The following is a 913,719-nucleotide window of genomic DNA, read 5'->3' as shown; positions in this document are numbered from 1 at the left end:
GCCGACCTGCTGCTCGCCGCGTCCAGCGCGCACGCGAGCGGGATGGTCGCGGTGGCCGGGGTGATGTTGACCCTGGGCGAGCAGCCCGACGAGCGGGTGATGCGGCTGATCGACCGCCTCGACACCGGGCTCGCGGTGCTCTCGGTCGGATCCGACAGCTACCACACGGTCGCGGCGGCGTCCCGCATCGAGGGCCGGCCGAGCGCCAGCAGCCCGCGCAAGGTGGAGGCCGCGCTCGGCGCCTTCGAGTCGAACGTGGACACCGCGGCGCTCGCCGACCGCCTCCAGGTGGCACGCTCGTCGCGGGTCACCCCGCTGATGTTCGAATACGACCTGATCGACCGCGCCCGCTCGGCGCGACGCCCACTAAGGTCCTCAGCCGCCGGCACGCTGGCGCGTCCCGACGCCTTCCGGTCATGCCGGCTCGTGTTGCCCGAAGGCACCGAGGAACGGATCCTGCGGGCGGCCGAGATCCTGCTGCGCCGCGGCGTCGCCGACCTGACCCTGCTCGGCGGCAAAGACGAGATCGCCCGCCGAACCCGCGAGATCGGCGTCGACATCTCCGGCGCCGACGTGGTCGACCCGGCGACCAGCCCGTGGCGCGACGAGTTCGCGGCCACCTACGCCAAGCTGCGGTCGCACAAGGGCGTCACCCTTGACCTGGCCCACGACGTGGTGGCCGACCCCAACTATTTCGGCACCCTGATGGTGCTGGCCGGCCAGGCCGACGGCATGGTCTCCGGCTCGACACACACCACGGCCGCGACGATCCGCCCGGCGTTCGAGGTGATCAAGACCGTGCCGGGGGTGTCGGTCGCGTCGAGCGTGTTCTTCATGCTGCTCGCCGACCGGGTGCTGGTCTACGGCGACTGCGCCGTCAACCCCGACCCCGACGCCGCGCAACTGGCCGACATCGCGCTGTCGAGCGCCGACACCGCCGCCGCGTTCGGGATCGAGCCGAGGGTCGCGATGCTGTCCTACTCGACCGGCACGTCGGGCTCCGGCGCCGACGTCGACAAGGTGGCGGCGGCGACCGCGCTGGTCCGCGAACGCCGGCCGGACCTGCCGGTGGAGGGCCCGATCCAATATGACGCCGCGATCGACGCCGAGGTGGCGGCGGCCAAGATGCCCGGCAGCGAGGTGGCCGGCCACGCGACGGTCTTCATCTTCCCGGACCTCAACACCGGCAACAACACCTACAAGGCGGTGCAACGCTCGGCCGGCGCGGTCGCCGTCGGCCCGGTGATGCAGGGCCTGCGCCGCCCGGTCAACGACCTGTCCCGCGGCGCCACGGTGAAGGACATCGTCAACACGGTGGCGATCACGGCCATCCAGGCGGCCGCCCGATGAGCCGGGTGCTGGTCCTCAACTGCGGCTCCTCGTCGCTCAAATACCGCCTGTTCGACGTGCCCGCGACCGGGGAGCCGCTGGTCGTCGCGACCGGGACCGTCGAGCAGATCGGCGAACGGGTGCCCGGCGCACCACATGACCACGCCGAGGCGCTGGCCGCCGCGATGTCCGACCTCCCGCTCGACGGGCTGACCGCCGTCGGCCACCGGGTCGTCCACGGTGGACTGATGTTCAGCACCCCGGCGCTGGTCGACGACGCCGTGGTCGCGGCGATCTCCGACCTCGTGCCGCTGGCGCCGCTGCACAACCCGGCCAACCTCGCGGGCATCGAGGTCGCCCGGGCGCTGCTGCCCGGCATCCCGCAGGTCGCGGTCTTCGACACCGCCTTCCACCGCACGCTCTCCCCCGCCGCCAGCACCTATGCGATCGACGCGGAAACGGCCGAGCGCTATGGGATCCACCGCTACGGCTTCCACGGCACGTCGCACGCGATCGTCTCGCGGCGCACCGCCGCGCTGCTCGGCCGGCCGCTCGACGAGGTCAACACGATCACGCTGCACCTCGGCAACGGCGCCAGCGCCTGCGCCGTCGAGGGCGGCCGCAGCATCGCCACCTCGATGGGCCTGTCCCCGCTGGAGGGCCTGGTCATGGGCACCCGCAGCGGCGACCTGGACCCGGCGATCATCTTCCACCTGCACCGGGTCGCCGGCATGCCGTTCGCGGAGATCGACAACCTGCTCAACCGCCGCAGTGGCCTGGTCGGCCTGGCCGGCGTCAACGACATGCGCACCCTGCTGACCCGGCGCGCAGCCGGCGACCGGGCCGCCGCACTCGCGTTCGACGTCTACTGCCGGCGGATCCGCTCCTATGTGGGCGCCTACTACGCCGAACTCGGCCGCCTCGACGCGATCACGTTCACCGCGGGCGTGGGAGAGAACGCACCGGCCGTACGAGCGGCGGCGTTAGCCGGTCTTGATCGTCTGGGTATCGCCGTTGACCCGGCGCGCAATGACACGCCCGAACGCGGGGCGCGCGTCATCTCGCCACCGGACGCGCCGGTAGCGGTGTGTGTCGTGCCCACCGATGAGGAGTGGGAGATCGCCAGCCAGACGCTCGGGGTGGTGGCCGGCGGGGCGGCCTAGCGGGTCAGTGCGAACACCAGGACGACGATCACGACGACGGCGATAACCGCGCCACCGATCAGCAGGGGCGTGCGGTTGGCCGCGGGGGCGGGTGGTGCGGTGGGGGCAGGCGCCTCGTCGCTGCGCACGAAGGCGCGGAAAGCCTCCGTGTTGCCGCTCGGGTCCCGGTAGTCGTCAGACATGCGAACGACCTTAGCGAACCGCATCGACCACCCCAAACACCGAAAAGGCTGACGTCTGTCCGGTTCCCAGCACTTACCGTGTGGTCATGGGGGGAAGGCGGTCCGTACTCGCATTAGTCGCCTTGCTGTTGCTGTTCGCCATATCCGCTTTTGTCCCGGCGGCGGCGGCACCCGGCGACACCGTTTTCAGTGCCGCCGGCGCCTACCCGGTCGGCGTCCGCACGTTGGCCCTGGCCCGCGGCCCAGACCGCCCGCTGCCCACCACCATCTGGTACCCGGCGTCCCTGTCAGCCGGTCGCCCCGGCACCGGCACGGTGACTCGCGACGCGGCCGTGGCCGCCGGCCGCTTCCCGCTGGTCATCTTCAGCCACGGCCTGCAGAGCCGCCCGGAAGACCACGTGCAGATGACCACCCGCTGGGCCGCGGCCGGCTTCGTGGTGATGGCCCCCGCGTTCCCGCACACGAAGAAGAACGCCCCGGCCTACACCCGCGACGACCTGGTCAACCAGCCCGCCGACGCCTGGGCGGTCGTGCTCGCCGTCAGCAAGCTCGACGCCGCACCCGACGACCTGTTCGCCGGCCACCTGGACACCCGCGACGTGGTGGCGGCCGGCCACTCGGGCGGCGCCTACACCGCGGCGGCGATGTTCCAGCAGGGCCACTCCGCCCGGCTGAAGGGCGCGATCGTCATCGCCGGCGCCCGCCCACGCTTCGAGTTCGGCGGCCCACCGGCGGCGATGCTCTTCATCCACGGCGACGCCGACCCGACGGTCCCCTACTCGACCGGCCGCGCCGTGTTCGCCCGCGTCCCGTGGGACAAGGGCTTCCTGACCTTGCCGGGCCTCAACCACGGTTCCTACCTGAGCCCGGGCCGCCCCGGCTTCAACGAGGTGATGACCTCGACGACCGACTTCCTCCGCTGGCGCCTCGACGGCGACAAACACGCCCGCTGCGCTCCGGGGCCCCTCCGCATCACCTTCGGCCCCGACGAACCCCTGTGCGGCTGAAGGGCTGGTTCTCTTCGGGTCGCGCCGGGAGCCGACCACCTCGTCGCGGCGTACATAACAAAACATGTAGCCACACGTTTTGTTATGTACGCCCGCGCAGACCTACCCGCCGGCTCCACGACACGCCCGGGGCGCTTCGCCCGCGGGGCGAGCACGCTGATGCGACAGAACGGGCGTGACCAGCGACGCTAGGGTCGGCGAATGACCTCGCGCACCGGCGGCCCGACCGACCCGGCTCCCTCTGTCGCCAATGCGGGTCATTTCGGCGCCCAGGACCGGCCCGTCACACACCGATCGACCTCACCACGGGTCGCGGTCGGGCTCGTGGCGGCCTTGGTCGGTGCGGCCGCGCTGGCCGGGTGCGGTGCTGACGCGCGGCAGGTCACCCCGGTATTCCGGACTCCGGCAGCGTCGCCAACCGCGGTGTCGCCGACGCCGTTCACGGGAAAGGCACCCACCAAGTCGTTCGACGTGGGCGTGCGGGAGCTGGACCTCTCGCGGGATGGGCGGGCGCTGGCCACGACCATCTACTACCCCGAGGGGACCGGACGCTTCCCGCTCGTGTTGTTCAGCCATGGGCTCGGTGGGCGGCCCAGCGACTACGCACCGCTGTTGCGGCGGTGGACGGCGGCCGGGTTCGTGGTGGCGGCGCCGGCCTACCCGCACACCAGTGGCGGGGTGCGTGACTACGACGTGCTCGACGTGGTCAATCAGCCGGCCGACGCCTCGTACGTCATCGGGAAGGTCCTCGCCCTCGACAAGCGAAGTGGTGACCGGTTCTTCGGGCGCCTCGCCATCGATCGGGTCGCCGCCGCCGGGCACTCCGCGGGCGGCATCACCACGGTCGGGATGTTCACGCTGGCCCGGGACCCGCGGCTGGATGCCGGGATCGTGCTGTCCGGGAATGCGCTCGGCGCGGGCACCGGGTTCCGCGGCGCCGCCGCCCCGATGCTGTTCGTGCACGGGAAGCGGGACGAGACGATCTCGTATGCGTCGGGTAAGGCCGCCTATGACGCCGTGCCGTGGCCGAAGGCGATGTTGTCGTTCCCGAAGGGTGACCACGGCGAGACGCTGCTGCGCGACGGTGGCGCGTCGTTCGAGGTGCTGGCCGACGCGACCACGGAGTTCCTGCGTTACGCGCTGTATGGCGACTCGGCGGCCAAGCCGCGCATCGACAAGGCCGCGGGGCAGGGCGATGTCGCCACGCTCGACGACCGGCTGTGAGAAAAGCGGCGGGATCCGAAGTGGATCCCGCCGCCGCCTCGCGCTAGTTACTTGACCGGTTTGCGGGTGTCCGCGAACAGGTTGGTGCTGGCCTCGTAGGAGATGCCGGACTGGGTGGTGCGGGCGATCACGCCGTAGCGGAAGTCGTGCCCGTAGAGGTTGTCGCGGATCACGATGCCCGACGCGGTGAGGTCGGTTCGCACGCCGATCGAGTAGTTGCCGCCGTTGCAGAAGTTCTGCTCGAACACCAGGTTGGTGACGCTCGGACCGGTCGTCGACCCGATCATCAGGCAGGCGTTGAACGGATCCTTGGTGTTCGGGTTATAGGCCTCGATGGTGTTGTGCCGGACCACGATGTTCTTGCCGGCCGTGGTCTGCATCGCGTCGTTGTGCGAGCCGTCGGCCCGGGTCAGGTGGTGGATCCACGAGTCGATGACCTGGCTGTTGTCGCCCAGCCGCGGCCCGTCGATCGTGTTGAAGATCTCCACCTTCTTGAGCGTGTAGCCGCCGCAGCACACCGTCGCCGAGTTCTTGCCCGCGCCGTCCATCGTCACGTTCTCGACGAGCAGGTTGGCGTTGGCGTCACTCACCTTGATCGAGTAGTTGCTCGTGCAGGTGATCTTCGAGTTGCGGATCGTCACGTTCTTGGCGGTGACGGTCACGCAGCCCTTGATGTCGAGCCCGCTGACCACCTGGCCGGCCTTCGAGAGGGTGAGCCCACCGGAGGCCTTGAGCGCGAGGCCGTCGGGCACGCCGGTGTTGGACGGGCCGGGGAACGAACTCGGGATGCCGGGCCCCTGGCCACCGCCGGCCGGCGGCTGCTCGACCGGCTTCGTCGGCGGCTTCGGGGCCGGCGGCTTGGCGGTCGGGCTCGCGGTCGGGGTGGGCGTCGCGCTCGGTGCCGGCGTCGGCTGCGTCGGCTTGGCCGGCGGGGTCGGCACGGCCTCACCCGCGTTGACGTTGATCTTCTGCCCGTTCCAGGTGGAATCGATGATCGTCGCGGGCAGCGCGTCGGAGTACATGAAGCCGTTGCGGCATCCCTGCAGCTCAACCCGCACGGCGGTGTAGTTGCCGAAGACGATCCCGTTGGTCTTGCTTTCCTGACAGAAGATCTTCGTGTCTTCAATGCGCGTGCCGGAGAAACCGTCATAGATCCGCAGGGAGTGATAGCCCCCGTAGCGAATGGTGGTATTCCGGATGGTGACGTTGTCAGCCTTTACGTAGAGGTATCCGTTGATCGTCTGCCCATCGATCACGGTCCCCGCTTTGGTCACCGTGACGGAGCCGGAGGACGCGACCGCGACCCCGACGCCGGCGGCTGCGAGGCCGAGCGTGGTCAGCACCATCACGAGGGCACGCCCGGGCCGCCGGAAGCCGAAGCGTCCGCCAGTGGTGCGCGGCGCCCGGCGGGTGCCTTTGCGCGCTGCCGAGAACATCGAATCAAACTCCTTTGAGAACTTTCCGTGGGTTGCCACCGCGGAACGGAGCCGACTTTACCGGCCGTGCGGAAAAGCGCTGACGGACAAAAAATCCGTTGTGGATCTAGTCTTTAGTGATCCTTAAGAACCTCTTTGTTAGGCCTTATCAAGCAGATTTCAATTCGCTTATAACCAGCATTTGTCCGATTTGAACTCTCCAAAAAGTCCGGTTTCTCGTCAGCCGAGATTGGGGCATCCTGGAGCCCGTAACCAGATTGATTTGCCCAGGTCCGGGCTAGTGTCCGACCCGGCGGGTGATCAGTCGGATGGTGGCGCGACCGTCGGCGACCTCGGCGTTGGCGAAGGTGGTCAGCGCCGTCAGCACCTTCCACGCGAAGGAGCTCTCCGCCGGGAGGCGTGCACCGCGCACGGTGGGCACGGTCACCTCGACCAGCAGCGCGTCGTCGGTCACCGCGAATCGGCATTCGAGCTCGGCCTCGGGCGTCGCCACGACCAGGAGCATCGCGCAGGCCTCGTCGACCGCGATGCGGAGATCTTCGATCTCGTCGAGGGCGAACTGGAGGCGGGCGGCGAGCGTGGCCGTCGCGGTGCGCAGGACGCCCAGGTAGCCGCCGTCAGCGGGCACCGTGAGGAGCACGACGTCGTCGTCGACGTTCGCGCCCGAAGTTGTCAGTTGACTCACCGGCTGCCATCCCCTCGATCGCGGACTCTACAGCGCCGGCCGGCACCCCATGCGGGGTGCCGGCCGGCTCATGCGTCGAAGGGTCTCGATCAGGCCTTCTTGGTCTCCCAGAAGATCTTCGCGATCTCGTCGATCTTCGCCAGCAGCTTGTCGCCGTCGGCGGGGTCAACGGACTCCTTGGAGCCGGCGCCGCCGGCCAGCTTGGTGGTCTCGTTGAAGAGCGCGTGCAGGTTGGGGTATTTCTCGAAGTGCGGCGGCTTGAAGTAGTCGGTCCAGAGCACCCACAGGTGGTGCTTGACCAGCTCCGAACGCTGCTCCTTGATGATCAAGGCGCGGGTGCGGTAGACCGGGTCCTGGTTGGCCTGGTACTTCTCCATGATCGCCTTGATCGACTCGGCTTCGATCCTGGCTTGCGCCGGGTCGTAAACGCCGCAAGGCAGGTCGCAGTGAGCGCTGACGACGGTGCGCGGCGCAAGGAAACTAGGAAGTCGCATCAGGACTCCTCCAAGGGAAGACATACGATGATCCTCGCTGAGGACATTACCCCCGGCGCTGCACCGAAACGTCGCGGAGGTGCGTTCGTGGCGTCACTTTTCGCCGCTCTGGTGCGCGGCCCCTCGATGGTGCCTACCTTGCGTGACGGCGACGCGCTGTTGGTGCTCCGCGGCGGACGGCCGATCCGGCCCGGTGACATCGTCGTCGCAACTTTCCGCGCACGCCCCGACCTTCTGGTGGTCAAGCGCGCGGTGCGCGCGCAGGACGGCGGCTGGTGGATACGCGGCGACAACGAGTTCGTCACCGACGACTCGCGGGCCTACGGCGTGGCCGACGTGAGCGGTCGCGTCGTGTTCCGTTACTGGCCGCGGCCCGGACGGCCGCGGTCAAGCATTATGCTCGACAACTAGCGGGTACCCCCGCTTGCTTCGCCGGTCACCGCTGACCTCGCGTCGAGCCGGCACCTCTCTGCCGGCTGTTTGCAACTCTTCGACGCGAACTGGAGTACCACAATGGCACCCTCGTCCGAGGATCCTGTTTTCGAACTGCACCGCGGCGGCAAGATGGCGGTCACTTCGACCGTGCCGCTGACCAGCCGCGAAGACCTCTCGCTGGCCTACACGCCGGGCGTCGCCCAGGTTTGTGAGGCGATCGCCGCCGACCCCGCCCTGGTCGACGACTACACCTGGGTCGCGCACACGGTCGCCGTCGTGACCGACGGTTCCGCTGTGCTCGGTCTCGGCAACATCGGCCCGCGCGCCGCGATGCCGGTGATGGAGGGCAAAGCCGTGCTGTTCAAGCAGTTCGGCGGCGTCGACGCGGTGCCGATCTGCCTCGACACGCAAGACATCGACGGCATCATCGCGACGGTCACCGCACTCGCACCGTCGTTCGGCGGCATCAACCTCGAAGACATCAGCGCGCCGCGCTGCTTCGAGATCGAACGCCGGCTCGACGAGGCGCTGCCGATCCCGGTCTTCCACGACGACCAGCACGGCACCGCGATCGTCGTGCTCGCCGCGCTGCGCAACGCCGCGACCCTGCTCGAACGCAAGCTCACCGACCTGCGCGTGGTGGTCAGCGGCGCCGGCGCGGCGGGCATCGCGGTGACGAAGATGCTGGTCGCGGGCGGCGTCAATCCCGCCGAGGTGCTGGTCGTCGACTCGCGCGGCATCCTGCACTCCGACCGGCCCGACCTGGCCGCGCCCGCGGCGGTCGCGAAGGCCGAGATGGCCGCGATGACCAACCCGCACCGCCGGGCCGGTGGCATCGCCGAGGCGCTGGCGGGCGCCGACGTGCTGATCGGCGTCTCCGGCGGCGAGATCCCCGAGTCGGCGGTGGCCACGATGGCCCCGGGCGCGATCGTCTTCGCGCTGGCCAACCCGACCCCCGAGGTCCACCCCGACATCGCGTCCCGGCACGCGGCGCTGGTCGCCACCGGCCGCAGCGACTTCCCCAACCAGATCAACAACGTGCTCGCGTTCCCGGGCGTGTTCCGCGGCGCCCTCGACGCCCGCGCGACCCGCATCACCGAGGGCATGAAGGTGGCGGCCGCCGACGCCATCGCCGGGGTGGTGGCCGACAACCTGCACCCCGACGCGTTCGTCCCGTCGCCACTCGACCCGCGCGTGGCACCCGCGGTGGCGGCCGCGGTGGCCGAGGCCGCCCGCCGCGACGGCGTGGCACGGATCTAAAGAGCTGTTCCCGGGCCCGTCGGGGGCGCGACCGTCGCTCCCGCCGGGCACCGCTCGCTTCGCATCGCTGCCAGGCTCGCGGTGCCAGGTCAACCGCCGACCCGCACGACCGACACCCCGAGCGATTAGATTCCAACCATGCGCGCTGCCTTCGCCACCCGGTTCGATGACGCCAACCCACTGTCCGCGCTCGCCGTCGGTGACCTGCCCGAGCCCGAGCCGCGCGACGGCTGGGCCACCGTCGAGGTGCGCACCAGTTCGCTCAACCACCACGACCTCTGGTCGCTGCGCGGGGTCGGCCTGCGCGAGCAGCAGCTACCGATGATCCTGGGCTGCGACGCGGCCGGCATCGCCCCGGGCGGCGAGGAGGTCGTCGTCTACCCGGTGATCACCACGCCGAGCGACCCGCGGGGCTACTCGCTGCTTTCCGAGCACTTTCCGGGGACGCTGGCCGAGCGGGTGTCCGTACCCGTGGAGAATCTTGTCCCTAAGCCCGCCGATCTTTCCTGGGAAGACGTGGCCTGCCTGCCGACGGCGTGGCTGACCGCCTACCGGATGTTGACCACCAAGGGCCGCGTCGAAGAGACCGACGCCGTGCTGATCCAGGGCGCCGGCGGTGGGGTCGCGACCGCGGCCGCGCTGATCGCGGTGGCGATGGACAAGCGGGTCTACGTCACCAGCCGCGACGCCAAGAAGCGTGAGCGGATCACCGGCATCGGGGCGACCGCGCTGGAGCCGGGTGCGCGGCTGCCCGAGCGGGTCGGCGTGGTGATCGAGACGGTCGGCGAGGCGACGTTCGAGCACTCGATGAAGGCGACCGCTCCGGGCGGGCGGATCGTAGTGTCCGGCGCGACGTCCGGCTACCTACCGAAAATCGACCTGCGCCGGGTGTACGCCATGCAGCTCGAGATCCTCGGCTCCTCGATGGGGAGCCCGGGCGAGCTCGCCGCGCTGCTCGCGTTCTGCGCCGACAAGGCCGTCCGGCCGATCGTCGACCAGGTGATCGGCTTCTCCGAGGTGGAGCGGGCGTTCGCGCACCTGCGTGAGGGCGGCATCTTCGGCAAGATCGTGCTGGATCACACGGCCTGAGAACGTCAGCCGACGCCGAGCGCCTTGTTGCTGGCCGGTGCGACCAGCAGGCCGCAGATCAGCAGGCCGAGCGCGATCAACAGGACGCCCAGCCAGGCCAGCCCGCCCTGGATCATGTAGTAGCCGACCGCGCAGAGCATGAGTTGCAGGACGATCGCGGGGGCGCGCGCACCGGCCCGCCCCGCGGTCAGCAACCGACCGATGAAGAACAGCGCCACGGCGCCCAGCGCCGCGAAGACCGTCAGCAGCAGCGCCGAGGTCAGGTCGACCGAATCGGCGGTCGCTGACTCGAAGCCCAGATAGAGGGTCAGCGCGACCATCCCGGCGGCTTCCGCGAAGAGCAACCACACAGCGGCGCGCAACGTCGACGGCGCGGTCTCGGCGGGGTTCTCGGACACGCCGCCACGATACCGCCGTGCCGTACGACACAGCTGCTCCGGGGCGCGCGGAAGGCGCACAGAGGGTGAGCACTCGCGGGTACAGTCCGCCACATGCGGGCCCTGCTCGTGGTCAACCCGAAGGCCACCACGACCTCAGAACGCAGCCGTGATGTCCTGATCCGCGCCTTGCGCAGCGCTGTCGACCTGCGGGTCGAGTTCACCCGCCGGCGCGGGCACGCGGTCAAGCTGGTCCGCGAAGCGGCCACACTCGGTGTCGATGTCGTTGTCACCCTGGGTGGGGACGGCACGGTCAACGAGGCAGTCAACGGCTTGATGGGCGCATTGCCCGACATGCGGGAGATGGGCGACGCGCCCCCGGCCGAGCGGCTGCCGGCGCTCGCCGTCGTTCCCGGCGGCTCGACGAACGTGTTCGCCCGGGCGATCGGTCTACCCAAGGACTGGATAGAGGGCACCGGCGTGATCCTCGAGGGGTTGCGGGCCGGGCGGTCGCGGACCATCGGGCTCGGCCGCGCCGACGATCGCTACTTCACGTTCTGTGCAGGATTCGGTCTCGACGCGGCCGTCATCCGGCGGGTCGAGCGGGCCCGATCGCGCGGCCGGGTGTCGAGCTCGTCACTTTATCTGCGGTCGACGCTCGGTGAGTTTCTGGCGACCGACCGACGCCATCCGGCGATCTCGCTGGAGCGCCCGGCCGAGACGGTGATCGATGAACTGTCCACGGTGATCATCCAGAACACCACGCCGTGGACCTATCTCGGCGATCGCCCCGTAAGCCCCAATCCGGACGCGTCGTTCGACCTCGGACTTGACGTACTGGCCGTCCGTCAGCTAGCGGTCGCCAAGACGACACGCACAGTCACCCAAATCCTGTCGCCGCGAACGAATCCGCACGGCCGCCAAGTCTTCCAACTCCATGATGTTCACGAATTCACCCTGCTCGCGAGCCGTCCGGAGGCGTTCCAACTAGACGGTGACTATCTCGGTGAGCGGGAAAAAGTTAGATTTACCTCCGTGGCGCAAGCGCTGAGAGTAATCTGCTGAGGAGCGGGTACGAGGTGTCAAGGCGCCGATTCTGGCAGCCGCAGGGGTGACACGTGCCGGAAATGCCAGTAATGTGGCGCGGACCGTACTACATTGATTGCGGCTGGCGAAATCCGGGTGCCGAGCACATGCTCGAAAACCGGACAAAGGGGTCGTGAGCTTGCTCACCCGCTTAGACTTTTTCGCGGCGTCCCTCTTGACATCGCGACAGTTCGTGAAAGTATTCACAAGCGAAAACGAGTTACGGGAACGTTGCCTGCGAGCACTCCGCACGCACCCTCGGCGCCGTTCCTCGGGGCTAATCGCCTGCCCACGCGCTGCCAACGTGGCGGATGCTCACCGTCACGGAGTGCAACGCGCGCGCATATAAAGATCCACCCGCATTGTTTGCCATCGCTGAACGAGGAGTGTTGCCGCCATGGACTGGCGCCACCATGCTGCCTGCCGCGACGAAGACCCGGAGCTGTTCTTCCCGATCGGGACGTCCGGCCCGGCTCTGTTGCAGGTCGAGCAGGCCAAGGCCGTCTGCCGGCGGTGCCCCGCGACCGACCAGTGCCTGCAGTGGGCACTGGAATCAGGTCAGGACGCCGGCGTCTGGGGCGGGATGAGCGAGGAAGAGCGGCGCGCGGTCAAGCGCCGCGGTGGCCTGCGGGTCCTGCGCGCTCACTCCGCCTGACAACGAAACACCAGCACCACGCAAGGACGCCCCGGGCAACCGGGGCGTCCTGCGTTTGCGGGTTCCGTACACCTGCTGGTCATCCTGAGGTCAACTCCGGTTCAGCACCACCGTGATCTCGCAGGTGCCCTTCGATGTCGGTGCGTCGAGCGAGGTGGTCACCTCACGACGCACGGTCTGACCAGGCGCCGCGTCAGACACGACGACCGAGTCCTTGCCGACGACGCCACCCTTGGCGTCGCGATACTCCCACTCGATCCGGGCCGATCCGGCTTCCTCGCCGTCGTTCCGGATGGTCAGCGACACCGCGACCGACGAGCCGTGAAACTCGCACGAGGCGATGTCGGCGACCAGGTCCGACTGGCTGCGGCCGTTTCCGACCCGCAGCAGCACCACGAGTGTGACCAGGGCCAACAGGCCGAGGACCGTGAACACTCCGGGCAGCGTGTCCCAGAACCCTGGTTTCGCCGGCCGGCGGGACATGTCGTGCGTCACGCGCGCAAGCTATCCAGCGGCCCGCCGCATCTTCCGGCAATCGCTCCAAAGTGGGCGGGTCAAGCCGCCCCGGTCACGCCGCCTTGGCCAGGTCGCAGATCGGTTCGCGGGCCGTCGCCGTGCGGGCCAGCACCAGTCGGGCCAATTCCGGCGCACCGCCGAGCGGCTCGGCCACCACCGCGGCGCCGGCCCGGCGGGCGGCCGTGACGACCGTCTCATGTAGCAGGCCGGGCGCCAGGAAGTAGGACGCGACACCGATGTGGCGCGCGCCACCCGCCCGCAGTGCGGCAACCGCCTCGTCGCCGGTCGGCTTCGCCGCCGACGCGTAGGCCACCTGGCACGGCACGCCGCCCAGCGCGGTCGACAGGTTTCCGGCGACCGTCTCGACCGTCGACCGGGCCGCGTCGTCGCGGGTGCCCGCCGCGGCCAACACCACGCCGTCGAGCGGCACCACGCCCGGCGCCCACACCCCGGCCGCGGTCGACGCCGCCGCCAGCCGCCGGCGCAACGCGCTCAGCAGCAACGGCTCGGTAACCCCGCTGACCGGGCCGAGCACGTCGGCCACCGCGACCGGCATCCGGAGCCCAGCGGCGCGCGCGTCCATCAACGCGGCCGGCACGTCGACCCGCACGTGGTAGGCCGACGTCAGCAGCAACGGCACCAGCGTGGCCCGCTTCTCGCCGGCCGCCTCCAGCGCGAGCAACGTCTCCGCCGGCCGCGGCCCGCTGTGGTCGAGGAAGGCCAACCGCACCGGCGTGCCCGGACGGGCCCGGCGCACCGCGTCGACCAGGGCCGCGTTGGCCCGGGCCGCGCGCGGGTCGCGGCTGCCGTGCGCGACCAGCACCAGCGGGCCGGGCGCGGCGGGAAGCCACAGGTGAAGCGTCATACGTGCAGGCCGCATTCGGTCTTGTCGAACATCGCCCACCGACCGGCGCGCGGGTCTTCGCCGGCCTTGGTGCGCCGGGTGCACGGCCAGCAGCCGATCGAGCCGTAGCCCTGCTTGAACAGCTCGTTGACCGGCACGTTCCAGCGGGAGATGTAGGAGTCGACGTCGGACTGGCTCCAGGCGGCGATTGGGTTGACCTTCACCTTGCCGCGCTTGGGGTCGAAGCCGACCACCGGCGTGTTGGCCCGGGTCGGTGACTCGTCGCGGCGCAGGCCGGCGGCCCAGGCGTCGTAGTCGCCGAGCGCCCGCTCCAGCGGCTCGACCTTGCGGATGAAGCAGCACTCGTCGGGCGCGCGGTTGAACAGCCGCGGACCGTATTCGCCGTCTTGCTGGCCCACCGTCAGCCGCGGGCGGATCGACCGGACGTTGACCGGCATGGTGCGGGCGACCGCGTCACGCACCTTGAGGGTTTCCGGGAAGTGCAGGCCGGTGTCGAGGAACACCACGTCGACGCCGGGTGCCACACGCGAGATGAGATGGGCGACCACGCCGTCGGCCATCGAGCTGGTCACACAGAACCGCGGGCCGAACGTGGTGGCCGCCCAACGGGCGATCTCCAGCGCCGGCGCGCCTTCCAGGTCACGGCCCGCCGCGTCGGCGAGGGCCTTGAGCTCGTCGGCGGAACGCCGATCGGTTTGAGCCGGGCGGGGACCGCCCAGCGACACCAGTCCCAGATCGACCGCGTTGACGGCACTCATCTGGCTACCTCACCTCTTCCGTCCTGGTTTGGACGCCCGCTGCTCGCAGGCCGAGGAACTTGACCGAGAAAACCCGCTGGCAGCCGCGGCACTCCCATGCACCGTGCGACTCCTCGTGCGGGCGGATGTCTTCTTCGGCGCAGTAAGGGCAGTGCATCGGCGCGGCCCGGCTCTCGGAGCTCATCGCAGCGCCTCCTCGTCGGCCCGCATCACCCACTGAGCGAACGCCTCGCCCTCGGTGCGACCGTCGAGGTAACGGCGGGCCACCCGCTCGACGTACTCGGGAAGCTCCTCCGCGGTTGTCTTGAGGCCGCGCAGCTTGCGGCCGAAACCGGCGGTCTGGCCCTGCGCCATCCCGAGCGCGCCGCCGAGATGCACCTGGAAGCCTTCGACCTGGCGGCCGTCGGGCCCGATCACCAACTGTCCTTTGAGGCCGATGTCGGCAGTCTGGGTGCGGGCGCAGGCGTTGGGGCAACCGTTGATGTTGATGGTGATGTCGGCGTCGATGTCGCCGAGCCGCTCTTCGAGGCGGGCGACCAGTTCCTGACCGCGGGCCTTGGTCTCGACGATGGCGAGCTTGCAGTATTCGATGCCGGTGCAGGCCATCGTGGCGCGCCGCCAGGTCGACGGGCGGGCCTCGAGCCCGATCCCGCGCAGCCCGGTCACGAGAGACTCGACCCGCTCTTCGGGAACATCGAGGACAAGCAGCTTCTGGTAGGGCGTAAGGCTCACCCGGCCACTCCCGTGCGCCTCGACGACATCGGCGAGCTGGGTGAGCTGGGTGCCGGAGATCCGGCCGACGACCGGCGCGGCGCCGACGTAGAAACGCCCGTCGCGCTGCTGGTGCACGCCGATGTGGTCGATCGGCTTGTCCGGCAACGCCGGAGCCGGACCGTCTACAAGCGACCGACCGAGGTATTCCTTCTCCAGCACCTCGCGGAACTTCTCCACGCCCCAGTCGGCGACGAGGAACTTGAGCCGGGCCCGGTGCCGCAGCCGGCGATAGCCGTAGTCGCGGAAGATGCTGACCACGCCGGCCCAGACGTCGGGCACCTCGGCCAGCGGCACCCAGACGCCGAGGCGCTGGGCGAGCATCGGGTTGGTCGACAGGCCGCCGCCGACCCAGAGATCAAAGCCGGGGCCGTAGTCGGGGTGCTCGACGCCGAGGAACGAGATGTCGTTGATCTCGTAGGGCATGTCGGCGAGCCAGGAGATCGACGACTTGAACTTGCGCGGCAGGTTGGAGAAGTCTTTGTTGCCGACGAACTGCTCGACGATCGCGTCGATGGCCGGCGTGGGGTCGAGCACCTCGTCGGCGGCGACACCGGCGACCGGGCTGCCCAGCACCACCCGCGGGCAGTCGCCGCACGCCTCGGTGGTCTGGAGGCCGACGGCTTCGAGCCGGCGCCAGATCTCCGGCATGTCTTCGACCCGGATCCAGTGGAGCTGGATGTTCTGCCGGTCGGTGATGTCAGCGGAGTCGCGCGCGAACTCCCGCGAGATCCCGGCGATCACCCGGAGCTGCTCGAGGCTGAGCTGGCCGCCGTCGACCCGGACCCGGAGCATGAAGTATTCGTCTTCGAGCTCGTGCGGCTCGAGCACCGCGGTGCGACCACCGTCGATGCCGGCCTTGCGCTGGGTGTAGAGGCCCCACCAGCGGAACCGGCCGCGCAGGTCAGCGGGGTCGATCGAGGCGAAGCCACCGTGCGCGTAGATGTTTTCGATCCGCGCCCGCACGTTGAGCGGGTTGTCGTCCTTCTTCGTGCGCTCGTTGGCGTTGAGCGGCTCGCGGTGCCCGAGAGCCCATTGGCCCTCGCCCCGGGCGCGGCGAGGCGAACGGGCTGGGGTGCTGCTGACCGCCATCGCGGGCGTTCCTCCGAAGGTCGCAAGTGCGGCGCGGCGCGCGACCGGGGGAACACATGGAAAGGCCCGGCGCGGACGCGCCCGGACGTGAGTCGGGCGTCGTCAGTGAGCCGGACACATGGCGCTGCGGACCCGGCCGTAGTCGACATGGCGCCGGACCGTCAGGCCCAGGTTCACCATGCGCTCGTCGGCAGTCGCAGTCACGCTCATCATGCTGCCACAGCACGCTGCGATTACCTCGGGCAGTCCCAGATGCCGGGCCCCGGTGTGGCCTGCTTCACGCTAGCCTGATGGGGCAATAGGGACATTTGCGGCGTAGCGCGGGAGGCCGGCGATGACGCAGCAGTTGGACCCTGCCCGGGCGGGGGTCGGTGCCGGTCCGCGCCGGTTCATCGCCGGACCGTGGGCCCCGGCCGCCCTGACCTTGTTGATCGTCGGTTTCCAGCTCGACCGGGCTCCGCTCTGGCGCGACGAACTGGCGACCTGGAGCGCCGCCACCCGCCCACTGCCCGACCTGTGGCGGATGCTCGCGGGCATCGACGCGGTGACCGGGCCCTACTACCTGTTCCTGCACGGCTGGATCCGGCTGTTCGGCGACTCGGCCCTGGCACTGCGACTCCCGTCGCTGCTCGCCATGGCCGGGGCCGCCGCTGTCACGGCTCAACTCGGCGCCCGGCTGTTCGGTGATCGCGCCGGCCTGGTCGCCGGGTTGCTGTTCGCGGTCGTACCGAGCACGTCGCGCTATGGCCAGGAGGCTCGGGGGTACGCGTTCGCGACCCTGTTCGCCGTGCTCGCGACCCTGATGCTGGCCCGGGCGGTCGATCGGCCGGCGTGGCCGCGGTTCGCCGGCTACGGCGCGGCGGTGCTCGGGCTCGGCCTGTGCAACCTGGTGGCGCTGCTGGTGCTGGCCGGCCACGCGGCGGCGGTGATCGGACGGCGGCGGGCGGCACTCGGCTTCGCCGCCGCGGTCGGTGCCGCCGCCGTGCTGCTCGTGCCGCTGGTCGTCGTCGCTCGTGGCCAGGCCGGCGTACAGCTCGACTGGGTGCTCCGGCCCGGGGCCGGCGACTTGCTCGGCCTGCCCGGCAGCGTGCTACAGGCAAGCGCGGTCGGCGGCGCGCTGGTCGCCCTGGCAGCGCTCGGCTGGGCCGTGGGGGACGACCGCTGGCCAACCGTGCTGGGGTTGTCGGCACTACTCCCGGCGGCGCTGCTGTTCCTGGCCGGCCTGGTCGGGCCCTACTGGGTGCCGCGCTATCTGGTGGTCACGGTGCCGTTCATTTGCCTGCTGGCCACTGTCGCGCTGCGTCGCGTCAGGCTGGTCTACGCGCTGGCGCTGGTGGTGTTGGTGGCCGCGCTCGGCGGCCCGACACAGGCCGCGCTGCGGCGGACGCACGAGTGGCCGCGCTCGGCGCCGGTCGACTACCCGGGTGCGGTGGCGGTGATCCGGGCCAACGCCCAGCCGGGCGACGCGATCGTCTACGAGCCGCGCGGCGGCTGGAAGATGCTCGACGTCGCGGTGGCCTATGGCTTGGGCTCCGGGGCGCCGCGCGATGTGCTCGTGCGGCAGACGGCGGTCGAGCGGGGCGAGTTGCGGGCCACCGAATGCGCGGACCCGGGCGCCTGTCTGGCCGCCGCGGGCGCGCCGCGGATCTGGCTGCTGACCAGCGGCGACCGGCTGTCGCCGCTGGCCATGGTGCCGGGTTCGAAGGGCGCGGCCCTCCGTGCGGCCTACGCGACCCACCAGGTCTGGCACGAGCCGGGCCTGACCGTCGCGCTGTTGACCCGCCGTTGATCTCCCTCTTGCTCTGCACCCTTGTAGGCAGCGCCCGAGCGCTCGGGCGCTGCCTATAGGGGTGCAGAGCAAGAGGAGATCAACGGGCCTTGCCCAGCGGGACCACCAGGACCGCCTCGGTGCCGCCCTCAGCCCGGTTGCGCAGCTCGATCGAGCCCCGCAACTCCCCCGTCGCCAGCGCCCGGACGATCTGGAGACCCAGCCGGCCGCCCTTGTCGGGATCGAAGTCCGGCGGCAGGCCACGCCCGTTGTCAGCCACCGTGACGTGCAACTGCTTGCGGAACCGGTGCACCGCCACGACCACCTCCGGCTCGACCGCGCCGTCGCCCGAGAAGCCGTGCTCCGCCGCGTTGAGCAGCAGCTCGTTGAGGACCATCACCAGGGAGGTGGCGATCTCCGCCGGCAGCACCCCGAACGAGCCCTCGCGCCGCATCCGGACAGCGAGCTCGGTGCTCGCGACCTCGGTCGCGGCCCCGGCGACCTTGTCGACGATGCCGTCGAACTCGACCGCCTCGTCGCTCGACATCGACAGCGTCTCGTGCACCAGGGCGATCGAGGCGACCCGGCGCACCGACTCCTCCAGCGCGGCCTTCGCCGCCGGGATGCCGACCCGGCGGGCCTGGAGGCGCAGCAGCGCCGCGACCGTCTGGAGGTTGTTCTTCACCCGGTGGTGGATCTCGCGGATCGTCGCGTCCTTGGTGACCAGGGCGCGGTCGCGGCGGCGTACCTCGGTGATGTCGCGGACCAGGACCAGCGACCCGATCGGCACGCCCGCGGGCATCAGTGGCAGCGCGCGGTGCAGGACCGTCGCGCCGCGGGCGTCGACCTCCTTGCGGGCCGGCGCCTCGCCGCGCAGCGAGGAGAGCACCCGATTGGCCGCGTCGGTGCCTTCCAGCGGGTCGTCGGCCAGCCGTTTGATCAGCGCGGCCAGGTCTTCGCCGACCAGGTGGGCGGCGAAACCCAGCCGCCGGTAGGCGGACTGGGCGTTGGGGCTCGCGTAGGTCACCTTGCCGTTGGCGTCGAGCCGGACCAGCCCGTCGCCCACCCGCGGGGCGGAGGTGGTCTCGCCCGGGTGCCGGCGCGGCGGGAAGGTGCCGTCGGAGGTCATCTGGGCCAGGTCGTCGGCCGTCGTCAGATAGTTGAGCTCGAGCTGGCTGGGCGTCCGGGCGGTCGACAGGTTGGTGTCCCGGCCGACCACCGCGATCACCTCGCCGCTCTCCCCGTCGGCCGAGCGCAGCCGCACCGGGATGGCCTCGTGGCGGGCCGGGGTGTCGCCGTACCAGACCGGGTCGCCCTCGCGCCAGATCCGGCCCTCGCGGAAGGCGATGTCGAGATGCGCCACCTCGGGCCCGCCGACGATCCGGCCGACCTGGTCGTTCTCGTAGGCGGTGGGTGCCGTGGTCGGGCGGACCTGGGCCACGCAGAGGAACGTGCCGTCGTCGACGGGCACCCAGAGCAGCAGGTCGGCGAAGGACAGGTCGGAGAGCAACTGCCACTCGCCGGCGATCCGGTGGAGGTGGTCGATGTCGCCCCGGCGCAGGGAGGTGTGCTCTTCGACTAGGTCACGCAGCGTGGACACGCCCGCAAGCCTGACACGCTCAGAGCGTGGAGGTCACTTTGGCGAGGCCACGGGGTGCGTCGGGGTTCTCACCACGGGCCAGCGCCAGCGCGAGGGCCAGGCGTTGCAGCGGGAGGATGTCGAGCAGCGGGGCGAGCCGCTCGTCGACCTCGGGCACGGCGAGCCGGGCGGAGGAGCCGGGCACGTCGGCCGGGCCGACGGTGACCACGTCGGCGCGGCGCTCGCCGAGCCGGGCCAGCACCTCGCGCATGGCGGCACCGCCGGGGCCGGCGCCGACCACCGCGAGCACCGGCACGTCGGGGTCGGCCAGGGCGAGCGGGCCGTGCAGCAGGTCGGCGCCGGAGAACGACAGCGCCGGCAGGTAGGAGGTCTCCATCAGCTTGAGGGCGGCCTCGCGGGCGGTCGGGTAGGCGTAGCCGCGACCAGTGGTCACCATCCGGGCCGCGAACCGGTAGCGCCGCGCCAGGTCGGGCGCCGTCGGGTCGGCCAGCGCCGTCGCGGCCAGGGCAGGGAGCTCAGCGAGGGTACGCAGCTCGTCGGCCGGCACCACGCCGGTGCCGCCGCGGATCCCCTCGACCAGCAGCAGCAGCGCGAGCAGCTCGGCCGTGTAGGTCTTCGTCGCGGCGACCGCGCGCTCGTGCCCGGCGGCCACGTCGATGTGCAACTCGGCCGCGCCGGCCAGCGGCGAGTCGGGGTTGTTGGTGATCGCCAGGGTGAGCGCGCCGCTCTCGCGGGCCACCCGGACCACCTCGGTGAGGTCGGGCGAGCCACCGCTCTGGCTGACCCCGACGACCAGGGCGTCGGACAGGTCGGGGCGGGCGCCGTAGACGGTGACCGCGCTCGGCGAGGCCAACCCGGCGGCCAGGCCCAGGCGGATCTCGGCCAGGTAGGCGCCGTAGAGCGCGGCGTGGTCGGAGGTGCCGCGCGCGGTGAACACCACGTGCCGCGGCCGGCGGGCCACGATCGCGGCCGCGACGGCGGCGATCGGGTCGGCGTTGGCCGGCTCGAGCAACCCGGCGAACACCTCCGGCTGCTCGGCGATGTCGGCGGCCATGCCGGCGCCCGGTGTCCCCATCCGTGCCTCCCCTGCGCGCTGTCTGCTCGATTCTGCACGGAACTCCGCTTTATCGCAACGTTCCGATCACCGGGCCCTGAGCATCCGCACTCACGCGCGTTGCCTCCCGCCCCACTAGCGTCGTCGCTATGAAGCGCACGGGGAAGGCCGCGCTCTGGCTGGTGGCCGCGCACGTGGCGGTGCTCGCGGCCTGCGGTGTCGGCGTGCTGACGCAGTCGGATCAGGTGCCGGAGGGCCAATGCGAGGGCATCGGCTGGGGCTGCACGATGTCGCCGCGCGACGGTTCGCTCTTCGTGCTCGTGCTGTGGGTGCTGCCGGCGGCCCTGGTCAGCCTGCTCGTCTGCCTGGTCACGGTCGGAGTGGTGGCGGCGATCCGCGACCGCCGGCGGAAGGGGTCGGGGTGACGCGTGCCGGCAAGTGGGAGCTGATCAAGGTCGCCGTGGTCTACGCGCCGATTCTCGTCGGGATCGCGGCCGCGATCGTGGCACGGCGCCAGACATGAGAAACGCCCCCGGAGTGATCCGGGGGCGTCCTCGCGAACAGCGCGTCAGTCGGCGATGGCTTCGGCCTTGGCCAGCGCGACCTCGGCTTCGTCGGCCGGGGTCTCCCGCTTCTCGCCCGGCTTGAGCTGGTCGCCGGCACCGCGCAGCGGGATCTCCTTGACGAACCAGGCCAGCACCGGCACCAGGATCACGATCACCGCGGCCCAGACGAAGACGTAGGCGATCGAGTCGGCCAGGCCGCCCATCACCGCGTCGCGGATCTCCGCCGGGAGCTTCTGGAGGGCGGTCGGGTCGACGCCCGCCCCGCCGCCGTCCCCGGCCAGCGCGCCGCCGGCCGGCGACTTCGCCAGATGGTGCACGAAGAGCGCACCGAAGAGGGCGATGCCGATGGAGCCGCCGATGGAGCGAAAGAACGTCGCGGCGCCGCTGCCCGCACCGAGGTCCTTCTGCTCGACGCTGTTCTGCGCGATCAGCATCGACGTCTGCATCAGGCCGCCCATGCCGAGGCCGAGCACCACCATGTAGAGCGCCAGGGTCAGCTTGGTCGTGTCGGCGTTGATCGTGGAGAGCAGGGCCATGCCGGCCAGCAGGGCCACGCCGCCGGCGATCGGGAAGATCCGGTAGCGCCCGGTCTTCGTGATCACCCGGCCGGTGATCACCGAGACGACCAGCATGCCGGCCATCAGCGGGAGCAGCAGCAGGCCGCTGTTCGTCGCCGAGGCACCCTGCACGGTCTGCTGGAACAGCGGCAGGAAGTTCATCGCACCGAACATCGCGAAGCCGAGCAGGAAGCCGACCGCGGAGATCAGGGCGAAGTTGCGGTTGAGGAACAGGTGCAGCGGCAGGATCGGCTCCGGCGCGCGGCGCTCGACAACACCGAAGACCGCCAGGGAGACCACGGTCAGCGCGGCCAGGCCGAGGATCTGCGGCGAGCCCCAGTCGTATTGGTTGCCGCCCCAGGTGGTGATCAGCACCAGCGCGGTGATGCCGACGGAGAGCAGCCCGGCGCCGAGGTAGTCGATCCGGTGCTCGGTGCGGTAGCGCGGCAGGTGCATCCGGGTGGCCAGCACCAGCAGGGCCACGCCGCCGAGCGGCAGGTTGACGTAGAACGCCCAGCGCCACGACAGGTTGTCGGTGATGAAGCCGCCGACCAGCGGGCCCGCGACCATGGCGATCGCCATGATGCCGGCGATCATGCCCTGGTAGCGGCCGCGCTCGCGGGGCGGGACCAGGTCGCCGATGATGGCCATGACGCCGACCATCAGGCCGCCGGCGCCGAGGCCCTGCACCGCGCGGAAGCCGATCAGCTCGATCATGCCGTCAGCGGTGCCGCCGAGCATCGCGGAGCCGGCCATTCCGCAGAGCGCCGACCCGATCAGGAAGATAATGATCGACGTAAGGAAGACCGATTTGCGGCCGTAAAGGTCGCCGAGCTTTCCCCAGATCGGCGTCGAAACGGTTGTGCCGAGCACGTAGGCGGTGACGACCCAGGTGAAGTGGTTGAGGCCACCGAATTCGCTGACGATGTGCGGCAGCGCCGTGCTAACGATCATGTTGTCGAGCATCGCGAGCATCATCGCGATCATCAGACCCGCGAGAATGCCGCGGATCTTCTGTGGTGCGATGGCTGGCGCGTCGGCGGTGGTCATCTGGAACGCCCCCCAGCGTGATGGGCCTTACTTGCCGCCCGGCTAGTCTTTCTTACTAGCCGCACGGTAAGCTGCGAACTAACCGGTCGTCAAGTTAGTTAGGGGGTCAGAGTGACCGAGAGCACGCGAGGCCGAATCCAGGCCGTCGCGCTCGAGCTCTTCACGGAGAACGGGTACGAGAAAACCTCGCTCCGCGAGATCGCCGAGCGGCTCGGAGTGACCAAGGCCGCCCTCTACTACCACTTCAAGAGCAAGGAAGAGATCGTCTCGAGCTTCGCCGAAGACCGGCTGGCCGGGCTCGACCGGCTCATCGAGTGGGCCGAGACGCAGCCGCCGAGCACCGAGCGGCGCCAGCGGTTGATCTCCCGCTACGCCGACGAGTTCTTCGGTGGCGACCAGCCGTCGGTGATGCGCTTCTTCGAGCAGAACCAGACGGTGATCAAGAGCATGTCGGCCGGCATGGACATGCGCGACCGGATGATGCGGGTGGCCGCGCTGCTGTCCAACGGCTCGACCGAGCCGGCCGACCAGCTCCGCTCCACGTTGGCGCTGTTCGCCGTGCACGGCAGTTGGTTCGCGATCCGCGACCCCAACCTCGGCATCCCCGAGCGCAAGCAGTTGGCGCTGGAGATGGCCGAAGACCTGTGGCGGTCGCCGGTCAGCCCGCGAGCGGCAGCCGGAGCGCCTCGAGGTCGACACCCGGGAAGGGCGACCAGTCGCGCTCCGGGATGCGAGTGAACCCCAACCGGGCGTAGAGCCGTTTGGCCGGCTCGGAGAAGCTGCGTACGCAGATCACGATCGCACCGCAGCCGAGGCCGGTCGCCCGCTCGACGCAGGCCCGCACCAGCGCGGCACCGGCACCGCGGCCCTGCGCGGCCGGGTCGACGGCGAGCATCCGGAATTCGGCCTCGCCGGGGCCGGACAGTTCCGCATAGGCGCTGCCGGGCAACACGAAGGTGACCGAGCCGAGCACCTGGCCGGTCTCGTCGTCGGCCGCGATCAGCAGCACGCCGGCCTCGGCCCGGGTCTCCACGTCGGCCAGTTTCTTGTCGTAACCGTGGTCGCCCGCGAGCTGACCGTCTTCGCGATAGGCGTCGACGGTGAGCCGGGCGACCGCCGGGAAGTCTGCCGGCGTGGCCGGCCGCACCCGGACGGTCATTCGATGACGGCGATCAGGTCGCCCTCCTGGACGACGTCGCCCTCGTTGACGGCGAGCTGCGCGATGACCCCGTCGGACTCGGTGATGACCGGGATCTCCATCTTCATCGACTCGAGAATGACCAGCGTGTCGCCCTCGGCCACGGTGTCGCCCTTGGTAGCGACGACCTTCCACACGTTCGCCACCATCTCGGCGCGGATCTCCTCGGACATCGCGCGGTCCCTCCCTCGCCTCTCGCGGCCGGCGTCGGCCCGCGTCAGCATCCAACCATGCGCCGGCCGTCGGTGCGTCGGTGGCGGGCCGTCTAGGATCGTCAGGTCACCGGACAGACGGAGGTCGACATATGGCGAAGAAGAGTCGCAAGAAGAAGGCCCGTAAGAAGAGCGCCGCCAACCACGGCAAGCGCCCTAACTCCTAATAGACGACGTCGCCGGCCCATTCGGGCCGGCGACGGGCGTATCTAGGGCTCAGACGTCGGTGCGCAGCTCGGTGAGCTTGGTGCGCAGGCGGGCAAGCAGCTCCGCCGGTGCGGTCTCGTTGCCGCAGCAGCGGGCGACCAGCGCCTTCACCTCTTGCTCGATGCCATATTCGCGCAGGCACGGCGAGCACTCGTCGAGGTGGTGACGGATCAGGTCGCGGCGCTGGTCAGCGCATTCGAGATCGAGGTAGAGGTAGACCTCGTCGAGCACTTCGCTGCAGTCGGTCTCGTGGGGGTTACCGCAACTCACGGTTCCTCACACCTCCTGGCGGGCAGCGGCCGCGTCACCCGACGGAGTGCGGGTGAAACCTCGATCCGCAGCGTAGCGCTCCAGAAGGTTGCGCAGGTTGCGGCGGCCTCGGTGAAGTCGCGACATGACCGTGCCGATCGGCGTGTTCATGATGTCGGCGATCTCCTTGTAGGAGAACCCCTCGACGTCGGCCAGGTAGACAGCCAGCCGGAACTCCTCCGGGAGCTGCTGGAGCGCGTTTTTCACGTCGCTGTCGGGCAGCCGGTCGAGCGCCTCGGTCTCGGCCGAGCGCAGGCCGCTGGACGTGTGCGACTCAGCGCTGGCGAGCTGCCAGTCGGTGATCTCCTCCGTCGGCGCCTGGATGGGCTGGCGTTGCCGGCGCCGGTAGGAGTTGATGTAGGTGTTGGTGAGGATCCGGTAGAGCCACGCCTTGAGGTTGGTGCCTTCCTCGAACTGGTGGAAGGCGGCGTAGGCCTTGAGGAACGTCTCCTGCACCAGGTCTTCCGCGTCGGCCGGGTTCCGGGTCATCCGCAGGGCCGCGGCGTAGAGCTGGTCGACGAAGGGCAGCGCGTCACGCTCGAACCGGGCCCGCCGTTCGTCGGTCGGCTCCTCGGTTCGGGTCTTCTCCGGCTGCGTCAACCGCACGTCCCCCCTTGACTGTCCCGCCGAGGATACGCGTCGCGCGCGCTCGACAGTTTCAGTTGCTGGTGGGTTGCCCCCGATGAGGGCGTGACTAACGTCGCTCGCCGACCATTCGGGCGCGGTCAGAAGCGCGCGCACTCGGCCGGTGTCGCGGTTGCCCCGCGTAGCTGCTTGCACTGGGAAAAGCCCCCTTGCCATCCGTTGCATCCGGTGGCTTAAACAGCGGGGGGACCTAACGAATTCCCATGGCCCAACCCACTGGCCCCGGGGACGTGGTCCCCGGGGCCAGGTGGGCCTGGGAGGTTGATGCGGACCGGGGGGTCCGCGGACTCGTGGAGGGAGTCCCCAGGGCATGCCTGGCTCACCCAAATCAACGAGCCCGCCTCCGGACAGTTACGGACGGGCCCAACCGTTGCCGCGCAGCCACTCCACCACCAGCAGCCCCAACCCGCGCGGATCACCCCGCAGGTCGTGCCGCTGGCCGGAGCGGACCGCCACCTCGACGCCCGGCGACGGCTCAGGAACCCCGAACGGGTCACGATCGCCGTTGACGACCAGGGTCGGCACGCCGGTGAGCAACTCGTCGGCCCGCGACTTCTCCGGCCGGCCGGGCGGATGCAGCGGGAAGGCGAGACAGACGATGCCTGCGGCGCCGAGCGCGACCGAGGTGCGGCAGGCCACCCGCGCGCCGCTGGACCGCCCGCCGACGACCAGTGGCGGCGGCTCCGGATAGCCCTTGACGATCTCGTGGACGACCGCCGTCCAGGCAGCGTCGAGTTGCGCCGCCGGTGCCGGCGCCCGCCGGCCGGCGACCCGGTAAGGCTGTGTGACGCGCACGACGGTGACGCCCGCCGCGACGGCGGCACGGCGGACCGCCATCAGGTCGGGCGCGTCGACGCCGCCGCCGGCGCCGTGCCCGAGAATGAGCAGCGCCGACGGCCGGCCGTCGACCTCGTCGGTGTCGGCGACGGCCGGACCGTGCGGTGTCGCGATCTGTGTGACCCCCATGACCACCATTGTGCTGGCCCGGAGGCCCAGGTCAGCTCACCGGCACCAGTTCGAGCGACAGGTCGCGCATCGGTGGGCCCGAGTCGATCGTTTCGGCGCCCCGGGTGAGCTGGCCACGCCAGGCGACCAGCATCGCCCGCCGTTCGCGTGGTGTGGTGCCACCCCAGACGCCGTGGCAGTCACCGACCTCGAGCGCCCACGCGAGGCAGGCGCCCTGCACGTCGCAACCGCGGCACAGCGAGATGGCGGTGTCGGCCGGCTCGCTCGGTGCCGGGAAGAACGTCTCTGGGTCGACGGCCTGGCAGGCGCCCCGTGTGCGCCAGGCTTCGTCGAGCTGTCTTTCGGCCGACGCGCGCAGCAATCGAGGATCTCGACGTGCGGCGGCGACCTCGTGCGGGCGTGGCATACGCGCCCGTGTCATCAACAACCCACCTCCCCCGTGGGGCCGGCTTTCCGCCAGTGGTGAACGGAAGATCAAGGATCAATGGGTGTCGTCGCCCGGTGCGAGAAGGCACCCATTGCCGGCGCTGTGTTCTATCGCACTCGTGACATCGGAGACAAGGGTTTGCATCGAACCTGCGCAAACTCTGCGACGGGAAATCGATACAAGGTTTACAGAAAGGGAAAAATCAACCGGCATAAATCATTGATCAAAAGAGCGTCAGCTCGACCGGTTCTTCCCGTGGCGCACCCAATGCCGCGGCGGCTACGCGGGTCACCAGATCGGGGCCGTCGTTGCGCACGTCGCCGACCCCGGGGCCGACCGGGCGGATCTCGATGCCGGCCAGCGTCTCGTCGGTGGGCGGCGCGAGCACCTCGTCGGCCCCGCCGCCGCCGGCCAGCCAGGCCGACCACCGGTCGGGCGTGAGCACCAACGGCATGCGGTTGTGCACCAACGCCAGGTCACCGAGTGCCGGCATGGTCACGATGCTGCACGTCAGCAGCTTCTGGTCGCCCCACGCGGCCCACAGGCCACCGAACACCACCGGCTCCGGGGCGGTCATGAAATAGGCCTGCTTGCCGCCACCGGGCCGGCGCACCCACTCATACCAGCCGTCGGCCGGCACCAGGCAGCGCCGATTGGCGAAGGACCGCGCGTAAGCCGGCGTGGTCGCGACCGTCTCCGCGCGGGCGTTGATCATGCGGGCGGCGCCCTTGGTGTCGCCGGCCCAGCTCGGCACCAGGCCCCAGCGAGCCACCGAGAGGGTGCGGCCACCCAGGCGCTGCGACATCCGGATCATCGGCACGGGGTCGGTCGGCGCGACGTTGTAGTCGGCCACCAGGCCGTCGCGGGTGTCGTCGAACGCGTCGAAGAGCACGCTGAGGTCCGGCGCGTCCTTCGTGGTCGCGTAGCGCCCGCACATGCCCGTCACGCTAGCGCAACTCGTCCCGGCACGCGGGAGTGCCGAATGTCGATCGCGGCTCGGCCCTCGGGCCAGTCAGACTGGAGTACGTGGCCAACCAGACCGCACACGTGCCGTGGACCCCGCCGACTGCCGCCGACCCGGTCAGCGCGACGGTCCAGCTGCCCGGTTCCAAGTCGATGACCGCGCGGGCGCTCGTGCTCGGCGCCATCGGCGTCGGCCCGTCGACGCTGTCCCGCCCCCTGCGGGCCCGCGACACCGTGCTGATGGCCGGCGGCCTGCGGGCGATGGGCCTCAGCGTCTCCACCGTCGACGACGACCGCTGGGTGGTCCGCCCGGGCACCCTCCAGGGCCCGGCACACGTCGACGTCGGCCAGGCCGGCACGGTGATGCGGTTCATGCCGGCGATCGCCGGCCTGGCGCAGGGCCCGGTCACCTTCGACGGCGACCCGTCGGTGCGGCAGCGCCCGCTGCGCCCCCTGGTCGACGCGCTGCGCACGCTCGGCGTGGCCATCGACACCCCGTCCAGCCTGAGCCTGCCGCTGACCGTCCGCGGCACCGGCCGGGTCGCCGGCGGTGAGGTGGTCATCGACGCATCCGCGTCCAGCCAACTCGTCTCCGGCCTGCTGCTGGCCGCGCCCGATTTCGACCGCGGCGTCGTGGTGCGCCACGTCGGCCCGCCGCTGCCGTCCGCGCCGCACGTGCGGATGACCGTGCAGATGCTCCGGGCGGCCGGGGCCGGCATCGACGACTCGGCACCCGACATCTGGGTGGTCGAGCCGGGCAAGCTCTCCGGGCGCGGCTGGACCATCGAGCCCGACCTCTCCGGCGCCATGCCGTTCTTCGCCGCGGCTCTGGTCACCGGCGGCTCGGTCACCCTGCTCGGCTGGCCGCGCAGCAGCGCCCAGCCGGTCGACCGGTTGCGGGCGCTGCTGGGCCAGATGGGCGGCGAGGTCACCCTGGGCACCGAGGGGCTGACCGTGCGCGGCACGGGAGTGGTGCACGGGCTCGACGCCGACCTCTCCGAGGTGGGCGAGATGACCCCGGTGCTGGCCGCGCTCGGTGCGGTGGCCGATTCACCATCGAGCCTGCGCGGCGTCGGCCACATCCGGGGCCACGAGACCGACCGGTTGGCCGCGCTGGCCACCGAGCTGACGGCGCTCGGCGCCTCGGTCACCGACACCGCCGACGGGCTGGAGATCACCCCGCGGCCGCTGCGTGGCGGCGTCTTCCACACCTACGACGACCACCGGATGGCACACGCCGGCGCGGTGGTCGGGCTGGTCGTGCCCGGCATCGAACTCGACGACGTGGCATGCACCTCGAAGACCATGCCGGACTTCCCGGCACTATGGTCAGCGATGGTGACCGGCAAAAACTAAGGAGAAGGCTCTGGCGGGCAAGAAACGGGAGTACGACGAGGACGATGTCCGGGTCCGCCCGGGCCGATCTTCGCGTCCCCGCACCCGCACCCGCCCGCGGCACACCGACGCGATCGACGGCTTCGTGATGGCGGTCGACCGGGGCCGCTACACGGTCGAGGTCGACGGCGGCCCGCCGGTCACCGCGATGCGCGCCCGCGAGCTGGGTCGCAAGTCGGTCGTGGTGGGCGACCGGGTGGCGCTGGTCGGCGACACCTCGGGCTCGGCCGGTGCGCTGGCCCGGATCGTCCGGATCGCCGAGCGCACCTCGGTGCTGCGCCGCACCGCCGACGATGACGACAGCACGCCCGAGGGCCGCCTGGAGCGGGTGGTCGTGGCCAACGCCGACCAACTCGTCATCGTCAGCTCCCTGTCGGATCCGCCGCCGCGCACCGGATTCATCGACCGCTGCCTGGTCGCCGCCTACGACGCCGACATCGAGCCGCTGCTCTGCCTCACCAAGGCCGACCTGGCCGGGCCCGAGGAGGTGCTCGACTACTACGCCGAACTCGACCTGCCACACGTGCTGGTGCGCCCCGACAGCGACCTGGCCGGGGTCCGCGAGCGGCTGTCCGGGCTGGCCTCGGTGATGGTCGGTCACTCCGGCGTGGGCAAGTCGACGCTGGTCAACCGCCTGGTGCCAGACGCCTACCGGGCGGTGGGCGTGGTCAGCGCGATCGGCCGCGGCCGGCACACCTCGACCAGCGCGGTGGCGCTGAAGCTGCCCGGCGACGACGGCTGGATCATCGACACGCCCGGCGTACGCAGCTTCGGGCTCGCCCACGTCTCCGCCGACAGCCTGCTGCACGGCTTCCCGGACCTGGTCGAGGGCACCGTCGAGTGCCGGCCCAACTGCGAGCACACCCCGCACGACCAGGACTGCGCGCTGGACGCCTGGGTCGCCGCCGGCAACGCCGACCCCCGCCGCCTCGCGAGCTATCGCCGGCTGCTGGCCTCCCGGGCCGGGGAAGACACCGAATCCTAGTAACGTCTGCCGCCATGGCCCCCCGGTATTCGGACGACCTTTCGCTCGCGCACGTTCTCGCCGACACCGCCGACAAGATCTCGATGGACCGGTTCCGGGCCCTCGACCTCCGGGTCGAGTCGAAGCCCGACCTGACCCCGGTCTCCGACGCCGATCAGGCCGTGGAGCGGGCGCTGCGATCGACCCTGGGCCGCACCCGGCCGCGCGACAGCGTGCTCGGCGAGGAGTTCGGCGCGTCGGAGGCGGCCGCCGGGCCCGGGCACCGGCAGTGGGTGATCGACCCGATCGACGGCACCAAGAACTACATCCGCGGTGTGCCGATCTGGGCCACGCTGATCGCCCTGATGGAAGGCGACCAGCCGGTGGTCGGGCTGGTCTCCGCACCGGCGCTCGGCCGGCGGTGGTGGGCGGCCCTCGGGCACGGTGCGTTCGCCGGCCGGCACACCGCCGCGGCGACACCCATTCGGGTCTCTGGCGTACGCCGGATCAGTGATGCCAGTTTCTGCTATTCGAGCCTGCACGGGTGGGAGGAGACGAACCGCCTCGACCCCGTGCTGGATCTGATCCGGCAGAGCTGGCGCAGCCGGGCCTACGGCGACTTCTACGGCTACATGCTGGTGGCCGAGGGCGCCGTCGACATCATGGTGGAGCCCGAACTTTCGTTGTGGGACCTGGCGGCGCTCATCCCGATCGTCACCGAGGCGGGTGGCAGTTTCACCGATCTGACGGGTCGTCCGGGTCCGGCAGGTGGGAGCGCCGTCGCCACGAACGGAAAAATTCACGAAGAGGTGCTTACCCGCTTGAGCTGACGCCTTGTCGGGTTTTCCGAGATCATCTCTGACCTGCTGTTTTGATCGAAATACCCGGGGTAGCCGCTGGTCAGCCAGTTCGGCCGGTCGCCGAGCGGGGTGACAGGAATCTCCGTTACTGTGCGCGGGTGCTGTCCACCAGTTGGGGCTTCCTAGCCGCGATGGTCTTCGCGTACGGGGTCGCCAACCTCCTCCAATCGGTCGCGGCAACACGGACCAAGCTGCACACGTCGTGCAACCCGAAGCTCCTGGTCCGGCTGGCGAGCCACCGCATCTATGTCTACGGCCTGGGTTTCCAGATCCTCGGCTTCCTGCTGGCCTTCGTCGCCCGCAAGGACCTGCCGCTGTTCCTCGTGCAGGCGGCCGCCTCCGCCGGCCTCGGGGTGACCGCGCTCTGTGGGGTGCTCATCCTCCGGTGGCGGCTGCCGAAGGCCGAGGTGGGCCTGCTGGCCCTCCTCTTCGGCGGGCTCTTCGCGCTGGTCATCGCCGCGAAACCGGCGCCGGCGCACTCGATCGGGTCCACCGGCGTGGTCCTGCTGCTCTGCTGGCTCGCGGGCATCGCGGTGATCGGCGTCTTCGCGGCCCGGTTGCACGGCGCACCCGGCTCGGTCGCCCTCGGTTCGCTGGCTGGGATGGCGTTCTCCGCCGCCGCGGTCGCCGGCCGCCCGCTGGCGTCCAGCCACTCGATCCCCGAGTTCGTCTCCAGCCCGCTGCTCTACGTGCTCGTCGGCGCCTCGATCCTGGGCCAGTTGCTGCTCGGCCTAGCGATGCAGCGCGGCTCGACCACCGCGGCCGTCGCGTCGATGGACGCCGCCGGCGCCATCCCCGCCGCCGTGATCGGCCTGCTCTTCCTCGGCGACAAGATCCAGCCAGGCCGCGAGTGGGTGGCCGGGCTCGGCTTCTTCATCACGCTGACCGCGGTGATCGGCCTGACCCGCTACGCGGAACCGCAGCACCACCACGCGACCGGCGAGGCCAACCCGCGGGCGCTGACCGCCGGCCCCCGGGCGCTCAAGGCCCGGGCGCTGGCCGCCCGCCTGGTGGCCGCCGACGCGGCCCGCACGGTGGTCGCCCGGCCCATGCCGGCGGGCCCGACCAGGTCCGGTCCACAGCGCCGCTAGCCGGCCTTGCGTCGGTTTGCCGGCCCTGTGGCTGGAGTGGGCGGCAGCGAATCCGCATGATGCCGCCCCAGATGGGGTATCGGGCTGATATGGCGCTTACCCGCCCGCTCGCCCAAGCGGTGGTCGTGATCACCGGCGCCTCCAGCGGCGCCGGCGCGGCGACCGCGCTGGAGGTGGCGAGGCAGGGCGGCACGGTGGTGCTCGCCGCCCGTGGTGAACCAGCGCTGGACGCGGTCGCCGAGCGCTGCCGGGCGTTCGGCGGCCGGACGGCGGTGCTGCCGACCGACGTGACCGATCCGGCCGCCGTGCAGCGCCTGGCCGAGGGATCGGCGGCCCTGTTCGGCCGGGTGGACGCCTGGGTCAACAACGCCACCACGGGCGCGGTGGGCCTGTTCGAGGAGATCCCGCTCGGGCAACTCCGCCAGGTCATCGAGGTCAACCTGCTGGGCGCCGCCTACGGGATGCGGGCCGCCCTGCCACACCTGCGCGCGGCCGGCGGCGGCGTGCTGGTCAACAACGCCTCCGCGCTGGCCGCCGTCGCGCTGCCCTACCAGTCGGTCTACAACGCGGCCAAGCAGGGCGTACGCGGCCTCGCCGACACGGTCCGCCAGGAGTTGCGGGTCACCGGCGAGAAGCGGATCTCGATCTGCACCGTGCTGCCGGCCGGCACGGCCGCTCCGGTCCGCCAATACGCCGCCGGCCGGCGAATCGCGCCGCCACCACCGGTCCAGCCGCCGGAGGTGGCGGCCCACACGATCGTGCGGTTGCTGACCCGACCCCGCCGGGAGGCGTACGCCGGTGGGATCGCCGCCCGGTTGCGGGTCAACTGGCGTGCCACGCCGATCCCGACCGAAGGCGACCGCCGCCGCGCCACAGTGCGGGTCGGTGCGCTGCTCGGCCTGGCCGCCGGCACCGCGGCGGGCACGATCGCGGCCGTCACCCGCCGTCACGCACGGAGCCGGCGATGGTGACGAAGACGCATGAGTACGTCCCCGACATGCACAATGGAGCGATCATGCCGACCGATGTGCATTTTCTGGTGGCCGACGACGAGCCCTACGCGGTCGTTCAGCTCCAGGGCGTGCTCGACCAGCGGTCGGCCGAGGCGCTGCGCGGTGCCCTGCTGTCGGTCGTGGCCGACCGCACGCCCGCCGTGATCGAGGTGACCGGCCCGCGGATCGACGACCCGACCGTCCTGTCGACCTTCGAGGAAGTGGCCCGGGAAACCGCCGACTGGCCGTCGCGCCAGCCGATGATCAGCGTGCCGCACGCGTTCGCGGGGCCATGGGAAAACGTCGGCTTCCGCGTGGCCGACCGCGCCGACCACCCGCCGCCGCACTCCACCGAGTCATTGCTCCGCGCCGACCTCGACCCGGTCACCGGCGCCGCCCGCCGCGCGCGCGAGCTGGTCACCGAGGCGTGCGCCCGCTGGGAACAACCGGCGGTCGCCGGCGCGGCCTGCATCGTGGTCACCGAGCTGGTCAACAACGTGGTGGCACACGCCCAGACGGCAATGACGGTCCTGGTCGGCCGCGGCGCCGACGGCGACACCCTGCACCTGTCGGTCCGCGACTGGTCGACCGCGGTCCCGGTCTACGCGGGCCCGGTGCCGACGACCGCGTACGGCGGCCGAGGTTTGCTGTTGATCCAGGCGGTAGCCCTGCGCTGGGGCGTCACTGACCTACCCGACGGCAAGGTCGTCTGGTCAGTCGTGGCCCCCGACTACGACCACGCCGATTAGCGATTGCTCGTCGCACATACGTTCTAGGAATGAGCAACTGCCTCAGCTAGAATCAAAAGTCAAGCAACACGCCGCGCGCACCTCCAGTCAACGGATCGTGCGCGCCGTTACTGTCGGCGACCGAAGGGGGTGCCATGGCCACCGTGCACGATGTCGCCGCCGCCGTTCTCGAACGCCACGGTCGCACGACGACGATGAAGCTGGAAAAGCTTGTCTATTACTGCCAGGGATGGCATCTGGCGCGACACGGCTCGCCGTTGTTTGACGAAACGCTCGAAGCCTGGCAACAGGGTCCGGTCGCACCTGCCCTTTTCAAGCATCACCGGCAACAGCGCGAGGTCGCGAATTGGCCTCTCGGGTCCGCGAAAAACTTGACGCCGATGGAGCTGTCGTCGGTGCGATGGGTCGTTTCCGAATACGGCAAGTTCACTGCCAGCGAGCTCTCCGAGATGACCCATCAGGAGCTGCCCTGGAAGGCGGCCAGGGTCGGCCTGTCTGATTCACAGCCCTCGGACGCGCCGATCAGCACCGACCTCATGCGGATCTACTACGCACGTCAGATCGCCGAGGCCGAGACCTCGGTCGCCCTCGCCACCTCCAACGCAGCTATCGAGGGCGTCGAGTTCACCGAAGATTGGCAGGACAGGCTCCGAGACGTGGCGACCGGCCGGATCACTGCCGACGATCTCGTGGCCGAGGTGATCGGCCGGCTCAACCGTGGATGATCCCTACTGCGTTCCAGGCACGAACTGCCTCGCGAATCTGTTGGGAATCACCGACGCCGACCAGTTACACGAAGTCGAAGCTCAAGTCGCGTCGATCCGTGACGTGGAAATCTCCCGTTCGACGGTTCCCGGCAGTTACAACGCATCCCATCTGTTCCGATTTCACGAGCTGCTGTTCCGCGATGTCTACGCGTGGGCGGGGCAGGCCCGCACCGTCGACATCAGCAAGCCTGGGGTGTATTTCTGCAACTGGCGGTTCGTCGAAGACGAGGTCACCGCGGTGCTCGACCGGTTGAAGGATGACGGTTTCCTGGCCGGCATCAGGATCGACGCGTTCGTCCCCGCCCTCGCCCATTACTACGGCGAACTCAACGTGCGGCATCCGTTCCGCGAGGGCAACGGGCGAGCGATCCGGGCGTTTCTCCGTCAACTCGCAGCGGCCGCCGGATACCGGCTGGACTGGTCCGAGCTGTCCCAGCATGACAACATCGCCGCCTGCCAGGACCACTACCGCAGCGGCAACACCGCCGAACTCGTCAAGGTCCTGGAGCCGGTCGTCCGCCGGCTCTGAACGGGCCTAGGCGTGTGGCGCCGACATGATGGGGTTGAGGCCGGCCACCCGCAGGGTGCGGCGGACGTAGACCTGCATGTCGCCGATGCGCAGGCGCACGCCGGCTGCGCGGGCGGCCTCCAGGCCCGCCAGCAGCGCGGAAACGCCCGCGGCGTCGATGATCGGCACGCCCGCCAGGCTCACGGCCACCTCGCGTGGCTGTGGGCGGTCCGACACCGCCTGCACCGCCTCCAACAGTGCCGCCCGCAACGGGTCGGCCGTGTCGCGGTCGACCTCGCCGGCCACGTCCAGGCGGACCAGGCTCGCCTTGTCGCGGCGCTGCACGGTGATCTCGTGGTGTTCGCCCGGGCCCATGCCGGCCTGCCACTGCTTCGGGGCGTCGCTCAGCATCGCCTCGCGGAGCCAGGCCAGCGCGCGGGACAGCAGGCGGGACACGTGCATCTGGGAGATGCCCAGTTCGGTGGCGATCTCGGTCTGCGTCTTGTTGCCGTAGAAGCGCAGCGCCAGGATGCGGCGCTCGCGTTCCGGTAGCCGGCACAGCAGGCTGGCGACCGTCAGGCGGTCGTCGACCGCCTCCAGGCCCACGTCGGCGCCGCCGATCAGGTCGCCCAGCTCGGCCTCGCTCTCGGCGCGGGCCGGCATGTTGAGCGACAACGGTGTGTAGGCGGCCGCCGTCTCCAGCGCCGCCAGCACGTCGTCTTCGTCGACCCGCAGGCGTTCGGCCAGCTCTGGCACCGTCGGCGAGCGGCGCAGCTTCGCGGTCATCTCGGTGGATGCCCGGTTGACCTCGATGCTGAGCTCCTGCATCCGCCGCGGGACGTGGACGCCCCAGGTGCGGTCGCGGAAATGCCGGCGGAGTTCGCCGATAATTGTCGCCGCCGCGAAACCGGTGAAAGCGCCGCGTTCGGGGTCAAAGCGGTCGACGGCCTTCAAGAGGCCCAGACGGGCCACCTGCTCCAGGTCGTCCATCGGTTCACCGCGGCCCCGATAGCGCCGCGCCAACCGGCCCGCGAAGGGCATCGCCGAGCGCACCAGGCGTTCCCGCGCCAACCGCCGTGCATCATCTCCCGAACGCTGGGCATACGACATGGCGACCGCGTCGAGGGCCGGAAGATCTAGTTCACCGGAAGCGGGCAAGCCGCTTTGAAGGGTCATCGCGCAGCCTCCTCGTTCGCCTCGCCGCCGCCCTGGTGGGGCGGGGAGAGTCGGCACCGGATTCTGGAAATTGCGATCTGATGCCCGCGTGATGAGCACCCCGGAGACCGCCGCAAAGCGCAGCCATCCCCTAAACGTGACCCTACGTCGCTGTGCGCGAACGGAGCAATGAAAACCGAACCGATTAGTTGCCATGAGGCATCTATCACGTGGGGTCACGGCCGGTTGTGTTGCCGGCCGGGCGGGTAGACGCCCGGTATGCCGCGCGAAGACGAATACCCACGGCCCTGGTCCGACCCGGAGAGCGAAGGCCTGCCGGGCACCGCCGACGACGACTCGACCGCCTACGACGAGGTGGAGTCCGAGCGGGAGACCAGCGGCCCGGACCCGACCGCGTTCCCGACCGACTCGCCCCAGGCGGTCGACCGGTTCGGCACCACCGGTGAGGAGGCCGAGGAGGGTGAGTCGCTCGACTACAAGCTCGCCCGGGAGAACCTCGACGAAGACGTCGACGATCCGCTGGCGACCCCGGCCGACGCGAAGATCCGCGACGAGGAGGACCTCGGCACCGAGCGCGCCCAGTCGCAGCTCGACGCCGACGTGCTCGACGACGGTCCGGCCGACGACTCGGGCTCGGAGTCGTCGCTCTACGACACCGACGGTCTCGAGATCGGCGACGGTGGCGCGCCGATAGGGCGACTGGTCGACCCGGCGCAGTTCGCGGGTGAAGACGAGCCGGAGGGTGCGCTCTTCGACGACGAAGGCGACTCGATCGCCGACGACGCGGGCGCGGCCGGCGGCGGTGCCACCGCGGAGGAACTGGCCATGCACGAGACCGAGGATCCGCCGTACGAGTAAAAGCTAGGGCTGGTCCAGGCCCTGTTCGATGGCATAGCGGGTGAGCTCCACCCGGTTGTGCAACTGGAGCTTGCCCAGCGTGTTCTGCACATGGTTCTGCACCGTGCGGTGGGAGACGCCCAGCCGCTCGGCGATCTGCTTGTAGGACAACCCTTTGGCCACCAGCCGGAGCACCTCGGTCTCGCGGTCGGTCAACGCCGGCGCCGCGCGGTCGGCCGGCTCCGGCGTGGCCGCCAGCCGCCGGTACTCGCCCAGCACCAGGCCGGCCAGGCCGGGCGTGAAGACCGCCTCGCCGGCGGCCGTGCGTGCGACCGCGGCCAGGAACTCCTCGGGCGCCGCCGACTTCAGCAGGTAGCCCGCGGCACCCGCCTTCACCGCGTCGAGCACGCTCTGCTGCTCACCGCTGGCCGACAGCATCAGCACCCGGACCTCGGGCAGGTTGGCCCGCAGGCCGCGGATCACCTCGACGCCGGAGATGTCGGGCAGTTGCAGGTCGAGCACCACCACGTCGGGCCGGGTCGCGCCGGCGATCCGCACCGCCTGCTGGCCCTCCCCGATGGTCGCCACCACGTCGTAGCCGGCCTCGGCCAGGTCGCGGGCGACACCGCTGCGCCACATCGGATGGTCGTCGACCACCATCACCCGGATCGCGTCGGTCATGCCGACACCTTAGGGACCGTCATCTCGATCTCGGTGCCCTGTCCGGGCGCGGAGTGGATCCGCACGGTGCCGCCCAGGTCGGCGATCCGGCCGCGGATCGCCTGCGCGACGCCGAGCCGGCCCTCCCGCTCGGCCGCTTCGAGCCGCCCGGCGGGGATGCCGGCGCCGTCGTCGCGGACCGTCACGGTGACCGCGCCGGGCTCGTCTTCGACCAGCACGAAGACCCGCGCGGCCGGGCCGGCGTGCCGGGCGGCGTTGTCGACCGCGGCACCGACGGCCGCGGCGACCTGGGTGGAGATCTCCGCCGGCAGCGGCACCGCCGTCGCGGGGGCGGCGACCGAGACCACATCACTGGCGTACGCCGTGACGAGCGCACCGAGGTCGACGATGCCGCTCGGCGACGGCGGCGGCGTGGCCGTCGCGATCAGCCGGCGCAGCGCGGCCTCCTGCTCCCCCGCCAGCCGGGCCAGCTCGCCGGCCTCACCGTCGAGGCTGGCACCACGCCGCCGGACCAGCGCGAGCACCTGGAGCACCGAGTCGTGGATGTCGCGGGCCAGCCGCTCGCGTTCCCGGTTGGCCGATTCGAGCTCGACCGCCCGCTGTAGCCGCGCCTCGGCGATCGCGGCCAGCCGGGTGACGTGCCCGACGCCGACGGCCGCCAGCAGCATCAGCGTCGTGCCGGTCACCGATGCCTGGTTGAGCCGCGGGCGCACGGCGATGTCGGCCAGGCCGACCAGCAGCGCCGCCACGACGCCGAGCCGCCGGCCGCCGGCGACCGCCCAGGCCAGCACCGGGGCGGCGAGCCAGGCGACGGCCAGCCCGGGGGTGCCCCGGCCGAGGGCCGCGCTGCCGATCACCCACTGTGCGGAGAGCAGCACCGCGGCGGTGACCGCGACGTCGGCGATCAGCAGCGGCCAGCCGCGCCGCCGCGGCCGGGCGTAGAGCCAGCTCGCGGCGATCGTCCAGCCGATCATCACGAGGGCCACCGGGACCGCGCCGAGCGGCCGCGCGTAGTAGCGCACGTTGCCGGCGATCAAGGCCAGCGCGAAGGCCAGCGAGGCGAACCGGAACACCACGATGGCGCGCCACAACGGGCCCTGAAGGCCCACCGCCGGCTTACCCGGCATCGGCCGGGCGGAGCCGCAAAGCCAGCACGCAGGTGTCGTCGCCCGGGTTGGCCGGCTGGAGGCGCTCGATCAGCGCGTCGACGGGCAGGTCGCCGGTGCCGGCGAGGCTGCGCAGCAGCGGGCCGAGCCAGTCGGCATCGTAGCTGCCCCGCCGCTCGATCAGGCCGTCGGTGTAGAGCAGCACGGTGTCGCCCTCGGCCAGCGTGGTCGTGACGGTCTCGTAGGTGCTGTCCGGGCGCGCGCCGACGATCATCCCGGGTGGCCGGGTGAGCGCCGCGGCGGTGCCACCGGAGAGCAGGATCGGCGGTGGGTGCCCGGCCTGGGCCCAGGTCAGCGCGCGTGTCACGGGATCGAAGTGTGCCACCACCACGGTCGCCGTGGGTTCGCTGGCATCGTCGTGCACGATCCGGTTGAGATAGCGGAGCAGTTCGCCGGGGTCGGTGCTGGTGACGGCGAGCGCCGCCACCGAGTGGCGCAGCCGGGCCATCGTCGCGGCGGCGGTGATGCCGTGCCCGGCGACGTCGCCGACCGCCAGCAGGCTCCGGCCGCCGGGCAGCTCGACCACGTCATACCAGTCGCCGCCGACCCGGCTGACCACCTCGGCCGGCAGGTAGCGGACCGCGACGTCGAGCTCGGGCAGGTGCAGCACGCCGGTCGGGATCGGCAGGATGATCTGCTGGAGCGCGGTCACCAGCCGGTGCTCGGTCTGCTGGCTGCGCAGCCGCTCGGCCAGCTCGGCCTCGATGTCGACCAGCCGGGCCCGGTCCCGGGCGGCCGCCTCGCGCGCCGAGACGTCCTGCACGATGCCGTAGACCTTGAGCACCCGCCCCGTGCGGTCGCGGATCGTCTCGAACCGGGCCCGCAGGTGCCGCTCCTCGCCACCGATGACGATCCGGTAGTTGAGGTCGGCCGGCTGACCGTGCTCGAAGACCCGGGCGAGCTGCGGCGCGATCCGCGGCGCGTCCTGGGGGTGCAGCTGGTCGGCGGCCTCCTCGAGCGTCGGCGGCCCGGCTTCCGGGTCGCGCCGGAAGATCGCGTAGAGCCCGGCCGACCAGTAGACCTCGCCGGTGGTCAGGTCCCACTCGCCCCAGCCGAGCCGGCCGAGCCGCTCGGTCTGCGCGATCCGCGAGGCCAGCCGACGCTCCTCGTCGTGCCGGGTCCAGGTGAGCAGGATGCCACCGCCGAACCGGGAGATCCGCACGGTGAACACCGCCGGCTCGATGCCCGGCACCTGGGCCAGGTAGGTGAACGGGCCCACCTCGCGCGGCCGGCCCGAGTCGAGCACCTGGGCCAGCGAGTGCCACAGCTCGGTGCCGACGATGGTCGGGTAGGCGGTCGCGGTGCTGGTGCCGACCAGTTCCCGGCCGCGCTTGCCGGTCACGTCGGTGGCCTCCGGGCTGGCCGCGACCACGACCCAGTCGACGATCTCGCCGGCCGGGTCGCGGATCGGCACGGAGACACCGACGGCGCCGGGCATCGCGTCGAGCATCGACTGCGCGTCGGTGATCCAGCCGGCCTGGTGCGGATGCACCCGCAACCGCTCGACGATCTCGCCCGCGACGTCGCCGACGACCCGGGTGACCGCATCCTGGACGGCCGGCGGGAAGGGTTGCTGCTTGACGAAGAAGGCGACCACGACCGCGACCGCGGCCTCGCCGCCGACCGGGACTACCGCGCGCGACGGCCACTCCGCACCAGGGCCACCGACCAGCAGGTAGTGCGGCGGCGTCGCGGTGCGGTCGGCCAGGAAGAGCGGTTCCCGGGTACGCGCGACGTAGCCGGCCTCGGTGGGCGGATGCGCCGGCACCCGGCTCCACGCGTCGACCACCGCCGCCGGCACCCCGGCCGCGCCGACGAGTTGCAGGGACCCGTCGGGCTCCACGGCGTAAACGGCGACCGCGTCGCTGCCCGCCTCCCGGGCGAGCCGCTCGCGCAGCGTGCCGGCGAGGTCGGCCAGCGGTTCCCGGCCGGGTGCCGCGACCGCCCGGGCGGCCATCGCGGCGGCCTCGTTGGCCGCGGCCGTGGCCATCCGGCGGACCTCTTCGAACGGTGCCTCCGGGTTGGGCGGTCGGGTGCTGTCGAGCACCGCCGCCGCCGTCTCCGCCTCGGACACCCCGGACCGGTTGGCGAGCTCGCGCAACCGCTGTCGCGCCTCTCCCACCGAGCACTCCAGCCGCTCTGCCAACACCGCCACCGCGGCGTCGATCAGGGCGGCCAGCGGGCCGTCCGCACCCGGGGCCATCCGGTTGTCCGGCACGCTCCGACGATCCCACAGACCCGGCCGCCGTGGCACACGCTTGAGATCCACGCTGTGGCGGCCGGATGCGGGCCTGGCCGGCAGGACGTAGTGTGATTGAGGGCTGCCGCCGCGCTGACGGTTGCTCCGGGGTGCCGCGAGGCGCCCACGTGACTAGCAATTCCGGGGCGGCACATGACCGACGACGGGCACCATCTGCCGGATGCGGTTGTGCCCACCACCGAGTCGGCATTGCTCGCCGAGACGTTCTCCCGGGGTCAGGTGACCGATCTCCGGCACGCCCTGACCGCCTGTGCGGAAGCCGCCGGGTTGCGCGACCAACGGCTCGACGACTTCGTCCTGGCCGTCAACGAGCTGATCACCAACGCGGTCCGGCACGGCGGCGGCGCGGGCGAGTTGCGGCTCTGGCGGGCCGGCCACGCGCTGGTCTGCGAGGTGTCCGACGGCGGCGGCGGGATCGGCCCCGACCAGTTGGCCAACCACGAGCGGCCGGCACCCGACACGGCGGGCGGCTGGGGGTTGTGGCTCGCCGGTCAGCTCAGCGACAGCATGAAGGTGGCGACCGGCCCCGCCGGCACGACGGTGCGGATCAGCACCACTATCGACGGCAACAACTCCAGGCGGGCCGAGGCGGCCGGGACCGGGGAGCGGGTGGAGTGAGCACGGATCCCGCGGCGCCCAGACAGGCCACGGGCGGGCCGCGCATCGAGGAGACCGAGGTCGTCGCGCCCCTGGTGGTGACCACCGGGCGGGTCGGCGACGCGGTCCTGTTGCGGTTGGCCGGCGAACTCGACATGTCGAGCTCACCGGAGTTGCTGGCGCGGATCACCGCGCTGGCCACCGGCGACACGCCCCGGCTGGTGGTCGACCTGAGCGCGCTGACCTTCTGCGACTCGGCCGGGCTGACCACGTTTGTGCGCGGCGACCGGCGCTGTGCCGAGGCCGGCGGCTGGCTCCGGCTGACCGGTGCGCACGGCCACGTGGCCCGGGTGATCGAGATCAGCGGGGTTGACGCCTCGCTGGGCTATCGGCCGTCTTGATCGAGATCAGGGTCGGCCTGGTCGGGTAGCTCGGGTAGGAGTTGGCCCGTCAGCCACGCATCGGCATCGAGGTCTAGTCGGTCAGACTCGCGCCCGCGCGGCACCAGCGTGTAGGTGTCGTCGAGGAACGCGGCGACCGTCGCCCGCGGCGCCTCCAGCAACGCCTGACCGTCGGGTGAGCTCAGCGCCAGCGCGACCGCGTCGCCCTGGGTGGTGCGCCACGGCCAGATGCGCACGTCGCCGAGGCCGCTGGGCTCGTGCAGGCCGGCCGCGAGCAACTCGCGCGCGAACGACCAGCTGATCGCCTCCTGCCGGCGCCGGTCGAGGAAGAAGCGCACGTGCACCGCGTAGGGATCATGCGGGTCGTAGTGCAGGCCGCAGTGCACCGGCACCCCCGTCGCGTCTGGCGCCAGCAGGCGCACCACCGTCTCCACCGCGACGGCAGCCGGCTGTCGCGACTTCTCTCCGCCCGGCCCGTCGACCGCCGGAACCGGCTCGCGATCCATGCCGTCCCCCTCTCACCCGGTCGTGCACCCTCCGCCGATCGACCTGCGCCCCGGACAACTGAGCCTCACCCGATCGTGTTTCGTGAATGGTGCCGCCTGTCAAGAGGGTGTAGTCGCACACCGCGTGCGCGCAACCCGTCGTTTTGTAGTCCCGCTGGGGGGACCGTCGAGGATGGACCCGTCGAGGTCAGCCAAGGACGAGACTCGCGGCGATCGCGACCATGATGGCCGCGATGACGCCGTCGAGCACCCGCCAGGCGCCGGGGCGGGCCAACACCGGCGCCAACTTGCGAGCGCCGCCGCCCAGCGCGGTGAACCACAACGCGCTGGCCGCGGCCGCGCCGGCCGCGAACACCCACTGGTAGCGGTGCTGGCTGGCGACCGCACCGAGGAGCAGCACGGTGTCGAGATACACGTGCGGGTTGAGGTAGGTGAAGGCCAGGCAGGCGATCACCGTGGCGCGCAGGGTGGCGGGTCGGGCCTCACCCGGGTCGAGCGCGGCCGGCCGGGTCGCCCGGCGCACGGCGAGCACGGCGTAGGCGAGCAGGAAGGCGGCGCCACACCACTTGGCCGCCTGGAGCAGCGCCGGCCGGTCGGCGATCGCGGTGCCCATTCCGGCGACGCCGAGCGTGATCAGCAGGGCGTCGGAGAGGGCGCAGACGGCCACCACCGCCCAGACGTGTTCGCGCCGCAACCCTTGCCGGAGCACGAAGGCGTTCTGCGCGCCGATCGCCGCGATGAGCACGATCGAGTTGGCGAAGCCGGCGAGCACGGAGGTGAGCATGGCCGAACCGTACGGTGAGCGGCTGCCCGTACTCCAGCTAAGGTTTTTCATGGTTGTTTAGAATTTCTCATCATGGTGCTCGACTCGACGCAGCTCGCGACGTTCGCCGCCGTGGTCGACGAGGGCAGCTTCGAGGCCGCGGCGCGGGCCCTGCACGTCACCCCGTCGGCGGTCAGCCAGCGGATCAAGGCGCTCGAGCAGGCCGTCGGCCAGGTGGTGCTGCGCCGGGCCAAGCCGTGCCGGGCGACCCCGGCGGGCCGGCCGTTGCTCCGGCTGGCCGGCCAGATCGCGGTGCTCGAACGCGAGGCGCTGGCCGCGGCCGGCCACCGCGACGTGCCCTGGTCGCGCGCCGCGGTCGTGGTCAACGCCGACTCGCTGGCCACCTGGTTCCTCCCGGCGCTGGCCATGGCCGGTGACCGGATCCTCTTCGACGTGCGCGAAGACGACCAGGACCACACCGCCGACCTGCTCCGCGACGGTGCCGTGATGGCCGCGGTCACCGCGCAGCGCGAGGCGGTGCAGGGCTGCCGGGCCGAGCGGCTGGGCGCGATGCGCTACCTGGCGACGGCGTCGCCGGCGGTGGCCGCGCGCTGGTTCCCCGACGGCGGCACGACAGCCGAGTTCACGGCGGCGCCGATGCTGGTGCTCGATCGCAAGGACCGGTTGCAGCACCGGTTCCTCCGCTCGCTGAGCCCCCGACCGGCCGAGCCGCCGACCCACTACGTGCCGTCGGCGTGGGGGTTCACCGAGGCGATCCGGCTGGGCGTCGGCTGGGGCCTGATGCCCGAGCAACTCGCCGGCGGCGACCTGGCCGCCGGCCGGGTGGTTCGGCTCGCCGGCGGCCAGCATCTCGACATCTCGCTCTACTGGCAGCACTGGAAGCTCAGCTCCGCGGTGCTGACGTCGCTCACCGCGGCGGTGCGCCGGGCGGCGGCGGCCGCGCTCCGCTAGGCGAAGAGGGCGGAGACCGACTCGCCGTTGTGGATGCGGCGCATCGCCTCGGCCAGCGCCGGGGCGACCGACAGCACGGTGAGCTGCGGGATCCGCTTCTCGACCGGGATCGGCACGGTGTTGGTGCAGATGATCTCCCGCACCCCCTCCAGCGCGGCCAGCCGGTCGAGCGCGTCGTCGGCGAACAGGCCGTGCGTGCAGACCAGCCGGATCGAGCGGGCCTTGAGCTGGTGCAGGTGGTCGACCAACTCGATCACCGTGCTGCCCTTGGCGATCTCGTCGTCGAGCACGATCACGTCGCGGTCGGTGACGTCGCCGATCACCGCGCTGATCCGGACCCGGTCCTGGAAGCGCTGCTTGGCACCGGCGGCGACCGGCGTGCCGAGCATCCGGGCGAACGCCGCCGCCTCCTTCGCGTTGCCGAGGTCGGGTGAGACCACCACGGTCTCGCTCAGGTCTTCACCGCGGAAGTGGTCGGCGAGTTCGCGCAGCGCGTGCAGGTGGTCGACCGGGACGCTGAAGAAGCCGTGCACCTGCGGCGAGTGCAGGGTCATCGCCAGCACCCGGTGTGCGCCGGCGGAGACCAGCAGGTCGGCGACCAGCCGGGCGCCGATCGAGATGCGCGGCGCGTCTTTCTTGTCGGACCGGGCGTAGGCGAAGTGCGGCAGCACCACGGTGATCCGGCCGGCCGACGCACCCCGGGCCGCGTCGATCATGAACAGCAGCTCGACCAGGTTCTCCTGGGTCGGCGCCACGATCGGCTGGATCAGGAAGACGTCGCGCTCGCGGCAGTTGGCCTGCAACTGCACTTCGAGGCAGTCGTTGGCGAACCGGGAGATCCGGGTCGGCTGCAACGGCACACCGAGGTGCTCACAGATGTCGGCGGCCAGTTCCGGATGGGCTCCACCACTGAAGACCGCGATCTCGCGCACGCCACGATCCTATTCGGGGGCAATTTTCCTCGGCACAATGGCCGGCATGCCGTACGTCGCCGCGATCGATCAGGGCACCACCTCGTCCCGCTGCATCGTCTTCGACGCCGACGGCGGGATCGTCGCCGTCGCCCGCCGCGAGCACCAGCAGCGCTACCCGCGACCCGGGTGGGTCGAGCACGACGCCGCCGAGATCTGGGCCAACGTGCGCGCGGTGGTCGACGAGGCGGTCGCCGGCTACGACATCGCCGCGCTCGGCATCACCAACCAGCGCGAGACCACCGTGGTCTGGGACCGGGCCACCGGCGCGCCGGTGCACCACGCGATCGTCTGGCAGGACACCCGCACCGAGCCGATCCTGCGTACGCTCGACGACCGTGCCGCCGAGATCCGCCGGATCACCGGGCTGCCGCTGGCCACCTACTTCGCCGGGCCCAAGCTGCGCTGGCTGCTCGACAACGTCGACGGGCTGCGCGGCCGGGCGGAGCGCGGCGAGGTGCTGTTCGGCACCGTCGACAGTTGGCTGATCTGGAACCTGACCGGCCGGCACGTCACCGACGTCAGCAACGCCAGCCGCACGATGCTGATGGACCTGCGCACGCTGGACTGGAGCCCGGAGCTGCTCGACGCGCTCGGCATACCCGCGGCGATGCTGCCCGAGATCCGGCCGTCGGCCGAGGTCTACGGCCCGGCCCGGGGCGGCCGGGTCGACGGCGTCCCGGTGGCCGGCGCGCTCGGCGACCAGCAGGCCGCACTGTTCGGCCAGGCCTGCTTCGCGCCGGGCGAGGGCAAGTGCACCTACGGCACCGGCAGTTTCCTGCTGGTCAACACTGGTGCCACCCCGGTGGTGTCGCAACACGGCCTGCTCACGACCGTGGGTTATCAGGTCGGTTCCGAGCCACCGGCGTACGCGCTGGAAGGCGCGATCGCGGTCACCGGCGCGCTGGTGCAGTGGCTGCGCGACAACCTGGGCGTGATCGGCAGCGCCGACGAGATCGAGGCGCTGGCCGCGTCCGTCGACGACAACGGCGGCTGCTACATCGTGCCGGCGTTCTCCGGCCTGTTCGCGCCGCACTGGCGCGGCGACGCGCGCGGGGTGATCGCCGGGCTCACCGGCTACATCACCCGGGCCCACCTGGCCCGCGCGGCACTGGAGGCGAGCGCCTGGCAGACCCGCGAGGTGGTCGAGGCGATGGACGCCGACACCGACGTGGCGCTGCGCCGGCTCCGGGTCGACGGCGGGATGACGGTCAACAACCTGCTCATGCAGTCGCTGGCCGACGTGCTCGACCTGCCGGTGGTGCGGCCCCGGGTCACCGAGACGACCTGCCTGGGAGCGGCCTACGCGGCCGGGCTCGCGGTCGGCTTCTGGCCCGACCTCGACGCGCTGCGCGCGCACTGGCAGCCCGATCGGGAATGGCAACCGCTGATCGACAAGTCCCGCCGCGAGGCCGAGTGGAACCAGTGGCGCAAGGCGGTCGCTCGTACCCTCGACTGGGTTTGAAGGGTCTGTCCTGCCGGTCAGCGCGAGCCGAGACGGAGTCCAGGCGTCGTCTGGTGGTGGCCCGGGATTGCCGGGATACCGGTGTTGTATCTCGGTGATCCCGGGACGCCGCCAGGCGGCGGCTGGGCCCGTCGCAGGCCGCGTTGACCGGCAGGACAGACCCTTACCAGCTTTCGCCGGTCAAGCGCTCGTAGATGTCGATGTAGCGGGCGCGGGTCACGGCCACGACGTCGTCGGGCACCGGGGGCGGCGGCGACTTCTTGTCCCAGCCGGCGCCGGTCGCCCAGTCGCGGACGAACTGCTTGTCGAACGAGAACTGCGGGCGGCCGGGCTCGTAGTCGTCGGCGGGCCAGAAGCGCGACGAGTCGGGCGTCAGCACCTCGTCGGCGAGCACCAGACCGCCGTCGGGTGCGCGGCCGAGCTCGATCTTCGTGTCGGCGATCAGCACGCCCCGCTCGGCGGCCAACTCGGCACCGCGCCGGTATACCGCGAGCGTGATCTCCCGGATCGCCTCGGCGGTGTCCTGGCCGACCTCGGCGATCACCTGGTCGAAGGAGATCGGCTCGTCGTGCGCACCGGCCGGCGCCTTCGTCGACGGCGTGAAGATCGGCTCGGGCAGCCGCTGCGCCTCGACCAGGCCGGGCGCGAGCGGGATGCCGGAGACGGCGCCGGTGCGCTCGTACTCGCGCATTCCCCCGCCGGTCAGATAGCCGCGCGCGACGCACTCCACGGGCAGCATGTCGAGGCGGCGGACCCGGATCGCCCGGCCCGCGAACTCGGCCGGCACGTCGGTCGCGGAGATCACCTGGTTGGGCACGATGTCGGCTAGCCGCTCGAACCACCACAGCGACAGCCGGGTCAGGATCGCGCCCTTGTCCGGGATCGCGGTCGGCAGCACCACGTCGTAGATGGACAGCCGATCAGACGCGACCAGCAGCAGATCGTCGCCGTCGGCATAGAGGTCACGGACCTTGCCCTGGTGCACCAGCTCCACGATTTCAGTAGATCACGTGCCGTTGACACGGCTCGGTACGGGCGGTGTAGTGGTGATCCGCGACCGACAGCCCCAGGAGTTCGTGCGTGCGCAGATTCTCTCGCCGGCCGCCGGTGGCGCTGCTCGCCGCGGTCGCCCTGGCACTGGGAGGCTGTTCGGCCGGCGCACCCGCGAAGTCGTCCGGTCCGGTGACGCTGTCGGTGTTCTGGTGGGGTGACCAGGCCCGCGCCGAACGCACCGAGGCGGCGCTCAAGCTCTACTCGGCCCGGCACCCCGGCACCATGTTCAAGATCACCTGGCAGGCGGCCGACGGCTACTACGACCGGCTGGCGACCCAGGCGGTCGGCGGCAACGCACCCGACCTCTTCCAGATCGACGACGCCCGGTTGGTCGACTACGCCGGCCGGGGGCTGTTGCTCGACCTGACCACGCCGGTCACCGAGGGCCGGATCGACGTGACCCGGTTCCCGGCGGGGCTCTCCGACTACGGCACCGTCGGCGGCCGGGTGGTCGGCGTCGCGGCCGGTGCCGAGACCGCGGCCCTCGTCTACAACCGCACGCTGGTCAAGGAACTCGGCGTGGCCGAGCCGAAGACCGGCATGAGCTATCCGCAGTTCCTGGCCTGGGCGGCACAGGTGACCCGGGAAAGCGGCGGCGACGTCGCCGGCACCGCGGACGCGTCCGGTGACCTCGACGCGTTCTGGATGTGGCTGCGCTCCCAGGGCCGCGAGCTCTACCGGGCCGACGGGCTGGGCTTCCAGAGTGACGACCTGGCGCGCTGGTTCGCGATGTGGCAGGAGGCGCGCTGGGACGAGGCGACGCCGCCGGCCGGCGGGCCGACCGGCGAGCGGGCCCTGGTCGGCGGCGCGACCGCGGCCGCGTTCGGCTGGTCGGGCGAGTTCGCCGGCTGGCAGGGCCAGGTCGACGACGACCTCGCGCTGGTCGCCTGTCCCGGCGACCCGCGCGCGCAGTGGGCCCGGGCCAGCTACTACTGGGCCGGCTTCCGCGGCACCCGCGACGCGGGCGCGGTCGCCGACGTGATCGACTTCCTGGCCAACGACCCGCAGGCCGGCCGTCTGCTCGGCGACGACCGGGGCTTCGCGCCCAACCTCGAGGTGCGCGAGACCAACGCCGCCGACCTGGCCGAGGGCCCGGCGCGCACCGCGCTCGCGTTCGAGAGCGCGGTGAGCGACCGGATCGGCCCGGCGCCGGCACCGCCGCCGCCCGCACACGCCGAGTTGCGGACGCTGCTAGCGGCGGCAGCCGGCCGGGTGGCCAGCGAGAAGTCGACCCCCGGCGAGGCGGCGGCCGACTTCCTGCGCAAGGCCAAAGCCGCGCTCGCGCGCTAACGCTTCTTGCGGTTGCGGCTGATCAGGACGACGGCCAGCACGATGCCGGCGACCACCACGAGGCAGCAGAGCAGGCCGGCGACCCCGAAGAAACCGATGCCGCCACCGCGGCGGCGGCTGCGGGCCGCCTCGACCGCGACGTCGTAGGCGCCGGAGGTGCTGGCCCAGGCGACGGCGGGCACGAAGACCGCGAGGGTGGCAGTGGTGACGACGGCGCCGACACGGGCGAACCATTTGCGGACGAGTTCCATGCAGCCATCCTGAGGTGCGTACGCAAGTTCTGTGTCGTTGGGTCACGGGGCAGACAAGATCGATGCACCGTGACAACCTCTCCCCTCGGTGGCCGCGTCCACCATGCGTGCCCGCGCGATGGCGCCGGGCCCGGTCGACAGGAGCGGGATGTTCGGGCTGATCCTGCGTGCACTCGCCAGCCGGCGCGCGCCCTCCCTCACCCTTTTCCTGCTCACCGTGCTGTCCGCGGGCGCGGCCGCCGCCGCACCGCAATACATCGCGGCGACCACCCGCGACCTCGCGACCGCGAGCGCCGAGGCGGCGCCGGTCAGCGACCGCTCCGCCACCGTGCGCCGCGGCGTCGACCAGGGCGACCTGCGGCCCGACTCGGTCACTTCGGCCGAGCAGGAGGTGCGCGACGCGTTCGCGCTGCCCGACCTGACGGTGCGCGGCAGCCTGCTGGTCAACGGCGCGGCGCTGCACGGCACCGACCAGGCCACGGTGTTGCTCGTCCACCGCACGGGCTTCTGCGCCGAGATCGTGGTCGACGGGAGCTGCCCGGCCCGACCGGGCGAGGTGGCGATCAACGAGGTCACGGCCCGCCAACTGGGGGTCAAGCCCGGCGACGCGATCCAATACCACGCACCCGGTGTCGATCGATACCCGCTCACCGTCTCCGCCGTCTACCGGATCAAGGACCCCTACTCCGACTACTGGGCCGCGTCGGGGCTGCTCAACGTCGGCGGCCAGGCCTCGACACCGCTGCTCACCACGCCCGAGACGATCGTCGACGCCAAGCCGCAGGGCACCACGCTGGTCGTTGACACGGTCGCCAGCCGCGACGTGTTCTCGCACGTCGCACCGCTGACCGTGCGCGACCACATCGTCAGCGGCCAGCGGCTGCTCGGCGGGCGGGGCTACGAGCCGCAGACGCCCCTTCGGGTGCTCGCGGTGACCATCTACAACAGCCAACTAGACATCGTGTACGCCGTGCCGATCAGCCTCGTCGAGCTGCTCGCCTTCTGCTGGATCGCGCTGTTCCTCGCGGTCCGGCACGGCGCGCTCGAGCGCCATCGCGACGTCGGCCTGCTCAAGCTGCGCGGCGCCAGCCGGCCGCGGATCCTGTCGCTCACCCTGGGCCAGAGCGCCGTGCCGATGCTCGCCGGCGGTCTCGTCGGGCTCGCCCTGGCGTTCCCGCTGCGCGCCGGCAGCGGCATCGCGAAGGCCTCGGCGACGACGACCGACCTGCTGTCGGTCGGTGCCGCGCTGCTGACCGTCGTCGGCGCGATCGTGGCCGCGGCCATCGCCGAGCGGCGCGCGTTGGGTGCGCCGGTCGCGCTGCTGATGCGGGCCGTGCCGCCCCGGCACACCGGGTGGCGCTACGGCGCGATCGACGGCGTGCTGGTGATCCTCGCCCTGGCCGGCGCCTACGAGGCCTGGGCCTATGCCAGCCGGCCGGTGGCCGAGACCGACGTCGCGGCCGGTGCGGCTCCGCAGAGCACCTGGCTCGCGCTGCTCGCGCCGGCCCTGCTCGCCCTCGCGCTGGGCGTGGTGCTGGCCCGGGTGCTGGTGCCGATCGCCGCCAAGGTCGGGCAGCGGGCGTTGCGCGCCGGCCGGCTCGGCGTCGCGTTCACCGCCACCGAGCTCGCCCGCCGGCCCGCGGTGCCCCGGCTGACCGCGTTGCTGACCGCCGCGGTCACCCTGTTCTGCGTCGCGGTGACCACCTCGGACACCACCAACCGGCTCGGCGCCGAGCGGGCCTCGACCGAGATCGGCGCCGACAAAGTGCTGCTGGTGAGCGCGGCCAGCCGGGCCCGGCTGCTGGCCGCCACCCGCGCGGTCGACCCCGACGGCCGGTTCGCGATGGCCGTCGTGGCGTCGCCCAACCTCGGCGTGCTGGCCGTCGACGCGACCCGGCTCGCGGCCGTCGCGCGGTGGCGGGGCGACTACGGCGGCACCGATCCCGCGCAGGTCGCCGCGCGCCTGCGGCCCCAGGCTCCGGCGCCGCTCAACGTGACCGGCACCGAGCTGACCCTCGCCGCGACCGGCGTGCGCGGCCGCACCAAGGTCGAGGCCCTGCTACAGGCCACCGACGGCGGCACCGTCACCGCCGACTTCGGCCCGGTCGCCGGCGCCGCGGCCGACTATCGCCAGCGGGTGCCGGAGTGCGAGAGCAGTTGCCGGCTCGTGTCCTTCCGGTTCACCGGTCTGACCAAGGTCCCCCAGCGGGTGGTCGGCCCCGACGCGCCACCACTGCCACCGGACCGGCCGACGCCCGACGCGGTCCGGCTCACCGCGCTGCGCGGGGCGAGCGGCGGGGTCGACGCGGCCGCGTTCGCCGACCGGTCGCGCTGGCGCACCGCGGTGGCTGCCGGTCCGCAGCCACCGGCCGTCGCCACCAGCACCGCCGGCCTCTTGGTCACCCCCGGGCCGACCGGCGAGAGCGACCCTTCGGTGTTCGTCGACGACAGCCCCGACCGGCTGCCCGCCATCGCGGCCGGCGTCCGCGGCGCCGAGTTCTCCGCCGGCGACCCCCACGTGGTGGCGTTCCCGGGCGCCTCGGTCCCGGTCAACGTGACCGGCGACGCGCACGCGCTGCCCCGGGTTGGCCGCGACGCGGTGCTGGTCGACCTGGAGACGGCCGACCTGATCAGCGGCGACCTCGGCGGCGGCGAGTCGCTACAGGTCTGGGCGACCGACGACGCACCGGCCGACCTCGCCGACCGGCTCGCCGAGCAGGGCGTGGTCGCATTCAGCACCGGCACGATCGCCGCGCTGACCGACCGCTACAGCCGCCAGGCGCCGCCGTCGACCGTCCGCTTCCAACTGCTCGCCGCCGCGCTGATGGTGCTGCTCGCGGCCGGTGCGCTGGGCGTGATCGTCGCGGTCGAGCGGCGGCCCCGCGGCGCCGAGCTGACCTCGCTGCGCCGGCAGGGCCTGACCGCGCGGGCGGTCACCCGGGCCACCCTCGGCGGCTACCTGGTCGTGTCAGGCGTCGCGCTGGTCGCCGGGGTGTTCGCCGCGCTGCCCGCCCGCACGGTGCTGGCCGCGCCGCTCAACGTGTTCGCCGACGGCTGGGACGTGCTGCCACCGCCGGCCGCCGTCCGGGCCGTCCCGCTGCTGCTCGCGCTGGCCGCGGCGGCGCTGGTCTACGCGGTCGTCGTGCTGTTGGCAGCCGGCCTGCTGCGCCGCAACGGTGGGGAGCCGACATGATCGCCGTGATCCTCGACCTGTTCCGGGCGGCCCGCGGCCGCACCGCGGTGCTGCTGCTGTTGGGCACCCTCCCGGTGGCCGCGGCGGTGGCCGGCCCGGCCTACGTGGCGGCCGCGCAGCGCACCATCGTCGCCACCGAGGTGGCCGGCGCCGCGCCGGGCGAGACCGTGCTCAGCTTCCAGCGTCCCAGCGATGACCCGGGCGCGGCCGGCGACACGTTCGAGCGGCTCGGCGGTGGCGCCTTCGGCACGCCCGGGTTCGAGCCGATCTTCGGCGCCTCCTTCGACATCGCCGTGCCCAACATCGACGTGGCGTTCAAGCTGTCCTACCGCGACCGGGTCTGCGGGCACGTCAGCCTCGACGCCGGCCGCTGCCCCACCGGCCGCGGCGAGGTGATGCTCGGCTTCCGCACCGCCGAGCGGATCCACGCGTCGGTCGGCGACGCGCTGTCGGTCCGCCAGTCCAAGTTCGTGCTCGCCGACGGCGCCAACGAGTTGCACCGGCTCGGCGAAGCCGTGCCGCTCTCCGTCGTCGGCATCTACCGGCCGACCGATCCGGCCGCCGCCTACTGGGGCGCCACCCCGCCGTTCCCGCCCGGGCTGCTGACCAACGGGCTGGTCGGCACCGACGTGGCCAACAACGTCGGTGTCGAGCCGGTGTTCGGTTCGCGGGCCACCGCCAAGCTGTTCACTCTCGTGGTGCCGGAGGCGCAGTCCTACGACCTGATCGCCGATCCGGCCCAGCTCACCACCGGATGGGTCGACCGCTATCCGGCCGAGCTCGACCGGCTCAACAACAAGGCCACCGAAAACCAGGCCACCCTGGTCAGCGGCGCCGGCCCGCTGATCGCCCGGATCGAGGAGAGTCGCGCGGCGGTGCGTTCGCTGGTGCCCTGGCTGGCGCTGACCGTCGTGCCGTTGTGCTGGTTCGTGATCTTCCTGGCGGCGGCGTCCGGATCCGACACCCGCCGGACCGAGCTGGGCCAGGTGGCGCTGCGCGGCATGCCGTTGCCGCACCGCTGGTGGCTCGCGGCCGGCCCGGACTGGGCCGCGCTGCTCGTCGGTGCGCCCATCGGCTTCGTCGCCGGCCAGCTTGTGGGCGACTGGGCCGTGCCCGGTGGCGGCGTCGACCTCGGCCTACCCGGCGACACCGTCCGCTATGCCGTGGTGGCGGTCGCCGGTGCCCTGCTCGCCGCCGCCCTCGCCTACCGGCCACTGATCACCGGCCGGGCCATCGATCTGCTGCGGAAGGTGACCCGGCAGGGCGGTGCCTGGCGGTCGGCGACGATCGACGCGATGGTGGTCGCGCTGGCCGTGTTCACCGCCGTCGAGGCCCGCGGCGAGGCCGGCCCGGTCCACGGCGGCCTCGGCATCCTCGCGCCCGCGCTGCTCATCCTGGCCGGTGCGCTGCTCGTCGCCCGGCTGCTCGGGCCGGCCGCACGCCGGGTCGGTGGCCGGGCGTTGCTCGCCGGTCGGCTCTCCGGGGCGCTGGCCGGCATCGAGCTGTCCCGCCGCTCGGCACCCCGCCGGGCGGTGACGCTGGCCGTGCTGGGCGTCGCGCTGCTCTGCTTCGCGGTGCTCGCGGTCGACCTGGGTGGCGCCGCCCGCGAGCAGCGGGCCGGCATCGAACTCGGCGCCGACCGGGTGTTCAACGTCAACCAACTCGCCGGCGGGGCGCTGCGTACCGCCGTGCGGCAGGCCGATCCCGACGGTCGCTGGGCGATGGCGGTGGTGCGCATCCCCGCCACCGGCTCCGGCCCGACGACCATCGCGGCCGACACCGACCGGCTTTCGGCGGTGGCCTGGCCCGGCTCGGTGCCCGCCGACCAGAGCGCCCGATTGCGCCCGCAACGCGCGCCCTCGCTGTCGGTGGCCGGCAGCCACATCCGGGTCGACGCGACCGTCGTCGCCGACAGCATCGACCCGCTGACCCGGCCCTTCTTCCAGGGCGACACGCCGGAACTGCGCGCCCTCGTGCAGGCGCCGGGCGAGGCCGACCGCACCGTGTCGCTGGGCCCGCTGCGGCCAGGACGGCACCGCTACGACGGCAGCCTCCCGCAATGCCAGCCGGCCTGCCGGTTGATCGGGTTGGAGGTGCAACCCACCTGGGGCACCACCGAGCTGACGGTGCACCAGATCGCCGCGACCGGTCCCGACAAGGTCGTCGCCGGCCCCGACGTGCTGCGCGACACGACCCGCTGGCGGGCCACCACCGAAGACGGCATCGAGTCGACCGCGCCGAAGCTGACCTCGGCGGCCGACGGCGCCACCGTGGTGTTGCAGACGACCCAGGTGCCGCAGCGGTTGCTGGTCGCCGACGCGCCGCCCGTGCTGCCGATCCTGCGCACCACCTCGGCCGCCGCTCGCGAGACCGACACCGGTTGGGCGCTCTCCTCGCCCGGCCGCACCGAGACGGTCCCGGCCGACAGCGTCGGCGCGCTGGCTACCCTGCCCGGCCTCGGCGCATCCGGCCTGCTGGTCGACATCGGCTACCTCGACACCGCCGCGCCGATGGGTGCCGGCGGCACGCCGCAGGTCTGGATCGGCCCCGACGCGCCGGACGACGCCGTCGCCCAGCTGGCCGCGGTGGGCCTGACCGTGCTCGGCGAGACCTCGGTGCGCGACGTGGCAGACCTCGCCGCCCGTGACGGTGCCGCGCTGGCCTCCCGCTACGAGCTGGTCAGCGCCGGTTTCGCGGTGTTGCTGGTGCTGCTCGGCCTCGGTCTGGTGGCCGCGGCCGAAAACGCGGACCGCTCGGCCCGCACCCGGGTGCTGCGGTCGCAGGGCGTTCCGGCACCGACACTCCGCTCGGCAGCCCGGCACCTGCGGCTCTGGCCGGTCCTGCTCGGCGTGCTGCTCGGCCCGCCGCTGGCCATCGCCGCCTGGGTGGTGGCCAACCCGGCCATCCCGGTCTTCCTCGACGCCGACTGGCCACTGGCGCTGCCGACCCTGCCCAACCCGATCACGCTGGGTCTGGTCTGGGCGGCCTGCGCGGTGCCGCTGCTGGTGCTCGCGCTGGTCCGGCAGCGCCGCGCGACGGCCTTCTGACGGACCCGCCAGACTGACATAGTTGGCCACGTGACGACCCCGCTGCCCGACGGGCCCGGCGCGCTGGCATCGCCGGCGGCGCTGGCCGAAGCCCTGGCCACGACCGGCTACCTCGCCGACGAGGGCCTGGCCACCGCCGGCTTCCTCGCGCTCAAGCTCGGCCGGCCGCTGTTCCTCGAGGGCGAGGCCGGCGTCGGCAAGACCGCGTTCGCGCAGGCGCTGGCGGCCGCGACCGGCGCCACGTTCGTCCGGCTCCAGTGCTACGAGGGGCTCGACGCGGCGCAGGCGCTCTACGACTGGGACTTCCCCCGGCAGATCCTGCACCTGCGCGCGGCCGAGGCGGCCGCGACCGCCGCGGCCACCGCCACCGGCACGCCGCCGGACGCCGCCGCGATCGAGGCCGGGCTCTACGACCGCCGCTTCCTGATCGCCCGCCCGCTGCTACAGGCGTTGGAGACCAGCCCGTGCGTGTTGCTGGTCGACGAGGTCGACCGGGCCGACGACGAGTTCGAGGCGTTCCTGCTGGAGGTGCTCGCGGAAGCGGCGATCACCGTGCCGGAGCTGGGCCGGATCGCCGCCGAGACGCCACCGCTGACGGTGCTGACCAGCAACCGCACCCGCGAGGTGCACGACGCGCTCAAGCGCCGCTGCCTCTACCACTGGGTGGAGCACCCGGGGTTCGACCGCGAGGTGGCCATCCTGCGCGAGCGGCTCCCGGCCGTCACGGAGCGGTTGGCGGCCCAGGTCGCGGCCGCGGCCGGGCGGATGCGCGAGCTCGATCTGATCAAACCGCCCGGTGTCGCCGAGTCGATCGACTGGGCCGGCGCGCTGGTCGCGCTGGGCGCGCAGACCCTCGACCCCGACCTGGCCGCCGCCACCCTGGGCGCGGTTCTGAAATATCGCGAAGACCTCACCCGGGTCCAGGCCACCGGCCTCGACGCCCTGGTCGCCGCCCGGCCATGAGCGCCGACGTCAGCGCGCTGCTCGTCGGGTTCGCCCGCACGCTGCGGCACGCCGGCGTCGCCGCCGGCCCCGACCGGGTGCAGACGATGCTGCGCGCCGTCGACGCGTTGGGCGACATCACGCCGGGCCGGCTCTACTGGGCCGGCCGGCAGACGCTCTGTGCCGAGCCCGACGACCTGGCGATCTACGACGCCGCCTTCGCCGCCTACTTCGGCGGTCACCGGCCGGCCGGCGACCGGTTCGGCCCCGCCGCGCCGGCGCCGCCCAGCATCGCGGCGCCCTACACGTCTGGCCCGCCCGGCGAGGCGAGCGACACCGACGAGGAGCCGCTGCTTCTCGGTCTCTCGGCCAGCACCGTCGAGATCCTCCGCCAGCGCGACTTCGCCCTACTCACCCCGCGCGAGCGCGACGAGGTGCGGCGGCTGCTCGCGTTGCTCGGCCCGGAGCCGGCGACCCGGCGCAGCCGGCGGCGCCGGCCGGCCCGTGGCGGCGAGGTCGACCCGGCGCGCACGCTGCGGGCCGCGCTCCGGCACGCCGGCGAGCCGACCAGGCTGGCCCGCCGGCGGCGCGACGAGCGCCCTCGCCGGCTGGTGCTGCTGGTCGACGTGTCCGGCTCGATGAGCCCCTACGCCGACGCGTTGCTGCGGTTCGCGCACGCGGCCGTCCGCCGCCGCCCCACCCGCACCGAAGTATTCACGCTGGGCACCCGACTGACCCGGATCACCCGCGCGCTGCGCCACCGCGACCCCGACGCCGCGCTGCACGCCGCCTCGGTGGCGATCCCGGACTGGCACGGCGGCACCCGGCTGGCCGACGCGCTGAAGGCGTTCCTCGACCGCTGGGGCCAGCGCGGCACGGCCCGGGGCTCGATCGTCGTCGTGTTCAGCGACGGCTGGGAGCGGGGCTCCCCCGACGCCCTGGCCGCGCAGACGCATCGGCTGTCGCGCCTCGCGTACCGCCTGATCTGGGTCAATCCGCACCGCGGCAAGGCCGGTTTCGCACCGTTGGCCGGCGGGATGGCGGCCGCATTGCCGCATCTCGACGATTTCGTCGCCGGGCACACAGTGGATGCCCTCGACGAACTGGTCCGCGTGATCGCGAAATAAGTGATCCCTTTCACAAAAAACCTTGCCTCGCCGCGCGGGAAGGGTTTGGCTGAGATCAGCGCGCCACCCCCGCGCGCCCGTCCCTGAGCAAGCCAGGAGGCCTGATGACTCGGGTATCCATCAAGGTCGACGGAGTCGACTACGAGGACGACGTCGAACCGCGCACCCTGCTCGTCCATCACCTACGCGAACAACTCGGCAAGGTTGGCACTGTGGTCGGCTGCGACACCAGCAACTGTGGTGCATGCACCGTGCTGATGAGCGATGCCGACGGCCACCAGCGAAGTGTCAAGAGCTGCTCCGTGCTGGCCGTGCAGGCCAACGATCGCGAGATCATCACGATCGAGGGGCTGTCCGGTCCCGACCGCACGCTGCACCCGGTGCAGCGGGCCTTCCACCAGGCACACGGCCTGCAATGCGGCTTCTGCACCCCCGGCATGATCATGGCCGCCGTCGACCTGCTCGAAGAGAATGCCGACCCGTCCGAAGAGGAGATCCGCGAAGGGCTGGAGGGCAACCTCTGCCGGTGCACCGGCTATCAGAACATCGTGCGTGCGGTGCGCGAGGCGAGCGCGGAGATCCGCGCCGGCCACGGCACCGCCGAACCGGCGCCGCCGACCCCGCGCGCCGGCGAAGGCGAGACGCCCGACTCGGGCCTGCGGCGCGAAGACGTGCCCGACGAGACCATCCCGCAGCCGGTGCCGTGAGGGAGAACCGATGACCATCACCGAAGGCCCCGCGCTAGAGGTCGGCAGCGCGCGACGACGCAAGGAAGACGCCCGGCTGATCACCGGCCGCACCACCTGGACCGAAAACGTCACCCTGCCCGGGATGCTGCACCTGGCGATCCTGCGCAGCCCGATGGCACACGCCCGGATCACCGCCATCGACGTGGCGCCGGCCCTCGCGGTCAAGGGCGTGGTCGACGTCTTCTCCGGCCGCGACGTCGCCGACGTGCAGGGCTCGCTGCCGTGCGCGTGGCCGGTCACCGAAGACATGGTGCGCCCCGACCGGCCGCCGATCGCGGTCGACGAGGTGCGCTTCATGGGCGAGGCGGTCGCCGTCGTCGCCGCGCGGTCGCGGGCGGCGGCACTCGACGCGATCGCGGCCATCGAGGTCGACTACGAGTCGCTGCCGACCGTGCTCGACCTGGAAGCGGCGATCGCCGACGACGCCGACCTGGTGCACGCCGACAAGGGCACCAACAAGGGCTACACCTGGGTGTTCGACTCGGCCGCGGCCGGCACCGGCGGCGACGCGGCCGCGGCGATCGACGGCGCCGAGTTGGTCATCCGCCGCCGCTACGTGCAGCAGCGGCTGATCCCAGCCTTCATGGAGCCACGCAGCGTGGTGGTCGACCCGACCGGCGACGTCTACTCGATCTGGTCGGCGACGCAGATCCCGCACATCCTGCGCTTCCTGCTCTCCGTCGTGACCGGCACGCCCGAGCACAAGGTACGGGTGATCGCGCCCGACGTCGGCGGCGGCTTCGGCGGCAAGTTGCAGGTGACGCCGGAGGAGCTGATCACGTTCATCGCGGCCCGGCGGCTCGGCAAGCCGGTGAAGTTCACCGAGTCGCGCTCCGAGAGCCTGGTCTCGGCACACCACGGCCGCGACATGATCCAAGACGTGGAGCTGGCCGCCCGGCGCGACGGCACCGTCGTCGGCCTGCGGGTCAAGCTGCTGGCCAACATGGGCGCCTACATGGGCCTGGTCGGCCCGGGCGTGCCGATCCTCGGCGCGTTCATGTACAACGCGATCTACAAGTTCCCCGCCTACCGCTTCGAGTGCGTCGGGGTCTTCACCAACACCGTGATCACCGACGCCTACCGGGGCGCCGGCCGGCCCGAGGCGACCTACGCGATCGAGCGGATCATGGACGAGCTGGCCGACGAGCTCGGGCTCGACCCGCTCGAGGTGCGCCGCCGCAACTGGATCAACGCCGACGAGTTCCCGTTCACCACGGTCTGCGGCCTGCAATACGACTCCGGCGACTACGCCAAGGCCACCGACCGGGCGATGGAGCTGTTCGGCTACGACGAGCTGCGCCAGGAGCAGCAGGCCCGCCGGGACACCGGCGACAGCGTGCAGCTCGGCATCGGCGTCTCGACCTACACCGAGATGTGCGGCCTGGCGCCGTCGCGGGTGCTCGGATCGCTGCGTTACGGCGCCGGCGGCTGGGAGACGGCGAGCATCCGGGTGCTGCCCACCGGCCGCGTCGAGGTGGTCACCGGCACGTCGCCACACGGCCAGGGCCACGAGACGGCGTGGAGCCAGATCGTGGCCGACCAGCTCGGCGTCGCGTTCGACGACGTCGAGGTGCTGCACGGTGACACCCGCACCTCCTACAAGGGGCTCGACACCTACGGCTCGCGCTCGCTCGCGGTCGGCGGCATCGCGCTCTACAACGCCTGCCAGAAGGTGATCGAGAAGGCGAAGCCGGTGGCCGCGCACATGCTCGAGTGCGACCCGGCCGACATCGAGTTCACCGGCGGCCAGTTCCGGGTGCGCGGCAATCCCGACGGCGGCCGTACCCTCGCCGACTGTTCGCTGGCCGTGTTCGCGGCGCACGACCTGCCCGACGGTATCGAGCCGACGCTCGACGCCGACGCGGTCTACGACCCGGTCAACTTCTCCTTCCCGCACGGCACCCACCTGTGCGCGACGGAGGTCGACACGGAGACGGGCCGGGTGACGATCCGCAAATACGTGGCCGTCGACGACGTCGGCCGGGTGATCAACCCGCTGATCGTCGAGGGCCAGGTGCACGGCGGTGTCGCACAGGGCATCGCGCAGGCGCTGTTCGAGGAGGCCGTCTACGACTCCGACGGCAACCTGATGACCGGCACGTTCGTCGACTACACGCTGCCAACGGCGGCCGACCTTCCGTCGATCGTCACCGACCGCACCGAGAGCCCGGCGCCCGACCATCCATTGGGGACGAAGGGGGTCGGCGAGGCCGGCACCATCGCCTCGACGCCCGCCGTCGTCAACGCGATCGTCGACGCGCTGCGCCCGCTGGGTGTCCACGACATCGCGATGCCGTGCACGCCGGAGCGGGTCTGGCGGGCGGTCCAGGGAGGTGCGGCATGATCCCACCGTCGTTCGACTACGCGGCGCCGACGACCGTCGACGAGGCGGTGTCGACGCTGCGCGATGCCGGTGAAGACGCCAAGGTGATCGCCGGCGGGCAGAGCCTGATCCCGTTGCTGCGGATGCGGTTCGCCGCGCCGAGCACCCTGGTCGACCTCGGCGGCATCGACGAGCTGCGCGAGGTCCGCGACGACGGCGACGCGCTGGTCATCGGCTCGATGGTGACCCACGCCACGGTGTTGCGCGATCCGCTGGTCAACGAGCACACACCGCTGCTCGCGCAGGCCACCGCGACGGTGGCCGACCGGCAGGTGCGGCACCGCGGCACGTTCGCCGGCTCGCTGGCGCACGCCGACCCGGCGGGCGACCTGCCGGCCGTGGCGCTGGTGCTCGGCGCCGAGTTGGAGATCGCCGGGCCGGGTGGCCGGCGGACCGTCCCGGCCGGCGAGTTCTTCGTCGACTACCTGGAGAGCGTGCTGGCGCCCGACGAGGTGCTGGTCGCGGTGCGGGTGCCCAAGCAGGGCGCCTGGTCGGGCGCCTACGAGAAGTTCAACCGGGTCGCACAGGGCTGGGCCCTGGTCGGCGTGGCCGCCATGGTCAAGCGCGACAACGGCACCATCACCGAGGCCCGGGTCGCGCTCACCAACATGGGTTCGACGCCGTTGCGGGCGACCGCCACGGAGTCGGCGCTGGCCGGCGCCGACAGCGGCGAAGCGATCGGCGCCGCGGCCGCACACGCGGCCGAGGGCACCAGGCCGGGCGACGACCTGTCGGCCAGCGCCGACTATCGCCGCCACCTCGCGACGGTGCTCACCAAGCGCGCGGTCGCCAGCCTGGTCTGACGGTTGATGAGGGGTCCCGGAACGCGGGGCCCCTCATGACCGGCGCCCGCTGAACCGGACCATGTTGCCCGACGGGTCGCGGAACGCGCAGTCACGCACCCCGTAGGGCTGGTCGATCGGCTCCTGCAACACCTCCGCACCCGCCTCCCGGACCTTCTCGAAGGTGGCGTCGCAGTCGTCGGTCTCGAAGATCAGCGCGGCCAGGGCGCCCTTGGCCACCAGCGCGCGCAGCGGCTCCTGGTCGGCGGGTGCCTTGCTGGCGAGCGGGTCGAGCCCGATCTCGATGCCCGGCTGGCCCGGCACCCCGAGGGTGATCCACCGCCAGGGCATCCCCCAGTCGTCCATGGCCACGTCGGTGAGCACCTCGAGACCCAGCACGTCGCGGTAGAACGCGAGCGCCTTGTCCTGGTCGTCGACGGTGATGAAGGTGTGCGAAAGCGTCAGGTTCATGCCTTCGACGCTAGGCCCGCGCGACCGCGCGGCGCTTCTCCAGACCTGCTTTTGTCGGGCGGCTCAGCCGCTGCGCGACGCACGCCGGCACGGCCGCCAGCCGCGAATGGTCGCGGGCCCGGTATGCCGACGGGCTCTCCCCGACCAACTCGGTGAACCGGCTGCTGAACGAGCCCAGCGAGGTCGCGCCCACCGCCAGGCAGACTTCGGTGACCGACAGGTCGCCGCGGCGCAGCAGCGCCTGGGCCCGCTCGATCCGCCGGGTCATCAGATATTGGTAGGGCGTCTCGCCGAACGCGGCGCGGAACTGCCGGGCGAAGTGCGACGGCGACATCAGCGCCGCGCGGGCCAGCGCGGGCACGTCGAGCGGGCGCGGGTATTCGCGGTCGATCAGGTCGCGGGCGCGGCGCAACCGGACCAGATCTTCGACCTTCATGACACCAATCGGGTACGCGGCCCCGCGCGCAACACGCCCGACGGCAACTCTCGGCCGACGATCCGCTGCGCCAGCGCCGCCGCCTCGATCAGCGCGTCGAGGTCGATGCCGGTGTCGATGCCCATGTCTTCGAGCATGTGCACCACCTCTTCGGTGGCCACGTTGCCGGTCGCGCCCGGCGCGTAGGGGCAGCCGCCGAGGCCGCCAACGCTCGCGTCGAACTCGGTGATGCCCAGGTCCATCGCGGTCAGGATGTTGGCCAGCGCCGTGCCCCTGGTGTTGTGGAAATGCAGCAGCACCGGGATGTCGGGCTGGCGGTCGCGCACGGCGGTGACCACGTCGGCGACCCGGCGTGGGGTCGCCATGCCGGTGGTGTCACCGAACGCGATCCGGTCGGCGCCGTCGGCGACCACCCGGTCGACGATGTCGGCGACCCGCTTGGGGTCGATGTCGCCCTCGAACGGGCAGCCGAAGCTGGTCGCCACGATCACCTCGGCACTGGCGCCCGCGCCGTGCAACTCGTCGATCAGCGCCGCGATGTCGTCGAGCGACTCGGCGGTGGATCGGTTGACGTTGCGCTTGTTGTGCGTGTCGCTGGCCGAGACGACCACCTCGACCTCGGTGAACCCGGCCGCCAGGGCGCGCTGCGCGCCGCGCGAGTTGGGCACCAGAGCCGAATAGCGCACCGCTGGTGACTTGCGCACCTTCGCCCACACCTCGTCGGCGTCGGCCATCTGCGGAATCGCCTTCGGGTGGACGAACGACACGGCTTCGATCCGGCGGACGCCCGTTTCAGACAGTTTGTCCAGCAGCTCTACCTTGGCCGCGGCGGGCACCGGATCCTCGTTCTGCAGCCCATCCCGGGGTGCGACCTCGCGGATGGATACAGAGCCGGGCAACGGGTTCATGAAGCCAGGATAAGTCGCGTTCCGGTTGCGGGATCCGGCGCCGGAGGGTTACGTGGGTCTTGGACGGCCGCAGAACCGCTCGCCGTAGGGACGGCCCTGTCAGTTGCGGTCTCAACCAATCCCCTGCCGCTCAACTGGAGGGTTTCACCATGCTCGCAGTGACTGACAACGCCGTCGCGGTGATCCGTGACCTCACCGGCCAGCAGAACCTGCCGGATGGCGCCGGCGTGCGCATCGCTTCCGACCCGACCCAGGGCGCGCTCACGATGAGCCTCGCGACCTCGCCCCAGGAAGGCGACCAGATCGTCGACACCGACGGCGCCAAGCTGTTCCTCGACGGCGAAGCCGCCCGGGTGCTCGACGACAAGTCCCTGGACGCGGCCGTCGACGCCAATGGCGCCGTGCAGTTCGAGGTCGCCGAACAGCTCAGTTAGCCCAGTGAGCCGGGTGGTGCAGGCCGCTCGGCAGGGCCGTGGTGTGGCCGCCGCGCGCGGAGTCGACCTGCGGCTGGGTGAGGAACAACGCCGTCCGCAGGCGCGCGCCGCGCAGGTCGGCGTCGCGTAGGTCGGCCCCGATCAGGTCGGCCCAGCCCAGGTCGGCGTCGCGCAGGTCGGCACCGATCAGATAGGCACCTCGCAGGTTGGCCGCCCGCAGATCGGTGCGGCGCAGGTCTTTGCCGACGAGGTCGGCGCCGCGGCGTTCCCGGCGCGGGCCCGGTGCGGTCGCCCGCACGGCGGCACTGGCCCGCATCAGCAGGTCGTTGACGGCGGCCCAGCGCGGCGCCACGTCGAGGGCGATCAGGTCCGCCGGCGTAACCCCGGTGAGTTCATGGGTTTGCGCCCGAGCCGTCTCCAGCGCGGCGCGCTGTGCCGACGGCAGCTTCAGTTCCAGTGCCGCGGTCAGGTAGAAGAGCAACTCGTGCAGTTCCCGCATGACCGGGAAGGCGCTGAGCATCTCGGGCCGGCAGCGCCAGTCGGCGCCCCCGAAGGTCTCCTGGGTCAGATGCTGGCCGGCGCCGAAACAGTCGTAGACCGTGCAGCCCCGAAAGCCCTTCTGCCGCAGGTCGCGGTGGATCCCGCAGCGGAAGTCGCCGCCCAGGTTGGGGCAGGGCTGCCGGGCCGGCTTGTCGATCGCGAAGTCGACGGATTTCGCGAACGCCGGGACCACGCAGCACAACCCCGCGCACCGCGCGCAGTCGGCGGTCAGTTCCATGTCACTCACTCCGCGGCGGCCGTGGCCCGTCGGTCGTAGGCGGCCCGGGCGGCGGCGATCTCGGCCCGGTGCCGCTCGGCCCAGGTGGTCAGCGTGACCAGCGCGTCGTAGATCTCCCGGGCCAGGTCGGTGGCGACGTATTCGACCTTCGGCGGGACGGTTGGGTAGACGGTGCGGTGCAGCAGGCCGTCGCGTTCGAGGTTGCGCAGCGTGAGCGCGAGCATCCGCCGGCTGATCCCGTCGATCGACCGCTCCAACTCGGTGAACCGCGCCGGACCACGGGCCGCGGCGACGATGATGGCGATGCTCCACTTGCCGCCGACCCGGTCGAGCACCTCGCGGGCGGTGCACTCGTCGGTCATCTGTCCATGGTCACAGATCGGGCTGGCCGGTTACAACTCGTGCACCAAGCGGGTTTTGCACACTTGTACAATCGCCGCATGGGAAACCGGGAGAGTCTGATCGCCGGGGCCAAGCAGTGCCTGCACGACATCGGCTACACCCGCACCACGGCCCGCGATATCGCGAGCGCGGCCGGGGTCAGCCTGGCCGCGATCGGCTACCACTTCGGCTCCACCCGGGAGCTGCTCAACCAGGCGCTGATGGAGGCCCTGGCCGAGTGGGGCGCGGAGCTGGCGACCGAGCTGTCCGGCACCGACGGCTCGTTCGAGGCGGTCTGGGCAGCGGTGATCGACTCGGTGCGCACCCAGCGCCCGCTCTGGACCACCCAGTTCGAGCTGGCCGGCCAGGTCGACCGGCTCCCCGAGGTGCACGAGTTCCTGGTCGCCGGCCAGCGCCAGGGCCGCACCGAGCTGGCCGGCCTGTTCGGTGCCGGCGGTGACGGCGAGGAGGCCCGGCTGCTCGGCGGCCTGGCGCAGGCCCTCCTGGCCGGCATGGCCATCCAGTGGCTGATCGACCCCGAGGGCGCGCTGACCCCGGCCGACCTGTCCGCGGCGCTCCGGCTGGCAGCCGCCAGGGTCTAGTGGCTGCGCCGCTCGCGGACCCGGCGGTAGATGACCCAGGCCAGCAGCCCGGCCACCACGACCGCGCCGATCGCGATCGCCGCCCACTTGCCGAGGGCGCCTTCGATCATGGTGTAGGAGTTGCCGGCGAGATAACCCAGCAGCACCGAGCCGACGCCCCAGACCACGCCGCCAGCGGCGTTGTAGGCGAGGAACTTGCGGTAGTGCATGTGGGCCACCCCGGCCCCGAACGGGACGAACGCCCGCAGGAACGCGATGAACCGCCCGAGGAAGACCGCCGGCCCGCCGCGTCTGGCTATGAACGCGCGGGCCGACTCGACCTGTTTCTGGCGCTTCCGGAGCACCTTGACCCGCAGCACCCGGTGGCCCCAGCGGGAGCCGATCTCGTAGCCCACCGTGTCACCGAGGATCGCCGCGGCGACCACGATGACGCTCATCCAGAGCACGCTGACGTGGCCGAGGCTGGCGGCGACGCCGCCGAGAATGGCCGCGGTCTCGCCAGGCAGGATGAAGCCGAAGAACAACGCGTCTTCGGCGAAGACGACGAGGCCGACGATCACATAGACCCAGACCGCGCGCTGGTCGACCAGGCTGTCGAGCAGGCTGCTCACTTGGCGATCTTACGCGGGGTAGCCTTCCGGCTACGGGATGACGCAACCCGCGAGGAGGAGTTGTGACCGAACCACTCGTGCGACCCGAGGTGCCCCCGTCCGGCACCGGATGCGCGGAATGCCTCGACAGCGGCGGTTGGTGGCTGCACCTGCGGCGCTGTGCCACGTGCGGCCACATCGGCTGCTGTGACACGTCACCCGCGCAGCACGCCACCCAGCACGCGACCACGACCGATCACAAAATCGTGCGTTCGTTCGAGCCCGGCGAGGACTGGTACTACGACTACCGGACCGGCGAGTTTCTCGAGGGTCCGCCGCTCGCCCCGCCGGAGAGCCACCCGCTCGACCAGAGTGTGCCCGGCCCGGCCGAGCGGGTGCCGCCGGACTGGCAGCGCTACCTGCACACCTAGCTCGTCAACGCGCGGGCGCTGGCCGCGATGTGGTCGGCGTCGATGCCTTGGGCCGCGAGTTGCTCGGCCGTGCTGCCGGAGCCGGGCAGCTCACGCACCGCGAGGTGGCTCATGCGCAGCGCCGGTGAGCCGGCGGCGAGCAGCGCGTCGGCCACGGCCGAGCCGAGCCCGCCCTCCGGGTGATGGTCCTCGGCGACGACGATCCGACCCTCGGTGGCGGCCACCGCGTCGCTGAGCGTCGCGGTGTCGATCGGCTTGACCGAGTAGAGGTCGATCACCCGGGCCTGGATGCCGTCGGCGGCCAGCGCGTTGGCGGCCGCGAGGCACTGATGCAGGGTGACGCCGGCGCCGATCAGCGTCACCGCGTCAGACGGCCCGGAGCGCAGCACCTTCGAGCCGCCGATCGGGAACGACTCGCCCGCCTCGTAGAGCACCGGGTAGGCGCCGCGGGTGGTGCGCAGGTAGCTGACCCCAGGTAGGTCCACCATGGACCGCACCAGTGCCGTGGCGCAGACCGCGTCGCTCGGGTAGAGCACGGTCGAGCCCTGCACGGCGCGCAGCATGGCCAGGTCTTCCAGCGCCATCTGCGACGGCCCGTCGGCGCCGATCTCGACGCCGGCGTGCGAGCCCACCAGCCGGATGTCGGCACGGGAGATCGACGCCATCCGGATGAAGTCGTACGCCCGGGACAGGAATGCGGCGAACGTCGACGCGAACGGGATGTAGCGCCGTACGCTCAGCCCGACGGCGGCGGCGACCATCTGCTGTTCGGCGATATACATCTCGAAGTAGCGGTCGCCGAACGCCTTCGCGAACTCCTCCGAGAAGGTCGAGTTGCCGACCTCGCCGTCGAGCGCCACGATCCGCGGGTTGCTGCCGCCGACCGCGGTGAGCGCGTCGCCGTAGGCCTTGCGGGTGGCCACCTTGTCGCCGACCGCGTAGGTAGGCAACTCGGGCGGTCCACCGAGCGGGGCCCCGCGGTTGGCCGGCGGCTCGGTCACCGGACGCGGGCCGCGCACCGTCAGGCTGCTTTCCCCGCCGAGCTCGCGGATCGCCCGGTCGGCCATCTCCTTCGGCAGCGGCTTGCCGTGCCAGCCCTCGAGGTTTTCCACCTCACTGAAGCCGCGGCCCTTCAACGTGCGGGCGAGGATCACCGTCGGGCGGTCGTCGGTGCGGTCCGTCGCCGACTGCAGGGCCTGGTCGATCTCGTCCAGGTCGTGCCCGTCGATCATGATGACCCGGGCACCGAACGATTCGGCCCGCCGGGCGTACGCGTCGAGGTCCCATTGCAGTTCGGTCGGTCCGCTCTGGCCGAGCCGGTTGACATCGACGATCGCGATCAGGTTGGACAGGCGGTAGTAGGCGGCCTTGTCGAGCGCCTCCCACATCGAGCCCTCGGCCATCTCGCTGTCGCCGCACAGCACCCAGACCCGGTAAGGCACCTCGTCGAGGTAGCGACCCGCCAGCGCGACGCCGACGCCGTCCGGCAGGCCCTGGCCCAGCGAGCCGGTCGCCACGTCGACCCAGGGCAGCACCGGCGTGGGGTGCCCTTCGAGCCGCTGGCCGAACCGCCGGTAGCCGGTCATCAGCTCCTCGTCGGAGACCACCCCGACCGCCTTGAAGACGGAGTAGAGCAGTGGCGACGCGTGCCCCTTGGAGAAGATCAGGTGATCGTTGGCGTCGTTGGCCGGGTCATCCCAGTCGTATTTAAAGTGCCGGGTGACCAGCACCGCGAGCAGGTCGGCGGCCGACATGCTGGAGGTGGGGTGGCCGGATCCGGCGCTCGTGCTCGCCCGCACCGAGTCGACCCGGAGCTGCCGGGCCACGTCGCGGGCGGTGGACAGGTCGGCGATGGTCGCTGTGCTGGTCACAATATCCCCTTTGCGGCGTATAACCTCCCGTTCTTCGCCGCTTACCCGTCTCGGGGACGGTCAACCTCGTTACTTGCCGAAGCCGGCGGTAAGTCCGCTGAGCAGTTGCCGGCGGCCGACGGCGTAGAGGGCCAGGATCGGCAGGGCGGTCAGCACGACCGAGGCCAGCACGGCCGGCACGTTGATGCTGAACTGGCCCTGGAACGTCCACAGCGCCAGGGGCAACGTGCGCTGGTCGGGGCTCTGGGTCAGGATCAGCGGCAGCAGGAAGCCGTTCCAGATGCTCAGTCCGTTGTAGATGATCACGGTGACCAGCGCCGGGCGCACCAGCGGGAAGGCCAGGTGGCGCAGCGTGCCCCACTCGGTGGCGCCGTCCATCCGCATCGACTCGAACAGCTCGCGCGGCACGTCACGGATGAAGTTGCCGAGCACCAGCACCGACAGCGGGATCGCGAACGCGATCGACGGCAGGATGATCGCCAGCAGGGTGTCGTAGAGCTTGAGCCGGATGATGATCAGGTAGACCGGGATGATCACCGCCTGCAGCGGGATCGCGAGCCCCATCAGGAAGACCGAGTTGACCCAGCGCAGGAACCGGCTGCGGTGGCTGGCCCGAACGATCGCGTACGCCGCCATGAAGGAGATCAGCACCGCCGGCAGCACCGCGCCCGCCGTCACGATCGCGCTGTTGACGAAGTAGCGGACGAAATCGGCCTCGATCACCATCCGGTAGTTGTCGAGCGTCGGGTCGGTCGGCGGCGCGAACGGGTTGGTGATGAAGTAGTTGTCCTGGGTCTTGAGGCTCGTGATCAGAATCCAGTAGAGCGGGATCAGCACGATCAGGAGCCAGATCAGGCCGGCCACCCCGGCCGGCAGGTTGGGCAACTTGCGCCGGCCGCCGAGGGCGGGGCGGTGCGAAGGTCGCCGCTCGGTCGCCCGCTGGGGTGCCGTCGTCAGGGTCGTCGCCACGTCACACGCCTTCCATCTGGCTCTCGGCCGCGTCGCGCCCGCCGAGGCGGCGCAACAGCAGCGCGAGTGCGAGGCCGACCAGCACCAGGATGACCGCGATCGCGCTCGCCGGGCCCATTAGGTTGGCCTGGAAACCTCGCTTGTACATGTCTAGGGCAAGCGCCCGGGTGGCATCGCCCGGGCCACCAGCGGTGAGCACGAAGATCAGGTCGAAGAAGGTCAGCGAGCCGACCACCATCAGCGTCGACGACGTGATGACGGTGTATTTGAGCTGCGGCAACGTGATGCTGAAGAACTGACGCACCCGGCCGGCGCCGTCGATCTCGGACGCCTCGTACATCGCCTTCGGGATCTGCCGCACGCCGCTCTGGTAGATCAGCGAGTGGAACGGGATGAACTGCCAGGAGACCACGAACACCACGACGCCCAGTGCGAGGTTGTCGCGGCCCAGCCAGTCCTGGGTCAGCAGCGGGATCTTCAGCCCCGGCCCCAGACCGAAGTTGGGGTCGAGCAGAGCCTTGTAGGTGATGGCCAGGGCGGCAGAGCTGAGCAGCAGGGGTACGAAGTAGATGACCGCGAGGATCTCGCGGTAGCGCTGGTGCCCGGCGAGGTAGACGCCGATCAACAGGCTGATCGGCGTCTGGAACGCCCACGACAGCGCCATGATCAGGAACGTGATCCAGAGCGCGTGGATCAGGTCGGGGTCGCTGAGCACGGTGCGCCAACTGTCGAACCCGGCCGGATTGATCTTTCCGATGCCGTCCCACTGGGTGAAGCTGAGGACCAGCACACCGATTAGCGGGATGATGCCGAACGCGACGAACATCAGGAAGGCGGGTAACGCCATCCACGTGACGGACCCGCTCCGCCCGCCCGTGGAGGCGTTGCTGGTTGTCCTCCGCGGTGCGGGCGGAGCGAGTGCGGTCATTGCCCGATGACCCCGTTCATGTTGGTTGCCCACTGCTGGGGGGTGACCTTGAGCTGGAAGAGCTGCGCGATGTTGTCGAGCAGCTTCTCCGCCGCGGTCGGGCTCAGCGCCTGGTCCCAGGACTGTGCGAAGACCTTGGCGTTGGCCGACGTGTTGTAGACGAACTTGAGGAAGTCGGCGTCCTTCGAGGCGCCGAAGGCACTCTCGGTGCCCTTGACGATCGGCACGGAACCCGAGTCGACCCACTCCTTGACCTCGGCGTCGGAGAGCACCGCGGTCTTGAAGAAGTTCTTCGCGGTTTCCTTCTGCTCGGCCGTCGCCTTCGAGGAGATGGACAGGTATTGGCCGGGGTTGCCGACCGTGTCGGACACGTCGCCCTTGCCGCCGTCGATCCCCGGGAAGTTCATGTAACCGAGGCTGCCGCTCGACACGAAGTCACCTCCGGCAGTGGCCATGTTGCCGTACGTCCACGTCCCGTGCAGCATCATCGCCGCCTTGCCCGTGTAGAGCAATGCCTGGTCGGCGTTGGAGTCGGCGGTGATCGACGAGAAGCCCTTGATGAAGCCGTCGGCCTTGACCAGGTCTTGCATCTTGGTCAACGCGTCGATCGCGGCGGGGTTGGACCACGCGTCCTTCTGACCGTCGAAGACGGCCTGGAAGACCTCGCTGCCGCCGATGCGGTCGAAGAGGAACTCGAGCCACATCATGTTGGTCCAGCGGGACTGGCCACCCAGCGAGAACGGCGCGATCTTCGCGGCGTTGAACTTGGGCACCAGGTCCATGATGTCCCCCCAGCTCTGCGGGGGCTCAGCCTTGATCTTTTCGAAAGCACGCTTGTTGTAGAACAGGACGATCGGCTGGACCGTCTCGGCCGGCATCGCGTAGATCTTGCCGTCGATGGTGGCCGCGCCGAACGACGACGGGAAGAGCCGGTCCTTGACCGCGGCGTTCTCGCCGAACCACGAGGTCAGGTCTTCGACCTGGCCGGCCTGGGCATACGTGCGCAGCGTGCCGCCACCCCAGCCCCAGATGATCGTCGGAGCCTGGCCGGCGCCGATCGCTGTCTTGATCTTGGTCTTGTAGGCGTCGTTCTGGAATGTCGTCGCAGTGAGCTTGGTGTTGGGGTTTGCCTGGTTGAAGCGGTTGACGCTGTTGGTGCGGATGCCCTCACCGGGCTGACCGGTGAGATACCAGTAGCTGGCGGCGCCGGCGCTGTTGCCGCCGCCGCTGGCCGTGCCGGGACCGGAACTTCCACAGCCGGCGAGCGCGACCCCAGCGGCCGCGCCCATGGACAGACCGAGGAAGTTCCGCCGGGACAAGATGCTGCGCTCCACGCTGACCTCCGTACTCGTGAGCCGCTGAAGGCGCGGCGAATCGATCGTGCGAGGCGCGAGGCATCACCGACCTAGGGAGCGCTCCCACGGCCGAGCACGGGGGTGCTCGGACAGGGAATTTTCGGCCGGCGATCTCGCAAATTAACGTAGAATTTTCAAGTCAACGTAGGATTCCGCCATCGAGGTGTCAAGGGCTTGAAGCCTTCGTTCTGATCGGCGAAAGTAAGGCCAGCGCAAGGCATGTCGCCATGGACTCGCTGCTGACCGCCGATCGTCGGCCGGCCAGACACGGGCACTACAACCTTCGAAAGTTTCGAAGACCGATCCCCTATCTTGCGCGAAGGAGGCACCTGCCGTGACGGCCCCGGAGTCGCAACTCGCGACATACCCCTGGCACGACACCACCCGGTCGGTCGCCGACCGGGTCGAGCTCCTCCTGCGCGAGATGACGCTCGAAGAGAAGATCGCCCAGCTCGGCAGCCGTTGGCTGCGCAAAGACCTGCACGAGGAAGAGGCGGAGCAGATCTTCGCGCCCGACCACAACGTGGCGCCGATGCAAGACGTGTTCTCGGCCGGCGACCTGCCGCTCGACGAGGCGAGCCGGCACGGTCTGGGCCACCTCACCCGGGTCTACGGCAGCGCGCCGGTGACCGCCGTCGACGGCGCGGCCGAGCTCGTGCGCGAGCACCACGTCGTGCTCGACGCACACCGGCTGCGCATTCCGGCGCTGGTCCACGAGGAGTGCCTGACCGGCTTCACCAGCTATGGCGCCACGGTCTACCCCGCCGCGATCGCCTGGGGCGCCACGTTCTCCCCCGACCTGGTCGAGCGGATGGCCGCCGCGATCGGTCGCGACATGGCCGCCGTCGGTGTCCACCAGGGACTCTCGCCGGTGCTCGACGTGGTGCGCGACTACCGCTGGGGCCGGGTCGAGGAGACCATGGGCGAAGATCCCTACCTGGTCTCGATGCTCGGCGCGGCCTACGTTCGCGGGCTCCAGAGCGCCGGGGTGATCGCCACCCTCAAGCACTTCGCCGGCTACTCGGCCTCCCGCGGCGCGCGCAACCACGGCCCGGTGTCGATGGGCCGCCGCGAGCTGATCGACGTGATCCTGCCGCCGTTCGAGACGGCCGTGGCCACCGCGGCGGCCGGCTCGGTGATGAACTCCTACGCCGACGTCGACGGCATCCCCGCCGGCGCCGACCACTGGCTGCTCACCGACGTGCTCCGCGACGACTGGGGCTTCACCGGCACGGTGGTCTCCGACTACTGGGCGGTGCCGTTCCTCGCTTCGATGCACCGCGTCGCGGCCGACGACGCGGGCGCCGGCGCGCTGGCGCTGGCGGCCGGCATCGACGTCGAACTGCCCGACACGATCGGCTACGGCGCCGCGCTGCTCGCCCAGGTGCGCTCCGGCGCGGTGGCTGAGGAGTTGGTCGACCGGGCCGCCCGCCGGCTGCTCACCCAGAAGGTCGAGCTGGGCCTGCTCGACCCGGGTTGGACGCCCGAGGGCTCGGTTTCCGGCGCGGCCTCGGTCGACCTGGACTCGGCCGGCAACCGGGCGCTGGCCCGGGAGATCGCCGAGCGGTCGATCGTGCTGCTCGACCCCGGCACGGCGTTGCCGCTGCGCGATGTGCGGCGGGTCGCGGTGGTCGGGCCGTGCGCGGCCGAGCCGCGTACCTTCATGGGCTGTTACGCATTCCCCAACCACGTGCTGCCGCGGCATCCCGGGCTCGGTCTGGGTGTCGACGTGCCGACCGCGGTCGACGCGCTGCGCGCTGAGCTGTCCGATGTAGACGTCGTGCACGCGTTGGGTTGCGAGATCCAGGGCGACGACCGGTCCGGCTTCGCCGAGGCGGTCGAGGCGGCCCGCTCGGCCGACGTCTGTGTCGCGTTCGTCGGCGACATCGCCGGCCTGTTCGCGCACGGCACGTCCGGCGAGGGCTGCGACGCGCCCGACCTGCGGCTGCCCGGCGTCCAGGCCGACCTGCTCACCGAGTTGGTGGCCACCGGCACACCGGTCGTGGTGGTCGTGGTCTCCGGCCGCCCCTACGCACTCGGCGACCTGCACGGCCACGCGGCCGCCCTGGTCCAGGCGTTCATGCCGGGCGAGGAGGGCGGCGCGGCGATCGCCGGCGTGCTCTCCGGCCGGGTGCAGCCCAGCGGCAAGCTGCCCGTGCAGGTGCCGCGCCTGCCCGGTGCCCAGCCCGGCACCTACCTCCAGCCCCCGCTCGGTGCCGAGAGCACCGACATCAGCAGCCTCGATCCCGCGCCGCTGTTCCCGTTCGGCCACGGCCGGTCCTACACCACGTTCACTGTGGACGACCTGCGACTGTCGTCCACCGAGGTGCCGACCGACGGCGAGTTCACGGCCACCGTGCGGGTCCGCAACACCGGCACCCGCGCCGGCGACGAGGTCGTGCAGCTCTACCTGCACGATGTGGTCGCCCAGGTGGTGCGCCCGGTCAAGCAGCTCGCCGGCTTCGCGCGGGTCACCCTGGCTCCGGGCTCAGCCGCCGATGTGCGGTTCTCGGTGCACGCCGACCGCACCGCGTTCACCGGCCGCGATCTGCGCCGGATCGTCGAGGCCGGCGACATCGACGTGCATGTCGGCACGTCCGCCGCCGACCTGCCGTGCCACGGTACGGTACGGCTGGTCGGCCCGACCCGCGTCGTCGGGCACGACCGGCGCCTCGACACTCCAGCAGACGTCGAGCCGGCCCCGGGTGACGCTGGTCCGTGATGGGAGGAAGATCCGTGCCGCCCAAGGATGGCCGCACGACGCTGGCGACCGTCGCCGCGTCGGCCGGCGTCTCGGTGACGACCGTGTCCAAGGTGGTCAATGGTCGCGCCGACGTGGGCCCCGAGACCCGGGCATTGGTGGAGTCGCTGCTGGAGCAGCACGACTACATTGGCCGGCGGTCACCGTCGCCCAAGGGCAGCCCCGCCACCGCTCGCATCGAGCTGATGTTCAAGGGCGACCTCAACGCCTACTCGACCGAGATCATCCAAGGCGTGCTCGACGCGGGCAGCGAGGCCGGCGTCTCGGTCGCGCTCAGCGCCCGCCCGCCACGCCCGGCCGGCGCCGAGCCCGACCGCCCGCGCGGCTGGGCCCGCGACCTGGCGGCGGCGGGTCGCCGGGCGGTCATCGCGGTGGTCGACGAACTGACCTCCGGCGACCTGGCCGCGCTGTCCCGCGCCCACCTGCCGCTGGTCGTCATCGACCCGCTCAACCTGCCCCGCAACTGGGTGCCCAGCGTCGGTTCGACCAACTTCGCGGGCGGGATGGCCGCGGCACAGCACCTGCTCGCGCTCGGCCACCGGCGGATCGGCTACGTCGGCGGCTCCACCAAGTCGGCCTGCAACCAGGCCCGGCTGCACGGCTACCGGGCCGCGATGGAGGCGGCCGGCGTCACCGTGCCCGACGAATACCAGCGCACCGGCGACTTCCGCTATCAAGACGGGGTGGAGGGCGGTGCCGCGCTGCTCGACCTGCCGTCACCACCGACGGCGGTGTTCGCCGGCAGCGACGAGACGGCGGCCGGCGTGATCGAGGCGGCCCGGGGCCGCGGCCTGCGGGTGCCCGACGACCTGAGCGTGGTCGGCTTCGACGACACCGACGTCGCCCGCCTCGCGTCACCGCCGTTGACCACGGTGCGGCAACCGTTGCGAGAGATGGGCGGCGTCGCGCTGCGCACCGCGCTGCGGTTGGCCGCCGGCGAAAAGCTCGACTCCCACCACGTCGAGCTGGCGACGGAGCTGATCGTTCGCGGCTCGACCGCCCCCCGCTAGCGCTTATCCGCGGGCGGCGCGGTCGACTCGCGCAGGACGAGCGTGGTGGCCAGCTCCACGTGATGCGAGTCGAGCGGCTCGCCGGAGATCAGGCGCAGCAGCGTGCGCAGGGCGACCCGGCCCATGTCGCGCAACGGTTGCCGCACCGTGGTCAACGCGGGCGTCGACATCACCGTCAGGTAGGTGTCATCGAAGCCGACGATGCTGAGCTGTGAGGGGATGCGCAGATCGCGCGCCTGCGCGGCGGCGAACACCCCCATGGCGGTGGGGTCGCTGGCCGCGAACACGGCCGTCGGCGGGTTGTCGGCGTCGAGCAGCTCGCCACCGAGCGCCAGCCCCGACGGGAAGTCGAAGGAGCCGTTGCGGATCAGCGCCGGATCGGCCCGGATGCCGGCGTTTTCCAGCGCGGCGCGATAGCCGTGCAGCCGGGCCCGGCTCGGCGAGGACGCGACCGGCCCGCCGATGAACGCGATCCGCTGGTGGCCCAGCCGGATCAGGTGGTCGGTGGCTTCGAGGCCGCCGCTCCAGTTGGTCGCGCCGACGCTGACCACGTCGGTGCGCGGCAGGTTGACCGGGTCGATGACGACCAGCGAAAGCCCGGCACGGTCAAACGCGGCAAGCTGGCGCGAGGTGAGCTCGGAGGTGACCACGATGAGCCCCTTGCGGCCCGCGTCGGTCATCCGCCGGGCCCAGGCGGCCTCGGTGCGCGGCGGCCGGTCGGTCAGCGTGGGCAGCCGGCGGACCACGACGTCGACGCCGAGCTCGTCGCCGCCGTCGGTGACGCCGTGCAGCACCTCGGTGGCGTAGGGACTGATGATGTCGTCGAAGACCAGCTCCACGGTGCGGGTGGGCGCCGCCGTGCCGCGGCTGCGCGCACCCGGCGGGATGTAGTTGTGCTGCCGCAACGCCTCCTCCACCCGCGCCCGGGTGTCGTTGGCGACGTCGGCCCGCCCGTTGAGCACCTTCGAGACGGTCGGCAGCGAAACGCCACACGACTCGGCGACCATCGCGAGCGTCGCCCGCCGCCCGACCTCAGCCGGCACCCGTTCCCCCCACCCTCGAAAATGTTTCGAGCACCCTTCCTGCGGAGACTAGCTGCGCGAACGGGCCGCCTTCAAGGGAGTTCCGGCCGGGTGGTGGGTCAGCCGATCGGCAGGTTCGGGCGGCCGCTTCCGGTTGACGGCGGCCGCCGCGGTGACCAGAGCGGCCGGAATCAGCGCGGCGCCACAGAAGCCCAGGACCACGGCGACGATCCCGAACGCGACGGCGGAGCAGGCTCGCGGGATGCCGCGCAGCAGTCGCCAGCCGGCCGCGGTGCAGCCGAGATAAACCACCAGGAAGAACGTGGTGGGCACGTTGACCAGCGTGGCCAGCCCGATCGCGCCGGTGGCCAGCGGCACGATGAGGATCGCGCCGGACGCGAGGATCGCGAGCGCGAGCCACGCCGGCATCGTGCCGCGCAAATCATCGGCGGGGCGCGCCCCGCCCTGATCGCGACCACCGCTCCGCGATGCCGGCACCGCCGCCCCCAGATCGGCCGCTCCACGCAGATCGCGACCGCCGCTCTCCGGCAGCGGCACAGGCGCACCCCAACCTGTCCCGGGACCGGTCCGGGAAGCCGATTGCTGGGCGCCCGCGGTGCGCAGGGCGCGGGCGAGGCCGGCCGCGCCGGACATGTAGGCGAGGACGGCGCCGACGGTGAGGACGACCGCGCCGACGGCCGCGACCGCCGTGCCCGCGTCGCCCAGCCCGAGCGTGAGCAGCGCCGCGAGCGGCACCTCCGTCCCAGCGCGGGGCCCGAGGGCCGCGACGGTCACCGTGCCCAGCGCGAGGTAGACCACGGTCGTGGCGGCGAACGCGATGGCGATGACCACCGGCAGTTGCCGGCGCGGTTGGGCGAACCGCGTGGTCAGCGGCGCGATCGCCTCCCACCCCACGAACGCCAGCATCAGCGTCGCCGCGGCGCGGCCGACCGCCGACCAGCCGTGCGGTGCGAACGGCGTCCAGTTGGCGGCCGCGCTGGCCGGGGCGGCGGAGGCGACCGCGCCGACCACCACGGCCAGCAGCAGCGCCACAAGTCCGAACTGGACGGTCGATGACGTGCGCAGCCCGCGGGCGACGACGCCGAGAGCTCCCAACAGCAGCAGGGCGGCCGTGGTGGCGGCGACCCGGACACCGCCGCCGGTCAGTTCGGCCACGTAGTTGCCGCCGATCACGCACACGATCGGCGCTCCGGCGATCACGCCGGCCAGGAAGCACCAGGCGACCGCCCGGCCGGCGCGGTCACCGAGGCCGGCCCTCGCGTAGCCCCACACTCCCCCGGCCGACGGGTGCCGCACCCCCAACGCCGCGAACACCACCGCGAACAGCGCCGACGCGCCTAGCAGCACCACCCACGCGACGATCGACGCCGGGCCGGCCTGGTGCGCGGCGAGACCGGGCAGCAGCAGCAGGCCCGGCCCGAGCAGCGCTCCAATGTAGAGGGCCGTGCCGCGGACGACGCCGATATCGCTACTCATGCATCGAAGTCTGACAGCGCCACCGCCGCACGCGATGGCAAATATGGTCGCCCAGAGGCGCCATGACGCAACAGCGTTGCGCAGAATGCGACCAGCACGCAATCATGTGCCGATGCCCTCGTATGATGCCACCGACCGGGCCATCCTGACCCGGCTCCAGCATGACGGCCGGATCGCCAACGTCGATCTGGCCGACGCCGTCGCCCTCTCGCCGTCGGCCTGCCTGCGCCGGGTGCGTGCGCTCGAGCAGGACGGGTTGATCGCCGGTTATCGGGCCGAGCTCGACCGGGCCCGGCTCGGCCTCGACCTGACCGTCTTCGTCGAGCTGCGGGTCGAGCGGCACTCCCGCGAGACGGCGGCCCGGATCGAGGCGGCCCTGACCGCCATCCCCGAGGTCGTCGCCTGCCACGTCGTCGCCGGCCGCGCCGACTTCATGGTCGAGGCGGCGGTCGCCAACCTGGCGGCGTACGAACGGCTGCTCATCGATCAGATCTTGACCATTCCCTCGATCGTCGACGCGCACAGCACGTTCGCGATCAGAACCGTCAAGACCCGCGGTCCCCTGCCGGTGTCGCAGCTTCCCTGACGATGACTCGTTGGACAGCCGCTCGCGGTATGTCCATTCTGGTGCGATGGACGACGACCCCGCTGACCTGATCTCCGCCGGTCAACCGCTGGAGGCCGTCGACCTGCTGCTCCGGGACGGCGCTACGACAGCGGACGGGCTGCGCAGCTTGGCACGGGCCGAACGCGAACTCGGTCACCTGCGGCTGGCCGCCGGTCTCTTCGCGGCCGCCGACCGCGTGGGCCCGCCAACTCCCACCGACGCCGCGGAGTTCGTCGCCCTGCTGGTCGGCTTCCGCGCCTTCCGCCGCGCGCTGGCCTTCACCGCCAAGCTGCCCGAGGAGGTGCGCGACGCGACGCCCATGCGGGAGGCGCTCGCGGAGACCTACCGCGCGATGGAACTGTTCGCCCTCGAGGTCGACGCCTACCGCCACACGGTCGGTCCGCTCCAGCGGGTGCGGCGGCGAAGTTGGTGGCGCACCGGCGGGCCGGTCGGGTGGCTCCGGCGGCGGCGCCGATCGCGGGATCAGGCGGCCGAGGAGTTCTGGCCGGCCGACGAACCCGACATCACGGAGGCCGACCTGCCCGCGGCCGACCTCGTCGGCCAGGCCGAACGCCGGCGGGGACGGGACGGCCGGGTGCGGGCGGCGCTCGCCGCTGCCGAGGCGATGTTCGACGCCGACGACCTGGTCGGCGCGTTCGACACGCTCACCGCAGCGGTCGCCGTCGACGGTGACAGCACCGACCTGCTCGCCCGGCTGGCCACGATCTGCCGCTATCTGCGGATGGACGGGCAGGCGCTGGAACTCCTCGCGGCGGCGCGCGGGATCGACCCGACCGACATCCATCTCGCCGACGTCAACGCCTGGACGCTGCTGGAGAACGGGCGTCTCCGCGAGGCCCTCGCGCTGCTCGACGGGCTTCCGGCGGTACCCGGTCAACACCCGGAGATCCGCGAGACGCGGGCGGAGATCTACTGGTCGATGGGCCTGCCCACGCTGGCCCGCCGGGCGTTCGGCGACCCGTTGACCCTCTCGGGAGCGCAGCGCCGCCGGCGGCTCGCGATCTGGTTGCGCGCCGGTGGTCCGCTGCGGGCGCTGCTCTGGCGGCCGCGGCGGTTCGAGGAGCGCACGTTGCGCGACTGGCGCTACTCGAGCCGGCACCTGCCGCTGCTGGAGCCGCTCGCCCGATCGACGCCCGACCCGGCGGCGGTGGTCGCCCGGGTCGACCGCTTCCTCCAGCACGCCGTGGTCATCCAGCAGCGCTGGTGGAGCATCGGCTGGTTCACCCGGCGACTGTCGTTGCTCGCCGGCGCGGTGCTCGCCTGGTTCGGCCTCCGCTGGCTGGTCGAGTCCCGAACGGCCCTGGACGGGCCGGGATTCGCCTCGGTCGGCCTCCTCCTGACCGTGGGCGTGCTGCTGGTGTTCTTCCGGTTCGCATCGGCACCGACCTGGGACGGCGTCCTGATCCGCGGCGCACCCATCGGAATGGTCGCGGTCGCTCTCGGGTACGCGCTGGTCAGCTTCCTGGATCAGCAGCACTGGGCCGTGCTGCTGGGCGGCAGCCTGATCGCGGCGACCGGGATGGCAACGCTCTTCTTCGTCAGCGCCGCGGTGCCGACCTGGTCGTCGATCGTCGCCGAGCGCAGGTTGTGGCGGCGCAACCCCCGCGAGGAGATCCTCGACGACTTCCTGTGCGTGCTCTACGAGGTCGACGACGAGCACAAGCGCAACGACCTCACCGAACGGGCCCGCTGGGTCGCCAAGATCGAGCGCGCGGCCCGCTTCATCGAGCATCAGCTACCGCGCGCGTTCGGTCCGGCCGACGCCGCGACGGTCGTCTGGCGGGCCGACCGTGCGGCCGGGGCGGCGACCGCCGTCCGCCAGCTCAAGCGACATCTGATCGCACCCCGGGCCGACAGTTGGGACCGGCTCGTCGCCGGGTTGCGGGCGGCCACCATCGCGGTCGCCTCCGGCCAACTCGGGGATCTGCGGTGGGCCAGCCCGGTGTCGGTCGACCCGCGCCGGCGGCTCAAGCTCGCCCTGGGGATCGCCCGCACGGTCGCCGTCGCCGCGATCCCGTTCGCCGTCGTGCTCGCGGTCACGCCGCTCGTCGACTTCGACAGCGAGACGCTGCGCTGGGCCCGGCTGGCGACGCTCGGCTGGGCGGTCATCTACCTGTTGATCGCCGCCGACCCCAATCTCAAGGACAAGATCGAGGTGGCTCAGAGCACCGCCAACTTCCTGCGCGGCAGCCGCACCGAGCCGGACCGCCCGGAGAAATAGTCAGCGCAGGATGCGGCCCAGCAACCCGGCCAGCGATCGGCGTTCGTCGGCGCCGAGTTGGTCGGTGAGCGGCGCCAACGCCCGCTGAAGGTCGGCCTGAAGCACCTCCGCCAGTTGCAGCCCGGCGGCCGTCATGGAGACGTCGACGGCCCGGCTGTCGACCGGGCTCTTGCGGCGCTCCAGGAGGCCGCGCCGGACGGCCCGGTCGACCAGGCCGGACAGGGTCGACTTCTCCAGGCCGAGGAAGTCGGCCAGCTCCGACATCCGCAGCGTGCGGTCGCGCAGGATGCCCAGCACCCGCAGCTGGGTCAGCGACAGGTCGTTCTCGGCCGCGATCCGCGTGAGCGCGCCCATCACCACGAACGCCGACTGGGCCAGGGCATCGACAAGCGGCTCGGTAGGCACCACCCAAGCCTACTTGACATGGTTCGTAATACCAACCATCCTGTAGATAGTTCGTGTTGCCAACTATCAGGCAGGAGAACTGTCATGCGAGCAGCCGTCGTCACCGCGTTCGACGCCCCACCGCGATTCAGCGAGTTCCCCGACCCCGTCGCCCACGGTGCGGACGAGACCGTGGTCGAGGTGCTCGCCGCCGGGCTGCACCCGCGGGTGCGCTCGCAGGCCGACGGGTCGCACTACACCAGCACCGACGAGCTTCCGCTGGTGCCCGGCATCGACGCCGTCGTGCGCGACCCGCGCGGCCGCATCCGCTACGCCGTCCTCGACGACACCACGCTCGGCACGATGGCCGAGCGCACGGTCATCGACCTCCGCCGGAGCGTCGTGCTGCCGAGCGGCATCGACCCGGTGCGGATCGCCGCGGCGATGAACCCCGCGATGTCGTCGTGGGTCGCGCTGCGCCGGCGGGTCGACTTCCCGCGCCGGCAGCGGGTGCTCGTCCTCGGCGCGACCGGCAGCGCCGGCCGGATGGCGATCCAGGTCGCCAAGCGGTTCGGCGCCAAGCAGGTGATCGCCGCGGGCCGCGACCGCGCCCTGCTCGCCGAACTCGACGTGGACCGGGCCGTTACCTTCGACGAGTTGGCCGGAGCCGCCGACGTCGACGTGGTCGTCGACTACGTCTGGGGCGAGCCGGCCGCCCGGGCGATGGTCGACCTGCTCACCGCCCGGAAAGACCGCGGCGCACCGCTGACCTGGATCCAGATCGGTTCGGTCGCCGGCCCGACCGCCCCGATCCCGTCCGCCGCCCTGCGCTCGGCCCGCCTGAGCATCGTCGGCAGCGGCATCGGGTCGGTGCCCGGCCGGGACTTCGTCGCCGAACTACCCAAGCTCGCCGCGGCGGTTGCCAAGGGCGATTTCGACGTACGCGCCCGCGCGGTCGCCCTGGCCGACGTCGAACAGGCCTGGGCCGAGGCCCGCAAGACCCGCGATCGCCTGGTCGTCGTCCCCTGAGCGACAGCCTGGGGTCAGCCCGCCCGCAGTGACACGGTCGCGGTTGCCTTGACTCCGTTGACGGTCAGCGTCAGGGTCACCGTGCCGCCCGCCCGGAGCGCGGTCAGCCGGCCGGTCGACGGGTCGAACCAAGCCCGGTCGCCAGGACCGACGCCGACCAGCGATTCTCCGATGTGGACGGACGACCCTGACCACTGAGCCGTGACCGGCGGCGCGACCGGCACCACCCGCCCGCCCGGCTGGGTCAACGTCGCCGTTACCGGCGAAGGACTGCCGACCGCGACCGAGTCCGGCGCGACCAGCGTCACCGCGTCAACATGTGCGTTGACCTCGGCGGAGATCCAACGTGGACCGGATGCCAGCGGATTGACCCGGGCCCGCGCGGCCTCCGCCGGCGTGACCGGGTCGATGCCGAGCATCGTCCAACCGGTGAACCCACCCAGGTGCGGCGCGGTCGACGGCTCCTTGCCGCTGTTGCCGTTGATCAGATACGGCACGCCGTCGACCCTGTCGGCGTGGAACGTGCCGACGTGCCCGCCGACGAACGCGGCGCCCTTGCCGGTGCGGTGCTGGAAGTCGGCCAGCCACTGCTCGACCAGCGCCGCCACCTTGCGGTCACCGAGTTGGCTCGCCTTGGCCGGCGTGGGATCGCGTGGCGGGTGGTGCTCGAAGACCGCGACCGAGCCGACCGCCGGGTCGGTAGCCGCCGAGTCGAGCGCCGCACGGAGAGCACAAAGCTGGTCGAACGGCAGCGTGCCGGTGCTCGTGTCGAGCGTGACGATCCGCGTGCCGTGGTGGTCGAAGACCCGCGAGGTCGGCCCGAACACCGAGGTGAAGTTGCTGATCGGGGCACCCATGATCTCGTGGTTGCCGGGCACGTAGTAGTAGGGCAGGGCGCCGCCCAACTCCTCGTCGAGGATCCGCTTGGCGAGCGCGAAGTCCGCCGGGTAGGCGGTGTCGACCAGGTCGCCGTTGATGATCAGGAAGTCCGGCCCGGCGGCGCGGATCTCGCGCAGCGTCCGGCGGGCCCGCTCGACCTGGTCGCTGTCCGGGTCGGCGGCGACGAACTGCGCGTCGGACATGACCGCCAGCCGCCAGGGCGCGCCGTCGACGGTGCCGTCGCGGAGCACCACCCGATCGGTGCGGGGCGGTTCCGGCGGGACGTCGACCGGCGGCGCCACCCGCGCCACGATGTCGTCGATGACGATGTCGGTCTGATAGGCCTTGGCGGGATCGGTCTCCGCGACATAGAACCGCCGGATCCGCACGGGATACTGCACGCCGGGCGGCACCGCCATTTCGACATACCGCCAGCCGGTCCAGGTGATGTAGGGACCGCGCAAGACGTGCTGCTGGTCGAGCGCGTCGTGCAGGTGCAGGCTCGGCCACTCACCCTTGCCCGTCCCATAGATCCACATGCCGAACGCCTGCGGCTGCCCGTCGACCGGGATCCAGGCCGGCGGGTCGGCATAGGCCGCGCGGGTGCCGGTCGACTGGCCGAAGTCGTACCCCATCCGCAGCCCGGTCCCGGTGTGTCCCGGCGCCGGCGCGACCGATCCGGTGGCCCGCGCGGCGCTGAATTTCCAGGCCGCGGCGTCGTCGAAGGTCGCGACCGGCACGTCGGTCAGCCCGATCGTCACCGGCACCACCGTGCTCCGCCCGGCCACGGTGGCCGTCACGATCCCCGCGCCGCTGCCTGCGGTCGCCCGCACGGTGAAGAACCCGTCGCCGCCGGGAACCACTTCGAAGAGCGTCCTGTCGTACGACAGCCGCACGTCACCCGGCTCGACCGGCGCGCTGTTGCCTTCCGCGTCGTAGCCCACGACACCGAAGCGCCCGGTCGCGCCGGCGCGGTCGAGCGCCACCTTGTCGGCCGTCGCATCCACTCTGGACAGTGGGCCGAGCACTGTCAGGTCGATCGAGCCACGGGCCGCGCCACGCGACGCGGTCACCGTCGCCGTGCCCGGCAGCAGCCCGCGGAACACGCCGCCGGACGACACCACACCGTTGAGCACCCTGCTGGACCGCCAGGTCGGCGCGCCGGCCGCGGGTCCGTAGGTCTCGTCGTAGCCGGCGGCGATGAGCCGCCGGGTCAGCCCGGGGAACACCCGATCCGGGCGGCCACCACGGACCGGCCCGATCCCTGGCGCGGCGGCGGGATCGGTGGCGGTCTCGACCCAGTAGGCGGTGAGCCGCCCGCTGCCCTTGGGCGCGAAGACCGCCAGCCCGTTGGGCACCGGCCGCTCGGAGCCGTCGGAGGGCGCGTTCTCCACCCGCACGGCCGCTGCGCCCGGCTTGCGGGCCAGGAGCGTCGACGAGCCGCCACCGTCGAGGTTGAGCGCCTCGTGGGCACCCAGCGAGGCCATCAGCCGGCCGAGTTCGGTCAGCGTCACGCCCCGGCTGTCGGCCTGGCGGCCGTCGACGGTCAACATGATCATTTTCTTGCCGTCGGCGGAGAAGCCGACCGCGGTACGCGGTTCCGGCGTCACGTCGCCGATGTCCTGCGGCACCCCGCCGCGCACCAGCACCCGGTTGCCACCGACCGCCGCCGTGACCGCCCGGTCGTCGGCGGGTTTGGCCCGGTAGGTCACCTCGACCGGGTCGCCCGGCCGCAGCCCGGCCAGCGCGTCGGCGCCGGCGTCGCGGCCGAGCAGGATCGTGGTGCCGGCCGGCACCGGCCCGCGCCCGGCCGCAGCGCCTACTGTCGCGACCCGCCCGTCGACCAGCGCCACCTCGGTCACCCGGGCCGCACCGGCGACCGCTCGGGCCCGGTCGTAGTCGCCCCAGAGCGCCGTGAACACGCCGACGCCGCCGGCCTGCACGAGGTTGTTGAACTGGGTCAGCGTGACCGGCCCGCCGGGCAGCGCCGCGCTGCCGTCGAAGTAGAACTGCACCACCCGGCCGACCCCGTCCGGCCCGATCGCGACACCGTCCGGGTGCCCGGCGACCGGCGACTGGACGAGCGCGCCGTCGCGTACGCCGATGCCTTGCGCGGCACCCGACTGGTTGATGTCGAAGAAGTCGCCGTTGACGGCCGCGACCGCGCCGGCCTCGTCGGCGACGCCACGCAGCGGCGCGGTGCGGGCGACGGCACCGGTGTTGACATAGCCGACCGACAGCCCAGAGCCGCCGAGGTCGGCGGTCAGCGCGTCGGCGCGGGTCCAGCCGTTGGCGTCGAGCCGGTCGAACGAGGTCAGTTCGAGCCCGGGCGCGACCGGCCGGGTGCGCCGGTCGGTCTCGATCGACTGGTCGGCCGCCGCGGCGGGCGCGATCAGCGTCGACGGCGCCGGGTAGGACGACGCCGCGGCGCTGTCGACGAGAGTCGCGTCGGCACTCGCCGGAGCGGCCAACGCGAACGCGGCCAGCAGCGGCAACAGCACGAGCCCGGCACGGCGAGCCGATAGACGGTTACCCATGCCGGCGAGCCAACCGCATCACGAAGGAATTCTCAAGAGACGGATGTCGAAGTGAAGGAAAACTTCACGGGTCGGGTGACCCAGGACAGCGCCGGCGGGCGGCCCGGCACCGGTAACGTGCGGACCCATGACCGCACAGGTGATGGCTGGGCTGGCCGCCGGCAGGGAGCTGCTGGCGCTGGGCGAGCCGACACACGGCGAGCCGGCCTTCTCGGCGGTCCGCAACGAGGTCTTCCCCGACCTGGTGGCGGCGGGCTTCCGCTCGATCGTCCTGGAGTCCGACCGGGTCGCCGGCCTCGCGGTCGACGACTACGTGCGCGGTGGCGGGTCGACGCTCGACGCCGCGCTGGCCGCCGGGTTCAGCCCCGGCTTCGGGGCGCTGCACGGCAATCGCGAGCTGGTCGAGTGGCTGCGGGCACACAACGCCGGGCGGCCGCCGGGCGAGCAGGTGTCGTTCCACGGCTTCGACGCGCCGCTGGAGATGACCGGTGCGCCCAGCCCGCGGCGCTATCTCGCGCAGGTGGTCGGCTATCTGGGCGCGCACCTCGACCTGCACAAGCCCGCCGACCTCGATGGCCTGATCGGCGCCGACGACCGGTGGAGCGACCAGGCCGCCATCATGGACCACACGCGTTCCGTCGGCGGCACGCCCGAGGCGCTGCGGCTCCGCGCGATCGCCGACGACCTGCGCACCGAGCTCTACGCCAACGCGCCGCGCCTGGTGGCCGCGTCGTCGCTGGCCGAGTGGCGCCGGGCCGACCTGCACGCCGACGTGGCGGCGCGGTTGCTCGGCTACCACGCGGAGGCGGCCGCACCGGCACTTCAGGCGGTGCGCACGTCACGGCTGCTCGGCGTCCGCGACGCCTGGATGGCGCACAACCTGCTCGACATCCGCGCCCAGGAGCAGCGCCGCGGTCCGACACTGGTGTTCGCGCACAACCGCCACCTGCAACGCCAGCCGAGCACCTGGCAGCTAGCCGGCATGGACCTGGAATGGTCGAGCGCCGGCTCGATCGCGTCGGCCCTGCTCGGCGACCGCTACGCGGTCATCATCGGCAGCCTGGGCGCCAGCGCGGCGCTCGGCCTCCAGCCGGCACTCAACGGCACCTTCGAGGCCGCCCTGACCGAGGCCGCCACCGGCACCACCGTGTTCGACCGCGCCCGGCTCACCGCGGCGCTGGCCGGCCACACCCGGACGGATGCGACACCGGAACAGGGCTACTTCCCGCTCGACGAGCCAACCATCGCGCAGTGCGACGCGGTCCTGCACATTCCGGCGGCCTGAGGACCGGTCACGATCGCAGCCGGAGCCGCAGGACCACGGCGAACACGGCGAGCACGAGCAGACCGGCGAGGGCGACCACGCCGACAACGACGATGAGGATGATCCGCTCTTCGGACTTCCGCGCCGGCTCGGCGACCGGAGCTGGCGCCGCCGACGCGGAGGCGGCCTGCTCGGCCTTCCAACTGTCGTACGCCGCGAAGACCGGGTTCGGACCGCCGTCCGGCACGTTGCCGGTCAGGACCCGGTTGGGCCGGATCATGCCGTAGCCGGTCTGGTCGTCCCGACCGTCCGGGGCGACGTCGAGACAACTGCCGATCAGGCGTCGGACCACCTCGCGGGCCGGCATGTCCGGGTAGGCCGACCGGGCCAGGGCCAAGACGCCCGACGTCAAGGCGGAGGCGCTGCTGGTGCCGCCCGCGCCGGTATGAACCACACCGTCGCGGAGCAATCCCGGCGTGTTCACTCCGGCCGCACCGACCGCCACGTAGGGCTGGCGCTCCGTCTTCGACCACGGTGCGAATTTGTCGCCGGCGACGCCCACGGCACCGACGGCGACCACGCCCGCGCAATCCGCCGGCATCGACGCGTAGTTCTCCTCGTCGCCGACGTTACCCGCGCCAGCCACCACGATCACGTCGTGCTCGATCGCGTAGCCGACCGCCTCCTGCACCTCCGGAACGCACTCGCTGTTGGCAGCTTGGGAGATGTTGATGACCTGCGCGCCATGGTCGACCGCCCACCGGATGCCCTTGCTGAAGGCCCCGATCGCCCCACCGCCGTGGGTGGTCACCGGAAGAATCCTGGCCTTCGGCGCGACGCCGACAAAGCCAGTGGCGGCGCCCTGAGACGCGATCAACGACGCCATGGCGGTGCCGTGCCCGGCGACGGCATCAGGCTCTGTGTCCACGTCGACCCGCCCGTCCGTGCCATGCCCAGTGACGTCCGCGCCGGGAAGCACCACTCCGCGTAGATCCGGCAGATTGGCCTGGACGCCGGTGTCCAGCACCGCGACAATCACCCCTTCGCCCTGGGTACGCGGCCACAACAGCTCGCGAACCTGCCAGGCGTCGAACCACCACTGTGCTGGCAGCGGCTTCGGATATGCCGGTGCGGCCAACGCGACTCCCGCGGGCAGGCCACCAATGCTCACGCCGAGCAGCACCGCCAAGGCCCAGGCCAACCGCCGCATCCGGCATCCCCCGTCGTCCACCCGCCACCATTCGCGACGCGCTGGCGATGGTGACGCGGCAGGCTTGCCAAACCCTTGCCAAGAACCTTGATCGGTCCGAATGCGGGCCGGCCCACGAAGAGGCCGGCCCGCGAAAACGACTACTTCTTGACGGTGATCACCGGGCTGGAGATCTGCTGGGTGCGGCTCTCCAGGTAGACGGTGTGCGTGGTGCCGCCGCTCGCGCTCGCCGGGAGCGTGAACGTGTAGTCCAGCCGGCCCAGCTCGTCGGCCTTCTTGGTGGCGACGAGGATGCCGGGCTTGCCGTCGGCCGTGTTGGTCTTGCGCAGGTAGATCTCGACCGACTCGTTCGGGTCATACCCGTACGCGGTGACGGCCAGCTTGCTGCCCGCCTTCGGCGAGGTGGTGTTGACGGCGACGTGCTCACCGGTCGTGGTGGCCGGCGTGCGCCACTCGTTGACGGTGCGCTCGCCGGCGTCGTTCTTGCGCACCACGACACCGTCGAAGTGCTGCCCGTTGGCGAAGCGCGACTCGTAGGTCAGCGAGTCGGCCTTGACGTCGATCATCTGGTAGAGCTGCGAGTCTTCGGTCTTCGCCATGATGTCGGCACCGTTGTCGGTCCACACCGAACCGTCGATGTCATACATCTTGCCGCCGGAGACGGAGACCGCGTACACGGTGCTGTTGTGCACCAGCGCGGACTGCCGCGACGCGACCGTGCTGCCGCGACCGTAGGTGTGGTCGTGGCCCTGTAGCACCAGGTCCACGCCGTACTTCTCGAACAGCGGACCCCACTGCGCCCGGACGATCGGGTTGTTGCGGCCCTCGGCGGTCGAGTAGACGGGGTGGTGGAAGGTGACCACGGTCCACTTGTTGGGGTTGTCCTTGAGCAGGCCCTCGAGCCACTCGGTCTGCGCGTCCATGTATTGCGGGATGCTCTGCACGTTGGTGTTCAGCCCGATGAACCGCACACCCTGGTAGTCGACGTAGTAGGCGGTCGAGTCGAGCGCCGGCTCGTTGCCCCACGCGGCCGGGCCGTTGTCCGGGTAGGGGAACTGCGGCGCCCAGAACGACGACAGGCTGACGCCGCTGTACTCGTGGTTGCCGGTCACCGAGAGGTTGTTGACCTGGCCGTCGATGAAGCCGCCGGCCGCGTACCACTGGCCCCACTGCTCTTCGCTGTTGGCGGAGTCGATGAGGTCACCGGCGTTGACGATCACCTTGGCCGCCGGGCGGTCGGCGAACGCCTGGCGGAACACCCGCGGGACGGCGCTGTCGATGTAGTTCTGCGCGTCGCCGTAGTAGATGAACGAGAACGGCTGGAGCCCCTCGGCGGCGGTGGTGAAGTCGATCCACTCGCTCCAGTTGGTGCCGTCGCCGACCCGATAGGTGTAACGGGTCGCCGGCTTCAGGCCGGTGAACTCGACGGCGTGGTAGGTCGAGGCGTACCCCAGCGAGGTGGTCACCGGGGTGTTGGAGCTGGCCTTGACGGTTGACACCGCGCCGGCGGCCGGTGCGACGTCGCCGAGGGCCTTCGGTGCCTCGAGGATCTGCGCCTGCGCCCACTCGGCGGACGCCTCGGCACGCCACGAGACGCGCTGGCTGGTGGCGGGCTGGTCGGTCGGGATCAGGATGACGCGGTCCGGGACGGGAGTCGGCTTGTATTGCTCCGCGGCCGGGAACTTCGTCGGCGCGGCGTCACCGAACGCGGCGGGGCCGAACGCGACACCACCGGCGAACAGCGCCGCGGCACCGACGGCCGCCAGCACGGCCCGGCGATGTCCCGAAATCCAAGGACTCAACTGTGGTTCCCCCTCAGGGATCAGCCACCGTCAGGAGCGCGGTGGGACACGCGCATTGAGCCAAAGCCGAACGACCGCGGCCGAACCTCGGAGTTGCCACAGGATGAACTGAAAGCCAGCTGAGAGACGGCTGATCGGCGGTCACCCGGCGGACATCCGTCGTTGGCCCAGCCGATAGCGGGGCCGCCTACGGTCCGCGAGTGGCCGTAACCCGTTGGATCGCCGTCGCGGCGAGCGTGCTGTCGCTCGGCACGTTGTTCGTCGCTCCTCCGGACGCGCCGATGAAGAAGACCGACGCCTTTCTCGATGCCGAGACGACCGGGGTGCTGGGCATCGAGGCCACCGAGTGTTTCGACGACCCGGCCTACTCCCGGATGGCCAACGACCGCGTCGTCATCTATCGCCCCTGCGAGGAAAGTGCCGACAACCAGGCCTTCGGCTTCGTGTACGCACCGGATGGCGCGTTCGACCGCCCGGCCGTGGCGGCGCTGGGCTGGGACCGCTGCGGCGCGGCGTTCGGCAAGCTGTGGCGCGGCGGCTCGGCGGAGGGGCTCGACTTCTACCCGGTGCTGCCGACCGCCGAGACGTGGGCCGACGGCGACCGGGCGCTGATGTGCGTGGTCTACCGGCCGGGCGGCAAGCTGCCCGGCTCGGTGCTCCCCCTCGCCAATTAGCCCTTGGTGGAACCCAATGTCAGCCCTGACACGAACTGCCGTTGCAGGATGAAGAAGACCAGCAGCGTCGGCAGCGCGACGATGATCGAGCCGGCCGACAGCAGGTTGTAATCCGTGAAGAACTCGCCGCGCAGGTTGTTGAGCGAACTGGTGATGGGGAACTTGTCGCCGTCGGAGAGCAGCACGGTGGCCCAGAAGAACTCGTTGTAGATCCAGGTCACCTGCAACGTTGTGAGCGCGGCCAGCGCCGGCCGCACCAGCGGCAGGGTCAGCGTGAAGAACTGCCGGCTGACACCGGCGCCGTCGACCTCGGCTGACTCGTACAACTCATGGGGGATGGTCTTCATGTAGTTGCTCAACACCAGCGTGCAGAAGCCGAGCTGGAACGCGGTGTTGATGAGCACCAGGCCGGTGTAGCTGTTGAGCAGGTCCACCTCGCGGAACGCCCGGTAGATCGGGATGAGCAACGCCTGCGGCGGCAGCAGGTTGGCCGCGACGAAGACGCCGAGCAGCGTGAGGTTGAGCTTGAAGCTGAACCTCGCCAGGACGAACGCCGCGCACGACGACAGGAACAACGTCAGCACGACGGCCGGAACGGTGATGTAGAGCGAGTTGAGGAACTTCTCGCCGAACTCGGCGCGCTGCCAGGCGTCGACGTAGTTCTGAAAGGTGAAGCCACCGAACGAGAAATAGCCGTGCGTGCCGGTGTAGTCGTAGTCGCGCAGGGAGTTGAACAGGCCCCACAACAACGGCACGAGCCAGCCGACCGCCATCACGGTGAGGAACACGTGCAGGACGACGCGGGGCCAACGCAACGGTTTCATCGGTCATCTCCCCTCGTGGTCGCGCGCAAATGGACGACGACGTAGACCGACGAGATCAGCAGCATGATGGTCGCCAGTGCGGAGCCGAAGCCGATCCGGCTCGCTTCGCCGATGATGTTCTGCGCGACCAGCGCCGCGATCACCTCGAGGCCGTTGCGGCCCTTGTTGACGATCCACACGATGTCGAACGCGCGCAGCGACTCGATGATCGTGATGACCAGGACGATCAGGTTGATCGGCCGGAGCACCGGGAAGACGATCGAGAAGAAGGTGCGCGGCTCGCTCGCGCCGTCGACCCGCGCGGCTTCCCGCAACCCCGGGTCGACCGCTTTCAGCCCGGCCAGGTAGATCAGCATGATGTAGCCGGTGTGCTTCCACGCCGTGGCGACCAGCACCGACCAGAGGTTGACGTTGGGATCGCCGTACCAGTCGATCTGGGTGCCCAGCAACGCGTTGAGCAGGCCCTGGTCGCGCGAGTAGATGAGCTGCCAGATGAAGCCGGTCAGCGCCAGCGAGAGGATGACCGGCAGGTAGAACGCGGTCTGGTAGAGCCGGCTGCCGCGGATCTCCTTGTCGAGCAGCACCGCGAGAAACATCCCGAGCGGCGTGGGAATCAGGAACAGGAAGCCCACCCAGATCAGGTTGTGCCAGATCGCCGGCCAGAACGGCGGGTAGATCGTGGCGATGTTCTTGTAGTTCTCGAAGCCGATCCAGTCGATCGAGCCGATCCCGCCGAACCCCTCCCACCGCGAGAACGACAGCGCGACCGAGGAAAGGGCGGGCAACCAGACCAACAGGATGACGAAGATCAATGGTACGCCGATCATGAGCGTGACCACTATCCGGTCACGCAGCGTCAGCCGTCTTCGGGCGGGCATAAGCGCCTCCTCGTGATCAGGCCCTTGCATGATCGTAACCATCAATATTTACTGACGTAACGTTGTAGCGGCACGAAGATTGGTGCGAATCATGCGAAAGCCGCTGTCTTTCCTGGCCGCCGTGATCCTCGGCGCCGCCGCCCTCGCCGTCCCGTCCCCCGCCGCCGCATCCACCCCGGTCGTGCCGATCACCGCGCCGCCGATGGGCTGGAACAGTTGGAACAAGTTCGGCTGCAACATCGACGAAAACCTGATCAAGCAGACCGCCGACGCGATCGTCGCCAACGGCCTCGACGCCCTCGGCTACCGCTACGTCAACATCGACGACTGCTGGATGGCGTCGACCCGCGACGCGCAGGGCCGGCTCCAGCCGCACCCGACCCGGTTCCCGGGCGGCATCCGGGCGCTCGCCGACTACGTCCACGCCCGCGGCCTCAAGCTGGGCATCTACGAGTCGGCCGGCACCGCGACCTGCCAGGGGCTGCCGGGCAGCCTCGACCACGAGGTGGTCGACGCCAACACGTTCGCACTCTGGCAGATCGATCTGCTGAAATATGACAACTGCAACAACCAGGGCCGGCCCGATGCGCAGCGTTACCAGGCCATGGGCGACGCGCTCAAGGCCAGCGGCCGGGCGATCGTCTACAGCATCTGCAACTGGGGCGGTGCCGAGCCGTGGGTCTTCGGGCCCCGGGTGGGTGGCAGCCTCTGGCGCACCACCGGCGACATCTCCGACAACTGGGGCAGCGTCCTGTCGCTGCTCGACCAGCAGAACGGGCTCGAGCCGTTTGCCCGCAACAACGGCTTCAACGACCCCGACATGCTCGAGGTCGGCAACGGCGGGATGACCGCCACCGAATACACCGCGCACTTCAGCCTGTGGGCGCTGCTCAACGCGCCGCTGCTGCTCGGCAACGACCTGCGCTCGATGTCGGCGCAGACGCTCGGCATCATCCGCAACGCCGAGGTCGTCGCCGTCAACCAGGACTGGGGCGGCTCACAGGGCCGCAAGCTGCGCGACTTCGGCGAGACCGAGGTGTGGGCCAAGCCGATGAGCGACGGCGGCGTCGCGGTCGTGCTGTTCAACCGCACGACCGCCAGCGCCACGATCAGCACCTCGGCGGCAGAGGTCGGTCTCGGTGGCTCGACCGGCTATTCGTTGCGCAACCTGTGGACCGGCGCGACCTCGACCTCGACCGGCGCGATCAGCGCGACCGTGGCTGCGCACGGCGTCGCGATGTTCCGGGTCAACCGGTCCGGCACCCTGGCCGCCGCACCCGCGGCCGGCACACACCAGGTCGGCGACCTGGCCTGGCTGGCGTCCAGCAACGGTTGGGGCCCGGCCGAGCGCAACCGGGCCAACGGCGAGCAGGCCGCGGCCGACGGCGGCACACTGACCATCAACGGCACCAGCTACGCGAAGGGCGTCGGCGCGCACGCCGACAGCGCCGTGCACGTCTACCTGGGTCGCGCCTGCCCGCTGTTCACCGCCTCCGTCGGCATCGACGACGAAGTGAGCAACGCGGCGGCCTCGGCCCGCTTCCAGGTGTACGGCGACGGAAGGCTGCTCGCCTACAGCGGCATCAAGCGGGCGGCCGACGGCCCGACCCGGCTGAGCGTGTCGACCGGCGGCTATTCCACTTTGGAGCTTCGGGTCACCGACGGCCGTGGCGACAACACCTACGACCACGCCGACTGGGGCGCCGCCGCGCTGACCTGCACGGCGCCGGGCACCGGTTCGACGCCCGCGTTCTCCGGCAGCAACGGCTGGGGTCCGGCCGAACGCGACCAGTCCAACGGCGAGCAGGCCGTCGGCGACGGCCTGGTGCCCACGGTCGGCGGCGTCAGCTACGTCCGCGCGATCGGCGCGCACGCACCGGCCGACCTCACAGTCGCCCTCGGCGGCACCTGCGAGCGGTTCACCGCCACCGCCGGCATCGACGGCGAGGTCACCTCGGCCACCGCCCGGGTGGTCTTCTCGGTGCTGGCCGACGGCACGCAGATCTACACCAGCGCGCCCGTCACCGTGGCGTCCGGCCCGGTGTCGATCGACCTCGACGTGACCGGCCGGAGCGCGCTGCGTCTGGTGGTCGGCGACGGCGGCAACGGCGTCGACTACGACCACGCCGACTGGGCCGACGCCCGGCTCCTCTGCTGACTTCCGTACTCACATTTTTGGGAGGCTCGGATGAACAACCACATCAACCGGCGGTCTCTGCTGCTCGGCGCGGCCGCCGTCGCCGCCACCCCCGCACTCGCTGCCTGTGGCAGTGACGACGACGGCGGTGGTGCGACCGACAGCGGCTCTGGTCAGGGCGAGGTGACGTTCGGCTCCAACGAGGTGGGCTCGACCTTCGCGAAGCAGCGCCAGGCCGCCGTGACCGACTTCCAGGGCAAGAACGCCGGCATCACGGTCAAGCTCAACGAGATCGACCACAACACGTTCCAGGAGAACATCAACAACTACCTACAGGGCAGCCCCGACGACGTGTTCTCCTGGTTCGCCGGCTACCGGATGCGGTTCTTCGCCAAGCGCGGGCTGGTCGGCGACATCAGCGACGTCTGGCCGCTCGACGGCGTCGCCGACTCGTTCAAGACCGCGAGCACCGGCGACGACGGCAAGCAGTATTTCGTGCCGCAGTCCTACTACCCGTGGGCGATCTTCTACCGCAAGAGCGTCTGGCAGGAGCGCGGCTATACCCCGCCCACCACGATCAACGAGTTGGCCACGCTCGCCGACAAGATGAAGGGCGACGGCCTGGTGCCGGTCGCGTTCGCCGACAAGGACGGCTGGCCCGCGATGGGCACGTTCGACATCCTCAACATGCGGATCAACGGCTACCAGTTCCACATCGACCTGATGGCCGGCAAGGGCTCGTGGGAGAGCGCCGAGGTGAAGAAGGTCTTCGACGCCTGGGCGCAGATCCTGCCCTACCACCAGCCCGACTCGCTGGGCCGCACCTGGCAGGAGGCGGCACAGTCGCTCCAGCAGAAGAAGGCCGGCATGTATCTGCTCGGCACCTTCCTGATCGACCAGTTCCCGCAGGCCGAACGCGAAGACGTCGACCTGTTCACCTTCCCGGCGGTCGACCCCGCCATCGGCGCCGACGCGATCGACGCACCCATCGACGGCTTCTGCATGAGCGCCAAGCCGAAGAACAAGGCCGGTGCCAAGAAACTGCTCGCCTACCTGGCCAGCCCCGACGCGGCGACCGCGGCCAGCAAGCTCGGCGAGCCGTTCATCTCGTCGAACACCAAGGCCGACACCAGTTCCTACACGGCGATCCAGAAGAAGTCGGCCGAGTTGGTCGGCAGCGCGAAGAACATCGCACAGTTCCTCGACCGCGACACCCGGCCCGACTTCGCGTCGACGGTCATCATCCCGGCGTTCCAGGAGTTCATCCGCAAGCCGGGCGACGCCGCGAGCATCCTGAAGAGCATCGAGAGCCAGAAGAAGACCATCTTCATCGACTGACGCCGGTCACCTGGGTGGCCAGTGCGTGCCGCCCAGGTGTTCGACCACCGCGTCCGCGAAGCGGTAGACCAGGTCCACCGTGTCTGGTCCGCTCGCCCGCAGCTCCAACCACCAGACCGGGGTCGAGACGCGACCGGCCACCTCGACATCGAGCAGGCGGGCGACCTCGCCCGGCACGGCGACCATGATCGGCTCTTCGATGACGAGCAACGGTCGGCCCGACGGGGCGCAGATCCGGGTCAGGCCGGCGTCGCCGGCCGCGTCGACCAACAGGTCCGGGCCGAGCGCTTCGAGGGCCCGGGTCACCGCCGCCACGTCCGGCATCTGCGGCACCAGCACGATGACATCGCGGCTCACGGCGTGTCCCGGTCGGTCGCGGTCTGCACCAGCCGGCCCGGTTCGCCACGCCGCACCCACCAGCCCCGGCCGGGCGGTTGTGGTCCGGCGTACACGCCAGGAAAGATCGGCCCTTCCGCCCGGTCGCCCGCCATCACCAGGCCGGTCGTGCCCGTCTCCCGCAGGGCCAGCGCGAACGGCTCGTAGAGGGCCCGCGCGGCACCCGCCACCGGCCGGGTGAGCACCACGTGCAGGCCGATGTCACGAGCGGCCGGGATCAGCGGTTGCAGCGCCTCCAGCGGGCGTTGCCCGCCGCCGGCGAGCAGGTCGTAGTCGTCGACCAGGAGCACCACCCGCGGCCCGTCCCGACCGGCGGTCGCGCCCGGGTCGTCCGGCATCCGTTTGAGCAGCTCTTTGGCCACCCCGGCGGCCAGCGCGCCGGCCATCCGGGCGTTGTGCGCGTAGCCGCCGACGAAGGCCGCCGGGATCGCGTCGCGCAACTGGCCGCGTGGGTCGACCACGGCGAACACCACCTGCTCCTCGGTGAAGCGCGCGCACAGGCCGCGGGCGACGACGCGGAGCAGGTTGGTCTTGCCGCACCGGCCGTCGCCGAGCACCAGCAGGTGCTGGTCGGCACCGAACAGGTCGAGGTCGACAGGGCGGAGTGCCAACTCGTCGACGCCGACCGGCAGCCGATCGGGCGAGGCGGTCGCCGTGGGCAGCCGGTCGGCGGGCAGCCGGTGCGGCAACACCCGCACCGGCGGAGCGACCGGGCCCGGCCACGCCGTGCGGACCAGTGTCGCGACCTGCTCCACCGCCTCGGCCAGCCCGTCCGGCACCGCCAGCCCCTCGATCCGCGGCAACGCGACCTGGCCGAACAACTTGCCCACGGTCAACGCCCGCCCCGGCTGGTCGGGGCGGATGGTCTCGGCCAACCGGCGGTCGACCGCCGAGTCGGTCGGGTCGCCGAGCCGCAACTCGATCCGGCCCCCGAAGGTGGCCTGCAGGGCCATCCGCACGTCGTTCCAGCGCAGCATGGTCGCGACCACGTGCACCCCGTAGCCGCCACCGCGCTGCAACAGGTCGGCCAACAAGGGCTCGAGGTCTTCGAAATCGGTCCGCAGGGCGCCGAGCCCGTCGACGGCCAGCACCACATCGGCGGTCGCCAGCGTGGGCAGCTCGCCGGCGGCGTGCCGGGTCCGGAGCTGCTCGACCGAGTCGATGCCGTGCTCGCGGCACAGGTGTTCGCGATCTTCGAGCATCGCGCGCACCTCTTCCATGGTGCGTCTGATCCGTTCCCGGTCACTGCGTCCGGCCACGCCACCGACGTGCGGGAAGCCGGCCAGTGTGGACAGTCCGGAGCCGACCAGGTCGATCGCGTAGACGGCGACCTGGCGCGGGGTGTGGCTGAGTGCGAGGGCGGTCACCAGCGTGCGCAGCAACGTGGTCTTGCCCGACTGCGGGCCGCCGATCACGGCCACGTGGCCACCGGCGGCGGTCAGGTCCAGCACCCAGCCGCCCTGCCCCTGGTGGGCCGGATCGTCCAGGATGCCGATCGGCACGCGCATCGGCGGCAGCTCGGCGCGCAGCCGCACGCCGCCCTGGCCGGCGACCACCGGGCCGGCGACCTGGTCGAGGGTGAGCGCGGCCGGCAACGGCGGCAACCAGATCTGGTGCACCGGCTTGGCCGCCGCGGCGAGCTGGTCGACGAGCAGCCCGAGCAGGCTGCCGCCGACCGTCCGGGCGGGCAGCTCGGCCTCGGTGTCGTCGACGGTCACCGGTGCGTTGTAGGTGCCGAACACACCGACCGCGGGTGGCTGCGCGGACCCGGCCGGCGGGGCGGCGGCGGCCGGCAGGTAGGGCGCCGACACGTACCCCGCCTTGAACCGCTGGTAGATCGTTGTGTCGACCTTGAGAAAGCCGAAGCCGGGCAACGGCGGGAGATGGAACGCGTCCGGCGTCTCCAGAACCGTGCGGCTCTCCGCTTCGGAGAACGTGCGCAACCCGAGCCGGTAGGACAGGTAGGTGTCCAGGCCCTTCAGCTTGCCGCCCTCGATGCGTTGGCTGGACAGCAGCAGGTGCACGCCGATGCTGCGGCCGATCCGGCCGATCGTCAGGAAGAGCTCGATGAAGTCGGGTCGCGCGGTGAGCAGCTCGCCGAACTCGTCGATCACCACCATCAGGTAGGGCAACGGCGGCAGGTCCGGCCGCTGCTCGCGCAGTGCGGCGTAGTCGGCGATGTTGGCGACGTGGCCGGCGTCGCGGAGCACCTGCTGGCGCCGTTTCACCTCGCCGTCGAGGCTGGCGTAGGCCCGCTCGACCAGGCCGGCGTCGTCTTCGAGGTTGGTGATCACGCCGGCCACGTGCGGCAGCTCGGCGAACGGCGCGAACGTCGCACCGCCCTTGTAGTCGATGAGGACCAGCGCGAGCTGATCCGGCGAGTGGCTCACGGCCAGCCCGAGCACCAGCATCCGCAGCAACTCGCTCTTGCCCGAGCCGGTCGCGCCGACGCAGAGGCCGTGCGGGCCCATGCCGAGCTGTGCCGACTCCTTGAGGTCGAGCAGCACCGGCTGGCCCTGCTCGTCGAGGCCGATCGGCACCCGCAGGAAACCGCGCGGGCCGCGGTCCCGCCAGAGCCAGGCCGTGTCCACCGTGGCCGGCTCCTCGATGCCGAGCAGGTTGACGATGTCGACCGGGCCGGCGTGCGGGTCCTCGTCGACCGAGTCCGGCGAGAGCCGCAGCGGCGCGAGCATCCGGGCCAACGCCTCGGCCAGGGCCGGTCCGGCCGGGTCGAGCCGGCCGGCCGAGCGCAGCGGGGCGGCCGGCCGCAGGTCTTCGACGGTCGCGTCGGCGCCATCGACGGTGATCCGGATCGCCACCTGCTCGGGCTCCTGCAGCCGGTCGGCCACCAGGTGCAGCACCGTGACACCGAGGTCGTCCGGCAGCCGCTGGGGGACCTCGCCGTAGGTGTCGTGCACGACCAGCAGCCGGTGCGCCCGGACCAGGTCGCCGCCGCGGCGTGACTCGGCGGCGAGCGCGGCGCGCTGGTCGAGTTCGGCCCGCAGCAGCAGGCGCAGCGACCCGGGATCGGTGGCGATCCGGCGGGCCGGCGACACGCCGTCGCGCGCCATCGGGTCGAGCACGTGCGGCAGCCAGCGCACCCAGGCCCAGTCGGCCTCCCGCCCGGGCGGATGGGCCACGGCAAGTGCCACGTCGTCGGGTGCGTGCAGCGCCGCGACCTGCGTCAGGACGGTTTCGACGGTACGCAGCACCGCCGCCCGTGGCCCGACGATGCTCACGTCGCCGACCCGGTCGAGCGGCACGACCAGCGGCATCCCGGGAGCCTGCCGGAACCGGCGCAGCACACCGCGCGCCTCGGCGAGCATGAACGGGTCGGTCGGTTGCAGGGCGGTCCCCTGGTCCGGCAGGGTGAGCGGCCGCACCGGCAGCGTGCCCAGACCGATCCGCAGTGCGAGAAAATCCGGGTCGGAACGCCGCCGCTCCCACCGCCGGGCCGGGTCGCGCACCACGTCGACCAGCGCGGCCACCGAGGGGTTGAGCTGTCGGGCCCGCAACCGGGCCGCCCGCTCGTCGGCGGCCAGGCTCTCCCGCAGTTCTTCGAGGTAGTCGAGGTAGCGCTCCCGCTGCTGCCGGCGGGCGCGGGCCGCCTGGCCGCGCTGGGAGAGCATCAGCAGGCCGCCGATGACCAGCGCCGCGACCAGGACCAGCGCGCCGATGACGGCGAACCCGCTGCCCCGGAAGAACAGCATCATCGACAGCGAACCGGCGATGCCGACCGCCGGCAACAACATCATGACGTTGGACGCGGCCCGGCCTTCCGGCAGCGTCGGCGGCGCCTCGACGACCCGGGCGACCGGCTCCGCGGCCGGGCGGGTGGCCCGGGCCGGCCGGTGCACCAGCCGGGTGGTCACGACCGCCCGCCGCAGGCGATGGTGAGCGCCAGCCCGGCGATCCGCAGCACCGCGTCGACGGTGGGCAGGCCGAGCCGCTTCGGCCACAGCGGAGCGCCGGTCGCCAGGCTGCGGTCATACTCGAGCGCCACCGCCGGCGTGCCGGCGCAGAGCGCCCGCAGCGCCGGCCCGTCGCGCAGGCCGTGCACGGGAGCGTGGCCGACCAGCACCGGCACGGTGCGGCCGGCGACCTCGGGACCGGTGCGGTCGAGCCAGGTCAGCGCGGCGCGCACCCCATCCACCGTGGCCGGGACGGCCAGCACCAGGCTGTGCGGGTGCGCCAGGTAGCGGGGATCGGTCGCGCCCTCGGCACCACCGTCGAGCACGCTGACGGCGTAGTAGCGGGCGATCCACGAACCGGCGGTCCAGAAGTCGTCGAGGGCGACACCGGCCGGACGGTCGAGCACGCCGAGCCGCTCGCCCGCCCCGACCACCTTGGCCGCGCCGTCGAGCCCCGACCTGATCAGGTCCGGATAGGACCAGTGCAGCGCCGAGCCGAGCCGGAACGACAGCGAGCCGGCGCCGGCCGTGGCGTCGAGCGCGAGCACCCGGTCGCGGCGGTGACCGGCAAAGGCCAACGCGAGCAGCGCCGCGAGCGTGGTGGCACCGGAGCCGCCCGCCACCCCGGCGACCAGGATCCGGCGGCACGTGGTGACCGGCTGGGTCACCCGGCCGAGGTCGCCGGCGATCGCGTGGGCCTCCGCGGTGGCCCGGGCGCCGAGGAGGCGACGGGCGACGCGTAGGGCCGCGCGGGCCGGCGGCTCGCCGCGCGGATGCCGGCCCGTCAACGCCCGCACCGCCCTGGCCGCGGCGGCCGGGTCGGGAGGCGGGGTCGGTTCAGCCGCCAGGGGCCGGGCCCGGCCGACCGCCGGCAGGGTGGCGGTGTCCGCCTCCATCGCCGGGTTCAGCAGCGCCGGCCAGCCGGCCGGTTCCGCCTGGCCGGCGTCGCCGCCGCCGAGGTCGCGCAGGACGTCGCCGTACCAACCGGGCTGGCTCATCGGGTGACCTCTCAGAAGCTGTGCAGCAGGCGGGCGTAGACGCCGAACACACCGAGGGCGACCGGCGGCAGCGCGACCACCGCCACCGCCTCGATCCGGTCGGCCACCCGCCGGGCCCGGGCCTGCACGTGCGCGGGCGGGTCCAGCGCGAGCACGCCGAGCGCGAGTAGAGCCGCGCCCGCGACGGCCGCGACCATCCACGCCGTCGCGCCGCCGGCGGTGCGTACCCAGGCAGCGAGCAGGCCCAGCAGGACCACGCCGGTGGCAGCCGACAACGCGACCACCTCGCCGACGAGTGGGAAACCGCGGGCCCGGCTGGCCAGCACCACCGCCAGCAGCCCGGCCGCGGGTGCGGCCCACCGGTCGGCGTGCGCGGCGAGCAGCCAGCCGGCGAGGGCGGCGGCAGCGGCACACACCACCACGACGAGGGTGAGCGTGCGGTGCGCGGCAGTCAGCGCGCCGGTCACCTCCCGCCGGGCCACCTCGCCGCCTCCGGTGCGCCGGTCATCGAGGCGGCTCAGCCCGGCGACGGCCAGCGCCAACCGGGGCAGCAGTCCGATCAGGACGGTTGCCAGCACGGCCAGCGCCGCGGCGAGCCTGGCCGGAGGCAGCCCGGCCAGGGTCGCCACCCAGCCCAGGGCGATCAACAACAGACCGAGGCCGCCGCCGGCGACGCCGGCCCGACCGACCGGGCTGGCCAACCCGTAGACCACGAGCAGCACACACCCGATGGCCGCCAGCAACGCCCCACGCGCGCCGGTCGACCAGCCGGCCGCCGCGATCCAACCGGCCTGCAACGCGACCAGCCCGCCGGCTGACACGAGCGCCGTGCCGACGGGCTCGTGCACCCGCCCGATGCCGGCGCCGGCCAGGCACAACGCGACCGCACCGACCGCCAGCCACGGCGCTCCGGCGGGCCCGGCATCGGCCAGCGTCGCCACCGTCCCGGCGAGCAGCACCACCGCCGCGGTCGCGGTCCAGCGCCGGGCCGCCGGCCCCCATCGCCAGGCATGCGCGCCGAGGCCGTCGGCCGCGTCTTCGGTCACGTCGTGCACAACCGGTGCCGGCGGGCTGTCGTCGACACCGACCAGGTCCAGCACGGCGCCGTCGGGCACGCCGGCGGCGGAGAGGGTCACCTCGGCATCCAGCACCGCGCCGGCACGGGTGACGAGCTGCCGGGGGCGCGGCGGTTGGGCGACCGGCTCGTCGAGCAGGACCATGACCTCGGGCAGCAGGCGGCCGACCGGCTCGTCAGCGGGCAGCACGGTGTCGAGCCGGCGCCGCGCGCCGACCACCGTGACCCGGCTGTAGCGGACCGCCACGTCGCCCTCCCTATCGTGCCGGCACGGTCGCGGTGACCGCCGGCTTGTCGCGTTCCTGCTGAAGTGCGATCTGGTGCCGCACGAACGCCCACCCGACGCAGCCACCGGCGAGCACGGCGGCGACCACGACACCGGCCATCGCCCGGCCCAGGCCTTCGCCGTAGGAGCGCCGGTTGGCCAGCGAACCGAACATCAGCGCGTCCCGCAGCCGCCGGCGGCGAACAGCGACCGACTCGAGCAGCTGGGCGTCGTAGTCGCGGACCATCGCGGCCTCAGTCAGCCGGCACGAGCGGATGCTGGCGCAGATACTCGGCGATCGCGATGTCGGGATGCAGGCGCAGATAGTCGAGCGTCCTGCCGAGCGGCGTCCCCAGGAACTCCTGCGTCTCCGGCGCCTGCGGCCAGAAATACTCGCCGGGCAGGTTGCTGGCGGTGTCGACCGGCCCCGTGCGCCAGAGCACCAGGTCGAGCAGGTTCTCCCGGGCCCCTTCCGGCAACTTGGTCCAGATCCGCTCGAACTCCGATGTGGACAGTGTCGGCGCCGGCGCCGCGACCGGTGGCGGTGCCGCCGGATCGTGGTGCGGCAGGCCGGTCCGCTGCGCCTCGAGGATCCGGCGGTCGGCCTCGTCGAGCATCGCGTCGAGGTTCGCCTGGTGCTGGCGGGCCAGTGCGGCCAGCCGATCGGTGAAGTCGCGTTCGATAGCCGGGTGGTCGGCCATCTCGGCCGCCCGGAGAGCACGCAGCTTGGCATCGTGCAGCGCGGCCCGCTCGGGGTAGTAGGCGTCGCCCAGCGATTTCTGCGCGTCGACCGACCACTGCCTGGCGTGCCCGACCGCGGCCTCCGGGTTGTGCACCGGTTGCGGGGGCAGGTGGCGTGGCGTCAGGTTGGAGCCGTCGCGGCCGAAACCGGACCGGACGGCGTCAGCGAGGTCCCGGATGGCGGGTGAGCCGAACTTCGCGCCGACCCGCACGTCGGCGCCGACCCAGGCACCCTCGCTGACCGCTTTGGGTAGCTCGCCCGCGTGTGCCAGCCGCCACCAGCCACCGCGCTTGGCGGCCTCGCCGCCCGCCTCGGCCAGGCGTTCCAACGCGTGGGTCAGCCCGACTCCCTTGGCCGGCGAGGGCGTGAACAGTCCGGCGATGTTGCCGGCCACCTTTCCCGTGCGTACCCACGGATCGTGCTCGTCGGATGCGACGAAGCTGAGCCCCAGCTGCTTCCAGGTCTGGACGTTCTGGTGGCGCAGCCCGCGGTCCAGGTAAGTGCCGGGTGCGCCGGCCAGCATCAGCCTGCCGACGCCGGCCCAGGTCTGCTTCGCCGTGCCCGCCTTGAACGTGATGCCGAGCTGACCTCGGTGCATCGGGTCCTTCGCGCTCACGAGACCCAGGCCGGCCAGGCCGGCGTAGAACTTCACCGGCGAGAACACGAGACTGTCGAGAATGCCGGCGACCAGCTTGGTGAAGATGTCGATGCGGTGCTTCGGGATCGACTGCCAGCCACCCCACGGGAGGTCGTGACCGGAGGTGAGGGCCAGGCGGCGCCAGTCGTAAGGGCGTGCCCGCGCGTCGTCGAGCCGCAGCGCGCCGTTGCCCGGCTCGCGGACCGGCGGGATCTCGCTGGGCATCGGCAGCGCCGCGGTGTCGGTGTGCGACTCGATGGCCGCCACGCATGCCTCCTCGGCGCGCATGATGCCGTCGAGCGCGTCGCCGACCTGGTTGCAGAGGCTCATGTTGACGTCTTTGCCGAACGTGCGGTTCCAGGCCGGGTAGAGCTCGGTGCGCCAGTCCTTCGGCACGCCGGCGCCGCCGTGGAACTTGGCCTCGGAGGTCAGGCTCAGTGCCCAGGCCCGGAATGCCGTCGCCTCCGCGCGCAGCACGTCGAGCTTCAGCTGCAACGTCCCGACCGCCGAGGCCAGCGTGCTGAGGGCGGCGCCGACGGCGGCGAGGTCGGCGTTCGGCTTGCCGGCCTTGGCGACCACCCGGCCAGTGCCCGCGACGAGCTGATCCGCCTCGGGCGCGTCGTAATGGTCGGGCAGCCCGTCCCGCCAGCGCTTCTCGATGCCCTGCGCGACCGACTCGATCCGCTTGCCCAATGCGATCAGCTTGGCCGCGTCACCGTCCAGGCCGCCGACGTCGTAGTGGACCTCGGGGATCGCCGCCGGGTCGATCAGCGCGCCGCCCAGCCCGTAGCGCGCGGTTTCGTTCGACTTCCAGTGCTGGCGGTAGTAGTCCGTCACGGCTTGCCCCCGTTGACCTGCGCGAGCCAGTCGGCGAGGGATGGGTGGCTGCCGTTGCGGGCGTTGTCAGCGTCCTGGCGCGGCAGCGCGGCCAGCCCGCCGGCTTCCCGCGCACCGGCGTGCTGCGCCCGGTCGCCCACGGAACCCGAGACGTAGACCTCACCGTTCGCGCCGCGGCGGGCCATCTCCAGGTCGGCTTCGACGTAGGCGTTGGTCGCGTTCGCCGCGGCCGACAGCACGTCGCTGGTGGCCGCGTACACCGCCTTGAGCTGACCGCTGACGGCGAGGCCGAACGGGCTCAGCAGCCCACGCACCGGCGACATCGGGTCGAGATGGGTCGTCGCGGCCTCGACCGCGTCCTGGGTGCTCTCACTGGCCTTGGCGAGCTGGTCCCGGGCGTACGCGTCGACGGTGTTGACCACCTGCCGCACGCCGAGCGGTTCGATGCGGTAGCGGGCCACGACTCGTCCTCAGATCGCGTCGACCGCGGCGCGGGCCCGGGACTGGGCCTGCCCGGCGGTGCTGTCGTTCTCGCTCAACGTCTTGCGGATCAGCGCGATGATCGAGCGGACCTCCTGCGCGGCCCGGTTCCAGCGCACCTCCTTGCCGTGGTAGAGGTCGGAGACGCCGTCTGCGGAGAAGTCCGCCAACGCCGACTTGACCGCCTGGTCACGGTCGTTGATGAGGCTCTCGAGCTGGCCGACCACCCGCGCGATGTTGCCCTGCGCCTCGGCGGACGCACCGGTGTCGTAGCTGAGCCGATCCAGTGAACCCATCACCGCTCCTCGTCTGATGTGGACGGTCAGGCCAGCGTGCGGAACGACGCGCCGGCGAAGTCGGCCGAACCCTCGGTGCCGTGCGAGGTGTCCGCCATCGACTGGTCGCCCTCGACGAACGAGGTGCTCATGCCCTGCTGGCCGCCGAGAATCGAGGCGACGGCCGAGTTCAGCTCGGCCGTGATCTCGTCGCCGCGGGCCTTGAACCGGTCGAACGCCACCTTGGCCGAGCCGTTGAACTTGCCCTCCAGCGGCTCGGCGGCGGCGATCAACTGCCGGATGAGCGCGCCCAGGTCCTGGTGCGACCCCTGGGTGCGGTTGATGAGCGTCGGCAGCGCGTCGCTGCCCATGTCGAATCGCATGGTCGCCTCCCGGAGGTTTTCGCGCAGCCGGAGGCGCCGGCTGCCGGGCTAGCCAACCGCGTCCGGCTTGCCATCCTCCTTGCCGGCCATGGCAACGGATCTGACCTGGGCGTACGCGGCCCAACCGGCGGACAGGTCGCAATGGACAGCCGGGCCCGCGGTGCGGGCACCTGGGAGTGCGAGCAGTGCGTCGCGCCCGTCGCCGGTATATGCCGTCGGACCTACCGTGACGCACAGCGGACGCCCTTCGGCGGGCTCGAACGGCACCTGCGTCAGGTCGGCCCGGCCCGGCCGGAACACCATCAGCGCGAGTCCCAGCGGATGGTCGGTCGCGAGCCGCGTGGCCAGCTCGTCAAGGTCTGGCGGTGCGGCGGCGAAACCACCCACGGCCATGGTCAGCGTCTCGCTGATGCCGGCGGGCTCGATGGCGAACTCGAGCAGCCCGATGGCCGCCCGCTGACCACCACCGACCACCACCAGCGTGGTCGGTCGCCGCCCCCGGCTGGCCGCCGCGATGCTCAGCTCGATCGGTCGCCAGGGCTCGGCCACCGGTTCGGCATTGCCCCAGCCGGCCGGCGGCCCGCCGGTCAGCGCCGTGCACACCGCCTCGGTGGCCAGGCCGAAGGAGGCCGGCGGGCTGGTGTGCAGCAGCCGCACGGTCATCCAGAGCTGCGAGCCGGCATCGGTTGCCGCTGCCGGGCCGGCGGGCTCGGCGTAGGCCGCGAAGTCTCCCTCCGACCAGTGCAGGGGCGCACCGGAGTCGGCGTCGAAGTAGCCGTGCTCCGGGTAGCGGACCACCCAGCTGCCGGCCCCACCGGCCAGCACGGCGTGCAACGGCATGGTCAGCCGGGTGGTCGGCGGCGTGACCACCCGCACCGCCCGGCCATCGCGTTCGGCGGCGAGCAGCAGGTCGACCAGCCCGCGGTGCAGGCCCAGCACCGGCCGGTCCTGCAACACCACACAGGCCCGGTCGGTGACCGTGTCGGCGACCCTCAACTGTTCAACCGGATCACGTCGGGGGTCGCCGGCACCGCCGCGGCGAGCAGCTCTTCGCCCTCGTCGTCGGCGAGGTGCCCCAGGTCGACAAGCTGGCCAACCGAATCCCGCCAACTCGCTCGCGCGACCCCGTGTTCGCCGAGCGTGTGGTGGGCCAGCCCGAGAGCCCAGAGCTGCTCGGCCTCGTTGTAGCGGTCGCCGACCTCGCGGAACACCCGCAGACCGGCCCGGTGGTGACCGAGCGCCTCGCCCGGCTGGCCGGCCCGCTGGCACGCCCAGCCGAGGTTGGCCCGCGCGATGCTCGCGCCGCGATGGTTGTCGAGCGCCTGGAACGCGGCGACGCTGCGTCGCTGGTAGCGCAGCGCGCGGTCGTGCGCACCCATGCCCTGCAGGGCAAGGCCGAGGTTGTTGAGCACACCGGCCGCGCCGGCCCGGTAATCGGCGGCCCGGCTCACCGCGAGGCTGCGCCGCAGGTGGCGCACCGCGTCGTCGAACCGGCCGAGCTGCCGGTAGCTGTTGCCGAGCTGGGTCAGGCAGCCGGTGATGCCGATCGGGTCGTCGAGCTCGCGCCAGATCGCCAGCGCCGCGCTGATGTGCTGCACCGCCTCGGTGAGCCGCCCGATCTGCCCACACATCACCCCGAGGTCTTCGAGCGCCTGCGCCTCGGCCCGCCGGTCGCCGATCCGGCCGGCGGTGTGCGCCGCGAGCGCGTTGAGGACCAGCCGCTCGTCGTGGTGACCCCGGTTGGCCAGCGGCCGGTAGAGGGCGAGCACCAGCTCCACCGCGAGCCGCGGCAACGGCCCGGGTAGCCCGGCCGCCAATCGCACGGTCGCCACCAGGGTTGGCAAGTTGGCGTCGCCCCAGGCGGCGGCCTCGGCTGCGGTCCGCGGCCAGCCCCGGCCGTCGGCGCCGGCCGACGTGCGCGCCACCCGGCGCGACTCGCTGGGGTGGATCAGCAGCGTCGCCTGCCGCGCGAGATCGAGGTAGTGGGTGAGGAGCTGGCCGATGGCGGCGTGCCGGGTCGGGACCGATTCGTCGCGCGCGACCCGGGACGCGGCGTAACCACGGACCAGGTCGTGCAGGAGATAGCGGCCGGGCACCCGCTGCTGCACGAGGTGCTCGTCGAGCAGGCTTTCGAGGATGCCCTCGGCCTCGTCACGCGGGCGGGCGACCAGGGCACCGAGCGAGTCGGCGGTGAAGTCGGGGCCGGGGTGCAGGCCCAGCATCCGCAGGAACCGGCGTTGTTCGGACCCGAGGGCCTGGTAGGACAGGTCGAACGCCGATTGCAGAGTCTGCCGGCTGTCGTCGGTCGCGAGCCGGTCGACCAGGTCGGCGACCGTCCACGTCGGACGGCCCTGCAACCGTCGGGCGGCCAGCGTGACGGCCAGCGGCAGGTGACCGCAGAGTTCGGCGAGCTGCGCCACGTCGGCGGTGTGTGCGACGACCCGGCCGGGCCCGGCCACCCTCGTGATCAGCTCGGCCGCCTCGCTGGGGCTGAACACGTCGAGCGGCAATGGCCAGCCGCCCTCCAGCCGGAACAGCCGGCGTCGGGTGGTGATCAGCACCAGGCAGTGTGGGCCGCCCGGCAGCAATGGCCGGACCTGTTCCTCGTCGGCCGCGTTGTCGAGCAGCACCAGCACCCGACGGCCGGCCAGCAGGCTCCGGTAGAGGGCCGCGCGCTCCTGCGGGTCGACGGGTGCGTCGGGCACGCCCAGCTCGCGCAGGAACCGGCCGAGCACCTCGTGTGGATCGGCCCGCGGCTGGTCGCCCGCGAGCCCGTGCAGGTCGGCCCAGAGCTGCACCTCGTCGAAGCGGCCCTGGTCGACCAGCAATCGAGCGACGTGCACCGCCAGCCGGGTCTTGCCGACGCCGGCCATTCCTTCCACGACCGCGATCCGCGCGGCGCCCGACGGCCGGCCGGCGAGCTCCACCAGGCTTTCGATCTCGGCCTCGCGGCCGGTGAACTCGGCGATGTCCATCGGAAGCTGGCGCGGGAGGCCGCCGGCCCGCGGTGGGGGCGGCGCGAGCCCCGGGTCGGCGGTCAGGATCGCCTGCCGCATCCGGGCCAGGCCCGGCCCGGGGTCGATGCCCAGCTCGTGGGCGAGCCTGGCCCGGGCCCGATCGAGCACGTCGAGCGCGTCGGCCCGCCGGTCCGATCGGTGCAGGGCCAGCGCGAACCGCTCCCACAGCCCCTCCCGGAGGGGATGCTCGGCGACCAGGCCGGACGCCTCGACGACGACGTCGGCGTGCCGGCCGCACGCGAGGTCGGCGTCGATCGCCAGCTCCAGCGCGGTCAGCCGGAGCTCGGTGAGGTCGGCGACGACCCGCTCGCGAAGCCGGTCGCTCCCGCTGTCGGCCAGCGCCGGGCCGCGCCACAGCGCCAGCGCGCGGCGCAGGACCGTTGCCCGCCGCTCGGGGTCGGTCACCGCACGGGCATCACGGACCAGCCCGGCGAAGCGGTGTGCGTCGATGGCGGCCGGATCGGTCCGCACCACATACCCGCCATGCTGGGCCGCGATGACCACGCCGGGCTCGAGCCGCACCCGTAGCCGCGAGACGTGGGTGTGCAGGCTGGCTCGCGCGGAGTCGGGCGGATCGCCGTCCCACAGCAGGTCCATCAGGCGCTCGGCGGGCACCACCCGGTTGGCCGCCAGCAGCAGCACGGCGAGCAGGCAGCGCTCGCGGCGGCGGCCCAGCGGAAGAGGTTGGTCGCCACGGTGCGCCTCGATGGGGCCGAGCAGCAGGAAGCGGGTATCGCCAGTCACCGTCGTGAACTCTCCCGTCCCGGTCTCTGCCACCCATCATGGACCTGGCCGGTTACGACGTGGTTATGACATTTGTCAGCCCGAGCACCTCGATCGCGGCCGGCACCACATCGACCGGCCCCCGCCTGATCTCCGCCACCTCGTCGGCGGTCAGCCGGCCGGTCTCCTGGAGGATCGCAAGGGCACCGTCCCAGTGCCGGCGGGCCGGCCGCGAGCGGCCGAGCCGGTGCAGCACGGAGCCGATCCCCCACATCTCGCGGGCCTCGTGATGACGCTCGCCGAACGCCCGGTGGTTGGCCAGGCTGCGGCGGTAATAGGTCAGGGCCCGGTGGTAGTCGCCGGCCGCGCGCAGGTCTTCGGCCAGGTTGCCGAGCGCATGCGCTTGCGACCGGACGTTGCCCAGTTCGTCGGCCAGCGCGAGCGCCTTCTCGTGCACCTCGATCGCTTCCGCCAGCCGGCCCTGTGCGCGGTAACCGCAGCCGAGGTTGTCGAGCAGCATCGACTCGCCGTGCTGGTCGCCGACGGCGCGGCGCAGCGCCAACCCGCTCTCCAGGTGCGCGATCCCTTCGGCCAACCGGCCGACGTGCAGATAGGCCAGGCCGCAGGCGTTGAGAGCGCCGGACTCGCCGAAGCGGTCACCAACGCGGCGCCACAGGACGAGGGCGCGTTCGACCTCTTCGACCTCGTGGGCCTGGCGACCCAGCCGGCCGTAGGCGTAGCCGAGGAACATCCGGGCCCGCGCCTCGGCCGGCCGGTCGCCGAGCCGTGCGGCCACCGCCACGACCGCCTCGCCGCAGTCGATCCATTCGCGCAGATAACCGCCCATGTCCAGGGGTGTGGCGAACGCGGCACCGAGCCGGATCGCGGCGGCGCTCGCCTGGCCCGGCAACGCGGAGAGCTGGCGCACGATGCCGACGATGTGAGCCCGTTCGGCGTCGAGCCAGACGCGGGCGGCGGCGGCCGTGCCGCCGTCCAGGCCCGCAGCCGCGTCGCCCAGCCACTTCGCCTGGCCCGGGTCGAGCAACCGGGTGGCCCGCTCGCCGATGGCGGCGTAGTGGTCGGCCACCCGCACGAGCGCCTCCGGTGCCAGGCCGGCCCGCTCGCGAGCGAACAGCCGGATCAGGTCGTGCATCCGGTAGCGGCCGTCGGCCGGCTGCTCCATCAGCTGGATGTCGACCAGCCGGTCGAGTGCGGTCGCGGCCTGCGCCACCGGCAGCGCGGCGACGGCACCGGCGACCTCCGCGGTCACATCCGGCACGTCGAGGCCCGCCACCTGGGCCAGCAGCGCGGCCACCTCGGGTTGGCCGCCGAGGTCCTGGTGGCTGGCCGCGATGCTGGCCCGCACCGCCAGGTCGGCGTGCTCCAGCGCGTCGAGCCGGCGCCGTTCGTCGGAGAGCTGGTCGGCGTAGGTGGCCAGGCTGCGCGCCGGTTGCGCGACCAGTCGTGCGCCGGTCACCCGCAGGGCGAGGGGGAGCAGCCCGCAGAACCGGGCGATGTCGGCCGCCGCGGCGTGCTCGGCGGCGACCCGGTCGCCGCCGGCCAGCCGGGCCAGCAGGGTCAGCGCGTCGTCCTGCCCCAACGGCCCCAATCGCAGCTGGGCGGCGCCATCCAGGGTGGACAGCACGCGCCGGCTGGTGACCAGCACCGCGCAGGAGCCGCCGCCGGGCAGCAGTGGTCGCACCTGGTGCGCGTCGAAGGCGTTGTCGAGCACGAGCAGCATCCGGCGGTTGGCGGTCGCCGAGCGGAACCGCGCCGCGGCCTCCTCGACATCGTGCGGCGGCTCGATGCCCAGTGAGCGCAGGAAGCGGGCGAGCACGTCGACCGGTGTCAGTGGCCGCAGCCCCGCGGTCGCACCGTGCAGGTTGACGAACAGCTGCCCGTCTGGAAACGCGTCTGCTCTGGACAGGGCCGCGGCCACAACGACGGCGAGCGCCGACTTGCCGACCCCGCCGATCCCGTTGACGGAGGCGATCGCGGTGGTGCCGGTCCGCGCGGTGAGCACGGCGCGGAGCTGCTCGATCTCGCCGGCCCGGCCGACGAACGCGGGCACCTCGGTCGGCAGCTCGGCCGGCTTCGGCACGGCCACCACCGGCTGCGGCAGGTCGAGCGCCGGATCGCCGGCGACGATCGCCGCGCGCAGGTCGCGCAGCGAGCGGGCCGGCACGGCGCCCAGCTCTGTGGCGAGCCGCCGGTGCAGCTCGCGATAGTGGCGCACCGCCTCCGCGGTACGGCCCGCCCGGTGTAGGGCCAGCATCAGCCGGGCGGTCACCTCCTCGCGCAGCGGATGCTCGGCCTGCACGGTCCGCAACAACTCGACGATCTCGCTGTGCCGGCCACGTGCGATCTCGGCGTCGGCCAGCGCCTCGACCATCGCGAGCCGCAGCTCGGCGAGGCGCGCCGCCTCTACCCGCACAGGCTCGAGATGGTCCTGGCCGGCGAAGGCCGGACCCCGCCAGAGGTCGAGGGCCCGCCGCAACACGGCGACGCCGGCGGCGAGGCGGCCGGCGCCCAACTCGGCCCGGCCCTGACCGAGCAGCGCCTCGAACGCCGGGGCGTCGACCTCGGCCGGCGCGACGGACAGCGCGTACCCCTGCTGGTCGTGCTTGATCCGGCCCGGGTCGCCGAGCGCCCGCCGCAGCTCGTGCACCCGCACCTGGAGTGCCTTGGCCGCGGTACGCGGCGGTTGGGCCGGCCAGAGCGCGTCGACCAACTGACCGGCCGGGACGGGCGCGTTGGGCCGGCAGGCGAGCAGGGCGAGCAGGTCACGGTCGCGTGGTGGCAACCGCTGCTCAGCGGCGAGCGTAAGGCTCAGCGGCCCGAGCACCCGCAGCTCGATCGCCGGCCCAGGGACCACGGTGGTCTCCTCGTCGTCAGCCCGATGTCGACTCCACCGTCTGCCCGCGGCCTTGCCACGGATGGCAAGGTCTCAGTGGCCGAGGTCAGCGGCGTAGTAGACGGCTTCGACGAGGTCGGCCGGCGGGTTGAGCACCATCGCGATCGGCACACCGATCCACAGGTCGACGACCTTCCAGGCCACTTCACGAGAGGTGGTGCGGACGATGCGGCGCAGGATGCGCCTGCCGTCGGGCGCCATGGACGGCCGGACGACCACGACCGGCTTGCCGCCCTCGACCCGGTAGACGAACGCGTCTATCCGGCGCTGCTCGTCGCCCAGCTCGCGGCGCAGGTAGTCGAAGAGCTCCTCGGTCGCGGGCACCTCGGCCCAGGCCTGGGCCGGGCCGTCGACGACCCGCGCGAACAGGTCTCTGGCCAGCTCGTCGAGCTCGGTGGCGGGCAGCTCCGCGAGGGCCGGCCCGGAGGACCGCACTCGTTCGGGCTCGGGCACTGCTGGTTGCTCGGGGATCGTTGCCGGCTCGGGGATCGTTGCCGGCTCGGGGGCCGCCGCCGGCGCTGGGACCAGCTCTAGTCGGGGCGCTGGTTCGTCCAGAGCCAGTGGCGGCTCTGCGGCCGCTGGCGGTTGGGCCGGTGGCGGCTCGGGCACGAACTCGGCTTCCGGAAGCGTCAGCTTGAGCCGGCGCGCGATGTCGGCGAGCCCGCTCGGCGGCAGGTCGGTCAGCATCACCCGATGGTGGACCGTCGGCAGCGGGAGATCTTCGCTGGCCGGCCACACACCATCATGGACCGACAGCTCGATCTCGGCGGTCTCGGCGTAGGGCTCCCCGCGCCCCTCCTCCGGCGGATCCGTTACCTCTTGCACGGGTCGCGACCCCCTCACTTAGGCATCGCTGTCCACCGTAGGGCCGACCCCCCGCCACCCACGACGGACGCCGTGTGCGGCGGGGGTCGGGTCACCCGTCCGAACCCTCATCGGCTCAACAGGTCACGCAACGCTTTGACGATCTCGTCGGGCGCCTCCTCCGCCATGAAGTGACCGGCCGAGGTCGTGCGGTGCACCAGGTCCGGCGCCCAGGCACCCCAGATCGCGGCCGCGTCATAGCCGAGCGCCGCACCCCAGTCCTGCTGCACCACCGCGACCGGCATGGCGAGCCGGCGGCCGGCGTCGCGGTCGGCCCGGTCGTGTGCCACGTCGATGCCCGCCGAGGCCCGGTAGTCGGCGACGATCGACGGGACCGCCGCCCGCGAGGCGGCCAGGTAGGTCGCGCGCACGTCGGGCGGGATCGCGGCGGCGTCGCCGGCCCAGCCGTCGAGGAACGAGCCGAAGAACTCGTCGGCGCTTGCCTCGATCATCCGCTCGGGCAGGCCCGGCGGCTGGGCCATCAGGTAGAGGTGGAAGGCGACCGCCGCCTGGGCGCCGTGCAGCACATCCCACATGTCCAGCGTCGGCAGCACGTCGAGGGCGGCCAAGTGGGTGATCGTCTCCGGGTGGTCGAGACCGGCGCGGATGGCCACCAGCGCACCGCGATCATGGCCGGCGAGGGCGAACCGGTCGTGTCCGAGTGCCTTCGCCAGCGCCACGACATCGGCGGCCATGGTCCGCTTCGCGTAGGTGAGCTCGCCGGCCTCCGGCTTGTCGCTGGCGCCGTACCCCCGTAGGTCTGGGCAGATCACGGTGTGGTCGGCGGCCAGGTCGGCGGCGACATGCCGCCACATCAGGTGGGTCTGCGGGAAGCCGTGCAGGAGCACGATCGGGCGGCCGGAACCGCCCACCGCGGCGGTCAGCGCCACTCCGTCGTCGACGGTGACGCGGCGCAGGTCGAATCCGGGAATCGAGGGCATCTGCCAGGGTCCTTTCGTGGTGGGTTCGGGATCCAGCGTGCCGATCGCGGATGAGCAACCGATGAGCGCGATACGTTGGCCTCCGGTTTGCGGGAGAGGCGGGTCGGTGCCGGTCGGGTTCGGTGTGCTCGGTCCGGTGGTCGCCTGGGACGCCGCCGGTGCGCCGATCGACCTGCGGGGCCCGAAGCACCGGGCGGTGCTGGCCCGGCTGATCGTCGCCCGCGGCCGGCTGGTCCCGGTCGACGTGCTCGTCGACGACCTGTGGCGCGACGACCCACCGGCCGGCGCGGTGAGCGCGGTCCGCACGTTCGTGGCCGCGCTGCGGCGCGCGCTGGAGCCGTCGAGGGCACCCCGGGCCCGGCCGTCGCTGCTCGTCACCGAGGGCCCCGGTTACGCGCTGAAGGCCGAGCCATCCGCTGTTGACGCGTGGCGGTTCGCCGACGTGGTCGCCGACGCGTCAGCCCCACCGCCGAGGGTTGTGCTCGACCGGCTCGACGAGGCGCTGACCTGGTGGCGCGGGCCGGCGTACGCCGGATTCGAAGATCAGATTTGGACCGTGGCCGATCGGTCCCGGCTCGAAGAACTGCGGCTCAACGCGGTCGAACTGCGGGCCGAGGCGATGCTGGCGCTCGGCCGGGCCGCCGAGGCCGTGCCCGACCTGGACGCGCACGTGGCCGCGCACCCGTGGCGGGAGGGTGCCTGGCGGCTGCTGGCCTCGGCGCTCAACCAGACCGGCCGGCAGGGCGACGCGCTCGCGGTGCTGCGCCGGGCCCGCGACCTGCTCCGCGAGCAACTCGGCATCGATCCCGGTCCGGAACTGCGCCGACTGGAGACCGACATCCTCCGGCAGACCCGCCCGTCGTCCGCCGACCAGATCTGGGCGGACGCGGCGGCCGCCTACGACCGCACGGTGTCCGGCGCATCGGTCCGCCTCGAGTCGACGGTCGACCTGCTGAGCGGCCTGGCGGTGGTCGGCGGCTTGGAGGCGGCGCGCGGCCAGCGGCTGGCGGCCATCGAGGCGGCCGAGCGACTGGGCGACCCGGAACTGACGGCGCGGGTGATCGGGCGCTACGACGTACCCGCTATCTGGACGCGTTCCGACGACCCGGCCCAAGCGGCCGACGTGGTGGCCGCGGCGACGCGGACGCTGGCCGCTCTTCCGGCGGACGCCCCGGACGCGGTCCGGGCCCGCCTGCTGGCGACGATCGCGGTGGAGTCGCGCGGCACCGACGCCTCGGCGGCCGCCCTGGCGGCAGAACAGGTCGCCCGCCGGCTCGGCGACCCACCCCTGTTGGCCTTCGCGTTAAACGGCGTCTACATGCAGACGTTCCAGCGCGCCGGCCTGGCACCGGAGCGCGACCGGATCGGGGCGGAACTGATCACCCTCTCGGCCGAACACGGGCTGGCCTCGTTCGAGATCCTCGGCCACCTGGTGCGCCTACAGGCCCGGTCGGCGCTGGCCGACTTCGCGGGGGCCGACACGCACGCGGCCGCCGCGGACCGGCTGGCGGCACGCCACGGCCGGCCGCTCGTCTCCGCGTTCACGGCCTGGTACCGCGCGCTGAGGTTGGCCGCGAGCGGTGCGTCGATCTCCGCCGCCGAGGCCGCCTACCGGGCCGCCTCCTCCGAACTGACCGGTGCCGGCATGCCAGGTGTCGAGCGCGGCCTGCTGCCGCTGGCTGTGCTGTGCCTGCGGGTCTGGCACGACGAGCCGGCCGACTTCGACGACTCGACCGACTGGGGGCCTTACGCACCCTGGGCCCGGCCTCTCGTGCTGCTGGCGCGCGACCGCCGGGCGGAGGCCGCGACCGCGCTGCGGCAGGCTCCGGACCCGCCGGCCGACCTGCTGTTGGAGGCGCTCTGGTGCCTCATCGGCCGGGCGGCCGTCCACGTCGGCGACCACGACCGCGCCGGCCGTGCACGAGCCGCTCTGACGCCGGCGGCAGACGAACTGGCCGGCGCCGGCAGCGGCATGCTCACCGCCGGCCCGATCGCCGACCACCTCGAACAGCTCACCGTCAGTGGCGATTGAGCGACCCGTTTCGCGGATCCCTCGCTACGCGGAGTGTCCGATAGCCTGCCGTGCGTGGGTGGGCATGTGTTCATCTCTTACAGCCGGAGCGACAAGGCCTATGTGGAGCGGCTCGCGACGCATCTGGCCGACGCGGGTGTCCCGGTGTGGTTCGACCACGCGATGGTGCCGGGTGACCAGTGGGAGGAGGTGATCATCGAAAAGATCAACACCTGCGCGGCAGTTCTCATCGTGATGACGCCGGAATCGAAAGCCTCGAAGTGGGTGAAGCGCGAGATCAGCCACGCGGAGGGGCAGGACAAGCGGCTCATCCCCCTATTACTGGCCGGCAAGGTGTTCTTTCGCCTGTCCGACTACCATTACGCCGACGTCAGAGACGGCCGTCTTCCCAACGAGCGACTGATTGACGAGTTGCTTGCTCTCGCTGGCTCCACCGCTGCCGGTCCTGCCGAAGCACCCCCAAGTCAGTCCCCGGCAAACATCGCAGCTGCCACGATCGGCTGGAGCACCGTCCAGATCGGATTCGCCGGCCGGGGCATCCGCCAGCAGGTGCCGCCGTTGTCCGAGGCGCACCAGCTCATATTCGATCCCGCGATTCTGGACGGCTTGTTCCCGCAGGCGACCTCGGCCAGCTACCCTCCCGCGCTGGCTGAAGACGTGCTGCTGGTGGCCGGAGGCGACCGACGCTTATATGGCGTCGACGGGCACACTGGGGCTGTTCGGTGGTCCGTTGCCGGACGCGACGGCATTCTCAGCACACCGCTGGCCGTGCAGGGTCGGCGAGTGCTGGTCTACGACTCAACCACCCACCTGCACTGCATCGACACGAACTCCGGCGAACTGTTGTGGTCCCGGCTCCTCACCTACCCTGCGAGCCAGATCCGTCTGCACACCACGCCGTCGACCGTATACGTAGCGGTTGGAAACCAGCCAACGCCCACTCAGCAGCCCGCAGTGAGCAGCAACCCCACGGTGGCGACGGTCCAGACTGGCGTAGCGATCATCGGCGCATTCCGCGGCCGTCCCGAGGGCCGCATCATCGCTTTCGACCTCGCCATCGGTGTCGAGCGCTGGCAGGGATCGACCAACCTCGGGCAACCGCTGTTCGCGCTCGACGACCACGTCGTCGTCTGCCGGGGTCGCCGGGTGGTCAGCCTCTCCGCCGAGGCTGGGAAGGTCCGCTGGGAATGTGCGGTCGACCAGGAACCGACCGCGCTCTTCGCCGACGTCGACAACGTCATCTGCGGCACCGTGTCGGGTCGGGTGGCTAACATCGATCCGGCTTCGGGCACCCGGCGGTGGCAGGTCATTCCCAGGCCCCGCCCTTCGGTCCGCTTCCTGCCTGGTGATCCGATCACCTGGCGCCTTGGCGTCGCCGACGGAGTTGTCATCGCCGCACGGCCCGAGGGCAAGCGCGTCTACGGGCTCGACGCCACCACCGGAGAGAGCGGATGGCACGTGCACGTCTCGGGCTGGGGCGGGCAGCTTTCGGCGGTCGCGGTCGCCGACGGTGTCGCCTATGTCGGTTCGCGCGACATGCACGCGATCGAAGTCGCTACCGGCCGCGTCAGATGGGTCTACCGACCAGACGGGCGTGCCAGCGCGGCCGCGGTGGACGGCTCCAACGTCTACTTCGGAACGGACAGGTCCATCTACGCGGTGGCCGCGTCGACCGGCGAGCCGCACTGGCGCCATCCCGTGGGCAGGTGGCTGGGCACGGCACCGACTGTCGCCAACGGGCACGTCTACGTCATCGACGGTGATGCGACGGTGACCGCGCTCATGGCCTGATACCCGAAACGACCCCCCAGAAGAGGGCCGTTTCGGTCTCAACCTCACGGAGCGGCCAGGGCCTCCGTCGGAGACAGTCGGGCCGCGCGGATGGCCGGGTAGAGGCCCGCGATGCCGCCGATCACGATCGTTGCCGCCAGGCCGCCGGCCGTGGCCCAGCCGGGCACCGTGGTCGGCCAGTGCTGGTAGTAGGCGTACCCCGTGGTCACGACGATTCCTAACAGGACACCGCCGATGCCACCCAGGGCCGACAGCAGCAGTGACTCGGCCAGGAACTGGGTGCGGATCTGGCCGCGGGTGGCGCCGAGCGAGCGGCGCAGGCCGATCTCGCCGCGGCGTTCGAGCACCGAGATCACCATCGTGTTGGCCACGCCCACGCCGCCGACCAGCAGCGCCACCGCGCCCAGGCCGAGGAGCAGGCCGGTGAACGCGGCGCCGGCCGCTCGTTGGGCGGTGAGCGCGTCGGAGGGGCGGGAAACGTCGACCTCGTTCGGCGCCTGTGGGTTGGCGGTCGGGCCGAGCACCGCGCGGACCGCTTCGACCTGGCTCTCGTCGGAGCGGGTGTAGACGGTGGTCGGGTGGCCGTCGAAGCCGAACAGGTCGGTCGCCACCGGCCAGCCCATGATGGCGGCGTCGTCCAACTCCTCGGCGAGCGCGACCGGTGCCAGGATGCCGACCACGACGAAGCGTTCGCCCCCGACCAGGATCTCGACCTCGGGGCCGGCGCGGGTGATGCCCAGCCGGCGGGCCGCGGCGTCGCCGAGCACGACCGCCGGATACCGGGCCGTCGCCTCGTTCAGCCACACTCCACTTCGGAACGTCGCGGACACCGTCTCCGGCAGGTCGAGCCGGGCGGCGAACGCGGACAGACCGTTGGTCTGTGCCGGCGGGATGCGGTCGGAGCGGTAGACGCTGGCGCCGCCGACGCTGCCGATCGCCGAGGTCGAGCGCACCGGGCCGATCCGTTCGATCATCGACTCGGCCGCCAGCGGCAGGCTGGCGTCCTCGCCGAAGATCGACTGCCCCGGCGTGACGGTCAGCAGGTTGGTGCCGAGGGCCGACAGCTGCCGGTCGAGATCGGCGCGCGACGACGCGGAGATGCCGACGACCGCGATCATGGCCGCGATGCCGATCGCGATGCCCAACGCCGAGAGCAGAGCCCGGGTCGGCCGGGTACGCAGACCCACCGCACCCACCCGCACGATGTCCCTCGGACGCAGCCGGGCCGGCGACAGGAGCGAGCTCATGCCGCCACCACCTCGCCGTCGCGCATCCGCACCTGGCGGGGCAGGCCGCCGGCGATCTCCCGGTCGTGGGTGATCACGACGACCGTGGTGCCGGACGCGTGGAGGTCGCGCAGTAGGGCCAGCACGCCCGCGCCGGAGGCGGAGTCGAGGTTGCCGGTCGGCTCGTCGGCGAGCAGCACCGGCGGTTCACCCACGACGGCCCGGGCGATCGCCACCCGCTGCCGCTCGCCGCCGGAAAGCTCGTGTGGCTCGTGGTCGAGCCGGTGCTCCAGGCCGACCCGCTCCAGGGCCTCGGCCGCGCGGCGCCGGCGGTCGGCGAGACCGACACCGGCGTACAACAGGCCGTCGGCGACGTTGTCCAGCGCGCTGACCCCGGGCGCCAGGTGGAACTGCTGGAAGACGAACCCGATGCGGCGGGCCCGCAGCGCGGAGAGTTGCCGGTCGGAGAGGCGAGACACGTCGTGCCCGTCGATCGTGACCTGCCCGGCGCTGGGCACGTCGAGCGTGCCGATCAGGTGCAGCATCGTCGACTTGCCCGAGCCCGACGGCCCGACGATCGCGATCAGCTCGCGCTCGCCGATGTCGAGGCTCACTCCGCGCAGCGCGGCCACCCCGCCCGGATAGACCTTCGAGACGTTGGCCAGCTCGATCATTTCGGCATCCCCACCGTCACGCCCTCGGTGACGCCGTCGCCGGCGACCTCTACCCGGCCGTTGGCGAACAGCCCGGTCTCGACCCGGGTGTAGCGGGTCGCACTCCCCTCGACGAGTTCGACGCCGTATCCGCCCTCGGCCAGCGCGACCAGCGCCGCCACCGGCACGGTGAGCACGTCGGCGTGCTGCGCGGCGGTGAACGTCACCTCGACCGCGGCGACGTCGAGCCCGGCGCCGGCCTTGGCGTCGGCCAGCGAGACCTGCGCCTCGATCTTCGTCTCCGGTGCGCCGTTGGGGTCGTCGCTGGCCTCGATGACCGTGTAGACCCGCTGCACCGTGCCGTCGACCCGCTTGCCGTCGGGCAGCTCGACCGACACCTTGGTGCCCTTCTTCGCCAGCCGCTGCTCGCCGATGTCGAGCTGCACGGTGATCACCCGGCTGGTGCCGGTGTAGGCGAGCACCTCCTGGCCCGGGCCGACCCCGCCACCCAGCGTCGCCGTGACGCTGTCGATCCGGATCGGGCCCGGCGCGAAGAGCACCCGGCCCAGCTCCACCCGCCCGGTCTCGGTGACACCGAGGTCGTCCTGCCAGTCGCGGACGGCGTCGGCCGTGGCCGAGGTGAACTCGTCGTCGACGGTGAAGCCGGTGTGGCCCAGCGCGCGCAGGTTGGTCTCGAGCTGCTTGACGTCGGCGCCCTCGTCGCCCGGGCCGAGCGCCCGATAGGCTGGCAGCTTGCCATACATCAGCACGACCGGCTGATTGTCCACTTTGTAGACTGCGTGGCCGCGCTGGAACACCGATCCGGCGTACGGCAGGGTGGTGACCGTGCCGCCCGACCGCGCGGCGAGCTTCGTGGTGTCGCCGTAGCCCAACGTTCCGTCGACGCTCTCGGTGTCGTCGAGGGTCTGCCGGGTCACCGTCGTCGTCGCGGGCGGCAGTTCGGCGGCGGTCGCGCCGTCGCCGTCGGAGCCGAACCCGAAGCCGATGGTGGCCGCCGCGGCGGCGCCGACCGCCAGCACGGTGACCGCACCACCGGCCAGTTTCGCACCTCGTCGCGCTGTCACTTGGAGTCCGGCCTTTCCATCAGCGCGTCGCATTTCTTCTGCGCCGCCGCGAAGTCGGGATCGTTGGCGATGGCCTCGTTGATCCGGATGCCGCCCTTGTCCGGATCCGGGTCCGGGAAGGCCTCGACGCCGTTGTCCCGCATGCACTTCGCGTGGGCGAGCATGCTTTCCAGCGCCTTCGGATCCGGCTTGCCACCCGGCCCGCCGGACGGGGCGTATTGCTTGCACTTCTCCTGCGCCGCCTCGACGTTGTCACCCCGGCGGGCGTTGATCCGCTGGCTGATCCGGCCACCGTCGATCTCCGGATCGGGCATGTCGATCCCCTGCTCCCGCATGCACTGCGCGAACTTCAGCGCCCGCTCCCCCTCGTCCGCGGGGGCCGCCGCGCCGCTGCTCGCCGACGCGGTGGGCGTCCCGCCGAGCGAGGCGACCCCGTTGCCGTCGCCGCCATCGTCACCGCCGCAGCCGGACAGGGCCAGGAGCAAGGCGATCGGGATCACGGCGTACGCCAGGCGTTGCCTTCGTTTCATGACTTCTCCCGCTTGCGGGCTGGTCGCGCGGATGCGACCGGCTGTGGCGGCAGAGTCAACGCCGCGGCCTGTTTCGCCCGCGCTTCCGGATTCGCTAACAGCGAAGAAACAGGTTGACCGGCCACCATGTGTCGATGCGGATCCTCGTGGTCGAAGACGAACGGCTGCTCGCCGAGGCGATCGCCGAGTGGCTGCGCGACGAGGCGCATGCCGTCGACATCGCCCTCGACGGCGACGCGGCGCTGGAACGGCTCGCGGTCAACGACTACGACGTCGTGGTGCTCGACCGCGACCTGCCGAAGGTGCACGGCGACGACGTGTGCCGGGCCATGGTCGGCTCCGACACGACCGCCCGGATCCTGATGCTGACCGCGTCGGCCGAGATCGGCGACCGCGTCGCCGGCCTGTCCCTGGGCGCCGACGACTACCTGCCCAAGCCGTTCGCCTTCGTCGAACTCGCGGCCCGCGTGCAGGCCCTCGGCCGGCGTGCCCGCCCGGCGACCCCGCCGGTGCTGCGCCGGGCCGGCATCCTGCTCGATGCCGCCCGCCGGCAGGTGTTCCGTGACGACCGTTACGTACCCCTGTCCAAAAAGGAATTCGGTGTGTTGACCGAGTTGCTGCGGGCCGACGGTGCCGTGGTCAGCGCCGAGCAGTTGCTGGAGAAGGTCTGGGACGAGAACGCCGACCCGTTCACGTCGGCGGTGCGGCTCACGGTGCTCAAGCTGCGCCGCAAGCTCGGCGACCCGCCGATCATCGAGACGCTCGCCGGAGAGGGGTACCGCATCTCATGAAGCGCTTCCGGCCGACCCTGCGGGCCAGGCTGACCCTGGTCTACGGCGGCCTGTTCCTGCTCGGCGGCCTGGTCGTGCTCGGCGTGACCCACCTGCTGGTCGAGCAGCAGGTGTCCACCCGCAGCGGGGTGATGGTCAGCCAGCGGATCGGCTCCCCGCCCGGCACCGACGCGGTGTTCTTCCAGACCAGCGACGGCGACCCGATTCCCGCCGCCGACATGCCGCAGTTCATGGCGCAGCAGCAGGCGAAGGTCCGCAGCGACGCACTGACGTCGCAGCTCACCCAGGGCGGCATCGCGCTGGGTGTGGTCGGCAGCGCGGCGATCGCCCTGGGCTGGCTGATCGCCGGCCGGGTCCTGGCGCCACTGCACCGGGTCACCGACACCGCCCGTCGCATCGCCAGCGCCCGCGGCGCCGACCTGAGCCTGCACGAGCGGATCGCCCTGCGCGGCGGTGATCACGACGTCAAAGAACTCGCCGACACCTTCGACACGATGGTCGAGCGCCTGGACCGGTCGTTCGAGAGCCAACGCCGGTTCGTGGCCAACGCGTCGCACGAGCTGCGTACCCCGCTGACCCTCAACCGCGCACTGGTCGAGGTGGCGATGAACCGCCGCACGGCGTCACCCGACGTGATGCAGTTGGGCGAGACCCTGCTGGAGATCAACCACCGGCAGGAGCGCCTGATCAACGGGCTGTTGCTGCTGGCCCGCTCGGAAAGCGAGATCGGCGACCGGCACGAGATCGACCTGGCCGACATCGTCACCCACGTGGTGGCCCAGGCGGCGTCGGAGGCGCAGGCGGCAGCAGTGACCCTGAGCGCGGCGGCCGGCCCGGCCCTGACCACCGGCGACCCGGTGCTGCTCGAACGATTGGCGCAGAACCTGGTCGAGAACGCGCTGCGGCACAACGTGCGCGGTGGTTACGCCCGGGTCACGAGCCGACACCTGCCCGAGGGCGGCGTCTCGCTTGAGGTGGCGAACACCGGTGCGGTCATTCCGGCGTACGACATCCCGGGGCTCTTCGAACCTTTCCGCCGCTTGGACGACGACCGCTTGGTCACCGCGAAGGGCGCGGGCCTCGGCCTGTCGATCGTGCGCTCGGTGGCCCGCGCCCACGGCGGCGAGGCGGTGGCCCGACCCAACCCCGGCGGCGGCCTGATCGTGACGGTGACCCTGCCATCGGCCGGCTAGCCTGCCGCGACCAGGCCGCCGTCGATGATCAGATCCTGGCCGTTGACGTAGGCCGCCTCGTCCGACGCCAGAAACACCACCGTTCCGGCGACATCTTCGGCGGTTCCGAACCGGCCCGCGACCACCTGGGCGAGCACACCCGCGTGCTGGTCGACGGGGATCTCCGCGTCGAACATCGGGGTCGCGATGTAGCCGGGGCTCACCGAATTGACCCGGATCCCCCACGGGCCCCACTCCGCCGCGAGCGTGTGGGCCAGGTTGTGCGCCGCGGCCTTCGTCGCCGAATACACGGCGGCACCGGCCAGTCCACGGTGGAGGGCCCACGACGCGTTGATCACGACCGCTGCCGCCGGCGCGACCCGCAGCAGCGGCAGCGCCTTCTGGATCGTGAAGAACACGCCCTTGAGGTTGATGTTCACCGTGCGGTCGAAGTCGGCCTCGGACACTTCGGCGGTCGGGACGAAAGAGGCGGTGCCCGCGTTGGCGAAGAGCGCGTCCAGGCGGCCGTGGCGCTCGCGGACCGCGTCCATCAGCGCGTCGAGCTCGGCGAGGTCGGCCACGTCGCCGCGGACGGCGAGGACCCGGTTGCCGCCGTCCAGCGTCTCGACCGCGGCGTCGAGGCGGGCCTTGTCGCGTCCGGTGACGACCACCTCCGCGCCCTCGGCGAGGAAACGCGCCGCGGTGGCGAGCCCTATGCCGCTGGTACCTCCGGTGATCAGCGCGACCCGGCCGGCGAATCGGGAGAAGTTCTGCATGGCTCTCAGAGTCGGGTCGCGCGGGCGACGCGACCAGTGCGCACCGATCCTGGGCGTGGCACCACCAGGCTCAGCGGGTGTGCAGCCGCTCCGCCGTTCCCGTGCCCGGCCGCGGGTTGGACAGCTCGAGAATCCAGGCCGGATGGTCGACGACGGCCAGGCTCGTCGTGTCGAAGAACAGCTCGCCGGCCTCGGGATGCCGCACCGCCTTGACCATCTGGCCCGGCACCTGCACGTCGTGCCGGGCCCACAGCTCCGCGAACTCGGGGCTCACGGCGTTGAGCTCGTCGACGACCCGGCGGTATTCCGGATCGTCCGGCGCGTGCGCCACGTCGGCCCGGAACGCGGCCACGACCGCCGGCGCCACTGCCGCCCAGTGCAGGTGGGCGTCGCGGTGGCGGGCGCTGGTGAAGAACGTCACCAGGCAGTTGTGGTCCTCCGGCCCGTACCCGTAGATCGCCGCTGCCGCGTCGTTGACGGCGAGCAGGTTCCAGTGCCGGTCGCGAAGCACCGCCGGTCGTGGCGACCACCCGTCGAGCAGTTGCCGCAGCTCGGGCGTGACCGCCGCGCCACGGTCGGCGCGCAGGTCGGCGCACGGCGGCCGCAGGCCGGCCAGCGCGTAGAGGTGGGCCCGCTCGGCCGTGCTGAGCCGCAGCGCTTTGCCGACGGCGTCGACCACCTCGGCGGAGACGTTGATGTCGCGACCCTGCTCGAGCCACGTGTACCAGGACACCCCGACCGCTGCCAGCACCGCGACCTCTTCCCGCCGCAGGCCAGGGGTGCGGCGCCGGCCCGCGGTCACGAGCCCGACGTCGGCGGGTGCGAGCCGCGCCCGCCGGATGCGCAGGAAGTCGCTGAGCTGTGCGCGGCGGTGCCGGGCCGCCGCGGACGTTTCGCTTGTCACGATCAACCGTAGCTGGTCACTGTGCAAGAACGGCCCCTCAGAGGATCTCTGAGGGGCCGTTCCTACTCGTAGCGGGGACAGGATTTGAACCTGCGACCTCTGGGTTATGAGCCCAGCGAGCTACCGAGCTGCTCCACCCCGCGTCGGCTTCTAAACACTAGCGCACCGTGTGGCTGGGTGCCAAAACGGGGACCCGCGTGGCGCGGGCCCCCGTGTTGACCTGCTGCTCAGCCCGGTTGTGGCGTCGCCGTGGGTGATGGCGCCGTGGGCGTCGGGGTGGCTGACGGTGTCGTGGCCACCGGGCGGTTGTTTGCCGCCCGCTGGGCCGCCAGGAACGCCTCGTTGGCCGCGTCGAGGTCGGTCAGGGCCTTGCCCCAGCGGGTGAAGTCACCCGACTCCTGGGCGGCCTTGACCTCGTCGATCGCGTCAGCGACGCGTTGGGCCGCCGCCGACAGCTCCGGTGACACCGTCGCCGGTGGTGGGGCGCCGGTCGCGGGCGGTGGGTTGGGCTGTTGCGGTGACTGTGGTGGCTGGCCGGTCAGGGCTCTTTGCGCGTCACCCTTGGCCACCAGATCCTTGATGCCCTGCTGGAGGCTGGTCGCCAGCACCGCGTTGGAGCCGTCGCCGTAGGAGAGCAACACGCGTTGCAACAAGGGGTAGGCGTTCTGGTCGTTGCTCTTCACGTAGACCGGCTCGACGTAGAGCATGCCGCTGTCGAACGGCAACGACAGCAGGTTTCCGTATTGGACCGTGGCCTTGCCGTCGGCCGCCAGCACGGATAGCTGCCCGCGGACGTCGGTGGCGTTCGTCATCTGTTGATGGACCTGGACCGGGCCGGAGACGACGGACTGGTCCGGTAGCTCCAGGGCCTCGAGCCTGGGCTTTCCGTCGACATAGGACCCGGAGATGATCGCGGCCAGGTTCTGCCGGCCGCGCGGGGTGACCGCCGACGTGAGCTGGAACCGGGGCGCGTCCTGGCCCGGGAGCTGGGTCATCAGGTAGTAGGGCGGCTGCTTCTGCCCACGGTCCGGTGCGTCCGGCGCGTTGGGCACCTCCCAGTAGTCCTGACCCGAGAAGAACTCGTTGGGCTCGGTCACGTGGTAGCGGGCCATCAGGTCGCGCTGCACCTTGAACAGGTCGGCCGGGTAGCGCAGGTGGTCGCTGAGCTCCTGCGGGATCTCGGCCTTGGGGATGATCAGGTTGCCGCCGAACGCCTTGTTCCACGCCTTGAGGACGGGGTCCTGGTCGTCGAACTCGTAGAGCTTGACCGTGCCGTCATAGGCGTCGACGGTCGCCTTCACCGAGTTGCGGATGTAGTTGATCTCTTCTCTGGCCTGCGCCACCGTGCCCGTGCCGGTCAGCTCGTCGGTCGTCGCCGACTGGAGGTTGATCCGCTCGGAGTTGGGGTAGGTCGCCGCGGTCGTGTAGCCGTCGACGATCCAGACCACCCGGCCGCCGACCACGGCCGGGTAGGGGTCGCCGTCGAGCTTGAGGAACGGCGCCACCTTGGCGACCCGGTCACGCGGGTTGCGCACGTAGAGCAGCTTCGAGTTGTCGTTGACCGCCTCGGAGAGCAGGAAGTTGGTCTCCTGCATCTTCACCGCGTAGAGCAGCCGCCGGGGGAAGGACCCGATCGAAACACCACCGGTGCCGTCGTACGTGTAGTACTGCTCGGCGTTGCCGGTCGGGCGGTCGAACTCGGCGTTGCTGCCCGCGCCCCGGGAGCCGACGACGGCGTAGTCGCCGTCGCGCATCTGCTCGCCGTAGTAGATGCGTGGCTGGCTGGTCTTGATCTCCTCGGTCGGCGACTGGCAACCGTCGCTGCCCTCGTCGCCGAGGAAGCCGGAGACGAAGTAGGGCTGCTCGTTGCAGACCCGGTTGGCGGGCGCGGCGACCACGCCGTATCCATGTGTGTAAATGGTGTGTCGGTTGAGCCAGTTGCTCTGCTGCGCGGTCAGGTTGGCGTAGTTGATCTCGCGGACGCCGACCACGTAGTCCTGTGTGTTGTTGTCGATCTTGTAGCGGTCGATGTCGAGCTTGTCGCCGAAGTTGTAGAAGCCGCGGGCCTGCTGGAGCTGGGTGTAGGTCTCGGACAGCAGTTGCGGGTCGAGCAGCCGGATGTTGGGCACGATCGAGGTGTCGGTGGCCAGGCTCGCGGGCGGTGGCTGACTGCTGCCCGCGTAGGGCTCTATGTCGACCTTGTCGATCCCGTACGCCGCGGTGGTCGCCTCGATGCTGTTCTTGATGAACGGCCGCTCCTTGTCGAGCGTGCTCGGGTTGACCTGGAAGCTCTGCACGGCCGACGGGTAGATGCCGCCGATCGCGACCGCGGAGATGAGCAGCAGGGCCAGCGAGACGCCCGGCCAGACCAGGTTCCGGATGAACGCGTTGGAGAACAGGATGATCGCGATCGCGACGACGATCGAGATGTAGCCCAGGATCTCCTTGGCCGGCAGCAACGCGTTGACGTCGGTGTAGCCGGCGCCGTAGACCTTCGCGCCCTCGTTGTAGGACAGCAGCAGCGCCCGCTTGTCGAGCACGTAGGCGAGCGCCTTGAAGAGCACGAAGACGGCGACCAGCGTGGTCAGGTGGGCGCGGGCCGCGTTGGTGATGCGGTCGCCGCCGCCCTGGAGGCGCACGCCGCCGAAGACGTAGTGCACCGCGAGCGAGCCGAGCACCGCGAGCACGACGGCGGTGAAACCAACACCGAGCAGATAACGGAAGAAGGGGTACTGGAAGACGTAGAACCCGATGTCGATGTTGAAGATCGGGTCCTTGACGTTGAACGGCTGGGCGTTGCGGAAAAGCATCCAGGTGTCCCAGCGGCCCTGCGCGGATAGCCCGGCGAAGAGACCGACGACGACCGACACGATGGCGAACCAGGTGCCGATCCGCGGGGTCAGCGCCACCCGGTAGCGGTCGAGGGTCTGCTGCTCCGAGGAGTGCGGGCGCAGCAGCGGCCGGAGCCGGTAGGCGAGGTAGAGGTTGCCACCGATCACGATCGCCATGGCCGCGCCGACCACGAGGAACAACAGCAGGCGTGTGGTCAGGACGGTGGTGAAGACCTTCGTGTAGTGCAGCTCGTCGAACCACAGCCAGTCGGTCCACGCGTTGACACCCCACCCCAGCAAGGTGAACAACACGAAGACGCCGACCAGCACGCCGACCGTCACGCGGCCACGGCGGCTCATTCTCGGCAGGGGACTGCTACGCATGACCACGGTTGGCTCCGCAACGCTTGGTGGACCAGCTCAGGGGGCGACGTTCAGACTACGGTGCATCAGCATTTGGGCGGCTGGCCGCCGGTCTTCAGGGTGTTGAGGGCGGCCAGCGCGTCGTCGACGGTGGCCACCTTGTAGAGCGGCAGGCCGTCGACCGCGTTGTCACTGGCTTCCTTGCAGTTGTCGGCGGGCACCAGGAACGCCACCGCGCCGGCGTCTTTGGCGCCGACCAGCTTCTGCGGGATGCCGCCGATCGGGCCGACGTTGCCCTGGTCGTCGATCGTGCCGGTGCCCGCGATGATCTTGCCGCCGGTGAGGTCGTCGGCGCCGAGCTTGTCGATGATGCCGAGGGTGAACATCAGGCCGGCGCTCGGACCGCCGATGTCTTCGAGGTCGAACTTGAGGTCGAACGGGTGCGGCTGCTTCTGCGCGATCTCGACGCCGATCCGGGCCTGACCGTCGACCGCCTTGGTGGTGAGCGTGGCCTCCGCCGGCTGCCCGTTGCGGGTGTAGCCGATGGTGAAGGTGCTGCCGGCCGGCTTGGCCTTGATCGCGTCGGTGAGCTCCGGCGCCGCCGTGATCGCCTTGCCGTCGACCTTGGTGATCACGTCACCGGCCTTGAGCACCGACTCGGCGGCACCGCCCGCGGTCACCGAGCTGACCGTGACCTGGATCGGGTAGCCGAGCTTGGTCAGCGCCACCGTCTCCGCGCTGGTCTGCGACGCCTGGAAGTCTTCGGCGTTCTGCTGCTCGACCTGCTTCTCGGTCTGGTCCGGCGGGTAGATCAACTCTTTCGGGACGACCGCTTCCTTGTCGGAGAACCAGCCGGCGATCGCGGGCAGCAGTTTGGTCTCCGACGCCACCGACACCGTGGTCAGCCGAAGCTGCCCCGCAGAGGAGTAACTCTGCGTGCCGGTGATCTGGATGACCTCTTTGTCGGCCTCTTTGCCAAGGGTGTTGACGGTGGGGCCGGGGCTGAGCACGACGTACGGAACCGGGGCGGAAAGCACCCCGAAGCTCAGCAGCACCGTGATCACGGCACCGAGCAGAACCGTCACGCCACGACTTTTCATGGCGGGAAGCGTACCGACCGTCCCTGAATGGTGTTCCCCCAGTTCTCCCTGGGCTTAAGGCTGCGGTACGGTCGCCCGCGCTCGACGCGCGTACCGTTGAGGTGTGCCTGATATTCCGTTTGGCTTCGCGCTCCCAGGCGGCCAGCCGCCGGACCCCAATGATCCGCAGCAGATGCAGCAGTTCATGGCGCAACTGCAGCAGCTACTCGCGGCGCCGGGCTCCGGCCCGGTCAACTGGGACCTGGCGCGCCAGGTAGCCGCCGCACAGCTTTCCCAAGCCGGCGACCCCGCGGTCTCGCCGTTCGAGCGAAACGCCGTGGAAGAGGTGCTGCGCCTGGCTGACCTCTGGCTCGAGCAGGCAGTGGCGCTGCCCTCGGGCGTCAAGACCGCCGTCGCCTGGAACCGCAACGAGTGGATCTACCGGACCCTCGACGTCTGGCAGAAGCTCTGCAACCCGGTCGCCGGCCGCATGGTCAACGCCATGGGCGACCTGGTGCCCGAGGAGGCCCGCGCCCAACTCGGGCCGATGCAGTCGATGGTCACCACGCTGGGCGGTGCCCTGTTCGGCGGCCAGCTCGGTCAGGCCCTCGGCTCGCTCGCCGCGGAGGTCCTTTCCGCGGGCGACATCGGCCTCCCGCTCGGGCCGGCCGGCACGGGCGCCCTGATCCCCGCCAACATCCGCGAGTTCGCCTCGGGGCTGGAGCTGCCGGAAGACGAGGTGCGGCTCTACGTCGCGCTTCGCGAGGCCGCGCACCAGCGCCTGTTCGAGCACGTGCCGTGGCTGCGCGGGCACATCATCAACGCGGTCGAGACCTACGCCAACGGCATCACGGTCAACCGTGAGGCGATCGAAGAGGCGATGGGCCGCATCGACCCGACCAACCCCGAGTCGATGCAGGAAATGGCCATGGAGGGCATCTTCACGCCGGAGGACACTCCGGCGCAGAAGGCGTCCCTGGCCCGGCTGGAGACCATGCTCGCGCTGGTCGAGGGCTGGGTCGGCCACGTGGTCGACGTCGCGGTCGGCGACCGGCTGCCCAACGTCGTGCGGCTGGCCGAGGCGTTCCGTCGCCGGCGTGCCGCCGGTGGGCCGGCCGAGCAGACGTTCGCGGCACTGGTGGGGCTCGAGCTGCGGCCGCGCCGGCTGCGTGAGGCTGCCGCGCTGTGGGCGGCGGTCACCGAGCACCGGGGCATCCAGGGGCGTGACGGGCTCTGGGAGCACCCCGACCTGCTGCCCTCGGGCGACGACTTCGCCGACCCGGAGGCGTTCGCGCGCTCGCAGTTCGACAACGGCGGGCTGGGCGACTTCGACGACCTCGGCGACATCGACTTCGGCGACGAGAGCCCGAAGGAAGAGAACCCGTCGAAACCCGACGAAGAAGACTATTAAACGTTTTTACTGTTGTGGGGCGTGCCGCTTGGGCGCGCCCCACAATCGTTTTAGCCCACCGGGGCGAAGCCGGGCAGCCAGGTTTCGATGATGCCGCGGTAGGGGGCCTTCGCTTCCAACTGGCACAGGACGCCGATCGAGCCGAGCGTCACGCGGTGGATCAGCAGGTAGGACGGCGGGAGGTTGAGCTGGCGGCTCAACTGGAACGCCGGTGACTTCGGGCTGGCCAGTCGGGCGGCCTCGGCGCGCAGCCAGGCCCGCGTGAACTGAAACTCCTCCTGCGCGATCGGGTCGAGCATCGGCAGCACGAACTTGAGCACCGACTCGGCGTCGATCTCCTGCTCGAGGCGCAGGAAGCCCTCGTCCCGCAGGCCGTCGACCACGCCCTGGGCGTCACCGTCGAGCGCCAGGCGGCTCAGGCGGCCCACCGGCTCGGGGAGACCTTCCGGGAGGCGGGCAACGGCGCCGAAGTCGACGACGCCCAGGCGGCCGTCGGGCATCATGCGGAAGTTGCCGGGGTGCGGGTCGGCGTGCAGCATCCGGGCCCGTGCGGGCGCCGAGAAGTGCAGGGTCGCCATCCGCGCGCCGGCCAGGTCGCGTTCTTCCTGGGTGCCGGCTGCGATGATCTTCGAGAGGGGCTTGCCCTCGATCCACTCGGTGACCAGGACCCGTGGGGCCTGGGCGACGACCTTGGGGACGAGGATTTCTTCGTCGCCCGCGTAGGCTGCCGCGAAAGCCCGCTGTGCCTTGGCCTCCAGCTCGTAGTCGAGCTCTTCGGAGATCCGCGCTCGCAGCTCGACCAGCAGCGGCTTGATGTCGAGGCCGGGTTGGATCGCCTTGAACATCGAGCCCAGGCGGGAGAGCTGCTTCAGGTCGGAGAGCAGGGCATCGCCGGCGCCGGGGTATTGGATCTTCACCGCGACCGGTCGGCCACCCTTGGCGCGGCCCTTCCAGACCGCCCGGTGGACCTGCCCGATGCTCGCCGCGGCGGCGGGTGTGTCGTCGAACTCGAGGAAGCGACTGCGCCACTCGGGGCCGAGCTGGTCGGCGAGCACGCGGTGCACGCTGGCAGCGGGGAGCGGCGGTGCCGCCTCCTGGAGCTTGGTCAGGGCCTGCCGGTAGGGCGCGGCCATCTCGTCGGGCAGCGCGGCCTCGAAGACGGACAGGGCCTGACCGAACTTCATCGCACCGCCCTTGAGCTGCCCTAACACGCTGAAGACCTGCTCGGCGGTGCGCTGCTGCAACTCGGCGGAGATGGCATCGGACGCCATGCCGGTCATCCGCTTGCCGAACCCCAACATGGCCCGGCCCGCGAAGCCGAGAGGTAGGGAGGCGAGCTTGGCAGTCCGGGTTACAGCCTGGCGCGGGATGTCGCTCACCAGATCATTGTGACCGACAGATTACGGACTCCCAAGATCGTGACGGCTAGAACCGCAGGAACATCGCGGATGCGGCGGCCAGTAGCGCCACCGCAGCTCACCAGGTGAGACCAGTTCCACAGCCGCGCCGGCCGTCCTGGGCCTCCCGCCGTCGAGGTGGGCGAGCACCTCGGCGACCGCGAAAGCGGTGGCCGCCATGATCGTGACCAGGTCGCACGCCTCCGCCGGCGGCGCGGTGGCGAGGCCCGCGGCGATCTCCGGCCAGGCCGGGTCGCGGTCGATCCGGTGCCGGTCGAGACAGGCCAGGCACGGCGAGCCGCCGGCTGCGACGAACGGACCGATCACGGGGGTGCCGTCGCGGATGTCGACCACCAGGACGGCCTGCCCGCGACGGCGCAGCGCGGTGGTGGCGAGGTTGACCGGTTGGTCGGCACCGACCCGAACGATGAGCTGTGGCTTGCCTTTCCCGGCACGAACGCCGGGCGGCGCCGCGGTGACGGCGGTGCCGGAACCGGCTCGTGCCGTCATCGAGGTGGGGCTTCCTGCACGCGACGCCGGCGTCGCCGAGCCTGACCGGGCGGCGCTGGTGCGGGCGCGGCGGAGGGCCGCCGCCACGGCGGCCGAGCGGGGCCGGCCGACGGCGGCGGGGTCGAGGCCGAGGACGGTTTCCTCGGGCCGGACCTCGCCGGGCAGGTCGGCCCGGACGTGCCCGACGCCGGAGCCAGCCAGCGCGACAGCGATGGGCGCCGCCAGCCGGCCGCGACCCACGACGGCGACCCGGGCCTCGGCCCGGCCACGCATGATCTGGTCCGGCGTGCGATTGGCCACACCTGGTAGCCGGCGGCGGGCGCAGCGCAGCGCCAGCGCCGCCGTCTCCGCCCTCAGGTCGGGCGGGCAGGCCAGGGAGTGGGCGGCGACGAGCAGCCCATGCGCGTGCAGGGTGGTCAGCAGGGCGCGGACGTCACCCGATCGGGCACCACGCCGCACGGCCCGGCTCAGCAACTGCTGCTCGGTCAGCGTGCCGTCGAGCAGGTCGACCACCCCGGCCACGCGCTCGTCGGCCAGGTCGACCACCACGGCGTGCCTGGGGTCGACGCCGAACTGGAGCGTGCGCGGCCCCCGGCGGATGCGGGCGAGGCCCGGTAGGAGCGTTGGCCGGAGCAACCCGATCGTCGTCACGACGTAACAGAATGTCACCGTCACCTGCTGCCGACCGACTCGTTGTCCACAGGTGGCGGGTCATGTAGACGGGGTTATCCACAGCTTCTGGGAAGTTATCCACAACCGGGCGGTAACGTGACCGCCCGATCTTCATGACACTGCGTATCCGTTTCGGGACGCGGGAAGGGGCGGCCAGCGTTTCGGCCGCCCCTTCCCGCGAACAAACTTCGTGCAACGCGCGGTCGTCAGACCTTCGCCTTGCCGAGGATCCGGTTGACAGTGGTGCCACACACCGGGCACTTGCCCTTGGCCATGTTCATACCGGTCTTCGACACCTCGACGGTCCCGGTGAAATCGCGCTTTTCCTTGCACTTAACGCAGTACCCGTTGTAGGTCTGGGCCTTGTCGGCCACGATGCCCTCCTAGTCTTGTTCGCCGGTTTCGCCCCGGCGAATGCCCGGGCGCGGCACAAGAGCACCGGCGTCGGGGCTTTCTCCGCGGTCACACGTGTGACCGCCGGTCCGCGGACCCTACCCACTAGCGGGCGGTTCCATGTCAGGAACCCGATCATCACCAGCGACGGGGCCCCGCTGGTAGTGCGATGCGACACCTGACTGCCGACGAGTGTGCATGTCGGACTCGGCCTGATTAGTCAGATTCGCTCAGGACACGCCGACCAAAGCGCTCCTGCGAGCTGGATCACGCCGTTTACCGCCCATCCGGGCGCGGCATCCCTTAACGTTTGGCGTAGGGTCCCTCGGGGCGCAGCGGACCCACGGTTACCGCGGTCGGCGCGAAAATTTTTCCGGACGACCCGCCGTCAACCGGCACTTTCCCGGCGTGACCGTGTGTGTTGGCCCTTGCGGCGGCATGGCACCTACCGGTTAGCGTGCCTTCGTGACTGAAACCCGGGGCTCCGGGGTGCGGTAATGGCCGCCACGCGGAAGCCGGTCGTCGAAGTGCGGCGCTCCCAGCGCCGGCGCCGCACGGTGTCCGCTTACCGCGACGGTGAGCGCGTGGTCGTTCTCATACCCGACCAGTTCTCGCGGGCCGAAGAGACCGAGTGGGTTGACAAGATGCTCGCCCGTCTCGCTGCTCGCGAACACCGCCTCAGTCGCAGCGACGCCGAGCTCCAGGCCAGGTCGCAGCGCCTGATCGCGCAATACCTGGCTGAGTTCGCCCGCACGGCCCAACCGGCCAGCGTCCGGTGGGTCACCAACCAGAACGGCCGCTGGGGCTCCTGCACGCCGGCTGACCGGTCCATTCGCATCTCCCACCGGATCCAGGAGATGCCCGACTGGGTGATCGACTACGTGCTGCTCCACGAACTCGCCCACCTCGTCGTCCCCAGCCACAACGCCCGTTTCTGGGCCCTCGTGGGTCGCTACTCCAAGACCGAACGCGCCCGCGGCTACCTAGAGGGCGTGGCGGCAACCGCCGGCGTAGTCCTTGCCGACTGACCCCGGCCTAACCTGGTCACCGTGACCCGTCGTGTGATCGTCGTCCTGCTCACCCAGGTAACCTGGGCACCCCCCGGCATCGAGATCGACAAGTGGCGCCACGCCCTGGCCGAAGACGTAGTAGACCTCCTGGCGACCTTGAACGAGGTAGACCCGGCAATCGCCGCAACCCAGGAAGACCGCCCGTTGGCCGACGCAGTCGCCTGGCCCTCAATGCAGATCTACGACGCCGCGGACATCCATGCCGCCCTTGACCTGAATGCCCTTGACCGTGGACACATTGGTCCCCTTGAACGCGACGGCAGTGGGCACCAGGAGCAGCTCGGCCTGAGCCTGGGCCTGATATGCCGGCGCGGTCGGAGCCTGGGCGTGCGCGTGGAAGCGGGCAGCTTCCACCGGGCTCAGGGCAGCGCTCAGCGACCACGGTCGGGTCGTGTTGATGCTTGCCACCGGGGCCACCTCCTTCTGCTCTCGTCTCGCGGCCGGAATAAATCTGCCTAACCAGGGTTGAGCAGCCGCTCGTCCCTGATGTGCTCTGAGGCTATGCCTCCCCTTCAGGGGAGGGCAAACGGTTTTACGGGTCATTCGCCGAAGTTTTTTCTGGCTCAAGATCATCAACCGCCGCGCCCGCCACGAGGGCCAGCGCCGCGTCGCCGTAGAGGCCGAGCTTGCGCGGCCCGATCCCAGCGATGGCGATCAGGTCGGCGCGCTGCGCCGGCTTGCGCTCGGCGATCGCCACCAGCGTCGCGTCAGTGAAGACCACGTATGCCGGAACCCGCTGACCTGCGGAAACGCGTGCCCGCCAGGCTTGTAGCCGCCCCAGCAGCTCTTCGTCCAAATCGGACGGACAGGTCGCGCACCGGCCGAGTTTGCGATCGGAGCCGCCCAGTAACGTCGCACCGCAGATCCGGCAGGAGACGATCCGCGGCGGCCGGCTGTCGGGTTTGCGACTGTGTGGCGACAACGCGACGGACCCGCCACCGCCCCCGGACCGGCCGTCGAACTGGGGCAGGAACCGGCACGGCCGCCGCGGCCGCCCACCCGGCGAACGCGAGATCGCGTAGGACAGCCAGAGCCACTCCCGGGCCCGGGTCACCCCGACGTAGAGCAGCCGCCGCTCCTCCTCGACCTGCTCGGGCGTCTTGGCGTAGGTGGTCGGCAGCGTGCCGTCGGAGAGCCCGACCACGAACACCGCGTCCCACTCGAGCCCCTTGGCCGAGTGCAGCGACGCCAGCGTCACGCCCTCGACGGTCGGCGCGTGCTGCGCCGCCGCCCGCCGGTGCAACTCGTCGACGAAGTCGGCCAGCGACGGCGACCGCGACGACACCGCGCCCTCGCCGAGCGGCAGCAGCACGGGCGTCACGGCGAAATCCTCGGCGAGCTGCACCAGCGCAGCCAGCGCTTCCCAACGCTCCCGCGTGGCACCGCCCGGCGGCCGCTGCGACGGTGCCCAGCCGACCGCTTCCAGGGCGTCGACCACGGCCGGCACCAACGGCGACGCCGAGTCGACGCCGCGGGTGGCCGAACGCAGCGCCACGACCGCCTGCCGGATCTCGGGCCGCTCGAAGAACCGCTCGGCGCCCTGGACGACATAGGGCACCTCGGCCTCGGCCAGCGCCTTCTCATAGGTCTCGGACTGCGCATTGGTGCGGAACAGCACCGCGATCTGCCGCGCCGGCGTGCCGGTCGCGATGAGCTGCTGGCAGCGCGCCGCCACGGCGGCGGCCTCGCCCGGCTCGTCCTGGAAGATCCGCAGCTCCGGCTCGGCGCCCGGCGGTCGCTGACCGACCAACTCGAGCCGCAGCCGCGCCTCGGCGCCCCGGGCCTGCCGGATCACCGCGTTGGCCAGCCCGACCACCTGCGGCGTCGACCGGTAGTCGCGCACCAGCCGAACCACGACCGCGGACCGCCGGACCCGCGGGAAGTCGATCAGATAGCTGGAGGTCGCACCGGTGAAGGAGTAGATCGTCTGGGACGCGTCACCGACCACGGTCAGGTCGTCGCGCCCGCCGAGCCAGGCGTCCAGCAACCGCTGCTGAAGCGGGTTGACGTCTTGGTATTCGTCGACCACGAAGTGCCGGTATTGCGCCCGGACCTGCTCGGCAACGTCTGAGTGCTCCTCGATCCCCCACACCGCGGCCCGCAGCAGGTCTTCGAAGTCGATCACCCCGTTGCTGCGCTTGAGCTGCTCGTAGGCGGCGAACACCTCGGCCACCTTGGCCGCCTCGAACGGGGTGTCGCGGGTCGCCTTGGCCGCCGCCACGAGGTATTCGCCCGGCTCCACCAGCGACGACTTGGCCCACTCGATCTCGCCGGCCAGGTCGCGCGCCCCGGTGCGGTCGGTGCGCACACCCACCTTCGCCGCCGCGAGCCCGACCAGGCGCGCCTTGCTGGCGACCAACTCGGGCATCTCCCGCCCGGCCAGCAGCCGCGGCGCGAAGTAGCGCACCTGCCGCATCGCCGCCGCGTGGAACGTGCGCGCCTGCACCCCCGCGACCCCGAGGGCCGCGAGCCGGGCCCGCATCTCGGCCGCCGCCCGCGCCGTGAACGTCACCGCGAGCACGTGTCGCCCGGCGGTCTCACCGCGCAACGCCCGATGCGCGATCCGGTGGGTGATCGCCCTGGTCTTGCCCGTGCCGGCGCCGGCGAGGATGCAGACCGGCCCGGCCGGCGCGGTCACGGCGGTGCGCTGCTCGGGGTCGAGGCCCGCCAGGACCTGTTCCGCCGGAGAGTCAACCGCCACAGTCAGGAATCATGACAGCCCGGTCCGACGTTTAACCGATCGGAGACCCCTACCCCCGGAGGAACCTCGATGTTGACCATGTACTCCACCTCGTGGTGCGGCTACTGCCACCGGCTCAAGTCCCAGCTCGACCGCGAGGGCATCGCCTACGAGGTGGTCGACATCGAGCGTGACCCGGCCGCGGCCGACTTCGTGATGAGCGTCAACGGCGGCAACCAGACCGTCCCCACGCTGCGCTTCGACGACGGCAGCGCGCTCACCAACCCGTCGATCACCCAGGTCAAGAAGCACCTTTCCGCCCTCGAAGCGGCATAACAAGCTGATTTACGCGCGACCGTCGGGCGCGCGACCGTTCGCTCCCGCGCGCAAATGGTCAGGGGCCCACAAACCGGGCCCCTGACCAAGCCGGGTCCGCGGCCCAGGAGGCCTAGATCACAAAGCCAACCAGCTTGTGATCAGGAAGTGGGCGATGGATACCTCCATCGGCAGGCCGACCATGGCCGGCTCGCCGGGCGTACCCACATCGATCCCTTCGCCCGTCAACACCGCCTGGATCTCGCCGCGGGTGAACCACCGGGCCTCGGTGATCTCGACCGCGTCGACCTTCAGCGGCTGGGCCGGGTCGGCCACCGCCGAATAGCCGAGCATCAGCGATCCCGGGAACGGCCACGCCTGGCTGGCGACGTAGTCGATCCGGTCGAGCGCGATGCCGACCTCCTCCAGCACCTCGCGGGTGACCGCGGCCTCCGCCGACTCCCCCGGCTCGACATAGCCGGCCAGGCAGGAGAACCGCCGATGCCCGGGCTGCTTGGGCCAGGTCGCGTTGTTGCCGAGCAGGCACCGGCCCTCGGGGCCGGCGACGCCGTCGGTCACCAGCACGATCATCGCCGGATCGGTCCGCGGCCAGGTCTGGTTGCCGGCCGCGTCGACCCGCGACCAACCTGCCTCGCCGACGGTGGTGAGCTGGCCCGACTGCGGCGAATAGGGGCTGCGGGCGTGCCAGTTGAGCAGCGCCAGCGCCGTGGTGAGCAGGCCGGCGTCGCGGTCGTCGAGTTGGTGCCCGACGTCGCGCAGGTTGGCCGGGCGGGTGCCGGGCACCGGCGGCAGCGGCCCATCCAGAGCGAACACCGCGACCCCGTCGGGCTCGATGCCGAGGAACACGGCCGACGACTGGTCGGCGTCGGAGGTGGCAGACAGCACGAGCTGCAACACCGCACCGACCGCGGCGTCGGCCGCGTCACCGGTGACCAGGTCGCGGAACAGCGCGGTGCCGGCCGACGAGTCGACCCGCAGCAGCCGGGCCGCCGGCCAGGCCGACGCGAGCCAGTCCGGATCCGACCGCCGGTGCCCCGCCCGGTCGAGCGTGGAACGGGCGAGGGGCGGCGCGATCGTCATTCCAGTTCCACCTCACGCAGCGCCGCGACCGGCGCCTCGATCTTTTCGGCATCGCCGAGGATCACGGTCACCGCGCCCGACGGTGCGAGGTATTTCGCCGCCGCGGCGGCCACCTCGTCGCGGGTCACGCTCGCGAGCTGCTCGCTGTAGCTGGACAGGAAGTCCAACCGCAGACCGAACCCGGCGTACGTGCTGGCCAGGCTGGCCAGCCCGGCCTGCGTCGACATGCCGAGCTTGAGCGTGCCCAGCACGTACTGCCGCGCCTGTTCGAGCTCTTCCTCGCCGGGCGGCAGGGTCGCCAGCCGGCCCAGCTCGTAGAGCGTCTCCAGGAGCGCCGGACCGGTCACCTCCGTGGCCACCTCGGCCGAGGCCAGGACGACCGAACCGGCGGCGGAGTGGTCGACCACGGAGTGCGGGCCGTAGGTGTAGCCCTTGTCCTCGCGGATGTTCTCCACCCAGCGCGACGAGAAGTAGCCACCGAAGACCAGGTTGGCGAGCTGAAGCGCCGCGTGGTCGGGGTGGGTCCGGGGCACGCCCGGCAGCGCGATCCGCAGCGACGACTGCACCGAGCCGGGCCGGTCGACCAGCAGCACGGGGCCGGCCTCGGGGCCGGGCGCGGTCGGCAGCGTCACGTCCTTGCCGCCACCGTTCCACGAACCGAGCACGGCCTCGGCGGTGTCCAGCGCCCGCTTCGGCTGGAAGTCGCCGACCAGCACCAGCGTCGCGCCGGCCGGGTGCACCCGCTCGGCGTGCAACGCCCGGAGCTGCGCCGGGCGCACCGCGCGCACCTGCTCGGGCTCCGGCGTCTGCACCGCGTAGGGATGCCGGCCGTAGAGCCGCCGCAGCAGCGCCTCGCGGGCCAGGTGAGAAGGCTGGCTCTTGGCGACCTGGATGTTGTCGACCAACCGGTCGCGCTCGGTGGACACCTCGTCGCTCGGGTAGGCCGCGCCGTCGAGCACCTCGCCCAGGATCTCCAGGATCCGGGTGAGCCCCGCGGCCAGGCTGTTGCCGCTGATCATCAGCCGGTCGGGGTCGACCGACGCGCTCAGCCCGCCGCCGACCATCTGGAGCTCGGCCGCGATGTCGACGGTGGACAGTTGCTCGGTGCCGGAGAACAGGGTCTGCGAGAGCATCGCGCCGCGGGCCAGGTTGGCCCGCGCGAACGGGACCCGCAGCCGCACCTCGACCAGCGGCACCGCCGGGCGGCGGATGGCGATCACGGTGAGGCCGTTGGTGAGCTGCCGCTCCGCTTCGGTGGGCAGTTTGATGGGTGCGGCCGGCAACAGGGCCGGCAACGGCCGCTTCGTCTGGGTCACTGTCCGCCTCCGGGGATGACCTCGACCGACGCCCGGCGCTGCGGGGTCAGGGCGGCCGCGGCCGCGCGGATCTGTTCGGGCGTTACCTCGCCGATCAGGCGCGGCAGGTCGTTGATCAGCTCGGGTGCGCCGCGCTGCTCTTCCAGGACCGCGATGCGCAGCGCCCGGCCGAGCACCGCGTCGGTGTCGCGGAGCAGGTGGGTCGCCATCCGGGCCTGCACCCGGCCCAGCTCGCCGGTCGTGATGCCGTCGCCGGCCAACCGCTCGAGTTCCTCGTCGGCGGCGCGCAGCACCTTGTCGACGTCGCCGCCCGGCGGCAGGTGGTATTGCAGCAGCGCCGCGGTCGGGTTGCGCACCTCGAACGGCTCGCCCATGAAGCCCAGGTAGCCGCCGATGCTGGTGACCGTGCGGTCGCGCAGCACCAGGCGCTCGACCAGCCGCGACGCGTCGCCGTCGGTGAGCACCTCGGCGAGCACCACGTAGGGCAGGTAGGCGTCGAAGTCGTCGATCGGGTCCGGCACCCGCCAGGCGGAGGCGATGGCGGGCAGGGGCGCCAAGCGATCGGCGTACGACTCGCGTCGCTCGCTCGTCAGGTCTGGCTCGTCGAAGTCGGGGCGGACCGGTGCCGGCCGCGCCGGCACGTCGCCGAAGTGCCGCTTGATCATCTCGGTGGCCTCGGCGACGTCGAGGTCACCGGCGACCGAGAGCACGGCGTTGCCGCAGGCGTAGTAGCGCTCGAAGAACTCGGCCGCGTCGGCGACCGTGGCGCTCTCCAGGTCTTCGAACGACCCGTAGCCATCGTGCGCGTTGGCGAACGTGTCGAACATGACCGGCGGCAGCTTCAGCCAGGGGAAGCCGCCGTAGGGCCGGTTGAGCACGTTGACCCGGATCTCTTCCTTGACCACGTCGACCTGGTTGCGCAGGTTTTCCTCGGTCAGCCGGGGACCGCGCATGCGGTCGGCCTCGAGGAACAGCGCCCGCTCCAGCGCGCCGGACGGCAGCGCCTCGAAGTAGTCGGTGTAGTCGAGGTGGGTCGAGCCGTTGAAGGTGCCGCCCGCGCCCTGGACATGCCGGAAATGCTCGAGCTTCTCGAGGTTTTCCGAGCCCTGGAACATCAGGTGCTCGAAGAGGTGCGCGAAACCGGTGCGCCCCTCCGGCTCGCTGCGGATGCCGACGTCATAGACGACCGCGACACCGACCACGGGTGCGCTGCGGTCAGGCGCCAGCACCACCCGCAAGCCGTTGTCGAGCGTGAACCGCTCGACCGGATATTTCGTCGCCGGGATCTTTATTCTGCGGGCCACAGGGCCGAGGTTAGCGCGCCGCGGGCCGAGCGTGACCGTCAGACCACCCGCATTCCGGCCAGCGCGTCGGTGGCCACCCAGTCCCACTGGGTATGGGTGCCCGGAATCGAGACGTAGAGCACCGCCGCGCTCGGCTTGCCGACATCGATGCAGGCCAGCGCCACGAGCTCGCTGGTCGCGCGCAGGCCGGGCGTGTGGAAGTGCAGCCGGAACACAGTGACCCAGGCTGGACGTCCACCCAGGACGGTGCGCTCGTCGCGGAGCAGCTCCTGCTCGTTGGGCTGCGGGTAGTAGTGCGCCCGCGCGTCGGCGGCCACCTGCCGGCCGACGCATTCCAGGTCGAAGGTGAACGCGTCGTTGACCGCTGCCGGCACCGCGCCGGAAAGCACCGACGCGTGATAGTCGCTGACCCCGTCGTAGAGGTGCTCGGTGATGAAATGCTGACCGACCTTGTAGGGAACCCGCAGCTCACCGGCGTTCCACACGGCGTTCCAGGACTCCCACGGCGCGCCGTAGGAGGGGTAGGAGATGCCGGTGGCCTCGTCGACCGTCCGCGGCCCGGTCGGGGCCGGCGCGGGCTGGCTGGGCGCGACCGGGGCGCCCGAGACATCCGGTGGTGGCGGGCAGGCGCGGGCCAGCGGCGGGCGCGCGTCGGCGGGCGCGTGCGGCTGGCCGGAGAGCAGGCCGGGGCCTTCGCCTCTGGGGTGCACGGCGATCACCACGACCAGGCCGGTCAGCGCGATCAGCGTCGCCGCGCCGGCGAACCACCAGATCGGGCCGCGCCCCCGTCTCTCTGGGGGTGCCGGGGGCGGCAGGTCCGGCGGCGGCGGGCCGAGCCGGGTCACTGCCCCCGCGGGGAAGCGTTCGGCATTCGGCATGCACCTAGTGAAGCACCCGGGGCACCATGGAGGGCGTGCTGTCCGTGCCGCTCGCCATCCGCCTGCACGATGCCGGCCTGCGCTGGAAGCCGGCGCCCGGCGACCACTTCGCCATCCCCGACCGCGACCTCGACGACGAGGTGTTCGTGCTCAGCAACATGGTCATCGCGGTGTATGAGCAGCCTGACGGCCCGGTGATCGGCTTCAACGGCACGACCGAGTGGGCGATGGACGACATCGAGCAGAGCGAGGCGATCTGGCTGCCCCGCGAAGACCAACTCCGCGAACTGCTCGGCGCCACGTTCCACATGCTGGAACGCAGCCAGATGGAATTTCGCGTGGAGATCACCGCCGCCGGCCGCCGGCTCAGTGTCGAGGGCGGCACCGCCGAGGAAGCCTACGGCGCGGCGCTGCTGGAGCTGATCAGGCTGGGCGTCGACTGAGAGGGAGCCACTCGATGAACTTCCGGGAGTCCGCAGCGAAGATCAGCGACGACCTGGTCGCCCTGCGCCGGTCGCTGCACCGCGAGCCCGAGCTGGGCCTGCACCTACCAAAGACGCAGGCGGCGGTGCTCTCCGCGCTGGCCGGCCTGCCGTTGGAGATCACCACGGGCCGCTCGCTGAGCTCGGTGGTGGCGGTGCTGCGCGGTGGCCGACCCGGTCCCTCGGTGCTGCTCCGGGGTGACATGGACGCCCTGCCGGTGACCGAGCAGACCGGTCTGGACTTCTCGTCGACGATCCCGGGCGTGATGCACGCCTGCGGCCACGACCTGCACACCGCGATCCTGGTCGGCGCGGCCCGACTGCTCAGCGCCGTCCGCGACAACCTGGCCGGCGACGTGATCTTCATGTTCCAGCCGGGCGAGGAGGGCCCCGGCGGCGCCCAGCCCATGCTCGCCGAAGGAGTGCTGTCGGCGGCCGGTGACCCGCCCGTCGCGGCGTACTGCCTGCATGTCTCGGCGGTCTTCCCCCACGGGATGTTCTTCGGCCGGCGGGGCGTGTTCGGCGCCGCACACGACACCTGCAAGGTCCGGGTACGCGGCAAGGGCGGCCACGGCTCGACCCCGTTCCGGGCCCGCGACCCGATCCCGGCCGCCTGCGAGATGGTGCTGGCGCTGCAGACGATGGTGACCCGCGGTTTCGACGTGTTCGACCCGGTCGTGCTGACCGTCGGCCGGTTCCACGCCGGCACGGTCGACAACGTCATCCCGGCGACCGCCGAGTTCGCCGCCTCACTGCGGTCGTTCTCCAACCCGGCCCGGGAGAAGCTCATCCGGCGTACGACCGAAGTGGTCGAAGGCATCGCCGCCGCACAGGGTCTTGAGGTCGACGTCGAACTCGAACGCGGCTACCCGGCAGTGGTCAACGACGCCGGCGAGGCCGATTTCGCGGCCGCGACGGCGGCCGAGGTCTTCGGCGACCAGCGCTACCAGTGGCTGGAAAACCCGAAGACCGGCTCGGAAGACATGTCGTTCGTCCTGGAGAAGGTCCCCGGCGCCTACCTCAACCTGGGCGCCTGCCCACCCGACCTGGACCCGATGACCGCGGCGACCAACCACTCGCCCGACGCCCTCTTCGACGACGCGGTAATCGCCGACGGCAGCGCCTTCTTCGCCGAGATGGCCTCCCGGCGCCTCGCTCGAGGCTAGGCCGTCCCCGGCGGCTCGAGCGGACCTGAACCTTCCCGGCGGCTCGCGCCGGGCGAGGCCCGTCGCCGGCGGCCCGCCCGGGGCCTGAACCTTCCCGGCGCCTTCACCCCGGGCAAGGCCCGTCGCCGGCGGCCCGCCCGGGGCCTGAACCTTCCCGGCGCCTTCACCCCGGGCAAGGCCCGTCGCCGGCGGCCCGCCCGGGGCCTGAACCTTCCCGGCGCCTTCACCCCGGGCAAGGCCCGTCGCCGGCGGCCCGCCCGGGGCCTGAGCCGTCCCGGCGGCTCGCGCCGGGCTAGGCCGTCGCCGTTGGTAGGGCGGTGACCAGTGCCGCCAGGCCGGCGGCGTCGAGCAGGTCGACCGGGCGCACGGTTTCCGCGGAGCGCACGTAGTGGAACGCCGCCCGGACCCGGTCGACCGGGACCCCGGCCAGGTTGGCCCAGGCCAGCCGGTAGGCGGCGAGCTGGATCGCGGCGGCCCGCTCGTCGGCGCCGGTCGGGCGGCGGCCGGTTTTCCAGTCGACCACGTCGAAGCGGCCGCCGGGGTCGGCGAACACCGCGTCCATCCGGCCGCGCAGCACGACGCCGCCGACCACCGTCGCGAACGGGACCTCGACCTCGACCGGTGCGCGGTCGGCCCAGTCGCTGGCCAGGAACAGCTCCTGCAACTCCGCCAGCGCGTCGTCGGGTGCGGCGTCTTCGTCGGCGGCGCCGGGCAACTCGTCGACGTCGAGCAGCCGCACCGCGCCGAAGCGCTGCTCGAGCCAGGCGTGGAAGGCCGTGCCCCGGCGGGCGTATGGATCGGGATGCGACGGCATCGGCCGGCGCAACGAGCGGGCCAGCGCCTGTGGGTCGCGTTGCAACAGCACGAGCTGCGAGACGGTCAGGTGGTCGGGAAGGGTGACCTCGAGCGGGCCGGGCCCGCGGACCAGCTTGTCGCGCTCGGCGATCAGCATGTCGACCTCGCGCCGCCACCGCTCGGCGTCGTCGGCGGCCTCCGGGTCGAGCAGCGCGTCGGCCTCGGGCTCGGTCATCAGGCGGCGAACCAGCACCGCCGCCTCGGTCATCCCCGGGCGGCGCGGGCCGAGCGGGTCGCCCGGCCATTCGGCGCGCGGCGTCTCCTCGACGGTCGGATTCGACTCGCCGGCCGGCTCGGGCGCCCAGGCGTCGACCACCCCGCCGCCGGCCACGCAGGCGTCGTGCACCTCGGTGAGGAACCGCGACGGCCCGCGCGGGGCGCTTGACCCCCTCGCCCCACCAGTAGCCGGAGCAGAGCAGCAGCCGCCGCGGCCGGGTCACCGCGACGTAGGCCAGCCGGCGTTCCTCGTTTTCGTCGTGGGCCCGCCACGCCTCGCCGAACTCGGTCAGCGCGGTCATCACCTCGCGCTGGTCACCGGTGTCGTCGATCGCGAACCGCGGCAGCCCACCGGCGTCGCCGCGCAGCGGGAACGGCAGCACGCCGAGGCCGCCCAGGTAGTTGTCGGAAGCGCGGGCGAGCCCGGGCCAGACGCCGCGGGACAGCCCGGCGACGGAGACCACGTCCCACTCCAGGCCCTTGGCCGCGTGGGCGGTGAGCACCTGGACGGCGCCCTCGACGACCTCGACCTCGCCCGGCTCCAGGCCGCGCTCCTCGTCTTCGGCCGCGGTCAGGTAGGCCAGGAAGCCCGGCAGCGCGCCGCCGTCGCTGTCGCGAGCGAACCGGGCCGCCACGTCGCCGAGCGCGTCGAGGTGGCCGCGGGCCAGGCCGGCGTCGCCGCCCCGGCCGCCGGTGCCGGCCCGCACCGCTACTTCGACGTCGAGCCCGATGGTGCGTTCGACGTCGGCGATCAGGTCGGGCAACGGCTGGTCGATGCGGTAGCGCAGGAGGGCGAGCTCATTCCCGTAGGCCTTCATGCGGGCATAGCCCTCGGCGGAGTAGAACTGCGCGGGCCCGAGGTCGGCCAGCGCCTCGACCAGGGTCGCTTCGTCGAGCGCGTCGGGCACCAGGTCGGGCTCGTCGCCCTCCGGGTGGACCAGGTCGCGCCGGGCGGCCGCGATCGAGCGGGACCGCCGGTGCAGCGCCACCAGGTCGCGCGGGCCGATCCGCCAGCGCGCACCGGTGAGCAGCCGCAGCAGCGACGCGCCGTCGGTCGGGTCGGCGAGCACCCGCAGCGTGCAGACCACGTCGCGCACCTCGGGGGTGTCGAGCAGCCCGCCCAGGCCGACCACCTCGACCGGCAGCCCGCGGGAGCGCAGCGCGTTTTCGATCGCCGGAATCTGGCTGCGCACCCGGACCAGCACGGCGGTGGTCGGCCGCCGCTCCAACGGGATGTGCTCCGGCAGCGCGTCGGGCATCCGGGCGGCACCCCGCCACGCGGCGACCAGGCTGTCGGCGATCCAGCCGGCCTCGTCGCCGACGGCCGGCAGGAGCGCACAGTGGACGGTGGCGCGGCCGCGGATCGGCTCGTCGACGCTGAACGCCGGCGCCAACTCGGCCACCTGCGCACCGGCCGCCCGCAACGGCGCGGAGAGCTGGTTGGCGACGCTGAGGATCTCGGGCCGGTTGCGCCAGCTCGTGGTCAGCGTCAACGACCGGGCCGGGCGGCCGTCGGGCCGCGCGAACTCGTTGGGAAACCGTTCGAGCGTGCCGGCGCTGGCACCGCGCCAGCCGTAGATCGACTGGCACGGGTCGCCGACCGCGGTCACCGGGTGGCCGTCGCCGAACAGCGAGCGGAGCAGCACGACCTGGGCGTGGCTGGTGTCCTGGAACTCGTCGAGCAGCACGATCGGGTAGCGGGCCCGCTCGACCGCACCGACATCGGGATGGTCGCGGGCCACCCGGGCGGCGCGGGCCATCTGGTCGCCGAAGTCCATCGCCTCAAAGTCGATCTTGCGCTTGTCGTAGGCGCGGACCATCGGCAGCAGCGCGAGCCGGGCCTGCTGCACGGCGAGCGCCTTCTTCACGTCGGCGTAGACCCGACCCGGCCGACCCTGCACCTCGGCGAAGAACCGCCCGGTCCAGCCGGCCAGCTCGTCGGGGGTGACCAGGTGCTCGGCCAGCTCGCCGGAGAGCGCCAGCACCGCGTCGGTGACCGTGCTGGCCGCCCGCTCCACGTCGGACATGTCGCCGTCGTAGTTGCGCACGATCAGATCGACGATCTGCCAGCGGGACGCCTCGGTGAGCAGCCGGGTCGCCGGCTCGTATCCGGAGCGCAGGCCGTGCTCGGTGACGACGCGGGCGGCGTAGGAGTGATAGGTCGAGATCGTCGCCTCGCCGGACAGGTCACCGGCGCGACCGAGGCGGCGGACCAGTTGGCCCAGCCGCATCCGCACCCGGTGGGCCAGCTCGCCGGCGGCCTTGCGGGTGAACGTGAGGCCGAGGATCTGGTCGGGCGTGGCGTAGCCGTTGGCGACCAACCAGACCACCCGCGCGGCCATCGTCTCGGTCTTGCCGGAGCCGGCTCCCGCGACCACCAGCAGCGGCTCGACCGGCGCGGCGATGATCGCCGACTGCTCGGGCGTCGGCGCGTAGCGCATGCCGAGCAGCCGGGCCAGCTCGACCGGCGTGTAGCGAGGCCCGGCCGAGGCCGCCTTACGCGGCGCCGGCGCGGTCGTGAACAGCGACGGCTGAGTCATGACTGCGGCTCCACGACCTGGCGTCCCTTGCCCGAGATCGGGCAGCTCGTGCGGACCGGGCAGACCCGGCACCGGCTGTTGGCGATGGCATGGAACGTCGACGCCGCCATCGTCTCGGCGGTGCGCCGCACCAGTGCCTGCGCCCAGCCGGGGTCTTCACCCTCGGTCAGCGAAGGCTGGACCTGCTCCTTGGCAGCCTTGGCGCTGGTGCCGAGCTGGACCAGCGCGGCCCCGCCCGGCTCGTCGCCGTGCTGGTCGAAGGCGCCGGCCTGAACCGCCGCCTGGTAGGCCGCGAGCTGTGGATGCTCGGCCAGGTCATCGGCGGTCGAGGTGGTGCGCCCGGTCTTGAGGTCGACCACGACCAGCCGCCCCTCGGCGTCGACCTCGAGCCGGTCGACCCGGCCGCGCAGCTCGACCGGCCGGGTCGGATCGTCGAGCCGGACGGCGAACTCCTGCTCGATCGCGAGCAGGCGGCGCGGGTTGGCGGCCAGCCAGTGCAGCAGCTTGTCGACCATCGCCTCGGCCCGCTCGCGCTCGGGCCCGGCCAGCCAACGGGCGGCGAGGTCGATCGCGTCGAACCGGGCGGCGACATACTCGATCAGCCGCTCCCGGTCGGCGGCCGCGTCTTCGGCGAGCATCGCGGCCGCGTGCACCAGGTTGCCGATGCCCTGGGCGGCACTGGCCGGCGCCGCGCCGCCATGCCGTTCGAGCAGCCAGCGCAGGCTGCACCGCAGCGCACTCTCCATGGTGGAGGGGGTGACCCGCACTGTCTCGCCCTCGTCGGTGAGCGGCCGGTCGTCGGAGAGCGGCCGCAGCCCCCACCAGTCGTCGGGATGCGCGCCCGGCACGCCGGCGGCGGCCAGGCGAGCCAACTCCCCCGCCGCGGCGCGCCGCCGGGTGGGTGTGGCGGCAGGATCAGTCGCAGCTGTGCGCAGCTCCGCCACCAACGCCGACAGCGTCATCGCCCGGGGCGGCCGGGCCAGCGGCAACTCGTCGACATAGTCCTCGCGCTGCCGCACCACAACGGGCGCCGCCACGCTCTCCCCCGGCGGCGTCTCCTCAGCCCAATCCTCAGGCCAGATCACCCGCCCATCGTCATCGACCGGCAGATCATCCGGATCGGGCGGCAGATCCTCCGGCTCAGCCGGCAGATCACTGTCGTCGACGACCAGGTCGCCACCGCTCGCTGAGTAGTCAGCGTCGCCCGGCGTGGCACCACCGCGGCGCGGACCGCCGCCGCCATGCGGCTGCGCCGGCGGGCCGTCTGGGTCCGGCGGGCCCGGTGGGCCATCCAGCCGCAGATCGCTGTCGCCGTTGGCCGTGGTGCCGGTGCGGCGCGAACCCTCGCCACCGCGCGCCTGGCCGTCTGCCGGCAGATCGCCGCTGGGCGTGTCCTTGTGGTGTGGCGCCCGCCCCTGCGGGCCGTCCACACGCGGGTCGCCGCCGCCGTTGGGCGCGGCGCCGTTGCGGCGCAGACCGTCGCGACCGCGCGGCTGGGCCGTCGGGCCGTCCAACCGCGGATCGCCATCCGGGTCCGGCGGCACGTCGTCGTCAGGATCGGGTGGCAGGCCGTCGCCGTCGGTGCCGGCCCCGCCAGTCGGCCCGAGCAGCTCGTGCAGGAACCGGCTCGGCTGCTCCTCGTGATCAGCGCCACCCACGGCTGACGAGTTGACCGCCGACACCAGCAGCCGCTGCCGGGCCCGGGTGACCGCCACATAGAACAGCCGCCGCTCCTCGTCGAGCAGCGCCGACGCCTGGCCGACCAGCGACGCGGCCACGCCCGTGCCGTCGGCGCGCCCGGAGACCACGTCGACCAGCCGCTCCGAGCCGAGCAGCGTGCCGCGCAACCGCAGGTCGGGCCAGACACCCTCCTGCACCCCGGCCACGGCCACCAGGTCCCACTCGAGGCCCTTGGCCGCGTGGGCGGTGAGCAGCCGCACCGCGTCGCCGCGGTCGGCGCTCGGAGCGATCGTGTCGGCCGGGAGTTGCTGGCCCAGCACGTGGTCGAGAAAGACCTCGGTGCGGGCGCCGGGCAGCCGGTCGACGAAGCGGGCCGCCGCGTCGAACAGCACCACCACCGCGTCGAGGTCGCGGTCGGCCGCCGCCGCCCGCCAGCGTGGGCCGTTGTCGGGCTCACCGGTGGCGCGGCCGGCGCGGGCGATCGCGCCGTACCAGCGGTCGCCCAGCCCCGTCGCCCGCCACAGCGCCCAGAGCACGTCTTCCGCATTCGCGCCCGGCGAAGCCGCAGCGGAACGAGCCGCCGCGAGCAGGCGGGCCACCGACTTGGCCGGCGCCGCCCAGCGCCGCTCGACAGCGGCCAGCTCGGACGGGTCGCGCAGCGCCTCCACCAGCAGCTCGCCGGACGGGCGCCGGTCGCCGGCGGCCAGCGCCAACGTGCGCAGGCCCTGCCGGAGGCGCCGCTCGGCCAGCGGGTCGGCACCGCCCAGTGGCGAGTGCAGCAGCGCGACCGCGGCCTCTTCGTCTAGCCAGGCCGGCTCGAGCGCGCAACGCAGCAGGAGCAGCAGCGGCGCGACGGCGGGCTGCTGGTGCAGCGGCAGGTCTTCGGCGTGCACAACCGTCGGCACGCCCGACGAGTGCAGCGCCCGTTGCAGCGACGGCAGCTGCAGGGTGGTCGAGCGCATCAGCACCGCCATCCGTGACCAGGGCACGCCGTCGATCAGGTGGGCCTCGCGCAACGCGTGGGCCAGGAACGCGGCCTCGCTGGTGCGCGACCGGAAGGTGCGCACCTCGACCTTCCCCGCCTCCCCGGCGGGGATGGCGCGGCGGTGGCCGACCGGGCCGCGCAGCCGGCGGGCCACCCGGCCGGTCGCCTCGAAGAGCGGCCCGCTCGTGCGGTAGTCGGTGCGCAGCGTGACGGTGCGGGCGACGGCGCCCGAGGCGGTGCGGAAGCGGTGCGGGAACGTGGTCACCCCGCTGGGATCGGCGCCGCGGAACGCGAACGTCGACGAGTCGGGGTCGGCGAACGCGACCAGCGGGGTGCCGCCGCCGGCGACGCGGTGCAGCAGGTCGAGCTGGGCCGGGTCGGTGTCGGCGAGCTCGTCGACGTAGACGGTGTCGAGCCGGCCGCGCTCGGTGGCCAGCAGCTCGGGGTCGTCGTCGAGCAGCCCGGTCGCGGCCCGCACCAGCTCGGCCGCGTCGTAGGCGACCGAGCCGCGGGTGGTCGCGTCGCGCAGGGCCAGCACCGCCACGTATTCGCGCAGGAAGCGGGCCGCCGCCGGCCAGTCGTCACGACCCAGCCGCTCGCCGAGCCGGGCCAGCTCGACCGGGCCGATGCCCCGCTCGGCGGCCCGCATCAGCAGGTCGCGGAGCTGCTCGGCGAACGCCCGGGTGCGCAGCGCCGGCTGGAGGTGCTCGGGCCAGCCGATGGGGTTTTCGTCGGGCCCGACCACGTCGAGCAGCTCGCGGATGACCAGATCCTGCTCGGGACCGGTGAGCAGGCGCGGCGACGGCTCGCCGCGCAGCGCGGCGGCCCGGCGCAGGATGCCGAACGCGTAGGCGGCGAACGTGCGGACCAGCGGCTCGTGGACGACCCGCCCGTCGCCGGCGGCGATCTGCGACTCGATCCGGTTGCGCAACGCGCCGGCGGCGCGCCGGCTGAACGTGAGCACCAGCACGCGTTCGGGATCCACACCAGACGCCACCCGGGCGGCGACGGCCGCGACGAGGGTGTCGGTCTTGCCGGTGCCCGGCCCGCCGAGCACGAGCAGCGGCCCGTCGCTGTGCGCGACCACGTTGGCCTGCAAAGAGTCGAGCCGGTCAGCCCGCGGCTCGTCCGGCGCGGGCGCCCGGCGAACCAGCCGGTACGCCTGCATGCCGCCAATCGAACCACGCGGGTCCGACAAGCCCCACCGGCACCACCTGCCCCGAACGGGCGAAGCTACCGGGGCAGCGCCAGGAGAGCGGCGTCCACGGAGTCGACGACCGTCAGCGCGTCGAAGGCCTCGCGGCGGACGAAGCCGCCCGGTGCCAGGGTCGCCAGCCAGGCCAGCAGGCCCGCGTAGAAGCCGTCGACGTCGAGCACCACCACCGGCTTGGAGTGCGCGCGCAGCGTCGCCGTGGTCCAGACCTCGAACAGCTCGTCGAGGGTGCCGATGCCGCCGGGCAGGGTGAGGAACGCGTCGGACTTTTCGATCATGAGGTTCTTCCGGCTGCCCATGCCGTCGGTGACCACGAGCTCGTCGGAGGCGGTGTCAGCGATCTCCCGATCGACCAGCGACTGCGGGATCACGCCGATGGTGTGGCCGCCCGCGGCCCGGGCACCCGCCGCGACCGCGCCCATCATGCCGGCCCGGCCGCCGCCGGAGACCAGGACGTGCCCGGCCCGGGCCAGCGCGTCGCCCACCGACGTGGCCAGGTCGAGGAAGCGCTGGTCGAGGGTCTGCGACGACGCGCAGAACACGCAGATGGCGGCCATGGCTCAGTCGTCGCCGCCGGAGGTCGCGGCGTCGAGCAGCGCCTCCTGCTCGGCGGCGAGCGCCGCGTCGGCGTCGACGATGTAATGCACCGCCGCGTCGACATCGTCGGTGACGAGGACCAGGTCGAGGTCGGCCTCACCGATCTTGCCGTCGGCGAGCAGCGTGGTGCGCATCCAGTCGAGCAGCCCACGCCAGTAGGCCTCGCCCATCAGCACCACCGGGAACCGGGTCACCTTGCCGGTCTGCACCAGGGTCAGCGCCTCGAAGAGCTCGTCCATCGTGCCGAAGCCGCCGGGCAGCACGACGAACGCCTGCGCGTACTTCACGAACATGGTCTTGCGGGCGAAGAAGTAGCGGAAGTCGATGCCCATGTCGACCCAGTCGTTGATGCCCTGCTCGAACGGCAGCTCGATGCCGAGCCCGACGGAGAGGCCGCCGGCCTCGGTGGCGCCGCGGTTGGCCGCCTCCATCACGCCGGGGCCACCGCCGGTGATCACGGCGTAGCCGGCCCGCGCGAGTGCGGCGCCGACCTGCTCGGCCAGGACACACTCGGGGCTCTGCGGCCTGCTGCGGGCCGAGCCGAACACGCTGACCGCCGGGGGCAGGTCGGCGAGCGTGTCGAAGCCTTCGACGAACTCCGACAGGATGCGCAGCGCGCGCCAGGCGTCCTTGGTCTTCCAGTCCGCCCGGGTACGCGAGTCCAGCAGCCGCTGGTCGGCAGTAGCGAAGGGGATCGCGTCACGGCGCAGCGTGACGGCGCCGCGGTGGCGCTCCGGCCCGCCTCGTCGATGGCGCTCGCGGCCGTTTCCGTGGGTCATGGTCACCACGGTAGCCAAGCCGGGCGCGGGCACCAGGTTGCGGCCCGCCCGCGAACGGGTTCGGAAGTCGCGAGATCGGATTCGGCCATCCGGCCAGAGTTGCCCGGTAACAAGAAATTCACACGGATGTACCCGCAACCGAATTCGCTTGCTGGGCGTCTTATCTTTCGAATACCGGGTATGCAGGGCCGCCCGGCACCGCCGCCGGGCACCTTGGGGGGAGGCAAGCCACCATGACCCGCTTCGACCAGATCCGCCAGCGCCGCGAAATGCACCGCCGCATCCGGGCGGTGGTGGCCGAACGCCGGCTCGACCGCATCGCGCCGATCACCGACGAAGACGACGAGCCGACCATCGAGCTACACCCGATCGACGACACGGTGAGCTGCGGCGACCGCAACTAACCGACAGCCAGCCAGCGGTGCAGGGTGAGCGCGCCCTGCCGGATCAGTGGGATCTCCACGTGCTCGTCGACCGCGTGCGCCACGTTGGGGTCGCCCGGGCCGAAGTTGAGCGCCGGGATGCCCATCGCCGCGAAGCGCGACACGTCGGTCCAGCCCAGCTTGCCGATCGGGTCGGTGCCGACCGCCGCGAGAAACTCCTGAGCCGGCGCCGCACCGAGGCCCGGCAGCGCACCGGGGGCCGCGTCGACGAGCGTCACCTCGTACCCCTGGAAAAGCTCTCGAAGGTGTGCCTCGGCCTCTTCCACGGACCGGTCGGGCGCGAACCGGTAGTTGATCTCGATCTCGCACCGGTCCGGGATCACATTGCCGGCGACGCCGCCGTTGATCCGCACCGCGTTGAGCCCCTCGCGATAGTCACAGTTATCGATGGTCACCTGCCGGGCCGCGTAGTCGGACAGCCGGTCGAGCACCCCCGCCGCCGCGTGGATCGCGTTGACGCCGCGCCACGACCGCGCCGAGTGGGCCCGCTTGCCGGTGGTGCCGACGAGCACCCGCATCGTGCCCTGGCAACCCGCCTCGACCACCCCATGGGTCGGCTCGAGCAGCACCGCGAAGTCGGCCGCGAGCCACTCCGGGTGGCTCTTGGAAACCAGATTCAATCCGTTGTACGCGGAGTCGATCTCCTCGGCCTCGTAGAAGAAGTAGGTCACGTCGTAGCGCGGCTCCGGCAGCTCGACCGCGAGCTGGAGCGCGAGCGCCACCCCGGACTTCATGTCGGAGGTGCCGCAGCCCGACATGATGTCGCCGTCGATCCGGGCCGGCAGGTTGTCGGCGATCGGCACCGTGTCGAGGTGACCCGCCAGCACCACCCGCTGTGACCGGCCGAGGTCGGTGCGGGCCATCACGGTGTTGCCCAACCGCTCGACCCGCAGGTGCGGAGCCGCCCGCAACACCTGCTCGACACAGTCCGTGATGTCTTTCTCGTGCAGCGACACGGACTCGATGTCGACGAGCACCCGGGTCAGCTCGACCGGGTCCGACAACACGGCGGGGGTAAGCGGGTTGGTCATGACTCGCACGCTACCGTCATAAGCGTGACGAGCGAGCAGCCTGCCTGGGGAATCGGCCTGTCGACCAGCACCGCCGAGGGTCAGGTGCTCGACGCCTGGTTCCCGGCCGGCAACCTCGGGCTCGGCGCCCGCCCCGCCGGCGACCCGGCGACCCTGCTCGGCCCCGCGGCCGGCGCGGTCGGCGAGCGCGCCCTGCCGGGCCTGCGCAGCGAGATCGTGGTCGTCGAGCTCGGCTCGCTGGCCGACCCGATCAAGGACGCCGCCGACGCCTACCTGCGGCTGCACCTGCTCTCCCACCGCATCGTCCGGCCCAACGAGCTCAACCTCGACGGGATCTTCGGCATGCTGGCCAACGTCGCCTGGACCTCGGCCGGGCCGTGCCCGCCGGACCGGGTCGACGAGCTGCGGGTCCGCGAGCGCGTGGCCGGGCGACAGCTCACGGTGTACGGCGTCGACAAGTTCCCCCGGATGATCGACTACGTGGTGCCCGCCGGTGTCCGGATCGCCGACGCCGACCGGGTCCGGCTCGGCGCCCACCTCGCCGCCGGCACGACCGTGATGCACGAGGGCTTCGTCAACTTCAACGCCGGCACGCTGGGCACCTCGATGGTCGAGGGCCGGATCGTCGCGGGTGTCGTGGTCGGCGACGGCTCCGACATCGGCGGCGGCGCCTCGATCCTGGGCACCCTCTCCGGCGGCGGCAAGGACAAGCTCCGGATCGGCGAGCGCTGCCTGCTGGGCGCCAACGCCGGCATCGGCATCTCGCTCGGCGACGACTGCGTGGTCGAGGCGGGCTGCTACGTGACCGCGGCCTCGAAGATCACCCTGCCCGACGGCCGGGTGGTCAAGGCGCGCGAGCTGGCCGGCCTCGACAACCTGCTGTTCTGGCGCAACTCGGTGACCGGTGCCCTGGAGGCCCGCCCGCGCACGGGCAAGGGCATCGAGCTCAACGCGGCTCTGCACGCCAACGATTAGTCCTGGATCACCCGGACGATCAGGTCGGCGCGGTTGCGGGTGGTCGCGATCAGCTCGGCGTTGACCTGGTCGCTGCCGTAGGAGCGGGCCTTCGCTTCCGCCTGGCTGCGCCCGTACGCCATATGCCTTGCCACCAGGCGGCGCAGCCGCAATTCTTCGTCGAGGTCGAGATACCAGACCTCGTCGAGCACCAGCCGCACCCCCGACCACGGCTCCTCGGGCACGAGCAGATAGTTGCCCTCGGTGACGACGAGCCGCACCTCCGGCGGCACCGCGATCGACCCGGCGACCGGCTCCTCGATCTCCCGGTGGAAGGCCGGCGCGTAGATCGTCTCCGGCCCGCCGGCGGCCAGCCGCCCGAGCATCGACACATAGCCAGGGCCGTCGAACGTGTCGATGGCGCCCTTGCGCTCGTGTCGACCGAGCCGGTCCAGCTCGGCCTGCGCCAGGTGATAGCCGTCCATCGGCACCAGCGCCGCCGTCGGCCCGACCGCCTCGACGAGCCGCGCGGCCAAGGTCGACTTGCCCGCACCAGGGGCACCGACGATGCCCAGCAGCCGCCGCGGGCCAAGATCAGCCAACGCCGCCGCACGGGCCACAAGCACATCGAAGGGGTACGCCGTCACGCGAGGAACTATCGCACGGCCTGCACCCGGAACCCGGGCGCAGGCCGCCCGGCCCGCCTACCGTGGTCCGTAGGGGGTGCGGCGATGGCACGCGAAGCGACAGAGATCGAAATCACCACCATTGGCCGGCGTACGGGCGAGAGCCACTCGAACCCGGTGTGGTTCATCCGGGAAGGCAAGTCGACCTATCTGTTGCCGGTCGGCGGCGCGGGCAGCCAGTGGTACCGGAACCTGCGGAAGAACCCGACGATCAAGCTCGGGTCCAACTCGGCGAAGGCCAAACTGATCACCGACCGGAGCAAGGTCGACCAGGTGATGAACGAGTTCAGCAGCAAATACGGCGCATCCGACGTGCAGCGGTACTACCCGGGCGTCGATGTCGCGGTGGAGGTGCGGGACTCTTGACGGTCGGCCTCGCGGAGGCGACCAGTCGGGTGGCGGCGATCGACCCGGCCCTGGCCAAGGTGGTGCAGCAGGCCGGGCCGATCCACCACCGCGAGCGCGACCCCGACGGCCCGTTCGCGGCCCTGGCCCGGGCGATCACGTTCCAGCAACTCTCCGGCCGCTCGGCGATCGCGATCCACACCCGCCTGCGAGCTCTGGTCGACGGCCCGTTCACGCCCTCGGCCCTGATGGCGCTAACGGATGATCAACTGCTCGGGGCCGGGCTGTCGCACGCCAAGGTGGCGGCGCTGCGCGACCTGTCGGAGAAGGTCATCGACGGCACCGTGGTCCTTCAGGCCGGCGCTCGAATGCCCGACGACGAGATCATCGACCGCCTCGTCTCGGTACGCGGCATCGGCCCCTGGACGGCCGAGATGTTCCTGATCTTCGAACTACACCGGCTCGACGTGTGGCCGGTCGACGACCTCGGCGTACGCCAGGGATTCGCGCAGATCTGGCCCCGGTCGCAGCTCCTGACGCCGAAGCAACTGGAGCCGGAGGGCGAGCGGTTCCGCCCGTATCGCACGGTGCTGACCCGCTATTGCTGGGCCGCGGCGACGATGGGCACCGACGTCGACCTGCGCTAGTTGTTGTTTTGCAACGCGGTCGGCTCGCTGATGGTGAACCGGGCCTCGATCGTGGCAAACACTGACTGCACCTGCGGGTCGAGGTCGATGGCCGGCACGCCGCTGGCCGCGCTGTCGCGCTCGATTCCGGCCCGGGCGAACATCGGCTGCATCCCCGGCGCCCGCATCCCGGCGTCGGCGACCTCGACGAGGGCGGTGATCCGGGCCCCGAGCGCCGTCGCGTAGTCGCGCGCCACCGCGATCGCGTCATCGATGGCCGCGCGCCGCACCTCCCGCCGGGCGGGGCTGTCGGGCCGCAACTCCCACCAGGGCCCGACGATCTCGGTCTGCTCCTGATTGGCAAGCCGCAACATCAGCTCACCGAGCACCTCGAAGTCGGCCACGGTGACGGTGGTGGTCACGGTGCCGTGGTAGGCACTGACCTTCTCGCCGGCGCGCTTGCGCTCCGGGAAGACCCGAAGGTTGCCGGCCTCCCTGCGCTCGATGGCCGCGCCGTAGCCGTCGATCAGCGCCCGCGTGTGATCGGCCCGCTCAGCCAGCCTGCGCAGGGTCGCCTGCCGATCCTTGTCGCGAGCCACGACGGTAACGGCAAACCGCGCGATCTCCGGCGGCACTTCACGCACCGCTTCACCCCGTACCGCAACAACCGGATCAGCCATCCACCCACGATAGGCCCCGCCAGGGCTGGGCCATCCGCCACACCGTCCGGCATGGACCCCGCTCCAATCCGGCACCGCAGCCATGATCAACCGATGACCCGCTGGCCCGACCCATCCCGCGGGCAAACCGGGCCGGGCGCTGTTTCCCGGCGCGACCCGGCACCGAGCAGCGGGCCGGTGGTGGCGACCGCATCCGCGCCGCTGGCGGCGAAGTCGACCGGGCTTCCCTTCACAGGGCGGCGCACCAACCAACCACCTCGGCACCTATCGGCCGGCCAACCGGGACACCTCGGCACCTCGTGGCAGGCCAAGCGGAGCCAACCCGGCACCTGGCGGCAGGCCAACCGGGCCACCCCGGCACTTGGCCATGGCCAACCCGGGCCACCCCGGCACTCGGCCATGGCCAACCCGGGCCACCCCGGCACCTGGCCGCGGCCACCGCGGGGCCCGGCACCTGGCCGCGGCCACCGAGCCCCGGCACCTGGCCGCGGCCAACTGGGCCCTGCACGCAGCCAACCGGGCCTCGGCGCCGAACAGCGGGTCAACCCGACACCCGGCGGCGGCAACCGGCCGACCGCCGACCGCGAGGTGGCTCCCGCCGGCTGCCGAATTGCGGCACCGTCCGGCGGAGGTTGCAGCCGACCGATCTGGGGCAGCAGACGTGGGAAGTTGATCTACGTTTCCCCACATCCCCCGCCCCAGATCGCTCCGAGTCGGCCCGGCATCAAGACCCATCGCCTGCAATGCCGATCCGGGACGGCAAATCTGTAAAGTTGATCTACCGTTCGACAGGTCTGCCGCCCCGGACAGCCCCGGGACAGCGACGCCAGCGCAATCTGTCGGGTCGCCGGCATCGCCTCCGAAGCCGGTCGCGGTATTGCGCCGGCCGCAGGGAGCCGACCGCCGCTATACAACGCCTTCGGCGTCCGACCGCGGCCGCGCTCTGCCCACTCGAGCTGACCGACTCGCTGTTGACGGCGCTCCGCGCTTCGGCGCTAGGAATGGCGCCTAGTAGCCCAGCTGGGGTGGCAAATCTGTCGAGTTGATCAACATTTCGACAGATCTGCCACCCCAGATCGCGGACAACGCCGGCCGGCGTGCCGGTCGCTGCTGGCCATTGATCACGAAAGCCGCACCCGCACCCCCCGGGCGGATCTCCTCGTCGGGCGCAGCCCACAAACCAGGATCTCCGGATGGGGACAAGGTGGAGCGCCCTACTGGACGAACGACCTTGTCCCCATCCGGAGATCCTGGTGCCCTAAGCGAAGCCCGACGAGGAGATCCGCCCCCACGGGCTGGCATCTCTTTAGAGCGGCCGGGGTCCGGGGCAGCGCCCCGGTGGGGGCAAGGGGCAAAGCCCCGAAAAAGCCCCAAAACCTATGCGCCAGCCAAACGCTCAGCAGCGGCAGCGATGCGTTCGTCGGTAGCGGTCAGGGCGACCCGCACATGCTGCTCCCCGGTAGGCCCATAGAACGAACCAGGAGCGACAAGGATCCCGAGCCCAGCCAGATACTCCACCGTGGACCAGCAGTCCTCATCACGAAACGCCCACAGGTAGAGGCCTGCCTCCGAGTGCGAGACCGCAAACCCGGCCTTCTCCAGCGCATCCCGCAACACCCCACGACGAGCGGCATAACGCGTGCGCTGCTCAGTGGCCGAAGCCTCGTCGTCCAAGGCCGCCACCATCGCGGCCTGGATCGGCTCCGGCACGATCATCCCCGCGTGCTTACGCACCGCGAGCAGCTCGCCCACCAGAGCGGGGTCACCGGCCACGAACCCGGCCCGATATCCGGCCAGGTTGGAGCGCTTCGACAGCGAATGGACCGCGAGCAGGCCGTCGAGCGACCCGCCGTTGACCGACGGCGACAGGATCGACGTCGGCTCGACCTCCCAGCCCAGCGTCAGGTAGCACTCGTCGCTGGCCACCACCGCGCCGCGTTCGCGGGCCCAGTCGACCACCTTGCGTAGGTGGGCCGGGGGCAGCACGCGGCCCGTCGGGTTGGCGGGCGAGTTGACCCAGATGAGCTTGACGTCGGTGGCCGGGCCCAGGGACAGCAGCGAGTCGGCCCGCATCACGCGGGCCCCCGCCAGCCGCGCGCCGACCTCGTAGGTCGGGTAGCAGACCGGCGGGATCACCACGACATCACTCGAACCCAGGCCGAGCAGCGCAGGCAGGCCCGCGACCAGCTCCTTCGAGCCGATCGTGGGCAGCACGCCGATCTCCGCGAACGTCGCACCGCACGCGCGCGCGACCCAGCGACGGATCGCCGAACGCAGCTCGACCGTGCCCGCCGTCAGCGGGTAGCCGGGCGTGTCAGCCGCGCCCCGCAGCGCTGATTGGACCGCCGCGGGCACCGGGTCGACGGGCGTGCCGACCGACAGGTCGACGATGCCGTCGGGGTGCCCCGCGGCGACCGCTTTCGCGGGCTCCAGCAGGTCCCACGGGAAGTCCGGCAGGGTGGCCGAGACGCGCACGCCGGTCAGTGTTCGCCTTCGCGCGGGGCGTGTGCGAGCACGACGGCGTGGTCCTTGTCGATCTTGCCGACCTTGGACGCACCGCCGGGGGAGCCGAGATCTTCGAAGTATTCGTAGTTGGCAGTGGTGTAGTCCTTCCACTGCTCCGGCACGTCGTCTTCGTAGAAGATCGCCTCCACCGGACAGACCGGCTCACAGGCCCCGCAGTCGACGCACTCATCGGGGTGGATGTAGAGCATCCGGTTGCCCTCGTAGATGCAGTCCACGGGGCACTCTTCGATGCACGCCTTGTCGAGCACATCGACGCAGGGCTCCGCGATGATGTAGGTCACGGGTTCTCTCTCCTCCGCAAGCCACGCCGCGATCACCCGCGACGTTCAAGAGCCTAGTATCTCGCGTGGAGGGGGGTCGATCGTGCTCCGACGGCAGGATGTGGGACACCGCGTGGTGATCCGGCGGATTGTCGGTGTTCGCAACGGTCGGCCGCTTTATTCAGACGCGCTGGGTGAGCTCGTGTCGGTAGACGAGACGAATCTCACCGTAGCCACCAAAAACGGCACGATCGTCGTACCCCTGTCGGAGGTTCATCGGGCCAAGCGGGTGCCGCCGCAGCGGCGCCCGACGGCCGCCGACGTGGTTGCCCTGGAGCTCGCCGCCGACGCCGCCTGGCCGGCGCCCACCCGCGCCAAGCTGGGCGATTGGCTGTTGCGCAGCGCCGACGGGTGGACCGGGCGGGCCAATTCGGCGCTCCCGATCGGCGACCCGGACCGGCCCCTGGAAGCGGCGATCGACGCGATCGAGGCCTGGTATGCCGAGCGTGGGCAGCCGGCCCTTGTCAACACGCCGCTGCCGCTCGCGGCGCCGGTCGGTGCCGCCCTCGACGAACGTGGCTGGACCGCGCGGCCGCTCACGCTGCTGCAAACCGCTCCCCTGGTGCCGCTCATCACCGGCGACGAGCCGGGCGTGTCGCTGGCCAAAGCGCCCGGTGACGATTGGTTGGAAATCGCCCAGGCGCGGAAGAAGACCCTCCCGGCCGCCGCTCGCCACGTGCTCGCCGGGCCACCCGAGGTCAGATTCGCCAGCGTGTACGCCGGTGACGCGCTGATCGCGATCGGTCGGGGCGCGGTGGTCGGCGACGACCGCCGGTGGCTGCACCTCGGGCTGATCGAGGTCGTGCCGGAGCACCGCCGACGCGGCCTGGCCCGCAAGGTCACCGCGGCCCTCGCCGGCTGGGCCGCCGAACTCGGTGCCAGTGACGCGTTCCTACAGGTCGAAGAGCGCAACGCGGCCGCGGTCGCGCTCTACGGGACGATGGGCTTCACCACCCACCACAGCTATCTGACCCGGGAGCAGCCGGTCAGCGGCGCACGACCCGACGCGGCTTGCTGAGCTTGGCCTTGGCGAACGCGGCGAGCTGGCGCGACCGGTAGTCCTTGCCGAGCACCACGGCCAGCAGGTAGCCGAGCAGGACGCCGCCGGCGCTGAACCCGGCGTAGAGCCAGATCTGCGCGAAGAACTCGCCCGCGCCGCCGCCGACCGGGTTGGCGCCGAAGACCGCCGGCCCGAGCACCACCGTGACGAGACCGGCGATCACGACGGCGCCCAGCATGTCGGCCAGCCAGACGCCGAGCACGCGGTCGCGCCCCCAGCGGAAGGCGACGACCGCGAGCACCAGCGCGACGACCCCGAAGAACACCAGCGAGATGCGGTCCTGCATTCCGGTGTCGTCGCCGTAGATCCAGTTGGCGATCGCACGGGCGACCAGGTTGATCGCGAACAGGGCACCAGCCAGTGCCCCGATTCGCAGCCAGCGGTTTCTCATCCACGCCTCCAACGCCGAGCTTCCACCCGCGTCAGCCGACGCTCAGGTCAGCGGCCCCATCCAGAGGTCGCCGGCGGCACGGCCGGTGGCGTCTCCGGGTCGACCGGCTGGTCGGTCGCCGGCTGCTGACCGTCGGCCTGGTCGGTCGCCGTCGTCGTCACGGGGTCGGGCTTGGCGCAGGTGTAGTGCGGTTCCGCATCGTAACTCCAGCTGAACTTCTCGCGCTGCACCTCTTTGCCGTCCTTGCGGATAACGCGGTAGGCGTCCTGCTTGAAGCCGTCGCTTCCGGCGGTCGCGATGCACTCCGGGCCGGCCGGCAGGGTCTTGTCCGCCGGCTTGGTGACGTTGGTCTTCGGTCCCCACTCGGTCTTGACGCTGTCGTAGACCTTCGTGCTCCACATCGAGACCGTGATCGAGTCATTGGTGTACGACGTGTCGATCAACATCCCGTACGGCGTGTTGTTCTGGAACTTGAGGTCCAGGGTCGGCCAGAAGATGGTCGACTCGATCACCGACGGGTAGTTCGGGATGTAGAACGAGTGCGGCTTGTGCTCGACGTCCTTCAGGCCGGCGTAGTAGCTGGCGTTGAACATCGTGGTGGTGAACTGCGAGATGCCGCCGCCCACGGCCGGGACGAGCTTGTTGTTCTCGATCACCGGAGCGTCGACGTAGCCCTGCTCGTAGCCGCGCCAGCCGGTGTAGCCGTTGAGCGAGAACGTCGCGCCGGGCTTGACGACCGCGCCGTCGACCTTGTTGGCCACGGTCACGATGTTGTGCACGCGAGGCAGGGTCAGGCCGCCGGGGAACTTGGTGGTAAAGGACGAGACCTTCTCCTTGACGCCGAGCTTTGCCAGGTTGGGGTCGGTGACCTGGGCCGGCGCCGGGTTGAGCACGGCGTTGACGGTGCGCGGCGTGGCGTGGGGCAGCACGCCGAGCACGTCGGTGGCCAGCTTGTTGCCGTCGACGTAGGCGCCGCCTGCGGTGCTGACCAGCACCTGCTGGCTGGCGCCGGTGCCCTTGACCGCGGAGGGCGGCGACGACTCGATCTTGGAAATCGCCGGACCCATCGCGGTACGCAGCGCGGCAGCGTCGACGGTCGGGGTGACAGTGCCGTCGGCGGTACCGGTGATCTTCAGGCTCTTGGCGATCATGTCGGGCGTGATGGTGACGTCGCCCTTGGCCGAGTGCACCGTCACCGGAGCCGACACGGCCGGCTTGACCAGCGAGTCCATCAACTGGTCGACCTGGGCGCGGCCCTTGGCGTTGTCGATCTCGATCAGCGGCACCGACACGCTCGGTGCGCCGGGCTGGCCGGGGCTCGGCACGGTGCCACCGGTCGCGACACCGGCCGCGGAGACGGCGTCGAGCCAGCCGGTCTTCACCGCGTCGCCGGTCTTCTGGATGTCGACGCCCTTACCCGGCGAAGGGTAGGTGACCTTGGGGGTGACGCCGTCGAAGGTCACCGAGCCGGGGGTGGCGGCGTCAGCGGTGATCTTGTCGACCGTGGGGCGGAGGGCCGCGTCGAGCTTGCTCGTGTCGAGGGTGACCGCCGGCGCGACGGCGTGGCCACCGTTGGCGTGTGCCGCGGTCACGGTCGCGTCCACGTCGACACCGAGGCCGACCTGGTCGGGAACGACCTGTGCGTCGGCCGCCTTGGCGGAGTCACCGGTGATGTGCACGGTGATCGGCTTGTCCAGCTCGGGCTTGCCGTCGAGCCCGGCGTGCAGGCGCGCCGTGGCGTCCGAGCGGTCCAGGCCGCTGATGTCGATGCCGAGCACCGAGGTGCCCCGGGCGAAGTCACCCTTGCCACCGTTGGTCGTGAACCCGGCCAAGGCGCCGATGGCGATCAGCAGCAGGGCGAGGATCGCGCCGCCGACGGAGTATCGACGACGCTTCTTCGTGCTCCAGAGGGCGGTCCGCATTAATCACCTTAAGTCGGGTTTGTGTGACCGCACCGAGTGTAACGGCTTGGTCTCGGAACCCGAAAAGGCTTCGTGGCGACCCTCACGTTCCGAGGTGGCGCCGCGACCGATCGTCTAGTAGAGCGTTTTCGCAGGTGGAGTAGACACCAGGCGGATGCCGACGATGGTCCAGGAAAGCGAGCCGAGGCCGATCATGGCCCAGCCGACCCAGTTATTCGAGGTGATCAGATAGTCACCCTCTGTAGTTCTGCCGGCCGCGAGCAGCACGATCAACAGCCAGACCACGGCGGCGATGATCACCGGCCAGCGGCGCCGGGTCGCGCGGTGGGCGAACCGGCCGATGAAGAGGTTGGCGACCAGCGCCAGCACCGCCGAGACGCCGATCAGGTAGCCGCCGACCCGCACGCTGATCAGCAGCAGTTCGAGCAGCCCCGAGAGCGCCGACATCAGCACCGCCAGCAGCACGCCGGCAGTGGTCAGCAGGCCGGCCACGACGCCCCGGTCGCGGCTGGGCCGCGGCTCCGGCGCCTGCGGCTCGGGCGGCTCCGACGGGCGGTGCTCGGCTGGAGTGGACACGCTGCTCACCGGGAGCCGGCCTCCGCCGGCGCCGGGTCGGCCGTGGTGATGCCGGCGAACAGGTCGCTCTCCCACCCGTTGGGCCCGTCGCCCGGGCCCCGCTTGCCGGCCGCGAGCGTGAAGTATTCGACGCCCATGAACTCGTTGCCGAAGTCGCCGGCCAGGGCGTAGAGCCAGGACGACTCGGGGATCTGGGTGGCGTGCGCCTTGAGCGCGACGACCTTGGCCTCGTGCAGGTCGGTCGCGTCGATCCGAGCGGCGATCTCGGCGTCGGGCGTGCCGAACGGGAAGTCGTCGACGCTCTCGACGCCCTCGAACGGGTTGCCGACGGTGTCGGCGAACGCGTGCAGCCCGGCCTCGAGCACGCTCTTGGGCATCGCGCTCCAGTAGATCTTCTCGGGCCCGACGCCCTCGGCGCTGGCCAACTCGGCCGCGCGCATCGCGACCCGGTGCGCCTGGATGTGGTCGGGATGCCCGTAGAAGCCGTTGGCGTCGTAGGTGACCATGACCTGCGGCCGGGTCTCCCGCATCACCTCGACCAGCGGGGCCGCGGCCTCGTCGACGTCGGCGCCCCAGAACGCGCGGGGGTGCTGGTTGGTCGGCAGGCCCATCATCCCGGAGTCGCGGTAACGGCCCGCGCCACCGAGGAACCGCACGTCGGAGACACCGAGCGCGGCGCAAGCGGCGCGCAGCTCGGCGATCCGGTAGCCGCCGAGCTGGTCGCCCTCCGCGGCGGCCAGCAACGCGAGCTCGGGCACGTAGATCTCGCCCTCTTCGCCCAGCGTGCAGGTCACCAGGGTGACCTGGGCGCCCTGCGCCGCGTAGTGCGCCATCGTCGCGCCGGTGCTGATCGACTCGTCGTCCGGATGTGCGTGCACCAGCAGTAGTCGTCGAGCCACCGGGCCACTGTACGCGTGTCTTCGGCGGCCTCCCGGAACGACTCTCACCAGCCTCTTGTACCCCATACGATCCGGATGTGGAGTTTCCCGAGCTGGCCGCACGGACCGACGGGTTCACCCGCGGCGCGCCCCACCAGGTCACCGTGGCCGCCGACGGCTCACGGGTGCTGTTCCTGCGGTCCGCCGGCCCGGAAGATCCCACGGATGCGCTGTGGACCCTCGACCTGCCCCGTGGCGCGGCCCAGGAAGCGGTCGAACGGCAGGTCGCCGACGGCCCGATCGAGGCGTACGCCATGGATCCGCTCGCCCGGGTCGTGGCCCTGGTCCACGACGGCCGGCTGCGCCGCGTCGACCTGGCGTCGGGTGCGGTCACCGAGATCTCCGCGGCCGGGCCGGTCCGCGACGCGAGACCGGACCCGACCGGCACCCGGATCGCCTACCTGAGCCCGACCGGCGAGCTGCGGGTGATCGAACCCGACGGCGCCGACGTGCTGCTCGCCGGCGAGGGCCCGCACGTGAGCTGGGGAATCGCCGAGCCGGTGGCCGAACACGACTTCGAGCGCCACCGCGGCTACTGGTGGGCGCCCGACGGGCAGTCGCTGCTGGCGACCCGAGTCGACGACGCGCGGGTGACCCGGTTCGAGGTCGGCGAGCCGCCGGTCACCCTGGCCCGGCCCTTGGCGGGGGGCGTCAACGCCGAGGTCAGCCTGCACCTGCTCGACCTCGACGGCGGCTGGGTCGACGTGCACTGGGACCGGGAGACCTATCCCTACCTGGTCGCGGTCGACTGGGTCGAGGGCGGCCCGTTGATCACCGTGCTGCGCCGGATGCAGCAGCACGGCCTGGTGCTGGCTGTCGACCCGCGCACCGGCGAGACCCAGGTGCACGCCGAACTCGCCGACCCGCGTTGGGTCGAGCCGGTCGCCGGCACGCCCTGCCACCTGCCCGACGGCCGGGTGCTGGTCGGTGGCGAGTTGGCGCACGACGGCTACGACGCGCGCTGCCTGTTCGCCGACGGCACCCTGCTCACCCCACCGTCGCTCTACCTGCGCCGGGTGGTCGGCCGGATGCCCGGCCCGGGTGGCTCACCCGACCTGCTGGTCGAGGCCAGCGACGGCGAACCGAGCGAACAACATCTTTTCCGGGTACGCACGGCGATCGGCGGCGGTGGTGTCGAGTCGCGCCGGCTGACCACCGCACCCGGCTGGCACACCGGCGCGGTCGGCGGCGACGTGCTGGTCATCGGCGCCCGCTCGCTCGAACACACCGGCACCCGCTGGACGGTCTGGAAGGGCGACGAGCAGGTCGCGAAGCTGAGCCTGCTCGCGGCCGAGCCGCCGGTGGCACCGCGCCCGGCGCTCGAACGGGTCACCGACCGGCGGCTGCCGGCCGCGGTGATCTACCCGGCCGGGCACGTCGACGGGCGCCGGCTGCCGGTGCTGCTCGACATCGACGGCGGCCCCGGCCACCAGGAGGTGCGGGCCGAACGCGGCGCCTGGATCGAGCGGCAGTGGTGGGCCGACAGCGGCATCGCGGTGGTCACGGTCGACAACCGGGGTACCCCCGGCGTCGCGCCGTCGTTCGAGAAGGTCGTGCACCGCCGGCTGGCCGACGTGATGCTCAGCGACCAGGTCGACGCCCTCGCCGCGCTCAGCGGCAAGCACCCCGACCTCGACCTGTCCCGGGTCGCGATCCGGGGCCGGCGGTTCGGCGGCTGGCTCGCCGCGCTCGCTGTGCTGCGCCGGCCGGAGGTGTTCCGCAGCGCGATCGTCGAGGAGCCGATCGTCGACTGGGCGCTGTGCGGCACCGCCTACGCCGAGCGCTACCTCGGGCAGCCGATCGACGGCCCCGACATCTACAGCCACCATTCGCTGCTGGAGTTGGCGGCCGAGGCGGTGCCGATCCGCTCGACGGTGCGCCCGATGCTGATCGTGGTGGACCCGGCCGACGCCGAGGTCTCGGACCAGGTGGCCCGCCTGTCGACGGCCCTGACTCAGACCAATCGCCCGCACGAGTTGCTGCGGGAGGCCGACCCGGCTCGCCGCCTCCCAGCCGAACGCGACTTCCTGCGTCGTAGCGTCTAGGACGTGCCGGAGCTTCCCGAGGTTGAGAACGCCCGGTCGGTGATCGACCGGGCCGCGTTGGGCCGGCGGGTCGTCGACGTCGACGACCACGACCGGTGGGTCTGCCGGCCGCATCCGCCTGGGCAGATCAAGGCCGCGCTGCTCAACCGTGAGCTGACCGTGGCGCACCGGCAGGGCAAGAGCATGTGGTGCGAGACCTCGGAGGACGGGCCGATCCTGGGCATCCACCTGGGCATGTCCGGCAAGATCGTGATCGCCGACCCGGACGGCACCGAAGTGGACGGTGGCGACTACTGGGAGCGCGGGCGGGCCGCCGGCGACTACCGGTTCGCGCGGTTCGCGCTGGAGTTCGCCGACGGCGGCCGGCTGATGCTGATCGACCCGCGCCGGCTGGGCCGGATCCGGCTCGACCCGCCGATCGAGTTGCTCGGCCCCGACGCGACGGCGATCACGCCGGCCCAGTTTCGCGCGGCGCTCGCGCGTGGCACGGCACCGGTCAAGGCCCGCCTGCTCGACCAGCACGCGATCGCCGGCATCGGCAACCTGCTCGCCGACGACATCCTGTGGCGGGCCCGGGTGCACCCCGGCCGGCCGGTCGACGAACTGACCCCGGAGATGGTCGAAGCGCTGCTGCGGGCCACCCGCTTCGCGATCCGCACGACCGTGCGCGACGGCGGCGTACACACACTGGGCAGTTTGTCGTTGCGCCCGCCGGAAGCGCGCTGTCCGCGTGACGGGACACCCACCGTGCAGGGCACCTACGGCGGCCGGACCACCTGGTGGTGCCCGCTCGAACAGAAAGAGGGGCCTCCGTAGAGGCCCCTCTTTCCTAGGCGCTGTTACTGCTTGATGAAGGCGTTGTAGTAGACCATCGTGCCGATCGAGTCGGAGTGGAAGACACCGCCGACCTTGTCGCCCATGACCACGAAGGTCTTGGACTGGTAGATCGGGACGACCGGGTAGTACTTGTCGATGATGGTCTTCTCGATCGCCGACCAGTCGTCGCCCGCCTCGCCCGCCGGCAGCGCCGAGGCCTTGTCGATGGCCTGGTTGACGTCGTCAGCGTTGAAGTAGGACACGTTCGAGTTGCCCTGCGGGCCGATCTTGCGACCGTCGTAGAGCACCGGGATCGTCGACGCGCCGCTCGGCCAGTCCGCACCCCAGTTGCTGATGTAGATGTCGTACGGGTTGTCCTTGGTGCGCGCGGTCGGGTTGTGGTTGGGCTGCGCGACGTAGGAGACGACGACCTCGAAGCCGGCCTTCTCCAGGCTGTCCTTCAGCACCGGGGCGGTCTGCTGACCGAACGCGGTGTCGCGGGACATGAACGCGAGCTTGATCTTCTTGCCGCCCAACAGCTCCTTGGCCTTCTCCGGGTTTCCGGAAGGGCCACACCCGGTCGGGTCGGGGATGTCCGTGTAGCCGATCGTGGTGTCGGCCTGGAGGTTGTTGGTCAGCCGGCCGGCCGCGTCGCCACCCTGGGTCAGCAGGATGCCCTGCTTGTCGAGCGCGCAACCGATCGCGTGCCGGACGTTGATGTCGGTGACCTTCTGGTTGTTGATCGCGAGGTACCAGACGAAGAGGCTGGGCGTGTCGATCGTCCGCTCCTTGAGCGACGGGTCGCCCTGCACCTTGCTGACCAGCGACTGCGGCACGCCGTCCCAGGCGATCGCGTTGGCGTCAGCACCGCCGGCGATGGCCCGCTCGGTCTGCGCGGCGTCGTCCGGACCCATCTCGACCTCGAGGCCGTCGAGATAGTTGTGCCGGATCGGGTCGGTGTTGGCGTCCCAGTTCGGGTTGCGCTCCAGCACCAGCTTGCTGTCCTTGACATATTCCTTGATCTTGTACGGACCCGACGAGAAGACATGCCGGTCGTATTCGAGCTTGGTGTCCTTGGCCGCCGGCAGCGGGGCCGAGGTGCCCATGCTGAGCGCGAACGGCAGGTCGCAGTGCGGGTTCTTGAACTCGAACTTGAGCCCGTAGTCGCCGTTGACGGTCAGGCCCGGCACGGTGGTGTTGCCGGAGGTGTAGGGGCCCTTGTAGACCGCGTTGTAGGTCGGGTTGTCGGCGAGCCACTCCTGCACGTAGGTCGGGCCGCCGTCGATGGTCTCCTCGAACGACCGGGCGATGCCGTAGGCCACGTCGGCGGCCTTGATCTCGGTGCCGTCCTCATACTTGACACCCTTCTTCAGGGTGTATTCCCAGGTCTTGCAGTCGTTGTTGACGTCTTTGCCCGGGGTTTCGGCGAGGTCACCGACCAGCGTCAGCTTGCCCTTGCCGTCTTCGCGGAACTGGGTCAGGTTGCGGACCAGCATGTGCTGCACGGCCATCGCGCCGACGACGTAGGTGCGCTGCGGGTCCATGTGCTCGAAGTCGGTCTGCTGAATGACCTTCAGCGTGCCGCCCTTGGTCGCGCCCGGAACCTCCGGCGCCGGACCCTGTGACTCCTTGGGGTCCGTCGAGATCGCACCGGTCTTCACGACGACCTCGTCGCCCTTGTCACCGGACTCACCGGTGTTCTTCGAACAAGCGGCCAGCGTCGCCGTCAGCAGCAACGCGACCCCGGTGGCCGCGGTCAGCCGCCGCGACGCCCGTGATGAACGCATCGGTCACTCCCTCCCTATCCCGTGGAGGATTGCAGAAATCCTCCAGCTTGAGCCTCTACACCGAACATTTCTTTCGGATCACGGGCGCGTGTCGGCACGGCCCACACCGACACGCGCCCGTGGGTCTATGCGAGCCGAACTCTTGGGTCGATGAACGAATAGAGGACGTCGACGATGACGTTGGCCGCGACGATGAACAACGCGGCGAGCAGCACCGTCGCCATGACCAGCGGCATATCGAGGTTGATCGCCGCGTTGAGCGAGGCCTTGCCCAGCCCGGTGAAGCCGAAGATGGTCTCGGTCACCACCGTGCCGCCGAGGTAGGTGCCCAGGTCGAGGCCCGCGATGGTGACGATCGGCGTGATCGCCGCCCGCAGGGCGTGTTTCCCGTACACCCGGAACTTGGTCATGCCCTTGGCCCGTGCCGTGCGCACGAAGTCTTCGGACAAGGTCTCCAACATCTGCGCCCGGGACAGCCGCGCGTAGCTGGCGGAGTTGATGAAACCGAGGGCCAGCCAGGGCAGCAGCATCGCGGCCGCCCATTTCGCGGGATTCTCGGTGATCGGCACGTAGCTCGGATAAGCGAGTAGTCCCGTCTCGTACACGAAGATGATCAAAAGCAATGGCCCGAACAACAGGATCGGCATCGAGGCGCCGGTGAGCGAGAAGCCGACCGCGCCCCGGTCGAAGATGGTGCCCTTGCGCAGCGCCGAGATCATGCCGACCGAGACGCCGATCAGCAGCCAGACCACCGCGGCGCCGAACACGATGCTCAGGGTGACCGGCAGCGTGCGGCCGATGATGTCGGTGACCGGCTCGTCGTTGCGGAACGAGTAGCCCAGGCAGGGTGCCGGGCACTCGCGCGCGGCGTCGCCCTCGCCGAACGTGCGGCCGGTGACGATGCCGGACATGAAGTCGGCGTATTGCTGCACGACCGGCTTGTCGAGCCCCATCCGCCGGGCGATGCTCTCCTGCTGCGCCTCGGTGCAGGTCTTGCGGTTGCCGCACATGAGCTCGGCCGGGCTGTTGGGCACGGCGAAGAACAGGCCGAACGTGAGCACGCTGACCGTGAACAGCGTGACGACGGCGAGGAGCGCTTTCTTGATGAAGAACCGCAGCATCGTCGCGCCCCCTACCGGTCGGACTTCGGGTCGAGGGCGTCGCGCAGCGAGTCGCCGAAGAGGTTGAACGCGAGCACCAGCAGGAACAGCGTGATGCCGCCGGTCAGCGTGAAGGCCGGGTCGTCACGCGCGTAGTTGACGCTGTCGGAGATCAGCCGGCCGAGGTCGGGCGTCGGCTCGAGGACGCCGATGCCGAGGAACGACAGGGCCGCTTCCGCGGTGATCAGCGCCGGCACGTTGAGCGAGAAGGTGACCAGGATCGGCGCCCAGAGGTTGGGCAGCAACTGGCGGAACAGCACGTGCCCGAGGCCGGCGCCGGAGGCGCGGGCCGCCTCGACGAACTCCCGCTCGCGCAGGGTCAGCACCTGCCCGCGGACCAGCCGCGCGCTATAGGTCCAGTTGAAGACGACGAACACGACGATCAGCAACAACGGCCGGAACCAGGACGCCTCCTGGTCGGTGGGCCCGTAGCTCTGCGCGACCGCGATCGGCACGAAGGCGAAGCAGAAGATGTAGAACGGGAAGGCCAGCGTTAGGTCGGTCAGCCAGCTCAGCAGCGCGTCGACCTTGCCGCCGAGATAGCCGGCGACGATGCCGATCACCACGCCGAGCACGATGGTGAGCACGGCGGCGGTGAGCGCCACGATCAGCGACGTGCGCAGGCCGTAGACGATCTGGATGAAGATGTCGCGGCCGAGTCGCGGTTGGATGCCCAGCCAGTGCTCGGCGCTGATGCCGCCCAGATAGCCGAGCGGGTTGCCGCTGCGATCGAGCTTGTCGGTGAAGCGCTCGAGCGGGCCCTTGCCGTAGACCTTCTCGATCAGCGGGGCGCAGATCGCCATCAACGCGAAGACCAGCAGGGTGATGCCGCTGGCCCAGGCGGTGCGATCGCGGCGCAGGCGGACCCAGGCGAGCTGCCCGGGCGAGCGGCCGACGAACTCCTTACCCGCACCGGTCTGGTCACCGACCGGCGCTTCGGGCGAAGCGACCTTGAGACCAACCGGTCCGGCGGCGCCTTCGGTCATGGTCCTCGGTCACCCCCTTCCGGGTCGTGCACTGTGCAGTGAACGCTTCGGGCGCGAAAGGAAGTTGCATCCGACCGCTGGCGCTGAAAGTAAGCTACGGCCATCGACCTGTCAGCCGGATCAGTGGTAACGACTCTGCATCGAGGACGCCCCATGCCCCGGGAAGGTTCGCGCCCGCGACGGAATCGTGACCTAGGCTCGGCCAGGTGACCCATTTCGACGCGGCCGCCGCCGCGGTCCAGGCCGCTCTCGACGCCGGGGCGCGCTACGCGGACGCGCGGGTGATGCACCGGCGCAGCGAGTCCATGTCAGCCCGCAACGGCGAGATCGAAGACCTCAGCCAAGACGAAGACGCCGGCGTCGGCGTGCGCGCCCTGGTCGGATCCGGCTGGGGCTTCTACGCCGTCCCCGACATGTCCGACGCCGCCGCGCGGGCGGCCGGCACCCGAGCGGCGCGGATCGCCAACGCGAGCGCCAGCGTGCCCGGGCCGGCCACCGGCCTGATCCCGCTGCCCGCGGCCTCCGGCTCGTGGTCGTCGCCGTGCGAGGTCGACCCGCTCAGCGTGCCGCTGTCCGAGAAGGCCGACCTGATGGTCGGGCTCACCACCACGATGCGAGAGCACGGCGCCGACCTGGCCGAGAGCTTCTACCGCGTCTGGGACACCGCCAAGTGGTTCGTCTCCAGCGAGGGGCACCGGATCGACCAGCGGATCCGCGAGTGCGGCGGTGGCATCTCGGCGACCTCGATCGGCGAGGGCGAGTCGCAGCGCCGCTCCTACGGCGACCAGTTCGGCACCCGCGGCTGGGAGTTGGTCACCGGGCTCGACCTGCCCGGCAACGCCGCCCGAGTGGCGGTCGAGTCGCGTGAGCTGCTGACCGCGGCGCCCTGCCCGGCCGGCGAGACCACGCTGATCCTCGGCAGTGGACAGATGGCGTTGCAGATCCACGAGTCGGTGGGGCACGCGATCGAGCTCGACCGGATCCTCGGCTGGGAGGCCGCCTACGCCGGCACCTCCTGGCTCGACCTGGCCCAGCTCGGCTCGATGCGCTACGGCTCGCCGCTGATGAACATCGCGATCGACCCGACCATCCCCGGCGCGCTGGGCAGCTTCGGCTTCGACGACGAGGGCACCCCGGCCGCCGCCCGCTACGCGGTGCACGAGGGCGTCTGGGTCGGCGTGCTGGCCGGGCGCGACTCGGCGTCGGTCGCCGGCCTCGACTACGGCGGCAGCGTGCGCTCCGACGGCTGGGCGCGGCTGCCGATGGTGCGGATGACCAACGTCGGGCTCGAACCCGGCCCGCACACGCTCGAAGAGATCATCGCCGCCACCGACGACGGCATCTTCATGGACACCAACCGGTCCTGGTCCATCGACGACCGGCGGCTCAACTTCCAGTTCGGTTGCGAGATCGGCTGGGAGATCAAAAACGGCAAGATCGGCCGGATGCTGCGCAACCCGACCTACACCGGGATCGGCCCGACCTTCTGGCAGTCGATGGACATGCTCTCGTCGGAGATCACCGACTGGGGCATTCCCAACTGCGGGAAGGGGCAACCCGGCCAGACCGGGCACACCGGCCATCCGGCGGCACCGGCGCGGTTCACCGGCGTACGAGTAGGGGTGACGGGCTGATGTCGGCAGAGCTCGATCTCGCGGGCCGGGTCGTCGACCTGGTCCGCCGGCTGGCGGGCAGCGCCGCCGAGGCCGAGGCGCTGGTCGACCACACCGCGCTGGCGTTGACCCGGTTCGCCAACTCCGGGATCCACCAGAACGTCGCCGACGCGACGACCGCCATCCGGCTGCGGATCCACCTCGACGGCCGCACGGTGGGCGGCTCGACCACGGTGGTCGACGAGGCCGGCCTGACCGCGCTCGTCGAGCGCACCATCGCCGCGGTCGCCCTGACACCCGTCGACCCGGCGTGGCCGGGGCTCGCGCCGGCCGCGCCGCTGGTCACCGACGGGGCCTGGGACGAGGCCACCGCTCAGGCTTCGCCGGACGAGCGGGCCGCCCGGGTGCGCGCGTTCGTCGACGCGGCGGAAGGGCTGGAGACGGCCGGCTACTGCCGCACCGTCTACTGGTCCGGCGCGTTCGCCAACAGCGCCGGCCAGTCCGTGTCGGGCCGGGCGGCCGAGGCCGCCATGGACGGCATCGCCCGGGTGCCCGGCGCCGACGGCGTCGCGCGACTCGGCTCGCGCCGGCTGGCCGATCTCGACGGCGCGGTGCTCGGCGGCCGGGCCGCGCTCAAGGCCCGCGCCGGTGCCGACCCGATCGAGTTGCCGCCGGGCCGCTACGAGGTGGTGCTGGAGCCGACCGCCGTCGCCGACCTGCTGACCAACTTCGCGCTCTACGGGTTCAACGGGAAGCTGCTCAACGAGCGGCAGTCGTTCGCCGAGATCGGCGCGCCGCAGTTCGACCCGGCCGTGACGATCGTCGACGACGTGACCGCGACCGCCGGCGTCGGCATGCCGTTCGACGGCGAGGGCACGCCCAAGCGCCCGGTCACGTTCGTCGGGCAGGGCATCACCCTCGGGGTGGCCTACGACCGGCGGTCGGCGGCCGAGGCCGGTGTCGCCTCGACCGGCCACGGCTGGCCGGGCGGCAGCTCCTTCGGCCCGGTGCCGGCCAACCTGCGGCTGCTGCCCGACGACGCGGCGCCGACCGCCGCGGTCGCCGGCCCGGCGGCCGACGGGCACACCGCCGCGCTGGTGTCCACGATGGAGCGTGGCCTGCTGGTCAGCGACTTCTGGTATACCCGGGTGCTCGATCCGAAGACGCTGGTGGTCACCGGTTTGACCCGCAATGGCGTGTGGCTGGTGGAAAACGGGGAAATCACCCGACCCGTACGCAACTTCCGGTTCACCCAGTCCTACCCGCTGGCGCTCGGGCCCGGGGCCGTGCTCGGTGTCGGCGGCAATGCGATCACGCCGGCCGACAGCTGGGACATGTTCGGTTTCACCGGTCCGTCGCTCCGGCTTGCTTCGTGGAACTTCACGGGTGGCGCGTCGGGATAGATTCGTCTCCATGACGACCCCGCCACCCCCGCCCTATCCGAGGTCGCCCGACGAGACCGAGCCAGACAATTTAGACGAAGCGCCCGAAGCTGCGACTGAGTCGGCGGCCGACGACGCGCCGCCGGCCGACGATGTGCTGTCGCCGGCCGATCCGGCGTCGTCTTCCTCGTCGTCGGACAAGTTGGACAACCGGCGGCAGCGGTGGCTCATCATCGGTGCCGTTGTCGTGGCTGTCGTGGTCGTGATCGGTGCCTGCGCCGGCATCGGGATCGGCGCGGTGCGGGTGGTCGACGCCGTCGGCGACGGTGGGCACCGCCTGCTCCGGGTCGACGACGCCTGCCAGGCACTGGAAGTGCGGCTCAATCGGGTCGCGCCGCCGGGTTCGGCCAGCGGCCCGCGCGAACGCGCCACCGCGATCCGCGACGAGAACGCGGCGATCAAGCCGTTCCTCGACGAGATCACCGCCGGCCGGCGCGACAACGACCGCGACGACGACCGGCTGCTCGCCGAGTGGACGCAACTTGTCGACGCGCGCACGGCGTACGCCGATGCCCTTGACCGGCAGGTGAGCACCGACGCTCCGGCGTTTTTCGTCGCACCGCGAAACGACCGCGGCAACGCTGTCGTGGAGCGACTGGAGGATCGGCACGACGACTGCGCGGCGTCCGTACGCCGGCTTGCCGCACCTGATCTCTGACCTTCATCCACGGGATTGATCACACCCGCTGGACCTCTGCGAGCCGCTCGTTTTCCTCGGCGTAACGTGTGCACCGTCACGCGCCGGCCAGCGGCCAAAGAACCTTGCGGGAGACTTCATGACGACAACGGCGACGAGGCCGGTCGGGGCGCAGGCGCGCGCCTCGATAACGGCTCGGACGTTGCGAACGGATCGATGGTGGTTCGCGCCCCTCATCACCGTCATCGGACTCGGAGCCTGGGTCACATACGCGACCGTCCGGGTCTACATGCACAAGGATTTCTTCGTCTCGGACTACCACTACCTGACGCCGTTCTATTCGCCGTGCATCACGGACAGGTGCGGTGACGCGGCGGAGTTCGGCACCTTCCTCCCGGCTTGGTGGATCATCCCGGAGGCGGCCCTCACGCTGCCGTTCCTGCTGCTCTTCCGGCTGACGTGCTACTACTACCGCAAGGCCTACTACCGCTCGTTCTGGCTCTCGCCGCCGGCCTGCGCGGTGCCCGACGGGCACAAGACCTACTCCGGCGAGACGCGCTTCCCGCTGATTTTCCAGAACGCCCACCGCTACGCGTTCTACGCCGCCGGCATCATCTCGGTCATCAACACCTGGGACGCCATCAAGGCATTCCACAGCCCCGAGGGATTCGGCTTCGGGCTCGGCAACCTCATTCTTATTTTGAATGTGGTCATGCTCTGGGCCTATACGCTTTCCTGCCACTCGTGCCGACACATCGCCGGTGGCCGGCTCAAGCACTTCTCCCGCCACCCGGTGCGTTACCGCTTCTGGACCTTTGTGTCCAAGCTGAACACCCGGCACATGCAACTGGCGTGGATCACCCTGGCCACGCTCGCCATCACCGACTTCTACATCATGGCGGTCTCGGCGGGCTGGTTCGGCGATCCCCGGTTCATCAACTGAGGCGACTGACATGACTGAGCGAATCGAACGACACCACTACGACGTCGTCGTGATCGGCGCCGGCGGCGCCGGCCTGCGCGCGGCGATCGAGGCACGGCTCGCCGGCAAGCGCGTCGCCATCATCTCCAAGTCGCTGTTCGGCAAGGCACACACGGTGATGGCCGAGGGCGGCGCCGCGGCGGCGATGGGCAACGCCAACTCGCGCGACAACTGGCAGGTCCACTTCCGCGACACGATGCGCGGCGGCAAGTTCCTCAACAACTTCCGGATGGCCGAGCTGCACGCCAAAGAGGCGCCGGAGCGGATCTGGGAGCTGGAGACCTACGGCGCGCTGTTCGACCGCACGCCCGACGGCAAGATCTCGCAGCGCAACTTCGGCGGCCACGAATACCCGCGCCTCGCCCACGTCGGCGACCGCACGGGCCTCGAGCTGATCCGCACACTCCAGCAGAAGATCGTGTCGCTCCAGCAGGACGACAAGCGCGAGTTCGGCGACTACGACGCCCGGATCAAGGTGTTCGCCGAGACCACCATCACCGAGCTGCTGCTCGACGGCGACCGGATCGCGGGCGCCTTCGGCTACTACCGCGAGTCGGGCGAGTTCGTGCTCCTCCAGGCGCCCGCGGTGGTGCTGGCGACCGGCGGCGTCGGCCGCTCCTACAAGGTCACCTCCAACTCCTGGGAATACACCGGTGACGGCCACGCGCTCGCCCTGCGAGCCGGCGCGACGCTGATCAACATGGAGTTCCTCCAGTTCCACCCGACCGGCATGGTCTGGCCGCCGTCGGTCAAGGGCATCCTGGTCACCGAGTCGGTCCGCGGCGACGGTGGTGTCCTCAAGAACTCCGAGGGCAAGCGGTTCATGTTCGACTACGTCCCCGACGTCTTCCGCAAGCAATACGCGGAGACCGAGGAGGAGGCCGACCGCTGGTATACCGACCCGGACAACAACCGGCGCCCGCCGGAGCTGCTGCCCCGTGACGAGGTCGCCCGCGCGATCAACAACGAGGTCAAGGAGGGTCGCGGCACCCCCGCCGGCGGCATCTACCTCGACATCGCGTCGCGCCGGTCCGCCGACTACATCCAGAAGCGCCTGCCGTCGATGTACCACCAGTTCAAGGAGCTGGCCGACGTCGACATCACCAAGGAGCCGATGGAGATCGGGCCGACCTGTCACTACGTGATGGGCGGCGTCGAGGTCGAGCCGGACTCGGGCGCGGCCATGGGCCACGTCCAGGGCCTGTTCGCGGCCGGCGAGGTGTCCGGCGGCATGCACGGCTCCAACCGCCTCGGCGGCAACTCGCTGTCCGACCTGCTGGTCTTCGGCAAGCGCGCCGGTGAATACGCGGCCCGCTACGTCGACGGCATCGAGAAGCGCCCGGCTGTCCCCTCGGCCGACGTCGAGGCCGCTGTCGACGCGGCGCTCGCACCGCTGCAGCGGGACACCGGCGAAAACCCGTACAAGTTGCAGCAGGATCTTCAGGCGGTGATGGGCGACCTGGTCGGCATCATCCGGCGCAAGGGTGAGCTCGAAGACGCCCTGGTCCGCCTCGCGGAGCTGCGCGAGCGGGTCGCGAAGGTCAGCTCCGCCGGTGGCCGGCGCTACAACCCCGGCTGGCACCTGGCTCTCGACCTGCGCAACATGCTGGTGGTCTCGGAGTGCACCGCGAAGGCGGCGCTCGAGCGGGAAGAGTCGCGCGGCGGCCACACCCGCGAAGACTTCCCGGCGATGTCCGCGAAGTGGCGGACGGTCAACCTGGTCTGCTCGCTCGACGGCGACAAGGTGCGGCTCGAACACAAGCCGCTGCCGACGATGCGGCCCGAGCTGATCCACCTCTTCGACCGCGGCGAGCTGTCGAAGTATCTGACCGAGGGGGAGCTCACAGACTTCGACGGGTCTGTTACCGAAGGAGCGGGCAAGTAATGGGACAGAAGCGCCAATTCAAAGTCTGGCGTGGCGACGAGACCGGCGGCGACCTGACCGACTACGAGGTCGAGGTCAACGAGGGTGAGGTCGTGCTCGACATCATCCACCGGCTCCAGGCCACCGAGGCGCCCGACCTGGCCTGCCGGTGGAACTGCAAGGCCGGCAAGTGCGGCTCGTGCTCGATGGAGATCAACGGCATGCCGCGGCTGGGCTGCATGACCCGGATGTCGACGTTCGAGGAGACCGAGACCGTCACGGTCACCCCGCTGCGCACCTTCCCGGTGATCCGCGACCTGGTCACCGACGTCTCCTTCAACTACGAGAAGGCCCGCGAGACCCCGGCCTTCGCGCCGCCGAAGGACCTCGCACCGGGTGAATACCGGATGCAGCAGGTCGATGTCGAGCGCTCGCAGGAGTTCCGCAAGTGCATCGAGTGCTTCCTGTGCCAGAACACCTGCCACGTGGTGCGTGACCACGACGAGAACAAGAAGGCGTTCTCGGGTCCGCGCTCCTTCATCCGCGCCGCCGAGTTGGATATGCATCCATTGGACGCGCGGGAAGACCGGAAGACGTACGCTCAGCAGCATCAGGGTCTCGGATACTGCAACATCACCAAGTGCTGCACCGAGGTGTGCCCTGAGCACATCAAGATCACCGACAACGCGATCATTCCGATGAAGGAGCGCGTGGTGGACCGTAAGTACGATCCGCTGGTCTGGCTGGGCAGCAAGATCTTCCGCCGGCACCCCAACGACGACGAGCTGGTGCACACCGCCTCGACGTCGAGCGCGGCACCCGCGATGAGCGGCGCCGAGCTGCCCGACGCACACCAACGCACCGAGGAGCAGGAAGTGGAACGAGGCGTCAACTGGCACCGCCGGCCTTCACCGGCGCAGCTTCCGGCCGTGGGCGCCAACGGCCGCCTCGGTGTCAGCGAGGCCGCGTTCGACCGCTCGGGGGCCGCGTCGCCGTTCGGTGACGACGTGGAGTTCCCGATGCCGCCGCGCGACCTCAACTACGCGCACCCCGACCAGGACTGATCTTCCTTAAGGGCCCCGCACTTCGGTGCGGGGCCCTTTTTTTTGTCACTCCAAGAGCGTGCCTTCTCGGAGGGCGACGACGATCGGGGCGTCGGCCGGCAGCCAGGGCACGTCGTCGAGCTCGTCGCGGCCCAGCCAGCGCAGCTCGGCATGCTCCAGGGCCGTCGGGTTCCCGTCAACCAGTCGTGCGGCGAAAATCTTCAATACGGTACGGCGGTGCCCTAACGGGATATCGTCGCCGATGCGGTCGCCAACCACGATGCGCACACCCAGTTCTTCCTGGCATTCCCGCACGAGTGCCGCGGTCTCGGACTCACCCGGCTCCACCTTTCCGCCGGGGAACTCCCACATTCCGGCCAACTCCGGAGGATGCGCCCGGGCACAGGCCAAAACTTTACGCTCAGCAACGATAGCGGCACCGACGATGACGCGGGGACTCACACTCCCCCGGCCGGCGGGCTCGTTCAGACGTTCGTTGTGCACGACCAACCAGGGTGCCAGACGAAATGCCGTTTCGGGTGTCGGAGCCGTCCCCTAGGTCACTACAAGGGGGAAATGTGGGCGTGGACATGGGGGCCGGTCAGCGAAAGACTTAGGGCACCGAACCATGACGAGATGGCGACGATTTGGCCACAAGCCGGCAACGACGCCTGGGAGGTGTGGATGCGAGCCCTGTGGAGCGGGCGGGCCCGAGGCGACTACCTATCCGACGCGCTCGCGTTGCTCGCCGGCTGGACCCGCGAAGACAAGCAGCTCAAGCGAGTGTTCCTGGTCGACAACACGCAGCACAGCGATCTCACCGAAAGGGTGAAGGTCTGCGCCGACGCGTTACACCTTCGGGCTGAGATTCGTCGCCTGGATGGTTACACACAGGTCAAGGTCGCCGCCGCCGACGGTGTCGCGATCACGGAGCGCGAGGTCACCCTCGCGGCCCGCATCGAAGACGCCTACCGGCTCGTTCTCAACGACCGGTGATCGTCTTCTGACCTTCCGTCAGGTTCGCAAATAGGACGCGCCGTTGATGTCGATGACCCCGCCGGTCATCGACTCCGTGCCCGGGGTCGCCAGAAACACCACGAGCCGCCCCACTTCGTCGGCCGTCGCGATCCGCCCGATCGCCGTCTCATTGCGGATCTCCGCGCCCCGCGGCCCGTTGAGGTAGGGCGCCGCCATGTCGGTCTCGACGTAGCCCGGCGCGATCGCGGTGACGAAGATGTTGTGCGGCCCCAGCGCTTTCGCGAGCGACTGGCTGAAGCTGTTGAGCCCGGCCTTGCTGGCCCCGTAGGCGGGGTGGCTCGCCTCGCCGCGGAACGCGCCCCGCGAGGTGATGTTGATGATCCGCCCGCCGCCGGCCGCGACCATGTGCGGCACGACCGCGTGCACCAGGTTGGCCGGCCCGACCAGGTTGGTGTCTAGCGTGCGCCGCCAGATCTCCTGCCACTCGTCGTAGGAGGTCTCCAACACCGGATGGTTCTCGTAAACCCCGGCGTTGTTGACCAGGACCCCGATGGTCCCGTGCCGAGCGATGGTGAGGTCGACGAGATCCTTGACCTGGCCCGGGTCCTTGAGATCGGCCTGCCGCATCTCGTGCGCGCCGGCACCGAGACTGTCGAGCGTCTCCTGCGCGGCGGCCTTGTTGCTCACGTAGTGCACGACGACCGTCGCACCCTCGGCCGCGAACCGCTGGGCGGTGGCCCGCCCGATCCCCCGCGAGCCACCCGTTACCAGCGCGACCACACCATCCAGACTCATGGCCACAGCATGCCAGCCTGAGTTAGAGCAGCCAGGCCCCGGCCGGCTTGCTGTCCCAGAAGTCGCGCACCAGCACCTTGGCACCCTTGAGGGCGAACGCCTTGGGCACCTCGAAGAACACCAGCCCGGATTTACGCTGGCCGGCCGACAGCTGGGCCCATTCGAAAGCGTCGTCGTGCACCACGAACTGGTTGTTGTAGACCTCGCCGTCCTGGCCCTGCAACGTGATCTCGTTGCCGGTCATCAGCGCGTCGCCCTTTTTCATCAACACCGAAATGTCGACGGCGATGTATTTCTTGCCGGCGCCTGGTTGCGTGAACATGTTGTCGGATCGGGCGGGCTTCACCGACTTGACGGTGAAGGCCATTTCGTCGCCCTCCAACAGCCCGCCGCTGATCACGATGGTCTTGCCCACCTTGGCGCTCGGCGGACCCTGCTTTTCTCCCTCCGGCTCCGGCTCCGTCGCTGGTTCGGTTGTCGGCTCGGCAGCGGCCTTCGTGGCTGGTGGCGCGGCCGCCGGCCCGGCGCCGGTGACATCGCTGGCCTGCTTGGTGTCAGGCTTGTCGTCGCCGTTGGCGGCCGCGACGATGGCACCGCCGCAACAGAGCACGAGCACCAGACCACCGCCGACCAGGGTCGGCACGAGCCACCGCTTCTTTTTCGTGGGCGGCGCCGGATAACCGGGCGGAGCCCCGAATGCGGCGGTCGGATCCACGGGATTCGGCGACTGCCCGTATTGCGGCGGACCGGGCACCTGCGGTGACCCATAAGGGTTAGTCATCGCGCGTCTCCTCCATTAAGGACCGTCGACATTTCGATCCTGGAAGGCTGGCACAGCACCACCGGAAAGGGTTATGTCTTTCAGGCTGTTAGCGCAAACATTCGGACCGTCGTGATCCTTTGGATGGCGCGCCTTCGAACCACTCGCACCGATCTCGATGCCGGTCCCGCCGACGGGACCAAGGTCATCGGTCAGCACGGCGCGCGGTCGGCCGATCTCCACACCACGTTCGGCCGATACCCGCGCCTACCGGCGCCCGTTACGCACGGCGCCCGAATGCGGACGCCCTGCGGCCGGTTCGCGACCGCGGCCGTGTGGTGATGGAGGCCGGAGATCGGCAGGTCGCTTCTGGTGCGGGGTATGGCTGACCGGCGCGTGGATCTGGCAGCTAAGCGCTCTCGGTGTGTGCGTCGATCGAAGGGCCGCCCGGGCCCAACCGCTCCAGGCCCGACCGCTCCGGCGGTCGGCCGCTCCTGGTCTGGCCAGGGCGGTCGGTGATCGTTTGTAGCTGGCCGGCACGGGCAGGGCGGATTTGCGTGATCGTTTGCAGCTCATCGAGACCTGGCGCGGCGTGTCGTGTCGATCGGGCGCACATGATCACCCCGCGCGGTTGGAATCGTGCAGATCTGCTGCAGACGATCAAGGGCCTGGCTGGTGTCCGCCCCACGGCGGCGGCCTATCAGGAACGGGCCGCTGTGCCGGGCCGACAGACCAGCCCCGCCCCCACGCGACACCAGCCCCGGCATGACAGGGCCTCAGGATCGCAACCCGCCCCACACCAAAGGCAGCACCGCCGCCCGGGATAGGGCAAGAGGCAACGCCCCACGTGCAACCTCGACTCGAACAAGCTCAGAGCAGCGAGTCCTGCCACTGCGTGTGCAAAGTGGCGTAGCGACCCCCGCCCGCTATCAAGCGGGAGGGTGGCCCGTCTTCGACGACCCGGCCGTCGTCGACGACCAGAACCCGGTCGGCGATCTCCACGGTTGACAGGCGGTGAGCGATTACCAGGGCCGTGCGTTCGCGCAGGATCGTGCGCAACGCGCGCTGCACCAACCGCTCAGTCGGCACGTCGAGCGACGACGTGGCCTCATCAAGAATCAAAACCCCGGGATCCGCCAGGAACGCCCGCGCGAACGCCACCAACTGCCGCTGCCCGGCAGACAACCGACCACCACGACGGTGTACGTCGGTGTCATACCCGGAAGGCAGCGCGGCAATGAAGTCGTGCGCACCGATCGCCCGCGCCGCCGCCACCAGGTCGGCGTCGGAAGCGTCCGGCCGGCCGAACCGGAGGTTGTCACCGACCGTACCCGCGAACAGATGGTTTTCCTGGGTCACCATGACGACCGCGCGCCGCAGGTCGGGGTCGCACACCGAACGCAGGTCGACGCCGTCGAGAAGAACAGCGCCGGAGACCGGATCATAGAAACGGGCCACGAGCTTGGCCACCGTCGACTTGCCCGCGCCGGTCGCACCGACCAGCGCGACGATCTGCCCGGCCGGAATCTCGATGGAGAAGTCGGCCAGCACCGGCGGCCCGTCGCGATAGCCGAAGGTGACGTTGTCGAACACGACCGCCCGGCCGCCCGGGGCGGCGGGCAGCGGCACCGGCCGGCCCGGCTCCGGCACCGCCGGACGCTCATCCAGCACACCGGACAGCTTCTCCAGCGCCGCCGTCGCCGACTGCAACGCGTTGTAGAACTGGCTCAGTTCCTGCATCGGCTCGAAGAATCGCCGCAGGTAGAGCAGGAACGCCGCGAGGACGCCGATCGCCGTCTCGCCGTGCAGCACCTGCCAGCCACCGAACGTCAGCACGCCCGCGATGGCCAGGTTGCCGATCAACTTGATGCTCGGCGAATACACGGCGATGAGCCGGAACGCGCGCAGCGACGCCACCCGGTAGTCGTCGTTGAGCGCGTCGAAGATCTGCTGGTTGCGGGGTTCGCGGCGGAATGCGTGCACCGCCCGGATGCCGCCGAGCGACTCGACGAAGTGGACGATCACCAAGGCAACAGCCTCGCGGGTACGCCGGTAGGCGATCGCGGACGCCAGCGCGAACCAGCGCGACAGCCAGAGCAGGAACGGAAAGGTCAGCAGGGTGAGCACGGCGAGCGGCAGGTCGAGGTAGAGCAGTACGCCGGCGACCGAGACGACCGACAGGCCGGCCAGCACCAGGTCGTCGATGCCGCCGTCGACCAGCTCGCTGATCGAGTCCATGTCGCTGGTCAGCCGGGCCACCATCCGGCCCGACGTGTAGCGCTCGTGGAAGCCGATCGACAGCCGCTGGAAGTGGTCGTAGACCCGCTGCCGCAGGTCGCGCAGCACGTCTTGGCCGATCCGGGCCGACAGCCGCAGGAAGCCGCGCTTTCCGACATACTCCGCGGCCGCGGCCACGACGAATGCCAGGCCCACCTCGATCAGGATGGTCGGGTCGCCGGCCCGCAGCGGTGGGATGCCCTTGTCGATCGCGAGCATCACCAGGAACGGGCCGGCCATGCCGGCGGCGCTCTGCAGGACCAACAGGGCGACCGTGGCGGCCAGCGGGCGCCGGTGTGGGCGGACCAGGGAAGCCAGCAGGGCTCGGCTGCGCACTCGCAGGCGGGCGACGGCAGCGGCGTCGGTGCCCTCGGCGGCGGTCCGGTCGGCGTCGTGTTCGGTCGCCCGGCCGCGCCAGGAGTGCACCGTCATGCGGCGTCCGCTGCCGCCGCCTCGGAGAGCACGGCCCGGTAGGCCGGCACCGTTGCCAGCAACTCCGAGTGCGTGCCGGTCGCCGCGATCACGCCGCCGGACAGCAGCGCGACGCGGTCGGCGAGGGCGATCGTCGACGGGCGGTGCACGACGAGCAGCGCGGTGGTGTCCGCCAGCACGCCGGCCAGCGCCTTCTCGACCAGTGCCTCGGTGTGCACGTCGAGCGCCGACAGCGGGTCGTCGAGCACCAGCACCCGGGGCCGGCTCAGGATCGCGCGCGCCAGTGCCAACCGTTGCCGCTGGCCGCCGGAGAGCGACAGGCCCTGCTCGCCGACCCGGGTGTCGAGGCCCCACGGCAGGTCTTCGACGAAGTCGGCCTGGGCCAGCGCGAGCGCCTCGTGGATCTCGTCGTCGGTCGCGTCGGTGCGGCCCAGCGCCAGGTTTTCCCGCACCGACATGGAGAACAGCGTCGGTTCCTCGAACGCGACGCCGACCACCTCGCGCAGCGAGTCGAGGCGCAGGTCGCGGATGTCGCGGCCGTCGAGGGTGATCCGCCCGGCGGTCACGTCGTAGAGCCGGGGCACCAGCGAGACCAGCGTGGTCTTGCCGCAGCCGGTGGTGCCGACGACGGCGAGCGTCTCACCGGGCCGCACGGTCAGCGTGATCCCCCGCAACACCGGCACCGAGCTGCCCGGGTAGGTGAACCGGACGTTCTCGAAGCACACTTCGCCGGCCACCCGGCCGGCCCGCCGGGCGTTGCTGCGATCCATGATGGACGGTGGTGCGTCGAGCACCTCGTAGATCCGGTCGGAGGCGGTCATCGCCTCCTGCGCGTTGCCGATGATCCAGCCCAGCGACTCGATCGGCCAAATGAGCATGAGTTGCAGCGTCACGAACGCGACCAGTTCGCCGATCGTGAGCCGGCCGGCCGCCACCTCCATCGCGCCCGCGACCAGCACCGCCGCCAGGGTCAGGTTGGGGATCAGGTCGAACTGGGCCGACGTGCCGGCGAGTTGGCGGCCCTTCGCGACGGCGGTGTCCCGCAACCGGTCGGCGCCGGCGCCGAACTGGCCGCTCATGAACGACTGCCGGCCGAACGACTTGACCGTGCGCAGGCCGCGCGCCGACTCTTCGACCTGGGTGGCCAGATCGCCCTGCTCGTCTTGCATCCGGCGGGATGTGCGCAGGTAGGTGCGGGTGAACCGGCGGCTGACGATTGCCAGCGGCACCGCGCTGCCGGCCACCAGCAGGCCCAGCGGCCAGTGCAGGTGGATCAGCAGGGCGACGACCACCGCGTAGGTGGCCAGGTTGACCATCAGGAACAGCAGGCCGAAGGAGAGGAAGCGGCGGATCACCGAGAGGTCGGCGGTGACCCGGGCCAGCAGTTGGCCGCTCTGCCAGCGATCGTGGAACGCGACCGGCAGCCGTTGCAGGTGTGCGTAGATCTCCTGCCGGATCGTCGCCTCCATGCCGAGTGCCTGGCTCGACTGCGACCAGCGCCGGATGAAGATCAGCACCGCCTCGGCAATGCCGAACAGCAGCGCGAGGCCACCCAGCGCGAACAGGCCGCGCGGGTCGTCATGGGCGATCGGCCCGTCGACCACCTTGCGGATGACCAACGGGACGGCGATGCCGACCGCGGTGCCGGCGAGGGCGGCGGCGACCAGGCCGGCGAACTGGAGACGGTAGGGGCGGAGGTAGCGGCGAAGCCGCCACAGGTTGCGTACCCCTGACTGATGGTCACTTTTGGTACGCACCCCGTGACGGTAATCGCTGCAACGGTCCTACCGCATCTCGTGCCCGAGAAGCCACTTTTTCACTTCGAGGCCGTAGCGGTAGCCGCCGAGTGTGCCGTCGGTGCGCAGCACCCGGTGGCAGGGCACGAACGGGGCCGCCGCATTGCGGGCACAGGCCTGCGCGGCCGCGCGCACCGCAGAGGGGCGACCGGCCAGGGCGGCGTATTCGGTGTAGGTCACGGGCGCTCCGGGCTTGACCTCGCGGAGCACGTCCCAGGCGTGCCCGATGAAGCTTCCGCCGGACCGTTGCTCGACCGGCACCGCGTCGAGCGCCGTCAGATCACCGTCCAGATAGGACGACACCGCGTCGGTGATCGGCCCGAGGTCGGCGCGCGGCCGCGGTTGGCCACGAAGCGAAGGGTGTACGAGCGCCAGCAACTCGTCGACGTCGGCGGTGAAGCCGGCGGCGCGCACGACGCCCTCGTCGGTCGCGACGATCGTCAGCGGGCCGGTCGGGGTGGACATGGTGGTGGTGTTCACGCGTTCCTCCAGAGACGGATCAGGGCGTAGGACCGCCACGGCCGCCAGGCCGCGGCGTGCGCCTCGAGTGCTTTGGGTTCGTCCGGCAGGCCGAGGGCCTTGGCACCGCGCCGGACGGCGAGATCGGTTGGCAGGAAGACATCGGGGTCACCGGCGGCGCGCATCGCCACGTAGCCGGCCGTCCAGGCGCCGATGCCGGGCAGCGCGACCAGGCCCTGGACCAGTTCTTCGCGGTCGGCGCCGAGGTCGAGGTCGACGCTGCCGTCGACCACCGCCTGGGCCAGGCCGCGGATCGTCTCCCGGCGGGCGGCCGGCATCGGGAACGCCTCGTCGGGCAACTCCGTGACGGCCGCGGCATCCGGGAAGCCGGCGGTGCCGGCGCTCTTGGCGATGCGGCCGAGGATCGTGCGGGTGGCCGGCACCGAGATCTGCTGGCCGACGATCGCCCGCACGGCGGTCTCGAAGCCGTCGACGGCACGCGGGACGCGTACCCCCGGCTCTTTCTCGACGGTCTTCGCCAGGGCGTGGTCGGTGCCGAGCAACCCGTCGACCGCCTCCGGGTCGGCGTCGAGATCGAGCAGCCGGCGGCAGCGGGCCACCGCGGGCGCCAGGTCGCGCACGTCTTTGAGCCGCAGCGTGGCGGCCACGTGGGCACCGCCGCCATGGCCCGGCAGCGGCGTGAGCTCGACCTCGGCCGCCCCGTGGGGCAGGGTCAGCGACCGCTTGTAGGTGCCGTCGACAACCTCCTCGACGCCCGGGATCGCGCGGTCGCCGAGGAACTCGAGCAGCGCGGGCGCGTTGAGCGGTGGCCGGTAGGCGAGCCGCAGGTTGACGACACCGGCTTCGGGGGTCTTGCGGTGTTTTGCCTCGCGCAGGGTCGACGGCGGGCCGCCGTACACCTCCTTGATCGTGTCGTTGAACTGCCGCACGCTGCCGAAACCCGCCGCGAACGCGATCTCGGCGAGACCAAGATCGGTCGTCTCGACCAGGATGCGGGCGGTCTGGGCCCGCTGCGCCCGGGCCAGTGCCAGCGGGCCGGCACCGACCTCCGCGACGAGCATGCGGTGCAGGTGACGCTCGGTGTAGCCGACCCGGGACGCCAGCCCCGGCACGCCCTCCCGGTCGACGACGCCGTCGCCGATCAGCCGCATCGCCCGGCCGACCGTGTCGGCGCGCACGTCCCACTCCGGTGAGCCGGGCGCGGCGTCGGGCCGGCAGCGGCGGCAGGCCCGGAAGCCGGCCCGCTGCGCGGCGGCGGCCGAGGGGTAGAAACGGACGTTCGCCCGTTTGGGCGTGATGGCCGGGCAGGATGGCTTGCAGTAGATCCCGGTCGAGGTCACGGCCGTGTAGAACCAGCCGTCGAACCGCTGGTCACGGCTGTCGACCGCCCGGTAGCACCGCTCGAACTCCAGTTCCATGCCATTGATCCTGCCTCGCGCCGGCGCCGCTGGCTCGCGGGAATCGGACATCGCTATCAGCTGAGTAGACGCTCAGCTTTTTGTCGGTGCGTTGTTGCACACTTGTGGTCATGGCGAAGAAGTCGACTTGGGCACTGGGCATCCTGGGCACGGCCGCGGCGGCGCTGGCCTGGGCCGCGCGCGACGTGCCGCTCCAGATGGGCGCCCGTCCTGACGAGCGCCGGGTCGGCCCGTCGCCGCAGTGGCGCGACGGCAAGTTCCACAACCGGGTCCCGGCCCGCACGATCGCGGCTCCGGGCGGCGCGCTGCTGCGCTCCTTCCTGGCCGACCGCGAGCGGCGCAAGCCCCGCCTCCCGATCCCGCTGGCGCACCCCTCCGGCGCCACGTCGGAAGGCCTACACATCACGTGGTACGGGCACTCGTCGGCGCTGGTCGAGATCGACGGCGACCGGGTGCTGTTCGACCCGGTCTGGAGCGACCGCTGCTCGCCGTCGCACCTGGTCGGCCCCCGCCGCCTGCACGAGCCCCCGGTCCCGCTCGACGAGCTGCCCCGGCTCGACGCGATCGTGATCTCGCACGACCACTACGACCACCTCGACCTGCCGACGATCCGCACACTGGCGCTGAGCTCGACGGCCCCGTTCGTGGTGCCGCTGGGCGTGGGCGCCCACTTCGCCCGCTGGGGCATCCCGGCCGAGCGGGTGATCGAGCTCGACTGGGACGAGTCGATCACGGTGGCCGGCCTGACCCTGACCGCGACCGAGGCCCGCCACTTCTCCGGTCGCGGCCTGACCCGAGACGAGACCCTGTGGGCGTCGTGGGTGGTCGCCGGCCACGACCGCAAGGTCTTCTACACGGGCGATTCAGGCTATTTCGACGGTTATGCCGAGATCGGCGCCGCTCACGGCCCGTTCGACGTGACCCTGATGCAGATCGGGGCTTATGGCGAGGGCTGGCCCGACATCCACATGACCCCGGAAGACGCGGTCCGGGCACACCAGGCGGTCCGGGGTGGGCTGATGATCCCGCTGCACTGGGGCACGTTCGTACTGGCCTTCCACGACTGGGCCGAGCCCGCCGACCGCCTCTGGTCCGAGGCCAAGGCCGAGGGGGTCACCCTCGCCGTCCCGCGCCCGGGCGAGCGGGTCGACGTCGACGCCCCGCCAGCCATCGACGGCTGGTGGCAGGCGATCGCCTGATCTTCGAAGGGCCTGCGTAAGCTGGTCTGTTGTGAGTCTGACCATCGGGATCGTCGGCCTGCCCAACGTCGGCAAGAGCACCCTGTTCAATGCGTTGACCAAAAACGACGTGCTGGCGGCGAACTACCCCTTCGCGACCATCGAGCCCAACGTCGGCGTCGTCGGCCTGCCCGACGCCCGGCTCGGCAAGCTGGCCGCGCTCTACGACTCGCAGAAGATCGTGCCGGCCCCGGTCTCCTTCGTCGACATCGCCGGCCTGGTCCGGGGCGCGTCGAAGGGCCAGGGCCGCGGCAACGCGTTCCTGGCCAACATCCGCGACGCGTCGGCGATCTGCCAGGTGGTGCGGGCGTTCTCGGACCCCAACGTGGTCCACGTCGACGGCAAGGTCTCCCCCGCCGACGACATCGAGACGATCAACACCGAGCTGATCCTGGCCGACCTCCAGACGATCGAGAAGGCCCTCCCCCGGCTGGAGAAGGAAGCCAGGCTCCGCAAGGAGCGGGCGGCCATGGCGGCCGCGGCCAAGGCTGCTGGCGAGCTGCTCGACACGGGCGTCACCCTCTACGCGGGTGCTGCGGGTGCCGGCATCGACGTGGCTGAGCTGCGCGAACTGCACCTGCTGACCGCGAAGCCGTTCCTCTACGTCTTCAACGTCGACGAGGAAGAGCTCAACAACGCCGCGTTCCTCGACGAGCTGCGCGCCCTGGTGGCACCGGCCGAGGCGGTCTTCATGGACGCCAAGGTCGAGTCGGAGCTGATCGACCTGCCCGAAGACGAGGCACGCGAGCTGCTGGAGTCGATCGGCCAGCCGGAGCCGGGCCTCAACCAGCTCATCCGGGTCGGTTTCCGCACGCTGGGCCTACAGACCTACCTGACGGCGGGCCCAAAGGAGTCGCGCGGCTGGACGATCCCCATCGGCGCCACCGCACCCGAGGCCGCCGGCGTGATCCACTCCGACTTCCAGCGCGGCTTCATCAAGGCCGAAATCGTGTCCTACGACGACCTCATGGCGGCCGGCACGATGGCGGCGGCCAAGGCGGCCGGCAAGGTCCGAATCGAAGGCAAGGACTACATCATGCAGGACGGCGACGTGGTGGACTTCCGCTTCAACGTGTAGGCAAGGCGACCGGGCCTAGGATGGCCTGATGTTCTTGCTCGAACTGTCTTTTGACGGCAACCCGGAGCGGCTCAAGCATCGGCCCGCGCACCGGGAGGTGTTGGCCGGGCTCAAGGAACGGGGTCTGGTCGCGCTGGCCGGGCCCTATGCCGACGAGTCCGGTGCGCTGCTGATCTTCGATGTGGCGACCGAGGCCGAGTTCGAAGAGCTTGTCGCCGCGGATCCCTACTACCGCGCGCCCGGTGTCTCGATCGCCGCCAAGCGGGAGTGGAATCCGGTCATCCGCTGACCCTGTCCGGGTGATCGGCGGTACCGCTCACGGTACCGACATCGCTACCATGCGCCGATGGCCGTCGTGTTCGTCAGCCATCGCATGGCCGACGCCTCCCCCGCAGAAAAGCTCGCCGACGAGATCCGCGCCGCTGGGCACGACGTCCATCTCGACGTGACCGACCTCCAGGTCGGCGACTCCATCGTGGAGTGGATGAACCAGGGTCTGACGACCGCCGGCTACGTGGTGCTCTGCTACTCGGTGCACGGCGTGGAGTCGCCGTGGATCGTGCGGGAGTGGGCGTCGACGCTGGCCCGCCAGATCCAGGGCGCCGGGGTGAAACTCCTGCCCGTCGTCCTGACCGGCGGAGACGCGCCCGCCCTGCTCGCCGACCTCAAGACCGCCGACCTGACCACCGACTGGGCCGGCGGCGTGGCCCAACTCCTGCGGGCGATCCGGTGAGCGTCACCGTCCTGATCGCCCACGCCAACGGCGAGGAAGACCGGGCCAAAGAGCTGGCCGCGCCGATCCAGGCCGCCGGCTACGACGTGCACTACGGCGCGACGGTGCTGGTCGGCGAGTCGGTGGTGGAGGAGACCCAGAAGGTGCTCAACGCGGGCGGCCCGGTCGTCCTGTGCGGCACCATCCGGGCGGTCGGCACACCCTGGGCACGCCGGGTGGTCAACGCGGCCCGGCAGGCCAACCGCCAGAACCGGGTGTTCGTCGTCCAGATGGAGGAAGACGCCGACACCGAGTCGGTCGCCTTCGACGGCAAGGTCGCCGCCTGGTGGCACAACCAGGCGAAAGCCGCCGACGATCTGGTGACCGCCCTGGTCCGCTACTTCCCGTTGGACCGGACGATCGCCGAGTCGAGCGCCGCGACCACGGCGGAGGCGCGATACCGGCAGCTGGCGCTGGAGTCCTGCGACCTCGTCGACCTGGTCAACCTGCCGGAAGGGGACCGGCACATCGCCCTGCGCCAGCTCGAGCTGCGCCGCCTCTACGTTGCCCTGCGGGTTCGGCCGACCTCCGTGCGAGGCGAGCGGCTGGGTGGGGCGCAACCCGATGCGGGAACGCAGGACCGGGTGCCGCTCGGCGAGCGCCTTGCCGCCGACCGTCGGCTGGTCGTCCTCGGCGATCCCGGCTCCGGCAAGAGCACGCTGCTGCGCTGGATCACCACCGCCTACCTGTTGCGGCTCGCCGACGACCCCGACTGGCGTGACCTGCCCGATGTCGGCACGCTGCCGGAGGAGGACCTTCTTCCGGTGCTGATCCGCTGCCGAGACCTGCGCAGCGACCACATCGGTGGCGCGTTCGACGATGTCCTCAATTTCACGCTGCGCCAGCAGGAGATGAACGACCAGGAATGCGCCGCGCTGCGCGAACTGCTCCGCGGCAGGCTCACCGATGGGACCGCCCTGCTGCTCCTGGACGGCCTCGACGAGATCGCGGATCCAATGCTGCGGGCCAAGTTCAGCCAACAGATCGAGCGGATCGCCACGGCATATCCCAAGGCCCCGATCGTCACGACGTGCCGGGTGGTCGGCTATCGCGAGATGGGCTACCGGATCGGCCGGGGTTTCACGCACGTGGTGGTCGATCCTCTCGAAGCCGGTGAGAAAGACGAGTTCGCCAGCCGGTGGTGTGCGCTCGCCGAGCCGCCCGAGCGCCGGGAGAGTGCGACCGCAGAGCTGATCTCCGATGTGCACAGCACGCCGCAGATCGAGGCGTTGACCGGCAATCCGATGCTGCTCACCACGATGGCGCTGGTCAAGCGCAAGGTGGGCAAGCTGCCCAGCCGCCGGGCCGACCTCTACTGGGAGGCCGTGCAGGTGCTGCTCAACTGGCGCCGGGAGATCGACCTGCCGCTCGACTCGCGCGAGGCGATGCCGCAGCTCGAATACCTCGCCTACACGATGTGCGACCGCGGCGTCCAACGCCTCCGCGAAGACGAGGTGCTCGACGTCCTCGCCGCGATGCGTGCCGAGTTCCCGCAGGTCTACGCCGCACAGAGCCGCACGCCGTCGGCGTTCCTCGCGCTGGTTGAGGACCGCACCGGCCTGCTGGCACAGGCGGGCGAGATCAGACACAACGGCAGACCCGTCCCCGTGTACGAGTTCCGCCACCTGACGTTCCAGGAATACCTGGCCGCCCGGGCCCTCGTGGAGGGGCATCATCCCGGCCACGATCCGAAGGGCACGCTGGCCGACGCCGTGCTGCCGCTGGTGATCCGCACCGCGTCGGCACCGGACTCGAAGGGGTCCCAAAGCTGGTTGGAGACAGTCCGGCTCTGCGTTGCCAGCTGCAACGACGCCGACGCTGAGGAGATCCTTCAGGGACTGGTGGCGGACCGCTTCTCCGACGAGGAGTTCGCACCGCATTTGAACCTGCTCGCCACGGATTGCCTGACCGATGAGCCCAACGTCAGCGCGACGCTCGTGCGGACAGTTGTCGACACCGCACTCCAACGGTCCAGGCCGGAGCTGGCCAAGCTGGTGCGCACCCGGTGGCGCAGTGAGGTCGTGCAACGGGTCGTGGCGGCCTGCACCGGCGACTGGGAACGCGACGTCGCGCTCATCCAGGACCTGTTCCTGGACGATTATCTGGAAGGCAGGCGACCCCAGACGCTCGACGCGGAGGAGGTCCGGGAAACGCTTCGCTCCCCCGACCACACCGTCCGGCTTCAGGCGGCACACACGGTCGTGCTGGTCGTCGCGAACCACCGCGGTGCACTGCCCGCGAAGCTGATCACCGGGCTCACCGCCGAGCTCGTTCCGCTCCTCGACGAGCCGCGCCCGATGGCCATGACGGCGGCGTGGGCACTCGGCTGGGTCTACGCGCCGGAAAGGGCGCCCGACGCGACTCTGCCCGCCGACCTGATCCAACGCTGCGCGAGCCTTTTGCGCGACGAGCAGACCGATCCGGCATTCGCCCGGTTTCTCCTGTGGCTCGTTCCCGCGGCGAGATCCGGTGATCAGACCGGCGAGCTGGCGAACCTTCAGGAAGCGGCCCTGCTCTGGTTCACCAGAGCGGCGCCCGCGCATGTCGCCGATGCCCTGACCATCCGCTACCCGATGTCGCACCCGATGCGGGCGCGGCTCGTCGCGCTGTTCGCGGAATCCCCCTCCGCCAGGATCCGTAAGCCGACCGTGCTCATGGTGCGGATCGACGATCCGGCCGAGTTGGGTCCGCTGCTCGCACGGCTTGCCAAGGAAGACGACAAAGGCGTGCTCGAATCGGGGCTTGAGCGGGTCGCGTACGTGCGTTGGTCCGACCATCGTTATGCCGACTTGCGCGACTCGGCTTCCCGGTTCGTGACCGGCTTCGATCCGGCGAGTGACGAACAGGCGATCTGGGTCGATCTCGTGCAGACCGGCCTGGGCACCCCCGGCGCACGCCAGCGGATCGTCGAGCGGCTTCAGGGTGGCGACCGCGCGCGCCGCATCCGAACCCTCAAGACGGTCGCGGCCTGCTGCCTCGACCTGCGTAGCCAGGATTCGCTGCTGCCGCTGCCTCCGCCCTTCGACCTCACCGACCACGACCCGATAGACATGATCCCCGCCGACGGGCTGCGGGCGTATGCGCGCGAAGTCGGCCTGCCGCCTGATGACGTGCTGCGCCGCTATGAGGTGTTCGCTCGGGAGTGGGGCCTTTGGTTGGACTGGGTTCAGGAGATGTAGTGCAGCACCACGTTGTGGACGTGGTGGGCCTTGTCCGAGCCGCGGAACGCGACCTCGTAGGTGTGCGCGCCCACGTGGATGGCGATCGAGCCCGTCGAGAAGAACGAGCCACCCCAGGACTTGTCGCTCACCACGCTCACGCTGGTGATCTTGCCGTAGGGGATGCTCGTGATGGCTACCCGCTTGCCCACGAACGACTTGTCCTGCACGATCACCCGGCGGTTGGTCAGGCCGATGAAGCCGGTGCCGGTGCCGATCGCGTCGTACACCGCGATGATCTCCTCGCCCTGGAGCAGGCCGCTCTCGATCTGCCGCAACTGCTCTTTCTTGTCGTATTTGGCGTTCGTGGTCGTCATATGACCGACGCTAGACACCCCGGTCAAGCAGGCAGCTTGGAACGGGCTGGGCGGTTCCTGGCAGAGCGGTGTGAGTTGGGCCCGGAAGCTGGGCATCCGTGCGCAAAGTGCGGAACCTGAGGAGGAACACTCGGGGAGGCACAGATGGCGAAGTGGGCGCGACTGGCGATCGGCGTCGGGGTGATGGGCCTGCTCCTCGCCGCCGCCGCGTTGCCGAGTGGGCTGCTTGCCGGGTTTGTCGCGACCCGGGTCGCCATAGCGACCACCGATCTGCCCGTGGCGCTCGCGCAGCCCAGCGTTCCGCAGGCATCCCGGCTCTACGCCGCCGACGGCAAGACGCTGATCACCACGTTCGCCGACCTCAACCGGACCAACGTGGCGCTGGACGCCGTCGCGCCGGTGATGCGGCAGGCGATGGTCGCGGCCGAGGACACCCGGTTCTACCAGCACGGCGCCGTTGATGTGCGGAGTGTGTTGCGGGCCGTGGTCGCCAACGGGAGCAGTGGGCAGACCGAGCAGGGCGCTTCCACCCTGACCATGCAATATGTCCGGAACGTGCTCAAGACGGATCCGCGGGCCACCAAGGAAGAACAGCAGGCCGCGACCGCCGACGACTTCGGGCGCAAGATCGAGGAGATGCGGTACGCCGTCGCCGTCGAGCACGCGATCAGCAAGGACGAGATCCTCTCCCGCTATCTCAACATCGTCTATTTCGGCGCCGGTGCCTACGGGATCTCGGCGGCCGCGCAGACCTACTTCTCCACAACGCCGGACAAGCTGACCCTCCCCCAGGCCGCCCTGATCGCCGGGCTGGTGCAGTCGCCCGACCAGTACGACCCGATCCACGGCGACAAGGCCGCCGCGCAGAGCCGGCGCGACTACGTGCTCGACTCCCTCGCCAAGGCCGGCGACATCTCCGCCGCCGACGCCACCAAGGCCAAGTCGCAGCCGTTGGGCCTCAAGCCCAGCAGCGTGCCCAATGGGTGCACGGCGGCCACTCCGGCCGACAGCCGGTTCTTCTGCGATTACTTCGTCTCCTGGTGGCAGCAGCAGAAGGCGTTCGGCGAGAACGCGCAGCAGCGGCTGGCCGCCCTCCGCGACGGCGGCTACCGGATCGTGCTGTCGATGGACCCGAAGGTGCAGTCGACCGCGACCGACGCCGCGACCAACGTCTACGGCTACGGCTCGTCGAAGGCGCTGCCGATCGCGGCCGTGCAGCCGGGCACCGGCCGGGTGCTGGCGCTCGCCGTCAACCGCCACTACAGCCTCGCCAAGAACCCCGGCGGCAGGGACTATCCGAACACCGTCGACCAACTGGTCGCCGGCGGTGACTCGGTGACCGGCTATCAGGCCGGCTCGACGTTCAAGCTCTTCACCATGCTCGCCGCGCTGGAAGCGGGCTACACCCTCGACACCGGCTTCAACGCGCCCGCCCAGCTGCCGACCCAGTGGGCAGACAGCGGCCCGGCGAGTTGCGGCGGCGCCTATTGCCCGGTCAACGACAATCCATCGTGGATGGACGGCTACCGCACAATGTGGACCGGCTTCGGCCGTTCCGTCAACACCTACTTCGTCTGGCTCGAGGAGCACGTCGGCGCGGCCAAGGCGGTCGAGATGGCGCAGCGGCTCGGCATCACGTTCCGCGCCAAGGCCGACGCCGAGCGGGCGAAGACCGACGCCGACGACTGGGGCTCGTTCACCCTCGGCGTCGCCGACACCACGCCGCTCGACCTGGCCAACGCCTACGCCACCATCGCCGCCGACGGCACCTACTGCACGCCGTTGCCGGTCAAGGGAATCACCGACGCGAGCGGCACCGCGGTGGCGGCGGCCGACCCGAACTGCCATCGGGTGGTGGATCCCGACATCGCGCGGGCCGCGGTCGACGCCGCGCGCTGCCCGGTCGGCCAGTCCGGCGCGTACGGCCAGTGCGACGGCGGCACCGCCGCGCAGGTGTCCACAATGCTCGATGGGCGACCGGTGGCCGGCAAGACCGGCAGCTCCGAGGGGAACGCGACCGAGTCGTTCGTGGGCTTCACGCCGCAGGCCGCGGTCGCCGGGATCGCCGCCAACCCGGCCCACCCCGCCGACGGGGTCGGCGCGGCCGTGCAGGTGCAGGTCATCTCCGCGGTGACCGACGTGCTGAAACGCGCGCTGGTGGGCCAGCCGGAGAAGGGTTTCACCGCGCCGAGCCAGAGCCTGGCTTTCGGAAATCGCTGGAACCCGGCGGTACCCTGACCGCATGACGGATACGGCGGGCAGGCGCGCCGGGATCCCGGAGAAGCCGTCTTTCGACGGCCTCGAAGAGACCTGGTCGCGCCGGTGGCAGGAGACGGGAACCTTCGCGTTCGACCGGTCCAAGGCCCGCGGTGACGTATTCTCCGTCGACACGCCGCCACCCACGGTCAGCGGCGAGTTGCACATGGGCCACGTCTTCTCCTACACCCACACCGACACCGTGGCCCGATTCCAGCGCATGCGCGGCAAGATGGTGTTCTACCCGATGGGGTGGGACGACAACGGCCTGCCCACCGAGCGCCGGGTGCAAAACGTCTACGGCGTGCGCGGCGACGCCGCGTTGCCCTACGACCCGGCGTGGACCCCACCGCCGGCACCGGTCGACGACGCCGCGCGGAAGAACCCGACGGCCATCTCCCGGCGCAACTTCATCGAGCTGTGCGAGCGGCTGACGGTCGAAGACGAGAAGGCGTTCGAGGCGCTGTGGCGCCGGCTCGGGCTCTCCGTCGACTGGTCGCTGACCTACACGACGATCGGCCGCCACGCGCGCACCACGTCGCAGCGGGCGTTCCTACGCAACCTGACCCGCGGCGAGGCCTACAGCGCCGAGGCACCGACGCTCTGGGACGTGGGCTTCGGCACCGCCGTGGCCCAGGCCGAGCTCGAAGACCGCGAGCGGCCGGGTGCCTACCACCGGCTGCGCTTCCACGGCCCCGGCGACGAGCCGGTCTACATCGAGACCACCCGGCCCGAGCTGCTGCCGGCCTGCGTGGCGCTGGTCGCCCACCCCGATGACGAGCGCTACGCGCATTTGTTCGGGCGCACCGTGCGTACCCCCGTGTTCGGGGTCGACGTCCCGGTGCACGCGCATCCGCTGGCCGAAAAAGACAAGGGCAGCGGCATCGCCATGGTGTGCACGTTCGGCGATCTCGCCGACGTCACCTGGTGGCGCGAGCTGCGCCTCGACACCCGCGTGGTGATCGGCCGCGACGGGCGGCTGCTGGCCGAGCCGCCGCAGGGCGTCGACCCGACGACCTACGCGCCGCTCGCCGGCCGCACCGTCAACCAGGCCCGCCGGGAGATCGTCGGCCTGCTCTCCGAGTCGCTCGACCTGATCGGCGAGCCGCGCCCGGTGACCCACCCGGTGAAGTTCTACGAGCGCGGCGACTCACCGTTGGAGATCGTGTCGACCCGGCAGTGGTATCTGCGCAACGGCGGCCGCGACGCCGACCTGCGGGCGACGCTGCTCGACCGGGGCCGGCAACTGCACTGGGTGCCGCCACACATGCGGCACCGCTACGAGCACTGGGTGGGCGGCCTCACCGGCGACTGGCTGGTCAGCCGCCAGCGCTTCTTCGGCGTGCCGATCCCGGTCTGGTACCCGCTCGACGCCGACGGCCGGCCCGACCACGACCACCCGCTGGTGCCGACCGAAGACCGGCTGCCGGTCGACCCGTCGTCCGACGTGCCGGCCGGCTACACCGAGGAGCAGCGCGGCGTGCCCGGCGGGTTCGCCGGCGACCCCGACGTGCTCGACACCTGGGCGACCTCGTCGCTGACACCGCAGATCGTCGGCGGCTGGGAGACCGACCCCGACCTGTTCGCCCGGGTGTTCCCGATGGATCTGCGGCCGCAGGGTCAGGAGATCATCCGCACCTGGCTGTTCGCCTCGGTGGTCCGCGCCCACTTCGAGCACGGCACCCTGCCCTGGCGCGACGCGGTGTTGTCCGGCTGGATCCTCGACCCCGACCGCAAGAAGATGTCGAAGTCCAAGGGCAACGTCGTCACGCCGATGCAACTGCTCGTCGACAGCGGCTCCGACGCGGTGCGCTACTGGGCCGCGAGCGGCCGGCCCGGCACCGACCTGGCCTTCGACCCGGCGCAGATCCGGATCGGCCGGCGGCTGGCCACGAAGCTGCTCAACGCGTCGAGGTTCGCCCTCGGCCTCGGGGTGACCTCCGCCGACAAGACCGTCACCGAGCCGCTCGACCAGGCGATGCTGGCCGGCCTGCGCGAGGTGGTCGCCACCGCGACCACGGCCTTCGACGCCTACGACCACACCACCGCGCTCCAGAGCGCCGAGGCGTTCTTCTGGCGCTTCTGCGACGACTACATCGAGCTGGTCAAGGAACGCGCCTACGGAAAGACGGCGGCGTCCGCCTCGGCCCGGGCGGCGCTGGCCGTCGCACTCTCCGTCCAACTGCGACTGTTCGCGCCGTTCCTGCCCTTCGTCACCGAAGAGGTCTGGTCGTGGTGGCGCTACGGCTCGGTGCACCGGGCGCCGTGGCCGACCGTCCACGAGATCGCCGGCGACGCCACACCCGAGCTGCTCAAGCTGGCCGGCGAGGCGCTGTCACAGGTGCGCCGGGCCAAGTCGGAGCGCAAGGTCTCGATGCGCACCGAGGTCCCGCTGGCCGAGGTGCTCGGGCCGGCCGCGATGCTCGAAACGCTGTCGCTGGCCGCCGACGACCTCCGCGCCGCCGGCCGCATCGGCAAGCTCGACCTGCTCCCCGACCGCACCACGGAGCTGGTCGTCGCCAGCGCCTTCTAAAACCACCAGCCGCGCAGGAAGCGCACGCCGAGCAGGATGGTGATGATGCCGGGGCCGGCCGCCAGCGCGGCGGCCGAGACCCGGTAGACCATGCGGTGCCGCACGAGCTCGGCGCCGTTGCCGACGACGACCACGCCGGCGGCCACCATGAACCACGCCCACCAGCGCGGCTCCGGCTCGAACCAGTGGAACCGGAAGCCGAGGAAGCCCAGCCCGAGCACGACAGCGATGGTGGCGAGCATCGCGAGCGTGCGGTGGAACGACCGGGCCAGCGGGTCGTCGGCCCGCCAGTAGTAGCTGCCGGCGATCGCGGCCGCTGGCAGCGAGATGAGCAGCGGCCAGAAGCGGGGCACGTCGCCGAACATCAGCATCACGCCGACGGCGAAGGCGATCAAACCGAGATTGCCGAGGGCGTACGCCAGGATGCCGCCACCGCGGCGGAGGTAGACGAAGCCGGCCGCGGAGATCAGCGACGTCGGGATGACCACGAACAGTGACCACCAGCGGAAGTCGTGCGCGGCCTGCGCGACGCCGCTCACCAGCGCGCAGGCGAGCAACGCGAAGCCGCCGCCGGCGAGCCAGGGTGCGGCTCGACCGCCGGCCGGCCGCGGTGCGGGTGTCTGGGTCGAGGTCTGCGGATAGGTCGTCGTCACGTCACCTACTGTGCCCAACGCCAGACCCCCGGCACCATCCCGCTAGCCCTACTCGCGGTGGTCGGGCGGGCCGGTCAGAAGTCGCCACCGCCGAAGTCGCCGCCACCGAAGTCGCCGCCACCGCCGCCCCAGTCACCGCCACCGCCGTAGTCGCCGCCACCGCCGTAGTCGCCGCCGCCATCGCCGCCACCACCGTCGCCGCCGCCGTCACCACCGCCGTCACCACCGCCGTCGCCGTAGTCGTTGCCGTCCTGGAAGCCCTCCTGATAGCCGGAGTCGTAGCCGTAGCCAGGGTCGGCGAACGCGGGCGAGAACAGCGCGTCGGCGATCAGCAGGCCGCCGATCGCACCGGCGGCACCGCCGAGTGCCGGCTTCCACCAGGGCTGGGAATACCAGCCGGACGGAACCGGCCGCCCCTGGTAGCGCCCGCCCGGGTAGTAGTAGGGCGTGCCGGAGGTCGGCTGCGGGCCCGCCGTGAACGGCCGGCCCTGCACGTCGACCGTGCGCTCCTTGGTGAGCGTGCCGGCACCCCGCGCCGACGCCAACTGCGGCAACTCCGGGCCAGGGTCGATGCCCATCGCGGTGCGGGCCGCCCGGATGTAGGTCAGGCCCTCCAGCGCGGTCTCCCGGGCGAGTTCGAACTGCCGGGTGGAGCGCGCCTGCTCGAGCTGGCTGCCCGCGGCCGTGTAGCGCTCGCCGGCGTCGGCCAGCGCCTGCCGGACGGCCGTGTCCTCACCATGCAGGTTCATCACCTGCCCGCCGAGCCGCTCATACCAGCGCTGTGCCTCCGCGCGAGCGTCGGCCAGTTCTCGCTCGCGGCGGCCGGCCACCCCCCGCTGGTAGTAGAGCACCAGCGCGATGACGATCACCAGAAGCGCGATCAACCACAACCAGGTCATGACACGACGGTACCTAGCCTTGTCATGTCGTACCCGTTTGGCAGTCTTACCGAATGGACCTTTCGACGGTGGCCGTAGTGGTCCTCTGCCTTGCCCTGGGTGCGGTGGCCGGGTGGTTTGCGGCGGTTTCGCGGTCTGCGGCCCGAGTTGCCCGGCTCGAGGCCACCATCGACTCGACCCGCGAAGGCGAGGGGCGCCTGGAGCAGTCGATGCGGGCGTTGTCCTTCGAAGCCACCGTGCAGTCGCAGGAGGCGGTGGCGCGGGCGGTCGCGCCGCTGCACGAGACGCTGCGCCGCTATGAGCTGCGGGTGGCCGAGCTCGAGCGCGACCGGGTCGACGCCTACGCCGAGCTGCGCGAGCAGGTGCGCACGATGTCGACCGTCTCCGGCGAGCTGCGCACCGAGACCAAGCAGCTCGTCGCCGCGCTGCGGGCGCCGCAGGTGCGTGGCCGCTGGGGTGAGCTCCAGCTCCGCCGGATCGTCGAGGCCGCCGGCATGCTCGAGCACTGCGACTTCTCCGAGCAGGTGACGGCCTCCACCGACCACCAGGGCGTCCGCCCCGACCTGGTGGTGCGCCTGCACGGCGGGCGCACCGTGGTGGTCGACGCCAAGGCACCGTTCGAGGGCTACCTGACCGCGATGGAGGCGCGCGACGAGCGCACCCGCGACCAGCACCTCGACGCGCACGCCCGGCAGCTGCGGGCACACGTCGACGGGCTGGCCGCCAAGGCCTACTGGTCGGCGTTCGCCCAGTCGCCCGAGTTCGTGGTGCTGTTCGTGCCCGCCGACACGTTCCTCGACGTCGCGTTGCAGCGCGACCCGACGCTGCTCGAGCACGCGTTCAGCCGCAACATCGTGCTGGCCACCCCGGCGACCCTCGTCGCGCTGCTGCGCACGGTCGCCTACTCGTGGCGGCAGGAGGCGTTGGCCCGCAACGCGGTCGCGGTGCACGAGTTGGCCCGCGAGCTCTACGGCCGGCTCGCCACGCTCGGCGACCACGTCGGCAAGCTGGGTTCATCGCTCGGCTCGGCGGTGACCTCCTACAACCGCGCGGTCGGCTCGCTCGAGGCCCGCGTCCTGGTCAGCGCGCGCAAGCTGGCAGAGCTGGGCGTGTCCGGCGACGACCTGGTGGTGCCGCAACAGGTGGAGAGCACGCCGCGCCAACTCCAGGCGCCCGAACTCATCTGATCGGGAACCGCGCCGGCCCTGGCGTGCGTCCGATCCCAATGACACACTTCGACGTCATGCGCAGGGTTTCGGTGCCGCTCGCGATTGTCCTGACAGCGGCACTCGCCGGATGCTCGGCGACCCGGGAAGGCGGCGATCCGCTGCCGGCACCGTCGGTGTCGACCGCGACGGTTCCCGCTGTGCCGAGCCCGACGCTGACGTTTCCGCCGGACCCGACCGTGCAGCCGACGCCGCCCCCGGGCCGCGACCCGTCGCCGCGGCCGACCAAACCGTCGGGCGCCAACACCCCGAAGGTCGTCAGCGTCACTGGCACCGTCACCGAGGGCGTCGAGCCCGGCTGCCTGTTGCTCGACAACTATCTACTGATCAATGCGCCAACCAGCCTGGTCTACGCGGGCGTCAAGGTGCGATTGACGCTGGAGGTCCGCTCCGACCTGGTCAGCACCTGCCAGCAGGGCACTCCCGCCATGATCACGTCGGCCCAACGTCTTTGACATTACGATCGCAATGTAAAAACGCTATGCTGAGGGGGTGAACCTCCTCCGCACAGCGCTGACCTACGAACGCGGCGTCTGGGTCAGCCTCTTCCGCTGGGTGTTCCGCCGCGACCCGGCCGGCCCGGGCGCCCGGTTCGGCTACAGCGCGATGACCACGCCCGTGATGCTCGCGTTCATCGGCGTGTCGATCGTGGAGATTCCGATCCTGCACTTCCTGCTGCCCTGGCGGACCGTGCAGATCATCGCATTCGCCCTCAGCTTGTGGGGCCTGCTCTGGATGGTCGGTTTCCTCGGCGCCATCCGGGTGCACCCGCACGTGGTCGGGGCCACTGGCGTCCGGGTCCGCTCCGGCTTCACCGTCGACGTGTTCCTGCCCTGGTCGGCGATCGCCGAGGTGCGCACCCGCAACCGGCCGCTGGAGAAGAGCAAGGGCGTGCAGTTCGAGGAGACCGCCGACGGTGGGCTGATCGGCAAGGTGGCGGTGTTCGGTCAGACCAACATCGAACTCGTGCTGACCGGGCCGACCGCCGTCGACCTGCCGCGCGGGCCGGTGACGGCGCTGCATTTCTGGGCCGACGACCCGAAAGAGCTGGTCACGGCCGTGCGCGAAAACCTGGTGTCAGTCGGCTGAGGCGGCGCGGGCGGCCGCGGCCTTCATGTCGCGCTTGAGCTCCTGCGGCAGCGAGAAGGCCAGCCGCTCGTCGACGGTGGTCACCTCGGAGACGTCTTCGAAACCGCGCTCCACCAGGTGGTCGAGCAACTCGGAGACCAGGTCTTCGGGCACGCTCGCGCCGGAGGTGACGCCGACCGTGGTGGCACCGGCCAGCCAGGCGTCGTCGATCTCATTGGCGTAGTCGACCAGGTAGGACGCCCGCGCGCCGGCGTCGAGGGCGACCTCGACCAGGCGCACCGAGTTGGACGAGTTGCGCGAGCCGACGACGAGCAGCACGTCGCAGTCGGGAGCGATCTGCTTGACGACCTGCTGCCGGTTTTGGGTGGCGTAGCAGATGTCGTCGCTGGGCGGCGACTGCAACAGCGGCAGGCGCTGCTTGAGCCGGTCGACCGTCTCCAGCGTCTCGTCGACCGAGAGCGTCGTCTGGGAGAGCCAGACCACCTTGGCCGGGTCGCGCACGGTCACCTTGTCGGCACCCTCGGGGCCGTCGACGAGCTGGATGTGCGCGGGCGCCTCACCGGCCGTGCCGACGACCTCTTCGTGGCCTTCGTGACCGATGAGCAGGATGTCGTAGTCGTCGGCGGCGAACCGCTTGGCCTCCTGGTGGACCTTGGTCACCAGCGGGCAGGTCGCGTCGATCGCCTTGAGCCGGCGGGCCTTGGCCTGGTCGTGCACCTCGGGGGCGACGCCGTGGGCCGAGAAGATCACCGTGGCACCCTCGGGAACCTCGTCGTTCTCCTCGACGAAGATCGCCCCGCGCCGCTCCAGCGTGGCCACCACGTGCTTGTTGTGCACGATCTGCTTGCGGACGTAGATGGGCGCGCCGTAGAGCTTGAGCGCCTCTTCGACGGTCAGCACAGCGCGGTCGACGCCGGCGCAGTAGCCGCGGGGGTTGGCCAGGAGCACACGCTTGCGTTCCTCGATCACCAGCCAATCGTACGTGGCGGCCGGAAACCCCGCCGCTGCCACCGCGCGACCGGCCGCCCGCCGTAGGGTGGTGCGGTGACCACGCCCGAGCCCAACGGTGCCCCGAAGAGCACTCCGGAGGAGCCGTGGCCGGTGCGTGTGGTGAGCCAGAAGATCAGCGGCTGGATCGCCAAGCTCGGCTGGGTCTGGGTCGACGGTCAGGTGGCCCAGATCAGCCGCCGGCCCGGCGCGACCACGGTGTTCCTCACCCTGCGTGACCCGTCGGCCGATCTCAGCCTCACCGTCACCACCAACCGTGACGTGCTCGACCTCGGCGCGCCCAACCTCGAAGAGGGCGCCCGGGTCACCCTGCACGCCAAGCCCGACTTCTTCCCGGCCCGGGGCACGCTGAGCCTGCGCGCCGACGAGATCCGCCAGGTCGGCCTCGGCGAGTTGCTGGCCCGGCTGGAGCGGCTCAAGAAGCTGCTGGCCGCCGAGGGCCTGTTCGACCCGCGGCGCAAGCGACGGTTGCCGTTCCTGCCCGGCCGGGTCGGTTTGATCACCGGGCGCGCCTCGGCGGCCGAGCGCGACGTGCTCAACAACGCCCGGCGCCGCTGGCCGTCGGTCGACTTCCGGGTGGTCAACGTCGCGGTGCAGGGCCCGACCGCGGTGCCGCAGATCATCGACGCGCTCAAGGTGCTCGACGCCGACGAGTCGACCGACGTGATCGTGATCGCCCGGGGCGGCGGCGGGGTCGAAGACCTGCTGCCCTTCTCCGACGAGACGCTGTGCCGGGCCGTGTTCGCCTGCCGCACGCCGGTGGTCAGCGCGATCGGCCACGAGACCGACGCGCCGCTGCTCGACTACGTCGCCGACGTGCGCGCCTCGACACCGACCGACGCCGCCAAGCGGATCGTGCCCGACCTGGGCGAGGAGATCCGGGTCATCCGGCAGGCCCGGCAGCGCCTCGACCGCGCCGTGCGCGGCCTGGTCGACCGCGAGCAGCACCGCATCGACGCGATCCGGTCCCGCCCGGTGCTGGCCCGGCCACACGTGATGATCGAGCAGCGCGCGGCCGACGTGACCGCCCTGCGCGACCGGGCCGGGCGCAGCCTCGACCACCGGATCAGCGCGGCGGCCGGTGACCTGCGGCACACGGTGGCCCGGTTGCGCGCGTTGTCGCCGGCCGCGACGCTCGACCGCGGCTACGCCATCGTCCAGGGTCGCTCCGGGCACGTCGTGCGCGCGGCGTCCGAGGTGGCCAAGGGCGATGTGCTGCGGGTACGGCTGGCGAGCGGTGAACTGTCGACAACGGTCGACGAGGCGAGCGAGGAGAACCGGTGACCGACGAGAACCTGAGCTACGAGCAGGCCCGCGCCGAACTGGCGACGGTGGTCGAGAAGCTCGAGGCGGGCGGCATCTCGCTGGAAGAGTCGCTGGCCCTGTGGGAGCGCGGCGAGCGGCTGGCCGACATCTGCCAACACTGGCTCGACGGCGCCCGCGAACGCCTCGACGCCGCCCGCCAACAGGCCGGCGCCGAGGCGTAACCGGTCAGATCTGGTCGTAGAAGTCGGCCGGGGCGTCGATGGTCTCGGCGGCCGCGGGTGCCGCGTCGGGCGTCGCGTTGCCGTAGTCGGTGTAGCTGAAGTCGATCGTGGAGAGATGGCCCGCGCTGGGTCCGACCAGGTCGAGCACCAGCTTCGCCAGCCGGCCCTGCTCGTCGAGGGTGGCGCTGAACGGGACCCGGTTGATCGACCGCGAGACCTGGTCGAGCGTCTCCTCGTCGAGTGCCGGGATGCCCTGCGGCTTGGCGAGGTCGACCATGCCGGTCAGGGCGCCGTTCTTCTCGACGACGTCGGTGGCGGTGGCCAGGATCTGCCCGGCGCCGGGCACGTCCGCGTCAGCGATGTAGGCCATCAACTCGTTGTCCGCGATCTTGGCCGTATCGAGTTTCAGCCACTTGCCGCCACCGGCGATGGCCTGGCCGCCGACCGTCAGCCGGGCCAGCGTCGCGGAGTCGACGACCCGCAACTCCGCCGTGGCCTTCAGCTGTGGGTCGTCGAAGGCCATGTCCAACTTCGTGCCGTTGGTCGGCTTGTGCACGTACCCCTTGCCGCTCATCGGACCGTTCTTGAATTCGAACCGGTAGTTGCCGGCCTCGATCTCCTTGGTCGCCGCTTTGAGCCGGGCCACCGGATCGGCCGGCACGGTGGTGGTGGCCGCGGGGGCCGGGTTGCCGCCGGCGGCGGAGTCGGAAGCCTGGCCACAGCCGGCCAGACCAATCAGGACGGCCGTCGAGACGGTCGCCAGAACGCGCTTACGCAAGGGATACTCCACTAATTCATCGACGGGAAGCGCCGTAGCCTAACTTGATCAAGCAAACGGCGCCGCCCCGATCACGCTGACGGCGGCGGTCCGGCGCGAGAGCGGCAGCTTCGGGCTCCAGGGGCCTGCGGGACCAGGGAGCGTATCAACCTAGATCACTTGAGCGAGGCGGCCAGATCGGTCAGGTCGGCCTCGGAGGCGCCGCCGACCACGATGACCGTGGAGTCGGGCGCGACCTTCACGAAGGCGTGCTCGCCCGGGCGGGTGGAGTAGGTCTGCCACGGGCCGCCGGCGATCTCGGTGTTGCCCTGGATCCGCGCGTCGCGGGTCAACTCGGCCGGGATGATGTCGTCGGCCGGCGCGTCGGTCTGCACCACCTGCGCACCCTGGCCATCCGGGCTGACCATCCCGAAGCGCAGCACCTTGCCGCCGTCGATCGTCTGGAACGTGGCGCTGACGGTGGTCCAGTCCTGGTCGAGGCCGGTCGGCACGAGGACCGGGAAGGCGCCGGCGTGCCGGGCGTCGTCGATCGCCGCCGACGGGTCGACCTTGATCGGGTCGTGGCCGTCGAAGAACACCCGGTAGATGCCGAACGCGAGCAGGATCGGGACGAGCAGCACGGCCAGCGAGATCACCATGTCGCGCGGCCGGCGCTCGGCGCGCTGCGCCGACTCGACGATCTCCTTGGTGCCCGCTTCCTGCTGCTCCACGCAGTGAATTGTCCCAGCTTCGGAAAGCGGCGCCACACGGGGCCGACTTCGCGCCCCGAACGGACGTTCAGCAGCCGGTCATGCCAGGATCACAGGTACCGACCGACCGACTCCCACTGCACCGCCGCGACGCGAGGAGGCCGCCCGATGAGCGCCAAGATCCCCCAAGACCTGGACCGCAACCTGGCCCTTGACCTGGTTCGGGTGACCGAGGCCGCGGCGATGGCCGCCGGTCGCTGGGTCGGCCTGGGCGACAAGGAGGGCGGCGACGGCGCCGCCGTCGACGCGATGCGCAAGCTGATCAACTCGATCCAGATGCGCGGCGTCGTGGTGATCGGCGAGGGCGAGAAGGACAACGCCCCGATGCTCTACAACGGCGAGCATGTCGGCGACGGCACCGGCCCCGAGGTCGACGTGGCCGTCGACCCGATCGACGGCACCACGCTGATGAGCAAGGGCATGCCCAACGCGCTCGCGGTGCTGGCGGTGGCCGAGCGGGGTGCCATGTTCGACCCGAGCGCGGTCTTCTACATGGAGAAGATCGCCGTCGGGCCAGACTGCGCCGACGTGGTCGACATCAACGCCGGGGCCACCGAGAACCTGCGCCGGATCGCCAAGGCCAAGAAGGGCAGCGTCTCCGACGTCACGGTCTGCATCCTCGACCGGCCGCGGCACAAGCAACTCATCGACGAGGTGCGCCACGCCGGCGCCCGGATCCGCTTCATTTCCGACGGCGACATCGCGGGCGCGATCTACGCCGCTCGGGAGACCTCCGAGGTCGACGTGCTGATGGGCATCGGGGGCACGCCCGAGGGCATCACCGCGGCCTGCGCGCTCAAGTGCATGGGCGGCGAGATGCAGGCCAAACTCTGGCCCCGCGACGACGCCGAGCGGGAGAAGGCGCTGGCCGGCGGCCACGACCTCGCCCGGGTCCTGCACACCGACGACCTGGTGCGTGGCGACAACGCGTTCTTCGTCGCCACCGGCGTGACCAGCGGCGACCTGCTGCGCGGCGTGCACTACCGGGCCGGCGGTGCCTACACCCAGTCGATCGTGATGCGGTCGAAGAGCGGCACGATCCGGATCATCGACTCCTACCACCGGTTGGAGAAGCTGGCCCTTTACTCCTCGGTCGACTTCGACGGCCGCCCGCTGGCCGAGCAGGAGCTCAGCTAAGAGCTAGCCGTTCTCGGAGGAGTGACCCGGGAACAGGTGCGCGGCCGGGTCAATGGCGACCGCCGCGTTGTTGACCGCGGTCGCCGCCTCACCGAACCCGGTCGCGATCAGGCGGACCTTGCCCGGGTATTCGGTGATGTCGCCGGCGGCGTACACCCGGGGCAGGTTGGTCGCCATGGTGCTGTCGACCTTGATGTGCCGCTTGTCGAGGTCTAGCCCCCACGCCGCGAGCGGCCCGAGGTCGGCTGTGAAGCCGAGCGCGGCCACGACCGTGTCGACCGGGATGGTCTCGGTCTCGCCGCCCTTGACCACGATGTCGGCGTGGGTGATCGTCTCTTGACCGTGGATCTTGGCGACCTCGGCGTTGACCACGATCTTCACGCTCAGCTCCTGAACCCGGGCGACGGTGGCGGCGTGGGCCCGGAACCGGTCGCGGCGGTGCACGAGCGTCACCGACTTGGCCAGCGGCTCGAGGGCCAGCGCCCAGTCGAACGCCGAGTCGCCGCCGCCGACGATCAACACGTCGCGGCCGGCCAGGTCGGCGAGGTGGGGCACGAAGAAGACGATGCCGGTGCCGGCGAAGCCCTCGGCGGCCGGCAGCGGGCGGGGCGTGAAGCTGCCCATGCCACCGGTGATGATCACCGCGCCGCAGCGAAGCTCCGAGCCGTCGGCCATCCGGAGCACCGGCTGCCCGTCGACGTGGGACAGGTCGTCAGCCCGGTTGCCGAGCAGATATTCGGGGCGGAAGGGTGCGGCCTGCTCGACCAGGTTGGCGACCAGCTCGCGGCCCTTGATGCTGGGGAAGCCACCGACGTCGAAGATCTGCTTTTCCGGGTACATGGCGGTCACCTGCCCGCCCGGCTCGGGTAGCGCGTCGATCACTGCCACCGAGAGGCCGCGGAAGCCCGCGTAATAGGCCGCGAACAAGCCGGCCGGCCCCGCGCCGATGATCGCGACGTCGATTTCCCGCATGGCTCACCAATGCCTTTCAGGCAATGCTGCCCGATCGACCGCTGCCCGGTCGACATCGACGGTAGGCATAGCGATGCCACACCGGCAAGGTCCGTCCCAAGCTGTTAGCGACGGAACAGGATCGCGGCGACCGCGCCGCCCAGGAAACCGAAGAGGTGACCCTGCCAGGAAACGTGCGGGTCGGACGGCAGGATGCCGAAGAGTTGCCACCAGTAGAGCAGCCCGACCAGGACCACCACGCCGAGGTTCCACCACGTGCGTTCCACGATCCCCCGGGCCAACAGCAGGCCGAAGTAACCGAAGATCACCCCACTGGCACCAACCACCACGGTGTTGGGCGGGCCGGTGATCCACACGCCGAGGCCGCTGACCAACATGATGAACGCGGTCGACCAGATGAACCGGCGCGAGCCGGCCGCCAACACGAACGTGCCCAGCAGGATCAGCGGGACGCTGTTGCCGTAGAGATGGTCGAAGCCGTCGTGCAGCAGCGGCGAGAACACGATCCCGTCGAGGCCGTAGACGCTCCGCGGGATGATCCCGCCCCGAGGGTCGAGGCCCAGGTGCAGCCAGTAGTCGAGGGCCTCGATCGCGAACAGCACCGGCACGACCGCGCACATGGCCACGAACGCCCGCCCGACCGCGGCGTAGAACGTCTCGGTGCCGAAGCGCATGCGCGCCGGGTCGGGGTCGGTCGTCCAGTCCTGGGACACGCACTAGGGGTACCAGGCGAGAAGCGCTCACGCCAAGCGGTTCTGCAGTGCGGTCACGCCGGCGGCGATGTCGGGCGCGAAGGTGGACACCTGGCCGTAGACACCTGGATAGTTCTTCCGCGCGCAGCCGTACCCCCAGCTCACGATCCCGATCTGCAACCAGGAACCGGTCGCGTCCAGCCGGACCATCGGACCACCGGAGTCGCCCTGGCACGAGTCCTTGCCGTTGCGGGCCGCGCAGATCATGTCGGAGTCGACGATCTCCAGGCCGAGCCGCCCGTATTTGCGGCCGCACGACGCGTCGGAGACGAAGTCCACATCGACCGATCGCAGCCGGCGCTGCTGGGTCAGCGAGCCCTCGCGGGTCGAGCCCCAACCCATGACCGTGAACCGGCCCTCGTCGTAGGTGCCGTCCTGGGCCAGCGCCAGGGTCTGTAGGTTCAGCGGCTGGTCGAGCAGGATCAGCGCCCAGTCGTCGCCTTTGGACGCGTCGGTGTAGCCCGGCGCCCGGTGGATGTAGCGCGAGCGCACCGTCTTCGCGTCGGCCGACTGGAGGTCGACCGAGCCGGCGGTGATGCCGATGCTGGTGTCGGCTCCGCTGCGCTTCACGCAGTGGCCGGCGGTCAGCACGATCTGGGGTGCGACCAGCGAGCCGCCGCAGCCGACCGAAAGCCGGACCATCCAGGGGTAGGTGCCCTCGTCGACGCTGTGTCCGCCGACGATCCGCTCCTGCCCGTCATCCGATGCCCACGACGCCGCTGGCAGCAGGCCGAGAATGGCCGCCGCCGCCGTCACCAGTAACGCGCCTCGAAAGCGCCACCCACGCATGGATCAGACCTTAGATCCCGCAAAAGCCGCAGAGGGTACGAACCCGCCGGTTCGTACCCTCTGCCAAAGGTTGTGGTAGTTAGTACCAGCCCACGTCTTCCGAATGGGCCCACGCGCCACAGGGATCGTCGTAGCGACCCTCGATGTAGCCGAGGCCCCACTTGATCTGGGTCGCCGGGTTGGTCTCCCAGTCGTCGGCCACCGTCGCCATCTTGTTGCCGGGCTTGGCCTGCGGGATGCCGTGCGCACCGGAACTGTCGTTGTGCGCGCTGGCGTTCCAGTGGCTTTCCCGGGTCCAGAGCTTGTCGAGGCACGGGAACTGGTCGATCTTGAAGCCTTCGGCGAGCATCAGCGCGCAGCCGATCTTGCGGTTGCCGGAGTATTCGTTGCACGAGGTCGGAATCGGGCCGTCGTAGGGCTTGAACGGGACCGGTTCCTTCTCCGCTTCGCGCTTCTTGCGGCTGGCCTCCTCGGCCTGCTTCGCCCGCGCGGCGGCGGCCTTCGCGGCCTCCTGGGCGCGCTGCTGCGCGACCGCCTCGACCTCACGGCGCAGCGCCATGGCCGACTCGTGGTCGAGGTGGTGCTCCTTCAGCAGCGCGTTTTCGGCCTGCTGAGACTCCGCGGCGAATCGCGCATCGATCCCCTGCTCCTGGATCTTCCGGTCCGGGCTCAGGTAAAAGCCGCCACCCACCCCCGCAGCGAGGATGCCGACCGCCAACGCCCGAACCCCGTACCGGCTCCACAGCCGAGTCACGAAGTCGTTCCCTTCGTCGGGGACAAAGACCCGGCGCTTGGTCCGCCGGGAGCGGCCCCCGCTCTTCCAGGGGCGCGTTCGCTCGCCAGACACCATTGCGCACAGTGAGTCGTGAGGGAAATAGGGAGGCCATTGTGTGATCTGGGTCACGGGGTAAAGCTGGGTAAATCCGGCGAAGCGGCTCTTCGAAAAAAGTTCCGGTGACCATGTCGATCCAGGGGAGGCCCGGGCGACGCACGGGTAAAGAGAGCCAACCTATGGAGGATCAACAATGAAGGTCTGCACCGGTGCCAGCATGTCGCTCGATGGCTTCGTCTCCGGCCCGAGCGAGACCGGCTTCGAGCACCTCTTCGCCTGGTATGGCAACGGCGACGTCGAGGTGCCCACCGGCAACCCGGAGATGACCTGGCGGCTCACCGAGGCGAGCGCCAAGCACCAGCGCGCTTTCTCCGCCGAACTGGGCGCGTTGGTCGTCGGCCGCAAGCTGTTCGACTTCACCAACGGCTGGGGTGGCATGCACCCGCTCGAGGTGCCGACGGTGGTGCTGACCCACAACCCGCCGACGGGGTACGAGGACAACAAGTGGTTCGAGTTCGTCACCGACGGCATCGGGAGCGCGATCGCCCGCGCCACGGAGCTCGCCGGCGGGAAGAACGTCGGGCTCAACTCGGGCCGGATCGCCAGCCAGGCGCTCGACGCCGGGCTGCTCGACGAGGTCTGGATCGACCTCGTGCCGGTGCTGCTCGGTGGCGGCACGCCCTACTTCAGCGACCTGGGCGTCAAGCCGGTCGAGCTGGAGGGTCCGCTCATGTCGGTGCAGGGCAACCGGGTGACCCACCTGCGCTACCAGGTCGTCAAGAGGTGAGCGGACGGAAGGGGCCCTTTTCCGGCGGGCCCCTTCCGTCACGCGTTCAGTTCGGGATGTCTTCCAGCAGGTCGGTGACCACCTCGGCGATCGCGGAGCGCTCCGAGCGGGTCAGTGTCACGTGTGCGAACAGCGGGTGCCCCTTGAGCGCCTCGATCACCGCCGTGACGCCGTCGTGCCGGCCGACCCGCAGGTTGTCGCGCTGTGCGACGTCGTGGGTGAGCACCACCCGCGAACCCTGGCCGATCCGGGACAGCACCGTGAGCAGCACGCCACGCTCCAGCGACTGCGCCTCGTCGACGATGACGAACGCGTCGTGCAGGCTCCGGCCGCGGATGTGGGTCAGCGGCAGCACCTCGAGCATGCCCCGGGCGAGCACCTCTTCCCGGACGTTCTCGTGCACCACCGCGCCGAGCGTGTCGAAGACCGCCTGGGCCCAGGGCGACATCTTCTCCGACTCGCTGCCGGGCAGATAGCCCAGCTCCTGGCCGCCGACCGCGTAGAGCGGCCGGAACACGATCACCTTCTTGTGCCGGCGCCGCTCCATCACCTGCTCGAGGCCCGCGCAGAGGGCCAGCGCCGACTTGCCGGTGCCGGCCCGGCCGCCCAGCGACACGATCCCGATCGACTCGTCGAGCAACAGGTCGAGGGCGATCCGCTGCTCGGCCGAGCGGCCACGCAGCCCGAACGCCTCCCGGTCGCCGCGGACCAGCCGGACCACCTTGTCGGGCAGCACCCGGGCCAGCGCCGAGCCGCGCGCCGAGTGCACCACCAGGCCGGTGTGACAGGGCAGCTCGGCCGCCGCGTCGAGGGCCAGGTCGGCACCGCCGTAGAGCTCGTTGACCTCGTCTTCGCCGACCTCGACCTCGGCCATGCCGGTCCACGTCGGATCGCTGGCCTGGCCGTGCCGGTATTCGTCGGCCGCCAACCCGACCGCGGCGGCCTTGACCCGCAGCGGCATGTCCTTGCTGACGAGAGTGACGTCGCGACCCTCACCGGCGAGGTTGAGGGCGACCGACAGGATCCGCGCGTCGTTGGACTCGTTGCGGAAGCCGGGCGGCAGCACGCCGTCGTCAGAGTGGTTGAGTTCGACCCGCAGGGTGCCACCAACGTCGTTGATGGGCACCGGCTGGTCGAGCCGGCCGTGTTTGATCCGCAGTTCGTCGAGCATGCGCAGCGACTGCCGCGCGAACCAGCCGAGCTCGGGATGGTGCCGTTTCCCCTCCAGTTCGGTGATCACCACCAACGGGAGCACGACCTCGTGCTCGTCGAAGCGGCGGAAGGCCGCGGGATCGGACAGCAGGACCGAGGTGTCCAGGACGTAGACGGGCTTTCGTGGCCCGTCCTCCTTCGCGGCGGCCTTGCGCCCACGCGGAGCGCGGCCGGTCGCGGTGGTGTCCTGGGTGGCCCGGGGAGTGGTGCGCGATGTCGTCACAGGCCTGCTCCGGCGAGCGTGCACCCGGACCGCCCGCGTGTTCCGCCACGTCCGGTGCCCGGGAGCACGGGGTCGGATGCGGGCCCCGTGGCGAAGTCTTCGCAGGTCCAGGCCGGCCGGCTGGCGAGGGATGACCCCTCGCCATGGCTAGACGCTAACTGGCGTCGGCCGTCCGGGGGAAGTACACGCCGAAGTAAGAGCCTCTCGTTTACCGAGATTTCTTGGGGCGGCACGTTAGGGGTTGGCCGGCCCGGCTGGCGCGAGCCGGGCCGGCCACCGGCACCGACGCGCGCCCCTCACGCGTCGCTGCCGTGGGATCGGGGCCACCGGACTGGCCCGATCCCGGGTTGCATGAACCGCCGAGCCACCAGGCGGTTCACGCTCGCAGAAGACCACTCACCCCGTGGGTTGTCCCGCCATCAGGCGAACACCCGCGGCGTGCCGTCCGCCGTCGGTTGTGGTCCCCGCGAAGGAGGCGCTCAGATAGGTGGTTCCCGAACCGATCGTGGTGGTCGGGACGTCCGGTGCGGACCGTTGCCGCGGTTCCGCCCGGATCGTGGCCGCCACCGTCTGCGCCTCCCGGCGCCGGCGATTCCACGCGCCCCGGTCGCCGTCGAAATAGCCTTGTCGGTATCCATTGCGGTAGGTCAGGTGTCCGTGCAGCCGTCCCGCCGCGTAGCTCGACGAGCTGAGCACCAACACCAGGAAGATCGCGAAGTACAGCGTCATCGGTACGCGCTGCCCCTCACCGTTCGTCGGGATAACGCGGGGCCCGGTCGATGTGGGGGTGACCGGCCAGCAGGTGGTCGATGTCGTCGACGCCGACTTCCTCGACGAGCTCGACCGCGACCCGGCACTGGTCGATGACCACCTCGGCGACCGAGGTGCGGCGCACCTCGGCGCCGGTGTCGTAGACCCGGATCCGCAGGTCCGGGCAGCCGAGGTGGATCCGCCAGGCGTCCCACTCGACCATGTCGGCGACCTGTAGGGACACGTACCGGGCCCCGCGGGCCAGGTAGAGCCGCCACGGCGCGGTGATGCCGGCCGCGACGCCGGCGGCGATCAACCCGAAGGCCTGCTCCCGGGTGGCCAGCTCGGTCACCGGACAAATCCCTGTGATGTCACGTATACGTGACGGCTATCGGCACGCTTCGTCTCGTTCACGTGACACACCGTAGGGCGTATCGCGTACGTGACAGCATCGGCTTTTCGGGCGATTAGCGCGGAACCCCTGTCGACCTATTCTGACCACGTGACGCGCCCCGAAGACCCCCCTCGATCGTTTACCGGCGATCTTCTGGGGTCGTCACGCACGCGATACACATCGGGCGCACCGACCGGGAAGATCGAGAACTGGCCGTACCGTACGCCGGTGCCGGACACCTCCCCTGGGCGCAAGATTGCTTTTGCTGCTTTCGTCCGCAAGGCGCTCGATGACGCCCGCGCCACCCGCGCTTGGAGCGGTTCCGAGGTGTCCCGCCGCACGGGCGTCTCCCGCCAGACCGTCAACCGCTGGATCCGCGCCGACTGGGCCAGCGATCCGGAAGCCGAACGGGTGGTCGCGTTCTGCACCGGCCTGGGCCTCAACCCTTCGGTCGCGTTCGGCGTGCTCGGCTGGGACACCACCACTGCCGCGCGCCCGGCGCCGGCCGCACCGCCGATGGACCCCGACGTCGAAGCGCTGCTGCGCCGGTTGATCGATCCCAACGTCTCCGACGCCGAGAAGTTCCACATCCGCGAGACCATCCGCTATCTCGCCTACCGGCCGTTGTTGCCGACCGACCGTCCGTCACGCCGCGGCAAAGCGGTCTAGCCCGCTAAAGGCCCGTCTAGATGCGCAAATGGCGAAAAGACCTGTGTTTCAAGTGGCGAATGGCACGGATGTTACCTCTGTGGCGCAGTAGCGTGCGCCTTTGTACTGCTTGGGCTCGGGTCGGGTGGGGAGCACCGGAGGTCAGCCAAGCCCTGCGGGACAAGGAGGAGGGGTCCTCGATGGCCCTGAAATGGGGGGCGGTCGTGGTCGCGGCCGTCTCAATCACTCTATTCGCGACCGCCAACATCATCGTGGGAGTGCAAGGCACCGACGAGGTCCCACCCGCCTTCAACATGGCAACGGTGGCAGCCGCATCGGTGGGTGTGGTCCTGGCGGTCTTCGCCGAGCTCTACACCAGAGTCAACGGGCGGATCAACGCGCTCGCGGAGTTCGTGGCACGTCGGCTCAACGAGGTCGACGCGCACACGGGAGACCGCAACGCGGGATTCGTCGAGGGTTATCTGCTCAGCCATGGCGAGGAGGCGGGCGCCGTCGTTCCGTTCGGGCAGCGCACCGCGCGCCGGATGGGCGTTGTCGAAGACTGATCCGGGGTGGGCCAGCACGACAAAGATCAATAATCGCAGAGTGACCTACTGTCAACCGGGTGATCCGTCGGGTCCGGCGGGGTCCCGCACCCGGTAGGCTTTGGCGTGTGCGGGGGTCAGATAACGGCCACGGGCGCGACGACCGCCCGCTGAGTGCGGAAAGCGCATGGCGCTTGACCGCCGATCGAGCCGACGAGTGCGTGCTCTTCTTCGACTTCGACGGCACGCTGGCGCCGGTCGCCGACGATCCCACCGCGGTGCGGCCGGTGCCGCGGGCCCTGTCGGCGATCGGCGCACTCGCCTCGGTCGTCCGGCGGGTGGCGATCGTCTCGGCCCGCCCGGTCGACTTCCTGCGCGACCGTTTCCACGGCGCCGCCGACGTCGACCTCTACGGGCTCTACGGCCTCGAGCACAGCCACGGCGCCGGCCCCACCGTGACCGAGCCCGCCGCGCTGCCCTGGGTGCCCGCGATGGCCGACCTGGCCGACCGGGCCCGGTCCGAGCTGCCGGCGGAGATCCTCGTCGAATACAAGCGCCTGTCGGTGGCCCTGCACTACCGCACCGCACCCGAACTCGCCGGCGAGGTCGAGCGCTGGGGTCATGCCGAGGCGGAGCGGCTCGGCCTGCGGGTGCAGGCCGGCCGGATGGTGCTCGAGCTCAAGCCGCCGGTCGACCGCGACAAGGGCCTGGTGATCGGCGAGGCGGTGGCCTCGGCCGGCTGCGCCTGGTATTTCGGCGACGACGTCTCCGACCTCAAGGCGTTCGCGGCCCTGCGCGACCGCGAAGAACGCGACCCGTCCTTCTTCGGCGTCTGCGTCGCGGTGGCCAACCCGGAAACCGGCCAGGCCGTCGCCGGCGCCGCCGACCTGACCTTCGAATCCCCCGAGGCCCTGGGCGACTTCCTCGACTCGGCCGCGGCGTCGGTCCGCTGAGCGCCTAGACGCCCCAGCGGGCGCAGGCCGAGTTGAGCAGGCTGATGTAGGCGCGCAGGTCGGGCTGGCCCGGGCGCCACGAGGCGACCTCGTCGGCCACCTTGGTCAGGTCGGTCTTGAGCTTGGGGTCGCGGGCCTCGCCGGCCCGGTCGCGCACGAAGCCCGCCCACTTCTTGCCGATCGTCGCCTTGTCGGCCTGCGCCGCGTTGTCGTAGGACTTCGAGTAGTCGTTGGAGGCCGTGCGGACCCGGCCACAGACGTTGCGGTCGGCCGGCGGGGTCATCTCGGTGCCCGGAACGCTGGTCGCGGTCGGCCCGGCGGCCGGCGTCGTCGGTGCGGCACCGGCGGTGCTGCCCGGGCCGGCGGTGGCGCCGGCCGGCGACGAGGGCAGCGGTGCCGCCTGGCGGTCGACCTCAGCCGTGCAGCCGAGGGCCAGCGCCCCGGCGGTGAGCACGATCACGACCTGGAGCACCCCGCGCAGCCTCATGCCCAGAGAGTGTGCCGGGCGGCATCGACGACCGCCACCCTCGAAGTCGGCTAAGCGCCGTAGCGGCGTTGCCGGCTGGCGTAGGAGCGCAGCGCGCGGAGGAAGTCGACGCGGCGGAAGTCGGGCCAGTTGGCGTCGCAGAAGTAGAACTCCGAGTGCGCCGACTGCCAGAGCAGGAAGCCCGACAGGCGCTGCTCGCCGCTGGTGCGGATGACCAGGTCGGGGTCGGGCTGGCCGCGCGTGTAGAGGTGCTCGGCGATGTGGTCGACGTCGAGCACCTCGGCCAGCTCCTCCAGGGTGCCGCCGCGGGACGCCTGCTCCTGGAGCAGCGAGCGGACCGCGTCGGCGATCTCCCGCCGGCCGCCGTAGCCGACCGCGATGTTGACCTCGGCGCCGCCCACCCGCTCCCGGGTGCGCTCCTGCGCCGCCTTCAGCGCGGCCGCGGTCGGCGCCGGCAGCAGGTCGAGCGCGCCGACGATGCGCAGCCGCCAGGGGTTGGCGTCTTCGGCCAGCTCGACCACCAGGTCTTCGATGATCTGGAGCAGCGGGTCGAGCTCGGCGGCCGGCCGGCGCAGGTTGTCGGTGGCCAGCAGGTAGAGCGTCACATGCTCGATGCCGGCCTGGTCACACCAGCCGAGCAGATGCTTGATCTTCGCCGCGCCGACCCGATGGCCGTCGTTGGGATCGACGTATCCCATCTCTTTGGCCCACCGGCGGTTGCCGTCGCACATCACGCCGACATGCCGGGGCACCGGCTTGCCGGCCAGCCGGAAGGTCAGCCGCCGCTCGTAGATCGAATAGACGAGATCACGCAGATTCATCACTTGCAGACTAGCGACCTCCGCCATGGACGAAAGGACGAGCTTGTTCTGTCCGAACGGTCAGCTCTCGTGCGATGCGCCCCAGCGTGCGGGGGTGCAGCAGGCCGTCACCCAGGCCGAGCTCGACGATCGAGTCGAAGACCTGGCGATCGTTGCCGGCCGCCCGCACTGCGGCCTGGATCACTGTCGGCCGGCGGGCCAGCCAGGCCGCGGCGGCGCTGTGCCGCAGGTGCCGGCCCAGCCGGCGGCGCCACGCCGTCGCGTAGACCCGGGCCGCGTTGGCCGGTGCGACGGCCGCCGCGTGCCCGGCGATCGAGCCGGAGAGCACGGCGTAGAAGATGCCCTCGCCGGTGAACGGGTTGATCAGCGACTGGGCGTCGCCGACCAGCAGCACCCGGCCGTTGCCGTGCCGCGGCTGGGAGGTCGACAGCGGCAGGTGGTGTGCCCGCAGCCGGGTGACGTCGGCGAGATCGATCTCCGGCAACAGGTCGGCCATCCGGTCGAGCAGGTGCGCGCGGCTGAGTGGCTGACCCCGCATCACCTCGCCGTAGCCCACATTCGCCGTGCCATCGCCGATCGGGAACGCCCAGGCGTAGGCCGGCCACCGGGGCCCCGAGGTGACGATCCGCTGATCGGTCAGGCCGGGGAAGGCCACATAGCCACGCATCGCGACGGCCAGGTGACGGCCCTTGTTGGGCTGGTGCCCGATCGACCGGCGGACCATCGACCCGGCGCCGTCGGCACCGATCAGCGACCGCGCGGCGAACGTGTCGTCGACCACGACGCGGTCGGCCTCGACCCGCACCTCGCGCACGTTGTGCCGGCGCAACTCGGCGCCCGCGCCGACCGCGGCGTCGACAATGCGCGCGTCGAGCACGTAGCGGGGAATGGTGTAGTCGGGCCGGCGCAGCTCGCCGGCCGCACGGCCGTCGGGGGTCTCCAGGCTCAGCGACCGCACCGGTTCGAAGCCGGCCGCGATGCCGTCGACGCCGAGCGCGCCCAGCACGTCGAGCACGTGCGGCGCGATGCCGTCACCGCAGGTCTTGTCGCGCGGGAAGCTGGCCTTGTCGAGCAGCAGCACGCTGGCGCCGGTCCGGCGCGCGGCCACCGCCGCGGTCGCGCCGGAGGGGCCGGCGCCGACGACGATCACGTCGTAATCGATCATCACGGAACCGTATCCGCCAGTGTCGACTCCGCGCGCGGCGCCGGCACCCGGACGCCGGTCGTCGACGGCACGGGCCGTGCACCCCAGAGCGCGACCGCCGCCGCGGCCAGCAGCGGACCGCCGTCGCGGACCAGCCCGTCGACGCCCAGCAGCCAGGCGCAGAGCGGGAGGTCGACAGCCAGGACCACGAGCGTGACGACGAACAGCGCGACGCCGGCCCAGCGCCGGCCGCGGATCAGGAAGATCAGGATAGGCAGCAGCGCGTTGCCGACGATGACCGCGAACACCAGCCAGAGCACGACGACCGGCAGGCGGTCGAGTTGGTCGGGCACCACCTGGCCCAGCGACACGAGGGCCGGCACCACCATCAGCGGCGCGTAGGTGAAAGCGGCGGCGCGCGCGGCCAACGCCCGGGCCGCGGCCGCCGGGCGCCGCGGCGCGCCCTCCTGCCAGCCGATCCCGTCGCGCGTGATGACCAGCCGGTTGGGGTGGCGGACCAGGTGGGCGCCCACTGTGGGCACCCGGTAGAGCAGCACGGTCACCGCGAGGCAGCACGCGGTGAGCAGCACGAAGCCGAGCGCGCCGGGCAGCGGTGGCACGCCCGACCGCGGCACGATCAGGCGCCCGACGGCGAACACGGTGGTGACGGCGAGGATCAGCCCGAGCGGCTTGGCCGCCGCACGGCCGCGATGCACGTGCCAGACCAGGATCAGGAAGCCGAACGCGCGCAGCATCGCCCACCCGGTGCGCACCGCGAGACCGAAGCCGTGCTCCGGCGCGTACGCCCAATTGAGCAATTCGACCGCGACTGTCGCGGCGGCCGTGGTGTAGAGGAGCGCGACCAACGCGCGCACCGTTGGGGGCATATTCGTGAGTGTAGGGAGGCCCGTCCGCACAGGCCTCCCCAACGCGAGATCAGCTCAGGCGGGCCTTGAGTGCGTCGAGTTCGGCCCAGAGCACGCCGGGCAGCTTGTCGCCGAACTTCTCGAACCACTCGGTGACCTGCGGGATCTCCGCGCGCCACTCGTCGGCGTCGACCCGCAGCGCGGCCGCCACCTCGTCAGGGCCCATGTCGAGCCCGGACACGTCGAGCGAGTCCGGCGTCGGCACGTGGCCGATCGCGGTCTCGACCGCACCGGCCCGCCCGTCGATCCGCTCGACGATCCACTTCAGAACACGCGAGTTCTCGCCGAACCCGGGCCAGAGGAAGCCGCCGTCGGCGTCGCGGCGGAACCAGTTGACGTAGAAGATCTTCGGCAGCTTGGCCGTGTCGGCGCCGGCGCCCTTGCCCATCTCGATCCAGTGCGCGAAGTAGTCGCCGGCGTTGTAGCCGATGAACGGCAGCATCGCCATCGGGTCGCGGCGCACCACGCCGACCTTCCCGGCCGCCGCCGCGGTTGTCTCGGAGGAGAGGGTGGCGCCCAGGTAGACACCGTGCACCCAGTCGCGCGCCTCGGTCACCAGCGGGACCGTCGTCTTGCGCCGGCCGCCGAACAGGATCGCGTCGATCGGCACGCCCCGCGGGTCGGTGTATTCCGGCGCGATGATCGGGCACTGCTCGATCGGCGTGCAGAACCGGCTGTTGGGGTGCGACGACAGCTCACCGGAGTCGGGCGTCCAGGACTGGCCCTTCCAGTCGGTGAGGTGCGCGGGCGGCTCGCCCATGCCTTCCCACCAGATGTCGCCGTCGTCGGTCAGCGCGACGTTGGTGAAGACCGAATTGCCCTGTGCGAGGGTACGCATCGCGTTGGGGTTGGTCCGGTAGTCGGTGCCCGGCGCGACGCCGAACAGGCCGAACTCGGGGTTGACGGCATAGAGCCGGCCGTCTTCGCCGAACCGCATCCAGGCGATGTCGTCGCCGATCGTCTCGACCTTCCAGCCCGGGATGGTCGGCTCGAGCATCGCGAGGTTGGTCTTGCCGCACGCCGACGGGAACGCACCGGCGATGTATTTGACGACGCCCTCCGGCGAGGTCAGCTTCATGATGAGCATGTGCTCGGCCAGCCAGCCCTCGTCGCGCGCCATCACGCTGGCGATCCGCAGCGAGTAGCACTTCTTGCCGAGCAGCGAGTTGCCGCCGTAACCGGAGCCGTAGGACCAGATCTCCCGGGTCTCCGGGAAGTGCGAGATGTATTTGGTTTCGCTGCACGGCCAGGCCACGTCCGCCGCGCCCGGCGCGAGCGGGGCGCCGAGGGAGTGCAGGGCCGGCACGAAGTCGGCGTCGTCACCCATCGCGGCCAGCACCCGGGCACCCATCCGGGTCATGATGCGCATCGAGGCGACCACGTACGCGCTGTCGGTGATCTCGACGCCGAACATCGGGTTGTCGGCCTCGATCGGGCCCATGCAGAACGGGATGACATACATCGTCCGGCCGCGCATCGAGCCGCGGTAGAGCTCGGTCATCTCCCGCTTCATCTCGTCGGGCGCCATCCAGTTGTTGGTCGGCCCGGCGTCGGCCTCGTCGACCGAGCAGATGAAGGTGCGCTCCTCGACCCGCGCCACGTCTGTCGGGTCGGTGCGCGCCCAGAACGAGTTGGGGCGCTTGGCGTCGTTGAGCCGGATGAGCGTGCCGGCCTCGACCAGCTCGCCGGTCAGCCGGGTCCATTCCTCTTCGGACCCGTCGACCCACACGACTCGGTCGGGTCTCGTGAGCTCGGCGACCTCGTTGACCCAGGCCAGCAGCCGTGGGTGCGAGGTCGGGGTTTCATCCGCGCCGGGGCGGGTGGCCGTGACAGTCATTGCGAACTCCTAGCGGTCGACGCTGACCTATGGGTGCACAACCTGGGCGGGCTCAGCGCCACGCCAGTGCATACCTCGGGGTTCAACTCAGACTAAACCGAATGAGCGTTAAGGGCAGCGGGCCCGCTTGTGAAAATCTGCACAAGGGACGGACGTTTTGGATTTCCCCGAGGGATGTCGCGCTCTCCCGCGCAGATTCGCGCATGGCGCCCATCGACGTCCCCACCCATCGGCGCCCCGGGCTGCCAAAACGCCTCTTCCCTCACGCTACGGAGTGACCTACGCTTTTCCTCATAACGAGGGTTTTCTCCCTCACGTTCCCTATAGGCATTTCCGCCCCATTCCTCCCCCTGGAGGCGGCATGACCAGCCCAGCCACCACCGACCAGCGACCGGAACCAGCGGACGGCGAAGACGAGCCTTCCGACGCAGACCTGGTCGAAGCCGTCCGCTCCGGTGACACCGGTGCCTACGGCACTCTCTATGTCCGACACGCAGGCGGCGCCCGCCGGCTCGCCTGCTCGCTCGTCCGGGACCGCGCCGACGCCGACGATCTCGTCGCCGAGACGTTCGCCAAGGTGCTCGCCACGCTCCGGGCCGGCCGCGGCCCGGCCCGGGCCTTCCGGCCCTACCTCTACACGACACTCAAGCACCTGCGATACGACCGGCTCCGCACCGAGCAGCGGGTGGAGTTCACCGACGACCTGAGCCGCTACGAGGCCGGCGTGCCGTTCGCCGACCCCACGGTGGCCCAACTCGACCGGCTCTACGCGGCCCGGGCCTTCGCCCGGCTCCCGGAGCGCTGGCGGGCGGTGCTCTGGCACACCGCTGTGCAGGGCGAGTCAGCGGCCCAGGTAGCCGGCCGGCTCGGCCTCACGCCCGGCGGCGTCGCGGCGCTGGCTTTCCGGGCCCGTGAGCGGCTGCGGCAGATCTATCTGCAACAGCATGTGACGCCCTCCGACGCGCCGGCCTGCCGGCAGGTGGCCGCCCGCCTCGCCGGCTACGTGCGTGGGCGGCTGGCCCGGCGGGCCCGCACCACGGTCGACGGTCACCTGGCCACCTGCGCCGACTGCCGGGCCGCGCTCGACGAGCTCGCCGACCTGCCCGCCGCCGGGTGATCATTGCTGGCGCCCGCCCGGTCATCCGCCGGGCGGGCTGATCACTGTCTGGTTAACGTTTCCGGCGCGGCAAACGGCCCGTGCACACAGACGGTAGTCTCGGCCCGTGTCCGCAACCGTTGCCGACGACGAGTCGTCGTCACCTTCGGCCCCTCCGACGGGGATGGTCGCGCGGTTGCGAGGCCGGTTCGGGCACCTGATCAAAGAGTTCGGCAAGTTCGGGATCGTCGGCGGCATCGCGTTCATCGTCGACCTGATCATCTTCAACCTGCTGATCTCCAACGCGGGCGAACCGCCACTGCTGGCCAAAACGATCTCCACCGTGATCGCCGCGACGCTCGCGTTCGTGGGCAACCGGTTCTGGACGTGGCGGCACCGCGAGCGCACCGGCATGCGGCGCGAATACCTGCTCTATTTCTTCTTCAATGCGGTCGGCCTCGGCATAGGCCTGGCGTGCCTGGGTATCAGCCACTACGTGCTGGGAAGTTTCTGGCCGGGCGTCTTCCAGACGACGCTGGCCGACAACCTTTCCGCACAGATCGTTGGCACCGCATTCGGCACACTGTTCCGTTTCTGGTCCTACCGGCGGTTCGTTTTCATCGATGCGGCGGCGCCACAAATACCGTCCGCTGCCCCAATGGTGACCAAGGGTGATTGAGCTAGTGATATCGCCCCCAGCGTCCACCGTTGGCCTCAACTGAACCGCCCATCTCCCGTAAGGTGGCCCAATGCGCGTTGACCGACTCCTGCCCGAACGGTGGCAGAAGCTGTTCCGCGAAGCGCTGAAGTTCGGCATCGTCGGTGGCATCAACACAGTCATCAACTTCGTGGTGTTCAACGCACTGGCGCTCACGGTCTTCCACGGTGGCCAACTCAAGGCCAACGTCATCGCGACGGTGTTCGCGACGTTCACGTCCTATTTCATGAACCGGCACTGGACCTACCGCGACCGTCCGAAGTCGGCCATGCGCCGCGAGACGTTGCTTTTCATCGGGTTCAACACCGCCGGACTGGTCATCGAGCTGGGCGTGCTGGGCATCGCCAAATACGGCCTGGGCACCGAGAGCCTGCTGCTGCTCAACGTGTTCAAGTTCCTCGGCCTCGGCCTTGCGACGATCTTCCGGTTCTACACCTACCGGACCTTCGTCTTCCGGGCCGCGAAGCCCGCTTCCGCACCGCCCGCCGTCCCGGCACCGGCCAACCGCCGCAGCGTGGTGGCGACGGCCAAGCACAACGGCCACCACCACCCGATCGACGGCGACGTGATCGCGACCTTCGACCCGGTGGCCGAGCTGGCCGAGGTGGTCGGCGAGTTCGAGTCCGCCGGCTCGGCCCGCCGTCGGCGTTGAGACTCCGATCTTGAAGCTGCGACGTTGAAGATCAGGCGGGTCAGCGGCGAGGAGCGGCTGCGCACGTCGTTCCCGCTCCAGTCCTACGCGTTCGACAAGTCGCCGACCGAGCAGGCCGTCTCCGCGCACTACCGCGAGGTCCTGCCCTACCACTCCGGCAACCACACGCTGATCGCCGAGGAGAACGGCGCCACCGTCGCCGCGGTCTCCGCGATCCCGATGCGGCAGAACATCCGCGGCTCGATCCTGCCGATGGCCGGGGTCGCCGGGGTGGCCACCCACCCGCTCGCCCGGCGCCAGGGCTACGTGCGGGCGCTGCTCAACCGGCTGCTCGAGGCGATGCGCGACGACGGCCACCCGGTCTCGGTGCTCTACCCGTTTCGCACCTCGTTCTACGCCCGATTCGGCTATGTCAGCCTGCCCCAGCACCGCACCGCCACCTTCTCCCCCGCGGGCCTGGCCGACCTGGCCCGCGCCACGCTGCCCGGCGACCTGCGCTGGCGGCGAATCGCCGACGGCTACGCCGACCACCGGGCGCTGACCCAACGGCTGATGGCCCGCCAGCACGGCTTCTCGATCTTCCCGGACTTCCGCGCGGTGTCCCTGCGCGACGACCGCAAGTGGGCCGTCACCGCACACGTCGACGGCCAGGTGGTGGGCGCGCTGTCCTACCGGATCGACGAGCATCTCGGCCAGCTGTCGGCCGACACGCTGCTGCACACCGGGCCGCACGGCCGCGCGCTGCTGCTCAGCTTCCTGGCCCGGCACGTCGACCAGGTCGACCGGGTCAACCTCTGGCTGCTGCCCGGCGAGACGCCCGAACTCTGGGCCGACGACTTCGCCGTCGAGACGAAGACCGACGTGCGGGTGCCCGGCTCGGCCGCGCCGATGGCCCGGGTGCTCTCGCTCGAGGGTCTCGCGGGCATCGCGACGGGCCCGGCGGCGCTCACCGTCGAGGTGGTCGACGACCCGCTGCTCGCCGGCCGCTATCACCTCGACGGCACGAGCGGCGCGCTCGCGGTCGAGCGCAGCGCCGCACCGGCCGCCGCGACGCTGACGGCGGCGGGCCTGTCGGCGCTGGTCTACGGCGTGCTGGACCCGGTCGAGATCGTGCTCCGCCGGCTCGGCCGCTTCCCGGCCGAGACCGCCGGGGCGCTGCGGGACCTGTTTCCCCCGCAGCGGCCCTACGTCTACGCGGAGTTCTAGGCCGGCTCGGCGCCGCCGGCCTCGGCCGCGCGGTGCTCGCGCATGATGTCGCGCATCTCGCCCTCGTCGAGGGTGCCGCGGTCGTGGTCGGCCGTGACCAGCTCGTAGAGCAGCGTCTGCACCTTCTCCACCTGCGGGATGTCGCGCAGCACCTGCTGGCCCCGCTCCCCCGCCGACTCGATGACCAGCGTGCCGGTGCCGAGCAGGCGCTCCACGAAATGCTGGTTCATCGAGTGGTCGTTGACCCGGCTCAGCGGGATGTCGTGGCGGTCGCGGTTGAAGATGCCGACCTGGAGCAGGATCCGCTGGTCGGTGAAGACATAGTGGGTGGTCTGCCGGACCAGCACCGGCCGCAGCAGCAGCCAGACCAGCACGATCAGCGCGGCCGCGGCGATGATGAGCTGCCCGATGCCGCTCGGCACGAAGATCAGGGCGACCACCGCGGCGGCGATCACCAGGATGCCGAGCAGGATGGGTCGGGCGAGTGTCTTCCAGTGCGGGTGCACGTGCAGAACCACGCGCTCGTCACTGGTCAACACGTCGTCGGGAAAAGCCACGGCACACCTCCGGGGCGCACGCTGACGGGTCGGGGGTGAACCTACTGCCTCGCCCCGTTGGCGCGTACCCCCGGATGTTGTCGGGTGTCAGCGTAGGTGCAGCACGTCACCCGCGGCGACGATCTGGTCGCCTTGCGGGGTGCGCACGATCAGCCGGCCGCTGTCGTCGACGCCGGTCGCGGTGCCGCTGAACTCGCCGCCGCCGGGCAGCAGCACCCGCACCGTGCGGCCCACCGTGCCGCAGCGGCTCAGGTAGGCGCCGCGCAGCCCGCTCGCGGCCGCGTCACCGTCGGCCTCCCGCCAGCGCTCGTACCAGGTCGCCAGCCCGCGCAGGATCGCCCGCAGCAGCGGATCACGGTCGGTCACCTCGGCACCGGCCAGCCGCAGCGAGGTGGCCGGCAGCCCGGTCGGGCTCGTGGGCAGCTCGTCGGCGCGCAACGTCACGTTGAGCCCCATCCCGACGACCACCGCCGGCGGCTCACCGGACCCGTCGGCGACCCCTTCGGCCAGGATGCCGGCCACTTTGGCGTCGTTGATCAGCAGGTCGTTGGGCCACTTCAGCGCGGGCAGCACGCCGTCCGGCAGCTCGGCCAGGCGGGTGACCGCCTCCGCGACGGCAACACCGGCGAGCAACGGCAACCAGGCGTACGCCTTCGGCGGCAGCGCCGACCAGCCCAGCTCGGGGCGGGCCGCGCCGGGGCGGAGCAGCACACTGACGGCGATCCCGGCCCGCGGCGGCGACTGCCAGACCCGGCCGAGCCGGCCGCGGCCGGCAGTCTGCCGCTCGGCGACCTCGACCAGCCCTTCAGGCTCTCCGGCGCTGGCGGCCGCGGCCAGGTCGGCGTTGGTCGACGAGGTCTCGGCACGCACGTCGAGCCGGGTCCAGAAGTCGCCGGGCCCGGTCAACGCCCGCTGCAGTGCCTGAACACGCAGCGGCGGACGGTCAAGGTCGGTGTACGGCGAGCCCGGCACCCGGCAAGCCTATGCCTCCTGATCTCGGTGCCGGCCTCCCGAGGTCCCGGCCTCCCGAGGTCCCGGCCTCCCGAGGTCCCGGCCCTAGCGGGTGGGCGGTGTCTGCTCGCGGCTGGCCGCCCGGTAGACCTGTCCGGCCGCGCGGGCCCGCGCCCTGGTCTGCGCCCGGGACTCGGCGCGCGCGTCCGCACCCGCCATGGCCCGGGCGTCCGCGCGGGCCCCGGCGCGGGCCTGCGCCCGGGACTCGACGCGAGCGTCACCGCGGGCCCCGGCCCGGGCGTCCGCGCGGGCTCCGGCGCGGGCGTCCGCGCGGGCTCCGGCCCGGGCGTCCGCGCGGGCTCCGGCACGGGCGTCCTCGCGGGCCCCGGCCCGGGCGTCCGCGCGGACTCCGGCACGGGCGTCCTCGCGGGCTCCGGCGCGGGCTCCGGCGCGGGCGTCCGCGCGGGCTCCGGCGCGAGCGTCGCCGCGGGCCCCGGCCCGGGCGTCCGCGCGGACTCCGGCGCGAGCGTCCTCGCGGGCTCCGGCGCGAGCGTCCTCGCGGGCTCCGGCGCGAGCGTCCTCGCGGGCTCCGGCGCGGGCGTCCGCGCGGGCTTGCCCGTCCGGTGGAGTGCCTGTCGGCACCCGTTGGCGCGGGTGGCGGGCCGGCCCCGGCCGGCCGCCCGCCACCGGCGTCCGCCCGGGCAACCCCGGGCTTCCGGCTGGTCCGCCGCGCTCGGCCAGCGGCCACAACAGCCGGTTCATGGTGAGAAGGACGGCGACGCCGCCGACCAGTAGCAGCATCCCGACGACCATCTTCACGAGAGTGATAACGAATGGGGCAATAGTCGCGAAACGCTACGGGGTGGTCGAGACCAATGGCACAGCACCGGGCACCTGAACCGTCGTTACGATCGGCCCGTGACAGATCAACGCAGTGCCGAACGCGACGTCCGCACCACGGCCGGTCGCCTCGCTGACCTCGCGGCCCGCACCGACGACGCGACCCACGCGGGCTCGGCGCGCGCGGTCGAGAAGCAGCACGCCCGAGGTAAGAAGACCGCTCGCGAGCGGATCGGGATGCTGCTCGACGAAGGTAGCTTCGTCGAGCTCGACGAGCTGGCCCGGCACCGCTCCGTCGCGTTCGGACTCGACCAGACGCGGCCCTACGGCGACGGCGTGATCACCGGCTACGGCACCGTCGACGGCCGGCCGGTCTGTGTCTTCGCCCAGGACTTCACTGTCTTCGGCGGGTCGCTCGGCGAGGTCTTCGGCCAGAAGATCGTCAAGGTGATGGACCTCGCGATGAAGACCGGCTGCCCGGTGATCGGCATCAACGACTCGGGTGGTGCGCGGATCCAGGAGGGCGTCGTCTCGCTCGGCCTCTACGGCGAGATCTTCTTCCGCAACGTGCGCGCCTCTGGCGTCGTACCCCAGATCTCGCTGGTCATGGGTCCTTGCGCCGGCGGCGCTGTCTACTCGCCCGCGGTCACCGACTTCACCGTGATGGTCGACCAGACCTCGCACATGTTCATCACCGGCCCCGACGTGATCAAGACGGTCACCGGCGAAGACGTCGGCATGGAGGAGTTGGGCGGCGCCCGCACCCACAACACCCGCAGCGGCAACGCGCACTATCTGGCCGCCGACGAGGACGACGCGATCGACTACGTCAAGGCGCTGCTGTCCTACTTGCCGTCCAACAACCTCGACGAGCCGCCGGTCTTCCCGGCCACCGCGCCGCTGGAGATCACCGATGCCGACCGCGAGCTCGACACGCTCGTGCCCGACTCGGCCAACCAGCCCTACGACATCAAGACCGTCATCACCCACGTGCTCGACGAGGGCGAGTTCCTCGAGGTGATGCCGCTCTACGCGCAGAACATCGTGGTCGGCTACGGCCGGGTCGAGGGCCGGCCGGTCGGCGTGGTCGCCAACCAGCCGCAGCACTTCGCGGGCACGCTCGACATCGCGGCGTCCGAGAAGGCCGCCCGGTTCGTGCGCACCTGCGACGCGTTCAACATCCCGGTGCTGACCTTTGTGGACGTTCCCGGGTTCCTGCCCGGCACCGGCCAGGAATGGGACGGCATCATCCGGAGGGGCGCCAAACTCATCTACGCGTACGCCGAAGCGACCGTCCCCAAGCTCACCGTCATCACCCGCAAGGCTTACGGCGGCGCGTACGACGTGATGGGTTCGAAGCATCTCGGCGCCGATCTCAACTTCGCCTGGCCGACCGCACAGATCGCGGTGATGGGTGCGCAGGGCGCGGTCAACATCCTCTACCGCAGCGAGCTCGCCGAGGCCGAAGACCCGGCCGCGGTGCGCGCCGCGAAGATCCAGGAATACGAGGACACGCTGGCCAACCCCTACATCGCGGCCGAGCGGGGCTATGTCGACGCGGTCATCCCGCCGCACGAGACGCGCACCCAGATCGTTCGCGGGTTGCGCGCCCTGCGCACCAAGCGCGAGACGTTGCCGCCGAAGAAGCACGGCAACATCCCGCTCTAGTGCTTTAGTGCATGCCGTAGCGGGCTAGCGGCTCGACCAGCGAACGCTCCTCATAGGACAGATGACTCAGCAGTGTGTCGGTGAGCAGGTCGACCTCGGCGCGCAGGCCCTTGAGGTCGCCCTCGCCGGCGACCAGCGCGACTAGCGCCCGGTCGACGCTCTCGATCACCTCGTGGATGACCTTGTGCTCGGCTTCCAGGCGCAGGGTCACCGGGGCGAGCCGGGCGTCGGCCTGGCGCAGGTTGGGCAGCATCGACTGGTCTTCGATGGTGTGGTGGGTGGTGACCAGCCGGCAGTAGGACTCGCAGTAGGTGCCGAGGGTCCAGTTGTTCTGCCGCAACGTCATCTCGTTGATCGCCGAGCGGGCCTCGCCGATGCCCAGCATCCCGGCCTCGACCTGGTCGACCAGGTCGCGCACCTGGGCCAGTTCCTCGCGCAGGTGGTCGTGGATGTCGATGAGCTGCTGGCCGCGGGCCCGCTCGTGCCGGGTGTATTTGTGCCCCTCGTCGATCCGCGGTGCCACCGGGCGCTCGCTCTCGTCCCAGACCGTCCGGTCGGCGAGCCGGACGCCGTCGTCGGGCGTCGGCGTGATGCCGACGCCGGGGATCTCGCCATTGACGGTGATCGACTCACGCGGCGCGGCCTGCTCGGGCTCCGGCGACGGCACGGTCCCGGTCGCTGTCCCGGTCCCGGTCCCGGTCGCGGTCGCTGTCCCGCTCCCGGTCCCGGTCGCGGCTGGTCGGGCGCGTTCCGCCGCCACCCGCTCGCGCACCGCCGGCGCCACCTCGGCACCGAACCGCTGGATGGTCGTCGCGTCGTCGCCGGCCAGGATGTATGCGCTCAGGCCGTGCGTCAGGGTCAGTTCGGTGAGCTGCTCGGCCCAATCCTCGGCGGTACCGCTGATGCCGCTACCAACCGGACCCCGGCTGAAGACCCCGCTGAAGTTGACCAACCGCCGGATCGCCGCGGGCTCCCGGCCGGCCTTGACGGCCGCGTCGTCGATCAGCTTGTTGAGCTCCGGGAACTGGTCGGGCTGGACGTAGCCGAGCGTCGGCAACCATCCGTCGGCGAGCCGGCCGATCAGGCGCAGCATCCGCGGCTTGTAGGCGCCGACCCAGATGCCGATGTCGTGTGCCGGCTCGGGGCCGACCTTCGCACCGCGTACCCGATAATGCTTTCCATTGACCTGCACCGATGAGCCGGTCTGGCCCCAGATGCCGCGGATCACGGCGATCGCCTCTTCGAGCGCCTCGACCGACTCGGGCGGGGTGCGGTGCGGCCCGCCGTTGGCGACGATCGCGTCCCAGAACGCGCCGGCGCCCAGGCCCAGCTCGACCCGGCCCCCGCTGAGCAGGTCGAGGCTGGCGGCCGAGCGGGCCAAGACGGCCGGTGGGCGCAGCGGCAGGTTGGCGACGTTGGGCGAGACCCGGATCCGCTGGGTGCGCCCGACGATCATCGAGAGCAGGGTCCAGGTGTCCAGGAACGCCGCCTGGTAGGGGTGGTCCTGTGCGGTCACCAGGTCGAGCCCGGCCTGCTCGGAGAGCTGGGCGAGCGCGACGACGCGCTCGGGCGAGTCGGCGCGTGGCGTGATGAACGTGCCGAACAGCAGCTCATGCCCGTAGTCAGTCACTGGGTTCCTCCGGAAGACACGGTTGACGCGTCAACCATAACCCAACTGGCTGATACGTCAACCAATGGCTATTGTCACAGCATGGCCACCAACGGCATCCGTCCGCTCTCCGCACGCGAGCAGCGGGCCTGGGACGGCTACCGCCGCATGCAAGGGCTGCTCTCCAGCCAGCTCAACCGGCAACTGCTGGCCGAGACCGGGCTGTCCGACGCCGACTTCGCGATCCTGTCGGCGCTGCTCGCCGCGCCCGAACACCGGCTGCGCGGGCTGGCGCTGCGCTGTGAGGTGCAGTGGGAGAAGAGCCGGCTCTCCCACCACCTGGGCCGGATGCAGACCCGCGGCCTGGTGGTGCGCGAAGACTGCGTCGAAGACTCGCGCGGCGCCGTCTTCCAGCTCACCGAGGCGGGCCGTGCCGCGGTCGAGGGCGCCACCGACGACCGGCTCGCGGCGGTCCGGAGCTACCTGCTCGACCTGCTCACCCCGGAGCAACTCGACGCGCTGACCGAGATCAGCGGCGCGGTGCTCGGCCGGCTCGCGCAGGACGACCCGCACCGGCACGCGGCCGCCGAACTGGCCCGCGGCACCTGATCAGCAGGGTGGCGTCGCGGCCGTGCAGAGCCAGGCCGCGGCCCGCTTGGCCAGCCGCCGGGTGGTCTCGGTGCTCTCGCCGTTGACCTGCTCGACGGTGGCGACCAGGTCGCCGACCCGCACCAGCACGATGGCCGACGTGCCGAGCACGACGGCGGGGCTCGCGCCGGTTATCCGGTGCTCGAACAGCACCGACTCGTCACCGGCGAAACCCTTGTCGAGTTCGACCCAGACGTGCGTGGTCTCCACCTTGACCTGCTGCTTCTCCATCTCGGGGTCACCGGTCAGCGCCGACAGCATCCCGATCGAGCTGTATTTCGGGCACGCCTCGGTGACCTCGACCGCCTCCCGCACCAGGTCGCGTGCGGCGCCGCCGGGCAGCCGCATCACGCTCTGGTGCAACACGGCGAGCCCGGTCTCCGGCTTGCCCGGGATCTTCGGAGGGAACTCCAGGGTCTGGTCCCGCCGATATTGGTAGACGCCCTGGTAGGTGGGCACCTTGGCGAACGCCGGACAACCCGCGAGCGTGAACGCCCACGCCCCGATCGGCTGGTTCTGCTTGACCGAAACCCGGGTGGCCACCAACCCCGGCCCGACATCCTCGGGCGTCAACAACGCCTCCGGCGGGATCCACTCGGTGTCGCCGGGCGTGATCGTGGCGTCCGGGGCGGACGCGAACGTGTCGGCGGTCTGCTGTTGCTGGAACGGCCGCGTGGCCACGACCCACACACCGGAAAGCAGCAGGAGTACGGACAGCGAGGCGGCGACGGCCGCACGGCGGTTGCGCCGGCGGGCGATCTTCCGGATCTCCTCGCCCGCGGGCCACTGCACCCGGCCGAGGTCGGTGGCCAGGCGCTGGGTCAGGTCGATCTCGTCACGCATCGGCCACCTCGCCGAGTTCGACGGCGAGCAGGCCGGCCAGGGCGGTGCGGCCGCGCGCGAGGCGTGCCTTGACCGTGCCCTCGGGCGCACCGGTCTCCCGGGCGACCTCGGCGACCGGCATGCCCATCAGGTAGTACAACGCGATCGCCGTGCGCTGTTCCTCCGGCAACCGGCGCAATGCCGCGACCACTTCGACGGTGTCGGTGTTGGGCGGCGGCACCGACTCGACCGCGCCGTGCCGCAGGTAGGCGCGGGCCCGGCTGCGCAGGCTCCGCCACCGGCTCACCGCGATCCGCGCCGCGACCACCCGCATCCACGCCTCGGGGTCGTCGTAGTCACGTACCGTCGACCAGCGTTGCCAGGCCCGGATGTAGGCCTCCTGGACGGCGTCCTGCGCTTCGGAGAGGTCACCGGTGAGGACGTAGACGAACCCGAGCAGCCGTTGCCGGCTGGCCCGGTAGAACTCGTCGAAGTCCGTGCCGTCCACGAAAGGCAACACGCGCCGGCGAAGTGTTTGGTTGCCTGGTCAGTTGGTGATTCCCGCCGCGGACAGGATCGGGTCGGCGAGCAGGTAGCCGCCGACGACCAGCGCGACGAGGCTGACCAGCCCGAAGAAGCCGACCCAGAGCAGACCGGGGACGTGCGTGACGCGGGCCAACTGGTCGGCGTCGGAGTCGGGCAGCCGACCCCGGCTGCGCAGCGTCTGCAACTCGCCGACCGGGCGCACACCGCCGATCAGCAGGAACCAGATGGCCAGGTAGGCGAAGATCGCCTGCACCTGCGGCGAGCCGAACCAGGAAACGCCGAAGACCACCGCGCCGGTCACCAGCACCGAGAAGACGCCGTAGGGGTTGCGGATCATGATGAGCATCGCCAGCAGCAACAGCACCGTCACCCAGAGCAGCAGCGTGATGTGGTTGCCACCCAACAGAAACGCGCCACCGAGGCCGACCAGCGACGGTGCGATATAGCCGCAGGCCAGCGTGACCGCCATGCCCAACCCGGTCGGCCGGCCCGCTGAGAGGGTCAACCCCGAAGTGTCCGAATGCAGGCGTACGCCCCGCAGCCGCCGCCCGGTGAGCAGCGCGGCCAGGGCGTGGCCGCCTTCGTGCGCGATCGTGATGGCGTTGCGCGCCACCCGCCACGGCCCGCGCACCACGACCACCGCGAGCGCCAGCAGGGCGGTCAACACGACCAGCCAGGAAGGTGGGTCGGGCTGCGCGCCGAAGAGGCGATCCCAGATGTCCGTTACCTCGTCGAGGGGCATGGCCCGCGACAGTACTATGCGTCGCGCTCCAAGGGCACTGCGACGGGGGCCGGAACACGTTGCCGCAGGCGGCGCAACATGGCGGTGCCGGCTGCCACCACACCGCAGCCGGCCAGGGCGATCACCAGGGTGAGCCCCGCGTTGATCACCACGATTGCCAGGTCGCCGAGGGCGACCAGCGCCCAGAGCAGATAGCTCGCGACCGACCCAGGTCGACGGTGAAGCATGTGGTCACCTCCGTTTCCGCGGATCTCAATACCCCGCGGGCCGGACGGCAATCCAGCTTTTTAGCGACGGGCCGGCTTGAACCCCTGGATGATCACGGCGAGGTCGCCGCGGCTCGACTGCCACTGGGCGTCGGGCGTACTCCAGTAAATGGAATAGGCCTGGTCCTTGGCGGTCACGAAGCCGCGGTTGAGCACGTGCAGCCGGGTGCCGCTCTTGCTCGTGTAGGTGAACTCCCAGTCAGCCGCGGAGTCCCAGTATTTGACCGTCTTGATCTGGATCCGGCGATAGTCGTTGTAGCCGCTTTTGCGCACCGACTCGTTCTCGAGCCAGTCCTTGCGCGGGTCGGGCCGGGGATCGCGGGTCTGGTCGATGAGCAGGAAGCGGTTGCCGTTGGGCTCGGTCCACTTGGCCCGGCCGTCGTCGTCGCGGGTCAGCGCCCAGCCGTCGGGGACCGGGACCTCGAAGCCGGTGCCGTCGTCGCGCATCCGCCAGCCGGTCGGCAGCTTGAAGCCCGCCGGGGTCGGGGTCGCGGTGGGCGCGGCGTTGGTGGTCGGTGGGGCGGCGGGCTGGGTCGTCGGCTTCGCCGGGTTGGTCGGGTTGGTCGCGTTCGTCGTGCTGCCGGCTGGCGGCGGGTCGGCGCGGTTGGCGGCCGGATCGTCGCGGAGGAGAAGCAGGACGACGGCCATCATGAGTACGACGGCCGCGAGCGCCGCTGCCAGCACGGCCAGGGAGCGGGTGCGCTGGTCTGTCCGGCGTGGACGGTCCGGGGTCAGCTGTCCGGGTGGGGCCGTGGCGGGCGGCGGTGGCGGCACCGAGGCGCGGCCGGCTGGGCTCGTGGGGCGGCTGGCCGGGCTGGTCGGGCGGGCGGCCGGGCTCGTCGGGCGGGCCGCCGGGCTGGTGGGGCGGGCGGCCGGGCTCGTGGGGTGGGTCGCTGGGCTCGTGGGGTGGGTCGCCGGGCTCGTCGGGTGCGCGGCCGGGCTCGTGGGGCGGGCCGTGCCTGTGGCCGGGCTCGTCGGGCGGATCGTCGGGGTCGCGGGTGAAGTGGGTCCCGCGGTCGGGCCGGCCGGGGAACCTGGCACGACGACCGGGCGGGCGTCGTGTTGAGTGTGTCCCGGGGTTGAGGTCGGGCTGGCTTGGTGCGGGGCCGCGGGGCTCAGCGGGGCCGCGGTGGGCGCGGCGGGTGAGATCGGCCAGACGCCGGCGCCGGGCGGGTTGTGCGGCCGGCGGGTGGTCGGGGCGTCCTGGCTCGTCGCGGTTTGCGCTGCCGGGCTGGCCTGGCCGGATGCGGCCGGGCTGGCCTGGCCCGGTGCGGCCGGGCTGGCCTGGCCCGGTGCGGCCGGGCTGGCCTGGCTGGGTACGCCCGGGCTCGCCTGGCCGGGTGTTGCCGGGCTGGTCGGAGTTGGCGTGCCTGGACTCGTTGGGGTCGCCGCGCCGGGGGTCGGCGCGCCCGGGCTGGTCGGGGTCGGCGCGCCAGGGCTGGTCGGGGTCGGCGCGCCCGGGCCGGTCGGCGCGGGGGCGGCCGGGGAGGCGGGTGCCGCGGCGAGGCCCTGGTAGTAGGGCGCGCTTCCGCCGGGGTTTCCCAGGCGGTCACGGAGTGCGGTGGGCCGGCGTACCCCATCGAGAAGAGGGCGACGCGCGACGGTCTTGCGGCCGGAGGCGCGCCGCAACAACCGATCGGCCTCTTCCGGATCGATCCGATCCGCCGGATCTTTCCGCAACAGTCCATTAAGGACAGGCCGGAGCGCACCCGCGTGCCGGGCCGGCGCCGGCGGCTCGGTGGCCAGCGCGGCGAGGGTGGCGAGCGCCGACGGCCGGGCGAACGGCGACTGCCCTTCAACGGCGGCGTAGAGCGTGGCGCCAAGAGACCACATGTCGGTAAGAGGCCCGGACGTGCCGTCGCGGGCGCGCTCGGGCGCGATATAGGCCGGCGACCCGAGCACCAGGCCGGTGCGCGTCACGGTGGGATCGCCCGGCATGGTGGCCAGTCCCCAGTCGGTGAGCACAACCCGGCCGTCGTCGGCGAGCAGAACGTTGGCGGGCTTGATGTCACGGTGCACGACCCCGGCCCGATGCGCGGCACGGAGGGCGGCCAGCATGCCGAGCCCGATCTCGGCAACCCGCACGGCCGGCAACGGCCCGTCGGCGGCGATCACATCCTGCAACGACCGGCTAGCCACGTATTCCATGACGATCCACGGATCACCGTCGGTGCGGAGCACGTCGAAGATGCGGACCACGTTGATGTGGTTGAGCCGGGCAATGGCACGCGCCTCGCGCAACGACCGCTGCCGCGTCTCCCGGCGCTCTTCATCGGTCAGTCCCGGAGGCGGAACCAGCTCTTTGATCGCGACTTCGCGGTGCAACACCTCGTCGAGGGCCAACCAGACCCGGCCCATGCCGCCTTGACCGAGCGGCTCGATGAGTCGATACCGGTCGGCGACGAGCTGCGGCGGAGTCATCGACATCACCCAAAACCGTACCTGTGTCACCTGAAGGCCACACGGGCGGCAGTTGCTGATGTGACGCAGACCGACCGTACGCTGGAGGGATGTCGGACGAACCCCTGTTCAAGGTCACCCGCGGCACCCCGACCCCGGAGGAGTTGGCGGCGCTGGTCGGCGTCCTGACAGTGCGCCTCCGCCCAACGCCGACTGCGCCGGGGCGGGCGACTTCGTCGCATTGGACCCGATCCGCCCGACCCGGCCCACTACCGGCGGGCCCGGGTGCATGGCGCGCGTCAGGCCTGCCCCGCTAAGTCGCACATTCAGGGCTGCGCCGCCTGGTGCGGCGGGTCTAACCTCACGGTCAGCAATGGATTGGTGACCGCGAGGAGGGATCTGAGGTGGCCCGGTCCAACGAGGACCTTTCCCCGGCGTGGCTAAACGACTATGAGGCCATCGAGGCCGACATCGACCGCATGGCCGAGTTCGCGGCAAAACTAGAAGCCGAAGTCCACAACAACTTCGCGCCGCACCTCGACCCGATCTTCGACGACATCATGACCGAGCTCCCGCCGGCCTACACCGACTTTCCAGAGTTGCTGGCCTTCCTGGAAAGCCACACCGCGTCGGCGCAGGACACGGCTTACACGGTCTACTACTACCAGGACGTAACCGGCGGCTTCGCGGTCGCGGCGGGCGAGGTGAGCCGCAACTACCGCGCGGCAGACGCGTTCGCCGCGGCGAAGGTCGAAGACGTCCGTGCCGCCCTCGACAAGACGGCCGCCGGCTTCCCGGACCCGCACAATGCGTGACACGGCCACGGGGTCGGCGACCCGCAGCGCCACGGACTGGACAGCTCACGACGCCCCGTCGATGTGGCGAATGATCGCGCCGCAAGTGACCGATGCGCATTGGCGTCACGTGGCCGGTCTGCGCAAGCTCACGGAACTGACGGCCACCCACATGGCCCGGCTGCAGGTATATCGAGATCACCTGGCCGAGGCCTGGCCGCCAGAGAAAAGCCCGGCAGCGCGTGCCTTCATCGCGCGGTTGGACTATCTGATCGGCCACGTCCGAGCGACCCACGAGGTGGCGGCCACCAACTACAGCGCCCTCTCGACGGCCACCCTGACCCTCGACTCAGCCCGCACAAAGGTGGCGTCAATCAACGCCGAGTACGCCGCGAAGTTGGCGACTTTAAAGGACTACGAAGACTTGGTCGAGCAGACGAAGGCTTCCCAGGTCCCCGGCACATCGTTGGGCCCGCCGCCGGTAGCCGCCGCGGACATGGAGCGGCTCAACGTCAAGGCCCGCACGATCATGACCGACCTAAGCCACACCCTGGTCCTAGCCCAAACCCAACTCCGTCGGCCAACGCCATATGAGTCGTCGGGTCCCAGAGAAGACCCCGCTCTTCTGCCAAAGGCACTCTCCACTGTGCCGACGATCCCGGTGCTCGAGCCGCCGTCTAAAACAGCTAACTTTGACGGCGTCGAGCGGCTGGGGGGTTCGGCCTCGCACCTCATCGGACACGACAGCACGCTCCCAGTAGCAAACCAGGTGCCAGAAAATTCTCCGCGAGCCGTTGCCACAGCGAGTCGGAGCGTCCTCCTCCCGACAGCGACCTCGATGCCCGCCGTTCGGAGAGATCCCAAGGCGCGTTCCGCGCCGGGATTGTCCAATAGCAACCCGACAAATCGCTCTCCCAGCGCGCTGCCATCCGGCGGCGTCATCGGCAGAATGCCCTCGTCTGCGGGGCCGCATGGATCCGGTGGCACTTCTCGGCCCAACCCACCAGGAGGTGTCATCACCGGAAGCCAACCGGCTCATTTTCCGCAACAACGGGGCCAGGGAAGCAGCAGCAGCGTAAAGAGGCGAGACCCAGATCACCCATGGGAAACTCGTCAAGGAGTGCCACCGGTCGTGACGCCGCCCGCGATCAATTCGGACTTCGATCCCGGCCCAACGATTGGCGTAGAGCGGTGATCAAGGTTCGCGCCTTAACTCATATGCTCGTAGGCGTAGTCCTCGCAACGACCGGGCTCGCGGGCGCGGATGAGGTACGCGACCAACAATGGCACCTTCGATTCCTCGACATCCCCTCCGCGCATAAGATCAGCGATGGATCGGGAGTCACCGTGGCGGTAATCGACAGCGGCGTGGATCTCCATCCTGACCTCGCCGGCAACGTCCTACCCGGAACAGAGATTGCAGCCAATGGGTCGGATGGTCGTTCGGACCTGACTGGCCATGGCACCGGGATGGCGGGAATTATTGCCGCTCATGGCCAAGGCGCTACTGGGATCCTCGGCATAGCACCAAAAGCAAAGATCTTGCCGATAGCTGTTGATCTAAACAACGACCTGATCGGGCAAGAGTCGGTGGCGAAGGGGATCAACTGGGCAAGGATGCACGGTGCCAAGGTCATCAACATCTCTGGAGACGGCAACCCCGCACCGGACCTTCGAGCCGCGGTTGAAGCTGCGATTGCTGCGGACATTGTTGTGGTCGCAGCAGCAGGAAACCGGCCGAGTTCACAGGTGGGCTTCCCGGCGGCATACCCCGGTGTGGTCGCGGTTGGGGCTACGGATCGCGACGGGGATCTAGCTGCCACGTCGGTCACCGGCGACGGCCTGGTAATTGCTGCTCCAGGCATCGACATCATGACCACGCGTCCGCATGGGAGATATGGCCCCGGCACTGGCACCTCCGACGCTGCGGCGATTGTTTCTGGGGCCGTGGCCTTGGTGCGGAGTCGGTTTCCTGAGCTGTCGGCCGTTGAGGTGGTGCGTCGGCTTACTGCTACCGCAACCGACAAGGGGGCGCCGGGGCGGGACGATCAGTATGGCTTCGGGGTGCTGAATCTTGTTGCGGCACTTACCGCGGACCTACCGCCCCCCACCCAGGCCACCCCAAGCCAGAGCGCCGCGGCGCCAGCAGGACCGGATGGTGACGGGTCGGCGATTGGGATTGTGGCCTTGGTTGTGGTTGGGGTGGTTATCGCTGGGTTCGTGCTCCATGTGCGTGCCCGTCGGCATCGCGCGGCGAGGGGACCGGTACCGTAGCTCCCCGTGCGTACGGCTGGATCTACAACCTTGGTGTTGGCATCGGCGAGTCCGGCCCGGCGGGCGCTGCTCAGCGCGGCTGGGATTGACGTGGAAGTGGTGGTCAGCGGGGTCGACGAGTCGGCGGTTCGGGAGCCTAGTGCTCAAGAGCTTTGCCAGACGCTTGCTCGCATGAAGGCGACCGAAGTCGCGCGGCGGCTTGGGGCCGAAGGGTTGTCGATCAGTCCCGGCGGGCGGTTGCTCGTGCTCGGGTGTGATTCCGTCCTTGAGTTTGACGGGCAGGTGCTCGGTAAGCCCGTTGATGCCGCCGATGCCGTCCAACGGTGGCAGAACATGCGCGGGCGCTCCGGGGTGCTGCACACCGGGCATTACCTGATCGACCTCGCGGGGGTCACCGTCGGCGCGGTCGGGTCTACCGTGGTGCACTTTGCCGAGCTCAGCGACGAGGAGATCACCGCCTACGTCGGCACCGGGGAACCGCTCAATGTTGCCGGCGCGTTCACCATCGATGGGCTCGGCGGGCCCTTTGTTGAGCGGATCGAGGGCGACCACGGGACGGTCGTGGGGCTTTCCTTGCCGCTGCTACGCCACCTGCTCGACGACCTCGGCGTGCGGCTCACCGATCTGTGGAAGAGCTAGCGACCGCGCCAGCCACATCGTCAGGACCACCGCCGCCAGGATGAAGAACGGCAGCACCAGGAAGGCCTGGTGTGGGCCTGAGCGGTCGGCCAAGGCGCCCAGCACCACGGGGGCGACCCCGAAGCCGAAGGCGACCGGGTAGGAGGTCAGGCCGGACGCTCGGTCGGCCTGGCCGGGGGCGGCCGCCAGCGCAAGCGAGATGACCAGCGGGTATTGGACGGCTATGCCGAGGCCGACCACCAGTAGGCCCAGGATGGCCAGCCACGGGGCCGTCGCCACCCAGAAGATTGCGAAGCCGGCCAGGGAAATGGCCAGGGACAGCAACAGCAAGCGGATCGTCGGGATGTGCAACGCGACCCGGCCGGCTACCAGGCGGCCGATGAACATGCCGGCCAGGACGGCCGCGAAGCCAGCCGCGGCCGGGCCCGACGCCATGCCGGCGTGGGTGCGCAGCACGTCGACCGCCCACAGCGAGAAGCAGACCTCGATCGACGACGTCGAGGCGAGCAGGATCAGCGTGATCCAGTAGGACCGGGACAGGCGGCCCGGCCGGGCGGAACCAGTGACGGGCAAGGCGCGCGCCGGGGTGCCCACCCGCCACAGCCTCGCTAGCACCAGTACGCCGAGGATGAGCACGATCACCAGGGACAGGGCCGGGCGCCAGCCCAGGCCTACGCCGACGAAGACGCCTACGACGACCGGTGACACGATGCCCGTGAAGGCGGCCGCCGCGTTTGCCTCGCTCAGTGCCGCCGGGGCGGCTGCGCCCTGGTGGTCGGAGATCGCGGCGTTGACGCCGTTGACGATGAATGAGCCGAAGATCGAGACCAGGACGGCCGCGCCGACCGTGATGGGTAGCGGGCGGGCGAACCACAGGATGACGATCACCAGCACGACGCCGGTCAGGCCTACCCAGATCGTGGCGCCGCGGCCGATGCGACGGGAGACCGGCGAGAAGATGAAGCCGGCAATGAGAATGCCGGCCGCCAGGCCGGTCCCGTGCAGGCTCGCCAGCGCCGCGCTGACGCCCTGCTCGTCGCGGAGCAACGGCACGACCGGGCCGAAGCCGTAGAGGAAGAAGCCCCAGACACCTAGCTGCGCATAGAGCAGCAGGGTGATGCGGTCGTGGACTAGGCGCGGCACGACCTCACCGTACGCGGAGAGAGCGGTTGCACGGACCTCCGGGAAAGGCCCGCGATGGTGATACCCGCGACCCCGTGGCTCGCGGGTATCACCACCCCTCCCCCCGGAGGCAGCGGACGGCAGCGGCCGTCAGCGGCCGGCAACAGGCGTCAGCGGACGCTGCGCGCGAACTCGCGCGCCGCCCACCAGACGGCCAGGACGGTCAGCACCGCCACGATCAAGAGGCCCTGCCAGACCTTGTCGTTGCCGACGTCGCCCGCGAACAGGGCGCGGGTGCCGTCGACCGCCCAGGAGAACGGGTTCCACTTGGCGACGTCTTCGAGCCAGCCCGGCGCGAACTGAAGCGGCAGCAGGATGCCGGAGAGCAGCAGGACCGGCTGGGCCACCGTGTTCATCAGCGGCGCCAGCGCGTCTTCGCTCTTCACCGCCAGGGCCACGCCGTAGGACACCGCCGAGGTCATCAGCGCGATCAGTGCCAGCATCAGGTAGGCCAGCAAGAGGTCGCCGATGAACACCCGCAAGTCGAAGAAGAGCGCGAGCAGCGTGATGATGCCGGCCTGGGCGATCAGCGAGACCACGTCGCGCAGGGAACGGCCGAGCAGCAACGCGAACCGGCTCACCGGGGTGACCCGGGACCGCTCGATCACGCCGGCGCGCAGCTCGGCGATCAGGCCGAAGCCCTGGAACAGGCCGCCGAAGATGGCCAGCAGCACCAGCAGGCCGGGCACGAAGACCCGGTAGGCCTCGGCGTCGGTGGTCACGCCGAGCGGGGACAGCGCGGGCTTGAGCAGGGGCGCGAACAACAACAGGTACATCACCGGCTGGAAGACGCCGACGAAGACCCAGATCGGGTTGCGGAGCAGGAGCTGGATCTGCCGCTGGAAGATCAACCAGCAGTCTCGGAGGAACTTCATCGTCACTTCTCCCGCAGCGATCGGCCGGTCTTGGTCAGGAAGACGTCGTCGAGGCTCGGGCGGTGCAACTCGATCGACTTGAGGGTGACGCCGTTGCGCTCCAGCTCGCGCAGCACCTGTGGCATCGCGGTGGCGCCGTCGTCGACGAACAGGCGCAGGCCGTCGCCGCTGTCGAGTTTCTCCAGCCGGGCCACGAACGTCGACGCATCGAGCAGCGTCGCCGCCTCAGCCGTGGCGCCGTTGAGCCCGACCGTGATGACGTCGTGGGAGATCTCGCGCTTGAGCTCCGCCGGGGTGCCCTGGGCGACAATCTCGCCGTTATCCATGATCGCGATGCGGTCGCAGAGCGCGTCGGCCTCTTCGAGGTAGTGCGTGGTGATGAAGACCGTCATGCCCTCGGAGCGCAGGCGGCGGATCTCGTCCCACATGTGTGCGCGGCTCTGCGGGTCGAGGCCCGTTGTCGGCTCGTCGAGGAAGACGACCCGCGGCTCGTGGATGATGCCCAGCGCGATGTCGACCCGGCGCCGCTGGCCGCCCGAGTAGGTCTTGCACTTGCGGTCGGCGTAGTCGGAAAGCTGGAACGCGTCGAGCGCCCGGGCGGCCCGCTCGAGCGCGGCGGCCTTGCCCATGCCGTAGAGCCGGGCCTGGAGCACCAGCTCTTCACGCGCGGTGGAGTCGTCCCACGTGCTCCCGCCCTGCGCGACATAGCCGATCCGCCGGCGCACCTCGCCCGGGTCGCGCAGCAGGTCGGCGCCCGCGATCGTGGCCTCGCCGCCGTCGGGGACGATCAGCGTGGCCAGCATGCGCAGTGTGGTGGTCTTGCCGGCGCCGTTGGGGCCGAGGAACCCGAAGATCTCGCCCTCGTCGACGCGCAGGTCGACGCCGCGCACGGCCTCGACTGTCTTCTTCTCTCTGCCCTGGCGGGAACGGAATGACTTCCGCAGCCCACTGGTCTCGATGATCATGAACCACCCCCGGGTCGACGTGTGTCACCCGGGACCTTAACGCGATATAACTCGAATGGTCAACGTTGAATATTGCTTGATCCGTCGAGATAGTCGCGGAACTCGGGAGACTCGCGGAGGCTATCCGGGAGGTACGACACTCCTGAATCGATCAGGTCGGCGATGCGCTCACACCAGTCGATCTCCCCCTCCGAGCGGATGATGCTCAACTCGAACATCCAGGCCACGTGGGTCGGCTTCAGCTCACTGATCCAGCGCGACTCGAGCGACGCGCGCAGGCCGTCGACCGTCGCCCGCAGCACCCTGGCCCGGTTGCGCAGCGCCGCCGACGCCTCCTCGCGCGGCAGGGCATCCACGAAGGAGAAGGCCGCGAAGAACGGGTCCGTCGGAAGCGCGACATTCCACCACTGATCGCGCAACAGGGTCTCGAATTCGGCTTCGCCCTTGGCCGTTATCTCATAGGACGTGCGGGCCGGCCGCCCACCGACCTGGTCGGTGCCGACCGCACGCAACATCTCCTCTTCGGTGAGCTTGCGCAACCCGTGATAGATCGATCCAGGTTGCACGTTGGCCCACTTGTCAGCACCCCAACTGAGCAGCTCACGGCGTACGTCGTAGCCGTGCACGGGCTGCATCAACCGCACCGCGCCGAGGATCATCATCCGGGTTGCCGACACGGGCCAAGCGTTGCACATCCCACAGCTACTAATGGGTAAGTTGATCATCCGCGCCGATACACTCCCGAATATGCGCAAGGTTCTGATCGCCAATCGCGGCGAGATCGCGGTACGGGTCATCCGTGCCTGTCGGGACGCCGGGCTGGGCAGCGTCGCCGTCTACGCCGACTCCGACCGCGAGGCGCCGCATGCGGTGCTGGCCGACGAGGCCTACGCGCTCGACGGCGACAGCGCCACCGAGACCTACCTGCGCATCGACAAGCTGATCGACATCGCCACGCGCGCCGGCGCTGACGCCGTACACCCTGGTTATGGGTTTCTGTCGGAGAATGCCGATTTCGCGGCCGCGGTGACCGAAGCGGGTTTGACCTGGATCGGCCCGTCGCCGCAGGCGATCCGCGACCTCGGCGACAAGGTCACCGCCCGGCACATCGCGCAGCGGGCCGGCGCACCCCTCGTCCCCGGCACTCCCGACCCGGTCAAGGGCCCCGACGAGGTGGTCGAGTTCGCGCAGAAGCACGGCCTGCCCGTCGCGATCAAGGCGGCGTTCGGCGGTGGCGGCCGCGGCCTGAAGGTGGCCCGCACGATCGAGGAGATCCCGGCGCTGTTCGAGAGCGCCACCCGCGAGGCGGTCGCGGCGTTCGGCCGGGGCGAGTGCTTCGTGGAGCGCTACCTCGATCACCCGCGGCACGTCGAGGCCCAGGTGCTGGCCGACCGGCACGGCAACGTGGTCGTGGTCGGCACCCGCGACTGCTCGCTCCAGCGCCGTCACCAGAAGCTGGTCGAGGAGGCTCCGGCCCCGTTCCTCACCGACGACCAGCGCAAACAGATCCACGAGAGCGCCAAGGCGATCTGTCGCGAGGCCGCCTACGAGGGCGCCGGCACGGTCGAATACCTGGTCGGCACCGACGGCACGATCTCCTTCCTCGAGGTCAACACCCGGCTCCAGGTCGAGCACCCGGTGTCCGAGGAGACCTCCGGCCTCGACCTGGTCCGGGAGCAGTTCCGGATCGCCGACGGTGAGCCGTTGCGGCACGTCGAAGACCCGGCGCCGCGCGGACACTCGTTCGAGTTCCGGATCAACGGGGAAGACCCCGGCCGAAACTTCCTGCCCGCTCCCGGGACGGTCACCAAGCTGCGGCTGCCGAGCGGCCCGGGCGTCCGGGTCGACGCCGGCATCGCCGAGGGTGACGTCATCGGCGGCAACTTCGACTCGCTACTGGCCAAGGTCATCGTCACCGGCGAGACCCGGATCGAGGCGCTCGAACGCGCCCGCCGCGCCCTCGACGAGATGGTCGTCGACGGGATGGCCACCGCGCTGCCGTTCCACCGCCTGGTCGTCCGCGATCCGGCGTTCGCCGACGAGCCGTTCCGCGTGCACACCCGGTGGATCGAGACCGAGTGGTCCAACACCGTCGAGCCGTTCGACGCGGCTGCCGCTGCCGCGGCCGCGGCCGCGCCGCCAGCGGAACGCGAGACCGTCGTGGTCGAGGTGGGCGGAAAGCGGCTCGAGGTGCGTCTTCCCGCAGGTTTTTCCGGGGGTACGGGCGCCAACTCGGGCAACGCTCCAACGACGCGCCCCGGTCGGCGGGCGGGAGCCCACAGCGGCCCCGGCGCCGCGAGCGGCGACACGCTCAGCTCGCCCATGCAGGGCACGATCGTCAAGGTGGCCGTCGCTGACGGTGACGAGGTGGCCGAGGGCGACCTGATCGTCGTGCTCGAGGCGATGAAGATGGAGCAGCCGCTCAACGCGCACAAGGCCGGCACGGTCTCCGGTCTGGCGGCTACGGTCGGTGCGACGGTGACCGCCGGCGCCCCGATCTGCACGATCGCTTAGCAACGCAGGGGACCTGCGGGAATGATGGCTCGGTGAAGTTTCTCGACGGCAACGCGCCCAACCACGATCTGACGTACAGTGACGTCTTCATGACGCCAGCCCGGTCGGACCTGGTGTCCCGCCTCGACGTGGATCTGTCCACAGACGACGGCAGCGGCACCACCATCCCGCTCGTGGTCTCGAACATGACCGCCGTCGCCGGTCGCCGGATGGCCGAGACGGTGTCGCGACGCGGCGCGATGGCGGTGATACCGCAGGACATCCCGATCGAGGTCGTCGCCGACGTGATCGCCTGGGTCAAGCAGCGCCACCTGGTGCACGACACGGCGATCACGCTCGGCCCGACCGACACGGTCGGCGACGCCATCCACCTGTTGCCCAAGCGGGCACACGGCGCCGTCGTGGTGGTCGACGACGGGCAGCGCCCGGTCGGCGTGGTCACCGAAGCCGACCTGATCGGTGTCGACAGGTTCGCGCAGGTGCGCCACGTGATGTCGACCGAGCTGCTGACCGTGCCGGCCGAGGCCGACCCGCGGCGCGGCTTCGACGCCCTCAACTCCGCCCGGCGCCGGATCGCACCCGTCGTCGACGTCGAGGGGAGGCTGGTCGGCGTGCTCACCCGGGCGGCCGCGCTGCGGGCGACCCTCTACCGACCGGCGCTCGACACCAAGGGCCGGCTGCGGATCGCGGCTGCGATCGGCATCAACGGCGACGTGGTCGGCAAGGCCGCCGCGCTGCTCGAGGCCGGCGTCGACACGCTGGTCGTCGACACCGCGCACGGCCACCAGGAACGGATGCTGACCGTGCTGCGCGCGGTCCGCGGGCTCGACCCGTCGGTGCCGATCGTCGCCGGCAACGTGGTCACCGCGGCCGGGGTGCGCGACCTGGTCGAGGCGGGCGCCGACATCATCAAGGTGGGCGTCGGACCCGGCGCGATGTGCACGACCCGGATGATGACCGGCGTCGGCCGCCCCCAGTTCTCGGCGGTGCTCGACTGCTCCAACGCGGCCCGCGAGCTGGGCCGGCACGTGTGGGCCGACGGAGGCGTACGCCATCCTCGCGATGTTGCTCTGGCCCTTGCCGCGGGCGCGTCCAACGTGATGATCGGCTCCTGGTTCGCCGGCACCTACGAGTCGCCAGGCGATCTCTACACGGATCCGGACGGGCGGCGCTACAAGGAGAGCTTCGGGATGGCGTCGGCTCGCGCGGTCAGCGCCCGCACCGCTGACGACAGCCCGTTCGACCGGGCCCGCAAGGCGGTGTTCGAGGAGGGCATCTCCTCCGCGCGGATGTATCTCGACCGCGACCGCCCCGGCGTCGAAGACCTGATCGACGAGATCGTCGCAGGGGTACGCAGCGCGTTCACCTACGCCGGCGCCGCGTCGATCCCGGAGTTCCGCGAGCGCGCGGTGGTGGGTGTGCAGTCGTCGGCCGGGTTCGCCGAAGGCATGCCGTTGCCGACGAGCTGGTAGCTCGGTCCCGGGCTGGCCAGCGGCTGGCTGCTGGTCGGCGGCTGGCTGCTGGTGAGCGGCTGGCTGCTGGTGAGCGGCCGGCTGCTGTCAGCCGCGCGCGAAGAGCGGTCTGATCACCTGGCGGGCCGCCTCCTCTGGGTCGGCGCCGAGGTCGCCCGGCAGGGCGCCGCTCAGCCACAGCGTCGCGAAGCCGTGCACGATCGACCAGGCGGAGAGGCCGGCGGTCCGGGCGTCGGCGCCGCGCCGCTCGGCGTCCCGCACGGTGGCGACCGCGGCACCCAGCGCCCCCGAGGCCCGGCTCTGCGCCGCGATCAGCTCGGGATCGTGGTGGTTGAGCAGCTCGGGCTGGAACATCACGGCGAAGTGCGCCCGGTTGGCGACCGCGAACCGCACATAGCCGACCCCCGCGTCGATCACGCCGCCACCGGCCGCGCGGGTGCGGTCGAGCTCGTCGGCGAGCAGCGTGAAGCCCTCGGCGGCGAGCGCGGTGAGCAGGCCCGCCTTGTCGCCGAAGTGGTGTGCCGGGGCGGCGTGCGAGACGCCGGCCCGGCGAGCCAGGTCGCGCAGGCTCAGCGCGGCCGGGCCGTGCTCCGTGATCGCTTCCGCCGCCGCTGCCAGCAGGGTCCGCCGTAGGTCGCCGTGGTGGTAGGGCCGTGTCATGCGCGCCACTTTCTCATGCCACCACTCTAACTTGCCAGTGACAAGTTCTGCTGTTAACTTGACACCGACAAGATGAAGGAGTTCGGCATGGCACCCCTGGTGTTCCTGATCATCGGTTTCGTCCTCGCCCGCGTGGCCGGCTTGGCCGGCGTCGACGCCCTCGACGGCTGGCACCCCGCGCTGCGGGTCGGCCTGGCCCTCATGTTCGTGGTCACCGGCCTGGCCCACTTCGCACCGCGAATGCGGGCCGGCATGATCGCGATGGTCCCGCCGCGCCTGCCGCGGCCCGAGTTGCTGGTCACCGTCACCGGGCTGCTCGAACTGGCCGGGGCGGTCGGGCTGCTGATCCCGGTGACCTCCCGGCTGGCCGCCGGTGCCCTCGCCCTGCTGATGATCGCGATGTTCCCGGCCAACGTCTCGGCGGCGCGGCGCAAGTTGTCGCTCGGCGGGCGGCCGGTCGAACCGATCGGACGGCGCAGCATCCTCCAGGTCCTCTGGGTCGGCCTGGCGGTGGCGGTTGCCTTCGCGGGTTGATCTCCACTTGCTCTGCACCCCTCTGGACGCCACCGGCCCGCCGAGGTGGTGCCTACAGGGGTGCAGAGCAAGGCTTTGCTCTGCTCACACCCACGCACCTGGCCACCGCCAGGGAGGTGCGTATGCGTGAACAGAGCAAGGCCTCTCGGCTCTGCTCACATCCACGCACCTGCCCGCCGCCAGGGAGGTGCGTATGTGTGAGCAGAGCAAAGCCTCCGCTCCGACAGCCCCGAAACCGCTGGCAATCGCCGGTAAGGTGACGAACAGGGTGTGCCGGGAAGGCTGGTCGGCGATCCGTTTGCCGACCCTTCCGGAGGAACGCATCCGTGGCGGAGAAGATCCGGCTCTTCGGGCGCGGCAGCCTCGTCGAGACCAGCCGCATCGCCGCGATTCTGCGCACCGAGACCACCGGCGGCCTGCTTCTCGTCGGTGCCGCCGTCGCGGCACTGATCTGGGCCAACACGCCCTGGTCCGGCACCTACGAGACGGTCTCCGACTTCCAGTTCGGCCCCGCCGCGCTGCACCTTGACCTCACCGTCGCCGAATGGGCCGCCGATGGGCTGCTGGCCATCTTCTTCTTCGTCGCCGGGCTCGAACTCAAGCGCGAGTTCGTCGCCGGTGACCTGCGCGACCCGCGGCGCGCGGCGTTGCCCGTCGCGGCCGCGATCGGCGGGATGGCCATGCCAGCGGTCATCTACGTCGCCATCAACGCGACGACGAGCGGCGGCGCGCCGCGGGGCTGGGCGATACCGACCGCGACCGACATCGCCTTCGCGCTGGCCGTGTTGGGTCTCATCAACACCCACCTGCCGGCCGCGCTGCGCACCTTCCTGCTCACCCTGGCCGTCGTCGACGACCTGCTGGCGATCACCATCATCGCCGCCTTCTACACGACGAGCCTGCACCCGGTGCCGCTGCTGCTCGCGCTGATCCCGCTCGCGCTTTTCGGCCTGCTGGTGCAGAAACGGGTGCGGCACTGGTGGCTGCTGCTCCCCCTCGCCCTGGTCACCTGGGGGCTGGTGCACGCGTCCGGCGTGCACGCGACCGTCGCCGGCGTGCTGCTCGCCTTCACCGTGCCGGTGCGGCGTCGTAGCCCGGGCGAGGGGCCCGGGCTGGCCGAGCATTTCGAGCATCGCTGGCGGCCGCTCTCCGCCGGTCTTGCCGTGCCGGTCTTCGCCTTCTTCGCGGCCGGCGTCACCGTGTCCGGCGCAGGCGGCTTCGGCGACCCGGTGCTGATCGGGATCGTGGCCGGGTTGCTGGTCGGCAAGACCGTCGGGGTGCTCGGCTCGACCTGGCTGGTGCAGCGGTTCACCCGGGCCGAACTCGCCAAGGGCCTTTCCTGGTGGGACGTGCTCGGGCTGGCCGTGCTCGCCGGGGTCGGCTTCACCGTCGCGTTGCTGATCGGCGAACTCGCGTTTGGCCCGGGTAGCGACCGGGACGCCACGGCCAAGCTCGGCATCCTGGTCGGCTCGGTGCTCGCGGCAGCCGTCGCGACCGTCGTGCTGCGCGGCCGCAACCGGCACTACCGCGAGTTGGTCGAGGAGGAGGAACGCGACGACTGCTACGAGAACTGACGCGCTATGGCACCAACTCGTGGGACCGCGCGCCGACCACACCCCCGATCAGCCGCAGGGCCTCGGCGACCGGCATCGGCGGCAGTTCGCGGCCGCCCCGCACGCGCAGCGCGACCTCGCCCGCCGCCGCCTCGCGCTCGCCGATCACCGCCACATAGGGCACCCGCAGCCCGGCGGCCTCGCGGATCCGGGCACCGAGCGAGCCGCTCTCGGCCACGACGTCGGCCCGCAGCCCGGCGTCGAGCGCCGCAGCTCCGAACGCGGCCGCCGCGCCCGACGACTCCGCCGAAACCGGCAGCACCCGCAGTTGCAGTGGCGCATACCAGGCCGGGAACGCACCCTCGTGTGCCTCGATGAGATAGCCGAACAGCCGCTCCATGCTGCCGACCAGGCTGCGGTGCACCATCACGGGCCGGCCCCGCGAGCCACGGTCATCCACATAGGACAGGTCAAAACGCGCCGGCTTGTCGAAGTCGAGTTGCACGGTCGACAGGGTCCACTCCCGTCCCGCGGCGTCTTCCACCTGGATGTCTATCTTCGGACCGTAGAACGCCGCCTCACCGGGGACCTCCACATAGGACCGGTCCGCGAGCGCCGCGCGCAGCAACGACTCCGCCAGCTCCCACGAGGCGTCGGAACCGACATACTTCTCGCCCGGCCCCCGCAACGCCAGCCGCAGGCCGCTGACCCGCACCCCCAGCGCGGCGTGCGCGACGTCGACCAGCCGAAGCACCGCGGCCACCTCGGCGCCCACGTCGGAAAGGGCGCAGAAGATGTGCGCGTCGTTGAGCTGGATCGCCCGCACCCGGCTCAGCCCGCCCAGGACCCCGGAGCGCTCGCTGCGATACATGCCGCCGAGTTCGGCGATCCGCAACGGCAGCTCCCGGTAGGACCGCCCGCGCGCCAGGTAGACCAGCGAGTGGTGCGGACACAGCGCGGGGCGCAGCATCAGTTCGTCGTCGTCGGAGACGCGCATGGGCGGGAACATGTCGTCGGCGAAATAGCCGAGATGGCCGGACAGCTCGAACAGCTCGCGCCGGCCCAGCGGCGGTGAATAGACGTGCTGGTAACCGTTGCGGCGTTCGAGCTCGCGCAGGTATTCCTCGACGGCGTGCCGCGCGGCCGCACCGGCCGGCAGCCAGATCGGCAGGCCGGCGCCGGAACGCGGGTCGGAGTGGAAGATGCCGAGCTCACGCCCGAGCTTGCGATGGTCGATCATGTCTGCTCCTGGAAAGTCGCCCGCGACGACCCACCACCGCACAGCAAAGCGCCCCGGTGGCGGATCGCCCCGGGGCTGGATCGATGACGGTAAGGTCAGCGCAGCACGCCGGGACATCCCGGCGTCGTCGTGCGTGCTGGTCCAACCATGTCGCCAGGCTAGCGGGCGGGCAATCCGGGACGCACGCGAATTTCCAACCAACCCCGAGGACCCGCATTGCGTACGAAGCCGGAGCTGACCACGGCGATCGTCACCGGTCGCCGGGCCGTGCTGCTGGTCAACGCCCACTCCCGCCGCGGCCGCCGGCTCTACGCCGGGGTGCGGCAACGGCTCGACGCGGCCGGCTTCGAGCTGCTCGGGGTCTTTCCGGTCGACGATCCGCGCGAGTTGGGCGGCAGCCTCGAAGCCGCCACCGACCTCGGGCCCGACCTGCTGATCGTCGGCGGCGGCGACGGCACGATCGGTGCGGCCGCGCGGCATCTGGCGCACCGCGACGTCGCGCTCGGGCTGCTGCCGCTCGGCACGACCAACAACTTCGCCCGTACCCTCGGCATCCCGCTCGACCTCGACGCCGCGGTGGCGATCCTGACCGGTGGCAAGGTGATCGATGTCGACCTCGGCATCGCCGGCGACCTGCCGTTCGCCAACCACGTCGGGATCGGGCTGTCGGCGGAGATCTTCGCGAAGGCGCCGCCCCGGTTGAAGAAGGTGATCGGGCGGCTCGCCTACCCGGCGACCGCGCTGGCGCTGCTGACCCAGCACCGGCCGATGCGGGTGACCGTGCGGGCCGACGGCCGGTCACACGAATACCTGACCCACCAGCTCTACGTCGCCAACGGCGGTTTCCACGCCGGCCGGCCGATCACCGCCGACGCCGACGCCGACGACCGGCTGCTGGTCGCCTACCCGGTCGGCGACGCCAACCGGGTGCGGCTGCTGCGCGAGACGGCGCGCAACGCGGCGACCGGCCACCTGCGCTCACACGGCGAGGAACCGTTCCTGGCCACCGACGAGATCCTGGTGGAGACCGATCGGCCGGTGCCGGTCGAGGTCGACGGCGAGCCGCGCGGCTACACCCCGCTGCGGATCGGCCTGGCCGGCAACGCCCTGCGGGTGATGGCCTCCCTGGACACGATCGATCGCTAGCGGCGCCGGGTGATCTGCACCGAGACGCCCTGGCCGGTGTTGGGCGGGCCGGCGTAGACGCCCTTGAGCGGCGGCACGTCGCCATACTCGCGGCCGCGGCCGACGACCACGTGGCGCTCGCCGATCACGATGCCGTTGGTCGGGTCGAAGCCGGTCCACCGCCCGGCCCACCACTCGACCCAGGCGTGGCTCTGCCCGACCACCGGCTCGTCGATCGGCGCGTCGGCCGTGGGGTGCAGATAGCCGGAGACGTAGCGGGCCGGCACGCCCATCGCCCGGAGCAGGCCGGCGGTGAGATGGCTGAGGTCCTGGCAGACCCCGCTGCGCTGGCGCCACGCCTGCACCGCGTCGGTCTGCACACCGGTGGAGCCGGCCACGTACGCGACCTCGGTGTTGACCCGTTCGCAGACCGCGAGGGCCGCGCCGTGCGGCGTGTCGTGCGCACCGCGCAGCTCGTCGGCCAGCGCGGTCAGCTCCTCGTCGAGCGCGGTGTGCGGGGTCGGCAGCAGCAACTCGTGCCAGCGGTCGACGGTGCCCGGCACCGCGAGGTCGGCCCACGACGCGCCGGCGGCCAGGCCATCCGCCGGCAGCGTCTCCACGGTGGCCGACGCGGTGACCGCCAGCCGCTCGTGCGGGGTGTGCACGTCGAACGCGGTGACGACGGTGCCCCAATAGTCTTCGTAGCGGTGGGTGCGGGCCGCCGGCCACACCTGCACCCGCGCGTCGAGCACCGCCTGGTGCGGCTCGTCGCGGGGCGTCATCCGCGCCTCGTTGTAGGAAGCGCCGACCCGGCCGTCGTAGTTGAAGCCGGTCTTGTGCTCGATCTCCAACCGCCAGCCCGCCATCAGGCCACCGCCTCGGAAACCCAGGTCACCGCGGAGGTCTGCCGGAAGTAGCGGCGCGAAACCGCCTCGTTGACCTGCGAGCAGGTGCGCTCCAGACCGGCGAGCACCCCGGCCAGGTCGTCGAGCAGCTCGTCGGCGGCGCGGAACTCGAGGTTGGTGCGGGTCCGGCCGACGATTCGCTGCGCGTCGGTGGCGACGCCGGCCCGGCCCGGACCGGGTGCCAGCTCGGCCAGGCACGACTCGGCGGTGGAGAGCGCGGCGAACACCGAGCGCGGGAACAGCCGGTCCAGCAGCAGGAACTCGGCCGCGTGCCGGTCGTCGAGAGAGCCGCGGTAGGTGCGCAGGAACGTCTCCCACGCGCCGCACGAGCGCAGCAGCGTCAGCCAGGACGGGATGGAACCGCCGGCGCGGGCGTGGGTGGACAGCAGCCGGGCCGACATGTCGACCCGTTCGACGCTGCGGCCGAGCACCAGGAACAGCCAGCCTTCGTCGCGGCTCATCGTCGCGTCGGCCAGGCCGGCGAGCACCGCGCAGCGTTCGCGTACCCATCCGAAGAAAGCATGTATGCCTTGTTGCTCGACCCGCTGCCGGGCGTCGGGCAAGCCGAGCCAGGTGGCGTTGAGGCACTCCCACATCTCCGACGAGACGGTCTCCCGCGCGCCCCGGGCGTTTTCCCGGGCGGCGGCCAGCGCGCCGACCACCGAGCTGGGGTTGCGGGCGTCGAGCCCGAGCAGCGTGACCACCCGCGCGGCGGACAGCGGCCCGACCTCGGCGGTGGACACGCCCATGACCGAGAGCAGCGAACCGCACGCGGCATCCTCGGCGATCCACGGATCGGCGAACATCTGATGCAGGTGTACGTCGAGGATGCGCGCGGTGTCTTCGGCGCGCTCGACGTAGCGGCCGATCCAGTAGAGCGATTCGGCGATCCGGCTCAGCACGGCGCACCACCCTGTTGTTGTTGCTGCTGTTGCTGTGACGTGACGCCCGGGCCGGGATCGGGGGTCGGCGCCGGGTCGGCGGTCGGCGTGGGCCGGCGCACCGGCGCGATGTCGACCGGAGCCGGCCGGGTGGCGGCCAGCACCCAGGTGTCCTTGGAGCCGCCGCCCTGGCTGGAGTTGACCACCAGGGCGCCCTCCGGCAGCGCGACCCGGGTCAGCCCGCCCGGCAGCACCGAGATCCGGGTGCCGTCGTTGACGGCGAATGGCCGCAGGTCGACGTGGCGGGGCCGCAGGCGATTGCCGATCAGCGTCGGCACCATCGACAGCTTCACCTCGCGCTGGGCGATCCAACCGCGCGGGTCGCGCAGCAGCCGGGCCCGCACCTCGGCCAGCTCCGCGTCGGTCGCCTGGGAGCCGATCACGATGCCGGCGCCGCCTGAGCCGTCGACCGGCTTGAGCACGAGGGTGTCGAGGCGATCCAGCACGTGGTCGAGCACGTCGGGGTCGGCCAGCCGGTAGGTCTCCACATTGGGCAGCACCGGCTCTTCGCCGAGGTAGAAACGGATCAGCTCGGGCACGTAGGTATAGAGGAGCTTGTCGTCGGCGACGCCGTTGCCGACCGCGTTGGCGATCGTCACCTGGCCGGCCCGGGCGGCGTTGAGCAGCCCGGCCACCCCCAGGATCGAGTCGGCCCGGAAGTGCACCGGGTCGAGGAACTCGTCGTCGATCCGCCGGTAGATCACGTCGACCGGCTGCTCGCCGGCCGTCGTGCGCATCGCGACCCGGTTGCCGGCGCAGATCAGATCGCGCCCCTCGACCAGCTCGACGCCCATCTCCCGGGCCAGCAGCGCGTGCTCGAAGTAGGCCGAGTTGTGCACGCCCGGTGTGAGCACCACCACGGTCGGGTCGCCGGCACCGGCCGGGGCGGCGGCCTGGAGGGCCCGCAGGAGCTGGCTCGGGTAGGACTCGACCGGCCGAATCCGGGTGGCCGCGAACACCTCCGGGAGCACGTGGCTCATCGCCCGCCGGTTCTCGATCACGTAGCTGACCCCGGAGGGCACCCGCACGTTGTCTTCGAGCACCCGGAAGGTGCCCGCCTCGTCGCGGATCAGGTCGACGCCGGCGACGTGCACGCGGACGCCGTTGGGCGGGACGATGCCGGCCACCTCCCGGTGGAAGTGGGCGCTGGTCACCACCACCGCGCGGGGAACGACGCCGGCTTCGAGCACCTCGCCGGCACCGTAGACGTCGGCGAGGAACGCCTCCAGCGCCCGGATCCGTTGCGCGACACCGGATTCCACCACCGCCCATTCGGCGGCGTCGATGATCCGGGGCACGATGTCGAGCGGGAACGGGCGTTCGACGCCCTTGAGGGCGAACGTGATGCCCTGGTCGAGGAAGGCGCGGGCGAGGACGTCGGCCCGGACGCCGAGGTCGGCGCTGGACAGCGGTTGCAGGGTGGCGTGCAGCGTCTCGTAGGTCTCCCGCGGCATGCCGGCCGTCGCGAACATCTCGTCCCAGCCCGGGCCCAGCCGATAGTCCTCGAACAGGTCCGCCATGCGCGCACGCTACGCGGGGCTCGTTGCGGGTCTGTTTCACATGTGAGGCCGTCGGCCTCACATGAGGGGGCCGTCGGCACGGGACCTGCCGACGGCCCAGAGGTGGCGGCCCGGCACACCAGGAACGGGGGACCCGACGTGCCGGACCGCACATTTCCACGGTACGCCGCCAGCACCGTGACGTCTGTAGGGTCAAAATGCGAGACGAGCGGTTGGGGGCCGCGCGTAACTGTCCCCCATCAGGGCTTTCTGGAAACTATCCTGAGCCCGGCGGGGATGGAGGTTGCGCGCATGGCCGACGTGCTAGGCACGGTGACCTCGCCTGTGTCCGCTTATCTGCTGCTGCTCGGCCTGCTGATCGTCGACGCCTTCGTGCCGGTCATCCCGACCCAGGCCATCATGATCACGGGCGGCGCGCTGACCGCCTACGGCCACCTGAGCCTACCGACCACCATCGCGGTGGGCGCGGTCGGCGTCATCATCGGCGACTGGGCCTGCTACCTGCTGGGCCGCTCGACCCACCACCGCACCGGGCCGATCGCCCGGCTGCGGCAACGGTGTGGCGTGCAGACCGAGGGCGTCGCCAAGACCGCCGAGCAGCGTGGCCGGGCCCGGCGCGCAGCCAGCAAGCTGACCCGCGGGCTGCGCGAGCCCGGGCCGCTGGTCATCCTGATCTGCCGGTTCGTCCCGGGCGGCCGGATGGCGGCCTGCTTCTCCGCCGGCCGCGCCCAATACCCCTACAAGCAGTTCCTGCTCTACCAGGCGCTGGCCGCGGTCGGCTGGGCCACCTACGGCACGCTGGTCGGCCACCTCGGCGGCTCGGCGCTCACCTCGTCGGGCTGGCGCCTGATCGTGGTCGCCGTGGTCGCGGCGGTGGTGTTCGCCGGCGCCGGCTGGGGGCTGGCCCTGTGGAAGCCGGCCGCCCTGCGCGGCGCCCCGCCGGTCCCGCCGATCCCGGCAACAGCACCGGCGGGAGCGACGCTCGACGCTACTGGAGTTCGTGCAGCATCAGCTGACGCGCCGCCTCAGTGATCGATCCCGACAGCGAGGGATAGATCGTGATGGTGTGCGCGAGCTGGTCGACGGTCATGTTGTTCTCGACCGCCAGCGTGATCGGCAGGATCAGCTCCGACGCCTTCGACGCCACCACGACACCGCCCACCACCTGACCGCTGGCCGGGCGGCAGAAGAGCTTGACGAAGCCGTCGCCGAGGTCGGCCATCTTGGCCCGGGCGTTGCCGGAGAGCGTCAGCATCACCTCGCGGGCCGGCACCCGCCCCGCGTCGACGTCGTTCTGGCTCACCCCGACGGTCGCCAGCTCCGGGTCGGTGAACACGTTGGCGGCCACCGTGCGCAGCCGCAGCGGCTGGACCGCCTCGCCGAGCGCGTGCCACATCGCGATCCGGCCCTGCATCGCCGCGACGCTGGCCAGCAGCAACACACCGGTGCAGTCGCCGGCCGCGTAGATGCCGGGGACGTTGGTGCGGGACACCCGGTCGACGGTCACATAGCCGCCCGGCCCGACGGCCACGCCGTAGTCTTCGAGCCCGAGCCCGGCGGTGTTTGGCACCGAGCCGACCGCCATCAGGGCGTGTGAGCCCGTGACGGTGCCGCCGGTGGACAGCTCGACCTCGACGCCGTCGGCGGTGCGCCGCACGGCGTTGCCGCGGGCGTTGTTGAGTATGGTCATCCCCCGCGAGCGGAACACGCGTTCGATCGCCTGGGCGGCGTCGGCGTCTTCGTGCGGCATCACCCGGTCGCGGCTGGACACCAGCGTCACCCGCACGCCCATCGCCAGGTAGGCGCTGGCGAACTCGGCGCCGGTCACGCCGGAGCCGATCACGATCAGGTGCTCGGGCAGCTCCGGCAGGTCGTAGAGCTGGCGCCAGTCGAGGATCCGCTCACCGTCGGGCACGGCCGTGGGCAGCACCCGCGGCGTCGCGCCCGTGGCGATCAACACAGTGCTCGCATCGACCGAGTACGGCGCGTCACCCCCCGCAGGTGTGATCTCGACCCGGTGGGTGTGACCCAACGTGTCAGCACCGAGCCGGGCAGTGCCGGCGACGAAGTCGACACCCGCCTTGACGAGCTTGTTGTGGATGTCATTCGACTGGGCCTGAGCGAGGTTTTTCACCCGGGTGTTGACCGCCCGGGCATCGACGCTCACCGCTTCGGCGCCGCCCGAGTGGACACCGAAACGCTCGGTGTCCCGCCCGGCCGTCACCACGTCTGAGCTGGCAATAAAGGTCTTTGAGGGCACGCAGTCCGACAGCACGCAGGCGCCCCCGGCGCCCTCCGCTTCGACGACTGTCACGTCGGCGTCGAGCTGCGCGGCGACCAGCGCCGCCTCGTAACCGGCCGGTCCACCACCCACGATAACGATTCGTGTCACGTGTCGTATTCTCCACGACCGGCGAGCCGGGCTATCGTCATCGCCGTGCGTCATTACGCCGCGTACGGCTCAAACCTCGATCCCGCCCGAATGCGTGCTTACTGTCCGCATTCGCCGATGGTGGGCACCGGCTGGCTGGAAGGCTGGCGGCTCACCTTCGCGGGTGAAGACGTGATCGGCTGGGAGGGCGCGGTCACCACGATCGTCGAATCACCCGGCGATCGGGTCTTCGTCGCTCTCTACGACGTGCATCCCTGGGACGCCGCCCAGCTCGACGAGGTCGAGGGGGTGACCGGGGAGACCTACCGCAAGCTGCACATGCGTGCGGTCACCCTCGACGGCGAGGAGACCGTCTGGGTGTATGTCTTCAACGGCTACGAGGGCGGCCTGCCGACCGCGTGGTATCTCTCCGAGATCGCCAACGCGGCCGAGAAGGCCGGCGCCCCCGACGACTATGTGACCGAGTTGCGCGGCCGGCCTACGAAGACCTCGTCGCCAGAGCTTTGACCCGCTGCTGGAAGATGTCGGCCTCGTAGATCGCGGACATCCCGGCGGTCAGGTAGACGTTGGCGGCCTTGGTCGGGCTGGTCAGGTCGACGCCGAGCCCGACCTGCGCCCGGCCCTTGGCCGCGTAGACGCTGAACGCGTGGCGCAGCAGCGCGCCGCCGACACCACGGCGGCGGAACTCGCGCAGCACGGTCAGGTTCTTGACCCACGCCTCGTTGTGCTCGAGCAACTGGTCGGCTGACATCAGCACGCCGGCCGGCACGCCGTCGACCTCGGCCACGAACCACTCGTCCCAGGCGACCGAGGTCAGCCCGGCCACGTAGGCCCGCCACGAGTCGTAGTCGCGCGGCTGGTAGTCGTGTGCGTCGCGGAAGCCGGTGTCGTAGACCCGGTGGAAGAGGCGCAGGTCTTCGTCGTCGTCGGGGTCGACGAGGCGGATCGTCACGCCGGCCGGCAGCGGTGCCGGGGTGACTCCGTCGAGCGACCGGCGCATGCGGGCGTAGCGCTTCTCGAACTGGAAGCCGGCCGCCTTGATGTCGGCGATGTAGTCGATCTCGGTCGGCAGCGCGCCGGCCTTGGCGACGACCTCCGCCGACCCGCGCTCGGCGGCCCGCTCGGCCACCCGGTGCAGCAGCATGTCGAGCAGCGGACGCCGGCTCGGCGCGCCGTGGTCGGGGTGCACGAAGACCTCGACGAACTCGCGGTCGCCGCCGTTTTCGTTGTCGATGTAGGCCCAGCCGCCGAGCTGGCCGTCGGGCGCGTAGGCCAGCCAGCAGTCGCGCGCCGGGTCGACGTGTGGCGAGGTCAGCGCCGCCTTGACGTCGTCTTCGCCGGTCTCGGCCTCCCCCGTGGCCGCGATGTCGCTGGCCCGCATCAGGTCGAGGATCGCCGGCAGGTCGTCGAGGGTGGGCCGGAGCGTGCTCCAGCCGTCAGGTAGCGCCACCCGACGTTTGTCCCACACCCCCGGGCATCGGTGCGACCGAATTAATCCAGCACGACGCGGGCGTCGCCGTCTGGCTCCGGACCGCGGCGGTCGGGTTCGCTGCCCTGCGGCCGGACGCCCTTGCGGGCGCTGTCGAGCAGCCCGAGCAACTCGACCCGCTCGGTCTGGGTGAGTGCGGCGTAGGCCGACGCCGCGATCCGGTCGGTCACCGCCTCGGCCCACATCCGGCGGCGCAACAGCGGCCCGATGCCCGGGTAGGGCGGCTGCCAGCCCCAGGCCACCGCCCCCGCCTCGCCTTCCGGCCCGGCGATGATCGCCTCCAGCGGGCTCAGCCCGCTGGCCCGCACGGCCAGCAGGTGCGCGCCGCCGCGGTGCTCGCGCAGCAGGTGCAGCAGCACGGCCGCCTGCGCGCCCGGGTCGTCGTCGGGCACCGGCATCGCCCGCCAGGCCGCGAACAGCGGCAGTGCGGACGCGTCGGCGGCGAGCACCACCCGCTGGGTCAGCTCGACCAGCCGCTCCACCCGGGGGAAACCGCCGAGCTGCTCAACGCCCCACCGGCAGCACTCGGCCAGGTGCACCGCGGCGACCTCAGCGGGCGGCAGCACCCGCCGGGCGCCGTCCCAGCCGTCGGCCACCGCCTCCGGCGCGATGAAGCCCAGCGCGGCCGCCACCGTGTCGGGCCGCACGTCGCCCAGCGCGCCGCCCCGCCCGGCCACGTAGAACGCCCAGCCCGACAGGCCGAGCTGGCGGGCCCGCCGCAGGGTCCGCGGACACTCGGCGTAGGCGCCACCCAACTCCAACACCGCGTCCCGCGACGCCTGTGCGGTCTGCTCGGGTGTCATGCCTCGTCCAGGCCCTCGATGGCCGCCTCGACCTCGCCGACGCGGCGGCGGGCCTGGACGGCGGCGCGTTCGGCGGCCTTGCGGGCCACCCGGAGCTGGCCGAGTGCGGCGTCGGCGTCGGCGCGGCGGCGCTCGGCCTCCTGGAGCGCGGCCTCCGCCTCCTCGACCGCCGCCGCGCCGTCGGCCTCCGCTTTGGTGGCCTTGTCGAGCTCGGCCTGCGACGCCTTCTCGGCGCTGCGGGCGGCGGCCAGCTCCCGGTCGGCCGCTTTCCGCTGCGCCGCGCGCTGCGCGTCGGCCGCCCGCCGTGACCCGCGCTCGTCGGTCTCGTCGGCCGGCTCGGGCTCCGGCGGCTCGTCGGTGACCAGCCGGAGCTGCGGGCGCGGCACCTCGCCGAAGCCGGCGTAGCTGGCCGCCCGCACCAGCCGGCCGGAGCGGAGCTGGTGTGCCACCTCGGCGTCGGAGACGGCGGCGGTCAGGGTCGCCTCGACCTCGCCGACCGGCAGCTTGCCCCGGTTGCGCGGGTCGGTCTTGGTGGCGAGCGTGACCGCCTCCTTGACCAGCGCGCCGACCGCTTCCCGGCGCTGCTTGGTGAGCTCGCGCAACGCGTCGCCCTTGAGCTCGCGCTGTGCCGACCGCAGCGCCGCGGAGAGCTCCACCAACTGGTCGATCAACTCGGGGCGGCGGATCGCCAGCAGGTTGACCACCCAGGCGGCCACGGTCGGCTTGCGCAGCTTGCCGAGCTGCTTGGCCCGGTCGCTCTGGCCGGCGGCCTTGGCATTGGCCACCAGCTCGTCGCGGGCGACGATGAACCCGTCGGGTGGTGCGGCGTATAGCTCGGCGACCGGGTCAGGCATCGACGCTCGTACCGGGCGTCAGGCGCTGGTAGTCGACCTTGAGCAGGCGGGTCATGACGCCGTCGACCAGCTTGCCGCCGGCCTCGTTGATGACGCCGTCGTGCAGCGCGAACGCCCGGCGGGGTGCGACCGCCCGGACGAAGTCGACCGACTCGCTGATCTTCAGCCAGGGCGCGGACACCGGCACGAAGAGCGTCTCGACCCGGGCACCCTCGGGCACGTCGAACGAGTCGCCGGGGTGGTAGACGGACTCGTTGATCAGGAAGCCGAGGTTGGCGATCCGCGGAATGTCCGGATGGATCTCCGCGTGGATGCCACCGAAGGCCTCGATCGGCAGCCCGGCGGCCGAAAAGGACTGTCCAGACGCGACGGTGTTGACCACGCCACCCAACGACGTCAGCTCCTTGGCGACGTCGGTGTGCGTGTGCACGATGACCTCGGGACGCTTGGCGAGCGCGTCGGTCAGCGCGTCGACGTCGAGGTGGTCGGGGTGCGCATGGGTGATCAGCACCGCGTCGACGCCGTCAAGTGCCGCGCGCTCGCTGAAGCTGCCCGGATCGATGACCAGCACGGCGCCGTCGTGCTCCACGCGTACGCAGGAATGGCCAAATTTGGTCAGTCTCATGTCGTGACCCCCTTGGCTGCCGAATCGTGATGTCCCCTCGCGAGTCTGCCGGAACCGGCGTGCGCGCGCGGCACGTCTGACCGACAGACCCGCACCTGATTCGGAAGGAACTGATATGGGCAGCGTACGACGGAGACGGGCGCTGACGGCGCTCGCGGCCGGTGGTCTCGTGGCCGCGCTGGCGCTGGCCGGTTGCGGGAGCAATGACGACGCGGGCAGCACCGCGAGCGCGCCGATGAGCGACGCCGGCGGCAACGGGGCAGACGCGCAGAAGGCCGCCGAGGGCGCGCCACAGGCGCCCCAGGAGCAAGCCCAGGCCCAGGGCGGCGCCGGCGGTGTCGAGCTCGCCGTCGACCAGCGGCAGATCATCTACACCGGGTCGATCACCATCCGGGTGGAAAACGTCGAGCGCACCGCCGCCGAGGTCACCTCGATGGCCACCGGCGCGGGCGGCTTCGTCGGCGGCGACAAGCGCACCGACGACGGCGGGCGGTCGGAGGCGGTGCTCACCCTGCGGGTGCCGGCCAGCCGGTTCACCGCCATGGTCGACGACATCGCCGACAAGGGCACCGACGACCGCCGGTCGATCAGCACCGAAGACGTGACCGAAGACGTCGTCGACCTCGACGCCCGGATCACCACGCAGCAGGCCCGGGTAGCCAGCGCCCGCCGGCTGCTGGCCCAGGCCAAGACGATCAACGACCTGGTCACGCTGGAAAACGAGCTCGGCAAGCGGGAGGCCGACCTCGCCTCGCTGGAGGGCAAGAAGCGGCGGCTCGACGACCTGACCGCGCTCTCCACGATCACCGTGACGCTGCTCGGCCCCGACGCGCAGGCGCCGGCCCCGCCGAAGAGCGATGACACCGGCTTCCTGGCCGGCCTGCGCGGCGGGTGGCACGCGTTCACCGCCACGGTGGGCGTCATGCTGACCGTGCTGGGCGCGCTGGTGCCCTGGCTGGTGCTGGCCGGTCTGGGGCTGCTGGTCTTCGGCTACGTGCGCCGGCTGCGCCGCGGCCGCCCGGCGGTCGCACTGGCCGGGCCCGGGCTGCCGGCCGCGAGGGTGGCCCCGCCGACGGTTCCGACCCAGCCCGCGCCGGCCGACGAGCCGGCGCGGGAGGAGAAGGCCTAGAAGGTGCCGGCGGCGAGTGCGGCCAGCGCGGTGTGCACCATGACGCGCACGCCATACCCGATGGCCTTCTCGTCGACGTCGAACGTCGACTGGTGGATGTCGGGCTTGACGTCGGCGCCCTGCGGCGTCGTGCCGAGCCGGATCATCGCGCCGGGCACCTGCTCCAGATAGAACGCGAAGTCTTCGCCGCCCATGCTGATCTCGGCCTCGACCACCCGGTCGGGGCCGAGCGCGGCACCGGCCGCACCGGCGACCACCGCGGTGGCCATCCGGTCGTTGATCACCGGCGGCACGCCACGGGTGTATTTGACCTCGACCTCGGCGCCGGTCGCGGCGACCACGTCGCGGATCAGCTGGGTGACCAGCTCGGGGGCCTCGCGCCAGGCGTCGCGGTTGAGGATCCGCACGGTGCCCTTGAGGTTGGCCTCGGCCGGGATCGCGTTGTAGGCCTCGCCCGCGTGTGCCCGGCCCCAGACCATCGAGACACCGGCGCGGGCGTCGACCCGGCGGTCGAGCAGCGACGGCACGTCGATGATGACCCGGCCCATCGCGTGCACCAGGTCGGTGGTCAGGTGCGGTCGGGCGGTGTGGCCGCCCTTGCCGCGCAGGTTGACCTCGACCGTGTCGGCGGCCGCGGTGAACGGGCCGGAGCGCACGCCGACCAGGCCGACCGGGAGCTGCGGCGCGCAGTGCAGCGCGAAGATCGCGCCCACGTCTTTGAGCCCACCGGCCGAGATGACCTCGGGTGCGCCGGACGGGATGCACTCCTCGCCCGGCTGGAACAGCAACCGGACCCGGCCGGGCAGCTCGTCGCGCTCGGCGAGCTGCGCCAGGGCCAGCCCGGTGCCGAGCAGGATCGTGGTGTGCACGTCGTGGCCACAGGCGTGCGCGACGCCGTCGACGGTGGACCGGTAGGGCACGTCCTTGCCGTCGGGCAGCGGCAGCGCGTCGAGGTCGGCGCGCAGCGCGATCACCCGGTCGCCCTCGCCCACGTCACAGATCACGCCGTTGCCCTTGGGCAGCAGCCGCGGCGTCAGGCCGGCGACGGCCAGCTCGCGGGCCACCAGCGACGCCGTCTCGAACTCCTGGTGGGAGAGCTCGGGGTGGGCGTGAATGTGACGACGTACGGCTACGAGCTCGGCTCCCCGGGCAGCCAGCCAGCGATCTAGCTGACCTGGAAGGGGGTCGGCGCCAGGCGGTGTCTCGGGCCATGAGGACGCCACCGAGCTGCTGTTGGAAGGCAGCGTCAACGCACTCGTCACGTGAAAATCTCGATCACTCTGGGCGGAATGGGACTTGGCTAGCCTAGACCTCCGACGGTGACGCTGCGCAACATCATTACGGTGATGATCAGATTGCGCAGGGTCACGAAAGCCCTGGTAGGAGCCCTCGTCGAGTGGCGGGGATGCGTCGGCGGTCGCCTTGAAACCTGCCAACTGTCCCACACCTCCTACAACGCGTGATGGTGGCGGCGGACACGGCCACGCCGCTGGATCGCGCGAGAATCCGGGTATCTGGTCTCAATCTACCCGGCTGATGGTCACCTTGCCGGGTGAGGCGACTTACGCTGACACGCTCACGGCACTCCGTGCCGCACAGCGCGTCCGGCAGATCTTGGTAGCTCAGCGTAACGATGCAGTGTCGGTGCGAGTTTAACGCACCGTAACAACCTCTCGGTCAGAATCGCTCGACGGGGTGGTAGACACCCCATACCTCGCGAAGGGCATGACAAACCTCGCCCACGGTGGCGTACGCCCGCAGCGCGTCCCGCATCGGGTAGAGCACGTTGTCGGTGCCCTCGGCCGCGCCCTTGAGCGCCGCCAACGCCCGGGTCACCGCCGCGCCGTCGCGGGCGTCGCGGATCGCGCCGAGCCGCTTGGCCTGGGCCGCCTCGATCGCCGGGTCGACCCGCAGCGGCTCGTAGGGCTCCTCCTCGGCGATCGCGAAGCGGTTGAGCCCGACCACCACCCGGGAGCCGCTGTCGATCTCCTGGGCCACCCGGTAAGCCGAGGTCTCGATCTCGTTCTTCTGGAAGCCCGCCTCGATCGCGTCGACCGCCGAGCCGTAGGACGCGACCCGCTCCATCAGGGCGACCGCCTCGGTCTCGATCTCGTCGGTCATCGCCTCGACCACGTAGGAGCCGGCGAACGGGTCGACGGTGGCGGTCAGGTCGGTCTCGTAGGCGAGCACCTGCTGGGTGCGCAACGCCAGCCGGGCCGCTTTCTCGGTCGGCAGCGCGATCGCCTCGTCGTAGGAGTTGGTGTGCAGCGACTGCGTGCCGCCGAGCACCGCGCCCAGACCCTGCACCGCGACCCGGACCAGGTTGACCTCGGGCTGCTGCGCGGTCAGTTGGACGCCGGCGGTCTGGGTGTGGAACCGCAGCATCATCGACTTCGGATCGCGGGCGCCGAACTCGTCGCGCATCAGCCGGGCCCAGATCCGCCGGGCGGCGCGGAACTTGGCGACCTCTTCGAGCAGCGTGGTGCGGGCGACGAAGAAGAACGACAGCCGGGGCGCGAAGTCGTCGACGGCGAGCCCGGCGGCGAGCGCCGCGCGCACGTAGTCGACGCCGTTGGCCAACGTGAACGCGATCTCCTGCACGGGCGTCGCACCGGCCTCCGCCATGTGGTAGCCGGAGATGGAGATGGTGTTCCACTTCGGCACCTCCGCGCGGCAGTAGGCGAAGGTGTCGGCGACCAGCCGCAACGACGGCTTCGGCGGGAAGATGTAGGTGCCGCGGGCGATGTATTCCTTGAGGATGTCGTTCTGGATCGTGCCGTTGAGCGCGCTGCCCGGGATGCCGGCCTCTTCCGCGACAAGTTGGTAGAGCAGCAACAACAGCGAGCCCGGCGCGTTGATGGTCATCGAGGTCGACACCTGGTCGAGCGGGATGCCGTCGAAGAGCGTCTTCATGTCGGCCAGCGAGTCGATCGCCACGCCCACCTTGCCGACCTCGCCGTGCGCGACCGGGTCGTCGGAGTCGTAGCCCATCTGCGTCGGCAGGTCGAACGCCACCGACAGGCCCATCGTGCCGTGCTCGAGGAGCCGGTGATAGCGGGCGTTGGACTCGGTCGCGGTGCCGAAGCCGGCATATTGGCGCATCGTCCAGGGCCGCGACGTATACATCGTGGGGTAGACGCCGCGGGTGTAGGGATATTCGCCCGGCCGGCCGACCCGCATGTCGGTGTCGTCGGGAAGGTCCGACTGGTCGTAAACCGGCTTGACCGGGAAACCCGACTCCGCTTTCCGCTCCGCCATCAACGAATCCTAAGTTGTGAGGGCGTCAGCACGGACGGTTCGGTCGTTCGCACCCACCGTCAATGATCCATCACAACAGGTGATGCGGTTTCCCTTATCGGGCCGGCTCCCCCAAGATAGGGAGGTTGGTAACTGGCCCTCGACCCCCCGGCGGCTTTTCAGTGACTCAGATTCCGACGTGGAGCGGCTCCGCCACCTCCGGATCCAACAGCCCAACCTCCACCGGTGCCCCTGATGGCTCTGGATTCTCCATGCCGACTGACAGTCCAGGCATCGGTGGCAACAGAGCTAGCCGTGCGGCCCCGGGAGCCACGATCGGCGGCCGCTACTCGCTTCGGGCGGCGGTCGGCCACGGCGGCATGGGCACGGTCTGGCGCGCGAGCGACGTCCTGCTGCGTCGCGACGTCGCGGTCAAAGAGGTCGTGCTGCCGCCGGGTCTCGCGCCCAGCGACCGTGACTCGATGTATGAGCGCACCATGCGGGAAGCGCGCGCCGCCGCGGCGCTCCAGCACCCGTCGGTCGTGCAGGTCTACGACGTCGTCCAGGAAAACGGTCGACCGTGGATCGTCATGGAGTTGCTCGACGCGCGCAGCCTCGCCGACATGGTGATCGAAGACGGCCCGGTCGCGGCGCGCGCGGTCGCGAAGATCGGCATCGCGCTGCTCGGCGCGCTGGAGATCGCCCACGCCAACGGCGTGCTGCACCGTGACGTCAAGCCGGCCAACGTGCTGATCTGCGCCGACGGCCGGTGCGTGCTGACCGACTTCGGCGTGGCCCGGATGCCCACCGACGTGCAGCTCACCACGCCCGGCATGGTGCTCGGCTCGCCGCACTTCATCTCGCCCGAGCGGGCCATGGGCCAGGACTTCGGGCCGCCGAGCGACCTGTTCTCGCTGGGCGTGACGCTCTACACCGCCGTCGAGGGCCGCCCGCCGTTCGACAAGGGCGACCCGATCGAGACCATGCACGCGGTCGTCGAAGACCCGCCCGCGCCGACCAGCCGGGCCGGCGTGCTCAACGACGTGCTGATGGGCCTGCTGGAGAAAGACCCGGCCCGCCGCTACGACGTGGCGACCGCCCGCAGCATGCTCCGCGAGTTGCTCGCCGGCCCATTGGCCAGCAAGGCACCGGCGCACATGATGACCGACCCCTACGCGGTCGTGCCGGCACAGCGCTCGCCGTGGCAGCCGGTCGCGCCGCCACCGGAGCGCCCGACCGGTCAGATCGGCGGCCGGGCGATGCTGGCGCCGGGCGAGTCGCTGACCGAACGGCTGTCCAACGGGCAGCCCGTTCCGGCCGCGCCCGGGCTACAGACCCCGACCGGGCAGATGCCCACACAGACCTGGGGACAGCAGCCCCCGGCGCCGCCGTCCGGTGGCGGTGCCGTGGCCGGTCTCAAGCGGCGCGGCGGCGACCTGGTCGACACCGTCCGCGGTTGGCCACGGAAGCTCCAGCTCGGTGTCGCGGGCGGCCTCGCGGTGGTGTTGATCGTGATCGGGTTCGTCGCGTTCAGCGGCGGCGACGACCAGCCCACCCAGCCGGTGGCGCAGTCGGGCGGGCCCAGCTCGGCGCCGTCGGCCGCCGATTTCCCGACCCAGGTGCACGCGTTGCGCGGCGTCTCCGTCAACGTGCCCAAGGGCTGGAAGCGCGCCGGCGGCGGCAAGTCGGTCTACTACGACTACATCGACCCCGACGACTCTGGCCGCAAGGTCCGCATCCTGGTCGAAGACGCGAGCTCGAAGGCCACCCCGTCCGGGTTCCTGGCCGCCGCCGAGCGCGGGCTCAAGTCCAACTCGAAGTCGTGCCCCAAGCCCTACAAGCGGGTCGACCTGCGCGAGGGCCAGATCGACGGTCGGGTCTCCGGCGAGCTCGAATACACCTGCGGCGAGGAGCGGCACGGTGTCTGGGGGGCGGTCATCAACGGTGGGCATGCCTACTCGTTCTTCCTGACCAGCACCGAAGACCGATTCGCGGCGAGCAAGCCGATCTTCGACGAGATGGTCCGTTCGTTCCAGCTCGTCGCCAACTGACCGCGCCCGAGGCCCGTCGGTGGCGGGTGTGGGTGCACGTGCTATCAAAACGGGATGACTGAGCTGGACGACCTGGTGGCACGCGCGCGGGCTTGGCTCGCCGACGACCCCGACGAGACGAGCCGGGCCGAGCTGGCCCAGGTGCTCGACGGGCTGCCCGGCACCGCCGCAGACCTGGCCGACCGGTTCGCCGGGCCGCTGACCTTCGGCACCGCCGGGCTGCGCGGGCCGCTGCGCGCCGGGCCCAACGGGATGAACCTCGCGGTGGTCACCCAGGCGGCCGCCGGGTTGGTCGGTTGGCTCGCCGCCCGCGGTGCGACCGGTCCGCTGGTCATCGGGTACGACGCCCGGCACGGTTCGCGCGCGTTCGCCGAGCGCACCGCGCGGGTGGCGACCGGTGCCGGCCGCGAGGCGTTGCTGCTGCCGGGCCCGCTGCCGACGCCGGTGCTGGCCTACGCCGTCCGCAAGCTCTCCGCCGCCGCCGGTGTGATGGTGACGGCGAGCCACAACCCGCCGCAGGACAACGGCTACAAGGTCTACCTCGGTGCCGGGCTGGGCGGCGACCTCGGTGCCGGCGCGCAGATCGTGCCGCCGGCCGACGTGGAGATCTCGGCCGCCATCGCTTCCGTCGGCGCGCTGACCGACGTACCCCTTGGTGGTCTCGGTGTGGTTCTCGACGACGACCTGGTCGAGTCCTATGTGGATAGCGCGACCCGGGTGCTCGACCCGGACGGGCCGCGCGACCTGGCCGTGGCCTACACCCCGCTGCACGGCGTCGGCGCCAAGGTGCTCGCGGCGGCGTTCGCGCGGGCCGGTTTCGCGCGGCCGCACGAGGTCGCCGAGCAGGCCGAGCCGGATCCGCTGTTTCCGACCGTGGCGTTTCCCAACCCGGAGGAACCCGGCGCGATGGACCGGGTGATCGAGCTGGCGAAGGTCACCGGTGCCGACATCGCGATCGCCAACGACCCCGACGCCGACCGGTGCGCGGTGGCGATCCCCGGCCCGCTCGGCTGGCGGATGCTAAGCGGCGACGAGGTGGGCGTGCTGCTCGCCGACCACCTGCAACGGCGCGGCGTCACCGGCCGCTATGCGACCACGATCGTGTCGTCGTCACTGCTCTCGCAGCTCTGCGCGCGCCGCGGCCTGCCCTACGGCGCGACGCTGACCGGGTTCAAGTGGATCGTGCGGGCCGGCACCGACCTGGCCTTCGGCTACGAAGAGGCGCTGGGCTACTGCGTCGCGCCCGACCAGGTTCGCGACAAGGACGGCATCACCGCGGCGCTGCTGGTGGCCGAGCTGGCGGCCGGGCTGAAGGCGTCGCTGAGCACGATCGGCGACCGGCTCGACGAGATCGCGGCCGAGTTCGGCGTGTACGCGACCGACCAGCTCTCGGTCCGCGTCGACGACCTCTCCGACATCGACAAGGCGATGACCTACATCCGCACCAAGACGCCGGGCTCGCTGCTCGACGAGCCGGTGATCTCGGTCGAAGACCTCCAGCCCGACGCCGACGTGCTGATCCTGCGCACCGAGTCGGCCCGCGCGGTGGTCCGCCCGTCCGGCACGGAACCGAAGCTCAAGGCCTACCTCGAGGTCATCGAGCCGGTCGTCGACGGCGACGTGCCGGCAGCCCGCGAACGAGCGGCGGCGTCGGTCCGGGCCCTACGCACCGAGACGGCCGCGTCGCTCGGCATCTGGTGAGTCGGTCAGGACACCCGCCAAACCCAGGCGCCGCCGATGTCGTCGGGTAGGTCGCCGGTCAGCTCGACCACCAACAGTCGGAGCTGGCCGGCGTTGACCTCGGTCTGCGGCAGCACCAGCGCCGAGGCACGCCAGAAACTCAGGTCGGCCTCGAACTTGGCGCGGGTCTCGTCGTTCACCGGCGGCAGGTCGCCGGTGCGGCTGGTCTCGTCGAACAGGGCGGTGGTGAACCTGACCGGCGCGTTGAAGATGGCGCGGTTGTCCTCGTCGCCGTCGGGGCCGAGGAAGTAGCCGCCGGCGATCGCGAAGCCGATCTGGGCCCGCGCGCCCCAGCGCATCCCGGCGAGGTGGATGTTGTCGGTGACCGGCACGAAGACCAGCGACTGGCCGGGCCGCGCGTAGTCGCGCCAGATGCCGGCGGTGACGAACGGCGGCGGCGCCGGCACCTGGGCTGTCGGTAGCTGTCGGGGCACCAGCGGGACCAGCGCGCCCAGCACCGCGGCGGCGGTCAGCACGCGGATGGCGACCGCGACCGGAAAACGGCGGCCGCGGGCTAGCTGGATGGCGCGATCGGCCCCGAGGGCGAGCAGCGCGGCCGCGATCGGCACGACGATCAGCGAGAGTCGGGTCGGCACGACCGAGTTGAAGATCGGCACCGACTCGAGCCAGCGCCACGGGCCGTCGACGCCCGTGTCGTCTTGGTTGATCATGATGTGCGGGCCGAGCGACAGGGCCACGAAGACGAACCCGGTGATCAGCAGTGCCCAGGTGACCTTGCGGCGCCAGGTGAGGACGACCGCGATCAGGCAGACGATCAGCAACGGCCAGCCGAAGAAGGCGTTCTCTTCGACCGGGCCCTGCGCGAGGCGCTCGGCGGTGGCGGTGCTGCCGGCGATCGACAGTCGCGGGAACGCCGGATAGGCGGCCAGGTCGGTGCTGACGTCCTTCACGGCGGTGGGCACACCGTGATAGCTCTGCGGCCCGTAGAACTGCACCCAGAGCGGATAGCTGAGCAGGGCGACGACGACCGCGACCGCGACGGCCAGGCCGCCGAGGAAGCGCGGGATCCGGTCCTTGACCGCGCGGGGGCGGATCAGCGTGTAGCAGACGACGAACACGAAGAGGCCCAGCGCGGTGTAGAGCAGCACCTCTTCGTTGACGAAGGCCTGGTAGGTGACCAGTAGGCCGAGCCAGATGCCCCGGCGGATGGCGTGGCCGGGCCAACTGAGCCGGATGATCGCGACGACGATCCACGGCACGACGAACTGGGCTGTCCAGTTGACGTGGCCCTGTGCGTGGCTGACCAGACCCGGCGCGAAGCCGCAGAGGGCGCCCGCGGCGAACGCGACCAGGCCGTTGTCGACCAGGTGCCGGGAGAACACCCAGAACCAGCCGAAGGCGGTGCCGGCCAGGCCGATGACCAGCCACACCGCGAACGCGGTCTGGGGACCCCAGAGCAGCGTGATCCAGGAGGCTGGGATGGCCAGCCCGAGGATCGACGTGTTGGCCATCAGGTTGACGCCGTCGGGCGCGTTGAGCGCACGGGTGGTGAAGGGGTAGATCCCGTGCTCGGCCACCTGCGCGCCGTTGGCCAGCACCCACTGGAAGAACACGTGGTCCTGTGGGTTGACCGCCGGCGTGGCCGTGCCGAGGTGCACCCAGAGCGGCCCGGTCACCGCGAAGGCGGCGCCCAGGTAGAGCACCGCGATGGCGACCGTGACCGCCGGCGCCACCCCGCCGGGCGGCCGCGGCGACAGCGGATCACCAACGGCGGAGGCCACGATTCCACAGCGTAATCGCGTGGTCGCGGTCTGCGCTGGTTAGTGGGTGACCGGGCGGGGCGTGCCGAGGGCGGTCTGGATCGCCTTGCCCAGCGCGATGACGACCAGCGCCACCGACGGACGGACCGTCGACTGCTCCAGGTCGACACCGCCGGAGAAGCCGGCGCCGCTGGCGATGCGCTCCAGCTTCTGGTGCGCGGTGGCCGCGTCTTCGCCGGACAGGCCGAGAGCGGCCTCCATCCGGGCGGCGACGATCAGGGTGGCGAGGGCGGCGGTGCGCTCGTCGGGCGCGCCCTCGCCGGCCAGGGCGGCGGCCAGCCGGGCCCGGGTCTCGTTTTCCACCGAGGCGTCGACCGACGGGTAGCGGTGCACGTGGATGAACTCCTGCTCGACGTCGTCGACGTCGCGGATCACGCCCCGGCTGATCAGGTCGGACAGGACGCGTTCGCGGAGCCGGTGGCGCAGGCGCTGGACCCAGGCGGCCGGGGTGTGCGGCACGTTTGCCTCGATCTTGGCGAGCACCTCGTCGGCCACCGGGACGCCGGTGGGTGTCGCGTCGGCTACGACGATGTTGCCGTCGGCATAGGCGATCCGCCCGGCGAGCGCCAGCTCGACCAGCACTGCGGCGGCCATGCCAAGGTCGAGCCCGATGCGCGAACCGGTCGCTTTCCCGGACTCGTTGTCGTAGACGAGCAGCAGGAGCTCCTCGGCGATCGGAACACTGGTCATGTCGCGGAACGGTAGCCGCTTCGCGCCCGCGTCGCACTCACCGGTCGCCCATGCGTCAAAAACGGGGCATTCCGCCGAACTGGCGGTCGCCGGCGTCGCCGAGGCCGGGAACGATATACATCTTCTCGTTGAGCTCCTGGTCGATCGACGCGGTCACCAGCCGCAGCGGCAGCCCGGAGCGCTCCAGCCGGGCGATGCCCTCGGGTGCGGCCAGCACACAGATCACCGTGATGTCGGTGCAGCCACGGTCGGCGAGCAGCCGGCAGCAGTGCTCCAGCGACCCGCCGGTGGCCAGCATCGGGTCGAGCACCAGCACCGGGATGCCGGCCAGGTCGGCGGGCAGCGACTCGAGGTAGGCCCGGGGCTCGAAGGTCTCCTCGTCGCGGGCCAGGCCGACGAAGCCCATCGACGACTCGGGCAGCAGGGCCAGGGTGGCGTCGGCCATGCCCAGCCCGGCCCGCAGGACCGGCACGAGCAGCGGCGGGTTGGCCAGCCGGGTGCCCTCCGTCGGAGCCACCGGGGTCTCGATCGGATAACGCTCGATCGGGAATGCGCGCGCGGCCTCGTACACCAGCATGGTGGTGAGTTCGTGCAGTGCTGCCCGGAAGCTCCCGGGCTCGGTGCCCGCTTCCCGCATCGCGGTCAGGCGCGACTGGGCAAGCGGGTGGTTGACCACTTCTACGTCCACGGTTGGTCAAGGTACCGGTAGTTGCGACACCCGTACACTCGTCCGCATGACAGCGACGACGGCGTTGGACCTGTCTTCAGTCACAAGCTCCGACGCGGCCCTTCGGGTATTTCTGCATGGTCTGCCCGGGGTCGACCAGGTTGGCGCCGAACAGCGCGCCGCGATGCTCGGCACCCGGTCGATCAAAACAACGGCCAAGGCCTGGGCGATCGACCTGGCGATCCGGATGGTCGACCTGACCACGCTGGAAGGCGCCGACACCCCCGGCAAGGTCCGCGCGCTCTGTGCGAAGGCCCGGCGGCCCGACCCGGCCGACCCGACCTGCCCGCCGGTGGCCGCGATCTGCGTCTATCCGGCGATGGTCCCGACCGCCGTCGAGGCGCTGGCCGGCTCCGGCATCCACACGGCGAGCGTCGCCACCGCGTTCCCCTCCGGGCAGGCGCCGCTCGAGGTCAAGCTCGCCGACACCCGGGCCGCCGTCGCGGCCGGCGCCGACGAGATCGACATGGTGATCAACCGGGGCGCCTTCCTCTCCGGCCGCTACCTCGAGGTCTACGAGGAGATCGCCGCGGTCAAGCAGGCCTGCGGCACCGCCCACCTCAAGGTCATCCTGGAGACCGGCGAGCTGTCGACCTACGACAACGTCCGCCGCGCCTCCTGGATCGGCATGCTCGCGGGCGGCGACTTCATCAAGACCTCCACCGGCAAGGTGCCGGTCGCGGCGACCCTGCCGGTGACGCTGGTGATGCTCGAGGCGGTGCGCGACTTCCGCGACCTGACCGGGCGCCAGGTCGGCGTCAAGCCGGCCGGCGGCATCCGCACCACCAAAGACGCGATCAAATACCTGGTGCTGGTCAACGAGACGGCCGGCGACGCCTGGCTCGACCCCGACTGGTTCCGGTTCGGCGCCTCGACTCTGCTCAACGACCTGCTCATGCAGCGCACCAAGCTCACGACCGGCGTATACGCCGGTCCCGACTACTTCACGCTGGACTGACGATGTTCGAATACGCACCCGCCCCCGAGTCCCGCGCGGTCGTCGACATCAAGCCCTCCTACGGGCTGTTCATCGACGGAAAGTTCGTCGACCCCGCCGACGGCACGTCGTTCAAGACGATCAACCCAGCCTCCGAAGAGGTGCTCGCCGAGATCTCCGAGGCCGGCCAGGCCGACGTCGACCGAGCGGTCGCCGCGGCCCGCAAGGCCTACGACAAGGTCTGGTCGAAGATGCCCGGTCGCGACCGGGCCAAATACCTCTACCGGATCGCGCGGATCATCCAGGAGCGCGGCCGGGAGATCGCGGTGCTGGAGTCGCTCGACAACGGCAAGCCGATCCGCGAGTCCCGCGACGTCGACATCCCGCTGGTCGCCGCGCACTTCTTCTACTACGCGGGCTGGGCCGACAAGCTCGACCACGCCGGCTTCGGCCCCTCGCCGCGCGCCCTCGGCGTCGCCGCCCAGGTCATCCCGTGGAACTTCCCGCTGCTGATGCTGTCGTGGAAGATCGCGCCGGCGCTCGCGGCGGGCAACACGGTGGTGCTCAAGCCGGCCGAGACCACCCCGCTGACCGCGCTGCTGTTCGCCGAGATCTGCCAGCAGGCCGACCTCCCGCCCGGCGTGGTCAACATCGTGACCGGCGCCGGCGAGACCGGCCGGTCGCTGGTCGAGCACGCCGGCGTCGACAAGATCGCGTTCACCGGCTCGACCGAGGTCGGCAAGGCGATCGCCCGCTCGGTCGCCGGCTCGCGCAAGAAGGTGACGCTCGAGCTCGGCGGCAAGGCCGCCAACGTGGTCTTCGAAGACGCGCCGATCGACCAGGCGGTCGAGGGCATCGTCAACGGCATCTTCTTCAACCAGGGTCACGTCTGCTGCGCCGGCTCGCGGCTGCTGGTCCAGGAGTCGGTCTACGAGCCCGTGCTGGCCTCGCTCAAGCGGCGGATGGCGCGGCTGCGGGTCGGCGACCCGCTCGACAAGAACACCGACATCGGCGCGATCAACTCGGCGGCACAGCTCGACCGCATCCGCACGCTGTCCGACATCGGCGGCGAAGAGGGCGCCGAGCGCTGGTCGCCGCCGTGCGACCTGCCCGACCACGGCTTCTGGTTCGCGCCGACCATCTTCACCGGCGTGACACAGGCCCACCGCATCGCCCGCGAGGAGATCTTCGGCCCGGTGCTGTCGGTGCTGACCTTCCGCACGCCGGCCGAGGCCGTCGAGAAGGCCAACAACACGCCCTACGGTCTGTCGGCCGGTGTGTGGACCGACAAGGGCTCGCGGATCCTGTGGATGGCCGACCGGCTGCGCGCCGGGGTGGTGTGGGCCAACACGTTCAACAAGTTCGACCCGACCTCGCCGTTCGGCGGCTACAAGGAGTCCGGCTACGGCCGCGAGGGCGGCCGGCACGGGCTGGAGGCATACCTCGATGTCTGACGCACGCGTGTCGGTCCGCAAGACCTACAAACTGTTCATCGGCGGCAAGTTCCCGCGCAGCGAGTCGGGCCGCTCCTACCTCGCACAGGATGCCAACGTGGCCCTGGCCTCCCGCAAAGACGTCCGCGACGCGGTGGTCGCGGCCCGCGCGGCCGTGAAGGGCTGGTCCGGCGCGACCGCCTACAACCGCGGCCAGATCCTCTACCGGGTCGCCGAGATGCTCGAAGGCCGCCGCGACCAGTTCACCGGCCTGGGCCTGCCCGCGGCCGAGGTCGACGACGCGATCGACCGCTGGGTCTGGTACGCCGGCTGGTCCGACAAGATCACCCAGGTCTACGGCGGCGCCAACCCGGTGGCCGGCCCCTACTTCAACCTGTCGTCGCCGGAGCCGACCGGCGTGGTCGGGGTCATCACCCCGCCGTCGTTCCTGGGCCTGGTCAGCGTGCTCGCCCCGGTCATCGTCACCGGCAACACGGCGGTCGTGCTGACCGCCCGCGACGCCCCACTGGCGGCGGTCACCCTGGCCGAGGTGCTGGCGACGTCTGACCTGCCCGGCGGCGTGGTCAACATCCTGACCGGCGACCCGGCCGAGACGGCACCCTGGCTGGCCGCACACATGGACGTCAACGCCATCGACCTGGCCGGCGTCACCGACCCGGCGCTGGCCACCTCCCTCGAAGAGGCGGCGGCCGGCAACCTCAAGCGCGTCATCCGCCCGCCGGCGAAGGCGGCCAACTGGTCCGACGACCCAGGCCTGACCCGCATGACGGCGTTCCTGGAGACCAAGACCGTCTGGCACCCCAAGGGCATCTAGCCCCGTCGCAGGCGGCGATGGTCGGCAGGCCCCGGCCTAAAGCAGGTCGCGTTGGCGGAAGCGGGGCTCGCCGGGCTTGTTCATGGCGGCGACCGTGAGCAAGCAAGCTGCCACGCCCGCCGGGTGGATGGGCGGCACGTCTAGCCAGGGCGCCACAAACGACTCGAAGGAATCGCCGTCGCGCAGTGACCCGGTGCCGTGGTCGGTGACCGGGTGGCCGATCAGGCCGAAGCGAAGCCAGCCGTCGTCGAGTTCTTCGAGGCGGTGCCCGAACCAGGCGGCCTGGGTACGCCCGATCCAGCCGAACTGGTCGGCCTCCCGATGGCTGTGGGCGATCGTGGAGTTCAGGCCGGCCACCGCCACTCGAAGATCAGGCATCTCGTAGAGGGTCCAAGGGTGGGTCTCGTTGAACGTCAGCCCCTCTACGCCGTCGTAGAGGTCGGCGAAGAAGCGCCGGAAGTGGCGCCACTTCGGCCAGTACGGCGGCTCCGGCGCGATCTCGTCGGCCTCGCAGTTCGCGAAATACGCGCGGCACGCGGCTCGGGTGACGTCGTGGCTGCCCGGCACGACCGCCACCCGGTGTGGCGCGACCCGGAGTAGTTGTCGCAGCCCGACGATAAAACTCAGCGCCTCGTCGAACTCGCGGATCCCGCCGGCTTCGGTCAGGTCCCCGCCCACGAGCACGCCGTGCACGGTGTCAGCACCCAACTGCTGCCGCACCGCCATCTCCATCGCACGCATGAGGTCGCGGCGGTGATAACGCCCGTCCAGGGCATAGCCGTCGGGCCCGAAGCGCAGACCCTGGAGGTTCAGGAAGGTCACCTCGTCGAGATGCTCGTAGAGCTCGGGTCGGGCCGGCGGATAGGCAGTGGCAGCGTGGGCGCGCAGTCGTGGATGGTGCAGGGCCACAGAGGGCGGCAGATCGGTCGACGGCGTCCTGCGCCGGCCAGCCGGCGGGTAGGCCGGCTGGCCCGGCGGCTTCGCCCTCCCGTTCATCGCCTCGGCGATCCGCCGCAGCATTCGGTCGCGCGCCTCCAGCGGATCGTCCACCCCGACCAGGTCAACAAAGGTGATCGTGGCGAGCAGCCCTTCGAGCGGGAAATCCTCCACCCGTACGGTGATGAGCTTGCTCTCCGGATGATCCGGCGCCCGGCGCAGTGCGGCCTGCCACTCCATCCGCCCGTAACGCGACCGCACATAGGTCGTCGTGAGCACGGCGATGACCGCGACGGACTGGCTGACCCCGCGGTCCATGAAGTCGATAAAGTTGCTCCCGGGAACGAAGTCCCACGCCTGCAACATGGTGCGATACCCGGCGACCTCTAGTTCCCAGGCGATCCACGTCGCCCATGGCTCGTCGATCGGTGCATAACTGATGAAGAAGTCGAGGCCATCCGCCGATCGATCCGGGTCATCGAGTCGCCGCATCCTGCCAGTGTGCGGGACGCTTCGGCGCTCATGAATGGATCAGATCAGGTTGCTTCCTCTCGACGCCGGGCCGACACCACCAGCGATCCACCGAGTCCTGGGAAGAGCCGGGCCAGCAACCTCGACTGGATCCATCGACCGGAGCGTAACCGCACGCCAACCAGGTTGGACTGAACGGTGATGAGGTCGAATCCCGTCGCGTCGAGAAGCTGCCGAAGCAGATCGACCGTGAATGGGCGGATGTGCAGATGAAGGTAGGCGTGGAGTGGATCTATCTGGCGCGGCGCGCGCCCGAAAAGGAACCGGATGCGATCCTGCAACGTCGCCAGATTCGGTGTGGTCAATACCAACACGCCGCCGGGTTTGAGCACCCGGCGTATTTCGCGTAACAGCGCGTCGGGATAGTAGACATGCTCGATCAACTCACCCATGAGGGCCGCCGCCACCGACCGATCGCTGATCGGGAACGGTCTCGTGGCGTCGAAGATCATGGGCCGATGCCGGGCACCGCCAGCGCGCAGCGCGGGCTCGACGAGGTCGGCTGCCAGCGTGATGCGATCGTCGTCGAGTTGATCGAGCATCGGTGCGGAGCCGACACCGACCTCGAGCACCGCACCGTCGACCCGCGGTCCGGCACTCAGCGCGGCGCTGAGCGCCTGGGTCGCCAAGTCACGACGGATCATGTGGTAACGGTCGGCGACGTAGCGAACCGTCGTCGCGGGGCTTTCATAACACGCGATGTTGGCCAGCCGCGCCTCCTCCGCTTGGGGGTAACCGGCGGCCTGGAACTCGACCTCGTGGGCGTCGAGAATGTCGAGGCCTTCGTCGGCGACCGCGAGCGTGCCAACCGTCTGGCCGCTCACTCCGCGTCGGCCGAGACGAGTTCTCCGGACCGGTCCGTGACGGCGCCCGACATCCCCCGCAACACGTCGGCGGCGATGGCCCAGCAGTCGCTGTCGGAGTAGAACTCGCGTTCGACCCGGTGGCTGGGTGTATCGATGCCACCGAGCGTCAGGTCTGGCCGATCGACATCGTGCAGCCCGAGCACGACCGTCGCCGCGGCAACTCCCGGGAGAAGCGCCGACGCATGGAACTCTCCCGCCGGCAGGTCGTAGTGTTGGCCGGCCTCCCAATATTCAGCCGGGACGGCGCGCGCATCGACGAAGCGATCGGTCGCGATGAGTTCGTCGACCTCACCCTTCGAGTGGACGGTGAACATGCGATAGGTCGAGCCACCCTCGAAGACGTGGACACGCTGGTTTCCGACCGTTCCGTAAAGCACCTGGCTGAGCAATTGCCAGCTGTGGCAATGGAATGGTGATGTGGTCAGTCGCGCCGGCGCGCGATCGGGCGGCCAGACGTGCACACAGATGCCTTCGGCCCCCAACCGATGAATCGGCAGGCAGGCGAAACCCAGCGGGTGTCGCACCGCCCGAACGTCTAACTCGCAGCTGACAATGCGCGTGAGCACATTGGCGACAATGCCGTGCACCTCAGGCACAGCCCCGCGGAGAACGGCGGTTCGCAGACCGGCGAAATTCACGGCAACGCAACTCCTTGAGCAGAATGTGATGAGAGTGGACCCCGCCATTACGGGTGGGTCACAACAAGGGAGCATCGGCACTGAGCTCGTGTGTCTCAGGCAGATACTGATCGAGTTCGCCGGGCTCAAATCGGCACATACCAACTATATGCCAGAACTCACCTGAAACCGCGCCATCCGCCTTATGCCGTCCATCCGCTCCGAACGCTACCCATCCATTAGGGAGTCCGAGAAGAGTGGCCGCGTGCGCGGGTTCGGCCGAGGCTGTGCGCCAAAGCCGAACGGTGCCATCGGTGCTGCTGCTGGCGAGAAACTCACCATTAGGGCTGAACACGACCGACCACACCCGACGGTTGTGTCCGGAAAGTTCGAAGACCCGGCGACCGGTACGCACCGACCAGATGTCGATCACTTCTTTGTCACCGGCCGTCGCGAGCAACTCTCCGTCTGGATGGAAGGCCACCGACCAGAGCTTGCCGCGACCGGGCCGGAGCCGGTGTAGCACCGAGCGGTCCGCGACGTTCCAGATCACGACGGTCTCGTCGTGGCTCGCAGTGGCCAGCATGTTGCCGTCGTGGTTGTAGGCGAGCGAGAAGATCCGGCCGCTGTGCTCCTGCGGCAGCACGTCGGCCCGCTCTGCCTCCCAATCCCAGATCCGGACCTGGGTGTCGTCACCGCCGGTCGCGAGGCGATCGCCGTCGGGGTTAAACGCGAGCGCGCGCACCCGGCCGCCTTCGCCGACCAGCGTGTTGCGCAGGCGGCCGGTCGACCGGAGCATGATCTTCACGTTTTCGTCGTCAGTCGCGATCGCGACCTGCTCGCCGTCGCGATGGAAGGCGGTCGCCCACACGTAGTCGGTGGCGGGCAGGAGCACCCGGCCCTCCTTGCCGGATTGGGCGTCCCAGAGATAGACCCGCCCGTCATTGCTGGCGGTGGCTAGCTCTGGCGCGCTCGGGCTGAAGACCACCGAGATCAACTGGTCCGCCTGGTGTTTGAGCACCCGAACGCACTGACCCGTGTGCGGCGACCACAACCGCACCACGCCGTCGTTACCGCTGGTCGCCAGCAACGAGCTGTCGCTATTGAAGGCCACCGCCCGCATCTGCCGGCCATGGCCCCGCAGCGTGTGCAGGTTTTCGCCGCTCTCGGTGTCCCAGAGCTTTGTGGTGAAGTCATTGCTGCTGGTGGCGAGTTGGGCGCCGTCGGGCCGGAACATCATCGGCCAAACGGAAGCGTGGTGCCGCCCAAGCTCGTGCACGATCGAGCAGGATTCCGCGTCCCACAACCACACGTCACCGTCACTGTCGCCGGTGGCGAACCGTCGACCGTCGGGGCTGAACGTGATCCGGTAAACCGCACCGGTGTGCTTGCCGATCTCCCGACCGGAGACTTCGCCGGTGGCGGCCGAGCGGTCCCAGCGGCGCAGGGACCCCTGCGTGTCAGCACTGACGAGGTAGCCGGCGGTCGGGTGGAAGTCGAGCGAGTAGATGGATGCCCGGTGCCCGGCCAGCCGATGGACGAGTTCACCCGTGCCGGGCGACCAGAGCCGAACCGCACCGTCAGAGCCGCCGGCTGCCAGCCAGGTGCCGGCCGGGTTGAACCTCAGCCAGTAGGTGCTTGCTCCGTCGGTCTCCAGCGAACGATGGAGCTCTCCAGTGTTGATGTCCCAGAGCTGCACCCGCACGTCGTCGCCGGTCGCCAGGAAGCGACCTCCGTCGTCGAAGGTCGCCGTGAAGACCCGGGTGTCGTGGCCAGGCAGTCGCCAGCGCAACTGGCCGGTACGGATGTCCCAGACCCGGACGACACCGTCGGACGCGCCGGCGGCCAGCAGCGTGCCGTCTTTGTTGAAGAGCATCGGCCAGACCCAGTCCTGGTGACCCTCCAAGATATGCAGGCACTCGCCGGTGTTGGCGTCCCAGAGGCGGACGGTCTCGTCGACGGAGCCGGTGGCCAGCAAAGGTTCGGTGGGGCTGAACGTGACGGCGTAGGACCGCCACTCGTGACCGACCAGAGTGCGGATCGGAGCGCCGGAGGCGGCGTCACAGATCAGCACCGAACCATCCTCATTGCCGATCGCGAGCAGCACGCCGTCGGCGTCGTAGGCGACCGGCCGGGGGAAGCGACCTTCTTCGAAACCGAACCGCACGCCGACCTCGGGAGGCATGGTTGCCGACTGCAGGCGCACCGCCGCGCCCGCCGCTGGGCCTCCGGTCAGCACCGCCGCACCACCGGCCAGCGCTTGGCGGACAAGCCCTGGGTCGGCAGTCGTCTTGATCAACGCCGCGCGGCGCCACACAGCATCGTGGGCCGAGACCCCGGTCAGGTCGGAATCGAGCAGCCGGGCGTCGTTGAGCAAGGCGCCGTCGAGCCGGGCGCCGATCAACCGCGATGTGATGACCCGGGCACCCCGCAGGTCGGCACCCGAGAGGTCCGCATCCGTGAGGTCGGTGGAGTCGAGCGACACGTCGACGAGCCGGGCGTCGCGCAGGATCGCCCCGCGGAGGTTCATGTTGGCCATCCGCGCTCCGGTGAAGTTGGCCCCGCTCAGGTCGGCGTCGGGCCAGGCGCGGTCGGAAAGGTTTTCGCCGTTGAGGTCGGCACCGCGCAGGTCGAGGCCTTCCGACGAGCTCAGCCTGGCCAGCACCTTCGTGGCGTTGTCGCGGCCGATCCGGCTGCCGCGGGACAGCTCGGCATCGGCCCAACCGCGGAGCTTCGTCGGATCGGCCAGGCCGCACAGGAAGTCGACCGTCAGCGACGTCAGGGTTTTGCGCTCGAGCAGTGGCGCCGGGCCGACCGGCCGGGCGTCGACCACACTGGCTAGATGGCGGGCCACCAGCCACTCGGCGACCGACTCGTGGATGAAGCCGAAGAGACCCTCGTCGGTGCGCACCAGCAGGCTGCCCGCCCCGACCGCGTAGGCGATCTGCTCCTCGGAGAGGTGGCCGCCGGCCAGCTCGGTGAGGTCCCGCGCCACGATGCCGAGTTCGTCGACACCGACCAAAGCGTCGCCGGTCTCCCACATGCGAAGCGCGAGGGTGGTGACCGCCGTCCAGAGTTCGGCCAGCCGCAGGCCGAGCGGCGCACCGGGGATGCTCTGGGTGCGGGCTTCCTCGAGGCTGAGCCAGTTGTGCAGAATCTGCTCGTAAAGACTTGCCGGACTGATGACACCGCCACTGATCGCGACCGCACGGAGTCGTTCTTCGTCGAGGTCGGCGATGAAACCCAGCATCCGCGGGTTCTGCGCGAGCGCCATCAGGCCTGGCACCTTGGAGAGCAGTTCGATGCGCTCGTCGACCGCCACTTCGTCGTTGCCGTAACGGCGAAGCAGCATGGTCCTGATCTGCTCCTGCGACAGGTCGGAGAGCGTGAGGATGCGGCGCTGAGCTAGCGCGCCGACCTGTGCGCCCATCGCGGTGAGCACCTGGCCGTGGGTCTGAAAATGCTGGGTCCGGCTGGCCACCACAATCTTGGCCCGTTCCGTCGCTCCGCTGATCAGGGTCGCCAGGTGATCGGCGGCGCGTTCGTAGGTGGCGCGCGCGACCAGCTCGTCGAAACCGTCGAAGATCAGCACGATGCGGCCCTGCTCGAGCATGTAGCGCAAAGCCCGCATGTCGATGTCGTCGTGCCGGTGCGCGGCCAGGTGGGCCGCGACGTGGGCCTCCAGGGTGTGCGTCTTGTCGAGCGCCCGCAGGTCGATCAGGATCGGCGTCAGATGCGGCCGCTCGTCGAGGATGCGGCGGGCTAGCTGGCGCATCGCATAGGTCTTGCCCCGACCGAAATCGCCCAGCAGCAGCACGAAGCGACCGTCGTCGGCGCTCACCTGGTCGATCAACGCGGCTATGACATCGGTGTGGACGGGCCCATGCGGGTTGAGCGCGTCGGTGAAGCGGTGCGGGACGTAGCCGCTCTCCGGGTAGCGCTGGTCAGAGGCCAGCGCTCGGGCCTGTGACTGCACGTATCCGCTGAGGTCGACAAGACCCTGGAACTGCAGAAAGCTCGTCAGCCGGACATCGCGCCGGGCGGCGTAGTGCCGGAGGGCGTCGGCCGGCTCGGCACCGTTGAACACCAGGGTCGACTCGAGGGCGTCGTCGATGGCGTGGACCCGGGCGTGGAACTGGTCGACTTCGGTCTCGCCGAACGGACCGACGCAGGCGCCGATCCGGAGTTGGCGAGCGTGCCCCTGCTCGACATAAGTCACCCGCAGGTAGGGCGGATCGCCCTTGATCCGGTGGACGACCGCGTTGGATTGGCGGGCCACGCACACGTCGGCCACCCGGTCGAGCAGCAGCCGCCGAGCGTCGAGCGCCGGTGGCGACTCGTCGATCGGCTCGCCGGCGACCCACTCCGCGCCCGGGTTGTGCCACATCGTGATCGCGGGCGCATCGGCGGCACCGGCCGACCCCGCCGGGAACGTGCCGTGCACGGCGCGGAACGGCTCCTGTATCGGCGCCGACCAGGACGGCTTACGCCGGGCGCTGCCGTCGGGCTGCCAGCGCCGCCGGTCGAGGTCGTAACGGCGGACCACCCTGACCACCCCGTCAGCCGAGATCCGCAGGAGTTGGCATCGGTTGGCCGCGCCGCGGTCGGGCTCCGCGCCGGGTGCGCGGCCAGCGCCGAGCGTCAGCAGCCCAGATGGCAGGTGTGCGACCCCGGCGCCGGCGTCGTTGCCGTGCAGGAGCAGGTTGAGCCGCGGACCGAGAAGCCCATCGAACGTAGCCGTGTCACCGAGATCGCCGTCGCCGGCCGCACGCCCACCGAGAGGATCGTGGTGGACGAGGCCGATCCGCAGCCAACCCTGCCGCTCGTAGTCGCGGAGCGCCTCCGCGAACCACTGCGCCTGCTCGATGCCGATCTCTCCGCCGTGCCCAGTGCGATCTGGACCGTCTTCAACTGTCGAGTTGAGACCGGCCAGCACCACCTTGAGATCCTTGATCTCGTAGAGGCTCCATGGCTGCTCGGCCTGCATGCGCACCACCCGGCCGGCGTCCGGCCAAGCGCCGAAGAGCGCGGCGAACCGGCTCCAGTTGCTCCAGTAGGGCCGACGGGGCTCGACCTCGTCGGCGTCGCACTCGGCGAAGTAGGCCTTCGTGGCCTGGAGGTTGACGTCTCGGCTGCCCGGGACGATCGCGATCCGTTCGAAGCCCAGGCCGAGCCGCTCCGCCAGCGTCTCAAGGAACGCCTTGACCAGGTCGTATTCGCGCGGCCGCCCGGTGCGCGCGAGATCGCCGGTGACAACCACCAGGTCGGGTCGCGCACCGTCGATGGTGTTGTCCAACGACTTGAGTTCGGCGGCAAGCTCGTTGCAGAGCTCTAGATGTGGGTTGTCCTGGCCGACGACGGGTGCCCCGAACAGGTGACCCGCGGCGAGCCCCAGGCCGGCGAGATGAAGGATCGTGATCGCCCGCTCGCCCGAGACCTGCTCGCTGGTGAGCTCGTCGAAGCGGACGCCGAGCGCGGCTGCCAGGACCGCCAGCTCTTCCATGCCGATTCCGCGGCTGTGATTTTCGATCTTCGCGATCGTCACCCGGGTGAGGGACGGCATGCCGAGTGCGGCGCAGCGTTCGGCCAACTCGCGCGCTGACCAGCCCAGCTCGTCGCGTCGGCGCCGAATGGAAAGGGCCACGTTTCTGGTCAGGTTAGGCGGAGCCACGGCAGCACCCCCACGTCGACAGGTTCTCACTGTAAGCCATGTTGTTCCACAAGGGAACAACTCAACAATGCCAAGTAGAACAGATCATCGCCGCCGAACAACGCAGCTCTAGCTGCACGGAGGGTTAGGCCTTAGTCTCTAAAGGAGGGTTGTCATGTGCTCCAGGCGATCAAGATCACCCGCAGGGAGATCAATTGAGCCAGCGCGAGAACAGCGGACTCAACCAGCCGGGTGATCCCGAGCGGGTTGACACCCACGCGCCGGCGCAGCGGACACCGCGCGAGCAGGACGAGGCCGACCTGAGGTTCGACCAGATCTACTTGAAGGCCGACCGTCAGCTCGACCAGGAATACCTGGTCTTCCGCGCCAGTCGCAGCGAGGAGTCGGCCCGCCGCCACCGGCGCAACGAGTGGAGCAAGACGCTGCGGACCATCGCAGAGGCGGCAACGCCGAGCCTGGTGGCGGGTGCGACCTATATCGCCTCACAGGTTCTCGGGCTCAGCGCCCAAGAGGCGATCACCGCCGCCGGCGTCGCGATCGCGGCGGCGAGCGCCGGGGCGGTCGCCCGCCGGGTGGGCCGGCGCCGCTAGCGCGAGTGGCCGTGCCTCGGCACGACGAAGACGCCTCCGATCACCGCGAGCATCACCGTGGCGCCAAAAAACACCGTCAGCATTACCGCGCGATCGTGGTCGAAGAATTTGGCGAGCCCGGCGGCGAGAAGCAACGCGGCGGCAGCCACCAGTGAGATGACGCGCACCACTCGCATAAAGGACGGAGCGGCACTGGGCCCAATCACGTGCCGACTGTAGCGCTTCCGGTCTCCTGGCGGCATGCCTCCACGCCTCGGCCGTTCAGCGGATCTCCGCTCGCCGATCGGACCAGCTCGCAACCGGTCTACTACGCAAGGTAGGATCGACGTGTGACGCGGTTGGGAGATCTCGAGCGGGCGGTGATGGACGTCCTGTGGGATCGTTCTGGGCCTGCCACGGTGCGCGAAGTCGTCGATGGCCTGGCCGGGCGTGACCTGGCCTACACCACCGTGATGACGGTGCTCGACCGGCTCGCCGGCAAGGGGATGGTCGAGCGCGAGCGCACCGGCCGGGCCTGGAGCTATCAGCCGATCGCCGGCCGCGACGAATACATCGCGCAGCTCATGCTCGACGCCCTCGATCTATCCGGTGAGCGCGACGCGGCACTGGTGCGGTTCGCCCGGTCGGTGACCGGTGACGAGGCCGACGTGCTGCGCGCCGCGCTGGATAAAGACCAGGGCTGACCGATGCACTACACCGCACACTTCGGCGCGGCGGTGCTGGGCTGCTATCTGGTCGCCTGGGTGATGTTCCGGTCCCGCTGGCCGGCCAACAGCCCGACCATCGCGATCCTCTGCTGGCAGGGCATCGGCCTGGCCATCGGGCTCTCCGCGATCGGCATCCCGATCTCGATCGGCCTCGCGCCCTACCACCAGCCGCCGGGCACCGCGCTGCGGTCGCTGGCCGGCGACCTCGCCGGCGGTCGACTGCCGGCCCAGCTGGGTGTCGGGCACCTCGCGCTGATCAGCGTCGGGCTCGGCGTCGGTGTGGTGCTGTTCTGGTCGACCGGCGCCAGCCTGCGCGCCGCGGCCAAGGCCCGGCAACGCCAGCGCGACCTGCTCGCCCTGGTCGCCCGGGCCGACCCGGCCGCGCCGGGTGCGTTGGTGCTCGACCACCCCAGTGCGGCGGCCTACTGCGTGCCGGGGCTGCGGCCCCGGTTGGTGATCAGTGCCGGCGCGCTCAGCCTGTTGCGCCGCGACGAGTTGGCCGCCGTGCTCAGTCACGAAGAGGCACACGCCAAGGAGCGCCACGACCTCGTGTTGCTGCCGTTCACCGCGCTCGTCCGGGCGCTGCCCGGGGTGAGTTGGGTCGGCCGCGCCTTCGCCGCCGTCGCGCTGCTGGTCGAGATGCGCGCCGACGACCATGCCCGCCGGCTGCACACCGACGAGTTGCTGGCGGCCGCGCTGGCCCGGTTCGCGACCGCGCCGTCGCACGCGACGCCCGCGGGCATGCTCGGCGCCGCCGAGCACGACATCGTCGCCCGCGTCCGCCGGCTCCGCGCCCCGCTGCACCCCACACCGGCTGTGGCCGTGCTCTCGCTGGCCGCCGCGACGCTGCTCGCGGTGTGGGCCGGCGCGCTCTTCGTTTCCTGACACACGTCTACGACGTTTCGTAGTACAGTCATGTACATGACTACTACAGAACGTAGGAGAACATAGGTAGGGAAGCTACGTGTAGAGTCGCTATAACAAGCGAACAACACTATCCCTCCGGAGGGGTGGCCATGGATCCCCTGCCGCTCGCCCGCCTACAGTTCGCGACGACGACCTCGATCCACTTTCTGTTCGTCCTCGTGACGCTCGGCCTGGTGACGCTCCTCGTCTATCTGCAAACCGCCGCGTTCGTGACCCGTAAGCCGGTCTACGAACGGATGGTGCGGTTCTGGGGCTCGATCTACCTGATCAACTACGTGGTCGGCATCGCGACCGGCATCGTGATGGAGTTCCAGTTCGGGCTCAACTGGAGTGGCCTGTCGCGCTACATCGGCAACGTGTTCGGTGCGCCGATCGCCATGGAGACCCTGCTCGCGTTCTTCCTCGAGTCGACCCTGCTCGGCATGTGGATCTTCGGCTGGCACCGGCTCCGCCGCGGCGTGCACCTAGCCCTGATCTACGGCGTCGCCATCACGGCGTACGCGTCGGCGTTCTTCATCATGGTCGCCAACGCCTGGCTCCAGCACCCGGTCGGCTACGAGGTCCGTGACGGCGTCGCACACCTCACCGACTTCACCGCCCTGCTGACCAACCCGACCTTCACGATGGCGATCGGGCACGTGCTGTCGGCCGCGCTGCTGACCGGCGGCATGGTGCTGGCCGGCATCAGCGCCGTGCTGCTGCTGCGCCGCTCCCCCGACTACGAGTTGCTGCGCAAGTCGCTGTGGATCGGGCTGGTGACGGTGACCTGCGCCGGCGTCCCACTGCTGGGTTTCGGCTTCGCCCAGTTCGGCACCGTCGGCCCGGTGCAGCCGACGAAGTTCGGCGACGACGCGGCCAAGGCGCAGGCGGTCGCCGACTTCACCGCCAGGTTCGGACCGGGCGATTACCTGCCACCGGCGTACGCCAATGTCAGTCTCGGTTTCATGATCTTGATCGGTTTCATCCTGGCCTGGGCGGTCCTGATGCTGCCGCTCTTCTACCGCGACTGGATCATCCGGCTCAAGTTCCCGCTGGTGCTCGTCGTGCTGGCGCTGCCGCTGCCGTTCCTCGCCGCCATCCTCGGCTGGCTCACCCGCGAGGGCGGCCGGCAACCGTGGGCCGCCTACGGCCTGCTCAAGGTCGACGACGCGGTCAGCCCGATCAGCGGCGGCGTGCTGCTGGCGTCGTTCCTCGGTTTCACCGCGCTGCTGCTCACCCTCGCCGTGACCAACTGGGTGCTGATCGCCAAGCGGGCCGCCCAGGGCACCGCCGACCCCGCCCTCGGCCGCTCGCTGTCCGACCTCTCCCCCGAAGAGCACCGGCCCGAACCGGTCCTGGCCCGATAGGAGCAAAGACCGCATGGACCTCATCTGGTACGCCCTGCTGGGCCTGTTCTTCGCCGCCTACCTAGTGCTCGGCGGCTACGACTACGGCGTCGGCCTGCTGCTGCCGGCACATGGCGACGACCCTGACCGGCGCGCCGCGCTCACCGCCGTGGGCCCGTTCTTCCTCGGCAACGAGGTCTGGCTGGTGGCCGCCCTCGGCATCCTGTTCGGCGCCTTCCCGCACCTGGAGGGCGAGTTGCTGTCCGGCCTCTACCCGGCCGTCGTCGTGGCGTTGGTCGGGGTGGTCCTGGTGACCGTGGCCGTGCAGCTACGCGGGCGGCCGGACCGCCTGGCCGCCCGGGCCCGGTGGGATCACGTGGTGGTCGGCGGCAGCGCGCTGGCCGCCCTCGGCTGGGGTGCGGTGCTCGGCGGGATGCTTCAGGGTGTGCCGCTCGACGCCGCCGGCCACGTCGGTGGCATCGGCCATCTGGCGACGCCGTTCGTCGCTGCGACCGCGATCACACTGGTGACGCTCGTCGCGGTGCAGGGCGCCACCTTCCTGTCCCTGCGGATGCCGAAAGAACAGGCGCCGCGGCGGGCCGCACTGGTCGACCGGCTCGTTCCGGTCGCCCTCGGTGCTGTGGCGGTGACCACGCTTCTCGGCCTGCTCTCCGCCGACGTGCGGGCGGCGGTGAACGCCTGGGCCTTCCTGCCCGTGCTGCTCATCGTGGTTGTCCTTGGCGCGGCGCGGGCTTTCGCGCATCGGCGGCCGGGCTGGGCATTCGCCGCGAGTTCCGTCGCGCTGGTGGCGCCGGTGCTGGTGGTCGGGCTCGGGCTCTACCCGGCCGCGCTGGTCTCGACGGTCGACCCGGCCGCGACGCTGACCGTCGCCGAGGCCGCTGCCGCACCGTCGACGCTGCGCCTGCTGAGCTGGCTCGCGCTGCCACTGGTTCCGGTGCTTATAGGCTTCCAGGCGATGAGTTGGTGGGTGTTCCGCGGTCGGATCGACGGCAAGGCCCCGGTTTACTGGTGAGCCGCCGGCGACCGTTCGACCCGCGCCTGATGCACCGGGTGCCCGCGACCCGGCGCCATTTCGCCGTGCTCGGGTTGGCCGGCGTCGCGACCGCCGTGGTGATCGTGCTCCAGGCGACCGCGTTGGCCACGGTGCTGACCGCGGCCGCCGGTGGTCGCCTCGACCGCACCGCCCTCGGCCTGTTCGTCGTCCTGGTCGCCGGCCGCGCCGCGCTGGCCTGGGCCCAGGGCGCGGTGACCGCGTGGAGCGCCGCCGCCGTCAAGGAGGCGCTGCGGGTCGAGTTGCTCGGCTCGGTCACCCGGCGCGACCCGGCCTGGCTCGCCGGCCAGCGCGGCGGCTCGCTGGCCACCCTGGTCGGCCGCGGCCTCGACGGGCTGGACGCCTACTTCACCGGCTACCTGCCGCAACTCGTGCTCGGCGTGACCATCCCGATCGCGGTGCTGGCCCGGCTGGTGTTCGCCGACTGGACCTCCGCGGTGATCGTCGCCGTCACGCTCCCGCTGATCCCGGTCTTCGGCGCACTCGTCGGCTGGCAGGCCCAGGCGGCCACCGAGCGGCAGTGGCGGCGGCTGTCCCGGCTCGGCGGCCACTTCCTCGACATGCTCAGCGGCCTGCCAACGCTGCGCGCGTTCGGCCGGGCCCAGGCCCAGGTCGACGTGGTCCGCCGGATGGCCGACGCGCACCGCGAGGCGACGATGAAGACGCTGCGGATCGCGTTCCTCTCGGCCCTCGTGCTGGAGTTGGTGGCGACGATCTCGGTCGCGCTGGTCGCGGTGCCGGTCGGCCTGCGGCTGCTCTCCGGCGGCATCACCCTCCAGGTCGCGCTGCTCGTGCTGCTGCTGACCCCGGAGGCCTACCTGCCGCTGCGCGCCGCCGGCAGCAAGTTCCACGCCAGCCTCGAAGGCCTGACCGCGCTCGACGAGGCGTTGTCCGCACTGCCGTCCTCCTCCGCTCCGGCCGTTGGCATTGCCGTGCCGCGTCCCGGCCCGCTGGTGTTCGACGGGGTGACGGTGACCTACGACCGCACCACGGCGCTGCGCGACGTCTCGCTGACCATCCAGCCCGGCGAGCGGGTGGCGATCGTCGGCCCGTCCGGCGCGGGCAAGAGCACGCTGCTCGGCCTGCTGCTCGGCTTCGTGCAGCCGACCGCCGGCCAGGTGCTCGTCTCCGGCGTCCCCCTGGCCGACGCCGACCTGGACGCCTGGCGCCGCCAGATCGCCTGGGTGCCACAACGGGCGCACCTGTTCGCCGGCACGGTCGCCGACAACGTGCGGCTCGGCGCGGCGCCCTCCACTGACCTCGACAAGGCGGCCACCGCGGCCGCGCTCGACGAGGTCGTCGCGGCGCTGCCCGACGGTTGGGAAACCATGCTCGGCGAGCGGGGGTACGGGTTGTCCAGCGGCCAACGCCAACGGATCGCGCTGGCCCGGGCGTTCCTGCGCGACCAGGCGTCGCTGGTGCTCCTCGACGAGCCGACCGCCCGGTTGGACGCCGCGTCGGAGGCGGCCGTCGTCGAGGCGACGATCGGCCTGCTCGCCGGGCGCACCGGCGTCTTCGTCGCGCACCGCCCGGCCCTGCTCGCGGTCGCCGACCGGGTGCTGCGGGTCGACGGCGGCGTGGTGACCGAGCTGACGCCCGCCAGGGTGGGTGCCTGACATGACCGCCGCTGAGCGCACCGTCCTGCGGGTCGCCCGGCCCTGGCTGGGTCGGCTGATCGGCGGCGGCCTGCTCGCGGCCGGCACCGAGCTGGCCGGGCTGGCCCTGATGGCGACGGCGACCTGGCTGCTCATCACCGCCGCCGGGCAACCGCCGGTGGCGGCGCTCACCGTCGCGATCGTCGCGGTCCGGACGCTGGCCATCGCCCGCGGCGTACTGCGCTACACCGAACGGCTCGCCGGCCACGACGCGGTGCTCCGGATCATCGCCGAGGTCCGCGCCCGGATCTTCGCGACCCTTGCCTCCCGGCCCACCCGAGCCACCGACCGGTCCGGCGACGCGCTGAGCCGGCTGGTCTCCGACGTCGACGCGGTGCAGGACCTGCTGCTGCGGGTGCTCGTTCCGGCTGCCGCCGCCGGGCTGGTCGCGGTGCTCGCGGTGATCGGTGCCGCGGCGATCAGCCCGCTGGCCGCGTTGCCGCTGGCCGCCGGGCTGCTGCTCGCGTCGGTCGCGCTGCCCTGGGCGGCGTCGGCACTGAGCCGGCGCACGGCCGCGGAGGTGGCGCCGCTGCGCGGTGCGCTGGCGGTCGACGCGATCGACCTGACCGCGGGCGCGGCCGACCTGGCTGCGTTCGGTGCGACCGGCCCGGCCCTCGCGCGGGCCGCCGGACGCGCCGCGACGCTGGCCCGCCTCGAACGGCGGCTGGCCTTGATCGGCTGGGCGGTCGACGGCGCGGGCGTGCTGCTCGCGGGTGCCACCGCGGCCGGCGTGGTGCTGGCTGCGCTGCACGCCGGCACCTCGGGAACGTTGGTCGGCGTGCTCGCCGTCGGGACGATCGCGGCCGTCGAGTCGGCGCTGGCGCTGGTCGGTGCCGCCCGGCAGCGGACGCAACTCGGCGGCGCGCTGGCGCGGGTGGCCGCGTTGCTCTCCCCGACGCCCGGCCCTGTCGTGTCGACCGCCGACGGCGTCCCGGGCGTCGACCACGTTTCGGTGACCTACCGCGCGGGCGCGGCGCCCGCCCTCGCCGATGTCAGCCTCAGCTTGCCGCCGGGTCGGCGGGTGGCCGTGGTCGGGCCGAGCGGCGCGGGCAAGAGCACGCTGCTCGCCGTGCTGGCCGGCACCGTCCGCCCGGACGCCGGTCAGGTCGTCGGCGCAGGCGACCCGCACCGGGTCGGCGGCTTGTTCGCCGACGCCCACGTCTTCCACGCCCCGGTCCGCGACAACGTGCTGCTGGCCCGGCCCGACGCCACCGACGATGACCTCGCGGCCGCCGCGGCACCGGCCGGCTTCCTCGACTGGGTGCACGAGCAGCCCGCCGGCTGGGACACCGAGGTCGGCGAAGACGGCGGCCAGCTGTCCGGCGGCCAGCGGCAGCGATTGGCGCTGACCAGGGCGTTGCTGCTCGCGCCCGAAGTGCTGGTGCTCGACGAGCCGACCGAGGGCCTCGACCCGGCCGCCGCCGACGCGGTGCTGGCCGCCGTGGTCGCCGCCGCACCGGGCGCGGTCGTGCTGGTCACCCACCGGCTCAGCGGGCTCGACGACTTCGACGAGATCCTGGTGCTCGACTCGGGCCGGATCATCCAGCGCGGCCGGCACGCGTCGCTGATCGCCGAGCCCGGCTGGTACCGCGACCAGTGGCGGATCCAGCAGGCCGACGAGCGCGGCTATCTGGCGTTCGCTCCTTAGGGGAGACCACCGGAGGCCGCTGCGGGGTCTGTCGTGCCAGGCTTCCGGTATGCGTGCCAGCCTCGTCGACCAGCACCTCCGGCTGCTCGACCGGGCCCTGTCCGGTCCGGCCGCGCTCAAGCGGCGGATGCTGACCGAGGCCCGCGACGGCCTGGACGACGCGGTGCGCGACCTGCGCGAGGCCGGGCAGCCTCTCGCGGTCGCTGAACATGCGGCGGTCGCCGAGTTCGGCACGATCTCCCAGGTGGCACCGGCCTTCCAAGCCGAACTCGCGGCATCGGCGGCGCGGGTGTTCGGGCTGCGGGTGGTCGCGGTGTTCGCGGTCTCGGCCATTTGCAGCGACCTGATGTGGCAGGGCGCGCCCTGGACGGGCCCGCAACCGCCGACCGCCTACCTGGCCCTGTCGGCGGGCGTCGACTGGCTCGGCCGGCTGTCGGTCGCTGCCGGTTTCCTGGGGAGTGTCGCGCTCTGGCTGGCCACCCGCTACGGCCGCCCGGTGTCACCGCGGCTGCTGCGCACCGCGACCATCGCCCTGGCCGCGGTGCTCACCCTGGTCGCGGTCAGCGGCATCACCTTGTACGGCTGGTCGGCCGAGATGTGGACCGCCGCCCTGACCTGGCCACCGATGATCGTCGGCGGCATCGCGATGACAGCGGCAGCTACCTGGATCGCCCGCGCGGCCGCAACCACCCTGCGCGCCACCTGAGGCGCCGCGCCGCCGCCGGCGTGTCGCGCGGGGTTGGTGGGCTGAGTCGCGGTGGCGCGAAGCTGGCAAGCGGAGCGAAGCGCAGCGATCCCTGGCGGGAGCAACGGTCGTGCCCACCGCGAACCCGAGCCAGAAGTTGTCTAGGTGGGTTCGGCGCCCAGGAAGCGGCCCACCGTCGAGCTGAACTCGTGCCAGTTGGTGCGTTCGCCCGCGAGGGCGCGGCGGCCGGAGCCGGTCAGCTCGTAGGTGCGGCGTTCGCGGCCGTTGACCGTGCTCCAGGAGCTGTCGACGAAGCCGGCCCGCTCGAGGCGGCGCAAAGCCGGGTAGACCGTGCCGGTGGGCAGGTTGAGCGAGCCACTGCTGCGGGCCTTGAGGGCCTCGATGACCGCGTAGCCGTGCAGCGGGCCGTCTTCGAGCACCGACAGCAGCAGCGCGTCGAGGTGGCCGTGCAGCGCCTGCGCCTTCATAGGTAGGAAGCCTACTCGTAACGGCGTGACCATGCCAGGAAGTGGTGACCCGGGGTGCGGTCGGTGAACGCCACGGGAGCACACTAGGGTGTTCGTGCGCGAGGTCACCAAAGCACGCCCGAAACACACCACTCCCGGAGGTCAGCGTGGCGCGCCAGTCCAACCGGTCCAAGGCCAAGCCGCCGTCTACGGACGAGCCCGCGGCAGAGGTCGAGGAGACCACGGCCGGCAGCGACACGACCGAGCCCGCGGCGGTGGAGACACCGGCTGAGACCGCTGAGGTGGATGAGGTCGACGCGGTCGACAACGACGCCGACGACGATGCCGACGAGACCGGCGTTGACCCGGCCGAGCAGCGGGCGCTCTGGGACGAGCTGCGGATCGACCCGATCGAGATCGCGCTGCCTGCCGGCACCGGCTACACGCTGCGCGCCTACCGGATGTCCAACGAGCTGACGCCGACCGACACCTCCGACCGCGAGGAAGACGACCTGTTCGCCGCCCGCGGCCGCCAGGACGACGAAGACGACGACGCCGACCTCTTCACCGACGAGGAGTTGGCGGAGCAGGCCGAGGCGGCCGGGCGCAAGGAACGCGGCGAAGACGACGACGAAGAGGCCGAAGAGGCTGACGCCGAAGCCGAGGCCGAGCTCGAAGAGGACGAAGAGGAAGAAGAAGAGGAAGAGCCGGAGGCCGAAGAGGTTCCCGTCTTCCTCACCCACCGGGGCAAGCTGCTGCTCTTCCGCAGCGCCGAAGGCCTGGTGAGCTTCATCCGCTCGGGCGCGCCCAACGACTTCGCCCAGGTCGACACCTGGGCCACGCTGGTCGACCGGCTCGAGCCGGTCAACGTGGCGCCGCTCGACGAAGACTCCTACGAGCTCGACCTCGTGGTGGAAAACCTGCGGGGCGGGCACGACAGCTGGGATCCGCCGCTCATCATCGAGGCCGGCGAGGTCGCCCGCGACCTGTCCTACGCGTTGCGGCTGCCCGCGGTGCTTGACATGCTCTCCCCTGGCAACAGCCTCGATGACCTCGACGAAGCCCTGCGTGGCGTGGTCGACGGCGGGATCGGCGGGTTCATGGCACGCCGCCGACTCCGGAAAATCGGGGCACAAACCGCAAGTTTGGGCTGGCGCACGATTATCGGCAAGATCTCTGCCGCTGTGGACTGGCGCGACTGACCCCCAACCAGGGAACATCAGTCCTTGGCACACGAGATGTGCCCGGGGAGGAGGACGACACCGTGGCGCTCGTACGGGTGTACTGCGGTCTCGCATCGGCGGAACCGACGGGTCGGCCGGCAGGCGCTGGCACAGGTCTGACGGCTGCTGTTGTCGACGACGCCGGGCGGCTGCTCGGCGTATGCGAGATCACCGACGACCCGGCGGGTTACGCCCAGCTTGGCGCCGTTCTGGCCGAGCGGGCCAACGGCCCCGGTTCGGCCGCCATCGCCGCTGACAGCGACGACCACCAGGTGACGTCCCTGCTCACCGCCGCCGGCCGGCCACTGGCCATCGCTGACGACGACGCCGTCGACGACTTCGCCGAGCGTTTCGCCGACGACGAGTCCCTCGAAGAGATGGAGTCCCCGCCGGCCGAGCGCCGCGCGGTCGGCCTCGCCCGGGCGTTGCAGGCGGGCGCCATCTTCGCCATCGGTCTGCCGGTGCCCCGCGACCTCGCGCCCTACCGGCCGATCCTGGCCGCGCACTCCGCCCTCGCCGGCGGCCGGCACTCCGCCGCGGCGACGCTGCGCGAGGTGCTCCGTGAGCTCTACCCCGCCGCTCTGCGCGCCTTCTCCGACCCGGCCGAGCCGCTGACGCTCGCCGTCCTCGACGCGCTTCCCGAGCCCGGCACGCTGAGCGGCACCGTCGCCCGCGGCCGCGATCTGCCCGCGGCGGCCGAGGCGGTCGCCGTCCGGCTGACCGCTTCCGGCGTCGCCGACCAGGCCAGGGTGCTCGAGGCGATCACCGCGCTGCGGGTCGCGATCGCCGAGACCCCGCGGCGCGGCACCATCAACAAGACGCTCGCCAGCGCGTCCGCCGACGCGGTGCGCCAGGCCGTCGCCGCCGTGCGCTCCTGCGACGACGGCTGCGCGGCCCTGGTCGCCACCCTGGCCGCCCGCACGACGCTGGTCACCGCCGCACCTCGCCGGCCGATCCGGCGGGCCACCGCCGAGACCGAGCCCACGCCGCTCCGGCGGGTCACCGAAACCGAGCCCGCGCCGGTCCTGCGCGTCGCCGAGACCGAGCCTGCGGCGACGCCGGCCGGGCTACACGCGCTGCCGTTGCCGCTGCCCGATCGCTCTTCCACCGGCCGCCGGCACCGCCCGGAGCCGGCCGCCGCGGCGACCACTCCGCGTGCGCTGACCACCCCGCCGGTCGCGCCGGCCCCGGTGGCACCGCCACCGACCGCGCCCACCCCGGTCACCACCGCGGCCTCCGTTCCGTTCGCGGAGCCGGCCCAGCCGGTCGAGCCGGCCCGGCCGCAGCGCGCGGCGAGCCCCGCCCGGCCGCCCAACGCACCGCGTCGCCAGGCCACGCCGCGCACCCCGGCCCGTTCGGCCGAGCCGCCGGCGGCAGCCGCGACCCCGCCCGCCGCGAGCGCACCCACCGGCGCGTCGATGCCGTCGCGCAGCCCTGGGCACGCCTGGTCGACGGGCTTCGACGGCACCAGCCGCTACGAGCAGCCGGCCGCATCCGCTTCCAACGGGTTCGACAGCGCCAGCCGCTACGAGCAGCCCGCCGCTTCCGACGGCCCCGGCCGCTACGAGCAGCCGGCCGCGTCGGACGGGCCCGGCCGCTACGAGCAGCCCGCCGCGTCCGACGGACCCGGCCGCTTCCAGTCGCCCGCCGCGTCCGACGGGCCCAGCCGCTTCCAGTCGCCCGCCGCGTCCGACGGGCCCAGCCGCTTCCAGCAGCCTGCCGCCTCCAACGGGTCCGACCGGTCCAGCCGCTTCCAGCAGCCTGCCGCTTCCGAGGGTTCCGACGGGCCGAGCCGCTTCCAGCCCGCCGCCTCCAACGGTTCCGACGGGCCGAGCCGCTTCCAGCCCGCCGCCTCCAACGGTTCCGACGGGCCGAGCCGCTTCCAGCCCGCCGCCTCCAACGGTTCCGACGGGCCGAGCCGCTTCCAGCAGCCGGCTGCGGCATCCGGTTCCGGCGGCTTCGACAGCACCGGCCGCTACGCGCGGCCGGCGCCGACCGAGCAGGCCGGGTTCGACAACGCCAGCCGCTACGAGCAGCCGGCCGCCACGCCGCAGTCGGCTCCGCCCGCCGCGCCGCAGTCCCCGGCCGCCATGGCGATGCCGTTGCCCGGCCGGCCGGTGTCGGCCAGCCCGGTCAACAAGCCGATCTCCGTGCCGCCCCCGCCGCCGGGCATCACCCCGATCCCCGCGCAGCGCCCGACGGTGCCGCCGGCCGAGGCGGGCGAGCCGTTCCGGGCGACGCTGACCAACGCCGCGATGAACTCGGCCCGCGCCGAGCGCAAGCGGCCGACCGTCATCCCGCCGCGGGCCAACGGTCGCGGCGCCACGGCGACGCCGCCGCCGGCACCGCCGCAGCCGCCGGTCAGCGGGTTCCAGGCGACCGACCTGAGCATCCCGGTGCCCGCACCGCGTCCGGAGCCGGGCGCCCGTGCCAACTGGCCGCTCGTCGACAACACCTCCGACGAGCGCGCCAACGGTGAGCCGCGCTTCCCCGACCTCAGCGAGTTGCCGCCGAGCGAGCTCGACCGGCCGACCTACTCGCCGATCGGCGACGACCGGGTGCAGCCGCCGTGGCTGGCCGACGACATGCCGCCGGAGCCGCCGATCCTGCGTCTGGTCGAGCCGCCGCCGCTGGCCGACCGCGCCCTGCGCGAAGAGGCTCCCCGGGAAAACCGGTCGCGCGTTCGCGACGAGCGGCGCACCCGCGACGACTACGCCGCGCGCTACGACGCACCGCCGCTGCGCCTGGTGGAGACTCCGTCCGACACGGGCAGCCACCCGCAGCTTCCGATCGGCATCAGCGCGCCCCCGGTGTCCAACGACGAGGGCGACGGCGATTTGCTGATCTTCGCGGCCGCACGTTCGGCGTGGTTCACCGGCCACCCGGAAGACGAGGCCGAAGACCTCGGCTGGGCGTCGGTTGCCGACACCGGCTGGCAGGCAGCCGAGAAGGCCGCTCAGCCCGCCGTAGGCATCGAGACGCAGTCCGGCCTACCCCGCAGGGTGCCCCAGGCCAACCTGGTGCCTGGCTCGCCGCTACGCGACGAGCGGCCCTTCCGGATCGTCCGTGACGCGGCCAGCATCGCGGCGCACACCACCGGCTATTTCCGCGGCTGGCGCCGCGGCCAGGAGATCGGCGGCTACGCGGTGGGCGGTCGCCCCGGTCGCGAGTCGGCCGGTGGCTGGGACTTCAGCCGTGACCACGGTGGACGCGACGAGAGCCAGGAATACGAATACCGGTCGGCCAGGTCGTGATCCTGCGGGATGCCCCGATTGGGTAGTAACCGCGATTTGACGGCGGGGCTACCGGGCCGGGAGCATACCCGCGTGATATCTGGCGACGGGCGTCGCCGGGCAGTGGAGAGGCGGCACCAGATGGCGAAGCCGGCGTTCGGCCGGGCCCAGATGACCCGGCGTGGCGTTCTGGTCGCAGCCGCGGGCACCTTGTTCACCGCCGCCTGTGGATCCGACGAGACCAACAGCCCTGGCCCGACCACCAAGGGGTCCGAAGAACTCATCATCGGTGCCAGCCTGGAGCTCACCGGCTCGGGCGCCGCACATGGCGTGCTCCAGGAGCGCGCGCTGCGGATCACCGTCGACACGCTCAACGAAGAGGGCGTGCCGGTCGGCAACCTGCGCCGCCGGGTCAAGATGATCTACCGCGACAACGGCAGCCGCCCGGAGACCGCCGAGCAGCAGGCGACCGAGCTCATCCAGAAGGAAAACGTCCATGCGGTCATGGGCGGCGTCCTGGCCGAGACCTCGCTGGCGATGCTCAAGGTCGCGCAGACCGAGCAGGTGCCGTTCATCTCGCTGGCGTCGGCCGACGGCATCGTCACGCCGCTCCCTCAGCGCACCTACATCTACCGGCTACAGGCCAACGCCGACGACGTGGCGCGGATGATGGCCGACCTCATCTCGGAGCCCGGTCGCAAGCTTGACAAGATCGGCATGCTCTACGGCAACGGTGCCTACGGCGAGGCCGGCTACGACGCGCTGCGCAAGAAACTCGGCAGCCACCTGATCGCACACGAGCAACTCCCGCCGACCGGCAGCACCAACGTCACGCCGTTCGCGAAGCGCGTGGCCGACACGAAGCCCGACGCCATCATCATCTGGGCCCAGGCGCCCGACTCCGGTGCCGCGGCGCTGGCGCTCAAGAACGGCCTGTCTTTCGGGGGCCAGCTCATCTTCGATCCGGGCGCGGTTGCCGATGACACGCTGACCGGCGACAACGCCACCGCCGCGCAAGACGCGCTGGCCGTCCACCCCGCGTCGCTGGCCGGCACGTCGCTGACCGACACGACGATGGCCGACCTCGACCGGCGTGACTTCATCTACCGCTACATCCAGAAGCACGGCGCGTTCCGTGGCTTCGCGCCCTACAGCTCCGACGCGGTGCGGCTGATCGCCAACGCGGCCCGGCTGGGCCGCAGCGTCGACCGCGGCCGCATCCGGGTCTACATGGAAAACCTCATCTCCGAGGGCATCGCCGGCTCCTACACCTTCGCGCCGATCGACCACGGTGGCATGACCCGCGACTCGCTGGCGATCTTCCAGGTCACCAACGGCGCGTGGGTCCGCTTCAGCTGACCCGCCGCCCGGCACACCCGAGCACGAAGAAAGCCCCACCGCCTTCCGGGCGGTGGGGCTTCTTGTTGGCGGTCAGGCCGGGGCGACCGCGCGGGACCGGCGCATGCTCAGCACGTATTCGACGAGGCTGATCAGCACATGCTTGGTCGACTCGCGGTTGCGGGCGTCGCAGGCCACCACGGGGACGTCGCTGGAGATCGCGAGGGCATCGCGGACATCCTGCGGGTCGTGGTATTGCACGCCGTCGAAGCAGTTGATCGCCACCAGGTAGGGCAGGCGGCGATGTTCGAAGAAGTCGATCGCGGCGAAGCAGTCGGCTAGTCGACGCGTGTCGACGAGCACGATCGCACCGATCGCACCTCGGACCAGCTCGTCCCACATGAACCAGAATCGCGTCTGGCCGGGGGTGCCGAACAGGTAGAGGATCAGGTCACGGTCGATCGTGATCCGGCCGAAGTCCATCGCCACGGTCGTCGTCTTGCCCGGCACTTGCCGGGTGTCGTCGACGCCGACGCCGGCCGAGGTCATGATGGCCTCAGTGGTCAGCGGCGTGATTTCCGACACCGACCCGACCAGCGTCGTCTTGCCGACGCCGAACCCGCCGGCGATGACAATCTTCGCCGACGTCACACGGCCAGCGCTCGGGCGGTGCGTCACGTCAGAGCCTGCGAAGTCCACTCAGCACCCTCTCCAGCAGTTCAGTGCCCACCGCATCGTTCGTGTCTTCCAGTGAGGTCGGTTCGTAGACCGCGACGAGCCCGTCGGCGGCCATGTCGGCGATCAGGACCCGGGCAACCCCCAGCGGGAGCTGCATCCGAGCCGCGATCTCCGCGAGCGACTGCAACCGGCCGTCGCACAACGCGGCGATGTATTGGTGCTCGCGGCCTCCCCCACCTTTGGTGGAGTTGGCGGTTCGGCCGCGGACCGTCGTCTCGACGAGTGCCTCAAGGGCGATCTCGAGCCGGGGCCGGGTGCGTCCGCGGGTCACGGCGTACGGCCGCACCAGCGCGCCCGTCGGCTCGTCTCTGTCGGTCATCGCCGTTCACCCCCCTTCGCATCCGAACACGGCCCGATCGCTCGGGGACCGTCGCGTCTGTATGTCGTTGTCGTGCGCCGTTCCGTTGCCGGAACGACTAGCCCAGCATTCCCGCGGCCGTGCGTGGCGCCGGGGTCAGCGCGTCACCGACGCGGTCGACCAGCAACGCCATCTCATAACCGACCTGGCCGACGTCGCACGTGCGAGCCGCCAGGACCGCGAAGGAGGAGCCGTCGGAGATCGACATCAGGAAGAGGAACCCGTTGTCCATCTCGACGACGTTCTGCAGCACGGCACCGCCCTCGAAGCAGCGGGCCGCGCCCTGCGTGAGGCTGACCAGACCGGACGAGATAGCGGCCAGCTGGTCGGCCCGGTCGCGCGGGAGGTCCCGCGACGAGGCGAGGAGCAGACCGTCGGCGGAAACCGCGATCGCGTGTGCGACCCCCGGCACCCGGTCGGCGAAGTTGGCGAGCAGCCACCCGAGATCTTGCGTGGTTGTCATCGTTCGTGCTCCTTCTGACCGCTCCCGGCACCCGGACCGTGGCCAGCTTGGGAGGGCTGCCCGGCCGGAGTCGTATCCGAAGTTTCGTCCTTTGGCTGGGTGCGACCGCGCTGCACACCCCGGTGATAAGCCGAGAGCAGCCCGCGGACCGCTTCCGGAGTGCGCTTCTGCACCGACGATGCTGACTTGTCGACCCCACCCGGCACGAGTTGCGCCATTGGCACCCGCTTGGGCAGGCCGGCCTGCGTGGTTTCGTTCACTTGCATCTCCGAGATGGCGGAAGCTGCCCGCCACCCGTCGTCAGCGGCCGTCTGCCAGGACTCCTGCGCGGGCCGGCTGGCGGCGCCGTTGCCGTTGCCGTTCCCGCCGCTGGGAGCGCCGCCAGTGGGAATGCCACTGTCGTGCTGTGCCGGCGGCCGGGTCGGCAGCGGGCTGCGCGGTGGCAGGCCGCCACTGCCGCCCATCGGTGCACCCACCGGACCGGTCGACGGTGCCGCTGCCGGCGCCGTCCGCGACTGCGGCGAGCTGGTGAGCCGTTGGCTGGCCTCGACGGTGACGAACTGCTCCGTCGGTGCCGCGGTGGCTCCACCGCTCATCCGGTGCTCAGCGGCCGGTGCGGACGCTGCGGCGGCTGCGGGGGCAGTCGCTGCGGCGCTCGGCGTCGGCGTGAGCGAGGCGGCCTCTTCCGCGGCCGCCCGGCGGGTGCGGAACCACGCCGACTCGAGCTCGCGGAAGATCGGCAGTTCCATCGTCTCGTCGGCGAACCGGGCCTTGTTGGCGGCCGGGATGATCGGCGGGACGGCGGGCTGTGCGGATGCTTGTGCCGGTGCGGCCGGGCGCTCGACCCGGGGCAGTTCGGCGGTCAGGTCGTAGCCGGCGCTGAGCTGGTCGACGGCCGGCTGCGGCTCGGCGGCGACCGGCGGCCACGCCGGCGGCGCCGGGTTGGCCGCGGGAGCCGGAGCACCCATGCCCGCACCCGCCAGGCCGTAAGGCTGCGCCGGAGCGGTGGGCTGCGCCGGCGGCGCGCTGGCCGGGATCGGTGCGGCCTGCTGGTAGCTCGGTGCGGCCGGCTGCTCCGGCGTGCGGCCGGGCAACCCGCTCGACCGACCCGGAACGACCGGGCTGTCGGGCATGGCGATCGGCGGACCGGCCGGGGCGCTCGGCGGCAGCGTGGGGCCGCCCTGCTCCCAGACCTCGGGCCCACGTGGCGCGGCTGCCGGCCCCGGCGACGACGGCGGCACGGAGATCACCGGCGGAACCGAGATCACCGGGGGCGCCGAGAAGACCGGGGGCGTGCCGTTGTCGCGCGGCGTCTGGCGCGGGATCCCGGGCGACTGCGGACCGCCGCCGGTCACCTCGCCCTCCATCGCCCAGCCGTCGGTCGAGCGACGCTGCGGCAGTGGCGGGTCGTTGCGCGCGGCACCGTTGTTGGTGCGCGAGCCGAACGGGTCGCTCGGGCGGTGCGCGGGACCTGCGCCGGTGAGGTCGGACCAGGCCGGCATCGGCCCGCTCCGGGTGTTGCCGTTGGCACCGCCGTTAGCGCTGTGTGCGCCGTTGCCGCCGTTGTAGGGCGCGTCGCCCGGACGGGCACCGAACGCGCTGGCGAGACCGCCACCCGCGCCGGCACCGGCCAGGTCGTGGTCGGGCCGCTGACCCATCGGGCCGCTCTCCAGTGCCAACGGCGCGGGCGCCGGGTATGGCGTGCGGGAGACCTGGGCCGGCTGCTGCGGCATCTGGACTTCGTATTGGCCGGCCAGCGGCCCGCGGCCCGCGAGTGCCCGGGGCACCAGGACCGAGGTGGGCAGGGCGACGTCGGCGACGGTGCCGCGGTCGGACGCCGGACGAAGCTCGACCTTGACGCCGTGTCGGGCGGCCAGCCGCGCGACCACGACGAGGCCCATCATCCGGGAGACGGCCACGTCGACCATCGGCGGCTGGGACAGCCGCTCGTTGAGGTCGTTGAGCTGCTCGTTGGTGATGCCGATGCCGCGGTCTTCGACGTAGAGCACCGCGTGCTCGCCGATCCGGCGGGCCTCGACCATGACGCTCGAGTCGGGCGGCGAGAACGCCGTCGCGTTGTCGAACAGCTCGGCGACGAGGTGCACGAGGTCGTTGACCGCGTGCGCGGCGACCTCGATGTCACGGTCGATGACGCCGAACTCGATCCGGGTGTAGTGCTCGACCTCGGACTGCGCGGCGCGCAGCACGTCGATCAGGGCCGCCGGCTCGCGCTGGATACGCGTCGAGTCGGCGCCGGCGAGCACCAGGAGGTTTTCGTCGTTGCGGCGCATCCGGGTCGCCAGGTGGTCGAGCTGGAACAGCTCGGCCAGACGGTCCGGGTCTTCCTCGCCGCGCTCGAGCCGGTCGAGGTGGCCGATCAGCCGGTCGACCAGGATCTGCGAACGGCGGGCGAGGTTGACGAACATCGTCGCGACGGACGCACGCAGGGCGGCCTGCTCGGCCGCGGTTCGGACGGCTTCGAGGTGGACCGCGTTGAACGCCTCGGTCACCTGGCCGAACTCGTCTTTGCTGCGGACCGGCAGCGGCTCGGCGATCTGGTTGGCGAGCTGGGCCGGCGACATCTGGGTGGACAGCGCCGGGTCACGCAGTCGGGCCACCGCCTGCGGCAGGCCGTATTGGGCGACCGCCAGGGCGCCGTGCCGCAGTTCGCGCAGCGACCGCGCCATCGACCGGGCGACCAACCAGGCGAACAGGATCGCCAGCAGCAGCATCGCGAGCAGCAGGCCGGTCTCGATGAGGACCTGGCGCTGCACGTCGTCGCGCAGGGTGGTGGCGGTGTCGACCACGGTGTTGTCGAGCCGTCGCTCGACGCTGCGGATCAACCGGCTGTGGCCGAGCAGCGCGCTGTCCCACCCGTCGATCGTGAACGGTGCTTCGGCGAGCGAGCCGCTCTGCGGCATGATGCCGGTGATCCAGCCCGCGTAGGCGGTCGAGGAACGCAGGTCGGAGCCGGCGACCGTCTGGTTGTAGGACTCTTCCTCGGTCACCGTGGCGACCGAGATGAACGTCTCCGCGGCCTGTAGCTGGCCCGTCTGCGAAGCGATGAACTCCTTCTTGAGGTTGGGGTTCATCGTGTTGTTGGCGCTGTAGGCCTGGAGCACGACCAGGCGCTCCTGGGATAGGAACTCCTTCTGTCGCGCCACGGCGGCGACCGCACGCATCCGCTCGCTCAGTGACGTGTTGGCGGCCAGCTGTGCGGCGCCGTCACGGAGGTTGAGCAGGTTGTCGACGAGGGCGTTGTAGGCCCGGGCCGCGTCGGTGAAGGCGAACTTGTCGCTCGTCACCTGGCTGCGCACACCCGGCAGGCCCTGGAGGCCGTCGTCGATCTGGTTGAGCGTGGTGACGAAGTTGGTCGGCAGGCCGTTGAGGGAAGCGCGCTGCGTCGCGTAGTTGTTGACCACGCGGTCGACGGCCTGCTGCGAAGTGTCGAAAGCGGTGCGGTATTTCTTCGCCTGCGTGTCGGACCTCGCGCCCAGCAGCATCGCGGCCGCGGCGCGTTCGTTCTGCAGGTTCTGGACGAGATCCCCCGACGCCTCCACCACGACGGCTAGGTCACGTGCCTGGTCCGCGTTCTCCGACGTGTCGATGTGGTCGATCAGGCCGTTGGTGCCAACCACGATCGTCGCCAGGGTCGGGACGATCATGATGAGGCCGAGCTTCGACCAGATCGGCAGATCACGAAGCCGGCCGGCTGGCCGGCGGAGACGCGACATGAAGGAATTCGCCGTCTTCGGCCGCTTGCTCACGTCACCGCCCTCCGGTTCGGCGCCGTCAGGAAATTGCGCACGGGCACCGCCGATCGGCCGACCCGGGCGGGTCGGACCCCCGGCATTCCATCACGTCGAGCTAGCAAAGAGAAAGCCCACCCTGTCCGTGATCGCCGTACTGATGCGATGTTCAGGCCGTTTGTCAGCACCGCGTTGACCTCGCGTCACCCTAGGTGAGCGTCGATCTCCCGCAGGCGGTACTACTTCCGGGGCGCGCGGATCGACAGAGCGCTGGTGCAATGCCCCTTATAGGGGAAGCGCGCTGCGGATTCGTACGAAGAGACGATGAGAAATACCCGTTAAGTCTGAATTGGACTTCCGATGTGCCGGATTGTGCACGTGGCGAAGACGGCCGTCACGCCAATTTGGCGTACGCGGGCTTGATCACCTCATTGATGATGGTGAGCCGTTCGTCGAACGGGATGAACGCGCTCTTCATCGCGTTGATGGTGAACCACTGCATCTCGGCCCAGCCGTAACCGAACGCATCGACCAGCAGCGCCATCTCGCGTGACATCGAGGTGCCGCTCATCAGCCGGTTGTCGGTGTTGACGGTGACCCGGAAGCGCAGGTCGCGGAGCAGCCCGATGGGGTGCTGCGCGATCGACGGCGCCGCACCGGTCTGCACGTTGGACGACGGGCACAGCTCCAGCGGGATCCGCTTGTCGCGCACATAGGCCGAAAGCCGGCCGAGCACCGGCTCGCCGCCGGGCGTGATGTCGTCGACCAGCCGCACGCCGTGCCCCAGCCGGTCGGCACCGCACCACTGGATCGCCTGCCAGATCGACGGCAGCCCGAACGCCTCGCCGGCGTGGATGGTGAAGTGGAAGTTTTCCCGCTGGAGGTATTCGAACGCGTCGAGGTGGCGGGTGGGCGGGAAGCCCGCCTCAGCACCGGCGATGTCGAAGCCGACCACCCCGGTGTCGCGGTAGCGCACCGAAAGCTCGGCGATCTCCTGCGACCGGGCCGCGTGCCGCATCGCGGTCAGCAGGGTGCCGACCCGGATCTGCTGCCCCTTCGCCGCCGCCTTCGCGGTGCCCGAGGCGAACCCGGCGAGCACCGCCTCCACGACGCCGTCGAGCGTCAGGCCCTTCTCCAGGTGTTGCTCGGGCGCGAACCGGACCTCGGCGTAGACCACCCCGTCGGCGGCCAGGTCGAGCGCGCACTCCTCGGCGACCCGGTGCAGCGCCGGCGCGGTCTGCATCACCGCGACCGTGTGCTCGAAGGTCTGGAGGTAGCGTTCGAGCGAGCCGGAGTCGGCCGACTCGACGAACCAGCGCCCGAGCTCGTCGGGATCGTTGGTCGGCAGGGCATGGTCGACCTCCGCCGCGAGGTCGACGACCGTCGCCGGTCGCAGCCCACCGTCGAGGTGGTCGTGGAGCAGCGCCTTAGGGGCCTTGACGATCTCTTCCATGCCAATTGCGACCATGGAAAGACTTTAGTGGCAGAGGTCGAATGAACCGTGACGTTGTGGCTCACCTGCGTTGCCCGGTGTGCCACGAAACACTGAACACCGTCGCCCAGGCGTTGCGCTGCCCGCGGGGGCACAGCTTCGACATCGCGCGACAGGGGTACGTCGACCTGAGCGCCGGCCGGTCGCCGCACACCGGTGACACGCCGGAGATGGTCGCCGCGCGCGACGCGTTCCTGGCGAAGGGGCACTACGCGTTCGTGTCCGCGGCGCTGTCCGAGGGGGCGGCCGGGTCCAACGGGTTGGCCGTCGACGTCGGCGCCGGGACGGGGCAGCACCTGGCGGCCGTACTCGATGGGAACGAAGGTCTGGTCGGTCTGGCCCTGGACGCGTCGAAGCCGGCGCTGCGCCGGGCCGCGCGGGCACACGACCGGGCCGGCGCCGTCCGGGCCGACGCCTGGGGCCGGTTGCCGCTGGCCGACCACGACACCGCGGTGCTGCTCGACGTGTTCGCGCCCCGCAACGGGCCGGAGTTCCATCGGGTGCTGCGCCCTGACGGCCGGCTGCTGGTCGTCACGCCCGAGCCCGACCACCTGGCCGAACTCGTCGACGCGCTCGGCCTGCTCCGGGTCGACCCCGACAAGGAGGACCGGCTGGCCGCGAGCCTCGACGAGTGGTTCGTGCTGGAGCGGCGGCAGAGCCTGCGGTCGCGGTTGCGGCTCGACCGCGACGAGGTGGCGGCCGTGGTCGGCATGGGTCCGAGCGCCTGGCACCGGGCACCGGCCGCGATCGAGCTGCCCACGCCGGTCGCGGTGACGGCGGCGGTGCGGCTGGATCAATACCGGGCTAGGTAGAGAGATCGACTTCTTCCCAGCCGCCCGGAGGATCGTGGTAGGGGCCCTTGAAGACCACGGCCCACTCCAGTGCCCAGCGGCGTTGCCCGATCGCGTTGGCGTCGACCACACCGGGCAGCCCGATGCCCCGCCGCTCGGCTTCGAGGTAGCTCCAGTCGAGGCAGTAGTAGAAGTCGAGCATCGCGGCGGCCTCGGCGGCGTCACGCGGCGCGGCGAGGATTCGCGAGCGCCATGCCCGGAATGTCTCGCCTTCCGGTAGGTGCGGCAACGCCTCCATCAACCGCTCGTCGGTCGGCGCGGTCGGGTCGAGATGCTTGCTCAGCCCGAGCAGCCAGGCGAGCGCGAAGATCGCGTCGTGGTGCAGCACGAACGAGCGGCGGTCACCTCGCTCGGCCACCACGAACTGCCACTCCGGCGGCGTCACAAACTCGACCAGGTGCGAGGTGAGCAACCAGCTCATCGCGGCCTGTGGCGGCATGCCGAAGCAGCGGGCCAGCACCAGATGCAGGATCGCGGTGCGCGCCTCGATGTCGCCGGTGGGTCGCAACTCGACCTCGTCACCCGGCTCCCACACCAACGGGAACCCGGCCGGCGGTGTCGGCAGGCGTAGCCGGCGCAGCTCATCGACGCTGGCCGCCCGGATGGGCCGCGGGTCGGGGGCAGGCACGGTCACGGCGTTTTGGTTCCTCTGACGTCGACGATCCCCCTGGCCAGCGAGGATAGCCCTTCCGGGCGCGCAGCGGAACGTCAGGCGAGACGATCGATGACCAGCGGCGTGGCGGCCGGCGGTTGGGTCGAGATCGTCACCGCGCCGGCGGCGGCCTCCAACGCCGCGCCGAACCGGGCCGGGTCGTCGCTACGCAGCTCATACAGCGGCTCGCCGGCCCGCACCGGATCACCGGGCCGGCGGTGCAGCAGCACCCCGGCTGCGGCGGAGACCGGATCCTCCTTGCGCGCCCGGCCCGCGCCGAGGCGCCAGGCCGCCACCCCGATGGCGTACGCGTCGACCGCCGCGACGAACCCGTTGGCCTCGGCGGTGACCGTGTGCGTCTCCCGCGCGACCGGCAACGCCGCCTCCGGGTCGCCGCCCTGCGCCCGGATCATCGCCCGCCAGGAGTCCATCGCGCGCCCGTCGGCGAGCGCCGCGGCGGGGTCGGCGTCGGGCCGCCCGGCCGCGTCGAGCATCTCCCGGGCCAGCGCCAGCGTCAGCTCGACCACGTCGGCGGGGCCGCCGCCGGCCAGCACCTCGACCGACTCCTCGACCTCGATCGCGTTGCCGACCGCCCGGCCGAGCGGGGTGGACATCTCGGTGAGCAGGGCGACCGTGCGTACCCCGTGTGCCTTGCCCAGGTCGACCATCGTGCGGGCGAGCTCACGCGCGTCGGCGAGCGACTTCATGAACGCGCCGGAACCGACCTTGACGTCGAGCACCAGCGCGCCGGTGCCCTCAGCGATCTTCTTGCTCATGATCGAGCTGGCGATCAGCGGGATCGCCTCGACCGTGCCGGTGACGTCGCGCAGCGCGTAGAGCTTGCGGTCGGCCGGCGCCAGGCCGTCGCCCGCGGCGCAGATGACGGCGCCGACATCGCGGAGCTGCTTGATGAACTCGGCGTTGTCGAGCCGGGCCCGCCAGCCCGGGATCGACTCCAGCTTGTCGAGGGTGCCGCCGGTGTGCCCGAGGCCGCGCCCGGAGAGCTGCGGCACCGCGACGCCGCAGGCGGCGACCAGCGGGGTGAGCGGCAGCGTGATCTTGTCGCCGACGCCGCCGGTGCTGTGCTTGTCTGCGGTCGGCCGGTCGACGGCGGAAAGGTCGAGCCGTTCGCCGCTCGCGATCATCGCGGCGGTCCACCGGGCGATCTCAGCCGGTGTCATGCCGCGCAGCAGGATCGCCATCGCCAGCGCCGACATCTGCTCGTCGGCGACCACACCCTTGGTGTAGGCGTCGACCACCCAGTCGATCGCGGCGTCGGAGAGCACACCACCGTCACGCTTGGTCCGGATCACGTCGACCGCCGCGAAGGTCATGCCTCCCACCGCTTTCCGATCTCGGCGGGCGCCTGGCCCTCGCCGGCCCACCAGGTCTCGCCGGCCTCGTCGACCACCACGATGCGGGCGGTGCGGGCCCGCGCCCACTCGATCCCCTGGGCCGGGTCGTGCCAGGTGGGCGCCTCTTCGAGGATGCCCTTCTCCTCGCCCTCGCCGGACGAGCGCTCCCAGTAGCCGGTCCAGACCAACGCGCCGCCGGCGCTGTCGGTGTGCACGAAGACCGTGCCCCGGCCGCGCCAGCGGGCCAGCCGCTCGGGCACCTCCGGGATCGCGCCGCGGCCCTTGTCGAGGTTGGCCGGGCCGAACGCGTGCGGCAGCAGGTCACCGACCCGCAGCGGCTCGGGCAGCGCCTCGACCAGGCACTCCGGGCCGCCGTGCTCGAAGAGGAGTTGACGGCAGCGGCCACACGGCATCAGCGGCTGGCCGGCGCCGTCGACGCAGGAGACCGCGACCAGCCGGCCGCCGCCCGAGGCGTGCAGGGCCGAGACCATGCCGCACTCGGCGCAGAGGGTCACCCCGTAGGACGCGTTCTCCACGTTGCAGCCGACCACGACCCGCCCGTCGTCGACGAGCCCCGCGACACCGACCGGAAAGTCCGAGTACGGCGCGTACGCGTGGCCCATCACCTCGACGGCGGCCGCCCGTAGCGCCACCCAGTCGATCTCCATGAGCAGACCCTAACCCTTGATATAGGGCGTTCCGTCCGCGGCGGGCGCGCGCACGCGGCCGACGAGACCGGCGACCGCGACGATCGTGGCGATGTAGGGCAGCATGTTGAGGAACCCGCTCGGGATCGGGCTGTTGATCGAGCCCAGGCTGACGGCCAGCGCGGAGCAGAAGCCGAAGAACAGCGCCGCCAGCATCGAGCCGATCGGGCTCCACCGGCCGAAGATCAGCGCCGCCAGCGCCACGAAGCCGAGGCCCGACGTCATGTTCTTGTTGAAGTTGGTGGTCGACAGCAGCGTGAAGTAGGCGCCACCGAAGCCGGCCACCACGCCGCCGATCAGCACGTTGCGGTAGCGCAGCGCGAGCACCTTCACGCCGAGGGTGTCGGCAGCCGCCGGGTGCTCGCCGACGGCGCGGGTGCGCAGGCCCCAGCGCGTGTAGAACAGCCCTACGTGGATCAGGATGACCAGCACGATCGCGCCGTAGAGGAAGACGTTCCCCTTGAACAGCGCCGGCCCGAGCAGCGGGATCTTCGACAGCCCGGGAATGTCCCACTCGGGCACGAACGTCGGCTGGTTGAACCGCGACTGGTCCTTGGCCATGAGCTGCTCGTAGAGGAAGCCGGTCAGGCCCAGCGCGAAGACGTTGAGCACGACGCCGAGCACCACCTGGTCGACCAGGAATCGGATCGCCAGCACCGCGAGCAACAGCCCGATGATCAGGCCGCCGACGCCGGCGGCCAGGATGCCGATCCAGACGCTGCCGGCCAGGGTCGCGAACATCGCCGCGGCGAACGCGCCCATCAGGAACTGGCCCTCGATGGCCACGTTGATCACCGCGGACCGCTCGCAGAGCACACCGGCCAGCGCGCCCAGGATCAGCGGCAGGGCCAGCGTCACCGAACTGTGCGCCACACTGCCCAGCGGGATGATGTTGAGATTGTCCGGCGCCTGGGAGAGCTGCCAGCAGAGGAACGAGATCAGCGCGGCGACGATGCCGAGGCCGAGCAGCCAGCCGAACGCGCGGCGCGCGGTGACCAGCATGGCTCCGCCGGCGAGGGCGGCGATCGCGCCGAACAGGATCGCGCCGACCCGGCCGTTGAGGCCGATCGAGCTGCCGCTGATCGTCTCGGCGAGGGTGAACTCGGCCTTCTGCGCGGAGGCGAGCGCGCCGAAGAGCACGGCCGCGACGAGGCCCGCCCCCGCGAGGCCCACACCGACCTTGCGCTGGCGGGTCCAGTAGCGGACCGGTTCGACGACCACCTGGGCCGTGTCGACGGTGCTGGCCGTCACGGTCTCACCATCCCTTGGACATGCCGGTCCCGAGCCCGCTGACCTTGGCCGGCCGCAGCCGGAACACGGTCTTCACCAGCGCGGGCGCGGCGACGAAGATCACTATCAGCGCCTGGATGACGCCCACCAGCTCGAGCGAGATCCCGGAGAACGACTGCATGCGGTTGCCACCGGCCTGCAGCGCTCCGAACAGCAGCGCCGCGAACAGCACACCCCACGGCTTGGCCCGGCCGAGCAGGCCGACCAGCAGGCCGTCGAAGCCGACGCTGCCGATCACCGCGCCGGTGAGGCTGACCGCGGTGCCCATCACGATGGTCGCGCCGCCGAGGCCGGCGAGCGCGCCGGCGGCCGTCATCACCAGCACGTAGGTCGAGCCGACGCCGATGCCGGCGGTGCGCGAGGCCTCCGGGTTGAGGCCGACCGCGCGCAACTCGAAGCCGAACGTCGACCGCTTGAGCAGCCAGGCGACCGCGGCGACCACCAGCACCGCGACCACGATGCCGAGGTTGACCCGCAGGCTGGGGCCGAGGAAGCCGAGCAGGTGGGTCAGCTGGGCCGAGTCGTCGACCGGCTTGCTGATCGCGTCGCTGCGCTCCGGGTCCTGGATGCCCTTCTGGATGATCAGCCAGCCCAGGAAGAACAGCGCGACGTAGTTGAGCATGATGGTCGTGATGACCTCGTGCGCGCCGGTGCGGGCCTTGAGAAAGCCGGGCACGAAACCGTAGGCACCACCGAACGCGGCGCCGAAGACCAGCGCGACGACCAGGTGGATGCCCACCGGCAGCGGCAGCAGGAAGCCGGCGAGCGCGGCACCGACGGCACCCATGATCGCCTGGCCCTGCACGCCGATGTTGAACAGGCCGCCGCGGAAGGCCAGCGCGAACGCCAGACCGGTCAACGCCAGCGGCGCCGCGTAGGTCAGCGTCTCCGAGATGGGGAAGAACACCCGCTCCCAGGTGCCGGTGCCGTTGACCGCCGCCTGCACCGCCGCCGGGTCGACGATCGAACCCTTGAACAGCTGGGCGTACGCGTCGCTGACCTTGTCCCACGACAGGCTGAAGAAGTCGGAGGGTCGGCTGAAGAAGTAGGAGAAGGTGGCCCGCACGTTCTCGTCGGAGATCGCGATCAGGATGCCGCCGATGACCAGCGCCAGCAGCACGGCGAGCACCGTCACGGTGACCGTGTTGGCGGTCCACATGGTGCGCAGGTAGCGCCCGGCGAAGGTCTTCGGCGGCGGGAGCTGGTCGGCACCGGCCGCGGCGAGGTCCTCCGCGGTCGCCGTCGTCTGCTCAGTCATCGGTGTGCCCGTCCTTCACCCCGGCGCCTTCCGTCGTGACGCCCGCCATCAGCAGACCGATCTCCTCGCGTGGCGTGTCCGGCGACACCACCGCGATCACCCGGCCCCGGTAGATCACCGCGATCCGGTCGGAGAGCGCGAGAACCTCGTCGAGCTCGCTGGAGACCAGCAGCACGGCCGTGCCCTCGCCGCGCTCGCGGACGATCTGGCGGTGGATGAACTCGATCGACCCGACGTCGACGCCGCGGGTCGGTTGGGCGGCGATGAAGAGCTTGAGCGGCCGGGAGAACTCCCGGGCGACGATCACCTTCTGCTGGTTGCCGCCGGAGAGCGTGCCGACCGCGGCTTGACCGGAGGCGTCGGTGCGCACGTCGAACTGCTCGACCCGCTCGCGCGCCGACTTGGCGATCGCGTCGGGCCGGATCACCCACCGGGTGCCGAAGGGCTCGGTGTTGTAGATGTCGAGCACCAGGTTTTCCGCGACGGTGAAGTCTTTGACCAGGCCGTCGACGCTGCGGTCCTCGGGGACGTAGCCGACGCCCTCGCGCAGGATGTCGCGGGTCGAGAGGCCCAGCGTGGGGCGGCCCTCGATCGTCGTGCTGCCGGCGACCACCGGGCGCAGGCCCATGATCGCCTCGATCAGCTCGGTCTGGCCGTTGCCCTGGACGCCCGCGACGCCGAGCACCTCGCCGGCGTGCACGGTCAGGTCGACGCCGTCGACGGCCCGGTGGCCGCGGTCGTCGTTGACGGCGAGGCCGGCGACCTCGAGCACGGGCGCGCCGAGGTCGGCGGCGGGCTTGTCGACCCGGAGCAGCACCGACCGGCCGACCATCAGCGAGGCGAGCTCCTCTTCGCTGGTGTCGGGCGCCGCGGTGCCCACCGTGCGGCCGCGGCGGATCACGGTGATCCGGTCGGCGATCGCCTGGACCTCTTTGAGCTTGTGTGTGATGAAGACGATCGACTTGCCGGCGGCCTTGAGCGTCCGCATGATCTCGAGCAGGTCGTCGGTCTCCTGCGGGGTCAGCACGGCGGTCGGCTCGTCGAGGATCAGCAGGTCGACGTCGCGGGTCAGCGCCTTCACGATCTCGACCCGCTGCTGCACGCCGACCGGCAGGTCTTCGACCGTGCGGTCGGGGTCGACGGCCAGCCGGTAGCGGTCGGAGACCTCGCGGACCAGCTTGCGGGCGCGGCGGCGGTCGAGGAAGCCGATCGGGCCGCCGGTGGTCTGCTCGGCGCCGAGCATCACGTTCTCGGCGACGGTGAAGACCGGCACGAGCATGAAGTGCTGGTGCACCATGCCGATGCCGGCCGCGATCGCGTCGCGCGGACCGCGGATCTGCACCGGCTTGTCGTCGACCAGGATCTCGCCCTCGTCGGGCTGGAGCAGCCCGTAGAGGACGTTCATCAGGGTCGACTTGCCGGCGCCGTTCTCGCCGAGCAGGGCATGGATCTCGCCGGGCTCGACGGTGAGGTGTATGTCGTCGTTGGCCACGAGGTCGCCGAAGCGCTTGGTGATGCCGCGCAGTTCGAGTCTCAGCGTGACCTCCTTCAGACGGTGTGGTGCGGAGAATTGTTCACGATCGGACCCGGCCGGGGAACAGCCGGTCCCACCGGAGTGGGACCGGCTGTTCGGCCGGGATTCAGATCACTTGGGCTGGGCCGGTGAGGTCACCTTGACGGTGCCCGCGATGATGTCGGCCTTCAGCTTGTCGACCTCGCCCTTGAGCTCGGGGCTGACCTTGCTGTCGTACTCGTGGTAAGGCGCGATGGAGACGCCGTTGTTCTCGAGCGTGCCCAGGTAGGAGCCGGTCAGCATGCCGGTGCTGTCAGCACCCTTGACCGCCGCCTCCTTGACCGCCTCGGGGATGTTCTTGACGACCGTGGTCAGGAACGAGGAGCAGTATTGCTGCGCGCTCTCGCAACCGTCGACGTCGACCCAGACGACCGAGTATTTGCTGCCCGCGTTGGCCGCGGTGCCCAGGCCCGTGCCGCCGGCGACCGGCATGATCACGTCAGCGCCCTGCGCCACGAAACCGTCCGAGAGCGCCTTGCCCTTGCCCTGGTCGGTGAAGCTCTCGGCGAACGAGCCGTTCTGCTTGGCCTTGTCCCAGCCGAGCACCTGGACGTTGTCGTTCTTCTGCTGGTTCCAGTAGGCGACGCCGTCGGCGAACCCGTCCATGAAGATCGTGACCGGGGGAATCTTGAGGCCGCCGTAGGTGGCCACCTTCTTGCTCTTCGAGTAACCCGCCGACAGGTAGCCGGCCAGGAACGCGGCCTGCGCGGTGTCGAACTGCATCGGGTAGACGTTGGTCGCACCCGGGATCGCCGCGTCGACGATCGCGAACTGCTTGCTGGCGTTGGCCGTCGCGACCTGCTTGGTCGCGTCGCCCATCAGACCGCCAACGGCCAGGACGAAGTTGCAGTCCTGCTGCGCGAACTGCGTCAGGTTGGGCACGTAGTCGGCCTCGGCCTTGGACGAGACGTTCTTCGGCGTGGCCAGCTTGTCGCTGTCGGCCTTGGCGTCCTGCAGGCCCTTCCACGCCGACGCGTTGAACGACCGGTCGTCGATGCCACCGATGTCAGTGACCATGCACGTCTTATAGTCGCCGGCAGCAGGGGCGGCACTGCTGTCGCCGGTGCCACTGCTGCTTTCCGGAGCGTCACCACACGCGGCGAGGCCCGCCATAAGGCCGCCCACCGCAAGTATCCCGACGATCCGCATCCCACGCACTGAGCGCAAGACGGTCTCCCTTCCCATTACACACCGCAAGGGATGCGCGGTGAGTTCACGTTGCTCGGGAGCGTACGCCCAGCTACCGCGCGGAACGAAAATCCAGACTCGACTGTTGGATGGCCGTTACGCAGGCGTGACTTGGCGGAGAACGAAATCGCCCGGCGCGTTAGGAAGGGCCCCTTCCAATCGCTTTCCGCATAGGAAGGGACCCTTGTTAACCGATGTCGCTCAGACCGCAGCAGGCACGCGTTCCGCCGGCACCGTGACAGGAGCCGTTCGGCGGGTGCGGACGGCACCCGCCAGAGCGAGGAGCAAGCCGACGACGGCGTACGCGGTAAGCACCCAGGCCGGGCCCGCGCCGCCGGCGCCATCGAAGAAGGCCGTTGACCGCAGGAGCGAACCACCGGCGCCGATCGGCAGGAACTGGCCGATCGCGCCCCACGGCTGGGGCAGCAACTCCGGTGCCGCGTTGACGGCCGACAGCGGGTTGCCGACGAGGAACACGGTGAGCACCGCCAGCCCGATGCCCGGCCGGCCGGCGATCGCGCCGAGCCCGGTCACGGTGCCGGCGACAGCGGTCGCGAACAGCCCGATCGCGGCCGCGTTGAGCAGGTAGTCATCGGTCAGCACGCCGAGCCACTGCTGTAGCACCAGCGCGCCGACCGTGCCGGACAGCACACCGAAGACGAGCACGCCGGTGAACCGGGCCCAGTGACCGCGGACCAGCAGGGCCAGCGCGGCGCCGGCGGCCAGCGCGGTCAGCGCCAGCGGCAGGAAGCCGGACGCGAAGCCGGCGCCCCGCGGATCGTCCGGCGAGCCGGGCGCGACGTCGGTGACCGGCGCGTTCATCGAGGCCGCGGCCTGGCCGACGAGTTGGGCCACGGTGGGGCTGGCGCCGCTCGCGGTGTGCACGGCCGGGCCGGTCGGGCCGATGACGAACGCCGCGTAGGCCTCGTGGTCGCGCAGCAGCGCGTCGGCGGCGGCCGCGTCCGGCGCCCGGGTGATGTCGAACGCATCCGGCGGAAGCTGTGCGGCCAGCGCGTCGGCGGTCGGTGCCGGACCGGCGACCACGACCGGCAGGTCCCGCGGGCCGAGGTGGGTGGCGGGTGCCGCGAAGAGCGGGACGAGCAGAGCCTGCGCGACCACGATGCCGATCCCGATGAGGACGGCGATCAGGAGCGGTGGGCGACCCTGGCGAGGCATGGCCATCTCCTTAAAACGAATGCTCGTTCTTCTTTGATGACCTGAGCATCCCATCGATGACCGTCGGTAGTCAAGAACGAGCGTTCGTTTTAGGATGTAACCCATGCCACGCGTCTCCGAAGCCCACCTCGCCGCCCGCCGCCAGCAGATCCTCGACGCCGCGCAGCGTTGCTTCACTCGCGACGGCTTCCACAACACCTCGATGCAGGACGTGATCGCCGAGGCCGGCCTCTCGGTCGGCGCGGTCTACCGCTACTTCAAGAGCAAGAACGACCTGATCACCTCGATCGCCGAGTCGGTGGTCGGCGCCGCGTCGGCGATGTTCGAGGAACTCGCGGAGCACGAGCCGGCACTGTCGCCCGCCGAGGCAGTCGAGCGGGCGATCGAGTTCGTCGAGCGGCAGACCGGCCCCGACGGCCTGATGCGGATCGCCCTACAGGTCTGGGCCGAGGCGATGCGCGACCCCACCCTGGCCGCCTTCGTCTTCGACGCCTACAGCCGGATGCGCGGCCACTTCACGCTGCTGGCCAGCCGCGCCCGCGACGCCGGCAAGCTGCCGGCCGACGCCGACGTCGAAGCGGTCGGCGCCGTGCTGTTCGGGATGGTCCCCGGCTACGCGCTCCAGCGCATCCTGTCGGCCGGCCCCGACCCGAAGACCTACCTCTCCGGGTTACGCGCCCTCACTTCCTGACCGAATACTGTGCAGCCATGCGTGCCCGCCTTTCCGACATCGCGCTCCGCGCGGGGGTCAGCGAGGCGACCGTCTCCCGGGTGCTCAACGACAAGCCGGGAGTGAGTCCGGACACCCGGGAAAGCGTCCTCGCCGCTCTCGACGCGCTCGGCCTGGAGCGCCCCGCCCGGCTGCGCCGGCGCAGTGCGGGCCTGGTCGGGCTGGTGGTGCCGGAGCTCAACAACCCGATCTTCCCGGAGTTCGCACAGACCATCGAGTCGGCGCTGGCCCAGCGCGGCTACACGCTGGTGCTGTGCACCCAGACCCCGGGCGGGGCGACCGAAGACGAATACGTCGAGATCCTGCTCGACCGCCAGGTCAACGGCATCGTCTTCGTCTCCGGCCTGCACGCCGACGCGACCGGCGACCATGAGCGCTACCGCCGGCTGGTCGCCCGGGAACTGCCAATCGTGCTGGTCAACGGCTATGTGCCGGATTTGGCCGCGCCGTTCGTCTCCCCCGACGAGCAGGCCGCCGCCGAGCTCGCCGTCTCCTACCTGGCCACGCTCGGGCACCGGCGGATCGGCCTGATCAGCGGGCCCGACCGGTTCCTGCCGGTGCGCCGCAAGATCGAGGGCTACCGCGCCGCGATGCGGGCACAGGGCTACTTCTCCGACGCCGAGTTGGACGGGCTGATCTCGCTCTCGCTCTTCGGTGTCGAGGGCGGCGAGGCGGCCACCCACCGGCTTCTCGACGCCGGCGTCACCGGCATCGTCTGCGGTTCCGACATGATGGCGCTCGGCGCGATCCGCTGCGCCCGGCGCCGCGGGCTGCGGGTGCCCGACGACGTGTCGGTGGTCGGCTACGACGGTTCGCCGCTGATGGCGTTCACCGACCCGCCGCTGACCACGGTGCGGCAGCCGGTCGAGGCGATGGCGGTCGCGGCGGTGCGGGCGCTGGTCGACGAGATCGAAGGGCACGCCGCGCCGCATTCGGAGTATCTGTTCCGTCCGGAGCTGGTCGTCCGTTCGTCGACCGGGACCGCCAGGACGCACTGAAAGCTCTCCTTGCGAAGCTTGCGCAAGCCCTGTCGGGTCCTTGCAGTGTCGAGGTTGTTTCCGGCATGCTTCTTCGGTGCCAATGGAACAGGGGCAATTCGCTGCCAATGCGGATGAAGCAGACGCTGGCTGGTGGCGAGACGCCGTCATCTACCAGGTCTACGTGCGCAGTTTCGCCGACTCCAACGGCGACGGCATCGGCGATCTAGCCGGTCTCCGCGACCGCCTGCCCTATCTGCGCGACCTCGGCGTGGACGCGATCTGGCTCACGCCGTTCTATCGCTCCCCCATGATCGACGGCGGCTACGACGTCACCGACTACCGCACCGTCGACCCGATGTTCGGCGACCTCGACGACTTCGACGCGATGATGACCGACGCACACGCGCTCGGCCTGCGGGTGATCGTCGACGTGGTGCCCAACCACACGTCGAGCGCGCACGTCTGGTTTCAGGCCGCGCTGGCCGCGCCGCCGGGATCGCCCGAGCGGGAGCGCTACATGTTCCGCGACGGCCGCGGCCCCGACGGCGCCGAGCCGCCGAACGACTGGGAGTCGATCTTCGGCGGCGACGCCTGGACCCGGGTCCCGGACGGCCAGTGGTACCTGCACATCTTCGACCCCGAGCAGCCCGACCTGAACTGGGACCTGCCCGAGGTGCGGGCCGAGTTCGAAGACATCCTGCGGTTCTGGCTCGACCGGGGCGTCGACGGCTTCCGGGTCGACGTCGCGCACGGCAACGTGAAGGCGCCCGGGCTGCCCGACGTGGGCTACAGCAGCAAGACCGGTCGCAACCAACGGCAGAGCCGGCTGCTCGAGGGCACCGCGCTGCCCTATTTCGACCAGGACGGCGTACACGAAATCTATCGGTCCTGGCGCCAGATCCTGGACAGCTATCCAGGTGGGCGGATGGCGGTCGCCGAGGCGTGGGCATCGACGCCCGAACGGCTGGCCCGCTACGTCGGCCCCGACGAGTTGCACCAGGTCTTCAACTTCGACTTCCTGCACGCGACCTGGACCGTCGACTCGTTCCGCAAGGTGATCGACACCGCGCTCGCCGAGGCCACCCTGGTCGGCGCGCCCACCACCTGGGTGCTGTCCAACCACGACAAGCGGCGACACGTCACCCGCTACGGCGGCGGCGAGGCCGGCCTGCGCCGGGGCCGGGCCGCGGCGCTGATGATGCTCGCGCTGCCCGGCGTCGCCTACCTCTACCAGGGCGAGGAACTCGGCCTCGAAGAGGTGCTCGACATCCCCGACGAGCTGCGGCAGGACCCCGCCTTCCGGCGCACCGGTGAGAGCCGCGACGGTTGCCGGGTGCCGCTGCCCTGGTCCGGCGCGGCGGCGCCCTACGGGTTCGGAACGGGCGGCGGCTGGCTGCCGGCGCCGGCGACCTGGGCCGGCTGCACCGTCGCCGCGCAGGACGGCGTCGCCGGCTCGACGCTGGAGCTCTACCGGGCGGCCCTGCGCCTGCGCCGCAGCGAGGCGACGCTGGGTGGCGGCGAGCTGACCTGGCTACAGGCCGAGCCGGGCGTGCTCGCGTTCCGCCGCGGCGAGCTGAGCTGCGTGGTCAATCTGGGCAGCGAACCGGTCGACGTGTCCCGCTACGGCGCGCCGATCCTGACCACCGAAGCGCTCGACGGAGATTTTCTGCCGGTCGACGCGGCCGCCTGGTTGAAACCGGTGCGACTGGGGTAAGCCATTACCTACGAGGCCCCTGTGGTGGGGGTGTGGTGGGTAGGTTGCCCCGGCGTCGACTTCGGTCCGCCGGGGCACCATCAGCTTCAGGGGTTGTCGGCGCGCGGAGCCGTGAGCTTCGCCGCGATCCGGCCCCAGCCGGCCATCACCTGGTCAGGGCTGGGCGGCGGCAGCGCGTGCCCCGCGTAGTCGAGGCCCTCGTCTTCCCCGCCGGTCTCCCCGTCGAGGCCGGCGTCTTCCAGGTCGAGGTCGTCGAGCGAGCCGTCGGACGGGCGCTCCTCGTGCAGGGCGGCGATCCGGGCCGCCTCGATCTCGCCGCGGATCTCGTCGTCGGAGATGTGTGGCATCAGCGGCTCGACGACGGCCATCAGCTCCTCGTCGGCGACCACCGACTGGGCCAGCGCGAGCGCGTGCGGGCGCTCGTAGGGCCCGCTCACGATGGGCTCCCACTCCTCGTCGTCGGCCAGCGGACCGAACGTGATGATCCACGGCAGCTCATGGAGCGGCGAGTCGTCGGGCAGCCGCAAGGTCACCAGTGCACCCATCCGACCATCATGCGCCGCTGGACGGCCCCTGGTGCCCGTTCGGCGGGTCATCTTCGTCATGATCGACCGGCGAGGTGGCATGGGGCGGCGGCACGTTCTCCCGTTCAGCGCTCAGATCGCGCACGGTGCCGTGCGTGTCGGTGGCAGCGGCGGCCGCCGCCCAGATCAACACCTGGTTGAACAGATAAAGATAGATCAACAGCCCGATCGGACCGATCAGGGCGTACGCCGCGTTGCTGCGGACCCAGTCGACGTAGAGCCGCCCGACCGAGTTGAGGATCGTCAGCCCGCCGCTGACCATCACCATCGGCAGGATCAGCCGGATCGGGCTCATCCGGATCCGCGGGATCACGCACAGCAGCGCGAAGCCGATCACCAGGTTGACCATGACGGTCAGGACATAGGTGAGCACCATCAGCCAGACGCCGCCGTCGCCGATCAGCCAGGTGAGCAGCGTCCTGAGCCCGTCGACGGCGCCGACCGAGACGATCAGCATGACGAAGACCAGCAGCAGGACACCGATATCGATGATCCGGCGCACGACGAGGTTGCCGGGCTGTTGCTTGAAGCCGTGCACGGCGCGCTGCGAGGAGCGCAGCGCCTCGACCCAGCCGATGCCGGTGAACACCAGCCCGATCAGGCCGATGATGCCGATCGGCCGGCCGGTGGTCTGCACACCGTTGACCGCGTCCTCGACGCTCTTGATGTCGAGGAACGGCAGGTTGTCGGTGAGGAAGGTGACGACAGCCTCGTTGACACCGCGGTCGTTGAGCACGAAGCCGAAGGCGGCGTAGCCGACCAGGGCGAAGGCGAAGATCGCGAAGAACCCGTAGTAGGCGATCGCCGCGGCCAGCCGGCCACCCAGCACGTAGCCGAACCGGTCGGCGGCCCGCCAGAAGTGGTCGAAGGCGCCGGACCGCTGGCGCGCGCGGTCGATGGCCCGGTTGATACCGGCCTCGAGCCGCGCGAGTGGGTTCACACGGGACATTCTTACGGATCTACGCGGACCCGCGCGGGCGGTGGGTCAGGCTCAGGCGCCGCGGCTCGGGAAGAAGCCCACCCGCTCGTAGACCGCGGCCAGTGTCGGCGACGCCACCGCGCGGGCCTTGTCGGCACCCATGGCGAGCAGCTTGTCGAGCTGGGCCGGATCGTCCAGGTAGGCCTTGGTGCGCTCCTGGATCGGCCGGACGAACTCGGCCACCACCTCGGCGAGATCCTTCTTGAGGTCGCCGTAGCCCTTGCCCTCGTACGCCAGGACAAGCTCGTCGATCGGTTTGTCGCCGAGCACCGAGTAGATCGTCAGCAGGTTGGAGACGCCCGGCTTGGTGGCCGGGTCGTAGATGATCTCGCGACCGGTGTCGGTGACCGCGGAACGGATCTTCTTCGCCGACTTCGCCGGATCGTCGAGCAACTCGATGATGCCGGCCGGCGATGACGACGACTTCGACATCTTGGCGGTCGGCTCCTGTAGGTCGGTGATCTTCGCGGTGTCACGCACGATGAACGGCGCGGGCAGCGTGAAGGTCTTGCCGAACTGGGTGTTGAACCGGCCGGCCAGGTCACGGGTCAGCTCGAGGTGCTGGCGCTGGTCTTCACCGACCGGCACCGCGTCGGCCTGGTAGAGCAGGATGTCGGCCGCCTGGAGGATCGGGTAGGTGAACAGGCCGACGCTCGCCCGATCGGCACCCTGCTTGGCCGACTTGTCCTTGAACTGCACCATCCGGCTGGCCTCGCCGAAGCCGGTGATGCAGCTCAGCACCCACGACAGCATCGGGTGCTCGGGCACCTGCGACTGCACGAAGAGGGTGCACCGCTCCGGGTCGAGACCGAGCGCGAGGAGCTGCGCGGCCGACACCCGGCTGCGCGCCCGGAGCAGCGCCGGGTCGTGGCCCGCGGTGATCGCGTGCAGGTCGACCACGCAGTAGAAGGCGTCGTGGGTGTCCTGGAGTGCCACCCACTGGCGCACCGCTCCCAGGTAGTTGCCCATGTGGAAGGAGTCGGCGGTCGGCTGGATGCCAGAGAGCACCCGGGGCCGGGCAGTGGGAGCGTCGGACATGCCGGCAATTCTGCCAGTCGCTCCTGGGAACCCCACCGGCCCCTCGGAACTCGTACGGTGTGGCCAGTAGCGGAGGGACGGCGGTTGGCGGGCGACCGGGGCAGGACCGACCAGGCGATGGAAGAGCTCTACCACGCCTGTTATCGGCGTCTGGTCGCGCAGGTCTACGCGTTCACCAGCGATCTCACGGAGGCACAAGACGTGGTGCAGGAGGCGTTCGCCCGGGCCATCGCCCGGCCGCGGGGCCTCGCCGACGTGGACAACCCGGAGGCGTGGCTGCGCACGGTCGCGGTCAACGTCGTCCGCCGGCGCTGGCGGCGCCGCAAGCTGCTCGACACGATCATGCTGCGCGACCGCCCGGTGGCGCAGACCGTCGAGCCGGCGCCCGGCCCCGAACGCACCGACCTGCGCCACGCGCTGGCCACGCTGCCGGCCGGGTTCCGCGAGGTGGTCGTCCTGCACTACTACGCCGATCTGCCGGTCGACGAGATCGCGACGTTGCTCGGCGTGCCCGCCGGCACGGTCAAGTCCCGGCTGTCCCGGGCCCGCGCGGCGCTCGCCGGTCAGCTCGACGGCTACCGGACGGAGGTGACCCGTGCCCGATCTTGACAACCGGCTCGCCCGGTCCCGCACGGCCCTGCTCGACGAGATCGAGCAGCCACCGCTGGCCGACGTCCGGCGGCGTGCGCGCCGCATCCGCCGCCGCCGTTCCGCGGCCGCCGGCGCCACGGTGCTCGCCCTGCTCGGCGTCATCGGCATCGCCGCCCGGCCCTGGCAGCACGACGGCACGACGCCCGAGGTGACCGCCAGTAACCCGGCCGCGATCACACCGGTCTACGAGGCGGGCGGCATCAAGATCGTCGGGCTGCTGCCCCAACCGGTCTACGTCCTCGGCGGCGACAACCCCGACGTCGAGTTCACCGACCGGACCCACGGTTTGGCCGCGACGGCCTGCGCCCAGGACTGCCCGCCGCTCGCCCGCACCGACGACGGCGGGCTCAAGTGGGGTCCCGCGGCGCCGTCACCGGTCGGTGGCGGGTCGGCCGATCTGATCGCGTTCCCCGGCGGTCGCTGGCTGCTCAAGGGAGGCGACTCCTACTGGTCGTCGGCCGACGGGACGAACTGGAAGCCGGTCACGCCGCCGGCGGCGACCAGCCGGGCCGCGATCGGGCCCGGCGAGCTGCTCCGCTACGACCCGGTCGCCGCCGCCGTGACCGTGCTGAGCCCCGAGGAGGGGCCGCTCGGACCGCTGACCGCCCAGCCAGAGCTCACCATCCGGTCGGTCATCCCACCCCCGGCGGCCGACGGCGCCTGGTGGATCGGCGGTGTGGTCGACGGCCGGCCCGCGGTGGCGGTGAGCCGCGACTCGGGCCGGAGCTGGTCGGTGACCCCGCTTCCGGCCACAGCCGGCGACGTCTACACGGTCACGACCGGCACGCTCGGCACCGAGGTCTACGCGGTGGCCCGCGGTGAGAAGGGTGAGCTGCGCGCCGTCTACCACTCCACCGACAGCGGCCGCGACTTCACCAGCAACGACCTGACGGGTGCGGCGGCCGCGCACAAGGCGCCCGCGACTGTGTCCGGCGACCCGGTGCCGCTGCTCGACGGCCGGCTGCTGGTCATCGAGCAGGGTGGTGCACCCAGTTCGTGGTGGGTGAGCGACGACGGCGGAGCCAGCTTCAGCCCGGTGGCCGGGCTGCCGGCGGTCGGCTTCATCCGCCAGACCTACGCCGGCTACGTCGCCTACCAGTTGTTCGACAGCTCCTGGATGGCGTTCTCCCCGGACGGCTCCACCTGGCAGAAGCTCCAGGTGCATTAGTCGCGGGCGGTGGCCCGTTCGGTCGCCGGCTCTCGGCGCGGTGGCAGCATCGGCATGGGGATGGTCGCGATCACCTGGGCGGGCTCGGGCGGTGGCGGCAGGTCGACGACGCGGATGGCGACCCGGGAGACCCGGCGACCGTCCAATTCGAGCACTCGCAGCACCCAGCCGTCGGCACCTTCCGCGGTGGCGGGAACCGGCGCTTCGTCGCCGACCCGGGGCACCCGGCCCAGCCGGGCCATCACATAGCCGCCGACCGTCTCGTAGGGGCCGGGCGGCAGGTCGAATCCCGCGCGCTCGGCGAAGTCGGCGAGGTTGAGCCGGCCGTCGAGGTCGGTCTGGCGGCCGGGCACCGGGTCGGGCTCGACGTCGTACTCGTCGTGAATCTCGCCGACCACCTCTTCGATCAGGTCTTCGAGGGTCACGATCCCGGCGGTGCCGCCGTATTCGTCGATCACCACGGCCAGGTGGTGCCGCTCGCGGCGCATCTCACTGAGCGCGACCAGAACCCGCTTGCTCGCCGGGATCCGCTTGACCTCGCGGGTCAGGTCGCCGATCGTCAGCCGACCGTCGCCTTCAGGCCGGATGAGCAGATCCCGCAGGTGTACGAAACCGACGACGTCGTCGTGGGTGCCGTCGATGACGGGATAGCGGGTGTGTGTCTGCTCGCGTACCCGATGGGCGGCTTCGGCCAGGGTGAGTCCCGCGGACAGGAACATCACCTCGGTGCGCGCCCGCATCACCTCGCGCACCATGGTGTCGCGAGCGACCAGCACCTCGTCGATGATCCGGCGTTCGACCGGATCGAGACGGGTGTTGGCGGCCACCAGTTCGCGCAGGTCAGCTTCGCTGATCTGCTCGCGTCCGGAAGACGGGTCGGCGCCGAGCGCCGCGGTCAGCCCGTCGGCGGTGCGCACCACGAGACGGGCGAGGCGCCGGGCGACCGGACCTGGATTGCGCTGGGGACGCCCCGCCGGAAAACGCCGACGGGGCCCGGCTGTGCCGGGTTGACTAGCAGCGGGCCCTGCCTGCATGCAGCGATCGTAGACACGTCGCGCTCCCCGCGCCGAACCGTTGTGATGGGATGCAGCCCATGAGCGACGTCACCGCCCGGGCTGCTGCGGGCTTCTCCTCCGCTTTCGGTGCCGAGCCGGCCGGGTTGTGGGCCGCGCCGGGCCGGGTCAACCTCATCGGCGAGCACACCGACTACAACGACGGTTTCGTGCTCCCGTTCGCGCTCCCGCACCGCATCGTGGTCGCGGCGGCATCGTTGCCGACACCACGGTGGCGGGTGTGGTCGGAGCAGTCCGACGAGACGATCGAGTTCGATGCGGCGCAGGCCGACGAACCGGGCAAAATCGATGGCTGGGCCGGGTATGTCGCGGGTGTCGTCTGGGCCCTGCGGGCCAAGGGCCACGACGTGCCGGGCGCCTCCCTGGCCGTCGCCTCCGACGTGCCGGCAGGTGCCGGCCTGTCGTCGTCGGCCGCCCTGGAGTCCGCCGTGCTGACCGCGCTCGCCGACCTGGGCGACCTGGCGGTGCCGGTCGAGGAGCGCCCGGCATTGGCGCAGCGGGCCGAGAACGACTACGTCGGCATGCCCTGCGGAATCATGGACCAGTCCGCGTCGATCCGCGCCGAGGCCGGCCACGCGCTCTTCCTCGACTGCCGCACGCTGGCGATCGAGCAGATCCCGTTCGACGTCGCGTCCTTCGGCCTGGCCGTACTGGTCGTCGACACCAGGGCACCACACCGGCACGCCGGCGGCGAGTACGCGTCCCGCCGCCGCGCCTGCGAGGAAGCGGCGGCCCTGCTCGGCGTGCCGGCACTGCGCGACGTGGCAGACCTGGACGCGGCGCTGGCGGCGTTGCCGGACGACGTGATGCGCCGCCGGGTCCGGCACGTGGTGACGGAGAACCAGCGGGTGCTGGAGACGGTCGCGCTGCTGCGCGCCGGCGAGGTCCGCGAGATCGGCCCACTGCTGACCGCGTCGCACGCCTCGATGCGCGACGACTTCGAAATCACGGTGCCGGAGGTCGACCTGGCAGTCTCGACAGCACTCGCCGCGGGCGCCTACGGTGCCCGGATGACCGGAGGCGGGTTCGGCGGCTGCGTGTTGGCCCTGGTCGACGCGGATTCGATCGAGCCGGTGGCGGCGGCGGTGGCTGCTGCCTACGCCGGGGCCGGTTTCACGGCGCCGGTGTGGTTCGCCGCCCGGCCGAGCGCTGGCGCGGGCCGGATCGAATGACCCTGCTCCGTCTGCGCCCCTATCCGCTGACGCTCGCCGTTTTCGTGCTGACGGCGGTGCCCAGCCTGCTCCAATTCGCGTTCCCGTCGGTGCTCACCTCGCTGCAACGCACCCCGGCAATCCGCGACGGCGAGGTCTGGCGCCTGTTCACGTCGCTGCTGGTGCAGGACGGCGGCTGGTTCGGCACCATCTCCAACCTGTTCTTCCTGGTAGTGGTCGGCTCGCTGGCCGAACTCACCCTGCGCCGCTGGCTCTGGGCAACGTGCTATTTCGGCGTCGGCCTGGTGGCCGAGGCGATCGCGGTGGCCTGGCAGCCGACCGGGGGTGGCAACTCGATCGCCATCTGCGGCCTGGCGGGCGCACTCACGGTCGCGCTGCTGACCCGGCCGTTGCGGGCAAGCGCGGCCTGGCGCCCAGACGCCATCGGCGCAGACCTGCGACCACGCCACCTGTGGATGCCGGCCGGCGTGGCCTGGTGGTCGGTGGCCCTGCTCGGCACGGCGAGCGAGGTGGCCCTTTATGTCGGCGTCGCTGCGGGGGTGGCGGTGCAGGTCGCACTGATAGCCGGCGGCGAAACGGGGCGCGGCAACCGCACCCTGGGCCGCATCGTGGGTGTTGGCGCACTGCTGGTTGGGGTAGCCCTGACCGCCCTACGCAACATCCACGGCCCGCCCCTTCTCCTCGGCGCCGGCCTGACCTACGCAGCAACCCGCCGCCAGCGCTAGGCGGCGCCGGCTGCCGCTTCAGTGCCGACCACGTGGCTTAACGCCGTCGCCGTCGCGGCGGGTAATCGGTGGGCGCCGCTCAGCGCCGACCACGCCTCTTACGCCGCCGCCGCGGGCGGTGAGTGCCCGATAGGCGGCGCCGGCCGCCGCTTCAGCGCCGACCACGTGGCTCAACGCCGTCGCCGCGCGGCGGGTGATCGGTGGGCGCCGCCGCAAGCGCCGACCACGCGCTTCTTACGCCGCCGCCGCGGGCGGTGAGTGCCCGATAGGCGGCCCCGGCCGCCGCTTCAGCGCCGACCACGTGGCTCAACGCCGTCGCCGCGCGGCGGGTGATCGGTGGGCACCGCCGCAAGCGCCGACCACGCGCTTCTTACGCCGCCGCCGCGGGCGGTGAGTGCCCGATCGGCGGCCCCGGCCGCCGCTTCAGCGCCGACCACGCGGCTCAACACCGTCGCCGCGCGGCAGGTGATCGGTGGGCACCGCCGCAAGCGCCGACCACGCGGCCGCCGCAGGCGGTGAGTGCCCGATGGGCGGCGCCGGCTGCCGCTTCAGCGCCGACCACCTGGCTTAACGCCGTCGTAGCGCGGCGGGCGATCGGTGGGCGCCGCTCAGCGCCGACCACGCTTCTTACGCGCCGCCGAGGGCGGTGAGTGCCCGATCGGCGGCACCAGCTGCCGCTTCAGCGCCGACCACCTGGCTGAGCGCCGTCGTAGCGCGGCGGGCGATCGGTGGGCGCCGCTCAGCGCCGACCACGCTTCTTACGCGCCGCCGAGGGCGGTGAGTGCCCGATCGGCGGCACCAGCTGCCGCTTCAGCGCCGACCACCTGGCTCAACGCCATCGTAGCGCGGCGGGCGATCGGTGGGCGCCGCTCAACGCCGACCACGCTTCTTATGCCGCGGGCGGCGAGTGCCCGATGGACGGCCCCGGCCGCCATCTCAGCGCCGGCCGGGCGGCCTAATGCCACCGCCGCGGGCGGTAGGTGACCGATCAGCGGCGCCCGCCGCAACCTCAGCGCCCACTGCGCTTCGGAGGCTGCCGCGTCGCCTTTTGTCCGTGTGTCGCGCTGCGCCGCGCCGGCGACGACGCGATCTAGGAAAAAACTGGTCGCCCCAGCTACCAGTTTTTTCCTAAATCTACTGGATCGGGACGCTGGGCTTGATCGTGTGCACCCCATCTGCACGACACGCGGCTTCCGCCATGATCATGTGTGCCGCGTCTGCACGACACGCCGTGCTGGTTGTCGATGAGGTGCACATGATCATGCGGAGTCGGCCAGCCGGTACTGGCCACGTGCACATGATCATGGGCTGCGTGGCGCAGCTTGGGCCAGAACCCACATCCCACCGGCAGGGTGGAGGCGGGATCTCTTTAGGGCGGCCGAGTCCGGAGCGGCCAAGTCCGGGGCAGCGCCCCGGTAGGGGCCAAGCCCCAAACTAGCTAGCTTCCACAATCATGCCCGCGGCAACGGTCCGGTGAGTGGCTTCGTCGATCAGGATGAAGCCGCCGGTCGTGCGGTTCCGGCGATACTCGTCGGCCAACAGCGGCGCCGTGGTCCGCAGCTTCAAGCGACCGATCTCGTTGAGCCGCAACTCCCCCGCCTCTTCATCCCGATGCAGCGAGTTCACGTCGAGCCGATAATGCAGATCCCGAACAACCGCCCGCACGGACCGCGTCGTGTGCTTGAGCGCGTATTTTCCACCCACCCGCAGCGGCTTGCTCTCATCCATCCAGCAGATCATCGCCTCGATGTCTTGAGCGACGGCAGGCGCGTTGTTCGGCCGGCAGATCAGGTCACCCCGCGAGATGTCGATCTCGTCCTCGAGACGGACAGTCACCGACATCGGCGGGAATGCCTCGGCCACCGGCCCATCAGCGGTGTCAATCGCGGCGATCCGGCTGGTCAGCCCCGACGGCAGCACCATCACCTCGTCGCCCGGCTTGAGCACCCCAGACGCGACCTGCCCGGCATAACCCCGATAATCGGTCACCGTTGTCGACTGTGGACGGATCACATACTGCACCGGGAAACGCACGTCGACGAGATTGCGGTCAGACGCGATGTGTACGCGCTCCAGGTGGTGCAGCAGCGACGGACCCTCGTACCACGGCATGTTTTCGGAGCGGGACGCGATGTTGTCGCCCTTGAGGGCCGAGATCGGGACCACCGACAGGTCGGGTGCCTCGAGCTTGGCCGCGAACGCGGTGAACTCGTCGGCGATCCGCTCGTAGACCTCCTGCGACCAGTCGACCAGGTCCATCTTGTTGACGCAGAGGACCAGATGCGGCACCCGCAGCAGCGAGCACAGGAACGCGTGCCGGCGGGACTGCTCGACCAGGCCCTTGCGGGCGTCGACGAGGATCAGCGCCAGGTCGGCGGTGGACGCGCCGGTCACCATGTTGCGGGTGTACTGAATGTGCCCGGGAGTGTCGGCGATGATGAACTTGCGGCGCGGCGTCGCGAAATAGCGGTAGGCCACGTCGATCGTGATGCCCTGCTCGCGCTCGGCCCGCAGGCCGTCGGTGAGCAGCGCCAGGTTGGTGTATTCGTCGCCGCGGGCCGCGCTGACCGCCTCGACGGCCGCCAGCTGGTCGGTGAAGAGCGACTTGGTGTCGAAGAGCAGCCGGCCGATCAGCGTCGACTTGCCGTCGTCGACGCTGCCCGCGGTCGCGAACCGGAGCAGGTCCATCGTGCGCTGCTCGGTAGCAGTCGGCGACATCAGAAGTAGCCCTCTCGCTTGCGGTCTTCCATGGCCGCCTCGCTGACCCGGTCATCGCCGCGGGTGGCGCCCCGCTCGGTGATCCGGGTGGCGGCGACCTCGTCGATCACCTTTTCGACGGTGTCGGCGGCGGACTCGACCGCCGCCGTGCACGACGCGTCGCCGACCGTGCGGTAGCGGACCTTGGCGGTGAACGGCTGCTCGGCGCCGCGCGGCGAGATGAACTCGTTGACGGCGTAGAGCATGCCGTCGCGGGAGATCACCGAGCGCTCGTGCGCGTAGTAGATCGACGGCAGGTCGAGCCGCTCGTGCTGGATGTAGTGCCAGACGTCGAGTTCGGTCCAGTTGGACAGCGGGAACACCCGGATCGACTCGCCCGTGTGGTGCCGGCCGTTGTAGAGCGACCACAACTCGGGGCGCTGGTTCTTGGGGTCCCACTGGCCGAACTCGTCGCGGAAGCTGAACACCCGCTCCTTGGCGCGGGCCTTCTCCTCGTCGCGCCGGGCGCCGCCGAAGAGCGCGTCGAAGCGGTATTTCTCCACCGCGTCGAGCAGCACCGGCGTCTGGATGCGGTTGCGGGTGCCGTCGCCGGGCTCGACCACCAGGCCCGACTCGATCGCCTCCGGCACGCTGGCGACCACCAGGTGCAGCCCGAGCTCGGCGACCCGGCGGTCGCGGAAGTTGATCACTTCGGGGAAGTTGTGACCGGTGTCGACGTGCATCACCGGGAACGGGATTCGCGCCGGTGCGAACGCCTTCTCGGCGAGCCGGAGCATCACGATCGAGTCCTTGCCGCCCGAGAAGAGCAGCACGGGGCGCTCCAACTCGGCGACGACCTCGCGCATGACGAAGATGCTCTCCGCCTCGAGCGCCGCGAGGTGGGAGACCCGGTAGGCCGGCGGCATGGAACCCCTTCGCAATTGTCTAGTGGTTAACTAGGTTTTTCCCGAGCGACTCTACCCCGCGAGGTGTTGCCGCAGCGCCGCGAGCAACCGGGGTGCCAGATCTTTGCGACAGACCACCAGATCGGGGAGCCGGGGATCGGTCTCGTTGTATTTCAGCGCAGATCCGTCGATCCGGGAAGCGTGCAGCCCGGTGGCCGTCGCCACAGCGACCGGCGCCGCGGAGTCCCACTCGTATTGCCCACCGGCGTGCACGTAGGCGTCGACCTCGCCGCCGACCACCGCGGCGATCTTCACGCCGGCCGACCCCATCGGCACCAGCTCGGCGTTGAGCCCCGCGGCCAGGTCGGCCAGGAAGGCCGGCGGCCGACTGCGGCTCGCGGCCAGGCGCAAACGAGGATGCGGACCCATCGGGGGGTACGCGGGGGGAAAGTCGGTCGCCAGCGTCCGGTGCTGTGCCGGGATCGCGACCGCGCCGGCGAGCAGCTTGTGCGGGCTGGTGCCGTGCCGACCCCAGAGGGCCACGTGCACCGCCCAGTCGTCACGGCCCTCCTCGGAGAACTCGCGGGTGCCGTCGAGCGGGTCGACGATCCACACCCGCTCGGCGCCGAGCCGATCGGCGCCGCTGCCAAGCGACCGGGCGTCCTTGTCTTCCTCGGAGAGCACCGCGTCGGCCGGCCGCCAGCGGGCCAGCTCGGTGCGCATCAGCTCGTGTGACAGCTTGTCGCCGGCCGCTTTCAAAGCGTGCGGATCGGCGAAGCCGACCTCGGCCCGGGTACGCAGCAACAGGTCACCGGCGCGCCCGGCCAGCCAACGGGCGAACGCGCCATCGATCACCGGCGGAGTCATGAGGGGTGTCTCCTCGTTGTCAGTAGGCGCCGCTCGGGCGCACGACGGCGGCCAGGGTGCGCATCAGGATCACCAGATCGAGGGAGAGCGACCAGTTCTCCACGTAGCGCAGGTCCAACCGGACCGCCTCCTCCCACGGCAGGTCGGACCGGCCCGACACCTGCCACAGCCCGGTCATCCCGGGCTTGACCGCGAGCCTGCGCCGCACGTCGTCGGCGTATTGCGCCACTTCCTGTGGCAGCGGCGGTCGCGGGCCCACCAGCGACATCTGGCCGAGCAGCACGTTGAACAACTGCGGAAGCTCGTCGAGCGAGAACCGGCGCAGCCGGCGCCCCACCGGGGTGATCCGCGGGTCGTTGCGAATCTTGAAGAGGACGCCGTCGTGCTCGTTGAGGTGTCGCAGCTCCGCGAGCCGGGCCTCCGCGTCGAGGTACATGCTGCGGAACTTGTAGATCAGGAACTCCCGGCCATCGCGACCGGTGCGTACCTGCCGGAAGAGTACCGGTCCTGGTGACTCGAGCCGGATGCAGAGGGCGACGACCAGCAGGACGGGTGACAGCAGCGCCACCAGCAACGCGGCGCCCAACCGATCGAACACCTCCTTGCCGAGCCGGGCGGTGCCCTCCAGGCGCGGGTGCTCGACGTGCAGCATCGGCAACCCGTCGACCGGCCGGATGGTGGTGCGGTCGCCGGCCACGTCGATCAGCGCGTTGGCCAGGATCAGGTCGATCTCGTCGCGCTCCAGCCGCCAGGCCAGCCGGCGCAGCGTCTGCCCGTCGATCTCCGGGCAGGACAGCACGATCACCGTGTCGGCGCCCGATACGTCGACGGCGTCCGCGACGTCGTCGAAGGTGCCGTAGACCGGCAGCCCGACCTCGCCGTCGTGTTGCGGCGGCAGGCAGGCGCCGACCACCTCGAGGCCGTGATAGCGCTCGCGGCACAGTTGCCGGGCCAGGTGGATCACGGCGAGTTCGTGACCGACCACGATCACCCGGCGCAGGCAGTCGCCCTTCTTGCGCGCCCGGTGCAGGCGTTTGCGGAGGCCGAAGCGGACCGCGACGGTGGCGAAGGTGGCGGCCGGCAGGGCGATCAGCACATAGGAGCGGGCGAGCGGGATCTCCAGCGCGTAGGAGACCATCGCGACGCCGGCGATCAGGCTCAGCCCGGCCCGGATCACCCGCTGATACTCGTCGGTGCCGACGAACAGGAACCGCGCCTCATACACGCGGGACAGCCCGACCGCGACGACCAGTGCGAACGGCAGCAGCGCCGAGAGCACCAGGTAGTCCTGGTTGTAGCGGGTCAGGTCGTCACCGAAGCGCAGCTTGAAGGCCAGGCCGCCGGCGGCGGCACCAACCAGGAAATCGGCGAGCAACAGGGTACGGATGTAGCGCGCTTCCCAGGCCGCCCGGCGGGACAGGGCGACGTGCCGGCCGGGTATCCGGCGCAGCAGGGAACTGCGGGCCGGTGCGGGGGGCTTAGCGGCTGCGCGCCGGGTCCGGACGGGGCGCGCGGCTTCGCTGACGTCGAGCCCGCGGTCCATCACTTCGCGCACCCACGCCTCCCCCGGTTAAGCTCCGCCTAAGACACAACGGGCGGAACCGGGCAGGCGATACGGACTTGATCAGGATCCGTTATAGGCGTTTTGTGCCCATTCAGCTCCGCGGGTCGCGACCGCCTCGGCGACGTCGGCGGCCCGGTCGACCAGGAAGTCGAGCTCTTTGCGCTCGGCCGCGGAGAAGTCGCTCAGCACGTAGTCGGCCGGGTCCTGCCGGCCGGGTGGACGGCCGATGCCGAACCGCACCCGGGCGTAGTCCTTGGTGCCGAGCGACTTCGACATCGAACGCAGGCCGTTGTGCCCGCCCTCGCCGCCGCCGACCTTGGCGCGGATCTGGCCGTAGGGGATGTCGAGCTCGTCGTGGACGGCGATGATCTGCTCCGGCGGCACCTTGTAGAACTGCGCGAGCGCGACCACCGGGCCACCGGAGAGGTTCATGTAGGTCAGCGGCTTGACCAGCACGAGTCGCGGCCCGCCGAAACCGAGCCGGCCCTCGGCGACCTCGCCGACCGCGCGGCGGTGCCGGCTGAACTTGGCCCCGATCCGGTCGGCGATCAGGTCGGCCACCATGAAGCCCACGTTGTGTCGGTTCTTGGCGTACTCCTTACCGGGGTTGCCAAGACCGACCACGAGGAACGGCGCTGTCGCTTCCACGCTTGTCATTCTCCCGAGGCCTTCAACTGAGTTGCGAAAGGCCCCTCCCGGTCAGAGCCGGAAAGGGCCTTGTCGCGCACAGACCAATGTGTGACTTAGGAAGCGGCCGCAGCCGACTCCTCGCTCGCCTCGCCGGCAGCCTCGCCCTCGGCGCCCTCGCCCTCAGCCGCCTCGCCCTCGGCGGTCTCGCCCTCGAGCGCCTCGGCGCTCGGCGCGACCGTGATGACGGCGATGGTGGTCTCCGGGTCGGCGACCAGCTCGGTGCCGTCCGGCAGGGTGACGTCGGCGGCGGTGATCTTCGAGCCCGCCTCGAGGCCCTCGATCGAGACCTCGAAGTGGTCGGGCAGGCGCGTCGCGTCGGCGCTGACCGAAAGGGTGTCGCTCTCGTGCACGACCAGCGTGCCGGGCGCCGCCTCGCCGATCAGGGACACCCGGATGTCGACGGTGACCTTCTCGCCGCGACGAACCAGCAGCAGGTCGATGTGCTCGTAGGTGTCGCGCACCGGGTCGCGCTGGATCGCCTTCGGCAGGGCCAGCGCCTGGGTGCCGTCGCTGACCTCTATCGCGAAGAGCTGGTTGGCACCACCGTGGCGGATCGCGGCGGCGAACTCACGCGCGGGCAGCGCGATGTGCTTGGGCTTCTCGCCGTGGCCATAGAGCACGGCCGGCACCAGGCCGGCGCGCCGGGTGCGGCGGGCACCACCCTTGCCGAACTCGGTACGCGGTTCGGCAGCGATCTTTACCTCGGACACGGGAGAACTCCTGGATCTTGGTCTGGGCTGTGTGCAAACGGCGGCGGTGCCGGGCGAGAGGCGCGCGGGGCTGGCCCGGACACCGCGTCGATGACGGCGCCCGTGGCTGCATAAGAGAACCAGCCGGGTCACCCTCGCCGTGGCAACCTCAACACTCTACCGGAATCGGGGCAGCACCTTACCGCCGGGTCTGCCGGATTCAGCTCAACGCGCTGAAGCGGGTTTCGGAGAGCCGCTTAGCTCAACCCGCCGAACAAGGTCGTAACGGACCCGTCGTCGAAGACCTCGCGGATGGCCCTGGCCAGCAGCGGAGCGATCGACAAAACGGTGATCTTGTCGAGCCGCTTTTCCGGCGGCAGCGGCAGCGTGTTGGTCACGACGACTTCGCTGATCCGGCTGTTCTTGAGCCGCTCGGTGGCCGGGTCGGAGAGCAGCGCGTGGGTGGCCGCCACGACCACGTCGGCCGCACCCGTGTCGTGCAGGATCTCGGCGGCCTTGGCGATGGTGCTGCCGGTGTCGATCATGTCGTCGACGATCAGGCAGACCCGGCCCTCGACGTCGCCGACCACCCGGTTGGCGACCACCTGGTTGGGCTTCAGCGGGTCGCGGGTCTTGTGGATGAACGCCAGCGGGCAGCCGCCCAGCCGGTCGGTCCAGCGCTCGGCGACCCGGACCCGGCCGGAGTCGGGCGCGACCACGGTCATCGGCCGGCCGGCGTATTTGCGCTCGACGTAGCTGGCCAGCACGTCCATCGCGAAGAGGTGGTCGACCGGCCCGTCGAAGAAGCCCTGGATCTGGGCGGTGTGCAGGTCGACGGTCAGGATCCGGTTGGCGCCCGCCTGCTTGAGCAGGTCGGCGACCAGCCGCGCGGAGATCGGCTCACGGCCGCGGTGCTTCTTGTCCTGCCGCGCGTAGGGGTAGAAGGGCAGGACCACGGTGATCCGCTTGGCCGAACCGCGCTTGAGCGCGTCGACCATGATCAGCGTTTCCATCACCCACTTGTTGACACCCTCGCCGGCGGACTGCACGACGAAGGCGTCGGAGCCCCGGACGGACTCGCGGTAGCGGACGAAGATCTCGCCGTTGGCGAACTCGTAGGCGTCGGTCGGCGTCGGCGCCACGCCGAGCACCTCGCCCATCTCGGTGACCAGCTCGGGGAACCCCCGGCCGGAGAAGAGCATCAGGCTCTTGCGGTTTTCGGCGACGATGCTGCCCATGGGTGAGGCGCTCCGTGAGTTCGGCGGATGTTTACTCGCTTGAAGTATCTCCCGGAGCATCGACGTCGGCATCAGCGTCTTGCGTCGCGTGCAGTTGGTCACGCGCAGCGCGGGCCGCTTCCGCCGCAGCTGTCCCCGGACGCCGGGATTCGACCCATCCTTCGAAGATCCGCTGCTGGCCGCCGGACACCGAGAGCGCGCCCGGTGGCACGTCGCGCCGCACCACCGTGCCGGCGCCGGTGTAGGCGCCGTCGCCCACCTCGACCGGCGCGACGAACATGTTGTCGGAGCCGGTGCGGGCGTGGCTGCCGATGACCGTGCGGTGCTTGCTAACCCCGTCGTAGTTGACGAAGACCGAGGCGGCGCCGATGTTGCTGTATTCGCCGATCGTCGCGTCGCCGACGTAGGAGAGGTGGGGCACCTTCGAGCCCTCGCCGATCTCGGAGTTCTTGGTCTCGACGAACGTGCCGATCTTGGACTTGTGCGCCAGCCGGGTGCCGGGCCGCAGGTAGGCGTAGGGGCCGACGCTCGCGCCCGAGCCGATCTTGGCCTGCACCGCGTGTGCCCGCAGCACTGTCGCGCCGGCCTCGACGACCGTGTCGATCAGCGTGGTGTCGGGGCCGATCGTGGCGCCGGTGCCGACCTGGGTGGCGCCGCGGAGCTGGGTGTTCTGGTCGATCACCGCGTCGGGCTCGACGGCCACCGTCACGTCGATCCAGGTGGTGGCCGGGTCGAGGATGGTCACGCCGGAGCGCATCAGGTCGGCGTTGATCCGGTCGCGCAGGCGACCGCGCAGCGCCGCGAGCTCGACCCGGTCGTTGCAGCCCAGGGTCTCCTCGGCGACGGTCGCGACGTGCACCGCGACCGGCTCGCCGGCGGCGGCGAGCAGGCCGAACACGTCGGTCAGGTATTCCTCGCCCTGGTCGTTGTCGCTGGTCAGCTTGGCCAGCGCGGCGCGCAGCAGGCGGGCGTCGAAGGCGTAGATGCCGGCGTTGATCTCACGGATCGCCTTCTCCGCCGGGCTCGCGTCGCGCTCCTCGACGATCCGCTCCAGGCCGCCGGACGGGTCGCGGACGATCCGGCCGAGCCCGGTCGGGTCGGGCACCTCGGCGGTGAGCACGGTGGCGGCGGTGCCGGCCAGCTCGTGCGCGGCCACCAGCGCGCTGACCGTCTCGCCGCGCAGCAACGGCACGTCGCCGTTGAGCACCACGACCGTGCCGGTCGCGTCGGGCACCGCGTCGAGCGCGATGCGCACCGCGTGGCCGGTGCCGTGCTGCTCGGCCTGGAGCACCGGGGTCGCACCGGGCGCGACCTCGGCGAGGTGCGCCTCGACCTGGTCAGCGGCGTGCCCGACGACGACCAGCGTGCGGTCGGCCTCGACCGGCGCCGCGGCGGCCAGCACGTGACCGAGCAGGGTGCGGCCGAGCAGCGGGTGCAGCATCTTCGACAACGCCGATTTCATCCGCTTTCCCTCGCCTGCGGCGAGGATGACGACGGTGCGGTCTTCGGTCACGAGGGGGCTCCCGTCGGACGGCGTACGGCGTGCCGCCTCATGTTAGTCGGGTGGTCACATCGGGGCTGTCGGTCACCCGAAAGAAGCTGGGACGCCTGGATTCGAACCAGGACCTTCCGGATTCAAAGTCCGGCGGGCTGCCGTTACCCCACGTCCCACTGAGCCGGGTAATCCTAGCTTGTCGCGCCCGCGGGGACATACGCTGACTCATTCCCTCGCACGGGTTAGCCCAACCTAAATTCTGCGGTTCACCGGATGCTAACTACGGTTCCGTAAGTTACGGTGACGTAGGCGTAAGTTTCCGATCACTTCCCCGCTGCGAGGTGCCATGACCACCGTCACCGCGACTCCCGACCAGACGACGACATCCATCGGCCCGAAGCCACTGACTGAGGGCAAGCAACCGCTCGGAGTGCTGATCGCGCTCTGGTTCTTCGTCGTCCTGCCGTTCCTCGCGGTGCTCGCGGCCATTCCGGTCGCCGCTGTGGGCGGCTGGCTGTCGTGGACGGACGCGGCGATCGCCCTGGTCCTTTACGTCGTCTCGGGCCTCGGCATCACGGTGGGCTTCCACCGCTACTTCACGCACGGCTCGTTCAAGGCGAAGCGCTGGCTGCGGGTGACCCTCGCGGTGGCCGGCTCGTTCGCGATCGAGGGCAACGTGATCCAGTGGGTCGCCGACCACCGTCGGCACCACGCGTTCTCCGACCTCGAGGGTGACCCGCACTCGCCGTGGCGCTTCGGCGGCGGTTTCTGGGGCCTGACCAAGGGCCTGTTCTTCGCGCACGTCGGCTGGCTCTTCTCCCGCGAGCTGGGCAACCGGAAGCGGTTCGCCCCGGACCTGCTCGCCGACAAGGCGATCGCCCGGGTCGACAAGCTCTTCCCGCTGCTGGTGGTCATCTCCGTGCTGTCGCCCGCCCTGGTCGGCGGCCTGGTCACGATGTCCTGGATGGGCGCGCTGACCGCGTTCTTCTGGGCCGGCCTGGTGCGCATCGCGGTGCTGCACCACATCACCTGGTCGATCAACTCGGTCTGCCACGTCTACGGCGAGCGCCCGTTCGAGGTGCGCCAGGGCGACAAGGCCAGCAACTTCTGGCCGCTCGCGATCCTGTCGTTCGGCGAGAGCTGGCACAACCTGCACCACGCCGACCCGACCTGCGCCCGGCACGGCGTGCTGCGCGGTCAGCTCGACATCTCGGCCCGGGTGATCTGGCTCTTCGAGAAGGCCGGCGCCGCCTACGACGTGCGTTGGCCCAAGCCGGAACGGATCGCCGCCAAGCTCATCGACAAGAAGGCCTGAATCTGATGACGCTCCCGGTGCGGGTCAGCGGCCCGCACCGGCGGGCTGGCAGGATGCTCGCGTGGTAGCCGACCCAGCCAACCCGGCGGGCGGCCGGTCCCGTGTCCGGATGTCCGCGACCCAGCGTCGTGAGCAGCTGATCGCGATCGGGCGTCAGCTGTTCGCCGAGCGCGGCTTCGACGCCACGTCGATCGAAGAGGTGGCCGCCCGGGCCAAGGTCTCCAAGCCGGTGGTCTACGAGCACTTCGGCGGCAAGGAAGGCCTCTACGCGGTCGTCGTCGACCGCGAGGTGCGCTCCCTACTCGACCGGATCACCAACGCGCTGACCGCGGGACACCCGCGCGAGCTGCTCGAGCAGGCCGCGCTCGCCCTCCTCGACTACATCGAGCAGGAGACCGACGGGTTCCGGGTGCTGGTCCGCGAGTCGCCGGTGATGTCATCGACCGGCACCTTCAGCAGCGTGCTCAACGACCTCGCACATCAGGCCGAGCACATCCTGGGCGCCGAGTTCAAGTCCCGCGGCTTCGACCCCAAGCTGGCCGAGCTCTACTCGCAGGCGCTGGTCGGCATGGTCGCGGTGACCGGCCGCTGGTGGCTCGAGGTGCGCAAGCCACGCAAAGACGTGGTGGCCAGCCACCTGGTCAACCTGGCCTGGAACGGCCTGTCCCACCTGGAGTCCAAGCCGGCCCTGGTGGTCCGCGACCGCTCGGCCTAGCGACACCCCTGGCGACACCCCCTAGCGGCGGGGCGCGGTGCGCGGCGGGACCGAAGTCGTCTTGAAGGCCTGTTCCGTGCGTGCTCGCTCGGGGCTGCCGGTCTTGTCGTACATCCCGGCGACCAGCAGCACGAGGCCGAAGACCAACGACAGGATCGCGGTCGAGACCGAGAAGTTCAGGAAGTTGGCCGCGGTCTGCATGAACGCCACCATGTAGATCCCGGTGACCATGAACAGCACGGCACCGGCGAGGTTGGTGTAGTGCTCGATGTTGCCGCCGATCAGGTTGGCCGTCACGAGGATCAGGCCCCAGATCACCGAGATGATGGCGAACGCCAGATTGGTACGCAGCCCCAACGCCCAGGTGCTGTCCCGCGAGAACAGCGTGTTACCGACCGTCCTGGTCAACGAGACACAGCCGAAGATCAGGATGTAGGTGCCGGTGAGCCCGGCGAGCGTCCGGTAGAGCGGCCGGAGCGGGTGATTGAGCGGGAAGTGCGCCATGCCCCAATTGTGGGGCTAGGTCGCTTTCTTCGGGCTCAGAACTCCAGACGGGCCCGCTGCCACGCCTGGTGCTCGTCCTCCGAGCCGACCCGGCCATACATGCCGGCGAGCAGCAGCAGGGTGCCCAGGCCCATCATCACGATGCTGGTCGCGAGCGTGTGGCCCAGGTAGTTGGCGTCGGTGCGGATCGTCGCGAGCGTGGCCAGACCGAGCGCCATCAGCACGTACGAGAAGACCCGGTTGACCGCCACGTCGATGTTGCGGCCGAGCACGGTCGCGATCAGCACGATGGCGCCGATCACGATGCTCAGCAGCGAGTTGGCCAGGTTGGTGCCCTGGCCCAGCACCGAGCCGCCGTCCTGCGCGAAGAGCCCGTCGCCACCGGTGGTCGCCGCGCCGATCCCGCCGAAGATCACCAGGTAGAGCCCGGACAGGCCGGTCAGCACCCGGTAGGTCGAGCGGGCGGGGTGGTTGATCGGGTTGTGCGTGCTCACGTGCCCTCCAGCGCCGATGTCGTCGGTCGAAACAGATTGTGGCCCAACCACCTGGCCGACGGCACATCGGGGGTTACGAAGCGTCTACCTGCTCGGCCAGGGTCAGCCATTCCTCCTCGGCGCGCTCACGCTCCGCGCGCAGTTCGCGGAGCCGGCTGTCGAGGTCGGCGACCTTCGCGTAGTCGGTGGCGTGGGTGGCCAGTTCGTCGTGCAGCGCCGCCTCCCGCTCGGTCAGCCGGCTGACCGTCCGCTCGAGCCGGACCAGGTCCTTGCGGGCCGCCCGCACGTCGGCCGCCGACATGCCGGTGCGTTCGTCAGGTGCGGCAGCCGTCGTCGGGGCGGACAGAGCCACCGCCGGGGCGCCGCTCACCCGGGCCAGATACTCGTCGACGCCGCCGGGCAGGTGCACCAGCCGGCCGTCGCCGAACATCCCGAAGACCACGTCGGTGACCCGTTCGACCAGGTAGCGGTCGTGCGAGGCGACGACCAGCGTGCCCGGCCAGGAGTCGAGCAGGTCTTCCAGCGACGCGAGCGTGTCGGTGTCGAGGTCGTTGGTCGGCTCGTCGAACAGCAGCACGTTGGGCTCGGCGGCCAGCAGCCGGAGCATCTGGAGCCGGCGGCGCTCGCCACCGGACAGGTCGCTGACCGGCGTCCACAGGCTCGACGTGCGGGTGCCGCCGCCGGACGGGCGGTCGACGAAGCCGAACATCTCGGCGAGCTGCGAGGCCGATAGCTCGCGACCGCCGAAGTTGACCCGGCGGGCCACTTCTTCGACGGCCTCCAGCACCCGCAGGTGACCCGGCAGCTCGGCCAACTCCTGCGAGAGGAAGGCGGGCTTGACCGTGGCACCGACGGTGAACCGGCCGGCGGCCTGGGTCGACCGGCCGGCGAGCAGTCGCAGCAGCGTGGTCTTGCCCGCGCCGTTGGCGCCGAGCAGCGCGATCCGGTCGCCGGGCCCGACCTGCCAGGTCAGGTCGTCGAGGATCGGCTTGTCGCCGGCTTTCAGGAACACGTTGGACAGGTCGTAGACCTGCTTGCCGAGCCGGGCGGTGGCCAGCCGTTGCAGCGAGAGCGTGTCGCGCGGCGGCGGCACGTCGGCGATCAGCGCGTTGGCCGCGTCGATCCGGAACCGCGGCTTCGAGGTGCGGGCCGGTGGACCGCGGCGCAACCAGGCGATCTCCTTGCGCAGCAGGTTCTGCCGGCGGGCCTCGGTGGCCGCCGCGACCCGCTCGCGCTCGGCCCGGGCCAGGATCCAGGCCGCGTAACCGCCCTCGTACGCGCGGATGGTCTGATCGGCGACCTCCCACGTGCTGGTGCAGACCGCGTCGAGGAACCACCGGTCGTGGGTGACCACGACCAGCGCGCCCTTGCGGCCGGTGAGGTGCCGGGCCAGCCAGTCGACACCGGCGACGTCGAGGTGGTTGGTCGGCTCGTCGAGCACCAGCAGGTCGGCCGGGCGCACCAGCAGCGCGGCCAGCGCCACCCGGCGCCGCTCGCCACCGGACATCGGGCCGACCGGCTGGTCGAGGCCGAGGTGTGGCATGCCGAGGCCGTCGAGGATCGCCCGGACACCGGCGTCGCCGGCCCACTCGTGCTCGGCGCCGAGGCCTTCGGCGAGCCAGGCGGTGCCGATCACGACATCCCGCACGGTGGCTTCCGGGTCGAACGACATCGTCTGCGGCAGGGCGGCCACCCGCAGGTCGCGGCGCAGCGTCACGCGCCCCTCGTCGGGCTCCTCCTGCCGGGTGATCAGCCGCAGCAGGGTTGACTTGCCGGCGCCGTTGAGGCCGACCACACCGATCCGGTCGGCGTCGTCGATCCCCGCCGAGACCCCCGTGAGCAATAGCCCGGCCGCGCCGTAGCCCTTGGACACCCGGTCCAAGTTGACGATATTCGCCATCAGACGACCCGGGCTCCCGCCACGGGGCCGGTGGTGGTGCGGGCCTCGCGGCAGACCCCGGCGGCCTCGAGCGCGCTGGCCACCATGGCCGCCTCGGACTGGTCGTAGGCGAGGAAGACACAGGTCGGGCCCGAGCCCGAGACGAGGCCGGCGAGCGCACCCGCGGCCCGGCCGGTCTTGAGCACGTCGGCGAGTTGCGGGCGCAGCGACAGGGCGGCCGCCTGGAGGTCGTTGCCGAGCGCGTCGGCGAGCACCTCGGGGTCGCGCTGGCGCAACGCGGCGAGCAGGTCGTCGGCGCTGCCCAGCGGCGGCGGGGCGGCGCGCAGGGCGCGGATCCGGTCGAGCTCGCTGTAGACGGCCGGGGTGGCCAGGCCGCCGTCGGCGATCGCCACCACCCAGTGCCAGGTGGTGGGGCGGGCCAGCACCGGGCTGACCGTCTCGCCGCGGCCGGTGCCGAGCGCGGTGCCGCCGTACACCAGGAATGGCACGTCGGAACCGATCTCGCTGGCGATCGCGGCCAGCTCGTCGCGGGACATGCCGGTGCCCCAGAGCGCGTCGCAGGCGACCAAAGCGGCGGCCGCGTCGGCACTGCCACCGGCCAGCCCGGCCGCCAGCGGGATCTGCTTGCGCAGGTGCAGGCGGGCGTGTGCAGGGACGCCGGCGTGCCGGGCCAGCGCGCGGGCGGCGCGGATGGCCAGGTTGCTCTCGTCGAGCGCCAGCTCACCGGCGCCGACGCCCTCCATCGTGAGGGTCAGCGTGTCGCCGCGGCGGGCGGTCAGCTCGTCGTGCAGCGCGATCGCGTGATAGACGGTGCTCAGCTCGTGATAGCCGTCGGCCCGGACCGGACCGACACCAAGGTGCAAGTTGATCTTCGCTGGCACCTTGACCTTGACCGGACCGGAGGCTCCCAGCCGGGGACGGTCGTCCTCCGGCTCCCACGCTTCGGTCACGAAGGGATGTCCTGGCTAGGGGCTGTCTTGGAGTGGGGGCCGGAGCGAGGCGAGGCCCAGCCGTCGGCTGGGGCCGCGCCGGGCGCGGCCGGATACCGGTGTTGTATCCGGTCGTGACCGGCGTGGTTCCAGGCGGCGGCTGGGTCCGCCGCAGCCCGGTCATCCACTTCAAGACAGCCCCTTAGCACGGGAATCAGCCTACTCGGAGCGGTGTGCGGTCACGTTGGCCGCCGCCGCGATGTCGGCGAACGCGCCCACGGCCAGCGACTCGCCGCGGGCGCCCGGATCGACACCGGCGGCGACCAGCACCTGCGCCGCACGCTCCGGACCGCCGGCCCAACCGGCGAGGGCCGCGCGCAGGGTCTTGCGACGCTGCGCGAACGCGGCATCGACAACCCGAAAAACATCCGCCCGGGGTACGTCGGCCCGCGGCGGCTCCCGTCGGGTGAACCCGACCAGGCCGGAGTCGACGTTGGGCACCGGCCAGAACACGCTCGGCGGCACCCGGCCGGCGGGGCGGGCGGCGGCATACCAGGCCAGCTTGACCGAGGGGATCCCGTAGACCTTGCCGCCCGGCGTAGCGGTCAACCGGTCGGCGACCTCTTTCTGCACCATGACCAGCCCGTGCCGCAGGGTCGGCAGCTCGGCGAGCAGGTTCAGCACGACCGGCACGGCCACGTTGTAGGGCAGGTTGGCGACCAGCGCGGTCGGCGCGGGCCGCAACTCGGCTGCGGTGATCCGCAGGGCGTCGGCGGCGTGCACGGTGAGCCGCCCTTCCGGGGCACCGCGGTCGCGAGCGGTCTGCTCCAGCGCGCCGGCCAGCACCGGGTCGATCTCGACGGCCTGCACCCGGGCGCCGGCCGCGAGCAGCCCGAGGGTCAGCGAACCCAACCCGGGCCCGACCTCCAGGACCACCTCGTCGGCCGCGAGCCCGGCGGTCGCGACGATCCGCCGCACGGTGTTGGGGTCGTGCACGAAGTTCTGCCCGAGCCGCTTGGTCGGCGCCACCCCGAGCCGGCTCGCAAGCACCCGGATCTCGGCCGGCCCCAGCAGTTCGGTCACGGCGCCGAGCCTACGAGTCACCGGCCGAGCCGGTCGATCTGGGCCGTCAGCGCCGCGGTCGCGGCGGTGAGCAGCTCGCGGACCAGGTCGAGCTGGGCCGCCGAGTAGGGCCGGAAGACCTCCGCGCCGGCCGCCGCGACCGGGCCGAAGATCTCGCCGATCCGCTCCCGGGCGGCCGGCGTCAGGGTGACCACGACCCGCCGCCGGTCGGCCGGATCGGGCACCCGCGTCACGTACCCCCTGCGGGTCAGCCGGTCGATCATCGTCGTGGTCGAGCCGCTGGTGAGGCGCAGCGCGGCGGCCAGCTCACCGGCCGTGGCCGCGCCGCCGAGCTGGTCGAGCACGTCGAGGCAGGCGCCGTCGGTGCGGTTGACGCCGAGCCGCTCCGCGACGGCCGCGTCGAACGCCTCGGTCGCCCGCTGGTTTTCCCGCACCGCCGCCGTCAGTGCGGCGGCCGCCTGATCCCAACTCACGCTGACCTCTTGACTATCAAGATGCTTGGCGGTCAAGATAATAGACCATGGGACGGTTGCTGCTCACCCTGGAAGGCGTCGTCGAGGCACCGATCGACCGGGTCGCCGAGGTCGCGCTGGTCGAGCAGCCCGGTGCGAGCGTCGACCGGGCCGCCCGCACGATCGTGATGCAGGGCGACTGGTGGTTCCGGTCGGAGACGGCGCTGCACGCCGACGGCCCGGGGCGGACCCGGATCGTCCAACGGATCTTCAACGTGGCGGAGAAGGGTCGGTGGGCGGTCCGGTTCGTGGCCCGCGAGCCGTTGCGGGCCGCGCAGGGAGGGTTCGACGCCCGGTTGGCCGAGTTCGGGCGGCGGCTGGGCTGCCGCTCCTACCGGGTGAGAGAGGCTGCGCGCCCCGGCTGAGCGTGTGACGATCGGGGTGATGACCCGAGCCAACGGAGGCGACCAACGATGTTCAAGCCCACCCGGCCGTTCAGCGGTTTCTCGGTCGACGACATCCCGGCCGCCAAGCGGTTCTACGGTGACACGCTCGGGCTGCCGGTCTCCGAGCTCAACGGGATGCTGATGATCGACATCGGCGCCGGTGCCGAGGTGCTCGTCTACCCCAAGGCCAACCACCAGCCGGCCTCGTTCACGATCCTCAACTTCCCGGTCGCCGACATCGTGTCGGCCGTCGACGACCTGGCCGGCCGGGGCATCACGTTCGAGCGCTACGAGGGCATGCCACACGACGAGAAGGGCATCGTGCGCGGCAACGGCCCCGACATCGCCTGGTTCACCGACCCGGCCGGCAACGTCCTATCCGTTTTGTCAGACCGCTAACCGCGCGTCTTCTCCAGGAGTTCGGCGATCTCCGCCGCCGTGCCGGTCTCCCCCAGCCGCGGGAAGATCCGTTCCACGCTGTTGCGGTGTGCTTCCTCCTGGGCGTCGCCCATCGCGTCGACCGCGAGGGTGACGTTGTAGCCGTGCTCGTACGCCGAACGAGCCGTTGACTCGACGCCGATGCTGGTCGCGATGCCGGTCAGCACCAGCTGGGTGATCCCGCGCCGGCGGAGCTGGAGGTCGAGGTCGGTGCCGTAGAACGCCGACCAGTTGTGCTTGGTGACCACCAGGTCGCCGGGGCGCTCGTCGACCAGCCGGTCCCAGTCGGCCGGCATGCCGGCGGCGGCCCGGCCGGTGGCCTCGGTGCGACCCGGCGCGGCGTCGGCGAAGTCCGGTGCGAACGAGACCCGCACCCGCACGACCGGAAGCTGGTGCGCGCGGAACGCGTCGGCCAGCGCCGCCGAACGCGCCAGCACGTCGCCGGCCGCGTGCGGCACCGTCTGCATCGCGGCGACACCCTGCTGCAGGTCGATGACGACGAGCGCGCTGCGGGTGTCCAAAGTGGTCAGTGTCATGATGGTCAACCTTTCTTCGTGCCGACCCGACCGAGTGAGCGGTCGGCGACCGTCGCCGCGAGCAACAGCGCGGCGACGACGAGCAGGAACAGGGCCAGCCGGTGCAGCCCCGTGGTGTCGGCGCCGTGTGCGAAGAACGCACCGTTGGCGGCCGCGGCGACGATCGCGCCGAGATACATGAACGTGCGCAGCAGCCCGGCCGCGGCACCGATCCGGGCCGGGTCGGCCTGGTGGTAGAGCGCGCTCTGGTTGGCCAGGCCGTTGAGCCCCTGCGGCACGCCGGCAACCAGCGCGACCGCGCCGAGCAGCAGGACGCCGCTGTGCGGGCCGGCGGTCAGCAGCAGGAGCGCGCCGGCCACCTGCACGAGACTGCCCACCACGAGCTTGCCGCGCACCGCGGCCCGCCGGCCGGTCAGCGTCGAGACCACCATGGCGGCCACGAACGTGGGCAGCAGCACCAGGCCGGTCACCGACGCGCTCAACCCGCGGCCGGCCTCCAGCCACTGGGTGAAGCCGTAGATGAAGCCGTACGCGATGACGTAGCTCAGCAGGTTGCGCCCGTAGGTCGCGAGCAGCGGCAGGTTGCCGCCGAACACCCGCAGATCCCAAAACGGTTCGGGGGTACGGAGTTCGCGGACGGCAAGAGCGGCGCCGGCGAGCACGGTGATCGGCAGCAGATACCAGTGCGCCGGCCGCATCAGCACCAGCAGCAGCGTGGTGAGCAGCACCGTGAACAGCGCGATGCCCAGCAGGTCGACCCGCGCCCGGGTGGCCGGCAGCGGGGTGCGCGGCAACCGGCGGGCGCCGAGCACCAGGCAGGCGACGGCGAGCGGGATGTTGACCGCGAAGATCGTGCGCCAGCCGCCGACGCCGATCAGGAGGCCGCCGAGCGTAGGCCCGACCACCGAGATGGTCTGGGCCGAGACGGCGAGCGCGGTCAGCACGCCGGCCGGGCTTTCCGCGCCGGACCGGCGGATGAGATACATCGCGGCCGGGTAGCCGGCGCAGGTGCCGAGGCCGAGCAGCACCCGGGCGATCACCAGCACCCACAGGTCGGGCGAGAACGTGCCGACCAGCCCGGCGGCGCCGACCAGCACGCCGCCGATCAGGTAGAGCCGGCGCGGGCCGTAGGTGTCGACCAGCCGGCCGACCACCGGCTGCCCGACCGCGGTGGCCAGGTAGAGACCGGAGACCAGCCAGGCGGTGTCGGAGGGTGGCGCGCCGAGCGCGATGCCGATCGGGATCAGCGCCACCGCGATCATCGACGAGTTGATCGGGTTGAGGACGGAGCCGAGGATCATCGGCGCGATCAGCCGGCGGTCGAACCGGGCGGCCGGTGGTGCCGCGGGCGTGACGGCGGCCGTGGTCACTCCGCCAGCCTGTCGAGCAGCGCGAGCGCCGCGACCACGGTCTGGCGTTCGGCCTCGGTGAACCGGTCCTCGAACGACCGGGCCAGCCACTCCTCGCGGGCCCGGCTGTCGGACTCGAACATTTGCCGGCCGGCCGCGCTGAGCGAGATGACCTGGCGCCGGCCGTCGACCGGGTCCGGGCGGCGGTCGATCAAGCCCCGCTCGTCGAGCGCCGCGAGCAGGGTCGCCACCGACTGCGGCCGGACCCCTTCGGCGGCCGCGAGCACGCTCGCCGACGCCGGGCCTTCCTTGCCGAGCCGGGTGAGCAGCGAGGTCTGCGAGGGAGTCAGCGCGCCGGAGCCGGGTAGCGCGCGCAGCCGGCGGCGCAAGCGGCCGACCACGACGCGCAGTTCGCGGGCAGCGCGCACGGCCGACTCCTCAGGCATGTGCCGACCGTAGAATTCGACAGTTGAAACTGTCCAGTTTTAACTGGCTACCAGTGACCGAACGCACGTTCGGTGGCACCGGAGATCGCCGTGCACAGCTCGTCGACGTCGACGCCCTTGGCCTCGGCCAGCGCCCGCACGGTCAGCGGGATCAGATACGACGCGTTCGGCCGCCCGCGGTAGGGCACCGGGGTCAGGTAGGGGGCGTCGGTCTCGACGAGCATCTGGTCGGGCGGGGTGACCACGGCCGCGGCGCGCAACGCGGTCGCGCTGCCGAAGGTCACGGTGCCGGCGAAGGAGAGCAGATAGCCGCGGCGTACACACTCGGTCGCGAATTGCTCGTCACCCGAGAAGCAGTGCAGCACCACCGTGTCCGGTGCGCCCTCCTCGTCGAGCACCCGCAGCACGTCGGCGTGCGCGTCCCGGTCGTGGATCACCAGGGCCTTGCCGTAGCGCTTAGCGATCGCGATGTGCGCCCGGAAGCTGGCCTCCTGGGCCGGCCGCCCCTCGGCGCCGGTGCGGAACGTGTCGAGGCCGGTCTCGCCGATCCCGCGCACCCGCTCGTCGGCGGCCAGCCCTTCGATGATCCGCAACGCCTCGTCGAGGTTGGGCAGCCGCGGCGCCTCGTTGGGGTGCAGCGCGACGGTCGCCACGACGGCGGAGTGCTCGCGGGCCTTGGCCAGCCCCCAGCGCGACGACTCGACGTCGACGCCGACCTGGACGAGCCGGTCGACGCCGGCGTTGGCGGCCGCGGCGATCGCGCCGGACACCGGATCGGGCCCGAACACGTCACGCCCGCCGCCGCTCGCCTCCGACACGGTGATGTCGATGTGCGTATGGCTGTCGGCCACCGGCACCGCCAGCGGGAGCGGTGGTGCCGGAAACTCGCCGGCGCGGCGTGCGGCGCGCTGCTGGCGCGACTCGTTCGGTTGCTCGGTCATCGCTGGCCAGCATCACATATGGCGGCAGTGACATAGCGCGCACCGCCGAGCAGGGGAAGTTCACGAACTGTTCACTGCCGGCACACGCGGCGCACCTAGGGTCTGCCGGGTGGCGGTCACCCCTCAGGAGCGCACGGGCTCCCCAACCGATCTGCGCGTCACCCTCGGCGACGTCACCTACCCGGCTGTCGAGATCGCCCGCGGCGCCGCCTATGAGTTGTTCAGCGCCGAGCCCGGCGACGGATTCGAGCGCGACCCCCGGCCCGGCCAGCGCTACCCCTTCCACCGCTTCACCCACGTCACCGAGATCACCGCGGTCAACGGCCGGCCCGCCGACCCGCACCACCCCGACCGGGTGCACCACGACGGCGCGGAAGAGCCCGACGACCCGATGACCCTGCCGCTGAGCCGGGCGATCGGCTGGCGCGAGGTGCACAGCCGCAGCCAGCAGCCGGCGTCGGCGAACGACCCGATCCTGGTCGCGCTGCGGGCCAGCGCGCACATCCGGCGCGGCACCCGGATGGTCAAGCACCTGTCGGGCAGCCAGGTCGCGGCCTACCTGCGGGGCCGCCTGCCGCAGGGCTTCTGTTACCGCGAGTACGACGTGGCGCACCTGCGTACCCCCGCCGACCTGACCCTGCTGCGCACCGAGGCCGACGACGGCCGCGACCCGGAGGATGTGGCGTTCGCGCTGCGCTGGCGGGCGGTGGATCCGTCCGACTTCGACCTGCCGTCCTACGACCGCTATCCGGGCCTGGTCAGCATGCCGGCACACGACCGGATGGGCGCACCGGTGCTGGGCACGGGCTTCGCACCGAGCGGCCGGCACGTCATCCCGGAGTTCGTGACCAGCAACTTCACCGACCTCCCGATGCCGGCGAACGCGACCCTGGTCGCCTACACGGCCGACGGCGACGAGGCGATCCTCTACTCGTTCCAGCCGGAGCAGCGGGGCTGGCTCCGGATGGCCGGCCCGCGCTGGCGCCCACTGCTCGCCGAACTGCCCGGCATCCCACCGGACCAGGAGTATGTGCAGATCGGCGACCAGCAGTCGGCAGTGCACCTGGTCGGCACCTACCGAGGCGAGGAATGCGTCGCGGTCGCGGACCCGCCGGGCGAGTTCCGCGTGCTGGCAATGACCCGCGCCGCGCGCTATCCGGTGGAAACGCTGGTCCGCCGCAACGAATACGGCCGCTGGCGCGACGCACCCTGCCTGGTCCTACGCCAGGAATCAGGCTGGCTGCGGCTGCGGTTGTGCCGCCCGGACCCGGAGGCGGTCGCCCGACTGGCGGCCCAGTGCTACGAACGCGGCATCTACGAAACCTGGGCGCCCTTGAGCGAGGTCACCGACCGCCAGATCATCGACAACCGCTACGAGATCTAGGCCACCCGAGCGGCACGGCGACCGGTCATCAGCATCACGATGGTTGCCACTGAACCCGCCAGTCCGGCCAGCATGATCAGCCACAACCCGATTCCGACCTTCATCTGGACGGCCTGGCTCATCGACGCACCGATGCCGAAGACATCGTCTTCCGACGGCGTAGCCATTTGTTGCCGCATGTCTTCCTCGGCCGATGACAGGTCAGCAATCTTCCAGACGCCCAGCGCAAGCAGAGCGAGAGCGGCGAGTAGAGCGAGGACCGGCACGGCGCTCGGCATCCGGTGCCTGCGCAGCGTCAGAGTGCCGAACGCGACCAGCGCCAACCCGAGCGCTGCGGTGACCCAGCCATCGGTGCCGTCTACACCCGACGCGCTGACCGTGCCGATGAGCGGCGCGGTGACACTGGCCCACGGCAGGAACGAGCCGATCGTGGCGGCCGCGCCAGCACCCAGCACGATCCATGGCTGAATCGGTGGCAGAGGTGCGAGCCCAGGTGGCACCACGCCGGCTGGCTGCTGCTCGCGAAACGGCGGTTGGTCGCTCGGCCCTGGCACGTGCGGGATGGATGGGTCCATTTGCCTCAGTCCCCCTGCGTCGTGACGCCTTCACGCTCCGTTGCTGAAGGCGTTGCGGCGACTGTAGGGCAGTGGGATTGACGGGACTAGTGGACGCATGGCTTGGGTGATCCACGGGCCGTACCGTTGGACCACCCCGTTCAGCCGAGCCGGCCCAGCTCCTCTTCCACGATCGACGGGTCGAGCTTCTTGAAGACCGGCTTCGGGGTGGCCAGGGCGCGGCCGGCCTCGATTGGCACGGACTCCCAGCGGGCGCCGACCGTGTAGTCGCCGGTCAGGACCGGGTAGGACGGGCCGCCGTCGAGGTCGGAGACGACCTCGATCGATGGCATCGGGGCGTGTACGCCCGTGCCGCCGAGCAGCTCGTGCACCTTCTGCGCCGAGTGTGGCAGGAACGGGGTCAGCATCGTGTTGGCGTCGCTGACCACCTGGAGCGCGACGTGCAGGATCGTGCCCATCCTGGGCTTGTCGGCCTCGTCCTTGAGCTTCCACGGCGCCTGCTCCGACAGGTATTTGTTGGCCTCGGCGACCACCCGCATGGCCTCGCCGATCGCCTGCTTCTGGCGGCTCTTCTCGATCAGGCCGCCGACCGTGCCGAAGCCCGCCTTCGCCACCGCGAGCAGGGCCTCGTCTTCCGGGGTCAACGAACCCGCGGCCGGGATCTCGCCGAAGTTCTTCGCCGCCATCGAGATCGAGCGGTTGACCAGGTTGCCCCAGCCGGCGACCAGCTCGTCGTTGTTGCGGCGGAGGAACTCGGCCCAGGTGAAGTCGGTGTCCTGGCTCTCCGGGCCGGCGACCGCGATGAAATAGCGCAGCGCGTCGGCGTCGTAGCGCTCCAGGAAGTCGCGCACGTAGATGACCACCTGGCGCGACGACGAGAACTTGCGGCCCTCCATGGTGAGGAACTCGCTGGAGACGACCTCGGTGGGCAAGTTGAGCGTGCCCAGGTCGCCGGGCGAGCCGCCACGGGAGCCCTGGCCCGAATAGCCGAGCAGGATCGCCGGCCAGATCACCGAGTGGAAGACGATGTTGTCTTTGCCCATGAAGTAGTAGGCGGCGGCGTCTTTGCCCTCGCCGTCGGCCGACCACCACTTCTTCCACGCCGACGGGTCACCGGTGCGGCGGGCCCACTCGATCGATGCCGAAAGGTAGCCGATCACCGCGTCGAACCAGACGTAGATCCGCTTGTCGGTGCGGTCGCGCCAGCCGTCGAGCGGGATCGGGACGCCCCACTCGAGGTCGCGGGTGATCGCCCGGGGCTGGAGGTCGTCGAGCAGGTTGCGGGAGAAGCGCAGCACGTTGGGGCGCCAGCCGTCGCGGGTGTCGAGCCAGGCGGCCAGCGCCTCGGCCACGGCGGGCAGGTCGAGGAAGAAGTGCTCGGTCTCCACGAACTCCGGCGTCTCGCCGTTGATCCGGGAGCGCGGGTTGATCAGCTGCTCCGGGTCGAGCTGGTTGCCGCAGTTGTCGCACTGGTCGCCGCGCGCGCTGCCGTAGCCGCAGATCGGGCAGGTGCCCTCGATGTAGCGGTCGGGCAGCGTGCGGCCGGTCGACGGGGAGATAGCCCCGAGCGTGGTCTTCGCGACGATGTAGCCGTTGCGGTAGAGCCCGTCGAACAGGTCCTGCACCACCTGGTAGTGGTTGCCGGTCGTGGTGCGAGTGAAGAGGTCGTAGGAGAGCCCCAGGCCGTGCAGGTCTTCGACGATCACCCGGTTGTAGCGGTCGGCCAGCTCGCGCGGGGTAACGCCCTCGCTGTCGGCCTGCACCTGGATGGGGGTGCCGTGCTCGTCGGTGCCCGACACCATGAGCACGTCGTGCCCGGCCATCCGCATGTATCGGCTGAACACGTCGGCGGGGACGCCAAAGCCGGAAACATGGCCGATGTGACGCGGGCCGTTGGCGTAGGGCCAGGCGACCGCGGCGAGAACGTGACTCATGGGCGCAAGGGTAGTGAGCCTTGGTGGAGCCCGGCCACCGAGCCCACACCCGCCCCACCTATATTGTCCGGATTTATCCGCCGACACGCCCTTTACCTGCACGAACGGTGACGTGAGGCGTTGTCCAATGAGATTTGTGAGCGTGACGCCCGAACGGCCCGAGACCGCCCCCGAGTCAGAGCTGACCGAGCCCTCCAACGAGCCGGACCCGTCGCGGGACGCGGCCGGTCGGGCATCCGTCCCGGCGCCGGCTCGTGAACCGGCCGCTTTCAACGGTCTCGCCGCCGCCGTGCAGGGCGCCGCGCTGGCCCGCAGCGGCGCGAAGGTCGACACGCTCCGCGACGCGACCCCGCCCGCGCCCTCGGCCCGGACCGCCGACGAAGGCGACAGCAGCGGTGGCCCGTGGACGACCGAGGTGGTCGACAGGGACGCCTGGTCGCCGACCCGGCTGGCCGCCCGCGCCCGCGCCGCCACCCGCCCGCGGCACGTCGCCGCCCGGTCGCGCCGCCCGCGCCGGCCGCGTCAACTCCGCGCCGCGCTGGGCATGCTGATCGTGCTCGCGCTCACCGGCACGTTCTTCGCCTGGGTCACCGCCGAGCCGATCTGGCTCGCCGTCGGTCGCGGCGACACCGGCACCGCGACGGTGGCCGGCTGCGTCGGGTCGGGACTCACCCAACGCTGCCGGGGATCATTCGCCACGGCGGACGGTCGCTACACCACCGAGGGGGTACGCCTGATCGGCGTGAGCCGGGCGCAGACGCTGTCCGGCACCCAGGTCCGGGCGCAGATGGTGCACCCCGGCAGCGCCACCGCCTACCTCGAGAGCCGGATGCTGATGACGCTGCGCTGGCTGCTCGGCGTGCTGCTGGTGCTGCTGACCGGCGTCGGCATCGTGCTCGCCACCGGTGCGCTGCGGTTGGAGGACCGGCGGGCCCGGCGCACCGCGGCGGTCTGCGGGCTGGCCGCCCCGCTGCTGGTCACCATCGGTTTCCTGGCCGCTACCTACTGAGACCCACCGGGTGCGTGCACGATCGCGTAGACCTCGCGCCGGCGTACCCCATGCTGCTCCGCGACAGCCGCGATCGCGTCGCGCCGTGACATGCCCCCGGCCTCGGCCGCCGCGACCTCGGCGCGCAGGTCCGCGTCCGCCGGACGGGTCGCCGCCGCCGGCGGCGCGCCGGCCACCACCAGGGTGATCTCGCCCTTGGGATCGCCCGCCGCGGCCCACTCCGCGAGCGCGCCCAGCGGCTGCCGGACGACCTCCTCGTAGGTCTTGGTCAGCTCCCGGCAGACCGCGGCCGGCCGGTCGGCCCCGAACGCGGCGGCGAGATCGGCGAGCATCGCCGCCAGCCGGTGCGGCGCCTCGAAGAGCACCAGCGTGCGCTCCTCGGCCGCCAGCGTGGCGAGCCGGGACCGCCGCGCCGCGCCGGTGCGGGGCAGGAAGCCCTCGAAGCAGAACCGGTCGGTCGGCAGCCCGGAAAGCGCCAGCGCGGTGGTCACGGCGCTCGGACCAGGCGCGACGGTGACCGGCAGGCCGGCGTCGAGCGCGGCCCGCACCAGCCGGTAGCCGGGGTCGGAGACGCTCGGCATGCCGCCGTCGGTCACCAGAGCGACGACCGCGCCGTCACGGAGCGTGTCGACGAGTTCCGGCGTACGCCGTTCCTCGTTGCCCTCGAAGTAGGAGACGATCCGGCCGGCAACGGTGATGCCGAGGTCCCGGGCGAGCCGGACCAGCCGCCGGGTGTCCTCGGCGGCCACGACGTCGGCTTCCGCGAGCGCGTCACGCATCCGTTGCGAAGCGTCACCAGGGTTGCCGAGGGGCGCGCCAACTAGCACTAACCGCCCATTTTCTGGCACTTCATAGCCCCTTATTGCTAACCGGTCCGCTGAACACCGCCCCGCCGAACACCTCAATTCGGTCTCGGCGGCCTACGATCGCGTGGTGACCCTGGCGGCGACGAGCGTAGCGAGCCCCGATGCCGGCCCCGAGGAGGCCAAGGCACCGGAGCGCGACACACCGACCTCCATAGCGGCGCCGGCGAAAGCCGTGCCCGATGTGATCCGGCGCCGGCTGCTGCCCTTCGACGCGCGGCGCGATCCGTGGTCCTGGGCGGTCACCGGCCTCATCGTGGCGATCGCGGCGGTGGTCCGGTTCGTCGGGCTGTCCCATCCGCCCGGCAAGATCTTCGACGAGACCTACTACGCGAAAGACGCCTACGGTCTGCTCACCAAGGGCGTCGAATGGAACTACAAGGACAACGTCGCGTCGTACGTGGTCCACCCGCCACTCGGCAAATGGCTGATCGCGATCGGCGAGTGGATGTTCGGCTACCAGGACGCCGACGGCAACGTGCGCGCCGCCGGTCACCTCTGGACCGCCGCCCCCGAGCTCGGCTGGCGCTTCTCCGCCGCCGTCGCCGGCACCATCTCGGTGCTGGTCATGGTGCGGATCGCGCGGCGGATGTTCGGCTCGACCACGCTCGGCGCCGCAGCCGGCCTGCTGCTCGCGCTCGACGGCTTCCACCTGGTGCTGTCGCGCACCGCGATCCTCGACATCTTCCTGCTGCTGTTCATCCTCGCCGCGTTCGGCGCGCTGGTGGCCGACCGCGACGCGCGCCGCCGCCGCTGGCTGACCGCGATGGAGAACGGGCTCGACCCGACCCGCCTCGGCCGGGCCGGCCGCCTCGGTTTCGCGTTCCCGTGGTGGCGGCTCGCGGCCGCGGTGCTGTTCGGCTGTTCCGTCTCGGTCAAGTGGAGCGCGCTGTTCTTCCTGCCCGCGTTCCTGATCCTGATCCTCTGGTGGGAATACGGCACCCGCCGCACCGTCGGCGCCCGGCACCCGATCCGCGACACGTTCCTCGACGAGTTCGGCTGGATCGTGATGTTCATCGGGGTGGCCCTGGTGGTCTACCTGGCGAGCTGGAGCGGCTGGTTCCTCACCGACGACGGCTTCTACCGGCACTGGCTGGCCGACAACAACCGGCCGGAGCCGCCGGTCATCGGTGCGTTGCACAACCTGCTGCACTATCACCAGGAAGCGCTCAAGTTCCACGAGGGCCTCGACACCAAGCACACCTACCAGTCGTGGCCGTGGCAGTGGCTGCTGCTCGGCCGCCCGGTCGCGTTCTACTGGTCCAACACCGGCACCTGCGGCACCGACTCGTGCGCGTCGGAGGTGCTGCTGCTCGGCACGCCGGTGCTGTGGTGGTCGTTCCTGCCGGCGCTGGCCGCGCTGGTCTGGCTCGGCATCGCGCGCCGCGACTGGCGGGCCGGCGCGATCCTGCTGATGGTCTTCTTCGGCCTGATCCCGTGGTTCTACTTCGCGATCGACAACGGCCGCACGATGTTCTCGTTCTACACCGCGCCCGCGCTGCCGTTCATGATCCTCGCGGTGGTCTACGCGCTCGGCGCGATCATGTCGCCGGCCACCAGAGCGCTGCCGTCCGCCGACTCGGTGCGAAGACTCGCCGACCGCCGTTTGGTCGGCGGCGTGGTCGCCGGCGCCTACCTGGTGCTGGTGGTGCTCTGCTTCGGCTACTTCTACAAGGTCTTTGTCGGCGACGCCATGCCCTACGCCGACTGGGCCGCGCGGATGTGGTTGGGCTCCCGCTGGATATAGCGTGTTCGGCGTGACCGAACCGCTCTGGACCGGCGTCGCGGTAGCGCTGGTGACCCTGTTCGACGACGACGGCGCGGTCGACGAGCGCGCGACGGCGGCACACGCCGCCCGGCTGGCCGCCGAAGGCATCCAGGCCGTGCTGGTCGGTGGCAGCACCGGCGAGTCCGACACTCTCTCCGACCAGGAGTTGGCCGGCCTGACCGCCGCGGTCCGGGCCGCGTTGCCAAGCAATGTGCCCGTGCTGACCGGGGCCAGCGGTGCGTGGCGGGGCGCGGCCGCGGCCCGCGTGGAAGCGGCCGTCGGTGCCGGCGCCGACGCGGTGCTGGTGGCACCGCCACGCCGGCCGGGCGACCTGGGTGGCTACTACGCCGCGGTCGCCAAGGCCGCCGGCCCGGCACCGGTGCTGGCCTACCACTTCCCCGGCACGGCCGGCGGCGAGGTGCCGGTGACCGCGCTGCCGGAGTTGCCGATCGCCGGCGTGAAGGACTCGACCGGCTCGGCCGAGCGGCTGCTCCAGGAGCTGGCGGTGTGGGACGGCAGGGTCTATGTGGGTTCGGCCGCGCTGGTGCTGCTGGCCGGCGCGCTCGGCGCGGCCGGGGCGATCCTCGCGGTCGCCAACGCCTATCCGGCGGAGTCGCTGGCCGCATTCGGCGGTGACCCGGCGGCACAGCGGGCACTGCTCGCGCCACACCTGCGGGCCAAGGAGTCGTTTCCCGCCGGGCTCAAGTCGCTGGTCGCCGCACGCTATGGGACCTCAGCGGCCGCACGCCTCGGCTGAGCCGCAAATAGGTGCGCGCCCCGATCGCCTGCCACGGGGGAAGCGGGCGATAGGGGCGCGCACATGAGAGCTTAACGATCGGCGATCACTGGCACAACGGGTGATGCGGGGTAGATGTGCGGTCGGATTCCCGACGCGAGCATCGCCGAACAAGTCGCGCAAGTGTCACTTACCGGACAGCAGCTATCGCACCGGTTCCCCGTCACCTTTTTGATGTTGGACATCCGTGCTGGTCAGGGTCGCGTGAGTCCGATCTATCCGGATTCATGTGCCCTTCAGCCGCTAGGTGACGGCCGGTTCGGGCAGTTTTATGACCAGACCCACCGACGCCCTGATGGGTGACATTTGCCTCCTCATTGCACAGAGTGGTCCATACGCTTCCCGGCGTGATTCCGGATCAGGAGCCCGAAACCGACATCATCGTCAGCGCCGCAGAGCCCCTCGACGTGCCCGGAGCGGCCCTCGGGCAGGATCCAGCGGCACCCATCTTCGTCGATGAGACCGGCCGGCGGCGCCGGCTCGTGCGCCTCGCGGCGTACGGCATCGGCGCCATCTGCCTCAGCTACACCGCGCTGGTCGGGGTCAGCATCGCCGGCGGCCCCGCCCTGCCGCACGCGCTGATGCCGTTCCCCGACCGCGTCCAGCGCCCCGACAAGGACGCGACCGCCGAGACCGCCCTGCACACCGCATTCCGCCCGCCGAACCCCGGGCCGTTCGTGGCGCCCCTGCCGCCGCCGACCGCACCCGGTGGGCCGGGCGGGTTGAGCACCTCGACCCTCACCGTCGCGGCCCGGCCGACGCCGAGCCCGACCAAGGGCACGGCGCCCGTCTCGCCACCGCCGGTGACCAGCGAGCCGACCCGGCCGCCGGAGGCCACGCCGACGGAGGAGCCGACCACCCCGCCGACCGAGAACCCGACCCAACCGCCTCCGCCCGGCGACCAGCAGGGTGGCGGCGGTGGCGGCGAGGTACCTGACCCGCCGGCCGGCAACGACAACGGCGGTGGCACGGGCGGCGGCAACGGCGGCGGCTCCGGGACCGGCGGCGACACCGGCAACGGCACCGGCGCCGGCGACTCGGGTGGCGGCACCGGGGGCGGCGAGAGCGGCGGCACGGGCGGCGGCGAGACCGGCGGCACCCGCGACGGCGACGGCGGCGGCACCGGCGGTGGCACCGGCAGCGGTGGCACCGGCGGCGGCTCCGACGCGCCCAGCCCGAGCGACCCCGGAACGCCGGACCCCGGCACCGGCGGCGGCACGGAGACCGGCGCCCCGACCGAGTCCGCCGGCGGCAGCACCGGCGACTCCGGCAGCGGTTCCGGCTCCACACCGGACGCTCCCGGCACGCCGGAGGCGACCTCCGTGGCTACGGCGACCGCCGAGCCCTCCCCGACCGACAGCGCCGCATGAGCGCACCAACCCTTGATCCGCAGGACGGGCTCGCTGGCGCTGCCGGCGAGCCCGTCCGCGGCAAGGCCACCGTTCCGGCCGGCATGAAGATCGGCCCGCACTATCCGCCCATGGCTGAGGGCCCTGCGGACGACGAGGACACCCAACCGATCCCCGACGCCGACCCGATCCCGGAACCACCGGCGACCGGCCGTGCGACCGTGCCCGGCGACCAGCCACCGCACTGGCCGCTCAACACCTCCCGGACCGCGACCGGCATCGCCCGCGCGGTCCCCGGCCAGCGGGCCATCGGCCAGGTCGACCCAGCCCCGCTGGCGAGCACCGCGGTGGCGCTCGCGCCGCCACCGCCACCGCCACCGATCGACGTCAGTCCCGGAACCACCACCCCGCCGCGAAAGCCGAGCCGCCGCGTCGTACCCCGGCCCAAATGGGTCGTCGCCGCCGTCCTGGTCTTCGTCTTCGTCAGCCTGCTGCTCGTCGAGGCCTACGCCAACGCCCGGTTCGCACCCGATCACGTGGGCGAGGCCGGCGACGCCACGATCGTGCCGGAGCAGATCGTCGACGGTGGCCCGATCATCAACGCGGCGCCGGGCCAGACCCCCCGCTCCTACCGGCTCCCGCCGAAGACCATCGCGCTCACCTTCGACGACGGCCCGGACCCGGTATGGACGCCGCGAGTGATGGCCGCCCTCGACCGCTACAACGCCAAGGCGACGTTCTTCGTCGTCGGCTCCCAGGTGGTGCGCTACCCCGACGAGGCGGCGAACCTGGTCAGCAAGGGCCACGAACTCGGCGTGCACACGTTCACCCACCCGGACGTCGCCAACCTGCCCGGGTGGCGCCGCCGGATGGAGTATTCGCAGACCCAACTCGCGCTGGCCGAAGCGGCCGGCGTGCGCACCTCGCTGCTCCGCTTCCCCTACTCGTCGCGGGTCGACGCGATCGACGACGCCTCGTGGAACCTCATCACCCAGGCCGGCACCTTCGGCTACGTGACCGTGGTCAACGACCTCGACAGCGACGACTGGGCCCGCCCCGGCATCGACCGGATCATCGAGAACATGACGCCGAAGGACGACGCGGGCGCGGTCATCCTGATGCACGACGCGGGCGGCGACCGCGCGCAGACTGTGCAGGCCCTCGACCGGTTCATCCCGATGATGCAGGCAAAGGGGTACGCCTTCGTCACGGTCACCGACGGCCTCCAACGCACGCTGGCCGACCCGGAGACGGGCGCCGCGCCGACGGTGCTGCGCAACCCGCCCGCCTCGGCCGAAGACGAACAGCGCGGCATGGCCCTGGCCAGCGCGGTGCGGATCGCCGACTGGTCGCTCGACTTCTTCGCCATCCTCTTCCTCGTCGTCGGCGCCCTGACGCTGGCCCGTACCCTGCTGCTCTTCGTGCTCTCCGGTCGTCAGGCCAGGCGTCGCCGCGGCGCCTTCACGTGGGGCCCGCCGGTGACCGAGAAGGTCTCGGTGATCGTGCCCGCCTACAACGAGCGGGAGGGCATCGAGTCGGCGGTCAGCTCGCTGGCCAGCGGCGATCATCCCGGCGGCATCGAGGTGATCGTCGTCGACGACGGCTCGACCGACGGCACCGCCGACATCGCCGAGGCGCTCGGCCTGCCCAACGTGCGGGTGATCCGCAAGCCCAACGGCGGCAAGTCGAGCGCGCTCAACACCGGTGTCGCCGCGGCCAGCGCCAACATCGTCGTGATGGTCGACGGCGACACCGTGTTCGAAGAGGACTCGGTCCGCCAGCTCGTGCAGCCCTTCGCCGACCCGGAGGTGGGCGCGGTCGCCGGCAACGTCAAGGTCGGCAACCGCAAGAGCCTGGTGGCCCGTTGGCAACACATCGAGTACGTGATCGGCTTCAACCTCGACCGCCGGCTCTACGAGGCGCTGCGCTGCATGCCGACCGTGCCCGGCGCGATCGGCGCCTGGCGCAAGGACGCCCTGCTGGCGATCGGCGGGATGAGCGACGACACGCTCGCCGAGGACACCGACGTGACGATCGCGTTCTGCCGCGCCGGCTGGAAGGTGGTCTACGAGGGCCGCGCCCGCGCCTGGACCGAGGCGCCCGCGTCGCTCGGCCAGCTCTGGCGGCAGCGTTACCGCTGGAGCTACGGGACGATGCAGGCGATGTGGAAGCACCGCCGGGCCGTCGTCGACGACGGGCCGTCGGGTCGCTTCGGCCGCCGCGGGCTGCCGTTCCTCGCGCTGTTCGGCATCGCGCTGCCGCTGCTCGCCCCCGTCATCGACCTGCTCGCCGTCTACGGTGTGCTGTTCGCCGGCCGGACGGAGACCGTGCTCGCCTGGCTGGCGATGCTCGGCATGCAACTGGTCACCGGCGTGGTCGCCTTCAAGCTCGACAAGGAGCGGCTCACCCCACTCTGGACACTCCCGCTCCAGCAGTTCGCGTACCGCCAGTTGATGTATCTGGTGTTGATCCAGTCTCTGGTCACCGCACTCACGGGTGGCCGGCTGCGTTGGCACAAGCTGGTCCGCACCGGCGAAGCCGCCGTGCACAACTGATGACGGGCAGACTGTGCGGATGGACCTGCTGGCACGGATGCGCGAGATCTGCCTGGCGCTGCCGGAGACCACCGAGCGGCTCAGCCACGGCGAGCCGACCTGGTTCGTCCGCGGCAAGACGTCGTTCCTGACCCTGGCGGTGCGGGGCCATCACGAGAACACGTTCCCGCATCTGTGCTGCGCGGCGCCGCCCGGTGTGCAGGCCGAGTTGATCGCCGAGAACCCGGACGTCTTCTTCCGGCCGCCCTACGTCGGGCACCGCGGCTGGCTCGGCGTCCGGCTCGACCGCGACCCGGACTGGGCCGAGATCCGCGAGCTGGCCGTCGACGCCTACCGGACCGTCGCACCGAAGCGCCTGCTCGCCGAGCTCGAATGACGGGTCGGGAATCCGTCAGCGCGCGCCGGGCCGCCGCTCTGGCAGGGTGAACGGTCGTGGCGGTCGTGGTCGGGGTCGACGGAGCCGGTCGAACGCACCGGCTGCGCGCCTTGGCCGTGCCCGGCGCCGTGTGGGTCACGCCCGACCAGCCCGAGGTGCCGGAGTCCGCGCCGGCCATCGTCGTCGACGACCCGCACCGGCTCGACGAGGCGACGCTGCGCCGGCTGTCCGACGAGGCCCGGCGCGGCACGCCCGTGTTGCTCGCCCGGCGCCCGACACTCGATCCGCCGCTGCTGGCCGAGCTCGATGAGGTCGCCGCCCGCGACGGCGTCGTTGCGCTCGGCCCGCTCGACGCCGCCGCGACCGCGGCGCTGACCGGCCGGGCCGATCTGCACGTCGCGTCGGGCGGTTGGCCCGCGATCGCCGCTCTCGCCGCGACCGGCGCGCTGCTGCCCCGGGTGCAGCGCCGGCTGGCCACCGAGCCGTCCCGGGTCGCCGATGTCGCGCGGGTCGCCGCGCTCGGCCTCGACCTGCGCGATGACGTGCTGGCCGCCGCCACCGGGCAAACCGCCGATGGCGTCGCCGCCGCCCTGCGCGCGCTGCGCGACCTCGGCTTCCTGGTGCCCGACGCGGAGCGGGTCGTGCCCGCCGTGGCCGAGGCGCTGCTCGCCGACCTGGCGCCGGCCGAGCGGCGGCGGTTGCACGGCCGGGTCGCGCGGGCACTCGCCGACTCGGGCGCCGACCCGGTCGCCGCGGCGACCCAGCTCCGGGCGGCGGGGATCCGCGCCGGGGGCGACGTCTTCCGCGCCGCCGGCGACCGGCTGCGGTTCAGCGACCCGGCGGCGGCGATCGGCTGGTACGACGACGCGGTGGACGCCGGCACCGAACCGGCTTCGATCGCGGCCGGCCGGGCCGAAGCGGCGGCGCTGGTCGGGCTGCCCGTCGACCCGGGCGCGGCCGGCGATCCCGACGTCGCACAGCGGCTCGCCCTGGTCGCCGGTGCCGTCGCGGCACACGACGGCCGGCCGGCGCGGGCCGCCGACGCCCTCACCGGCAGCGCACCGCCCGGCCCGCTGCTGGCCGTGCCCGCACTGGTCGCGCTGGGCCGGCTGGCGGTCGCGCGGGAGATCCTGGCAACGGCGCAGGGGCCGCTGCGGCTGCTGGGGGAAGGCGTGCTGGCGGCGGCCGAGGAGCCGGCGACCGCCGTACCCCTCCTGATCGAGGCCGCCGAAGCCGCGGAGCGGATGCCGCCGGCGGTGGTCCTGCCGGACACGCCGCACGCGTGGGGTGCGGTCGTCGCGGTGACCGCCGGCGACGCCGCGACCGCCGAGCACCTGCTGCGCCGCGCGCTCGACCGGGGCATCGGCGGGCCGGTCGGTGCGCAACGGCACCGGCTGCTGCTGGCCTGGGTCGGGCTGCGCACGGGCCGCTACGACGCGGCGGTCGCGGAGTTGCGCCGGCTCGGCGCGGGGCTGGCCGGGCGGGAGGCACTGCTGGCGGCCGCGTTGCGCGCGGGCCTGGCCCGGCGCTCGGGTGACGTCGCCAAACTCCGCGACGCGTGGGTCAGCGTCGAGCCGGTGCTGGCCCGGCAGTCGGTCGACCTCTTCCAGGCCGAGCAGATCGAGGAACTGGCCGTCGCGGCCACCCGGCTGCGCCGGCCACAGCGGATCACCCCGGTGCTGGCTGCCCTCGACACCGCGGTCGCCGGTCTCGGCGACCCACCGGCCTGGCGGGTCACGGTGGAGTGGATCCGGTTGCAGCTCGCGGTCGCCACCGACGACGCGACGGCGGTCAAGGCCGCCGCCGACGCGATCGCCGCGGCCGCGCCGGGCCAGGAGCGCCAGCGCGCCCAGGCCGCTGCCGCGGCGGCGTGGGCCCGGTCGACGGCCGGCACGGTCGACGTCACCGAGGTGGTCACGGCCGTCGAGCGGTTGGCCGGCGCCGAGCTGCCCTGGGAGGGGTCGCGGCTGGCCGGGCACGCGGCGATCCGCACCGGCGACCCGACCGCCGCCCGCCGGTTGCTCGAGGTGGCCCGCGAACTGTCCGGTGTGGCCGCACCGGCCGCCGAGACCAACACCGCGGGGCTCTCCGAGCGGGAGATCGAGGTGGCCCGGCTGGTGCTCGACGGGCGTACCCATAAAGAAATCGGAGCGCAGCTCTTCATCTCGCCGAAGACCGTCGAGCACCACGTCGCGCGGATCCGCACCAAGGTCGGCGCCACTGATCGGGCCGAATTCGTCGCGGCCCTGAAATCCCTGCTTGATTCCTGACACTCCGCGTCATGACCGGGGTGTTTCGCGGTCTGCTAGGTACCCCCTATCCGCCTCCCACACCGAGGGGGGTCTTCCCGATGTCCGGGGGGTGGGCCGGCGGCCAGGCTGTATCCATACCCGCCAGACAGGCCGGGAGACATCTCTAAAGGAGGCAAGGAAATGCAGAACGTCGAGATCACCAACCTCCTGGTCAACTTCATCAAGGAGCTGGCGACGGACCCCAACAAGGCGCTGCAGTTCGTGAGCAACCCCAACGGCGAACTCGTCGCCCAGGGCATCAGCGAGCACGACCTGTCCGGTCTGGACATGCCGGCGATCGTGCAGCAGGCCTGCGGCGAGCCCGGCTTCCCGGCCGAGGCGCGCGGCGCCCTGCAGAGCTACACCAGCGGCGGCGGCGGTGGCGGCGGGCAATACACGCCCCCGGCGCACCAGGTCACCTCCGGCCCGCAGTCGATGGAGCAGGTCGTGCAGCACCTGACCTACGTCACGCAGGTCACCAACGACAACGACGTGATCAACGAGATCGTCGACCAGAGCACCAACATCGAGGTCGGCGACGACTTCGACGGCGACATCGACGTCGACACCAACAACGCGTTCGCTGACGGCGACGGCGCCGTGGCGGTCGGCCAGGCCGACGGTGACGTCAACGCCGCCACCGGCGACAACTCGCAGGTCGTCGACGGCGACATCGAGGGCGACAACCTGGTCAACAGCGACGGCGCGGTGCAGATCGACGGCGACAACGAGGCGCCCGTGGTGACCGGCACCAACACCGGCATCGTGGCCGACGGTGACGTCGACGACGCGATCGTCGGCAACAACAACCAGCAGCAGGCCAACGACGTTGACGTCGACGGTGACAACGACGGCGTCATCAACTTCGGCGACGGCGACGTGACCAGCGTCAACGACTCCGAGCTCGACGACTCCAACGTCGGCTCCGGCACCAACATCACCGACAACGACAACTCCGCGATCGGCCTCGGCGACGGCGACACGACCAACGAGGACAACGACACCACCACCACCGAGACCACGACCATCGACGCCGACGACTCGGTCGTCAACACCGAGCAGGGCGACGGCGACCAGGACTCGCACTTCGACCAGGACAACGACTTCAGCCTGCCGCCGGTCCGGACGCTCGACGAGCCCGAGGAGCACACCCTGCGGGACGCCGACGACCACGACGACGCGGACGCCCCGGTCTGATCTGGCCCACACCCAACTACACACCTCTCGCCGACAGCGGGCGGCCGGACCGAAAGGTCCGGCCGGCCCGCTGCGCCGTACACACCGGAGGGATAGCCCGCGATGACGCAGCCAGCTACCGCGCCAGCCAGCACGCTGGTTGATCTCGGTGTCAAGGCCTGCGCGGCCTACGGCCGGGAAGACCTCGCCGCCCGGCTCGGCAAGGCGCGCGCCGGGCTCGACGATCCGGCGGTGCACATCGTCGTGGCGGGCGAGTTCAAACAGGGCAAGAGCTCATTGATCAACGCGTTGCTCGGCACGGCGGTCTGCCCGGTCGACGACGACGTGGCCACCGCGGTGCCCACGTTCGTCCGGCACGGTGAGGAGAAGACCGCCACGCTGGTCTACGACGACAACCCGCCGCGCCGCGAAAAGGTCGACTTCGCCGACCTGCGCCGGCACGTCGTCGAGAGCGACCAGGGCAGCCGGGTGGCCCGCGTCGACGTCACCGTCCCCCGCAAGATCCTCGCCGGTGGGCTGGTCATGGTCGACACCCCAGGTGTCGGCGGGCTCGGTTCCGCGCATGCCGCAGCCGGGCTCGCCGCGATCTCCGTCGCCGACGCGGTCCTGTTCGTCACCGACGCGGCCCAGGAGCTGACCCGCAGCGAGGTCGAGTTCCTCCGCCAGGCACACGAACTCTGCCCGACGGTGGTCTGCGTGCTCACCAAGATTGACTTCTACCCGGCCTGGCGGCGGATCCGCGACCTCAACGCGGGCCACCTCCGGATGGTCGGCGACATGCCGCTGATGCCGGTCGCCTCGCCGCTGCGTGCCCGCGCCGTGCGCAGCAACGACCAGGCGCTCAACACCGAGTCCGGCTTCCCAGACGTGGTCCGCTTCGTGCAGGAACGGGTCGGTGGCGGCGCCGCCACCCGCCGCTCCGCCGACGCCGCGGCCGAGGTGGTCGCCGTCTGCGACCAGCTCACCAGCCAGTTCTCCGGCGAACGCGACTCGCTCGCCGACCCGGCCAGCGCGCAGCGGATCCTGGAAGACCTCAACACCGCGAAGCGCCGGGTCGAAGAGCTGAAGACCGCGGCCGCCCGGTGGAGCGTGACCCTCAACGACGGCACCGCCGACCTGACCGCTGATGTCGACTTCGACCTGCGCGACCGGATCCGCAAGATCACCACCGAGGCCGACGACGCGATCGACGAGGTCGACCCGGCCGACATGTGGCCGGAGATGGAGGAGTGGCTGCGCGCCCGGATCTCCTACGACCTGCTCGGCAACTACACCTACCTGCGCCGGCGGGCGACCGAGCTGAGCGAGCAGGTGGCCACCCACTTCCACGAGGCGTCCGGCGAGGCGATCGAGCTGCTCAAGGTCTACAACCCGACCCCGCTGGTCGAGGAGCGGCCGCTCGAGCACCGGATCGAGCTGGCCAAGATGACCGCCGGCAAGCAGGTGATGGTGGCGCTGAAGAGCGCGTACGGTGGCGCCCTGATGTTCACCATGCTCGGCAGCCTGATGGGCGTCGCGCTGGGCCCGATCGGCATCGGCATCGGCGTGGTGATGGGCCATCGCGGCCTCAAGGACGAGAAGAAACGCCAGCTCGAAAAGCGCCGGGCGCAGGGCAAGAACGCGATGCGCCGCTATTGCGACGAGATCAGCTTCGTGATGGGCAAAGACAGCCGCGACACCGTGCGCCGCGTGCAGCGCCAGCTCCGCGACCACTACACCGGGCTGGCCGAAGAGCTCAACCGCTCGACCGCGACCGCCTTGGCCGGCGCCACCGACACGGCCAAGCGCTCCCAGGCCGACCGGCAGAAGCGGCTCAAAGACCTCGACGCCGAGCTGACCCGGCTGCGCCAACTCCGCGAGCGGGCGGCCAAGCTGGCCGGTGCGGCATGAGCTTGGTCGACCGGACCCGGGCGGCGCTGACCACGGCGGCCCAGGTCTATCGGGGCAGCGGGTTCGACCAGCGGATCGCCGAGGTGCGCGCGCGGCTCGACGAGCCGTTGCGGGTGGCGATCGCCGGCCGGGTCAAGTCCGGCAAGTCCACATTGCTCAACGCCCTGGTGTCCGACCGGCTGGCGCCGACCGACGCGGGCGAGTGCACCCGGATCGTCACCTGGTACCGCGACGGGCACACCTACCGGGTCACCCTGCACCCGCGTTCCGGCTCGCCCCGCCAGCTCCGCTTCACCCGCGAAGACGGCGCGATCGAGGTCGACCTCGGCGGCACCCAACCGGAGGACGTGCACTCCCTCGACATCACCTGGCCGTCGCAGGCGCTGCGCGGTGCCACGCTGATCGACACCCCCGGCATCGGCTCGCTCTCGGAACGGGTCTCGCAGCGCGCGTGGGAGCTGCTCGCACCCGACGACGAGGAGACGCCGGCCGACGCGGTGCTCTACCTGATGCGCCACCTGCACGCCAAAGACCTCGAGTTCCTGCACGCGTTCCACGACACCGAGGTGTCCCGGCCCAACCCGGTCAACGCGATCGGCGTGCTGTCGCGGGCCGACGAGATCGGCGTCGGCCGGCTCGACGCGATGGCCTCGGCCCGCCGGATCGCCACCCGGCTCGCCACCGACGCCAACGTGCGCCGGGTGGTGCAGACCGTCGTGCCGGTCGCCGGCCTGCTCGCGGAGACCGCGGCGACACTGACCGAGACCGAGGTGCGGCAGTTGCGCGCGGTCGCGGCGCTCGACGTCAAACCGGCCGAGGAGCTGATGCTCACCGCCGACCGGTTCGTCAACACGCTGCCCGAGCTGGGGCTGACCTCGATCGAGCGGGAAGCGCTGCTGGCCCGGTTCGGCCTCTACGGCATCCGGCTGGCGAGCACGCTGCTGCGCCAGGGCGCGCTGACCACCGCGACCTCGGTGGCCCGCGAGCTGACCGACCGCAGCGGCCTCAACGACCTCCAGGAGGTCCTCACGTCGCTCTTCTTCGAGCGGCGCGACGTGCTCAAGGCCCGCTCGGCCCTGCTCGCCCTCGACTCGCTGGCCCGCACCCGCCCGCGCCCGGGCAGCCCGGCCGTCGCGGCGGAGGTCGAGGAGATCGTCGCGTCCGCCCACCCGTTCAACGAGTTGCGGGTGCTGGCCACCCTGCGCGCCGGGTGGCTCGGCGGCAAGCCTGCGGTGGTCGACGAACTGGAACGGGTCATCGGGGGTACGGGCACCGCGCCGCACATCCGCCTCGACCTGCCGCCGGACGCCGGGGCCGGCCAACTGCGGGCGGCGGCGTCGGAGGCGCTGGTGCGCTGGCAGCGGCGGGCCGAGAACCCGATGACGGCACACGAGATGGCGGTCGCGGCCCGGGTGGCGGTGCGTTCCTGCGAGGGACTGCTGGCCGACCTCAACGGCCGGGCGCGCTGACCATGCCGCGACCGCCCGGCCGGTCAACCGTCGAGATCGGCGTCGTCGGCATCGTCGCTGTCGTCGTCATCCGCGTCGTCGAGGTCACCGCTGAGGTCGCCGTCGAGGTCGAGGACCGGCTCGTCGGCCTGGCCGTCGGTGGCACCGGCCGGGCTGTCGTCGAAGTCGTCGAGATCCGCGTCGAGGTCGTCGTCGGTCACCGCGTCGACGTCGCCGTCGGCGTCGGCACCCGTGCCGAAGTCGAGCTCGCCGAACCCGGCATGGTCGGCCGGCGGCGCGTCGAAGGCGGTGCCGTCGTCGAGCTCTTCGCCTTCGTTTGGGTCGGGCGCCGTGACCAGCAGGTCAAACCAGTCGTCGGTGCCGGCGTCGTCGGTCGGCACGCCGCTGTTGGCGGTGACGAACGGGGCCAGATGCTCGGCGACCTCGGCCGGTGCCGTGCCGGCGAAGCTGACCACGGCTTCGGCGACCAGGTCGGCCGGCAGGTCGTGGCCGGCGGCGGCCAGCGCGTCAGCACCTGCGGACGGGTCGCCGACGAGGCCGGCGAAGACGTCTTTGAGTGGTCGCGCATCCATGCGTCAACACTATGGCGGCACCCGCGCCGCCGCCGTCGGGGACTTCCCCGTCACGTCCCCCATTCACGCCACGTTGCCCAATCGGCACGACCGCGCGGTCGGACACCCGACAGCATCCGGCGCGCCGCTGTGCCATCAAGAACACTCGATCCAGCACCCTGCCCACGACCACCGGAGCGACCGCGATGTACGCACTCGGCGTTGACCTCGGCACCACGTTCACGGCTGCCGCTACCTGGCGCGCGGGCCACGCGGAGATCGCCTCCCTCGGCAGCCGGGCGGCCGCCGTACCGTCGGTGGTGCTGCTGCGGGAAGACGAGACGTTCCTGACCGGCGAGCCGGCCAACCGGCGCGGGTTGACCGAGCCACACCGGGTGGCCCGCGAGTTCAAGCGGCGCTTCGGCGACACCACGCCGATCCTGCTCGGCGGCGTGCCCTACTCGGCCGAGGCGCTGATGGGCCGGCTGCTGCGCTGGACCCTCGACGAGGTGGCCACCCGGGAGGGCGGCGCGCCGCGGGCGATCACCGTCTCGCACCCGGCCAACTGGGGTCCCTACAAGACCGACCTGCTCCGCCAGGCCGTCCGGCTCTCCGGCATCGAAGACCCGGTCTCGTTCACCACCGAGCCCGAGGCCGCCGCCGTGTTCTACGCGAGCCAGCAGCGGATCGACACCGGCGCCGTGGTCGCCGTCTACGACCTGGGCGGCGGCACCTTCGACGCGGCGGTGTTGCGCAAGACCGCGACCGGCTTCGAGATCCTCGGCCAGCCCGAGGGCATCGAGCGGCTGGGCGGCATCGACTTCGACGCGGCGGTCTTCCACCACGTCGTGCAGGCACTCGGCGGCAAGCTCGACGAACTCGACGAAGACGACCCGAGCGCGATCGCCGCGGTGTCCCGGTTGCGCGAGGAGTGCGTGGCCGCGAAGGAGGCGCTCTCCGCCGACACCGACGCATCCATTCCGGTGCTGCTGCCCAACGTCTCCACCGAGGTCCGGCTGACCCGCGGCGAGTTGGAGTCGATGGTCCGGCCGGCGCTCTACGGCTCGATCGAGGCGCTGCGCCGGGCCTTGCGCTCGGCCGCCGTCGAGGCCGAGCAACTGCACTCGGTGCTGCTGGTCGGCGGCTCGTCGCGGATGCCGATCGTCGCGCAACTGGTCGCCGCCGAGCTCAACCGGCCGGTCGCGGTCGACGCGCACCCCAAGCACGCGGTGGCGCTCGGCGCGGCCCGGCTGGCCGGTGCGCCGCTGGCCCCGGCGTCCGGCCCGGCACCGGGCACGGCCGCCGCGCGCGGCTCCGCGACGGTGACCATCCACCATCCACCCACCCGCAGCAGCGGCTCCGCACCGGTGAGCGCGCCGCCGCAGGCGTCTTCGCCAGTGAGTGCGCCACCGCAGGCGTCCTCGCCGGCCGGTCCGAGCAGGACGGCGCACGCACCGGTCGGCCCGCCGCCGGCCATGCCCGGTGCACCGGCCGCGCCGCAGCAGCAAATGCCCAGTGCGCCGGCCGCGCCGCCGCAAACGCCGAACGCGCCGATCAGCCCGGCCGCCCGCCCGGTGTCGAGCCCGCCGCGCCCGGCCGGCAACCCGCCGCCGCGACAGGCGCCGCCACCACGCGCACCACAACCGGAGCAGGCGACCATGCGGATGCCGCCGACCGTCTTCGCCACCGGCCGGGCCGGCTCGGCACCCGCGCCGACCTCGCCCGCACCCACCTGGTCGCGCCCCGGCGGCTACGACTACGCGCCCCCGCCGCCCGCCCCGCCCAGGCGCGGCGGCCGCACCGTGTTGCTGTCGATCATCGCGGTGCTGGTCGTCGCGCTCGCCGGCGCCGCGCTCTGGGTCAACCGCGACCGCCTCGGCCTGAACAACAACGCCGGTGGCGGTCCCACCACGCCGGCCACCGGCGCGGCCGGGCCCACCGCACCGGTGTTGCCCGCCGCCGAGCAGTGCACCGACGCGATCCAGGCCAACCCGCGCTGGGTCTGCATCACCCAGGCGTTCGTCGACAAGGAGAAGTTCGTCGTCGAATATCAGGTGGAGTGGGCGGGCCAGACCCCGAGGAACACCGGCGGATTCCACCTACACATTTACGGCGGCGACGGCCAGAGCCCGCAGGGCCGGTTCTACGTCGAAGACAAACAGCCGTCAGTGCGCTCGGTCACCGGCAACAACTATCGCGACATCATCGGCGACAGTCCTAAGGTCTGCGCCCGGATCTCGGATGCCGCCGATGTCCTGGTGAAGGACACCGAGGGCGGCTTCAATACCGGAAACTGCGTGACCATCCAAGATCGGCGATAGGACTTCAGGAAAAAAGGCCCGGACCGCCGACCGACAGCACACAAATCGCAAGGCAGACTCGTTTTCGTGGCACTCAACCGCGACGCGACCCCGGTCGGCAGGTCCGACGTTCTCGACCTGCTCCATTCCCGGTTGAGCGCGGGCGAGAGCGTGGTCGTCTACGGTCCGGCCGGCATCGGCAAGTCCACCGTGCTCGCGGCCTACCCGGCGTTGGCCGGCGACCCGCTGGTGTTGCACGCCAACGCCGCCGAGGTCGAGTCCGGCCTGCCCTACCTGACGCTGGTCGACCTGTTCGACGGGGTCAGCGGCGACGGCCTCCCCCGCCACCTGCGGGCCGCGTTCGACGGCGCCCTGCTCCGCGGTGCCGCCCCGGTCACCGCGCAAGACCAACTCGCGGTCCGCCTCGCCACCCTCGAGGTGTTGCGCCGCCTCGCCGCCAACCGCACCGTCCTGATGCTCGTCGACGACCTCCAGTGGGTCGACCCGCACAGCGCCGGCGTGCTGCGCTTCGTCGCGCGCCGGTTGGCCGGCGCCCGGGTCCGGCTGCTCGGCGCCGAGCGGGTCGAGACGGCCGCCGGTCCGCGGCACGCCGACCTGTGCCCGGCACCGACCAGCGAGTTGCTGTTGCCGCCGCTGACCGAATACGACACCGCCGACCTGCTCCGCGAGCGGTTCGGCCCGGTGTTGTCGCTGTCCACCATCGCCCGGGTGCACGAGGCCAGCCAGGGCAACCCGCTGCTCGCTGTCGAGTTGGGCCGCACCCTGGTCGCCCGCGGCGGCACGATCGGGGTCGACCAGCCGCTGCCGGTGCCCGAGCGGCTCCGCCCGTTGCTCGCCCAGCGGCTGGCCAGCCTGCCCGCGCACAGCGGCCCGGTGCTGCTCCGCGCGGCCGCCGCCGCCCGCCCGACGGTCGCCCTGGTCGGCGGCGACGGCGACGCCAAGGTCGGCCTCGAGGCGGCGATGGAGGCCGGGTTGGCCACCGTCGGTCCCGACGAGATGGTCCGCTTCGCACACCCGCTGCTGCGCGAGTTGGTCTACGCCGACGCCCCGCCGGCCGCCCGGGCCGCCGCGCACGAGCACATCGCGGCCCGCACCGACGACTCGGTCGAACGCGCCCGGCACCTCGCGCTGGCCCGGCCACACGACGACGAAGACCTCGCCGCCCAACTGGTCGAGGCGGCCACCACGGCACGGATGCGGGGCGCGCCGGCGGTCGCCGCCGACCTCGCCGAGCGGGCCGCCGAACGCACCCCGGCGGGGCTGCCGGGCCTGGCCGCCGCGCGCCGCTACGCGGCCGCCGAGCACGCGCAGGCCGCGGGCCTCACCGCCGACGCGCACCGGCTGGCGTCCGCCTCGCTCGCCGCGGCCGACGACCCGGGCGTCCGCGTGGGCGCGCGGCTGCTCATCGTCGACCTCGCCGGCCAGGACCAGTCGGCCGTCGGGCCCGTGCTCGACGCCGCCTACGCCGACGCCGGCGACGACCCCGCGCTGCTCTGCCGGGTCCGGCACTACCGGGCGCTCAAGGCCTACTACGACGCCGACATCGAGTTGGCCGACGCCGAGCTCAAGCGCGGCGAGGGCGAGGCACGCGAGGCCGGCGCCACCGAGCACCTGGTGTCGCTGCTGGCCACCCGCTCGCTGATCCACGGCGCCCGCGACCCGGAGAGCATCCGGTTGCTCAGCGCCGCCGCGTCGCTGGCCGCCGACCTGCCGCCGAGCACCGAGAGCGTGCACGCCGCGGCCATGTACGCGCGCGGCCGCGCCTACGCCGGCGACATGGCCGAGGCGATCCGGGTGATCGAGACCCAGCGCGACGCGGTGCTGCGCTCGGGCACGCTGCGCGACCTGTCCACCGTGCTGCTCGCGTCCGCGTCGATCTACGCTCGGTCCGGCCGCGGCCCCGACGCGCTGCGGGCCGGCCGCGAGGGCATGCGGCTGATCCTCGACATGGAGGCGACGCCGGGGCACGGGCTGGTGGTCGGCGCGCTCGGCGAGACGCTGGCCGGCTCCCCCGCCGTCGCGGCGGGCCTGCTGGTCCAGGCCATCGAGGCCTGCTCGGCGGCCGGCGACGAAGACTGGCTGCGGCTGGCCCACGCCGCGCACGGCCAGGTGCTGCTCTTCCAGGACGCCCCCGACGCGGCGGTCGCCGAGTTCCGCAAGGCGCAGGAGTTGGAGCGTCGCCTGTCCCGCAACGACCCGGCGCTGTTCCTCTGGCACGCCGATTTCGTCGAGGCGCTCGCCGCCGTCGGTGCGCTCGACGAGGCGGCCGAGGTGTTGGCCGAGACCCGGGCGGTCGCCGCGCAGCTCAACCGCGGTGTCGTCCAACTCGGACTGTCCCGGGCCGCCGCTCTGGTGACGGCCGCGATCGGCGAGCCGCGCGGCGCGGCGGTCGGCCTCGCCGAGGCGCTGGCCGACGCCGGCGACCACCCCTATCCGATGGAGGTCGCGAAGTCCTGGCACACGCTGGCGACGCTGGAGCGCCGGGCGCACCGGCGCGGCGCGGCGCGGTCCGCGCTGGTCGAGGCCATCGCCGGCTACGCCGCCGCGGGCGCCGCACCGTGGCTGGCCGCGGCCGAGGCCGAGCTGTCGCGGCTCGACGGCGGCCAGGGCCAGGGGCTCTCCGAGACCGAGCGGCGGATCGTCGACCTGCTGCTGGCGGGCGCGACCAACCGCGAGATCGCCCGCGCCACCCACCTGTCGGTCAAGGCCATCGAGGCCAAGCTGACCCGCCTCTACCGGCGGCACGGCGTGCGCAACCGGGCTCAGCTCACCCGCGCGCTCGGCGGAACACCCAGCCCCTGACCAGCCGATTTGGCGATCAGGTGGGCTCGCGGTTGTTACCGTCGCGGTTGCGGAGGTCTTCGCGACGCCCGAGGGAGGCCCGAGCGCGATGGGTGCCGAACGGTCACCGGACGACGAGTTCGCGGCGATCCTGCGAGACCGGGCGGTCAACCCCGTCTTCCAGCCGGTCGTCTCGATCGCCGACGGATCGGTCGTGGGCTTCGAGGCGTTGGCCCGCGGTCCGGAGGGCCGCTACGAGTCACCACTCGCACTCTTCGCCGCGGCCGCGAAGCTCGGCCGCTCGGCCGACCTCGACTGGCTCTGCGCGGGCGTGGCGGCCGAGCGGTTCCTCACCACCGGGTTCACCGACCTCGCGCTGTTCGTCAACCTCGACCCGCTCAGCCTCCGCGGGCCGTTCCGGGAGCGGCTGCTCGACGTGTTCGCCGAGCTGATGGGGGAACGGCAGCTGGTCATCGAGATCACCGAACGCGCGGTGACGCAGGATCCGGCCGCGCTGATGGAAGCGGTGCTCCAGGCGCGCCGCCTGTCCGCCCGGGTGGCGCTCGACGACGTCGGTGTCGAACCGTCGAGCCTGGCGGCGATGCCCCTGGTCAACCCCGACATCATCAAGATCGATAAGAGCGTGGTGCAGGCCCACTCGCCGACCTGGGCGGTCTCGCACGTGGTCAACGCCGTGCTGCACGAGGCCCGCCGCAGCGGCGCGCAGATCCTGGCCGAGGGCATCGAGCACGAGGGTCACCTCGCGGTGGCCCGGTCGCTGGGCGCGACGCTGGGGCAGGGCCACCACTTCGGACACCCGGGGCCACTGCCGGCGACGGTCGCCCGATCGGCGCTGGCGCTGGCCCGGGTGACGCCGCGGCGGGTGCCGCCGGAGACGCCGTTCGAGATGCTCTCCCGCACCGAGCCGGTCAACCCGACCACCCCGGAACTGCTGGCCGCGATGGGCGGCCACATCGAGAACCAGGCGATGCACACCTCCGACTCGGCCATCCTGGTGGTCAACGTCGGCGACGCCGCCAACCTCGACGACGAGGCCCGGCTGCGCTACGGCTACATCACCACGAAGGGCATCGAGGTGTACGTCCTCGGCCACGACCTGCCGCCCGGGCCCGGTGCCCGGATCCGCGGCGTGCCACTGGCGGCCGACGACCCGCTGGTGCGTGAGCGCACGTTCCTGTTCATCGGCAGCCACTACGCCGGCGCGGTGTTCGCCCGCGAAACCGACACCGGCAGCTTCGAAGTGGGCGTCTGCTACGACCGCGAGCTGGTCGTCGAGGCCACCCTGCCGCTGGTCCGCCGGTTGGGGGGCTAGAGCGGTTTGTGGAAGACGACGAAGTCGCACCGGGTGGCGAGCTGCGGCTGGAGCGTGGGGTGCGCCTGCTCGAACGGGTCGCGCCGGACCTCGCGATAGCCGAGGCGGGTATACCACTCGCGCAGGAACTCCTTGACCGGGTGCGTCCAGTCGCGTGGCACCAGCAGCTCGAGTTGCATCCGGGGCAGGCCCTGACCGCGGGCCCAGGCCTCGGCGAAGCCCACCAGCTCGCGGCCGACGCCGACACCCCGGTGCGCCGGGTCGGCGACCAGCATGCCGAACTCGCCCTCACCGGTGGCCAGCCGGCACACCCGGACCGCTCCGACCAGCCGGGTGCCGGCCAGGGCGACGCCGAGCTCGCCGGCGCGGATGATCGCCGCTAGTTCGGCCGCATGCGTGCGCTGCGCCCCGGGCTGCCAGAGCCCTTTCTCCGCGTCGGCGTAGACGTTGTTGACCAGTTCGGTGACCTCGGCGACGAACGCGGCGTCGTCGGCCGACCCGGTCCGTGCGATCGAAATGTCCAGCGCCACCCGGGAACCGTAGCTGACCCACCGCGGACCTGGCAGCGCAGCGAAGCGGAGCGCTCCCCGGCGGGAGCGACGGTCGTGCCCACCGCGGACCCGGGAAAGGCAAGGAAAAGGGCGCCCCCGCAGGGGCGCCCTTCCGTACAGCCGTCAGCCCGATACGAGCAGGTTCGTCGTGCCGATGGTGTTGGTGCCGTCGGAGTATTCGATGACGCCGAGGTAGCGCTGGCCGGCGGTGAGGCCGGTCCATGCGGCGGTCACGGTGGTCTTGCCCGCGATCGTCACCGGCTGGCTCGCCGGCGTGACGGTCAGGTTGCCGGCGTTGCCGGCCGGGACAACCCAGCGGTCGAGCTCGACGTCGACCGGGCCGGGCGCGGCGAAGAGGAGCACGAAGGTCACGTAGGTGCCGGGATCGGTGACCGTCACCGACTCATCCGCCGAGCCGCCGGCGCTCTGCCCGACCGGGGCCAGCGTGCCGTTGGCCGCCTGCCGGTAGACGAACAGGTCGATGTCGGTGCCGGCCGGATAGTCGGCGGCGAACGTCGCGAACTTGGTCAGTTTCGCGCCCGCGAGGACGGTCGTGTTGACCGAGACGGTGTCGCTGGCCGTCGCCGGCGCGTTGGGGTTGAACGTTGTCGTGGGGTCGGGCGTCAGGTTCCACTGGTCAACCGTCGCGGCGACCAGGCCGTGGCCCTCGGTGGCGAGGGTGCCAACGTAGCCGCCGGTGACCGGGAGGGTGACCTGGCCGGCGGCGCCGGTGCCGCTGGCCTCCCGCGGCACCGCGACCGGCACCGGCCGGACCGCGATCGCGCTGCGCACGTCGTGGCCGAGCAGGTCGCGCCAGCGCAGTGAGCCGAAGGACCATTCGCCGAGAGCCGCGCTGGTACGCGTGATCGTCACCTTGAAGCTCTGCTTCTTGCCGGGCAGCAAGGCGATGATCTTCGGTGTCACGTCGACCTTGAAGCCGGCCGGTGCCTCAACGGTCGCGAGGTAGAGCGCCGGCAGCTTGCTCACGTTGGTCACCGTGCGGGTCAGGGTCTGTTTGCCGGCCAGGTCACCGACGGCGAGCGACGGGCTGTTGAAGTCGCTCGGGTCGACCGTGCCGGCGCTCGTGCAGAGTCCCTGCACGCCGATGCCGCAGGAATACTGCAACCACTGGGTGATCCCGGAGTCGTAGACCAGGCCCGGGTCGAACGCCTCCTTGGCCGCTACCTGGCCGGCACCCATCTCCAGCGGGTTGGCGTTGGTGCCGTCGGCCTGGTCCTGGATCGGCTGGCCTTCGTTGTCCCGCACGCCGGCCGTCGTCATCAGGGCCGACTTGATCATCATCGGCGACCAGTTGGGGTGCTTGGCCAGGATCAGCGCGCCGATACCGGCGATGTGCGGGCTGGCCATCGAGGTGCCGCTGTTTGTGTCCCAGAGGTTGCCGTTGTGGCTGTTGGGCCCGGTCGCGGCGACCACGTCGACGCCGGGCGCCATGATGTCGGGCTTGAGCAGGTCGCCGCCGGTGGACAGGCCCGGACCGCGGCTGGAGAAGGTGGCCACCACGGGTGCCCGGACCTTGGCGTTGCTGGCCGCCGAGATCGTGGCGGTCGGGCTGCCACCGGCGGCGATGTAGGCCTTCACCGCCGCGCCGACGGTCTGGTCGACGTGGATCGAGGGCACCGCGTGGTAGTCGGCGTTGAGCGAGTTGGGCGTCGGGTTGAACTGCACCATGCCGACGCCGCCGGCGTTCTTGACCGCGAGGCTCTTGTCGACGCGGTTGTTGTTGCCCCGCTCGCAGAGCACGATCTTTCCGGCGACCTTGGCCGGGTCGAGTTGTGGCGGCGTGCTCACACACTGGGCGGCGCTGAGTTCGGCGCTGCCGGCCAGTCCGCTGGTCCGGGCGTCGACGATCGGCGCGGTCACCGCGGCGGGCCCGGTGCCGATGCCCTGGTAGGCCTGACCGTTGCCGAGCGTCAGGGTCTTGGTCGACGACCGGTCGTGGGTGCCGGCGGCAACGGTGGTCGTCCACGGCATGCCGTTGTCGACCTTGGAGTCGGGCCCGGCATTGCCGGCCGACGTGGCAACGAAGATCCCCGCGTTGGCGGCGTTGAGGAAGGCGAGTTCGACGGGGCCGAAGCTGTCCACGTCGTCGCCGATCGAATAGTTGATCACGTCGACACCGTCGGCGACGGCGTCCTCGACCGCGTGGACGATGTCGGTGCTGTTGCCGACCGACTGGGTGCCGGCCTCGTTGGCGTAGAGCACCTTGTAGATCGCCAGGCGTGCGGCCGGCGCCATGCCCGAGATGACACCGGCGACGCCGCCGTTGATGGTCGCGGTCACACCGTGGTTGCCGGCCGCGGTGCTGGCGGTGTGCGACCCGTGGCCGAAGTAGTCCCGCGGCGAGTCGAACTCACCCGGGTTGGCGTGCGAGATGTCGGGGGTCGACGCGTACCAGCGCGCACCGATCACCTTGTTGTTGCAGCTGACCGGGTTCTCCGGCCCCGGCACGCAGGTGCCGTGCCACTTGGCGTCGATCGTCTTCTGGTCGCGGCGCGGCGTCGGCAGCGGGCCGAAGCTCGGGTTCTCCGGCCAGAAGCCGGAGTCGATGACGCCGACGATGATGCCCTCGCCGGCGCGTTCGGGGCTGCCGAACTCCTTGCGCCAGGCACCGGTGTTGCCGTCGAGCCCGACGAACGCCGGCGTCGTGAAGGTGTCCGAGTGGACCAACTCGTTCTTCCAGACGTTGGCCACCCCCGGGGTCCCCTTGAGCCGGGCGGCCTCGGCCGCCGTCAACTCGGCGGAGAACCCGGCGAAGACCAGCGTGTAGTCATGACTGACCTTGCTGGCGCTGACCCCGGCCCGTTCGAGCACCCGGGTGTTGGTCTGGCCTAGATGCCGCCGGTAGGCCCGCACGTTCGTGCTGGTGCTGTCGAGCTTGGCACCGGCGCCGGCGCGGGTGGGCGCCAGCCCCGCGATCCCACCGTTGTAGGTGGCGGCGGGTGCGTCGGTGGTCTGCACCAGGTAGGTCTGCGTGGGCGCGCTCGCCGGGGCCGCGGTCGGCACGGCATGCGCGGGCGCACTGGTCAAGGTGAACGCGGACAGGGTCGCGAGCGCGACCAGCGCGGCAGCCGAGCGGCGCCGCCCGGAACGAGGGATGCCCAACATGGACGGCAGACTATGGTTCGCATAGACGTGCGCTAAACCCTCAACGCTCCGGGCAAGGGTGAGGTGAAGGGTCTATTCGAGGGACAACCCGCATCAGGCGAACAGGATCTCCTCGGGCCGCCGATGCGTCACCGCACCTTCATACTCGCTCGTGATCTGTTCGAGCAACGCATCGATATCACTTCCATGGCCGACGGCCGCCAACTGTACGACTTGCTCCACCAACTCACGGCCGTTGACAAGCACCAAGGGATATGCGTCATCGATGATCTCGATTTGAGCCTGCTTGGAGAAGACACCGGTCGTTACGTATACGCCAAGCCAACCGCGGCGGAGCCGGGCCACGACACGGGCCACCTGGTCGGCACCGATCGAGGATCGAGGCTGTACGCATTTCGCCTGACCGAGCACGATCAACGGTGTGTTGCTAGCTGTAGAGCCGACATCGAGCCGGCCGACGAAGTCGACGCCGCCATCGCCGCCCGACCGAGTGAGCCAGCCAGCGTGGTACACCGCGCCTGATCCGCCCAGGATGCGGCCTGCGATCCGAGCCGCGAGCAACTCGAATGCGTGCTTGCGACCATCGAAGTGTCGATACAATTTCTCGAGGATGGCCTCCTCTGTCGAGCCAACAATCGGCAACTGTTCGTCGCTCGATCTGACCCGGGAGCTGACGACTCGTCGGCGAACTTGCGGAATTGCTCCTCGTCCCTGGGCAACCCAGCGTCGCCACGAACCCGGCGCGTGTCGCATCGCCTCCTCCGCAGTTAGCGCGGAGTCACGCCGGTCATCGATCCAGCGCAAGTCCACCGCATCGCCCTTGTCAGCCAGATCCAAGATCGCAAGGTCGAGGACGATGTTCGGAAAGCTGGTTCCGCTGCTGGAATCGCGTTGGATCACATACTCGAGCCGCTCGATGACGGCAACTCCGCAGAACTCGACATGTCCCTTAGCTATAGATCGACCGCCCTGCTCAACCGTGATGGAACGGTAGAGAAGGAGCGGCGGGGCTAGTCGACGCTCCGCCTCTGTCGACGCAGCATGCTGCTCCCAGGCCTGAAGCAGCGCACCGTTGCCTGCCGTCACACCTGGCATACCGGCAATGCCCGGTTTGTGGTCACCGAAATAACGGACGTGTCCATGGTCAAGATCAAACTCATCATGCCACGGGTTGGTCGCGTGGCCAGCCTTCCACGGACTGGAGCGGATGGCGATGAGCGGACGTCGTGGCCCGTCCGCAGCGGTGACCATCGCCGTCGCGTTGATCCCCCGCTCCAGCATGATCTTGGGTTGCACACGATCAGGCCTCGAAGTCACGAAATGATGATTGGGATATCCGTCGATCACGAGCTCGACCTGACTCGCTCCCCGCGCGTAGCGGAAGACTTCCAACATCTTGACCTTGCGGGGTTCCATCGCGGCATTATGTCCAGACCCAGCACGGCGACTGAACGCCCGAATGCGTTTCAATCCGACCTCTTTGGAGGATCGCCAGCGCCTGGCGATCCGTGAGGTCACGGAGTGGACGGTCTACCGCGCGTGCGCTGGAGACGTTCGTGCAGCGATCGCAGTGGCGGAAGAAGACTTGATCCCGTCCCGCAACGTCGAGGTGGGCGAGGGACCTGCGGGCTGAAACGACCAAGGTGCCGGCCAGATAAGCACTCGTCCGCAACGAGCTTGGCCAGTGTTCCGGATGCGGTAGTCCGACACACCCGTCTTGGGTAAAGAGCGGCGGCCGCGCGAGGCGCTTCCAGCGCGCTCGATCTGTTGCTGGAAAGCCTCCTGGAACGTCGCATAACGGGCTGGCGGGCCGAACCGTTGGTCCGGTGTGAGACGTCGGACGTTGCTCGGAAGTGCCATTGCCGCCGCGGCCGGGATCGGCGCGGGGGTCAATGGGCTCGCCTATGCGCAAGAGGCGGCGGAGCGGGTCGAGAAGAGAAACTCTGTCGCGCGCGGTAGGAGCGTGGACTTCTATACCGCCGTTCCCGCCGGGCATGGGGATGGCAAAGGGTTGCCCGTCTGCATCGTCCTGCACGGCACGTCCACCCGGCCGCGCGACTTTTCGCGGCTCGGGTTCGGTCGCGCGCTCAGCCGCGCGGTCGAGAAAGGGGCGGCGCCGTTCGTGCTCGCCGGCGCCGACGGTGGCCGGCGAGGTTGGCGGCCGAAAACCGGAGACGATCCACAGCGGATGGCGTACGAGGACGTCCCTAACTGGTGTGCCGAACGCGGCTTCGACATCGGCCGGATCGTCCTCTGGGGCTGGTCGACGGGCGGCGCCGGTGCGTTGCTGCTGGCCGAGACCTTCCGCGGGTTCGCGCGGGCGACCGCCGCCTTCTCCCCCGCCGTCGCACCCGGCGACCAGGTCTTCGAGCAGGTCGCCCGGATCCAGGACCATCCGCTCGGGCTCTGGTGCGGGCTCGACGACCCGCTGCTCGCCAACGTCCGGGCGCTCCAGAAGGAACTCCGGTATCCGCCGGTCGCCGGTCGCTACAGCGACGGCGGCCACAGCTTCGACTATTGGCAGACGATCATTCCGGAAGCGTTCCGATTTATCGGGTCTGCGCTCGATTAATGAGCTACTCTCGTCGATAGTCTCCGAATCGCCAGGAGCCTGCGATGATCGATCTCGACGACACCCTGCGAGCCTGGGTCGGCAGTCCGCCCGAGTGGAGCAGCGCCGCCGCGGAGCGGCTTGCCAAACGGGTCGCGGCCGGCGACGACCAACTCGCGGTGAGCTGGGAGCCGGGCGACGACGAATGGATCCGGCTGGCCGGTGACGACGACGTGCGCGCGACCGTGCATGTGCGTTATCCGCTCGCGTTCGCCGACCACGAGTTGGTCGCCAAACTGCGCGCCGCCGACCCGGCCGTCACCGTGATCGCCATTCCCGACTACGACGCCGACGACCTGCGCGGGTCGCCGGAGCTGTTGCGGGCGACAATCCTGCCGCACCTGCCGTGGTCCGACGATTTCGATCCGGGTCATTTCAGCGCCGCCGACCTCTTCTTCGAAAGCGTTTAATCTTGTCCGCATGGCCGGAGCTACGACCAAACGCGCTTACCTGACAAATTGGACCGTCGTCATCCCCGTCGTCGCGGTCATCGCGCTCGGGGTGACCTGGGGTCGCGACCTCGCCGGGTGGGTGGTCGGGCTGCTCGCGGTCTGCCTCGCGGGCGCGGTGCTCGCCGCCGTGCACCACGCGGAGGTGGTCGCCGCCCGGGTCGGTGAGCCGTTCGGTTCGCTGGTGCTCGCGGTCGCGGTCACGTTCATCGAGGTCGCCCTGATCGTCACGCTGATGATCAGCGGTACGCCGGAGAAGACCGCGACCCTCGCCCGCGACACCGTCTTCTCCGCCGTGATGATCACGTGTAACGGCATCGTCGGGCTCTGCCTGCTGGTCGGGGCGCTGCGCCGGCGGATCGCCGTGTTCAACCCGGAAGGCAGCGGCGGCGCGCTCGCCACCGTCGCCACCCTGGCCACGCTGAGCCTGGTGTTCCCGACGTTCACCACCAGCGAGCCCGGCCCGGAGTTCTCCGGCGCCCAACTCACCTTCGCCGCCGTCGCCTCGCTCGCGCTCTACGGCCTGTTCGTCGCGGTGCAGACGGTGCGGCACCGCGACTACTTCCTGCCGATCACCACCAGCGGCACGGTGATCGACACCGAGGAGCACGCCGACCCGCCGTCGAACCGGGCCGCGCAACTCAGCCTGCTGCTTCTGCTGGTCGCCCTGGTCGCGGTCGTCGGCAACGCGAAGTCGGTCTCACCGACGATCGAGAAGGGCGTCGCCGCCGCCGGCTTCCCACCCACCGTGGTCGGCGTGATCATCGCGCTGCTGGTGCTGCTCCCGGAGACGCTGGCCGCCACCCGGGCGGCACTGCGCGACCGGGTGCAGACCAGCCTCAACCTGGCGTACGGGTCGGCCATGGCCAGCATCGGCCTGACCATCCCGGCCATCGCGGTCGCGTCGATCTGGCTGGACGGCCCGCTGATCCTGGGCCTGCCGGCGACCCAACTCGTGCTGCTCGCCCTGACGGTCGTCGTCGGCATCCTGACCGTGGTGCCGGGGCGGGCCACGGCGCTCCAGGGCGGCGTACACCTGGCGCTCATGGCTGCTTTCGTCTTTCTCGCTGTGCGACCCTGATCACAGTTAGAGTTCTCCGATGGGATGGGTGGACGGCCGGCTGACGTTCCGCTATCCCGATCCCGGGCGCCACCTCGCGGGCGTCCGCCTCGAGCAACACGCCAGCCTGCCCGGCGACCGGCTCGAGTTCGACTACCGCGACCAGGCCTGGGTTCTCGACCTGCCGGCGCCCGACGCGTGGCGGCTGGAATACCAGCTCCGGCTGCGCCACCACGACGGCCGCGAGGAGACCGTCAACGACCCGGCCAATCCGGCGCGGGTGCCCGGCGCGTTCGGCGACAAGTCGGTGCTGCACCGCCGCGACTACGTCGACCCGATCTGGCTCGACCTGCCGGCCGCCCGCGGCACCTGGCGGGAGTTCACCGTCGCCGCGCCGGCGCTCGACGCGGAGGTCTGGATCCGCACGTGGTCGCCGCCCAGCGCCGGCGACCGGGTGCTGGTCGCGCACGACGGTCCCGAGTTCGACAAGCTGGCCGACCTCGGCCATTACGCGGCGGCGATGGTCGGCTCCGGTGCCCTGCCACCGTTCCACCTCGTGCTGCTCGGGCCCGGCGACCGCAGCGACTGGTACTCCGCCAACAACGCCTACGCCGCCACGCTGACCGACCCGGTCCTGGCCCGGCTCCGCGAAGAGTTGGGCTTCGAGGGCAAGGTCACCGGGATGGGCGCGAGTCTTGGCGGGCTGGCGATGCTGCACGCGCAGCGGCGTACCCCCGCCGTGTTCGCGGGTTTGTTCCTCCAGTCCGGCAGCTTCTTCCGGCCGCGACTTGATCCGCAGGAGTCCGGCTTCCGCTATTTCCAGCGGATAACCCGGTTCACCGGGCCGGTCGTCGCCTCGGCGTTCGCCGCGCATCCCGTGCCGACCGCGCTGACCTGTGGCACCGTCGAGGAGAACCTCGCCAACAACCGGGAGATGGCGGACGCATTGGCCCGGCAGGGCTATCCGGCGCAACTGGTGGAGGTGCCCGACGGGCACCACTTCATCGGCTGGCGGGACGCGTTCGACCCCCATCTGACCCGGTTGCTGGCGCGGTCGTGGGGCGAGACGTCGTGGAGCCTGGGCTCGTGGGGCCCAGGTTCGTGGGGGCGGGGTTCGAAGTCGGGAGGCTAGCGTGCGAGAACGTTGGGTCGAGCTGTTCTCCCCGGCCATCGGGACGGCCGGATCGGTGGTGCGCTACGGCCACTACGGCCGGCCGGTGCTGGTTTTCCCGTCGGAGCAGGGCCGCGCCGGCGACTTCGCCAACAACGGCATGGTCGAGGCGGTCAAGGAGCTCATCGACGCGGGGCGGGTGAAGCTCTTCTGCGTCGACTCCTACGACGCGGCCTCCTGGGCGGCCCGCGACCTGCCGCTCGAGGAACGCGCCAAGCGGCACGCCAACTTCGAGTCGTGGATCGTCGACCAGGTCGTGCCGTTCATCAACGAAGACGTGGCCGGCGGGGCCGAGATCGGGGTCGCCGGCTGCTCGATGGGCGCCTTCCACGCGCTCAACTTCGCCTGCAAGCGGGCCGATCTGTTCCCGCTGGCGATGTGCTTCTCCGGCAACTACGACCCGTCGGCCTGGCACGGCTGGGGCGAGCGGGGCGACGCGGCCTACTTCAACAGCCCGGCCGACTATCTCGGGAATCTGCACGGTGACCATCTCGACTGGCTGCGCACCCGGTTGTCGGTGCTGCTGGTCTGCGGTCAGGGGCAATGGGAAGACACCACCGGAGCCCTCAACTCGACCCGGCAGGTGGCCGGACTGCTTGCCGACAAAGGGATCCGGCACGAGCTGGACCTGTGGGGCTACGACGTGCCACACGACTGGCCGTCGTGGCGCGCGCAATGGGCGCATCATCTGCCGCGCTTTTGCTGACTGGGGAGGCTGCACGTGGCCGACGTCGAACACATCATCGGAATGCTGCTGGGTACGGAGGACGACTGGCCCCGGGCCTACGAGGCGCTGGTCGACCGGCTCGGCCCGGTCGTCGACGGCGCGGGGCGCAAGCACCGGCTGAAGACCACCCGGGTCACCATCGAGCCGTTCAACCTGCGCGACAAGCCACGCCACTCGCTGGTCATCGACCGGCTCGCCTACTGGTACTACCACCCGCGCGAGTGGCTCAAGAAAGTGTCCATGATGGACGGGGTCTACCTGCTCAACAGCCCGTTCACGTTCCAGTCGATGGAAAAGCACGCGGCCTACTGCGCGATGATGCGGCTCGGTCTCAAAGTGCCGGAAACGGTGCTGGTGCCCTACAAGCACCCGCTGGAGAACTCCCGCTGGGCCTACACCGCGGCCCGCTACAACCAGTCGTTCGACCTCGACGCGGTGGCCGAGGAAGTCGGCTATCCACTGTTCATGAAGCCCTACGACGGTGGCGCCTGGGTCGGTGTCTCGAAGATCAAGGACAGTGCCGAACTGCATGCCGCGTACGACGCGTCCGGCGAGCGACTGATGCACCTCCAGCAGTCGGTGGAGGGTTACGACGTGTTCAGCCGGTCGCTGTCGATCGGGCCCGAGACGATGGTGATGAAGTTCCGGCCGGAGTTGCCCATGCACGACCGCTACGCGGTGGAGCACGGCTTTCTCAGCGCCGAGACCGGCGACGAGGTGGTCACCATCTCCCGGCTCGTCAACGCGTTCTTCGGTTGGGAGTTCAACTCCTGTGAGTCGCTGGTCCGCGGCAGCGAGGTCTACCCGATCGACTACGCCAATGCCTGCCCAGACGTGGCGCTGACTTCGCTGCACTACTACTTCCCGTGGGCGATGAAGGCGCTGCTGCGGTGGACGACGTTTTGCGTGGTGACCGACCGACGATTCAACGTCGACCTCAACACCCGGCAATACTTCGAGATCGCCGATCGCGGCGACCTGACCTACCAGGAGAAGCTGGCCGCATACCGCAAGCTGGCCGACGACTATTTCGAGACCGAACGATATGCCGACTTCTGCGCGTCCCGCCTGGCACACGTCGACGAGCTGGTCTACGACTGGGTGCGGTCCCCCGAGTTCGACAACCTGCTCGTGGAGACCGTGCGCAACACGTACCCCGTTGACGAACATGATCGCTTCGTGGCGCACTTCCGCGGGCTGACCGGCGCCTGGGTGGCCGACCAAGCGGGTTAATTCGGATGCGCCTGGCCTCCCTCTCGTGGGATTCTCGGCGGGTCAGGCGCACTCGACGACAGGAGCGTGCAATGCGAGGCAGCGAAAACTTCCGCCCATCCACCGGCCGAGTTTTCGAGGACACCTCCGCATATGCATACCGTCAACATCGGGATTCTGGCGCATGTCGACGCCGGTAAGACGAGCCTGACCGAGCGACTGCTGTTCGACACCGGGGTCATCGACCGGCTCGGCAGCGTCGACTCGGGCACCACGCAGACCGACACCGGCGAGATCGAGCGCCGGCGTGGCATCACGATCCGTTCCGCGGTCACCGCGTTCCGGGTCGGCGACCGCCAGGTCAACCTCATCGACACACCCGGGCACCGCGACTTCATGGCCGAGGTCGAGCGGGCCCTCGGCGTGCTCGACGGCGCGGTGCTGGTGCTTTCCGCGGTCGAGGGCGTGCAGCCGCACACCCGGCTGCTGATGCGCACCTGCCGCGCCCTGCGCCTGCCCACGCTGCTGTTCGTCAACAAGGTCGACCGCACCGGCGCGCGCTCGGAAACGCTGCTGGCCGACATCCGCCGGCTGCTCACGCCCGCCATCGCACCGCTGGGGACCGTCGAGGGTCTCGGCACCGCGGGCGCCCGCTTCATCGAGGGTGCCGCCGACGCGCGCTCCACTGACGGCGGTGCCGCCGACGCGCGCTCCGCTGACGGCGGTGCCGCCGACGCGCGCTCCACTGACGGCGGTGCCGCCGACGCGCGCACGGCTGACGGCGGTGCCGCCCGTGCGCCGTTCGCCGATAGCTGGCTGCCGGTGCTGGCCGAGCACGACGACACGCTGCTGGCGGCCTTCGTCGATGACCGGCCGGTGCCTCCGGCGGCCTTGCGGGCAACCCTCCGCGCCCAGACTGCGGCCGGCCTGGTGCATCCACTGCTGTTCGGGTCGGCCCTGTCCGGCACCGGCGTGCCCGCGCTGCTCGACGCGATCGGTGACCTGCTCCCGCCGGCGCCGCCCGCCGAGCCGGAGCCGCGGGCCCGGGTCTTCGCGATCACCCGCGGTCCGGGCGGCGCCAAGGTGGCGTACGCCCGTTCCTATGGCGGCGCGCTCACCGCCCGGCAGCGGGTGCAGGTGTTCCGTGCCGCCCCCGATGGCCGCGTCGCGGCGCACCGGGCCCAACTGACGGCCGTCTCGGTGGTCGGTGACCCGGCGGCGCCGGCGCTGACCGCGGGCTACATCGCGGCGCTGCACGGCCTGCCCACCGTGCGGATCGGCGACCAGGTCGGCTCGCCGGCCGGCCTGGTGGTCGACGCGCACTTCCCGCGCCCGAGCCTGGAGACGGTCGTCCGCCGGCGCGACGGTGGCGAGCCGTCGGGGTTGCACGCCGCGCTGCTGCGAATGGCCGACGAGGACCCGCTGATCCACACCGCGGTGACCGCGTCGGGGGAAAGCAGCGTCCGCCTGTATGGCGAGGTGCAGAAGGAGGTAATCGCCTCGACGCTGGCCGACGCGGGCATCCTCGCCGAGTTCGCGCCGAGCCAATTGATCCACCTGGAACGCCCGACCGGCGTCGGCACCGCGGTGGAGATCATCGGCAACGGCTTCTTCGGCACGGTCGGCCTGCGCGTCGAACCCGGCACCGGCGTCGAATACGGCCTGGAGGTCGAACTCGGCTCGCTGCCGCTGGCCTACCACAAGGCGATCGAGGACTCGGCCGTGCAGGCGCTGGAGCAGGGCCTGTGCGGCTGGCCGGTGACCGACGTGCGGGTGACGCTGACGCACAGCGGCTACTGGTCACCGATCACGGTGGCCGGCGACTTCCGCGACCTGACCCCACACGTGCTGCTGCTGGCACTGGCGGCGGCCGGCACCCGGGTCTTCGAGCCCTGTCACCATTTCGAGGCCGACATCCCGGCAGCCGCGCTCGGCCCGGTGACCGGCGCCCTGGCCCACCTCGGCGGCCGCGTCGACGAGACCCTGCCGACCGGGGAAACGTGGCGGATCAGCGGCTCGATCCCGGCCAGGTTGGTCGCCGAGGCGCAACGCCGCCTGCCCAACCTGACCAACGGCGAGGGCCTGTGGACCTCGACCCCGGCCGGCGACCGCCCGGTCGAGGGCCGCCCACCGCGCCGGGCCCGCACCGACGGCAATCCACTCGACCGCGTGGAATACACCCGCTGGCTGGCCCAACGCGACCTGGCCGGGAGTGCCGGCCGGCGCTAGGCGGCCCGGGAGCCTTGATCCTGGGCGACCAGTTGCACCTTCGGGTGCGGGAAGACCCACTTCTTGTAGGCCCAGAACCGGAACGCCATCGCGGCCAGCGTGCCCGCCACGATCCCGAAGCCGAAGTCGCTGATCTCCTGGACGATCAGGCTCACGTCAGGGACCCGCAGGTCGAACACGTAGCGGCCGATCAGCAGCGGCACGTCGTTGACGCCGATGGCGATCGCGTTGACCGCGAAGAACAACGCCGCCTCGTGGCGGCGTTCGCGGCCGCCCCGGGTCCGGAACGCCCACTCGCGGTTGAGGATGTAGGAGAGCACCGTCGTGACGATCGTCGCGACCGTGAGCGCCGTGACCGGCTTGTTGGACAGGATCGTCAGCTTGAGCGCGTAGTTGACCGCGATCGTGACCAGGAAGCAGGTGCCACCGACGATCAGGAACTTGAGCATCTCGCGGTGTCGCAGGACCTGGTTGCGAATCGGGGTGGGCAGCAGCCGCAGCACGGCCCGCACGATCCGGGCGGGCCTTCCCCGCAGTGGCTCGACGCTCATCGCGGGAACGCTACCGGGTCAACCTGGTGACGCGGCAGCGAGGCCGCGGCGTCAGGCACAGGCGGCCCCGATCTTGTCGGCGATGTCGGCGAGTTGCTGCGTGGCGGCATTGATCGGGGTCTTGTCCTCCGGGTCGGCGATCTTCTTGACGGTCGCCGCGGTCTCGGTCAGCGCCGCCTTGACGTCTTCCGCGACCGGCTCGCCGGAGAGTGCGGCCAACTGGTCGGCCCAGGTGGTCAGGGCGGCGCGGAACTCCTTCTCCGCCGCTTCGGCCTTCGCGTCGTCGCCCTCCAGCGCCACCTTCAGCAGGTTGTCGACGCCCTCCTCGAAGGCGGTCGCGCCGGTCTTGCTCAGCGCCATCGCTTCCGTGCACGCCGTGGCGGTGGCCGCCGCGGTGTCGGCGCCACTGGCAGCGGCCGGCTGACCAGCTTCGTCTTCCTTGCCACAGGCGGCCAGGGCCAGGGCGGAAACGGCAAGAGCAGCGACCAGGAAGCGGCGCACGGCGGTGACTCCTCGGCAGGGATCGACGAAGCACAACGCCGAGACCGTAGCGAACCCAGGAGCCCGCCGTTGTCCCTAGAAAGCGAACTCCGCGCTCTTCGCCTCGCCGAGGATCGCGCTGCCGTCGTTGTCGTACACCCGCCAGCTCTGCACCAGCACGTAGCGCCGGCCGCGGGGCGGCATCAGCTCGAACGGGCCGCAGGCGCGCTCCGACATCTCCTTCGCGAAGGTCAACCGCTTGCAGGTGTACGCGTCGCCGACCTGCTTGCCGGCCGTGTCCTTCAGGGTCAGCGTGATGTCGGCCGTCACCTCCTTGGAGCGCAGCGCGCCGGAGACGCGGATGCCCGGACCCGTCGCATAGCAGGTGTTGGAGAACGCCGGTTGCAGGAACTTCCATTGGAAACCGGTGCAGTGCGCGGTCCCGAAGACCGTCGGCAGCGGTGCGACCCGGGCGTCCTCCGACGTCCGCGGCTTGGCCGGTGCCGGCTTTCCCAACCGGTTGGCGGTCAGCCGGGCCGCATCGGTCGCGATCGGTTGGCCGGCCCGGACCGGCTTACCGCCCTTGGCCGCGGTCGGGCTCGGGCTGGGTGTCGCGCTCGGCCGGTCTGCCGCGGCTTCGGTGCCGCTGCCCGGGCCCGGCCATTCGAACGCGATCAGCGCGGCGGCCATCAGCACGAACGAGGTGACCACCGTGGTGATCGCGTGCCAGGCCGGTGACCGGCGGCGCTGGCTGGGCACGAACGGGCGGCCGGCGGTGAGCGCCGACTGCATCGGCAGCGGGTGCTGCCTGGGTAGGGCCGGCGTGGCGCCCAGGCGCAGCGCGGCGGTGCGCAGCGCGGCGCCCAGGTCGGCTGCGTCGGGCCGGCGCGCCGGGTTCTTGTCCACACAGGACGTGATGAGCTTCCAGAGCACGTCGGGGATGCCGGGGTTGCGGCGCGGCCGGGTCTCCACGTGCCGGCGGATCACCGAGCGGGGCGTGTGCCCACCAAACGGCGGCCGCCCGGTCAGCAACTCGTAGAGCACCATGCCGAAGGCGTAGACGTCGGAGGCGGGCGACGGCCGGCCGCCGTGGATCAGCTCGGGCGACAGGTAGTTGGGCGTGCCGAGCAGGGCACCGGCCGTGGTCAGCGCCGGTGCGTCGATCACCCGGGCGATGCCGAAGTCGGTCAGCCGCACCCGCGGATCGCGGTCGAGCGCGTCGGGCGTACCCACGAGAATGTTGTCGGGTTTGAGGTCGCGGTGCACGACACCGAGGTGGTGGGCGTGCGCCAGCCCCTCGGCCACCGCAGCCATGCACGTCGCCGCCTCGGCGGGCGCCAGCGTCCCGCGCCTGCGCAGCACGTCGCGCAGGCTGCCGCCGGGCACCAGGTCCATCACCAGGCCGAGCGACTCGCCGACCGTGAGCAGTTCGCGGACCGGCACGATGTTCTCGTGCCGCAATGCGGCCAGGATCGCCCGCTCCTGCACGAACCGCATCACCGCCTTGGGTTGCAGCACCAGTTCCTCGCGGAGCAGCTTGATCGCGACTTCTTCGCCGGTGGCCTGGCTGAGTGCGCGCCACACGGTGCCACCGGCGCCGCCACCGATCTGCTCGATCAGCGCGTAGCAGCCGCCGACCACGCGTGCGCAGGGCCGCCCAGGTGCGGGGATCGGCTCGGGCTCGGGCTCGGGCGTCTTGGGGGGTTCGGAAGACGTCACTTGACAGTCATACTCGGGATAGATCCCATATGCCGGAACACACCCGAAAGGCCCGATCGGAATCCTCCGAACGAAGGACGGCTATCCGGTGATGATGTTGACGGCGATGGCCAGCACGATCGCGTTGTAGAAGAAGCTGATCACGCTGTGCACCATCACGTGATAGCGCACCGCGCGGCCCTGCACCTCCACGTCGGACGCCGCGAACGAGACGCCGACGGTCACCGAGAAATACAGAAAATCAATCAACCGGGGGTACGGGCAGTTGGGGAACCGCCAGTCGGGCCACTGCATGTAGAAGCGGGCGTAGCCCAGTTGCAGCAGCAGCCAGGCGCAGATCGTGACGAACGCGCCGAGCCCCTGCACAAGCCCGCTGAAGTCGCTGTTCTCGTCGACGGCGAGCACGTCGAGCGAAGCGCCCAGCCCGGTGACGCTCGCCGCGACAGTGAAGAAGAAGCTGAACCGGCGCCCGATCAGCCGGGCGTTCCAGCCGGTGGCCGGCGGCGCCGGCGAGTTGGGGTCGGCCAGCCGCTCCCGGCGCACCCGCACCGTGCCGACCAGCAGGTAGGCGCCCGCGAGCAGCCCCCAGGACAGCAGGAACAGCACCACGTTGGGCTCGGAATCGCTGCCGGCGATGGTGAAGAGCAGCCCGCCGACGGCCAAAACCACCTCGACCAGGCGCGCGATCAGCGTGCCGGCCAGTCCCACACCCGGCTAACGCCTGTGCCGATCCGGAGTTGCGCCGGCTTCCCATTTGTCCAAGCGGACGCCAACCCGCGTCGATATCGTCGGGAACATGACCACTGACACCGAGACCGGGCCGGAACGCAACACGCGCCCGGCCGACTACCCGTCGGCGATCGTGCCGATGCTCGCCTATGAAGACGGCGTCGCGGCCATCCAGTTCCTGCGCGCGGCGTTCGGTTTCACGGAGCGGATGCGCTTCACCAACGACGACGGCTCGATCGGGCACGCCGAGCTGGCCCTCGGCCACGCGGTGATCGCGCTGGCCACGCCGCCGGGCATCGGCTACGAGAGCCCCAAGCACCATCGCGAGCACTGCACGACCGCGATGCGCTGGACCGAGCAACCGTGGCTGGTCAACGGCATCATGGTGTACGTCGACGACGTCGACGCGCACGCCGCCCGGGCCCGCGAGGCCGGCGCCCTGGTGCTCAGCGAGCCGGCCGACCAGCCCTATGGCGTCCGCAGCTATCGGGTCGAAGACCTGGAAGGCCACCGCTGGATGTTCAGCCAGCACACCGCCGACGTCGCGCCGGAAGAGTGGGGCGCCACGAGCGGCGAGTAAGAGCGACACGCCGATCGCCAACACCATTTCCAATACGATCATTGATAGTGTCGCCGGCATGACCGCGGCTATGTCCATCACCCTCGACGACGAGCTCGCCCAGGCGCTCAACGCCGCGGTGGGTGGGGGCAACCGATCCGCGCTCGTCGCGGAGGCCATCCGCGAATACCTCGACCGGCACGCCATCGCCGCGGCAAAGGCTTGGCACGCCTCGCTCGACGGCGACGATGCGGCGGCGCTGGCCGAGGTCGACGCCACATGGTGATCCGCGGGTCAATCGCCCGCGGTGACGTCTTCGACTACACGTTCGGCAGCCGCCGGGTCCGCGTCCTGGTGGTGAGCGCCAGCACGTTCAGCGTCCACTACCCGGTCGTCGTGGTGATCCACGATCGCGCCGACGGCGACGTGCCAGGGCTGCTGCTGCCGCTGCCCACCGAGATCGCCGGCGGCGGCACCATCGACCTGTCGCGCATCCGCTACGCCGACCCTGACGCGTTCGGCCATCGACACGGCCGCGTGCCGCCAACCGTGCTCAGCCAGGTCGATCAAGGCCTGCGCCGGTTGCTGGGCCTCGCCTAGTCACGCATCGCTGGCAGCGCCGCGAGGGCCGGCATGGCGGCGAGCCGGCGGAAAGCGTCCTCGGTCGGCGAACCCGGCTCGGCGCAATAGACGATCATGCGTTGGTCGCTGTCGCCGATGTGCAGCAGTTGGCACTCGAACTCGAGCGGGCCGACGTCGGGGTGGTTGACCCGCTTACGCACGCCGCGGCGCACGACCACGTCGTGGCTGTGCCACATCCGGGCGAAGACCGGCGAGACGCCGAGGAGCTCGGTGACCAGGCGCTCGATGCCCGGGTCGCCGGGATAGCGGGCATACGCGGCGCGCAGGTCGCCGACCGAGGTGGCGGTGAACGCCAACGCGTCTTCGTCGGTCCAGTGCAGGTCGTCGGCCGGTTGGCGGAACATCCAGCGGAGCATGTTGCGGTCGTCGACCGGGTAGGCCGAAAGGTCGCCGATGAACCGGGTGGCCAGCGAGTTCCAGGCGAGCAGGTCAAACTTCGCGTCGACCACGTACGCCGGGGTCAGCGGCATCGAGTCGAGCAGGTAGCGCACCGCGGGCAGCAACTCGCTGCTCGGGCCGACCACGGCCGGCGGCGCCTCGCCGGCGATCCGGAACAGGTATTCCCGCTCGTCGATGGTCAGCATCAACGCCCGGGCCAGCGCGCCGAGCACCTGCCGCGACGGCTGCGGCCCCCGCGCCTGCTCAAGCCGGATGTAGTAGTCGATCGACATCCCCGCGAGCTCGGCGACCTCCTGCCGGCGCAGCCCCGGCGTGCGGCGCGGGCCCAGGCCGGCGCCGCCGGGCAGGCCCACGTCGGAGGGCAGCAGCCGCTCCCGGCGCGTGCGCAGGAACGCGGCGAGCTCTTGCCGGTTGACGGTCACCGGTCAAGAGTGCCGCACTCCGCACCAACCTGGGTGGTACGGCTGATACCAGGCAACGCTGGTCCTGCCTGACCGGTCCCACGCCCGACAGGCTCGACGCATGACACAGATCGCATTGATCACTGGTGCCAATAAGGGCATCGGCCTCGCGACCGCGCGGGCCCTCGGTTTGCTGGGAATGACCGTGCTCGTCGGTGCCCGCGACGAGAGCCGCGGGCAGGCGGCGGCGAAGGAGTTGGCCGGCGAGGGGCTGGACGCCCGGTTCGTCCGGCTCGACGTCACCGACCAGTCGACGATCGAGGCCGCGGTCGACCTGGTGACGGCCGAGTTCGGCCGGCTCGACATCCTGGTCAACAACGCCGGCATCCTGCGCGCCGACGGCACGGCGGAGCCGAGCGCCACCATCGTGGCGACGATCCACGAGGTGTTCGAGACCAACGTGTACGGGGTCGTCGCGGTCACCAACGCGTTCCTGCCCCTGCTGCGGCAGGCGCCGGCAGCCCGGATCGTCAACGTCTCCAGCGAGGTCGGCTCGATCACCTCGCTGACCGACCCGGCGAGCCCGCTGTATGTGCTGACCTCGGTGCCCTACCCGGCCTCGAAGGCGGCGCTGAACATGATCACCGCGATGTACGCCAAGGAGTTGCGGGACACGCCAATCAAGGTCAACGCGGCGAACCCCGGCTACACCAGGACCGACTTCAACCAGAACTCGGGCTTCCGTACCCCCGAACAGGCCGCCGCGGTGAACGTGGAGTTGGCGACGCTGCCGGCCGACGGCCCCTCGGGCGTGTTGTGAGGTCACCTGATCACCCTGGAGGGCGATCAGAACGGGGTTCTGGCCTGGTGACTTCGGGGTAAGCGGAAGTCGTGGAGGCTTCCGTTTTCAACGCGTGGTCGTGGCGCACCCCCGCTCTCGGTGGTGGCCACGACCAGACCACGCCCGACCAGGGCCCAGACGACGAACCCGACGGCGAGGTGGCGGCTGCCAACGGCGGCGGCCCGGGCTTCTCGCTCGACCTGACCGGCTATGCCGTGATGGCCGTCGACGGCGAGATCGGCAAGGTGGAGAAGGCCGGCGAGACCGACCTGGTGGTCGACACCGGTCCCTGGATCTTCGGCCGCACGGTGCTGCTGCCGGCCGGCGTCGTCGAGCGGGTCGACCACCGGTCGCGCACGGTGCACGTCGACCGCACCCGGGAGCAGATCAAGGACGCTCCCGAATACAACCCGGAGCCCGACTATCGCGACCGGCTCGCCGGGTATTACCGCGACACCTACGGCCGTCAGTAGCCCAAACCGATGGTGTGCCCCTCGGTGCGCGGGTCGCCGAGGGCAACCATGATGGCGTCGGCCAGGTCGGCGCGGGAGAGCTTCAGACCGCCGCGAACGTTGCGGTCGAGGGCGGTCCGGTAGGCCTTGCGCTCCCCGTCAGTCAGCTGCGGCGGCCGCATCACGGTCCAGCGCAGCCGGCTGTCGAAGACGATCCGCTCGGCCCGCGCGAAGTCGGCGAACTGCTTCTTGAGCACGGTGCTGCCGATCAACGGCTTGACCACGTAGCGGATGAGCGGCCCGTCGCCCGGATCTTTGACGTGCCCGCTGCCGGTGACGACGATCAGCCGCGCGGCCGGGTTGTTGACGGCGAGGGCCGCGACCACCGAGGCTGCCCCCCGCGAGCAGACGGTGGCGTCCTGCGTGCCGCGCGGCCCGAGCGTGTCGACGACGGCATCCCGACCGGTCACCGCGGCGGCGAGGTCGTTGGGCTCGAGCGCGTCGGCGACGACGATCTCCAGCCGCGGATCGGCATCCACCGACAACCGGGCGGGATCGCGAACCACCGCGGTGACGTGATGCCCGGCCGCGATGGCGCGGCGCACGACATGCTGCCCGGTCCCCCCGGTGGCACCCAGAACGGTGATCTTCATGATCAGGTCCTCCCGTGGTTAGTAAGTGCTCACTCACCACTAGGATGGGTGAGCGCTTACTAACCTGTCAAGGGGGTTCCAGTGGGAACGAGGGACGTGATCCTCGACGCCGCCGCCGAGGTCATCCGCACCCGGGGCCTCGCCAACGCCACCACCCGCGAGATCGCCAAGGCGGCCGGCTATTCCGAGGCCACGCTCTACAAACACTTCGCGGGCAAGATAGAACTCCTGGTGGCGGTGTTGCACGAGCGCACACCGGGCCTGGCGCAGTTGGCCCGCGCCGTCAACACGGCCGGCGAAGACCTGACCGAAGGCCTGACGGCAATCGCGACCGCGATGATCACGTTCTACACCGACAGCTTCCCCACACTGGGGTCGATCTTCTCGGACCCGCTGATCCTGGCGGCGCACACGGCGGGCCTACGCCAGGTCGGCGCCGGCCCGCACAAGGCCAACGAGGCAGTGATGGGCTACCTCCACCGCCAACAGGAGCGCGGCCTGGTCCGCGCCGACGCCGACCTCTACGCGGCGGCCAGCCTCCTGCTGGGCGCCTGCTTCCAACACGCCTTCCTCGGCCACATGCGCTGGCCCGACCGCCGCTCCGACACCGACGCCGCCACCGGCTTCGCCGCCCTGGTCACCCGCGCGCTGCGCTGACGAGCTGCGGCCTACGGCTGCTTGAATTCGGGCGTGTCCCAGACCCGTTGCGCCATCAGGTCTTTGACCAGGCCGATGTAGTCCTCGCTCTCCGGCGTGTGCCAGCGACCGCTCAGCCAGCGCCCCACGCACCCCCACAGATCGCCCTTCGCATAGGGCTCCCCGCGTTCCTCCGAATTGAGCCAGCCTTCCCAGCCCTCATAACAACCCCGCCAGATGGAGTAGGCCAGGTCGGCGTTCATGGCCGTCGAGCGGAGCACGCCCGGCCACGCCGACTTCTGGTAGGGATGCCGGTCCTGAAGGATGCCGAAGCTCTCCGGGCACTCGCCGGAGCGGTCGTCGGCGCCGATCCCGTGACCAGGCGCGCACCGCGCCGGGTCGGTGCTGTAGTCGCCGAGCACCGTCTGCTTCCACCAGCTCTCCTGCGCGGCCTGCGCGAACACCACGTCTTCGTCGATGCCCCACTTGCACGCCGCCCAGCGCAGAATGTCCCTTGTGGACCCGGTGAAGGCACCGTCGACACGCGGGGCGATCCGGCTGTCGGAGCGGCTGTCGTCGTAGATGTCCGGGCCGACGTGGTGGCCGGTGGTCGAGTTGGCGATCAGGTTCATCTGCCGGTTCTCCGCCGCAGGACGGGCCCGCACCCAGGTCGCGCACTGCGCACCCGACGGCAACGTCGCACCAGGGGGCAGGGTCGCGAAGCGTTCCGGCACCGCTTCGGCCGGCCGCGCGGTCGCTGACATCGTCGGCATGCGCGATTCGGGTTGGCGCCAACCGGATTCGGTGTGTTCGACCGCAGCGTCGTTGCGTTCGGGTGTTCTTTCGGCGTGTGCCGCATACGTGCCGGCCAGGGTCAGCGTCGCCGCGACCGCGGTCGCGCCGGCGATCAGCCAGCCGTGCCGTCGAATGTGTTGTCCCACGCCGAGCGACCGTAGGCGGCGCCACTTCTGCGGGTCAACGGGCCAAAAGGACATATAACGCAAGCCACCTCGATCGGGTGAGGGACGGACGAGATGTGCGACTCACTACTTTATCGAGCTGACTGACTATTCGCATGGCAGAGGTTCACCACTTCACGCACGGCTGGATCAACCCCGGCTTCGCCTACGTGGTGGCCGTGGTCGGCGCCCTGATCGGCCTCTACTGCGCCGCCCGCGCCCGCACGCTGCGCCAAGGCCCGGGCCGGGTGAAGTGGCTGACCATCGCGACCGTCGCGATCGGCGGCGCCGGGGTCTGGCTCGCGCACTTCACCGCGATGCTCGGCTTCGACGTGGTCGACAGCCCGGTGCGCTACAGCCCGGCCCTGACCGCGGCCAGCCTCGCCCTCTCGCTCGGAGCCGTGGGGATCGGGCTCTTCCTGGTCGGATACCGCGAGCCGAGCACCGCGGCGATCCTGCGCGCCGGCGGCATCACTGGTGCCGGCCTGCTCGGCATGCACTACACCGGGATGGCGGCGGTCGACGTCGCCGGCGAGATCTCCTACCAGCCACAGTTGGTCGCGCTGTCGGCGCTGATCGCGGTCGTCGCCGCGACCGCGGCGCTCTGGTTCAGCGCCACGGTCGCCGGCCGGCTGCCGATCACCGTCGCGTCGGTGCTGTTGGCGGCCGGCGTCTGCGGCATGCATTACACCGCGATGGCAGGGGTACGCGTCGAGCTGGACCGGACGGGCCTGGCCACCGTGAACGGCGTACGCCCGCTTGGTCTGATCGTCTCTGTCGCACTGGTCTTCGCCGTCGCGATGACGTTGATGGCGACCGTCGCGCTACAGGCGATGACGACCGAGGAGTTCGCCGGCGACGGCCCGGCGACGGTGACCCGGACCGAGCCGGTCGGCCTGGCCGCCGCGGGCTTCGGGCCCCCGGCGACCGAGCCGATCCGGCTGGACATGCCGGTCACTCCCGGCCTGCGTCTCCGGGACGGAAGGGCCCCTTACTGAGCGGGCCCTTCCGCCGGCCGGTCACTGCTGGGTCAACCGCCACTGCTGGTTGGTGGCGGTGTGGCAGGGCCACTGGATGAGGATCCCGCCGTCGGCCATCGAGGCGCCGTTGACGTCGAGGCACTTGCCACTGTGCACGGCCTTGAGCTGGTAGACGCCGGTGGTCGAGGTCGCGACCGGGGTCCACTGCTGGTTGGCCTGGTTGTTGCAGGTGAGCTGCACGACCCCGGCGGCGTCGGCGGTCGAGCCACCGGAGATGGCCATGCACTTACCGCTGTGCACGGCCTTCAGGTAGACGTTGCCGCTGCCCGCGTCGACCGCCTGCCAGCGCTGGTTGGCGCCACCGGTGGCGGCCCACTGGTGCACGACCGCGTTGTCGGCCGTCGACACCCCGTTGACATCAGCGAGCTTGCCGCTGTGTTGCGCGGTCAACGTGTAGGTCTTGCCCGCGATGCCACCCGAGGGCGTGGTGCCGACGCCGTTGCCGCCGAAGGTGAACGCGTCGACGTCGTAGTTGTTGTCGACCGACGTCTTGAACACCATGTAGAGCTTGTGCGTGCCGGACAGGGCGGCCACGTTGACCGCGGCCTGCTGCACGTAGGTGTCCCAGCCGCCGGTCGCCGCGACCGGGTTGGTCGCCAGCAGCGTGCCGGTCGGCGAGTCGGCGCGCAGTTCGATGCTGCCACCACCGCTCGGCGACGAGATCTTGTAGCTGACCGTGCTGATCCCTTGCAGGCTCATCGGGTCGAACATGATCCAGTCGTTGTTGCTGACGTCGCCGATCCGGCCGCCGCTCTCCGCGCCGGTCTGCGCGACGATCCGGGTGCCGGACTGGGCCGTGAAGTATTCCGCCTGCTTGTGCTTGGGTTGCAGGATCACCTTGGCGTAGCCGGTCAACCGGGCCACCGAGCCGTTGCCGTTGTCTTGATAGCGCGAGTTGAGCACGTAGAACAGGTTGGCGCCGTCGGGGTGCCCGCCGAGGTTGCTGGTCGACACCGTGCCCGAACAGCCGGGCAGGTCGGTGGTGCCGTGCTCGTGGTCGTCGTGCCCGAGCGCCGGGTTGGTGAAGACCTGCTGGCAGTTGACCGTGCCGTCCTGGGCGTCGGTGACGCTGACCGAGTAGGCGACGTTCTGCCCGAGGTCGAGCATGCCGCCGTTGGTCGGCCCGGTGATGGTGACCACCGGCGCGTTGTTGCCCACCGTGATCGGCACGTTGGCGAACGACGAGCGGCCGGTGTTGTCGGTGACCGTCAACTTCGCCACGTAGTTGCCGTTGGAGCTGTAGACGCGCGAAGGGTTCGCCGCCGTGGAGTCGGTGCTGCCGTTGCTGTCGAAGTCCCAGGCGTAGCTGATCGTGTCGCCGGTGTCGGGGTCGTGCGTGCCGGCGCTGGAGAACTGCACGGTCAGCGGCGAAAGCCCGTTGGTCGGCGTGCCGGTGGCCACGGCGACCGGCGCGCGGCCGCCCTTGACGTAGTCGATCCGGTATAGGCCGGAGTCGTTGTTGCCGCCGCCGAAGTTGGCGCCCCATTCGAGCAGGTAAAGCGAGCCGTCCGGGCCGAACCGCATGGCCATCGGCTTGTTGAAGAACTCACCGGGCAGGAACGGGTTTATCTTGACCAGACCACCCGACGAGTCGAAATGGATCTCCTTGACGTAGTTGCGGGCCCACTCGTAGAAGAAGTGCACGCCGTTGTAGTAGGCCGGGAACTTCGTCGTCGAGGTGCTGGCGGCGTTGTAGCGGTAGACCGGGCCGCCCATCGGCGCGGCGCCGCCCTCGCCCATCTCCGGGAACTGCGACGAAGCGCCGTAGCCGTACCAGATCTGCGGCTGCACCAGTGGCGGCAACGTGCGCAACCCGGTGTTGTTGGGCGAGTCGTTGACCGGGGCGTTGCAGTTGAACTTCGACCCGACCACGCCGGTGTCCGGGTTGTACGGCGCGTACGCCTGGTTGTTGCCGTGGCAGAACGGCCAGCCGAAGTTGCCGGCCTGCTTGATCACGTTGAGCTCGACCAGGCCCTCCGGCCCGCGGTTGGTGGTCGGCAGCCCGCGGTCCGGCCCGTAGTCGGCCATGTTGATCCAGCCGGTCTGCTTGTCGACCTCGAACCGGAACGGGTTGCGGAAGCCCATCGCGTAGATCTCCGGACGGGTCTGCGCGGTGCCCGCCGCGAACAGGTTGCCGCTCGGGATCGTGTAGGTCCCGTTGGTCTCCGGGTGGATTCGCAGGATCTTTCCGCGCAGGTCGTTGGTGTTGCCGGCGCTGCGGGCGGCGTCCAGGTTGGACTTGCCGGACCGCCAGTCGAGCGGTGCGTAGCCCTGCCAGGCCGGGTCGAGGTTGGGCGGGGTGTCGTCGCCGGTCGACAGGAACAGGTTGCCGTTGGGGCCGAAGCCGACATAGCCGCCGGTGTGCCCGGGCTCGGGGAAGGTCCGGTCGCGGTAGGCCGGCACCGACAGCAGCACGACCTCGCTGGCCAGGTTGACCGTGTCGCCGCTGACGGTGAACCGCGACAACCGGTTGACGTCAGTGCTCGACGAGGACGGCGACCAGTAGAGGTAGATCCAGCCGTTGGTCGCGAAGTTCGGGTCCAGCGCCATGCCGACCAGGCCGTCTTCGCCGCCGGTGTAGACCGACAGGGTGCCGGCGGTGACCGTACTCTGCTGCGCCGGTTTGAAGATCTTGATCTGGCCGGCCCGTTGCACGTAGAAGACCCGGCCGTCCGGCGCGATGTCCAACGCCATCGGGTCGACCGTGTTGGAGTCGAGGCTGACCTTCTCGAAGTTGCCCCAGACCGTGCCGCCGCAGTCGCCGGCCAGGTTGCCGGCCGCGTAACGGACGCCGCCGAGGACGTGATTGCGGAAGTTGGTCTCGCTGTAGGAGGCGATGTCGTGGCCCATCGCGGTGGCCCACACCTTGCCGCCCTCGGTCTCGCGGCACCAGGAGATCGGGTGGTCGATGCCCATCGCGTCGCCGCCCGGGTTGTAGGTGCGCTCGTCGGCGGTGACCAGCACGTGCACGTTGCCGCGCGCGTTGACGTCGAAGTTGTACCACTCCTCGGTGCGTTGCCAGTTGTCCGGCAACCCGGCCGTCGACGGGTGCGCCTTGTCGGCGACCCGGGCGTAGCCCTGCAACGACCCCGGCGAATGCGACGGCATGTGCGCGCCACCGTTGATCGTCTGGTCCCACCACGGGAACGTGGTGTCGATGCCCATGTCGGTCGCGTTGTGGATCGCGACGATCCCGTGGCCGCTCCGCAGATAGTTCTGCACCGCGGTGCGCTGCGCGTCGTTGTCGAACACCATGCCCGAGGTCTGGAACATCACCAGCACGTTGAACGTGTTGAGGTTGGCGGTGTTGAGCACGGAGGAGTCTTCGCTGAACACCACCTCGAAGTTGTTGGCCGTGGCGAGTTGGTTGAACATCGTGACCCCGGCGGCGATCGAGTCGTGGCGATAGCCGGCGGTCTCGCTGAAGACCAGGGCCCGGAAGGCCGGTGCGGCTTGCGCTGGGGCTTGGAAGATGCCCAGGCCGAGCAGGGTGATGGCGATCGTGAGCATGGTGAGGACAGGTCTGCGGCGGCGCATGCGGACTCCTTCGAGGTGCCGTGCGGGACGGGCGAAGGTGCGGGGCAACGCGCCGCCGAATACGCGTCTACCGTCGAGGGCTGGGTCCATCGACATGTATCAGTCCGAGGATTGTTCAACGCGCCGTGCGGTCAAGTCAATGTTTCGCCACCGCTTTTGAACGTTACGACCAAAGTTCGCGCTCTCTCAGCAGAACTCTCCCTCTATATTGGACAAATCCCAACCAATATCGTTATTCGTACAGGCGAATCAATCAATGCAGAACTGTGATCGTGTCCAGCCTGTTGCGGTCTTGATGCACGCGTGTTCGGCCGCTTACGATGCGACGCCAACAGCACTTTCGGTTCGCTCAGCAAAAGCTCTTGCCTGGCAGACGAAAGTTTCGGTGATCACATGGATTTACCCGATCCTTCGGATGCGCTGCTGACAATGAGCGCCGTCGGCAAGTCGTTCTACGGCGTCCCGGTGCTGTCCGATGTGGATCTCGATCTGCGGCCCGGCGAGGTGCATGCCGTGGTCGGCGAGAACGGCGCCGGCAAGTCCACGCTGATGAAGATCGCCTCCGGCGTATACCAGCCCGACGCGGGTGAGCTGCGCATCGGCGGCGCGGCAACGGTGCTGCACAGCCCTCGCGCGGCCCAGGCCGCCGGCGTCGGGATCATCCACCAGGAGTTCAACCTGCTCCCCGAGCGCACGGTCGCGGAGAACGTGTTCCTCGGCCGCGAGCCGCTCCGGCGCGGCCTGGTCGACCGGCGGGCCATCCGCGAGCGCACCGCCGACCTGCTCGCCGCGATCGGTGAGGAGTCGGTGCGCCCGACCGACCGGGTCCGCGAGCTCGGCATCGCGCAGCAGCAGGTCGTCGAGATCGTCAAGGCGCTGTCGCTCGACGCGCGCATCCTGATCATGGATGAGCCGACCGCCGCGCTGGCCGACCACGAGGTCGAACTCCTCTACTCGCTGGTCCGCCGCCTCCAGGAGCGCGGCATCGGCATCCTCTACGTGTCACACCGGCTGGCCGAGGTGTTCGACCTGTCCGACCGGATCACCGTGCTCAAGGATGGCCGCCGGGTGGTCACCCTCAACACCTCCGACGCGACCCCGGAAGCGCTGGTCCGGCACATGGTCGGCCGTGACCTGGCCGCCTACTACCCGCCGAAGACCGCCGCGACCGGCCCGGCGCTGCTCACCTTGACCGGCGCCGGCAACGCACGTCTGCGCGACGTCGACCTCGAGTTGCGGGCCGGCGAGGTGCTCGGCGTCGGCGGGTTGCAGGGCTCCGGCCGTTCGGCGCTGGCCCGCGCGCTGTTCGGCGCCGACGGTTTCCGCACCGGGCAGCTGACCCTGGCCGGCAAACCCCTGCGGGTGCGCTCGCCCCGGCAGGCGGTCCGGGCCGGCATCGCCTACGTCACCGAAGACCGCAAGGGCGAAGGGCTGGTGCTCAACCAGTCGGTGCTCGACAACGCGCTGCTGGCGAAGCGCGCGGCCACGCCACGCTGGTTCGGCGGCGCCGGCCGGGCCACCAGCGTGCGCGACCTGCTCGCCGCCGTCGAGGTGCACGCGGCCGGCCTCGACCAGGAGGTCCGCTACCTGTCCGGCGGCAACCAGCAGAAGGTGGTGCTGGCCCGCTGGCTGGCGATGGCACCACGGGTGCTGCTCTTCGACGAGCCGACCCGGGGCATCGACGTCGGCGCCAAGGCGGCCATCCACGAGCTGATCCGCGACCTGGCCGAGAAGGGTGCCGCGGTCCTGATGATCTCGTCGGAGCTGCCCGAACTGCTCGGCATGAGCGACCGGATCGTCGTGCTGCGCGACGGTGCCATCGCCGGCGAACTGCCCGGCGACGCGAGCGAGGAGGCGGTCCTGAGCCTGGCCACCGGCACACCGCACGAGGTGCCCGCATGACGGCGCTCTCCGCCAGTTTCCGGCGCCCGCGAATCGACTCCACCAACGGCGTCTGGCTGGCGCTCGGCGTCACCCTGATCGTCGGCGGCATCCTGGTCGCCACCGACGGCGGCTCGCTCTTCGGCCAGAACAGCACGGTCAGCCTGCTGCAACGGGCCGCCGGGCTGGGCATCGTCGCGGTCGGCCAGACGTTCACCATCCTGGCCGGCTCGCTCGACCTCTCCGTCGCCTACGTGATCAGCCTGACGTCGTTGATCGCGGCCGAGACGATGGCCAACAGCGACGGCCGGGTCCTGCCGGCCATCCTCGCCGTGCTCGCCGTCTCCGCCGCGATCGGCCTGGTCAACGGGCTGCTGATCACCAAGTTGCGGATCAACGCGTTCATCGCCACGCTCGGCGTCGGCCTGCTGATCAAGGGCTATCTCGAACAGGGCTACGCCGGCCCGGCCGGCCAGGTCCCGGTCTCCTTCCAGCATCTCGGCTACGACCGGTTCGGCCCGGTCCCGGTCGCCTTCGTGCTCTTCATCGGCGTCGCGGCGGTGGCCTGGGTGGTCATCAACCGCAGCCGCTACGGGCACCACCTGATCGCCACCGGCGGCGACCTCGACGTCGCCCGCCTCTCCGGCGTGCGCACCGACCTGGTGCTGATCCGCACCCACGTCATCTGCTCGATCTGCGCCGGCATCGCCGGGCTCTACCTGGCCAGCCGGCTCGGCGCCGGCGCTCCCCGGGTCGGCGCCGAGGGCGGCTACGACCTGGAGTCGATCGCCGCGGTCGTGCTCGGCGGCACCGTGCTGGCCGGCGGCAGGGGCGGCGTCGCCGGCACCGTCGGCGGCGTGCTGCTGCTCGCGGTCATCGACGGCATCTTCAACCAACTCGCCGTCGACCCGTTCTTCAAGCAGGTGATCCGGGGCGTGGTGATCGTCGCCGCGGTCGCGATCTACGCGCTGCGGCTGCGCCGGAAGGGGTCGGCATGACTATCGCGGCCGCGACCGAAACTCAGGCCCGCCGGACCCGTTGGGGCACCGGCAGCGTGCTGCCCGTGCTGGCGATCCTGGTGCTGCTGCTGGTCGCGATCGCGATCCGGCAACCCGACTTCTACGACCCGCCGGCCCTGCTCGCGTTCCTCAAGCGATCAGCGCCGCTGATCATCCTGGCCGCCGGCCAATACTTCGTGATCGTCTCCGGCGACTTCGACCTGTCCGTCGGCTCGCTGGTCACCGCCGAGGTGGTGATCGCCGCCCGGATGATCGACGGCGACCCGTCGGCGACCTGGCCGGTGATCGCCCTGGTGCTCGGCTTCGGCCTGCTGGTCGGTCTGGTCAACGGGCTGGTCACCACGCTGCTGCTGGTGCCGTCGTTCATCACGACGCTCGGCATGTATCTGATCCTGGTCGGCGCCGTCTACACGTGGACCGGCGGTTCGCCGCGCGGCGCGCTCTCCGACGAGTTCCGGCAACTCGGCCGGCGCGGCATCGACGGCGTGCCGTGGCTGGGCGAGATCCCCTACGCGGTGCTGATCCTGCTCGTCGTAGCCGCGCTGGCGATCCTCGCGATGCGGGCCGACTTCGGCAAGATGTTGCTCGCGGTCGGCGACAACCCGCGCGCCGCCCGGCTCGCCGGCGGCCGGGTGGCCGGCGTGCGCACGACCGCGTTCGTGATCAGCGGCGGCTGCGCGGCCGTCGCGGCGATCCTGCTCGGCGGCTTCGGCGGCGTGAGCTTCCAGGTCGGCGCGGGGCTGGAGTTCACCGCGATCACCGCAGTCGTGCTCGGCGGCGTGGTCCTCGGCGGCGGGCGCGGCTCGGTCGTCGGCGCGATGCTCGGCGCGCTCACCCTCCAGACCCTGTTGACCCTGCTCAACCTGCTCGGCGTCGCGGGCGCTCTGGCGTCCGCGGTGCAGGGCCTGATCATCCTCACTGCCGTGGCCATCGGCGGGCTACGGGCACGCACCTGACCACCACCTTTTAGGAGAAGAGATGGGAAAAAGGACAGGCAGCGCCCTCGCTCTGTTGACGGTTTCAGCGATGGCACTGGCTAGTTGTTCCAGCGACGTCCCTGCGGCCAGCCCGAGCGGCAGCGCTTCGGCCGACGCCGGCGGGGGCACCGGCGAGACCTCGTCGTTCTTCGTCCAGGGCGACTACGACAACGAGATGGCGTTGCGCACCGCCAGCGCGACCGGCCCCGGCGACAAGCCGTGGGAGCAGGCGCTCAACCCGAAGAACGCCGACACCGCCAAATACAAGAAGGCCGGGCCCTACACGCTCTGCTTCTCCAACGCCGGGGTCGGCAACCCCTGGCGCCAGGTCGGCTTCAAGAACATGCAGGCCGAGGTGAAGCTGCACCCGGAGATCAAGTCGTTCCAGGTGGCCGATGCGGAGAGCAAAGACGACAAGCAGATCTCCGACATCACCGACCTGCTCGGCAAGGGTTGCAGCGCGCTGATCGTGTCGCCCAACACGACCGCGACGCTGACGCCGGCCGTCGAGCAGGCGTGCGCGAAGGTGCCCGTCATCGTCTTCGACCGCGGCGTCAACACCAAGTGCCCGGTCACCTTCATCAACCCGATCGGTGGGTACGCCTTCGGCGCGGCCGGCGCCGAGTTCCTCGTCGAGAAGGTCAAGCCGGGCGGCAACGTGCTCGCCCTGCGCATCCTGCCCGGCGTCGACGTGCTCGAGGCCCGCTGGGGCGCCGCGAAGGTCGCCTTCGACAAGTCGCAGCTCAAGGTCGTCGGCGTCGAGTTCACCGACGGCGACCCGGCGAAGACGAAGACCATCGTCAACAACTACATCCAGCGCTTCGGCTCGATCGACGGCATCTGGATGGACGCCGGCGCCACGGCCGTCGCGGCGGCGGAGGCGTTCGAAGACGCCGGCAAGCCGTTCCCGGCGATCGTCGGCGAAGACCAGCAGGACTTCCTGCGCATGTGGCAGGACCGCAAGCTCACCGCGGTCGCGCCGACCTATCCCACCTACCAGTGGCGTACCCCGGTGATCGCCGCTCTGAAGATCCTCAAGGGCGAACCGGTGCCCAGCCCGTGGAAGCTGCCGCAGCCCACGATCAACGACGGCAACCTCGCGCAATACGTCGACCCGAGCATGCCGCCCCTGCACTACGCGATGTGCGGCTGCAGCGACCTTCCGGGCTACCCGGGTGCCTGGGGCGGCAAGTAACCATGTTCCCGATCGGTGCCAACCCCTGGATCTGGACGTCCCCGGTCACCGACGACGCGCTGGCCACCCTGGTGCCACGCATCGCGGCGTGGGGCTTCGACGCGATCGAGATCCCGGTCGAGAACGTCGGCGACTGGTCACCCACCCGCACGCGCGACCTGCTGGCCGCACACGGGTTGACCGCCGCCGCCGTCCTCTCGGTCACGCCACCCGGCCGTGACCTGGTCAACACCGATCCCGACACCGTCCGCGCGACCCAGGACTACCTACGCTCCCTTGTGGACGCCGCGGTGGTCCTGGGCGCCGGATCCGTATGCGGCCCGGCCTACGCTTCGGTGGGCCGGGTCTGGCGGATGCTGCCGTCGGAGCGGGCGGCCTGCTACGCGTCGTTGCGGGCGGCCCTGCTGCCGGTGGCCGAATACGCGGGCGCCGCGGGTGTGGCCATCGGCTTGGAGGCGCTCAACCGCTACGAGACCTCGGTGGTCAACACGGTCGCGCAGACCCTGACCGCGCTCGAGGGCCTGCCGCCCAACGTGGGCATCATGCTCGACAGCTACCACATGAACATCGAGGAAGCCGACCCGTTCGCCGCGATCACCGCCGCCGGCCCGCGCCTGGTCCACGTCCAGGTCAGCGGCAGCGACCGCGGGGCACCGGGCGACGACCACATCGACTGGCCGCGCTGGCTTTCGACGCTGGCTGCGACGGGCTACCGCGGGCCGATCTGCATCGAGTCGTTCACGGGCGAAAACGAGGCGATCGCGGTGGCCGCCTCGATCTGGCGGCCGTTCGCTCCGACCCAGGACGCCCTGGCCACCAACGGCCTGCGCTATCTGCGCGAGGTTTGTGCGGCGCTGCCGTAGCGGTCGGCCACGATCGTCGGCTGTTCGAGCACGCGGCCGGCCGCTACGTTTTGGGCCAGCCGCACGAACTGGGCGTGTGTCCAGGCCAGCGGGGTGGCCGAGAACGTCGGCGTGCCCGGCGCGAAACCCTTGGTGCCGGCCGGTGGCTGGTCGTCCCAGACCTGCTCGGGCAGCATCGCGCCGGGACCGGTCGCGTTGGCCATCGTGCTGATCTGGCGCCGGGCGTTGCCGAGCTGACCGGCGGCGATCTGATACTCGCCGCGCTCGCCGTTGAGCAGCGGCCAGGCCCGGCCACGGGTGATCCGCGAGCCGTCGGGCAGGCCGAACTCCCACTGGCCGCCGTCCACCTTCTCGCCGTAGCCGTCGAACGAGGCGCGGTGGTAGTAGCGGCCCCGGGCCGTCGGCACGCCCAACTGGGTGTCGATCACGCCGAGGGTGTTCACCACTGCCGGGTCGTCGGCCGGCAGCACGCCCAGCCGCACGAGGTCCAGGAAGCTGGGATCGACCACGCGGCGCTGGTCGACGTCGGCCGGGCCGCTGTCGCCGATGGTGTAGGCCGTGGCCGCGTCCGGGTTGCCGTCCTTGGTCAGCCGCAGGAAGTAAGGGTCGGCGGAGTAGGGACCGGTCGTGGTCACCGTCCAAGCCTTGACCCGGGCCTGCCAGTCGTCGGCCGTGGCCAGGTAGCGCTCGGCCGAGGTGGCGTCACCGTTGGCGCGGGCGAGGTCGGCCGCGCAGACGAGGCCGGCGATCTCGGCGGCGATCGTCGCGGGCGAATAACCGGACTGGTTCTCCCAGCGGTCCTGCGGTGACCACGGCGCCTGGTTGCCGTCCTGCTCGAACCCGAGCAGGAAGTCGGCCGCCCGCTTGACGTGGCCCCAGGTGTCGGCGTCGGTGCGGCCCAGCTGGTGTGCCAGCACGATGGGCAGGGCGACCTCGTCGAGTTGCAGGCCGGTCCACACCGGCGTGCCGTCGACCCGCGAGTTCTGCGGGAACGAACCGTCGGCCTTTTGCTGCACGTCGAAGAGGTAGGTCAGGGACCGGTCGGCGCCGGCCACGTCGCCGGCGGCGATCAACGCCGTGGCGATCTGATAGAGGTCACGCGACCACACCAGGTGGTAGGGACCGGACGGGTCGTCCTTTCCCCAGATCCACGGCATCGACGGCGAGGCGACGTAGGCGCCGCGGTGGGTCTTGTCCTCGCTGGCGGCGAGCACCATGACCGAGACGTCGTAGAGGGTCCGCTGATCGCGACCGGACAGCGAGGCGGGTGCGGGCTTCAGCTTGCCGAGGTAGTTGTGCCAGCCGTGCGCGTACCCGGCCGCGGTGCGGGCGTATCCGCTGGCCAGCGAGGCGTTCACGGTGGTCAGCGCGGCGCCGGCGGTGCGGCCGAAGCCGATCGCCAGGGTGCCGTGCTGCCGTCCGCGCGCCCCGGTGAGCCCGGTCGCCGCGGTCTGCACAAGGTTGCCGGCGCCGGCCGAGGCATAGCGGCCGTCGAGCCGGCCATCGGCGAGCAGATCGGTCCAGCCATCGCTGGAGCCCCGGAAGCCGTTGGACGTGGCCGTGAAGGCCGGTCGGGCCGCGAACGCGCTCGCGCTGGTGCCGTCGCTCGCGACCAGGGCCCGGCCAGTGGTGCGGCCCGTGTCGTCGCCGCGACTGTTGGACAGCGCCGGGTCGTAGACGGAGTAGAGCTCGTAGGCGCGCGAGGCGGTGAACCGCAGATCGACCAGGACGCTGGCCCGCGCGGGGTCGGTCGTGTAGTCGGCGGTCAGCGACCAGCCGCCGCGCCGGTCGGTGAACACCTGCCGGTAGGAGAGGCTGCGCGGGTCGGTCTGGACCGTGCGCACCGCAGCGTCGGCGGCCCGGGTCGCGTGGCCGTGCCGGTCGGCGACGATGAAGTCGAGGGTCCGCGCGCTCGGAGTGCTGAGGTCCGGATAGTAAATCTCGCCCAGACCGCCCTCCTTCTGCACGGTCAGCCACACCGTGCTGGCCGTCGTGGTCGAGGTCGCGAAGCCGGACTTGTCGGCCGGCAGGAACTGCTCGTCGACGCCCGGGCCGCCGGGCGCCGCGGTATCGGCGCCCAGCGCCGGCACCGCCGGACCGATGACCAGCGCGAGGCCCGCGACGGTCGCCGTCATCATGCGCTCGAACCGATCCATCGCCGCACCGCCTCCTCGCCGCCGCTTCGTCGCGCCGGACCACGCGGTGATACCCATAAATTCGTTGATCGAACATCGCGGGTACGGCTACCCGCACCCGCAGAGTGTGGCCGGCCGGATGGGACGGGCGGGCTCGCGACGCCAGGCTGAATGGCATGAAGAAGCTGCTTTCCGTCATCGGGATCGTCATCGGCTCCTTTCTCATCGTGCGGGCGGTGATCGAGCCGTTCGTGATCGACTTCCATGACCCGTCCACCTATGACAAGGACTGGGGTGGGCCCAGCCTGGCCGGCGCGTTGGCCGTCCACTGTGGGCCAGGCCTGCTCGCATTGATCATCTTCATCGCACTCGCCGCCCGGAAGCGGCGGAAATCCGCTGTCGCCGCCTGAGCCGGGCATGCGAAGGTTGGCTGGTGGCGGAGCCCCGGGTGATCGCCTGCGACGAGTCCGGCTATGAGGGCCAACAGCTGGTCAGCTCACCCACCACGGTGTTCGCCCACGGCAGCGTGCACCTGTCGTGGGCGGCGGCGGCCGACTGCATGGCCGAGTTGCGGGCCCGGATCCGCTCGCCGGCCACCGAATACAAGGCCAACCACCTGCTGCGCGAGAAGCACCGGGGCGTCCTCGTCTGGCTGCTCGGCCCGGGCGGCCCGGTGCACGGCCACGCCCACGTCCAGCTCGTCGACAAGCCGGGCTTCCTGGTGGAGACGCTGCTCGACCTGCTGATCGACGCACCGGAGCGGGCCGCCACGCTGCCGGTCACCGACGAGCCGCGCTGGCGCCGCCTCCTGGTGGCCGCCAACGCGCTGATGCGCACCCGGGAGCCTCTCGATCCGACCGCGGCCGACGCCCTCTTCTGGTCGATCGACGACCTGCGCCGCACCGGCGTCCCGCCGGCCGCCGACGAGACGCTGGCCCTGCTCGCCAAGACCCGGGTGCGGGCCGACGACTTCCGCGAGCGGGTCCGCGCCGAACCGCCCGCGTTCGCGCCGGTCGACCTGCTGGCGCCGGCGATCGTGCACGCGGTCGCGCATTGGGGCCCGGTCCGGATCGTGCACGACTTCCAGAGCACGCTCACCCCGGCGCGGGTGGCCTGGTTGCGGTCCGCCGCACCTGACCTGGCCGAGCTGACGCTGGTCGACTCCGCCGACGACCCGCGGGTGCAGGTCGCCGACATCGTCGCCGGCACGGTGCGGGTGATCGGGGGCCGGGCCGACCCGGTGCGGGCGATCTCGGGCGGAGCCGATCCGGAGCTCGCCGCCCTGGCCGAGGCCTACGTCTGAGTGGTGAGTGCGGCGGCCCGCGCCATCGCGCCCTGGTAGATCGGGCCCTCGGTGTAGCGGCGGGGCAAGGCACCCAGCGCCGCCCGGATCGCCCGGGCCGAAAGGCCGGCGGTAAAGCCCTCGATCGGCAAGCCGAGCCCGCCGTAGAGGCGCCGCGCCCAGGTCGGGAGCAGGCCGAGCGCGGTGGAGGCGACACCCAGGTAGGCCAGTCGCGGACCGCCGAGCTCGAGGCCGAGTCTCGCGGCCGGGTTGAGCTTCCACGAGACCGGCATCGGCGGCGCGGTCAGGAAGACCAGTGCCTCGGCGGCGTCGCGGGTGACCTTCAGCGCGGGCTGCATCGACGCGTAGTAGTCGGTGACCTCGGCCGCGGAAGCCGGGACGGTCGACGGGTCGAGGCCGGCCAGCGCGGCGACCCGGCGCTGCTCCCAGTAGTAGGTGTCGACCTCGGCGTCGGTCAGCGGCACCCCGGCCCGCCGGGCGGTGGTGATGAACGACTCGATCTCGGTCACGTGCACCCAGCGCAACAGTTCCGGTTCGTCGATCCGGAACTCCTCGCCGGTGAACGGGTCGCGGGCGCGCATCCGGGCGTGGATGGCGCGCAGCCGGCGGCCGGCCTCGACGGCCTCCTCGGTGGTGCCGTAGACCGCCGTCGCGACGTAGATCGTCGTGCGCATCAGCCGGCCCCACGGGTCGTCTTTGTAGTGCGAGTTCTGCGCCACCCCGGCCATCGCCCGGGGATGCAGCGCCTGGAGAAAGAGGGAACGGAGACCGCCGACGAAGAGGATCGGCTCGGCATGCACCCGCCAGCTCACCGTGCCCGGTCCGAAAAGCCCCAGATCCGCCATGAGGTCTAGCCTGCCACGGTCAGTCGTCGCTGGCTTTGCGCTGCTGGCAGTCGGGGCACAGACCCCAGAAGGTCACTTCCGCCTCGTCGACCACGAACCCGCCCGCGCCGACCGGGTCGAGGCAGGGCGCCGAACCGGTGGCGCAGTCGACGTCGGCGATCGCGCCGCAGGCCCGGCAGACCACGTGGTGGTGGTTGTCGCCGGCCCGCGCCTCGAACCGCGCGGGGCTGCCGGCCGGCTCGATCCGCCGGGCGAGGCCGGCCCGGGACAGCGCGCCGAGCACGTCGTACACCGCCTGGGTGGAAACGGATTCGAGGCGGGCGCGGACGGCCGTCGCGATCTCGTCGACCTCGAGGTGGCCGCCGCCGGCCAGCACTTCGAGCACGGCGATCCGCGGGCGGGTCACCCGCATGCCGCGGGACCGCAGCAGCACCGCGCCCCGTTCCTCCGCCGTCTCGGACATGGCGCAATGGAAGCACGCAGCCTGGAAACGTTCAAGATACGAGCAGTTCATCGACGATTTGGTTGAACGATGAACCGAACCCCGCCCACCCCACGTGTCCCCGTCGTAAGGACTCTTCAGCGGCGGGGACCGGCCGTACGCTGTCACGCATATTGAAATAGGAGGCCCGCGTGTTGAACCAGATACTGGGCATACCGGCCCACCCCCTGATCATCCACGCGGCCGTGGTCTTCATCCCGTTGCTCTGCCTCGCCGCCGTGGTTTACGCGCTGGTTCCCAAGGTTCGCGGCAAAATCGGCTGGGCCACCCTCGCCCTCGCCGTCGTCGCACCAGTCGCGGCCTTTCTCGCGACGCAGTCCGGTGAAGACCTCCAGGCCCGCCTCGTCGCCGCCGGCTTCTCCCCCGAAATTCTCGACAAGGTCAGCCAGCACCAGAGCTACGGCGACCGCACCTGGTGGTTCACTCTCGCGCTGGGCATCGTGACGCTCGTCATGCTCTTCATCACCAGCGGCAGCCGCCGGGTGCCGCACCTGCCGGTCTGGGTCAACCTGGCGTTCAGCGTGGTGATCATCGCGCTCGCCGTCGCGACCGGCATCTACGTCTTCCTCACCGGCGACAGCGGCGCGCACGCGGTCTGGGAAGGCGCCGTCCCCTAACTAGAACAGCACCCTGGAGCAGAGCAGGCAGCTCAGCACGACCATCACCGCGGCGGCGACCAGCGCGACGCCATAGGTGAGGGTGCGGGCGTCCTTCTCCTGCGCCTCGACCTTGTCGAGATCCTGCGGCGCGAGTTGCCGGGGTGGTGGCGGCTGCACATAGGTGGGCGGCCGCCACCCCGCCGGCGGCGGGTCCGTCGATGGCGGCCCCGAATAACCAGTCGGGGGTACGGCCGGCGGCTGTCCAGGGCGACCCGGGACAGGCTCGGCGCCGGGGCCGGGTCGCCGCCACGGGTCGAGGTTCGGGTCGTCGTACGTCACGGCGACCGACGCTACCGAACGCACGGGTACGCTGCCCTCGTGAACCGCGTGGAACCGCCAGTTACACCCGATGACGAGCGTCCCGTCGACCTCACCGGTGACGAGTTCCTGCTCCCGGAGCAGACGGCCGACGACACGGATCACGGCTGGGGTGAGCAACGGAACACCAACGACGAGCGGCTCTGGGAAGACGTCCCGCCGCACTGGAGTTGACGTTGTAGCTGGACGAATGCTGGTCCGATGCCGCACCATTGGCACTCGGATACGCTGAGTGCCAGACCCACCGCACCCACCGCGCAAGATCCGGAGGAAGCCGTGCCGACCTACCAGTACGCCTGCACCGAGTGCGGACACCAGCTCGAGGCCGTCCAGTCGTTCAAGGACGAGCCGCTGAGCGTGTGCCCCGAGTGCGAGGGCCGCCTGCGTAAGGTCTTCAACTCGGTCGGCATCGTGTTCAAGGGCTCCGGCTTTTACCGCACCGACTCGCGCAACGGGGTCAACGGCGGCGACACCAAGGTCAAGTCCGAGTCCAAGTCCGACGGCAAGTCGGAGTCGAAGACCGAGACCAAGACCGAGTCCAAGCCGAAGTCAGAGCCGGCCAAGGCGGCCACGAGCACGCCGGCGTCGTCGAGCTAAAGCCAGCGCAGTCCCCCGGCCGGGGTGATCACCCCGGTCACCCGCTGGTCGTGTGCCGCGTCCGGCACCCGGTCGACCAGCTCACCGTCGTGCAGCAGCGCCACGATCGGCACGCCGTCGCGCACCCTCGCCAGCGCCCGGTCGTAGGAACCGCCACCCCGCCCGAGCCGCATCCCGCGCCGGTCGACCGCGACTGCCGGCGCCACGATCAGGTCGGCCCCGGTGATCGCCGCGCGTTCGAGCCGTTCCCCGGGCGGCTCCCGCAGCCCCCGGCGAGCCGGGACCAGCATCCCGTCGTACGCGGCCCAGTCCAGGTCGTTGTCCGGGCGCAACACCGGCAGCAACACCTCGGCCTCTTCGGCCAACGCGGCCCGCAGCGCCGCCGGCAGGTCGGCTCCGCCAGGTTCGCTGCCCATCGGCACGTACCCGCAGACCAGTCTTGGGGTGCTCGTCCGGACGAGGTCGGCGACCGCCGCCGTCACCCGCGCGGCGGCATCCGCGAGGGCGGAAGCGGGCAGCGCTTGGCGGCGGGCGAGCACTTCCGCCCGCATGTCAGCCTTCGTCAGCCCACTATGCGATAAATCCGGCACGCAACACTCCCGACCCTTACCCGGTTAGACCTTCGAGGCCAACGCCACCGCCGAGCATGGCACGGCCCGAAGGGGGAGTTCGTGACACTGCGCGGGCGGCTGACCGCCGCGTTCCTGGCCGTCGTGCTGGGACCGGTGCTGCTCGGTGCGCTCTTCGTCGGCGGCACGGTGAGCGCCGTCGGCCGGGACCGCGCGGTTGACCGGCTCGGCGTCGCGGCGACCGCGGTGCGCACCTCGGTCAGCTCCCTCTGCCTACAGCTACAGGCCGCCGCCGACGCGGTCGCGGTGACCGCCGACCCGGCCCGCCAGACCGACATCGCCAGCCAGGTGGTCGCCCGCGGGCTCGCCTCCGGCGTCGTGGTCGAGAACGCGGACGGCGTACCCCGGCTGCGCACGCCCGGATCTCCGGCCCGTCCGTGGGCCGACTGCGCGCGGCCCACGGACGCCGGCCCGTTCCTGGGCCTCGCCGTCGGGATCGAGACGCGGGACGCGGCCGGTGCGCCGCTCGGAGTGATCTGGGCGACCCATGACCTCGACGCCGCCATGATCGGCCGGCTCGGTGGCGCCACCGGCACCGCGGTGACCCTGCTCCAGGGCGGGTCCGCGGTGCACAGCACCGAGTCGCCGGGTGCGCTCGCCGACGTGGTCGCCGCTGCTGCCGGGGTACGCGGTGACAACGTCGCCGAGACCGCCGGTGGCCGGTTCGTTCGCCGCGTCGGCCCGTCCGCCGGCCAGCCGCTGCCGCTGGTGCTCTCGGTGCCGGCCGGCGAGCCTCAGGCCCTCTACGGGCTGCTGGTCGCCGCCGTGGTGCTGGCCGGCCTGTTCGCCGTCGGCGCCGCCTGGTGGCTGGCCCGCACGACGACCCGGCCGCTGGCCGAACTCGCCGGTGCGGCCGATCGGGCGGCGGGTGGTGACCTGGCGGCCCGGGTGCCGGTGCGCGGCCGCGACGAGGTCGGGCGGCTGGCGGTCGCGTTCAACCGGATGACCCGGGAGACCCAGGCCTACGTGCGGGCGCTGACGACGAGCCGCGACCAACTCCGCGGCCACCTGGCGGTGCTCGGCGACACCCTGTCCAGCACCCACGACCTCCAGCGGATCCTCCAGGTGATCCTGGAGACGGCGCGGGCGGCGACCGGTGCCAGCGGCGGCGTGGTGCTGCTGCTCGACCCGGCGACCGGCACGTTGGTCGGCCAGTGCGGGCTCGCGGTCGACGTCGCCGGCCGGCGGGTGCCGGTCGGCGAGGGCCTGCTCGGCTGGGTGGCCGCGACCGGGCTGCCGCGGCGGGGCCGGGTCGACCGGGACGGGCCGTCGCTTTCGCCGTTCGAGCCGCGGTGCCGCACCTATGTCGCTGTGCCGTTCAACGTCGCCGGCCCGGTCACCGACCCGGTGCCGGTGCCCGGCGTGCAGCCGGCCGAACCGCCGACCGCGTCGGGTGTGCTGGCGCTCTACGACCGGCTGGGCTCCGACGAGTTCGACGATGCCGACCTGATCACCTTGCGTACGTTCGCCGGGCAGGCCGCGGTGGCCGTCGACAACGTACGCGTGCATCAGGAGGCGCAGCGGCTCTCGTTGACCGATCCGTTGACGGGGCTGTGGAACTACCGCTACCTGCGCGAGTCGATCCGGCGCGAGGTCGAGCGGGCCAGCCGCTTCGGCCGGATGCTCGCCGTGCTCGCCCTCGACCTCGACCGGTTCAAAGAGGTCAACGACACCTACGGGCACGCAGCCGGCGACGCCGTGCTGCTCGAGTTCGCCGGCCGGATCCGCGGCGTGGTGCGCGAGGTCGACCTGGCCTTCCGCCAAGGCGGCGAGGAGTTCGTGGTGCTGTTGCCGGAGACCGACGCCGACGGTGCCGCGACGGTCGCGCAACGGCTCGGCGCCGCCGTCCGCGACGAGCCCATCGAGGTCGAGGGCACCGGCGGCATCGAGGTGACCGTCTCCATTGGAATCGCGGTGTTCCCGAGCCACGCGACCACCGTGCAGGCGGTGCTGGACGCCGCCGACGACGCGCTCTACGCCGCGAAGGCGGCCGGTCGTGACGGCTACCGGACGGCGCCGGGCGAGCGACCGACGATGGCCGAGATCAAGGTGACCTCCGGCGCGGTGCCGCCCGACGGCAACCTGCCCCGGGCCGGCGGCACGGGCCCGATACGACCTGCTGGCGGCGCGTCAAGCGGGACGCAGCCACCGCGACAGACGAGGGGCGGATAGTCTCGCGGAATGTCGGACGTGCCAGCGACCCCGCGACCGCCCTCCAACTCGACCGAGCCGCGGCAGCGGGCGGTGAAGGCGGTCATTCCGGCCGCCGGTCTCGCCACCCGCTTCCTGCCGGCCACCAAAGCGGTCCCCAAGGAACTCCTGCCGGTCGTCGACCGGCCGGTCCTGCAATACATCGTGGAAGAGGCGGCGGCCGCCGGCATCACCGACATCCTGTTGGTCACCGGCCGGGGCAAGACCTCGATGGTCGACCACTTCGACCGGCAGCCCTATCTGGAGAGCCGGCTCGAGGAGAAGGGCGACGTCGAGCGCCTCGCCGCCGTGCGCAAGCCCGCCGAGCTCGCCGAGATCTACACGTGCCGGCAGGGCGAGCCGCTCGGCCTCGGTCACGCGGTCGGCATGGGCGACTCACACGTCGGCGACGCGCCGTTCGCGGTGCTGCTCGGTGACGAGTTCGTCGACGAGTCCGAGCCGCTGCTGCCGGCGATGATCGACCTACAGCAGCAGACCGGCGGCATCGTGCTGGCCTTCCTCGAGGTGCCCCGGGAGGAGGTCAAGCGCTACGGCATCGCGTCGGTGGCGGAGGCCGAGCCGGGTCTGGTGCCCGGCGCCGAGGTGGTCAAGGTGACCGGCCTGGTGGAGAAGCCGTCGCCGGAAGAGGCGCCGAGCAACCTCGCCGTGCTGGGCCGCTACGTGCTGCCCGGGAAGATCTTCGAGACGATCCGGCAGACCAAACCCGGCAGCGGCGGCGAGATCCAGCTCACCGACGCGATGCAGACGTTGCTCGACGAGGGCACGCCGGTGCACGGCATCATCTACCGCGGCACCCGCTACGACACCGGGATGCCGCTGGGCTACCTGCAGGCGGTCGTGCAGATCGCCTGCCAGCGCGACGACCTGGGCCCGGCCTTCCGTTCCTGGCTCGAAGAGTTCGTCCGAGCGGGAGGAGTCGGCTCATGACGCAGACAGCCGACGCGGCGGAGGTCGCCGCCCGAGAGCTGACCCCGCTGGCCGACTATCTGGGCAGCGCGCTGCGGCGGCTGCGCGCCCTGCCACCCCTCGACCTGGAGCTGACCCAGGCCTACGGCAACGTGCTGGCGCAAGACGTGCTCGCGCCGCACGCCTTTCCGTCGTTCGACCTGGCGGCGATCGACGGCTACGCGGCCCGCTGGGAAGACGTGTGCACCGCGGGCCGCGGCGCACCGGTGCGGCTCAACGTCATCGGCGACCTGTCGGCGTCGAGTTGGCGCCCGGTCCGGCTGACCCCGTCGACCTGCTTCTCGGTCGCGGCCGGCGCGCCACTGCCCGGTGGCGCCGATGTCGTCGTCCCGATCAACTGGACCGACCAGGGCATGGCCGCGGTCGAGATCTTCCAGCCGCCGAAGCGCGGCTCGGGCCTGCGCCGCGCCGGCGACGAGTTGGCCGCCGGCTCGGTCCTCGCCCGGGCCGGCTCGACGATCAGCCCGGCCCTGGTCGCGGCGTTCGCCGCCACCGGCATCGGGCACGTGGTCGTCCGCTCCAGCCCGCGGGTGGTCATCATCGCCACCGGCGACGAGTTGGTCGAGGTCGGCCGGGGCAGCCAGCCCGGCCAGGTGGTCGACGCCAACTCACACGCGCTGACCGCGGCGGCGGCCGAGGTCGGCGCGCTGGCCTACCGGGTCGGCATCTGCGACGACGACCCGGAAGGGCTGCGCGCGCTGCTCGAAGACCAGACGCTGCGGGCCGACCTGATCATCACGACCGGCGGCACCGGCACCGGTCCGGGCGACATGGTGCGGCGCATCCTGTCCCGCCGCGATCAAGGACGCGCCGGACCCGTGGCCTTCACCGAGGTCGCCCTTTACCCTGGCACCACGCTCGGATTCGGCACGGTCGGCGCGGAGGAGGTGCCCGTGGTCTGCCTACCCGGTGACCCTGGCGCGGCGCTGATCGGCTTCGAGGTGCTGGCCCGCCCGGCGATCCAACTGCTCGCCGGCGCCGAGCCGGTGTTCCGCCCGAGCGTGCGCGCCCACCTGCTCGACACCGTCACCTCGCCGGCCGGCCTGCGCGAGTTCCGCCCGGCCCACGTCGCCGAGCGGCGTGGCGGTGGCTACACGGTGCAGCCGCTGCACGGCGGCCCCTACACCCTGTCTGGCCTGATGGAGGCCAACGGCCTGGTCGTGCTCGGCGAGCGGGTGACCGCCGCGGCCGCTGGCTCCACAGTAGATGTGCTGTTGTTGGACCGACGAAAGTGATGCCGTTCGGCGCCGCACCCGGTTGGCCCGTCGTCCTGCGCGACGGGCCGGTCACGCTGCGCCCCTACCGCCGCTCCGACGCGGCAGCGTGGTCGGAGGTGCGGCGCTCCAACCGGGCCTGGCTGGCGCCGTGGGAACCGTCGGCGCCAGGCGACTGGAACGAGCTCAACTCGGTGGCCGCCTACCGGTTCGTCCAACGTGACCAGCGCAAATCCGCCCGCCGGGGCGAGAGCATGCCGTTCGCCGTATGCCTCGACGACCGTTTCGTGGGGCACATCAACCTCGGCAACGTCGTACGCCGGGCGTTCTGTTCGGCTTATGTGGGTTATTGGGTCGACGGGCGTGCCGCGGGCCGGGGCGTCATCCCGACCGCGCTGGCCTTGGTGGTCGACCATGCGTTCCGCCACGGGGGTCTGCACCGCATCGAGGTCAACATCCGGCCGGAAAACAAACCCTCCCGGCGCGTGGTGGAGAAGCTCGGTTTCCGCGAAGAGGCCTACCATCCCCGTTACATGCACATTGACGGCGCCTGGCGTGACCACATCGGATACGCGATGACCAGCGAGGAAGTCGCGGCCGAAGGCGGCCTGCTGGCCCGTTGGCACCGACTGCGGGCGAACGCATCCTGATCTTGAGCAAGTCGGCGCGTTGCGCCACATAGTTCGGTACCCGCCCGTAACCTCGAATTACGAACGTACGGCAACCTCATCAATCCGCATGATCGGGTTGTCACCGTAAATTGACGGGAGGGGTGAGGGTGCCGACCTCGGTGCTCCTCGCTGTCCTCGCCGCGGCCGGGCTGCTCGCTCTGGCGCCGGCCCTGGTCCGGCGCTACGACGCGACCGAGCGCCTCGTGGCGGAGAGGGCACTGTCGACGGCCCGCGTGCTTTCACGCCGCCGCCGCAGCCGCACCGTGCCCGGCCGCCGCCCGATCCGCGGCAGCCGCGCGGTGGTCCCTCCACTGCGCCCGGAAATCCCCGTCTCGGCGCCACCCGTGTCGGCGCCGCCGGTCTCCGCGCCACCCGCACCCCGCCGTTCCCCGCGCCTGCGGGCCGTGCCGCCTGGGGTCCGGGCACGGCCGTCCCGCCGTCCCCCGCAGCGGCGCCACGCCACTGCGGTCTACCGCCGCCGGCGGGTGCTGGCCGCCCTGGTGCTGCTCAACCTCGTCGAGCTGGTCGGGGTGTTCCTGGTCGGGCCGGGTTTCTGGGTCGGTGTCGCGGTGACCGGCAGCCTGCTCGTGGTCTATCTGGTGCACCTGCGCAGCCGGGCCCTGGCCGACCGGGCACGGCGGCGGCAGATGGCCCGCCGGGCGGCATGGCTGGCGGCCCGGCAGGCGGAGGTGCGGGCGGAGCAGGCCCGGCGGGCCGAGGCCCGGCGGGAGCAGCAGCGGCGGCTGGCCGCACAGCGGGAAGCGGTCCGCAGAGCCGCGATGGGCCTGGACCGCCCGGCCGACCTGCCGCCGGCGGCTACGGGCTCGGTCTCCTACCGTCGGGCCGGCGGGCTGCGCGGCCGCGCCTACGAGGCCCGGCGCAGCAACACGGCGTAGGGGTGGCTCGCGGGTCAGGGTGGTGCGCCGCCTGGGGCCGGCGGAGTGCCGGCCTGATCCGCGAGCCACCCCCGTGGGGCGGTTCGCTGTCTGGACGTCCTACCTGTTAGCCTTATCGCCGGTTCGCTGGACGTTGTTCAGCGGCGGGGCTGTGGCGCAGACCGGTAGCGCACCTCGTTCGCATCGAGGGGGTCAGGGGTTCAAATCCCCTCAGCTCCACCACCGTAGGCCCAGACGCTGAGCGCGTCTGGGCCTCAACATTTCAAGGGCTGCCAAGCAATAAAAGACCCGGCCCCACGAGGGGACCGGGTGGTGTATGCGGCTAAATTTAGCCGATGCCCACGGTCATTCGCAACCCCGTCGGGCGCCTACCAATCTGACGGCTTGGCGAATGTGCCGGCCGGATCGCTCAGCTGACACGCGCGGAAGTCACCGGCCGTCAGTCGCTGCCACCAATGTGATCCGACACCTTCGTCGGGTCTTCCTCTCAGGGCACCGGCCAGAGGATTCTTCGACGGGTTGAGTAAACCGATCGGCACTTTCGACCTTGCGAATGAGATCGGAAAGCTCAGGTCGCTGTCGTTCGAGATCAGAATTGCCGCGTCGACGCGCGACGTGAGCACGTCAACGAGGAGGTGGGAGGCGACGTTGACGTCGGAGCCCTTCTCTTCGCGGTGTGCGAAAGAAACCATGAACTGGGCATCTGGCACCGGATTTCCTTGCCCATCGCGGATCATGACCGGCCATCCGGAGGTGACCAGCTGCGGGCCGCCCTGCCTGCTGGGGGCCTTGACCGCGAGCGGCGCAACCTTGACTCGCGACACGTAACTGCCGTATTCGACATGATCGACGCTGTTGCCGGCCGCGATCGCCTTGAGGTAGACGTCCTGGTCGTTGAATCCCGACAGGTTGCTTGCGGCGTCGATCAGCGCCGTGCAATAGACGACTCGATCAATAGTGGCGTGCGGCCAGTGCGCACCCGCGAGCCGCTCTGCGAGCGCGCGGATATCGAGCCACCGCCAACCGGCCGTGCCACGGCCGCAAAGTCCGCGGGCACCGTAATAGAGGTTGTATCCATCGACGTAAACACCGACGCGCACCGGCGAACGCTATCAACAAAGGCGCCGCGCCGATGCCCGCTAGAGGAGCGTTAGTTGCTCTGGCTCGGGTGGTGGCTCCGGAAGTTGGCGTTCGAAATTGTCCTTTCGATCAAGGCCATGCCGCCGCGCTGCCTGGCGGACCCGCGCCGTGATCTCTCGTTGGTATTCCTTCGGCAGATAGGAACCACCCCGATAGAGCGCCCGGTAGCGCGGCACCAGCGCCGGGAACTCGCGGGCCAGCCACTTCGCATACCAGTCGCGGGTGCCGGGTCGTAGGTGTAGCGAGATGCCGGCCACGCCCGACGCGCCGGCCGCCGCGGCCGCCGCCACCGTGCGGTCGATCGACTCCTCGTTGTCGGTCAGGCCCGGCAGGATCGGTGCGACCAGGATGCCCACCGCGAAGCCGGCGTCGGTCAACGTGCGGACCGCGTCGAGGCGGCGGCGGGGGCTGGGCGTGCCGGGCTCGACCCGGCGCCACAGCTCTTCGTCGACGAAGCCGATCGAGAACGACAGGCCGACCGAGGTCACCGACGCGGCCTCCCGCAGCAGCGAGAGGTCGCGGAGGATCAGGGTGCCCTTGGTCAGGATCGAGAACGGGTTGGCGAAGTCGCGCAGCGCCGACAGGATCTGGGGCATCAGTTTGTAGCGGCCCTCGGCCCGCTGGTAGACGTCGACGTTGGTGCCCATCGCGATGTGTTCGCCGCGCCAGCGGCGGGCGCCCAGCTCCTTGCGGACCAGCTCGCCGGCGTTGACCTTCACGATGATCTTGCTGTCGAAGTCGTGGCCCGGGTCGAGGTCGAGGTAGGTGTGCGTGTTGCGGGCGAAGCAGTTATGGCTGACCACGCCGTTGGCGATGAAGTCGCCGGTGCCGGTGGTGATGTCGTAGAGGGTCATCTCGCCCTCGAGCGGCTCGACCTTGAGCACGTCGAGCGGCACGTTGGACTTGAGCGCCAGGCCCTCGATCGAGCGCTTGCGGGTGGTCGCCGGGTCGGTGGTGTGCAGGAAACGCAGGCGCGCGGCGAGGCCGCCGACGACGCGGACGAACCAGCCCCGGGCTCCCCCGCCGGTGCGCCGGACCACGAAGTCGAAGCCGAGCTCGCGCAGCGCGGCCGCGACCTCGTCGATCGTCTCCCGGTCGATGCTGCCGATCCGCAGCGCGGTGCCGTTGTGTGCGCCCTGCGCGTCGAACACTCCCGCCAGGAAGCCTTTTCGCCAGTCGTCGCTGGGTGTAGATGGCGCGGAGATCCGGCCCGCCGCGGCCAGCCGGGCCAGGTCGGGGTCGGCCTCGCGGAGGAAACGGCGGGTGCGGGCGAGCGGCTGGGCCTCGGTCACGTTGGCGTCGCCGCGGCTCATGCCGCACAGATAGCCCGCCCGGTAGTCGGGAGTGTCGGCCGGGCCGGTCGCGAACCGGCCGACGCCCATCAGCTTGTTGCCGCTGGTCAGGTGGGGGCGCTGGTCAGCGCCACCCATCGTGCCGGTGACGTGTTTCCACCCGCGCTCGGTGAGGAAGCGGTGGTCGCCGCTGGCGACGAGTTCGGTGCCGTCGGCCAGGGTGACCCGGTAGGCGGGCTTGGTCGTCGTCCAGTGCGCCAGCACCTCGGTGGTGACGTAGCGCCGGTAGGTGCCGGAGCGGGCCGTGCCATAGATCCGGTCGCCGACGACCAGGTCGCGCAGGGCGCGGGTGCGGCCGTCGGCCATCAGGATCTCGGTGTCGCCGGCCAGGCAGTAGGTGCACGCGTGGCTGCAACCCCGGTAGGGGTTGATCGTCCAGTCGAAGCCCATCCGGGAGTTGCCGGGCACCCGGTTGATGACCGACTTGGCCCGCACCTCGTAGAAGGTCATGCCGGCGAAGCCGGGCGTGTCGAAGGTGCGCGCGACTGCGCCGGGAAGCGCCAGCGGCAGGGGTGGTGTCGCCGGCGCCGCCCGGGCGGGGCCGTCAGCCCCGTCAGGGACGTCTAAGTCGGGGAGAGCCGACAGGTTGTCCCAACGCATTACCCGATTCGAACACGTGTACGAGCATGATTGCAAGCGCGCAGGTCACAAGCGCGAACAGGGCGCCCCGTGACAACGGGACGCCCTGTTCGAAAGGGGGGAGGTCAGTGGTTGTGGCTGTGACCGGTGTGCTCGTGCTCGGCGAGCTGCTTGCGCACGTCTTCCATGTCGAGCGCCTCGACCTGCGAGATCAAGGACTCGACCGCCGACTCGGGCAGCGCGCCCGGCTGTGCGAAGACGATCACGCCGTCGCGCAGGGCCATCAGGGTCGGAATCGACCGGATGTCGTAACGCGCGGCCAGCTCGACCTGCGCCTCGGTGTCAACCTTGCCGAACACCACGTTCTCGTGCTTCTCGGACACCCGGTCGTAGACCGGAGCGAAGCGCAGACACGGCCCGCACCAGCTCGCCCAGAAGTCCACAAGAACGATGCCGTCACCGCCGGTGACCTTGTCAAAGTTCTCGGTCGTCAGCTCAACGGTCGCCATGGATCACTCCGATCGGTCTCGTTCGCGCCTCGTACGAGGCATCCGAGGGTGTCAACGATCCGGGGGTGCGCCACATTCCCAGGTGCGCGCCGCCGGAGCGGCGAAGGGCTTCAAGATCCGCATCGCGTACGGTGATGGGAGCGATTCCATATCGTCTGGCCCATCCTGCCGCCGTTATTCATCTACCCCGCTCGGTCAAGGGAAAACGGCACGGGTGACGAACCGTCCTGAAGTCGATCACTCTTACGATAAGTAAGGTTGCGAAACAGTAACGGGTGACCCCCGTCACTTCCCGAAGGGTTTTCCGGTACCGGTTGGTCCGGCAAAATCAGACGGACAAGCGTGGACGGCGGGTGCCGGGGAGGGCCCCGCCGTTCATTGCGTCTCCCCCCGGTTCGCCAGCCCGTTATGGTGCGGGAATGCGGTTCGGGCGCTACTACGAAGAGTTCGAGGTCGACGACGTCTACCGGCACTGGCCCGGCAAGACCGTCACCGAGGCCGACGATCACCTCTTCTGCCTGCTGACGATGAATCACCATCCGTTGCACCTCGACGCGCACTACGCGCAGACCGCGACCGAGTTCGGCCGCAACGTGGTGGTCGGCAACTTCATCTACTCGCTGCTCCTCGGCATGTCGGTGGCCGATGTGAGCGGCAAGGCGATCGCCAACCTCGAGGTCGAGTCGCTGCGGCACGTCGCGCCGACGTTCCACGGCGACACCCTCTACGGCGAGACGACGGTGCTCGACAAGCGCGAGTCCGGCTCGAAGCCCGACCGGGGCGTGGTGACCGTCGAGACCCGCGGCTACAACCAGGACGGGACGCTGGTCTGCGTCTTCCGGCGCAAGGTCATGGTGCCCAAGCGGGTGCACGGCGCCAACGCCGGCGGCCTCGACCCCGAGCGCCCGAGCTTCCCGGAACCCCTGCCTCGGTAGCCCCAGAAACTGGCTGGTCGCAACAGGCCAAATCCGGCATATGCTGACCTTGGGAGGTCGTTATGCCTAGCCAGTCCGCGCCCGGCGATCCGCTTTCATACCCGATCCACGGATTTCCCAACGTCGCCATCGACGCGTTCACCGCTGACCAGTGGGAACTCCTCGTGCGGCTACCCGGGCGGGTGATCGTGGCCGCGACGCACACCGGCAACTCCGGCCGCACCGTGCAGGAAGGGCTGGCCGGCCTCGAGGCGATGGCCGCCGGCCGCGCGTTCGACAGCGACCTGGTCCGCGCCGTCGTCGCCGCCGTCTACGCGGAACGGCTGCCCAACGGACCCACCCGCCCCGCCGGCGACCTGCTCGACGAGTGCCGGGCGGCCGTGCGGATCCTGGGCCGGGCCGACCCGGCCGACTCCGCCGCCTACCGGCAGTGGGTGCAGTCGATCGCCGCCCGAGTCTGCGCCGGCGGTCGCGGCGTGCGTGGCCCGGCGGCCGAGCAACTCGGCCCGGCCGACCGCAGGTTCCTGGCCGATCTCGGGCATGCCCTGGGCATGGTCTGATCATCGGGCCGGTTCGCGCGCCGTCGCGCGTACCCCCTAATCTGCCGGACGTGGAACCGGAGGGTGAGATCGGCGTCGGACCGTGGCCCGGTCCGTGGCCGTCCGACCCGAAATACGACCCGCAGCTACTCGCGGAGGGTGATCGGCGAAACGTCGTCGACCGTTATCGCTACTGGCGGCACGAGGCGGTGGTCGCCGACCTCGACGAGCGTCGGCATGGTTTTCATGTCGCCATCGAGAACTGGCAGCACGATTTCAACATCGGCACCGTGGTGCGAAATGCAAATGCATTTCTTGCGGCCGAGGTGCATGTGGTCGGTAACCGTCGGTGGAACCGCCGGGGCGCCATGGTGACCGATCGGTATCAGCACGTCCGGCACCATCCCACGATCGAGGATTTCGTCGCCTGGGCGCACGGCGCCGACCTGCCGGTGATCGGCATCGACAACCTGCCCGGGTCGCGCCCGCTGGAGACCGTGACGCTGCCCCGCCGCTGCGTGCTGCTCTTCGGCCAGGAGGGCCCGGGCCTCTCGGAGACCGCCCGCGGCGCCTGCGACCAGCTCTTCTCGATCGCGCAATACGGCTCGACCCGGTCCATCAACGCGGGCGTGGCCAGCGGCATCGCGATGCACGCCTGGATCCGGACGTACGGGGAGCCACCACCCGAACAGGTTTGACCGAAAGAGCCGGATTGCTTGACCTCGGTGCCGACCGCGAGGAGCGTAGCGGTGTGGGCATGTCGGTGAGTTGCCCGAGATGCGGTGGCGGCGTTCGGCCACCGGACCTGATGCGCGCCGATTGGCGCTGCGACGGGTGCGGTGACGTGCCACCGCTGCACATCGCCGAGCACAACAACGCCGAGATCGTGAAGTCCGTGATCAACACGGTCGCCGCCGGCACCCCGGCCAACCGGGCGGCGATGCCGCTCTGGTGCACCTGGCCGTTGCTGCTCGACTGGACGGTGACCGGTGTCGCCTGGGCCGGTGACGATCACTCCGGCGTCCGCGCGACGGCCCTGGCCTGCAGCGGGCCGGCACCGTTCGGTGGCGGGCCGGCCGATCTGGTGATCGTCGCCGAGGAGCCGGGCGTCGGGCTGGGCAACCGGTTCGCCGGCCTGGCCGGCAGCGATCCCGGCGCCCACCTGGTGCACGACCTGACCCGGACCGACCCGGGCCCGGGCGAGGCGCACGGCGCGCACGCCAAGATCAAAGTAGACGGCCACCCGACTCCACTGTGGTCCATCTCGTCGGCTGACGACCGCAGCGCGTACGTCGGGGAAGCGCGTGGAATGTGGCTTTATGCCATAGCTTGGCCGGCACACGCCGGCTACGTCCTCGCAGAGCACGTCGTGTTGCACGATCTTTGCGAGTGGCTCCCCCCGGAACTCGTGTACGGTGCTCCTTCTCCGTACCTGCATGGCCTTGCCTGAGGCGGCCGTTCCCGCTTGTGCGGATTGTGCTCAGTTGATTCAACCTGAGCACAACGACTGATACTCTGAGCCTGCCGCGGCAAGTTGCCGGCGCCGCGACAGAGGGGGATGGGCCGCAATGCTCAAGAAGATCCTCACTTGGGGCGGAATCGCGTTCCTCATATTCTTCATTGCCTTCCGCCCTAACGAGTCTGCCGATGTGTTCAAGAACATCGGCGGCGGCATCATGGATGTCGCCGAGGGCTTCGGCGACTTCTTCACGAGCCTCGTCGCCTAGGCGCCTCCGTCACCTATGGACCGACCGTCCACCCCGCCACCAGACCCTGACGAGTCCGATCGCGACCGCTGGGCGCGCGAAGGCGCGCCCATCGACGACGGACCCGGCTACAGCGACGGCCCGGCCTACTCGCCCAGCGCGGGTTATTCGGAGAGCGCCGGCTTCGGCGACTCGGCCGACTACGCCACCGGCGAGACCGCTCGGCCCCGTGGTGGCTACACCGCGACCGACATCTCCGAAGAGGACCTCGCCGGTCTCCAGGTCGACGCGTCCGGCCTCCCGCTGGGCCCCCGCCGGGTGCTGCCCCTCGAAGACGAGCCGACCCCGCTGGTCTCCCGCTACCTCTTCCCGACCGAGCGCTACCGGGGCGAGTGGAAGCGGCACTGGATCCACCTGAGCACGCCGCTCCTCGTGATCATCCTGGCCACGTTCATCCTGGGCTACCTGTCCGGCTTCCTGTTCCGGCAGGAGGCGACCGGCCTGACCACGGCCGCGATCCTGGTCTGGGTGGGCATTTTCGGGTGGGTCGCCTGGAAAGTCGGCGACTGGTATTTCGACCGCTTCATCCTGACCAACAAGCGGGTCATGGTGGTCAGCGGCATCATCACCCGGCGGGTCGCGATGATGCCCCTGCTGCGGGTCACCGACATGAAATACGAGCAGTCGCCGCTCGGTCGCGCGCTCAACTACGGCACGTTCGTGCTCGAGTCCGCGGGCCAGGAGCAGGCGCTGCGCGAGATCAAGCACCTGCCCAACCCCAACGAGCTCTACCTGCGCGTTGTCGAGGAAATGTATGAGCCGCAGGCCGTCGAGGCCCGGCTCGGCAAAGACGCCGACGAGGCCCGCGCCGACGACGGGGCATAGCGACACCCGCCGATCGATTCCGCAACGACAACCGTTCGCCCGTTTACCGGTTCGCCCTGGTGTGTAAGTCTGCACCCACGCGCAACCGCAGGGAGGGCGTCCGGTGACGGACAGGCACTCGGTCGAAGACGACTTTCGCGAGTTCGTCGCCGCCCGTTCGCCCGCGTTGCTGCGCACCGCGTATCTGCTGACGGGCGACTGGGCGACCGCCGAAGACCTGTTGCAGACCGCTTTGACCAAGATTTACCTGGCCTGGCGGCGGCTCGGCGAGATCGAAGCGGTCGAACCCTACGCCCGGCGGGTGCTGGTCAACACCTCGATCAGTTGGTGGCGCCGACGTTGGCACGGCGAGCGCCCGACCGAGGTGCTGCCCGAGCGGGCCGTCGCCGACAAGGTCGACGAGCAACTCGAACGCGACGCCCTCTGGCGCCACGTGCAGTCGCTGCCGGCCCGGCAGCGTGCGGTGCTGGTGCTGCGCTTCTACGAAGACCTCTCCGAGGCACAGACCGCCGCGATCCTCGACATCTCCACCGGCACCGTGAAGAGCCAGACCTCCCGCGCCCTCAGCACGCTGCGCGGCCGGCTCGGTGCCGAGCGAGCCGCCGACCAGGCCCGCGTCGACGAGTTGGCCGCACAGGCCGAGCCGCCGCGGATCCCGCGCCAGGCACCACCGCCGGTGCGCCCGGTGCGCGCCCCTGCCCCCCGCATTCCCGCGCCGGCGGGAGGACTGGAGGGGCGCTGATGCTCGAAGAGACATTGCGCCGCGCGTTCCACGACCGGGTCGAACTCACCCCGGCCGGCACCGACCGCGCGGAAGACATCATCCACCGCAACCGCCGGAGCCGCCGGTGGCGCAAGGGCTTCACCACGCTCGGCGCCCTGCTGGCCTTCGCGCTGCTGGTCGGCGGCGTCACCGGCTGGCAACTGCTGCGCTCGCCGCGCCCCGGCTACGACTCGTCGGTCTTCGCGGCCGACCCGACCGCGCTGCCGCAGCCCGCGACGAGCGCGTCGATCAACGCGCACGAGGTCGCCGGTCTCGGCCTCGACCTGCGGATCGGCGATCTGCTGTGGACCACCGACGGCCGCCGCCTCGACCTGGGCGGGTTCGGTGCCGTCGACCGCGCCTACCGGGTGCCGGCCGGCTGGCTGTTCGGCAGCACTGGCGGCGTCTACCTGCAACCGGTCGACGGCCTGCCGGTGCAGATCGCGCCCGAGGGCAGCCGCTGGTCGGTCAGCGAAGACGGCCTGCGGATCGCCCTGGTCACCGGCGGCAAACTGTCGTTGGCCGACCTGAGCCGCGAGGGAGCCAAGCCGATCGGCACCGCCACCGTGCCGGCCGACGCCGCGCCGACCGCGATGCTCGGCACCCGGGTGCTGGTCGCCGGCAACGCCGGCAGTTCGCGCGGCTATGAGTTCGTCACCGTCAACGACACCGCCGGTGTGGCGAGCCCGGTGTGGAACCCGACCGTCTCCGGCGTCTTCGGCATCCGCAGCGACATCGCGGTCGGGCTGGCCCGCACCGAAAACCAGGAGCAGCTCTGCCTGGCGGCGCTGCACCCCGACGGACCGACCATGTCGATCAGGCCGACCAAGGTCTGCGGCCTCGCCTCGCCCGCCGAGGGCCTGGCACACAGTCTCTCCCCCGACGGCGGTTGGCTGGCCGAGCCGGCCGGCGACGAGCTGTCGCTGTTCAGCGTCGACAGCGCGCTGGCCGCCGGTGACACCGCGGCCAAGAAGTGCGCGGCGGCGGGCGTACGCTCGCCGATCTGGGTCGACAGCTCCACCGTTGTCGCGGCCTACGACGGCGGCGTCGTCCGCTGCCAGACCAACGGTGTGCGCAAGCTCCTCTCGGTGCCCAAGGCGGCCGGCAGCGCCTGGGATCTGGTGCCCCGCCTGGGGTCCACCGAGGGCTGAGCCCGGTAGCCTCGGCCTCGATGATCCGCATCGACCTGCACGCCCACTCGACCGCCAGCGACGGCACGCTGACCCCGGCCGAGCTGATGGCCGCGGCCGCCACGGCCGGGCTCGACGTGGTCGCGATCACCGACCACGACACGACCGCCGGGTGGGCCGCGGCGGCGCGGGCCCGCCCGCCTGGCCTCGCGCTGGTGCGCGGTGCGGAGCTGTCCTGCCGGTGGCACGGCGCGGAGCCGCCGATCTCGCTGCACCTGCTGGCCTACCTCTTCGACCCGGCGTACCCCTCGCTGGTCTCCGAACTTGCCCGGGTGCGCGCCGCGCGCGAGGTGCGGGCCGAGCGGATCATCGGCCTGCTCCGGACCGACGGGCACGATGTGACCTGGGAAGAGGTCCTGGAATACGCCGCCGGCGGCACCGTCGGCCGACCGCACATCGCGCAGGCGCTGATCCGGGCCGGCCTGGTCGGCTCGACCAGCGACGCGTTCGCGCCCGAGTGGCTCGGCCGGCGCTACCGCGTGCCGAAGGCCGAACTCGACGTCTTCGACGCCCTGCGGCTGGTGCGCGACGCTGGCGGGGTGGCGGTCTTCGCACACCCTCGGGCCACCCGGCGCGGTCGGATCGTCGCCGACGAGCTGATCGTCTCGCTCGCCCGCGAGGGCCTCTTCGGCTTGGAGGGCGACCACACCGACCACACGCCGGCGGAGCGAGCCCACGTCCGCGCGCTCGCCGAGGGCCTCGGGCTGGCGGTCACCGGATCGTCCGACTTCCACGGCACGCACAAGTCGGTGACGCTGGGTGCCGAGACCACCACACCCGGCGTGTACGAGCGCCTGGTCGCCACCTCCTCCGGGGTCACACCCGTGCTGCGCTGACGCGAAAGATCGTCACGTACCGTCATCGCGTGGATTTGAAGGTATTCGGCGAGGTCATCGTCACTCTCCTGGTGATCATGGACCCTCCCGGCATGGTGCCGATCTTCGTCGCGATGACCGGCAACATGGCGGCGCGCGACCGCCACAAGGCCGCGTGGCAGGCGGTGTGTCTCGCGCTCGGCGTCATCGTGCTGTTCGCGGTGGCCGGCCAGAACCTGCTCGAATACCTGCACGTCTCGCTGCCGGCCCTGCAAGGCGCGGGCGGCCTGCTGCTGATCATGATCGCCCTGGAGCTGCTGACCGGGAAGACCGACGACCCGTCGCCACACTCGACGTCCAACATCGCGCTGGTGCCGCTCGGCACGCCGTTGCTGGCCGGCCCCGGAGCGATCGTCGCGACCATGCTGTTCGTGCAACGTTCGGACGGCGCCGGCGACTACGTAGCGGTCGGCTTCGGCATCCTCGTCGCCATGCTCGTGGTCTGGCTGGTGCTGCGCTACTGCGGCGTCGTCGTCAAGATCCTGCGCCCCGGCGGCATCGAGGTGCTGACCCGCATCGCCGGCCTCCTGCTGGCGGCGATCGCGGTGCAGCTGATCGCGGACGCCATCTTCGCGTTCGTCGACACCTACCGGGCGGGGTGACCATCCGGGGTTGTCGTACCCGGATGGGAGGATTCTCCCGTGCGCAGGCCAACCTCCCCAGCCGGCCGGGCTCCGGCGCCCCGGGCCGAGCAGCTCGGTTTCGCCGGCATGCCCGAGCGGCTCTTCGTGTGCACGCCGAGCAAGCTCGGCGCTTACACCGACTGCCCCCGCCGCTACCGCTATTCCTACGTCGACCGCCCGACCCCGCCCAAGGGCCCGCCGTGGGCACACAACTCCCTGGGCGCGAGCGTGCACACGGCGCTGCGCGGCTGGTTCGCGCTGCCACCTGAGCGCCGCACCCGCGAGGCCCTGCCGGGCCTGCTCAAGGGCACCTGGGTCCGCGAGGGCTACCGCGACGACGAGCAGGAGCGGGCGATCTACCGGCGCGCCCTCGACTGGCTCGAGGGTTATGTCGGCGGCCTCGACCCCGACGCCGAGCCGGTGGGCGTCGAGCGGGTGGTCGCGGTCAAGACGTCGGTGCTGGCCTTCAACGGCCGGGCCGACCGCATCGACGCCCGCGGCGCCGAGCTGGCCATCGTCGACTACAAGACCGGCCGCACAGGCCTCGACACCGACGACGCCCGCGGCTCCCAGGCGCTGGCGCTCTACGCCTACGCGGCCGAGCGGGTCTTCCGCCGCCCCTGCCGCCGGGTCGAGCTGCACCACCTCCCGACCGGCACGATCGCGGCACACGACCACACCGAGGCCTCGATCGCCCGCCAGGTCTCCCGAGCCGAAGACACGGCCCGCGACATCCTCGACGCGGAAAAGTCGGTCGCGGCCGGCGCCGACCCTGACGACGCCTTCCCGACGACCCCGGGCCCGATGTGCGGCTGGTGCGACTTCAAACGCTCCTGCCCAGCCGGCGCCGACCTCCCGGTCAAAGACCAGTGGTCCGCGGTCGAGCGGGCCTTGACGGGCTAGACCGCCAGACGCACCCGGTGGTTCGGCCTTGACCGGCTAGGCCGCCAGACGCACCCGGTGGTCCGGCCTTGACCGGCTAGACCACCAGACGCACCCGGTGGTCCGGCCTTGACCGGCTAGACCACCAGACGCACCCGGTGGTCCGGCCTTGACCGGCTAGACCACCAGACGCACCCGGTGGTCCGGCCTTGACCGGCTAGACCGCCACACGCACCCGGTGGTCCGGCCTTGACCGGCTAGACCACCAGACGCACCCGGTGGTCCGGCCTTGACCGGCCTACACCGCCACACCCTCCGGCAAGATCGGTGGTCCGACCTTGACCCGCCTACACCGCCACACCCTCCGGCAAGGCCGGTGGTCCGACCTAGACTGGCCTGCACCGCCTCACGCTCCGGAAGGGCCGCTGGTTCGCCCTTGACCTGGCTAGACCGCCAGGCGCTCCGGAAAGACCAGCCGGCAGGCCGGCGACAGCGGGCCGGTGCCGTCGGCCTGGTCCCATACGCGCTCGACCGCGCGAGACAACACCTCGACCTGCTTGGCGGCGCGGGCGCCGCGCGACCTGCTGGCTTCCCGTGCCACCGCCCGCCACCCGCCGTCTGACGTGCGTCGCTCCGAGTTGGCGAGTGGCTGCAGCCGCTCCTGGAGCCGATGCTCGAGCGCCAGACCGACGAGTGACGCGCCGAGCGCGTCCGTCAGCGGCGCCGCCTCGGGCAGCCGGGGCCACGCGACGACCAGCACCTTGTGCCAGATCTCGGGCGGAAAGGTGTTGGCCAGGTGGTGGCTCTCGCCGACGGGCAGGTCCCGCAGGCGGCGCTGCGCTTCCGTGGTTTGGCCGACGTAGAGCAGCCCCATCCGGAGCCAGATGCCGTAGACCACCGGCCCGTCGATCGCGGCGCTGTCCGGCGTCGGTCCGGCCAGGGCCTCGCCCAACCGGTGCGCGAAGGCGTAGCGCCGCCGGCGCCACGAACGCGCGGCCTCCCGACTCTCGGTCAACCGGTGCAGCGAGCCGCGCCAGGCCAGGAAGTCATCGTCGCTCGCCATCAGGCTCCGTTCCGCAGGAGGCGCCGCCGCCAGGGTCAGGTGCGATCGTCGCCCCGATCCTGCTTCCGGATCAACTTCCGGTCGGCTCAAGCCGGGATGCGGAACTCCGCGACATACGCCTGCGGCGATCCGCCCAGGCCGCCGTGCCAGCGTGACAGCGTCTGCTCCGCCGTCGTCTGGAAGGTGTCGCAGATGCGCTCCAGCGGGTCGAGGTAGGACAGCACCTCGGGTGGTTCGATGCCGGCCGCCACCCGGGCCGCCAGGCCGCCGCGGGCCAGTCGGAGCAACTCGCGGGTCAGGTCGCAGGCGCTGAACGGCCCGATCGCCGCGGCCAGGCCCTTCGCCGCCACCTCGTCGGTCGCGCGTTCGAGTTGGTCCACGGTCAGGCTTTCGAGCAGGGCGATGGCGGCGCGGCGGGCCGGTGCGTCATAGGTCAGGCCGACCCACATGGCCGGCGCCGCCGCGAAGAACGGCCAGGGCAGGCCGTCGCACGCCCGGGCCTCGATCGTGCGCCGGACCCGCACGTGTGGCCAGGTCTGTGACAGGTGCAGCGCCCAGTCGTCGAGGGTGGGCCAGGTGCCGTCGCCGAAGCCCTGGTCGAGCACGGTCGCGAACGGGACCGCCGGTGCGGGCACATGGGTGCCGCCGGCCGACCGGTAGATCATCGGTAGCCGGACCGCCCAGTCGACCAGGTCAGACACCGTGCAGGTGGCGCGCGACCCGGCCGCGACCACGCCGCACCTAGCCGGCTCGAACCGGCGCCAATACTGCATCCGGCGGGACAACGCGCCCGTCTCGACGCCCTCGGCGATCGGTGAGTTGACGAACAGCGCGCTGACCGCCGGCGCCGCCAGGACGTGTAGCCGGACCTTTTCCAGCAGGTCGGCCTCGGAGACAAAGTCGAGTGAGGTCTGCGTCGACAGGGTCAGACCCATGACCTCATCGGCGTACGCCCCGTCGGCGCCGAGACTGCGGAAGTAACGCCGCATGATGTCGACCCGGGGCTTCGGGATCCACGGGATGTCGGCGCGGGTGGCGAACGGAATGTTGCCGCCCGACAGCAGCGCGACGCCGTGCCCGGCCGCCACCCGAGCGGCCCGTTGGAGGTCGCTGCGAGTCTGTTCCACAGTGGCCGAAAGGGTGGCGTGTGGCGCCGAAGCGTATTCGAGTGCGCCACCGGTCTCCAGGCTGAAGCTCGCACCATCGGGTAGGTCAACTCCGACCGGGAATTCGCCGTCGAAGAAATGCGCGCCGTCGAACTCGTCGACAAACGCTTTCAGCAGTCGGCGGGCCGCCGGATAAGGAACGCACAGACCGGTGGCCGGGTCGACCAGACCGTGCTCGACCTCGACACCGACCAGCTCGACCGGGCACGGACCGACCGCGAAAAGGTCGGCCAACCCGGCCCGGGACAACCGCTTCTCGTCGCTCACCGGCGGCCTCCTGGTTGTTTCCCGCACTGCGATCCTGCCCCATCCCGACGATCGCCAACCGCTGTTTCCGGCAAGATGGCCTTCGCCGAAAACAGCTTCTCCAACGACGATTTCCTTTCCGTCGCCGATGTCACCAACCCGACCGAGATCGCGACCGATAGGTGGTGGATGGGTGGTCACTACGGATGACCCCGCCACCTCCGCGCGGCACGCTGGTAGCACCCACGACGAAGGAGACGGCATGACTGGCGGCGTGCTCAACGAGGCATACCAGCGGTTCCACCGGACGGGGCCCGAGTGGGGCGAGGACCAGTTGACCAACCACGGCCCGATGGCGGTCGAGGTGATGATCAGGCGGGGGTACGCCGATCAGGTCGACGGCTGGGTCGACCGCTACACGCGGCGGCTGGACCCGTTGCCCCCGCCCAGCGACCGGATCACCGACGACACCTGGGCCGAGGCGCTCGGCGCGGGGCGGCGACTCGGCGACTGGACCGCCTATTTCACCGACCGGGTCGCCGAGGAGCCCTGGCGCGACGTGCTCGCCCGCTGGTGGCCGCGGCTGCTGCCCGGCATCGCGGCCGGCACCACGCACGGCGTCATCCGGGTCGGCCATGTGGTCCGGGCCCTGCTCGCCGGTGCGGAAAACGAGCAGTCGCTGGCCGAGCTGGCACACGGGCTGGCTTTCTGGGCGACCCGCTACCAGCCCGTACCCGGTGCTGATCCGGCCGTGACCGGGCCACCCGCGGCGTCCGCCGGCGCCGCGTTCGACGCCCTCCCCCGCATCCCACACCAGCGTGGCCGGGTCGCCGACCGGTTCGGCCAACTGTCCCGGATGGACGGCTGGCCGCGTGCGGTCGCGACGCTGGATGCCACCACCGACCCGGAGCGGGCGCTCACCGACCTGGTCACGGCGGCGACGCTGAGCTATCTGCGGCACGGGCACGCCAGCCCGGTCCTGCTGGTGCACACCGCCACCGCACCCAACGCGGTGCTGCACACGCTGCCCGCGCTGCCCCGGGAGCTGTGGGCACCGAGCGCGGCGGCGGTGTGGGCGGCGAGCGCGGCCATCCATGCCGGCTGGGCACCGGCCGACGCCGCACCGCGCGCGATCCTGCCGACGCCACCGGGCGGCCCCGACGCGGTGGCCGAGGCGGTCGACCAGGCCATCGCGCACGGCGACGAACACGTCATCAAGTTCACCGACACGGCGGTCGAGGTCTACTGCCGGACCGGCCACCTCGACGCCCTGGCCGCGGCCAGCCGCAGCGCCGCCCTGATCACTCCGTAACGACCTGGACGCCCGGCCAGCGCTCGGCCGGGCGTTGCCGGGCCAGGCGCTGGCGGGACTGCTCCATCGTGGTCCGTCGTGGGTTGTGTCGCCAGATGCCGCCGAGCAGGTCGGTCAGGCCGTAGGGGGCACACATTTCCAGCTCGCCGGCAGCGTCGAGCCGGACCGCGACGGACGTTGCCGTCTCCGGCCAGGTCGCGACCGCGTCGGCGATGCTGAGCAGCGGCGGCACGGGCGCGCCGCCGAAATGCGCCGGGAACCAGGTGTGTACGGCCGCCTGGTTCGTCGCCTCCCACGGCACCGCCGGCAGCAGGGTCGCCAGCAGCTCGGTCGCGGCCCGGTCGCGGTGCAGGTCGGTCGGGTCGAAGAAGGCCACGTCGACGTCCTTGACCCGGGATGCGTCGAAGCCGGGCCCGAAGCGTTCGTCCCACACCAGGTCGCGCAGCACGCCCGCGCCGATCCACGCGTCCGGCAGGCCGGAGCGACGCACCGCCGTGAGCGCGTCCCACAGCCAGGGACAGGCCGCCACGAGCGCGGCGAGCTCAGCCAATGAGTTCGTCGGTGCGGACGAAGTCGGCGACGGCCGACGCGAAGACGCGGGGCTGGTCGAGCGGGATCAGCGTGGCGGTGTCGTCGACCTCGACCAGGCGGGCGTTCGGGAGCAGCTCGGCAAGGCGACGGCCGTGCGGCGGCGGCATGACCCGGTCGCCGCGGGCCCAGAGCACCAGAGCCGGGCCGTCGAAAGCGGACAGTCGCGGGACGGCCAGCCGGTTGAGCACGTCGCGGTCGGCGCGGATCGCCCGGAGCATCCGGGTGGCGTCGCGGCGGATCGCCGGATCGCGCAGCACCGGACGGACCCAGCGGGCGGTGTGCGCGTCGCCGCGCTTGGTCAACCAGCCGAACGCGACCGGGAGGCGGCGCAGCGCGCGGATCCGCATCTGCGTCATGAACAGGCCGAACAGGCGTGGCGGGAGCAGGCCGGTCAGCACCAGGGTGCGGCCGGTCAGGCCCGGTGGCACGTTGTCGAACGCCTCGCAGGAGGCGAGCACCAGGCGGGACACCCGCGCGGCGCCGTCGGCCACGACGAGTTGGGCCAGCGCGCCGCCCGTGTCGTTGCCGACCAGGGTGACGTCGTGCAGGTCGAGCGCGGCCAGCAGGTCGGCCACCAGCCGGGCCAGGCCGGGCAGCGAAAGGTCGGCGTCGGGGTGGGCGGGCACCTGGTGTGCGCCCATCGGCAGGGTCGGCACGACGCAGCGGTGGTCGGCGGCGAGGGCGCTGACCGTGTCGTCCCAGAGCGAGCCGTCCATCAGCATCCCGTGCAGGAACACGATGGTCGGTCCGCTGCCGCCGGTGTCGGTGTAGGAGATCGGGCCCGCCGAGGTCTGGATGGTTTCCATGTCGGGGTCCCCCTTCCAGGTCGTCTACCTCGAAGTGAACCACGCGGTTCGCAAAGCGTCTACCCCGCCGCCTCCTCGCGGTCGAGGGCCCGGCCCAGCGCGACGAAACCGGCCTCGACCCCGACCGGGTCGCCGCCGCTGGTGCGCAGGTCGATCAGGAAACCGCGCAGCGTCGCCAGGATCATCGCGGCCACGTCGGCCTTGCGTTCCTGTTCCCATCCGGGCGGGCAGAGTGACACGAGTGCCGGGAGATACTGCTGCGTACCGCCCCGGGCCAGCCCGCCGTGCCGGTCGGCGTCGTAGATCGCCAGCCCGATCGCCTGGTCGAGCACCCACGACTCGCCGCTGGTCAACACCGGCCAGAGCGCGCGGACCCGGCCGGCCAGCGTGGGCTCGTCGGCGGCGGCGCCGAGGCTGCGCGAGATCCGCAGCTCGCGGAGCTGGGCCACCGCCCGTTCCAGCAGATCCTCGGCGCTGTCGAAGTGGTAGAGCAGCACCTTGTGGGTCGTGCCGGCCGCCCGCGCCGCCCGGCGCAGCGAGAAGTCGACCAGCCCGTTGACGGCCAGGTCCTCGGTCACGAGGTCGAGCAGCTCCCGCCGCCGCGCCTCACCCCGCGGCGACCCGGCCGAACGCCGATAGGTCATGACTTCGAGTCTCCTAGAGCAGGTCGACGCGGGTGCCGGCGCCCGCGCGAAGGGCGTGTTGGTAGACCGCCCAGGACAGGGCGAGGTCCTGCCACGGTAGGCCCACCGGGCTGTAGACGCTCGGCCGCGACGGCGGTGCGGCCGCCGGCAGCGAGCCGCGCAGGATCTCGCCGAGCGTGCCGGCACAGGCGGTCGCGTCGAGGCCCGCGCTGCCCAGCGCGCCGCCGGTCAGCGCGAGGTCGACGTCGTCGACGATCAAGCGGCTGGCCGCCAGCAGGTCGGCGGCCAACTCCTGCTTCCCCGGCTCGTCGGCACCCAGCGAGGTCAGGTGCTGGCCCGGCCGGACGTCGGCGAGCCGCAGCAGCGGCGTCCGGGACCAGGTCGCCAGCACGACCACATCGGCCGTCGCGGCAACCTCGATCGCCGACGGCGAGACCTCAGCGGGCAGAGCCGCGGCGCGGGCGGGGTCCAGGTCGGTCGCCACGATCCGCGACCACGGTCGCAGGTGGCGCAGGCCGGCCAGCGTCGTCGCGGCCTGCGCGCCGGCACCGACGAAGCCGAGCGTCGCGGCCCGCGGGGGCGCCAGCGTGTGCGTGGCCAGCGCCGCCGCCAGCCCGGTGCGCCACGCGGTCACGCTGGCCGAGTCGAGCAGCGCGAGCAGCTCACCGTCGGCAAGGGCGTGCAGGCAGACCACGCCGCGCAGCGCGGGTGTCGCGGCGGGGAACTTCGCATTGACCTTCACGGTGTACGCCGGCACGTCCGTCAACCAACCCGGCATCAGGCAGGTCGCCGTGCCCGGGCCGGGCAGGTCGGTGCGGATCCGCAGCGGTGCCGGACCCGCCGCGTCGGCCCGGTAGCCCGCAGCCAGCAGGTCCAGCACCGCGTCGAGGTCGACGGCCGCGCCGATCTCCCGCCGGCCAAGGATCAACGTCATGCGGCCAGTCTGGATCAAACGAAAGCCACCCCCGCCCGTCAGGGCGAGGGTGGCCAAGGAAGAGCGTCAGCGCCGGCCACCGTGATCGTCGCCGCCGCGATCGTCGGAGCCGTGCCCGCCGCGGTCGCCGCCCCGGTCGTCGTTGGCGTCGTGGTTCGCGCCGTCGTCGCTGCCGACGCGGTCGCCGCCCTTGTCGTCGTTGGCATCGTGCGTCGGGCTGTCGTCGCCGCCAACCCGGTCGTCGGTCGCCTTGCTGTCGGCCTTGATGACCTGGCCGGTGGCCCGGTCGACGTAGATGTCGTGCTCCACGCCGGACCGCACGACCTCCACCTTCCAGGTCGAGAAGCCGTGCTCGAACTCGGCCTCGGTCTTGGTCACGGTCCCGCCGCCGACCCGGCCGACCGCGATCCGCCGCGCCTCGGCGGCGCTGATGTTGCCGGCCAGCGGCGGCTGCGTGCTGGTCGCCGAGTCGTCCGGGCTGGGCGAGTCATCGGGACTGGGCGAGTCAGCGGGGCTGGGCGAGTCAACGGGGCTCGGCGTGTCGTCCGGACCGGGGTTGTCGTCGAACGTCGGCGTGGGGTCGTCGGTGGTGACCGAACTGCTTGACGGCGTAGGCCCGTCGTCGCTGGTCGCGGCCAGCGCCGTGCCCGTGACGGCGAGAGCCGCCATGCCGGCCAGCGTGACGATCACCGGTGTGCGCTTCATTGTTGTGACCTCCGTACTCGGGGATACCCAAGAGGTTCGTCCGGAGGCGGATAGCAGCGCGCTGTGCGATCGCTAAGGACGGGTTAAGAGCGCGGCGGTGGGCCGAGCCGCAGCACGACCACCGCGCCACCACCCGGATTGTTCGAAATATCTAGCGCACCGCCGGCCGCCTGCCGGGCGATGTCGAGACCGAGGCCGGTGCCGCCGCCCTGCGACACGCCCCGCGACACCGCCGCACCGGCCAGCCCCGGGCCCGCGTCCGACACCACCAGCACCCGGTCGGCCGACAGCGACACCGCGAACGGCGTCCCGTCGGGCGTGTGCGCGAACACGTTGCCGAGCAGGGCGTCGACGGCCGCGGCCAGCTCGTCGGCGGCGACACCGACCAGCACCGGGCCGTCGACCAGCGACAGCCGCATCGCCCGGCCGGTGTCCTCGGCCAGCACCGACCAGAACTCGACCCGGTCCCGCACCACCGCGACCGCGTCGCAGAACGCGTCGGTCGACTCGGCGCTGCGCCATCGCGCCTGCCGGATCAGCCCGGTCACCGCCCGCTCCAGCGAGTCGACGCCCGCGGTCACCCGGGCCCGGTCATCGGGATCGCCTACCGACTCGGCTTCGAGCCGCAACGCGGTCAACGGGGTACGCAACCGGTGCGACAGGTCGGCCACCTGCTCGCGCTCCTCGCGCAACAGCACCTGGATCCGCTCGGCCAGGTGGTTGAGGGCCCCGGCCACCTGGCGCAACTCCGGCGGCCCGGCCGGCATCCTGGCCCGGGCACCGAGTTCGGCCCGCGCCAGCCGGTAGGACACCGCCGACAGCTCGTCGATCGGCCGCACCAGGCTGCGCGCCAACCGGTCGGCAACCAGCAGGCCGAGCACGATCAGGAGCAGGCCCAGGCCCGCGAGCACCAGCCAGGCCCGGGTCACCCCGACGGTCAGATCAGCCGGGGGTACGACGGTCCGGATCACCGCCGTGCCATCCGCGCGGCCGACCCCGATCACGATCTCGCGGCCGCCGTCGAGGTCGGCGGTCAGGCTCGTCCCGGTCGCCGCCAGGTCCACCGCCGCCGTGCGGGGCTCCGGCGTGCCGACCGGGGCGCCGCCGTCGGGCAGGTAGACCGTGACCGTCCGTCCGGACATGGCGACCAACTGGTCGACGACGAGCTCGATGGTGGGACGGTCGCCGGTGCCGACCACCGGCACGATGCCCTGGATGTCGGCGGTGGCCCGGCCGGTCGCCCGATCCTCGGCGACGTCGCGGAGGAGCAGGGCCAGCGGCACCAGGAAGGCGATCAGGGTCAGCGTGGTGGTCGCGGCCACCAGCAGGGTCAGCCGGCGCCTCACGGGGCGCCGTCCGGTGCGGACAGGCGGACCCCGACGCCGCGGACGGTGTGCAGATAGCGCGGCGCGGCGGCGGTCTCCCCGAGCTTGCGGCGCAACCAGGACAGGTGCACGTCGACGGTCTTGTCGGCGCCGCCGTAGGGGATCTGCCACACCTCGGTCAGCAACTCCCGCTTGGTGACGACCTCGTCCCGCCGGGTCGCGAGGTGGTGCAGCAGGTCGAACTCGCGCGGTGTCAGGTCGAGTTGCGCGCCGTCCAGGCGTACCCCGCGTGACCTTGGTTGGATCTCCAGGCCGCCCACGACGATGGTCTCGTCGGGCGCGGCGGGCGACGCACCGCGGCGCAGCACCGCCCGGACCCGAGCGTCGAGCTGTGCGGCGGTGAACGGCTTGACCACATAGTCGTCGGCACCCGCGTCGAGCACCCGGACGATCTCCGCCTCGGCGTCGCGGGCGGTGGCGACGATCACCGGCACCCGGCTGACCGCGCGCAGCATCCGCAGCAGTTCGGCGCCGTCGACGTCGGGCAGGCCGAGGTCGAGCACGACCAGGTCGGGCTTGTCGTCGAGGGCGGCCCGCAGCCCTTCCATCGCGGTGCTCGCGGCCGCGACGGCGTGCCCGCGGTCGCGCAACGCCCGCAGCAGCGGCGTGCGGATCGCGGGGTCGTCTTCGATGAGCAGCAGGCGCGGCACAGCTCGCACCGTATCCCCCGCCAGCCCGGCCCGGCGCTGCCCTTAACCCGCTCTTAGCGTCGGCCGGTGCTGCTTTTAGCGATCGGCAGGGCATAGTCGGGTGATGCCCCGCCGGAGCCTCGCCGTCCTCGGATGGCTCGCCGTCGTGATCGTGGCGACGCTGGCCGGCGTCGGCGCGCTCCGGCTGGTCGGCGACAGCCTCGCCAGCACTCCCGGCGGGGTGCGCAGCCAGACCGACGTGGCCCGCGATCTCGCGGCGGCGAAGGAACGGCCGGTGCCGCCAACCGCCACAGCAGCCAGCCCGACCCCGCCCCCGGCGACCCCGGACGCCAAGCGCAAGCCGTTCGGATCCCCCGGGGGCACCGTCACCGCCACCTGCGAAGACGGGCTGGTGCGGATCGTCTATATCTCGCCAGCGCAGGGCTACGCGGTAGACGACCAGGACAGGGGGCCCGACAAGGAGGCCGAGGTGAAGTTCCGGGGCCCGGCCGGCCGGTCGGAAATCAAACTTCGGTGTGACGGCGACCTACCCGTTCGGATGGGGCACGACGACTGACGTTCGCCTATCCCCGGTAGGCTCCGCAGATGCACCAGCGATGGCTGCTCGGCGCCGTGACCGTGGGGGTGGTCTGGGGCGCGGCGACGATCGCGTTCGACAGCTCCATCTGGATTCTCGACTTCCTGCTGCATCTCGGCCCGCTGCTGGCCGGTGTGGCGGCGATGGTCACGCTGATCGGCTGGCGCCCGGCCGGGCCGGCCACCTTCCAGATCGAGGGCGACACGTTCGTGGCACCGACCAACCGGCGTCGCACGATCGAGGTGGCCGCGCTGCTCGTGGTTTTGATCTCCGCGACCGCGCTGGGGATCGACTGGGTCGCGGCCGATGGCGGGTTCTTCGACATCCTGCTGGCCGTGCTGCCGGCCCTGCTCGCCGCCGCGCTGTTGCTGCACTCGCTGCTGATCCCGACGACGGTCGAGCTGCGGCCCGAGGGGCTGCGGATCCCCGGCCGGCTGCACCGCGTCGACGTCCCGTGGGAGGCGATCCGCCCGGGAACGCCGTGGGCGCCGCGGCTGCGTACCCAGAAGCTTGAAGTGTTGATCGCGACCGGCTACCTGGTGCGGCCGCCGGCCGAGCGCCGGCCGCGCCTCGACGTGCCGATCGACGTGCTCGACATCCACCCGTGGTTCCTGGCCGACGCGATCCGCTACTACGTCGCGCACCCCGAGCACCGCGCCTCGATCGGCCGCCCGGCTGAGCTGGAGCGGCTATCCCGCCGGCTGCGCGACGGCGGCGCACCGCCGGCCCTGCCCGCGGGCCGCACCCCGGCGGCGCTACCGGCCGGCCGCACCCCGACGATCGTGCGGCAGGCGACAGCGCCCCAGAGCGACGAGTCGACGGCCAACCACCGGAGCTAGAGTCGATCGCGTGCGTGATGCTCAGCAACTCCTCGCCGACGCCAAAGTGATCGCGGTCGTGGGCGCGTCGCGCGACCCGCAGAAGTCGGCGCATTCGGTTCCCCGCCAGATGCAGCGCCACGGCTGGCGGATCATCCCGGTCAACCCCTATGCCGACGAGCTGTTCGGCGAGCGGGTCTACCGCACGGTGGCCGAGATCCCGTTCCCGGTCGACCTGGTCAACGTGTTCCGGCCGGCCCGCGACACCCCCGCCGTGGTCCGCGACGCGATCGCGGCCGGCGCACCGGCCGTCTGGCTCCAGCTCGACATCGTCTCGGCCGAGGCCCGCAAGCTGGCGACCGAGGCCGGCCTCGACTATGTCGAGAACCGCTGCATCGCGGTCGAGCGCGCGGTCGCCAACCTGAGCCTGCTTTAGGCCCCTTTGCTCTGCTGCCGCATACGCCCCACCCCCGGCGGCGTGCGGGGCGTATGTGGCAGCAGAGCAAATGCGCTCGCGAGCACCCGCCCGGCGAGCTAGCGTCCGGGGATGTTGACGGTGCGGCGGGCGGCCGGCGATGACGACTTCGCGGCGGTCCGGCAGGTGCGGATGATCGTCGTGCCCTATGAGCGGGCGCCGTCGGTTGCCGAGATGCGGGCCGGGTTGACCCGCGACAGCCTCGTGCTGCTCATCGAGCAAAACGGCGAAGTGATCGGCAGCGCCGTCGCCGACCGGTCCAGCATCCGCGGCGCCGCCACGGTCACGCCCAGGGTGCTGCCCGCGTTCCGGCGCCAAGGGATCGGCAGCCGGCTCATGCCACACCTGCTCGCCCACGCTGCCTCGCTCGGTGTCGACCAGGTGCTCGGGCACGCCGACGACGAGGGGTCGAAAGCGTTCGCCGAGCGGCACGGGTTCACCGAGGTCGACCGGCAGGTCGAGCAGGTGCGCGAGATCGGCGTCGAGCCGGTCCCCCCACCGCGCGGCGACCTCGAGGTGGTCACCGTCGCCGAGCGGCCGGAGATCTGGGACGTCGTCTACGAACGGCTGGCCCTCCAGGCGTTCCAGGACATGGCGTTGATCGCGCCGATGCACGCGCCGATCGACGAGTGGCGGGTGAGCTGGATCGGTGACCCGGCCGCCATGTTCGTCGCCGTCGCCGGTGACGCGCCGGTCGGGCTGGCCGGGCTGATCGGCGACGACGACAACCCGCACCGCGCGGAAAACGCGCTGACCGTGGTCGACCGCGACTGGCGCGGCCGGGGCGTGGCCGCCCACCTCAAGCGGCTCTCGCTGGCCTACGCCGCCAAGGTCGGCATCACCGAGGTCTACACCTGGACCCAGAAGGGCAACGCCGACATGCGGCGGCTCAACGAGCACCTGGGCTACACGACCCGGCTACAGAGCTTCACCATGCGCCGGGCGATCGAGACCGCGGGCCCGCAACGGGGAGAAAGCGGCGACCAGGGCGATCGCGCCTAGCCCGAGGCCCAGCACGAGCAGCACCGTTGGCACTCCTGCGCGCGCGGCGGCGAACGTGACCAGCGGCGCGCCGATCGGGCCGGGCAGATAGTGGATCGTCCAGAACGCCGAGGTGACCCGGCCGAGCAGGTGGTCAGGGGTGATCTCCTGGCGCAGCGACATCGAGCAGGTGCCGGCCACGCCCTGACAGAACAGGATCACCGCGAGCAGGCCGGCGACCAACGGCACCACCGTGGCACTGCCGGCGAGGGCCAACGCCAACCCGCTCAACGCGTAGGCGCCGATCCAACATGCCCCGAAGCCCAGCCTGCGGCGCAGCGCCGGGACCACCAGGCCGGCCACCACAGCGCCCGCGGCCCCGATCGCGAACACCACGCCGATGGCGCCGCCGCCCTGGTGCAGGTCATTCTTCAGGCGATAAATCAGCAGATCATCCATCGCGTACGTGAGAAAGAGGACCCCACAGAGCAGCAGCGTGACCGTACGCAGCACCGGGTTCTGCCAGAGGAACCTGGCCCCGGTCAGGAAGCCGCGGATCGGCGACTCCCGCTCCGGCACGGTCTCTCGCGCCCTGATCCGGACGAACGACATCGCGACCGCCGACAGCCCGAAGGTGATCGCGTCGATGCCGATCACCCAGGCCGGGTCGAGCACCGCGAAGAGCGCGCCCGCGATGGCCGGGCCGGTGATGCCGGCGACCGCGAACGTGGCCGAGAGCAGCCCGTTGGCCTCGGTGATCCGGTCCTTGCCGACCAGCGCCGGCACCGCGGTGATGTAGGCGACCTGGTAGAGCATGCCGGCCGCGGCACCGAGCGGCATCGCCACGTAGAGCACCCACAGGTGCGGCTCGACCAACCAGACCAGCGGCACCAGGGCGTAGAGCGCGGCCCGGGCGACGTCGCAGGCGATCATCACGGTGCGCCGGTCGAAGCGGTCGACGATCGTGCCGGCCAGCACGCCGGAGACCAGCCAGGCGGCGCCGATCGCGGCGGTGACCAGGCCCATCTGGAAGACCGAGTCGGTGAGCACCAGGACCAGCACGGGGACGGCCAGGGTGGTCAGCGAGTCACCGGCGACCGACACCGCCTGCAGGATCCAGAAGAGAACGAAGTTGCGATCTCGACGGAGCGGCGGTGACGGCACGCCCTCACATTAGAGGCGGTATTCCTTCAGTAGACCCCGCGAGATGATCGTTTTTTGGATCTCCGAGGTGCCCTCGCCGATCAGCAGGAACGGCGCCTCGCGCATCAGCCGCTCGATCTCGTATTCGGTGGAGTAGCCGTAGCCGCCGTGGATGCGGAACGACTCCTGCACGACCTCGGCGCAGTATTCGGACGCGAGCAGCTTGGCCATGCCGGCTTCGACGTCGTTGCGTGCGCCGGCGTCTTTCAGGCGAGCCGCGTTGACCATCATCTGGTGTGCGGCCTCGATCTTCGTGGCCATCTCGGCGAGCTTGAACGCGATCGCCTGGTGGCCGGCCAGCGGCTCGCCGAACGTGTGCCGCTGCTGCGCGTACGCGATGGCTAGTTCGAATGCTCTGATCGAGATGCCACAGGCGCGCGCGGCGACGTTGACCCGGCCCACCTCGATGCCGTCCATCATCTGGTAGAAGCCCTGGCCGACCTGGTCGGGGCCGCCGAGCATGGCCGAGTCGGGCACCGCGACACCGTCGAGGATCATCTCGGTGGTCTCGACGCCCTTGTAGCCCATCTTGGAGATCTTGCCGGGGATGGTCAGCCCCGGCGCCGTCTCGCCGAACCCGGGCTCCTTCTCCAGCAGGAAGCAGGTCATCCCCTGGTAGACCGGCTGGGCGGCGGGGTCGGTCTTGACCAGCGTGGCCACCACGCCCGACTGGGCGCCGTTGGTCAGCCACATCTTCTGGCCGTCGAGCACGTAGGTGTCGCCGTCGCGGCGCGCCGTCGACCGGATCGCCGCCACGTCTGAACCGCAGCCCGGCTCCGACATCGAGAACGCGCCGCGCACCTCGCCGGTCGCCATCCGCGGCAGCAGGGCCGCCCGCTGCTCCGCCGAGCCGTGCTGCGCGACCAGGTAGGCGACGATGAAGTGGGTGTTGACGATCCCGGAGACCGACATCCAGCCGCGCGACAACTCCTCGACGACGAGGGCGTAGGTGAGCAGCGACTCACCGAGGCCACCGTGCTCCTCGTCGATCGTGAGTCCGAAAAGACCCATCTCACGCATGCCGGCGACGATGTCGGCCGGATATTCGTCGGCGTGCTCGAGCCGCTGCGCGTGCGGAACGATCTCTTTATCGACGAACTCGCGGACCGTTTCCAGGATCGACGTCTGCACGTCGGTGAGGCCGGGAGTCTGGGCAAGGCGCGCCATGACCCACATCTTCCCTCCTCAGGACCGACTCGGGATGCGAATCGCTACCTAGGGTTTAGTAGCGTGCCGGGGACGACTCAGGAGTGTGACGATGAGCTACCCACCGCCCGGCAGCCAGCCCGACCCCTATCAGCCTGGGCAGCCCTATGACCCGCAGCAGTCCGGCCCGCCGTCCTACGGGCCGCCGGTCTCCGGCCAGCCCGCCCCCGGCCAGCCCATCCCGGGCCAGCCCACGTCGGGTCAGCCCGAGCCCTATGGGCAGAGCAACCCTTATGGGCAGCCGCCGGACCCCTACGCCCAGCCGAACCCCTATGGGCAGCCCGACCCCTACGCGCAGGCCTACCCCGGCTACGGGCAGCAGCAGCCGGCCTACGGCTACCCGCAGGCCCGCGGCACCAACATCCTGGCGATCCTGTCGCTGGTGTTCGCGTTCGTCTTCGCGCCCGCCGGCATCGTGCTCGGCCACCTGGCGAAGAAGCAGTTGCGCACGTCCGGCGAAGAGGGCGGCGGCCTGGCCACCGCCGGCCTGGTGCTGAGCTACGTATTCACCGGCCTGGCGGTGCTGTTCTGCTGCGGCATCATCGGGCTCGGCTGGTTCAGCGCGTCGACCGGCGACACGCTGAACAACGGCTACTAACGGCTCTGCTGTTTAACGGCTCTGCTGTTTAACGGAACTGCGCCTCGCGCACGCTGTTGCCGCCGTCGACCACCAGCATCTGGCCGGTGATGTAGGAAGCGGCCGGCGAGCAGAGGAACGCGATCGCGGCGGCCACCTCGTCAGGGGTGCCCGGCCGCCCGATCGGCGTGCCGAGACCCTGCTTGAGCTCGGTGACCGTGGACGCGGCCGTGTAGATCGTGCCGGGCGCGACCGCGTTCACGGTCACCCCGTCGGCGACCATCTCCATCGCCAGCGCCCGGGTCAGGCCGACCACACCGGCCTTGGCCGCGGCGTAGGCGGCCTCGGTCGGCAGGGCGTTGACGGGGCCGGCGGTGGCCGAGAGGTTGACGATGCGGCCCCAGCCGCGCTCGGACATGCCGCCGATGAACGCCCGGCTGCACAGGAACGCCGTGCTGAGGTTGCGGTCGATCTCGGAGCGCCACTCGTCGAAGGTGAGCTGGTTGACCGGGCGGAGCACCTCGGGGCTCGCCCGGCTCGCCAGGCCGGCGTTGTTGACCAACACCTCGACGTCGCCGAGCAGCTCGGAGATCGCGTCGGCGAGCGCGCCGACCTCGGCCTCGTCGGTCAGGTCGGCGACGAACCCGATGGCGCCGAGCTCGGTGGCCCGGTCGTGGATGCGGCGGGTGGTCGACACGATGGCCACCTTGGCGCCGAGCTGGCGCAGCCGGCGCGCGGTCGCGTAGCCGATGCCGTCGGGGCTGCCCGCGCCGGTGACCAGGGCGACCCGGCCGTCGAGGCGAACGCTGGTCAACCCGTCGTCGGCCTGAGTGTCGATTCCCATGCGTGAGATCCTGCCCGGTCGGGTCAAGCCCGGCAACGACGCCCCCTGTGCGGGGTATCCCCGGACACTCCCCCGCTCAGCCCTCCGGTGGGGTGAACCGGCTGGTGCGGGCCAGCCCGGCGGCCCGGCCCTTGGCCGCGATCACGAGGGCCATCTTGCGCGACGCCTCATCGATCATCTCGTCGCCGAGCATCACCGCGCCGAGCTTGCCGCCCGCTTCCGAGGTGGCGTGCTCGTAGGCGTCGAGGATGAGCTCGGCCCGGTCGTAGTCGTCCTGCGCCGGCGCGTAGATCTCGTTGGCCGCGTCGATCTGGCCCGGGTGCAGCACCCACTTGCCGTCGAAGCCGAGGGCGGCCGAGCGCTTCGCGACCGCGCGGAACGCGTCGACGTCGCGGATCTGTAGGAACGGGCCGTCGATGGCCTGCTTGTCGTGCATCCGGGCGGCCATCAACAGTCGCATGAGGATGTAGTGGTAGGGATCGCCGGGATAGTCCGGGATCAGCCCACCGACCACCATCGACCGCATGTTGATCGACGCCATGAAGTCGGCCGGGCCGAAGATGATCGTCTCGACGCGAGGCGAGGCGGCCGCGATCGCGTCCACGTTGACCAGCCCGGCCGCGTTCTCGATCTGCGCCTCGATGCCGATCCCGCCCACCGGCAGGCCGATCGTCTTCTCGATCTGGGTGAGCGTGAGGTCGAGCCACTCGATGTGCGCCGCCGACTGCACCTTGGGCAGCATCACGCAGTCGAGGTTGGCCCCGGCGCCCTCGACCACCTCGACCACGTCGCGGTAGGTCCACTCCGTTGTCAGGTCGTTGACCCGCACCACCCTGGTCTTGTCGCCCCAGTCGCCCTCGTTGAGCGCCGCGACCACGTTCTTGCGGGCCTCCGGCTTGGCCAGCGGCGCGACCGCGTCCTCCAGGTCGAGAAAGACCTGATCGGCCGGGAGTCCGCGGGCCTTGTCGAGCATCTTCAGGCTCGAACCGGGTACCGCGAGACAGGAACGGCGCGGGCGGCCGGCTGCGACCATCGACAGCTCCTCACGATCGTTACAGTTAGCCAAACGGTAACCTCGCGCGAAGACCGAGGAGAACCAAGCAGTGGAAGAAGTCACCGGGCGAGTCGTAGTGATCACCGGCGCCAGTTCCGGGATCGGTCTATCCGCCGCCGTCGCCCTGGCCCGCCGCGGTGACCAGGTCGTCCTGGTCGGTCGCGACCCGGCGAGGCTGGCCGCGGCCGCATCCGAAGTACGCGACGCGACCGGCACGCTGCCGGCCTCCTACCGCGCCGACTTCTCCACGCTCGACGACGTGCGCACGCTGGCGGCGCACCTGCGCACGGCGTACGACCGGATCGACGTGCTCGCCAACAACGCCGGCGCGATCGTGCTGCACCCGGCCACCACCGTGGACGGTTATGAGCTGACCATCCAGGCCAACCACCTGGCCAGCTTCCTGCTGACCACGCTGCTGCACGACCGGATCGGGCGCACGGTGGTGACCGCGTCCGGCGCCTACCGCTGGGGCAACCTCGACCCGCGCGACCTCAACCGCCAGTTGGAGCGCTACGTCCCGTTCCTCGCCTACGGCACGAGCAAGCAGGCCAACATCCTGTTCGCGGGCGAGGCCGCCCGGCAGTGGCCGGGAATGCTCTCGTTCTCGTTCCACCCCGGCGCGGTGCGCACCCGGTTCTACAACGACAACCGGCTGATCGCCTGGGGCATGAAGCACGGGCCGTTCCTGCGCGGCCCCGACAAGGGTGCCGAGACGCTGGTCTGGCTCGCCACCGCCGACCCGGCGCGGCTGGTCAACGGCGGCTTCTACTACGACAAGAAGCCCCGCCGGGTGTCCCCCAAGGCCACTGACCAGGCCCTGGCCGCCGCACTGTGGAAGGCCAGCGAGCAGGCCGTCGGCTAGGGCAGGGCGGCCGTTTCCAGGTCGCGGGCCCGGGCCCGCTCGCGGCGGCCGGCCTGGGCGCCGCCGAGCACCACGATCGCGACGCCGACCACCAGCAGGGCCAGGCCGGGCAGCGACTCGACCGGCGGCACCTGGCCCAGCCAGAGCCAGGCGATGGTCGCCGCGCCAGGCACCTCGAGCAGGATCAGCACGCTGATCGTGGTCGCCGAGACCCGGCGCAGCGCGTAGTTGAACATCGTGTGCCCGAGCAGTTGGGCGCCGGCCACCAGGCCGAGGATCGCCAGCCAACTCGAACCCGGGTAGCCGCCCAGCCGCTGGCCCGACGCCAGGCAGATGATCAGCAGAAGCACCGCACAAACCCCATAACAGATGGTGGTGTACGTCGTCGTGCTGAGCGTCACCCGGGCCCGCTCCCCGAGCGCGGTGTATGCCGCCGCCATCACGGCGCCGACCAGCGCGAGCAGGTCGCCGAGCACCGCGCGGGACGAGACGCCGAAGTCGGCGCCGGTGGCCAGCGCCGCACCGAGCACCGCGACGCCGATGCCGGCCCAGGTCACCGTGCGCAGCTTGCGGCCCTGGGCGACCGAGATCAGCCCCTGCCAGACCGGCTGGGTGGCGACGAGCGCCGTCGACGCCGCGACCGTGGTGAACCGGATGCTCGGCATCCAGGCGGCGAAATGCGCGGCGAGCGCCACGCCGGCCAGCACGCAGAACACGGCCTCGCGGCGGCCCAGGTTGGCGTACTCGTGGCGGTTTCTGATCAGCGAGATCGGGCCGAGCACGCCGACGGCGAGGGCGTTGCGGTAGAACGCGATGGCCAGGGCCGGTGCGGCGGCGGCGAACGCGATCAGCGGGCCCGAGGTCGAGACGGCGAGGACGGCGACGACGAGCGCGAGAGTGGCGGCGGGGTCGAGCGCGGGGCGGTGCACAGTGAACCATCCTCACAAATCACATACTGCGGCTATCCGACTACTCTCGGTCGATCGGCCGATAGGGCGCACACGTCGCCGTCGATAGGCTTCCCCGGTCTTGCCAGCTACTGCCCCCAGGTCCTGCCATGGAGGCTGATGTTGCCCGCATTACGCGCGGTCGTGTTCGACTTCTTCGGCACTCTCACCCGGCCGGTCCGCCGCGGCCCCGACCACCTCGAGACCGCCCGCATCCTGGGATGTGATCCGACCCTGATGACGGCCCTCCTGGACGCGTCCTACTACCGCCGGGCCAGCGGAGATCTCGGCTCCGCGGCCGACAACCTCCGCTGGATCGCCGTTCGCGCCGGGGCCGACCCGTCCGACGAGATGGTCCAGGCGGCGGTGGCCTGCCGGCTGCGCGCCGTCCGGCACGACACGGAGTTGCGCGACGAGGCCGTGCCGGTGCTGTGGGCGCTGCGGCTGCGCGGGCTGCGCACGGCCCTGGTCAGCGACTGCACCCACGAGTTGCCGGTGTTGCTGCCCAGCCTGCCGGTCGCCCCACTGCTCGACACCGCCGTCTTCTCCGTCGAGGAGGGCGTCTGCAAGCCCGACCCGAGCATCTACCTGGCCGCGTGCCAGCGGCTCGGCGTCGCGCCGGCCGAGTGCCTCTACGTCGGCGACGGCGGCAGCCACGAGCTGACCGGCGCGGCCGAGATCGGCATGACCGCCGTCCGGCTGGCCGCGCCCGACCTGGTCGACCACCTGGTCTTCGGCGCCGACGTCGACTGGCCCGGCCGCGCGGTGGCCCGGCTCGTCGGGGTGCTCGACGAGGTCGACCATGGCCAGCGGGCCACGGCGCCGGGCAGGATGAGGGGGTGACCGACCCGGTGGTGGAAGAGGCGATCAAGAAGGCGGCCGTGGCCTGGGTGTCCGTCGACGGCGCGGCACCCCGTGGGCTCTGGTGCGTGCCGGTCGACGGCGCGCTTTACCTGGTCAGCGGCATGGGTGAGCAGCAGGCACCCGGGCTGGCCCGGGCCGCAACGGCCGAGGTGACGCTGCGCGGCGACCACGGCGGCCGGATCGTCACCTTCACCGCCGACGTGCGCCGGGTGCAGCCGGGCGACGACGAGTGGAACACGGTGGCGCCCCAGGTCGGCGGCAAGCGGCTCAACGCGTCGGGCCCGACCGAGAAGCTGCTCGAACGCTGGGCGATGGACTGCACGCTGAGCTGCCTGACCCAGGCGCAGGACACACCGGCCGTCACCCGGCCCGACCTGCCCGACGGCAGCCTCGCCGAGCCGCCCCGGGATACCGCGGCGACCACTCCCGTCCGCAAGCCGTTCCGCCTGCACAAGGTGCTCGGCAAGCGCCGCTAGTCGAGCCACCAGCGGGCGGCGTCGCCGCCGTAGGGAGTGAGCAGCAGGGCCGGCAGTGCGACGGCCGAGACGGCCGCGACCAGCAGCACGTGCCAGGCCAGCGGGCCGACCCGCCGGCGGCCGGTCACGAGCAGCGGGACCGAGACGGTCAGCAGCAGCGGCGACAGGATCACGCCGGTGTAGTAGAGCAGCGCGACCGGGACGAACACCGGCAGCGGCAGCAGTTCCTTGGGGTCCTGTGCGCCGCTCAGCATCGTGGCCCGGTCGGCGCCGGTGGTCAGCATCCGGCCCGTGAAAGTGACCAGCACGGTGGCGATCGCCAGGCCGAACGCGAGATGCGCCGCCATCACCAGCCGGGCACCCAGTCGCACCGGGTCGGTCCGCGGCGACGGCGTGGCCGCGGCGCGCTCGGCCGGCAGGGCCAGAGCCAGGACCAGCGTCGCCGCCAGGCCGAGAAGTCCGAGTCGTTCGGTCAGCGGCCCGGCGAAGCCCACCTGGACGGCCTGCGACCGAACGGCCGCCGCGGTGGCCACGCCGCCCGCGATGACGAACAACAGGCTCGGCAGGCCGATCAACGCCAACCCGAGTTGGGCCACGGGCGGGCGGGACCGGAAGCGGCGCAGCACCCACGCCGCGACCAGCCAACCGGTCAGCCCGCCGAGCAGGAGCACCGCGACACCGACCGGCAGGGCCTGCGCCGGCCACGGGTAGCGCACCTGGAAAGCGGCGCCGACCCCGGGACCGGGATCGCCGGCCACGACGGAGACGACCAGGCGCTCGCCGGCCCGGTCCAGGGTGAAGCGGTGGCCGGGAAGGATCGGGCCGGCCTCCCATCCGTCGGCCACCGCGCGCTCGCGCAGGCCGGTCGCCACGCTGTCGAGCGCTTCGGCCCTCGCCGGGTAGGTGGCTTCGACCTCGGTCGGGCCGCCGAACGTGGTGAGCATCCGGTCGGCACGACCCATGACCATCGAGTCGGGCAGCAGCGACAGGGCCGCCGACATCGTGTCCCGGCCGGAGTCGGCCGTCTGCCGGGCGACCGCGCTGAGGCCGGCGTATCCGATAGTGATCGCCGCGACGATGGCCACCGCGCCATAGACCCGGCCGCGCGGCGGTCCGAAGCGCATGCGCAGGCCGACGCGGAGCAGTTCCCAGGCCTCGGCCGCCGGCGGGCGAGCCCGGTCGGTCGGGGCGCCGTCGAGCAGGGTGGTCAGCATCTCCTCGCCCCGCTCGCGGCGGTAGGCGCGCGGGAAGGCCAGCAGCAGGCGGCGGTAGCGGCGTTCGAGCGGGCTCACGACGCGGGGCCGAACGCGAGCCGGGTCGTGCGGCGCAGCCGGGCGGCGGCCATCGTCGCGTTGGCGCGCATCCGGTCGATCTCGGCGGACAGCGCGGCGCCACCGTCGTCGGTCAGCCGGTAGTAGCGGCGCAGCCGCCCGTCGACGGCCTCCTCGCGGTCGAGGACGAGCAGCCCCTCCTCGGTCAACCGGTCGAGGGCGGCGTAGAGGGTGCCCGCGCGCAGCGTGATCCGGCCGCCCGACAGGTCGGCGACGGCCCGGATCACGCCGTAGCCGTGCAACGGCTGCTCGGCGAGCGCGGTCAGGATGAAGAAGGTCGGCTCCTGCATAGCCATTCGCCAATGCTACCGACCATCGGTATATACCGCTAGTCGGCTTATCCGATGAACGGCGGCACGGCCATCTCGCCGCGGGCGATCGGCACCACGTTGCCGGTCACCCGGGCGTTGGTCACCACGCCACCGACCGCCGTGACCGAGCACTCCAGCACCGACGGGCGATGCAGCTCGACGCCCTGGTGCACCACGTAGCTCGACTCGCCGTCGGCCGGCAGCAGGCCGTTGGTCACCAGCCAGACCCCGAGCCCCAGCGCGGCCGAGCCGGTGGCCGGGTCTTCGGGGACGGCGAGGCCAGGGACGAAGACCCGGGCGTGCGCGGTGCGCGTCTGCGGGTCCCAGGCGAAAACGTCGACGTCGGTGGAGATGGCGCGGTCGAGCCGGGCCCGGGCCACCGCGTCGGGGCGGACCGGCAGGTAGGGGAACTCGAGACCGCAGCCGGCGACCCGCGGCGGCCCGGCCCCGTCGAGGTCGGTGGCGGTCAGCCCCACCGCCGCGAGCAGCGGGCCGGGCTCGAGCGGCTCGCCGACCGTGGCGCGGCCACCGGTCAGCGTCGCGGTGGATCCGGACACCACGACCGGAAGCAGACCCGCGCCGCACTCCTGCACGACCGACCCGGCGGCGAACAGCCCGCGCGCGCTGGCGGTGACGGCGGCGCCGACGCTCGGGTGCCCGGCGAACGGCAACTCGCTGTTGGGCGTGAAGATCCGCGCCCGGTAGGTCGCCTCCGCACCGGGCGACGGTGGCAGCACGAACACCGTCTCGGACAGGTTGAACTCGCGGGCCAGGGCCTGCATCTGGGAACTCGCCAGTTCCTCGCCGCCGAACACCACCGCCAGCGGGTTGCCGGTGAACGGCCGGTCGGTGAAGACGTCGACGATCTCGTACGCCACGCTCGTCATGCTGGTAAGCGTAGGGAATTAGGCTTACGAGGTGACGACGGCGCGGGTCTACATCGCGAGACTCGCCGGCCTCCCGGTCTACGACCCCAACGGCGACCAGGTCGGCCGGATCCGTGACGCCGTCGCCCGGCTGCGCACCACCAACCGTCCGCCCCAGGTCGTCGGCCTGGTGGCCGAGATGACCGCCCGGCGCCGGATCTTCCTGCCGATGGGTCGGTTCACCTCGATCGACCCCGACGCGGTCGTGCTCAACACCGGCATGCTCAACCTGCGCCGGTTCGAGAAGCGTCCCAACGAGCTGCTGGTCCTCGAAGACCTGCTCGACCGCCGGGTGACGATCCTGCCCGACGAGACCCCGGGCACCGTGGTCGACCTGGCGATGGACACCAACCGCACCGGTGAGTGGTCGCTGGGCCGGGTCGCGGTCCGCCAGCCGAGCCGGCGGCTCACCCGGCGGGGTCAGCTGGTCGAGCTCGAATGGGATCGGGTCCACGGGCTGATCGGGCTCACCGACACCCAGGGCACCGCCGGCCTGCTCACCGTGCTCGAGCAGATGCGCCCGGCCGACCTGGCCAACGCGCTACAGGAGATGTCCGACACCCGCCGCAACGAGGTCGCCGCGGCGCTCGACGACGAGCGCCTCGCCGACGTGCTGGGCGAGCTGCCCGAGCACGACCAGGTGGAGATCCTCGCGGCGCTCGACCAGGAGCGGGCCGCCGACGTGCTGGAGGAGATGGACGCCGACGACGCGGCCGACCTCCTCGGCGAGCTGTCCGTCACGGAGCGGCAGCGGCTGCTCGACCTGATGGAGCCCGACGAGGCCGAGCCGGTCCGGCAGTTGCTCAAATACGCGGCCGGCACGGCCGGCAGCGTGATGACCTCCGAGCCGGTGATCCTCACTCCCGACGCCACGGTCGCCGACGCGCTGGCCCGGATCCGCGAGCCGCAGCTCCCGCCGGCGGTGGCGGCGCAGGTCTTCGTCGCGCGGGCGCCGATGGCCACGCCGACCGGCAAATACCTGGGCATGGTGCACTTCCAGCGGCTGCTCCGGGAGCCGCCCTCGGCCATCATCGGCGGCGTGGTCGACAGCGGGATCAACCCGCTGCGCCCGGAGACGCCGCTGATCGAGATCACCCGCCGGATGGCGATGTATGACCTGGTCGCCATGCCGGTGGTCGACGCCAACAACCGGTTGGTCGGCGCGGTCACGGTCGACGACGTGCTCGACCACACGCTCCCGCCAGATTGGCGCGACCGCGACGTGACCGATGAGGCGCCCGGCTCGCCCGTGGCCGTTCCGCCGCCGCCCGCACCGGCGACCGGTCGCAACGATGGCTGAACCGCGCCCCGCGGCCCGGCTCGACCAGCCGCGGGAGCCACGCCGGCTGAAGCTGCCCAGGTTCGACCCCGAGTCGTTCGGTCGCTGGTCGGAGACCATCGCCCGGGCGCTGGGCACAGCCAAGTTCCTCGTCTACATGAGCGTGTTCATCCTGCTGTGGGTGGGCTGGAACACACTGACGCCGTCGAGTTGGCGCTTCGACCCCTACACCTTCACGTTCCTGACCTTGATTTTGTCGCTGCAGGCTTCCTACGCGGCGCCGCTGATTCTGCTCGCGCAGAATCGCCAGGCCGACCGCGACCGGATCTCGCTCGAGGAAGACCGGCGGCGGGCGGCGGCGCAGAAAGCCGACACCGAATATCTGACCAGGGAGATCGCGTCGTTGCGGGTGGCGATCGGCGAGCTCGCGACCCGCGACTTCCTGCGCTCCGAACTCGGGCGGCTCACCGAGGATCTCGACGACCGGCAGCGGGGGAAGAAGCGGCGCAAGCAGGCCGTCGCCGAGCCGGACGACCACGCGGATACCGACGCCTGACCAGCGACATAGAGTTGCACCATGTCTGCGCCTGCCACGTCTCGTGAGGAAGCCATTCAGGCAGCCCTCGCCACCGTCGAAGACCCGGAGATCCACCGCCCGATCACCGACCTGGGCATGGTCAAATCCTTCAACATCGACGAAGACGGGCTGGTCCTGGTCGAGCTGTTGCTCACCGTCGCCGGCTGCCCCTTGCGTGACAAGCTGCGCACCGACATCACCAATGCGGTCACCGCGGTCCCCGGGGTGCGCGGCGTGGAGATCGACTTCGGGGTGATGAGCCCCGAGCAGCGCCAGGACCTCCAGACCCGGCTGCGCGGCGGCGGCGGCGCCGAGCCGGTGATCCCCTTCGCCCAGCCGGGTTCCCGCACCCGGGTCTACGCGATCGCGAGCGGCAAGGGCGGCGTCGGCAAGTCCAGCGTCACCGTCAACCTGGCCGCCGCGCTGGCCGCCCGCGGCCTCTCGGTGGGCGTGGTCGACGCCGACATCTACGGCCACTCGGTGCCCCGGATGCTGGGCGCGGCCGGCAAGCCCACCCGGGTGGAAGACATGATCATGCCGCCGGAAGCGCACGGCGTGAAGGTGATCTCGATCGGCATGTTCACCGCGCAGAACGCCGCGGTGGTCTGGCGCGGCCCGATGCTGCACCGGGCGCTGCAACAGTTCCTGGCCGACGTCTACTGGGGCGACCTCGACGTGCTGCTGCTCGACCTGCCGCCGGGCACCGGCGACGTGGCGATCTCGCTGGCCCAGCTCCTGCCCAACGCGGAGATCCTGGTGGTCACCACGCCGCAGCTCGCCGCGGCCGAGGTCGCCGAGCGGGCCGGCGCGATCTCGCTGCAGACACACCAGCGCCTGATCGGCGTCGTGGAGAACATGTCGTGGCTGGAGCTGCCCACCGGCGAGCGGATGGAGATCTTCGGCTCGGGCGGCGGCGCGGTCGTCGCGGAGAAGCTGACCCGCACGCTCGGCGCGGAGGTGCCGCTGCTGGGTCAGATCCCGCTCGACACCCGGGTCCGCGAGGCTGGCGACGCCGGGCTGCCGATCGTGCTGTCAGAGCCCACCGCGCCGGCCGCACAGGCCATCTCGGCGATCGCCGACCGGCTCGCGGTGCGCCGCGACTCACTGATCGGCAAGTCGCTCGGGTTGCGCCCCGCGGGGCGCTGAACCCTTACGTGTAGTCGTCGAACGACCGGCGCGGCGGCGGGGCGCTTGCCGCCGGCGTGTCGGTGACCGGCTTGCGGGTCGCCGACTTGAGGTCGGCGGCCTGTGCCACGTCTTTGAGGTCCTGGTGCACGCCGCTGAGGTCAGACTTGGCGTCTTCGAACATCTTCTGGAGCGGCTTGCGCAGCGACTCCTGCTCTTCCTCGCTCATCAGGTGCTTGCGGATGAACGCCTTCGGGTGCAGGTCTTCGAGCTGGATGTCGGTGCCGAGCTCACGGCTCAGGTCACCGGTCGCGTTGCTGGCCATCCGGCGCAGGTTGCGGACCATCTTGAGGCCGTCGCTGATCACGTTGGGCAGCTTGTCACCGAAGATCAACAGGGCCACCAGGACCAGGAGACCGATCTCCCACCAGTTGAGGTTTTCGAACACCCGGGCCTCCCTCTTGCAATCCCCGGCGCAACCATACGCGCGGCGCGCGCCGGAAGGGAACGGCCCGGAAGGGCGGCTACTGAGCGTCTGCGGCCAAGGTCACTGAGGCGGTCTGGGTCTCCGAGCCCCGCCGGAACTCGACCGTGACGACAGCGCCCGGCGCGTATTTGCGGACGAGGGCGATCAGGTCGATGGCCTCTTCCAGCGGGTGCTTGTCGATCCGGGTCACCACGTCGCCGGCCCGCAGGCCGGCGGACTCCGCCGGGCCGCCCGGCTCGACCGAGTCGAGCCGCACCCCGGTGCCGGTGGTGCGACCGCTGGTCACCTTGGCGCCGATCACCGTGCGGCGGGCCTTGCCGGTGTCGATGATGTCCTGCGCCACCCGCTTCGCCTGGTTGATCGGGATGGCGAAGGCCAGGCCGATGTTGCCGGCGCTCTGCTCGTCGGCGGCCAGCGACTTGATCACCGCGTTGACGCCGATCACCCGGCCGCCGGCGTCGACCAGCGGACCGCCCGAGTTGCCCTGGTTGACCGCCGCGTCGGTCTGGATCGCCGCGTAGTAGCGGACCGGACCGCCCGGGTCGCCGGCCTGGATGGTGCGGTCGACGGCGCTGACGATGCCGGAGGTGACCGTGTTGGCCAGCGCCAGCGGCGAACCGATCGCGAGCACCGGGTCACCGACCGCGATCGCGTCGGAGTCGCCGAACTGGACCGGCGTCAGGCCGTCTTTGGCCAGCTTGATCACCGCGATGTCGGATTCCGGGTCTTGCCCGACGAGCTTGGCCGACACGGTGTTGCCGTCGCTGAACACGGCCGTGAAGGTCTGCGTGCCGCCGCCCTCGACCACGTGGTCGTTGGTGATCACATAACCGTCGGCCGAGACCACGAAGCCGGAGCCGAGCGCGGAACCGCTGCTCGACGCCACCCGCACGGTGACCACGCTGGGCAGCAGCCGCGCGGCGACGCCGGCGAGCGAGTCGGGCGGGCGGTTGGCCGCGGCCGGCGGCGAGGCGCCGTTGCCGCCGAGCGCGGTGCGGCCGCCACCGATCCCGTTGCGGGCCGCGAACGCATAGCCGAGCGAGCCGCCGAGCAGGCCTGCGAGCAGCGCGGAGACCACGGCGACGAGCAGCACCGAGCGGTTGCCGGGCGGCTTCGGCGCGTCGGGGTCGACGACTGCTTCGGGCTCGGCGGCGCCGGTCACGGTGGGTTGCAGTACGACAGCGGCCGGTGCGTGCGGGTCGCGCCACGGGTCACCGAGCGCGTCGGACCACCACGGGCTGGCCGGCGCAGGACCGGACGGCGGCGAGCCGAACGGCGCGGGACCGGACGGCGCCGGGCCGAACGGCGCGGGGCCGGGGTTGTAGGGCATCGGGCTGGTCGGGACCCCGGAGCTGGGCGGCATGGGCCGAGGGCCGGGCTGGCCCGAGGGCCGGCCGCCGTCGGGCTGCTGCCAATTCCAGCCGTCGGTCACATCGCCTCCCGATCGCCGCCCATTACCCCGACTCAAGGATTGCATGGATAGCTGAAGAGCATTCAGAAGTTGCCGAACGCCTCACCACCCGCCCGTCCATCCAACACCGACGGTGGGTTCTACGCTCATACCCGGTCCCCCCGCTCCCCCCGCACGGAGGTTCACCCATGGGCACCGCCGGCCCGGCCACAGCGCAAGCGCTGCAGTTCGCCGACGCGTACCCGCCGGAGGACCTGGTCCTACAGACCGCGCGCCGGCTCGCCGAGGAGGTGGGGCTGCCCTGCGTGTCGCCCGGCTCGGGCGCGGCGCTGCGGCTGCTCGCTGCCGCCGGCAACGCCCGGTCCCTGGTGGAGATCGGCACGGGCACCGGAGTGAGCGGGGTCTGGCTGCTCCGCGGCATGCGCCCCGACGGGGTGCTGACCACGATCGACGTGGAAAACGAACACCAGCGGGTGGCCCGGCGGATCTTCCAGGAGGCCGGCTTCGCGCCGTCGCGCACCCGGATCATCACCGGCCGTGCGCTCGACGTGTTGCCCCGGCTCACCGACCGCGGATACGACCTGGTGTTCGTCGACGCCGACCCGACCGAATACGCGGCCTGCGTCGCCGCGGCCGGCCGGCTGCTGCGGCCCGGCGGCGTGCTGGCCGTCAACAACGCGCTGGCCGGCGGCCGGATCGGTGACCCGGCCGCCCGCGACCCCGAGACCGTGTTGATCCGCGAGGTGGTCCGCGACCTGCGCGACGCCGACGACTGGGTGCCCGCCCTGCTGCCCACCGGCGCCGGCCTGCTCACCGCCGTCCGCCGCTAGAAGCTGGCCAGCCAGCGCAGCAGCGTGCGTACGCCCCAGCCGGTGGCGCCCTTGGTCAGCTCGGAGCTGTCTGAATCGGCCCACGACGGCGCCGACATGTCGATGTGCGCCCAGCGGTCACGCAGCGGCCCGGTGAACTCGGCCAGGTAGAGCGCGGCCATCACGCCACCCGCGCCGCCCTCGGAGGCGATGCTGCTCAGGTCGGCCACGTCGCTGCTGAGGAAGTCGCGGTAGTCGGGCGGCAGCGGCATCCGCCAGACCTGCTCACCGGCGTCGGTCGCGGCGTCGGCGAGCGCCTTGGCCAGCGCGTCGTTGTCGCTGTAGAGCGCGCCGGTGCGCTTGCCCAGCGCGACCGAGTTGGCCCCGGTCAGCGTCGCGAGGTCGACGATCAGGTCGGGCTCGAGCCGGGCGACCGCGTAGGCGAGCGCGTCGGCCAGCACCAGCCGACCCTCGGCGTCGCTGTTGTTGCTCTCGCTGGTGCGCCCGCCGTAGTGCCGGATCACGTCGCCGGGCCGGTAGGCCGAGCCGCTGACCATGTTCTCGGCGAGCGGGGCGAGCGCGGTGACCCGCACCGGCAGGTCGAGCGCGGCGGCGCCGATCGTCGCGGCGATGATGGCCGCCGCGCCGCCCATGTCTTTGCGCATGAGCTTCATCGAGTCGCGCGGCTTGATCGAGATGCCACCGGTGTCGAACGTGATGCCCTTGCCGACCAGCACGATGTGCTGGGTGGCGCCTTCCGGTGCCCAGGACATCTCCACGAGGCGGGGACCGCGCGACGAGCCGCCACCGACGGCCAGGATGCCGCCGAAGCCCTCGGCCTCGAGTTGCGCGGGCTCACGAACCGAGACGGTCAAGCCGGGGTACGCCGCCGCGGCCTCGGTGACCCGCTCGGCGAACCACTGCGGCGTCTTCACGTCGGACGGCATGTTGGTCAGGTCGCGGGCCAGCGTGGTGGCGGCCGCGGTGGCCCGGGCGGCGGCGAGCGCGGCTTCGTCGGGCGTGCCGGCCAGCAGCACCTCGGCGAGCTCGGGCGGGCCGTCGGCGCGCGGTGCGGCGAGCCGGAACTTGTAGGAGCCGAGCAGAACGCCCTCGGCGAACGCGCGGATGTCGGGGTCTTCGGCGGTCGGCAGGGCGACGGTGACCGACGCGGTGCGGGCGGTCGAGCGGGCCAGGCCGGCGCCGGCGGCCCGCCAGCCGCTCGCGCCCTCACCCACGCCGACCAGCAGGACCTTCGACGGCCGCTGGGTCGGGCGGGGCAGCACCTCCACGGCGCCCGGCTTGCCGCTGTGTGTCGCGGCCATCGCGACCACGTCGTCGGGCAGGCCCTCGGCGAGCGGCGCGCCGGCCCGGATGGGCACGACGATCGTGTCAGCGTCGGCGTCTGCGGTGTCGATGAATCTGATTGTGGGCACGCCGGCCTCCCGGGCTCTGTGCTGTTGCTGTGCTGTCTCGCTTCGGAGAACAAGGAGGCCCGCCGGCAGCCCAGTGCGGGCGTGCCGGCGGGCGCAGTCGGACGTCAGCCGGCGGCGGTCTTCAGTGCGTCACCGAGCGCGTTGGCCTCGTCAGGGGTCATCTCAACGACGAGCCGCCCTCCGCCTTCCAGCGGAACCCGCATCACGATGCCCCGGCCCTCCTTGGTGACCTCCAGCGGACCATCGCCCGTCCGCGGCTTCATCGCCGCCATGTTGTCTCCCCTCAGACTCGCCAGGGTGGTGGGTTATCCCACAGCCACTTCGTTACAGCGGCACCACGCTACGGCCCGTGGCACCGTATTACCCGAGGGCGCCTCGCAGGGCGCCGACCAATGATTTTCCCTGATAACCACCGCTGGACCCAAACCGAGGCGGTATTGATGTGACAGCATCTAGCTTATCTTGAAAGTGGCTGTCACAATGTGCGGTCATGCAGGCACGGTCGGCACTCTTCGACCTCTACGGTGACTACCTGCGCCCGCGTGGCGGCAGGGCCCCCGTTGCCGCCCTGGTGCGTCTGCTCGCTCCCCTCGGCATCGCACCGCCCGCAGTGCGGACTGCCGTGTCCCGCATGGTGCGACAAGGCTGGCTACACCCGCTGCGGCTGACCTCCGGGCCGGGCTATCTGATCACGTCGAAGGCCGCGAGGCGACTCGACGAGGCCGCCGCCCGCATCTACCGCACCAACCGCGCCGGCTGGGACGGGCGGTTCGACCTGATCGTCCTGGAGGCGCCCACGGCCCGCCGGGAACGCCAGCGCCTCGGTGCCAACCTGACCTATCTCGGCTACGGCATGCTCGACGAGCGCACCTGGGTCGCCACCCGCCCCGGCGCCGACGTCGACGCCCTGCTGGTCGAGACCGGGGTCGGCTACGAACGCTTCACCGCGACCCACGCCGCCGGCACCTCCGGCGCGATGGCCGTCGTCCGCCGGGCCTGGGACCTGGAGGAGATCGGCAACGCCTACGAGACGTTCGTGGCCGAGCAGCGCCCCCTGTTGTCCCAGGTCACCCCGCGCAGCGACGACGAACTCGCCTACGCGGCCCGGTTCCGGCTCGTGCACGCCTGGCGCACTTTCCTGTTCCGCGATCCCCAGCTCCCGCCGGCCCTGCTGCCCGAGCGCTGGGCCGGCAGCAACGCGGCCGCTTTCTTCGACCGGCACGCGACGCGGCTGCGCCCGGCCGCCGACCGCTACGTGGAAAGCTGTCTCGACGCGGGCCTGCGGGCCGCCCGATCGAAAGGTTCCTGAAGACGTGAGTGACGTGCTGCTGGTCGACCGCACCGACGCCGTGGTGACGCTGACGCTCAACCGGCCCGAGGCGATGAACGCGCTCGACGTGCCGCTGAAGGAGGCGCTCCGCGACGCCCTGGCAGCGCTGGAGACCGACCGCTCCTGCCGCGCGGTCGTGCTGGCCGGCGCGGGCCGGGCATTCTGCGCCGGGCAAGACCTGCGCGAGCACGTCACCGTCCTCGAGTCCGGCACGTCAGACTCGCTAGACACGGTCCGCCGCCACTACAACCCGATCGCCTCCAAGCTGGGCAGCATGCCCAAGCCGGTGATCGCCGCGGTCGGCGGAATGGCCGCCGGCGCCGGCGCCGGCCTGGCGCTGCTGGCCGACTTCCGGATCGGCGGCCCGAGCACCTCGTTCCTGATGGCGTTCGCCAACGTAGGCCTGGCGGCTGACACCGGCCTGTCCTGGTCGCTGCCCCGCCTGGTCGGCCACGCGAAGGCGATCGAGCTGCTGATGCTGGCCGAGCCGGTCAAGGCCGAGGCGGCCGAGCGGCTGGGCCTCCTGACCCGGGTAGTCGAGGCCGACGCCGACGTGCTGCCGGCCGCACAGGCCCTGGCGGCCCGACTGGCGGCAGGCCCGACGGTGGCCTACGGCGCGATCAAGCGCGAACTCTCAGTCGGCGACGCGGGCACGCTGAACGACGCGCTGGCCGCGGAGGCCCAGGCCCAGACCATCGCGGGCGCCACCGCCGACCACCGCAACGCCACGGTCGCCTTCGTCGAAAAGCGCAAGCCAACCTTCGAAGGCCGCTAGGTCCGTCGCTCTGCGCCGGATGGTCGAGCCGCGACCTTTCGTCGGGTGGCCAACAAGGATCACGCGCCCGGGGCGGGCTTGGAGTGCCCGAGGTGTCGCCCCGGACCGGCGCCTGCCGGCGATGCGGTCGGTCGTAGCAGGGCCGGCCTTGACCGTCCTCATCCGGTGGGCCGCGAAGGTGCGCTCCCGGTCGGGCGCGATAGTAGATATCTTGTTGAGAACGCCGGAACCTCTTTTGCTGGGCCTCGACGGCACATTTCTCGCCGCGCGCGAGAAGGCGTCTTTGGTCGGTTGATCGACGCCATCGCGGCCAATTGCGATAATCCCTTGCCAGCTTAGTTTTGCTCTTTGGTGGATGCGGAAGCGCAACTCCCCCGGGCCCGGTCGACGCCTCTGCCGCCGGCTGCCCCGCGGTGGCCTCGGCCAGGGACGTCGGCGCATATCCCGCTGGCCGCGACTGCGCAACTCCGGCGGGCCCGGTCGACGCCTCCGCGGCAAGCTTCGACGATGCGTTCGCCGGCGCCGCACCGCCCGAGTGGTGCTGACCTGCCGTTACGTCTGGGCCCGTGGTCGGTCGCACCGCGCGGTTAGCTGCCGGGTAGCCAGCCTCTGGAGAGTTTCCGCCGGCAGCCGGAGGGCGGGAGTCGCGGTCAGCGGCACGGCGCAGACGCTCGGCGTGCCGTCGGGTCAACCCCCAGGCGCGATGGCGCTGATGCTCTCGACGAAACTCTTCACCCGCAGCCGAATAATTGCGCGCCGCAGTGCGATCGCGCATGGCAGCTAGCTCTTTCGTAGTGAAGAACTGGAGCTGCCGCATGCATCAATTATCCCCGATCCACAGCGGGAAATCTGCCCCGCAAGTGCCTTCGATTATGCAATCTAAATGGCGCGGACCTTGTCGAAACGATCGTCAGGGATGAGTAGGCCTTGTCGACCAGCACGCGGTGCGGGCGTTTGACAGTGACGCGACCCGGCCGCCGTCCGCACGCGGCCGGTTATCAGACGGGCCCGGGCACTGCCGCCGCTGGGCCGCGTCTGCGGCGGCGCGGGCTGCCCGCCGGTGACCATGCGGCGCCCATGGACGTGCCGACCAGCCACGTGGGCGGTCGCCAGCCCGTAGCCGTCAGCCTGCTCATAGGCCACGGAACCGCCGAACCTAGGGTTCGCGGGTAGCACCGACAGGTGCTCGAATCATTGATCCGGGACGCGCCCTAGTCCTCTTCTTCCGGGTCCTGGTTGGCTTCCTCGCCGAGGACGAAGGCCTGCATCGCCAGCTCGTCGTCAGACGGTGAGACATAGGTGGGCAGCTCGCGCGGGCCAAGGTCCATCACGTAGGACCAGAAGAGGCGGACCGCCTCGGCCGGGTTGGGGGCTTCGATCGGCAGGTCGAGGCTGACCAGCCAGGTGCGGTTGTCGACGGCGGGGGCTACGCGGGCGGTCAGGGTCGCGAAGGTGTTGCTGTCGAGCGGTGTGACCGGGCCCGCCGGGGTCAGCTCGGCGGCCGCGGCGGGGTCGTCGAAGAATCGCCGCGTGTAGGTGACCACGACCGGGCCGGGCGTTGCCACGTCGGCGTTGTCGGGGTCGTCGTCGGCGCGGCCGGCGGCCGAGGCGACCCGGCCCAGCGCGACGATCTGCGGCGGTTGCGCCTCCGCGATGACCAGAACCTCGTCGCCCGCGAGTGGGCGAGGGGCGTCGCCCACGTCGGTGAGTTCCAGCGTTTCGTGGTGGAAGAGCCGCTCGGCCGCCAGCCGAGCCTCGGGGATGACGACCGCCCACTGTGCCATGCGAACCATCCCATCACAGCGGGTCGGCTGGTCAGTGCGGCGGCACGTGGCAGCCCTCCAAGTGGTCGTCGACCATGCCGGTGGCCTGCATCAGCGCGTAGGCCGTCGTCGGGCCGACGAAGCGGAAGCCGCGTTTCTTGAGGTCTTTGGCCATGGCCGTGGACTCGGGCGTGGTGGCCGGGACCTCGGCGCCCGAGCGCGGTCGGTGTGGCCGCGGCGGCGGCGCGTAGGACCACAGCAGCTTGCTCAGCCCGCCCTCGACCGAGAGCGCGGCGCGGGCGTTGCTGATCGCCGCGTCGACCTTCTGCCGGTTGCGGACGATGCCGGTGTCGGCCATCAGGCGGGCGACGTCGCTGTCGTCGTAGGCCGCGATGGTTTTGATCTTGAACCGCCCGAACGCCTTCCGGAAGTTTTCCCGTTTGCGCAGGATGGTCAGCCAGGACAGGCCCGACTGGAACGCCTCCAGCGTCATCCGCTCGTAGAGGTGATCGTCGCCGCGCAGCGGCTGGCCCCACTCGGCGTCGTGGTAGTCGAGGTAGTCGGGACTGCTGCCCCACGGGCAGCGCGCCTTGCCGTCGGCGCCGATCACGAGGTCTGTCACGAGCGAAACCCTATGAGTGGGGTACGACGAAATCTCAGGGCAGCCGGCCCGCCTCGACCAGCCGGGCGAAGCGCTTCAGGGCCTGGGTCAGGCTCAGCTTCGAACCCGGCCAGAGCAGCGGCCAGGCGACCCGGCCGGCGGCGCCACCGGGCAGGTGGAACCACTCGTGCCAGACCACCTGCGTGCGGTCGGTGCCCATCGGGGTGCAGCGCAGCACGCCCGGGCCGCGCAGCAGCTTGCCCTGGTGGATGACCCGCACCTCGTAGGGCGGGTCGAGCCGGGCCACCCGGAACTCGTCGCGGAGGACGGCCGGGCCGAGCGCGGTGACCGCCTCGATCACGGTGCCCTCGCCGCCGTCGCCGGAGACCACCCGGACCGTGGTGAACGGGATCCACTCGCCCTGCCGGCGCCAGGCGGTGAAGGCCTCGTACACCTGCTTGGCGGGTGCCTTGATGATGACCGTCGCGGTGACCTCTCCGGCGCCGGGCTGGGCGGCCTCGCGCAGGTCTTCCTCGCTCATCGGCGCGCCGACCCCGCGTCTTCCGTCGGCGTCGCGACGACCGCGGAGGTTTCGGCCTCGTCGAGCTGTTTGGCGGAATCAGCGTCTTCTGCGGAAGCACCCACATCGCCCTGGTCGGCCGCCGCCGTGGCGCGCTTGGTCGGGCGAGATGTCCGGGTTGCGGTGCGCCGCGCGGGCGTGCGCGCCTTGACCGGCGCGACCGCCTCCTCCGCCGGCTGGAGGGCCTCGGCGCTGGCCGGATCCGCGCTGCCTGCGCCCTCGGTGGCCGGCTGACCAGCGGCCGCTTGGCCGGCGGGCGCCTGGTGGCCGAGCGGCTGGTCGGCAGAGCCGCGGTCACCGAGCGGCTGGTCAGCAGAGCCGCGATCACCGAACTGCGGGTCGGCAGAGCCGCGGTCACCGAGCTGCGAGTCGGCAGAGGCACGGTCACCGAGCTGCGCGTCGGCAGAGCCGCGATCACCGAGCTGCGAGTCGGCAGAGGCACGGTCACCGAGCTGCGGGTCCGCGGTCGGCTGGTCCGCGTCGGACCGGTCGGCAGCGGCCCGCTGAGCAGCCTTGTCCGCGCCCGCGGTCTCGGGGGCGCGGTCGTCGGCGGCCGGCTCCAAGGGCTCCGCCTCGACCGGCGCGGCCGCGCTCTCGACCGACGAATCCACGTCGGCGGCCGGCGCGGTCACGGGCTCGGCGGCAGGGTCGGCAGCGGGCTCGCCGGTGCTGGTCGGGGCCGCTTCGGCCGCCTCCGGCTCGGTCGCGATTTCGTCATCTTCAGCCGGGCGGGTGAACTCGGTCCACCCTCGCTTGGCCGGCTCGGTCGCCACCGCCGGCGGCGTGGCGGGGGCCTGTGCCGCCTCGCGGGCCCGGCGCAGCGCGTCGGCATCGAGCACCCGGCCCTCGCGCAACGCGTTGACCTCGGCCTCGAGCACCCCGATCAGCTCGTCCTTGTAACCGATGTCGTAGGCGGCTCGGCGCATCGCCTGGTCGACCTGTGCCATCCGGTAACCGCGGGTGGCCAGGTCGAAGCGCACCTCGCCGAGGTCGGTCTCCTGCAGTGGCCGGGTCGTAGGCAGCGGCAACGCCCGCCCGTCGGGCTCGGCGGGCTGCAGCCCGGCGTCGCGCCCGCTGACCAACACGGTCACGCCGAACACGACCGCCGCGACGGTGACCGCCACGACCACAATAAGGAGTAGCTGACCCATACGCCCGATCGTGGCATGTCGGGCCGGGAGGGTCGACCCCGCCACCCCGTCGTCCACCTTCGCGGGCAAGGATCAAGCCGGACGTCCTACGGCGGCCGGAGGACCCATGGCGACACGAGGAGAGCGCATGTCGGGCGAGTTGCGGCTGGGACCGCGGACCTTCGGCCCGACCGACCTCGTGGTGATGGCGATCGTCAACCGGACACCCGACTCGTTCTTCGACCGCGGCGCCACATATGCCGCGGACGCCGCCCTCCGCGCGGTCGAGGCCGCGGTCCGGGACGGCGCCGACATCATCGACATCGGCGGGGTCAAGGCCGGCCCGGGTGACCACGTCGATCCGGTCGAGGAGATCACCCGCACGGTCGCGACGGTGGCCGCGGTGCGCGCCGCCTTTCCCGACACGGTGATCTCGATCGACACCTGGCGGGCCGAGGTCGCCACCGAGGCGGTCGCGGCCGGCGCGGACCTGATCAACGACACCTGGGCCGGCGCCGACCCTCACCTCGCCGAGGTCGCCGCCGCGACCGGTGCCGGGCTGGTCTGCACCCACGCGGGCGGCCTGCGGCCACGCACGCGCCCGCATCGGGCGGCGTTCGACGACGTGGTCGCCGACGTGGTCGCGACGATCACCGCACTCGCGCGGAGGGCAGCCGATCTGGGGGTACGCCGCGACGGCATCGTCGTCGACCCCGCGCACGACTTCGGCAAGAACACCCGGCACTCGCTGGAGCTCACCCGCCGGCTCGGCGACCTGGTGGCGACCGGCTGGCCGGTGCTGGTGGCACTGTCCAACAAGGATTTCATCGGGGAGACCCTCGACCTGCCGGTGGACCAGCGGCTGGAGGGCACCCTCGCCGCGACCGCGGTCTCGGCCTGGCTCGGCGCCCGGCTGTTCCGGGCGCACCAGGTGCGGGAGACCCGCCGGGTGCTCGACACCGTGTCGTCGATCCGCGGCGACCGCCCGCCGGCGGTCTCCCGCCGCGGACTCGCCTAGGTCCAGTTGAGGATCTTCTTGCGCCAGGCGTAGAGGATGCCGAGCGCCAGGACCGCCACGAAAATGGCCATTTCCACCACGGTGGTCGCGCCGAAGCCGGGCCGGTCGAACACGACTGCCCACGGAAAGAGAAAAACGGCCTCAACCGCGAAAAGCACATAAAGATATGCGTAGACGTAATACCGGATCTGCACCTGGGCCCAGTCGCCGCCGACCGGGTCGACGCCGCTCTCGTAGGTCTGGCGCTTGCCCGCCGGCTCGGCCGGGTCGGCCGGGCTGAGCAGCCGATTGGCGGTGAACGCGCCGACGAAGATCAAGACGCTGGCCACCAGCAGGAGCCCCAGCGTCACGTAGGACCCGAGGTAACCCGTCATGGCCGGGACTCTACCGCCGTTCGGGTTATTCGTCCCGACCGATAAGTCTGCGCTGGTCAGCGGAGCGGCGGTAGTTACGGTTTTGTTTCCGACCCAACTGGTGTCAGGAAGCAACTATCGCCGAATAATGAAGCACCCCAACGAAGGCCGGAGGTGCCATGTCGAGCAGACGGCGCGCGTTCGCACTCCTGCGCGCGATCGCTGCCGGCCTGATCGCGGCCGGGGTGATGGCGCTCGTTGTGATGGTCCCGTCGATGGGAGCGGGCGCCAACGGCCCGACCGGTGTGGTCGTCGCATATGACCCAGGTGGCGACCCGGGTGGCGACCCGGGTGACACCGGCACCGACCCGGACCCGGGCACGACCGAGCCCGACGCGCCGCCGACGGTCGCCGAACCGACCGTCGAGCCGACGCAGGAGCCGACGACCGAGCCGCCGCCCACCGATCCGGAGACCGAGCAGCCGACCGGCGAGGCGACCGCCGACCCGGAGCCGACGACGGCGCCGCCCGACCCGCCAACCAGCGGCCCGGGCCCGACCATCCAGCCGCCGGGCCAGCCCGGCCCCGTGCTGCCCGGGCAGAAGCCGAAGCTGGGCGCCCTGGTCTGGACCAACGACATCACCCTCGGCCGGTCCTACTGGTCGCACTCCAACACCCGCGCCGACCTGCGGGTGATGGTGGCCAACACCGGCTCGATCGTCGAAAAGGTCGCGATGCGCTACACGCTGCCGGTTGGCGTGACCGACGCCGGCACGCCGGGGTGTGCGCCCGCCGCCGGTCGCACCTACGTCTGCGGCTCCTGGATCGTCGGTCCGGGTCTGCGCTTCTCCACCTCGGTCCGGGTGCGGGTGGCCGGCGACGCCTGGCGGAAGATGCCACTGGGCGGCTCGATCGACGTCACGGCCAGCGCGCTGGGCCGGCCCGACCTCGGCACGGTCAGCGACAACCAGGGCTTCGCCGTGCTGTTCCCACCCGGTCCGCCGGTGGCCGGGATCAGCCTGGCCGCCTCCGAGGTCGCCTTCGGCTCGCCCAACCAGCCGGCCAACCTCGAGGTCAAGCTCAGCAACACCGGCGACGGCTCGTCGGCCGGCGCGGTCGAGGTGCTGCTCCCCGCCGGAGTGACCGTCGCCGCCCAGCCGAACGGTTGCGCGGCCGCCGGTGAGCGCACCCATTGCGACCTCGGCCGGCTGGGCGGTGGCCAGACCGTCACCACCACGCTGCCGCTGGTCGCGACCCTCGACGCGCAGCGCCTCGCGCCGCTGTCCGGAGCCGTGTTCGGCACGCTGACCTCGGGCAACGGCACCAAACAGGTGCAGATGAGCTTCCGGATCACCGCCACGGAGGCCACCGCCACGCCGTCGCCGACCCCGGTGGGCGCGGTCGGCCCGACCGCCTCGCAGGGCACCATCGGCGGGTTCGCCAAGGTGGCCGACAACCGCGACGGGCTGAGCGGGGTGCAGAAGACCGCGCTGGCCCTGGTGGTCGTCTCGGTCCTGCTGGTGGTCCTGGCGATAACGCTGGCGACCACCTCGCTACGCCGCCGTATAGAAGACGACAGCACGACGCAACTCGACGTGCCGGCGGTTGATTAGGCCGCCGAGCAGTGCTTTCGCTCACAAGTAAGGTAAGCCTGACCCCTAAGTGAGAAGGTCGTCTCACCGGGCGGGACCCGGTACGTGGAAAGGCTGTTCCCGGGACGTACGCTTTTCCAAGACACAACATGGAGCGGGACGGCCCAACGACGAGCGACCCCGCCGCCGCCGTCCGGCAAGGAGGTCAGCTACTCGTGGCCAAACAGGTCCGTCAACTGGATCGCGTGGTCATCCGCTTCGCTGGCGACTCCGGCGACGGCATGCAGCTCACCGGCGACCGGTTCACTTCGGAGACCGCTCAGCTCGGAAATGACATCTCGACGCTGCCCAACTTCCCCGCCGAGATCCGCGCTCCAGCCGGCACCCTCCCCGGTGTCTCGAGCTTCCAGGTGCACTTCGCCGACTACGACATCCTCACGCCGGGTGACTCGCCCAACGTGCTGGTGGCGATGAACCCGGCCGCACTCAAAGCCAACGTCGGCGACCTGCCGCGTGGGGCCGACATCATCGTCAACACCGACGAGTTCACCAAGCGCAACCTGACCAAGGTCGGTTACGCGGAGAACCCGCTCGAAGACGGCTCGCTCGACGGCTACGCGCTGCACCCGGTCGCGCTGACCTCGATGACGATCGGCGCCCTCGCCGAGCACGCCGTCTCGAAGAAAGACGCCGAGCGCGCGAAGAACATGTTCGCCCTCGGCCTGCTCTCCTGGATGTACTCGCGACCCTACGAGTCGACGATCCGCTTCCTGGAGCGCAAGTTCGCCGCCCGTCCCGAGCTCGTCGCGGCCAACATCGCGGCGTTCAAGGCCGGTTGGAACTTCGGCGAGACGACCGAAGACTTCGGCGTACGTTACGAGGTCAAGCCGGCCAAGATGAGCCCCGGCACCTACCGCAACATCACCGGCAACCAGGCGCTGTCGCTCGGCCTCGTCGCCGCCGGTGTGCGGTCGGGCCTGCCGGTGTTCCTCGGCGCCTACCCGATCACCCCGGCGTCCGACATCCTGCACGAGCTGAGCAAGCACAAGCGCTTCGGCATCACCACCATGCAGGCCGAAGACGAGATCGCCGCGATCGGTGCCGCGCTCGGTGCCTCCTACGGCGGCAGCCTGGGCATCACCACCACGTCCGGCCCCGGCGTCGCGCTCAAGGGCGAGACGATCTCGCTGGCCGTGGCACTGGAGCTGCCGCTGCTGATCATCGACGTGCAGCGGGCCGGCCCGTCGACCGGCATGCCGACCAAGACCGAGCAGGCCGACCTCAACATGGCCCTGTTCGGCCGGCACGGCGAGGCGCCGGTCGCCGTCGTCGCGCCGCGGTCGCCGTCCGACTGCTTCTTCGCCGCGATCGAGGCGGCCCGGATCGCCCTCACCTACCGCACGCCGGTGATCCTGCTGTCCGACAACTACGTCGCCAACGGGTCCGAGCCGTGGCTGCTGCCCGACGTCGACACGCTGCCCGACCTGCGGGTCGAATTCGCGACGGAGCCCAACAGCGAAGACGGCAAGAGCTTCCTGCCCTACCTGCGCGACCCGGTCACCATGGCCCGGCCGTGGGCGATCCCGGGCACGCCGGGGCTCGAGCACCGGATCGGCGGCCTGGAGAAGGCCGACAAGACCGGCGACATCTCCTACGACCCGGCCAACCACGACTTCATGGTGCGCACCCGGGCCGCCCGGATCGAGGCGATCCCGGTGCCCGACATCGAGGTGGAAGACCCCGATGGCGACGCGCGCACGCTGGTGCTGGGCTGGGGCTCGACCTACGGCCCGATCGGCGCCGCCTGCCGGGCCCTGCGCCACCGCGGCCTGCCGATCGCCCAGGCACACCTGCGGCACCTCTCGCCGATGCCCGCCAACCTCGGCGAGGTGCTCCGCGGCTACGACCGGGTGGTCATTCCGGAGATGAACCTGGGCCAGCTCGCCCACGTGATCCGGTCGCGCTTCCTGATCGACGCGATCCCCTACAACCAGGTCAGCGGCCTGCCGTTCACGGCCGCGAAGCTGGAGTCAATGCTCGAGGAAGTCGTCAAAAATGGCTAATCCCGTCGCAGTGAAGCTCACCCAGAAGGACTTCAAGTCTGACCAGGAGGTCCGCTGGTGTCCCGGGTGCGGTGACTACGCGATCCTGGCCGCCGTGCAGTCCTTCATGCCCGAGCTCCAGATCCCGCGCGAGCGCACCGTGTTCGTCTCCGGCATCGGCTGCTCGTCGCGCTTCCCCTATTACATGAACACCTACGGGATGCACTCGATCCACGGCCGGGCGCCGGCGATCGCGACCGGCCTGTCGGTGAGCCGCCCCGACCTGTCGGTCTGGGTGGTCACCGGTGACGGCGACGCGCTCTCGATCGGCGGCAACCACCTGATCCACGCGCTGCGCCGCAACGTCAACCTGAAGATCCTGCTGTTCAACAACCGGATCTACGGCCTGACCAAGGGTCAATACTCGCCGACCTCCGAGCTCGGCAAGGTCACCAAGTCGACGCCGGTCGGCTCGGCCGACTCGCCGTTCAACCCGCTCTCGCTGGCCCTCGGCGCCGAGGCGACGTTCGTGGCCCGCACCATCGACTCCGACCGCAAGCACCTCCAGTCGGTGCTGCGCGCGGCGGCCGAGCACGAGGGCTCCGCGTTCGTCGAGATCTACCAGAACTGCAACATCTTCAACGACGGCGCGTTCGAGACGCTCAAGGATCCGTCCACCCGCGACGAATACCTGATCCGGCTCGAGCACGGCCAGCCGATCACCTTCGGCGCCGAAGGCCAGCGCTGCGTGGTGCACCCGCCGGGCGGGTTCGGCCTCGAGGTGCGCGAGACCGCGACGGTCGACCCGGCCGACATCGTGGTGCACGACGCCACGGTCGCCGAGCCGGCCTACGCGTTCGCGCTGTCCCGGCTGCCCGGTCTCGACCTGCGCAACACGCCGATGGGTGTGCTCCGCAAGGTCGAGCGGCCGTCCTACGACCAGCGGGTCCGCACGCAGACCGAGACCGCGGTGGCGAAGGCGACCGGCACGCCCGAGGAGCAACTCGCCGGGCTGCTGACCAGCGGCGACACCTGGACCATCCTGTAATTACTGGCTGAGCGACGCCGACCGGTCGTCACGCACGTAGACCAGCATGTCGCCGGTCTCGACGGTGAGGCCGGCCGGCTCGGCCAGCGACACCACCTTGCCGCGCCGCACGAGCGCGATCACCAGCGGGTCGAGGTCGCGCGGCGCCTGGCCGACCTCCTGGCGTTCGGCCGACCGCATCGCCAGCGCCATGCCCTGGCCCGGGGTCAACAGGTCTTCGACCACGTCGATCAGCGGCGGCGCCGAGGTCGACAGGCCGAGCAGCCGGCCGGCGGTCGACGCCGACACGATCACGTGATGTGCGCCGCTCTGCTTGAGCAGCGGCGCGTTCTCGGCCTCCCGGGCGGCGGCGATGATCCGCACCTTGCCGGCCGTCAACTGCCGCACGGTCAGCGTCACCAGCACGGCCGCGTCGTCGCTGTGGGTGGCGATGATGACCGACTTGGCGTCTTTGACGTGTGCCTCCAGCAGGACCGCCGAGCGGGTCGCGGAGCCCTCCACGCCGACCAGACCGTTGGCGATCGCCGACCGGAGCGCGGCCGGGCTGTTCTCGACGACCACGATCTTGCGCTTGTCCATCCCGTTCTCCAGGAGGACGTTGACCGCGCTGCGCCCCTTCGTCCCGTACCCGCAGACGATCACGTGGTCTTTCACTGTCTTCCTCCACCGTGTCAGTCGCAGGTTGGTGCGGTATTGCTCGGTCAGCACCTCGAGCGTCGTGCCGACCAGGATGATCAGGAACAGCACGCGGGCCGGGGTGATCACGAGAACGTTGACCAGCCGGGCCGACTGGCTGATCGGCGTGATGTCGCCGTAGCCGGTGGTCGAGAGCGTCACCACGGCGTAATAGGCGCAGTCGAGCAGCGACAGGGGCGTGTCGGTGATGTCGCGGTAGCCGCGCCGGTCGATGAACACGACCAGGACGATGAGCAGGACCAGACCGATGGCCGCGAACAGCCGGATGCCGAGCGCACGCAGAGGACTCTGGCGCACCCGGGGAAAATGGATCACGCCGTCTCCCGCACGCCCACACCATAGCCAAGCCATTCACGTGCGTGTGGCCGGGAAGCAGGGGTACGCGCATCAGCGCGCACGGTGACGGCGCTGGCAGCTAGCCTTCGCGGCCGCGGTCGGCGGTGTCGGCGTCGCCGATCAGCGCACCGCGGTAGGTGCGGGACCGGCGCGGATGTGGCGGCTGCGGGTCGGTGCCGGCCTCGCGGGAGCGACCGGCGCGCGACTCGCGGATCACCACCGTGGTGTCGACCTCACCGTCGCGCTTGGGATCGGCCGCGTGCCGCTGGTCGTTGCGGTGCCGCGGCTCGGCCGCCCGCTGCGGGTCGGCCGGGCGACCCGGCTCCGAAACGCGGTCGGCGTCCGCCGCGCGGCGAGCGTCAGCGGGCCGCGCGTCCGCCGGCCGGCGGGCCTCGGCGGTCCGGGGGTCGGTCGAGTGGCGATCGGCCGGTGCGGGTGGGTCGACGAACAGGATGTCGGCGCGCCGGAGCGGCTCCACGAAGAGGACGGTGGCCGGCTCGCCCACGTCGGGGTCGGTCGGCAGTTCGGCGGCGAACCGGCTGGAACCCGCGGCCAGGTCGGGATGCTCGACGGCCAGCGCCATCGCGGCCGCCTGCTCGAGCGTCAGCTCGGCGCCGGACGCGTATGCCGTGTCGAAACCCGGGTCGCCGAGCACCGCGCGGGTGGCCGCCTGCTCCCGCGACCAGTAGGCGGCGAACAGCCCGCCCGCGCCGCGCTGCGTGGTGCGGGTCGCCTGGGCGGCACCGAACAGCTTGGCCGCGGTCTTCGGATCGCCGCCGTGCGCGCAGCGGACCGCCATCGCGTTGAGGCTGTCGCAGGCCCTGCCCCGGAATCCGTAGGCCATCCGGGAGCGCAGCGCGACCACCAGGTGGTCGTGTGCCGCGACCAGGTCGCCGCGGGCCAGCGCGACCATCCCGAGCAGCATGTCGACGGTGCGCCGGCCCCGCTCGGCCGGGCGGGCCGCTTCCATCGGGCGGGCGGCACCGAGCAACTCGGCCGCCTCGTCGAGGGCGCCACGCTGCCACAGCAGCTCGGCCAGGCTCAGCACGGCGACCAGCGCTTCGCTGCCGACGCCGTTGCCGTTGGCCCAATCCATCACGTCGCGGCTGGCCCGCTCGGCCTCGGTCAGCCGGCCCATGTCGATCAGCGGGCCGGCGCGGCCGGCGATCACCCGGGCCAGCAGCCCCGCGTCGCCCGCCTGCTGCGCGGCCACCTCGGCCCGCTGCGCGAACCGCAGCTCCTCGGCGAACTCGCCGTCGGCGGCGGCGTGCTGCGAGTGCATGTGGTAGGCCGCCGCCAGCTCGGCGTCGGGAATCGGCTCACCGGTCTCGGCGATCCGGCCGTAGAGGCGGAACAACCAGAGCCGGCCCTCCCGGGCCAGCCCGCGCTCCCGCCACCACTGGTCGAGGCCGCTGGCCAGCCGCAGGCCCAGCCGGGCACTGCCGCCGGTCGCGGTCCAGCGCAACGCGGCGCGCACCTCGTCGGCCAGCGGGTCGAGGGCGGCCAGCGACAGCGTCACCGGGCGGCCGTCGGCGCCGTGGAACACCCGCTGTAGCGCGTGGCCGCACCAGGCGACGTGCCGGTCGCGGGCGCCCCGCTCCTCGCCGGCGTCGACCAGGCGGCGGGCCGCGTACGCGCGGATGGGGTCGAGGATCCGGTAACTGCTCGCCGCGCCGTGCGGCTCCACTTGGATCATCGACTTGTCGACCAGGACGGCCAGCGGGTCGAGCGGGTCGTCGTTGAGCAGCCACTCGACGGTGGCCAGGTCGACCGGGCCGGCGAAGACGGAGAGCCAGCGCAGCAGCCGGGCGGCACGTGGGCCAAGGGTGCGGTAGGACCAGGTGACGGTCGCCTGCATGGTGGCGTGCCGTTGCGTCGCCGAGCGGAGCGCGGCCCGGGTCTGCGCGCTGCGCGCCTCGCCGAGCGCCGCCGCGTTGAGGTCGACGGTGTCTTCCTGGTTGCCGGCGGTGCCACCCATCGGTGTGGACTCGAAGGCGTCGTCGCGGCCGGCGTCGAGGGTGCCGAGCACGTCATCGAGGCGCTCGGCCAGCTGGCTCGCGGAGAGCACCCGCAGCCGCGCGGCGGCCAGCTCGATCGCCAGCGGCAGGCCGTCGAGCCGGGACACCACCCGTTGCAGCTCCGACGACTCGGTCAACCCGCCCCGGCGCCCACCACGGGCGGCGGCCGTGCGGTCGAGCAGCAGCGCCATCGCGTCGCTGGGCCCGCCGCCGGGTGCCGGCTCGGTCGACAGCGGCGGGATCCGCCACACCACCTCGCCGGGCAGGCCGAACGGTTCCCGGCTGGTGGCCAGCACCCGCAGCGCGCTGCCGCCGGTGAGCAACCGGGAGATCGCCTCGGCGGAGGCGCCGGGCTGGGCGTCGCAGGTGTCGAGCATGAGCAGCATCCGCTTGCTCGCCGCGTAGTCGACCAGGGTGTCGATCATCGGGCGGCCGGGCTCGGGACGCAGGCCGAAGACCGCGGCGACGGCGAACGCGACCAGGCCCGGATCGGTCACCGTGGCGATGTCGACGAACCAGACACCGTCGGGATAGGAGTCGACCAGCTTGCCGGCCACCTCGACGGCGATCCGGGTCTTGCCGCCACCGCCCGCGCCGACGACGGTGACCAACCGGTTGTCGCGCAGCAGGGCGGAAAGCTCGGCCCGCTCGGACTGCCGGCCGATGAACGAGGTCACCTGGGTGGGGAGGTTGTGCGCCGCCTCGTCGACCGTGCGGGGCCGCGGGAAGTCGCGGGCCAGGCCCGGCGCGACGAGTTGGAAGAGGCGTTCCCGGTCGTCGAAGCCGCGCAGCCGGTGCAGCCCCAGGTCGATCAGGGACGCGTCGGCGGGCAGCGGAGCGGCGTGGTGCACGGTCGCGGCGGAGAGCAGCACCTGGCCGCCGTGCGCGGCGGCGGCGATCCGGGCCGCCCGGTGCACCTCCGGACTCGCGTATTCGCCGGCGAGCGGCACCGCCTGCCCGGTGTGCAGGCCCATCCGGACCCTTGGCGTGGCCTCGGGCGTCGGCCAGTCGTGGTTGGCCAGGGCGCGCTGCGCGGTGACGCAGGCTTCGAGCGCGGCGCCGGCGTCGTCGAACGCGACGAAGAAGGAATCGCCCTCAGTGAACAGTTCGATGCCGTGGCTGGACGCGAGCGTGGCACGCAGCAGTCGCCGGTGCTCGGTGAGCACCGGCCGGTAACCCGCACCGAGCATCTGGGCAAGACGGGTCGAGCCCTCGATGTCGGTGAACAAGAAAGTCACCAAACCACTGGGAAGGTGAACTCGTCCCGGCACGCGTGAAACCTCCGCCCCCCTGGAAGTCGGGGTCCATGCTGCCGCACTCCGGTCAGCCGGCGCATCGTAGGTTCGGGTGGCCCAGCGCGGCTCAAGGTCGAAAACCCGCCCCCACCAGGGGCAATGTGCTACGCCGGGGTTAACCGCGGGTGTCCGGCCGCGGTTGTACGGCTGAGTAACGAGGTGTCTGGTGGGTAGTTGCGGCACCGTTGGTCAGTCCTAACAGGACCAACGGATGATCGACAGGCGGTGACCGACCGGGATCAGCAGCCGCAGGCACCGCCGCAGCAACCGCCGCCGCCACCCGCGGCCGGCGCGGGCGCGGAGCCACCGAGGCCGCCGACGGAGACCGCGGAGAGCAGCTTGACGGTGTCGGCGTGGCCGTCGGGGCATTGCGCGGGCGCGCTCGCCTCGGCCATCGGGCGGTTTACTTCAAAGGTGCTGCCGCAGGCGCGGCAACGGAACTCATAACGGGGCATGCCAGACAGGGTACGGCCTCCGCCTTGCCGCATCGGGCACCTGGATCGGTAGGCTCTTTCACGTGGGTGCCGGGGAGGAGTCGCCGACGGCTGCCGCGAAGCTTCGGGCGTCCGTGCCCGACCAGCGCGCGCCGGGCGACAAGAAGGCGATGCCAGCGCCTGTTGAGCCAGAACCCGTCAAAGTCGAGCCCGAAAAGTCTGAAGCGGCGAAATCGACAGCCGTCAAGGTCGACATTGACCTCGGCTCCGAGTGGGATCCCGCGCGGCGCCCGCCGCCCGGAATCGAGCGCCCCGCCGACCGGGGCGTCGCCGCCGGGGCCGCGCTCAAGGCCCGCTCCGCGGCGCTCGGCCGGTGGTCCCGCTCCCCGAGCGGGCGGCTGGTCCTCCCGGGCGCGCTGCTGTTCGCGCTGATCGGCGTGACCGCCGTGGCCGGCGCTGTGGTGCTGCCGGCCAACGCGCCACCCGCGGCACACCCGAGCCCGGCGGGCAGCCCCGCCGGCGACCCGTCCGCCGGCGCCACTCCCGGTGCCGGCCTGCCGACCGGGTTCGCGCCGACCGATCCGGTCAACCCGGGGTTCCCGACGGCGACCGCGACGACCAACCCGGCCAACCCGCCCGTGCAGGGCGGCGGCGGCCAGCCGGCCGACGTGCTCACCACCTGGGCCCAGCAGGTCGCCACCAAGACCGGCATCAGCGTCACCGCGGTCCGCGCCTACGGCTACGCCGAACTCGTCGCCGGCCAGAACAAGCCGACCTGCCACATCTCCTGGACCACGCTCGCCGCGATCGGCAAGGTCGAGTCAGCACACGGCACCGCCAACGGCGCGACGCTGGCCTCCGACGGCCAGACCTTCCCGCACATCATCGGCCTCCCGCTCGACGGTCAGGGCAACCGCCAGCGGATCACCGACACCGACGACGGCCAACTCGACGGTGACCCGACCTACGACCGAGCCGTCGGCCCGATGCAGTTCATCCCCAGCACCTGGGCCACTTCCGGTGCGGATGCGGACAACGACGGCATCAAGGATCCCCACGACATCGACGACGCAGCCCTCGCAGCAGCTAACTATCTGTGCGGAAACGGGCGAGACCTCAGCAAGGCCCAAGACTGGTGGGGCGCCATCCTCAGCTACAACGACGTGCAGCGATACGCCCAAGACGTGTTCAACGCAGCCAACGACTACGGCACCAAGAGTCGCACGTAGCGTAATGGCTTCGGCACTTTGGAGAACTAAGGCCTTTCGCCTCGGACCCGTTAGCGGCAAGCTAGACAGGTGATGGTGCGCGAGTGGGATCCCAAAACCGCCTCCGCCGATGAGCTCAGGTCGATGTTGGACAGCCTGAATGCGGTGCTCATGGCGGACCTGCCGGATGACCCACTGTGGCAAGAGAGTTATCTTCGTGAATACCTCGCGGAGACGATGCCGGGTGAGCGACGCATTTCCTGGCTGGCCGAGGAACCCAGCGGCAACGGCGGGCCACCTCGGGTGGTCGGGCACGCCAACGTGCTGCTCCTGGGCGACATCGGCGTGGTCGAGCTGCTGATCCACCCCAAGGCCCGGCGCGCCGGGCTGGCCCGGGAAATGCTCGCCCAGGCGGCCCGGAAGACCTATCACGAAGGCTTTTCCGTTATCGGCGCCGAGGTTGTCGGCGGCACCCCGGCTGTCACGTTCTTCGAATCAGTGGGTTTCGTCCGCGAATACACCGAGACCCGCAGTGTGCTCCGGCTCAACTCGGTCGATTGGCTCTCGCTCGGCGAGATGGCCCGCGGCATCGGGGCCGGCTACCACCTCGAGTTCTGCCCGGGTGGCCCGCCCGACGACCTGCTCGACGCCTACGCCAAGGCCAAGGCCGAGCTGCGTGAGGTCGACGACGGCGACCTCGACCTACGACCGAGCTCCTACGACCCGCAACGACTACGCGCGAGCCTCGACTGCCTGCACCGCCGGGGCATGAAGCCCTACATCGTGCTCGCCATCCACGAGAAGACCGGCGACGTGGCGGGGCTGACCGAGGTCGTCGTCCCGGCCCAACACCCCACCCGCGCCGACCAATACGACACGATCGTCGTCCAGGACCACCGCGGCTACGGCATCGACCGGGCCATCAAGGCGCGGATGCTGTTCGAGCTGCGCTCGGCCGAGCCCAAGCTCGCCGAGGTGCAGACCTGGAACGCACAGGCCAACGAGTCGATGCTCAAGGTCAACGCCGAGCTGGGCTTCCAACCCGACCGCGAGTGGTACGAATACGGCGCCGACCTGGCCGACATCCTGCGCCGCCTCGAGCACGGCGTTTAGCGGCTCGACACGTGATCGCCATCCAGGGCTGTTAGACAGCCCTGGATTGCTGTTCCATTCAGGATTGACCCACCCCTTGTGCCCCCACCACCCCTGGAGGCTTCTGTGCGCTCATTCCGCGCGCCCGCGATACTCGCGGCCGCGACCCTGACCGCGACCACCGCCCTGGTCGGCGTCTCGACCAGCGCGTTCGCCGCGCCGACCGACCTGCTCATCTCCGAATACGTCGAGGGCTCGTCCAACAACAAGGCCGTCGAGCTCTACAACGGCACCGGCGCGCCCGTCGACCTTTCCGCCTACCAGCTCCAGGTCTATTTCAACGGCGCGACCACCGCGAGCTTCACCGCTTCGCTCACTGGCACGGTCGCCGACGGCGACGTGTTCGTCTTCGCCCACTCCGCGTCGGGCGCCGAGATCCTGGCCCAGGCCGACGCCACCACCGGATCCGGCCTCTGGAACGGCGACGACGCGATCGTGCTGCGCAAGAGCGGCGCGGTGGTCGACTCGCTCGGCCAGGTGGGCGTCGACCCCGGCACCGAGTGGGGCACCGGGCTGACCAGCACGGCCGACAACACGCTGCGCCGCAAGGCGACCGTGACGGCCGGCGACCTCGACCCGACCGACGCGTTCGACCCGGCGACCGAATGGGACGGCTTCGCCGTCGACACCTTCGGCGGCCTCGGCAGCCACTCGACCGGCGGCGGCCCCGTCGACGCGCCCGCGGTCGTCACCTGCGGCAGCGCGCTGGTCACCGCGGCCGGCACGGCGGCGACCCGCGACGTCACGGCGGCAGACCCCGACGACACGATCGCTGACCTCGACATCACCTCGGTGACCCCGGCGCCGACCGCCGGCAGCATCAGCCGCACCGCGTTCACAGCCGCCAGCGGCCCGGGCGCCACCGCCACCGCCACGATCACCGCCAGCGCCGACCTGCCGGGTGGCAGCTACGCCGTCGTCGTGACCTCGCGCGACGAGGGCGGCACGACCGCGTCCTGCACGCTGACCGTCCAGGTCAACCACGTGCTGACGGTCGGCGAGGTGCAGGGCCAGACCACCGACGCCGAGCAGGGCAAGCTCGACCGTTCGCCGCTCGCTCCGGCCAGCGGCAACAGCGCCCAGCTCTACGACATCCGCGGCGTGGTCACCCAGCGGGCGCTCTCCCGCACCGCGGCCGGCGCGCTGCAATACGGCTTCTTCTTCCAGAGCCGGGCCGGCGCCGACGACGGCGACCCGCTCACCTCTGACGGCGTGTTCGTCTACACCAGCACGTTCCCCACGCTGATCGGCGGCTACCAGCCGGTGGTCGGCGACGAGATCGTGCTCCGCGGCCGGGTCACCGAATACTTCAACCTGACCGAGATCGCCAGCGCCTCGCTGGTGTCCAAGCTGGCCAGCGGCCTCAACGTCGACACCGACGTAGCGGTCACCGACGCGGTGCCCCCGGTCGACCTCGCCACCGCCGACCGGTTCTGGGAGCGGCACGAGGGCATGCGGATGCGGGTCCGGGCCGGCGCACAGGCGGTCAGCGGCCGCGACGTGTTCGCCAGCACCGCCGACTCCGAGGTGTGGGTGATCGACAAGAACGACCCGCTGCTGGCCCGCACCGACCCGTACGCCCAAAGGGTCTTCCGCGACTCGCACCCGCTCGACAACAACCCGGCCAAGTTCGACGACGAGAACGGCAACCGGATCCTCTTCGGCACGATGGGCGTCAAGGACCGCTCCGGCGACAGCACCACGCTCCTCCCGCCGGTGCACACCTTCGACAAGCTCACCAGCGACGCGGTCGGCGGCCTCTACTTCTCGTTCGACAAGTTCGGCATCCAGCCCGAGCAGGTCACCTTCGCGGGCGGCACCGACCCGTCGAAGAACAACCCACCAAAAGCCGCTAACCGCAACACGGAGTACGCGGTAGCCACGTACAACGTCGAGAATTTGTACGATTTCCGCGACGACCCCTTCGACGGCTGCGACTTCCTGGGCAACACCGGTTGCCCCGGCGTCTCCCCGCCGTTCGACTACGTCCCGCTCACCCAGGCCGAATACGACGCCCAACTCGCGTCGCTCGCCGACCAGATCACCAACGACCTGCACGGCCCCGACCTGATCCTCGTGCAGGAAGCCGAAGACCAGGACATCTGTTCCGTCTCGGGCGGCGCACTGGTCTGCGGCACCACCGACAACGCCGACGGCGCGCCCGACACGATCCAGGAACTGGCGCTGACCATCAAGGCCAAGGGCGGTCCGGCGTACGCCGCCGCCTTCGACCGTGACGGCGCCGACGACCGCGGCATCACCGCGGCGTTCCTCTACCGCACCGACCGGGTCTCCCTGGCCCCCGTGACGCCGGCCGACGCGGTGCTGGGCACCAACTCGGGCGTCTCCTACCGAGGTGCCCCGCTCCCCTACAACACCGACGTGCAGAACCCGAAGTCGCTCAACGCCGACCTGCCCGCCGACGTAGACACGTCGACCGGGGTGGACGGTTCCGACGTCTTCACCCGCGCACCCCAGGTGGCCAAGTTCCTGGTGTCGGCAACCCCCGGCAGCAGCGAGCGCCAGGTCGTGTGGGCAATCAGCAACCACTACTCGTCGGGCCCCGACGGCCGCATCGGCCAACGCCGCGAGCAGGCCGGCTACGGCGCCGAAATCGTCAAGGCGATCGAGGCGGCAGACCCCAACGCCCGCGTGGTCTACGGCGGAGACCTCAACGTCTTCCCGCGCCCCGACGACCCGGTGCAGTCCAACCCGGGCGACCAACTCGCCCCGCTCTACAACGCCGGCCTGCACAACCTGTGGGAAGACCTGGTGCGCGACGTGCCGGCCAGCGCATATTCGTACTCCTTCGAAGGCCAGGCCCAGACCCTGGACCACCTGTTCGTCAACGCCCCGCTCTACGGCGACCTGGTGCAGATGCGGGCGGCACACATCAACGCCGACTGGTCAGCAAACTACGACGGCGACGGCTCACGCGGTTCGAGCGACCACGACCCACAGGTGGCCCGCTTCTCCTCAAGGGCCGAGCTGAAGGTCTCCGACGCCGCGGTGACGGAGGGCAACTCCGGCACGACAAAGCTCAGCTTCACGGTGTCGGTCTCCCGCCCGTTGTCCGAGCCGGTCCTGCTGTGCGGCACCACGCTGGGCCTGACGGCTCGGGCAGGCTCTGACTACGACCCGGTAATCGGCTGCCGCACCCTGCCAGCCGGCGCCACGTCAACAACGGTCGACGTAACGGTGAAGGGCGACCGCCAGCGCGAGCCCAACGAAACCCTCACCCTGATCGTCGCCGGCATCCCCGGCCTGGTCCTGACCGACCCGATCGGCGTAGGCACCATCCGCAACGACGACTAACCGCACCTCGCTCAGCGAGCGGCCCGGCCCTTCGGCCGGGCCGTTTCGCGTCTAGACGTAAAACTCCGGCCGCCATGGTGGCGGCGGAGCGTTGCGGAATTGCTTGACCCGCACTTCCCACTGGCTCCGCCGCCGCTGCTGATCCCGCACCCGCCGATTGCGATAAAACGTCTCCGGCGGCCGCGCCAGCCCGTAAATATCGGCCCACCACTCGCCGGGTTCCGGATCGAGAATCACATCAAGGTGCGCCGGAAACCGCCGATCGGCAAGATCAAGCGTGTTGTCACTGTCCACCATCGGCCGCAACCGCCGATTATGCTGATCAACAACCACAAGCCGAAACCCACAGGCCCCGAGCAACCGCTCCATCATCGCCAAGCTGGGCATCGACTCACCCGTCTCGACCTTGGAGACCGTGCCACGGCTGATAGCGCTCTTGGCCGCCAGCTGACGCTGGCTGAGATCGGCCCGCAGCCGCGCGGCCCGCACGAGCCCGGAAACCGGAAGGGCGACGGAAAGGTCCTGCCTGCTCATCACGGCAGCATGTACCCCGCGCCGGTCACCCGGCAGCACCGCGGCCGAACCTGTGGACAACGGTCGAACCTGTGGACAACCGCCCACCCCGCCCTACCTGTTTTCAGGCTTTGCTCTGCACCCTTGTAGGAAGCACCCCGACGCGAAGGTGCTTCCTACAGGGGTGCAGAGCAAAGCCTGAAAACAGGGGTCGGCCCTGGACGGGCCGAAAGAGATCGACTGAGCGGCCGCTAGTAGCGGGAGCGGAGCAGGCCGGCGGCCTCGACGGCCCAGTAGGTCAAAATGATTTGGGCGCCGGCCCGGCGGATCGACGTCAGGGTTTCGAGCATGGCTCGCTCGCGGTCGACCCAGCCGTTCGCGGCAGCGGCCTCGACCATCGCGAACTCGCCTGAGATTTGGTAGGCCGCCACTGGGATATCCACAGCCGCGCGGACTGCCGCGATCACGTCGAGGTTGGTCAGCGCGGGCTTGACCATCACGATGTCGGCGCCCTCTTCTACGTCGAGCGCTACCTCGCGTAGGGCCTCCCGGGCGTTGGCCGGGTCTTCCTGGTAGGTGCGGCGGTCGCCCTCCAGCGAGGACTCCACTGCCTCGCGGAAGGGGCCGTAGAAGGCCGACGCGTACTTCACCGCATACGCCAGGATGCCTACGTCCTGGTAGTCGGCGGCGTCGAGGGCCTGGCGGATCACTCCCACCTGGCCGTCCATCATGCCGGACGGGCCGACCATGTGGGCGCCAGCCGACGCCTGGGCTACCGCCATCGTCGCGTAGGACTCCAGGGTCGCGTCGTTGTCTACCCGGCCGTCTTCGGTGAGAACTCCGCAGTGGCCGTGTGAGGTGAACTCGTCCAGGCAGACGTCGCCCATCACCACTGTGGCGTCGCCTACTTCGGAGATCACGTCGCGGATCGCCACGTTGAGGATGCCGTCCGGGTCCAGGCCGCCGGAACCTTGCGGGTCTTTGTTGACCGGGACGCCGAACAGCATGATGCCGCCGACCCCGGCCCGGACCGCCTCGGCCGCGGCCTTGCGCAGCGACTCGCGGGAGTGCTGCACGACGCCGGGCATCGTGGTGATCGGGCGGGGCTCGGTCAGGCCCTCCTTGACGAACATCGGGAGGATCAGCTCCGACGGTGCGAGCTTGGTCTCCTCGACCATGCGGCGCACCGCCGGGTTGACCCGCAGTCGCCTTGGGCGCACTGAAGGGAAGGCCATCAGCGGAACCTCAACGCGGTTGGGCCCTGCACCTTCGAGCCGCGGCGCTGCTTCGCCGGCATCGCGGCCAGCTTTTCGCGCAATTCGACGGCGTACGACGCCAGGGCCTCGACCAGGTCCGGGACCGACGCGTGGGCCGGCTGGACGTCGACACGCAGGCCGAACTCCGTCGCCGTCTCGGCGGTTTTCGGGCCGATCACCGCGACCACCGTGCGGGTGTGCGGCTTGCCCGCGATGCCGACCAGGTTGCGGACCGTGGACGACGAGGTGAAGAGCACCGCGTCGAAGCCGCCCGACTTGATGGCGTCGCGGATCTCGGCCGGCGGCGGGGCTGCCCGGACCGTGCGGTAGGCCGTCACGTCGTCGACCTCCCAGCCCAGCTCGGTCAGGCCGGCGGCCAAGGTCTCGGTCGCTATGTCAGCGCGCGGGAGCAGCACCCGGCCCACCGGGTCGAGCACCTCGTCATGCGGTGAGAACTCGGCCAGCAGGCCCTCGGACGACTGCTCGCCGGCCGGGACCAGCTCGGGCTGGATGCCGAAGGCGCGGACCGCGTCGGCGGTTGCCTCGCCGATGCAGGCGATCTTCACGCCGCCGAAGTGGCGGGCGTCGAGGCCGTGCTCGCCGAACTTCTCCCAGACCGCGCGGACCGCGTTGACGGAGGTGAAGAGCACCCACGCGTAGCGGCCGTCGACCAGGCCCTTGACCGCGCGCTCCATCTGCGCCGGGGTGCGCGGCGGCTCGACGGCGATGGTCGGCACCTCGCACGGGATCGCGCCGTAGGCGCGCAGCCGGGCGCTCATCGCACCGGCCTGCTCCTTGGTGCGCGGCACGAGCACCTTCCAGCCGTAGAGCGGCCGGTTTTCCCACCAGCTCAGCTTGTCGCGGTGTGCGACGCCGGCGCCGAGGGTGAGCACCACCCGGCCGGTGAAGCCGAGCGCGGCGGCGACGAAGCTGTCGACCGTCGAGGTCGTGGTGAACTGCGTCTCGCCGGTGCCGTCGCCGGTCACCCCGACCGGGGTGGTGCCGTCGAGGCCGGCGGCCAGCAGGCCGTCGCGGAGAGTCGCCAGGTCGCCCGCGTCGACCGCGAGTGCCAGCGAGTCGCGCGCCACGGCCGTGGCCAGCGCCTCGAAGTCGAGGGTCGAGACGTCGTCGACGTCGGCGGCGGTGCGCAGGCCCGGCAGCGGCACACCCGCGTAGGTGGCCACCCCCTCGGCCTGGCCGACGCCCGGGACGACCTCGAAGTGGACGGCGGTGCGGGCGACGGCCTGCACCTCCTTGACCACCGAGTCGTGCCCGAACGGGTCGCCGGCGACGAGGTGCACGGCGGAGAGCCCGGAGCGCGCGGCGGAGATGAGCACCTTGGCCACGTCGCCGGAGGCGCCCTCGGCGGGCGTGAACTGGGCGTCTTCCTTGGCCTCGGCCCGGATCGTCGCGAGCAACGACTCCGGCACGCCGCGGTCGTAGATCACCTGGTCGGCCTCGACCAGCGCGTCGTGTGCCCGGCGGGTCAGCAGGCCCGGGTCGCCGGGCCCCGCCCCGACGAACGCGATGTGGCCGGCGGGCTTACGGGTGCGGGTCATTCTTTGCTCCCAAACAAGGTATCGGCGCCACGGTCGAGGAGTTCGGCGGCCAGGGCCTTGCCGATCTCCGCGGCGGCGGCGGGCGTCCCGGTGCGCGACAGCCGGATGGCTCGCTCGCCATCCGGGCTGATCACCGCACCGCGCAGGTAGATCTCGTCACCGTCGTCGCCTTCCGCGAGCTCCGCGTAGGCGGCGACCGGCGCACTGCAGCCGGCCTCCAGCGTGGCCAGCAAGGCCCGTTCCGCGGTGACCGCGGCCCGGGTCGGTCCGTCGTCGAGCGCGCCGAGCTCTTCGACCAGGTCATGGTCGTCGTGGCGGCACTCAACCGCCAGCGCACCCTGTGCTGGCGCGGGCAGCATCAGCATCGGGTCGAGCGTTTCGGTGATCTCGTCGGCACGCCCGAGGCGGGCGATCCCGGCCCGGGCGAGGACGACGGCGTCAAGGTCGGCTTCCGGGCCGAGGACGCGCCGGATCCGGGTGTCGACGTTGCCCCGGATCGGCGTCACCCGCAGGGGCAGCCGCAAAGCGTTGAGCTGGGCGATCCGCCGCACCGCGCCGGTGCCGACGAGCGCGCCGTCGGGCAGGTCGGTGAGCGTGCGGCCGTCGCGCGCCACCAGTGCGTCGCGCGGGTCTTCGCGCAGCGGGATGGCGGCGATGTGCAGCGCCGCAGGCACGGCGGTCGGCAGGTCTTTGTAGGAGTGCACGGCGACGTCGATCCGGCGCTCCACCAGCGCGTCGCGCAGTGCGGAGACGAACACTCCGACGCCGAGCTGGGCGACCGGCGCGGTCGACCGGTCGCCGGCGGTGGTGATCTCCACCAGCTCGACGGGCCGGCCGGTGGCCGCCGTGAACGCGGCCGCGACGAGGCCGGACTGGGCCAGCGCCAGCTTGCTGCCCCGGGTGCCGAGGCGCAGCGGGGTCATGTGGGGTCTCCCAACGGTGGGACGTCGTCGACCAGCGCGGTCTGTGGGACCTCGAGGTCGAAGAGCTGCCGGAGCAGCGTGGCGTATTGGTCGCCGCCGGGGGCGGCGGCGAGCTGCCGGACCTTGACGGTCGGCGTGTGCAGCAGCCGGCGGACCACCCGGTGGACGGTGTGCGCCACCTCGGACCGCTGCTCCTCGCTCAGGTCGGGTCGGCGTTGCCGCAAGCGGGCCAGCTCGGCGGCGACGACCTCGTCGGCCTGGGTGCGCAGGGCGGCCACGGTCGGCGCGATCTCGGCGCCGCGCAGCCAGCCCACGAACGACTCGACCTCGGCCTCGACGATGCCCTCGACCGCGACCTCGTCGGCGGCGTGGTGGCCGGCGCGCAGCTCGGCGGCCAGGGTGTCGATGTCGATCACGACGACACCGGGCAGGCCGGCGACATCGGGTGCGACATCGCGCGGCACCGCGAGGTCGAGCAGGACCAGCGGACCGGTGCGGCCGGGCAGGGCTGCCGCGACCGTCTCGCGGGTCAGCACCGGCTCGGTGGACGTGGTGGCGGCGACGACCAGGTCGACCTCGGCCAGCTTGCTGGCGAGCTCGGCGATCGGAACGGCGGAGGCGCCGTAGGCCGCGGCCAGCCGGACCGCGCGGTCGGCGCCGCGGTTGGTCACCGAGACCGGGCCGACGCCGATCCGGGACAGCGTGGCGACCGACAGGGCGCCCATCGCGCCGGCGCCGACGACCAGCGCGGGGCGGTCGGCGAGGCCGCCGGGGAAGTGCGAAGCGGCGAGGTCGAGGGCCGCGGTCACCACGCTCTGGCCGGCCTTGTCGATGCCGGTCTCGGCGTGTGCCCGCTTGCCGACCCGCAGCGCCTGCTGCATCAGCTCGTGGAGCGTGCGGCCGGCGCTGTCGGCCTCGGTGGCGACGTGGTAGGCGTCACGGAGCTGGCCGAGGATCTGCGCCTCGCCGATCACCATCGAGTCGAGCCCGGTGGCGACCCGGAAGGTGTGCTCGACCGCGGCGGCGTCGTGGTGCACGTAGAGGTGGGTGGCGAGCTCGGCCGGCGCGGAGCCGGCGCGTTCGCCGAGCACGGTGCAGATGTCGCCCAGGCCGCCGTGGAAACCGCTGACCGCGGCGTAGATCTCGACCCGGTTGCAGGTGGACAGGACCACGGCCTCGCGGACGTAGGGCTGCGCCAGAAGCTGCTCGAGTGTGCGGGTGAGGTCTGCCGCCGGAATCACGAGCCGCTCCAGCACGGCGACCGGCGTGGTCTTGTAGGAAGCGCCAACCACGATCAGGCTCATGTGCCCACCGCCTCTTCCGTTCCGGTCGCCGCGAGCCCGTTCGGGCTCCCGTATCCGCCCGGCAGGGCGGTCAGCGCCGACTTGCGGTGTTCGTGGAAGGAGAGGATCTGCAACTCGATCGCAAGGTCGACCTTGCGGACGTCTACCCCTTCGGGAACCGAAAGCACGCACGGCGCGAAGTTGAGGATGCTGGTGACGCCGGCCGCGACCAGGGCGTCGGCGACGTCTTGCGCGGCGGCGGCCGGGGTGGCGATGACGCCGATCGCGATCGACTCGGCGGCGGCCACGGTCGCCAGCTCGGAGATGTGCAACACGTTGAGGCCGTTTATCGGCTCGCCCACCCGCTCGGGGTCGGCGTCGAAGAGCGCCGCGATGCGGAAACCGCGACTGGCAAAACCCGCATAGCCGGCGAGCGCGTGACCGAGGTTGCCGACGCCGACCAGTGCGACGGCGCGCCGCTGATCCAACCCCAGGGTGAACTCGATCTGATCAATCAGCAGGGCCACGTCATAACCAACACCACGCGTCCCGTACGACCCGAGATGTGAAAGGTCTTTGCGCAGTTTCGCCGAATTGACGCCGGCCGCCGTGGCGAGCCCTTCACTCGAGATGGTGTCGCTTCCCACTTCGGCGATGTGGTGCAGCGCACGAAGATATTCGGGCAGGCGGGCCACCGTCGCCTCGGGCAGGTCCGGGAGGGCGGGCACGCCGCCGGACCGTCCGTTGGGGCCTCCAGGGCGGTGCTGGCTCATGCGACTCCGTGGTGCGATCGTCCGGCTGGCCCGCGAGCGGGGGGCCCGCAGCAAAGCGCGGTGACCGGCTGTGTTAACGGGATTCGTCGGGGACTCAGCCTAGGCGCTTGTGAACTCGTGCACAAATCGCGATCTTGGTCGCTCGACAACCGCCTATCCCCTGAGCCGATTATTGCGTAAAACGGACTTGTGCCACCACTCACGAGCCGCAGGTACCGATCGGGGGTACGGACAGCCCTACCCTGAAGAGGCAAGTTGCCGGGATGGGGGTGAGCGGGGCGGATGAATAGCGTCGATGACATGACCACAGCCGTCGTTTCCAGCCCCGTGGGAACCGCACCCGCGGCTCACCGCGGCATCATTCGCCAGTTAATGACCGATTCGGCGTACGTCATCGTGGGTTTCCCGCTCGCGATCGCCGGATTTGTCGCGGTGCTGGTCGGCATCGTGCTCAGCGCCGGCCTGATCGTGACCGGCATCGGCCTGCCGGTGATGGCCGGCGCGCTGCTGCTCGCCCGGGTCTTCGCCGACCTCGACCGGATGGCGATCGGCCCGGTGCTCGGGCTCGCCCGGGTCCGTCCCGAATACCGCACCGCCGAGCCCGGCTCCGGCCTCTTCCGCCGGGTGATGTCGGTCGTCGGCGACAGCCAGTCATGGCTCGACGCGGTGCACGCGATCGTCAAGTTCGCCCTGTCGATCGTCGCGTTCGTGCTCACCATCGTCTGGTGGGCGGGCGCGCTGGGCGGCATCACCTACTGGGCCTACGACTGGGCGATTCCGCGCAACCCCGACGAGGTCGACCTCAACACCCTGCTGGGCCTCGGCAGCGGCACCGGCCCGCGGCTCCTGCTCTACACCGCCATCGGGGTGTTCTTCCTGCTCAGCCTGCCGATCGTGGTGCGCGGCGCGGCCCTGCTCCAAGCCAGCTTCGGCAAGACGATGCTGACCGGCGTTGCCGAGATGCGCAGCAAGATCACGACCCTCGAGGGGCAGCGGCGCGCCGCCGTCTCGGCCGAGGCGACCGCTCTGCGCCGGCTCGAGCGTGACATCCACGACGGCCCGCAGCAGCGACTGGTCCGGCTGGCCATGGACCTCGGCCGGCTTCAGCAACAGTTCGACAACGACCCCGACGCGGCCCGCCGGACGATCGACGAGGCGCTCACCCAGACCCGCGAGACGCTCAGCGAGTTGCGCTCGCTGTCCCGGGGCATCGCGCCGCCGATCCTGGTCGACCGTGGCCTGCCCAGCGCCCTGGCCGCGCTCGCCGGCCGCGGTGTGATCCCGATCGACCTGGCCATCGACCCGGCGCTGGGCACCCCGTCCGGCCGGCTCGACCCGGCCCTGGAGAGCGCCGCCTACTTCGTGGTCGCCGAGTCGCTGACCAACGTCGCCAAGCACAGCCGGGCGGAGATCTGCCGGATCGCGGTGACCCGCGAGGGCGACTCGCTCCGGGTGGAGATCTCCGACGACGGCGAGGGCGGGGCACACGTCTCCAAGGGCCACGGCCTGGCCGGCCTGGCCGACCGGGTGCATGCGGCCGGCGGCCGGCTCGCGGTGACCAGTCCGGCCGGCGGCCCGACGCTGATTCAGGCCACTCTTCCGGTGTAAATCCCCGCAAAAAGGGCCCCTTATCGACAAGGGGCCCTTTTCACTAGGCTCTAACGGTGCGCATTGTGATCGCCGACGACGCAGTACTCCTCCGCGAGGGCCTGGTCCGGCTCGTGACCGAGCACGGCCATGACGTGGCCGCCGCGGTCGGCGACGGCCCGAGCCTGGTCGAGGCCATCGTCCGGGAGAAGCCAGACGTGTCGATCGTCGACGTGCGGATGCCGCCGTCGCACACCGACGAGGGGCTCAAGGCCGCGGTCGAGGCGCGCCGCCTGGTGCCCGGCACCCCGGTGCTGGTGCTCTCCCAATACGTCGAGGTCTCCTACGCCGACGACCTGCTGGCCGACCGGGCCGGCGCGGTCGGCTACCTGCTGAAGGACCGGGTGGCGGCGATCACCGAGTTCCTCGACGCGCTCGGCCGGGTGGCCAGCGGCGGCACGGTGCTCGACCCCGAGGTGGTCGCCCAGCTCCTGGTCCGGCGCCGCCGCGACGACCCGCTGCGCGAGCTGACCGCCCGCGAGCGCGAGGTGCTCGGGCTGATGGCCGAAGGGATGTCCAACACCGCGATCGCCCGCAAGCTGGTGGTCAGCGACGGCGCCGTGGAGAAGCACGTGCGCAACATCTTCACCAAGCTGCAATTGCCACCCGACGAGGAGCAGCACCGCCGGGTGCTGGCCGTGCTCGCCTACTTGCGCGGCTGATCAGAGCTCGGCGGCGAGCCCGACCGCCTCGGTGAGGGTGCCGGCCACCGGGTGCCCTGACGCGCGCAGCCGCACCTCGTCGGTGAACCCGCCGGTGTAGAGCACGCACGCGGCACCGGCCGAGCGGGCCGCGTCGGCGTCGTCGATCGAGTCGCCGATCAGCACCACGGTGGCGCCGTCGAGACCGAGGGCGGCCAGGTGCTCCTTGAGGTGGTCGGCCTTGTAGGCGCGGTCGCCGCCGAGGGTGGGCCGCAGCCCGTCGACCCGGCGGAACCGCCCGTCGAGGCCGAACGCCGTCACCGCGGGCACCAGGTCGTCGTGGAACCACATGGACAGCAGCGACTGGGTGCCGACCCAGGACCGCATGGCGGTCATCGCGTCGTCGGCCAGCGCGCAGGTGGTCAGCCGGGCCCGGTAGGCGTCGTGGAAGATCACGTCGAGCTGGTCGAACTCGTCGGCGTCGACCGCGCGCCCGAGCACCGCCGCGTAGAAGTCGGCGACCGGGCGGATGAAGTTGCGCCGATGGTCGTCGGCGGTCACCGGCGGGCCGCCGACCGTGGCGAGCGCGTGGTTGGTCGCCGCGACCACCAGGTCGAAATCGTTGAGCAGGGTGCCGTTCCAGTCCCAGACCAGGTGCGTACGCGTCACGAGGTCGACTCTAGATCTCTGGTCAAACGATCTTCCTCGACCTGCCAGTAGCCGTGCTCGGCGCCGTCGAGCAGCACCACCGGCAGCCGGTCGCCGTAGTCGCGTTCGAGCTCGATGTCGTCGCTCACGTCGAGCTCGGTCCACGGCTCACCGGTGCGCGCGGTGACCCGGTCGAGCGCCGCCCGGGCCGCGACGCACAGGTGGCAGTCGGTGCGGGTGACCAGCGCGACCCTAGGCACCGTCGCCCCGCAGCTCGGCCTTGCGCACCTTGCCGATCGCCGAGTGCGGCAACTCGCCGACGAACTCGAGCGCGGTCGGCATCTTGAACCGGGCCAGGTTCTGCTCGGCGTGCCGGAGCAGGTCTTCCGGGTCGACGTCGGTGCCCGGCGTGCGCACCACGAAAGCCTTGACGGTCTGCCCGGTGTAGGGATGCGGCACCCCGATCACCGCCGCCTCGGCGACACCGGGATGCGACTCGAGCACCTGTTCCACCTCACGAGGGTAGACGTTGAACCCGTTCACGATGATCAGCTCTCCCCGGCGGTCGACCAGGAAGAGGTCGCCATCGGCGTCGGCGTAGGCGATGTCGCCCGTCGCCCACCAGCCGTCGGCGTCGGGACCGTCGCGCCCGTCGGGCCAGTAGCCGTCGAACAGGTTGGCGCCGCGCACCACGATCTCGCCAGGGTCGGTCTCCGGCGCGCCAACCTCGAGGTCGAACTCGTCAGCGTCTACATCGGAGGGGTCCGACACCTCGGAGCCGTCGGGCGCGACCAGTCGCACCTCGACACCCGGGATCGGCCGCCCGATCGACCCTGCCTTCGGCTCCGGGCTGGCCAGTGTGGACGTGACGACCGGCGCGGTCTCGGTCAACCCGTACCCCACGAAGACCGGGTGTGAAGTCGCCCGGGTGAACCGCGCCGCGGTCTCGCTGTCCAGCGGCGCCGCGCCGGAGACCGCGACCCGCACCGTCGCCATCGACTCGCCGAGGTCGGGCAGCAGCGACCAGGCCTGGAACATCGACGGCACGCCGACCAGCCCGGTCACCGAATGGCGGGCGATGACGGCGAGCGAGTCGGCCGGGTCGAAGCGCTCGATCAGCACCCCGGTCGCGCCGTGGTAGGCGACCGCGCCCAGCCCCGAGTTGAGCCCGTAGGCGTGGAACAGCGGCAGCGCCAGCAGCACGACGTCGTCGGGACCGACCACCGTCGGCGTGATCCCGTCGACCTGCGCGTGGTTGGCCATCAGCGCGCGGTGGCTGAGCATCGCGCCCTTCGGGCGACCCTCGGTGCCCGAGGTGTAGAGCAGCACGGCCAACGCACCGTCGCCGGTGCTGGCCGCGGCCGGCGGACCGGTCGGACCATCTTCCGGCAGTTTTTCGAGTACGCGCGCCAACTCCGGCAGGTCTCCCCGGACGCGCTCGACCAGCCGGGCCGCATCGGGGCTGGCGACGAGCACCGACGCGCCCGAGTCGGCGAGCACATGGCCGAGTTCGCGGGCCGTGTATTGCGGGTTGACCGGCACCGCGACCAGCCCGGCGCGCAGCACGGCGAAGAGCGCGACGGCATAGCGCGGAGAATTCGGCAGCGCGAGCGCAACCCGAGCGCCGGTCGGGAGGTTGAGCCCGATGAGCGCGGTCGTGGCGGCATTGACGCGACGGTCGAGCTCACCCCAGGTGAGCGTCGTGTCGTGCCAGATCAACGCGGGCTTATCGGGTGTCGCGGCAGCGGCCGCCGCCACCCGGTCGGCAAGTGTGTCGGAACGGCTGTCCACCACGGACGCAGAGTCTGGCACAGTGCTGCCGAATGTCGCCATGGGTGGCGTTAGCGGCGTTGTGCGAGTGTGCGTCGCGATCCCACCGACGGGACTGAAAGCGCGAACCGACCATGCACCCGCGTGTCGCCGATCGGGCAAACCGCCCCTCGCACATCGGCGTGTCGCGATTCGGCGTGTCGCCCGCTTTCCGCAGGTGACGGTCCTCGCTCCGGCGAGTGGCTTAGGTGCGGTAGCGGACAAGATGTGCGACACGTTCAGGTGGTATCGGGAAATACTTCGGCTCTGTGTAACGGACTCCCCACACGTGGGTGATGTTGGCCCTATCATCCTTGGGTCGGCTCACCCCTTTTGTATGTGAGTCACACCCCTCATCCCCGAGGAGGCCGCTGTGCCCATAGACGCGCTTCATGAGCACCTATGTCCGAGTGCCAACTCGTGGCTGCACGATTCATCGGCACGCGGCCAGGAGGGCGGCAAGTGACGGCCTACAGCTACGCCGGCGAGGGTCTGATGAGCCGCGAGCTTCTCGACGCCCGGCTCGCACTCAACGCCGGCCTGACCGCACTGCGCCGGTCTTTGCTCCACGAGATGCGGACTCTCGACATCCGAGAGGACGGATCCACCTGGCGTGGCGACGGCACCGTCGCCGACGGGGGCGCCCGGCGGATCCGCAACAAGCCGCACACCGACGTTCCCGGGCGACCCGTTGGCCCCGGCAGCAACAGCAAGCAGGTCAACGGCGGCCGGGTCGGCACGCCCAACCGGCCGACGATGCCGGCACAGCCCGGCGTCGGCCAGAGCCCGGCGGAGAGCGGCGAGACCGCCGTCATCCCCGCCGTTCCGGTCGTGCCGCCGATCACCGAGCAGCGCACCGGCGGCTCCGGCGGCACACCCGCGCCGTTCCCGTCCCGACCCGACCCGTCCGACCCGGCCACCGAGGTGTGGGCGCTGGTCGAGCGGGCCCAGGCCGGCGAGGCCGAGGCGTTCGGGCTGATCTATGACCGCTACGTCGACACCGTCTTCCGGTTCGTCTACTTCCGGGTCGGCAACCGGCAACTCGCCGAAGACCTGACGTCAGACACGTTCCTGCGCGCCCTCAAGCGCATCGGCAGCTTCACCTGGCAGGGCCGCGACCTGGGCGCCTGGCTGGTCACGATCGCCCGCAACCTGGTCGCCGACCACTTCAAGTCGGGCCGCTACCGGCTCGAGGTGACCACCGGCGACGTGCTCGACGCCGACCGCGAAGACCGCGGCCCGGAAGGCAGCCCGGAAGCGGCGGTGGTCGATCACATCACCAACGTCGCCCTGCTGACCGCCGTCAAGCAACTCAACCCTGAGCAGCAGGAATGCATCGTGCTGCGGTTCCTCCAGGGCTTCTCGGTGGCCGAGACGGCGCAGGCGATGGGCAAGAACGAGGGGGCGATCAAGGCACTGCAATACCGTGCCGTGCGCGCGCTCGCCCGCCTCCTGCCGGACGGGTTCCAACCGTGAGCGGTGGCCTCCGCCCCGTAACTTCTCGTGCCTTTCGACCGTTGGACTCGATGCGACCGGTGGTGGATCCGAAAGGCATCTGCCCCGGCATCACTGTCGTAACCAGCGAAGGGAGGTGCCCGCGGTGAACTCCGTCCTTTTCCATCGGCGGCGCGCCGAGCGCTTCGCCCAGCTTCTCGACGAGGCCCACGGCGGCCGTCGTCACCACGTACGGTCTTCGGTCGACGATGATCTCGCCGATGTCGTGGCTATCGGGCATCGGGTGTCGGCGCTCAAGCACTCGGTCGACGTTGACGTCGATCCCGAGTTCCGGATGAGCCTGCGGGCAATGCTCGTCGCCGCGGCCGAGCGCGAAGGGATCGGCAACATAGCCGACACCGGCGCGACCGTCGACCTCGAGGCGTTCCGGGCCGCGGCCACCGCGCCGAAGCAACGGGCCCGCCGGCTGCGCACCCGCGGCGCGATCCTGGCCGGCGTCGCCGTCGGCGCGATCGCGATCTCGGGCATGTCCGCGGCCAGCGAAAACGCGGTGCCGGGCGATGCGCTCTACGGTGTCAAACGCTCGACCGAACGGGCGCAACTCGCGCTCGCCAGCTCCGACCTGTCCAAGGGTCAGCTGTTCCTCGACTTCGCCCGCAACCGCCTCTCCGAGGCACGCGCGGTCAGCGACGGCGACGGGTTCGCCCGGGCGCTCGACGACATGGACGCCAACACGACCGAGGGCGTCAAGCTGCTCACCACGGCCGCGACGCAGCGGAAGGACACGGCCGCGCTCGACGCGATCGACGCCTTCCTCAAGAAGCAGCGCACCGACGTCGGCAGCCTGATCGACGGCACCACCGAGGCCCGCCACGAGCGGGCGCTGAAGTCGGGCGGTCTGTTGCTCTCGGTCGAGAAGCGCGGCGACGAACTGCGCCGCGCGCTCAAGTGCGGCGCCGAGGCGTCCACCCGCGCCGACGCCCTGGGCCCGCTGCCGGGTGCCTGCCCGGCGGGCAGCGCTCCCGCCGACGCACCGGCTGGCAGGTCGCAGAACGGCGGCTCCGGCGAGGCCAACGACGTCCGGCCGGAGAAGAGCGACCCGAAGCCGGGCTCGTCCGACACGCCTGCCGCACCTGGCTCGGCCGACCGGCCGGCGTCCAGCCCGGCACCCACGTCGCCGACCCCGACGCCGAGCCACGACGGCAACGTCGTCGAAGACCTCGGCGACCTTCTCGGCGGCCTCGTCCCCTGACGGCCTACCACGATCGGGGCGTTCTCCACCTCGGGGAACGCCTCGATCGCTGAAGAGGTGCCTTCGGGCGGATACCCTCGCATGAGGCGGTGACTTGTCGGCGGCGCCGCCGCCGCCGGGCAAATCGGAGGTATCTGCGTGGCATCGGAGCACCGACTGACCATCAGCACCGACGCACACGGCCACACCGCCGGTTGGGCCCAGGCCGAGGTCGAAGCGGCGCTCGAGGTCGACATCGACAAGAGCGCGGCCGCGTTCTTCGACATCGACAACACGATGTTGCAGGGTGCCTCGATCTACTGGATCGCCCGCGGCCTGGCCGCGCGCCGCTATTTCACCACCACTGACCTGGCCAGGTTCGCCTGGCAGCAGGCCCGCTACCGGCTGCTCGCGGCCGAGCACGCGGGCGACATGTCCAACGCCAAGAAGGTCGCCCTGGCGTTCATCGAGGGCTGGCGGGTCGACGACATCGAACGCCTGACCCAGGAGATCTTCGACGAGCTGATGGCGCCCCGGATCTGGTCGGGCACCCGCGCGCTCGCGCAATTGCATCTCGACGCCGGCGAGCGGGTCTGGCTGGTCAGCGCCGCGCCGGTGGAGATCGGCCGGATCATCGCCCAACGCCTCGGCCTGACCGGCGCGATCGGCACGGTGGCCGAGGTGATCGACGGCGCCTACACGGGCCGCCTGGTCGGCGACCTGATGCACGGCCCGGCCAAGGCCGACGCGATCGCCCAACTCGCCAACGTCGAGGGCCTCGACCTGCGCCGATGCACCGCCTACAGCGACTCGGTCAACGACCTGCCGATGCTGAGCGCGGTCGGCAACGCGGTGGCGGTCAACCCTGACAGTGGGCTTTATCGCACGGCCCGCGAGCGCGGCTGGGACATCCGCGACTTCCGCACGGGCCGCAAGGCCGCCAAGGTGGCTGTGCCGTCAACCCTGGCCGCCGGGCTGGTCGCGGGCGCGATCACGACGGTCATGGCCGTGCGGCGCCGGCGCCGCGCCGGTTGAGCAGCGGCAGCACGGTGAAGGCCGCCCACCAGACGCCGGCCGACACGATCGACCAACGGGCCAGGTCCATCGTGCGCCCGCCGGCTCTGGTGCCGGAGCGGCTCAGCCGATCTGTTGCCGCAGTCCCACGATCGGTCGGGCTTCCTTGTCGGTTGCGGCTTGGGTCCGGGAGGCGTCTACCGGCGCGGTCCGCGGGACACGGTCCATCGGCCGGTCTTCGCGATCGGAACTCGCGGTGGCTGAGCCCGGTGGGCTCGCCTGCGGCGCGTTCGGCATAGGCCTCGGCGGTTGTCGGGTCTCGTCGCCCGATCTGCGTAGGTATGCGGGGGCAGACCGGCAGCGCCACGGACAGGCGATGACGCCGTTTAAGGCGCTCGGCTCCCTGCTCGGGCTACTGCGCTGACTGTCGGCCTCGCAGCGATGCTCGCGTCACCAGCACAACGGATCTGGGGCGGCCAATCTGTTGAGGTGATCTCTGCTTCGACAGACTGGCCGCCGCAGATCGCCGTGTGGACGCGCGCCCACGCTCAGCGGGTGGGCCAATGGGCCTCGGGCCCTGGGATGCGGTTGATCGTTTGCAGCTGATCTGCACGACGCCAGGCTTCGACCATGATCATGTGTGTTAGGTCCGCACGACACGCCGCGCCGATTGCCGATGAGCTGCAGACGATCAAGCGACGAGCGCTGCCGATGTCGACCAGCCACAGACGATCACCGCGGCCCACGCCCAGCCGGGGTGGCTCAACCGGTCGCGCCTCCGACACACCGAGGACTCGCCACGGCGCGGCGAGCGCCGCGCCTTGGCCGCCACCAGCTTGCACGCCGCAGTGCGGGGCGCGGGTCAGCGGCCGAACGGGTCGGGGCGGCGTTCGAGCAGGGTGTGCAGGGTCTGCTGGATGGTCTCGCGAACCTGGTCGGCCAGGTTGAAGACGACCAGCGGGTCGTCGGCCTGGTCCTGGAGGTGCGCGGTCGGGATCGGTGGGGAGAACTCGATCAGCCACTTGCTCGGCAGCGGCACCATGCCCAGCGGGCCCAGCCACGGGAACGTCGGCGTCACCGGGAAATAAGGGATGCCGAGCAGCCGGGCCAGCGGCTTGATGTCGGCCAGCATCGGGTAGATCTCCTCCGCGCCGACGATCGCGGCCGGAACGATCGGGGTGCCGGTGCGCAGCGCCGCCGAGACGAAGCCGCCGCGGCCGAAGCGCTGGAGTTTGTAGCGCTGGGCGTATTGCTTGCCGACGCCCTTGAAGCCCTCGGGGAAGACGCCGACGAGCTCGCCGTTGCTCAGGAGCCGCTCGGCGTCGGGGTTGCACGCGACGGTGCCGCCCGACTTGCGGGCCAGCTCCGACACGATCGGCATCCGGAACACCAGGTCGGCGCCGAGCAGGCGGAGGTGCCGGTGGTTGGGGGTGCGATCGTTGAGGGCGGTGGCCAGCATGACCGCGTCGAGCGCGACCGTGCCCGAGTGGTTGCCGACCACCAGCGCCGGGCCGTCGACCGGGAGATTTTCGACGCCGAATACTTCGGTGCGGAACCAATCCCGGTAGAGCAGCCGCAGCAGCGGCAGGAACACCTTGTCGGTGAGGTCCGGGTCGAAGCCGAACTCGTCGACCTCGTAGTCGCCGGCCAGCCGGCGGCGCAGGAACGCCAGCCCGTTGGCGACCCGGTTGTCCCAGACGTCGCCGGGCTGGTCGGCCACCGCGGGCGGCAGCGGGCCGGGCTCGGGCTTGTGCCCGTTGTGCTGGTGACCGGCCGGACCCGCGCCGTTGGGCGCCGGCGGGTCGACGGTGAACCCGCCGGCCGGCAGACCGATGCGGCTGGATCCGTTGGTCTTCTGCGCCGGCGCCCGGCGGACCGCCTTGCGGGTGGTCTTCTTCGGTGGCCGATCGGCGCGACCCTGGTCGTCTGTCGTCATGCGTGTGCCTCGCTTCGCTGGGCGCGGCCGGCCCGCGACAAAATCCTGAGCTTGCTGATTCGCTCGCTGCGCGCGCTCACGCAGATGCCTCGCTCCGCAAGGCGGGGCATGAGCTCGGGCTCACTGAGCCGGCTGGGTCGCTCGCCGCGCTCGCTCATGCAAATGCCTCGCTCCGCGAGGCGGGGCATGAGCTCGGGCTCACTGAGCCGGCTGGGTCGCTCGCTCCGCTCGCTCATGGCTTCTCCTGCACCGTCGCGCGGGCCTGGCGGATGCCGTCGAGGATGGCCCGCTCCGCGAGTGCGAGCTGCTCGCGCCGGAGCACCGCTCCCCCGCGGTGGCCGGCGACGAAGTCGTCGAACGCGTCGGCGGTGGTGCGCGGCGTGTAGTCGAACTCCTGCACCAGTTTGGTGGTGTCGACCACCCGGCCGTGCACGAACAGGTCAACCTGGTCGAGGCCGTAGCCGCTGCGACCGAGGTTGCGGACCAGGTTGGAGGCCGCGGACAGGCCCGGCTCGAGGACCGGCATCGGGATGCGGCCGGCGCGGCGGATGGCCTGCGACAGCGAGAGCACGCCCGCGCCGGCGACGTTGAACGTGCCGGGATGGTCGTCGAGCACCGCCCGGTGCACGATCTCGATCGCGTCGTCGATGTGCAGGAACTGTAGGCGCGGGTCGCGGCCGAGCACCGTCGGCACCACGGGGCGCGCGAAATAGCGGGTCAGCATCGTGTCGGTGCCGGACCCGATGAACGGGGTGAACCGCAGCACGGTGGCGGTCACGTCGGTGCGGCGGCGGCGGAAGCCGCGGACGTAGCCCTCGATGTCGAGGATGTCGCGGGCGAACCCACCGCGTGGCACCTCGCGCGGCTCGGTGTCTTCGGTGAAGACCGCCGGGTCGCGGAACGACGCACCGTAGGCCGCCGTCGACGAGCGCATCACCAGCTTGCGCAGCCGGGGTGCCTTCTGGCAGGCGGCCAGCAGGTGCATCGTGCCGATGACGTTCTGCTCTTTCATCGCCGCCCGACCCCCGTTCTGCGGGTCGGGCGCGGTGGCCAGCGCCAGGTGCACCACCGCCTCGGCTTCGAGGTCGGCGATCACCGTGCTGGCCGAACCGGCGTCGCCGCGCACCTGCTCGACCCCGTCGAGCAGGTGGGCGAACTCCGGTGGCGGCGCGTGCGGATCGAGCCCTACGACACGGCCGATGCGGCCGTCGGCGGCTAGCCGAGCGGCCACGTGCGCACCAAGAAACCGGCTGACGCCGGTGACGACAACCGAGCCTGTTGGTCGCGACCTCACGTTGGCCTCCGGTTCGAAACTCAGGAGGGTGCCGCGCGGACGCGCCGTGCCGCAGGTCTAGACGTCAGGTCCGGGCCGGCGGCCCGAACTCAGACCTCAGGCCCGGGACGACGTCACTTACCGAGACGACGACGCTGGACGCGGGTCTTGCGCAGCAGCTTGCGGTGCTTCTTCTTGGCCATACGCTTGCGGCGCTTCTTGACCACCGAGCCCATACGACAGCCCTCTCCCAGTGAACGTGCGACATGCGTCGGACGTCACGGGGACGTGAAGGCCGACGGCCAGCTGACTTCGGATCCGTGCTGGCCTCGGGCGCATTGCACCACGGCACAGTCAGAATCGCGATCCAGGGTACGCGTTGACCGTCTCGCCAACCAAAGCGACCCCGACCGCGGGACCCGAAGGCCCCACGGTCGGCTCCCCAGTCGCTCTTATGCGGACTCTTGGAAGGCGCCGCGTAGGTATTCGTTCACGGCGTGTTCCGGAACCCGGAACGATCGACCGACGCGCACCGCGGTGAGATCACCGGAATGCACCAAGCGGTAGACCGTCATCTTCGACACCCGCATCAGGGTCGCTACTTCAGCGACCGTCAGGAACTTGACCTCCGACAGCCTGTCGGCCTGTGGTGATGCCATGGCTCACCAACCAATCCATCCCCGGCGCGCGCCGTCAACGCGCGTGTAGCTAGTACGGTAGCGGTGCGGTTGTTACCGGCGCGATGCCTTCACCGCTTTGATCATGGTTCGTCAAGCCAACTCACCGAGTTTTCCCGAAATTTACCCCTAAAGGGGACATCTCAGACGGGCTAAAACTCCAAGATCATCTGGCGGCGGCCCGTACGGCGGCCACGCATTGATCATTGAGCAGCGACCACGGCTCGCCGAAGACCTGCTGGCTCGCCTCGTTGATCTCGATCCGGTCGTGCGTGAGCGCCTTCAGGAAGGCCAGCACGTCGGCCTCGCCGAACCGCTCCGCGAGCTGCCGGACGGCCAGATAACCGATGCCGTAGGCGCCGGCCACCTCCCAGTCGGCGGCGTTGTCGGCGATCTTGAGGTCCTGGAGCGGGCCGGTCCAGTTGCGCTCCTTGACCAGCTTGCGCACCTCTTGGATGCCTTCATAGCTCTGCGGCGACGCGCCACCGGAGCCGGCGAGTTCGGCGATCCCCTCGACCAGCCACCAGGCCGACGCCGGGAAGCCCGTCGGCGGCATCGTCGAGGCGTGCGTCATCTCGTGCCGGAGCAGATCGTCGAGGTCGTTGCGATGCGGCGCGGCCGCGTTGATCACCACGTCGATCTGGCGCCCGCCGACCGGCAGGGCATAGCCGGCGGTCCACGACGGCCGCTTGCCGCCGAACCAGCGTTTCCACTCCGCCACGCCCGCGTAGAACACCTCGTAGTGCGCCGGCGGCGGCCCGCCCACCGTGTAGCGGTCGGCCACCACCGCGGCCTTCTCCGCCTCGGCCAGCACGGTCTTGAGTTGCCCCCGCAGGGCCGGCGTGGTGGCCACCATGACTCGCTTGCCGGTCGCCACCACCATCGGGTCGACCTCCCAGGGGCGGGGGCCGTCGTAGGTCGACATCGACGGCTCGACGCCGACCAGCTTGAGCCCGGCCGCGGTGTCGGTCCAGACCGTGCCGTAGGTGATCGTCATCGGCTGGCAATCGGGCTCGACGAAGCAGTGGTCGACCTCGACCAGGGTGCGCCACTTGTTGGCACCGACCGACGACGGGATGGCGTCGGCGGTGGCCGCCCAGCGGGTGACCTTCATGGCCCGCAGCGACCCGAACTGCTCGCGCAGCGCCGCGGCCGCCGGGCTGGCGGGGTCGGCCACGGCGAGGAAACCGGCCTGGTCGCCCTTGAGCAGCGCGGCGCCCTGTGCCGTCAGCGCGTCGCCGATCCGTTGGCGCAGCCAGGCTGCGGTGACCCGGGTGTCGTCGCCGGCCACCGGGCTGGGCGCCGGCTCCGCCTTGGCGGCCGGGGTCACCGTCCAGGCCGGGCTGTCGAGCCCACGCAGGACAAGAACACCCACCGCGACTGGCGCGACACACAGCACCAGCGCGACCACCAGGCCGATGGGGAGCCACACGGGCCATCGCCGGCGTGGTGCCGGCGCACCTGTTTGCTCAGCCATCCGGGGGAGATTAAGGCCGTCCACCCGATCGAGGGATCAGCCGTTCGGATGAGTTACTTTCGCGACTTCATCGCGCGGGCGAAGAACAGCAGGTTGGCCGGGCGCTCGGCGAGACGGCGCATCATGTAGCCGTACCAGTCGTCGCCGTAGGGCACGTAGACCCGCACGGTGTAGCCCTCCGCCGCCAGCCGGTGCTGCTCGTCGGGGCGCACCCCGTGCAGGAGCTGGAACTCGAACGCGTCGGGCGCCCGGTCGAACCAGCGGGCCCGGTCTTCGCCGATCGCGATCAGCCGCGGGTCGTGGGTGGCCAGCATCGGGTAGCCCTCGCCCGACATCAGGATGTTCATGCAGCGCACATAGGACTTGTCGACGTCGACCGCCGACTGGAACGCCACCGACTCGGGTTCCTTGTAGGCGCCCTTGCAGAGCCGCACCCGGGAGCCCAGCCCGGCCAGCTCGCGGCAGTCGGCCTCGGTGCGGCGCAGGTAGGCCTGCAACACGGCACCGGTGCCCGGGTAGTCGAGCCGGAGCTTCGCGAGGATCTCCAACGTCGAGTCGGTCGTGGTGTGGTCCTCCATGTCGAGGGTCACCGTCGTGCCGGCGTCGGCCGCCGCGGCGCAGATCTGCCGCGCGAGGTCGTAGGAGAGCTGCTCGTCGAACTTCTGGCCGAGGGCCGAGAGCTTGACACTGACCTCGGCCGCGGGGGTCAGGCCGGCCCCGGAGAGGGCGGTCAGCAGCGCGAGGTATTCGGCTTTGATCCCGGTCGCCTGCTCGGGGGTGACGGTGTCCTCACCGAGGTGGTCGAGGGTGACCCGCAGGCCGTCGCCGACCAGGTCGCGGGTGGCGTGCAGAGCGTCATCGGCCGTGGTGCCGGCGATGAAGCGGTGGACGACGTCGCGGGTCAGCGGAGCCGTCTCGACGAGCCGCTCGACCCGGGATGACCGGGACGCGGCAAGGATGACCGATCGGAGCATGACGGCAGCGTAACGCCCACGGACGCGTGGTTCTCGGCGAGCGTCGGAGCCCACCATGATCGCTTAGCGGAGTGGCACCGTCGCAGAGTGACCCGACGGACGAGGCACCCGGGTTGCGCGTCGTCTACGGTTGTCGGGTGAACTTCGATGCGTACGCGCGCACCGCCGTTGACCTGGTCAACGCCCCCATGGAGGGGATCGACGACCTGCGGGCCGTTTTCACCTCCGACAACGTCTGGATGCGCGACGAGGTCACCGAGCGTGATGTGGCGGCGTTCCGGCGTGCTCAGAAGCGGCTGCGCGACGTCTTCCTGCTCGGCAGCGCCGGTCGCGACACCGAGGCCGTCAACGAGATCAACACGCTTCTCAAAGACCATCCGGTCCAGCCGCGCATCTCCGGCCATGACGCCAGCGACTGGCATATGCACGTCACCAGCCGCGGCGCGTCGGCCAGCTCCGAATACCTCGCCGCCGCCGTCTGGGGCCTGGCCGTCTGGCTGACCACCCACGGCAGCGCCCGGTTCGGTGTCTGCGCCGACGACCGGTGCGGCAACGTCTACTTGGACACGTCGTCCAACAACTGCCGGCGGTTCTGCTCGGAACGCTGCGCCACCCGTTCGCACGTGGCGGCGCACCGGGCCCGCAAGCGGGCCACGCTAGCTGGCGTCTAGACCTTCGCCGGTGCCGGGAGGTGCTGGCGGGCAAACTCGAGCGCGGCCCGAAGATCTGCCTCGCGGACCGCGCGGCTCTTGGCGCCCCGGGTGTTGACCTCCACGGCGATCGAGCCGCGGAAACCCCGCCCGGCCAGCGACTCGAGCAGCTCGCCGCAGGGCTGGTTGCCGCGCCCGGGCACCAGGTGCTCGTCGCGCCCCTCGCCGCTGCCGTCGCCCAGGTGCACGTGCTTGAGCCCGTCGCCCATCGAGTCGGCCATGGCCAGCGCGTCGGTGCGCGACGCGGCACAGTGCGACAGGTCGAGCGTGTAGGCGCCGAAACCGGCCTCGGTCGGGTTCCAGCCGGGCTGGTAGGGCACGAACTCGCGACCCGCCATGCGTACGGGGAACATGTTCTCGATCGCGAAGGTCAGGTCGCTGTGCTTGTGTGCGATCCGCTCCAGCCCCGGCTGGAACGACCGGGCATAGTCGCGCTGCCAGGTGAAGGGCGGGTGCACGACGACGGTCGGCGCCTCCACCGCCTCGGCCAGCTCGGCCGCGCGGCGCAGCCGCTCCCACGGGTCGGAGCTCCAGACCCGCTGGGTGACCAGCAGGCAGGGCGCGTGCACGGAGAGCACCGGCACGCCGTAGTGGGCGGCCAGCCCGCGAAGGGCGCCGGCATCCTGGCTCACCGCGTCGGTCCAGACCATGACTTCGACGCCGTCGTAGCCCAGCGCCGCGGCCATCTCGAAGGCCGCCGCGGTCGGCTCGGGGAAGACCGAAGAGCTTGACAGGAGTACGGGGGTGCGCGAGGTCACGACTGTCAGGGTAGCCCTACGTGGCTCCACTCACTCGGACGAGCCACCGCAAATCCCTCGTTTATGCCGATTCAAGCTGATCGAGACGCCGTAAGATCACACCTTCCCGCAGTGCCCACGGGCAGATGTCGACGGACTCGATCTGGAGCTTCCGGAGCACCGCCTCGGCCACCACGGCACCGGCCAGCAGCTGGTGCGACCGGCTGGCGCTGACCCCCTCCAGCTCGTAGACCTGGCGCGGCGGGATCAGCCGGATGAAGCCGAGCACCTGACGCAGGCCGTGCACCGGCAGCGCGCGCGGCTCCCACAGCCCCTGCCGGGACGGCGCGGCGCCGGCGAGCCGGGCCAGGGTGCGGAACGTCTTCGAGGTGGCGACCGCGCGGTCCCACTTGGCGTCGGCGAGCTTCGCGACGGCACCGTCGAGCTGCTTCTCGACGTAGTGCTGAAGCTCGTCGACGGCCTTCGGCGACGGTGGGGAAGAGGTGTCGCGGTCGACGCCGAGCAGCTCCCGGCTGAGCCGCCCGGCACCCAGCGGCAGCGACATCGCCAGGTCCGGCGTCTCGTCGATGCCGGCCGCGATTTCCAGCGAGCCGCCGCCGATGTCGAGGACCAGGAGCCGACCCGCCGACCAACCGAACCACCGGCGTACGGCCAGGAAGGTGGCCCGGGCCTCGTCGGCTCCGGAGAGCACCTGGAGGCGTACCCCCGTCTCCTTGCGCACCCGGGCCAGCACGTCGCGGGCGTTGGTCGCGTCGCGCACCGCGGAGGTCGCGAAAGCGAGCAGGTCGTCGGCCTTCAGCTTCTTGGCGCTGACCTGGGCGTCGTGCACGGCTTTGACCAGCGCGTCGGACCCCGCGTCGGTGAGCGCGCCGTCCGGACCGATCTGCTCGGCGAGCCGCAACACCGCCTTCTCCGAGTGCGCCGGCCACGGGTGCGCACCATGATGCGCGTCCACCAGCAGCAGGTGCACGGTGTTGGAACCGACGTCGAGCACGCCCAGCCTCATAGGCGCACCTTATGGGGCGCGGGTTACCGTGCGGCACGAAGGCTCGCGGCCTATTCGGGCGTAGTCTTGTCGGGTGCCAGCACGCAACCAACTTCGCGTTCTCGTCGACTCGGCCGACGACCCGCGCAGCCGCGAGGTAGACCTCGACTTTCCGCGGGAATGGGTGGAGTTCTTCGATCCGGAGGACCCCAAACACCTCATCCGCGCCGACCTCACCTGGTTGCTCTCCCGCTGGACGTGCATCTTCGGCAAGGGCTGCCACGGCATCATCGAGGGCCGGGCCGAAGACGGCTGCTGCTCGCACGGCGCGTTCTTCACCGACTCCGACGACGAGTCCCGGGTGCGTGCCGCGGCCAAGAAGCTGACGCCGGAGACCTGGCAGCACTACCGCCGCGGGTTCAAGAACTACACCGAGATGGACACGGTCGACGGCAAGACGCCGGCCCGGCGCACCGCCACCCAGGGCGAAGACGGCCCGTGCGTGTTCCTCAACGACGCCGACTTCCCGGCCGGCGGCGGCTGCGCGCTGCACGCCCAGGCCCTGCGCGACGGCGTGCACCCGCTGGAATACAAGCCCGACGTGTGCTGGCAGCTCCCGGTCCGCCGCGACCAGGATTGGCACAAGCGCCCCGACGACACCAAGATCCTGATCACCACGCTGACCGAGTTCGACCGGCGTGGCTGGGGCTCCGGGGGCCACGACCTGCACTGGTGGTGCACGTCGTCGCCAGACGCCCACGTGGGCCGCGAGCCGATGTGGCAGTCCTACGAGCCGGAGCTGGTCGCCCTGATCGGCAAGTCGGCCTACGCCAAGCTGGCCGAGCTGTGCGCCGCCCGCGCCCGCCGCGGCGTGGTCGCACCCCACCCGGCCGACCCGAAGCGCCGCCTGCCGCTGGCCCGCGAGCTCCACGGCGGCCGCGAGCCGGCCACCCCGCCCAAGAAGAGCTGACCTACGGCTCGAACTTGTAGCCCAGGCCGCGCACGGTGACGATGAAGCGCGGGGTCGACGGTTCGGGCTCGACCTTCGAGCGCAGCCGCTTGACGTGCACGTCGAGGGTCTTCGTGTCACCGACGTAGTCGGCGCCCCAGACGCGGTCGATCAGCTGGCCGCGGGTCAGCACCCGGCCGGCGTTGCGCAGCAGCAGTTCGAGCAGCTCGAACTCCTTGAGCGGCAACTGCACGGCCGAGCCGTCGACCGTCACCACGTGGCGCTCGACGTCCATCCGGACCGGGCCGGCGGCCAGGGTCGGCGTGTCGGGCTCGGTGACCTCCGTGCCGTGCCGGCGCAGCACCGCCCGGATCCGGGCGACCAGCTCGCGCGGCGAGTAGGGCTTGGTGACATAGTCGTCGGCGCCGATCTCCAGGCCGACCACCTTGTCGATCTCGCTGTCGCGCGCGGTGACCATGATGATCGGCACCTTCGAGCGTTGGCGGAGCTGGCGGCAGACCTCGGTGCCCGACATCTCGGGCAGCATCAGGTCGAGCAGGACGATGTCGGCGCCGGTCCGGTCGAACTCGGTCAGCGCCAAGGTGCCGGTCGGTGCGACCGAAACCTCGAAACCCTCCTTGCGGAGCATGTATGAGAGGGCATCGGAGAACGACTCTTCGTCCTCGACCACGAGCACGCGGGCCACGGACTTTCCTTCCTTACCGCTCGGACCGGCTCGACTCGACCGATCCAGTCACGATCTCAATTGACGGGGGTAGCGGGAGGGCGGCGTCCGGCGGGCTCGCCGGGAGCCGGAGGGTGAACGTCGACCCCTCCCCGAGTGTGCTGACTACGTCGATGCGTCCGCCATGGTTGGTGGCGATGTGTTTGACGATGGCCAGACCTAGGCCGGTGCCGCCGGTGGCCCGGGACCGGGCCCGGTCGGCACGGTAGAACCGCTCGAAGATCCGGTCGACCTCGTCCGGGGCGATGCCGATGCCCTGGTCGGTCACCGAGAGCACGACCGCGTCGTCGTCGAGCGCGGTCGTGATGACGATCTTGGTTTGTTCCTTCGAGTAGGCGATCGCGTTCTCGACCAGGTTGGCGATGGCGGTGGCGACCTGGCTGTCGTTGCCGTAGACGGTCAGCCCGCGCTTGCCCTCGACCACGACCTCGATGTCGCGGGCCGACGCGGTGGTGCGGGTGCGGTCGATCACCTCGGCGACCACCCAGTCGACCGAGACCGGCTCGGGATCGGGCAGCGGGTCAGCGCCCTGGAGGCGGGCCAGGTCGAGCAGTTCGTTGACCAGCCGGCCGAGCCGGGTCGACTCGTGCTGGATCCGCAACGCGAACCGCCGGGCGGCGGCGACGTCTTCCTCGGGGCCGGCGCCCGGCATCGGGCCGACGTTGGTCGGGTCGGTCGCGTCGAGCAGCGCCTCGGCGAGCAGTTGCAGCGCGCCGATCGGGGTCTTGAGCTCGTGGCTGACGTTGGCGACGAAGTCCCGGCGCACCCGGCTGACCCGGTGTGCCTCGGTCACGTCGGCCGCCTCGACCGCCACGAAATTGCCACCAAGACCGACGGCACGCAGGTGTACGCCGAGCGGGTCGGAAGCGCTGCCGTCGCCGCGCGGCAGGTCGAGCTCGACCTCGCGGCGGACGCCGGAGCGACGGACCTGGCCGGCCAGGGTACGGATGATCGGGTGCGCGACCAGGCTCCCAGGGGTGCCCGCCGAGCGGAGCAGCCCCATCGCGCGGGCGGCCGGGTTGACCAGGACGACGGTGTCGTCGGCGCCGAGCACGACCACGCCGACCCGCAGCGAATCGAGGCTTTTGCGACCCAACCCCGGTTGCGGATCTTGCCGGTCGATGGCGATCGCCTGCCTTCCGTCGCCGGTGGCGCGGGTAGCGGCCACTGCCGCTGACCCCCGTCGCCTGAAGCGCGGGATCAGCGACCCGGCGGTGAGACCCGCCAGCAGGCTGACGACGCACGCGCCAGCAACGATCGCCCATTCCACGAGGCGATCGTAGGGTCATTGTTTACGAACACGCTGGTCGGGCCGGGCAAACCGGGCGCAGATCGCGCAATGTTCACCGGCCGGCCTAGCACCGTTTACTGGTGTTCTGTGACATACACCTACGGTGAACCGGACATAGCTCAACGTCCGGCCGGACATTACCCTCCGGTCATCCCTGATTCATCACCGACACACCGTTTTCCAGGAGCACCGAGATGGCCTTGCGCGAAGAGTTCCGCGCTGACCTGCACATCGTCAGCCAACTGTTGGTCGACATGGCGGAGGCGGTGCGCACCGCGATGGGTGAAGCGACGACCGCGTTGCTGCTCGCCGACCGGGCCGCCGCCGAAGACGTGATCTCCCGGGACGCCGACGTCGACGCGCTCTACCACCAGGTCGAAGACCGGGTGACCGATCTCATGGCCCGCCAGGCGCCGGTCGCGAGCGACCTGCGGGTGTTGATCACCGCGCTTCAGGTGGCCGCCGACCTGGAGCGGATGGGCGACCTCGCCGACCACGTCGCCAAGACCGCCCTGCGCCGCCACCCGTCGCCGGCCGTTCCGGCCGAGCTGCGGCCGGTCTTCACGGCCAAGGCGGCCGTGGCCGACAAGATGGCCGCGAAGATCGGCGACGTGCTCTCGAAGCTCGACGCGGTCGGCGCCGCTGAGCTCGAAACCGACGACGACGCGATGGATGCCCTGCACGTCGAGCTGTTCAAGGTCATGCTCAGCCCCGACTGGCCCTACGGCGCGGAGACCGCGATCGACGGCGCCCTGCTCGGCCGCTTCTACGAGCGCTTCGCCGACCACGCGGTGAACGCCGGCCACCACGTGATCTACCTGGTGACCGGCGAACAGCCGGGTCTTTCGTCGAACTCGAACTAACGTCCCTGGTTGGCCACGGCGGCCGCTGCCTCGGCGGCGGCCTCCGGGTCCAGGTAGGCGCCACCGGGCGTGAGCGGACGCAGGTTGGCGTCCAGGTCATAGCGCAGCGGGATCCCGGTCGGGATGTTGAGCTTGGCGATCGCCGTGTCGGAGATGCCGTCGAGGTGCTTGACCACGGCCCGCAGCGAGTTGCCGTGCGCGGCGACCAGCACGGTCTTACCGGCCAGCAGGTCGGGCACGATCGCGTCATACCAGTAGGGCAGCGTGCGCACGAGCACGTCCTTGAGGCACTCGGTGCGCGGCATCAGCTCGGGCGGCAGCTCCGCGTAGCGCGGGTCGCCGGTCTGCGCCCACTCGTCGGTCGGGTCGATCGGCGGCGGCGGCACGTCGTAGGACCGGCGCCAGAGCATGAACTGCTCCTCGCCGTACTCCTCGAGCGTCTGCTTCTTGTTTTTGCCCTGGAGCGCACCGTAGTGGCGCTCGTTGAGCCGCCAGGACCGGCGCACCGGGATCCAGGAGCGGCCGGCCTCGCCCAGCGCCAGCTCGCTGGTGCGGATCGCGCGGCGCAGCACGCTGGTGTGCAGCACGTCCGGCAGCAGGTCATGCTCGCGCAGCAGCGCACCGCCGCGACGGGCCTCGGTCTCGCCCTTGTCGGTCAGGTCGACGTCGACCCACCCGGTGAAGAGGTTCTTCGCGTTCCACTCGCTCTCGCCGTGCCGGAGCAGCACCAACGTCCCCACAGTCATGAAGCCATCCTCGCGCAGCCGGTTGACCGGCCCGCACCCCACCCGGGGTGACGTGGGCCATGTCGAAATGCAGGTGACTTCCAAGGTCCACACAACTTAGGTTGCGTAAGGCCGCTGTGGTTCGGCGGTCATTACCCCGGGGGGCTCGGTCTTGGTACGCGGCTGGTTGCGCGAAACGGCGGGTGGACTGCCGAAAACGTTTTGGTATCTGTGGTGCGGCACGCTGGTCAACCGGCTCGGCGGCTTCGTCCTCATCTTTCTCACCGTCTACCTGACCAAGGAACGCGGCTTCAGCGACATCCAGGCCGGCCTCGTGGTGGGCCTCTGGAGCGCCGGCGGCGGGGTCGGCACGATGGTCGGCGGCGTCCTGGCCGACCGCTGGGGCCGGCGACCGACGCTGTTGCTCGCACACGTCGGCGGCGCGAGCATGATGCTGCTGCTCGGCTTCTCCCGACCGTTCCTGATGATCGCCGGCGTCGCCTTCGCGCTCGGCGCCTTCGCCGAGGCGGCCCGGCCCGCGTTCGCCGCGATGATGGTCGACGTGGTGCCCGACCGTGACCGGGTCCGGGCGTTCTCGCTCAACTACTGGGCGATCAACCTGGGCTTCGCCTTCTCGGCGATCGTCGGTGGCTTCGCCGCCCACCTCGACTATCTGTTGCTTTTCGTGGTCGACGCGTCGGCGACGCTGCTCACCGCGGCGATTGTGCTGACCAAGGTGCGCGAGACCCGGCCGATCGGCGGACACCTGGCCATGCCCGGCGGCGGTGGCCTGCGCGTGGTGCTCCGCGACCGGGTGTTCCTGCTCTTCACGTTCGTCAACCTGCTGGCCGCGATGGTCTTCCTCCAGCACATCTCGATGCTGCCGATCGCGATGACCGACGACGGCCTGTCCTCGTCGACCTTCGGCTGGGTGATCGCGCTCAACGGGGTGCTGATCGTGCTCGGCCAGTTGTTCATCCCGAAGCTGATCGGCGGGCACAGCCGGACCCGGGTGCTCGCGGTCGGCGCGATCGTGCAGGGCGTCGGCTTCGGGCTGACCGCGTTCGCCGGCAGCGCCTGGCTCTACGCGATGACGGTGCTGGTCTGGACGCTCGGCGAGATGGTCTATTCACCGTCGAACGCGGCGACCATCGCCGACCTGGCGCCGGCCTCGGTCCGCGGCCGCTACCAGGGCGTCTTCGCGCTGTCGTGGTCGATCGCCGGATTCACCGCACCGGTGGCCGGCGGCTTCGTCCGCGACCAACTCGGCAACACCGCCCTCTGGGTGGGCTGCGCGCTGATCGGCTTCCTGGCCGCGGCGATCACCCTGGCGGCCGGGCCGAGCCGCGAACGGCGGGCGGCCGAGATCGCGGCGGCCCGCCGCGCCGTTCAACCGACCTCCGTGATGAGCGACACGCTGGCGCCGACCTCCGCCGCTTCGTAGCGTCCCTCCGTAAAGCTTCTTAACTGAGGGAGACCGGACTTGCGGGGCTGGTTGCGGAACACCGCGGGCGGCCTGCCCGGCACCTACTGGTACCTGTGGTCCGGCATGCTGATCAACCGGGTCGGCGCGTTCGCGATGCTGATCATGTCGGTCTACCTGACCGACGAGCGCGGCGCCTCGGCGAGCCTGGCCGGCCTGGTCGTCGGCGGCTACGGGCTCGGCGGCATCGCCGGCACGCTGCTCGGCGGGGTGCTCGCCGACCACTGGGGACGGCGGGCCACCCTGCTCTGGTCGCACACCGCGGCCGCCGCGCTGATGGCCGCCCTCGCGTTCGCCCATCACTTGCCGCTGATCGCGGTGCTCACGGTCGCGCTCGGCCTGGTGCACTCGATGCCGATGCCGGCGTTCGTCGCCGCGATCGTCGACGTGGTGCCGGCCAACCGCCGGTCGCGCGCGTTCAACCTCCAGTTCTGGTCGTTCAACCTCGGCATGGCCGCGGCCGGGCTGCTCGCCGGCCTGCTCGCACAGGTCAGCTATCTCGCGCTGTTCCTGGCCGACGCGGGCGCCACCGTGATCACCGCTGTCGTGATCGCCTGGAAGGTGCCGGAGACGTTCCGGCGCGGCGGCGGTTTGGCGCAGAACCGCGGCGGCCTGATCACCGCGCTCACCGACCGCACCTACCTGGTCTTCGTCGGGCTGACGTTCCTGCTGGCCGCGCTCTCCACCCAGACCTCGACGATCATGCCGCTGGCGATGCGGGCCGACGGGCTGAGCCCGGCCGCGTACGGGACGGTGGTCGCGATCAGCGCCGCGCTGATCGTGGTCGGCCAGCTTTTCGTGCCACCGCTGATCGACGGCCGCCGCAAGCACACCGTGCTGGCCACCGCGCTCGGCCTGATCGGCATCGGCTTCGGCGCGCTGGCCTTCGCCGACCACCTGGCCGTCTACCTGCTCGCCGCGATCATCTGGACGGTCGGCTCGATGCTGGCCGCGCCGCCCAACGCCGAGGTCAACGCCGAGCTCTCCCCCGAAGAACTGCGGGGCCGCTACCAGTCGGTGTTCAACCTGACCTTCCCGGCGGCCGCGTTCCTCACCCCGGCGCTGGGCGGCCTCAGCCTCGACCACCTCGGCAGCTGGCACTGGATCATCGTCGGCTCGATCGGCCTGGTCGCCGCGGCCGGCCATCTGCTGACCGGCCCGGCCCGCGACCGCGAGGCCGCCCGACGCGCCCTGGTCACCCGGCAGCTAGAACGCATAGCGGGCTGACGCCGCCGGCAGCCCCTTCGCCCTCACCAGGTGCACCGCCGCTCCGGACAACAGGTCCTCCGGGCCCCGGATCCTGCGCACCTCCCGCCCGCGGAGGTCGAACAGCCGCAGCATCACCGGGTCGCGGAGCACGAGGTGGGCGTCGTCATACCAGCCGACGACCTCCTTCCCGGGGAACTCCGCGGTCACCTCGCCGGTGCGCAGGTCGACGATCCGGATCCCGTCGTCGCCCCAAGCGGGTGCCGCCACCGCCCGCTTGCCGTCCGGTGACACGTCGGCCGAGGTCCGGACCGCTTCGGTGCCGGTGAACCCGAGCGTCCGCAGCTTTTTCCCGCGCAGGTCGTAGAAGCGGATGCCGACCGTCTTCCCGGTGCTGGCCTCGCCCTCCGAGACCGTGAGGGTGAGCCCGACGCTCCGCCCGTCGGCGGCCCAGAAGAAGCCGAGGCCCCGCGCGTTGCGCTCATCCAGGTCGGGCACCCGCACGAACGGCCCGGCCTCCAGCGTCGTCGCGTCGACCACCGTGAACCCGCCCGGACCGTTGACGCCGGCGTTGCTGAGCAGGATCCGCCGGCCGTCCGGCGACCAGTCGACCCCGACGGTGTAGCCGGAGTAGGCGTCGACCTGGCGCAGCGAACCCCGTGCGCCGTCGATGATCCCGCCTAGCCCACCATTGCCCACGAAGAACCGCTTCCCGTCCGGCGACGGCACAGCGACCCGATAAGGGATCTTCACGTACGCCCCGGTGTACCGATCCAGCACGTAGGAGAAGGCCTGGTCGGAGGTAATCGGCTCCCCGTTGGTCGACGTCTGCGGCAGCACGCCCGCGTAGGCGAACGCGGCGACCTTGGGCGGGCCGGCACCGGCCGGCGGCTCCGGCACCTCGACCGGCGCCTCGGTGGGCTCGGCCGGCGCCTCGGTGGGCTCGACCGGCGAGCTGATCGACGGCGTCGGCGCGATCGGCACCGGCACGCTCTTGCCTTCCGGCCGCAACGGCACCGCGATGGCGACCGCCAGCACGACCACCGCCGCGGCGCCGACAGCGATCCGCCTGCGGCGCCGCCGCTCGGCGAGCCGGATCGCGTTGCCGGCCAGGTCGGGCGGCGGTGGCACGTCGGTGAGCTCCCACAGGGCGCGGCGCAGCTCGGTGCTCATCGCCGCTCCTCGGTCAGCCGCGGCGCGAGTTCCGGGCAGAGCACCCGCAGCCGCTCCAGGCCGCGGGCGGCCAGGCTACGCACGGTCGCCGGCCGGCAGCCGAGCAGCGAGGCGATCTCGTCGTCGGGCAGGTCCTCGAGGTAGCGCAGCACCAGCACCGCCCGGTGCTTGGGGCTGAGCCGGCCGAGCGCCTGGCGCAACGCGAGCCGCAGGTCGACGGTCGCGGTGCCGTCGCCGACCCGCCGCTCGGGCAGCCGCTCGCTCGGCAGTTCCCGTCCCCAACTGGGCCGGCGGAACCAGTCGATCTGCTCGCGGCACATCGCCTGCCGCAGGTAGGCCTCCGGGTTGCCGTGCCGCACCCGCCCCCAGTGCCGGTAGGCCTTGGCCAGCGCCGATTGCAGCAGGTCTTCGGCCTGGTGGGGGTGCCCGGTCAGCCCCATCGCGAACCGGAACAGGCCCGCCGACCGGTTGGCGACGAACACGGTGAAGTCGTGCCGCGTCTCAGCGTCCACGCCGACTCCATCGATCCACGACGCTAAGAACGTGGGCCGGCGTCAATCCGTTGCACCGGAGCGCTAAGCGGATTCTCTGATGATCAGCTCGGTGGGGAGCATGGTCACCGGCTCGATGTCTTCGCCCGCGACCAGTCGCATCAGCAGGCGGGCCATCTCGCGGCCGATCTGCTGGATCGGCTGGCGCACGGTGGTCAGCGGTGGCTCGGTGTAGCGCGCCATCTCGATGTCGTCGAAGCCGATCACCGCGACGTCGTCGGGCACCCGGCGGCCGGCCTCGTGCAGCGCCTTGAGCGCGCCGTGTGCCATCAGGTCGGAGGCGGCGAACACCGCGTCGAGCTTGGGGTCGTCGTCGAGGAGTTGCCGCATCGCGACCGTGCCCGACTCGCGGGTGAAGTCGCCGATCGCCACGATCGACCGCCGGTCGGAGTCGCGCAGCGCCTGCCGGTAGCCGGTCAGCCGGTCGATGCCGGCGACCATGTCCTGCGGGCCGGAGATCGTCGCGATCCGCTTGCGCCCCGAGTCGAGCAGGTGGCGCACCGCGGAGACCACGCCGCCGATCTGGTCGACGTCGACGTAGGGCACCTCGACCGTGGTGCGGCCCAGCGGGCGGCCGCTGCAGACGACCGGGATGCCCATCCGGATCAGCGCGGCCGGCAGCGGGTCGGCGCCGTGCATCGAGGCGAACATGACGCCGTCGACGTGTCGGCTCATCGTGTAGCGCTCGACCCGGTCGTGGCCCGCGGTCGAGCCGGCGATCAGCAGCACGAGTTGCTTGTCGGCGCCGTCGAGCTCCATCGAGACGCCGCGGATGATGCCGTGGAAGAACGGGTCATCGGAGAACACCCGGGTCGGTGTCTCCGGCAGGATCAGCGCCGCCGAGTCGGTGCGCTGGGTGACCAGGCTGCGGGCGGCCAGGTTGGGCACGTAGCCCAGCTCGCGGACGGCCCGCCGGACGGCCTCCTGGATCGGCTCGGCGACCGTGGTCGAGCCGTTGACCACGCGCGAGACGGTGGCCCGGGACACGCCGGCGCGCTGCGCCACCGCCTCCAGCGTCGGTCGTTCCCGCGTGCCGTTCTTCGCCCTGGTCAAAAGATCACCCCGTGCGTAACGCCGTCAGTAGCGTCGGGTCGCCGCTGACCACAAGCACATCGAAACCCACGCGGCCGTAGAGCGCCAGCAGCAGATCGCTCGCGGTGCCCTCGGCGTGCACCCGGGCCGGTGGCTCCTCGCCGTCGAGGATGGTGTCGGTGTCGAGCAGCGCGACGCCCTCGCCGCGCAACCGCACCAGCCATTCCTGGTCGGCGTCGGCGGCCAGGAGCTGCACGACGCCGTGCGGGCGATCGCCGGTCTGCCGGCGTCCCGCCGGCAGCCAGGTGTCGAGCACCTCGGAGATCCCGTCGGCGGCCAGCTTCGCCTCGATCGGCTCGCTCGCCCCGGTGGCCATCTGCGCGTCCCACCGGTGCACCGCGGTCTCGTGGGCCATCCGCCGGTGCCAGAAGCCGGCCCGCTTGGTCTGCGGCGCCCAGTTCCACATCGGAGCTTCCGGGTCGGTGGCGTCCAGAGTGGAGAGCAACGTGTCGTAGCGCATCTGCCACCAGGCCAGCGCCACCTCGTCGGCCGGCGGGCCGGCGGGCGCCCGGGTCGGGTCGGGCCGGTCGGTGCCACCGCGCTCGAACAGCCAGGTGACATATTCGTAGCAGCCGCCGACGTGGTGCACGAGATCGGTGACGGTCCACCCGGGGCAGGACGGCACCGGGGCGTCGGCTGGCGCCTGCGCCACCGCCGCCGCGAACGCGGCCGCCTCGGCGCGCAGCCCTCCGAGCCAGAAGTCCTTGGTGCCGTGCAGTCTGGTCATCGGGTGCTCCTTAGGTGCCCAGCCGGACCGTCGCCACAGATGCCGGAGGCTCTCAGCCTAGGGTGAACAGCGTGCCAGACGTTAGCCACGAACCTCCCACCGCAGCCGGCCCGCTCGCTCCACGCGCGCTGGCCGACTTCACCACGCTGCGTCTGGGTGGCCCGGCGAGTCAGGTGCACACGGCGGAAGATCCGGAACAAATCGTTCATTTCGTACGCGCGGCCGCGCGCGACGGCGTACCCGCGCTGATCCTGGCCGGCGGCAGCAACGTCGTCATCGGCGACGCGGGCGTCCCCGGTCCGGTGCTCCTGATCCGCTCCCGCGGCGCCGAGGTGGTCTCGTCGACGCAGACCGAGGTCATCGTCCGGGTGGCCGCCGGCGAGCCCTGGGACGACTTCGTGGCCACCGCCGTCGACGCCGGCTGGTCGGGCGTCGAGTGCCTGTCCGGCATCCCCGGCTCGGCCGGCGCGACGCCGATCCAGAACGTCGGCGCCTACGGCCAAGAGGTCGCCGAGACGATCGACAGCGTCGAGGTCTACGACCGGCTCGACGACGCGGTGCACCGGATGACGCCGGCGGAGTGCCGGTTCGCCTACCGCACCAGCGTCTTCAAGCACAGCGACCGCTGGGTGGTGCTATCGGTCGACTTCCGGCTGGGCCGCTCCGGCGAGTCGACCCCGGTGCGCTACGCCGAGTTGGCCAAGGCGCTCGCGGTGGCGCAGGGCGACCGGGTGCCGCTGGCCGAGGCCCGGGCCGCGGTGCGGGCGCTGCGCGCCGGCAAGGGCATGGTGCTCGACCCGGTCGACCACGACACCTGGTCGGTCGGCTCGTTCTTCACCAACCCGGTGCTCGACGCGGCCGCCTTCGAATGCCTGCGGACCCGTGCCGCCGGCATCGCCGACCCGCCGTCGTGGCCCGGCCCGGGCGGGCTGGTCAAGGTCAGCGCCGCCTGGCTGATCGACAAGTCGGGCTTCACCAAGGGCTACGGCGGCCGGGGCGGGGTGGCGATCTCCGGCAAACACACGCTGGCGCTCACCAACCGCGGCCCGGGCAGCACCGCGGCGCTCCTCGACCTGGCCCGGGAGATCCGCGACGGGGTGCACGAGCGGTTCGGCGTGACCCTGCACCCCGAACCCGTGCTGGTCAACTGCACGCTGTGAGCTGGAAGAGGGCCCGCGGCGCTTGCGCGCGCGAGCCCTCTTCGGTAACCCCCACTGGACCCCCGGGTACGCACCGGGCTGGGGGTGTTGTGCTCCTTGCTCGAACCTCAGGCCTCGAAGCGGTGCCGCCGGCGCGATGCCACGGCCCAGAGCGCGATGACCGCGCCGACCGCCAGCGCGCCGCCGCCGATCCCGGCCAGCGTGCCGGCCTTGGCACCGGTCTGCGGCAATGTCGGCGTGGGCTGCGGCGTCTCCGGAGCCTCGGTGGGCGTGGCCACCGGGGTCTCGGTCGGCGTGCAGTAGTAGTCCTGCTGCGTCGAGCCCGCCGGGCAATCCTTGGGAGCCGCGGCCACGCGCGCCGCTGGCGCGGCCTGCGCCGCGACGCTGGTCAGCGCGAAGACCGGCACCAGGAGTGCGAGGGCGGCAAGAATGAGGGACAGCCGGTTACGCACAGCCTGTCCTCCCCGTCTGTGTGATGGGTTGTTGTCGAACGTCCCAACGAGGCTGTGGTGATTTAGGTGGCGCTGTCCGCTTAAGAGAATTTTGCAGGCATTGACGGGGATACCGCTGGCCAGGCGATTGTCAGCTCGCCCAGCCGCCAGCGCGCCGGCCCGTCGAGCACCGGCCAGCCGCCGGCCTTGACCGCCGCCACCGCCCGGCGCCAGCGTTGCCGGGCACCGAACGTCGCGTAGGGAGCCGCGTCGCGCCATCCGTCGTCGAGGGCGCGCAGCAGGTCATACACCGGCTCGCCGGGCACGTTGTGGTGGATCAGCGCCTTGGGCAGCCGTTCCGCCAGCGTGGCCGGAGTGTCGAGAGTGGACAGCCGGGCGGCCAGGGTGAGCGAGCGGGGGCCGGTGTGGTCGAGACAGATCCACGCGGCCAGCCGGCCCAACTCGTCGCAGGTGCCCTCGACCAGCAGCCCGCCCGGCGCCAGCCCGCCGGTCATCGTCGCCCAGGCCGGCGCGACCTGGGCCTCGTCGTATTGGCGCAGCACGTTGAGCGCCCGCACCACCGTGGGCCGCAGCCCGGCCAGCTCGAAGCCGCCGCGGGCGAAGGTCAGGCCGGGCGGGTCGGCGGCCGGTGCGGCGGCGGCCACTCGCTCGGGGTCGATCTCCAGGCCGACCACCCGGACGTCGGGCCGCACCCGGGCCAACCGGGCCCGCAGCTCGACCGCCGTCACCGGGGTCTCGCCGTAGCCCAGGTCGATCACCAGCGGGTCGGCGGCATCGTGCAGCGCGCCGGCCGCGTGGGCCGCGATCCAGTTGTCGACGCGGCGCAGCCGGTTTTGATTGGTCGTGCCGCGGGTCGGCTTCCCCTCGGGGCGGGTCAGTTCTGCCTACCGATGGGTCCCTTGGCCACCTTGTGCTGCGCCGCTTGGGCCAGCGGGCGGACGACCAGGCGGTCGATGTTGACGTGTTGCGGGCGGGTCGCGCACCAGGCGACGCAGTCGGCGATGTCGTCGGCGGTCAGCGGCATCTCCACGCCGGCGTAAACCGCCTCGGCCCGCGCCGTGTCGCCCCGGAACCGCTTCGTCGCGAACTCGTCGGTGCGCACCATCCCGGGGTCGACCTCGATCACCCGCACCGGCCGGCCGGCGAGTTCGAGGCGCAGGGTGCCGGTCATCGCGGTCATCGCGTGCTTGGCGGCGCTGTAGCCGCCGCCGCCCTCGTACACGATGAAGCCCGCCGTCGAACTGAGCATCACGATCGTGCCGGCCTCGGACGCCGCCAGCAGCGGCAGCAGCGCCTTGGTCACCCGCAACGTGCCGAGCACGTTGACCTCGTGCATCCAACGCCAGTCGTCGACCGAGCCGCTCTCGACCGGGTCGAGGCCGATCGCGCCACCGGCGTTGTTGACCAGCAGGGTGACCCGCTCGTCGGGCCCCGACTCCTCGCGGCCGGCCGACTCGGCGAGGTCGGCGACGGCCGTCGCGAGTTCGGCGACCGACTCGTCGGACGTGACGTCGCAGGGCACGGCGACGGCGGACCCGCCGGCATCGGTGATTTGTGTCACAACCTCTTCGAGGCGGTCGGCGCGGCGGGCGGCGAGGACGACGGTGAACCCTTCGGCCGCCAGCCGGCGGGCGGAAGCCGCCCCGATCCCGCTGGACGCACCGGTGACGATGGCGATCGGCATGCCCGCAATCCTCTCGCATCACGTGTCGTGGCTCACGGTCGGATGAAGTCCGTCACGTCTGTATGCCGCTAGGTAGGCGTAGCCACTCGTGCGTGGGGAAGATGTCGCCTGGGGGAGAGGTTTTATCCATGGGCGCCCAACGATCTGGGCCCGTCGCGAAGGGAGCACATGTGGTGCAGGCGCCGTCCGGCGTCGTCCGGCAGCGAGGTTCCCAGCCCTGGCCGCTCCCCCGACGCATCGCGACCCTGTCCGTTCACACCTCGCCGCTCGACCAGCCCGGCACGGGCGACGCGGGCGGGATGAACGTCTACGTCACCGAAGTCGCCCGCCGGCTCGCCGAAGCCGGTGTCGAGACCGAGATCTTCACCCGGGCCACCTCCGGCGGGCTGCCGCACACCGTGGAGATGGCGCCCGGCGTGACCGTCCGCCACGTCATCTCGGGCCCGTTCGAGGGCCTGGCCAAGGAAGACCTGCCGGCGCAGATGTGCGCGTTCGCCACCGGCGTGCTGCGGGCCGAAGCGGCCCACGCGCCCGGTTACTACGACCTGGTGCACTCGCACTACTGGATCTCCGGCCAGGTCGGCTGGCTCGCCCGGGAACGCTGGGGCGTGCCGCTGGTGCACTCCGCGCACACCCTCGCCAAGGTCAAGAACGCGCAGCTCGCGTCCGGCGACCGGCCCGAGCCGCTGGCCCGGGTGGTCGGCGAGGAGCAGGTGGTCGCCGAGGCCGACCGGCTGGTGGCCAACACGACGTTCGAGGCCCGCGACCTGATCAACCGCTACGGCGCCGACCCCGACCAGGTCAGCGTCGTCGAGCCCGGCGTCGACCTCGACCGCTTCACCCCCGGCGACCAGCTCGCCGCCCGGCGCCACCTGGGCCTGCCGGAGCGGGGCTACGTCGTCGCGTTCGTCGGCCGGATCCAGCCGCTGAAGGCGCCCGACGTGCTGCTCGCCGCGGCCGCCGCGCTGCACGCCCGCGACCCCGAGATCGCCCGCGACCTGACCGTGGTGATCGTCGGCGGCCCGAGCGGCACCGGCCTCGACCGGCCGACCGCGCTGATCGAGCTGGCCGCGTCGCTCGGCATCAGCCACACGATCCGCTTCCTGCCGCCGCAGACCGGCTCCGACCTGGCCGACGTCTACCGGGCCGCCGACCTGGTCGCGGTCCCCTCCTACAACGAGTCGTTCGGCCTGGTCGCGCTCGAGGCGCAGGCCTGCGGCACCCCGGTCGTCGCCGCCGCCGTCGGCGGCCTGGTCACCGCCGTCCGCGACGGGATCAGCGGCCTGCTGGTCGACGGGCACGACCCTGACGACTGGGCCCGGGCCCTGGGCGGCCTGCTGGCCGCGCCCGGCCGCCGCGCCGACCTGTCCGGCGGTGCCGTCGCGCACGCCAGCGAGTTCTCCTGGTCGCGCACGGCGAGCGGGCTGCTCGCGGTTTACGGTGGGGCGGTGACAGAGCATCGGGAGCGGCTGACCGCCCGGCTCGAGGGCGAAGCAGCGGCATTGGGCGCGGGCACGACCGCGTGGTGAGCTCGTCGCCCTCTGAAATCGCGGCCTTGATCGAGCGGGTCTGCGCGGAGCGGGAGCTTGCCATCGAGCCGACCGGTGAGCTGTCCTACGTGGTGACCCTGCCCGGCACCCACAAGCTCAAGACGAGCTGCAACCTGATCGTCGGCGAGCACGCCTTACGCGTCGAGGCGTTCGTGATGCGCCAGCCCGACGAGCGCCGCGAAGAGCTGTGGGCCTGGCTGCTCCAGCGCAACGCCCGGATGTATGGGGTCGCCTTCTCCATCGACGTGGTGGGCGACGTCTATCTGACCGGCCGGGTCGGCCTCGCAGGAGTCAACGAAGACGAGCTCGACCGGCTCCTCGGCGCGGTGCTCACCTACGCCGACGAATCCTTCGACACCATGCTGGAAATCGGCTTCGGCACAGCGATCCGGCGCGAGTGGGAGTGGCGGGTCAAGCGCGGCGAGTCGCTGGCCAACCTCCAGGCATTCGCACATCTCTTTGGCCCGGATCAACGGTAAGGACCGATGTGATGGGCGAGACAGGAATCTTGCTTGTCCCTCGATCACGAGAAGAACTACCGTAATTACCGGCGCCACGCTCGAAGGGGTTTCGGGGGAAGCCGCAGGCCGCAAGGCCGGCGACGAGCGACGCATTTGGGGGAATGGTGGCCCTGCCGTTGGGGGACGGCGGCCGCCTGACACCGGCGGAGGGCGGGCGACGCTTACGGGGGTGGGCGTCGTCAGCCCCGCCGGTTGCCTCTCTGAGATGATCACCGCGTGTCCCGTCCGCAGCAGATCTTCGCAGTCTCACCGAATCTCCGCCCGGCTTCCACACCGCCGGGCCGGCGCAGCGCGCTGCTCGACCACGCGATCTCGCTGACCGGCGCCCGCCGCCCCAAGGTCTGCTTCGTCCCCACCGCGGTCGGCGACGACCCGGCCGCCATCGCCAGCGTGGCCGCCGTGCTCGCCGACGTCGACGGCAGCCATCTGGCGCTGTTTCCCCAGCCCAACGTCCGCGACGTGCGGGCCTTCCTGCTGTCGCAGGACCTGATCTGGGTCGGCGGCGGCAGCGTGGTCAACCTGCTGGCCGTCTGGCGGGCGCACCGGCTCGACGAGATCCTCCGCGAGTGCTGGGCGGCCGGGGTGGTGCTCGGCGGCGGCAGCGCGGGCAGCATCTGCTGGCACCTGGGCGGCACCACCGACTCGTTCTCCGACGACCTCGACCCGGTGACCGACGCGCTGGGCTTCCTGCCCTACAGCAACGGCGTACACCATGATCTGACGACGCAGCCGCGGCGTGCCCTTTTCCAGCGGTTGATCGACGACGGGACGCTGCCCTCGGGGTATGCCACCGACGACGGCACCGGCCTGCACTACGTGGGCACCGACCTGGCCGAGGCGGTCACCTCGGTGCCGGGCGCCGACGCCTACCGGGTCGAGCCCGGGGTGCACCGGCCGCTGGGTGCCCGGCAGATCTAGGCCGTGTCCTGTCGATCGTCGTGAGCCGAGACGGAGTCCAGATGTTGTCTGGTGGTGGCCCGGGATTGCCGGGATACCGGTGTTGTATCTCGGTGATCCCGGGACGCCGCCAGGCGGCAGCTGGGCCCGGCGCAGGCCGCGATGAGCGGCAGGACACGGCCTAGTCCGCCTGCAACTCGGCGGTCCCAGGGCCCGTCGCCGGTGCGGCCGGCTCGTCGGGCTCGTCCGGCTCTTCCAAGCTGCCGTACTTGGCCAGCATCAGGCTGGACGCGATCGCGAGCGCGAAGCCGACCACCGCGACCGGAATGAAGCCGCGCCGGGTGGTGTCGCCCAGGGCGATCACGCCGACTACCGACGGGAGCACCGTCTCGCCGATCACCAGGCCGGCGGTCACCGTGGTGACCGAGGCCCGCTGGAGGCCGATCGTGTAGAACACGAACGCCAGGCCGCCCGCGACCACCAGCGTGTAGAGCTCCGGCCCGGTGAACCACTTCGTCCACTCGACGTCGGAGATCGACCGCGCGGCGAGCGCCACGATGCCGAAGAACAGGCCGCCGACCAGGCCGAGGCTGGCGGCCCGGACCGGCTCCTTGAGCTTGAGGGCGGCCAGACCGATCAGGGCCAGCACGGGTACGGCGATCGTCACCCCGATCCGGAACGACCACGAGGGCTGGTCGGCGTTCTCCCGGCCGGCCGAGACACCGAGCAGCGCGAGACCGACGCAGACGCCACCGACCGCGCCCCACTGGACGGCACCGAGCCGGAGCTTGAGCAGCGGGATGGCGATCACGGCGGTCACCGCGAGGCTGGCCGCCAGGGCCGCCTGCACGAGGAAGATCGGCACGCTGCGCAGCGCGATGAACTGGAAGACGAAGCCGAGCCCGTCGAGCCCCAGACCCAGGATGTAGCGCCACTGCGCGACAACCTTGACCAGCGACTTGGCGTCGACCTCTTCGCCACCGGCGGGTGCCCGGCGGGCGGCCATCGCCTGAAACACCGAGGCCGATCCGTAGCAGATCGCCGAAACGATCGCCAAGACCAGACCCATGAGCTGACCGTACGGGCGGCCGGCTTGCTCGGTGGGCGATTTGCCTGGTTTCGGCTTTAGCGGTCGGTCGCCGGCACGCTCGGCTCGACCGTCGGCTCCGGATCCGAGGGGCTTGGCTCCGGACTCGGCGTCTCGTCTTCAGGCAGCGGGGTCGCGCCGGTGGTCGGGTGCGGCCCCGGCGAGGTCTTCGCCTCGGCCGACGGCGTGGGCGTCGCCGTAGCAGCGGTGCTCACCATCGGAACCACAACCGGCCCGTCGTCGTAGACGTCTTGCTGCGCGGCCGGCGAAGGCACCTGCTCCTCGGGCGCGGTGCCCATCGCACCGGCCCCGCCCTCGGCGGTCTCGGTCGGCCCACGCTGGCCGAGCGCCCAGCCCGCTGAGATCACCACGGGCAGGCCGATCCCGAGCATAAGCGCGAGGATCTTCTTCGGCGTGAGCTGCACACCGTTAACACCGCTCCGGACCTGCGCCAGGTTACGGCTGGTCAGGTCACGGGTCGTCACATCTTCGTCGACCGCGGCGGTCATCACGCGGAGACGAGCACGACGGCCGGGTCACCGGTCGCCGTCGGGGTGACCTCGGCGGCCGGCGGCGTCCCGGTCGCTGAGGTGTCGGTCAGCGGCGTGTCCGGCTCACCCTCGGTGGCGCCGCCGCCGTCGCTGGCCGGCGGGCCGGCCGGTTCGCTTTCGGTGCCGCTGCCGGCCGACTCGGTGGGTGCCGGTGCTTCCTGGCTGGGCGGCTCGGCCGGCGCGGTCGTCTCGGGTTCCTGGACCGGCTGTCCCGGGCTGGTCTCGGTGGGCTGAGCGGGCGCGGGCGCCGCCTCGTCGGGTGCCGGCGCCACCTGCGGCGCGCCGAGGGTCACGACGATCCGACCGTCGACCGCGGCCAGGGTGGCGGTGAAGGTGGTGTCGGCCGCGACCGTCGAGTCGGGCACCGCCAGCGGCCCGAACACCCGCGTCGTGCCGTCGTCGACGGTCAGCACCGCCGAGTGGCCAGGGTCGGCTGCCTTGGCCGCCACGGTGACGTCGCGCGCCTTGCCGTCCCAGTCCTTGATGATCGTCTTGGGGTCGACCGCCGCACTCCCGCCGTAGGTCAGTGTGTCGTCCTTGCCGAGCACACCGTCTGCGCCGGGCTGAAGCGTCCACGCCGGCGGCTGGTTGGCCAGGTCGGTGGTCGCGACAGCCGGGTCGGCGGGATCGCCGAGCTGCACGACCGCGGGCCCGGCGGCCGGGCCGGCGGCCTTGTCGACCAGTGGTGCCGGAATCACCACCACCTTGCCGTCGGCCGCGACGAGGACGGCGTCGCTCTTCTCGCTCTCCGGCCCGGTCCAGCCGGCCTTGACCGGCACCACCGTGTAGCGCCACGAGCCGACCGGCACCTGCGCGTCGGTGCAGGTCTCCTTGGCCACGTTTTCCTCGCAGCCCCCGTGTGGCTGCTGTGCGGTGCCGCTCAGGTCGTACCGCTTGATCCGGTAGCTGTCGACCTTGCGCTCGCCGAACGTGTTGGGCGTCCAGGAGACCGTGACCAGGTTGCCTTTTGCCGCGACCACCGGCTTGTTGCCCTGGGACAGCGTCGCGGTCCCGGCGGTCAGCACGACCTCTTCGCTCTGCACGCGCCAGGCGGCGATGGCCGCGCCGGCACCGGCGACCAGGGTGACGGCCGCGATTCCGCCGAGCACGGCCGGAGAGGTGGCGATCAGTCGCTTCACTTGTTCACCTTCGTGGCTACACCGGTGATCCGGATGGTGAAGGTGACCCCCACGCATTGGTCGGTCACCGAAATGGGCATCCGGAACGGGATCGAACCGGCTTCGCGCGCCTCGAGTGCGCGCAACGTCATGGGCAGCTCGCCCTGGTGCGGACCGGCGGCCAGGTTGGCGGGGCCGGCCGGGCAGTCCCGGCGGGAACTGTCGGCCACCTCGCCGCCGAGGCTGGTGATCCGCAGGTCGAACGGGTAGGGGTTGCGCACCAGGACCGGGACCGACCGCTCGGCGCCCGGGTAGAAGCCGGAGACCGGTGTGGCCTCCACGGTGAAGGTCCGCGGTTGGTCTGGCCCGGCGCCCGGCCAGGGCCGGCCCACGCCGGAAAGGCGTAGGTCGGCCCCGGCCGGTTGTGCGGCCGAACCGGCCGCCACGCCCACCAGGGTGAGCGCCAGCGCGGCGGCGCTCAGCGCCGTAATCAGTTTCACGAGCTTCAGTCCGGGAGGCTCACGCCGGCCAGCGCGAGCGTGATCTCGAAGGACGCGCCCTGGCAGGACTGCGGCGCGTTGTCGAGCATCTCGACGGCGTCTTCGACGACGAAGCTCTTCGTGCCGCCGTCACCGTCGACCCGCTGGGCGATCGCGGTCTTCGTCGGCTTCAGGCGGACGCTGGCGGCGGTGCATCCCGCTTTGGCGTGCGCCGCGTCGACCGTCACCCGCGGATCCTTCGAGAACGACTGCACCTCGACGGCGAAGTCGTTGGGATTGGTGACGCTGACCTCGATGGCCGCGCTGCCGCCCGGGAAGAGATGCCCCGTCGGCGTGGCGGTCGCCTGAAGCGCGGTCACCTCCGACGCGGTCACGGTCGCCGTGGCGTTTCCCGTGACCGACCATGCCGCCCACGCCACGCTGGCGATGCCGGCGACGATGACGACGACCAGGGTGATGACGGCGGTGCGCTGGGAGATGTTGCGCATGGGACGTTCGCTCCTACCGAGTGCGGTTTCAAACGGCTCGGCGGTCAGGCCGCGTGGTTGGCCGGAGTGACAATTGGTCGCCCGGCCGCGCTGTCAGCAGTGGCGACGGCCCGCTTCGTGAACGCGCGCATCGGCGGATGGTCCTTTCAAAGCGGGGCTTAATTGGGGCGAGAGAAAATCTCGATGGCGCCGGCCCGGTGGAGGCGGTCCGGCGCCGAGAACAACAATGCCCGAGATCTTGCTTTCCACTCAACAAGCAACCGTCCGAGCTTCTCTGTGCACAAATTCCCGAACTAAGCCCTGACGGCTTAACCCCTTAGAGCGATCCGCTATGCCCGTTAAGTCCCCTTTAGCCGCGTTCTGTGATCGCCAAAAGTGCTCTGACCTGCGAAAACACCTGGCTAGCACATGGCTCATTGCCACCACCAGCGGAGTACGTCCATAGCGCCACTGACCTGGCACTTCGCTGGATCTTCGGCCTTTGCGAGTTCTTCTCGCGGTCCACCGTCCGGCCGCCTCGCCGCGGCGTCGCGGCGAGCAATTCTCGGTGCTATTCGACGAGCAATAGTCGCGATTAAGCGCGCCGAATGCGGCGGGCTCATCGAGCAATAATCGCATTATTCGCCCGTCACCTATTCGGGGTCATCCGGTCCGGCGGCGCCATTCGACTAGTTCGACCGGCAGAACCGCTTGTCGGCGAGCAATCACAAACCGTGTTCTCTATGCTGCGATCTCGTCCGCTTCCGGCATAGTTTCCCTCGTCGCCGCAACTGGGCAGAAACATCCGGTATGCGCCGCGGCACCCTCCCCGAATACATAGCCGGCCCGGACGCCGGCACGCACTAGGAGAACTCCGTTGCAGAAGCGTTCGAAGCGAATCCTTGCCGCCACCCTCGCCGCCGCGGGCGTCCTCGCCGCTGCAGGCACCGCTTGGGCGGTGTTCTCTCGGACAGGCACCGCAAACGCGACTGGTACCGCCGAGACCTTCAACTCCGTCACGGTCAACGGTTCGTGGCTCGGCCGCGGCCCCGGGCAGCTCTCGCTGCTGCCAGGAGAGAAGGGCAGCGTGAACATCCAGGTCTCGAACCCCGCCAGCAACACCGTCAACGCCCGAATCAAGAAGATCACGCCGAGCGCAATCCTCGGCGGCCACATCACCGGGGGTACCGACGCGGGCTACTGCGCCAGCATGCTTTCAGCCGTCACCTACGAACCCGGCACAACGGGACCGGTGATCGCCAACGACAACCAGCTCAACAACGTCAAGCTCCAGGATGCGGTGCTTCTCCAACTCGCAGCGGACGAGCGGTGCTCTGGGATCAGCTTCGCGACCTCCTGGACGGTGGAGTTCGAGGCGACTCGCGACGGGGCCACCTCGGGCCCGATCGTTCTTAATCCGTGAATGCACGGCCCAGCAACGTCGCCGTCGCCGGATGGTGAGCCGCTACCCACCACCGGAGCCGACGTGTTGTCGCTGCTCGGCGTGGCCCTCGGCGCCGTGGTACTCGGGTCGCTAGTTCGCAGGTTTGGCCGGCGATCATCGTTGTGAGGCCAAGGCGCCCCGCATCTCTTCGGAGGTGCGGGGCGCTTTCGTTGTCCGGGTTAGCCGACTGGCTTTACGTAGCGGTGGCAAGGCACCGGGATTGGGCCGTCGGCCGTGTTGGCCGGGTAGTCGAAGACGCCCGCGTCGGACCAGCCGCTTCGTTCGTAGAAGCTGCGGGCGCGGGCGTTGCCCGCCACCACCGCGAGCCAGGCCTCCCGATACCCCTCGGCCGCGACCAACCGCTCGGCCTCCGCGAGCAACAGAGCCGCGACGCCGGAACCCCGATGCGCCCGGCCCACGTACACCTGCTCGACCTCGTCATCGACCACCATCACGAACCCGGCTACCACGCCCCCGACGACGGCGACCGTCGTGTGCGCCACCCCTTCGACGGCCCGGACCTGGAAAGACTCCGGCGTCCGGACCGCGACCAACGCATCCGGCACGTTGCCGAGATGGCCGTCGGCCCAGCCCGATTGCCAGATCGACGCGATCGCCGAGGCGTCGTCGTCTGAAGCCGGGCGGAGGGTGACCTTCGGCATGGGCCGAGGCTACGGAAGTGTCAGAGGCCGGCGCTACGGTCTTTCCGTGTCCGCGCCCGGCGACGTGCCACCGCAGATTCTTGATCGGCTCCGGCCGGTCTGTCTCGGGCTGCCTGAGACCTACGAAGAGCCAGCCTGGGTCGGCGTGCGTTGGCGGATCCGCCAGCGCACGTTCGCCCACGTGCACACCCTTGACCCCGACCACCCGCGGGCGCGCGGGAAGCCGCTGGTCGTGATGACCTTCCGGGCGCCCGATGACGAGGTCGCGGCCTTTGCCAGCCAAGGGCCGCCCTACTTCAGAGCCGACTGGGGCACCAACGTGGTCGGCATCACGTTCAGCCGGCGCACCGACTGGGTCGAGGTTGGCGAGTTGCTGACGGAGAGCTACCGCATCATGGCGCCCAAGAAGTTGGCCTCGCGCGTGAGCCAACCCCCGGGATAACAGGGCGATTTTGCTGCGCCGTGCAGATCGCCCAGCGATGATCGGAGCATGGCAAAAGCGTGGATTCCGGTCATCGGCGGCCCGCAGGATGGCACTCAGATTGAGGTGCCGATCACCGACGACCTGCCGCCGAGCCCGCTGACCCACGAATGGCGCTGGACCGGGCCCGACGGCGACGTGAAGGTCACCCAGACCTACGTCGCCGACGACGCGCCTGGCAGCGACCCGCCGTGGCGCTACATCCCCGAGCGCTGACGGCGGGCGGCACACGCCGTCGCGGAAGTACGCTTAGGGGCATGCCCACGAGCGCGCCCATCTTCTATGACGATGTCCTCAACGGCATCAGCATTTTCTTCCTGGTTCTCTCGCTGGTGCTGATCGGCGTGGCGTTCGTGCACTGCCTCACCCAACGCACCGACGCCTTCCCAGCGATCGGCACCCTGCCCAAGGGCGGCTGGCTGGCCATCCTGGGCATCTGCCTCCTGCTGTCATTGCTCCCGTTCGGCACGTTCAGCCTGTTCCGGCTGGTCGGCATCGGCGCGGCGCTCGTCTACCTGCTCGACGTGCGTGTCGGGCTCAAAGACCTGACCGACGGCAAAGGCTTCTGGTGAGGGATTTCCGCTGGCCACCACCGCCCGACGGTGGCCCGCGGACCTACGGCCCCGGCCCGAGCGCACCCCGCAGCGGGCGCCCGACGCTGCCCGAGCCGGAGACAGAACTGGTGGCGACACCACATGGCGTCCGCCTCGAGCGGCTCGTCACCGGCACCGGCACCCCGACCACCGTGTTCGCGCACGGGCTGGCCAGCGGCATCGCGGTGACCCGCCCGCTGGGCAGCGCCGTCGACGGGCGCAAGGTGTTCTTCCAGTTCCGCGGCCACGGTCGCTCCGACGCACCAAAAGGGCCGTGGACCTACGCCGACCTGGCCCGTGACCTGCGGGCCATTTCCGACCTCTCGGGGGCGACCCGGGCGCTCGGGGTGAGCCTCGGCGCCGGCGCGCTGACCCGGCTCGTCGCCGACAGTCCCGACCGGTTCGACCGGCTGGTCTTCTTCCTGCCCGCCGTGCTCGACCTGCCGCGGCCAGCCGCGGTCAAGAGCCGGCTGGCCACCCTGGCCGCCGCTGTCGAGGCGGGTGACGTCTCCGCGGTCGCCGACGCGATCTCCACCGAGATCCCGCCCAACCTGCGCGGCACCCCGGCCATCTGGGCCTACCTGCGGCAGCGGATCGACCAGTTGATGCGCGACGGCCTCGCCGCCGACCTGGCCTCGCTGGCCGACGAGGTGGCGATCGCCGATCCGACCCGGCTGGGCCGGGTCACCGCCCGCACGCTGGTGATCGGCAGCGCCGGCGACGAGTTGCACCCGGTCGCGGTCGCCGAGCGGCTCGCGGCCGTGTTGCCCAATGCCACGCTGCACGTCTACGACCGGCCGGGCGTGGTCTGGACCGAGCGGTCCGATCTGCGCGCCCGGATCTCCGAGTTCCTCAACGCGCCGGAGTAGTCTGCCCGGTCATGGGCGTTTCCGAACATGGCCGCACACACCGTCTCGACCTGATCGACCCGACGCTGCGCGAGTGGGAGTGCACGGTGCTGCACTCGTCGCCCGACGAGGGCATCGTGCTCGACCGATCGGCCTTCTACCCCGGTGGCGGCGGCCAGCCGCCGGACCACGGCACGCTGCTCTGGCAGGGCACCCAGACCCGGATCGTCGGCACCCGCAAGGGTGACGATCTCTACCTGCTGCCCGCCGAGGGCGACCCGTTGCCGCCGGTCGGCACCGCGGTCACCGGTGCGGTCGAAGACGGCCGCCGCACGATGCTGATGCGCACCCACTCCGGGCTGCACGTGCTCTGCGGCGTGGTGTTCCGCGACTTCGGCGCGCTGGTCACCGGCGGCAACATGGAGCCCGGCGAGGCGCGGATGGACTTCAACCTGCCCGAGGTGCCACCAGACTTCAAGATCAAGCTGGAAGAGCTGGTCAACACCGAGGTCACCGCCGACCGGGCGGTCGCGGTCAAGGTGCTGCCGCGCGACGACGCGCTGGCGCTGCCCGACATCATCCGCACCCAGTCCAACCTGATCCCCGCCGACGAGCAGGAGATCCGCATCGTCGACATCGTCGGGCTCGACGTGCAGGCCGACGGCGGCACCCACGTCGCGTCGACCCGCCAGATCGGCCGGATCCAGGTCGTCAAGGTCGAAAGCAAGGGCAAGGCCAATCGGCGGGTACGCGTCCGCATCGCCGACTGACGTTCGAGCACGCGAGAGGGGACCGACCAGCCGGTCGGTCCCCTCTTTCGCGACGCGTACCCCTACTTGGTGTTGGGGGTGGTGTTCTTCTTCGGCGGGGAGACGGTCTTCTTGGCGATCGGCTTGGTCTCGCCGGAGCCGATCGTGCCGTGGCCGTTGCTGGTTACGTGCCCGTTGCTCTCCGGCTTGACCGGCTTCTCGGTCTCGATCATGTCGGCCTGCACCGTGTCGGCCGCCTGCACCACACCGGTGCCCACGACCTTCTCGCCGCGCTCGATGAGCTGGGTGTAGAACGAGATCGCCCGCTCCTGCAGCTCCTGCGCGCCGACCGCGAACTGACCGGCCTGGCGCATCGCGAGGTCGCGCAGCCGGTCCATGTCGAGGTCTTCCTTGCGCAGCTTGACCGCGCGCTCGTTGGCCTGCCGGTAGGCCGCGGTGGCCCGCTTCTGCAGCTCGGCGGTCGTGGTGATCACCTGCTGACGAAGCTCCGCGCCGTTGTTGGCGGCCTTGTCGCCCAGGTCGTTGGCGTAGGCCGGCAGCTTGAGCAGCTGGCGGAACGCCATCTCCCCGGCGCCGGCGGCCGCGTACAACGGAGCCGGAATGCGGGTCGTCTTCGGCTGGGACATCAGTTCTCCTCCTCGGCGGCCCTTGGTGCCGCCTTCTTCACGGCCTTCTTGGCCGTTTTCTTGACCACCGGCCGGCTCTTCGCCGGCGGTGTTGGGGTGGCTTCGGTGTCGCCGGGCCAGCCGGTCGGGGCCTCGGTGGCCCCGCCGGCGGCACGACCGGCCGCGGCGGCAGCGGCGTCGGCGGCGCGCGCGGCCTGGGCGGCCGCCTCGCTCGCGGCTTCGGCCTGCTTGGCCGTCTCCGCTTCCGCTTCGGCGTGCCGCGCGTTCTCGCGGCGGAACGTCTCGTAGATCTGGCTGAGCGACTGCTTCTGCGCGATCGTGAGCTCGGAGTCGGCGGCGATCGCGGTCAGCACGCCATACCCCTCCTTCTCCTCGAGCAGGCCGGCGCGCAGATACATCACCGGGGTGGAGACCCGCAGTGCGCTGGCGAGCTGTTGGAGCACCTCGGCGCTGGGCTTGCGCAGCCCGCGCTCGACCTGGCTCAGGTAGGGGTTGCTGACGCCCGCCTGCTCGGCGAGCTGGCGGAGCGAGATCTGCGCGTTACGCCGCAGATCGCGGATGAACCCGCCGACATCGCGGGGCAGATCTTTCGAGGGCATGCGTACGACGGTAGCTCCGTCTGCTAGCTCCTGCAAGCGAAACGCTAACAGCAGTTAGCAGTGTCATGAGTCTCACCAAAGGCTGCGCAGTTCTCCCACTCGCGCTCCCCCGCCGAGAATCGGCACGTCAGCGGTCTCTTCCAGAGCGGCGCCGGTGACGCCGATCCGGCGCAGCGCCGACACCAGCACCGGCCGGTTGCCCCGGTGCGCGCCGTCGTCCATCTTGATCGCCACCGCCCCGGCGCCGGGCACGGCAACCGCCATGACCCCTTCCGCACCAGCTTTCACGAGCATCCCGGGGATGGCCCGCATCAGGTTGCTCTCGGTCGTGTCGCGGCCGGAGACCAGGTCGGGATGCGCCCGCATCGCGTCGGCGGGGCTGGCCTCCACTGTGCCGTCGACCAGCCGCAGGAAGCCCCGGGCCAGCGCGGTCAAGGACAGCCCGAGCAGCGGCGCGCCGCAACCGTCGACGGCGGTGGCCACGATCTCCTCGCCGGCGACGTCGGCGACCGCGGCGGCCAGCGCCTTTTGCAGCGGGTGTTCGGGTTGCAGGTAGCCCTCGATCGGCCATCCGGCGGCCTGGCAGGTCAGCAGCATGCCGGTGTGCTTGCCGGAGCAGTTCATCTGGATGCGCGACGGCCCGCCACCGGCCCGGATCACGTCGGCGGCCGCGGCCGGGTCGAGCGGCATGTCGGGCGGGCAGCCCAGCGCCGACTCGTCGAGCCCGGCCTTCCACAGCAGCGCCGCGACCCGGTCGACGTGGATGTCCTGACCCCAGTGGCTGGCGCAGACGAGCGCGAGGTCGGCCGGGTCACCGAGCCGCAGGCCCGCGCGGAGCATGCCGACCGCCTGCATGGGCTTGTTGGACGAACGCGGGAACATCGGCGACTCGACATCGCCCGCGGTCGCGACGGCGGTGCCGGTCGCGTCGAGGACCACCACGGAACCGTGGTGGTAGCCCTCCGGGAAGCCGGAACGAACGACCTCAGCGAGGCGTACGCCGCCTTCGTAGAACTTGCCCATGGCGCGACGGTACCTCTCGGCTCAGCGGTTGGTCTTGAGACCGAGCAGCTCACGCGCGTCGAGCGGGGTCATCGGCGGGCGCTGGGCGAGTTGCGCGAAGCCGACCGCGCGGGCGACGAGCTGCATGTTGGACTCGACCGGGCGGCCCTTGGCGTAGGTGACGGTGTCTTCCATGCCGACCCGCAGGTGCCCGCCGGCCGACAGCGACGCCAGCAGCACCGGGATCGCCGTGCGGCCGATGCCGGTCGCCGAGAACGTGGTGCCCGCCGGCAGGTTGCGCACCTCGTTGGCGCAGGCGACCAGAGCGGCGGTGGTGCCCGGCATCCCGCCCGGCACGCCCATCACGAAGTCGACATGCACGTGCCCGCCGGCTGGCAGCCCGTGCTTGCCGAGCAGCCGCTCCAGCGCGGCGAGGTGGCCGAGGTCGAAGATCTCGTATTCAGGGACGATGCCCCGCTCCTGCATCCGGGTGTGCAGGTCGACGATGAACTCCCAGCGGTTGAGGAACACGTCGTCGCCGAAGTTGACCGTGCCCATCGTGCAGGAGGCCATGTCGGGGCCGGCGTCGAGCACCCGCAGCCGGTCGGCTTCGGGGTCGGTGGTCGCGCCACCGCTGGAGAGCTGCACGATCAGGTCGGTCGACTCGCGCAGCGCGGTGACGGTCTCCCGCAGCCGGCCGAGGTCGAGCGTCGGCCGGGCGTGCTCGTCACGGATGTGCACGTGGATCACCGAGGCGCCCAGCGCCGCACATTCCTTGGCGGTCACCACCAGCTCATCGAGCGTGACCGGAAGGGCCGGCACGTCAGCCTTGGCCGACTCAGCCCCGGTAGGCGCCACCGTGATCAACGTCGTTGTTGTCATGGCGCGATAGTAGAACGACCCCTTACGGCTGGTCGATCGCCGCCGTGGACTCGCCGACCTGGAGGGTCGCGTCGTCGGCGACGTTGCGCTTGAGCACGGCCAGCGCGACCGCGCCGAGTTCGTGGTGGCGCACCGCGGTGCCGACGAAGCCGACCGTGCGGCCGTCGACGGTCACCTCGGTGTGCCGGGCCGGCGGCTGGTCGGTGGTGATGCCGTCGAGGTGGAGCAGCACCAGGCGGCGCGGCGGGCGGCCGAGGTGGTGCACCCGGGCGACCGTCTCCTGGCCGCGGTAGCAGCCCTTGTCGAGGTGCACGGCCGGCGCGATCAGGTCGACCTCGGCGGGAATCGTGCGGTGGTCGGTCTCCCAGCCGAGCCGCGGGATGCGGGCGGCGACCCGGGTGGCCTCGTAGGCCCACAGGCCGGCTGGCGCGATGCCCAGGTCGAGCGCGCGGGCGGTGGTGCTGGCGAACTGGTCGCGGGGCACCAGGAAGTCGACGCCGAGCGCGGTGCGCCGGGCGAAGCCGCCGCCGGGCAGCGGGCGGGTGTCATAGATCGTGGTCGGTCGGGCCGGCGCGTCGCCGGCGGAGAACTTGGCGGCCGGCACGGCGACCGCGTCGGGCTCGCGCAGGCTGCCCAGGCTCTCGTCGAGCTTCGCAGCGGCGCCGACCGCGTGGGGGCCGATCAGGGAGAACATGGCGTATTCGGCGCTCGCGTCGCGCGGGTCGACCTTGGTGAAGAACCGCATCATCTCCAGGTATTTGAGGAGACCCGCGGTGGCGCCCGGCTCGGTGTCGAGCCAGGTGGTGGTGCCGTCTTCGGCGACCACCGCGTGCTGCTCGACGTGCCCGTGCGGCGACAGCACCAGCAACTCGCTGCCCTGCCCGGCGTGGAGGTCGGCGAGGTGCTGGGTGGTCAGCGTGTGCAGCCAGGAGGCCCGCTCTTCGCCCGGCACGGCGATGATCCCGCGGTTGGAGCGGTCGACCAGCCCGACATCGGTGGCCAGCAGCCGCTGCTCGCGGTTGGGGTCGCCGTAGTGCGCGGCCACGCCATGGTCCGCACTCTCTTCGTCGATCGCCTCAACAGCGATCGCACCGGGTGTGTCGATCATCCCTGCTCCTGCCCCTCACAGCCGCCGCAGTCGCCGAACAGCGCCACGTGCCCGACGTCGACCCGGAAGCCGCGGTCGGCGGCCAACTGGTCGACCAGCGGCTGCAACACCGCCGGGTCAACCTCGGTCACCTCACCGCACGACCGGCACACGAGGTGGACGTGCTGATGCCCGCCCGCCGCGTGGTAGGTCGGCGAACCGTGCGAGAGGTGCGTATGGGTAACCAACCCGATGTCCTCGAGCAGTTCCAGGGTGCGGTAGATCGTGGTGATGTTCACACCGGCGGCGGTCTCCCGCACGGCGTTGTGCACCTGCTCGGGCGTGGCGTGGCCCAGTTGGTAGACGGCTTCCAGAACGAGTTGCCGCTGCGCGGTCAGCCGGAGGCCCCGCGCGCGGAGAACTTCGGCAAGCGAGGAATCCGACACCTTCAAATGATAGGTCGCCGTTATTGAGCGTCGGTGACCTTGGTCCAGCGGCCGGCGAACTCGCCGATGTAGGGCGCCGGGCCGGGCAGCGGACCGGCGTCGGGCTGGAAGATGCCGGCCATGACCAGCGCCAGGTAGCGGCGGCGGAGTTGGCCGCGGCGTTCGTCGTCGCCGAAGCGGATGGCCGCGATCATCTCGAAGATCTGGCCGAGGTCGGCCAAGGCGAAGTCGGGCCGGACGGCGTGGGCCGCGTGCAGGCTGTCGAAGAGTCGCTGGTTGAGCTCGCCGGCCCGGATCGCGCCGCGGGTGTGCTCCTCGGTGGGCTGGAAGGTGCCGGCCAGCCGCTGGGTCAGCGAGTGTGTGTCGGCGTCGACGACCCGGACCATGAAGGTCCCGAACGCCTCGGCCGGATCGGTGCCGGCGTCGAGCGCGGCGTTGGCCTCTTCGGCGATCTCGTTGTAGAGCAACAGGCCGTCGAGACAGAGCTTGGCCAGCAGTTCCTCTTTGCTCGGGTAGCGGCGGTAGAGCGCGCTGATCCCGACGCCGGCCTTGTGCGCCACGGCGGAGATCGGCGCGGACGGGTCAGCGATGAACACGTCGCGGGCGGCGTCGAGGATCACCGCGTCGTTGCGTGCGGCCTGGGCTCGCCGGCCGCTCAGCGGGACGGTCGTCATGACACACAACGCTACCACCCTCGCGGAACGAAGAGTTCTGTTCTGCTGCTTCAAACTATGGAACGGATTATTCCGCTCTGCTAGTCTGGGTTCGGAACAGTTCATTCCGCTCCGCTTCGGAGGTTGCCGTGAGCACCGTTGTCCTCGAACCCACCGCCGCCCCGGCGGCAGCGCCCGCGACTCCGGCCGCTCAGCCGCGCCGCTGGCTCGGGCTCTTCGCGATCCTGGCCGCGACGATCATGAATCTGCTCGACACCACGGTGGTCAACGTCGGCGCGCCGGCGATCCAGGCGTCGCTCGGCGGCAGCTTCACGAGCCTGCAGTGGATCGCGGCCTCCTACACGCTGGCGCTCGCCGTCGGGCTGCTCACCGGCGGCCGGCTGGGCGACATGTTCGGGCGGCGCCGGGTGCTGCTGGTCGGCGTGGTCGGCTTCGTCTGCGCCTCGCTGCTCTGCGCGGCGGCCTGGTCGCCGGAGAGCCTGATCGCCGCCCGGGTGGTGCAGGGCCTGTTCGCGGCGGTGATGATCCCGCAGGGCTTCGGGCTGATCCGCGACCTCTTCCCGCCGCGCGAGATCGGCAAGGCGTTCGGCACGTTCGGCCCGATCATCGGCTTCGCCACGATCCTCGGCCCGGTCGTCGCCGGCGCCCTGATCGACGCCGACCTGTTCGGAAGCGGCTGGCGGATGGTCTTCGCGATCAACCTGCCGCTCGGCATCTTCGCCCTGCTCGCCGGCCGGGCCGCGCTGCCCACGGCGGCACCGACCCGCACCCGGACCCGCCTCGACGTGACCGGCGCGCTCACCGCCGCGGCCGGCATGGTGCTGCTGGTGTTCCCGCTGGTGCAAGGGCGCGAACTTGGCTGGCCGCTGTGGACGTTGGCGATGATGGCCGCGTCGGTGCCGGTGTTCGGTGCGTTCGCGCGGCGGCAGCTCCGCCGGACCGGCTCGGGTCGGCACCCGCTGGTCGAGCTGGCGGTGTTCACGCGCCGGTCGTACGCCTCAGGTGTGCTGTTCGTGATCGTGTTCTTCGGTTCGATCGCCGGGTTCTCGCTCGCCGTCGGGATGTTCCTTCAGCTCGTGCTCGGCTACAGCCCGATGAAGGCCAGCCTGACGATGGCGGCGTGGGCGGTGGGCGCGTTCATCGGCTCCGGCTTCGGCAGCACGATGATCAACCGGCTCGGCCGGCACATCCTCCACATCGGACTCGCCTTGATGCTGGTCGGCATCGGCGCCCTCTACGCGATGCTCCAGATCGACGGCCTGGGCGTTCGCGAGTTGCTGGCGCCGCTGCTGGTCTACGGCATCGGGATGGGCATGATCTTCGTGCCGCTCTTCGACATCATCATGGGCGAGGTGCGTGACCACGAGGTCGGCTCGGCGTCGGGCATCCTCGAGTCGTTGCAGCAACTCGGCTCGGCGCTCGGCGTCGCCATCCTCGGCACGGTCTTCTTCAGCCACCTCGACGTGGGCGTCGAGCGAGTCACGCTGATCGCCTTCGGCCTGACCGCGGTGACCTTCGCCATCGGCTTCCTGCTGCCGAAGAAGGCCCGCGCCTGACCCACCACACGTTTTGGACCCGGGCCCTGGTGGCCCGGGTTCAACGCTGGAAGGTGAACAGTCTCCGGCCGGCTTCGAGGGGTCGCGTCGCGCCGGCGAACCGATGCACGCCGACCCCCCAGCCGGCGTCCTTCGGCGAAACGAACATCGTCTCGAACCCGGCCGACTCGAACCACTCGCAGATTTGCGGCACCAGATCCGGCTCCCGCCGATTCCTGGTCCAGATGACCACGCCGCCGGGCTGCACGAACGACGGCGCCGCAGCCACCGTGGCGGCCACGTCGGCGTCGGAGATGTTGCCGAAGACGCCGCAGAACAGCGCCAGTCGCGCCGGCACCGCACCGACGTAGGGATCGGTCCACCCGGCGTCGGCGGTGACCACCTCGATCGTCGACGGCAACGGCGTGGCCGCGGCCCGGGCCCGGTCGGACAACAGGGGGTCGAGCTCGACGAGTCGGGCCGACACGTCGGCGGCCCGCGGATGGTCGGCCAACACGCCGAGCAGGTCGCGCCCCTCCCCCGCGCACATGCTCACGACCGGGATCGGGCCGGGCGGGGCCGCATCGAGCGCCGCTCGGATCTGTGCCTGCACGACCAGCAACCGCTGCGAAAAAGCCGAGTTCGGATCGGCGTACTCGGCGTGCCAGCGCACCCAGTCTTTGGTGGCCATCAGTAGACCAGCGCCTGCACGCCGTCGGCCAGGCACTCCTCGACGAAGGCGGCCGCGCCCGCGATGCGTACACCCGGAATGAGGTCTGTCTCGGTTATCTCCCGGCGCGCGGCGCACTGGGTGCAGAGGGTGACCCGGCCGCCGGCCAGCACGGCAGCGAGCAGGTCTTCGAGCGGTGCCGAGTGGGGCAGTTCGAAGGTGGCCGCCCGGCCGGGGAGCGCGAACCAGGCCGACTCGCCGGTCAGCCACAATGAGACGTCGGCGCCGGCGGCCACGGCCGTGGCGGCGACGGTGAAGGCCTGGGCACACCGCTCCGGCGCGTCCGCCCCGGCGGTGACCTTGACGATCAACGTACGAGCCATTGGCTCAGCATAGGATCGTTCCCGTGGTGACCGAGATCGGGTTCGTGAGCCTGCTGGTGGCGGGCTTCGGCGCGCTGGCGGGTGGTCTGGTCTACCTGGCAGCACGCATAGCAAGGGGCAGATGGTGACCGACGAGAACCCGATCGCTCCACCGCCGTGGCTCAACGCCCCGCCGGTGGAGCCCTATCCCTTCGTGGAGACCTACGACCTGCGCGAGGGCCCCGACCTGCACCCCGCGTTGCAGCCGCTGCTGCCCTACATCGGGCTCTGGCGCGGCCGCGGTCGTGGTGGATTCCCGACGATCGACGACTTCGACTACGGCCAGGAAATCAAAATCACCCACGACGGGCGGCCGTTCCTCTACTACGAGTCGCGCGCCTGGGTGATCAGCGAGGAGAACCTGCCGGTCAGGCCCGCGGGCCGGGAGACCGGTTGGTGGCGCCCGGTGATCGTCGACGGCAAGGGCACCGGCGAGCTCGAGGTCCTGTTCACGACGCCGAGCGGCATCATGGAGATGCACATCGGCCAGATCGAGGGCACGCGCGTCGAGATGGCGACCGACCTGGTCCTGCGCACCCCGACGGCCAAAGAGGTCACGGCCGGTCACCGCCTCTTCGGCATCGTCGAGGGCGCCCTTCTCTACGCGCAGGACATGGCCGCCGTCGGCCAGTCGATGTCGCCGCACCTGTCCGCGCGGCTCATCCGAGTGGGCGGCTGACCTTGTAGGTGAGCACGACGACACCCGACTCGAACGTCGTGGTGTCGACGTGCTCGATCGCGGTGACGCTGTCTGGGCCGAAGAGCGGCTGCCCGCTGCCCTTGATGACCGGGTAGACCCAGACGCGGTATTCGTCGAGCAGCCCGTGCGCGGCCAGGTCGTCGGTGAGCCGGCCGTTGCCCCAGATCAGGATGTCCTTGCCGGGGGCGCTCTTCAGCTCGGTCACCCGCTCGTGCAGCTCGTCGGCCGGAATGATGCTGGAGTTCTTCCAGTCGGCGGGCTCGCGCAGGGTCGACGAGACGGCGTATTTCTCGATGCTGTTGACGTGGTCGCCATAGGGGTTGCCGCCCATGTTGGGCCACGCCTGGGCCATGCCCTCATAGGTGACCCGACCCAGCAACAGCGCGTCGGCGCCGAGCGCGAGGTCGAGCGCGTATTTCATGGCGTCGGGGCTGTTGTAGCGCATCGACCACAGGTGCGGGTTGTCGATGAACCCGTCAAGCGTCGAGTATGTCGAGGCGATGATCCTGCGCATCGTCATTTCCCTTCCGGCGCCCGTATTTCGGGCCTGTGGATAGAGTTCCGGTCCAGCTATCCGGCTGGTAGTGCGCCGCTCAGCGACCCCGTATGAGGAACTCACATGATCAAAGTGATGATCGCCGAGGACGTTCGACTGCTGCGCGAATCGTTGGCGGCGGTGCTGGAGCTGGAGGACGATCTCGCCGTCGTGGCCACTGTGGAGCGTGGTGACGAGATCGTCGACGCTGCCGCCCGCGCGCGACCCGACGTCGCTCTGCTCGACATCGACCTGCCCGGGTTGGACGGCATCTCCGGCGCCGGTCTGTTGCGCGACCGGGTGCCCTCCTGCCGGACCGTGATCCTGACCGGCCTGTCTCGGCCTGGCCATCTGCGCCGGGCCCTCGCCGCCGGCGCTGCCGGTTTCGTGCTCAAGCACTCGGTGCCGCAGACGCTGATCGACGTGATCCGGAAAGTCGCCGCGGGCGAGCGGGTGGTCGACCCGCAGCTCGCGCTCGCGGCGCTGGAGACGCCGGACAGTCCGTTGCCGGCACGGGAGATCGACGTGCTGCGCCTGGCCGCGACCGGCGCCGGACCCGAGGAGATCGCCGCGACGCTATTTCTCAGCGTGGGTACGGTGCGCAACTACCTCTCGTCGGCGATCACCCGGCTCGACGCGCGCAACCGCGTCGACGCGATCCGCATCGCGACCGACCAGGGCTGGTTGTAGCGGGATCGTCGCCACGAGCGTGAAGCCGTCCTTGTCTGCCTGTGCGGTCAGGCGGCCGCCCAGGGCAGCTAGGCGACTGGTGAGACTTGCCAGGCCCATCCCCGGCTCGCCGGCCTTCCCGGCACCGTCGTTGGTGATGCGCAGCAGCACGTCGGTGGCGGTGCGCTCGACCGCCAGCGTGCACCGGCGTGCGGCGCTGTGCCGCAGCACGTTGGTGACTCCCTCGCGGAGCACGATCGCGAGGACCGTGTCGGTTTGCGGGTCCAGCGGTCCCGGTGTCACCTCGCCCGTGACCTCGATGCCCGCGTCGGTCAACACCGTGCGGGCAATGCGGGCCTCGGCGTCGACCGTCATCGTGCGGTAGCCCACTGCCACCGACTCGAGTTCGGCCAGCGACTGCCGGGCGACGTCGACGCCTTCCGCTAGTTCGGCGCGGGCGCGCGTGGCATCCCGGGTCAGCAGGCGCAGGGCCAGTTCGTTTTTCAGCACGAGTACGGAGAGGCCGAAGCCGAACAGGTCGTGCAGGTCGCGGGCGAACCGCAGCCGCTCGTGCACGACGGCGGCGCGGGCCAGCTCTTTTCGCGCGGTCACCAGTCGGGCCGTCAGGCCGGCCATGCTGGCCAGCGCGAACACCAGCAACGCCCGCTCGCCCGACCACACCAGCTCGTAGGCCTGGCCCAGGACGGTCGGGTCGCCCAGGTTGGCGTCCCACGCGTAGAGCACCAGGTCGAGAGCGATCAGCGGCACGCTGACCAGCCAGCGCGCCGGGCCGCGCAGCAGGACCAGGGTGAGGCCCGGCAGGAAGTAGGCCACGTGCCACACCTGGAACGTGAACGCGGCCAGCGGCGCCACGGCCAGTGCGGCGGCGGCCGGCAGGACGGCCGGCCACCAGCGGGGGCGGGCGCCGTCGCGCGGCGGCAGGCAGCCGACGAGGTAGCAGGCGACGAAGCCGGCCAGTGCGACCGTCAGCAGGGCCCACTCGCCGCCGGACAGGCCGACCCGGGCCGCCCAACGCACCTCGGTGGGAACGATCATGAGCACGACCGCTAAGGCCGCGACGGCCGCCACGCCCGCGGTGCCGAGATCCGCCGCGGGATGGCCTCGCACCGCGCCGTCGTCACGGTGGTCGTGCCCGACGCGGTCGCCGTCAGCCGCGCGGGCGCCCTCCGCCACGCGGTCGCCCTCCGCCACGCGGTCGCCGCCCGCCACGCGGTCGCCGCCTGCCACGCGGTCGCCGTCGGCCACGCGGTGGCCGTGCGCGACCGAGCGCGCGTCATTCAGCGCCGCGCGAGCCATCGTGAGCGACCGGTCGAGCTCCAACCGCGCACCCATGGCGTCCGGCCGAGCCAGGATGGCCTCGCCGTGCTGGATCAGCCGGCGCATGCTGGCGCCGACCCGCTCGTTGAGCTCCCGCCCGAAGGCCAAGCGCTGCCGGGCGACCTCGACCGCGGCCAACTCGAGCCGGGTCTCCCGCAGATCGGTCACCAGGTCGGCCAGCCGGGCGACCGCATACAGCGCGATCCCGACAAAGGCGGTGTGGCCCACCGCGAGATAGAGCGCCTCGCCGACCGTAGGCCGGACCGGCACGGCGGCGGCGAACTGCGCGACCACGACGAGCCCAGAAAGAGCCCAGGCCAGCGACGGCGGCCGGATCAACAGCAGCAGGGCGGCGGCCAGGAAGCCGGAGTTGCCGTACCAGGTGTCGGCGAACCAGATCATGCCGACGCCGGTCAGCAGCGCTTGGACCGCGAGCGTCGACCGCCACGCCGCCGGGCGGCTGCCGTCGGCCGGGCGGACGCAGGTGCGCAGGTGCAGGCCGACCAACGCGCTCAGCAGGGCGAGCGCCACCAGTCGGTGTGTGACCGGCTCGGCGCTGTTGATGATGCCGACCAGGCCGCCGAAGCCGAACCCCACCGCGAGCGCTGCGGCGGCGAATCGGGCCAGCCGCAGCTCCGGGTGGGTTGTGGACATCGCCCGGATCCTATTCGGCCCGCGACCGGCTGTCGCGGGCCGAACCTTGAGGAAAGCTCAGCCGAAGCGGCCGGTGATGTAGTCCTCGGTCTTCTTCTGGCTCGGGTTGCTGAAGATCTTCTGCGTCGAGTCGTGTTCGATCAGGCGGCCGGGGTCGCCCGTGCGCTCGATGGAGAAGAACGCCGTGCGGTCGGAGACGCGCGCCGCCTGCTGCATGTTGTGCGTCACGATGATGATCGTGTAGCGGTCCTTCAGCTTGAACATCAGGTCTTCGATCGCCAGCGTGGAGATCGGGTCGAGCGCCGAGCAGGGCTCGTCCATCAACACGACCTGCGGCTCGACCGCGATCGTCCGCGCGATGCACAACCGCTGCTGCTGACCACCCGACAGGCCCGCGCCGGGCTTGCCGAGCCGGTCCTTGACCTCGTCCCACAGGTTGGCCGAGCGCAGCGCCTTCTCGGCCGCGTCCGCCAGGACCGACTTGCGCCGCACCCCGTTGAGCTTGAGACCCGCGACGACGTTGTCGAAGATCGACATAGTCGGGAACGGGTTGGGACGCTGGAAGACCATGCCGATCATCCGGCGTACGGCGGTGACGTCGACATCCTTGTCGTAGATGTTCTCGTCGTCGACCGTCAGGCTGCCCTCGACCCGGGCACCCGGCAGCACCTCGTGCATCCGGTTGATCGAACGCAGGAACGTCGACTTGCCGCAGCCCGACGGCCCGATCAGCGCGGTCACGGTCTTCGGCTCGACGCTCAGGTTGATGTTGTCGATCGCCTTGAACGAGCCGTAGTAGGCGGTGACCCCGGTCGCTTCGACACGCTTGGCCATTTTCAGTCCTTCAGGTTGCTAGCGAGGGATGCGGTTGCGGCGGGCGAGCAGCTTCGCCGCGATGGTCAGGACCAGGACGAGCACCACCAGGGTGAGCGCTGCCGTCCAGGCCCGGGCGGGAGCGAAGCGCGAGGCGTCGCCGGCCTGCTGGAACACGAAGAGCGACAGCGAGCCCTGCTGCGCCGCGAAGGGGTTGAAGTTGATCGCGGCGCTGCCGCCCGCGACCAGGAGCACGGGAGCGGTCTCGCCGGCCGCGCGGGCGATCGACAGCATGATGCCGGTGACGATGCCGGGCAGGGCCGTCGGGATGACGATCTTCAGGATCGTCTTCCACTTGGGCACGCCCAAGGCGTAGGACCCTTCGCGCAGCGGTGCGGGCACCAGGCGCAGCATCTCCTCCGTCGACCGCACGATCGTCGGCAACATCAGTACGCTCAACGCCAGGGCGGCCGCGAAGCCGGAGAAGGCCGGCTTGCCGTCGTTGAACCACGGCGACACGATCAGCACCCAGAACGCCAGGACGAACAGGCCGGCGACGATCGACGGGATGCCCGTCATGACGTCGACGAAGAACCGGATGATGAAGGTGTAGCGGCCGCGGCCGTATTCGACGATGTAGATCGCGCCGAGGACGCCCAGCGGGATGGTGATCAGCGCCGCGATGCCGACCTGCTCCAGCGTGCCGATGATCGCGTGGTAGGCGCCGCCGTTGGGGTCGCGGGCACCGATGTTGTTCATCGACGAGTTGAAGAAGTCGCCGTCGAGCCGGTCGGCGCCCTTGGAGACCAGGGTCCACACGACCGACACCAGCGGCAGCAACGCGAGCACGAACGCCGAGTGGATCAGCGCGCTCCAGGTGCGGTTGCGCGCGGCGCGGCGGCCCTCGACCGCCTGCACCGCGATGAAGACGCCGATCAGGTAGAAGGCCAGCCCGACGACCAGGACGAGCACCCAGTTGCCGATGCCGGTGCCGAGGACGACCGCGGCCGACAGGCCGAGCGCCACGATCGCGATGCCGAGCAGCCCGATGTTGGGCAGCTTCTTCGTGCGCAGCTTCGGGTTCTGACCCGGAGCCGGCAACCCGGTGTTGACAGCAGTTGCGGTCATGCGATTCCCTCGCTTCGCTCGGGGGCGCACGACCCCTGGCGGCTGAGCCGGCTGCGCTCGCTTCGCTCGCTCATGCGGCGGACTCCGTGAACTCGCGACGCCGGTAAATGATCGCCCGGGCAATCATGTTGACGATGAGGGTGATCGTGAAGAGCACCAGACCGGACGCGATGAGCGCGCCGCGGCCGATCTCGCCGGCCTCGCCGAAGCCGTTGGCGATGTTGGCGGCGATCGTGTTGCCGCCGTTCTTGATCAGGTTGGGCGAGATCTCGTTGAGGAAGCCGAGGGTCATCGCCAGCGCGATGGTCTCGCCGAGCGCGCGGCCGAGGCCGAGCATCACGGAGGCGATCACGCCGGGCCGCCCGTAGGGCAGGACCGCGGTGCGGATCATTTCCCACTTGGTCGAACCGAGTGCCCAGGCCGCTTCTTCGTTGGCGGTCGGTGTCTGCATGAACACCTCGCGGGACAGCGAGGTGATGATCGGCAGCACCATGATCGCCAGGACCAGCCCACCGAGCATCAGGGAGCGGCCGAACGGCCCGTCGCCGCCGAACAGCGGCAGCCAGCTGAAGTATTTGTTGAGCCAGACCGAGAAGTCGCGGACCGGCTGGACGAAGACGATCAGGCCCCAGAGGCCGAACACCACACTGGGCACGGCGGCCAGCAGGTCGATCAGGAACCCGAGCGTGGTCGCGATCCGCTTGTGCGCGTAGTGCGAGAGGTAGAGCGCGATGCCGAGCGCGATCGGCACGGCGACGACCAGGGCGATCACCGCGGTGATGACCGTGCCGTAGGCGAGCGCCGCGATGCCGAAGCGAGCCGGCGTGTCGTTGGCGAACCACTCTTTGGTCGTCAGGAAGTTGGCGTCGTCGGCGCGAAGGGCGGGAACCGCCTTCGCGATCAGGAAGACGGTGATCGCCACGATGATGATCAGCACCATCGTGCCGGCGGCCAGGGTCGTGGCACGGAACACGGACTCGGCGCCGAAGCCCTTGCGCCGCGGCAGTGCTCCGCCGCCGCCCAGGCCACCACCGTTGGTGCGGAAGTCTGGCGGCACCGGGGCGTTGCCACCCGGTTGCCCGTCGAGAACGCCGGTCGACGCCGTTGCACCGGCGGGCCGGGCGTGACTGGAAGTCACGCCCGGCCCCCCGGTGTTGACGTCGGCCGAGCGGGAGTGCCTGTCGGCCATCTGCTCGCTCGTTTCGTCTTCGGTTCGGTTAGGTTCCTAGGTCGTTCAGGCCAGGTTCTTGATCGAGGCCTGAACCTTGGTCTGGACCTCGGACGGCAGCGGCGCGTAGCCAAGCTCGGTCAGCGAGCCCTGGCCCTCGGCGCTGGCCGCGTAGGTCAGGAAGCCCTTGACCAGCGCGAGCTTGTCGGCCGGGGTGCCCTTGCTGCAGACGACCTCGTACGTCGCCAGGACGATCGGGTAGGCACCCGGGGTCTTGGTGGCATAGTCGATCTTCAGCTTCAGGTCGTCGCCGGTGCCGGTGACCTCGGCGCCCGCGATGGTCTTGCCGGCCGCCTCGGCGGTCAGCTCGGTGAACTCACCGTTGCCGTTCTGGATCTTGGCCTTGGACAGGCCGCCGTTCTCCGCGAACGACCACTCCATGTAGGCGATCGAGCCTTCGGTGCTCTTCACCGAGCCGGCCACGCCGTCGGAGCCCTTGGAGCCGGTGCCGCCCGGGGCCTTCCAGGCCTTGGCGTTGCCGAAGGTCCAGTCGGACGCGGCGACGGTGCTCAGGTATTTGGTGAAGTTGTCGGTCGTGCCCGACTCGTCGGAACGGTGCACGGTCTGGATCGCGGTCGACGGGAGCGTGGCGCTCGCGTTGTCGGCCTTGATCGCCGGGTCGTCCCACTTCTTGATGGAGCCGTTGAAGATCTTCGCCAGGGTGTCGGGCTTGAGCTGCAGGCCGTCGACGCCGGGGAGGTTGTAGGCGACCGCGATCGGGCCGATCACCATCGGGAGGTGGATCGCCGGGCCGGAGGCGCACCGGGCGTCGGCCTTCGGCTGCTCGTCGTCCTTGAGCGCCGAGTCGGAACCCGCGAAGTCGGCCGTGCCGGCGATGAACGACTGGATACCAGCGCCCGAGCCGTTGGGCTCGTAGTTGATCGTCGTGCCGCTGCACTGCGTCTGGTAGGCCTTGCGCCACTCGTCCATGGCGTTCTTCTGGGCCGAGGAGCCAAACAAGTTGAGCGTGCCCGAAGCGCAGTCGGCTGCCGCGGTCGAGGCGCCGCCGCTCGCCGCCGGCGTGCTGGGCGACTCGTTGTCGGAGCCGCACGCGCTGAGCGTGATTGCCGCCGTCAGAGCGAGGCAGGCGATGAGGCCGTGCCGCTGGAGCTTCACCTGAGGGATATCCCTTCGAAACGGGTTTTCTCGGTAGGATCCCGGGCGCCGGAGCCCCCGGGTTGAACCGACGTGTAGCCGGCTACCAGGGAAGTTAAGAGGGATAGGTAGCCGACTCCCCGGACCCGAGTGAACGCGCGGTGAACAGCTCCGGCCGCGAAGGTGGCTACCTGCTGAGCCATGGATGTCGATTCCGTTAACCCGCCGCAGACGCTCGCGTATGCGGCCGAGCGCCTCAGCGATGGTCATGCGCGCCGCCCCGCCGGGACACTGATGGGCATGACAGACGTGCTGACCGCCCGCGGCGGCCTCCTCGCGCTGGCGACGCTGGCGACGGGCCTGGCCGCCGGGCTTTTCTACACGTTCTCCGTCGCGGTGATGCGCGGCCTGGCCGACACCGACGACCGCACCTTCGTGCTGGCGATGCGGCAGATCAACATCAAGATCCTCAATGGCCTGTTCGCGTTCTCGTTCGGCGGCGCGTTGCTGTTCACCCTCGTCGCGCTGGCCCTCAACACCGGCGGGCGGACCGTGTGGTGGATCACTGCCGCCGCCGTCCTCTACGCAGCGCAACTCGCCGTCACGTTCGGCATCAACATCCCGCTCAACAACGCGCTGCTGGCCGGATCGGATCCAGACCGGATGACCGACCCACATGGCGTACGCGTCGCGTTCGAAGCGAAATGGGTTCGCTGGAACCACGTACGCACGTGGTTGGTGATAGCCGCGTTCGTCAGCCTGATCGGCGCGCTCGCCGAATATGGCCGGTCACTGTGAGCGGCGGTAGCTCACATCCGTCGCCCACACCGCGAACCCGAGCCCGGTGTAGAGCTTGACCGCGGCGGTGTTGGACTCGTCGACGTAGAGCATCGCCTGATCGAGCCCGGCCGACCGCAGGTAGCGCAGCCCGGCGAGGGTCAGCGCGCCGCCCAGCCCGCGACCGTGCGCGTCGGGGTCGACCCCGAGCACGTACACCTCACCGATCGGGTCGTGTTCGTGTCCGCCCTCGCCGTGCACCTTGGTCCAGTGGAAGCCGAGCAGCGCACCGCTGGCGGCGTCGACCGCGAGCAGGAAGCCGGCCGGGTCGAACCACGGCTCGGCCATCCGGATCCGCAGGTCGTCGATGGTCCATCGGCCCTGGTCGGGGTGGTGCGCGAAGGCCCGGGCGTTGACCCGCACCCAGTCTTCGTCGTCGCGGCCGGGCTCGAAGGCGCGCAGGGTGACCCCCGGCGGCAGGTCGCGCTCGGGCAGCGGCGCGAACAGCGAGCGGCGCATCTGGAACAGCACCCGGGCCCGGGTGAAGCCGAGTTCGACGGCGAGGGCCCCGGCCGACGGATGGTCGCCGTGCGCCCACAGCCGCAGTGACCGCGACCCGGCCGCGTCGGCCACCTCGATCGCCGCGTTGACCAGCGCCCGGCCCAGGCCGTGCCGGCGGCGCAGCGGGTGCACGACGAGTTCGGCGGCCGCGCCCTCGACCTCGTCGGTGGTGTCGACGTGCGCGTAGCCGACCAGCGACCCGTCGGGGTCGCGGACGGCCAGGTGCACCGCGGCCTGCTCGCCGCCGTGCCGGATGTGCAGCACCACGTGCTCGGAGAACGGGTAGGCCCCGTCGGTGTCACCGGCCTGCGAGGCGAGGTCGAGCACCGCCGCGATGTCGGCGGCCTCCAGACGGGCGAGCCGCTCCACGTTGGTCACGTGATCACGTTAGCCGTCAGTCCTGTCCGGGGTGCAGGGGCAGATCCCGACCGTGCAGCTTGGGCGGATCGACCCCGGGCGGCAGAGCGGCGAGCGCGAGTTGCTTCTCCTGTAGGTCCGGCAGGATCTTCTTGAGCGCGGCGACCGTGCCGTCGCGCGGGCCGCCGGCGTCGTGCATCAGCACGATCGAGCCCTGCACGGTGTCTTTCTCGACCACCTTCTCGATGGCCTTCTCCCCCGGCACGGTCCAGTCCACCGGGTCCACCGTCCAGTGCAGCGCCGACATGCCCAGCTCCTTGGCCACCTCGACGGCGGCCGGGGTCCAGGCGCCGCCCGGGTGCCGGAAGTAGGAGATCTTGGCGTCCGGCACCGCCTTGTGGATCGCGTCGTTGGTGCGCACCAGGTCGGCCCGGATCGCGGCCTTCGACTTGGTGCCGAGCGTGGTGTCGTGGTTCCAGGTGTGGTTGCAGAGCGTGTGCCCGCGGTCGACGATCTCCTTGACCAACTCCGGATACTGCGCCGCCATCTCGCCGACCAGGCAGAACGTCGCCTTGACCTCGAACTGGTCGAGCAGCGCGAGCACCTGGGGCGTGTATTTCGGGTCCGGGCCGTCGTCGAAGGTCAGCGCGACCTGGAGGGTCCCGGTGGTGACCCGGCTGCCAAACGGCCCGGCCTGGTCGGGCATCAGCGGCGGCTTGCCCGGCCCGACGATGACCTGCTCGTTGAAGACCGCGGGGACCGGTGGTGCGGCCGGCAGGCCCTGTCGCTGCGGCGCGGGGCCGCCCTGCGGCGCGCCGGACTGGGTCGGCGCGATGTCGGCCTTCGGTGTCGGGGTCGGCTTGCCCTTCGCCTGGCCCGCGGCGGTCGCCCCGGCGGTGTGGTCGTCGACGGCGCCGCGGTGCCGGGCACCCCGCGCGGCGTCGGTGTCGAAGTCGCCGCTGACCGACCTACCGCGTGCGTGCTCCTCGTGGGTTTCGTGGCCGATGAGGTAGGAACTGCCGAGGATCGCCGACACGATCACGGTGACCAGCCCGATGGTCCGGGTGGTGGGTCCGATCTTCATCAGCTCCACCGGCCAACCGCGTGCGCGCAGGTCACCCCAACCACCGCCGCCTCCTCAATACGGGTACGGCGCTAGCGTATGAATTTTTCGGGTTTTATGTGAACAGAATGGGACAAACGACGAAGGCCACCCCGAAGTTACGGGGTGGCCTTCGTGAGGTTTTTGAGAATCAGACCGACAGGAGCTCGTTGTCGGGTAGGGAGCGCGACGGCGGCACGACGAACTTGTAGCCGACCTGGCGGACGGTGCCGATCATCGACTCGTATTCGGAGCCCAGCTTGGCCCGCAGCCGCCGCACGTGCACGTCGACCGTGCGGGTGCCACCGAAGTAGTCGTAGCCCCAGACCTCGCGCAGCAACTGGTCGCGGGTGAACACCCGGCCCGGGTGCTGGGCAAGGAACTTGAGCAGCTCGAACTCCTTGTAGGTCAGGTCGAGCGGGCGGCCCTTGAGCTTGGCCGCGTAGGTGTCGGGGTCGATCGTCAGCTCGCCGCCGCGGATCAGGCCGTTGGCGGCGTTGGTCGCGTTGGTCAGCCGGCCGACCGCGAGCCGCAGCCGGGCCTCGACCTCGGCCGGGCCGGCACTGGCCAGGATCACGTCGTCGACGCCCCAGTCGGCGTTGAGGGCGATCAGGCCGGCCTCGGTGACCACCGCCAGCAGCGGGACGCCGAGCCCGGTGGCGTGCAGCATGCGACAGGTGGCGCGGGCCTCGGACAGCTCCGAGCGGGCGTCGACCAGGACGGCGTCGGGGCTCGGGCCATTGACCAGCGTGCGCACGTCGCGCGGCGCGGTGCGCACCGAGTGCGGCAGCAGGTCGAGTGCGGACAACACGCTCGAGGGCTCGCTGGCCCGAGCGGTCACCAGCAGCAGGATCTCCACGCGTCAGTCACCTCCGTCTTAACGCGGCATGGCGGCCGCGGCGGGGACCCGGCTTCGCTGACGGGGTGGTGCCAGCCTCGCCCAGTCGTGTTACGCCTGCGTAAACGCCCTCGACGAGTCGAAATGAGCTTAACCGATGAGAAGGCCGTAACCGGACGGTGGCGGTCCGTTCATCTGGATGATCCGCCGGATCGGGCACCGCGAAGTGCCCCTGGTTCGGGCGGGTCTGGCACGATCGGACCGTGTTCCCCTCAGGTTCCACGGAGGCTGCGGCCGAGTCCGCCGCACCGACCGACGACGATCTCGACGAGATAGAGATCACGCCGGTCCGGCCGGCGCTGTCGGTCGCCATCGCGGCGTTCGCCGCGCTGGTCGGCGTCGGCCTGGTCTTCGGCGCCCAGTCCAGCAGCCCGGGTGCCCGGGGCGCGTTCGCCCTCGTGCTGGCCGGCGTGCAGGTGCTCTACGTGCTCGCCTGGCTGATGGCGACCCGACCGCCGGCGCTGCTGGTCGTCGGCGGCATCTGCCTGGTCGTGGCCGGGTGGAGCGACCTGACGGCGGTCCGCTCGGCCGAACCGGGCCTGGCACCGCTGATCTACATCGCGCTCGCCGGCGTCGCCGCCACGGTGATCAGCCAGGTCATCCGCCCGGCCGACCGCCGCCGGATCAGCGAGTCGCTGCGGGCCACCCTGGCCCTGGTCGTCGGCGTCGTCGCGTTCGCCGCCCTGATCATGCTCAGCCGGGTGCCGCTGGGCACTCAGGTCATCTTCCTCTGCGTCACCGCCAGCGCGGTCGCCCTCGTGATCGCCCGGCTGGTCGACGCGGTCTACCCGAAGCCTCGGCTGGCTCCGCAGGTGGCCCGCGGTGCCGCCGGCGTGATCTTCGGTGCGATGGCCGGCACGCTGCTCAGCGCCGTCATCGGTTCCTACCTCTACACGTTCAGCCCGACCAGCGCGGCCGTCGTCGGCCTGGTGACGGCGGTCTTCGCGGTGCTCGCCGACCTCGCGGTCGACTACGCCGAGGCCGGCCGGCAGATGGCCGGCGACCTGCCGACGCTGTGGGTGGCCCGGCACATGCAGGGTCCGCTCGGCGGTTTCGCCCTGGCCGCGCCGGCGGCGTACATCATGACGGTGTTGTTCCTGACTTGACCCGCTTGGGTAAGGAGGAGACCAGACAACGAGGAGGAACGGTGACCACCACCTACTACGCGGAGGAAACCCGCCCACGCCGCCGCCGCGGGCGACGCGCGTTGATCACGCTGCTGGTGCTGCTGATCGTGGTTGCCGGGCTCCTGATCGTGGGTGACCGGGTGGCCGCCAACTTCGCTGAGAAGAAGATCGCCGAGCAGGTCAGCCAGGAGGTCGCCGCCCAGAACGCGCAGGCGGCACCGCCGGAGGTCAGCGTCGGCGGGTTCCCGTTCCTGACCCAGGTCCTGGCCGGCAAATACGAGAAGATCACGATCGTCATGCGCGACGTGAAGGGCGACGTCAACGGCGACTCGGTCACCCTGCCGAAGCTCGACATCGTGGCGCACGACGTGGCCGCCTCGCTCGACACGCTGCGCAAGGGCACCGGCGACGTGGTCGCGAAGACCGTCGACGGCACCGGCACGATCGACTACGCCAGCGTGACCGCCCTGATCGACCAGCCCGGCCTCAAGCTCTCGGAGCGCGAGGGCAAGCTGGTGGCCAGCGCGCCGGTCGAGGTGCTGGGCCAGCGGTTCACCGTCAACGGCTCGGCCGAGCTTTCGGTCAAGGGCAAGCAGATCCAGCTCAAGTTCGCCGACGCCACCGCCGAGGGGCTGCCCGCCGTGCCGCTCGCCCAACAGGTGGTCAACAACTTCGTCAAGCAGATCTCGATCAACGTGGATGTGCCGACACTGCCGTTCCAGATGGTGCTCAAAGAGGTGCGTGCCACCCCTGAGGGGCTGGCCGTGACCGCGACCGCCAACGACGTGCCCATCAGCTCGTGACCTGGTTCACCCTCCGGTGGCTCCCGGATGGTGGTCAGCTCGGTGACCTCGCTGGGCACGGCTGGTAACGTTTGTGCGCATGGGGACGCTCCTCACCAAACGGCGCGCGGTCGACCTGTGCCGCGTGGCCACCTGCCTGTGTTGCCCCGTCATCTGACGGCGGCTAGCTGAGGTTGCCCCCAACTCGTCCGGCAGTGCCGCCGTCGCTCGAACCCGTGATCCCTAGTCCTGGGTCACGCGCGTGGAGCGACGACCATCCCCCGCGCGCGTTACTCACCACCATCTCCGTCCACACACAGGAGTGAATTGATGAGTCGCGACACCGCACTCGTATCGGCCGACTGGGCCGAGAAGAACCTCGGCGCCTCGGGCGTGGTCTTCGTCGAGGTCGACGAAGACACCAGCGCCTACGAGGGCGGCCACCTGCCCGGCGCGATCAAGCTCGACTGGAAGACCGACCTCCAGGACCCGGTCCGCCGGGACTTCGTCAACAAGGAGCAGTTCGAAGCGCTGCTCTCGGCCCGGGGCATCGGCAACGACGACACCGTCGTGCTCTACGGCGGCAACAACAACTGGTTCGCCGCCTACGCCTACTGGTACTTCAAGCTCTACGGCCACGGCGACGTCAAGCTGCTCGACGGTGGCCGCAAGAAGTGGGAGCTCGACGCCCGGCCGCTGGTCAAGGACGCCGTCGCCCGCGAGCAGACCGCCTACTCGGCGCAGGAGCCCGACACCGCCATCCGCGCGTTCCGCGACGAGGTCGTCAACGCGATCGGCACGCAGAACCTGGTCGACGTCCGCTCGCCCGACGAATACGCCGGTCGGCTGCTGGCACCGGCCCACCTCCCGCAGGAGCAGGCCCAGCGGGCCGGCCACATCCCGACCGCCGTGTCGGTGCCGTGGTCCAAGGCCGCCAACGAAGACGGCACCTTCAAGACCGACGACGACCTGCGCGCCATCTATGCGGCCGCGGGCCTCGACGAGAGCAAGGACACGATCGCCTACTGCCGCATCGGCGAGCGGTCGTCGCACACCTGGTTCGTGCTCAAGGAGCTGCTCGGCCACTCCAACGTGAAGAACTACGACGGCTCCTGGACCGAATACGGCTCGCTGGTCGGCGTGCCGGTCGCCCTGGGCGACGAGCCGGGGAAGGCGTGACCACGATGACCGTTCCTGTAGACGCCAGTTGCGCCGCACCCGACCAGTCGGCACCCATACCGGCGAGCGTCGACCTGGAGAAGGAAACGGTGATCACCGGCGTCGTGACGGCACCGGACGGTTCCGTCGTCGGCGGTGCCTACGTCCGGCTGCTCGACGCCACCGGTGAGTTCGCGGCCGAGGTGGTCACCTCGCCGGCCGGCCAGTTCCGGTTCTTCGCCGCGCCGGGCACCTGGACCCTGCGGGCGCTGTCCCGGCACGGCAACGGCGACACCACGGTCACCGCCGTCCGCGGCGTGACCGAGACCGGTGTCAGCGTCGGCTGACGCAAGCAACTTTGACGAGGGGCGCCCCGGCCATCGGCCGGGGCGCCGTCGTGTCACCATGGCCCGGTGACCGCATCGCGCCGACGACTCTGGGTTATCGGCGGCCTGGTCGCCTGGGCACTCGTGCTCGGCGGTCTCGCGGTCGTCTCCCACCGCACCGACCCGCCGACCGTGCGCGAGCAGCGCGACCTGGCGGCGGGCGTGACCGCGCTCGACCAGGCGGTGGGTCTGACGGTCGGGCAAGCCGGTCCGCGGACCGTCCCGGTGATCATGCCGGTCACGATCGACAAGGGCTGCCGCATCACGCCGTTGCGCTCCGGCGCGACCGCCACCGGCGTGGTCCGCTTCTTCACCGCGACGGGCGGCGGAGCAGACTTCCTGACCGTGCTGGCCAACGGCTATCCGGCGGCCTACCAGGTCGAGGTCAGCACCGACCGCAAGGCGCTGAGGGCCGACGCCGGCGAGTTCGTCGCGCTCCGCGGCAAGGTCATCTCGCCCGAGGAAGTGCAGGTCACGCTCACCACCGGCTGCCGTCCGGTGAACACCGAGGTGGCACACCTGCTGCCGGAATATCCGCAGCAGGCCGGGCCCCGCCAGTTGCTGACCACGCTGGGCGCGACCTCGGTCGACGACGAGTCGATCAGCTTCGCGGCATGCCCGGCCGGCCGGCCAGCCGTGACGGCGTCGGCCCTTGGCCACGGCGTCACCGCCAAGCCCACGGCCGCCGCCGGCGACCTCATTCTCAACACCCCGAAGGTGTACGCCTACCGGAGCGGCCCGACCGAGGCCGTCGCGCTGGTGCCGAGCGGCGAGCACGACACCCGGGCGTACGTGACACAGCTCTGTTGACCCCTCGCCGCTGTTCCGTACAGTGTACGGAGTGCAGACGGACTTTATCGAGATCATCGGAGCCCGCGAAAACAACCTCAAGGACGTCGCCGTCCGGATCCCGAAACGCCAGATCACGGTGTTCACCGGGGTCTCCGGGTCGGGCAAGTCGTCACTCGTCTTCGACACCGTCGCCGCCGAGGCGCAGCGGCAGCTCAACGAGACCTTCACCGCGTTCGCCCGCAACTTCCTGCCGAGCTACGGCCAGCCCGACGTCGACTCGATCGCCAATCTGTCGGCCGCGATCATCGTCGACCAGAAGCGGCTCGGCGGCAGTTCCCGCTCGACGGTCGGCACCATCACCGACATCAACCCGCTGATCCGGCTGCTCTTCTCCCGGGTGGGCCAGCCCTACGTCGGCTACTCCAACGCGTTCTCGTTCAACGACCCGCAGGGCATGTGCCCCGAGTGCGAGGGCCTCGGCCAGGTCACCACGATCGACCTCGACAAGTTTCTCGACCGGTCGAAGTCGCTCAACGAGGGCGCCATCCTGCACCCCGACTTCGCCGCCGGCGGCTGGTATCTCAACGGCTATCTGCACTCCGGCTTCTACGACCCCGACAAGCCGCTCGCCGAGTTCACCGACGAGGAGATGGAGCGGCTGCTGCACGGCACCGGCAAGGTGCCCCTGGAGTGGCAGGGCGGGAAGATCAACACGACCTACGAAGGCGTGGTCGACAAGTTCACCCGCCTCTACATCAAGAAAGACCTCGGCGCGATGTCCGAGCGCAACAAGGCGGTCCTCCTCCGCTTCGTCACCGCCGGCACCTGCCCGCTCTGCAAGGGCGCCCGGCTCTCCCCTGCGGCACTGGCCGCCGAGGTCGCCGGCTACGGCATCACCGACCTGCTGGCTATGGAGGCGACCGAGCTGCTGGGCACTCTGCGCGAACTGGGGCCGACCGTCGAGCCAGCCGGGCGCCCGATCGTGGCGAGCCTGACCGACCGGGTGGAAAACCTGGTGACGATCGGCCTGGGCTACATCCGGCTCGACCGGGAGACCACCAGCCTGTCCGGCGGCGAGTCGCAGCGGATCAAGATGGTCCGGCATCTGAGCAGCAGCCTGACCGACATGATGTATGTCTTCGACGAGCCGAGCATCGGGCTGCACGCGCACGACGTGCAGCGGCTCAACGAGTTGCTGGTCAAGCTGCGCGACAAGGGCAACACGGTGCTGGTCGTCGAGCACGACCGCGACGTGATCGCGATCGCCGACCACGTGATCGACATGGGCCCGAAGGCCGGCGCGCACGGCGGCGAGGTGGTCTTCACCGGCACCGTCGCCGAGCTGTCCGCGGCGCCGACGCTGACCGGCCGGTGCATGGAGCACGCGCTGCCGCTCAAGGCACACGCCCGCACCGCGACCGGCGCGCTCACCATCAGCGGCGCGACCGTCAACAACCTCAAGAACGTCACCGTCGACATCCCGACCGGCGTGTTCACCGTGGTCACCGGCGTGGCCGGGTCCGGCAAGAGCTCGCTGATCAACGACGTGTTCCTGGGCCGCTTCCCGGACGCGATCGACATCGACCAGTCGGCGGTCGGCGCCTCGATCCGCTCCAACCCGGCCACCTACACCGGCCTGATGGACGACATCCGGCGGCTGTTCGCCAAGGCCAACGGCGTCAACGCCGGCCTGTTCAGCTTCAACTCCAAGGGCGCCTGCCCCAACTGCCAGGGCCTCGGGGTGCTCTACACCGATCTCGGGTTCATGGACGGCTTCAAGTCACCGTGCGACGTCTGCCACGGGCGGCGGTTCTCCGAGGAGGTGCTCGGCTATCACCTGCGCGGCAAGTCGATCGCCGACGTGCTCGAACTGACGGCGGCCGAGGCCGTGGAGTTCTTCACCGAGAAGAAGCTCCGGGCGATCCTCACCGCGGTCAACGACGTCGGGCTCGACTATCTGCGGCTCGGCCAGCCACTGAGCACCCTCTCCGGCGGCGAGTGCCAGCGGATCAAACTCGCCACCGAACTACACAAGACCGGCACGGTGTACGTCATGGACGAGCCGACCACCGGCCTGCACATGTCCGACATCGCGCACCTGCTGGAGATCGTCGACCGGTTGGTCAACCAGGGCAACTCGGTGGTCGTCATCGAGCACAACCTCGACGTGATCAAAAACGCCGACTGGATCATCGACCTCGGCCCGGAGGGCGGCACCAAGGGCGGCGAGGTGCTGTTCACCGGCCCACCGGCGGAGCTGCTGAAGGCCGACACCTACACGGCCGAAGCGGTCCGCCGCGACCTCAGCGGTATCTGAACCGCGGCCCGTCAGCCCCGGTGAGGTCGAGCGTCGGCGTCACCGGGGTGGCCGGCTCGCGCCCGGCAGCGGCCGCGAACACCGACGCGATGTCGGTGCACTCGCCGACCTGCTTGAGCGTCATGATCGTGGGCGGCAGCATGGCCACCTCCTTGCGCTCCGCGCGGGCCACCGCGTCACCCGGCCGGATCCACATGGTGTGATCGGCCTCGCCGGACACGTCGCGGGTGACCTGCCCGCCCGGCAACGCCGCGATGAAGAAGTAGGTGTCGAACCGGCGAGGCTCGAACTCCGGCGTGATCCACCGGCTCCACGGCGCCAGCAGGTCGGCGCGCAGCGTCAGGTCGCGCTGCCGGAGCAGCTCGGCGAAGCCGAGTTCGCGGGCCACCAGCGCGCGCCGGGCCGCTTCCCAGTCGTCGCCGCTGACGTCGCCGACGACGGTGTCCTTCGTCGGGCCGGCCAGCAGCACCCCGGCCTCTTCGAACACCTCGCGGGCGGCCGCGCAGACGATCGCCTGGGCCCGCTCGGGGTCGGTGGCCAGCCTGGTCTCGTCGATGCCGAGGTCGGCACGGGAGTCGCTCGGGTCGACACCGCCGCCCGGGAACGCGTACATCCCGCCGAAGGCCATCGCGGCGACCCGGCGGATCACGTACACCTCGAAGCCCTCTGGGGTTGTCGGGCGCAGCAACAGCACGGTAGCGGCCAGCCGGGGCACCGCCGGTGACCTGCCTTCGGCCGCGAAGCGCCGGGCGTGATCGGCGATCTGCGGCGGAACTTCGAACTCCTCGACCACCGGGCGAGCCTAGCCGTTGGCTGGGCTAACCTGCGGGCCATGACCAGATGGGGAATCCTCGCGACCGGCGCGATCGCGGCGAAGTTCGCCGCCGACCTGCGTCACGCGCCCGGCGCGGAGCTCGTCGCCGTGGGCTCACGCTCGACCGAATCGGCCAAGGAATTCGCGGACCGCTTCGGCGCGCCAAGGGCACACGGTTCGTGGGAGGCCCTGGCCGCCGACGACGATGTCGACGTGATCTACGTCGCGACCCCACACGCCGCACACCACGCCGCGGCGCTGACCTGCCTGCGGGCCGGCAAGGCGGTGCTCTGCGAGAAGCCGGTCACCCTCGACCGGGCCAGCGCCGCCGAGCTGGTCGACGCGGCCCGCTCGTCCGGGGTCTTCTTCATGGAAGCGATGTGGACCCGGATCAACCCGACCGTACGCACGGTGCTGGACCTGATCGCGGCCGGCGAGATCGGCGACGTCACCACGGTGGCGGCTGACTTCGGCATTCACGGCGACTTCCCGCCCGGCCACCGGCTGCGGGCCCGCGAACTCGGCGGGGGCGCGCTGCTCGACCTGGGCGTCTACCCGGTCACGATGGCCCACCTGGTGCTCGGCGCACCCGACCACGTTAGGGCCTGGGCGAAGATCGGCCCGGAAGGCACCGACGAGAACACGGGAATGCTGTTCGGCTACGACTCAGGGGCGATCGCGTCACTGACCTGCGGCCTGGTCGGCTCGACAGGCGTCCACGCGACGATCACCGGCACCGGCGGCCGGATCGAGCTGCCAGATTTCTTCCACACGACCAGCTACACGCTGCACCGCCCAGGCGCCGCGCCGTCCGTGGTCACCCGCGCCCAGGAGGGCGCCGGCTACCAGTTCGAGGCGATCGAGGTGCAGCGCTGCCTTTCCGAGGGCCTGCTGGAAAGCCCGCTGATCCCACACGACACGACGCTCGAAGTGATGGGCCTGCTAGACGAGGTCCGCGCCCAGATCGGGGTGGCCTACTAGCGCCAAACCGCCCCGGCGCTGGCCCCGCGCGGCGAAAATTGGTGCGAGGTGATTGCCATGCAGGCGCTTCTCGGATCGATGACCGACGCGGAGCAGATGCTGGTGCGCGAGACGGCCGGCGAGGAACTAGCCACGCTCGACGAAGACGAGCTGGTCGCGCTGCACACCCGGGTCCGCCGGGCGAGGGACAAATACGTCAAGCTCTACCGCCGCCAGTCAGCCGACCGGGTGCGCTCCACCGCCGCGCGCGGCAAGGCTTTCCCGCGGGGCGGCCGCGACCGCGACAAGGCCGAGGTCTTCGAAGCGGCCCTGGCCCGGGTGAGCCGCCGCTTGGCCGCCGCGGCCCGGGCCGCGGCCCGCGAACTGAAGGCGGAACGCATCGCGGAGGCCCGCGCGGCCACGTTCACCCCGCCGCCCCCTCCGCCACCGCCGGTCCGCCGCCGCAGCCCGCGCGAGGACCAGGTCGCCGACCGGCGCCCGCGCACACCGGATCGCTTAAAGCGCCACGGCAGCACGAGGGCGGCCACGAAACGCGTCCAGGCCCGCAAGGACAGCCGCTGACGTCAGGTGTCCGGTGATCGTTTGCAACTAGTCGGCAACGGCCCGTAGGGCTCGCTTGATCGTTTGCACCTCATCGAGATGGTGGGCGGCGTGTCGTGCAGACCTGACACACATGATCATGGTTTGAGTCGCGGATGGCGCAGATCGCGTGCAGACGATCAAGCCCAACGCCCCGATCGAGTAGATCTAGGAAAATTCTGGTAGCTAGGGCTACCAGAATTTTCCTAGATCTCACCGCCACCGGCGCGGCGCCGCGCGACACGCCGACAAAGCGGCGCGGCAGCCTCCGAAGCGCGTGGCCGGCGCCTCCGCGCAGCCGCCGAAGCACGCGGCCCGCGCGGCACGCGCGCGAGGCGCCGCGGACCCGACGCGCCAACCGCCGGAGCGCATGGCGCCGCCTGGCAGCCTCCGGAGCCCGTGGCCGGCGCAGCCCGGAGGCCTCCGGAGCGCGTGGCCGGCGCAGCCCGGAGGCCTCCGGAGCGCGTGGCCGGCGCCGCGCGCCTCGGACCGTCTCGGCAACCGTCGGATGGCATGGCCGGCGCCGCCCGGCAGCCTCCGAAGCACTTAGCCAGCGCCGCCCCCAGCCGCCAGAGCACACGGCCGGCGCCGCACGCCCCGGACCCGGCGCCGCAACCGTCGGAGCGCATGGCCAGCGCCGCCCGGCAGCCTCCGAAGCACGCGGCCAGCGCCGCCCGGCAGCCTCCGAAGCATGTGGTCGGCGCGACACGGGCGACACGCCGCGAACGCGGCGCGGCAAACCGTCGGAACGCATTGCCGGCGCCGCCCGGCAGCCTCCCGGCCGGTGCGGCAAGCGCGACACGCTGCGAACCCGGCGTGGCAGACCCTCGAAGCGCTTGGTCGGCGCGACACGGGCGACACGCCGCGAACGCGGCGCGGCAGCCTCCGAGGCGCGTGGCCAGCGCGGCTCGGCGCGACACGCCGCGAACGCGGTGCTGTAGCCGTCGGAGCGCTTGGTCGCCGCCGCATTCGCGGCGCGTCGCACGCGGGCGCGGCCGCCTGGCAGCCTCCGACGCGCGTGGCCGGCGCGGCAGGCGCGACACGCCGCGAACGCGATGCTGCAGCCGTCGGAGCGCTTGGTCGCCGCCGCATTCGCGGCGCGTCGCGCTCGGGCGCGTCGCGGCGCGGCGACCGTTGGAGCGCGCGGTCTGCGTGACGCGCCGCCAACGCGGCGCGGCAGCCGCCGGTGCTCGTGGTCAGCGCTGTGCTGGCGACGGACGGCCCGCACAGTCGGGCAGGGCTAAGCAGAACCACACACAAAGCCGCACCCAGGGGCGGATCTCCTCGTCGGGCGTAGCCCAATGACCAGGATCTCCGGATGGGGACAAGGTGGAGCGCCCTACTGGACGAACGACCTTGTCCCCATCCGGAGATCCTGGTGCCCTAAGCGAAGCCCGACGAGGAGATCCGCCCCCAGACGGCTGGCATCTCTTTAGAGCGGCCGGGTCCGGGGCAGCGCCCCGGTGGGGTCCGGGGCAAAGCCCCGAAAGGGGCAAGGGGCAAAGCCCCAAAAACCTCAGAACAGAGGCCGCACAGCAAAGTAGGTAAGCGCCGCCATCGCCCCAGCCGCAGGGAACGTCAGGATCCACGCCCCGACGATGTTCCCCGCCACCCCCCACCGAACCGCGGACAGCTTCTTGGTCGCACCAACACCCATGATCGCCGAGGTGATCGTGTGGGTCGTCGAGATCGGCGCACCAAGCACGAGAGCATTGAAATAGAGCACCCCACTGGCCACCGTCTCGGCGGCAAATCCTTCAGGCGGCCCAAGGTGGATGATCCGACGCCCCAACGTGCGAATGATCCGCCACCCACCCGCATACGTCCCCAGCGCCAACACCGAAGCCGACGTCCAAAACGCCCACTCCGGAATAGTGCTGGTAGACCCCTGGTGCCCACCGACATAGAGCGCCAAAACGATGATGCCGATCGTCTTGGCCGCGTCCTGCATGCCGTGACCGACTGACATCGCGGCGGCCGACACGGTCTGGGCCCAGCGGAAGCCACGATTCAGCTTGCTCGGCTGGCCGTTCCGGAAGATGAACCGGATCAGCATCATGACCAGGTAGCCGAGGGCGAAGCCGACCAGCGGCGACAGGACCATCGGCAGCACGACGCTCTCCATGACCTTGGCCCACAGGACCGTGCCGGAGGCGGCGAGGGTGGCGCCGACGAGACCGCCGATCAGGGCGTGCGATGAGGATGAGGGCAGGCCGAAGTACCAGGTGATCAGGTTCCAGACGATCGCGCCGGCCACGCCGGCGAAGACCACGCCCAGGCTGGCCGAGCCGGTTGGCAAGTTGACCAGGCCGCTGCCGACGGTTTTGGCGACCTTTTCGCCGAAGTGGGCGCCGATGAAGTTGCCGATCGCGGCCATCAGCAGCGCCACGCCTGGGGTCAGCGCCCGAGTCGAGACGCTGGTGGCGATGGCGTTGGCGGCGTCGTGGAAGCCGTTCGTGTAGTCGAACGCGAGCGCGATGACGATCACCGCGAGCACGGCGATGAGGGGGGCGTCCAACGGTTCAGGATTCCTTGACAGAGATCGTCTGAACGGTGTTGGCCACGTGCTCGAAGGCGTCGCAGGCGGCCTCCAGTTCGTCGGCGACCTCCTTCATCTTCAGCACGGTCAGCGCGTCGTACTCACCGGAGAAGAGCCGGACCAGCAGCATCCGGTAGGCCTGGTCGCCCTCGTTCTCGAGCCGGTTGCACTCGATCCAGTAGTCCTCGAGGTCTTTCATCGACTTGAGCCGGGGCATCGCCTCGGCCGTCAGCTTGGCCTGCTGGTCGAGCACGTTGACCAGCTCGTGCATCTCCCGGGGCAGCGACGGCAGCTTGGTCAGCCCGTAGAGGTAGAGCAGGTTGCCGACGGCTTCCAGATGGTCCATCACGTCGTCGAGCAGCGAGCCGAGCCGGTAGATGTCTTCCCGGTCGAACGGCGTCACGAACGTCGAGTTGATCTTCTGGTAGAGATCGTGGGTGATCTGGTCGCTGTCGTGCTCGACCTCGGTCAGCCGCTCGCTGACCGACTGCACGTCGACACCGGGCAGCGCCAGCTCCTGCAGGAGCTCGGTGCCCTTCACATGGTTGTCGGCGGCTCTGCTGAACAGCTCGTAGAAGACGCCGTCGGTTGGACGGAAAGAGAACTTCACGGCACGGACCTCGTCGCGTCGAAGGGGGTGTCCGGACGCGCCATCCGGGGAACGCGTTCGCCGAATGTTAGAAAATCTCTGAACGGTTGTTTCGCCGGGCTACCGAGGTCTGCTCGACCGCAACCTGCCGTTCACCTTTTGTTCACCTAGATCAACCGTCCGCTTCCAACCGACGGCGCTGCGCATCCACGTCGTACTCCGGCTTGGGGTAACTGAGCTTGAGGTCGGCGAACGTCTCGCGGAGCAGGTGGGCCAGCGCCCAGTCCCGATACCACTTCCGGTTGGCCGGCAACACGTGCCACGGCGCGGCGTCGGAGCAGCGAGCCAGGGCTTCCGCGTACGCCTCCTGGTAGTCGTCCCATCTCGCGCGGGCCTCGAGGTCGTCGGGGTTGAACTTCCACTGCTTGGTCGGGTCGTCGAGCCGCGACAGGAGCCGCTCGCGCTGCTCGTCGTGGGAGATGTGCAGCATGACCTTGACCACTGCGGTGCCGGAGTCGACGAGCCGGCGCTCAAAGTCGTTGATCTTCTTGTAGCGGGGGCGCCAAACCGATTCAGGAGCCAGCCCCATCACGCGTACGACGAGTACGTCTTCGTAGTGCGACCGGTTGAACACGCCCACGTAGCCGGCCGGCGGCAGGGCCTTGCGGATGCGCCAGAGGAAGTCGTGCCGCCGCTCCTCCGGGGTCGGCGGACCGAAGGCCTTGATGTGCAGGCCCAGCGGGTTCATCGCGCCCGCGACCCGCTTCACCGCGCCGTCCTTGCCGCCGCAGTCCATCGCCTGGAGCACCAGCAGCACCGACCGGCCCAACTCGGGCTCGACGGTGCCCTGCGCGAAGAGCATCTCCTGCTGGGTGGCGAGTTCGGCGCCGATCCGCTCGACCTCACCGCGCGCCCAGAGCTTGGGGTCGCTGCCGGTGACCTTGCGGCCGGGCAGGCCGGGCGTCGACTGTGGGTCGATCGCGGTCAGGTCGACCGGGACATCGGGGCCCTCGGACCCCACCCGCAACAGGCTCCGCATATCTGGCATTCGGTCACTCCCGGTGCTACAGCGGCCGCCGGCGGCAATGCCGACGCTGGCAGAATGCCCACAAGGGGAGGCCTGCATGCAAGACCTGGCGAGCGACTTCGAGGCCGAGCGCGACCATTTGACCGCGGTCGCCTACCGGATGCTGGGCAGCCGGGCCGAGGCCGAAGACGCGGTGCAGGAGGCCTGGCTGCGCTACTCCAGCGCGCTGGCCGACCCGGCCGCCCGGGCCGAGATCCGCGACCTGCGTGGCTGGCTGACCACGGCGACCGCCCGGATCTGCCTCGACGTGCTGCGCTCGGCCAGGGTGCGGCGCGAGGCCTACCCCGGCCAATGGCTGCCGGAGCCGCTGGTCACCCGCCTCGAGCCAGGCAGCTTCGCGCCCGACCCCGCCGAACGTGTCGTACGCGACGACGAGATCGGCATGGCGCTGATGGTCGTGCTGGAGCGGCTCACCCCGGAGCAGCGGGTGGCGTTCGTGCTGCACGAGGCGTTCAAGGTGCCGTTCGACGGCATCGCCACGGCCCTGGGCACCACGGTGCCGGCCGCCCGCCAGTTGGCGTCCCGGGCCCGCCGCGCGGTCAACGACGGCGCGCCCCGGCACACCGCCAGCCCGGCCGAGCAGCGCCGGGTGCTCGAGGCGTTCGTCGGCGCGACCGAGACCGGTGACATCGAAACGCTGATGGCGGTGCTCGCACCCGACGTGGTCTTCGTCGGCGACTCCGGCGGTCATTTCCCCGCCGCGCGCAAGCCGATCGAGGGCGCGCTTCAGGTCGCCCGCTTCGTGCTCGGCCTGCTCCGGCGGATGCCGACCGAGGCGACCGACGTACACACGGAGATCGTCGAAGTGAACGGCGACCTCGGTGTGCTGCTCGACGCCACCTATCACGACGGCCGGCCGTTCCGGTCGGTGCTCTCGTTCGCGATCGAAGACGGCCGGATCACCGCGGCCTTCAACCAGCTCAATCCGGACAAGATGGCCCGGGTCCCGCACGCCGCCAAAGACGCACCCGCGTGGCCGCCCCGATAGGGCTGTATCGAACCGGCCGCAGCCGCCTCTTCCTCACCGGACAGCTTGGCGAAGGGCCGGAGCTGCCCGGGCCGGGCTGGACGCCAGCGGGGGCTGAGCACCGCCGACCGCGGTGACCGCGAACAGCTCACCGTCGGTCGGCCGCCGGGCGCGCACCCATCTGGCCGGGATGCTGGCCGAGTTCGGCGACCGCGGCTCGACTAGGAGCGGCGCCGGCTGCGCCGCCGACCGCAACCGTCCATCGTGGTCACCGGTGGCGGAGCCGGCCCGCAACAACACGAACGACGCCCGGGCCTGCCACCGGGCCCGGCCCTGCGCGCGGAACAGGTCGCGGGCGGCCCCGGCCCGCGCGACGGCCTGCTCAGGGAGTTGGAGTGGCATGTCGTGCGCGACGCCGGCGGTCGCCGGCCTGATCGCGGCCCGGATGTCACGGCCGCGGCGGCGTTGCTCAAGCAGGGCCGCCGGTCAGCGGTGCCCGGCGTCGGGGCGGTGCTGCGTCCTTAGACGACGAGCGCGAGCCATTTGCGGTAGCTCGTGGCGAACGGCTCGGTGCCGTCGCCGAGGGCCTGCATGAGCAGCTTCGCCGCCGCCTCGGCCGACTCGACCAGGTCGGCGGGGTAGCCGAAGCGGGCCCGGTGCTCGGCGAACTCGTCTTCGTCACGCAACTCGACGGTGCCGGTCGTGCGGCGGCGGACCACGTCGAGATCGAGGTCGATCAGGTGCACGGTGTCGCCGCGCCAGCGGGCCGGCGTGGTGATGTCGCAGTAGACCTCGCTGGTCCGGGGCGGGGGGTTGAACATGCCGGTCCACCAGGCGTCGTGCGGCACAAGCAGCACAAAGGGGATCTTCTCCACGGACGCCCGGCCGTGGTAGACGGACTCGGTGCCCAGGGTCACCCCCAGCCACACACCCAACTCGTCTTCGGCGAGGCGGCGAGCGGGGTAGTCCCTGTGGGCGGATCCGTCATATTTGCGGTAGACCACCCGGACGATGTCGCTCGGCACGCAGACACCCTAACCGATCCGGGGTAACCGCTCTCGCGTCAGTGGGTTAACGGCACGTGGCGCCAACAGGTTTGGTCGGGGGGTACGGGTACCGTCGCACGGTGACCTCGTCAGCCCGCACCCGTCCGTCCGCCGAGGCATTGCTCACGGCCGCCGTCGGCGCGGTTCCCGGCGGGGCGGCCCGGCCGGGTCAACAGCAGATGACCGCCGCGATCGCCGAGAGCCTGAGCTCCGGCGACCACCTGCTGGTGCAGGCCGGCACCGGCACCGGCAAGTCACTGGCCTACCTGGCGCCGGCGCTGACCGTCGACGGCCCGGTGGTCATCTCGACCGCCACCCTGGCGCTCCAGTCGCAACTGGTCGACCACGACATGCCCCGGCTCGCCGACGCGGTCGAGCCGGTGCTCGGTCGTCGGCCCACGTTCGCCGTCCTCAAAGGACGCCATCACTACCTGTGCCTGGCCCGGCTGGAAAACTCGGCCGAAGAAGAGCCCGAGGACACGCTCTTCGACAATCCGGCTCCGGCCGCGGCCGCGCCGGTCAAGTGGCTCGGCGAGGCCGGCCGGCTGGGCAAGCAGGTGCTGCGCCTACAGGAATGGGCGATGGAGACCGCCACCGGCGACCGCGACGAGCTCGACCCGGGCGTCGACGACCAGGCCTGGAAGCAGGTCTCGATGCCGGCCCGCGAGTGCGTGGGGGCGCAGCGCTGCCCCTACGGCACCGAGTGCTTCGCCGAGGCGTCCCGGGTGCGCGCTCGCGAGGCCGACATCGTGATCACCAACCACAGCCTGCTGGCCGTCGACATGCTGGCCGGCCGCCACATCGTGCCGCCACACAAGCTGCTGGTCATCGACGAGGCACACGAGCTGGCCGATCGGGTCTCCTCGGCGTCGCAGGCCGAGCTGAGCCCCGAGTCGATCGACCGCGCCGCCCGGCGGGCCCGCCCGATCATCCAGCCCGAGCTGGCCGAGATGCTGCTCGAAGCCGGCGACGCGCTGGCCGTCGGCCTGGCCGAGGCGCCGGCCGGGCGGATCGTCGACGGCCTGCCCGACCCGCTGCGCGAGGCCTGCACGCTGCTCGACGCCGCCACCCGGCGAGCGCTCGACAAGATCGGCGACATCAAGTCCGACGACCCCGACCCGGTCCGCAAGCAGCAGGCCAAGGCGCTGGTCGACGACATCTCCAAGACCGCGCAGCGGCTCCTCGAAGAGAACGAGCACGACGTGGCCTGGGTGGAGAAGCCCGAGCGCCCCGGCGCCGGCCGGCGGGCGCTGGTGGTGGCCCCGCTGTCGGTGGCCGGCACCCTGGCCACTCACCTCTACGACGAGCGCACGGTCGTGGCGACCTCGGCGACGCTGGCCCTCGGCGGGCGCTTCGACACGGTGGCCCGGGCGCTGGGCCTGCCGGGCGCGACCGTGCCCGCGCCGCGCACCCCGGCCGCAGCGGCATCGGCGGCCACCACCGCGACCCGCTCCCCCAACCTGTCCACCGCGGCCGGCGAGGTCGCCGAGCTGGGGGGTCCCGGCTGGCGGTCGCTCGACGTCGGCTCGCCGTTCGAATACGAACGCCAGGGCATCCTCTACGTCGCCGCCCACCTGCCCCGGCCGGCCGCGTCCGGGCTGCCCGCCCAGGCCGGCGAAGAGCTGATCACGCTGGTCGAGTCGCTTGGCGGTCGCACGCTCGGGCTGTTCTCCTCCCGCCGGGCCGCCCAGCAGGCGGCCGAGCTGGTCCGGGCCCGCACCGACCTGCCGGTGCTCCTCCAGGGCGACGAGTCGCTGCCGCTGCTGGTCCGCAAGTTCCGCGAAGACAAGCCAAGCTGCCTGTTCGGCGTCATGTCGCTCTGGCAGGGCGTCGACGTGCCGGGCGACGCCTGCCAGTTGGTAGTGATCGACCGGCTGCCCTTCCCTCGCCCCGACGAGCCGCTGGCCGCGGCCCGGGCGGCAGCGGTCGACGCGACCGGCGGTTCCGGCTTCGCCGCGGTCAGCGTGCCGATCGCCGCGATCCGGCTGGCCCAGGGCGCGGGCCGGCTGATCCGGTCACACGGCGACAAGGGCGTGGTCGCCGTCCTCGACTCGCGCCTGGAGACGGCCCGCGGCTACGGGGCCTTCCTGCGCAAGTCGCTGCCCCCGTTCTGGTATACGACCCGCCAGGACGTCGCCGTCGGCGCCCTGAAGCGTTTGGCGGCGGCGGCCAGCTGACCACCGCGGGACGCCGCCCACCGCGGCGTGCCCGCCCGCGTGCTTCCCACAGGGGTGCAGAGCAAGGAGCACACCAGCCTGCGGCCTGCGGGCCCGGGCGCTTCCCACAGGGGTGCAGAGCAAGGAGCAGACCAACCCGCGGCCTGCGGGCCCGGGCGCTTCCCACAGGGGTGCAGAGCAAGGAACCGACCAACCCGCGGCCTGCGCGCCCGGGCGCTTCCCACAGGGGTGCAGAGCAAGGAACCGACCAACCCGCAGCCTGCCCGCCCATGGCTTCCCACAGGGGTGCAGAGCAAGGAACCGACCAACCCGCGGCCTGCCCGCCCAAGGCTTCCCCCCAGGGATGCAGAGCAAGGAACAGACCAACCCGCGGCCTGCCCGCCCGGGCGCTTCCCACAAGGGTGCAGAGCAAGGAACAGACCAACCCGCGGCCTGCCCGCCCGGACGCTTCCCACAAGGGTGCAGAGCAAGCGGGCCTACTGGCGGGTGCTGACGACCTCGACGCCCGGCGGGATGCTTGGCGGGCGGCGTTTGTTGAGGCGGCGGACGGCGGTGTTGAGCACGGCGATCAGCGGCACCGCGACCAGCGCGCCAACGATGCCGGCGATTATCACTCCGGACGCGATGCTGACGATGATCGCCAGCGGGTGCAGCGCGACGGCCCGGCCCATGATCAGTGGCTGGAGCACGTGTCCTTCGAGCTGTTGCACGCCGATCACGGCGCCCAGGATGATCAGTGCGACGATCGGGCCCTGTGCGACCAGGGCGACCAGCACCGCCACGGCGCCCGACAGGGTGGCACCGACGATCGGGATGAACGCGCCGAGGAACACCAGGGCCGCCAGCGCGAACGAGAACGGTATTCGGAAGATCACCAGGGCGATCCCGATGCCCAGGGCGTCGATGAACGCGACCAGCACCGTCGCCCGCACGTAGTTGCCCAGCGCCGACCACGACGCCTGGCCGGCGTCGTCGATGCGCCAGCGGGCGCCGATCGGGAACAGCCGCACGATGAACCGCCAGATCTTGCGGCCGTCGCGCAGGAAGAAGAAGGTCGAGAAGAGCACCAGCACGGCGCCGGTCAGCACCTCGGCCACCGTGGCCGCCGTCGCGAGGGCGCCGCTGGTGAACCGCGACGAGTTGTCGGTGATCCACGACTGTGCCTCGTCGATATAGCGGTTGAGCTGCGCGTCGCTCAGGTGCAGCGGGCCGGTGCGCAGCCAGTCCTGGATCTGCCGGACGCCCTTGGCGGCGTCGTTGCTGAGCTGGGGCGCGCCCGAGACGAACTCGTTGACCACCAGGGTCAGCGTGCCCGCCACCGCCGCCAGGCCGCAGACCATCACCACGACCACGGCGAACGTGCGGTGGAACCGGGCCCGCAGTAACCAGCCCACGGCCGGCGACAGGAAGGCGGTCAGCAGGAGCGCGATGGCCAGCGGGATCATCACGAAGCGCAGGATCCCGATCACCCGGACCACGCCGTAGACGGCGATGGCCAGCACCAGCAGGCGCCACGACCAGGCGGCCGAGATGCGCAGGCTGTAGGGCACGTCGGCGTCGTCGCGGCTGGTCGTCGACGGGTGCACCGGCACCGGGGTCGGCGCCGGCTCGGCGTCGGGCAGCACCGGCTGGAAGTGCTCACCGCCCTGAAGGGCGGGCTCGGCCCTCGCCACGCGGGCCGCCCGGACAGAGACGCGGCCCGCCCGGTAGGCGCGCCGCAGGCTCGCCCGCACCTGCTGGAACCGGCCCAAGACTCCCCCTGACCTGTGAATGGCCCTCCCACGGTAGCCGGAACCCGAGGACGCCTTTAGCCCATCCGACCCGGAGTCGTCCCGGACTTTGCGCGGGGTAGCGTTCCCCGCGTGATGGCCGACTCCGATACCGAGAAGCTGCCCATCCGGCTGCTACACGACCGCGTCCTGGTCAAGATCGACGGCGCCGAGGGCGAGCGCCGGTCCACCGCCGGCATCGTGATCCCGGCCACCGCGTCGATGGGCCGCCGGCTGGCGTGGGCGACCGCGGTGGGCGTCGGCCCACACGTGCGTTCGATCGTGACCGGTGACCGGGTGCTCTTCGACCCCGACGACCGCTCCGAGGTCGAGTTGCACGGCCGGCAATACGTGCTGCTCCGCGAGCGCGACGTGCACGCCGTCGCCGCGCAGCGGGTGGAGAACGACGGAACCGGCCTCTACCTGTAGGGCGACGGCGGGCCGCTGTAAGGCATCGGCGGCCCGTAGTAGCGGGGCACCGGCGGCGCTAGCACCACCGGGATCGGCACCACCGGGTCGTCGGGCGCCGCCAGTGGGCGCTGCACCCCGTCGGGAAACATCACGTGGTAGCTGTTGCCGTCCCAGACGGCCGGCGGCACCTGCGGGTCGCGACCGACGAACGCCTGCCGATACATCGAGATCTCGGACAGCAACCGCTGCTCGTCGCGCTCGGCGCGGGCCCGGTCGGCGGGCCGGCTGTCGAGGCCGCGCTGAAGGCCGTCGCGCAGCAGCGCGAGCCGGGTCGCCGCGAACTGGAACCCGCGCATCGCGGTGAGCCCGGGCGGGCCGGCCACCCGGCGGGCCCACTGCCGGGCCGAGTGCCGGCGGGCCAGCGAGCCGAGCGAGGCCACCTCGGGCGGGCTGAGCCAGCCGGCTTGCACGTACACCGGGAGGGCCCGCTCGGTGAGTCGCCCCTCCCAGCCGCGCAGCCAGATGGTCAGGCCGACCACGCCGAAGAACACCGGCACCATCAGCGCGATGTAGCCGTAGAGCAGGATCAGCCCTTCGCCGGTCGCCTGAGCCAGCGTCGGCACCAGGTTCCAGGTGCCGTGCAGCATCATCGCGACCATCAGGCCGGCCAACGGGGCGCAGACCCGCACCCAGCGGTCGGCCGAGCGGGCCGCGATGCCCAGCCCGATGCCGGTCATCGAGGTGAACAGCGGATGGGCGAAACCGGTCAGGAAGATCCGGATGATGAAGGTCAGGATCAGCATCTGCGCGCCGGCCGCCGGGCCGTAACGCTCCGCGCCCGCGGCGTAACCGTGGCCGCCGAGGTAGAGGATGTTCTCCACCATCGCGAAGCCGACCGCCGAGAGCCCGCAGTAGACGATGCCGTCGGTGATGCCGGAGAACTCCCGGCGGAACAGCACCAGGATCAGCGCCGGGCCGAGCGCCTTCATCGTCTCCTCGATGAACGGCGCGACCACCACCGCCACCAGGCTGTCGGGCAGGCCGAGGTTGGCGAAGACGTGCACCGCGCCGGTGTTGACCCCGTAGGCGACCAGCGTCGCGACGAACGCACCCCAGGTGAACGCGACCGCCAGCAGCCGGGCCGGCTCCGGCTCATAGCGGTCGAGCCAGAGGAAGCAGGCGACCAGCACCGGGACCGGCAGGATCGCCGCCGCGAGGCCGATCACCGTGGCCTGGACGCCGATGTTCCAGCCGAGCACGATCGACATCGTGATGGCGCAGAGCGCGATCACCACGATGACGCCGAGCAGCACCAGCACCCGCCAGCCCCGCCCCCGCTCCTCGGGCACGGCGGGGTGCAGGGGCAAGGTCATGCGAACAGCCTAGCGACGGACCAGAATGATGGCGTGAGAGATCTCGCCGACGCCTGGCGCGCGGCTGTCCAGGGCGCCGGCGCGACCGCCGACAACCACGCCATCGCCGCCGAGGGCTCGGCGCTGCTGGCCCGCTGGGCCGAGCCGCACCGGCACTACCACACGCTGGAGCACCTGGCCACGGTTCTCTCCATTGTGGATGAGGAGGAAGCGGCGGCCGAGCAGCCCGACCTGGTCCGGCTGGCCGCCTGGTTCCACGACGCCGTCTACGATCCGCACACGCCCGGTGACGGAAACGAGCGGGCCTCCGCTGAGCTGGCGGTGGGTTCGCTGGTCACTCTGGGTGTTCCCACGACGGCGATCGACGGCGTACGCCGGCTCGTGCTGCTCACCGCCGGTCACGCCGCGCAGGCCGACGACCCCGACGGCGCGCTGCTCTGCGACGCCGACCTCGCCGTGCTGGCCAGCCCGCCGGCCGCCTACGACGCCTACGCCGCGGCCGTCCGCCGGGAGTACGAGTTCGTCCCCGACGCCGAGTTCCGCGCCGGCCGCGCCACGATCCTGCGCCACCTGCTCGAACTGCCGGCCCTCTACCGGCTGCCCGACCTGGCCGAGCGCTGGACCGAGCCCGCCCGCGGCAACCTCATCCGTGAGCTGGGCGCCCTGGACCATTGAGGTGCTTGGGCCGGCGCAGACCGGACTCCCGCAACACCCGCACGATCTCCCGACTCGGCACCACTGTCGCGCCCAGCCACACCGCCATCGCGAAGCGGTCGGCGGGCACGTCGTAGTGGTCCCGGTCGAACGCCCGCCGGGGCGAACCGAGCATTTCGGCGAACGCGTGCAGTTCGGCATAGGAGACGTCACTGACCAGGTGTGACCAGAGTCGCCCTCGCGAAGGCCAGGCCGGGGGATCGAGGTAGACCACCTGGAGAGGCTAACGTCGCGGGTATGGCTGATCTGGTGACGGAGTTGCGCGCGGCGTTGCCGGACGGCGCGGTGCTGACCGACCCCGACCTGCTTCGCGGGCACCAGCGCGACGAGGCCGACCTGGTGCCGTTCGGCACACCCGCCGTGGTGGTCCGCCCGCGGACAACCGCCGAGGTCGTCGACGTGGTCAGGGCCGCGGCCCGGGCCGGCGTTCCGGTCGTGCCGCAGGGCGCCCGCACGGGCCTGGCCGGCGCCGCCAACGCGATCGACGGCGCGGTGGTGCTCTCCACGGTCGCGATGGACCGGATCGTCGAGATCGACCCGGTCAACCGCTACGCCGTCGTGCAGCCGGGCGTGGTCAACGCGACCCTGGCCGGCGCCGCCGCGAAGGCCGGGCTGCGCTACCCGCCCGATCCGGGCTCGTGGGAGTCGTCGACGATCGGCGGCAACGTGGCCACCAACGCGGGCGGCATGTGCTGTGTCAAATACGGCGTGACCGCCGAATACGTGCTCGGCCTCGAGGTCGTGCTGGCCTCCGGCGAGATCCTGCGCACGGGCCGGCGTACCGCCAAAGGGGTCGCTGGTTATGACCTGACCCGGCTGTTCGTCGGCTCCGAGGGCACCCTGGGCGTGATCACCGAGGTGGTGGTCGGGCTGCGGCCCGCCGCCGACACCTCGCTCACCCTGATCGCGCTGTTCCCGACCACGGCCGCCGCCGGCGCCGCGGTCGCCGCGATCTCCTCCGGCGGCTTCTCGCCGAGCCTGCTGGAGTTGCTCGACCAGACCCACCTGAAGGCGATCGAGGCGCTGCGCCCGATGGGCCTGCGCACCGACGCTAAGGCGCTGCTGCTCGCCGCCGTCGACACCGGCAGCCGGGCGGCCGACGACCTGGCCGCGCTCGAGGCGGTCTGTGAAGCGGCCGGCGCACTCGAGGTCTTCGCGGCCACCGACCCGGTCGAGGCCGCCGAGTTGCTGCGGGCCCGCCGGCTCGCGCACCCGGCGATGGAGAAGTTCGCCGCCGAGACCTACCCCGAGGGCAGCGGCGGGATCATCATCGACGACATCGCGGTGCCGCGGACCGAACTGGCGGCCATGCTCGACGGCATCGAGAAGATCGCTGCTGAATACGGAGTGCCGATCGGCGTCGTCGGGCATGCCGGCGACGGCAACCTGCACCCCAACATCGTGGTCGACCGGCTCGACCCCGACTCGGTCGCGCGCGGCCGGGCCGCGTTCGACGAGATCATGCGGCTCGGCCTCGCGATGGGCGGCACTTGCACGGGCGAGCACGGCGTCGGCCTGCTCAAGAAGGACTGGCTGGCGCAGGAGATCGGCCCGGTCGGCATGGCCGTGCACCGGGCCATCAAGACCGCCCTCGACCCGGCCGGGCTGCTCAACCCCGGCAAAATCTTCTAAAGCGCCGCGCTGCTCGGGATCTCCAGGCCCCGGTCGGCGGCCAGGCCGCGCACGTCGGCGGCACCCATCCGCGCCGCGTCGGCGGTGGCGTCGTCGGGCATCCGCTGCGACTCGCGCTCGGCGTCGACCCGGGCCAGGTAGTGCTCGACCTCGCGCCGGCGCACCGCCTCGTCCCAGCCGAGCACGCCACCCATCACCTCGGCCGCGTGCACGGCCGACTCGGTGCCCCGGTGTGCGGTCTCGAACGAGATCCGGGTGCGCCGGGTGAGCACGTCGTCGAGGTGCAGGGCGCCTTCCGCGTAGGCCGCGTAGGCCACCTCGGCGGCCAGGTATTCCGGCGCGCCGGCCAGCGGCGCCGCCAGCGCCGGATCGGCCTCGACCAGCGCGAGCAACTCGTTGGTCAGCGTGCCGTAGCGCTCCAGCAGGTGCTCGACCACGCCGGCCGGCACACCGCGGCGGCGGGCCAGGTCGAGCCGGTCGCGCCAGGTGGCCGCGTAGCCGTCGGCGCCGAGCAGCGGTAGCTGGGCGGTGGTCGACGGTTGACCGCCACCGAGCCGGCGGACCGCGCGGTCGACCACGTCGGCGGCCATCACCCGGTAGGTCGTGTATTTGCCGCCGGCGACCAGCAGCAGGCCGAGCATCGGCTCGATCACCGCGTGCTCGCGGGACAGCTTCGAGGTGGCGTCGGCCTCGCCGCTGAGCAGCGGGCGCAGGCCGGCGTAGACGCCCTCGATGTCGTCGGTCGACAGCGGCCGGGCCAGCCAGGGGTTGACCTGGTCGAGGATGTATTGGATGTCGCGCGCCGAGGCCGCCGGGTGCGAGCGGTCGAGCTGCCAGTCGGTGTCGGTGGTGCCGATGATCCAGTGCCCACCCCAGGGGATCACGAACAACACCGAGGTGGGGGTACGCAGGATCAGCCCCGCCTCGCCGGTGATCGCACTCCGCGGGACCACGAGGTGCACGCCCTTGGACGCGCGGACCCGGAAACCGGGGCGGACGCCGACGTCGCCGAGCATCCGCGACATGTCGTCGCTCCACACGCCGGTGGCGGCGATCACGGTGCGGGCCCGGACCTCGAACTCGGCGTCGGGATCCCCGGGCCGGGCCTCCATGTCGCGCACCCGGACGCCGACGACCTCGCGGGCCTGGCGCAGGAAGCCAACCGCGCGGGCGCTGGTCACCATGGCCGCGCCCAGGCTGGCGGCGGTGCGGGCCAGCGTGACGACCAGCCGGGCGTCGTCGACCTGGCCGTCGAAGTAGCGGATCGCGCCGGTGGTCACGTCGCCGCGCAGGCTCGGGAACAGCCGCCGGGCGCCCTCGCGGGTCAGGTGCCGGTGCAACGGCATGCCCCGGCCGTGGCCGAGCACGCCGGCGAACGCGTCGTAGGTGGCGACGCCCAGGCCGTAGTAGGAGCGGCGGAACGCGCGCAGCGGCAGCCCGCCGGCCGGCAGCGGCACCAGGATCGGCACCGGGCGCACGAGGTGTGGCGCCAGCCGGGTGGAGAGCAGGCCGCGCTCGGTCAGCGCCTCGTGCACCAGGCCGAACTCGAGCTGCTCGAGGTAGCGCAGGCCGCCGTGGATCAGCTTGCTCGACCGGCTGGACGTGCCGGCGGCGTAGTCACGGGCCTCGATCAGGGCGACCTTGAGGCCGCGCGCGGCGGCGTCGAGGGCGGCGCCGGCACCGGTCACGCCGCCGCCGACGACCAGCACGTCGAACCGCTCGCTGCGCAGCCGGCGCAGGTCGTCGGCGCGCCGGGTCGCGGAGAGGTGGCTCGCGGCGAAGCGGGATATCGCGGGGTCTCGCACGGGTCCACCGTAACCCCGCCGGGCTTTACGCTGGCGCGCATGGCTGCCCCCGCCGAACGCTCGGCCCCGCCGCGTTGGCTCGGCGTGCTCGCCGCGATCGCGGCCGGCGGCTGGCTGGTCCTGGCGACGACGGTCGCGCAGAGCCTGGGCTCCTTGCTCGACCAGCTCGAACTCGTGTCGTCGGTCGTGCTGCCGGCGTGGACCTGGCCGGCGATCGGCGTGGTCGGCTTCCTGCTGATGTGCGTGCCCGCCCTGCTCTCGGCCGCGTTGCCGGTCACGCCGGCCGGGCGCGCGGCCGGGCGGGCCTGGTTCACCGCGGCCGCAATGCTGGCCGTGCTGACCGCGCTGCGGGCCGTGCCGGTCGCGCAGCACGAGCTCTATTTGACGCTGCTCGCGGCGGTGGCGGTCGCGCTCACGGCGGTGGTCGGCCGGCCCGGGCGGCCGGCATCCGGCTGGCTGGGCGTCGCCGGTGGGGTGCTGCTGCTCACACCCTGGCTGTTGCTGGGCGCGCTCGGCGGCGTGCTGGAGACCGTGCTCGCGGTGCTCGCCGCCGCCGCGGTCGGCCGGCTCGCCGCGGCGCTGCTCGGCCCGCGGTTCTGGGAGCCGATGGCGGGCTGGAGCCGGGCCCGGACGATCTGGGTCGGTGGCGCGCGGGCCGGCGTCGCCCTCGCCCTGCTCGGTGCCGGCGTCGGGCAGAGCGGCCCGCAGTTGGCCGTGCTGATCGGCCTGCCGATGGTGGGCTTCGCGCTCGCCGCGCTGCGTGGCGCGGGCGACCCGCCAGTCGCCTGGCTGGTCGGCTTCGGGGTGGTCGGGCCGCTGGCGTTCGTCGACCCCGAGGAGACCACGCTGCTGCTCGCCGGGCGCGACGCGCCGTTCTGGGCGGCGATCGCCGCCGGCGCGGCACTCGCCATCGGGGTGCTCATCGGCATCGGGTACGGGCTGCGCGGGTCATTCCGGCGCCCGGTCGCCGCGACCCTGGCCGGCGTGCTGGCCCTCGCCGGCCTAGTCGTCTACTTCGGGCCGGGGCAACCCGGCTTCGCGGGCGAGCGGCTCTTCGTGGTGCTGTCGAGCCAGGCCGACCTGTCGGGGTTGCCGGCCGGCACCGGCCAGGCGGCGCTGACCGCCCGCACCACCGAGGTCTACCGGCGGCTGGTCGAGCACGCCGACCGCACCCAGGCCGACCTGCGCCGCGACCTCGACCGGTGGCACCTGCGCTACACGCCCTACTACCTGGTCAACGGCATCGAGGTGGACAGCGGGGGGCCGGTGCTGCGGGAGTTGCTGTCCCGCCGCGGCGACGTCGACCGGGTGCTGGTCGACCAGGTGCTCCGGCCACTGCCGGCGCCGGCCCTGTCCCCGCACGTGGGCAACGTGGCCGCGCCGTCGCGCGCCCAGTGGAACCTGGAGCAGGTGCACGCACCCGAGGCCTGGGCCTCCGGCGACACCGGGAAGGGCATCGTCGTCGGCAGTTCCGACTCGGGCGTCGACGGCAGCCATCCCGCGCTGGCACCCGGTTTCCGGGGCGGCGACGACTCCTGGTTCGACCCTTGGAACGGCACGACCGTGCCGACCGACGCGGGCATCCACGGCACCCACACGCTCGCCACCGCCGTGGGCGCGGGTGTCGGGGTGGCGCCGGGCGCGCAGTGGGTCGGTTGCGTCAACCTGGCCCGCAACATGGGCAACCCGGCCCACTACCTCGACTGCCTCCAGTTCATGCTGGCCCCGTTCCCGCCCGGCGGCGATCCGTTCACCGCGGGCCGGCCGGCGCGGGCGCCACAGGTGCTGACCAACTCGTGGGGTTGTCCGCAGATCGAGGGCTGCGACCGGCGCTCGCTGGAGCCGGCGGTGCACGCGCTCGACGCGGCCGGCATCTTCGTCGTCGCCTCCGCCGGCAACACCGGGCCGGCCTGCGGCTCGGTCACCGACCCGCCGGCCATCTACCCCGAGACGTTCACCGTCGGCTCGGTCGACTCGTCGGGCACGCTCGCCGACCACTCCAGCCGCGGGCCGGACAAGCCCGACCTGGTCGCGCCCGGCGTCGACGTCGTCTCGGCGCTGCCCGGCGACCGCTACGGCGCGCTGACCGGCACGTCGATGGCCGGGCCCCACGTCGCCGGCGTGGTGGCGCTGCTGTGGTCGGCCAACCCGGCACTGGTCGGCGACGTCGCGCGGACCCGGGAGATCCTGCGGAGCACAGCGGCGCCGGTGACCGCCGGCGACGTCGGGCCGTGCACGCCGGCCCAGGCGACCGGCGCCGGCCTGGTGGACGCGGCGGCGGCGCTGCGTGCGGCCGGGTAGCCTCCGGCGCGTGGACCATGCGTACCAGCTCGCCGAGCTGACCCCCGATCGCGTACCCGATGTCGTGGCGCTCTGTCAGGTGGCTCTTGATCTTCCCGACGATGCCGCCGAGGCCGAGGCCATCGTCGGCCGGCTGCGGCATCCCGGCCCGCTGATCGGGTCGGCCGGCGAGCGACGTACCACGGGATGGGTCGCCCTTTCCGGTCCTGACGTGGTCGGTGTCGTGCTCGGGTCGACCGGCTACGGCGACACCGCGGTCGGGCACGTCGACCTGATCGCGGTGCATCCCGACCACCGGCGGCACGGCATCGGCCGGGAGCTGCTGGCCCGGGTGGAGTCGGCGCTGGCGGGGTTCGGCGTCGGTGCGGTGGCGTTGGTCGGCAACGCGCCGGTGTACGCGTGGCCGGGGATCGACGTGCGCTACACGCCGGCCATCTGCCTGGCCGAGGCGAGCGGGTACGAGCGGCAGACCGTCGCCTGGAACATGACGGCCGACCTGACGCCGGGCTCACTGGCCCTCGCGCCGACGGCGCCGGCGGAGGCGCGGCTCGCGTCGGCCGGCGTGGCCGTGCGCCGGGCGGTGGCGGCCGACGTGCCGGGGCTGGTGGAGTTCGCGCAGGAGCACTTCGGGCCCGGGTGGGGTGCCGAGCTCAGCGGCTCGGCCGGCATCCACTTCGCGGTGCGCGACGGTGGGGTGCTCGGGTTCGCGTGCTGGGGGTCTTCGCGGCCGTCGTATTTCGGGCCGATGGGCACCGCCGCGGCGGCGCGGGGGCTCGGTGTCGGTGGGGTGCTGTTGCGGCGCTGCCTCCAGGAGCAGCACGCTGCCGGGCTGACCGCGGCGCAGATCGGGTGGGTCGGGCCGGTGCCGTTCTACTCGGCCAACTCCGGGGCGCGGATCGAGCGGGTCTTCTTCCTCTACCGCCGGCAACTCTGATCCGTTTGTAGCCCGCGCGGTGCATTGTGTCGCGAAACGCCGACGCGGCGGCCCGACAACCCCTAACGTGCCGGCATGACCCTCGAAGACGAGCCGGCCGCGGAGTCCCCGGGTCCTGGCGCGTCGGAAGCCTCCGGCGACCGACCGTCGGCGGGCGACCTCCCACCCGACCTCGCGGGCGATCTCCCACCCGACCTCGCCGACGACCTTCCCGATGAGTTACCGGCCGCGCCGCCGCGGGGAGCGACGAGCCGGGCCGACAAGCGCCACAACCAGCGCCGCCGCTAGGCCCTCCCTCGAACAAGCGGAAAGGGCGGCCCGCTCGCGCGGACCGCCCTTCCGTGGTTGTGCTGATGGACTTAGAAGTCCATGTCACCGCCACCCGGCGCAGCCGGGGCCTTCTCCTTCTCCGGCTTGTCCGCCACCACAGCCTCGGTGGTGAGGAACAGGGCCGCGATCGAAGCCGCGTTCTGCAGCGCCGAACGGGTCACCTTGGCCGGGTCGATGATGCCGGCCTTGAGCAGGTCGACGTAGTCACCGGTCGCGGCGTTGAGGCCGTGGTTGGTCTCCAGGTTGCGGACCTTCTCCACGACGACGCCACCCTCGAGGCCAGCGTTGACAGCGATCTGACGCAGCGGGGCGTCGAGCGCGATCTTGACGATCTGCGCACCGGTCGCCTCGTCGCCGACCAGGTCGAGCTTGTCGAAGGCGGTCTTGCCGGCCTGCACCAGCGCGACGCCACCACCGGGGACGATGCCCTCTTCGACGGCGGCCTTCGCGTTGCGGACCGCGTCTTCGATGCGGTGCTTGCGCTCCTTGAGCTCGACCTCGGTGGCCGCGCCGACCTTGATGACCGCAACACCGCCGGCCAGCTTGGCCAGGCGCTCCTGCAGCTTCTCGCGGTCGTAGTCGGAGTCGCTCTTCTCGATCTCGGCACGGATCTGGTTGACCCGACCCTGGATCTGCTCCTGGTCGCCACCACCGTCGACGATGGTGGTCTCGTCCTTGGTCACCACGATCTTGCGAGCGTGGCCCAGCATGTCGAGGCCGACAGCCTCGAGCTTGAGGCCGAGCTCCTCGCTCACGACCTGACCACCGGTCAGGATCGCGATGTCGGTGAGCATGGCCTTGCGGCGGTCACCGAAGCCCGGCGCCTTGACGGCGACGGACTTGAAGGTGCCACGGACCTTGTTGACGATCAGGGTGGCCAGGGCCTCGCCCTCGACGTCCTCGGCGATGACCAGCAGCGGCTTGCCGCCCTGCATGACCTTCTCGAGGATCGGGAGCAGGTCCTTGACCGACGCGATCTTGCTGTTGACGATCAGGATGTAGGGGTCGTCGAGGACGGCCTCCATACGCTCCGGGTCGGTCCAGAAGTAAGGCGCGATGTAGCCCTTGTCGAAGCGCATGCCCTCGGTGAGCTCGAGCTCGAGGCCGAAGGTGTTGCTCTCCTCGACGGTGATGACGCCTTCCTTGCCGACCTTGTCCATCGCCTCGGCGATGATCTCGCCGACGCTGGTGTCACCGGCGGAGATCGAGGCGGTGGAGGCGATCTGCTCCTTCGTCTCGACGTCCTTGGCGATCTTGGCCAGCTCCTCCGCGACGCGCGCGACGGCGGCCTCGATGCCCCGCTTCAGGGCCATCGGGTTGGCGCCGGCGGCGACGTTGCGCAGGCCCTCGCGGACCAGCGCCTGTGCGAGGACGGTCGCCGTCGTCGTGCCGTCACCGGCGACGTCGTCGGTCTTCTTGGCGACCTCCTTGACCAGCTCGGCGCCGATCTTCTCGTAGGGGTCCTCGAGCTCGATCTCCTTGGCGATGCTCACACCATCGTTGGTGATGGTGGGAGCGCCCCACTTCTTCTCGAGCACGACGTTGCGGCCCTTGGGGCCGAGCGTCACCTTTACGGCGTCGGCGAGGGTGTTCATACCCCGCTCGAGGCCGCGGCGCGCCTCCTCGTCGAACGCAATGATCTTGGCCATACGGCGTTGTCCTCCTGGACACTCACGGTCGCCGCAGCCTGGTCGGCCACGGGGAACCGCCTGTTGTACGCACCTTCGGACGTCACTACCTGGCGACAGTGACGTCCGCCGGCCGGGCCGGATAGCCCGCGACGACCGGCCCCATGCCGCGCCCGTCTCTGTAGGGCATCGGCGGTGGCCTCACCGCCCCGACCATTGGCACTCACGGTTGGCGAGTGCCAATGACTTGTTTAGCACTCGGACCAGGCGAGTGCAAGCGAGTCGACCTCCGGGGCGGGCCGCGTCGATCCCTAGATGATCATGGCGTGGCGACCCGTACCCCATCTGGCGTTTTATGACTCGTCAATGGTTGAAAGGCATCGCTGTCCGCAATGGGCAAAGTCGCGAATAGATGGCAATGCTACGGAAGTAAAGACAAAGCAGCGCCGACCCCGTTCGCGGGATCGGCGCTAGGTCGTCACGGACCCGGGTGGGGTGCCCGGCTTGGCTTCGCTCAAGCGATTAGGCGGACCTGCTCCGCCTGCGGGCCCTTCTGACCCTGCGCGATCTCGAACTCGACGCGCTGGCCGTCGTCGAGAGACTTGTAGCCGTCCATCTCGATCGCGGAGAAGTGGACGAACACGTCCTGGCCTCCATCGACCGCGATGAAACCGTAGCCCTTTTCACTGTTGAACCACTTGACGGTGCCCTGTGCCACGGTGCACTTCCTAACCTTTGATGCGCCTGCCGGTCCAAGACCGCCCATTCGCGGGTGTAGGTGAGCCCTCGAACATTGCGGCCGAAATCGTAAGGTACACGAGGAGTGACGACCGTGCACTACCCCAAAATGGACACCCTGAGCGCCCGGACGGGCCGCTCGCTCGTTAACCGAACGTGTTGCGAGGCAGACACGGCGCGCAGCCCGGCCGGCACCGCTGCCACCGACGGAACGCGGTCCCGGTGCTGGCGGCCGTCCTGCTGATCACCGCCGCCACGGCGCTCGCGATCTACTACGTGACGCCGAAGCAGCAGGTCACGGTCGCCGCGGCCAAACGACCCTCACCCGGCGCCGACCGGGCCCGGGCGCACCCGATCCGGGTCGGCACCGTCGACGTGCCGGTCGAGGGGTTCCTGTCGTGGGCACTGCTCGACCGGCAGAACGGGCACATCACCGGGTCGCCGAACATGGCCGAGCCAAGCGACACCATGTCGATGGTCAAAGCTTGGCTGGCCGCCGATTATTTAAGAGTTTCCGCAGAGAAAGGCGAGGAGCCTTCGGGTTTTCGCTTGGGACAGCTCACCATCATGATCCGCGACAGCGACAACGCGGCAGCCATCGAGGTGTATGAACTAGCCGGCGGCCACGACTCGATCCTGCGCATGATCGAAATATGCGGCCTCACCGACAGCCAGGCGCACCCGAACAACTGGAGCAACACGGTGATCTCGGCCCGCGACACGGTTCGCCTTGCATCATGCATTGCCGACGGGCGAGCGGCAGGCGACCGGTGGACGCCTTGGCTTCTATCGGAGATGCGCGGCGTACGCGGAACCGGCGATTTCGGTGTTCGCCGCGCCTTACCAGAACCGGCATCGTCCGAAGTAGCGATCAAGAACGGCTGGCTACTTCGCGACGAAGACGGCCTCTGGCACATGGCATGCCTGGCGGTGACAGATCGGTGGGCGATCGGAGTGCTGGTGCGCTATCCCGGCACCCTCGGCTTCGACTACGGCGCGAACGTCTGCCAGGCGGTCGGCGCCCAACTGCTGGCCCCCACGACCCGGCTGGCGTCCCCGTCCCCCTGACGGCGACCACCCACCAGCGGCGCGGCAGGATCGCTCCCATGCCACTGCTCTTCTCCTACGGCACCCTGCGCAACCCGGCGGTCCAGCGCGCCAACTTCGGCCGGTTGTTGCACGGCCGCGACGACGCCCTGCCCGGCTACCGGATGACCCTGCTGGAGGTCACCGACCCGGATGTGGTCGCGCTGAGCGGCACGGCACGCCACCCGGTGGTCGCCCCGACCGGCGACCCCGGCGACCAGGTCCCCGGGGTCGTCTTCGAGCTCACCGACGCGGAACTGTTGGCCGCCGACGGCTACGAGGTCTCCGACTACCGCCGCGACCTGCTGCCCCTGGCCTCCGGCGCCGAGGCCTGGGTCTACGTGAGCGCCGCGTGACCACCGCCCTGGACACCCGCCGCCTGCCGGCGGCGGTCGAGGTCCGCCGGGTACGCCCCGGCGACGCGGCCATCACCCGCGCCCTGCGCCTGGAGATGCTCGCCGACTCCCCGCTCGCCTTCCTGGAGACGCTGGCCCAGGCGGCGGCACGCCCCCACGCCGAATACGCGGCCCGGATCGCCGAGCACTCGACCGGCGACCGGGTAGCCCAGTTCATCGCCGTGGCCGACGGCCGGGTGATCGCCCACGCCGGCGGCACCGCGATCGCCGACGAGCCCGGCGTGACGGTGATCTTCGCCGTCTATGTCACCCCGACCTGGCGCGGCAAGGGCCTGACCTCGGCGCTGACGGCCGCGGTGAGCGAGTGGTCGCGCACGGCCGGCCGCCCCGACCTCATGCTGGAGGTGGTGGTGGGCAACGACCGCGCGGTCCGCGCCTACGAACGGGTCGGCTTCGTCGACACCGGCGTGCGCCTCCCCCACCCGACCACGGCGGCCATGACCGAACTCCAGATGCGCCGCCGCGCCTGATGCTTAACCCGCAGCCGGGCGTGTCGTCATGGGTAGCGGCCAGGTTCAACGAGCCCACATGTTCTTTTATGTGGCTACACAAAAGAACATGTACGCCGCGACAACACCTAGCCGGGCCAGCCCGACACGCCCGGAACAACGCCACGCCGGCCCGAGCCCCCGGGCGGCCCTGAGCCAAGTTCGCTCGGGGGGAGTGGGTGGGCGAGTTAGGCGGTGTGGCGGCGGGACTGGACGATGCGGAAGCGGTTGCTGACGTAGGCGCCGTCGGTTAGGGCCGCGTTCGCCGCCGGGTTGGCGCCCGTCGCGTGGAAGTCGGAGAACGCCGCGGACTGGTTGACGAAGACGCCGCCGGTCAGGTTGCAGCTCAGGTGGACGCCCGCGTCGAGGGATGCCGACTCGACCGCGGACAGGACTGACTCGTCGGTCGAGTAGACCGCCGCCGTCAACGCGCCCTTGGCCAGGACCGTCGAGCGGAAGATGTCGATGCTCGACGTCGTCGAGTCGGTGGCGATGACGAAGGTGATCGGGCCGAACCACTCGCGGCCGTAGGTTTCGCTGTCGGCCGCGGTCAAGGTGACCACCGTCGGGGTGCGGACCACGGCCTCGGCGAAGGATGGGTGGGTGACCGGGGCCGACGGGAGGACCGCGGTGCCGACCGCCTCGACCTCGGCCAGGCGGGCCAGGACGCCGTCGTTGACGATCGCGCCGGTCAGCTCGACCGCGCGGGCCGGGTCGCCGGTCAGTTTGGCTACCACCGCCGCGATGGAGTGGGCTACCTCGTCGAAGGTCTTGTGGCCCTGGTCGGTTTCGATACCGCCCGCCGGGACCAGGATGTTTTGCGGTGTGGTGCACATCTGGCCGCTGTAGAGGGTGAGCGAGAAGCCGATGTTGCGGCACATTCCGGCGAAGTCGTCGGTCGAGTCGATCACGATGGTGTTGACGCCGGCCTTCTCCGTGTAGACCGAGGCCTGGTGGGCGTTGGTCTCCAGCCAGTCGCCGAACTCGGTCGAGCCGGTGAAGTCGATGATGCGGACGGCCGGGTCGAGCGCCAGGGTCTTGGCCAGGCCCTCGCCGGGTGCCTCCGCGGCCAACTGCACCAGGTTGGGGTCGAAGCCGGCCTCTTCCAGGGCGGCCCGGGCGTAGCGGACCGTGATGGCCAGCGGCAGGACGGCGCCGGGGTGGGGCTTGACCACGACCGGGTTGCCGGTCGCCAGGCTGGCGAACAGGCCCGGGTAGGAGTTCCAGGTCGGGAACGTGTTGCAGCCGATGACCAGCGCGACGCCGCGCGGGACGACGTGGAACGTCTTGGTCATCCGCAGCGGGTCGCCCTTGCCGGCCGGCTTCTCCCAGCCGGCGGTGGCCGGGTGGCGGGTCATCTCGGCGTAGGAGTAGGCGAGCGCCTCCAACGCGCGGTCGAGGGCGTGTGCCCCGCCGGCCTGGAACGCCATCACGAACGCCTGGCCGCTGGTGAACTGCACCGCGTTGGCCAGCTCGAAGATGTGCGCGTGCAGCCGGGCGAGGATCTCGAGGCAGACGCCGACGCGGGTCTGCGGGCCGGCGTCGCGCCACGCGGGCAGCGCCGCCGTCGCGGCCGCGATCAGGGTCGACGGCTCGACGTGGGGGTAGGACACGTCAAGCGGCACGCCGAAGGGGCTGCGCTCGGTGGCCACCCAGTCGGTGATGCCCGGCTGGTCCAGCGGGAACTTGGCGTCGAGGTAGCCACGGAACGCGGCCTCGCCCTCGGCGGCGGCGGTCTCACCGTAGACACGCGGGCTGGGCGACTCGGGGTAGGCCGACCAGTAGGCGCGCTCCTTGATCGCGGTCGTGGCGCGCTCGAGCGTCTCGGCGTGGTTGGCGAACCAGGGGTGCGGGGTCTCCGTCATGCAGCCATCATGCCTGCTGGGGAACACTCAGAGGGATATCTGCCAGTTGTGCCACTCGTCGACCGGGCGGAAGCCCATCGCCTCGTTGATGGCGATCATGTGTGAGTTGACCGCGGCGTTCCAGGTGTCGATCACCCGCAGCGCCGGCTCCGACGCCAGCACCGTGGTCAGGTTTTCCACCTTGACCAGGGCGCCCAGCCGGTGACCGCGGTGGTCGGGGTCGACCAGGGTGATCTGTTGCCAGGAATGCCAGTCGATGCTCTCGGCGAAGTCGATCGCCGTCAGCGCGACGATTCGGCCGGTGGCGTCGTGTCGGGCCGCGGTCGTGTAGACCCGCCGGCCCCGGCGCTCGCGGGCCGCCTCCTGCTCGCGGAACCGGGCCTCGTCGATCTTCTGCCCCTCGAGCGCGAGGTCGCCCAGCGGGGCGTCGGACATCAGCCGACCCTCGAGGTAGGCGATGTCGGCGACGTAGTCGTCGGGGACGGCGCCGAGCCAACGGACCAGGCTGTAGCCGGCGGCGTGCGGCCAGGCCGCCTCGACCATCGCGTCGAGCGACGGGCGGTCGAGCGACTCGATGGTCAGCCGGCGCCGCACGTCGGTCAGCGCCAACTGCGCGCCGCGGGCACGGGCGAACTCGTCGCCGTCGGTCGGCCGCTCCGGGCCGCCGGCCAGGGTGCACACCGTCGTGCCGATCAGGTGCTTGCGACCGTCGGCCCGCGCCGTCTGCTCGGCGTAGTCCAGCAGCGCGCCACCGACACCGCGGCGCCGGACCTCCGGCAGCACGTCGAGCCGCAGGTCGGCGGTGCCGGTGTTTTCCAGGAACGGCAGGCTCATCTCGAGGAAGCCGACCGGGACGTCGTCGAGCCAGGCCAGCGCGTTGGCCTTGTGCTCGCCGGGCCAGGGGTCGCTGAGCGACGCGAAGAAGTGTCGCGGATCGACCGGCGGGAAGTCGGGCAGGTCCGCGGCGTCGCTCCGCGACCGGATGTCGAACGCGTGCCGGGCGCCGACCTCGTCGGTCGCCGGGAGCGGAGTCACCACGATGCTCATGCCCGCCAGCGTGCCCAACCGGACGGGCTAACGCGAGTCAATTTAAAGGGCCCCGGTCCGTGTGGACGGGGCCCTTCAAGAAGCTTTGGTCGGGAGGACGGTCGCACAACGCCTCCGGCGCTGGGTCGCTAGAACTTCAAAAGTCTACGGCGGCTCGCCCTCCCGCACGGAGCATCCTGCGAGATTCCCATCATGGTCGTCAAGTCCCTGCGGACATGTTTTCTCGACGGACGGCAAAATCACCGCTACGGGGTGCACATGTTGCATCACCCGAACGTATGAGTCCATCCTGGATAACGGGCCTGTCAGCCGAGCAGACCGGCTTCGCGGGCAGCCCGAAGCGACGGCTTGACGCGATGGGTGGGTCCAACCTGGCCGGCCACCGCGTCGATCGTCTTGAGTCCCTCGCCGGTGTTGAAAACGACCGTCTCCGCAGTGGGGTCGAGCCGTCCTGACTCGACCAACTTGCGCAGCACCGCGGTGGTGACGCCACCGGCCGTTTCGGCGAACACTCCGGTGGTGCGGGCGAGCAACTGGATCGCCGCGCGGATCTCGTCGTCGTCGGCGTAGTCCATCCAGCCGTCGGTGCGCTTCACGGCTTCGAGCGCGTAGAGGCCGGCCGCCGGGTCACCGATGTTGAGCGACTTGGCGATGCCGGTCGGGCGGACCGGGACGATCTCGTCGGTGCCTTTGTGCAGTGCCGTCGCGATCGGGTTGCAGCCGGCCGACTGCGCGCCGAAGACCCGCCACCCGCCGGCCGGCGCGTCGACCAGGCCGATCTCGACGAGTTCGGTGAACGCCTTGTCGATCTTCGTGAGCAGCTCGCCGCTGGCCATCGGGATGACCACCTGCGCCGGGATCCGCCAGCCGAGTTGCTCGGCGACCTCGTAGCCCAGCGTCTTGGAGCCCTCGGCGTAGAACGGCCGCACGTTGACGTTGACGAACGCGGTGTCCTCGAACTCGTCGGTCTCCACCAGTTCGCTGCAGAGCCGGTTGACGTCGTCGTAGGAGCCCTCGATGGCGACCAGGTCTCCGCCGTACACCGCGGTGGTAATGATCTTGCCTGGCTCGAGATCAGCCGGGATGAACACGATCGACGGAACGCCGGCCCGGGCCGCGTGCGCGGCCACCGAGTTGGCCAGGTTGCCGGTCGACGCGCAGGCGAAGCGGGTGAAGCCGAGGCCGCGCGCGGCGGTCAGCGCGACCGAGACCACCCGGTCCTTGAACGAGTGGGTCGGGTTGGCACTGTCGTCTTTGACCCAGAGCGGCGCGCTGATGCCCAACTCGGCGGCCAGGGCGGGAGCGCTGATCAGCGGCGTGAGGCCGGGGTTGAGGGTCACCCGGCTGGCCGGGTCCTGCCCTGCGGGCAGCAGCGGGGCGTAGCGCCAGATGTTGTGCGGGCCGGCGGTGATCTGGGCGCGGGTCACCCGGGCCAGCGCGGCGGGGTCGTAGGCCACCTCGAGCGGGCCGAAACACTCGAAGCACGCGTGCTGTGCGATGAGCGGGTATTCCGCGCCGCAGCCACGACAGACGAGAGCGCGGGCGGGGCTGTCGGCAACCTGGGAGGCGGTCTCGTCGATGATCGACGTCATGAGGGAGGGTCCTCTCATCTTTCCCCGCGTCGCACCATGCGACGGGGGACGGAATTGGCACCTGCGCACCGCGACTCTTCAATGAGTCAACGGCGTGGTTGCCGGGGCTTCGTCGGGCCGTATCCCTCTGCCCCTCTGGATGAGGTATTCAGTTGTGCCCTCCAGGGTAAGGCCTCCGCCGGGGCGCGGGCCTGTCCCTTCCCAAGGTGTGAACCACGCCTCACAAGATCAACTTGTCACGTCCTTGCGGGTGAACCGCCAGAAGGCCAATGACCAGAACAGCGTCGCGTAGACGATCGCCGATATCGTGCCCTTCACGATGTCGTCGAACTGGGCCGGCGTGGAGAGCAGGCCGAGCCACGCCGTGCTGTAGTGGGTCGGCAACAGGTTGCGCACCACGCCCAGCGCGCTGATCTGGTCGAGGATGCTCGACAGGATCCAGACGAGCACCGCGCCGCCAACCGCGCCCAGCGGTGCGTCCGTCGACACCGACAGCAGGAACGCGAGCCCGGCCACCACCAGCAGCACCACGGCCAGGTAGCCCAGGATGCCGAGCAGCCGCAGCAGGCCCGGCCCCGGCGCGATCTCGTTGGCCACCGTGCTCTGGAGCGGCTCCCAGCCATAGCGGGCGGTGCCGACGGCCAGTGCCGTGCCGGCCAGCGCGACCAGCGCCAGGCCCGAGTAGCCGAGCGCGACGACCAGCTTGACCGCCACCAGCCGGGCCCGCGGCACCGGCACCGCCAGCAGGTAGCGCAGGCTGCCCCACTGCGCCTCGCTGGCCACCGTGTCGCCGCAGAACAGCGCGACGGCGACGACCAGCAGGAAGGTCGCCGAGACGTAAAGGCAGAACAGGGTGAAGTTGAGCCCGCCCGAGGTGGCCAGGTCGATCAGACTGCCGAACTCGCCACCGCCGTTGTCGTCGCCACCGGCATTGTCGAACTGGAATGCGATCAAGATGATCAAAGGCAACGCGACCATCAGACCGAGAGCCCATCGGGTACGCGCACGCGACCACTGCCGCCGCCACTCGGCCCGGATGGGCATCGTGCGGGACCCTCGGTAACCCCTGGCCGCACCAGCTTCGAGGTCGGTTGCCATCAGCGGTCTCCGCTTCCACTAGAGCTGTCCCCGACCAGGGCGAGGAACGCGTCTTCGAGGCGGCGCCGGGGCACCACCCGTTCCACCCCGATGCCGGCCCGCACCAACTCGGCCACGACCTCGCTGCGCGCCGTGCCGTTGGTGTCGACCACGAGCTGCCGCGGGTCGCCGTCGACCGAGACCGAGCGAACCCCGGCGAGCTGACCGAGCACGTCGGCCGCGGCGCCCGCGTCGGACACCTCGATCTGCACGGTCGGCGACTCGCCGACGATGTCGTCGACCGGGCCCGACGCGACGATCGCGCCCTTGTTGACCACCACCACGTGGGTGCAGGTCTGCTCGACCTCGGCCAGCAGGTGGCTGGAGACCAGCACCGCCCGCCCGTCAGTGGCGTAGCGCTTGAGCACCCGGCGCATCTCGGCGATCTGCGGCGGGTCGAGCCCGTCGGTCGGCTCGTCGAGCACCAGCAGCTCGGGCAGGCCGAGCATGGCCTGCGCGATGGCCAGCCGCTGCCGCATGCCGTGGCTGTAGGTCTTCACCCGGCGATGCACCGACTCGCCCAGCCCGGCGATCTCCAGCGCCCGGTCGAGCTGCGCGTCGGCCGCCGGCCGGCCGGTCGCCGCCCAGTAGGCCCGCAGGTTGGCCAGGCCGGAGAGGTGCGGCAGGAAGCCGGGCCCCTCGACCAGCGCGCCGATCCGTGACAGCACCGGCGAGCCGGGCACCAGCGGGTGGCCGAACACGTGGATCTGCCCGGCGGTCGGGTTGGTCAGCCCCATCAGCACCCGCAGCGTGGTGGTCTTGCCGGCACCGTTGGGCCCGAGCAGGCCCACGACCTGGCCGCGCCGCACCTCGAAGTCGACCCGGTCGACCGCGACGAAGTCGCCGTATTCCTTGCGCAGGCCGTCGACCCGCAGCGGCACGTCCGCGTAATCGGGATGCACCGAAGCGTCGTGCCGGCCACGCCGCCGGCGCACGACCAGGATCACCACCGCGAGCCCGATGGCGATCGCGACCAGCAGCCCGGCCAGCACGTAACGCCAGATCACCTGTGGGCTGGCGATCGGGGTGCCGGCCACCGTCGGCAGGGTCACCGCGGTGGCGTTGTCCGGCACCGCGACCGTGTAGACGGTCGGCTGGTTAGGTGTCGCGAAGGCCTGGTCGGAGGTCGCGACCGCGATCCGCATCGTGTGCCCGGCCTCGACCCGGTGCACGATCGGCGGCAAGGTGACCGACACCGGCTGGGCCTGCGCGATGTCGGCCGGCAGCCCGGTCAGCCGGACCGGTGCGATCAGCCCGCTGGACAGCGTCGCCACCCCGCTCGGGTCGACGTCGTAGAGCTTGACGAACAGCACCGCCTCGCCGCTCGGCGACGCGGCCCGGATCCGCACGCTCGGCGCGCCGACGATGTCGACCGGCTGGTCGAGCGGCGCGGAGGTGAACCGCGCGTTCTGGCCCGGCAGGTCGGTGACCACACCGTTGACGAAGGACGAGAGCCCGCCGGCCGCCGGCAGTGAGGAGATCGCGGCCGGGTTGCCGGCGGGCGGGTTGGCGACCTGCTGCGCCGGGCCGGCCACGGTCACCGTCGAACTCGAGGTGCCGGCCAGTCCCGGATATGCCGGGTTGGAGTAGCCGCTGGTCACCACGCCCCGGTCGAGCGCGTTGAAGCCGGTGATCCGCGACCAGGTGAAGCTGGTCGGCGGCGCGTCGCCGGTGCCCTTGACGTAGTGGTCGAGCCACTGCGCCATCAGGAAGCGGACCCGGTCGCGGTCGGACTGCGGCCCGTCGCCGCCGTCGTGGCCACCGGTGAACCAGGCGACCCGCACCGGGGTGCCGGTGGCGGCGATGCCGCGGGCGTTGGCGTCGGCCTCGGTGAGCGGGAAGAGCGTGTCGGCGGTGCCCTGCACCAGCAGGGTGGGCGCCTTGATCCGGTCGAGCACGGTGGCCGGGCTGGACCGGCGGAGCAGGTCGACGGCGGCCTGGTCGGCCCGGCCGGCGGTGGCGATCCGCTGGTAGACGGCGCAGACGTCGGCGGCGAACCGGCCGCACGACGGGTCGGCGCCGGCCGCTGCGGCCGCGGCGGCCGCCGCGTCCTGCGGGACCCCGGTCAGGTCGAGGCTGGGGCTGGCGCCGTTGCCGAAGAACAACCCGGCCCAGGTCTTCTTGAAGACGCCGTCGACGGGGCCGCGACCGGTCGACTCCGGCAGGAACGCGCCGGCCAGGTCGTTCCAGGTGGCCATCGGCACCGCCGCGTCGATCCGCTGGTCCTGGCCGGCGAGCAGCAGGGCCAGCCCGCCGCCGTAGGAACTGCCGACCACCGCCACCCGCGGGTCGCCGGGCGCGTCGGTGCGGATGTCCGGCCGGGCGGCGAGCCAGTCGACCAGCCGCTGCGCGTCGCGTACCTCATAGTCGGGGCTGTCCAGGTGGATCTGCCCGCCGCTGCTGCCGAAGCCCTGCGCGGTCCAGGTCAGCACGGCGTAGCCGAGCCCGGCGAGGTCCTCGGCGTCGCTGTAGGTGCTCTCCTTGGTGCCGCCGAAACCGTGCGCGAGCAGCACCGCCGGCACCTTGTCGCTCGCCGAGGCACCGTTCGGCAGGAACAGCCGGGTGTCCAGGTCGACCGGTTCGTCGCCACGGGGACCGGTCCGCACGGTGATCCGGGCGTCCTGCGTGTGATAGCCGGGCGAGTTGGGCCAGACGGCCCAGAGCACGGCGCCGGCGAGCACGAGCAGGGCGGCGCCGCCGGCGATCAGCCGGCGACGGGTGCGGCGGGACAGCGGTGGTGACATGCCGCCAAAGGTACGGCGGGGACGCTGAGCATTCTCTGAGTTCGGTCCGCAGCCGCTTGGTGGGACACGTGCTAATCCCGCGAAATCCGACGAATGACGCCGAGCGGGCAATGAACCTGAGACAAGTTACGCAGCGTGCTCTTTCGCTTCTTGATCCATCACGCAGGGCCATAGAAACCGACGGATGAAGCAGAAATGGCTGTTCGGTTTGGGCCTTCCTGGGTGCCCCTCTACTAGTTTCTCCGTCCGGTGGACGGGACGGCCGGGGCAACTCTTCAGTCCGTGCCACCACTTCGTGGAGGGGTTGCCGATGACACGTTCCGCACCGCGTTCCCGGGCCCGCTCGGGAGCGCTGTCTGTGCTGCTGTCCATCCTGGTCGTCGCGCTGCTGGTGCCCACCGGGGTGCTGTTCTCGCAGAACTGGCGCACGCTGGGCGACCGGGCCAGCGCCACGTCCCGCGAGCTCGACGGCGTGGCCTACCTGCGCAGCCTGCAACAGGTCGCCTTCGCCGTGGTCGACGCCCAGTCGGCGACCGTGTCCGGCGAGCCGGTGTCCCGCGACGCCATCGTCGTGGCCGTCCAGCAGGCCGACGCGACCGACGCGCAACTCGGCGGGCGGCTGCGCACCACCGAACGGTGGAACGGCATCCGGAGCCGGCTGGAGACGCTGCGCGCCGCGCCTGCGGCGGCTGACCCGACCCAGACGATCGCCGCCTACCGGGAGGTCGGCGACCTGCTGCTCGCCCTCTACGCCAAGGTGCGCGACGAGTCCGGGCTGTCCCACGATCCCGACGGCGACGCCTTCCACCTGCAAAGCAGCGCCGCGGGTGAGCTGCCGATCGCGGTCATCGCGGCCGGCCGGCTGGCCGACGCCGCGGTGCTCGCCCTGGCGGCCCGCACCGCGACGGCCGGCCAGCCCGGCACACCGGCGACGCAGCAGAAGCTGTTCGAGGTCGTCTCCGAACTCGCGGCACAGCGGGTGACCGTGCAGAACGCGTCGAACCGGCTGGTCGACGACCTGCGCTCGGCGGTCGACAGCACCGAGAGCCGCACCCTGGGCAGCAACCTGCTCAGCCGCCTCGACCGCTATCAGCGCACGGCCGACCTGGTCCTCGCGTTGTTCGCACAGGCCGGCGCCGGCAGCAACGCCACCGCCGCCGACAAGTCGCGGATCGGGCCTGCCCGCGCCGGGCTCCAGGCCGCGGCCGGCGAGCTGTCCAGCACGATCCTCAACGAGGTCGAACGGCTGCTCACCACGCGCGCCGACGCGACCGACCGCGACCGGCTGCTGACCGGCGGCGCCGCGCTCGTGGCGGTGCTGCTGGCGGTGGGCTTCTTCCTCGCCTACTTCCTCGGCGGCCGGCGCCGGCCAACCGCACCGGCCGGCCCGTTCCCGGAGGCCGGCCCGGCCAACCCCGACGCGCTGCCACCCGACGAGCCCACGTCGTGGCCGACGGTCGCGCCGATCACCGGTGCCCCCTACCAGGGCGCGTCACAGCAGAACGCCACACAGTGGGAGCGATCCGGTGCTACTCGGTAGGCTGCGCATCCGCGGGAAGCTCGCGCTGCTGCTCATCGCGCCGCTGCTCGGCATCATCGCGCTCGCGGTGCCCGTCGTCGGCGACCGGGTCAGCACCGCCGAGCGGGCCGACGACACCGCCCGCCTCGTCGAGATCGCCGGCCAGGTCGGCTCGCTGGTGCAAAACCTCCAGCAGGAGCGGATGCTCTCGATCGGCTACACCTACGGCGTCGTCGACCGCAGCCGGCTGGTGCTGCAAAGCGCGCAGGTCAGCGACGCCGTCGCCGACCTGCGCGCGACCTCAGACCTGCCGAAGGACCTGCAGGGCGCGCTGGACGCGCTGCCCACGCTGGCCGCCTCCCGGGCCGCAGTGCTCAAAGGCGACGCCCGCCCCGTGGTGGTGCTCGCGACGTTCGGTGAGCAGGTAACGCGGCTGATCGACGGGCTCGGGCTGCGCGGAAAGGCCGACACCACCACGCCCGCCGGCCGACAGGTCATGGCGCTCGACTCGGTGCTCCGCTCCGACGAGGGGATCAGCCTGGTCGCGACGCAGATCGTGTTGCTGACTGCCGTGCGCGACGCGGACCCGAAGACCCCGATCCCCACCGCGGTCGCATCCATGTCGTTGCCGACGATGGCCGTCCTGCTGCAAGACGTCGCCCGGTTCCGCTCCTACGCGACGGCGGAACAGAACGGCGTCTACGACCTGGTGCAGCAGGGCGTCAACGCGCGCAGCACCAACGGCGACTTCCTCGGCCAGCTAGCCAAGAGCCCGGAGGAGGCGCTGGCCGCCATCAACCTCCCGACGCTCTTCCCGCTGGCCGAATCGCTGATGACGCTCGGCACCTTCGTCGAGAAACGGATCGTGGCCGACGTCAAGGCCGAGGTGAGCGACCGGCAGAACCGGGCGCTGACGGAGGCGTACGGCGTCGGCTTGGCCTGTCTGCTCCTGCTCCTGTGTGTCGTGCTGCTCAGCGTCGCGGTCGCCCGTGCCGTCGTCCGGCCGCTGACCCGGCTGACCGAGTCGGCCGACGACGTCGCGAAGGTCGCCGAGGCCGAGCTGACCAAGGTGGCCGACGGTGAGCTCGACTCGTCGGTGCCGGTCCGGCTGGAAGCCGTCGACGTGCGTGCCCGCGACGAGGTCGGCGACCTGGCCCGCGCGTTCGAGCGGGTCCAGGCGACCGCCGCCCGGCTGGTCGAGCGGCAGGTGGCCGGCCGGCGCAACGTCGCGCAGATGTTCGGCCACGTCGGCCGCCGCACCCAGAACCTGGTCGGCCGCCAACTCGCGCTGATCGACCGGCTGGAGCGGCAGGAGGCCGACCCGGGCCGGTTGCAGCACCTCTACCGGCTCGACCACATCTCCAGCCGGTTGCGGCGCAGTGCGAGCAGCCTCGTGGTGCTCTCCGGCTCGGCCGGCGCCGACAGCCACGTCGCGCCGCTGCCGCTCACCGACGTGATCCGGCTCGCGCTCGGTGAGATCGAAGACTATCTGCGGGTCGACATCAAGGTGCCGACCGAGATCAGCATCGCGCCGTCGATGATCGGCGACCTGGTGCTGGTGCTGGCCGAGCTGATGGAGAACGCGACCACGTTCTCGCCGCCGCACACCCGGGTGACCGTCACCGGCGTGGTCAGCGACCCCGGCATCCGGCTGCTCGTGGTCGACCACGGGCTGGGCATGTCCGCCGAGCGGATGGCCGAGGAGAACGCCCGGCTGGCCCGGCGCGAACGGCTCGACCTGGTGCCGACCGAGGTGCTCGGCCTGTTCGTGGTCGGCCGGTTGGCCCGCCGGCACGGCATGCGGGTCATGCTGAGCACCACGCCCGGTGGCGGCGTCACCGCCGAGCTCGAGGTGCACGAACGCGAGCTGGTCACCGACGCCGAGGTGCCGCCCCGGTCGACCATCGCCCGGGCCCGGGTGAGCCCGCCCGAGCAGGTCCGGCCGCAGTCGCCCGCCGGCCCGCCCGTGATCGGCGGCGATGGCTCGGCCGCCGCGGTCTACGACCCGTTCCGGCCCGACCGCCGCCCCACCGGCGTCGGGCACGGTGGATCATCCGCGGCACCGGCCGTAGGGCCGGCACCCGCACCGGCCGGTGCCGCGGATCCGCAGCAGGCCCCGTCGGCGGCCGAGACCAAGGCCGCGACGCCGCCCCCGCCGGCCACGGCCGCACCCGAGTGGCCGATCCGGCAGCGGGTTCCCGGTCGCACCGAACCGCCGGCGACCGCGCCGCCCGGCGACGAGGCGCCCGAGGCCAGCGAGTCCGCTGACGACGCGCCCGCGGGCCGCCGTCCGACACCGGTGACGCGGCGCCCCAACGGCAACTCGCCCGGCTTCGACGAGGCCGCGCTCAACCGGGCCAGCCGGATGCTCGCCAACGGGCAGCCGTGGAACGCGTTCGTGCCGCAGCCGCGCATCGCCGGTGAGGTCGACGAGCCGGTCAACCAGCGCCCGACCCAGGCCGACCGCCCCAACCCGCCGACCCGACCGGCGAAGGCGGCCGCGCGGCCGATCCCGCCCATCAAGGCCAAGCTGGCGAAGCCGGCCAAGGCCGCCGACAAGCCCAAGCCGGAACTGTCCGACGAGGAGACCCAGGCCGTGCTCCGGCGGCGGGTGCCCGGCGCCAAGCTGCCCACCGACGGCACCGCCGAGTCGGCACCCACCTCGGCACCGCCCTCGCCGGCCGACCCGGCCGCCGCCCGCGCCCTGGTCGAAGAGTTCGAGGCGGGGGTCCGCTACGCCGAGCGGCAGGTTCGCGGCGGTGCCATTCCGGGCGCGCGACCCGTGCCCGTCAACGGCGCGGCCAACGGCAAGGCGGCAACCGACGCGACCAGCCGCAGCACCGCGACGGCCACACCCGGCCGCCCGCTCAGCCGGCGCCAACCCGGCGCCACGCTCGACGATCAAGACGTCTCCACCGAGCGCCAGACGTCTGACCAACCACTGGACCCGGAAGCCGCCCGCGACCTGGTCCAGCAGTTCGAATCCGGTGTGGCACGGGCGATGCGCCAGATCAGTGCCGGCCTCCGCGACGAAGAGGGAACACGATGACCAGCCCGTACATCCACGAAAGCATCGAACGGTCTGATGCGGACGTGTCCAACGGCCAGCTCAGCCAGGAGGCGCAGACCTTCAACTGGCTGCTCGACTCGTTCACCTCGGGCACCGCGGGCGTCGTGGAGGCCATCGCGGTCTCCAGCGACGGCCTGCTGATGGCAATGTCGGCGATCAAGGACCGGGCCAACGCCGAACGGCTGGCCGCGATCGTCTCCGGCATGACCAGCCTCGCCGGCGGCGCCGCCAACTGGTATTCGCTGGGCGGCCTCAACCGGGTCATCGTCGACATGGCCGACGGCTACCTGCTGATCACCTCGATCAGCAGCGGCTCGGTGCTCGGCGTGATCGCCGACCGGTCGGCCAACCTGGGCACCCTCGCCTACGAGATGACCCTGTTCGCGAGCCGTGCCGGTGGCGCGCTGACCCCCCGCCTGATCGCCGAGCTGAAGAACTCCGTTCAGTCATGATCCCGGCGCACGACCCCGAACCAGGCACGGGTGTACGCCCGTACCTGAAGGCGGGGTTGGCCGGCGGGGAGGGTGGCGGAATTCCACCCGACGATGACCCGTCGGCCGCCCTGCGGCCGTTCGTGCTCACCTCCGGGCGGGTGGTCGGCGTCGACCCCGCCATCGGGATGGAGACGCAGGTGACCGTCCACGACGGACCACCACGCACCCACCTGCCGAGCAGCGCGCGCGAACTGCACGCGATCGTGGCGCTGTGCGCCGCACCGGTTTCCGTGGCCGAGATCTCGGCCCGGTTGCGCATGCACCTCGGGGTGACCCGGGTGCTGGTCGGAGACCTTCGGGCGACCGGCCATCTGGACGTACACACGCTTGATGTCGCTGACCCTCGCGACCCCGAGACGATTCGGCGGGTGATCCGTGGACTACGTGCGATCTCCTGAGTGGCAGCTCACCACCACCGACCCTGACGCGGGGGGACGCCATCGTGAGCAGCAGTCGGCGTACGCGCCCAATGTGGGCTGGCACCACATCGGCGCACCCGCGCCGGCCGTCGACGCGCGCCTGGTCGGGCCGCCGGTGAAGCGCCGCCGCGCGCCGATTCCCGTCAAGATCGTGGTGGCCGGCGGCTTCGGGGTCGGCAAGACCACCACCGTCGGCGCGATCTCGGAGATCGCCCCGCTGACCACCGAGGCGGAGATGACCACCGCCTCGATCGGCGTCGACGACCTCCATCCAGACTCGACGAAGACCACCACCACCGTGGCGATGGACTTCGGCTGCGTGACGATCGACGGCAGCCTGAAGCTCTATCTGTTCGGCACGCCCGGCCAGTCCCGGTTCGGTTTCATGTGGGACGACCTCACCCGTGGGGCGCTCGGCGCGCTGGTAGTGGTTGACAGCGGCCGTTTGGACGAGTGTCATTTCGCCATCGACTACTTCGAACGGGCAGATTTGCCGTTCGTCGTGGCCGTGAACGCGTTCGACGGGCAACTCACCCACGACCTCAACGCCGTGCGGTGGGCGCTCGCGGTCGGCGACCACGTTCCGGTGGTCCGCTTCGACGCGCGGCAACGCCTGTCGGTCCGCGACGCCCTGCTCGTGCTCCTCGACCGGGCGTTGGATCGCGCGCTGCGCGAGCGCGGGGGGTCGTGAGCGAGGCTGTGACGGAGGTCGGTCCGGGTGAGAGACGCGTTCGGCGAAGCGCTAGACCGTATGGCGCGGCGGGAGGAGTTGGAACGCCTCAAGGCCGAGGCGGCGGCCAACAAGCGAACGTCCGTGGCGGCTGAGGTCGCCGAGGCGGTTCGCCGGGTCGTCGAGCACCATCCGGACACCACGGTGACGGTCGCGGTCGAGTCGGCCGGCGCCAGCACGGCGTTCCTGGTCGGCTGGGCCAACGACGCGGTGTCGATCTCTCCAGGCCCGGTCAAGGACGCCGCGGCCCAGCTCGCCGAACTGATCCGCCAGGACCCAACCCTGCTGGCCCCGGATCAGGAATAGTGTCGGCGGGTGGCCGACCGTGACCTTGTCCTGACCGCGAGCCTGCGCCCAGCGGCCCTCGACGCCCGGCGCGGTGTCGTCCGGCTGCACCCCGAGGTGCTCAGCGCCCTCGGCCTGCGCCCGGGCGATCCGGTGCGGCTGACCGGCCGGCGCAGCACCGCCGGCATCGTCGCACCGGGCGAGCCCACCGACGGGCGGGGCCTGCTGCACGCCGACGACCTGATGCTCGGCAACCTCGGCGTCCGCGACGGCGCCCAGGTCACCGTCACACCCACGCCGGTGATCGCGGCCCGCCGGGCCACGCTGCGCGGCGCGCCCGGTGTGGTCGCCGCGGTGTCACCGGAAATGCTCCGGCTGGCCCTGCTGGGCAAGGTCATCTCGACCGGCGACGACGTGTCGCTGCTGCCCCAGGACGTGGTGCCCGACGAGGAGGCCCGCTCGCTGGTCGCGGCGGCCCGGCAGAGCCTCGCCAACCGGGTCGGCTACGCCTGGACCAGCACGCTGCTGTCGGTCCTCGAGGTCACTCCCGCCGAGGCCGCACTGGTCACCATGGATACCATAATCGCCTGGGAGAACGGACAAATCACCCAAGCATCAGGTGTACGCACAGCCGTCGGCCCGACCGCCGCCGGCGGCGGGTCCGGTGCAGGCGGCAGGTCCGGTGCAGGCGGTGGTCCCGCTACCGGCGCGGGCTATGCGACGGGCGGCAGGACCGACACGGGCGGCAATGCCGCCGCAGGCGCAGGCTACGCGGCGGGGGGCGCCGACGGAGCTGGGCAGAGCGACCCGGACGTGATCGACGGCACCATCATCGAGGGGTCGGTCGTCGACGAGGCGGTGGTCGACGAGGGCGCGCCCAGCGTCGACGACCTGCCGGGCCTGCGCAACCAGGCGCAGCAGCTCACCGAGCTGCTCGACCTCGGCTTCCATCACCGCGACGTGCTGCGGCGGTTGGCCACCACCGTGTCGTTGGGTGTGCTGGTCACCGGGTCCGCGGGATCCGGCAAGTCCGACCTCGTACGCGCCGTCGCCGCCGCCGTTGGTGCCCGGGTGTTGCCCCTCTGGGCGCCGGAGATCGCCGCGCTGACCAACGACGCGGCCGCCGCCCGGCTGCGGGCGCTGGTCGCCGAGCGGTCCGTCGACCCGCCAACGGTCGTGCTGATCACCGACGTTGACGCGCTCGCGCCGCGAGAGAACCCGGGCCCACTGGCCACCGTCTTCCGGCAGGTGCTCTCGGCCCTGGTCAACGCCGGCGCCGCGGTCGTCTGCACGAGCAGCCGGCCCGAGGAGATCGACCCCGCCCTGCGCGCGCCCGACCTGCTCTCGATGGAGATCTCGGTGCCGCTGCCCGACCAGGCGATGCGCCGCGAGCAGCTCACCGTGCTCACCCGATCCACCCCGCTGGCGCCGGACGTGCAGCTCGACGACGTCGCCGCGCGTACGCCCGGATTCGTCGCCGCCGACCTGGCCGCGCTCGTGCGCGAGGCCGGTGTGCGCGCGGCACTGCGGCAACGCGAAGCGGAGGCGCCGGTGGTCTCGGCGGCCGACTTCGCCGCGGCGCGCGAGGCGGTCCGGCCGACCTCGATGCAGGCGTCCACACTGGAGCTTTCCGGGCTCACCCTCGACGACGTCGGCGACCTGGTCGCGGTCAAGGAGGTGCTGACCGAGTCGGTGCTGTGGCCGCTGACCTACCCGGACACGTTCGCCCGGCTCGGGGTGCGGCCGCCGCGCGGTGTGCTGCTCTACGGCCCGCCCGGCTGCGGCAAGACCTTCCTGGTCACCGCGCTGGCCGGCAGCGGCAAGGCCAACGTGCTCTCGGTCAAGGGTGCCGAACTGCTCAACAAATGGGTCGGCGAGAGCGAGCGCGCGGTGCGCGAACTGTTCCGCCGGGCCCGCGAGGCGGCACCGACGCTGATCTTCCTCGACGAGATCGACGCGCTCGCGCCGCTGCGCGGCCAGTCGACCGACGGCGGCACCACCGACCGGGTGGTCGCCGCGCTGCTCACCGAACTCGACGGCGTCGAGACGCTGCGCGACGTGGTGGTCATCGGCACCACCAACCGGCCGGACCTGATCGACCCGGCGCTGCTGCGGCCCGGCCGGCTGGAGCGGCTGGTCTTCGTGCCGCCACCGGACAGCGCGGCCCGCGGCGAGATCCTCAAGGCGGCCGCCCGCGGCGTTCCGCTCGATCCGGAGGTCGACCTGGTCGCGCTGGGTCGCGACCTCGACGGCTTCTCGGCGGCGGACTGCGCCGCGCTGATCCGCGAGGCCGCGCTGGTCGCGATGCGCGAGTCGCTGGAGGCCACGTCGGTCACCGCGAAGCACGTCGAGGCGGCCCGGCAGCGGGTGCGGCCGTCACTCGATCCCGTGCAGGTCGCGCGCCTGGAGGCCTACGCCCAACTGCACTAGCGACGGCGGGAGCGGGCCCGGGTCGAGCGCAAGCGGCGCAGGCGGCCGACCACGAGGGGGTCGGCCGCGAGCGCCGCCGGGTTGTCGAGCAGCCCGTTGAGCAACTGGTAGTAGCGGGTCGAAGACAGGTCGAACGCGTCGCGGATGGCCTGCTCCTTGGAGCCGGCGTGCTTCCACCACTTGCGCTCGAACGCGAGGATCTGCTCCTCGCGCTCGGTCAGCGGCGGCGGTCCCGATGGCTCCACATCGGACTGCGGAACCTCATCGTCTTCGTGAGTGTCTGCCTGGTCAGCGGCGGGCGGCATCATGGCGCTCCTCGACACACGCGGCGACGTGGGGATGCCAACCAGACTAACCGCGGCCAGGATGCCGTGCACCGCTCATTCACTGTGATCAAGACGTCAGACGACGTCGCGCCTCCGCATCGACCAGAGAGCGCCGCCCAGCCCCAGCACGAGGATGATCGCGAACAGCACCCCGGACTGTTGCCACGTGATGACCAGCTCGCCCGGATTGCAGACGCCCTGGGCGAAGTCGCACGCGCGATAGTCGTAGAGCGTGAACTTCTTGTCGAACCAGGCGATCAAGTAGGTGGACAGGATGAAGCGGTCGCCGAACCGCACCTGGATGAGCTCGAACGCGATCCGCAGGCCGATCTCGCTGACCACGGCCGCGCCGATGCCGACGCCGAGCGCCATCGCGGTGTGCCGGCCGATCGACGCCAGGCAGAACCCGATCGTGGCCGCGAGCAGCACGGCCGCCGCGCCGCGGGCGCCGGTCAGCGCGAACGACTGCCAGACACCGGAGGTGAGCTTGCCGACCTGGCCGTCGTAGCGGCCGATGGCCCAGAACGCCGCCGTCCACAGGGCGCCGACCACCACCGTCAGGCCGAGCATCGTGGCGAGCAGCACGCCCAGCTTGGTGAGCAGCACCGGGATCCGGCGGGGCCGCCAGAGCAGCAGGTTCATCATGCCGCCGGTGTGCCATTCGGCGCCGACGAACGACGCGCCGATGACGAACGCGACGAGCGCGAGGATCGCGCAGAACACGTACACCGAACTCGGGAACTCACGAACGAAGTTGAACTCGAACGGCAGGTAGTTGGCGGGCTCGAAGTATTCGGGCCGCGGGCCGTAGTCGGCGCCGCAGTTGGGACCGTAGCGGTTGTCGGTGTCGGTGGCACCCGACGCCTTCTCCGCCTCGCACTGCTCGACCTGCTGCTGGAACTGGACCTTGGCGTTCTCGTAGTCCTGCTTCGCCTGCGCCTCCGCGAAGGCCCGCTGGTCGGGCCCGGTGCGCTCGCTGCTGATGCTGAACGCCACCGGGAAGATGGCCAGCCCGAGCAGCGTGAGAATGAGGAAGATGCGGGTGACCCGGCGCTTGAACAGCCGGCGCACCTCGGCCTTGGGCAGGCTCACACGCCCCACCCGCCCTGAGCCGGCGCGACCACCGCGGAATCGTCGACCTGCCGGGCCACGCCGTCGACCGGCGCGGTCTGGGTCAGCTCCAGGAAGACGCTCTCCAGGTCGACCTTGACCGGCGCGAGCTCGCTCACGTAATAACCCCGCTCCGCGAGGGTGCGGGTCACCCACGCTGACTTCTCGACGTTGGCGACGATCAGATGGTCGGGTCGCGGCGTGACCCGGGCGCCGGCCGCGATCAGGATCTCGGCGGCGTGCGACAGGTCTTCGGGCGACTCGAGCCTCACCGTCACCCCGCCACCGGCGTGCTGTGCGAGCACGTCGGAGACCGGACCGTGCACCACCCGCCGGCCGCGCGAGATGATGGTGACCGAGTCGCAGATCAACTGGACCTCGCCGAGGATGTGGCTCGACAGCAGCACCGTCATGCCGGCCTCGGCCAGACCGCGCATCAGGGTGCGCATCTCGCGGATGCCGCCGGGGTCGAGGCCGTTGGCGGGCTCGTCGAGAATCAGCAGGTCGGGCTTCTTGAGCAGGGCCGACGCGACGGCGAGCCGCTGCTTCATGCCGAGCGAGTAGGTCTTGACCCGCTCCTTGCCACGATCGCGCAGGCCGACCAGCTCGAGCACCTCGGCGACCCGCTGCTTGGGCACCCCGCCGGCGTCGGCGAGCAGCGAGAGCGTGTCGTGCGCGGAGAAGTTGGGGAAGAATTGCGGGCTCTCCACGATCGCGCCGACCCGGCCGGCGACCCGCGGCAGCGCGGCCGGGACCGGCTCGCCGAGCAGCGTCATCTGGCCGCCGTTGGGTGTGATCAACCCGAGCAGGGTGCGCAGCGTGGTGGTCTTGCCCGAGCCGTTGGGGCCGAGGAAACCGTGCACCTGCCCTGACTCGACGACCATGTCAAAACCGTCGAGGGCCTTGCGGGCGCCCCGGAATCTGCTCTGGTAGGTCTTCTCCAGACCCGATATCTCGAGTACGGCAGGCACACGCGCTCCCCGTCTTCCGCGGTTGGATCGCGCACACCTTACTGGGTATGTAGATATTCGGATAGACCGCTATGCGCTGATCACCGTCACGCCCGCGGCGACGAACGGCGCGATCGCCTCCGGGGTCGCGCCCGAGTCGGTGACCAGGGTCTCGACCCGCTCGATCGGGCAGATCCGGGCGAACGCGTGACCGCCCAGCTTCGACGAGTCGGCGATGATCACGACCCGGCGGGCGCGCGCGACCATCAGCGCGTTCATCGACGCCTCGCCCTCGTGGTGGGCGGCCGGACCGAGCACCGCGTCGATCGCGTCGGCGCCGAGCAGCGCCACGTCGAGGGTGACCTCCTTGAGCAGCGCGCTGCCGAGCGGGCCGACCAGCTCGAACGACTGCGGCCGGACCACCCCGCCGGCCACCACGATCTTCATCCGGGAGCGGACCAGCAGCTCGTTGGCGATGTTGAGCGCGTTGGTGACCACGGTGAGCTGCGCGCCGTCGGCGCTGGAGTTGAGGTCGGGGCGCACCGCCAGGGCACGGGCCACCTCGGTGGTCGTCGTGCCGCCGTTGAGCCCGACCACCATGCCGGGCTCGACCAGGGCCGCGGCGGCCGCGCCGATGCGCTGCTTCTCCGCCGAGTGCTTCGCGGTCTTGTAGCGCAGCGGCAGGTCGTAGGAGACGCCGTTGGCGACCGCGCCGCCCCGGGTCCGGGTGATCATCTGCTGCTGGCCGAGCTGGTCGAAGTCGCGCCGGATGGTCGCCTGCGAGACGTTGAGACGCTGCGCGGCGTCTTCCACGCTCACCCGGCCGCTGTCGGTGAGCAGCTCGAGGAGGGCGTTCCAACGCGCGTACCGGTCCACATCGACCCCCTGGCACGGACCCCGTGTAATTGCGGTGCACACTAGTGCGCGAAACGACCGGCAAGCAACGCTTTGGATGCGCAGTCACGCGCGATCCGCGCATGCTTGCCGCACGGTGCCTTCTCCTGCACAATAACGCGCGGAAACAGCGATTATCGAGCTGATTCGCGCAGGCCCCTGGGGGTGGATCGGGTGACGCACGTCGAGACGGAAATCGCCACCCAACCCGAGGTCTGGCCGCGTGCCGCGTCCCTCGACCTTGACGCACTGCCGCGCCGCGGGCAGCGGGTGGCCGTCGTGGGTTGCGGCACGAGTTGGTTCATGGCGATGGCGTACGCCGCCCGCCGCGAAAGCCTCGGCCACGGCGAGACCGACGCGTTCCAGGCATCGGAGTTCCCCCGCGGCCGGGCCTACGACCTGGTCGTGGCGATCAGCCGGTCCGGCACCACCACCGAGATCGTCGACCTGCTCGGCGGCCTGTCCGGCCCGAACCTCGCGATCGTCGGCGACCCGACCTCCCCGGCGGCCGCCCGGGCCGGCGCGGTGCTCGCGCTGCCCTTCGCCGACGAGCGGTCGGTGGTGCAGACCCGGTTCGCCACCAGCGCGCTGGCCCTGCTCCGGGCCGGGCTGGGCGAAGACGTCGCGGCGCTGGCCGCCGACGCCCGAAGCGCGGTCGACGCACCGCTGCCGCTCGACCCCGCCGCGGTCGAGCAGGTGACGTTCGTCGGGCAGGGCTGGACGGTCGGGCTGGCGCACGAGGCCGCGCTCAAGTGCCGCGAGGCGGCCGCCTTCTGGACCGAGGCCTATCCGGCGATGGACTACCGGCACGGCCCGATCGCGATCGCCGCGCCCCGGCGGGCGGTCTGGACGCTCGGCGCGCCGCCGTCCGGGCTCGCCGCCGAGGTCACCGCGACCGGGGCGACGTTCGTCGGCGCCGGCGAGGGTGCCACGCTTGACCCGATGGCCGAGTTGATCCTGGCGCAGCGGTTCGCGGTCGCGTTGGCCCAGCATCGTGGGCTGAACCCCGACGCGCCGCGCAACCTGACCCGCGCCGTGCTGCTGGACCCGCGATGACCGGTCCCGACGACGTCGTCGTCGCGCTCGACGTGGGCGGCACGGTGATGAAGTGCGGCCTGGTGTCCAGGTCCGGCGAGTTGCGGCACGCCGAGCGGCACCCGACCAACGCCCCGGCCGGCGGCCCGGCGGTCGTCGCGACCATCCTCGACGTGGCCGCCGGGCTGGCCGACAAGGCCCGCGCCGACGGGCTCAACCCGGTGGCGGTCGGCGTCGCGGTGCCCGGCGTGGTCGACGAGGCCCGGGGCGTCGCGGTCTGGGCGGCCAACGTGGGCTTCCGGGACGTACCCCTGCGTGATCTGGTTTCTGATCGTCTCGGCCTGCCCGCCGCGCTCGGCCACGACGTGCGCGCCGGCGGGGTCGCCGAGGCCCGGCTGGGCGCCGGAGCCGGCAACCGGCACGTGCTGTTCGTGGCTGTCGGCACCGGCATCGCGGCCGCGCACGTGGTCGACGGCAAGGCGTTCGCCGGCGCACACGGCGCGGCCGGCGAGGTCGGGCACATCATGGTCCGGCCCGACGGCCCGATCTGCGCCTGTGGCGCCCGTGGCTGCCTGGAGTCGGTGGCGTCGGCGGCGGCGTTGGCCCGCCGGTATGCGGAGCTGTCCGGTGCGGGCGGTGTCTCAGCCGCGGAGGTGGCCGCGCGGGCTCTGCTGGACGAGCCGGTGGCGGTCCGTGCCTGGGGCGAGGTCGTCGACGCGCTGGCCGACGGTCTGACGATCGCGCAGACGCTGTTCGACGCGTCGGTGATCGTGGTCGGCGGCGGCCTGTCCGAGGCGGGCCCGCAACTGCTCGAGCCGCTGGCGGCGGGCGTGCGGTCACGGTTGACGTTCCAGCGCGAACCGGCGCTGGTGCGGGCGGCGCTGGGCGACGCGGCGGGCTGCCTCGGCGCCGGCCTGCTCGGCGGGGACGCGTTGGAGGCGGCGTGAGGATCGACGGACGGGTGGTGACGCCCACGGGCGTCGTGACGGGCTCGGTCGAGGTGACCGGCACCCGGATCGGTGCGGTCACGCCCGGCGAGGTCGCCGATCCCCAGTGGATCGTTCCGGGCTTCGTCGACATGCACAACCACGGTGGCGGCGGCGACACGTTCACCACCGGCGATCCCGACGCTGCGGTCCGCGCGGCCGCGTTCCACCTGCGACACGGCACCACGACGCTGTTCGCGAGCCTGGTCAGCTCGCCGTTCCCGCTGATGCGCGCGGCCACCTCGGCGTTCGCGCCGCTGGTCGACGCCGGGGTGCTGGCCGGCATCCACTTCGAGGGCCCCTACCTGTCGACCGTCCGGTGCGGCGCGCAGAACCCTGACTTCCTCCGCGACCCGTCGGAGGAGGAACTCACCGCGCTGCTCACCCTGGGCGGGGGCGCCGTCCGGATGGTGACGATCGCGCCAGAGCGGCCCGGTGCGCTCGACGCGATCCAGTTCCTCGTCGCCCACGGCGTGATCGCGGCCGTCGGGCACACCGACGCGACCTACGACCAGACCTTGGCCGCGGTCGACGCCGGGGCCAGTGTGGGCACGCACGTGTTCAACGGGATGCGGCCACCGCACCACCGCGAGCCCGGCCCGGTCTTCGCCCTGCTCGGCGCGGCCAGCGTGGTGTGCGAGTTCGTCGCCGACGGCGTACACCTGCATGACGGCACCTTGTCCTTCGCCACGACGGTCACCGGCGCCGACCGGGCCGCGCTGGTCACCGACGCGATGGCCGCGGCCGGCATGCCCGACGGCGCCTACGACCTGGGCGGCCAGGAGGTCACGGTCAGCGACCGGGTGGCCCGCCTGACCCGCGACGGCGCGATCGCCGGCAGCACCCTGACCATGGACGCGGCGCTGCGCCAGGCGGTCGGCGCCGGCATCCCGATCGTCGACGCCTGCCGCATGGCGGCCACGACCCCGGCCCGCGCGATCGGCCTGGGCGAGACGGTCGGCAGCCTGCAACCGGGCTGGCGCGCCGACCTGGCCATCCTCGACGCCGACCTGCGCGTCGTCCGCGTCATGCGCGCCGGCTCCTGGGTCAGCTAGCGGTCCAGCGCCGCCCTTCGATCGCATTGGCCACATAAGCAGTTTGCGCTCGCGCGGTCGTCAGATGATGTGGACGCGCTCCGTCTGCCCGTCGTTGGTCTGGAACGTCAGGCTCCCGCCGCCGCGTTCCATCAGCTCGAGGACGAGGTTGTAGACCACCAGGGCGCGGTTGATCGTGTCGGTCTTGGTGTCCTTGGTGCGGGCGCAGGCCCGGTCGAGCGCTTCGACAGCTCGCGGGGTGAGGTTGAAGGTAGCCCGCGTCAACGCGCTGCCGGTTCCACCGGCACTGCCCGCGGCCGCTTCTTCATTGGTGTCGTTGTCAGTGCTCGGTGCTGTCTGTGTCTGCTCACGGGCCATGTCAACCTCCTCGCTCGCGCTCGCGACCGTGAGCTGTTCTCCCAGTCCCACGGCTGGTCGGCTCAGCACACTTCCCCGCCTACGCACGATGATCACCTTCCCGGCCCTGGCCACCACCCGGCCGCTGTGCCATCAATCCCGAGCCCCGTGCAGTTGCCCTGTCATTAGCCATATATCGTCTGCACGAGCTGCGGTTCAAACAATGTCTCACATGATGGCTACCTAGACCAGCGGATCCCTCAAGCGTGTGGCGTATTCGCCCATCCAACGCAATCATGTCGTTCCTTCGGTTCGACCTCGACTTTGCCGAGCATAACGGACATATTGTCCGTCCTGGGCAACATCGGCGCATGGCGTCAAACGGGGATTGCAGCTCAAAGGACGCGCATCCATTCGGTTGTCAGCCATTGGGGTGTATGGCGAAGGCATCCCATAACAAGTGCCATGTCATATGGCTGAGCGGTGTTAGGGTCACTGACCGTAGGGCCGCCTGGTTCTACAAAAGACTGCAGAGGTCGGCGTTTCGGGGGGCTGATCTGTCCAACGAGTGGAAGGACGTCGGGGGGAAATGACCGGTCCGACAGAGCTAGAACGCCGCAGTGCCCGCGACACGGTAGGCCCCACTGCGGAACCGACACCAGCCAACCCGCCGGTCGAGACCGGAGCGTTGACGAATCGCGGCTACGCCCTCGACATCGAGGCGGCGTGGACGGCTCCCGGCACGAACGCACGCGTGGTGATCCGAGACGAGCGCGGAAGCACGGCCAGCTCCTTCAACAATTTGATCCGGACTGCGACAACCCTGATCTGGCCCGGCTTCGCGTTCGTCGCCTGCAAAGCGGCCGACGCTTCGGCGGAGGTCACCCTCTACGCGACGGCCGGGACCGGCGTCGTCTCGGTCGGCATCTTCCTCGCGCAGAAGATCAAGCGCCGTAAGCACTGATTTATCTCTGACCGGCCGGCGAAGGGTTCGACTCTTCGCCGGCATTTTCGTGTCGGCCGAGCTACGCGCGCCGCCGCAGGAGCTGCCGAGCGGCATACCAAACGGCGCCGACGGCCAGGACCGCCGCGCCGGACAACACGCCGTGTGCCGGGAGGGTCAGCGCCAGCAGGAGGCAGCCGAGCACGCCCAGGGCGGCCAGGGTGCGGACCGGCAGGCGACGGCCCGGCTCGTGGCGCAGGGTGAGCGCCGCCGCGTTGGCGATGCCGTAGTAGACCAGGACCAGGCAGCTCGACGCGGCGATCGCCGTGGTCAGGCCGCCGACCAGGACCAGCACCAGGACGGCCGCGGCCACCACCAACTCGGCGATGTGTGGGACCTGGGTCGACGGGTGGACCGCGGCGAGCGCGGCGGGCAGGTCGCGCCGGCGGCCCATCGCCAGCGCCGTGCGGCCGACCCCTGCCAGCAGCGCGACCAGCACCCCGAGCACCGCGACCACGGCGCCGGCGCGGACGACTCCGGCCAGGCCCGCCGGGCCGGCTACCGAAACCACCGCGGCCAGCGGTGCCGACGCCGACGCGAGGCGGGCCGGGCCGAGCACCGCCAGGGTCACGACGGCCAGCACCGCGTAGACCACCAGCACGATGCCCAGGGCCAGCGGGATCGCGCGCGGGATCGTTCGGGCCGGGTCGCGGACCTCCTCGCCCAGGGTCGCGATCCGGGCGTAGCCGGCGAACGCGAAGAACAGCAGGCCGGCCGCCTCCAGCACGCCGCTGGCCGATAGCGAGCCGGTGAGCGACAGGTGCGGGCCGCCGGCCAACCCGGCCACTGCCACCGCGACCAGGACCGCCAGGGTCAACGAAACCAGCACCGCCGTGACGCGGGCCGTTTTCGCTATGCCGCGCAGGTTGACGGCGGTCACCGCGAGCACGGCGGCGACGGCGATCGGGCGGGGATGCGCCGGCCAGGCGTACGTGCCGATCGCCAGCGCCATCGCCGCGCAGCTCGCCGTCTTGCCGGCGACGAACGCCCAGCCGGCCAGGAAGCCGGGGAACGCGCCGATCCGCTCGCGGCCGTAGACGTAGGCGCCGCCGGACTCCGGATAGCGAGCGGCCAGCCGGGCCGAACTCGTCGCGTTGCAGAAGGCCACGAAGCCGGCCACGCCCAGGGCGACCAGCAGGCCGGTGCCGCCGGCGGCCGCGGCCGCGGGTGCGAACACGACGAACACCCCGGCGCCCAGCATCGAGCCGAGGCCGAGCACGACCGCGTCGCGCAGGCCGAGGCGGCGGGCGAGGGCTACTGGCGGGTTGGTAGCTGCCATGGCACCCGGTCGATCAGGCGGGCGATGAACAGGCCCAGCAGCAGGCCGGCGACCGAGTCGGTCAGCCAGTGGAAATCGAGGTAGATGGTGGTCAGGAAGACGATCGCCGGCGGGGCGATGCGCAACCACAGGTTGGCCGTGCGGTTCAGCCAGGGTGCCAGGAGCAGGGCGATGACGCCGTACCAGACCACGGTGTTGACCAGGTGGCCGGACGGGTAGCCGGTGTCGTACGTACCCGGTGGCAGGGCGCTGTTGAAAAGATCCACCGCGTGCGGGCCGGTGTAGCCCGGTGCCGCCCGCTCGGTCCAGATCTTCAGCGGCATGATCACGATGCCGGTCAGCAGGAACGCCGCCACGACCGGCAGGATCGGGTAGAGGTTGCGCCGGCGGATCGCCAGGAAGATGGCGATGACCAGGCTGATCACGGTCAGCGGGCCGCCGTTGCCCAGGAAGTTGAAGACCCGGGCGAGCCAGTGGGTGACCTGCGTCTGGTGTGTCACGCACCAGTCGCGCACGGTCTGGTCGACGCCGAGCAGGCCGCCAGCGGCGAGAACGCCGGTGAGCAGCGCGAACAGCCCGATCAGCAGGAGGTCGAACCACCAGCCGGCAGGCCGCACCGGCCGGAGCCGGAGGGCGGCCGCCCGTTCGGTGATCGCGTTGCGCACGTGACCACCGTATCCGCGCGGTGCACTCCGGCTCCGCCCCGCCTAGAGAAGCTTCTTGATCTTGCCGTAAACCAGGTCGATCCGGACACCGCTGTTGGGGCAGCCGCCGAAGTGGTGCAGGGCGATGACCCGGTCGGTCTTCCGCGAGATCACCGGCGAACCGGACGAACCGCCCGCGGTGTCGCAGTAGTAGGAGACGTCGGAGTCCTGCCCGTAGCCGTCGTAGGACGGGTCGGCGACCGCGCAGATGCCGCCGCTGTCCTTGTCGCTGCCCATCGCGATCATGCCCGGGTTGCCGCCGGGGTGCTGCGGGATGTAGACCTCGCTGCCCTTCACCGGCCGGGTGGGCTCGATGGTCAGGTAGCCGAACTTCTGCACCTGGGTGAAGTTCTCCACCGTGAACAGCGTGAAGTCGAGGTCGCGCTCGGTGGCGAGCACCTTGTCGCCCCAGACCTTGGTCGGCTTGAACACCGCGTCGCCGCCACACTTCGCGCACTGGTAGTCGAACCACACCTCGGTGTCGTAGGCGTCGCTCGAGGTCACCATGCAGTGGTTGTTGGTCAGCATCCGGTTGGTCGCGCCGAGCCGCCAACCGGTGCACAGCTCAGTGCCGTTGATCAAAAGCCGGGCAACAGCCTTCGACTTCTTGTACGCGGCCGGGTCCGCCGACTTGTAGCAGACCGCGTCGCGCGCCTCGTTGGAGCCGCAGACGCTCTCCTCGCGGCCGTTCTCCGACAGCGAGCGCGCCGTCCGCAACTCGGACGCGTTCTCCGCGTCCTGCTCCTGGTCGGTGAAGCCGCGGGCCACCTTGTCGACCCGCACGCCGAGCCCGGCGGCCTCCTGGAGGCCCAGCGGGTCGGGCACGGCCCGGTGCAGGGTGACCACGGCCGTGTCGCCGGTGACCGACATCGCCCACCGGCCGGAACCCGAATCCGCCTCGGCGCGGCTGCCCAGCAGGCCGCCCACCACGTCGAGCGGGTCGCTGTCGACCCGGTGCACCTCGGTGTTCTGCGGGTCGGAGACCGTGACGTAGTCGCCCGGCAGCATCGAGAGTTCGTCGAAGTGGACCTTCACGTACTCCGCGCCGGGGTAGTGGAACGTCTGGGTGGTGCCCTCCGACTTGTAGTCGAGCAGGGCGGCGACCGATTCGAGCGAGCCGACCTTCTGCCGGCCGACCGCGTCGATCGCGCTGCCGACGCCCGACGCGGGCGCGACCGGCAGCCCGCCGGTCGCGGCGCCGGACTCCTTGCGCGGTGCGCCGGCCGCCGCCGGCGCGGGCGCGTCAGCCGCCTTGCCGAGCCGCGAAATACCCGCCGGCTTTGCTTCGGTCCCGTCGCCGGTCATCGCGTACGCCGTCGCGCCGGCCATCACCACTGCCGTGCACGCACCGGCGACCAGCGCCAGAGTCCGCCGCATCCTTTTCCCCCTCGGCTCTCCTACATGGACTGCCGCTAGGGAGAAAAGCCCCAGAGCAGACAATCAGATCATCTCGCCACTGTGTAACGAGCCACGGTCGACTGCGTAGCGGCGGTGTCAGGCGGCAGACTTGGGGGGTGCGCATCACTTCGGCCCTCATCGACCCGGCGTTGCTCGACCTTCCGTGGTCGACACCGCTGGAGGAGTGGCCGCCAGATCACCTGGTCGCGCTCCCCCAGGGCATCTCCCGGCACGTCGTGCGGTTCGTCCGGCTGGCCGGCACCGTCTATGCCGTGAAGGAGACCGGCGAGCGGATCGCCGAGCGCGAATACGACCTGCTCCGGCAGCTCGAACGGATCGACTTCCCGGCCGTGCAGGCCGTCGCGATCGTGGCCGACCGGGCCGACGCGGCGGGCGAGCCGCTCGATCCCGTGCTGGTCACCCGCCATCTACAGTTCTCGCTGCCCTACCGGGCGGTGTTCTCGCACACACTTCGGCCGGAGACGATGAACCGGCTGCTCGACGCGCTCGCCGCGCTGATCGTGCGAATGCACCTGACCGGGTTCTTCTGGGGTGACTGCTCGCTGTCCAACACGCTGTTCCGGCGCGACGCCGGCGCCTTCGCGGCCTACCTGGTCGACGCCGAGACCGGTGCGTTGCGCCCGTCGCTGTCCAACGGGCAGCGCGGCGAAGACCTGGAGATCGCCCGGCTCAACATCTTCGGCGAGGCGCTCGACCTACAGGCCGCCGACCTGCTCGACGAGGCGATCGACCCGGAGTGGGTGGCCGACGAGGTGATCAGCCGCTACGAGCGGCTCTGGCACGAGGTCACCTTCGAGCAGGAGATCGCCCGCGACTCGCGGCACGACATCGAGAAGCGCATCCGCAAGCTCAACGAACTCGGCTTCGACGTCGCCGAGGTGTCGATGTCGGTGGTCGAGGGCGGCCGGGCCTACGTGCGGCCGAAGGTCGTCGACGCCGGCCACCACACCCGCCGGCTGCTGCGGCTGACCGGCCTCGACGCCGAGGAGAACCAGGCCCGGGCGCTGCTCAACGACCTCGACGCCTACCGCGCCGACAGCGACCTGCCCGACGAGCAGCAGGCGGCGCACCGCTGGCTGATCGAGGTGTTCGAGCCGGTCGTCCGCGCGGTGCCGGCCGAGTTGCGGCGCAAGCTGGAGCCGGCCGAGCTCTACACCCAGGTGCTCGAACACCGCTGGTTCCGCTCCGAGGAGGCCGGCCGCGACGTGGGCCTGGCCGCGGCGGTGCAGTCCTACCTGACCAACGTGCTGGTGCACCGACCCGACGAGCAGGCGGTGCTCGGTGTCGAGGTGCCGGAGCTGACCACGTCAGTCTGAGGTGCTGTCGGGGCCGGGCTGCACCGGCACCACGACCTGCGGCGGCGACGCCTGCTTGATCAGGGCGCTCAGCCCGGCCCGGCGGGCCACCACGGTCAGCTCGTCGCCGGGGCCGAGCAGGGTGTCCGGCGGCGGTGACCAGCCGGGCCGTTGACCGGCCTTGAGCAGGGCGATCACCCGGGCGCCGCGGGGGTGGTCGGCGGCCCGCACCGGCTGGCCGTCGAGCGCCGAGCCCTTCGCGACGACCACGATCGTGACCAGCAGCGCGTGCCGGCCGACCGGGATCGTGGCGACCACCTGCCGCTTGCGCAGCACGGCGGCGAACGCGGGCGCGGCCAGGTAGGAGACGCTGTGTGAGCGGAAGATGCTGAACGTCGAGCGGATCCGCTGCGCAAGGTCGCCGTCGAAGAGCCGCAGCACCACCCGCAGGTCGGGTTGCAGGGCCCGGCCGTTGAGCGCGGCCTGCAGGTTGGTCACGTCGTCGGTGGAGACGACCACCAGCGCCCGGCAGGTGCCGACCGACGCCTCGACCAGGGTCTCCTCCAGCGCCGCGTCGCCGACGATGACCGGGATGCCGAGCTGTTTGGCGACCACGGCACCGCGCGGGTCGGTCACCTTGTCGATCGCCACCACCTCGACGCCGAGGTTGTGCAACTGGCGGATCACCCGGGTGCCGACGTTGCCGAGCCCGACCACCACGACGTGGTCCTCGCGGGGCACCGCGAGCCGGCCGGCGCTGAGCGCGAGCCGGGCCTTGACCATCGCGTCGACCACGGCTGCGGTGATCAGCGGGACCAGCGCCAGCCCGGCCACGGTGAGCACGATCTGCATGAGCTGGACCACGACGCCCTTGTCGACCTCGACATCGGCGCCGTTGAGCGCGGTCAGCAGCGTGGTGTAGACGGCCTGCCACGGGTCGAGATGCGCGGTGCCGTCGGTGCGATAGAGCAGATAACCAAAGGTCACCGCCACCAGGAGTACGGCTGCCGTCGCGATGCCGATCTTCCGGCTCAGGAACGAGCTGAGCGCCCGGCCGAAGCCACGCAACGGCCGGCGGATCCGGCGGGCCCGGGCGATCCGGTTGGCCGCGACCTCGGTGGCCGGCTGCTGGCCGGTGGCCTCGGCGAGCACCAGGTCGGCCCGCGCGGGGTCGGGAAGCATCACCATGTGCGCCGGGTCGCTGGTGTCGGCGATGCCACAGACGACGTGCTCCGGGCGTACGTCTTCGCGATGGGCCACGATCAGCGTGCGGCCGTAGTGGTGGAAGTTGGTCGGCGCCACCTCGCCCAGCGCCGCGGCGACGAACGTGGGTGCGGCCATGGCGGCGTCGGAGAGCACCTCGCAGTCGCCGAGCAGGCGCTTGACTCCGTACCCGAGACCGGTGTTGAACATCCGCATGACGACCCGGACCCGCGGCGCGACCTCGTGCGCGGTGAGCGCGGCATGGATGTTTCCGACGTCGTCCTGCTGCATCAGCGCGAGGCCGGCGGCGGTCTCCAGACCCGCGGCGCGCAGTGTCGTCTCGTCGACCCGGTCGGCGCGGATCACCCGGATGCCGCGGATCTTCGCGATGTCGGGTGCGGTGGGATGGCGACCCGGCGGCAGCACCACGGTCACCCGCACCGTCGCCGGGCCGAGGGCGTTGACGAGGTGGTAGGCCAGCGCGTCGTGGCCACAGACGATGTAGTGCGGCCGGGTGTCGCCGTTGGTGCGCAGCCCGTCGCGCAACCGGGTCTCGACCGCGCGACGCGCCCGGTTGCGCCAGGGAACGACCATGACCCGGATCGTAGGGTCTCTCTGGGCGGGGAGAGCAACGGAACCCGAGCTTGCGTCGTTGGTCCGTTTGGTGAGCTAGGCGGTAAATGCCGCTAATGCGCTACTGACGGAATGGACTGACATGACCAAGTGGATCTATCGCGCGGTGGGTACGGTCGGCGTCGCCGCCGGTGGCGCCCTGCTCCTGGCGGGCGGGGCCGCACAGGCCGACGGGATCGACGCGCCGGTGAACGACCTGCGTGGTTCGCTCGACGGCTATTTCACCCCGATCGGTGACCTGCCGGGTGGCGGCGGCGATCTGTTCAGCAACGGTGGCGGCGCGTCGACCAAGGACCTGGCGCCCACGCAGCAGCTCGGCTTCCTGGCCGCGCTGCCGAGCAGCCCGACCGCCGGGGTCGACCCCACGGCGCTCGAGGCCGGGACCGGCGCGGGCCAGCTCTCCGCCGATGACCTGAGCCTGCTGTCGGTCGGCGACAAGAAGATCGGCATGGACGACCTCGGCAACGCGCTCGGCTCCATCGGCCCGCTGGCCGACAGCCCGGCCGCCGGCACCGCCAAGAGCGCGCCGGCGCTGCCCGCGCTCGGCGACGGGCCGCTGGACCTCGGGCTCGACAAGGTCGCCGGCGGGCCGGCGCCGACCGCCGGTTCACTCGGTGAGGACGACCTGACCGGCGCGGTCAGCAGCACGCTCAGCGAAGACAACCTCAACACGATCGGGAGCGACTCCCAGATGCGGACCCTGGGCAGCACGGTAGACGCCGACCAGCTCGCGGACTTCGGCTCGCTCGGCCGCCAGGCCGGGCTCGGCGACCTGGGCCGGAGCGGGGGTGGGCTCGGCGAGCTCACCGACGACCCGCTGGGCGCGGTCGGCAAGCACGCGGCACCGGACCCCAGCGACTTCGCCATCGCCGGCCTCAAGGCCGACAGCCTCGACCAGATCCAGTCGCTGGTGCCGCCGCTGATCGGGGAGGCACTCGAGGCCGAGATGCCGCCCGGCTTCCTCGGCGACCACACCGAGGCCGACCCCAACTCCAACGCGCTGGGCCTGCCGCTGATCGGGCAGCTTCCGGTGGACGCGCTCAGCACCTCTGGCAACCTGCCGGTGCTCGGCTCGCTGACCGCGCCGGGCGGCGGCTCGGCGCCCGCCGGCGGCACCGCCGCGCAGCCGGCTTCGCAGACCCCGGCGGCGCAGACTCCGGCGGCGAAGCAGCCGGCCCAGGTGCCGGCACAGAGCCGGCAGCCGTCGGTCTCGCCGACGCCGGACGGCGGCGCCAGCGACGCACAGCGCCCCGCGCACCGGCAGTGGTCGCGGTCGTCCTCGGAGCGGCCCGTCGCCGGCGCGGACTCCGAGTTCCACTGACCCGCTGATCGCCTGCGCACCCTGTCCGCGGGTCCCACGGGCGGGGTGCGTCGGCGCATACTGCGATCATGAGGTTTCGGGGGATCGTCGCGCTCGGCGGCAAGACCGCGACCGGCATCGAGGTGCCCGCGACGGTGGTCGCCGAGCTAGGGCCGGGCAAACGGCTGCCGGTGACGGTCACCGTCGGCGGCCACAGCTATCGCACGACGGTCGCGCCGATGGGCGGTGCCTACTTCGTGCCGCTGAGCGCGGAGCATCGCACCGCCGCCGGGGTTGCGGCCGGTGACGAGATCGACGTGGAGATCGTCCTCGACACGGCGGAGCGGACGGTAGACGTACCCCCGGATCTGCTCGAAGCTCTTGACCGGGCCGGCGCGGCACGCGGCGCGTTCGACGCGCTGTCCTACACGCGGCGCAAGGAATGGGCCCGGCTGGTCGAGTCGGCGAAGACGCCGGAGACCCGGCAGCGGCGGATCGCGAAGGCGGTCGGCGAACTGTCCGGTGGGGCGTGACCCGATGACCGCCCGAAGCTGGGACGCCGAGTCCTACCACCGGGTGTCGGCGGCGATGGACGCGATGGCGCAGCAGGTGCTCGACCGGCTTGCACTGGACGGTGGCGAAACCGTGCTGGACGCGGGTTGCGGCACCGGCCGGATCACCGCGAAGCTGCTGGCCCGGCTGCCGCGCGGCCGGGTGATCGCGGTCGACGCCGACCCGGCCATGGTGGCGATCGCCCGCCAGACGCTGCCCGAGGTGATCGAGAGCGACCTGCTGGAGTTGTCGCTGCCGGCCAAGGTCGACGCGATCTTCTCCACGGCCACGTTCCACTGGGTGCTCGACCACGACCGGCTCTTCGACCGGTTGGCGGCGGCGGTGCGCCCCGGCGGCCGGCTGGTCGCGCAGTGCGGCGGCGCCGGCAACATCGCGGCGCTGCGCTCGGCCGCCGACGAGGTGGCCGCGTGGCCGGCCTGGCGGTCCTACTTCACCAACTTCACGCCGAACATGTATTTCGCCGACCCGGCTGCGACGCGGCGGCGGCTGGCCCGGTCGGGCTTCGTCGACGTCGACTGCTGGCTTCAGCCGTTCCCGGTCAGGTCGGACGAGCCGCTCGCCTACCTGGAGACGGTGCCGCTCGGCCCGTGGGTGCAGCGGTTGCCGGCCGACCGGCGCCGCGACTACGTCGTGCAGGTCTGGGACCGGGTGGCCGGCGACACGGTCGACTACGTCCGGCTCAACATCACCGCGCGGCGCGGGTGAAGGCGGTCGACGTGGTGGCCGCGCGGTCGGCCGGCGGGCCACTGGATCCGGCGCTGCGGGTCACCGTGCACTTCCATCCGGACCGGCTGGCCGGCGGCCGCTCGATCCTGGCGGCGATGGCGCAGGACGGTGTCTACCGGTCCCAGTTCGAGACCGGCACCAGCAACGGCGGCCTGACCGCCTTCCCGGGCGGCGACCGCTGGCGCTGGGAGAGCCGGATGTTCGGCGGCGTCTACGACGATGGGCCGGCCGCGGCACGGCCGAAATACGGCTCACTCAACCACCGCCGCCGGGCCGTCGGTGGCTCACCGCGGTTCGGCTCGGCCCACCTGCGGTTGCGCGCCTCGACCCTGGACCGCACCACCTTCTGCTATCCGGACAGCTTCCTCGAACCGGCTTCCTTCGGGGTGGCCGCGCGGATGTCACTGATCCCCTTGGCGGAGGCCGACGAGCAGGACTACCTCGACGACTACATCGAGGCACACGTGCACGGCGTGCTCCGCTTCGCGACCGACGTCGAGGCGGTGGTGCTCGACCCGTGCTTCCGCGACACGGCGATCGAGGAACTCGCGACCTCGCTGGCGTGCCCGATCGAGTGGCACCCCGGCTTCGTGCTGCCGGTCGACGAGTTCGTGAAACACCCGGACTATCGCGGCCCCGAGATCATCGAGGCGGGCCTCGACATCGCCCAGAACGGCCGCCTGGACGCCCGCATCGTCGGCGCGGCGGTCAACGCCGGCAGGCACGACCCGCAGACCCTCAAACGCGTCTGGCACCACGTCGCCCGCTTCGGGCGGCATTGACACCCGGCTGCTCGTGTCTACAAAGTAGACAGCGGTGTCAGCACAAATAGCTCTGGTCAGCGTCGGCTCCGCAGTCTGCGGGGCGGCGGCCACCGTCGGCGCGGTCGGCCTCCGGCGTTGGTTCCGGAAGCGGGCCCGCGTCGCGGCGGTCAAGGAGTTCTTCGGCCTGCCGGGCAAGGTGCTCATCGTGCACTCCGCGGTGTTCGACCCGCCGGAGCAGGCCTGGAACTACCCGGCCACCGACACGAAGGCGGCGCGCGCGTTGGCGACCATCCTCGAAGCATCGGGAATGCGGGAGGGTGTCGACTTCAGCGTCCTGCCCGACCGGCGGGTCGACATCGACGACGAGCTCTGGCGCAACAACCTCGTGCTGCTGTGCGGCCCGGCCCGAAACGCCGTCCTCGCGCACCTGACACCTTCGCTGTCGATGTCGATGCGCTACACGATGACCGTCGACGACGAGCAGGAGAACGTGCTCACCGATCACGAACGCGAGACGCGGATGCTGTCGTCGCGCGAGGCCGGCGCCGGCACCATCGGCAACTACGACTACGGCCTGATCGCGTCGTTGCCCAATCCCCGGCAACCGCAGCGACGGGTGGTGCTGCTCGCGGGCATCCACGGCACCGGCACCGTCGGCGCCGCCGGGTTCGTGACCGACGCCGGCAACCTCAGGACGCTCAACGGCCGGCGCGCCGACGGGATCGTGTCGGAGGTCGTCCGGGTCGACTACGCCGACGACATCGAGACGCCGACCCGCACCCGATTGGTCTAGCGCCGGACGCTCTTCGGGTCGAGGCCGTGTGCCTCGAGGTCGGCGTCGAGCATCTCGGTCACCAGCGCCTCGAACGACACCTCGGGCCGCCAGCCGAGCTCGACGCGGGCGCGGGCGGCGTTGCCGCAGTGGTTTCTGGGGTCGCTCGGCCGTTGCAGCGCGGGGTCGTGCACCACGTAGTCGCGCCAGTCGAGGCCGACCAGGTCGAACGCGAAGTGGGCGAACTCGGCGACGCTGCGGCTCACCCCGCTCGCGATCACGTAGTCGGCGGGTTCGTCGCGTCGCAGCATCAGCCACATCGCGCGTACGTAGTCGCGGGCGTGGCCCCAGTCGCGGCGCGCGTCGAAGTTTCCGAGCCGCAGCTCGGTGGCCTGCCCGCTGACGATGGCGGCGACGCCGTGGGTGATCTTGCGGGTGACGAACTCCGTGCGCCGGCGCGGCGACTCGTGGTTGAAGAGGATGCCGGACGCGGCCTTCAGCCCGTGCACGTCGCGATACATCCGCACCATGTGGTGGGCGTAGAGCTTGGCGCACGCGTAGGGGCTGATCGGCTCGAGCGGGGTGGTTTCCGACTGGGTCGCGGGCGCGTCGCCGAACATCTCGGCCGTGGAGGCCTGGTAGAAACGGGCCGGCAGGCCCTGCCGCCGGATGCTCTCCAGCAGGTTGAGCACCCCCGAGACGACGACCAGGTCGTCGAACGGGTCTTCATGGGAGCGGCCGACGAACGATTGGGCGGCCAGGTTGTAGATCTCGGCCGGCCGGGTCTGCGCGACCAGCCCCTCGACCTCGTCGCGCTGAGTGACGTCACCGGGGCGAAGCGTCGCGAGATGGCCGTCGGGCCGAGCGGCAACCACCTCGGCCAGCCGGGCGAGCGCCGCCTCGTCGATGTCGAACCCGACGACCTGGTAGCGGCGGTCGAGCAGGAACTCGAGCAGGTAAGAGCCATCTTGGCCGGCGACGCCCGAAATGAGTGCGGTGCGTCCCACGAGCCCCCGGCCGGGATCGAACCGGCGACATCTCGCTTACAAGGCGAGTGCTCTGGCCATCTGAGCTACAGGGGCAGCTTTGAGCACAGCATAGCGATCCCCCACGCCGGTGGCGCTTGCCAGGGCAAATGGGGCAGAGAGCGCCCACACCTTGGCACCAATGCGAGAAACCTTTACGGTGACCTGCAGACAAGGTGTCGGCGCGGTGACGTGCCGGCAGCTCTTTTCACTCGGATCGTCCGGCACGTTCCTGCCGGTGAAAGGAAGCGGTGTCCCCTCATGGCTACGGTCACCTACACCCAGGCCACCCGGATCTATCCGGGCACTGAACGGCCTGCGGTCGACCACCTCGACCTGGAGATCGGCGACGGCGAGTTCCTCGTCCTGGTCGGCCCCTCCGGTTGTGGCAAGTCCACCAGCCTGCGCATGCTCGCCGGCCTCGAAGACGTCGACGAAGGCTCGATCCACATCGACAGCCGCGACGTCACGCACCTCCCCCCGAAGGCTCGCGACATCGCGATGGTCTTCCAGAACTACGCGCTCTACCCGCACATGTCGGTCTACGAGAACATGGCGTTCGCGCTCAAGCTGCGCAAGACCTCCAAGGCGGAGATCGACCGCCGGGTGAAGGAGGCCGCCGGCCTCCTCCAGCTCGAGGAATACCTCGGCCGCAAGCCGAAGGCGCTCTCCGGTGGCCAGCGCCAGCGGGTCGCCATGGGTCGCGCCATCGTGCGTGAGCCCCAGGTCTTCCTGATGGACGAGCCGCTGTCGAACCTCGACGCCAAGCTCCGGGTGCAGACCCGCACGCAGATCGCCTCGCTCCAGGCCAAGCTCGGCATCACCACCGTCTACGTGACCCACGACCAGGTCGAGGCCATGACGATGGGCCACCGGGTCGCGGTCATGCTCGACGGCGTGCTCCAGCAGGTCGACACCCCGCGGGCGCTCTACGACAAGCCGTCCAACGTCTTCGTCGCGGGCTTCATGGGCTCGCCGGCGATGAACATCAAGACGGTGCCGCTGACCGACTCCGGCGCCAAGTTCGTTGACCTGCTCATCCCGCTGACCCGTGAAGAGGTCGCGGCGGCCCGGGCCAACGGTGGCGGCGACAAGGTGACGGTCGGCTTCCGGCCGGAAGACACCGACCTGGTCGGCCCGACCGAGGGTGGCCTGCCGGTCGTCGTGGAGCTGGTCGAAGACCTCGGCTCCGACGCCAACATCTACGGCCACGCGGCCCTCGACGGCGTCTCCGAGCGGTTCACCATCCGCACCGACCGCCGGCACATGCCCAACATGGGCGACACCGTGTTCGTCAAGCCGCGCGCCGACCGGCACCACGCGTTCCACGCCACCTCCGGCACGCGCCTCTAGATCACGACAGCAACCAACGACGGCGGGCCGGGCAACCGGCCCGCCGTTCGTGTTATCCGGCGAAGCGCCGCAACCGCAGGTCGCTGTCGCCGGCGCAGGCGATGACGCTGGTCGACCAGGTGCAGGTCGAGGAGCGCACCCCGACGAGCGCGCCGAGTTGCACCGGCTGCTTCTCGCCGAGCACCCAGCCGACCACGTTGTAGTCGGCGGCGCTGAGGCTCGGCGGCTTCCCGAAGATCAACACGCTGGCACCGTTGACCCGCGCCGCGACGCCGTCGCTGTCGAGCACCTGCTTGCCGGTCGCGTCGTAGCCGACCACGTGGTCGGTGCCCGACTCGTCGCTCTGCACCAGCACGTGGGTGCCGACCGGCAGGATCGAGTCGACCCCGGCCGCCGGTTTCGTCCAGGTCGCGCCGTCGCCGGCGAACGGCACCGCGACCAGTTCGGTGGTCTTCGTGTCGAACGAGGTCTGCTCCAGCAGGCAGATCCGCTTCTCGCCGCAGGCGCTCAGCGACGCCGCCCGGCGCTGCGGGTCGGCCGCCCGGTAGATGCTGCGCGGCTTGTCGAGGGCGTCGAGGTCGGCCGCGAACAACTCGGTGCCCTCGGTGGTGCGGACGGTGAAGAGCTGGCCGTCGTAGACCGTCGCGGGGTCGCCCGGGTCGGCCACGTTGGGTTGCTGGTCGAGGATCTTGCCGCTCACCGCGTCGATCACCCGGGCCGAGCGGTCGGCGCTGATCTGCACGAGCCGCTTGTCGTCGTCGCGGTCGGGGTCCAGCGCCGTGCCCGCGAAGTCCGCCGGGCCGCCGACGTCGGTGGGCGTCTGCGCGCCGTACACCTTGGTCTTGGTGTCGTCGTATTGGTTCTTCGGGGTGTCCAGGTCCCATTTGCGTTCACCGTCGCGCAGCCCGTAGCCGACCAGCTTCGCGTTCTTCCGGTCGACGACCACCAGGCGGTCGGCGACGACGAACGTCTCGTCTTCGCCGTAGAGGTCGACGCTCCACATCCGGCGGCCGTTGTCGGGATCGAGCACGGAAAGCCGGCGCGGCGCGGTGCTGCCGATCGCGTCGGCTTCAGCGAGGACGGCGCCCGGCACGGACCGGATGCCCCGCCAGTCGTCGGCGGCGTCAGGCACGTCCTGGCTCCAGAGCTGCTTGCCCGACGTGGCGTCGGCGGCGACGACGGTGAGCTTCTTCTGCTCGGTCGTGTAGGCGAAGTAGGCCCGGTCGCCCGTCACGTGGCTGAACGCGTCGTAGGCCCGTTCGCTCATCGGCAACGGCTGGCCGACGTCGCTGAACGCCGCGAACTTGACCTTGTCGTACCCGTCGCGGTTGAGCAGGGTGACGATCACCGAGACGGCGGCGACGACCACGACCAGCGCGAGCGCCACTGCTGGGAGCAAGAGCTTTCGGGGCAGGCGTCGCCGCGGCGCGGCCGGTGACCCCGGCGGCGGGCTCCACGGCCCGGCGGGTGCCGGTGAGGTCGGTTCCGGCGCCGCGAAGCCGGGCCCGGCCGGGACGGTCGCCGGTGCGGTCGCCTGGGCCGGGATGTGCGCGGCACGGGCCGGCAGCTCGGCGAGCGCGCCCTCGGCGACCGGCAACTCGGGCTGCTCGAGCACGGTCGGGGCGAGGCCCAGGTCGGAATGCAGCAGCCGGGCCACCAGCGGCACCCGGGAGGAGCCGCCGACCAGGAACAGCCCGGCGAGCTGGTCGGGCCGCAGCTTGGCGCTCTCGATCACTGCCGCGGTCTCCATGACGCCCCGGCGCAGCAGCGGGGTGGCCAGCCGTTCGAGCTCTTCGCGGGTGAGGTGGACGGCCTGGTCGACACCCGGGACCGCCACGGGCGCCACGGCCGCGCGGGACAACATTTCCTTGGCACCGCGTACGTCGTCCCAGAAGCGCCGCCGGTCGCGCAGTTGCGCCGCGTTGACCGGGTTGCGCAACCGTTCCCAGGCGGCCGGGTCGGTGCCGGCGAGCACCTGGCCCAGGTGGCCGACCAGCGCCGCGTCGAGGTCGAGGCCGCCGAGTTCGGCGACGCCACCGGAGGCGACCACGCTGAACCGCGACCGGCCGGTCTGATCCGGGCCGTCGTTGCGGACCACCGCGATGTCGAGCGTGCCGCCACCGAAGTCGAAGACCGCCAGCGCCGAGCCGACCGGCACCGGGCGGCGCAGCACCTCAGCGAAGTAACGGGCGGCCGCGACCGGCTCGGGCACCAGGGTGCTGGCGGGCCAGCCGGCCCGGGACAGTGCCTCGGTCAGCGCCTGCCGGCGCTGCGGGCCCCAGGCCGCGGGATAGGTGAGCGTGGCCGGTGGCAGGTAGCCGACCGCCTCGACGGCCGCGTGCGCGACGGCGGCCAGGATCGCGGCGAGCAGGTCGACGGTCGCCACCTCGCGGTCGCCGAGCAGCACACCGGCGGCGTCGACGTGTCGCTTCGGGTTGGGCTCGTAGCGGGCCGGGTCGGCCTGGGCGAGCCGCTCGGCGTCGCGACCGACGTGCAGCCGGCCGGCCTCGTCGAGGAGCACACCGGAGGGCAGCAGCGGTTGACCGTCGAACAGCAACGGTCGGGTGCGCCCGTCGGGCCAACGCAACACGGCAACCGTGTTGGACGTGCCCAGATCGACCCCGAGCGCGTGCCCTTGCATCTACCGACCTCCGCGGGGCGAGGGGATGCCCGGCCTTGCATGGTACGGCCGGGCATCCCTCGCCATGGCCGCGGCCTTAGTCGATGAAGCGGCGATCCGCGTTGAGGCTCTGGGTGAGCTTCAGCGTGATGAACTCGTTGTTGTCGGGGACGCCGGCGGTGCGGCCGGCCGAGCCCGGGAAGTTGTTGTCGTTGAGCACGGCGATCGTCTGGTTGTCGAGGATCACGACGTCTTCGATCGTCTGGAACGGGAACGTGAAGGTCTTGCCGAAGCCGCCGAGCTTCTTCGGGTTGTTGATGTTCATCAGGTCGGCGACCAGCGTCTTGTCCATGGCGCCGTCCTTGTCGCGGTCGCTCATGTTGGCCAGGTAGATCCGCTTGGTCTTGGCGGTGGCGCCCTGGCCGTTGTCGCGCTCGATGACCAGGAAGCGGTGGCCGTCGACGGCGATGGCGTCGCCGATCGCGTTGGCCGGATCGTCGAGCTTGTAGACGTAGTGCTTGCCGGTGTAGCCGCCGGCGCGCACGTCGAACTCGTTGAGCCGCAGCGTGCCCGGGGTGTCACCGGCGACGGTGCCCTCCAGCAGCGGGTAGAGCTTGCGGCCGTCGGGCGACTGCGCCATGCCCTCGAAGCCCTTGCTGCTGTTGATGTTGTTGGGCGTGGTGCCGCGCAACGGGTTCTCCGGCGCGAACACGCCGGGCAGCGAGATCGGCGCCTGCATCATGGCGCCGGTGCGGTCGAAGTGCAGCAGGAACGGGCCGAACTCGTCACCGATCCAGTAGGTGCCGTCGGCGGCCCGCTGGATCGACTCGACGTCGAAGTCCGAGCCGGTCAGCACCCGGTCCTTGCGGATCAGCGGCCAGGTCACGTACCCCTTGGGATCGGTCAGGTTGATGCCGCCGAGAACGTCGACCTTGTTCTCGTGGAAGACCGGCGCGAGGGTGTGGATGCGCAGGACGAAGTCCGCGCTGTTGGCCTTGTTGCCGAAGCCGTTGTCCGACATCACCTCGTAGCTGCCGTCGCCGTTCTTGACGATGCCGCTGAAGCCCTGCACGGGCTGGTCGTCCCAGGGTGCGGCAACGCCGTTGACCGGCGCGGTGTCGAGCAGCGAACCGGACGGCTCGCTCGCGGGCACGAAGGTGAGCGCCGGGAGCGACGCGAAACCGGTCAGGGTCGCGGGGCCGAACTCATCGGCATCGTGTGCCGACGCCGGTCCCGCGACACCCACGGCAAGGGCGACGGCCGCGGCCGCACCCATCCATACATTGCGACGTTTCGTCATGAGCCGAGAAGCTAGCCAGCCCGGATGAACCGGTCGGGGGCTGGATGTGAACGCCGGCTGTCAGGCGGCGTCGCTCCGGCGTCGGGCGATCTCGGCGAGCGCGACCGCGGCGGCGACGCTCGCGTTGAGCGACTCCACCTCGGACACCATCGGGATGCCGACCCGCATGTCGCAGGTCTCGCCGACCAGCCGGGACAGGCCGCGCCCCTCGGAACCGACGACGACCACCAGCGGGCCGACCGCGGCTTCCAGGTTGTAGATGTCGGTCTCGCCATCGGCGTCGAGCCCGATCACCACGAAGCCCTCGCGCTGGGCTGCCTTGATCGCCCGGGTCAGGTTGACCACCTGGCTGACCGGCACCCGTGCGGCAGCGCCGGCGCTGGTGCGCCACGCGGTCGCGGTGATGCCGGCGGCCCGCCGCTCGGGGACGAAGACGCCCTGCGCGCCGAACGCGGCGGCCGAGCGGATCGTCGCGCCGAGGTTGCGCGGGTCGGTGATGCCATCGAGCGCCACCAGCAGCGGCGTGGGGTGCTCCAGCGCGGCCGCCAGCAGGTCGTCGAACGGCTCGTAGGCGAACGGCGGCACCTGGATGCCGACACCCTGATGGAGGACGCCGCCGGTCATCCGGTCGAGTTCGGCGCGGCCGACCTCGAGCAGCGGGATGCCGCGGTCGCCGGCGGTGCGGACGATCTCGGTGATCCGGTCGTCGATGTCGATGCCCTGCGCGACGTAGAGCGCGGTCGCCGGGACCATCGCGCGCAGCGCCTCGAGCACCGGGTTGCGGCCGACCAGCAACTCCGGCGCGTCGCGCGGAGTGTTGGAGCGGCGGCCCGGCGCCACCCGCGGGTTGCCACCACGTTGCGGTGCCTGCCGCTGGCTCTGCCTCGGCTTGCTGCCCTTGGTGCCCTTGCCCCAGGTGGTGTCCTTGGTGCCCGGCTGCCCGATCTTGGGGGCCCGACCTTCGGCCGCCGCGGCCTTCTTCTCCTTGGCCTGTTTCCAGGCGGTGCGGTTGGGCAGCTTCTCGGTGCCCGAGTAGCCCTTGTGCCAGGGCCGCTCGTCGGCGGGCAGGGTGCGTCCCTTGCCGGACAGGCTCGACCGGTTCTTGCCGCCGGAGCCGGCGGCCGCACCCTTCTTGGGGGTGACCCGTCGGCCACGTCGCTGTGAGTTGCCCGCCATCAGTCCCTGCTTCCGATCGTCCAACGCGGGCCGTGCGGGGTGTCTTCGACGTTGACCCCGGCCGAGTTGAGCTGGTCCCGGACCGCGTCCGCGGCGGTCCAGTCTTTCCTGCTGCGCGCCTGCGCGCGCTGGTCCAGCGCGAGCGCGACGAGCGAGTCGATGATCCCGCGCAGCTCTTCGCCCGGCGTGCCCCCGGTCGACGCGACCGACCAGGCCGGGTCGAGCGGGTCGATGCCGAGCACGTCGAGCATCGCCCGGACGCTGCCGAGCGCGGCGCGAACACCCGCGTCGTCGCCGGCCGCCAGCGCGGTGTTGCCGGCGCGCACGGTCTCGTGCACCACCGCGAACGCGCCGGAGGTGTTGAGGTCGTCGTCGAGCGCCTCGGCGAACGCCGCCGGTAGGTCGCCGGCCGGGATCGCGCCCACCGACTCGACAGCCCGCTCCACGAATCCCTCGATCCGTCGGTAGGCGGTCGCGGACTCACGCAACGCCTCGTCGGAGTAGTCGATCCGGGAGCGGTAGTGCACGGAGACGAAGTAGTGCCGCAGCTCGACCATCCGCACGCCGAGCGCCGTGACGTAGTCGAGGTCGAGCGCGTTGCCGGTCGACTTGCCCATCTTGGCGTCGCCCAGGTTGAGCAGGCCGTTGTGGACCCAGAAGCGGGCGAACGGCAGCCCGGCCGAACGGGACTGGGCGATCTCGTTCTCGTGGTGCGGGAAGGTCAGGTCGAGGCCGCCGCCGTGGATGTCGAACTCCGGACCCAGGTAGCGCAGGCACATGGCGGAGCACTCGATGTGCCAACCCGGCCGGCCGGCGCCCCAGGGGCTCGACCACTGCGCCTCGACCGGCTCGTCGGGCTTGTAGCCCTTCCAGAGCGCGAAGTCGCGCGGGTCGCGCTTGGCCCGGTCGGCGCTGTCGGCGGCGCTGGCCATCTCGTCGACCCGCTGCCCGGAAAGGGAGCCGTAGTCGGCGTAGGACTTGACGTCGAAGTAGACGTCGCCGGAACCGTCTTCGGCCGCGTAGGCGTGACCGTTGTCGATCAACTGGGCGATCAGGCCGTGCATCTCGGTGATGTGACCGGTGGCCCGCGGCGCGTAGGTCGGCCGCAGCACGTTGAGTGAGCGGTAGGCGGCGTCGAGGATGACCTCGTTGGCGTAGGCGATCGACCAGAACGACCGGCCCTGCTCCAGCGACTTCTGCAGCACCTTGTCGTCGATGTCGGTGATGTTGCGGATGAACCTCACCTGGTAGTCGTTGCGCTCGAACCACCGACGGAGCACGTCGTAGCTGACGCCGGAGCGAAGGTGGCCGATGTGCGGCTCGGACTGCACGGTGAGGCCACAGAGGTACATCGAGACCTTGCCGGGCTCTCGCGGGACGAATTCCCGCACCGACCGGGTCGCGGTGTCATGCAAACGCAGCGTCACCTGACAAGGGTAGCGTTGATCCGTTTACGCCTATGCTCGCGGTGTGACGCAGCCGGTCTATCGGGCGGGCGAGACCGCCCAGACGCTCGACCGCGGCCTGCGACTGCTCTATCTGGTTGCTGATACTCCCGAAGGACTCACGGTCACCGAGGCCGCCGACCGGCTGGGCGTGGGCCGGGCCGTGGTCTACCGGCTGGTCGGCGCGCTCACCTCACACGGCCTGGTCCGCCGCGACGGCGCGGGCCGGTTGCGGCTGGGTGCCGGGGTGCTGCACCTGGCCAGGCGCGCACACCCCGTGGTGATCGAGGCGGCGCTGCCGGCGTTGCGGCGGCTGGCCGAGGAGGTCGGGGCAACCGCCCATTTGACCATCGCCGAGGGTACGGAGGCAGTGGCGCTCGCCGTCGTCGAGCCGAGTTGGACCGCCTTCCACGTGGCCTACCGGGCCGGGTACCGGCACCCGCTGGCGCGGGGCGCGGCCGGGCGGGCGATCGTCGCGGGCCGGTCGGGTTCGCCCGATCCGGTGACCACCGTTGGTGAGCTCCAGGCGGGCGCGTTCGGGGTGGCCGCGCCGGTGCTCGGCGTCGACGGCCTGGAGGCGAGCGTGGGCGTGGTCGCGCTGGAGGCACTCGACCTGGCCGACGTGGGCCCACAGGTGGCGGCGGCCGCTGCGGCGGTCGCCGGAGCGCTCGGGTCCTAGCGCCTTTCCACAGCCTCCGCCGAGTTATCCACAGGCTGTGTACGGCGCAATCACGCGAGTTATCCACAGGTCTGTCCACCGGTCGTCGTTCTTTTCATGCTGGATGACATGACCCGCGAATCGCCCCGACCCGCGGCGCTCGAGTGGCAGGTGTTCCGCGGCAGCGCGGCCGTGTCGGCCGGCCTGCTGTCCGTGCACCAGTTGCGCGCCTCGTGCTGGGCCCGGCTGCGCCACAACGTCTACGCCGACTCGCGGTTGGCCCGCGACCACGCGCTGGCCTGCCGGGCGACGCTGGTCCGGCTGCCTCCGGGCTCGGTCGTGGTGGCCGGCCCATCGGCAGCGACCGCGCACGGCCTGCGGTCGGTCGCCGGTCTCGACGATCCGGTCCATCTGATCGTGCTCGGTGACCGCCGCGTCGGCACGTCGGGCGGCACCATCCTGCACCGGGTGCACCTCGACCCGGTCGACGTCTGCCACCGCCGGCTGCCCGGCGGGTCGGCCGAGGTGCCGGTCACCACGCCGGCCCGCACCGCCTGGGACGCGGCGGTGTGGCTCCCCCTGACCGACGCGGTGGCGATCGCCGACGCGCTGCTCTTCCACCGGCTCGTGACGCCGGATCTTCTCGCGGAGGTCGCGGCCCGGCTGGCCGACCGCCCGGGTGGCCGCCGGGCCGCGCACACGCTGTCGCTGGCCGACGCCGCGGCCGCGTCGCGGGCCGAGTCGGTGCTCCGGGTCCGTCTGTTCCTGGCCGGCCTGCCGATGGCTCGGGCCCGCCCGCCGGTGCTCGCGGTCCGACCACCGCTGGCCTGGCCCGAATACCGGGTCGCCCTGTGGTGCGCGCCCGACCGGCACAGCGAAACAGTCATGATCAACGATGGCTGGCTAGTGCTGCGTTTCTCGCCGCAGCGCGAGTTTTCCGAGGTGGTGCGCGAGGTCCGGGCGGCGCTGACAGCTCGCGGATGCCGAACAAAGCGAAAACAGGATGTCGTGGAGAGCGCTCTCTCCCCTAACATGCGGTGATGGAGGCAAAGAAGCCGACACTAGAAGACGTGGGCCGCGCGGCCGGTGTTTCCCGCGCGACGGCATCCCGCGTGATCTCCGGCGGCCGCAAGGTGTCCGACGACGCCCGCGGCCGCGTCTGGCACGCCGTCGAGTTGCTGGGCTACCACCCCGACCTGGCGGCCAGGGCCCTGGCAAAAGGCCACAGCGACGTCATCGACCTGATCGTCATCGACGACGCGGCCGTCATGCTGGGCAGCAACCCCTACTACAGCCGTGTCATGTCCGGCATCCTGTCGGCGCTGGCCGGCAGCGACACCCAGATGCGCGTCCACGTGATCGAGCAGCCCGACGCCCCACGCCGCCTCGACGACGTCGCCCGGATCGTCGGCGTCGGCGCGCTCCTGGTCAACGTGCCGCCAGAACTCGCGGCCCGCTTCTCGGCCCGCTGCGCCCGCGTCGTGTCCCTGGGCCACTCGGCGCCGGGCGTCCCGTCGGTCGAGGCGGAAAACGCGGAGGGCGCCCGGTCGGCGGTGCAGCATCTCTACCGCACCGGCCGCCGCAAGGTGGTCGCCGTCCACGGCAAGCAGGGCAACTCGTGTGCGACCGGCCGCCGCAGCGGCTTCCACTCCGCGTCGGTCGAGGCGGGCCACGAGCCCATCGGCGCCGAGGGCGGTTTCTGCCTGGAGGCGGGGTTCGACGGCACCAAGGAGTTGCTGGCCGCCCACCCCGACCTCGACGGCATCTTCGCGGCCTGCGACCTGACCGCGATGGGCGTGCTCCGGGCCTTGGAGGAAAGCGGCCGCCGGGTGCCCGACGACGTGGCTCTGGTCGGCTTCGACGACAGCTTCCTGGCCTCCGTCGCCACGCCGGCGATGACCTCGGTCCGCCAGCCGGTCGAACACATGGCCGCGCTGGCCACCCGGGCGCTGCTGGCCAGCGAGACCGGCCCCAACTGGCACCGGGTGGAGCCCGCACCGCTCCAGATCCGCCGCAGCTCGGCCGCGGCCTAGCCGGCGGCAGCGGCTAAGGCCGAGTCATCCGCAAGACGTCGAGGAGGGAGTCCAACTCGGCCTCGGAGATCTTTCCGGACGCCACGTGCCCTCGGTCGATGACCACCGACCGGATGGACCGCCCGCTGGCCAGCGCCTCCTTGGCGATGGCCGCGGCCTCGTCATACCCGAGATGCCGGTTGAGCGGCGTGACGATCGACGGCGACCCTTCGGCATAGGCCAACGCCACCTCTTCATTGGCAGCGAGCCCCACCACGCAGCGGTCCGCCAGCATCCGGCTCGCGGCCGCCAGCAGCCGGATCGACTCCAGGATGTTGCGCGCCATCACCGGGAGCATCACGTTGAGCTCGAAGTCGCCCTGCGAACCGGCGAACGCGATCGTCGCGTCGTTGCCGATCACCTGCGCCGAGACCTGCCGCACCGACTCACACACCACCGGATTGACCTTGCCCGGCATGATCGACGACCCGGGCTGAAGGTCGGGGATCCGCAACTCCCCCAAGCCGGCCCGCGGGCCGGACCCCATCCACCGGATGTCGTTGGCGATCTTGTAGAGCCCAACCGCCACGGTGCGTAGCTGCCCCGACGCCTCGACCAGGCCGTCGCGGGCACCCTGGGCCTCGAAGTGGTCCTCCGCCTCAGACAGCGGCAACCCGGTCTCGGCCCGCAACCGCTCGATCACCTTGGCCGCGAACCCGGGCGGCGTGTTGACCCCGGTCCCGACGGCGGTGCCACCCAGCGGCAACGAGGCGAGCCGCGGCAGGGTCGACTCCAGTCGGGCGATGCCGTTGCGCACCTGGGTCGCGTACCCACCGAATTCCTGCCCAAGGGTCACCGGCGTGGCGTCCATCAGGTGGGTGCGACCGGCCTTGACCACGTCGGCGAACTCCACGGCCTTGGCCGACAGCGCCCCGGCGAGGTGGTCGAGCGCCGGAATCAGGCTGTTGACCACGGCCTCGGTGGCGGCGAGGTGAATCGACGAGGGGTAGACGTCGTTGCTCGACTGCGAGGCGTTGACGTGGTCGTTGGGATGCACGTCGCGCCCGACCTCGCGGGCCGCCAGCGTGGCGATCACCTCGTTGGCGTTCATGTTCGACGAGGTGCCCGACCCGGTCTGAAACACGTCGATCGGGAACTGGTCGTCGAACCCACCACCGGCGACGTGGGCGGCTGCCACCTGGATCGCGGTGGCCAGGGCCGCGTCGATCACCCCGAGCTCGCCGTTGACCGCGGCCGCGGCCCCCTTGATCTGCGCGAGCGCCCGGATGTTGCCCGGCTCGATCCCGCGCCCGGAAACCGGGAAGTTCTCCACCGCCCGCTGCGTCTGCGCCCGCCACAACGCTTCGGCCGGCACGCGTACCTCGCCCATGGTGTCCCGCTCGACGCGGAACCCGTTCTTCTCCGCTGCACTCACCGCTCCATCCTCCCCCTCCGGGAGGAGACACGCAGAGTGATCCACACCCCTCTGCACGGGACATCGGTGGGTCGCGAGCGCACCTAGAATTTGCGATCGCCGATATTCAGGAGGAACGGTTGTTCCGTCTTCTGGTTGCCGCGGCGGCCATTGGCACAATTCTCATCCCGGCCGGGGCCGCCCAGGCCGCGCCGGCGAATCACCGGCCCGGCGTCCCGTCGAGCCTGTCCGTTTCCGGCATCGCCTGCGGCGACAAGGGCATCTTCATCGGGACCCCCACGCCCGAATTCGTCGCCGCTCTCGCCGACCCCGACTTCGGCGTCAACCCGTATGAAAAGGTCACCGCGACCTTCGCGCTGTGGCCGGTCGGCCAGCCCGGCCAGCGGGTCGAGTGGCCGGCGACTCCGCTGACCAGCGGCGGCATCGCCCGGGCAGCGGCGCCGGCGGCCCTGACCAACGGCGTGCGCTACCGGTTCGAGGTGCGCGGCACCGACGCGGCCGGCGCCCAGTCACGCTGGTCGCCGGAGTGCACCTTCACGATCGACACGACCGCGCCGCACGCGCCGACGGTGACCTCCACCGACTATCCCGCGACCGGCCAGGCCGGTGGCCCCGGCATCGCGGGCAGGTTCACCTTCGCGGTCGCGGGCGGCGACACCGATGTGGTGGCCTTCCGCTGGTCGGCGGTGGGCGCCGGGCTGACCGAGGTGCCGGTGGGACCCACGGGCAACGTCACCGTCGAGTTCACCCCGACCTCCTACGGCACCACCATCATCACGGTCCAGGCGATCGATCGCACCCTCATCCGCTCAGCCGCGACGACCTACACGTTCGTCGTGCGCAACACCGAGCCGCGGCTGACCGACCTGACGCCCGACGCGGGCCCGGGCGAGCCGCACACGTTCCGGGTCATCCCGGGCAACCTGGGCGGCCTCGTCTCCTACGACTACCGCCTCAACGACGAGCCGGCGCAGACCGTCGCAGCCGCGCCGGACGGCACCGCGACCTTCGTCGTCACGCCCACGGCACCGGGCCGCAACACCATCTTCGTCACCGGTCACACGGCCGCGGGTGTCCCCACGGCCGAGGCGTCGGCGGTCGTTTACGTGGTCTACCCGCCCACCACGCCCACGGTCACCTCGCCGGACTTCCCGGACGACGGCACCGCGCCGCCGCTGGTCGGCCAGGAGGTCACGCTGGTCTTCCACCCCGGCACTACGGGCGTGACCGAATACGTCTGGTCAACCGACTTCGGCGCCACCGAGCAGGTCGCGCCCGCCGGCCCCGACGGCACGGCCACCATCCGCTACACCACGCGCGAATTTCCCTTCCTGCCGTTGCAGGTGCGCAGCCGCACCGCCGACGGCACCGAATCGGAGACAGTCGAATTCGGCTGGGAACTCACCTCGCACGCACCGCAGGTCTCGTCACCGCAATACCCGATGTATGGGCACGGGAGCGGGCCGGGCGACTTCACCTTCGCACCCGCCCACGAGGGCGTGACCGGCTACGACTACTCCTTCAACGACGGCCCGGTCCAGACCGTCGACGGCGAGACCGCCACGATCACCTGGACCCCGGACACGACCGGCTTCGTCATGCTGCGAGTCCACGAACATGTCGGCGACATCGTTTCCGACGTGACGGAACACCAGTTCCACGTCGAGTGAGAGCAGGTGGTCGGCCGCCGGGCGGCGGCCGACCACCTACCGCTTGCCGATCTGAAGCGTCAGGGTGGGCTTGGTGACCTCGGCGAAGAAGTCGTTGCCCTTGTCGTCGACCACGATAAAGGCCGGAAAATCCTCGACCTCGATCTTCCAGATCGCTTCCATCCCCAGCTCGGCATACTCGAGCACCTCGACGTGCTTGATGCAGTCTTGCGCCAACCGAGCGGCCGGGCCGCCGATCGAGCCGAGGTAGAAACCACCGTTCTCGGCGCACGACTGGGTCACCTGCGCCGACCGGTTTCCCTTGGCCAGCATCACCTGCGAGCCGCCGGCCGCCTGGAAGCGCGCCACGTAGGAGTCCATCCGGCCGGCCGTGGTCGGGCCGAACGAACCCGACGCGTAGCCCTCCGGCGTCTTGGCCGGCCCGGCGTAATAGACCGCGTGGTCACGCAGGTAGGACGGCATCGGCTCGCCCGCGTCCAGGCGCTCCGCGAGCTTCGAGTGTGCGATGTCGCGGGCGACCACCAGCGGACCGGTCAGCGACAGCCGGGTCTTCACCGGGTATTTCGACAGCTCGGCCCGGATCTCGTCCATCGGCCGGTTGAGGTCGATCCGCACGACCTCGCTCGCGTCGAGTTGGGCGTCGGTGACCTCGGGCAGGAAGCGCGCCGGGTCGGTTTCCAGCCGCTCCAGCCAGACGCCCGACGGCGTGATCTTCGCGACCGCCTGGCGGTCGGCGGAGCAGGAGACCGCGATCGCGACCGGGCAGGAGGCGCCGTGCCGGGGCAGGCGGACGACCCGCACGTCGTGGCAGAAGTAGCGGCCGCCGAACTGAGCGCCGATGCCGAACTGGCGGGTCAGCTCGAGGACCTCGGCTTCCAGGTCGATGTCGCGGAAGCCGTGCGCCGACAGCGAACCCGAGGTGGGCAGGCCGTCGAGATACTTGGCCGAGGCCAGCTTCGCGGTCTTCAGCGCGTGCTCGGCCGACGTGCCGCCGATGACCACGGCCAGGTGGTAGGGCGGGCAGGCCGACGTGCCGATCAGCCGCAGCTTCTCCTCTAGGAACTGCATCATCCGCGTCGGGTTGAGCAGCGCCTTCGTCTCCTGGTAGAGGAACGACTTGTTGGCCGAGCCGCCGCCCTTGGCCATGAACAGGAACTTGTAGGCGTCGGGCTGGCCGCCCGGATCCTCGGCGTAAAGCTCGATCTGGGCCGGCAGGTTGGTGCCGGTGTTGCGCTCGTCCCACATCGTGATCGGTGCGAGCTGTGAATAACGCAGATTCAAGCGGGTGTACGCCTGGTAGACGCCCCGGGCGATGGCTTCCTCATCGGTGCCGTCCGTCAAAACGTGCCGGCCCCGCTTGCCCATCACGATCGCCGTGCCGGTGTCCTGGCACATCGGCAGCACGCCGCCGGCCGCGATGTTGGCGTTGCGCAACAGGTCGAGGGCGACGAAGCGGTCGTTGGGCGACGCCGCCGGGTCGTCGATGATCGAGCGCAGTTGGGTCAGGTGGGCCGGGCGCAGGTAGTGGGCGATGTCATGCATCGCCTCGGCGGTCAGCGCGGTGAGCACAGCCGGGTCAACGGTAAGGAACTGCCGCCCGCCCGGGCCTTTGACGACGTCGACGCCCTCGTCGGTGACCAGCCGATAGTCGGTCAGGTCCTCGCCGGTGGGTAGCAACGGGGAGTAGCTGAAGGCGGCGGCGTCGCTCATGAGCGGCTAGCCTAGCCGGCCTTGCAGACCTCTTGTTTGGGCCCGCCACAGTCGGCGCCGGGGCCCGGGGTGCCGCCGCCGGTGTTGCCGCCACCCGCCGGCGGGTTGGGCACCCCGCCGCTGCCCTGGAACGGCAGGTAGGCGAGGTCGCGGCCACTCACGATGATCAACCCGGCCGGGCCGACGGCGAGCACGTCGGCGTCCGAGCGCACGTTGACCAGTTCGGCGCCGGTGCCCGGGTTGAGCGCAATGATCTTGTCGGGCTTCTCGTCGACCACCACCACCGCGGGTGCGGTCAGGGCCACCTTGCCGGCCGACGTGACCGGGCGTTGCCAGTGGCCCCGGCCGCCGAGTTCGGCGCTGCGGATGGCGGCCGCGTCGGCGGTACGCGCGACCGCATAGCGATCATCGACGCCCAGCAGGTGCTCGCCGGGCGCACCGGTGAACAGGATCCGCCCGTCGTAGGCATCGATCACCAACTCGCGGGCGTCGGCCGCGACCCCGACGACCACGTTGCGACCGCCGGCCGGGTCGTCGCGCTGGGCGCAGCCGCCGTCTTTGGCCGTGCGCAGGTTGATGCCGGCGTTGCGCCACACTTCGCCACCGGTCGCCGCGTCCGACGCGACCACCGAGAAATAGCAGGTGCCGTCGGCGGAGACCGCCTTGATCCGGAGCACCCGGCCGCCGACCACGACGACCCGCTCGTCGCGGTCGGGCTCGATCTCGCGGACCACCTTGCCCTCAGCGGTGTCGACGACGTACACCCGGTTGTCGATCGGCAGCCCGACCATCGGCGGCATGAGGTCGGGGCCGCCGGCGTTGTCATCGATCCGTCTGGTGGTCATCGGCTTGGTGCCGAGGATGTCGGGGTTGTCGGCGAAGAGCACGAAGCCGATGCCGGGGATCTCGACGCTCCACCGCGGCGAACTGCCCTGCGGGTCCCAGGCCGACAGCGTGCAGTCTTCGGCGCCGTGGCAGCGCACGTCGAGCATCCCGTTGCGGTAGGTCCAGACGGCCCGCGCCTCGGTGTCGCGGCGGCGCACGAGACCCGACATCGGGTCGACCACCTCGTAGCCCTTGACCAGCAGCTTGCCGGTGACCACGACGGCGGAGTTGCCCTCGCCGGCGACCGCGGCCCAGTCGGCCTTGTGCTCCCAGAGTTGGGCGCCGGAGCCGAGGCCGCGCGACTCGACGAGGGTGCGCTGCTCGATGATGACCGCGCCGCCGGCGATGGTCGCGCTGCGCGGCGTGCCGCCGAGCCGCTGCTGCCAGAGGGGTGCGGGGGTGGTCAGCGCGCTGTCGGTGTTGACCATCGCCCAGACCTTGTCGAGGAACGGGGTCAGCACACCGGTGAAATAGCCCACGACGAGGAGGACCGCTACGAATAGGGCCCAGCACTTCACGCAGGGGCCCTCGCCTTTACCCCTCGCCACCCGGGCACCATAACGACACGCCGACGCCCGATCCGGGACGGCGATAAACCCGTGTCGATGCGGTTTGCGAGATTAATCCGCGTCTGCGGAAGCCTCGGCGGTCACAGCCGCGGGCGAGACCGCCGCCGCGACCAACGGCAGCACCCGGAACGCGATCTGCTCCGTCAACGAAATGATCGTCGACGCCCGGGCCACCGCGCCGTGCGACACGATCCGGTCGATCACCCGTTGCAGGTCGGCGTTGGAACGGGCGACCACCCGGCACATCAGGTCGCCGGAGCCGGTGATCGTGTGCGCCTCGAGCACCTCGGGGATCCGCGACAGGTGCACCGCCACCGGATCGTGCCCCTGCCGCTGGGAGATCTCCAGCGTCACGAACGCGGTCACGCCGTACCCGATGGAAGCGGGTTCGATCTCTGGCCCGAAGCCGCGGATCACGCCCCGGGTGACCAGCTTGTCGAGGCGGGCCTGGATCGTGCCGCGGGCCACCCGCAGCCGCCGGGAGCATTCGAGGACGCCGATCCGGGGCTCCCGGGCAAGCAAGTCGATCAAGGCGGCGTCCAACTCGTCGAGCTGGACAATTTGCGATGTCATTTCGCCCATCCCCCGGACGGATTGCACAAGCTGCGCAGACAATTCTAGGACAGTTGACCAGCATCTGGGACCCAGGTGACGCTCAGCATAGAAGGCAGCCACACGGAGGGGAGTCGACGATGACTCAGGCGCTCAACGAAACCGACCAGGCCACGGCCGACCGGCTGATCGGCGCGGTCGAGCACGACATCGCCGCCGATCCGTTCCCGGTCAAGGGGCTCGACCACGTCCTGTTCCTGGTCGGCAACGCCAAGCAGGCCGCGCACTACTACTCCACCGCGTTCGGCATGACCTGCGTCGCCTACCGCGGTCCGGAGCAGGGCTTCCGGGAGTACGCGGAGTACGTGCTCACCAGCGGCACCGCGCGCTTCGTCTTCCGCGGCGCGGTCAGCCCCGAGGCGGCCGACGCGGCGCACGTCGCCCGGCACTCCGACGGCGTGGTCGACATCGCGCTCGAGGTGCCCGACGTCGACGCCGCCTTCGCCTACGCCGTCCGCCAGGGCGCCGCCGTGCACACCGAGCCGACCGACGTCACCGACGAGCACGGCACGGTCCGCTACGCCGCGATCGAGACCTACGGCGACACCCGGCACTCGCTGATCGACCGGTCCCGTTACTCCGGGCCGTTCCTGCCGGGCTTCGTGGCCCGCAAGCCGATCGTCGACCGTTCCGCCGCCATCGCGGCCGGCGTGCAGCCGAAGCGCTATTTCCAGGCCGTCGACCACGTGGTCGGCAACGTCGAACTCGGCAAGATGGACCACTGGGTCGAGTTCTACAAGCGGGTCATGGGCTTCACCAACATGGCCGAGTTCGTCGGCGACGACATCGCGACCGACTATTCGGCGCTGATGTCCAAGGTGGTCGCCAGCGGCACCCGCAAGGTGAAGTTCCCGCTCAACGAGCCGGCGATCGCCCGCAAGAAGTCGCAGATCGACGAATACCTCGAGTTCTACGACGGGCCGGGCGCGCAGCACATCGCCATCGCCACCAACGACATCCTCGCCAGCGTCGACGCGATGCGGGCGGCCGGCGTGGAGTTCCTGGATACGCCCGACTCCTACTACGACGACCCGGAGTTGCGGGCCCGGATCGGCACCGTGCGGGTCCCGATCCAGGAGCTCAAGGATCGCAAGATCCTGGTCGACCGCGACGAAGACGGCTACCTGCTCCAGATCTTCACCAAGCCGGTCCAGGACCGCCCGACCGTGTTCTTCGAACTCATCGAGCGGCACGGATCGCTCGGCTTCGGCAAGGGCAACTTCAAGGCGCTCTTCGAGGCCATCGAGCGGGAACAAGAGGCGCGCGGAAACCTGTAACACTGTCCGGGTGCATCCCGACCCCCAGCCGCGCCAACCCGGGCCGCCGGCGGCTTACCCGCCGGCGGGCCCGGGTCACATACCAATGCAACAGGGGCCCGCCGGACCGCCCTGGACGCCGCCGCCGGCACCCATCGGCCCGAGCGGCGACCCGCTCGCGACCTTCGGCGACCGGTTCCTCGCCTACCTGATCGACGGCCTGATTGTCGGTTTGGTCACGCTGGTGCTGACCTGCCCGATCTTTTTCTTCGCTTTTTTCCTGCCGCTGATGAACGCGGAAAACTACGACAACGGCGAGTTCTCGGCCTTCCCGTTCCTGGCGTTCTTCCTGGCCTACGCGGCGGTGTTCGCGCTCCAGATCATCATCACCTACCTCTACTTCGTCGAATACCAGCTTCGAAGCGGACAGACGGTCGGCAAGCGGGTGATGTCGCTGCGGGTGTTGCCTATCCAGCCGGGTCGGCCGCTCGACCGGGGCATCCTGGTCCGCCGCTACCTGGTGCAGTTCGTCGCCGCGATCTTCGTGCCGTTCCTCAACATCCTCGACGGTCTATGGCAACTGTGGGACAAGCCCTTCCAACAGACCCTCCACGACAAGGCCGCCGAGACAGTGGTAGCTAAGGTCGTGCAGTGAGCTCAGTGTCCCCGGGTTGGTACAAAGACCCAGCCGAACCGACCACCCAGCGCTATTGGGACGGTGAAGGCTGGATCGGCGCGCCCATCCCCGCCGACGCGACCCCGCCCGACGGCCCGCCCGAGGAGCCCCCACCGCCGCCCCCGGAGCCGACCCCGCCGCCCGGCGGCAACCCGGCACCGATGTCGCCGGCCGGCCAGGTCGCCAACGGGACGCCCCTCTACGGCCAGAGCCACCCCGGCAACGGCTACCCGAGCTACGGGCAGCAGCAGTCGGGCTATGGGCAGCAGCAGTCGGGCTATGGGCAGCAGCCGGGCTACGGGCAGCCCCTCTATGGCCAGCAGCCCTACGGCCAGCCCCAGCCCTACCCCGTGCAGACCATGCCGCAGCCCGCGGCGGTGGCACAGGCCGGCGGAGTGCTCGCTTCCCCCGGGTTGCGCCTGGTCGCCCGCCTGATCGACATCGTCGCCGTGCTGCTGCTCAACGTGGTCGTCAACGGCTGGTTCATCTACCAATACTGGCAAGAGGTGCTGCCCTTCTACCGGGAGTTCAATTCCCGCGCGGCCGAGGGCGACTCGTTCGGTGAGCTGATGCGGTTGACGCCCAGCGCCGAGGCCAGCCGGCTCCAGATCGTGATCCTGGTGATCGCCTGCGCCCTTTGGTTCGCCTACGAGGTGCCGTCCGTCGCCAACAGCGGCCAGACCCTGGGCAAGCGGCTGGTCGGGATACGTGTGGTGCGCACCGACGGCGTGGCCAAGCTGGGCTTCGGCCGGTCGATGCGCCGGTGGAACATCCTCGGCCTGCCGATGCTGTTCTGGACCTGCTGCGTCGGCTTCATCTGGCAGTTCGTCGACTGCCTCTGGGTGACCGTCGACCGCCCGCTGCACCAGGCCCTGCACGACAAGGCCGCGCGGACCGTCGTGGTCTTCGCGCGAACCCAACCGCCGGCGGCGCCGCCGCCCTCTTCAGGAGGCCCGTCATGACACCTCGACTCACCCGGGCCGACCTCGACTCGCTGCCCAGCTACGTGCCCGGCCGCAGCCCCGCCGACCTGGCCCGCGAGCTCGGCATGACCGAGGCGATCAAACTGGCCAGCAACGAGGTGCCCTACGGCCCGCTGCCCGGCGTGGTCGAGGCGGTCACCGCGGCGGCCGCCGGCTCGCACCGCTACCCCGACATGGGCGTGGTCGAGTTGCGCGAGGCGTTCGCCGAGCGGCTCGGCGTCGACGCCGACCGCATCGCCACCGGCTGCGGCTCGGTCGCCCTCGCCGAGCACCTGGCCCGGGTGACCTGCCTGCCCGGCGACGAGATCCTCTACTCGTGGCGGTCGTTCGAGGCCTACCCGATCATCGCGGCCACCACCGGCGCGACGAGCGTGCGCGTCGCCAACACGGCGGGGCACGGCCACGACCTGGGTGCCATGTCGGCGGCGATCACCGACCGCACCCGGATGATCCTGGTCTGCAACCCCAACAACCCGACCGGCACCGCGATCGGCCGCGCCGCGCTCGACCGCTTCCTCGACAGCGTGCCCGACGACATCCTGGTCGTGCTCGACGAGGCCTACCGGGAGTTCATCACCGATCCCGACGTGCCCGACGGCCTGCGCACCTACGGCGACCGGCCCAACGTGGTCGTGCTCCGGACCCTGTCCAAGGCCTGGGGCCTGGCCGGGATCCGGATCGGCTACCTGGTCGCGCAGCCCAGCGTCGCGGCCACGGTCCGCAAGGTCGTCACGCCGTTCTCGACCAGCCTCGTGGCCCAGGCCGCCGCGCTCGCCGCGCTCAAGCAGGCCGACGAGGTCGAGCGCCGGTGCGCGCTGGTGGTCGCCGAGCGCGACCGGGTCACCACCGCGATCCGCGACCTGGTGCCCGACGTGCCGGCCTCGCAGGCCAACTTCGTCTGGCTGCCGCTGGGCGCCGGCTCCGGCGAGTTCGCGGCCGCGTGCGAGAAGCAGGGCGTGATCGTTAGGCCGTTCCAGGGCGAGGGTGTCCGCGTCACGATCGGCACCCCGGCCGAGAACGACGCGTTCCTCGCCGCCGCGGCCACCGCGCTCTAGGAGCGGGCGAGCAGCACCGGTTGGGCGTCGAAGTAGTAGTCGGCGTCCTCCGGGGCCGCCGGGTCCGCCAGGCGCTCGGTCAGCACGAAGCCGTCCACGGCGTAGGTGAAGCCGGGCACCCAGTCGGTCTTCTCGGCGAAGTAGGTGTAACGGATCCGGGATCGCTCGGCGCCGGTCGCGGCGTCGAGCGTGACCAGGTCACGATCGGCCGTCAGCACATGCACTGCGCCCGCCTGCACGGCGATGACCTGCGCACCGGGCCGACCCAGGTCGTGCCGCCACCGGGGCGCGCCGTCGGCGGCGTTGGCGGCGACGACCGACGTGCCGTCGACCGCGACCGTCAACCCGTCGACCAGCCAGGCATCCGCGGCCGCCAGCCCGGGCCCGACGCTCCCCTCGACCGCCTCGCCGACCTGCCGCGGCTGCGGCGCGTCGAAGAGCCACGCGGTCCGGTGGCCGCCCTGGTCGATTCGCAGCCCGGCGCAGCCCGACCGGGGTGCCGGGCAGTCCAGCGGCTCGGCGGCCGGGTCACCGGCGCTCCGCGGGATCGTGCCGGCGGCCGCTCCGGTGCCCGCGTCGACCAGCGTGATCGCGGTGTCGCAGGAGCGCAGCACCGCCACCCGGTTGTCGGCGGTGGTGAAGCCGCTCGGGTCGGCTCCGCCGCAGGGTGCCGGGTTGCGCCAGCCCGCCGCGCCGGTGGTCGCGTCGTAGGCCTGTGTAGCGGTCGCGCCGGCCACCACCACCGTGTTGCCGGCGAGGAACAGGCCAGGCGGCTCGTAGACCGTCGACGCGCCGGTGCGCCGGCCGGCGTACCCGGATGACGCGGGTTTCTCGCCCTTGGCCCGCCAGGTGGCGCGCCCGGTGCGGGCGTCGAGCCCGACGAGTTCACCGTCGGACCAGCGGGTGATCACCGTGGTGCCGGCGGCGACCACCCCGACCAACTCGGCCGGCCAGCGCCGGAACGACCAGTAGGGCGTGTTGAGGTAGCGCGAGTCGACCGGACCGTCGGCCCGGACCTGGCGCTTGTCGGCGATCACCCGGAGCCGGCCGTCGACGATCAGCGGCGTGGCCGGCAACGTGCCGAGCACGGCCGCCGGGTGCGCAGTGGGTGCCGCGGGATAGCCGGACGATGGCTCGGCGAACACCTCGCCGGGCGCGAAGACCCGGTAGACGACGAGACCGGCGCCCGCGACCAGCACGAGGCCGGCGAGCACCGCGACCACCCGGCGCCGGGCCGATCCCACCACGGTGGGCACCCTACCGGGGCGGCGGGCCGGCGGCGACGATGGTGCCGCACACCTCACCCAGGCCGACCGTGACGCCGTCGGGGCCCGGCGCGGTCGCGCTGATGGTCACCGTGTCGCCGTCTTCGAGGAACGTGCGCTCGCCGCCGTCGAGCTTGACCGGCTCGGCGCCGCCCCAGGTGAGCTCCAGGAACGAGCCGGTCTCCTCGCGGGTCGGCCCGGAGACGGTGCCCGACGCGTAGAGGTCACCGGTGCGCACGACGGCGCCGTTGACGGTCAGGTGGGCGAGTTGCTGTGCCGGGGTCCAGTACATGCCGGCGAACGGCGGCCGGCTGACCACCGTGCCGTTCCAGTCGACCGCGAGCCGCAGGTCGAGGCCGAGGTGCGGGATGTCGCGCAGATAGTCGAGCACCGGCGGGTCCTGCTCGGGCGCCGGCAGCCAGGCGTCGGCGAGCGCGTCGAGCGGCACCACCCAGGGCGACACCGAGGTGGCGAACGACTTGGCCAGGAAGGGACCGAGCGGCCGGTATTCCCAGGCCTGGAGATCGCGGGCGGACCAGTCGTTGACCAGCACGACGCCGAAGACGTGGTCGGCGAAGCTGTCGACCGGCACCGGGGTGCCCAGCGCCGAGGGCGTGCCGACCACGAAGCCGACCTCGGCCTCGATGTCGAGGCGGGTCGAGGGCCCGAAGACCGGGCCGGCCGGGGTCGCCCGCTGGCCGCTCGGGCGGGTCACCGGCGTGCCGGAGACGACCACCGTGCCGCCCCGGCCGTGGTAGCCGATCGGCAGGTGCTTCCAGTTGGGCGGCAGCGGCGCCTCGTCGGGCCGGAACATCCGGCCGACGTTGGTGGCGTGCGCTTCCGACGAGTAGAAGTCGACGTAGTCGCCGACCTGGAACGGCAGGGCAAGCTCGACCTCTTGGAGCGGCACCAGGAGCGGCTCGACGGCGGCCCGGTGTGCCGGGTCGGTGAGCAACTCGGTGACCCGCGCCCGGACCGCGCTCCACTGTGGCCGGCCGAGGGCCAGGAAGGCGTTGAGGGTCGCCGTGCGCAGCGCGCCGCCCGCGAGCACCAGCCCGGCCGCCTCGGCACCGTCGAGGTCGAGCAGCAGGTCGCCGATCCGCACCCCGATCCGATCGGGCCGGCCGCCGTGCCGGAACACCCCGTAGGGCAGGTTGTGCACGCCGTACGGCGAGCCCGCCGCACCCGGAACCCAGGTCATCCCTCGTATCCCCCGTTTATCAGGCCGAGCCGGATCAGGTCGGTCAACGGCTCGATCATGCTGCACGACCCGAACCCGACCCACAGGCCACGCGGATGGTCGCGGCGGGCCCGGGCCGGCTCGATCAGCGGCACGGCGTCGGTCGCGGCGAGCACCTCGGCCACGTCGGCGACCTCCCCGCCGTCGGCCGCCAGCGCGGCGCCGACCAGCACGTTGAGGAAGCCGTGGTGGGTGAAGCCGGTCTCCGGGTCGGCGTGCCGGATCGCATGGTGCAGGCCGGCGGTGAGCTTGAAGGGCAGGTCACGCTCGCGGCAGGCGCAGATCACCGCGGCCAGCTCGACCGGGGTCGGGAACAGCTCGGCGGCCAGCCCGCCGGTGCGGAACTTGACCGCGACCCGTGCGCCGTTGGCCCGGGCCGATGCGACCGTGTCGAGGCCGGCCAGCAGCCCGAAGGTGAGCGGCAGTTCGGCGTAGACGTCGACGTCGGGCAGCCGGTCGGCCAGCGCCAGCAGGCGGGCGATGCCGGGCTGCGGGTCTTCGCCGCGCTTGGCCGCGGCCGCCTCGATCTGCCGGACCGTCACGCGCGGGTCGTCGGGCACGCCGAGCCGGTCGATGGGCAGGTCGCCGATGATGCCGATGCCCAGCCGCTCGGCCGGGTCGAGCAGGGCGGTGAGGGCATCCACCGACGACGCCGGCACGAGCAGCGGGCCGACCAGGTCCGCGTACCAGGCGGTGCGGTGCTCGCGGTGTGCCGTGACCGCGTCGGGCAGCGCGGCGTTACCAGGCGGGAACACCGCCGCGTCATCGACGAGTCGATGGAAGAGCGGGGCGATCAACGGCTGGTCGGTGGGTGTCCGGCGATCGGTTGACACGGTTACTGAACTTAGTAGACGCTACAAGAAACGGACAACGGCGTCCGATTATCGGACGCCGACGGGAGGTCGACATGCCCTACTACCGCAGCGTCGGCGAGGTGCCCCGCAAGCGGCACACCCAGTTCCGGCAGCCCGACGGCAGCCTCTACGCCGAAGAGCTGATGGGACAGGAGGGCTTCTCGTCCGATTCGTCGCTTCTCTACCACCGTGCGATGCCTACCGCGATCGTGGCAGCCGAGGAGTTCGACCCGCCCGCCTGCACCCGCACGCCCAACCGCCCGCTCAAGCCGCGGCACCTGCGCACCCACAAGCTCGACACGCCCGGCGCCGACCCGGTGCTCGGCCGGGCCCACCTGCTGGCCAACGACGACGTGCGGATCTCCTACGTGACCGCCGACCGGCCGTCCCCGCTCTACCGCAACGCGGTCGGCGACGAGTGCCTCTATGTCGAGTCGGGCACCATGCGGGTCGAGTCCACGTTCGGCGTCCTCGACGCGGCCGCCGGCGACTACGTGATCATCCCGACCTCGGTGATCCACCGGCTGGTGCCGACCGGCGCCGAGCCGGTGCGTGTGTTGGCGATCGAGGCGACCGGCCACATCGGCCCGCCGAAGCGCTACCTGTCGGTGCGCGGGCAGTTCCTGGAGAACTCGCCCTACTGCGAACGCGACATTCGCGGGCCTTTGTCGCCGATCGTCGAAGACGGCACCGACGTCGAGGTGCTGGTGCAGCACCGCCGCGGGTGGACCCGGCACGTCTACGCCAACCACCCGTTCGACGTGGTCGGCTGGGACGGGCACCTCTACCCGTGGGCGTTCTCGATCCACGACTTCGAGCCGATCACCGGTCGGGTGCACCAGCCGCCGCCCGTACACCAGACGTTCCAGGGTCCTAATTTCGTGATCTGCTCGTTCGTGCCGCGCAAGGTCGACTATCACCCGCTGTCGATCCCGGTGCCCTACAACCACCACAACGTCGACTCCGACGAGTTGCTCTTCTACACCGGCGGCAACTACGAGGCCCGGCGCGGCTCCGGGATCGAGCAGGGCTCGATGTCGCTGCACCCGTCGGGCTTCACCCACGGCCCGCAGCCGGGCGCCGCCGAACGGTCGATCGGCATCGACTATTTCGACGAGCTCGCGGTCATGGTCGACACGTTCCGCCCGCTCGACCTCTGCGACGCGGCACTGTCCTGCGAGGACACCGGCTACGCGTGGACCTGGTCGGGACGCACCATCTAAAGGCGCATCTTGGAGACCAGCGCGACGCCGGCCACCGCGGTCGCGGCGATCGCCACCACCAGCGGCCAGGGCGTGCCGATCCAGGCGTAGAGCAGGATCAGCAGCGGGCCGGCCAGGGCGGCGTAGCCGGCGACGGCCGAGGCCCGGTCGGCGTGCAACTGGCCGCGCAGCGGCTTCGGCAGCCGCATGGCGAGCAGCCCGAGCAGGCCCAGGCCGCCGGCGCCGAACACCAGGGCCAGGCCGCGCGACGCGCTGGGCGTGGTCGGGTGCAGCGTGGCGGTCAGCACGGCGACCGCGACCGTGTAGGCGCTGGCGTAGACCGCCATCGTGGTGACCCGGTGGTCGCCGACGGCCAGCGGGGCATACCGCCGCAGCCGGCCGCTGACCGTGGCCAGCTTCGGGTCGAGCCGCACCGCCTCGCCGCGGGCCCGCTCGGCCAGGTCGGTCAGCTCGAGGCGCCCGGCGATCCCGGCCAGCACCAGGTGGGCCCGGGCGTTGTCGGGCTCCAGCGCGACCGCGTGCCAGGCGGCGTCGAGCGCCCGTTGCCCATTGCGCGCCTCACCGAGGATCGCGGCGCCGTGCAGTTGGGCGTATGGGTCGTCGGGGCCTGCGGCCAGGATCTGGTCGGCGACGGCCGCGGCCTCCTTGAAGCGGCGCAGGTCGCACAGCGCCAGGCCCTGCTCGACCAGCGGCGGCAGCGCATCGGGATCGGCCGCGCAGGCCCGCCGGGCGGCGGCCAGGCCGGCTTCGGCCCGACCGGCGGCGAGCTCGACCGCGGCGAGCAGAACCAGCGCCTCGGAGTTGCCGGGATCGCGGGCGATCGGCTGGTCGAGCTCGGCCACCGCCTCGTCGTAGTGACCCAGCTCGGCGAGCAACTCCGCGCGGCGCAGATATCCCTCGGTCGGATCGGCGTCCATCCCCGTCACGCGCCCGAGCGTAACGCTGACGATCAGGCTGACGGGAGCAACAGCGCGACGGCGATGCCGGCCAGGCCTTCGCCGCGGCCGGTCAGGCCGAGGCCGTCGGTGGTGGTGCCGGAGACCGTGACGGGTGCGCCGGCGGCCTCGCCGAGCACCTTCTGGGCCTCGTCGCGGCGTGGGCCGATCTTCGGGCGTACGCCGATGACCTGCACGGAGATGTTGCCGATCACGAAGCCGGCCTCCCGCACCCGGCGGGCGGTCTCGGCGAGCAGCGTGACGCCCGACGCGCCGGCCCACTCGGGCCGGTCGACGCCGAAGTTGCTGCCCAGGTCGCCGAGCGCGGCCGCGGAGAAGAGCGCGTCGCAGGCGGCGTGTGCGGCCACGTCGCCGTCGGAGTGGCCGGCCAGGCCGTCGACGCCCGGCCAGAGCAGGCCGGCGACCCAGCACTCCCGGCCCGCCTCGAAGCCGTGCACGTCGGTGCCGATGCCCACCCGAGGAAGCTCCACGGGGGCAGCCTATTCGCTGGCGAGCAGGTGCTCGGCGAGCAGCAGGTCGAACGGCCGCGTGATCTTGAGCGCGTGGTCGGAGCCGGGCACGCAGGTCACGCGTACGCCCTGTTTCTCGACCAGGCCCGCGTCGTCGGTGAGGGGGTCGACGGCGGCGGCGTGCGCGGCGGCCAGGACCTGCCGTTGGAAGCCCTGTGGCGTCTGCACCGCCCGCAACGGCGCCCGGTCGACCGTGCCGCGGACCTCGCCGGTCGGGCCGACCTCTTTGATCGTGTCGACCACCGGGAGGACCGGGATCACCGCTTCGGCGCCGGCCCGGACCGCCGCGGCGACGGCCTCGACCAGGGCGGGCGGCGCGAGCGCGCGAGCGGCGTCGTGCACGAGCACAATCGGGAGATCCGGGGGTACGGCAGCCAGCGCGGCCGCCACCGACGCCTGCCGATGGTCGCCGCCGGCCACCACCGTGACGGGTGCGACGGATGCGAGCATGGCCCGCACCGCGTCGACCTCGCCGGGCGGGGCGGCCACCACGATCACCGCGACGGAGGGCGCCAGGCACAGCCGGCGCAACGCGTGCACCAGCAGTGGCTCGCCGCCCAGCAGCCGCAGCGCCTTGGGTGCGCCGGGGCCGAGCCGGGTGCCGCTGCCCGCAGCTGGAACGAGGACCGCGACGTCACCGCGCGGGTTGAGCTGCGCGGTCACGTCGCGGTCCTCGCGAGGAGTTGATCTGTTGCGGAACGGACGTCAGGCCTCGGTGAGCACCTTGTCGAGGAGAATCTCGGCCTCGTCCTTGGTGCTCTTCTCAGCGAGCGCCACCTCGCCGACCAGGATGTCGCGCGCCTTGGCGAGCATGCGCTTCTCGCCCGCCGACAGGCCGCGCTCCCGCTCACGACGCCAGAGATCACGCACGACCTCAGCAACCTTGAGCGGGTTGCCGGACGCCAGCTTCTCCAGGTTTGCCTTGTAACGCCGCGACCAGTTGGTCGGCTCTTCGGTGTGCGGAGCACGGAGCACATCGAAGACCTTGCTCAGGCCCTCTTCCCCGACCACCTCACGCACGCCAACGATCTCGGCGTTTTCAGCGGGCACCCGCACAGTCAAGTCACCCTGAGCGACCCTGAGAACCAGGTAGAGCTTTTCCTCGCCCTTGATGACCCGAGTCTCGATTGCCTCGATGAGTGCGGCCCCGTGGTGGGGGTAAACAACGGTCTCGCCGACACTGAAAACCATAGGTTCGAAACCCCTTTCGCTGTGTCTAGGGTAACACGCGGGAGCACCGATGTCCCATCCCGGTCCTGACCGTTAGTGCAGCTCAGAGGGCTTGTGACAGGTCTTTCTCAGGCTTGACACGCTCGGCGCCGACGTTTTCCAACACGCTGAGTAACCTTCGGGTTACGAATATGCAGGGGCTTCGTCGATATCGCACGTGAATGCTTCCCACCTCTAAGGGTAACCCGCAAGGGTCGTTCACCGCCCCCGAGCGGGCGACGACAGTGACGATATGCAAGATCGAATCCCGGCCATCTCCCGTTCAACTGTGGCGTTAGCCCGCCTCGTGCGCCACTCTGGATGGAGGCGCGACTTCGGCCGCGATCACGTTCGCAGGGGGCAGCATGGGCACGCCGGAAAACGGTGACAGCGGGCCCTTCGACGAGCTTCCAGAGCTGCCGCCCGACGTCCGGATCCCCGACGACGCGTCGGAGCTCGCCGAAGAGGCCGCCCAGGTGCGGCAGCAGTTGCGTGAGGAACGCGTCGGCAGCGGCCGGTCGGGCCGGGTCTTCCCGAGTGGCGGGTTCCGCGGCAGCGTCCCGCCCGACGGCAACGCGGCGGCCACCGAGCCGGCGTCGCTGCGGATCCCCTTGCTGATCATGACGGCCGCCCTGCTGGCCGCGGTGATCAGCCTGTTCGCCGCGGCCTGGCCCGACGAGCGGCGCGCCGGTCCGCCACCGGCCAGCAGCGTCTCCGCCAGCCCGGCCGCCGCCAGCTCCGGCGCGCGCCGGATGATCCCGGCGTTCGACCTGATCGACGAGCGGGGCGGGCGGGTGCCGATCGGCTCGCTGCTGCCGGCGGTGCTGATCCTGCGGGCCGACTGCCCGTGCACCAGCGAGATAGCTGCTGCGGCGCCGGCCGGCGTCACCGTCGTCGCGATCGGCGACGCCGAGGGCAGCCCGCCGCCATCGACGCTGCCCGGCCCGACGGATGCCACCGTGCGCCGGCTGCGCGACCCGGCCGGCGTGCTCGACGCGCTGCTCATCGGCACCCCCGCGCCGGGCACCCCGGTCGCGCTGGTCGCCCGCTCCGGCGAGGTGACCCGGGTGGTCGACAGCGCCACGCCGCTCAGCGCCTACGGCGCCGACCTGGCGTTCCTACCTGTTCGCTGACCGGCGTAGGTATGCCTAGGCCCAGCTAAGCACCCAGGTAAGCACCCCCGGGGGGCCAAGTTAGGGAACCGCTCCCGATGTCTCGGGCGGCGCTTCGGCCGACGATAGATACATCAAAGCGAACACCACTCAAGGAGACACGCGAAGATGTATCAGAACGCCGACTACATGCTGACCCTGGCCCACGAACACCAGCGCGACCTCATCGCCGAGGCCGACCGCACCCGGCTGTTCGCCCGGATCAACCGCATGCGCCGCGCTCAGCGAGCCGAGCACGCGCGCTCGACCCGGGGGCCTTCCCACTGATGACCGGCCGGCGCCCACGCGCCGGCCGGCTTCTTTTCAGCTCCGCACCAGCAGCGACGCGTAGAGGGTCAGACCCGGCCCGAACGCCAGCGTGACGATCCGCTCCGGCGGGTTGACCCGCCTGCGGAGCCGCTCGACGATCAGCAACACCGTCGGCGACGAGCAGTTGCCGTTTTCCGCCAGGGTCTCCCGTGACGCGGCCATGTCCTCGGCGGTCAGCTCGAGCTCGCGCTCAACCACGTTGAGGATGCGTGGCCCACCCGGGTGCACCGCCCAACCGTCGACATCGCCGCGGGTCAGCCCGTGCCGGCTCAGCAGGCCGTCGACCAGCCCCCGCACATGCTGGGCCAACACGTTGGGCACCTTCGGCGAGAGCCCCATCCGGAAGCCCAGGTCGGTGACGTCCCAGGTCATGTGGTCGGCGGTCGCGGTGTCGGTGACCGACACGACCTCGGCCAGGGCATATCCCGAGCCGCCGGGCCTGACGACCACGGCAGCCGCGGCATCGGAAAACAGCGCGTGCGCGACGATCTGCTGTGTGTCGAAGCGGGTGGCCGCCGGCTGGATGTGCAGGCTGGTCAGCTCGGCGCAGAGCAGCAGCGCCGGCCGGCCGCGCGCGGTGACATAGTCGCCGACCGCACCGAGCCCGGGCAGCGCCGCATAACAGCCCATGTGCCCGATAAAGAGGCGCTGGGTGTCCGGTGCCATCCCCAGGTCCCGGCTGAGCAGGATGTCGAGGCCGGGCGTGACATAGCCGGTGCACGAGCAGACCGCGAAGAGGCCGATCTCGTTGATCGACAGGTCGGCGTCGGTCAGCGCCCGGCTCACCGCCTCTTTGCCCAGCGGCAGCGCCTCGACCAGATAGCGCTGCATCCGCTTCGCGGTCGACCAGTCGGAGACGTCTTCGATCATGGGGCTGACGCACGCCTGGCGGGTGTCCACACCCGAGTGCGCGAAGATCCGCTCAGCGAGTGACCGGGCCGAGGCCGGAAAGTGCTCCCGGAAATAGCTCTCCCAAAGGTCGGTCTGCTTGGCGGCCGGCGGCAACGCCAACCCGATCCCCGCGACAGTGGCGGCGGCGGCTACCACCGAGGGGCCGATCCGTCGTGGTCAGGGTCTCCGCCCAGCGCCGCGATGCCGAGCCAGTCGGCACAGACGTCGGAGGTGGCGGGATGCAGCGAGCCACAACGGGCGTCGCGGTAGAGCCGCTCCAGCGGATGCCCGCGCCGGGTCGCCGACGTGCCGGCCGCTTCCAGCATCGACGCGGCCACCTCGGCGGCGGTCGTGCCGGCCAGCAGCTTGGCCCGCCAGACCGAGCGGTTGGTCTCCGGATCGCCGGGTTCCTCGTCGACCCGCCGGCCGGCCTCCGCGACCGCCAGCCGGGCGGCCGCCACCGCCGCGTCGGCCCGGCCCACCCGGGCCCGGATGGCCGGGAGGTGGGTCAGCTTGCGGGCGTTGAGGTGCTCGACCGCGGCGTCGATCGCGGCCTGGGCCACCCCGACGTAGACGGCCGCGTAGCTGGCGATCAACCAGTGCGGCATGAGCTGGGCGACCACCAGGGCCAGCCCCTCCATGCCGCCGAGCAGCCGGTCGGCCGGCACGGTCACGTCGAGATGCAGGTCGTGCGAAGAGGTGGCGCGCATCCCGAGCGAGTCCCAGGTCTGCTCAACCTGGAGCCCGTCGCTGCTGGCCGGCACCAGGAACTGCGAGACCACCGATTGGTCACCCACGCTGCGGGCGGCCACCAGATAGGCGTCGGCATGCCCGGCACCCGAGCAGAACGTCTTCGCGCCCTTGATGTGATAGCCGCCGTCGACGACCTCGTAGCTGGTGGTGAGCTGGGACAGGCGTGAGCCGGCGCCGCGCTCGCTCATCGCCACGCCATACCAGGAGCCGTTGGCCGCGTCGGCGAGCAGCTTGTCGCGGGCGGCCAGCGCGCTGTCGGGCAGGCCGAGCGAGTCGGCCAACTCCTCGGTGAGCGCGCCGAGCGCCCCGGTGACCGAGGCATGCATGTTGAACACCAGCGCCGACGCGCCGTTGCCGCGGGCCAACTCGTAGGCCACCGCCGTGTAGTCGGCGAAGCTGGCGCCCGCGCCGCCCAGTGCCGAGGGCACCATCAAACCGAAGAGTCCTGCCGTACGCAGGTCCGCGAAGTCTTCGACGGGAAAGTCACCCGCCCGGTCATAGTCACCCGCTCGAGCCGCCATCCGCGGCGCTATCCGCCGCGCCGCGTCCAGCGCGTTCACCACCGCCACCACTTGCCCCCTCCGCGTACCAACATTTGCTTTCGTCCTAACGGTTTTTGCGGCCCCGCCCCTGGTAGAGCACGGCGGTGGTCGCGATGGGAACAATCCGCCGCCGGCCCGGCCGCGGGCGGCGACCGGCCAGCCACCCGGCGACCGCTGGCACCGACGGTCTGATGCCGCGCACCTCCAACCGCACTCCGTGCGCCGCGCACAGCCGGGTCAGCCGGTTGGGGTCGACGAACAGAGCGGGATCGTGGATGCCCCGCGGTGCCCGCGGCATCCGTTCGGCGACGTGCACCGCCAGGACCCGGGAGACGGCGGTGTCGTTGAGCGTGTCGAGCACCAGCAGACCGCCCGGGCGCAGCACCCGGCACAGCTCCGCGACGGTGCCCGGCAGGTCGGGCACGTGCTCGAGAATCTCGCCGGCGACCACGACGTCGGCGCTGGCCGAGGCGAGCGGGATCGACCCCGCGTCAGCGGCCAGCGGCGTCACACCGTGGCTGGCGGCCTGCTCCAGCGCCGACGGCACCAGGTCGACTCCGACGTGGTGGTAGCCGTGCGTGCGCAGGTGCGGTGCCAGCAGCCCGGCGCCGCACCCGACGTCGACCAGCACGGCACCCTGCTGCGGCGCCGGCGGCACCAGCCGGGCCCGAGCCTCGGCCAGCCAGTGCAGGATCGCGAACGGACCGTCGGGGCGCCACCATTCGCCGGCCAGGTCGTGGTACTGGCGCGGATCGTTGAGAGGGCGCGGAGGCCGCATTTCCAAAACGGTACAGGCACGTCGTGCCTGGCACGACGGCTCTTGAACCGACAGACTTCGTTCATGTCTTGGTCTTTTCGGGCGCTGGTGCGCGCTTCCCACCCGGAACCGGCCGTCGCGGTCACCACGGTCACCGCGTTGCTCGCCTGGGGTGTCGGGCACGATGGCGCCGGGATCGCCAAGACGGCTGGCGCGATCTTCGCCAGCCAACTCGCGATCGGCTGGGTCAACGACTGGCTCGACGCCGACCGCGACCGGGCGGTCGGGCGGGTCGACAAACCGGTCGCCGCCGGCGCGATCGACCGGCGGTTGATCGGCCGGTGCGGGCTGGCCGCCTCGGTCGCCTGCGTGCTGGTCGCGCTGAGCACCGGGTTTCCGGCGGCGCTGCTGATGATCGCGGCGCTGGTCTCGGCGCTGCTCTACGACTGGCCGCTCAAGCTGACCCCGCTGTCCGTACTCCCTTATGCGGTGTCGTTCGGGCTGTTGCCGGCGTTCGTGGTGGTCGCCCTTCCCGGTGCACCGGCCCCGCCGGCCTGGCTGGTGCTGGCCGGGGCGCTGCTCGGTGCGGGTGCGCATTTCGCCAACGCGCTGCCCGATCTCGACGACGACACCCGGACCGGCGTACGCGGTCTGCCGCAACGACTGGGTTCGGCCGGTTCGCGTCTCGCCGCGGCCGTGCTGCTGCTGGCCGCGACCGTCGCGCTGGTGGTCGGTCCGGCCGGGCCGCCGTCGTGGGCCGGCATCGCCGCCGTGCTGGTCGCCGCCGTGGTGCTACCCATCGGTTGGTACGTGGGCCGCGCGGCCGCCGCCCGTGGTGGCCGGCCCGTGGCGATGTTCCAGTCGGTGATGGCGGTCGCCGTGATCGACGTGGTCCTGCTCGTCGCGAGCGGTCGCGTGGTGTGACGGCGTAAGCGCGCGGCGCGCTGCGTGCGGGTCGATCGTCCACGGCGGATCACGCCCCACTACCCTGGAGCGCGGCTTGCCGGAGAGGCCCGGCCGCGAGATATGCAAGCGAGGAGGAGCGACGTGACGCGCTCGAAGTTCCGGAACCGCCGTGCCCCGGTGCTGCTCGCCGGCCTGGCCGTCGCGGCATCGGCGAGCCTGCTGATGTCGGGCTGCGGTTCCGGCCAGACCTCGTCCACGGCTGACACCGTGCCGGCGGTCGACGGCCTCAACGCCGACCTCGCCGCCAACAACGGCCAGGGCGACTACAGCGTGCGCAACATGACCGTCGACTTCAAGGTCGAGGGCTACCCCGCTGGCTCCGACGCCCGGCTGTCGCTCTCGCTCTACAACGACACCGGCGAGCCGGTGACCGTGAAGGTGAGCAGCCCGGGCGCGCAGGCCGTGCGACTGGTCGACCCCAACGCCACGCCGAGCCCCGTCCCGGCGGAGCCGACCGAGGCCCCGTCACCGGGCGCCTCCGAGACGCCGACCCCGTCCGCCGCGCCGGCCACCGAGGCGCCGGTCGGCGGCCCGGCCGAGATCACCATCCCGCCGGCCGGGTTCGTTCAGCTCAACCAGGAGCAGGGCTCGTTCCTGCTGCTCACCGGGCTCAACAAGGGGCTCAACGCGGGCGACTCGGTGCCGGTGGTGTTCGACTTCGGTGGGCAGCAGCTCACCACGCAGGCCGGCCTGGCAGTCCCGCTGTCGCCGGTGCCGCGCGGCCCGAAGGTGGTCCCGGACGAAGGTGACGAGGCCGACATCGCGCCTTTCGGCGGCTGATTGTCAGACCTCCTCGATAGATTCCGCGGGTGAGCACCCGATCCGCGGCCACGCGCCCGGCCTATGTCTGTGACGCCTGCGGCCACCAGCCGCCCAAATGGCTGGGCCGCTGCCCAGAGTGCGGCGAGTGGGGCTCGGTCGTGGAGAGCACGACCGGCCCCGCCGTTGGCGGCAAGGTCATCGCCACCCGCATGCCGTCGGAGCCGGCCCGGCCGATCGCGACGATCAGCGCCGCGCCGGCCCGGGCCCGCCCGACCGGCGTCAGTGAGCTCGACCGGGTGCTCGGCGGCGGCCTGGTGCCCGGCGCGGTCGTGCTGCTCGCCGGTGAGCCCGGTGTCGGCAAGTCGACCCTGCTGCTCGACGTCGCACAGCGCTGGGCCGAGGCCGGCGAGTCGCATTCGCTGGTGATCAGCGGCGAAGAGTCGGTCAGCCAGGTGCGGCTGCGTGCCGAGCGGATCGGCGCCCTCGACGAGCGGCTCTACCTCGCGGCCGAGAGCGACCTCGGTGCGGTGCTCGGCCACCTCGACGCGGTCAAGCCCGGCCTGCTGGTGCTCGACTCGGTGCAGACCATCTCGCTGCCCGGCTCCGAGGGGGTGCCCGGCGGGGTGACCCAGGTGCGGGCGGTCACCGCGGCGCTGGTCTCGGTGGCCAAGGAGCGCGGCATCGCCACCGTCCTGGTCGGCCACGTGACCAAAGACGGCCAGGTGGCCGGGCCGCGGGTGCTCGAGCATCTGGTCGACGTGGTGCTGCACTTCGAGGGCGACAAGCACTCGGCGCTGCGCCTGGTCCGCGGCATGAAAAACCGCTACGGCGCGGCCGACGAGGTGGGCTGCTTCGAGATGCACGAGTCGGGCATCACCAGCCTGGCCGACCCGTCCGGCATGTTTCTCACCCGCTACGCCGAGGCGGTGCCCGGCACCTGCGTGACCGTGGCGATGGAGGGCCGGCGGGCGCTGGTCACCGAGGTGCAGGCGCTGATCGGCGCGGCCGTGCCCGGCTCGCCCCGACGCACCGTCTCCGGCATCGACAGCGCCCGGCTGGCCATGGTGCTCGCCGTGCTGCAGACCCGCACCAAGCAGCTCACCCTGCACGACCGCGAGGTCTTCGCGGCCACCGTCGGTGGCATCCGGGTCACCGAGCCGGCGGCCGACCTGGCGCTGGCGCTCGCGGTCGCCTCCGGCGGGCTCAACCTGGCGATCTCTCCCCGGCTCGCCGCGATCGGCGAGGTCGGGCTGACCGGCGAGGTGCGCCGGGTCGGCGCGGTCCCCCGCCGGCTGGCCGAGGCCGCCCGGCTGGGCTTCAAATACGCCCTCGTGCCGCCGGGCTGCGGCCCGGCACAGACCGGTGTCGCCGCGCCCGGGCTGCGGGTCGAAGAAGTCGCCGACCTCTCCTCGGCGCTGCAATGGGCGGCGAGGTTCTCGGCCGAGTGACCAGCGGCGATTCGCCCGATTCAGCCCAGCTTGCCGGCCAAATCGGCGGCGCCGGAGCCCGCTCGCAGGCTCCGGCCCCCAACCGTGACCGCAGCGAGTTCATGACGGTCCGTAGACTGTTGCCCGTGCCGTTCGACCGCGACCCCAACAAGACCCCTGGCGCGAGCCTGCCGGGCCGCGCTGGTGTCGCCGGCGCACCCCAGCAGCGGGTGGTCGGGTCTCCCGCTCCTGCGGTGTCGGCCAACGGCACCCCGACGGGCGATCCGCTGCGGGCCAACCTGGCGCTGATGGCGCCCGGCACCGCCCTGCGCGATGGTCTGGAGCGCATCCTGCGGGGCCGCACCGGCGCGCTGATCGTGCTCGGCCACGACAAGGAAGTCGAGTCGATCTGCACCGGCGGCTTCCAGCTCGACGTCGAGTTCTCCGCGACCCGCCTGCGCGAGCTGTGCAAGATGGACGGCGCGGTGGTGCTCTCCAGCGACGGCACCCGCATTGTGCGGGCCGCCGTGCATCTGATGCCCGACCCGTCGATCCCGTCGGAAGAGTCGGGCACCCGGCACCGCACCGCCGAGCGGGTGGCCAAGCAGACCGGCTTCCCGGTCATCTCGGTCAGCCAGTCGATGCGCATCATCGGCCTCTACGTCGCCGGCCACCGACACGTCCTCGACGACTCGGCCGCCATCCTCTCCCGCGCCAACCAGGCGCTGGCGACCCTCGAGCGCTACAAGATGCGCCTCGACGAGGTCTCCGGCACGCTGTCGGCGCTCGAGATCGAAGACCTGGTCACCGTCCGCGACGCGGTCGCCGTCGTGCAGCGGCTGGAGATGGTCCGCCGCATCGCCGACGAGATCTCCGGCTACGTGGTCGAGCTCGGCACCGACGGCCGGCTGCTGGCCCTGCAACTCGACGAGCTGATGGCCGGCGTCGACGCCGACCGCACCCTGGTCATCCGCGACTACCTGCCGGTCGGCCGCCGGGCCCGCACCCTCGACGAGGCGCTGGTCGAGCTCGACCTGCTCTCGGCGACCGAGCTGATCGACCTGGTGGCGGTGGCCAAGGCGATCGGCTATCCGGGCGCCTCCGACGCACTCGACGCGGCGGTCAGCCCGCGCGGCTTCCGGCTGCTGGCGAAGGTCCCCCGACTACCTGGCACGGTCGTCGACCGGCTGGTCGGCCACTTCGGCAGCCTCCAGCGCCTGCTCGGCGCCACGGTGGAGGATCTGCAAGCGGTCGAGGGCGTCGGCGACGCCCGGGCCCGCGGTGTTCGCGAAGGACTGTCCCGGCTGGCCGAAGCGTCCATCCTGGAGCGCTACGTCTAGCTGGTCACCTGAGGGTCAGCTTGACCGGGTTGCTGGTCTTCGTCGCGAGGCGGCCGAACACCTGATAGTCACCGGCGGCCGGGATCGGACCGTCGGCCAGGTTGTTGTGGCATTTGCTGACGTCGTGACCGTTCCAGTCGACCCGGTATTCGCGCTCGAAGCCCGGCGTGAAGGGCTGCACGTCGGTGCCCTTGACGTTGCCGCAGGTGTCCGACGACCAGACCTTCTCGGCGCCCTTCTTGATGTAGAGCTCCTGCTGGTCGGCGCCGACATCGCGGCTACAGGTGCGCTTGCCCGAGTTTTTGATCCGCAACCGGATGGCGATCAACGAGCCGCGCTGGGTCGAGGCCACCTCGGGAACCGGGGTGATCAGCATTTCCGCGTCGGTGCACGAGCCATCGTCGGGCGGTGGCGCGGCGTCACCGGTGCGCGGCGCGGGGTTGCTCGGCGGCGGGTCGTCGGTCGGCGCGGCGTCGTCGGGCGTCGTGTCGATCTGCGGCCGCAGGATCGTGACCTTGGTCGTCGGTGCCGCGGCCGGCGTGCTGCTGTGTCCATTTTGGGCATTGCCGGACGAACTGGCATCGCCGCCCGAGCAGGATTGCACAATAAGGAAAATAACGACCACGGCTGCGCCAAGCACAATTGCCCGACGCCGCCAGTAGACGGCGGAAGGCAGGGGGCCAACCGTCAGTCGCATGATGGGATCACCGTATCGGTGCGCGCCGTTCTTGCCATTGCGACGCGCCGCGTGACATCAGCGCGCAAGCGGGTCGTTTACAGATAGACCTTGCGCTGATACAGCGCGTGCGCACCGGCCACCCGGTCCAGGAACAGCATGCCCGCGCAGTGGTCGATTTCGTGTTGCAACGCGCGGGCCTCGAAGCCGTCAGTGGTAAGTCGCACCGGCTCCCCGGTGCCGGGCAGGGCACCCTCCACCACCACCCGGCTGGCCCGCTTCACGTCGCCGGTCAGATCGGGCACCGAGAGGCAGCCCTCGCGGCCCGGACGCCAGCGGGTCGCGGAGACGACGGTCGCGTTGCAGAGCACGAACGTGCCGTGCACGGTCACCGCCTTCGGGTGGCCGGTCACGTCGACGGCGAACACCTTCGCGGATTCGCCTATCTGCGGCGCCGCGAGCCCCACGCAACCCCGCGAGACCCGCATCGTGGCGACCAGGTCGGCGGCCAGCCGGAGCACCGCCGGGTCGGTCGGGTCGACCTCGTCGCCCTCCCGGGCCAGGACCGGGTTGGGCGCGTTGAGCACCGGGCGGACCGTGCCGGGCTCGGCGAGGGCGGCGAGCCAGGCGTCGAGGCTCACGCCGGCTTCACAGGACATCGGACTCGGCGCGGCGCAGGACGACGTCGACGCCGAGGCCGGCGGCCGCCGCGTTGAGCCGCTCCTCGGTCTGCGGCGCGGTGCCCGGTGGCAGCTCCACCTCGGCCACCAGCACGTAGAGCGGGCCGGCGAGGCGGGTGGTCAGGTCGGTGATGTTGCCGCCGGCCTCAGCCACCACCCGGGTCACCGCGGCCACGATGCCGAGCCGGTCGGCGCCGTGCACGCTGAGCACGTAGGGCTCGCCGGTCGGCGTGGTGACCTCCTCCGGCCCGACCGCCCGCACCGTGGCCAGCAGCCGGCCGCGCACGGCCAGCGGGCCGAGCGCGGCCTCGACATCGCCCGCGTCTGGGCCGGTGCACACCAGGGTCATCGCGAAGTGGCCGCGCAACCGGGTCATCGTCGAGTCGGTGAGGTTGGCCCCGAGATCGGCCAGCGCCTCGGCAACGTCGGCCACGATGCCGGGCCGGTCCCGGCCGATCACGGTGATCGCGAGCTCGTCCACCCGAGAGAGTCTGCCGGATCCCCACCCACTCCGGAGGCTGCCGCGCGGAGTGGCAGGATCGACGATGACCGCGAGCCGCGCCGTTGGAGGACCGGGGAGACATTGTCCGAGGAGAGCATTGCCGCGGCCGCCATTCGCTGGTTCGACGCCAATGCCCGCGACCTGCCGTGGCGGCACCCGCAGGCGGGTGCCTGGGCGATCCTGGTCAGCGAGGTGATGCTCCAGCAGACGCCGGTCGTGCGCGTCCTGCCGGCCTACGAGGCGTGGTTGGCCCGCTGGCCGACGCCGGCGGCGCTGGCCGCCGACGAGCCCGGCGAGGCCATCCGGATGTGGGGGCGGCTCGGCTACCCGCGCCGCGCGCTGCGCCTGCACGAGTGCGCCACCGCGATCGCCGAGCGGCACAACGGGGTCGTCCCCGACGACCTGGACGCGCTGCTGGCCCTCCCGGGGGTCGGCGCCTACACGGCCAGGGCGGTCGCCGCGTTCGCCTACCGGCAGCGGCAGCCGGTCGTCGACACCAACGTCCGCCGGTTCGTCGCCCGCGCGGTGGCCGGTGCCGCCGATGGTGGGCACACCACCCGCCCGTCCGACCTGACCGCGACCGCCGCCCTGCTGCCCGACGAGCCGGCGGTGGCGGCCCGGGCCAGCGCGGCCTTCATGGAGCTGGGCGCCGTGGTCTGCGTGGCCCGCACCCCCCGCTGCACGATCTGCCCGATCGTCGACCGGTGCGCCTGGCGGGCCGCGGGCCGGCCGGCGCTCGACGGGCCGAGCCGCCGGCCACAGACCTACGCCGGAACCGACCGCCAGGTCCGCGGCCTGCTGCTGGCCGTGCTCCGGGAGGCGGTCGAGCCGGTGCCGCGGATCCGGTTGGACGTGGTCTGGCCCGAGCCGACGCAGCGCGACCGGGCCCTGCGGGGCCTGATCGACGACGGCCTGGTCGACCCGCTACCGGGCGACCTGTTCGCCCTGCCCCGGGGATAGCGAAAGGCCCGGCGCTTTCGCGCCGGGCCTTCACACTGTCGAACTCTTAGTCGGTGGCTTCCGCCGCACCGAGGTCGGCCGGCACCGCGTCGGGCACCTCGACCGGCTTCTCCGCGCCGCGGAACACCAGCTTCGACTTGTCGATGTTTTCCGGGTCGCCTTCGCAGTCGACAACGACGATCTGACCGGGCTTGAGCTCGTTGAAGAGAATCCGCTCGGACAAGTTGTCTTCGATGTCGCGCTGGATCGTGCGGCGCAGCGGCCGGGCACCCAGCACCGGGTCGAAGCCCTTCTTCGCCAGATACTTCTTGGCGTTGTCGGTCAGCTCCAGGCCCATGTCCTTGTTGCGCAGCTGAGCCTCGATCCGCTGGATCATGATGTCGACGATCGACAGGATCTCGGTCTCGGTCAGCTGGTGGAAGACGATCGTGTCGTCGATCCGGTTGAGGAACTCAGGCCGGAAGTGCTGCTTGAGCTCGTCGTTGACCTTCTGCTTCATCCGCTCGTAGTTGGAGTCGGAATCCTCAGAGGCCTGGAAGCCCAGCGACACCGCCTTGGCGACGTCACGCGTGCCCAGGTTGGTGGTCAGGATGATCACGGTGTTCTTGAAGTCGACGATGCGGCCCTGACCGTCGGTCAGGCGACCGTCTTCCAAGATCTGGAGCAGCGTGTTGAAGACGTCGGGGTGTGCCTTCTCGATCTCGTCGAAGAGGACCACCGAGAACGGCCGGCGGCGCACCTTCTCGGTGAGCTGGCCACCCTCGTCGTAACCCACGTAGCCGGGAGGCGCCCCGACCAGGCGGGAGACCGTGTAGCGGTCGTGGAACTCCGACATGTCGAGCTGGATCAGCGCGTCTTCGCTGCCGAACAGGAACTCGGCGAGCGCCTTGGAGAGCTCGGTCTTACCGACGCCGGACGGGCCGGCGAAGATGAACGAGCCCGACGGACGCTTCGGGTCCTTGAGGCCGGCCCGGGTGCGCCGGATGGCCTTGGACACGGCCTTGACCGAGTCTTCCTGGCCGACGACCCGCTTGTGCAGCTCGTCTTCCATGCGCAGCAGTCGAGCGGTCTCTTCCTCGGTCAGCTTGTAGACCGGGATGCCCGTCCAGTTGGCGAGGACCTCGGCGATCTGCTCGTCGTCGACCTCGCTGACGACGTCGAGGTCGCCGGCCTTCCACTCCTTCTCCCGCTGGGCCTTCTGCCCGAGGAGCTGCTTCTCCTTGTCGCGCAGCTGCGCGGCCCGCTCGAAGTCCTGCGCGTCGATCGCGGACTCCTTGTCGCGGCGGACCTGTGCGATCCGCTCGTCGAAGTCACGCAGGTCTGGCGGCGCGGTCATCCGGCGGATGCGCATCCGGGCGCCCGCTTCGTCGATCAGGTCGATCGCCTTGTCGGGCAGGAAGCGGTCGGAGATGTAGCGGTCGGCGAGCGTCGCCGCGGCGACCAGCGCCGCGTCGGTGATCGACACGCGGTGGTGTGCCTCGTAGCGATCGCGCAGGCCCTTGAGGATCTCGATGGTGTGCGCCAGCGACGGCTCACCCACCTGGATCGGCTGGAACCGGCGCTCGAGAGCCGCGTCCTTCTCCAGGTGCTTGCGGTATTCGTCGAGCGTGGTGGCGCCGATGGTCTGGAGCTCGCCACGGGCCAGCATCGGCTTGAGGATGCTCGCCGCGTCGATCGCGCCCTCGGCGGCACCCGCACCCACCAGGGTGTGGATCTCGTCGATGAACAGGATGATGTCGCCCCGGGTGCGGATCTCCTTGAGCACCTTCTTGAGGCGCTCCTCGAAGTCACCGCGGTAACGGGAGCCGGCCACCAGAGCGCCGAGGTCGAGGGTGTAGAGCTGCTTGTCCTTCAGCGTCTCGGGCACCTCGCCCTTGATGATCCGCTGGGACAGCCCCTCGACGACCGCCGTCTTGCCGACGCCGGGCTCACCGATCAGGACCGGGTTGTTCTTGGTGCGGCGGGAGAGCACCTGCATCACCCGCTCGATCTCCTTCTCGCGCCCGATGACCGGGTCGAGCTTGCCCTCGCGGGCGGCCTGGGTGAGGTTGCGGCCGAACTGATCGAGCACCAGGCTCGTCGACGGCGCGGCCTCGCCCGGGGTGGCGCCGGCCGCGGCCGGCTCCTTGCCCTGGTAGCCGGAGAGGAGCTGGATGACCTGCTGGCGGACCCGGTTGAGGTCGGCGCCGAGCTTGACCAGCACCTGGGCAGCGACGCCCTCGCCCTCACGGATCAGCCCGAGCAGGATGTGCTCCGTGCCGATGTAGTTGTGACCGAGCTGCAGCGCCTCGCGCAGCGATAGCTCGAGCACCTTCTTGGCCCGCGGCGTGAACGGGATGTGCCCGCTCGGCGCCTGCTGACCCTGGCCGATGATCTCCTCGACCTGCTGGCGGACGCCTTCCAGGGAGATACCGAGACTCTCCAGCGCCTTCGCCGCGACACCCTCACCCTCGTGGATGAGGCCGAGCAGGATGTGCTCAGTGCCGATGTAGTTGTGGTTGAGCATCCGGGCTTCTTCTTGAGCCAGGACGACAACCCGTCGCGCTCGGTCGGTGAACCGCTCGAACATGCCCTCGTGCTCCTCACGTGCCGTGCGCCTGAGTCTGGCCGGACCAGCGACTTGGCGGAACCAATGCACAGACGCCTGGGGAAGACGCCTGCGCACCCTCACTCTATCGCCGCGGGCGCGGTCAGCTACGGCCGTGCGCGCCGGACTGGCCCCTGTCCGCGACGTATCTGCCAACTCTGCACGCTTATTGGCTGTTCCCGGGTGGGAACGTGTACGCGCAGAGCGAACACGGCGGGGCCTGCGATTTCGGTGATCAGAAGCAACGGGACCGGGTAACGGCGGGGATCAGGGCGCAAACCAGGACAAAGCGCGAAAGGGTCGGCGGCCGGGGCGGGGACAGCCAGCCGCGACCGCGGCCAGCAGGGAGGGGCCCCCGCCCGGCGACGTGTCCGCTTAGCGGCCGGCCTTCGCGTGGTACTCGTCGACGATCTCCTGCGGGATCCGGCCCCGGTCGGAGATGTCTTTGCCTTCCTTCTTCGCCCAGGCGCGAATGGCCTTGTTCTGCTCGCGGTCAGCGGCAGCCCCGCCACGACCGCGCGCCGCACGACCGCCAACGACAACCCCGCCCCGACCCACCTTGGATCCGGCCGCCAGGTAGGGCGCGATTGCGTTCCGCAATTTGTCGGCGTTCTTCTTGGAGAGGTCGATCTCGTACTGAACACCGTCGAGGGCGAACTTCACCGTCTCGTCGGCGTCGCCCCCGTCGATGTCATCGACCAGCTTGTGAATGATCTGCTTTGCCACGGGCCGTCCTTTCGCGTGGTCCCTCCCACAAACAAGAGCACAATAGCTCCTTCGCCGCGCGATCGGTCAATAGGACGGCGAAATCAGCGCCGAGTCTTGCTCTTTCCTTAAAACGCGACCCCAGAACCCGGCACCACGATTCCCGATTGGGCAACAGAGCGTGGTTGATTCGCGCCGTCGCGGTGAACCGCGCCTCGATCCATCAGCCGTCTCGCGCAACCCGCCGGTCGCGAGTTGTTGTTAGGCGCGTCACGCTCTGATCGGAATCTCGTGGATCGGACTCGAACACACCCGTCCGCCCGCTCGCGGTGATGAGCAGGCACCGACACCGTGGGTCACCGCGCGGGCCCGTTGAATCGCGCCGATCCATTGACACTGCTTGGATCGGTGGCCGTCACATTGCCGTGGGTCACGAATAAAGTGCGCTAGCCTCAGGCCCGATGGACGCCAAGAAGCACAACGCGCTCTCGTTCGGCGCAGTGGCCGCACGCTACGACCGATTCCGCCCTTCCTATCCGCGGGAAGCGATCGAATGGGCGGTCGGCGGGCCGCCACCACGCCGGGTGGTCGACCTCGGCGCCGGCACCGGCATCCTGACCCGCGGGCTGATCGCCGCCGGCTACACCGTGACGGCAGTGGAGCCAGACCCGGAAATGCGCGCCCAACTGGCGGCGGCCACTCCGGAGCGAACAGCGTTGGCGGGCAGCGCGGAAGACATTCCATTGCCCGACGGAAGCGTCGACGCGGTCGTCGCGGGTCAGGCCTACCACTGGTTCGACCCAGAGGTGGCACATGCGCAGGCGGCCCGGGTGCTGCGCCCCGGTGGCTATTTCGCCGCCATCTGGAACCTGCGTGACAGCCGGGAACGATGGGTCGCGGCACTCGATCGGATCGCCCGCTCAGCGGGTGACCAGGAACACGACCGGCCGGTCTCGTTCGGCCCCCGGTTCGACGCGGTGCGGCACCGCGAATTCGCACACGAGACGTCGCTCACGGGTGCCCAACTGGTGGAAATGATGACCACCCGGTCCTATTACCTGACCGCTGGCCCCGCCGAGCGGAAACGCTTCGAGGCGGCGCTCACCGAACTCGTCGAGACGCATCCCGACCTCGCCGGCCGGGATTCGTTCACGCTGCCCTACCGCACCTGGGTCTACCGGGCGTCGACGTTGCGCTCGTAGACCATCCGGAGCCCGATCAGCGTGATCATCGGTTCGTGGTGGGTGATCGTGCGGCATTCGCCGAGCACCACCGACGCGAGCCCGCCGGTCGCGATGACCGCCTTCACCGAGCCGAGCTCCTCGGTCATCCGCTCGACGATCCGGTCGACCTGGCCGCCGAACCCGAAATAGAGCCCGGACTGAAGGCATTCGACGGTGTTCTTGCCGATCACCGAGCGCGGCTTCGTCGCCTCGACCTTGCGAAGTTGGGCGGCGCGGGCGGCGAGCGCGTCGAAGGAGATTTCGATGCCGGGCGCGAACGCGCCACCGAGGAACTCACCGCGCGCACTGATCACGTCAAAGTTGGTGGTGGTGCCGAAGTCAACCACGATCGAAGGACCACCGAAGAGGGTGTACGCCGCCAGGGTGTTGACCACCCGGTCGGAGCCGACCTCCTTCGGGTTGTCGATCGCCAGTTGAACCCCGGTTTTCACACCGGGCTCGACAATCACATTGGGCAGGTCGCCGTAGTAACGGGCGAGCATCTGGCGCAACGAGCGAAGAGCGGCCGGCACCGTCGAGCACGCCGCGACGCCGGTGATTTCCACAGCGTCACCCGCCAGGAGGCCCCGAAACATCAGACCCAGTTCGTCGGCGGTGGATCGGGCGTCGGTCTTGATCCGCCAGTTGTGCACCAACTTGTCGCCGTCGAACGTGGCGAGCACCGTGTTGGTGTTACCGATGTCGATGCACAGCAGCATGTGGTGTCAGCTCCGACTCAGGTGCGGCGGGCGAAGATCGAGTGCGATGTCCAAGATAGGTGACGAATGCGTCAAGGCACCTACGGAAAGGTAGTCGACGCCGGTGGCGGCGTACGCCGGTGCGACCTCCAGGGTGAGCCCCCCGGTCGCCTCCAACTCGGCACGGTCGCCGACCGCCGCGACCACCTCGCGCAGCACCGCGGGTGACATGTTGTCGCAGAGCAGGAACGAGGCACCGGCCTCGACCGCTTCGGTCGCCTCCTCGACGGTGGTGACCTCCACCTGAACGGGCACGTCGGGGAACGCGGCGCGGACCCGGCGGAAGGCCTCCGCCACGCTGCCCGCGGCCAGCTTGTGGTTGTCCTTGATCATCGCGACGTCGAACAGGCCCATCCGCTTGTTGGTGCCACCGCCGGCGCGTACGGCGTATTTCTCCAAGGCTCGTAGCCCTGGGGTGGTCTTGCGGGTGTCGAGGACCATCGCCTTCGTCCCGGCCAGCGCGTCGGCCCACCGTCGGGTGTGTGTCGCCACCCCGGAGAGGCGGCTGAGCAGGTTGAGGGCGGTGCGCTCGGCGGTGAGCAGGGTGCGGGTGGGCCCGGTGACCGTCGCCAGCACGTCGCCGGCCTGCACCTGGTCACCGTCGCGGGCCTTCAGCACGATCTCGGGTGCCGCCGGCCCGGCGAGCGCGAACACCGCCGCCGCGACCGGCAGCCCGGCGACCACGCCGTTGGCCCGCGCCACCACGTCGGCGGTGTCGGTCTGCTCGGCCGGGATGGTCGCCTCGCTGGTCACGTCGCGGTGCTCGGGGCCGAGGTCTTCGTCGAGGGCGGTGCGCACCACCCGCTCGACCACGTCGGGGTCGAGCCCCTTCGCCCGAAGGTCGTCGGAGATCCACTGCGGCAACATCACGCCTCCCAGGTCAGGGTCGGGGTCCCGGCACCGTCGAGGGCTGGGAAGAGGTGGCCCAGCCACTCAGGGCGGGCCGCCGGGTGGTCTTCGCGCCAATGACACCCGCGGGTCTCCTCGCGGGCCGTGGCGGCCGCTACGAGCGCCGCGGCGACGGTCACCAGGTTGGTCGCCTCCCAGCTCGCGGTCGTCGGCCGGCCGCGGGTGGCGCCCAGCCCGACGATCGTGCCGGCGGTCGCCGCCAGCGATTCGGCGGACCGCAGCACGCCCGCGCCCCGGGTCATCGCTCGTTGCAGCGCTGGGCGGACGCCCGGGTCGAGCACCCAGCCCTCGCCGCTCGCGGCCGGCGCCGGCTCGGATTGCTCGGGCAGATCGACGGCGATGTGGTCGGCGATCCGCTTGGCGAACACCAGCCCCTCCAGCAACGAGTTGCTGGCCAGCCGGTTGGCGCCGTGCACGCCGGTGCAGGCCACCTCGCCGCAGGCGTAGAGCCCCGCTATCGAGGTGCGGCCGTGCAGGTCGGTGCGCACGCCGCCGCTGGCGTAGTGCGCCGCCGGGGCGACCGGGATCGGCTCGGTGGCCGGGTCGACGCCGGCCGCCAGGCAGGACGCGACGATGGTCGGGAACCGCCGGGCCAGGTAGTCGCCGCCCAGGTGCCGGGCGTCGAGGAAGACGTGGTCGGTGCCGTTGGCCAGCAGCACCCGGTGGATGCCCTTGGCGACCACGTCGCGGGGCGCTAGCTCGGCGAGCTCGTGCTGGCCGACCATGAACCGCTTGCCGTCGGCGTCGACCAGGTGCGCGCCCTCGCCGCGGAGCGCCTCGCTGACCAGCGGCTGCTGCCCGCGCGCGGTGTCGCCCAGGAACAGGGCCGTCGGGTGGAACTGGACGAACTCGATGTCGGTCACCTCGGCGCCGGCCCGGATCGCCAGCGCGACACCGTCACCGGTCGACACCACCGGGTTGGTTGTCGAGGCGAACACCTGGCCCATCCCGCCGGTGGCCAGCACGACCGCGCGGGCCATGATCGCGCCGACCCCGTCTTCGGTGCCCTCGCCGAGCACGTGCAGGGTGATCCCGCAGGCCCGGCCGGTGACGTCGGTGAGCAGGTCGAGAACGAGCGCGTGGTCGACCACCCGGATCCACGGGTCGCGCCGCACGGCCGCGTGCAGCGCCCGCTGCACCTCGGCACCGGTGGCGTCGCCGCCGGCGTGCACGATCCGGTTGGCGTGGTGGCCGCCCTCGCGGGTGAGCATCAGCGAGCCGTCTTCGTTGCGGTCGAACTCGGCACCGAGGCGGATCAGCTCGCGGACCCGGATCGGGCCCTCCTCGACCAGCACCCGCACCGCCGCCGGGTCGCAGAGCCCGACGCCGGCGATCTCGGTGTCGGCGGCGTGCGCCTCCGGGGTGTCGAACGGGTCGAGCACGGCCGCGATGCCGCCCTGTGCCCAGCGGGTCGAACCGTCGTCGATGTTTTCCTTGGTGACCACCGTGACGTGCCGGCCGGCCTCGCGCAGATGCAGCGCGGCCGTCAGGCCGGCGATCCCGGAACCGATCACCAGCACGTCGGTCGACTCGACCCAGCCCGGCTCCGGGCCGGCGAGGCGACGGGGCAACTCCGGCAACTCCGCGACACGGGGGTCCATCCGTTCAGTGAACCCCGTCAGATCATCAGGTGTCCGCCCGGAGCCGCGAAACTGTGCTGCGGCTAACTCGGCAGGCCGATGTTGGGCGGAAAACCCTTCGCGCCGACGGCCTTGGCCGAGGCGGTCAGCGGCCGGAACCGGATCCACAGGAAACACCGGACGCCATGGTCGCCCATCGCCCAGGTGGCCTTGTCTGCGAGCACCGGGATGTAGCCGGTGCGGGCCGCGAACCCCGGCTCGTAGGGCACCTTCACGTAGGCCGCGATGGTCTTCAGGCAGCCCTCGTAGAACGGCACGTAGTCGCGGTCCTTGACCGGGTAGGGCACCTTGCCCGGCGCAGTCCACACGCCGGTGAACTCGCCCTCGTGCTTGACGTCGCACGGGCTGTCGGCGACCGTGTCGACGTTGCTGCGCTTGTCGAGTTTGACCAGCGCGCAGCCCAGTCGCAGCGGTGCGTCAGGTGCCGTCAGCGCACCTTCCAGGCTGCCCGACCGCTCGGCCACCTTGGCGTCGGGGCCCACACCGGTGAGTTCGACGAGGTCGCAGCGATACCACCGCTGGCCGGCCGTCCACGCCGTCGCCGCCGGCACCACCAGGTCGAGCCGCAGCCGCCCGGCGCGCCAGTCGGCGCCCAACGCGGTCGCGGCTTCCTTGTCGCACTCTTTGAAGATCGTCGGCAGCTCTTTGGCCGGCACCGCCGCGGCCGCCGCATCGGTGAACTCTCCGGTGTGGATGGTCTCCGACTGGTGCGGCGCGGCACAGTCCACAGTGCCCGCGAGCGTCTCCGCCGTGCGCGCAGCCGCCTGCCCGTGGCAACGCGGCGGCGACGGGGTCGCCACGACCGGCGGTGCTGGCTCAGCGGCCGAGCCGCCGCCTCCCCCACTGTCGGTCGTGCCGCACGCGGCGCTCGCCAGGACCAACACCACGACCGCTGCCATCGATCGACGCATCGCGTCCTCCCCACGGGCGCCGGGCGCGTTCAGGCCTGTGCAGTCCTAAGCGGAGCACATCACAACGGCGGAGCGCAACCGCCTGGTCACGCCAGGTTAGCGATCAACCAAGATCGATCGGGGCGTTGTCGATCAGCCGGGTGCCGCCGACCCGCGCCGCGACCAGCATCCGGGCTGGTCCGTGCCCGGGCGGCGGGCCCAGGTCGGGGTCGAGCAGCACCAGGTAGTCGAGGTTCACATCGGTCGTACCGTCGGCGAAGACCTGATGTGCCGCGGCCAGTGCGCGGTCGGCGTCGGCACCGCGCCCGGCGGCGGCCGCACCCGCGCGCAGCGCGCCGGAGAGCCGCAGCGCCGCGACCCGCTCTGACTCGGTCAGATAGCGGTTGCGGCTGGACAGCGCCAGCCCGTCGGCCTCCCGCACGGTCGGCACGCCGCGCACCTCGATCGGCAGGTTGACGTCGAGCACCATCCGGCGGATCAGGGTGAGCTGCTGGTAGTCCTTCTCACCGAAGAACGCGAGGTCAGGGCGCACCAGGTTGAAGAGCTTGAGCACCACGGTCAGCACGCCGTGGAAGAAGCCGGGCCGGCTGGCGCCCTCGAGCAACTCGCCGAGCGGCCCCGGGTTGACCCGCACGTGCGGCTCGCCGCCCGGGTAGACCTCGTCGCGACCGGGCGCGAAGACCAGGTCGACGCCGGTGCGCCGGCACATCTCCAGGTCGGCTTCCATCGTGCGCGGGTAGCGGTCGAAGTCTTCGTTGGGCCCGAACTGGAGCGGGTTCACGAAGATCGTCGCGATCACCGAGTCGGCGTCGGCCCGCGCCGCGCGCAGCAGCGCCTCGTGTCCTGCATGCAGGGCGCCCATGGTCATCACGACCGCGACCCGGCCGGGAAGCGCGGCCCGGGCAGCCGACAGCTCGGCCCTGGTCTCGGCGATGTTCACGAAACCCGCTCCGGCCGGTCGCTGGCCAGCACGTCTAGCAACGCCTCGGCGTCGCGCGGGCGCAACCGGCCCGCCGCGATGGCCCGGTCCGCGGCCCGCCGGGCAAGGGCGACATACGCGGGTACGGAGTCCGGCGCGCTGCGGGCCAGCGCCTCCAGGTGGCGGGCCACGGTGCCGGCGTCACCCCGGGACACCGGCCCGGTCAGCGCGGCGTCGCGCATCCGCAGCGTGTTGTCGAGCGCGGCATGCAGCAGCGGCCCGAGCACCTTCTCGGGGTAGACGACGCCGGCGTCGCGCAGCCGGTCCATCGCCTCGTTGACCAGCGTGACCAGGTGGTTGGCGCCGTGCGCGAGGGCCGCGTGGTAGAGCGCGCGGTCGTCTTCGGCCACCCATTCAGGATGGCCACCGAGATCATGCACCAGGTCTTCGGCGAACGCCTTGAGATCGGCCGGCGCGGTGATCCCGTAGGAGATACCCGGCAACCGGTCGAGGTCGGCGGCCGTGCCGGTGAAAGTCATGGCCGGGTGCAGGGCGAGCGGCCGGGCGCCGGCGATGGCGGCCGGGCCGAGCACGGCCAGCCCGTGTGCGCCGGAGGTGTGCAGCACGACCTGGCCCGGGCGCAGCGCGCCGGTGCCGGCCAGCCCGTTGACCACGCCCTGCAATGCGTCGTCGGGGACGGCGATGACCAGCAGGTCGGCGGCGTGTGCGACCTCGTCGGCCGGGAGGTTGGCGGCCGCGGGCAGCAGGCGGGTGATCCGGCCCTTGGCGGCGGCGGAAACCCCGGAGGCGGCGACCACGTGATGGCCGGCGGCCGCGAGGGCGGCACCGAGAACGGCTCCGACCCGGCCGGCGCCGATGACGCCGACGGTGAGCGGCCCCGTCGTGGGGTGGCGCGGCAATGCGCTCATATTGATCCAGTCCTCGTGAGGTTAGGTACCGGTCAACATCAAGTATGCGATCCGGAAACAGATCGGACACAGCTTGTGTGAAGACTTTCACGGGCGGTTTCACCCCCGTCTAGGCTTCTCGGGTGCGCTGGTCCGCGGCGATGTCCCGCGCCCTCTACGGCCCCAACGGCTTCTTCGTCTCGGGCGCCGGGCCGGCCGGCCACTTCCGCACCAGTGCCAACGCCTCACCGGTGCTGGCTGCCGCCGTCCTAAGGCTGCTGACCAGGGTCGACGCCGCGCTGGGGCAGCCGCCGCGGCTGGATTTCGTCGATGTCGGCGCCGGGCGCGGCGAGCTGCTCACCGGCGTGCTGGCGGTGGCACCGACGGCGCTGCGCGACCGGCTCCGGCCGGTCGCGGTCGAGGTGGCGCCGCGGCCACCGTTCCTCCCTGCGGAGATCGACTGGCAGGAGGCCCTGCCTGACCGGGTGACCGGGCTGATGATCGCGACGGAGTGGCTCGACAACGTGCCGCTCGACGTGGTCGCCGGGGACCGGTATGTCGAGGTCGACCCCGTGTCCGGCGCCGAGCGGCCCGGCGAACCGATCGAAGCGGCCGACGCGGCCTGGCTTGACCGGTGGTGGCCCTCCTTGCTCTGCACCCCTGAGGGAAGCACCGGTAGCGGGGCAACAGGTGCTCCCCGTCAGGGTGCAGAGCAAGGCGCTGCCCACGCGGATGCCGGGCACGGCGCTGCCCGCGCGGGTGCCGAGAAGGGCGCTCCCCACGCGGGTGCAGAGCAAGGCGCTCCCCCTGCGGGTGCAGAGCAAGGCGCTCCCCCTGCGGGTGCAGAGCAAGGCGCTGCCCACGCGGGTGCAGAGCAAGGGGAACCGCGGCGTGAGGTGGGGCGGGCTCGGGATGAAGCCTGGGCCGGGGCGGTGGCCGCCGTTGAACGCGGGCTTGCCGTTGCCGTTGACTATGGGCATCTGCTCGATGCGCGGCCTTTCGACGGGACGCTTGCCGGATATCAGGCCGGGCGGCAGGTGGCGCCGGTGCCGGATGGCAGTCGGGATGTGACCGCGCACGTCGCCATCGACGCCGTCGCGCTGGCGGGGTCTACGGTCGCGCGGCGTGCGTACACCCTGATGACGCAGCGGCAGGCGTTGAAAGCGCTCGGTGCCGACGGCGGGCGACCACCGATCAGCCTGGCGGGTTCGGATCCCGCCGGTTACGTGCGGGCGCTGGCGGCGGCGTCCGCCGCGGCCGAGTTGATGACGCCGGGCGGGCTCGGCGATCACTGGTGGTTGCTCCAGCCGGTGGGTATCGACGACTGGACGTGGGACGATGGCCGGCATGCCGGATCTCCGTGAGGTGACCGTCGGCACCGGTGCCGGGCTCGACACCGCCGACATGGTGCTCAACATCGGACCGCAACACCCGTCCACGCACGGTGTGCTCCGGCTGCGGCTCGTGCTCGACGGCGAGCGGGTGCTGACCTGCGAGCCGATCGTCGGCTACATGCACCGGGGTGCGGAGAAGCTGTTCGAAGTACGCGACTACCGCCAGATCATCGTGCTGGCCAACCGGCACGACTGGCTCTCCGCCTTCAGCAACGAGTTGGGCGTGGTGCTCGCGGTCGAACGGCTGATGGGCATCGAGGTGCCCGAGCGGGCGGTGTGGTTGCGCACCGCGCTGGCCGAGCTCAACCGGGTGCTCAACCACCTGATGTTCCTCGGCTCCTATCCCCTGGAGATCGGGGCGATCACGCCGGTGTTCTACGCGTTCCGCGAGCGCGAGACGCTGCAGACGGTGATGGAGGAGGTCTCCGGCGGCCGGATGCACTACATGTTCAACCGGGTCGGCGGCCTCAAGGAAGAGGTGCCGGCCGGCTGGACCAAGCGGGCCCGGGCGGCGATCGGCGAGGTCCGGCGCCGGATGCCCGACCTCGACAACCTGATCCGGCGCAACGAGATCTTCCTGGCCCGCACCGTCGGGGTCGGCGTGCTGACCGCGGAGCAGGCGGCCGCATACGGCGCGTCGGGGCCGGTCGGCCGGGCTTCGGGGCTCGACCTCGACCTGCGCCGCGACGATCCCTACCTGGCCTACGGCGAGCTGTCGGTGCCGGTGGTGACCCGCACGGCGGGCGACTGCCATTCGCGGTTCGAGGTGCTGCTCGACCAGGCGTACGCGTCGCTCGACCTGGCGCAGGAATGCCTCGACCGGGTCGACCAGATCACCGGGCCGGTCAACGTGCGGCTGCCGAAGGTGGTCAAGGCGCCCGAGGGACACACCTACGCGTGGACCGAGAACCCGCTCGGCATCAACGGCTACTACCTGGTGTCGCGCGGCGAGAAGACGCCGTGGCGGATGAAGCTGCGGACCGCGTCCTACGCCAACGTGCAGGCGCTGACCACGCTGCTGCCCGGGTGCCTCGTGCCGGACCTGATCGCGATTCTCGGCTCGATGTTCTTCGTCGTCGGCGACATCGACAAATAGCGGCCTACCGCCAGCGGTCGTCGCCGCCGCGGTCGTCGTCTTCGTAGTTGCCGCGCCGCCACGAGGTGTCGCTCTCGGCGGCGGGCAGAGCGCGGTCGTCGGCTGCGTAGCCACGGCCGGCGCCATACGTGCTGCCGGCGGTGCCGTAGGTGCTGCCGCCGCCGGAGTTGGCCTGGCTGCCTGACCAGGCGTCGGCATACCAGGCGTCGGGGCCGCTGCTGGCCCGCTCGTCGTCGCGGCGGACCGCGGCCCAGCGATCCTCGATGCGGTATTCGGTGCCGGTCTCGTCGGCCCGCACACTCGCCCGGCGTTCACCGACGCGCAGCTCACGGCCCCGGTCGTCGGCGCGGACGGAGGCCCAGCGGTCGCCAGCCCGGGCCGAGGACCACTGGTCGTCGTAGGCCGGGTCGTCGCCGCGCTCGATCGCCGGCCGGTCGCCGCGCAACTCACGCAGCCGCCGGTCGGTGAACGACTCTTCGCGGTCGCCGGATGGCCGCGGTTCGGTCCAGGAGCCGGCCGGCTCGTCGTCTGGGCGGCTGCGCCGGCCGCCGTAGCTTTCATAGGCGGGCTCGGCCGCGGCGCCATACGTGCCGCCCGACCGGTAGTCGGTCGCGCCGCCATATGTGCCGCCGGAGCGGTAGTCGGTCGCGCCGTAGCTGTTGTCGTCGGCGTAGATGTCGCCGGTGCCGTAGCTGGCGCCGCGTCCGTCGACCACCGTGTGCCGGGTGGTGACCTGGACGGTCTCGGTGTGCCGGACTACGCCACCGGGGGTCCTGGCCCGCGGCGCCCGCGGCGGAGTGGTGGCGCCGCGCCCGTCGGCCGGCGCGCCGTAGGTGCGCGCGGACGTCGCCGGCGCCGGCTGCACGACGGGCTCGTCGTCGGCGGCCTCCCGCCCGTAGCCGCTGTCGTAGCCACGCCCATAGGTAGCGCCGGTGGACTCCCGCCCGTAGCCGGCCGCATCACCTCGCCCCGGGTCGCGGCCGAAGCCGGCCGCAGCGGGCTCCCGGCCATAGCCGGCCGCATCCGCCTCCCGGCCGTCGCCGCGGCCGCCCGACTCGCGGCTGTAGCCGATGTCGGCCGGTTCGCGCCCGCCGGACTCGCGCCCGTAGACAGCCGCAGCCGGATCACGCCCGTCGCCGCGCCCGCCCGATTCCCGGCCGTAGCCGGCATCGGCCGGCTCACGCCCGGCCGAATCGCGGCCGTAGACGGCCGCAGCCGGATCACGCCCATCGCCGCGCCCGCCCGACTCCCGGCCGTAGCCGGCATCGGCCGGCTCACGCCCGCCGGACTCGCGCCCATAAACCGCCGCAGCCGGATCACGCCCATCGCCGCGCGCCGCCGAATCCCGGCCATACCCGGCCGCGACAGGCTCCCGCGCGTCGCCGCGCCCGCCCGGCTCGCGGCCATAGCCGGCCGCAGCCGGCTCACGCCCGTCGCCACGCCCGGCCGAATCGCGGCCGTAGTCGCCCTCGGCCGGCTCGCGTCCGTAGGTGGCGCCCTCAGCTCGCCCGTAGGCCGCGCCGTCGCGCCCCGCTGCCGCGCCATACCCAGGAGCGCCGCCCGCTTGCGCCGGCACGCCAGCGACCGGTGGGCGCGCGCGCTGGGCATCGAGTTGCGCCCGCATCGCGTCGACGGTCTGCTGCAAAGCCTGCACTTTCTCGCCGAGCGACCGGTTTGTCGCCCGCGCCGCGGTCTCGATGTCGCGCCGCACGTCGCCCTGCAACTGGTCGATCTCGTCGGCGACCAGGTCTTCCAGGTCGCCGCGGATCGAGTCGGCGTCACCGCGCAGGCCGATCGAGAGTCCGATGAGGACGACCGAGAGCACGGCCAGCACGGCGGCGATCCGCAGCGGGCCATTGCCATCGGCGATGAGGAGCAACCCCATCGCGAGCGGTGCCAGCCCGATGCCCGCCCAGAACAACAACTTGAGCAGCGGACGGCCCCGCGGCTCTTCGTCGTCGCGCGTCGGCATGGGTCGGAAGCCTACCTAGACATCCGGAGCAGCGGAATGGCTTGCCCTGGCCGCCCGGTCACCCGATGCGCCCAGCGCCATCGTCCGCTACTGCCCCGTGACCGGCGGTAACCCGCGCGGCCGGCAACCCTAGGGAAAAGGGTGCCGGCCGCGCGGAACCGGTCAGGTAGTGGCGAGGTCGCCGTCGGAGGACAGCACCAGGCCGACGCTGATCGCGCCGGTGCGCAGCGCGTTCTTCGTCTGCGGGCCGCCCGCGTCGAGCGAGCTGAACTTGCCTGCGTTGAAGTTGTAGGTCGCGACCAGACCCTGCTGGCACTTGGGACGCTGCGGGCACTCAGGCGGGCCGCCGAGGATGGTGGCCGTGCCGGAGCACTTGTCAGCGAGCTGTGACAGCGTGGTCACGCCGTATTTGTCGGAGAACGCCTTGGTGACGGCGAACGCGTTCTGGTCTTGCGCCGACGACGGCTCGCCGAAGGTGATGCCCACCTTGTCGCCGAGCGGGCGAAGTGCGGCCATCGTCTGGGTGATGTCAGGCGAGGACAGCGGCTTCGCGTTGGCGCCGTTGACCTTCGTGTTGAGGAAGTCGAGCGCCGAGGCCGCGTATTCCGGAACGACCTGGATGTCGCCCTTCTCCAGCGCCGGCTCGTAGAGCTCGCGGTTGCCGATCTGCTGCACGGTCACGTTGTAACCGGCCGCGGTCAGCACGATCTTGTAGAGCTCGCCGAGCGTCTCGTTCTCGCTGAAGTTGGCCTCGCCGACGATGATGTTGCCGCCGGTGCCCTTCTCGATGCCGGCGGTCAGGTTGTTGGCGGTCGCGAACTCCTGCGCGGCCACCGCCGGGGTCTTGCGGTCGACGTCGACCGCCCGGTTGAGCTGGATCAGCTTCGGCGTGTCGAGCGCCGCGGCGACCTTGTTGGTGGCCGCGACGACCTGCGGGCTGGCCGCCTTGGTGTTGATCGCGGCGACGACGTTGTCGCTGTTCTGCAGGTTTTTATCGTCTTGCAGGACGACGAGTTGCTGGCCGGCCACCGGGGCACAACCCGCGCCCCCAGCCGTGGCCGCCGGCGCCTGTGCGCCGGATGAGCCGGCATCACCGCAACCCGCGAGAAGACCGGCTGCGAAGAGGACTCCCGTCGCCCCCACCGCCAGCCGTGAAACTGCGCGCATAATGCCCGCCTTCCGTGTCCCGGCGCGACCCCATCTGGGCCGGCCGCGTGTCCGACGGACGGAGGGACAACCTTCCCGTCCGCGATTTCTCACCCAACATGTTGTCAGTGGGGACCGACAAGAAACTGAGGATGTTGTCACTGAATTGTCACTGTCGCGTAGTCATGCCCCAACCGTCCGAAGCGCCGAACTGGGACTTTATCCGCGACAGGGGTAATTAGCAGCGCAAACTGCTCAGGCGGCGCCGGTGGCGACGGCTTCGCGGTCGGCACGCCGCCGCGCCGGACGCAGCGGCGCCGGGGTGACCAGCCGCTCGACGACCGCGAGCAGCAGTTCGACCAGCAGGGCGAGCAGCGCGACCAGCACGCCGCCGGCCAGGATCTGCCCACCCGCGGCCGAGATGCCGAGCCCGAACCCTTCGGCGATGATCTGGCCGAGCCCGCCACCGTTGACGTAGGACGCCAGCGCCGTCGTCGCGACCACCTGCACGGCCGCGGTGCGGAAACCGGCCGCCAGATAGGGCACGGCCAGCGGCAACTCGACGCGGCGCAGCACCTGCCAGCCGGACAGCCCCATCCCGCGCGCGGCGTCGCGGGTCTCAGGGTCGACTTGTCGTACCCCCGTGTAAGCGTTGGCAAGCAGCGGAGGCATCGCGAACACCGCGAGCGCCACGATGATCGGCGGCTTGCCGAAGCCGAGGAAGGTCAGGGGCAAAATGGTCAGCAACGCGATGGTCGGGATCGCCAGCGTGAGGTCGGAGAGCAGCACCACCAGGCCGCCACCGCGACCGCTGTGGCCGAGCCAGACGCCCAATGGCCAGGCGATCAGCAGGCCCAGGCCCACGGCGGCACCGGAAATGACCAGGTGCTCACCGAGCCGGTCGAGGATGCCGCCCGGGTTGGTCCAGTTGAGCGGGTCGTTGAGATAGACCCACCCCTCCTGCACGACGTTCATCGAGCTCTCCTGGTCCACGGCGTGAGCACCCGTCCAGTGCCGATCAGGATCAGATCGAGCAGCAGCGCGAGCAGCACGCAGAGAATCGTGCCAGTGGTGATCTCAGCCTTGAAGAAGTTGTTGCGGAAGCCACCGAGGATCAGGTTGCCCAACCCGCCCTTGCCGATCAGCGCGCCGATGGTGACCAACGCCACGGTCGACACGGTGGCCAGCCGCAGGCCGGTCAGGATGCCGGGCAGCGCGAGAGGAAGGTCGACCCGGAACAGCCGGCTCCACCGCCCATAGCCCATGCCGGTCGCGGCCTCCTGCGCCTCGCTCGGCACCTGGTTGAGCCCGGCCAGGGTGTTTCGGATGATCAGCAGCAGGGCGTAGAGGACCAGCCCGATCAGCACCGACGTCGACCTGGTCGGGCCGACCGCCGGCGCGATGAACGCCAGCAGGGCCAGGGAGGGGATCGTGTAGAGCACACCGGACAGCGCCAGGATCGGCCCGCTGAGCGGGCGGAACCAGTAGGCGACCACGGCCAGCGGCACGGCGACGACCGCTGCGACGGCAACGGCTTCGGCCGTCAACGTGACATGCTCGCCAAGAGCGTCGAGGATGGTGCTCGAATTGGTCCGGATGTAGTCCCAGGAGAACCAGGGATTGGCGGCATCCTGATACGCCAGGTCGCGGAGGGACATAGGTGGACGCTACCCCGGAGGGCGGTGCGAGCGCGCCGGCCGATCGCAAGGCCGCGCCAATCGAGCTGCGGGACGTGCGCAAGCAATACCCCGACGGCACGGTGGCGGTCGACAAACTGAGCCTGTCCGTAAACGCCGGCGAACTCGCCGTGCTGATCGGCCCGTCGGGCTGCGGCAAGTCGACGGTGCTGCGCATGATCAACCGGTTGATCGAGCCGACCGCGGGCGAGATCCTGATCGACGGCGAAGACGTGACCGGTGTTGACGCGGTGCGACTGCGCCGACGCATCGGGTATGTGATCCAGAACGTCGGGCTCTTTCCACACCAGACAATCCACACAAATGTGGGAACCGTGCCCCGCCTGCTCGGCTGGCCCAAGCAGGCCATCCGGGCCCGCGCCGACGAGTTGCTCGACCTGGTCGGCCTCGACCCGGCCCGCTACGGCAAGCGCTACCCGCACGAGCTCTCCGGCGGTCAGCGCCAGCGGGTCGGCTTCGCGCGCGCCCTGGCCGCCGACCCCGTCGTACTCCTGATGGATGAGCCCTTCTCCGCCGTCGACCCGATCGCCCGCTCCGGTTTGCAGCGCGAGTTCCTTCGGCTGCAGGCCGAAGTGCGCAAGACCGTGGTGCTGGTCACCCACGACCTCGACGAGGCCGTGCGGATGGGCGACCGGATCGTGGTCCTCTCGCAGGGCGGCCACCTCGAGCAGTTCGGCACCCCGGCGCAACTCCTCGGTGAGCCGGCGTCGCCGTTCGTCCGCGAGTTCGTCGGCAAGGACCGCGGCATCCGCCGGCTCGCCGTGATGCCGGTCACCGAAGACATGCTGACCCCGGCCGGCGACGTGACCGACCAACTGCCGGCCGTCGACCTGGGCACCTCGCTCTACGACGCGCTCGCGGCGATGCTGGTCACCAACGCCGACTACGCCGAGGTCAAGGACGGCGCGCGCACGGCCGGCCTGATCAGCCGGCACCGGATCCTGAGCATCGACTACCCCGCCGAACAGGCCGAAGACCCGTCGGGGGAATGACGGGTCCTCGGCTGGTCGGCGCGGGTCAGCTTCGGGTGCCTCGCCAGCCGCCCAACGTGGCGATGCCGATGATCCAGCCGACGAACAGGCCGTAGGCGGCGCCCTGGCCGGCGGCGTTGAACGCGCTCAGCAGCGACGGGTTGCTGTGCACCAGCGCGGTGATCAGACCGGCGAACGCGCCGGCGAAGATGTAGGCGCCCCAGCCGGCGAAGAACTGGCTGAGAGTGCCGCGGGCCCGGGCGAGTTGGCTGCCGGGCAGCAGGTAGAGGAACAGCGCCGTGAGCACCACGACGAGAATCGCGCGCAGGTCGTCGGCAAGCACATCCCGGAGCGAGTCGCTGGAGTCGAACCGCCACGCCGGGTAGGCGAGCAGGCGGAGGAACCAACCGCCGGCCGTCTTGTCGGAGTAGTTCGAGGTGACCCAGTCGCGATACCAGGGGCTACCGAAGACCAGCACCAGGACCAGGGCAGCGATGGTGCCCGATCCGGTAGCGGTCTTGTATCGGTTGGTGAGAGCCATGGCGCCGTAATTCCCGGCGGAATCCGGCCCCGAAACCTACGCGAGTTATATGCATCGATTTGTCCGATGCCCGCGCGGGCCCTACTTGGGTGCGTCGTGCTTGAGCAGGTAGTCGATGAACTTCGCCCGCAGCAGCGGCTCGTCGTCGCCGAAGTCGTGCCCCTCGAACTCCCGGAAGAGCGCGTACCACTCGTCGAGGGTCGGGCCAAACGCGTGGGACCCGCCATCGAGGCTCGCCGCGTTCTCGGCGTCCGGCAGGTGCTGCACGATGTCCCAGTAGAAACCCACGTCGAGGTGCTTGCGCGCGACGTGGAACGCCCGCTCGCGCAACTCCTCGGTGGACAGGGCGTCCAGCGCGGCGAACTCCGGCGATTCGGTCATGATCCGAGCCTAGCCCGCCAACCGCCCGGACGCCCGGGTCGGGTCAGCGGTCTCCGCCACTCCACCGCTCGGTGTCCCAGGTGTCGGCCCGGCTCTCGGTCGGCTGTGCCGGCAACGTCGACGACCACGAGTCGGTGCGCTCGCCGATCGGTGAGCGCGGGGCCGGCGCCGGCGCCATCGGCGGGCCCGTGGTGGTGGTCTGCCAGGGGGTGTCGTCGATCCCGGCCGACTTGGGCCGCCCGAACGTCTCCACGAGCCGGGTCACCACCAGGCCGAGCGCGACCGCCCCGGCGCCCAGCACCGCGGGCGTGATGTCGTCCCAGCCGCGCTCGGTGATGTAGCGCTGACCGACGACGAGCAGCGCCACGGCGAAGACCGTGCCGAAGACCCCACCGCGACGGCCGTAGGCACTGGTGCCGCCGAGCAGCGCCGCGCCGACCGCGAGGCCGGTCCACTCGAGGCCGCTGCTGGGCGCGATCGGGCCGTCGGAGGAGGCGGCGATCAGCACGCCGGCGCCGGCCGCGAGAGGCATCGAGATGGCGATCGCGCCGCCGGTGAGCGCCGCGGCGACCGGGCCGCGTCGCCGGGCCGGGTCGGCGACCGGGCGGAACCGGCCGACCGAGCGGCGGACCGACTTGACGGTGCCGAGCAGGCCACCCAGCACGGCCACGATGGCGACGCCGGCGAAGAGGTAGAGCGCGTGATCGGTGGGGTCGTAGCCGCCCTGCACGTTGACCGGCAGGGGCCGGCGCTGGATGAAGACCAGCACGCCGAGCGCGGCGGCGAGGCTGGCCGCCCAGCCAGGAACGTGGAAGACCACCACGACGATGCCCACCAGCAGGCCGAGCACGAGGGCGGCGACCGTGGCCTGGGCGAGCGTGGGGACGATGCCGCGGTCGCCGTTTTCGGCGAAGTGCAGCGCCGAAGCGACCGCGACCGGGCCGAGTGCGAGGTTGACCGCGCCCGCGCGCAGCGTCAGGCCGGCCCCCATCGCGAGCAGACCCAGCGCCGCACCGGCGACCAGCAGTTGCTCGAGCGCGTTTCCGCGTAACGCTCCGGAGTCTTCGCGGATCAGGAGGTAGCCGACGCCACCGACCGCGAGCAGGAGGACGACCTCCCAGATGATGTGGAACGCCAACCGGTCGCGCCCCGGCTCACCGTGCGCGGGGTCGTCGAAGACGTCGTCGAGGACCGCCGCGGGAACGCCCTGCCGCCCGGGGTCGGTGGTGTCCGTGCTGCGCAGGTCACCAATGCCGAACTCGCCCGACGGATAGTCGTCGCGGTAGTCGCCCGGACCGCCCGCGTCGAGACTGTCGCCCTCGCGTCGCCGGTAAATCGAATCGTCGTAGCCCATCAGGTGCGCGCCTTCCTACCATTCGCACGCACCCTAACCGCGCCTATGCCCGCACGTCACCCCCTGTGCACGACGGGCGGCCGGCTCAGGGCCGGGTCGACCGGGCGTCGTCGTCGTGGTTCTCGTCTTCGTCGTCGCGCTTGGGCACGCGGCAGGCGCGTTCGAGGAACAACGCGGCGATGACCAGGATGATCGAGCCGACCACACCACCGATCGCGGCCGGCAGGTCGTGGTGGGCGGCATCGGTGTGCTTGAAGATCAAAAAGATCAGCAAACCGGCGAAGAACCCGCCGAAGATCGCGCCGACCAGCGACGACGCCTTGGCCAGCACCGCGAAGCGCGCCACCGCGAGCGGGTCGACCGCGGGGTGGCCGGGCTTGCGCTGTATGCGGGCCCGGGTGTTGAGCGCGAGATAGCCCTCCAGCACGCCCAGGCCGGCCAGCACGGCGGTCGGCGACCAGGGCAGGTCGGGCAGGCTCGCGTAGGTCATGCTGACCAGCAGCCACGCAAGGGCGGCGGCCACCAGCGCGGCGAGCACCAGCGTCGCCGGCTGGGTCGGACCCATCCGGGGCCGGTGCGGCCCGGGGCCGCGCGGGGGAGACTGCTGGCTCATCCCGCCGACTGTATCCGCAGATCCGGTCGGGCACGCACCGCCGCGACGTCGCTCGCGAGCGGCTCGCCGCGCAGCAGGTCGTCGATCCGGCCGTGACCGGGCAGCTCACCGTCTGGATCGAGGTCGGCCCACGGCCGGAGCACGAACGCCCGCAGATGGGCCCGGGGATGCGGCAACGTCAGCACCGGATCGTCGCTGAGCACCGGTTGGCCCTCGGCGTCGAACACGACAATCACATCGATATCGAGCGTACGCGGGCCGAATTGCCTATTGGGGTCGCGTACCCGACCTTCTTCGGTTTCGATCGCCTGTGCCCGGTCGAGCCAGTCACGCGCGGTCGCGGTTTCGTCTTTCACCAGCGCGATGGCATTGAGATAGCTCGGCTGGTCCGGATCGCCCCAAGGCGGGGTCTCATAAACCTTTGACACCGATTCGAGTACGGGCGTCAGCTCGGCAATGGCGGCCGTCAAGTGGGCCAGCCGGTCACCAAGATTGCTGCCGAGCGACAGGACGGCCCGGGTCAGCGCTCCGCCCTCCCGCGCCGCAGGCGCACCGCGACGTCGGCGAACTCGTGCGGGATCGGCGCGTGCGGCTTGTGCACGGTGACCGTCGCGGTCTGCACCCGCTCGTCGTCGAGGCAGACGTCGACCAGCCGGTCGGCGAGCGTCTCGATCAGGTCGACCGGCTCACCGGTGATCACCTTGACCAGCTTGCCGGCCAGCACCCCGTAGTCGACCGTCTTGGTCAGGTCGTCGTCGCGGGCGGCCGCGCTCAGGTCGAGCTCGAGGGCGACGTCGACCAGAAAGTCCTGCCCCTCGGCGCGCTCGGCCGGCAGCACGCCGTGCCGGCCGCGGGCCCGCAGCCCCTTGAGCGTGATCCGGTCAGCCATCGTGGTTCTCCCCCGGTTGAGCCAGCCGCGGGCGTCCACTGGCCCGCCACACGGCGATCGCGTCGGTAGTCTCCCGCACGTCGTGCACCCGCACGCCCCAGGCACCGGCGGCGACCGCGAGCACGCTGGTCGCGACGGTCGCGGCGGTGCGCTGGTCGACCGGCCGAGGTGCGCCGTCGGGCCCGGCGAGCAGCCGGCCGAGGTAGGACTTGCGGCTCGCGGCGAACAGCACCGGGTAGCCCAGCGAGATGAACTCCGGCAACCGGATCGTGAGCTGCCAGTTGTGCTCGGCATTCTTGGCGAAACCCAGGCCGGGGTCGATCACGATCCGGTCGGCGGGCACACCGGCGGCGAGCGCGTCGTCGATCCGCTGGCTCAGCTCGGCGCGGACCTCGGAGACCACGTCGCGGTAGTTGGCCAGGTCGGCCATCCGGCGGGAGTGGCCGCGCCAGTGCATCAGCACCCACGGGCAGCCGGCGCCGGCCACCACCTTGGCCATGTCGGGATCGGCGAGGCCGCCGGAGACGTCGTTGACCACGGTCGCGCCGGCTTCCAGCGCGGCCGCGGCGACACTGGCCCGGGTGGTGTCGATGCTCATCGGGACACCGAACGCGGCGAGCTCGCGGATGACCGGCAGGACCCGGGCCGCCTCGGTCTCGGGGTCGACCCGATCGGCGCCCGGCCGGGTCGACTCGCCGCCGACGTCGACCAGGTGCGCGCCGTCGCGGTGCATGGCCAGGCCGTGTTCGACAGCGGCGGCGAGACCGCCGCCGGCGTCGGTGGAGAAGTAGCGCCCGCCGTCGGAGAACGAGTCGGGCGTGACGTTGAGGACGCCCATCACCACGGGGTCGGGCGACCGCAGCAGATCGGCCACCCGTAGACCGTACCGTCTCGATTTTCGAACTCGTGTGCCACGGCCGCCACACCGGGCACAGGGGCCACACCGGGCCCATTCTTCGTAGCTTGTTCGAAGGAGGGCTCCGCCGTACGCTTTGCAATTGCTAATGATTCCGGCGCCAAGACGGAGGAGACGGGCCGAAAGCGGGACAAAACACCCGAGTATGAGACACCGTTAGCGGTGAGCGCACAACACCCAGGTTGCCGGACACGACGTACGACAAAACGTCACCCGAACGCCTGACAATCACAGTGCCGCGGCTCCGCCGGCCGCTCGGCACCGGGGAGGTTTTTCCGATGATCGCCACTGAGCTCGTCCAGCAGGCGTCGGGCGTGCTCGCCCACGTCATAGCGGGTGAGGCAGACCCCAAGGGCATCGACACGCAAAACATCGTCAGCTTCTTCGCTGGCAAGGTGGCGCCGATCCTGCTCGCGGTCCTTGGCGTGATCTTTATCGGACGCGCGAGCAAGGGTGAGGTCTCCAAGGTCCTGACCAGCTCGGCCATCGCCATCGTCGGCCTAGCGTTCATCGCGGGCGCGGCGACGCTGTTCTTCGTCGGCGACTTCCTGATCCAGCTGATCTTCGAATAGGCCGCGGGGCACGAGATGCGGCTGCGCACCGACGACGACATCTACCGGGCTCGCCTGGTCTACCTGGGCCCGCCGGGATACACGCTTCCGGTCCACCTGCCCTACGCGCAATACGGGCTGTTCATGCTCCTCGTGCCGCTCTATGTCTTCATCCACTATCTCTTCACGTTCCGCGTCGACCTGTTCCCGGCCTGGGAGATCGCGCTCGCCATCGTGACGACGTCGTTCATCTTTAGGCACGTCGACCCCGACCGCCCGGCCCGAGTGGTGATCCGCACCGCGCTCACCGACTGGCGCCGCACCCGCGAGCCCGCCGTCGAGCAGCGCGACCCACGTCTGGTCGCAACCAAGATCCGGATTCGCGAGGAGCTGGTATGACCCGGCACCCCCGAGGCGCGTTCGCGGAACGGAGCGAGGTCCTCGCATGAATCGACCGGTCCCGCCGGAGTCCCGTCCGGCCGACACGCAGTCCGGAAGCGCTGGTCACCGTCCGCGATCAAGCGACTACCCTGCGACGGATCTTGATGAGGATCGCACGGATAACGAGCTGGTGACCACTCCGGGCCACGGCTCGGTCGCCGTCTTCCAAGCGCCGGGGCCGGCCCGCTCCCGCCCGGCCGACGAGCGCGGCCGCAGCGTGCCGGCCGGGCGCCGTCCCGCGCCGCCCGAGGCCGACATCGACTCGCCGTTCCTCGACCTCTTCGGCGGGGCCGCGCCACCGCAGCCCGGCGGTCCGGTCGCCGACCCGACCGACCCGGCCGGCGGCCGCCACGCAGCGGGCTTGGCCAACGGCAACGGTGCCCATGGGGTCGGGGTCGAGCCGGCCGACGCAGACGCCGAGCCGCTGCCCTTCGACAGCGACGGTGGCCAGCTGGCGGTCGAGGCCGCGCCGCACTACCCGACGATCAGCGATCCGTTCCCGATCACCGCTGAACCATCGCGCCGCGGCGGCGCCGACCGACCGCGCCGCGACGGCGACCTTGCGGGCCGCATCGAAGGCTTGCGTCCCGGTGCTGGCGAAGCGCTGCGCCCCGGCACCGGTGAGCCGGCTGGCCGCACTGCCGAAGACTCACTGCGCTCCGGCGCGGGCGAACCCGCGACCTGGGGTGACGAGGCGCGCGGCGGCGGCGACGCGACGCGACGCGATGGGGAGTTGCGGCCGAGGCCTGCTGAGTCGCCGCGACCGGGGGTTGACCGCCAGCGGATCGTCAGCCGGGCCAATCGGGCGCCGTCCGACAACCGGAGTGGGTGGCGCGGCGAGCCGCGGGCCGACGCGTTCCTCGAGCCGGGCGCCGAGGCATTGCCCGAGCTTCCCGAGTCGCGCCCGGAGCCGCGGCGGCGGTCCGAGCCGCCGACGTCGAGCCGCCTGGCCGCGCCACAGCAGCCGGCCCGGCCGCGCCGGCCGGCGGCGGGGCCCGGCAATGCCGTACACCCGTTGCCGTCTGCTCCGGAGCGTGGTGCGGAGGTGGCGCCGCGCCCGGAGCGCGCGCCCGACCGGCCCGGCGCGCAGTTACCGATCGTGCGCGAGCCCGCGCAGCCGCCCCGGCGCAAGGAGAAGGAGCGGCGCGAGCCGGCGAAGAAGCCGGTCACGGTCAAGCCGCCGGCGATCAAGTTCGGCGACCGCGACCCGAGCATCGGGCTCGCCATCACCGAGATCGCCGGCCACCTGACGTTCACGCCCAACACGGTGACCGCGTGGTACTGGCTGCCCGAGGTGCGCTGGGCCTTCCGCCCAGACGCCGAACGCGAGGCGCTGCTCTCCGCGATCTCGGAGCAATATGCCGGGCTTGCCGGCTTCCGGCTGCATCTGCGGCGCACCACCCGGCCCTTCCCGGCCGACGAGTGGGCCCGCACCGTCGACCAGCACACGCCGGCACCGCTGCCCAGCGTTCCGGGCTCCGTCTCCTGGTCCGACCACCTCGTCGCCGCCCAGCGCCACCTGCTGTCCGTCAACCATGCCGAGGGGCAGACCTACCTGGGCGTGACGTTCGCCCGGCGGTCGCTCGGCAACACCCTGACCGAGCGGGTGCTGCGCAGCTTCGGCCGCGGCGTCGCCGAGGGTGAGCGGCGCAAGCTGGGTCGCACCGTCGAGCAGTTCGACGAGGTGCTGGGCGCGTTCGGCATGCGCGGCCGCCGAGTCACGCCGACCGAGCTCGAGTGGCTGCTCTACCGCTCGGTCGCGCTGTGCATGGAGCCGCCGCGCACGCTGTCGCCGGTCTCCAACGGCCAGTGGGAACGCGGTGACCTGCTCGGGCTGACCGAGCAGATCGAGCGCTACCGCACGCCCTACGGTTCGACGGTCAAGCTGGTCAACCGGATGACCGGCGAGGAGCGACACGTCGCGGTGCTCGCCGTCGGCCGGATGGAGCCACTGGAGATCCCGGAGCGACACGAGCCGTGGATGCATTTCCACGAGCGGCTGCCGTGGCCGATGGAGATCTCGTCGCGGGTCGACGTGCTCGGCTCCGGTGACTCGTTCCGCAACCTCGAACACCGGCTCCGGATGATCCGGTCGCAGCAACTCGACTACGCCGAGCACGGCATCGACGCCCCACCCGAGCTGGAGCGTCTCGCCAAGCGAGCCCTGGTCATCGGCGATGAGATGACCACCGGCATGCCGGTCGAGTCGGCCCGCGCGCACGGCTGGCACCGCATCGCCGTCGGCGGCCGCACCCGCGACGAGTGCCTCGAGCGGGCGCGCCGTTTGATCCAGCTCTACTCGCGCGAACTGCGCATCTCGCTCCAGCACCCGAAAAATCAAGACTGGCTGGCCCGCGAGTTCATCCCGGGCGAGCCGATCGCCAACACCGGCTACATCCGGCGGATGCCGGTCAAGCTCCTCGCGGCCGCGTTGCCGCAGGCCGCGTCAACGGTCGGCGACCGGCGCGGCGATCTGATCGGCCGCACCGCCGGCACCTGCCGCCGCCCGGTCTTCCTGGATTTGCACTTCCCGATGGAAGTACGCGAGCGCTCCGGCCTGGCGGTCTTCGTCGCCGAGCCCGGCGGTGGCAAGTCGACCCTGCTGGGCGCGCTGGGCTACCTGGCAGCCAGGCGCGGCGTCCAGGTCACCCTGCTCGACCCGTCGGGCCCGCTGGCCCGGTTGTGCTCGATGCCGGAGCTACGCCCGTTCTCAAGGGTGCTCAACCTGACGGGTTCCGAGGCCGGCACGCTGGCCCCCTACGCGCTGATCCCGACGCCGCTGCGCACGGAGTTCTCGCTGGGCGCGCCGGGCGACCGCGAATACGAGATCGCGGTCTCCAACTCGCGGGCCGAGCGCCGGATGCTCGTGCAGGACATCTGCCAGATGCTGGTACCGCCGCAGGTGGCCCGCCAGGCGTCGACGGCAACGCTGTTCCGGCACGCGGTGCGCCAGGTGCCCGCGGAGGAGACGTCGACCCTCGACGACATCGTCGCCTGCCTGGCCGCGATGGACGACGACGACGGCAAGGAACTGGCCAACCTGCTCCTCGACACAGCCGAAATGCCGTTGGCGCTGTTGTTCTTCGGCCGCCCGCCAGAACACCTCCTGGGCTCCGACGCCGCCTTGACCGTCATCACCATGGCCGGCCTACGCCTCCCCGACCTCAAGATCGAGCGCGAATACTGGTCGGCCGAGGAATCACTGGCACTGCCGATGCTGCACACCGCACACCGCCTCGCGGTCCGCCGCTGCTACGGCGGCTCGATGTCACAACGCAAACTGGTCGGCCTGGACGAGGCCCACTTCATGGAGGGCTGGCGCTCGGGTCGGTCGTTCCTGGTCCGCCTGGCCCGAGACTCCCGCAAGTGGAACCTGGCGGCCCTGGTCGCGTCACAGAACCCCCGCGACATCCTGGGCCTGGACGTGCAAAACCTGGTCTCGACAGTCTTCGTGGGCCGCATCGCGGAAGACCAGGAAATCGCCTCCGAGGCGCTGCGCCTTTTGCGGGTCCCGGTCAACGACGGCTACGAGGCCACCCTCGCCTCGCTATCCAACGTCGACACATCATCGTCGGCCCGCTTGGGCTTCCGCGAGTTCGTCATGCGCGACGTAGACGGCCGGGTCCAAAAGATCCGCGTCGACGTCTCCTACGTCGAGGGCCTGCTGGACCACCTGGACACCACGCCGGCAGCGGCCGCGACACCGTCCATCCTGCCGCCCCCCGGCACCCCCGCCGACCTGGAGGAGTGAGATGACTCGGGCGCGAGCACGGGTAACTTCTCTGATCCTCGCCTTGCTGGTGACGGCCCTGGCCACCATCAGCTGGCCCGCCCTCGGCGCCGCCGCGGCCCCCGTACCCACCCGGGCGCCGGGTGACGTGTGCTCAATCGAGCAGTGGGAAGCCAACTTCAAGGCATGCGTCGACAAGTTGCCAGACGTTGCCGCCGAGCGAGCACAGTGCCTAAAGGCCCCTACACCGAGCACACCCGATTCTGGACTGGCCGGCTGGTTCGCCGACCGCCCAGAGAGTGCCAAGAAGTCGGGGCTCACCGGTATGTACGGCAGGTACGGCTACGCCGGCTACAGCTACACCACGTACGACGTCGACGGTGGCTGCGCCTCGACGCTGTTGCATCCGGACTACCGATTCCTCACAACCGTAGCCAATGGCGAATTTATGATCGCGACAGCAGTTGTTGGCGCGTCAAACGCTGTTCGCGAGCGCGCATGGGATCCACAGTCCATGTGGGGCTGGGCTGACCCTCTGGTCGACCAGGCGACAAAGGCCGTCTATACCAAGGTGTTCACCGCGTTTGGCGGCATAACACTCGCGATCGTTGGGCTCTACCTCATCTGGCGGTCCCGGCAGTCGGATATGAGCAACGCGATGACGACGACAGGCTGGGCGCTACTAGTTATGGTCGCTGTCACCGCTCTGGCCGCCTGGCCAGTCAAGTCGGCGAACATGGCTGACGGCACGCTGGTGAGCGCGCTGGGCGTCGTCCACGATGCGGTTGGACCGCGTCCAAAGGACGGTCCGTGTGTGCTTGGCGATCCAGAGGCGTGCAAGGACAACCGTCCACCCGCAGTTCGGGCCAGCGACACGGTCACCGAGACGATGCTCTACCGCAACTGGGTCCGTGGCGTCCTCGGCTCGGCTGACAGCGATGTAGCCAAGAAGTACGGGCTGGCTCTCTACGACGCTAAATCGCTCACGTGGCCCGAGTTGGAGCGGCTCCGCGCCAATCCAAAAGACCGCGACGACATCATTGCGCAGAAGAGCCGCCAATGGATGAAGGTCGCCGAACAGATCAAAACTGAGGACCCTGAAGCGTATGAATACCTCCAGGGAAGTCGCGACATGGACCGGGTGGGCGCTGGGTTCATCGCGCTGCTCGCCGCGTTCCTCTTCGCGTTGTTCGACCTCACCGCGTCGTTGCTCGTACTTCTTGGATTCCTGATCTTCCGATGGGCGGTCATCGCCGCACCGATCCTTGGCACGGTCGGGCTGATGCGGCCGGCAAGCGCCGGAATCCGGAGGCTTGCCAACGCAGTGGTCGCCGCAGTTTTCAATATCGCGATCTTCGGTACAGGTGCGGCTATCTACCTCTTCGCTGTCGATCTGATCATGAACACGCCGACACTTCCGGGGTGGCTTCAGGTTGTCCTGGTCTGGCTTTCCGGTGTGGTGGGCTGGCTCCTCCTCCGTCCTTACCGACGGATCACTCAGCTGGGAGGCAAGGACAGCACGGCTGCCATCACGTCGGCCGGCTCCTGGCACCGCCGCTTCTTCCGGGACATGCGCGAGGCAGCTAAATTGGATGTGGTCGAACCGGGCGGCACCAGCGAGCCACGGATCGGCAAACGCCGAGGCGTAGTCGCAGAACAGACTTCGCTCCGACCCGAAGCGCGACTCGAGGACCCGAGCCACGCGGTGCCCAGCGTCGAGCGGACGCGGACTGAAGAGCGCCCCGATGTCCCGACGCCGGCTCCGGCTCGAACCTCGACCGGCTCATCAGCCCGCCCTCGATCCACTCGATGGGTAGAGCCAGACGTTCCGGATACGGCGCCGGCGAGCTACGCGATCTACCGGCCGGAATCGACCAAGGACGTTTCCCCCGCACCGGCTCCGCCACGAGTGCGGTCCGAGGCGAGGTGACCACGTGCGGCGGGTGCTTCAGATCCTTGGTACCGCGGCGCTCCGATCTCGCATCGGCATCGCTTTAGTCCTGGTCATCGTGGTCCTCGCCGTAGTTGGCGTAGCTCGCGTGTTCTCGGGTCCCGAGGATGTGAGAACGGGGGCGGTTGGTCCGGTGGACACCTCGACGGCCACGTCTGCGGCCGCTCCGAAAGAAGGCGATGACGGTGTCGTCGAGCCCTCACCTGAGTCTTCCACCGCGCTGGACCCAGGACCGAGTCTGAGTCCCGGCGCCCGACGACCCGAGACCGTTGCCGAGGCATTCGCTGGCGACTGGCTTGACCGCACCGCCAAGGCCGACGCTTGGTACGAGGCGCTGCTGATCAACTCCACTCCGACGCTAGCTGCGAAGCTCAAGGGCGTCGACCCGGTCGTGGTCCCGGCAGACCGTTTGACCGGGCCAGCAACGGTGGTACCGCGGGGCAGTGGCTTGGTGGAGGTCAGCTATCCGGTCGACTCCGGAACTCTGCTACTCCGGTTGGTCGTCGGCGAAGGCCGATGGTTGGTGGACGGTGTCGACTGGGAGCGCGGATGACGCAGACCGAGGAACTCGACACCGCGGTCAGACGCCGCAGGCCGCGAACCGTTGTGCTTTTGACGGCGCTCACCGCCTCCCTGGCACTGCTCTGCTGTGCCGGGGGGACCGCCGCTTTCTTCCTTGACGGGCTAAGCAATGACGACCAGGTGCTGTCGACCTACGGTTGCGGCGAGGCAGGCCCGTTGCCCGCCAACGGCGAGATGCCCAAAGTTGCGGGATACAGCGAAGCCCAGATGCGCAACGCGGCCACAATCATCAACGTGGGCGCGCAACTCAAGGTGCCACCCAAGGGATGGGTGATCGCGATCGCCACTGCGATACAGGAGTCGTCGCTAACCAACCTGGGTGACCTGGGAGCCCGAAACGATCACGACTCGCAAGGGCTGTTTCAGCAACGGCCGAGCCAAGGGTGGGGCACGCCGAAGCAGGTGCGCGACCCCGTTTACGCGAGCCGCAAGTTCTACCAGAAGCTCGTAAAGATCCCTGGTTGGGAGAAGATGGCGCTCACCGACGCGGCTCAGGAGGTCCAGCGGAGCGCGTTCCCCGATGCCTACGCGAAGCACGAGCCGGACGCGGCCGAGATCGTGAACCTGCTGGCCGACGGCGCCGGCAGGGCATCCGCCACGAAGGCGACGTTGAGCTGCGCGGCAATGGGCGACGTGGCGGCCTCGGGTTGGACTGCCCCGGTGAAGGACGGAGTCGTCTCCGGCTTCCGCACAGCCGAGCGGCCAGATCACCAAGGTGTCGACCTTGGCGCGTCGCGCGGCGACGACATCCTGGCTGCTGCCGACGGCACTGTCATCGTCTCCCGCTGCGACAACGACAGCAGCCCTCCCTACCGGTGTGATCGCGATGGATCCCCGTCCACGCCGGGCTGCGGCTGGTATGTCGATATCATGCACGCTGGCAAGGTGATGACCCGTTATTGCCACATGCTCTACCGACCCAAGGTTCACGTGGGCCAGACCGTCGTCGCGGGTCAGCCGATCGGCATCGTCGGCACCAGCGGTCATTCGTCGGGTCCCCACCTACACTTCGAGGTGCACCTGAACGGTGATCGGAGCAGTTCGGGTGCCACCAATCCTTTGCCGTTCATGCGCGACAAGGGAGCGCCATTGGGCACCGGCGCATAGCGCCTGACCGTCGGCGCGAGGAGCGGAGACGACGGATGAGTCGCGAACCTATGCCAGACCCGTTCGCCGGCCAGCCGGACTGGGCACCACGGCCGCCGAGGCCGATCGTGCCCGCACCGGCCGGTACGGTCACTGACCTTCGAGGACGGCGCCTGATCGTGGGCTTTCCCGGCGCCGGTTGGCGCGGCGATCTGCGCGCAGACGATCGGATCGTGCAGGGCAGCCGGACCTATGTGCCGGCGATACCCGAGCAAGAGTGGTACCGGGCGGAGTCGGAGCAGATCGAGGTGTTCGCGCCGCTGGTGCCGATCGAGCGTGTCTGGGTGGAGACGCTCGGCGACTCTGGTACCTCGCCGTCTGGCCACCGCGATGTCATTTCGAGGCTGGTGTCCCTAGACGCGCCAGCGACCCGAATGCCAGTGCCTGCGGTTGACGTAGACGCCCTCTCTGGTCGACGGATCGTCCAAGTCGTCGAGGGTGTCGAGCGACGTGACCTTAGGGCAGTCACGGAGGTGCATACGAATGCCGATGGTGACATCTGTGTACGCTTGGCAACGGAGCTGGAATGGTATCGCTGGGCCTGGAGTGGACAAGCTCCCAAGACCCTCGAGGTTCCGGTTCATCTCCTCTGGATCGAGTAGCTAGCTACTCCGTTGAGCCGAGCAGACGCGCCAGCCGCCGTTTTCGTCGATAACCGTGAACTGCCACGTCTGCAAAGAGCGTTCGCCGCCGCTGAGGCTCCGGCCGATCTCCGTGGTGACGCGGCGGTTGTTGCCATCGGGCTCAACCTGGATCGCACCCCAGTCAACCAAGATTGTCACGCCGAAACTCTGTTCTCTCATCTCGATGTCGCGTTTGAAGGCGCGCATCGGTTTGAGCCCGGCGTCTTGGGCGCACGTGTAAAGCTTCGCTGCGGCATCGTCCCGATCAACAAGGAACGCACGGAGATAGCTGGAGACAACGACGTCGGGGTTTTCGCGGTCGATGGCGGTTGCTTCGTCATAGAGGTTGATGCCTACGCCGACCCCGCCCAGGCAGAGGAGGGTCAACACCCCTGCGACCACCATCAGGATAAGGCGCAGCGGGCGGGCGCTTCGCGCGACCGGGGTCGTGCTTGCGGGGGATACGGCGGCCACATGCCGAGGTTAGCCGTACGGCGCGCGGTGGGGAGCGTGGGACATTCTGGCGCGCTGCTATACCTTCAACCCGGGAGGTGAGCGGTGTGTCCAGGGCGCAGGCGCGAGCAGTAGAGGCCGCCGCGCTGCACCGCCAGGCCGCCGCGGCTGTTGATGCTGCCGATGGGGCACTTGCCGGGGTTCGGGCGCCGGTAGCCGATGAGCGGGCGCAGCGTGAACTCGCCGAGCAGCTGCGGGCCGCGGCCAGCGTGCTTACCCCCGGGTGGCTTGGTGGTCAGCTTGACGCGCGGTTTGAAGACACGCCGCTGGGCGGGCACGGGGTCCCCGCCTTCGTACGCATCGGCACCGCCCAGCCGCTCGATGACGCCCGGTTTCCGGCGATTGTGCCTTTGCTCGGCACCGGGCATTTGACGATTGACGCCGATGCGCGCGATCCGCGCGTTGCCGGGCTGTTGCGGGCCTTGCTCTTGCGGCTGCTTGCCGCCGCCGCGCCTGGGTCCTTGCTCGTCCGCGCCGTTGACGCCGGCGGGGGGATGCTCTTCGCGCCCTTCGCCGCGCTTGCCGATGCCGGGTTGATGCCGCCGCCGGCCACCGATCGCACCGCGCTGCGGGCCGTGCTCGCCGAAGCTGAGCAGTGGGTCCGACCAGCCCGGCCGGCCGCCGCGCGGCACAACCGGCGGGAGCGCACCCTGCTCCTCGTCATTGCGTCGTTGCCCGAGTTGACCGAGAGTGCCGATCTTGCCCGCATCAGCGCACTCGCCCAAGCAGGGCCCGATGCCGGCCTGCACCTTATCGTTGCCGGCTGGCCGCCGCCGCCGTTGACGCTGGAGACGACCCAGCAGCCCATGCCGTTGGCCACCAGGATCGCTTTGCGCAACCCGCACGCACTGATTAGCGACCCGCCTGGGGCCAGTTTCGCCAAGCCGCCCAACGTCGGGCTCAACGCACCGGTCTTCCTGGATGACGACCCGCCGCCGCATCTGTTCGAGCGGGTTTGTGCCGAGCTTGGCGCGCGGTTCGCCGCGAGTTCGCGGCTGGCCCTGGCCGACCTGCTGCCCGGCGACCCGGCCGATATCTGGGCCGACGACTCCGCCTCGGGGCTGGCCACCGTCGTCGGGCACGACGGTGACCGGCCGGTCAACCTGCAGTTCAACGACCTGACTCCACACTGGATGATCGGCGGACGGTCGGGTGCCGGCAAGACGGCGTTCCTGATCAACGTGCTCTACGGGCTGGCCACGCGCTACGGGCCCGAGGAGATGACGCTCTACCTGCTCGACTTCAAAGAGGGCATCTCGTTCGCCGAGTTCGTGCCGACCGAGCGCGACCGCACCTGGCTGCCACACGCACGCGCCGTCGGTGTCGAGTCCGACCGGGAATACGGCCTGGCTGTCCTCCGCGAGCTCGACGCCGAGATGGGCCGCCGCTCGGTCGCCTACAAGAAGGCCGGCGTCACCCGCTTCACCGACCTGCGGGAAAGCCAGCGACTGCCGCGGATCGTCTGTGTCGTCGACGAGTTCCAGGTGCTGCTGGCCGGCGGCGACCGGACGGCCACCGAGGCCGTCACGCTGCTCGAGTCGCTGGCGCGTAAGGGACGCTCGTACGGCATCCATCTGATCCTGGCCAGTCAGACCGTGCTCGGGGTCGAAGCGTTGTACGCCAAGCGCGACTCGATCTTCGGTCAGTTCCCGGTGCGGGTCGCTCTGCCGGGCGGCGGAGATGTGCTCGAGCCGACCAACGACGCGGCCGCCGGCCTGCCGCTCGGTGCCGCCGTGGTCAACACCGCCGGCGGCCTCGGCGGCCCGCGCGGTGCGACCCGCGGCCACGAGCGGCTGATCCGCTTCCCCGACCCGCACGGCGACCGGTCCGCGCTGGTCAAGCTCCGGCACGGGCTCTGGGAAAGACGCCACGCCGACGCGGCGCCGCCCAAGGTCTTCGCCGGGTACGCGCATCAGCACCTCAACGACGACCCCACCTTCCGGGCGGCGCTCGCGGGGCGGATCACCCGGCCGGCCGCGCTGGTCGGGCGGCACATCGACGTGTCGCTGTCGACCGCGACGTTCCCGCTCGACACCGCGCCCGGTCGGCACCTGGCGGTGATCGGTCCGAGCACGACCGGCGCCGGCGTGCTCGACGCCGCGGCGCGGGGGGTGGCGGCACACCATCCGCCGCGCACCGCCCGCTTCGTGATCGCGTCGCTGGTCGCCGAAGGTGACGAGGTTGCCGCAGCGCTGGCCCGCGATCTCGCCGAGCACCAGGAGGTCGAGGCGGTCACCGCGGCCGGGCTCGCCGACGCGTTGACCATCGACCGCCCCGGCTACATGGTCGTGTTCGGCATGGACGCGATGGCCGGCGGCGCGCTGCCGCCCGACCGGCTCCGGCTGGTGCTGCGCACCGGTCCCGGCCGCGGCGTGCACCTGCTCTCCTGGTGGCGCGGGCTGCGCCGGTTCACCGACGAGGTCGGCACCGCTGCCCGCGAAGACGTCGCCGGCCTGGTCTTCCTCAACGTGCCCGCGTCCGATGTGAGCCTGCTGCTCAGCCGCCCGGTCGACTGGCAGCCGAGGGAAAACCGCGCGCTGCTGCACGACCGGCACACTGATCGCACCTCGGTCATCGTCCCGTTCGTCCGCCCGGAGGCCGACCGATGACGCCCCCCGAACAGCCGACCAACGGGATCCCGTTCATCGTCCCCGACCAGCCGACGCCCGTTCCCGTTCCGGTGGGACCAGGACCAGCCGTCCCCCACCAGTCCTCCTATGGCCACAAGCGCGACGACGCCGACGCCGCCTGGGACGCCTACTGCGCCGCGGCACAACGCCTCGACACGGTCCGGCGTGGCGCGGCCACGGCGGCCGGCGAGCAGGCGCAGGTGGTCAGGGCCGCACGCGACGAGCTGGCTTCGGTCCGCGCACGGCTGGTGCCGCAGCAGGCCCGGTTGCGCGAGGCCGGCGTACCCGAAACCGAACTGCACCCGACCCCCGCAGACGCCGAAGCGGCCAATCGGGCCGTCGCCGGCGGTCCGTCGGCGGTCCTCGCCGCGCTGCACCACGCCCGATCGACCGCCGACCGCGCCGACGCGGCTCTGCTCGGCGCGCCCGGCGCCGCGCTGACCCAAAAAACCCCGCCGGTCCGCACGTGGTTGCGCAACATGCTCGTCTACGGCCCGTTCTCGGCGGCGGTGCTGGCGGTGCAGATCGCCCTCCTGGTGACCGCCGGCGGCACGCCGATGTCGATCTACGCACTCGGCTGCGGCCTGACCCTGCCCCTGGCCGCGCTCGCGTTCGCGTGGGTCACCATCGGCGCCGCGTTCCCGGCACCCGGGGGCAAGGTCGACCGCACGCTCGGCATCGGCGCGATCGTCTGCTTCGCACCAGTCCTGATCACGCTCATCGGCACGGCCGTCATGGCCGTCATGAGTTAGGCGGCGCCATGCCCAACGTCGAAGAGGTCAAGCTCAACCTGGCCGCGTCGGTCGACCAGACCCAGCACGCACTGCAGACGTTGCGCGGCGTGGCCGACTCGTTCGACGAGGCGTTGACCCGCCTCCGCATGACCGCGATCGGCTCGCTGCACCCGTCGATTGTCGACGCGATCACCCACCTCGAGCAGGCCCGCGCCCGCCTCGACGAGGCACAGGCGTTGGCGAGCAGCGCGATCAGCTCGGCCGACACCTATCGAACTGTGGTCTGAGAAGAAAAGATCCGGTCCCGGGTCCGCGGTGGGCACGACCGTCGCTCCCGCCGGGCAAGCCATGTCCGGGGGCGGCTCAGCCGCGACACACAATCCGAAAGACAAGGGACCCTCGGGGCGCTTATGGTGCCCCGGTGAACCTCTTCGTTGTCTCGCCACCGCCCACCCGGTAACGACCATCGTTACCTGACCCGGCTCGTGCCACTTCCCGAGCCCGGGTTCTCCCGTGGGCGCCCGGGCGGCGATGACAACGGAGAAACACGTGAATACGAATACCACCCTGCCCGTCGGGCGGGGAATCTTCTACATCCTCATTGCGGCCGCGGCCTGGGGCACCGGTGGTGCCGCGGCGGCCGTGCTCTTCGAACACAGCGGCATGGGCGCGATCGCGGTCTCCTTCTGGCGGTTCGCGGGCGGAGTCGTCGTGCTCGCCATCGGACACCGGGTGCTCCGCTTGCGCACGGTCTGGCGGTCGCGGCAGGTGCTGATCACCGGGGTCGGGCTGGCGGTCTATCAGACCGCCTACTTCGCCGCGGTCGGATACGCCGGGCTCGCCGTCGCAACGGTAGTCACGCTCGGGTCCGGGCCGATCCTCATCGCGGTCGGAGCGCGGATCACGCTGGGCGAGGAACTCGGTCGCGGCGGCGTGGTGGCCGTCGGGCTCGCGCTGCTCGGCCTGGTCCTGCTGGTCGCCGGCGGTGGCGCGGCCGCCGGCGCCGCGCCGGCGCTGGGGTTGGCGTGTGCGCTGCTGTCGGCGGGCGGCTATGCGGTCGTCACGCTGCTCACCCGCCGGACCGGCCGCGCCGGCGGGAGTGCGGCGTCCATGCTGACCGCGAGCTTCGCCGTCGGCATGGTGTGCCTGTTCCCGTTAGCGATGCTCGAAGGTCTCCTGCCGAGCTCGGGCAACCGGGGAGAAGCGCTCGGACTACTCGCCTACCTCGCTGCCGGACCCACCGCGCTGGCTTACGCGTTGTTCTTCGCCGGCCTGGCGGTCGTCCAGGCCACCACGGCGTCGATCGTCGCTCTGATTGAGCCGCTAACGGCCGCGGTTATCGCGGTGTTCTGGCTCGACGAGCGGCTGACAGCGGCAACGGCAGTGGGCTCAGCGCTTCTGGTCGGCGCCGTCCTGGCACTGACCGGTTACGAACGCCGGCGCTAAAGAGAACGGAGACACAACTAAGGGCCACCTCGAAGAGGTGGCCCTTAGTGAAAGATGTCCGGCGGTGTCCTACTCTCCCACACCCTCCCGGGTGCAGTACCATCGGCGCTGGAGGGCTTAGCTTCCGGGTTCGGAATGTGACCGGGCGTTTCCCCTCCGCCATGACCGCCGTAACTCTATCGACATATCAAACAACCGACCAACAACAAGTGGTCTCGGGTGTTTGTTTGTCGGGAGTTGCACAGTGGACGCGTAGCAGCTTTGTAGGTCAAGTCCTCGGCCTATTAGTACCGGTCAACTGAACCCGTTACCGGGCTTACATTTCCGGCCTATCAACCCAGTGGTCTAGCTGGGGGCCTTACCCCACACAAGTGTGGGTGGGATACCTCATCTTGAAGCGAGCTTCCCGCTTAGATGCTTTCAGCGGTTATCCCTTCCGAACGTAGCTAACCAGCCGTGCCCCTGGCGGGACAACTGGCACACCAGAGGTTCGTCCGTCCCGGTCCTCTCGTACTAGGGACAGCCCTTCTCAAGTATCCTACGCGCACGGCGGATAGGGACCGAACTGTCTCACGACGTTCTAAACCCAGCTCGCGTACCGCTTTAATGGGCGAACAGCCCAACCCTTGGGACCTGCTACAGCCCCAGGATGCGACGAGCCGACATCGAGGTGCCAAACCATCCCGTCGATATGGACTCTTGGGGAAGATCAGCCTGTTATCCCCGGGGTACCTTTTATCCGTTGAGCGACACCGCTTCCACATGCCGGTGCCGGATCACTAGTCCCGACTTTCGTCCCTGCTCGACCTGTCAGTCTCACAGTCAAGCTCCCTTGTGCACTTACACTCAACACCTGATTGCCAACCAGGCTGAGGGAACCTTTGGGCGCCTCCGTTACTCTTTAGGAGGCAACCGCCCCAGTTAAACTACCCACCAGACACTGTCCCTGAACCGGATCACGGTCCGAAGTTAGATACCCGAATCAACCAGAGTGGTATTTCAAGATTGCCTCCACCCGTACTGGCGTACGAGCTTCACAGGCTCCCACCTATCCTACACAAATTAACTCAGATACCAATGTCAAGCTATAGTAAAGGTCCCGGGGTCTTTCCGTCCTGCCGCGCGTAACGAGCATCTTTACTCGTACTGCAATTTCGCCGGGCCTGTGGTTGAGACAGTAGGGAAGTCGTTACGCCATTCGTGCAGGTCGGAACTTACCCGACAAGGAATTTCGCTACCTTAGGATGGTTATAGTTACCACCGCCGTTTACTGGCGCTTAAGTTCTCCGCTTCGCCCCGAAGAGCTAACAGGTCCCCTTAACGTTCCAGCACCGGGCAGGCGTCAGTCCATATACATCGAATTACTTCTTCGCATGGACCTGTGTTTTTAGTAAACAGTCGCTTCCCCCTGGTCTCTGCGGCCATACCACGCTCCACAAGCGTGTTGCTTCACGTGTCCGGCCCCCCTTCTCCCGAAGTTACGGGGGTAATTTGCCGAGTTCCTTAACCACAGTTCGCCCGTCGCCTTGGTATTCTCTACCTGACCACCTGTGTCGGTTTGGGGTACGGGCCGCTAAGAACTCGCTAGAGGCTTTTCTCGGCAGCATAGGATCACTGACTTCACCTGAATCGGCTCGGCATCACGTCTCAGCCTTCATGCACCACGGATTTGCCTATGGTGCGGCCTACACGCTTACCCCGGCACAACCACCGGCCGGGATCAGCTACCTTCCTGCGTCACCCCATCGCTTGACTACTACCCACCAGGTTCCCACGCTCCCCACCCTCAACCCGAAGGTCTTGGATGGTTTGGGTGGTTAGCACAGTAAGGTTCATCAGGGACGCTCTTTCGCGGGTACGGGAATATCAACCCGTTGTCCATCGACTACGCCTCTCGGCCTCGCCTTAGGTCCCGACTCACCCAGGGCGGATTAGCCTGGCCCTGGAACCCTTGGTCATCCGGCGGAAGGGTTTCTCACCCTTCTTGCGCTACTCATGCCTGCATTCTCACTCGCACCGCGTCCACAACTCGATCACTCGGCTGCTTCACCCGCGGCACGACGCTCCCCTACCCATCCACACACCTGCACCCAAACCCGAAAGTTTAGGCGGGGTTATTATGTGAATGCCACAGCTTCGGCGGTGTACTTGAGCCCCGCTACATTGTCGGCGCGGAACCACTTGACCAGTGAGCTATTACGCACTCTTTAAAGGGTGGCTGCTTCTAAGCCAACCTCCTGGTTGTCTAAGCGACCCCACATCCTTTTCCACTTAGCACACGCTTAGGGGCCTTAGCTGGTGATCTGGGCTGTTTCCCTCTCGACTACGAAGCTTATCCCCCGCAGTCTCACTGCCGCGCTCTCACTTACCGGCATTCGGAGTTTGGCTGATTTCGGTAAGCTTGTAGGCCCCCTAGACCATCCAGTGCTCTACCTCCGGCAAGAAACACGCGACGCTGCACCTAAATGCATTTCGGGGAGAACCAGCTATCACGGAGTTTGATTGGCCTTTCACCCCTAACCACAGGTCATCCCCCAACTTTTCAACGTTGGTGGGTTCGGCCCTCCACGCGGTCTTACCCGCGCTTCAGCCTGCCCATGGCTAGATCACTCCGCTTCGGGTCTAGAACACGCGACTCAACGCCCTATTCGGACTCGCTTTCGCTACGGCTCCCCCACACGGGTTAACCTCGCCACGTGCCACTAACTCGCAGGCTCATTCTTCAAAAGGCACGCCGTCACCCCTAAAGGCTCCGACGGATTGTAGGCGAACGGTTTCAGGTACTATTTCACTCCCCTCCCGGGGTACTTTTCACCATTCCCTCACGGTACTCGTCCGCTATCGGTCACCAGGAAGTATTTAGCCTTACCAGGTGGTCCTGGCAGATTCACGGCAGATTACAGGGGTCCGCCGCTACTCGGGAACAACCACAGAAGACCAGCCACTTTCACCTACCGGACTATCACCGTCTACGGTCGGCCTTTCCAGACCATTCAGCTAGCAGCTAGTTTTGTAACTTCTCGACTGGTTGTCAGCCCAATCAGTAGTGTCCCACAACCCCGACCACGCAACCCCTGACAGGTATCACACGCAACCGGTTTAGGCTCGATCCGCTTTCGCTCGCCACTACTCACGGAATCACATGTTGTTTTCTCTTCCTACGGGTACTGAGATGTTTCACTTCCCCGCGTTCCCTCCACACACCCTATGAATTCAGGTGCAGGTGACACCACATAACTGGTGCCGGGTTACCCCATTCGGACACCCTGGGATCACAGCTAGGTTGGCAGCTCCCCCAGGCCTATCGCGGCCTCCCACGTCCTTCATCGGCTCCTGGTGCCAAGGCATCCACCGTTCGCCCTTGACAACTTGACCACAAAGATGCTCGCGTCCACTGTGCAATTCTCAACAAACAACCAACCCACAACCATCAAGCCCCACACCAGAACCCGACGATCCGCCGGCGGTATATGGAGCCAGGCCATGCCTGGCAATTCGAACCCAGAAAAAACAAGCTCAGCGCTTGTTCCTTCAGGACCCAACAGGGTGTTTAGTATCCACTTCCAGCCGCACCGAGCTCCCGTTCCTTCACGCAAGCGTGTGTACTAAGGAAAGTTTCGGCCGTTGCCGGACGTTGATTAAGCCAGTGTCTCCGCCATCGAGCACCCCAGACCGACATTCGCGGCCTGCGGGCTCCTACCCGGCTTTCGCCAGGAGGTGCTCCTTAGAAAGGAGGTGATCCAGCCGCACCTTCCGGTACGGCTACCTTGTTACGACTTCGTCCCAATCGCCAGCCCCACCTTCGACGGCTCCCTCCACAAGGGTTGGGCCACCGGCTTCGGGTGTTGCCGACTTTCGTGACGTGACGGGCGGTGTGTACAAGGCCCGGGAACGTATTCACCGCAGCGTTGCTGATCTGCGATTACTAGCGACTCCGACTTCACGGGGTCGAGTTGCAGACCCCGATCCGAACTGAGACCGGCTTTTTGGGATTCGCTCCACCTCACGGTATCGCAGCCCATTGTACCGGCCATTGTAGCATGCGTGAAGCCCTGGACATAAGGGGCATGATGACTTGACGTCATCCCCACCTTCCTCCGAGTTGACCCCGGCAGTCTTCGATGAGTCCCCGGCATAACCCGCTGGCAACATCGAACGAGGGTTGCGCTCGTTGCGGGACTTAACCCAACATCTCACGACACGAGCTGACGACAGCCATGCACCACCTGTCACCGCCCCCGAAGGACCTCCCATCTCTGGAAGTTTTGCGGTGATGTCAAACCCAGGTAAGGTTCTTCGCGTTGCATCGAATTAATCCGCATGCTCCGCCGCTTGTGCGGGCCCCCGTCAATTCCTTTGAGTTTTAGCCTTGCGGCCGTACTCCCCAGGCGGGGCGCTTAATGCGTTAGCTGCGGCACAGAGAGCCGGAGAGGCCCCCCACACCTAGCGCCCAACGTTTACAGCGTGGACTACCAGGGTATCTAATCCTGTTCGCTCCCCACGCTTTCGCTCCTCAGCGTCAGTATCGGCCCAGAGACCCGCCTTCGCCACCGGTGTTCCTCCTGATATCTGCGCATTTCACCGCTACACCAGGAATTCCAGTCTCCCCTACCGAACTCTAGCCTGCCCGTATCGGCTGCAAGCCCGCAGTTGAGCCACGGGTTTTCACAGCCGACGCGACAAGCCGCCTACGAGCTCTTTACGCCCAATAAATCCGGACAACGCTCGCGCCCTACGTCTTACCGCGGCTGCTGGCACGTAGTTGGCCGGCGCTTCTTCTGCAGGTACCGTCACTTGCGCTTCGTCCCTGCTGAAAGAGGTTTACAACCCGAAGGCCGTCATCCCTCACGCGGCGTCGCTGCATCAGGCTTCCGCCCATTGTGCAATATTCCCCACTGCTGCCTCCCGTAGGAGTCTGGGCCGTGTCTCAGTCCCAGTGTGGCCGGTCGCCCTCTCAGGCCGGCTACCCGTCGTCGCCTTGGTAGGCCATCACCCCACCAACAAGCTGATAGGCCGCGAGCCCATCCCAGACCGAAAAACTTTCCACACACCACCATGCGATGAAGCGTGGATATTCGGTATTAGCCCCCGTTTCCGAGGGTTATCCCAAAGTCCAGGGCAGGTTACTCACGTGTTACTCACCCGTTCGCCGCTCGAGTACCCCGAAGGGCCTTTCCGCTCGACTTGCATGTGTTAAGCACGCCGCCAGCGTTCGTCCTGAGCCAGGATCAAACTCTCCAACAAAAACCTTTGTTAAAAAGTGTCCCGGCAACCATTATTAACGGATGCCAAAAACAATCACAATTGGCACTGGCTTATCAAACACCCTGTTGAGTTCTCAAAGAACAAACACACACCGAGTTCAGACCCGATTTCTCGGGCCCGCCCTGCGGGGCTTGGCACAACTTCTCTAACTTACTCGGTCGGTTTCGCGCTGTCAAGCCCCAACTTTCGGCTTTCTTGCGCTTCGCCCGAGATCCCGCAACCGGGGCGCGACGATCCGCGTTCCGTTTCTTGCGAGGAATCCTGCAGACCGGCCGGATTTCCGCGGCTCCCGTGAGGGGCTCTCGGATCATCCCGCCCGGCTCCTGCCGGCTGTGTTACTTTACCCGGCCGGCTTCGCAATCTCAAATCCGGCCTCGCCGGTCGATCGCACCACCCGGACCACCTTCAGCGGAAAACCCCTGCTGGTGGTGCTCGCGGGCCCCCGGTCGTTTTGTCCGGTGTTCCGCTTGCAGAGAGAAAGTTACGTGCGAACGACCCCAGAATGCAAATCAGTGCCTGTCCATGTCTAGATCAGCAGGTCGCGGCGCATGTGGCCGCCGGTCCTCCTGTGACAGAGTGAGTTCATGCCCGACGGCAGGCCGCTCCTCGCTGAAGACGCGTTGCTCGGGATGCTCTTCCCGTTCTGGCAACTGGTCATCGGCCTGCTGGTAGTGCTGGCCCTGGGCGCCGCCGCCTACCGCCTCGCGGTCCGCGGCCCCTCCCGGATGACGACCGCCCTCCTGGTGACCGGCGGCGCGGTCGTCGGCATCGCCCTCCTGAGCTACCTCGCCGGCAGCTACTAGCCAGTCCCTCTTCCGGGGAGCGGCGTCGGCCGCGGCGATTGGTTCGCGCCGCCGAACAGGTTGCGGGGGGCAGCGCACCCACCAACAGCGACGCCGGCGCACAGCACGGCGGAACCCATCAAAGGCGCTACTTGTCGACAAGCTGCGGGCTACCCCGCGCGGCCGTCCAGAGCGCGGCCACGCCGTCACAGGGGCCTCAGCGGCCCCAGGGGGTCGGAGAACGGCGGCACACGGCCACACACGAGGTCTGAGGACCCCGGCTCTCAGCCGATGATCAGAGCCATCGCCTCAGAGCGACTTTTCGCGTCACTCTGGAAGATCCCGCGTACGGCTGACGTCACGGTCTTGGCTCCGTCTTTCTGTATCCCACGCATGGCCATGCAGAGGTGCTCGCACTCGAGCACCGCGATCACGCCGCGGGGATCCAGCTTCTCCATCAGGATGTCGGCTATCTGCGAGGTCAGCCGCTCCTGCACCTGAGGACGCCGGGCGAAGATCTCGACCAGCCGGGCCAGCTTCGACAGGCCGGTGATCCGACCGTTGGGCCCCGGGATGTAGCCGATGTGCGCCACGCCCTTGAAGGGGAGCAGGTGATGTTCGCAGACGCTCATGACCTCGATGTCGCGGACCAGCACCAGTTCTTCGTGCTGTGCGTCGAAGGTCGTGTTGAGCACCTGGCCGGGGTCGACCCGCAGGCCCGCGAACAGCTCCGCGTAGGCCCGGGCGACCCGCAGCGGGGTCTTCACCAGGCCGTCGCGGTCTGGGTCTTCGCCGATGGCGATCAGGATCTCGCGGACGGCCTTCTCGATGCGGCCGAGGTCGACCGCCTCTTCGACCGGACGGCCGGCCAACTTGCCGTCTACGAGACGAGCGGCGAGGTAATCGAGCTCTACCTCGCCGTCCGCCTCGTATTCGCTGTTGCTCAGTGTGCGCCGTCCGAGTTTGAGTTCGGACCGCCGGCGTTGTTGCCGCCGCCGACCCGGGCCTCGGCACCGTCGGCCTCGGCCTGGACCTTGAGCGCCTCGCGCTCGGCCGGGGTGAGGACCGGCGGCTCGGTGCTCGGGCGCCGCTTGCCGAAGCCGTTGTAGGGGGCCATCGGCGGCCGCTTGACGACCCGCGCGGCGATCCGCGCCATGTCGGCGGTCGAGATGGTCTCCTTCTCGATCAGCTCGAGAACCAGGCTGTCGAGCACGTCGCGGTATTCGACCAGGATCTCCCAGGCCTCGTCGTGCGCGAGCTCGATCAGCGAGCGGACCTCGCCGTCGATCTCGGCCGCGACGACGTCGGAGTAGTCGCGCTCGTGGCCCATCGTGCGACCCAGGAACGGCTCGTCACCGCTGGTGCCGTATTTGACCGCGCCGAGCTTCGACGACATGCCGTATTGGGTGACCATCGCCCGGGCCAGCGACGTGGCCTTCTTGATGTCGTCGCCCGCGCCGGTGGTCGGCTCGTGGAAGACCAGCTCCTCGGCCGCACGACCGCCCAGGGCGTACGCCAGGGTGTCGATCATTTCGGCTCTGGTCTGGGTGTATTTGTCTTCCGTCGGCAGCACCAGCGTGTGCCCGAGCGAGCGCGACCGCGGCAGGATCGTCACCTTGTGCACCGGCGCGGAGTGCGGCAGTGCCCAGGCCACCAGAGCGTGACCGCCCTCGTGGTAAGCGGTGATCTTCTTTTCGTGGTCGCTCATCACGCGGGTCTTGCGCTGCGGCCCCGCGACCACCCGGTCGATCGACTCTTCCAGGTTTTCGTTGGTGATCGCCCGGCCGTCGACGCGAGCGGTCAGCAGCGCGGACTCGTTGATCACGTTGGCCAGGTCGGCACCGCTGAAGCCGGGGGTGCGCCGGGCGACCGCGTCGAGGTCGACGTCGGGCGCGAACGGCTTGCCCTTGGCGTGCACCCGCAGGATCGCCTTGCGGCCATCCATGTCGGGGGTGTCGACGGCGATCTGCCGGTCGAAGCGGCCGGGACGCAGCAGCGCCGGGTCGAGGATGTCGGGCCGGTTGGTGGCCGCGATCAGGATGACCCCGCCCTTGGTGTCGAAGCCGTCCATCTCGACGAGGAGCTGGTTGAGCGTCTGCTCGCGCTCGTCGTGACCGCCGCCCATGCCGGCGCCGCGGTGGCGGCCGACAGCGTCGATCTCGTCGACGAACACGATCGCCGGCGCGTTGGCCTTGGCCTGCTCGAACAGGTCACGGACCCGGCTGGCACCGACACCGACGAACATCTCGACGAAGTCGGAACCGGAGATCGAGTAGAACGGCACGCCGGCCTCGCCGGCGACCGCGCGGGCCAGCAGCGTCTTGCCCGTGCCGGGCTGGCCGAAGAGCAGCACGCCCTTCGGGATCTTGGCGCCGAGGGCCTGGTATTTCGCCGGGTTCTGCAGGAAGTCCTTGATCTCGCGGAGCTCCTCGACCGCCTCGTCGGCGCCCGCCACGTCGGCGAACGTCGTCTTCGGCGTGTCCTTGGTGATCATCTTCGCCTTGGACTTGCCGAAGTTGAGGACCCGCGAGCCGCCGCCCTGCATCTGCGACATGAAGAACAGCAGCAGCACCACGAGCAGCACGATCGGCAGCAGGTTGACGAGCAGGCTCAGCAGCACGTTGTCGCCGGACACCTGGGTGTCGACCGGGCCGTTGATCCGCTGCGCGGTCTGCGCGTTCTGGACGTCATTCCAGATCTGGTCGCCGACCTCGGACGGGAACTGCGCCTCGATCCGATTGGTCTTCGTGTCGCCGAACTGCTGTGGCTGGGCGAGGTTGATCCGGAGCGTCTGCTCCTTGTCTTGGAAGACGACCTCGGAGATGCTGTCCTTGGGACCGTTGTTGAGCTGCTGCAGGGCAACACTGGTGTCGACCCGGTGATAGCTCGGGCCGCCGGTGAATAGGGAGCTGAGCGCAATAGCCCCGGCGATCACAAGGATGATCCAGACCACCGGTCGGCGGAAGAAACGCGTACGTTCCATACTGTTGTCGAGCGGCGAGCCGCCCGCATCCTCCTGATCGACGTCATGACCGTGCCGGACGAAAGCTCCGGGGTGTCGGCCCGCCGCGACCTGCCACGTGCAGAGTCAAAGCTCTGCGGGACCGGCCACGACCCGCGCCGCCGGGTGCGCCACGGTCATTCGAAGGTACACCCCGAGCGCGAGACGCAAACGACTGCGCCCCGCGCTAGCACATACGTTAGCGGGGGTTGCTGTAAGTCCGCTGTACGAAGTTGAGGAGATCCTCAGATTCGGGCGTAGACCTCGGGCTTCAGGACGCCGACATAGGGCAACTCGCGGTAGCGCTCGCCGAAGTCGAGCCCGTAGCCGACGACGAACTCACTCGGGATGTCGAAGCCCACATATTTCACCGGCACGTGGACCTTGATGGCGTCGGGCTTGCGGAACAGCGCGACCACCTCGACGCTCGCGGCGGCCCGGGACTCCAGGTATTTGAGCAGCCAGGACAGGGTCAGCCCGGAGTCGACGATGTCTTCGACGACGATCACGTGGCGACCGGCGATGTCACGGTCGAGGTCCTTGAGGATCCGCACCACCCCGGACGAGGTGGTTCCCTGCCCGTACGAGGAAACGGCCATGAACTCGAGTTCGACGGGCGGCCCGGTGCGCCCGAGTGCCCGAGCGAAGTCGGCGACGAACATCACGGCGCCCTTGAGCACGCAGACCAGCAGCAGCCCGTCCTGGACGGTCGCGTAGTCGCTGGCCACCTGCTTCGCGAGAGCGCCGGTCTTCTCCCGGATCTCTTCCTCGGTGATGATCACGTGATCGATGTCGGCGTCGTACCAGGAGCCGGAGCCGTCGGTCATGCCCTTAGCCTGCCCCACGCCGGTTACGCCGCGATGGCCGACCCACCAGGAAGAAAGGTGGCCACCCAGCGCTACCGGGCAGCCACCTAACAAGATCAGTACGTCTGTGGTTCTCGGAAACCGTCACGCGTTGGTTTCCAATCGGCCGAGTCGTGCGAGTCGGCGGTGAGGCCGGCGGCGGACGCCAGCGCGAGAATGGCAAGAAACGCGACAAACAGGATCAGTTCCACGGCGGTGCTCCTCTGGCTTTGTCTGTTTGAGGACCACCGGTGCGCACCGGGCTTGATATAGACGAGTCTGCCCCTGAGCGACACTTACAGACAGTGGCAGAGATGCCATAGTCCCTCGAATTTCTGCCACCCTTCCGCTAGGCTGCGAGCATGCTTCGCAACGTCGCGGTGATCGTCATGGACGGCGTCGCCGCCTTCGAGCTCGGCGTGCTGTGCGAGGTCTTCGGCACCGATCGCACGGCCGACGGCTTCCCCGGCTACCGCTTCGACCTGTGCTCCCCCGACGGCGGCCCGGTCCGCGCCCAAAGCGGCTTCACCATCACCCCGGCCGCCGACCTGACGCCGGTCGACGACGCCGACCTGGTCGCCGTGCCGGCACACAAAGACGGCATGACCGTGCCGCCGGCCGTGCTCGACGCGCTGCGCCGCGCCAACGCCCGCGGCGCCCAGGTGCTCAGCGTCTGCTCGGGCGCGTTCGTGCTGGGCGAGGCCGGCCTGCTCGACGACCGCGAGTGCACGACACACTGGCGCTATGCCGACGAGTTGCAGGCCCGCTTCCCACGCGCGAAGGTCGCCTGCAACCACCTCTACGTGCACGACGGCAACCTCCTGACCAGCGCGGGCACCGCGGCCGGCATCGACGCGTGCCTGCATCTGGTCCGCCAGCAACACGGCTCGGAGATCGCCACGAAACTGGCCCGCCGGATGGTCGTCCCACCACACCGCGACGGCGGCCAGGCGCAATACATCGAGGCACCGATCGCCCGCACCCCCGACGCGCCGACCCTCGAACCGCTGCTGAGCTGGCTGATAGCCAACCTCGACCGCCCGATCACGGTCGACGACCTGGCCGCCCGCGCCCACATGGCTCCGCGCACCTTCGCCCGCCGCTTCCGCGCCGAAACCGGCACGACGCCACACGACTGGTTGACCGGGCAACGCGTGCTGCTGGCCCGCCGCCTCCTCGAAGAAACCGAACTCGCCGTCGAGTCGGTCGCCGGCAAAAGCGGCTTCGGCGACGCCGCCACCCTGCGCCACCACTTCAGCCGACGCGTGGGCGCGACCCCGCACGCTTACAGATCAACCTTCAGGAAATGAGCTAAAGCGGTCCCGGGTCCGCGGTGGTCCGGACCGTTGCTCCCGCCGGAGAACGGGCCGGTCCCTGGCGGGCCCGGCCCTGCCAGGCCCGCGGTTGGTAAAACGCGGCATGACGCCGGCCAGGCCTGCCGTTGGTCGATGGGGCCGCCGCCGTGCGGCTTCCCGCGCCGCCCACCAGGCGCCATGACGCCGGCCAAGCCTGCCGTTGGGCGATCGGGCCGCCGCCGTGCGGCTTCCCGCGCCGCCCACCAGGCGCCATGACGCCGGCCAAGCCTGCCGTTGGGCGATCGGGCCGCCGCCGTGCGGCTTCCCGCGCGGCCCACCAGACGGGTTGAGGACGCGGAGCGGCTGGCGCGTAGCGACGGCAGATAGGCCCGCGCTCAGTCGATGATGACCCGTAGGACGCCCGATACGCGGGCGGCGCGGATGCCGCCGGGTAGGTGCACGGCGCCCTGGCCGTGCCAGGCGGTGACCAGGGCTTCGAGGGCGGTCACGTGGCGGTGTGACAGCGCCGCCGGTGAGCAGCCCAGCGACAGCGCCCACGAGTGGAGGGCGCGGGCCCGCAGCGCTGGCAGCAGTGCCTCGAGCATCGCGATCGACAGGCCCTCGTCGAGCGTTGCCCGCTCGAGTTCCTCGGCCGCGAGCACGTCGAGCGCCTCCGCGTCCTGGGCCAGCAGGCGCGCAGTGCGGGCCAGGTTGGACACCACGCCCGGGCCGAGCGCGTTGACCAGCGTGGGCAACGCCGAACTGCGGACCCGCGAACGGGCGTACGACGGATCAAGATTGTGTGGGTCTTCCCATGGCTCGAGGCCCATCGCGGCGCACGCCTTGCGGGTCTCGTCGCGCGACATGTCCAGGAGTGGCCGCAACAGGGCGACCCCGTCGACGTCGCGGCGCTCCGGCATGGCCGCCATGCCGCGCGGGCCGGCGCCGCGGGCCAGCGCGAGCAGCACCGTCTCGGCCTGGTCGTCGCGGGTGTGCCCGAGCAGCAGCGAGTTGGCGTCGTGGGCCTGTGCGGTTTCCAGCAGGGCGTCGTAGCGGGCCTCGCGAGCGGCGGCTTCCGGACCGCCCGGCCGGCCGGCCACCTCGACCGGAACCACGATGGAGGGATGGAGGCCGACCGACTCGCCCCAGGCCGCGACAGCCGCGGCGCGCCGGTCGGAGCCGTCCTGCAGGGCGTGATCTATCGTGATCAGCCCGGCCCGCAGGCCCATCCGCGGTGCGACGAAAGCGGTCGCCGCGGCCAGCGCCAGCGAGTCGGCGCCGCCGGAGCAGGCCACCATGACCAGCGCGTCTTTATGTATTCCGTGCAGGATTCGGCGGACCGCGACGCGGGTCGCGGCGACCGGTGGGGCAGGACCGGCCACGGCGTCTCGTCAGCCCTGCGACAGCAGCGGCCCGGAGCCGCCGCCTGGGCCGTGGACCCGGGCCACCCAAGCGTCCGGGTCGCCGAGTTCCTCGAGCCGCGGCAGCGTCAACGGCGAGCTGAAGATCTTGTTGAAGCCGGCCATGCCGACCCGCTCCACCACACCGTGCACGAACTTGCGGCCCTCGGCGTATTGCCGCATCTTCACGTCGATGCCGAGCAGCTTCCGCATCGCCTTCTCCAGCGCGTTGCCGGCCTCCCGGCGCCGGTTGAAGCGCGCCCGGATCTGCTCGACGGTGGGTATGACCTCGGGGCCGACGCCGTCCATCACGAACTCGGCGTGCCCTTCGAGCAGGGTCATCAGCGCGGTCAGCCGGTCGAGCACGGCGCGCTGGCCGGGCGTCTGCACGATGTCGAGCACGCTGGCCCGGCTGTCGGGCTCGCGGATCGCCTCGGAGAGGGTGGCGACGCCGCGACGGAGCCGTTCGACGAAGTGCTCGTTGCCGCTCTGCGACGCGTCGACAAAGGACTGGACCTCACCGAGGAAGTGCCCGCGCATCCAGGGCACCGAGGTGAACTGGGTGCGGTGGGTGACCTCGTGCAGGCAGACCCACAGGCGGAAGTCGCGGGTGTCGGCGCCGAGCTTGCGCTCGACCTCGACGATGTTGGGCGCCACCAGCAACAGCTGCCCCGGATCGGCCGAAAACACCTCATACTGCCCGAGGACACGGCCCGAAAGGTAGGCCAGCACGCTGCCGGCCTGCACGCCGGTGAGGCGGGAGCCGATCGCGTCGGTGAACGCGCCGGGCTCCTTGTCACCAGAGAGGCGGGTGATCAGTGGGCTGACCACCTCGCGCAGGCCCGCCACGTTGACCGCGGCCCAGTCGCGGCGGTCGACGATCCGCACCGGTGGATGGGCGACCTGAGAACGCAGGCCCGTGTAGTCGCTGACGTGCCCGGCCGCCTCTTCGGTCAGCCGCCGCAGATCGGCGACCACCTCGGTCGCCTCCTCGTAGGAGGCCCGGGGGCCGGTCTTGCCGAGCGCCCCCGCGGTGGCGGCGGCCAGATCCCAGTCCACGAACTGCGCCATCACCCCACGGTACCCGTGCCGGACACCCCCGGCGCCGCATCCGCTAGCCGGAGCTAGCGGGGGCCTCACTTGCAGCCGCAGCCGGCCAGGGTCGCGGCGATCCGGTCGAGGACCGCGTGGGCCTCGTCGGAGCCCGCCTGGACCCCGTCGGTGAGGATCGAGAACGCCAGCAGCCGGCCGTCGGCGGTGGTGACCACGCCGGCCATCGCATGATTGCCGGTCAGCGTGCCGGTCTTGGCCCGGATCACGCCGGCGGCGGCCTTCTTGTCGGCCGGGTCGCCGAAGCGGTCGTCGAGCGTGCCCGACCAGGAGGCCACCGGCAGGCCGGCGAACAGCTCGGTCAGCTCCGGGCGCTTCCCGGACGCGGCCGTCGCCAGCAGTTCGGTCTGAAGCTCGGGGGTCAGCCGGTCGGTGCGGGACAGGCCGCTGCCGTCGGCGATGACCAGGCCGTCGGTCGGCAGCCCGAGGTCGCCGAGGGCGGCGGTCATGGCGGTGCGGGCGCCGGCGTAGGACGCGGGCTGGCCCTTGGCGATCGCGACCTGGCGGGCCAACGCCTCGGCGACCACGTTGTCGCTGTCGACCAGCATGTATTCGACCAGCCGGACCATCGGCGGCGACTCGACCCGGGCCAACTCGGAGCCGGGTGCCGTGCTGGCGGTCGCGGCCGGGCCCGGCGAGCCGGCCTCCTTCGGCACCGCGCCCGCGGGTGCGACAGCCGGTGTGCCGCCGACGCCGAGGGCCTTGGCGAAGGCCTTGGCGGCCGCCTCGTCGGGCTTGGTGTAGCGCTCGGCGTACCCGTTGGCGCTCTTCTTGGTGCTGATCCTGGCGCCGTTGATCGTCAGCGCCGTCGACGGGCCGCCGAAGCCGCCCGTCGGGATGTCGGAGTCCCACCCGGGCCCGTAGACCGGTCCGGAATAGAGCGAACTGTCGTAGTAGACCTTGGTGGGCGCGGTGCCGCCGAGGGCCTTCTTGGTGGCCGCGGCGAGCTTGTCGAGGCGGGCGGCGCCACCGTAGAAGCTGTCGCTGTTGACCGCCAGCGTCGGGTCGCCGCCGCCGACCAGGATCACCTCGCCCGGGTTGGGGCCGGCGACCACCCGGGTCGGGATCTTGTAGGCGGGGCCGCGGGTGGCCAGCACGGTGGCCGCCGTGACGAGCTTCATCGTGGAGGCCGGCACGGTGGGCAGGTTGCCGCCGTTGCTGAAGATCACGTTGCCGCTGACCACGTCACGGACCACCACGCTGGTGCGGCCGCCGAGGTCGTTGCCGGTGACCAGCTTGCCGATGGCCTTGGTGAGGCCGGCCTCGTCGGGGGTCGGTGCGGTCGCGGCGAGCGGGCCGAGCACGGGGCCGGGCGGCGGACCGGGCGGGTCGACGACCGCGGCGGGGCGCCCGGCGGTGTCATCGCCGAGCCAGCCGGCGACGGGGCCGGGGCGGACGACCACCAGGCCGGCGGCGAAGACGACCAGAACGAAGATGCCGGTCAGCGGGATGAGCAGCGAGGCGCGCAGCCGGCGTCGGCGCGGCGCGGGTGGCTCGGCGGCCGCTGGGCCGGCGGGTGAGGTCAGGCCGGGGGGCGGGGTCGGTGGACCCAGGGGGATCGGTGGACCGTGGTGGGCCGGGACGGACGCGGCGCCCTGTGGGCGGTTGGCGGCCGGACCCGGCGGGGGTATCCAGGGGCCCTGGTTGACCGGTGGTGCCGGTGGTGGCAGTGCGGCCCGGGCCCTTGCGGGTCCCGCCGGCGGGAACGGGCCGGGCGGGGTGGGCGGCGCGGAGTAAGGAGTCTTGTCGACCGGTGGCGATCCGGCTGGCGGGGGCGTCGATGGGTGTAAGTTGGCACCCGTCGGCGGAGGCGGTTGATCAGCAGGACCCGGCACCCGGGCCCGGCCGCGTGCGGGGCGCGGTTGTGAGTCTTCCCCCACCCGCCCCTCCTCCCATTCGATGCCCGGCCTAGGCGACACTACTTGCGTCCGTGCGTCAGCAGGGGGCCAACGCGGTCAAGCAAGGAGCGTGCAATGGATTTCGACGTCACCGTTGAGATTCCCAAGGGGAATCGCAACAAGTATGAGGTCGACCATAAGACCGGTCGCATCCGCCTGGACCGGACGCTCTTCACGTCGACGCAATACCCGGCCGATTACGGCTTCATCGAAGAGACGCTTGGCGAAGACGGCGACCCGCTGGACGCCCTGGTCCTGGTCACCGAGCCGACCTTTCCCGGCTGCCTGATCCGCTGTCGCGCGATCGGCATGTTCCGGATGAAAGACGAAAAGGGCGGCGACGACAAGGTCCTTTGCGTTCCGTTCGAAGACCCCCGCCAGGAGCACCTGCGCGACATTCATCACGTCGGCGAGTTCGATCGTCTCGAGATCCAGCACTTCTTCGAGGTCTACAAAGACCTGGAGCCGGGCAAGTCGGTCGAAGGCGCCACCTGGGTTGGCCGAGCCGAGGCCGAGGCCGAGATCGTCAACTCCTACCGGCGGGCCGAAGAGGCCAAGGCGGCTGGCACCTACTAGTCGATCAGGGTGCGGGCGTGCGCGAACAGGCCCAGCACCGCGCACCCGATCGGGATCACGGCGACCAGCAGCGCGGTGTCCAGAATGTCGACGGCCCGGCCTAGATAGGGGCCGGCCGGCCGTTGCGCGTAGGTCGCCCCGGCCACGGTCAACAGCAACACGAGCGCCAGGCCGAGCGCGCCGGCCCCGACCGTGGTCATCGGGTCCGGCCGGGAGCCGACGACGGCCAGCGCGGCGGCGGCCAGCGCCACACCGCCGGCGACCAGCAGCGGCACCCGCTGGCGGACCGTGGCGAACACGCGGGAGCGCAGCAGCAGCGCGACGCCGCAGACGGCGGCCAGCATCCGGCCCCACGTGCCGCCCGTCGTGGCGAGCACCGCAGCGGCCGCCGCCGACAGCACCGCGTGGCCGATCAGCAGGCCGCCGAGCAGTTCCTCCGCACGGGTGACAGCGGCGAAGACCCGAGCCCGGTCCGGTCGCTCCTGATCGGGGCCGACCGGCGGGATCGGCAGCCGGGCCAGCCGGATGGCGATCAACGGCAGCAGCCCCACGCCGCAGGCCAGCACCGCCAGCAGGATCGCGGCGGCACCGGGTGTGGTGAGGCCGAAGCCGATGCCGGCGGTCGCCGCACCGAGCAGGCCGGTCAACACCGCCGCCGCGAAGATCCGCCTGCCCGCTCCCACGCCGATGATGCCGAGCACGCCGTGCAGGGCCAGGGCGGCCGAGCCGAGGAGCAGTTCCGGGGCGCCGATCCAGTGCAGGCCGGGCACCGGGCCGGCCGGGGCGGAAGCTGCGAGCAGCAATGCGCCGGCGGCGAAGGCATAAGGCAGCGAGTAGGCGCCGAGGGCGATGCCGGCGGCGCGTTGGCCGTAGGCGCGGGCCGCGAGGATGCCGGCGACCGTCAGGCTCGCGGCGACGCCGAGCGTGGTCAGCATCGCGGCCACCGAGTCGGGCCCGGCGCGCAACAGCATCACCAGGGCCACGCCGAGGGTCGCGCCGGCGGCCGCCAGCGTCGCGGTCGCGGTCTGCGGGCCCGACCAGGCGGTGCCACGCCGGCGGGCACCCTCGGCGATCGCCTCGACGACGTCGTCGAACTCGAGTTCCGGCCACTCCTGCCGGGCGGCGACGAGGTGCAGCACATCTCCGTCGCGTACCCCTTGCGTGTGCAGGGTCTCCCCACCCGCGAGCGCCGCGCCGTCGGTGCGGCGCAGGACCCAACCGCCGTGCCGCTCGCCGTCGTCGGCGAGCCCGGCGCCGGCATGCCGAAGAATCTCCGGAAGAAGATCAGCCAGGGGTACGTCCTGCGGCAGCGCGATGTCGACGCGGCGGTGCGGTGCGTTGACGGTGACCAGGGCGAGACCGGTTTGCATCGACCGTCCTCCATCACGTGGCTGCGTTGACGAGGGCAGGCTACCGGTGTGACGAGTTATCCACATGACCCCTTTTTGGCCATCCACGCCACGCCCGGATTCCCTACGATGAGCGACGCTCGGATTGCTCAGCGAGACGGGAGGGCCAATGTCGACGGTGCTGGTGCGCCGGCCGCCGCGCCGGCCCGCGCCCGAGATCCCCGGCGGTGAGCTGCGGGTCGAGCCGCCTCCCGAGTTGCCGCAACCCGCCGGCGGGCGCTGGCAACAACTCATGATGCTGCTGCCCATGCTGGGTGGCGGGGTCGCGATGGCGATGATGATGGGCCGCGGCGGCGGCACCTTCTCCTACGTGGTCGGCGGCATGTTCGGCATCTCCTCGCTGGCGATGCTGGCGACGTCGTGGGGTTATGGCGGGCCGCGCAAGGCCGAGTTGCTGGCGGCCCGGCGCGACTATCTGCGCCACCTCTCGGCGCTGCGCCGGCAGGCCCGGGCCACCGTGGCGCGGCAGCGTGAGGGGCTGTTCTATCGGCATCCCGACCCTTCGCGGCTGTGGTCGACGGTCGGCAGCCATCGCTTGTGGGAGAGGCGTCCGGCCGATCCCGACTTCGGCGTGGTCCGGGTCGGCGTCGGGCCGCAGACGCTGGCGACCGCGCTGGTGCCGCCGGTGACCAAGCCGCTCGACGACCTCGAGCCGATGACGGCCGGCGCGCTGCGGAGCTTCCTCGACGCCTACTCGGTGGTGCCCGACCTGCCGGTGGCGTTGTCGGTGCGCGGCTTCGCCCGGGTGCACGTGCGGGGCTCGCCGGCGCTGGTCCGGGCGATGCTGGTGCAACTCGCCACCTTCCACGCCCCCGACGACCTGGTGCTGGCCGTCGCCGCCGGTCCCGGGCGGCGGGCCGCGTGGGAGTGGGTCAAGTGGCTGCCGCACGCCCGCCATCCGGCGCGGTTCGACGGCCTGGGCCCGCTGCGTCTGATCAGCGACACGGTGGCCGGGCTGGAGGGGCTGCTCGAGGGCATCGACGGGCCGCACGTCGTCGTGGTCATCGACGGTGCCGACCGCGCTGGTGCCGGCCGGTTGCTCGACGGCGGTCTTCTCGAGGGGATCACTGTCGTGGAGGTCGATGGCACGCCGCCGCGGCTGCTCGATCCCGCCACGGTGGTGCTGACCTGCGGTGCTGCCGGTGCGCTGGAGACCGCCACGATGGCGGGCGTCTCGTCGGTGGGCGTCGCCGACGGGCTCGACCTCGCGTCCGCGGAGGCGGTGGCCCGCCGACTGGCGCCGCTGCGGGTGGCCGGCGGTGACAGCCTGCCCACCGCCGACCTGGGCCTGCTCGACCTGCTCGGGGTGGCCGAGCCCGACGCCTACACGGTGGCCGACGGGTGGTCGCCGCGGCCGCACCGCGACCAGCTCCGGGTGCCGATCGGGGTGGGCGCCGACGGCGGCCCGGTCGAGCTCGACCTCAAGGAGTCGGCGCACGACGGCATGGGCCCACACGGCCTGCTGATCGGCGCCACCGGCTCCGGCAAGTCAGAGCTGTTGCGCACGCTGGTGCTCGGGCTGGCCGCGACGCACTCGTCGGCCGAGCTCAACGTCGTGCTGGTCGACTTCAAGGGCGGCGCGACGTTCGCCAGCCTCGACCGGCTGCCACACACCGCCGCGTTGATCACCAACCTGGCCGACGAGCTGCCGATGGTCGACCGCATGGTCGACGCGATCAACGGCGAGCTGATCCGCCGCCAGGAGCTGTTGCGGCGGGCGGGCAACTTTGTCTCGCGACACGACTACGAGCAGGCGCGCTTGGCCGGCGCCGCGCTCGCGCCGCTGCCGTCGCTGCTGGTGGTCTGCGACGAGTTCTCCGAGCTGCTGTCGGCCAAGCCCGACTTCATCGACCTGTTCGTGCAGATCGGGCGGCTGGGCCGGTCGCTCGGCGTGCACCTGCTGCTCGCGTCGCAGCGGCTCGAGGAGGGGCGGCTGCGCGGGCTCGACACCCACCTGTCCTACCGGATCGGGCTGCGCACGTTCTCGCCGTTCGAGTCGCGGGCCGTGCTGGGCGTGCCCGACGCCTACGAGCTGCCCCGGGCGCCCGGGCACGCCTACCTGAAGGCGGGCACCGATCCGCTGCGCCGGTTCCGGGTCGCCTACGTCTCCGGCCCGGTGCCCCGGCGCGTTGGAGGGGTGGCCGCTCCGCGGGTGTTGCCCTTCACGACCGATCTTGTGGCCGCCGCGACCCCGGCGGCTCTGCCGTCGCCGGCCGGGCCTTCGGTGCCGAGCCTGCTCGACGCACTCGTCGACCGGATCGCCGGCCAGGGTCCGCCGGCACACCGGGTATGGCTGCCGCCGCTGGCCGAATCGTCGACCCTCGACGAGGTGCTCGGTCCGCCGGTGGTCGTGCCCGGCCGCGGCCTGACGTTCGCCAACCCCGAGCTGCACGGCGCGCTCCAGGTGCCGGTCGCGCTGGTCGACCGCCCGTTCGACCAGCGTCGTGACCTGCTGTGGTTCGCCCTCGACGGCGCGGCCGGCCACGTGGCGGTGGTCGGCGCGCCGCGCAGCGGCAAGTCCACCGCGCTGCGCACGCTGGTCTGCGGCCTCGCACTGACGCACACCCCGGTGGAGGCCCGCTTCTACTGCCTCGACTTCGGCGGCGGCGGCCTCTCGGCGCTGCGCGACCTGCCCCACGTCGGCGGCGTCGCGGGCCGGCACGACACGACCGCGGTCCGCCGCACGGTCGGCGAGCTGACCACCCTGCTCGCCGACCGCGAGCAGGGCGGCGACGCCGCAGGCCACGTGTTCCTGGTGGTCGACGGTTGGTCGACGTTGCGTGGCGAGTTCGACGACCTCGAGCCGCTGGTCGCCGACCTGGCCGGTCGGGGCCTGGCCTACGGCATCCACGTCCTCGCGTCGGCCACCCGCTGGCTCGACTTCCGCCCGGCCACCCGCGACCTCTTCGGCGCCCGCCTGGAGCTCCGCCTCGGCGACCCCAGCGACTCGACGATCTCCCGCAAGGCCGCGGCCGACGTGCCGGCCGACTCTCCGGGTCGGGGCGTGACCAGCGAGGGCCTCCATCTGCTGACGCTCCAGCCGACGCTTTCCGGTGACCTGCCCTTGCCTGCGGCGGTGGCCGCCTCCTGGTCCGGCCCGCCCGCGCCGCCCATCCGGCTGCTCCCGCCCTCGGTCCCCTACGCCGACCTTCTTCCTTCGGCAGCAACCGGCCTGACCCTGCCGATCGGCATCGCCGAGGCCGACCTGCGCCCAGTGACGATCGACTTCGCCACCGACCCGCACTTCCTCCTCTTCGGCGACGCCGAGTGCGGCAAGTCGTCGTTCCTCCGCACCCTCGCCGCGACCGTCACCGGCCGCTTCCGCCCCGACGAGGCGCGGCTGATCGTGGTCGACTACCGCCGCAGCCTGCTGGGCGCGGTCAAGACCGACCACCTGATCGGGTACGGCACCGCCGCCGCCGACACCGAACAGCTCGTCGACTCGGTGGCGGGCTACATGCGCCGCCGTCTCCCACCGGCCGACGTCACACCCGACCAGCTCCGCGACCGCTCCTGGTGGACCGGCCCCGAGCTGTTCGTGCTCGTCGACGACTACGACCTGGTCGCGGCCGGCCCGAGCAACCCGCTCCGGGCGCTCGCGGAGTTCCTGCCGCAGGCCCGCGACATCGGCCTGCATCTGGTGCTGACCCGGCGCACGGGCGGTGCCGCGCGGGCGCTCTACGAGCCGATCGTCCAGCGGTTACGCGAGCTCGCGTCGCCGGGCCTGGTGATGTCCGGCGACGCCGACGAGGGTCCGCTGGTCGGCCAGGTCCGACCCGGCCCGCTGCCAGCCGGCCGCGGCCGGCTGGTCACCCGGCGTGAGGGCACCCGGCTGATCCAGCTCGCGCTCCCGCCCGCGCCGGACGGTTAGACAAAGATCCACGGATCACGCTCCGCACACGTCCGAGGTCAGCTCGTATTGGTGCGGTGGCTATGGCGAACTGATCGCACATTGTGTGTCCCGGAGAGGCCGGAGATCGGGGTAACCTCCTCGGGCAGGAACTTCCCGGGGTGATTGAGGCCGTGAGGGTGACGAGGCTGACGCACCAGCGCCGGAGCGCCGTCCCGCGACTAGGTGGGGCGGCGCTGGTCGCCATGACGGCGGCGATGGCCCTGACGGCCGCGCCGCTGCCGATGCCACCTGCCCAGAGCACCGATGCGGGCCAGGGCGCGTTCGTCGCCCCGATGCTGCCGATCCAGGCCGACTCCGTCCGCGACGAGCAGTGGCAGCTCACCGAGCTGCGCGCCAAGAGCGCCTGGCGCTACTCAACGGGCGCCGGCGTGGTCGTCGCGGTGATCGACTCCGGCGTCGACGCCGGCCACGAAGACCTGGCCGGCCAGGTCCTAGAAGGCAAAGACCTGGTCAAGCCCGGCGGCGGCGACGGACACACCGACCCGGTCGGCCACGGCACCACGGTCGCCGGCCTGATCGCCGGCCGAGCCGACGACGACGACGGCGTGATGGGGCTGGCCCCCAACTCGAAGATCCTGCCGATCCGCGTCCTCGACGCCGACAACCGCTACGACGACGCGATGATCGTCGCCCAGGCCGTCCGCTGGGCCGTCGACTCCGGCGCCAAGGTCATCAACCTCTCGCTGGGCGGCGCCGGCACCAGCCCGGCTCTGGCGGCGGCGTTGGACTACGCCTTCGCCCGCGACGTGGTCGTCGTCGCCTGCACCGGCAACGTGCTACCGCAGTCGACCACCAACGTGTGGTACCCGGCCCGCGAGCCCGGCGTCATCGCCGTGTCGGGCTTGGAGAAGTCAACCGACGTGCTCTGGAACGGCTCGATCACCGGCGACGCGACCGTCCTGTCCGCGCCGGCAACCGACCTGCTCGGCGCCAAGACAGGCGGCTTCTGGCGCGTGCGCGGCACGAGCTTCGCGGCCCCCTTGGTCTCCGCGGCGGCGGCCCTGGTCCGGGCCCGCTGGCCCTCGATGCCAGCGGGCGAGGTCGTCAACCGCCTGATCAGCACGGCCGACGACCTGGGCGCCCCGGGCCGCGACGCCACCTACGGCTTCGGCCGGGTCGACCCGCTGGCGGCCCTGACCGCATCGGTCCCCCCGGTCACCCGCAACCCGTTGGACGACGACAAGTCGCCCGGGGTGGCCGGCTTCGGCCCGGCACCGGGCCACGGCTCCGCGGTCACGGGCGGCGGCGCACATGAAACCAATGCCTCGCACGGGTCGTCGGGCGCGTCCGGCTCGGCCGCCCAACGCTCCGGGGTGCCGGCCCACCAGTCGGCGCCGCTGGGCTGGCGCATCGCCACCGCCCTGGCCCTGCTGATCCTGGCCTCTGGTGTGGTGGTCTTCGCCTTGTTCGCCCGCCGGCCGGCGATGGCCTTGATCCCGAAACACCCGATTCGCTGGCCGCACTTACCCACCCTCGGCACCCGACGCCGCCTCTAGCGCCGGCACGAGCCCTCATCCGGACGACGCCGCCAACGGCGATCGTGGTGCGCGACGCGATCGGCTCTTCGCGGCGCGAGGCGGCGACGGAGTTCGGTGAGCCGGGCCAGTCCAGGCTGATTTATCCGTAGGGTGCGCCGCCGGCAGGTCGTTGGGACGCGGCGGCCCGGAGGGCGGTCAGACGCACTCGCCGGTGGCGACTTCCTTTGTCCGGTCGAGGCCGGCGGTGGCCACCGCGGATGCCTCGTCGGCGGTGACCGCGAACCCGGTGGTCCGATCGTCCGCCGCCGCCGCGAAGATCACGCCGAGCACTTCGCCGTCGGGGGTGATCAGGGGGCCGCCGGAGTTGCCGCTTCGCACGAGTGCCCTGATCGTGTAGATCTCGCGGGTCACTTCGCTCGACTCGTAGATGTCTGGCCCGGTGATGTTGCCGACGTCGCGGATGCGGGCCGACTGGGCGTTGTAGGGCCCGTCCAGCGGATAGCCCAGCACGATCGCGTCGGCCTCGGCGCGGGCCGAGTTGTGGGTGAAGGGCATCACCGGGGCGTCGAGGTCTGGGACGTAAATGACGGCCAGGTCGCGGTGGGGGTCGTAGACCACTACGCGACCACTCTCGCGGTCGCCGTTGACCTCGATCGACACCCGGTCGGTGCCGGCCACCACGTGCGCGTTGGTCATGACGCGCTGCGGCGCGTACACGAAACCGGAGCCCTCAATACGCCGACCGCAACTCTGCGCGGACCCGAGCACCTTGACCACCGACCGCTTGGAGTTGATCACGACCTGCGACCCGGCAAGCGCTGGGTCAGGCGCGGCAACCTCGCGGGCGCGGGTCGCCGTCAGCCCGCCGAACACATCGGGGAACCCGCGGGTGTCGACCGTTTCGCGCAGCGACTCCGACAACGACTGCGCCTGCTCCGGCAACACATGGTCGACGCCGTCGAGGAGCGCGCTGTTGCGCACCGAACTGGCCAGCCACGGCACCGAAGACGAGCCGAGCGGCACGGCCACCAGCCAGGCAACGACCAGCACGGCAAGCATCGAGACAACCGCGCCGCCCGCGTCGTCGATCCGCCGCCCGGCGCGGCTAGTGATCGCGTGGCGGAGGTGTGCGCCGACCCAGCCGGTCAACGCCTGCCCGAGCACCGCCAGACCGAAGATGGCGACCAAAGAAATGACGACGCGAAGAGCGCCGTCAGCGAATCGTTGGGCGATCAGCGGCCCGACCTGAAGGCCAATCAGAGCACCGCCGAAGAAGCCGCAGAACGACAGGATGCCGATCACAAAACCTTGCCGATACCCACTGATCGCGAAGACGACCATCAGCAGGACCAGCACAAGGTCGACGGCGGACACCCTGACAGGGTACGGGCGTCCGGCCACCGCCGCCTCCGCCCCGCACGACTGGCCCACTCCACGGAGCCCAACCAGACCGTCGAATAGGGACAGCAAGGCCCCAGACGGATAATTCCGACTAGCGCCGTTGGGTCAAGCCCGTCCGACCCGGCGCTACGCCACACAGGTGGCGCGAACCGACCGGCCGCCGGCGGCGGGTCGAGGCGACGGCGGCAGTTCACCGCGCTGGCTACGAGACCTCGTCGGCGTCGACCGACGCCGCGGGCGGCGGGGTAGACGGCGGCAGTTCGCCCAGTTGGCTACAGGACCTCGTCGCCGTCGACCGACACCGCGGGCCGGACGCCAGCAATTCGCCGCGCTAGCTACGGCACCTCGTCGCCATCGACCGACGCCGCGGGCCGCGGGCCGGACGCCAACAGTTCGCCGCGCTGGCTACAGGACCTCGTCGGCGTCGGCCGACGCTGCGAGCCGCGGGCCGGACGCCAGCAGTTCGCCGCGCTAGCTACGGGACCTCGTCGGCGTCGGCCGACGCTGCGAGCCGCGGGCCGGACGCCAGCAGTTCGCCGCGCTAGCTACGGGACCTCGTCGGCGTCGGCCGACGCTGCGAGCCGCGGGCCGGACGCCAGCAGTTCGCCGCGCTGACTACGGGACCTCGTCGCCATCGACCGACGCCGCGGGCCGCGGGCCGCGGGCCGGACGCCAGCAGTTCGCCGCCCTAGCTACGGGACCTCGTCGGCGTCGGCCGACGCTGCGGGCGGCGGGGTGGACGCCTGCAGTTCGCCGATCCGGTCTTGCGGCCACGGCCGTGACCAGCCGGCCATGTCGAGCAGCGTCGACAGCACGCCGGCGGTGAAGCCCCACACGAGCATCCCGTGCAGCTCGAACGCCGGGCCGATCCAGCCGCTCGGGTGGCGTAGGCGCAGGCGGTTGGCCGGGTCGACCAGTTCCGAGACCGGCAGGCGGGCGACGTGCGCTACCTCGGCGGGGTCGCGCGGGGCGACCGGGTGCGGGCGGTGCCACCAGGCGAGCACCGGCGTGACCATGAAGTCGCTCGCCGGGATCCAGAGCCGCGGCAGCTCCGCCAGGAGGGTCACACTCCGTGGGTCGAGGCCTACTTCCTCGTCGGCCTCGCGAAGCGCGGTCGCCGCCGGGTCGGCGTCGCCGGGGTCGGCCACGCCGCCGGGGAACGCTGGCTGGCCCGCGTGGTTGCGCAGCGTCGCGGCGCGTTGCAGCACCAGGATGTCGGGGCCGCCGTCGGATTCCTCGCCCAGCAGGACCAGGACGGCGCTGTCTCGGCCGCCTCGCTCTGGGGTCGGTACCCGGGTGAAGTCTTCGGCTCGCGAGCCGTGCAGGCGGCTCAGCAGCGGCGAGAACCAGTCGGGCAGGGCCAGGTCGCCGCCTCCCGGGGTGCGGCGGCGGGCGCCTACGCCGTCGGGGAGGGCCGCGTTGACGCCCGGGAACAGCCGCGAACCGTCTGACGGTGCGGCCCCGTTTTCCCAGATCCCGTCAGTTTCGGGCTGTCCCTCAGCCAACCGGGACCGCCACCCCGAGGTGTTGCTTCACCAGGTTGGACAAGGTCGCCTCGTCTAGCCGGGTGCCGTTGTAGAGATAAGCCACCTTGCCCGTCGAGTCGACGAACAGCGTGACCGGGATGCCGGCCTGCTTCAGTGCGATGCGCACCTGCTCGCCCTGGTCGAAGACGCTCGGGTAGGTCAGGCCGAACTCGGTGACCATGTCCTCCGCGTCGGAGCGGAGGTCGCGCGTGTCGACGCCGAGGAAGTGGACCAAGCCGTCGGTGCGTTGGGCGACCGCGTTGATCGCCGGCAACTCGTCACGGCATGGCTCGCACCAGGAGCCCCAAAGGTTGATCACCGCAGGGCCGCGCACGTCAGCGAGCCGCAGGTTGCCACCGCCGAAACAGGACAGCTCCGCGGCCGGCAACACGAATTCGGCCGCGCCAGCGCCAGCACCGCCAGAACCCGCACCGCCAGAACCCGCACCGCCAGAACCCGCACCGCCAGAACCGGCACCGCCAGAACCGGCACCGCCAGAACCGGCACCGCCAGAACCGGCACCGCCAGAACCGGCACCGCCAGAACCGGCACCGCCGGCACCGCCAGCAGGAGCGCCAGCGGCCTCCTTCGGCGACGACGTCAGCGCCCGGCAGTCGGCGAACGACGTCGACGGGGCCCCGGCCGAGCCCGCGGGTGTGCCGGCCCCCGACGAGGATGACGACGACCTGTTGGAACACGACCGCACGCCAACCCCGGCCAACAGCCCCACGACGAGGATGACGACCAGCGGCAGGTAGCGCCTCACGGGACGTCCGCCGTCAAGGCCTGCTGCGGCACCACGGACGGGTCGACGCCGACCGCCTCGGCCAGCTCAGCGGCCCGCGGCCCCTTGAGCAGCTTGGCCGCCTGCACCGGGTCGGTCGGGCCCGTGCCGTAGGAAGGACAGAGCGACGCCAGCGTGCACGCCCCGCAGGCCGGCTTGCGGGCGTGGCACACCCGTCGGCCGTGGAAGATCACGCGGTGGGAGAGCATTGTCCAGTCGCGCTTTTCGAACATCGCGCCGATCGCGTGCTCGATTTTGACCGGGTCGGTTTCGGCCGTCCAGCGCCAGCGGCCGACCAGGCGCTGGAAGTGGGTGTCCACCGTGATGCCTGGGACGTCGAACGCGTTGCCGAGGATGACGTTGGCCGTCTTGCGGCCGATGCCGGGCAGGCTGACCAGGTCGGCCAGGTTTCCCGGCACCTGGCCGTCGAAGCGCTCGACGAGCTGTTGGCCCAGCTTGATCAGCGAGTCGGTCTTGTTGCGGAAGAAACCGGTCGGCTTGAGCGTGACCTCTAGCTCGGCCCGGTCGGCCCCGGCGTAGTCGGCCGCCGTCGGGTATTGCTTGAAGACCTTGGGCGTGACCTCGTTGACCTTCTTGTCGGTGGCCTGCGCCGACAAGATGGTGGCCACCGCCAGCTCGAGCGGCGTGGTGAAGTCGAGCTCGCAATGGGCGTCGGGGTGGGTCTCGGCGAGGATCCGGCCCATCCGGCGCGCCCGACGCTTGCGGCCGAGGTCGGTCTCCGCGTCAAAGGCGGCTGTCTTACTCACGTGCCAAAGACTATTCCGCACCTATGACAAGCCGACGCCGGCACAACAGCGATCAAGCAAAGACCTCAGACCCGAGCCCGCCGAGCCAGGCGCTCCGGATCCAGGATGATGATCGACTTGCCGTCGAGGCGCAGCCAGCCGCGGCTCGCGAAGTCGGCCAGCGCCTTGTTGACCGTCTCGCGGGAGGCGCCGACGAGCTGGGCGATCTCCTCCTGCGTCAGGTCGTGGGTCACCCGCAGCACGCCGCCGTCGCGGGTGCCGAAGCGGCCGGCCATCTGGAGCAGGTTTTTGGCCACGCGGCCGGGCACGTCGGTGAAGATCAGGTCGGCCAGCGCGTCGTTGGTGCGGCGCAGGCGGCGCGCCAGGACGCGGAGCAACTGCTCGGCGATCTCCGGGCGGTTGTTGAGCCACGGGCGCAGCGCCTGCTTGCGGAGGCGGGCCAGGCGGGTGTCGGTCACCGCGGTGGCCGTCGCCGTGCGCGGGCCGGGGTCGAACAGGGAGAGCTCGCCAACCATGTCGGACGGGCCCATCACGGCGATCAGGTTCTGCCGGCCGTCGGCGGCGCGGCGCCCAACCTTGATCTTGCCGCTGAGCACGATGTAAAGGCTGTCGCCTGGTTCGCCCTCGTTGAAGACGATCTCGCCCTTACGGGCCTCGATGGTCTCCATGTCCTTGGCGAGCGCCTCGGCCGCCTCCGGGTCAACACCCTGGAAGATGCCGCTACGGGCCAGAACCTCATCCATCGCGCACCTCATCAGTTCCACGAAAGGCGCGGAAGCCGCGCGCAGTCAGTCTAGGCGTACGCGTCGGCGAGCCGGCCCGGCAACCCCCGGATCGTGATCAGTCCATGTGCTGGACCGATCCGGTTGCCACCTGCCCTATCGTCTGCGCGTGCCGTTCAAGCCCATTCTTACCGCGCGTCCGGAGGACGGCGAAAGTATCCCCCTGCTCGTCTGGCGGTTACCTGCCCCGATGCGGGCGATCAGTTCGGCCCCGCTGGGCGGCGGCATCGGTCAACGCGAGTGGGTGATCAACGCGACCGTACCCATGTCGTACGCCCGTGATGACCCGCATGCCCACCTCACGTCGCTGGCCAGCGGTCTGGGCCTCGATGGGTCCGGTGTCGGGTTGTTGACCGGCGTTGATGTGACACAACGGGTCGTCGCGGCGGATGGTGCCGCCGAGGTCTGGGCGACCGTGGGGCTCGGTGCGCCGATTCTGGCGGCCGCCGAGCGCGAGATCCCGCGCCAACAAACCCCAGGAACGATCAATATCGTCGCCTTCGCAGGGGTACGCCTCAGCGATGCCGCACTGGTCAACGCTGTAGCGACGATCACAGAGGCGAAGGCACAGGCGCTGTGGGAACTCGGCCTCGCGGCCACCGGCACCGCCACCGACGCGGTCGCCGTGCTCTGCCCGACCGACGGCCCGGCCGAGCCCTACGGCGGTCCGCTGTCGCCGTGGGGTGCCCGACTTGCCCGGGCCGCGCACCGGGCGATCCTGGAGGGCGGTTCGCGGCCCAAGATCCCCTGGTCGGAGCGGTAGTACATCGGCCTCTCGGGGGGTCCCCAGAGATGGCTCCGGACCGATATGGTGCCGGCGTGTCTCACCCCGACTCGCCGATGCGGCGCAGCCTGCGCCCAACCATCGTCGCCGGCGTCGCCATCGCGGCATTGCTCGTCGTCGGTGCGGCCGCCTTCGCGGCGGTGTCGAAGGGCGGCGGTGACCAGGCAGCGGCGTGGGTCGTCCCCGCCAAGACACCGTCAGCCGGGGGCAGCGCACCGGCCGACGACCAGAAAGACGGCCAGGAAGACAAGGAAGACGGCCAGGCCCTCGAGTCGATCTCGCTGTCGGCCACCGGCGACATCATCATGGGCAACGCGCCCGGCAGCCTGCCGTCCAACGGCGGCAAGGGCTTCTTCGACGGCGTGCGGAAAGACCTCACCGCCGACCTGGTGATGGGCAACCTCGAAGAGCCGCTCACCGACGACACCGGCCACGCCAAGTGCGGCGCCGGGTCGACGGGCTGCCACCAGTTCCGGGCGCCGCCGGGCTACGCCAAGCACCTCAAGGACGCCGGCTTCGAGTTGCTCAACATGGCCAACAACCATGGCAACGACTACGGGTCAGACGGCTACAGCAACACCCAGGACGCGCTGGAGCAACACGGGCTCAAGCACACCGGCGCGGTCGACGAGATCACCGTGGTCGACGTCGAGGGCGTCAAGGTCGCGGTCGTCGGCTTCTCGTCCTACGCCTGGAACAACAGCCTCATCGACATCACCGGCGGCAAGGCCCTCATCGCGAAGGCCGCCAAGCAGGCCGACATCGTGGTGGTGCAGGTGCACATGGGCGGCGAGGGCGCGGCCAAGACCCGGGTCAAGCCGGGCACCGAGATGTTCCTCGGCGAAAATCGCGGTGACCCGATCAAGTTCGCCCACTCCATGATCGACGCGGGCGCCGACTTGATCGTCGGGCACGGCCCACACGTGCTGCGCGCGATGGAGTTCTACAAGGGCCGGCTGATCGCCTACAGCCTGGGCAACTTCGCCGGCGGCGGTGGCACGCTCAACCGCGGCGGCGCGCTGGGCCTCGGCGCGGTCCTCAAGGTCAATCTGGCGCCTGACGGCAAATGGGTCGGCGGTCAGGTCGTCTCGACCCAGATGAACAGCGCCGGCAAGCCGGTCACCGACAAGGGCCACGACAGCGCGGCCATGATCGCCAACCTGACCAAGCAGGACTTCCCGACGACCGGCGCCCAGCTCAGCGCGACCGGCAAGATCACGACGCCCAGCTAAGAAACAGTCAAAACGCCTAGAAGAACGAGAGCAACACCACAAAACAAGCAGGCTTGACTGTTTGTTTCGCGGAGGCCATGCTCAGGAAATGCGGACCCCGCAGCAGGAGCGCAGCCGGGCCACCCAGGCGCGCCTGCTCGACGCGACCGTCGACAGCCTGGTCGACCTCGGCTGGGCCGGCACCACCACGACCGTGATCGCGGAGCGCGCCGGTGTCTCCCGCGGCGCCCAACTCCACCACTACCCGACCAAGGCGACGCTGGTGATGGCCGCCGTCGAGCACCTCGCCGACCGCCGCGCCGCCGAGATCCGGGCCGAGGCGGCCACCCTCCCGCGAGGCGAACGCCGGGTCGACCGGGTGATCGACATGCTGGCCGCCGCGTTCACCGGCCCGCTCTACGCCGCCGCCCTGGAGGTCTGGGTCGCCGCCCGCACCGATCCCGAGTTGCGCACCGCCCTCGTGCCCGTCGAGGCCCGGGTCGGCCGCGAAATGCACCGGCTCACCATCGAACTGCTGGATGCCGACGAGCGCCGCCCCGGCGTCCGCGAATCGGTCCAAGCCACCCTCGACCTCATGCGCGGCCTCGGCGTGGCCAACCTGCTCTCCGACGACGCCGCCCGCCGCACCGCCCTGCTTCGCGAATGGAAGCGCCACCTCGCGGCTGTCATCCGCGACTGAAGGAGGCCACCCGTGGTCGAACTCACCGCCCTGCTCACCGACCTCGACGCCGAGACCGACGAGGTCGACGACCTGGTCGCCAGCAGACCGGCCGCCGACTGGGAGCGCCCGACCCCGAGCCCGGGCTGGACCGTCGCCCACCAGATCGCCCACCTCGCCTGGACCGATCACCTGGCCCTGCTGGCCACCACCGACGACGCGGCGCTGGTCAACCTGCTCGCACCGCTGGCCGCCGACCCCGACCGCATCGTCGACAAGGGTGCGGAGGGCTTCCTCGCGCCGCCCGCCGAGTTGCGGCAACGGTGGCGCGCCGGCCACCGGGCCCTGGTCACGGCGATCCAGGAGGCGCCGCCCGGCAAGCGGATCCCCTGGTTCGGCAACCTGCTGTCGCCGCAGTCGATGGTCACCGCCCGGCTGATGGAGACCTGGGCACACGGCCTCGACATCGCCGACGCGCTCGGCGTCACCCGGGTGCCGACCGACCGCCTCCGGCACGTCGCGTTCCTCGGCTTCCGTACCCTCGGCCACTCGTTCCTGGCCCACGGCAAGTCCGCGCCCGCCGAGCCGGTCCGGGTCGAGTTGGTTGCGCCCGACGGCGCCGAGTGGGTGTTCGGCCCGGCTGAGGCGACCGACCGGATGACCGGCCCGGCACTCGACTTCTGCCTGCTGGTCACCCAGCGCCGGCACCCGGCCGACCTCGCGCTGGTCGTCGAAGGTCCGATCGCGACGGAGTGGTTGCAGATCGCGCAGGCATTCGCCGGCCCGCCCGGCATCGGTCGCGGCCCGGTGCGGGCCACGTCATGATCCGGATCGGCAACGCGTCCGGCTTCTACGGCGACCGGTTCTCCGCCTGGCGGGAGATGCTCGACGGCGGCGACCTCGACGTGCTCACCGGCGACTACCTGGCCGAGTTGACCATGCTGATCCTCGGCCGCGACCGGGCCCGCGACCCGTCGCTCGGCTATGCCAAGACCTTCCTGCGGCAACTCGAGACCACCCTCGGCAGCGCCCTCGACAAGCGCGTCAAGCTGGTCACCAACGCCGGGGGCCTGCACCCGGCGGGGCTGGCCGCCGCGATCGGGGCCCTCGCCGAAAAGCTCAACCTGCGACCCCGCATCGGGTACGTCGAAGGCGACGCCCTGGTCCGCCCCGACGCGCTGACGGCCAACGCCTACCTCGGCGCGTTCGGCATCGCCGCCTGCCTCGACGCCGGCGCCGACATCGTCGTCACCGGCCGGGTCACCGACGCCGCGCTGGTCGTCGGCCCGGCCGCCGCGCACTTCGGCTGGGCCCGCGACGACTTCGACGCCCTGGCCGGCGCCACCGTGGCCGGCCACGTGATCGAGTGCGGCGCGCAGGCGACCGGTGGCAACTTCAGCTTCTTCACCGAGTTGCCCGACGGCGCCCGCCGCCCCGGCTTCCCGATCGCCGAGATCCACGAAGACGGCAGTTCGGTGATCACCAAGCACCCCGGCACCGGCGGCGCCGTCACTGTCGAGACGGTCACCGCACAGCTTCTCTACGAGATCGACACCCCGGCCTACCTCGGCCCCGACGTGGTCACCCGGCTCGACACGGTGGTCGTCAAGGAGCAGGGCCCCGACCGGGTCGCGGTGAGCAACGTGAAAGGCCTGCCGCCGCCGCCCACCCTCAAGGTCGGCGTCGCCAACCTCGGTGGCTTCCGCAACGCGATGACCTTCGTCCTCTGTGGGCTCGACATCGAGGCCAAGGCGGCGCTGGCCCGCGCCCAACTCGAAGACGCGGTCGGCACCGAGGGCCTGGAGTTCACGCTCGCCCGCACCGATCACCCCGACGCGGTCGACACCGAGGCGGCCAGCGCGCTGCTGCACGTACACCTGAAAGATCAAGATCCGAAGCGGGCCGGACGCGCGTTCTCGGCGGCTGCCGTGGAGTTGGCGCTCGCGTCCTACCCCGGCTGCACGCTGACCACCCCGCCGGGTGACGCCACCCCGTTCGGGGTGTTCACCGCCGACAGCCTGCCGCAGGAACGGGTCGACCACGTGGCCGTGCTGCCCGGCGGCGAGCGCGTCAGGATCCCGGCACCGAAACTGACCGCACCGGTCGCAGCAGCAGTTGCCCAGGCAACGCCGGCAAAGGCGGCAGACAGCCAGACCACCCGGGTCCCGCTCGGCACGATCCTCGGCGCCCGCTCGGGCGACAAGGGCGGCGACGCCAACCTCGGCGTCTGGGCCCGCACCGACGAGGCGGCCGGCTGGCTGCTCGGCTGGCTGACCGAGGAACGGCTCAAGGAACTGCTGCCGGAGACCGCTCCGCTGACCGTCGAACGGCACGAGTTGCCCAACCTGCGCGCGGTCAACTTCGTCATCCGGGGCCTGCTCGGGGCCGGTGTCGCCGCCTCGACCCGGTTCGACCCGCAGGCGAAGGCGCTCGGTGAGTTGCTCCGCGCCCGGGTCGCCGACGTGCCCGCCGCACTGGTCGCCCGCGGAAGTGCGGCGTGAGTCTCGACCACCGCCGCATCCGTGTCGCGTCCGCCGAGACGCTCGTTACGGAGGTGGCAATGGCCAAGGAGGTGTCGTGACTGTCATGGAGACCGCGGTCGACCCGCGCAACCCGTCCTACCTGGAGAACCGTTCAGCCATGCTGGACCGGCTCCACGAGTTCGAGGACGCGCTCGACGACGCCCGCGCGGGTGGCGGCGACAAATACGTGAGCCGGCACCACGCCCGTGGCAAGTTGCTGCCCCGCGAGCGGATCGAGTTGCTGGTCGACCAGGACGCACCGTTCCTGGAGCTGTCGCCGACCGCCGCCTGGGGCACCGACTTCCCGGTCGGCGCGAGCGTGGTCAGCGGCATCGGGGTGATCGAGGGCGTCGAGTGCGTGATCGTCGCCAACGACCCGACCGTGCGCGGCGGCGCGATCAACCCGTACGCGTTGAAGAAGACCCAGCGGGCCGGCGAGATCGCCCTGGCCAACCGGTTGCCCCTGGTCAACCTGGTCGAGTCCGGCGGCGCCGACCTGCCCACCCAGGCGGAGATCTTCATCCCCGGCGGCGGCGTCTTCCGTGACCTGACCCGGCTCTCCGCGGCGGGCATCCCGACGATCTCGGTGGTCTTCGGCAACGCGACCGCCGGCGGCGCCTACGTGCCCGGCATGTCCGACTACACGATCATGGTGCGCCACCAGGCCAAGGTCTTCCTGGCCGGCCCGCCGCTGGTCCGGATGGCGACCGGCGAGATCACCGACGACGAGTCGCTGGGCGGCGCCGGCATGCACGCCGGCACCAGCGGCCTGGCCGACTATCTGGCCGAAGACGAGCGCGACGGCCTGCGGCTGGCCCGCCAGGTGGTGCGCCGGCTCAACTGGCGCAAGCAGGGCCCAGGCCCCCGCACGAGCAACCCGACGCCCCCGAAATACGACGTCGAAGACCTGCTGGCGATCGCCAGCGCCGACCCGAGGACACCGTTCGACCCCCGCGAGGTGCTGTTGAGAACCCTCGACGGCAGCGAGTTCGACGAGTTCAAGCCCGGCTACGGCACGGCGCTGGTGACTGGTTGGGGCGAGGTGCACGGCTACCCGGTCGGCGTGCTGGCCAACGCCCGCGGCGTGCTGTTCTCCGAGGAGTCGCAGAAGGCGGCGCAGTTCATCCAGCTCGCCAACGCATCCGACACCCCGCTGGTCTTCCTTCAGAACACCACGGGCTACATGGTCGGCGCCGAGTATGAACAGCGCGGCATCATCAAGCACGGCGCCCTGATGATCAACGCGGTGTCCAACTCGAAGGTCCCGCACATCACGATCAACCTCGGCGCGTCCTACGGTGCCGGCAACTACGGCATGTGCGGCCGGGCCTACGAGCCGCGCTTCCTGTTCACCTGGCCCAACGCGAAGTCGGCGGTGATGGGCCCGGCACAGCTCGCCGGGGTCCTCTCGATCGTGGCGCGGCAGGCGGCCGAGGCCAAGGGCCAGCACTACGACGAAGACTCCGACCAGGCGATGCGGATGATGGTGGAGCAGCAGATCGACACGCAGTCGACGGCCCTGTTCCTCTCCGGCCGCCTCTACGACGACGGGATCATCGATCCCCGCGACACCCGCACCGTCCTGGGGCTGTCTCTTTCGGCTATCCACAATGCACCGATCAAGGGCGCCGAGGGCTTCGGCGTCTTCCGGATGTGAGGGCTTCGCGATGATCCGCAGACTGCTGGTGGCCAACCGGGGTGAGATCGCCCGCCGGGTCTTCGCCTCGTGCCGGCTGGTCGGCATCGAGACGGTGGCCGTCTACTCCGACGCCGACGCCGACTCGCCACACGTGGCGGAGGCCGACTACGCCGTCCACCTGCCCGGCAACGCGCCGACCGCGACCTACCTGCGTGGCGACCTGATGATCGCCGCGGCGCGCAAGACCGGCGCCGACGCCGTACACCCTGGTTATGGCTTCCTGTCGGAGAACGCCGACTTCGCCGCCGCGGTCATGGACGCGGGTCTGACCTGGGTCGGCCCGCCGGCCAAGGTGATCGCCGCGATGGGCTCGAAGATCGAGGCCAAGACGCTGCTCGCCGACGCCGGCATCCCGATGCTGCCCACCTGGTTCGACGCCGACCGGGTCACCGAGTTCCCGGTGCTGGTCAAGGCGTCGGCCGGCGGTGGCGGCCGGGGCATGCGGATCGTGCACGACCGCGAGTCGCTGCCCGACGCGATCGCCTCGGCCCGGCGCGAGGCGGCCCTGGCGTTCGGCGACGGCACCGTGTTCCTGGAGCGCTACGTCGAGAACGCCCGGCACATCGAGGTGCAGGTATTCGCCGACAACCAGGGCACCGTGGTGCCGTTCGGGGAGCGGGAGTGCTCGATCCAGCGGCGCTACCAGAAGATCCTCGAAGAGGCGCCGTCGCCGGTCGTGACGCCGCAACTGCGCGAGCAACTCTGCGCGGCCGCGGCGATGGCGGCCCGGGCGGTCGGCTACATCGGCGCCGGCACGGTCGAGTTCCTGGTCGACGCCGTCGGCGGCGGCTTCTACTTCCTCGAGATGAACACCCGCCTCCAGGTCGAGCACGGCGTCACCGAGTTGATCGCCGGCTTCGACCTGGTCCGGATGCAGTTGCTGGTCGCCGAGGGCAACCCGTTGCCGGTCAACGCCGCACCGCCGATGCGCGGCCACGCGATCGAGGTGCGGCTCTGCGCCGAAGACCCGGCCGCCAACTGGCTCCCGTCCACCGGCACCCTGCACCGCTTCCACATCCCGCAGATCGGCGGCGAGTTCAAGCCGCTCGCGTCGCCCGGGCTGCGCCTCGACTCGGGCGTGCGCGACGGGTCGGTAGTCGGCGTCCACTACGACTCGATGCTGGCCAAGCTGATCGCCTGGGCGCCGACCCGGGCCGAGGCCGCCCGCCTGCTCGCGGGCGCGCTGGCCAGGGCCGAGATCCACGGCGTGACGACCAACCGCGATCTGCTCGTACGCACCTTGCGCCACCCGTCCTTCCGGGCCGGCGACTTCGACACGGCGTTCCTCGAGCGCCACCCCGAGGTCTTCGCGCCGCTGCTCTCCTCGGTCGACGCGGTCCGGGTCTCCTGCCTGGCGGCCGCGCTGGCCGGCGCCGCCTCCCGGCGGGGCGAGGCACCGGTGCTCGGCACGCTCCCGTCCGGTTGGCGCAACGTGCCGAGCCGATCACAGACCACGGTGTACGACGGCCCGGCCGGCCCGGTCGAGGTCGGCTACCGGCTCGACCGCGCCGGTGACCTGGTCAACTGGTGGGTCCGCGCGGTCGACCCCGACGACCCGGACCTCGGCGGTCTCGGCCAGCCCCCGGTCACCGACGACCACCCGCCGGCGCAGGTGGTCTCGGCCGACCCCGACGCGGTGGCGCTCGACGTCAACGGCATCCGGTTGATGTTCACGGTGCGCCGGGTCGGCGACGTGTCCTACGTCGACAGTCCCGAGGGCTCGGTCGCGCTTCAGGAACTGCCGCGGTTCCCGCTGCCGTCGCCGGCGCTCGCCGAAGGTTCGCTGGTCGCGCCGCTGCCCGGGCACGTCAGCCGGGTCATGGTCGTGCCCGGCCAGCGGGTCCGCCCGGGTGAACTGCTGATGACGCTGGAAGCGATGAAACTCGAACACCCCGTCTACGCACCGTCCGCCGGCTACGTCGCCGCGCTGCCGGTCGGTCCCGGCTCCCAGGTGGAGACGGGTGCCGTGTTGGCGGTGCTCAGTCCCGAATAACTCCTAACGAGTCGGAGGCCACCCCTCATGAACTTCGACCTGACCCCGGAGCAGAGCGATCTGCGCGACGCCGTGTCGGCCCTCGGCCGCCGCTACGGTCACGACTACTTCATTGGCAAGGCCAAGGCCGGCGAGCACACCACCGAACTCTGGGCCGAGGCCGGCAAGCTGGGCTATCTCGGCGTCAGCATCCCGACGGAGTACGGCGGTGGCGGTGGCGGCATCACCGACCTGACCATCGTCTGCGAGGAACTCTCGGCGACCGGTTCGCCGCTGCTGCTCCTCGTGGTCTCGCCGGCGATCGTGGCGACGATCCTGGCGAAGCACGGCACCGAGGCGCAGCGCGTCGAGTTCCTGCCCCGCCTGGCCGACGGCTCGCTACTCATCGCGTTCGCGATCACCGAGCCGGAGGCGGGTTCCAACTTCCACCGGCTCGGCACGGTCGCCCGCCGCGACGGCGACGAGTGGGTGCTCAACGGCCGCAAGTGCTTCATCTCCGGCGTCGACCACGCCGACTACGTGATGGTGGTGGCGCGCACCGCCGACGCGGCGACCGGCAAGCTGGTCCCGGCCCTGTTCCTCGTGCCGACCGACGCGGCCGGGTTGACGAAGTCCAAGCTCGACATGGAGATCGTCTCTCCGGAGAGCCAGTGGCTGCTCTACCTCGACGACGTCCGGTTGCCGGCCGACGCGCTGGTCGGCGACGGTGACGCCGGCCTGCCGGCGCTCTTCGCGGGCCTCAACCCGGAGCGGATCACGGTGGCGGCGATGAGCGCGGGCACCGGCCGCTACGCGCTCGAACGCGCGTCCCGCTACACCGCCACCCGGCAGGTCTGGGGCCGTCCGATCGGGACGCACCAGGGCGTGGCCCACCCGCTGGCGCACGCCGCGATCCAGGTCGAGTTGGCCCGGTTGATGGTCTACAAGGCGGCGACGCTCTACGACCAGGGTCGCGACCTGGAGGCGGGGGTGGCGGCCAACATGGCCAAATACGCGACCGCCGACGCCGCCGCGCTCGCGGTCGACACGGCGATCCAGGCACACGGCGGCAACGGAATGACCACGGAGTACGGCGTCGCCACACTGCTCGGTGCCGTCCGCGCCGGCCGGATCGCACCGGTAAGCCGGGAAATGATCCTCAACTTCGTCTCCCAGCACGTACTCGGCCAGGAGAAGTCCTATTGATTGATCGTTGATCACGAAGTTTGGAGATGCTTGGATCTCCAAATATGAGACTTCCTCGTTCTCCGGCCGGCTGGACCATGGCCGTGTTCGGCGTGCTCGCGATCGTCCTGGGCATCGTGGGCCTGGTCAGCCCCGACACGCTGCTCAGAATGCTGGGTTTCGAGGTGCTCGGCGACCGCGCGGCCGGCGACTACACCAAGACGTTCATGGCCGCGTCGTCGATGGCGTCGCTCAACATGGGCGTCTACTACCTGGTCGCGGTCGCCACCGAATGGCGGCCGTTCTACCTCTTCACGGTGATCTTCCGGCTCGTGACGTTCACGGTCTTCACGATCCTGGTGCTCACCGAAGCCGCGCCGGCACGCTTTTTCGGCGTCGCGGCCTGGGAAGGACTCGGCGCGGTCGCCACAGGTGTCGCATTGTGGTTCGAAAGAAACCGGCGGACTTCGGTACCTTCTAACACGTGAATGGCACATCCCCTGGCGCCCTGCCACCGCCAGTTGTGCCTGGTTTAACCGATTTGTCAGTGTTCGCGCGCGGCGGCTACGCAACCGTCTACCGCGCGACCCAGGGCTCGGTCGGCCGCGAGGTCGCCGTCAAGGTCGAAAATCGCACCCTCGACACCGAACGCGACCAACGCCGCTTCCTCCGCGAGGCCCGCGCCGCCGGGCGGATGTCATCGCACCCGCACGTCGTCGACCTCTTCGACGCGGGCGTGACGAGCGACCAACACCCCTACCTGATCATGGAGCTCTGCGACGGCTCCTACGCCGAACGGATGAAGAACTCCCCGCTGTCGGCCGCCGAGGCCCGCGACGTCGGCATCAAGATCGCCGACGCCCTGGCCGACGCACACCAGCTAGGCGTGCTGCACCGCGACGTGAAGCCGGCCAACATCCTCTACTCCAGGTTCAACGAGCCGGCCCTGGCCGACTTCGGCCTGGCGGTATTAGCGGAAGTACGCGACTCCTCGGTCACCCTGGAAGTCCTCACCCCGGCCTACGCCGCACCCGAGATGTTCCGGCACAGCGAGCCGTCCCCCGCGGTCGACGTCTACGCCCTCTGCGCCACGCTCTACGCGATCATGCGCGGCAAACCACCCCGCTGGCGCGACGACCGCGACCCGAGCCTGGTCACGTTGATGGAGATGTTCACCGAGCGGATCCCCGACCTGCCCGGCGTGCCACCGGCCTACCTCGATCTGCTCCGGGCGGGCATGGCCAACGATCCCGCGGCCCGCCCGTCGGCCGAGGAACTGCGCGACCACCTCGCCGACCTGCCGATGGAAGGCTTCGGCTCGACCCGCCCGACGTCGGCCCCACCGGTCAGCGGCGGCGCACCGGCGAGCAAGCCGGTGTCCGGCGGCCCGTCGGTCTACGTCTCCCGCTCCTACACCCCGCCCGCGCCACCCGCCCCGCCCGCGCCGTCGCAGCCCAGCAGCCCGACCGACGACCACCCGACCGTGCCCGGTGACCGCCGTGGCCGCGTCCGCCGCCGCTGGTGGCTCGGTGGCCTCGGGATGATCGCGCTGCTCGCGATCGGCGGCCTGACCGCCTGGTATGCCGCTGACTCGCCAGACACCGACCGAGACCCCGTCGGCCAGAGCACCCCGCAGCCGACCCACCCGGTCGGGTTGGGCCAGGCCCTGCCCGGCTGCCTGGTCCCGTTGCCGGCCGGCGGCCACTGCCCCGACAACCTGGAGTGCTACGGCGACGCCCGCCCGGCCGAGCGGGTCCCGTGCGCCGGCCCACACACCTGGGAGGCGTTCGCGGTGGGCGACGCACCGGCGACGCTCGACGAGGTCGACCGGCGAACCCTGCTAGCCGACCCGGCCGTGCGCCAGGTCTGCGGCCCGGCCAGCTTCACCGTCGCGACGCGGTTGATGAGCACCCAGGGCTGGACGTTCGACGTGCTGCCACCCGACCAGGCCGCCCTGGCCGCGGGCGACCGCACCTACCGCTGCCTGGCCGGCCGAGGCGACGACGCCCTCAACGGCCCAACCTTGTCGCGCTAGGCGAGCTGCGCCTGGAGTTCCTTGGCCCGCGCCCGCTCGCTCGTCTGCTCCGTCGAGAACGACAGGTCAACCGCCCGCTCCGCCGCCGCCTGCGCCTCGGCGTGGCGCCCCGCCGTGTCGAGGGCTCGGGCCAGCACCTCGGCGCCGATCACCCGGCTGCGCACATCCTCGGCCGGCACCGCGGCCGCCCGCTGGGCCCAGTCCAAAGCCTGCTCGCACCGCCCCGCCGCGAGCAACGCACCGGCATAGGTGGCCAGCGCCTGCTGCCGCGAGAAGAGCAACGACGGCGCGCCGGAAGCCGAGGCGATCGGGGCCAGCAGCCCGATCGCGGTGGTCGTGTCGCCGGCCCGGGCGCGCACCGCCGACAGCAGCACCCGCGGACCCACCTGCGCCGGCGCCAGCGGGTTGTGTGGCTCGACCGCCATCATCACCGCGCGAGCGTCGGCTTCGGCGGCGTCGTCGTCGCCGCGGTCGAGGGCGACGAAGCCGCGCAGCGTGCCGGCCATTCCCATCAGCAGCGGATGCCCGAGCCGGTTGGCGTAGGAGACGGCGTCGGTCAGCAGGTCATTGGCGTGTTGCGGCTCGCCCAGCCCTCGGGCGATCACCCCGCGGACGACCAGCGAGAAGCCGCGGCCCCAGTCGTCGGCACCGGCGGCGAAGTCGCGGTAGGCGCGGCGCGCCTCGCGGTCGGCCTCGGCCAGGTCGCCAAGCTCGGCCGCGGCGAACGCCTCGACCGCGCGGAGGGTGCCGACCGCCCAGGCCTCGCCGACCCGCTCGCCGAACGGCAGGAAGATCCGCGCGAGCCGGCGGGCCTCGGAGAGCCGGCCGGCGAGCAGCCGCGCGTAGGCGGTCGTGCCGCGCAGCCAGGCCCGCCCGACCGGGTCGCCGAGTTGGGCGAACAGCCGGGCCGCGCGGGCCAGGACCGCGTCGGCGCCGGCGAAGTCGCCGCGGGTCGTGGTCACCCAGGCCAGGTTCTGCAGCGACCAGGCCTGACCGCGCTCGTCGCCGGCGGCGACGTTGACCTGGTAGGCGGCCGCGAAGCGGCTGCTGGCCTGCGCGAGCTTGCCCTGGAGGAAGTCGGCCATGCCGAGCCGGCGCATCGCCTCGGCGCGGGGGCCGGGCAGGTTGGCGTCGGTGGCCACCTGGAGCGCGTCGCGCCACATCACCTGGGCGCGCGCGAAGTCGCCGAGTGAGCGGTGGGCGCGGCCGGCGAGCAGCAGGGCGCCGGCGCGGGCGCTGGGCTCGGCCGAGTTGGCGGCGATCTTCTCCGCATAGGCGAGGGCGTCTTTGGCCCGGCCGGTCTGCTGCAGCGCGCGGGCGTGCACCAGGCGGTCGGCGACCGGCAGCGCGTCGCCGGCCAGTGCGGCCTCGCGCTCGGCGTATTCGACGGCGGTGACCGGCTCGCCGGCCGCGGCCGCGCGCCGGGCCGACCGGCTCAGCGCGGCGATGCCGAACGGGACGACGCTGCGGGCGACCGCGTCGGGGCGCAGGCCGACGCTGTCGGCGAGGGCGACGGCGCGCTCGGTGTGGTGTGCGATGAACGTGTCACGGTCTCCGTCGGACCAGCTTCCCGGGTCGGCGGCGGTCGGCTCGACCGGCACCGGACGCCGGCCGGTGACCGCGTCGGACGCCGTCGTGGGCGCCGCCCACCGGGCCAGGAACGCGTGTCGCTCGGCCAGGTCGGCCTTGCCCATGCCGGAGTAGGCGGCCTCGTGCATCAACGGGGTGGTGAACGCGTAGCCGGTGCGGGTGCGCTGAAGCATCCGGCGTTGTAGCAACTCGTCGACGGCCCGCTCGAGCTCGACGGCGACCACGGCCGCCGGGCGGCCGGCCCGGCCCGCGTAGTGCTCGCGCAGCGCCTCGAGCGTGCCGCGCGGCACCAGGTCGCCGATCACGGCCGCGTCGCGCAGCACGGCCCGGGCGTCGGCGGGCAGCGCGTCGATGCGGGCGGCGAGCACGGCGGCCAGGTCGCGGGACAGCAGCCGGCTGGTCAGCGAGCCGGGCGCGAGCCGCCAGCGCTTCTCGCCGGACGCGCCGTCGACGCTCACCTTGGTCAGGGCGCCGCGCTCGATCAGCAGGGTGACCAGCTCGGCCAGGTAGAACGGGTTGCCCTGCGCGGTGGCCAGCAGGCCGTCACTGTCGGGCTGGGGCAGCCGGCCGCCGCTGAGGTAGGACGACAGGAGCCGCGACGAGTCGGCGCCGCGCAGCGGCGGGAGGGTGGCCACCTCGGCGTCGGCGAGCCGGGTCAGCGCGCCCGCGGTGCGGACCAGCTCCGGGCGGCCGAGCAGCAACACCAGGACGGGGCCGGACAGCCGGGAGAGCATGACGCCGAGCGCCTCGACCGTCTCCGGCGTGGCGTCGTGCAGGTCGTCGACGATGATCAGCAGGGGTGCCTCGGCCGCGAGACCGCTGAGCAGGGCGGCGACCGCGGCCGGCAGCGCGGCGGCGTCGGCGTCGGGGGTGTCGCCGGTCCACTCGCCGGGCACCGCCTGGGATGCGGTCGGCAGGTCGCCGTAGCCCAGCAGGGCGATCAGCTGGTCGGAGGCGACCGGCGGCGCGTCGGGGAAGCGGGCCAGCCGGCTGGTCAGCCGGCGGAGCCGCTCTTCGACCACCGCGCGGGTGGGCGGCGTGCCGTTGTCGGTCGGCGCGCCGATCGCGATGCGGACCAGGTCGGCCAGAGGTGCGAGGCGGCGCCGCTCACCGAAGGCGGCACAGCGCACCGAGAGCACCCGGGCGCCGGTGCGGTTGGCGAACCGGCCGGCGGCCACGTCGTAGCCGGCGGCCAGCCGCTCGGCCTCGCTGGCGAACCGGGTCTTGCCGATGCCGGCCTCGGCGGTCATCAGCATGACCGTCGGCTGGCCCTGGTCGACGACCTCGGAGAGGCGGCCGGCGATCCGGCCCAACTCGGCCTCGCGGCCGACGAACGGCGCCTCGTCGCCGAGGCCCGACCGGGTGCCGGGTGCGTCGTGCAGGCCGAGCAGCTCGTAGGCCTCGACCGGGTCGCGCTTGCCCTTGAGCCGCAGCGGGCGCAACTGCCGCCAGGACGCGACCCGCCGGGTGCCGGAGAAGGTGCTGGCGCCGGCGTAGACGGCACCGACCGCGGCCGCGTCGGCGAGCCGGGCGGCGGTGTTGACCGTGTCGCCGATGACCGTGTATTCGATCGCGGCCTGGATGCCGGCGACCACGTTGCCGGTGTTGAGCCCGACCCGCAGGCCCAGCGGCGCGCCGCCGCCGCGCTCGTCGTCGAGCACCCGGCGCACCGCGCGCTGCATCGACAGGGCGGCCCGGACCGCGCGCTCGGCGTCGTCTTCGTGTGCGACCGGCGCGCCGAAGACGGCCATGATGCCGTCGCCGGTGAGCTTGTCGACGTGACCGCCGAAGGTCTTCACCGCGCCGGCGAGAGCGGCCAGCACCCGGTCGGTCACCGCACCGACCCGCTCGGGGTCGACATTCTCCGACCACGAGGTGAAATCAGACAGGTCGCCGAACAGGACCGTAACCACCCGGCGCTCGGCTGCGGGCAACGACGCCGCCGCGGGCAGGGCAGCGCCACAGTTGTGGCAGAAGCGGGCGCCGGGTATGGCGACCGTTCCGCACACAGGACACGTCACGGTCCATCCAACCCCTGTGACCCCCGTCGCGATTCCCGGGACGGCACACCGAGATATGCGAGTTGGGCGCGGACCGACCACTCGGCGGCGGGCCAGAGCGAGCGGTCGACGTCGGCGTAGACGGTGGCGACAACCTCGTCGGCCGTTTTGGCGCCATTTGCAACAGCGGACCGGACCTGCTCGAGGCGGGCCTGCCGGTGTGCGAGATAGAACCGCGCGGCCACCGCGCAGTCGGCCAGCGCCGGGCCGTGGCCGGGCAGCGCCAGGAAGCCGGAGTAGGCCGTCAGCAACTCGAGGCTGGCGAGGTAGTCGCCGAGGTCGCCGTCGGGATGGGCGACCACGGTGGTGCCCCGGCCGAGAATCGTGTCGCCGGTGAAAACAGCTCCCTCGGCCACGAAACAGACCGAGTCGGCGGTGTGGCCGGGCGTGGCCACCGCGGTGATCTGGACACCGGCCAGGTCGTGCGCACCGAGGTCGCGGAGCACGGTCGCCCCGGTCAGCTCGGCGAAGCGGTCGAGGCCTTCGACGTGGTCGGGGTGGCCGTGGGTGGCCAACACGGTGCCGATCGGGCCGTGTGCGGCGATCGCCCGCAGGTGACCCTCGTCGAGCGGCCCGGGGTCGATCACCACGGCGGGCGCGCCGGCGGTGGCCCGCAGGACCCACGTGTTTGTGCCGTCGAGGGTCATCGGGCCCGGGTTGGGCGCCCGGACCAACGTGGCCCACTCCGGCAGGCGTTCCGCTAGCGCCGCCGCCGGAGTGGTCACGTGGGCCGTCATGGGTGCGATCGTATTACCGGGCTACGACAGGACCGGCGGTCAGGCGACCGCGACCTCGACGATCGCCTCGACCTCGACCGGGGCGCCGAGCGGCAGTTCCGCGACGCCGACCGCGCTGCGGGCGTGCCGGCCGGCCTCGCCGAACACCTGGCCGAACAGCTCGGAGGCGCCGTTGACGACCACCGGCTGGCCGGTGAAACCGGGCGCCGAGGCGACGAAGCCGACCACCTTGACGACCTTGACGACATATTCGAGGCCGACCAGGGCGTCGATCGCGGCCAGCACGTTGAGGCCGCACTGCCGGGCCAGGTCCTGGGCCTGCTCGGCGGTGACCTCGGCACCGACCTTGCCGGTGGCGAGCAGCTTGCCATCGACGATCGGCACCTGGCCGGAGACGTAGACGTAGTTGCCCGACTGGACCGCCGGCACGTAGGCGGCCACCGGTGGCACGACCTCGGGCAGGGTCAGCCCGAGCTCGGCGAGGCGCTCGTGCGGGGTGGTCACGACTTGGGCCGCTTCATGTAGGCGACCAACTGCTCCGGATTGGGACCGGGAATGACGTTGACGAGCTCCCAGCCGTCGTCACCCCAGTTGTCCAGAATCTGCTTGGTCGCGTGGACCAGCAGAGGCACGGTCGCGTACTCCCATTTCTGCATGCGGCCGAGGTTACCGGTGGCGATACCAGCGGCCCCAGGTCGGCTACCCTGCTCCGCGACGGCTCGTCCGGACGAGACCTGGGGAGACCATGAGCGTGCCGCCCGCCGGTGACTCCCGGCCCACCGACGCCCCCGAGCCGGGCGACGACAGCGGCGCCCGCCCGGCGGTGCCCCCGCCGCCTCCGCCGCAGGAAGCGCCCGCCCCACCGCCGCCACCGGGGCCGCCGAGTGCGCCGCACCCTCCCGAACGTGCCCCCGCCGTGGCAATCCCTGCCGAGGCCCCGTCAGAGGCTCCCGCGCCGCCGCCGCCGCCGGCCGAGCCTGGCCCGGATCAGACCCAGGAAATCACTCCAGCCACAAGCGCCCCGCCCACCCCGTTGTGGACGCCGCCGCCGTGGACCGGCCCGCAATCCCCGACGGTGCCGCCCGCCGCCACCGACTGGGCCACCGCCCAACCGGCGCCACCCGTCGGCGGACCCCAGTGGGGCCCCGCCGTACCCCCTTATCCGGCTTTTCCGGCACCGAAGCGCCGCCGGCGCGGCCTGTGGATCACGGCAATCGTGCTGGCCGGGGTTCTGCTGTTGTGCGGCGGCGGCGGGATAGCCGGTTATCTCGTGCTCCGCGACGTCGAGACGGGCGAGGGCGCGGCCGAGCCGGTCGCCGCGGTGGAGAGCTTCCTCGACGCCGTCTATGTGAAGCAGAACGCGACCGCGGCCGCCGCGCTGGTCTGTGGCGACGCGCGCGACGTGGGCGCGCTCCAGGACAAGGTCGACGAGATCCAGCGGTACGCGCGGACCTACCCGAACCCCCGCTACAAGTGGGACCCGCCGAAGGTGGAACAGCAGGACGCCGAGAAGGCCCTGGTGTCGACCCGGTTGACAGTGTTGACGGCCGACGACCGCAGCACCGCCGAGCAGCTCCGCTTCACCGTCGTACACACGACCGGCTGGTGGGTCTGCGACGTCGGCTGACGCTTACTCTTGGTGCGTGACCAGATCCGCCCCGACCGGCCGACGCGCTGACCTGTGGCCCGCGCGGCTGCATGTGGTGACCGGGAAGGGTGGCACCGGCAAGACCACCGTGGCCGCCGCGCTCGCGCTGGCGCTGGCCGCCGGTGGGCGCCGCACGTTGCTCGTCGAGGTCGAGGGTCGCCAGGGCGTCGCCCAGCTTTTCGGCACCCCGCCGCTGCCCTACGAGGAGCGGCGGATCACCGCGGCGGCCGGCGGCGGCGAGGTGCGGGTGCTGGCCATCGACGCCGAGGAAGCGCTGCTCGAATACCTCGAGATGTTCTACCGGTTGGGCGCCGCCGGGCGGGCGCTGCGCCGGTTGGGCGCGATCGACTTCGCCACGACCATCGCGCCCGGCCTGCGCGACGTGCTGCTCACCGGCAAGGTCAAAGAGGCGACAACCAGAACCTCCGGCGGGCATCGGGTGTACGACGCGGTCGTGGTCGACGCCCCACCGACGGGCCGGATCGGCCGATTCCTCAACGTGACCGCGGAGACCGCCAAGCTCGCCAAGGTCGGGCCGATCAAGACCCAGAGCGACGGCGTCCAGGCCCTGCTCCGCTCCCCGATGACCGCTGTGCATGTGGTCACACTTCTCGAGGAGATGCCGGTCCAGGAGACGGTCGACGCGATCGACGAGCTCAACCGGCTGCGCATCCCGGTCGGGCACGTGATCGTCAACGAGGCTCAGACACCGCTGGTGGCCGCCGGCAAGGTGTCGCAGGCCGAGCTGCGCCGCGGTTTGACGGCCGCCGGGCTGCCCACCGACAAGGCCACGGTCACCGGCCTCTTCGCCGAGGTGAAGAACCATCTGACCCGTCAGGAGCTGGAAGATTCGCTCCGCGGCGACCTCGTCGAGCTGGGTCGGCCGGTGCTGGAGCTGCCCCTGTTGAGCGCTGGCGTCGACCGGGAGGGGCTCGACGTTCTCGCCGCTGCTCTGTTGGCTGCTCCGACCCCATAAACTCGGGCATGTGTCATCGGATCAACACCCGCCGCGGCTCGACATCGACCGGATCCTGAGCGACCCGGGCGTCCGCATCGTGGTCTGTTGCGGCTCGGGTGGAGTCGGCAAGACCACGACGGCTGCCGCCCTCGCCCTGCGGGCCGCTGAGCAGCACGGCCGGCGCACCGTCGTGCTCACCATCGACCCCGCCCGCAGGCTGGCCCAGTCGCTCGGCCTGACCGAGCTCGACAACACCCCTCGCCCGGTCAAGGGCGTCGGCGAGGGCACCGACGGCTCGCTGCACGCGATGATGCTCGACATGAAGCGCACCTTCGACGAGGTGGTGCTCGCGCACACCGACCCGGCGAAGGCGGCGGAGATCTTCGCCAACCCCTTCTACCAGGCGATGAGCTCGACCTTCTCGGGCACGCAGGAATACATGGCGATGGAGAAGCTGGGCCACCTGCACGCACAGGGCGAGTGGGACCTGATCGTGGTCGACACCCCACCGTCACGGTCGGCGCTCGACTTTCTCGACGCTCCGGCCCGGCTGGGCCGGTTTCTCGACGGTCGGATGCTGCGCCTGCTGCTGGCACCGGCCCGGGCCGGCGGGCGCAGCGTGTTCGGCCTGGTCACAGCGTCGTTCGGGGTGTTCTCACGGGTCGTACAAAAAGTGCTTGGCGCGCAGCTTTTGACTGATTTGTCAGGCTTTGTCGCCGCGCTCGACTCGATGTTCGGCGGCTTCCGGCAGCGCGCCGAGCAGACCTTCCAGATCCTCCAGGCGCCCGAGACGGCGTTCCTCGTCGTGGCCACGCCGGAGAAGGACGCCATCCGGGAGGCGGCCTACTTCGCCCGCCGGCTCGGCGAGGAGCGGATGCCGCTGGCCGGGCTCGTGGTCAACCGGGTGCACGGCACCCAGGTGCCGCAACTGAGCGCCGAGGCCAGCCTCGCCGCCGCGGCCGCCTTCGCCGACGCCGGCGAGCAGGCACCCACCGCCGACGCGTTGCGCATCCACGCCGCGCTGGCGGCGCTGGCCGACCGGGAACGCGCGGTGACGGCCGGCTTCGCGGCCGAGTTCCCCGAGGTCGCCACGGTCTCCGTAACCGCACAGCCCGCCGATGTCCACGACATCGACGGGCTGCGGATGATCGGCTCGGCTATCAGCCAGCCGTGACCAGCGACTTGTCCTTGTTGCGCAGCGCGGCCTCGAACATCTTGCGCCAGCTCGCCACCTGCGGATGGCGTCGCAGCAAGGCCCGGCGCTCGCGCTCGGTCATGCCACCCCAGACGCCGAACTCGATGCGGTTGTCCAGCGCGTCGGCCAGGCACTCATACCGCACCGGGCAACTCCGGCAGATCCGCTTCGCCACGTTCTGCTCAGCGCCCTGCACGAAAAGCGCGTCCGGGTCCCCGTTCTGGCATGCCGCCAACGTCGGCCAGTCTGTGATCATGCCCATCAGTCCACGTCCCCCCTTGCAGTCCGCTACCGAACTCTCCACACCAGTCGGACTCCCGACCTCGAGTCGGCAGGTGTTGCCCCCGGTCACCCACCGCTCCGTTTCCCCCGGGATGCGGCGGGTGGCGCGCGATACTCGCGGGACCATCATGCTCCGTAGTCGTCTGATTACGCAACGTTGTCAGATAAATACATCACAACCGGGACACTCTTCGCCTGTCGGATAGCGAGCCGGCTCAGATGCCCCGTACGCGGAAAATCTCGCCTGGATTCGGTCAAAAGCCAACACAGACCTCAGCAGTCCGGCAGAATCGTCGGTGCTGGTGCTCACCGGCTGCCGGAGCGTGCGCATAACACAACAACGACGCCGGCCCCGGAAGGACGTTGGTGCTGGCGCGTCGGATTTACCTTCGCGCGTGCGGTGTCGACGTCTGCCCACCAAACGCGGGACGCGAGATTGTTGTGCGTTCCCGTACCCTGTCGGGGTGAGTGAGCGGAGTGCGCAGCCTGGGAAGCCCCGCAAAAAAAGCTGGATGCGGCGGCGTGACCACAACATTTTCGCCAACGCGGCATCGCTGATCATCTGTGGCGTCCTGGCCGGGGTGGTCGTGGCGGCCGCGGCGTTCCCCGCTGTCGCGATGTCGGGCCTGGCGGCCAAGGCGGGCGTCGAGACCTTCGACAAGCTGCCGACCGAGCTGACCCTCAAGCGCCCACCGCAGATCAGCTACATCTACGCCAGCGACGGCAAGAAGCCCCTGGCCACGATGTATGACGAGAACCGGCGCGACGTCGATCTCAAAGACATGTCCAAGTTCATGCAGGACGCGATCATCGCCGCCGAGGACCACAACTTCTACAAGCACAACGGCGTCGACATCAAGGGCATCGGCCGGGCGTTCGTGGCCAACAACCAGGCCGGCGAGACCGCACAGGGCGCCTCGACGCTCACCATGCAATACGTCCGGCTGGCGATCGCCTACTCCGCGACCGACCCCCAGGACGTGGTCGCCGCGACGGAAGACACGCCGCAGCGCAAGATCCGCGAGATGCGCTACGCCCTCCAGATCGACAAAGAGCTGGGCAAGGCCGAGATCCTCGAGCGCTATCTCAACACCGCGCCGTTCGGTGCCGGCGCCTACGGCGTCTACGCCGCGAGCCAGGTCTACTTCTCCAAGGAGCCCAAGAACCTCACCATTGAAGAGGCCGCACTGCTGGCCGGCATGGTGAAGGCGCCGTCGGAGTTCGACCCGACCACCCAAGACGGCTACCCGCAGGCCGTCGCGCGCCGCAACTACGTCATCGACAACATGTTCGAGATCGGCGCGATCACCGCCGAGCAGCGCGACAAGGCCAAGGCGGTCAAGCTCACCGTCAAGGGCAAGCGGGCACCCAACGGTTGCGTGGCCACCACCAAAAACAGCTGGGGCTTCTTCTGCGACTTCTTCTACCGCTGGTGGATGGATCAGGAGTCGTTCGGCGCGACGACCTATGACCGTGAGCGGCGGCTGAAGAGCGGCGGCTACAAGATCATTACCTCGCTCGACGCCGGCGTCCAGGACGCCGCGAAGGCCAATGTCGAGCAATACTACAAAACTGGCAAAAACCATCCCAATGCGCTGATGGTCGCGGCGATCGAGCCCGGCACCGGCTACGTGCGGGCGCTGGCGGTCAACCGCAACTACAAGCTCGACCCCACCGACAAGCCGCAGAACGGGATCTCGACCGACCCGGCGAAGAAGAAGCGCAAGGTCCGGGGCACCTATCCCAACACCACCAACCCGCTGCTGACCGGTGGCGGTGACATCACCGGCTACCAGGCGGGCTCGACGTTCAAGATCTTCACCCTGGTCGCGGCGCTGGAGAAGGGCTTCCCGCTCAGCTACACGATCAAAGCGGAGCCGGTCTTCAAGTCGAAATACATCGTCGAATTCAATGGGCCGAGCGCCTGTCCGGGCACCAACAAATACTGTCCACAGAACGCCAGCGCGAGCATGGCCGGCGTGCACGACATGTGGTCCGGCTTCGGCGCCTCGGTCAACACGTTCTTCGTGCCGCTCGAGCAGGCGGCCGGCGCGGCCAATGTGGTCGACGCCGCCAAGCGGATGGGCATCAAGTTCCGCGCCAAGAGCGACGCCGTGATCGCCAACAACAGGGACGGCGCCGACCAGTGGGGCGCCTTCACGCTGGGCGTCTCGGCCACGACCCCGCTCGACCTGGCCAACGCCTACGCGACGCTGGCGGCCGACGGCAGATACTGCGAGCCCAACCCGGTGCAGGCGATCATCGCCCCAGACGGCGCCAAGCTCGACGTCGCCGCACCGCGCTGCCGCAAGGCTGTTGACCAGGAGGTCGCCCGCGCGGCCGTCGACGCGGCCCGGTGCCCGCTCGGCGACAGTTCCTCGAAGTCACGCTGCCGGGGCGCCACCGCCCGGGCGGTGCACGACATCGTGGGCTACCCGGTGGCTGGCAAGTCCGGCACCACCGACAGTGAGAAGACCGCGTCGCTGGTCACGATGACCAAGCAGCTCGCCGTCGCCGGCATCATGGCCGACCCCGACTGGGCCGAGACGACGCACAACATGGAGCACGACATCGTCAACCCGGCGGTCTACGAGACGCTGCGCGACGGCATGAAGGCGATGAAGGCGCCGAAGAAGAACTTCACCCCGCCCAGCAACACCAAGATGATCGAGGGCGACCAGCGTTCGATCCCCAACGTCGAGTGCCAGTCGGTCGACGCGGCCCGATCCAGGCTCGAGGGCGCCGGCTTCGAGGTCGACGTCGACCGCACGACGCCGATCGACTCCAAGTGCCCGGAGGGCACCGCCGCGGGCACCTCGCCCGACGGCCGCACGATCAAGGGCGGCGTCGTGGTCATCCAAGTGAGCAACGGCAAGGGTGCCGGCGGTCCCGGCAACGGCCCCGGTGGCACCGGTCCACCGCGGCGCCCAGGAGGCTGACAAACAGCAGGTCAACGGGCCCGCCGGCATTGTCCGGCGGGCCCGTTGTCGTGATTGGGCCGGGTCGTGACGGTCCGGATACAGTCGGTAGGCTGCTGAAGGTCACTCGCCTTTAGTTGCAGTGCTGCGAATAACTGCGCCTAACCGGAAAGAACCGTGCGACTGGATCACGAACGCATCGTCCGCGACGTGACGGCGCGCCTGACCCGGGCCTCGTCTGTCGAAGAAGCATGCCGGGTGACTGTTACCACGCTCAGTGCCCACACGGGCGCGATGACGGCTGCTCTGCTACCGGTGCGTGACCATCTACGTTCTGTCGCCGCTGCCGGTTCCTGGCACGTCTTCACCACCGTGCAACCAGGGCGCGGTGTGTCCGGTCGCGCCTTCCGCACCGGCCAGACCCAGACCGTCACCTCCCCGGAGGACGACCCCGACTACATCCCGCTCAACGCGCCGGACGTACGCCTGGAGGTCTGCGCTCCGTTCATGGACAACGACGGGCAGACCACCGGTGTGCTCAACGTCGAGTGGCGCACCGAGGCCGACGTCGAATCCGCCCGGCTCATCGTCGAGGCGATCGCCGAATGCCTCGGCGACCGGATCACCCGACTCGGCGGCCCACCGGCCGAGACCCGCAGCGAGAAGCTGCTCCGGCACGCCGGTGCGCTGACCGCCGCGATCAGCGAGTGGGAGTTGATGGCCGCCGCCAACGACGCCGCTCGCGACGTCTCCGGCCTGTCGGCCGCCGTCCTGGTCGTCCGCGACGACCAGCGGATGCGCCTGGGCATGCCGACCTACCTACCCGAGGAGTTCGAGGCCAAGCTGCGCGACGTGATGGCCCTGTTCCCCGAGTCGGCGCTGCAGGAACTGGTCGACATCGCACACTCGCACGGCTCCTCCTACACCCTCGGCGAGACCGGGCACCGGGTGCCACACGTCTACCGCCCGCTGATCGACGCCGGCGTGGCGACCCTCATCGCGGTGCCGGTCGGCCCGGCCGACACCGGCGGCGTGATGCTGATCGCCGACGAGACCAACACCGAACCGGACCCGTCGACGGTCAACCTGATGGAACTGCTCGCCGCACAGGCGTGGGCCTGCCTGGACCGCCTGCGTACCCTGTCTCAGCTCCAGGAATTGGCGATGTCCGACCCGCTGACCGGGTTGCGGCACCAGGTCCCGTTCGGCGAGCGGATCCGCACCGCGACCCCCGGCCGCACGGCGCTGCTGGCCATCGACATCGACCAGTTCAAGGTCATCAACGACACCTACGGGCACCAGGAGGGCGACGCCGTCCTGGTCGCGGTCGCCCGCGCCCTTCAGAACGGCCTGCGCCACGTCGACGAGCTGTTCCGCCTGGGCGGCGACGAGTTCGTGGCGGTCCTCGAGGTGCGCAACCCCAGCGAGGCGATGAACATCGCCGAGCGGCTGGCCGAGGCGACCCGCGCGATCGGCCGCACAGTGAGTATCGGAGTGGCGATGGTCGACGACGACGAGCCGCCGGAGCGCGCGCTGCGCCGGGCCGACGCGGCGCTCTACAGCGTCAAGCGCGACGGCCGCGACGGCACCCGGCTGGCCGCCTGACCCGCCCTGGAAATGAACGAGGGCACGAGCGGTTTCCCGCCGTGCCCTCTGCAAACCTGGTCGGGGTGGCCGGATTCGAACCGACGACCTCTTCGTCCCGAACGAAGCGCGCTACCAAGCTGCGCCACACCCCGAGGCGTGCCGAGCAATAGTAGCCCAGCGCCCACCCGGGTCAAATTCGGTATACCGACTCAGCGGGGGATGAGCGTGAGCAGCGTCGCCTCGGGTCGGCAGGCGAACCGGATCGGCGCGGTCGGGTGGGTGCCGAGGCCGGCCGAGACGTGCAGCCAGGCGGCCGTGCCGGGCCAGCGGTGCAGGCCGCTGGCCATCGACCGGGGCAGGCCGCAGTTGGTCACCAGCGCGCCGACGAACGGCACGCAGACCTGACCGCCGTGGGTGTGGCCGGCGACCATCAGGTCGAAGCCGTCGCGGGCCATCTCGTCGAGCACCCGCGGCTCGGGCGTGTGGGTCAGCGCGAGCCGCAGGTCGGCGGCCGGCGAGGCCGGCCCGGCCACCGAGGCGTAGTCGTCGCGCTCCACGTGCGGGTCGTCGACCCCGACCACCTCGATCAGCCGCCCGCCCGCCTTGAGCGTCGTACGCGCGTTGTTGAGGTCGGTCCACCCCGCACCGACCAGAACCTCGCGGAGCTCTTCGGTGGGCAGCTCAACGCCCTGCACGTAGTCGCGGTCTTTGTTGAAGTAGCCCAGCGGGTTCTTGAAGACCGGCCCGCGATAGTCGTTGGACCCGAACACGAACGCGCCCGGCACGTCGAGCAACGGCTGCAACGCCCGCAGCACACCCGGCACCGCGCCCGGGTTGGCCATGTTGTCACCGGTGACCACGACCAGGTCGGGATCGGTGCCGGCGAGCGCGGCCACCCACCGCTGCTTGCGCCGCTGGTCGGGCATCATGTGCAGGTCCGAGAGATGCAGGATGCGCAACGGCTCCGCGTCGGTGGCCAGCACCGGCACCTCGGCCCGCCGGAGGGTGAACAGGTTGCGTTCGACGAGCGAGGCGTAGGCGAAGGTCGCCGCCCCCGCTGCAGCCGTGCCGGCGGCGAGCCGGTATACCGTGCGCTTTCGCATGGGACTCAGGGTAGTTTGTGGCCTCATGAGCACGCTCAAGGACGTCCTCACCAACGACATGCGGACAGCGCTGAAGGCACGCGACGAGATGACGACGTCGACGTTGCGGCTGGCGCTGGCCGCGATCGGCAACGCCGAGGTGGCCGGCAAGGAGAAGCGCGAGCTCAGCGACGACGAGATCCTCGCCGTGCTCACCCGCGAGGCCAAGAAGCGCCGGGAGGCGGCGACCGCCTTCGCCGACGCCGGCCGCGCCGAGCAGGCGGCGAAGGAGCAGGCCGAGGGCGAGGTCCTCGACCGCTACCTGCCCAAGCAGCTCAGCGACGAGGAAATCGCCGAGATCGTGAGCGGCGCCCTCGCCGACGGTGGCTTCACCGGCAAAGCCCAGATGGGCCCGGCCATGAAGGCGGCACAGGCCGCCGTGGCCGGCCGCGCGGAAGGCGGCCGGGTCGCTGCGGAGGTCCGCCGGCAACTCGGGCTCTAAGGCTCGCTTAGCTCGTCATCTCACGCGCACAGCCCTGCGGAGGCGCTCGCCTCGTCGGGGCTTGCGAACCGTGCGGCACCGCCGCAACACGCCCAAGCCTCGACCCGTCGGGGCTTGCGAACCGTGCGGCACCGCCGCAACACGCCCAAGCCTCGACCCGTCGGGGCTTGCGAACCGTGCGGCACCGCCGCAACACGCCCAAGCCTCGACCCGTCGGGGCTTGCGAACCATGCGGCACCGCCGCAACACGCCCAAGCCTCGACCCGTCGGGGCTTGCGAACCATGCGGCACCGCCGCAACACGCCCAAGCCTCGACCCGTCGGGGCTTGCGAACCATGCGGCACCGCCGCAACACGCCCAAGCCTCGACCCGTCGGGGCTTGCGAACCGTGCGGCACCGCCGCAACACGCCCAGCGACCAGCGGGCGCCGCAGAGGCGGCACCCGCTGCGGCAGCACCGTGTTGCCGCCGCTGCGGGCGTTGCCGCGATGCGGTCAGCAGCGAGTTATCCGCTACTTGCTGGTGAGCTCCGCGGCGACCAACTCCGCGATCTGGGCGGTGTTGAGCGCCGCACCCTTACGCAGGTTGTCGCCGGTCACGAACAGGTCGAGCGCCCGTGGGTCGTCCATCGCCCGGCGGATGCGGCCGACCCACGACGGGTCGGTGCCGACCGCGTCGATCGGCATCGGGAACTCGCCTGCCGCCGGGTCGTCGACCAGGATCACGCCGGGTGCGTTGCGTAGCGCCTCGCGGGCGCCCTCGGCGGTGACCTCGGTGCCGAAGACCGCGTGCACCGCCACCGAGTGGCCGGTCACCACGCTGACCCGCACGCAGGTGGCCGACACCTTCAGGTCGGGCAGCCCGAGGATCTTGCGGGACTCGTTGCGGAGCTTGAGCTCCTCCGACGACCAGCCGCCGTCTTTGAGCGAACCCGCCCACGGCACCACGTTGAGCGCCAGTGGGGCCGGGAACGGGCCCAGGTCGTCGCCGATCGCCTGGCGGACGTTGCCGGAGCGCGAGCCCAGGGCGCGGTCGCCGGCGATCTTCGTCAGCTGGTCGTGCAGCGTGTCGACGCCGATCTGCCCGGCTCCGGACACCGCCTGGTAGGAGGCCAGCACCAGCTCGCGCAGGCCATATTCGCGGTGCAGCGGGGCGATCGCGACGATCATCGCGAGCGTCGTGCAGTTGGCGTTGGCGATGATGCCCTTGGGACGGTTGCGGATCTGCTCCGGGTTGATCTCCGGCACCACCAGGGGCACGTCGCGGTCCATCCGGAACGCGCCGGAGTTGTCGACCGCCACGGCGCCCAGCGCGGCCGCCCGCGGGGCCCAGGCCGCGGAGACCTCGTCGGGGACGTCGAACATCGCCACGTCGACGCCGGCCAGCGACGCCTCGGAGAGCGGCTGAACGGTCAGCTCCTCGCCCCGGCAGTAGACCTTCTTGCCGGCCGAGCGCTCCGACGCCAGCAGCCGGATCTCGCCCCACACGTTCTTACGTGCCGACAGCAACTCGCACATCACGGTGCCGACGGCTCCGGTCGCGCCGACCACGGCTAGGGAAGGCAGACCGGACACGGGGCTCACCTCCCGGTCCCCGCGTAGATCACAGCGGCCTCGGTGCCGCCCAGCTCGAACGCGTCGTGCACCGCGCGGACCGCCTCGTCGAGGTCGGTGTCGCGGCAGACCACGGAGACCCGGATCTCGGAGGTGGAGATCATTTCGATGTTGACGCCGGCCTCGGCCAGCGCGGCGAAGAACTTCGCGGCGACGCCGGGGTGCGAGCGCATGCCGGCGCCGACCAGGGAGACCTTGCCGACGTGGTCGTCGAACAGCAGCGTTTCGAAGTTGATCTCGGACTGCATCCGGTTGAGGGCGGCCATCGCGACCGGACCGTCTTCGCGCGGCAGCGTGAACGAGATGTCGGTGCGGCCGCTCTGGTGTGCGCCGGCCTGACCGGTCGAGACGTTCTGCACGATCATGTCGAGGTTGATCTCGGCACCGGCCACGGTTTCGAAGATCTTGGCGGCCGCGCCCGGTTCGTCAGGGACCGAGACAATCGTGATCTTGGCTTCGCTGCGGTCATGAGCGACTCCGGTGATCAGTGCCTGCTCCACAGGAAGATCCTCCATCGATCCGGTGACGATAGTGCCGGGGTTCTGCGAGTAAGACGAGCGGACATGGATCGGCACCTTGAAGCGCCGGGCGTATTCGACACAGCGCAGCATCAGCACCTTGGCGCCGCAGGCGGCCAGGTCGAGCATCTCCTCGTAGGTGATCTGCTTGATGTGCCGCGCGTTTGGCACGATACGCGGATCGGCGGTGAACACGCCGTCAACGTCGGTGTAGATCTCGCAGACATCGGCGGACAGCGCCGCGGCCAGCGCGACGGCGGTCGTGTCGGACCCGCCGCGGCCCAGCGTGGTGATGTCTTTCGTGTCCTGCGAGACGCCCTGGAACCCGGCCACGATCGCGATCGCGCCCTCGTCGAGGGCGCCGCGCAACCGGCCGGGCGTGACGTCGATGATCCGGGCGCGGCCGTGCACCGAGGTGGTCAGCACGCCGGCCTGCGAGCCCGTGTAGGACCGCGCCTCGTAGCCCAGGTTCTGGATCGCCATCGCGAGCAGCGCCATCGAGATGCGCTCGCCGGCGGTCAACAGCATGTCGAGCTCGCGCCCGGCGGGCAGCGGGCTGACCTGGTGGGCGAGGTCGAGCAGCTCGTCGGTGGTGTCGCCCATCGCGGACACCACGACCACCACGTCGTTGCCGGCCTTGCGGGCATCGACGATGCGCTCGGCCACCCGCTTGATCCGCTCGGCGTCGGCGACCGACGAGCCGCCGTATTTCTGCACAACAAGCGCCACCGCGGAACGCTCCCTTTCACATACTCCGCGCCCCTGTGGTGCCGGGTCGGCGCCACGCGAGGCGAACGTGCCAACGCCGCCGGGTTGGCCGCCGGCGGCGCGCAATTTTCCCCCGTCAGGGTACCGGCGGCCAAGGTGTGAGGGGAGTCGCGATCCCACCATCTGACGGACCGTCACGCACCGTTCACGATCAGAAGTTCCAGCCGACCGAAGACACGCCGGCACGCATGGACCGGTCTACATGGCAAGACCCCCACAATGAACCCCGTGTGGGGGTACGGGGTGCGCCCGCGCCGGTGGTTCGCCGGCGCGTTGACCGGCGTGCTCCTGCTCACCGGCTGTGGCGGAGATCCCGCGCCCGAGTCCGACGAGCCGACCCCGACCGGCCCGCCACCCACCGCTGAGGCCGCCGCGCGTGACCAACTGGCCGCGCTAGCCGCCGCGGCGCAGGACCGCACGCTCACCGCGATCTACACCTACCGCGCCGACAACCGGGAGCGCAGCGTCTCCGTGACGATCGCGAAGGACGGCAGTTGGCGGGTCGACGTGCCCGATCTCGCATTGGGCGGCACCGTCGACATCTCGATCGTGCACAACGAGATCGGCCTTTTCCAGTGCGCGCTGCCCTCGGCCGACGAGGCGATCACGCCGCGGTGCGTGCAGATCGGCGACAGCGACGCCGATGTGCCCGACGCGATCGACCCGCAGGTGCAGCGGCCGCTGGTCACCGTTCGCCATGTGCTGACCGACCAGGGCGCGCCGCTCGCGGTCTCGACGGCCGCCCGGGTGCCCGGCGCCGGCGGCTCCTGCTTCGCGGTCGAGACCACGACGGCGTCCGTCACCGCCGCTCTCGACGTGGGCATCTACTGCTACGACGCCGATGGCACGCTGACCGCGGCCCGCCTCGACTACGGCGATCTCGTGCTGGCCGGCCCACCCGGCCCGGCACCGGCCACCGTGGCGATGCCCGGCCCGGTCACCGACGGCAAGCCGTTGGGCATGGCCGCACCGCCGACCCCCACGCCGAGCGTGACAGGGAGTACCCGACCGGCAACCTGACGAGACTTCTGTCTCAGAGTCCGGAAGGTGCTTGGCAAATCGCCCACGAGGTCACGTAGGGTGATCGTTGTCATGTGGCAACGCGAACTCCTGCTTCCGTGCCGCGACGGGGCCCCTCAGGCCGGCACCCCGTCGCGGAGCTGAGTCGCGCCGTCCGCTCCTGCACGAAGAAGTCCAACTTTCGAGCCGACCGACGGCGCCCATGACAAAAAATGCCTCAGGAGCCTCAGCGATGTCTGACGTTGCGTCCACGAATCCCATCGCCCGCCAACGCACCAGCCGCATGCCTTTCGAGCGCTACGCGTCCTACCACGAACAGTTCGGCGTAGACCTGCCCGACCGCACCTGGCCCACCCGCCGCGTCGAGACCGCGCCCCGGTGGTGCGCCGTCGACCTGCGCGACGGCAACCAGGCGCTGATCGACCCGATGTCACCCGAGCGCAAGCGCCGGATGTTCCACCTGCTGGTCGAGATGGGCTACAAGGAGATCGAGGTCGGCTTCCCGTCGGCCAGCCAGACCGATTTCGACTTCGTCCGCCAGCTCATCGAAGACGACATGATCCCCGACGACGTGACGATCCAGGTGCTGACCCAGTGTCGTGAGCACCTGATCGACCGCACGTTCGAGTCGCTGCGCGGCGCCAAGCGCGCGATCGTGCACTTCTACAACTCGACCTCGACGCTCCAGCGCCGGGTGGTGTTCGGCCTCGACAAGGACGGCATCACCGACATCGCCACGAGCGGTGCGCGGCTCTGCCAGAAATACGCGGAGATCCACACCCCGGACACCGAGATCTTCTACGAATACTCGCCGGAGTCCTACACGGGCACCGAGCTGGAATACGCGCTCGAGGTGTGCGCCGCCGTCATCGACGTGATCGACCCGACGCCCGACCGCCCGCTGATCATCAACCTGCCGGCGACCGTCGAGATGGCCACGCCCAACGTCTACGCCGACTCGATCGAGTGGATGCACCGCAACCTGCCCCGGCGGGAGAGCGTCGTGCTGAGCCTGCACCCGCACAACGACCGCGGCACCGCCGTCGCCGCCGCCGAGCTGGGCGTGCTGGCCGGCGCCGACCGGGTCGAGGGCTGCCTGTTCGGCAACGGCGAGCGCACTGGCAACGTCGACCTGGTCACGCTGGGCCTCAACCTGTTCTCGCAGGGCGTCGACCCGCAGGTCGAGTTCGGCAACATCGACGAGATCAAGCGCACCGTCGAATACTGCAACCAGCTGCCGGTGCACGAGCGCCACCCCTACGCCGGCGATCTGGTCTACACCGCCTTCTCCGGCTCGCATCAGGACGCGATCAAGAAGGGCCTGGACGCCCTCGCCAAGGACGCCAAGGAAGCCGGCGTGCCGATCGACGACCACACCTGGGGCGTGCCCTACCTGCCGATCGACCCGCGCGACGTGGGCCGCACCTACGAGGCGGTCATCCGGGTCAACTCGCAGTCCGGCAAGGGCGGCGTCGCCTACATCATGAAAGAGGAGCACAACCTCGACCTGCCGCGCCGGCTCCAGATCGAGTTCTCCGGCGTGGTGCAGGGCTTCACCGACAACGAGGGCGGCGAGGTCGAGCCCGAGCGCATGTGGGAGATCTTCGCTGCCGAATACCTCACGCCGCGGACCAACGACATCACCCTGCACGGGTACGCGACCGCCACCGTCGAGGACAAGGTGGAGGTCGAGGCCACCGTCGGCTTTGCTGGCGAGCAGCGGGTGCTGACCGCGATCGGCAACGGCCCGATCGACGCCTATGTCAACGCGATCCAGAGCATGGGCATTCGCGTACGCGTGCTCGACTACGCGGAGCACGCCATGTCTTCGGGTGGCGACGCCCGCGCCGCGGCCTATGTGGAATGCGACGTCGACGGCAAGACCGTCTGGGGCGTCGGCCTCGACCCCAACATCGTCAACGCTTCGATGCGGGCGATCACCAGCGCGGTCAACCGCGCCCGCAAGTAACCGGCGATCCCGGAAAGACCGGAGCCCGGCACCCGAACATGGGTGCCGGGCTCCGGGCTGTTCAGCGGAGCAGGTTGAACTTCTCCCAGGGCCCGATCGCGGCCCGGTTGGCGATCAGCGGCTGCGCACCGGCCTTCTCGGCCGTCACATACTTGCCGTTGACCTGCGCCCGGAGGCTCTGCGTCTGGTCGGCGTTGCTGACCAGCGTGAACGTCTCCCACGGCCCGACCGCCGCCCGGTTGGCGATCAACGGCTTCTTGCCGGCCGATTCCGCGGTCACGTACTTGCCGTTGACCAGGGACTTCAGCGCCACCTTGCCGTTGCCGAGGTCTTCGACGAAGAAGAACTCCCACAGGGCTGCGTCGCCGCGGTTGGCGATCAGCGGCTTCTTGCCGGCCGACTCCGCCGTCACGAAGCCGCTGTTGACCAGTGCGAGGATCGGTGCGGGCCCCGCGCCCACGGCGTAACGGGTGAACTTCTCCCAGGGGCCGATCGCCGCCCGGTTCGCATACAACGGCTGCTTCCCTGCCTTTTCGGCGGTGACATATTTCCCGTTGAGCTTGGCCCGCAGGCTGACCGACCCGTCGGCGTTGGTGACCAGCCGGAACCGTTGGGCATCACCGACGTAGTCGTGGAACTGCCACCGCAACGGCTCGGTGTCGCTGACAACAGACAACAAGGACTTGTTGGCGGGCTGTTCGATCGCGATGTATCCGTCGCCGGCGTCGAGAAACTCGAGTTTGGTCTGTTCGATCGGGCTGATCGTGTCGGCCCGCACCGTGTCGACCGGCGTGCCGGGGCCCGCGTTGGTCGGCAAAACGTAGCGGTAGTTGACCAGCGCGAACAGCTGGGAAACGCCCAGCGACGGCGACACGCACGAGCGCGGTGGCACCCACTCGGGGGAGGCGACGAAGCCTTGGCCCGGGATTTCGACGTAGACAGCTCCGGGCTCGGCGGGCAACGTCCACTTCTTCGCGGGCATCCCCGGCTCGACAATCAGCGTGGGCTGGTCGCGGATGCTGAGTGAAACGGCATAGCCATTCGCCGGCATCTCGGCGCTGATCTCAAATGCGTCGCACCGCGAGACGGAGCCGATCTGCGGCATCACCGGCTTGCCGCAGACCGGCAGGCTGGGGCCGCCACCGTAGACGTTGGGCGATCCCTCGAGTGTCATCCGGATAATCGCGCGGGAGAAGAAATAGCTGTGCACGGTCGAGGTCGCGATCAGGGGACCCTCGGACGCGGGCGGCACGATGGAGCCGGGCGCGATCCCGCTCAGCGCGCTGATCGGAGCGTCCGGGGTAAGCCACACCGAGGCAATGGTCAACGGGGTCTCGGCGGCGTTGGTGATCGTCCAGGTGATCGTGTAGGTCGCGCTGGCCGCATCACATACGGCGACAGCCGTCGTCGTCAGTGGTGGGGCGGCGAGCGCGGGTGGTGCCGCCACAACGGCACCACCCGCTGCCACGATGGTGGCGACGAGAACGGCGAACTTACGGGTCAGGCGCACGGGCGCAGCCTAAATCCACGATGGCCGCTTTCGCTGTCCCCTATCGTCAGCCGAAAATATTGAACTTTTCCCACGGCCCGATCGCCGTGCGGTTGGCGATCAGCGCCTGCTTGCCGGCTTTCTCCGCAGTGACATATTTACCGTTGATCTGTGCCTGAAGGCTCTCGGTCCCGTCGGCGTTGGTGATCACCTTGAACGTCTCCCACGGGCCGACCACCGCGCGGTTCGCGATCAGCGATTTCGCGCCGGCCTTCTCGGCGGTCACATACTTGCCGTTGACGAGCGACTTGAGCGCGACGTTGCCGTTGCCGAGCGACTCGACGGTGAAGAACTCCCACTGGCCGACGACGCCGCGGTTGGCGATCAACGGCTGAGCGCCGGCCTTTTCCGCGGTCACGAACTTGTTGTTGATGAGCGCGTTGATCGGGGCCGGGCCCGTGCCCTTCGCATTCCGGGTGAACTTCTCCCAAGGGCCGATCGCGGTCCGGTTGGCGAAAAGGGGCTGAGCGCCGGCCTTCTCCGCGGTCACATACTTGCCGTTGAGGTTGGCGCGCAGGCTCACCGTGCCGTCGGTGTTGGTGAGCAGCCGGAACCGTTGCGAGTCGAGGATCGACTGGCTCGACGTCCACCGCAGCGGCACCGTGTCGCCGGCGACGGTCAGCAGCGTCTTGTTGCCCGGTTGCCGCACCGCGACATCGCCGTTGCCGGCGTCCAGGAACTCGAGGTTGGTCGCGTCGACCTTCGGGGCGGTCTCGATCGCCCGCACCGAGTCGACCGGACCCTGGTTGTTCACGCCGCTCGCGGCCGGAACGAGGTAGCGGAAGTTGGCCTGGGCGAACAGGTTGAAGACGCCCAGCGACGCCGGCGGAGGCGGGGGTGGTGGCGTCGACTCGCACGACGAGGGCTCGACCCACTGCCCGGTCGCCACCGGCCCGACGTTCTGGATCCACACCGCGAGCGGCGCGTTCACCTTGGTCCAGGGGAACCGCCAGGTCTTCGCCGGACCACCGGGTTCCACCACCAACGTCGGCAGGTGGTCGTAATCGACATACATCGGCGCCGGATAACCGCCCTCGGGCATCGCGACGGTGATTTCGAACTCGTCGCAGTGCGAGGTGAATTGGACGGTCGGCTGGACCGGCTCACCGCACAGCGGCAGGAGCAGACCGCCGCCGTAGGGGGTTGTCGACCCCTCGAGGCGGAATGACAGGTCCGGGACCTGGTTGTTGCGGTAGCTGTGCATGGTCATGGTCGCGACGAGCGATCCCTGCGACGCCGGCGGCAGGATGTCGCCCACCGCGAAGCCGCTGATGGTGCTGACCGGTGCGGGCGGCAGGACCGAGGTCTCGGTGAGTGCCAGCGGAGTCTCGGTGGCGTTGGTGATGGCCATCGTCACGGTGTAGGTAGCGGTTGCCGCGTCGCAGACGGCGTTCATGGTGATCGTCGGTTTGGGCACCGCGGCCAGCGCCGGTGATGCCACGAAAACGGCACCACCCGAGCCAACCAGCGCCGCGACGACGACGGCGATCTTGGAGTTCAGACGCACGGCACGCAGCCTAGTTCCAAGATCACCGACGCGGGGTCCGCTTTTCGGCCGTGCCGTCGCGGTCAGGCTCCTGTCGCGCCGTTGTAGCCGTAGAGGTTGAACTTCTCCCACCACCCGATCGCGGTCCGGTTGGCGATCAGCGGCTTGCGGCCGGCCGACTCGGCGGTGACGTATTTTCCGTTGGCTTTGGCCTTGAGGCTTTCCGACCCGTCGCCGTTCCGGATGACCTTGAAGGTCTCCCACGGTCCAACGGTGGTGCGGTTGGCGATCAGTTCCTTCTTGCCGGCCGACTCGGCGCACACGTACTTGCCGTTGACCAGGGACCGCAGCGCGACCTCGTCGTTGCCGAGGTTCTCGACGTAGAAGAACTCCCACCGGGCGGGGTCCATCCGGTTGGCGATCAGCGGCTTCTTACCCGCCGACTCGGCCGTCACGTTCAGGTTGTTGACGATCGCGTTGATTGTGCCCGGACCGCTGTTGGCCGCGTACCGGGTGAACTTCTCCCAGGGCCCGATCGCGGTGCGGTTGGCGTAGAGCGGCTTCGCGCCGGCCTTCTCGGCGGTGACGTATTTGCCGTTGAGTTTGGCGCTCAGGCTGACCGTCCCGTCGGCGTTCTTGATCAGCCGGAACCGCTGCGGGTCGCCCACGCGGCCGTCCCACGACCAGCCCAGCGGTGCGGCGTCGCTGAAATAGGTCAACAGCAGGTCCTGCTCCGGCTCGCGGATCGCGATATAGCCGTCGCCGGCGTCGAGAAACTCGAAGTTGGTGTTGGCTTCCTCGTTCGAACGAACCTCGTCGGCCATCGCCTGGTCGACCCGACCCGGGCTGGCGGAGGCCGACGGCACGACGTAGCGGAAGTTGACGCTGGCGAAGAGCTGGAACTGCCCGAGCGACACCGGCGCCACGCAGGACGGCTCCGGCTCCCACCGACCTGGCGCAAGCTGTCCGACATACGCCAGCACCGTGAAGATCTCTTCGTCAGGTGAACGCCATTTGACTGTCTGCGCGGGAGCGCCGGGCTGCACGATCCCAAGCTCCGGGTCACTGGCCGGGCTGGTCAGGACCTGCACCGGATAGCCGCCAGCAGGCATCGAAACGCTGAGAGTCAGGTAGTCGCAATCCGAGGTGAAGCTGACGATCGGCAGGACCGGATTGCCACAGACCGGCAAGGTCACCAGCTTCGAGTACTGGGAGCCTCCGTCGAGGTAAATCTGCAGGTTCGTGTTCTGCCGCAGGTAGCTGTGCACGGTCGCGGTCGCGGTGAGCGATCCCTGCGATGCCGGCGGCACGACGTCACCGACCGCGATGCCGGTGAAGGTGCCGACCGGCGCCGGCGGGTTGGCGACCACCCTGTTGATGGTCGCCGGCGTCTCCTTTGCGTTGGTGACGGTCCAGGTCACCGTGTAGGTGGCGGTGGCCTCGTCACACACCGCGGTGGCGACGATCGTCGGCGCGACGGCGGCCAGCGCCGGCGGTGCCACGGCAACGGTGCCGGCGGTCACGACCAGGACCGCGGCGAGCACAGCGAGTTTGCGAGTCAGACGCACCGGCGGAGCATAGTTTGAAGATCACCTACGCGCAGCCCCTGTTCAGGCGTCGCTCTCCCGCACCGGGTGCACCGGGTGCACTGAATGCGTTGCCGTGGTCATCGTCGTCACCGCTCGGTGCCAGAGCACCTTGGGCAGCCCGACGCAGAAGACCAGCGCCAGGAGCGCGCCGGCACCCATCAGGCCGGCGCACCAGAGCATCGCCGAGCGGAACGCCGAGGTCAGTTCGGCCGGCACCTGGTAGGCCTCGCCGGTCAGGCCGACCAGCAGCGGCAGCGCGGCGATCGCGACCAGCGCACCGGCCCGGGCCGACGCGTTGTTGACTCCGCTGGCGATGCCGGAATGCCGCATGTCGACCGCGGCGAGCACGGCGGTGGTCAGCGGCGCCACCAGGGTGGTCAGGCCCAGACCGAAGAGCAGCACACCAGGGAGTACGTCGGTGACATAGTCGGCGTTCGGGCCGATCCCGCGCAGCAGCAGCATCCCGACCCCGGCGATCACCGGGCCGACGGTGAGCTGCCAGCGCACGCCGATCCGGGTGGCCAGGGCGCCCGAGCGGGCCGAGAGCAACAGCATCAGCCCGGTGGCCGGCAGGGTGGCGAGTCCGGTCTGCAGGGCGTCGTAGCCGGCGACGTTCTGCAGGGTCACGGCGAGGAAGAAGCTCTGGCCGCTGAGGGCGGCGTACACCAGGACGGTGTAGATGTTGAGCACCGTGAAGATCCGGCTGCGGAACAGCGAAGGCGGCGTCATGGCGCCGTCGCCCTTGTGCCGTTCGACCAGCACGAAGCCGATCGCGCAGGCCACCCCGATGCCGATCGCGCCGACCACCACCGGCGAGCCCCAGCCGTCGTCGGGCCCCTCGATCAGCGCGAACGTGATGCCCGCCAGCGCGAGTGCGGCCAGGGCCGCGCCCGTCGCGTCGAACCGGGTGGCCTCCTTCGGCGCGCGGCTCTCCGGGATCCAGCGGAACGCCGCGAGCAGGGCGAGCACCGCGAGCGGCACGTTGATCAGGAACGCCCAGCGCCAGGAGAGCGCGTCGATCAGGTAGCCACCGACGAATGGGCCGAGCGCGGTGGAGATGCCGGAGAAGCCCGACCACATGCCGATCGCCTTGCCGCGGTCGTCGGGTTGGAACGACGCCTGGATGATCGCGAGCGAGCCGGGCGTGAGCAGGGCCGCGCCGGCGCCCTGGAGGAAACGGGCGCCGATCAGCGCGCCGATGGTCGGCGCCGCCGCGCACAGCACCGACGCGACGGTGAACCAGACAATGCCGATCACGAAGATCTTCCGGCGCCCGAGCCGGTCGCCGAGCGAGCCGCCGAGCAGCACAAACGCCGCGAGGGTGAGCAGATAGCCGTTGACCGTCCATTGCAGACCCGCGACGGTCGAGCCCAGGTCTTCCCCGATGTGCGGCAACGCGACGTTGACGATGGTGCCGTCCAGGAACGCCATCCCGGAAGCGAGGATGGTGGCGAACAGCACGCCTCGACCGGCCGCCGACTTCAAGCGGAGAGGGGTGGGCATGGTCATCTGCCCAATCTGCCCCGCGCGGTGCCGGACTACCACTGAATCGCCGAAAGGATCGGCGGTTCTGGCCACTGTGGTCGGCAGGGCGCACGCTTAGGTCGTGCGTACCCCTGGCATCTTCGTCAATGTTCTTGCCGCCGTCGCGGTCCTCACGAGCGTCGCCGGTTGCGTCCCGGTTGACCCCGGTTCGACCGGGAGCTCGGCCACCCCACGAACCAGCGAAAGCAGCGCTTCTGCCACCGAATCCACCCGTCTGCTCGACCAGTTGGCCATTGCCCGGTCGGGGTCGATGAGCGGCTACAGCCGGGAGCACTTCCCGCACTGGCGCAAGGCCGGCAAGAACTGTGACGTACGCGACACGGTCCTGCAACGCGATGGCACCGGCGTCGAACTCAGCGGGTGCAACGTGGTCGGTGGCCGGTGGCACAGCGTCTACGACAACAAGACGCTGACCGACCCCGCCGATCTGGATATCGACCACATGGTGCCGCTCGCCAACGCCTGGCGCTCAGGTGCCGACGACTGGGACGACAAGAAGCGCGGCGACTTCGCCAACGACCTGACCCGGCCCCAACTCTTCGCGGTTTCGCTCAACAGCAACCGGGCAAAGGGTGACCAGGATCCGTCGCTCTGGAAGCCGAGCAACCGCGACTTCTGGTGCGAATACGCGCAAGACTGGATCGCCGTCAAGCACTACTGGAAGCTGACGGTGACCAGCGCCGAGAAGGACGCGCTCGCCGACATGCTGGAGACCTGCTGATGGCCGATCCAAGCGCAAAGCAATCCGACCTGACCGCCGGCCCCGGCGGAGTGATGACCGACGAGGTCGGCGTGATCACCGGCGACCTGACGCTGCGCACGGAGCTGACCGGCGGCAACGTGGTGCTCCGCGTGCAATACAAGGACGCGGCCGAATGGTACGCGGTGACCGGCGCCAAAGCGGCCCTGAAGGACCCAGCCGACCTAGACGCGGTCCACACGATCGCGGTGGGCCTACTCAACCGCCCGTCGGGCTAACTCACGCGTTGCGCTTGGCCCGGCGGGAGTGTCCGTTGGGGAGCAGCGTTTGGCTCCTGCCCGGCGTCCGGTGATCGTTTGCAGCTGGTCAGCACCGGCAGGTCCTGTCCGCTTGATCATGTGCACCCCATCAAGACGTCGCGCGGCGTGTCGTGCAGACCAGACACACACGATCAACCCGCGGGCCCCGAATCGTGCAGACCCGCCACACATGATCAAGCCGCACCGCCAGAACCAGGAGATCTAGGAAAAAGAATGCTGCTCAAGCGACATCCTTTTACCTAGATCTCCCGCCACCGGCGCGGCGGCAAGCGACACGCGGAGAGGTGGCCCGACGCCGGCAGCCGGCAGCCGGCAGCGGCAGCGGCAGCGGCAGCGGCAGCGGCAGCGGCAGCGGCAGTGGCAGTGGCAGCGGCTTATAGAACCGCACCCACCGTGGCATTGAGCAGGACCACCGACAAAGCCGCACCCCAGGGCGGATCTCCTCGTCGGGCGCAGCCCACAAACCAGGATCTGCGCATGGGGACAAGGTGGAGCGCCCTACTGGACGAACGACCTTGTCCCCATGCGCAGATCCTGGTGCCCTAAGCGAAGCCCGACGAGGAGATCCGCCCTTCCCGGCATCTCTTTAGAGCGGCCGGGGCCGGGGCAGCGCCCCGGTGGGGTCCGGGGCAAAGCCCCGAAAGGGGCAGAGCCCCAAACCCAACCGCGGACCTGGCAAGCGAAGCGAAGGCGGAGCGATCCCCGGCGGGAGCGACGGTCGCGCCCCCGACGGGCCCGGGACATGCTCTATCTGATCAAGCTGCCTTAGTGCGGCCGACGACCTGCTCGTCATCAGCGACCGGGAAGTGGCACGCGGTCTGGTGACCGGGTGCGTCGCCGGGGCGCACGACCAACGGCGGTTCTTCGGTGGCGCAGATGTCCTGTGCCTTCCAGCAGCGGGTGCGGAAGCGGCAACCGGTCGGCGGGTCGATCGGGCTCGGCACGTCGCCGGTGAGCAGCACTCGCTCGCGCTGGTTGGCCTCGCGCCGGCGCGGGTTGGGCACCGGCACCGCCGACATGAGCGCGACCGTGTAGGGGTGCCGCGGGTTCGCGTAGAGCGTCTCCCGGTCGGCGACCTCGACGATCTTGCCCAGGTACATGACCGCGACCCGGTCGGAGATGTGCCGCACGACCGACAGGTCGTGTGCGATCACCACGTAGGTCAGGCCGAGTTCCGTCTGCAGGTCTTCGAGCAGGTTGACGACCTGGGCCTGGATCGACACGTCGAGCGCGGAGACCGGCTCGTCGGCGACGATCAGCTTCGGCTTGAGTGCGAGCGTGCGGGCGATGCCGATGCGCTGCCGCTGGCCGCCGGAGAACTCGTGCGGGTAGCGGTTGTAGTGCTCCGGGTTGAGGCCCACCAGCTTGAGCAGGTCTTGCACCGCGCGCTTGGTGCCGTGCTCGGTCTTGACGCCCTGGATGTGGAACGGCGCGCCGACGATCGAGCCGACCGTGTGCCGCGGGTTCAGCGACGAGAACGGGTCCTGGAAGATCATCTGCATGTCACGGCGGAAGGGTCGCATCGCGCCGGTGCTCAGGTGCGAGATGTCCTTGCCGTCGAACATGATCTTGCCAGCGGTCGGCTCGGCCAGGCGGGTGATCAGGCGGCCGGTCGTGCTCTTGCCGCAGCCGGACTCGCCGACCAGGCCGAGCGTCTCGCCCTTGAACACCTCGAAGTCGATGCCGTCGACGGCCTTGACGGCCGCGACCTGCCGCTTGAAGAGACCCTTGGTGATCGGGAAGTGCTTCTGCAACCCGGTCACCGAGAGCAGCGCCTCTTGCTGCGGGGCCTGCGTCGTGACGCTTTCCCGCGCGGTGCTCTCCGTCATGATGCTGCCTCCAACTTCGGGCGGACCTGCTCCTGCCAGATCCGCTTGCGCTCCGCCACCGGAAGGTGGCAGCGCACCAGGTGGCCCCGGCCGGCCTCGACCAGCTCCGGGACCTGCGTCGAGCCCAGCCCACCGGTCTGCGCCTCATAGGCGCATCGGGGGTGGAACGCACAGCCGCTCGGCACGTTGATCAGCGACGGCGGGTTGCCCTTGATCGGCAACAGCCGCTTGGTCACGCCACGGTCGAGCCGGGGCATAGAACCGAGCAGACCCCAGGTGTACGGGTGTTCCGGCTCCTCGAAGATGGTCACCGCGGAGCCGTACTCGATGCACTTGCCGCCGTACATGACCAGCACGTCGTCGGCGAGCTCGGCGACCACACCCAGGTCGTGGGTGATGATGATCAGCGCGGAGTTGAACTCCTGCTGGAGGTCACGCATCAGGTCGAGGATCTGCGCCTGCACCGTCACGTCGAGCGCGGTGGTCGGCTCGTCGGCGATCAGCAGCTCCGGGTCGCAGGACAGCGCCATCGCGATCATCGCGCGCTGCCGCATGCCGCCGGAGAACTGGTGCGGGTAGTCGTCGACCCGCCGGTTCGGCTGCGGGATGCCGACCCGCCCGAGCATGTCGATGGCGTGCTTCTTGGCGACCGCCTTCGACACGTTGTTGTGCACCCGGTAGGCCTCGATGATCTGCGTGCCCACCGTGTAATAGGGGTGCATCGCCGACAGCGGATCCTGGAAGATCATTGCCATCCGGCGGCCGCGCATCTTGCGGACCGTCTCGGGGTCGGCGTTGACGATGTCGGTGCCGTCGAGCACGATCTCGCCGGACACCCGGGCGTTGCGCTTGTTGTGCAGCCCCAGGATGCCGAGGCTGGTCACCGACTTGCCGGAGCCCGACTCGCCGACGATGCCCAGCGTCTTGCCGCGCTGGAGCGAGAAGTTCAGACCGTCGACAGACCTGACCAGGCCGTCGTCGGTTGGGAAGTGGATGCGCAGGTCCCGCACATCGAGGAAGGCATCTGGAGCAGGCATCAGGCCAGCCTCACCCTCGGGTCGATGACCGCGTACACCACGTCCACGATCAGGTTTGCGATGACGACGAAGCCGGCCGCGAAGAGCACGAAGCCCATCACCTTCGGCATGTCGTTGGCGGAGATGGCGTCGATGGCGTACTTGCCGATGCCCTGGAGGCCGAAGGTGCTCTCGGTGAGCACCGCACCGCCCAGCAGGAGGCCGACGTCGAGGCCGAAGATGGTGGCGATCGGGGTGAGCGCGGCCCGCAGGCCGTGGCGCGTCACCACGGTGTGTTCCTTCAGGCCCTTGGCCCGCGCGGTGCGGATGTAGTCCTCACCCATCGTCTCGAGCATGCCCGCACGGGTCAGCCGGGCGTAGGCCGCGGAGAACAACAGGGCCAAAGTGATCCACGGGAGGATCAGGTCGTACGCCCATTGCCCCGGATTTTGCTCGATCGGTGTGTAGGAGCTACCCGGCGCGGTCCAGTGCAGGGTGTAGCTGAAGAGGACCAGCGAGACGAGGCCGGTCCAGAAGATCGGGAGCGAGACACCGCCCAGGGCGACGCCCATCGCCATCCGGTCGAAGATGCTGCCCCGGCGCAGTGCCGACAGCACACCGGTGGCAACGCCGAAGATCACCCAGATGATCGCCGCGCCGAAGGCGAGGGACGCGGTGACCGGGAGCCGGTCGAGGATGTCCGGCAGCACCGGGTTGCGGCCGATGAACGAGTAGCCGAGGCAGGGCGCCGGGCAGTGGGCCTGTGTCGCGCCGAACGAGAAGTCGCGACCCACGAAGATGGCCTGGAACCAGTCCCAGTACTGCGTGAAGAACGGCTTGTCGAGGCCGAGCCCGTGGGCCGCCTCAGCGACCTGCTGGGCGTTGGCCGTGCGGCCGACATAGCGGGACGCCAGGCTTTCCGGCGTGCCGCCAGCCCACCGCGGCACCAGGTAGAAGATGCCGAAGGTGATCATGCTGACAATCACCAGCGTCAGCACGGCGCCGAACAGACGCCTGATGATGTACGAGACCACGGAGTTCGGCTCCGGCGACCGGCCCGCCCCGTGTTACCGGGGCGGGCCGACCGCCGCGCGCCTTCACCTACCTCACTTGGGGGTGCTTGCTAACCAAGAGGTGTAGCTGTAGCTGAAACGGATTTACTGAACGCCCATCGACAGGTAGTCGTACATGCCGTACGCGTCGTTGACGAAGACGTTGGTGGTGTTCTTGCTGCGCAAGGTCACCGCCTTGCCCCAGACGCCCGGCAGGATGACCGCCTCTTCCATGACCCGCTTGTCGATGGCGCCCCAGTCGGCGTCACGCTTCGCGGTGTCGGTCTCGGCGATGGCCCCGTCGATCATGGTGTTGACCTCGGGGATGTTGACGCTCAGGTTGGACGAGCCACCGGTGTCCCGGATGACCCGGCCGTCGACGATCTGCGACAGGAAGCCGAAGCCGTCGTTCCAGTCCGCGCCCCAGCTGTTGATCATCAGGCCGAGGTTGTTCTCGTTGCGGTAGCTCGGCTTGCCGGCGTACAGCGCGAAGTAGTCACCAACCGGGAAGCCCTTGAGCGTGAGCTTGATGCCAACCCGGGCGAGGGACTGCTGAAGCGCCTCGGCGGCCGCCTTCTCCTTCGGACGCTCGGCGCGGAACGCGACGTTCGTCTCGAAGCCGTTGGGCTGACCGCAGGCCTGCAGAGCGGCCTTGGCCTTGTCGAGGTCACCCTTGTTGTCCGCACCCGACGAGAACACGTCGAGCTTCTGGAAGCCAGGGATCTGCGGCGGCATGAGGCCGGTCGCGATCTCGCCGCCAGCCTCCGGGCCGCCGTAAGCGGTCTGGTAGCTGGTCTTGTCCGCCGCGTACTCGACTGCCTTGCGGCACTCGATGTTGTTCAGCGGGGCGATGTTCGGGTTGATCGAGGTGTAGTTGAGCCGCGCGGCCAGCGGGTTGTCGGCGCGGGCCTTGAGGTCGGGCTGACCCAGCACGCGGGACAGAGCCGCGGGCTGCACACCGGTGCCGGCGAGGTCGACGTCGAGCGACCCGTCGATGATCTGGTTGTCGATGTCGTCGGCCTGAGCGCCGATCGTCACGTCGTAACCGTCCGGGAGAGCCTTGCGGTTCGGGTCGGTCGCCTGGTCCCACTGGTCGTTGCGGACCAGCGTGAAGTGCTTACCGTCCTCGTAGCTCGCGAACTTGTAGGGGCCCGAGGAAACCACGTGCTCCTTGTACTTCGCACCCGTGTCCTTCGCGGCCGGGACCGGCGCGGTGGCCGGGATCTGCGCGAAGTAGTCGAAGCCACCGAAGGGCTTGTTGAGGTGGAAGACCACGGTCAGGTCGTCCGGCGTGTCGATCGCCGGGTTGTCCTGGCCCTTGCTCGTGTAGGGGCCCTTGTAGCCCTTGAGGTCGAGGAAGTCGTTGAAGTAGGTCGGGCCGTTGACCAGCGTCGGCTTCTCCAGCGAGCGCGACACACCGTATTCGACGTCCTTCGACGTGATCGGGGTGCCGTCTTCGAACTTCAGGCCCGGACGCAGCTTGTAGGTCCAGGTCTTGCCACCGTCGCTGGGCACGCCCAGGCCTTCGGCGAGGTCACCGGTCAGCTCGGCGCTGGTCTTGCCCGGGCCGACCTTGAACATGGTCAGCGAACGGGTGTAGAGGCGGGCGAGGTTCCACGACAACGCGTAATAGGTGTCGCCGGGGTCGACCGAGTCCCATGAGTCCGAGATCGCCATCTTCAAGGTGCCGCCCTTTTTGTCGGACGGGTTGAACACCTTGCCGTTGGCGGCATCGAACGCGGCAGTGGTGGTGGTGCCACCACCGCTGCTGTCGGTGTTGGAATCAGTGCCCCCGCCGCCACAGGCGGCGAGCGCGAGGGCGGCTGCGACGCCAACGGCGACGCCAGTCACCAACCTTCTCTTCATCTACTGCTCCCCTTCGTTGAGAGGTGGTGGGGCTTCGGGTGGAACCGGTCGGAGCTCATCGCGTCTTTGGGTCAAGCGCGTCGCGGAGTCCGTCTCCGAAGAGGTTGAAGGCCAGCACGGTGATGAAGATCGCCAAGCCCGGCCAGAACATGTAGTGCGGGATCGTGTAGTAGTGCACGGCCTCGCTGAGCATGCCGCCCCAGGTCGCCGTCGGCGGCCTGATGCCGACGCCGAGGAAGGACAGGCCGGCTTCGAACAGGATGTTCGTCGGGATCAGCAGAGTGGCGTAGATCAGGATCGGCGCCAGCAGGTTGGGCAACAGCTCCTTGCGGAGGATGTAGCCGTTGCGCGCACCGAGGCTGCGGGCCGCGTCGACGAACTCGCGCTCACGCAGGGAGAGCGTCTGTCCGCGGACGATGCGGGCCATGTAGCCCCAGTTGAAGAAACCGATGATGAAGATCAGCAGCACTATTCGGAGCGTGTCGCCGGACAACCCGAACGCCTTGTCGGGGATGACACCGGCCAACGCGATCGCGAACACCAGGATCGGGAACGCGAGGAACAGGTCCATCGCGCGGCTGATCACCCAGTCGGCCCAGCCACCGAGGAAACCGGCGATGACGCCGAGCGTCGCGCCGATGACCACGGAAAGCAGCGTCGACAGGAACGCGATCAGCAGCGAGATGCGCGCGCCGTAGAGCACGCGGCTGAAGATGTCGCGTCCGAACGGCGGCTCGACACCCATCAGGTGCTTGGAGTCGAAGTGGCCGAAGGGGAACGTCGAGGTGGGCGACTGCGTCGCCGGGTCCATCGTCTCCTGGTGGAAGGAGTTCGGTGGGTAACCCCACGCGTGCACGATGAGCGGCGCGAAGATCGCGATGAGGATCAGCAGGATGATCACGATGCCGCCAGCCATAGCGGCCTTGTCCCGCTTGAGCCGGCGCCAGGCGATCTGGCCTAGGGAGCGTCCTTCGATCGCCTTCTGGGAGCCCTCGGCTTCAGCCGGCGGCTCTCCGACAGGGACCTGATCGGAAATGGACGCGTCGGGGCCAACGACCATCAGTTGCCCGGTCCTTTCCCCGGTCGCCGCGCGCAGGTGACCGTGAAGCCCGCAGGGCGGACCGGTCCCCGCCGCGTCGACAACCGATCGGTTGGCGCGTACGTGGAGAGTTCGTGGTGACCGCCCGACTGGGGTGAGCCGAACGGGCGCGCGAACGACAGCGACGTCGTGCCGCTGCGTACCGAACAATTTCTCGCGTCGTCGCTCAGCGTCAAGGGCGGGCGGTGGGCGTAACCAACTTCAGGCCTGCCCGTAATGACAATGTGACCTGCCAACTCGGAACCTCGGGTAATCGGGGGATAACGCTGTGCCCGGACGTGAGAACGTCTTCGGTGTGACGGTCATGCTGGCACACGTAACGGCCAGTGTCACACCGGCCCCCGGTATCGAAGCGGACAGATTGCCCGCATATGCCCGATGAGCGGCTTTTGCAGTGCCTAAGTTGCGGAGATTTGTGGCTTGTGTCGGTCGGACAGTGACTCAGACCGCACGCCGGCCCTCAAAGGCACGGCCCAAGGTGATCTCGTCGGCGTATTCGAGGTCGCCGCCAACCGGTAGTCCGCTGGCCAGCCGGGTTACGGCGATGCCCATCGGCTTGACCAGCAGGGCGATGTAGGTCGCGGTGGCTTCACCCTCGGTATTCGGATCGGTCGCCAGGATCAGCTCCTTGACCTCGCCCGACCCGAGCCGGCTCATCAGCTCGCGGACCTTCAGGTGGTCGGGGCCGATGCCCTCGAGCGGGTTGATCGCCCCGCCGAGCACGTGGTAGCGGCCGCGGAACTCACCGGTGCGCTCGACCGCGACGACGTCTTTGGGCTCCTCCACGACACAGAGGTATTCGCCGCTGCGGCGCGGGTCGCGGCAGATCCGGCACTGCTCGGACTCGGCGACGTTGAAGCAGACGGTGCAGAACCGCACCTGGTCTTTCACCCGGTTGAGCACGTTGGCCAGCCGGGTGACGTCGGCCGGGTCGGCGGCGAGGATGTGGAACGCGATCCGCTGTGCGCTCTTCGGGCCCACTCCGGGCAGGCGCCCCAGCTCGTCGATCAGGTCCTGGATGGCGCCTTCGTACATCTCTGGCCCTGGTTCTCTTAGAAGCCGGGCAGGCCGAGGCCGCCCATGCCGCCGCTGACCGGGCCCATCTTCTCCTCGGTGAGCGCCCGGACCGCCTCGGTGCCGTTGCGCAGCGCGGCGAGCACGAGGTCTTCGAGCGTCTCGACATCGTCGGGGTCGACCGCCTTGGGGTCGATCTTGACCGCGAGCACCTCGCCGGTGCCGGCCAGCGTGGCGGTGACCAGGCCGCCCCCGGCGGTGCCGGTCACCTCGGTCTCGGCCAGCTCGGCCTGCGCGTCAGCGATCTGCTGCTGCATCTTCTGCGCCTGCTTCATGAGCTGCTGCAGGTTGGGCTGTCCACCGGGGCGCACGGGAGACTCCTGTCGTCGAAACCGTCGGTCTCTTAAGAGACTAGTGGGGTGATCGCACCCGGCGCGGGCGAGGTGCGCTTGTGGTTGTTGTTGTCACGGCAGACCGCTTATTGAGGTACGCCTACTTGAGGTCGATCTCACCGATCCGTTCGGCGCCCAAAGCTTCGTGGAGAAGGGCGAATGCCTGTTGTTCGCTGCTCTGCCGGGCGGTCCGCTCGTCGATGACCTCGTCGGTCGGCTCGTCGCCGGGGTCGAAGCCCTCGAATTTGGCCTTGCGCTCGGCGCCCTTGCCCGGGCCGTCGTAGTCGGGGTCGAAGGGTGGCTCACCAGCGAATTCGACGTCGGCCTGTGCCGCTGCCGGCTTTGCCCGGCCGCCCGCCGCGGCCCGGGCCGCGGCGCGGGCGGCGGCCGCCGCGCCGACGCTGCCGGGTGCGGATTTGGCCGGCTTGGTCGCGGTGACGGCGCCGCCGATCGTCGCCGTCGCGGCCGCGGCGACAACCGGAGTGGGCGATTCGGCGGGTTCATTCCTGGCTTGCGGGACGGCGAATGTCGTGGGCGGTGTTTCCGGCCAGTCGCTGTCGCCGGCATCCGCAGATAAGCCGCCGGGTAGGGCGGTCTCCGGCCAGTCGTCTTCGTCATCCGCGTTGGCCACGGTGTCGCGGCGATCCGGGCCGGTCGGGGTCGAAGGCCCCGATTCGCCCTGACGTCCGGAGGTTCGAGCCGCGTCGCCGGCTCCTTGGCCGTTCTGGGCCGGAGCCTGTTCGGCGGCCGGCCCAGGACGACCCGGGTCCTGCGCGCTGACGTTCCCTACTGGCCCACGATCAGCCTCGTCCGGCCCGTCCCCAAGAACGGCGGGGTCGGCCGGGGCCACCCGCTCCTCGGCGAGCTCACTCGGGGGTGGGTCAGCATCCTGAACCGCACGGGCGCTAGGGACGGCCGGGTGGTCTTCGTCGGAGCGGTCGCCGGAAGCGCCGCTCTCCCCCTGGCCATTCGACGAGTGCTCGCGACCGCGCCGCTCCCGGCCCGGCGCAGAACCGCTGGCCGCCGGGGCGTTGACGTTGGTCTCGCGGGCCGCGGCCGGGGCGTTGCCGCCGCTCGGCTCGCGTGCGGCGGTCGGGCGTGCCGGCGGTGGGCCCGCAGCTCCGCGCTGGTCGCCGGCCAACTCGCAGCGAATCTGCCAGCGCCCACCGAGGACCTCGTAGATCGCGTCGACCACAGGTTCGGGGCTTTCGGCGAGCGTGCGGGCGTGGAAGGCATGGCGGAAAGTAAGGACGAGGGTGTCACCGTCGATGTCGCGGACGGTCGCCTCGCTGGCCAACGCCGCGATCCTCTTGTTGTTGACCCGCACCATGGCGACGATCTCGTCCCAGACCCGGCGCACCGCGGCCGCGTCGAGCGCGCCTGGCGCGGCCGCTTCTGGAATCACTGGATCGGGGGTGGCGGGGTCGGCCATCACCGCCTGAGGCGGAACCCGCCGTGGCGGGCGACTGTCGCCGTCGGCCGTTTCGTCGCTGTCCTCGGCCGCTCTGCCGTTCGCCCGCGCAACGCTTTCGGCGCTTGATGCTGGGCCAAGGTCGGCTTGTGGTGCCGCCGAACGCGGATCACCGCCACGACCGGGTGCATCGTCGGCAGAGCCGACATCTTCACCGGCGCGATCCGCTTGGGAGGGCCACTCCCCACTGCCGGCCACGTCGCCCGCAGCTGCAAGATCATCACCAGGCAAGTCACTCGGCACCGGACCACCGCCGTTGCCAGCCAAGTCATCCGCAGGAACGACCTCAGTGCGGCGCGCACCAACCGCCGCCAACCCCGGATCACCGCTGCTGCCAACCACGTCATCCGCAGCAACGACCTCAGCGCGGCGCGCACCACCTGCGCGACCCGCCGCCAACCCCGGATCACCGCCGCTGCCAGCCACGTCATCCGCGGGAACAACCTCGGTGCGGCGCGCACCATCCGCCAACCCCGGGTCACCGCCGCTGCCAGCCACGTCATCCGCGGGAACAACCTCGGTGCGGCGCGCACCACCCGCGCGACCCGCCGCCAACCCCGGAGCACCGCCGTTGCCGGCCGAGTTGTCCGTGGATCCGGCATCTCCGCGGCGCGCGCCACCCGCGCGACCCGCCGCCAACCCCGGATCACCGCCGTTGCCAGCCGCGTTATCCGTGGATCCGGCATCTCCGCGACGCGCACCGCCCGAGCGGCTCGCCGCCGCAGCGGCGGCCGCCCGCGCCGCGGCCGCGCCGCCACCGGCCGACCTCGAACCGCCACCGCCGGATTCGACCCCGCCATCAGCAGCCGCCGAACCGGCACCGGCGCCCGGTCCGGCCTGCGGCCGGTTGCCCGAAGAAGACCCACGCCCGGCGAGCACGGCGGGACCGGAGTAGTCGTCATCCGGCTCGCCGGATTCGAAATCACCGCCGAGCGACAGCCGGCGTTCCATCCGCTCGACCCGCTGGAGCAACCCGCTCTCGCCCTTGTCGGCCGTCGGCAGCAGCATCCGGGCGGTGATCAGCTCGAGCAGGAGCCGCGGCGCGGTGGTGCCGCGCATTTCGATCAAGCCGTTGTGCACGATGTCGGCGCTGCGGGACAGGGTAGCCGGGCCCAGCCGCTGGGTCTGGGCGCTCATCCGCTCGAGCTGGTCGGCCGGACCGTCGATCAGGCCCTTGGCCGCCGCCTCGGGGACCTGCTGCATGACGATCAGGTCGCGCAGACGCTCCAGCAAGTCGGAAGCGAAGCGGCGGGGGTCGTGGCCGGCCTCGGCGACCCGGTCGATCGTCGCGTAAGCCGCAGCGCCGTCGCCGGCGGCCAGCGCGTCGCACATCTCGTCGATCAGGGCGGCGTCGGTCACGCCGAGCAGGGCCACCGCCCGTGAGTAGCTCACACCCTCGGGGCCGGCGCCGGCGATGAGCTGGTCGAGCACCGACAGGGAGTCGCGGGCGCTGCCTGCGCCGGCCCGGACGACCAGCGGGAAGACCGCGGGATCGACCTTCGCGTTTTCGGCGTCGGCGAGCTGCTCGAGGTAGGGCCGCAAAATGCCCGGCGGAATCAGCCGGAAGGGGTAATGGTGGGTGCGCGACTTGATCGTGCCGAGGACCTTGTCGGGCTCGGTCGTCGCGAAGATGAACTTGACGTAGTCGGGTGGCTCTTCGACCAGCTTGAGCAGCGCGTTGAAGCCCTGGGTCGACACCATGTGCGCCTCGTCGATCACGTAGATCTTGAAGCGGCTGGCGGCCGGGGCGAAGAAGGCGCGTTCGCGCAGCTCGCGGGCGTCGTCGACGCCGCCGTGGCTGGCCGCGTCGATCTCGATCACGTCGATCGAGCCGGAGCCGTCGGGTGCGAGCGCCCGGCACGAGTCGCAGACCCCACAGGGCTCAGGAGTGGGGCCGCGCTCGCAGTTGAGCGAGCGGGCGAGGATGCGCGCGCTGGAGGTCTTGCCGCAGCCGCGCGGCCCGGAGAAGAGGTAGGCGTGGTTGAGCCGGCCGCTGCGCAGGGCCTGCGAAAGCGGCTCTGTCACATGGTCCTGGCCGATCACCTCGGCGAATGTCCGGGGCCGGTATTTGCGGTAGAGCGCGAGCGCCACGAGTCCCCTCCCAACGGCGTCTAGCCTCTCACGCCGGTCCGACAGGTTGCCCGCCCCATGACGGTGATCCGGGCGCCACCAACTGCTTGGCAACGCCCGGACATCGGAAGAGGTAGCCGGCGCAGTTGGGGGGTGAGGGGTCTGCGCCGACTGCGCACACATTGGCACACCCACGACACGGACGGGACGCTCCGCTTGCGTCGTATTTAGGTCATGGCGCATACTCGCCAGCGCTTGACCTGGGGGAAGTAACAGTGACCGAAACCTCACCGCTTGCCGCGCTCGGGCTGCGCCCGATCGAGGAGGCCACCTACCGCGAGCTGGTCGCCCGACCCGCCGCGACGACGGCCGAGCTGGCCGCGGCCCTGGACACCAGCCTGCCCGCGGCCGACGCCGCCCTGACCAGCCTGCGTGACCTGGGCCTGGCCGCCCGGTCCGGCGGTCGGCACATCGCCAGCTCGCCCACGCTCGCGCTGACCCCGCTGGTCACCCAGCGCCGCGACCAACTCCGCCGCGCGGAGCAGGAACTCGCCACGCTGGCCGCGCGCTACCGGGCGACGGTGGCCGACCGCGCCTCCGGCGACCTGGTCGAGGTGGTGACCGGTGTCGAGGTCATCCGGCAACGCTTCGAGCAGCTCCAGCTCACCGCCACCACCGAGGTGCAGGCCCTGGTCACCGCGACCACGCTGGCCGTCAAGAGCGCCGACAACGCGGCGGAGGCCGACGCGGTGGGGCGCGGCGTCAGCTACCGGGTGGTCGTCGAGCGGGCGCTCCTGGAACAGGACGGCGGAGTGCCCAACGCCACCGCGGCACTGACCGCCGGCGAAGAGGTGCGGGTCGCCGAACAGGTCCCGATCAAACTCGTGATCGCCGACCGCTCGCTGGCCATCCTGCCGATGGCCGAAGACGCGGCTGACCTGCCCGCCGCAGTGGTGGTCCAACCCAGCGGTCTGCTCGACGCGTTGCAGGCCCTGTTCGACGCCACCTGGGAGCGCGCCTGGCCGCTCTGTCTCGGCCCGGACGGCGCCCTGGCCGACCAACGCCCGGCCGACGCCTTGCTCCCCCTCGACCACCAGGTGCTTTCGCTGCTCCTCGCGGGCCTGACCGACCGCGCCATCGCGTCCCAGCTCGGCATGTCGATGCGCACCGTGCAGCGCCGGGTGCAACGAATGATGGAACTGGCGGGGGTACGCACCCGCATGCAACTGGGCTGGCACGCCGCCCAAGCGGAGTGGTCGTAAGCCGGGGCCAGATAGAGAAAGGCCCCTCGTGCACCCGTCAGAGCCCGCTTATCCTTGCTGCCTTCCGGCCCTGGGGAGGTTCACAGGTTGCACGCCGCACGAGGGGTGCCCCTAGCCTACCTGGAGCGGCCCATCGCCGGGTTTGGGGTGGCCTGGATCGCTCCGAGACGACCTGTATCCTGTGCGACGGAGGATTCGCCTAGAGGCCTAGGGCGCACGCTTGGAAAGCGTGTTGGGTTTACACCCTCACGAGTTCGAATCTCGTATCCTCCGCGCGTTTCTCAGTCGCGAACTTCTCAGTAGGGTCGGTCCGTTGCGGGCCGGCCCTACTTTCATTCCCGGGCGGGTCAGTCGGGGGAGGAATCGTGGGGCAGCGGGGCGACGTGCTGGCGGCGTTGGCGGCGGCGGTGCTCGAGGTCGACCGGCCACACCCGGTGCGGGTGGCGATCGACGGCTGCTCCGCGGCCGGTAAGACGACGCTCGGCGACGAGCTCGCCGAGACGGTGCGGGCGCGCACGGCCCGCCACGTGATCCGGGTCGGCATCGACCACTTCAAGCGCGCGGTCACGGCCCGCACCCGGTTTCCCTTCGACTCTCCGGAGAGCTACTACCTGGACTCGTGGGACAACGACGGGATCCGCGACGAGCTGCTGTTGCCGCTCGGCCCGGGCGGCAGCCGCCGCTATCGCAGCGAGCTGATGGACCTCGCCGCCGTCACCGTGCTCGACGGGCCGATCCGGGGCGCGGAGGCCGACGCGATCATGATCGCCGACGGCTGTTTCCTTCAGCGGCCCGAACTCGACGACCACTGGGATCTGCGGATCTTCGTCGACGTCTCGTTCGACGACGTCGTGCGCCGGGGCGTCGCCCGCGACCAAGTGTGGATGGTGTCCGCCGAGGAGGCGGAGCGGCGATATCGCACCAAATACGTGCCCGGCGAGCGCCGCTACCTCGACGACGTGCGGCCACGTGAACGCGCGCAACTGGTTGTCGACAACCGCGACTTCGCCGCGCCCAAACTGGTCGACCAACGGCTCCCGCGACCGCACAGCGGCGCATAAGACCAGGTCACAGCGCTCTCGCTCGTACACACGTTCTATCCACACGCTGTGGATAAACCTGTGGATAACGGCTACGTTGTGTGCTGGGGAGGTTACATGAAGCCACGGCTGGTCCCGCTGATCATCGTCGCGCTCGCCCTCTTCGCGCTCCTCGCCGGTTACGCGGTCAACCGGTCGCCGTCGCCGGCCTACGCGACCAACACGGCCTCGGCCAACACGGTCGACTTCAACGGCGTGGGCGACGTGCGCCTCGGCCAGCGCGACACCGACCTCACCCGGCAAGGTGCCCTGAGCCACCCCGCCGCCGCCTGCGGCCCGACCCTCACCGCCACCAGCGCGGCCAACCCGGTCTTCGCCGACGGGCGACTGGTGCTCCTCTGGGTGCACCCCCCGCTCACCACGCCGGAAGGCATCGGCGAAGGCACGCCGCTCACGACCGCGCGGGCGACCTATCCGCGGGCCACGGCGATGACCGCACCGGCCGGGAGCTACCAGTTCGACGGTCTGCTGGTCACCAGCGGCGACCGGGCCTATCTCTTCATGCACGACGGGCAGACCGTGCGGAAGGTCGTCGTCGGTTTTACCGCGCCCGCCGAGCGGCTCTTCACCCATGGGATCGGCAACTGCTGAGAACGGAAAACGGCCCCGTCGGAGACGGGGCCGTTTTGCCAAACCAGACCTAGAGCGTCAGCGTCCAGGTGTTGATGTAGCCCGTGTCCTGCGCGAACAGGTCCTGCGCCCGCAACTTCCAGTTGCCGTTCGCCGACTCACCCGACACGTTGACCGTGTAGGTCGAGTTGACGTTGTCGGCGCTGTCGTAAGGGCTGGCCGCCTTCAACCGGTAAGCCGTGCCGTCCGGAGCCACCAGGTCGAGCAGCAGGTCGCCGCGGAAGCTGTGCACGATGGTGACGGCCACCTTCGTCGAGGTCGACGGCGCGCGGTCACAACCAACGATCGTGATCGTGCTCAGCGCCGCCGGTCCGACGTCCTGGATCGGCACGTCGCCGCCGTTGCTGCCGGAGCAGCCGCCGGGACCGTCAATGACCGTCAGCGTGTAGGACGCCGAGCGGGTGCCCGAGGTGCCGGTGCCCGTCACGGTCACCGGGTAGGTGCCCGCCGGGGTCGATGCCGAGGTGGCGATCGTCAACGTCGACGAACCGCCCGAGGTGACCGTCGCCGGAGCGAAGCTGGCCGTCGCGCCGGCCGGCAGGCCGCTCGCCGCCAACGACACCGACTGGGTCGGCCCGGTGTTGCTGGTGCTGACCGTGGCCGTGGCCGAGCCGCCGATCACGACACCGCCGGAGTTCGGCGCGACCGACACCGTGAAGTTGCTGGCCGGCGGGGCCTCGTTGACGAACAGCAGCCGGTTGGGGGTGCCGGTGCCCGGGTTGGTCACCACGTTGGGTGTCGAGTTGTTGACCAGGTAGTCCCGGACCTGCTGGTTGCTCCAGCTCGGGTTGTTCGCGAGCACCAGGGCAGCCGCACCGGCGACGTGCGGCGCCGCCATCGACGTACCGCTGATGGCTTTGGTCGCGGTGTCGCTGGTCGACCAGGACGAGGTGATGTTCACGCCCGGTCCGATGATGTCGACGCAGGTGCCGAAGTTCGAGAACGAGGCAGCCGCGTCACTGATCTGGGTAGCACCGACGGTGATCGCGTTAGGCACCCGGGCGGGCGAGTAGTTACACGCATTCTGCCGCACACCGATGGCGTTGCCGTTGCCCGCCGCCACAGCGAACGTGATGCCCGAGTTGATCGCGTTGGTGACCGCGGCGTCGAGCGACGTGCTGAGGTCTCCGCCGAGGCTCATGTTGGCCACCGCCGGCTTGATCGCGTTCTCCGCGACCCAGTTGATGCCCGCCACCACCTGCGCGTCGGTGCCCTCGCCGGCGCAGTTCAAGACCCGAACAGCGACGAGCGAAACACCCTTGGCCACGCCGTACGTGTTGCCGCCGACCGTGCCGGCCACGTGCGTGCCGTGCCCGTTGCAGTCATCGGCGGCGCCAGCGTCGACGGCGTCGAAGCCGCTGGTCGCCCGCCCACCGAAGTCCTGGTGGGTCGTGCGGATGCCGGTGTCGATGATGTAAGCGTGCACATTGGACGCCGTGTTCGGGTAGGTGAAGGACTGGTTCAGCGGCAGGTTGCGCTGGTCGATCCGGTCCAGGCCCCACGACGGCGGGTTGGTCTGCGTGCCCGACGCGCGCACTTTGTGGTTCTGCTCGACATACGCGACGTTCGGGTCGGCCGCGATCTTCGCCGCCTGCGCCGCGCTGGCCTGAAGCTCGAAGCCCCGCAGCGCGGTGCGGAAGGTGCGAACCACCCTGCCGGCGACCCGCGCGGTCAGCTTCTTGGCGGTGCCGTCGACCGCCGTGGCGGCGACGCCATCCTTCAACACGACGATGTAGCTGCCGGCGACAGCGGTTGGACCGCCGGCCCTGCGAATGGTCCCAGATGGCTCGGCCGCGGCACCCGGCGCCGCGAATGCGAACACCGTCAGGGCGCTGACTCCGACCAAAATGGACTTACGCGGGAGATTCATCTCCCTCCTCCCCTTCCGGTCGACGGCCGGACGCCCCGTTCGTGACATCGCCGCCCGCAGACCGAACGTGAGGCTATGCGGCACGCGAAGACATGAACAGATGTCACTCGGCCAAGATCGATGAACGCTCGGCCAAAAGCGGGATAGGTGTGGACGGTGTTGCTGATCGGATCCGTCGACGCGGCGGGACCACCCGTTTCCGGGAAACGGTGTCCGCCAGCCCATTAACGTGGCTTTTGAGGTGTCGGAGGGGAGTGTCATGGCCGACCAGGCAGCACCCGCGAGAAACCCGTCCAGCCCGTTCGCCTCGGCCCGCGGCCACCACGTCGCCGTGCGTGTGCCCGACTACGCCGAGGCCAAGGGCTGGTATACCGAGAAGCTCGATTTCCGCGTCCTCGCCGAATGGACCTGGGCGGGTCTCGAACTCGCCTACCTGGCACCGCCGAATGACGATGACTTCTACGTCGAGCTCTTCGGCGGCGGCAATCCGGATCCGGGCACCTACTACACCAACGTCATCGACAGCCTGGAACGCCCCAGCTATCACCATTTCGCCCTACACGTCGACAGTGTCGACGACGCGCTCGCCGAACTCGACCGCCGCGGCGTCACCATCTTCGGCAGGCCGTTCGACCTCAAAGAGATCAACAGCCGCCTGGCCCTCATCGGCGACCCGTGGGGCAACATGATCGAGCTTTCGGAGCGGCTCGGCTGAGGCGGCGGCGATTCAGACCACACAAAGCGACGCCGGGCCCCGCGAGGGACCCGGCGTCAATGGCGGTGGCGGCGGGATTTGAACCCGCGGAGGGCGTAAACCCTCACACGCTTTCGAGGCGTGCTCCTTAGGCCACTCGGACACGCCACCGCCGATGAGATTACCCGACCCCCGAGGCGAACCCCGCGCGGGCACCACCGCCGGCGGACGGCACCCACACCGACCTGGCAGGATCGCCGCCATGAGTATTCACATCGGGGCGGAGCCCGGCGACATCGCGGAACGCGTCCTCATGCCCGGCGACCCGCTGCGGGCGAAGTGGATCGCCGAGACCTACCTCGACGACGCCAAGTGCTACACCCAGGTGCGCGGCATGCTCGGCTACACCGGGCGCTGGCAGGGTGTCGAGGTCTCGGTGCAGGGCTCCGGCATGGGCATGCCCTCGGCTTCGATCTACACGCACGAGCTGATCAACGACTACGGCGTGAAGACGCTGATCCGGGTCGGCTCCTGTGGCGCCCTGACCGAAGACCTGCAACTCCGCGACGTGATCGCCGCGAGTGGCGCGTCGACCGACTCCTACATGAACCGCGCCCGCTTCGACGGCCTGATCGACTATGCCCCGGTCGCCGACTTCAGCCTGTTGCGCAACGCGGTCGACATCGCCGAGCGGCGCGGCATCTCGATGCGGGTCGGCCCGATCCTGGCCGCCGACGCCTTCTACACCGACCGGCCCGACCTCTTCGACACCCTGGCCGACTACGGCGTCCTGGCGGTCGAGATGGAGTCCGCCGCGCTCTACACGATCGCGATGCGCTTCAAGGCCCGCGCGTTGACCCTGCTCACCGTCTCCGACCACATCAAGACCGGCGAGAAGACCACGTCGCAGGAGCGCGAGCAGACCTTCGGCCAGATGGTGGAGATCGCCCTGGACACGGCCATCGCCTGAGCCTCAACACAAAGAGACAAGCGCCACAACAAACTTTACGACCGGTCGTTCGGTTAACCCGCTAGGTTGACCGGGTGACCATCGACGGCCGGATCGCGCGTGGCGACCGCACCCGAGCTGCTGTGCTCGACCGCGCGGTCGCCCGCGCCACCGAAGACGGCCTCGACGGCCTCTCGCTCGGGCAACTCGCCACCGATCTGGGCGTCAGCAAGTCCGGCCTCTTCGCACACTGGCGATCCAAGGAAGAGCTCCAACTCGCCACCATCGAGCAGGCCCGCGAGCAGTTCCTCGAGCACGTCGTGCGCCCCGCCCTCCAAGCGCCCCGCGGCATCCGCCGCCTCTGGGCGCTGCACGACCACCGCATCCGCTTCTACGAAGACCGCCACCTGCCCGGCGGCTGCTTCTTCGCGAAGGTCCAGTTCGAGTTCAGCGTCCGCCCCGGCCTGGTCCGCGACCGGCTGACCGAGCACTTCGCGACCTGGTCCGAGCTGGTCGAGCGCCTCGCGCGGGAGGCCGTGCAATCCGGCGAGCTGCTCAACGACACAGACACACACCAACTGGCGTACGAACTCGAGTCGTTCGCTCTCAGCGCGGTGCTGCTTTCCCGCATCAAGTCGCCCGAACCGACCTACCACTACGCGCGCCGGGCCGCCGGTGACCGCCTGCGCACCCTCGCGACCGATCCCGACCTGCTGCCGGAGGGCTGAAAGATGACAACCGTTCTGGAGTACGGCCACCTCGAGCGCATCCGCATCCACTACGACGACCTCGACGCGATGGGCATCGTGCACAACGCCCGCTACGCCCTGCTCCTCGAGCGCGCGCTGACCGCCTACTGGGAACAGCGCGGCTTCAGCTTCGCCGACGGCCGCCCGACCCTGCCCGACAGCTTCCACGCGGTCGTCGAGTTCACCATCAACTACCGCACGCCGATCCGCGGCACCGGCGATGTCGCGATCCACTTCTGGCTCGACTCGTTCGGCCGCACCAGCGGGGTTTACGGCTTCCGGATCACGTCGGCCGACGGCACGACCACCCACGCCGAGGGCCGCCGCACGATCGTCCGGCTCGACCCGGAGAGCATGCGCCCGACACCGTGGACCCAGCCCGCCCGCGACGTCGCCGCTGACCTGATGAAGCCGGCACTAGCGGGGCCGGAAGAAACCGCGTAGCAGGTCGGCGGCCTCGGCCGCGAGCACCCCGCCATACACCTCGGGCCGGTGCGTCAACCGCCGATCGCGCACGACGTCCCAGAGCGAGCCGATCGCGCCGGTCTTCGGCTCCCAGGCGCCGAACACCACCGTGGACACCCGAGCCAGCACCAGCGCGCCGGCGCACATCGTGCACGGTTCGAGGGTGACGACCAGCGTGCACCCTTCGAGCCGCCAGGTGCCCAGCGTCGCCGCGGCCCGCCGCATCGCCACGATCTCCGCGTGTGCGGTCGGGTCGCCGGTCAACTCGCGCTCGTTGTGCCCGACCGCGAGTTCGTTGCCGGACGCGTCGAGCAGCACCGCGCCGACCGGCACGTCAGCCGCGTCGCCGGCGGCCGCACCGGCCGCGACGGTCAACGCCCGCCGCATCCACTCCTCGTGGCGGTCGCGCCGGGCCGACGTCACGCCTCCCGAAGCTCCTCGACCTCGTCACCGCAGCCGATCGTCTGGCAGATCTCCGCGGTGACATCGGCGGGCAACAGGCCCTCGTGGCCGCACAACTCCAGCAGCCGCCGGGCCGAGACACCGAGGTCGGCGAGCAGATCGGCGTCACCGACCGGGTCGGCGTCGGGATCGGCGGCGGGCTTGTCGGGATCGGCGTCGGCGCTCCGCTCGACCACCTCGTCGATCTCGATCGCCGGCACCTTGATGTCGCCGACCAGGATGGCACCGAGCCGCGACTCGTCGGCGAAGGCCGAGTCGGAACCGAAAATCCGCAGGTCTTCGCCCTCGTCGAGGCGCATCACGACGAGATAGGTGTCGTCAGACTCGATGAAGAGCAGTGAGATGTCGGCGTCGAGATCGGCATCGCGCAGGCGGTCGGCGACCTCTTCGACGTCGACAACACCGTGCAGGCTGACCTCGGCAGCGGTCCAGCCGGCCGAACCGCGGAGAGCGGCTCCAGCAAAGTAGGACACGGCGGATTCCCCCAATTGACCCCCGGCGGCGCGCAACCGCCGCCGTGCACCGGCGTTTTCGGTGTGAACGTGACGGTAGTCGGTCAGGTCGCCAGTGGCTCGACCAACTCCCCGAGGAGGGACGGGTCAGCTGGCCAGACGGCGCCGGGTTGCGATCAACTCACGGAGCCGGTCGCCCTGAAGTCGTCGCGGCTGGGTGCGCTCCCGGACCGACTTCGCTCCCGCGAGTTCGGCCAGTAGCTGCATCCGGCGGCGGCTGCGCTCAGGATCCAGCCGCTGCACTTTCCAAGCCATGGCGGCAGCGTCTCCGATGCTCGAGCGGTTAGTCAAGGCCGGTCGCACAGTGCAGCGAATCCCTTACGTAGCGAGGCATCGCGACCACGTGAGGTCGCGGAACGAACACGTCTGGTCACCACAGTGGCCAGTTGCCGTGGGTCGCCCAGGTGACACCGACCACCACCGCCGCGATGCTCCAGCCGAGCCCGGTGGCGGCCGCGACGCCGACCGCCACGCCGCGGTCGCCGGCCCGGACCAACAGTGCCGACACGAGCCAGGCGATGGCGCCGGCCAACAGCGTCCAGTAGGCATAGCCCCGGACGCTCGAGTCGACCACGCCGAAGGCGAGCAGCCAGACCGCACCAGCGCCGGCCCCGGCGGCCACCGCGCTGCCCCGCACGGCGTGCGGCTCGCGATAGGTGGGCCGGGTCCGGGCCGCTGGGAACAAACCAGATGGCGGGGTGCGGGGTGCGCCCGCGGGCGGCATCGCTGGTTGCGCCACGGTCATCCCCTCTCGAACCTTGCGGCTAGCGTACCGAGCGTTTCGACCGGCCGGCGGCGTCAGCCGAACTGGGCCAGCCGGGCCCGGGCCGCGCCGCGGATCGTGGTGAACGCCCCGCCCGCGACCATCTTGTGCAGGCTCGCGCTGGCCGCCATCGTGAACACCCCGCTCGACCCGTTGCCGTCGGCGGCCCAGGGCAGCAGTGCGCCACCCGCCTCGTTGGCCGCGGCCAACTTGATCCGGCGGGTGTTGCCGTCGATGCAGTTGCCGTGGTCGCCGGTGCGCGCCGACTTGCACACGGCGTCGAAGTGGCCGCCGATGTAGACCACCTTGTCGAGCACGGTCACCGCCTGCGCGTCGCCGTCCATGGTCAACGTCCAGCGCCCGACGCCGGTGGTGGTGAACGCGCCCAGCCGGCCGCCCGGCCCGCCCATCGCCGCGTAGACGCCGGAGGCGCCGACCGCGACCGCGTGCACCACGTCGCTGGCCCGCGAGGTGAATCGGGTGTCGACCGCACCGGTGGAGGTCAGCGCGGCCAGGTGCCGGGTGCCGCCGGCCCCGTTGATCGAGCCGAACTTTCCGCCGACGTAGATCCGGCTGCCGGCCGCGACAACCGACTCGACCGTGCTGTCGGCGCGCGGCCGAAAGCCCCCCACCACCGCGCCGGTGGCCGGGTCGAATGCCGCGAGCCGTCCGATCGCCTGGCCGTTGAGGCTGGTCATCGACCCACCGGCGTAGAGCCGACCATTGGCGACCGCGAGCCCGTACGGCATGCCGGTCAGCGACTGCTTGAAGGAGTTGTGCACCGCGCCGCTGCCGCCGTCGAGGCGGGCCAGCCCGTCGCGGCGGGCGCCACTGATCGCGGTGAACGCACCGCCGACGAAGACCGCGCTGCCGGAGACCGTGATCGCGCGGACCGTGCTGTCGGCAGCCGGTGCCCAGGGCAGCAACGCACCGGTGCGCGCGTTGACCGCGGCCAGCCGGCTCCGCGCGACGGTCCGGCCGCCGGCGGTCACACTGGTGAAATCGCCACCCACGAAGAGCGTGTTTCCGGAGTACGCCGTCGCGAGCACCAAACCGTTGAAAGTCGGCAGCGGGTCAGGCGTCGCGGAGACCACCGTCGCCCAGGCCGGCGAAGCCGACAGCAGCACCGCAGCGGTGGTGGCGGCGGCCGCGGTAAAAAGTCCGGCAAGTTTGCCCCGAAATGTCACGGGAGACACCGTAACCGGGCCACTGTCCGATTTGGCTGATCCGACCCGCGAAACGCGACGGCGCCGACGCACCCGCACCACGCGCCGCAGGGCCTCGCGGTGTGCGAGAGTCGCTCGCGTGGACATCGCGGTGATCGGGTTGGGTCTCATCGGCGGATCGGCGCTGCGCGCCCTCGCCGCCCGGGGACACCAGGTGCTCGGCTACGACGCCGATCCGGCCACCCGGGCAACCGCCCGCACCGCCGCCGCGCGTGCCCCACAGAACGGCCGTTGGCAGGTCACCGGCACGATCCGGGACGCGGTCGCGAGCGCCGGCCTGGTGATCGTCGCCGTCCCGCTGCCCGCCGTGCCGCGGGTGCTCGACGAGATCGGCGCCGCCGGCTACACCGGCCTGGTCACCGACGTCACCTCGGTCAAGACGCCGGTGCGGATGCTGGTCGAACAGCGGTTGCAGGGCCGGCACCAGCGGCTGGCGGGCTACGTCGGCGGCCATCCGATGGCCGGCAAGGAGAGTTCCGGGTTCGCCGCGTCCGACGCCGACCTCTTCCACGACTGCGCCTGGGTGCTCTGCATCGAGCCCGGCAGCACCTCGCTCGGTGACTGGCTCGACCTCGCCGAGTTGGTCATCGGGCTGGGCGCCCGGGTGGTGCCGGCCACGGCCGAGGAGCACGACCGGGCGGTGGCGACCGTGAGCCACGTACCCCATCTGCTCGCGACCGCTCTTGCCGCCGCGGCGGCCGACCCGCTGGCGAGTGCCCTGGCGGCCGGGTCGTTCCGCGATGGCACCCGGGTCGCGGCGACCCGGCCGGAGCTGATCGCGGCGATGTGCGGCGGCAACGCACCGGCGGTCGGGCCCGCCCTCGACGGGATCATCGCGGCGCTCCAGGACGCGCGCGCCGCCCTCGACGCGGCCGACCCGATGACCGCGCTGCTCCCCTGGCTCGCACCGGGTCACGCGATGCGGGCCGGTTGGCCGCCCGCGCTCGCCGCGCCGCTCGACATCCCGGCCCGCCCCGACGCCCTGATCCGGTTGGGCCGCGCCGGCGGTTGGGTCAAGGCGGTGTCGGCGGACCGGTCGACGGTGACCGTCGTCAGACCCGCTCCCCGCGATCAAGGCGGACCACTCGACGATCTGTGACGATCGCCGTCACCAGGTCGTGCGGTGTCACGTCGAACGCCGGGTTGACCGCCGGCACCCCGGTCACCACCTCGGCACCGTCGCGGTCCTCGATCTCGACGTCAGCGCCACTGGCCGTGTCGTGGTCCACGGTGGACTCCGGCGCGACCACGACGAACGGGATGCCGGCCCGGCGGGCGCCCAGCGCGTGCGCGTAGGTGCCCACCTTGTTGACCGTGTCACCGTTGCCGCAGATCCGGTCGGCGCCCAACACCACCGCGTCCACCTCGCCGCGCGCCATCAGGAACGGCCCGGCGCTGTCGACCGCGACCCGGAAGTCGATGCCGAGCTGGCCCAGCTCCCAGGAGGTCAGCCGGGCGCCCTGGAGCAGCGGCCGGGTCTCACTGGCGATCACCGAATCGAGGTGGCCACGCCGGTGCAACTCGGCGACGGCGCCCAGGGCCGTGCCACCGACAACCGCGGCGAGCGCACCGGTGTTGCAGTGCGTCAGCACCCGCGGCGCCGGACCGCAGAGTTCGGTCAACAGGTCGGCACCCCGGATCGCCATCGCGGCCGACGCGGCGATCTCCTCGTCACGCAACGCGTCGGCCTCGGCCAGCACGGCGTCGAATCCCTTCGGCAACAGCGCCGCGACCCGTTCGGCACCGCGGGCCAGGTTGACCGCCGTCGGCCGCGCCGTCGTTATCCGGTGTACGGCGTCCAGGAGCAGCTTCTCGTCGCCACCGTGCTGCCTGGCCGCCAGCGCGACACCGTAGGCACCGGCGACGCCGAGCGCGGGTGCACCGCGTACGGCGAGCGATTGAATGGCGTTGATCAGGTCTTCGACCGTCGCGATCCGGCGCAGCTCCAGCCGGCCGGGCAGCAATGTCTGGTCGATGATCTCGACATTCCCGTCGACCCAGTCGATCGTGCGCATGACCCCACGCTAACCAAGCGGCGCGGGGGCGGTGGTCGGGGCCGCGGCCAAGTAGGTTCGGAGCGTGACCACCGCGCGTGACCCCGTCGCCGATCTTCGGCGCATCGCGTTCCTGCTCGAACGGGCCAACGAGGCGACCTACCGGGTCCGGGCGTTCCGCTCGGCCGCGAAGACGCTGAGCGCCCTGCCCGCCGCCGAGGTCGCGCAACGCGCCGCGGCCGGCACGCTGACCGAGCTGACCGGCGTCGGCGACGTGACCGCCCGCTGCGTCGCCGAGTCGCTGGCCGGCGAGGAGCCGGTCTACCTGCGCCGGCTCAACGCCACCGAGGGCGTCGACCTGGACGACGCGGCCGCCGCGCTGCGCGCCGCGTTGCGGGGTGACTGCCACACCCACTCCGACTGGTCAGACGGCGGCTCCCCGATCGAGGAGATGGCGCTGGCGGCGGTCGAGCTGGGCCACGAATACGTCGTGCTCACCGACCATTCCCCGTCGCTCAAGGTGGCGCGGGGCTTGACCGCCGACCGCTTGAAGCGGCAACTCGACTATGTGGCGGCGGTCAACGAGGCGTTGCCGGCGGGCTTCCGGATCCTGACCGGCATCGAGGTCGACATCCTCGCCGACGGCTCGCTCGATCAGGAAGACGAGTTGCTGGCCAGGCTCGACGTGGTGGTCGCGTCGGCGCACAGCGGCCTGCGCGACGAGAGCGCCCGGATGACCCGCCGGATGCTGCGGGCGATCGAAAACCCGCACATGGACGTGCTCGGCCACTGCACCGGCCGGATGGTCGCCAACCGCCCGGCCGGCGCCGAGGGCCCCGGCGACCGCGGCCACCGCAAGCGGCTGCGCCCACCGTCGGACTTCGACGCGGCGGCCGTCTTCGCCGCCTGCGCCGAACACGGCAAAGCCGTCGAGATCAACTCGCGCCCGGAACGCCAGGACCCGCCGAAGCGCCTGATGCGCCAGGCCCTCGAGGCCGGCTGCGTCTTCACCATCAGCACCGACGCACACGCGCCGGGTCAACTCGACTGGCAACGCTTCGGCTGCGAACGCGCCGCCCTGTGCGGCGTCACCGCCGATCGCGTGGTCAACACCTGGAAGGCCGACCAACTCGTCGACTGGTCGGCCAGCCACGACCGCTAGCCGCCTTTGTCGGTTGCGGCGGCCTTGGCCGTGAAGCCAGCCGCACCTCGGCCAACACCCCCGGCAACGGACGACCCCGCGGCCTTCGGCCGTGAAAGACCGGCCGCACCTCGGCCAACACCCCCGGCAACGGACGACCCCGCGGCCTTCGGCCGTGAAAGACCGGCCGCACCTCGGCCAACACCCCCGGCAACGGACGACCCCGCGGCCTTTGGCCGTGAAGACCGGCCGCACCTCGGCCGGGCCACCGGCGACCGGCGGCGGCGCGACCTCGGCCATAGAGACCGGTCGCACCTCGGCCGATACCCCCGCCAACGGACGGCCCCCGCGGCCTTTGGCCATGAAGACCGGCCGCACCTCGGCCGGCACCGCCCGCGACGGGTGGCGGCGCGGCCTTGCGCTAGGCGCGTTCGACGGCCAGCTCGGTTGCTGGCGTGACGGGGGCGGGTTGAACGCGCTTGCGTGGGCCGATCAGGCCCTGCGCGACGGCCACGCCGAACAGGACGATCAGGGCGCCGACGGGCTGGTGCCAGGTGATGTGCTCGTCGAGCGCCAGCACGCCGATCACCACGGCGAAGACCGGGATCAGGTAGGTGACCATCGACGCCGTGGTGGCGCCGACGATTTTGATGTTGCGCATGTTGAGGACGAAGGCGAGGCCGGTGCCGATCGCGCCGAGCGTCAGGATGCTCGCGATCGCCTTGAGGGACAGGTCGTTGACCGGGGGCGGCGCACCGACGGTCAGCGGCGCCACGATGGCCAGGGCCACCGTCGCCGTGATGAGTTGGCCGGCGGCCAGCGAGATGCCGGACTCGCTGCGGTCGCTCACGAAGCGCTTCGTGTAGGGGATCGCGATCGCGTAGCAGGCCGCCGCCGCGATGCACATGAGCTGGCCGGTGAACTGGGCGCCGCCCAGGCCCTCCCAGACGCCGAGCACGACCAGCACGCCGGCGAAGCCGATCAGCAGGCCGACCGCTCGGCGCGCGGTCATCCGCTCGGTGCGGAACAGGTAGACCGCGAGCGGCAGCACCAGCAGGGCCGTCGTGGCGTTCCAGATGCCGGCCAGGGACGACGAGACGCGCTCCTCCCCGTACCCGAAAAGGGTGAAGGGCATGGCCGTGCCCACCACGCCGGTGACCGTGAGGTGCAACCAGAGGCGCGGGTCGCGGGGCAACCTGTCGCGCGTCACGACGATCACGACGAGCAGGGTCAGCACGCCCGCGAGCACCCGACCGAGCGTCACGTAGAGCGGGTGCAGCTCGGCGACGCCGACCTTGATGAAGAGGAAGCTCGAGCCCCAGATCACGCCGAGCAGCAGGAAGCCCGGAAGCCAGGTGCGCTGGTCGGCCCTGTCAGGACTGGTTGCGGTGGTCACCCATGACACTCTGCCTTATGGGTACGACAAGAATCGCGCGCTTTTCGGACCCGGCCCTCGACCCTTCCCTACACCCCTCCCGCAGCCCAAAAATCGTCGGACCCATGCCTTAGGGTCAAACGCGTGGGACGAATCGATGACCTCGCCAACCGTTACGTCGACGACTGGGCACCGCTCAACCCGGCGGGTGCCACGTTCGTCGGCATCCAGGGCTTTGACGACCAGTTCGAAGACCTGTCACCCGAAGGCTTCACGGCCGGCGCCGAGCTGACCCGGCGCACGCTGGCCGAGCTCGCCACGACCGAGCCCGAAACCGAGTCCGAGCGGGTCGCCAAAGACGCGATGCAGGAGCGGCTGGGCCTCGAGCTGGCGCGTTACGACGCCGGCGAGGTCACCAGCGAGCTCAACGTGATCTCCAGCGCCCTGCACGGGCTGCGCGGCGCGTTCGACCTGATGCCGACCGACGGCGCCGAGGCGGTCGGCAACATCGCGTCCCGCCTCAACGCGTTCCCGCGCGCGGTCGAGCAGCTCCAGGTCACCCTCCGCGAGGCCGCCGCACAGGGGCACGCCAGCTCCCGCCACCAGATGCTCGAGGTGGCCAAGCAGTGCGACATCTGGACCGACCCGGCCCGCGACAACTTCTTCCACGCGCTCGCCGACCGGCTCGATGCCGACGGCGCGCTGCGCGCCAAGCTCGAGCAGGGCGCGGCCGCGTCCACCGCCGCCACCCAGGCGTTCGGCCTGTTCCTCCGCGACGAGCTCGCCCAATTCGGCCGGGACAAGCAGGCCGCCGGTCGTGAGCGCTACCAGCTCGCCTCGCAATACTTCCTGGGCGCCAAGGTCGACCTCGACGAGACCTACGCGTGGGGCTTCGAGGAGCTGGCCCGCCTCGAGTCCGAGATGCGCACCGTCGCGGCGCGGATCGCCGGCTCGGGCGCGTCGATCGACGACGCTGTCCACGCGCTCGACTCCGACCCGGCCCGGCGCATCGAGGGCAAGGAAGCGTTCCGCGACTGGATGCAGAGCCTGGCCGACAAAGCCATCGCCGAGCTGCACGGCACCCACTTCGACATCCCCGAGCAGGTCCGCCGCATCGAGTGCATGCTGGCGCCGACCAGCGACGGCGGCATCTACTACACGGGCCCGAGCGAAGACTTCAGCCGCCCGGGCCGCATGTGGTGGGCCGTGCCCGCCGGCATGACCGACTTCGCGACGTGGAAAGAGGTCACGACCGTCTACCACGAGGGCGTGCCCGGTCACCACCTCCAGGTCGCGCAGACGGCGGTCCGCACCGAGTTGCTCAACCGCTACCAGCGGCTGCTGCTGTGGGTCTCCGGCCACGGCGAGGGCTGGGCCCTCTATGCCGAGCGCCTGATGGATGACCTCGGCTACCTGTCCGACCCCGGCGACCGCCTCGGCATGCTCGACGCACAGGCCTTCCGCGCCGCCCGGGTGATCGTCGACATCGGCATGCACCTCGAGCTGGAGATCCCGCGCGACAACGCCTTCGGCTTCCACCCGGGCGAGCGCTGGACCCCGGAGCTGGGCTGGGAGTTCATGCGCGCACAATGCCGCGTGCAAGACGACGTGCTCCGCTTCGAGCTCAACCGCTACCTCGGCTGGCCGGGACAGGCCCCGTCCTACAAGGTCGGCGAGCGCATCTGGCTACAGGCCCGCGACGACGCCCGGGCCCGCAAGGGCGCCGACTTCAACCTCAAGGAGTTCCACCGCCAGGCGCTCGACCTGGGCTCCATCGGCCTCGACCCGCTGAAGGCAGCTCTGGCCCGCCTCTAGGTTTGCCATCGGCTGGTGCCGGCCGCTTGCACGGCCGGCACCGCCAGGCGTGGCTACGTGGATGCCGGGGGGAAGGACTCGTCGAGCGTGGGCGCCTCGAGGGTGTCGCACGCTACGTAGGCGAGCTGGATGTTCGGATCGGTGAACTCGATCTTCGGCACGGTCAGCGGAATCCCGTCCGGAGGTATCGGCGACTCGGGGGTCAGGGTGAGCTTGACGCCGAGAAACCGGCCGACAAAGCGCGTCGCGTAGAACGCGACGTCCCCTCTCACCACCAGCGGGTCGCTCTTGATGAGCAGCGGCCGGCCTTCGCCCTGGGGCACCCGCAGGGCGAAGTCGTCAACCCGCGACCGGCTCATCGTGAACTTCAACGCCTGGATGTCGCCGCTCGAGGTGTGCAGCGTGGCGATACCGGCGATGGTCAGGTCCCACATGGTCAGCTTCGACCCGGTCAGCACCGACGGGCTGCGGTTGACGTCCGGCAGGCCCTCGTCGCCGAGCAGAGCCAGCGTCGGCTGCTCCTCGTCCGACGGCGCTGAGCCCGACGAACGCGCGCAGCCCGGCTTGGGCTTCGGCTTCGTCGTCGCTGTGCTGTTCTTCGACGGCGCCGGCTTCGCGATGGTGGCAGGTGCGGGCGTCGGGTCGGCCGCACCCTCCTTCGTCGCCGTGTCCTTCGCCGAGTCGCCATCGAAGAGCCCGGTGATGCCGTCGACGATCCGGCCGATGATCCCGGGGTCGTCCCCTTCCGACCCACCGGCGTCCGGCGTGGGCGTCGGCGTCGCGGCCGGCGGAACGACGGGAACGGCCGGCTTCTCCCCCGCCGGCTTCGACGCCGTGACGGGCGGCGCCTTCGGACACGGCGCGGCGTAGGCCGGTGTGCTCGTGCGAAGACCGAAAACCGCGGTCATCCCGAGCACGATCAGGAAACCGATCACCGTGTAGAACCGCGGACTCTCCCGCCGCGGCAACACCTGCGGATCCTCGGCGGGCGCATCCTTGGCCGATCCGGGGTCCCCGCCGGACTGCGCCGGCACGCCGGCCTCCGCCCCGTGCCCGTCCGCGGACCGCCCGGGTCCGTGGGACACCAGCCCAGCCGACTCGCTGGACCGCCCAGGTAAGTCGGACGCCAGCCCGGCCGGCTCCGTTGACCGCGCGGGCTCGCCAGGGACCCACCCAGTCGGGTCCGTTGATCCACCGGCACCGTCGGGGAACCACCGGACCTCACCATCCGACTGCCCGGATGCGTCAGGCGTCGACCCAACCGTGTCGGACGACCGCCCGGATCCGTCAGAGGTAGACCCAACGGAGCCTCCGGAGTGCCCGGACCCGTCAGCGAACGACCCAACCTCGCCGTCCGACCGACCAGACCCGGCGGGTGCCGACCCGATCGGCTCTGCTGGCTGCGCGCCAGCGTCAGGGAACCAGCGAACCTCGCCGCTCGACCGCTCGGGCCCGTCGGGCGCCGACGCGACCGCGTCGCCGGACCCGTCAGGGAACGACCCGGCGGCGTCGCCCGAGCGCCCGGGTCCATCGGGCAGGGAGCGCTCGTCGGGCACCGACCCGACCCTCTCCGACGGCCGCTCCGGCGCGTCCGGATCGGACAGCCCGGGAATCAGGCTGTCCGAAGTCACCGGCTGCCCGGCCGTCTCGTCAACCGCCGGCTCCGCGTCGACCGGCCCAGGCTGCGCTGGGATCAGCGGACCCCCGGCCGGCGTCGTTGCAACCGGCGGCGTCGCGAGGGGAGTCCAACCGAAGACCAACCCGGCACCCACGATGCCGAGGACCAGGCCCAGGAAGAAGCCGCCCAGGTTGACGCCGATGAGCGAGAACACCGCGGTGACCGCGCCCACGACGGCGTAGAACATGCGTTGCTGCGGCGTGGACCAGGCGAGCAGGCCGCAAGCCGCCAGGATGGTGGGGATCAGCCAGGACAGGAAGCCGGTCGGGCCGAGTTGGAAGCTCAGCCCGCCGAGGCTCAACTGGGTGGAGAGGAAGATCTCGATGCCGCTGAGGAGTAGCAGCAGCCCGCCCCAGAATGGGCGGCTGCGGCGCCAGCGGCCGAAGCTGCGCCAGGTCCGGCCCGCGAAAGAGGGCCGGACATGGGACGCGCTGGGGTTGCTCATCGTCAGAAACATTCCTTGGCGTCTGCGCCGACGTTGACCTTGAGGCGCAGGCCGGTGAGGGTGAAGGTGCCCGCGGTCGTCGACCAGGCCACCTGCTTGAGGTCGTTGATGACGACCTTGTCGGCCTGCTGGCCGAACGAGCCCGTCGCGCCCTTGGCCGACGCCGGGCCCTTGTTGAGCGTGCCGGCGTCGCGGCCGATCTCGATGTTGGTGAACGTCGCGTCGCCGTTGAGCTCGGTGAGGTCGAGGAGCAGGTTGCTAGCCCGCGCGGGCTTGTCGCCGCCGCCCGCGTTGATGGTCAGCACGACCGGCGCGCCGGGGACCTTGACCGACTGGCACAGGTTGGTCAGCGTCGCCTTGTTGATGCCGGAGACCGCGACCGGGTGGGCGGCGCCGTTGCCGTCCTGCACCACGCCGCCGTATTGGACGAAGCCGTCGCCCACGAGTTTGTCCGCCGAGACCTTGAAGGTCTGGCCGGACACGGCGAACGAGGCGGCGATGGCCCCGTTGGCCATGCCGAAGACGATGAAGCCGGCGGCGGCCAGGGCCGGCAGCGTGAGCGCGGCGAACCGCCGCCAGCGGGTCTTTCCCCGCGTTGTTTCAAGGGGTTCTGACACGGTTCCTCCTACGCGCGTTACTCACTGGTAACCCAGAACGGACCGATGGTGCTCCTGTGCGACGGAGGTCACAAGATGCCGGTTACCGAGGAGTAACCGCAGCACGGCCGCAGCACAGATGCACCGCCACCGATTGCGATCAAGGACCGCGCCGCGAAAACCCACAAAGACCGACAGACCATGCCAGCGAAAGGACGCTCCGTGACAACCGTATCGACGTGTCACGATTTGATAACAACACCGTCAGCCAACGTTTGGGGCTTAGGCTGCACGGCGTCATGACTGCGCTAACCCGCCCAGAAGCCGCCCCCGCGTCGTCGACCGGGCGGCGCATCGCGGCCGCCGGTGCCGCGGTCGCCATCGCCGGTGCGCTGACCAACGCGCTCGGCTACCTCGTGCCGGTCATCGGCGCCCGGCAACTCACCAGCGCCGACCTCAGCGCTCTGGCCACCGTGCTCGGCCTGACCGCGATCGCGTCGGTGCCCGGCCTCGGTCTGCAAATCGCGATCGCCGTGCACCGCGCCCGCAACGGCGCCGCGTCGACCAACAAAATCAGCATCGCGACCGCGGTGGTGTCGGCCGGTGCGCTCGCCGTGCTCGCGCCGCTGCTGGTGCCGGTGCTCGACCTGCCCGCGCACTACACGCTGCTGGCCGCTCTGGCCACGCTGCCGACCGTGCTCGCCGGCCGCTGGCTCGGCGAGCTGCAGGGCGACCAGCGCTTCCTGCGCCTGGCGCTGGGCATGGCGGTGCTCGCCGTGGGCCGCTACGGCGGGCTCATCGTCGGCCTGGTCGCCGGCGCCGGCCTCACCGCCTCGCTGATCGGCAGCGCCGCCCTGAGCTGGCTGATCCCGCCTTCGCTGGCCGTGCTCGGCCGCAGCCGCAAGGCCCACGTCGCCGACGCCATCCGCGGCCGCGAGGTGTTGACCGCCTGCTCGGCGACGCTGGCGATGCTGGTCGCGTCCTACGCCGACCTGCTGCTTGCCCGCCATCTGCTGACCGCCGACGCCTCCGGCGCCTACTCGGTCGGCACGGTGTTGACCAAGGGCGCGCTGTGGGCGCCGCAGGTGGTCACCGTGCTCGCCCTCCCCCGCCTGGCCCAGGGCAGCCGGCGCGCGCTGCGCACCGCGCTGCTCCTGGTCGCCGCCAGCGGCGCCGTCCTGGTCGCCGCGTCGGCACTGGCCGGCGGCTTCGCCTTCGCGCTGGCCGGCGGCGACGACTACACCCACCTCGGCCGCTACGCGCCGGTGTTCGCCGCCACCGGTGCCCTCTACGCCCTGGTCTTCGTGCTGCTCAACGACCGCGTAGCCACCGCGACCAAGTGGGCCTCGGCGCCCGTCTGGGTGGCGGTGGTGGCCCTGCTCGTGGTCGCCGAGTTCATCGCGCCGCACACCCTGGCCGGTGTCATGTGGAGCGCCCTCGGCGCCGCCGCGGTCGCACTCGCACTCAGCGCGGCCGGCAGACTACGCCGCCGATGACCATCAAGACCCGCGAAGCGACCGCCGCCGTCGCACTCACGCTCAACGCGGCCGGCAGACTACGCCGATGACCGTCAAGATCCGCGAAGAGACCAGCGACGACGCCAACGCCGTCCACGCGATCCACGCCGCGGCCTTCGGCGATGACCTCGTGCCGCGCCTGGTTACCCAGTTGCGGCAACGCCCGGCCACGTTCGCGCCGCGCGGCTACGTGGCCACCGTCGACGGCGAGGCCGCCGGGCACGTCATGCTCACCGCTTCCTGGCTCGACGCGCCAAAGAAGCTCGTCGACGTGCTCGTGCTGTCACCGCTGGGGGTGCTGCCACAGCACCAGCGTCGCGGCATCGGCACGCTGCTGGTCGCCCGCGCGATCGAAGAGGCCGACAGGGCCGGCGCTCCCCTGCTGTTCCTCGAGGGCGACCCCGCCTACTACCGGGAGCGGGGCTTCCACGAGGCCACCCCGCTCGGCTTCCGCAAGCCCAGCCTGCGCATCCCCGACGCGGCGTTCCAGGTGGTCAAGCTCAGCACATACGAGCCCTGGATGACCGGCACCCTGGTCTACGCCGAGCCCTTCTGGGCGCTCGACTGCGTCGGGCTAAGAGAAGAAGACTGACAGGTCGGGCACCAATACGAGTTGCGCCCCGCCAACCCGGCCCGCGCCACCGGGGTGCCGCAGATCAGGCACGGCTGGCCGGTGCGGCGATAGACGTAGACCTCACCGCCGTGCCGGTCGACCCGCGGCGCCCGTCCCATCGCCTCGGGCAGGTGCTTGCTGTGCACAGTGTCGATCCGCCCCACCGCCACGCCCTCGGCCATCAGCGCACGCAGGTCTGCCCACATCGACCACACCTGGTCGGCGGAGACCGAACGCCCCGGCCGGGTCGGCGCGATCCCGGCCCGGAACAGCACCTCGCTGGCATACACCAGGCCGACGCCCGCGATGATCGACTGATCCAGCAGCAGCGCCGCCATCGGGGTGGGGCTGCGCACGATCCGGGCCACCGCGGCGGCCGGCGACGCGTCGTCACGCAGCGGATCGGCACCCAGCCGGCCCCGCAGCGCACCAACCTCCGGCGGCGTGAGCACCGAACAGTCGGTCGGCCCCCGCAGATCGAGCCAGTGCCCGCCACCCACCACCCGCATCCGCACCTGCCCCACGGGCACTGGGGGCGTGCCGGCTCCTTCGGTCACCGTGCCGTAGAGCCCGAGGTGCACATGCACCGAAAGCCCACCCGAGTAGTGGTGGAACAGGTGCTTCCCGTACGCCTCGGTCGCACACAGCAGCGTGCCGGACAGCAAAGCCGCGCCTTCCGCGAACCGCCCCTGGGGGCTGGAAAGCTCGACCTTGTGTCCGGCGAACAGCTCACGATGCCGGGCCGCCAACCGATGGATCGTGTGACCTTCCGGCATGCGAAGAACCTCAGGGTGCGTCGGGCGCCGCCTGTTCGGCACCGGCCGACGGGGTGGCGGTCATGGTCCCGTTGACCGTAGCCGTCGCCGTGATCGTCTTCTTGGCCACGGGGCCACCGCCGACCGTCATCAGCAGGTAGCTGTGTTTGGCCGTCTGGCCCGGGTCCCAGTCGCCGCAGGGGAACGAGAAAGACTGCGAGCCCGAGGCGCCGTAGGTGTCGTAGATGCCCTGACCGTCGACCGAGATGGTGACCTTGTCGGTGCCGGTCACCTTCCACTCCACGGTCACCTCGCGCCCGTTGGGCCACTCGCCGGACGGGCAATGCGGCTTCTGCTTGATCCGGAAGTATTCGATCCACGGATCCTTCCGAACGTTCCCGCCGTCGGTGCCCCCGTTGTCGGAGCCGCCGTCGGCGGAAGCCGTCGGCGACGGGCTCACGTCAGCATCCGTCAGCGTGTCGTCGCCGATCGAATACGACGTGCCGGGCGACGGCGACCCCGACGCGAGATCGGTGTCGCCCTTCTCGCCACAGGCCGACAAGAACGTGGCCGCGACCGCGGCGAGCAGCACCATTGGGATCCGGAAGGTCCTCATGGCTACACACGGTAGAAACCGATTGAGCCTGGCGAATCCCGCTTTCGTGCCGCGTCGCGGTCGAGTTCCCGACGACAACCCGATCTGATGAGGACGATCACCCGCGGGCCGCCAGAACGAGCTAGCCCGGAACCCGGATCCGCCCCTCGACGGCGGCCAGCGCGATGTCGCGCCTGATCACCGCGTCGGCCAGCGACACCCCGTCAACCAGGGCGTACGCCGCATCCCGGGCCGCCGAAAGATCCGCGCCGATCGCCGTCACCGACAGCACCCGCCCACCGGCGGTGACCAGTTCCCCGCCCGACGCTCGCGCCGTGCCGGCGTGGATGAAGCCCGCGCCGGAAACCCCGGAGATCACGTCCCCGCTCCGCGACGACGCCGGGTAGCCAGCCGACGCGATGACCACCGTCACCGCCGCGCCGGAGCGCCAGCGCAACGGCTGCAGTGAAGCCAGCGAACCGGTCGCCGCCGCCCGCAACACGTCTGCCAACGGCGTCTCCAGCAGCGGCAGCACGACCTGCGACTCCGGGTCACCGAACCGCGCGTTGAACTCGATCACCTTCGGCCCGCCGCGGGTCAGTGCCAGCCCCACGTAGAGCAGCCCGGCGAACGGCGTCCCGCGCCGGCGCATCTCGGCCAGCGTCGGGTGCACCACGGTGGCCAGCACGTCGTCGACCAGCGACGGCGGTGCCCACGGCAGCGGCGCGTAGGCGCCCATCCCGCCGGTGTTGGGCCCCGTGTCGCCCTCGCCGACCCGCTTGAAGTCCTGCGCCGGGAGCAGCGGCACCGCGGTCTCGCCGTCAGTGACCACGAACAGCGAGACCTCCGGCCCGTCGAGGAACTCCTCGATCACGACCCGCTCGCACGCCGCCGCGTGTGCGAGTGCGGCGTCCCGGTCGTCGGAGACCAGGACGCCCTTGCCCGCGGCCAGCCCGTCTTCCTTGACCACATAGGGCGCGCCGAACCGGTCGAGCGCCGCCGCGGCCTCGGCCGGGTCGGTGGTGGACACCGAGCCGGCGGTCGGCACGCCGGCTGCGGCCATGACCTCATTGGCGAAGGTCTTCGACCCCTCCAATTGCGCCGCCGCCGCCGTCGGCCCGAAGCAGGCGATGCCCTTCGCGCGAACGGCGTCGGCCACGCCGGCCACCAGCGGCGCCTCGGGCCCGACCACGACCAGGTCGGCGCTGACCTCGACGGCCAGCGCGGCGACCGCGTCGGGGTTGGTGGCCTCCACCGGGTGGAGCTCGGCCACCTCGGCGATGCCGGGGTTGCCGGGCGCCGCGATCAGCGTGACACCGGGAGAAGCCGCCAGACCAAGGGCGAGGGCATGCTCGCGCCCGCCGCTACCAATGAGAAGAATGCGCACGATGTCGGATCCTAGGGCACCCGGAGAAGGTCATGCCGCACGACGTTCTCCTCGCGGCCGGGGCCGACACCGATGACCGACACCCGGGTGCCGCACAGCTCCTCGATCCGCTCCACGTAGGACCGGGCCGCCGCCGGCAACTCGTCGAAGCTGCGCGCCTTGGAGATGTCTTCCCACCAGCCGTCGTGCTCCTCGTAGACCGGCACCGCGTGGTGGAAGTCGGTCTGCGACATCGGCATGTCGGCGTGGACGGTGCCATTGATCTCGTACCCGATGCAGATCGGCACTTTCTCCAACCCGGTCAGCACGTCGAGCTTCGTGATCACCATGTCGGTGATGCCGTTGAGCCGCACCGCGTAGCGCGCGACCACCGCGTCGAACCAACCACACCGCCGCTCGCGACCGGTCGTCGTGCCATATTCGGCGCCCACCTTGCGCAGGTGCGCGCCGTTTTCGTCGAAGAGCTCGGTCGGGAAGGGACCAGATCCAACCCGGGTGGTGTACGCCTTCGCGACGCCGATCACCTGGGTCACCGCGGTCGGCGGGATCCCGGCGCCCACGCAGGCGCCCCCGGCGGTCGGGTTGGACGACGTCACGAACGGATAGGTGCCGTGGTCCATGTCGAGCATGGTCGCCTGGGCGCCCTCCATCAGCACGATCTCGCCCCGGTCGAGCGCCGACCAGAGGATCTCGCGGGTCTCGGCGATGTAAGGCCGCAGCCGTTCGGCGTACGCCAGATATTCCTCGACCACCGCGTCGGCGTCGATCGCCTTGCGGTTGTAGACCTTGAACAGGGTCTGGTTCTTCTCCCGCAGGGTCAGCTCGAGCTTCTTGCGCAGGATGCCCGGGTCGAGCAGGTCCTGCACCCGGATGCCCATCCGCGCGACCTTGTCGCCGTAGGCCGGCCCGATCCCCCGACCGGTCGTGCCGATCCGCGCCGAGCCCAGGTAGCGCTCGACGACCCGGTCCAGGGCCCGGTGGTGCGGCATGATCAGGTGCGCGTCACCGGAGATCCGCAGGCGGGACACGTCGACGCCGCGCTCCGCGAGCCCGTCGATCTCGGCCAGCAGCACCTTGGGGTCGATCACCACGCCGTTGCCGATCACGATCACCGCGTTGGGCGAGAGCGCACCCGAGGGCATCAGGTGCAGGGCGTACTTCTGCCCGTCTGGGGTGATCACGGTGTGACCGGCGTTGTTGCCGCCCGAGTAGCGGACGACGTAGTCAACCTGCCCGCCAAGCAGGTCGGTAACCTTGCCTTTGCCCTCGTCGCCCCACTGCGCGCCGAGAAGCACTATCGCTGGCATCTTTTTCGACCGCCTCCACGGGGCTCGGGTGCCAGGGTGGCGACCACTTGGCGAGCCCGAGATGTCAGGCTAACAACAAACCGAAGAACGCCTGGACGCGACAGCGTTCACGCCCGAGGAGACCGACCGTGTACGACGTGGTCCTGCTGACCCTGGCCGAAGGGGCGGGTGAGGCGTGTTGCGGCGCGGACACCTGCGCCACGGATACTTTGCGGGCCCCCGTGCGGGCCTGCATGGACGCGCTGGTCGCCGCCGGTGCGCGGGTCGAGACGGTCACCGCACACGACGACAAGGCGATCGACGCGGTCCTGGCGAGGTTCGACGGCCCGGCCCGGCCTGACGGCCTGACCTGGCCAGATCGCGACAGCAAGACCCGGCTGGTGGTCGCCACGGCCACCGACAGTCAGTTGCGGCACGTGCTGCGCAGACTTGTCCGGCGGTACGCGCCAGCGCCCAGCCGCCGCCCCGCCGACCTCGCCGGTAACCGGACGGTGCCCGACCTGCCGGCGGTAGCCGTACTCCCGATGGGTCCGGCTTCTCGTGATCTTGTCGAGCAGCTCGGCCTGCCCCGCGACCCCGCGGCGGTCGCGGCGGCCGTCCTCGACGGCCCGGTCAAGCGGCTCGACCTGCTGCGCAACGATGCCGGCTCGGTCACCCTCGACGGCGCGCTGATCGGCGGCCGCGCCGACGACAAGCTGCTCCCCTGGCGCGGTCGGGTGGAGGTCGACGACGCGGTGCTCAGCGACGGCGACGACCCGGTGCTGGCCTGCGCGGTCGGCAACGCCGCCGGTTATGCCGACCTCGACGGCCTGCCGCTGTTGACCGGCGCCGACCCGACGTCCGGGCAGATCGAGGTCGCGATCGCGGTCCCGGTGGTCTCCCGCACGCTGTTCGGCCGGGCCAAGCCGCGGGTCGAGGTGCGCCGCGCCCGTGGTCGCGCCGTGGCGGTGCTGCCCCGCGACGAGGAGATCCCGTTCGTCGACGACGGGGTCGCGGGAACCCTCACCCGCAAGCGATCCTGGTGGATCGAACCAGGCGCCTGGGCCGTCTACACCCGCTGATCTCCCGCGGTGCGGCTGTCGAAGCAGGTTCGCCTTACGCTTGGGACGGTAGTGACCGCTGAATGTGGGGGTGGCCGGCGTGGTTGACGATTCGGACCGGGTCTACCGGCCGGCAGGCAACGGCGCCGCGCAGTGGCGCGGCGGCGAGCAGCCCTGGCCGCCGGACGACCCCGAGGCCGGGTCCGACGACCAGGACCCGGGCACGCCCGCGGTGCCGCCGCCACCGCCGCCGATCCGGGTGCCGGCGCCGCCCGCACCGCCGCCGATCAACCGGCCCGGTCTGCCCGCACCGAGTGCCGGCCGACCTGCTCCGAACCCTCCGCCGCCGGTGCGGCCGCCCGGGCAGTCCGTGCAGCCACCCGCCCCGCCACCGCCGCCGTTCCCCCCGGGCGGTCATCCGGGTCCGGTTCAGCCGGGCGCGGGTCATCATCTGACCGCCGGTCAGTTCAGCGGAGACGCCGGCCGGCACGGCGGTCCGGCCCAGCAGGGCGTGTATGGCCGCCCGCCGGCGCCCCCGCAGCCTGGTTCCGGTGGCCCGCACCAGCCGGGCTTTCCGCCCGCACCGCAAGGCGGCCCACAGCAGCCGGGCCAAGGCTCCGCACCGCACGCCGCCGGACCGCACCAGCCGGGTCAACCGCCCGCGCCGCAAGCCGCCGCGCCACACCAGCCCGGCCAAGGGCCCGCCGCGCAGGCGGCAGGCCCACACCAGCCCGGCCAATCGCCCGCACCGCAAGCCGCTGGCACACACCAGCCCGGCCAAGGGCCCGCCGCGCAGGCGGCAGGCCCACACCAGCCTGGCCACCCGGCAGGGCCGCAGGCGACTGCTCCACATCAGCCGGCCGGCACGCAGGCCGCCGGGGCACACCAGCCTGGCTTCCCGCCTGCGGGGCAGGGAGCCGCACCGCACCAGCCCGCCGGTCCCGGCGACGCGCCGGCACCGCCGCAGCAACCTGCACCGCAACAGGCCCGGCCCGACCAACCGGCAGGGCCGCACGCCGACGCGACGCAGGCAGAGCCGGTCCAGTCACACCAGCAGCCCGTCGCGACGCCGCCCGGTCCGATGCCGCCGGCATACCGCCCGCCGGCCACCCAGCCCGACCAGCAATCCGGTGCGGCTCAGCAGGCGGCCTCGATGCCGATGCAACGCGGCGCCGACGGCACGCCGAGCGGAACGCCCTGGTCACAACCCCCGCAACGGCCGACCTCCCCACCACCGGCCGCACCCCCGCACCCCGGCGGCGCCCAGCCGGTCCCGCCTGGCCCCGGCATCCCCGGCCCCGCCGGCCATCCCGGGCAGGCGGCCCACGCCGGCCACCCGGGCCAGCCGCCCGCCGCGGACCAGCACGACCCGGCGCAAGGCGAGATCGCTCCAGGTGTGGTCGAGGTTCCGCAGCAGGGCGTCTACCGGATGCCGACCCCGTCGACCCCGCCCGCGACCGCCAACCCCCGCGCTGCGGAATGGACGCCCGACGCGGGCGTGCCGACCGCCGACGACTTCGCCCGGCGCCGCGCGATGCGCCCACCGGACCCGATCGCCAGCAGTGGCGTGCGCGCGGTGCTCAACAAGACCTCGATGGGTCTGGTCAAGCTGCCGCCCGGCGCACACGAGCGGAGCCGGCGGCAGGAGATCGAGACCGTCCGCCGCAACTTCGGTGGGCTGCGCCAGGTCACCGTGGTCAACCCCAAGGGCGGCGCGGGCAAGACGGTGGCGATTCTGCTGCTCGCGATGACGTTCGGGCAGAACCGCGGCGGGTACGTGCTGGCCTGGGACAACAACGAGACCCAGGGCACCCTGGGCATGCGGGCGTCGCAGGACTTCCACAACCGCACGGTCCGGGATCTGCTGCGCGACCTCGCGCAGTTCCGCACCGCGCAGGGGCGGGTCGGTGACCTCTCGCAGTATGTGCGGGCGCAGGGCGAGGGCATGTTCGACGTGCTCGCGTCCGACGAGTCGGCCACGGCCGGCGAGATGCTCACCGCCGCCGCGTTCGCGCACATCCGTGACGTGGTCAGCCGCTTCTACAAATTGATCTTCGTGGACACCGGCAACAACGTACGCGCGCAGAACTGGCAGGCGGCGATCGACGCGACCGACCAGCTCGTGGTGACCATGTCGGCCCGAAACGACTCCGCCGAGACCGCCGCCCGGATGCTCGACCACCTGGAGCAGACGGGCCGTCACCGGCTCGTAAGGCAGGCGGTCACGGTCGTGTCGATGCCGCCGTCCCGGCGCGAGATCGACCTGCCGCCGATCGAGAGCCACTTCGCCGCGCGTACCCGTGCGGTGTTGTTGGCTCCTTATGAGCGGTTGATCGACACCGGCGAGCCGATCCGCTATGCCGGGATCAGCAAGGAAAGCCGCGACGCCTGGTTGAAGATCGCCGCGGCCGTGGCCGAAGGGCTTTAGCCGGCGAGGGCGTCGGCCGCCGCGGGGTCGCAATCGCGGAGGAACTGGGCGCACCGGGCGGCCTCGTCGGCCTCGCCGATCTCGTCGGCCGCCCGGGACAGCACGTAGAGGCTGTGCAGGAAGCCGCGGTTGCCCTCGTGCGACCACGGCACCGGGCCGTGGCCCTTCCAGCCATTGCGGCGGAGCTGGTCCAGGCCGCGGTGGTAGCCGGTGCGGGCGTAGGCGTAGGCGGTCACCGCGTGGCCCTCGTCGAGCGCCCGCTGCCCCAGCGCCGCCCAGCCACCGCTGAAGGTCGGGTGCGCGGCTGCGACCTGCTCGTAGGCGGCGTCGGTGCCGTCCTTCTCGGCCACTTCGAGCGCGGCGGCGGCGGACTCGTCGACCGGGATCCGGGTCGCCGGCGGCTCGGGCATCAGGTTCTGCATCCGCTCATTCAACCGTGCGACCGACCGCGGACGGTGACTGAACGGCTGAGGCTTTCGTCACGCGTGCGGCGGAAGTGTGACCTTGGCGCAAGGACTAGAAATAGAAGTCCGGAGCCTCCCCAGGACCCGGTGCGAGAGCCCGGCGCCGCCGGGCTCTCGCGTACGTTGTGGTGCGTGCCGACCCCACCACCCGCCGACATCGTCGCCCTGCCCGACTCGACCCCCGACGAGATCGAGTCGCGGGCCGAACTCGATCATCACCTGCGCCGCGGCAGTCTCGCCGGGCTGACCGTGCAGGGCCTGCACCTCGACAGCGACCCGATCCCGGAGCTGGCCGGCGTCGACGTGACCGGCGCGCTGTTCGTCGGCTGCCGGTTCGAGACACCGGAGATCGAAGCCGCGCTGGTGCTGCGCGGCGCCCACGTCATCCCCGGCTTCCCGGACCTGCCCTTCCCGACCCACCCGTCGCGGCTCTACACCCCCGACGACCTTTCGGCCGGCTTCGCGACCGCTGGCTTCGCCGGCATGTACGACACGCTGGTCTACGACCACTTCCGGGCGGCCGGCGGCGCGACGCCGGAGATCCGCGAGGCGCTGGCCCAGCGGCTGCACGACCACGCGATCGACAACGGCCTCGCCGACGTGACCCGGACCTGGGTCGCCGAGCACGGCGCCGACACGGTCGTCGGGGTGATGGGCGGCCACGCGGTGCCGCGCGGCTCGGCCGCTTACCGGATGGCCGCCACGCTGGGCTGGGAGCTCACCCGGGCCGGCCAGCTCATCGTGACCGGCGGCGGCCCCGGCGTGATGGAGGCCGCCAACCTCGGCGCCTTCCTCTCCCGCCATCCGGCCGAAGACCTGACCAGCGCGATCGACGAGCTGGCCGGTGCGCCCGACTTCCTCGACCACGACCCGTTCACCGCGGCGGCGCTGCGGGTCCGCGACCGGTTCGCGCCCACCGGCGACGACTGGGCACGCGAGGGGGGCCTGGCGATACCCACCTGGTTGTACGGGCACGAGCCGGCCAACCTGTTCGCCGGTCGGATCGCGAAATACTTCTCCAACGCGATCCGCGAGGACATGATCCTGCGCCTGGCCCGCGGCGGCATCGTCTTCGCTCCCGGCCGCGCCGGCACGGTCCAGGAGGTGTTCCAGGCGGCGACCAAGACCTTCTACGGCACCGACGGAGCTAGCGGCGCCTACGTGTTCCTGGACACCGACTACTGGACCCGGACGCTGCCGATCGAGAGCCTGCTCCGCCCGCTGATGGCCCTGTCGCGGTTCGGCGACCTGTCGTCGACCATCCACGTCACCGACGACGTGGCCGAGGCCGTGCGGGTGCTGACCAAACCGGCCTAGTCGCGCGACCGGGGCAGGCAGCACTTCTTGTATTTGGCCCCGGAACCGCACCAGCAGGCGTCGTTGCGCGCCGGCGGCCAGGACACGCCGGCCGCCCGGCCCTCGAGCTCGTCGACGTAAAGATCGATCACATCGTCGGCGACGTCGCGCCCCTCGACGAACGCCGCCAGGTCGGCCGCCGAGCCGTGCACGAGCCGCAGGTCGACCGGCACCCCCTCGGCCGCGCGAGCGGTGAGCACGCGCTCGAGGTCGGTGCGGTGCTCGTCCCAGGTCGGCCCGCAGATCCTGGCCAGGTCGGGCAGCCGCCGCGACAACTCGTCGAACTCGGCCTCCGGGAAGAAGAGGACCGGCCGGCTCAGCTCCGCCTCGAGCTCGGCGCGCTGCTCGTCTTCGACCGCCTCCTCCAGCGCTTCGGCCATCTCGTCGAGCTGGTCGTGCGGCAGGCCGAGCTCGTGTCGCACCTCGTGCCGCTCGCTGAGCAGGGCGAAGAAGATCAAAGTCGGCAGCTGGTCGGCGTCGTCTTCTGGCTCCGTCTCGGGCACCGCGGCCTGCGCCTCGGCGACGGCCTCGGTCAGCCACTCGTGCGCGACCTCGCCGCGGTCGCCCGCGAACAACGCGTTGGCGATCGCCGACGCCGCGTCTGGATCCTCGGTGAGCAGCGGGCGCAGCGGGACCAGCTCGGCCATCGCCTCGTCGGGACGGTCGAGCAGGAACATCAGCCGCGCCCGGAAGATGAGCGCGAAGTCGGGCGGCGAGCCTTGCGCGCGGTGGGCGGCGATGGCCCGCTCGGTCAGCGCGAGGCTCCCGGCCGCGTCGTCGGCCTCGAGGAGCAGCTCGGCGGCCAGGCTCAGCGCGATGGCGGAATCCGTCGGGTCGGCCAGCCGGCCCTCGTCGACGATCGCCACGATCTCCGCGGCGCCGGCCGCCGGGTCGCCACGGTCGACCGCCTGCCCGGCGATCAGTTCCAGCGCGTCACCGTCGAGCAGGGAAGCAGTTGTCACCGCGAAACCCTATCTCTCAGGCGATCGGCACCCGTCGCCAGAAGCCGATGGGCCAGGTCACCTCGGTGCGGCAGGACAGGCCGTTCTCGTCCATCGCGTTGTAGACGGCGAGCCGGGCGCCCTCGAAGCGCAACTCGATCGCGTCGAGCAGCCGCGGCCGCCACTGTGACGGCAGGATCCGCTCGATCACGTTGACCTCGCGCAGCCGGCGGCCGGTGACCCGGGCCAGCGCCGGGTGGGCAGCCGCCCGCCAGTCGAGGCGCAGGCCGGGCCAGTCGAACGGCATCGACATGTCGACCTGGTCCCAGGTGATGCCGCACTCGTCGAACTTGCGGTGGGTGATCTCGACGTTGGTGTCGCCGAAACCGAGGATCACCGGGCCCTCGGCGAACCACGACTGCCGGTCGCGGTCCCACATCACCCAGGCCCCGACCAGCGTGCGGTCGATCAGCCGATCAAACCGAGCACGGTGTACGGCGGCCAGGGTGCGAGCCGTGTGGTGCCACTGCGGCGCGTACCCCTCGATGGTCAATGCCACAGACATCGGTCGATCGTACCGAAATCGGTCACGAGACCACAAAACGAAGCCCGGTCCCCAACGAGGGAACCGGGCTACGCGTCGCTTACTTGGCCAGGGTGGTCCCGGTCGAGCGGAGGTCTTCGCACGCGTGCGAGACCCGCTTGGCCATGCCCTCCTCGGCCGCCTTGCCCCAGGCGCGCGGGTCGTACTGCTTCTTGTTGCCGACCTCGCCATCGATCTTGAGCACGCCGTCGTAGTTCTTGAACATGTGGTCCGCGACGGGCCGGGTGAACGCGTACTGCGTGTCGGTGTCGATGTTCATCTTGACCACGCCGTAGTCGAGCGCCTCGCGGATCTCCGAGAGCAGCGAGCCGGAGCCGCCGTGGAACACCAGCGACAGCGGCTTCTCCTTGCCGGTGCGGGCACCGACCGCGTCCTGGATCTCCTTGAGGATCTCCGGGCGGAGCTTGACGTTGCCCGGCTTGTAGACGCCGTGCACGTTGCCGAAGGTCAGCGCCGCCATGTAGCGGCCCTTCTCGCCCAGGCCGAGCTTGTCGACCATGGCCAGGCCGTCTTCGACGGTGGTGTAGAGCTTGTGGTTGATGGCGTTTTCGACGCCGTCTTCCTCACCGCCGACGACGCCGACCTCGATCTCCAGCACGACGTGTGCGGCGGCGGCCTCGGCGAGCAACTCGGCGGCGATGTCGAGGTTTTCGTCGAGCGGCACCGCGGAGCCGTCCCACATGTGCGACTGGAACAGCGGCGCCTCGCCGCGCGCGACCCGCTCCTTGGAGATGGCGAGCAGCGGCCGGACGTATTTGTCGAGCTTGTCCTTCGGGCAGTGGTCGGTGTGCAACGCGATGTTCACTGGGTAGTTCTTGGCGACCTCGTGTGCGTAGGCGGCGAGCGAAACGGCGCCGGACACCATGTTCTTGACGGTCGGGCCGGAGAGGTATTCGGCACCACCGGTCGAGACCTGGATGATGCCGTCGCTCTCCGCCTCGGCGAAGCCGCGCAGCGCCGCGTTGAGCGACTGCGACGACGTCACATTGATGGCGGGATAGGCGAACGCGCCAGCCTTGGCGCGATCGAGCATTTCGGCGTACACCTCGGGCGAAGCGATGGGCATGTCTGCCGCTCCTTGTCTACCGGTCACGTGTGCCGGACCGCGCTGTCCTCCGCAGGAAAGTATCCCGCAACAGCAGAATGCCCTGACAGCCAGGTCAGTCGTTCTCGGCGCGCGGCTCCGGGACGAGGAAGCTCAACACCCAACTCACCGCGGCCATCACGATCGCGCCCCAGAACGCGGGCCAGAAACCGTCGATGGCGAACGGGAGGTCGAACTGTTGACTGATCCAGTCGGTGAGGAGGAAGAGGAGCGCGTTGACGACGAGGGCGATCAGGCCCAGCGTCAGGATGTAGAAAACACACCCGACGACCTTGATGATCGGTTTCAGGATCGCGTTGACGACCCCGAAGATCACGGCGACCACGAGCACGGTCAGGGCGGTGTGGCCGGCGTTGCCGCCGCCCACGTCGATGCCGGGCACGAGCAGCGCGGTGATCCACAGGGCGATCGCGTTGATGACCACCCGGATCAGCATTCCCATGGCACCCATCGTGACACCGGCACGCATCCGGCCGCGGCCCCGGGGTTTGCCGCGCTGACCGCGGGGCAAGGGGCGCCGGCCGTACGGTGAGAAGGAAGGGAGGCGGCGCCGATGACACAGCCAGACGAAGAGCGGCCCGAAGCCGACGTGAGTGAGCAGGCCACGCCGGCGCAGCCCGACGACGGTGCCGGTCGCGACGACCCGGTGCACACCGGCGCCGAGGTTCCGGAGGCCGATGCCGTCGAGCAGTCGCAGGTCGTCGTCGGCGACGACGACTATCGCTAGCTAGCGCACGGCCTTCGGGTTGGCCGCGACCCAGTCGACCAGCCGGTTGTCGCGGATCGCCGCGAACACCGGCGCGCTGCGGGCCGGGTCGAGCCGCTCGTATTCCACCTTGTCGATGGTCACGCCGCGGAAGTCGGAGCCGATGTCGACCGCGGTGACCGCGTCGATCTCGGTGGCCACCCGGAGCAGTTGCGGCGTCGTGACCCCGGCGCCGGCGACCGAGATCCCGTCGGCTGCGGCCTTCACCACCCGGGCCAGCCGCACCGGGTCGCCGACCGAACTGCCGAGCAGGCCGCGCACGAAGGCCCGGCCGTTGGCGTCGCGGTCGTAGACGCCGTGCGGGAGGCGGCGCTGCCGGAGCAGGTCGAGCATGCTCCGGCCGTCGAGCCGCTGGCAGCCCGCCGGGTAGATGTGGTCGCCGCGCCGCGCGGGCACCGGCCGGTCGAGGCAGATCTGCACGCCGCCCAGCGCGTCGGTGACCTCCCGCAAGCCCGAGAAACGCACGGTGACCGTGGCGTCGATCGGCATCCCGGTGGTCGCGGTGACCGTGCGCGCCGTCAACTCCGCACCAGCGGCCAGATCCGGCGACTGGCCCTTGCGCTGGCTGCCGAAGTAGAAGGTCTCGCCGAGCCGGGCCCGGCCGCGATCGGGGATCTCCACCAGCAGGTCGCGCGGCAACGAGACCAGGTAGGCGGTGTGGCTGCCGGCCGGAACGTGCACGACGAGCACCGTGTCGGCCCGGTAGCTGCGCCCGCCGTCGTCGTCGACACCGAGCACCGCGACCGTGAGCGGCCGGTCGACCGGGGGCGCGGCGCCCGGCAGCATGGTGTTCTCGATGGCCGGCAGGGCGGCGGTCGTGTTCAGCGCGAACGGCAACGAGGCGACGGCGACCAGGGCGGCGGCGGCACCGGCCAACCGGCGGGTGAGACGGTTGCGGCGGCGGCGTACGACGGCACGATCGATGGCCGCGCGCAGCGGAGCCGACGGCGGCGCGAGTGTCTCGTGCCGCTCGAACGTCTCGCGCAGTTGCTCTTCGATCATGGGCAGGTCTCCACCATTTCCGCCCGCAGGGTCGCAAGGGCCCGCGAGATCGACGACCGTACCGTGCCGACCGCGCAACCGAGGATCTCGGCTATCTCGGCATCCGGCAGGTCTTCGTAGTAACGCAGCACCAGGGCCGCGCGTTGCGCCTTGGGCAACCGGGCGAGCCAGGTCCAGATCTGGTCGCGGTCGGCGGTGGTCTGTGCGTGGTCGACGGGCGAGACCCGGGACGCCTCGTCGGGCTCGGCGCGCAGCAGCACCCGGCGCAGCCACGAACCGCGCCGCCAGTCGAGGTATTGATTGGTGATCATGCGGCGCACGTAGCGGTCGGGCGCGTCGGCGCGGGCCACCTTCCGCCAGTTGAGCTGCACCCGGACCATCGTCTCCTGCACCAGATCCTGTGCCAGGTGCGGATCGCCGCAGAGCATCACGGCGTACCGGAGCATGGCGCCGAGTTGGACATCGGCGAACTCCTCGTACGTCAGCGGCGTCACGGGTACCTCCGGGATGGCTCTGCCTGGACGACGTCCGCGGGCAGACGAAGCGCTGCGATGATCACCGATATTCAGCCGTTCGGCCAGACTAGCGTGCGCGGTATCGCGATTCTGATCTCCGATAACTAGGCTGCGCATCGATCCCTGGGGAGGATGCGAGATGCTGCGCAGGATCGCGCGCACGCTGATCGGCGGCTGCGGTGCGGCCGCCGCCGCCCTCGTGATCGCACCGCCGCCCGCGATCGCCGCCCCTGAAATCGTGGCGGTCGCCATGCGGGATGTCACCGTCGCGATCGGCGGGCCCGGGGTCGTCGCCGGCGTCACGCTCATCTCCGCCGAGTCGCTGGTGCTCGACGACGTCGAGGTCACCTACGACTTCAGCGCCCTCGACGGCGTGGCCGAGGTGGTCGCACCGGCCGGCTCCGGATGCTCCCTTGTGGACCCGCTGATCCTCACCTGCACCCGCGACCAGCTCCGGCTGGGCGCCAGCCCGCTGCCGGGCGAATTCGACGTCGTGATCAGGGCCGTCGACGGCACGTCCGGCGGCGAAGGCCCGCTGCAGCTCAACGTCAGCGCCGGCGGGGTCGGGCTCACCTCGAGCACGTCGTCATGGGTTCGGGTGGGCGACGGCGTCGACCTGGTCGCCGGCCCGTCGACCGCACTGAGCCGCGCGCCGGGCGAGTCGTTCACGCTCCCGCTGCGGGTCGACGTCGCCGGGGCAACCGCCGTCAACGAACCCAGGATCTACTTCACCGACGTGTACGCGTTCCGCGCCACCCGCAAGTTCAACAACTGCATGTACGTACTGGACCGGATCCGCAGCTGCTCGTTCGCGGGCGAGTTCACTCCGGGTGCCACCTACACGGCGGTGCTGCCGTTCCAGGTCGGCGCCGACACGGCCGCGCCGACGACCCGCGACCTCGAGGCCACCTGGTTCACCGCGGCCGAGGCCGAAGACTACGAGGCGTTCCTGGCCGGCCACGGCTACTCCGGCGGCGAGCCGGGCACCGACGGCGACCTGCCGCTGACCGGCGAACTGGCGTTGCGCGACGCGCGGCCGTTGCCGCCCCAGGCCGACACCGAGCCGAGCAACAACAGCACTTCGGTGTCGGTCAAGGTGACCGGCCGCAACGGCACCGACCTGGCCGCGGCCGGTGCGGCCGTGCGCGGCCCGGTCGGCGCGGTCCGGTCGGTGTCGCTCGGTCTGCACAACTCCGGCCCGGCCGCACTCGACGACCACAACGGCGCCGCCGTCGCGGTCGACATCACGATCCCGCCCGGCACCACCGCGACCGCGGTGCCCGGCGAGTGCGCACCACTGGTCAGCGGCATCGCCGAGCCCGTCAACGGCGGCACGCCCGGTGCCGCCGCCTACCGCTGCCGACCCGACCTACCGGTCTACGCCGACTTCACCGCCGGCTTCGCCTTCGACCTGCGAATCGACCGGGCCGGCCGCACCGACGGCGCGGTCAAGGTCACCGGCCTCGACGACGGCGCCGCCGCCAACAACCGGGCGGCGATCGTGGTCAACGGCCCGACCGATCCCGCGCCACCCCGTGGCGGCGGCGGCCTGCCTATTACGGGCGCGCCGGCCGGCACACTCGCGGGCCTGGGCGCCCTCCTGATCCTCGTCGGCGCCTGCGCCGTCGTCCTAACGCGCACCCGCGCCACCTGATACTTCCCCAGCAACGGAGAGAACCACCGACCATGCGAACCACCCCTGCCTGGCGCACCCTCGCCGTCATCGGAGCCGTCGGCGCGCTGCTCATGACCGGCATCGCACCGGCCGCGGCCGCGATCCCCACGGGCAACTTCGACTTCCGCGCGCTGGGCGCCCGCATCAAGGGCGCGGTCGGCGACCAGGCCGACATCAACATCGGCTTCCGCAACGACGGTCCGACCGCGCCGGACCGCAGCGACACCGGCACCCCGGTCACGATCGTCGACGTCACGATGCCGAAGGGCACGACCGCAGTAGGCGTCCCGCCCGAGTGCCAGCTACACGCCAACCCCAACGCCGTCATCTACCGCTGCCAGCCCGGCTCGGCAGTGGCGGTCGGCGAGACCATCACGTTCCCCTTCACGATGCGAATCGACGGAACCGACGTGGAGGGCGGCTCGGTCCGCATCAACGTCAGGTGCAAGTGCGACGGCGAAATCATCGACCTCAACGGCAGCAACGACACGGCACCGATCGAAATCAACGTAACCGGCGGCGGCCTGCACCTAACCGGCGCGGCGTGGGGCGTAATCGGCGGCGTAGGCGGCCTGCTCGTGGTGGCCGCGGCAGTCGCCGCGGTGATCGCCTTGCGCCGACGCAGGGGCGCCGAGGATGACGTCGAGGACGAGGACGACGATGCGGCTTGGGCTGAGGGCGACGCGGAGGTCCCGACCGGGACCGGGGTCAAGGCCGACGATGAGGTCAGGACCGAGGATGAGGTCGTGGCCTGGAGCGGGTCCGAGGCCGACGCCGCAGCTGAAGCCGGGGCTGAGGTCGAGGCCGGCACCAACACCAGGTCCGAGGTCGAGACCGCCGCCGACGCCAGGGCTGACGTCACGGCCAGCACCAACGCCAGGTCCGAGGTCGAGACCGCTGCGGAAGCCGGGGCTGAGGTCGACGCCAGCACCAACGCCGGGTCTGAGGTCGAGACCGCCGGCGACGCCGCGGCTGAGGTCAAGACCGCCGGCGACGCCGGGGCTGAGGTCGACGCCAGCACCAACGCCAGGTCTGAGGTCGAGACCGCCGCCGAACCCGGGGCTGAGGTCGACGCCACCGCCGACGCGGGGTCTGGGGCCGAAGCCGGCGCGGAGGCCGAACCCGAGGCCGGGACCGAAGGCGCAGTCGAGACCGCGGCACGGGCCAAGGCTGAGGCGTAGCTCGCGGCCAGGACCAGGGCCGAGTCGAGGGCGGGGCAGAGCCCCGTCCCAAGGCGGGGGTCGACACCGGTGCCACACGCCGGACCAAGAGGCGGAGGGCTGGTTCGCGGCGGGGCCAAGGCCGAGGCGTAGCCCTCGGCCAAGGCCGGACAGGCCACATTTCCCGGGTTTGTCCGCCCCACCACTGTCAACTTGCCAAGCCCGGTAGCCTTTGTGCCCGTGGAGACGACGCGCGCCCTGGCCGAAAACCTCGCCTTCAACCCCCTGGATCCGAAGGACCTGCTCCACACCTTCGGTCTCTACGGCGTCTGGGCGATTCTGTTCGCCGAGACGGGGCTGCTGGTCGGCTTCTTCTTCCCCGGCGACTCGCTGCTCTTCCTGGCCGGCGTCGCCGCGACTCCAGTGGCTGACGCGATCTTCGGTGACGGCACCAAGATCTCCCTGGCGGGCCTGCTGATCGGTGCGCCGGTGTGCGCGATCATCGGCGCGCAGCTCGGCCATCTGCTCGGTGCCCGCTATGGCACGCGGATGTTCGACAAGCCCGACTCGCGGTTGTTCAAGCGCGAATACGTGGAGAAGGCCGAGCACTACTTCCAGAAGTTCGGCCCCGCCAAGGCCGTCGTGCTGGCTCGCTTCATCCCGATCGTCCGCACGTTCCTCAACCCCGTAGCCGGCGTGCTCGGCATGCCAGCGAAGCAGTTCTTCGTCTGGAACGTGGTCGGCGCGATCCTCTGGACCGACGGCATCATCCTGATCGGCTACCTACTGGCAGACCGGATCTACGACGCCATCGGCACCCACATCGACCGCTACATCCTGCCGTTCGTAGCCCTCATCGTGCTCATCTCGATCCTGCCGATCATCATCGAGATCATCCGCGACCGCCGCGCCCGCAAGCGCGCCAAGGAGATGGCGATCATCGGGGTCTCCCCGGTGGCCGGCATCGCCGAGGCCGTCGAGGAGAAGCGCCGCGGCAGCCACCGGGCGCCGTAGGTAGGGGGCTTTGCCCCTTGCCCCCTTTTCGGGGCTTTGCCCCGGACCCCACCGGGGCGCTGCCCCGGCCCCGGCCGCTCGAAGAAGATGCCAGCCCGTGGAGGCGGATCTCCTCGTCGGGCTTCGCTCAGGGCACCAGGATCTCCGGGCGGGGACAAGGTCGGTCTTCCGGTAGGGAGCTCCACCTTGTCCCCGCCCGGAGATCCTGGTTTGTGGGCTACGCCCGACGAGGAGATCCGCCCAGGTTGCGGTGGGTGGGTGGTTCCGCAGGATCCGACCGCGCCTACGGCGGCGGCAAGCAAGCCGGACGGCTTCGCCTCCGGACCATCGTGGCCAGAGCCTGCGCCGCCATCGAACGACCCGCAGCCGCCCGAAACAGCGGGCTGAGGCTCGAATGCGCCGCATCCCCGGCCCCCCACACGCTCCGAAGGCGGCCGCGGCAGACCCTTGGGCGTATTGCGCACCGCCACGCCGCCGGCGACCCGCCCTCCGGGAGATCTAGGTAAAAGAATGTCGCTTGAGCAGCAACTTTTTACCTAGATCTGCTGGTCGAGGCCCGACGCCTTGATCATGTGCACCGGATCTGCACGACACATGACTTCCGCCATGATCATGTGCGCCAGGTCTGCACGACACGCCGCGCTAGGTGTTGATGAGCTGCACATGATCAAGGAAACCGGGCCTATCGGTGCTGACCAGCTGCAAACGATCACCAGCCACTCGAGCAGACCCACGGCGGTACTCGGGCGCCACCCGAGCAGACCCGCAGCGGTACTCGGGCGCCACCGGACCAGAGCCGCAGCGGCAGTCAGGCGACGGCCGGCGGGCCAGCCGGCACTCAGGCGCCACCCGACCAGAGCCGCAACGGCACTCGGGCGCCATCCGAGCAGACCCGCAGCGGCACTCGGACGCCACCCGACCAAAGCCGCAGCGGCAGTCAGCCGCCGGGCGGCGGGGCCAGCCGGAAGTCAGGCGACGGCGGGCGGGGGTTGGTCGGTGAGGTCTGCCGCGCGGCCGAGGGCCAAGGCGCGGTAGGTCAGGTGCGCCGCCTCTTCGAGGTTGCTGGCGCGTTTGTGTGCGAGCTCGACACTGTCGGCCAGCACCGAGCAGCCGTGCCGGCTCAGGATCAAGCAGTTGGTGCCGTCGGCGACGGCGGCCGCCGCGGCCTCGGCCAACTCGGCCGTGCCCGGCGGGAAGAACGGCACGGTGCCAACCCGGCGCACGTAGAAGGCGTGGTCGGTCGTCAGCAGGCGTACGCGTTCGCCGAGCGCGTCGAGCAACAGCGCCATCTGGGGATGCAGATGGATGATCGCCGTCACGTCGGGGCGCGCACGGTAGGTCGCCAGGTGCAGCGCGACCTCGGAACTCGGGACGAGCCCCGGCTCGGAAGAGCCGTCGCTGATCCGGACGCGCACGAATGACGGGCGGTCGAGCCGGTCCAACCAGGTGCCGGCACCGGTCACCCAGCAGGTGTCATCGCCCGGTCGGCGAGCCGACAGGTTGCCACCTGAGCCGACCACGAGGCCGGCACGAACCACCTCGGCACCGACCTGCGCGAGCTGGTCGCGTAGGTCGCGCTCGTCTTCGGACCCGGCGTCGAGTCTTGGAGGCGACGCCGGGCCTGTGGCGCTCACCGCTTCAGCGGGCGGCCTTCTTGGTGGCCCGCTTGCGCGGCGGGGTGAGCAGATCGGCGATCGTCGCGATAGCCGACGGCACGAGCCGGTAGTAGGCCCACACGCCGCGCTTCTCCCGCTCGAGCAGCCCCGCCTCGGTCAGGATCCGGAGGTGGTGGCTCACGGTCGGCTGGGACAGGCCGAGTGGTGCGGTCAGGTCGCAGACGCAGGCCTCGCCTTCCGGTGCCGACTGGATGAGGCTCAGGAGCCTCAGTCGGGCCGGGTCGGCGAGCGCCTTGAGCACCCCGGCGAGGCGCTCGGCGTCGGCACGTTCGATTGGCTCGCCGGCTAGCGGCGAGATCTGAGGCATGGACATTTCAGCCAACGCAGTTCCCACGATTTCCATCCTTCCACTTACAGCATCGACCCGCCTGCATATGAGCAGGTCCGAATCGGCAAACTTTTACGCCACTAGGCCGAGGTCAGCCATCGAGTAGGCCGCCTTATAGGAGAGCCCGGCCGCCCGAATGGCGTCCCCTGCTCCCCGATCGACGATAACCGCTACGCCTACTACCTCAGCCCCGGCTTCCCGGAGCGCCTCGACGGCGGTCAACGGGCTTTGCCCTGTCGTGGAGGCGTCTTCCACGACAAGCACCCGTCGTCCGGCAACATCAGGACCCTCGATCCGGCGTTGGAGACCGTGCGCCTTGGCCGTCTTACGGACCACGAACGCGTCGAGCGGTCGCCCGGTCGACGCCGCCGCATGGAGCATGGCGGTCGCCACCGGGTCGGCACCGAGGGTGAGGCCACCCACCGCGTCGAAGTCCCAGTCGGAAGTCAGGTCGAGCATGACGCGTCCGACCAACGGTGCGGACGCATAGTGAAGGGCCACGCGACGTAGGTCGACATACCAGTCGGCCTCACGGCCTGAGGAAAGCACCACGCGACCGTGCACAACGGCAAGGTCGGTGATGAATTTACGCAGGTCGTCGTGGTCCCCCATGGTGGAGAAGCGTACTGGTCGATCCTGTGAAGCTGCTGGGCGCCCCACCAGGGATCGGGAAATTTCGCCCTTTAGCGAACGGTCGCCGGACGGCCGGCGATCACAGGTTGTCGCGACCGATGCGGCCGCGGGTGTCGTTGGCGACGCGCGCGAACAACCCGCGCGGTGCGTGCCGCATGCCGAACACCGCGACCTTGTATTTCCAGTTCGGCACGCTCACGAGGCGGCCACGGGCCAGATCCCGGAGTCCGTGCGCGACCACGTCGTCGGCCTGTAACCACATCCAAGAGGGGGTTTTCGACACGTCTATGCCCGCCCGGCTGTGGAACTCGGTGCGCGTATATCCGGGACAGAGGGCCATCACGTGTACGCCGAACCGCCCGACAGATCGCCCGATCGACTCACTGAAATGGGTGACCCACGCTTTGCTCGCCGGGTATGTCGAGCCCGGCATGACGGGTGCGAATGAGGAGGCTGACGAGACGTTGATCACAGACCCATTGCCGCGGTCGGTCATCGCCGGCAGGGCCGCGTGAGTAAGGCGCATCACGGCGAGCACGTTGAGCCGCAGCAGCCAGGCTTCGTCGTCGGCCGTCGACTTGAGGAACGACCGGTTGAGGGTCGCGCCGGCGTTGTTCACCAACAGGTCGACGTGGCCGCCGAGCCGTTCGGCGACCGCGGCCAGGCCGGGCTCGGTGGACAGATCGGCGGGCAGCACCTCGACGCTGCCGCCGAGTTCGGCGGCCAGGGTGGTGAGCCGGTCGGTGTCGCGGGCGACGAGGACGAGGTCGTAGCCGTCGGCGGCGAGGCGGCGCGCGAAAGCGGCACCGATGCCCGCGGTGGCGCCGGTGACGAGTGCGGTCGGCACGGTGCGGTCCTTCACATGGCGGCGGGGGTGGTCGACGGGCGCTGCCAGTCAGTCGGGTCGACCGGGGGCGGGGGTGGCGGCGCCGAGCCGGTGGGGCCTGGGGGTAGCGACGGCGTGCGCCGGAAGTATGCGTTGGCCGCGGGCGAGGCCAGCAGCAGCGCCACCACAACGTAGCCCAGCGCCTGTAGGACGGAAAGGACCGCGCTGGTCCACAGCCACCAGCCAGGATGCGCCGCGGTGAGCGCCTGGATGACCGCGTCGTCGGACCACGAGCCGATCCGTTGGGCGAACCCGAAGACCGCCGCGAGGCCGCCGCCGACCAGGCCGACGCCGCAGACCACCCAGGCCGCGACCCGCACCGCGCTGTTGCCGCGCAGCGTGCCGATCGCGAGCACGACCAGCAGCACCGCGCCGACAACGCCGACGAACGCGGCCGCGATCGGCACGCCGCGCAACAGCCGGGTGGCGCTGTCGATCTCGTCGACCGTGACCCCGGCGGTGAAGGCGGCGGCCTGGAACCGGTCGATGATGCCGGGCATCAGCGCGAGGCCGGTGGCGCCGTAGAGCACGCTGCCGAACGCCATCAGCAGCAGGACGCCGCCGGCGCCGACGACGGCACCCGGCCGGCGGCGCGGGGTGGTCACCGGCTGTTGCACGAGTGGTGATGCTGGGTATGACACGGGGCCCTCCGGTAGTTCCGTTGTGGAGGAACCTACTCGGCGGGCCCCGGCCGTGCGGGCAATCGCTATCGGGGTGGCGCGGGGGTCTCCGGCGGCTCACTGCCAGCAGCCGGCGGCGCCGGCGGCAGCGGCGGCTCGCCCTGGGGGTAGGGCGGGGTGGGGTAGCTCGAACCCGGCATCACCGGGTAGCCCGGGGTCGGCGGCTCCCAGGTGGCGGCCTTGGGCTTGAACCAGGCGTTGGAGGCGGGCAGGGCGAGCAGGATCAGCGTGCCCAGCACCAGCAGGATCGGGATGATCGACAGCACGGTGTTGACCGGCCCGTGCCAGCTCGGCATGGCGGCGTCGATCTTCGACTGCACGTCGGCCGCGTCGGGCGCGTCGGCGCCACTGTCGAAGTTCATCCCGCCGCCGGCGGCGCCGAGCAGCGAACCGATGCCGCAGCAGAGCACGAACAGACCGCCGACGATCCAGGTGACGATCCGGGCGGCGTTCTTGCCGCGCAGGTTGAGGAAGCCCAGGACCACCAGCCCGATGGCGATGATCAGGGCGATGACACCACCGGCGACCGCGACGACGACGGCCGCGGTGTCGCCGGCGTCTTCCAGCGTCGTGCCGGCGTAGGCGTCGTTGAGCCCCTGGCGCAGGTCGCTGAGCGTCGCCAGCGTGACGAGCAGGCTGATGACCTCGATCGCCGCGGTGGCGTAGAGGAGATAGCTGGAGATCCTGACGGTGCCCGGCGGCCGGACACGGTCCGGACCGGGGGCGAGCTCGGACACGGCGCTCCTTCCTCGATACATCACGATGAGTGAAGATCACCGTACCGGGCTCGCGCAAGCCTGTCGCCCCCACCGCGGCGCGGTGGGGGCGTCGATCGTGATCGATCAGTTGACCAGAGCCATCACGGTCAGGCCGTCCTTGGTGTCGGCGAGGTCGACCGAGACACTGTCGCCGTCGCGGATCTCGCCGCCCAGCAGCGCCTTGGCGAGCTGGTCGCCGATCGACGACTGCACCAGCCGGCGCAGCGGGCGGGCACCGTAGATCGGGTCGAACCCGTGCTCGGCCAGCCAGACCCGGGCCGGCTCGGTCACGTCGAGCGACAGTCGCCGCTCAGCGAGCCGGGCGCGCAGGTGGTCGAGCTGGATGTCGACGATCGCGCGCAGCTGCGGGCCGGACAGCGCCCCGAACACCACGATGTCGTCGAGCCGGTTGAGGAACTCCGGCTTGAAGTGGGCGCGGACCACCGCGAGCACCGCCTCGCGCCGCTGCTCCTCGCCGAGCGTCGGGTCGGCGATCAGCGTCGAACCGAGGTTGGAGGTGAGGATCAGGATCGCGTTGCGGAAGTCGACCGTGCGGCCCTGCCCGTCGGTGAGCCGGCCGTCGTCGAGCACCTGGAGCAGCACGTCGAACACGTCGGGGTGGGCCTTCTCGACCTCGTCGAGCAGGATCACCGAGTAGGGCCGGCGGCGCACCGCCTCGGTCAGCTGACCGCCCTCCTCGTAGCCGATGTATCCGGGTGGCGCACCGACGAGACGGGCGACGCTGTGCTTCTCGCCGTACTCGCTCATGTCGATGCGTACCATTGCCCGCTCGTCGTCGAACAGGAACTCGGCGAGCGCCTTCGCGAGCTCGGTCTTGCCCACACCGGTCGGCCCGAGGAACAGGAAGCTGCCGGTCGGGCGATCGGGGTCGGCGATGCCGGCCCGCGCCCGGCGGACCGCGTCGGAGACCGCGCCGACCGCCTCGGGCTGGCCGACCACGCGGGACGACAGGGACTCCTCCATCCGCAGCAGCTTGGTGGTCTCACCCTCCAGCAGCCGCCCGGCCGGGATGCCGGTCCACGCGGCGACGACGGTGGCGATGTCGTCGGCGCTGACCTCTTCCTTCAGCATGGCGCCGCTGGCCTGCAGCGAGACCAACTCGGCCTCGGCGGCGACCAGCTCGGCCTCCAGGTCGGGGATGCGGCCGTAGCGCAGCTCGGAGGCCCGGGCGAAGTCGCCGTCGCGCTCGGCGACGCTCTCCTCGCCGCGCAGCCGCTCCAGCTCCTCCTTGGCCGTCGAGATCTTGGTGATGTGCTCCTTCTCCAGGCGCCACCGCTCGGACAGGGCCGTCATCTGCTCGCGCTTGTCGGCCAACTCCTTGCGCAGCCGGGCCAGGCGCTCGGCGGAGGCCACGTCGGGCTCCTTCTCCAGCGCCATCTCCTCGATCTCGAGCCGGCGCACCGCGCGCTCGACCTCGTCGACCTCGACCGGCCGCGAGTCGATCTCCATGCGGAGCCGGGAGCCGGCCTCGTCGACCAGGTCGATCGCCTTGTCGGGGAGGAACCGGTCGGCGATGTAGCGGTTCGAGAGCGACGCCGCGGCCACCAGCGCGGCGTCGGTGATCCGCACGCCGTGGTGCACCTCGTAGCGCTCCTTGAGGCCGCGCAGGATCCCGATGGTGTCTTCGACCGAGGGCTCGCCGACCACGACCGGCTGGAAGCGGCGCTCCAGCGCCGGGTCCTTCTCGATGTGCTCGCGGTATTCGTCGAGCGTGGTGGCACCGACCATGCGCAGCTCACCGCGGGCGAGCATCGGCTTGAGCATGTTGCCGGCGTCCATCGAACCCTCGCCGCGGCCGGCGCCGACGACGGTGTGCAACTCGTCGAGGAACGTGATGACCTGGCCGTCGGAGTTCTTGATCTCCTCGAGGACCGACTTGAGCCGCTCCTCGAACTGGCCCCGGTAGGACGCGCCGGCGACCATCGCGGCGAGGTCGAGCGCGACCAGCTTCTTGTCGCGCAGCGACTCGGGCACGTCACCGGCCACGATCCGCTGTGCCAGGCCCTCGACGATCGCGGTCTTGCCGACGCCGGGCTCGCCGATCAGCACCGGGTTGTTCTTCGTCTTGCGGGACAGCACCTGCATGACCCGGCGGATCTCGGAATCGCGGCCGATCACCGGGTCGGTCTTGCCGTCGCGGGCCCGCGCGGTCAGGTCGACGCCGTATTTCTCCAGCGCCTGGTAGGTCTGCTCCGGGTCGGCGTTGGTGACCCGGCGGTCGCCGCCGCGGATGGTCGGGAACGCGGCGACGAGGTTGGCTTCGGTGGCACCCTGCTGCTTGAGCAGGTCGGCGACCGCACCGCCGACCCGGGCGAGGCCGGCCAGCAGGTGCTCGGTGGAGACGAACTCGTCGCCGAGCGGGCGGGCGATCTGCTCGGCCGCGCCGATCGCGTTGACGAACTCGCGGGACAGGCTGGGCTCGGCGACGCTCGGGCCCTGCGCGGTGGGCAGGCCCTCGATCGCCCGGGCGGCGGCGCGGCGGATGTCGGCGGCGTTGGCGCCGACCGCGCGCAGCAGGCCGCCGGCGGTCGAGCCGCCGGTGTCGAGCAGTGCGAGCAGCATGTGCCACGGTTCGACGGTGGCGTTGCCGCGCTGGGCCGCGCCCGCGGCGGCGCCGGTGATGACCTCACGACTCTTGGTCGTCAGACGTTCGGTGTTCATGGGCTCCCCTGATAGCTGGCGTCCACTAGACACGACACAACCAGAGTTGAGCCTATTCCGCTCAACTCCCAGGCTGTGAGCTACGTCACTCGTTGCCGACCAGGACTTTGATCCACGTCCACTTGCCGCCGAACGCGACGCCCAGCCAGGACACCGGGCCGGCCGCGCAGAACAGCGTGCCATCCGCCAGCAACCGCAGGAAGCAGTCGCTGATCGGCCAGTCGACCCACTGGAACAGCCCACCCGAGACCAGGCCGGCCCGGTCCGGCGTGGTGACCGCGAGCGAGGCGTCTTCGAGCACGACGCCCGAGATGAACCGGTCGGGGTGCCCGGAGGCAGTCATCGCCCGCCAGCCCTGCCCGTCGAAGTAGAACAGCGACGGCCAGGAGATCAGGTCGGTCTGCCCGGTCATCCAGGCGAACGTCCCGCCGCGGTCGACGTCGATGTGCACGGCCTCCAGCCGCCCGCTCGCGCCGCCAACGGCCACCTGCCGCCAGGTGTCGCCGGCATCGTTGGACACCCAGGTTTCCGGCCGACCCTCGACGAGCCCGACCGCGTAAACCCAGTGCACCGACGAGGAGACCGTGCGGAGGTCGGCGATCGGCGGCTGCGCCTTCGTCGGCACCAACGAACCGTCAGCCCGCAGCCGCATCACCCGCTGTTTCTTGTCGCTGTCGCAGCACGCCTGGAACTCGCCGGACAACGCCCGGTAGGCCGCCGGGATCGGTCCGCCCTCGGGCGTGTGCGCATAGGTGACGCCGCCGTCGTTGGAGACATACCAGCCGTCCGGGTCGACGTGGAGCACCAGCCGCCTATCGACGGCGTACAACTGATGGCCCTTGCCCTCGGGATGCGGGTGGTAGACCTGATGCCAGCTCCGGCCACCGTCGTCGGTGCGCACGACCGCCGCCGAGCAGCTCTCGGCCGGCCCGGGCGCGGCGCTGGTCGACCCGCACCGATCGAACAGCGCGTAGCCGAGCGCCTGGTTGACGAACTCGACGTTTTGCAGGTGATAGCTCGGCGGCACCGGCACCGACCCGTGCCGCACCTCGAAGCCCGCCAGGGTCGCCGGTGGGGACGTGGGCGGCGGGGGCGTTGGCGGCGGCCGCCGGATGTCACCGATCGAACAACCACCGAGCAGCACGAGTACGGCGGCCGCCGCCGCCACCAGGTTCCGTCCGCGCATGACACCTCCCCGCCAAGGTCACGAGTCTCCGGCGACGGGCATGGTTCCCGATCTTTGGATAGGTTGCCAGCGTGCGAGTGAGGGTGGAACAGACATCGTTACCCGGCATCGGCGTGCGGCACGACTTCGTCACAGAGTCGGGCCAGCGGCTCGGTGTCGTGTCGCATCGCGACGGCCGCCGCGCGCTGATCGTCTACGACGCCGACGACCCCGACGCGCGGCTGGCCGCGATCCCGCTGCGCGACGAAGAGGCCGAGGCGCTGGCCGACCTGCTCGGCGCGTCACTGATGCTGGGCCAGCTCGCGGGGCTCCGCGACCAGGCCGCCGGCCTGCTCACCGAGCAGATCGCGCTGCCCGCCGGCACGCCCTTCGTCGGCCGGCCGCTCGGTGACACCAAGGCCCGCACCCGCACCAGCGCGTCGATCGTCGCGATCCTGCGCGGCGCCGGGGTGATCCCGTCGCCGGGGCCAGACTTCGGCTTCGAGACCGGTGACGTGGTCGTCGCCGTCGGCACCCGCAAGGGTCTCGACGCGCTGACCCGGATCCTCGCCGACGGCGACCCGGACGGCTGAACCGGCCATGCATGAGAGCACGACGGTCCTGCTCATCGAGGTCGGGGCACTGATGTTCCTCCTCGGCCTGCTCGGGCGGCTCAGCCGCCGGTTCGGCATCTCGCCGATCCCGCTCTACCTACTGGCGGGCCTCGCGTTCGGGCACGGCGGGCTGCTGCCGCTGAGCGCCAGCGAGCAGTTCTTCTCGGTCGGCGCCGAGATCGGCGTGATCCTGCTGCTGGTGCTGCTCGGCCTGGAATATTCGGCCGACGAGTTGGTCGGCAACCTGCGCGCGGCGGCACCGGTCGGCCTGCTCGACGCGGCCCTCAACGCCCTGCCGGGCGCGGCGTTCGCCCTGCTGCTCGGCTGGGGCTGGGTGGCCGCGGTGGTGCTGGCCGGCGTCACCTGGGTGACCTCGTCGGGTGTGGTCGCCAAGGTGCTCGCCGACCTGGGCCGGCTGGGCAACCGGGAGACCCCGGTGGTGCTCTCCGTGCTGGTGATGGAAGACCTGGCGATGGCGCTCTACCTGCCGTTGCTGACCGCGCTGCTGGCCGGCACGGGCCTGATCGGCGGCGGCGTCGCGCTCGGCGTGGCGGTGCTCGCGGTCTCCGTCGTGCTGGTGGTCGCGATCCGCTTCGGCGGCTGGATCTCCAAGGCGATCTCGGCGCGCGACCCCGAGGCGTTGCTGCTCGGCGTCTTCGGCCTGACCCTGCTGGTCGCCGGCGTGGCCGCGCAGCTCAAGGTGTCGGCGGCGGTCGGCGCGTTCCTGGTCGGCATCGCGGTCTCCGGCCCGGTCGCACACCACGCGACCCAACTGCTCTCGCCGCTGCGCGACATCTTCGCCGCGGTGTTCTTCGTCTTCTTCGGGTTGACCACCAACCCCGCCGACATCCCGCCGGTGCTGTTGCCGGCGATCGGGCTCGCGGTCGTCACGATCACCACCAAGGTGCTCACGGGGTACGTCGCCGCCAGGCGCGCCGGCATCGCGGTGCGTGGTCGGTGGCGGGCCGGGTTCGCGCTGACGCCGCGGGGCGAGTTCTCGATCGTCATCGCCGGCCTGGCGGTGGCCACTCCGGGGATACCGGCGAAGCTCGGCGCGCTCGCGACCGCGTACGTGCTGATCACGGTTGTGGTCGGTCCGGTGATCGCGCGGCTACCCGACTTCGAGTGGTTCAAGGCGCTGCTGCAACCGCGGCCGGGCCGGCGGCTGGCGGCCGAAGGAGCCCTAACTCGGCACACACCGGACGCTACTAGCCAGTAACTCAGCGCGCTCAGGCGATCGTGCCCGGGTCTTAACCTTTGGCCCCTTCCGTCGCACCTCGGCAAGCGCTACGGTCGCAGCGCAGAGGGGTCTGGAAGCGGAAGATCGACCATTGAGCGAGATCGACGCATGACCATGCGGAGCGAGGTGTCCGTGAGCGTGCAGTCGACGTCGTTCAGCGGCTTCACCAATCCCGTTGATCCAACGCCCGCGGAGCTACGCGCCTGGGCCTACGATCCGGACTCGGTGCCGCTGCAGACGATGCCGCAAGACTGGGACCTGCTGGTCTCTGGCGATCATCTCGTCACGACGCTGTTCGAGCTGGCGATGGACCGCTCCTGCCCGGCCCGCCGCTTCGCGCTGCACTGCCTCTACATCTACGCGGCCGACGGCATCCGCACGAAGTTCCGGGCCCACCCCAAACGGCGGCTGCGCAAGCTGGTGCAGCAGGCCGAGTCGCTGGGCGACGACCAGATGCGCACCTGGGCACACAACAGCCGGGTGCTGCTGGCCAAGCCCGACCTGTTCGACTATCGCGACTGGTGCGAGGGCGGCCTGGTCCGCTCCGGCCGCCGGCTCTCCTAGAGCCCTTCGGAGGCGTTCCGGATGATCTCGGCCAGCTGCGCCGGGCGTTCCTCCGGGATCCAATAGCCCGTCTCCTCGACGAGTTCGGCGCGCCCGTCCACGGCGATCTCGCCGAGCATCTCCCGCAGGCCCGCCGTGGTCGCGCTCGGGGCGGCGCCGACGGCGGTGACCGGCATGGCCAGCCGGCCGTCCTCGGCCAGCGCCGCCAGGTTGAGCTGCCGGTCGAGGGCGAGCGAGCGATACATCTCCAGCGCGGCCCGCAGCGCACCGGGCGCCGCGTAGGCCTCCGCGTAGCGGTCGACGTCGGCGGCGTCGATCGCGCCGGCGTCGAAGATCCGGGACCGGATCAGGAAGTCGACGTAGGCCCGTTCCCGCCCGCTGATCAGCAGGTGGGCGACGTCGGCGTTGGCGTGGAACGCCAGGTGCCAGGTGCGCGGGTTGGTCATCAGGTGGTCGAGCTGCGAGGTGCCCGGTGGTGCCGCTTCGACCAGCACCAGGGCCCCGGTGGCGTCGCGGTGGCTCAGGGCGTACGCGAACCCGACGTAACCGCCGAGGTCGTGCCCGCAGACCACGGCGCGGGTGTTGCCGAACTCGGTGCGCGCGATCGCGCGTACATCCGCCGCCAGGCTGTGTTTGTCGTAACCGCTCGCCGGCCCCGGCGAGCCGCCCAGCCCGCGCAGGTCGGGCATGATGATGCGGAAGTCGGCTGCCAGCCGCTGCGCCACCCGCAACCAGGCCCGCCACGTTTCCGGGAAGCCGTGCAGCAGGATCAGCGGCGGACCCGAACCGACGACCGCGTAGTGATGCACGGCGTCGTTGGCCGCGATGCGGCGATGTTGAATGTCCACTCACGAACCCCCCGGGCGAAGAAGGCCGGGACCCCCCGTGGATCCCGGCCTTCTTTGTCCGATATGGTGAGGTTAGTCCTTCGTCGACTTTCGCGGGTGTTTATCGCGTCGGCGGGTCGGCCTGTCGGCGTGGCCGCCACACCACCAACGCGGTCGAGGCCCGGGCCATCGGCACCAGGTCAGCGCGCGGGTAGGCGCCCATCGTCTCGAGTTCGGCTATCCGCCGGTAGGCCGCGGTCAGGGCGGCCTCGAGGTCAGCGACCCGCTCGCGCAGTTCGTTGACCGACTCCTCCAGCCCGATGATCCGGCGGATGCCCTCCAGGTTGATGCCCTCGTCCTGGCTGAGCCGCTGCACCTCGCGGAGCAGCGCGACGTCGCGCGCGCTGTAGCGCCGCCCACCGCCGGCCGCCCGGCCGGGCTGCACCAGCCCGAGCCGGTCGTATTGCCGCAGGGTCTGCGGGTGCATGCCGGCCATCCGGGCAGCCACGGAGATGATCAGGACCTTCTCGTCGGAGGACGCCTCGATCGTGATCGAGACCTCCGCATCTTCGAAGGGCTGCATGGGACGATCACCTCCGCCACAACGTGTCGCGTCCCGCATCCGGCGAGAGCACGGCAAACTTCTCCAATGCTTCGCGGGCCTCGTCGGTCAGCGCCGTCGGGATGGCGACCTCGATCGAGACGAGAAGGTCGCCGACCAGTCCGTCGCGTTTGACCACGCCCTTGCCCCGGGCCCGCAGGACCCGGCCGTTGGGAGTGCCCGGCGGCACCCGCAGCGTCACGTAGCCGTCCATCGTCGGAACCCGCAGGTCGGTGCCGAACACCGCCTCCGCGTAGGTGATCGGAGCGGTGATCGTCAGGTCGTTGCCGGACCGGCCGAACATGTCGTCGGCGCGGACGCGCACCAGCACGTAGAGGTCGCCGGGCGGACCGCCTCGGTCACCGGGCTCGCCCCGGCCGGCCAGCCGGATCCGCTGCCCGTCGGAGACGCCGGAGGGGAACCGCACGTTGAGCGTGCGGGTCTTGGTGACCCCGCCCGTGCCGCGGCACTCCGGGCACTTCTCCTCGACGATCGTGCCGACGCCCTGGCACTCGCGGCACGGCTCCGAGAAGCTGAACGAACCCTGGTTGCGGGTGATCAGCCCGGAGCCCTGACACTGCGGGCAGGTGCGCGGCTGGGTGCCCGGCTTGGCGCCGTTGCCGTGACAGGTGTCGCAGACGCCCGGCGCCCGCAACGTCAGCGGCAGGGTGACGCCACGGACCGCGTCGCCGAAGTCGAGGGTGACCTCGGTCTCCACGTCACGGCCGCGGGCCGGGCCGCGCGGTTGGGTGGTGGTGCTCCGGCCGCCGCCCGAGAAGATCGAGCCGAACAGGTCGGAGAAGCCCGCACCGCCGAAGCGGCCGTCGCGCGCGGTGCCGCCGCCACCGCCCGCGTTGCTGAAGCCACCGAACAGGTCGGACGGGTCGAAGCCGCCCGTGCTCGGGCCGCCGGTGCGCGCGCCCCGACGGAACGCGCCCGCACCGAAGAGCGAGCGCATCTCGTCGTATTCCTTGCGGCGACCGGCGTCGGACAGCACGTCGTAGGCCTCGGACACCGACTTGAACCGGTCTTCGGCCTCGGCGTTGCCCGGGTTGTGGTCGGGGTGCAACTCGCGCGCCAGCTTGCGGTAGCTGCGCTTGATCTCGTCGGCGGAGGCGGACTTCGGAACGCCCAGCACGGCGTAGAAGTCTTTCTCCAGCCAGTCCTTGGAGCCCACGTCAGTCCGCCTCCCTTCCGACTGCTCGTAGGTTGACTGTCACTCGGGGTCGGCCACGGCGACCAGCGCCGGCCGGAGCAACCGGTCGCCGAGCTGGTAGCCGCGGCGCATCACGTCGATGCACGTCGGCTCCGTCACCTCGCCCGAGGTCAGGTGGGCCACCGCGTCGTGGCGGGTCGGGTCGAACGGGTCGCCCTTCTCGCCGAACGCGGTCAGCCCGAACTTGCCAAGTGCGGCGTTGAGCTGCTCGGCGACGCTGCCGAACGGCCCGACCAGGTCGCCGTGTTCACGGGCCCGGTCGAGGTCGTCGAGCACCGGCAGCAGCGCGCTGATCACCAGGCCGGTGGTCTGCTCGGCCGCCAGCCCCCGGTCGCGGTCGACCCGCTTGCGGTAGTTGGCGTATTCCGCCGAGACCCGCTGGACGTCGCGGGTGCGCTCTTCCAGCTCGGCCCGGAGCGACTCGAGCTCGGCACCGAGCCCGCCGGCGGCCACCTCGTCGTCGCTGGGCGTCTCCGCCGGCTTCTCCTCGGTGGCCACCGGGTCGGCGGCCGGTGCCGGTGTGTCGACCGGCTGCTGCTCCGCGGGCGCCTGGGGACCAGGCACCTCGGTGCTTTCCGCCGTCTTCTCCGCCCGTGGCTTGTCGATCCGTCGCTTGTCCCGGATGACGATCCGCTCCGCTTCTTTGCCATCGGCCCGGTCGCGCTCGGTGCCACCCGGCGCCGACCCGGCGGCGGCCGGGTCGGCGGCTCGTGGCTTTTCCGTCATGCCGACATCCTCACTGACGTCGCTTGCGCTCGGGTCACTTCTTGTCGTCCTCGACGATCTCAGCGTCGACGACGTCGTCGGGACCGCCGCCGTTGCCACCCGGAGCACCACCGGTGCCCGGGCCCGCCGCGCCGTCGGGGCCGGGTGCGCCCGCCGCGCCGGGGCCGGCCTGCTCGCCCTGCTGCTGCGCGTTGTAGAGCAGCGAGCCGGCCTGCTGCGAGACCTGCGCCAGCTTCTCGTGCGAGGTGCGGATCTTCTCGATGTCGGTGCCACCCAGCGCACTGCGCAGGTCGCCCAACGCCTCGTTGATCTGGTCGCGGGACTCGGCCGGAAGCTTGTCGCCACTCTCGGCGAGGAACTTCTCGGTCTGCCACTGGAGCTGCTCGGCCAGGTTGCGGGTCTCCGCGTCCTCGCGGCGACGCTTGTCGTCGTCGGCGTGGTCCTGTGCGTCGCGCATCATCCGGTCGATGTCGTCCTTCGGCAGCGCGGAGCCACCGGTGATCGTCATCGACTGCTCCTTGCCGGTGCCCAGGTCCTTGGCGTTGACGTGGACGATGCCGTTGGCGTCGATGTCGAAGGTGACCTCGATCTGCGGCACGCCACGCGGCGCCGGCGGGAGCCCGGTCAGCTCGAACGTCGCGAGCTTCTTGTTGTAGGCCGCGATCTCACGCTCACCCTGGAAGACCTGGATCAGCACGGACGGCTGGTTGTCGTCGGCCGTCGTGAAGACCTCGGAGCGCTTCGTCGGGATCGTGGTGTTGCGCTCGATCAGCTTGGTGAAGATGCCGCCCTTGGTCTCGATGCCCAGGCTCAGCGGGGTGACGTCGAGGAGCAGAACGTCCTTGACCTCGCCCTTGAGCACGCCGGCCTGGAGCGCGGCACCGACCGCGACGACCTCGTCGGGGTTGACGCCCTTGTTGGGCTCCTTGCCGGTGAGCTGCTTGACCAGGTCGGTCACCGCCGGCATCCGGGTCGAACCGCCGACCAGGATGACGTGGTCGACGTCGGCGACCTTCACGCCCGCGTCCTTTATCGCCTGCTCGAACGGGCCCTTGGTGCGGTCGAGCAGGTCCTGCGTCATGCGCTGGAACTCGGACCGCGACAGCGACACGTCGAGGTGCAGGGGGCCGGCGGCGCCGGCCGTGATGTAGGGCAGGTTGATGTTGGTCGTGGTCGCCGCGGAAAGCTCGATCTTCGCCTTCTCGGCGGCCTCGCGCAGCCGCTGCATGGCCATCTTGTCCTGCGAGAGGTCGATGCCGTGCTGGCCCCGGAACGTCTTGACCAGGTGCTCGATGACCCGCTCGTCCCAGTCGTCACCACCGAGGTGGTTGTCGCCCGAGGTGGACTTGACCTCGATCACGCCTTCGGCGAGCTCGAGGAGGGAGACGTCGAACGTGCCGCCGCCAAGGTCGAAGACCAGAACGGTCTGCTCCTTGGAGCCCTTGTCGAGCCCGTAGGCGAGGGCGGCGCCGGTCGGCTCGTTGACGATCCGCAGCACGTTGAAACCGGCGATCTCGCCGGCCTCCTTGGTGGCCTGGCGCTGGGCGTCGTTGAAGTAGGCCGGCACGGTGATCACCGCGTCGACGATCTGCTCGCCCAGGTAGGCCTCAGCGTCGCGCTTGAGCTTCATCAGCACGCGCGCCGAGATCTCTTGTGAGGTGTATTTCTTGCCATCGATGTCAATCGACCAGTTGGTGCCCACTTCCCGCTTGACCGAACGAATCGTCCGATCCGGGTTGGTCACCGCCTGGCGCTTGGCGACCTCACCGACGAGCACCTCGCCGTTGCGGGCGAACGCGACGATCGAGGGGGTCGTGCGCGCACCCTCCGCGTTGGCGATGACGGTGGGCTCACCGCCTTCGAGGACGCTGACGACCGAGTTCGTCGTGCCGAGGTCGATGCCGACCGCACGTGCCATGGCTTACTTCCTTACGTCAAGTTGAGTGAACCGGGCTCAATAATGCCACGATCACGCCAGGCGTCAAATTGGGTTGAGTGTGGTAAGCGCAACTTCTACCTGGGCGTTCCTGTTGTCCAGGCCGCATAGATCGGGCACGCTTTACCCGTGACGACGCAGGTGGCGGCGGTGGTCCCCGAGGGACTGCCCACCGCGCTGGGGCGACTACGGGCGGCGATCTCGGCGGCCGACTACCCGCTGTCCCTCACCTCCGCGGCCGAGGCGCGCAAGGTCGGCGCCGCCCTCGTCTCGCAACTCGACGACTATCTGCTCCCCCGGCTCGGCCGGCTCGACGCGCCGCTGCTCGTGGTCGTCGGCGGCTCCACCGGCGCCGGCAAGTCGACCCTGGTCAACAGCCTCGTGCAGGCCCGGGTGAGCGCGCCCGGCGTGCTCCGCCCGACCACCCGGGCGCCGGTCCTGGTCTGCAACCCGGCCGACAGCCAGTGGTTCCGCCAGGGCGACCTGCTGCCCGGGCTGACCCGGACGACGTCGCCCAGCGACGACCCACACACCCTCCAGCTCGTCGCCGCCCCGGCGCTGACCCCCGGGCTGGCCTTCCTCGACGCGCCCGACATCGACTCGGTCGTCGACCAAAACCGGGCACTGGCCGCCCAACTGCTCGCGGCGGCCGATCTCTGGCTGTTCGTCACCACCGCGTCCCGCTACGCCGACGCGGTGCCCTGGGACCTGCTGCGCACCGCGCAACTCCGCGGCACGGTGATCGCGCTGGTGCTCGACCGGGTGCCCGAGGAGGCCGCCAGCGAGGTGCACGAACACCTCGCCGAGATGCTGGCCGCCAACGAGCTCGCCGAGGCCCCGCTGTTCGTGCTCCTGGAGACCGACGTCGACGGCCAGGGCCTGCTGCCGCCGCGCGACACCGCTGAGCTGCGGGGCTGGTTCGAACGGCTGGCCAGCGACGCCAGTGCCCGCACCGCGGTGGTCCGGCAGACCCTCAACGGCGCGGTCGCCGCGCTCGGCCCGGCCGCCGACGGGCTCGCGGCCGCGGCCGACGAGCAGGCCGCGGCGGCAAGGGCGCTTCGTGAGCGGGTACGCACGGCCTACCGCGGCGGCTCCGAGACGGTCGAGCGCAGCCTCAAGGACGGCCGGCTGCTGCGCGGCGAGGTGCTGTCCCGCTGGCACGAGTTCGTCGGCACCGGTGACTTCTTCCGCGGTCTCGAGGCCCGGATCGGCCGGCTGCGCGACCGGATCACCGCCGCCGTCACCGGCCGGCCACAGCCCGGCAACCAGCTCAAGTCGGCGATCGAGTCACAGCTCACGACGCTGCTGCGCGGGGTCGCCGCCGACGCCGCCGAAAACGCCTACACCGGTTGGCAGGCCCACCCGGCCGGCGCCGCGCTGCTCGAGCCGTCGCTCGCCCGGCCCACCCCAGACCTGCCCGACCGCGCCGACCGGCTGGTCCGCGACTGGCAGCGCGGCGTGCTGGAGTTGGTCCGGCAGGAGGGCAGCGACAAGCGCTTCGTGGCCCGCACCGCGGCCTACGCGGTCAACGCCACCGGCCTCGCCGTCATGATCGCGGTGTTCGCGTCGACCGCGTTCATCCCCACCGGCCTGGAGATCGGCACCGCCGCCGGCACCACGCTGGCCGCGCAGAAGGTGCTCGAGGCGATCTTCGGCGACCAGGCGATCCGCCGGCTCGCCGCCAAGGCCCGGCAAGACCTGCTCGACCGGGTCGACGGGCTGCTCTCCGACGAGGCGGCGCGCTACTTCAAGCGGATCGAAGCGGTCGGCGTCGACGCCGACCCCGGCGGCGAGCTGCGCGCGGCCGCGGCCGAGGTCGAGCAGGCCCGCTCCGCGGCGGCGCTCACCGGTGGCATGCGGCTGGCGCTGCCCGACCGGGATGCGGGGGCGCCGCGGTGACCCAGTTCGTCGGCCGGGTCCGCGAGGCCCTGCGCGGCAACCGCCGCGTCGACCCCGACCTGCTCATCGGCCGCCTCAACTCCGTCCAGGCGTTCCTCGACGCCGCCGACGGCCACCTGCCGTCCGACCGGCTGGTCCCGGCGCACACCCTGGTCGAGCGGGCGGCCGGCCGGCTGTCCCTGTCCCGCGACCACACCCTGGTCGCGCTCGCCGGCGCCACCGGCAGCGGCAAGTCCAGCCTGTTCAACGCGCTGGCACACATGAACCTCTCGCCGGTCGGCGTCCGCCGCCCCACCACCGGCCAGGCGTTCGCCTGCGTCTGGGGCACGGCCGACGAGGCCGGACGGCTGCTCGACTGGGTCGGCGTGCTGCCCCGCAACCGGTTCGCGCGGGAGAGCCCGCTCGACGGCGACGACGAGGCCGCGCTGCGCGGGCTGGTGCTGCTCGACCTGCCCGACTTCGACTCGGTCGAGTCGGCACACCGGGTCGAGGTCGACCGCCTGCTCGGCCTGGTCGACCTGATCGTCTGGATCGTCGACCCGCAGAAATACGCCGACCGGGTGGTGCACGACGCCTACCTGCGCGAGTTCCACCGGCACAAAGACGTCACCGTGGTCGTGCTCAACCAGGCCGACCGGCTCTCCTCCGCCGACCTGCCGAAGGTCCTCGGCGACCTGCGCCGGCTGCTCGAGGAAGACGGCATCGGCGGCGTGCCGGTGCTCGCGACCGCGGCCGTCCAGGACGCGGCCATGGTCGAGTTGCGCCGGCTGTTCGAGCGCACGGTGGCCGAACGCCAGGCGGCGCTGCGCCGGCTCAACAGCGACGTCGACAGCGCCCTGGCCGGGCTCGACGAGCTGGTCGGCCCGGAGGCGCCGCAAGACGTCGACCGCACGACCGCGCGCAACCTGGCCGACGCGCTGGCCGGCGTCGCCGGGGTGCCCGCGGTGGCCGAGGCGACCGAGCGCGCCTACCGGCACCGGGCCGGCTCGGCGACCGGCTGGCCGCTGGTCAAGGGCTGGCGCAAGCTGCGCCCCGACCCGCTGCGCCGGCTCCACCTGCACACCCCGACGATGGTCGGCACCGAGCTCACCCCTTCCAGCGAGCCGCCCACCCCGGCGCTGACTTCGCTGCCCGACCCGAGCGCCGCGCAGCGCGCCTCGCTCGGCATCGCGCTGCGCAGCGTGACCGACAGCGCCGGCGGCAACCTGCCCGACGAGTGGCGGGTGGCGGTCAACGACGCCGCCCGCTCCCGGCTGGGTGACCTGCCCGACGCGCTCGACAAGGCGGTGGCCGGCACCGAGCTGGGCGTCGAACGCAAGCGCACCTGGTGGCGCGCCGTCGGCCTGCTGCAATGGCTGGTCACCCTGGTCGCCGTGGCCGGGCTGGGCTGGCTGGTGGCGGGCTACATCGTGCGGGCGCTCGGGTTGCCCAGGTTCGACTACCCGATGGTCGGCGAGGTGCCGCTGCCGACGCTGGGGCTGCTGGGAGGCCTGGTCGCCGGCATCCTGCTGGCCTTGCTGGTGAAACCGTTCATCCGATGGGGTGCGCGGCGCGCCCGGCGGCGGGCCGAGGCCAGGATGCGCGATTCGGTCGCCGAGGTCGGCCGCGAGCAGGTCATCGCCCCGGTCCGGCTGGTGCTGCGCGACTACACGGCCGCCCGCGACGCCTACGTGGCGGCCGGACCACCCCGTTAGGGGCGCTTCCGGGATCGTGCCCACGCGGGTGGACCAGCGTAGGGTCGTTCCATGGCGACGCCACAGACCCCCTATGAGGCCGTGCTGAAGGCCGCGCGTGACGTCGACAAGCTCGACTGCGCGCTCGACGCCGAGATGCTCGGCACCGCGTTGCTCGGCAGTGTCTACGCGATCGCCGAGGAAGATCGGGCCGGCGCTGTGCGTACCTTCGTCGAAGGTTTTCTCACCGCCACCTCCCGCCGGCGCGCCGCGGCCGCGACCACCATCCGGTCCGTTTTCGCCTCCCTCGTCCCCGACGCGCCCGGCGCCGCCGCGGTCAAGCCCGGCGCGCAGGCGCCGTCGTGGTCCGGCCAGCTCGGGCGGGTGCGCCCGACCGGCACCTATGCCTATGGCGACGTGTACGGGGACCAGACGTCATACCTGGCCACCTTCGCCTACGAGGACGACGCCGAGGGCGGGCCCGAGCACGCCGTCGTGGCACTGGTCGACCACAACATCGGCATCACCAAGGACGTGTTCGTCGGCGGGCCGGCGGAACGGATCCTCGGCCAGGTCCGCCGGATGTGCGCGGCCGACGGCCTGACCTGGTTCCGCGAGGAAGACCCGCGCACCCTGCGCAGCGAGGTGGCCCGGCACCTGCGGATCACCGACGAGATGGGCGACCTGCCCGGCGAGGGCTCGCTGGCGACCGACCGCGCGCTGGTCGGCGCCCGGCTGGCCCTGCTGCCGTCGCCGGCGCTCGCCGCCGTGCCGGATCTGCCCGAGCCCCTCGGCGACGAGGAGCGCACGACGCTGATCCGCACGTTCCTGTCCGCGCCGGAGGCGACCCGCTTCGAGCTCGACCAGGTGCCCGAGGGCGACCTCGGCTCGCTGCACTTCTGCCTGAGCCTGGTCCTCGACCACGCGGCCAGCCTGCCCGACGCCGACCCGATGCGCTGGAGCCCGATCGTCGTCGAGCTGTTCCTGCTCGACTGGGTGCACCGGCGCGCGGTGCTCGACATGGACGACGCGGCGCTGCTGCCCCGGGTGGTCCGCGCCTGGGCGGCCTATGCCTCCCGCGTGCGCGGCCTGCCGGCGGAAGCGGTGGCCGCGACCGACCAGGCGGTGGAAGACACGGTGCCGGAGTTCGTGCGGCTCTACACGACCGGCGAGCGCCGCAGCCCGGCGACCGCCGCGGTCGCCCAGCTCATTGCCGAGGGCGTCGACCTCAACGACCCGGCCGCCCTCGACGCCTGGCTGGCCGAAAACCGCGACCGCCTCGGGGACTGACCTTTGGCCGGGCGCCTTTCGGCGCCCGGCTCGGGTTCGTCAGTTGGTTGGCTCCGCCGATGGGCTGTTGCCGTTGCCAGCGCCGGCCGGCGCTGCCGCCTTCGGGGTCAGGCAGAGCACGTTGTCGCTGCGCCCGCCGGAGACCTCGACGACCGGCTGGCCCTTGTCGGGGCAGTTGGCCGCGTCGTCGACCCGGGAGACCACCTCGAACGCGCCCGGTTCCGTGCAGGTCGCCGCGATGGCGGTGTTGCCCGACTGGCGGACGCAGTCACCGACCGCCGGGTTGAAGCCATCGCCGCTGGAACGGGTGAAGAGGTAGACCACCGCCAGCGGAATGACCAGCAGCAGGATCGCCGCGCCGAGAACCATCGCCAGCACCCGGCCGTTGCGCTCCTTGGCCGGCGGATCCGGCTTGTCGTCACTCCCGGGCGCGGTCGTGGCCGGCTCGGCGTCGGGCCGGAACGCGTCGAACCGCCCCTGGTCTTCGGCGGGCGCGGCCGACCAGGTCGCGGTCGGCGGCCCACCCGGACTGCCGGCGCGGTTGATCGGGCCGAGCGGGCGGCCCGAATTGAGCGGTCCGCTGATCCGCCCCTGCGGACCGGCACCGGGCCCACCCGGACCCTGCGGCACGCTGACACTGCCGGCGTAGCCGCCCGGCGGCCGGATCCCCTGCGGCCCCTCGGGACCGTCGGAGCCGGGCCGGTTGCCCACGTCGGGCGGTGAGACCCGCGCACTGGAGCGGTAGCTACCCGGCGGACCGGGCGGTGCCGGCGGCACCTCGATCGGCGGGCCGAACGCGGTCGGCTGGTCAGAGCCCTCACCGCGACCGCCGTCCGGGCGACCGAAGCCACCCTCGTCGGGGCCACGACCGGGGAAGCCGGGCTGCGGCCCGAAGCCGCCCTGGTCACGACCGGGAGCGCTCGGCGAACCCGGCGGCGGACCACCGAAACCACCCTGGTCAGAGCCCGGGAAGCCGGGCTGGCCGAAGCCACCCTCGTCACCCCGACCCGGACCGCCGGGGAAACCGGGCTGGCCGAAGCCACCCTGACCCGGAGCACTCGGTGAACCTGGGGGCGGGCCGCCGAAGCCACCTTCGTCGCCGCGACCGGGACCACCCTGGAAACCGGGCTGCGGCCCAAAGCCGCCCTGGTCACCACGACCCGGAGCACCCGGCGAACCCGGGGGCGGGCCGCCGAAGCCACCTTCGTCGCCGCGACCGGGACCACCCGGGAAGCCGGGCTGCGGCCCGAAGCCACCCTGGTCACCACGACCCGGCGCACTCGGCGAACCCGGGGGCGGGCCGCCGAAGCCACCTTCGTCGCCGCGACCGGGACCACTCTGGAAACCGGGCGGCGGCCCAAAGCCGCCCTGGTCACCACGACCCGGAGCGCTGGGCGAGCCCGGCGAGCCGCCGAAGCCACCTTGGTCGGAACCACCCGGGAAGCCCGGCTGCGGCCCGAAGCCACCCTGGTCACCACGACCCGGAGCACTCGGCGAACCACCGAAACCGGCCTGGTCGGAACGACCCGGGAACCCGGGCTGCTGCCCAAAGCCACCCTCATCACCACGACCAGGACCGCCCGGGAACCCGGGCTGCTGATCGAACGAACCCTGGTCACGACCCGGAGCACTCGGCGAACCCGGCGGCGGACCACCAAAGCCGGCCTGGTCGGAACGACCCGGGAAGCCGGGCTGCTGCCCGAAGCCACCTTCATCACCACGGCCCGGACCACCCGGGAAGCCGGGCTGCTGGTCGAACGAACCCTGGTCACGACCCGGAGCACTGGGCGAACCCGGCGGCGGACCGCCGAAGCCACCCTGGTCGCCACGCGCCGGCGAGCCGGGGAAGCCCTGGGCACCGCCGAAGCCGCCCTCTGGAGCACCACCCGCGTAGCCCGGCTGCTGACCACCGAAGCCACCGTCGTCAGACCGCGCCGGCGAGCCCGGGAAGCCGCGCGGCGGGCCGCCGAAGCCACCCTCGTCGCCGCGGGACTGCGAACCGGCGAAACCCTGCGGGCCGTTCTCGTCGCCGCGCGACGGCGAACCCTCGTCGGACCGCGCCGGCGAACCGGGGAAGCCGCGCGGCGGGCCGCCGAAGCCGCCCTCGTCGGAACGGGCCGGCGAGCCCGGGAAGCCACGCGGCGGGCCACCGAAGCCCTCGTCGCCGCGGCCACCCTGCGGGCCGGACGCTTCGCCGAAGCCGGGGAAGCTGCCGCTGTCCTGCGACGGTGCGCCCTGGAAGCCGCCGGCACCCCGGCCGACACCGAAGCCCTCGCCGGCCTGCTGCTCACCGCTGGGCGAGCCGAAACTCTCCGGCTGGGCCGTGGGTGCGCCGACGGCGCGACCGTAGACGCGCGGCTGCGGCGGTGTGGTCGTGGGCGGCGGCAGCGGCTGGTCGGTCGTCGGCTGGACCCGGCTCGCGGTCGGCACGGACGCGCTGGCGCTGACCGCCCGGCCGGCCGAGGCCGACCCGCTGGGCGCACCGGAGGTCGGGCCGCCCTGGCTGGGGACGGAGGCGTGGCCACCGCGCTGGTCGTCTGCTTCGCTGAACTGGCCCGGGTCGATCCGGACGGCGCCCAACGGCACCGAGGCGGCACCCATCGAGCCCGAAACCCGCGCCGAACCCACTTGAGCCGAACCCACCTGGGCCGAGCCGCTGTGCGGCGGCGCGCCGCTGGTCGGCGTCGAGCCCTGCGGCGGAGCGGGCTGCCCGCCACCGAAGCCGGAACCGGCCGGCGCGAAGCCGGCGAAACCGCCCGAGTCGTCGCCGGAGCCGCCACCCGCGGGCGGCGGGGTCCAACCGCTCGGGCCGGAGTAACCGGTAGGGGCACCGGAGGAAGGCTGGTCGGTCGGCTGCGGGATCGAGACCCGACCGGACGCACCGCCGCCGTCGCTCGATGACCGCGGCTGCGGCACGCTCGGCGGGTATTCGACGCGGCCGTGATAGTCGATCGCCCCGTAGCTGTCGGCCGGCGGCTCGGCGGGCGGGAAGGCGCCGAACGAGGCACCGGGGACGCGGGTCTGCTGGGGCGGCAACGGGGTCGGCTCGGGCGCCTGCGGGATCGGTGCCGGCGCCGGCGTGTAGGGCGCCGGCGGCTGGTCGTCGTGTGCGCCCGGGCGGTGGCCGTTGATCGGGCCGTGCGCCTCGCCGTCGCGGCGGGGGCCGCCGAACCCGTCGCCGGGTCGGGGCGCGCCCCACGGCGTCTGTGCGGCGCCGGGCGGGGTCCACTGATCGGTCCGCTGTGGTGGGTCGTAGCCGGCCGGCGCCCAGGGCTCCTCGGCCGAGCGACGCCGGGCGTCAGCCTCGTCGTAGCGGGGCCCGCCAGCGTCCGGGGCAGCTTCGTCCGGCTCGTAGCCGGGATGCTGCGATCCCTCGGACGTCATCTGCGCCTCCTCCATCGCGGAACAGCGGCCCGGACGTCATGCCGACGCCGGGCAGCCGGACCAACCGTACCGGGCGGTGCGACAGGTAGGAATCCCGGTGCTGTGACCAGCGAAACCAGTAACCGTGCCAATACGAAAGGCCCGCCCGGCACATGCCGGACGGGCCTTCTCTACGCCGCGTAATCAGTACTGCTGGCGCTGCGCGATCGCGAGGATCTCGGCGCGCACTGACTGCGAGTTGGTCTGGCTGAGCGCGCGCTCGAGGGCACGGGCCCGGCGCATGCGGTCACGGTTGCTGCGGTAGCGATCCATCATGGTGCTCATCTGTGGCTCCCTAGTCTGCGCCGGTCGCCCCCAACCGGCGTCAATACCTATTATGCGCCACAGGGGCCCCATGTGCCATCGATTATTAGGTGAGCCGCGCCACCGGCCGAACAAACGTAGGTCAGCGCCAAGGTGGACGGAAGAAGAAACGAAAGAGCCGGTGTGGCCCGAAGGCCACACCGGCTCCCCACAAATGCGGTGAAACTAGGTCCAAGCGAGCAGCGTCGCCTCTGGATCGTTGAGGAACGCGCCCACGTCACGCAGGAACTTCGACCCCAGCTCGCCGTCGATGATCCGGTGGTCGAACGACATCGCGAGCTGGGTGACCTGGCGAATCTTGATCTCGCCCTCGTGCACCCACGGCGTCTCCCGCACGGCGCCGAACGCGACGATCGCCGACTCGCCCGGCGGCAGGATCGGCGTGCCGGTGTCGACGCCGAAGACACCGACGTTGGTGATCGTCAGCGTGCCACCGGCCATGTCGGCCGGCGGCGTCTTGCCCGTCTTCGCGGTCTGCACCAGCGCCGTCATCGCATCGGCGAGTTCCCGCAGCGACAGCCGGCCGGCGTCCTTGATGTTGGGGACGATCAGGCCCCGCTCGGTCGCCGCCGCGATGCCCAGGTTGACGTAGTCCTTGACGATGATCTCGTCGCCGGCCCACGTCGAGTTGACCATCGGGTGCCGCCGCGCGGCCAGCAGGATCGCCTTGGCCACCAGCAGCAGCGGCGAGACGCGCACCTCGCGCCAGTCGGGCTGGGCCCGCAGCCGGTCGATGGCCTGCATCGAGCGGGTCATGTCGACGGTGAGGAACATCGTGACGTGCGGCGCGGTGAACGCCGACGACACCATGTTCTCCGCGGTCAGCTTGCGCACGCCCTTGACCGGGATGCGCTGCTCGCGCGGACCGGCCGGCACCGCGACAGCCGGAGCCGGCGCGACCGCGGCCGAACCGCCGTTTTGCGCCGCCAACACGTCGTCGCGGGTGATCGAGCCCTGCGGGCCCGACCCGACCAGCGTGCCGAGGTCGACACCCAGGTCCTTGGCGAGCTTGCGTACGGGCGGCTTGGCCAGCGCCTTCTGCTCGCCGCGTCCGGCGCCGGGGGCGTCCGCCGGAACGTCGACCGGCTCGACCGGTGCCGGCGGAGCCACCTCGACCGGCTGAGCCGGAACGACAGCCGGAGCAGCAGCCGCGGCCGGAGCAGCAGCGGCGCCATCCGCACGCCGGGGCCGGCGCTTGGCCGCCGCGGTCTTCGGCCCGTATCCGACCAGCACGGCCGTGCGCCCACCGGGCGCCGGGCCACCGATCAGACCGGGCTCGACCGCACCCTCGGCCGGCGCCACCTCGACAGCGGCCAGCGAGGCCGCCGACGGCGTGGGCGCGTCGGTCGCGGACGGGTCGGTGTCGATCGCGACGATCGGGCTGCCCACCTCGACCATCGTGCCTTCGGGGTGGTGGATCTCGACGACCTTGCCGGCCCACTTCGCCGGGATCTCGACGGCGGCCTTGGCCGTCTCGACCTCGACCAGCGGCTGGTTGAGCTCGATCTCCTCGCCGACCTGGACGAGCCACTTGAGGATCTCGCCCTCGGTCAGCCCCTCACCGAGGTCGGGCAGGTTGAACGTTTTTATTCGGGACATCGCGGTCACCAGCCGAACGAGCGGTCGACAGCGTCGAGCACCCGGTCGAGGTCGGGCAGGAATTCTTCTTCGACCCTAGCCGCGGGGTAGGGCGTGTCGAAGCCGGTCACCCGGAGCACCGGGGACTCCAGGGAGTAGAAGCACTCCTCGGTGATCCGGGCCGCGAGCTCGGCGCCGAGACCGATGTTGCTCGGGGCCTCGTGCACGACCACGCACCGGCCGGTGCGCCGGACCGACTCGTAGGCCGAAGCAAGATCGAGCGGCGACAGGGTACGCAGGTCGATGACCTCGAGCGAGCGCCCGTCTTCCTCGGCCGCGGCGGCGGCGTCGAGCGCGGTGCGGACCATCGGCCCGTACGCCAGGACGGTCACGTCGCTGCCGGCACGCACCGTGCGGGAGGCGTGCAGCGGATGCGCGGCGGACAGGTCGAGATCGAGGTCGACCTCGCCCTTCTCCCAGTAGCGCCGCTTGGGCTCCAGGAAGACGATCGGGTCGTCGGACTCGATCGACTGCTGGATCATGAAGAACGCGTCTTCCGGCGACGAGCAGGAGACCACCTTGAGGCCCGCGGTGTGCGCGAAGTAGGCCTCGGGCGACTCCGAGTGGTGCTCGACCGCGCCGATGCCGCCACCGAACGGGATGCGGATGACCATCGGCACCCGGACCTTGCCCTGCGACCGGTAGTGCATCTTCGCGACCTGCGAGACGATCTGGTCGTACGCGGGATAGACGAAGCCGTCGAACTGGATCTCGCAGACCGGGCGGTAGCCGCGGATGGCGAGACCGATCGCGGTGCCGATGATGCCGGACTCGGCGAGCGGGGTGTCGATCACCCGATCGTCGCCGAAATCCTTCTGGAGGCCGTCGGTGATCCGGAAGACGCCGCCGAGCTTGCCGACGTCTTCACCCATGATGATGACCTTCGGGTCGCGCTCGAGCGACCGGCGCAGGCCGATGTTGAGAGCTTTGCCCATGGTCAGTTTCTCGGCCATCAGTGTGCGCTCCCCTCAAACGACGCCTGGTAGCGAGTGAACCGCTCGCGCTCTTCGTCGACCAGCGGCGAACCGTGCGGGTAGACGTGATCGAAGATCGTCACGGGCTCCGGGTCGGGCATGGCCAGCACCCGCTCGCGCAGGTGCACCGCCTCGCGCTTGGCCTGCTCGTCGACCTCGGCGAAGAACGCGGCGTCGGCGATCTGCTGCTTCTCCAGGAACGCTCGTACGCGAAGAATCGGGTCCTTGGCCTGCCAGGCCTCGACCTCGCTGGCGATCCGGTAACGCGTCGGGTCGTCGGAGGTGGTGTGCGCGCCCATCCGGTAGGTGTAGGCCTCGATCATCGTCGGGCCCTGACCGAGCCGGGCGTGGTCGAGCGCCGCCTGGGTCACCGCGTAGGAGGCGAGCACGTCGTTGCCGTCGACCCGGATGCCGGGGAAGCCGAAACCGGCCGCGCGGCGGTAGAGGGGGATCCGGGTCTGCCGCTCGAGCGGCTCAGAGATCGCGTATTGGTTGTTCTGGCAGAAGAAGACCAGCGGGGCGTTGAACACGCCCGCCCAGATGAACGCCTCGTTGACGTCACCCTGGCTGGTCGCGCCGTCGCCGAAGTAGGCGATAACCGCCTCGCCGTCGTCGGTGCCGGTCTTGCCGTCCATGGTCACGCCCATGGCGTACCCCGTCGCATGCAGGGTCTGCGCCCCGATGACGATCGTGTACATGTTGAATTTGAACTCGTTGGGATCCCAACCGCCCTGGTCGACGCCGCGGAACAGGCCCAGCGGCATGATCGGGTCGATGCCACGGCAATAGAGCACGCCGTGCTCGCGGTAGGTCGGGAACGCCATGTCCTGCGGCTTCAGCGCGCGGCCGGAGCCGACCTGAGCGGCTTCCTGCCCGAGCAGGCTGGCCCAGATGCCCAGCTCGCCCTGGCGCTGGAGGGCCGTGGCCTCGGCATCCAGCTTTCGGACGATCACGAGGTCGCGGTAGAGCCCGCGGTATTCCTCGTCGGTGAAGTCGACACGGTAGACCGTGCCATCAGAGCCGGTCACCGACTCGATCCGCTCACCTTCCGGAGTGAGCAATTGGACAAGCTCCCCGTCGGGGGGCGAGCCTCCCTTGGCCATCCGTGTCTCCCTGTCTGTGGTGCGGTGCCGGGGGTGTCCCGACCGCGCAGCTTCGTCGCCCGCCAGCAGCGCCGACCGGCCTTACCTCACCGCGCCGGACCCGGTGGGGCCGCCGCGCGGTTGGGAGCCGACATCGCGTTCCGCGCCCTCCGCAAGGATGTGCTCGAGGCCCCGGCCACGTTGCCGTCGACTCCATCCTCGCATTGCCACCGGCGGTACCACAGGTTGGTTGACACTCTCCATGATCGACCCCGCCCGGTCCAGCATGGTGAAAGTTGGCACATAGACACGCTGTAGATAGCTGGCAAACCGAGCGTAACTGCGCAACCCTGTTCGCCGGACGCGATGACCGAATAGGACCGATTCCCCCCGGTTGACGGTCTGCTGGGGTTCCCCCGCCGCGTCGTCGCGTTCACCTGCAGACGAGGAGTTCGGCCGTGCCGGACGAGACCCTTTGGCCACCACCCGGCGGCCGACATCGCGCCTCCGGGATGACCGGGCCGACCAGGCGTTACGCGCTGATCGTGCTGGCCCTGGCGGTGACCTCGTCACTGCCCATCCTGGCCGCGATCGGTCCCGGCGCCGGGTCGGTCGGCAGCGCCCTGGCGGTCGACGAGCCGCTCGACACCACCCCGTTCATCGCGCCGCCGTCGCCGGGGCCGGTGGTGGTCATCCCGATCCGCCCGAGCCTGGCCGAGCCGCCGCCGCCCCCACTGGCCACCCTGTCGGCGCCGGCGGAGACCTCCCCGCGCCGCCCGCAGCGCCGCGCCGTCACGAAGCCGCACCGCACGAAGCCACACCGCCACGTCGCCGCGCACGGCGCGCCCGAGCGGGTGCACAGCCGACCCCGGGCCCGCGTCCGGCAGCCGGACGCCCGCGTCGAGCCCGCACAGCCGGCGCCGGCGCGCCGGAAAACGCGCGTGGTCCACCGGCGCAAGCTGTGGCACCGCCCGCCGGTGACACTCCCGCACCCGTGCCGCCACCGGCCACGCGGCGGCTTCTGACCGGTCTTCTAGCCGCGGGCGGTGTGCGTCTCCAGCAGCGGCGCCTGGCCGGGGCCGCACTCGTCCCACGGTCCGCCGTAGGCGTGTGCGGCCACGCCGCTGGTGCGCAGGTCGGCCCCGTTATCCGGGTCGAACAGCTCCGACGCCAGCGAGATCGACGGGTTGTGCCCAATGATCATGACGGTGTTGACCGCGTCGTCGACGCCCTGGATCAGGTCGATCAGGTCGGCCGCGTCGCCGTCGTAGACCTCGGCCCGGTAGTCGACCTCGGGCGACGGCGGGTTGTCGCCGGCGGCGTCGGCCATGCCCAGCGCGACACCGTGCCAGGTCTGCCGGGTGCGCTTCGAGGGCGAGCAGATCACCAGGTCGGGCCGGTAGTCACGGTGCGCGAGCCAGGCCCCGATCGCACCGGCGTCGGCATGCCCCCGCGGCGTGAGCGGCCGGTCGACGTCACCGACGCCCGCCGGCCGGTCGGCCTTGGCGTGCCGCACCAGCAGGATCCTGCGCTCGGTCATGACCATCAGCTTGCCTGATTGGCGCCAGGTCCACATGGGTAAGTCGGTCTGTGCCCGCCCGCTCGACGCACTATGAAGGAGGCGACCACAGTGGGCATCGGTGTCGGCATCTTCCTGATCGCAATCGGCGCGATCTTCACCTTCGCGCTCGACGTCAACGTGGGCTGGCTAGACCTCGACGTGGTCGGCTGGGTCCTCATGCTGGCCGGCGTCGTCGGCCTGATCCTGACCACCTGGTTCTGGCAGAGCCGCAAGCGCACGACCGTCGTTCGCGACACCCGCGCCGCGACGCCCTCGACCTATGGCACTCCCGCACCGCCCGCACCCCCGGTGCAGGGTCGGGTCGAGGAATACCACGAGGTGCGGCGCGACGACCCTGGCTACTGACCCTCCCCTGAAAGGTGTGGCCCCCCGCTCCGGCGGGGGGCCACTCCCGTTTGTCAGGCGGGAGCGAACAGCGCCAGGTAGATCGCCACGTGGTGGCAGATCGCCGCGATCAACGTGCAGGCGTGGAAGAACTCGTGGTGCCCGAACACGGTCGGCCACGGGTTGGGGCGGCGCAGGGCGTAGAAGACCGCACCGACCGTGTAGGCCACGCCGCCGGCGAGCAGCAGCAACAGGCAGGCCAGCCCGCCGTTGCGGAAGATGTCGGGCAGCACCGCGAGGGCGACCCAGCCGAGCGCGAGATAGAGCGGCGCGGAAAGCCACCGCGACCCGTGCGGCCGCAACAGCTTGAGCGTCACCCCACCCACGGCGCCGGCCCAGACGATGCCCAGGATGATCGTCGCCGTGCGGGTCGGCACCAACAACACCATGAACGGCGTATAGGTACCGGCGATGAAGATGAAGATCATCGAGTGATCGAGCCGGCGCATGATCTGGTAGCCGCGCTCCGACCAGACCCGCCGGTGATACAACGCGCTGGTGCCGAAGAGCGCACAGACGGTGACGCTGTAGACGATGCAACTCACCAGCGGCGACCAACCCGGCCGGGTGGCGGCGATCGAGCAGAGCACGATCCCGGCCACCACGGCGACGAAGAAGGCGTACGCGTGCAGCCAACCGCGCATGCGGGGTTTGCCTAGGTCCACCGGCCGCATCCGGGATCGGGTTGACGTCGTCACTGGATCAGGCTACCTACCTGGGCTGATAGCAGTCTGGCAGTCCTGTGACCCGGCGCCCCTTCGAGTGGTCGACAATGGAATCCGTGCGCATCCACCCGGTCGGCGCGACCGCGCTGCTCCTGGAATGCCCGCCCGCCGAGGTGGAGGCATGGCGCGCGGAACTCTGGCGCCGCCGCGCGGCGGGCGACCTGACCGCGACCGAGATCGTCCCCGGCGAGCGCACGGTGCTGCTCGATGGCGTCGCCACGCCGGCCGAGGTGATCGCGGGCTGGGCACCGCCACCACCGGCCAGCGACGTCTCAGTCGAGATCATTTCAATCCCCATCGTGTACGACGGCCCCGACCTCCCCACCATCGCCGCCCTGTGGTCGATGCCGGTGCCCGCGGTGATCTCTCTACTCACCGACACCGAGTTCCACGTGGCGTTCTGCGGCTTCTCTCCTGGTTTCGGCTATCTGACCGGCCTGCCGGCCTCGCGGGCCGTGCCCCGGCTGGCCTCGCCCCGCACGTCGGTGCCCGCGGGGTCGGTCGGCCTGGCCGGGCGCTATGCGGGCATCTACCCGACGGCGTCGCCGGGCGGCTGGCAGCTCGTCGGTCGCACCGACGTCGCCCTGTTCGACGTCGACCGCGACCCGCCCGCCCTGCTCACCCCCGGCACGGTGGTCCGATTGGTGGCGGCGTGACGGCGGTGCCGACGGGTGGTCCGGCTGGTGACGGCGTGACGGCGGTGCTGGCGGTGGTCCGCGCGGGTGCGCTGACGACGGTGCAGGACCTTGGTCGGCCCGGCTACGCCCACCTCGGCGTGCCGCGGTCCGGCGCCCTGGACCTGCCGGCGCTGCGCCGGGCCAACGGCCTGGTCGGCAATCCGGCCGGCGCCGCGGTCCTGGAGACCACTCTCATGGGCTGCGCGTTCCGGCTGCCGGAGGGCGGCCTGGTCGCGGTGACCGGCGCGGCCGCCGAGGTCACCGTCGCCGGGGTCCCGGTCTCTCGCGACGTGGCGGTCAACGTGCCGCCCGGTGGGCTGGTCGAAATCGGCCGGGCGACGGCTGGGGTCCGCTCTTACGTCGCGGTCGCCGGCGGGATCGCGGTTGCGCCGGTGCTGGGCAGCCGATCGACGGACACCCTCTCCGGGCTCGGCCCGCCGCGCCTACGTAATGGCGACCTGCTTCCGCTCGGTCAGCCGGGCAGCGCCGACCCGGCTGCGGCCGGGGAGGACGTGGCCGGGCCGGACGTCACTTGGGCGGCCTCGGCCGCTGACAGGCTCCCATCGCCGCCCGGCGCACCGGTCGCCGAAACCGACGCCGGCTCATCCGGTCCGGCGTCGGATTTCGACGGCGTCATCGTGCTGCCGGTTCGGCTCGGGCCACGGGACGCCTGGTTCACCCCGGAGGCGGTGGAGACGCTGCTGACGACGGCGTACACCATTAGTCCGAATAGCAACCGGGTCGGCGCGCGGCTGGCCGGCGCGGCCCTGGCCCGCGCGGTGGCCGGCGAACTGCCCAGCGAGGGCGTGGTGCTCGGCGCCGTTCAGGTGCCGGCTGACGGGCAGCCACTGATCTTCCTGGCCGACCACCCCACCACCGGCGGATATCCGGTGATCGCGGTGGTCACCGACGTAACCGCACTGGCCCAGGCCCGTCCGGGCAGTACCGTCAGATTTCATGGACCTCAACGCTGACCTCGCCGAAGGCTTCGGCATCTGGCGGCTCGGCGACGACGACGCGCTGCTCGACGTGGTCACCTCGGCCAACGTCGCGTGCGGCTTCCACGGCGGCGACCCGGTCACGATGCGTCGGGTCTGCACGACCGCGGCCGCGCGCGGCGTCGCGGTGGGTGCCCAGGTGAGCTACCGAGACCTGGCGGGCTTCGGGCGGCGGCGGATCGACTACGCGTTCGACGAGCTGCGCGACGACGTGATCTACCAGATCGGCGCCCTCGACGGCTTCTGCCGGGTGGCCGGGATGTCGGTCCGCTACGTCAAGCCACACGGCGCCCTCTACAACGTCGCCGCCGTCGACGAGGCCCAGGCGGCGGCGGTGGTGGCGGCGGTCCGCGACTACGACCGGACGTTGCCGGTGGTCTGCTCGCCCGGCTCCACGCTGGCCGAACTCGCGGTTGGCGCCGGCCTGACCATCGTGACGGAGGGCTTCGCCGACCGCGCCTACGAGCCCAACGGCAACCTGGTCTCCCGCACCCAGGCCGGCGCGGTGGTCACCGACCCGGAGGCTGTAGTCGCCCGGGCGGTCCGCCTGGCCCGCGAGGGCACCATGGTGGCGGTGGACGGCTCGACCATCCCGCTGCGGGTGGCCTCGATCTGCCTCCACGGCGACACACCCGGCGCCGCGGAGCTGGCCCGCCGGGTCCGCGACGGATTGACCGCCGCAGGCGTGACGCTGGCCCCGTTCGCAAGCCGACCCGAAGCCGTCTAGGCGTCAGACCGCTGCGACTGACGCCAGCCCGCGTTGGCCGCAACCGCGGTTGGCCCGGCCACCAGCCGGCCAGAGCCGGAGTCCGGGCGCGGCACGGGCAACGCAGGCCGCGCCCTCACGATCATCGTGACGGGCGCCGGGACTCCACGACGGGGTCTGGGCTTCGTTGAAGCCGCGACGACCGACAGGAGAAGGCCTTCGCAGGCCACGTCTAAGCGCAGGCCACGTCTAAGCGCAGGCCCCGTCCAAGCGCAGGCCACGTCTAAGCCGAGACCGCCGCTTCCGGACTCGGGCGACGTCGGATTCGGGCCAGCCGCGTAGGGGCGTCAGCCCTCGTCGAGGCCGCGCAGCACCAGGGCGACCCGCTGGCCGCCGTCGGACGCGATTTTGATCGGCACGCCCCAGTCCTGCCGGGTCAGGTGGCAGGCCGCGTGCTCGACGTCGGCGTCGCAGGTCGCCGCCTGCGCGACCACCTGGAGCACGCCGCCCTCGACATCGCCCGAAACGACCAGCCGGCGGCGCAGTTCGGTGGTCGCACCGGCACCTTCGACCAGCAACTCCGGCGGCGACGCCGAGACGGTCAGTCGGGTTGACGGGCCGAACTGCTCGTCGAGCTTCTGCCCCGGCGCCGGCGTGAAAATGATGTCGAGGGTGACCTCACCGGCCGCGACCAGGGTCGGCGGGCGCTCGGTGCGGTGTCGCGTGCCCGGCGCGGTCGAGCCGCCGGCGGCGCTCAGCGCGCCCGGCGCCAGCGCGGTCAGCCGGTGCGCGGCCGACTCCACGACCAGGACGTCGCCGTCGGCGGTCACCACGATCCCGCTCGGCTCGGCGAGCCCGTCGGCGACCGTCGAGACAGCGTTGCCAACTGGGTCGTAGCGGCGTACGGCGCCGTTGTAGGTGTCGGCCACCAGCACCGAGCCGTCGGCGAGCGCGCACACCCCGAGCGGATGCTGGAAGAGCGCCTGGTCGGCCGGGCCATCCATGTGGCCGAAGTCGAAGAGGCCCTGCCCCACCGCGGTGTGCAGCACGTCGTCTTCGACGTAGCGCAGGGCGCTGGTCTCGCTGTCGGCGATCCACAGCCGCCGGCCGTCGGCAGAGGTGGACAGGCCCGACGGCTGCGCCATCCAGACGTCGGGCAACGCACCGTCGCGGAGCGCCTCGACCGTCGTGCCGGCGTGGATGCCGGTGGTCCGCTTGATCGGGTCATACCACCAGAGCTGGTGGATCCCGGCCATCGCGACGATCAGCTGGTCGCCGAACCAGGCCACGTCCCACGGCGACGACAGGTCGCTGGCCAGGGCGTCGTGCGCGTGGTCGTCGACGGTCGACCGCCACTGCCGCCCGGTGCCGGCGATCGTCTCGACCTGGCCGGTCGCCAGCTTGAGGCCGCGCAGCAGGTGGTTGACAGTGTCGGCGACCACCACGTCGTAGCCGACGGCCTCGGCCACCTCGGCCGGCAGCAGGCACAGCCCCTGCGGCTCGGCGAACTCGGCGACGTCGGGCCCACCGTCGGCGCGCCCCCGGGTGCCGGTGCCGATCCGCCGCACGACCGTCTCACCGTCGGCGGCGAGCTCGACGATCGAGTGCCGCGACGAGTCGGAGACCAGCACGTTGCCGCTGGGCAACACGACGGCCTTGCCGGGGAAGCGCAGCGTGGTGTTGGGCTCCTCGGGCGCCACGTAGGGACCGGAGCCCCGGTGCAGCGTGCCCTTGGCGTCGTGGGTGGCGATCAGCTCGTCGATCAGCCGCATCAGCCCTTCGGCGTGCCCCTCGCCGGCCATCGTGGCCACGACGTAGCCCTCCGGGTCGACCACGGTCAGCGTCGGCCAGGCCTTCGCCGCGTATTGGTCCCAGGTGATCAGCTCCGGGTCGTCGAGCACGGGGTGGTCGACCTCGTAACGCTCGACAGCGGCCCGCAACGCCTCCGGGTCGCGCTCGTGCTCGAACTTCGGCGAGTGCACCCCGATGACGACGAGCACGTCGCCGTATTTCTCCTCGAGCGGCCGCAGCTCATCGAGCACGTGCAGGCAGTTGATGCAGCAGAAGGTCCAGAAATCGAGCAGAACGATCTTGCCGCGCAGGTCGGCGATCGTCAGGTCCTTGCCGCCGGTGTTGAGCCAGCCACGGCCCTTGAGCTGAGGCGCGCGTACGCGAGGAGTCACCCACCAATCCTGCCAGCGGGTCGGTCAGAAGGCCTCTTCGGGGAGGTCCATCAGGTCCAGGGTGGTGCCCTCGACGATGCGGCGGTCGGCGCCCAGTCGGGGCAGCACCTCGCGGGCGAAGAAGCGGGCCGCCGCGACCTTGCCGGCGTAGAAGGCGTCCGGGCCCTCGGCCAGCTTGCGCAGCGCGACCTCGGCCTGCCGCTGGAGCAGCCAGCCGACGATCAGGTCGCCGACCGCGAGCAGGAACCGGCGGCTGGCCAGGCCGACCTTGTAGACCGCGCGCGGATCGGAACCCGCCTCGCCGAGCCAGCCGGTCATCGTCCCGAGCATCGATTGGGCCTCGCCCAGGGCCTTGCCCAGCGCGAGCCGCTCTTCCTTGAGCTGGCCGTTGCCGCCCTCGGACTCGATGAACTGGCCGATCTCGCCGGCCACCGCCAGCAGCGCCACACCCTGGTCCTTCACGATCTTGCGGAAGACCAGGTCGAGGCTCTGGATCGCGGTCGTGCCCTCATAGAGGGTGTCGATCTTCGCGTCGCGGACGTATTGCTCGAGCGGGTAGTCCTGGAGGAAGCCCGAGCCGCCGAAGGTCTGCAACGACTCGGAGCCGAGCAGCTCGTAGGCGCGCTCGGAGCCCAGGCCCTTCACGATCGGGAGCAGGAAGTCGTTGACCCGCTTGGCCAGCTTCTCCGCCTCGGCGTCACCGGACGCCGCCGCCAGCTTGATCTTGTCCTGCCAGGAAGCCGTGTAGACGACCAGAGCGCGCATGCCCTCGGCGTACGACTTCTGGAGCATCAGCGACCGGCGGACGTCGGGGTGGTGGCTGATGGTGACCCGCGGCGCGGCCTTGTCGCCCTGGCGCAGCAGGTCGGCGCCCTGGACCCGGGACTTCGCGTAGTCGAGCGCGTTGAGGTAGCCGGTCGACAGGGTCGCGATGGCCTTGGTGCCGACCATCATCCGGGCGTACTCGATGATCAGGAACATCTGGCGGATGCCCTCGTGGACGTCGCCCATCAGCCAGCCCTTGGCCGGGGCGCCGTGCTCGCCGAAGGTCAGCTCGCAGGTGTTGGAAACCTTGAGGCCCATCTTGTGCTCGACGTTGGTGGCGTAGACGCCGTTGCGCTCGCCCAGCTCGCCGGTCTCCTCGTCGAAGTGGAACTTCGGCACGATGAACAGCGACAGGCCCTTGGTGCCGGGGCCACCGACGCCCTCGACGCCGACCGGGCGGGCCAGCACGTAGTGGATGATGTTGTCCGAAAGGTCGTGCTCGCCCGAGGTGATGAAGCGCTTGACGCCCTCGATGTGCCACGAGCCGTCGGGCTGCGGGATCGCCCTCGTGCGGCCGGCGCCGACGTCGGAGCCGGCGTCGGGCTCGGTGAGGACCATCGTCGACGACCAGCCCTTGTCGATGAACAGCTCGGCCCACTTCTTCTGCCGCTCGGTGCCCTCGCGGTGCAGGGTGGTCGCGAACGACGGGCCCGAGGCATACATCCAGATCGGGGCGTTGGAGCCGAGGATCAGCTCGGCGAGCGACCACCACAGGGCGCGCGGCGCCGACGTGCCGCCGAGCTCGGTCGGCAGGTCGAGGCGCCAGAACTCGGCGTCCATGAAGGTGTGGAACGAGCGGCGGAACGCCTCGGGCAGTGGCGCGGTGTGCGTCTGCGGGTCGAAGACCGGCGGGTTGCGGTCGCTGTCGACGTAGCTGGCCGAGAGGTCTTCGCGGGCGAACCGGTCGAGCTCGGCGAGCAGGTTGCGCGCGGTGTCGACGTCGAGGTCGGCGAACGGCCCCTGGCCAAGGACGCGGTCGACGCCGAAGACCTCGAAGAGGTTGAACTCGATGTCGCGCACGTTGCTCTTGTAGTGCGTCATGTGCCCGGCTCCCCGATCAGCGGCGTTGGTTACCCGTCGGTAACCCAGGTTATTACCTGCGAGTAGCCCTCACATAGAGGGACAGCCGGTGACCGGCGCCACAATACCCCCACCGTGGCGCCCCATTTGATGGCCTTTATAGCGTTATGGGGGTCGATATTGGGTGAAGTCAAGTCGGCGCGCCGACAGTCGCGTCACCGTAGCCGGTCGGAGGTCGTTTGGTGGTTACCCGCGCTCCGCTGGTGGAGCCCGACGCAGGAGGACCCGATGACTCTGGCCCATCTCGCTGACCTGCTGCTCAACCCCCGCGCCGGCTACGTCGGCCGGCACCGTGCGCCCGAGGCCGCGCGGGTCGTCCCGGCCGGCCGGGTGCCCCGGCTGGTGACCGCCAAACAGCCCTGAAGAGCGCGGCTACTCGCTGCCGACTTCCCAACTCGGGACGCTCGCGGTGGTGACCGGGCGCGGCCCGGCGTATTCCATCAGGACGACGGCGATGTCGTCATCGAGCCGCCCATGAACCCACTCGACCAGCGCCGTCTCGAGTGAAGCCAGACCGTCGCCGACCGTGCCGTGGCCGAGCAGCCGCCACGCGCGGTCGGCGATCGGGAAGAACTCGCCCTCCCGGCGCGCCTCGCCGAGGCCGTCGGTGAACAGCAACAGCCGGTCGCCGGGCTCGAGCCGCTCGACCCGCGGCCGGACGACCGGCATGAAGCCCAGCGGCGGGGCCGGCGCCGGTGGTTCGAGCGGGATCACCTCGCCCCGGCGCAGCAGCAGCGGCGCCGGGTGCCCGCAGTTGACGATCGTCAGCGTGCCGCCCCGCTCCTCGACCATCGCCGCCGTGACGAAGTCTTCGTCGCCGACGCTGCGCGCCACGGCGCGGTCCAGGTCGGCGACGATCGCGCGCAGGTCGGCCCGCTCATAGGCGACGTGGCGGTAGGAGCCGAGCACGATGCTCGCGGTGCGAACGGCGTCGAGACCCTTTCCTCTTACGTCGCCGATGATGATCCGCACGCCGTACGGCGTGTCGAGGCACTCGTAGAGGTCGCCGCCGATCTCGGCCGTGGCAGTGGCCGAGATGTAGCGGCCGGCCACGGCCAGCGAGCCCGTCTGCGGGCCGATCGGGCGGAGGACTGCCTGTTGGGCCACCTGGGCCAGTTTGGACAATTCGGCGATCCGGGTCGCCTGACGTTCCCGGATCACCGCGACCACCGCGGCGATCGCCGTGGCCAGCGCGACACCGGCGACGTTGACCCCGGTCGCGAGCGTCACGCCGCCCTTGGCGACCAGCGCGAACGCGATGCCGACCACGGTGGCGAGCACGCCGACGACGAGCACCATCCGCCAGGACGCGAACGCCGCGGCCAGGAACGGCGCGGCCGCGACCAGGCCCACGTAGTTGGCGTTGCTGCCGTCGGCGATCTCCACCGCGGACACGATCGCGAGCAGCACGACGGCCGCGCCGAGGCCGGCGCGGGATCCAGGGCTGAGCGGGCGGCGGCCCGCCGGGGAGAAACGCATGGGTACGCGGAACAGCATGCCTGATGGACGTGCGGTGTTGAACGAAGTTGGCCCCTCGTCCATCCGGTTCTGACCAACCCGGTCGGTCGTCAGCTCCCCAAAACCTCGTACTTGACGGTCAACTCGCCCAGGCCGAGGTCGGCGATCGTGCGGAACGCCGCCCGCGACAGGTCGAGGCACCGGCCGTCGACGAACGGGCCGCGGTCGTTGATCCGGACCACCACGGACTTGCCGTTGCTCGGGTTCGTCACCCGTACCCGCGTGTTGAATGCCAGGGTCTTGTGCGCCGCCGTGAGCGCCTCAGGGTTGAACGTCTCGCCGTTGGCGGTCATCTGGCCCTCGTCGTAGTACGAGGCGCCGCAGGTGCCGCTGCTGACCACCGAGCCGCCGGTCGCGGGCTTGGCCGTGGTCTTCTCGGGGGTGGCCTTCTTGGTGCTCGGTGCCCGGACGCTGCCACGCGAGGCGTGCTCGGCGGTCTTGCTCGGGGTCGGCTTGGGTTTGGTGGTCGCGGACGGTGTCGGCGTTGGTGTGGTTACTGTCGGTAACGTTGCCTCAGGGGTCGACACCTCCGCCGTCGACTGTGGGACGTCGATCCGCCCAACCGTCGACGCGGCCTTCTCCTCAGTCAGTTTCATCGCTCCAAAAGCGCCACTGACCAGCAACGCCAGCACCACGACCGCGGTCGCTAACGGTCCGAACAGCGAACCGCCGACCGGTTGCCTGGTATGCCTACCCGCCACGATCTCTGGCTCCTTCCACAGGGGGTGAACCGTGGCGGACCGTACCGAGAGTGGCACGCCGGATGTCAACGTGATCATTCGCTTTCGTCCGAATATGGACGGAAACGTTCAACCGATCGACTGACCCTGCGGTGGGCCGTGGGTGCCGGTGTGCAGGATGGTTGCCGTGGCCACTTCACGACCGCTGCGGGACCAGTCGCTGCGCGCCGCCCTCGCCGAGGCGTTCCACTGGTTCGACCCCGGCGCGCACAGCGACCACCTGGTCAGCGACGTGTCTGGTTGGTGGCGTTCACCGGACCTGTTGGCGTCGGTCGGCCCGGCTCTCGCCGACCTCTACGCCGACGAGGCACCGACCCTGGTCATCTCGCCGGAGGTGACCGGCTTCCTGGTCGGGCCACTGGTCGCGGTCGCGCTCGGGGTCGGTTTCGCGCCGGCGGTCAAGGACGGTGGCGACCGGCAGTTGGTCGACCGGGTCACCTGGGCCCGCACGCCGCCGGACTATCGCGGCCGGGAATTGCGCTTGGGGGTACGCGAGCGGCAGATCCGTGCCGCCGACCGGGTGCTGGTGGTGGACGACTGGGTGGCGACGGGCGCGCAGGTCCAGGCGCTCTACGACGTGGTGGCGACGCGGGGTGCGACGGCCGTGGGTTGCGCGGCCATCGTGAGCGCCTGCCCGGCGCCGGTGGCCGAGCGGCTGCGGTTGCGTTCGCTGCTGACGGCGGCCGACCTGACCTGACATGTCCGTTGTGGAGCGCGGGGCCTCGGCATCGGCTGTTCGCGCTGGTAGGGCTAGCTACCACCCGGGTAGGTCCCAGACGGGTATGGCGCTATCTGCGATATTGCAGATTGGCGTCTACCGGAGAGCGAGGTTTCCCGGGTCCAATAGATGCGGCAAGAGCTTCGGCCAGGTTAGGCGGGCCCTGGTCAGAGCCGTGGAAGAACAGAGCCGCCGGCGCGCGGTCCCGACGATCCGGCTTCGCGAGATCGCGCGCTGAGCTGCCCCACACGGCGCCGAGGGTGGACCGGCCCACCCTCGGCGTCTCAAGGTTCCAATCTGCGATATGGCAGGTTGCAGGATCCCGGTGAGGTAGCTCGCCGTGCATAATGTGCGTGACACGTGCGTCCGGCAGACAGGCGTAACCCGGACAACTTACGCTGGCAGCGACGTCACTGCCCGAGCGACAGCAGACAGCGACACGGCAATGTGCCGTACCCGCCCGACGCACGCTCTTAGCGGACAGGAGAGCGCCTGACATGGCCTCGAGCGACTCGCCGGCCGTCGCACGCCGTCGCGTGCGCCTCGCCGTTCGGCGCGCTCGCGAGGCCAAGGCGATCACCCAGAGCGACGTCGCCGAGGCGATGGAATGGTCGCTCAGCAAGGTCATGCGGATCGAGAGCGGCGAGGTCACGATCTCGCAGAACGATCTTCGACCCCTGCTCAGTTACCTTGGTATCAAAGACAGGGTCCAGGTCGAGTCGCTCGTCGCGTCCGCGAAGGTCTCCAAGCAGCGCAAGCAGTGGTGGGAGGCGCCGCCCTACCGCGAGCTGCTGACACCGTCGATGGTGCAGCTCATGGGCCTGGAGCTGGCGGCGAGCGAGATCCGCTACTTCTATCCGCTGATCGTGCCGGGCCGGCTACAGACGCCCGCCTACGCCCGCGCCGTGCTGGAGACCTTCAGCGGCGAGTTGCCCGAGGAAGCCATCGAGGCCCGGCTCAAGCTCCGCGAGCTGCGCCGGCAGAGCTTCCTGTCCGCACAGCAGACCGACGTGTTCGTGGTGCTCGACGAGTCGGTCCTTTTGCGCCAGGTCGGCGGCGCCCACGTGCTCCGCGACCAACTCGACCACCTGCTGACCCTGATCGGCGACCAACGCATCGCCGTACGCATCATTCCCTTCGTGGAGCAGGCGCCGATCCCCATGCTGGCGACCTACGAAATCGTCTACCTCGCCGACGGTGGCGAAGACGCGGCGGTGCTCCACCGGGAAAGCGATTTGCTCGACGAGATCGTCGAAGACAAAGAGAAGATCAAGCGGCATCGGGACATCTTCGACCGCATTTGGAATGGTGCGTACGACGAGTCAACCTCGGCGGGGCTCATCAAGGACCACGCCACCGCGCTGGTCTGACCGCTAGACATAACCACGAACGAAGGGCTTGCAAGTTGAACGAGTCGAGTGCGGCCATCTCCTGGCGCAAGAGCACCCGGTGCTCCTCCGGTGCCTGCGTCGAGGTGGCGGACGCGGAGGACACGGTGCTCATGCGTGACTCCAAGTCACCGGGCGGCGAATCGCTCGCCTTCCCGCGCAGCGTGTGGACCAGCTTTATGGTCGACATCAAAGAAGGACGATTCAGCGCAAACTAGCCTATGATCGTGAGCCGCGCTCTCATTGGCGGCTCACGATCCACAGCTTGCCAGCCCGCTCGGAATACAGCGCAATTCCCCGCACATTATGACATTCACCTTTGTTCCCGCCGTTCATTCACGTTCCCTGCATTACCGGGGTTGCTTACGCTATGCGTAGGTCACTACTAGGGAGCGTGACTATGTCCAACGATCAAGACCGGGTCAACTGGCTTAGTAGATGCTCGAACGGCGCGTGCGTCGAAGTCGGCGCGCTCGACGGTCGAGTGCTCGTGCGTGACTCGAAAGACCGTGAAGGGCCGGTCATGGCAGTCTCTCGCTCAGCGTGGAGCGAGTTCCTCGCCGGCATCCGCGAGGCCGAACCGCGCCGCTGAAGCGGCGGGCCGTCGTTCGCCCCGCGCGGCCGTCGCCTGGTTCGACGGCGAAGTCAGTGCAAATCCGTCGCGGCACAGGTCAAGGCGTTCGCTCCGACACCGTCGTCGGCAACCACGCCTTGACCGCCGCCGCGCGGGTCGTACCCTGTCGATGGGCTTGCATCGAGAGGGGTCGTCATCGAGACCACCGTCTGCGTCGTGGGTGGCGGGCCCGCGGGCGTCGTTCTTGGACTGTTGCTGGCGCGGCAGGGCGTCGAGGTCACCGTGCTCGAGAAGCACGCCGACTTCCTGCGCGACTTCCGCGGCGACACCGTGCATCCGTCGACGCTGACGCTGCTCGACGAGATCGGCCTCGGCACGGCGCTCGCCGGCCGGCCCGGCCGGAAGGTCGACTCGCTACGGGCGACCTTCGACGACGGGAGTGTTCGGCTCGCCGACTTCAGCCGCCTGCCGGGCGGCCACCCCTACGTGCTCTTCCTGCCCCAGTGGGACTTCCTCGACGTGCTCGCCGACGAGGCGTCGAAGCTGCCGACCTTCACGCTGCTCCGGTCGACCGAGGTGGTCGACGTGCTCCGCGACGGCCCGCGGGTGGTCGGCGTGCGCACCGCCGACGGCGGCGAGGTCCGGGCCCGGCTGACCGTGGCGTGCGACGGCCGCGGCTCGGTGGTCCGCCAGCGGCTCGGCCTGCGGCCACGCGAGTTCGCCGCCCCCATGGATGTGCTCTGGTTCCGCATCTCCCGGCAGGCCGACGACCCGCCCGGGCTCGACATGCGGATCGGCGCCGGCGGCCTGATGCTCTGCATCGACCGGGGCGACTACTTCCAATGCGCGTACGTGATCGCCAAGGGCGGCTACGACGAGGTGCGGGCCGACGGACTCGACGCGTTCCGGGCCCGGGTCGCCGCACGGGCGCCGGCGCTTGCCGACCGGGTCGGCGAGCTGACCGACTGGGCCGACGTGCGGCTGTTGACAGTCCAACTCGACCGGTTGCGGCGCTGGTCGGTGCCGGGCGCGCTGCTGATCGGCGACGCCGCGCACGCGATGTCGCCGATCGGCGGGGTGGGCATCAACCTGGCCGTGCAAGACGCGGTGGCAACCGCGCGGATCCTCGGCCCGGCGCTCGCGGCCGGCCGCCTCACCGACGCCGACCTCGACAAAGTGCGGCGCCGGCGGCGCTTCCCGACCGTGGTCACGCAGGCCGGGCAACGGCTGGCACAACGCCGCCTGGTCGATCCGCTGCTGCACACGACCGGGCCGGTCAAGGTGCCCGCGCCCCTTCGCCTGCTCGGGCGGACGCCGATGCTGCAACGACTCGCGGCGCGGATCGTCGGCCTCGGCGCCCGCCCGGAACACGCGTCTAGCTGAAAAACTCCCGCAGCACCGGTGCCAGCGCGTCGGGCGACACGTCGTGGGTCTGGTCCGGCAGTTCGCGGTGCGTCGCGCCGGGCACCGCGGCGGCCGTCGCCTTCACCGCCGCGCGCAGGTTGTCGGGGCTCGCCGCACCGGCGACGACCAGGGTCGGCACGGCGATCGCGGCGGCGGCAGCGCGCGGCACGGCGGCGTCACCCAAGACGGCGTTGTCGTAGGCCAGCGTCGGCGCGACCGCCTCGAAGACCGGCCAGAACGGCTGGCCACGCAGCCCGGCGACGGCCTCGGGCGGCATGCCGATGGAGGTCATGAACAGCGCGATCGCATCCCCGTCGCGGCCGGCCGCCAACGCCTCGTCGAGACCTACCGTGTAGGCGCGGCTCCATTCGCCGCCGTCGGTCTCGGAGATGAACGGCGGCTCGAAGAGCGCCAGCCGGGTGAAGTCGACGCCCGCGGCGGCGGCCCGCAGCAGCAGGGCGGCGCCGGACGAGATGCCGAAGCCGTAGGCACTGCCGCCGGCCTCGGTGACCAGGGCACGCAGGTCGTCGACCTCACGCTCGACGGCGTAAGGCAGGGTGTCGCCGCTCTCGCCGCGGCCGCGCCGGTCGTACGCGTACACCGTGAAGCTGTTCTGCAGTGCGTCGGCGAAGCCGCGCATCGGGCCGGACCCGCGGTAGCACATCGCGCCGTCGATCAGGATCAACGGCGGCCCGCTGCCGCTGCGCTCGTAGGCGATGGTGGTGCCGTCGGTGGAGGTCACGGTGGTCATGGCGTGATCCTTTCGAGGTAGGCCGCGAAGCGGTCGAGGCTGGTCTTGAACCCGGCCTGCGCCTCGGCGGCGCGGAAGGCGGCCGGCACATTTGTCTGATGGGTGACCACCTCGGTGCGGCCGTCGCCGAGCGAGTGGAAGGTGACGGTCGTCTTCATGCCGCCGCGCGACTCCGGCTCGATCCAGACCAGCCGGTGCGGCCGCTCGACCTCGACGTAGGTCGCCCGCATCGTGTAGCTGCTGCCGTCGCCCTCGTTGACCATCGTGGTCTCGAAGGCGCCACCGGGCCGCAGGTCGACGACGATGCCGTCGAGCGGGGTGGTCGTGCCGGTCGGCCCCCAGAAATGGGTCAGGTGCTGTGGCTGGGTCATGCAGTCGAAGAGCAGCTCGGGCTCGGCCGCGTGGACACGGCGGAAGGTGAGCTCACCGGTGTCGGTCATCGGGCCTCCTTTCGGGGTCGCAGCGTCGCGAGGTGCTCGTCGAGCCGGTCGTAGCGGTCGGCCCAGACCTGCCGGTGCTCGGCGATCCAGCCGGCCGCGGCGTCGAGCCGGACAGTGTCGAGCACGCACGGCCGGGCCTGCGCGGCCCGGGTGCGCTGCACCAGGCGGGCGTTCTCCAGCACCTTGATGTGTTTGGAGACGGCCTGCTGGCTCATCGCGAACGGTTCGGCGAGTTGGTTGACGGTGGCGTCGCCGCGGGCCAGCCGCTCGAGGATGGCGCGGCGGGTCGGGTCGGCCAGCGCGCCGAAGACCAGGCTGAGCTCGTCGGTGGGCACGTCTCCGACCCTATCCACAACTCATCGGTTGTGCAACCGCCTAGTTGTGCTCGCGACCATATGGAAGGATCGACGGCGATGAGCCTCCTGGTGCACGCGTACGTCCGCGGTCCGGCCGGTGAGATGGTGTTTCTCGATGGCCCGCCGGGATCAGACCTGGCCGGCCCGACGTCGGCGCGCACCGGCATCTACGGCGCGCCGTGCGTGGTGGCGCTGGGCGCCAGGATGCTGCCGCTGCTGGCGACCGAAGACGTCTACGCCGAGACCGGTGCGGAGTTGGACGCCCTCGACGCCGACTGCGCGCTGCTGCTCGACAACCTGGGCTATGTGTCGGCGTCGGTCGGTCGGGAGCCGGACTTCATCGAGCGGCGGGTGCGCAACATCGTGCTGGCCATCGCGCGGGCGCGGTCCGCCAGTGGCGCCGTGGTGATCTGGTGAGCGCTTAGGTCTGGTATTCCTTCCACAGCACCATCCGCTCGCGCAGGTCGAGGAACTCGCCGTCGGCGTTGAAGGTGCCGTCGCCGTTGTGGTGGAAGGTGCGGTGCTCCTGGCGCCGGGTGTTGACCCAGACCTGCTCGGCGTTGAGGAGCACCAGCCCGCCGTAGTCGCTGACCAGCGAGTCATCGAGCACGGTGCACTCCACATTGGCCAGACACTCGTTGACCAGCGGCGCCGCGACGCGGTCACCGTCGCCCGGGGTGAGCCCGAAGTGGTCAAACTTGTCGACGTCGTAGCCCGAGCAGTTGCCGATGTCGACCACCTTCTCCGCCAGGTCGACGCCTGGCACGCCGATCACGCATTCGCCGGTCTCGGCGAGCGACCGCTGCGAGAAGTCGCCGGGCGAGATGACCGCGGCCAGCACGCCCTCGTGCGAGACGACCATGTGGAAGCCGACGGTCATCAGGTCGGTGCGGCCGGCCTTGTTGCGGGTCGAAACCAAGATCGTCGGACCTGATTCGAGTACGCGGTAAGCCTTGTCGCCGGGCAGCCGGCGGATCGATTCGACCATGGCGATACCCCCAGCCTCGACCTTAGGCCGGGCTCGGCGCACCGGGTCACGTCTGACCACACTGTTGTCGTACACCATCATGATGTGCCTCTAGACAATGGTGTGTGGCACACACTATCGTGTAACCCATGCCAACCGATGAGATCCTGCGGATCCACCTCCAAGAGCTGCGCAGGGGCACCGTCGTGGTGGCGAGCCTGGTCGCGTTGCGCCGACCCGACTACGGCTACGCCCTGCTGCAGCACCTGACCGACAACGGCTTCCCTGTCGACGCCAACACGCTCTACCCGCTGCTTCGCCGGCTGGAGGAGCAGGGGCTGTTGACCAGCGAGTGGAACACCGAAGAAAAGCGACCGCGCAAGTTCTACCGGACCAGCGACGAGGGCGAGACGGTGCTGACCCGCCTGCTCACCGACATGGCCGACGTGCAGACCTCCATGACCGCACTGATCGAAGGAGTGGACCGATGACCTCCCTGACCGACCGCTACGTCGGCGCGACCCTGCGCTCGGTTCCCGCCCAGCGCCGGGACGAGATCGCCGCCGAGCTGCGCGGTTCCATCGAGGACATGATCGAGGGCCGCACGTCGGCCGGCGAGGATGCCGACGCGGCCGAGCGTGCGGTGCTGACCGAGCTCGGCAACCCCGCTCAGCTCGCGGCCCGCTACAGCGACCGCCGGTTGCAGCTCATCGGCCCGACCTACTACCTGGTCTGGGAGCGGCTCCTCAAGGTGCTGCTCAGCTCGGTGCCCGCGACCGTGGGTGTGGTGGTCGGCCTGGTGAAGGCGGCCGACGGTGAGCCGGGCGAGGCGGTCGGCGCCGGCATCTCGGCGGCCATCCAGACCGGCGTGCAGATCGCCTTCTGGGTCACGCTGGTCTTCGCGATCCTGGAGCGCACCAACACGGCGCTCAACCTGCCGGAGTGGACGGTCGACCGGCTACCCCGCGACCACCCCAACCGCCAGATCACCCTGCCCGACACCGCCGCGGCGATCGGCTGGCTCGTGCTGGTGATCGCCTACCTGCCGATCCAACACTTCTGGTCGTTCATCCCGGCCCGCGACGGCGGCGGAAGCGTGCCGCTCCTCGACCCCGCACTGTGGAGCTTCTGGCTGCCGTTCCTGATCGTCGTTCTGGTCGCCAACCTGGCCGTGGAGGTTGTTAAATACCGGACCGGTCGCTGGACCTGGCCCCTGGTCGGCGCCAACGCCCTGGTCAACAGCGCGTTCGCCGTCCCGGTGTGCTGGCTGCTGCTCACTGATCGCTTGCTGAGCCCCGAGTTCGTGGCCCGCTTCGAATGGCTCAGCCAGCCCGACAACCTCGACACCGTCGCGAACGTGTCCGTCGCGGTCACCATCCTGACCGTGCTCTGGATCATCATCGACAGCGTCGTGCGGTTCCGCCGCAACCCCGCCTGAGCCTTCCTTTCGCTGCGGCCCTGGTCCTCGGACCGGGGCCGTTGCGCGTAGTGTGCGGGGTCATGGCCGCTGAGGTGCACGACGATCACGTTCGCCTCTGGGCGGGTGACACCTCGGCCGGGGAACCGGTCTTCGAGATGGTCCCCGCCGAGCACCTGGGCGGCGCGCGCTATCGGTTGCTCGGCACGCCTGGCCTGGCCCTCGGCTGCGCCGCTCGCGACGTGGTGTCCGTGGCCCCCGACGGACGTCTCGAGGTCGATGAGCGCGGCGGAAACGTGGCAGCGGTCGCCTATTTGCAGCCGGAAGCCCGATCCAGTGCCGCTTTGGACACCCTGCGAACGTCGATGGAGCCACTCGGCGCGCTGGTGGAGTCGCCGCCCGACCTGCACTTCCTGGTCGTGACGGTCCCGGTCACCGCCACCTTCAACGCGATCGAGGGTGCTCTGACGACCTGGTCCGAGTCGACCCCGGGCTCCTCCTGGTATTTCGCCAACGTCTTCGACGCCGACGACAAGCCCCTCAACTGGTGGTAGACCCGGACTGGTTGGCCGACACGCGCAGGTCCTACGACACGGTCGCGGCCAGCTACGCCGACCAGGTGCGGGGTCTGCTGGCTTCGTCGCCCTACGAGCGCGCGATGCTGGGCCTGTTCGCCTCCCTGGTGGAGGCTGGCGGTGGTGGCCCGGTCGCCGACGTGGGCTGCGGACCGGGTCGTCTCACGGCTTACCTGCACACCCTCGGGGTCGACGCCTTCGGGACCGACCTCTCGCCCGAAATGATCTCGATCGCCCGGCGCGACCATCCAAGCCTGACGTTCTCGGTGGGCTCGATGACCGACCTGGCCGTTGAGGACTCCTCGCTCGGCGGGCTGGTCGCCTGGTATTCGCTGATCCACATCCCGGACGACGAGGTGGCGACGGTCTTCGCACACTTCCACCGCGTCCTGCGCCCCGGCGCCCCGCTGCTGCTGAGCTTCCACGTCGGCGACGACACGCGGCTGAAAACGGAAGGCTACGGCGGCCACCCCATGAAGGTGCACGTCCACCGCCGCCAACCGGATCAGCTCGAGTCGTGGCTGGGCGAGGCCGGCTTCGCAACCGAGGCACGAATGACCCTGGCCTCCCCCGAAAGCCGCCTCGGCGGAATCCTCTTCTCCCGCCGCTGAGGGGTGCCCAACATACCAAGGACGGTATAATCTGGGTCTGTGCGGCGCTACGCCATCGAGTTGGAGCCAGAACTACGCGACTGGCTCGAGACGCTGCGCCTCACGGAATACGCGAAGGTCGAGGCGATGGCGGACATCCTGGCCGAGCGAGCGGAGACGCTCAGCGAGCCATACTCGCGTCACCTCGGCGGCAAGACCCGCGAGCTGCGGTTCCACCTCGATAGATCGTCCGTGCGGATCAGCTATTGGCTTGCTCCAGCAGCAAGGGTGGTGCTGTTGACCGTGTTTCAAAAGACCCGCCAGGTGCAGCGAGCCGAAGTCATGCGGGCGATCGCCGCCCAGCAAACCTGTGAAGCAGGGCATGAGGACCACGCGCCGGCAACCGAGGTCTACGAACGGAAGTGGCAATGAGCACGGTGGAAGGGGCAGGAAAATGACGCCACGTCACAGCCGCTGGGAGCGGACCGGCGCTGACGAGCACGCGGCTGCCTACGAAGAGGCGCGCGCGGCACTCCTCCTCGGCCAGATGGTCTATGACCGTCGCACCGAAATCGGTCTGACCCAGGCCGAGCTGGCTGGCCGAGCCGGCATGACGCAGCCGCAACTCTCCCGCCTGGAATCCGGCGGAGCGACACCCACGGTGCCGTTGCTGGCCCGAATCGCGGCGGCGCTGGAAGCAGATCTCGATATCACCTTCCGACCCCACCCCAACGCCGCCTAGCCGACTCGAAAGGGCGGACGGATGACCGAGCGAGCGCCCGTCGCGGCATTGGTCACCGAAGCCCGGGTCCAACTGCGGGTGAAGAAGGATCGGGCGCACGCACTCGAACTCGTCGCCGCCGCGGATGCCAGGCTCGCCGGCCTGGACGCTGATGGGGCAGACATCTATGCGTCCGTCGCGTCGCTGTGGCTGGAGCTCGGCGACGAGCTACGCAGTGAGCACCGGATCACCCAGGCGATCCGATCGGGAGAGCAAGCGACGCCCGTTCAGCCCGTCATTCTGGGCACGCACAAATTGTTCTACGCGAAGCTGCTCCGCGCCCAGCAGCGTTTCGGCGACGCCGCGCGACAGGCCGGCGAGGGCGTCGCGATCTACGCACGGGGCGTCGACCCGGAAAGCCCCGAGCTCGCCCGCCTCCGGGCTTTCTTCGAGCCCTTCCTCGCACACACCGTCACGCCCGATCCGCGGTCGGTGGTCGGCGGGCTACAGGCTATGGCCGTAAGGCTCTGCTCGGTGGCAACCGGAAGCGCGGCCGAGATCCACAGCGCTCTCGGCATCCCGACGAACCCGCCGCCGCTGGGTGCCAGCGAATGCCTGGTCGACGCCGGCGAACTCAGCATGGCGAGCGTCGAACTGCGCTTCCCCGCCGGCACGCTGACCCGGCGCGACCTGGACGACACCTTCGGCCCACCGAACGTCCTGCCGCGCACCGGAGCGTTCGCGTCGCACGTCCTCAACTACGACCTGCGCACCCCGGGGACCCCGGCACGCATCAGCCTGTTCGCCCGGTTCGCCGACGACCCGACCGCCAGCGCGAAGAGCGTGCTACTCCGCATCGACCGTGCGTGAGGAACCGCTCGGTTGCAACCGGTCCGCCGCGAACAGGTCGTGCAGCAGCTGGATCGCGATCGAACCCTCGCCGACCGCCGAGGCCACCCGCTTGACCGACCCGTGCCGAACGTCGCCGGCGGCGAAGACTCCGGGCACGCTCGTCTCGAGGAGGAACGGACGCCGCGCGAGCGACCACCCACGAACCTCGTCGCCGGTAAGAAGAAAGCCCTGCGCGTCGCGCTCGATCTCCGGTGGCAACCACTCGGTGTGTGGGTTGGCGCCGATCATGAGGAAGAGGCCATCCGCGTCGACGGTCTCCTCGCTTCCGTCGGCGACCTGGCGGAGCACGAGGTGCTCCAGCGAACCGTTGCCGCCACCGCCGACGATCTCGGTGCCAAGCCGGACCGCCACATTCGGTGTCGCCTCGACCTCGCGGACCAGATAGTGCGACATTCCCACGTCGAGTGACGCACCCCGGACCACGAGGGTGACGCGCCGCGCGTAACGAGCGAGGTAGACCGCGGCCTGTCCGGCCGAGTTGGCACCCCCGAGCACGAAAACGTCGCGGCCAGCCATCGCCGGCGCCTCGGACGTTGGACCGCCGTAGAACACACCGGCGCCGTTCAACGCCTCGAGCGCCGGGACGGCCAACCGGCGATAGTCAGCACCCATCGCAATCAACACCGCTCGGGCGCGCACCCGGCCGCTGTCGGAAAGGGTCACCGAAAGCCCGTCGCCCTCGCGCCGAAGGCCCGTCACTCTTTGCATGAACGCGAAATTGGCCCCAAAGATCCAGGCCTGGTCGTACGCCCGCTGCGCCAACCGCCGCCCGCTGACCCCGCGCGGAAAGCCGAGGTAGTTGCGAATCAGTGAGCTGGACGTCGCCTGCCCACCGATGCCGCCCTCGTCGACGACCAGAGTGCTGAACCCTTCCGATGCCCCATACACAGCGGCCGACAGACCAGCCGGCCCCGCGCCGACAATGACGAGGTCGAAATCGATCCGGTCCGGGTTCACCGTGGAGCCGGCGGCCCGTGCGAGGTCGGCGTTGCTGGGGTTCTTCAGAACCTTGCCGTTCGGAAAGATGACGAGCGGGAGCGGTTCCCGCTCATCAACGTCGGCGAGCAGGGTGCGCCCAGCATCAGAGTCGGCCAGGCAAAACGAATGCGGGATCGCACAGCGGCCGAGCGCGTTGCGCAGCTCGTAGGCCCGGCCCGACCAGGACTCGCCGACGATATGAACGGTGTAGGGCATAGCGCGCCGGGCGTCTGCCCACCCGAGGAGCAAGCTCGAGATCGAGTGGTGAAACGCCTCGTCTGGCGGCCCCGACGGCCGCAGCACGTAATGGTCGATGCGGCCGCGAGCCATCGAGTCGAAGATCGCCCGGCCGGTCTCCCGCTCACCCCAATCGCCCCAGGCGATCACAAGCCCACGCTTGGCGTGCGGATGCAGCCGACGCGCCACCTCCAGCAACTCGATGCCGTCTGGTGAGGCCCGCTGTCCCGAGAGCACCAGCGCGACTTCATCCCCGGACCTGGAGAGCTCTTCGAGACAGCCCTGAGCCTGGGCCGGCGAGCCGAAGCTCATGACGCGATAGTGCCGCCCATAGCGGTCACGCAACTCCCGCTCAACGTCGCGAAGCGCGCCCGCGTCCTGGTCAACGGCGACAAGCACCGGTAGAGACACGCGGCAATTTTACGCTACGTCGCGGCGCCGTCACAGCAAGCCTCGGGGCCCGTATCGCGGAAACGCCGGCGCCACCCGCTCGGCCACGCCGGGCAGGGCGCGGAACCACACCAGCCAGACCGAAGTCCAACCGGCTATGAGGAACAACGGACTCATCGCGTTGGCCGCCACACTGCTTCTGGCCGGCTGTACGGCCGAGCCGATCCCGGCGGCCAGGCCGACCGCCCCGCCGTCCGAACCTCCGGTCGAGCTGGATACGCAAGACTGCGGCGCACTCAGCCTCCGCCTTGGCCAGAACGTGCCAGCCTCCGTGCTGCAATGCGTCATCGACGCCGCCGGGGCTCGGCGACCGGCCCGACTGGTCATCACGCGTCCCACTGTGGAAGGCGACCCCTTCACCACCAGCTACGCGGTCGCAGTTGACGGGCGGGTGGAGGTGACCACCGACGCCCGGGCTGACCGGTTCGGCTCCGGCCAGGTGGAGCGCCAAACCTGCGCAGGGCCGACCGTCCAGGACGACCACTGGCTGAGCTTCGCCACCTGCTCCAGCCCTGAACTCGTCGGCGGCAACCACCGCAACGTGGGGTGTCCGGGGCCCGACCCCGGAGCAAATATGTGCCGAGTTTCCTTGGCCTTAGCCGTCGGTGGCGCCGACCTGCTCACGACTCCTTGATCGTGATGCCGCTGATCGGGGCGCCGGGCGGCAAATCCCTGATCTGCTCATGAAGCTGTCCGGCGATGTTCAGGCAGACCACGAAGCCCGACACCTCGACGTTGTCGATGTCCACCCCGCCACCCAGCACCGGCGGGTGCCGGAAGCTATACACCTGGCTGGAGTTCGGCACGAGGCCCCGCTGCTCAGCCGCCCAAGCAAGCCCCGCAAGCAGATACCGGTCTTGGCCCTCCGGGGTGGCGAGATCCGCTTTCACCGCCTCGGCACTGCTCCATGAGCGGGTCAAGCTGCCTTCCAACGTGTCCAGCCACCAGAACCCGTCGCTGGATCGAAAGAAGACGTCACCGAAGGGAGACGCGAAGACCGGGGTCTTCCCGCCCAACCCGATCCACGCCCACGACTCCAGGCCATGAGAGAACTGCTCCTCGGTAAACGCCCTCGTCAACTGCATCCCCGCATCTAACCGGACTGGTGACCGGCGCGTTGGCCTGCTGGGCTGACCCAAGACCGACCTGCCCACCAGCCGCAACCACGGGAACGTGGGGTGTACGGGGCTCGGCCCCGGAGCAGATATGCCGAGTCCCCCTGTCCGCGCACTCCGCGAACAGGGGTTCTGTTCTTCGGCGGTCCGATGTCCGCGGATCCGCGCCAGCCGCGGGCGTTGGCGTGCCCGCGTGTGCGTCAGCTAAGCGCGGGTGCGCGCCCTGGCGGCGGCGCGAGCGGCCCGTTTCGGGCCGCCTTGAAGACGCGTACAGAAGGTTTGCACATCGCCGGCAGCCGGGCGGTCTCAGGACCTCCGCGACAGATCGGTGTCGGGACGTGGGTGACAGGTGCGGCTAGATGGCCGCCTACCAGCAGCCGTGGGACAGGGTGGAGGCGGCCAGAAGGGTGTGCGGGTCAAACCTGGTCGTCCAGGGCTGGCCAGCCTCGGTGCGGATCTCAATCTGGTGGTCGCTCAGGAATCGAGCGGTACCGAAGGTGTCCTCGGGGCCAAGCCGATCGAACGGGGCGACGAAGCATGCGAGGTCCTGGTCGCCTTCCCGGCTGAACAGCCCGGCCTGCGACCGGATCCGTAAGACGTCGAAGCCACTCATAGGCTCGAAGTAGCGCAGCAGGACCACTTCGAACGAACCGTCTGGGGAAAGGGCTACAACTTCGGTAACCCGTGGCTCCAGCCTGTCGAGGCCGTAGAGCGACGGCCCCCGGACAAATCGGAGGCCACAACAAGGCGCCACCAAGGACGAGACGGCCGCGAGCACGGCCACCGTCCGCGCCAGCGCTGGCCTCAGAACAAGCCACGCCGCGACGCCGAGCAGCACCGGTGCGGTGAACAGCACGATCGCCACGACTGACCACCGGCCGAACGGCATCAGGTGTACGTAGTGCCTCGGATTGCGCCGGGCAACGAGCACAGCTGGCACCGCGACGACAACAAGGCCTGTAAGCACGACTGCCATCACACGCCCGCGGGCAACGGCCATCGGTCGCTGTTCGATTCCCCGCTCGATCACTCGCTCATCGTGGTTGATCGCCGAAGCCCCTGCCAACCCAAGCCACGTGTCACCGGGCCCTGATGGAACGGTCACCGTCCGGACAACCCTCGTCGAGCGCTCCAACGGGTCGCTGACGTTTGGCCCACCCAAGACCGATGCCGGCAAGCGGACCGTCACTGTGCCTGCGGCTGTCCGGCCTGATCTGCGGCGTCATCTCCAAGACCACGTCAGCGCTGACGCTCATGCCCTCATCTTTACTGGCCCGACCGGAGCCGTCCTGCGACGGAGCAACTTCCAGAAGGTCAGCCGCTGGACCGCGACGGTCACCGCCGCCGGCCTATCCGGCTTCCACTTCCACGATCGCGGAGCTGATGCACCGCATGGGCCATGCCTCGACCCGCACTGCGGTCATATATCAGCACGCCACCGAACGCCGCGACCTACAGATCGCCGCCGGCCTCAGTGCCCAGATCAAGCGGGATCGCGATCGGGCACGTAAGGGGCACCGCAAGCGGGGGCGGCCTCGTGACATACGGAAGCCCTGGCCGGCGACACATCCTGACCAGGGCTTCCGTGGTGGAGCGGGTGACGGGAATCGAACCCGCACTGTCAGCTTGGGAAGCTGATGTTCTGCCATTGAACTACACCCGCGAGCGGGACCACTCTAACTCAACCGCCGCAGGATACGCACGAACCTCCCCCTGCCCTGTTGCCTGAGGGGCATGACGAGGGCTGCGGCGAGGGTGACGGCGGTTCCTTCCATCCACGCGCGTGAGTAACGTCCGTCACATCTGTTCCACGGGGAGGAAGAGGTGTGTCAATGACGCTTCATGGAACGCGCTGGATGGCGCGGGCCGCGACGACGGGTGCGGTTGTGGCCCTCGTGCTCAGCACCGGCGCCGCCGGTGTCGCGAGCCCGGCCAGCGCCGCCGCGCCGGCCAACAGCGCTAGCTGCGACAGCGGCACCAGCAGCATCGATCTCAAGGTGAAGAAGGGTGCGCAGCGGCAGGATCCCAACGACCTGTCGCCCGCTGAGGTGGCCGCGGCCGAGACCGAGTTCGACGCCGCCTATGCGGCCAAGACCGGTGGCGTGGCCGATGAGCAGCGCAAGACCATCAACATTCCGGTGGTCGTGCATGTCGTCTCCGCAGACGGGACGCGGGCGACCGGCAGCATTCCGCGGTCGATGATCGACGCGCAGATCAACGTGCTCAACCAGGCCTATGGCGGGTTCACCGGTGGGGCGGCGGCGCCGTTCCACTTCAAGCTCAAGAAGGTCAACCGCGTGGTCAACCCGGCCTGGTCGCCGATTCTGTCGGAGACGCCGGCCGAGCGGCAGATGAAGCGGCAGCTTCGCGAGGGTGGGCCGGAGACGCTCAACATCTACGTCGGGATCATCGATCCTGGGCTGCTCGGGTGGGCGACCTATCCGAAGCGCAACATCACGAAGTATGACGGCGCCGTGATTCTTTCCGAGTCGCTGCCGGGTGGGGACGCGGTGCCCTACAACGAGGGTGACACCGCGACCCACGAGGTGGGGCACTGGCTCAACCTCATGCACACGTTCGAGAACGGGTGTGAGGGCAAGGGCGACCACGTGGCCGACACGCCGGCCGAGGCGCACGAGCAGTTTGAGTGCCCGACTGGGGCCGACACCTGCACGGCGCCAGGGCTCGACCCGATCCACAACTTCATGGACTACACCGACGACTCTTGCATGTATCAGTTCACCGCGGGCCAGGTGAAGCGCATGGTGCGCGCCTGGGACGCCTTCCGCGCGGCGTAAAGCGCACAACCCCGCCGGCACCGCGAGCCCCGACCGCGGTGCCGGCGACGCCGTTTAGGTGACTGCTTCCAAGAGACGCCGGGTTGGGCGGGTCGCCCGGCGCGGAGATGATCGGCGGCGACCGGTCGGGTCGAGCCAGATGCGCACCTCGGGGCCAGCCGCGCCGGAGACCAGCGGGGTGGCCGCGCCCGTGCCGCCGCGGCGGGCGATCATCGCGACCTCGACAGTGAGCTCGAAGAGCTTCCAGTCGACCCGGGGCTCGGCGCGCAGGTTGCTGGCGATGGCTTCGATCCGGCGCGGGTCGGTGACCGGCTCGGCCCGCCCGGCGACATAGGCCTCGTCGTCGCTGTTTTCGGGTGGGAACGAGTGGAGTGCGTAGCGGCCGTCGCGTTCGAGGTCGCGGCGCTTGGGTGAGTCGACGATGAAGCAGAAGAGCCCGTCGGCAGTGATCACCGGTGAGACCGGGTGCACCCGTGGACCGCCGTCAGCGCGGACGGTCGCCAGGTAGCCCAGGCCGGGCCCGTATTGGTGCATGAGGGCGTGGATCGCCCGCGCAAGTCGCGGCTCATCAGCGGCGAACTCAGACCAGGAAGCCATGGAGTGATTCTATCGTACATACGTACGAACCATAGGGTGATTCAATGCTGCTCTCCGACCGTGACCTGGTCACGGAGATCAAGTCGGGCGCCCTGACGTTGGAGCCGTTCGAGCCCGCGCTGGTGCAACCGTCCAGCATCGACGTGCGCCTTGACCGGCTCTTTCGGGTGTTCAACAACCACCTCTACACGCACATCGACCCGGCCACCCAGCAGGACGAGTTGACGGCTCAGGTCGAGGTTCCTGACGGTCAGCCATTCGTGTTGCACCCGGGCGAGTTCGTGCTCGCCTCGACGATGGAGGTCATCTCTCTGGGTGACCGGCTCGCCGGCCGTCTGGAGGGCAAGTCCAGCCTGGGCCGCCTCGGTCTGCTCACCCACTCGACCGCCGGGTTCATCGACCCGGGTTTCTCCGGCCACGTGACGCTGGAGCTGTCGAACGTGGCCAACCTGCCGATCATGCTCTGGCCGGGCATGAAGATCGGCCAGCTCTGCATCTTCCGGCTCTCGTCACCGGCCGAGCACCCCTACGGTGCCGCCGTCTACGGCTCCCGCTACCAGAACCAGCGTGGCCCGACACCGAGCCGGGCCTGGCAGAACTGGCGCACCTGGCCGACCGCCCCCGAGGCATAAAAAAGCGGGGGCCCCGCCAAGGGGCCCCCGCCAAAAACCAGGATCAGCGCTTCTTCACCGATCGGTAACCCGCGACCGGCTGCTGGCTGACTATGCCGATCTGCACAGGCTTGCCGGCTCGAGGCGCGTGCACCATCTTGCCGTTGCCTATGTAGAGACCCACATGGCTGACCGGACTGTAGAAGAACACCAGGTCACCGGCGCGTGGTGTGGACACCGCGTAGGTCTCGTCCCACTGGTCACCGGTGTAGTGCGTCAGCGAGACACCCGCCGCCGCCCAGGCGTATTCGGTCAGGCCCGAGCAGTCGAAGGTGCTCGGCCCGGCCGTGGCGAACACGTAGGGCTTGCCGATCTGGGCACAGGCGGTCTTGACCGCCTTGGCCTCGGCCGCGGTCTTCGTCTCGATGGTCGGGCAGCCTGGCACCTTGACGTGGGTGACCGGCAGCGAGTCTTCGAGCTTCTTGATGTCGGCCGCGATCTGCTTGCGCCGCGCGGCGAGCTCGCCGTCTTTCTTCTTGTTGTCGGCCACCAGGGCGTCGAGCTTGGTCTTCTGCGCGCTGAACTTGTCGCGCGTGGCCACAACGTCGGCGATCGAGGCCTTCTCCTGCCGGGCGAGCAGGTCGATCATCGCCAGCTGGTCGGTCAGGTCGCCGGTCTTGGCGCCGCTGAGCAGCATTCCGAGCTGGCCGGCTCCGCCGCCGGTTTTGTATTGCTGGGCCGCGAAGACACCGATTCGGTCGAGTGCGATGTCGGCCTGTAGCGACAACGGCTCGATTTTCTTTCCTAAGTCTTTAGCTTTCTTTTGGTTTTTCTGAAGATCCGAGTGGACCTTGTTGTACTGCTCGATGACGGGCTCGAGCTGTTCCCATTTCTTGTCGATTTCCGCCTCGATCTGCGCCGGGCTTGGCTCAGCAGCAGCGATGCCGGCAGGCAGGACGGCGGCCACCAGGCCGACCGCTGCGGCCAGGATGACGTTGACAAACGGCCGGGACGCGCGCAAGGCGAATGCCTCCCGTAGTGAGACTGAGTCGGCGTGGGGGGTTACGCCGCCGGAGCATCACATTAGGGATAAGCGAAAGGGTACGCAAGGCCGCATTCGCTACGCTGTCAGGCGGGTACGGGCGGTGTAGCACCTCCGCCGGGAAAGCCCGAATTGCCCCGACCGACAACTGCATTTAGCACATCGTCGAGTGTCACTACTCCGAGCGGTGCACGGCCGTCACTCACCAAAACCATGTGATGCCGCTCGCGCCGCATCGAAAGCAGCAGATCGGCAAGACTTCGATCCGGGGGTACGACGGTGAGCCCGCGAACGATCTCCGCCGGCACAGGTGCGGTCCGGTTCGCGCCGGCGTACCCGATGATGTCTTTGACGTGCACGAAGCCCAAGACGCGGCGGGTGCTGCGCTGCACCACCGGGAAGCGCGACCACCCGGTGCGCGTCGCCAGCACCTCCAGCGACGCCGGCGACACGTCGTCGGCCACCGTCGTCACCGACGACCACGGCCGCATCGCGTCGGCCGCGGTCCGGTCGTGCAGCGCCAGCGCGCCGGTGATCCGGGCGTGCTCCTCCGAGCCGAGCAGCCCCTCGGTGCGCGCCTGCTGCACCAGCCCGGCGAGTTCCTCCGCGGTGAACACGGTCTTCACGGCGTCGGTCGCCTCGACCCGCCACAGCTTGAGCACCAGCCGGGAGATCCACTTGAGGGCGACCAGCAGCGGCTTGGTGGCCACGCAGAACGCCAGCATCGCCGGGCCGAGCCAGAGCGCCGAGGTCTCCGGGCCGGCGATCGCGATGTTCTTCGGCACCATCTCGCCGATCACCGTGTGCAGGTAGACCACGATCATCAGCGCGACGACGAAGGCGACCGGGTGCACCGCGGCCTCCGGCAGCCCGGCCGCGTGGAACGGGCTCTCGAAGAGGTGCGCGATGGCCGGCTCGGCGATCGCTCCGAGCCCGAGCGAGCAGATGGTGATGCCGAGTTGGGCGCCGGCGATCATCAGCGGGATCTGGTTCATCGCCGACAGCGCCATCCGGGCCCGCCGCGAGCTGCTGGCCATCGGCTCGATGGCGGTGCGGCGCGACGCGATGAGCGCGAACTCGCTGCCCACAAAGAACGCGTTGCCGAGGATCAGCACGACCGTGACCAGCAGGTTAAGCATGGTCGGCCTCCGGCCTGACGACCCGGACCTGCTCGACCCGGTGCCGCTCGACCTCGACGACGGTGAACTCCCAACCGTCTTCCACGATCGTCTCGCCGGCGACCGGGATGTGCCCGAGCCGGGCCATGATGAAGCCGGCCAGCGTCTCGTAGGGGCCCTCGGGGATCCGGAACCCGGTCAGGTCGGCAAGTTCGTCTTCGCGCAGCACGCCGTCGACCAGGAAGGTCGGGTCGCCGCCCGGCACGGTCAGCTCGACGGCGCCGGTCTCCTCGACCGCCTCCGGGTCGAACTCGTCGGCGATCTCACCGACCAGCTCCTCGACCAGGTCTTCGATCGTCACCACGCCGTCTGTGCCGCCATACTCGTCGACCACGATCGCGAGGTCGGCATTCGCCGTCCGCAGTGCGGCGAGCACGCGTTCCAGGTCGAGGCTCTCCGGGACGAAAACCGGCTCGCGGGCCACCGCCGACACCGTCGTGGTCGTCCGACGCGCCGGGGGTACCCCGAGCGCGTCCGGCACCGACGCGACACCGGTGACGAGGTCGAGGGTGTCCTCGTACACCGGGAATCGGGTCCGTCCGCTCTCCTGGGCCGCTTCGAGCAGCTCGGCGACGCTCGCCGTGCCGCGCAGGGCGATCACGTCGACCCGCGGCGTCATCGCCTCGGCGGCCCGCTTGTCGGCGAACCGGATCGTCCGTTGCAGCAACATCGCCGTGTCGCTGGGCAGCGCGCCGGCCCGGGCGGAGATCGCGGCGAGCAGCCCGAGCTCCTCGGGCGAGCGGGCGCTGGCCAGTTCCTCCTGTGGCTCGACGCCGAGCCGGCGGACCACCCAGTTGGCTGAGGCGTTGAGGGCCGTGATCAGCCATTTGAACATCGCCGAGAACACCCGCAGCGGGGTCACCGTGGCGAGCACCGCGGCCATCGGGCGGGCCAGCGCGCCGTTCTTCGGCACCAGCTCGCCGAACAGCATCGAGAGCAGGGTGGCCAGCGCCAGCGCGAGGATCGTGCTCACGGTGCGGGTCGAGTCGTGCGCCAGCGGCTCGATCAGCGGCCGGAACAGCTTGGCCAGCGCCGGCTCGGCGATATAGCCGGTGAGCAGGGCGGCGATGGTGATGCCGAGCTGCGCGCCGGAGAGGTTGAAGGACAGCTCGTGCAGGGCCTTGCGCACCGTGGCGGCCCGCTTGTCGCCGCTCGCCGCACGCCGGTCGATCTCCGCACGGTCGACCGTGACCAGACCGAACTCCGCTGCCACGAAGAAGGCGTTGGCTGCGGTCAGGAGCACGAACCCGGCCAGCGGAAGGATGGTGTAGAGCAGGACGTCGATGATCGGTTCACCTCGGCGGGATTGTTTCATGGGTCGATGGCGCCGCCGACCTAGAGTCGGACCCATGGCCACTCTCACCTTCGCTGACGAACTCGCCCTGCTCACCCACGACGACGAGGGCGCCAACAAGATGTCCGCGCTCAACTTCGGCTACGGCCTCGGCGGCGCCCTGCTCGTCGAGCTCGCCCTGGCGGAGCGGATCGAGATCGCCGACGGGCGGATCGTGGTGGTCGACCCGACGCCGACCGGCCATCCGCTGGTCGACGACGCACTGGCCCAGATCGCCGGCGCCAACCGGGCCCGCAAGCCGAAGGACTGGGTCAGCGCACTGGCGAAGGGGCTGCCGGACAGGGTGCTCGACGGCCTGGTCGCGGCCGGCATTCTGACCCGCGAAGACGGCAAGGTGCTGTGGGTGTTCAGCCGCACCCGCTATCCGTCGCCGGGCGGCCAGGAGCCGCCGGCGGAGACGGCGGTGCGGGCCAGGCTCGATCTCGCGATCCGGTCGTCGGGCCCGATCGATCCGCGCACGGCGGCGCTATTGGCGTTGGTACGCGCGACGAAATTCGAGCGGTCGGCGTTCCCGGACGTGCCGCGCGACCAGGTCAAGGCCCGGCTGGACGAGGTCGACCAGGCCGACTGGGCCCCGGCGGCGGTGAAGAAGGCGATCGAGGAGATGCAGACCGCGATCCTGCTCACGGTGATCATCCCGGCGACGATCGCCGCGACGAGCTGAGGTTTTCCACAGCGGATCGGGCGGACTGCTTCATGGTGGGTGACCAGCGCCGTCCATAGCGTCGTCGACATGATCTTTGCTAGCGAACCGCAGACCGCGAGCGGCGTAGCCGCCTGGGCCGTCGACCTGATGGACCGCCTCGGCGCGCCCGGGGCCGGCCTGGCCATCGCCCTCGAGAACCTGTTCCCGCCGCTGCCGAGCGAGATCATCCTGCCGCTCGCCGGGTTCACCGCCAGCCAGGGCAGCATGAGCCTGGCGGCCGCACTGTTCTGGACCACCGCCGGCTCGGTGGTCGGCGCCCTGGCCCTCTATCTGGTCGGCGCACTGGTCGGCCGGCGCCGGATCCGCGCGCTGGCCGCGCGGCTGCCGCTGATCCGGCTGCGCGACATCGACCGCACCGAAGCCTGGTTCGCCCGGCACGGCACCAAGGCCGTCTTCCTCGGCCGGATGATCCCGATCTTCCGCAGCCTGATCTCGCTGCCGGCGGGCGTGGAGCGGATGCCGGTCCCGACGTTCCTGGCGCTGACCACGGCCGGCAGTCTGATCTGGAACGCCATCTTCGTGCTGGCCGGCTATCAACTCGGCGAGTCGTGGTGGCGCGTCGAGGCGTACGCCGGCCTGCTCCAGAAGATCGTCATCGTGACCGTCGCGGCGGCGGTCGCCTGGTTCCTCGCCTCCCGGCTGCGCCGCCGGCCCGGCGGCAGCCACCGGATGGGTCAGGACCCGAGGTAGTGCAGCACGGCCAGGATGCGGCGGCTGTAGCCGGTGGTGTGGGACAGGTCGAGTTTGTCGAAGATGGCGTTGACGTGCTTCTCGACCGCGCTCTGCGAGACGTGCAGCTGCGCCGCGATGCCGGCGTTGGTGTGGCCCTGTGCCATCCGATCCAGGACCTCCGCCTCGCGCGGCGTCAGCCGGCGCAGCGGGTCGGTGTGCGACGTGCGGGCCAGCAACTGCCGGACCACCTCCGGATCGAACGCGGCCCGGCCGGCGGCGACCCGGTCCAGCGCCTCCAGGAACTCGCCCACCTCGGCGACCCGGTCCTTCAGCAGATAGCCGACGCCGTCGCTGCGGGTGGTCAGCAACTCGACCGCGTAGCGGCGTTCGACGTATTGCGACAGCATCAGCACACCCACCGCCGGCCAGCGGGTGCGGATCTCGACCGCCGCCCGCAGTCCCTCGTCGCGGTGGGTAGGCGGCATCCGCACGTCGGCGACGACCACGTCGGGCTGGTCGGCCGCCACCGCGGCCAGCAGCGCGGTGGCGTCGCCGACGGCGGCCACCACCTCGTGGCCCTCGTCGGTGAGTAGCCGGGCCAGGCCGGCGCGGAGCAGGACCGAGTCCTCGGCCAGGATCACCCGCATGGCAGCACCGCCAGGATCGTCGTCGGGCCGCCCGGCGGGCTGTCGACCGTGAGCCGGCCGTCGAGGGCCGCCGCCCGGCGGGCCAGGCCGGACAGGCCGCCGCCGGACGGGTCGGCGCCGCCGGGGCCGTCGTCGGTCACGGTCACGCGTACCTCCTGGTCGGTGGTCACGACGTTGACCGTGACGCGGCTGCCGGGTGCGTGCTTGGTCGCGTTGGTGACCGCCTCGGAGACGACGAAGTAGGCGGCGGTTTCCACGGCCTGGGGCAGCCGGTCGACCGCGCACGTGATCGAGACCCCGCTGCGCTCGGCCACCCGCGACAGCGCCTCCGCCAGGCCGAGGGTGTCGAGATCGGCCGGGTAGGCCCGCCAGGCGACGTCGCGCAGCGCGTCGAGGATCTCCCGGGCCTCGCCGTGCGCCTGGCGCACGAGCTCAGCGGAGCGGTCGGGCCTGCGGCGGGCCTGGCCGAGCAGCAGGCCGAGGGCGACCAGCCGCTGCTGGACACCGTCGTGCAGGTCGCGTTCGATCCGCCGGCGTTCCGCGTCGACCGCCGCGACGACGCCGGCCCGGCTGGCCGCGAGTTCGCTGATCCGCCGCTCGTAGCGCACCCGGTCGCCGGGCACCAGCATCCGCTGCGCCAGCCGGCGGTCGAGCGCGGCGACGCCGAGGAAGCCCTGCACGGCCAGGAAGAACAGCACCAGGCCGCCGACCACCTGGGCGATGACCAGCAGCGCCCCGCTGCGGCCGACGAGCAGGTCGCGGGCCCAGACCACGCCGGTGGCCAGGCCGTAGAGGAAGAGCAGGGCGACCACCCCGCCGAGCAGACCGACGATCCAACGGACACCGAGGTAGGCCAGGGCGCGGCGGCTGGTGTAGTCGTCGAGATGCGGGGCCGCTGGGCCGCCGGGCAGGTATCGGGCGATCCGCCGGCGCTCGACCTCGACCAGGTGGCGGGCCAGGGGCTCGATGGTGGTGGCCGGGCGCGGGCGGACCAGCGTGACCAGGGCGGCCCAGCCGAGGAACGCGATCTCGGCGACCGCGGTGCCCGCGCCGATGATCACGCCGACGAAGAGCCGGCCGGCCGTGGCGATCATGCGCCGCAGGCTACCGCTGTGGTTTTCCACAGCCCGCGGCCTGGGGTTGTCACCCCGCGGTGGCGGCCTCGGGCTCGGTCGACGACGCGGGGCTCTCCGGCTTGACCGAGCGGAGCAGCACGGTGGCGACGTCGACGACCTCGACGCCGTCGGTGGCGCCGGCGGCCTGCTTCGAGGTGACGCCGTCGCTGATCATGGTGAAGCAGAACGGGCAGCCGACCGCGATCGTGTGTGCGCCGGTGGAGATGGCTTCCTCGACGCGTTCGATGTTGATCCGCTTGCCGATCCGCTCTTCCATCCACATCCGGGCGCCGCCGGCACCGCAGCAGAACGAGCGCTCGCTGTTGCGCGGCATCTCGGTCACGTCGGCACCGCCGGCGCTCGCTTCCAGGACCTCGCGCGGCGGGGTGAAGACCCGGTTGTGGCGGCCCAGGTAGCACGGGTCGTGGTAGGTGACCCCACCGTCGACCGGCTGGACCGGGGTCAGCTTGCCCGAAGCGACCAGGTCGGCGAGCAGTTGGGTGTGGTGGACGACCTCGAACGACCCGCCAAGAGCGCCGTATTCGTTGCGCAGGGTGTTGAAGCAGTGCGGGCAGGACGCGACGATCTTCTTCACGCCGGCGTCGTTCAGAGTTTCGACGTTTTGCTGGGCGAGCATCTGGAAGACGAACTCGTTGCCGATCCGCCGGGCCGGGTCGCCGGTGCAGGTCTCGCCCTCGCCCAGGATCGCGAAGTCGACGCCGGCCTCGTGCAGCAGGGTCGCGACCGCCCGGGTGGTCTTCTTCGCCCGGTCTTCGAACGCGCCGGCGCAGCCGACCCAGAACAGGTATTCGAAATCGTCACCGGCGCCGGCCCGCTTGACCTCGAAGTCCAGGCCCTTGGTCCAGTCTTCGCGGGTGTTCGGCGGCGCGCCCCACGGGTTGCCCTTGTTCTCCAGGTTGCGGAGCATGACGCCGGCCTCGGACGGGAACGACGACTCGATCAACACCTGATAGCGGCGCATGTCGACGATGTGGTCCACGTGTTCGATGTCGACCGGGCACTGCTCCACGCACGCCCCGCAGGTCGTGCACGACCAGAGCACGTCGGGGTCGATCACGCCTCCGTCGGCGGCGCCGCCGATCAGCGGCCGGTTGGCCTCGGCCATCGCGAGAACGTCGACGCCGACGAGTTGCTCCGCGGAAGCCTTCTCCTCACCGGTCAGGTCCTTGCCACCACCGGCCAGAAGATAAGGAGCCTTCGCGTACGCGTGGTCGCGCAGCGAGAGGATCAGCAGCTTCGGCGACAGCGGCTTGCCGGTGTTCCACGCGGGGCACTGCGACTGGCAACGGCCGCACTCCGTACACGTGGAGAAGTCGAGAAGGCCCTTCCAGGTGAACTGCTCGACCTGGGCGACGCCGAACTGGTCCTTCTCCGGGTCGGCCTCCTCGAAGTCGAGCGGCTTGCCGTTGGACATCATCGGTTTCAGGCCACCCAGGCCCGAACCGGCCGCCGCCGCGGGGTCACGCTTGAAGAAGATGTTCGGGAACGCCAGGAACCGGTGCCAGGCGACGCCCATCGTCACGTTCAACGAGATCACGATCAGCCACGTCATCGAAATGACGATCTTGATAACGGCGACGATCGGGGCGCCCGACTCCCAGGCCGGCAGGATCGAACCCAGGCCGTGCGACAGCGGTGCGGCCCAGGTCGGGAAGTCGAGATGGTCGTTGGCGGCCTTGAAACCGCGGATCAGGAAACCGCAGATCAGCACGCCGACGATGACCCACTCGACGAAATAGCCCTGCCACATTGTCGAGCCGGTGAATCGCGACAGGCCGCGCACGCGGCCCGGCCTGCTGCGGAGGCGCACCGAGATCAGATAGGCGATGCCCAGAAGGCCGAGGATCCCGATGATCTCCGTCGCGAAGCCGAAGACGACCCAACTCGACAGCCAGGGGATGCCACCGGACGGCGAGACGACCTCGAAGTAGGCCTCGAGAACCAGCAGCGAGAGGACGACGAACGCGACCATCACGAACCAGTGCGCGGCGCCGATCACCGACCACTTCAACATCCGGGTGTGGCCCGCGGTCTCCTTGAGCATGACCTTGGTGCGGGCGCCCCAGGAACCCAGCCGGGCGGGGTCGGGCTGGCCCTGACGCACGACGCCAAGCATCCGCGTGACAGCGCGGGCAGCCAGCGCCACGGCGACGAGCGTGATGAGACCCGCGATGGTCGTGCAGATGATCTCGACGACGCCCATGCGCGCAGCCTCCGTTGGCCCTAGGTGTGGCTGAGGACCAGGCTACGACACCGGTTACTCACGAGTAACGTGAGGTGTGCCGCACCTGGCCTTCAGATCACCATAGTCAACGAGCCGTTAGCGCCAGCGACTGAACACCGCGAGTGAGGCGACCATCGCACCGAAACCGATCGCCAGGTTCCAGTAGGTCCAGGACGCGACCGGGTAGTTCGTGTCGGACAGGTAGTAGACCACCAGCCAGGCGATGCCGAACACGATAAGCCCGACGCCGGTGATCGGCAGCCAGCTTGGGCTGGGCTTACGGCTCGCGGCCGCCGCCGACGGACGCACGTCGGTCGGGGGGGTGTAGACCTTCTTCTTGCGAACCTGCGACTTGGGCACGACGCTCTCTCCTGGTTGTGGTCCTCGCTCGGGCCTGTCAACCGGCGACGGTCCATGGCCAATAATGCTCGCCAGCTAGCGTAGTCAACGCGGCGCGTCGCGGCCATGGACGGGCGGCAACCGGTTATGGGGATAATCCGGCTGTTCTAATCGAGCAGCGTGCACGGAGGAGGAGCCCGGTGCAGAACCCGCCGTCCGGTTTGACCGTGTGGCGAAACGCACTGCGCCGGCTGGCGCGGTTCCGCAAGCCACGTAGCGCCTGGTCAGCCTTTGTTCCGTTGATCGCGCTGGCGGCCGGGCTGCTCTTCACCACCTCGGCCAAGACCGCCGACGGCACCGCGTTGCGCGAAGACCGCCGCCCGAAGCTGGCCCAGGTGGTCAACGAGGAGCGCGACCGGGTCACCGCCAGCCAGCAGAAGGCTCGGGAGCTCGCCGCCGCCGTCAAGAGCCAGACTGACGCGCTGGCCCGCACCGACGGCCCGATCCGGGCCGAGAGCGAGCGCGCCGAGCAGATGGAGCCGGCGGCCGGGTTCACCGCGCTGCACGGCCCGGGGCTCACCGTGCGTCTCGACGACGCGCCACCACGGACCGGCGACCGGCCCGACAACGTTCGTCCCGATGATCTCGTCGTCCATCAGGGCGACGTGCAGGCCGTGGTCAACGCGCTCTGGACCGGCGGTGCCGAAGCCATGTCGATCATGGGAGTCCGGGTGTTGTCAACCAGCGCGGTAAGGTGTGTCGGCAACACTCTCCTCCTGCACGGACGTGTCTACTCTCCACCGTTCGTCATCACCGCGATCGGTGATCCCACCGCGATGCGCCAGGCATTGGGTGCATCCGACGGCGTACGTCTCTTCAAAGACGCTGTCGAACACTTCCAGCTCGGATATCAAGAGACGGTGGAGAAGGACGTGACGATCCCGGCGTTCGAGGGGTCAAGTGCCCTCCGATCAGCGAAGGTGACTTCATGAGGCTTTCGGGGTCATGACGGGCAATCAGAACGGGCGCCATCGGGCGTCCGACGCCGACGCGACCGCGGTCATCCCGCGAGTGACCGAGCCGACGCTGCAGACCGCTCCGGCGGCCGAGGCGGCGCCGGTCAGCACCGGCCCGACGGCACGCTCGGCCGAGCCGATCCCGCTGCCGAAGCGGATCGGCGAGCAACCGACGCGGCCGCACCCCCGCCCCCTGGAGCACGCGGTGGGCGCCCGCCAGCCGGCGGCGGTGCGCGACGTCCCGGTGACCGCCGGCCCGCCGCTGCGCGCCCCGGCCCCCGAGGCGGCACCGGACACCACGGCGGTCATCCCGAAGGTCTCCGACGCCACCGCGGTGATCCCCAAGGTCTCCGACGCCACCGCCGTCATTCCCAAGGTGGTCGACGAGACGTCGACCATCCCCCGGGTGCCGAGCCGCGAGCAGCTCGCCAAGCAGTCACCCGACATGACCACCGTGATGGGCGCGGTGCCGCCGGCGCCCGACAGGCCGGGTCCGGGCGACCTGCCGGCACCGGAGCCGCCCCGACGCGGCGAGCGGGTCGTCCGGCTGCGCGCCCAGAACGACGGCGACGGCTATCGCAGCGTCTACTCCGAGCTGACCCGGCCGACCGCGTGGTCGCGGATCCGCGCCGGCATCCGGGTCAGCGGCGAGCTGATGATCACCTTTGGCCTGGTGGTGCTGCTGTTCGCCGCCTACGAGGTCTGGGGTGTCGGCGTCATCCAGGGCGGCAAGCAGGACGCCCTGGCCGGCGCGCTCGAGCAGCAGTGGAACCAGTCGCCTGGCGACGACCCGACGGTCGGGCCGACCCCGGCGGGTGGCACCGGCGGCCTCGGCTCGAAGATCCACGGCATCGCCAAGCTCTACTTGCCCGCCCTCGGCCAGCAGTGGGTGGTGGTCGAGGGGGTGACCCAGGCCGACATCCGCTACGCGCCCGGCCACTACCCCGACACCGCGATGCCCGGCGAGATCGGCAACTTCTCCGTCGCCGGCCACCGCAACCGGGCCACCTTCTGGCGGCTCGACGAGTTGCACAACGGCGACGCGATCGTGGTCGAGTCCAAGGACCAGTGGTTCATCTACCACGTCGTGAAGACCCGCATCGTCGTGCCGACCCAGGTCGAGGTCGTCGCTCCGGTGCCGATGCTGCCCGGCTCCAAGCCGACCAAGGCGATGGTCACGCTGACCACCTGCAACCCCAAGTTCGACAACTATCAGCGCCTCATCGTCCACGGTGAGTTGGTCCGCACCCAGCCCAAGTCGCAGGGCGACCCGGTCGAGCTGAAGGGCTGACGGATGTACGCGTGGATCTGGCGCAAGCTGCCGTTCGACGGCGTCACGGGCAAGCTGCTGACCTCGATCGTGCTGGTCACCGGCATACTCTCGCTGTTCTGGTTCGTCGTCTTTCCGTGGGCCGAGCCGCTGTTGCCGTTTGACGACGTGCAGGTCACCCAGGAGGGCGGCGTGCCGGGCGCGCCGGGTGGCAACCCGGGCCTCGACGATCCCGGCCTGGTCGGCCGGACGCCCGACCCACGCGAGTCGGGCCTCAACGATCACGACATCCCGTATTCGACCGCGACCGACAACCCGCTTCCGAGGTAACGCCATGCGCGTTCTGGTGATCGACAACTACGACTCGTTCGTCTTCAACCTGGTGCAATATCTCGGCCAGTTGGGCGTCGAGTGCGACGTGCGACGCAACGACGAGATCGAGATCGCCGCCGTCGGCCGCTCCGGCGCCGCCGGCGTGCTGCTCTCCCCCGGCCCGGGCACTCCCGAGCGGGCCGGCATCTGCATCGACGTCATCAAGGAATACGCGGGCGAGCTGCCCATCTTCGGCGTCTGCCTGGGCCACCAGGCGATCGGTGCCGCGTTCGGCGCCACCGTGACCCGCGCCCCGGAACTCCTGCACGGCAAGACGTCGCTGGTCCACCACCAGGGCACCGGGGTGCTCAAGGGGCTGCCCGACCCGTTCACCGCGACCCGCTACCACTCACTCGCCGTGCTGCCGGAGACGCTGCCCGACGAGCTCGAGGTGACCGGCGCGACCGAGTCCGGCGTGGTGATGGCGATGCGGCACCGCACGCTGCCGATCGAGGGTGTGCAGTTCCACCCCGAGTCGGTGCTCACCGAGGGCGGCCACCTGATGCTCGCCAACTGGCTCGCCGCGTGCGGCTACCCCGACGCCCTGGAGCGGGCGCCGGAGCTCTCGGCCGAGGTCGACGCCCGCCGCCGGGCGGCGTTCGCGGCCGCCTGACGGCTTACTTCGTCGACCGGTGCTGCCGGTCGGACTGGCCGATGATCGGGTTTCCGCCGCCGATTCCCGGCAGGATGTCGCCGATCCCGCCGTTGTTGCCCGGTGGCGTCGACGGCGTGCCGGTCGGCTCGTCGTCGCCGGGGTCGGCCAGCACCGCGACCTCGACGGTCACCGTGGAACCCCGCTTGGCCTCTTTCTTGCCGGCCGGATCCTGAGCGGTGACCTGGCCGACCTGGCTGGGGTCCTGCACGAACGGTCCGTCGACGGCCTTCATGTCGAAGCCGGCGTTGCGCAGCACGGCCTCGGCGGCATCCTTCTTGAGGCCGACCACCGGGGGAACCGCGACGAGCTGTCCGTTGGAGATCCGGACCTTGATCTTGGTGCCGGGCTTCACCGAGGTGTTGACCTTGTCGACGCTGAGCACCTGGTCCTTCGTGACCGAGCTGTCGACCTCGTCGAAGACCGGAACGAGCTTGAGCTTCTCGAGCTGCGACTCAGCGGCGTCTCGGGTCTGGCCCTTGAGCTCGGGAACCACCACCGTGCCGGGACCGGCGCACACGGTCAGCCGCACCGTGCTCGCCTTCTCGACCTTGGTGCCGGCCGGCGGGTCCTGGTTGGTGACCGTGTCCTTCTCGCAGTTGTCGGCCTCCTGCGGGACCGGCTCGACGCGCAGGCCCTGGCCGGTGAGCGTGGCCTGGGCGGCGGTCAGCGGCTGGCCGATCACCGAGGTCAGGTCGACCTTCTCGCCCCGGGCACCCTGCACCAGCAGGCCCGCGACCAGGGCGATCACGGCCAGCACGCCGAGCACGCTCAGCACGGCCAGCACCCAGTTGGAGCGCTTGCGCCGTTGCGCGTCACCGACCCGGGCGGCCGGGATCGTGCGGGTCGGCGCGCCCTGCGGCCGCCGGACCGTCGCGGTCGCGGCGTTGGCCGCGCCCATCGGCATGGTCTCCTGATCGCGCATCACCGGCGTGGCCATGACCGGCCGGCCGCTGGCCGCGCGCAGCAGGTCGGCCCGCATCTCGCCGGCGCTCTGGTAGCGGTTGAGCGGGTTCTTCGAGAGCGCCTTGAGCACGATCGCGTCGATCGGCGGCGTCACGTCGTGGTTGATCTCGCTCGGCGCCCGCGGGTCTTCCCGCACGTGCTGGTAGGCGACGCTGACCGGGCTGTCGCCGACGAACGGCGGGTGGCCGCAGAGCAGTTCGAAGAGCACACAGCCGGCCGCGTAGACGTCGGAGCGGGCGTCGACGGCCTCGCCCCGGGCCTGCTCGGGCGAGAGGTATTGGGCCGTGCCGATCACCGCGCTGGTCTGCGTCATCGTGGTCGCGCCGCTGGCCAGGGCCCGGGCGATGCCGAAGTCCATGACCTTGACCTGGCCGTTTTGCGTGAGCATCACGTTGCCGGGCTTGATGTCGCGGTGGATGATGCCGTGCCGGTGGCTGAACTCGAGGGCGGCGCAGATGTCGGCGGTGATCTCCATCGCCCGGCGCGGCATCAGCCGACCCTCGGCGGCCAGCACCTCTTTGAGGGTGCGGCCGTTGACGAACTCCATGACGATGAACGGCAGGGTCTCGCCGGTCGGCGCGATCTCCTCGCCGGTGTCGTAGACGGCGACGATCGCGGGGTGGTTGAGCGAGGCGGCGTTCTGGGCCTCGCGGCGGAACCGCATCTGGAACGTCGCGTCGCGGGCGAGATCGGTGCGGAGCATCTTGATCGCGACGTCCCGACCGAGCCGGAGGTCGCGGCCACGGTGCACCTCGGCCATGCCGCCATATCCGAGCAGCTCGCCGACCTGATACCTGCCACCAAGCAGGCGGGCCTGCGTCATCTCGTCAACATTCCTTCGCTCGTCATCCCGTTGTGGAGGATTCGCTCTGCAAGACGGTACGGGGCATTTGCCGCGTCGGTTCCACCGTCGAGCAGATGAAGCGCGGTCGTTACCTTCCCCAGGGGAGCCATTCCGCCGTTTGTTTGGTCGCTGAGCTGGTAGGAGATGACACCGGCGCAAACCAGGACAAGCACGCCGAGTATCACTGCCAACACAACCAGTAGCCGTCGCCCACCACTGCTTGGTTCGGCGGCGGAGGGCACCGACGCGTAACCGTATCCTGCGGGCGCTTGGGGCCGATTTGTAGGCACGTTCGGGTAGCCCGGCCGAGCCGGTGGACCGCTCACCGCGGGTGGCGGCACCCGGTGCGGCGGGGCAGGGTGGGGCGGGTTCGGGGTGCCGCCGCGGGGCGCGGCCGGGCCGGGCACGGCGGCCCGCCCGCTCTGTGCCAACGCGGGCGACGCCGGCGCCCCGGAGACCGGCCCGGCCTTGGGCGCGGCGGTCGGCGGCGACATCGGCCGGTGCGGCTGCTGCTGTGCCGGCGCGGCGAGGGTGGCCGCCGCCTGCCGGGAGACGGCCGAGAACGCCGACGCGGTGGGCCAGCGGGCGGCCGGGTCCTTGGCCATCGCCCGCTCGACGATCGACCGGATGGCCGGCGGGATGTCGCCCGGCAGCGGTCGGGCGCTCTCCCGGACGTGCTTCATCGCGATCTCGAGCGGGTTGTCGCCCTCGAACGGCCGGCGCCCGGAAAGGCACTGGTAGGCCACCACGCCGAGGGCGTAGACGTCGGAGGAGGGCGTGGCGATCGCGCCGGCCGCCTGCTCCGGTGAGATGTATGAGGCGGTGCCGAGCACCGAGCCGGCCGCGGTGAGCTGCCCGACCATCGCCGAGCGGGCGATGCCGAAGTCGGTCAGCACGAGCGTGCCGTTGGGGCGTACGAGCAGGTTGCCGGGCTTGACGTCGCGGTGCACGATGCCCTTCTCGTGTGCCGCCTGCAGCGCGTCGGCGGCCTGGGCGACCAGCGCCATCGTGCGGGCCGGGGTGAGCCGGCCGACCCGGCTCAGCGTGCGTGACAGCGCGTCGCCCTCGACGTATTCCATCACCAGGAACGCGATCTGCTGGTCGCTGCCGTAGTCGTAGACGTCGACCACGCCCGGGTGGTTGATGGTGGCCATCGTGCGGGCCTCGCCCCGGAACCGCGCGGCGAAGCCGGGCTCCTCGAGCAGTGCGGGCAGCAGGATCTTCACGGCGACCGTGCGGCCGAGCACCTCGTCGGTGGCCCGCCAGACATCGCCCATTCCGCCGCCGGCGATGCGCTCGTCGAGCCGGTATCGGCCGCCGAGCATGACACCGGGACTGATCACCTAGCTGCCCTCCGCGTCGGTGACCACCGCGCGCATGATCTGGCCGCCGATGCGGGCCGCCTCGGCGCTGCCGCCGCTGCCGGCCTCCTGGAGGAACACGGCGACCGCGCTGATCGGGGTGCCCTGCTTGTTGAGCGCGAAGCCGATGAACCAGCCGTGGTCCTTGCGATCGGGCGCGGACTGCGCGGTGCCGGTCTTGCCGCCGACGGTGAAGCCGTCGATCTGGGCGTTGCGGCCGGTGCCGCTCTCCACGACGTGTTCCATCATGTCGCGCAGGTCGCCGGCCACCTGCGGGGAGACAACGGAGCCGTTGAGCTCCTTCGGGGTGACCGTGTAGTGCGAGGTGGTGCGGTCGGGCCCGAGCAGCTTCTGCACCAGGTAGGGGCGCATCTGCTTGCCGTTGTTGGCGACCGCGGCGGCGATCAGCGCACCCTGCATCGGCGTCATGCGGACGTTGTTCTGCCCGATGCCGGACTGGGCCAGCGCGGCCGGGTCGTCGCCGCCGTCGGGGTTCTTGATGTCGCCGGTCTCACTGGTGGCGACCGGCAGGCCCTCGGCGTTGAGCCGGCCACAGGTCAGGTCGGTCTGGCCGAAGCCGAACTTCTGCGCCTCCGACTTGATCTTGTCGGCGCCGAGCTTGACCGCGAGCTGGGCGAAGCCGGTGTTGCACGACTCGGTGAGCGCGTCGTCGAGGGTGACCTCGGCGCCGGGGCAGATCGACGCGGCCGCGTTGCGGATGTCGCTGCCCGAGGTCGGCGCCCGGTAGACCGGGCCGGCCGGGATCTTCGTGTCCTTGGTGTAGCCGCTCTCCAGCGCCGCCGCGGCGTCGATCACCTTGAACGTCGAGCCGGGCGGGTAGGTCTCGCTCAGCGCCCGGTTGATCAGCGGCTTGTCGGGGTCGCTGTCGAGCTTGTCGTAGGCCTTCGTGGCGGCGTCGGTGTCGTGGCTGACCAGGGGGTTGGGGTCGAAGCTGGGCATCGAGACCAGCGCCTGGACGGCACCGGTGCGCGGGTCGAGCGCGATGGCCGCACCCTTGTCGACGCCGACCCGGTTGTTGGTCAGCTCCTTGAACGCCGTCTCCTGTGCCCGCTTCGAGAGGCTGAGCAGCACGCTGCCGCCCGGCGTCTTCTCGCCGGTCCACAGGTCGGAGATCCGGTCGGCGACCAGCGCGTCGGAGGTGCCGGCGAGGAACTCGTCTTCGGTGCGCTCGATGCCGGTGGCCGCCAGGTTGACCGGGTTGTAGCCGACGACGTGGGCGTAGGCCTCGCCGGCGGGGTACTGCCGGATGTATTTGAGCTCGCCGTCGGTGGGCTTGCTGGTCGCCAGCGCGGTGCGGCCGGCCTCGATGACCCCGCGCTCCCGCTCGTATTCGGCGACCTGGACCCGGCCGTTGTAGTCGCTGTTGCGGTATTCGTCGGCCTTGTAGGCCTGCACCCAGTTGAGGTTGGCGAAGAGCAGCGCGAAGAGAACCAGGACGACGACGCCGACCCGGCGCAACGGTGCGTTCACGGCTTGATCACCTCCGTGGGCGCCCCGTGCAACTGCGCGGGAGCGCTCGCTGTCGCGCCGCTCGGCCGCGCCGAAACCGAGCCGTCGACCGGGCGGCGCGCGGCATCGGAGACCCGCAACAACACCGCTATGAGCATCCAGTTGGCCATCAACGACGAACCACCGGCGGACAGGAACGGCGTTGTCTGACCGGTCAACGGGATCAGCCGGCTGATCCCGCCCACGATCACGAACACCTGGAGGGCCAGCGTGAACGCGAGGCCGCCGGCGAGCAGCTTGCCGAACGAGTCGCGGACCGCGAGACCCGCGCGCAGGCCGCGCTGGACGATCAACAGGTAGATGATCAGCAGCGCGGAGAGCCCGAACAGGCCGATCTCCTCGCCGAGCCCGGCGAAGATGAAGTCGTTGTGCACCTCGGGGATCTTGCTCGGCTGCCCCCCGCCCGGCCCGGTGCCGAACAACCCGCCGCTGCCGAGGCCCAGCAGCGACTGCACGAGTTGGTAGCCGCGCTCGTAGGGGTCGGAGAACGGGTCGAGCCAGATCTCGGCGCGCTGGTAGAAGTTGGCGAACGGGCCGCCGACCGAGGCGCCGAGCAGGTAGGCGCTGTATGCACCACCGAAGAACAGCAGCAGACCGATGATCAGCCAGCTCACCCGCTCGGTGGCGATGTAGAGCGTGACCACGAACATGCCGAAGTAGAGCAGTGAGGTGCCGAGGTCTTTCTCGAAGATCAGCACCAGGAGGCTGACCGCCCAGACCGCGATGACCGGGCCGAGGTCGCGGCCGCGCGGGAAGTCGACGCCGAGCACCCGCCGGCTCGCGAGCGAGAGCACTTCCCGCTTGCGGACCAGGTAGTAGGCGAAGAAGGCGAGCAGCGCCAGCTTCGCGAACTCACCGGGCTGGATCTGGAAGCCGCCGATCCTGATCCACAGCTTGGCGCCGTTGATCTCGGAGAACCGGTTGGGCAGCAGAGCCGGGATCAAAACCAGGACAATACCGGCAAGACCCAGGGTGTACGCGTAGCGCGAGATCGCCCGGTGGTCCTTGACGATCAGCAGCACGATCGCGGCGCACACGACCGCGATCAGCGTCCACGCGAGCTGGCGGCCACCCGTACCCGAGAAGATCGGGTAGTTGAGTCGTTCGGCGGCCGGCACGTCGGCCAGGTCGAGCCGGCGCAGGAACGCCACACCGATGCCGTTGAGCAGCGCGACGGCCGGGATCAGCGCCGGGTCCGCATAGGGCGCCGTGTAGCGGACCACCAGGTGCAGGCCGAGGAACAGCGCGCTGAGGATGGCCGCCGGCACCCAGAAGGTGCCGGTGATCGTGTCGAACATGGTGAGCTGGATGGTCGCGCTGTAGGCGGCCACCAGCGCCATCGCGAAGCCGAGCAGGGCGAGTTCGGCGTTGCGGCGCGTCTGCACGTCACGGACACGCGGAAGCTCACCCGTCGCTGCGGGTGTGTTAACCGAACCGGCCTGCGAACTCACGATGTCAGTCGGACGGCCGGCAGTCGGCCGGATCGATGACGGGCGGCACGGTGTCGGTCGGCGGCACGTCGGGCCCCGAGGCCGAGGAGGTGGGTGCGCCGATGCCGGTCGTCGGTGCGACGCCGGTCGGGGTGGCGGTCGGGTTGACCGGCGGCTGGGTCGCCGAGTCGGTCGGGTCGGCGACCGGGGTCGGCGTCGGCGTGCCGGGGCACGCCGGCTTCAAGTTGGGGTTGGTCGGGTCGTCGGTGGTCAACTCGGCGAGCCGGCGCTGGGCGTCGGCCTCGCTGTCGGCCTGGATGCCCTGCTTGACCCGCTCCTGCGCGACCGCGGTGAGGTCGTCGATCTTGGTCGCGCTGGTGGACTGGACGCTCGACAGGTCGACGCCGGCGATCTGGCCGGGCACGCCGCGGAACACCGCGAGCTGGCCCTCTTCGGTAGCGCCGACATAGAACTGGTGCTGGGTGACCCGCCAGCCGGCCCACAGGCCGCCGCCCAGGATGATCAGCAGCACGCCGAGCAGAGCCGCGGTGCGCAGCGGCCGGCGGCGACGCCGCTCACCGTCGTCTTCGTGTGCGCCGCTGCGGCCGTTGGCCTCGGCGGGCAGGTTCTGGTCGGGCACCGGTGCGCGCGGAGCGGAGAGCGCCGCCGACGCGCGTGCGGCCGGCGTGTCAGAGGCCGCGGTCGTGTTGCCCCGGTCGCGCGCCGCCGCGCCGCCGACGATCGGCGCCGCCTCGACGATGTCCTGGTCGGTCGCGTCGGCGACGACCACGGTGATGTTGTCGGGGCCGCCGCCGCGCAGGGCGAGCGCCACGAGCCGCTCGACGCACTGCTGCGGGTCGGTGTAGTCGCGCATCGTCTCGGCGATGGTCTCGGCGCTGACCACGCCGGAGAGCCCGTCACTGCAGATCAGATAGCGGTCACCGGCCAGCACCTGGCGCACGGAGTATTCCGGGTCGATGTCGCGACCGTCGAGCGCGCGGGTGAGCAGCGACCGTTGCGGGTGGCTGCTCGCCTCCTCGGCGCTGATCCGGCCCTCGTCGACCAGCATCTGCACATAGGTGTCGTCTTTGGTGATCTGCGCGAACTCGCGATCACGGATCATGTAGGCCCGCGAGTCACCGATGTGCACCATGCCGATCTTGCTGCCCGAGAACAGGATGGCGGTGAGCGTGGTGCCCATGCCTTCGAGCTGCGGATTGGCATCGACGGTGTCGCGGAGCTGTTGGTTGGCGGTGTCCACGGCCGTGCGCAGCGCGTCGACGAGGGCGTCACCAGGGACGTCCTCGTCGAGCGGGGCCATGGCGCCGATGACGATGTTGCTCGCGACGTCACCAGCGGCCATGCCGCCCATGCCGTCGGCTACGGCGAGCAGCCGCGGTCCGGCGTAGACGGAGTCTTGATTTCCGTCCCGGATCAGACCGCGGTCACTGCGGGCCGCGTAACGCAGTGTCAGTGTCATGGCCGTAACTCGAGTGAAGTGCGGCCGATGCGGATCGGCACGCCGAGGGGGACGGGGGTCGGTCCGGTGACCTTAGCGCGATCGAGATACGTCCCGTTCGTCGAGCCCAGGTCTTCTACGAACCACTGCCCTGACCTGGGAACAAGTCGGGCGTGACGTGCCGACGCGTAATCGTCGGTAATCACCAGTGTCGAGTCTTCGGCACGGCCGATCGTAATCTGACCATCACCGAGCGTGATTCGCGTCCCGGCGAGCTGGCCCGCGGTCACCACAAGCTGGTGAGCCGCGCGGCCTCGCTTCACCTTCGCCGGACGCGCGTGACCGGAAGACGCACCAACCCCCCGTGGTGCGGCGACCAACCGACTTGATCGGGCCCCGGCGAAGAGGTCGCGCCGGATCACACCCACGACTGTGAACACGAAGATCCACAGCAGAATGAGGAATCCGATCCGGGCGACCTCGACGACGAAATCTCCGGCCAACGGGCTAACCGTCCACGCGGAACGTCAGTGTCGTGGTGCCGAGCTGGATCATGTCGCCGGGGTTGAGCGCCACGGCCGAGACGCGCTGGCCGTTGACCATCGTGCCGTTGGTCGAACCGAGGTCGGTGAGCACGACCTGTGCACCATCGAAGTCGAGTCGGGCGTGTCGCCGCGAGATGCCGACGTCGGGCAGGCGCAGGTTGGCCTGGTCGCCACGGCCGATCACGGTCGAGCCCATCTGCAACGGGTAGGTGCGGCCGTCGCCGGAGACCAGGCGGATGTTGCGCCCGCCGGCACCGCCGCCGCCACCACCGTGCATCGGCGGCTGGCCGTAGCCCTGGTCGTAGGGCTGCTGGTAGCCCCCACCACCGCCGGGCGCGTCGTAGCCCTGCTGCACCGGCGCGACATCGCCGCCGGTGTAGACCTCGGCCGTGACCCGGAACATCCCGGTGTCCAGGCCGTCGCCCCGCTCGATCTCGACGATCACGTCGCCGTAGACAGTCCACGCCTGCTCGCCGATGAACTCGGCTTGCGACTGCGCGAGCTCCTGGGCGAGCGCGGCCGCATAAGGCGCGAGCCGGCTGTGGTCGTAGGGAGATAGATCAATCACGTAGCGGTTGGGCACCAGAGTCCGCCCGCCGGCCAGGATAGCCTTGTGCGCCTCCGCCTCCCGCTGCATGGCGTTGAGGATCTCCACAGGGTGGACGACCCCCTTGAACACCTTGGCGAAGGCCCCTTCGACCAGGCCTTCCAAACGCTTCTCGAAGCGTTGCAGCACGCTCACCGGCTCCTCCTCGGGTTCCGAGGCCATGATGGTATCCGGCCGGAGCACATGCAGTCCGCATCGCGACCGGCCACGGTCATTTGCCGGTCTCCGTGGAACGCCGTGGGAGCGCTGCCGCGCGTGACGCCTTAGGGACCGAGCCCGCCACCCAAGTGTCGGGCAACGCCGTGCTAATCTTCCCACGCGCCGCGAGCGGTAACCGCCCACGGCCACCGGCAGGGATAGCGTAATATGTCCCGGCAGCCGTTCCTGGGGAAGTGGCGGAATGGCAGACGCGCACGGTTCAGGTCCGTGTGCCCGAAAGGGCGTGGGGGTTCAACTCCCCCCTTCCCCACCAACGTTGGGCTCCGCGACTCGCGGAGCCCTTACGTTATGCTCCGGTGGTTTTTATCGCCGAGCAGCACCAGGAGTAGTTGCGTGTCCGTCGCGTTGGTGACCGGTTCCGGAGGCTTGATCGGCTCGGAGGCCACCCGGCACTTCGCCGGCCTCGGCCTCGACGTCGTGGGCATCGACAACGACATGCGGCGCTATTTCTATGGCGACGACGGGTCGACGGCGTGGAGCGTCGAGCAGCTCGGCAGCGAGCTCGGCTCCGCTTACACGCACTACGAGACCGACATCCGCGACCGGGCCGGGCTCGAGCAGATCTTCAAGAAATACGGCTCCGACATCGCGGTGGTGATCCACACCGCGGGCCAGCCCTCGCACGACTGGGCCGCCAAGGAGCCGTTCACCGACTTCGACGTCAACGCCGTCGGCACCCTCAACGTGTTGGAGAACACTCGCCAGCACTCGATCGACGCGCCGTTCATCTTCTGCTCGACCAACAAGGTCTACGGCGACCGGCCCAACAGCCTGCCGCTGATCGAGCAGGAAACTCGTTATGAAATCGCGCCCGACCACCCCTACGCGGGTGGCGTGACCGAGGACATGTCGATCGACGACTCGATGCACTCGATCTTCGGCGTGAGCAAGGTCGCCGGCGACGTGATGGTCCAGGAATACGGCCGCTACTTCGGCATGAAGACCGCGGCGTTCCGGGGCGGCACGCTGACCGGCCCGGCGCACTCCGCGGCCGAGTTGCACGGCTTCCTCGGCTACGTGATGCGCTGCGTGATGGAAGGTCGCACCTACAACCTCTACGGCTACAAGGGCAAGATGGTCCGCGACGCGATCCACTCACACGACGTGCTGACCGCGTTCGAGGCCTTCTTCCGCGCTCCCCGCTCCGGGCAGATCTACAACCTGGGCGGCGGCCGGCACTCCAACACCTCACACATCGAGGCGTTCGCCCTGGCCCAGGAGATCTCCGGGCACGAGGCGAAGATCAACTACGTCGAGCAGGCCCGGATGGGCGACCACCAGTGGTGGATCAGCAGCATGGCCCGCTTCCAGGAGCACTACCCCGACTGGCAGCAGACCTACGACGTGCCGATGATCCTGCGCGAGATCCACGCCGCCAACGTCGACCGCTGGGTGCCGGGGTCGTGATCGACCGGGGCCGGCACAGCGTCCTCGGTGTGCTCGTCGACGCCGTCGACTACGAGACGGCGACCGCCAAGGTGATCGAGGCGGCGCACGAGCGGCAGTCGCTCGCGCTGACGGCGCTCGCCGTGCACGGCGTGATGACCGGCGTGCTCGACCCGGCACACAACGCCCGCCTCAACTCCTTCGACGTGGTCACCCCCGACGGTCAGCCGGTGCGCTGGGGCCTCAACCTGCTGCACGGCACCGCCCTCACCGACCGGGTCTACGGGCCGACGCTGACGCTGCGGGTGCTGGCCCGGTGCGCCGCCGAAGGGCTGCCGGTCTACCTCTACGGCTCCACCGACGAGACGCTCGGCCGCCTGGTGCCGGCGCTGGAGAAGATGTTCCCGGCGCTCAAGCTGGCCGGCTACGAGCAGTCGAAGTTTCGCACCGCCCGGCCCGGCGAGGCCGTGGAGATCGCCGACCGGATCCGGGCCTCCGGCGCCCGGGTGCTGCTGGTCGGGCTCGGCTGCCCACGGCAGGAGATCTTCGCGTACGCCATGCGCCCGTTGCTCGACATGCCGCAACTGGCCGTCGGTGCCGCGTTCGACTATCACGCCGGCCTGCTCCGCAAGCCGCCGCCGTGGATGCAGAAGCGCGGGCTCGAGTGGCTCTGGCGGCTCGGCCTCGAGCCGCGGCGGCTGTGGCGCCGCTACGTGATCCTCAACCCGGCCTACGTGGCCCGGTTGCTGGCACAGAAGACCGGCCTATGGAAAGCGACCCCGCCGCCACCGGCGACGGAGCCGCTCACCGAGTTCCCGATCTGACCTCTGTCGCTCAGCCTCAGAGGGTCAGGGTCCAGGTGTTGATGTAGCCGGTGTCCAGCCGGGCGACGTCCTGCACCCGCAGTGACCAGGTGCCGTTGGCCGCCTCGCTGCCGAGGTTGACGGTGTAGGTGGCGTTGACGTTGTCGGCGCTGTCGCTACCGCTGCTGTTCTTCAACCGGTAGGCCGAGCCGTCCGGCGCGACCAGGTCGACGACCAGGTCACCGCGCCAGGTGTGGACGATGTTGACGGCCGCCGTCGACGCGGTCGACGCGTTGCGGTTGCAGCCGTTGATGCTGATCGTGCTGACCACCGCCGCGCCCGCGTCCGGGATGTTCACGTCGGTGCCGTTGGTGCCGGAGCAACTGCCGCCGGTGCCGCCGGTCACGGTCAGCGTGTAGGTCGCCGAGCGGGTGCCCGACGCGCCCGTGCCGTTGACGCTCACCGGGTAGTTACCCGGCGGGGTCGATGCCGAGGTGGCGATCGTCAGGGTCGACGAGCCGCCGGAGGTGACGCTCGCCGGGCTGAAGCTGGCCGTCGCACCGGACGGCAGCCCACTGGCAGCCAGTGACACCGACTGGGCCGAGCCCGAGGTGGTGCTGGTGGAGACCGTGGCGGTGGCGGAACCACCGGGCGCGACCGAGCCGGCGGTCGGTGCGACCGAGACGCCGAAGTCGTTGGCCGGCGGTGTGCCGTCGTTGACCACGAAGAGCAGCCGGTTGGGGGTGCCGGTGCCCGGGTTGGTCACCACGTTGGGTGTCGAGTTGTTGACCAGGTAGTCCCGGACCTGCTGGTTGCTCCAGGTCGGGTTGGCCGACAGCACCAGGGCGGCCGCCCCGGCGACGTGCGGCGTCGCCATCGACGTACCGCTGATGGTGTTGGTCGCGGTGTCGTTGGTCGACCAGGACGAGGTGATGTTCACGCCGGGGGCCAGGATGTCGACGCAGGTGCCGAAGTTGGAGAACGAGGCAGCCGCGTCGTTGTTCTGGGTGGCACCGACGGTGATCGCGTTGGGCACCCGGGCGGGCGAGTAGTTGCAGGCGTTCTGCCGCACACCGAGGGTGTTGCCGTTGCCGGCCGCGATCGCGAACGTGACGCCCGAGTTGATGGCGCTGTTGACGGCGTTGTCGATCGCGGTGTTGGCGCCGCCGCCGAGGCTCATGTTGGCCACGGCGGGCTTGATCGCGTTGGCGGTGACCCAGTCGATGCCGCCGACCACCTGTGCGTTGGTGCCGCTGCCCTGACAGTTGAGCACCCGGACGGCAACCAACTGCACACCCTTGGCCACGCCGTACGCCGAGCCGCCGACCGTGCCGGAGACGTGCGTGCCGTGGCCGTTGCAGTCGTCGGCCGCACCGCCGTCGACCGCGTCGAATCCGCTGACCGCCCGCCCACCGAACTGCTGGTGAGTGGTCCGGATGCCGGTGTCGATGATGTAGGCGTGCACGTTCGACGCCGTGTTCGGGTAGGTGTAGGACTGGTTCAGCGGCAGGTTGCGCTGATCGATGCGGTCCAGGCCCCACGACGGCGGGTTGGTCTGCGTGCCGAACGCGTGCACGGTGTGGTTCTGCTCGACATAGGCCACATTCGGGTTGGCCGCGACCCGCTTGGCCTGCGCCGCGGTGGCCTGCAACTCGAAGCCACGCAACGCGCTGCGGTAGGTGCGGATCACCTTGCCGCCGTGCCGGCTGGCCAGCGTCGACGCGTTGCCGTCGACCGACGCCTTGGCCACCGTGGTGTTCTTGAACACCACGATGTAGCTGTCGGCCACGGCGGTGTCGCCGCCGGCACTCAGCACTGTTCCGGACGGTTCGGCGGCCGCCGCGGGTGCGGCGAACGCGAACGCGGTCAGGGCACCGACCCCGACCAGGACGAACTTGCGCGGGAGACTCATCTCCCTCCTCCCCTCCGATCGGCGGACCGCCTCCCGCTCGTGGCGGGATATCGGCGTTCACCGATCGATGGTGAGGTTATGCGCAGTGGGGCGAAGTAAACAGATGTCGAATTTTCTATATCACGGCGGGATGGCCCCTACGGGATACTTCTGCGGGTCGGGCCGGGGGCCGGCCCGGATGTGTCCGCCACGCCCGTCGGTGAGGATCGATGCATGGGGACCTCACTGGCACTGACCGCCGCCATCGCGGCCGCCGCGCTCGCCGCGGCCGCCCTCGCCGACCTGCTGCCGCGCGCCACCACCGCGGCCGTGCTGCGCAAGCGGGCCACGCGCCTGCAACTGCTGACAGGTGGCCTGGTCGCGGTGCTGGCCGGGATCGGTCTGGCCGGTCTGCTGGGCTACGGCGACCTGGTCCCAGCGGTGTTGCCGTTCGCGGCACCCGCGCTCGCCGTCGGTTTTGTTTCCCTCCGCCGGCTCGGCCGGGTGCGGCGCGGGGCCGCCGCGTTCGCGACGGCGCCGCACACTCCCGCGCCTCCGGGCCTGCGCGCCGCGGCCGCGCATCCCCTACTTGCCCTGCCGATCCAGGTCACCGCGCTGGCGGGCGTCGCGGCCGTGCTGGCCGCCGCCGGCCTGGTCGCGCTGACCGTGCCCGCGGTGCTTGGTGTGGTGTTGACCGCCGCCGGGCTGGTGGTCACCGGCATCGGCGTACGCGACGCGCTGCGCCACAGCCGTCTCGCCGAGGGTGCCGTCGCCCGGCCCGAGCGCCTAACGCGGCCGGTTGGAGTCCTGCAGGTATAGCAGTTCCAGAATGGAGCGAGCCGCTTCGAACCAGCGGTCCAGCCAACCCGCCGTCGGGATGCTCCCCTTCGGCGGGAGTTCCAGCAGCAGCCCGCGCAGCAGCGGGTGGTCGGCGATCAGCGCGTCGCCCGGGATATCGCCGTTGATCCACTGCGGCGTCGGGTAGCCCGCTTCGATCGCCTGGAGCGCGGGCCGCTCCTGCGCCGCGTTGTTGTTGAGATCGGCCGGCATACCCTGACGGACGACCCGCTCGGGGTCGCGCTCAGCCGGCGCCTCGATGGTCAGGGACGCCTCGCGCCTGGTCTTGCGGTAGGGCCCAGCGAAGCGCTCCTGCGTCGCCGAACCGTTTCCGAGGTTGTCGGGCATGGTCATTCGTCTGTCGCCTGCCTGCTCGTTCGGACTAACCCGCTCGGCGGGTTGACCTGGCATTTGCCGTGTCTTCTGGTACAACGACCCGGCGCGGTGACAGTTCTGGTCCCGCTCTATTCCTGGTCTGGCCCTGATCGCCTTCGAGCAGAAACCAGGCGCCCTCCGGGGCTGGAGGACGCCTGGTGGGTTCTGGGTTTACTACAGGTCGAACTCGCCGTCCTTGGCGCCGCCGACGAACGCGTCCCACTCGTCGATGGTGAACAGCAAGGCCGGTCCGGTGGGGTTCTTCGAGTCGCGCACGGCAACCGCGTCCGGAACGAAGGCGACCTCGACGCAGTTGTCGCAGTTGGGCCCGCTACGCGTGCTCTTCTGCCAGACCGCGCCGGTCAGATCGACATGAAACCCCTTGGTCTCGCCTTCCACAGTGGCTCCTTAGCTAGCTTGGCAATGTAGGCAACCGACTCCTCGGGGCGGAGCGCGGCCGCACGGATGTGGTCGAAGATGAAGACGTACTTCCGCAACTCGTCGCTCTTCTCGATGAAGAGGCCCCCGGTGGCGTTCTCCGCGTAGACCACTTCGGGGTCACTCGGCTCCGGGAACTCCAGAATGGCGAAGGTGCCGTCCATGCCGGCGTGTGCGCCGGCCTCGAAGGGCAGTATCTGCAGGGTTACGTTGGGGAGATCCGCCGCTTTAACAAGCCTTTCGAGTTGGGCCCGCATGACGACGTCACCGCCAACAGGCCGGCTCACCACAGCCTCATCCAGGACGAACCAGAGGTCGATCGGGTCGTCCTCTTTTAATAACGACTGACGAGCCCGTCGGACACTCACCCGACGGTCTACATCCTCGGCCGTGAAGTCTGGCCGGGCCGCGCGGATCATCGCCTTCGCATAGTCCTCCGTCTGCAGGAGCCCAGGAACGGCTTGCTGCTCGTACGCGCGGATGGAATGCGCTGCCGCTTCCAGTCCTACATAGGCGCCGGCGAGCACCGCACCATATGGGTGCCACCAACCCTTTTGGCGGGCTTCGCGGGAGATCTGGACGAGCTCTTCGCACTCGGGGCCGGTGATCCCATAGATGGCGAGCATGTCGCGCACGTCGCGCGGCGTCGCGGAGGTGTGGCCGGTCTCGATCCGTGAGATCTTCGACGCGGAGCATTCCAGCCGCTCAGCGACGCCGTCGATGGTGACACCGGCAGCCTCGCGACGGCGGCGCAACTCAGCGCCGAGTCGCCGGCGACGGATGGTCGGGCTCCGGCGTTCGGTCACCGGGTCACCTCCGGACAGGTGCGGAAAGACGTCGTTTAGCGTCCGCACCCGCCGCAGAGAACAGGGCCAAATCGGACTAATGCGGCGAGCTTCGCGTATTGCTACGGTCGCTTGAGTTGATGCGGCTTCAGTCTGACGTCCTAATCGGTCGGACATCAAGGACCATAGCGGCCACAAGAGGCCACGAAAGCACTACCAAAGTGCAACTTGCATTGATCATGTTGTTGGTGCACTCTCTACGTATGCCACGGGTTACTCAGCGTTTCTGAAAGATCAGTTCTCCCCGACGGTCCTTTTCTGAGTTGTCCCGATCATTCGGCTTCGGAACAGGAGTAGATGTGCTTCCTCGCTCCGGTGACGTGCTGCACGTGACTCGCGCGGCGAGCGTCCAGTTCATCGACCCTCTTCTCTTCCGCGTAATCCGCGTTCACGACTGGCCCACCTACGACGGCTGGGTCTGGCTCGACGGATACGAGCTCAACGCGGCCGGCGACGCGGTAGAGCGACGCTCGATCTTCGTGCAGGTCAACGGCTTAAGGCAGCTCCGCTCGCCAAACGACCTAAGGGCAGCACCCCGCCGCCTGGGCGCCCCGGCGATGCCGGTCGCGGCTCGCGCGGGCTAACCGACCGCGTTCCACGCATGTCGCGGCCCTCCCGGCTCTAGACTCGACATACCCACCGAAATGTTCCTCCACGGCGTGACCAGGACCCCTATTCCTGGGGGTCACCCATGGTCAAGCCACCGGCGCGACCGCTGATCCGCTGTGTCCCGGTGTATCTCGCGGCCGCCGCGCTCGTCGTCGGCGGCGTCGCCCTACCCGGCGTCGCCCTGGCGACCCGTGGCGCCCCGCTCACCGAGCCCGCGGCGCTGCCTCGCGCGAACGCGACCCCCGGCCTGGCCGGGAGTTCCCGCACGCCCGCGCATGCCGGCGTGGCCGGGCGATCCGCCACGCTCGCGCTGGCCGGCGTGGCCGGGGGATCCGGCTCGCCCGCGCTGGCCGGGCTGCCCGAGGCCGCTGGCGTGGCCCAGATCGCCGGCGTAGCCAGGAGCGCCGGCATGCTTGCGATTGCCGACGTGCCCGACGCTGGCGTCGGCAGGATCGCGAGCATGCCACGAATTACGGGCGTGGCCGGGATCGCTGCCGCGCGCGGAATCGCGGACGTCGCCGGGATCGCTGGCGTGCCCGACGCCGCTGGCGTGCCGGGGCTGGCTGGCGTGCCAGGGCTGGCCGGCGCGGCCCGGATCGTCGGTGACTCCGGGGCCGCCAGCGTGCCTGGGATCGCTGTCGTTCCCGAAATCGCCAGCGTGGCCGGGGTACCCGGCGCGACCGGGCAGTCGGGCCTGGTCGCCACGGAGAACCAGGGGCCAGCGGCGGTGCCGAGGCCGCTGTGGCAATACCTGCAACCGCTGCCGCCGCGGCCGGGTGGGCAGCCCACGGCCGGGTGGGTCGGCGCCGGGCAAACGGTGGCGGAGGAGCCCTTCGACCCCGACGGGGACTGGCCCGACGACCCCGACCCGGACCAGGAAGCGCCCGACGACGAGCAAGAAGCACCGGACAACGCTGTGCCCACCGAGCCGACCCCGGCTCCGCCGGCGGCTCCGGTGCAGCCGACCGTCGCTCCCGCGCCACCGCCACCGCCGCCGCCAACCGGCAACGGGGTCGCGCCGCGCCCCGCGCCGGGTGAGCGGACGCCGAAGTACCAGAACAAGCGCCGCACGGCTACGCCGTCACCGGCCGACACCCGCGGGCTCGACGAACTCTTCCCGGACCGCCCTTCGGCACACCCGACGCCGGGCGCGGGCGCGGCCGCCGGCGGTTCGGGCGGATCGGGTGGGGCCGCCTACGGCCCACCACTGATCTACTCCGGCCTTGGCGGCATGGTCGTTTCCGCGGTCGGCATCGCGATTGTCCTCAGCCGCCGCCGGGGCTGGTGAGAACCTAGGGCCCGGGCGGGACCAACGGCGAGGTGGTTGGTGTCGGGGTCGCCGGCGGGGTGGTCGGTGCGGTCGTCGGGCCCAGCGAGACCTCGAGCGTGACCGTCGTGCCGGGTGGGACCTCGGTGCCGGCGTCCGGGTCGGAGCCGACCACGGTGCCGGCCGGCTCGTCGGACGCGACGTAGTTCAGTCGCGCCGGCAACCCGGCGTCGGACAGAAGCTGTCCGGCATCCAGCACGCTGCGCCCCTCGACCACCGGCACCTCGACGGCAGCCGGGGTGGTGGCGGTGGGCGACGGCGAGCTTGTCGTGGGTGCCACGGTCGTCGGCGCCGCCGTGGTTGGTGCCGGCGCGGAGCTGGTGGCCGTCGGCGCCGGCGTCCCGCCGTCGCCGCGCAGGATCAGCCACAGGCCGAAGGCCAGCACGCCGAGCAGGATCAGCGCGATGATCCCGACCAGGATCGGCATCCACCAGCGCCGTCCGCCGCCGTCGCCCGGCTGCCAGTCATCGCGCGGCGGGCCGTCATCGGGTGGCCCGCCCGGACCGCCGGGCTGCGGGATGCCGGCGCGCCCGGCCCAGGCCCGATCGTTGGGCGGGGTGGCGTTGCGCGGACCCGATTGTTGCTGGATCCGGGTGGTGCGATCGTCGCCGTTGCCCGGGCCCGAGCGCTGGATCCGGGTAGTGCGGTCGGCCGCCGAGATCTGCGTGGTGCGATCGTCGGCCGCCCGGTCAATGCGCGCGGTGCGGTCAGGATCGTCCGGCAGCCGCTGGGTCTCCGCGGCCGCGTCCGACGCGTCGTCATCCTCGTCGTCGCGAATCGGGTCGAACGGCGCGGTCTGGTCAAGCGGCCGACCGGCGCCGTCGGGCAACGCCTGAGTCCGATCCGCCTCGGCCTCGTCATCCCGGATCGGATCGAACGGCGCCGTTTGGTCGAGCGGCCGGGTGCGATCCGACGCGGCCTCGGCGTCGCGGATCGGGTCGTTGGGAGCCGGCTGGCCAGGGTCGTCCGAGCCGGCACCGCGCTTTGGGCGCGGGTCCTCGGGCTGGTCGGCCATCACGATCCCTTTCTACGCCGGGAAGATCCGGCACCGACCCTAGCCTGCTGGGCTGAAACCCGCTTCTCGCGACCACAACGGTTGTGGATAGCAGTCTCGCCCGCGGTGCGGCCGGACGCTACGCTGCCCGGCATGGCCGTACGAGGCTGGG

The 913,719-nt window shown here is 70.9% G+C and carries 845 protein-coding genes, 9 tRNA genes, 3 rRNA genes, 1 other RNA gene, 8 pseudogenes and 1 riboswitch (2 of these 867 running past the window's edge); of the genes and pseudogenes, 390 read left to right on the top strand and 476 right to left on the bottom strand.

The features are described from left to right. Both pta and DFJ67_RS16130 read left to right on the top strand, forming a co-directional pair. Positions 1-1,350, top strand: the 3' portion of a protein-coding gene (pta, locus tag DFJ67_RS16135) for a phosphate acetyltransferase (protein WP_116068648.1). It extends 750 nt beyond the left edge of the window; only the last 1,350 of its 2,100 coding nucleotides appear in the window; its start codon lies off the left edge, out of view; it ends in the stop codon at positions 1,348-1,350. Continuing rightward, positions 1,347-2,492, top strand: a complete 1,146-nt coding sequence (locus tag DFJ67_RS16130; RefSeq protein WP_116068647.1) for an acetate kinase — start codon at positions 1,347-1,349, stop codon at positions 2,490-2,492. The genes pta and DFJ67_RS16130 overlap by 4 nt, the downstream gene beginning before the upstream one ends. Here DFJ67_RS16130 and DFJ67_RS16125 read toward each other — a convergent pair. Next, positions 2,489-2,674, bottom strand: a complete 186-nt coding sequence (locus DFJ67_RS16125; protein ID WP_116068645.1) for a hypothetical protein — start codon at positions 2,672-2,674, stop codon at positions 2,489-2,491. The genes DFJ67_RS16130 and DFJ67_RS16125 overlap by 4 nt on opposite strands. 86 nt (positions 2,675-2,760) lie before the next feature. On the opposite strand from DFJ67_RS16125, the gene DFJ67_RS16120 reads away from it, so the two are divergent. Then, positions 2,761-3,681 carry an alpha/beta hydrolase family protein gene (locus tag DFJ67_RS16120; protein ID WP_116068643.1) on the top strand — a complete coding sequence of 307 codons (921 nt, stop codon included), beginning with the start codon at positions 2,761-2,763 and terminating at the stop codon, positions 3,679-3,681. A gap of 201 nt (positions 3,682-3,882) precedes the next feature. Next, positions 3,883-4,905: an alpha/beta hydrolase family protein gene (locus tag DFJ67_RS16115; protein WP_116068642.1), complete on the top strand. Its 1,023-nt coding sequence runs from the start codon at positions 3,883-3,885 to the stop codon at positions 4,903-4,905. 47 nt (positions 4,906-4,952) lie between these two features. Here the strand turns inward: DFJ67_RS16115 and DFJ67_RS16110 are convergent, their stop codons facing one another. From DFJ67_RS16110 to sodN, 3 genes are all read right to left on the bottom strand, one after another. Next, positions 4,953-6,341, bottom strand: a complete 1,389-nt coding sequence (locus tag DFJ67_RS16110; protein ID WP_116068641.1) for a hypothetical protein — start codon at positions 6,339-6,341, stop codon at positions 4,953-4,955. 277 nt (positions 6,342-6,618) lie between these two features. Further along, positions 6,619-7,026 (bottom strand): ATP-binding protein, encoded by a 408-nt coding sequence (locus DFJ67_RS16105; protein WP_203783645.1) that lies wholly within the window; start codon positions 7,024-7,026, stop codon positions 6,619-6,621. Positions 7,027-7,115: 89 nt separating this feature from the next. Next, a complete protein-coding gene (gene sodN / locus DFJ67_RS16100; RefSeq protein ID WP_116068640.1) occupies positions 7,116-7,520 on the bottom strand; it encodes a superoxide dismutase, Ni in 405 nt (134 codons plus the stop codon). A 27-nt stretch (positions 7,521-7,547) separates the two neighbouring features. Between sodN and DFJ67_RS16095 the strand changes: the two genes are divergently transcribed. The 3 genes from DFJ67_RS16095 (at position 7,548) to DFJ67_RS16085 (ending at position 10,304) form a co-directional block, all read left to right on the top strand. Continuing rightward, positions 7,548-7,931 (top strand): S26 family signal peptidase, encoded by a 384-nt coding sequence (locus tag DFJ67_RS16095; protein WP_116068639.1) that lies wholly within the window; start codon positions 7,548-7,550, stop codon positions 7,929-7,931. A 102-nt stretch (positions 7,932-8,033) separates the two neighbouring features. Beyond that, positions 8,034-9,215, top strand: coding sequence for an NAD(P)-dependent malic enzyme (locus DFJ67_RS16090; RefSeq protein WP_116068638.1), 1,182 nt, complete (start codon positions 8,034-8,036; stop codon positions 9,213-9,215). Between the two features lie 129 nt (positions 9,216-9,344). Continuing rightward, complete coding sequence (locus DFJ67_RS16085; protein WP_203783654.1) at positions 9,345-10,304, top strand: zinc-binding dehydrogenase; 960 nt, start codon at positions 9,345-9,347, stop codon at positions 10,302-10,304. Positions 10,305-10,309: 5 nt separating this feature from the next. On the opposite strand, the gene DFJ67_RS16080 is transcribed toward DFJ67_RS16085, so the two are convergent. Next, the gene (locus DFJ67_RS16080) at positions 10,310-10,702 is read right to left on the bottom strand and encodes a hypothetical protein (protein WP_239097238.1); all 393 of its coding nucleotides are present in this window, start codon (positions 10,700-10,702) and stop codon (positions 10,310-10,312) included. A gap of 93 nt (positions 10,703-10,795) precedes the next feature. Between DFJ67_RS16080 and DFJ67_RS16075 the strand changes: the two genes are divergently transcribed. Beyond that, positions 10,796-11,746, top strand: a complete 951-nt coding sequence (locus DFJ67_RS16075) for a diacylglycerol/lipid kinase family protein (RefSeq protein ID WP_116068636.1) — start codon at positions 10,796-10,798, stop codon at positions 11,744-11,746. Positions 11,747-12,164: 418 nt separating this feature from the next. Continuing rightward, positions 12,165-12,422, top strand: a complete 258-nt coding sequence (locus DFJ67_RS16070) for a WhiB family transcriptional regulator (protein WP_116068635.1) — start codon at positions 12,165-12,167, stop codon at positions 12,420-12,422. A gap of 90 nt (positions 12,423-12,512) precedes the next feature. Here the strand turns inward: DFJ67_RS16070 and DFJ67_RS42720 are convergent, their stop codons facing one another. The 5 genes from DFJ67_RS42720 to DFJ67_RS16045 all read right to left on the bottom strand — a co-directional run bounded on the left by DFJ67_RS42720 (position 12,513) and on the right by DFJ67_RS16045 (position 16,424). Then, entirely contained in the window at positions 12,513-12,917 is a 405-nt protein-coding gene (locus tag DFJ67_RS42720) for an FxLYD domain-containing protein (RefSeq protein ID WP_170215870.1), read from the bottom strand. Positions 12,918-12,990: 73 nt separating this feature from the next. Beyond that, positions 12,991-13,818 (bottom strand): sirohydrochlorin chelatase, encoded by an 828-nt coding sequence (locus DFJ67_RS16060; protein ID WP_116068633.1) that lies wholly within the window; start codon positions 13,816-13,818, stop codon positions 12,991-12,993. Next, positions 13,800-14,561 (bottom strand): phosphoadenylyl-sulfate reductase, encoded by a 762-nt coding sequence (locus DFJ67_RS16055; protein ID WP_116068632.1) that lies wholly within the window; start codon positions 14,559-14,561, stop codon positions 13,800-13,802. The genes DFJ67_RS16060 and DFJ67_RS16055 overlap by 19 nt, the downstream gene beginning before the upstream one ends. 4 nt (positions 14,562-14,565) lie before the next feature. Further along, a complete protein-coding gene (locus DFJ67_RS16050; RefSeq protein ID WP_116068631.1) occupies positions 14,566-14,745 on the bottom strand; it encodes a hypothetical protein in 180 nt (59 codons plus the stop codon). Beyond that, entirely contained in the window at positions 14,742-16,424 is a 1,683-nt protein-coding gene (locus tag DFJ67_RS16045) for a nitrite/sulfite reductase (protein ID WP_116068630.1), read from the bottom strand. Before DFJ67_RS16045 ends, DFJ67_RS16050 begins: the two co-directional genes overlap by 4 nt. Before the next feature lie 334 nt (positions 16,425-16,758). Between DFJ67_RS16045 and DFJ67_RS16040 the strand changes: the two genes are divergently transcribed. Next, a complete protein-coding gene (locus tag DFJ67_RS16040) occupies positions 16,759-18,213 on the top strand; it encodes a glycosyltransferase family 39 protein (protein ID WP_116068629.1) in 1,455 nt (484 codons plus the stop codon). Between the two features lie 79 nt (positions 18,214-18,292). Here DFJ67_RS16040 and DFJ67_RS16035 read toward each other — a convergent pair whose 3' ends face one another. After that, positions 18,293-19,792, bottom strand: coding sequence for a PAS domain-containing sensor histidine kinase (locus tag DFJ67_RS16035; RefSeq protein ID WP_116068628.1), 1,500 nt, complete (start codon positions 19,790-19,792; stop codon positions 18,293-18,295). Between the two features lie 19 nt (positions 19,793-19,811). Then, a complete protein-coding gene (locus DFJ67_RS16030; RefSeq protein WP_116076264.1) occupies positions 19,812-20,846 on the bottom strand; it encodes an SIS domain-containing protein in 1,035 nt (344 codons plus the stop codon). A gap of 149 nt (positions 20,847-20,995) precedes the next feature. Between DFJ67_RS16030 and DFJ67_RS16025 the strand changes: the two genes are divergently transcribed. Continuing rightward, positions 20,996-21,271 (top strand): hypothetical protein, encoded by a 276-nt coding sequence (locus DFJ67_RS16025; RefSeq protein ID WP_116068627.1) that lies wholly within the window; start codon positions 20,996-20,998, stop codon positions 21,269-21,271. A gap of 143 nt (positions 21,272-21,414) precedes the next feature. Here DFJ67_RS16025 and DFJ67_RS16020 read toward each other — a convergent pair whose 3' ends face one another. Beyond that, entirely contained in the window at positions 21,415-23,019 is a 1,605-nt protein-coding gene (locus DFJ67_RS16020) for an MDR family MFS transporter (RefSeq protein ID WP_116068626.1), read from the bottom strand. A 111-nt stretch (positions 23,020-23,130) separates the two neighbouring features. Between DFJ67_RS16020 and DFJ67_RS16015 the strand changes: the two genes are divergently transcribed. Then, a complete protein-coding gene (locus DFJ67_RS16015) occupies positions 23,131-23,757 on the top strand; it encodes a TetR/AcrR family transcriptional regulator (RefSeq protein WP_116068625.1) in 627 nt (208 codons plus the stop codon). Here the strand turns inward: DFJ67_RS16015 and DFJ67_RS16010 are convergent. Next, the gene (locus DFJ67_RS16010) at positions 23,678-24,178 is read right to left on the bottom strand and encodes a GNAT family N-acetyltransferase (RefSeq protein ID WP_116068624.1); all 501 of its coding nucleotides are present in this window, start codon (positions 24,176-24,178) and stop codon (positions 23,678-23,680) included. The two genes, DFJ67_RS16015 and DFJ67_RS16010, sit on opposite strands and share 80 nt — an antisense overlap. Further along, positions 24,175-24,390, bottom strand: a complete 216-nt coding sequence (locus DFJ67_RS16005) for a biotin/lipoyl-binding carrier protein (protein WP_116068623.1) — start codon at positions 24,388-24,390, stop codon at positions 24,175-24,177. Before DFJ67_RS16005 ends, DFJ67_RS16010 begins: the two co-directional genes overlap by 4 nt. 131 nt (positions 24,391-24,521) lie before the next feature. Between DFJ67_RS16005 and DFJ67_RS44690 the strand changes: the two genes are divergently transcribed. Beyond that, entirely contained in the window at positions 24,522-24,596 is a 75-nt protein-coding gene (locus DFJ67_RS44690) for a 50S ribosomal protein bL37 (RefSeq protein ID WP_369814844.1), read from the top strand. Positions 24,597-24,645: 49 nt separating this feature from the next. Here DFJ67_RS44690 and rsrA read toward each other — a convergent pair whose 3' ends face one another. From rsrA to DFJ67_RS15980, 5 genes are all read right to left on the bottom strand, one after another. Further along, positions 24,646-24,906 (bottom strand): mycothiol system anti-sigma-R factor, encoded by a 261-nt coding sequence (gene rsrA / locus DFJ67_RS16000; protein ID WP_116068622.1) that lies wholly within the window; start codon positions 24,904-24,906, stop codon positions 24,646-24,648. 6 nt (positions 24,907-24,912) lie between these two features. Then, the gene (locus DFJ67_RS15995) at positions 24,913-25,746 is read right to left on the bottom strand and encodes a sigma-70 family RNA polymerase sigma factor (RefSeq protein ID WP_239097239.1); all 834 of its coding nucleotides are present in this window, start codon (positions 25,744-25,746) and stop codon (positions 24,913-24,915) included. Between the two features lie 195 nt (positions 25,747-25,941). Further along, on the bottom strand, positions 25,942-26,556 hold the full coding sequence (locus DFJ67_RS15990) for an alpha/beta hydrolase family protein (protein ID WP_116068621.1): 615 nt from the start codon (positions 26,554-26,556) through the stop codon (positions 25,942-25,944). A gap of 31 nt (positions 26,557-26,587) precedes the next feature. Continuing rightward, a complete protein-coding gene (locus DFJ67_RS15985; protein WP_116068620.1) occupies positions 26,588-26,977 on the bottom strand; it encodes a WhiB family transcriptional regulator in 390 nt (129 codons plus the stop codon). Positions 26,978-27,206: 229 nt separating this feature from the next. Further along, positions 27,207-27,920: an SOS response-associated peptidase gene (locus tag DFJ67_RS15980; protein ID WP_116068619.1), complete on the bottom strand. Its 714-nt coding sequence runs from the start codon at positions 27,918-27,920 to the stop codon at positions 27,207-27,209. Between the two features lie 89 nt (positions 27,921-28,009). Here DFJ67_RS15980 and aroA point away from each other — a divergent pair, with 89 nt between their 5' ends. From aroA to DFJ67_RS15940, 8 genes are all read left to right on the top strand, one after another. Next, on the top strand, positions 28,010-29,302 hold the full coding sequence (gene aroA, locus DFJ67_RS15975) for a 3-phosphoshikimate 1-carboxyvinyltransferase (protein ID WP_116068618.1): 1,293 nt from the start codon (positions 28,010-28,012) through the stop codon (positions 29,300-29,302). Positions 29,303-29,429: 127 nt separating this feature from the next. Next, positions 29,430-30,326, top strand: coding sequence for a ribosome small subunit-dependent GTPase A (gene rsgA, locus DFJ67_RS15970; protein WP_239097240.1), 897 nt, complete (start codon positions 29,430-29,432; stop codon positions 30,324-30,326). Between the two features lie 14 nt (positions 30,327-30,340). After that, positions 30,341-31,135 carry a histidinol-phosphatase gene (gene hisN / locus DFJ67_RS15965; protein WP_116068616.1) on the top strand — a complete coding sequence of 265 codons (795 nt, stop codon included), beginning with the start codon at positions 30,341-30,343 and terminating at the stop codon, positions 31,133-31,135. 161 nt (positions 31,136-31,296) lie between these two features. Next, the gene (locus tag DFJ67_RS15960) at positions 31,297-32,256 is read left to right on the top strand and encodes a hypothetical protein (RefSeq protein WP_239097244.1); all 960 of its coding nucleotides are present in this window, start codon (positions 31,297-31,299) and stop codon (positions 32,254-32,256) included. Positions 32,257-32,345: 89 nt separating this feature from the next. Beyond that, positions 32,346-33,227 (top strand): SDR family NAD(P)-dependent oxidoreductase, encoded by an 882-nt coding sequence (locus DFJ67_RS15955; protein WP_116068615.1) that lies wholly within the window; start codon positions 32,346-32,348, stop codon positions 33,225-33,227. A gap of 44 nt (positions 33,228-33,271) precedes the next feature. Beyond that, positions 33,272-33,997, top strand: a complete 726-nt coding sequence (locus DFJ67_RS15950; protein ID WP_239097241.1) for an ATP-binding protein — start codon at positions 33,272-33,274, stop codon at positions 33,995-33,997. A gap of 134 nt (positions 33,998-34,131) precedes the next feature. Further along, positions 34,132-34,722 carry a type II toxin-antitoxin system antitoxin SocA domain-containing protein gene (locus tag DFJ67_RS15945; protein WP_116068614.1) on the top strand — a complete coding sequence of 197 codons (591 nt, stop codon included), beginning with the start codon at positions 34,132-34,134 and terminating at the stop codon, positions 34,720-34,722. Further along, entirely contained in the window at positions 34,715-35,293 is a 579-nt protein-coding gene (locus tag DFJ67_RS15940; protein ID WP_116068613.1) for a Fic/DOC family protein, read from the top strand. Before DFJ67_RS15945 ends, DFJ67_RS15940 begins: the two co-directional genes overlap by 8 nt. 6 nt (positions 35,294-35,299) lie before the next feature. On the opposite strand, the gene DFJ67_RS15935 is transcribed toward DFJ67_RS15940, so the two are convergent. Then, positions 35,300-36,448, bottom strand: a complete 1,149-nt coding sequence (locus tag DFJ67_RS15935; protein WP_116068612.1) for a SigB/SigF/SigG family RNA polymerase sigma factor — start codon at positions 36,446-36,448, stop codon at positions 35,300-35,302. Positions 36,449-36,706: 258 nt separating this feature from the next. Here DFJ67_RS15935 and DFJ67_RS15930 point away from each other — a divergent pair, with 258 nt between their 5' ends. Continuing rightward, a complete protein-coding gene (locus tag DFJ67_RS15930) occupies positions 36,707-37,306 on the top strand; it encodes a DUF5709 domain-containing protein (protein WP_116068611.1) in 600 nt (199 codons plus the stop codon). A gap of 3 nt (positions 37,307-37,309) precedes the next feature. Here the strand turns inward: DFJ67_RS15930 and DFJ67_RS15925 are convergent, their stop codons facing one another. The 3 genes from DFJ67_RS15925 to DFJ67_RS15915 are packed head-to-tail and all read right to left on the bottom strand — an operon-like array spanning position 37,310 to position 41,350. Continuing rightward, complete coding sequence (locus tag DFJ67_RS15925) at positions 37,310-37,966, bottom strand: response regulator (RefSeq protein WP_116068610.1); 657 nt, start codon at positions 37,964-37,966, stop codon at positions 37,310-37,312. Beyond that, the gene (gene macS / locus DFJ67_RS15920) at positions 37,963-39,075 is read right to left on the bottom strand and encodes a MacS family sensor histidine kinase (RefSeq protein WP_308442532.1); all 1,113 of its coding nucleotides are present in this window, start codon (positions 39,073-39,075) and stop codon (positions 37,963-37,965) included. The genes DFJ67_RS15925 and macS overlap by 4 nt, the downstream gene beginning before the upstream one ends. A 7-nt stretch (positions 39,076-39,082) precedes the next feature. Next, positions 39,083-41,350, bottom strand: a complete 2,268-nt coding sequence (locus tag DFJ67_RS15915) for a SpoIIE family protein phosphatase (protein WP_116068608.1) — start codon at positions 41,348-41,350, stop codon at positions 39,083-39,085. Between the two features lie 174 nt (positions 41,351-41,524). Between DFJ67_RS15915 and DFJ67_RS15910 the strand changes: the two genes are divergently transcribed. Together DFJ67_RS15910 and DFJ67_RS15905 are read left to right on the top strand one after the other, a co-directional pair. Beyond that, positions 41,525-42,010: an ATP-binding protein gene (locus DFJ67_RS15910; protein WP_116068607.1), complete on the top strand. Its 486-nt coding sequence runs from the start codon at positions 41,525-41,527 to the stop codon at positions 42,008-42,010. Further along, positions 42,007-42,390 (top strand): STAS domain-containing protein, encoded by a 384-nt coding sequence (locus DFJ67_RS15905; protein WP_239097242.1) that lies wholly within the window; start codon positions 42,007-42,009, stop codon positions 42,388-42,390. The genes DFJ67_RS15910 and DFJ67_RS15905 overlap by 4 nt, the downstream gene beginning before the upstream one ends. Here DFJ67_RS15905 and DFJ67_RS15900 read toward each other — a convergent pair. Together DFJ67_RS15900 and DFJ67_RS15895 are read right to left on the bottom strand one after the other, a co-directional pair. Further along, positions 42,375-42,896, bottom strand: a complete 522-nt coding sequence (locus DFJ67_RS15900) for an SsgA family sporulation/cell division regulator (RefSeq protein ID WP_116068606.1) — start codon at positions 42,894-42,896, stop codon at positions 42,375-42,377. The two genes, DFJ67_RS15905 and DFJ67_RS15900, sit on opposite strands and share 16 nt — an antisense overlap. Positions 42,897-43,083: 187 nt before the next feature. After that, positions 43,084-43,680 (bottom strand): LysE/ArgO family amino acid transporter, encoded by a 597-nt coding sequence (locus DFJ67_RS15895; protein WP_116068605.1) that lies wholly within the window; start codon positions 43,678-43,680, stop codon positions 43,084-43,086. 75 nt (positions 43,681-43,755) lie between these two features. Between DFJ67_RS15895 and DFJ67_RS15890 the strand changes: the two genes are divergently transcribed. Further along, positions 43,756-44,631, top strand: a complete 876-nt coding sequence (locus tag DFJ67_RS15890) for a LysR family transcriptional regulator ArgP (protein ID WP_116076257.1) — start codon at positions 43,756-43,758, stop codon at positions 44,629-44,631. On the opposite strand, the gene DFJ67_RS15885 is transcribed toward DFJ67_RS15890, so the two are convergent. Beyond that, positions 44,628-45,563 (bottom strand): ribose-phosphate diphosphokinase, encoded by a 936-nt coding sequence (locus DFJ67_RS15885; protein WP_116068604.1) that lies wholly within the window; start codon positions 45,561-45,563, stop codon positions 44,628-44,630. The genes DFJ67_RS15890 and DFJ67_RS15885 overlap by 4 nt on opposite strands. A gap of 46 nt (positions 45,564-45,609) precedes the next feature. Between DFJ67_RS15885 and glpK the strand changes: the two genes are divergently transcribed. After that, the gene (gene glpK / locus DFJ67_RS15880; protein ID WP_116076255.1) at positions 45,610-47,067 is read left to right on the top strand and encodes a glycerol kinase GlpK; all 1,458 of its coding nucleotides are present in this window, start codon (positions 45,610-45,612) and stop codon (positions 47,065-47,067) included. A gap of 163 nt (positions 47,068-47,230) precedes the next feature. On the opposite strand, the gene DFJ67_RS15875 is transcribed toward glpK, so the two are convergent. After that, a complete protein-coding gene (locus tag DFJ67_RS15875; protein WP_116068603.1) occupies positions 47,231-48,061 on the bottom strand; it encodes a phosphoribosylaminoimidazolesuccinocarboxamide synthase in 831 nt (276 codons plus the stop codon). Between the two features lie 86 nt (positions 48,062-48,147). Here DFJ67_RS15875 and DFJ67_RS15870 point away from each other — a divergent pair, with 86 nt between their 5' ends. Continuing rightward, positions 48,148-49,410 (top strand): ABC transporter substrate-binding protein, encoded by a 1,263-nt coding sequence (locus DFJ67_RS15870; protein WP_147315516.1) that lies wholly within the window; start codon positions 48,148-48,150, stop codon positions 49,408-49,410. Here the strand turns inward: DFJ67_RS15870 and DFJ67_RS15865 are convergent. Next, a complete protein-coding gene (locus DFJ67_RS15865; protein ID WP_116068601.1) occupies positions 49,407-49,661 on the bottom strand; it encodes a hypothetical protein in 255 nt (84 codons plus the stop codon). The two genes, DFJ67_RS15870 and DFJ67_RS15865, sit on opposite strands and share 4 nt — an antisense overlap. Positions 49,662-49,749: 88 nt before the next feature. Between DFJ67_RS15865 and DFJ67_RS15860 the strand changes: the two genes are divergently transcribed. The 7 genes from DFJ67_RS15860 (at position 49,750) to DFJ67_RS15830 (ending at position 61,905) form a co-directional block, all read left to right on the top strand. Further along, positions 49,750-52,854: an FtsX-like permease family protein gene (locus DFJ67_RS15860; RefSeq protein ID WP_116068600.1), complete on the top strand. Its 3,105-nt coding sequence runs from the start codon at positions 49,750-49,752 to the stop codon at positions 52,852-52,854. After that, the gene (locus tag DFJ67_RS15855) at positions 52,851-55,901 is read left to right on the top strand and encodes a hypothetical protein (RefSeq protein ID WP_116068599.1); all 3,051 of its coding nucleotides are present in this window, start codon (positions 52,851-52,853) and stop codon (positions 55,899-55,901) included. Before DFJ67_RS15860 ends, DFJ67_RS15855 begins: the two co-directional genes overlap by 4 nt. Positions 55,902-55,931: 30 nt before the next feature. Next, the gene (locus DFJ67_RS15850) at positions 55,932-56,864 is read left to right on the top strand and encodes an AAA family ATPase (protein WP_239097336.1); all 933 of its coding nucleotides are present in this window, start codon (positions 55,932-55,934) and stop codon (positions 56,862-56,864) included. Next, positions 56,861-57,970, top strand: a complete 1,110-nt coding sequence (locus DFJ67_RS15845; protein ID WP_116068598.1) for a vWA domain-containing protein — start codon at positions 56,861-56,863, stop codon at positions 57,968-57,970. The genes DFJ67_RS15850 and DFJ67_RS15845 overlap by 4 nt, the downstream gene beginning before the upstream one ends. Before the next feature lie 104 nt (positions 57,971-58,074). Then, positions 58,075-58,677 (top strand): (2Fe-2S)-binding protein, encoded by a 603-nt coding sequence (locus tag DFJ67_RS15840; protein ID WP_116068597.1) that lies wholly within the window; start codon positions 58,075-58,077, stop codon positions 58,675-58,677. Between the two features lie 10 nt (positions 58,678-58,687). Continuing rightward, positions 58,688-61,063, top strand: coding sequence for a xanthine dehydrogenase family protein molybdopterin-binding subunit (locus DFJ67_RS15835; protein WP_116068596.1), 2,376 nt, complete (start codon positions 58,688-58,690; stop codon positions 61,061-61,063). Further along, on the top strand, positions 61,060-61,905 hold the full coding sequence (locus DFJ67_RS15830) for an FAD binding domain-containing protein (protein ID WP_116068595.1): 846 nt from the start codon (positions 61,060-61,062) through the stop codon (positions 61,903-61,905). The genes DFJ67_RS15835 and DFJ67_RS15830 overlap by 4 nt, the downstream gene beginning before the upstream one ends. Positions 61,906-61,938: 33 nt before the next feature. Here the strand turns inward: DFJ67_RS15830 and DFJ67_RS15825 are convergent, their stop codons facing one another. Genes DFJ67_RS15825 through DFJ67_RS15815 form a run of 3 tightly spaced genes read right to left on the bottom strand, consistent with a single transcriptional unit; the run spans position 61,939 to position 63,690 of the window. Beyond that, complete coding sequence (locus DFJ67_RS15825; protein WP_116068594.1) at positions 61,939-62,355, bottom strand: VOC family protein; 417 nt, start codon at positions 62,353-62,355, stop codon at positions 61,939-61,941. A 10-nt stretch (positions 62,356-62,365) separates the two neighbouring features. Next, positions 62,366-62,791, bottom strand: a complete 426-nt coding sequence (locus tag DFJ67_RS15820) for a helix-turn-helix domain-containing protein (protein WP_116068593.1) — start codon at positions 62,789-62,791, stop codon at positions 62,366-62,368. After that, positions 62,788-63,690 carry a hydroxymethylglutaryl-CoA lyase gene (locus tag DFJ67_RS15815; RefSeq protein WP_203783874.1) on the bottom strand — a complete coding sequence of 301 codons (903 nt, stop codon included), beginning with the start codon at positions 63,688-63,690 and terminating at the stop codon, positions 62,788-62,790. Before DFJ67_RS15815 ends, DFJ67_RS15820 begins: the two co-directional genes overlap by 4 nt. Positions 63,691-63,848: 158 nt before the next feature. On the opposite strand from DFJ67_RS15815, the gene DFJ67_RS15810 reads away from it, so the two are divergent. Then, the gene (locus DFJ67_RS15810; RefSeq protein ID WP_116068591.1) at positions 63,849-64,133 is read left to right on the top strand and encodes an adhesin; all 285 of its coding nucleotides are present in this window, start codon (positions 63,849-63,851) and stop codon (positions 64,131-64,133) included. Here the strand turns inward: DFJ67_RS15810 and DFJ67_RS15805 are convergent. After that, positions 64,126-64,911, bottom strand: a complete 786-nt coding sequence (locus tag DFJ67_RS15805) for a pentapeptide repeat-containing protein (RefSeq protein ID WP_116068590.1) — start codon at positions 64,909-64,911, stop codon at positions 64,126-64,128. The two genes, DFJ67_RS15810 and DFJ67_RS15805, sit on opposite strands and share 8 nt — an antisense overlap. Before the next feature lie 5 nt (positions 64,912-64,916). After that, a complete protein-coding gene (locus DFJ67_RS15800) occupies positions 64,917-65,273 on the bottom strand; it encodes a winged helix-turn-helix transcriptional regulator (RefSeq protein WP_116068589.1) in 357 nt (118 codons plus the stop codon). Positions 65,274-65,351: 78 nt separating this feature from the next. Here DFJ67_RS15800 and DFJ67_RS15795 point away from each other — a divergent pair, with 78 nt between their 5' ends. After that, positions 65,352-65,894: a TetR/AcrR family transcriptional regulator gene (locus DFJ67_RS15795; RefSeq protein ID WP_116068588.1), complete on the top strand. Its 543-nt coding sequence runs from the start codon at positions 65,352-65,354 to the stop codon at positions 65,892-65,894. Here DFJ67_RS15795 and DFJ67_RS15790 read toward each other — a convergent pair. After that, positions 65,891-66,505, bottom strand: coding sequence for a DedA family protein (locus tag DFJ67_RS15790; protein WP_116068587.1), 615 nt, complete (start codon positions 66,503-66,505; stop codon positions 65,891-65,893). The two genes, DFJ67_RS15795 and DFJ67_RS15790, sit on opposite strands and share 4 nt — an antisense overlap. Positions 66,506-66,567: 62 nt before the next feature. On the opposite strand from DFJ67_RS15790, the gene DFJ67_RS15785 reads away from it, so the two are divergent. Next, positions 66,568-66,915: a UBP-type zinc finger domain-containing protein gene (locus DFJ67_RS15785; RefSeq protein ID WP_116068586.1), complete on the top strand. Its 348-nt coding sequence runs from the start codon at positions 66,568-66,570 to the stop codon at positions 66,913-66,915. Here the strand turns inward: DFJ67_RS15785 and DFJ67_RS15780 are convergent. From DFJ67_RS15780 to DFJ67_RS15765, 4 genes are all read right to left on the bottom strand, one after another. Beyond that, positions 66,912-68,786: a transketolase gene (locus DFJ67_RS15780; protein WP_239097335.1), complete on the bottom strand. Its 1,875-nt coding sequence runs from the start codon at positions 68,784-68,786 to the stop codon at positions 66,912-66,914. The genes DFJ67_RS15785 and DFJ67_RS15780 overlap by 4 nt on opposite strands. Positions 68,787-68,855: 69 nt before the next feature. After that, complete coding sequence (locus DFJ67_RS15775) at positions 68,856-69,755, bottom strand: carbohydrate ABC transporter permease (protein WP_116068585.1); 900 nt, start codon at positions 69,753-69,755, stop codon at positions 68,856-68,858. 1 nt (position 69,756) lies between these two features. Next, positions 69,757-70,602 (bottom strand): carbohydrate ABC transporter permease, encoded by an 846-nt coding sequence (locus tag DFJ67_RS15770; RefSeq protein WP_239097334.1) that lies wholly within the window; start codon positions 70,600-70,602, stop codon positions 69,757-69,759. Between the two features lie 77 nt (positions 70,603-70,679). Next, positions 70,680-72,017 (bottom strand): extracellular solute-binding protein, encoded by a 1,338-nt coding sequence (locus tag DFJ67_RS15765; protein ID WP_239097333.1) that lies wholly within the window; start codon positions 72,015-72,017, stop codon positions 70,680-70,682. Between the two features lie 355 nt (positions 72,018-72,372). Here DFJ67_RS15765 and DFJ67_RS15760 point away from each other — a divergent pair, with 355 nt between their 5' ends. Together DFJ67_RS15760 and DFJ67_RS15755 are read left to right on the top strand one after the other, a co-directional pair. Beyond that, on the top strand, positions 72,373-74,760 hold the full coding sequence (locus tag DFJ67_RS15760; RefSeq protein WP_308442554.1) for a glycoside hydrolase family 3 N-terminal domain-containing protein: 2,388 nt from the start codon (positions 72,373-72,375) through the stop codon (positions 74,758-74,760). Between the two features lie 14 nt (positions 74,761-74,774). Then, positions 74,775-75,809 (top strand): substrate-binding domain-containing protein, encoded by a 1,035-nt coding sequence (locus DFJ67_RS15755; RefSeq protein WP_239097332.1) that lies wholly within the window; start codon positions 74,775-74,777, stop codon positions 75,807-75,809. On the opposite strand, the gene DFJ67_RS15750 is transcribed toward DFJ67_RS15755, so the two are convergent. Beyond that, complete coding sequence (locus DFJ67_RS15750; protein ID WP_203783862.1) at positions 75,806-76,852, bottom strand: LacI family DNA-binding transcriptional regulator; 1,047 nt, start codon at positions 76,850-76,852, stop codon at positions 75,806-75,808. The genes DFJ67_RS15755 and DFJ67_RS15750 overlap by 4 nt on opposite strands. 48 nt (positions 76,853-76,900) lie before the next feature. After that, complete coding sequence (locus tag DFJ67_RS15745; RefSeq protein ID WP_116068582.1) at positions 76,901-78,328, bottom strand: APC family permease; 1,428 nt, start codon at positions 78,326-78,328, stop codon at positions 76,901-76,903. 112 nt (positions 78,329-78,440) lie between these two features. Between DFJ67_RS15745 and DFJ67_RS15740 the strand changes: the two genes are divergently transcribed. Beyond that, positions 78,441-78,914: an Lrp/AsnC family transcriptional regulator gene (locus DFJ67_RS15740; RefSeq protein WP_116068581.1), complete on the top strand. Its 474-nt coding sequence runs from the start codon at positions 78,441-78,443 to the stop codon at positions 78,912-78,914. A 46-nt stretch (positions 78,915-78,960) separates the two neighbouring features. Then, entirely contained in the window at positions 78,961-81,177 is a 2,217-nt protein-coding gene (locus DFJ67_RS15735) for a tetratricopeptide repeat protein (RefSeq protein WP_147315515.1), read from the top strand. Here DFJ67_RS15735 and DFJ67_RS15730 read toward each other — a convergent pair whose 3' ends face one another. Then, the gene (locus tag DFJ67_RS15730) at positions 81,178-81,582 is read right to left on the bottom strand and encodes a MarR family winged helix-turn-helix transcriptional regulator (protein ID WP_239097331.1); all 405 of its coding nucleotides are present in this window, start codon (positions 81,580-81,582) and stop codon (positions 81,178-81,180) included. It abuts the gene before it with no gap. An 84-nt stretch (positions 81,583-81,666) separates the two neighbouring features. On the opposite strand from DFJ67_RS15730, the gene DFJ67_RS15725 reads away from it, so the two are divergent. After that, on the top strand, positions 81,667-82,590 hold the full coding sequence (locus DFJ67_RS15725) for a quinone oxidoreductase family protein (RefSeq protein WP_116068579.1): 924 nt from the start codon (positions 81,667-81,669) through the stop codon (positions 82,588-82,590). A 14-nt stretch (positions 82,591-82,604) separates the two neighbouring features. Here DFJ67_RS15725 and DFJ67_RS15720 read toward each other — a convergent pair whose 3' ends face one another. Then, on the bottom strand, positions 82,605-86,006 hold the full coding sequence (locus DFJ67_RS15720; protein ID WP_116068578.1) for a phosphodiester glycosidase family protein: 3,402 nt from the start codon (positions 86,004-86,006) through the stop codon (positions 82,605-82,607). Between the two features lie 127 nt (positions 86,007-86,133). Between DFJ67_RS15720 and DFJ67_RS15715 the strand changes: the two genes are divergently transcribed. Continuing rightward, positions 86,134-87,291, top strand: a complete 1,158-nt coding sequence (locus DFJ67_RS15715; protein ID WP_116068577.1) for an erythromycin esterase family protein — start codon at positions 86,134-86,136, stop codon at positions 87,289-87,291. Positions 87,292-87,298: 7 nt separating this feature from the next. Here the strand turns inward: DFJ67_RS15715 and DFJ67_RS15710 are convergent, their stop codons facing one another. Continuing rightward, on the bottom strand, positions 87,299-88,480 hold the full coding sequence (locus DFJ67_RS15710) for a S8 family serine peptidase (RefSeq protein ID WP_116068576.1): 1,182 nt from the start codon (positions 88,478-88,480) through the stop codon (positions 87,299-87,301). 140 nt (positions 88,481-88,620) lie between these two features. Next, positions 88,621-90,282, bottom strand: coding sequence for a purple acid phosphatase family protein (locus DFJ67_RS15705; RefSeq protein ID WP_116068575.1), 1,662 nt, complete (start codon positions 90,280-90,282; stop codon positions 88,621-88,623). Between the two features lie 200 nt (positions 90,283-90,482). Between DFJ67_RS15705 and DFJ67_RS15700 the strand changes: the two genes are divergently transcribed. Beyond that, complete coding sequence (locus DFJ67_RS15700) at positions 90,483-90,956, top strand: hypothetical protein (protein WP_116068574.1); 474 nt, start codon at positions 90,483-90,485, stop codon at positions 90,954-90,956. Here the strand turns inward: DFJ67_RS15700 and DFJ67_RS15695 are convergent. Further along, positions 90,953-91,780, bottom strand: a complete 828-nt coding sequence (locus DFJ67_RS15695) for a carbohydrate ABC transporter permease (RefSeq protein WP_116068573.1) — start codon at positions 91,778-91,780, stop codon at positions 90,953-90,955. The genes DFJ67_RS15700 and DFJ67_RS15695 overlap by 4 nt on opposite strands. Further along, positions 91,777-92,658 carry a carbohydrate ABC transporter permease gene (locus DFJ67_RS15690; protein WP_116068572.1) on the bottom strand — a complete coding sequence of 294 codons (882 nt, stop codon included), beginning with the start codon at positions 92,656-92,658 and terminating at the stop codon, positions 91,777-91,779. The genes DFJ67_RS15695 and DFJ67_RS15690 overlap by 4 nt, the downstream gene beginning before the upstream one ends. 91 nt (positions 92,659-92,749) lie before the next feature. Between DFJ67_RS15690 and DFJ67_RS15685 the strand changes: the two genes are divergently transcribed. Both DFJ67_RS15685 and DFJ67_RS15680 read left to right on the top strand, forming a co-directional pair. Beyond that, entirely contained in the window at positions 92,750-94,816 is a 2,067-nt protein-coding gene (locus tag DFJ67_RS15685; RefSeq protein WP_116068571.1) for an NPCBM/NEW2 domain-containing protein, read from the top strand. Between the two features lie 30 nt (positions 94,817-94,846). Then, positions 94,847-96,133 (top strand): ABC transporter substrate-binding protein, encoded by a 1,287-nt coding sequence (locus tag DFJ67_RS15680; RefSeq protein ID WP_116068570.1) that lies wholly within the window; start codon positions 94,847-94,849, stop codon positions 96,131-96,133. A 6-nt stretch (positions 96,134-96,139) separates the two neighbouring features. On the opposite strand, the gene DFJ67_RS15675 is transcribed toward DFJ67_RS15680, so the two are convergent. The 14 genes from DFJ67_RS15675 to DFJ67_RS15610 form a co-directional block, all read right to left on the bottom strand. Then, complete coding sequence (locus DFJ67_RS15675) at positions 96,140-96,490, bottom strand: hypothetical protein (RefSeq protein WP_116068569.1); 351 nt, start codon at positions 96,488-96,490, stop codon at positions 96,140-96,142. Next, positions 96,487-100,401: a type VII secretion protein EccCa gene (gene eccCa / locus DFJ67_RS15670; RefSeq protein WP_116068568.1), complete on the bottom strand. Its 3,915-nt coding sequence runs from the start codon at positions 100,399-100,401 to the stop codon at positions 96,487-96,489. Before eccCa (DFJ67_RS15670) ends, DFJ67_RS15675 begins: the two co-directional genes overlap by 4 nt. Beyond that, the gene (locus DFJ67_RS15665; protein ID WP_116068567.1) at positions 100,398-101,438 is read right to left on the bottom strand and encodes a hypothetical protein; all 1,041 of its coding nucleotides are present in this window, start codon (positions 101,436-101,438) and stop codon (positions 100,398-100,400) included. Before DFJ67_RS15665 ends, eccCa (DFJ67_RS15670) begins: the two co-directional genes overlap by 4 nt. Before the next feature lie 11 nt (positions 101,439-101,449). Continuing rightward, on the bottom strand, positions 101,450-102,760 hold the full coding sequence (locus tag DFJ67_RS15660; RefSeq protein WP_170215868.1) for an EsaB/YukD family protein: 1,311 nt from the start codon (positions 102,758-102,760) through the stop codon (positions 101,450-101,452). 10 nt (positions 102,761-102,770) lie between these two features. Continuing rightward, the gene (locus tag DFJ67_RS15655; RefSeq protein WP_116068565.1) at positions 102,771-103,025 is read right to left on the bottom strand and encodes a hypothetical protein; all 255 of its coding nucleotides are present in this window, start codon (positions 103,023-103,025) and stop codon (positions 102,771-102,773) included. Between the two features lie 7 nt (positions 103,026-103,032). Further along, the gene (locus DFJ67_RS15650; RefSeq protein WP_116068564.1) at positions 103,033-104,994 is read right to left on the bottom strand and encodes a hypothetical protein; all 1,962 of its coding nucleotides are present in this window, start codon (positions 104,992-104,994) and stop codon (positions 103,033-103,035) included. After that, positions 104,991-105,455 (bottom strand): DUF6507 family protein, encoded by a 465-nt coding sequence (locus DFJ67_RS15645; RefSeq protein ID WP_116068563.1) that lies wholly within the window; start codon positions 105,453-105,455, stop codon positions 104,991-104,993. The genes DFJ67_RS15650 and DFJ67_RS15645 overlap by 4 nt, the downstream gene beginning before the upstream one ends. 9 nt (positions 105,456-105,464) lie before the next feature. Continuing rightward, on the bottom strand, positions 105,465-105,770 hold the full coding sequence (locus tag DFJ67_RS15640) for a pore-forming ESAT-6 family protein (RefSeq protein WP_116068562.1): 306 nt from the start codon (positions 105,768-105,770) through the stop codon (positions 105,465-105,467). Between the two features lie 26 nt (positions 105,771-105,796). Further along, positions 105,797-106,132 (bottom strand): hypothetical protein, encoded by a 336-nt coding sequence (locus DFJ67_RS15635; protein WP_116068561.1) that lies wholly within the window; start codon positions 106,130-106,132, stop codon positions 105,797-105,799. Positions 106,133-106,180: 48 nt separating this feature from the next. Next, positions 106,181-107,128, bottom strand: coding sequence for a DUF6177 family protein (locus DFJ67_RS15630; protein ID WP_116068560.1), 948 nt, complete (start codon positions 107,126-107,128; stop codon positions 106,181-106,183). After that, positions 107,125-109,893, bottom strand: a complete 2,769-nt coding sequence (locus tag DFJ67_RS15625; protein ID WP_170215867.1) for an AfsR/SARP family transcriptional regulator — start codon at positions 109,891-109,893, stop codon at positions 107,125-107,127. Before DFJ67_RS15625 ends, DFJ67_RS15630 begins: the two co-directional genes overlap by 4 nt. A gap of 52 nt (positions 109,894-109,945) precedes the next feature. After that, positions 109,946-112,747 carry an AfsR/SARP family transcriptional regulator gene (locus DFJ67_RS15620; RefSeq protein WP_116068558.1) on the bottom strand — a complete coding sequence of 934 codons (2,802 nt, stop codon included), beginning with the start codon at positions 112,745-112,747 and terminating at the stop codon, positions 109,946-109,948. A 72-nt stretch (positions 112,748-112,819) separates the two neighbouring features. Then, complete coding sequence (locus DFJ67_RS15615) at positions 112,820-113,611, bottom strand: hypothetical protein (protein ID WP_116068557.1); 792 nt, start codon at positions 113,609-113,611, stop codon at positions 112,820-112,822. A 107-nt stretch (positions 113,612-113,718) separates the two neighbouring features. After that, positions 113,719-114,591, bottom strand: coding sequence for an alpha/beta fold hydrolase (locus tag DFJ67_RS15610; RefSeq protein WP_116068556.1), 873 nt, complete (start codon positions 114,589-114,591; stop codon positions 113,719-113,721). Between the two features lie 106 nt (positions 114,592-114,697). Between DFJ67_RS15610 and DFJ67_RS15605 the strand changes: the two genes are divergently transcribed. Both DFJ67_RS15605 and DFJ67_RS15600 read left to right on the top strand, forming a co-directional pair. Continuing rightward, positions 114,698-116,623, top strand: a complete 1,926-nt coding sequence (locus tag DFJ67_RS15605) for an AfsR/SARP family transcriptional regulator (protein WP_116068555.1) — start codon at positions 114,698-114,700, stop codon at positions 116,621-116,623. A gap of 54 nt (positions 116,624-116,677) precedes the next feature. Beyond that, complete coding sequence (locus tag DFJ67_RS15600; RefSeq protein WP_170215865.1) at positions 116,678-118,414, top strand: outer membrane protein assembly factor BamB family protein; 1,737 nt, start codon at positions 116,678-116,680, stop codon at positions 118,412-118,414. Between the two features lie 44 nt (positions 118,415-118,458). On the opposite strand, the gene DFJ67_RS15595 is transcribed toward DFJ67_RS15600, so the two are convergent. Genes DFJ67_RS15595 through DFJ67_RS15580 form a run of 4 tightly spaced genes read right to left on the bottom strand, consistent with a single transcriptional unit; the run spans position 118,459 to position 121,908 of the window. Beyond that, positions 118,459-119,661: an ABC transporter permease gene (locus tag DFJ67_RS15595; protein ID WP_116068553.1), complete on the bottom strand. Its 1,203-nt coding sequence runs from the start codon at positions 119,659-119,661 to the stop codon at positions 118,459-118,461. Next, positions 119,658-120,314 carry an ABC transporter ATP-binding protein gene (locus DFJ67_RS15590; RefSeq protein WP_116068552.1) on the bottom strand — a complete coding sequence of 219 codons (657 nt, stop codon included), beginning with the start codon at positions 120,312-120,314 and terminating at the stop codon, positions 119,658-119,660. The genes DFJ67_RS15595 and DFJ67_RS15590 overlap by 4 nt, the downstream gene beginning before the upstream one ends. Further along, a complete protein-coding gene (locus DFJ67_RS15585) occupies positions 120,311-121,378 on the bottom strand; it encodes a peptidoglycan-binding protein (protein WP_239097330.1) in 1,068 nt (355 codons plus the stop codon). Before DFJ67_RS15585 ends, DFJ67_RS15590 begins: the two co-directional genes overlap by 4 nt. Next, the gene (locus DFJ67_RS15580) at positions 121,375-121,908 is read right to left on the bottom strand and encodes a hypothetical protein (protein ID WP_116068551.1); all 534 of its coding nucleotides are present in this window, start codon (positions 121,906-121,908) and stop codon (positions 121,375-121,377) included. Before DFJ67_RS15580 ends, DFJ67_RS15585 begins: the two co-directional genes overlap by 4 nt. Before the next feature lie 134 nt (positions 121,909-122,042). Here DFJ67_RS15580 and DFJ67_RS15575 point away from each other — a divergent pair, with 134 nt between their 5' ends. Further along, complete coding sequence (locus tag DFJ67_RS15575) at positions 122,043-122,699, top strand: response regulator transcription factor (RefSeq protein WP_116068550.1); 657 nt, start codon at positions 122,043-122,045, stop codon at positions 122,697-122,699. Beyond that, positions 122,696-123,892 carry a sensor histidine kinase gene (locus DFJ67_RS15570; protein WP_116068549.1) on the top strand — a complete coding sequence of 399 codons (1,197 nt, stop codon included), beginning with the start codon at positions 122,696-122,698 and terminating at the stop codon, positions 123,890-123,892. Before DFJ67_RS15575 ends, DFJ67_RS15570 begins: the two co-directional genes overlap by 4 nt. On the opposite strand, the gene DFJ67_RS15565 is transcribed toward DFJ67_RS15570, so the two are convergent. The 5 genes from DFJ67_RS15565 to DFJ67_RS15545 all read right to left on the bottom strand — a co-directional run bounded on the left by DFJ67_RS15565 (position 123,889) and on the right by DFJ67_RS15545 (position 129,845). Further along, entirely contained in the window at positions 123,889-124,647 is a 759-nt protein-coding gene (locus DFJ67_RS15565) for a glucose 1-dehydrogenase (protein WP_116068548.1), read from the bottom strand. The genes DFJ67_RS15570 and DFJ67_RS15565 overlap by 4 nt on opposite strands. Positions 124,648-124,717: 70 nt before the next feature. Then, positions 124,718-125,551 (bottom strand): helix-turn-helix transcriptional regulator, encoded by an 834-nt coding sequence (locus tag DFJ67_RS15560; protein WP_116068547.1) that lies wholly within the window; start codon positions 125,549-125,551, stop codon positions 124,718-124,720. 69 nt (positions 125,552-125,620) lie between these two features. Beyond that, a tRNA-Met gene (locus DFJ67_RS15555) sits at positions 125,621-125,694 on the bottom strand. Positions 125,695-125,778: 84 nt separating this feature from the next. After that, positions 125,779-128,772, bottom strand: coding sequence for a UPF0182 family membrane protein (locus tag DFJ67_RS15550; protein WP_203783853.1), 2,994 nt, complete (start codon positions 128,770-128,772; stop codon positions 125,779-125,781). Between the two features lie 59 nt (positions 128,773-128,831). Continuing rightward, entirely contained in the window at positions 128,832-129,845 is a 1,014-nt protein-coding gene (locus DFJ67_RS15545) for a YlbL family protein (protein ID WP_203783851.1), read from the bottom strand. Between the two features lie 103 nt (positions 129,846-129,948). Between DFJ67_RS15545 and DFJ67_RS15540 the strand changes: the two genes are divergently transcribed. Next, positions 129,949-131,235: a zinc-dependent metalloprotease gene (locus DFJ67_RS15540; RefSeq protein ID WP_116068544.1), complete on the top strand. Its 1,287-nt coding sequence runs from the start codon at positions 129,949-129,951 to the stop codon at positions 131,233-131,235. 50 nt (positions 131,236-131,285) lie between these two features. On the opposite strand, the gene DFJ67_RS15535 is transcribed toward DFJ67_RS15540, so the two are convergent. The 3 genes from DFJ67_RS15535 to DFJ67_RS42710 form a co-directional block, all read right to left on the bottom strand. Beyond that, positions 131,286-132,614, bottom strand: coding sequence for an ABC1 kinase family protein (locus tag DFJ67_RS15535; protein ID WP_116068543.1), 1,329 nt, complete (start codon positions 132,612-132,614; stop codon positions 131,286-131,288). A 21-nt stretch (positions 132,615-132,635) separates the two neighbouring features. Next, a complete protein-coding gene (locus DFJ67_RS42715) occupies positions 132,636-133,793 on the bottom strand; it encodes a hypothetical protein (RefSeq protein ID WP_170215863.1) in 1,158 nt (385 codons plus the stop codon). Between the two features lie 227 nt (positions 133,794-134,020). Beyond that, positions 134,021-134,188, bottom strand: a complete 168-nt coding sequence (locus DFJ67_RS42710) for a DUF5679 domain-containing protein (protein WP_170215861.1) — start codon at positions 134,186-134,188, stop codon at positions 134,021-134,023. Between the two features lie 516 nt (positions 134,189-134,704). Here DFJ67_RS42710 and DFJ67_RS15515 point away from each other — a divergent pair. Together DFJ67_RS15515 and DFJ67_RS43780 are read left to right on the top strand one after the other, a co-directional pair. Further along, positions 134,705-135,235 carry a M48 metallopeptidase family protein gene (locus DFJ67_RS15515; protein WP_116068539.1) on the top strand — a complete coding sequence of 177 codons (531 nt, stop codon included), beginning with the start codon at positions 134,705-134,707 and terminating at the stop codon, positions 135,233-135,235. 21 nt (positions 135,236-135,256) lie between these two features. Beyond that, positions 135,257-135,460: pseudogene (locus tag DFJ67_RS43780) on the top strand (hypothetical protein); the annotation flags it as partial. Here the strand turns inward: DFJ67_RS43780 and DFJ67_RS42300 are convergent. Then, a complete protein-coding gene (locus DFJ67_RS42300; protein ID WP_147315513.1) occupies positions 135,446-135,685 on the bottom strand; it encodes a hypothetical protein in 240 nt (79 codons plus the stop codon). The pseudogene DFJ67_RS43780 and the gene DFJ67_RS42300 sit on opposite strands and share 15 nt — an antisense overlap. A gap of 124 nt (positions 135,686-135,809) precedes the next feature. After that, positions 135,810-137,978 carry an ATP-dependent DNA helicase UvrD2 gene (locus DFJ67_RS15505; RefSeq protein WP_116068537.1) on the bottom strand — a complete coding sequence of 723 codons (2,169 nt, stop codon included), beginning with the start codon at positions 137,976-137,978 and terminating at the stop codon, positions 135,810-135,812. A 69-nt stretch (positions 137,979-138,047) separates the two neighbouring features. Between DFJ67_RS15505 and DFJ67_RS15500 the strand changes: the two genes are divergently transcribed. Further along, positions 138,048-138,293, top strand: coding sequence for a mycoredoxin (locus DFJ67_RS15500; protein WP_116068536.1), 246 nt, complete (start codon positions 138,048-138,050; stop codon positions 138,291-138,293). A gap of 117 nt (positions 138,294-138,410) precedes the next feature. On the opposite strand, the gene nudC is transcribed toward DFJ67_RS15500, so the two are convergent. From nudC to DFJ67_RS42295, 4 genes are read right to left on the bottom strand one after another with little or no spacing between them, the layout of a single operon-like run. Beyond that, on the bottom strand, positions 138,411-139,373 hold the full coding sequence (gene nudC / locus DFJ67_RS15495; protein WP_116068535.1) for an NAD(+) diphosphatase: 963 nt from the start codon (positions 139,371-139,373) through the stop codon (positions 138,411-138,413). Then, positions 139,370-140,689, bottom strand: coding sequence for a M16 family metallopeptidase (locus DFJ67_RS15490; protein ID WP_116068534.1), 1,320 nt, complete (start codon positions 140,687-140,689; stop codon positions 139,370-139,372). The genes nudC and DFJ67_RS15490 overlap by 4 nt, the downstream gene beginning before the upstream one ends. Further along, a complete protein-coding gene (locus DFJ67_RS15485; RefSeq protein WP_116068533.1) occupies positions 140,686-141,993 on the bottom strand; it encodes a M16 family metallopeptidase in 1,308 nt (435 codons plus the stop codon). Before DFJ67_RS15485 ends, DFJ67_RS15490 begins: the two co-directional genes overlap by 4 nt. A gap of 38 nt (positions 141,994-142,031) precedes the next feature. Next, entirely contained in the window at positions 142,032-142,871 is an 840-nt protein-coding gene (locus DFJ67_RS42295; RefSeq protein ID WP_147315512.1) for a hypothetical protein, read from the bottom strand. Positions 142,872-142,906: 35 nt separating this feature from the next. Here DFJ67_RS42295 and DFJ67_RS15470 point away from each other — a divergent pair, with 35 nt between their 5' ends. Together DFJ67_RS15470 and DFJ67_RS15465 are read left to right on the top strand one after the other, a co-directional pair. Next, positions 142,907-143,314, top strand: coding sequence for a pilus assembly protein CpaE (locus DFJ67_RS15470; protein ID WP_116076241.1), 408 nt, complete (start codon positions 142,907-142,909; stop codon positions 143,312-143,314). Between the two features lie 14 nt (positions 143,315-143,328). Beyond that, on the top strand, positions 143,329-144,519 hold the full coding sequence (locus tag DFJ67_RS15465; protein WP_116068530.1) for a M20 metallopeptidase family protein: 1,191 nt from the start codon (positions 143,329-143,331) through the stop codon (positions 144,517-144,519). A gap of 292 nt (positions 144,520-144,811) precedes the next feature. Here the strand turns inward: DFJ67_RS15465 and DFJ67_RS15460 are convergent. The 4 genes and pseudogenes from DFJ67_RS15460 to DFJ67_RS15445 all read right to left on the bottom strand — a co-directional run bounded on the left by DFJ67_RS15460 (position 144,812) and on the right by DFJ67_RS15445 (position 153,384). Then, positions 144,812-148,130 (bottom strand): annotated as a pseudogene (locus tag DFJ67_RS15460) (ATP-dependent helicase). After that, positions 148,127-151,963: an ATP-dependent helicase gene (locus DFJ67_RS15455; protein ID WP_116068529.1), complete on the bottom strand. Its 3,837-nt coding sequence runs from the start codon at positions 151,961-151,963 to the stop codon at positions 148,127-148,129. The pseudogene DFJ67_RS15460 and the gene DFJ67_RS15455 overlap by 4 nt, the downstream one beginning before the upstream one ends. Before the next feature lie 65 nt (positions 151,964-152,028). Beyond that, a complete protein-coding gene (locus tag DFJ67_RS15450; RefSeq protein WP_116068528.1) occupies positions 152,029-152,565 on the bottom strand; it encodes an LOG family protein in 537 nt (178 codons plus the stop codon). 3 nt (positions 152,566-152,568) lie between these two features. Further along, a complete protein-coding gene (locus tag DFJ67_RS15445) occupies positions 152,569-153,384 on the bottom strand; it encodes an LOG family protein (protein WP_116076238.1) in 816 nt (271 codons plus the stop codon). Between the two features lie 233 nt (positions 153,385-153,617). Here DFJ67_RS15445 and DFJ67_RS42705 point away from each other — a divergent pair, with 233 nt between their 5' ends. After that, entirely contained in the window at positions 153,618-153,788 is a 171-nt protein-coding gene (locus tag DFJ67_RS42705) for a hypothetical protein (protein WP_170215858.1), read from the top strand. Here the strand turns inward: DFJ67_RS42705 and dapE are convergent. Next, positions 153,785-154,858 carry a succinyl-diaminopimelate desuccinylase gene (gene dapE / locus DFJ67_RS15440; protein ID WP_116068527.1) on the bottom strand — a complete coding sequence of 358 codons (1,074 nt, stop codon included), beginning with the start codon at positions 154,856-154,858 and terminating at the stop codon, positions 153,785-153,787. The genes DFJ67_RS42705 and dapE overlap by 4 nt on opposite strands. Positions 154,859-154,882: 24 nt before the next feature. Here dapE and dapD point away from each other — a divergent pair, with 24 nt between their 5' ends. After that, positions 154,883-155,833: a 2,3,4,5-tetrahydropyridine-2,6-dicarboxylate N-succinyltransferase gene (gene dapD / locus DFJ67_RS15435; protein WP_116068526.1), complete on the top strand. Its 951-nt coding sequence runs from the start codon at positions 154,883-154,885 to the stop codon at positions 155,831-155,833. On the opposite strand, the gene DFJ67_RS15430 is transcribed toward dapD, so the two are convergent. Beyond that, on the bottom strand, positions 155,830-156,459 hold the full coding sequence (locus DFJ67_RS15430) for a nucleoside/nucleotide kinase family protein (protein ID WP_116068525.1): 630 nt from the start codon (positions 156,457-156,459) through the stop codon (positions 155,830-155,832). The two genes, dapD and DFJ67_RS15430, sit on opposite strands and share 4 nt — an antisense overlap. 84 nt (positions 156,460-156,543) lie before the next feature. Between DFJ67_RS15430 and DFJ67_RS15425 the strand changes: the two genes are divergently transcribed. Next, on the top strand, positions 156,544-156,864 hold the full coding sequence (locus tag DFJ67_RS15425) for a nitroreductase/quinone reductase family protein (RefSeq protein WP_116068524.1): 321 nt from the start codon (positions 156,544-156,546) through the stop codon (positions 156,862-156,864). Continuing rightward, positions 156,861-157,490 (top strand): DNA-3-methyladenine glycosylase family protein, encoded by a 630-nt coding sequence (locus tag DFJ67_RS15420; protein WP_116068523.1) that lies wholly within the window; start codon positions 156,861-156,863, stop codon positions 157,488-157,490. The genes DFJ67_RS15425 and DFJ67_RS15420 overlap by 4 nt, the downstream gene beginning before the upstream one ends. On the opposite strand, the gene DFJ67_RS15415 is transcribed toward DFJ67_RS15420, so the two are convergent. From DFJ67_RS15415 to fdxA, 4 genes are all read right to left on the bottom strand, one after another. After that, entirely contained in the window at positions 157,487-158,149 is a 663-nt protein-coding gene (locus DFJ67_RS15415; protein WP_116068522.1) for an SIMPL domain-containing protein, read from the bottom strand. The two genes, DFJ67_RS15420 and DFJ67_RS15415, sit on opposite strands and share 4 nt — an antisense overlap. An 86-nt stretch (positions 158,150-158,235) precedes the next feature. After that, complete coding sequence (locus tag DFJ67_RS42700; RefSeq protein WP_170215856.1) at positions 158,236-158,394, bottom strand: hypothetical protein; 159 nt, start codon at positions 158,392-158,394, stop codon at positions 158,236-158,238. Between the two features lie 1,132 nt (positions 158,395-159,526). Next, positions 159,527-160,735, bottom strand: coding sequence for a succinyldiaminopimelate transaminase (dapC, locus tag DFJ67_RS15410; protein WP_275407676.1), 1,209 nt, complete (start codon positions 160,733-160,735; stop codon positions 159,527-159,529). After that, positions 160,630-160,956 (bottom strand): ferredoxin, encoded by a 327-nt coding sequence (gene fdxA, locus DFJ67_RS15405; protein WP_116068521.1) that lies wholly within the window; start codon positions 160,954-160,956, stop codon positions 160,630-160,632. The genes dapC and fdxA overlap by 106 nt, the downstream gene beginning before the upstream one ends. Positions 160,957-161,038: 82 nt before the next feature. On the opposite strand from fdxA, the gene DFJ67_RS15400 reads away from it, so the two are divergent. After that, a complete protein-coding gene (locus DFJ67_RS15400; protein ID WP_116068520.1) occupies positions 161,039-162,013 on the top strand; it encodes a GNAT family N-acetyltransferase in 975 nt (324 codons plus the stop codon). Here the strand turns inward: DFJ67_RS15400 and DFJ67_RS15395 are convergent. The 4 genes from DFJ67_RS15395 to mshB form a co-directional block, all read right to left on the bottom strand. Then, positions 161,982-162,446 carry a hypothetical protein gene (locus DFJ67_RS15395; RefSeq protein ID WP_116068519.1) on the bottom strand — a complete coding sequence of 155 codons (465 nt, stop codon included), beginning with the start codon at positions 162,444-162,446 and terminating at the stop codon, positions 161,982-161,984. The two genes, DFJ67_RS15400 and DFJ67_RS15395, sit on opposite strands and share 32 nt — an antisense overlap. Before the next feature lie 47 nt (positions 162,447-162,493). After that, positions 162,494-164,368 (bottom strand): VanW family protein, encoded by a 1,875-nt coding sequence (locus DFJ67_RS15390; RefSeq protein ID WP_116068518.1) that lies wholly within the window; start codon positions 164,366-164,368, stop codon positions 162,494-162,496. Positions 164,369-164,482: 114 nt separating this feature from the next. After that, a complete protein-coding gene (locus DFJ67_RS15385; protein ID WP_147315511.1) occupies positions 164,483-164,944 on the bottom strand; it encodes a hypothetical protein in 462 nt (153 codons plus the stop codon). 5 nt (positions 164,945-164,949) lie between these two features. Then, complete coding sequence (mshB, locus tag DFJ67_RS15380; protein WP_239097363.1) at positions 164,950-165,843, bottom strand: N-acetyl-1-D-myo-inositol-2-amino-2-deoxy-alpha-D-glucopyranoside deacetylase; 894 nt, start codon at positions 165,841-165,843, stop codon at positions 164,950-164,952. A gap of 77 nt (positions 165,844-165,920) precedes the next feature. Here mshB and DFJ67_RS15375 point away from each other — a divergent pair, with 77 nt between their 5' ends. Both DFJ67_RS15375 and DFJ67_RS15370 read left to right on the top strand, forming a co-directional pair. Then, positions 165,921-167,927: a S9 family peptidase gene (locus DFJ67_RS15375; RefSeq protein WP_116068515.1), complete on the top strand. Its 2,007-nt coding sequence runs from the start codon at positions 165,921-165,923 to the stop codon at positions 167,925-167,927. Positions 167,928-167,930: 3 nt separating this feature from the next. Then, entirely contained in the window at positions 167,931-168,743 is an 813-nt protein-coding gene (locus DFJ67_RS15370; RefSeq protein ID WP_116068514.1) for an Fpg/Nei family DNA glycosylase, read from the top strand. A 23-nt stretch (positions 168,744-168,766) separates the two neighbouring features. On the opposite strand, the gene DFJ67_RS15365 is transcribed toward DFJ67_RS15370, so the two are convergent. The 3 genes from DFJ67_RS15365 to DFJ67_RS15355 all read right to left on the bottom strand — a co-directional run bounded on the left by DFJ67_RS15365 (position 168,767) and on the right by DFJ67_RS15355 (position 172,676). Then, positions 168,767-170,530, bottom strand: a complete 1,764-nt coding sequence (locus tag DFJ67_RS15365; RefSeq protein ID WP_116068513.1) for an ABC transporter substrate-binding protein — start codon at positions 170,528-170,530, stop codon at positions 168,767-168,769. Between the two features lie 125 nt (positions 170,531-170,655). Beyond that, positions 170,656-171,651: an ABC transporter permease gene (locus DFJ67_RS15360; RefSeq protein WP_116068512.1), complete on the bottom strand. Its 996-nt coding sequence runs from the start codon at positions 171,649-171,651 to the stop codon at positions 170,656-170,658. Positions 171,652-171,662: 11 nt separating this feature from the next. Then, on the bottom strand, positions 171,663-172,676 hold the full coding sequence (locus DFJ67_RS15355) for an ABC transporter permease (RefSeq protein ID WP_116068511.1): 1,014 nt from the start codon (positions 172,674-172,676) through the stop codon (positions 171,663-171,665). A gap of 206 nt (positions 172,677-172,882) precedes the next feature. On the opposite strand from DFJ67_RS15355, the gene DFJ67_RS15350 reads away from it, so the two are divergent. From DFJ67_RS15350 to DFJ67_RS15325, 6 genes are all read left to right on the top strand, one after another. Further along, positions 172,883-174,310: a TldD/PmbA family protein gene (locus tag DFJ67_RS15350; RefSeq protein WP_116068510.1), complete on the top strand. Its 1,428-nt coding sequence runs from the start codon at positions 172,883-172,885 to the stop codon at positions 174,308-174,310. Beyond that, entirely contained in the window at positions 174,310-175,692 is a 1,383-nt protein-coding gene (locus DFJ67_RS15345) for a TldD/PmbA family protein (RefSeq protein WP_116068509.1), read from the top strand. The genes DFJ67_RS15350 and DFJ67_RS15345 overlap by 1 nt, the downstream gene beginning before the upstream one ends. 10 nt (positions 175,693-175,702) lie before the next feature. Continuing rightward, a complete protein-coding gene (locus tag DFJ67_RS15340; protein ID WP_116068508.1) occupies positions 175,703-176,389 on the top strand; it encodes a hypothetical protein in 687 nt (228 codons plus the stop codon). Positions 176,390-176,507: 118 nt separating this feature from the next. Continuing rightward, positions 176,508-177,311: a succinate dehydrogenase subunit SdhC gene (locus tag DFJ67_RS15335; protein ID WP_116068507.1), complete on the top strand. Its 804-nt coding sequence runs from the start codon at positions 176,508-176,510 to the stop codon at positions 177,309-177,311. A 10-nt stretch (positions 177,312-177,321) separates the two neighbouring features. Next, positions 177,322-179,235 carry a fumarate reductase/succinate dehydrogenase flavoprotein subunit gene (locus tag DFJ67_RS15330; protein ID WP_116068506.1) on the top strand — a complete coding sequence of 638 codons (1,914 nt, stop codon included), beginning with the start codon at positions 177,322-177,324 and terminating at the stop codon, positions 179,233-179,235. Beyond that, complete coding sequence (locus DFJ67_RS15325; protein WP_116068505.1) at positions 179,235-180,278, top strand: succinate dehydrogenase/fumarate reductase iron-sulfur subunit; 1,044 nt, start codon at positions 179,235-179,237, stop codon at positions 180,276-180,278. The genes DFJ67_RS15330 and DFJ67_RS15325 overlap by 1 nt, the downstream gene beginning before the upstream one ends. Before the next feature lie 45 nt (positions 180,279-180,323). Here DFJ67_RS15325 and DFJ67_RS15320 read toward each other — a convergent pair whose 3' ends face one another. Further along, a complete protein-coding gene (locus DFJ67_RS15320; protein WP_116068504.1) occupies positions 180,324-180,761 on the bottom strand; it encodes a (deoxy)nucleoside triphosphate pyrophosphohydrolase in 438 nt (145 codons plus the stop codon). Between the two features lie 180 nt (positions 180,762-180,941). Between DFJ67_RS15320 and DFJ67_RS15315 the strand changes: the two genes are divergently transcribed. Further along, positions 180,942-181,253: a 4a-hydroxytetrahydrobiopterin dehydratase gene (locus DFJ67_RS15315; protein ID WP_116076234.1), complete on the top strand. Its 312-nt coding sequence runs from the start codon at positions 180,942-180,944 to the stop codon at positions 181,251-181,253. Between the two features lie 18 nt (positions 181,254-181,271). Here DFJ67_RS15315 and DFJ67_RS15310 read toward each other — a convergent pair whose 3' ends face one another. From DFJ67_RS15310 to DFJ67_RS15280, 6 genes are all read right to left on the bottom strand, one after another. After that, on the bottom strand, positions 181,272-182,030 hold the full coding sequence (locus DFJ67_RS15310) for an SDR family NAD(P)-dependent oxidoreductase (protein WP_116068503.1): 759 nt from the start codon (positions 182,028-182,030) through the stop codon (positions 181,272-181,274). A gap of 22 nt (positions 182,031-182,052) precedes the next feature. Beyond that, positions 182,053-182,811 (bottom strand): DUF4352 domain-containing protein, encoded by a 759-nt coding sequence (locus tag DFJ67_RS15305; protein ID WP_116068502.1) that lies wholly within the window; start codon positions 182,809-182,811, stop codon positions 182,053-182,055. 849 nt (positions 182,812-183,660) lie between these two features. Beyond that, positions 183,661-185,499: an ABC transporter ATP-binding protein gene (locus tag DFJ67_RS15295; RefSeq protein WP_116068500.1), complete on the bottom strand. Its 1,839-nt coding sequence runs from the start codon at positions 185,497-185,499 to the stop codon at positions 183,661-183,663. Beyond that, positions 185,496-187,256, bottom strand: coding sequence for an ABC transporter ATP-binding protein (locus tag DFJ67_RS15290; protein ID WP_116068499.1), 1,761 nt, complete (start codon positions 187,254-187,256; stop codon positions 185,496-185,498). Before DFJ67_RS15290 ends, DFJ67_RS15295 begins: the two co-directional genes overlap by 4 nt. A 27-nt stretch (positions 187,257-187,283) precedes the next feature. Further along, positions 187,284-187,760 (bottom strand): methylated-DNA--[protein]-cysteine S-methyltransferase, encoded by a 477-nt coding sequence (locus tag DFJ67_RS15285; RefSeq protein WP_116076233.1) that lies wholly within the window; start codon positions 187,758-187,760, stop codon positions 187,284-187,286. Positions 187,761-187,771: 11 nt separating this feature from the next. Continuing rightward, positions 187,772-189,193: a DNA-3-methyladenine glycosylase 2 family protein gene (locus tag DFJ67_RS15280; protein WP_116068498.1), complete on the bottom strand. Its 1,422-nt coding sequence runs from the start codon at positions 189,191-189,193 to the stop codon at positions 187,772-187,774. A gap of 110 nt (positions 189,194-189,303) precedes the next feature. Here DFJ67_RS15280 and DFJ67_RS15275 point away from each other — a divergent pair, with 110 nt between their 5' ends. The 5 genes from DFJ67_RS15275 to DFJ67_RS15255 are packed head-to-tail and all read left to right on the top strand — an operon-like array spanning position 189,304 to position 195,460. Then, a complete protein-coding gene (locus DFJ67_RS15275; protein WP_116068497.1) occupies positions 189,304-190,392 on the top strand; it encodes an MBL fold metallo-hydrolase in 1,089 nt (362 codons plus the stop codon). Between the two features lie 31 nt (positions 190,393-190,423). After that, entirely contained in the window at positions 190,424-191,509 is a 1,086-nt protein-coding gene (gene ychF, locus DFJ67_RS15270) for a redox-regulated ATPase YchF (protein ID WP_116068496.1), read from the top strand. A gap of 28 nt (positions 191,510-191,537) precedes the next feature. Continuing rightward, a complete protein-coding gene (locus DFJ67_RS15265) occupies positions 191,538-191,798 on the top strand; it encodes a YciI family protein (protein WP_116068495.1) in 261 nt (86 codons plus the stop codon). Positions 191,799-191,855: 57 nt separating this feature from the next. Further along, on the top strand, positions 191,856-192,242 hold the full coding sequence (locus DFJ67_RS15260; protein WP_116068494.1) for a toll/interleukin-1 receptor domain-containing protein: 387 nt from the start codon (positions 191,856-191,858) through the stop codon (positions 192,240-192,242). Next, complete coding sequence (locus tag DFJ67_RS15255) at positions 192,239-195,460, top strand: NACHT domain-containing protein (protein ID WP_170215854.1); 3,222 nt, start codon at positions 192,239-192,241, stop codon at positions 195,458-195,460. The genes DFJ67_RS15260 and DFJ67_RS15255 overlap by 4 nt, the downstream gene beginning before the upstream one ends. Here the strand turns inward: DFJ67_RS15255 and DFJ67_RS15250 are convergent. Further along, entirely contained in the window at positions 195,448-195,816 is a 369-nt protein-coding gene (locus tag DFJ67_RS15250) for a PH domain-containing protein (protein ID WP_116068492.1), read from the bottom strand. The genes DFJ67_RS15255 and DFJ67_RS15250 overlap by 13 nt on opposite strands. Positions 195,817-195,960: 144 nt before the next feature. Between DFJ67_RS15250 and DFJ67_RS15245 the strand changes: the two genes are divergently transcribed. Together DFJ67_RS15245 and valS are read left to right on the top strand one after the other, a co-directional pair. Then, a complete protein-coding gene (locus tag DFJ67_RS15245) occupies positions 195,961-198,054 on the top strand; it encodes a transglycosylase domain-containing protein (RefSeq protein WP_116068491.1) in 2,094 nt (697 codons plus the stop codon). Between the two features lie 4 nt (positions 198,055-198,058). After that, on the top strand, positions 198,059-200,605 hold the full coding sequence (gene valS, locus DFJ67_RS15240; protein WP_116068490.1) for a valine--tRNA ligase: 2,547 nt from the start codon (positions 198,059-198,061) through the stop codon (positions 200,603-200,605). Here the strand turns inward: valS and DFJ67_RS15235 are convergent. Then, a complete protein-coding gene (locus DFJ67_RS15235; RefSeq protein WP_116068489.1) occupies positions 200,602-201,258 on the bottom strand; it encodes an LTA synthase family protein in 657 nt (218 codons plus the stop codon). The genes valS and DFJ67_RS15235 overlap by 4 nt on opposite strands. Positions 201,259-201,332: 74 nt before the next feature. Next, positions 201,333-202,157 (bottom strand): hypothetical protein, encoded by an 825-nt coding sequence (locus DFJ67_RS43255; protein WP_203783916.1) that lies wholly within the window; start codon positions 202,155-202,157, stop codon positions 201,333-201,335. 53 nt (positions 202,158-202,210) lie between these two features. Between DFJ67_RS43255 and DFJ67_RS15225 the strand changes: the two genes are divergently transcribed. The 3 genes from DFJ67_RS15225 to DFJ67_RS15215 are packed head-to-tail and all read left to right on the top strand — an operon-like array spanning position 202,211 to position 204,472. Continuing rightward, positions 202,211-203,344 (top strand): DNA recombination protein RmuC, encoded by a 1,134-nt coding sequence (locus DFJ67_RS15225; protein WP_116068488.1) that lies wholly within the window; start codon positions 202,211-202,213, stop codon positions 203,342-203,344. A 56-nt stretch (positions 203,345-203,400) separates the two neighbouring features. Continuing rightward, positions 203,401-203,838 carry a hypothetical protein gene (locus DFJ67_RS15220; protein ID WP_147315509.1) on the top strand — a complete coding sequence of 146 codons (438 nt, stop codon included), beginning with the start codon at positions 203,401-203,403 and terminating at the stop codon, positions 203,836-203,838. A 37-nt stretch (positions 203,839-203,875) separates the two neighbouring features. Next, complete coding sequence (locus DFJ67_RS15215; RefSeq protein ID WP_116068486.1) at positions 203,876-204,472, top strand: PH domain-containing protein; 597 nt, start codon at positions 203,876-203,878, stop codon at positions 204,470-204,472. Here DFJ67_RS15215 and DFJ67_RS15210 read toward each other — a convergent pair. Beyond that, a complete protein-coding gene (locus DFJ67_RS15210; protein WP_203783922.1) occupies positions 204,461-205,444 on the bottom strand; it encodes a 4-hydroxy-3-methylbut-2-enyl diphosphate reductase in 984 nt (327 codons plus the stop codon). The two genes, DFJ67_RS15215 and DFJ67_RS15210, sit on opposite strands and share 12 nt — an antisense overlap. A gap of 72 nt (positions 205,445-205,516) precedes the next feature. Between DFJ67_RS15210 and xseA the strand changes: the two genes are divergently transcribed. Both xseA and DFJ67_RS15200 read left to right on the top strand, forming a co-directional pair. Continuing rightward, positions 205,517-206,764, top strand: a complete 1,248-nt coding sequence (gene xseA, locus DFJ67_RS15205; protein ID WP_116068484.1) for an exodeoxyribonuclease VII large subunit — start codon at positions 205,517-205,519, stop codon at positions 206,762-206,764. Beyond that, a complete protein-coding gene (locus tag DFJ67_RS15200) occupies positions 206,761-206,967 on the top strand; it encodes an exodeoxyribonuclease VII small subunit (protein ID WP_116068483.1) in 207 nt (68 codons plus the stop codon). The genes xseA and DFJ67_RS15200 overlap by 4 nt, the downstream gene beginning before the upstream one ends. A gap of 4 nt (positions 206,968-206,971) precedes the next feature. Here DFJ67_RS15200 and DFJ67_RS15195 read toward each other — a convergent pair whose 3' ends face one another. Next, positions 206,972-207,745, bottom strand: a complete 774-nt coding sequence (locus DFJ67_RS15195; protein WP_147315508.1) for a hypothetical protein — start codon at positions 207,743-207,745, stop codon at positions 206,972-206,974. A 155-nt stretch (positions 207,746-207,900) separates the two neighbouring features. Beyond that, the gene (locus tag DFJ67_RS15190) at positions 207,901-208,455 is read right to left on the bottom strand and encodes a DUF4245 domain-containing protein (protein ID WP_116068481.1); all 555 of its coding nucleotides are present in this window, start codon (positions 208,453-208,455) and stop codon (positions 207,901-207,903) included. 147 nt (positions 208,456-208,602) lie between these two features. On the opposite strand from DFJ67_RS15190, the gene glpX reads away from it, so the two are divergent. Beyond that, positions 208,603-209,631 carry a class II fructose-bisphosphatase gene (gene glpX, locus DFJ67_RS15185; RefSeq protein ID WP_116068480.1) on the top strand — a complete coding sequence of 343 codons (1,029 nt, stop codon included), beginning with the start codon at positions 208,603-208,605 and terminating at the stop codon, positions 209,629-209,631. 3 nt (positions 209,632-209,634) lie between these two features. Here the strand turns inward: glpX and DFJ67_RS15180 are convergent, their stop codons facing one another. From DFJ67_RS15180 to DFJ67_RS15165, 4 genes are all read right to left on the bottom strand, one after another. Next, the gene (locus DFJ67_RS15180) at positions 209,635-210,603 is read right to left on the bottom strand and encodes an NAD(P)/FAD-dependent oxidoreductase (RefSeq protein ID WP_116068479.1); all 969 of its coding nucleotides are present in this window, start codon (positions 210,601-210,603) and stop codon (positions 209,635-209,637) included. Between the two features lie 104 nt (positions 210,604-210,707). After that, on the bottom strand, positions 210,708-211,277 hold the full coding sequence (locus DFJ67_RS15175) for a rhomboid family intramembrane serine protease (protein WP_116076231.1): 570 nt from the start codon (positions 211,275-211,277) through the stop codon (positions 210,708-210,710). 66 nt (positions 211,278-211,343) lie between these two features. Next, a complete protein-coding gene (locus DFJ67_RS15170; RefSeq protein WP_116068478.1) occupies positions 211,344-212,144 on the bottom strand; it encodes a S1 family peptidase in 801 nt (266 codons plus the stop codon). Between the two features lie 79 nt (positions 212,145-212,223). Further along, the gene (locus DFJ67_RS15165; RefSeq protein WP_116068477.1) at positions 212,224-212,898 is read right to left on the bottom strand and encodes an aggregation-promoting factor C-terminal-like domain-containing protein; all 675 of its coding nucleotides are present in this window, start codon (positions 212,896-212,898) and stop codon (positions 212,224-212,226) included. A 271-nt stretch (positions 212,899-213,169) separates the two neighbouring features. On the opposite strand from DFJ67_RS15165, the gene DFJ67_RS15160 reads away from it, so the two are divergent. Next, entirely contained in the window at positions 213,170-213,763 is a 594-nt protein-coding gene (locus DFJ67_RS15160) for a dihydrofolate reductase family protein (RefSeq protein WP_203783917.1), read from the top strand. Positions 213,764-213,809: 46 nt separating this feature from the next. Here the strand turns inward: DFJ67_RS15160 and phoH2 are convergent, their stop codons facing one another. The 3 genes from phoH2 to DFJ67_RS15145 form a co-directional block, all read right to left on the bottom strand. Continuing rightward, positions 213,810-215,198, bottom strand: coding sequence for an RNA 5'-3' helicase PhoH2 (phoH2, locus tag DFJ67_RS15155; RefSeq protein WP_203783918.1), 1,389 nt, complete (start codon positions 215,196-215,198; stop codon positions 213,810-213,812). A gap of 396 nt (positions 215,199-215,594) precedes the next feature. Next, positions 215,595-215,927 carry a hypothetical protein gene (locus DFJ67_RS15150; RefSeq protein WP_116068475.1) on the bottom strand — a complete coding sequence of 111 codons (333 nt, stop codon included), beginning with the start codon at positions 215,925-215,927 and terminating at the stop codon, positions 215,595-215,597. Positions 215,928-215,943: 16 nt separating this feature from the next. Next, the gene (locus DFJ67_RS15145; protein WP_116068474.1) at positions 215,944-216,300 is read right to left on the bottom strand and encodes a hypothetical protein; all 357 of its coding nucleotides are present in this window, start codon (positions 216,298-216,300) and stop codon (positions 215,944-215,946) included. Positions 216,301-216,570: 270 nt separating this feature from the next. On the opposite strand from DFJ67_RS15145, the gene DFJ67_RS15140 reads away from it, so the two are divergent. The 3 genes from DFJ67_RS15140 to otsB all read left to right on the top strand — a co-directional run bounded on the left by DFJ67_RS15140 (position 216,571) and on the right by otsB (position 218,488). Further along, positions 216,571-217,011 carry a helix-turn-helix domain-containing protein gene (locus tag DFJ67_RS15140; protein WP_116068473.1) on the top strand — a complete coding sequence of 147 codons (441 nt, stop codon included), beginning with the start codon at positions 216,571-216,573 and terminating at the stop codon, positions 217,009-217,011. Positions 217,012-217,190: 179 nt separating this feature from the next. After that, on the top strand, positions 217,191-217,556 hold the full coding sequence (locus DFJ67_RS15135) for a hypothetical protein (RefSeq protein ID WP_116068472.1): 366 nt from the start codon (positions 217,191-217,193) through the stop codon (positions 217,554-217,556). A gap of 107 nt (positions 217,557-217,663) precedes the next feature. Continuing rightward, positions 217,664-218,488: a trehalose-phosphatase gene (gene otsB, locus DFJ67_RS15130; RefSeq protein WP_116068471.1), complete on the top strand. Its 825-nt coding sequence runs from the start codon at positions 217,664-217,666 to the stop codon at positions 218,486-218,488. 4 nt (positions 218,489-218,492) lie between these two features. Here otsB and DFJ67_RS15125 read toward each other — a convergent pair whose 3' ends face one another. From DFJ67_RS15125 to DFJ67_RS15105, 5 genes are read right to left on the bottom strand one after another with little or no spacing between them, the layout of a single operon-like run. Continuing rightward, the gene (locus DFJ67_RS15125) at positions 218,493-218,975 is read right to left on the bottom strand and encodes a hypothetical protein (protein ID WP_116068470.1); all 483 of its coding nucleotides are present in this window, start codon (positions 218,973-218,975) and stop codon (positions 218,493-218,495) included. A gap of 50 nt (positions 218,976-219,025) precedes the next feature. Next, positions 219,026-219,796, bottom strand: coding sequence for an isoprenyl transferase (locus tag DFJ67_RS15120; protein WP_116068469.1), 771 nt, complete (start codon positions 219,794-219,796; stop codon positions 219,026-219,028). Positions 219,797-219,806: 10 nt separating this feature from the next. Beyond that, complete coding sequence (locus DFJ67_RS15115) at positions 219,807-220,961, bottom strand: geranylgeranyl reductase family protein (RefSeq protein ID WP_116068468.1); 1,155 nt, start codon at positions 220,959-220,961, stop codon at positions 219,807-219,809. Next, complete coding sequence (locus tag DFJ67_RS15110; protein ID WP_239097364.1) at positions 220,961-221,827, bottom strand: hypothetical protein; 867 nt, start codon at positions 221,825-221,827, stop codon at positions 220,961-220,963. The genes DFJ67_RS15115 and DFJ67_RS15110 overlap by 1 nt, the downstream gene beginning before the upstream one ends. A gap of 49 nt (positions 221,828-221,876) precedes the next feature. Beyond that, positions 221,877-223,703 (bottom strand): phosphoenolpyruvate carboxykinase (GTP), encoded by a 1,827-nt coding sequence (locus DFJ67_RS15105; RefSeq protein WP_116068467.1) that lies wholly within the window; start codon positions 223,701-223,703, stop codon positions 221,877-221,879. Positions 223,704-224,064: 361 nt separating this feature from the next. Between DFJ67_RS15105 and DFJ67_RS15100 the strand changes: the two genes are divergently transcribed. From DFJ67_RS15100 to DFJ67_RS15085, 4 genes and pseudogenes are all read left to right on the top strand, one after another. Continuing rightward, on the top strand, positions 224,065-224,820 hold the full coding sequence (locus DFJ67_RS15100) for a sigma-70 family RNA polymerase sigma factor (protein ID WP_116068466.1): 756 nt from the start codon (positions 224,065-224,067) through the stop codon (positions 224,818-224,820). Between the two features lie 106 nt (positions 224,821-224,926). Next, a complete protein-coding gene (locus DFJ67_RS15095; RefSeq protein ID WP_239097365.1) occupies positions 224,927-225,478 on the top strand; it encodes a GtrA family protein in 552 nt (183 codons plus the stop codon). A 70-nt stretch (positions 225,479-225,548) separates the two neighbouring features. Next, a pseudogene (locus DFJ67_RS15090) lies at positions 225,549-226,145 on the top strand (GtrA family protein); the annotation flags it as partial. A gap of 48 nt (positions 226,146-226,193) precedes the next feature. Further along, positions 226,194-227,375: a GNAT family N-acetyltransferase gene (locus tag DFJ67_RS15085; RefSeq protein WP_116068463.1), complete on the top strand. Its 1,182-nt coding sequence runs from the start codon at positions 226,194-226,196 to the stop codon at positions 227,373-227,375. Here the strand turns inward: DFJ67_RS15085 and DFJ67_RS15080 are convergent. From DFJ67_RS15080 to DFJ67_RS15070, 3 genes are all read right to left on the bottom strand, one after another. Continuing rightward, positions 227,372-227,932 carry a PH domain-containing protein gene (locus DFJ67_RS15080; RefSeq protein WP_116068462.1) on the bottom strand — a complete coding sequence of 187 codons (561 nt, stop codon included), beginning with the start codon at positions 227,930-227,932 and terminating at the stop codon, positions 227,372-227,374. The two genes, DFJ67_RS15085 and DFJ67_RS15080, sit on opposite strands and share 4 nt — an antisense overlap. Before the next feature lie 87 nt (positions 227,933-228,019). Then, positions 228,020-228,904, bottom strand: a complete 885-nt coding sequence (locus DFJ67_RS15075; protein WP_116068461.1) for a biotin--[acetyl-CoA-carboxylase] ligase — start codon at positions 228,902-228,904, stop codon at positions 228,020-228,022. An 84-nt stretch (positions 228,905-228,988) separates the two neighbouring features. Further along, positions 228,989-229,696 (bottom strand): hypothetical protein, encoded by a 708-nt coding sequence (locus DFJ67_RS15070; protein WP_239097366.1) that lies wholly within the window; start codon positions 229,694-229,696, stop codon positions 228,989-228,991. A 105-nt stretch (positions 229,697-229,801) separates the two neighbouring features. On the opposite strand from DFJ67_RS15070, the gene DFJ67_RS15065 reads away from it, so the two are divergent. Continuing rightward, on the top strand, positions 229,802-231,391 hold the full coding sequence (locus DFJ67_RS15065) for an acyl-CoA carboxylase subunit beta (RefSeq protein ID WP_116068460.1): 1,590 nt from the start codon (positions 229,802-229,804) through the stop codon (positions 231,389-231,391). Positions 231,392-231,395: 4 nt separating this feature from the next. Here the strand turns inward: DFJ67_RS15065 and DFJ67_RS15060 are convergent, their stop codons facing one another. Continuing rightward, entirely contained in the window at positions 231,396-233,021 is a 1,626-nt protein-coding gene (locus DFJ67_RS15060) for an LLM class flavin-dependent oxidoreductase (protein ID WP_116068459.1), read from the bottom strand. 81 nt (positions 233,022-233,102) lie between these two features. Between DFJ67_RS15060 and DFJ67_RS15055 the strand changes: the two genes are divergently transcribed. After that, positions 233,103-233,609, top strand: coding sequence for a MarR family winged helix-turn-helix transcriptional regulator (locus DFJ67_RS15055; RefSeq protein WP_116068458.1), 507 nt, complete (start codon positions 233,103-233,105; stop codon positions 233,607-233,609). On the opposite strand, the gene DFJ67_RS15050 is transcribed toward DFJ67_RS15055, so the two are convergent. The 5 genes from DFJ67_RS15050 to DFJ67_RS15030 are packed head-to-tail and all read right to left on the bottom strand — an operon-like array spanning position 233,610 to position 238,451. Beyond that, positions 233,610-234,491, bottom strand: coding sequence for a hypothetical protein (locus tag DFJ67_RS15050; RefSeq protein ID WP_116068457.1), 882 nt, complete (start codon positions 234,489-234,491; stop codon positions 233,610-233,612). Then, positions 234,484-234,987, bottom strand: coding sequence for a SigE family RNA polymerase sigma factor (locus tag DFJ67_RS15045; RefSeq protein WP_116076228.1), 504 nt, complete (start codon positions 234,985-234,987; stop codon positions 234,484-234,486). Before DFJ67_RS15045 ends, DFJ67_RS15050 begins: the two co-directional genes overlap by 8 nt. A 30-nt stretch (positions 234,988-235,017) precedes the next feature. Next, the gene (locus DFJ67_RS15040) at positions 235,018-235,758 is read right to left on the bottom strand and encodes a M50 family metallopeptidase (RefSeq protein WP_116068456.1); all 741 of its coding nucleotides are present in this window, start codon (positions 235,756-235,758) and stop codon (positions 235,018-235,020) included. Between the two features lie 14 nt (positions 235,759-235,772). Further along, the gene (locus tag DFJ67_RS15035) at positions 235,773-235,985 is read right to left on the bottom strand and encodes a hypothetical protein (protein WP_116068455.1); all 213 of its coding nucleotides are present in this window, start codon (positions 235,983-235,985) and stop codon (positions 235,773-235,775) included. A 60-nt stretch (positions 235,986-236,045) separates the two neighbouring features. After that, positions 236,046-238,451, bottom strand: a complete 2,406-nt coding sequence (locus DFJ67_RS15030; protein WP_211333956.1) for a serine/threonine-protein kinase — start codon at positions 238,449-238,451, stop codon at positions 236,046-236,048. 83 nt (positions 238,452-238,534) lie between these two features. Here DFJ67_RS15030 and DFJ67_RS15025 point away from each other — a divergent pair, with 83 nt between their 5' ends. The 4 genes from DFJ67_RS15025 to DFJ67_RS15010 all read left to right on the top strand — a co-directional run bounded on the left by DFJ67_RS15025 (position 238,535) and on the right by DFJ67_RS15010 (position 242,131). Beyond that, positions 238,535-238,741 carry an acyl-CoA carboxylase subunit epsilon gene (locus tag DFJ67_RS15025; protein WP_116068454.1) on the top strand — a complete coding sequence of 69 codons (207 nt, stop codon included), beginning with the start codon at positions 238,535-238,537 and terminating at the stop codon, positions 238,739-238,741. A gap of 87 nt (positions 238,742-238,828) precedes the next feature. Beyond that, positions 238,829-239,239 carry a hypothetical protein gene (locus DFJ67_RS15020; protein ID WP_116068453.1) on the top strand — a complete coding sequence of 137 codons (411 nt, stop codon included), beginning with the start codon at positions 238,829-238,831 and terminating at the stop codon, positions 239,237-239,239. A 1,170-nt stretch (positions 239,240-240,409) separates the two neighbouring features. After that, entirely contained in the window at positions 240,410-241,492 is a 1,083-nt protein-coding gene (locus DFJ67_RS15015; RefSeq protein ID WP_170215853.1) for a S8 family serine peptidase, read from the top strand. Between the two features lie 6 nt (positions 241,493-241,498). Then, positions 241,499-242,131 (top strand): nucleoside triphosphate pyrophosphatase, encoded by a 633-nt coding sequence (locus DFJ67_RS15010; RefSeq protein WP_116068451.1) that lies wholly within the window; start codon positions 241,499-241,501, stop codon positions 242,129-242,131. Here the strand turns inward: DFJ67_RS15010 and DFJ67_RS15005 are convergent. The 4 genes from DFJ67_RS15005 to DFJ67_RS14990 all read right to left on the bottom strand — a co-directional run bounded on the left by DFJ67_RS15005 (position 242,075) and on the right by DFJ67_RS14990 (position 245,830). Next, a complete protein-coding gene (locus tag DFJ67_RS15005; RefSeq protein WP_116068450.1) occupies positions 242,075-243,274 on the bottom strand; it encodes an MFS transporter in 1,200 nt (399 codons plus the stop codon). The genes DFJ67_RS15010 and DFJ67_RS15005 overlap by 57 nt on opposite strands. Positions 243,275-243,423: 149 nt before the next feature. Then, positions 243,424-244,188: an ABC transporter permease gene (locus DFJ67_RS15000; RefSeq protein WP_116068449.1), complete on the bottom strand. Its 765-nt coding sequence runs from the start codon at positions 244,186-244,188 to the stop codon at positions 243,424-243,426. A 2-nt stretch (positions 244,189-244,190) separates the two neighbouring features. After that, positions 244,191-245,150, bottom strand: a complete 960-nt coding sequence (locus tag DFJ67_RS14995; protein WP_116076226.1) for an ATP-binding cassette domain-containing protein — start codon at positions 245,148-245,150, stop codon at positions 244,191-244,193. 62 nt (positions 245,151-245,212) lie between these two features. Further along, positions 245,213-245,830 carry a PadR family transcriptional regulator gene (locus tag DFJ67_RS14990; RefSeq protein ID WP_308442557.1) on the bottom strand — a complete coding sequence of 206 codons (618 nt, stop codon included), beginning with the start codon at positions 245,828-245,830 and terminating at the stop codon, positions 245,213-245,215. 70 nt (positions 245,831-245,900) lie between these two features. On the opposite strand from DFJ67_RS14990, the gene DFJ67_RS14985 reads away from it, so the two are divergent. After that, on the top strand, positions 245,901-247,667 hold the full coding sequence (locus DFJ67_RS14985; protein ID WP_116068448.1) for an acetyl/propionyl/methylcrotonyl-CoA carboxylase subunit alpha: 1,767 nt from the start codon (positions 245,901-245,903) through the stop codon (positions 247,665-247,667). A 32-nt stretch (positions 247,668-247,699) separates the two neighbouring features. Next, a complete protein-coding gene (locus DFJ67_RS14980) occupies positions 247,700-249,139 on the top strand; it encodes a GuaB1 family IMP dehydrogenase-related protein (RefSeq protein WP_116068447.1) in 1,440 nt (479 codons plus the stop codon). A gap of 87 nt (positions 249,140-249,226) precedes the next feature. Here the strand turns inward: DFJ67_RS14980 and DFJ67_RS14975 are convergent, their stop codons facing one another. Further along, a complete protein-coding gene (locus DFJ67_RS14975) occupies positions 249,227-249,799 on the bottom strand; it encodes a TetR/AcrR family transcriptional regulator (protein ID WP_116068446.1) in 573 nt (190 codons plus the stop codon). A gap of 87 nt (positions 249,800-249,886) precedes the next feature. On the opposite strand from DFJ67_RS14975, the gene DFJ67_RS14970 reads away from it, so the two are divergent. Together DFJ67_RS14970 and nhaA are read left to right on the top strand one after the other, a co-directional pair. Next, positions 249,887-250,333 (top strand): DoxX family protein, encoded by a 447-nt coding sequence (locus tag DFJ67_RS14970; RefSeq protein ID WP_116076222.1) that lies wholly within the window; start codon positions 249,887-249,889, stop codon positions 250,331-250,333. A 326-nt stretch (positions 250,334-250,659) separates the two neighbouring features. Further along, a complete protein-coding gene (gene nhaA / locus DFJ67_RS14965) occupies positions 250,660-251,907 on the top strand; it encodes a Na+/H+ antiporter NhaA (RefSeq protein ID WP_116068445.1) in 1,248 nt (415 codons plus the stop codon). Between the two features lie 4 nt (positions 251,908-251,911). Here nhaA and thrS read toward each other — a convergent pair whose 3' ends face one another. Next, the gene (thrS, locus tag DFJ67_RS14960) at positions 251,912-253,126 is read right to left on the bottom strand and encodes a threonine--tRNA ligase (RefSeq protein ID WP_116068444.1); all 1,215 of its coding nucleotides are present in this window, start codon (positions 253,124-253,126) and stop codon (positions 251,912-251,914) included. Between the two features lie 216 nt (positions 253,127-253,342). On the opposite strand from thrS, the gene DFJ67_RS14955 reads away from it, so the two are divergent. Next, on the top strand, positions 253,343-254,272 hold the full coding sequence (locus DFJ67_RS14955; protein WP_116068443.1) for a diacylglycerol/lipid kinase family protein: 930 nt from the start codon (positions 253,343-253,345) through the stop codon (positions 254,270-254,272). Here the strand turns inward: DFJ67_RS14955 and DFJ67_RS14950 are convergent. From DFJ67_RS14950 to DFJ67_RS14940, 3 genes are read right to left on the bottom strand one after another with little or no spacing between them, the layout of a single operon-like run. Continuing rightward, positions 254,269-255,117, bottom strand: a complete 849-nt coding sequence (locus DFJ67_RS14950) for a transglutaminase family protein (protein ID WP_116068442.1) — start codon at positions 255,115-255,117, stop codon at positions 254,269-254,271. The two genes, DFJ67_RS14955 and DFJ67_RS14950, sit on opposite strands and share 4 nt — an antisense overlap. Continuing rightward, entirely contained in the window at positions 255,117-256,058 is a 942-nt protein-coding gene (locus DFJ67_RS14945) for an alpha-E domain-containing protein (protein WP_116068441.1), read from the bottom strand. The genes DFJ67_RS14950 and DFJ67_RS14945 overlap by 1 nt, the downstream gene beginning before the upstream one ends. Further along, a complete protein-coding gene (locus tag DFJ67_RS14940) occupies positions 256,052-257,617 on the bottom strand; it encodes a circularly permuted type 2 ATP-grasp protein (RefSeq protein ID WP_116068440.1) in 1,566 nt (521 codons plus the stop codon). Before DFJ67_RS14940 ends, DFJ67_RS14945 begins: the two co-directional genes overlap by 7 nt. A gap of 291 nt (positions 257,618-257,908) precedes the next feature. Here DFJ67_RS14940 and DFJ67_RS14935 point away from each other — a divergent pair, with 291 nt between their 5' ends. Continuing rightward, the gene (locus DFJ67_RS14935; RefSeq protein WP_116068439.1) at positions 257,909-258,649 is read left to right on the top strand and encodes a DedA family protein; all 741 of its coding nucleotides are present in this window, start codon (positions 257,909-257,911) and stop codon (positions 258,647-258,649) included. On the opposite strand, the gene DFJ67_RS14930 is transcribed toward DFJ67_RS14935, so the two are convergent. Next, entirely contained in the window at positions 258,606-260,009 is a 1,404-nt protein-coding gene (locus DFJ67_RS14930; RefSeq protein ID WP_116068438.1) for an NAD(P)H-quinone dehydrogenase, read from the bottom strand. The two genes, DFJ67_RS14935 and DFJ67_RS14930, sit on opposite strands and share 44 nt — an antisense overlap. Before the next feature lie 45 nt (positions 260,010-260,054). Here DFJ67_RS14930 and DFJ67_RS14925 point away from each other — a divergent pair, with 45 nt between their 5' ends. Then, a complete protein-coding gene (locus DFJ67_RS14925) occupies positions 260,055-260,516 on the top strand; it encodes a gamma-glutamylcyclotransferase family protein (RefSeq protein ID WP_116068437.1) in 462 nt (153 codons plus the stop codon). Here DFJ67_RS14925 and DFJ67_RS14920 read toward each other — a convergent pair. The 4 genes from DFJ67_RS14920 to DFJ67_RS14905 are packed head-to-tail and all read right to left on the bottom strand — an operon-like array spanning position 260,488 to position 263,780. Further along, complete coding sequence (locus tag DFJ67_RS14920; RefSeq protein WP_239097339.1) at positions 260,488-261,459, bottom strand: GNAT family N-acetyltransferase; 972 nt, start codon at positions 261,457-261,459, stop codon at positions 260,488-260,490. The two genes, DFJ67_RS14925 and DFJ67_RS14920, sit on opposite strands and share 29 nt — an antisense overlap. 41 nt (positions 261,460-261,500) lie before the next feature. Then, a complete protein-coding gene (locus DFJ67_RS14915) occupies positions 261,501-262,301 on the bottom strand; it encodes an SCO6745 family protein (protein ID WP_239097338.1) in 801 nt (266 codons plus the stop codon). After that, positions 262,298-263,155 carry a hypothetical protein gene (locus DFJ67_RS14910; RefSeq protein ID WP_116068436.1) on the bottom strand — a complete coding sequence of 286 codons (858 nt, stop codon included), beginning with the start codon at positions 263,153-263,155 and terminating at the stop codon, positions 262,298-262,300. The genes DFJ67_RS14915 and DFJ67_RS14910 overlap by 4 nt, the downstream gene beginning before the upstream one ends. Continuing rightward, positions 263,148-263,780, bottom strand: coding sequence for an MBL fold metallo-hydrolase (locus DFJ67_RS14905; RefSeq protein ID WP_116068435.1), 633 nt, complete (start codon positions 263,778-263,780; stop codon positions 263,148-263,150). The genes DFJ67_RS14910 and DFJ67_RS14905 overlap by 8 nt, the downstream gene beginning before the upstream one ends. A 115-nt stretch (positions 263,781-263,895) precedes the next feature. Between DFJ67_RS14905 and DFJ67_RS14900 the strand changes: the two genes are divergently transcribed. Next, positions 263,896-264,909, top strand: coding sequence for a DUF4349 domain-containing protein (locus tag DFJ67_RS14900; protein ID WP_116068434.1), 1,014 nt, complete (start codon positions 263,896-263,898; stop codon positions 264,907-264,909). On the opposite strand, the gene DFJ67_RS14895 is transcribed toward DFJ67_RS14900, so the two are convergent. Both DFJ67_RS14895 and DFJ67_RS14890 read right to left on the bottom strand, forming a co-directional pair. Beyond that, the gene (locus DFJ67_RS14895) at positions 264,906-266,345 is read right to left on the bottom strand and encodes an amidohydrolase (RefSeq protein WP_203783879.1); all 1,440 of its coding nucleotides are present in this window, start codon (positions 266,343-266,345) and stop codon (positions 264,906-264,908) included. The two genes, DFJ67_RS14900 and DFJ67_RS14895, sit on opposite strands and share 4 nt — an antisense overlap. A 241-nt stretch (positions 266,346-266,586) precedes the next feature. After that, entirely contained in the window at positions 266,587-268,167 is a 1,581-nt protein-coding gene (locus DFJ67_RS14890) for an acyl-CoA mutase large subunit family protein (protein ID WP_116068432.1), read from the bottom strand. A gap of 161 nt (positions 268,168-268,328) precedes the next feature. Here DFJ67_RS14890 and DFJ67_RS14885 point away from each other — a divergent pair, with 161 nt between their 5' ends. After that, complete coding sequence (locus DFJ67_RS14885) at positions 268,329-270,197, top strand: serine/threonine-protein kinase (protein WP_409362950.1); 1,869 nt, start codon at positions 268,329-268,331, stop codon at positions 270,195-270,197. 54 nt (positions 270,198-270,251) lie between these two features. After that, positions 270,252-271,898 carry a phospho-sugar mutase gene (locus tag DFJ67_RS14880; protein WP_116068430.1) on the top strand — a complete coding sequence of 549 codons (1,647 nt, stop codon included), beginning with the start codon at positions 270,252-270,254 and terminating at the stop codon, positions 271,896-271,898. Positions 271,899-271,903: 5 nt separating this feature from the next. Here the strand turns inward: DFJ67_RS14880 and DFJ67_RS14875 are convergent, their stop codons facing one another. Genes DFJ67_RS14875 through upp form a run of 3 tightly spaced genes read right to left on the bottom strand, consistent with a single transcriptional unit; the run spans position 271,904 to position 275,096 of the window. Further along, positions 271,904-273,679, bottom strand: coding sequence for a YfhO family protein (locus tag DFJ67_RS14875; RefSeq protein ID WP_147315507.1), 1,776 nt, complete (start codon positions 273,677-273,679; stop codon positions 271,904-271,906). Between the two features lie 39 nt (positions 273,680-273,718). Beyond that, positions 273,719-274,408, bottom strand: coding sequence for a GOLPH3/VPS74 family protein (locus DFJ67_RS14870; protein WP_116068428.1), 690 nt, complete (start codon positions 274,406-274,408; stop codon positions 273,719-273,721). 55 nt (positions 274,409-274,463) lie between these two features. Beyond that, positions 274,464-275,096, bottom strand: a complete 633-nt coding sequence (gene upp / locus DFJ67_RS14865; protein WP_116068427.1) for a uracil phosphoribosyltransferase — start codon at positions 275,094-275,096, stop codon at positions 274,464-274,466. 46 nt (positions 275,097-275,142) lie between these two features. On the opposite strand from upp, the gene deoC reads away from it, so the two are divergent. From deoC to DFJ67_RS14850, 3 genes are read left to right on the top strand one after another with little or no spacing between them, the layout of a single operon-like run. Next, positions 275,143-276,093, top strand: a complete 951-nt coding sequence (deoC, locus tag DFJ67_RS14860; protein ID WP_116068426.1) for a deoxyribose-phosphate aldolase — start codon at positions 275,143-275,145, stop codon at positions 276,091-276,093. Between the two features lie 2 nt (positions 276,094-276,095). Continuing rightward, a complete protein-coding gene (locus tag DFJ67_RS14855; RefSeq protein WP_116068425.1) occupies positions 276,096-277,526 on the top strand; it encodes an aldehyde dehydrogenase family protein in 1,431 nt (476 codons plus the stop codon). Then, entirely contained in the window at positions 277,519-278,340 is an 822-nt protein-coding gene (locus DFJ67_RS14850; protein ID WP_116068424.1) for an aldehyde dehydrogenase family protein, read from the top strand. The genes DFJ67_RS14855 and DFJ67_RS14850 overlap by 8 nt, the downstream gene beginning before the upstream one ends. A gap of 36 nt (positions 278,341-278,376) precedes the next feature. On the opposite strand, the gene DFJ67_RS14845 is transcribed toward DFJ67_RS14850, so the two are convergent. Genes DFJ67_RS14845 through DFJ67_RS14830 form a run of 4 tightly spaced genes read right to left on the bottom strand, consistent with a single transcriptional unit; the run spans position 278,377 to position 286,934 of the window. Further along, positions 278,377-279,768: a TIR domain-containing protein gene (locus DFJ67_RS14845; protein WP_116068423.1), complete on the bottom strand. Its 1,392-nt coding sequence runs from the start codon at positions 279,766-279,768 to the stop codon at positions 278,377-278,379. A gap of 44 nt (positions 279,769-279,812) precedes the next feature. Then, on the bottom strand, positions 279,813-280,631 hold the full coding sequence (locus tag DFJ67_RS14840; protein ID WP_116068422.1) for a class I SAM-dependent methyltransferase: 819 nt from the start codon (positions 280,629-280,631) through the stop codon (positions 279,813-279,815). Continuing rightward, entirely contained in the window at positions 280,628-281,311 is a 684-nt protein-coding gene (locus DFJ67_RS42290; RefSeq protein ID WP_147315506.1) for a hypothetical protein, read from the bottom strand. Before DFJ67_RS42290 ends, DFJ67_RS14840 begins: the two co-directional genes overlap by 4 nt. A gap of 58 nt (positions 281,312-281,369) precedes the next feature. Beyond that, complete coding sequence (locus DFJ67_RS14830) at positions 281,370-286,934, bottom strand: WD40 domain-containing protein (protein WP_147315505.1); 5,565 nt, start codon at positions 286,932-286,934, stop codon at positions 281,370-281,372. A 221-nt stretch (positions 286,935-287,155) separates the two neighbouring features. On the opposite strand from DFJ67_RS14830, the gene DFJ67_RS14825 reads away from it, so the two are divergent. Continuing rightward, positions 287,156-287,551, top strand: coding sequence for a hypothetical protein (locus DFJ67_RS14825; protein WP_116068419.1), 396 nt, complete (start codon positions 287,156-287,158; stop codon positions 287,549-287,551). Here DFJ67_RS14825 and DFJ67_RS42695 read toward each other — a convergent pair. Then, on the bottom strand, positions 287,548-287,721 hold the full coding sequence (locus tag DFJ67_RS42695; RefSeq protein WP_170215851.1) for a hypothetical protein: 174 nt from the start codon (positions 287,719-287,721) through the stop codon (positions 287,548-287,550). The two genes, DFJ67_RS14825 and DFJ67_RS42695, sit on opposite strands and share 4 nt — an antisense overlap. Positions 287,722-287,880: 159 nt before the next feature. Here DFJ67_RS42695 and DFJ67_RS14820 point away from each other — a divergent pair, with 159 nt between their 5' ends. From DFJ67_RS14820 to DFJ67_RS14790, 7 genes are all read left to right on the top strand, one after another. Next, positions 287,881-288,234, top strand: a complete 354-nt coding sequence (locus tag DFJ67_RS14820; protein WP_116068418.1) for a BlaI/MecI/CopY family transcriptional regulator — start codon at positions 287,881-287,883, stop codon at positions 288,232-288,234. 3 nt (positions 288,235-288,237) lie between these two features. Then, positions 288,238-289,143: a M56 family metallopeptidase gene (locus tag DFJ67_RS14815; RefSeq protein ID WP_116068417.1), complete on the top strand. Its 906-nt coding sequence runs from the start codon at positions 288,238-288,240 to the stop codon at positions 289,141-289,143. 131 nt (positions 289,144-289,274) lie between these two features. Beyond that, entirely contained in the window at positions 289,275-290,531 is a 1,257-nt protein-coding gene (locus DFJ67_RS14810; protein ID WP_116068416.1) for a cytochrome ubiquinol oxidase subunit I, read from the top strand. A gap of 13 nt (positions 290,532-290,544) precedes the next feature. Continuing rightward, positions 290,545-291,543, top strand: a complete 999-nt coding sequence (locus tag DFJ67_RS14805) for a cytochrome d ubiquinol oxidase subunit II (protein ID WP_116068415.1) — start codon at positions 290,545-290,547, stop codon at positions 291,541-291,543. 29 nt (positions 291,544-291,572) lie between these two features. Beyond that, on the top strand, positions 291,573-293,198 hold the full coding sequence (gene cydD, locus DFJ67_RS14800) for a thiol reductant ABC exporter subunit CydD (RefSeq protein WP_116076219.1): 1,626 nt from the start codon (positions 291,573-291,575) through the stop codon (positions 293,196-293,198). After that, positions 293,191-294,885, top strand: coding sequence for a thiol reductant ABC exporter subunit CydC (gene cydC, locus DFJ67_RS14795; protein ID WP_409362949.1), 1,695 nt, complete (start codon positions 293,191-293,193; stop codon positions 294,883-294,885). The genes cydD and cydC overlap by 8 nt, the downstream gene beginning before the upstream one ends. 49 nt (positions 294,886-294,934) lie before the next feature. Continuing rightward, on the top strand, positions 294,935-295,591 hold the full coding sequence (locus DFJ67_RS14790) for a permease prefix domain 1-containing protein (protein WP_116068413.1): 657 nt from the start codon (positions 294,935-294,937) through the stop codon (positions 295,589-295,591). A gap of 140 nt (positions 295,592-295,731) precedes the next feature. Here the strand turns inward: DFJ67_RS14790 and DFJ67_RS14785 are convergent, their stop codons facing one another. Then, the gene (locus tag DFJ67_RS14785; RefSeq protein WP_116068412.1) at positions 295,732-296,058 is read right to left on the bottom strand and encodes a PadR family transcriptional regulator; all 327 of its coding nucleotides are present in this window, start codon (positions 296,056-296,058) and stop codon (positions 295,732-295,734) included. 146 nt (positions 296,059-296,204) lie between these two features. On the opposite strand from DFJ67_RS14785, the gene DFJ67_RS14780 reads away from it, so the two are divergent. The 3 genes and pseudogenes from DFJ67_RS14780 to DFJ67_RS14770 all read left to right on the top strand — a co-directional run bounded on the left by DFJ67_RS14780 (position 296,205) and on the right by DFJ67_RS14770 (position 301,852). Next, complete coding sequence (locus DFJ67_RS14780; RefSeq protein ID WP_409362948.1) at positions 296,205-297,239, top strand: SatS C-terminal domain-containing protein; 1,035 nt, start codon at positions 296,205-296,207, stop codon at positions 297,237-297,239. Between the two features lie 38 nt (positions 297,240-297,277). Further along, positions 297,278-298,693: pseudogene (locus DFJ67_RS44685) on the top strand (transposase); the annotation flags it as partial. A gap of 1,941 nt (positions 298,694-300,634) precedes the next feature. After that, on the top strand, positions 300,635-301,852 hold the full coding sequence (locus tag DFJ67_RS14770; RefSeq protein ID WP_170215849.1) for an ABC transporter substrate-binding protein: 1,218 nt from the start codon (positions 300,635-300,637) through the stop codon (positions 301,850-301,852). A gap of 72 nt (positions 301,853-301,924) precedes the next feature. Here the strand turns inward: DFJ67_RS14770 and DFJ67_RS14765 are convergent, their stop codons facing one another. The 5 genes from DFJ67_RS14765 to DFJ67_RS14745 form a co-directional block, all read right to left on the bottom strand. Beyond that, positions 301,925-302,530 carry a GTP-binding protein gene (locus DFJ67_RS14765; protein WP_203783877.1) on the bottom strand — a complete coding sequence of 202 codons (606 nt, stop codon included), beginning with the start codon at positions 302,528-302,530 and terminating at the stop codon, positions 301,925-301,927. Beyond that, positions 302,511-302,888: a DUF742 domain-containing protein gene (locus DFJ67_RS14760; protein ID WP_089247557.1), complete on the bottom strand. Its 378-nt coding sequence runs from the start codon at positions 302,886-302,888 to the stop codon at positions 302,511-302,513. Before DFJ67_RS14760 ends, DFJ67_RS14765 begins: the two co-directional genes overlap by 20 nt. 97 nt (positions 302,889-302,985) lie before the next feature. Continuing rightward, positions 302,986-303,390, bottom strand: a complete 405-nt coding sequence (locus tag DFJ67_RS14755) for a roadblock/LC7 domain-containing protein (protein ID WP_116068409.1) — start codon at positions 303,388-303,390, stop codon at positions 302,986-302,988. Further along, positions 303,387-307,124 (bottom strand): sensor histidine kinase, encoded by a 3,738-nt coding sequence (locus DFJ67_RS14750; protein ID WP_409362947.1) that lies wholly within the window; start codon positions 307,122-307,124, stop codon positions 303,387-303,389. The genes DFJ67_RS14755 and DFJ67_RS14750 overlap by 4 nt, the downstream gene beginning before the upstream one ends. Positions 307,125-307,533: 409 nt before the next feature. Beyond that, positions 307,534-308,607: an adenosine deaminase gene (locus DFJ67_RS14745; RefSeq protein ID WP_116068407.1), complete on the bottom strand. Its 1,074-nt coding sequence runs from the start codon at positions 308,605-308,607 to the stop codon at positions 307,534-307,536. A 26-nt stretch (positions 308,608-308,633) separates the two neighbouring features. Here DFJ67_RS14745 and DFJ67_RS14740 point away from each other — a divergent pair, with 26 nt between their 5' ends. Next, complete coding sequence (locus tag DFJ67_RS14740; RefSeq protein ID WP_116068406.1) at positions 308,634-309,443, top strand: putative RNA methyltransferase; 810 nt, start codon at positions 308,634-308,636, stop codon at positions 309,441-309,443. Here the strand turns inward: DFJ67_RS14740 and DFJ67_RS14735 are convergent. The 8 genes from DFJ67_RS14735 to DFJ67_RS14700 form a co-directional block, all read right to left on the bottom strand. Beyond that, a complete protein-coding gene (locus DFJ67_RS14735) occupies positions 309,436-310,116 on the bottom strand; it encodes a DUF4272 domain-containing protein (protein WP_116068405.1) in 681 nt (226 codons plus the stop codon). The genes DFJ67_RS14740 and DFJ67_RS14735 overlap by 8 nt on opposite strands. Before the next feature lie 74 nt (positions 310,117-310,190). Then, the gene (locus tag DFJ67_RS14730) at positions 310,191-311,468 is read right to left on the bottom strand and encodes a thymidine phosphorylase (RefSeq protein WP_116068404.1); all 1,278 of its coding nucleotides are present in this window, start codon (positions 311,466-311,468) and stop codon (positions 310,191-310,193) included. Further along, positions 311,465-312,157 carry a cytidine deaminase gene (locus DFJ67_RS14725; RefSeq protein WP_116068403.1) on the bottom strand — a complete coding sequence of 231 codons (693 nt, stop codon included), beginning with the start codon at positions 312,155-312,157 and terminating at the stop codon, positions 311,465-311,467. The genes DFJ67_RS14730 and DFJ67_RS14725 overlap by 4 nt, the downstream gene beginning before the upstream one ends. A 9-nt stretch (positions 312,158-312,166) precedes the next feature. After that, positions 312,167-313,447, bottom strand: coding sequence for an ABC transporter permease (locus tag DFJ67_RS14720; RefSeq protein WP_116068402.1), 1,281 nt, complete (start codon positions 313,445-313,447; stop codon positions 312,167-312,169). 4 nt (positions 313,448-313,451) lie between these two features. Next, complete coding sequence (locus DFJ67_RS14715; RefSeq protein WP_116068401.1) at positions 313,452-314,744, bottom strand: ABC transporter permease; 1,293 nt, start codon at positions 314,742-314,744, stop codon at positions 313,452-313,454. After that, positions 314,737-316,236, bottom strand: a complete 1,500-nt coding sequence (locus DFJ67_RS14710; protein ID WP_308442555.1) for an ABC transporter ATP-binding protein — start codon at positions 316,234-316,236, stop codon at positions 314,737-314,739. Before DFJ67_RS14710 ends, DFJ67_RS14715 begins: the two co-directional genes overlap by 8 nt. A gap of 153 nt (positions 316,237-316,389) precedes the next feature. Next, on the bottom strand, positions 316,390-317,466 hold the full coding sequence (locus tag DFJ67_RS14705; protein WP_170215847.1) for a BMP family lipoprotein: 1,077 nt from the start codon (positions 317,464-317,466) through the stop codon (positions 316,390-316,392). A 240-nt stretch (positions 317,467-317,706) separates the two neighbouring features. Beyond that, positions 317,707-318,681, bottom strand: coding sequence for a hypothetical protein (locus DFJ67_RS14700; RefSeq protein ID WP_116076212.1), 975 nt, complete (start codon positions 318,679-318,681; stop codon positions 317,707-317,709). Positions 318,682-318,784: 103 nt separating this feature from the next. On the opposite strand from DFJ67_RS14700, the gene DFJ67_RS14695 reads away from it, so the two are divergent. The 3 genes from DFJ67_RS14695 (at position 318,785) to DFJ67_RS14685 (ending at position 322,105) form a co-directional block, all read left to right on the top strand. Beyond that, positions 318,785-319,372: a TetR/AcrR family transcriptional regulator gene (locus tag DFJ67_RS14695; RefSeq protein WP_116068399.1), complete on the top strand. Its 588-nt coding sequence runs from the start codon at positions 318,785-318,787 to the stop codon at positions 319,370-319,372. A 17-nt stretch (positions 319,373-319,389) separates the two neighbouring features. Continuing rightward, the gene (locus DFJ67_RS14690; RefSeq protein WP_116068398.1) at positions 319,390-320,409 is read left to right on the top strand and encodes a LacI family DNA-binding transcriptional regulator; all 1,020 of its coding nucleotides are present in this window, start codon (positions 319,390-319,392) and stop codon (positions 320,407-320,409) included. Between the two features lie 82 nt (positions 320,410-320,491). Further along, entirely contained in the window at positions 320,492-322,105 is a 1,614-nt protein-coding gene (locus DFJ67_RS14685) for a glycoside hydrolase family 13 protein (protein ID WP_116068397.1), read from the top strand. A gap of 86 nt (positions 322,106-322,191) precedes the next feature. Here DFJ67_RS14685 and DFJ67_RS14680 read toward each other — a convergent pair whose 3' ends face one another. The 3 genes from DFJ67_RS14680 to trpS are packed head-to-tail and all read right to left on the bottom strand — an operon-like array spanning position 322,192 to position 324,706. Then, a complete protein-coding gene (locus DFJ67_RS14680) occupies positions 322,192-322,650 on the bottom strand; it encodes a hypothetical protein (RefSeq protein WP_116068396.1) in 459 nt (152 codons plus the stop codon). A gap of 7 nt (positions 322,651-322,657) precedes the next feature. Next, positions 322,658-323,629: a YihY/virulence factor BrkB family protein gene (locus DFJ67_RS14675; RefSeq protein ID WP_170215845.1), complete on the bottom strand. Its 972-nt coding sequence runs from the start codon at positions 323,627-323,629 to the stop codon at positions 322,658-322,660. A 51-nt stretch (positions 323,630-323,680) separates the two neighbouring features. Beyond that, on the bottom strand, positions 323,681-324,706 hold the full coding sequence (gene trpS / locus DFJ67_RS14670; protein ID WP_116068394.1) for a tryptophan--tRNA ligase: 1,026 nt from the start codon (positions 324,704-324,706) through the stop codon (positions 323,681-323,683). A gap of 84 nt (positions 324,707-324,790) precedes the next feature. On the opposite strand from trpS, the gene DFJ67_RS14665 reads away from it, so the two are divergent. Further along, complete coding sequence (locus tag DFJ67_RS14665; protein ID WP_239097670.1) at positions 324,791-325,315, top strand: RNA polymerase sigma factor; 525 nt, start codon at positions 324,791-324,793, stop codon at positions 325,313-325,315. Further along, positions 325,302-326,525 carry a beta propeller repeat protein gene (locus DFJ67_RS14660; RefSeq protein WP_116068392.1) on the top strand — a complete coding sequence of 408 codons (1,224 nt, stop codon included), beginning with the start codon at positions 325,302-325,304 and terminating at the stop codon, positions 326,523-326,525. Before DFJ67_RS14665 ends, DFJ67_RS14660 begins: the two co-directional genes overlap by 14 nt. On the opposite strand, the gene DFJ67_RS14655 is transcribed toward DFJ67_RS14660, so the two are convergent. After that, entirely contained in the window at positions 326,522-327,445 is a 924-nt protein-coding gene (locus DFJ67_RS14655) for a hemolysin family protein (protein WP_409363009.1), read from the bottom strand. The genes DFJ67_RS14660 and DFJ67_RS14655 overlap by 4 nt on opposite strands. 173 nt (positions 327,446-327,618) lie before the next feature. Between DFJ67_RS14655 and galK the strand changes: the two genes are divergently transcribed. Then, positions 327,619-328,770 carry a galactokinase gene (gene galK / locus DFJ67_RS14650; RefSeq protein ID WP_116068390.1) on the top strand — a complete coding sequence of 384 codons (1,152 nt, stop codon included), beginning with the start codon at positions 327,619-327,621 and terminating at the stop codon, positions 328,768-328,770. Next, entirely contained in the window at positions 328,767-329,495 is a 729-nt protein-coding gene (locus DFJ67_RS14645; RefSeq protein ID WP_116068389.1) for a rhomboid family intramembrane serine protease, read from the top strand. Before galK ends, DFJ67_RS14645 begins: the two co-directional genes overlap by 4 nt. A 1,434-nt stretch (positions 329,496-330,929) precedes the next feature. Here the strand turns inward: DFJ67_RS14645 and DFJ67_RS14640 are convergent. The 9 genes from DFJ67_RS14640 to DFJ67_RS14600 form a co-directional block, all read right to left on the bottom strand. Beyond that, positions 330,930-332,213, bottom strand: a complete 1,284-nt coding sequence (locus DFJ67_RS14640) for a sulfate adenylyltransferase subunit 1 (protein WP_116068388.1) — start codon at positions 332,211-332,213, stop codon at positions 330,930-330,932. Further along, positions 332,213-333,118 (bottom strand): sulfate adenylyltransferase subunit CysD, encoded by a 906-nt coding sequence (gene cysD / locus DFJ67_RS14635; protein WP_116068387.1) that lies wholly within the window; start codon positions 333,116-333,118, stop codon positions 332,213-332,215. The genes DFJ67_RS14640 and cysD overlap by 1 nt, the downstream gene beginning before the upstream one ends. A gap of 51 nt (positions 333,119-333,169) precedes the next feature. Then, complete coding sequence (locus tag DFJ67_RS14630; protein ID WP_116068386.1) at positions 333,170-333,964, bottom strand: inositol monophosphatase family protein; 795 nt, start codon at positions 333,962-333,964, stop codon at positions 333,170-333,172. A gap of 19 nt (positions 333,965-333,983) precedes the next feature. Continuing rightward, complete coding sequence (locus tag DFJ67_RS14625; protein WP_239097297.1) at positions 333,984-335,519, bottom strand: sugar transferase; 1,536 nt, start codon at positions 335,517-335,519, stop codon at positions 333,984-333,986. A gap of 69 nt (positions 335,520-335,588) precedes the next feature. Further along, on the bottom strand, positions 335,589-336,176 hold the full coding sequence (gene pth, locus DFJ67_RS14620; RefSeq protein ID WP_239097298.1) for an aminoacyl-tRNA hydrolase: 588 nt from the start codon (positions 336,174-336,176) through the stop codon (positions 335,589-335,591). 95 nt (positions 336,177-336,271) lie between these two features. After that, the gene (locus DFJ67_RS14615; RefSeq protein WP_116068383.1) at positions 336,272-336,928 is read right to left on the bottom strand and encodes a 50S ribosomal protein L25/general stress protein Ctc; all 657 of its coding nucleotides are present in this window, start codon (positions 336,926-336,928) and stop codon (positions 336,272-336,274) included. A 236-nt stretch (positions 336,929-337,164) separates the two neighbouring features. After that, the gene (locus tag DFJ67_RS14610) at positions 337,165-338,145 is read right to left on the bottom strand and encodes a ribose-phosphate diphosphokinase (RefSeq protein ID WP_116068382.1); all 981 of its coding nucleotides are present in this window, start codon (positions 338,143-338,145) and stop codon (positions 337,165-337,167) included. Positions 338,146-338,176: 31 nt separating this feature from the next. Continuing rightward, entirely contained in the window at positions 338,177-339,658 is a 1,482-nt protein-coding gene (gene glmU, locus DFJ67_RS14605; RefSeq protein WP_116068381.1) for a bifunctional UDP-N-acetylglucosamine diphosphorylase/glucosamine-1-phosphate N-acetyltransferase GlmU, read from the bottom strand. 86 nt (positions 339,659-339,744) lie between these two features. After that, positions 339,745-339,816, bottom strand: a tRNA-Gln gene (locus DFJ67_RS14600). A gap of 170 nt (positions 339,817-339,986) precedes the next feature. Here DFJ67_RS14600 and DFJ67_RS14595 point away from each other — a divergent pair. Together DFJ67_RS14595 and DFJ67_RS14590 are read left to right on the top strand one after the other, a co-directional pair. After that, positions 339,987-340,955: an acyl-CoA desaturase gene (locus tag DFJ67_RS14595; protein WP_116068380.1), complete on the top strand. Its 969-nt coding sequence runs from the start codon at positions 339,987-339,989 to the stop codon at positions 340,953-340,955. Positions 340,956-341,064: 109 nt separating this feature from the next. Beyond that, entirely contained in the window at positions 341,065-341,670 is a 606-nt protein-coding gene (locus tag DFJ67_RS14590; RefSeq protein WP_116068379.1) for a TetR/AcrR family transcriptional regulator, read from the top strand. Positions 341,671-341,691: 21 nt separating this feature from the next. Here DFJ67_RS14590 and DFJ67_RS14585 read toward each other — a convergent pair whose 3' ends face one another. The 6 genes from DFJ67_RS14585 to DFJ67_RS14560 all read right to left on the bottom strand — a co-directional run bounded on the left by DFJ67_RS14585 (position 341,692) and on the right by DFJ67_RS14560 (position 347,053). Continuing rightward, positions 341,692-342,174: a DUF4383 domain-containing protein gene (locus DFJ67_RS14585; protein WP_116068378.1), complete on the bottom strand. Its 483-nt coding sequence runs from the start codon at positions 342,172-342,174 to the stop codon at positions 341,692-341,694. Positions 342,175-342,209: 35 nt separating this feature from the next. Next, positions 342,210-342,668, bottom strand: coding sequence for a DUF4383 domain-containing protein (locus DFJ67_RS14580; protein ID WP_116068377.1), 459 nt, complete (start codon positions 342,666-342,668; stop codon positions 342,210-342,212). A 73-nt stretch (positions 342,669-342,741) separates the two neighbouring features. Beyond that, positions 342,742-344,568: an ABC-F family ATP-binding cassette domain-containing protein gene (locus DFJ67_RS14575; protein ID WP_116068376.1), complete on the bottom strand. Its 1,827-nt coding sequence runs from the start codon at positions 344,566-344,568 to the stop codon at positions 342,742-342,744. Next, on the bottom strand, positions 344,568-345,518 hold the full coding sequence (locus tag DFJ67_RS14570; RefSeq protein ID WP_116068375.1) for a 4-(cytidine 5'-diphospho)-2-C-methyl-D-erythritol kinase: 951 nt from the start codon (positions 345,516-345,518) through the stop codon (positions 344,568-344,570). Before DFJ67_RS14570 ends, DFJ67_RS14575 begins: the two co-directional genes overlap by 1 nt. Before the next feature lie 198 nt (positions 345,519-345,716). After that, positions 345,717-346,580, bottom strand: a complete 864-nt coding sequence (rsmA, locus tag DFJ67_RS14565) for a 16S rRNA (adenine(1518)-N(6)/adenine(1519)-N(6))-dimethyltransferase RsmA (protein WP_116068374.1) — start codon at positions 346,578-346,580, stop codon at positions 345,717-345,719. A 17-nt stretch (positions 346,581-346,597) separates the two neighbouring features. After that, complete coding sequence (locus DFJ67_RS14560; protein ID WP_203783797.1) at positions 346,598-347,053, bottom strand: MarR family winged helix-turn-helix transcriptional regulator; 456 nt, start codon at positions 347,051-347,053, stop codon at positions 346,598-346,600. 47 nt (positions 347,054-347,100) lie between these two features. Between DFJ67_RS14560 and DFJ67_RS14555 the strand changes: the two genes are divergently transcribed. Together DFJ67_RS14555 and DFJ67_RS14550 are read left to right on the top strand one after the other, a co-directional pair. Next, a complete protein-coding gene (locus tag DFJ67_RS14555) occupies positions 347,101-347,457 on the top strand; it encodes a hypothetical protein (protein ID WP_116068372.1) in 357 nt (118 codons plus the stop codon). A gap of 48 nt (positions 347,458-347,505) precedes the next feature. Beyond that, positions 347,506-347,877: a VOC family protein gene (locus DFJ67_RS14550; RefSeq protein ID WP_116068371.1), complete on the top strand. Its 372-nt coding sequence runs from the start codon at positions 347,506-347,508 to the stop codon at positions 347,875-347,877. Here DFJ67_RS14550 and DFJ67_RS14545 read toward each other — a convergent pair. Genes DFJ67_RS14545 through DFJ67_RS14530 form a run of 4 tightly spaced genes read right to left on the bottom strand, consistent with a single transcriptional unit; the run spans position 347,874 to position 351,188 of the window. After that, on the bottom strand, positions 347,874-348,452 hold the full coding sequence (locus DFJ67_RS14545; protein WP_116076210.1) for an isochorismatase family protein: 579 nt from the start codon (positions 348,450-348,452) through the stop codon (positions 347,874-347,876). The two genes, DFJ67_RS14550 and DFJ67_RS14545, sit on opposite strands and share 4 nt — an antisense overlap. A gap of 5 nt (positions 348,453-348,457) precedes the next feature. Next, entirely contained in the window at positions 348,458-349,822 is a 1,365-nt protein-coding gene (locus tag DFJ67_RS14540; protein WP_239097299.1) for an MFS transporter, read from the bottom strand. Next, complete coding sequence (locus DFJ67_RS14535; RefSeq protein ID WP_116068370.1) at positions 349,819-350,247, bottom strand: MarR family winged helix-turn-helix transcriptional regulator; 429 nt, start codon at positions 350,245-350,247, stop codon at positions 349,819-349,821. Before DFJ67_RS14535 ends, DFJ67_RS14540 begins: the two co-directional genes overlap by 4 nt. A 47-nt stretch (positions 350,248-350,294) precedes the next feature. Continuing rightward, positions 350,295-351,188 carry a TatD family hydrolase gene (locus tag DFJ67_RS14530; RefSeq protein WP_116068369.1) on the bottom strand — a complete coding sequence of 298 codons (894 nt, stop codon included), beginning with the start codon at positions 351,186-351,188 and terminating at the stop codon, positions 350,295-350,297. Between the two features lie 109 nt (positions 351,189-351,297). Between DFJ67_RS14530 and DFJ67_RS14525 the strand changes: the two genes are divergently transcribed. Then, a complete protein-coding gene (locus tag DFJ67_RS14525; protein WP_116068368.1) occupies positions 351,298-352,572 on the top strand; it encodes a hypothetical protein in 1,275 nt (424 codons plus the stop codon). Here DFJ67_RS14525 and DFJ67_RS14520 read toward each other — a convergent pair. Both DFJ67_RS14520 and metG read right to left on the bottom strand, forming a co-directional pair. Continuing rightward, entirely contained in the window at positions 352,569-353,027 is a 459-nt protein-coding gene (locus DFJ67_RS14520; RefSeq protein WP_116068367.1) for a hypothetical protein, read from the bottom strand. The genes DFJ67_RS14525 and DFJ67_RS14520 overlap by 4 nt on opposite strands. Before the next feature lie 260 nt (positions 353,028-353,287). Then, positions 353,288-355,081, bottom strand: coding sequence for a methionine--tRNA ligase (metG, locus tag DFJ67_RS14515; protein ID WP_116068366.1), 1,794 nt, complete (start codon positions 355,079-355,081; stop codon positions 353,288-353,290). A gap of 142 nt (positions 355,082-355,223) precedes the next feature. Between metG and DFJ67_RS14510 the strand changes: the two genes are divergently transcribed. After that, positions 355,224-356,090, top strand: a complete 867-nt coding sequence (locus DFJ67_RS14510; protein ID WP_116068365.1) for a hypothetical protein — start codon at positions 355,224-355,226, stop codon at positions 356,088-356,090. On the opposite strand, the gene rsmI is transcribed toward DFJ67_RS14510, so the two are convergent. Next, positions 356,084-356,938 carry a 16S rRNA (cytidine(1402)-2'-O)-methyltransferase gene (gene rsmI, locus DFJ67_RS14505; protein WP_116068364.1) on the bottom strand — a complete coding sequence of 285 codons (855 nt, stop codon included), beginning with the start codon at positions 356,936-356,938 and terminating at the stop codon, positions 356,084-356,086. The two genes, DFJ67_RS14510 and rsmI, sit on opposite strands and share 7 nt — an antisense overlap. Before the next feature lie 85 nt (positions 356,939-357,023). Here rsmI and DFJ67_RS14500 point away from each other — a divergent pair, with 85 nt between their 5' ends. The 9 genes from DFJ67_RS14500 (at position 357,024) to DFJ67_RS14460 (ending at position 370,644) form a co-directional block, all read left to right on the top strand. After that, positions 357,024-358,700, top strand: coding sequence for a dolichyl-phosphate-mannose--protein mannosyltransferase (locus tag DFJ67_RS14500; protein ID WP_116076207.1), 1,677 nt, complete (start codon positions 357,024-357,026; stop codon positions 358,698-358,700). Between the two features lie 10 nt (positions 358,701-358,710). Then, positions 358,711-359,478 carry a dihydrodipicolinate synthase family protein gene (locus DFJ67_RS14495; RefSeq protein ID WP_170215843.1) on the top strand — a complete coding sequence of 256 codons (768 nt, stop codon included), beginning with the start codon at positions 358,711-358,713 and terminating at the stop codon, positions 359,476-359,478. A 386-nt stretch (positions 359,479-359,864) separates the two neighbouring features. Further along, positions 359,865-360,887, top strand: a complete 1,023-nt coding sequence (locus tag DFJ67_RS14490) for a hypothetical protein (RefSeq protein ID WP_116068362.1) — start codon at positions 359,865-359,867, stop codon at positions 360,885-360,887. Beyond that, positions 360,884-363,421: a bifunctional polysaccharide deacetylase/glycosyltransferase family 2 protein gene (locus DFJ67_RS14485; RefSeq protein WP_239097301.1), complete on the top strand. Its 2,538-nt coding sequence runs from the start codon at positions 360,884-360,886 to the stop codon at positions 363,419-363,421. The genes DFJ67_RS14490 and DFJ67_RS14485 overlap by 4 nt, the downstream gene beginning before the upstream one ends. Before the next feature lie 19 nt (positions 363,422-363,440). Continuing rightward, the gene (locus DFJ67_RS14480; protein WP_116068361.1) at positions 363,441-363,797 is read left to right on the top strand and encodes an MmcQ/YjbR family DNA-binding protein; all 357 of its coding nucleotides are present in this window, start codon (positions 363,441-363,443) and stop codon (positions 363,795-363,797) included. Between the two features lie 56 nt (positions 363,798-363,853). Beyond that, on the top strand, positions 363,854-366,067 hold the full coding sequence (locus tag DFJ67_RS14475) for a LuxR C-terminal-related transcriptional regulator (protein WP_116068360.1): 2,214 nt from the start codon (positions 363,854-363,856) through the stop codon (positions 366,065-366,067). Positions 366,068-366,229: 162 nt separating this feature from the next. Beyond that, complete coding sequence (locus tag DFJ67_RS14470) at positions 366,230-367,285, top strand: hypothetical protein (protein ID WP_116068359.1); 1,056 nt, start codon at positions 366,230-366,232, stop codon at positions 367,283-367,285. Positions 367,286-367,387: 102 nt separating this feature from the next. After that, positions 367,388-369,175: a dynamin family protein gene (locus DFJ67_RS14465; RefSeq protein WP_116068358.1), complete on the top strand. Its 1,788-nt coding sequence runs from the start codon at positions 367,388-367,390 to the stop codon at positions 369,173-369,175. Beyond that, on the top strand, positions 369,172-370,644 hold the full coding sequence (locus DFJ67_RS14460) for a dynamin family protein (RefSeq protein WP_116068357.1): 1,473 nt from the start codon (positions 369,172-369,174) through the stop codon (positions 370,642-370,644). Before DFJ67_RS14465 ends, DFJ67_RS14460 begins: the two co-directional genes overlap by 4 nt. A 23-nt stretch (positions 370,645-370,667) precedes the next feature. Here the strand turns inward: DFJ67_RS14460 and DFJ67_RS14455 are convergent, their stop codons facing one another. Next, entirely contained in the window at positions 370,668-371,216 is a 549-nt protein-coding gene (locus DFJ67_RS14455; RefSeq protein ID WP_116068356.1) for a hypothetical protein, read from the bottom strand. A gap of 185 nt (positions 371,217-371,401) precedes the next feature. Between DFJ67_RS14455 and DFJ67_RS43245 the strand changes: the two genes are divergently transcribed. The 3 genes from DFJ67_RS43245 to DFJ67_RS14440 all read left to right on the top strand — a co-directional run bounded on the left by DFJ67_RS43245 (position 371,402) and on the right by DFJ67_RS14440 (position 377,630). Further along, positions 371,402-373,516 (top strand): Hsp70 family protein, encoded by a 2,115-nt coding sequence (locus tag DFJ67_RS43245; protein ID WP_203783799.1) that lies wholly within the window; start codon positions 371,402-371,404, stop codon positions 373,514-373,516. Positions 373,517-373,582: 66 nt separating this feature from the next. Beyond that, a complete protein-coding gene (locus DFJ67_RS14445; protein ID WP_116068355.1) occupies positions 373,583-376,318 on the top strand; it encodes a helix-turn-helix transcriptional regulator in 2,736 nt (911 codons plus the stop codon). An 88-nt stretch (positions 376,319-376,406) separates the two neighbouring features. Further along, positions 376,407-377,630, top strand: coding sequence for a sensor domain-containing phosphodiesterase (locus tag DFJ67_RS14440; RefSeq protein ID WP_116068354.1), 1,224 nt, complete (start codon positions 376,407-376,409; stop codon positions 377,628-377,630). Here the strand turns inward: DFJ67_RS14440 and DFJ67_RS14435 are convergent. From DFJ67_RS14435 to DFJ67_RS14425, 3 genes are all read right to left on the bottom strand, one after another. After that, a complete protein-coding gene (locus DFJ67_RS14435; protein ID WP_239097302.1) occupies positions 377,627-378,160 on the bottom strand; it encodes a GNAT family N-acetyltransferase in 534 nt (177 codons plus the stop codon). The two genes, DFJ67_RS14440 and DFJ67_RS14435, sit on opposite strands and share 4 nt — an antisense overlap. A 144-nt stretch (positions 378,161-378,304) precedes the next feature. Then, positions 378,305-381,307 (bottom strand): S8 family peptidase, encoded by a 3,003-nt coding sequence (locus DFJ67_RS14430; RefSeq protein WP_116068353.1) that lies wholly within the window; start codon positions 381,305-381,307, stop codon positions 378,305-378,307. Between the two features lie 93 nt (positions 381,308-381,400). Then, entirely contained in the window at positions 381,401-382,723 is a 1,323-nt protein-coding gene (locus DFJ67_RS14425) for a restriction endonuclease (protein WP_116068352.1), read from the bottom strand. Positions 382,724-383,270: 547 nt separating this feature from the next. Between DFJ67_RS14425 and DFJ67_RS14420 the strand changes: the two genes are divergently transcribed. The 7 genes from DFJ67_RS14420 (at position 383,271) to DFJ67_RS14390 (ending at position 390,766) form a co-directional block, all read left to right on the top strand. Next, positions 383,271-383,879 carry an alpha/beta hydrolase gene (locus DFJ67_RS14420; RefSeq protein WP_239097303.1) on the top strand — a complete coding sequence of 203 codons (609 nt, stop codon included), beginning with the start codon at positions 383,271-383,273 and terminating at the stop codon, positions 383,877-383,879. Between the two features lie 44 nt (positions 383,880-383,923). Next, positions 383,924-384,328, top strand: coding sequence for a hypothetical protein (locus DFJ67_RS14415; RefSeq protein WP_116068350.1), 405 nt, complete (start codon positions 383,924-383,926; stop codon positions 384,326-384,328). A gap of 10 nt (positions 384,329-384,338) precedes the next feature. After that, positions 384,339-385,448 carry a calcium:cation antiporter gene (locus DFJ67_RS14410; RefSeq protein ID WP_116068349.1) on the top strand — a complete coding sequence of 370 codons (1,110 nt, stop codon included), beginning with the start codon at positions 384,339-384,341 and terminating at the stop codon, positions 385,446-385,448. A gap of 19 nt (positions 385,449-385,467) precedes the next feature. After that, positions 385,468-386,559, top strand: coding sequence for an alpha/beta hydrolase (locus DFJ67_RS14405; protein WP_116068348.1), 1,092 nt, complete (start codon positions 385,468-385,470; stop codon positions 386,557-386,559). 1 nt (position 386,560) lies between these two features. Continuing rightward, entirely contained in the window at positions 386,561-387,304 is a 744-nt protein-coding gene (locus DFJ67_RS14400) for an esterase family protein (protein ID WP_116068347.1), read from the top strand. Positions 387,305-387,319: 15 nt separating this feature from the next. Continuing rightward, positions 387,320-388,558 (top strand): ATP-grasp domain-containing protein, encoded by a 1,239-nt coding sequence (locus tag DFJ67_RS14395; protein ID WP_116068346.1) that lies wholly within the window; start codon positions 387,320-387,322, stop codon positions 388,556-388,558. 132 nt (positions 388,559-388,690) lie between these two features. Then, positions 388,691-390,766, top strand: coding sequence for an elongation factor G (locus DFJ67_RS14390; RefSeq protein ID WP_116068345.1), 2,076 nt, complete (start codon positions 388,691-388,693; stop codon positions 390,764-390,766). Here the strand turns inward: DFJ67_RS14390 and DFJ67_RS14385 are convergent. The 4 genes from DFJ67_RS14385 to DFJ67_RS14370 all read right to left on the bottom strand — a co-directional run bounded on the left by DFJ67_RS14385 (position 390,763) and on the right by DFJ67_RS14370 (position 394,224). After that, positions 390,763-391,317, bottom strand: a complete 555-nt coding sequence (locus DFJ67_RS14385) for a GtrA family protein (protein WP_203783801.1) — start codon at positions 391,315-391,317, stop codon at positions 390,763-390,765. The two genes, DFJ67_RS14390 and DFJ67_RS14385, sit on opposite strands and share 4 nt — an antisense overlap. 51 nt (positions 391,318-391,368) lie before the next feature. Next, positions 391,369-391,818 carry a hypothetical protein gene (locus tag DFJ67_RS14380; RefSeq protein ID WP_116068344.1) on the bottom strand — a complete coding sequence of 150 codons (450 nt, stop codon included), beginning with the start codon at positions 391,816-391,818 and terminating at the stop codon, positions 391,369-391,371. Positions 391,819-391,893: 75 nt separating this feature from the next. Further along, positions 391,894-393,516 carry a serine/threonine-protein kinase gene (locus tag DFJ67_RS14375; RefSeq protein WP_170215841.1) on the bottom strand — a complete coding sequence of 541 codons (1,623 nt, stop codon included), beginning with the start codon at positions 393,514-393,516 and terminating at the stop codon, positions 391,894-391,896. Between the two features lie 81 nt (positions 393,517-393,597). Then, on the bottom strand, positions 393,598-394,224 hold the full coding sequence (locus DFJ67_RS14370; protein ID WP_116068342.1) for a DUF1345 domain-containing protein: 627 nt from the start codon (positions 394,222-394,224) through the stop codon (positions 393,598-393,600). A gap of 88 nt (positions 394,225-394,312) precedes the next feature. Between DFJ67_RS14370 and DFJ67_RS14365 the strand changes: the two genes are divergently transcribed. Genes DFJ67_RS14365 through DFJ67_RS14355 form a run of 3 tightly spaced genes read left to right on the top strand, consistent with a single transcriptional unit; the run spans position 394,313 to position 395,404 of the window. Further along, the gene (locus tag DFJ67_RS14365) at positions 394,313-394,825 is read left to right on the top strand and encodes a VOC family protein (protein ID WP_116068341.1); all 513 of its coding nucleotides are present in this window, start codon (positions 394,313-394,315) and stop codon (positions 394,823-394,825) included. A 58-nt stretch (positions 394,826-394,883) separates the two neighbouring features. Then, on the top strand, positions 394,884-395,090 hold the full coding sequence (locus DFJ67_RS42690; RefSeq protein ID WP_170215839.1) for a ribbon-helix-helix domain-containing protein: 207 nt from the start codon (positions 394,884-394,886) through the stop codon (positions 395,088-395,090). Further along, positions 395,084-395,404 carry a type II toxin-antitoxin system PemK/MazF family toxin gene (locus DFJ67_RS14355; protein ID WP_116068339.1) on the top strand — a complete coding sequence of 107 codons (321 nt, stop codon included), beginning with the start codon at positions 395,084-395,086 and terminating at the stop codon, positions 395,402-395,404. Before DFJ67_RS42690 ends, DFJ67_RS14355 begins: the two co-directional genes overlap by 7 nt. On the opposite strand, the gene DFJ67_RS14350 is transcribed toward DFJ67_RS14355, so the two are convergent. Beyond that, a complete protein-coding gene (locus DFJ67_RS14350) occupies positions 395,401-396,267 on the bottom strand; it encodes a helix-turn-helix transcriptional regulator (RefSeq protein ID WP_116068338.1) in 867 nt (288 codons plus the stop codon). The genes DFJ67_RS14355 and DFJ67_RS14350 overlap by 4 nt on opposite strands. Before the next feature lie 100 nt (positions 396,268-396,367). On the opposite strand from DFJ67_RS14350, the gene DFJ67_RS14345 reads away from it, so the two are divergent. After that, the gene (locus DFJ67_RS14345) at positions 396,368-397,066 is read left to right on the top strand and encodes an SDR family oxidoreductase (RefSeq protein WP_116068337.1); all 699 of its coding nucleotides are present in this window, start codon (positions 396,368-396,370) and stop codon (positions 397,064-397,066) included. 71 nt (positions 397,067-397,137) lie between these two features. Next, positions 397,138-397,560 carry a PRC-barrel domain-containing protein gene (locus tag DFJ67_RS14340; RefSeq protein WP_116068336.1) on the top strand — a complete coding sequence of 141 codons (423 nt, stop codon included), beginning with the start codon at positions 397,138-397,140 and terminating at the stop codon, positions 397,558-397,560. On the opposite strand, the gene DFJ67_RS14335 is transcribed toward DFJ67_RS14340, so the two are convergent. Continuing rightward, positions 397,554-398,192 carry an NAD(P)-dependent oxidoreductase gene (locus DFJ67_RS14335; protein ID WP_116068335.1) on the bottom strand — a complete coding sequence of 213 codons (639 nt, stop codon included), beginning with the start codon at positions 398,190-398,192 and terminating at the stop codon, positions 397,554-397,556. The genes DFJ67_RS14340 and DFJ67_RS14335 overlap by 7 nt on opposite strands. A gap of 81 nt (positions 398,193-398,273) precedes the next feature. Between DFJ67_RS14335 and DFJ67_RS14330 the strand changes: the two genes are divergently transcribed. Then, positions 398,274-398,849, top strand: coding sequence for a TetR/AcrR family transcriptional regulator (locus DFJ67_RS14330; RefSeq protein WP_116068334.1), 576 nt, complete (start codon positions 398,274-398,276; stop codon positions 398,847-398,849). An 11-nt stretch (positions 398,850-398,860) separates the two neighbouring features. On the opposite strand, the gene DFJ67_RS14325 is transcribed toward DFJ67_RS14330, so the two are convergent. After that, on the bottom strand, positions 398,861-399,769 hold the full coding sequence (locus DFJ67_RS14325; protein WP_116068333.1) for a lytic transglycosylase domain-containing protein: 909 nt from the start codon (positions 399,767-399,769) through the stop codon (positions 398,861-398,863). 134 nt (positions 399,770-399,903) lie between these two features. On the opposite strand from DFJ67_RS14325, the gene DFJ67_RS14320 reads away from it, so the two are divergent. Beyond that, positions 399,904-400,785 carry an MHYT domain-containing protein gene (locus DFJ67_RS14320; protein WP_116068332.1) on the top strand — a complete coding sequence of 294 codons (882 nt, stop codon included), beginning with the start codon at positions 399,904-399,906 and terminating at the stop codon, positions 400,783-400,785. A gap of 21 nt (positions 400,786-400,806) precedes the next feature. Here the strand turns inward: DFJ67_RS14320 and DFJ67_RS14315 are convergent, their stop codons facing one another. Then, entirely contained in the window at positions 400,807-404,364 is a 3,558-nt protein-coding gene (locus DFJ67_RS14315; RefSeq protein WP_203783803.1) for a ThuA domain-containing protein, read from the bottom strand. 429 nt (positions 404,365-404,793) lie between these two features. Between DFJ67_RS14315 and DFJ67_RS14310 the strand changes: the two genes are divergently transcribed. The 5 genes from DFJ67_RS14310 to DFJ67_RS14290 all read left to right on the top strand — a co-directional run bounded on the left by DFJ67_RS14310 (position 404,794) and on the right by DFJ67_RS14290 (position 410,299). Beyond that, complete coding sequence (locus tag DFJ67_RS14310; RefSeq protein WP_239097304.1) at positions 404,794-406,266, top strand: sugar ABC transporter ATP-binding protein; 1,473 nt, start codon at positions 404,794-404,796, stop codon at positions 406,264-406,266. After that, a complete protein-coding gene (locus DFJ67_RS14305; RefSeq protein WP_116068329.1) occupies positions 406,263-407,243 on the top strand; it encodes an ABC transporter permease in 981 nt (326 codons plus the stop codon). The genes DFJ67_RS14310 and DFJ67_RS14305 overlap by 4 nt, the downstream gene beginning before the upstream one ends. Further along, positions 407,240-408,220, top strand: a complete 981-nt coding sequence (locus DFJ67_RS14300) for an ABC transporter permease (protein WP_116068328.1) — start codon at positions 407,240-407,242, stop codon at positions 408,218-408,220. The genes DFJ67_RS14305 and DFJ67_RS14300 overlap by 4 nt, the downstream gene beginning before the upstream one ends. A 70-nt stretch (positions 408,221-408,290) precedes the next feature. Then, a complete protein-coding gene (locus DFJ67_RS14295) occupies positions 408,291-409,436 on the top strand; it encodes a substrate-binding domain-containing protein (protein ID WP_239097305.1) in 1,146 nt (381 codons plus the stop codon). A 2-nt stretch (positions 409,437-409,438) separates the two neighbouring features. Further along, positions 409,439-410,299, top strand: coding sequence for a sugar phosphate isomerase/epimerase family protein (locus tag DFJ67_RS14290; protein WP_116068326.1), 861 nt, complete (start codon positions 409,439-409,441; stop codon positions 410,297-410,299). On the opposite strand, the gene DFJ67_RS14285 is transcribed toward DFJ67_RS14290, so the two are convergent. Continuing rightward, entirely contained in the window at positions 410,266-412,455 is a 2,190-nt protein-coding gene (locus DFJ67_RS14285) for a glycoside hydrolase family 15 protein (RefSeq protein ID WP_203783805.1), read from the bottom strand. The two genes, DFJ67_RS14290 and DFJ67_RS14285, sit on opposite strands and share 34 nt — an antisense overlap. A gap of 155 nt (positions 412,456-412,610) precedes the next feature. On the opposite strand from DFJ67_RS14285, the gene DFJ67_RS14280 reads away from it, so the two are divergent. Together DFJ67_RS14280 and DFJ67_RS14275 are read left to right on the top strand one after the other, a co-directional pair. Further along, positions 412,611-412,844 carry a hypothetical protein gene (locus tag DFJ67_RS14280; protein WP_116068325.1) on the top strand — a complete coding sequence of 78 codons (234 nt, stop codon included), beginning with the start codon at positions 412,611-412,613 and terminating at the stop codon, positions 412,842-412,844. A 23-nt stretch (positions 412,845-412,867) separates the two neighbouring features. Beyond that, positions 412,868-413,737 (top strand): hypothetical protein, encoded by an 870-nt coding sequence (locus tag DFJ67_RS14275; RefSeq protein ID WP_116068324.1) that lies wholly within the window; start codon positions 412,868-412,870, stop codon positions 413,735-413,737. On the opposite strand, the gene DFJ67_RS14270 is transcribed toward DFJ67_RS14275, so the two are convergent. Together DFJ67_RS14270 and DFJ67_RS14265 are read right to left on the bottom strand one after the other, a co-directional pair. After that, entirely contained in the window at positions 413,728-414,582 is an 855-nt protein-coding gene (locus DFJ67_RS14270; RefSeq protein WP_116068323.1) for an oxygenase MpaB family protein, read from the bottom strand. The genes DFJ67_RS14275 and DFJ67_RS14270 overlap by 10 nt on opposite strands. A gap of 19 nt (positions 414,583-414,601) precedes the next feature. Next, entirely contained in the window at positions 414,602-415,045 is a 444-nt protein-coding gene (locus tag DFJ67_RS14265; protein WP_116068322.1) for a Fur family transcriptional regulator, read from the bottom strand. Positions 415,046-415,215: 170 nt separating this feature from the next. On the opposite strand from DFJ67_RS14265, the gene DFJ67_RS14260 reads away from it, so the two are divergent. Then, positions 415,216-415,701: a DUF2231 domain-containing protein gene (locus DFJ67_RS14260; protein ID WP_116068321.1), complete on the top strand. Its 486-nt coding sequence runs from the start codon at positions 415,216-415,218 to the stop codon at positions 415,699-415,701. Here the strand turns inward: DFJ67_RS14260 and DFJ67_RS14255 are convergent, their stop codons facing one another. Then, complete coding sequence (locus DFJ67_RS14255; RefSeq protein ID WP_116076198.1) at positions 415,702-416,022, bottom strand: translation initiation factor 2; 321 nt, start codon at positions 416,020-416,022, stop codon at positions 415,702-415,704. Between the two features lie 39 nt (positions 416,023-416,061). Between DFJ67_RS14255 and DFJ67_RS42685 the strand changes: the two genes are divergently transcribed. Next, positions 416,062-416,235 carry a hypothetical protein gene (locus DFJ67_RS42685; protein WP_170215838.1) on the top strand — a complete coding sequence of 58 codons (174 nt, stop codon included), beginning with the start codon at positions 416,062-416,064 and terminating at the stop codon, positions 416,233-416,235. A 102-nt stretch (positions 416,236-416,337) separates the two neighbouring features. Then, positions 416,338-416,658 carry an FmdB family zinc ribbon protein gene (locus DFJ67_RS14250; protein ID WP_116068320.1) on the top strand — a complete coding sequence of 107 codons (321 nt, stop codon included), beginning with the start codon at positions 416,338-416,340 and terminating at the stop codon, positions 416,656-416,658. On the opposite strand, the gene DFJ67_RS14245 is transcribed toward DFJ67_RS14250, so the two are convergent. Further along, positions 416,655-417,209, bottom strand: coding sequence for a 5-formyltetrahydrofolate cyclo-ligase (locus DFJ67_RS14245; protein ID WP_116068319.1), 555 nt, complete (start codon positions 417,207-417,209; stop codon positions 416,655-416,657). The genes DFJ67_RS14250 and DFJ67_RS14245 overlap by 4 nt on opposite strands. A 120-nt stretch (positions 417,210-417,329) precedes the next feature. On the opposite strand from DFJ67_RS14245, the gene DFJ67_RS14240 reads away from it, so the two are divergent. The 6 genes from DFJ67_RS14240 (at position 417,330) to DFJ67_RS14215 (ending at position 423,467) form a co-directional block, all read left to right on the top strand. Next, on the top strand, positions 417,330-419,459 hold the full coding sequence (locus DFJ67_RS14240) for a GGDEF domain-containing protein (RefSeq protein ID WP_116068318.1): 2,130 nt from the start codon (positions 417,330-417,332) through the stop codon (positions 419,457-419,459). A 9-nt stretch (positions 419,460-419,468) separates the two neighbouring features. After that, positions 419,469-420,425: a UTP--glucose-1-phosphate uridylyltransferase gene (locus tag DFJ67_RS14235; RefSeq protein ID WP_116068317.1), complete on the top strand. Its 957-nt coding sequence runs from the start codon at positions 419,469-419,471 to the stop codon at positions 420,423-420,425. Beyond that, positions 420,422-421,699, top strand: coding sequence for a molybdopterin molybdotransferase MoeA (locus tag DFJ67_RS14230; RefSeq protein WP_116068316.1), 1,278 nt, complete (start codon positions 420,422-420,424; stop codon positions 421,697-421,699). The genes DFJ67_RS14235 and DFJ67_RS14230 overlap by 4 nt, the downstream gene beginning before the upstream one ends. Next, positions 421,699-422,328, top strand: coding sequence for a GNAT family N-acetyltransferase (locus DFJ67_RS14225; RefSeq protein WP_116068315.1), 630 nt, complete (start codon positions 421,699-421,701; stop codon positions 422,326-422,328). The genes DFJ67_RS14230 and DFJ67_RS14225 overlap by 1 nt, the downstream gene beginning before the upstream one ends. A gap of 122 nt (positions 422,329-422,450) precedes the next feature. Next, positions 422,451-423,245 carry a divisome protein SepX/GlpR gene (gene sepX, locus DFJ67_RS14220; RefSeq protein ID WP_409362940.1) on the top strand — a complete coding sequence of 265 codons (795 nt, stop codon included), beginning with the start codon at positions 422,451-422,453 and terminating at the stop codon, positions 423,243-423,245. A gap of 145 nt (positions 423,246-423,390) precedes the next feature. After that, positions 423,391-423,467 (top strand) — tRNA-Ala (locus DFJ67_RS14215). A gap of 146 nt (positions 423,468-423,613) precedes the next feature. Here the strand turns inward: DFJ67_RS14215 and DFJ67_RS14210 are convergent. The 3 genes from DFJ67_RS14210 to trxA all read right to left on the bottom strand — a co-directional run bounded on the left by DFJ67_RS14210 (position 423,614) and on the right by trxA (position 426,825). Further along, positions 423,614-424,345, bottom strand: a complete 732-nt coding sequence (locus tag DFJ67_RS14210) for an NYN domain-containing protein (protein ID WP_116068313.1) — start codon at positions 424,343-424,345, stop codon at positions 423,614-423,616. A 39-nt stretch (positions 424,346-424,384) separates the two neighbouring features. After that, positions 424,385-426,337 carry an intein-containing Rv2578c family radical SAM protein gene (locus DFJ67_RS14205; RefSeq protein ID WP_116068312.1) on the bottom strand — a complete coding sequence of 651 codons (1,953 nt, stop codon included), beginning with the start codon at positions 426,335-426,337 and terminating at the stop codon, positions 424,385-424,387. Between the two features lie 104 nt (positions 426,338-426,441). After that, positions 426,442-426,825 (bottom strand): thioredoxin, encoded by a 384-nt coding sequence (trxA, locus tag DFJ67_RS14200; protein ID WP_116068311.1) that lies wholly within the window; start codon positions 426,823-426,825, stop codon positions 426,442-426,444. A 419-nt stretch (positions 426,826-427,244) separates the two neighbouring features. Between trxA and DFJ67_RS14195 the strand changes: the two genes are divergently transcribed. From DFJ67_RS14195 to DFJ67_RS14150, 11 genes are all read left to right on the top strand, one after another. Further along, entirely contained in the window at positions 427,245-427,760 is a 516-nt protein-coding gene (locus DFJ67_RS14195) for a MaoC family dehydratase (RefSeq protein ID WP_116068310.1), read from the top strand. Between the two features lie 62 nt (positions 427,761-427,822). Further along, positions 427,823-428,320, top strand: coding sequence for a hypothetical protein (locus tag DFJ67_RS14190; protein WP_116068309.1), 498 nt, complete (start codon positions 427,823-427,825; stop codon positions 428,318-428,320). A 50-nt stretch (positions 428,321-428,370) separates the two neighbouring features. Continuing rightward, complete coding sequence (locus DFJ67_RS14185) at positions 428,371-428,997, top strand: TrmH family RNA methyltransferase (RefSeq protein WP_116068308.1); 627 nt, start codon at positions 428,371-428,373, stop codon at positions 428,995-428,997. 59 nt (positions 428,998-429,056) lie between these two features. Beyond that, the gene (locus tag DFJ67_RS14180; RefSeq protein WP_308442547.1) at positions 429,057-429,749 is read left to right on the top strand and encodes a DUF6758 family protein; all 693 of its coding nucleotides are present in this window, start codon (positions 429,057-429,059) and stop codon (positions 429,747-429,749) included. Positions 429,750-429,867: 118 nt separating this feature from the next. After that, positions 429,868-430,026 (top strand): hypothetical protein, encoded by a 159-nt coding sequence (locus DFJ67_RS42680; RefSeq protein ID WP_170215836.1) that lies wholly within the window; start codon positions 429,868-429,870, stop codon positions 430,024-430,026. 15 nt (positions 430,027-430,041) lie between these two features. Further along, the gene (locus tag DFJ67_RS14175) at positions 430,042-430,890 is read left to right on the top strand and encodes a PH domain-containing protein (protein ID WP_116068306.1); all 849 of its coding nucleotides are present in this window, start codon (positions 430,042-430,044) and stop codon (positions 430,888-430,890) included. A 103-nt stretch (positions 430,891-430,993) separates the two neighbouring features. Beyond that, positions 430,994-431,632: a SigE family RNA polymerase sigma factor gene (locus DFJ67_RS14170; protein WP_116068305.1), complete on the top strand. Its 639-nt coding sequence runs from the start codon at positions 430,994-430,996 to the stop codon at positions 431,630-431,632. Continuing rightward, the gene (locus DFJ67_RS14165; protein ID WP_116068304.1) at positions 431,632-432,804 is read left to right on the top strand and encodes a hypothetical protein; all 1,173 of its coding nucleotides are present in this window, start codon (positions 431,632-431,634) and stop codon (positions 432,802-432,804) included. Before DFJ67_RS14170 ends, DFJ67_RS14165 begins: the two co-directional genes overlap by 1 nt. A 20-nt stretch (positions 432,805-432,824) precedes the next feature. Further along, positions 432,825-433,679: a PHP domain-containing protein gene (locus DFJ67_RS14160; protein ID WP_116068303.1), complete on the top strand. Its 855-nt coding sequence runs from the start codon at positions 432,825-432,827 to the stop codon at positions 433,677-433,679. A 29-nt stretch (positions 433,680-433,708) separates the two neighbouring features. Then, positions 433,709-434,320 (top strand): MarC family protein, encoded by a 612-nt coding sequence (locus DFJ67_RS14155; protein ID WP_116068302.1) that lies wholly within the window; start codon positions 433,709-433,711, stop codon positions 434,318-434,320. 39 nt (positions 434,321-434,359) lie between these two features. Next, positions 434,360-435,244 carry a RecB family exonuclease gene (locus DFJ67_RS14150; protein ID WP_409362941.1) on the top strand — a complete coding sequence of 295 codons (885 nt, stop codon included), beginning with the start codon at positions 434,360-434,362 and terminating at the stop codon, positions 435,242-435,244. 424 nt (positions 435,245-435,668) lie between these two features. Here DFJ67_RS14150 and DFJ67_RS14145 read toward each other — a convergent pair whose 3' ends face one another. Both DFJ67_RS14145 and DFJ67_RS14140 read right to left on the bottom strand, forming a co-directional pair. After that, positions 435,669-436,286, bottom strand: a complete 618-nt coding sequence (locus DFJ67_RS14145) for a hypothetical protein (RefSeq protein ID WP_116068300.1) — start codon at positions 436,284-436,286, stop codon at positions 435,669-435,671. A gap of 86 nt (positions 436,287-436,372) precedes the next feature. Continuing rightward, positions 436,373-437,719, bottom strand: coding sequence for a glutamate-cysteine ligase family protein (locus tag DFJ67_RS14140; protein ID WP_170215834.1), 1,347 nt, complete (start codon positions 437,717-437,719; stop codon positions 436,373-436,375). A gap of 241 nt (positions 437,720-437,960) precedes the next feature. Between DFJ67_RS14140 and DFJ67_RS14135 the strand changes: the two genes are divergently transcribed. Next, the gene (locus tag DFJ67_RS14135; RefSeq protein ID WP_116068298.1) at positions 437,961-439,010 is read left to right on the top strand and encodes a questin oxidase family protein; all 1,050 of its coding nucleotides are present in this window, start codon (positions 437,961-437,963) and stop codon (positions 439,008-439,010) included. Here the strand turns inward: DFJ67_RS14135 and DFJ67_RS14130 are convergent. The 7 genes from DFJ67_RS14130 to DFJ67_RS14100 all read right to left on the bottom strand — a co-directional run bounded on the left by DFJ67_RS14130 (position 439,000) and on the right by DFJ67_RS14100 (position 444,725). Beyond that, positions 439,000-439,560 (bottom strand): nucleotidyltransferase family protein, encoded by a 561-nt coding sequence (locus tag DFJ67_RS14130; protein ID WP_116068297.1) that lies wholly within the window; start codon positions 439,558-439,560, stop codon positions 439,000-439,002. The genes DFJ67_RS14135 and DFJ67_RS14130 overlap by 11 nt on opposite strands. Then, positions 439,553-440,407 (bottom strand): alpha/beta fold hydrolase, encoded by an 855-nt coding sequence (locus DFJ67_RS14125; RefSeq protein ID WP_116068296.1) that lies wholly within the window; start codon positions 440,405-440,407, stop codon positions 439,553-439,555. The genes DFJ67_RS14130 and DFJ67_RS14125 overlap by 8 nt, the downstream gene beginning before the upstream one ends. A 59-nt stretch (positions 440,408-440,466) precedes the next feature. Further along, positions 440,467-441,051 carry a TetR/AcrR family transcriptional regulator gene (locus tag DFJ67_RS14120; protein WP_116068295.1) on the bottom strand — a complete coding sequence of 195 codons (585 nt, stop codon included), beginning with the start codon at positions 441,049-441,051 and terminating at the stop codon, positions 440,467-440,469. 13 nt (positions 441,052-441,064) lie between these two features. Then, positions 441,065-441,985 carry an ornithine cyclodeaminase family protein gene (locus DFJ67_RS14115; protein ID WP_116068294.1) on the bottom strand — a complete coding sequence of 307 codons (921 nt, stop codon included), beginning with the start codon at positions 441,983-441,985 and terminating at the stop codon, positions 441,065-441,067. A gap of 66 nt (positions 441,986-442,051) precedes the next feature. Then, positions 442,052-442,690, bottom strand: a complete 639-nt coding sequence (locus DFJ67_RS14110) for a PepSY domain-containing protein (RefSeq protein WP_116068293.1) — start codon at positions 442,688-442,690, stop codon at positions 442,052-442,054. A gap of 83 nt (positions 442,691-442,773) precedes the next feature. Beyond that, entirely contained in the window at positions 442,774-444,036 is a 1,263-nt protein-coding gene (locus DFJ67_RS14105) for a sensor histidine kinase (RefSeq protein ID WP_116068292.1), read from the bottom strand. Beyond that, the gene (locus tag DFJ67_RS14100; RefSeq protein ID WP_116068291.1) at positions 444,033-444,725 is read right to left on the bottom strand and encodes a response regulator transcription factor; all 693 of its coding nucleotides are present in this window, start codon (positions 444,723-444,725) and stop codon (positions 444,033-444,035) included. Before DFJ67_RS14100 ends, DFJ67_RS14105 begins: the two co-directional genes overlap by 4 nt. A gap of 103 nt (positions 444,726-444,828) precedes the next feature. On the opposite strand from DFJ67_RS14100, the gene DFJ67_RS14095 reads away from it, so the two are divergent. From DFJ67_RS14095 to DFJ67_RS14080, 4 genes are all read left to right on the top strand, one after another. After that, positions 444,829-445,281: a septum formation initiator gene (locus DFJ67_RS14095; RefSeq protein ID WP_116068290.1), complete on the top strand. Its 453-nt coding sequence runs from the start codon at positions 444,829-444,831 to the stop codon at positions 445,279-445,281. 29 nt (positions 445,282-445,310) lie between these two features. Further along, positions 445,311-446,141, top strand: a complete 831-nt coding sequence (locus DFJ67_RS14090) for a hypothetical protein (RefSeq protein ID WP_116068289.1) — start codon at positions 445,311-445,313, stop codon at positions 446,139-446,141. A 10-nt stretch (positions 446,142-446,151) separates the two neighbouring features. Continuing rightward, entirely contained in the window at positions 446,152-446,556 is a 405-nt protein-coding gene (locus DFJ67_RS14085) for a CoA-binding protein (RefSeq protein ID WP_116068288.1), read from the top strand. Between the two features lie 111 nt (positions 446,557-446,667). After that, positions 446,668-447,597 carry a GNAT family N-acetyltransferase gene (locus DFJ67_RS14080; RefSeq protein ID WP_116068287.1) on the top strand — a complete coding sequence of 310 codons (930 nt, stop codon included), beginning with the start codon at positions 446,668-446,670 and terminating at the stop codon, positions 447,595-447,597. Here the strand turns inward: DFJ67_RS14080 and DFJ67_RS14075 are convergent. Further along, entirely contained in the window at positions 447,514-448,740 is a 1,227-nt protein-coding gene (locus DFJ67_RS14075) for an MFS transporter (protein WP_116068286.1), read from the bottom strand. The genes DFJ67_RS14080 and DFJ67_RS14075 overlap by 84 nt on opposite strands. A 9-nt stretch (positions 448,741-448,749) precedes the next feature. Beyond that, positions 448,750-449,946 carry an acyl-CoA dehydrogenase family protein gene (locus tag DFJ67_RS14070; protein WP_116068285.1) on the bottom strand — a complete coding sequence of 399 codons (1,197 nt, stop codon included), beginning with the start codon at positions 449,944-449,946 and terminating at the stop codon, positions 448,750-448,752. A 91-nt stretch (positions 449,947-450,037) separates the two neighbouring features. On the opposite strand from DFJ67_RS14070, the gene DFJ67_RS14065 reads away from it, so the two are divergent. Continuing rightward, positions 450,038-450,583 (top strand): DUF4190 domain-containing protein, encoded by a 546-nt coding sequence (locus DFJ67_RS14065; protein WP_116068284.1) that lies wholly within the window; start codon positions 450,038-450,040, stop codon positions 450,581-450,583. A 28-nt stretch (positions 450,584-450,611) separates the two neighbouring features. On the opposite strand, the gene DFJ67_RS14060 is transcribed toward DFJ67_RS14065, so the two are convergent. Then, positions 450,612-451,406, bottom strand: coding sequence for an SDR family NAD(P)-dependent oxidoreductase (locus tag DFJ67_RS14060; protein ID WP_116068283.1), 795 nt, complete (start codon positions 451,404-451,406; stop codon positions 450,612-450,614). 76 nt (positions 451,407-451,482) lie between these two features. Further along, positions 451,483-452,439, bottom strand: a complete 957-nt coding sequence (locus DFJ67_RS14055; RefSeq protein WP_116068282.1) for an HpcH/HpaI aldolase/citrate lyase family protein — start codon at positions 452,437-452,439, stop codon at positions 451,483-451,485. 70 nt (positions 452,440-452,509) lie between these two features. Between DFJ67_RS14055 and DFJ67_RS14050 the strand changes: the two genes are divergently transcribed. Continuing rightward, positions 452,510-453,325: an SDR family NAD(P)-dependent oxidoreductase gene (locus DFJ67_RS14050; RefSeq protein WP_116068281.1), complete on the top strand. Its 816-nt coding sequence runs from the start codon at positions 452,510-452,512 to the stop codon at positions 453,323-453,325. Here the strand turns inward: DFJ67_RS14050 and DFJ67_RS14045 are convergent. Continuing rightward, a complete protein-coding gene (locus tag DFJ67_RS14045; protein ID WP_116068280.1) occupies positions 453,322-454,254 on the bottom strand; it encodes a DMT family transporter in 933 nt (310 codons plus the stop codon). The genes DFJ67_RS14050 and DFJ67_RS14045 overlap by 4 nt on opposite strands. A gap of 141 nt (positions 454,255-454,395) precedes the next feature. Between DFJ67_RS14045 and DFJ67_RS14040 the strand changes: the two genes are divergently transcribed. Both DFJ67_RS14040 and DFJ67_RS14035 read left to right on the top strand, forming a co-directional pair. Continuing rightward, positions 454,396-455,115: an HAD family hydrolase gene (locus DFJ67_RS14040; RefSeq protein ID WP_116076197.1), complete on the top strand. Its 720-nt coding sequence runs from the start codon at positions 454,396-454,398 to the stop codon at positions 455,113-455,115. Continuing rightward, positions 455,112-455,612, top strand: coding sequence for a hypothetical protein (locus DFJ67_RS14035; RefSeq protein WP_116068279.1), 501 nt, complete (start codon positions 455,112-455,114; stop codon positions 455,610-455,612). The genes DFJ67_RS14040 and DFJ67_RS14035 overlap by 4 nt, the downstream gene beginning before the upstream one ends. Here the strand turns inward: DFJ67_RS14035 and DFJ67_RS14030 are convergent. The 3 genes from DFJ67_RS14030 to DFJ67_RS14020 are packed head-to-tail and all read right to left on the bottom strand — an operon-like array spanning position 455,609 to position 458,141. Further along, a complete protein-coding gene (locus DFJ67_RS14030; RefSeq protein WP_116068278.1) occupies positions 455,609-456,904 on the bottom strand; it encodes a hypothetical protein in 1,296 nt (431 codons plus the stop codon). The genes DFJ67_RS14035 and DFJ67_RS14030 overlap by 4 nt on opposite strands. Then, entirely contained in the window at positions 456,901-457,233 is a 333-nt protein-coding gene (locus tag DFJ67_RS14025) for a PadR family transcriptional regulator (RefSeq protein WP_116068277.1), read from the bottom strand. The genes DFJ67_RS14030 and DFJ67_RS14025 overlap by 4 nt, the downstream gene beginning before the upstream one ends. 47 nt (positions 457,234-457,280) lie before the next feature. Continuing rightward, on the bottom strand, positions 457,281-458,141 hold the full coding sequence (locus DFJ67_RS14020) for a PhzF family phenazine biosynthesis protein (RefSeq protein ID WP_116068276.1): 861 nt from the start codon (positions 458,139-458,141) through the stop codon (positions 457,281-457,283). A 31-nt stretch (positions 458,142-458,172) separates the two neighbouring features. Here DFJ67_RS14020 and DFJ67_RS14015 point away from each other — a divergent pair, with 31 nt between their 5' ends. The 3 genes from DFJ67_RS14015 to DFJ67_RS14005 are packed head-to-tail and all read left to right on the top strand — an operon-like array spanning position 458,173 to position 461,182. After that, on the top strand, positions 458,173-459,480 hold the full coding sequence (locus DFJ67_RS14015; protein WP_116068275.1) for a magnesium transporter MgtE N-terminal domain-containing protein: 1,308 nt from the start codon (positions 458,173-458,175) through the stop codon (positions 459,478-459,480). Continuing rightward, complete coding sequence (locus DFJ67_RS14010) at positions 459,473-460,015, top strand: DUF1003 domain-containing protein (protein ID WP_116068274.1); 543 nt, start codon at positions 459,473-459,475, stop codon at positions 460,013-460,015. The genes DFJ67_RS14015 and DFJ67_RS14010 overlap by 8 nt, the downstream gene beginning before the upstream one ends. Before the next feature lie 21 nt (positions 460,016-460,036). Further along, the gene (locus DFJ67_RS14005) at positions 460,037-461,182 is read left to right on the top strand and encodes an Mrp/NBP35 family ATP-binding protein (RefSeq protein ID WP_116068273.1); all 1,146 of its coding nucleotides are present in this window, start codon (positions 460,037-460,039) and stop codon (positions 461,180-461,182) included. Positions 461,183-461,186: 4 nt separating this feature from the next. Here the strand turns inward: DFJ67_RS14005 and DFJ67_RS14000 are convergent, their stop codons facing one another. Both DFJ67_RS14000 and DFJ67_RS13995 read right to left on the bottom strand, forming a co-directional pair. Further along, positions 461,187-461,609 carry a twin-arginine translocase TatA/TatE family subunit gene (locus tag DFJ67_RS14000; protein WP_116068272.1) on the bottom strand — a complete coding sequence of 141 codons (423 nt, stop codon included), beginning with the start codon at positions 461,607-461,609 and terminating at the stop codon, positions 461,187-461,189. 76 nt (positions 461,610-461,685) lie between these two features. Continuing rightward, a complete protein-coding gene (locus DFJ67_RS13995) occupies positions 461,686-463,080 on the bottom strand; it encodes a S1C family serine protease (RefSeq protein ID WP_239097418.1) in 1,395 nt (464 codons plus the stop codon). Positions 463,081-463,247: 167 nt separating this feature from the next. Between DFJ67_RS13995 and DFJ67_RS13990 the strand changes: the two genes are divergently transcribed. After that, a complete protein-coding gene (locus tag DFJ67_RS13990; RefSeq protein WP_116068270.1) occupies positions 463,248-463,889 on the top strand; it encodes an O-methyltransferase in 642 nt (213 codons plus the stop codon). Here DFJ67_RS13990 and DFJ67_RS13985 read toward each other — a convergent pair. Together DFJ67_RS13985 and DFJ67_RS13980 are read right to left on the bottom strand one after the other, a co-directional pair. Then, positions 463,886-465,301, bottom strand: coding sequence for a leucyl aminopeptidase (locus DFJ67_RS13985; RefSeq protein ID WP_409362960.1), 1,416 nt, complete (start codon positions 465,299-465,301; stop codon positions 463,886-463,888). The two genes, DFJ67_RS13990 and DFJ67_RS13985, sit on opposite strands and share 4 nt — an antisense overlap. 104 nt (positions 465,302-465,405) lie before the next feature. Then, positions 465,406-465,573, bottom strand: coding sequence for a DUF3117 domain-containing protein (locus DFJ67_RS13980; RefSeq protein WP_089253522.1), 168 nt, complete (start codon positions 465,571-465,573; stop codon positions 465,406-465,408). A gap of 218 nt (positions 465,574-465,791) precedes the next feature. Here DFJ67_RS13980 and DFJ67_RS13975 point away from each other — a divergent pair, with 218 nt between their 5' ends. Next, complete coding sequence (locus tag DFJ67_RS13975) at positions 465,792-466,610, top strand: PaaX family transcriptional regulator (RefSeq protein ID WP_116068269.1); 819 nt, start codon at positions 465,792-465,794, stop codon at positions 466,608-466,610. Positions 466,611-466,614: 4 nt separating this feature from the next. Further along, entirely contained in the window at positions 466,615-467,406 is a 792-nt protein-coding gene (locus DFJ67_RS13970; protein ID WP_116068268.1) for an enoyl-CoA hydratase-related protein, read from the top strand. Positions 467,407-468,617: 1,211 nt separating this feature from the next. Here DFJ67_RS13970 and DFJ67_RS13965 read toward each other — a convergent pair. The 4 genes and pseudogenes from DFJ67_RS13965 to DFJ67_RS13950 form a co-directional block, all read right to left on the bottom strand. Next, on the bottom strand, positions 468,618-469,199 hold the full coding sequence (locus DFJ67_RS13965) for a hypothetical protein (RefSeq protein ID WP_116068267.1): 582 nt from the start codon (positions 469,197-469,199) through the stop codon (positions 468,618-468,620). A gap of 22 nt (positions 469,200-469,221) precedes the next feature. Then, positions 469,222-469,791 carry a DNA-3-methyladenine glycosylase I gene (locus DFJ67_RS13960; protein ID WP_116068266.1) on the bottom strand — a complete coding sequence of 190 codons (570 nt, stop codon included), beginning with the start codon at positions 469,789-469,791 and terminating at the stop codon, positions 469,222-469,224. Between the two features lie 34 nt (positions 469,792-469,825). Further along, on the bottom strand, positions 469,826-470,311 hold the full coding sequence (locus tag DFJ67_RS13955) for an SRPBCC family protein (protein ID WP_116068265.1): 486 nt from the start codon (positions 470,309-470,311) through the stop codon (positions 469,826-469,828). Positions 470,312-470,994: 683 nt separating this feature from the next. Continuing rightward, positions 470,995-471,501, bottom strand: a pseudogene (locus tag DFJ67_RS13950) (DivIVA domain-containing protein); the annotation flags it as partial. 127 nt (positions 471,502-471,628) lie between these two features. On the opposite strand from DFJ67_RS13950, the gene folP (DFJ67_RS13945) reads away from it, so the two are divergent. Beyond that, a complete protein-coding gene (gene folP / locus DFJ67_RS13945; RefSeq protein ID WP_116068264.1) occupies positions 471,629-472,498 on the top strand; it encodes a dihydropteroate synthase in 870 nt (289 codons plus the stop codon). Here the strand turns inward: folP (DFJ67_RS13945) and ndhC are convergent. After that, entirely contained in the window at positions 472,495-472,872 is a 378-nt protein-coding gene (gene ndhC / locus DFJ67_RS13940) for an NADH-quinone oxidoreductase subunit A (RefSeq protein ID WP_116068263.1), read from the bottom strand. The genes folP (DFJ67_RS13945) and ndhC overlap by 4 nt on opposite strands. Positions 472,873-473,030: 158 nt before the next feature. Here ndhC and DFJ67_RS13935 point away from each other — a divergent pair, with 158 nt between their 5' ends. From DFJ67_RS13935 to DFJ67_RS13925, 3 genes are all read left to right on the top strand, one after another. Beyond that, positions 473,031-474,464 (top strand): hypothetical protein, encoded by a 1,434-nt coding sequence (locus DFJ67_RS13935; protein ID WP_116068262.1) that lies wholly within the window; start codon positions 473,031-473,033, stop codon positions 474,462-474,464. A gap of 194 nt (positions 474,465-474,658) precedes the next feature. Then, positions 474,659-476,506, top strand: coding sequence for a 2-oxoacid:acceptor oxidoreductase subunit alpha (locus DFJ67_RS13930; RefSeq protein ID WP_116068261.1), 1,848 nt, complete (start codon positions 474,659-474,661; stop codon positions 476,504-476,506). Further along, positions 476,499-477,533 carry a 2-oxoacid:ferredoxin oxidoreductase subunit beta gene (locus DFJ67_RS13925; protein ID WP_116068260.1) on the top strand — a complete coding sequence of 345 codons (1,035 nt, stop codon included), beginning with the start codon at positions 476,499-476,501 and terminating at the stop codon, positions 477,531-477,533. Before DFJ67_RS13930 ends, DFJ67_RS13925 begins: the two co-directional genes overlap by 8 nt. Here the strand turns inward: DFJ67_RS13925 and DFJ67_RS13920 are convergent, their stop codons facing one another. From DFJ67_RS13920 to DFJ67_RS13910, 3 genes and pseudogenes are all read right to left on the bottom strand, one after another. Continuing rightward, positions 477,534-478,544 carry a potassium channel family protein gene (locus DFJ67_RS13920; protein WP_116068259.1) on the bottom strand — a complete coding sequence of 337 codons (1,011 nt, stop codon included), beginning with the start codon at positions 478,542-478,544 and terminating at the stop codon, positions 477,534-477,536. Positions 478,545-479,094: 550 nt separating this feature from the next. Then, a pseudogene (locus tag DFJ67_RS13915) lies at positions 479,095-481,854 on the bottom strand (winged helix-turn-helix domain-containing protein); the annotation flags it as partial. A 263-nt stretch (positions 481,855-482,117) separates the two neighbouring features. Further along, positions 482,118-482,333: an FmdB family zinc ribbon protein gene (locus DFJ67_RS13910; protein WP_116068257.1), complete on the bottom strand. Its 216-nt coding sequence runs from the start codon at positions 482,331-482,333 to the stop codon at positions 482,118-482,120. Positions 482,334-482,395: 62 nt separating this feature from the next. Here DFJ67_RS13910 and DFJ67_RS13905 point away from each other — a divergent pair, with 62 nt between their 5' ends. The 3 genes from DFJ67_RS13905 (at position 482,396) to DFJ67_RS13895 (ending at position 487,987) form a co-directional block, all read left to right on the top strand. Beyond that, positions 482,396-483,541 carry a lytic murein transglycosylase gene (locus tag DFJ67_RS13905; protein ID WP_239097420.1) on the top strand — a complete coding sequence of 382 codons (1,146 nt, stop codon included), beginning with the start codon at positions 482,396-482,398 and terminating at the stop codon, positions 483,539-483,541. 72 nt (positions 483,542-483,613) lie between these two features. Continuing rightward, positions 483,614-484,633, top strand: coding sequence for a GNAT family N-acetyltransferase (locus DFJ67_RS13900; RefSeq protein WP_116068256.1), 1,020 nt, complete (start codon positions 483,614-483,616; stop codon positions 484,631-484,633). 105 nt (positions 484,634-484,738) lie between these two features. After that, on the top strand, positions 484,739-487,987 hold the full coding sequence (locus DFJ67_RS13895) for a lamin tail domain-containing protein (RefSeq protein ID WP_116068255.1): 3,249 nt from the start codon (positions 484,739-484,741) through the stop codon (positions 487,985-487,987). Positions 487,988-488,038: 51 nt separating this feature from the next. Here DFJ67_RS13895 and DFJ67_RS13890 read toward each other — a convergent pair whose 3' ends face one another. The 6 genes from DFJ67_RS13890 to DFJ67_RS13865 all read right to left on the bottom strand — a co-directional run bounded on the left by DFJ67_RS13890 (position 488,039) and on the right by DFJ67_RS13865 (position 494,294). After that, positions 488,039-488,521 (bottom strand): helix-turn-helix domain-containing protein, encoded by a 483-nt coding sequence (locus DFJ67_RS13890; RefSeq protein WP_116076192.1) that lies wholly within the window; start codon positions 488,519-488,521, stop codon positions 488,039-488,041. A 230-nt stretch (positions 488,522-488,751) separates the two neighbouring features. Next, positions 488,752-489,735 (bottom strand): porphobilinogen synthase, encoded by a 984-nt coding sequence (gene hemB / locus DFJ67_RS13885; RefSeq protein ID WP_116068254.1) that lies wholly within the window; start codon positions 489,733-489,735, stop codon positions 488,752-488,754. After that, positions 489,735-491,315: a bifunctional uroporphyrinogen-III C-methyltransferase/uroporphyrinogen-III synthase gene (locus DFJ67_RS13880; RefSeq protein WP_116068253.1), complete on the bottom strand. Its 1,581-nt coding sequence runs from the start codon at positions 491,313-491,315 to the stop codon at positions 489,735-489,737. The genes hemB and DFJ67_RS13880 overlap by 1 nt, the downstream gene beginning before the upstream one ends. Further along, positions 491,312-492,238 (bottom strand): hydroxymethylbilane synthase, encoded by a 927-nt coding sequence (gene hemC, locus DFJ67_RS13875; RefSeq protein WP_116068252.1) that lies wholly within the window; start codon positions 492,236-492,238, stop codon positions 491,312-491,314. Before hemC ends, DFJ67_RS13880 begins: the two co-directional genes overlap by 4 nt. Then, positions 492,235-493,542 (bottom strand): glutamyl-tRNA reductase, encoded by a 1,308-nt coding sequence (locus DFJ67_RS13870; RefSeq protein ID WP_116068251.1) that lies wholly within the window; start codon positions 493,540-493,542, stop codon positions 492,235-492,237. The genes hemC and DFJ67_RS13870 overlap by 4 nt, the downstream gene beginning before the upstream one ends. After that, positions 493,539-494,294: a redox-sensing transcriptional repressor Rex gene (locus tag DFJ67_RS13865; RefSeq protein ID WP_116068250.1), complete on the bottom strand. Its 756-nt coding sequence runs from the start codon at positions 494,292-494,294 to the stop codon at positions 493,539-493,541. The genes DFJ67_RS13870 and DFJ67_RS13865 overlap by 4 nt, the downstream gene beginning before the upstream one ends. A 300-nt stretch (positions 494,295-494,594) precedes the next feature. Between DFJ67_RS13865 and DFJ67_RS13860 the strand changes: the two genes are divergently transcribed. Together DFJ67_RS13860 and DFJ67_RS13855 are read left to right on the top strand one after the other, a co-directional pair. Further along, positions 494,595-495,902, top strand: a complete 1,308-nt coding sequence (locus tag DFJ67_RS13860) for a sensor histidine kinase (protein WP_116068249.1) — start codon at positions 494,595-494,597, stop codon at positions 495,900-495,902. Between the two features lie 56 nt (positions 495,903-495,958). Then, on the top strand, positions 495,959-496,603 hold the full coding sequence (locus DFJ67_RS13855; RefSeq protein ID WP_116068248.1) for a response regulator: 645 nt from the start codon (positions 495,959-495,961) through the stop codon (positions 496,601-496,603). Here DFJ67_RS13855 and DFJ67_RS13850 read toward each other — a convergent pair whose 3' ends face one another. The 3 genes from DFJ67_RS13850 to DFJ67_RS13840 are packed head-to-tail and all read right to left on the bottom strand — an operon-like array spanning position 496,604 to position 499,024. Further along, the gene (locus DFJ67_RS13850; protein ID WP_116068247.1) at positions 496,604-497,251 is read right to left on the bottom strand and encodes an HAD family hydrolase; all 648 of its coding nucleotides are present in this window, start codon (positions 497,249-497,251) and stop codon (positions 496,604-496,606) included. Further along, positions 497,248-497,490 carry a glutaredoxin family protein gene (locus tag DFJ67_RS13845; protein WP_116068246.1) on the bottom strand — a complete coding sequence of 81 codons (243 nt, stop codon included), beginning with the start codon at positions 497,488-497,490 and terminating at the stop codon, positions 497,248-497,250. The genes DFJ67_RS13850 and DFJ67_RS13845 overlap by 4 nt, the downstream gene beginning before the upstream one ends. Beyond that, positions 497,483-499,024 (bottom strand): AMP-binding protein, encoded by a 1,542-nt coding sequence (locus tag DFJ67_RS13840; RefSeq protein ID WP_239097421.1) that lies wholly within the window; start codon positions 499,022-499,024, stop codon positions 497,483-497,485. Before DFJ67_RS13840 ends, DFJ67_RS13845 begins: the two co-directional genes overlap by 8 nt. Positions 499,025-499,612: 588 nt before the next feature. Here DFJ67_RS13840 and DFJ67_RS13835 point away from each other — a divergent pair. From DFJ67_RS13835 to DFJ67_RS13825, 3 genes and pseudogenes are all read left to right on the top strand, one after another. Beyond that, entirely contained in the window at positions 499,613-500,515 is a 903-nt protein-coding gene (locus tag DFJ67_RS13835) for an ECF subfamily RNA polymerase sigma factor, BldN family (protein ID WP_116076190.1), read from the top strand. A 124-nt stretch (positions 500,516-500,639) separates the two neighbouring features. Then, a pseudogene (locus DFJ67_RS13830) lies at positions 500,640-501,506 on the top strand (DUF5667 domain-containing protein); the annotation flags it as partial. 378 nt (positions 501,507-501,884) lie between these two features. Then, positions 501,885-502,760, top strand: a complete 876-nt coding sequence (locus DFJ67_RS13825) for an HAD family hydrolase (RefSeq protein WP_116068244.1) — start codon at positions 501,885-501,887, stop codon at positions 502,758-502,760. Between the two features lie 841 nt (positions 502,761-503,601). On the opposite strand, the gene DFJ67_RS13815 is transcribed toward DFJ67_RS13825, so the two are convergent. The 6 genes from DFJ67_RS13815 to DFJ67_RS13785 form a co-directional block, all read right to left on the bottom strand. Then, the gene (locus DFJ67_RS13815; protein ID WP_239097598.1) at positions 503,602-504,675 is read right to left on the bottom strand and encodes a lysophospholipid acyltransferase family protein; all 1,074 of its coding nucleotides are present in this window, start codon (positions 504,673-504,675) and stop codon (positions 503,602-503,604) included. A 232-nt stretch (positions 504,676-504,907) separates the two neighbouring features. Continuing rightward, complete coding sequence (locus tag DFJ67_RS13805) at positions 504,908-505,969, bottom strand: NAD-dependent epimerase/dehydratase family protein (protein WP_116068241.1); 1,062 nt, start codon at positions 505,967-505,969, stop codon at positions 504,908-504,910. Between the two features lie 113 nt (positions 505,970-506,082). Next, positions 506,083-506,184, bottom strand: coding sequence for a 30S ribosomal protein bS22 (locus tag DFJ67_RS13800; protein ID WP_007465623.1), 102 nt, complete (start codon positions 506,182-506,184; stop codon positions 506,083-506,085). A 216-nt stretch (positions 506,185-506,400) separates the two neighbouring features. After that, positions 506,401-506,607, bottom strand: a complete 207-nt coding sequence (locus tag DFJ67_RS13795) for a helix-turn-helix domain-containing protein (protein ID WP_116068240.1) — start codon at positions 506,605-506,607, stop codon at positions 506,401-506,403. Positions 506,608-506,791: 184 nt separating this feature from the next. Beyond that, positions 506,792-508,057, bottom strand: a complete 1,266-nt coding sequence (locus DFJ67_RS13790) for a hypothetical protein (protein ID WP_116068239.1) — start codon at positions 508,055-508,057, stop codon at positions 506,792-506,794. Positions 508,058-508,155: 98 nt separating this feature from the next. After that, complete coding sequence (locus DFJ67_RS13785; protein ID WP_116068238.1) at positions 508,156-509,076, bottom strand: proline dehydrogenase family protein; 921 nt, start codon at positions 509,074-509,076, stop codon at positions 508,156-508,158. A gap of 137 nt (positions 509,077-509,213) precedes the next feature. Here DFJ67_RS13785 and DFJ67_RS13780 point away from each other — a divergent pair, with 137 nt between their 5' ends. Next, positions 509,214-509,747, top strand: coding sequence for a CGNR zinc finger domain-containing protein (locus DFJ67_RS13780; RefSeq protein ID WP_116076187.1), 534 nt, complete (start codon positions 509,214-509,216; stop codon positions 509,745-509,747). On the opposite strand, the gene DFJ67_RS13775 is transcribed toward DFJ67_RS13780, so the two are convergent. Continuing rightward, positions 509,744-510,544 (bottom strand): sugar phosphate isomerase/epimerase family protein, encoded by an 801-nt coding sequence (locus DFJ67_RS13775; protein WP_116068237.1) that lies wholly within the window; start codon positions 510,542-510,544, stop codon positions 509,744-509,746. The genes DFJ67_RS13780 and DFJ67_RS13775 overlap by 4 nt on opposite strands. A gap of 61 nt (positions 510,545-510,605) precedes the next feature. Further along, complete coding sequence (locus DFJ67_RS13770; protein WP_116068236.1) at positions 510,606-511,550, bottom strand: Ppx/GppA phosphatase family protein; 945 nt, start codon at positions 511,548-511,550, stop codon at positions 510,606-510,608. A gap of 73 nt (positions 511,551-511,623) precedes the next feature. On the opposite strand from DFJ67_RS13770, the gene DFJ67_RS13765 reads away from it, so the two are divergent. Next, on the top strand, positions 511,624-512,499 hold the full coding sequence (locus DFJ67_RS13765; RefSeq protein WP_116068235.1) for a DUF3109 family protein: 876 nt from the start codon (positions 511,624-511,626) through the stop codon (positions 512,497-512,499). Position 512,500: 1 nt separating this feature from the next. On the opposite strand, the gene DFJ67_RS13760 is transcribed toward DFJ67_RS13765, so the two are convergent. Further along, positions 512,501-513,184 (bottom strand): response regulator, encoded by a 684-nt coding sequence (locus DFJ67_RS13760; protein WP_116068234.1) that lies wholly within the window; start codon positions 513,182-513,184, stop codon positions 512,501-512,503. A gap of 13 nt (positions 513,185-513,197) precedes the next feature. Continuing rightward, positions 513,198-514,493: a sensor histidine kinase gene (locus DFJ67_RS13755; protein ID WP_116068233.1), complete on the bottom strand. Its 1,296-nt coding sequence runs from the start codon at positions 514,491-514,493 to the stop codon at positions 513,198-513,200. 221 nt (positions 514,494-514,714) lie between these two features. On the opposite strand from DFJ67_RS13755, the gene phoU reads away from it, so the two are divergent. Beyond that, a complete protein-coding gene (gene phoU / locus DFJ67_RS13750) occupies positions 514,715-515,377 on the top strand; it encodes a phosphate signaling complex protein PhoU (RefSeq protein WP_116076185.1) in 663 nt (220 codons plus the stop codon). Here phoU and DFJ67_RS13745 read toward each other — a convergent pair. Next, on the bottom strand, positions 515,374-516,123 hold the full coding sequence (locus DFJ67_RS13745; protein WP_116076184.1) for a phosphoglyceromutase: 750 nt from the start codon (positions 516,121-516,123) through the stop codon (positions 515,374-515,376). The genes phoU and DFJ67_RS13745 overlap by 4 nt on opposite strands. A gap of 166 nt (positions 516,124-516,289) precedes the next feature. On the opposite strand from DFJ67_RS13745, the gene DFJ67_RS13740 reads away from it, so the two are divergent. Then, positions 516,290-517,546, top strand: a complete 1,257-nt coding sequence (locus DFJ67_RS13740) for an MDR family MFS transporter (protein ID WP_244940432.1) — start codon at positions 516,290-516,292, stop codon at positions 517,544-517,546. A 39-nt stretch (positions 517,547-517,585) separates the two neighbouring features. Further along, entirely contained in the window at positions 517,586-518,812 is a 1,227-nt protein-coding gene (locus DFJ67_RS13735) for an MFS transporter (RefSeq protein ID WP_116068231.1), read from the top strand. Here the strand turns inward: DFJ67_RS13735 and DFJ67_RS13730 are convergent. The 4 genes from DFJ67_RS13730 to DFJ67_RS13715 form a co-directional block, all read right to left on the bottom strand. Next, positions 518,792-519,964 carry a WD40 repeat domain-containing protein gene (locus DFJ67_RS13730; protein ID WP_116068230.1) on the bottom strand — a complete coding sequence of 391 codons (1,173 nt, stop codon included), beginning with the start codon at positions 519,962-519,964 and terminating at the stop codon, positions 518,792-518,794. The two genes, DFJ67_RS13735 and DFJ67_RS13730, sit on opposite strands and share 21 nt — an antisense overlap. Continuing rightward, positions 519,961-520,476 (bottom strand): SigE family RNA polymerase sigma factor, encoded by a 516-nt coding sequence (locus DFJ67_RS13725; RefSeq protein ID WP_116068229.1) that lies wholly within the window; start codon positions 520,474-520,476, stop codon positions 519,961-519,963. Before DFJ67_RS13725 ends, DFJ67_RS13730 begins: the two co-directional genes overlap by 4 nt. Before the next feature lie 63 nt (positions 520,477-520,539). Next, complete coding sequence (locus DFJ67_RS13720) at positions 520,540-521,568, bottom strand: LacI family DNA-binding transcriptional regulator (RefSeq protein ID WP_116068228.1); 1,029 nt, start codon at positions 521,566-521,568, stop codon at positions 520,540-520,542. 4 nt (positions 521,569-521,572) lie between these two features. Then, positions 521,573-522,334 carry a maleylpyruvate isomerase family mycothiol-dependent enzyme gene (locus DFJ67_RS13715; RefSeq protein WP_116068227.1) on the bottom strand — a complete coding sequence of 254 codons (762 nt, stop codon included), beginning with the start codon at positions 522,332-522,334 and terminating at the stop codon, positions 521,573-521,575. 71 nt (positions 522,335-522,405) lie between these two features. On the opposite strand from DFJ67_RS13715, the gene DFJ67_RS13710 reads away from it, so the two are divergent. Then, a complete protein-coding gene (locus tag DFJ67_RS13710; RefSeq protein WP_116076182.1) occupies positions 522,406-523,494 on the top strand; it encodes a UDP-N-acetylmuramate dehydrogenase in 1,089 nt (362 codons plus the stop codon). A 107-nt stretch (positions 523,495-523,601) separates the two neighbouring features. Here the strand turns inward: DFJ67_RS13710 and DFJ67_RS42675 are convergent, their stop codons facing one another. The 3 genes from DFJ67_RS42675 to DFJ67_RS13695 form a co-directional block, all read right to left on the bottom strand. Continuing rightward, the gene (locus tag DFJ67_RS42675) at positions 523,602-523,946 is read right to left on the bottom strand and encodes an LPXTG cell wall anchor domain-containing protein (protein WP_170215692.1); all 345 of its coding nucleotides are present in this window, start codon (positions 523,944-523,946) and stop codon (positions 523,602-523,604) included. Between the two features lie 80 nt (positions 523,947-524,026). Beyond that, complete coding sequence (locus DFJ67_RS13700) at positions 524,027-524,824, bottom strand: class I SAM-dependent methyltransferase (protein WP_116068226.1); 798 nt, start codon at positions 524,822-524,824, stop codon at positions 524,027-524,029. Further along, the gene (locus DFJ67_RS13695; protein WP_116068225.1) at positions 524,821-525,630 is read right to left on the bottom strand and encodes an SDR family oxidoreductase; all 810 of its coding nucleotides are present in this window, start codon (positions 525,628-525,630) and stop codon (positions 524,821-524,823) included. The genes DFJ67_RS13700 and DFJ67_RS13695 overlap by 4 nt, the downstream gene beginning before the upstream one ends. Before the next feature lie 173 nt (positions 525,631-525,803). Here DFJ67_RS13695 and mshA point away from each other — a divergent pair, with 173 nt between their 5' ends. From mshA to DFJ67_RS13680, 3 genes are all read left to right on the top strand, one after another. After that, the gene (gene mshA, locus DFJ67_RS13690) at positions 525,804-527,159 is read left to right on the top strand and encodes a D-inositol-3-phosphate glycosyltransferase (RefSeq protein WP_409362995.1); all 1,356 of its coding nucleotides are present in this window, start codon (positions 525,804-525,806) and stop codon (positions 527,157-527,159) included. Beyond that, positions 527,156-527,659: a type III secretion system chaperone family protein gene (locus DFJ67_RS13685; protein ID WP_116076177.1), complete on the top strand. Its 504-nt coding sequence runs from the start codon at positions 527,156-527,158 to the stop codon at positions 527,657-527,659. Before mshA ends, DFJ67_RS13685 begins: the two co-directional genes overlap by 4 nt. 258 nt (positions 527,660-527,917) lie before the next feature. After that, a complete protein-coding gene (locus DFJ67_RS13680) occupies positions 527,918-528,619 on the top strand; it encodes a Type 1 glutamine amidotransferase-like domain-containing protein (RefSeq protein WP_116068223.1) in 702 nt (233 codons plus the stop codon). Positions 528,620-528,779: 160 nt separating this feature from the next. Here DFJ67_RS13680 and DFJ67_RS13675 read toward each other — a convergent pair whose 3' ends face one another. From DFJ67_RS13675 to DFJ67_RS13655, 5 genes are read right to left on the bottom strand one after another with little or no spacing between them, the layout of a single operon-like run. Beyond that, complete coding sequence (locus tag DFJ67_RS13675; protein WP_116068222.1) at positions 528,780-529,667, bottom strand: DMT family transporter; 888 nt, start codon at positions 529,665-529,667, stop codon at positions 528,780-528,782. Between the two features lie 56 nt (positions 529,668-529,723). Next, positions 529,724-530,194, bottom strand: a complete 471-nt coding sequence (locus DFJ67_RS13670) for a hypothetical protein (protein ID WP_116068221.1) — start codon at positions 530,192-530,194, stop codon at positions 529,724-529,726. Continuing rightward, positions 530,194-531,375 carry a hypothetical protein gene (locus tag DFJ67_RS13665; RefSeq protein ID WP_116068220.1) on the bottom strand — a complete coding sequence of 394 codons (1,182 nt, stop codon included), beginning with the start codon at positions 531,373-531,375 and terminating at the stop codon, positions 530,194-530,196. The genes DFJ67_RS13670 and DFJ67_RS13665 overlap by 1 nt, the downstream gene beginning before the upstream one ends. Continuing rightward, entirely contained in the window at positions 531,372-531,854 is a 483-nt protein-coding gene (locus tag DFJ67_RS13660; RefSeq protein WP_116068219.1) for a hypothetical protein, read from the bottom strand. The genes DFJ67_RS13665 and DFJ67_RS13660 overlap by 4 nt, the downstream gene beginning before the upstream one ends. A 5-nt stretch (positions 531,855-531,859) precedes the next feature. Beyond that, on the bottom strand, positions 531,860-532,342 hold the full coding sequence (locus tag DFJ67_RS13655) for a hypothetical protein (RefSeq protein ID WP_116068218.1): 483 nt from the start codon (positions 532,340-532,342) through the stop codon (positions 531,860-531,862). A gap of 856 nt (positions 532,343-533,198) precedes the next feature. Here DFJ67_RS13655 and DFJ67_RS13650 point away from each other — a divergent pair. Beyond that, entirely contained in the window at positions 533,199-533,744 is a 546-nt protein-coding gene (locus DFJ67_RS13650) for a hypothetical protein (RefSeq protein WP_116068217.1), read from the top strand. A 200-nt stretch (positions 533,745-533,944) separates the two neighbouring features. Here the strand turns inward: DFJ67_RS13650 and DFJ67_RS13645 are convergent, their stop codons facing one another. Then, positions 533,945-534,427, bottom strand: a complete 483-nt coding sequence (locus DFJ67_RS13645; protein WP_116068216.1) for a GNAT family N-acetyltransferase — start codon at positions 534,425-534,427, stop codon at positions 533,945-533,947. 46 nt (positions 534,428-534,473) lie between these two features. On the opposite strand from DFJ67_RS13645, the gene DFJ67_RS13640 reads away from it, so the two are divergent. The 5 genes from DFJ67_RS13640 to DFJ67_RS13620 are packed head-to-tail and all read left to right on the top strand — an operon-like array spanning position 534,474 to position 537,119. After that, entirely contained in the window at positions 534,474-534,869 is a 396-nt protein-coding gene (locus DFJ67_RS13640) for an MmcQ/YjbR family DNA-binding protein (RefSeq protein ID WP_116068215.1), read from the top strand. A 48-nt stretch (positions 534,870-534,917) separates the two neighbouring features. Next, on the top strand, positions 534,918-535,124 hold the full coding sequence (locus tag DFJ67_RS13635) for a hypothetical protein (protein ID WP_116068214.1): 207 nt from the start codon (positions 534,918-534,920) through the stop codon (positions 535,122-535,124). A 41-nt stretch (positions 535,125-535,165) separates the two neighbouring features. Further along, complete coding sequence (locus tag DFJ67_RS13630; protein WP_116068213.1) at positions 535,166-535,480, top strand: DUF2516 family protein; 315 nt, start codon at positions 535,166-535,168, stop codon at positions 535,478-535,480. After that, entirely contained in the window at positions 535,477-536,370 is an 894-nt protein-coding gene (locus DFJ67_RS13625; protein ID WP_116068212.1) for an alpha/beta fold hydrolase, read from the top strand. Before DFJ67_RS13630 ends, DFJ67_RS13625 begins: the two co-directional genes overlap by 4 nt. A gap of 11 nt (positions 536,371-536,381) precedes the next feature. Continuing rightward, positions 536,382-537,119, top strand: a complete 738-nt coding sequence (locus DFJ67_RS13620; RefSeq protein WP_116068211.1) for an alanyl-tRNA editing protein — start codon at positions 536,382-536,384, stop codon at positions 537,117-537,119. A gap of 62 nt (positions 537,120-537,181) precedes the next feature. Here the strand turns inward: DFJ67_RS13620 and DFJ67_RS13615 are convergent, their stop codons facing one another. The 7 genes from DFJ67_RS13615 to DFJ67_RS13585 all read right to left on the bottom strand — a co-directional run bounded on the left by DFJ67_RS13615 (position 537,182) and on the right by DFJ67_RS13585 (position 542,435). Continuing rightward, the gene (locus DFJ67_RS13615) at positions 537,182-537,745 is read right to left on the bottom strand and encodes a hypothetical protein (protein ID WP_116068210.1); all 564 of its coding nucleotides are present in this window, start codon (positions 537,743-537,745) and stop codon (positions 537,182-537,184) included. Further along, positions 537,745-538,344 (bottom strand): helix-turn-helix domain-containing protein, encoded by a 600-nt coding sequence (locus tag DFJ67_RS13610; protein ID WP_116068209.1) that lies wholly within the window; start codon positions 538,342-538,344, stop codon positions 537,745-537,747. The genes DFJ67_RS13615 and DFJ67_RS13610 overlap by 1 nt, the downstream gene beginning before the upstream one ends. 72 nt (positions 538,345-538,416) lie before the next feature. Then, positions 538,417-539,367 carry an asparaginase gene (locus DFJ67_RS13605; protein ID WP_116068208.1) on the bottom strand — a complete coding sequence of 317 codons (951 nt, stop codon included), beginning with the start codon at positions 539,365-539,367 and terminating at the stop codon, positions 538,417-538,419. Positions 539,368-539,388: 21 nt separating this feature from the next. Beyond that, positions 539,389-540,228: a beta-keto acid cleavage family enzyme gene (locus DFJ67_RS13600; RefSeq protein ID WP_116068207.1), complete on the bottom strand. Its 840-nt coding sequence runs from the start codon at positions 540,226-540,228 to the stop codon at positions 539,389-539,391. A gap of 22 nt (positions 540,229-540,250) precedes the next feature. After that, positions 540,251-541,336, bottom strand: a complete 1,086-nt coding sequence (ygfZ, locus tag DFJ67_RS13595; protein WP_116068206.1) for a CAF17-like 4Fe-4S cluster assembly/insertion protein YgfZ — start codon at positions 541,334-541,336, stop codon at positions 540,251-540,253. Further along, the gene (locus DFJ67_RS13590; protein WP_116076176.1) at positions 541,333-541,761 is read right to left on the bottom strand and encodes a Fur family transcriptional regulator; all 429 of its coding nucleotides are present in this window, start codon (positions 541,759-541,761) and stop codon (positions 541,333-541,335) included. Before DFJ67_RS13590 ends, ygfZ begins: the two co-directional genes overlap by 4 nt. 20 nt (positions 541,762-541,781) lie before the next feature. Next, positions 541,782-542,435: a TetR/AcrR family transcriptional regulator gene (locus tag DFJ67_RS13585; protein ID WP_116068205.1), complete on the bottom strand. Its 654-nt coding sequence runs from the start codon at positions 542,433-542,435 to the stop codon at positions 541,782-541,784. Between the two features lie 128 nt (positions 542,436-542,563). Between DFJ67_RS13585 and DFJ67_RS13580 the strand changes: the two genes are divergently transcribed. After that, entirely contained in the window at positions 542,564-543,991 is a 1,428-nt protein-coding gene (locus DFJ67_RS13580; protein ID WP_239097625.1) for an MFS transporter, read from the top strand. 40 nt (positions 543,992-544,031) lie between these two features. Here DFJ67_RS13580 and DFJ67_RS13575 read toward each other — a convergent pair whose 3' ends face one another. Both DFJ67_RS13575 and DFJ67_RS13570 read right to left on the bottom strand, forming a co-directional pair. Next, entirely contained in the window at positions 544,032-544,661 is a 630-nt protein-coding gene (locus tag DFJ67_RS13575) for an SAM-dependent methyltransferase (protein WP_116068204.1), read from the bottom strand. Next, the gene (locus DFJ67_RS13570; protein WP_116068203.1) at positions 544,661-545,023 is read right to left on the bottom strand and encodes a DsrE family protein; all 363 of its coding nucleotides are present in this window, start codon (positions 545,021-545,023) and stop codon (positions 544,661-544,663) included. Before DFJ67_RS13570 ends, DFJ67_RS13575 begins: the two co-directional genes overlap by 1 nt. A 23-nt stretch (positions 545,024-545,046) precedes the next feature. Here DFJ67_RS13570 and mtfM point away from each other — a divergent pair, with 23 nt between their 5' ends. Both mtfM and DFJ67_RS13565 read left to right on the top strand, forming a co-directional pair. After that, on the top strand, positions 545,047-545,151 hold the full coding sequence (gene mtfM / locus DFJ67_RS44355) for a small membrane protein MtfM (RefSeq protein WP_275407702.1): 105 nt from the start codon (positions 545,047-545,049) through the stop codon (positions 545,149-545,151). After that, the gene (locus tag DFJ67_RS13565; protein WP_116076170.1) at positions 545,148-545,741 is read left to right on the top strand and encodes a heme-binding beta-barrel domain-containing protein; all 594 of its coding nucleotides are present in this window, start codon (positions 545,148-545,150) and stop codon (positions 545,739-545,741) included. The genes mtfM and DFJ67_RS13565 overlap by 4 nt, the downstream gene beginning before the upstream one ends. Here DFJ67_RS13565 and DFJ67_RS13560 read toward each other — a convergent pair. After that, positions 545,722-546,276, bottom strand: a complete 555-nt coding sequence (locus DFJ67_RS13560; protein ID WP_116076172.1) for a dihydrofolate reductase family protein — start codon at positions 546,274-546,276, stop codon at positions 545,722-545,724. The two genes, DFJ67_RS13565 and DFJ67_RS13560, sit on opposite strands and share 20 nt — an antisense overlap. Positions 546,277-546,381: 105 nt before the next feature. Here DFJ67_RS13560 and DFJ67_RS13555 point away from each other — a divergent pair, with 105 nt between their 5' ends. Beyond that, the gene (locus DFJ67_RS13555) at positions 546,382-546,987 is read left to right on the top strand and encodes a response regulator transcription factor (protein WP_116068202.1); all 606 of its coding nucleotides are present in this window, start codon (positions 546,382-546,384) and stop codon (positions 546,985-546,987) included. On the opposite strand, the gene DFJ67_RS43240 is transcribed toward DFJ67_RS13555, so the two are convergent. The 5 genes from DFJ67_RS43240 to pstS all read right to left on the bottom strand — a co-directional run bounded on the left by DFJ67_RS43240 (position 546,874) and on the right by pstS (position 553,243). Then, a complete protein-coding gene (locus DFJ67_RS43240; RefSeq protein ID WP_116068201.1) occupies positions 546,874-548,958 on the bottom strand; it encodes a sensor histidine kinase in 2,085 nt (694 codons plus the stop codon). The two genes, DFJ67_RS13555 and DFJ67_RS43240, sit on opposite strands and share 114 nt — an antisense overlap. Positions 548,959-549,015: 57 nt before the next feature. Next, on the bottom strand, positions 549,016-549,792 hold the full coding sequence (gene pstB, locus DFJ67_RS13545; protein WP_116068200.1) for a phosphate ABC transporter ATP-binding protein PstB: 777 nt from the start codon (positions 549,790-549,792) through the stop codon (positions 549,016-549,018). Between the two features lie 18 nt (positions 549,793-549,810). Continuing rightward, positions 549,811-550,899 (bottom strand): phosphate ABC transporter permease PstA, encoded by a 1,089-nt coding sequence (gene pstA / locus DFJ67_RS13540; RefSeq protein WP_116068199.1) that lies wholly within the window; start codon positions 550,897-550,899, stop codon positions 549,811-549,813. A gap of 70 nt (positions 550,900-550,969) precedes the next feature. Then, positions 550,970-552,088 (bottom strand): phosphate ABC transporter permease subunit PstC, encoded by a 1,119-nt coding sequence (gene pstC / locus DFJ67_RS13535; protein ID WP_116068198.1) that lies wholly within the window; start codon positions 552,086-552,088, stop codon positions 550,970-550,972. A gap of 45 nt (positions 552,089-552,133) precedes the next feature. Beyond that, positions 552,134-553,243: a phosphate ABC transporter substrate-binding protein PstS gene (gene pstS, locus DFJ67_RS13530; protein WP_116068197.1), complete on the bottom strand. Its 1,110-nt coding sequence runs from the start codon at positions 553,241-553,243 to the stop codon at positions 552,134-552,136. Positions 553,244-553,522: 279 nt separating this feature from the next. On the opposite strand from pstS, the gene DFJ67_RS13525 reads away from it, so the two are divergent. Continuing rightward, the gene (locus DFJ67_RS13525; RefSeq protein ID WP_116076168.1) at positions 553,523-554,020 is read left to right on the top strand and encodes an anthrone oxygenase family protein; all 498 of its coding nucleotides are present in this window, start codon (positions 553,523-553,525) and stop codon (positions 554,018-554,020) included. Here DFJ67_RS13525 and mshD read toward each other — a convergent pair. The 3 genes from mshD to DFJ67_RS13510 all read right to left on the bottom strand — a co-directional run bounded on the left by mshD (position 554,012) and on the right by DFJ67_RS13510 (position 556,878). Beyond that, positions 554,012-554,938 carry a mycothiol synthase gene (gene mshD / locus DFJ67_RS13520; protein WP_170215833.1) on the bottom strand — a complete coding sequence of 309 codons (927 nt, stop codon included), beginning with the start codon at positions 554,936-554,938 and terminating at the stop codon, positions 554,012-554,014. The two genes, DFJ67_RS13525 and mshD, sit on opposite strands and share 9 nt — an antisense overlap. 16 nt (positions 554,939-554,954) lie before the next feature. Next, positions 554,955-556,001: a polysaccharide deacetylase family protein gene (locus DFJ67_RS13515; protein WP_116076165.1), complete on the bottom strand. Its 1,047-nt coding sequence runs from the start codon at positions 555,999-556,001 to the stop codon at positions 554,955-554,957. Positions 556,002-556,170: 169 nt separating this feature from the next. Further along, complete coding sequence (locus DFJ67_RS13510; protein WP_116068196.1) at positions 556,171-556,878, bottom strand: winged helix-turn-helix transcriptional regulator; 708 nt, start codon at positions 556,876-556,878, stop codon at positions 556,171-556,173. A 242-nt stretch (positions 556,879-557,120) separates the two neighbouring features. Between DFJ67_RS13510 and DFJ67_RS13505 the strand changes: the two genes are divergently transcribed. From DFJ67_RS13505 to DFJ67_RS13480, 7 genes are all read left to right on the top strand, one after another. Continuing rightward, positions 557,121-558,023, top strand: a complete 903-nt coding sequence (locus tag DFJ67_RS13505) for a hypothetical protein (RefSeq protein WP_116068195.1) — start codon at positions 557,121-557,123, stop codon at positions 558,021-558,023. A 41-nt stretch (positions 558,024-558,064) separates the two neighbouring features. Further along, a complete protein-coding gene (locus DFJ67_RS13500) occupies positions 558,065-558,847 on the top strand; it encodes an LmeA family phospholipid-binding protein (RefSeq protein ID WP_116068194.1) in 783 nt (260 codons plus the stop codon). A 79-nt stretch (positions 558,848-558,926) separates the two neighbouring features. Continuing rightward, complete coding sequence (locus DFJ67_RS44555; RefSeq protein WP_322791022.1) at positions 558,927-559,004, top strand: Ms5788A family Cys-rich leader peptide; 78 nt, start codon at positions 558,927-558,929, stop codon at positions 559,002-559,004. A gap of 152 nt (positions 559,005-559,156) precedes the next feature. After that, the gene (locus tag DFJ67_RS13495) at positions 559,157-560,005 is read left to right on the top strand and encodes a sulfurtransferase (protein WP_116068193.1); all 849 of its coding nucleotides are present in this window, start codon (positions 559,157-559,159) and stop codon (positions 560,003-560,005) included. A 5-nt stretch (positions 560,006-560,010) separates the two neighbouring features. Further along, entirely contained in the window at positions 560,011-560,331 is a 321-nt protein-coding gene (locus DFJ67_RS13490; protein WP_116076163.1) for a DUF1416 domain-containing protein, read from the top strand. A gap of 66 nt (positions 560,332-560,397) precedes the next feature. Beyond that, a complete protein-coding gene (locus DFJ67_RS13485; protein ID WP_116068192.1) occupies positions 560,398-561,180 on the top strand; it encodes a hypothetical protein in 783 nt (260 codons plus the stop codon). A 31-nt stretch (positions 561,181-561,211) separates the two neighbouring features. Further along, positions 561,212-563,479, top strand: a complete 2,268-nt coding sequence (locus DFJ67_RS13480; RefSeq protein WP_116068191.1) for an ATP-binding cassette domain-containing protein — start codon at positions 561,212-561,214, stop codon at positions 563,477-563,479. Here DFJ67_RS13480 and DFJ67_RS13475 read toward each other — a convergent pair. After that, entirely contained in the window at positions 563,466-564,272 is an 807-nt protein-coding gene (locus DFJ67_RS13475; RefSeq protein ID WP_116068190.1) for an NUDIX hydrolase, read from the bottom strand. The genes DFJ67_RS13480 and DFJ67_RS13475 overlap by 14 nt on opposite strands. 39 nt (positions 564,273-564,311) lie before the next feature. Here DFJ67_RS13475 and DFJ67_RS13470 point away from each other — a divergent pair, with 39 nt between their 5' ends. Together DFJ67_RS13470 and DFJ67_RS13465 are read left to right on the top strand one after the other, a co-directional pair. Then, positions 564,312-565,274: a Gfo/Idh/MocA family protein gene (locus DFJ67_RS13470; RefSeq protein WP_116068189.1), complete on the top strand. Its 963-nt coding sequence runs from the start codon at positions 564,312-564,314 to the stop codon at positions 565,272-565,274. 57 nt (positions 565,275-565,331) lie between these two features. After that, a complete protein-coding gene (locus DFJ67_RS13465; protein ID WP_116068188.1) occupies positions 565,332-565,835 on the top strand; it encodes a hypothetical protein in 504 nt (167 codons plus the stop codon). 1,534 nt (positions 565,836-567,369) lie between these two features. On the opposite strand, the gene DFJ67_RS13460 is transcribed toward DFJ67_RS13465, so the two are convergent. The 3 genes from DFJ67_RS13460 to DFJ67_RS13450 all read right to left on the bottom strand — a co-directional run bounded on the left by DFJ67_RS13460 (position 567,370) and on the right by DFJ67_RS13450 (position 570,029). Then, entirely contained in the window at positions 567,370-568,371 is a 1,002-nt protein-coding gene (locus tag DFJ67_RS13460) for an inorganic phosphate transporter (RefSeq protein WP_116068187.1), read from the bottom strand. A gap of 4 nt (positions 568,372-568,375) precedes the next feature. Beyond that, positions 568,376-569,002 (bottom strand): DUF47 domain-containing protein, encoded by a 627-nt coding sequence (locus DFJ67_RS13455; RefSeq protein ID WP_116068186.1) that lies wholly within the window; start codon positions 569,000-569,002, stop codon positions 568,376-568,378. Positions 569,003-569,153: 151 nt separating this feature from the next. Next, a complete protein-coding gene (locus DFJ67_RS13450) occupies positions 569,154-570,029 on the bottom strand; it encodes a PPK2 family polyphosphate kinase (RefSeq protein ID WP_116068185.1) in 876 nt (291 codons plus the stop codon). 76 nt (positions 570,030-570,105) lie between these two features. On the opposite strand from DFJ67_RS13450, the gene sigJ reads away from it, so the two are divergent. Further along, complete coding sequence (gene sigJ / locus DFJ67_RS13445; protein WP_116068184.1) at positions 570,106-571,056, top strand: RNA polymerase sigma factor SigJ; 951 nt, start codon at positions 570,106-570,108, stop codon at positions 571,054-571,056. Between the two features lie 33 nt (positions 571,057-571,089). Here the strand turns inward: sigJ and DFJ67_RS13440 are convergent, their stop codons facing one another. Together DFJ67_RS13440 and DFJ67_RS13435 are read right to left on the bottom strand one after the other, a co-directional pair. Further along, the gene (locus DFJ67_RS13440) at positions 571,090-571,437 is read right to left on the bottom strand and encodes a hypothetical protein (protein ID WP_116068183.1); all 348 of its coding nucleotides are present in this window, start codon (positions 571,435-571,437) and stop codon (positions 571,090-571,092) included. Between the two features lie 119 nt (positions 571,438-571,556). Next, the gene (locus DFJ67_RS13435; protein WP_116068182.1) at positions 571,557-572,060 is read right to left on the bottom strand and encodes a DUF402 domain-containing protein; all 504 of its coding nucleotides are present in this window, start codon (positions 572,058-572,060) and stop codon (positions 571,557-571,559) included. Between the two features lie 200 nt (positions 572,061-572,260). Between DFJ67_RS13435 and DFJ67_RS13430 the strand changes: the two genes are divergently transcribed. Next, a complete protein-coding gene (locus DFJ67_RS13430; RefSeq protein WP_116068181.1) occupies positions 572,261-574,258 on the top strand; it encodes an ATP-dependent DNA helicase in 1,998 nt (665 codons plus the stop codon). A gap of 476 nt (positions 574,259-574,734) precedes the next feature. On the opposite strand, the gene DFJ67_RS13425 is transcribed toward DFJ67_RS13430, so the two are convergent. After that, positions 574,735-576,009, bottom strand: coding sequence for an AI-2E family transporter (locus DFJ67_RS13425; RefSeq protein WP_116068180.1), 1,275 nt, complete (start codon positions 576,007-576,009; stop codon positions 574,735-574,737). 114 nt (positions 576,010-576,123) lie between these two features. Between DFJ67_RS13425 and DFJ67_RS13420 the strand changes: the two genes are divergently transcribed. After that, positions 576,124-576,456, top strand: a complete 333-nt coding sequence (locus tag DFJ67_RS13420) for a GroES family chaperonin (RefSeq protein WP_116068179.1) — start codon at positions 576,124-576,126, stop codon at positions 576,454-576,456. On the opposite strand, the gene DFJ67_RS13415 is transcribed toward DFJ67_RS13420, so the two are convergent. Next, a complete protein-coding gene (locus tag DFJ67_RS13415) occupies positions 576,447-577,811 on the bottom strand; it encodes a PrsW family intramembrane metalloprotease (RefSeq protein ID WP_116068178.1) in 1,365 nt (454 codons plus the stop codon). The genes DFJ67_RS13420 and DFJ67_RS13415 overlap by 10 nt on opposite strands. Before the next feature lie 33 nt (positions 577,812-577,844). Between DFJ67_RS13415 and DFJ67_RS13410 the strand changes: the two genes are divergently transcribed. Then, the gene (locus DFJ67_RS13410; protein ID WP_116068177.1) at positions 577,845-578,486 is read left to right on the top strand and encodes an HD domain-containing protein; all 642 of its coding nucleotides are present in this window, start codon (positions 577,845-577,847) and stop codon (positions 578,484-578,486) included. Here DFJ67_RS13410 and DFJ67_RS13405 read toward each other — a convergent pair. Continuing rightward, positions 578,455-578,739: a DUF4031 domain-containing protein gene (locus DFJ67_RS13405; RefSeq protein WP_116068176.1), complete on the bottom strand. Its 285-nt coding sequence runs from the start codon at positions 578,737-578,739 to the stop codon at positions 578,455-578,457. The two genes, DFJ67_RS13410 and DFJ67_RS13405, sit on opposite strands and share 32 nt — an antisense overlap. 23 nt (positions 578,740-578,762) lie before the next feature. Here DFJ67_RS13405 and DFJ67_RS13400 point away from each other — a divergent pair, with 23 nt between their 5' ends. Then, positions 578,763-580,157 carry an FAD-binding oxidoreductase gene (locus tag DFJ67_RS13400; RefSeq protein ID WP_116068175.1) on the top strand — a complete coding sequence of 465 codons (1,395 nt, stop codon included), beginning with the start codon at positions 578,763-578,765 and terminating at the stop codon, positions 580,155-580,157. Here the strand turns inward: DFJ67_RS13400 and DFJ67_RS13395 are convergent. Beyond that, the gene (locus DFJ67_RS13395; RefSeq protein WP_116068174.1) at positions 580,154-581,962 is read right to left on the bottom strand and encodes a glycerol-3-phosphate dehydrogenase/oxidase; all 1,809 of its coding nucleotides are present in this window, start codon (positions 581,960-581,962) and stop codon (positions 580,154-580,156) included. The two genes, DFJ67_RS13400 and DFJ67_RS13395, sit on opposite strands and share 4 nt — an antisense overlap. Before the next feature lie 39 nt (positions 581,963-582,001). Between DFJ67_RS13395 and DFJ67_RS13390 the strand changes: the two genes are divergently transcribed. The 3 genes from DFJ67_RS13390 to DFJ67_RS13380 all read left to right on the top strand — a co-directional run bounded on the left by DFJ67_RS13390 (position 582,002) and on the right by DFJ67_RS13380 (position 585,485). Then, the gene (locus tag DFJ67_RS13390) at positions 582,002-584,263 is read left to right on the top strand and encodes a S8 family serine peptidase (protein WP_116068173.1); all 2,262 of its coding nucleotides are present in this window, start codon (positions 582,002-582,004) and stop codon (positions 584,261-584,263) included. Between the two features lie 10 nt (positions 584,264-584,273). Next, complete coding sequence (locus tag DFJ67_RS13385; protein WP_116076161.1) at positions 584,274-585,197, top strand: GNAT family N-acetyltransferase; 924 nt, start codon at positions 584,274-584,276, stop codon at positions 585,195-585,197. A 75-nt stretch (positions 585,198-585,272) separates the two neighbouring features. Continuing rightward, on the top strand, positions 585,273-585,485 hold the full coding sequence (locus DFJ67_RS13380) for a hypothetical protein (RefSeq protein WP_116068172.1): 213 nt from the start codon (positions 585,273-585,275) through the stop codon (positions 585,483-585,485). A 71-nt stretch (positions 585,486-585,556) separates the two neighbouring features. On the opposite strand, the gene groL is transcribed toward DFJ67_RS13380, so the two are convergent. Both groL and DFJ67_RS13370 read right to left on the bottom strand, forming a co-directional pair. After that, positions 585,557-587,176, bottom strand: a complete 1,620-nt coding sequence (groL, locus tag DFJ67_RS13375; RefSeq protein ID WP_116068171.1) for a chaperonin GroEL — start codon at positions 587,174-587,176, stop codon at positions 585,557-585,559. A 493-nt stretch (positions 587,177-587,669) separates the two neighbouring features. After that, a complete protein-coding gene (locus DFJ67_RS13370; protein ID WP_116068170.1) occupies positions 587,670-587,873 on the bottom strand; it encodes a cold-shock protein in 204 nt (67 codons plus the stop codon). Between the two features lie 242 nt (positions 587,874-588,115). Between DFJ67_RS13370 and DFJ67_RS13365 the strand changes: the two genes are divergently transcribed. The 3 genes from DFJ67_RS13365 to DFJ67_RS13355 are packed head-to-tail and all read left to right on the top strand — an operon-like array spanning position 588,116 to position 589,865. Continuing rightward, positions 588,116-588,961, top strand: coding sequence for a serine hydrolase (locus tag DFJ67_RS13365; protein ID WP_116068169.1), 846 nt, complete (start codon positions 588,116-588,118; stop codon positions 588,959-588,961). Between the two features lie 38 nt (positions 588,962-588,999). Then, a complete protein-coding gene (locus tag DFJ67_RS13360) occupies positions 589,000-589,335 on the top strand; it encodes a gamma-glutamylcyclotransferase family protein (RefSeq protein WP_116068168.1) in 336 nt (111 codons plus the stop codon). Then, positions 589,332-589,865, top strand: a complete 534-nt coding sequence (locus tag DFJ67_RS13355; protein ID WP_239097218.1) for a GNAT family N-acetyltransferase — start codon at positions 589,332-589,334, stop codon at positions 589,863-589,865. The genes DFJ67_RS13360 and DFJ67_RS13355 overlap by 4 nt, the downstream gene beginning before the upstream one ends. Before the next feature lie 206 nt (positions 589,866-590,071). Here DFJ67_RS13355 and paaN read toward each other — a convergent pair whose 3' ends face one another. The 5 genes from paaN to DFJ67_RS13330 form a co-directional block, all read right to left on the bottom strand. Further along, positions 590,072-591,748 carry a phenylacetic acid degradation protein PaaN gene (gene paaN, locus DFJ67_RS13350; RefSeq protein WP_116068167.1) on the bottom strand — a complete coding sequence of 559 codons (1,677 nt, stop codon included), beginning with the start codon at positions 591,746-591,748 and terminating at the stop codon, positions 590,072-590,074. Positions 591,749-591,775: 27 nt separating this feature from the next. Then, on the bottom strand, positions 591,776-592,795 hold the full coding sequence (locus DFJ67_RS13345) for a GNAT family N-acetyltransferase (RefSeq protein WP_116068166.1): 1,020 nt from the start codon (positions 592,793-592,795) through the stop codon (positions 591,776-591,778). Between the two features lie 305 nt (positions 592,796-593,100). Further along, complete coding sequence (gene thrC / locus DFJ67_RS13340) at positions 593,101-594,387, bottom strand: threonine synthase (RefSeq protein ID WP_116068165.1); 1,287 nt, start codon at positions 594,385-594,387, stop codon at positions 593,101-593,103. A gap of 11 nt (positions 594,388-594,398) precedes the next feature. Then, positions 594,399-594,533, bottom strand: a riboswitch (SAM riboswitch). Positions 594,534-594,615: 82 nt separating this feature from the next. Next, positions 594,616-595,485: an ABC transporter permease gene (locus DFJ67_RS13335; protein WP_116068164.1), complete on the bottom strand. Its 870-nt coding sequence runs from the start codon at positions 595,483-595,485 to the stop codon at positions 594,616-594,618. Continuing rightward, a complete protein-coding gene (locus DFJ67_RS13330; protein ID WP_116068163.1) occupies positions 595,485-598,268 on the bottom strand; it encodes an alpha/beta fold hydrolase in 2,784 nt (927 codons plus the stop codon). Before DFJ67_RS13330 ends, DFJ67_RS13335 begins: the two co-directional genes overlap by 1 nt. 310 nt (positions 598,269-598,578) lie before the next feature. On the opposite strand from DFJ67_RS13330, the gene DFJ67_RS13325 reads away from it, so the two are divergent. The 7 genes from DFJ67_RS13325 (at position 598,579) to DFJ67_RS13295 (ending at position 607,215) form a co-directional block, all read left to right on the top strand. Beyond that, positions 598,579-599,808 (top strand): hypothetical protein, encoded by a 1,230-nt coding sequence (locus tag DFJ67_RS13325; protein ID WP_147315504.1) that lies wholly within the window; start codon positions 598,579-598,581, stop codon positions 599,806-599,808. Next, entirely contained in the window at positions 599,795-602,836 is a 3,042-nt protein-coding gene (locus DFJ67_RS13320; protein ID WP_116068161.1) for a nitrate- and nitrite sensing domain-containing protein, read from the top strand. The genes DFJ67_RS13325 and DFJ67_RS13320 overlap by 14 nt, the downstream gene beginning before the upstream one ends. Then, positions 602,833-603,309 carry a roadblock/LC7 domain-containing protein gene (locus DFJ67_RS13315; RefSeq protein WP_116068160.1) on the top strand — a complete coding sequence of 159 codons (477 nt, stop codon included), beginning with the start codon at positions 602,833-602,835 and terminating at the stop codon, positions 603,307-603,309. Before DFJ67_RS13320 ends, DFJ67_RS13315 begins: the two co-directional genes overlap by 4 nt. After that, entirely contained in the window at positions 603,306-603,749 is a 444-nt protein-coding gene (locus DFJ67_RS13310; RefSeq protein ID WP_116068159.1) for a DUF742 domain-containing protein, read from the top strand. The genes DFJ67_RS13315 and DFJ67_RS13310 overlap by 4 nt, the downstream gene beginning before the upstream one ends. 121 nt (positions 603,750-603,870) lie before the next feature. Further along, entirely contained in the window at positions 603,871-604,461 is a 591-nt protein-coding gene (locus DFJ67_RS13305; protein ID WP_203783634.1) for a GTP-binding protein, read from the top strand. Between the two features lie 27 nt (positions 604,462-604,488). Next, the gene (locus DFJ67_RS13300; protein ID WP_239097219.1) at positions 604,489-604,806 is read left to right on the top strand and encodes a hypothetical protein; all 318 of its coding nucleotides are present in this window, start codon (positions 604,489-604,491) and stop codon (positions 604,804-604,806) included. A gap of 9 nt (positions 604,807-604,815) precedes the next feature. After that, positions 604,816-607,215: an AAA family ATPase gene (locus DFJ67_RS13295; protein ID WP_116068157.1), complete on the top strand. Its 2,400-nt coding sequence runs from the start codon at positions 604,816-604,818 to the stop codon at positions 607,213-607,215. Here the strand turns inward: DFJ67_RS13295 and DFJ67_RS13290 are convergent. The 4 genes from DFJ67_RS13290 to DFJ67_RS13275 form a co-directional block, all read right to left on the bottom strand. Further along, positions 607,212-607,520 (bottom strand): DUF3263 domain-containing protein, encoded by a 309-nt coding sequence (locus DFJ67_RS13290; RefSeq protein WP_116076156.1) that lies wholly within the window; start codon positions 607,518-607,520, stop codon positions 607,212-607,214. The genes DFJ67_RS13295 and DFJ67_RS13290 overlap by 4 nt on opposite strands. Before the next feature lie 96 nt (positions 607,521-607,616). Beyond that, positions 607,617-608,633 carry an ABC transporter permease subunit gene (locus DFJ67_RS13285; protein ID WP_116068156.1) on the bottom strand — a complete coding sequence of 339 codons (1,017 nt, stop codon included), beginning with the start codon at positions 608,631-608,633 and terminating at the stop codon, positions 607,617-607,619. Further along, positions 608,630-609,622 (bottom strand): ATP-binding cassette domain-containing protein, encoded by a 993-nt coding sequence (locus tag DFJ67_RS13280; protein ID WP_116068155.1) that lies wholly within the window; start codon positions 609,620-609,622, stop codon positions 608,630-608,632. The genes DFJ67_RS13285 and DFJ67_RS13280 overlap by 4 nt, the downstream gene beginning before the upstream one ends. A gap of 69 nt (positions 609,623-609,691) precedes the next feature. Next, positions 609,692-610,477: a DeoR/GlpR family DNA-binding transcription regulator gene (locus tag DFJ67_RS13275; RefSeq protein ID WP_116068154.1), complete on the bottom strand. Its 786-nt coding sequence runs from the start codon at positions 610,475-610,477 to the stop codon at positions 609,692-609,694. Between the two features lie 192 nt (positions 610,478-610,669). Between DFJ67_RS13275 and DFJ67_RS13270 the strand changes: the two genes are divergently transcribed. From DFJ67_RS13270 to nagA, 3 genes are read left to right on the top strand one after another with little or no spacing between them, the layout of a single operon-like run. Then, positions 610,670-611,551: an SIS domain-containing protein gene (locus DFJ67_RS13270; RefSeq protein ID WP_116076154.1), complete on the top strand. Its 882-nt coding sequence runs from the start codon at positions 610,670-610,672 to the stop codon at positions 611,549-611,551. Continuing rightward, positions 611,548-612,477, top strand: a complete 930-nt coding sequence (locus DFJ67_RS13265; protein WP_116068153.1) for an ROK family protein — start codon at positions 611,548-611,550, stop codon at positions 612,475-612,477. The genes DFJ67_RS13270 and DFJ67_RS13265 overlap by 4 nt, the downstream gene beginning before the upstream one ends. Further along, positions 612,474-613,571: an N-acetylglucosamine-6-phosphate deacetylase gene (gene nagA, locus DFJ67_RS13260; RefSeq protein ID WP_239097220.1), complete on the top strand. Its 1,098-nt coding sequence runs from the start codon at positions 612,474-612,476 to the stop codon at positions 613,569-613,571. Before DFJ67_RS13265 ends, nagA begins: the two co-directional genes overlap by 4 nt. A gap of 60 nt (positions 613,572-613,631) precedes the next feature. Here the strand turns inward: nagA and DFJ67_RS13255 are convergent, their stop codons facing one another. Next, positions 613,632-613,928 (bottom strand): hypothetical protein, encoded by a 297-nt coding sequence (locus tag DFJ67_RS13255; protein ID WP_203783625.1) that lies wholly within the window; start codon positions 613,926-613,928, stop codon positions 613,632-613,634. 568 nt (positions 613,929-614,496) lie between these two features. On the opposite strand from DFJ67_RS13255, the gene DFJ67_RS13250 reads away from it, so the two are divergent. Beyond that, positions 614,497-614,871 (top strand): hypothetical protein, encoded by a 375-nt coding sequence (locus DFJ67_RS13250; RefSeq protein WP_147315503.1) that lies wholly within the window; start codon positions 614,497-614,499, stop codon positions 614,869-614,871. 61 nt (positions 614,872-614,932) lie between these two features. On the opposite strand, the gene DFJ67_RS13245 is transcribed toward DFJ67_RS13250, so the two are convergent. From DFJ67_RS13245 to DFJ67_RS13235, 3 genes are read right to left on the bottom strand one after another with little or no spacing between them, the layout of a single operon-like run. Next, complete coding sequence (locus tag DFJ67_RS13245) at positions 614,933-616,189, bottom strand: APC family permease (protein ID WP_116068151.1); 1,257 nt, start codon at positions 616,187-616,189, stop codon at positions 614,933-614,935. Then, positions 616,165-616,854, bottom strand: coding sequence for a phosphatase PAP2 family protein (locus tag DFJ67_RS13240; RefSeq protein WP_239097221.1), 690 nt, complete (start codon positions 616,852-616,854; stop codon positions 616,165-616,167). The genes DFJ67_RS13245 and DFJ67_RS13240 overlap by 25 nt, the downstream gene beginning before the upstream one ends. Positions 616,855-616,896: 42 nt before the next feature. Continuing rightward, complete coding sequence (locus tag DFJ67_RS13235) at positions 616,897-618,270, bottom strand: trypsin-like serine peptidase (protein WP_116068150.1); 1,374 nt, start codon at positions 618,268-618,270, stop codon at positions 616,897-616,899. A gap of 137 nt (positions 618,271-618,407) precedes the next feature. Between DFJ67_RS13235 and DFJ67_RS13230 the strand changes: the two genes are divergently transcribed. After that, positions 618,408-619,628, top strand: a complete 1,221-nt coding sequence (locus DFJ67_RS13230; protein ID WP_116068149.1) for a DUF4032 domain-containing protein — start codon at positions 618,408-618,410, stop codon at positions 619,626-619,628. On the opposite strand, the gene DFJ67_RS13225 is transcribed toward DFJ67_RS13230, so the two are convergent. Further along, on the bottom strand, positions 619,620-621,404 hold the full coding sequence (locus DFJ67_RS13225; RefSeq protein ID WP_116068148.1) for an NAD-binding protein: 1,785 nt from the start codon (positions 621,402-621,404) through the stop codon (positions 619,620-619,622). The genes DFJ67_RS13230 and DFJ67_RS13225 overlap by 9 nt on opposite strands. Positions 621,405-621,525: 121 nt before the next feature. On the opposite strand from DFJ67_RS13225, the gene DFJ67_RS13220 reads away from it, so the two are divergent. From DFJ67_RS13220 to DFJ67_RS13200, 5 genes are all read left to right on the top strand, one after another. After that, complete coding sequence (locus DFJ67_RS13220; RefSeq protein WP_116068147.1) at positions 621,526-622,764, top strand: hypothetical protein; 1,239 nt, start codon at positions 621,526-621,528, stop codon at positions 622,762-622,764. A 68-nt stretch (positions 622,765-622,832) separates the two neighbouring features. Further along, on the top strand, positions 622,833-623,276 hold the full coding sequence (locus DFJ67_RS13215; protein WP_116068146.1) for a YdeI/OmpD-associated family protein: 444 nt from the start codon (positions 622,833-622,835) through the stop codon (positions 623,274-623,276). 4 nt (positions 623,277-623,280) lie between these two features. Beyond that, positions 623,281-624,021, top strand: a complete 741-nt coding sequence (locus tag DFJ67_RS13210) for a class I SAM-dependent methyltransferase (protein ID WP_116076143.1) — start codon at positions 623,281-623,283, stop codon at positions 624,019-624,021. Continuing rightward, positions 624,018-624,824, top strand: a complete 807-nt coding sequence (locus DFJ67_RS13205; RefSeq protein ID WP_203783626.1) for a DUF3626 domain-containing protein — start codon at positions 624,018-624,020, stop codon at positions 624,822-624,824. The genes DFJ67_RS13210 and DFJ67_RS13205 overlap by 4 nt, the downstream gene beginning before the upstream one ends. 34 nt (positions 624,825-624,858) lie before the next feature. Beyond that, on the top strand, positions 624,859-625,599 hold the full coding sequence (locus DFJ67_RS13200; protein ID WP_116068145.1) for a hypothetical protein: 741 nt from the start codon (positions 624,859-624,861) through the stop codon (positions 625,597-625,599). Here DFJ67_RS13200 and DFJ67_RS13195 read toward each other — a convergent pair. Together DFJ67_RS13195 and DFJ67_RS13190 are read right to left on the bottom strand one after the other, a co-directional pair. Beyond that, entirely contained in the window at positions 625,596-626,585 is a 990-nt protein-coding gene (locus tag DFJ67_RS13195; protein ID WP_116068144.1) for a GDP-mannose 4,6-dehydratase, read from the bottom strand. The two genes, DFJ67_RS13200 and DFJ67_RS13195, sit on opposite strands and share 4 nt — an antisense overlap. Position 626,586: 1 nt before the next feature. Further along, positions 626,587-626,660 (bottom strand) — tRNA-Thr (locus DFJ67_RS13190). Between the two features lie 204 nt (positions 626,661-626,864). On the opposite strand from DFJ67_RS13190, the gene DFJ67_RS13185 reads away from it, so the two are divergent. Beyond that, positions 626,865-627,956, top strand: coding sequence for an ABC transporter ATP-binding protein (locus DFJ67_RS13185; protein WP_116068143.1), 1,092 nt, complete (start codon positions 626,865-626,867; stop codon positions 627,954-627,956). Between the two features lie 52 nt (positions 627,957-628,008). Here DFJ67_RS13185 and DFJ67_RS13180 read toward each other — a convergent pair whose 3' ends face one another. The 4 genes from DFJ67_RS13180 to cysS form a co-directional block, all read right to left on the bottom strand. Beyond that, on the bottom strand, positions 628,009-630,597 hold the full coding sequence (locus DFJ67_RS13180) for an Hsp70 family protein (protein ID WP_116068142.1): 2,589 nt from the start codon (positions 630,595-630,597) through the stop codon (positions 628,009-628,011). Positions 630,598-630,673: 76 nt separating this feature from the next. Next, entirely contained in the window at positions 630,674-631,876 is a 1,203-nt protein-coding gene (locus DFJ67_RS13175; protein WP_203783627.1) for an esterase-like activity of phytase family protein, read from the bottom strand. A gap of 60 nt (positions 631,877-631,936) precedes the next feature. Continuing rightward, positions 631,937-633,052: a 23S rRNA (guanosine(2251)-2'-O)-methyltransferase RlmB gene (gene rlmB / locus DFJ67_RS13170; RefSeq protein WP_116068140.1), complete on the bottom strand. Its 1,116-nt coding sequence runs from the start codon at positions 633,050-633,052 to the stop codon at positions 631,937-631,939. Continuing rightward, complete coding sequence (cysS, locus tag DFJ67_RS13165) at positions 633,052-634,479, bottom strand: cysteine--tRNA ligase (RefSeq protein WP_116068139.1); 1,428 nt, start codon at positions 634,477-634,479, stop codon at positions 633,052-633,054. Before cysS ends, rlmB begins: the two co-directional genes overlap by 1 nt. Positions 634,480-634,522: 43 nt before the next feature. On the opposite strand from cysS, the gene DFJ67_RS13160 reads away from it, so the two are divergent. The 3 genes from DFJ67_RS13160 to DFJ67_RS13150 all read left to right on the top strand — a co-directional run bounded on the left by DFJ67_RS13160 (position 634,523) and on the right by DFJ67_RS13150 (position 637,188). Then, the gene (locus tag DFJ67_RS13160; RefSeq protein WP_116068138.1) at positions 634,523-635,176 is read left to right on the top strand and encodes an IclR family transcriptional regulator; all 654 of its coding nucleotides are present in this window, start codon (positions 634,523-634,525) and stop codon (positions 635,174-635,176) included. A 108-nt stretch (positions 635,177-635,284) separates the two neighbouring features. Further along, positions 635,285-636,196 carry a hypothetical protein gene (locus DFJ67_RS13155; protein ID WP_116076141.1) on the top strand — a complete coding sequence of 304 codons (912 nt, stop codon included), beginning with the start codon at positions 635,285-635,287 and terminating at the stop codon, positions 636,194-636,196. Continuing rightward, positions 636,196-637,188: a LacI family DNA-binding transcriptional regulator gene (locus tag DFJ67_RS13150; RefSeq protein ID WP_116068137.1), complete on the top strand. Its 993-nt coding sequence runs from the start codon at positions 636,196-636,198 to the stop codon at positions 637,186-637,188. Before DFJ67_RS13155 ends, DFJ67_RS13150 begins: the two co-directional genes overlap by 1 nt. Before the next feature lie 13 nt (positions 637,189-637,201). Here DFJ67_RS13150 and DFJ67_RS13145 read toward each other — a convergent pair whose 3' ends face one another. After that, positions 637,202-638,557: a class II fumarate hydratase gene (locus DFJ67_RS13145; RefSeq protein ID WP_239097230.1), complete on the bottom strand. Its 1,356-nt coding sequence runs from the start codon at positions 638,555-638,557 to the stop codon at positions 637,202-637,204. Between the two features lie 164 nt (positions 638,558-638,721). Here DFJ67_RS13145 and DFJ67_RS13140 point away from each other — a divergent pair, with 164 nt between their 5' ends. Next, positions 638,722-640,272 (top strand): hypothetical protein, encoded by a 1,551-nt coding sequence (locus tag DFJ67_RS13140; protein ID WP_116068135.1) that lies wholly within the window; start codon positions 638,722-638,724, stop codon positions 640,270-640,272. Positions 640,273-640,308: 36 nt separating this feature from the next. On the opposite strand, the gene DFJ67_RS13135 is transcribed toward DFJ67_RS13140, so the two are convergent. The 3 genes from DFJ67_RS13135 to DFJ67_RS13125 all read right to left on the bottom strand — a co-directional run bounded on the left by DFJ67_RS13135 (position 640,309) and on the right by DFJ67_RS13125 (position 644,009). Then, the gene (locus DFJ67_RS13135) at positions 640,309-641,982 is read right to left on the bottom strand and encodes a fumarate hydratase (protein ID WP_116068134.1); all 1,674 of its coding nucleotides are present in this window, start codon (positions 641,980-641,982) and stop codon (positions 640,309-640,311) included. Between the two features lie 11 nt (positions 641,983-641,993). Then, positions 641,994-643,415: an outer membrane protein assembly factor BamB family protein gene (locus DFJ67_RS13130; RefSeq protein WP_147315502.1), complete on the bottom strand. Its 1,422-nt coding sequence runs from the start codon at positions 643,413-643,415 to the stop codon at positions 641,994-641,996. Positions 643,416-643,487: 72 nt separating this feature from the next. Continuing rightward, positions 643,488-644,009: an Lrp/AsnC family transcriptional regulator gene (locus DFJ67_RS13125; protein WP_116068132.1), complete on the bottom strand. Its 522-nt coding sequence runs from the start codon at positions 644,007-644,009 to the stop codon at positions 643,488-643,490. A gap of 119 nt (positions 644,010-644,128) precedes the next feature. Here DFJ67_RS13125 and hppD point away from each other — a divergent pair, with 119 nt between their 5' ends. The 4 genes from hppD (at position 644,129) to hisC (ending at position 648,018) form a co-directional block, all read left to right on the top strand. Then, positions 644,129-645,325, top strand: a complete 1,197-nt coding sequence (gene hppD / locus DFJ67_RS13120; protein ID WP_116068131.1) for a 4-hydroxyphenylpyruvate dioxygenase — start codon at positions 644,129-644,131, stop codon at positions 645,323-645,325. An 85-nt stretch (positions 645,326-645,410) separates the two neighbouring features. Next, positions 645,411-645,959, top strand: a complete 549-nt coding sequence (locus tag DFJ67_RS13115) for an RDD family protein (RefSeq protein WP_116068130.1) — start codon at positions 645,411-645,413, stop codon at positions 645,957-645,959. Next, a complete protein-coding gene (locus DFJ67_RS13110; RefSeq protein ID WP_116068129.1) occupies positions 645,956-646,942 on the top strand; it encodes an RDD family protein in 987 nt (328 codons plus the stop codon). The genes DFJ67_RS13115 and DFJ67_RS13110 overlap by 4 nt, the downstream gene beginning before the upstream one ends. Next, positions 646,939-648,018, top strand: coding sequence for a histidinol-phosphate transaminase (gene hisC / locus DFJ67_RS13105; RefSeq protein WP_116068128.1), 1,080 nt, complete (start codon positions 646,939-646,941; stop codon positions 648,016-648,018). The genes DFJ67_RS13110 and hisC overlap by 4 nt, the downstream gene beginning before the upstream one ends. Here the strand turns inward: hisC and DFJ67_RS13100 are convergent. The 3 genes from DFJ67_RS13100 to DFJ67_RS13090 are packed head-to-tail and all read right to left on the bottom strand — an operon-like array spanning position 648,015 to position 651,317. Beyond that, positions 648,015-649,265: an outer membrane protein assembly factor BamB family protein gene (locus DFJ67_RS13100; protein WP_170215831.1), complete on the bottom strand. Its 1,251-nt coding sequence runs from the start codon at positions 649,263-649,265 to the stop codon at positions 648,015-648,017. The two genes, hisC and DFJ67_RS13100, sit on opposite strands and share 4 nt — an antisense overlap. A gap of 10 nt (positions 649,266-649,275) precedes the next feature. Then, a complete protein-coding gene (gene fahA, locus DFJ67_RS13095) occupies positions 649,276-650,484 on the bottom strand; it encodes a fumarylacetoacetase (protein ID WP_116068126.1) in 1,209 nt (402 codons plus the stop codon). Further along, positions 650,481-651,317, bottom strand: a complete 837-nt coding sequence (locus tag DFJ67_RS13090; RefSeq protein ID WP_116076139.1) for a hypothetical protein — start codon at positions 651,315-651,317, stop codon at positions 650,481-650,483. The genes fahA and DFJ67_RS13090 overlap by 4 nt, the downstream gene beginning before the upstream one ends. Positions 651,318-651,430: 113 nt before the next feature. On the opposite strand from DFJ67_RS13090, the gene DFJ67_RS13085 reads away from it, so the two are divergent. Further along, a complete protein-coding gene (locus DFJ67_RS13085; protein ID WP_116068125.1) occupies positions 651,431-652,600 on the top strand; it encodes a homogentisate 1,2-dioxygenase in 1,170 nt (389 codons plus the stop codon). Here DFJ67_RS13085 and DFJ67_RS13080 read toward each other — a convergent pair. Genes DFJ67_RS13080 through DFJ67_RS13065 form a run of 4 tightly spaced genes read right to left on the bottom strand, consistent with a single transcriptional unit; the run spans position 652,597 to position 655,256 of the window. Next, complete coding sequence (locus DFJ67_RS13080) at positions 652,597-653,517, bottom strand: tetratricopeptide repeat protein (protein ID WP_116068124.1); 921 nt, start codon at positions 653,515-653,517, stop codon at positions 652,597-652,599. The genes DFJ67_RS13085 and DFJ67_RS13080 overlap by 4 nt on opposite strands. A 32-nt stretch (positions 653,518-653,549) precedes the next feature. After that, positions 653,550-654,026: a 2-C-methyl-D-erythritol 2,4-cyclodiphosphate synthase gene (ispF, locus tag DFJ67_RS13075; RefSeq protein WP_116068123.1), complete on the bottom strand. Its 477-nt coding sequence runs from the start codon at positions 654,024-654,026 to the stop codon at positions 653,550-653,552. Positions 654,027-654,035: 9 nt separating this feature from the next. Next, entirely contained in the window at positions 654,036-654,728 is a 693-nt protein-coding gene (gene ispD, locus DFJ67_RS13070) for a 2-C-methyl-D-erythritol 4-phosphate cytidylyltransferase (protein ID WP_116068122.1), read from the bottom strand. A gap of 42 nt (positions 654,729-654,770) precedes the next feature. Beyond that, a complete protein-coding gene (locus tag DFJ67_RS13065) occupies positions 654,771-655,256 on the bottom strand; it encodes a CarD family transcriptional regulator (protein WP_116068121.1) in 486 nt (161 codons plus the stop codon). Between the two features lie 383 nt (positions 655,257-655,639). Here DFJ67_RS13065 and DFJ67_RS13060 point away from each other — a divergent pair, with 383 nt between their 5' ends. After that, on the top strand, positions 655,640-656,407 hold the full coding sequence (locus DFJ67_RS13060; protein ID WP_116068120.1) for a hypothetical protein: 768 nt from the start codon (positions 655,640-655,642) through the stop codon (positions 656,405-656,407). Positions 656,408-656,554: 147 nt separating this feature from the next. Next, positions 656,555-656,713 (top strand): hypothetical protein, encoded by a 159-nt coding sequence (locus DFJ67_RS42665; protein WP_170215829.1) that lies wholly within the window; start codon positions 656,555-656,557, stop codon positions 656,711-656,713. A 39-nt stretch (positions 656,714-656,752) separates the two neighbouring features. On the opposite strand, the pseudogene DFJ67_RS13055 reads toward DFJ67_RS42665, so the two are convergent. The 3 genes and pseudogenes from DFJ67_RS13055 to ubiG all read right to left on the bottom strand — a co-directional run. Continuing rightward, a pseudogene (locus DFJ67_RS13055) lies at positions 656,753-657,802 on the bottom strand (type III polyketide synthase); the annotation flags it as partial. Further along, the gene (locus tag DFJ67_RS13050; RefSeq protein WP_116076138.1) at positions 657,796-658,962 is read right to left on the bottom strand and encodes an acyl-CoA dehydrogenase family protein; all 1,167 of its coding nucleotides are present in this window, start codon (positions 658,960-658,962) and stop codon (positions 657,796-657,798) included. The gene DFJ67_RS13050 and the pseudogene DFJ67_RS13055, both read right to left, overlap by 7 nt. A 43-nt stretch (positions 658,963-659,005) precedes the next feature. Continuing rightward, positions 659,006-659,719, bottom strand: coding sequence for a bifunctional 2-polyprenyl-6-hydroxyphenol methylase/3-demethylubiquinol 3-O-methyltransferase UbiG (ubiG, locus tag DFJ67_RS13045; protein WP_116068118.1), 714 nt, complete (start codon positions 659,717-659,719; stop codon positions 659,006-659,008). Between the two features lie 63 nt (positions 659,720-659,782). Between ubiG and DFJ67_RS13040 the strand changes: the two genes are divergently transcribed. The 4 genes from DFJ67_RS13040 (at position 659,783) to disA (ending at position 664,193) form a co-directional block, all read left to right on the top strand. Next, positions 659,783-660,622, top strand: coding sequence for a UbiA family prenyltransferase (locus tag DFJ67_RS13040; protein WP_116068117.1), 840 nt, complete (start codon positions 659,783-659,785; stop codon positions 660,620-660,622). 123 nt (positions 660,623-660,745) lie between these two features. Beyond that, positions 660,746-661,444, top strand: coding sequence for a hypothetical protein (locus tag DFJ67_RS13035; protein WP_116068116.1), 699 nt, complete (start codon positions 660,746-660,748; stop codon positions 661,442-661,444). 29 nt (positions 661,445-661,473) lie between these two features. Continuing rightward, on the top strand, positions 661,474-662,874 hold the full coding sequence (radA, locus tag DFJ67_RS13030; protein ID WP_239097222.1) for a DNA repair protein RadA: 1,401 nt from the start codon (positions 661,474-661,476) through the stop codon (positions 662,872-662,874). 209 nt (positions 662,875-663,083) lie between these two features. Further along, positions 663,084-664,193: a DNA integrity scanning diadenylate cyclase DisA gene (disA, locus tag DFJ67_RS13025; protein WP_425321074.1), complete on the top strand. Its 1,110-nt coding sequence runs from the start codon at positions 663,084-663,086 to the stop codon at positions 664,191-664,193. 4 nt (positions 664,194-664,197) lie between these two features. Here disA and DFJ67_RS13020 read toward each other — a convergent pair whose 3' ends face one another. From DFJ67_RS13020 to DFJ67_RS13010, 3 genes are all read right to left on the bottom strand, one after another. After that, positions 664,198-664,797: a hypothetical protein gene (locus DFJ67_RS13020; RefSeq protein WP_409362925.1), complete on the bottom strand. Its 600-nt coding sequence runs from the start codon at positions 664,795-664,797 to the stop codon at positions 664,198-664,200. A 170-nt stretch (positions 664,798-664,967) separates the two neighbouring features. Further along, a complete protein-coding gene (locus DFJ67_RS13015) occupies positions 664,968-665,528 on the bottom strand; it encodes a peptide deformylase (RefSeq protein ID WP_116068113.1) in 561 nt (186 codons plus the stop codon). Then, the gene (locus DFJ67_RS13010) at positions 665,518-666,030 is read right to left on the bottom strand and encodes a glycine cleavage system transcriptional repressor (protein WP_116068112.1); all 513 of its coding nucleotides are present in this window, start codon (positions 666,028-666,030) and stop codon (positions 665,518-665,520) included. Before DFJ67_RS13010 ends, DFJ67_RS13015 begins: the two co-directional genes overlap by 11 nt. 102 nt (positions 666,031-666,132) lie before the next feature. Between DFJ67_RS13010 and DFJ67_RS13005 the strand changes: the two genes are divergently transcribed. Next, positions 666,133-667,011 (top strand): HhH-GPD family protein, encoded by an 879-nt coding sequence (locus DFJ67_RS13005; RefSeq protein ID WP_239097224.1) that lies wholly within the window; start codon positions 666,133-666,135, stop codon positions 667,009-667,011. Between the two features lie 46 nt (positions 667,012-667,057). Here the strand turns inward: DFJ67_RS13005 and DFJ67_RS13000 are convergent, their stop codons facing one another. Next, entirely contained in the window at positions 667,058-669,580 is a 2,523-nt protein-coding gene (locus tag DFJ67_RS13000) for an ATP-dependent Clp protease ATP-binding subunit (protein ID WP_116068111.1), read from the bottom strand. Positions 669,581-669,973: 393 nt separating this feature from the next. Further along, positions 669,974-670,324: a histone-like nucleoid-structuring protein Lsr2 gene (locus DFJ67_RS12995; protein ID WP_089255811.1), complete on the bottom strand. Its 351-nt coding sequence runs from the start codon at positions 670,322-670,324 to the stop codon at positions 669,974-669,976. Positions 670,325-670,764: 440 nt separating this feature from the next. On the opposite strand from DFJ67_RS12995, the gene DFJ67_RS12990 reads away from it, so the two are divergent. Beyond that, complete coding sequence (locus DFJ67_RS12990) at positions 670,765-671,505, top strand: class I SAM-dependent methyltransferase (protein WP_116068110.1); 741 nt, start codon at positions 670,765-670,767, stop codon at positions 671,503-671,505. On the opposite strand, the gene DFJ67_RS12985 is transcribed toward DFJ67_RS12990, so the two are convergent. The 6 genes from DFJ67_RS12985 to DFJ67_RS12960 form a co-directional block, all read right to left on the bottom strand. Further along, entirely contained in the window at positions 671,478-672,245 is a 768-nt protein-coding gene (locus DFJ67_RS12985; RefSeq protein ID WP_116068109.1) for a type III pantothenate kinase, read from the bottom strand. The two genes, DFJ67_RS12990 and DFJ67_RS12985, sit on opposite strands and share 28 nt — an antisense overlap. Positions 672,246-672,251: 6 nt before the next feature. Then, entirely contained in the window at positions 672,252-673,151 is a 900-nt protein-coding gene (gene nadC / locus DFJ67_RS12980; RefSeq protein ID WP_116068108.1) for a carboxylating nicotinate-nucleotide diphosphorylase, read from the bottom strand. After that, entirely contained in the window at positions 673,151-674,794 is a 1,644-nt protein-coding gene (locus tag DFJ67_RS12975) for an L-aspartate oxidase (protein ID WP_116068107.1), read from the bottom strand. The genes nadC and DFJ67_RS12975 overlap by 1 nt, the downstream gene beginning before the upstream one ends. A 62-nt stretch (positions 674,795-674,856) precedes the next feature. Then, positions 674,857-675,744: a septum formation family protein gene (locus DFJ67_RS12970; RefSeq protein ID WP_116068106.1), complete on the bottom strand. Its 888-nt coding sequence runs from the start codon at positions 675,742-675,744 to the stop codon at positions 674,857-674,859. A gap of 103 nt (positions 675,745-675,847) precedes the next feature. Continuing rightward, entirely contained in the window at positions 675,848-676,684 is an 837-nt protein-coding gene (gene panC, locus DFJ67_RS12965; protein ID WP_116068105.1) for a pantoate--beta-alanine ligase, read from the bottom strand. Continuing rightward, on the bottom strand, positions 676,681-677,592 hold the full coding sequence (locus DFJ67_RS12960; protein WP_116068104.1) for a Rossmann-like and DUF2520 domain-containing protein: 912 nt from the start codon (positions 677,590-677,592) through the stop codon (positions 676,681-676,683). The genes panC and DFJ67_RS12960 overlap by 4 nt, the downstream gene beginning before the upstream one ends. Positions 677,593-677,714: 122 nt before the next feature. Here DFJ67_RS12960 and DFJ67_RS12955 point away from each other — a divergent pair, with 122 nt between their 5' ends. After that, positions 677,715-678,935, top strand: coding sequence for an SAM-dependent methyltransferase (locus tag DFJ67_RS12955; protein ID WP_409362926.1), 1,221 nt, complete (start codon positions 677,715-677,717; stop codon positions 678,933-678,935). Continuing rightward, positions 678,910-680,061 carry an NADH-quinone oxidoreductase subunit D gene (locus DFJ67_RS12950; RefSeq protein WP_116068103.1) on the top strand — a complete coding sequence of 384 codons (1,152 nt, stop codon included), beginning with the start codon at positions 678,910-678,912 and terminating at the stop codon, positions 680,059-680,061. The genes DFJ67_RS12955 and DFJ67_RS12950 overlap by 26 nt, the downstream gene beginning before the upstream one ends. Positions 680,062-680,065: 4 nt before the next feature. Here DFJ67_RS12950 and DFJ67_RS12945 read toward each other — a convergent pair whose 3' ends face one another. From DFJ67_RS12945 to DFJ67_RS12930, 4 genes are all read right to left on the bottom strand, one after another. Continuing rightward, positions 680,066-682,033, bottom strand: coding sequence for a hypothetical protein (locus DFJ67_RS12945; protein WP_116068102.1), 1,968 nt, complete (start codon positions 682,031-682,033; stop codon positions 680,066-680,068). 162 nt (positions 682,034-682,195) lie between these two features. Continuing rightward, positions 682,196-683,062, bottom strand: a complete 867-nt coding sequence (locus tag DFJ67_RS12940; RefSeq protein ID WP_409362927.1) for a glycine betaine ABC transporter substrate-binding protein — start codon at positions 683,060-683,062, stop codon at positions 682,196-682,198. A gap of 372 nt (positions 683,063-683,434) precedes the next feature. Then, complete coding sequence (locus tag DFJ67_RS12935; RefSeq protein WP_116076130.1) at positions 683,435-684,154, bottom strand: ABC transporter permease; 720 nt, start codon at positions 684,152-684,154, stop codon at positions 683,435-683,437. Continuing rightward, positions 684,151-684,837, bottom strand: coding sequence for an ABC transporter permease (locus tag DFJ67_RS12930; protein WP_116068100.1), 687 nt, complete (start codon positions 684,835-684,837; stop codon positions 684,151-684,153). The genes DFJ67_RS12935 and DFJ67_RS12930 overlap by 4 nt, the downstream gene beginning before the upstream one ends. A gap of 2 nt (positions 684,838-684,839) precedes the next feature. On the opposite strand from DFJ67_RS12930, the gene DFJ67_RS12925 reads away from it, so the two are divergent. Next, a complete protein-coding gene (locus tag DFJ67_RS12925) occupies positions 684,840-685,868 on the top strand; it encodes an ABC transporter ATP-binding protein (protein WP_116068099.1) in 1,029 nt (342 codons plus the stop codon). Between the two features lie 25 nt (positions 685,869-685,893). On the opposite strand, the gene DFJ67_RS12920 is transcribed toward DFJ67_RS12925, so the two are convergent. The 7 genes from DFJ67_RS12920 to folP (DFJ67_RS12890) all read right to left on the bottom strand — a co-directional run bounded on the left by DFJ67_RS12920 (position 685,894) and on the right by folP (DFJ67_RS12890) (position 690,463). Continuing rightward, entirely contained in the window at positions 685,894-686,388 is a 495-nt protein-coding gene (locus tag DFJ67_RS12920; RefSeq protein ID WP_116068098.1) for a hypothetical protein, read from the bottom strand. Positions 686,389-686,469: 81 nt separating this feature from the next. Then, complete coding sequence (locus DFJ67_RS12915; RefSeq protein WP_116068097.1) at positions 686,470-686,769, bottom strand: hypothetical protein; 300 nt, start codon at positions 686,767-686,769, stop codon at positions 686,470-686,472. 43 nt (positions 686,770-686,812) lie between these two features. Continuing rightward, positions 686,813-688,123, bottom strand: a complete 1,311-nt coding sequence (locus DFJ67_RS12910) for an ABC transporter permease (RefSeq protein WP_239097225.1) — start codon at positions 688,121-688,123, stop codon at positions 686,813-686,815. An 85-nt stretch (positions 688,124-688,208) separates the two neighbouring features. Continuing rightward, positions 688,209-688,736, bottom strand: coding sequence for a DUF3180 domain-containing protein (locus tag DFJ67_RS12905; RefSeq protein WP_203783630.1), 528 nt, complete (start codon positions 688,734-688,736; stop codon positions 688,209-688,211). Next, on the bottom strand, positions 688,733-689,260 hold the full coding sequence (gene folK / locus DFJ67_RS12900) for a 2-amino-4-hydroxy-6-hydroxymethyldihydropteridine diphosphokinase (RefSeq protein ID WP_116068095.1): 528 nt from the start codon (positions 689,258-689,260) through the stop codon (positions 688,733-688,735). The genes DFJ67_RS12905 and folK overlap by 4 nt, the downstream gene beginning before the upstream one ends. Continuing rightward, positions 689,257-689,625, bottom strand: a complete 369-nt coding sequence (folB, locus tag DFJ67_RS12895) for a dihydroneopterin aldolase (protein WP_116068094.1) — start codon at positions 689,623-689,625, stop codon at positions 689,257-689,259. Before folB ends, folK begins: the two co-directional genes overlap by 4 nt. After that, positions 689,618-690,463: a dihydropteroate synthase gene (gene folP / locus DFJ67_RS12890; protein WP_409362930.1), complete on the bottom strand. Its 846-nt coding sequence runs from the start codon at positions 690,461-690,463 to the stop codon at positions 689,618-689,620. Before folP (DFJ67_RS12890) ends, folB begins: the two co-directional genes overlap by 8 nt. Positions 690,464-690,819: 356 nt before the next feature. On the opposite strand from folP (DFJ67_RS12890), the gene DFJ67_RS12885 reads away from it, so the two are divergent. The 7 genes from DFJ67_RS12885 (at position 690,820) to DFJ67_RS12855 (ending at position 699,544) form a co-directional block, all read left to right on the top strand. After that, positions 690,820-691,113, top strand: coding sequence for a hypothetical protein (locus tag DFJ67_RS12885; RefSeq protein ID WP_116076126.1), 294 nt, complete (start codon positions 690,820-690,822; stop codon positions 691,111-691,113). A 15-nt stretch (positions 691,114-691,128) separates the two neighbouring features. Beyond that, positions 691,129-691,491, top strand: coding sequence for a hypothetical protein (locus DFJ67_RS12880; protein ID WP_116068092.1), 363 nt, complete (start codon positions 691,129-691,131; stop codon positions 691,489-691,491). A 172-nt stretch (positions 691,492-691,663) separates the two neighbouring features. Further along, complete coding sequence (locus DFJ67_RS12875; protein ID WP_409362928.1) at positions 691,664-695,284, top strand: ATP-binding protein; 3,621 nt, start codon at positions 691,664-691,666, stop codon at positions 695,282-695,284. Position 695,285: 1 nt separating this feature from the next. Beyond that, positions 695,286-697,193: an MFS transporter gene (locus tag DFJ67_RS12870; protein ID WP_116068091.1), complete on the top strand. Its 1,908-nt coding sequence runs from the start codon at positions 695,286-695,288 to the stop codon at positions 697,191-697,193. 4 nt (positions 697,194-697,197) lie between these two features. Next, positions 697,198-697,767, top strand: a complete 570-nt coding sequence (locus tag DFJ67_RS12865) for a hypothetical protein (RefSeq protein ID WP_147315501.1) — start codon at positions 697,198-697,200, stop codon at positions 697,765-697,767. Further along, positions 697,764-698,903, top strand: a complete 1,140-nt coding sequence (locus tag DFJ67_RS12860; RefSeq protein ID WP_116068089.1) for a M23 family metallopeptidase — start codon at positions 697,764-697,766, stop codon at positions 698,901-698,903. Before DFJ67_RS12865 ends, DFJ67_RS12860 begins: the two co-directional genes overlap by 4 nt. 35 nt (positions 698,904-698,938) lie before the next feature. Next, positions 698,939-699,544 (top strand): hypothetical protein, encoded by a 606-nt coding sequence (locus DFJ67_RS12855; protein WP_116068088.1) that lies wholly within the window; start codon positions 698,939-698,941, stop codon positions 699,542-699,544. Here DFJ67_RS12855 and DFJ67_RS12850 read toward each other — a convergent pair whose 3' ends face one another. Next, positions 699,545-700,039, bottom strand: a complete 495-nt coding sequence (locus DFJ67_RS12850) for a hypothetical protein (protein WP_147315500.1) — start codon at positions 700,037-700,039, stop codon at positions 699,545-699,547. It abuts the gene before it with no gap. Positions 700,040-700,116: 77 nt separating this feature from the next. On the opposite strand from DFJ67_RS12850, the gene DFJ67_RS12845 reads away from it, so the two are divergent. The 4 genes from DFJ67_RS12845 to DFJ67_RS12830 all read left to right on the top strand — a co-directional run bounded on the left by DFJ67_RS12845 (position 700,117) and on the right by DFJ67_RS12830 (position 704,888). Next, the gene (locus DFJ67_RS12845; RefSeq protein WP_409362929.1) at positions 700,117-702,687 is read left to right on the top strand and encodes an FtsK/SpoIIIE domain-containing protein; all 2,571 of its coding nucleotides are present in this window, start codon (positions 700,117-700,119) and stop codon (positions 702,685-702,687) included. Then, a complete protein-coding gene (locus tag DFJ67_RS12840) occupies positions 702,684-703,460 on the top strand; it encodes a hypothetical protein (RefSeq protein WP_239097226.1) in 777 nt (258 codons plus the stop codon). The genes DFJ67_RS12845 and DFJ67_RS12840 overlap by 4 nt, the downstream gene beginning before the upstream one ends. Positions 703,461-703,468: 8 nt before the next feature. Then, a complete protein-coding gene (locus DFJ67_RS12835; RefSeq protein ID WP_116068086.1) occupies positions 703,469-703,729 on the top strand; it encodes a hypothetical protein in 261 nt (86 codons plus the stop codon). A gap of 262 nt (positions 703,730-703,991) precedes the next feature. Further along, a complete protein-coding gene (locus DFJ67_RS12830; RefSeq protein WP_239097227.1) occupies positions 703,992-704,888 on the top strand; it encodes a DMT family transporter in 897 nt (298 codons plus the stop codon). A 56-nt stretch (positions 704,889-704,944) separates the two neighbouring features. Here DFJ67_RS12830 and rrf read toward each other — a convergent pair. The 3 genes from rrf to DFJ67_RS12815 form a co-directional block, all read right to left on the bottom strand. Further along, positions 704,945-705,061 (bottom strand): 5S ribosomal RNA (gene rrf, locus DFJ67_RS12825). Positions 705,062-705,152: 91 nt separating this feature from the next. Beyond that, positions 705,153-708,263, bottom strand: a 23S ribosomal RNA gene (locus tag DFJ67_RS12820). Between the two features lie 353 nt (positions 708,264-708,616). Then, positions 708,617-710,132 (bottom strand): 16S ribosomal RNA (locus DFJ67_RS12815). The 16S, 23S and 5S rRNA genes sit together here, the layout of an rRNA operon. 605 nt (positions 710,133-710,737) lie before the next feature. Between DFJ67_RS12815 and DFJ67_RS12810 the strand changes: the two genes are divergently transcribed. Next, positions 710,738-710,956, top strand: a complete 219-nt coding sequence (locus DFJ67_RS12810) for a hypothetical protein (RefSeq protein WP_116068085.1) — start codon at positions 710,738-710,740, stop codon at positions 710,954-710,956. A gap of 263 nt (positions 710,957-711,219) precedes the next feature. Here the strand turns inward: DFJ67_RS12810 and folE are convergent, their stop codons facing one another. The 4 genes from folE to DFJ67_RS44350 form a co-directional block, all read right to left on the bottom strand. Continuing rightward, positions 711,220-711,882, bottom strand: coding sequence for a GTP cyclohydrolase I FolE (folE, locus tag DFJ67_RS12805; RefSeq protein WP_116068084.1), 663 nt, complete (start codon positions 711,880-711,882; stop codon positions 711,220-711,222). Beyond that, positions 711,879-713,918 (bottom strand): ATP-dependent zinc metalloprotease FtsH, encoded by a 2,040-nt coding sequence (ftsH, locus tag DFJ67_RS12800; RefSeq protein WP_116068083.1) that lies wholly within the window; start codon positions 713,916-713,918, stop codon positions 711,879-711,881. Before ftsH ends, folE begins: the two co-directional genes overlap by 4 nt. Positions 713,919-714,181: 263 nt before the next feature. Then, positions 714,182-714,763 carry a hypoxanthine phosphoribosyltransferase gene (gene hpt, locus DFJ67_RS12795; RefSeq protein WP_116068082.1) on the bottom strand — a complete coding sequence of 194 codons (582 nt, stop codon included), beginning with the start codon at positions 714,761-714,763 and terminating at the stop codon, positions 714,182-714,184. A 95-nt stretch (positions 714,764-714,858) separates the two neighbouring features. Continuing rightward, positions 714,859-714,993, bottom strand: a complete 135-nt coding sequence (locus tag DFJ67_RS44350) for a hypothetical protein (RefSeq protein ID WP_275407706.1) — start codon at positions 714,991-714,993, stop codon at positions 714,859-714,861. A gap of 150 nt (positions 714,994-715,143) precedes the next feature. Here DFJ67_RS44350 and DFJ67_RS12790 point away from each other — a divergent pair, with 150 nt between their 5' ends. Further along, on the top strand, positions 715,144-716,091 hold the full coding sequence (locus DFJ67_RS12790; RefSeq protein ID WP_116068081.1) for a GlxA family transcriptional regulator: 948 nt from the start codon (positions 715,144-715,146) through the stop codon (positions 716,089-716,091). Between the two features lie 380 nt (positions 716,092-716,471). Here DFJ67_RS12790 and tilS read toward each other — a convergent pair whose 3' ends face one another. The 3 genes from tilS to dacB form a co-directional block, all read right to left on the bottom strand. After that, positions 716,472-717,458 carry a tRNA lysidine(34) synthetase TilS gene (gene tilS / locus DFJ67_RS12785; RefSeq protein ID WP_203784499.1) on the bottom strand — a complete coding sequence of 329 codons (987 nt, stop codon included), beginning with the start codon at positions 717,456-717,458 and terminating at the stop codon, positions 716,472-716,474. 9 nt (positions 717,459-717,467) lie between these two features. After that, the gene (locus DFJ67_RS12780; protein WP_116068080.1) at positions 717,468-718,547 is read right to left on the bottom strand and encodes a zinc-dependent metalloprotease; all 1,080 of its coding nucleotides are present in this window, start codon (positions 718,545-718,547) and stop codon (positions 717,468-717,470) included. Positions 718,548-718,612: 65 nt separating this feature from the next. Beyond that, on the bottom strand, positions 718,613-720,145 hold the full coding sequence (dacB, locus tag DFJ67_RS12775; protein WP_409363004.1) for a D-alanyl-D-alanine carboxypeptidase/D-alanyl-D-alanine endopeptidase: 1,533 nt from the start codon (positions 720,143-720,145) through the stop codon (positions 718,613-718,615). Positions 720,146-720,559: 414 nt separating this feature from the next. Here dacB and DFJ67_RS12770 point away from each other — a divergent pair, with 414 nt between their 5' ends. Beyond that, positions 720,560-721,060, top strand: coding sequence for an inorganic diphosphatase (locus tag DFJ67_RS12770; protein ID WP_116068079.1), 501 nt, complete (start codon positions 720,560-720,562; stop codon positions 721,058-721,060). Here the strand turns inward: DFJ67_RS12770 and eccD are convergent. Beyond that, positions 721,057-722,430: a type VII secretion integral membrane protein EccD gene (gene eccD / locus DFJ67_RS12765; RefSeq protein ID WP_116068078.1), complete on the bottom strand. Its 1,374-nt coding sequence runs from the start codon at positions 722,428-722,430 to the stop codon at positions 721,057-721,059. The genes DFJ67_RS12770 and eccD overlap by 4 nt on opposite strands. 148 nt (positions 722,431-722,578) lie before the next feature. Between eccD and eccCa (DFJ67_RS12760) the strand changes: the two genes are divergently transcribed. After that, complete coding sequence (gene eccCa / locus DFJ67_RS12760) at positions 722,579-726,340, top strand: type VII secretion protein EccCa (protein ID WP_116068077.1); 3,762 nt, start codon at positions 722,579-722,581, stop codon at positions 726,338-726,340. 236 nt (positions 726,341-726,576) lie between these two features. After that, positions 726,577-727,878 carry a type VII secretion-associated serine protease mycosin gene (mycP, locus tag DFJ67_RS12755; RefSeq protein ID WP_116076113.1) on the top strand — a complete coding sequence of 434 codons (1,302 nt, stop codon included), beginning with the start codon at positions 726,577-726,579 and terminating at the stop codon, positions 727,876-727,878. A gap of 177 nt (positions 727,879-728,055) precedes the next feature. Here mycP and DFJ67_RS12750 read toward each other — a convergent pair whose 3' ends face one another. The 6 genes from DFJ67_RS12750 to DFJ67_RS12730 all read right to left on the bottom strand — a co-directional run bounded on the left by DFJ67_RS12750 (position 728,056) and on the right by DFJ67_RS12730 (position 733,081). Beyond that, positions 728,056-729,234 (bottom strand): MarP family serine protease, encoded by a 1,179-nt coding sequence (locus DFJ67_RS12750; RefSeq protein ID WP_116068076.1) that lies wholly within the window; start codon positions 729,232-729,234, stop codon positions 728,056-728,058. A gap of 719 nt (positions 729,235-729,953) precedes the next feature. Next, on the bottom strand, positions 729,954-730,625 hold the full coding sequence (locus DFJ67_RS12745) for an NUDIX hydrolase (RefSeq protein ID WP_116076111.1): 672 nt from the start codon (positions 730,623-730,625) through the stop codon (positions 729,954-729,956). Between the two features lie 133 nt (positions 730,626-730,758). Beyond that, positions 730,759-731,121, bottom strand: coding sequence for a TlpA family protein disulfide reductase (locus DFJ67_RS42660; RefSeq protein WP_244940431.1), 363 nt, complete (start codon positions 731,119-731,121; stop codon positions 730,759-730,761). Further along, positions 731,103-731,339, bottom strand: a complete 237-nt coding sequence (locus DFJ67_RS42655) for a hypothetical protein (RefSeq protein WP_170215825.1) — start codon at positions 731,337-731,339, stop codon at positions 731,103-731,105. The genes DFJ67_RS42660 and DFJ67_RS42655 overlap by 19 nt, the downstream gene beginning before the upstream one ends. A gap of 210 nt (positions 731,340-731,549) precedes the next feature. Beyond that, positions 731,550-732,275, bottom strand: coding sequence for an endonuclease III (gene nth / locus DFJ67_RS12735; protein ID WP_116068074.1), 726 nt, complete (start codon positions 732,273-732,275; stop codon positions 731,550-731,552). Positions 732,276-732,403: 128 nt separating this feature from the next. Continuing rightward, positions 732,404-733,081: a Crp/Fnr family transcriptional regulator gene (locus tag DFJ67_RS12730; RefSeq protein ID WP_089254691.1), complete on the bottom strand. Its 678-nt coding sequence runs from the start codon at positions 733,079-733,081 to the stop codon at positions 732,404-732,406. A gap of 148 nt (positions 733,082-733,229) precedes the next feature. On the opposite strand from DFJ67_RS12730, the gene DFJ67_RS12725 reads away from it, so the two are divergent. The 10 genes from DFJ67_RS12725 (at position 733,230) to DFJ67_RS12680 (ending at position 745,207) form a co-directional block, all read left to right on the top strand. Further along, the gene (locus DFJ67_RS12725) at positions 733,230-733,883 is read left to right on the top strand and encodes an adenosylcobinamide amidohydrolase (protein WP_116068073.1); all 654 of its coding nucleotides are present in this window, start codon (positions 733,230-733,232) and stop codon (positions 733,881-733,883) included. A 77-nt stretch (positions 733,884-733,960) separates the two neighbouring features. After that, on the top strand, positions 733,961-735,136 hold the full coding sequence (locus DFJ67_RS12720; RefSeq protein WP_116068072.1) for a CapA family protein: 1,176 nt from the start codon (positions 733,961-733,963) through the stop codon (positions 735,134-735,136). Between the two features lie 88 nt (positions 735,137-735,224). Continuing rightward, the gene (locus DFJ67_RS12715) at positions 735,225-735,815 is read left to right on the top strand and encodes a TetR/AcrR family transcriptional regulator (protein ID WP_116068071.1); all 591 of its coding nucleotides are present in this window, start codon (positions 735,225-735,227) and stop codon (positions 735,813-735,815) included. Positions 735,816-735,827: 12 nt separating this feature from the next. Beyond that, complete coding sequence (locus DFJ67_RS12710) at positions 735,828-736,619, top strand: TIGR03084 family metal-binding protein (RefSeq protein WP_116068070.1); 792 nt, start codon at positions 735,828-735,830, stop codon at positions 736,617-736,619. Continuing rightward, complete coding sequence (locus DFJ67_RS12705; RefSeq protein WP_116068069.1) at positions 736,616-738,295, top strand: acyclic terpene utilization AtuA family protein; 1,680 nt, start codon at positions 736,616-736,618, stop codon at positions 738,293-738,295. Before DFJ67_RS12710 ends, DFJ67_RS12705 begins: the two co-directional genes overlap by 4 nt. 85 nt (positions 738,296-738,380) lie before the next feature. Beyond that, positions 738,381-739,973, top strand: a complete 1,593-nt coding sequence (locus DFJ67_RS12700; protein ID WP_409362990.1) for an acyl-CoA carboxylase subunit beta — start codon at positions 738,381-738,383, stop codon at positions 739,971-739,973. 10 nt (positions 739,974-739,983) lie between these two features. Then, a complete protein-coding gene (locus DFJ67_RS12695) occupies positions 739,984-742,008 on the top strand; it encodes an ATP-binding protein (protein WP_116068067.1) in 2,025 nt (674 codons plus the stop codon). A gap of 27 nt (positions 742,009-742,035) precedes the next feature. Then, positions 742,036-743,193 (top strand): acyl-CoA dehydrogenase family protein, encoded by a 1,158-nt coding sequence (locus DFJ67_RS12690; protein ID WP_116068066.1) that lies wholly within the window; start codon positions 742,036-742,038, stop codon positions 743,191-743,193. Positions 743,194-743,237: 44 nt separating this feature from the next. Then, positions 743,238-743,660, top strand: a complete 423-nt coding sequence (locus DFJ67_RS12685) for a hypothetical protein (protein ID WP_116068065.1) — start codon at positions 743,238-743,240, stop codon at positions 743,658-743,660. Further along, on the top strand, positions 743,657-745,207 hold the full coding sequence (locus tag DFJ67_RS12680) for a serine/threonine-protein kinase (RefSeq protein ID WP_116068064.1): 1,551 nt from the start codon (positions 743,657-743,659) through the stop codon (positions 745,205-745,207). The genes DFJ67_RS12685 and DFJ67_RS12680 overlap by 4 nt, the downstream gene beginning before the upstream one ends. Here DFJ67_RS12680 and DFJ67_RS12675 read toward each other — a convergent pair. From DFJ67_RS12675 to sp36, 4 genes are read right to left on the bottom strand one after another with little or no spacing between them, the layout of a single operon-like run. Then, on the bottom strand, positions 745,204-748,818 hold the full coding sequence (locus DFJ67_RS12675; protein ID WP_116068063.1) for an adenylate/guanylate cyclase domain-containing protein: 3,615 nt from the start codon (positions 748,816-748,818) through the stop codon (positions 745,204-745,206). The genes DFJ67_RS12680 and DFJ67_RS12675 overlap by 4 nt on opposite strands. Continuing rightward, complete coding sequence (locus DFJ67_RS12670) at positions 748,815-749,594, bottom strand: MBL fold metallo-hydrolase (protein ID WP_116068062.1); 780 nt, start codon at positions 749,592-749,594, stop codon at positions 748,815-748,817. Before DFJ67_RS12670 ends, DFJ67_RS12675 begins: the two co-directional genes overlap by 4 nt. A 39-nt stretch (positions 749,595-749,633) precedes the next feature. Then, positions 749,634-750,098 (bottom strand): RidA family protein, encoded by a 465-nt coding sequence (locus DFJ67_RS12665; RefSeq protein ID WP_116068061.1) that lies wholly within the window; start codon positions 750,096-750,098, stop codon positions 749,634-749,636. Continuing rightward, complete coding sequence (gene sp36 / locus DFJ67_RS42650; RefSeq protein ID WP_170215823.1) at positions 750,095-750,250, bottom strand: Sp36 family protein; 156 nt, start codon at positions 750,248-750,250, stop codon at positions 750,095-750,097. The genes DFJ67_RS12665 and sp36 overlap by 4 nt, the downstream gene beginning before the upstream one ends. 419 nt (positions 750,251-750,669) lie before the next feature. On the opposite strand from sp36, the gene DFJ67_RS42645 reads away from it, so the two are divergent. Genes DFJ67_RS42645 through bagB form a run of 3 tightly spaced genes read left to right on the top strand, consistent with a single transcriptional unit; the run spans position 750,670 to position 753,374 of the window. Next, positions 750,670-751,221 carry an Rv0361 family membrane protein gene (locus DFJ67_RS42645; protein ID WP_170215821.1) on the top strand — a complete coding sequence of 184 codons (552 nt, stop codon included), beginning with the start codon at positions 750,670-750,672 and terminating at the stop codon, positions 751,219-751,221. A 16-nt stretch (positions 751,222-751,237) separates the two neighbouring features. Further along, entirely contained in the window at positions 751,238-752,218 is a 981-nt protein-coding gene (gene bagA / locus DFJ67_RS12655; RefSeq protein WP_116068060.1) for an ATPase BagA, read from the top strand. A 10-nt stretch (positions 752,219-752,228) separates the two neighbouring features. Further along, entirely contained in the window at positions 752,229-753,374 is a 1,146-nt protein-coding gene (gene bagB, locus DFJ67_RS12650; RefSeq protein WP_116068059.1) for an ArsA family ATPase, read from the top strand. Here bagB and DFJ67_RS12645 read toward each other — a convergent pair. Continuing rightward, positions 753,361-753,657, bottom strand: a complete 297-nt coding sequence (locus tag DFJ67_RS12645) for a WhiB family transcriptional regulator (RefSeq protein ID WP_089254707.1) — start codon at positions 753,655-753,657, stop codon at positions 753,361-753,363. The two genes, bagB and DFJ67_RS12645, sit on opposite strands and share 14 nt — an antisense overlap. A gap of 532 nt (positions 753,658-754,189) precedes the next feature. On the opposite strand from DFJ67_RS12645, the gene DFJ67_RS12640 reads away from it, so the two are divergent. Together DFJ67_RS12640 and DFJ67_RS12635 are read left to right on the top strand one after the other, a co-directional pair. Next, positions 754,190-756,616 carry a penicillin-binding protein gene (locus DFJ67_RS12640; protein ID WP_116068058.1) on the top strand — a complete coding sequence of 809 codons (2,427 nt, stop codon included), beginning with the start codon at positions 754,190-754,192 and terminating at the stop codon, positions 756,614-756,616. A 162-nt stretch (positions 756,617-756,778) separates the two neighbouring features. Beyond that, complete coding sequence (locus DFJ67_RS12635) at positions 756,779-758,200, top strand: sensor domain-containing diguanylate cyclase (protein WP_116076110.1); 1,422 nt, start codon at positions 756,779-756,781, stop codon at positions 758,198-758,200. 57 nt (positions 758,201-758,257) lie between these two features. Here the strand turns inward: DFJ67_RS12635 and DFJ67_RS12630 are convergent. Together DFJ67_RS12630 and DFJ67_RS12625 are read right to left on the bottom strand one after the other, a co-directional pair. Beyond that, positions 758,258-758,334: transfer RNA gene (locus DFJ67_RS12630), tRNA-Pro, on the bottom strand. Between the two features lie 57 nt (positions 758,335-758,391). After that, on the bottom strand, positions 758,392-759,285 hold the full coding sequence (locus DFJ67_RS12625) for a metallophosphoesterase (RefSeq protein ID WP_116068057.1): 894 nt from the start codon (positions 759,283-759,285) through the stop codon (positions 758,392-758,394). 25 nt (positions 759,286-759,310) lie between these two features. Between DFJ67_RS12625 and DFJ67_RS12620 the strand changes: the two genes are divergently transcribed. Beyond that, positions 759,311-759,766 (top strand): GatB/YqeY domain-containing protein, encoded by a 456-nt coding sequence (locus tag DFJ67_RS12620; RefSeq protein WP_116068056.1) that lies wholly within the window; start codon positions 759,311-759,313, stop codon positions 759,764-759,766. 511 nt (positions 759,767-760,277) lie between these two features. Here the strand turns inward: DFJ67_RS12620 and DFJ67_RS12615 are convergent. Further along, complete coding sequence (locus DFJ67_RS12615) at positions 760,278-761,339, bottom strand: aspartate-semialdehyde dehydrogenase (protein WP_116068055.1); 1,062 nt, start codon at positions 761,337-761,339, stop codon at positions 760,278-760,280. 5 nt (positions 761,340-761,344) lie between these two features. Further along, positions 761,345-762,625 carry an aspartate kinase gene (locus DFJ67_RS12610; RefSeq protein ID WP_116068054.1) on the bottom strand — a complete coding sequence of 427 codons (1,281 nt, stop codon included), beginning with the start codon at positions 762,623-762,625 and terminating at the stop codon, positions 761,345-761,347. Positions 762,626-762,892: 267 nt separating this feature from the next. Between DFJ67_RS12610 and DFJ67_RS12605 the strand changes: the two genes are divergently transcribed. Both DFJ67_RS12605 and leuA read left to right on the top strand, forming a co-directional pair. Beyond that, complete coding sequence (locus DFJ67_RS12605) at positions 762,893-763,684, top strand: hypothetical protein (RefSeq protein WP_239097650.1); 792 nt, start codon at positions 762,893-762,895, stop codon at positions 763,682-763,684. Positions 763,685-763,916: 232 nt separating this feature from the next. Next, positions 763,917-765,653, top strand: coding sequence for a 2-isopropylmalate synthase (gene leuA / locus DFJ67_RS12600; protein WP_409363005.1), 1,737 nt, complete (start codon positions 763,917-763,919; stop codon positions 765,651-765,653). 61 nt (positions 765,654-765,714) lie between these two features. On the opposite strand, the gene DFJ67_RS12595 is transcribed toward leuA, so the two are convergent. The 4 genes from DFJ67_RS12595 to DFJ67_RS12580 all read right to left on the bottom strand — a co-directional run bounded on the left by DFJ67_RS12595 (position 765,715) and on the right by DFJ67_RS12580 (position 771,786). Next, positions 765,715-767,163 carry a fascin domain-containing protein gene (locus tag DFJ67_RS12595; RefSeq protein ID WP_116068051.1) on the bottom strand — a complete coding sequence of 483 codons (1,449 nt, stop codon included), beginning with the start codon at positions 767,161-767,163 and terminating at the stop codon, positions 765,715-765,717. Positions 767,164-767,209: 46 nt separating this feature from the next. Further along, positions 767,210-768,709 (bottom strand): fascin domain-containing protein, encoded by a 1,500-nt coding sequence (locus tag DFJ67_RS12590; RefSeq protein ID WP_116068050.1) that lies wholly within the window; start codon positions 768,707-768,709, stop codon positions 767,210-767,212. A 62-nt stretch (positions 768,710-768,771) separates the two neighbouring features. Then, positions 768,772-770,256, bottom strand: coding sequence for a fascin domain-containing protein (locus tag DFJ67_RS12585; protein ID WP_116068049.1), 1,485 nt, complete (start codon positions 770,254-770,256; stop codon positions 768,772-768,774). A gap of 42 nt (positions 770,257-770,298) precedes the next feature. Beyond that, positions 770,299-771,786, bottom strand: coding sequence for an MFS transporter (locus tag DFJ67_RS12580; RefSeq protein WP_116068048.1), 1,488 nt, complete (start codon positions 771,784-771,786; stop codon positions 770,299-770,301). 97 nt (positions 771,787-771,883) lie between these two features. Between DFJ67_RS12580 and DFJ67_RS12575 the strand changes: the two genes are divergently transcribed. Next, positions 771,884-772,543, top strand: a complete 660-nt coding sequence (locus DFJ67_RS12575) for an HNH endonuclease family protein (protein WP_116068047.1) — start codon at positions 771,884-771,886, stop codon at positions 772,541-772,543. Next, complete coding sequence (locus tag DFJ67_RS12570; RefSeq protein WP_409363006.1) at positions 772,438-772,800, top strand: hypothetical protein; 363 nt, start codon at positions 772,438-772,440, stop codon at positions 772,798-772,800. Before DFJ67_RS12575 ends, DFJ67_RS12570 begins: the two co-directional genes overlap by 106 nt. 797 nt (positions 772,801-773,597) lie before the next feature. On the opposite strand, the gene DFJ67_RS12565 is transcribed toward DFJ67_RS12570, so the two are convergent. The 8 genes from DFJ67_RS12565 to DFJ67_RS12530 all read right to left on the bottom strand — a co-directional run bounded on the left by DFJ67_RS12565 (position 773,598) and on the right by DFJ67_RS12530 (position 784,672). Beyond that, positions 773,598-774,671, bottom strand: coding sequence for an ABC transporter ATP-binding protein (locus DFJ67_RS12565; RefSeq protein ID WP_116068045.1), 1,074 nt, complete (start codon positions 774,669-774,671; stop codon positions 773,598-773,600). Beyond that, a complete protein-coding gene (locus tag DFJ67_RS12560; RefSeq protein WP_116068044.1) occupies positions 774,668-775,708 on the bottom strand; it encodes an ABC transporter ATP-binding protein in 1,041 nt (346 codons plus the stop codon). Before DFJ67_RS12560 ends, DFJ67_RS12565 begins: the two co-directional genes overlap by 4 nt. Next, a complete protein-coding gene (locus tag DFJ67_RS12555) occupies positions 775,708-776,721 on the bottom strand; it encodes an ABC transporter permease (protein ID WP_116068043.1) in 1,014 nt (337 codons plus the stop codon). Before DFJ67_RS12555 ends, DFJ67_RS12560 begins: the two co-directional genes overlap by 1 nt. Positions 776,722-776,844: 123 nt before the next feature. Next, the gene (locus DFJ67_RS12550; RefSeq protein ID WP_116068042.1) at positions 776,845-778,605 is read right to left on the bottom strand and encodes an ABC transporter substrate-binding protein; all 1,761 of its coding nucleotides are present in this window, start codon (positions 778,603-778,605) and stop codon (positions 776,845-776,847) included. A 55-nt stretch (positions 778,606-778,660) separates the two neighbouring features. Beyond that, entirely contained in the window at positions 778,661-779,665 is a 1,005-nt protein-coding gene (locus DFJ67_RS12545) for an ABC transporter permease (protein WP_116068041.1), read from the bottom strand. Between the two features lie 480 nt (positions 779,666-780,145). Then, on the bottom strand, positions 780,146-780,739 hold the full coding sequence (gene recR / locus DFJ67_RS12540; protein WP_116068040.1) for a recombination mediator RecR: 594 nt from the start codon (positions 780,737-780,739) through the stop codon (positions 780,146-780,148). A gap of 17 nt (positions 780,740-780,756) precedes the next feature. Next, on the bottom strand, positions 780,757-781,065 hold the full coding sequence (locus DFJ67_RS12535) for a YbaB/EbfC family nucleoid-associated protein (protein ID WP_239097641.1): 309 nt from the start codon (positions 781,063-781,065) through the stop codon (positions 780,757-780,759). Between the two features lie 145 nt (positions 781,066-781,210). After that, positions 781,211-784,672: a DNA polymerase III subunit gamma and tau gene (locus DFJ67_RS12530; RefSeq protein ID WP_116068038.1), complete on the bottom strand. Its 3,462-nt coding sequence runs from the start codon at positions 784,670-784,672 to the stop codon at positions 781,211-781,213. Between the two features lie 254 nt (positions 784,673-784,926). Here DFJ67_RS12530 and DFJ67_RS12525 point away from each other — a divergent pair, with 254 nt between their 5' ends. After that, entirely contained in the window at positions 784,927-785,913 is a 987-nt protein-coding gene (locus tag DFJ67_RS12525; RefSeq protein WP_116068037.1) for a LuxR C-terminal-related transcriptional regulator, read from the top strand. A 17-nt stretch (positions 785,914-785,930) separates the two neighbouring features. Here the strand turns inward: DFJ67_RS12525 and ffs are convergent. After that, positions 785,931-786,021, bottom strand: an RNA gene (gene ffs, locus DFJ67_RS12520) — signal recognition particle sRNA small type. A gap of 80 nt (positions 786,022-786,101) precedes the next feature. Here ffs and DFJ67_RS12515 point away from each other — a divergent pair. From DFJ67_RS12515 to DFJ67_RS12505, 3 genes are all read left to right on the top strand, one after another. Next, positions 786,102-786,186, top strand: a tRNA-Ser gene (locus tag DFJ67_RS12515). Between the two features lie 92 nt (positions 786,187-786,278). Continuing rightward, entirely contained in the window at positions 786,279-786,974 is a 696-nt protein-coding gene (locus tag DFJ67_RS12510) for a nucleoside/nucleotide kinase family protein (protein WP_116068036.1), read from the top strand. A gap of 96 nt (positions 786,975-787,070) precedes the next feature. After that, positions 787,071-787,604: a hypothetical protein gene (locus tag DFJ67_RS12505; protein WP_116068035.1), complete on the top strand. Its 534-nt coding sequence runs from the start codon at positions 787,071-787,073 to the stop codon at positions 787,602-787,604. Positions 787,605-787,653: 49 nt separating this feature from the next. Here DFJ67_RS12505 and DFJ67_RS12500 read toward each other — a convergent pair whose 3' ends face one another. Further along, the gene (locus tag DFJ67_RS12500; protein WP_116068034.1) at positions 787,654-789,513 is read right to left on the bottom strand and encodes a S8 family serine peptidase; all 1,860 of its coding nucleotides are present in this window, start codon (positions 789,511-789,513) and stop codon (positions 787,654-787,656) included. A 259-nt stretch (positions 789,514-789,772) separates the two neighbouring features. On the opposite strand from DFJ67_RS12500, the gene DFJ67_RS12495 reads away from it, so the two are divergent. Further along, positions 789,773-790,228: a VOC family protein gene (locus DFJ67_RS12495; protein ID WP_116068033.1), complete on the top strand. Its 456-nt coding sequence runs from the start codon at positions 789,773-789,775 to the stop codon at positions 790,226-790,228. A 60-nt stretch (positions 790,229-790,288) separates the two neighbouring features. Here the strand turns inward: DFJ67_RS12495 and DFJ67_RS12490 are convergent. Further along, positions 790,289-790,378: transfer RNA gene (locus DFJ67_RS12490), tRNA-Ser, on the bottom strand. Between the two features lie 91 nt (positions 790,379-790,469). On the opposite strand from DFJ67_RS12490, the gene deoD reads away from it, so the two are divergent. The 3 genes from deoD (at position 790,470) to DFJ67_RS12475 (ending at position 792,349) form a co-directional block, all read left to right on the top strand. Further along, the gene (gene deoD, locus DFJ67_RS12485; RefSeq protein ID WP_116068032.1) at positions 790,470-791,177 is read left to right on the top strand and encodes a purine-nucleoside phosphorylase; all 708 of its coding nucleotides are present in this window, start codon (positions 790,470-790,472) and stop codon (positions 791,175-791,177) included. A 74-nt stretch (positions 791,178-791,251) separates the two neighbouring features. Next, a complete protein-coding gene (locus DFJ67_RS12480; RefSeq protein ID WP_116068031.1) occupies positions 791,252-791,884 on the top strand; it encodes a TetR/AcrR family transcriptional regulator in 633 nt (210 codons plus the stop codon). 3 nt (positions 791,885-791,887) lie between these two features. Continuing rightward, positions 791,888-792,349, top strand: coding sequence for an acyl-CoA thioesterase (locus DFJ67_RS12475; protein WP_116068030.1), 462 nt, complete (start codon positions 791,888-791,890; stop codon positions 792,347-792,349). On the opposite strand, the gene DFJ67_RS12470 is transcribed toward DFJ67_RS12475, so the two are convergent. From DFJ67_RS12470 to DFJ67_RS12455, 5 genes are all read right to left on the bottom strand, one after another. After that, positions 792,323-792,793, bottom strand: coding sequence for a nucleoside deaminase (locus tag DFJ67_RS12470; RefSeq protein WP_275407704.1), 471 nt, complete (start codon positions 792,791-792,793; stop codon positions 792,323-792,325). The two genes, DFJ67_RS12475 and DFJ67_RS12470, sit on opposite strands and share 27 nt — an antisense overlap. After that, complete coding sequence (locus DFJ67_RS12465; RefSeq protein ID WP_116068029.1) at positions 792,790-793,305, bottom strand: tRNA adenosine deaminase-associated protein; 516 nt, start codon at positions 793,303-793,305, stop codon at positions 792,790-792,792. Before DFJ67_RS12465 ends, DFJ67_RS12470 begins: the two co-directional genes overlap by 4 nt. Before the next feature lie 126 nt (positions 793,306-793,431). After that, on the bottom strand, positions 793,432-793,599 hold the full coding sequence (locus DFJ67_RS42640; protein WP_170215820.1) for a hypothetical protein: 168 nt from the start codon (positions 793,597-793,599) through the stop codon (positions 793,432-793,434). A 115-nt stretch (positions 793,600-793,714) separates the two neighbouring features. Beyond that, a complete protein-coding gene (locus DFJ67_RS12460) occupies positions 793,715-794,089 on the bottom strand; it encodes a hypothetical protein (RefSeq protein WP_239097659.1) in 375 nt (124 codons plus the stop codon). 53 nt (positions 794,090-794,142) lie between these two features. Then, positions 794,143-795,294 (bottom strand): NHL repeat-containing protein, encoded by a 1,152-nt coding sequence (locus DFJ67_RS12455; RefSeq protein WP_239097660.1) that lies wholly within the window; start codon positions 795,292-795,294, stop codon positions 794,143-794,145. A 118-nt stretch (positions 795,295-795,412) separates the two neighbouring features. Between DFJ67_RS12455 and DFJ67_RS12450 the strand changes: the two genes are divergently transcribed. Then, positions 795,413-796,432 carry a prephenate dehydrogenase gene (locus tag DFJ67_RS12450; protein WP_116068027.1) on the top strand — a complete coding sequence of 340 codons (1,020 nt, stop codon included), beginning with the start codon at positions 795,413-795,415 and terminating at the stop codon, positions 796,430-796,432. Here DFJ67_RS12450 and mtnA read toward each other — a convergent pair. Continuing rightward, on the bottom strand, positions 796,386-797,348 hold the full coding sequence (gene mtnA / locus DFJ67_RS12445; protein ID WP_116068026.1) for an S-methyl-5-thioribose-1-phosphate isomerase: 963 nt from the start codon (positions 797,346-797,348) through the stop codon (positions 796,386-796,388). The two genes, DFJ67_RS12450 and mtnA, sit on opposite strands and share 47 nt — an antisense overlap. 64 nt (positions 797,349-797,412) lie before the next feature. On the opposite strand from mtnA, the gene DFJ67_RS12440 reads away from it, so the two are divergent. After that, the gene (locus DFJ67_RS12440) at positions 797,413-798,489 is read left to right on the top strand and encodes a PHP domain-containing protein (RefSeq protein ID WP_116068025.1); all 1,077 of its coding nucleotides are present in this window, start codon (positions 797,413-797,415) and stop codon (positions 798,487-798,489) included. A gap of 400 nt (positions 798,490-798,889) precedes the next feature. Here DFJ67_RS12440 and DFJ67_RS12435 read toward each other — a convergent pair whose 3' ends face one another. Continuing rightward, positions 798,890-799,864 (bottom strand): DMT family transporter, encoded by a 975-nt coding sequence (locus DFJ67_RS12435; RefSeq protein ID WP_116068024.1) that lies wholly within the window; start codon positions 799,862-799,864, stop codon positions 798,890-798,892. A 123-nt stretch (positions 799,865-799,987) separates the two neighbouring features. Between DFJ67_RS12435 and DFJ67_RS12430 the strand changes: the two genes are divergently transcribed. Then, a complete protein-coding gene (locus tag DFJ67_RS12430; protein ID WP_116068023.1) occupies positions 799,988-801,658 on the top strand; it encodes a DUF885 domain-containing protein in 1,671 nt (556 codons plus the stop codon). 53 nt (positions 801,659-801,711) lie between these two features. Here DFJ67_RS12430 and DFJ67_RS43775 read toward each other — a convergent pair whose 3' ends face one another. Both DFJ67_RS43775 and DFJ67_RS12420 read right to left on the bottom strand, forming a co-directional pair. Next, positions 801,712-803,781 (bottom strand): DUF6114 domain-containing protein, encoded by a 2,070-nt coding sequence (locus DFJ67_RS43775; protein WP_239097610.1) that lies wholly within the window; start codon positions 803,779-803,781, stop codon positions 801,712-801,714. Positions 803,782-803,783: 2 nt separating this feature from the next. Then, positions 803,784-804,398: a DUF6230 family protein gene (locus DFJ67_RS12420; RefSeq protein ID WP_116068022.1), complete on the bottom strand. Its 615-nt coding sequence runs from the start codon at positions 804,396-804,398 to the stop codon at positions 803,784-803,786. Positions 804,399-804,676: 278 nt separating this feature from the next. Here DFJ67_RS12420 and DFJ67_RS12415 point away from each other — a divergent pair, with 278 nt between their 5' ends. Both DFJ67_RS12415 and DFJ67_RS12410 read left to right on the top strand, forming a co-directional pair. Continuing rightward, the gene (locus DFJ67_RS12415; protein ID WP_116068021.1) at positions 804,677-805,873 is read left to right on the top strand and encodes an MATE family efflux transporter; all 1,197 of its coding nucleotides are present in this window, start codon (positions 804,677-804,679) and stop codon (positions 805,871-805,873) included. A gap of 67 nt (positions 805,874-805,940) precedes the next feature. Then, positions 805,941-806,486, top strand: coding sequence for a GNAT family N-acetyltransferase (locus DFJ67_RS12410; RefSeq protein WP_116068020.1), 546 nt, complete (start codon positions 805,941-805,943; stop codon positions 806,484-806,486). Here DFJ67_RS12410 and DFJ67_RS12405 read toward each other — a convergent pair. The 4 genes from DFJ67_RS12405 to DFJ67_RS12390 all read right to left on the bottom strand — a co-directional run bounded on the left by DFJ67_RS12405 (position 806,432) and on the right by DFJ67_RS12390 (position 810,551). After that, on the bottom strand, positions 806,432-807,283 hold the full coding sequence (locus DFJ67_RS12405) for an Fpg/Nei family DNA glycosylase (protein WP_116068019.1): 852 nt from the start codon (positions 807,281-807,283) through the stop codon (positions 806,432-806,434). The two genes, DFJ67_RS12410 and DFJ67_RS12405, sit on opposite strands and share 55 nt — an antisense overlap. A 10-nt stretch (positions 807,284-807,293) precedes the next feature. Then, positions 807,294-807,878 (bottom strand): hypothetical protein, encoded by a 585-nt coding sequence (locus DFJ67_RS12400; protein ID WP_147315499.1) that lies wholly within the window; start codon positions 807,876-807,878, stop codon positions 807,294-807,296. Positions 807,879-807,999: 121 nt separating this feature from the next. Next, positions 808,000-809,244, bottom strand: a complete 1,245-nt coding sequence (gene purD / locus DFJ67_RS12395) for a phosphoribosylamine--glycine ligase (RefSeq protein ID WP_116068017.1) — start codon at positions 809,242-809,244, stop codon at positions 808,000-808,002. A gap of 11 nt (positions 809,245-809,255) precedes the next feature. Next, positions 809,256-810,551, bottom strand: coding sequence for an adenylosuccinate synthase (locus tag DFJ67_RS12390; protein WP_116068016.1), 1,296 nt, complete (start codon positions 810,549-810,551; stop codon positions 809,256-809,258). Positions 810,552-810,679: 128 nt separating this feature from the next. Between DFJ67_RS12390 and DFJ67_RS12385 the strand changes: the two genes are divergently transcribed. Next, a complete protein-coding gene (locus DFJ67_RS12385; RefSeq protein ID WP_116068015.1) occupies positions 810,680-811,612 on the top strand; it encodes a diacylglycerol kinase family protein in 933 nt (310 codons plus the stop codon). Between the two features lie 490 nt (positions 811,613-812,102). Beyond that, entirely contained in the window at positions 812,103-814,019 is a 1,917-nt protein-coding gene (locus DFJ67_RS12380) for a MinD/ParA family ATP-binding protein (RefSeq protein ID WP_425321073.1), read from the top strand. Here the strand turns inward: DFJ67_RS12380 and DFJ67_RS12375 are convergent. Further along, complete coding sequence (locus DFJ67_RS12375) at positions 814,016-814,441, bottom strand: DUF3151 domain-containing protein (RefSeq protein ID WP_116068014.1); 426 nt, start codon at positions 814,439-814,441, stop codon at positions 814,016-814,018. The genes DFJ67_RS12380 and DFJ67_RS12375 overlap by 4 nt on opposite strands. 174 nt (positions 814,442-814,615) lie before the next feature. Here DFJ67_RS12375 and DFJ67_RS12370 point away from each other — a divergent pair, with 174 nt between their 5' ends. Beyond that, a complete protein-coding gene (locus tag DFJ67_RS12370; RefSeq protein WP_116068013.1) occupies positions 814,616-815,800 on the top strand; it encodes an LOG family protein in 1,185 nt (394 codons plus the stop codon). On the opposite strand, the gene DFJ67_RS12365 is transcribed toward DFJ67_RS12370, so the two are convergent. The 4 genes from DFJ67_RS12365 to DFJ67_RS12350 form a co-directional block, all read right to left on the bottom strand. Next, complete coding sequence (locus tag DFJ67_RS12365) at positions 815,797-816,801, bottom strand: SEC-C domain-containing protein (protein WP_116068012.1); 1,005 nt, start codon at positions 816,799-816,801, stop codon at positions 815,797-815,799. The genes DFJ67_RS12370 and DFJ67_RS12365 overlap by 4 nt on opposite strands. 16 nt (positions 816,802-816,817) lie before the next feature. Beyond that, the gene (locus tag DFJ67_RS12360) at positions 816,818-817,345 is read right to left on the bottom strand and encodes a hypothetical protein (protein WP_116068011.1); all 528 of its coding nucleotides are present in this window, start codon (positions 817,343-817,345) and stop codon (positions 816,818-816,820) included. Positions 817,346-817,424: 79 nt separating this feature from the next. After that, a complete protein-coding gene (gene fbaA, locus DFJ67_RS12355) occupies positions 817,425-818,450 on the bottom strand; it encodes a class II fructose-bisphosphate aldolase (protein ID WP_116068010.1) in 1,026 nt (341 codons plus the stop codon). A gap of 94 nt (positions 818,451-818,544) precedes the next feature. After that, positions 818,545-818,931 carry a phage holin family protein gene (locus DFJ67_RS12350; RefSeq protein WP_116076102.1) on the bottom strand — a complete coding sequence of 129 codons (387 nt, stop codon included), beginning with the start codon at positions 818,929-818,931 and terminating at the stop codon, positions 818,545-818,547. A 111-nt stretch (positions 818,932-819,042) separates the two neighbouring features. Between DFJ67_RS12350 and DFJ67_RS42635 the strand changes: the two genes are divergently transcribed. Then, entirely contained in the window at positions 819,043-819,216 is a 174-nt protein-coding gene (locus tag DFJ67_RS42635; RefSeq protein ID WP_170215818.1) for a hypothetical protein, read from the top strand. On the opposite strand, the gene DFJ67_RS12345 is transcribed toward DFJ67_RS42635, so the two are convergent. Further along, positions 819,217-820,257, bottom strand: a complete 1,041-nt coding sequence (locus DFJ67_RS12345; RefSeq protein ID WP_116068009.1) for an LCP family protein — start codon at positions 820,255-820,257, stop codon at positions 819,217-819,219. After that, positions 820,254-820,742 carry a SigE family RNA polymerase sigma factor gene (locus DFJ67_RS12340; protein WP_116076100.1) on the bottom strand — a complete coding sequence of 163 codons (489 nt, stop codon included), beginning with the start codon at positions 820,740-820,742 and terminating at the stop codon, positions 820,254-820,256. The genes DFJ67_RS12345 and DFJ67_RS12340 overlap by 4 nt, the downstream gene beginning before the upstream one ends. Positions 820,743-820,911: 169 nt before the next feature. On the opposite strand from DFJ67_RS12340, the gene DFJ67_RS12335 reads away from it, so the two are divergent. The 3 genes from DFJ67_RS12335 to DFJ67_RS12325 all read left to right on the top strand — a co-directional run bounded on the left by DFJ67_RS12335 (position 820,912) and on the right by DFJ67_RS12325 (position 824,621). Next, positions 820,912-822,426, top strand: coding sequence for a hypothetical protein (locus DFJ67_RS12335; protein ID WP_116068008.1), 1,515 nt, complete (start codon positions 820,912-820,914; stop codon positions 822,424-822,426). A 32-nt stretch (positions 822,427-822,458) separates the two neighbouring features. Continuing rightward, complete coding sequence (locus tag DFJ67_RS12330; protein WP_116068007.1) at positions 822,459-823,628, top strand: hypothetical protein; 1,170 nt, start codon at positions 822,459-822,461, stop codon at positions 823,626-823,628. Between the two features lie 219 nt (positions 823,629-823,847). Continuing rightward, on the top strand, positions 823,848-824,621 hold the full coding sequence (locus tag DFJ67_RS12325; protein WP_203784411.1) for a DedA family protein: 774 nt from the start codon (positions 823,848-823,850) through the stop codon (positions 824,619-824,621). Between the two features lie 968 nt (positions 824,622-825,589). Here the strand turns inward: DFJ67_RS12325 and DFJ67_RS12320 are convergent. The 8 genes from DFJ67_RS12320 to DFJ67_RS12285 all read right to left on the bottom strand — a co-directional run bounded on the left by DFJ67_RS12320 (position 825,590) and on the right by DFJ67_RS12285 (position 833,450). Further along, positions 825,590-826,255, bottom strand: coding sequence for a class II aldolase/adducin family protein (locus DFJ67_RS12320; RefSeq protein ID WP_116068005.1), 666 nt, complete (start codon positions 826,253-826,255; stop codon positions 825,590-825,592). A gap of 4 nt (positions 826,256-826,259) precedes the next feature. After that, positions 826,260-826,640 carry an ArsR/SmtB family transcription factor gene (locus tag DFJ67_RS12315; protein WP_116068004.1) on the bottom strand — a complete coding sequence of 127 codons (381 nt, stop codon included), beginning with the start codon at positions 826,638-826,640 and terminating at the stop codon, positions 826,260-826,262. 57 nt (positions 826,641-826,697) lie between these two features. Next, positions 826,698-827,237: an orotate phosphoribosyltransferase gene (gene pyrE, locus DFJ67_RS12310; RefSeq protein WP_116068003.1), complete on the bottom strand. Its 540-nt coding sequence runs from the start codon at positions 827,235-827,237 to the stop codon at positions 826,698-826,700. A 100-nt stretch (positions 827,238-827,337) separates the two neighbouring features. After that, complete coding sequence (locus DFJ67_RS12305; RefSeq protein ID WP_116076098.1) at positions 827,338-828,105, bottom strand: SDR family NAD(P)-dependent oxidoreductase; 768 nt, start codon at positions 828,103-828,105, stop codon at positions 827,338-827,340. Between the two features lie 11 nt (positions 828,106-828,116). Beyond that, the gene (locus tag DFJ67_RS12300) at positions 828,117-828,761 is read right to left on the bottom strand and encodes a hypothetical protein (RefSeq protein ID WP_116068002.1); all 645 of its coding nucleotides are present in this window, start codon (positions 828,759-828,761) and stop codon (positions 828,117-828,119) included. An 89-nt stretch (positions 828,762-828,850) separates the two neighbouring features. Further along, positions 828,851-829,561: a hypothetical protein gene (locus DFJ67_RS12295; protein ID WP_116068001.1), complete on the bottom strand. Its 711-nt coding sequence runs from the start codon at positions 829,559-829,561 to the stop codon at positions 828,851-828,853. Between the two features lie 105 nt (positions 829,562-829,666). Continuing rightward, a complete protein-coding gene (gene clpB, locus DFJ67_RS12290) occupies positions 829,667-832,264 on the bottom strand; it encodes an ATP-dependent chaperone ClpB (RefSeq protein ID WP_116068000.1) in 2,598 nt (865 codons plus the stop codon). An 85-nt stretch (positions 832,265-832,349) separates the two neighbouring features. Continuing rightward, entirely contained in the window at positions 832,350-833,450 is a 1,101-nt protein-coding gene (locus DFJ67_RS12285; protein ID WP_116067999.1) for a beta propeller repeat protein, read from the bottom strand. Between the two features lie 71 nt (positions 833,451-833,521). Between DFJ67_RS12285 and DFJ67_RS12280 the strand changes: the two genes are divergently transcribed. The 3 genes from DFJ67_RS12280 (at position 833,522) to DFJ67_RS12270 (ending at position 835,847) form a co-directional block, all read left to right on the top strand. Beyond that, positions 833,522-834,022 carry a cation:proton antiporter regulatory subunit gene (locus DFJ67_RS12280; protein WP_116067998.1) on the top strand — a complete coding sequence of 167 codons (501 nt, stop codon included), beginning with the start codon at positions 833,522-833,524 and terminating at the stop codon, positions 834,020-834,022. Positions 834,023-834,029: 7 nt separating this feature from the next. Further along, positions 834,030-835,262, top strand: a complete 1,233-nt coding sequence (locus DFJ67_RS12275; protein ID WP_116067997.1) for a cation:proton antiporter — start codon at positions 834,030-834,032, stop codon at positions 835,260-835,262. A gap of 153 nt (positions 835,263-835,415) precedes the next feature. Next, positions 835,416-835,847, top strand: coding sequence for a hypothetical protein (locus DFJ67_RS12270; RefSeq protein WP_116076097.1), 432 nt, complete (start codon positions 835,416-835,418; stop codon positions 835,845-835,847). Here the strand turns inward: DFJ67_RS12270 and DFJ67_RS12265 are convergent. The 5 genes from DFJ67_RS12265 to dnaK form a co-directional block, all read right to left on the bottom strand. Further along, a complete protein-coding gene (locus tag DFJ67_RS12265; RefSeq protein ID WP_116067996.1) occupies positions 835,844-836,695 on the bottom strand; it encodes an alpha/beta fold hydrolase in 852 nt (283 codons plus the stop codon). The genes DFJ67_RS12270 and DFJ67_RS12265 overlap by 4 nt on opposite strands. A 100-nt stretch (positions 836,696-836,795) precedes the next feature. Beyond that, positions 836,796-837,257 (bottom strand): heat shock protein transcriptional repressor HspR, encoded by a 462-nt coding sequence (locus DFJ67_RS12260; RefSeq protein ID WP_116067995.1) that lies wholly within the window; start codon positions 837,255-837,257, stop codon positions 836,796-836,798. Between the two features lie 7 nt (positions 837,258-837,264). After that, complete coding sequence (dnaJ, locus tag DFJ67_RS12255; RefSeq protein WP_116067994.1) at positions 837,265-838,452, bottom strand: molecular chaperone DnaJ; 1,188 nt, start codon at positions 838,450-838,452, stop codon at positions 837,265-837,267. 39 nt (positions 838,453-838,491) lie between these two features. Further along, positions 838,492-839,217, bottom strand: coding sequence for a nucleotide exchange factor GrpE (gene grpE / locus DFJ67_RS12250; protein ID WP_116067993.1), 726 nt, complete (start codon positions 839,215-839,217; stop codon positions 838,492-838,494). A gap of 34 nt (positions 839,218-839,251) precedes the next feature. Continuing rightward, on the bottom strand, positions 839,252-841,135 hold the full coding sequence (gene dnaK, locus DFJ67_RS12245; RefSeq protein WP_116067992.1) for a molecular chaperone DnaK: 1,884 nt from the start codon (positions 841,133-841,135) through the stop codon (positions 839,252-839,254). A gap of 147 nt (positions 841,136-841,282) precedes the next feature. Here dnaK and DFJ67_RS12240 point away from each other — a divergent pair, with 147 nt between their 5' ends. The 3 genes from DFJ67_RS12240 to DFJ67_RS12230 are packed head-to-tail and all read left to right on the top strand — an operon-like array spanning position 841,283 to position 846,015. Continuing rightward, complete coding sequence (locus DFJ67_RS12240; protein ID WP_239097353.1) at positions 841,283-843,052, top strand: ABC transporter; 1,770 nt, start codon at positions 841,283-841,285, stop codon at positions 843,050-843,052. Then, positions 843,049-844,746 carry a GTPase gene (locus tag DFJ67_RS12235; RefSeq protein WP_116067991.1) on the top strand — a complete coding sequence of 566 codons (1,698 nt, stop codon included), beginning with the start codon at positions 843,049-843,051 and terminating at the stop codon, positions 844,744-844,746. Before DFJ67_RS12240 ends, DFJ67_RS12235 begins: the two co-directional genes overlap by 4 nt. A 51-nt stretch (positions 844,747-844,797) precedes the next feature. Then, positions 844,798-846,015 (top strand): hypothetical protein, encoded by a 1,218-nt coding sequence (locus DFJ67_RS12230; protein ID WP_116067990.1) that lies wholly within the window; start codon positions 844,798-844,800, stop codon positions 846,013-846,015. A gap of 39 nt (positions 846,016-846,054) precedes the next feature. Here DFJ67_RS12230 and DFJ67_RS42285 read toward each other — a convergent pair whose 3' ends face one another. From DFJ67_RS42285 to pdhA, 5 genes are all read right to left on the bottom strand, one after another. Further along, on the bottom strand, positions 846,055-849,399 hold the full coding sequence (locus DFJ67_RS42285) for an LppU/SCO3897 family protein (RefSeq protein WP_147315498.1): 3,345 nt from the start codon (positions 849,397-849,399) through the stop codon (positions 846,055-846,057). A gap of 183 nt (positions 849,400-849,582) precedes the next feature. Further along, entirely contained in the window at positions 849,583-849,723 is a 141-nt protein-coding gene (locus DFJ67_RS42630; protein WP_170215816.1) for a hypothetical protein, read from the bottom strand. 204 nt (positions 849,724-849,927) lie between these two features. Continuing rightward, the gene (locus DFJ67_RS12205) at positions 849,928-851,361 is read right to left on the bottom strand and encodes a dihydrolipoamide acetyltransferase family protein (RefSeq protein ID WP_116076093.1); all 1,434 of its coding nucleotides are present in this window, start codon (positions 851,359-851,361) and stop codon (positions 849,928-849,930) included. Between the two features lie 5 nt (positions 851,362-851,366). Next, positions 851,367-852,356, bottom strand: coding sequence for an alpha-ketoacid dehydrogenase subunit beta (locus DFJ67_RS12200; RefSeq protein ID WP_116067985.1), 990 nt, complete (start codon positions 852,354-852,356; stop codon positions 851,367-851,369). Next, positions 852,353-853,477 carry a pyruvate dehydrogenase (acetyl-transferring) E1 component subunit alpha gene (gene pdhA / locus DFJ67_RS12195; protein ID WP_116067984.1) on the bottom strand — a complete coding sequence of 375 codons (1,125 nt, stop codon included), beginning with the start codon at positions 853,475-853,477 and terminating at the stop codon, positions 852,353-852,355. Before pdhA ends, DFJ67_RS12200 begins: the two co-directional genes overlap by 4 nt. 437 nt (positions 853,478-853,914) lie before the next feature. On the opposite strand from pdhA, the gene DFJ67_RS12190 reads away from it, so the two are divergent. Beyond that, a complete protein-coding gene (locus DFJ67_RS12190; protein ID WP_147315497.1) occupies positions 853,915-854,481 on the top strand; it encodes a hypothetical protein in 567 nt (188 codons plus the stop codon). Positions 854,482-854,489: 8 nt separating this feature from the next. On the opposite strand, the gene DFJ67_RS12185 is transcribed toward DFJ67_RS12190, so the two are convergent. Continuing rightward, positions 854,490-854,996: a SixA phosphatase family protein gene (locus DFJ67_RS12185; RefSeq protein WP_116076090.1), complete on the bottom strand. Its 507-nt coding sequence runs from the start codon at positions 854,994-854,996 to the stop codon at positions 854,490-854,492. A gap of 90 nt (positions 854,997-855,086) precedes the next feature. On the opposite strand from DFJ67_RS12185, the gene DFJ67_RS12180 reads away from it, so the two are divergent. After that, positions 855,087-855,383: a DUF6458 family protein gene (locus DFJ67_RS12180; RefSeq protein WP_116067982.1), complete on the top strand. Its 297-nt coding sequence runs from the start codon at positions 855,087-855,089 to the stop codon at positions 855,381-855,383. Positions 855,384-855,436: 53 nt separating this feature from the next. Here DFJ67_RS12180 and trhA read toward each other — a convergent pair whose 3' ends face one another. Then, positions 855,437-856,120 (bottom strand): PAQR family membrane homeostasis protein TrhA, encoded by a 684-nt coding sequence (trhA, locus tag DFJ67_RS12175; protein ID WP_116067981.1) that lies wholly within the window; start codon positions 856,118-856,120, stop codon positions 855,437-855,439. Between the two features lie 83 nt (positions 856,121-856,203). Here trhA and DFJ67_RS12170 point away from each other — a divergent pair, with 83 nt between their 5' ends. From DFJ67_RS12170 to DFJ67_RS12160, 3 genes are read left to right on the top strand one after another with little or no spacing between them, the layout of a single operon-like run. Next, on the top strand, positions 856,204-856,803 hold the full coding sequence (locus tag DFJ67_RS12170; protein ID WP_116076088.1) for a 5-oxoprolinase subunit B family protein: 600 nt from the start codon (positions 856,204-856,206) through the stop codon (positions 856,801-856,803). Then, complete coding sequence (locus DFJ67_RS12165; RefSeq protein WP_239097352.1) at positions 856,800-857,798, top strand: 5-oxoprolinase subunit C family protein; 999 nt, start codon at positions 856,800-856,802, stop codon at positions 857,796-857,798. Before DFJ67_RS12170 ends, DFJ67_RS12165 begins: the two co-directional genes overlap by 4 nt. Then, complete coding sequence (locus DFJ67_RS12160) at positions 857,782-858,549, top strand: LamB/YcsF family protein (RefSeq protein ID WP_116067980.1); 768 nt, start codon at positions 857,782-857,784, stop codon at positions 858,547-858,549. The genes DFJ67_RS12165 and DFJ67_RS12160 overlap by 17 nt, the downstream gene beginning before the upstream one ends. 326 nt (positions 858,550-858,875) lie before the next feature. Here DFJ67_RS12160 and DFJ67_RS12155 read toward each other — a convergent pair whose 3' ends face one another. Beyond that, positions 858,876-860,711 carry an NHL domain-containing thioredoxin family protein gene (locus DFJ67_RS12155; protein WP_116067979.1) on the bottom strand — a complete coding sequence of 612 codons (1,836 nt, stop codon included), beginning with the start codon at positions 860,709-860,711 and terminating at the stop codon, positions 858,876-858,878. 24 nt (positions 860,712-860,735) lie between these two features. Beyond that, positions 860,736-862,577: an acyl-CoA dehydrogenase gene (locus tag DFJ67_RS12150; protein WP_116067978.1), complete on the bottom strand. Its 1,842-nt coding sequence runs from the start codon at positions 862,575-862,577 to the stop codon at positions 860,736-860,738. Positions 862,578-862,844: 267 nt separating this feature from the next. Between DFJ67_RS12150 and DFJ67_RS44345 the strand changes: the two genes are divergently transcribed. Beyond that, positions 862,845-862,979, top strand: coding sequence for a hypothetical protein (locus DFJ67_RS44345; protein WP_275407674.1), 135 nt, complete (start codon positions 862,845-862,847; stop codon positions 862,977-862,979). Positions 862,980-862,988: 9 nt separating this feature from the next. Here DFJ67_RS44345 and DFJ67_RS12145 read toward each other — a convergent pair whose 3' ends face one another. Then, a complete protein-coding gene (locus DFJ67_RS12145) occupies positions 862,989-864,113 on the bottom strand; it encodes a PP2C family protein-serine/threonine phosphatase (RefSeq protein ID WP_116067977.1) in 1,125 nt (374 codons plus the stop codon). A gap of 71 nt (positions 864,114-864,184) precedes the next feature. Beyond that, on the bottom strand, positions 864,185-864,835 hold the full coding sequence (locus DFJ67_RS12140; protein WP_170215814.1) for a septal ring lytic transglycosylase RlpA family protein: 651 nt from the start codon (positions 864,833-864,835) through the stop codon (positions 864,185-864,187). A gap of 157 nt (positions 864,836-864,992) precedes the next feature. Between DFJ67_RS12140 and DFJ67_RS12135 the strand changes: the two genes are divergently transcribed. The 5 genes from DFJ67_RS12135 to DFJ67_RS12120 all read left to right on the top strand — a co-directional run bounded on the left by DFJ67_RS12135 (position 864,993) and on the right by DFJ67_RS12120 (position 868,937). Continuing rightward, entirely contained in the window at positions 864,993-865,571 is a 579-nt protein-coding gene (locus tag DFJ67_RS12135) for a phosphoribosyltransferase family protein (protein WP_116067975.1), read from the top strand. 518 nt (positions 865,572-866,089) lie between these two features. Then, complete coding sequence (locus DFJ67_RS12130; protein WP_239097350.1) at positions 866,090-866,962, top strand: helix-turn-helix domain-containing protein; 873 nt, start codon at positions 866,090-866,092, stop codon at positions 866,960-866,962. A gap of 35 nt (positions 866,963-866,997) precedes the next feature. Then, on the top strand, positions 866,998-867,198 hold the full coding sequence (locus DFJ67_RS43770) for a DUF397 domain-containing protein (RefSeq protein WP_239097349.1): 201 nt from the start codon (positions 866,998-867,000) through the stop codon (positions 867,196-867,198). Positions 867,199-867,380: 182 nt separating this feature from the next. Beyond that, on the top strand, positions 867,381-867,572 hold the full coding sequence (locus DFJ67_RS12125; protein WP_116067974.1) for a DUF397 domain-containing protein: 192 nt from the start codon (positions 867,381-867,383) through the stop codon (positions 867,570-867,572). 177 nt (positions 867,573-867,749) lie between these two features. Further along, entirely contained in the window at positions 867,750-868,937 is a 1,188-nt protein-coding gene (locus DFJ67_RS12120; protein ID WP_116067973.1) for an FAD-dependent oxidoreductase, read from the top strand. Here DFJ67_RS12120 and DFJ67_RS12115 read toward each other — a convergent pair. The 3 genes from DFJ67_RS12115 to DFJ67_RS12105 are packed head-to-tail and all read right to left on the bottom strand — an operon-like array spanning position 868,930 to position 870,484. After that, positions 868,930-869,709, bottom strand: coding sequence for an alpha/beta fold hydrolase (locus DFJ67_RS12115; protein ID WP_116067972.1), 780 nt, complete (start codon positions 869,707-869,709; stop codon positions 868,930-868,932). The genes DFJ67_RS12120 and DFJ67_RS12115 overlap by 8 nt on opposite strands. After that, positions 869,706-870,149, bottom strand: coding sequence for an SRPBCC family protein (locus DFJ67_RS12110; RefSeq protein ID WP_116067971.1), 444 nt, complete (start codon positions 870,147-870,149; stop codon positions 869,706-869,708). Before DFJ67_RS12110 ends, DFJ67_RS12115 begins: the two co-directional genes overlap by 4 nt. Continuing rightward, positions 870,146-870,484, bottom strand: coding sequence for an ArsR/SmtB family transcription factor (locus DFJ67_RS12105; protein ID WP_116067970.1), 339 nt, complete (start codon positions 870,482-870,484; stop codon positions 870,146-870,148). The genes DFJ67_RS12110 and DFJ67_RS12105 overlap by 4 nt, the downstream gene beginning before the upstream one ends. 78 nt (positions 870,485-870,562) lie before the next feature. On the opposite strand from DFJ67_RS12105, the gene DFJ67_RS12100 reads away from it, so the two are divergent. Continuing rightward, positions 870,563-870,922: a hypothetical protein gene (locus DFJ67_RS12100; protein WP_116067969.1), complete on the top strand. Its 360-nt coding sequence runs from the start codon at positions 870,563-870,565 to the stop codon at positions 870,920-870,922. 4 nt (positions 870,923-870,926) lie between these two features. Here DFJ67_RS12100 and DFJ67_RS12095 read toward each other — a convergent pair whose 3' ends face one another. Next, the gene (locus DFJ67_RS12095; RefSeq protein WP_116067968.1) at positions 870,927-871,493 is read right to left on the bottom strand and encodes a flavin reductase family protein; all 567 of its coding nucleotides are present in this window, start codon (positions 871,491-871,493) and stop codon (positions 870,927-870,929) included. Positions 871,494-871,621: 128 nt separating this feature from the next. Between DFJ67_RS12095 and DFJ67_RS12090 the strand changes: the two genes are divergently transcribed. From DFJ67_RS12090 to DFJ67_RS12060, 7 genes are all read left to right on the top strand, one after another. Beyond that, positions 871,622-871,963 (top strand): PadR family transcriptional regulator, encoded by a 342-nt coding sequence (locus DFJ67_RS12090; protein ID WP_116067967.1) that lies wholly within the window; start codon positions 871,622-871,624, stop codon positions 871,961-871,963. Further along, on the top strand, positions 871,960-872,910 hold the full coding sequence (locus DFJ67_RS12085) for a permease prefix domain 1-containing protein (RefSeq protein ID WP_116067966.1): 951 nt from the start codon (positions 871,960-871,962) through the stop codon (positions 872,908-872,910). The genes DFJ67_RS12090 and DFJ67_RS12085 overlap by 4 nt, the downstream gene beginning before the upstream one ends. A 62-nt stretch (positions 872,911-872,972) precedes the next feature. Further along, the gene (locus tag DFJ67_RS12080; protein WP_170215813.1) at positions 872,973-873,443 is read left to right on the top strand and encodes a DUF4265 domain-containing protein; all 471 of its coding nucleotides are present in this window, start codon (positions 872,973-872,975) and stop codon (positions 873,441-873,443) included. Then, positions 873,437-874,075 (top strand): class I SAM-dependent DNA methyltransferase, encoded by a 639-nt coding sequence (locus DFJ67_RS12075; RefSeq protein ID WP_116067964.1) that lies wholly within the window; start codon positions 873,437-873,439, stop codon positions 874,073-874,075. The genes DFJ67_RS12080 and DFJ67_RS12075 overlap by 7 nt, the downstream gene beginning before the upstream one ends. A 39-nt stretch (positions 874,076-874,114) precedes the next feature. Continuing rightward, a complete protein-coding gene (locus DFJ67_RS12070; protein ID WP_116067963.1) occupies positions 874,115-874,486 on the top strand; it encodes a type II toxin-antitoxin system RelE/ParE family toxin in 372 nt (123 codons plus the stop codon). A gap of 22 nt (positions 874,487-874,508) precedes the next feature. Next, positions 874,509-874,796, top strand: a complete 288-nt coding sequence (locus DFJ67_RS12065) for a helix-turn-helix domain-containing protein (RefSeq protein ID WP_116067962.1) — start codon at positions 874,509-874,511, stop codon at positions 874,794-874,796. A gap of 21 nt (positions 874,797-874,817) precedes the next feature. Beyond that, positions 874,818-875,645, top strand: a complete 828-nt coding sequence (locus tag DFJ67_RS12060) for a hypothetical protein (protein ID WP_116067961.1) — start codon at positions 874,818-874,820, stop codon at positions 875,643-875,645. Here the strand turns inward: DFJ67_RS12060 and DFJ67_RS12055 are convergent. Beyond that, complete coding sequence (locus tag DFJ67_RS12055) at positions 875,622-877,313, bottom strand: NAD(P)/FAD-dependent oxidoreductase (protein WP_116067960.1); 1,692 nt, start codon at positions 877,311-877,313, stop codon at positions 875,622-875,624. The two genes, DFJ67_RS12060 and DFJ67_RS12055, sit on opposite strands and share 24 nt — an antisense overlap. 160 nt (positions 877,314-877,473) lie before the next feature. Here DFJ67_RS12055 and DFJ67_RS12050 point away from each other — a divergent pair, with 160 nt between their 5' ends. Next, on the top strand, positions 877,474-877,986 hold the full coding sequence (locus tag DFJ67_RS12050) for a hypothetical protein (RefSeq protein WP_147315496.1): 513 nt from the start codon (positions 877,474-877,476) through the stop codon (positions 877,984-877,986). Here the strand turns inward: DFJ67_RS12050 and DFJ67_RS12045 are convergent. The 3 genes from DFJ67_RS12045 to DFJ67_RS12030 form a co-directional block, all read right to left on the bottom strand. After that, entirely contained in the window at positions 877,973-878,437 is a 465-nt protein-coding gene (locus DFJ67_RS12045; RefSeq protein WP_116067958.1) for a hypothetical protein, read from the bottom strand. The two genes, DFJ67_RS12050 and DFJ67_RS12045, sit on opposite strands and share 14 nt — an antisense overlap. A 397-nt stretch (positions 878,438-878,834) precedes the next feature. After that, on the bottom strand, positions 878,835-879,497 hold the full coding sequence (locus DFJ67_RS12040) for a hypothetical protein (protein WP_116067957.1): 663 nt from the start codon (positions 879,495-879,497) through the stop codon (positions 878,835-878,837). A gap of 559 nt (positions 879,498-880,056) precedes the next feature. Then, a tRNA-Gly gene (locus tag DFJ67_RS12030) sits at positions 880,057-880,130 on the bottom strand. 169 nt (positions 880,131-880,299) lie between these two features. Between DFJ67_RS12030 and DFJ67_RS12025 the strand changes: the two genes are divergently transcribed. Continuing rightward, the gene (locus tag DFJ67_RS12025) at positions 880,300-881,265 is read left to right on the top strand and encodes a zinc metalloprotease (protein WP_116067956.1); all 966 of its coding nucleotides are present in this window, start codon (positions 880,300-880,302) and stop codon (positions 881,263-881,265) included. Positions 881,266-881,319: 54 nt separating this feature from the next. On the opposite strand, the gene DFJ67_RS12020 is transcribed toward DFJ67_RS12025, so the two are convergent. Then, positions 881,320-881,862, bottom strand: a complete 543-nt coding sequence (locus DFJ67_RS12020) for a pyridoxamine 5'-phosphate oxidase family protein (protein ID WP_116067955.1) — start codon at positions 881,860-881,862, stop codon at positions 881,320-881,322. Between the two features lie 44 nt (positions 881,863-881,906). Between DFJ67_RS12020 and dcd the strand changes: the two genes are divergently transcribed. After that, the gene (gene dcd, locus DFJ67_RS12015) at positions 881,907-882,494 is read left to right on the top strand and encodes a dCTP deaminase (RefSeq protein WP_116067954.1); all 588 of its coding nucleotides are present in this window, start codon (positions 881,907-881,909) and stop codon (positions 882,492-882,494) included. A 43-nt stretch (positions 882,495-882,537) separates the two neighbouring features. Here dcd and DFJ67_RS12010 read toward each other — a convergent pair whose 3' ends face one another. The 3 genes from DFJ67_RS12010 to DFJ67_RS12000 form a co-directional block, all read right to left on the bottom strand. Then, positions 882,538-883,440 carry a C40 family peptidase gene (locus DFJ67_RS12010; protein WP_239097348.1) on the bottom strand — a complete coding sequence of 301 codons (903 nt, stop codon included), beginning with the start codon at positions 883,438-883,440 and terminating at the stop codon, positions 882,538-882,540. Positions 883,441-883,601: 161 nt separating this feature from the next. Then, positions 883,602-884,654, bottom strand: a complete 1,053-nt coding sequence (locus DFJ67_RS12005; RefSeq protein WP_116067953.1) for a hemolysin family protein — start codon at positions 884,652-884,654, stop codon at positions 883,602-883,604. Next, positions 884,647-886,008 (bottom strand): hemolysin family protein, encoded by a 1,362-nt coding sequence (locus DFJ67_RS12000; protein ID WP_116067952.1) that lies wholly within the window; start codon positions 886,006-886,008, stop codon positions 884,647-884,649. Before DFJ67_RS12000 ends, DFJ67_RS12005 begins: the two co-directional genes overlap by 8 nt. A 34-nt stretch (positions 886,009-886,042) precedes the next feature. Between DFJ67_RS12000 and DFJ67_RS11995 the strand changes: the two genes are divergently transcribed. Together DFJ67_RS11995 and DFJ67_RS11990 are read left to right on the top strand one after the other, a co-directional pair. Next, positions 886,043-886,711 carry a GOLPH3/VPS74 family protein gene (locus DFJ67_RS11995; protein WP_116067951.1) on the top strand — a complete coding sequence of 223 codons (669 nt, stop codon included), beginning with the start codon at positions 886,043-886,045 and terminating at the stop codon, positions 886,709-886,711. 69 nt (positions 886,712-886,780) lie between these two features. Beyond that, entirely contained in the window at positions 886,781-887,443 is a 663-nt protein-coding gene (locus DFJ67_RS11990; RefSeq protein WP_116076080.1) for a DedA family protein, read from the top strand. Here the strand turns inward: DFJ67_RS11990 and DFJ67_RS11985 are convergent. From DFJ67_RS11985 to DFJ67_RS11970, 4 genes are all read right to left on the bottom strand, one after another. Next, complete coding sequence (locus DFJ67_RS11985; RefSeq protein ID WP_116067950.1) at positions 887,428-888,072, bottom strand: response regulator; 645 nt, start codon at positions 888,070-888,072, stop codon at positions 887,428-887,430. The genes DFJ67_RS11990 and DFJ67_RS11985 overlap by 16 nt on opposite strands. Next, positions 888,063-889,166 (bottom strand): sensor histidine kinase, encoded by a 1,104-nt coding sequence (locus DFJ67_RS11980; RefSeq protein WP_203783896.1) that lies wholly within the window; start codon positions 889,164-889,166, stop codon positions 888,063-888,065. The genes DFJ67_RS11985 and DFJ67_RS11980 overlap by 10 nt, the downstream gene beginning before the upstream one ends. 49 nt (positions 889,167-889,215) lie before the next feature. Next, positions 889,216-891,411 carry a (Fe-S)-binding protein gene (locus DFJ67_RS11975; RefSeq protein ID WP_116067949.1) on the bottom strand — a complete coding sequence of 732 codons (2,196 nt, stop codon included), beginning with the start codon at positions 891,409-891,411 and terminating at the stop codon, positions 889,216-889,218. A 117-nt stretch (positions 891,412-891,528) separates the two neighbouring features. Further along, a complete protein-coding gene (locus DFJ67_RS11970) occupies positions 891,529-891,792 on the bottom strand; it encodes a cell division protein CrgA (RefSeq protein WP_116067948.1) in 264 nt (87 codons plus the stop codon). Between the two features lie 179 nt (positions 891,793-891,971). Between DFJ67_RS11970 and DFJ67_RS11965 the strand changes: the two genes are divergently transcribed. The 4 genes from DFJ67_RS11965 to DFJ67_RS11950 are packed head-to-tail and all read left to right on the top strand — an operon-like array spanning position 891,972 to position 895,042. Then, positions 891,972-892,763, top strand: coding sequence for a DUF881 domain-containing protein (locus DFJ67_RS11965; RefSeq protein WP_116067947.1), 792 nt, complete (start codon positions 891,972-891,974; stop codon positions 892,761-892,763). Positions 892,764-892,776: 13 nt separating this feature from the next. After that, complete coding sequence (locus DFJ67_RS43235) at positions 892,777-894,078, top strand: class E sortase (protein WP_203783894.1); 1,302 nt, start codon at positions 892,777-892,779, stop codon at positions 894,076-894,078. Between the two features lie 3 nt (positions 894,079-894,081). Then, a complete protein-coding gene (locus DFJ67_RS11955) occupies positions 894,082-894,387 on the top strand; it encodes a hypothetical protein (protein WP_116067946.1) in 306 nt (101 codons plus the stop codon). A 4-nt stretch (positions 894,388-894,391) separates the two neighbouring features. After that, positions 894,392-895,042: an aminodeoxychorismate/anthranilate synthase component II gene (locus DFJ67_RS11950; protein ID WP_116067945.1), complete on the top strand. Its 651-nt coding sequence runs from the start codon at positions 894,392-894,394 to the stop codon at positions 895,040-895,042. Positions 895,043-895,046: 4 nt separating this feature from the next. On the opposite strand, the gene pknB is transcribed toward DFJ67_RS11950, so the two are convergent. The 7 genes from pknB to DFJ67_RS11915 form a co-directional block, all read right to left on the bottom strand. Beyond that, a complete protein-coding gene (gene pknB, locus DFJ67_RS11945; protein WP_116067944.1) occupies positions 895,047-896,870 on the bottom strand; it encodes a Stk1 family PASTA domain-containing Ser/Thr kinase in 1,824 nt (607 codons plus the stop codon). Beyond that, positions 896,867-898,234 carry a serine/threonine-protein kinase gene (locus DFJ67_RS11940; protein ID WP_116067943.1) on the bottom strand — a complete coding sequence of 456 codons (1,368 nt, stop codon included), beginning with the start codon at positions 898,232-898,234 and terminating at the stop codon, positions 896,867-896,869. Before DFJ67_RS11940 ends, pknB begins: the two co-directional genes overlap by 4 nt. Beyond that, positions 898,235-899,743: a peptidoglycan D,D-transpeptidase FtsI family protein gene (locus tag DFJ67_RS11935; RefSeq protein WP_116067942.1), complete on the bottom strand. Its 1,509-nt coding sequence runs from the start codon at positions 899,741-899,743 to the stop codon at positions 898,235-898,237. Beyond that, a complete protein-coding gene (locus DFJ67_RS11930) occupies positions 899,740-901,122 on the bottom strand; it encodes an FtsW/RodA/SpoVE family cell cycle protein (RefSeq protein WP_116076075.1) in 1,383 nt (460 codons plus the stop codon). Before DFJ67_RS11930 ends, DFJ67_RS11935 begins: the two co-directional genes overlap by 4 nt. 115 nt (positions 901,123-901,237) lie before the next feature. Then, positions 901,238-902,692, bottom strand: a complete 1,455-nt coding sequence (locus tag DFJ67_RS11925) for a PP2C family protein-serine/threonine phosphatase (protein ID WP_116067941.1) — start codon at positions 902,690-902,692, stop codon at positions 901,238-901,240. After that, on the bottom strand, positions 902,689-903,174 hold the full coding sequence (locus tag DFJ67_RS11920) for an FHA domain-containing protein FhaB/FipA (protein ID WP_116067940.1): 486 nt from the start codon (positions 903,172-903,174) through the stop codon (positions 902,689-902,691). The genes DFJ67_RS11925 and DFJ67_RS11920 overlap by 4 nt, the downstream gene beginning before the upstream one ends. 4 nt (positions 903,175-903,178) lie before the next feature. After that, a complete protein-coding gene (locus tag DFJ67_RS11915; protein WP_116076073.1) occupies positions 903,179-903,985 on the bottom strand; it encodes an FHA domain-containing protein in 807 nt (268 codons plus the stop codon). 224 nt (positions 903,986-904,209) lie between these two features. Between DFJ67_RS11915 and DFJ67_RS11910 the strand changes: the two genes are divergently transcribed. From DFJ67_RS11910 to DFJ67_RS11900, 3 genes are all read left to right on the top strand, one after another. Continuing rightward, a tRNA-Leu gene (locus DFJ67_RS11910) sits at positions 904,210-904,295 on the top strand. A gap of 80 nt (positions 904,296-904,375) precedes the next feature. After that, positions 904,376-905,449, top strand: coding sequence for an NAD-dependent epimerase/dehydratase family protein (locus DFJ67_RS11905; RefSeq protein WP_116067939.1), 1,074 nt, complete (start codon positions 904,376-904,378; stop codon positions 905,447-905,449). Beyond that, positions 905,446-906,252 (top strand): WecB/TagA/CpsF family glycosyltransferase, encoded by an 807-nt coding sequence (locus tag DFJ67_RS11900; RefSeq protein WP_409362952.1) that lies wholly within the window; start codon positions 905,446-905,448, stop codon positions 906,250-906,252. Before DFJ67_RS11905 ends, DFJ67_RS11900 begins: the two co-directional genes overlap by 4 nt. Before the next feature lie 16 nt (positions 906,253-906,268). On the opposite strand, the gene DFJ67_RS11895 is transcribed toward DFJ67_RS11900, so the two are convergent. Beyond that, on the bottom strand, positions 906,269-908,143 hold the full coding sequence (locus tag DFJ67_RS11895; protein ID WP_116067938.1) for a S8 family peptidase: 1,875 nt from the start codon (positions 908,141-908,143) through the stop codon (positions 906,269-906,271). 213 nt (positions 908,144-908,356) lie between these two features. Here DFJ67_RS11895 and DFJ67_RS11890 point away from each other — a divergent pair, with 213 nt between their 5' ends. Then, positions 908,357-908,941, top strand: a complete 585-nt coding sequence (locus DFJ67_RS11890; protein WP_116067937.1) for a hypothetical protein — start codon at positions 908,357-908,359, stop codon at positions 908,939-908,941. Here the strand turns inward: DFJ67_RS11890 and DFJ67_RS11885 are convergent. The 3 genes from DFJ67_RS11885 to DFJ67_RS11875 all read right to left on the bottom strand — a co-directional run bounded on the left by DFJ67_RS11885 (position 908,909) and on the right by DFJ67_RS11875 (position 910,578). Then, on the bottom strand, positions 908,909-909,307 hold the full coding sequence (locus DFJ67_RS11885) for a hypothetical protein (RefSeq protein WP_409362895.1): 399 nt from the start codon (positions 909,305-909,307) through the stop codon (positions 908,909-908,911). The genes DFJ67_RS11890 and DFJ67_RS11885 overlap by 33 nt on opposite strands. Positions 909,308-909,508: 201 nt before the next feature. Next, positions 909,509-909,733, bottom strand: coding sequence for a DUF397 domain-containing protein (locus DFJ67_RS11880; protein WP_089255717.1), 225 nt, complete (start codon positions 909,731-909,733; stop codon positions 909,509-909,511). Then, positions 909,697-910,578: a helix-turn-helix domain-containing protein gene (locus DFJ67_RS11875; RefSeq protein WP_116067935.1), complete on the bottom strand. Its 882-nt coding sequence runs from the start codon at positions 910,576-910,578 to the stop codon at positions 909,697-909,699. Before DFJ67_RS11875 ends, DFJ67_RS11880 begins: the two co-directional genes overlap by 37 nt. 338 nt (positions 910,579-910,916) lie before the next feature. Between DFJ67_RS11875 and DFJ67_RS11870 the strand changes: the two genes are divergently transcribed. Then, on the top strand, positions 910,917-911,201 hold the full coding sequence (locus DFJ67_RS11870; protein ID WP_308442491.1) for a hypothetical protein: 285 nt from the start codon (positions 910,917-910,919) through the stop codon (positions 911,199-911,201). A 107-nt stretch (positions 911,202-911,308) separates the two neighbouring features. After that, the gene (locus DFJ67_RS11860; protein ID WP_170215811.1) at positions 911,309-912,514 is read left to right on the top strand and encodes a hypothetical protein; all 1,206 of its coding nucleotides are present in this window, start codon (positions 911,309-911,311) and stop codon (positions 912,512-912,514) included. Between the two features lie 4 nt (positions 912,515-912,518). On the opposite strand, the gene DFJ67_RS11855 is transcribed toward DFJ67_RS11860, so the two are convergent. After that, positions 912,519-913,568 (bottom strand): PASTA domain-containing protein, encoded by a 1,050-nt coding sequence (locus tag DFJ67_RS11855; protein ID WP_116067932.1) that lies wholly within the window; start codon positions 913,566-913,568, stop codon positions 912,519-912,521. 132 nt (positions 913,569-913,700) lie between these two features. Here DFJ67_RS11855 and DFJ67_RS11850 point away from each other — a divergent pair, with 132 nt between their 5' ends. Further along, positions 913,701-913,719, top strand: the 5' end (the start) of a protein-coding gene (locus DFJ67_RS11850; protein ID WP_239097053.1) for a hypothetical protein. 1,190 nt of this gene lie beyond the right edge of the window; 19 of the gene's 1,209 nt are visible here — the first part of the coding sequence; it begins with the start codon at positions 913,701-913,703; the stop codon falls past the right edge of the window.

The sequence above is a fragment of the Asanoa ferruginea genome (genome assembly GCF_003387075.1).
In the GTDB taxonomy this organism is placed as follows: Bacteria; Actinomycetota; Actinomycetes; order Mycobacteriales; family Micromonosporaceae; genus Asanoa; species Asanoa ferruginea.
Note: the sequence above shows the minus strand (reverse complement) of the source record. Positions and strands in the feature narration are given on the sequence as shown.

Excerpts from the sequence above, each read along its gene's own strand:
- DFJ67_RS16130 (WP_116068647.1), top strand. The coding sequence starts at position 1,347 with ATGAGCCGGGTGCTGGTCCTCAACTGCGGCTCCTCGTCGCTCAAATAC.
- DFJ67_RS16125 (WP_116068645.1), bottom strand. The coding sequence starts at position 2,674 with ATGTCTGACGACTACCGGGACCCGAGCGGCAACACGGAGGCTTTCCGC.
- DFJ67_RS16120 (WP_116068643.1), top strand. The coding sequence starts at position 2,761 with ATGGGGGGAAGGCGGTCCGTACTCGCATTAGTCGCCTTGCTGTTGCTG.
- DFJ67_RS16115 (WP_116068642.1), top strand. The coding sequence starts at position 3,883 with ATGACCTCGCGCACCGGCGGCCCGACCGACCCGGCTCCCTCTGTCGCC.
- DFJ67_RS16110 (WP_116068641.1), bottom strand. The coding sequence starts at position 6,341 with ATGTTCTCGGCAGCGCGCAAAGGCACCCGCCGGGCGCCGCGCACCACT.
- sodN (WP_116068640.1), bottom strand. The coding sequence starts at position 7,520 with ATGCGACTTCCTAGTTTCCTTGCGCCGCGCACCGTCGTCAGCGCTCAC.
- DFJ67_RS16095 (WP_116068639.1), top strand. The coding sequence starts at position 7,548 with ATGATCCTCGCTGAGGACATTACCCCCGGCGCTGCACCGAAACGTCGC.
- DFJ67_RS16090 (WP_116068638.1), top strand. The coding sequence starts at position 8,034 with ATGGCACCCTCGTCCGAGGATCCTGTTTTCGAACTGCACCGCGGCGGC.
- DFJ67_RS16075 (WP_116068636.1), top strand. The coding sequence starts at position 10,796 with ATGCGGGCCCTGCTCGTGGTCAACCCGAAGGCCACCACGACCTCAGAA.
- DFJ67_RS16070 (WP_116068635.1), top strand. The coding sequence starts at position 12,165 with ATGGACTGGCGCCACCATGCTGCCTGCCGCGACGAAGACCCGGAGCTG.
- DFJ67_RS16060 (WP_116068633.1), bottom strand. The coding sequence starts at position 13,818 with ATGCGGCCTGCACGTATGACGCTTCACCTGTGGCTTCCCGCCGCGCCC.
- DFJ67_RS16055 (WP_116068632.1), bottom strand. The coding sequence starts at position 14,561 with ATGAGTGCCGTCAACGCGGTCGATCTGGGACTGGTGTCGCTGGGCGGT.
- DFJ67_RS16050 (WP_116068631.1), bottom strand. The coding sequence starts at position 14,745 with ATGAGCTCCGAGAGCCGGGCCGCGCCGATGCACTGCCCTTACTGCGCC.
- DFJ67_RS16045 (WP_116068630.1), bottom strand. The coding sequence starts at position 16,424 with ATGGCGGTCAGCAGCACCCCAGCCCGTTCGCCTCGCCGCGCCCGGGGC.
- DFJ67_RS16040 (WP_116068629.1), top strand. The coding sequence starts at position 16,759 with ATGACGCAGCAGTTGGACCCTGCCCGGGCGGGGGTCGGTGCCGGTCCG.
- DFJ67_RS16030 (WP_116076264.1), bottom strand. The coding sequence starts at position 20,846 with ATGGCCGCCGACATCGCCGAGCAGCCGGAGGTGTTCGCCGGGTTGCTC.
- DFJ67_RS16025 (WP_116068627.1), top strand. The coding sequence starts at position 20,996 with ATGAAGCGCACGGGGAAGGCCGCGCTCTGGCTGGTGGCCGCGCACGTG.
- DFJ67_RS16020 (WP_116068626.1), bottom strand. The coding sequence starts at position 23,019 with ATGACCACCGCCGACGCGCCAGCCATCGCACCACAGAAGATCCGCGGC.
- DFJ67_RS16010 (WP_116068624.1), bottom strand. The coding sequence starts at position 24,178 with ATGACCGTCCGGGTGCGGCCGGCCACGCCGGCAGACTTCCCGGCGGTC.
- DFJ67_RS16005 (WP_116068623.1), bottom strand. The coding sequence starts at position 24,390 with ATGTCCGAGGAGATCCGCGCCGAGATGGTGGCGAACGTGTGGAAGGTC.
- DFJ67_RS15995 (WP_239097239.1), bottom strand. The coding sequence starts at position 25,746 with ATGGCAAGGGGGCTTTTCCCAGTGCAAGCAGCTACGCGGGGCAACCGC.
- DFJ67_RS15990 (WP_116068621.1), bottom strand. The coding sequence starts at position 26,556 with ATGGGGGTCACACAGATCGCGACACCGCACGGTCCGGCCGTCGCCGAC.
- DFJ67_RS15985 (WP_116068620.1), bottom strand. The coding sequence starts at position 26,977 with ATGACACGGGCGCGTATGCCACGCCCGCACGAGGTCGCCGCCGCACGT.
- DFJ67_RS15980 (WP_116068619.1), bottom strand. The coding sequence starts at position 27,920 with ATGTGCGGGCGCTACGCGACCACGAAGGACGCGCCGGACCTCAGCGTG.
- rsgA (WP_239097240.1), top strand. The coding sequence starts at position 29,430 with ATGGCGGTCGACCGGGGCCGCTACACGGTCGAGGTCGACGGCGGCCCG.
- hisN (WP_116068616.1), top strand. The coding sequence starts at position 30,341 with ATGGCCCCCCGGTATTCGGACGACCTTTCGCTCGCGCACGTTCTCGCC.
- DFJ67_RS15960 (WP_239097244.1), top strand. The coding sequence starts at position 31,297 with ATGGTCTTCGCGTACGGGGTCGCCAACCTCCTCCAATCGGTCGCGGCA.
- DFJ67_RS15955 (WP_116068615.1), top strand. The coding sequence starts at position 32,346 with ATGGCGCTTACCCGCCCGCTCGCCCAAGCGGTGGTCGTGATCACCGGC.
- DFJ67_RS15950 (WP_239097241.1), top strand. The coding sequence starts at position 33,272 with ATGCCGACCGATGTGCATTTTCTGGTGGCCGACGACGAGCCCTACGCG.
- DFJ67_RS15945 (WP_116068614.1), top strand. The coding sequence starts at position 34,132 with ATGGCCACCGTGCACGATGTCGCCGCCGCCGTTCTCGAACGCCACGGT.
- DFJ67_RS15935 (WP_116068612.1), bottom strand. The coding sequence starts at position 36,448 with ATGACCCTTCAAAGCGGCTTGCCCGCTTCCGGTGAACTAGATCTTCCG.
- DFJ67_RS15930 (WP_116068611.1), top strand. The coding sequence starts at position 36,707 with ATGCCGCGCGAAGACGAATACCCACGGCCCTGGTCCGACCCGGAGAGC.
- DFJ67_RS15925 (WP_116068610.1), bottom strand. The coding sequence starts at position 37,966 with ATGACCGACGCGATCCGGGTGATGGTGGTCGACGACCATCCGATGTGG.
- DFJ67_RS15910 (WP_116068607.1), top strand. The coding sequence starts at position 41,525 with ATGACCGACGACGGGCACCATCTGCCGGATGCGGTTGTGCCCACCACC.
- DFJ67_RS15900 (WP_116068606.1), bottom strand. The coding sequence starts at position 42,896 with ATGGATCGCGAGCCGGTTCCGGCGGTCGACGGGCCGGGCGGAGAGAAG.
- DFJ67_RS15895 (WP_116068605.1), bottom strand. The coding sequence starts at position 43,680 with ATGCTCACCTCCGTGCTCGCCGGCTTCGCCAACTCGATCGTGCTCATC.
- glpK (WP_116076255.1), top strand. The coding sequence starts at position 45,610 with ATGCCGTACGTCGCCGCGATCGATCAGGGCACCACCTCGTCCCGCTGC.
- DFJ67_RS15865 (WP_116068601.1), bottom strand. The coding sequence starts at position 49,661 with ATGGAACTCGTCCGCAAATGGTTCGCCCGTGTCGGCGCCGTCGTCACC.
- DFJ67_RS15855 (WP_116068599.1), top strand. The coding sequence starts at position 52,851 with ATGATCGCCGTGATCCTCGACCTGTTCCGGGCGGCCCGCGGCCGCACC.
- DFJ67_RS15845 (WP_116068598.1), top strand. The coding sequence starts at position 56,861 with ATGAGCGCCGACGTCAGCGCGCTGCTCGTCGGGTTCGCCCGCACGCTG.
- DFJ67_RS15840 (WP_116068597.1), top strand. The coding sequence starts at position 58,075 with ATGACTCGGGTATCCATCAAGGTCGACGGAGTCGACTACGAGGACGAC.
- DFJ67_RS15835 (WP_116068596.1), top strand. The coding sequence starts at position 58,688 with ATGACCATCACCGAAGGCCCCGCGCTAGAGGTCGGCAGCGCGCGACGA.
- DFJ67_RS15830 (WP_116068595.1), top strand. The coding sequence starts at position 61,060 with ATGATCCCACCGTCGTTCGACTACGCGGCGCCGACGACCGTCGACGAG.
- DFJ67_RS15825 (WP_116068594.1), bottom strand. The coding sequence starts at position 62,355 with ATGAACCTGACGCTTTCGCACACCTTCATCACCGTCGACGACCAGGAC.
- DFJ67_RS15820 (WP_116068593.1), bottom strand. The coding sequence starts at position 62,791 with ATGAAGGTCGAAGATCTGGTCCGGTTGCGCCGCGCCCGCGACCTGATC.
- DFJ67_RS15810 (WP_116068591.1), top strand. The coding sequence starts at position 63,849 with ATGCTCGCAGTGACTGACAACGCCGTCGCGGTGATCCGTGACCTCACC.
- DFJ67_RS15805 (WP_116068590.1), bottom strand. The coding sequence starts at position 64,911 with ATGGAACTGACCGCCGACTGCGCGCGGTGCGCGGGGTTGTGCTGCGTG.
- DFJ67_RS15800 (WP_116068589.1), bottom strand. The coding sequence starts at position 65,273 with ATGACCGACGAGTGCACCGCCCGCGAGGTGCTCGACCGGGTCGGCGGC.
- DFJ67_RS15795 (WP_116068588.1), top strand. The coding sequence starts at position 65,352 with ATGGGAAACCGGGAGAGTCTGATCGCCGGGGCCAAGCAGTGCCTGCAC.
- DFJ67_RS15770 (WP_239097334.1), bottom strand. The coding sequence starts at position 70,602 with ATGGCGTTACCCGCCTTCCTGATGTTCGTCGCGTTCGGCATCATCCCG.
- DFJ67_RS15745 (WP_116068582.1), bottom strand. The coding sequence starts at position 78,328 with ATGAGTAGCGATATCGGCGTCGTCCGCGGCACGGCCCTCTACATTGGA.
- DFJ67_RS15740 (WP_116068581.1), top strand. The coding sequence starts at position 78,441 with ATGCCCTCGTATGATGCCACCGACCGGGCCATCCTGACCCGGCTCCAG.
- DFJ67_RS15735 (WP_147315515.1), top strand. The coding sequence starts at position 78,961 with ATGGACGACGACCCCGCTGACCTGATCTCCGCCGGTCAACCGCTGGAG.
- DFJ67_RS15725 (WP_116068579.1), top strand. The coding sequence starts at position 81,667 with ATGCGAGCAGCCGTCGTCACCGCGTTCGACGCCCCACCGCGATTCAGC.
- DFJ67_RS15720 (WP_116068578.1), bottom strand. The coding sequence starts at position 86,006 with ATGGGTAACCGTCTATCGGCTCGCCGTGCCGGGCTCGTGCTGTTGCCG.
- DFJ67_RS15715 (WP_116068577.1), top strand. The coding sequence starts at position 86,134 with ATGACCGCACAGGTGATGGCTGGGCTGGCCGCCGGCAGGGAGCTGCTG.
- DFJ67_RS15710 (WP_116068576.1), bottom strand. The coding sequence starts at position 88,480 with ATGCGGCGGTTGGCCTGGGCCTTGGCGGTGCTGCTCGGCGTGAGCATT.
- DFJ67_RS15695 (WP_116068573.1), bottom strand. The coding sequence starts at position 91,780 with ATGAAACCGTTGCGTTGGCCCCGCGTCGTCCTGCACGTGTTCCTCACC.
- DFJ67_RS15690 (WP_116068572.1), bottom strand. The coding sequence starts at position 92,658 with ATGCCCGCCCGAAGACGGCTGACGCTGCGTGACCGGATAGTGGTCACG.
- DFJ67_RS15685 (WP_116068571.1), top strand. The coding sequence starts at position 92,750 with ATGCGAAAGCCGCTGTCTTTCCTGGCCGCCGTGATCCTCGGCGCCGCC.
- DFJ67_RS15680 (WP_116068570.1), top strand. The coding sequence starts at position 94,847 with ATGAACAACCACATCAACCGGCGGTCTCTGCTGCTCGGCGCGGCCGCC.
- DFJ67_RS15665 (WP_116068567.1), bottom strand. The coding sequence starts at position 101,438 with ATGAGCCAGCCCGGTTGGTACGGCGACGTCCTGCGCGACCTCGGCGGC.
- DFJ67_RS15655 (WP_116068565.1), bottom strand. The coding sequence starts at position 103,025 with ATGGTCCGCGACTACGACGCCCAGCTGCTCGAGTCGGTCGCTGTTCGC.
- DFJ67_RS15640 (WP_116068562.1), bottom strand. The coding sequence starts at position 105,770 with ATGGGTTCACTGGATCGGCTCAGCTACGACACCGGTGCGTCCGCCGAG.
- DFJ67_RS15635 (WP_116068561.1), bottom strand. The coding sequence starts at position 106,132 with ATGCGATTCGACATGGGCAGCGACGCGCTGCCGACGCTCATCAACCGC.
- DFJ67_RS15610 (WP_116068556.1), bottom strand. The coding sequence starts at position 114,591 with ATGCCCTCGATTCCCGGATTCGACCTGCGCCGCGTCACCGTCGACGAC.
- DFJ67_RS15595 (WP_116068553.1), bottom strand. The coding sequence starts at position 119,661 with ATGAGCTCGCTCCTGTCGCCGGCCCGGCTGCGTCCGAGGGACATCGTG.
- DFJ67_RS15590 (WP_116068552.1), bottom strand. The coding sequence starts at position 120,314 with ATGATCGAGCTGGCCAACGTCTCGAAGGTCTATCCGGGCGGGGTGGCC.
- DFJ67_RS15580 (WP_116068551.1), bottom strand. The coding sequence starts at position 121,908 with ATGAAACGAAGGCAACGCCTGGCGTACGCCGTGATCCCGATCGCCTTG.
- DFJ67_RS15575 (WP_116068550.1), top strand. The coding sequence starts at position 122,043 with ATGCGGATCCTCGTGGTCGAAGACGAACGGCTGCTCGCCGAGGCGATC.
- DFJ67_RS15570 (WP_116068549.1), top strand. The coding sequence starts at position 122,696 with ATGAAGCGCTTCCGGCCGACCCTGCGGGCCAGGCTGACCCTGGTCTAC.
- DFJ67_RS15565 (WP_116068548.1), bottom strand. The coding sequence starts at position 124,647 with ATGCAGAACTTCTCCCGATTCGCCGGCCGGGTCGCGCTGATCACCGGA.
- DFJ67_RS15545 (WP_203783851.1), bottom strand. The coding sequence starts at position 129,845 with ATGAAAAGTCGTGGCGTGACGGTTCTGCTCGGTGCCGTGATCACGGTG.
- DFJ67_RS15515 (WP_116068539.1), top strand. The coding sequence starts at position 134,705 with ATGGCCGCCACGCGGAAGCCGGTCGTCGAAGTGCGGCGCTCCCAGCGC.
- DFJ67_RS15500 (WP_116068536.1), top strand. The coding sequence starts at position 138,048 with ATGTTGACCATGTACTCCACCTCGTGGTGCGGCTACTGCCACCGGCTC.
- nudC (WP_116068535.1), bottom strand. The coding sequence starts at position 139,373 with ATGACGATCGCGCCGCCCCTCGCCCGTTCCACGCTCGACCGGGCGGGG.
- DFJ67_RS42295 (WP_147315512.1), bottom strand. The coding sequence starts at position 142,871 with ATGCCGAATGCCGAACGCTTCCCCGCGGGGGCAGTGACCCGGCTCGGC.
- DFJ67_RS15465 (WP_116068530.1), top strand. The coding sequence starts at position 143,329 with ATGAACTTCCGGGAGTCCGCAGCGAAGATCAGCGACGACCTGGTCGCC.
- DFJ67_RS15455 (WP_116068529.1), bottom strand. The coding sequence starts at position 151,963 with ATGCAGGCGTACCGGCTGGTTCGCCGGGCGCCCGCGCCGGACGAGCCG.
- DFJ67_RS15450 (WP_116068528.1), bottom strand. The coding sequence starts at position 152,565 with ATGGCCGCCATCTGCGTGTTCTGCGCGTCGTCGCAGACCCTCGACCAG.
- DFJ67_RS15445 (WP_116076238.1), bottom strand. The coding sequence starts at position 153,384 with ATGACCCACGGAAACGGCCGCGAGCGCCATCGACGAGGCGGGCCGGAG.
- DFJ67_RS42705 (WP_170215858.1), top strand. The coding sequence starts at position 153,618 with ATGACCCGCTTCGACCAGATCCGCCAGCGCCGCGAAATGCACCGCCGC.
- dapE (WP_116068527.1), bottom strand. The coding sequence starts at position 154,858 with ATGACCAACCCGCTTACCCCCGCCGTGTTGTCGGACCCGGTCGAGCTG.
- DFJ67_RS15425 (WP_116068524.1), top strand. The coding sequence starts at position 156,544 with ATGGCACGCGAAGCGACAGAGATCGAAATCACCACCATTGGCCGGCGT.
- DFJ67_RS15415 (WP_116068522.1), bottom strand. The coding sequence starts at position 158,149 with ATGGCTGATCCGGTTGTTGCGGTACGGGGTGAAGCGGTGCGTGAAGTG.
- DFJ67_RS15395 (WP_116068519.1), bottom strand. The coding sequence starts at position 162,446 with ATGAGAAACCGCTGGCTGCGAATCGGGGCACTGGCTGGTGCCCTGTTC.
- DFJ67_RS15390 (WP_116068518.1), bottom strand. The coding sequence starts at position 164,368 with ATGCGGACCGCCCTCTGGAGCACGAAGAAGCGTCGTCGATACTCCGTC.
- DFJ67_RS15365 (WP_116068513.1), bottom strand. The coding sequence starts at position 170,530 with ATGCGTTCATCACGGGCGTCGCGGCGGCTGACCGCGGCCACCGGGGTC.
- DFJ67_RS15360 (WP_116068512.1), bottom strand. The coding sequence starts at position 171,651 with ATGCTGCGGTTCTTCATCAAGAAAGCGCTCCTCGCCGTCGTCACGCTG.
- DFJ67_RS15355 (WP_116068511.1), bottom strand. The coding sequence starts at position 172,676 with ATGACCGAAGGCGCCGCCGGACCGGTTGGTCTCAAGGTCGCTTCGCCC.
- DFJ67_RS15345 (WP_116068509.1), top strand. The coding sequence starts at position 174,310 with ATGTCGGCAGAGCTCGATCTCGCGGGCCGGGTCGTCGACCTGGTCCGC.
- DFJ67_RS15340 (WP_116068508.1), top strand. The coding sequence starts at position 175,703 with ATGACGACCCCGCCACCCCCGCCCTATCCGAGGTCGCCCGACGAGACC.
- DFJ67_RS15335 (WP_116068507.1), top strand. The coding sequence starts at position 176,508 with ATGACGACAACGGCGACGAGGCCGGTCGGGGCGCAGGCGCGCGCCTCG.
- DFJ67_RS15330 (WP_116068506.1), top strand. The coding sequence starts at position 177,322 with ATGACTGAGCGAATCGAACGACACCACTACGACGTCGTCGTGATCGGC.
- DFJ67_RS15325 (WP_116068505.1), top strand. The coding sequence starts at position 179,235 with ATGGGACAGAAGCGCCAATTCAAAGTCTGGCGTGGCGACGAGACCGGC.
- DFJ67_RS15315 (WP_116076234.1), top strand. The coding sequence starts at position 180,942 with ATGCGAGCCCTGTGGAGCGGGCGGGCCCGAGGCGACTACCTATCCGAC.
- DFJ67_RS15310 (WP_116068503.1), bottom strand. The coding sequence starts at position 182,030 with ATGAGTCTGGATGGTGTGGTCGCGCTGGTAACGGGTGGCTCGCGGGGG.
- DFJ67_RS15305 (WP_116068502.1), bottom strand. The coding sequence starts at position 182,811 with ATGACTAACCCTTATGGGTCACCGCAGGTGCCCGGTCCGCCGCAATAC.
- DFJ67_RS15295 (WP_116068500.1), bottom strand. The coding sequence starts at position 185,499 with ATGACGGTGCACTCCTGGCGCGGCCGGGCGACCGAACACGACGCCGAC.
- DFJ67_RS15285 (WP_116076233.1), bottom strand. The coding sequence starts at position 187,760 with ATGTCCACCCCGACCGGCCCGCTGACGATCGTCGCGACCGACGAGGGC.
- DFJ67_RS15280 (WP_116068498.1), bottom strand. The coding sequence starts at position 189,193 with ATGGAACTGGAGTTCGAGCGGTGCTACCGGGCGGTCGACAGCCGTGAC.
- DFJ67_RS15275 (WP_116068497.1), top strand. The coding sequence starts at position 189,304 with ATGGCGAAGAAGTCGACTTGGGCACTGGGCATCCTGGGCACGGCCGCG.
- DFJ67_RS15265 (WP_116068495.1), top strand. The coding sequence starts at position 191,538 with ATGTTCTTGCTCGAACTGTCTTTTGACGGCAACCCGGAGCGGCTCAAG.
- DFJ67_RS15260 (WP_116068494.1), top strand. The coding sequence starts at position 191,856 with ATGGCCGTCGTGTTCGTCAGCCATCGCATGGCCGACGCCTCCCCCGCA.
- DFJ67_RS15250 (WP_116068492.1), bottom strand. The coding sequence starts at position 195,816 with ATGACGACCACGAACGCCAAATACGACAAGAAAGAGCAGTTGCGGCAG.
- DFJ67_RS15245 (WP_116068491.1), top strand. The coding sequence starts at position 195,961 with ATGGCGAAGTGGGCGCGACTGGCGATCGGCGTCGGGGTGATGGGCCTG.
- valS (WP_116068490.1), top strand. The coding sequence starts at position 198,059 with ATGACGGATACGGCGGGCAGGCGCGCCGGGATCCCGGAGAAGCCGTCT.
- DFJ67_RS43255 (WP_203783916.1), bottom strand. The coding sequence starts at position 202,157 with ATGACCTGGTTGTGGTTGATCGCGCTTCTGGTGATCGTCATCGCGCTG.
- DFJ67_RS15225 (WP_116068488.1), top strand. The coding sequence starts at position 202,211 with ATGGACCTTTCGACGGTGGCCGTAGTGGTCCTCTGCCTTGCCCTGGGT.
- DFJ67_RS15220 (WP_147315509.1), top strand. The coding sequence starts at position 203,401 with ATGCGCAGGGTTTCGGTGCCGCTCGCGATTGTCCTGACAGCGGCACTC.
- glpX (WP_116068480.1), top strand. The coding sequence starts at position 208,603 with ATGAGCGCCAAGATCCCCCAAGACCTGGACCGCAACCTGGCCCTTGAC.
- DFJ67_RS15180 (WP_116068479.1), bottom strand. The coding sequence starts at position 210,603 with ATGCGGGAAATCGACGTCGCGATCATCGGCGCGGGGCCGGCCGGCTTG.
- DFJ67_RS15175 (WP_116076231.1), bottom strand. The coding sequence starts at position 211,277 with ATGCGCTTCGGCACCGAGACGTTCTACGCCGCGGTCGGGCGGGCGTTC.
- DFJ67_RS15170 (WP_116068478.1), bottom strand. The coding sequence starts at position 212,144 with ATGCGTGGGTGGCGCTTTCGAGGCGCGTTACTGGTGACGGCGGCGGCG.
- DFJ67_RS15160 (WP_203783917.1), top strand. The coding sequence starts at position 213,170 with ATGAAGGTCTGCACCGGTGCCAGCATGTCGCTCGATGGCTTCGTCTCC.
- DFJ67_RS15150 (WP_116068475.1), bottom strand. The coding sequence starts at position 215,927 with ATGACGCTGTACTTCGCGATCTTCCTGGTGTTGGTGCTCAGCTCGTCG.
- DFJ67_RS15135 (WP_116068472.1), top strand. The coding sequence starts at position 217,191 with ATGGCCCTGAAATGGGGGGCGGTCGTGGTCGCGGCCGTCTCAATCACT.
- DFJ67_RS15125 (WP_116068470.1), bottom strand. The coding sequence starts at position 218,975 with ATGAGGCTGCGCGGGGTGCTCCAGGTCGTGATCGTGCTCACCGCCGGG.
- DFJ67_RS15120 (WP_116068469.1), bottom strand. The coding sequence starts at position 219,796 with ATGAATCTGCGTGATCTCGTCTATTCGATCTACGAGCGGCGGCTGACC.
- DFJ67_RS15115 (WP_116068468.1), bottom strand. The coding sequence starts at position 220,961 with ATGATCGATTACGACGTGATCGTCGTCGGCGCCGGCCCCTCCGGCGCG.
- DFJ67_RS15110 (WP_239097364.1), bottom strand. The coding sequence starts at position 221,827 with ATGCCCCCAACGGTGCGCGCGTTGGTCGCGCTCCTCTACACCACGGCC.
- DFJ67_RS15105 (WP_116068467.1), bottom strand. The coding sequence starts at position 223,703 with ATGACTGTCACGGCCACCCGCCCCGGCGCGGATGAAACCCCGACCTCG.
- DFJ67_RS15100 (WP_116068466.1), top strand. The coding sequence starts at position 224,065 with ATGACCAGCCCAGCCACCACCGACCAGCGACCGGAACCAGCGGACGGC.
- DFJ67_RS15070 (WP_239097366.1), bottom strand. The coding sequence starts at position 229,696 with ATGGTCGTCGGGATGCTGCTACTGGTCGGCGGCGTCGCCGTCCTTCTC.
- DFJ67_RS15055 (WP_116068458.1), top strand. The coding sequence starts at position 233,103 with ATGGCCACCAACGGCATCCGTCCGCTCTCCGCACGCGAGCAGCGGGCC.
- DFJ67_RS15050 (WP_116068457.1), bottom strand. The coding sequence starts at position 234,491 with ATGCGTGACGAGATCGACCTGACCCAGCGCCTGGCCACCGACCTCGGC.
- DFJ67_RS15040 (WP_116068456.1), bottom strand. The coding sequence starts at position 235,758 with ATGCCCCTCGACGAGGTAACGGACATCTGGGATCGCCTCTTCGGCGCG.
- DFJ67_RS15035 (WP_116068455.1), bottom strand. The coding sequence starts at position 235,985 with ATGCTTCACCGTCGACCTGGGTCGGTCGCGAGCTATCTGCTCTGGGCG.
- DFJ67_RS15030 (WP_211333956.1), bottom strand. The coding sequence starts at position 238,451 with ATGTCGATGACTCCGCCGCAGCTCGTCGCCGACCGGTATCGACTCATC.
- DFJ67_RS15025 (WP_116068454.1), top strand. The coding sequence starts at position 238,535 with ATGTCGGACGAACCCCTGTTCAAGGTCACCCGCGGCACCCCGACCCCG.
- DFJ67_RS15000 (WP_116068449.1), bottom strand. The coding sequence starts at position 244,188 with ATGAAGTTCCTCCGAGACTGCTGGTTGATCTTCCAGCGGCAGATCCAG.
- DFJ67_RS14985 (WP_116068448.1), top strand. The coding sequence starts at position 245,901 with ATGCGCAAGGTTCTGATCGCCAATCGCGGCGAGATCGCGGTACGGGTC.
- DFJ67_RS14975 (WP_116068446.1), bottom strand. The coding sequence starts at position 249,799 with ATGACACGGCCCTACCACCACGGCGACCTACGGCGGACCCTGCTGGCA.
- DFJ67_RS14970 (WP_116076222.1), top strand. The coding sequence starts at position 249,887 with ATGGCACCCCTGGTGTTCCTGATCATCGGTTTCGTCCTCGCCCGCGTG.
- thrS (WP_116068444.1), bottom strand. The coding sequence starts at position 253,126 with ATGATCGACCATCGCAAGCTCGGGCGTGAGCTCGGCATCTTCCACTCC.
- DFJ67_RS14950 (WP_116068442.1), bottom strand. The coding sequence starts at position 255,117 with ATGGCGGGCTGGCGGTTGGAGATCGAGCACAAGACCGGCTTCAACTAC.
- DFJ67_RS14940 (WP_116068440.1), bottom strand. The coding sequence starts at position 257,617 with ATGGCGGACCTGTTCGAGGACTATCGGCTGGGCCCGGGCTGGGACGAG.
- DFJ67_RS14935 (WP_116068439.1), top strand. The coding sequence starts at position 257,909 with ATGGCCGACGTGCTAGGCACGGTGACCTCGCCTGTGTCCGCTTATCTG.
- DFJ67_RS14915 (WP_239097338.1), bottom strand. The coding sequence starts at position 262,301 with ATGACACCCGAGCAGACCGCACAGGCGTCGCGGGACGCGGTGTTGGAG.
- DFJ67_RS14910 (WP_116068436.1), bottom strand. The coding sequence starts at position 263,155 with ATGCCTGACCCGGTCGCCGAGCTATACGCCGCACCACCCGACGGGTTC.
- DFJ67_RS14905 (WP_116068435.1), bottom strand. The coding sequence starts at position 263,780 with ATGAGACTGACCAAATTTGGCCATTCCTGCGTACGCGTGGAGCACGAC.
- DFJ67_RS14900 (WP_116068434.1), top strand. The coding sequence starts at position 263,896 with ATGGGCAGCGTACGACGGAGACGGGCGCTGACGGCGCTCGCGGCCGGT.
- DFJ67_RS14890 (WP_116068432.1), bottom strand. The coding sequence starts at position 268,167 with ATGGCGGAGCGGAAAGCGGAGTCGGGTTTCCCGGTCAAGCCGGTTTAC.
- DFJ67_RS14880 (WP_116068430.1), top strand. The coding sequence starts at position 270,252 with ATGACTGAGCTGGACGACCTGGTGGCACGCGCGCGGGCTTGGCTCGCC.
- DFJ67_RS14870 (WP_116068428.1), bottom strand. The coding sequence starts at position 274,408 with ATGACCAGTGTTCCGATCGCCGAGGAGCTCCTGCTGCTCGTCTACGAC.
- deoC (WP_116068426.1), top strand. The coding sequence starts at position 275,143 with ATGACAGCGACGACGGCGTTGGACCTGTCTTCAGTCACAAGCTCCGAC.
- DFJ67_RS14855 (WP_116068425.1), top strand. The coding sequence starts at position 276,096 with ATGTTCGAATACGCACCCGCCCCCGAGTCCCGCGCGGTCGTCGACATC.
- DFJ67_RS14850 (WP_116068424.1), top strand. The coding sequence starts at position 277,519 with ATGTCTGACGCACGCGTGTCGGTCCGCAAGACCTACAAACTGTTCATC.
- DFJ67_RS14845 (WP_116068423.1), bottom strand. The coding sequence starts at position 279,768 with ATGCGGCGACTCGATGACCCGGATCGATCGGCGGATGGCCTCGACTTC.
- DFJ67_RS14815 (WP_116068417.1), top strand. The coding sequence starts at position 288,238 with ATGCACTACACCGCACACTTCGGCGCGGCGGTGCTGGGCTGCTATCTG.
- DFJ67_RS14810 (WP_116068416.1), top strand. The coding sequence starts at position 289,275 with ATGGATCCCCTGCCGCTCGCCCGCCTACAGTTCGCGACGACGACCTCG.
- DFJ67_RS14805 (WP_116068415.1), top strand. The coding sequence starts at position 290,545 with ATGGACCTCATCTGGTACGCCCTGCTGGGCCTGTTCTTCGCCGCCTAC.
- cydD (WP_116076219.1), top strand. The coding sequence starts at position 291,573 with ATGCACCGGGTGCCCGCGACCCGGCGCCATTTCGCCGTGCTCGGGTTG.
- DFJ67_RS14790 (WP_116068413.1), top strand. The coding sequence starts at position 294,935 with ATGCGTGCCAGCCTCGTCGACCAGCACCTCCGGCTGCTCGACCGGGCC.
- DFJ67_RS14785 (WP_116068412.1), bottom strand. The coding sequence starts at position 296,058 with ATGAAGGCGCAGGCGCTGCACGGCCACCTCGACGCGCTGCTGCTGTCG.
- DFJ67_RS14770 (WP_170215849.1), top strand. The coding sequence starts at position 300,635 with ATGGCGAAGCCGGCGTTCGGCCGGGCCCAGATGACCCGGCGTGGCGTT.
- DFJ67_RS14760 (WP_089247557.1), bottom strand. The coding sequence starts at position 302,888 with ATGACCGACAGAGACGAGCCGACGGGCGCGCTGGTGCGGCCGTACGCC.
- DFJ67_RS14755 (WP_116068409.1), bottom strand. The coding sequence starts at position 303,390 with ATGACAACCACGCAAGATCTCGGGTGGCTGCTCGCCAACTTCGCCGAC.
- DFJ67_RS14750 (WP_409362947.1), bottom strand. The coding sequence starts at position 307,124 with ATGTCGCGTCTCCGCCGGCCAGCCGGCCGGCTTCGTGATCTGCCGATC.
- DFJ67_RS14745 (WP_116068407.1), bottom strand. The coding sequence starts at position 308,607 with ATGGTCGCAATTGGCATGGAAGAGATCGTCAAGGCCCCTAAGGCGCTG.
- DFJ67_RS14740 (WP_116068406.1), top strand. The coding sequence starts at position 308,634 with ATGAACCGTGACGTTGTGGCTCACCTGCGTTGCCCGGTGTGCCACGAA.
- DFJ67_RS14730 (WP_116068404.1), bottom strand. The coding sequence starts at position 311,468 with ATGACCTTCGCGGCGGTCGACGTGATCCGGACCAAGCGTGACGGTGGT.
- DFJ67_RS14725 (WP_116068403.1), bottom strand. The coding sequence starts at position 312,157 with ATGGAGATCGACTGGGTGGCGCTACGGGCGGCCGCCGTCGAGGTGATG.
- DFJ67_RS14715 (WP_116068401.1), bottom strand. The coding sequence starts at position 314,744 with ATGACTGAGCAGACGACGGCGACCGCGGAGGACCTCGCCGCGGCCGGT.
- DFJ67_RS14705 (WP_170215847.1), bottom strand. The coding sequence starts at position 317,466 with ATGCGGATCGTCGGGATACTTGCGGTGGGCGGCCTTATGGCGGGCCTC.
- DFJ67_RS14700 (WP_116076212.1), bottom strand. The coding sequence starts at position 318,681 with ATGCCTCGCCAGGGTCGCCCACCGCTCCTGATCGCCGTCCTCATCGGG.
- DFJ67_RS14695 (WP_116068399.1), top strand. The coding sequence starts at position 318,785 with ATGCCACGCGTCTCCGAAGCCCACCTCGCCGCCCGCCGCCAGCAGATC.
- DFJ67_RS14690 (WP_116068398.1), top strand. The coding sequence starts at position 319,390 with ATGCGTGCCCGCCTTTCCGACATCGCGCTCCGCGCGGGGGTCAGCGAG.
- DFJ67_RS14685 (WP_116068397.1), top strand. The coding sequence starts at position 320,492 with ATGGAACAGGGGCAATTCGCTGCCAATGCGGATGAAGCAGACGCTGGC.
- DFJ67_RS14680 (WP_116068396.1), bottom strand. The coding sequence starts at position 322,650 with ATGGGTGCACTGGTGACCTTGCGGCTGCCCGACGACTCGCCGCTCCAT.
- trpS (WP_116068394.1), bottom strand. The coding sequence starts at position 324,706 with ATGTCCGACGCTCCCACTGCCCGGCCCCGGGTGCTCTCTGGCATCCAG.
- galK (WP_116068390.1), top strand. The coding sequence starts at position 327,619 with ATGAGCGACGTCACCGCCCGGGCTGCTGCGGGCTTCTCCTCCGCTTTC.
- DFJ67_RS14645 (WP_116068389.1), top strand. The coding sequence starts at position 328,767 with ATGACCCTGCTCCGTCTGCGCCCCTATCCGCTGACGCTCGCCGTTTTC.
- DFJ67_RS14640 (WP_116068388.1), bottom strand. The coding sequence starts at position 332,213 with ATGTCGCCGACTGCTACCGAGCAGCGCACGATGGACCTGCTCCGGTTC.
- cysD (WP_116068387.1), bottom strand. The coding sequence starts at position 333,118 with ATGCCGCCGGCCTACCGGGTCTCCCACCTCGCGGCGCTCGAGGCGGAG.
- DFJ67_RS14630 (WP_116068386.1), bottom strand. The coding sequence starts at position 333,964 with ATGACTCCGCCGGTGATCGATGGCGCGTTCGCCCGTTGGCTGGCCGGG.
- DFJ67_RS14610 (WP_116068382.1), bottom strand. The coding sequence starts at position 338,145 with ATGGGCAGCATCGTCGCCGAAAACCGCAAGAGCCTGATGCTCTTCTCC.
- DFJ67_RS14595 (WP_116068380.1), top strand. The coding sequence starts at position 339,987 with ATGACCACCGTCACCGCGACTCCCGACCAGACGACGACATCCATCGGC.
- DFJ67_RS14590 (WP_116068379.1), top strand. The coding sequence starts at position 341,065 with ATGTCCGCGACCCAGCGTCGTGAGCAGCTGATCGCGATCGGGCGTCAG.
- DFJ67_RS14585 (WP_116068378.1), bottom strand. The coding sequence starts at position 342,174 with ATGGCGCACTTCCCGCTCAATCACCCGCTCCGGCCGCTCTACCGGACG.
- DFJ67_RS14575 (WP_116068376.1), bottom strand. The coding sequence starts at position 344,568 with ATGGCGAATATCGTCAACTTGGACCGGGTGTCCAAGGGCTACGGCGCG.
- DFJ67_RS14555 (WP_116068372.1), top strand. The coding sequence starts at position 347,101 with ATGGGACGGTTGCTGCTCACCCTGGAAGGCGTCGTCGAGGCACCGATC.
- DFJ67_RS14550 (WP_116068371.1), top strand. The coding sequence starts at position 347,506 with ATGTTCAAGCCCACCCGGCCGTTCAGCGGTTTCTCGGTCGACGACATC.
- DFJ67_RS14545 (WP_116076210.1), bottom strand. The coding sequence starts at position 348,452 with ATGACACTGACCACTTTGGACACCCGCAGCGCGCTCGTCGTCATCGAC.
- DFJ67_RS14535 (WP_116068370.1), bottom strand. The coding sequence starts at position 350,247 with ATGCCTGAGGAGTCGGCCGTGCGCGCTGCCCGCGAACTGCGCGTCGTG.
- DFJ67_RS14530 (WP_116068369.1), bottom strand. The coding sequence starts at position 351,188 with ATGACCGAGCAACCGAACGAGTCGCGCCAGCAGCGCGCCGCACGCCGC.
- metG (WP_116068366.1), bottom strand. The coding sequence starts at position 355,081 with ATGAGTCACGTTCTCGCCGCGGTCGCCTGGCCCTACGCCAACGGCCCG.
- DFJ67_RS14485 (WP_239097301.1), top strand. The coding sequence starts at position 360,884 with ATGAGCGCACCAACCCTTGATCCGCAGGACGGGCTCGCTGGCGCTGCC.
- DFJ67_RS14480 (WP_116068361.1), top strand. The coding sequence starts at position 363,441 with ATGGACCTGCTGGCACGGATGCGCGAGATCTGCCTGGCGCTGCCGGAG.
- DFJ67_RS14470 (WP_116068359.1), top strand. The coding sequence starts at position 366,230 with ATGCAGAACGTCGAGATCACCAACCTCCTGGTCAACTTCATCAAGGAG.
- DFJ67_RS14465 (WP_116068358.1), top strand. The coding sequence starts at position 367,388 with ATGACGCAGCCAGCTACCGCGCCAGCCAGCACGCTGGTTGATCTCGGT.
- DFJ67_RS14460 (WP_116068357.1), top strand. The coding sequence starts at position 369,172 with ATGAGCTTGGTCGACCGGACCCGGGCGGCGCTGACCACGGCGGCCCAG.
- DFJ67_RS14455 (WP_116068356.1), bottom strand. The coding sequence starts at position 371,216 with ATGGATGCGCGACCACTCAAAGACGTCTTCGCCGGCCTCGTCGGCGAC.
- DFJ67_RS43245 (WP_203783799.1), top strand. The coding sequence starts at position 371,402 with ATGTACGCACTCGGCGTTGACCTCGGCACCACGTTCACGGCTGCCGCT.
- DFJ67_RS14440 (WP_116068354.1), top strand. The coding sequence starts at position 376,407 with ATGGGTGCCGAACGGTCACCGGACGACGAGTTCGCGGCGATCCTGCGA.
- DFJ67_RS14430 (WP_116068353.1), bottom strand. The coding sequence starts at position 381,307 with ATGTTGGGCATCCCTCGTTCCGGGCGGCGCCGCTCGGCTGCCGCGCTG.
- DFJ67_RS14425 (WP_116068352.1), bottom strand. The coding sequence starts at position 382,723 with ATGGAACCCCGCAAGGTCAAGATGTTGGAAGTCTTCCGCTACGCGCGG.
- DFJ67_RS14415 (WP_116068350.1), top strand. The coding sequence starts at position 383,924 with ATGATCGATCTCGACGACACCCTGCGAGCCTGGGTCGGCAGTCCGCCC.
- DFJ67_RS14410 (WP_116068349.1), top strand. The coding sequence starts at position 384,339 with ATGGCCGGAGCTACGACCAAACGCGCTTACCTGACAAATTGGACCGTC.
- DFJ67_RS14405 (WP_116068348.1), top strand. The coding sequence starts at position 385,468 with ATGGGATGGGTGGACGGCCGGCTGACGTTCCGCTATCCCGATCCCGGG.
- DFJ67_RS14390 (WP_116068345.1), top strand. The coding sequence starts at position 388,691 with ATGCATACCGTCAACATCGGGATTCTGGCGCATGTCGACGCCGGTAAG.
- DFJ67_RS14385 (WP_203783801.1), bottom strand. The coding sequence starts at position 391,317 with ATGAGCGTCGAGCCACTGCGGGGAAGGCCCGCCCGGATCGTGCGGGCC.
- DFJ67_RS14365 (WP_116068341.1), top strand. The coding sequence starts at position 394,313 with ATGACCACTGACACCGAGACCGGGCCGGAACGCAACACGCGCCCGGCC.
- DFJ67_RS42690 (WP_170215839.1), top strand. The coding sequence starts at position 394,884 with ATGACCGCGGCTATGTCCATCACCCTCGACGACGAGCTCGCCCAGGCG.
- DFJ67_RS14355 (WP_116068339.1), top strand. The coding sequence starts at position 395,084 with ATGGTGATCCGCGGGTCAATCGCCCGCGGTGACGTCTTCGACTACACG.
- DFJ67_RS14345 (WP_116068337.1), top strand. The coding sequence starts at position 396,368 with ATGACACAGATCGCATTGATCACTGGTGCCAATAAGGGCATCGGCCTC.
- DFJ67_RS14335 (WP_116068335.1), bottom strand. The coding sequence starts at position 398,192 with ATGAAGATCACCGTTCTGGGTGCCACCGGGGGGACCGGGCAGCATGTC.
- DFJ67_RS14320 (WP_116068332.1), top strand. The coding sequence starts at position 399,904 with ATGGCAGAGGTTCACCACTTCACGCACGGCTGGATCAACCCCGGCTTC.
- DFJ67_RS14315 (WP_203783803.1), bottom strand. The coding sequence starts at position 404,364 with ATGCGCCGCCGCAGACCTGTCCTCACCATGCTCACGATCGCCATCACC.
- DFJ67_RS14310 (WP_239097304.1), top strand. The coding sequence starts at position 404,794 with ATGAGCGCCGTCGGCAAGTCGTTCTACGGCGTCCCGGTGCTGTCCGAT.
- DFJ67_RS14305 (WP_116068329.1), top strand. The coding sequence starts at position 406,263 with ATGACGGCGCTCTCCGCCAGTTTCCGGCGCCCGCGAATCGACTCCACC.
- DFJ67_RS14300 (WP_116068328.1), top strand. The coding sequence starts at position 407,240 with ATGACTATCGCGGCCGCGACCGAAACTCAGGCCCGCCGGACCCGTTGG.
- DFJ67_RS14295 (WP_239097305.1), top strand. The coding sequence starts at position 408,291 with ATGGCACTGGCTAGTTGTTCCAGCGACGTCCCTGCGGCCAGCCCGAGC.
- DFJ67_RS14290 (WP_116068326.1), top strand. The coding sequence starts at position 409,439 with ATGTTCCCGATCGGTGCCAACCCCTGGATCTGGACGTCCCCGGTCACC.
- DFJ67_RS14285 (WP_203783805.1), bottom strand. The coding sequence starts at position 412,455 with ATGGATCGGTTCGAGCGCATGATGACGGCGACCGTCGCGGGCCTCGCG.
- DFJ67_RS14280 (WP_116068325.1), top strand. The coding sequence starts at position 412,611 with ATGAAGAAGCTGCTTTCCGTCATCGGGATCGTCATCGGCTCCTTTCTC.
- DFJ67_RS14270 (WP_116068323.1), bottom strand. The coding sequence starts at position 414,582 with ATGGCGGATCTGGGGCTTTTCGGACCGGGCACGGTGAGCTGGCGGGTG.
- DFJ67_RS14265 (WP_116068322.1), bottom strand. The coding sequence starts at position 415,045 with ATGTCCGAGACGGCGGAGGAACGGGGCGCGGTGCTGCTGCGGTCCCGC.
- DFJ67_RS14245 (WP_116068319.1), bottom strand. The coding sequence starts at position 417,209 with ATGCGGGCGGAAGTGCTCGCCCGCCGCCAAGCGCTGCCCGCTTCCGCC.
- DFJ67_RS14235 (WP_116068317.1), top strand. The coding sequence starts at position 419,469 with ATGTCGGACGTGCCAGCGACCCCGCGACCGCCCTCCAACTCGACCGAG.
- DFJ67_RS14230 (WP_116068316.1), top strand. The coding sequence starts at position 420,422 with ATGACGCAGACAGCCGACGCGGCGGAGGTCGCCGCCCGAGAGCTGACC.
- DFJ67_RS14225 (WP_116068315.1), top strand. The coding sequence starts at position 421,699 with ATGCCGTTCGGCGCCGCACCCGGTTGGCCCGTCGTCCTGCGCGACGGG.
- DFJ67_RS14205 (WP_116068312.1), bottom strand. The coding sequence starts at position 426,337 with ATGCGTTGGGACAACCTGTCGGCTCTCCCCGACTTAGACGTCCCTGAC.
- trxA (WP_116068311.1), bottom strand. The coding sequence starts at position 426,825 with ATGGCGACCGTTGAGCTGACGACCGAGAACTTTGACAAGGTCACCGGC.
- DFJ67_RS14195 (WP_116068310.1), top strand. The coding sequence starts at position 427,245 with ATGCGGTTCGGGCGCTACTACGAAGAGTTCGAGGTCGACGACGTCTAC.
- DFJ67_RS14190 (WP_116068309.1), top strand. The coding sequence starts at position 427,823 with ATGCCTAGCCAGTCCGCGCCCGGCGATCCGCTTTCATACCCGATCCAC.
- DFJ67_RS14180 (WP_308442547.1), top strand. The coding sequence starts at position 429,057 with ATGTCGGTGAGTTGCCCGAGATGCGGTGGCGGCGTTCGGCCACCGGAC.
- DFJ67_RS42680 (WP_170215836.1), top strand. The coding sequence starts at position 429,868 with ATGCTCAAGAAGATCCTCACTTGGGGCGGAATCGCGTTCCTCATATTC.
- DFJ67_RS14175 (WP_116068306.1), top strand. The coding sequence starts at position 430,042 with ATGGACCGACCGTCCACCCCGCCACCAGACCCTGACGAGTCCGATCGC.
- DFJ67_RS14165 (WP_116068304.1), top strand. The coding sequence starts at position 431,632 with ATGCTCGAAGAGACATTGCGCCGCGCGTTCCACGACCGGGTCGAACTC.
- DFJ67_RS14160 (WP_116068303.1), top strand. The coding sequence starts at position 432,825 with ATGATCCGCATCGACCTGCACGCCCACTCGACCGCCAGCGACGGCACG.
- DFJ67_RS14145 (WP_116068300.1), bottom strand. The coding sequence starts at position 436,286 with ATGGCGAGCGACGATGACTTCCTGGCCTGGCGCGGCTCGCTGCACCGG.
- DFJ67_RS14135 (WP_116068298.1), top strand. The coding sequence starts at position 437,961 with ATGACTGGCGGCGTGCTCAACGAGGCATACCAGCGGTTCCACCGGACG.
- DFJ67_RS14125 (WP_116068296.1), bottom strand. The coding sequence starts at position 440,407 with ATGGAAACCATCCAGACCTCGGCGGGCCCGATCTCCTACACCGACACC.
- DFJ67_RS14120 (WP_116068295.1), bottom strand. The coding sequence starts at position 441,051 with ATGACCTATCGGCGTTCGGCCGGGTCGCCGCGGGGTGAGGCGCGGCGG.
- DFJ67_RS14115 (WP_116068294.1), bottom strand. The coding sequence starts at position 441,985 with ATGACGTTGATCCTTGGCCGGCGGGAGATCGGCGCGGCCGTCGACCTC.
- DFJ67_RS14110 (WP_116068293.1), bottom strand. The coding sequence starts at position 442,690 with ATGAAGCGCACACCGGTGATCGTCACGCTGGCCGGCATGGCGGCTCTC.
- DFJ67_RS14095 (WP_116068290.1), top strand. The coding sequence starts at position 444,829 with ATGCCCCGCCGGAGCCTCGCCGTCCTCGGATGGCTCGCCGTCGTGATC.
- DFJ67_RS14090 (WP_116068289.1), top strand. The coding sequence starts at position 445,311 with ATGCACCAGCGATGGCTGCTCGGCGCCGTGACCGTGGGGGTGGTCTGG.
- DFJ67_RS14080 (WP_116068287.1), top strand. The coding sequence starts at position 446,668 with ATGTTGACGGTGCGGCGGGCGGCCGGCGATGACGACTTCGCGGCGGTC.
- DFJ67_RS14070 (WP_116068285.1), bottom strand. The coding sequence starts at position 449,946 with ATGGCGCGCCTTGCCCAGACTCCCGGCCTCACCGACGTGCAGACGTCG.
- DFJ67_RS14065 (WP_116068284.1), top strand. The coding sequence starts at position 450,038 with ATGAGCTACCCACCGCCCGGCAGCCAGCCCGACCCCTATCAGCCTGGG.
- DFJ67_RS14060 (WP_116068283.1), bottom strand. The coding sequence starts at position 451,406 with ATGGGAATCGACACTCAGGCCGACGACGGGTTGACCAGCGTTCGCCTC.
- DFJ67_RS14055 (WP_116068282.1), bottom strand. The coding sequence starts at position 452,439 with ATGGTCGCAGCCGGCCGCCCGCGCCGTTCCTGTCTCGCGGTACCCGGT.
- DFJ67_RS14025 (WP_116068277.1), bottom strand. The coding sequence starts at position 457,233 with ATGCAGGAGCCGACCTTCTTCATCCTGACCGCGCTCGCCGAGCAGCCG.
- DFJ67_RS14020 (WP_116068276.1), bottom strand. The coding sequence starts at position 458,141 with ATGACGAGCGTGGCGTACGAGATCGTCGACGTCTTCACCGACCGGCCG.
- DFJ67_RS14010 (WP_116068274.1), top strand. The coding sequence starts at position 459,473 with ATGGCTGAACCGCGCCCCGCGGCCCGGCTCGACCAGCCGCGGGAGCCA.
- DFJ67_RS14005 (WP_116068273.1), top strand. The coding sequence starts at position 460,037 with ATGTCTGCGCCTGCCACGTCTCGTGAGGAAGCCATTCAGGCAGCCCTC.
- DFJ67_RS13990 (WP_116068270.1), top strand. The coding sequence starts at position 463,248 with ATGGGCACCGCCGGCCCGGCCACAGCGCAAGCGCTGCAGTTCGCCGAC.
- DFJ67_RS13980 (WP_089253522.1), bottom strand. The coding sequence starts at position 465,573 with ATGGCGGCGATGAAGCCGCGGACGGGCGATGGTCCGCTGGAGGTCACC.
- DFJ67_RS13975 (WP_116068269.1), top strand. The coding sequence starts at position 465,792 with ATGCAGGCACGGTCGGCACTCTTCGACCTCTACGGTGACTACCTGCGC.
- DFJ67_RS13965 (WP_116068267.1), bottom strand. The coding sequence starts at position 469,199 with ATGGTTCGCATGGCACAGTGGGCGGTCGTCATCCCCGAGGCTCGGCTG.
- DFJ67_RS13955 (WP_116068265.1), bottom strand. The coding sequence starts at position 470,311 with ATGAGCGAGGAAGACCTGCGCGAGGCCGCCCAGCCCGGCGCCGGAGAG.
- folP (WP_116068264.1), top strand. The coding sequence starts at position 471,629 with ATGTCGGGCGAGTTGCGGCTGGGACCGCGGACCTTCGGCCCGACCGAC.
- ndhC (WP_116068263.1), bottom strand. The coding sequence starts at position 472,872 with ATGACGGGTTACCTCGGGTCCTACGTGACGCTGGGGCTCCTGCTGGTG.
- DFJ67_RS13935 (WP_116068262.1), top strand. The coding sequence starts at position 473,031 with ATGTCGAGCAGACGGCGCGCGTTCGCACTCCTGCGCGCGATCGCTGCC.
- DFJ67_RS13925 (WP_116068260.1), top strand. The coding sequence starts at position 476,499 with ATGGCTAATCCCGTCGCAGTGAAGCTCACCCAGAAGGACTTCAAGTCT.
- DFJ67_RS13910 (WP_116068257.1), bottom strand. The coding sequence starts at position 482,333 with ATGCCCCGTTATGAGTTCCGTTGCCGCGCCTGCGGCAGCACCTTTGAA.
- DFJ67_RS13900 (WP_116068256.1), top strand. The coding sequence starts at position 483,614 with ATGGTGCGCGAGTGGGATCCCAAAACCGCCTCCGCCGATGAGCTCAGG.
- DFJ67_RS13890 (WP_116076192.1), bottom strand. The coding sequence starts at position 488,521 with ATGAGCAGGCAGGACCTTTCCGTCGCCCTTCCGGTTTCCGGGCTCGTG.
- hemB (WP_116068254.1), bottom strand. The coding sequence starts at position 489,735 with ATGGCCTTCCCTTCAGTGCGCCCAAGGCGACTGCGGGTCAACCCGGCG.
- DFJ67_RS13880 (WP_116068253.1), bottom strand. The coding sequence starts at position 491,315 with ATGACCCGCACCCGTAAGCCCGCCGGCCACATCGCGTTCGTCGGGGCG.
- hemC (WP_116068252.1), bottom strand. The coding sequence starts at position 492,238 with ATGACCCCGCTGCGCCTCGGCACCCGGGGCAGCAAGCTGGCGCTGGCC.
- DFJ67_RS13870 (WP_116068251.1), bottom strand. The coding sequence starts at position 493,542 with ATGAGCCTGATCGTGGTTGGCGCTTCCTACAAGACCACGCCGGTCGCC.
- DFJ67_RS13865 (WP_116068250.1), bottom strand. The coding sequence starts at position 494,294 with ATGAGCCAGCACCGCCCTGGAGGCCCCAACGGACGGTCCGGCGGCGTG.
- DFJ67_RS13860 (WP_116068249.1), top strand. The coding sequence starts at position 494,595 with ATGACCACAGCCGTCGTTTCCAGCCCCGTGGGAACCGCACCCGCGGCT.
- DFJ67_RS13835 (WP_116076190.1), top strand. The coding sequence starts at position 499,613 with ATGCGGACTCTCGACATCCGAGAGGACGGATCCACCTGGCGTGGCGAC.
- DFJ67_RS13815 (WP_239097598.1), bottom strand. The coding sequence starts at position 504,675 with ATGACGACAGACGACCAGGGTCGCGCCGATCGGCCACCGAAGAAGACC.
- DFJ67_RS13800 (WP_007465623.1), bottom strand. The coding sequence starts at position 506,184 with ATGGGCTCGGTGGTCAAGAAGCGCCGCAAGCGTATGGCCAAGAAGAAG.
- DFJ67_RS13795 (WP_116068240.1), bottom strand. The coding sequence starts at position 506,607 with ATGGCATCACCACAGGCCGACAGGCTGTCGGAGGTCAAGTTCCTGACG.
- DFJ67_RS13785 (WP_116068238.1), bottom strand. The coding sequence starts at position 509,076 with ATGCTCCGATCGGTCATCCTTGCCGCGTCCCGGTCATCCCGGGTCGAG.
- DFJ67_RS13770 (WP_116068236.1), bottom strand. The coding sequence starts at position 511,550 with ATGAGGCTGGGCGTGCTCGACGTCGGTTCCAACACCGTGCACCTGCTG.
- DFJ67_RS13745 (WP_116076184.1), bottom strand. The coding sequence starts at position 516,123 with ATGACTGTGGGGACGTTGGTGCTGCTCCGGCACGGCGAGAGCGAGTGG.
- DFJ67_RS13730 (WP_116068230.1), bottom strand. The coding sequence starts at position 519,964 with ATGAGCACCGAGCTGCGCCGCGCCCTGTGGGAGCTCACCGACGTGCCA.
- DFJ67_RS13715 (WP_116068227.1), bottom strand. The coding sequence starts at position 522,334 with ATGACCAGACTGCACGGCACCAAGGACTTCTGGCTCGGAGGGCTGCGC.
- DFJ67_RS13695 (WP_116068225.1), bottom strand. The coding sequence starts at position 525,630 with ATGCCGATCGCCATCGTCACCGGTGCGTCCAGCGGGATCGGGGCGGCT.
- DFJ67_RS13675 (WP_116068222.1), bottom strand. The coding sequence starts at position 529,667 with ATGGGTCTGGTCTTGGCGATCGTTTCGGCGATCTGCTACGGATCGGCC.
- DFJ67_RS13670 (WP_116068221.1), bottom strand. The coding sequence starts at position 530,194 with ATGACCGCCGCGGTCGACGAAGATGTGACGACCCGTGACCTGACCAGC.
- DFJ67_RS13655 (WP_116068218.1), bottom strand. The coding sequence starts at position 532,342 with ATGCGCAACATCTCCCAGCGCACCGCCGTCATCACCCTGGTCGTCGTC.
- DFJ67_RS13645 (WP_116068216.1), bottom strand. The coding sequence starts at position 534,427 with ATGCCGAAGGTCACCCTCCGCCCGGCTTCAGACGACGACGCCTCGGCG.
- DFJ67_RS13635 (WP_116068214.1), top strand. The coding sequence starts at position 534,918 with ATGGCAAAAGCGTGGATTCCGGTCATCGGCGGCCCGCAGGATGGCACT.
- DFJ67_RS13630 (WP_116068213.1), top strand. The coding sequence starts at position 535,166 with ATGCCCACGAGCGCGCCCATCTTCTATGACGATGTCCTCAACGGCATC.
- DFJ67_RS13620 (WP_116068211.1), top strand. The coding sequence starts at position 536,382 with ATGGGCGTTTCCGAACATGGCCGCACACACCGTCTCGACCTGATCGAC.
- DFJ67_RS13615 (WP_116068210.1), bottom strand. The coding sequence starts at position 537,745 with ATGTCCCAGCCGAAGACGACCCGCATTCCGGCTCCGTTGTACGCGGCC.
- DFJ67_RS13610 (WP_116068209.1), bottom strand. The coding sequence starts at position 538,344 with ATGCCCTCGAAAGATCTGCCCCGCGATGTCGGCGGGTTCATCCGCGAT.
- DFJ67_RS13605 (WP_116068208.1), bottom strand. The coding sequence starts at position 539,367 with ATGGGCAAGTTCTACGAAGGCGGCGTACGCCTCGCTGAGGTCGTTCGT.
- DFJ67_RS13600 (WP_116068207.1), bottom strand. The coding sequence starts at position 540,228 with ATGACAACAACGACGTTGATCACGGTGGCGCCTACCGGGGCTGAGTCG.
- ygfZ (WP_116068206.1), bottom strand. The coding sequence starts at position 541,336 with ATGATCGACACACCCGGTGCGATCGCTGTTGAGGCGATCGACGAAGAG.
- DFJ67_RS13585 (WP_116068205.1), bottom strand. The coding sequence starts at position 542,435 with ATGACGACCGTCCCGCTGAGCGGCCGGCGAGCCCAGGCCGCACGCAAC.
- DFJ67_RS13575 (WP_116068204.1), bottom strand. The coding sequence starts at position 544,661 with ATGGCCACCAAAGACTGGGTGCGCTGGCACGCCGAGTACGCCGATCCG.
- DFJ67_RS13570 (WP_116068203.1), bottom strand. The coding sequence starts at position 545,023 with ATGGCTCGTACGTTGATCGTCAAGGTCACCGCCGGGGCGGACGCGCCG.
- DFJ67_RS13560 (WP_116076172.1), bottom strand. The coding sequence starts at position 546,276 with ATGCGCAGGATCATCGCCTCGACATACTCGACGCTTGACGGGTTCATC.
- DFJ67_RS13555 (WP_116068202.1), top strand. The coding sequence starts at position 546,382 with ATGATCAAAGTGATGATCGCCGAGGACGTTCGACTGCTGCGCGAATCG.
- DFJ67_RS43240 (WP_116068201.1), bottom strand. The coding sequence starts at position 548,958 with ATGTCCACAACCCACCCGGAGCTGCGGCTGGCCCGATTCGCCGCCGCA.
- pstB (WP_116068200.1), bottom strand. The coding sequence starts at position 549,792 with ATGGCCAAGCGTGTCGAAGCGACCGGGGTCACCGCCTACTACGGCTCG.
- pstA (WP_116068199.1), bottom strand. The coding sequence starts at position 550,899 with ATGACCGCAACTGCTGTCAACACCGGGTTGCCGGCTCCGGGTCAGAAC.
- pstC (WP_116068198.1), bottom strand. The coding sequence starts at position 552,088 with ATGGCCGACAGGCACTCCCGCTCGGCCGACGTCAACACCGGGGGGCCG.
- DFJ67_RS13525 (WP_116076168.1), top strand. The coding sequence starts at position 553,523 with ATGACAGACGTGCTGACCGCCCGCGGCGGCCTCCTCGCGCTGGCGACG.
- DFJ67_RS13515 (WP_116076165.1), bottom strand. The coding sequence starts at position 556,001 with ATGAAGATCGGACCCACCACCCGGACCATCGGGCTGGTCACCGTGATC.
- DFJ67_RS44555 (WP_322791022.1), top strand. The coding sequence starts at position 558,927 with ATGGGGACGCTCCTCACCAAACGGCGCGCGGTCGACCTGTGCCGCGTG.
- DFJ67_RS13495 (WP_116068193.1), top strand. The coding sequence starts at position 559,157 with ATGAGTCGCGACACCGCACTCGTATCGGCCGACTGGGCCGAGAAGAAC.
- DFJ67_RS13490 (WP_116076163.1), top strand. The coding sequence starts at position 560,011 with ATGACCGTTCCTGTAGACGCCAGTTGCGCCGCACCCGACCAGTCGGCA.
- DFJ67_RS13470 (WP_116068189.1), top strand. The coding sequence starts at position 564,312 with ATGACCAGATGGGGAATCCTCGCGACCGGCGCGATCGCGGCGAAGTTC.
- DFJ67_RS13465 (WP_116068188.1), top strand. The coding sequence starts at position 565,332 with ATGCAGGCGCTTCTCGGATCGATGACCGACGCGGAGCAGATGCTGGTG.
- DFJ67_RS13450 (WP_116068185.1), bottom strand. The coding sequence starts at position 570,029 with ATGCCAGATATGCGGAGCCTGTTGCGGGTGGGGTCCGAGGGCCCCGAT.
- sigJ (WP_116068184.1), top strand. The coding sequence starts at position 570,106 with ATGCAAGACCTGGCGAGCGACTTCGAGGCCGAGCGCGACCATTTGACC.
- DFJ67_RS13440 (WP_116068183.1), bottom strand. The coding sequence starts at position 571,437 with ATGCCACTCCAACTCCCTGAGCAGGCCGTCGCGCGGGCCGGGGCCGCC.
- DFJ67_RS13430 (WP_116068181.1), top strand. The coding sequence starts at position 572,261 with ATGACCGCCGCGATCGCCGAGAGCCTGAGCTCCGGCGACCACCTGCTG.
- DFJ67_RS13420 (WP_116068179.1), top strand. The coding sequence starts at position 576,124 with ATGGCCGACTCCGATACCGAGAAGCTGCCCATCCGGCTGCTACACGAC.
- DFJ67_RS13415 (WP_116068178.1), bottom strand. The coding sequence starts at position 577,811 with ATGACCTTGCCCCTGCACCCCGCCGTGCCCGAGGAGCGGGGGCGGGGC.
- DFJ67_RS13400 (WP_116068175.1), top strand. The coding sequence starts at position 578,763 with ATGGCTGATCTGGTGACGGAGTTGCGCGCGGCGTTGCCGGACGGCGCG.
- DFJ67_RS13390 (WP_116068173.1), top strand. The coding sequence starts at position 582,002 with ATGGCTGCCCCCGCCGAACGCTCGGCCCCGCCGCGTTGGCTCGGCGTG.
- DFJ67_RS13380 (WP_116068172.1), top strand. The coding sequence starts at position 585,273 with ATGACCCTCGAAGACGAGCCGGCCGCGGAGTCCCCGGGTCCTGGCGCG.
- groL (WP_116068171.1), bottom strand. The coding sequence starts at position 587,176 with ATGGCCAAGATCATTGCGTTCGACGAGGAGGCGCGCCGCGGCCTCGAG.
- DFJ67_RS13360 (WP_116068168.1), top strand. The coding sequence starts at position 589,000 with ATGCCACTGCTCTTCTCCTACGGCACCCTGCGCAACCCGGCGGTCCAG.
- paaN (WP_116068167.1), bottom strand. The coding sequence starts at position 591,748 with ATGACGGAGACCCCGCACCCCTGGTTCGCCAACCACGCCGAGACGCTC.
- DFJ67_RS13345 (WP_116068166.1), bottom strand. The coding sequence starts at position 592,795 with ATGAGCATCGTGGTGACTCCGCTCCCGGCGACCGACGAGGTCGGCGCC.
- thrC (WP_116068165.1), bottom strand. The coding sequence starts at position 594,387 with ATGACGTCGATCATCGACGAGACCGCCTCCCAGGTTGCCGACAGCCCC.
- DFJ67_RS13335 (WP_116068164.1), bottom strand. The coding sequence starts at position 595,485 with ATGGCAACCGACCTCGAAGCTGGTGCGGCCAGGGGTTACCGAGGGTCC.
- DFJ67_RS13330 (WP_116068163.1), bottom strand. The coding sequence starts at position 598,268 with ATGTCACCACCGCTGTCCCGCCGCACCCGTCGCCGGCTGATCGCCGGC.
- DFJ67_RS13325 (WP_147315504.1), top strand. The coding sequence starts at position 598,579 with ATGACACGTTCCGCACCGCGTTCCCGGGCCCGCTCGGGAGCGCTGTCT.
- DFJ67_RS13315 (WP_116068160.1), top strand. The coding sequence starts at position 602,833 with ATGACCAGCCCGTACATCCACGAAAGCATCGAACGGTCTGATGCGGAC.
- DFJ67_RS13310 (WP_116068159.1), top strand. The coding sequence starts at position 603,306 with ATGATCCCGGCGCACGACCCCGAACCAGGCACGGGTGTACGCCCGTAC.
- DFJ67_RS13290 (WP_116076156.1), bottom strand. The coding sequence starts at position 607,520 with ATGCCGCCCGCCGCTGACCAGGCAGACACTCACGAAGACGATGAGGTT.
- DFJ67_RS13265 (WP_116068153.1), top strand. The coding sequence starts at position 611,548 with ATGACCGGTCCCGACGACGTCGTCGTCGCGCTCGACGTGGGCGGCACG.
- DFJ67_RS13255 (WP_203783625.1), bottom strand. The coding sequence starts at position 613,928 with ATGGCCCGTGAGCAGACACAGACAGCACCGAGCACTGACAACGACACC.
- DFJ67_RS13250 (WP_147315503.1), top strand. The coding sequence starts at position 614,497 with ATGACCGGTCCGACAGAGCTAGAACGCCGCAGTGCCCGCGACACGGTA.
- DFJ67_RS13245 (WP_116068151.1), bottom strand. The coding sequence starts at position 616,189 with ATGGCAGCTACCAACCCGCCAGTAGCCCTCGCCCGCCGCCTCGGCCTG.
- DFJ67_RS13235 (WP_116068150.1), bottom strand. The coding sequence starts at position 618,270 with ATGCGGCGGACTCTGGCGCTGGTCGCCGGTGCGTGCACGGCAGTGGTG.
- DFJ67_RS13225 (WP_116068148.1), bottom strand. The coding sequence starts at position 621,404 with ATGGTCGTTCCCTGGCGCAACCGGGCGCGTCGCGCGGTCGAGACCCGG.
- DFJ67_RS13220 (WP_116068147.1), top strand. The coding sequence starts at position 621,526 with ATGACCAAGTGGATCTATCGCGCGGTGGGTACGGTCGGCGTCGCCGCC.
- DFJ67_RS13215 (WP_116068146.1), top strand. The coding sequence starts at position 622,833 with ATGAGGTTTCGGGGGATCGTCGCGCTCGGCGGCAAGACCGCGACCGGC.
- DFJ67_RS13210 (WP_116076143.1), top strand. The coding sequence starts at position 623,281 with ATGACCGCCCGAAGCTGGGACGCCGAGTCCTACCACCGGGTGTCGGCG.
- DFJ67_RS13185 (WP_116068143.1), top strand. The coding sequence starts at position 626,865 with ATGGCTACGGTCACCTACACCCAGGCCACCCGGATCTATCCGGGCACT.
- DFJ67_RS13180 (WP_116068142.1), bottom strand. The coding sequence starts at position 630,597 with ATGCAAGGGCACGCGCTCGGGGTCGATCTGGGCACGTCCAACACGGTT.
- DFJ67_RS13175 (WP_203783627.1), bottom strand. The coding sequence starts at position 631,876 with ATGACGAAACGTCGCAATGTATGGATGGGTGCGGCCGCGGCCGTCGCC.
- rlmB (WP_116068140.1), bottom strand. The coding sequence starts at position 633,052 with ATGGCGGGCAACTCACAGCGACGTGGCCGACGGGTCACCCCCAAGAAG.
- DFJ67_RS13155 (WP_116076141.1), top strand. The coding sequence starts at position 635,285 with ATGACCCGCGAATCGCCCCGACCCGCGGCGCTCGAGTGGCAGGTGTTC.
- DFJ67_RS13150 (WP_116068137.1), top strand. The coding sequence starts at position 636,196 with ATGGAGGCAAAGAAGCCGACACTAGAAGACGTGGGCCGCGCGGCCGGT.
- DFJ67_RS13145 (WP_239097230.1), bottom strand. The coding sequence starts at position 638,557 with ATGGGCGAGGTACGCGTGCCGGCCGAAGCGTTGTGGCGGGCGCAGACG.
- DFJ67_RS13135 (WP_116068134.1), bottom strand. The coding sequence starts at position 641,982 with ATGAGCGACGCCGCCGCCTTCAGCTACTCCCCGTTGCTACCCACCGGC.
- DFJ67_RS13125 (WP_116068132.1), bottom strand. The coding sequence starts at position 644,009 with ATGACATCGCAAATTGTCCAGCTCGACGAGTTGGACGCCGCCTTGATC.
- hppD (WP_116068131.1), top strand. The coding sequence starts at position 644,129 with ATGACTCAGGCGCTCAACGAAACCGACCAGGCCACGGCCGACCGGCTG.
- DFJ67_RS13115 (WP_116068130.1), top strand. The coding sequence starts at position 645,411 with ATGCAACAGGGGCCCGCCGGACCGCCCTGGACGCCGCCGCCGGCACCC.
- hisC (WP_116068128.1), top strand. The coding sequence starts at position 646,939 with ATGACACCTCGACTCACCCGGGCCGACCTCGACTCGCTGCCCAGCTAC.
- fahA (WP_116068126.1), bottom strand. The coding sequence starts at position 650,484 with ATGACCTGGGTTCCGGGTGCGGCGGGCTCGCCGTACGGCGTGCACAAC.
- DFJ67_RS13085 (WP_116068125.1), top strand. The coding sequence starts at position 651,431 with ATGCCCTACTACCGCAGCGTCGGCGAGGTGCCCCGCAAGCGGCACACC.
- DFJ67_RS13080 (WP_116068124.1), bottom strand. The coding sequence starts at position 653,517 with ATGGACGCCGATCCGACCGAGGGATATCTGCGCCGCGCGGAGTTGCTC.
- DFJ67_RS13065 (WP_116068121.1), bottom strand. The coding sequence starts at position 655,256 with ATGGTTTTCAGTGTCGGCGAGACCGTTGTTTACCCCCACCACGGGGCC.
- DFJ67_RS13060 (WP_116068120.1), top strand. The coding sequence starts at position 655,640 with ATGGGCACGCCGGAAAACGGTGACAGCGGGCCCTTCGACGAGCTTCCA.
- DFJ67_RS42665 (WP_170215829.1), top strand. The coding sequence starts at position 656,555 with ATGTATCAGAACGCCGACTACATGCTGACCCTGGCCCACGAACACCAG.
- ubiG (WP_116068118.1), bottom strand. The coding sequence starts at position 659,719 with ATGCGGCCTCCGCGCCCTCTCAACGATCCGCGCCAGTACCACGACCTG.
- DFJ67_RS13040 (WP_116068117.1), top strand. The coding sequence starts at position 659,783 with ATGTCTTGGTCTTTTCGGGCGCTGGTGCGCGCTTCCCACCCGGAACCG.
- DFJ67_RS13015 (WP_116068113.1), bottom strand. The coding sequence starts at position 665,528 with ATGTCCTGTGAAGCCGGCGTGAGCCTCGACGCCTGGCTCGCCGCCCTC.
- DFJ67_RS13000 (WP_116068111.1), bottom strand. The coding sequence starts at position 669,580 with ATGTTCGAGCGGTTCACCGACCGAGCGCGACGGGTTGTCGTCCTGGCT.
- DFJ67_RS12990 (WP_116068110.1), top strand. The coding sequence starts at position 670,765 with ATGGACGCCAAGAAGCACAACGCGCTCTCGTTCGGCGCAGTGGCCGCA.
- DFJ67_RS12985 (WP_116068109.1), bottom strand. The coding sequence starts at position 672,245 with ATGCTGCTGTGCATCGACATCGGTAACACCAACACGGTGCTCGCCACG.
- nadC (WP_116068108.1), bottom strand. The coding sequence starts at position 673,151 with ATGTTGCCGCAGTGGATCTCCGACGACCTTCGGGCGAAGGGGCTCGAC.
- DFJ67_RS12975 (WP_116068107.1), bottom strand. The coding sequence starts at position 674,794 with ATGGACCCCCGTGTCGCGGAGTTGCCGGAGTTGCCCCGTCGCCTCGCC.
- DFJ67_RS12970 (WP_116068106.1), bottom strand. The coding sequence starts at position 675,744 with ATGCGTCGATCGATGGCAGCGGTCGTGGTGTTGGTCCTGGCGAGCGCC.
- DFJ67_RS12960 (WP_116068104.1), bottom strand. The coding sequence starts at position 677,592 with ATGAGCGCATTGCCGCGCCACCCCACGACGGGGCCGCTCACCGTCGGC.
- DFJ67_RS12950 (WP_116068103.1), top strand. The coding sequence starts at position 678,910 with ATGGCCGGCATGCCGGATCTCCGTGAGGTGACCGTCGGCACCGGTGCC.
- DFJ67_RS12945 (WP_116068102.1), bottom strand. The coding sequence starts at position 682,033 with ATGCCGACGCGCGACGACGAAGAGCCGCGGGGCCGTCCGCTGCTCAAG.
- DFJ67_RS12935 (WP_116076130.1), bottom strand. The coding sequence starts at position 684,154 with ATGAACGTCGTGCAGGAGGGGTGGGTCTATCTCAACGACCCGCTCAAC.
- DFJ67_RS12930 (WP_116068100.1), bottom strand. The coding sequence starts at position 684,837 with ATGTCCCTCCGCGACCTGGCGTATCAGGATGCCGCCAATCCCTGGTTC.
- DFJ67_RS12920 (WP_116068098.1), bottom strand. The coding sequence starts at position 686,388 with ATGGCTCTCACCAACCGATACAAGACCGCTACCGGATCGGGCACCATC.
- DFJ67_RS12915 (WP_116068097.1), bottom strand. The coding sequence starts at position 686,769 with ATGACCGAATCGCCGGAGTTCGCCGCGCTGGACGCCCTGTCCACCGAG.
- DFJ67_RS12910 (WP_239097225.1), bottom strand. The coding sequence starts at position 688,123 with ATGGGCTACGACGATTCGATTTACCGGCGACGCGAGGGCGACAGTCTC.
- DFJ67_RS12905 (WP_203783630.1), bottom strand. The coding sequence starts at position 688,736 with ATGAGCCAGCAGTCTCCCCCGCGCGGCCCCGGGCCGCACCGGCCCCGG.
- folB (WP_116068094.1), bottom strand. The coding sequence starts at position 689,625 with ATGGCTGACCGGATCACGCTCAAGGGGCTGCGGGCCCGCGGCCGGCAC.
- folP (WP_409362930.1), bottom strand. The coding sequence starts at position 690,463 with ATGGGCGTCCTCAACGTCACGCCCGACTCGTTCTCCGACGGCGGGCGC.
- DFJ67_RS12885 (WP_116076126.1), top strand. The coding sequence starts at position 690,820 with ATGATCGCCACTGAGCTCGTCCAGCAGGCGTCGGGCGTGCTCGCCCAC.
- DFJ67_RS12880 (WP_116068092.1), top strand. The coding sequence starts at position 691,129 with ATGCGGCTGCGCACCGACGACGACATCTACCGGGCTCGCCTGGTCTAC.
- DFJ67_RS12870 (WP_116068091.1), top strand. The coding sequence starts at position 695,286 with ATGACTCGGGCGCGAGCACGGGTAACTTCTCTGATCCTCGCCTTGCTG.
- DFJ67_RS12860 (WP_116068089.1), top strand. The coding sequence starts at position 697,764 with ATGACGCAGACCGAGGAACTCGACACCGCGGTCAGACGCCGCAGGCCG.
- DFJ67_RS12855 (WP_116068088.1), top strand. The coding sequence starts at position 698,939 with ATGAGTCGCGAACCTATGCCAGACCCGTTCGCCGGCCAGCCGGACTGG.
- DFJ67_RS12840 (WP_239097226.1), top strand. The coding sequence starts at position 702,684 with ATGACGCCCCCCGAACAGCCGACCAACGGGATCCCGTTCATCGTCCCC.
- DFJ67_RS12835 (WP_116068086.1), top strand. The coding sequence starts at position 703,469 with ATGCCCAACGTCGAAGAGGTCAAGCTCAACCTGGCCGCGTCGGTCGAC.
- DFJ67_RS12810 (WP_116068085.1), top strand. The coding sequence starts at position 710,738 with ATGCCCGACGGCAGGCCGCTCCTCGCTGAAGACGCGTTGCTCGGGATG.
- ftsH (WP_116068083.1), bottom strand. The coding sequence starts at position 713,918 with ATGGAACGTACGCGTTTCTTCCGCCGACCGGTGGTCTGGATCATCCTT.
- hpt (WP_116068082.1), bottom strand. The coding sequence starts at position 714,763 with ATGACCGACGGCTCCGGCTCCTGGTACGACGCCGACATCGATCACGTG.
- DFJ67_RS12790 (WP_116068081.1), top strand. The coding sequence starts at position 715,144 with ATGCTTCGCAACGTCGCGGTGATCGTCATGGACGGCGTCGCCGCCTTC.
- DFJ67_RS12780 (WP_116068080.1), bottom strand. The coding sequence starts at position 718,547 with ATGGCGCAGTTCGTGGACTGGGATCTGGCCGCCGCCACCGCGGGGGCG.
- DFJ67_RS12770 (WP_116068079.1), top strand. The coding sequence starts at position 720,560 with ATGGATTTCGACGTCACCGTTGAGATTCCCAAGGGGAATCGCAACAAG.
- eccD (WP_116068078.1), bottom strand. The coding sequence starts at position 722,430 with ATGCAAACCGGTCTCGCCCTGGTCACCGTCAACGCACCGCACCGCCGC.
- eccCa (WP_116068077.1), top strand. The coding sequence starts at position 722,579 with ATGTCGACGGTGCTGGTGCGCCGGCCGCCGCGCCGGCCCGCGCCCGAG.
- mycP (WP_116076113.1), top strand. The coding sequence starts at position 726,577 with ATGGCCCTGACGGCCGCGCCGCTGCCGATGCCACCTGCCCAGAGCACC.
- nth (WP_116068074.1), bottom strand. The coding sequence starts at position 732,275 with ATGGGCCGGATCCTCGCCGAGACCCACCCCGACGCCCATTGCGAGCTC.
- DFJ67_RS12730 (WP_089254691.1), bottom strand. The coding sequence starts at position 733,081 with ATGGATGAGGTTCTGGCCCGTAGCGGCATCTTCCAGGGTGTTGACCCG.
- DFJ67_RS12720 (WP_116068072.1), top strand. The coding sequence starts at position 733,961 with ATGCGGCGCAGCCTGCGCCCAACCATCGTCGCCGGCGTCGCCATCGCG.
- DFJ67_RS12715 (WP_116068071.1), top strand. The coding sequence starts at position 735,225 with ATGCGGACCCCGCAGCAGGAGCGCAGCCGGGCCACCCAGGCGCGCCTG.
- DFJ67_RS12705 (WP_116068069.1), top strand. The coding sequence starts at position 736,616 with ATGATCCGGATCGGCAACGCGTCCGGCTTCTACGGCGACCGGTTCTCC.
- DFJ67_RS12700 (WP_409362990.1), top strand. The coding sequence starts at position 738,381 with ATGGAGACCGCGGTCGACCCGCGCAACCCGTCCTACCTGGAGAACCGT.
- DFJ67_RS12695 (WP_116068067.1), top strand. The coding sequence starts at position 739,984 with ATGATCCGCAGACTGCTGGTGGCCAACCGGGGTGAGATCGCCCGCCGG.
- DFJ67_RS12690 (WP_116068066.1), top strand. The coding sequence starts at position 742,036 with ATGAACTTCGACCTGACCCCGGAGCAGAGCGATCTGCGCGACGCCGTG.
- DFJ67_RS12685 (WP_116068065.1), top strand. The coding sequence starts at position 743,238 with ATGAGACTTCCTCGTTCTCCGGCCGGCTGGACCATGGCCGTGTTCGGC.
- DFJ67_RS12670 (WP_116068062.1), bottom strand. The coding sequence starts at position 749,594 with ATGACGGCCCACGTGACCACTCCGGCGGCGGCGCTAGCGGAACGCCTG.
- sp36 (WP_170215823.1), bottom strand. The coding sequence starts at position 750,250 with ATGCAGAAATGGGAGTACGCGACCGTGCCTCTGCTGGTCCACGCGACC.
- DFJ67_RS12645 (WP_089254707.1), bottom strand. The coding sequence starts at position 753,657 with ATGGGCATGATCACAGACTGGCCGACGTTGGCGGCATGCCAGAACGGG.
- DFJ67_RS12640 (WP_116068058.1), top strand. The coding sequence starts at position 754,190 with ATGCGGCGGCGTGACCACAACATTTTCGCCAACGCGGCATCGCTGATC.
- DFJ67_RS12625 (WP_116068057.1), bottom strand. The coding sequence starts at position 759,285 with ATGCGAAAGCGCACGGTATACCGGCTCGCCGCCGGCACGGCTGCAGCG.
- DFJ67_RS12620 (WP_116068056.1), top strand. The coding sequence starts at position 759,311 with ATGAGCACGCTCAAGGACGTCCTCACCAACGACATGCGGACAGCGCTG.
- leuA (WP_409363005.1), top strand. The coding sequence starts at position 763,917 with ATGTCTGACGTTGCGTCCACGAATCCCATCGCCCGCCAACGCACCAGC.
- DFJ67_RS12580 (WP_116068048.1), bottom strand. The coding sequence starts at position 771,786 with ATGACCATGCCCACCCCTCTCCGCTTGAAGTCGGCGGCCGGTCGAGGC.
- DFJ67_RS12565 (WP_116068045.1), bottom strand. The coding sequence starts at position 774,671 with ATGACGGAGAGCACCGCGCGGGAAAGCGTCACGACGCAGGCCCCGCAG.
- DFJ67_RS12560 (WP_116068044.1), bottom strand. The coding sequence starts at position 775,708 with ATGCCTGCTCCAGATGCCTTCCTCGATGTGCGGGACCTGCGCATCCAC.
- DFJ67_RS12550 (WP_116068042.1), bottom strand. The coding sequence starts at position 778,605 with ATGAAGAGAAGGTTGGTGACTGGCGTCGCCGTTGGCGTCGCAGCCGCC.
- DFJ67_RS12545 (WP_116068041.1), bottom strand. The coding sequence starts at position 779,665 with ATGGTCGTTGGCCCCGACGCGTCCATTTCCGATCAGGTCCCTGTCGGA.
- recR (WP_116068040.1), bottom strand. The coding sequence starts at position 780,739 with ATGTACGAAGGCGCCATCCAGGACCTGATCGACGAGCTGGGGCGCCTG.
- DFJ67_RS12505 (WP_116068035.1), top strand. The coding sequence starts at position 787,071 with ATGAAGCCACGGCTGGTCCCGCTGATCATCGTCGCGCTCGCCCTCTTC.
- DFJ67_RS12500 (WP_116068034.1), bottom strand. The coding sequence starts at position 789,513 with ATGAATCTCCCGCGTAAGTCCATTTTGGTCGGAGTCAGCGCCCTGACG.
- DFJ67_RS12495 (WP_116068033.1), top strand. The coding sequence starts at position 789,773 with ATGGCCGACCAGGCAGCACCCGCGAGAAACCCGTCCAGCCCGTTCGCC.
- deoD (WP_116068032.1), top strand. The coding sequence starts at position 790,470 with ATGAGTATTCACATCGGGGCGGAGCCCGGCGACATCGCGGAACGCGTC.
- DFJ67_RS12475 (WP_116068030.1), top strand. The coding sequence starts at position 791,888 with ATGACAACCGTTCTGGAGTACGGCCACCTCGAGCGCATCCGCATCCAC.
- DFJ67_RS42640 (WP_170215820.1), bottom strand. The coding sequence starts at position 793,599 with ATGGCTTGGAAAGTGCAGCGGCTGGATCCTGAGCGCAGCCGCCGCCGG.
- DFJ67_RS12460 (WP_239097659.1), bottom strand. The coding sequence starts at position 794,089 with ATGACCGTGGCGCAACCAGCGATGCCGCCCGCGGGCGCACCCCGCACC.
- mtnA (WP_116068026.1), bottom strand. The coding sequence starts at position 797,348 with ATGCGCACGATCGACTGGGTCGACGGGAATGTCGAGATCATCGACCAG.
- DFJ67_RS43775 (WP_239097610.1), bottom strand. The coding sequence starts at position 803,781 with ATGAGCAACCCCAGCGCGTCCCATGTCCGGCCCTCTTTCGCGGGCCGG.
- DFJ67_RS12415 (WP_116068021.1), top strand. The coding sequence starts at position 804,677 with ATGACTGCGCTAACCCGCCCAGAAGCCGCCCCCGCGTCGTCGACCGGG.
- DFJ67_RS12410 (WP_116068020.1), top strand. The coding sequence starts at position 805,941 with ATGACCGTCAAGATCCGCGAAGAGACCAGCGACGACGCCAACGCCGTC.
- DFJ67_RS12405 (WP_116068019.1), bottom strand. The coding sequence starts at position 807,283 with ATGCCGGAAGGTCACACGATCCATCGGTTGGCGGCCCGGCATCGTGAG.
- DFJ67_RS12400 (WP_147315499.1), bottom strand. The coding sequence starts at position 807,878 with ATGAGGACCTTCCGGATCCCAATGGTGCTGCTCGCCGCGGTCGCGGCC.
- DFJ67_RS12390 (WP_116068016.1), bottom strand. The coding sequence starts at position 810,551 with ATGCCAGCGATAGTGCTTCTCGGCGCGCAGTGGGGCGACGAGGGCAAA.
- DFJ67_RS12375 (WP_116068014.1), bottom strand. The coding sequence starts at position 814,441 with ATGCAGAACCTGATGCCCGAGCCGCCGGCGACCCGGATCCCGGTCGAC.
- DFJ67_RS12360 (WP_116068011.1), bottom strand. The coding sequence starts at position 817,345 with ATGTCTGTGGCATTGACCATCGAGGGGTACGCGCCGCAGTGGCACCAC.
- fbaA (WP_116068010.1), bottom strand. The coding sequence starts at position 818,450 with ATGCCCATCGCTTCGCCCGAGGTGTACGCCGAAATGCTCGATCGCGCC.
- DFJ67_RS12350 (WP_116076102.1), bottom strand. The coding sequence starts at position 818,931 with ATGGGAATGCTGATCCGGGTGGTCATCAACGCGATCGCCCTGTGGATC.
- DFJ67_RS42635 (WP_170215818.1), top strand. The coding sequence starts at position 819,043 with ATGACACAGCCAGACGAAGAGCGGCCCGAAGCCGACGTGAGTGAGCAG.
- DFJ67_RS12345 (WP_116068009.1), bottom strand. The coding sequence starts at position 820,257 with ATGATCGAAGAGCAACTGCGCGAGACGTTCGAGCGGCACGAGACACTC.
- DFJ67_RS12335 (WP_116068008.1), top strand. The coding sequence starts at position 820,912 with ATGCTGCGCAGGATCGCGCGCACGCTGATCGGCGGCTGCGGTGCGGCC.
- DFJ67_RS12330 (WP_116068007.1), top strand. The coding sequence starts at position 822,459 with ATGCGAACCACCCCTGCCTGGCGCACCCTCGCCGTCATCGGAGCCGTC.
- DFJ67_RS12315 (WP_116068004.1), bottom strand. The coding sequence starts at position 826,640 with ATGGAAATCGTGGGAACTGCGTTGGCTGAAATGTCCATGCCTCAGATC.
- pyrE (WP_116068003.1), bottom strand. The coding sequence starts at position 827,237 with ATGGGGGACCACGACGACCTGCGTAAATTCATCACCGACCTTGCCGTT.
- clpB (WP_116068000.1), bottom strand. The coding sequence starts at position 832,264 with ATGAACACCGAACGTCTGACGACCAAGAGTCGTGAGGTCATCACCGGC.
- DFJ67_RS12285 (WP_116067999.1), bottom strand. The coding sequence starts at position 833,450 with ATGCGCGGACGGAACCTGGTGGCGGCGGCGGCCGCCGTACTCGTGCTG.
- DFJ67_RS12275 (WP_116067997.1), top strand. The coding sequence starts at position 834,030 with ATGCATGAGAGCACGACGGTCCTGCTCATCGAGGTCGGGGCACTGATG.
- DFJ67_RS12260 (WP_116067995.1), bottom strand. The coding sequence starts at position 837,257 with ATGCAGCCCTTCGAAGATGCGGAGGTCTCGATCACGATCGAGGCGTCC.
- grpE (WP_116067993.1), bottom strand. The coding sequence starts at position 839,217 with ATGACGGAAAAGCCACGAGCCGCCGACCCGGCCGCCGCCGGGTCGGCG.
- dnaK (WP_116067992.1), bottom strand. The coding sequence starts at position 841,135 with ATGGCACGTGCGGTCGGCATCGACCTCGGCACGACGAACTCGGTCGTC.
- DFJ67_RS12230 (WP_116067990.1), top strand. The coding sequence starts at position 844,798 with ATGGCGACGCCACAGACCCCCTATGAGGCCGTGCTGAAGGCCGCGCGT.
- DFJ67_RS42285 (WP_147315498.1), bottom strand. The coding sequence starts at position 849,399 with ATGACGTCCGAGGGATCGCAGCATCCCGGCTACGAGCCGGACGAAGCT.
- DFJ67_RS42630 (WP_170215816.1), bottom strand. The coding sequence starts at position 849,723 with ATGAGCACCATGATGGATCGCTACCGCAGCAACCGTGACCGCATGCGC.
- DFJ67_RS12205 (WP_116076093.1), bottom strand. The coding sequence starts at position 851,361 with ATGTCCCGAATAAAAACGTTCAACCTGCCCGACCTCGGTGAGGGGCTG.
- pdhA (WP_116067984.1), bottom strand. The coding sequence starts at position 853,477 with ATGGCCAAGGGAGGCTCGCCCCCCGACGGGGAGCTTGTCCAATTGCTC.
- DFJ67_RS12185 (WP_116076090.1), bottom strand. The coding sequence starts at position 854,996 with ATGACCGAGCGCAGGATCCTGCTGGTGCGGCACGCCAAGGCCGACCGG.
- DFJ67_RS12160 (WP_116067980.1), top strand. The coding sequence starts at position 857,782 with ATGGACCTCAACGCTGACCTCGCCGAAGGCTTCGGCATCTGGCGGCTC.
- DFJ67_RS12150 (WP_116067978.1), bottom strand. The coding sequence starts at position 862,577 with ATGACGCACTACAAGAGCAACGTGCGCGACATCGAGTTCAACCTCTTC.
- DFJ67_RS44345 (WP_275407674.1), top strand. The coding sequence starts at position 862,845 with ATGACTCTGGCCCATCTCGCTGACCTGCTGCTCAACCCCCGCGCCGGC.
- DFJ67_RS12145 (WP_116067977.1), bottom strand. The coding sequence starts at position 864,113 with ATGCTGTTCCGCGTACCCATGCGTTTCTCCCCGGCGGGCCGCCGCCCG.
- DFJ67_RS12135 (WP_116067975.1), top strand. The coding sequence starts at position 864,993 with ATGGTTGCCGTGGCCACTTCACGACCGCTGCGGGACCAGTCGCTGCGC.
- DFJ67_RS12130 (WP_239097350.1), top strand. The coding sequence starts at position 866,090 with ATGGCCTCGAGCGACTCGCCGGCCGTCGCACGCCGTCGCGTGCGCCTC.
- DFJ67_RS12125 (WP_116067974.1), top strand. The coding sequence starts at position 867,381 with ATGTCCAACGATCAAGACCGGGTCAACTGGCTTAGTAGATGCTCGAAC.
- DFJ67_RS12115 (WP_116067972.1), bottom strand. The coding sequence starts at position 869,709 with ATGACCACCGTGACCTCCACCGACGGCACCACCATCGCCTACGAGCGC.
- DFJ67_RS12110 (WP_116067971.1), bottom strand. The coding sequence starts at position 870,149 with ATGACCGACACCGGTGAGCTCACCTTCCGCCGTGTCCACGCGGCCGAG.
- DFJ67_RS12100 (WP_116067969.1), top strand. The coding sequence starts at position 870,563 with ATGAGCCTCCTGGTGCACGCGTACGTCCGCGGTCCGGCCGGTGAGATG.
- DFJ67_RS12095 (WP_116067968.1), bottom strand. The coding sequence starts at position 871,493 with ATGGTCGAATCGATCCGCCGGCTGCCCGGCGACAAGGCTTACCGCGTA.
- DFJ67_RS12090 (WP_116067967.1), top strand. The coding sequence starts at position 871,622 with ATGCCAACCGATGAGATCCTGCGGATCCACCTCCAAGAGCTGCGCAGG.
- DFJ67_RS12085 (WP_116067966.1), top strand. The coding sequence starts at position 871,960 with ATGACCTCCCTGACCGACCGCTACGTCGGCGCGACCCTGCGCTCGGTT.
- DFJ67_RS12080 (WP_170215813.1), top strand. The coding sequence starts at position 872,973 with ATGGCCGCTGAGGTGCACGACGATCACGTTCGCCTCTGGGCGGGTGAC.
- DFJ67_RS12065 (WP_116067962.1), top strand. The coding sequence starts at position 874,509 with ATGACGCCACGTCACAGCCGCTGGGAGCGGACCGGCGCTGACGAGCAC.
- DFJ67_RS12060 (WP_116067961.1), top strand. The coding sequence starts at position 874,818 with ATGACCGAGCGAGCGCCCGTCGCGGCATTGGTCACCGAAGCCCGGGTC.
- DFJ67_RS12045 (WP_116067958.1), bottom strand. The coding sequence starts at position 878,437 with ATGCAGTTGACGAGGGCGTTTACCGAGGAGCAGTTCTCTCATGGCCTG.
- DFJ67_RS12025 (WP_116067956.1), top strand. The coding sequence starts at position 880,300 with ATGACGCTTCATGGAACGCGCTGGATGGCGCGGGCCGCGACGACGGGT.
- DFJ67_RS12020 (WP_116067955.1), bottom strand. The coding sequence starts at position 881,862 with ATGGCTTCCTGGTCTGAGTTCGCCGCTGATGAGCCGCGACTTGCGCGG.
- dcd (WP_116067954.1), top strand. The coding sequence starts at position 881,907 with ATGCTGCTCTCCGACCGTGACCTGGTCACGGAGATCAAGTCGGGCGCC.
- DFJ67_RS12005 (WP_116067953.1), bottom strand. The coding sequence starts at position 884,654 with ATGCTTAACCTGCTGGTCACGGTCGTGCTGATCCTCGGCAACGCGTTC.
- DFJ67_RS12000 (WP_116067952.1), bottom strand. The coding sequence starts at position 886,008 with ATGAAACAATCCCGCCGAGGTGAACCGATCATCGACGTCCTGCTCTAC.
- DFJ67_RS11995 (WP_116067951.1), top strand. The coding sequence starts at position 886,043 with ATGGCCACTCTCACCTTCGCTGACGAACTCGCCCTGCTCACCCACGAC.
- DFJ67_RS11990 (WP_116076080.1), top strand. The coding sequence starts at position 886,781 with ATGATCTTTGCTAGCGAACCGCAGACCGCGAGCGGCGTAGCCGCCTGG.
- DFJ67_RS11985 (WP_116067950.1), bottom strand. The coding sequence starts at position 888,072 with ATGCGGGTGATCCTGGCCGAGGACTCGGTCCTGCTCCGCGCCGGCCTG.
- DFJ67_RS11980 (WP_203783896.1), bottom strand. The coding sequence starts at position 889,166 with ATGATCGCCACGGCCGGCCGGCTCTTCGTCGGCGTGATCATCGGCGCG.
- DFJ67_RS11975 (WP_116067949.1), bottom strand. The coding sequence starts at position 891,411 with ATGGGCGTCGTCGAGATCATCTGCACGACCATCGCGGGTCTCATCACG.
- DFJ67_RS43235 (WP_203783894.1), top strand. The coding sequence starts at position 892,777 with ATGACGGGCAATCAGAACGGGCGCCATCGGGCGTCCGACGCCGACGCG.
- DFJ67_RS11955 (WP_116067946.1), top strand. The coding sequence starts at position 894,082 with ATGTACGCGTGGATCTGGCGCAAGCTGCCGTTCGACGGCGTCACGGGC.
- DFJ67_RS11950 (WP_116067945.1), top strand. The coding sequence starts at position 894,392 with ATGCGCGTTCTGGTGATCGACAACTACGACTCGTTCGTCTTCAACCTG.
- pknB (WP_116067944.1), bottom strand. The coding sequence starts at position 896,870 with ATGACGCAGGCCCGCCTGCTTGGTGGCAGGTATCAGGTCGGCGAGCTG.
- DFJ67_RS11930 (WP_116076075.1), bottom strand. The coding sequence starts at position 901,122 with ATGGCGCTGGTGGCCGCCTACAGCGCGACCATCCAGCTCACCATGTTC.
- DFJ67_RS11925 (WP_116067941.1), bottom strand. The coding sequence starts at position 902,692 with ATGACACTGACACTGCGTTACGCGGCCCGCAGTGACCGCGGTCTGATC.
- DFJ67_RS11915 (WP_116076073.1), bottom strand. The coding sequence starts at position 903,985 with ATGGCCTCGGAACCCGAGGAGGAGCCGGTGAGCGTGCTGCAACGCTTC.
- DFJ67_RS11895 (WP_116067938.1), bottom strand. The coding sequence starts at position 908,143 with ATGAGTCTCCCGCGCAAGTTCGTCCTGGTCGGGGTCGGTGCCCTGACC.
- DFJ67_RS11890 (WP_116067937.1), top strand. The coding sequence starts at position 908,357 with ATGGGGACCTCACTGGCACTGACCGCCGCCATCGCGGCCGCCGCGCTC.
- DFJ67_RS11885 (WP_409362895.1), bottom strand. The coding sequence starts at position 909,307 with ATGCCCGACAACCTCGGAAACGGTTCGGCGACGCAGGAGCGCTTCGCT.
- DFJ67_RS11860 (WP_170215811.1), top strand. The coding sequence starts at position 911,309 with ATGGTCAAGCCACCGGCGCGACCGCTGATCCGCTGTGTCCCGGTGTAT.
- DFJ67_RS11855 (WP_116067932.1), bottom strand. The coding sequence starts at position 913,568 with ATGGCCGACCAGCCCGAGGACCCGCGCCCAAAGCGCGGTGCCGGCTCG.